We start from the raw sequence: 922,746 nt of genomic DNA, 5'->3' as shown, positions 1-922,746 counted from the left end.
TAAGTACAGCCTGTGTGCCAACAATTTGCGAGGTAGGTGTGACTAACGGAATATTACCTAAGTCTTCACGGACACGAGGGATCTCTTTCAATACATCATCAAACTTATCAGCTGCACCTTGCTCTTTTAATTGATTTTCCATGTTTGTTAGCATGCCACCTGGCACTTGAGCCAGTAAAATACGCGCATCTACACCTTTCAAACTACCCTCAAATTTGGCATATTTTTCACGGACATCTCTAAAATATGCTGCTACTTCAGCAAGCTTCTCTAAATCTAGCCCTGAATCACGTTCAGAACCTTCAACAATAGAGACGATAGTTTCTGTTGGTGAATGGCCATACGTTTGGCTCATCGACGAAATTGATGTATCGATAACATCTATATCTGCATCAATCGCCTTCATGTGTGTGGCAACACTTAAACCAGTAGTCGCGTGACAATGCAATGCAATAGGTAAAGAGACAGTTTCTTTAAGTCGGCTAATTAATTCAGCACCATCATAAGGTTTCAAGAGCCCAGACATATCTTTTATACAAAGTGAATGTGCGCCCATGTCTTCTAATTGCTTAGCCATGGTAAGCCAACCTTCCAAGGTGTGCACAGGGCTCTCTGTATAACTCAACGTGCCTTGCGCATGCGCACCAACTTTAACCGCCGATTTAATTGCTGTTTGCAAATTACGGACATCATTCATTGCGTCAAAAATACGAAATACATCCACACCGTTAACATGCGCACGTTCAACAAATTTTTCTACAACATCATCGGCATAATGTCGGTAGCCTAAAATATTTTGCCCTCTAAACAGCATTTGTTGTTTCGTATTTGGCATTGCTTTTTTCAGCTCTCGAATACGATGCCAAGGATCTTCACCTAAATAACGAATGCAGGAATCAAAGGTTGCCCCCCCCCATGACTCGATAGACCAAAAGCCAATTTCATCAAGTTTAGGTGCAATAGGTAGCATATCTTCTAAACGTAATCGCGTCGCGAGTAATGATTGATGGCCGTCTCTTAAGACAACTTCGGTAATACCTAATGGTGTTGACATGTGTATTGGCTCCTATGCTTTATTGCCGTGTTTTTGCTTATATTGGGTAACCGCCGAGCTTATTGCAGCAACGATTTGCGGTGATGCACCCTTAGTGGCAACATTGATTTTTTTTGCTTTAGGTTTATTCTGAATAATTGGATCAGGGTACTTGTTTGCAAGTTTTACTAACACTTGGTTAATAAAGATCACAAGTAACCCTAAAAATGCAAAAACAAAAACCATACCGGCAAACATCAAAGTGCCTGCTTCTATAAATGTTTGTGCTAAGCTGTCCATTCTTCATCCTAGTCTAAAAAAGATTAGAATTAGAATAATCACTCCAATCGATAAAAAGCAAATATATTTTGGGGCACTCAGAAAAAAAAATTCAAGTCAACCCAAAAAAGCCACTTTTACCAAGGTATATTCAATTATTTTCAATAATTATTCACAATATCGTTATAAGAATTAATATTGTATACAATTAGCATCCTTATTTTTTAAGGGTAACATTCTACTTTTGCTAAATAGTATACAAAATGCAATAACAACAGATTGAATACGAAATGAATAGTAGCAATCGTTTTAAACCGAAAATAAAGGGGTGATTAACACGTTAAAACAGCTAAATAATTTAAGAATAGCCGAGCATTACTTTGTAGCAAATTTTAACTCGTTATTTATCCATCAGTGATATGGTATTTTATCTTTCGTTTAGAATGCATTAAGGATAAAGCCTTTATTTTAGGGTTCTTACCGATAAAACTCGATTATCACCGCTAAAAAAATTACTTATCTAAAATGGCGATTGCAACAGGAGTCAACCTGCGACCGAAAGGGATCGGTGCTTCGTAGCCAACTCTCTCCCTAAGTAACGCTTTCTAGCGATACTACCTGTATTACTCGTAACACAGAAACGAAAAAACCAACCCGAAGGTTGGTTTACCATAAAGTGGCGATTGCAACAGGAGTCAACCTACGACTGAAAGGTATCGGTGCTTCGTAGCCAACTCTCTCCCTAAGTAACGCTATCTAGCGATACTACCTGTATTACTCGTAACACAGAAACGAAAAAACCAACCCGAAGGTTGGTTTATCATAAAGTGGCGGACGCGGCAGGAGTCGAACCTGCGACCGCCTGGTTCGTAGCCAGGTACTCTATCCAGCTGAGCTACGCGTCCGCGGTCAATCTTTATTTTATATCTCGAGGTAGAGATAACGAACCATGTTCGTAGCCATCATAACCTAAGCATACTGCCTATCCAGCTAACAACACGTTCGCGGTCAACCTTTATTTTATATCCCGATACAAGGATAACCTATTATCGCTATAATTCAGCGATAAAAAAACCAGCCTTACGACTGGTCGTATAAAGTGGCGGACGCGGCAGGAGTCGAACCTGCGACCGCCTGGTTCGTAGCCAGGTACTCTATCCAGCTGAGCTACGCGTCCGCGGTCAATCTTTATTTTATATCTCGAGGTAGAGATAACGAACCATGTTCGTAGCCATCATAACCTAAGCATACTGCCTATCCAGCTAACAACACGTTCGTGGACAATCTTTATTTTATATCTCGAGGTAGAGATAACGAATTAACGCAGTATTAATTCACAGCCTTAATACTAGCTGCTCTTTTTTATTTAGCCACTTAAAGAAAAAGTGGCGGACGCGGCAGGAGTCGAACCTGCGACCGCCTGGTTCGTAGCCAGGTACTCTATCCAGCTGAGCTACGCGTCCGCATGGCGGTGAGAGAGGGATTCGAACCCTCGATACAGCTACAAACTGTATACTCCCTTAGCAGGGGAGCGCCTTCAGCCTCTCGGCCATCTCACCAACGGGTGCGAATATTAATGGATATAAAAAATAAGTCAAACGATTTTTTAGCTTTTATAACTGTTTGCCGACAAATCATGCAACAAGAACAAATAACCATCATTTTTTATCTATATTTACTTGTTTTGTGTTGTAAATTACGCGCAATAAAAAAGCCGGCAATGCCGGCTTATGTAGGAAACATTTAAATTAAAAACTATTTCCTGGTGTAGTTTCGCCCTTTTCAGACTGAATTCGCATATAAATCTCTTCACGATGAACAGAAACTTCTTTCGGTGCATTTACACCGATGCGAACTTGGTTTCCTTTAACACCTAAAACTGTGACGGTGACATCATCACCAATCATCAAAGTTTCTCCAACTCTACGGGTTAATATTAACATTCCTAATTCCTTAATATCTAAAACGGGATAAACTAAATTCAGCTAGTTAAAAAAATTTAGTCTTAAACTGCACAACGCATATCACTATATACTTAACATAAAATATATCGCTATATTTTCCCAACACGTTAAGTAGCGTCAATCGTCGTACCAGTTACTTTTATTTTAGCAAGCTTATGACCTTGTGACAGTTAAATTACGATATTTTTTCAACAAATCACTAACTTTTAATACTCTTATCATTTCCCGTTAACGTTGTTTTAACATTTGAAGCAAATCAATTATCTTTAAGAATTAAACATTTCGATGAAGTAAAGTTTACACAACAAAAAAAGGAAGCTCTAAAGCTTCCTTTTTATGCACACTTTAACGATTAAAGCTGGTCAGCTAGCCAAGGCGCTACGCTTGACATCGCTTGAGGCACATTTTCAGGCTCACTGCCGCCTGCTTGTGCCATATCAGGACGACCGCCGCCTTTACCACCAACTTGCTGTGCTACCATGTTAACAATTTCACCAGCTTTAACCTTGCCGGTTAGATCTTTTGTAACACCTACAATCAGACCAACTTTGCCATCATTGATAGTCGAAAGCACAATAATGCCTGAGCCAATTTTAACCTTAAGATCATCTACCATACCACGTAAATCTTTAGAGGCTACACCGTCTAATTCAGCAATTAAGGTATTAACACCATTAATGTCTTTTGCTTGACCGAGTAAATCCGAACCAGCCTGTGCCGCCAATTGTTGTTTCAGCTGCGCTACTTCTTTTTCAAGCTGTTTTGTTTTAGCAAGCGATTGTTCAACCTTCTCAACTGCATTGCTTACGTCAGATTTAACAAGACTTGCGATAGTTGCTAATTGTTCCGATTGCGAATCAACATACTGTAATGCTACCTCACCAGAAACTGCTTCTATTCTTCTAACACCTGCTGCGATACCAGACTCTGATACAATTTTAACTAAGCCAATATCACCTGTACGTTCAACGTGGACGCCACCACACAGTTCAACAGAACAATCTCCTAGGGTCACAACACGTACTTCGTCATCATATTTTTCACCAAACAATGCCATAGCACCTTTTTCTTTGGCTTCATCGATTTGCATTAACGCCGTTTCACGCTGATGATTTTGACGAATTTCTTGGTTAACTAAATGCTCTATTTGTTTTAACTCAGCTGGCGTTACCGCTTCAAAATGAGAAAAATCAAAGCGAAGCTTTTCTGCATCAACTAATGAACCTTTCTGCGTAACATGCTCGCCTAACGTTTTTCTTAAAACAGCATGTAAGATATGTGTAGCAGAGTGATTTTTAACAATCGCTGCGCGACGTTCAGTATCAATTTCTGCTTTAACACGCGCATTTAAGTTGATTGACGTTTTAGCGATACCATGATGTGCGAAAGCATTGCCTACTTTAACTGTATCAACAACCTCAAAAGCGCCCTGCTCCGTTAAAATTAAACCTGTATCGCCAACTTGGCCACCTGACTCAGCATAAAATGGTGTGTTATCGAGAATTACAACCCCTTGTTCACCTTCATTTAAAACAGATGTTGGACCTTCGTTATTAAATAACTCTATCACAGTCGCTGAAAATGCGTCGTTGGTATAGCCTTTAAATGAGGTGTGTTTATCTGATTTTAATTGCTCGTTGTAGTCCGTACCAAACTGACTTGCTTGTTGTGCTCGTTCACGCTGCAGTCCCATAGCAACATCAAATCCGTTTTGATCTATTTTGAGTTGGCGTTCTCGTGCAATGTCAGCCGTTAAGTCTGCTGGGAAACCATATGTATCATACAGTTTGAAAACGTCTTCACCACTAACAGTGTCTCCTGACAGATTACTTAAAATGTCTTCCAGTAATTGCATGCCACGATCAAGCGTACGACCAAACTGTTCTTCTTCGATTCGTAATATTTTTTCAAGTACTGCTTGTTGCTCTACAAGTTCTGGGTAGGCTTCCCCCATTTGCACTATTAAAGACGCGACTAATTTATGGAAAAAATGGCCTTGTGCATTTAGTTTATGTCCATGTCGGATCGCACGCCTAATGATACGGCGTAAAACATATCCTCGTCCTTCATTAGATGGCATTACACCATCAGTAATTAAAAAACTACATGAACGAATATGATCGGCAATTACGCGTAATGATTTGTTTTCTAAATCATTGCAATTTAACAATGCTGCAGTGTCTTTAATTAATCCCTGAAAAATATCGATTTCATAGTTGCTATGAACACCTTGTAAAATCGCAGATATACGTTCAAGGCCCATACCAGTATCAACTGAAGGTTTAGGCAATGGCTCCATCGTACCGTCTTCATGACGATTATACTGCATGAAAACTAAGTTCCAAATCTCAATAAATCGATCGCCGTCTTCCTCTGGAGACCCCGGAGGCCCCCCCCATACCTCTTCACCGTGATCGTAAAAGATTTCACTGCATGGGCCACATGGTCCTGTATCGCCCATCGACCAAAAGTTATCTGATTCGTATTTTTTACCCGCTGTTTTGTCACCAATACGAATAATTTTTTCTTGAGGCACACCAATTTTTTCATGCCAAAAGCTGTATGCTTCATCATCAGTCTCATAAATAGTAACTAATAACTTTTCTGCTGGTAAACCAAGCTCTTCCGTTAGAAATTGCCATGCAAACGTAATGGCTTCTTCTTTAAAGTAGTCACCAAAACTAAAGTTACCTAGCATTTCGAAAAAGGTGTGATGACGAGCAGTGTAACCAACATTTTCCAAATCGTTATGTTTTCCACCCGCGCGAACACATCGTTGCGATGTTGTTGCACGACTATAACTTCTTTTATCCGCGCCTAAAAATACATCTTTAAATTGCACCATTCCGGCGTTTGTGAACAATAAAGTAGCATCATTGCCTGGTACCAATGAACTACTAGAGACAATTTGGTGTTGCTTAGCAGCAAAGAAATCTAAGAATGCCTTTCTTATTCCGGCACTGGTTTTCATCATAGCCATACCTAACATTTTATTTAAATTGGTGAATTAACTTTCATTTATCAGCGAAAATATTTCCTGTGAGGCAAAGCCTCTATACTGCAAGAATCTAATTCTTTTCGCTTTATTTTTATCATCTGTAATTGGCGTTGTGCCAAACTTTTTATCATAAACTCGAGTAGCAACCTCTTGCCAGTCTACTGACATTTCTTCTGCTACATTATTTATCATCGTGCTATCAATGCCTTTTTGCATTAACTCTTGTTCAATATATTTTGCACCGTACCCTTTATTTATCCGATTACGAAAAACAGACTCCGTAAATCGCTGTTCACTTAAGTACTGATTAGCAACCAAAAACTCGATAACATCAGAAAAATCTTCGGACGCGTATCCCCGTTGTAAAAACTTTTGTTTAAGCTCTTTGACTGAATGCTCACGTCGAGAAAGCAAATCAATACCAGTATGTAATATATCTTTATTCACGTTACGTAATGTCGATAAAGTGTCGGCACAGGCAATTTAGTGTAAAACATCTAACTATTCTACCTTTAACTTGATAAAAAATCCTCATTCGCACTTAAATTGTGATAAGTTTTTACAAAGACTAAAGAATCACGCAAAATACTGTTAACAATTGATATGATCAACAAAAAGCTGCCAACCAATATAGGGAACTATATGAAGGATTATTCTACTCACCTAATACGCACCACATTTGCGCTCGCTTTAGCTATTATTGTTCAAGCCTGTGGTGAAAGTTCAAATGCAGACAAATCATCAGTGAACTTTAGTATTTCTGCTGACACTACATCGATAAATTTTGGTCATGAAGTGCTAAAAACTGCAGATGATACAGTGCAAGTTAAGGTCAACTATACTGGTAATGGCTTATTGCTTGGGTATGCACCTGATGCTCAACCAGTAGGATGGCTAAACTTTTCAACAGAAGAAATCACCGAAAATTCAGCAGTAGTCACGGTTAAATTAGTCAATGCTGATAACATCATGCCTGACCTTTACAACACCACATTACGGCTTACTACAGGCGATGTAAATGAAAAAGATCTCGTTCATCATGACATCGATGTTTCTTTATTAATTTGGCACCTTAGCCCAAATAAAAACCAAATTGATTTTCAAGCAACATTGGGCGATGAAGAAATTCCATCTCAATCACTTACCATCACCAGCGAAAGCAATAATACCTGGTCTGTGTCTGCAGAAGCTGATTGGTTATCAGTAGATACAAACACTGGAACGGGTACATCTGAAATTAAGTTGACAGCAGCATTAACTGACTTCAATGAATCGGGTTTATATCAAACAACGTTAACCATCATCGAAACGACGACGGGTGATTCAAAGACAATTCCAGTCTCATTAGGATTAGACAGACATTATTTATATGCAAGCAGACAAGGACTTTCGTTCACTCAGCGTGCGAATGTAGCTACACTGCAACAACAAGTAACTATTGCTACCAATCGTCCTTCTGGTAGCAATTGGCAGGCAACTTCGAGCGCATCTTGGCTGACATTAACGCCAATAGCTGATAATGGCCTTGCCGTTACAATTGACGGTTCAGTGAGCTTAAACGATGGCTTGCATCAAGCAACAATCGTTGTTGATGCCTTAAATGACGCTAATCAAATTGATAATTCTATCACTTCAGAAGTGATTAATGTTTCTTTCTACCTCGATTCAGCTAACAGCGATCCCTTTGTCATTGATGATATCTCGCCCAATAATAACGCCATTGTTGCTTCAACATATTTACCCTATATATACCTCGCTCAAGACAATGAGTTACTTACCTATCATGCTCACACGGGTGACTTAATCGCTACGATGCCTGTTTCACCGGAGAGTTCAATGTTAAGCCAACTTGTAATTTCACCTGATGGCAATACGTTACTTGCAAGCGCAGAAGAAACAATAACAGCGGAAGATGGTACTGAATCAACAACGACACATAGATATAAAATAGATTTATTATCCAATACCATCAAAACGTTAACTGACAGTGATATTGAATTCTCCCCTTTGCAGTTCGTTCACGTTTCAGGTCGCCATTATGTTGTGACACAAGCAATGGAATTTGCGACAACAGACTTAAAAAGAGTATTTTGGGATGCAGAAAATGCGTTTTTCACCAGCCAAGTTCAGCAAGCAAAAAATACACAGTCTTTGTATGCACTTGATATAGTTGACTCAACATTTAAACGTTATATGCTTACGGCAAACGACTTTGCTGAGCAATCAATAACAGCCTCTCTATCACAACAATATCGCCCGTCTTTATTAACAGAAGATCAATCAGTGAGCAGCTTTATTGTTGATGATAATGAACTAGGGATCTATGCGATAAGCCCAACAAGCGAATGGATTAGTTTTGATGGTACAAACTTTACTGACCAGGGGTTATTGCCACAGGCAGAAGACAATACGACGCTTGAGTTAGTTAAATCACAAAGTAACCAGCCTTACTATATTCGCTTTGATCCTAACGAAGGCTTTTTAATTAATGCTTACCAGCAGCAACAAATAAGCAAGACTGTTGTTACTGAAGGAAACCAACCAACCCGTTCTGTACTTTCAGCTGACGATATACGTATGATTATGTATATCGCAAGTGAAAATCAGTTAGAGATTATTAACGCTCATTAAGTTAATGCTCTATTTTAATGAGTTAGCGTGTAGTAAAAAGGGCTATAAATTAGCCCTTTTTAAATGTAATGAATTCGAATAGCTTTTAGTTACTATGTTTGACTAAGCAAATTTGATCACCATAATAGTTGTTTGAATAGTTACAGCTGAATTCTATTGTATCTTTTTTGCTATTATCGAAATTTGCCATAATTTGATTAAGTAATTTTCTCATTGTTATCTCCTCTTCACTTATCTGGCTGTTATTATGGCTAAACCATCATGTTTGGTAAATTTGATTAAATTCACGATAACAATCTAAAAAAATGAACTTAACTATTGGCATTTGGTAAGTAATTGCTCGTGGAATAAAGTTTTTAGCAATATAATCTCATTTGTACGTACATAATTTGGTCTTGTTATCAAAGATATCGTTCGATGTGGCCCTGGCTCATTTAAATGAATCGCACGCAGCTCAGATTCATCATGTATTAATTGATCAAGCGCCATTTGAGGTACCAGAGTCGTACCAAGTTTACCCGCAACCATCTGTACTAACGTATGTAGACTCGCTGAATCAAATTCAGTGTTTTGTTTTTGCTCTCGAAACTTACACGCAGCTAATGCATGATCTTTAAGGCAATGCCCTTCTTTTAAAAGCATCAACTTATCAAGCGCTAATTCTTCACTGGTAATCTCTTGCATTTGACTCGGACATTCATCCTTATGGCTTACCCAATAAAAGTCTTCTTGCCAAAAATCAAACTTCATTAATCCATCAATTGGAAATGGTAGTGCCAAAATAGCGGCGTCTAATTCGCCAGTACGCACTAAATCAACAAGTACGTGCGATTGTTCTTCCATTATTTTGAGCTTAAAATTAGGGTGTTGTCGACGTAATTCAGGCAGCACCTTAGGTAACAAATAAGGACCAATAGTTGGAATCACACCGATCGACATCCCGGTATTAAAAGGCTGTTTGTTGACTTGGGAAACTTGCATCAACTCATCAAGCTCAAGCTTAACCCGTTTCGCTTTATTGAGAATTAGCTGGCCATCATCAGTAATTAATACCTGCTTATTATTTCGCTCAAAAATAACAACACCAAGTTGTTTCTCAAGCTCACTTATTGCGGTACTCAGCGCTGATTGTGACACATTGCATGCTTCTGCCGCTTTCTTAAAATGTAAGGTTTTTTCGACCGCTAACGCATAATACAACTGTTTTATTGAAATCATTTTTATCAATTGATTAAATTGAACATAAACAAAATTATATTCAATAATTCATTAGCTTGTCAGTAAAAACTTATTGAACAAATACTTAACAAACATTTTATCAAGCTTATTCTAAATATAACCTTCTGTTATAAAAGGATAAATACAAGCTTCAATAAAACTGAATATTGTCTTCTAATCAATAAATTATCCAACTTTTACATTGCTAACTACCCTTTAAAGGAAGTTTTCTACAACACAAAAAAACGAGGACAATCGAATGTTCAAGAAAGCATTACCATTAGCTGCAGCAATTTCAGTTGCGCTATCTACCCTAACGCTTTCCCCAACTGCATATGCATCTGGGGAAGCAAAAACAAACCAATTCTGGTGGCCTGATCAACTAAATTTAAGCCCGCTTAGACAACATGGCGCTGAATCAAACCCGTACGGCAGTGATTTCGATTACGCTAAAGCGTTTTCTGCGCTTGACTTGAAAACCCTTAAAAAAGACATCGAATCAACATTAAAAGACTCTAAAGCATGGTGGCCTGCTGATTGGGGTCACTATGGTCCGCTAATGATCCGTATGGCTTGGCACAGCGCGGGGGTTTATCGTGTAAATGATGGTCGCGGTGGTGCAGCGGGCGGCCAACAACGTTTTGATCCATTAAATAGCTGGCCAGATAACGCCAACCTAGACAAAGCTCGTCGTTTACTATGGCCTGTCAAACAAAAATACGGTCGTAGCATTTCTTGGGCTGATTTAATGGTTTTAGCGGGTAATGTTGCTTTAGAATCAATGGGTTTTAAAACCTTTGGTTTTGCTGGCGGTCGTACCGACGATTGGGAACCAGATCTTGTTTACTGGGGACCTGAAACGGCATGGTTAAAAGACGAACGTCGTGATATGAAAGGCAAGCTCAAAGGTCCTTTAGCTGCTGTAGAAATGGGACTTATCTATGTTAACCCTGAAGGCCCTCATGGTAAGCCTGATCCGCTACTAGCTGCGCAAGACATTCGTATGTCATTTGGTCGCATGGCAATGAATGATGAAGAAATTGTTGCGCTAATTGCTGGTGGTCATACGTTTGGTAAGGCTCATGGTGCTCGTAAAGTCGGTGATTGTATTGGTAAAGAGCCAGCTGCGGCTGACATTGAAAAACAAGGTTTTGGTTGGCAAAACAAATGTGGGAAAGGCCATAGCGCTGACACGACAACCAGTGGCTTAGAAGGTGCTTGGACTGCAACCCCCACACAATGGTCAACCAATTACTTAGATAACTTAATGAACTTCAACTGGGTACTTACCAAGAGCCCTTCTGGTGGTAAACAGTGGAAGCCTGACAATGATGATCTAAAGATCTCTCCTGATGCACACATTCCAGGTAAAATGAATTTACCAATGATGTTCACCACTGATATCGCTTTAAAGAAAGATCCCGAGTTTAGAGAAATTGTCGAACGTTTCAGAAAAGATCCTAAAGAATATGAATTAGCATTTGCCAAAGCTTGGTTCAAATTAACTCACCGTGACATGGGGCCTCGTGCTCGTTATTTGGGCGATGAAGTGCCAGAAGAGGTTTTGCTATGGCAAGACCCGTTACCTAAGCACAAAGGAAAAACCATTTCGAGTAAAAGTGTTGATAAGTTAAAAGGTAAGATCTTAGACAATGGTTTATCAACGCAAGAACTTATTAGAACGGCTTGGTCTGCGGCTTCTAGTCACCGTGTTACCGATATGCGTGGTGGCGCAAATGGTGCACGTATCGCCTTAGAACCGCAAATTAACTGGACAGCGAATAATCCAGTTGAGCTTAAAAAAGTAATTACTAAACTTAAAGACGTGCAAGCTGCATTTAACAAGCGTTCAAGCAGAAAGGTTTCTCTAGCAGACATTATTGTACTAGGTGGCGCAGCAGCTATTGAGAAAGCAGCTGCTGATGCAGGCGTTAAAGTCACAGTGCCATTTACTCCAGGTCGTGTTGATGCAACACAAGCACAAACAGATGTTGATTCGTTTAACTACCTAGAACCTGATGCTGACGGCTTCCGTAATTACTATTCAGATAGTGCTTATATGTCGCCTACAGAAATGCTAGTAGATAAAGCGAATTTGCTTGGACTTAACGTTCCTGAAATGACCGTATTAGTTGGTGGTTTACGAGTTCTTGATGCCAACTATCAAGGTACTAAATACGGTGTATTTACTAAAACACCGGGTCAACTAACCAATGACTTTTTCGTTAACTTATTAGACATGTCCTATGAGTGGGAGAAAGCTGACAAACCAGGTATTTACAATGGTATCGAGCGTAAATCTGGCAATGTGGTTTGGCAAGCAACACCTGTTGATTTAATCTTCGGTTCAAGCTCAGAATTACGTGCTGTAGCAGAAGTTTATGCCTCAACAGATGGTAAGAAGAAGTTTGTTAATGACTTCATCAATGCTTGGGTAAAAGTCATGCAACATGACAGGTTTGACCTAAAATAATCGATAACAAATAACGATTAAGCCAGTGCATATGGTAACTCAGCACTGGTTTTTTTATGACTTAAAAATGAGCGCCCTTTTTATTATTCTAAAAAACTAAACATAGTTATAGTTTTAATCAATTATACATAAACGTTAGTTACTTTTATTATAACAACATCAAAAGCAAACATGCTTTTAACGCAAAAATAATTCATTAGTTTCATGACATAACGAGGAAAACAACATGGCTCAAATAGGAAAATCAATCCCAGAATTTACAGCACAAGCATTTCATAATGGAGAATTCGTTGAAGTATCATCTGAAAGCGTAAAGGGAAAATGGTCTATATTTTTATTCTACCCTGCTGACTTTACCTTTGTTTGCCCAACAGAGCTTGAAGATATGGCGAACCAATACGAAGAACTACAAAAGTTAGGTGTAGAAGTATATGCTGTTTCAACAGACACACACTTCTCTCACAAAGCATGGCATGATTCTTCAGACGCGATTGGTAAAATCAAATTTCCAATGATTGGCGACCAAACGGGCAACATTACTCGCGGTTTTGATGTAATGATTGAAGAAGATCACATGGCACACCGTGGTACTTTCTTAGCAGACCCTGACGGTATCATCCAAGTTGCACACATTCACGCTGGTGGTATCGGCCGAAGCGCGAAAGACATGGTGCGTAATGTTAAAGCAGCACAATACGTAAGAGAAAACGACGGTGAAGTATGTCCTGCAGCTTGGGAACAAGGTGAAGCAACATTAACACCTAGCTTAGACTTGGTAGGCAAGATCTAAGAGATAAGTTAACCGGCATAGTTAAAGGAGCTCAATGAGCTCCTTTTTTATTGTTATTTTTCCACCATAAGTGAAAAATAAGTGTCAAAATATTTTACAACACAATCAATAGACAAAATTAAATATATATATAAAACAAGAGACTAAGTTATGGCACGGTTCATGCGTAAGAGGGGGTAATAGTACAATCATACAAAAGGAATGTTTTATGAAACAACTGATTAAAGTATGCTCATTAGCACTATTGGCATTTACGCTCAATGCCAATGCCGGGCATATGAAGGACTGTAGCACTGAAAGTTTTGCGCTCGATAGAATCGAAACATTAGATAGTAACGACAATTTATTAAACGGCTATAACTTTAATGCCTCTGATTGTCGTGGTGTATTTGATACAGTTGATTGGGTAGCAGATGGTTTATTTGACCCTTATACATACAACAATATAGGTGAACTAGGTGATGGTTTATTAAATGGTCAAAATGGCTTTTTCTCCGGAATGGAGTTTATCGAACAAGAAGACCTACAAGACCTAGACAATGATGGTAATGCTACCGATCCAGGTTGGATTCATCTAGGTAAAACCGTCTGGGATACTGACGACAATAATGAAACCTATTATGCTGAAGCAGGTAAACAAGAAGCCATTACATTAGATATCGGTGATCTATTAACCTTAACGTTTAATTATGATTGCGATAATTGGTTTTTACAAACATGTCCTAACAATACAGTAGGTACGTGGGAATTAGCCACTAAGCTCGATGTTATTGACCAAGCACAAAGTTTATTAGGAGAAGCAACGTTTGATCATTTAGCCTTTTCAGTAAATACAGCGTCAAAATTTGCTGTATATGATTTTGACTTTAAAGAAATCTTTGAACTTGTTAATACTGACAAAAATGATCCAAACTATGTTAATTTCAATACTCCTTATGTTCTAGGTGGCACATTTGGTATGGGAGACTTTCCTGTACATTTCTTTGGTGCAGATATTGGTGATAAGGAACCAGTACATATCAACATATGGGCGAGAGATCCTGCGGCAACTGAAGTACCTGAACCAAGCTCAATTTTGCTACTTTCTTTAGCATTAATAGGTTTAACATTTAGATCATTACGTAATAGCTAAACGTGAACTACTAATACCCGAGTGTATATTACCTGCGCTCGGGTATGCTTATTATTAACTCACATAACCTGCACTTGTTATCCACGATTTTAATATGTCATCATTAAACGACTTGGTGTAGTAGACTAAAAACACTCAAAGTGACACGTTCAACTCAATTCAAATTCAAATTGTTGATGTACTTCATCACTTTTCTTAGAATTTAAACCAACGTGAACACCTAGAAGCCTAACCGACTTGCCATGTCCTCGCTGTATTGCCTCTTCAAGTAATAAATTAAAAGCACGTGGCTCTATGCCTTCTAATTGCATTTCTTTTGTCGTTTGCTGAAAATCACTAAATTTAATTTTAACACCGATCTTACTAATACCGCGTTCCTCAATATATCGACTTGAACGCTTAATTAACTTAGGTAACAACTGCGATACCATATACGCTTTAAGCTCCTCGACTTCGGTTATATCTCGCGCAAAGGTATGTTCAACGCCTACACTTTTCCTAACTCGGGTTACTTCGACAGCTCGATTATCAATTCCTTGGCATTTCTGCCAAAGCGACGCTCCCAGTTTACCAAATGTTTTCACTAATGCTGATTGTGAACTTGCCCTAATATCTCTGCCTATGTGCAGACCACATTGTTGTAATTTTTGATAGGTTACCTTGCCAACACCCGGTATTTTATTGAGTGGCATTTGTTCAATGAAGGGAATAACGTTTTCTGGCAATATGACATATTGTCCGTTGGGTTTGTCAAGATCTGACGCAATTTTTGCGAGAAATTTCAAAGGGGCGATACCGGCAGAAGCCGTTAAGTTAAGCTCTTTTTGAATCGCTTTTCTAATATCTCGTGCAATCAATGTTGCAGATCCCGAACAAGCGGTGCAGTTGCTAACATCTAAATAGGCTTCATCTAATGATAACGGTTCTATAATATCGGTATATCGACGAAAAATACCATGTAAGTGTTCACTCACAGACCTATATACGTCCATTCGACTTGGCACGATAAGTAAATTAGGACACTTCCTTAAGGCCATACTAGATGCCATTGCAGAGCGAACACCGAACTCTCGTGCAATGTAATTACACGTAGAAAGTACACCTCTTGAGCTACCAGGACCACCTACGGCAACAGGCTTTCCCGCTAACTCAGGGTTGTCTCGCATTTCAACAGAGACATAAAAGGCATCCATGTCGATATGGATAATCTTACGCATAGCTCAAGTATACTGTGTTTTTTTACAGTATGCATAAATTAGTCCTAATGAGCAAGTGAATTGTTATAGGTTACTCGCAAGTAGATAGGCGTCGTTGTAAGTCGTTTACAACACTATCTTTAAAAGAAGTAGAGTCGCACGTCAGCAAGCCAGCTTTGTAAGCCTTTATATCAACAAGTTCTAAACCGACATCAATTTCTTTAAATAGCTTAGGTAATTTATCGCCTGGAGCTTGTATATGATGTAAACCACCGCTATATACAAATAAAATTTTTCCTGATGATAATCGCTCAAGTATGTCTACAACACCTGGTTTAATTGACATTGGCTCACCATGCTTATCTAAGCCATTACGTCGCTTCATCCTACCTTCAGGCAAAATTGCTACCAGTTTATTTGATGCAACCTGATCAAGAAAAACTTGCCAAGAAGCGTCTTTCTTACGTGTAATAGGGATGCACCCTGGAATAACCGCTTTTAATAACTTTCCCGTAAAGGGGCGAGCTAGAGTGGTATCTGCGGCTGGTATCATTAGTCGAGCTGCAATTTGCTTGAGTAATATATTAGGCGCAACACCCAATAATAGCGGCTCAAATAAACTAGTATGGTTTAAAAATATTATAAGATTTACCTGTCGCCAATCATGAGGCTGAGCATTAACGTTTTGGCGGATATTAAACCGAAACAGAATTTTTGCTAAATACTTAACTTTGAGTAAAAAAAGGTACTGGACAAATCGCTTCATAGAGATAAGTTTATACTCTTTATTCCATTTATATATACTGAAGACAACAAAAAAGAGCCATTTGGCTCTTTTTTATAAGTTCTTAATATCTATTTTCTGCGATTCTTGTAAGGCTTCCTTACGTTCACGCTCTTGACGTTTTTCGCACGGATTATCACAGTTACAGGCCTTATCAATACCTATCGTACTTAACCCGCCGCAGCTTCCTGCGAGTGACTTCTGCTGAAAAATATATCCAACAGCCATTGCGACAACAATCAGCAAGAAAAAGCCAAATGTTACTAAAAATATCGCCATTACTTTAGCCCTTATCGGTCAACTACTATTATTTCAAATACGGCATAAATTCTACCGTAAACTGCTCAATAAAGCCATTTTCAGATTTACTGATCAAGTATGCTGCTATCTTATGTTCTTCAGCAAAAGCATACGCTTTTTCAGGTCCCATCAACATCATTGCTGTAGATAATCCATCGGCAGTCATTGAAGAAGGATGTATAACAGTAACAGAGACTAACTTATGATTAATTGGTTTTCCGGTATCAGGATCAATAATATGTGAATACCGCTGGCCGTTTTCTTCAAAATACTTACGGTAGTCGCCCGATGTTGCAATGGCATTGTCTTTAGGAATAATAATCTGATGTACAGCTCGCTCAGTGGATACCGGCTTTTCAATGGCTACTGACCATAACTCACCGGTGTGTTTAAATCCCTTAGCTCTTAATTCACCACCAATTTCCACCAGATAGTTATGTGCGCTTATAGAATCAAGGTATTCAGCAACAAGATCTACCGCATATCCTTTAGCGATAGTTGACAAATCAACATACAGATTAGGAATACGCTTAGTTAACATATTGCCTTCAAGCATCAAGTTATCAATACCCGTACGGGCTTGAGCTTGCGCGATTTCTTCCTGTGTGGGTGCCTTTTCAGGTCGTGCTTCTGGTCCAAATCCCCACAAGTTAATCAATGGACCAATCGTTACATCGAGTTTTCCTTCACTTAAATGACCAAGTCTGATTGATTCAGCGATGACACGACGCAATCCCTCAGAAATTTTTACTGGCGATAAAGAGTCATGTGAATTGAATTTAGAAAGCTCTGAATCAGGGATCCAATTAGACATGTCTTGATTAAGTTGCTTTAAGATCCTTTCAACATTTTGATGCACCACAACATCACTTGGAATGGGAGTCCCCCCATCTATGGGTTGCTCTATGTACTTAATATTATAGGCAACCGTCCCCATGGTAATACCTGTTAAGTGTACTTGCTTTTTCTCAAGATCATTACTTGGAAAACACCCTGAAAGCATAACCAAAGCAATTATCACAAAGACGTTCATTGATTTATTCATTTACGTAACCTAAATAATTGACTTGTAATCAATCTAAAACAAAAAAGGCAGCATGAGCCACCTTTTTATCAACGTATTGTCAGGTAATCTTACTTTAATACTACAATATGAACTTTGCTCATATGTAGGCAATACCAGAATAAAACAACTGATATTGCACTATTAAAATCGAAGATTAACCACCGAAATCATCTAGCATGATGTTTTCATCTTCTACACCAAGATCTTTCAACATATGAATAACTGCTGCGTTCATCATAGGTGGCCCACACATGTAGTATTCACAATCTTCTGGCGCTTCGTGATCCTTCAAGTATTGTTCATACAATACGTTATGAATGAAACCTGTTAAACCGTCCCAGTCATCTTCTGGTTGAGGATCAGATAGGGCGACATGCCACTCAAAGTTGTCATTTTCAGCAGCAAGCATGTTGTAATCATCTTCGTAGAACATCTCACGAAGTGAACGAGCACCATACCAGAAAGACATTTTACGTTTCGATTTAAGACGTTTAAGCTGATCAAAAATATGAGAACGCATTGGAGCCATACCAGCACCACCACCAATAAAGACCATTTCAGCATCAGTGTCTTTGGCGAAGAACTCACCAAATGGACCCGAAATTGTCACTTTATCGCCAGGCTTCAAATTAAAGATAAATGAAGACATTTTACCCGCTGGCAAATGTAATTTCCCTGGAGGTGGCGTAGCGATACGCACGTTAAGCATGATAATGCCTTCCTCTTCAGGATAGTTAGCCATTGAGTATGCACGTAATGTAGGCTCGTCAACTTTTGATTCAACATCAAAAAACCCAAAGTGCTCCCAATCACCTCGATATTGCTCTTCAATATCGAAGTCTTTATATTTAACATGATGCGCAGGGGCTTCTATTTGAATATAACCACCAGCTCTGAATGGTACAGACTCACCATCAGGGATCTTAAGTTTAAGCTCCTTGATGAAAGTAGCTTTGTTATCATTTGAGATAACTTCACATTCCCACTGCTGAACACCAAAAATTTCGTCTTCTAGCTCTATGTCCATGTCTTGCTTAACAGCAACCTGACACGCTAAACGACAACCTTCTTTAGCTTCACGTTTTGTAATGTGGCCTTGCTCAGTAGGAAGAATATCTCCACCACCAGCATGAACGTCTACACGACACTGACCACAAGTACCACCGCCACCACAGGCAGACGGGATAAATATACCTTGATCGGCTAACACACCTAATAATTTACCGCCGGCTGGAGCCGTAACCGCTTTATCAGGGTCGCCATTTATTGAAATGGTTACATTTCCTGTTGATACTAACTTAGATTTGGCAAATAAAATTACCAAAACAAGTGCAACAACAATTGCTGTAAACATCGATACGCCGAGAATAATTTCCATCGACTTTTCCTTAGCACTTATCTTGAGAAAGCGAGCAAAACTCGCTTTCTACGTTAATCTTATTACAACGAAATACCACCGAAAGAAAGAAAGCCAAATGCCATCAATCCTGCAGTAATAAACGTAATACCCAATCCTTTAAGACCAGCTGGTACATCAGAATACTTCATTTTTTCGCGAAGACCTGCCAGTAGGATAATGGCCAATGCCCAACCTACACCTGAACCAATACCGTAAACAACTGATTCAGTTAATGTGTAGTTACGAGCAACCATAAATGATACCGCACCGAAAATCGCACAGTTTACTGTGATTAACGGTAAGAATATTCCAAGCGCGTTATATAACGGCGGGAAATATTTATCTAATACCATTTCAAGGATCTGTACTAACGCTGCAATCACACCAATAAAGGTAATGAAAGATAGGAAACTCAAGTCAACTGACTTAGCTGGGTCAGTAATACCTAACATACTATCTAACGCACCTGGCGCTAAAATAGCTTGATAGATTACCTGGTTTGCCGGTACAGCAATACCAAGCACCACGATTACCGCAACACCAAGACCTATAGCAGTACTCACTTTTTTAGAAACCGCTAAGAATGTACACATCCCTAAGAAGAACGTTAACGCGATGTTTTCGATAAAAATCGATTTAACAAATAAGCTAATATAATGTTCCATCGTAACTAGTCCTTCTCAACTTGTTCTGGTTTCCATTGGCGAATAGCCCAAATGATTAAACCAATAATAAAGAATGAGCTAAATGGCAATACCAGTAAGCCGTTCGCTTGATACCAACCGTCATTTTGAATCAACGTTAATATTTCAATACCAAATAACGTACCGAAACCTAGTAGCTCTCGGAAGAACGCAACAGCAATAAGAATTGCACCGTAACCTAAACCGTTACCAATACCATCCATAAAGCTCACGCCTGGCTTTTCTTTCATCGCGAAAGCTTCTGCGCGCCCCATTACAATACAGTTAGTAATGATCAAACCAATATAAACCGAAAGCTCTTTCGACAATTGATAAGAAAACGCTTTCAATACTTGGTCAACTACAATTACTAACGACGCTATGATCGCCATTTGCACAATGATACGAACACTAGATGGAATTTGATTACGAATAATCGAAATAAATAAGTTTGAAAAACCTGTCACTAATACAACCGCAATTGTCATTACCAAAGCATTAGTCATTGAACTTGTTACAGCTAACGCCGAACAAATACCTAATACTTGTAATGCAATCGGATTATTATCAACGATTGGTTTTGTTAAAACACTTTTGTTTTCAGCAGACATTATTTAACCTCCTGAGCACGAAGTTTCGCAATGAAAGGCTTGTAACCTTTGTCACCAAACCAAAATTGCAACGTACGAGTAACACCATTACTCGTTAATGTAGCACCAGACAGCGCATCAACACCGTGAACGTTACCTGGTTTTGCACCACCTTTGACAAGTTCAATGTCAACGTTACCTTCGGCATTATAAATTTTCTTACCTGGCCACTTAGCAATCCATTTAGGGTTCATTACTTCAGCACCTAAACCTGGAGTTTCCTTATGATCAGAATAAATAACGTTTTTAACGGTATTTAAGTCTGACTCTAAGCCAACATAACCATACATTAAGTCCCATAAGCCTGAGCCTACGATAGGTAATACAACTGTCTCAACTTCACCTGCACCATTACGTACTAAGTAAACAACGGCAGTGTGAGAACGGCGATTAATACCCGCGATATCATCTTCAAGCTTTTCAGACTTTGATGCATCACGAGCGTTACGACGCTCATCAAATAACTTAGGGTCACCTTCAATAAACTCGCCTGAGTCTAAATCAATCATTTTCGCATCAACAAATTGCTCAAACGTTGATTGAATTGAAGCTTTAGTACCGTCGGTCATTGACAGAATATCTGCAGCTTGCAAAATTTTTGTTTGCTGATCAAATAGCTTATTTTCTACTTGAAGAGGCTTTAATTGAACAGCTGATATAGATACTAATGCTGCACAAACTAAACACACTGCAACAACAAACCCAACTGTTTTACCAAATGTTTCTTTTTTAGCTGACACGAGCAAGCCTCCGTTTCACATTTGATTGAACGACAAAGTAGTCGAACAATGGCGCAAACAAGTTAGCAAATAAAATAGCTAACATCATACCTTCTGGGAATGCAGGGTTAACTACACGAATTAACACCACCATTACACCTACTAGTGCACCAAAAATATATTTACCTTTATTAGTAAATGAAGCTGACACAGGATCTGTCGCCATAAACATCATACCAAAGGCAAAACCACCTATCACTAAATGCCAATACCAAGGCATAGCAAATAGAGCATTAGTTTCACTGCCAATGTTATTAAATAAGAATGACGTTAGCACCATCCCCAAGAACACACCTAATACGATGCGCCAAGAAGCAATACCTTTATAAAGAATGTAAGCACCACCTAACAAGATAGCCGCTGTAGATACTTCACCAACTGAACCAGGAATTAGCCCCCAGAAAGCGTTCCACCACTGCTCATTCATGCTGTAATCAATAGTACCAGGAACAGCCGCAGCACCTGCTGCTAAGTGAGTAGCACCAGAGAAACCGTCAACAGCAACCCAAACTGAGTCACCAGAAATTTCTGATGGGTAAGCAAAGAATAAAAATGCACGGCCCGCTAATGCTGGGTTTAAGAAATTTTTACCTGTACCACCGAAGATTTCTTTCGCAATAACAACACCGAAAGTAATACCGATAGCCACTTGCCATAACGGAATAGATGCTGGCAGAATTAACGCAAACAATATTGAAGTAACGAAAAAACCTTCATTTACTTCATGCTTACGTACTGCAGCAAAAAGAACTTCCCAAAATCCACCAACAATAAACGTCGTTGCATAAATAGGTAGAAAGAAACAGGCACCATAAAGCATCATGGCAAACCAACCAGCATCTGGTGTTAACTCACCACCAAAAAATTGGAATAAACCTACTTGCCAGCTTTCAGGTAATGCATAACCTGCAGCTAAAGCTTCAGTAGCTTGAAAGCCAATGTTATACATACCAAAGAACATCGCTGGAAATACAGCTAACCACACAGTGATCATGATACGCTTCAAGTCGATGCTATCACGTATATGTGTTTTACCTTTAGTCACATAACCTGGTGTAAATAAACCAGTCGCGATAGCTTCGTATAAAGCAAACCATTTCTCATGTTTGCCGCCTTTTTCAAAATGCGGCTCAATATCTTCAATAAACTTTTTCAAGCCCATGACTAACCTTCCTTCTCTATTGTGGTTAGACAGTCACGAAGTAATACGCCGTAGTCTGTTTTGCCTGGGCAAACAAACGTACATAACGCTAAATCTTCTTCGTCTAGCTCTAATGCACCAAGTTGTTGAGCACCGTCTGTATCACCCGCGCATAGATCACGCAATAACATCGTTGGCAAAATATCTAATGGCATAACACGCTCATAGTTACCAATAGGTACCATAGCGCGCGGACTACCATTAGTTGTCGTCGTCATGTTAAAGATTTTGCTTGGGAACAAGTGAGACATATAAGCACGAGTTACAGAGAACTTGTTCGGGCCAGGGTACATATAGCCTATAAACTCTTTTTCTCTACCTTCTTTCAAGATAGCAACTTGCGTGTGATAACGCCCTATATAAGCATGTACACCCGCCGCTTCTGAACCTTGAAGTACTGAACCCGAAATAATTCGCGTTTCTACATTGTTGGCTTCACCAGCAGTAAGTTGCTCAGTATTAGCACCAACCAAGGTTCGTATTAACCTAGGGTTCTTAGCTTCTGGACCGGCTAGAGAAATAACGCGAGTTGCATCAATTTCACCAGTTACAAAAAGCTTACCGAAGGCAATCACATCTTGATAACCTAAGTGCCAAACAGATTTTTCAGCACCGACAGGATTTAAGAAGTGAATGTGCGTACCAACTAAACCTGCAGGATGCTTGCCTGCAAATTCATTTACGTCTTCTTTTCCTGTTGTTGGAATATTTGCACCAGGTGCTTTAGAAACAAATACTTTACCTTCAGTTAAACGACTTAATATCGTTAAACCGTTTTTAAAGGCTTCGCTTTGCTCCATAATAACCACTTCAGGATCAGCAGCTAACGGATTTGTATCCATCGCACTAATAAAGATTGCGCTAGGTGTCGCATCAACAGCTGGAATTTTGCTATATGGACGTGTACGAAGTGCTGTCCATAAACCTGAATTAACCAAGTTATTTACAACGTCTTCTCGACTAATCGTTGCTAAATCAGCTTCTGAATACTTTGCGAATGTTTCTTGTTCATCGCCATCGATTTCGATAACAACAGACTGTAACACGCGCTTTTCACCACGATTGATTTCAGTTACTACACCTGCAGCTTGAGCTGTGAATTTAACGCCAGCATTCTTTTTGTCTTCAAAAAGTGCTTGACCTTTTTTAACACGATCACCCACTTTAACAAACATGGTTGGTCGCATACCCACATACTCTTCACCGAGTGTAGCAACGCTCTTGATGGACGGACCATCATGGATTACTTGCTGGGGAGCACCCTTTACAGGAACATCCAGACCTTTTTTTATTGTAATCATAAACACTTGCACTACTTTGACGGGAGTAAAAATCAGCTGCTTCCTCACCTAAGTACTTTTAAAGAATCTCCCTAAAAGCAATTAAGTGAGAAAACATTTGATTTCAGTGTATTTCAGTAGAAAACCCTCTTATTAACGTTACGCTAACAAAAAGTATCTACCGGCTCTTAAGTTAAAAATATTCTGGCACGAATTTTAGCATAAATTTAGAGAAATGCGCCATTAGACTATGACACTTTTCTGTATTATTTTTACGAGTTTGCTGTTTTTTTAGACTAATCACTCGATTTTGATATTCTTTATAAAATAAAAAAGGCCAATGTTTTAAAAACACTGGCCTTTTTTAAAATTGTCAGTTATTAGCTTATAACTTTTATAACAAGTTATTTATTTTTGTAATTGGGCTGACGTCAGCTTCGTAATCAACATTATCAACATTAAAACCAAATAACTTTAAGAATTCGTTATGATAACCTTCATAATCAGTAAGCTCATCAATGGTATCAGATTCAACACTATCCCAAATATTTTGTACACGCTCTTGTACGCTATCTTCTAACTCTTTGTAGTTTTGACTTAAGCGCCCTGCTTCATCAAGTCGAGGTGTACTACTGTATAAGTTTTCATTAAATAATGATTGAATTTGTTCAATACAACCTTGATACGTGCCATCACTTTTCATCACTTTAAACATCGCAGAGATATAAAGCGGCATAATTGGAATCGCAGAACTTGCCTGTGTAACAACCGCATTCAATGACGTTACATATGCTTGACCAGATAATTCTTCCGTGGTGCTATTAATTGCACTTGCTGCACGATCTAAATCTTCTTTTGCTCGACCAATCGTGGCGTGCCCATAAATTGGCCACGTAAGTTTCTTGCCAATATAAGTATAAGCGGTTGTTTTAAAACCTTTTGCTAATACGCCCGCTTCGTTTAATGCGTTAATCCACAATTCCCAATCTGCTCCGCCCATAACGTCTATGGTGCCTTGAATTTCATCTTCATTGGCAGCCTCAACACTAACAGAGTCTATAATGCGTTTTGAAGTATTTAGGTTTTTAGTGGTAACACTTTGTCCTATAGGCTTTAACGTTGATGAGTATACTTCACCTGTATCCGGATCAGTGCGGCGCGGTGACGCTAAACTATAGATAACAAGATCAATTTGACCTAGCTCTTCCTTGATCACATCTACGGCCTTCGCTTTTAACTCATGTGAAAATGCGTCGCCATTGATATTCTTTGACCAAAGTCCCGCTTCATCTGCAGCCTTTTGAAAAGCTGAAGTATTGTACCACCCCGCTGACGCAGTTTTTTTCTCTGTTGGTTCTTTCTCAAAGAAAACACCAAGCGTTTTTGCACCACAGCCAAAAGCTGCTGTAATACGGGAAGCTAAACCATAACCAGTGGACGCTCCAATAACTAAAACATTTTTGGGCTTTTGTTGTGGTTGAGGTTGGCTTTTTACATATGCTATTTGTTCTTTCACATGTGCTTCACAACCCGCAGGGTGTGCATTTGTACAAATGAAGCCACGGATTTTAGGTTTAATGACCATATAAACGCCTTTCGTATGTTGTTCTTACTAAATTGCCGCATAGTGTACCTATGTTATTTAAACAAGAGGTACGAGCAGTTAAAAAAGCACTTGTTAATCACAAGTGCAATGAGATAAATATTAAACTTACTAGCGCAACTTAACGATTTTCATAGTACGCTTTTAACGTCAAATTATTATATTGACGCGCATTGTTTAAAAACTCGCTATATGAAGCCCAAACCTTCGCAAAGGTTTTGTCTGCTGCTACTTGTTCGTCAATAACGTCTTGTGTATAGCCTTTGAGTGCTTGCATGACTTCAGCAGGAAATTGTTTAACTTGCACATCATGTTTATTGATTAACGTTTGTAACGCATTATTATTTCTAGCGTTGTATTCATCCAGCATATTTTGATTTACCGCGCGCGCAGCGACTTCAACGATTTTCTGAAGATCTGCTGGTAGTGACTTAAGTGCTTTTTCATTAACAAGGAATTCTAAGTTTGTACCGGTTTCGTGCCAAACTGAAGAGTAATAGTAATCAGCCGCTTGATAAAAACCGAAGGCTAAATCATTATATGGTCCAACCCACTCTGACGCGTCAATTGCGCCGCTTTGTAAAGAAGAAAAGATTTCTCCCCCTGTTAAGTTTACCGGAATGGCACCTGCGCGTTTCAACACTTCGCCACCTAATCCAGGTATGCGCATTTTTAAGCCTTTAAGATCTTCAACACTGTTGATTTCTTTCTTAAACCATCCGGCGAACTGTGCACCTGAATTTCCACCTGCCATGGGGATTACACCAAAAGGTTTGTACAAGGCTTGCCACATTTCTAAACCGCCACCAAAGTGCAGCCATGCGTTAAACTCTGTAGCCGTCATGCCAAAAGGTATAGCACTGAATATCGGCGCGGCTGACATTTTTCCTTTCCAATAGTAAGCACCACTGTGCCCCATCTCTGCCGTACCTTGAGAAACTGCATCGAACACTTCAAATCCAGGCACGAGTTCTCCTGCACCGTAAACTTTTACAGTTAAACGTCCATCACTCATTGCGTTAACGTATTCTGCAAAGGTTTCTGGACCTAACCCTAGTCCCGGGAAGTTTTTCGGCCAAGAAGTTACCAGTTTCCATTGATACGTTTTGCTTACTTTCTCGACTGCATCAGTTGTATTTTTATCTTCAGTACCGCAACCTGTTATTACTAATAACACCGCTAAGCATACAACCCAGCTTTTGATCGTTTTTATTACCATTAGTATCCCTTCCCCATTTAGACGTATGATTTTAATAAGCATCAGCATAGTGCAAAAATAAACTAACACTTAAAAAAACAGCTTTTATTTAACCATATATTTTGTCTGGCAACCAAGTCACTAGCTGTGGCCACATTGCCAACACAAACAATAGTAACAACTGAATAACAATAAAGGGAATAACACCTTTATATATAGAAGATGTTTTTACACTATTTATTGCCACACCTCGCAAATAAAATAACGCAAAACCAAAAGGAGGCGTCAGGAAAGACGTCTGTAGATTTATTGCTATCATAATGCCAAGCCATAAAGGATCCACCCCCATCGTCAACAATATTGGCGCAACAATTGGCACGACAACAAAAGTAATTTCAATAAAGTCGAGTATAAAGCCAAGCAAAAAGATAATTGCCATAACAATAATGGTCGCACCGACGACGCCACCTGGCATTTGCTGAAAAAATCCATGTACGAGCTCTTCGCCGCCAAAACCTCGAAAGACCAGTGAAAACATACTTGCACCAATAAAAATTAAAAATACCATCGACGTAATTTTTAATGTTGAATGCATTACTGCTTTAAGGTTTTCTTTAGTAAATTGCTGCTGCCAAAGTGCTAGGAATATCGCCCCCATTGCACCGACCCCAGCTGCTTCAGTGGGTGTTGCAAAACCTAATAATATAGAGCCAAGCACTGCAACTATTAATAACATGGGTGGGATAAGCGCAGACAACATCAACTGAGTAGTAGACTTATTTTGTTTTATCTCTGCAATGTCATCCTGGGTTAAACTGGGCACTTGTTCTGGTTTGAGGATAGAAAAAGCGATGCAATACACTAAATATAAGGCAACAAGCATCAAGCCTGGGATAACGGCTCCTGCGAACAAATCACCGACAGAAACCGTTTCGGGGCTAAATATTCCCATATTTAATTGTGCTTTTTGATAAGCGCTTGATAACACATCACCAAGCAGCACTAATGCAATTGAGGGTGGAATAATCTGTCCAAGCGTACCCGTTGCGCAAATCACCCCTGTTGCAAATTGGGGGTTGTAACCTCGCTTCAACATTGTGGGTAATGATAATAATCCCATCGTTACAACGGTAGCACCAACAATCCCGGTACTAGCGGCAAGTAACATACCAACCAAAGTAACCGATATCCCTAACCCACCTTTAAATTGACCTAATAAAATAGACATTGCATTTAGCAAGTTTTCAGCTATTTTCGCGCGTTCTAGCATAGCCCCCATAAACACAAACAAGGGCACAGCAAGTAACGTTTGGTTATTTATAACACCAAAAATACGGTTGGGTAAGGCATTTAAAAAAGCCAATTCAAACACACCAAACGAAGCGCCTATTCCGGCAAAAATAAGTGATGTACCTGCCAAGGTTAGTGCGACAGGATAACCAAACAATAAAACAACACACACCACCAAGAACATCACTAACGACAAATATTCCATTAATTTTGCTCCTGATCGGCAGTCATTTGTATATAGCTGCGCAATAATTCTGCAAAACCTTGTAATCCTAAGGTAATGGGTAAAAGTATAAGCAGTGATTTAGATACAAATACTAAAGGCAAGCCACCGGCTTCCCCTGATTTTTCCATGATCTGCCATGAAGTTGCGACATATTGCCAACTGATAACAGCAGTCGCAATACAGACTGGAATTAATAACAACAAACTGCCAAAAAAGTTAACCCGAGCTTGATTTCTTTTTGAAAACTTTTGGTAAAAAATATCAACACGTACATGTTTATCATGCTTTAAGGTGTAAGCGGCGCCAAGCATAAAGGCGAAACCATGAAAGTAAAGCACAGACTCCTGCATTGCGATCCAACCTAAACTAAAACCATAACGCAAAAGCACAATAGTAAAGGTAAGCAACACCATGATAACCGTGAACCAAGCGATAAGTTTACCGGTATACTCGGTAAACTTATCAATTCCTTGCACAATTTTGTCGATTCCAATTAGTGGCATATAAACGTTTAATGATATTATTTTTGTGGCGCTAAGCTTAACAAGGTTTTACGTGACTGAAAATAAAAAAGCCACAAGATACATTATCTTATGGCTTATCACGTTGTTTAAAATCGTGTTAGATACGTTGTTCTTTCTTACCACCACCTAAACATTTTGGCGACAGTGGTGTATTATCTGCATAATATTCAAGCCACTCTTTCTCCGTATAGGTATGTAACGCAAGTGCATGAATATGTTCCGATAACTCTTCTGCAAGTGTTGCATTTACCGCTCGGTGGCGTTTAATTAAGCGCTCTCCTTCAAAAGACTTTGACACGATAATCACCTTAAAATGAGACTCACTTCCTGGTGCAACGTTGTGTTGGTGACTTTCGTTAATAACATCTAAATGAACGGGGCAAAATGCCGACAAGAGTTTTTCTTCGATTACTACTTCAATGCTCATAAAATTCCCTTGTTATTTTTCGTTTTACACATCTTTAGTCTAGTTAGCATTGATAATTTAGCCATCAATCTAGACGGCTAAATTATCGCTTAAAACACTAAGCCTTTGCTAGTAAAACTAAAATTTATTTAATTATTTTTCTAAATGTTAAATTCACGCGCATCGGTGACTCAATTCGCGATTTCAATACCGCATGCTGCCAATTTTCTTGTGTTTTCCCTTTCATTATCAACAAACTACCAGAAGGAAGCTTCAATTTATGTGATAACGATTTATACTTGTGTTTTAAGTGAAAATAACGCTCTGCACCCAAAGAAATTGAAGCGATAACAGGCTCATTACCAAGTTCAGGTTCATTGTCACTATGCCAACTAACAGAGTCTCGATGGTTACGATAACAATTAGCTAACACAGAGTTAAAAGCTACTCCCGTTTTCAGATGTAATTGCTGTTTTAGATAATTAAGTTCGTCGGTCCACATTAACGGTTTCATCGTCAACTTTGAATACGTATAATCTGTGCCTTGATCACCATACCATGCTTGCAATCGAGGAATTGTTACTTTTCTACCGTACATAGTTATTTCATCTTGACGCCAATCAAGTTGTTCAAACAATAATAATGCCAATGCCTTACTCTTTGCCAAATCAATGAAGTGGGGGAAAAATGAAATATCAGCGTCTGGTAACGGTACGTTAATAACGATCTCACAATTTTATATAGAGTCACATAGCGAATTTTGGCACAATGCACCCTTCGCTTCCAGCTCATTAGTACCATAAAAAACGCATGCTTAGTCCCTTTATTGTAAACGATAGAAACCTTTATTTAGCTCGATATCCTGAAAATCAGGTAACACGAAGCCTACAGGCTTGGGATTCAGCAGATGAATACTTAATAAATTATGTTAATGATAATGCTTTAGTCACCTCAAAAAGCCGAATTCTTATTGTTAATGATAGCTTTGGCGCACTTACGTTAAGTTTTCCCGAGAACGATGTTTTCAGTGTTTCTGATTCTTTTATTAGCCAATCGGGCATAATAGAGAATGCCGAACATAATGGGGTTTCATTGACAAACATTGAACTGATAAATAGCTTATCGCCACTGCCTGATAATATCGATCTCGTGTTATATAAGCTGCCCAAAAGTAACAACCTTTTAGTAGAACAACTCAGACTAATTAGACGTAACTATAATGAGTCAGTGCACTTTATTGCAGCAGATAAAGTCAAAAATATTCACAGCAGTACATTAAAATATTTTGAGCGTTTTTTAGGTACAACAACGACATCATTGGCTGTTAAAAAGTCTCGCCTTGTGTTTTCAGCATTAAATAGCGAACCTGACGAAAAAACATTACCCTCCGTAAAATACTGGCATACAGACAATACTAACTATGAAATTGCAAATTTTGCCAATGTCTTTGCCAGAGATAAACTCGATATTGGTGCGCGATTCCTGCTTGAACATCTTCCCAGTGTTAATAAAAACGCGCAAGTAATTGATTTAGGCTGCGGTAACGGCGTATTAGGTTTGCACATGTTAGCAAACCAACCTCAAGCAAACATTCATTTTAGTGATGAGTCGTACATGGCTATCGCTTCAGCCAAAGCAACTATCGAACGAAACTTACCAGATTTACTTAAGCAATGTCATTTTACGGTCAACGATTGTTTAACAGATATTGCTACCGAAAGTGCAGATATCATTGTTTGTAACCCACCGTTTCATCAACAAAATGCAACAACAGATCATATCGCTTGGCAAATGTTTAATGATTGCCATCGTGTTCTAAAGCAAAGGGGAAAGTTAACCATTGTCGGTAATCGACAACTTGGCTACCATATTAAGCTCAAACGCATTTTTGGCAACGCCAAATTAATTGCGAGCAATAAAAAATTTGTCATTATTACGGCTGAAAAACAATGAAAAAATCTCCATTTTACCGGCAGTTAAAACCCTTAGGTGTACTGTTTACTTCGATAACACTCTTCGTAGCATGCAATAATGCACCTAGCTCGATGATCATCGCCCCCGAAGTTCGCATTTCGCAACAAAATGGCTATGTTGGCGAACAAGCACTGATTCGCGTGTCAGACATGCGCACCGCTCATCATTTAGTAGAAGTTATTCAGGAAGATAAAGCAGCTCAAATAGTGACATCTGACGTACCTTTACAAAAAGTAACTTATAATGCCTATGTCGATAATCTAAAAAGTAATGGATTGGAAGTTGTGGCCACTTCTACAAACCAACTTTCCCTTGTCATTAACCAAGCTAAAGTAACAGTAAATCAGTCACTAACAAAGTATTCAAGTCAATCGCAAATCACCCTTACCGCTCAACTCAAAGTAGGAGAAAGCACGTTAACTAAAACCTTTAATAGCAAAGCATCTAGCAACGGTTTGCTAAAGGCTGATATAGCTGTCATTGAGCGTGACTTTAACCAACAACTCGGGAATATCATTGCGCAAGTTGTTCAAGATCCAGAGTTACAAGCATTTATTAAAAATTCCCCGGCTAAATAAGGAGAAATGATGAAATATTGGCTAGCCCTTTTATGTTTATTTTGCCCAATCTTATTTGCAAAAAACGTAGCGATTGATCCCTATAATTTATACCCAAAAGTGAAGTTAGAAACGAATAAAGGGGTCATTGTGGTAGAGCTTGATCGAGTAAAAAGTCCTATCACGGTTGATAACTTTCTTACTTACGTTGTTAAGGGAGAGTATAACAACACGATTTTTCACCGTATTGTTGAAGACTTTGTGGTACAAGGTGGCGGCTATGATACGAACTTGAATTTAAAGAAAACCAATGATGATATTGTAAATGAATCGGGTAATGGTTTAAAAAATGAAGAAGGGACGATCGCAATGGCCCGTGAAAATCAACCGCACACCGCAAACCGACAATTTTTCTTTAACGTTGGCGACAATACAAATTTAGATCCTGGCCGAAGCTGGGGTTACGCTGTGTTCGGCATTATCGTCGAGGGTGAAGAAGTTGTAGCTGAGATGGCTAAAGTTAAAACCGATTTTAATGAAGAGCTTGGCTGGGAAAATGTACCTGTTGAGCCTGTTATTTTAAAGAAAGCGACGTTATTACCAAGTAATATGTAATCTTAGTTGAACGTTTATCATGCACGCGAGTAAATACGCTTTACTCGCTTCTCTACTTTTTTGCCATAAAAACACGACAAATTTTGACAGAACTTAGATTATCAACGATAACTAAAGTATTGCGTGTAGCAGCCTCCCAAGAATAATAACAATCTGACTTGCTCACCACTTAAGCGACCTAGTTCTTCGAAACTAAAGCTAACGCATGATATAAAACTGGGGAAAGCCATGATCATTGAGCAGTTCATCAATGAAAAAATATTACAAACCACAGCATATGTAAAAGCTGTAATAGAGAGAACGTTACATTACACTGAGTTAGACCGTTTCGTGAATGATACGATGGAAGAATGGACCCTAATCAAAGTAACCGATGAAACGCCAGGTAGCGCCAAAGAGCGTGTGTTTTGGCATGTGATACACTTGTTTTCATTGCACGGTAGTCAATCACTGATCAATGACTTGTACTTTCAAAGTGAAATAAAAACCTGTATCGACTTTTTCGAAGGTGTAGGCAGTTATCCTATCGACTGTATTGGTTGGCGACCTTTGGCGTAAAATATATTGCCGCAAAGCAATTTTTACTTCTGTCCTATTTTATAACCTGTTACTCTGCCCTTAGCTTTATTTATCTTAATCAATTTATCAGTGCAAAGTATTAAACAAACACTCCTCTATTTTAAAAACAAACGCTTACTTACAGTTTTCTTCTTCGGCATTGCTAGTGGCTTTCCTTGGGTGATGATTGGTTCAGCCATGACTGGATGGCTAAAAGATGAAGGGTTAAGCCGTGGGAGTATAGGCTTATTTGGTCTTATTTTTGCTGCCTATAGTATTAATTTTTTATGGTCTCCATTAGCTGACAGGATTAAATTACCAATACTTACAAGAAAGTTTGGCCAACGACGAAGTTGGATCATTGCAACACAAACAATTATCGTGTTAGCAGCCATACAAATGAGTTTATTTGATGCGCAAAATCAATTGCATTTAATGGCATTATTTGGGCTTTTTATCGCTCTTGCAGGAGCAACACAAGACATAGCTATTGACGCATACCGCATTGATATATTGCAAGAAAAAGACAATAACGTTATGGCTGCTGGTTCAGCAATGGCAACTGCGGGCTGGTGGACTGGATACGCAGGGCTAGGTAGCATCCCATTTATTCTCGCGAGCAAGCCGTCTTGGCAATGGTCCGAAGTATTTTTGGTACTTGCCGCTATTATGTTCATTTTGATGTTCACAGCCTTTGTGGTTAAAGAACCGAATGGACTGAATAGAGAAGCAGTTATGAATAAGATCCAACAAAACTATATTCAGGTACTGCCAAACTATACGCGAGAAGCTTGGCTCATCTTACTCATAATTCCTTTGATATTCGTGGCGATAATATATGCCAACATCGGTTACCCTAGCTGGCCAACACAACTTATTAGTGATAAATATCAGTTTTGGTGTATTACCTTAGCTATCGCCAGCCTTATTGCGCTGTTTGTTAGGCAGCTTTCCCGTCTAAATCAGAGTGTTTCTCTGCACGACAAAACACATATAAATACCAAGCATATTTCGTCGATACATCGGCTTATCGCATGGTTATTAGCAACGTTAGTTGCACCTATTCAAGAATTTTTTAACCGCAATGGTACTAAGCTCGCTTTTTCAATCTTAATGTTTATTTTCTTGTTCAAAATCGGCGAAGCCTATTTAGGACGAATGTCAGTAGTATTCTATCGAGAAGTTGGCTTTTCAAATGAAGATATTGCGTATTACTCAAAGCTCATAAACTGGGGGACAACCATTGTCTTTTCATTATTGGGTAGTGTTTTTACCATTAGATTTGGCATTCTTAAAGGCTTGTTTATCGGCGGTATCGCAATGGCCGCAAGCAATTTATTATTCTCGGTGATGGCGTTTGTTGGTCCAAACAAAGCATTGTTTGCATTTACCGTCTTTGTTGATGGGTTTACATCTGCCTGGGGATCCGTCGCTTTTGTTGCGTTACTTTCTGTATTATGCAATAAAAGTTTTACCGCGAGCCAATATGCTTTAATGGCATCTTTAGGAACCTTTGGTCGTGTTATGGTTGGTTCATTTTCAGGAATTATTGTCGATTGGCTTGATGGTAATTGGGCATTATTCTTCGTGCTAACAGCACTCATGGTAATTCCAAGCCTCATCTTCTTATTCTGCATAAGGCACCCACTTAATGCATTGATTGCTCAACAAAACAGTATTAAAAATCAACAGTAATATATTTTTAAGAATGAGAACAATAGCAACCATCTGCGTCACTTACGATGGTTGCTCCTAAAATCGCTTCATTGTTTCGATTAATAAAGGATTCAATAATCCCATTGCCTGCACTGCAACTATAACCAGCTGCGTAAGGTCCTAAATAAACTAAGTTACCTTCTTTATTGAATAATGCTACAGCTGGTGCAGAAGCTAAACGTAATTTATTGCTTAAGTCAGCGGTTAGCGAAACATAGCGATTTTTATAATGCTGCTTTTGTGCTAACTCTATCACAGAGTCAATATGTTGCTCAGCAACACGATTACAATCACAGTGACTTCGCTTAAAATGTACAATGGTATTATCAGTGTCGCCTATTTCTTGTTGTAACCGTTGAGTAAATACCCGATCGAACGCCGGTGATGAAGCAGCAATAACAAGAGAATTATCAGGATCAAATGGCGATAAATCACGCTTTGCAACATACACTAATATCGCAAGCACAGTAACAAACCATATGATAGTAACTCCTAAAAGCAACAACTGCGGTTTATTCTTCATACAACGAACTTTTCTAATTCTAAGTTTAATTCTTCTACCAAAACCTTTAACTGAGCTAATTGTTGTAAATTCTCAGTAATATCGACTTGCTGTTGCTGAGAAGTATTATGTAACTCTTGTGTTGAGTTCGATATACTGTTTGAAACTATCGATTGCTCTTCAACAGCGGTAGCCACTGAATTTATATTATCTGCAACCGACTGTATTACGTCAGCCACAACATCCATTTCGCCAGACATTTCGCGAGATGAAGATGAAGCATGCTCAACTTTTTCAATACAGTCTGACATTTGTAATACAGAGTCATTAGCATCATTTATTAAAGAATCAACGACCGCTCGTATACTTTCAGTATTGTCACGAGTTTTAATCGCCAAATTCCTAACTTCATCTGCAACAACAGCAAAACCTCGACCATGTTCTCCTGCCCTAGCTGACTCTATTGCCGCATTTAACGCGAGTAAATTAGTTTGTTCAGAAATAGCCGTAATAGCCCCCATGACGTCCGAAATTTGATCGCATTTAGTGGAAAGCTTTTGAATAGTATCAGCCGTATCGTTGATCTTCCCTTTCAATTGCTCGATGTTTTGATGAGAGTCATGATTTACTTGTTTAATGTTTTCTGTACGTTGCTGCGCATCTGCTGCATTAACACTCACATCAATGGCCCGTTTCGCAACATCGTTATTGGTAACTGTCATTTCTTCAATCGCGGTAGCAATTGAATTGACTTGTTGGCCACTTGTTGCGGTAGCGTTAGCGACCCTATCAGAAGCGTTAGCTACAGTAGTAGAAGCATTGTTCGTATCTCTACTTATTCGCTTAGCGTGTTCTATTAACGTTTTAAAGGAAACAATCAGTCTATTATATTGCGTTAATTCAGCGTTTCCTTTTTCAGGTGGTCCTGACAAATTAAACTTGCCATCTTGCGCTAAAATATCATGTACAGATTGCGTGATCTTAAGGCCCGTTAGTGCTTCATCAAAGCTATCATTTGCAATATACATTAACACTGCGCCTTCTATTAAAGCGAACAAAGCGTGAATAATTAAGATATAGAAAAATACATGACCTTGTTCAAAAATATAAAATGGCATACTTTGACTTTGTAATATGAAAAACAAGATATGATGGACAGCAATAACAATTACGCTCGTCAATATTACCTTCCAATCTCGGTAAAATATCAGCATGGCTAACAATGAAAATATTTCGAAATGAATTTCCGTCAAGCCTTGAGCCTGTTGAATATGTACCGCAGTCATCAGTTGTGTCGCAGCAGCAACGACGTGGCGAGTAAGTTTATCAAAAGGTTTTGTTGCGATTAAGAATAAAGGTAGTGCCATGATCACAGCACTTAATCCTAGTCCTAATAGCCATGTATTAGTAAAATAAGCAATTATGCCACCAAAACAAAACTGGCCAATAAGTACATATATAAACATCTTATTAGCTTTAGCAATCCACGGGTAATTCATACAGCGTCCTGTAACTAATACAACAACGAATTAGTAGTTATAGGTAATTAAATAATATTTACTAGTTATACTCTACAATCTGATAAATTGATCACTTTGATCTAATACAATATTCGCAAAATATATAATCTCAATAAATTAAGTTAATTACTTAGCTATCTCGTTTGCAAGTTTACACTTTAAATTGATTTATTATTTCTCGCATATGTCGAGCACGTTCACTTAAGCCATTCACTTCTTCAATCTGACTCATTGCGGCATCTGAAATGTGATTTGCCATCAATGAAATATTTTGCGCAGACTCGCTAACATGTTCTACAACGGTCGATTGCTGTTCTGTCGCTGCAGCCACTTGATGGTTACCATCACTAATACTATCGAAACGCCCTCTAATGGCATCGAGTGAACTCGACGCTTCTTTGGCACTTTCAGCAAGGATTAAGCTACTTTGAGCCCCTTCTTTTATCGATGATAACGACGCTGAGGTTGCACGTTGCAGTTGTTCTATTTGCGCTCGAATTTCATTGGTTGAATCTTGTGTGCGACTTGCTAATGTTCTTACCTCATCGGCAACAACAGCAAAACCTCGCCCTTGCTCCCCGGCTCTTGCTGCTTCGATTGCCGCATTTAATGCTAATAAGTTAGTTTGCTCAGATATGCTGCTGATCACATCGACAACCATAGAAATAGCTTCAGCTTGCGTTGCTAAATCTGAAATTGATGCCTCACTTTGCTTCATCGACTCTGCTAATTCATCCATCGTTTTTGACAAATTTTGCATAACATCGCTAGTTTCATGAGTATCACTTACTGCATTATTAGTATCTTCAGCAGTGGAATGCGCAACTGATGACACTTCGCTAATGGTTTGCCCTAGTTCAGTAATAGCAGATGCAACAACCTCGGTTTGCCTACGTTGTTCATCTGAATGTTTTACAGATTCTTCAGAACTATGCTTTAATTTATCAACACCACGATTTATTGCAGATTCCGCCGCAATAATTTCTTTTACCAGATCAGAAAACTTACTTAAGATAGCGTTAAATCCACCCGCTAAATAGCCAAGTTCAGTATTATATTTATCATTTAAACGGTGGGTTAAATCACCACCTGAAGCAGACATATCCAATAATTTATCGCCGACTTGGCTAATATTTTGACTAACACTGGTGGCAATAAAAACTGATAATAAAATGAACACGATAGCAAGCACCACTGAGGCTGCTATTGAAAACCAAGTAACCGAATTAACTTTTCCACTGATTTCACTTTTCGGTAATACAGTCACTAACTTCCAATCTAATCCATTAAGGCCTATCGTTGCTATATAAACGGGTTCACCGTCTATCTCACCATCACGTAAAACATAAGCTTTACTTGCAGTAGTAATCGAAGAGGCAATCTCGCTATATTGTTGCACACTATTAATAGATTGATTCAATACAGCTTTATCTCTGTGTGCAACAATATTACCCTCGCCATCAACGAGTAGCATATAACCGTATTCACCGACTTTAATCCCTTCAACAAACTTTATAATAGCTGAAACATCGTAACCTAAACCTGCAACACCTAATACTTGACCGCTCGGCGTTTTAGCTAATACGTTAACGTACACAGTTAATATGCCTGTGGTTTCATTTGGATCTAAATTTAATGCTAATGGTTGTCCGCTTTTTAAAAAACTAAAAAACCAACCATCACGAGAGACACTCTCGGAAACTTGTTTAAACAAGCCGTCTTGGGTGTAATAATTTTTACTATCCTTTGATACCCAAAATACAGCTGAAGCACCATAGCCATCTATAAAGCTTGACATATAAGCTAACATATCAGGTAATTGTGCTGGGTTTTCCCCTGCCACAACCCATTGTTGTGCAAAGTAATTTTTCGCGAAGCTTTCTGATAGTGAAATGGGTGTTTTTAGCTCTGACTCTATTTGTGCTTTTGCTCTTTCAACAACATTTGGTAAATGTTCTTTCTCAGTGACAGTATAAAACATCGATGAAAAACCACTTATATTGATATAAGAACTGATCGAGATCGTTAAAAATAGTGCAGCGGTCATAGCACCAGCTAACAACGTTTTTAATTTAAGTTTATTTAGATTTATCATGCTGTAAGATCTGAACGGCTGTTTAATTCTTAGCTTAGTTCAAAAAAGAAAAGACGGTAAATAAATCACAAAAATTATGCTTTGTTTTTGCCATATGGTTTAACATAATTTTCAGCAATAACGTAAATCGATCATTTTATGCCCACCAGGTATTGAAAGGCACTCCTCAGCTTTATTTTTCTGACGACTGACGTTCATACACCAGTATAGTGTCATAACTAAAAGCTACTGCTAAGTACTTCCATAGGTGGAAAATTATCTAAAAAGATTAGCGATGCTATAAACTAACATGCAGACAAATTACATGCCTACCTCTAGAATAAATAGGAAGTAAAAATAACAAAAAATTAGCGTTTTTATAAAGTTACAATGCAAAGCATTCAAAATTATTCTATTATGCAAGTAATTCAGACTAAGTTAGAGCACTTATGATCCGATTATTATTCTTATTGCCCATCATAATGTGTGGTATTTGGTGGTGGTACTTAAATAGTAAAGGCTATAGCATTAAAGATGGAGTCAAAGGGTTTGCCTACATAATCACCTTCAACACAATCATTATTGCTTTTTTTATACTTATGTTATTCGTAACCCATTAACAAAAATGAGGCATAGGTTGAAAAACTACAGCCTCATTCACCGGCAGTGGCCCCATTAAAAAATAGAACGGAATGAAGATCTGCCACCACGACGTGTTGTTCTACGATTGCGCATACGGCTATGAAGTTCTCGACGTTTTGCATCTAACCAATCTTCAGTAGTAATTGGTGTGTCTCCTGCTCTAGCTTGTTCACGATCACGATATGCACAAAATTCTTCAAAGGCTTCAATGTCGTCTTTTAGCTCTTCTGCTACAAGCTCGATCATAATAGCATCGTCTAAAAATCCAAGTGCAGGAATATGATCAGGCACAAGATCTTCTGGGTCGCTAAAATAAGCTAGCGCCGCAAGCACGTCTTTCTTTTCTTCTTCAGGGATCTGCCATTCACTATCTTCAATCATAGCAACAAGTGTTTCTAACTTTTTAATACGTTCACTCACGAAAACAGGAACACCGTCTTTAACATCTTCACTTAGCTTGCGTGCATTATCCAAAATACTTTTTTCTGAAAGTGATGCTGCTCCTTGCTGAGCTTTTTTCATCACGTCACGAAAATGGTCAAGATCTGAATCTGATAATTCAAAGGTCACTTCAAACGCCATTATAATTCTCCTACTGTTGGCTTCTTGTGTGCATAGAACTTTATAGATTAAATTTAACAGAACATCATGCAATCATCACGTAAAAGATAAAATTAAGTTAAAATATCTTTAAAAAATTGCTATTGAAGCTAACAACGAACTGATAATATTAACTTTTAACCTTCAATTATTTATCATGGAAAACGATCAGGACGCGCCAGTAACACAAACCACAGAACAAAAGTCGAAGGAGTGTGAGAACTGTCATGCGCCGGTAAGTGGACCTTTCTGTTCTCAATGCGGTCAAGAGGTTGAATCCACTTTAAAGTATTTTTGGACCGTTATTTTACATATTTTAGACGATATTTTTAGTTTTGATTCTCGCGCTAATAGAACGCTGCTGCCTTTATTGTTTCGTCCTGGCTTTTTAACACACCAGTATTTTACAGGTCACAGGGTACATTATATCCCACCGCTAAGGTTGTACTTATTTATCAGCATTATCTTTTTTATCACCCTAAAATTTTTTGCTGCTACGGATTTAAAATCAGAGCATGCGAAAGACGTTGAAAGTTTAGCCAAGGAAGTGAGTAAAATTGAAGCTATTTACAACGCCCAACAAGCCACAATTGCACGTTCTGAAAAACTCACCTTATTATCCTCTTTGAAAAATAAACTCGCAGAAATTAAAACTAAAGACACAATCAATAATCGTAATGTTTACCTATTAATTCAAAAGCTTGTTGAAGCAGAGAAGAAGCAAACAACAAATGAGATAACCTCTGAGGAGCATGTAAAATATCAATCACTCGTCACTAAATGGCACAATGTGCTCTCTGGAAAAGCCGAGCCAAACAATGCTAACGGTGTAGAGTTTGGCAATAATCCTGATGGTACTTTTACCTTTGATTGGTTAACACCAAGTGCAAATCAAAAACTGGAACAAGCAACAAGCACCATTGAACAAAAAGTACAAAATTCATCTTTTGAACAACTATTTGAACAGGCGATAGATAAACTGCCGCAACTGATGTTTATTTTATTACCTTTATTTGCAGTGCTATTAAAAGGTATGTATTTGTTCTCAAAAAGGCTTTATTTAGAACATCTTACTGTTGCTTTACACAGCCATAGTTTTATTTTTTTAACGGTGCTAATGATTGAGTTACTTTCTCTACTACAAGACATGCTACCGACTTCCAATGGCTTTATCGTTGATTGTTTACAGTTTATTATTACAATTGGCATGGTTTGGATACCGGTATATTTATACCTAATGCAAAAACGCGTATATCAACAAGGGTATTTTATTACACTGTTCAAGTATTGTTTGATTGGCATAATATACATTCTGTTATTAACGACTGCTTTTTTAGCAGCGTTTATTTGGGGAGTTATAGACCTTCCTAGTTAGCGACTTTTGCATGCTTATTGCACAAAAAAGGCAATCAAACGATTGCCTTTTTATATACCTTAATTGTCTGTCTTATTCAGCAATTGGTCGCATATGCGGGAATAAAATAACATCTTTAATCGTTGGTGAATCAGTGAACAACATCACTAAACGATCGATACCAATACCTTCACCTGCAGTTGGCGGCATCCCATGCTCTAAAGCACGAATGTAGTCATCGTCAAAGTGCATTGCTTCGTCGTCGCCAGCGTCTTTTTCTTCTACTTGCTTACGAAAACGTTCCGCCTGATCTTCAGCATCATTTAACTCTGAAAAACCATTTGCTAACTCTCTGCCACCAACAAAGAATTCAAATCGGTCGGTGATAAATGGGTTTTCATCGTTACGGCGAGCTAATGGTGATACTTCCCACGGATACTCAGTAATAAATGTTGGTTGATCCAACATGTGTTCAGCGACTTCTTCGAAGATTTCACAAATATATTTGCCTGGTCCCCAAACTTTAGCAGCATCGCCCTCTTTAACGTGTACTTTTTTCGCTAATGCTTTAATCGCATCAACATTGTTTTCAGGATCACGTAAAGCCGCTTCATCGTCAGCAGTTATAACGCCCGCATCGGCATATTTTAAAATCGCATCAACCATAGATAAGCGCACAAATGGTTTACCAAAGTCATAAAACTTCTCTTCAATAACTTCGCCTTCAGCATTTTTCACTGTATTACGAATAACGGCTGTGCCCATCACTTCTTCAGCGACTGTACGTAACATTTCTTCCGTTAAATCCATCAAGTCATTGTAATCTGCGTACGCCTGATAAAACTCTATCATGGTAAATTCTGGATTATGACGTGTTGATAATCCTTCATTTCTAAAGTTACGATTGATTTCGAAAACTTTTTCAAAACCACCTACCACTAATCGCTTTAAATAAAGCTCAGGCGCTATACGCATAAACATTTCAACATCTAGTGCGTTGTGGTGTGTAACAAATGGTTTAGCCGTTGCACCGCCTGGAATAGTTTGAAGCATCGGCGTTTCAACTTCCATAAAATCACGTTCAGCTAAAAAGCGGCGTATACCATCAACGACTTTTGAACGAACTTTAAACGTATTACGTGTCTCTTCATTAATTATCAAATCAACATAACGTTGACGATATTTAGTTTCTGTATCTTGTAGACCATGAAACTTCTCAGGTAATGGGCGGAGTGATTTTGTTAATAACTCGTACTGTTCCATATTTACGTAAAGATCACCTTTACCAGACTTATGCAATGTACCAGTAACGCCTATGATATCGCCAATATCTAACAAGCCCCAACGCGCTTTAATGTCTTTTTGAACATCTTTACTCGCATAAGCCTGCACACGTCCTGTCATATCTTGTAAAACTAAGAACGGCCCACGTTTAGCCATAACTCGACCAGCAATGCTGTAAACATCTGTTTCAGCTTCAAGCGTTTCTTTATCTTTCTCGCCGTGTGCAGCTTGTAAATCAGCTGCATAGTGTTTTCGATCAAACTTATTTGGATGGCCATTGGCCTTACAGTTTTCACGAATCTGCGCTAATTTGCCGCGACGCTCGGCAATCAATTTATTCTCGTCTTGAATTTGCTCTGTCATTTGAATTCTCAAGTGTTGCTTATGCTTCCCCAATAATCATTGGGCGTTTTCTTTATCTCTACAAGCCTGATTTTAAACTTGCTTCAATAAATTTATCTAAATCGCCGTCAAGAACTGCTTGTGTATTTCGGTTCTCAACGCCAGTCCGTAAGTCTTTTATACGGCTATCATCTAATACATATGATCGTATTTGACTTCCCCAACCAATATCAGACTTACCTTCCTCTAATTCTTGTTTGCTTTCATTTTGCTTTTTAATTTCCATTTCATAAAGCTTTGCTTTTAATAGCTTCATCGCAGTAGCACGGTTTTTGTGCTGTGAACGGTCACTTTGACACGCCACTACAGCACCTGAAGGGATATGAGTAATGCGAATTGCTGAGTCAGTTTTGTTGACATGTTGTCCACCTGCTCCCGAGGCTCTAAACGTATCAACGCGTAAATCTGCTGGATTAATGTCAATTTCAATATTGTCATCTATCTCGGGATAAATAAAAGCCGATGCGAATGAAGTGTGGCGTCTTCCACTGGAGTCAAATGGCGATTTTCTTACCAACCGATGCACACCTGTTTCTGTGCGCAGCCAGCCAAAGGCATAATCGCCTGAATATTTAATTGTACAGCCTTTGATACCAGCAACATCACCGTCCGTGACTTCTATGACTTCTGTTTTAAAGCCATGTGCCTCTCCCCAGCGTAAATACATACGCATGAGCATTTCTGCCCAATCTTGTGCTTCAGTACCACCAGATCCCGATTGAATATCTAAGTAACAATCTGCGCTGTCTTGCTCTCCGGAAAACATGCGTCGAAATTCTAGCTTTTCGAGATTCTCAATTAGGCTCGCTACTTCTTTTTCGGCATCGTCAAATGTTTCTTGGTCTTCTTCTTCAACGGCTAATTCCACTAACCCTTCAATATCTTCACAGCCTGCTGTTAACACTTTGATGGTTTCAACAACAGCCTCTAAACTTGCGCGTTCTTTACCAAGTGCCTGCGCCCTTTCAGGTTCATTCCATACATCAGGAAGCTCTAATTCTCTGACAACCTCAACTAATCTTTCTGATTTTTGATCGTAGTCAAAGGTACCCCCGAAGCATTTCAGTGCGTTCGCGAATTTCTTTAATTTGGTTTAATACTGGGTTAACTTCAAACATAGCCATTTAATAATTTATTTTATTTCACTAGATAACGAAGAAAATAGTCGCGCATTGTAGCGTAAAACATGGGGCAAATAAACGCCTGCGGTGGTTTTATCTGTTTATTTTTTAAGGCGTGATAGTATCAAGTTGCTCGACAAGTAACTGAACATTTCGCTGGCCTCGAAACTCGTTTATATCCAGTTTATAAGCAATTTTTACTTGTTTTGCCATTGCATTAGGCCAACACTTAACGTCAACATTGAAAGCGATTGCATCAAACATGTGTTGTTCTTGAGATAACACTAACTTTAAATGTTTATCGCCTACAATACGTTGTTGTTCAATCTTAAAGATGCCTTCAAAAACAGGCTCAGGAAATGCTTGCCCCCACGGTCCACTTTCACGTAAAAGTTCCGCAAAAGAAAGTGAAATTAACGTAACAGGCAGCTCGCCATCAGTCATTAATAAGCCTTGGAGTTTTTCTGCAGATAACCATTGCTCTGCTGTTAACTGAAATACTGTTTGAAACTTGCTAAAATGCTCTTTTTTGATACTCAACCCGGCAGCCATAGCATGGCCACCAAATTTAAGAATAAGTTCAGGGTGCTGACTATCAATATATTCGAGTAAATCCCTGATATGTAGGCCTGCAATTGAACGCGCTGATCCTTTCAATTCATCACCAACATCATTCATAGCAAACACGATTGTTGGACGGTAATACTTTTCCTTAATACGTCCGGCTACAATCCCTATTACACCTTGGTGCCATTCCGGGTGAAATAACGCAAAAGCATAAGGCACGTTATCTTGAGCAAAATCTAGTTGCTGCAAGATGTGCTCGGCTTCTTGTTGCATGCCTTGTTCAATTTCCCTTCTCGATTTATTTAGCGCATCTAATTCAACCGCCATAGATCGGGCCGATATAATATCCGGTGCTAATAAACAATTAATACCAAATGCCATGTCATCAAGCCTGCCAGCTGCATTTATACGAGGTCCAAGCGCAAAGCCAAAATCACTTGCTACTAATTGGTGTTGATTTTTATTGGCGACCTCAATGAGTGCTTGGATACCTGGTCGGGTATGCCCCGCTCTAATTCTTTTCAACCCTTGCTCAACCAGAATACGATTATTATTATCCAACGAGACAACATCAGCTACCGTACCTAACGCGACTAAATCTAATAATCTTGCAAAATTAGGTTCTGCTAAACCCCGTTCGGCAAACCAATTTAACTCACGTAAATATTTGCGCATAAACAACATAAAATAAAATGCGACACCAACACCTGCTAACGATTTACTCGGAAAACTACAGCCAGGTTGGTTAGGGTTTACTATCGCGTCAGCATCAGGCAGTGAATGGCCTGGCAAATGATGATCAGTAACGATCACCTTCATACCAAGTGCTTTCGCGTGAGCGACACCTTTAATACAACTAATACCACTATCAACCGTAATAAGTAATTTAGCCTGTTGTAGATGTGCAAGATCTACAATTTCAGGTGTTAATCCATAACCATATTCAAAACGATTAGGAACCAAAAAATCATGATGTTGACTACCCAACCATGTAAGAGCTTGCATCATTAATGCGGTACTTGTTGCACCATCAGCATCAAAATCTCCAACAATAATAATGGGCACCTGTTCAACAATCGCTTGATGCAGTACCTCACAAGCTTGCTCTATACCTAACAAACGATTTATATCAATTAACTTGTTAAGGTTAAGGGCAAGTTCTTCCGCATCAGAAATACCTCTACTAGCGTAAATTTGCCGTATAATCGGATGCAGCGAATCAGGCAAAAAGCTGTCATCAACAACAGCTCTTCTCGTAATAGTCATTTGTTGCGGCATAATTTTATTTACTGTTTAACTTTCAGATTTCAAGCTATCTAATACTTTAATTAATGCTTGAGGCTTTTGATAGCCTGGGATCATCATGCCGTTGTCGAAAATAATGGCAGGCGTTGCACTGACCCCCACTTTACGCGCAAATTCAAACTCTTCTGCTATCGGCTTTTCACAAATGCGATGGGCAACATTTGAGCCTGCTTTAGCTTTTGTTAAAGCACTTGCTGGGTCTTCATGACACCATATTGAACGTAAATCTTTAAAGCCTTGAGATAAGTTACCAAATCGATCGGTAATGCCTGCTCTAGGATAGGGTAAATAACGAATGGTTATGCCTAACTTATTATATTCATCCATTTGCTGATGCAGTTGGCGACAATATCCACAAGTAATGTCAGTAAAAATAGTGACGACATGCTTTTCATCTTTTGCTGGATAAATAATCATATCATCCTTAAATCGAGCCAACCCTTCAACACGCACCTTCGATAAGGATTGTTCGGTGTAATTGACGACGTTTTCGCCAAGACCATATAACTTCCCATGAATCAAATATTGTCCATCTGCACTGGCATAAAACAATCCTTGATCTGTTAATACTTCAATTAAATTATCAACAGGTGTTGGTGTAATTGATTGCACCTCTAAACCAATAAGCTTACTTAACTTTTCTGATAAATTATTATTACTATTCGCTTGCTGTTCTTTCGCGCCAACAAAACCAGAAATGGCAACAAGCATACATAAAAAAACCGTCGAAAATACTCGTTTTGAAAACATGTAACTACCTAATTATCTATTCACTTTACACAGTGTACCATTAGCAAATTACCGAAATAAACTAATAATCGCTAATTACCATCACAGCAGATTAGTCTTTGTTGTATTAGCGTTACCACCTAATATACGTTAATCATGATGTCCTTTAAGGACATAGTTCTAAACAATAAAGGGTCACAAAGAAAGAACAACAAACCTTAAGACTCAAAACAATGACTTAAACGCGTTAAGTTTTGCAGAGTATATATATGAGACCTGCTTTTGATTCAGAAACTTTCTTGTCTTGCTAGAAAGTTACCACTTGCATCTGATAAACTTGCGCCGATTCATTGTTTTTACTTAATTACGGCATGCTATATTGTAATGAAAATAGGTCTTTTTTACGGTTCAACCACTTGTTATACCGAGATTGCAGCAGAAAAAATTCAAGCACAATTCCCACAAGGCACCATAACGCTGTTTAACTTGAAAGATGTTTCTTTACAGGAATGTTTAGCATTTGATGTATTAATTTTTGGCATTTCAACTTGGGATTACGGTGAAATTCAAGAAGACTGGGAGAGTCAATGGGACGACATTAGTACGCTCGATTTAGAAGGAAAAATTGTTGCTTTGTATGGCATGGGTGATCAGATTGGTTATACTGACTGGTTTCAAGATGCGCTAGGTTTACTACATGAACAAGTTGTAGCACAAGGTGGGTTTATAATTGGTCAATGGCCAAACGAAGGCTATGAATTTGCCGCCTCTAAAGCCCTTACTAGCGACCAAAAGCACTTTGTTGGCCTAGCGTTAGATGAAGACAATCAATATGACTTATCTGACGATAGAATTACGCAATGGTGCAAGCAATTAAATAATGAAATTAACGACATCCTACAACATTAGCTTCACACGCAAGCAGCTTCATATTATCGCCAAATAGCTTTAGCTAATTTGGCTGAAAAACACTATAATTAGCGCCAGTTTTTAATCATTAATCCAAAGCAGTAAGTATGTTTGAGCAATTTGAACTTGATTCAGCCCTCCTAGCCGGCATAAAAGAGGCTGGTTATAAGAAGCCTACTTCTATTCAATCTCTCGTTATTCCAGAAGCAATGGCAGGTAAAGATGTGTTAGCATCGGCACCTACAGGCACAGGAAAAACCGCCGCGTTTTTATTGCCTGCCGCTCAACACTTACTCGATTACCCCAGAACTAAACCTGGTTTTCCTCGTGTACTTATTTTAACGCCAACACGAGAGCTTGCCTTACAAATTAGTGAACAAAGTGAAAAGTTAACCACGCAAACCAATATAAAAACGGGTGTAATTACTGGTGGCGTTAATTATGGTAGCCATAAAGAAATTTTAACGTCAACAACGGATATGCTCGTTGCAACTCCTGGCAGATTATTAGAGTACATTGAAACAGAACAATTCGACGCACGAGAAATAGAAATTCTAATCCTCGATGAAGCTGATCGTATGTTAGATATGGGGTTTTCAGAAACAATAAACCGTATCGTCGGGGAAGCACGTTGGCGTAAACAAACAATGCTATTTTCCGCTACGCTAGAAGGTTCAGGTGTTGTTAAATTTTCAAAAGATATCCTCAATGAACCAGTGTACCTTGAAGCATCACCGTCACGAAAAGAAAAAGGCAAAATTCATCAATGGATTCACCTTGCAGACGATAAAGACCATAAGTTAGCGTTACTCATTAACACGCTCAAACAAGAGGACGTAACTAGAGCAGTTGTCTTTGCTAACAAAAGAGAAACCGTACAATATTTATCAGGAAAGCTTTACTCCTCTGAAATTCCTTGTGCTTGGCTTGAAGGAAAAATGCCACAAGATAAAAGAAACAGTGCTGTTGAACGCGTTCGTGATGGTAAAGTAAACGTATTAATCGCAACAGATGTAGCAGCACGAGGGCTAGACATTGACGACATATCGCATGTTATTAACTTTGACATGCCACGCAAAGCCGACATTTATTTGCATAGAATAGGAAGAACAGGTCGTGCCGGTAATAAAGGTACGGCTATATCACTTACCGAAGCCCATGATATGGCAAATGTTGCCAAAATAGAGCGTTATATGGGTGAACGATTAGCGAGGCGTATTATTGAGTCGTTAAGACCTAAACACAAAGAGGCGCGTGTTGCCATGAAAAAGCCTAAAGTGAAAAAGTCGGCTGCACAGAAGAAAGCTAAAGCCAAAAAACAAGGTAAACGTGCTAAGAAGTAGCCAAACACATTCATGCAAATTGAACATTTGCTCAATTTTGGTTGCCAAGTAAATAAAATTAGGTGAAAATACCAACATATAAAATTGTATACTATATTTAGTTACATAACGTATGAGTAACCTTATTTAAATGATAAGTAGGTTATTTATAAGCAGACAACGAGCTACTTTAAGGAAGAATCAGCGCGATGCCAACTCATTCAGTACACGATCCTATTCGCTTGCAAGCTAGCGCTTGGATTAGCCGTTTGAATCGAGGCTTAACCGATGAAGAAAAACCTCAGCTCATTGCATGGATTAATCAAGATCCAGCGCACCATAAAGCAATTTATAAGTTTGCTAGCTTTTTCGATAATATCGCTCAACTTGAAGAACTAAATGGTGTTTTTCCGTTAGAAAATAAGCCTACATTGTGGTCATCAACGGTTATTATTCCTGTACTGCTATTATTAACGATTGCTATTTCAGCAGCTTATGCGTCTTATCAATGGATCCAACAACTCAATAGCTCGCCAGCTGTTCACGTTTATACGACGAATGTAGGAGAATCTCGCCAGTTCACCTTACCTGACGGTAGTACAGTATTACTGAACTCTAATAGTAAATTAAACGTTAATTACTCAAACAAAGCGAGAAAAGTAGACCTTGTTTATGGTGAAGGTCAATTCGATGTTGTTAAAAATGCGGACAAGCCATTCACTGTCATTGCAGGTAAAAAAGCATTTACTGCTTTAGGTACTATTTTTAATGTTGAAAAAAGCAATGAAGCCGATATGGAGTTAATTGTTACCGAAGGTTCAGTGTTAATAAGTGACGCATTTATCGCAAATGAGCAACTTAAACAACGCATGTTAAATGAACAACAAAAAATCAACTCCCGAGACATTATTACGGCTTCAGAAAAAGCACACGTTGAAAATGCAGTTAATCAGCGAGTAACCACACTAACGGCTAATGAACTCGCTAAAACATTATCATGGCAACAAGGTATGCTAATTTTTGATGGTGAATCGTTATTTAACGTACTTCAAGAAGTTAGCCGTTATACCGATATTCAATTTGAAATACTTTCAAGCGATATTGCCAACATTGAAATTTCTGGCACCTATAATACGGGTGATATTGACGCATTGTTATCATCACTAGCACATAGCTTCAATGTCAGTTATAAATACAATGCAACCAACTCCGTGCAATTATCACGACACTAATCTAAAAAACTTCGTGATTTTCATTCGCATCAAATCATCGTACTATACCCATCAAATTAACCTTTTATAAACTGGATAACAAAGCGAACCTTTTATGCTGTTTTCTCAAATAACACGTAAAGAGAAAAAAACAGTTCGTTCACAACTGTTAATTAGGCTGCATTCGCTAGTAATATCCGCTTGGTTTATATTTCCGCTTTTATGTAATGCACAATCAGCAGAGCTATATTTATTTAATATTCCAGCGCAAAGTGCTGATCAAGCACTGAGCCAGTTTGGACAACAAACACAACAAACATTACTGTATTCATACGAGCTTACGAAATCTCGCACAACAAATGCTGTACAAGGCTATTACACCCAACAACAAGCGTTAAGGATCATGTTACGAGAGACAGGATTAGGTGCAAAGGTTACAGAAAAAGGAGAAATCAGTGTAATCACACGATTAAACGATGATATTCATCAAGCTAATATAACGAAAAGCAAACGTGTCCAAACAACAGAAGAGCAACAACCTCTGTCCATTGAAAAAATTTCGGTCATTGGCAGCCGCACTTTTTCAAGGACCATCAACGATTTATCGATCCCTGTAGATATCTTAACAAATAGAACACTTATAGAAACTGGGGAAACAGAATTAGGCCGTATGATTCAGAAACTCGCGCCCTCTTTTAATTTCTCTAGTTCTTCAATTAGTGATGGGACAGATGTATTAAAACCTGCGACGTTACGAGGGTTAGGCCCCGATCAAACGCTCATCCTAATTAACGGTAAACGTCGCCATAACGCCAGCCTCATTCATATTAATACCTCAGTTGGTAGAGGCGCTACAGGGGCAGATATCAATGCGATTCCTGTGAATGCAATCGACAGAGTAGAAATTTTGCGAGACGGTGCTGCTGCACAATATGGCTCTGACGCAATTGCAGGTGTAATTAACATTGTTTTAAAATCAGGCAACCAAAAAAATAACATTACAACTTCACTTGGCCAGTATAGTCGCAGTGATGGGGAAACAGCTAAAGCGAGCGTAAATTATCATCACGATATCGGCAACGAAGGGTTTCTCAACACCACCTTAACAACAATGCATCATAACAGCACTGATCGCTCCGGCCTGCATGGTACTTGCCAATATTCTACTTGTAAAATGACTAAAGATGGTCTTTACCAAACCAATGATCCTCGCGAAATAAGCGCAAATAGAAAAACATTTAATATCGGTGACCCTAAATCACAACAGTTTGCTGTTGCATTAAATAGTGCTGTACCGCTTGGTCAAGGTAAACTTTATAGCTTTGCAATATTTTCTAAACGGCATAACAATGCTTCAGCATTTTTTCGACAAGCCAACAACCAACCAGCTAACCCTCTTTTAAGTGACGGTGAGGCAACAATTAAAAACGGTTATCTACCCATCATCCACTCTGACATTACTGATAAATCTTTTACATTAGGCTATAACGGCACCGCTTTTAACAAGCTACTTTATGACATCTCTTATTCCTATGGTAAAAATACCATTGATTACGAAACAAGAAATGCAATTAACGCTTCATTTGTTGCCTCCATAAAAGATTTAAAGCCCGCAAGCGTGATCAGAAGAACAGTGCCACGCAATGCTGATGCTTATGGATTAGCACTAGCACTACAAACCATAAATATCGACCTAACGCGACAATTTGATCATTTTGACTTTGCTGTAGGATTAGAGTTAAGAAAAGACCATTATCAGGTCACTGCGGGAGAAAAATATAGTTATTATGATTATCATAAAAATGATGCTGAATACGTTAGACTCGTTAAAGCGTTACCAGGGATTCAGGGATTTCCAGGAATAGCACCTGAAGATACAGTAAACGAACAACGGGATGTATTATCACTATATGCAGAAGTAGGAACTCAAATCACTCCTTCATTTGATCTTACAGGCGCATTGAGGTTTGATGATTATGATGGCGTTCAAGATACATCAAACATCAAAGTCGCGGCAAAGTGGCAACTTAACCAACTACTTTCTTTTCGAGGTTCAATTAGTACCGGCTTTAGAGCACCTTCAATGCAACAATTGTACTTTAACAACACAAGTACACAATTTGTCGTGGAAAATGAGCAACATCTCGTTGCTGAGCAAATAGGTACCTTTAGAAACGATAGCGTACTTGCAAAATCGATAGGTATTCCGCCATTAATAGAAGAGAAGTCGACAAACCTCTCTTTAGGAGGTGTATTCGACAAGGATAATTTAACTGTTACTATCGATTATTACGCGATAAATATCGACGATAGAATTGTAATTAGTAATCAACTTTCCTCAACTTTTTCACCAACGTTAGCACAAACTCTTGCAAATGCTCACGTGGATAAAGCGCAAGTATTCTTAAATGCGGCTGATACAAAAACTAAAGGCATTGATTTTATTGCTAGTTATAATACGTCGCTTACCGTTGGGGAGTTAGATCTGATCATTGCTGCAAATGTTACTAATACCGAGGTCAGTAAACTTTATTCACCTAAAAATAGTGAATTACACAAGTTATCAGTCAATGAGGTGTTTTCACAACAAGACATATCCATAATTGAAGAATGGCAACCTGAAGATCGTATAAGTGTCATGGCTAACTTTCAAAGAGATAATTTGAAAGTAAACTTAGCAATAAACCGCTATGGCTCTTATACCATTACAGATGGTAGTCGCCAAAAATTTGGTGCTGAGTGGCTGACAGATATCAACATCGAGCGAAAAATAACCCCCGCACTGTCAATCGTGATTGGTGTTAATAACGTGTTTGACGAAATGCCAGACCAAAATACAATTGGAAACTCTCATGCAGGCACCATTGTCGACGAGGAAAATAATGTGATTGTAGAGAGTTCTGGGGTGTTCAAATATTCACGTCGGTCTGCGCCATTTGGCTTCAATGGCAAATATTACTACGCAAAATTACAATATAACTTCTAATACATAACAACGAACAGGAACGCTTCGCTGCTATGCCCTGCTCGCTTACTCATTATCCGTGCTCATCGCGCGTAAACACCCAATCGTTTCCTTTTGATAGCTCCTCATTAAATTGGTAACCGCCCGCATTGAAACCTTTTAATGATTCAATATCATCTATACGGTTTTCTATGATATAACGCGCCATCATGCCACGCGCTTTTTTCGCAAAGAAGCTTATCATTTTATACTGACCATTTTTCCAATCTTTAAAGGCTGGCGTTATCACAGTGCCGTTAAGCTGCTTTTTCTTTACTGATTTAAAGTATTCGTTCGAAGCTAAGTTGATCAGAACGTCATTATTTTGTTGTTCTATAGCTTCATTAAGCTTATCTGTAATAATATTGCCCCAAAAGTGATAGAGATTTTTACCGCGATCATTTTCAAGTTTAATACCCATTTCCAATCTGTACGCCTGCATTAAATCTAACGGTTTTAGAATGCCGTAAAGGCCAGATAAAATGCGCATATGATCTTGAGCAAATTCGAAATCTTTATCGGTGAAACTTGCTGCGTCAAGCCCTGTATACACATCACCGTTGAACGCTAAAACAGCTTGTCTCGCGTTTTTCGGTGTAAATGGTTGGTGCCATTCACCAAAACGCGCTGCATTTAAGCCTGCCAATTTATCACTTATTCCCATCAAGCTTGCAATGTCAGCAGGTGACATTTTCCTACAACGATCAATCAATATTTGACTATCTGCTAACAATTCTGGCTGCGAATAAATTTCTGTCGCTAAAGGCGACTCAAAGTCTAGGTTTTTTGCGGGAGAAACAACGAATAACATATAATACCTAAAAGACAAAAGAAAATTTTTGTTACTATATCATAGCACTGCATAATTAAAATAATTTGCTCTAAGAAGTCACTTGCAATAAGCCGCTTTGTTAGTGCATATTAGAGCTGAAACTCAAATATAATCAGTATTCATTTTCACGTAAGGTTAATCAGCACCATGGTTAACTTATAGTATTTTTAGGAAAACATTAAGGCAACAAGTATGGCGACGCAATTAGAACAATTGAAACAAATGACAACAGTAGTAGCAGATACCGGTGATATTGAAGCTATTGCAAAGTTTCAACCGCAAGACGCAACCACAAACCCATCGCTACTACTTAAAGCTGCTTCACTACCCTCTTATCAACATTTATTAACACAGGCAGTGAGTTGGGCGAAAACACAATCATCAAATAAAGCACAGCAAATTATCGATGCTGGTGATAAACTTTCAGTGCTTATTGGTATGGAAATTTTAAAAATTATCCCTGGTCGTATATCTACAGAGGTCGATGCTCGTCTATCTTTCGATACAGAAGCATCAATTAAAAAAGCGCATAAATTAATAGCAATGTACAACGAAGCTGGCATTAGTAATGACAGAATACTGATTAAGCTTGCATCAACTTGGGAAGGAATTAAAGCAGCAGAGCAACTCGAAAAAGATGGTATAAATTGTAACCTAACATTGTTATTTAGCTTTGCTCAAGCTCAAGCATGTGCTGAAGCTGGTGTTTACCTTATTTCACCTTTTGTTGGTCGCATCTTAGATTGGTATAAAAAAGACACCGGTAAAACTGACTATCCTTCACATGAAGATCCAGGTGTTGTATCTGTCACTAAAATTTATAATTATTACAAAGCGAAAGGCTACAATACGGTTGTTATGGGTGCAAGCTTTAGAAACAGCGGTGAAATTTTAGAACTAGCAGGATGTGACAGACTTACAATAAGCCCTCAGTTGTTAGATGAATTAGCGTCTAATAATACACCTATCGTTCAGAAGTTATCTGATGATCATGCATCACTTGCAGAAGAAGAAGTGTTAACTGAAGCGCAATTTAGATGGGCACTTAATCAAGATGCAATGGCTACAGAGAAACTCGCTGAAGGAATACGTAATTTCGCAGTAGATCAGGTTAAGCTTGAGTCACAGTTAAGTGAATTATTTTAGTATTTTCATTCGTTTAGATAGTTGAAAGCAATCATAAAGTGTTAATAAAAATTTCTACTATTCAATTGCTTATAAAAAGCTAAAGAAAAAGTGTTTCAATTCTGCGGCAGAGTATGTTATTAAAAACATGCTGTTGTAGAAAAAAGGAGCATTCCATGAATAACGTAGAAAAAATATTGGACTCACTAAGTAAACAACCTAAGGCGTCAGCATCTAGCAATAAAAAACGAAAATGGCGTGAAATTGAACAAATAAAAGAAAAATTCCAACTTGAAAAAGAACTCCGAGAGTATGAGGATTCACTCGAGTATATGTTGGACGAATTTTAAAGAAATGCCATCACGCAAAACCCAGTCTTAGACTGGGTTTTTTATTTTAACCTCTAATAAGCACTTAGGAGCTGACCATTTTAGGGCTAGGCAATCATCAAGCAGCAATTAACGTTTATGTAGAAACAGCACCAAATATTCCCAACCTTACAGATCAAGAAAATTGCAGATGGATAAGAAAAAACGAAATACATGCTATAGGACAACAAGCAGGTAATGGCTGGCGTAAAGTCTTTAATGTATATGCTAAAGTCGTCTATGAATTAGCAACCAAAGAAACGTGCCGTTACAGCAGTTGGCAACACTACAGAGATGAACAACTGTTGCAGCAAGGATCTTCATTTTGTTTGTGGCTTGCAGTCAATAGTAACGAGTTTCAAAATAAACTATCCCATCATAGCGGGTTGAATATCGTAATGGGGAAAGGATATGCTACGAGGCTGAATATCGCAAAACAATGCTTTTGGCTCTCAGAAGACTTTGCCATTCATCAGCAAAAACAGTTAATTATTTGCCCGTACTTTGATTATCGCCAACTCACCAATCAAAAAATCACCTATCTCTGTCAGTTAATTACGCAATCGTTCCCTTCATTTATATCGCATTAAACTGATAGAGGTTATCAACCTCTATCCACGGTGGATATATGTGGCTAGGGTTATGCTGAGGCTTTGCAAGGTAATACCCTTGCGCATATCGCATACCAAGCTGTCTTAATAATGCAAATTCTTCAACGTTTTCGATGCCTTCTACAATCACCTTTGCACTGGCAGATCTCGCCAATTCAAAGATAGCCGTTAAGAATTTTCGTTTAAAACTATCTCGATGACAATTCTCAACAAAATAACGATCTACTTTCACGATTTCTGGTCTTAACTGGCTCCACATTTTTAACCCCGAATAACCAGCTCCCAAGTCGTCGATTGCGACATCAAAACCAAATTGACGGTACTTTTCTAACGCTTTTTTCAACATCTCTGCGTTGGGGTAAGGATGTTTTTCACTTAGCTCAATAACCAGCTGATGACAATTTAATCCCGCTTGCTCAACAAACTTAATTGTCTCTCCTTGCGGATGAGCATTATCTAATAACACTAAAGGACTTATATTTAGAAACAGCTTACCTTCTAACCCTAAGTTTACAAATTGTTTAATAGCAGTGTCACGACATAAAATTTCGAGCTCAGACAATAACCCCAAATCAGTCGCACATTGAAATAACTTATCTGGTGCATGTAAAGTACTATTCGTAGGCCCACGTGTTAGTGCTTCATAACCAAGAATGGATTTATTTTGAATATCAAATATGGGTTGAAAAACAGTGGATACCGCTTTTTCACTGATTATTTTTTCAATTTCTCTATACACAGGAATCTCCTTACCCGAGCATAGTAGGCGGAATAAATGACCGTTTTATGACAATGCTAATAAATGTTGTGTCTTTTTAAAGGCTTAAAGCTTAAAGCGAAATAACATGCAGTTAACTTACTTGTTCAAGAATAATATTGGCGGGGGTGTTATACAAAAAGCAGGCTAAAATTGTAGCCTGCTTTGGTAATCACACTAATCGTTATCGGTATTTGACTCATCAACGACGTCAGTTGCTGTGGCAGGTTGATATGATTCAATTTCAACTCGATCTACTCGCTGTAAACCGCGAGGCAACTTGTTACCTCGTCTTCCCCTTTCACCACGATAATGGGCTATGTCTGTCGCTTTAAGGGTTAGCTTTCGTTTGCCTGCATGCAACGTGACAGCATCAGATTCACCAATCACCTCAATAAGTGTGACAAACTCCTCTCTAGCTTTAGCTCTAGCTGAAGATACGTTAATGATCTTATTACCTTTACCTTTGCTTAATACCGGTAAATCTTTCACGGGAAAGACTAACATGCGCCCTTCTGAGGTAATAGATAAAACAAAAGATGAGTCAAGTAAATTTATTGGCTTAGGTTCAAGAACCTTGGCATTTGCAGGTAAACTTAACAATGCTTTACCATTCTTATTTCGACTGACCATATCGGCGAATTTGCCAACAAAACCATAACCCGCATCGCTACTAAGTAAGTAGTTATCTTCGTCATCTGCCATCACTGTTTGCTCAAAGTTTTCCCCTGTTGGCAAATTAAATCGGCCGGTGAGAGGCTCCCCTTGACTACGCGCAGTGGGCAATGAGTGCGCGTCTGTTGTATATGCTCGCCCTGTAGAATCTATAAATACAACAGGTCGATTACTACGACCTCGGGCAGATGATAAATACTTATCACCAGCTTTATAACTCATTGATTCAGGATCAATATCGTGTCCTTTAGCACACCGAGCCCAGCCTTTTTCTGATACCACAACGGTAACAGGCTCACTTGGTACAAGATCTTTTTCAGATAAGGCTTTTGCTTCTGAACGTTCAACAATTTTAGAACGACGATCATCGCCATACTTTTCAGCAGCAGCAAGGATTTCTTTTTTCATTAACGTGTTCATACGTGCTTTAGAGTTTAGTGTTTTTTCTAAATATTCACGTTCTTTGTTGAGCTCTTCTTGCTCAGCTCTAATTTTAACTTCTTCAAGTTTTGCAAGTTGGCGTAATTTGATTTCTAATATTGCTTCAGCTTGTCGCTCAGATAACGCAAAGCGCGATATCAGCTCTGCTTTAGGATCATCAAAATTACGAATAATTTCGATAACTTCATCAATATTTAGGTAAGCAACCAACAAGCCTTCAAGAATATGTAAACGGGCGAGCACTTTATCTAATCTATGCTGTAGGCGCCTAGTCACCGTTTCGCGTCTGAAGACTAACCACTCAGATAAAATATCGCGTAAGTTTTTAACCGCTGGCTTACAATCTAAGCCAATCATATTGAGGTTTACGCGGTAATTTTTTTCAAGATCTGTTGTGGCAAAAAGGTGCTGCATTAGTTGTTCAACATCAACTCGGTTTGAGCGAGGAACAACAACTAAGCGAATAGGATTTTCATGATCTGATTCATCACGTAAATCAACCACCATTGGCAGCTTTTTCGCAGTCATTTGCCCTGCTATTTGCTCTAATACCTTACCGCCAGACGCTTGATGAGGCAGAGCGGTAATCACTATTTCCCCATGTTCTACTTCATAAACAGCGCGCATTTTTATACTACCGCGCCCGGTTTGATAAATTTTTTCAATATCCGCTTTTGGTGTAATAATTTCTGCATCTGTTGGAAAATCAGGCCCTTGAACATGCGTTAGCAACTCATTAAGCTCGGTCTTTGGTGCTTCTAATAATTGAACACACGCATTGGCGATTTCTTTAACATTATGCGGTGGAATATCCGTTGCCATACCTACGGCTATACCGGTTATACCATTGAGCAAGATATGTGGTAGCCTAGCAGGTAAGGTTTTTGGCTCTTTCATTGTGCCATCAAAATTAGGTACCCAATCAACGGTACCCTGACCCAATTCCGAGAGTAATACTTCACTAAAGCGAGACAATCTCGCTTCTGTATACCTCATTGCGGCAAAAGACTTAGGATCGTCTGGAGCCCCCCAGTTACCTTGCCCATCAACTAATGGGTAGCGATACGAAAAAGGTTGAGCCATTAACACCATGGCTTCATAGCAGGCTGAATCTCCATGAGGATGAAACTTACCTAATACATCACCTACTGTACGCGCAGACTTCTTGTACTTAGCAACAGCTGACAAGCCAAGTTCAGACATTGCATAGACAATACGTCGCTGTACTGGCTTCAACCCATCGCCAATATGCGGTAAAGCACGATCCATGATCACATACATGGAGTAGTTTAAATAAGCTTCTTCGGTAAACTGTCTTAACGGACGTTGTTCTATTCCGTCTAAACTAAAATCAAGCGCATCAGACATTCTTTTTCCCACGGTTTGCTAGCTATCATTGCAATAATTAGCAACTATTACTTATGTATCTTGTTATGTTCTAGCATGAAAGTAATTGAATACTTCCACTTTATAGAAATATGACTGTTAGCTTAGCGAATTATTGCATCGGAAAAAACTGTTTGTTGCATATATTTTACATTACGCAATAAAGCCGTCGCTTAGCTGTTGAGATGGAGAACTACATTTAGAGGACAATTAACATCTAAAGACTATATTGTGCTTCAAAAAGCATGTCAGTGACACACTTGATTTCTGCCAAGTGACTTAGCACGATACATGGCTTCATCAGCTAAATGCAGTAGAGCATCAAAATCTGTTGCCTGTTCATTTACAGCTGTTACACCAATGCTAATCGTTGTTTTCACATTTACCGGTGCCGTTGCCTGAACCTCTAGCGAAAACTTTTGTACTTTTTCACGTAATCTTTCCGCAATTGCCTTTGCTTCTTTTAATTCGGTATTTGGCAATACAATGGCAAACTCTTCGCCGCCAATGCGCGCAAAAATATCTTTGGCTCGCAATGTTTCTTTACCAAGCTTGGCAACTTCAACAATTGCTTTATCGCCAATATCATGCCCGTAGGTATCATTAATACTTTTAAAGTGATCAATATCGATCATCATCACACTAAGCGGTGTCTTTTTAGTGAGTGCTTCTTGTAATAAAGCTTCTCCACGTTTAAATAATATTCGTCTATTATAAAGCCCAGTTAAACTATCAGTTTTAGCAAGATGTCGTAATTTGCTTCTAATTTTTAATTGCCTGATCAATAACACTAGAAAGATAAGTGCTGTTACCATTAAAATGGCTAAGTTTCGTTGTTGTGATTCTCGCTGTTTTGCAGCGTCGGCTAACTGCAGGGCTTTCAGCTTTTGCTGACTTGCGAGTACCTCATTTTCCTTAAGCTTAAGATCCGTTTCATACTTTTTATTTAAATTTGCTAGGCGCTCTTCTCGTAAAACAGTTCTGTATTTATTACTTTTATCTAAATAAATTTTCTTCTCATCATAAGCACGTTTAAACTCTTGTTGTGCTTCGTAAAGCTCTGCAAGCAATAAATGAATTTTAGAAAACTCTGGAGTATTAATTTGTGCTTCATTCATCGATTTTTCATAACTAAGCGCTTGCGTTAGCTTTTCAACACCTAACGTATAATCTCCTTTTTGCTTTGCAAGATATGCATCGACTATAAGCATGAGATATTTTTCTGCGAGGTTAAATGTATCACTTTGTTGTTGTAACCTAAGAAAAATTTCTTCGACATCGCGATGCTCATTACGACTCTTTGCTACTAGATCTTTGATACGATCATCAACCGGAAGCTTTTGTTTTTGTTCTAACAATTCAGACGCAGTCGCTTCAGCTTGCTCTGCGAATGACGGCAAAGAAATAAGAAACAGTGGAATAAATATATAAGCAAACTTGAAACGTTTAATCACTGAATACCCTGTCCTTTCCTTGATTCTTTGCTTTATAAAGCAACTCATCAGCTTTTTTCATTAGCGCCATATTATTTACATAATTATCAGATTGATACGTCACTACGCCAATACTTAACGTTACACTGTCAAGATCCTTAATATCCCAGGTAGTTTCAGCTACTTGTTTACGCAAACGCTCTGCAATAACATTGACCTGTTCTTGGGTTACATGCGGTAAAACAGCAATAAACTCTTCTCCGCCAAAACGGCCAAACGTATCAGTTTCTCGCATTAAGTCTTTACCCATTTGCGCAATTTTTTGTAAAACTTTATCACCGCTTTTATGCCCAAGCCTATCATTAATCCGTTTAAAGTCATCAATATCTACCATGAATAAACTCAACGGCATATTATGCTGTTTAGCTAAATTAAAGGCCTTTTCTGCCTCTGCTAAAATGTGTCGACGGTTTGAAACGCCAGTAAGAGAGTCTGTTCTCGTCGCTAGCAGTAACTTGCGTTGCCCCGTAATAATTTTAATTAAAATCCAAGCTAAAATTAAGGCTACAATAGCAAACAGGACAATAAACCACTGCCTATTTTCAACAGTTCTTTGCGTTTCTTTTAACATCAGCTCTTGAACGCTTTTTTTCTGCTCGAGTAACTGTTTATCTAAGTCAGCCTGCTGGCTTTCATAACGCATGCGTAAATCTTCAACTTCATCAACGTTACTATCTTCAATGAGTTGAAAAAGAAAATCTATCAGTGCATTTTGAGCTTCACTTGCCGCTTTAAAGTCTTTCAACTTATAGTGCAACTCACCTTTTAAATATAACAAGTCCAACGTAGCGTTATTCGCCACTACTTTTTGATCACTATCTTTGTATTTTGCTATATAAGTACTTGCTTTGTTTAACGCAGTTAATGCTTCCTGATATCGTTCTAACTCAAAAAACAAGTAAGCTTTATTCAAGGCATGGTTAATAGGGATATCGGCTTGCTCAGCGTGTTCTAAATATTTTGTCGCCATTTGCATATATTGATATGACGCTTCAGGATTTTTATCCTCTTTTTTCGCATAAGCCCAAGCCAGGCCAACATATACTGAAGAGATCAACTCATTATTGCTGAGTTTGTCTATATCTGCCAAAATTTCTTGGTAAGCACTTATCGCTTTCTCATACTGTTCAGTATAAGAGTAATGCATGGCGATGTTTCGAATTGTGTTGTATGTGTACTGCTCTTTGCCTGCTTCGGTATAATGCTGCTTTGCTTTTAGATAAAACGCTAAAGATTTATCTAACTGGTTAAGTAAACTATACAAAACCCCAAGCTCAGTATTGATATAACCAAGCAATTCATTATCTTGTATTTTATTCGCTATAGCTAATGCATCATTAAACATGATTAAGGCTCGATCAAACTTCTCCATTAAATAATCAAGCGCGCCTAAATTGATCAATCCAATCGCGACAATTTTTTGATCTTTAAGTGAGTTAGCGATCTCAAAACCATTTAAGTAGTCTTGGCGCGCATTTTCATAATCACCTAAGCTCTCATAAGCAAAACCACGGGAGTACAATAGTTCGCTAGTCACAATACTTGGATTTTTCAAGTTTCTAGCGAGCTTCAAAGCTTTGTCAGCGGTTTCTTTGCCTTTTATATAACGTGCCTGTTCAACATACAGTTCAGATTGAAGCTTATAAAAAACCAGTTGCTGCTCTATAGATAAATGTTCTATTTGGGAAATTTGTTTCGATAAAGCCTCATAGGCTTTTGCGGGGTTGCTGTCTTTTAATGCTTCAACGTTAGTGACAAATTGGTCAAAACCCGCAGAGGTTAACAACTCCTGAGCAATAACTTTACAATTAATTAACAAGTAAAGGCAGAAAAAGGAAAGTAAGCTAAGAGTTCTGACATTTTTTATTGCATACTTATCAGGCAACTTTATTTCCTTTATACAGAGTATTAACTACAGGTACGTTTAAAGTATAGGTATAAGTACTAACATACTTAAAAACAAATAAAAAAAACAGAATTATTAATTATCAATGTGCCAATAACTTGCTTCTATTTTATTTCCATCAGGGTCAACAACGAAACAACCATAGTAAGGTTCGCCATACTCAATTCGCCCCCCTGGTTTTCCATTACATTTTCCACCCAATGATAGCGCTAACTGATAAAACTTATCCACTTGCTCTGTTGAATTGGCAACAAAACCAAAGTGCACACCATTACCTGATGTTGCCACTTTTTTGTTAAAGGGCAACTGTACCCAAAACTCAGGATAGCCTTTACCAAAAGCTAATGCATGTTGATATTCACTCACTAATTCAATACCTAATACAGCAAGCAATGGCTGATAAAATAGTTTTGCTTTCGCTATGTCGTTAGTACCAATTGATGCATGGCATATACTTCTAAGTAACCTATTTTCAATCATGTTGCACGTCATAAAAGTGAGTTAATCAACACTATATTTGCACGTATGCATATCATTAGTCATGATTAACTATAAACCAAAGAGTTCAAAGATAATGCATAAAAGTTGCGAATTAAAGGCTTTTCTTTGACAAAAAATGACTAATTAACATAAGGGGTTATATATGAGTATTAGGTTTTTATTTGCCTTAATAGTAGCACTACATACATTTAACATCAGTGCAGCCAATACTACTAATCTGCAAGACATAAAAGCGCCCGCACGTTTTGACAACCTTTATGTAAAACCTTTAGGGACGAATGAGCATACGTCTTCCTATGCAATTTTTATAAAAAAAGAAGTAAAGCCTCATTACCATGCTCATCATACCGAGCTAGTTTATATTTTGGCAGGTTCAGCACAATTTACACTTGAACAAGTGACCACAAACGTTAAAGCAGGAGACTTTATTCGTATACTGCCAGGCAAAGTGCATAGTGTTAACGTTACTTCTTTAAAACCATTAAAAGTCTTATCAATTCAAACACCTGAATTCCATGGAAAAGATAGAGTCTTTGTCACGCAAGAGTTCAATTGATTGTATCACTTATAAGTATGGTGCGTTTTGCTTCAACGCTAATACCTTATCTCTATTCACTCGCTGTTTATCTAGTATACCGGAGAAACTATGAAAGCTAATACTCGATGTAGTAGGAGATATTGCCTCATTTAATTGAACGATATTTTGCGGCGTAATACCGCCACCAATAACCACTTCAATACTGTCTTTTGCCGCGCTGATATACCGATTTAAATTATCGATTCCATCCATTGCACTGCCTCTTGAAGACCAAGGTATACCGCAAGTTAACACATGATTAATACTAAACGTTTTTAATTGCGTTAACGTTAATTCGGGTTCAGTAAGTGCATCAAATGCTCGATGAAAAGTTGTTTTCAACGTTAATGATTCGGCTAGCGTACACAACGCGTCACAACTATCAATATCGAGCTTACCTTTTGCATTTATCACGCCAAATACAACGCCATCAGCGCCATATTTACTCGACAAATGTATTTGCTTTTTCATCAGTAACAATTCATCATCACTGTAGTTAAAACCACCAGCCCTTGGCCGTATCATAACCATTAGCTCGCCATGCTGAAAAAAGCGTCTAGCCGTTTTGATTGCCTCACATGTTGGCGTTAAACCATCTTGACTCATGGTTGAACATAATTCGATTCGGTCAACACTCGTTTTGTCACACAAGTATGCGTTATCAGCCAATAGCGTCAAATTATCTGCATCTAGGCAGACTTCAATTTTATTCATCTTGGTAGGCATTTTTTATGGATAGTATTTTATCCAGTTCTTGCTCAAGTAATTCTACTAATTTAGGTTCAAAATGCTTACCACTTTGCTCTTTCATAAAGCGCATTGTATCTTCGATACTCCATGCTTCTTTGTATGGTCTTTTACTCGTTAATGCATCAAAAACATCTGCTAGCGCAACAATTCGTCCTTCAATTGGTATTTTCTCGCCTTTTAGCCCTTTAGGGTATCCAGTACCATCCCACTTTTCATGATGTGTTAGGGCAACGACTTTTGCCAAACTAATCAGTTCAGAGTCATCTTCACCGAGAATCTCAACACCAATTTCAGGATGTGTTTTCATCACTTTAAACTCTTCTTCCGTTAACTTTCCTGGCTTTAACATGATGTGATCCGGTATACCTATTTTACCAACGTCATGCATTGGCGCCGTATGCAGCAACATATCGGCTCTAGCTTTACTAAACCCATAAGCTAATGCGATAATTTTGGCGTAGTGACTCATACGTACAACATGCATCCCCGTTTCATTATCTTTAAACTCTGATGCACGCCCTAACCGTTGAATTATTTGTAATCGAGTAGCTTTCAATTCCTCAGCATCTACCAACGATAAATGCGTGGCGACGCGCGCTCTAACAACTGCCGGCGAAACTGGCTTAGTGATATAATCTACCGCGCCAATTTCAAACCCTTGAGCTTCGTCGGTTTCATGATTCAATGCCGTCACAAAAATAACAGGAATTCTTTTGGCTATTTCTAGTGTTTTTAACTGCTGACAAACTTCAAAACCTGTCATGTCGGGCATCATGATATCAAGTAAAATTAAATTGGGTTGTTTTTCGGTTGCCAAGCGCAGCGCTTCGTCACCATTTTTTGCAAAAACGAGACGATAATCCTGATGTAAAATTTGTTTTATAACCCGCAAATTAGCGGGTTCGTCATCTACGACTAAAATAAGTGCTCTTTCATCGTGCATTTATCGATACCTTAACTTGTTTCAATTTTTGCCAATAATTTATTAACAAAAACGACCGCTTGCTCAAATTCAAAATCATTTATTGCTTGATTAATCGCATCTACATCCAATTGATACCCCTTAAAAGCGCTATCTGATATCAACAGTAGAGCAGACTCATCAATTTCATTTTGTGCAGCTGCATCACGTAAATGCTGCAACGCCTGAACAAATGTTTCTAAATTACCTGTGTCTACATCGACTTTAGATATATTGGGGATATATTTATCTACTTCGCATTGAACTGCTTCAAATAGTTTTTGAATTACATCGACTACGGCTTGGCTTTGTAATGGATGACTTGTAATAACAGCTTCCAGTTTTTCTAAATTACGCATTAAACAAACTAGCGAAAGGTTTCCGCAAACGCCTTTAAGTTTGTGCGCTTGAGCCTTTAATTCTTGCCAGTTTTGTTGTTCACAAAGTGTTGTGAGACCCGAAAAGTCTTGCGAAAATTGTTTGGTAAATTGGCTAAGCTCTTGATAATACGCATCAACACTCCCCCAAAGGGCAGCGCCTTTTTTCTCATCAATTAGCTTACCTAGTGATGTTTCTTGGCTACTTACATTTACATCGGCAATTGTTATGCCTAACACCGTCGCTATTTCATTAAATAAGGCATTTATATCTACGGGCTTATTGGCGAAGCCATCCATACCAGATTTTTTTGCTGCAATACGATCGTCATTAAGCACACTGGCAGTAAAAGCGATAATTGGCAGGTGTGACAATCCTTGCTGTTGTTCGACCTTCCTTCGTTCTTGAGCCGCTGTTAAGCCGTCCATTACCGGCATTTGTACGTCCATTATAACGAGATCAAGATTGTCTTCAGTCGCCATCCTAATCAATGCCTGTTGACCATCTCTTGCTGACACGACTATATGCCCCTCTCGTTCTAACAATACGGAAAGCAATTCGATATTTTGCTGAATATCATCAACGACAAGAATTTTCATTGGTGGCAACTTTATACGCTCTGTCTTGCTTTCTGCAACGGTATTGCTACTCGATATTAGTGGTAAATTAAAACGGAAAGTACTGCCTTTATTTAATGTGCTTTCTGCACTAATTTCACCGCCCATTAGTTCAACAAGTTGCTTACTGATAGTCGTGCCTAGCCCCGTACCACCAAACCGTCTGCTCATTGACGAATCGGCTTGTGTAAAAGGTTCAAATACACTCGCCAATTGAGACGCATCCATGCCAATGCCACTATCAGCTATAATAAATTCGATATTGTCATCTGCAATGGGTTTTACAGAAAGCGTTACAAAACCTTCTTGGGTAAACTTGATCGCATTACTCATTAAATTAGTCAGAACCTGCCTAATACGTTCAGGAGAGCCTTTGTAATTTTTTGCCAGTTTAGGCGAAACATCTACTGTTAGTTTGAGCCCCTTATTTCTAGCCTGTAACCATAAAGTTGAAACAATTTCATCAACCTCTTGAATAAGTGAAAAGTCTCGGAGTTCTAATTCTACTTTACCTTTATCTAATTTAGCACTATCTAAAATATCGTTTAATAAATGTAACAACGATTTGGCAGAATTATTAATCGTACTTAAATGACGTTGCTGCTCTTGCGCTAAATTACTTTCTAGTAAAATATCACTAAAGCCGATAATCGCATTCATTGGCGTTCGGATTTCATGGCTCATATTTGCCATAAAACTTGCTCTGGCTGAGGCTGCCTGCTCTGCACTTTCCTTCGCTTGCACTAGTGCCTGTTCCATTTCCTTACGTTCAGTTATATCCATAATAAAACCGTCAAGCCATGTTTCATCATGGTTTGGCATTTTTACATGTATACCTTGCTCCATAACCCAACGTACTGCGCCATCACGCCTAATAATGCGATACTCGAGATTAAATGGTCCGTCGAAAAAAGCACTTTGTGTAATACGTGTTAAATCATCTGGATGATATAGTTCAGTGAAGCTACGTTTTGGTTCAGGTAACGTAAAATCTGAAGCTGGATAGCCTGTGATACTTTCTACGGCATCACTAATAAAAATCATAGGCCATTCAGGTGTTTCTTTACATCGATAGGCGATACCTGGAATATTGGTTATTAGAGAGCGATATTTTTCTTCGTTGTCTCTTAATGCTTGTTCCATTTTCAATCGAGGACGTATATCGGAAATAAAAGCAACAAAAAAATCATTTGTACTAAGTTTTACGTGTCCAATTGCTAACCTAATTGCCACCTTGCTACCGTCTTTATGACGCGCATCTACCTCACGTCCTTTACCAATAATATTAGCTTCACCCGTTTCAAGATAACGCTGAATATAACCATCATGTCCATCATGGTATGGTGCAGGAACTAATACATTAACATTCTGTCCGATGATTTCTTTTGCAGACCAACCGAGCAAGTTTTCAGTTGCTTGATTGATACTAAGGACTGTCCCTTCGCTGTCAATACTAACAATTCCGTCAACCGCTGTGTCCATCATTGCTCGCATACGACGTTCACTTTCTTCAGCTCTGCGAGAAATATCTTTATATCGATAGACCATGTTCAGTCCTAAAACTAAACAGATGATAACAATAGTCGTAATTGAAATACCTAAGGCTAAATAAATAGAAATTTCCGAACTTTGCTGACTAAGCTCTAGACCAGGAGGTCGAACAAAACGTGCTGCTGCCATACCGGTATAATGCATGCCAGTTATCGCACACCCCATTACGATACTCGCCCATAGTTCTGGATACCACCAATTAAGGCCTTTACTACGTAAAACAACCAAACCAAAGCGAATCCAAAGCGATAACATCGCCAACGTTACCGCAACGACAATAGATAATCCGAAAATCCAAAGCTCATACCTGAGTAGAGGTGCCATATCCATTGCTGCCATGCCGGTATAATGCATGGTACCAATACCAGCACCTACAAGAACGCCGCCAACGAATAACGATAGAAAGTCTTTACGATGACTATTGATGTAACTTAAGGCGACCCACGATGCAAAAATGCCAGGCAACATCGACATAAAAGTAATAAAGCCATCATACTCAACGGTTGTACATAAATCGAAGGCAAGCATGCCAATAAAGTGCATACTCCAAATACCGCCACCAAGAGCAATACTACCTATTCCTAGCATACTATGGCGGCGTAAATTAGATATTTTGTTATTTGCTTGAGAGGCAACTTGTAACCCCATAAAAGAGGCAAATATAGCGATAAAAACAGAGAGAGCAACTAACCAAGGATTATAGCTACCATAAATTAAAATACTATCAGCAGGGATGGTAAATTGCGTAATAATCCAGTCGAACATATATCAAATACTCCACTACTCCCTGTCTATAAAACATCAATAGGTACCATACGATCCTGAATGGTACCTGGGCAAAACTAAATCACCTCGACACGATCACCATGCTCTTGAAGCCATTCTTTACGGTCACCACTACGTTTTTTCGATAGCAACATATCCATAATTTCCATTGTTGCATCAAATTCATCGACAGTTAATTGCACCAATCGACGGGTATTGGGATCCATAGTGGTTTCACGTAACTGTAGCGGGTTCATTTCACCTAGCCCTTTAAAACGCTGTACATTAACTTTACCGCGCTTCTTCTCAGCTTCTATACGATCTAAAATCCCATTTTTCTCATCTTCATCTAAGGCATAAAAGACTTCTTTACCGACATCAACGCGATAAAGAGGCGGCATAGCAACATAAACATGGCCCGCTTGGACAAGTGGTAAAAAATGTTGCATAAATAAAGCACACAATAAAGTCGCAATATGCAAGCCATCTGAATCAGCATCCGCTAGAATACAAATTTTTCCGTAGCGTAAGCCTGTTAAATCGTCACTATCAGGATCAATACCTAAAGCGACAGAAATATCATGTACCTCTTGTGAAGCAAGTATTTGGCCTGAATCAACTTCCCATGTATTTAATATTTTACCTCGCAATGGCATTATTGCTTGATTTTCACGATCACGTGCTTGTTTAGCACTACCGCCTGCTGAATCACCCTCAACTAAAAATAATTCACTTCGAGCAGTGTCTTGGCTTCCACAATCAGTTAACTTACCTGGTAGAGCAGGCCCTTGAGTAACTTTCTTGCGTACAATTTTTTTCGCAGCTTTAAGTCGGCGTTGTGCATTCGAAATACAAAACTCAGCTAAAGCTTCTGCAATCTCGGTGTGTTCATTTAACCATAGGCTAAAAGCGTCTTTTACAACCCCGGTAACAAATGCCGCACATTGTCGCGAAGAAAGCCTTTCTTTTGTTTGTCCAGCAAATTGTGGATCTTCCATTTTAACGGATAGAATATAAGAGCACTTATCCCAAATATCATCAGGGGTTAATTTAACTCCTCGAGGCACTAAGTTACGGAACTCACAAAACTCACGCATCGACTCTAGTAACCCTTGTCTTAAGCCATTTACATGTGTACCACCTTGTACAGTTGGAATTAAGTTAACATAACTTTCACCAATACCATCTCCGCCTTCTGGCAACCAAGTAACAGCCCAATCTGCAGCTTCATTTTGTGAAGAAAACGTCCCAACAAAAGGGTCTTCAGGTAAGCTTTCAAAACCTTTTACTGACTCTTTTAAGTAGTCACAAAGCCCGTCTTCATAACACCACTGATACTTTTGATTTTCATTTTTATCATGGAACTTTATCGTTAACCCAGGACATAAAACAGCTTTAGCTTTTAACAAGTGAACCAAGCGTCGAACCGAAAACTTGGCTGAATCAAAATATTTTGCATCCGGCCAAAACTTGACCCGTGTCCCGGTGTTTCTTCTACCAACAGTGCCTGTTTCACGCAACTCTTCGACTTTTTCACCGTTTTCAAATGCCATTTCAAAGACTTTACCGTCTCGGCGAACAGCAACATCAACGCGCGAAGATAATGCGTTTACAACTGAAATACCAACACCATGCAAGCCCCCTGAAAACTGATAGTTTTTATTGGAAAACTTGCCGCCAGCGTGCAGCTTGCAAAAGATCAATTCAACACCACTGACGCCTTCTTCTGGGTGTATATCTGTTGGCATACCTCGGCCGTCATCTATAACCTCTAATGACTGATCCTTATCAAGGATCACTGAAATATTTTGTGCATGCCCTGCTAACGCCTCATCAACAGAGTTATCTATAACTTCTTGACCTAAATGATTTGGCCTTGAGGTTTCGGTATACATGCCTGGACGATGACGGACAGGGTCCAAGCCGCTAAGTACTTCTATTGATTCCGAATTGTATTGTTCGCTCATAACGGTTTCTAATAATTATTATGACTGTGAATTGATGCTACGACAGCGATAAAAATGCCATCACTTGCGGCAACATTTTATGATAATCAACAAAACTATGATCGCCATTTTCTTGCACGATTAGTTGGTTGCCGTGATATTTTTTTACTGCTTGACGATAATCTAACACTTCATCGCCTGTTTGTACCATCACCATGTAACGATTTTTTGATATTTTTTTACGGTATATACTTTGCAAATCATGCATGTGCTGTGTTGTTACTTGATAAACTTCTCCTGTATAGGGGTTTTGTTGTTCACCAATATAATCACTGAGTAGTTCAAATGGCTTAACAGCGGGGTTAATTAAAACCGCTGGGTATCCATACTTTTCGGCTAAATACGTCGCAAAAAAACCTCCCAGTGACGAGCCCATTAAATGCCACTTTGCCACAGGCTCACTTGCTAGTATCTTTTCAAACTGCACTAATGCTGCTTGAGGTGAGCTTTCTACTTGTGGACAGTGCATGACGACATCAACGTTATTTTGATCAATGTATTGTTGTGTGATCGTAACTTTTTCCGATTTTGGCGATGAATTAAATCCGTGGATATATAAAATTTGATTAGTCATATTATTCCGCTAGAAAGATCGCTTCCGTCATAAACGTTTTATCTGGATTAAGTGTAAATAGTCGATAACCTGGAGGCAGCTTACTGTTTGCGACCGTTGCTACTGTTTTATCGAACTGAATAGAAGTGGCGGGACAAGTATAAAACGGTATATCTCCTAACGTCATTGTCAACGCATTATGCACATGACCACAAGCAACAATACAAATATTTTTATAATTATCAGTAAACTGAACAAAGTCGTGTTGATTCACTACATGGTGCTTATCAATAAAATAACCGACATCTTTGACATGATGATGCATTAACAGGCATTGGGCTTTATCAGAATTGATGACATTAGCAAGTCTGTTTTCTTCTCTTTCATGCCATTTTCCGGCGGGTGTTTCACTTTTTGTATCAATTAGGTGAACCTGCCAAGCGTTCAATTCAATCGTTTTATCTTGATAAATCTGTTCACCTTGAAAATAACGAGTTAATAATAAAGGTTCATCATGATTGCCTGCTATATAATATAAAGGTTTACCCTTAATAATAGCGCTGAATGCCCCAATAAATAATTGGTAAGACTCTTCAGAGTGATCCTGAGTAAGATCGCCAGTAAAAACAATAAAACTTATTTCATCACGTTGATTAATGTCGTGCAATACTCTACACAGGTGTTGATAAACGTTTGCATCATGGTGACATTTACTTGGCTCAGCAAACAAGTGACAATCAGAAATCTGAGCAAAAGTTACAGACAACAGTCACTCCTCATACTAAGACAATGCGACATTCGTTTGCCCTAACTGTAAACTTAATTGTAGCCATTCAGTGAGAAACTGATTTATTTGCTGTTTTTCATCAGGTAAATGCATATTTTTGTTTGGATAATCATAACGTGGTTTTACACGTCTAATATCTTGGTTAGCAACAACCTCTGCCATTCGGGCATCATGATATAAACGTACAACCATTTTAGGCCTAAAAAAGTTAGATAACACATTACCATTTACTACCGCGTCTTGTTTCATGGTAATTAACGATGTATAGCGCGTAACTTCATCAATCGTTATTTGATAAGAAAGAAAATCTGAAATGAAAAATTGACGTGACTCACCCTGCTGTTCATTATCGGCCATCAGCCTAAGCAACAACATATAATTTACCTCACAAACAGTCATAAGATTTGACAGTCTAGGGCGGTATGGTGATTTTATCGTTGTCATACGTTAAATCTTATATTCTATGGTAGTTATCACGTAATAGTTTGGTAATTCATCGCCAACCATTGTAACCCAATAATAGTTGCAGCATTAGTAATTTTTCCATCTGAAAGCATAGATAATGCTTTTTCTCTGGTAATAACATGAACTAAAATATCTTCATCTTCGCTATCAAGGCCATGAATACCACCAATATTTTCACTATTTATACTTGCCGCATATATATGTATTGCTTCACTCATCCCGCCGGGGCTAGAAAGGTAGGTCATTACTTTTTTCATATGCTCAGGTAAAACAGTAAGGTTTGCCTCTTCCTTAGCTTCTCGAATTGCTACATCAATTGGATCTTCATCCTGTTCGAACATACCAGCAATAAACTCTAGCAACCAAGGAGAGTCGCCGCATCGAATAGCACCAACTCTAAATTGCTCGATCAAAACAACAGTATCTGAAACAGGATCATAGGGGATCAACACTACAGCATCTCCACGCTCAAAGACTTCACGTTGAATAATTGCGCTAGAATTACCATCAAACTTTTGATAACTAATTTGGTAGCAATCCATTTTAAAAAAACCTTTATAAAGTGTTTCTTTTGCGTGCACCTTAAAATCCTGCGTTCCAAAGCGAAGTACAGGTGAATTTGTTACTTTATGTTTCATCTTGTAAATAAAACCCCTTAAATGTATACAAATTTGACTTTAGAAATAGCATTAAACATTTTGTTACACTAGAATGCCCTAGTAAACATTTATTCTATTTAGGTTCGCCCTATGTCCATGTAGGATAACGACATAATTAATAATAAGCACTAATAGCATATCTAAGGAATTGCTTCGACATGAAAAAATCAGTTACCTCGATAATTATCGGCATTGTTTGTGCTACAAGTAGTTCGATGATTAATGCACAAGATTTATTATCAACTTACGAACTCGCTAAAGCGAATGATCCTGTTGTTTTAAAAGCACAAGCACAATTTAAAGCATCTCAAGAAGGGATTGTACAGGCCAGATCATTATTACTCCCTCAAATCAAAGCAACGGCAAGCCAAAGTTACGAGGAAAGCGAAATTCGTGGCGGTGCTAAATACGACGACTCCGATTCTACTTCAATTGGCGCGTCTTTAAATATGCAAATTTATCATCACGATACCTGGCTTAAACTCGATAACGCCAAGAAAGTTGCGCATAGAAGTGACATTACATACCAAGCAGCGAAACAAGATTTAATCGTGCGCGTTACACAAGCCTACTTTGACGTATTGAGTGCAAAAGACGATTTAGAGTTTGCAAATGCTGAGAAAAAAGCCATTGAACGCCAGCTAGAACAAACTAAACAACGTCATGCTGTTGGTTTAACGGCTGTTACTGCTGTACATGAAGCACAGGCGCAGTTTGATAATGCGGTCACAGAAGTTATTCGTGCAGAAAATAATGTATTTAATACCGAAGAAGCATTGCGTGTTATTACGAATGTATACCCTCGCGACCTCAATATTTTAAACACTGAACGATTTAGCGCATCTCGTCCGTCACCTGATAGCGCTAACGAATGGCAACAAACAGCAGAAGCTAAAAACCTTGATTTAATTATTCAAAAAGTTTCTGTTGATATTGCGAAAGAAAGTATTAATATCGCACGCTCAGGCCATTACCCTACTTTAGACCTTAACGGATCATTGAATCGCTCTGATAGCGATGACAATTTACTGGATACAACCTCAAAAACTCAACGTCAGTCAATTGGTGTTACCTTGACAGTGCCGATTTACTCAGGTGGTGCAACAACAAGTGGCGTGAGACAAGCACAGGCTAATTATGTAGCAGCAAGCCAAGATCTGCAGCAAACTCATCGTAACATCGTACGAAATGCGAGAAATTCATACAATACAGTGATTGCAAATGTATCAGGCATCAAAGCACTACAGCAATCGGTAATTTCGGCAGAAAGTGCCTTAAAAGCAACGGAAGCAGGCTTTGAAGTGGGTACACGTACCATTGTGGATGTACTAGATAGCACGCGTAATCTGTATAATGCTAAACGTAACCTTTCTTCAACACGTTATAGCTATATACAAGCGATTTTAAACTTAAAACGTGCTGGTGGTACTATCAGTGAAAAAGATATCGCAGCGATTAATCAAGGGTTAAAGCCTGCAAAATAGTAATATTAAGATGTAATAAAAAAAGCCGATAATATTAATTATCGGCTTTTTTATTTAACAGCGTTAAATTGAGTACTTCCAGCGTTTATAGCCTGCTTTACTCTCGAAGTAAGTGTAAGAAGTGCATGTGCTTCTGATATTGATCAAGAATATCGTTAATCACCGCAATCTCAGACCAACCTAGAATATCGTAATCTTGACCGCCTTCAAGTAAATGAACTTCCGCTCGGTAGTACGTGTCGACATCTCGAGACTCTTCATGCGTGAAATCAGGGCTTACACGTTTTCTAGCATGCACACCATAAAGAAAATCTTGCTCACCACCGTGAAGCACTCTTAATAAGATACCAGTGGGTACAATTTCAATATTGGCTTGTAAATGATTTTCCTTAAACTGAGTTTGAACCTTTATAAAGGCCGGTTTAACAGTGGAATCTATAAACTTCGCTGCATTTCCCTTATTTGGCATCGCAATTATATTATCAAGCTTTTCTCGCCATTCATTCGCGCTGTCATAATAATTAATGGGCGTAACATTAATTTGTAAACTCTCTCGCTTCGCCGATTCTATGTGTAATGCTTTCATTAATCCAAAACACGCAAGCAATAAAACGATAGAAAATGGTAAGGCACTCGCAATAGTCATAGTCTGTAAGGCATCTAATCCACCAGCTAAACTTAATACAGCGGCAACAATACCTACACCAAATGCCCAAAATAAACGCTGCCATAAAGGCGTATCGTTGCGACCATTCGAACATAACATATCAATGACCATTGCGCCTGAATCACACGATGTTACGAAAAATATCACGATCATCAGAATCGAAAAGCCGGTAAGTACAGCCGCAAACGGAAAACTCTCTAAGAACACAAATAGCCCAACGGAACTATTTTGACTGATCATTTCGGCAAGTCCAGTAACACCACTATCTACAATTAGCGAAATTGCCGAATTACCAAAAATGGTCATCCATAAAAGAGTAAACGCGGTAGGAACTAACATAACGCCTAAAACAAATTCACGAATTGTTCGGCCTTTGGAAATTCGCGCGATAAATAAACCAACAAAAGGTGCCCACGCTAACCACCATCCCCAATAAAAAATAGTCCAACCGCCTATCCAACTTTTCTTCTCATAGGCAAATAAATTAAAAGTATTCGAAACCAGTTCTGATAAATAAGCTCCGATATTTTGCACATAAGCCTGCAATAAGAACACTGTCGGCCCCAATATAAAAATAAATGACAACAGGGCAACGGCTAACAACATATTCGTTTCTGATAATATTTTAATACCTTTGTCTAAACCCGTTGCAACCGAAACCGATGCAAGCAAGGTAATAACGACCATAATAATCACTTGGTTCACAACCGTAACGTCTAAGCCAAATAGGTACCCTAAACCGGCGTTTACTTGCGTAGCGCCTAAACCTAAGGAAGTAGCAACACCAAAGACGGTACTTACAACCGCAAAAATATCGACAAAATGCCCAGGCCAACCATAAATTCGATCACCAATAATCGGGTGCAACGCTGACCTTAAAGTTAATGGCAACTTATGCCGATAGCAAAAGTATGCCAAAATTAACGCAACAATTGCGTATATAGCCCATGCATGAAGGCCCCAATGAAAAAAGGTAATCTTCATGGCTTCTTTAATTGCTTCAAGTGAACCTTTTTCAGCTGTAGGAGGCGATAAATAGTGCATTACCGGCTCTGCAACACCGAAAAACATTAGTCCTATGCCCATACCCGCAGCAAACAACATCGACAACCACGTCGTCATTTTATATTCAGGTACGGCATGATCGGGGCCCAGTTTAATAGAGCCAAACCTTGATGCGCTCAAATAAATAACAAAACCCAAAATAACTGCAACAGTTAACACATAAAACCAACTACCATTGGTAATGATACTGGCTTGCACTGCAGAAAATATCTCTGTAGCTAAGGTTGGTGCATAAATAGTAAACAACAATAAGCCAATAATGATTATTGATGCCGTTACAAACACAGGAGGATTAATTTTAGAAGCATCCAATCTCATATATTTCGCTCTCTAATAATTCGACTACGAACTTTGTAAAACAGAATGTAGTTGCGTAATAAGCAACATTCACTTTATAAATTACATTGTAACATGAATAAATCGTTTATATTTGTTATAATAAGCAACTGATCTAACCAGTGTATCAGCTAAGCCCCTTTAGTTGAAATAGTTAGAATTGATACGAATATTATCGCATAAGATAAACAAGTCCAATGGGAGAGTTATGTTCCAACGTAAGGCCGTTACATGTGCCGTACTATCTGCATTAGGTCTATCGACACCTATTTTCGCAGAAGAAGATACAAAAAAAGTTGAAGTTATTGAAGTTACCGCCACCAAACGATCGCAAAACATCCAATCTACACCTGTTGCAGTTCAAGCAATGAGTGAAGCCGATCTTAAAAATAATAATATTGGCAACTTTGATGACTTCGTTCGATATATGCCAAACGTAACGGTAGGAAGCAGAGGACCAGGCCAAGCTGATGTATTCATCAGAGGTATGGCCATTCAACCGATTTCAGTTATGTTATCGGGTGCACAAGGCACAAGTCCAAACGTAGCATTATATATAGATGAACAGCCCGTCACAGCACCTGGTCGAAACTTAGATGTATATGCAACGGATTTAGAACGAATAGAAGTACTTCCTGGGCCACAAGGCACGTTGTTTGGCGCAAGTTCGCAAGCGGGTACCGTTCGATACATCACTAAAAAACCAGATACATCAGGCTTTGAAGCGGGGTTTACCGCAGGTTTAGCGACGACAAAGTCAGGCGAACTTAGTAATAATGTCGAAGGTTATATCAACATTCCATTGTCTACAGATCTAGCCTTTAGAGCTGCTATGTATAGTGTCCATAAAGGTGGGTACATCGATAATGTACAAGGCGAATTTGTGCTTGATCCAAGCATTAATCCAAATGTTGCAGACAGCGTAAAAGGCTTACCTAGTGACACCACTTATCAAACGGCGAATAACGTTGATATTGCCGAGAAAGACTTTAATGACAGCTTTTATAAAGGCGCTCGTTTTGGTGTAAAATACGACATCAATGCAAATTGGGAATTATTAGTACAACATACTCAGCAAGAACTCGGTGCCGATGGTGTATTTGATTATGACCCAGAAGTGGGTGACTTAGAAGTACAGCGTTATTTTCCTGATAAATTACGAGATGAATTTGGTCAAACTTCTTGGACAACCAAAGGGCTTATTGACGAATTAGAAATCGTATACACAGGTGCATTTTTAGACCGTGAAGTAGAACAAGCGATTGACTATACAGGCTATAATAACGGTGGTGGCTACATACCTTGGTACACATGCAGTTATACCTCCGCAGAAACAAGTTATCGTGAATGTTTAGATCCGACTAAAGGCTTTAAAGGTAAGCAAGATCATAAACGTTTTACGCACGAATTTCGTATTGCAACGGATGCTAATGAAACACTACGTTTTATTGGTGGTGTATTCTATGATGATTATGAAATTGAAACACAAGATGATTTCTTATATCTAGCAACACCACAGTTAGGGTTTGCACCAAATGCCCCTATTGCTGATGCAAATAACATTAATCCAAATACTAGACCTGCAGGCGTAGCATTTTTCAACGATATTACACGTACTGAAGAGCAATTAGCCGTATTTGGTGAAGTATCGTACGACCTAACTGACCGTTTAACTATCACCGGTGGTTTACGTTGGTATGAGATAGAATCAGATTTTACGGGTTCATCTAACTTCGCTCAAAAAGGTGAGGATGGTGACAGCGGCAGAGACTATGACAAATCAGGCGGTCACTCAGATGAGCCATTAAAAATTGATGACATCATTACCAAAGTAAACCTTAGCTTCCAAGCCACTGATGATGTTATGTACTACGCTACCTACTCTGAAGGTTTTAGACCCGGTGGTTTCAATAGAGGTGGTGGTATTCCTTCATCAAATCCTGCATTTCCAGATGTTGGTGTAACCTATGATACTGATGATGTAACCAACTATGAATTTGGTTGGAAAACAATGATGCTAAATGGGGCACTGAAGTTCAATGGTAACCTCTATTTCATTGAGTGGGATAGTATGCAGGTTTCACGTTTTGACCCTGTCAACGTTTCTATTTTGACCTTTATCGAAAATGCTGCAGACTCAGAAATTATGGGTCTTGAAGGTGATGTTGTTTGGCGCGCAACCGACAACTTAACCTTATACGGTGCATTCTCATATAATGATACAGAACTAACAGCATTGAAAGCTGAAGTTATTGAAATGGCGCCAATAGGCAGTGCATTACCATTAACACCAAAATTCCAAGGTAATGTGCGCGCACGTTATGACTGGGAATTAGGTGAATACTATGCTAACTGGCAAATTGCCGCACAGTATGCTGGTAAGTCATACAGTTCAATTGTTGAAAGTGAACGCGAAGAGCAAGATAGTTATAGTTTACTTAATGCTTCTTTTGGTCTTGAAAAAGACGGTTGGAGCGCTAAGTTATACATTGACAACTTAACTGACGAACGCGCGGAACTGTTTATTAACAATCAAGATGATGTACCACGAGTAACAACAAACCGTCCAAGAACGATCGGTTTATCATTCTCTTACGCCTATTATTAATCATTTATGATAAAGTCCCGCTCAGCGGGACTTTTATTTATCTATGCATCAAAAACAACAAACCTATATTCAGCAACTTATTCAAAGCGGGCAATTTGAGCAAGCTCGTGAACAAGCAACTTCGCTTCTCCAAGAAACACCAAATGATAGTGAGTTACTGTATTTAGCTGCAGTCAGTTGCCGTTATTCTGCGCAATACCAACAAGCAACTACTTACCTTGAAGCATTGCTAACATTATCTCCCTCTTACGGCAGAGCCTATCAAGAGCTAGGGCATAATTTAAAAGTATTAAATCAACCACAAAAAGCGGTTGAACATTATATTAATGCGGTCAAGTTTAACCCTTCATTGCTCGCAAGTTGGCAAGCAATTCATGATCTCAGTAGTAATAAAGAACAACAAATAACGGCACAACATAATATTAATTATCTTAGCCATTTACCAAAGCCTTTACAGAGTGTATTAAGTTTTATCGCTGAAGATAAAATAGAAAAAGCTGAAAAGCTGTGCCGACACTTTTTACTACAACAGCCAAAACACGTAGAAGCAATGCGACTACTTGCCAAAATAGCTGAACAGCATCATGTACTGGACGATGCTGAATTACTATTAGCAACATGTTTGCAACTTGAACCCAATAATTACTGGGCACAGTTTGATCAAATTAATGTATTACATAAGAGACAAAAATTTGAAATCGCCTACGAAAAAGCGGTTGAACTTGCTAAACGTTTACCTGAAGATCCCAGTACGATGTTAACTTTAGCAAACCAAGAGGCAGCGGTTGGCAAATATGACGAGGCAATTAATCATTACCGCACACTGATCGCAAAAAATAGCAATGACCCTCTAATGCATCTACTTTTAGGTCATACATTAAAAACCATAGGCGACCAAGATCAAGCGACTAAAAGCTACCTAAAAGCAATCGACATTAACGATTCTTTTGGCGATGCTTATTGGAGTTTAGCAAACCTAAAAACATTTACTTTCCCACAAACATTAATCAATCAGATGTCTAATGTTTTAAGACAAGCGTCACTAAATGACAACGACAAAGTACAGCTGCATTTTGCATTAGGTAAAGCGCTTGAAATCAACAAGCATTATCAAAAGTCATTTGAGCATTATCAACAAGGTAACCGTATAAAGCGTGCGTCACTGAGTTACGATCATACGACAATGACAAACAATTTCGCACTGCAAAAATCATTCTTTACAAAAGAAAAAATAGCGTCATTAAGCGGCAGTGGTAATGAAGCCAAGGATCCTATCTTTATTCTTGGTTTGCCAAGAACAGGCTCTACATTAGTCGAACAAATTCTCTCGTCTCATTCAGATATTGATGGCACTTTAGAGCTGCCAAATATTCTTGCCTACGTACAAGAACTAAACGGCAGAAAGTACAAACATGTGGAAGCAAAATATCCAAAAGTACTTGCTCATTTAGACAAAAGTGAACTGTATGCTCTCGGCGAAAGATATCTAGAAGAAACAAAAATATACAGAGATATTGCTCCATATTTTATCGATAAAATGCCGAACAACTTTCGTCATATTGGTTTAATCAAGTCAATATTGCCAAATGCTAAAATAATCGATACGAGGCGAGCCCCCTTGTCTTGTTGTTTTAGTGTTTATAAACAGCTATTTGCTGAAGGACAAGAATTTAGTTACGACTTTAAAGATATAGCTGAATACTATAAAGGTTATTGTGATTTAATGACGCATTGGCATGAGGTGTATCCGCAACAAATTTTAACGGTCAATTACGAAGCACTTGTCGCAGAGCCAGAAAAAACCATTAACCAAATGTTTACCTACTTGGGTTTCAAAGCAGAACCTGCTTGTTTTGAATTCTATAAAACAAAAAGAGCCGTTAGAACAGCAAGTTCTGAGCAAGTAAGACAACCGATTAACCAGAAAGGGGTTGAGCAGTGGAAGCATTATCAACCTTACTTGCAAGAACTAGAACAATATTTAATTTAATCGCATCAACATCGTATCAGCCGACGTAAAAACGTCGGCTGATACGCGAGTTAATCTTCTAAACGTATCGTATTAATAATTTCGGTAGTTGAAATGCCTTGCTCAAAGTTTAATACCTTTACCTGGCCTCCAGCAGCAATGACTTCTTTGCCACCAGCAATATCTTCAACTTTATAGTCACCACCTTTTACCAATACATCAGGTAAAATGTTTGCAATTAGCCTTTGAGGGGTATCTTCTGAAAATGGTACAACCCAGTCAACGGCAGCCAACCCAGATAGTACAGCCATTCTGCGGTCAACCGAATTTACCGGTCTTCCCTCGCCTTTCAAACGCTTCACGGAATTATCATCATTTACCGCGACAATTAAACGCTGACCAATCTTTGCAGCATTTGTTAAATAAGAAACGTGCCCCGCATGTAAAATATCGAAGCAGCCATTGGTCATCACTATTTTTTCACCGCGCGCCTTCGCTAATTCAACGGCAATCTTTAATTGATCTTCGGAAACAACACCAAAACCACTTTCTTGCCCTGTTGAAACAGCAGTCATCAATTCTGCTTCGCTCACCGTCGCTGTACCCAGCTTACCGACTACGATGCCTGCGGCAATATTGGCTAACGCACTTGCTTGCGGTAAGTCCGCATGCGCTGCAATAGCAAGCGCTAACGTTGCAATAACCGTATCGCCAGCACCTGTAACGTCATATACTTCTTTTGCTTGAGTTGGCAAATGAAACTCTTCGTGATCTTTACGCAGCAAAGTCATACCTTGCTCACTACGTGTAACCAACATTGCGTCTAAAGCTAACTCTTCAAGTAATGTTTGTCCTTTACTTACAATATCGTTTTCATCTACACAGGCACCGACTATAGCTTCAAATTCAGCCATATTCGGTGTTAGCATCGTTGCACCATGATATTTAGAAAAATCTGTACCTTTAGGGTCTACAACGATTGCAACATTGTGTTTTTTAGCGAGTGCGATTAATGCTTCGACATCTGTTAGCGTACCTTTGTTATAATCAGAAAGTAATAACACATCATGATCTGCAATTAATGTTTCAACTTCCTTGTTTAACGCAGACTTATCAACGCTTGACAAAGACTGCTCAAAATCTAAACGGATTAATTGTTGATTTCGACTCATTACACGTAATTTTGTAATGGTTGGTACATTTGCATCTTTAGCAAAATGACATTGAATGTCCATGGCTGCCAAACGCGTTTGTAATGATTGCGAGGCTTCATCATTACCGGTAACACCAACTAAAGAGACTTTTCCTCCAATTGATGCAATATTTAAAGCAACATTGGCAGCGCCACCTGGACGATCTTCATCTTGATTTATTTTTACTACTGGAACAGGAGCCTCAGGCGAAATACGCTGTGTAGGGCCATACCAGTAACGATCAAGCATTACATCACCAACAACTAAAACTCGTGCTTTACTAAAAGCGGGAATATCTACTTTCATCATCTATTCCATAACAGATATAATAACCTTAGTGTATCATATCAATTTAAATGAGTTGACCTCTCACCGTGAGTAAAAATAAAGTTTTACAACCAAATTTTAAATATTCGTTTTTTCTGCCTAAATACTGGCTAACTTGGATAGGTGTAGTAATTCTATACACAATTTCTTGGTTACCCTATCGATTACAACTAGTGCTCGGTAAAGGCATTGGCAAGCTACTCTTTAAAATTGGCGGCAAGCGACGCATAGTAGCCAAACGAAATATTGAATTATGTTTTCCTGAAATGTCAGAACAAGACGTTAGTACAATGCTACGGAAAAACTTTGAAAATACAGGTATCGCGCTACTTGAAACCGGCATGGGTTGGTGGTGGCCTGACTGGCGAGTTAGACGAAAAGTGCAAGTAAAGGGTTTAGAACACCTCGCCCAAGCACATCAAGAAGGAAAAGGTGTGTTGCTGCTAGCCATGCATTATTTAAGTGCTGAGATTAATTGTCGTGGAATAGGAACAGGGCATCCGATGGTGGTATTTTATCGCCCGCATAACAATCCCTTAATGGAATACTTTCAATATCGAGGTAGGGGCCGTTCAAATAAATACATGTTAGGTAAGCGAGATGTAAAAGGCTTACTTAAGGCATTGAATAACGGTGAAACATGTGTGTATTTACCAGATCAAGATTATGGAAGAAACCGAAGCCTTTTTGTACCATTTTTCGCTGTACCCGATGCTGCAACGACGACAGGAACATTAATTTTTGCACGCAACAAAAATACGCAATCTCATATGCTTATACCAACACGCAACGACGACGGCAGTGGTTATACTATTGAGATCACTCCTAAATTAGAAAACTTTCCTACCGATGACGATACAGCAGATGTCACGCGTATTAACCAAGAGCTTGAAAAAGCGATATTGTACAAGCCAGAACAATACATGTGGTTGCATCGTCGGTTCAAAACGAGGCCCGACGAAAATGCCCCATCATTGTATAAGTAGCAGATTTTTATTATGTTATTATACTAAAGGGATTATCGAATAAAGAAATTAAAGACGCGCTTATGATCTTTTGGTTGAAAAATGTTCTATTTGCTTTGCTACTTATCGCGTTGGCATATTATTTAATTGCCAACGAAGAAGAGCTGTTTTCGCAAAATAATGAACAAGACAGTGCAGCTCAAGGAGAAAGCTCAGCCATTACTAAACCAAAGGTTGATAAAAAAGATACCAACCCAGCTGCGGAGGGCTTATCACGCTTCTATGCAAATTTAAGAGGCACGGAAGATGAAGACGAACCACGCGTTCGTAATAATATTGTTTATCTACCCGCACCAAAAGGCGATCTTGTTGAGATATTAGAAGCGAAAAGATTAGTCACTCGACCTCTACGAAAAAACTGGAAAAGTACTAAGTTAAATAGACCTTTCCGTCCAGAAAGTACTTTGCATCAAAAACTGCGTGAATATGCAAAAGCAGAGGGACTCGATGTCATTTGGTGGCTAGACCGAGATTTCATCATTAAAGATCCCTTCCGTATAGATAAAGATATTATCGATACAGCTTATCAAGTAGGCCTTGCGATAAATGGCCACTTTCAAGATGGGCTCTCTTCTTACTTCTGTTACCAGCAACGAACATTAGTATTAATTGAAGAAAACGAGCCCTATTTAGATGAAGAGTGCCTTAAACTGCCAAGAAAAAGCAGAACGCGCACATATTAGATAGCCCCCGCACAACTAGTTTTTGAAAAACTGCTTGATAATGGCGTCAACAGGTGCAGTTAACTCTGCAAACCTCGTTTTACTCATCTTATTTTCTTGTTGCTGTAAACTAGTTTTGTGACCAAAATCGCGCAAATGACAATAACTGGTCGCCAATACCTCTAATTGTTTTTCTTCTATCACTAAGTGCTTGGCCAGTGCCTCAAAGATTCTTAAATTATCAGAGTAATGACATATTTCAGGAAAGTCTCGACTATAACCCAATACCAAATATTGCGCTAAAAACTCAATATCAACCAAACCACCTTCACCTTGCTTGATGTCAGCGACTTCATCGGTCGATTTGTCTAGGTGCTCACGCATTTTTTCCCGCATTTTAATAACATCTTGTTTTAACTGCGTTAAGTCACGTTTTCTACTCAGCACTTCTCGCCTTATCAATTCAAATTGCTGAGTAATGTTAGTATCGCCAAAAACAACACGTGCCCTTACAAGTGCTTGATGCTCCCATGTCCAGGCCTCTTCTTTTTGGTATTGTGCGAATGTTGGTAAACTTACGACCAGCACGCCCGAGTTACCTGAAGGCCTTAAACGCATGTCTAATTCATATAAAATGCCTGATGCCATGCGCGTATTAAAAATATGCATGATACGTTGCGCCAATTTTGCGTAAAATTGTCCTGCGGCAACTTGTTTACTGCCATTGGTCATATCGTTAATGTCGTGATTATGCACAAAGACTAAATCAAGATCTGAGCTATAACTAAGCTCCAGACCACCTACTTTTCCATAACCAAGAACAGCAAACGCTTTATTATTTTCCGGTAAGTGCTCGGGTACGCCATATTTTTCAGCTATTTGTTGCCAGGCCATATTAATCACCTCTGCAATAATCGCTTCAGCAAGAGCGGTAAGGTGATCGCTGACTTTAGTCACAGGCAAAACATCAACAATATCTGCAGCCGCAATACGCAATTGTTGTGCTTGCTTAAACTGTCTCAGTGCTTCCATTTGCGCTTCAAGATCGTCTTCAGGGATCCGTAACAATTGTTGACGCAACTCCACACCATAGCTATCCAATGTTGGCGGGTTATTTAATAATTTTGGATCTATCAGCTCGTCTAGAATAATAGGGTATTTTGCAATATGCTCAGCAACCCAACGACTTGCATGACAAAGCTTGACCAAATGCTTTAATGCGCCAGTATTTTCATAAAGTAGCTCTAGATATGCTGTACGTGTCACTACTTTTGCCAATATCCACAACACACGTTCTAAGCAAATTTCATTACCATTTAGTTCTGACACAGTCGTTAATATTTGTGGCATTAACTTATCCAACACTTGCCTACCTCGGCTGCCTACTGATCGCTTACCAACATCCTTTCTAAAATCAACCAACAACTGCCATATTTGCTTACCTTGCCAATTAGGCTCATGATCTTCTATCCACCCTTGGCATTCTTCGATCGGCCAATCTCCTTCCCATAAGTCTGCCCAATGGCTATCAATATTTTGTTGATTTGGGCTTTCTTCTCCAATTAATGCCGAAAACTCTTGATGCACTGCAGACATAATTTCATGAATGTGTGTTAGTAACGCTTGCCAGTCGCTAAAGTTTTCTTCGCCAAGTACATGTAATATTCGAAGTCTATCTAGCTCTGCATCTGGCAAAGTTTGCGTTTGTTCATCATGTAAAGCTTGTATGATATTTTCTAAGCGACGTAAAAATCGGTAGGCATTTTCAAGTAACTGTCGGCTACTTTCTGAAATGGCCTCATGCTCAACTAACTGCGGTAAAACCGTCAATAAATTTCGTTGCTGAAGTGCTTTTGTGCGCCCACCACGAATCAATTGAAAAACTTGAACAATAAACTCTATTTCTCGAATACCACCTGCACCTAGTTTAATATTATTGATAAGTTGTCTACGCCTAACCTCTTGTGCGATCATCATTTTCATGCGACGCAAGCTATCTATAACGCTAAAATCAATATATCGTCGATACACAAATGGCCTTAGCATTTCACTTAAAATTCCATGGTACTTTCCTTCACCGATCAATCGAGCTTTTAACATAGCGTAACGTTCCCAGTCTCGTCCTTGTTCTTGGTAGTAATCTTCCATCGCATTGAAACTCAAGACCAGTGGTCCACTTTCACCAAAAGGTCTTAATCGCATATCAACACGATAAACAAATCCGTCTGCTGTTTTCTGATTTAATGCGGTGATAAGTTTCTGCCCGAGACGAGTAAAAAAGTTTTGATTATCAATACTTTTCCTACCACCTTGGGTTTCACCTGATTCTGGATAAACAAAGATCAGATCAATATCAGAAGAAAAGTTTAATTCTTTACCACCAAGTTTCCCCATGCCATAAACGAGTAAAGGTTGTAATTCCCCGTTATTATTCATCGGTCTACCAAGCGTTTGATAACACAACTGTGATAACCATTCTAAAGCACATAATATAAGGCTATCTGCTAACAAAGATAAACGCGCTAAAGACGCGTCAATTGAAAGGTTTAGCACCATATCTGCAAATGCTATCGCAACCATTTCTTGCATACGAAATTGTCTAAGCACTCGATGCAGTGACTCCTCGGAAGTACAATCGGAAAGTTGCGCCTGCAATAGCTGATGGTAATCGGGTAAGTCTTTTCGATAAATCGTCGACGATAAAAATAATGATGTTATCAAGACTGGGGCTTGCATTGCTGAACGATGAATAAAATCACTTAGTGCTATCGACCTTTTGAAGTCTTCAAGCTGTTGCTGAGACGCATTGGCACAAAAGTCAGTCGCAATTTCTGCATACTGCTCACTAAATTGTTGCCAACTCTTGTTTTGTTGCTCCAACAAAACAACATTCATGGGTTTACGAAAATCTTTATTCACCCCTATCACCTACCGTGTAAACTTGTATAATGTTTGTTAACAAAATATCCGTAGACATATTATGTCAACAGTGTTATTAATGAAAGATAACCATAGCATTTTGAGGGAACTATGGCAGAAATGCACCAGTTAACAAAATCGCTAATAATCGCTTTTTTACTGTTTTTAGTGGGGTGTTCAGATCCCTACATCGATAAAATTGCCCAGCAAACGCCGCTAACCGAACAGCGATTAACTCAGCTTGGCGCTGCGTTATCAGCAGGCGAAGTGCGAAATGCAACCCTTATCAAACAGTATGCAGAGCAATTAATCGCGAGTAAACCACAATTACGCCCTGTTGTTGAGGAATTTTTAAAAGATTCAACAACAAAAAGTCCTATGTATAAAGCCTTGCAAGACAGGTTAAATACCGTTAAAAATCAACCTCAAATGTTTGCAAGTAATGAAGCTGTTTTTGAAGAACTCATTAATATATACCAAGCGTCAGATCCTACCCTATACTCTGACGCATTAAGTGATCCACTTAATGTGCTTGCAGATATGTCAGGTGGTGAACTACCAAGAGTAAATGCCCTGAGTAAAGAACAAAGTCTAAAAGCTAATAATGCACAAGATTTTGGTGTTGGTGAGCAGCTTGTTGGTAACCCTAATTATGGACAGTGGCAAACAAATAGTAGCGGCATGTCGTTTTGGGCTTGGTACGGAGTTTACTCGCTAATGGATGACATTTTCGATTATAAACGTAAACGCTATTATCACCAGTGGGGCAGCAATCGTAATTACAGTTATTACCACGATTACGGGCGTACACGCTATAGTTCACCGTCTCAACTTCAAAAACAAACACAATTAGAAACACGTACAAGAAAGTCTTTTAGTAATAAAGGACAGCGCTATCGCAGCCCGTATAGCAAAAATAAATCCGGTGCATCTGCGCTGTCAGGGCAAAGTAGAAGTGCTCAATCAAGTGCTAATAAATTCGCTAAAACGAGTAGAGCTAAAAGTAGTTACGCCAAGAAATCATCTAGCTACAGTAAAAACGCGAGTTTTAGAAATAGCGCTAATACAACATCTCGTAGTTTTCGTCGCGGAAAATAAGAGCAGAATACGCAAGGAAATAATATGAACACATTACTCGAAAATATAGGCTTAAATGTAGATCTTTTGATCTACCTTGCGATCGATATATCCATTGCCATCATATTACTTGGCTTTATGAAATTTATATCTGGTATATCAGCACAAGTTAATGCAACAGACGAATTGTCAAAAGAAGATAATTTTGCTTTTGGCATCAGTGTTGCTGGTAGTGTCGCCGCTCTAGGCATTGTACTAACAGGTGCAATTACAGGCGAAAACGCTGAAAGTTACACCATGGAAGCTATTGGAATGCTTTCTTATGGACTATTAGGTTTAATACTGATTAAAGTCGGACGTATTATTCACGATAGATTAGCACTAAACCAAATTAATAAAACTGAACAAATTAAAGCACGCAATATTACCGTAGGTATCGTGGATGCTGCCGGCGCTATTGCTACCGCCATTATTATTCGTGCGGTACTATTGTGGGTTCATGGCTTAGATATCAGTACTTTTATCGCGATTATTGCGGGCTTTTTTGTCTCTCAAGCCATGCTGGTACTTGTTACTCGTATTAAAGAAAAACAATATGCTAAAAACAATCAAGAAGATAGCATGCAAGAAGCGTTTGCTAATGGTCAAGATGCATTAGCGATCAGATACGCCGGTCAAGTTATCAGTACAGCGTTAGCCGTTACTGCTGCAAGTTACTTTCTTGTTTACAGCCCAGATACCCTACTAGAAAATTTAGTAGGCTGGTTTGTCTTTAGTATCTGTATGACGATTTTAGTTGCCGTACTTACAGCAATTGCTAAACGCATAATACTTTGGGGGATCAACCTTGTTGAGGAAGTTGATCAGCAACATAATATTGGCGTTGCAAGTGTGGAAATGGCGATTAGTATTTCTATTGCACTCATATTAACGGCTTTAATGGCGTAGAATTTTGCCAAAATTCTTGTTTCAAAGACTGTTTTGGTATGATGTTCTTCTGATTTTATCTATGGCGGTACTTGCCGGCTGTGGACTAATCTATGAATATTTACTTTCTCATTATGCTGGGCGTGTGCTCGGTATAATGGAAAGTGCAATATATGCCATGATAGGCCTTATGATTGTAGCAATGGGTCTTGGCGCTTTTGCTGCTCGAAAAATAGCGTGTCCATTTAATGGTATTGTTTGGTTAGAGCTATTAGTCGCAATAATTGGCTCATCTGCAATCTTAATTATTGGTGGCTTGATCGCTGTTACACAAATATTGCCACAAGTAATTAGCGATACCTTTGAAATACCACCGGATGTTCTTATACGCGGTGGCTTTATCAAGCAACTTACTTGGTTAGCGTTAAATAGCCCATACTTTTTTGGATTATTACTGGGTTTCTTTATTGGTATGGAAATACCACTTATTGCGCAAATTAGAGAGAAACTTCATCAAAAACACCTCGCCAATAACCTTGGAACAATTTATGGCGCTGACTATATTGGCGCAGGAATTGGCGCAGCCATTTGGGTGATTTTTTTACTCACCATAGATATTAGTAAAGCAAGCGCCCTTACCGCCGGATTAAATTTGATCGCTGGCTTTATCTTTATTTTCGCGTTTTGGCACCACTTACGCTGGCAGAAGATACTTATCGCATTACATAGCATTATGTTTATTGGGTTGGTATTTATTTATCAGCATGGTAACCAATGGCTCAATAGTATGAGTAACTTGTTGTACTTAGATAAAGTGATTTATACCGAAAAAACACGTTATCAACAACTCACTTTCACTGAACGCCGTTTGGGTAATGAACAACCATCAATATTAAATTTCTATCTTAATGGCCGTTTGCAATTTTCTTCCGCGGATGAACACATTTACCATAGCTACTTAGTAACACCTGCATTAGCGGGCTCTGCGCGACAAGAGCATATCCTTATTATTGGCGGCGGTGATGGCTTAGCACTTCGAGATGTATTAGCTTGGAACCCTACTTCCGTTACATTAATTGATTTAGATGAACAATTAGTTAATACATTTAAATATCCCAACGAAAGCGTAGATCATAATTTATCAAAGCGGTTATTAACGTTAAATAAAGGAAGCTTACAAGATTCTCGTGTACAACTTTTACACCAGGATGCTTATTTAGCGATTGAAACTTTTCTTGCTTCGTCGCGCACGTTTGACTCAATAATCGTGGATTTACCTGATCCTAATCATCCCGATTTAAATAAGCTCTATTCAGTTAGTTTCTATGCCAAGCTAAAACAGCTTTTATCAGGCGATGGGCTTATGTCAGTGCAATCTACCAGCCCTTACCACGCAAAAACAGCCTTTATTGCAATAGGTAAAACCATAGAAGCTGCTGGTTTTAATCATGTTGAACAATACCACGATAATGTACCAAGTTTCGGTGAGTGGGGGTGGACAATCGCTTCCAAAAACGGTGTTAGTCCAAAAACTAGGCTTAGGCAATTGAGCCACCTGCAACAGCCTCAGTCTTGGCTAACATTACCAATGCTATTAGGAGCTTTTGAGTTTTCGGTTGATTTTTACCAAGAAAAAGAAAAAATACCAATAAACTACTTAGGGAGCCACACTATTTATCAACTTCACCAACAAGCTTGGCGTGAACAACAAGGTTTAAATAGTGCCTATAATCAATAGTAAAATTAATAACAACAATGTGCTTGACATATTATGTCACGGTGTTACATTTAACACATCGACATAATATGTCGTAGATAAATTCGATAACATGTTATCGAGCTTAAATAGATGAGGAATCAAATGAATATTCACAATATCGCGAATCACCTGAATGCGTTAGCGGATGACTCTGAAACAGGTATGGTATTTGACTGCCAACCTATTTCTGGTGAAGTAGACGTATTGCAGATCACTGTAATCGGACGTGAAGAGCTACCAATCTTTGTTTCTGTAACAGATGATCAGATTCTATGTATTACTTACCTTTGGGGTGAAGATGAAGTAAAGCAAGACACTAAATCAGACATGCACGAAGCTATGTTAGAGATGAACATACCAATGCCGTTGTCATCATTTTCTAAAGTTGGCGATAAATATGTGATCTTTGGTGCCTTATCAACAAGTTCACCGTTTAGTGATATTGAACACGAACTAGCTGTTTTAAGTAACAATGCCATCGAAGTTATCGATGACATGAGTGATTTTCTATTATAACCACCCTATTACTGGAGTAATATTATGAGCATTTTCAAAAAAATTATGACTGCTATCCGTGGTGGTGCCACAGAAGTTGGCGAAGCTGTGGTAGATGCAAATGCAACTCGAATCTTTGAACAAGAAATACGAGATGCAGAAAACCATTTAACAAAAGCAAAGCGTGACCTAACGGGCGTAATGGCACAACAAATGGCATCTAGCCGTGAAGTTGACCGCATTAAACGAGAAATCACAGAACATGAAGGCTATGCAGTGCAGGCGCTAGAAAAAGGTGATGAAACATTAGCACTTGCTGTAGCAGAAAAAATCTCAGCGTTAGAAAGTGAACTTGCCGCTCAGCAACAGGCACTTGATAGCTTCGAAACTAATGCCAACAGGTTAAAAGAACTAGTCAAGAAAAGTGAACGCCAAGTACAAGAACACAAACGTCAATTATCGATGGTTAAAACAACCGAAAGTGTACAAAAAGCGACATCGGCGATCACTGACAATTTTTCGTCTAGTAATTCAAAACTGTTGAACGCCAAAGATTCTTTAGAGCGCATTAAGGCAAAACAACAAAAGTTTGATGATCAATTAAAAGCAGCTGAAGTATTAGAATCAGAAAACTCTGATAACTCCTTAGAAGCAAAATTAAAAGCTGCGGGCATAGGCGAGCAAGATAAAAGCGCGAATTCAGTGCTAGAACGCCTAAAAGCAAAACAGAAATAGTCAATTTTAAACCCTTTGGCCACTTGTCTCCCAACCAAGTGGCCTTTTTTGGTACTAATGATGAGCTTATTTAAAAATATCTTTAACAAAGACAAAACAACAGCGCGAAAAATATCACAGGTCAACGACCTAAAAACAGGTGATATTATCCAGTTAAATGATAGCTTTGCGTTACCTGAGCTTTTGCGAGGGCAACAATTTGAAGTGTCAGCCATTAATAGCTACGAATATGAGCATCAAACAGAAACAGAATGGGTATTAAAAGGCAATACAGAAAAGCAGTTATTCCTTTCTCTTGATGTTGACGATGTTATTTACTTAAAATTCGCCATGAAAATTCAACATCATGACGTTGAAACGCTTTTCGACTTAGATCAATTCTCTACATTATTTGATGAACCTGGTGAGGCGCAACTTGATCGTGTAAGCGATAACGATAATACTAACCAATGGAGTGATAGTTCTTACTTGCAGCGCATTTTTGCACAAATTGGCTACTTTCACCGAAAAGATAGTAGAACAGAGAAACTATCTCCTTATGAAGGAGAAGGCTCTGGAGAACAATTTGAGCGTTATATGTTGCTAAACCAAGATGAGGATAAAGGTGTAGAAGTTGAAGTATGGTCAGATGGCGATACGGAGGTTTTTTTAACGTTGTACCGCCCTACCACAGATATCGTAGATATGTACCCAGGAAGTTAAATAGTGAGTCGAAAAGTCCCTGATAAATGGCAATCTTCAGTTAAAGCAGCTAAAGCTACGCAAGTGGCATTTGATTTAGATGAAAAATTTCAAATGCATATTCGACGTGAAGCTTTAGAGTCAGGCTTAAGCCCATCAGAAAAAATTAGAGAAATCCTTGGCTTGCCAGTAAATAAGCGCCCTAAACGGCCTAGACTAACTGTTAGCCTTTCGAGTGAAGATTATCAAGCCTTAGCTGAAAAATATGGTCTAGATGCAACACAACAACTAGAAATAAAACGAAAATTAATGGAAGATTTAGTTTACCATGTCGATCAAGGAAACTAATCGTTAATTATTACAATGAACAAAAAATTAAAAGCTTACACTATCGACGAGTTTGGCGTGAAAAATTATAACTCGTTCTATCTATTATTAATAACTATTGCTGTACTGTATGGCATCATCGCAATACTTTCTATTCCCTTGTATCAATTTGAAGCGGCGACGAGCGACGGTAATATTAAAAGTTATAAAGATGCATTCTGGACACTGCAAATGAGCGCTAGTACTATCGGTTTTGGCGATTTTTATCCAACAACATTAGAAGGACGAGTAATTGTCGCAGCTATGTTCTATATAGGCGTTGGTATGGTTGGTTTTGTTGGCGCCCAATTTGTAAATAAGTTTGTTGGCTTTTCAGATACCAATGTGAAAAATAGAGAATTACGTAAACAAAATGCTGAAATTTTAGAAATGAATAAGAAACTAGAGAAAAAAATTGACTTGCTAGTGGATAAAATTGAACCTATGGTTAATAACGCCAACAAAGATTAAGGGACGTAACAATTATGAAAAAATCACTATGTATAAGCATAACAACAATATTGCTTTTTACTGGGTGCTCTAACTCAAATAATCTTGAGCAACAAGTAACAACCTTATCAAATAAAGTTGATAGGCTCACGACTGAAGTCAGTAAACTAAAAGAACAGCAAACTAAAAATACACAAGCGCTAAATGAAATAAGAGCAGAAAATAAAAAAACAAAACAAAAGCTAAACAATATTTCTTCTAGCTTTAAAAAGTAAACGTTAAATTACTTTGTTAAGGGCTTATTTTACATTAAGGTGTAAACAAGCCCTTTTTGTTCAGTGAGTATCTGTTGTATCCGCTCACTATCTGTTGCCTCTCCTAAAAATTTTCTTACCGACTTTGATAGTCCATTGTGCCGTTTATTCGCGTACTCTTTTAACGGTTTATGTACCTCAATCAACTTTTTGCCATTAGGCTGATAGGCCATTTTGATAGGCTGATCAATTATCTTTATTTGCGTGCCTACGGCTACATTATGATATAGCCATTCAATATCAGGCGCGTACATTCGAATACAGCCAGAACTGGCACGTAACCCAATACCCATGCGTTTGTTTGTACCATGAATGAGGTATTCACTTGTGTCAATTCTAAGCGCATATTTACCAAAAGGATTATTAGGGCCTGGCAATATTTCTTTAGCGAGTTCAACACCATGCTCTTCTCTATACCGCTTTCGAAGTGCTTCAGGTGGTCGCCAAATAGGATCTTTACGTTTATCACCAATTACACTTGTTATTTTGGGCGTTGAAAGTCCTTCTCTTCCTATTCCAACAGGAAAAACATAGACAAGTGACTCATTTGGCGGGAAGTAGTACAAACGAAGTTCAGGTAAATTAATGATTATTCCTTTGCGCTCACCAAAAGGTAAAATCATACGTTTTGGAATGACCAATGTATCGCCCACAGTAGGCAAGAATGGATCGACATTAGGGTTAGCTTCGATAAGTGCAAGTAGCCCTACATCATAATATTCCGCAAGTGCTTGAAAATAATCACCAGGCAAAACTTCATGTTTGATATCTTCACCAATAACTCTGCTGTCAGCGTTAGGCAATAGATAAACACTCGTATGAGCGTATAAAGCAAAACCAACGGTAAAAATAAAACTAAGGCAACGCAAAAACATCATTAATTTTGCCAATAGGCAGGAAGCGCTAATGCTGCGTCTTTAGTATGAGATAATGCTACGAGTAAGTTTTCTACTTTTCTTTGTTGCCAAGCAATAACTTTAACCGCTGATGCGTTATCTTCTTTATCTAACTTTTCTAATTGCTGTTTGATAATCCATAAGCTTTGCAATTCAGATAATCCTTGCTGCATATCTAACCAAGGAATACGAAATTGGTGACGATGTTCTTGATCAAATAAATGTCCAAACCAATTACCTGTTAATAAACAGCGCTGCAAAATCTTTCGCTTCGCTAATAATTGTTCCGCGTCGGTAATATCAACTGCGATCATTTCTTGATGAAGCTCTGTTAAACTAGCACTCATACAGTGTCGTGCGAAAGGCAATAACGATTGTTCTTCACTTTGTTCAACAAAAGTAAACGGTTTAATATCTGACAAAATCAACTGAAGTAAACGGAGTTGTAATTGATTGAAGCGCTCACTGTGTAATAATTCACATACCATCGAAAAATCAGGGAAACGCCTTTTTTCTAATTTCAATTGTTCTACAAGCTGTTGACTATATTCGAGTTTCTTACGATAGTTTCCCGTTTTATTCATCACTTCTTTGAGGTGAATCGCACTTTCAACCCAAGCAAATAACTGAATAAAAAAGCTCAACTCTTGTCTTACAGCAATGCACTCTTCTGTTAGTAGTTCGTCATATAACCAAAAGCCATGACGAATCACTGACAACAGTTCCACAACACTTGCGAGCGCGACTAACGATTTTTCAGTTAAGTACTTTTCCACACACATTTGCAATTGCTGAAGATAATGACTGAGTGCCGTTGTAAACCATTGTTGTGAAGTTAAGGTTGAATGGCCGTCACTAAACAATAATTCAGGTTCAAATTCAATGGATGCATTAGCAAAAAGCCGGTATCCACGAGCAGCCTTGCTATGAATGCCAGCACGCAATGACAAGCCTGTAAAGAGTATGCTAGCTATTTCATAAAGTGCACTCATCTCGCCTTCAACTAACTCTAACTCAAGTTCATTTATGACGGTACTACGGCCATCAGATAATATTTCCCCTTGATCTAGCGCAATTTCAACTTTTGAACCACTCATTTCAACTAACCAAGTTTCACGTTCAAAATTAGTAGAAAAAAGCGAGGTTAAGGCTGATTGAATTAGACCAACATTTACCTGATCTGGCCAAATATCTGTAGGAAAGAGAGTAAGTTCTGGGAAGTTTCGAGAATCATTAACGTTATATTCTGGTCTCTGATGCAAACCACCTATCACTTTACCTGCAGTTTTTATCGTATGTTCAAGGTGTGTTTCATACTGACGAATTCTCAGACCAAAATCTAACTGGCGTAATTGCAAATCCGGCGTATCAAAATAACAGTTATGTAACCGACGTACATTATACTCATAGGATATGTGATGATTAGATAATAGCTGCTCGATTTTTGTGGATGCATCCTCACTTAAAATCAAGTATTTAAGTTCGACTTCGGTGATCATTAGGTATATTTTACGAACTCTACGGTAAAGTTGGCTTATTTTGAGTTTACCATACAAAAGCTAACGCCATGGTGCAATATTTTTCGCTTGCTATCGTACGGTCAAACCCCTACTATTTTCATCAACGAACAAAGAATAGAAGTATTTAGGTAACTAAATGAAATTAATAACATGTTTGGTGATTGCAAGCTTGTCGCTAATCGCACCACAAGCTTTATCTGAAGAATCACAACCAGAAGCGAAAGAATCAGCCTATATTATAGATGATTTATTTATTTACATGCATGCTGGTGCAGGTGCGAATTATCGCATTGTAGGCAGTGTTAATGCTGGCGATGAAATCAAATTAACAGGCAATGAGAGCAACGGTTATACCGAAATTATTGACCCTCGCGGCAGAGTTACTTGGGTTGAAAGTAAATACCTTAGCAAAACGCCAGGTATGAGATTCGCTATTGCTGAATTAAATACTAAGCTTGCTAATCAAGAAGAAAGCGTAGAACAATCGGAGTCTAGCTTATCTTTAGCAAACCGCGAAATAAACCAACTAAAAACAAATGAAAAGGCGTTAAACGAGCAAATAACGACATTAACTAAAGAGCTAAATGCAGCAAAATCCAAGGTAGACAATCAAGATTTAGCGTTGAAAAAAGAGTACTTCTTTAATGGTGCTATTGTTTTAGCTATTGGCTTAATACTCGGTCTTGTTCTACCTAGACTAGCAGCGAGAAAGCGTTCAAGTATGGATAACTGGAAATAAATAACTGCAATTAGACGGCAAAGAAATGGTAGTATTAGCTGAATAGTAACAAAGCGCTAATGCTACCAACTAATTTACCATCGACTATGCGAATTATTTTTGACGTATTACATCTATACTACTTACCTCAATACCTTCCTGTATATCAAGAACTTAAAAAAAAATCGGCGGGTAAAGCAACCTTTGTTTTTTATAAAGGTATTCATGATGAGATCATTCAAAAAATCATTGAGCAAGAACAGCTTGAGCATATTTGGGTTAACAACGAGCAACAAGCAACCGAACATTACTTAGCTGTCAAAGCAGACTGGATTTTTTTCGCCAATAGCTTCCCTTTCTTGGACAAAGTTCACCAAGTAAGTAAATCTGTCCAGCTAGGTCATGGTATTGGTCCAAAGGCGAGTTATTATACAAAGTCTGATACTCCAACCACAGTAAGATTTGTTGAAGGACAACATCGTACAGATCGTTTTCGAGAAATGTACCCACAAGATACCTTCATCAATGTAGGTTTTTGTAAGCTTGATCCGATTATTAATCACGAGCCTGTAGGCCTTGATTTAGAAAAGCTTGGCTTAGACTTAGATAAACCAACATTATTGTATGCGCCGACATTTTATCCAAGTAGTATAGAATGCTTCCCAAAAAACTGGCCAGAAACGTTTAATGCCTACAATATACTGATTAAGCCTCATTATTTCTCTTTAAGTAAAGAAAAGTATCACCAACAGCAAGCTTTACTCAAACATTGGCAAACCTATAAAAATGTCTACTTAGCAGAGGTCACTGATTACTCATTAGTACCTTTCATGGCAGTAGCAGATGTACTTATCAGTGACGCCTCTTCTGCATTGTTTGAATTTGCAGCATTAAACAAACCGGTTATATGGTGTGATTTTCTCAAACTTAGGTGGAGCTATCGTGGAATTTTTTCTTATCGATTTAAAAAGCGCATGGACCAAGATTATGGTGCATACGCCGATATTGCTGTTCATGCAAAAAAATATAGTGAACTAAAAATGATAGTTGACCAACAAATGACAAAACCTGAAATGCTCGAATCAGTGCGACTATCAATGGCTGAAAAACTCGCAGGTAAACTTGACGGAAAAGCAAGTGAACGTATTGTACATTATTTACAAAATAACTAGTTAGAATGCTACCTAACTGACAATGCTTTGTGTAGAATTGTCCCGTTTTAATAGATCTGGAATATGTAATGAAAAAAATTGGCTATACCACAGGCGTATTCGACCTATTTCATATTGGCCACTTAAATGTTTTAAAAAGAGCAAAGCTAGAGTGTGATTATTTAATTGTCGGTGTTACTAGTGATGAACTATGTTTGAGTGCTAAAAATAAAAAGCCAATTATTCCATTTCCAGAAAGAATGGAAATTGTCGAAAATATAAAATTTGTTGATGAAGTGGTACCACAAGTTAACTACGACAAAAAAGAGGCTTGGAATAATTTAAAATTTGATCTGATGTTTGTTGGTGATGATTGGAAAGGTACTGAGAAATGGAATCAAATTGAAAAGGAATTTGCAGAATTTGGTGTAGAAATTATTTATTTTCCTTACACGTCACACACGTCAAGCACTAAGTTAAGAGAAGTGCTAGAAAAAATCACCTAACATCTCCCGAGTATTCATGAAATTATTGTTATCCTCTTTTTTGGCCATCGTTTTTTTTACAGCTTCTGTCAAAGCAGATCCATGGGTCGATACTAGTAATAGTTTTTTACGTGCAAACATCCAATGGCTTGCTGATGTAGGCATTTTAAAAACGCCTGTGACTACATTTCCGTTGATGTGGCATGACATAGCGCGCGATTTAGACGCTATTTATATAGGTCAACTCGATCAGAAAACTCGCGAATCCGTACTATACGTAAAACATCAACTTAAACTGGCAAAACGTAATAGCAAAACAATTACTGCAAGTGCAGCAACTGATAATAAACGCTTTACAAGTTTTGGAGAAGATTACCGCAATAAATATCACTTGAATGTTGCGACAAATTGGATCTCTGATCGATTTGCTTTTCGCGTTTCTTCTCATTATCGTCCTCAGGATCCCTTAAGTGATGAAACCAGTTTTGACGGTAGCTATGGCGCACTATTCGTTGGAAATTGGGTTGTTTCTGCTGGCATGCAAGACAGATGGTGGGGGCCTGGTTTAGATACAAGTTTGAGTTTAACCAATAATGCTAAAGCGTTACCAGCACTAGCATTATCAAGAAAGTCAGCTATCCCTGTTTCAATCCCTTGGACAGAACATGAAATCCCATGGACCGTTACAACCTTTATGGGAAAAATGGACGATGAGCGTATTGTTAAAAATACTTTGCTCTGGGGCTTCAGGTTTAACTTCAACCCAATCAAAAACTTAGAAGTAGGTATAACGCGCTTAGCTCAATGGTCAGGTGATGGTCGTCCTGGCGATTTAAGTACTTTTGTAGATGTCCTTAAAGGTTTAGATAATTGCGGCGGTAACGGACCAACCGTTGAAGAATGCGCGGCAGGCAAAGAACCTGGCAATCAGTTAGCTGGTTACGATATTCGCTGGTCAAGTACACTTTTCGCTCATCCATTTGCGCTTTATTTTACGTCATTTGCTGAAGATGGCGATCGAAAAGGCGGGCTAAGCATATTAGGTGAAGAGCGCTATCAATTAGGCGTAGAATCTCAACTGTCCGCATTCAATTATAATTGGAAGGTTTTCATAGAAGGAACCGACACATACGCGCTATGTAGAGACGGTGTCAATGGTGACGGTACAAGTTCAATTGGTGATTGTTACTATGAACACAAAATTTACCAAACAGGGATGCGGTATGAAGGTCGCGTAATGGGCAGTATATATGAGAATGATGCAACAAGTTTGGTTATTGGCGCTAGCACATTATCTTCAAGCAATACACAAATTGAAATTAAGCTAAGATGGTTACAATTGAACAAAGATAATAATGATAAAGCACCAAACAACCCGTTAATCGGTAATACTTTAACGACTAAAGCAGAAGACTTATTACAACTAGCAAGCAAAGTTCAACATAGCTATAAAAACTGGCGCTATACGTTTGGTGTTGAAGTAAACCACTCTAAGTTTACTAACGAAAATAATAATAATGATATAAGTGCATTCGCAAAGATAGAATACAATTTATAGCCTTACAATCAGCAGCTTATTATTTTCCTTTTTCATAACTAAATGATAGGCTTTTTAACGTATTTCCCCTTGCACTGTTTTGCAATTCTGCATATTTCTCTTTATTCATAAATACTTTCAACTTAAAAAATATCTTGAATAAAGTGATCTTTTCCTCAATTTGTGCATATCATATATAGCTGTTTTTCAAAAGTAGCGGAATTATTGTTCCGCTCTTTACAACATATATAAATAAAAGTAGTGCTATAAAATAATAAAAATAAGGTAGTAGTATGCGGGTAATAACTTTTGGCACATTCGATGTATTTCATGTCGGCCATGTAAACATTCTAGAGCGCGCAAAAGACCAAGGTAATCATCTCATCGTTGGGGTGTCTTCTGACCAACTTAGCAAGATTAAAAAGCAACGTTATCCCATTTATTCACAAGAAGATCGCATACATATTATTAGCGCATTAGACTGTGTTGATGAAGTATTTATTGAAGAGTCTCTAGAACTAAAAGCAGAATACATCAAAACTCATAAGGCAGATATATTAGTGATGGGTGATGACTGGCACGGTAAATTTGACCATTTGAGCAACCTTTGTCAAATTATCTATCTACCGAGGACACCATCCATATCGACGACTGAAATTATTGAAATTGTAAAAACAGATCGCACTTAACAATGTCCAAAAGAAGATATTTATTTTATATCTCACAAAATTACTCGTTTGAGATATTACGCCCTTTACAGTCTGAAATTATTCGCCAAGGCTCAGAAGTACACTGGTTTGTTGCTGGTAACAAAATTAACTTCGATTTTTTTAACGACGATGAAAAAATACTGACTAATGTTTCAGCAGTCATAGAATACAACCCTGATGCCTGTTTTGTGCCAGGAAATGTTATCCCGAGTTTTATTCCTGGGATAAAAGTACAAGTTTTTCATGGTTTAGAGTGGAAGAAAAAGGGTCACTTTGTAATTCGAGACTGTTTTGACCTCTACTGCACTCACGGTGAGGTTACAACGTCTAGGTTTAATAAATTAGCGCAGAAACATAAATCTTTCGATGTCGTTGAAACAGGTTGGCCCAAACTAGACACTCTCTTCAATGCATCAGTAATAAAGCATTTTGAAAATAGCAACCCAACCATTTTATATGCGCCAACTTTTTCTCCTTCGTTAACGTCAGCGCCAATTTTGTACGAAAAAATCAAATCACTAAGTGAAAAGAGTCATTACAATTGGTTAATAAAATTTCACCCCAAAATGGCTGATAAATACATTGCTGATTACAGTGGCATCAGCTCAGAAAATTTGAAAATTATTGACACCGATAATATTAATGTACTGCTGCAATCGGCCAACATGCTCATTTCAGATACATCTTCTGTAATAGGCGAATTTTCTTTACTTAGTAAACCGGTTATAACACTTAATAATAGCGCTCCAGGAGAATATTTAATTGATATTCAATCAGCCGATCAATTAGACGACGCTATAAAGCTTGCTTTAAACCCTACCAGTCAACTCAAAAACTCTATTCAAGCCTATGCTGAGGAACTTCACCCTTATACAGATGGGCGTTCTTCTGCACGCATATTGCAGGCAGTTGAATCAATACTCATCAATGGAAAAAAGGCACCTAAAAAGTTACCACTAAATATAATCCGAAACTTTAAACAACGAAAAAAACTGAATTATTGGCGCTTTTGACCGCATTATATAATTAATAACACCTAGCTTATATTTTTTAACTATGAATAAAAATTTGACAATATTTAAATAAATACGTTATTAATAGAGCAAGAGATGTAATTAAGTTACAAAGTTTGCTTTGTATGATGAATGAGAATATTCATCGCGATTAAATAAATACAAAAAATATGAAAATTACAATTAACAACCTTTTAAGCCTCATCCTCCTCGCAGTGAATATGCGCGGATTGCTTGTTGGTAACTGTTAATAACGTAATTAAAACAGTCAAATTCAATAAAACCCGCGCTACTCAACGCGGGTTTTTTTATGCTCGCAAGAATAGGCAACGTAAATTAAGGGATAAAAAATGGACAACCAAGTTATCATATTCGACACCACATTACGTGACGGAGAGCAGGCATTAACCGCAAGTTTATCTGTTCACGAAAAACTACAAATTGCGCAAGCAATTGAGCGCCTTGGTGTTGATATTATAGAAGCGGGTTTTCCGGTTTCATCACCAGGTGACTTTCACTCCGTACAGCAAATCGCTAAGCATGTAAAAAATTCAATCGTCTGCGGTTTGGCACGTGCAGTAGAGGCCGATATTCAAGCTTGTGGTGATGCTTTGGGCGTAGCTGAACAGTTTCGCATTCATACCTTTATTTCAACGTCAGATGTTCACGTGCAGCAGAAGCTTCGTAAAGGCTTTGATGACGTAGAAGCCATGGCAATAAATGCGGTCAAATTTGCGAGAAAATTTACTGATGATGTTGAATTTTCCTGTGAAGACGCCGGCAGAACGCCTATTGATAACCTATGCCGCATGGTTGAAAGTGCCATTAAAGCAGGTGCTACAACCGTAAATATCCCAGATACCGTTGGCTACACGCTACCTAATGAATTTGGCGGAATTATTACCCAATTATTTAATCGCGTGCCTAACATAGACCAAGCCGTTATTTCTGTACACTGCCACAATGATTTAGGATTAGCTGTTGCAAACTCCATTTCGGCTGTACAGGCAGGTGCCAGACAAATAGAAAGTACGATTAATGGCATTGGTGAACGCGCAGGCAACTGTTCATTAGAAGAAGTTGCAATGATAATGAAAACACGACAAGACTTACTTGGCGTAAGAACGAATATTAATCATCAAGAAATCGCACGCACGTCGAAATTAGTGAGTCAATTATGCAATATGCCCGTTCAAGCTAATAAAGCAATAGTTGGAAGTAATGCGTTTAGCCATTCTTCAGGAATACATCAAGATGGTATGCTTAAAGCATCGAATACCTATGAGATCATGACCCCTGAAAGCGTTGGCATCGCAAAAACAAAACTTAATTTAACCTCTCGTAGCGGAAGACACGTAATTAAACACCGTATGGAAAGCTTAGGATATAAAGAGTCCGATTATAATTTAGATGATTTATACAAAGACTTTTTAGCCTTAGCAGACAAAAAAGGTCAAGTGTTTGATGACGATTTAGAAGCCCTTTTATTCAATATTCAACAACAAGATAAGAAAGATTTCTACACATTAGCTTCCATCAACGTGCAGTCTGGCGGTAGAGAATATGCAACCGCAGGCATTAAATTAATTACCGGAGAAAATAGTCAAATAACCTCAGCTACAGGTAATGGCCCTGTCGATGCGTTATATCAAGCAATCAAACAAGCTGTAGATTTAGACTTTGAAGTAACAGATTACAAAATATCAAATAAAGGCTCAGGTGAAGATGGCTTAGGCCAAGCGCATTTAGTTGTTTCGTGGCAAAACAGAAACTTCCATGGTTACGGTTTAGCAACTGACGTAATTGAAGCTTCTGGTCAGGCGTTAATCCATTGCTTAAATAGTATAAACCGAGCAATCACCATTGCGGAAATTAAAGAGCAGAAAAAAATAAACGAATAATAGTGACGCGCTTGATCTCGCCAAGCCGTTTAAAAATAAAACAAAGGGCAAATAAACATGTCAAATATAGCAATACTAGCCGGTGATGGTATCGGCCCTGAGGTAATGAATGAGGCGGTAAAGGTAATGTCTGTTGCCGCAGATAAATTTAATTTTACGCTTTCTTTTAATAAGTTCGATGTAGGTGGTTGTGCGATCGATAATCATGGTACTGCACTACCTAATGCAACTATTGAAGGTTGTGAACAAGCAGAAGCTATTTTGTTCGGTTCTGTAGGAGGGCCAAAATGGGAAAGCCTTCCCCCTACGGAACAACCAGAACGTGCTTCATTGTTAGGGTTACGTGGACATTTTGGGTTATTCTGCAATATGCGCCCAGCACAACTACAACCAGCAATGTCTAATTTGTCGCCATTACGTGCTGATATTTCTTCTGCTGGTTTTGATATTTTAGTGATGCGTGAACTAACCGGCGGTATTTACTTTGGAGAACCTAAAGGGCGCAAAAATGCGGGCACTGAAGACGAAGCCGGCTTTGATACCATGATTTACTCAAAAGCTGAAATTACGCGCATTACTAAATTAGCATTTGAAGCTGCAAAAAAACGAAACAATAAAGTAACATCTATTGATAAAGCCAATGTACTTGCGACTTCACAGTTATGGCGAGAAGTCGTTAATGACGTAGCTAAAAGTTACCCTGAGGTTAGCTTAGAACACATGTATGTTGACAATGCTGCAATGCAATTAGTGAAAAACCCTGCGCAATTTGATGTCATGTTATGTTCAAACCTATTTGGTGACATATTGTCAGATATTTGTGCAATGATAACAGGCTCAATGGGATTGTTACCTTCGGCAAGCTTAAATGAACAAGGTTTTGGTATGTACGAACCTGCAGGCGGCAGTGCCCCTGATATAGCAGGTCAAGGCATTGCTAACCCAATTGCACAAATATTATCGGCAGCACTTTTACTTCGATACAGTCTACATCAAGATGAAGCCGCAACAGCAATTGAGAAGGCAGTAGCTACAGCGTTAGATAATGGCAATTTCACCAGAGACCTATTAACAGCAGAGCAAGCACACCAAGCAAAATCAACAAGTGAAATGGGCGATATTATTTGCCAATTAATTAAGGAGAACTAAAAATGGCAAACACATTATATGATAAATTATGGCAGAACCATCTTGTTGAAGAAAAGCAAGGTGAAACACCTTTACTGTATGTAGACCGTCACTTAATCCATGAAGTTACTTCTCCACAAGCTTTTGCAAATTTACGCTTTCACAACCGAAAATTAAGGTGTCCAGAGCGTACAATCGCAACCATGGATCATAATATTTCTACTCGTTCCATTGAAATATCAGCCGCAGGCGAAGGTGCAGCTAACCAATTGCGTACATTAGAAAAGAACTGTAAAGAATTTGGCATCGAACTTTTCGGTATGGGACATAAAAACCAAGGTATTGTCCATGTTATGGGGCCTGAACTGGGTTTAACTATACCTGGAACCATTATTGTCTGCGGCGACTCTCACACAGCAACACACGGCGCATTTGGCGCATTGGCTTTTGGTATTGGTACCTCAGAAGTAGAGCATGTGTTTGCAACACAAACTTTACGCCAAACAAAAGCTAAAACGATGAAAATAGAAGTAAAAGGCAACGTTGGACCAGGCATCAGTGCAAAAGACATTATTCTGGCTATTATTGGCAAAACAGGTAGCGCTGGTGCAACTGGTTATGTTGTTGAGTACTGTGGTGAAGCAATAGAAGCACTTTCGATGGAAGAGCGCATGACCATATGTAATATGAGCATTGAATTTGGCGCAAAAGCTGGGCTAATAGCACCAGATCAAAAAACGTTTGATTACGTAGAAGGTCGAGAATACGCGCCTAAAGGCGAGTTATGGCAACAGGCATTAGCAGACTGGAAACAACTTAAAAGTGATGATGACGCCATTTTTGATGCGACCTTAACGTTAGAAGGGAAAGACATCAAAGCACAAGTAACGTGGGGAACAACACCTGGACAAGTTATAGAAGTTGATGCCGTGGTACCATCTCCAACAGATTTCTCAGATCCGGTAGAGCGTGACTCTTGTGAAAAAGCGTTACAATATATGGGTTTGAGCGCAGGCACAAAAATCACAGATATTAAAGTCAATAATGTCTTTATCGGCTCTTGTACGAATTCCAGAATAGAAGATTTACGTGCTGCTGCATCAATTGTTGAACGCTATATGGAAAAAGGTATGAAATGTAATGATTCCGTTACTGCTATCGTAGTACCGGGTTCATATCGCGTTAAGGAACAAGCTGAAAACGAAGGACTAGACAAAGTTTTCACTAACGCTGGCTTTGAATGGCGTTTACCTGGATGCTCAATGTGCTTAGGCATGAATGACGACAAACTTAACGCCGGTGATCGTTGCGCTTCTACAAGTAATCGCAACTTTGAAGGTCGTCAAGGTAGAGGCAGCCGTACGCATTTGGTAAGCCCTGAAATGGCAGCAGCAGCTGCGATAGAAGGCCACTTTGTTGATTTAAACGCTTAAGGAGAAATTCATGGAAAAATTTACAACACATACAGGATTAGTCGTTCCTCTAGATGCCGCAAATGTAGATACCGACCAAATAATTCCTAAGCAGTTTTTACAAAAAACAGAACGTATCGGATTCGGGCAACACCTGTTTCATGATTGGCGCTATATTGATGCTGAAGGGAAACAAGACAACCCTGATTTTATCTTGAATGATCCTATTTATAATGATGCGAGCATTTTATTAACTAGAGAAAATTTTGGCTGTGGCTCTAGTAGAGAGCATGCGCCATGGGCGATTCAAGAATATGGTTTTAAAGTTATTATTGCACCGAGCTTTGCCGATATCTTTTATGGCAACTGCATCAACATTGGAGTATTGCCAATTATGTTGCCTGAAGCACAAATAAACGCATTATTTGCCCAAGCAGATAATGCTAATTTAACGTTAGAAGTTGATTTACTTAACAACAAAATATTCGCTCAAGGCACTACATATACATTTTCGTTGGATAAATTCCACCAATATTGTCTGGAAGAAGGCATTGATAGTGTGGGATGGACACTAAACAAACTAGAGAAAATAGAAGCGTTTGAAGCAAATATGCCTGCATGGCAATAAAATAATTCGCTGAAAATGAAATTAGGTGGTAACGTTAAAAGACTCATAGGCTTTTAACGTTACCACCTAATTTATTCAGAAATGAACAAAAAAACAACAACCAATACATTTAACAAAATACCACTAGCGAACCTTAGACTCGGCATGTACGTTGTTTCTGTTACCGACAACAACAACACAGAGTTTAAATCTGAAGGTTACATCTCCACACAAGAAAGCATCTCACAACTCGAAAAAGCCCAAATAACCTATGTTACGGTCGATACCAAGAAAGAAAAAGCAGTAGAGCAAGTTGATCGCGTACTCAGCGAGATAACGGTAACAAAAGCAAAGGCTGAACAACGAAAAAAGCCTGAAATTACGATAGATCAAGAAATGCGCAAAGCAAATAAGCTTTACAATAGTGCGCGAGATTTACAAAAACACATTTTATCCTCAGTTAAGTTAAATAAGTCATTACAAATTGTCGATATTGGCGATACCACCGATTCACTGGTTGACTCCGTTTATCGCAACCAAGATGCCCTAAGCTGCTTAACACGTTTACAATCTAAAGATTCATATTTGTTCGAGCATTCTCTTAATGTTGCAATTTTAATGTCAATTTTCGCTAAGTATTTAGGGCTCGATAAAAGAATTATACAGCAGCTTACCTTAGGTGCATTTCTGCATGATATTGGCAAGGTTTTACTGCCAAATGACATACTACTTAAGCGTTCAACGCTAACAAAGAAAGAAGAAAATATAATGCGTAGTCATGTAGCGTTGGGCCTAAAACTCTTAGAAGATAGTCCTGAAATTTCACATATTGCTATGCAGATGGTGGCTGAACATCATGAACGATTAGATGGTAGCGGCTACCCTAAAGGGTTAAAAGGTAAAGAAATTTCTAAATACGGTAAAATGATAGCAATTGTTGATAGTTATGACGCAATGACATGTGAACGTCCATATAAATCAGCTGTCTCACCTATTTCGGCTTTTAAAACCTTAGTTGCTGAGTCCCCACTAAAATATGACGAAGAATTAGTTGAAAAATTTATCCAATGCTTAGGCGTATATCCGGTAGGCACATTGGTGAAATTAAACAGTGGTAAGCTCGGATTGATCAGTAAACTTAACAAACGTAAGCCATTACACCCTTTCGTAAAGGTTTTCTACAATACAAGATTAAACCAAGCAATTTCTATAGAAGAGTTAGATCTTTCTAACAGTAAATATAAAGATCAAATCGATTGCTGTATTAAGCCAGAAGATTTTAACATAAACCTATTAGGCTTTTTCAAAAACGCCTTTATTGACTAATAATAAATCATAAAAAATTAGTACTACCAACTCGATAATGCTGGCATCGAGAACTGTGATTTACGAAAAGAGAGAATGACTTTTTGTGGTAAAATTGCCTCTAACACAACACCATTAGCAATGGTTTCTCCTTCTTTAAAATCTTGACCGTTAACTCTTACCCAGCCATTACCTTCCGTTTCAAACATGTGTAACTCAAAACTTATAGGTGGAATTGCATCTTGAAAGTCAGCAGGCATTTGATGTAAAGCAGTAACTGAATCAAAGTCAGCAATGTGATTGCCATGTTGACCAACCTCTAGGTCATTACTATCAGCTCTAGTATCCTCTACAGCCTGTTTAAAGAGCTCAAGTACTTCTGCTGACACACCATCGGTAGCCGCGACTTTTATTTCATCATGCTGAGTATTTTGTTGTTGCTGTTTCTTATACGCCTCTGCATTGAAGCCCAACACTATCGGTGCTTGCTCTTTTTCAAGTACCTTTTTCTCCGGCAATGATTGCTTCGCCGGCACATCAGTCGTACTATCAATTGCCTGTGCGATTTCAGTGTGGTTAGCTAATTCTTTATCACTTTTTTGAACATCCTTTGCAGGAACTGGCTTTTTAACAGATGATTCAGCGTTTTCATTGTCTACAAATTTAGCCTGATTTTTATTTACTTCACCCATGTTTATAGTACTAGATGATTGTTCAACTTTAAAAAGATGCCAAGTGTTCTCAGCCCAAATACCTGCGAATAGTGTCACGGTAAGTAATGTAAAAATCAAACCTAGCCTGATTGGACGTGCCTGCCAGATAGTAGGTTCAACCTCTTGCCCCAAAGCGTCGCGGGCAGCCTCAATAACTATTTTTTTGTTAACTACCGTTTGATTTTGGCTGTAGGCTAACACTAATGCGCGATCACACAGTAAGTTCACAACCCGAGGTATACCATTGGATATTTTATGTATTGCACTAATAGCACTTTTATTAAATAAATTGCGAGTACATTGAGCAACCGATAAACGATGTTGAATATAACTGTTCAATTCTTGTTTGGTTAGCGGCATTAAATGATAGCGAGCAGTTATTCGCTGCGCGAGTTGCCGTAGGTCACGACGTTGAAGTAGTTGCTGCAATTCAGGTTGGCCGATCAATATGACTTGCAATAACTTTTGCGTATTCGTTTCTAAGTTTGTCAGTAACCTAAGTTGCTCGAGTACTTCAGGTTGCAAATGTTGAGCTTCATCAATAATAACAAGTGTATTGATACCCTGCTCATGATTAGTTAAAAGTTTATTTTGTATTTTATCCGTTAAATATTTTAATGTGGCGCCTGTTTTTTTATAACGAATTTTTAAATTATCACAAATTGTTGCCAACAACTCTTCACAAGAAAGCGTTGGATTCAAAATAAACGCTAACTGAGTATTTTCTGGTAACTTTTCCATCACGGTACGGCTAATCGTTGTTTTACCAGTACCAACTTCCCCTGTAAGCAGCACAAAGCCACCGTTATCACCTAGGCCATAAGTCAGGTGTGACAATGCTTCTCTATGGCGATCACTTAAAAACAGATAAGCGGGGTCTGGAGCAATAGTAAATGGAGCTTCACTTAAGCCAAAATAAGCCGTGTACATAACATTAATTTATTGATGAAAAAGGCTAGAGCAAATTAACCCGTATCTTTAAGGATGTCAAAGGCGTTGATGTTAGAAAAAACAAACTTATGTTAAGATTATTAAAGTTTATGATTAACTTAGTATTTTTACGCTAAATTTTGTGATGAAAAACGACGCTTATAATCTCCCGATTGAATATTACCTTGTTGGTGGTGCAGTCAGAGATAAATTACTTGAACGAGAAATAGTAGAACGCGACTACGTAGTCGTTGGCACTACCGTTGAGGAAATGCTATCGCTAGGTTTTAAACAAGTAGGCAAAGACTTTCCTGTTTTCCTTCATCCACAAACAAAAGAAGAATTTGCCCTAGCACGCACGGAAAAAAAGCAAGGTTTAGGGTATACAGGGTTTATTTGCAATGCATCACCTAACGTGACCATAGAGCAAGATCTATTACGTAGAGACCTGACTGTTAATGCCATGGCAATGAAAGCGAATGGCGAGATTATTGATCCCTATCAGGGGCAAGTAGATCTCAAAAACCGTGTGCTGCGTCACGTTTCCAATGCATTTATTGAAGATCCACTCAGGGTATTAAGAGTTGCACGGTTTGCAGCTCGATATCACTATTTAGGCTTTACCATTGCGCCAGAAACCCTCGATTTAATGAAGCATATCAGCGATTCTGGAGAGTTAGCTGCGCTTTCCGGAGAAAGAATCTGGCTAGAGTTTGCAAAGGCATTATCAGAAGGAGCACCTGACATATTTTTTGTCGAGCTATGCCGATGTAATGCACTGAAAAGTATCTGGCCAGAAATGGATGATGCTTTACGACGCTCACATCCTATAGCAGCGATAAAACACATAGTAAACGAAAGTGAAAGCTTAGCTGTAAGGTTTGCAGTATTAACATTACAACTTAAACACCAGTCCTCAGAAAAAGCATTAAATAGTTGGGAATTGGATGCTGTTAATAGTGTAAAAAAACTATCAACAACATTAAGAGTGCCGAACGCAATTAAGTGGCTTGCAATAAGCGTTATTCGCCATCATAAAAAAGTAAATAAGAGTTTTTCACTATCAGCGAAAAAAATCTTAGCACTACTTAATGATCTAGATGTATGGCGAAAGCCAGACAGTTTTGCTGAGTTTTTAACGGCTTGCCATGCTACTAATGCTTTGGAAGATAACACTAAGCAAATATCATTTTTACAATCAGCAGTTGCAGAGTGCCGTAAAATAAAGCCGCAAAAATTTATTGAACAAGGCATAACAGGAAGGGATATTCGCATGGCAATTGACAATGAAAAGCTCTCCGTCATTGAAAAACTACAAAGTAAAGCACTTAATAAGCTGTAAATCTTCCAGCATATTTATTGTATTTTTGTTAAAAACCTCCCATAACCCACTCATATAATTACCTTTTACAATTCACAATATTTCTATTGAACATTGCTTTTAAAATTACTGATAAACTTTTTATATTCACACTTCAAGTACTTCAACGTCGCATTAAGAAGTTAAATCACATTCTGCTATTCAGGCAATTGCAGGTATAGCGAATGAAGAGCTTATTTGCCTTTAAATCGATGAAGCAAATGAGCATATAAGGAGACTAACTCAATTCGAATTAGTCAGTTTCAAGGTAAACAAAAAGGAATTAAATTATGCGTGAATTAAGCATGAGTGAATTAACTACAGTTAATGGTGGTGCAGCCCTCATTTTATGGACAATCCTATTGCTTGGGCATGAGGCTTTAAACGAACTTGGCAAAGGTATTGGTGCTGGCGTTTACGACGCAACACATTAAGGAGTCAACAATGAAAATATTAAATATGGATGAATTAAAAGCTGTAAATGGTGGCGGCCTTATGAGAGATATTGGTTATGAAATTGGCAGTGGATTAGCCGGTGAATGGGGCAAAGAGTTAGGTAATTGGCTCTATGAGGTAACACATTAAAGAGTGACCATGAAACCAGCGAATAACCCGCTGGTTTCAAACTCAAGGAAGAAAATATGACAAAGATATTAAAAAAAAGCCCTATTGCGAGAATTATTACACTACTCATTCTTTCGCAGATCATAGCAGGATTGATACTTATTCCTTTTTTTAGTCTAAATATTATTAATTCCGACGAATTTAATATAGAAACTACAGACATTGAGTTAATGTCATTTATTTTGCTACTACAAGCTGCCGCTAATATATTTTTAATTTACCAAATGCAAACAAGCTATGATAAGCAACCTTTTAAACAGCTAGGCTTTGTTGGTGAAGACTTATTTAAAAAGCTGAACCTTGGGTTAGGCTGTGGCATTTTATCAATATTCATTGTTTATCTTGCATTGTTACTTTCAGATCTTATTAAAACATCTACAGCTACTGTTAATTTATACCATTTTACTTTGTACTTTGGGCTTTTCTTAATTGTTGCCATTAATGAAGAAGTTCTCATAAGAGGTTATATTTTAAAGAACTTGTTAAGTTCACTACCTAGATATATATCGATAACAATTTCTGCTTTCATTTTTATGTTGCTTCACTCTGGAAATAGTGACATTTCATTAATCAGTTTTATGAACTTATTACTAGTAGGTATATTTTTAGGATTATATTATGCCTACTTCAAAGATCTATGGTTCCCAATCGGCTTCCATTTCACATGGAACTTTACGCAAGGGGCAATGTTAGGCTTTCCTGTCAGTGGACTTCCTGTTGAAGGATTATTGGTACAAGAACTCACAGGTAGTTCAGTATTAACGGGTGGAAGTTTTGGCTTAGAAGGCTCTTATCTTGTTATGGCGATTTTAGTATTACTATGTGGCATCATTTGGCATATCAATCGCAGTCTTAACGAAAATAACGTTAACAATACACTTGTGTAGTTAGCAGAATAAGAAATCACGATTAATACCGTGATTTCTTATTTAAAGTCATTATTCAGCAGGTAGCACGAGTGCTTCCACAAAACCAAAACCAATTCTCGCTGCGCCAGGCTTTTCACACCAACCTTTCATGATCACGTTATCACCATCTTCAAGAAAAGTACGTTGTTCACCATTAGGCAGTGTAATAGGTTCAGAACCAGCATTTGACAGTTCAAGCATTGAACCAGCTTCTTCAGGGTTTGGTCCTGACTGAGTGCCAGAGCCGAACATATCACCGGCACGCAAATTACAGCCATTGACAGTATGATGCGCAACCATTTGGTTTACAGTCCAATAAGAGTCATTAAAATTAGATTGAGAAAGTTGTGTTGGCGCTTGTTTTTCAGCACGCATTTTTTCTGTTTCTAACAATACTTGCAGCTGAATATCATAGGCACCTGACTCTCTATTATGAGCTGACTCTAAATAATCCATTGGCTGTGGATCATTTTCATCACGCGTCCACGCAGTGCGGTAAGGTGCAAGTGCTTCAGTTGTAACAATCCAAGGAGATATTGTAGATGCAAAACTTTTTGATAAAAATGGCCCTAAAGGTTGATATTCCCAACCTTGAATGTCACGTGCTGACCAATCATTAAACAGGCACAGACCAAATACATGATCTTCCGCGTTATCGATACTAATTGGCTCGCCTAGCACATTACCTTTACCAACAAAAATACCAACTTCAAGTTCATAATCTAGACGTTTACATGGGCCAAAACTTGGCTCAGTTGCCGTTGGTGCCTTAGTTTGGCCTTTAGGTCGTTTAAAGCTGCTTCCTGAAATTTCGATAGAAGATGAACGGCCATGGTAGCCAATAGGTACCCATTTATAGTTTGGCAGTAATGGATTATCTGGACGGAATTTTTTACCAACAGATGTAGCATGGTGAATCGACGTGTAAAAATCTGTGTAATCTCCAATATTACACGGTAACGCATACTCCACATCAGACATAGCAACAAGACAAGCACTCAATGCATTTTGTTGTGCAGAGCCTTCAGATAATGCCTCTGAAAGCGCCTTACGTAGCTCGCTCCAGGCAGTTTTACCCATTGCCATAAATTCATTAAGTTGAGGTTGTGCACATGCTGCAACCGCATCAGAAGCAACACCACTAAAAAGATCGGCTTCTTTAACTGCTGCTAAATCTACTACTTGATCACCAATAGCAACACCGCCACGGAATGACTCGTCACTTCCCTTACGACGAAAGACAGCAAAAGGTAAATTTTGAATAGGGAAATCACATCCCGCTTGGTTCGCAGTACTTACCCAGCTTGAAAGAGAAGGATCATGAGTTGCGTTTAAATTAACTTGAGACGACATTAAAACACTCCATAGGTCAGCGTGTTACCAACAATTAACACACAATAAATTTTTGCGTCATTATAACAGTGCATTATGTAAACGCTACGCACTTGGCAAACGACTATAATCTTACTGGCAACTTTATTTTGCACACATAAGTTTACACTCCCTAAAATATCGTAAATGTACTTTCAAATATTAAATAAATAGTTATTGAAAAAGATTGATAGCCACTTACCTCTTCATTATTAGGCAAAAAAGGCAAGAATGCGCTATACATAAATTAACATCTCGATGATTTTTAATACTATGGCACTTTCTTTTTTATCACATGCAAAGCCCAATGAATTAATGCCTTGGCGCGTGCTAATTGTTGACGATGAAGAAGACATTCATCACGTAACAAAAATGGCATTAAAACGCTTTGAGCTTGATGGGCGTAAGTTGTCATTTTTACATGCCTACTCTGCTGCTGAGGCACAAAAAATATTAGAAAAAGAACAAAATATCGCATTAATATTTCTTGATGTTGTCATGGAAACCGATGATGCAGGTTTAACACTGACGAAATGGATAAGAAAAACACTTAAAAACAAGTTTTCAAGAATCGTTTTGCGAACGGGACAACCAGGACAAGCACCTGAAGAGCAAGTAATTGTTGAGTTTGATATAAACGATTATAAAGAAAAAACCGAACTTGATAGAAAAAAGCTATTTACAACCGTTTTTTCAGCGTTAAGAGCTTACCGCGATATTATCGAAGTTGATAAAGCCCGTATTTATCAGGAACTTTACCGTACAGGCTTAGAGCGCGTAATTGAATCCACAGGAAATGTACTAGAACAGCGTTCATTAACTGAATTTTTCAGCGGTTTACTGCAGCAAATTATGTCGTTACTACAAATAGAACAAGAAAGTATGTTGCTGCAAGTTAAAGGGTTGGGGGCAATTTATAGTGAAAATGACTTTCAAGTGCTTGCCCAAATCTCTGGTAACAATGTAGACAAAGAACTCAAAAAACAGGCATTTAAGTATTTAAACCTAGCCATAGAAGAAAAGTGCAGTATTTTTCAAGACGATGTTTTGGTTGGGTATTTTCCAAGTAATACAGAAAAGGTCAGCCTACTCTATTTAAAGGGAATAAATGCATTAACCGAGATAGATGCCAAATTACTCGAAATATTTTCAGGCAATGTCAGTTTGGCATTTGACAATTTATTACTTAACCGTGAAATCGTAGAAACACAAGAAGAACTGATTTACCGACTCGGTGACGTAGTGGAATCTCGGTCAAATGAGGCAGGTAATCATATCAGGCGTATGGCAGAAGTATCTTTTATGCTAGCCATCAAATTAGGCATGGATGAAGAACAAGCTGAGTTGCTAAAACAAGCCGCACCAATGCATGACATTGGAAAAATATCGACGCCAGATCGTATTTTATTAAAGCCAGGTAAACTGACTGAGTCAGAAATGGAAGAGATGAAACGTCATCCTGTAATTGGTGAAAATATTCTACATGGTTCAACACGCCCTATTCTTCAAGCAGCAGCGATTATTGCAGCACAACATCACGAAAAATATGACGGTACAGGCTACCCAAAAGGCTTAGTAGCGGAAGAAATTCACATCTTTGCACGTATCGTTGCTGTGGCTGATGTATTCGACGCGCTAACACATAAACGGTGTTACAAAGAGGCTTGGCCGATGGATAAAGTACAAACATTTCTTCATGAAGCCGCAGGCACACATTTAGATCCGAAAATCGTTTCAATTATGCTAGACAACATCGCACTAGCAGAAGATATTAATCAACAATATCAAGACATTTAGCTCACTAATGAAATGGGCCTAATATGAACATCAATTAGCTAAAAAATCCTCACGGAATATATCACGTTTTATGTTAATTATTGAGCAAATCCGACGGCCCCATATGTGCCAATTGCAGACGCACAGGCTAACTCATTTTTGCCACGAAACGTGTTTTAGTGACGCTTTGTTGTGCAGATGAGTTAGCCTAAATCAAAATTAATTAGAAAAGTTATTCAACATGTCTTCATGGCGATACTCCAAATACTGCATCACCGGAAACTAATTATATCACCCATTACATTTAATGGTGCTCAAATAATAAACAGCCATTGCTTGACATTTTATACTACAGATGTAATATTTTAAATATTACATCTGTAGTATAACTATTATGAAAAAAGATATTGATATTACTGAGGCTGAGCTCCAAGTCATGCAGGTCCTTTGGAAGAAAAACCCATTGACTGCTAAAGCATTACTTATGTTACTTGAAACCGAATGGCATTTAAAAACCCTGAATACGCTACTTAGCCGCTTGGTAAATAAGGGCATCCTCTCATATTCAAAGTCAGGAAGAGAATATCTCTATACGCCAATGGTTGAGCAAGAAAGTTATGCGCAGCAACAAAGTAAGCGTTTTTTACACAAAGTATTCGATGGGCAGTTTTCTCCATTTGTTGCTCATTTTGCGAAGCATGAATCCCTCAAAGAAGATGACATTCAAGCACTTAAACAGTTGATTGATGACTGGGAGAAGGACAATGATTAGTCAAGTTTTCGATATGCTGGTAGCTCTTTCTATTCTGCTCGCTGTGATACTAGCATTGCGCTCCAAAGTGGTAGAATATTTTAGCTCCCGCCAAGCCTATCAACTGTGGTTGGCTATTCCTGTTTGTTTACTCGGAGCATGGCTTCCTAACAATGCTAAAACCCAGTTACCAGTTAATCAGATGCCGTTTTATACGGTAACGAATAGCGAAGTGATGATTTCCAATCAACAAGTATTGTCAGATTATTTATTTATCGTTTATTTAATCGGACTATCGGCAGGATTACTGGCGTTGTTGTATAGTGGACTAATGCAACGAAACGTTGTTCATCAATCACTTAATCAGGTCAACCACAAACTAATGGATACAGTGGCGTTACCAGTATACGAGAGTGAGAAGGTTTATTCACCCGCACTTTTCGGTCTAATAAAACCAGCTATTCTTATCCCGAAAGCCTTCTTTGAGCAATTTACCCGTAGCCAGCAACAAGCAATTATCCAGCATGAGCTTTATCACCATAGTCGAAAAGACATTTTATGGAATCTGATTGCAGTCAGTATTGTGATAGTTTTTTGGTTTCATCCAATGGTCTGGATTGGATATAGGGCATTCCGTCAAGATCAGGAACTTTCATGCGATGAAGCGGTGCTTGAAGATAAGTCAACAACGTCTAAACAAGATTACGCAAGAGCACTAATACAAATTCACTCTCAATCTACAGCAGTACCTTTACAACTTTACTTTGGACAACAAGGAAATGAGACAATGGTAAAAGAACGACTAATGAACATAAAAAAAACGAGCCGCTACAGTAAACTATTTACGTTTATAGCTGCAATTTTCATCACAGTAATATCCACAACCCAACTAAAGGCTGAAGTTAGTAAGAAAGACAAAATTCTCTCCGGTGAGCCAGCAAAAATGGAACAACCGATAGTTCGCGTAAATCCGACATATCCCGCTGAAGCAGCCGATAATGGAATTGAAGGATGGGTAATTCTCGAATTCGGGGTGACGCCAAATGGAACGGTTGATAATATTCGAGTAATTGAATCACATCCAGACGATGTATTTGATAAGGAAGCAAAAAAAGCGCTAGCGAAGTGGCGATACATGGCAAAAGATAGAAAGCAACAGGTTAATACCGTACAGCTTTCGTTTAAGTTGTAGTCATAAAGTCGAAACTGACAGTTGCCAATTGAAAAACGGGTAACTGTCTGATCAAGTCTGGACCATTACAACTAAAGCTCAATTAGTTTTTTTAATTATCAAATGACTGCTTCATTGGTAACAAGCTCAAAAATATTCTAAATCGCATATGACGAGTATCTAGCTAGAACCAGCTTCAGCTATACGTACTCAACTGACCTAAGCTTCAAGTTAGGATTTGTCTATAAGGGTATTAAAACGAGCGTCCGTTGAACGCTCATAGGTGAAGTGCAGGAGAGTACCCGCTGAAGAATAAGCGCCACCAACAATTTAATAACCTTGCAGGTGGCACATGTAATTACAAGTAACCGATACTACTCTATGTATTAATTGCCTGTAAATTCATCAAACGCCTGAAGCGCATCTGCTGCATACATTAATGATGGACCACCGCCCATGTAAATTGCCATCGCAAGAGTTTCTTCGACTTCTTCTCGTGTCGCACCTAAATCAACAAGCGCTTTAGCATGAAAACCAATGCAACCGTCACAACGGGTTGATACACCTATCGCAAGCGCGATTAACTCTTTGGTTTTCTTATCTAACGTACCTTCAGCCGTTGCCGCTTTAGCCATCGCAGAAAAACCCTTCATTGTTTCTGAAATACTCGGGCGAAGTTGTTTTAAGTTTGATGATAATGCATCAGTAATATCTTTATATGATTTAGTCATTTAAAATTCCTATTTAAGTGAAATTAGATTCGAAAGATCTGTTTTTTAAAATTGTGACTAGCATCTATTTGGTTATTGCTACCGATAAATAGGTTATCCTCTACTTGAAAACATGATTTATTTTCAGCAGGTAAAACTTGTAGCTCAATATGCCCAAGTAGAATAATTTGATGTTCGCTTAACTGTTCAAATTGCCCCACACTATCAGAGGATTGTAGCTCAAGTTTAGAAAGTGCTGCTGCATTGCCCGCAACAACTCCACCACACTTGTTTTGAATAAGTTCTATTACTACTGGATCATCTGGCCGTTCAGTTAAAAGAATCCAATCGAGACGAACATTTAATGATTGCACCTCGTTGATTAATTCATTAGCTTGTATTTCTGTTAAATGATTATTCATAACCAGTGCCGCACACTCACATGCTCGATTGGTAATTAAATAACTGAGAAGATTACTACGTCCGTTAATCGCTTTCATTTCAATCGGGGTTATTTTAATAAAGGACGTCATTAGGCCAGCCCATGTTCAATTATCGACTTATACTCCCATACATTTTTTTCAAGGGAAATAAGGCTGTCTACTTGTAAATCTGATGGAATCACGTGGCTAGCAACAATTAGTTTCTTAGTCTGCTTTAATTTATTGATAATAATCACAATTTCTTTAACGTTAGCCTCATCAAGGGCCTCAAATGGTTCATCGAGTAAGATAAAAGATTGGTGACTTAATAACGCACGGGCTAAACCTAACCGCTTTAATTCACCTCCTGATAAAACTCTGCCGCCAGTCCCTACCCACTCACCTAAATTTGATAAATACCCTAACCCTACACTAGATAAGCACTCGACAAGCAATGCGTCAGAAGCTTTTTCATTAGCGATCAGTAAGTTCTGTCTTAATGTGCCCGATAGACAGTAAGGGTGTTGCTCTATATAAGCAATATCACTAATTATTGAATTACTTGCTATCTCTTCATGGTTAATCCATTTTTTGCCAATGTGAGGTAGCAAACCTGCCATTGCCATCATGAAGCGACTTTTACCACTACCAGATGCCCCCGTTAATAATGTTAAGCTTGGCTCTGTTACTTTAACGTTCACAGTATTTTGTTTTGCCGTTGCAACATTAAAATCAGTTAACTGCAAAGTGGTAATTTTTTCATTGTTGCGGACACTAAGCTCATATTTAAGCGCTGACAAATTAGCTTTGCTGGTTAAATAATCCTGTAATCTATCTTGAGTATAAAATACACGGCCAAACCAATCAGTAGCGGCCAAAAATGCCATAGGTAAAACTAAATACAATGGTGTAATGATATATAAATCAACCAGATTATTGGTTTGACTCAAAAGCAACACCACACACAACAAACTACCGAATAACAGCAAGCTAAATGCCTTTTCAATCTGATGTTTATTGTTGGTATCAATATTATAAAACGATGAACAATCTGGTGACTGAGATGAATACATCATATGCCAGATTTGAGCCGAATCGATGTGATGTTCAATATCTGATTCTAACCTTGCTCTATCAGCTAACTTCAACTTGGCTGTACTTATACCTGAGAACATTAACCAGCTATAAACTCCTAAGCTCCATATTACAAAGCCAAACCAAGTTAAAGAAAAGCTAGGCATAAAGAGCAATACCAAGGCACTAATAAGCAACATTGATAGTATTGCACTAGCATTTTGATGTACCCAGCCAACCCAAACGGATGCTAAGTCTTGGCTTTGATAATGAAGTTTATCGGTTTCTAGTGCACGTAAATTCTCAGGTTGGCCGTCTAAGTTTTTAAATATTGTAAGGCGTAATTTTGCCAGCTTATTTAATAACTGATGATGAGATAACCACATTTCACCGTAACCACTACTAATGCGTAATAAGGCAAAGGCTCGAATAGCGACAGCAGGCAATACATAATTGAAGCTAGGCCCTGCTACTGCACTAGCCGCAATAAACCAAGAAGCAACCAATAAAATAGTTAAGCCTGCTCCCCCATGAATTAATGCCAAAATTAAAGATAAAAAAGGGTTACGCATCAGCAATAACTCCCTGCACCTTTTCTTGGCCTATATGCTTATTGTTAATCACGCCATCAGTTATTTGCCAAATTTGCTCAAACCATTCATTTGGCAACCGTTTATGTGAAGCCCAAATAACAGTTTTTTCTTTTGTTAATTGATAAATTAGCAGCGATAACTTTTGGTGCTGCTCTTCAGGTAAATGTGCAGTAGGCTCATCTAGTAAAATCACCTCCGCTGATTGCAGTAACACGCGAGCTAACATTAGCCTTTGTAGCTCGCCTCCCGAAAGAGGCGGATGTTCACCAAGCTGAGTGTCTATTCCTTGAGGTAAGCTGTGAATCACTCTATCAAGTGAAACTCCTTGTAAAACATGCCAAAGCTTATCATCACTAACAGGATGACCTAACGATAAATTTTCTCGAACCGACGACGGTAAAATAACTGGCGATTGTCCTAATAACACACATTTACTCGTTAGTTGATGGCTAGCATCAGTTAATCCCATTAACGCTTGTAAAAAAACTGACTTACCGGCGCCAGATCGTCCTTGTAAATGTATGTGTTGCTTTGGTTTTATATGAAGCATTGGCGCAGTTAACTTGGGGTTATGAACTTGAAAGTTAAGCCAGTCAATACCAGTAAATTCCTCTGATGAACTGACAGGTTTTGTTTGTAAAGACAAAGAACTAAACATAGGCTCTAGCGTTTCCCACGCAGCTTCAGCCTGTGCTTTTTGGTGATATAAGCGGCCTAAATTCTTTAATTCTGAAAATAATAACGGCGCAAGTAATAAAAGAAATAATCCTTGGCTAAATACTATTTCAGGTCCAAAGCTTAACTCACCGAGTAAACTAAAACCGATATAAACCGCGACTAAAGCCATTGAAATGGTGGCAAAGAAATCCAGAACAGTTGTTGATAAAAATGCAACACTCACTACATTCATGGTTTGTTTATTTACCAAGTTACTTGCCGTATCAAGCAGCTGACTTTGATTATGGTGTTGGTTAAAGGTCGTGATGGTTGTCAGCGCTTTCAACCTATCAATAAAAATCCCTCCTAACCTTTCTAAACTAATGAAGTGCTTTCGGTGGATGTTAGCAGCGCCATGGCCCACTAAGATCATAAATACAGGCACTAAAGGCAAAGTCACTATTAAAATAAGAGCCACAAACCAGTTCACCGCAAAAACCATTACCAACGCAAGTATTGGGACTAGTACGGATAGGTATTTTTGCGTCACATACTGGCTAATGTATGCAGCAACAGCAGGTATATGTTGTAAAAATATTTGCTGCCATTGAAAGCTAGAATGTTGTTGTGCTAACGCATGTTGTTGCTCACTAAGGCTTTTTTGCACTTTTCGTTCTATATTCAATTTTATTTTTCTATCAAGTGAAATCTCCTTGTGTTGAGAGATATGTCGACCAACCAACCAACAAAAAGCACTGACCACAAATAAATTAAACTGTGTCGCTGAATAGCTGGATTGCTCAACAATAAGCATGTGCATCATCTGAGCGAATAACCAGAAGCAAATAATTTGGGCAATAAAATAGCTAGATTTTATCAATACAAGCTTGACTAACTCCTGACGGTATTCTGCCTGATATTGTTTTAGCCCTTTTAATGCTTGTATTTGAGATGCTTCTGGTTGATTCATGGCGCTAATCGCTCTCTCTATCCATGTCTTCTGTCGCTTCAAGCCACATCGCATTAATAATGCCGAACGAACAAGCAAGCAACACACCTAAAATCCAAGTGAAATACCACATTATTATGTTCTCCTTAATAGATAGCGTGAGACTGATTTAAGTCACTTTGTTTAATGCGGCCGCGCATCACCCAAAAACCATAAGCGGTATAACTTAAAACGATAGGAACGAAAATACAGGCGACATAAAACATAATTTCTAATGTTTTATAACTCGATGTTGCATCCCAAACTGTTAAGCTCGCGGCCGGTAGAGAGCTTGACGGCATAAGAAATGGGAACATTGAAAAGCCCGCCGTTAAAATAACCCCTGTCATAGTTAAAGCACTGGCTACAAACGCTAAGCCACCTTTATTGAGTTTGGAGAAAACAGCACAAGCCAATGCCGATACAATACCGACAAAAGGCGCGATCATCATCCATGGATAGCGAACATAGTTTTGTAACCAAGCGCCGGCTTGAACTTCAACTTGCTTCGCCATGGGATTACTTGTTGCGAGCGTATCAATCGTTGAGGTGATCACATAACCCTCAACTCCAATAGCTAGGTAAATACCTGCCAATACAAATAGTGCTGCGGTAGCAATAGAAAGGACAAATGACACCATTCTTGCTCTCGTATGCAATACACCAACGGTTTTCAACTGAAGCCAAGTCGCGCCATGATTAAGGATCATAGCGATAGATACTAACCCTGCTAATATCGCGAACGGATTTAATAGTTCGAAGAAACTACCGGTATAAATCGGTTTTAAGCGGTCATCAAATTCAAATGGCACGCCTAGTAACAAGTTACCAAAAGCAACACCAAAGATAAGCGCAGGAATAATACCGCCTGCGAATAACGCCCAATCCCAGCTCTTTCGCCACGTGGCATTAGGCAATTTACTACGATAATCAAAACCTAATGGACGCATCCAAAGGGCAATCAAAGTTAAAGCTAAGGCAACATAAAATCCTGAAAATGCCGTTGCATAGATAATAGGCCAAGCGGCAAATATTGCACCGCCAGCAGTAATAAACCAGACCTGGTTACCATCCCAGTGCGGTCCAATCGTATTGATCATCACACGACGATCTTGGTCCGTTTTACCGACTAATGTTAATAAGGCACCAACACCTAAATCAAATCCATCAGTAATGGCAAATCCAATCAACAACACACCTATGAGTACCCACCAGACGACCCTTAACACTTCATAATCAATCATGCTTCTACTCCTTTGGCGTTATATGATTCAAGCAGTTCAGCTTCTCGCTGTTCTTGCAGAGCTTGTTCGCGTGCAATTTCAGTTGGTCCTTTACGCGCAAACTTTTGCATTAAATAAAACGCGATAATAAACATAACCGTATAAAAACCGTTGTAACCAATAAGCGTTAACATGATCTCACCCTCTGTCAGATTTGAGACTGCGGTGTGAACAGGTAGTACTTCTGCAATAGACCAAGGCTGACGACCATATTCAGCAACAAACCAACCTGCTTCAGAAGCAATCCAGGGCAACGGTAAGCCCCATAGCGACATTTTAAGCAACCATTTAGGCTTAGTAATTTGATGTTTTGTTGAATAATAAAAGGCAAAAGCAAAAACAAACAACATAACAAAGCCACAAAACACCATAATTCTAAAGCTCCAAAATAGCGGTGCTACAGGCGGAATAGAGTAATCTACCGCCTGTTCAATCGCACTAGCAGATGGCGTGGTTATGTCGTCGGTAAAAGGCTCAAGTAACATGGCGTACCCCATATCACCTTTATGTTGTTCAAATTGCGCTAATTGCTGCTCAGTCGCCGTACCATTTCGTACAGGCTGAAGTACCTTGTAAGCTTCAACGCCAGATAAAATTCGCTCTCTATTTTTTATTTCGTGCTCTTTTAACCCCATAACTTCCTCAGTGGTAGAGCCTGTCGCGATAATCCCCATTAACCAAGGAATTCTCACGGCATAATCCACTTCTCGCGTTTCATCATTTGGCAAACCAAATAAAGTAAACGGTGCTGGCGCAGGATGAGTGTCATATTCCGCTTCAATAGCCGCAAGCTTCACTTTTTGAACATCACCAAGCTCATAGCCACTTTCATCACCTAAAACAATCACTGACAATACAGACGCTAAACCAAAGCTTGCAGCAATCGCAAATGAACGCCTAGCAAAGGCAATCTCTTTATTCTTAAGAAGGTAATAACTTGAAATAGCCAATACAAACATGGCGCCTGTAACATAACCAGCAGAAACCGTATGAACAAACTTAACCTGAGCAACTGGGCTGAATATCACTTCTGCAAAGTTGGTCATTTCCATCCGCATCGATTCAACATTAAATTCGGCTCCTACCGGGTATTGCATCCAGCCATTAGCGACTAATATCCAAAGTGCAGAAAAATTTGAGCCTAACGCTACCAGCCAGGTGGCGCACAAATGCTTAACCCTTGACATTTTGTCCCAGCCAAAGAAGAACAAGCCGACAAACGTAGACTCAAGAAAAAAGGCCATTAATCCTTCAATGGCCAGCGGAGCACCAAAAATATCACCCACATAATGTGAGTAATAAGACCAATTCATACCAAATTGAAACTCCATGGTGAGACCAGTTGCCACTCCAATCGCAAAATTGATACCGAACAACTTGCCCCAGAACTTGGTCATTTGTTTGTAAATTTCTTTGCCTGTCATCACATATACAGATTCCATTATTGCCAGTAAAAAACTGAGCCCTAGCGTTAAAGGAACAAATATAAAGTGAAACATAGCGGTTAATGCGAACTGTAGTCTAGACAGTTCGACCACTGCTTCATTCATGATATATCTCCATATTTTTAGGAATTGTTTTAATAATTAGTTAATTGGTTCTTGAGTTTTCTGATCGTTAAGTGCTTTTTGAATGACAAAAGCGCCTCGAATATCACCGAGAGAAAAGCCTGTCGCCTGATCATGGGGATATAAGCGATTAATGGTTGCTTGTAATGTTGGGTCTATAGACTTGCCATGGCAATTCAAGCAAAGCTTGCCAGTTGGAATGGCTTTTACCATTAGAAATGTATTGTTATCGCGCTCTATAAACGCCAAGTCTGTTACAGGCTTACCCGCAGCTTTTTGCTGTTCAAACTTTTCAAGTACAGATTTTTGCCAAGGCGCAGGCTTATTCTCAAGGTTTCTTGGTTTAAGACTAGTTCTAGATACCTGCCAACCATCTGTTGAAAGGCTCTTAGCTATTTCAGGTGCTTGCTTATGGCATATCTCCACTCCAGCGCCAAGACCTCCTGTTTTAACTGCTGACGTTAAACTGCCTTTTAAGGTTTTGGCAAACACTTGAATTTTTTGCTTAGCTTCTTCTAGTTGCAATTCAGAAGCTGTTGCCGAAAAACCTAGTACCAAAAATAGCGAAATTGACAATATTGATTTGAATGATGGCATAAATATCCATGAAATTTATTGTGTTATTCAAACTAATATCAAGATTTATTTCAAGTTGCAGCAACACTGTAACCAGTTGTAATCGTTAAACTTAAATTAAATAAAAGAAAAGAAACCTATTAACCAGTAAAATTTTGTGCCATATTTGACACAGAGTAACGCCATATTTGTCAAAGAAGCCTTATGCAGCATTCAATTATTCAGTCAACAATCAATGCCATTGAAAAACCTGTGATCTTTTTAGATTTAAATTATCGTATTCGAGCAGTTAACAAAGCGTATGAAGATTTATATACCAAAAAGGTGATTGTCGGGAAAAGTCGCTGTCATGAAATATCTCACAATAGCAAAAACCCTTGTGATCAGCATGGTGAAGATTGCCCTATAAAAACCTGTATGCAATCCCAAAAAGCAACTAGTGTCGTGCATATTCACCAAACAGAACAAGGTAAACAGTTTTGTGATATTTTGATGCGTCCGGTCAAAAATGAACATGGCAAAATCATCGGTTTTTTAGAGATTTTAGAACAAATCAACTTTGCTAGTGCTGAGCTCGCGAAAGATAAAATGATCGGCGAAAGCGAGCCATTCAAACATATGCTAAAACAGATCAACCGCGCTGCTAAATCTGACATAGCAGTATTACTGCAAGGCGAAACAGGCACTGGGAAAGAGCTCGTGGCAAAGGCACTACATGAAGGCAGCCATCGTAATGAAAAACCTTTTGTCATTATCGAATGTACCGGGTTGAATGAAACTTTGTTTGAATCTGAATTATTTGGCCATGAAAAAGGCGCTTTTACAGGTGCGACACACACTAAAAAAGGTCTAATAGAAATCGCTCACGGCGGTACAGTATTTTTTGATGAAATAGGTGATGTACCGCTAAATATGCAGGTAAAACTATTACGCCTTTTAGAAACGCGTAGCTTTCGCTCTGTTGGCGGCTTAAAACAGAAAAAGGCTGACTTTAGGTTTTTGTCAGCTTCGCATAAAAATCTAAAAGAACTGATGGAAAAAGGGTTATTTAGAGAAGACTTATATTACCGAATAGCAGGTTTTCCAATTTACTTACCACCATTAAGAGAACGGAAAGTAGACATTAAATCACTGGTAATTTACTTTTTAAATCATTCTGAATATAAAAATAAAACCTACAGTGACAAAGCACTATTGGCTCTTGAGCAGTATAACTTTCCTGGAAATATTAGAGAATTAAGAAATATTATCGAACAATCGGTTTTATTGTCTGATGAAGATACTGTCTGTGTTGAAGATTTACCTCCATATATACAAGAAACTAGTTTCACTCAATTACCAGATATAGTTGAAGAAAATACAAACTTAATGACCTTAGAGACTGCGGAAAAAAAATACTTAGCAGAAGTAACAAATACTTTTGAAGGTAATATTGAAGACTTAGCTACTCAGCTAAATGTAAGTGTCAGAACACTTTACCGTAAGCTGAATAAGTACCAATTAAAATTATGAGCGGAACACCCAGCAGCTAACTTTAACAAACGTCCGTAGTTCGATCATAACAGTGAGTTAGGTTAAGTCTATACAGCCAAACTCTAAAATTAAATTTAAGCGACTGCACCTAAAGCGACTTGGGTAGGCTAATAAGATATGCGAGCCCCTTACCTAGTTCACTTTTAACTTTGATTTTACCATTGAGCGATTGGACGAGATTATAAATTAAATGTGTTCCAAGACCACTGCCACCTTCTCCACGTTTAGTGGTAAAAAAGGGCTCAAATAAACAATCGACTTGCTCAGATGTTAAGCCTTTTCCATCATCTGCATAATGTAAATTTATTACCTTGGGCTTATCTTGAACGCTGATCTTAATACGACCATGCTCTTTGTCTTCAAATCCATGAATAAGTGAATTTAAAATCAAGTTGCTTAATATTTGCGATAGTGCACCTGCATTGGTAGTAATATTAATATTATCTGGACAATCTATGATAACTTCATGCTTAACACGTTTTAATTTTGGTTTTAAAGACAATAAAATTTCGCCAAGATAATTTTTAATATTGATATCTCTAGATTTATTTGAGGATTGATCAACAGCGACTTGCTTGAAGCTTTTCACCAATAAAGCGCCACGATTAGTATTGGTCTCTAGAATCTTTAAACCTTGCTCCAATTCATCAAAAAATTCCACTAAGTCATCTTCAGACAACGTCTGTTGCTCGTAACTGTGCTTAATATACTTAAATTCTTCCATTAAGTGGCTAACCCCTGTAACGCAAATACCTAATGGTGTATTTATTTCATGTGCAATACCCGCAACTAACCCCCCAAGCGACGCCATCTTCTCTCTTTGCACTAACTCTTGTCGTGTTTTCTTTAAATTATCTATCGTCGAAGTTAACTGTTTATTCTTTTGTTCTAACAGCCTATGTTGCTCAGCTAAACGTTGCTGAGCATGGCGTCTCTGGGTCTCATTAACATTGCTTTCTATCGCACTAGCGATTTGATTTGCGACAAAATCGAGTACTTTTAATTCGTGCTCATTGTAGTGGACAGCAGTTTTATAGGTCTGCGCGACAATCACACCATGAAAAGTATCACCTGTGATCATCGGTGCACCAATCCAACTGGTAAAATCAGTAGAACCTAATACTTCTTTAATTTCACCTTGTTCAATCAATGCTGCGATTCGTTGTTGGTTCAATAACTGTGGCTGTCTAGTTTTTACCACAAAAGATGTCAAACCTTGCCCTAAAGGCAGTATTTCACCGGTTAAGTCTTTGTCACCAGAGTCTTTTTCATCAACAAAATAAACAATTTGAATATGTTGCTCTTCTTCATTTAACAAGGCAATAAAAAAGTTTGTAGCGTCTATTACTTCATTTACAATGCGATGTACCTGTTGATACAAACTATCAAGCTCTAGTTCGCCATGTGAGATTGAGGCAATTTGAAATAATGCATGTTGAAGCTTTTCACTATAGGTAAGATCGACAAGCTCTCGCTCTAGTTCTTCGTAGCTTGGCTTGGCATGTTTTTCTTTCAACCCTAGATCTCTTTATCACAACTATAATCTTTAATAATAGTCGAAAAATAAAAATAGATATTTAGCTAAAGCTCAAAGTCTCCAAAATCAAGATCATCTTTATTCTCTACAATTTTTTTTGAAGGGGGATCAAATAGTGAAGGTTGAGGTATTTCTTGTGGAGTGTCTTTCTCTTTAGCCTTAAGTTGGCCATCTTTACGCTTTTTACGCTGAATACAACGTTTGATAACTTTCTGCTTGTCATCAGAGGTTAAATTTATCCAATGTTGTCTCTCGTCACGAGTACGCATACAGCCCAGGCAATAGCCTTTCTCATCCGACTGACAGATGCCCACACATGGACTTGGCACATCAAAAAATTCTAACTGCATAAATTACGCTAACAAAGAGTCTATAGGCTAACTATAACCTATAGACCTTATAAACTAAACTATCGACTATGCGAGCTTATCACTAGCGATATGATAATCGGGATCTTCAATCACATTGACTTCAACTAAATCACCCGCTTTTTCAAGTAGCTCTAAACACTCATTGCTTAAGTGTCGTAAGTGTATCGTTTTACCTTTAGCGATATAACGCTCAGCTAACGTATCAATAGCTTCAATTGCGGAATGATCTGCAACGCGAGAGTTTTTGAATTCAATCACAACATCATCACTATCATCTTCTATTGAAAACTGCTCTAAAAAGCTAGATACCGAACCAAAAAATAAAGGGCCATTAACTTCATAAACGGTCGAACCTTTATCATCTTTATAACGATTTACAATAACGTGTTTAGCGTGTTCCCAAGCAAACACAAGTGCTGACACAATAACACCAACAACAACCGCTATTGCTAAATCAGTTGCAACCGTAACGCCCGATACAAGCACAATCACGAAGGCGTCAGCTTTAGGCACCTTACGCATGATACGAAAACTAGACCATTCAAACGTACCAATAACCACAATAAACATAACGCCTACTAATGCTGCGAGCGGTATTTGTTCGATCAACCCTGAGGCAAACATGATAAAAAAGAGTAAGCCTAAGGCTGCGGTAATACCAGAAGCCCGACCACGACCACCTGAATTAACATTGATCATAGACTGCCCTATCATTGCACAGCCCCCCATACCACCAAAAAAGCCATTGACAGTATTTGACATACCTTGGGCAACACATTCTTTGTTACCACGTCCACGTGTACCAGTTAATTCATCGATCAAGGTTAATGTTAATAAAGACTCAATTAAACCAATCGCAGCAAGAACTAATGCGAAAGGAAATATAATACGAAGCGTTTCAAAGTTTAACGGCACCTGTGGTACAGAAAATGACGGGAGCCCACCAGCAATTGATGCAGTAGGGTCATTGGTCATATCACGTAAATAATCAACGACCGTACGCGCATCTAAATCTAAACTTTGTGCTAACACAGTTACCACAATAATCGCGACAAGTGACGAAGGAATGGCCTTAGTTAACTTTGGAAGAAAATGAATTATCGCCATAGTAAGTGCGATCAACCCAAGCATTGTTGTTAACTGATTCCCTTGCATCCAAACAAAAATACCTTCCTCATTTGCAACTTTAAATTGACCAAGCTGTGCTAAGAAAATAACAATTGCCAAGCCATTTACAAAACCGAGCATTACGGGATGCGGCACTAACCGTATAAACTTACCTAACCTAAAAATACCAGCCAATATTTGCAATATACCTGTTAATACAACGCAAGCGAATAGGTACTCCACGCCATGCAAGGCAACAAGGCTTACCATGACTACCGCCATCGCACCCGTTGCTCCAGATATCATTCCAGGACGACCACCAAAAATAGAGGTGATAAGGCCAACCATAAAGGCCGCATATAATCCCACTAATGGGTCAACGCCTGCAACAAAGGCAAAGGCAACAGCTTCTGGTACCAATGCCAAAGCAACAGTGAGTCCAGACAATACATCATTCTTTAAATTGCCAACTTTACTGGCTTTTAGTTCAAACATGAGTTTCCCGTATGTGTGTATAAGGCATGCCAGCTATTGGCAAAAATAACAAAAAACGCCGCGTACTCTCTATAAAGCTTAGAAGAAAAAATGGAAATGAGAGGGTTAGCGTTAAAAACGCGCGGGAATACTATAGATTTGTAGGTCGAAAGTCAATAAACGCTGTTTTTTTCATCAAAAATGACAGCGCTTATCTTATTGATATTTATTATAATATTATTGAAGATTTTCTCGTTCTAATAAAAACTCTTTAATCTCATCGCGTGAACCAAGAATATGCTGTTTCATTAAAGCAACCGCTTTTTCAATGTTGCGGGATTTGCAAAGCGCTAATAATTCATTATGCTCAGATTCGGCTTTAGAAATACCACCAGCCCATAACAAATGCATACGAATATAACGATCTGCATTTTTATTTAATGTATTAACAATCTCTTGCGTTTGCGGGCGATTAGCACCTGAATACAAACAGTTATGATAATCAGAGTTTAACTCACTCCAGGTATTCGCAGCATTTTCTTTGCCTAATGCTTTATCCAATTTACTTAATAGTTCTGTTGCCTGTGCTAACGCGTCTTCACTTAAATTTGGAATTGATGCGGCTAATAATTCAGACTCCAACATTGCACGCAATTCAAACAGCTCATCAACTTGGTCAATATTCAACTCAGTTGCGGTTGCTCCTTTATGTGGTTCAAAAGCAACAAGACCTTCAGCCTCCAGCTGCAATAAAGCTTCTCTGATAGGAATTCGGCTTACGTTTAACTCGTCTGCTAACGCTGCTTGGCGTAGCGGTTGACCAGCTTTAATTTCGCCATTTAGAATTTTCTCCCTCAAGGTTTCAACAACCAATTGGGTACGTGTTTTGTAAACTATGCTCATAAAAGTGTTCCTACTTAAGATGCGACCATTATAAGCATTTGTGCGTTAAAAAAAAGGAGCTATTTCAAATAGCTCCTTTACAAAGGGGAACATTTACTCTCTTAAGAGCTCAGGTAATAATGCGTGAGGCATGTTCTGATAACATATTGGACGTTGAAAGCGTTTAATCGCTTCTGACCCTACAGACGTTGTTCGAACGTCTGTTGACGCTGGAAATGGTCCACCATGATTCATCGACGCACATACTTCAACACCGGTTGGCATTTGGTTGTAGATAACACGACCGACTTTATGTACTAAACGTGCAACGATAGACTGACTTAAAGGTAAATCAGCATCATTAGCGTGAACACTCGCAGTTAAGTTACCTTTCATTAACTGAATAAACGCTAGCATTTCATCTAAATTAGCAACACGTACAACTAACGCGGATGCACCAAAAACTTCTTCACTCAACGCAGGTGTCTTTTTGAACGTCTCAAAGTCAGTTGCAAAAACAGCTGCAGAACAAAAATGCGCTTTACTTGGCTGCCCTTGCGCTAATAATGAAACCTTAGGTAAAGACTGCCAATGCTCTATAGTTTCTTTATAATCATGTGCAATAGAAGGCGTTAACATAACCCCAGCCTGCGTGTCACTTATCGCGTTAATAACAGCAGCCTCAAACTCTTCACTTCCTTCACCATCGATATAAACCCAAATACCAGGACTTGTACAAAACTGTCCTTGACCCATCATTAATGATGCAACCAATGCTTGCGCTGTTTCACTTGCTTGATTAGCTAATTTACTAGGTAAAATAAATTGTGGATTTATACTGCCAAGTTCGCCATAAAAAGGGATTGGCTCAGGGCGTTCATTAATCTGCTTTTGCAAAATCATCCCAACGCGTTCAGAACCAGTGAAACCAACAGCTTTGACTAATGGATGTGTCACTACTTGTGTAGCAATGCCATAGTTTTTGCCTTGCAATAGTGAAAAAACACCAGGATGCAATTCACATTTACTGATCGCACGACTGATCGCTTGTGCGACTAATTCGGCAGTGCCAGGATGTGCCGCATGCGCTTTCATCACAACAGGACAACCAGCAGCCAATGCTGATGCGGTATCTCCACCAGCAGTTGAAAACGCTAAAGGAAAATTACTTGCGGCAAAAACACCGACAACGCCTAACGGCAAATACCCTAAACGAGTATCTGGCTTTGGTAATGGTTGACGGTTTGCATCAGCATGGTCAATGACACCTTGATATTCTCCTGACTCAAGTAAATCAGCAAACAATCCAAGTTGGCCTACAGTTCGTCCACGCTCCCCTTCTATTCGCATCACAGGCAACCCTGTCTCAGCAGTTGCCATATCGACAAGTTCATCACCAAGAGCGATGATTTCTTCACCAATAGTTCTTAAAAACTGTGCTCGTTTTTTAGCTGATATTAAATGATAACTGTCAAAAGCTTGATTCGCTTGTAAGATAGCTGTTTCTACTTCTTGCTCCGTCGCATCAGCAAATCTGACACCCATGGGTTTATTTTCTACAGCATTTATTGCAGTAAAACCACCTTCTGTATCACCAGACCATTCACCAGCGATGAGATTTTTTCCTGAAATAGACATTTTTGCCTCACTTTCGTTTTTAAAATAAATTACTTAACCGTAAAACCTAAGGCGTATGGATCATCATCGTCTATAGTAATACAGTTCTTGCCAAATACTTTGGCCCAACCTTGTATGCTTGGTTTAATTGCGGTTATTTTACCTTGCGGGGTATCTAATATAACCGTATCTTCGATATGGCCAATAAACTGGCTCCCTATATAACTTTCGTGTGTATAATCGTCGCCAATAGCCAGTTTTCCTCTAGCAAACAGTTGCGCCATACGAGCACTTGTGCCTGTGCCACAAGGCGAACGATCTATGGCTTTATCACCATAAAATACGGCATTCGCACCATCAGAATTTTCATTTTGTGGCGTACCCGTCCATAACACATGACTAACGCCGTTAACGGTTGGATCTTCTGGATGTTGACAGTTTACCGTTTCACTTGCGATTGCTCTTACAATTGGACTCCAACGCAATATTTCGGCCGCACTCCAAACATCTATACCTGGAAAATGTTGTTGAGGCTCGACAATGACGTAATAGTTTCCACCATAAGAAATATCAACGTTAAGCTCACCTAAACCGGGAATATTTAAGGTAATATTTTGATATGCTAGATAGGCAGCCACATTGTAAACTTTTACAAATGTAACCTTATTATCCTGCATGCCATATTCAACATTTATTTGGCCTGCAGGTACGTCTATGACCAATTTTCCTGGCGTTTTAGGCGATAACAGGCCAGCCTCAATGGCTGCTGTAACAGCACCTATGGTGCCATGGCCACACATGGGTAAACAGCCAGATGTTTCAATAAATAAAATGGATGCATCGGCATTATCACTACATGGGGGATATAAAAATGCCCCAGACATCATGTCATGACCGCGAGGTTCAAACATTAAGCCTTGTCTGATCCAATCATGCTCCGCTAAAAAGCTCTGACGCTTTTCACTCATAGACTCCCCCTTTAAATTAGGGTGTCCACTGGTAACTAAGCGAACAGGATTACCGCACGTGTGTGCGTCAATACAAAAAAAGGTGCCTTTGTTCATTAAAGTCCTAAACTAAAACAAGACTAACAAAGCGAGGCATACCTCGCTTATATCAATCGTTAACTTATTAGATATTATGTCGCGTTAATCTAAATTGAACTTACTTAAATCAATACGTGTTGCCATTGCCTCATTAAATAACCTTTCTACACGCAGGCGCTCTTCCCCCGTTAAAGGCATTCTTGGTGCACGCGTAACTTCACTACCTCTACCTGCTAACTGTTCACAAAATTTAATACATTGGACAAGCGTAGGAATGGTATCCAAGCGCAATAAAGGTAAGAACCAACGCCAAATTTCTAATGCTTCTTGATAACGACCTTGTTCAGCGAGCTTAAAAATAGCAACTGACTCTTGTGGAAATACATTTGTTAGTCCTGAAATCCAACCTGTACAGCCAAGCATTAGGCTTTCTAAGGCAATATCATCAACACCACCAAAAACGATAAAGCGATCGCCAAAGGCCGCGTATAACTCAGAAATACGACGAGTATCTTCGGTAGCCTCTTTAATAGAAACAATATTTGCTTCATTAGCAAGTACCTTCATACCTTCAATTGAAACATCGACGCCATAGGTTACGGGATTATTATAAATCATGATCGGTAACTGGCAGTTACGTGCTATTTGTTGATAGTGATGGATAGCTTCTGCTTCTGTTGAACGGTATACCATACCAGGCAGAACCATAAGCCCATCAATACCGATTTCTTCACACATTTGTGAATATTCAATTGCAAACTGCGTTGTCGTTTCTGCAACACCAGAGATTACAGGTACACGTCCGGCAACAACGTCGATAATCGCCTTTAATACTGCTTGCTTTTCTTCTCTTGTATGAGAACAATTTTCACCTACAGTTCCTAAGGCAATTATACCGTCAACACCTTCTTTTATTAACGAATCAACCATTGCTTGCGTTGCTGCAAAGTTAATTGAAAAGTCATCATTGTATTGCGTTGTAACCGCTGGATATACACCACGCCAATTAATATTCATCATCTATATCTACCACTTTGTTATGAGAAACTAGCTTTCAATATTATTCGCTAGAATTAATATCGCATATTGTATACAATAAATCACATTAGACAAGTATAATGTATAAAAAAGTTATTCAGAGTAAATTATTCAAGATTAAGTTATTTCACATCAATAACTTAAAAAATTTAGTAATGTGACCTACATCGATTAGACGTAGTAGCAACATTTTTTTCTTGAGTAAACGTATCTTTTCTACAAATAACGAAGAGTTTTAACACAATGAATACGAGATTAATTAGGTGAATTGTTTTTTAAAGGTAAAGGTAAAAGTAAAATGACAAATGATAACGCGGTAAGCGTTGCGATTATCGGTGCCGGTATTATTGGTATAAACAGTGCCATTGAGTTACAAGAACGCGGTTATCACGTCACCGTTTTTGATAACCGAGCCATTGGCGAAGGGTGTTCCAAGGCAAACGCTGGACATTTTGCTACCGAACAAGTTTTTCCGTTAGCAGAACTTTCCTTACTTTGGCAACTGCCAAAGATGCTATTAAGTCCATTAGGACCTGTCGCTATATCGCCAAAATACCTACCAAAGGCGCTCCCTTGGTTTATTAAATTTATCTGCAACATGGTAAATAAAAAACGTAAACAGAACACAAGTGCCCTACGTACACTAAATGAAAGAGCAATTGCTAGTTATAAATCACTACTGTCCAAAGCAAACGCGACGGATCTTTTCGTGCAACAAGGTAGTTTACTCGTTTTTGAAAATACCCCAGTTGAAGAGATTAAGCGTTGCCAGCAAACTTATGTAGCAGAAAATATAGCGGTAGACTTACTCGATAAAGCACAAATAAAACAACTTGAACCTGGTTTATCCGACAATATAAATTACGCGTTATATTTCAAAAACGTCGCTCATACATTAAATCCTTTAGCCTTAAGCCAATCACTATTTGCCTATGCACAGTCATTAGGTGTTGTTTTTAAGCAACAAGACATCAAGGCTATCAATCATTTTGAGCAAGGAACTAGCGTCATTACACAATATGAAACGTTATGCTTTGATAAAATAGTAGTCGCCGCGGGGGCATGGTCTAAGAAATTTACTCACGCACTTGGCTATTACCTGCCACTTGAAAGCGAACGTGGTTATAGTCTCGATTTACCCAAAACAACAGCAGCAACATTTAATCGCCCTATTGCCTCTGCAGAGCGAAAATTTATTATCACGCCAATGACACATGGATTAAGGCTTGCGGGCACTGTTGAGTTTGCAGGACTAACCGAGAAAAAAAATAAAAAGCGTATCGATATGCTTTACAACAATGCTACTCACATCATCAATAATATGGTTAAAAAAGAGCAAATAGATGCAGAAGGCTGGCTCGGCTTTAGGCCATCATTACCAGATTCATTGCCTGTAATATGCAAAGCACCTGATCATGATAATATTGTGTTTGCATTTGGACATCAGCATTTAGGCCTAACATTAGGCGCGATTACGGGAAAACTCGTTGGGCAAATATTAGATGGTGAAAAAACAGAGGTTGATCTATCCCCTTTTTGTATCAGCCGATTTAATCATTAATACACAACAAGAACACATTTAAGGCTTTTAGCCTGCTAATGTGTTCTTTTCTGCGATAGGCACTTTTACTTGAAAACTACAGCCTTTCTCAGTGTCTAAGCACTTTATTGTGCCACCCAGCTTTGCCGTAACAAGGTTATAAACAATGTTCATTCCTAACCCAGAGCCCCCTTGACCTCGTTTAGTAGTCACGAAAGGATCAAAAATACGTTTTCTTATATCTGCCGATAACCCTTTACCGTCATCGCTATATAACAAAGTTAAGAAGCCATTTTTTTCTACAAATTCAATGGATATTTCACCCTTGTCTCGATCTTCAAAACCATGCACATGAGAGTTCGTAAGGAAGTTGGTTAAAATCTGGTTCCATGCACTTGGATAAGTCACCAGCTTTAAATGCTCATCAACTGATAAATTAATGGTGTAATGTTTTCTCTTAAAGAGTGTTTTAACCGTATTTACAACATCGTGAACATGCTGTGCTAAGTTTATTTCTAATTCAGGATCTGTGTGCTGTTCAACCGCAACTGACTTAAACCCTCTAATCAATTCAACCGACTTGTTTAGACTACGTTCGATAATCTCTTGATACTCAACAAGTAAAGAAAGCGTATTAGTCAGTTGAGACTTTGTTAAGTTTTCATTCTCAACAGCACTATTTAGCTCTATAACCTTTTCTTTTAACGCGGAAATAGATGTAACACATATACCTAAAGGGGTATTAACTTCGTGTGCAACACCTGCCACTAGCTGTCCTAAAGAGGCCATTTTCTCAGACTGCACAAGCTGATCTTTAGCTAAAGTAAGGTCGTCTAAAGATTGTTGCAGTTGTTGATTACTCGCGGCTAATTTCGACGTACGATCATAGACTTTAATTTCAAGTTCACCATTAAGCTTAATCAATGCATTTTCAGCTTCTTCGAGTTTAACAATGTCATTTTTAAGCGCGATCCGCATTTTATTAATCGCATCGGCAAGATCATCAAGCTCATCAGTATTTTCACTGCGATTTTGCAATGTTAAGGGGGTATCTAATGTTTCAGAGTTGATCTGCTGAGAATAGCTCGTTATCTGATAAATGTGCCTTGTAATTACCCAATGAACAATGAACATAATACAAAACGCAACAATAAATGTTTTTATAGACTCAGAAGTCACGATAAAACCGGCTTGCTCACGAATGTTTTGGTAAATATCTTCATAATCTGACGATATTTTAATGACTCCTAAATCGTTTTCACCGTAGAAAATCGGATACTCCACAACTTTCATCGCTTCGACGTTCTCGTCACCATTTTTATAAATTTTGCCGAAACCAGTCGTTATTTCAACAAACTTCACATTAGGTAAATTTACAATACCTTGGATCTGCTGCTGTACAAGAGGCTCATTAAAGTCCCATAGACTTGTTGATATCGACTGAAGGTAACTTGATTCGATATTGTCCATTTGCTGATTTAAACGGACAATATCCTTTTGATAAGCTGAATAAAGTTGTATTGACGTAGACACTAGCGATAACAATGAGCTACATAACAAAATATAAATTAAGACTCTACGGCTTAACCTATTATTAAAAGAAACTGTTGAACTCATTCAAAACTAGCTTTATCAAGCAAACAATAATCTAATTAAAAGCAGCTATATGCTGAATGTCAACAAATACTCCTTTATATTACAAAATGTTAACATAATATCGTTGTTAAAAAGTCTACGGTTGATTACTTTCTAGTAATATTCCGTTAGGCTGATTTGACATATTCGACTACCACATTGGCTGCCGCAAGGTCTTCAAGGGCATGTCCTACAGACTTAAATATGGTAATTTCTGTTGGCGAGCGTTTAACAAAGTAATCATTCTTACACAGAGCAAATAAATCTGCTTTAATATCCTCGAGTGTGATTACGCCATTTGCCAATGGTATAGCCAAATCACCTGTTTCTCTCACTGCACTTTCAACATTATCTACGTAAATGGATGCTTTCTTTAAGCATTGATCATCCATTTCTCTCATATCCGGACGATATGCGCCAACCATATCTAAGTGCTGCCCTGGCGTTAACCACTCACCTTTTATTAACGCAGTCTGGCTAAGTGTGGCACAAGAAACAATATCAGCATCTGCAATGTTTTCTTCGATTGACTCAACGGCCTGACAGTCAATATTTAAATGTGCAACTGCGTCACATACACGTTGCGCTTTTTCTACATTACGCCCCCATACCTTCACTCGTTTAATTGGCCTAACAGACGTGTGAGCAGTGATCAATTGTGGTGATAAAGTGCCCGTTCCTATCATTAATAATGATTCACTATCTTTACGCGAAAGATAGCTTGATGCCAATGCAGAGGCTGCTGCGGTGCGCTTTGCCGTAAGTGTAGGTGCGTCCATCGTTGCCAATAACATGCCATTATCAACATCAAAAAGTAAATAAGTCCCTTGTATTGAAGGTAAGTTCTTGGTTGCATTTTCAGGTGCCACGGTAACAATTTTCACACCAGCTACTTTACCTGATTGCCAAGCAGGCATAATCAACAATGTAGTTTCTCTACTGGCTTTAGGGTTTTCCATATCAAAATGTAAACGCGGGGGCACGGTAACATTGCCAGCAAAGGCACTTTCCAATGCCTTAACAAGTTTAGGAAATGACAACGCTTTATTAACGATATTTGCATTAATATTTTGCATAAATTTTTCTACTCCAACTAACATACGAAGATTATTGCATACTGTATACAAATAATAAATATTATTATCACTCCCCTTTTTTCATCTGTTTATTTTTGAGACACTAATAACAAATACTGCTAGCGCAAAGACACTGTTATGAACGATTTAAAATCTCCCGCCCTATTAAAAAGCTGTTCATTTATTAATGGTCAATGGCAAGAAGCTTTAGATAAATTTGACGTTTATAATCCTGCAAATAATGAGGTAATAGCGCAAATAAGCGAAGTATCCGCTGAACAAATTGATAACGCCATTGAAGCGGCTAGCGTTGCACAAAAAAAATGGCAGCAAAAAACGTCTTTTCAACGAGCAGAAATTTTACAAAATTGGTCAGCATTAATAGATCAACATCAAGACGATCTTGCGCTGATCATGACGCGCGAGCAGGGGAAAACATTACCTGATGCTAAAGGTGAAATAATTTACGGAAAAGGATTTATTGACTGGTTTGCTGAAGAGGCAAAGCGAATCTATAGCGATACAACCTCAAACCATATTGAACACAAGTCTGTACAAACAATTAAGCAACCAATTGGTGTAGTAGGCGCAATTACTCCTTGGAATTTTCCTAATGCAATGATCACGCGCAAAGCTGCGGCTGCACTAGCGGCTGGCTGCTCATTTGTGGTTAAACCCGCATCAGAAACTCCTTTAAGCGCCTTGGCATTAGCAGAACTCGCAAGACAAGCCGGCATACCTGACGGTGTTTTTAATGTAATAGTGGGTACTAACTCACAAAAGATTGGAGAGCAATTAACAACGCATAAAAAAATCAATAAATTCACTTTTACTGGTTCGACAAAAGTTGGCAAATTACTTAATAAGCAGTGTGCGAATTCAATTAAAAAAGTTTCTTTAGAATTGGGTGGCAATGCACCATTTATTGTTTTTGATGACGCTAATATTGAACATGCAGTTGATGCTTTAGTCGCTGCAAAACTAAGAAATTGTGGGCAAACATGTATTAGTCCAAATAGAGTTTATTTACAGCACAATATTGCCAGTACATTTAAAACAAAATTAGTAGCCGCGTTAAAGCAGATCAAACAAGGAAATGGCGAATGCCAAGACAGTCAAATTGCCTGCTTGATCCATAAAAAAGCGGCAGAGAAAGTGCATCAACTTGCTGAGTCAGCAATCAAAAATGGTGGCAAATTAATTCATGGTGGCTTAACAAAGTCTCCTGATTCTAGTTTTTACCCTATTACGGTAATTGACGAAGTTCCCCATGGGATCGACATTACACAATGTGAAATATTTGGCCCACTTTTTACGTTAATCACATTCAATGAAGAGCGCGAAGTTATTGACCAAGCAAACGATACTGAATTTGGTTTAGCGAGCTATATATTTACTGAGAACGCCAACCGTGTTTATCGCGTTACCACTGCGCTAGAGTATGGCATGATAGGTGTTAATGATAGTGCAATATCCCACCCCATAGCACCATTTGGAGGCATTAAGCATTCAGGCTTTGGCAAAGAAGGTTCAAAATATGGCCTTGATGACTACTTAATTATAAAAGCCGTGACACAAAAGTTTTATCACCAATAGTTAAAAAAACATTGACTTTTTTATGTGCAAAAGCGATTCTAATCTTCTATTCACTACACCTTGGAGAGCAAGACAATGAGCAATGTAACTACTATCGCTTCTGCTGATATTGTAACTTCAGGGATCGTTTTTGGTTGTTTTAACCAGTCTTAATCTTTCGATTTAGATCTTTATTTTTCACAACTCATAGATACAAATCGATCACTTAAGCTTCTCGCCAGGCTTTCGGCTATTCATTTAATGTCTGACGCGCTGATATAGATCCCACTAAATTTTAGTCAATACATTCCATTTATTAAATGGATTAAATATAAACGCTCACTTATGAGCATGGAAAAGGTTTTAAGTTTTGACAACAGAACAAAATAACTTAATAACGCCACCGCCTAGTAATCAAAAACCAGGTATTTTTGCACTCTTTAAACAAGCAATAAAAGGTGGTCACTATGACTTCACATCCGGCTCTATTGGTATAGCAGCTTTTATTTTAGCTGTGCCCATGGTGCTTGAGATGTTAATGGAATCAGTGTTTGCAATCACTGATATTTTCTTTGTTTCAGGCTTAGGTGCTGAAGCTGTTGCCGTTGTAGGTTTAACTGAAGCAGTACTCACCCTGCTATATGCTGTTGCAATTGGACTAAGTATGGCTGTGACCGCCACTATTTCACGCCGTTACGGTGAAAAGAATATCGAAAAAGCAAATATTGTTGCAGGGCAAACACTTTGGATTGGCTTATTTGTCGCTATGTTAGTTGGTTTCATTGGCCTTAACTTTGCGGAAGATATTCTCATAATGATGGGTGGTAGTGACACTATTGTTACTGCCGGTAAAGGCTATACAACCATAATGCTGACGGGCTCTATAACGATATTATATCTATTTTTAATGAATGCTATTTTTCGTGGTGCTGGAGATGCGTCTGTAGCGATGCGCTCTTTGTGGTTAGCTAATGGCATAAACATAGTACTTGATCCATTACTTATATACGGTGTTGGCCCATTCCCTGAAATGGGATTAACGGGCGCGGCCGTTGCAACAACAATAGGACGTGGTATTGGTGTGCTTTATCAACTCAATCATTTGTTTGGTATCGCCGGTCGTATACAAATTGGTGTTAAGCACTTATGGATTAAGTTTTCTGTGATCCGCACACTCCTCTCGTTATCACTGTTTGGTGTAATACAATTTTTAATTGCGACAGCGAGTTGGATTGCGCTAGTGCGCATCGTATCTACATACGGCAGTGAAGCCACCGCTGGTTACACAATTGCCATTCGAATTTTTATGTTTGCAATTTTACCAGCCTGGGGGTTAAGTAATGCGGTTGCAACGTTAGTTGGACAAAACCTTGGTGCCGAAAAACCTGATCGTGCTGAATCTTCAGTAAAGCGTATTGCTAAATACAATGTTTATTACATGGTGGGTGTCGCGGCGATATTGTTATTAATACCAAACCAAATTATAGGGTTGTTCACAAATGATCCTCTTGTAATTAAATACGGTGTTGATTGCTTAAGATTAATCAGCCTAGGTAACGGTTTCTTTGCACTTGGTATGGTGTTAGTTCAAGCATTTAATGGTGCTGGCGATACCAAAACACCAACAAAAGTAAATTTCTTATGTTATTGGTTAATTCAAATTCCGTTAGCTTATAGCTTAGCAAAACTACTTGCTTTTGGACCTAACGGGGTCTTTATTTCCGTAACCTTAGCACAAGCTGTATTTGCTTATGTCGGTTGGCAGTTGTTTAAAAAAGGCCAATGGAAACTAAAAATGGTTTGAAGATAAGCAAAATAAAACTGCCGTTAAGTTAAAAATTAACGGCAGTTGTTTATATAAATCAACCGTATTATCAACGCTACTTTTACTAGGGGAATAACAAATAAAAATAACCGTGTAATACAGAGGTAATCTCAGCCTAAATAAGCCGCAACGATTAGTCAATTTTACAAAGCACCGTTACGTTAATCTTTTAGCAACTTAAAATTAGTTGAATTCAAAACATATTATAGAAATGATAGCCCCCTATATTCTTTAAATATGTTAAGAATCAATAACGATAGTTACTTAGTATTGAGGACTTAAACAAAGCTGAGATGAGCTTATTTTATTTACCTGAAAAATTTGCAAACTCTTCTTTGCTTAATTCTCCATCGTTATTAGTATCTAACTGTGAGAACTGTTTAGCTAATGCCGAATCGCTGCTCGCTTCATCTTTAGAGATTACGCCATTGCCATCAGCATCATATTTGTCAAAATCACCGCCTGCATAGGCGTGAACAGAAACCAACATTACTGCGCCTGAAATTACCATCATTAAATTTTTCATAGTCTATTCCTTAAATTGATTGCTTAAAGCAAGTAAGTAAATTGTCGTTGCACTTTAAATGAAACAGGTAACCTCTTACTTGTCATCATTTACTAGTGCGTTCAACTAGAACTTATCAACTTTGGTGCCATAATTTTAAAGTTCTTTAAAATCAATTAGCTACAATAAAAAGGAGTAAAATAAGAAATAAAAGAGCGGAGAAAACCCGTAAAAAGTGTTGCCTTTAGGTAACACCTATAGAAACAACCCAGTAAAAACTTAATAATTTCAATGCATTAGAATGTTGCTTATTAGAGACAGATAAAAATAGCGTCTGAACTTTATAATGAAATTAACAAATAAATATGAACATGCAGATATATAGAAATGATTATCAAAGCAAGAGCAATAGATTTTAGAAATTCCATTACTCTTGCTTTAAGCATCTATTTAGCGAAACACATAACAACAAATGAGCTACTCTGTCGTTGTTTCACCTATATTGTTTGAAATAAATACCTCTAATGCTTTAAGAATAGTGATCTTACTCTGACTGTTTTTTAAATGATGTCCTTCCATATCGAGTTTAATAAATTCAACTTTTTTATTCGCATCATCCATTGCTTCCATCATAAATTCAGATTGCTCTATAGGAACAACCATATCATCAGTACCATGAATAAGTAGCACAGGCACATTAATATTCTCTGCGTGTTTTGCAGGAGAGATCGCATCAAGGTGCTGCTCTTCAATGTTATTATCAACAATAACTTCTTGCCAGTACGCCAGTATAGAACTATCTCGGCCATGGTCATCTTCTTCTTGTTCTAACATTTCCGCTATATCAGAAACACCATTTATCGATACCGCACATTGAAAGGCTTCAGGAGTGAACGTAGCGGCTGCGAGAGCAGCATATCCGCCATAGCTAATACCTACTATACACACGCGGTCTTTATCTATTTCTCCCATTTTGACTAACGCAGTAATTGAATCAATAAGGTCATTTTGCATTTTTTTGCCCCATTGACCTCTTCCAAGGAGTGTATGCTCAGCGCCAAAGCCTGATGAACCTCTAAATTGAGGCTGGATAACTAAATAACCTCTATTAGCGAAATATTGAGCCAACCAATAAAAGGTTTTTTTATCATAAGACTCTGGACCACCATGGGGGAGAATGATCGCGGGTAATTTGCTTTTATCTCCTTCAGCAATTGTAGGCAAGGTTAATAACGTTGGAATAATGACACCATCTCGAGATTTAAACTTAACCTCAATAACATTGTGAACATCTTCCCAAGTAATGTCTTTCCATAACCTTGCAACATGCGCGAGTTTGTTATTACTATATGATAAAAAATCGCCAGCTAAACCGTCCCACTCTGCAAAAACAACGACTTTTTCTCTGTTTGGCGTCACGCTAGTCAACGTTATGCTGCTGTTTGGTAGTTCGCCTTTTATTTTAGAAAACTGTTGTTCAAGTTTTTCATCAAAAAACGTATAGCTCGGGCTAAAACCGGAATATTCAATTCCGTAGACTTGTCGGTTAATATCAGTTAAAACGCGTTCAACATCTTTATTTTTTTTAATAAAACTCGCAGGTTTAACCGCACCTGTTTCCAAGTTCAGGGTAAAAACATCTTGCTCACTACCTGTTTGATTTAGGGTCATAACGAGATGGTTGTTATCAGGCATAACACCTGAAAAGCCATGCGTAATATATGGCGTTTTATCACTAAAGATTACTCTCCAGTCATCACCGTCTAAAACCTCTACTGTGTGTAGGTTCTTTTCCTGATCAAAGAGCTCTCTTGCAAGTAACTTGTTATCTCGGTCTAAAAAATAATCGATAACATTTGAATCTCCCTCGATATACACTCTTGGTGTTTTATAAGGTTTATCTAAATTAACCTTCATAACACTGTTTTTAGGTACCGCATATTTACTGCGCTGAGCAAACGCTGTCATAAAGGCAAATCTATGATCTTTTGACACCCCAATGATATTTCCTAATTCAGTTTGCCCATCATAAATGCCTTTTCCGGGGTTAAGTAGTTGGCTTACTTCATTTTTATTTATGTCGTATAAATAGGCAGTGCTAATATCATAACGGCCTACAAAACCACGAATTTTAGAGCGCTTTTCCATAATCAGTATCAGTTGATATTCGCTGATAAAATATGCATTTGTAGGATTAATCTCTGAAACATCAAATCCACGAACAACCTTTTTAGATGCTAGGTCGATAACAACAAATATATCTCTACCTTGCTCGGTCAAACGATACGCTAACAACTTACCGTTTGGAGAAATTCTGACGAGTGATTTATTAGGCGACTGACTATAAGTTTCAATGGGAATAAGAGTATCGGAGGAATTAGCATGTACACTGAAAGTAAATATGAAGAATAAAACAAAAAAATTAATAGGCGCACAAAACAACTGCATAGACTGAATTCCTTTTATATATGCATGCTAAAAAACAAAGTTATAAGTTAAATAAACACTAAAAAAGCGATATAAATAAAAGATGTAAACGATCCTTATTTATATCGCATTAAACCCTATCTATTTACACTTAGCAAATATTTGGCCGCTGCTAATCGCGTTTCTTCATCAAGATAATCTTGCGGTGGCATTTCTGGATAGTCGTCACGCTTTTTCGTTGGCTTAGCAATCCAATCAGCTAACCCTTGTGGGTTATCCATATACAAGGCTTGAATAATTTGTACTGGAGGACCAATCATGCGCCCAGTGTAAGTATGACACCCAGCACAAATTCCCATATATACGACTTTACCACGTTCTGAGGGGTCTATTTCACGTGCAGGTACTGGCTCATCAAGAATATAACTATCAACACTTGCGGTGTTGGTGAAACTACATTCCTGCCAGTCCTTAACCCCTACGGTGACATAACGGTGGCGATTGATAATACAACTGTCTCTGCTAGTACCAACACGCACGATATCAGGGTTACCCTGTTTAAATTCCGTTAACATTAACGCTTTAGCTTCATCAATCGTATCGTAACCATTATTAGCCATTAAGTTATCTAATATCATGACTTTATCCGGCGCAGGATCAGACTCAGGATCAATCGTGGTGTTTGGCGCATTTTGATGATCCGTAATTATAATGCCTGCTGTTTTATTTCCGGTTATAATATTCCCTTCAACAATAACCTCATCTGCAGCCATAATCAGAATTCCCGTACCTGCTGGGATCCCTGCTACTGTTGACCCCGGAGCACCAAAGTTTGCGGTGTTATTATTAACAATAAAATTATGGCGGATAATAACATCAAAGGTCGTTTTTATCGGTAGGCCAGGTGTAATGAACGCTAGAATGCCACCAGTATTGTTATGAACATAGTTATTTTCAACAATCGCATGGCGAGAATTTTCTATTTCGATACCGGCAACACTATCAAAAACCTCATTATGTGCCACATGTATGTTATCACTCATACCAACATAAATAGCTGCATCTTCAATACCTGAAATAATATTGTGCTCAACAATACCGTTTTTACCTAGCTGAGGAAAAATCCCGTAAACACCAGTATCTACGATAATATTATTTCTGATCTCAAAATTGTTACCAGCCTGCCCCATAATGGCATTACCTTTGTATTTTGTGATCAGCAAATTTTCAACAACGATATTGTTGCCCGAATATAAAATAGCATCGTTTAACTGCCCTTCACCGTCCAACGTTGCACGTTTACCTTCGTCAATTACACCAATAATGCGAATATCATCTTTGTCGATATACACCGTTTCATGGTATGTGCCCGGCATAATCTGAATGGTATCGCCTGGATTAGCAATTTTCACTGCATCCATGATCAAATCACCGGGCTCAATAACGTGCGTTACCCCTTCTGTAGTGCGCTCCAGGACTGCACTTTTTCCCACACTTTTTACAGATGAATCTGTAGACTTGTCATACCCACCTGAATAGCTTGCGCCGCCTGTACTATTGGTTATTGTTGGTGCAGCTTGTTGGTTACTACCAAAATACATGCCACCTGCAAATGCACCAACCACCAGTATAGCGCCTAATATTTTACCTGAGCTCATATTATTCCCCATTACCTGTTGCTGAACTATTGTTGTTATGTTTTGTAATACTTGATTGATATTCTTGGTCAATTACCGGCAGACCTGAAGGTACAACTAACGGTATTTGTGGTGTTAAACTTTCATCCGTGAGCGTGCCCAAAAACTCAACAATCAATTGAATTTCGTCTTTCGTTAAATCTGGTTCCCATATATGCCAATGCAATTGCAATGACTCGTCTTTAGGTACTGCATGCCCGCGCCCCTTTGTGTAGAACTCAACAGAATCGAACAGATTATCAAACCTACCAGAATGCATATAAGGTGCTGTTTTGGTAATATTTCGTAATGTAGGAACTTTAAAACCACCACGTAATTTTTTGGCGTTAAACGTTTTTTCAGCGCCTACATCAAATGGTAACCCTTCAGGTTCTGGTGTACCGATAACTGCTACTTGGTTGTTAGTAAATAAAGGAGGTTGATGACACTCTGCACAACGGGCAACAAATGATCGAAAAACATTCATACCGGCAATTTCTCGTTCGGTTAACACATTGTGTGCACCATGTGCGTATCTATCATAACGACTGTTCAATGAAATAAGTGAACTTTGAAAGGCTGCCAACGCACGTGTAATGTTTGCTACAGAAATGCTCTCACTGCTAGGAAAAACTTGTTTGAATAACTTTTTGTAAGTGCTGTTACGATTAATATCAGTGAGTAATTTTGTCGGTGTATTACCCATTTCTTTAGGATCGAATAATGGCCCTATCGCCTGCTCTTCTAATGTTTTTGCCCGTGCATCCCAAAAAAACTTATCGAGAAAGGCAACGTTCCATAATGTGGGGGCGGAACGCGCAACCTTCTCGCCAGTCACACCAATGCTTCGGTCGCGTTGGTCACTGAAGCCTTTATCTGGTTGATGACAACTAGCACAAGATAATGAGCCATCTTTAGACAATAATGGATCAAAAAATAAATAACGGCCAAGATCAATTTCAGAGGGTGTAAAACCGTCTCTATGATCAGGTAACGATGTTTGTGTACCTCCTACACCTCGCCCTTGAACCGAACTATAAAACTGATATAAATTTAGTAACTTACACTCACCCTTAGCAGACAATTCAAAACTAGGAGGGCAGTTTTTTGAAAGCGAGATCGTAGATGAGTTCGCATTCACCTGCCCCTGTAGCATGATAACAATAAGAACAATAAGCCTAGTGCTACATTTAAACATCTGCATTATTGCTGACTAATAAAGAATAAAATATCTGCAAGCTCTTTATCACTTACCGTGCGAGCCATCATTGCCATTTGACGACCATACTTGTCATCGGGATGCTTTCCCCTCATTCCTTGTGAAAAGTTTTGCATCTGCCGAGCTAAATAATCAAAATGTTGGCCAGCCAATTTAGGTGCTTTAAATGACGAATTTCCCTGTCCTTGTCCACCATGACACGCACCACATTTTGCATGGTAATAACGATGGCCATTTTTTAAATCTCCGCTAACCTTTTGTTCAATCGTCGGTTTGGGCAAAGTTGCAATATACTTAGCTAATTCGGGAACGTCCTTGTTTAAATCTAACGATTTACTTATTGCAGCCATTTGTTGGCCGTAACTGTCAGCGCTTTCATATCCTCGTTTACCTGAAGCATAATTTTTTAACTGACGACTTAAATATTGCTCAGACAAGCCTGCAATTGCAGGTGAAGATAATGCAGCATTCCCTTCACCATTTTCACCATGGCATGCAATACATTGTGCGTAAGCTTTTGGTGTTTCTTTTGCCAACAGAGGCAAAGACGCGATTAACGCTAATAAGCTCGTGCAATAAAGCGATGAAAGTATAAACCTGTACATAGCAACCCAATCAAGATGAAGTATTGAATTTACTATAGAGGCTAAATATCTATTGGTCTGACGAATTATTGAAAAAAAGCTGACTGATTTTAAAAACAATAAACGAAAGATTAAAATATCAATTTAACTAATTGTAATAAAACAAGTTTATTGCGTGACTAAATTTAAATTATTACGTATTAATCAGGTGCTTTTTACGATATTCCGTTGGTGTTAGACCATGCTTTAATTTAAAAGCTTTATTAAAAGAGCTTAAGCTACGAAAGCCACTCTCTAAAGCCAAGGTTAAAACAGGCGTTGTTTTATACGCTTCTTGTGTCAGTTGTTCGCTCACTTCTGCAATGCGATAAAAATTAAGGAAGTCATTAAAATTACGATAATTCAATTCGCCATTGATCAAGTTACGCAATTTATACTCATGAATAGATAAGTGTTTAGCAAGGCCCGCAATCGTTAAGCCATCTTGACGATAGAGTTTGTCTTCAGCCATTGATTGCAGGATCTTTTGTATCTCTTTTGCCTCTGGCGTCACAGCCTTTTCCGCGGTGTTATTTATATCACGAATATCAAAAAGACTCGCCGGCTTTAATTGAAACAGTACATAGTTTACAGCCGTGGTTAACATCGCGAGTAATAATCCTTTGAAATACACTAAACCTTGCCATTCAACTTGTAATAATTGTTCAAGCACAATCACCATAATAATATACATACCGGCAACCGTTATAACGCCGCCTCGTATATAACGTCGGTCTTGCACTAAATCGTGTCGCCATTGAATTAAAGAGATAAACAATGCATGACTAATAAGAACAAGCTCAAGTAGTAGCGCACCATAAGTAATTAGACCATGAATGCCCACATAGTCGCTGAGCTGAATAGCAAAAAGCATTTCTATAACGCTTGCCAAAAACGGCACAATAAGTGTTAAAGAGGCGACAACATATTGCCATTTTTTGATAACTTTTTGCTCACCAAAAACACTAATACTTACCAACCAAAACACGCCCGGTAATGCATTACCGCCTATATGCCCCAGCCACCATAAAAAGGATCCATTAGCCACTGGTGAGAAAACATGACTGAGTAAATAACAACTGCCACACAACATTAATAAAATAAAGAGTTTAATCGGTGTATTACGCTGACAAGAGGGTGATAATAACAAAGCGCACATTAACATTTGAGTTAACGCGAAATGAAAAAAAAATGCGGTCATGGCTAATTGTCTTATTGTTTTTTTTAACAGTCTAATCAGTAAATAAAAGAATTAAAAGCTTTGTTATTTAAAAGATAAAATGCCGTATAGCGGCGCTATACGGCATTAAATACTGATTCAATTTAATATACCTTAGAAGCTATATTTAAAATCTACACCCGCTTCTAAACCGCGATTAATACGCCCATGAGGTGTGCCTAACACATCAGCGGTTAATCCCCCCATACTCAGCATATAGCGATTATCGAGTAAATTTTTACCCCATAAACCTATTTCATAAGTATCACTTTCATCAGCCCATGAAAGTCTTGCATTTAATAGCTCTTCGTCTTCAAAGTACTCATTAACAGCGAGTTTATAGCTTTCTAGGCCAGGTAAATCACGATTCGTATTTTCTCTAAAAACGTAATCAACATGCAAATTTGTATGGCCTGAACCTAACTCTGGCATCCAATTAAAAGTAAACGTATAGTTTTTAGCTGCTTTTGATGAAGACGTTTTGGCTGCAACTAAGTCGCCTTCACCGTTATAAAAGTCAGGTGAAAAGTTATCCGTTGAGCGTATTTCAGTTACCATACCAAGTGTTAACGCGTTCGATATTTTCCAACGTAAATCCGCTTCAATACCTTTAATTTCTCTGTCTTCATTAATAATGGTTGGTATTGCTTGTGAACTGCCCGGTGCTTTTGAATCAACCGAACGCTGCAAGTTATCAAGCTCTAAATAGTAAGCACTTACATTAGCGATAAAGTTACCACCTAATACGGCCTTATAACCAAACTCTAAGTTGGTTGTGTCTTCCGGCGCGAAAGAGAATTGGCTAGGTGCTAAGGAATCAAACCCCCCAGACTTATATCCTGTTGAATAAGAAGCAAAGAACATTTGATTGTCATCAAGTTGATAGCTTGTCACTAAACGTCCTGTTACTTTGTCCCACTCATCTGATGCTTCTAGATCAACCTGAGGAAAAACTAAATTGCCTACGCCTGGTCGTTGCGCAGTAAAACTATTTTGTGGAATGAACCAGCTAAACTCTTTTTTATCTTTTGAATAACGTAAGCCTGCAATCACATTCCATTTATCATTAATTTGATAATCAACATCGGCAAATATCCCCCAGTTGGTAAAATCCCCAGTGTTATTCACGGTTTCTTCCCAAAACTGCCCACTAAAACTTGGACCAAATATTTCTGGAAAACCAAGCTGCATAGCAACAACATCATAGGTAACATCACCCGTTAACGACACAACATCAGCCGTTAATGGCATGCCTGCCATACCGATAGCAGCCATAATGTCATTGGCAAACCCTAACGCATTTAATGCGCCTGACCACTCATTAGGATCCCAAATATGGGTCATTGGAAAGCCAGACAGTGTATACAAGCTATCAACAGCGCCAGAAAAAGTAACACCTGGTCCAAAAGCGGCAGCAGCATGCGCATCAGTCGTACCACCCAACATTGCTGCTAACTCTTCCGCTACGCCACCTTTAATAAAGTTATTAACTTCACCGGTAACTAATCGAGCAGCGGTATCGGTTGTCATATTTAATTCCGTTGTTTGTTTCACTTTTTCTTTCGAATATGAAAAACCAGCAACGGCATTAATGTTGTCAGAGACATAATTAAGCTGTAATTCGTTATAAAAAATATCAGAGTCTTCATTATTTGAGGTATCGAAATAACGCGTAGGGTCAGCCGTACCGTCTTCATCTTGACGGTTTTCAGTTTCCCAATCTCGGTAAGCAACTACATATTTCATTGACCATTGCTGATTAAACTCATGCGTTAATTTAGCAGTAACACCATACATATCACGTGCTTCAATACCATGGCGAACATCATTTTCAGCTTTCGATGAAAAAGGTGTTTTGCCTTGATTATAAGCATACTCGCTGACACCGACAGCCATTGGTGGTCCTTGCTCTAAGTCATCCCAATCATAAGCAAGTTGAAACTTGGTCGCATCAGAAATATTCCAAAGTAGTGCTATCCTGGCAGCGCTATGATTTTGTTCGCCAAGATCCCATATTTTATGATTCGCATTCCACTCTGGCGCAGCAACATTTTTTACCACACCATCTTGTGAAACATCCAAAATGTTAGCACGTAGATATACGTCATCGGAAAGGCTAATATTGGCCATACCTTCAAGCTTTTGTAAATTATCCGTCCCGAATGTTGTCTTTACGAAACCTTCGTTTTCGTCTCGAGGAGACTTGGGTACCATATTTACAACACCCATTGCGGCATTACGACCAAACAGTGTACCTTGGGGCCCTTTAAGTACTTCGATACGTTCCATGTCTGAAAACAATACGTTTTGCGCCGCTCTAGGCATGTAAACGTCATCATAAAACGTTGCTGTTGATGGGTCACCACCAATACTGATATTCGGGCTAGAAATGCCTCGCATGGTTATACCGGCTTGCGTCATGTTGCTATCGGAAAAGTCGAAGCCTGGAATAAACTTATCCACTTCCGATAATAACACTGAGCCAGATTCTTTAATGAGGCTTTCACTAATCGTTCCAACGGTAACAGGTACTTTAAGGATATTCTGTACGCGTTTTTGTGCATTTACAGTAACAACTTCAATTTCTGTTGTTTCGTCGTTTTGTTCTTGTGTATAACCAGTAGATGAAATGAAAAAACTCGATAATACTGCTGTCGTAATAAGGCTTTTTTTCATGTTAATCTTATTATTATTTTCTTTGGCACGATTAATTTGCCCCATGTCGCTCTCCCCTCTATTACCGTAATAAGGTAAAATCAATAAGCATAAATTGTAGTCATTATTTTTGTTGTCTCTTTGACTATATGGCGGTCAATATTCAAAAGCTTATTGAAAGATAAAAAAGGCTGACGAATAATTAAAAACGCCTGAGTTATTTTTAAAAATAACCGTTTTAAATACACACAGCTGTTTAATTAATCATTTTAAGTTAAGAATCTCGTCAGCTTTTTTTAACATTAATGTCCGATTATCGCGAGTATTCAATTGAATTTAAGATATGCTGTTTTAGCGATTTATAAGAAAGGTTTAGCTTTTGTCTTTAGATATTCATACTTGTGAACAAGCACGCTTAAGCAGGGATGCCAGATTCGATGGTAAATTTTATACCGCCGTGTTAACAACGGGTATTTTTTGTCGTCCCATATGCCCAGCTCGACCACCAAAACCAGAAAATGTAAAATATTATCTAAGTGCTGAACAAGCTCAACAGCAAGGTTTTGTGCCGTGTAAGCGTTGCTTTCCTGAACTTGCACCTGGCAAAACATTACCCACTACGTTAAACAAAATACTAAATGCGTTTGATTATCATGACGATAATCTCACTACTTTAGCCAACAAATTTAGCATTAGTACCCGACAACTGCACCGACTCGTAAAACAACACCTAGGTATTTCGCCAAGTGAATATTTTCAACATCAAAGATTACTATTAGCTAGAAAGCTGATAAGAACTACTGAGCTCCCCTTTAGCGATATTTGCTTTGCTAGTGGCTTTAAAAGCATCAGACGTTTTAACGAAGCTATTAAGCAACAATATAACTGCACACCAAATGCCTTAAGAAAGCAGTCTGATGTGACGCCAAATAAATGCATAGATATACAATTACCCTATAGGCCGCCTTTTGACTGGCCATTAATGTTATCCTTTTTTCAATACCGACAAATACAGGGTATGGAGCATATTACTGACAGTTTTTATATGAGAAATATCACTATAGAAAACTGTACGGGTTGGCTTAAAGTTTCTCATCACACCAGTAGACATGCGTTAATTTTAAAGCTGTCATTGAGTGACTATCGCTATCTTAATCAAATAATTCAGCGCGTGCGCAAAATGTTTGATCTTGATGCTGATATGTCATTAATTCATGATGCGTTAGCAACTACACCGGTATTAGCTAGCGTTATAGCAAGATCGCCAGGCCTAAGACTGCCCGGTTGTTGGGATATATTGGAGTTTTCTATACGTGCAATTTTAGGGCAACAAATTTCTGTTAAAGCGGCAACCACGTTGGCAATGCGCATTGTAAAACAATATGGCGAAAAGAATGCACAACTGCCTGATGAAGTAGGATTTAGTTTTCCAACACTTGATATAATACAACAGGCCGATTTTAATCATATTGGTTTAACTCAATCACGCAAAGATACCCTATACACATGGCTGAATTTTTTTGAACAAAACAAAGATATTTTTGAAACCTACCAATCACTAGAGCAGTTAGAAAAACAACTCTGTGCACTTAAAGGGATAGGCCCGTGGACGGTAAATTACATCGCCATGCGCGGCTTAAGTGACCCTGATGCGTTTCCAAGCGCAGATTTAGGTATAATAAAAGCCTTAACCGATGATCAAAAAAAGCCTACAAATAAAACAATTTTAGCACTGGCAGAGTCATGGCGCCCTTGGCGTGCCTATGCAGCCATTTATCTTTGGCATTCACTCGCCCAAAAGGATTAACCTCTATGTTTTATACAAAAACGCAGTCTCCGTTTGGGGAGATCTTAATAACAGCGTCACAAAAAGGTTTAACGAGTCTATCTTTTCTCGCAGGTAGTGCTGGCGTTACAGATTTAAAAGGTTTTGAAAACAACCCTTTATACTTTAAAGACACGTTAACGCAACTTGCGCAATACTTTGATGGCGAAAGAAAAACATTTAACCTCGCACTTGCGCCGAAAGGAACCCCTTTTCAACAATATGTTTGGCAAACGTTAACAACTATTAACTACGGCGATACAAAGTCTTACCGGTGGTTGGCAGAACAAATCAAAAATCCTAAAGCAGTGCGAGCAGTAGGTGGCGCCAATAGCAAAAACCCAATAGCACTGATTATTCCTTGTCACCGCGTTATTGGTAGTAATGGTAAATTAACAGGTTACGCTGGAGGCTTGACGTTAAAAGAACAGTTATTAACATTTGAAGGTGCTATTTAACTAAAAATGCTATATTTTATCGCTATTAGAAAGTTGTAAATGTAGTACTGATGGAATTTATCTTAATCGCGGCAATCACTTTATTATGCTGGATGGCTTGGCAACTTTGGCGAGCAAAACAGTTTACAAAGTTTAAGCAATATTTGTTCAGTGAAATTAGGCCTCTAGTACTAACCGATCTTGAACAAAGGCTTATTGAACAACGTTGTGCAACATATCCGAATAGTGATTTTCATATTATGGCGGCAAAGGAGTATTGGACAGCATATGCATCACGCATTTTACAATATGCATTAACACGAGAATTAGTATCTGAGGAGAAACTAAAACAACAAGGGAAGTATCGTTTTTGTCAGCACCTTTTTCATATAGAAGCAGATAAAATGCATCAATATTGCGTGCCAAACGATCAGCAACATTAATCTAGTTTTGACCAAATATCACATTTAGGTAAGAAGAAGTCGATAAAAGCCCGCTTAACGGGCTTTAAATCTATTAACGCGTTTTTGAAAATTGTAAATCCCAAACACCATGACCTAAACGATGGCCACGTTGTTCAAACTTTGTTAGCGGTCTATTATCTGGGCGAGGAATATAATCATTGGTTTCTGACAGGTTTTTATAACCAGGAGATGTTAGCATATCTTCGAGCATACATTCTGCGTAGTTTTCCCAGTCTGTTGCCATATGAAAAACTCCACCAATTTTAAGCTTCTGACGAATTGTTTCAACAAACTCAGGAGAGACGATTCTTCTTTTATGATGCTTTTTTTTGTGCCACGGATCTGGAAAAAATAACTGTACCGTCGTTAATGATTCATTTGGAATACAATCTGCGAGAATTTCAATCGCATCATGTTGATACACCCTTAAATTTGTTACACCTTGCTCTTTTGCTAACGCAATACATGCTCCAACACCTGGGCGATGAACCTCAATACCAATAAAGTTTAGTGATGGCGCATTTTTGGCCATTTCAACCAATGAGCTTCCCATACCAAAACCAATTTCAAGTACTACAGGGTTTTCATTGTTAAACACGTTGCTAAAGGTTAACAAACCATCTTCATGGTTTAGTCCCATCTCTTGCCAATGTAAATCTAATGCCGCAGCCTGACCTTTTGTTAATCGCCCCTCACGTTTAACAAAGCTACGTACTTTACGAATGTACTTGCCTTCTTGTTCGGCTTGTTCAACAGTCTTGTGTGTTCTTTCAGTCATGGCTACTTCTTGCTTAAGGCTATTTTTAAGGGCGCATATTATCTACGTTTATTTATTTAAACACAAATAGCTAAGGTACATTTATTAAACATTAATTATGATATTTCAAATTATTCAGCAATACTTATTGTAATAACAATAACTTTGAGAGAAAGCTTAGAATGGAAATAAACAACTGGTTACGAAATGTATCCATTAGAAAATTACTTATTGCCGTTATTACCTTTTCGCTTATCACGTTATCGTTGCTTAGTATCTCACTGAATAATTATATTTTTAGTCAGTTGTTCCAAGATAACATTGAACAAGATTTACTGCCCAACCAACTAGCAAAAGTAAAATTTCGCATTAGAGAACAATTAAGCACGCCATTAGAGCTTTCCAAATCAATTACGCAAAATCAATTTATGCTTGATTGGGCTGCAGCAAATGAACCCGAGGCACAACAACAACAAGTCATAGATTATTTATCTAATATGCAACAAGCTAACGATGCATTAACGGTATTTTGGGTGTCCAACATCAGTCAAAATTATTATACACATCAAGGTATTACCAGACAAATTAATCAAAACAGTGATGCATGGTTTTACCAATTCCTGAATGGCAAAGAGCCATTTGAAATTTCATTTGATGTTGAGAAAGGCACAACAAAACTCACCGCATTTGTAAACTATCGTGTTAATTATCAAGGAAAAGATATCGCAATTGCTGGACTTGGTTACGCCGTTGACCAAATTAGCGCCGATATACTTTCAAACAAAATTGGCGAAAACGGCTATGTTTTCGTTACCGATTATCAAGGTAATGTGATTATTCATCATGAACTTCCTGCTTTAAAGCAACGCCAATTAAAGCAGTTTGACGGTTTTGCATCGAGTTCGAGCAAACTGTTAAGTCAAAATGCAGGTTATGTTTTTGATATTGTAGATCATAAAGGCCAAGAGTTTTATGTTGCTAGTGTCGGTTTACCTGAACTCAATTGGAAAATCATCGCAATGTTGCCACGCGCTGAACCTTTAGCAAAAATACACTCAGCATTAACAAAAACCGCACTGCTAAATTTAGTTATTGTCGCCGTTTTTATTTTCTTAATGGTGTTATTAGCAAATAGAATTACTAAACCTATTATTGAAATTGGTCAACGCTTAATCGCTATGGCTGGTACTGGAGGTGATCTAACACAAAAATTAGATGATGAGCGCGGCGATGAGCTTGGTCAACTTGCTAAAGGGTTTAACGCCATATTAAGCAAAGTGCGAGAGATCATGATAGAAATAAAGCATACAGAAAGCATTATGACCTCTTCATTTAACCAACTCAATGATATGGCAAGTAATGTAAATAAGTTGGTCATTAGCCAACAAGCTGAATCCGATTCCGTGGCAACGGCAACCAACGAAATGAGCCACAGCATTCAAGAGGTTAGTGAACTAGCAACTAATACCGCAACCAAAACAGAAGGCTCTGAACAACAGATCAACGTTTCCAATCAACGTGTAGATGAAACAAGCAATGTTATGTTGCAATTACAGGAAAGCAATAGAATTACCCAAGAGAAGATCACTCAACTTGCCGATCAAACCCAAATGATCAGTTCAGTCGTTGACACCATTAGTAGTATTTCCGAGCAAACTAATTTACTTGCTCTAAATGCAGCAATAGAGGCAGCGCGTGCCGGTGAGCAAGGCAGAGGATTTGCCGTAGTGGCGGATGAAGTGCGCACACTTGCTGGTCGAACACAAAGTTCAACGCAAGAAATCAATGACGTTATTCAACGGTTACAGCAACAAGCCAACGAGACGGTTTCTGCTATGCAAGAAAACACTGAGCTTGCCAGCCAAGGCTTAGAGAAAACGAATGATGCTAAACAAGTGCTTGGGGAAGTCGTTATTGATATTAATGAAATTACCGCAATGAACACGCAAGTTGCAACCGCAACACAAGAACAATCTAGCGTCATTAACGAACTTAATGAAAATGTGACGAAGATAGCAGACATGGCGACAGAAATTTCTAACTTATCCGATACAACAACAAGTATAATTACGGAATTAGACCATCAAAAACACCAATTAGAACAACTTGTTGCTCAATTTAAAACCGAATAGGACGTACACATGAAGACGCTATATTTAACCAAGAAGTATATTTTTGTTACGGGTATACTAGCTACATTATTTGCTCCAATGCAGGCAAACGCAGAAACGTTATGGTCAGATTTTAGCGCTACCCTCTTAAAAGGAGATAACTATAAAGTCGGCGATAGTGATCGCACTGTTTTTACCTTTGAGCATGCAGCTGGCTATAGCTGGGGTGATAGCTTTCTGTTTGTTGATCGCTTACATTCTAGCAATGGTGATCGCGAAACCTATATCGAAATATCTCCGCGATTTCAATTATCTACTTATCAAAATGAATTCATCGAAAATATCTATTTAGCGACTACAGCCGAAGTTGGAGATGGTTTTACTAATTATCTAGTTGGCATTGGCACCAACTTTAAGGTACCTAATTTTTTATTTTTTAAAACTAACATTTACCATAAAAACATTGACTCAAGTGACAACGGGATTCAAACAACTTTGAGCTGGGCCGTACCAATTGGCCCCTTGGTGTACGATGGATTTTTAGATTATGTTACCGCTACCGATGACGCCAATGCTCAAATGAATTTTACCTCACAACTAAAGTATGACTTAGCACCAGCACTAAATATTAAATCTAAACTCTACGTAGGCATTGAATATGTACACTGGGATAATAAGTTTGGCATTAAAGGAGTTGACGAGCGAAATGTTAATTTACTTTTAAAGTATCATTTCTAACATTCACTCATCAATTTGGTGGGTGTTGGTGTACTATTCAGCCCACCAAACATCGTATAACTCACTTACAGAGACGGAAACGGCACCATTATCTTTAAGCCATTTTTCAACGGCTTTTCTATCGGCGTCTGTACAACTACCTAACTTTTCTGTACAAATCAACCCATGCCAGATGGTATCTCCTTCACCACCAAAGCCTAGTTTATTGGGTTGAATAGCTTCAGCAATAAACTTATCAAGAAAGCTATCAACGCCAGCAGAGTCAGTATCATCAGACAACTTCCACGCCACATCAAAGCCAAATTCTTGGAATTCGTCAACGCGTAGTTTTTTTCTTAACCTTCTCGAACGGTTTTTTGCTTGAATTTTCATAATATTCCTTAATGCTTATTTTGCCGCCAAATATAGTGGCTGAGCTATAAAAAGTCCACCGAAGTTGATAAATAACCAATAACAACTTCATGCATAAAATTACTGGTATTCACAGTAAATTTCGCTACACTGACGCCCCTATGACGCAAAGCATTAGTATTTCATCAAATTCAGCAACAGGTTTCAGTGAAGCCGTCGTTAACTGGTATCATAAGCAAGGAAGAAAGCACTTACCTTGGCAACAGAATAAAACACCTTATCGCGTGTGGATTTCAGAGATCATGCTACAACAGACTCAAGTTGCTACTGTTATTCCTTATTATCAGCGATTTATGGAAAGCTTTCCCAACATCACAGCACTCGCAAATGCTGAACAAGACTTAGTGTTACATCATTGGACTGGTTTAGGGTATTACGCACGTGCGCGGAACCTCCATAAAGCGGCTCAAATAATGCGAGATAAATTCCAAGGTGAGTTTCCATTAGCTATAGAGCAGGTCATAGCATTGCCAGGTATTGGTCGCTCAACAGCAGGAGCAATATTAAGCCTAGCGTTAAAGCAACATCACCCAATACTTGATGGAAACGTAAAACGCGTACTATCTCGCCACTATTTAGTGGAAGGCTATAACGGACAAAGCAAATATGAAAAAACACTTTGGCCCATTGCCGAAAAATTAACACCGGCAAAACACGTAGACGCATTTAACCAGGCCATGATGGACATTGGTGCAACACTTTGTACACGTTCAAAGCCAGATTGTTCAAACTGTCCACTTGTAAGTACATGTTTAGCCTATGCTGGTAACGAACAACAACACTTCCCACAAAAGAAACCAAAAAAGAAAATTCCTGAAAAGTCAGCCATCATGTTGATTTTAAAACAAGGTGAGAAAGTACTCTTAATCAAACGTCCACCAAGTGGTATTTGGGGTGGACTGTATGGTTTTCCCGAAATAGATTTACAAAGTAACATAGACAAGAAATTATCTTCGTTTGGGTTAACAGGCACTAAACAGCAAGCACTAACGCCTTTTCGTCATACGTTTAGTCACTTTCATTTGGATATCACACCAATACTTGTAGAGTGTCAGCTTAAAAAAGAAAACACAAACATTGCTGAATATGATCAGCACTTGTGGTATCACATTACTAATCAAGATACTGTCGGCTTAGCCGCATCTAGCTGTAAAATACTTGATGAAGTACGTGAGTTATACCAAGCTTTAGGTTAATCACAAATACACGTTAACCTAAAGGCACATTATGCTAGAGATAGTTGGCATTGACCATATTGTATTACGAACAAATAAACTTGATGCAATGCTACATTTTTATTGCAATGTATTAGGTTGTCATATTGAACGTGAAACAGATAAAGAACAGGGATTAACACAATTACGTGCTGGTAGCGCGCTTATTGATATTGTAAACGTTGACAGTGAGTTAGGTCGTTTGGGAGGAAAAGCACCAACCTCAAATGATAACAACCTTGATCATTTTTGTTTGCAGTTAGCACCAATCAACCAAGCTGCGATTAAACAGCACTTTCAAAACCACCAAATACAAATTGGAGATTTTGAACGTCGTTATGGCGCTGAAGGGTATGGCGATTCTGTATACCTTAACGACCCACAAGGGAATACCATCGAACTACGTTCTAAGCGCTAGCATCTATAATGATAATCGTTTGCTTAGGATATTCATGACTTTCGAGGGAGAACAATCCTAACTGAAAGCCCACCGCCAATCCTATTATGTAATGATATATTGCCATCATGCGCTTCAATAATTTCTCGGCAAAGTGCTAGCCCTAACCCTGTACCCGATTGTTTAGTCGAATAGAACGGGATCAGTGCATTCGTTAGCACTTGTTCTGACATCCCCGTACCACGGTCTTTAACCTCAAAGGTTAATTGTGAACTTGATAATCCAATACATAATGCGACTTCTGATAAAGCTGAGCCAGATTCTTGCGCATTTTTGATCAAATTAATGAGCACTTGTTCCAATTGGCTAGGATCAAACGTCACAACTTCATCAGGAATATTATCTGGTGCTACAAAGGAGAGTTGTGCTTTTAGCTGCGCAATAAAAGCAGATAAATTATTTGCTTCTAACCGTGGTGTCGGTAATTTTGCAAATTTAGCATAACCCGAAATAAAACTATTTAAATGATCGATACGCTCTTTTATCGTGTCAAAAATCAACGGCAACTTCTGGTCTTGATACTTCTTAGCAATTAATTGACCAGAGTGAGTAACTGAAGAAATGGGCGCTAATGAGTTATTTAATTCATGGCTTATTACTCTGATGACTTTTTTCCAAACCGCAACTTCTTGTCTACTCAACTCCCGTGTCATGTGCTTTAACAAAAATAATTGATGCTTTTTATTATTCAGTAAAAAGTCACCACGTGATAAATGCCATGTTTCGCTATTGTCCGGTTCTTCAATAACGAATAAACCGTCTCGGTGCTGCATTATTGCCTGACATAATGCCTCTGGCCAATGCTTCATCAGCGCATCTAGTTTTTCACCTTCCATGCGCTTGCCTTGATTTAAAAAATGACGAGTTTCGCTGTTTGAATAAACAAAGTAACCATCGTCATCAACCAAAAACATCATTATTGGTGAGCTTTCTATCACTTTATCTAATAACAATTCACGTTGATAAATACTTTGTTTTTCAGCACGTAATTTTTCAGCAACCTCATTATATAAGTGACACAACTGGCTCAATTCATCTTTGCCTTTTATGGCTAAACTATTCGAAAATTCATTATCTCTAAAATTTAATAACCCAGACTCCAGTGCCAGCAACTTGTTTTCAATGAAGGCAAAAAAGTAATGTACGATAGCAATAACAAATGCACTACTAAACACTAAAACGAATAACAGTAATTGCCAGTCCGTCGCTGAAAGAAAAAAGAATAAAATACTATTTGAAAGCCAAGTAGCGCCTACTGCAATGATTAATAACCGCCCTTTTAAGGTATTAAACATTACTTGTCGATCCCAAACTTTTCCATACGGCGATACAATGCTTGTCGACTTAAACCTAGCGACTTAGCCGCACGACTTATAACGCCATTATTATTGGCAATCGCCTGTTCTACCATTTGTTGCGTGATCACGTCATCTTGCTGTGCATTCAATTGTGGACTTGAGCTTTCTAAACCGAAATCTTCTGGCTGCCATTCTTGAGATTGAGAAAGTAACATAGCACGTTGACAGGCATTTTCTAGCTCTCTCACATTCCCAGGCCATGAATGCCCTTTTAAAGTCTGCGCTGTTATTTTCGAAAGTGGTTTAGCCCCCCTTGTGAAATGTTCAACGAGTGGAATAACATCATCTGTGCGCTCATTTAATGCAGGTAGCTCTAGGCCAATAACATTCAAACGATAATATAGATCTTCTCGAAAGTTTCCTTGTTCAATATCTAAAGAAAGATTAGCGTTAGTTGCACTAATGACTCGTACATTAACTTTTATTGTTTCATGGCTTCCTAAACGTTCAAATTCGCCAGTTTGTAGTACACGTAATAATTTAATTTGCCCTGATAACGATAAATTGCCTATTTCATCTAAGAATAAAGTACCACCATCAGCAGCTTCAAAACGGCCAATACGTCGTTTATTGGCGCCCGTATAGGCGCCCGCCTCTGCACCAAAAAGCTCTGCTTCCATTAAGTCTATCGGTAAGGCGCCAACATTTACTTTTATAAAAGGATTAGCTGACCTTAATGAGTTTGCATGTACGATATCAGCAATTTTTTCTTTACCTGCACCATTTGGTCCAGTGATCAAAACACTTACGTCTGATTTCGCGACTTGAATACTCATATCAACAAGTCGTTGCATTTTAATACTTTTAAAAATAAGGCCACATAAATTAGCTTCACTTAAATGCGTTTCGCGTTCTCTATTTTGATTGATCAGCGATTGAGACGCCTGTCTCACTTCATATAGCTCAATTAAATTATTAATAGTGATGAGTAACTTTTCATCATCCCACGGTTTGGCTAAATAATCGGCAGCACCATGTTTAACAAGCTCAATTGCTGTTGTTAAGTCTGTCCAAGCTGTAAGTAAAATAATAGGCAAATCAGGCAGCATTTCACGCATTTGATAAAATGCCTGTTTACCTTCCTCGCCACTGGTTGTGTCTTGCGTAAAGTTCATATCAAGAATGACTAATGCAATTCGTTGATAATTTAATATAGGCATGGCCTCGGCAGGACAGCTTGCAGTAACCACCTGATAATCATGCAGCTCTAGCAAAATACTTAATGCATTACAGACCGATGGATTATCATCGACTACTAATATTTTTTCCATAAATCAGTTTGTTACCTTAGCTGAACTGATATCACCACAAAGAGCATCAGCCTATCAAACTCAATGATTGAAATGAATCAATTTGCTGCAATTATTGATGATATCCATGGTTGATAACTTGATACCCTCACTTGATATGACTTATGACCATATAATCCGGCTTGAAAATCACTCAAAGGGCCGTCAACATAATCCCACGAAAACATACCGACTAACCACTCACGACCATCTTTTTTTGATAATTACAGGTCCACCGCTATCTCCAGAACCATCAATTCCCTCTAACGGTAACGCTTTTTCAGGCTGGTCAAATGTTATGGCTAACCAGTAAGGTGTTACTTCCTCAATTTTATTTTCGAGTATACGTAGCACTTTATCACGCTTGGTCTCGAAAACTGCACCGCTAATGCCATCTCCAGTTGCGCCTTTTCCATAACCAATAACGCGCTTACCTAATTCATCTGATTTAGTATATATAGATAACGGACTGACACTATCAACTGATGTTGATAGCTTTACCAAGGCAATATCACGATTAGCAAACTGAAAATCCATTGTCGCTTTCGTACCTTTTTCCAAGGTGGACGGCTCAAGCTTTCGATAATCTTTATGGATGAAAACTGATTCAATTACATACTCTTTGCCCGCAATATCAATCGTTTTACCTTGATAATCATAGAAAATCACATGTGCGACAGTTAAAATCCAATTTGGCGCAATCAAGACTCCTTGTCCTTCATGCGGCATATTAACTAGATACTGCGGTGAATTTTTAACAACATAATCATCTGCACTTTTGTCATGCCTAATAACTACCGCGAAACTTGTAGAACAAAAAACAAGTAAGATAAACAGACACCATATTTTTTTCATTAAACTTTCCTTAGATCAAAAGCATTAGTAATTACGCTAATGCTTTTTTAAATGGCATGACTACACCGAGCGGGTCGCGATTGCCGGTGATATTTTTGAAGCCTTTAAGGCAGGTATAAATACCGCAACTTCAATAACCAAAATAATACCCACTAATGTTGCACCAATATAATTAAAAGACAATGCATCAGAAGAAAAGTAGGTCATCAAGTAGTTATTAAGAACTAACGCCAAAATAATGCCCAATATAATGCCTATTCCAGCAATTAATGCACTTTCAGTCATAAAATACCTTTGAATATCAACACGACTTGCGCCTAATGCTCTGCGAGTGCCAATTTGTTTTTGTCGACGATTAACATTAAAAATTGTCATACCGGCAATACCTAAGGCAGTAATAAAAATAAGTACGGCAATAATAACCATCAACATATTCGTCATCAGTTTATCACGCTGATAACTCGTAGCTTTCATGTCTTCGATGGTGGATATTTCGTTTATCACACGGCGATTTTCCAATTTTAATAAAATGTCTTGAATATCTTTCAAAATATGATCAACTTGCCCAGGCTCAACACGAATAGCAAATCGAATAAACTGATGCACAGACAATACTGGCATTAATACATTGCGATCTACCATAGGAGAATGCACCCAAGGCCCTTGCATCTTATCGATAATACCAATAATTTGAAATGGCATATCAATACTATACATATATTTACCTAACGCATTTTCGTCTGGAAAAATCTCGTCAGCTAACGCTTGAGTAATGATTGCCACTTTGGGCGCTTCAGCCCCAGTTTCTCGGACAATAAAATCATCAGGACGGAAGTCTCTCCCTTTTGTGATTTCATGACCAAAAAGCTTAGTAATGTTGTAATTTCCAGTAAACACACCAGCACCGGCAGATATAGCACCTTCACCTTCCAACTGATTACGAAAGCCCCAAGAATCGCCACTACCAGATAACGGCAGTTGATTTATTCCTGTCGCCTCGACAACACCCGGTATCTCCATAATCTTTTGTTGATCAACTAATAATTGCTTCGCTATATCAACATTATCATCGTAAAAATACATTGCTACGCCAATAATTTCTGATTCAGGTATACCACTATCACGATTCATATCGTCGATGCGTTCTTTGATAATAAATGCGGCATTACTGACAATTGCTAGTGTTAATGCGATTTGCATGATGATCAAAATAACACTACTTTTATTTCGCATCATGGCATTAAAAATGGGAGAAATATGTAACATAATGCAGCTCCTATTGTGTTTTTAAATAAATAGATGGCAACGTTGTACATACGCGCCAAGCGGGGTAAATGCCCGCTACCACCGTTGCCGTTACCGCAATTAACGGTGCTGCGATAAACATGGTTAAATCCATTGATGCAACAAAATCAAAACCATCAAAGTTATTTTTCAATAATGACAATCCAAAATACGCAAAGGCTAATCCAAGTAATCCGCCAAGCAATCCAAGCATGCCGACTTCTACTAAATGTTGAGCAAATACTTGTCCACGACTCGCACCTAGCGCTCTACGCACACCTACATGTGGTGCATTACGTAAAAATTTAGCAAGCAATAAACCGATACTATTAACTAAGCACACCACTAAAAACATAAAACTGACAGCAACGAGCACATAAGAGTCGTCACCGACAACATTGTTATAGTCAAGCCACTCCTGAACATTGCGCAACACACCTCTGGCATCGTCGCGTTCAAAACGAGCTAGTTTCTTTTGTTGCTCAACATACCCTGATAAATACTGTGAAAACGCTTCTTTGTCTTTTGTGTTGGGTAATTCGGCCCAATATTGTGTCCATAAAAGTTCTGAATCGAGCTTTTCTTGATAGTTGTTAACGCGTTCAGCTTTCCAACCATTGTTATTTCCCCAAGAGTGTAATTCGTAAACGCTAGATAAAACAAAGGGAATAAACACCTGTTCAGCGCTTTGAAACGCGCCATTGTTAACATCATAAAACTTTGGCTTCGGCTGCCAAGACGCTGTAATACCAACAATTTGATAAGTAGTAGCGTTTAAGAAAATTTCTTTACCTGTGTTATCACCACCACCAAATAGCCTGTCATTTAATTCTTCACTGATCACCACTTGAAAGGTTGGGTTTTCATCTACCGTTTTACTCCACGGTCCACCATATAGAAATTTAACGTCAAACATTGAAAAGAAATGACGTGTAGTAACACGGCTTGCATGCAATACAGGAGCAAACTCGGGGTCAAGCGTACGTACAGAAAAACCCGTTTTATACATAGGTGTATGTTTTAGATCAGGTAATGCACGCATCAGGTTCGTTGCATCTTGATAAGTCATTTGTTGAGGTACATTATCTGTGGTGTTCCACGTAGAGTCGCTACCGGTTGATTGCAACTGTACAGCAAATAACTGATCTGACTTTTCACTAATCGGATTGTTACCCGTCATATGATTTAACGTTAATGCTGTCATTGAAATTCCGATGCCACAGGCAATCGCCAACACCATCAGCATTGTAGTACCTAGCGTGCTTTTTAAGCTTTTTATCGCAAGTTGAATATAATAACTAAACATGCTTTTTCCTTAGCCTTTTAGGCAATTGCTTCCTGTTCTTTTGCAGTTTTGCCACCTTGGTACATGGTAAAGTCACAAAGTTGCCCATCAACAATTTGAATATTGCGCTCAGCTCTACGGGCAAGTTCAGCATCGTGTGTTACCATAACGATTGTAGTGCCTTGTTTGTTTATTTTTTCTAATAGTTCCATCACTTGTTTTGCCATTAAACTGTCAAGGTTACCGGTTGGCTCATCCGCTAATAAAAATTTAGGTTCACCGGCTAATGCTCTTGCAATAGCAACACGTTGTTGTTGTCCACCCGACAACTGTGAAGGTAAGTGTTTCATTCGCGATGCTAAACCAACAAGCTCTAATGCATGCTCTATTTTTTGTTTGCGCTCTTTAGCGCTAAAGCCGCGGTAACGCAACGGAACATCTACATTTTCAAAAAGATTTAAGTCGGGAATTAAATTGAAGCCTTGAAATATAAAGCCAATTTTCTCATTTCTTAACCGCGATAGATCTTTATCACTTAAGCCAACAATACTTTGTCCATCAAGCTGATAGTCACCTGAAGAAATATTTTCTAACAACCCTGCAATATTTAAAAAAGTCGTTTTCCCCGAACCCGATGGGCCCGTTACTGCGATAAACTCCCCTTCTTTAACCGTTAAATTGAAATCACGTAACGCGTGTGTTTGCACTAATTCCGTTTGGTATACTTTATTAATATCTGACATCACTAACATAATGTTCTCCTTAATTTTTTTAATTTTTCAGTACGATTAATAAAGCAAAACACGCGCTTTATCATCAAATAGTTCTAGGCTAGAAATAACCAGTGTGTCACCTTCTTTAACGCCCTTTACAATTTCGATATGACTCATGCTAGTTGCGCCGCTTTCAATCGAAACACGCTCAGCTGAGTCATCATGCACCACATAAGCTAGCTTACCAGCACCGCTTTGATAGAATTGGCCTCTACGAACCATCAAAACATCTTCTTTTTGCTCTAATATAATGCGACCACTTACGCGTTGGTTTTGGCGTAAACTTGTACCTTGGGTTTCATCCATTCTTACTCTTGCCGTCACTTGACTACCAATAACTTCTGGAGAAATTGACGCCAGTTTTCCATATAAAGTTTTACCAGCCATACTGACTTCCACGGTCATTCCTAACCCAAGTTCATCAGCATAAGCTTCTGGTACTTGTAATTCAGCTTCATAAGCTGACAGGTCAACAACCATCATCAATGAATCGTTATTGTTTACTTTTGCTTTTTGCTCTACTAGCCAGTTACCAACAATGCCACTGACTGGAGATAAAATGTCTAACTCATCAACTTTACGTTGCAATTCAGCTAAACGTTGTTGCTCAGCTTTCAGCTCTAACGCTTTGTTCTCTACTTCAAAGGCTAGAGTGTCAATTGCTAGCGTTGCCTCCTGTTCAGCATGCTGAGTACGTAAACGAGACTTAGCTAATTCGTCTTGTGCTTGCTCAAAGTCAATTTGACTAATAATGTTACGCTCTATCGATTGATTAGCTCGGCGCGCTTCTCTTTCGGCTGCTGCAAGGTCAACCTTTGCTAGTTCTAGTTTTTGTTGATACTCAAGCTGTTTTCTTCGAGAGGCGAGTTTTTCTCGATTTAATGCAGAACTTAATCGTTGTACTAACGTTTTTTGTTGGCCAAGTGTTGCCATTAATTGCGGACTATCTATTTGCGCAACCTTTTGCCCAAGCTCTACCATGTCTCCTGGCTTCACTTTTAATGTGACTAAGCCTTGTTCAGGGCTATAGATAATGGGTGCATTAGCTGCCACTATTTTACCTGAGGCAACTATATCTCTTAATAAATCACCACGCTCAACTGTTGCCATTTTTAGCTGTGCTCTCGCAATGCTTTTTTCAGCGCTAAGCCACGTTGAAATAGCTTGCCAAGTAACAAACAATAAAATACCTGCAAAGGCGACCAACGCCACTTGCTTTACCTTACTGGTTTGTTTAGAGACAACGTGTGTGTCTTGTTGGCTAGTATCCCTAATCATTGAACATCCTCATTTATAACGACTAACCTAATAAAGCACCTAACATGCCAAAACACTATCCTATTGAATAGTATTGATATTTTCCATTTCCAGCCTTATTTACAGTGTCCGCGGACACTTTTCGAGCGGACAGAGCTAGTTTGATACGGACAGGTGGACAGTAAAATAACGACTTTTTTCAAGATGCAGAAATACTATAGAGTGGTTGACCAGAAGTATCGTAAACAGGTACAGTGTGTGAACAATAAAATAACAATAAAGTTGAATATAAACCTCTAGTTACGTGCAACAAAGGTTGAGCACATTCCTTAATAACTGCTCATAGTAACTTAATTGTAAGTACACTAAGACTTATTCAACATATCGAGTAATTGATGACGTTTTTAAGTGCAGGTAAATTCGTAACATCCATTTGGTGTATTTCGATATTTTTCATATCCCATTTAACATTTGCAAAAGAAGTAAATGATTACTTTCTTGATTTTTATACTGAAAATTACCCTCCATCTTCCTATATTCATCAGGATAGACTAACCGGGTTATCTGTAGAAACACTTAAATTAATGTGGCAAGAACTCAAACTGCCAGAAAAAGACATTCATGTCGTTCCTTGGGCACGAGGGTTTCATTACGCTAAAAGCAATCGCCATTCAGTGCTCTTTGCTATGTCTAGAACACCAAGCAGAGAATCGTTGTTTCACTGGGTTGGTCCGATATTTACTGCAACTTATGTTGTCGTAGCCAAAATAACAATTGCTCAAGACAAACTCACTGAAGAACGTTTGTTTAGCAATAGTTTTGCACTGATCAGAGACGATATTACCGAAGAGTTACTGAAAACCAAAGGTGTGAAAAACTTAATCCCAAGCCCAGATATAGAACATGCAGAACGCATGTTAGCAAATGATAGAATTGATATGATGGCTATTTCAAAAAGCGGCCTTCGCAGTATATTGGCACGTTCCCCAGAAAAACGTGACCAATACAAAATAGTGTATACATTAGCTGAAATTGGCGATTACTTTGCTTTTAATAAAGCGGTACCAAAAAGTGTAGTGACACAATATCAGCAGGCTTTTAATAGCGTATCACCGGCGCTTGAACACTTAAGAACTAAATTTAACGTGTATGAGTCTACGTCGTTAGCAAACTAGAAAAAGCCGAGAAAATTTAACGCAATCTCTATATACTATGACGGTATATTTTTTCATTTCTACAGAGAGCAATTATGAGCAGAACGGTTTTTTGTCAAAAATTACAAAAAGAAGCCCCAGGCTTAGCATTTCAATTATATCCAGGTGACGTAGGCAAGCGTATTTTTGATAACATTAGCCAAGAAGCGTGGACCGATTGGCAGAAAAAGCAAACCATGCTTATTAATGAACATAAAATGAATATGATGAATCCAGACGATCGCGCTGTACTAGAAAAAATCATGGTAGATTATTTATTCAACAATATAGAACCTAATATCGAAGGTTATACGCCAGAACAGAAATAAATGCATTTACTATGTAAACATCAAAAGTAAAAATTTTTAGTACCAATTTAGTATCAAACGTTGAAATTCAATCAATATTCGCATTAAATGACAGCAATACGGAGAAAAAAACAACAAACAAACATTTTTTCAAAAAAAAGTGTTGACGGTTGAAACGAAAAACAGTTTAATACGCCCCGTCTTCAAGGCAAAGCCAAAAAGACATGTACTATGATAATTTATTATCTAGTGCCTCGATAGCTCAGTCGGTAGAGCAGGGGATTGAAAATCCCCGTGTCGGTGGTTCGATTCCGCCTCGAGGCACCATTATTTTGAAGTAGTGATTTGTAGAAACAATCATTAGTTCGGTGCCAAGGTAAATTATTCCTTTGAATGTATTTATCGCACACAGTCTTTGTGTGCCGACTTAGCTCAGTTGGTAGAGCAACTGACTTGTAATCAGTAGGTCGCCAGTTCGACTCCGGCAGTCGGCACCATTTATCAGATAAGCCCAGCATTCGCTGGGCTTTTTTGTATCTAATTATCAGAGATAAATATTGAGGCCTTTTTATTTATCAAAGATAAACTGCCCTACGCATCTATTCTGCCTATATACGTTAGTGGAGCGTGTCATACCAAATGATTTTGTGAATATTCGCAACTTAGTCATCTTAAAAAATCACCACTTTACTCAGTTACTTCCTTTGTTTTTCATAACAGGGTAAGCTGCAACTTTATCTTTTTTGGGACTTACTATGGAATTCTTAACAACAGTGGCTTTTTTATTAGCATCCACTTCAGCAATAACACGTCCTGCACCATTAGTATCTATTCCGAGCCATGATGGCTTTTTTGACAATATTGCTGCCCACTGCGGTAAAGCGTATGAAGGCACTGTAACGGTTGACAATGCCAAAGGGCCGAGCTCATTTGCTGATAAAAAGCTCGTTATGCATGTGCGCCGATGTAGCGAACGAGAGCTACAAGTGCCATTTCATGTAGGAAAGGATGCATCTCGTACTTGGATTATTACTAAAACAGGCAGTGGATTAAGTTTAAAGCATGACCATCGTCATAAAGACGGTACTAATGATGTGTCGACTATGTACGGCGGTCATACTATTGATGCGGGTTTTGAAAATGTGCAGTCTTTTCCTGCTGATCAGTATTCAAAAGAACTATTTGTAAGCCAAGGTATCCCTCAGTCAATGGGTAATACATGGCAGATGTATATTTACCCTGAAAAATTTACTTATCGCTTAATCCGCCAAGGTCGAGAGTTTCGTGTTGATTTTGATTTAACCAAGCCAATCACTCCGCCAGCAACTCCTTGGGGATATAAAGACTAAGAAGAAAAACCTAATGATAACCAAGCTAAAGCTTTAGAAAACATATCAGGTTTAATAAAGCTTTTAACAAAGTTAAATTAAAAACGGATTGGTGACACGTGTATATTATTGTATTTCGTTATCGGCCTTTATCCTTATCCGATGCATTGGGCAATGCATGAGCAAATTATTATCAGCCATTGCTCACAATTCCACATAACCTTTTAAAAATGCTTCCATTCAACTTTTAATGCAAGTTGTGACATTTGTCATATCCAATTGATGACATTCGTCTATTACCAAAAAGTTATATCGCCTCGATAATGGCTCTCGAAAGCTCAATACAACTAAGGACCGTTACTATGAAACATTCAATCTTATTCACATTGCTATTTAGTAGCTCAGTTTTAGCCGACCAAGCATCTGTTGATGCCATTGAACAGGCTGCGATGACGATGAATTTATCAACATTAAAACAGTTGGTCACTCAAACAACTGACTATGATAAAGCGCTTGCTTATTATCGTTTGGCGATTATACAAAGTACTAACGCGAAAACGGAAGCCGCAAATACATCGCTCGACAATGCAATTGACCAGCTCGTTACGCTAACAGAGCAAAACCCTGAAGATGCCGAAAGCTGGGCATTGCTAGCACAAGTTTATGGTTACAAAATTAGTTTTTCGCCATTAAAAGCCGCTTATTACGGGCCAAAGTCAGGAGTAGCTTTATCGAATGCCTATGAACTTGCGCCAAATAACCCACGAGTACATTTGATAAAAGCGATTAGTGAATATAATACACCAGCGATGTTTGGAGGCAGTAAAAAAGCAGCAATAAAATCTTTGGATAAAGCCATTGAGTTGTTCCAGTTTGATAATGCGGTAGACACAAAATGGGGTCATGCAGAAGCTTACGTGTGGCGTGGTTTATCGCAGCTTGATATATCCGAAACGGCAAATGCGATAGCCGATTGGCGACAGGCGACTGAGATTTCGCCTAATTACAGCTGGCCGCAATTTTTAATCGAACAAAATCAGTAATGCCTTTTAGCCCACATAGGCTGTGGGCTAAAAACCTAGATATAATTACACTCACTCAAGGGTTTATTACAATGAAAACATTAGAGCAATATCGAGAAGAATTTAAACAAAAGAAGCTGATAACTATGCCGCTTTCAGGTGCGATAGTATGGTTTTTATTAGGGGTGTTAAGTTTCTACTTGCCGTCAGAGCAAATGGTACTGCCTCTTTATATAGGTACAGGATCCATTTTCTATTTGGCGCTGTTTTTGTCAAAATTTACGGGTGAGAAATTATTGGCTAAAAGCACTGATATGAACCCATTTGATAAATTATTCCTTTATACGGTTGCAATGTCTCTTTGTGGCTTTTCAATTGCCATTCCTTTTGGTTTAGAAAATTATTCATCGTTGCCTTTAAGCATCGGGATTATCTCAGGTCTAATGTGGTTACCAATTACTTGGATTATTGGCCATAATGTTGGCGTTCTGCACACTTTACTTCGCACCATCCTCATTGTTATTGCATGGTTTATGTGGCCTGAAATCCGCTTTACAACCATCCCTTTTATCATTGTTTTTGTTTACGGTATCAGTATCACGCAGCTTTACCTTAGGCATAAAAAAGTACACCAATTACTTACGATACAAGTAGCAAAAACATAAAGAAATCGGTACTTTATGGAAAAGGGAGAATATTGTGTCAGATAACTTTAACCAAGCATTGGCGGATAAACGCAACCCATATTGGCTTTGGGGGCCACTCGCCTTTTCCATTTTTTATTTCTTACCCCTTATATTTAATTTGTCTGTTTTCATAGGGCCACGCTTAGTCGGTGTTTTCGGCATTTATTTGGCATTCTTAGCACTCTATAAAAAAGCTATTTTTGCTAAGGGAGAAAAGGTATTACTGCCAACTTTGGGGATTATCTTTTTATGCGTTTTAGGTACTTATATTACACCGGGCACTCAAGCTTTATTTGGTTATGCCGCCTATTTTTGTGGTTTTAATTTTCGTTTCAATAAAGGGATTCAAGGTCTTACCGGAATTTTGCTCGCTATTGTTCTTTCCGCAGAGCTTTTTTCATATCGCGATGCCTTTTTCTTAGCACCAGCACTTATTGTTTCAATTGGCCTATTCTTTTTTGGTCAAGCTGAGCGTAAAGATCGCCTACATAAGCAAAAAGAAAACATTAGCCAGCAAAAAGTAGAGCATTTTGCCGCAATTGCCGAACGTGAACGTATTGCGCGTGATTTACATGATTTAGTGGGACATTCACTTTCATCAATAGCACTTAAAGCCAATTTAGCTGAGAAGTTGATCAGTAAAAACCATCATGAAAAAGCTGCTACTGAAATTCACGAAGTTGCTTCATTGTCCCGTGAAATATTGGCGCAAGTTAGAGAAGCTGTATCAGGCATAAAACAATACAATTTGCCAAAACAGATAGAAAAACTGGTTTCTGAATTGGAAAGTCACAATATCACGGTGAAAAAAAACATTGATTTAACGAGTTTACCACCTCATCTTGAATTGCCGTTGATATTTATTTGTACCGAATTAGTGACCAATATTCTTAAACATAGTTCCGGTGATCAGGTGCTAATTGATATTCAAACTACATGTGTTGATGATCAAGTTTTAGCACTTACTATAAAAGATAATGGACAGGTTTTGGCGCCCAATTGGGGTAATGGTTTAACAGGTATAAAAGAACGGTGCCAACTGATAAATGCTGAGTTTACCATCAACACACAAGACGGTTTTTGTGCACGAATCACTTTAGGAAAAGAATAGATGATCAAGGTATTAATCGCGGAAGATCAAGCGCTAGTGCGAGGCGCAATTTCAGCATTGCTAAGCTTAGAAGATGATATAGAGGTAATTGCAGAAGCCGCAAATGGCCAAGAAGCAATGTCACTTATTGAAACGCATGCTGTTGATATTGTATTGACCGATATCGAAATGCCAATAATGACAGGCATTGAACTGGCTGAAAAGTTAGTCGATGTAAATCCTTCGGTTAAAACAGTTATTATGACCACGTTCTCTCGCTCAGGGTACATAAAGCGTGCGCTAAAATCTGGGGTCATGGGGTTTATTTTAAAAGAAGCAGATTCAGATGAACTGGTTGCGGCAATAAGAAATGTAAGCCAAGGAACGAAAGTATTCAGCGCTGAACTTGCTTTATCTGCGCTTGATGACAACGACCCTTTGTCTGAAAAGGAACGTAAAGCGTTAAAACTTGCCAGTGATGGTCTTAAAACGGCAGAAATAGCGGAGCAACTCTTTTTATCTCAAGGCACTATTCGTAATTACTTATCTGAGGCTATCGCAAAGCTCAATGCCACTAATCGTGTCGATGCCGCACGTATTGCTCGTCAAAAGGGGTGGTTGTGACACCTGCTGATTTCTAGACAATGCCTTGTTAATCGCATCTACTTCTTCTACAACGTAGATTGGTAGATTTGAGTTGTGCTAACTGTATAACGTAAATATTTAATGCTAGATTTTATTTTTCAATTGTGTGCTCATTTAATGAGTTAATATTGTTTGAGACTATTAGCTTTTCCAAATATTGCCACTCCTAGCGTATATCTACAGGCAGTTACATAAGCTAACTAGTCAGCACTGTAACCTTTATTAGGCATATCACGTAGAAACTGCCAATCTCTCATAATAGCAACAACCTTTAAACGCTAAAAGTAACTGTTTACTAAACTCTCTTTAGCACTAATCACCCTTTAAAATACTTTTTTGAAAACAGTAAATTAAAATTTAACCGACAAAAGTAAAGCCGCTTTTATCCCACCTTAAGAAGCATATCTCAAGTTAACCACAAATGTTTATTGTATAAACAGACAAAATTAAACTTGAAAATAAATTGTGATGTTATAACATTGCCAACCTTTATAAATCTTACCTGATTGGTTAACACTGAAATATTTAATAGGCATATTTCACTACCAATACAGAATACAGTAACTTAACTCTTTAAAAAGTAGACAAATAATGACTCGCACCACGCAAATTAAATTATCTGTATTAGCAACTTCCATCGCTTCTGTTTTATCGCTTTCATCATTTACAGCGACAGCTACCGAACAAAATTTAGAGAAAATTGAAGTACAAGGACACTGGCAAGCATATCGCGGTAACGTTCCATTAATCGAAACACCCCAAGCAGTTGATAGAATCGACGCAGATACCATTGAAAACGAAAATATTACTCGATTTATTGATGCACTGGATTTTTCGCCAAGTATAGTAAGGCAAAACAACTCTGGCGGTATGTTTGATAGCTTTGCTATTCGCGGCTTTTCCGGTGATGAAAACAATCCTACAGGTTATTTAGTAAATGGTTTCAACTCACGCGGGTATAACGGTAATAGAAGTACAGCAAATATTGAAACGATTGAAGTGATGAAAGGCCCAGGTTCAGCATTATATGGCCAAGGTGAGCCTGGCGGTACAATCAACATTATTACCAAAAAACCGCAATTTGATGAGCAAGGTTTTATTCAAGGAACACTAGGCAATTACAGTAAGAAACAAGTTGAATTTGACTACACGAATGCACTAAATAATGTTGCCGCTTATCGTTTAAATGGTTCGTATGAAGACTCTGACACTTATCGCGATCATGTTTACCTTGAAAGTTTACATTTAAGTCCTTCTGTACTATGGAACATCTCTAATACCACGAGTCTAAGTTACGAAATGGAAGTGCTTGATCAGAAAAAGCCATTAGATCGTGGCGTTTATGTCTTAAATAATGATTTTAACGCCACCAACCCTGAGGATTTTTATGGTGATATTCGCGATGGCGCTCACGAAGTTGAAGCACTAGGCCATCAATTGTTGTTAAATCACACGATCAACAATGACTGGCATATGCTAGCAGGCCTTGCATATAGAGATTCATCATTTAAAGGTATATCTTCTGACACTGAACTTTCTAGCGGTCGTCAGCTGGTTTATACCGATCCCGACACACTATCAAGACAGCGCAGAGAGCGTGATTATCAAGCAGAAGATTTATCGGCGCGTATTGAATTAAGCGGCGAACTTATATTCGGCGATATTAAACATAATTTGTTAGTCGGCTTAGACTATTTTAACTATGATTTAAATACTGACTACAAGGTTTGGCGCACAGCTTGGGGGACAGACGATACAACATACAGCATCGATCCCAATATGCCTGATTACACGCAAGTTAGACCTATCGCATCACCGAAAACACAAACCGCAGAACAACAAGAAGGTTTGGGGTTGTACGCACAGGACCTGATTGAATTAACCGAAAGTTCAAAATTACTCGTTGGCTTTAGGGTCGATAAATTTAAGCAGGACATTTTAAATAAGCTTAGCAATGATTCACAACACAAAGAGCAAACAGAAGTTACACCGCGTGTAGGCTTGGTTTATGAACTTAATGACACTATAAATTTATATACAAGCTATGCGGAAGGTTTTAGACCAAATCCGGGGCTCGATGCAGACAGAAACGCCTTTGATCCAGAAGAAACCAGTTCCTTTGAAATTGGCGCTAAGTGGCAAAATATTGCAAATAGATTTTCAGGGAGTATTGCAATATACGATGCAGAAAAAACCAATATGTTAACTGCAGAGCCAGATACAGGACTATCTGCCACATTAGGAGAAGTTGAAAGTCAGGGCGTTGATTTTCAATTAACGACACACCTTACTGACAATACCGTGGTTGAGTTAGCCTATGCTTATACTGACGCTAAAACGGCAAATGATGTTATCAATTCAGATTGGGGCGTTCCTATTCCTAAAGGTTCTAGGCTCATTAATATAGCAAAACACAGAGGTCACCTAGCACTCAAACATTTCACCGAAATAATGGGTAAAGACACATACTTGGGGGCTTCTGTAAACTATGTAGGAGATCGTTTGGGTGAAACGACTGACGCAGATTATATCTTACCGTCGTATTCTTTAGTTAACCTTTCTGCCGCTATAGATCTAAGCAAACAAATTAGTGTGAAGTTTGATGTTAATAATTTATTTGATAAACACTATTTTGAAAACTCATACCATAAACTATGGACAATGCCTGGTTCGCCAGTCAACTATAACATGACAGTAAAATACCAATTTTAATCAACTTAAATTACGCTATTGCGTGTAGTTAATTTCATGCAATAGCCAACCAATAATTCAAACTTACGATAATCATATGACATCAAATACTCACATTGATTCACCCTACCAAGAGTCATTAAAATCAACACCTAATGCTATTAAAAAGCGCCTCGTATCGATCGATATTTTGCGAGGGTTAGTCATGTTGCTCATGTTAGTCGATCACGTACGCGAACGATTTTTTTATCATCACAATGTTGCCGATCCAATGATCCTCGATGAAACAGACACAAGTTTGTTTTTTACCCGGATCAGTGCGCATTTTTGTGCCCCCGTATTTGTATTTTTAACGGGATTATCTGCATGGCTTTACGCCCACCCAAGTAATGGCAATCAACGTTCAGCCCAAAGCTTTTTACTTAAACGCGGGTTATTTATAATTTTTGTCGAAATAACCTTAATTAACTTTTCTTGGTTTGGCGACTACAACGCACTTTATTTGCAAGTAATGTGGGCTATTGGCTTAAGTATGGTTGCCCTTGCCATAGTTACTAAGCTACCTCATTGGTTAATTGGTTGCTTGGGCTTTATTATTGTATTTGGGCACAACGCGTTAGCATTTATTCACTTTCAGCCAAACGAACTTGGTTATACACTTTGGACTATTTTGCATGATAGAGGTTTTATCTTTACTGGCGAGTCCTTCAAAGTAAAAGCGTCATACCCCGTATTACCTTGGATTGGCGTAATCTTACTGGGTTACTTTATTGCACCAATATTTTCTTCCCATATTAACGCTCAAAAAAGAACATCTACCTTAATACTTTGCGGAATTAGCTGTATTTTACTGCTACTGGTATTAAGAGGGTTTAATATATATGGAGAAACGCTACCTTGGGTTTCTGGTGTTAATTGGCTTGAATCTTTAAAATCTTTTATTAACTACACTAAGTATCCTCCTTCTCTAGATTTTCTACTGTTTACCTTGGGGATTGCATTATTACTACTTGCCACTTTAGAGCAGGCGAATAACAGCATAACGAACGCTATAGCGTACTTTGGTGGCGCACCAATGTTTTTTTATATCCTCCATTTATATGTGTTATTAGTGTCATATCGAGTATTAGTATCAATGTTTGGCACCAATAAAGGTGAGTACTGGGGAGTAGATTCTATTTGGCAAATTTGGTGCATTGCCGCATTTCTAGCGATACTACTTTATTGGCCAACGAAGAAGTTTGGAGTCTTTAAAAGAAAAAGTAATGCAGCATGGACAAAATACCTTTAATGAATATGCTCCTTTTCAAATGTGTTATTACGTTTTTATCGAGCGTTATAACTTCCTAATTTAAGAGCCATCATTACGAAAAGAAAAGCCACCGATTATCGGTGGCTTTTACATACTGTCAATCTATTTCAAGATGACATAACACTTACAAACGATAAATATTATCCGCACTGTCTCGGTCAATTAATCGAACAAATGGGTCAACGCCAACATACTTAGGTTTTTCATCAACAGTCAATTTAATCACATTCTCACCAGATTTAATTTCATGTTTTTCTAGATATTGCACCAGCTCTTCTGCAGAAAGATCTTCGGGATCTGCGCTAAATAAACCAATATCAATCATGTCTGAGAACTCTTTTTCAGTCTCTATACCTTGACCATCAGCTGTTAGCATTGCTGCATCAACCGTAATAGTTACATCAAACTTTCCATCGTCACGATCAGTAACTTCAACGTTTGTCGTTTTAAGATCATAAAGCGTGATATGTTCGAATAAGCTACTGATAAACTGTTTTTCTTGTTCATCAGCATCTTGTTTAATGTACGCCATTAAATCAAGCGTTGTAGGATATGGTGTGCTCTGATATTTAAATTCAGTTAGAAAATCAGCCAGTGCTTTATTTAATTTTTCTTCACCTAATCTATCTTTCAATGCCATCATCACAACAGATCCTTTGCGATAGTGAATATACTGTTGATTTTCACTACGGAACAACGGCATTTCTTCAATCGCTTCAACGCTTCTGCCACGCAGGTATCGATCTAATTCATACTTTAAGAATTTACGAATCTTCTCTGGGCCATATTTCTTCTCCATCACCATTAATGCAGCGTACTGCGATAATGATTCAGAAATAATAGCACTGCCTTGAACATTAGCGGCGCCTACTTGATGTCCCCACCATTGGTGAGCAACTTCATGAGCAGTAACGTAATACACTGGGTCTATATTTTCAGGATCGCGTAGATCGGTAATAAAACCAATTCGCTCTGAATACGGCACCGTATTCGCAAAGCTTTGCGCAAATGACCGATAACCTGGAAATTCAATTATACGCATTTGCTGGTGCTGATAAGGACCAAACTCTTGCGTGAAGTAATCAATTGAATCTTTTACTGATTCGATCATGCGATCAACATTCATATGATGGTCTTTATGATAGTAAATTTCGATATCAATGCCTTTATACTGCTCTTTTTTAGCTTCAAGTTTGGCAGACATTATCGAGTAAAAGTTCACCATTGGCGCATTCATTTTATAATGATACGTTCGACGGCCATCTTCGACTTTTTCACTTTGCACATATCCCGGCGCGATAGCGAATTGATCTTCACTTGTCGTAATTGTCGCTTCAAAGTCGATAAAGCCAACGCCTTTGCCAAAAAAGCTTTCATTATAGTAACGACTATCTTCTAACTTATTTGCACGTTCAATTGGATCAAGTTCGCGCTTTCTACGTTCATGGCGATCTACTAATTGCCAATCTTGGCGATAACCAAATGCGGGAAATAGCTCGAAATTATTAATAAACGTTCCATTTTCAACAAGCATAAAGTCATTATTACCATCAGAGAAACCTTGATGTGAACGATGCGCAATTAATTGCCCTGTTCTGCTTTCACCTGGCGCTAATGGTTTATCAAATTCAAACCATGCAGTATCAAATTTAGCATCAACATCTTTCAATTTGCCTCCAGCTATTACCACATCCCATTTTTTTGAAAATCGTGGTTTAGACACAAGAAAGCGCTCAATGTTTGTATCTGTGGTGTTTTTAACGGTAATTTCAGCAACGGCTTCAATTCGACGCTTAGCAGGATAAATATCAACTTTTGCATGCGTTTTAGTGATCATTGGTAATTCGTCATCTTTATGAGCAACATACTGTTTTTCATATTCTGCTTGAAGATCATGACGATCTTCTTGGATCACATATTCATTCAAGACACGCGTGTTGTAGTGAATATAAGCACCTGAAGCAACAAATATCGCTAAACCAAGGCCTATTGCTACTTTACCTTTACTACCTAAGTAATAACCCACTTTGCTAAATCGCGTTTTTAGCGGTTGAGCAGGTCCTCTGTGCCATAATGCATACGTTAACGCGGCTAAGATAATTGTTGCACCTAACCAATAAAGCATGTACCAAGAATGGGCTGTTAAAAAATGGCCATAAGTATTTATGTCTGAATAAAAAACTTGCGGTGATCCAGAGAACTGAAACATATTATGACTGAAACCAAAGCTACTTATTACCAACGTAGAAATGATATACAGCACAAACAATAGCATCCCAATATATTTATTCGGGCTAAGTACTTGTAAAAAGAAAGCTAATACCGCAGTCATTATTAACGGCACTAGATTCACATAACCTAGTCGAATGAAATATTGTGAAAATTCAAAATTATCATACCCTCTGATTATTTGGTTGAGCACGGTAACTGAAATACCAAAAACATATAACAACGCTAGCACTAAACTGATGGCAATAATTTTCGATAACCAAAATGTGATGTTATTTACTGGCATTGAATCAACAATATCACCCATGCCTGAATTACGCTCACGCCATACAATTTCAGCACTGTAATATGTTAAGACAATCAGCATTAATAATCCGGTTGATCCCGAAATTAATTGAATCATTGATTGTGTGATTGGCCAGTTTGGTGTGCCAAACATTGCCCGAGGATCAATAAGCGGAGCAACTAAAGCAAATACGGTAAAGGCGCCAAGTACTAAAAATGGTGCACTGAATATCACTTGTTTTATTTCAAATTTAATCCGTAACCATAAATGAGCCCCAGTTGTAATACCTTGGCTTTTATAGTCAACACGATTAGCGAGTGCTGAATCAGAGTTTTCTTCAACTTTTTGCTTCTCTTTCTTATTCGCTTTTGGTTGTGTGAGTGACACTTTACGGGTAAATCCACCAAAAACTGCCATAATTACAACACTTGCAATTAGCCAGATTATGCGGTTTTCAAGCAAAACACCGGTTAACTCAACGGCCGTATTATTTTTGTCGTGCATGGTCCAATAGCGCGTTACTTCGCCAAAGGTATTGACACCAAAAGGGTCTGCCAGTGCAACAATCGTACGATATTCAGGGTCTGAAAATAGTTGTCCTGCAACGGTATAGGCAATAAAGAAGCCTACGGCAATTAAATAGACAGCCATCATACTACGAAAACGAATAGCGACTGCGTAAAACATGCAAGATAAAACCAGTAAGGTTGGCAAGGCTAAATAAAAATACGCGGTAAAATAATAAGTAAGATTAGTGGCGCCTAATCGCTCTGCATCCACCCAGCCTGCTAAACCTCCAATAACCGTTCCTAAAAGTATCCCTAATGGCACAAAAGCAAACACTGTTGCAACCATAGCAAAAGATCCAAAGAAACGACCTAGTTGATAGCTAATTGGATTAATTGGCTTGCTATAAAGGATCTCAGCCATTTTAGTAGTGTCATTTCTGGTTGCAGTACTTGCAACATAATTAACCACCAAAAACATGGCGAATATCCCCATGATAACTAGGGTTTGCGCAATAGAGTATGGCCCATTGTATAGAACGTTACCGCCACCACCAATTTGCACATTATCGCTAACAGTTGCGAAGAATGTCAGTAAGAAAAAGATCGCACTTGTAACAATAAAAGAAGGTTGACGAGTATAGTATCGCCATTCAAATAAAAACATTTTTGCAAACATAACTTACCCCTTAAGCCGCATTACGATGAGCGTGTAATGTCGAGAAGTAGACATCTTCTAAGTTTGCTGGTGCTGCTTCAAAACCTTCTGGTGCTTGTTCAGCCATAACATGAATAATCGTTTTACCCGCAAATAATCGTTTTGAAATAACAGGCATATTTTGTTCTATTTCTTCAGCTTCTTGTTGCGTTACTGTTTTACGCCAAATTTGGCCGCCCAGTTTATCCGTCAGTAATATAGGATTACCTTCAAGTAATATTTGACCAGAAGCTAACACTGCCATATTCGGACAAAGCTCAGAGACATCTTCAACGATGTGCGTAGATAAAATAATGACTTTTTCTTCCCCTAAGCTAACCAGTAGATTGTGAAATCGATTACGTTCTTCTGGATCAAGACCCGCTGTCGGTTCATCAACAACTAATAAATCAGGATCGCCTAATAATGCTTGCGCAATACCAAATCGCTGACGCATACCACCAGAGAAACCACTCACAGCTTTTTTTCGATGTTGAAATAAATTTGTTTGCGCTAGTAAGCCTTCTACCGCTTCTTTACGCTCACCCTTTTGGCTAATACCTTTTAAGATTGCCATGTGATCTAATAAGTCGTAAGCACTGATCCTAGGATATACACCAAAGTCTTGTGGTAAATACCCTAACCGTTGTCGTAATTGTTGAGGATCGGCAAACACGTCAATACCATCAAAGGTGATCGAGCCTTCATCAGCTTCCTGTAACGTTGATATTGTGCGCATCAATGAAGATTTTCCTGCGCCATTTGGCCCAAGTAAACCAAACATTCCTTTTGGAATTGATAGGTTTACATTGTTCAGTGCATGTACACCATTATCATATGTTTTTGACAAACCTTTGATTTCTAGCATATTTTCTCATCCTATGTGATTTATTTTTATTCGCTGTTATGCAGGTACACATGTTTAGTCTAATCATTAACAATTTTATTACAATCAAAGTAACAAAATATAAATTCCTAAATTTATTATTAAGTTAGCAATTCTATAGCACCTCAACGCACTTTAATTCTCGCCTATTTCGTAAAATCACGAAATAACGACTTAAAAGGAGATAATATGTCTGATGCATTTCAAGCGTTATCGAGTCCCGTCAGGCGAAAAATACTCGCACTGCTCAAAGAAAAAAACCTTACTGCAGGTGAAATTTCAAATGAGATAAATGTCGCAAAATCGACACTATCAGGACATTTTAATGTATTGAAAGCTGCAGATTTAGTAACAACCGTGCGGCAAGGGACAACGATTTATTATTCGTTGAATACTAGCGTTGTTGAAGATTTAATGGCCGGATTGCTTTCTCTATTTGGCAAAGACCAACAAGAAAATGATACAGCTAAAGTAAAGGAGAAATAACAATGAACATGTTTAAACTAACAATGGTCATCGCAATAACTATCCTGTTGGCCGCTCTAATCATGATCTCACAAGTACCTGCAGATTTGCAGTTGCCGATTCATTGGAATAGTGCCGGCGTCGTTGACAAATATGCTAATGCGCACACTGCATTGTTATTTCCGCCGGCAGTGACAATCGCGTTAATTGCAGTTATTTTTCTGTTGCGATTTTTTGAACCAAGAAAAGAAAATTTAAGCCAATCAAAAAAAGCTGTTTATTCGATAACCTTCGCCATCTCACTTTTGTTAGGCACATTGGAGTTAGGATATATCGCAATAATTTGTGGTGCAGAAATAAACATGCAATTACTTGTCGTCTTTATGGTTGGCATTAGCTTAATGATAATAGGTAACTTTTTAAGCAAAACGAAAAGTAACTATTTTATTGGTATCCGGACTCCTTGGGCACTGCAAAATGATGAGAATTGGCGTAAAACCCATAGATTATCAGGAAGATTATTTATGATTACAGGTTTTATTGTGGGCACTGCATGCTGGATAATCCGTACTGAACACTTAACGTTTTTAATTGTGGGGTTAGTTTTACCTTCAGCGATTGCTCCTAGCATATACTCTTGGTGGCTATGGAAAAAAAACGAAAGTAACGTAAGTGAAGAGTAAACAAATGAATTTTCTTCATTCATCATGATAATTTATTTCAATTGTCATCAGATATTCATCTCGCTATGCTGCAATTGCTTTTGAAATCTCCCCAGATTTCTTGCATTTGACGCTTTATGTTTAATGTCCTAGCGCTGTTTCTACAGCGCTTTTTTTTTATCTAGTTCGCACCAAAACAGTGCGCCTCATGTTACAACAATAGGCAATATTTTTTAAAACCCAAAAAATGTCTTTAATAAACAAGGCTGTATATGTTGGTTTAACACTTGCTAACACTTCACTTGGATTAATAAGAATAAGGTATTTATGGCAATTCAAACCCCAATTCGCGGTTTAAGATCTTTTTGTATAGCAGCTAAATGTTTGAGCTTTAAACATGCGGCTTCTCAGCTATTTTTGACGCCCTCAGCCGTGAGTCATCAAATTAAACAACTTGAAGAACAGTTAGGTTTTGAGTTGTTTCAACGTCAAACACGCGCAATTGCTTTAACCAGTGCAGGTAAGCAGTTTTACAATGCTGTTCAACCTTTAGTGTCAGAATTAGAGTCAACAATAGCGAACTTTACCCATAACCAACAAAACCAAACTATTACTATTTCAATGCCTGAGTTTTTTGCCAGTGAGCTCTTTGTACCAAAACTCAGTGATTGGACGGAAAAATACCCAAATATCGACTTACAACTAGAAACAGTAAAAGCGAATTCTCCATCAAGTATCAACGCTGATTTATCAATTGTACTCGCTAATGGCATACCCAATGCCAGTATTGTTCATGAACTATTTCCTATTCGATACGCCCCTGCATGTAACAAAAAGTTATATAAACAATGGGTAAATAAAGGACTCGATGCACTCAAACATGTGCCACTAATTTTACACCAGTCTCGCCCTTGGTCTTGGCATCAGTGGGCCGATAAAATGAACATAACTGACTTTGATCCTAAGCAAATTATTCAGTTTGACAGTATGTTTGGTGTTGCTCGGGCGGCTCAACAAGGCATGGGTATCGCATTAGTACCATTGCCTATGAGTAGAACATGGTTTAGTGAAAAGCTGCTGATAAAGCTTTTTGAACAAGAGTTAGTTACAAAAGATAAGTATTACCTAATTCAGCACGAAAATATCGAAAAAGGAAGCGCAATGGATACATTTGCCAAGTGGGTAGAGCGCAACTTTGTTGCCGACGCCTGAGTAAAGATTCGAGCTTAACCGCGTACAAGTGAATTTAATTCAGCTAATGACTGCATTTTTATCGTTTGTCAGTTAAGGAGTGGTCTCTTATTGTTTAATTGTGAACGGCATTCAATTGTCGTTTAACACTAATTATTAAACAACCTAGAGGATTAACCATGAAATCAACGCCACCCAAATTAGTGTCTTTAGTACTGGCAAGCATGTTATCTACGGTAACGCTTGCCGACGAACCTTTAAGCAAGTTCAAAGTTGCGGTAATAAAAAATACCGCAGGTTCAAGTGAACTTGTTAATGGCAACTACACATCAGGGCTTAATAAACTTAAACATGCTCAAAAGTCATCTCATCACTTTGAAATTGATATGGGGTTATGTGCAGCGAATTTAAAACGATATAAGTTCGATCAGGCGGAAGAAGCTTGCTCAAAGGCTATTAATAACATTGATACTCATGCAGCAAGAAGTCGTGAAGGTAAGTTCATCAAAGCATTAGCATTAAGTAACCGCGGTATTGTTCGTTACTTACAAAACAATAACTTTGGCGCATTAGATGACTTTACCAGTGCCTTACTGCTTTCAGACAGCCGAGTAATTAAAGACAACTTAGCCTATTTTAAATCAACCATGCACGCCAGAACATTAGGTAGTGAAACTTTAGAAGTAACAGAATAAGGAGTAAGTAAACATGAAAAATGTAATCTCTGAATATCTATTAAAACACACTTTGCTGTTTCATCAGTTGAAACATTTAAACCTCGCGCAATGGGATATCAACGTATTAAGACAACAAGATATGATTAATCGACGACAGCAACAGTAGTTAAATTATGCCAAAAATGACCTAATTCGGCGAGAATAATGATTAAATTCTCGTCATCTTTTATTTCCTCACTCATCACTGTATATTTATTTACCACCAACATCCTCTACCTACTAGAAAGCATGGGCATAGCTTGCTAGAATCTACGCATTTTATGACTTGATGAGATCGATTAAAGATGGGTAGAGCGTTTCAAAACCGTAAAGAGTCTATGGCGAAAACAGCCGGACAAAAAACCAAAGTTTATTCTAAATATGGTAAAGCAATTTACGCTACTGCAAAAAGCGGTGGAGCTGACCCTGATGGCAATTTAGCACTTCGTAGTCTAATTGAAAAAGCCAAAAAAGACCAAGTTCCTACACATGTTATTGAAAAGGCAATCGATAAAGCTAATGGTGCAGGCGGAGAAGACTACTCTGAAGCACGTTACGAAGGCTTTGGCCCTGGAAATTGCATGGTGATTATCGATTGTCTAACCGACAATGGTAACCGTACAATAAAAGATGTACGCCAATGTTTTACAAAAACAAACGCAAAAATCGGTTCAACGGGTACAGTTTCTCACATGTTTGACCATCAAGCTGTATTTGCTTTCAAGGGCGATGATGATGAAGTTGTATTAGAAAACTTAATGATGGCTGATATTGACGTTACCGATGTTGAGCTAGAAGACGGAGTAATAACTGTTTACGCACCTCATACGGAATTCTATAAAATTAAAACCGCATTTGCAGATTCAATGCCGGAATATAATTTAGAGGTTGAAGAGATTTCTTGGGTTCCACAAACATATGTTGATATAACCGAAGAAGACGACATTGCTAATTTTAAAAAGTTTATGGCAATGTTAGAAGACTGTGACGACGTACAACAAGTATATCACAATGCAGATTTGCCATCGGAAGCATAAGTTCCGACAGGTAAAAAATAAAGCGCTTATACGGCGCTTTATTTTTGTCTGGTTAATCGCTAATCAATGTATTCTTATAGAACATAATAATCTTTTAAACTTTACTAACCTTATGCAAAATCGCCTGACATTGAGCCTCGCTCATCATTTTCGGAACCGGATATTCACAATAGGCCTCTTTTATTGCTCTTGTCGCTATATTAGGAATATCTCGCGGCTGAAGTTGTTCAAAATATTGTGGAATATTTATCTGTTCAAGTAAGGTTTTGACACGCCCCAAGAATGCTTGTGCTTGTACTGGTTGGCTTTCCTCTTTATCAATAAACCCTAATAAAACAGCAAGCTCAGCATATTTATCAATGACCTTGTTTTTAGAGAACTCGAGAATATGTGGCAATAATACAGCATTCGCTCTACCATGCGGAATGTGATAAATCGCGCCAAGTTGATGTGCCATAGCGTGTACATAACCGATTGATGCTCTGGTAAACGCGGCACCCGCATAATAGCTGGCAAGTAACATTTCATTGCGTGCAGCTACATTACTGCCGTCGTCATAAGCACTTGGCAAAGCAGAAAAAATCCTCTGCATTGCATTTAAACCATATTGCCGTGTCAGCGTTGTTGCGTGTTTACTAATATAAGATTCTATCGCATGAGTTAGTGCATCAATGCCTGTTTCTGCCGTTATTTGACGCGGTAATCCAATTGTTAACGCAGGATCAAGTAACGCGACGGCAGGAACTAAACAAGGATCAATAACCGTAAATTTTTGTTGCTGTTGACTATTCGTAACCACTGCGACAAGTGTTGTTTCTGACCCCGTACCTGCCGTTGTTGGAATAGCGATAAAATACGGTAACCTTTTTCGCACACGAAACAGTCCCGCAAGAGAGGCAATTGACTTGTTTTTAGTCACGCTAGCTGCAACCCCTTTGGCACAATCAATAACTGAACCACCACCGAGTGCGACGATGGCATCACATTGGTTTTCAGTAAAGTAACAACGCCCCTGCTCAATAACCTCTATCGTTGGATCGGGTGTAATACCATCAAAGACGTAGAATTTGATCCCTTTCTCTTCAAGTAAATGCAGTAACGGCTTAATCAACCCTAATTGCATTAACCCTTTGTCTGTGGCAATAAAAACGCATGACTTGCCGTGCCTTTGCAATAATTCAGGCACGTCTTCAAGATGATTTGATCCTGTTACTAACGCAGGCAATGGGATATGTATCAGTTTATTAACATATTTTCGTACATAAATGACTAGATGGTGTAACCAAGAAATCATGATTTTTTCGCCAACTTATCGATTAATGCCTTAACCGCATCGATATGTTCTGGATTATTATGGCAAATACCTTGAAAAGTCGCGCAAACATCAAGAAAGTCATTTAATTCTGTTCTCTGTGCCATTTGCATTAATCGTTTACTCATGCGTAACGCATGTGTCGGTTTGGCAGCCATTTCTGTTGCTAGTTTTAATGCCTCACGCTGTAATTCATCATTAGGTACTACAGATAATACAATCCCCAATTCTTTTGCTTTGTAAGCATCAATGACTTCACCAGTAAAAGTTAAGTGTGCGGCTTGCTGATAACCAATTAATCGTTGCATAAACCACGCGCCACCGTCTCCAGGAATAATACCCAAATTAATAAATGTTTCCCCAAACTTTGCTTTATCACTCGCTATACGAATATCACACATATTAGCAATATCAAAACCAGCACCAATTGCAGGTCCATTTACCGCGGCAATAACAGGTACCTCACAACGATAGAGTACTTTAGGAATACGTTGAATACCTTGACGATAACGCTGCTCCAATGTTTCAACATCACCAGCAAAGTCACCATGTTTGTCTAACATATCCTTAATGTTACCACCTGCCGAAAATGCGGACCCCTCTCCTGTGATAATTAATACCGCTACATCAGCGTCTTGATTAACCCACTCGACAACGGCAACAATGTCATCGGCAATTGCCGTACCCGTTAAGGCGTTGCGTACGTCGTGGCGGTCAAACGTTAATATCGCAACGCCACCTTTGCATGTTAATGAACAATCGGTAAGAGTTGGCTTTTGCATGGTCCTTCCTTATTTAATGGTTTTTTCTTGCTTTTTTGCCTGCTGCCAGTAGTGTTCTAGTTCAAGTAAGTCATGTTCAGTAAAAGGTTTATTGGAATGATTAACTTGCTGTTCCACAGATTGAAAACGGCGAGTAAACTTTCGATTTGCCTGTCGTAATAAGTCTTCAGGATCTTGTTTAGCATGGCGACAAAGGTTAACCACAGCAAACATTAAATCACCTAACTCTTCTGCGAGGCCGTCACCAGACCCTTGCAGTTCATCTTTGACTTCTTGAATTTCTTCTTCTACTTTATCCATTACTTGGTTGATATTAGGCCAATCAAACCCCACGTGCGAACAGCGTTTTTGAATTTTTGCCGCTTGTGACAAAGCAGGTAATGCGTTTGGAATATCAGCGAGTATGCTTAAATTGTCTGCATTATTTTTTTCAGCACGTTCTTTAGCTTTCTCTTGTTCCCAGTTCCTTTTAATCTCTTCATCCGTTACCAAGGCCGCATTATCAAACACATGGGGATGCCTGCGGATCAGTTTTTCACATATCGCAGCAAGCACTGTGTCAAAATCAAATCGTCTTTCTTCTTCACCAAGTTGCGCGTAAAAGATAACTTGGAAAAGTAAATCGCCTAGTTCTTTTTCTAGCTCTTGGTAATCCTGCTGAGCAATTGCATCTGCCACTTCATATGCCTCTTCAATGGTATGAGGTACGATTGATGCGTATGTTTGTTTTATATCCCACGGGCAACCCGTTTCAGGGTTTCGTAACTGCGCCATAATCCAACGCAGCTTTTCGATGGAGGGTTTATCATTTATCATGTTATTTTCTCTTTACTTCAATAACGTCATCCAACTGAGAAAACTTACTGATCAATTTTTGCAGCCTCTCTTGATGTGATATTTCTAATTGAATCGTCATTGTCGTTGTATGAGCATTACGATCTGAATTCGATTCAATACCTACAATTAAGATCCTTTCATTCGATATAATGGTAGATACATCTCGAAGCAAACCTTGTCTATCATATGCAGTAACTAGCAAAGATACTTGGTAAGAATTTGAATCTTTTTCTCCCCACTGCACTTCAACTTCTCTTTCTGGTTGCAGTGTTAGCAGATGGTTGAGTTGTTCACAATCATGGCGATGTACCGATATCCCGCGTCCCTGTGTAATAAAACCAGCAATTTCATCACCAGGCACAGGCTGACAACATTTTGCCATATGTGTTAATAAATTTCCGACACCAGAAACAGTAACACCACTACTATCTGACTTTTGTTGATGCTGCGCTGTTCCCTGTTTTACCAACGATTGTGGATCTATCTCAGTTACAGGCTTTGTTTTTTCTTCTTGCGCTAGTAAAAAATTAACAACTTGTTGTAATTTCGCGTTACCCGAGCCAATCGCGGCATAAAGATCATCAGCATTGTTAACATTATATCGCTGACATACAGCAGATAAATCTACTTTTTCAAACGAATATTTAGCCAACTCAGCCTCTAGCTGTTCTTTTCCAAGACTAATATGCTTATCACGATCTTGTAACTTAAAAAAGTGTTGTACCTTGGCGCGTGCCCGTGGTGTATGTATGTAGTTCAATGTTGGGTTTAACCAGTCGCGACTTGGATTAGGCGTTTTACTGGTTAAAATTTCCACTTGGTCACCCGTGTGTAATTGATGAGTAAATGGCACAATACGGCCAAATACTTTTGCACCGATACAACAATGGCCTACATTTGAGTGAATATAATAGGCAAAATCTAATGGCGTCGCACCTGTTGGTAAGTCGATCACATCACCATTAGGCGTAAATACGTAAATTCTATCTTCAAAGACTTGGCTACGCAGCTCATCTATAAGTTCACCACTTTCAGTAACATCTTCTTGCCACTGCAAAATTTTACGTAACCAACTGACCTTTTCGTCAAAACCACTGGCTTTACCTGACGCCGTGCCTTCCTTATAGCGCCAATGCGCAGCAACACCTAATTCAGCATCATCGTGCATTTGCTTAGTTCTGATCTGAATTTCAACAGTTTTCCCTTCAGGACCATAAACAACGGTATGTATAGATTGATAACCGTTAGCTTTCGGGGTTGCAACATAGTCATCGAATTCATTTGGTAAATGCTTCCAACTTGTATGCACAATACCTAATGCACCGTAGCAGTCTTGCAGTTTTTCAACGATAATTCTAACCGCTCTAACATCAAAAAGTTGATCAAAGTCTAACGACTTTTTCTGCATTTTTTTCCAAATGCTATAAATGTGCTTTGGCCTGCCATAAACTTCGCCATTAATACCAGCATTACAAATTTTTGTAGACAATCCATCAACAAAATCAGCCATGTATTGCTCACGATCTAAACGCTTTTCGTCAAGTAACTTTGCTATTTTCATGTAAGTATTTGGGTGTAAATACCTAAACGATATATCCTCTAATTCCCACTTTAATTGCCCGATACCCAGACGGTTTGCCAATGGCGCATAAATATTTTCTGTTTCTTTCGCCGCTAACACTCTCGTTTCTTCATCTGCATTTTTAACAAGTCTTAAAAAAACTAATCGCTCTGCAAGTTTAATCACAACCGCTCGAACATCTTCGACCATCGCTAATAACATACGACGAATATTATCTACTTGATTAACAGATACTTTATTCGATTGAGTTTGCTGTAATGTTTTAATAGCATCCATTTGTGCGACACCTTTACACAACAAATAAATACTTTGACTAAACTTCTCTTGCACATCAGACAAAGGCAACAAGTTATACTCAATTAAAGGAATAATAATCGCTGCACATAATGAATCTTTATCTAAATTGAGGCTGGCAAGGATCTCAACCATTTCTAGTGCTTTAGTTTCACATTCTTGATGATCAGCAAATAATGTCGAAAATTGCTGCCATAATGCGACAAGCTCATCCTTTTTATCTTGACTAAGCTCTAATGTATCTAGCCATTGTGTAAAGCTAGTTTGTGTCATTTGATGTGATTTGCGAACCGAAACCATGTTACTTCCATACTTTTAGGCGTTTAAACTTACAATTTCGCATCAGCGCTGTTTATTTAGCTGATGAAATTGTTTGTTGACTATGCCATGATACAAAAAATTGCACAGAATGTGTGAAAGAATACAGACAAATTATTACCTTACGTAATCGGTTTAACAGTTAATAACTTATGCAAAAATTGAGTCTTAAAGACTGGGTTATCCTACTCACTATCGTACCAACCACCTTAATTGGGTTGTTTATTGCAAGTTATTTTTCCTATTCAAGTTATACAAACTTAAATGATTACCTTGAAAATCGTGCACGTAGCATAATTGAACCAATTGCTATTTCAGCAACCAGAAGCTTACAAGAAAAAGAGCGAGATAGTTTACGAGAGCTTATTAATTTTGCCCATCGTAGCCAATCAGAACTGGTCAAAAGTATCACCATATTTACCAAAGATAACCAAGTTTTTGTAACGAGTGCTTATCATGGAGATACTGAATTAATGCGGATTTCAGCCGGTGAACAAATTCCATTAACTACGCAATTTATTCATCAAAATGATCATTTAATTCTACGCACTCCAGTAATAGACGAGAAAAGTAGTACGCAGATTATTGCTAACAACAACCTTCAGCAAGTAACCGTTGGCTATGTTGCAGTACAGATTGACAAAAACAGTATTCAATTAGCTCAACAAAATCAATTTATCATTGCCTTCTCTATCGCACTTGTTGGCGCATTTATAAGTGGTTTGTTGTCATTAAGGCTAATTAAAAACGTCACTCGACCAATTACATCTATGGTACAAGCTGTTGATCGTATTAGAGAGGGTAAACTTGAAAGTCGTGTTACAGGACAACTTATAGGGGAGTTAAACTTTCTTAAAAATGGTGTCAACGCCATGGCGCAATCATTAGGTGATTATCAAGAAGAAATGCAGCGTAGTATAGATCAAGCAACATTAGATTTACGTGAAAGCCTAGAGCAATTCGAAATTCAAAATGTTGAGTTAGATATAGCCAAACGCAAAGCTCAAGACGCTAATAAAGTAAAATCTGAGTTTTTAGCAAACATGAGTCATGAGCTCAGAACACCATTAAATGGTGTTATTGGTTTTACACGTCAAGTATTGAAAACGCCGTTATCCGACACGCAGCGAGATTATTTACAAACCATAGAACGCTCTGCTGCCAACCTTCTCGCAATTATTAATGACATACTCGACTTTTCTAAGCTTGATGCGGGTAAAATGGTTATCGAAAAAATTCCATTTTCAATGCGCGAAACGGTTGAAGAGACCATCGTTTTATTAGCGCCAAGTGCTCACAGCAAAAACATTGAATTATCTTTACGTGTTGTACCTAACTTACCAGATTCACTGATTGGTGATGCAATGCGTATTAAGCAAATACTGATCAACCTTGCAAATAATGCAATTAAGTTCACAGATAAAGGATCGGTTAATATTGATATTGATTGCGAACATAAAGATGACAGTATTGCGATCTTAAAAATCACCGTTAATGATACTGGTATTGGCATAAACGCAGAGCAACAGGCGTCAATATTTGAAGCATTTGGCCAAGCAGATCAAAGTGTGACTCGCTTATATGGTGGCACGGGGCTTGGTCTCGTCATATCGCAACGCCTAGTCAAAGAGATGAAAGGCGACATAGGCTTTATTAGTAACGAACAAAACGGCTCAACCTTTTGGTTTACCTTTCAATGCGAAATTAATCCAATTCCCGATGATGCATTACTCAACCCTCCCGCATTAAAAAATAAACGTATACTTTACTTAGAGCCTCATACTCATAGCCGAATTGCAAACAGTGAAATCCTTGAAAGCTGGCATATGCATGTGACCCCTGTAGAAAGCTTACAACAAATTACAGCGGCTCTCGCACGTAAAGAAACGTTCGACTTTGCTTTGATTGGTCATGATGTAACGCCTACTGCGATTAATGAATTAAAACAGCTTATTGTTTCCCTTAAAGCACATATTCCTTCGATTCACCTTGCAATCAATAGTAACTCGCCAAATTTACAAGAGGCGTTGATTGTACTTGGCGCAAAAAGTTGTTTGAGTAAGCCATTAACACCTGAAAAGTTATGTAAATCGCTAATACCGCAACACTTTGACTTTGCTAATTCTTTAACAGAGGTACTTGAAAACAAGGTTCCCATAAAGGTACTCGCTGTTGACGATAACGATGCTAATCTTAAATTAATCAATGCACTATTATTAGAGCAGGTCAGTGAAGTGATTACCGCGGTCAACGGGCAAGAAGCTGTAGATATTTGTAAGAATGAAAAATTTGCACTTATTTTTATGGATATACAGATGCCAGTAATGGATGGAATTAGTGCCTTAAAACACATCAAGAGTAATACCTTTAATGATCAAACACCTATCATCGCGGTAACAGCGCATGCATTAAGCGATGAAAAAGATAAGCTACTCAAAGAAGGCTTTAACTCTTATATGACTAAGCCAATTGACGAAACCATGCTACGTCATACTATCTATGAATATTGCGATCTAGATTTATTAGGTGCTCAAGCATCGCGGGTAAAATTATTAAACGCTGAACTACCGCAGGAAAAGTCAGGCGATGTGGCGAACGTTGTTTCATCTTCCCCCTCTAAGGAGTCAGCCGAACCTGAAATTACCACTTCTACCGTTATTAATTGGCCATTGGCATTAAAACGTGCAGGTAGAAAACGTAAACTCGCTAAAGACATGCTCACCGGCTTAGTAGAAAGCTTGCCGGAGGTAAAACTTAATGTCACAGAAGCGATAACGTCACAAGATCTCGAACATTTAAAAATACTGATTCATAAATTGAATGGTGCGTGTTGTTATTCAGGTGTACCAGATCTCGGTAAAATGGTACATCAAATTGAGACTGAGCTAAAAAAAGGTGCTGGTATTGATGAGCTGGAACCTGAGTTTTTTGAGTTTTTTGAACATCTCGATCGTATCTTAAGCTTTGCTGATAAAGCTTTCAATGAAATAGAAATGATGTCAAACACAGAGAAAGATTAAACAACAGGTTTAATCTCGCAATTGAATATCAGGCGATGTATTAATGTCGCCCTCCTCGTTTACGACGGCCAAGCCACCATTACAAGTTAATACCGCTAAGCTATGACCATTTTCGTTTCGAACAAACGCAAGCTCATAACCAAACTTACCTAAGCTACTTGCCGAAAACTTTTGTGCTAGTGAGAGTTTCGTCCACCAGACAGATTGCTCGGGAGGCTCCCGACGCCTGTCGACTATTGGCTGTTTAAGTGACTGCATAACACACCTACTGAACAAATTTTAAACACAATTTATACCAGTATAGACGATAAACAAACTGTTTGACCAGTTTATACGTTAAATAAATTAGGTATTGCGTTTAACAACGCAGGTATTTAACGCGATAATACAACAAAAGCAGTGGCGTATCTGGCTTCGTCGGCAAGTGATATATGCCACGTTTTTGCCCCCAAAGCCTGTGCTTTTAATAAAGCAACATTAGATAGCTCTAATGCAGGTTGGCCTGTTTGGAGCGATACAATATCAAAATGCTGAAAAGAGACACCATCAGCAATACCAGTACCAATGGCTTTAGCAGCAGCCTCTTTCCCAGCCCAACGTTTCGCCAAAAACGGTAATGGAAATTTCAACGAGAGATAATGTTGGTATTCTCTGGGTGTTAACACTCTTAACGCCAGCTTTTCGAGCATGTTGGCTGACATGTTTGTTAACCGATCAACTTCAACAATGTCAGTACCAACCCCAACCACAGACATTATCTAAGCTCTCGCTTCTAACATAAGCCGTTTCATGTCACGTACCGCTTTTTCTAATCCGTCAATCGCTGCTCGCGCAATAATTGCATGACCAATATTTAACTCAATTATTTCAGGGATCGCTGCAATAGGTTTGACATTGAAATAGGTTAACCCATGACCTGCGTTGACCTTTAAGCCCTGTTGATGGGCATATTGAATACCTTCGATTAATCGTGCAAGTTCTTTTTCTTGATCAGCTTCTGAAGTGGCTTCGGCATACTGACCAGTATGGATTTCAATATATGGCGCTTTAGTTGCTACTGCTGCGTCTATCTGTGCTTTATCTGCATCAATAAATAAGCTCGTTTGAGTGCCTTGAGCTGACATTCGTGAAACCGCATTAGTAATACTAGCGATTTGTCCTGCAACATCTAGCCCCCCCTCGGTTGTTAGCTCTTCACGTTTCTCTGGAACTAAACATACGAAGGCTGGTTTTACCTCACAGGCGATAGCAAGCATTTCATCAGTTACCGCCATTTCTAAATTCATACGTGTTTGTAACGTTTGTTTCATTAAATAGACATCACGATCAACAATATGTCGGCGATCTTCACGGAGATGAATGGTAATACCATCAGCTCCAGCATGTTCAGCTACAGCGGCTGCATGAACAGGATCAGGGTAGTTTGTACCACGCGCTTGTCTTAACGTAGCAATATGATCAACATTAACGCCAAGTAATATATCTTTCATTTTTAATCTCTTTTTATAAATAACTTTCTGCTGTTCAATGTTTTGCCATCAAGTAAATGGTGGAACACCTCTCGCATCAACACCTTATAGGTTTGCATAACATCCGCTTCAACCGTTTGATTTTGCGCAATACTAATTAAATGTTCAACATTATATCGCTTTGCATGCCAACCTTGTTGTTCTGCGACAAATCCTTGGTCAGGTAGATAATGACAATAAGGTGTATTGCATTCAAACAATGGTTCAAAGTCAAACCCATAACCAAGTTCATCCAATAAGTGTCGTTCAAATTTACGTAATATTGGTTCAATCGATTGCTGATTCGCTAATTCTTCTATCGCGACACTGTATTGTTTAAAAATAGTGGGTATTGGCAGTAATTCGTCTAGCAATTTACTTTGTAGTTCATTTAAATAAAAACCACTATATAAATAATTTCCCGATAAACGCCAAGACTTTCCAGCAGCCTCCAACAAAGAAATCGCTTTTAAATTTGCTTTACCTTTGAAAGACACTATCAATGGACTAAAAGGCTGTAATAATGCTTTTTTATTTGACTTAGTGGACTGTCCTGAATAAGTGATTGCTGACACTTTTCCTTGTTGTTCAGTAATAAATTCAGCAATAATTTGATGTTCTTTGTAGGGCCTAGCATGCAATAAAAAAGCGCGTTGCTCAATTTCTTGCATATTTCACCACCTTATCAAAACCTAACCTGAATAATCATCACCGTAGCCTAAGCTACGTAATGCTCGCTCATCGTCAGCCCAACCTGATTTCACTTTAACCCAGGTTTCTAAAAACACTTGTCGACCAAACAACGTTTCCATATCTAAGCGTGCTTCCTTACCTATGGTTTTTAAACGCTCACCTTTATTACCAATGACCATTCGTTTTTGACTATTACGTTCAACAAGCACTAAAGCATTTATGTGTAAAATACCTTTATCATCCATTTTAAACTGTTCAATTTCGACGGTAGTAGCGTAAGGTAATTCGTCGCCGGTAAAGCGCATAAGCTTTTCACGAATAATTTCTGACGCCATAAATCGACTAGAACGGTCTGTAATATAATCTTCAGGAAACCAAAACTCACCTTCCGGTAAAGCTGAAAAACAAAATTGTTTAATTTTATCTAAATTATCGCCTTTGGTTGCCGAGATAGGAATAATATCTTGGAAACTATGCTTTTCCCCTAACATTTGTAGGTGCGGTAGGAGATGCTCTTTGTCTTGCACATTATCTACTTTGTTAATAACCAGTATACAAGGAACATTGGCATGCTTAACTTTGTTAAGCACTAATTCGTCATCTGGCGTCCAGTGTGTTCCTTCAACGAGAAATAACACAAGCTCTACTTCAGCAATAGAGCTACTGGCAGCACGGTTCATAAAGCGGTTGATCGCACGTTTTTCTTCTGCATGCAAACCTGGTGTATCGACAAGAATCGCTTGATTATCATCTTCGGTAAGTATACCGAGTATCCTATGCCTTGTTGTTTGTGGTTTACGCGAAGTAATACTGACTTTTTGCCCTAATAACGCGTTTAGTAATGTAGATTTACCAACATTAGGTCTACCAACAATGGCAACCAATCCACAATGTTGTGAACTCATATTATTTCTCCGCCTTCGGTTTGCCGTTATTTGATAAGATTAATGCCAGTACTTTTTCTGCTGCCGCTTGTTCTGCTTTACGTCGACTAGATCCTTTAGTGATCACTGGTTGAGAAATTTCAGCGGTTGTGCAACGAACAGTAAACTCCTGATTATGAGATTGACCCGATGTATTAATCACTTCATAAAGGGGTAAGGCAATTTTTCGCCCTTGTAAATACTCTTGTAAACGTGTTTTCGGATCTTTTTGAGCAAGCCCAGGTTTAATATCATTGAGCCGTTGTTCAAACCAAGACAATACAAGCTGTTTACAGGTATCAATATCAGCATCTAAAAACACCGCGCCAATAATCGCCTCTACCGCATCTTCTAATATTGATTCACGACGATGACCACCACTTTTTAACTCACCTGGCCCTAGAATCAAATGTTGTCCTAACTCGAAGTTTCTACCAATTTCAGCAAGTGTCACTCCTTTTACCAAGCTAGAACGCATGCGTGTTAAATCACCTTCATTTTCCTTGGGGAACTTTTCATATAAGGCTTGAGCAATAGTAAACCCCAAAATAGAGTCACCTAAAAACTCTAAACGCTCATTATGTTGCCCTTTCGCACTGCGATGAGTCAGTGCTCGTAACAGCAATTGAGGTTGCTTGAATTGATAACCTAAGCGTTTTTCAAGTTGAGCAATAGCTTGTGGCGTATTCTTTACCATTAATTAATGCTACCTATACGAGAAAAACGAATACCTGTTGGTATCCAGGTTGGTAAAACATCGTCTGGCGTTCGCTCAAAATCAAAACTCATCCAAATGAAAATAGCTTCACCAACAAGATTTTCTTCTGGCACAAAGCCCCAAAACCTTCCATCTAGACTGTTATCACGATTATCACCCATTACAAAGTAATGGCCTTTCGGCACGACAAATTCGTCGCGCTGGGTACCACTTTGCTTAAAGTAATGTGCCGTTCTAGGCGCAATGACATTATTCACTAAAATATCATGTGATTTATTCGGCATATCAGAGGTATATCGTGTAAGCTCAACATCACCATCATTATAGTCCCCATTGCTGACAAACGTATTAGGTACTTGCTTAAACTCTTTACAATCTTGATTACTATCGGTACATGGCGATTTAATATAAAGCGATTTATTGCGATAAATAATGCGATCACCAGGTAAACCTATAACGCGCTTTATATAGTCAATACGTGTATCAATGGGGTATTTAAACACAACCACGTCACCACGTTCAGGCTCGCCTATTTCTAGAAACTTTTGTCTGAATACCGGATCACGTAAGCCATAATTATGCTTATTAACAAGAATGAAATCACCATCAAGCAACGTTGGCATCATAGACCCTGAAGGGATCTGAAACGGCTCATATAAAAAAGAGCGTAAAATAAGTACAAAGGCAATAACCGGAAAAATTTGTACTGGTGTGTCGATAAAAAATGGCGCTTCTAATATTTTTGCCTCGATATCCGCATCTAATTCGCCGTCGCATTGCTCTTGTGCCGCCGTAAGTTTTAATCGGCGCTGAGGAGCCCAATAAAACTTGTCAGCCACCCAAACAATACCTGTGACCACAGTTAATATGACCAACAATATTGAAAAATAAACCGCCATAATTTTCCTTTAGTTTTCCAGTTTAAGGACTGCTAAAAACGCTTCTTGAGGCACTTCCACGTTACCTACTTGTTTCATGCGTTTTTTACCTTCTTTTTGCTTCTGTAGTAGTTTCTTCTTACGAGAAACATCACCACCATAACACTTCGCCGTTACATTTTTACGCAACTGTTTCACCGTAGTACGGGCGATAATGTTGTTACCAATAGCCGCTTGAATTGCAATATCAAACATTTGTCGATGTATAAGTTCACGTAATTTTTCCACCAACATTCTGCCGCGAGCAACTGAATTAGAGCGATGGGTAATCATCGCCAACGCATCCACTCTATCGCCATTAATCATCACATCTGCTCTCACCATATCTGAGGCTTCAAAACGAATAAAATGATAATCCAATGATGCGTAACCACGACTCGTAGATTTTAATTTATCAAAAAAGTCCATGACGACTTCTGCCATAGGTAATTCATAAGTAACGGCAACTTGTTTACCGTGATATATAATATCTTTTTGAACACCACGTTTTTCGATACACAACGTGATGACATTACCTAAATGCTCTTGAGGAACCAAAATATTAGCTTGTACAATTGGCTCTCTAATTTCCGCTATTTCATTAACTGCTGGTAAATCACTCGGATTATCTATAGAAAGTACTTCTCCTTTCGTCGTTTCTACTTCGTAGTTAACGGTCGGTGCAGTTGTGATCAAATCTAAATCATATTCACGTGCTAGGCGTTCTTGGATAATTTCCATGTGCAACATACCTAAAAAGCCAACACGGAAACCAAAGCCAAGTGCAGAAGAGTTTTCAGGTTCAAAAAACAAAGAGGCATCATTCAAACTTAATTTATTAAGTGCGTCTCGAAAACTTTCATAGTCATCTGAACTAATTGGGAAAATACCCGCATATACCTGAGGTTGTGCTTTCTTAAAACCAGCAAGAGGCTTGGCTGCTTCTTTTTTAGCGATAGTGATTGTATCGCCAACTGGTGCTCCATGAATTTCTTTAATACCCGCAATAATGAAACCAACTTCACCTGTTTTCAACACGCCTGTTTCAGTTTGCTTTGGTGTAAATATACCTACTTTATCGATAATATGTGTCTGTCCTGTCGACATTACCAACATTTTATCGCCTTTACGTACTTCACCGTTCATCACACGGACGAGAGAAACAACCCCTTGATAGTTATCAAACCAAGAATCAATAATTAACGCTTGAAGGTTGGCATCAGGATCACCTTCTGGTGCAGGGATATTTGCAACAATACACTCTAAAACATCTTCAATACCAATGCCGGTTTTAGCCGAGCATGCAACAGCGCCAGTTGCATCAATGCCGATGATATCTTCTATTTCTTCACAAACACGATCAGGATCTGCTTGTGGCAGATCGATTTTATTGAGGATTGGCAGCACCTCTAAATCCATTTCAATTGCTGTGTAACAGTTAGCTACTGTTTGTGCTTCAACTCCTTGTCCAGCATCAACAACTAACAATGCTCCTTCACAAGAAGCTAATGAACGAGAAACTTCATATGAAAAATCAACGTGTCCTGGCGTATCAATAAAGTTAAGTTGGTAGGTTTCACCATCTTTTGCTTTATAGTCTAGGGTTACACTTTGCGCTTTGATCGTAATGCCTCGCTCGCGCTCTAGATCCATTGAATCTAGCACTTGCGCTTCCATTTCACGAGAAGTAAGTCCTCCGCAATGTTGGATTAATCGATCAGATAACGTAGATTTACCATGGTCAATATGAGCAATGATAGAAAAATTTCGGATATGTTTCATAGAAGAAAATTAATAAACAGCTTTCACAATATAATAGTGGCGAGATTTTATCTAATTTAGCGCTCGGGGGCTATCTTTTGTTGGGAATAAGGCTAAAAAATCGTATTTTGATGTCGGTTAGCTCGCTGTCTGATTTAGCAAAACCTTGTTATTCTTGTTTCCAACTCGCAACAACTGTGCACGCCACCTTGCGTCATTGGCAACTTGTTTTTGTTTGTATTGTGCGCATTTATAACCTATGTAGCCACCAACTAAACCAAATAGTAATGAAAACAACTCATGGGTTACATCAAAGGCTGCCAATGTATATTGTCCAAAAACACTCGCAACAAATAGTCCGATCAATGGCCATAAATAGACTTGCCATGCTGCAGAAAGAAGCACGTGTTCAGATAAACCTATAAGTACTTCGTCTCCTACGTTTACGGGCAACGTCGGCAACGCCAACTGATAATTCACATGCTTTTGACCAAACGCTTTAGCGACTTGACCACTGCCACAAGAGTCCAACTGCTCACAACCACTGCACGTAGACTTTACCGTTGTTTGAACAACAATATTGTCATCATTCACGGCAATAACGCGAGCATACTCTTCTATCAAGGTGACACTCCTGACACCACACGCACAGAATCAGCAATGCGCTTAGCGGTTTGCGTTGGTATTTTGCCAACAACGCTTACTTCCAACCCTTTTACAACTTGACTCAAGGCGACTGTTGCACCATCCATAACGTAATCAGTAGGTCGTTGTTGCTCTTTACTCGGTGTTACATAAATAGAAACTTCAGCTAAACCATCGCTGTAGAGCTGAAATTCAACAGGTTCTTTAGTAGATAAAATACGATGCCTATTGGCATTGATTCGTTCAAAACCCTGTGGCAACCAATCTACCTGCCACGAAAGTTTTTGTTGTTGATATCCTTCTGGAATATCAACGACCTCCGGTAAATCTGTGTTTTCTAATTGCAGCAAACTTTCCGATGGGTATTCAGTTATATCTAAATGTGTAAACTGAACCTGTTCAAGCTGCTGCCCTTTGCGTGTAATAACGGCAAGCTTTAATAATAAGCTAGTATGTTGATCCAACCACAACCAATATGCATATTTATTATTATCTTTAGGCACAATACGGATCACTTGTGCACCACGCCCAAGTACCCGGCTTTTGCCCACTGACACAAAATTATAGTGTGCTTGAAGAGCAACAAGGTCTTCACTGAAAACATTAGGAATAGGGCCAGTAATTTGTTCCGTTTTTACTGAATAAGGTGGTAATTCAGGCTCAATATAACTAACAATATTGCCTTTTCGTAGCACATCCCTTCTCGGTCCATTAAGCAGCGATAGAATTTCTAATTCAGTTCCATGCTCTGTAACACCATGAAACCAATGGTATGGTTCTGCATGATTATTTTTTACAACGACAAAGGAAGTACCAAAATTTAATGTTTTTAAAGAATGAGATAATTGTTGAAGCCAAGATTCAGCGGTTGATGGTTCTTGCGTTTCTTGAGCTTTCACTGGCGTTATAATTAACGCCAGTGAAATAATGCAGCTAACTAATTTCATTTAACCGGTTTTTCAGCCTCTTGTTTTGATACGTTATCTTGAGGAGTAACAATAGCGGCACTAAATTTCATTTGTTGTTTATGATCTTGTAATAACGCTTGAAAACGACGTTGTTGTTCAACAATAGCCTGTTGTTTATCAACCCGCGTGTTTTGTTGAAAGTTTAAGCTAACAGGCTCTGCAACACCGCCTACAGCGTAACCTGTTTGAACAACTTGATAAGGTGTAACTGTGTCGTTATCAGCAACATTCGTTTGCACACCTAATACCATTAAGCCCGCTGCTGATGCAGCAATTGCAACTTGACCAAAAGGTTTCAATAATGTGACAACTTTCGCTTTAACAGTACGGGAAAGACTCGATTTGGTAGCAGGAGCTAATACGGTTGGTTCTTCAGCAATTGCGTTAGTTATCGCGTCAGAAAGATCGATATCAATGGATGTTGGTACATCATCACGCAGTACATCGCCGATTAAGTGATATCGCTGCCAAGTATCTGACATATCGTTATCTTTGAGCACATCGTCTAAAACTGCATCTTCATGATGAAAATTATCGACTAGTGAAGATACTGTTTCAAATTTGCTTTCACTCATAAAAAAAACCTTAAACCTTATCGTTATTAGCGTTGAAGTAATGGACGTATTTTTTTATCTACAGCTTCTCGAGCTCTAAATATTCTGGATCGCACTGTGCCAACAGGACATTCCATAATCGTCGCAATTTCTTCGTAACTTAACCCTTCTAATTCGCGCAGATTAATAGCTGTCCGCAAATCATCTGGCAATTGTTCAATGGTGTTAAACACCACCTTCTTAATTTCTTTGGTCAACAGTAGTTTTTCAGGTGACGCATTTTCTCTCAAAGCATCACCTGAATCATATATCTCTGCATCTTCAATTTCAACATCTGTGCCTGGCGGCTTTCGCCCACTTGCAACCATATGGTTTTTGGCACAGTTTACTGCAATTCGATACAACCAAGTATAAAATGCACTTTCACCTCTAAAATTAGGTAGTGCACGGTAAGCTTTAATGAAAGCTTCTTGAACGATATCAGGTACATCACTATGATTTCTTACATAGCGAGAAACCAAATTTGCTACTTTATTCTGATACTTCGTTACTAGCAGGTTATAGGCATTTTTATCGCCGCGTTGCACCCGCTCAACCAATTCTTGGTCGACGTTCAGTTCGCTCATTCGAGCCAATTCTCCTACTAACTAACTTAATTTATTAACATCTGGCTCATAACAAACGCATCAAGTGAGACTAGGGGATTCGTAAAAAGTTCTAATTATTTTTAAATTAATTTAAAAAAAAGCAATTACTCTAGTCAATTTGTTGTTATCAGCATCTATTACAAGATAAAATCACCCCCATTATACAACACCTTAGTTCATCACGTATATGAATCATCAACATAACTGTGACGTTTTAATTGTCGGTAGTGGCGCTGCCGGTCTAACTCTTGCCTTACATTTAGCCCAAAATGCCGATGTTGTCGTGCTCAGTAAAGGGAAAATGAATGAGGGCTCGACTTATTATGCCCAAGGCGGTATCGCCGCAGTATTTGACGAAAACGACAGTATTGAATCCCATGTTGCCGATACGCTTATTGCTGGTGCAGGGCTTTGCGAAGAATCGGCCGTGCAATATACTGCAGAAAATGCAAAGGCGTGTTTAGAGTGGTTAATTGAACAAGGTGTCGCATTCGATCAGGAAGACAGCGAAAACGGCACAAAAAAATATCACCTAACACGAGAAGGTGGTCATAGCCATCGCAGAATCCTCCATGCAGCCGATGCAACAGGACAAGCAATTCAATCCACGTTAATTGAACGTGTAAAACACCATAGTAGAATCAGGGTCTTTGAGCGTTACAACGCCATAGACTTAGTTAGAGATCATCATCAGCAGTCTAAGCCCTGTATCGGTGCCTATGTTTGGAACCGCAATGTTGAAAGTGTTGAACGTATTTTTGCTAAAAAAGTTATACTGGCGACAGGCGGTGCTTCGAAAGTTTATCAATACACGTCTAATCCTGATATTGCTAGCGGCGATGGTATTGCAATGGCATGGCGGGCTGGTTGCAGAGTTGCAAATATGGAATTTAACCAATTCCACCCTACTTGTCTTTTCCATCCTGAAGCTGGAAACTTTCTCATTACTGAAGCATTGCGAGGCGAAGGAGCACTATTGAGGCGCCCTGATGGTAGTCGATTTATGCCAAGCTTTGATGAACGAGCAGAGTTAGCACCGCGTGATATTGTCGCACGAGCAATTGATTTTGAAATGAAACGGCTAGGTGCTGACTGTATGTATTTAGACATAAGTCATAAGCCAGCAGCCTTTATAAAACAACATTTCCCAACGATATACGAGAAAACACTGTCGCTTGGTATTGATATGACCAAGCAACCAATCCCTGTTGTACCTGCCGCACACTATACATGCGGTGGCGTCATGATTAACCAACAGGGACAAACAGATATTGGCAATCTTTATGCAATTGGTGAAGTAGCATACACTGGCTTACATGGTGCCAATAGAATGGCCAGTAATTCACTCTTAGAATGTCTCGTGTTTGCACGCGCAGCGGCCAAAGATATTGAGTTAACATTAGATCACCAACAGCCTTATTTAACTTTACCACTCTGGGACGAAAGCCGTGTGACTGACTCCGACGAAGAAGTTGTGATTCAACACAACTGGCATGAACTTAGATTATTTATGTGGGATTACGTTGGCATCGTGCGAACTACAAAACGCTTGGAGCGTGCATTGCACCGGGTTGAGTTATTGCAAAAAGAAATTGATGAGTACTATCGACACTTCCGTGTTAGTAACAATCTACTCGAACTTCGAAACCTCGTTCAAGTTGCTGAACTTATCATTAAATGTGCGATGAATCGAAAAGAAAGCAGAGGGTTACACTATACGCTTGATTACCCCAACATGCTACCAACGGCAGAAGTCACGACATTGTATCCTGAAAACTGCCCTGTTGTTTAAACCTAAGTATATATCGGCATAGGCGAGTATAGTCTCGCCTACTCATACTATCTTTAAAAATAAAAAAACGTTTCACTTGATTGGACTGGTTATTTAAGGTGTACAAATGAAGCCAGCAACCAAACCAACCAATTCGACTACCCGAAGTCAGCATGTATAAGTGACTAGGTAACAGTTCTACAACGCCTTTCTGCCCCAATGAAAATATCAAAGGCTGACAGCTTAAGCGATATAAAGATAGCGTACCCAAGAAAAGTAAAGCGCTGAGAAAAGCACAATACTGCCACAACGCGGCGCTTGGTTGTTGATACAGGCATACAATGACCAATATCAAGCAAGCAAAGGTAACAAAGCAACTTTGCCTAGCAAGCACCGATGGCTTAATGCAAAACCTATACTTTGACTCGACTAAGTATAAATTGCACCATTTCGTTAAGTTGTGGGTCTTCACATTCCTCGTGCCCCATAAACCACGCAAACAACTCTGGATCTTGGCAGGTAAGTAAGCGTTCAAAAATTCGTTTATTTGGTTCTGAAAGTTCGTCGTATGCTTCGTCAACAAAAGGCATAAACAACACATCTAATTCTAGCATACCACGACGGCATGCCCATTTTAGCCGCGCTTTGTTTACAGGTTCTGACATTTTATCAATCCTAAAAATACACTAAAGCCATTGTAGCAAAATCACCGTATTAACATCTATAGCCGCATTTCTATTTTTAGCCATATCAATTAAATAGCACAACGTTTTTAGCCTTTAATTTTCAAAGCAAATGTAAACGGTCACAAAATCCCCCAATACTCACTTGCTTCTTATACAAATGTCCCCATCTATGTCATCATTAGGGTATTCCATTGTTCAATTACTATCACGGTTATTACAGCGCATATGAAACCAAGTTTAACTGCTTTACCACATACTTTCACAATTCCATTAACGCAAGTACAGGCAATCTCACTATCGGGTGAAGAGCAAGTAAAGTACTTACAAGGGCAAGTAACTTGTGATGTAGAGACGTTACCCAATGCCAAGTTGCTTTACGGTGCTCATTGCACAGCAAAAGGAAAAGTACTTTCATGTTTTCGCTTGTTTGAACATCAACAATCCCTACTGTTATTACAGCCGGCAGAAACATTAGCCAGTTCTCTAAAAGAACTTCAAAAGTTTGGTGTTTTTGCTAAAGTCACAATAGAAAAATCGCCATTAAGCTTTACCGCGGTTTGTGGTCAAAAGGCAACAGACAGCCTAGCTAAGCATTGCACGTCTTTACCTGATGAATCTTGTCCAGTTGTTAGCAATGACCAGCTTTCAATACTTTATATTGCCAGTAAGTCACCTAGGTATATCGTCGCAGGTAAATCTGACGATGTATCTGCGCTTATCTTAGCACTTGATTTGCCGGCAGTATCTTCTGAGGTGTGGAGTTTATTAGAAATTACCAACGGTATTCCTTTGCTTAAAAATACTGAACAAGAGTATGTACCACAAATGTTAAATATGCAGGCAATTAACGGCATTAGCTTTACTAAAGGTTGTTACCTAGGGCAAGAAACTGTTGCCCGTATGCAATATTTAGGCAGAAATAAGAAAGCCATGTTTACATTAAAAGGTGAAGTACATGAGCAACCTGAGCATATTGCAATTGAAAAGCAACTTGGTGAAAACTGGCGAAAAGCTGGTGATGTGATCAGCCATTATACTGCCGATACGGGTGAGCTATACGTTCAAGCTATATTAGCTAGTGATACAGAAGAACAAACAAATCTGCGACTTAAATCCCCTCAAGCATGCGTATTATCTTTAATGGCTCTGCCATATACACTTGAAAACCAATAACCTTCAACTCTAGGAATTATTATGAAAATTGCCCCTAATAAAGTGGTCATTCTGCATTACGCCGTTTCTGACAGCGAAGACACCCTTATCGACAGTTCTTATGATCACCAGCCATTAGCTGTAATTCATGGCACCGGGTATTTAATACCTGGTTTAGAAGAAGCGCTTACAGATCACAAAGCAGGTGATAAATTTGAAGTAGAAGTGGCAGCAGAAAATGCTTATGGTGAACGTCACGATGGTTTTGTTCAAACCGTACCTAAGTCTCTTTTCCAAGGCATTGAAGATTTAGACGTAGGCACACAACTACGCGCTACAACAGACGAAGGCGAACAAACCGTTATTGTTATCGATGTTCAAGATGAAGAAATTACCGTAGATGGTAATCATCCACTCGCTGGTATAGATCTAAAATTTGACGTTGAAATTATCGAAGTACGTGAAGCAACAGCCGAAGAACTTGAACATGGTCATGTTCATAGCGAAGGTGGTTGTGGCCATCAACATTAATGTTTATACATTAATGACTCTCCCTGATATTGTGTTGTCCTAAAATAGGTTAGCACTTATTTACTAAAACGCCTGATCAACTTTATCGGGCGTTTTATATTTTCAAGCCATGGAGAAATCGACATTATATTAAGTAGTTATATAGAACCGTAATCTACAGTATTATTGGCAAGGCTGAACCACCGTGAATAGCACAGTATTTGCTCATCAGCCACGGTACCGTTAAAGGATATCTTCATCGAATCAAAAAGAAAATAAAGAGCCAATTGCTATAAAAGACACGTTTCGACATCGACACAAACGCTCACATTTCATATTAAACTACCCTCTATCAAGCTGAGCTAAGGTGGTCTCGACGTAGTTGATAATTCCAGTAATGACTAAATGCGATAACACATGAGCCAAAGACGGTCAGACACACTTCGGTTAAATCACCAAGAATTTCGTGCCCCAAATAAGCGGCTACCAGCAAGATAAGCAAGCCAATAAACGCGCCAACAAAAACTTGAATTTTTCGATGGTGCTGATAGCCGAAAAAAAGCGCTAATAAGCTAACAGGCACAACTGCACCAACTAGCCAAAGATGAAAGGATTCACTCTTTAGTAATGACAACCCTGCTAACGGCGGTATTAAAATCATAGCGATGGGTAAAACCAAACAGTGAATTACGCATAAAAGGGATACACCTATTGCTGCTTTGTCACTCATATACTGAAGTTTAATCAAAATTTTTCCTCGCTATAGGGTATGCATTGCTTGTTTACAATGGTTGCACAATGTAATGACTTCTAACTGGCTACCTTTGGCTAAAAAATCAGCGGCTTCAATATGTTGATAAAATGACTGAATGATGTTGTTCGGTGCCTCTATCTCTGCCGTTCTCTGGCAGGATTTACAAATTAAGAACAGTGATGATTGATGCTGGCATTTTGCTGACAAACTTTTACAAGCAAGGTACTTATTAGCTGCATTCACTCGATGTGCCAATTTCATCGATTCTAAAAACTCTAACGCTCGATACACAGACATTGCACGTAGTGAGAGTCCAATAGTCTCATGTGTTTTATCTCTAATTTCATATGCGGAAATTGGTTGCTCTTGCATTAACAAAATTTCAAGTACCCTTTGCCGGTTTTTCGTCAACCCTTTATAGGAATGTTTGCAAACATCTCTTGCTGCGTTAATCACAGCATCTACCTTAACTTGATTCATTTCTATTACTCTAAATACAGTTTAATTCCATGTTTACCTGCACCTTAGAAAGTAGAACGCAACCTTATTACATTGATAACGGTGCAATGCGGTACATAGGCTTATCTAATTTAAACAGTAAAAACCTTAGTGAACGCATCACAACAAACGTAAAACGTTTACTGCGATAAAAACTTTCCGATCAGATATTCCTTTTGATTTTGTTATGTTATAACATAACCACACTAAATGTTATAACATAACAATTTAAAAATAAAACAATATAATCTTTATGGAGTTATAAATGCATAATTTATCCAAGGTTGCAGCACTGTTATCAGTACTTCTACCTACCAGCGTATTAGCACAGTCTGTTCAAGGCATTGTGTTAAATAAAGCAGGTAAAGCCGTCGCTGGTGCCACCGTTGAAGTGGAAGGCATAGGTAAACAGCGAACAGACAAATATGGTCGATTCATTTTTCGCGATTTAAATACCGGTGATAATGAATTCCACATTTCTGCGGCAGGTTTTTCACATATCACCAAACATGTCACTGTATCAGACAGTAACCAAAATCAATTAACGATTACCCTCACCCGCTCACCCATTGAAGTTATTGATGTTCAAGCAACGCCCATTCACATGTCAACAATGGAGTCAGCGGCACCCGTCAGTGTATTAGCAGGTGAAACACTGCGTCGCCAACAAGCTGCGACGCTCGGCGATAGCCTTGAAAAAATAGCTGGTGTTCATACAAATTTTCACGCAAACGTTGCAAGTACACCAGTTATCCGAGGGTTAAGCGGCCCACGAGTATTAATTGCACAAAATGGATTAGATGTAAGCGATGTATCAAGAGTTGGTCCTGACCACTCTGTTGCGTCTGAAGCGTCTACGGCACAACAAATTGAAGTTCTGAGAGGACCCGCAACGCTCTTTTATGGAAGTGGTGCAGTTGGTGGTGTTGTTAACGTTGTCGATAACCGCGTACCAAAAGATAGCAGTACGCGTGGCGAATGGTTAATCGAAAAAGATTCGGTAGACGACAGTAAACTCGCCTCTTTCAATGCAACTACAGGTACTGAATCTTTCGCCTTTTATGCCGATGGTTATTGGCGTGAATCTGAAGATTATAAAGTCCCTGTTAAACCCGAACTTGAACACGACGTTCATGAAGATGAAGAAGATCATCACGCACTAGTAGTGAAAAATAGCGCTGAAGAATCCAATGGTTTTACAGTAGGAGCCAGTTATCTATTTGATAACGGTTATTTTGGCTTCGCTGTTGAACAATTTAATCGTGAATATGGCATTCCAGGCCACAGCCATGGTGGTGAAGAGGAAAGTGCTGAAGAAGAGAACGTATACGCAGATCTTGAGCAAACCCGTGTACAACTACTAGGTGAATTTAACATTCAAGATAGCTGGTTAAACAAAATTAATTTACGCGGTGGCTTTACCGATTATCAACACGCTGAAATTGAACATGGCGTAACCGGCACCTTATTTGAAAACAAAAGCCAAGAGTTAAAAGTTGATCTGTTGCACCGCCCTTTTAATGACTGGAACGGTGGCATTAGTTTTCATTACAAAAACAGTGAAGTTACAGCGCAAGGTGATGAAGCATTTACCCCGCCATCTGAAGCAAAAACAGTGGCGCTGGCGCTAATGGAAGAAAAGCACTATGGAAATGTACTATTGCAATTAGGCGCACGAGTTGAGCGAGTCACGTTAACTGCAAATGACGTGTTATTGCCAATGCTTGCAGCACATGAGCACGAGGAAGAAGACGAGCATGATCATGATCACGACCATGATCACAGTGAGGAAAAAACTGAAATTACACGAGTATTCTCAGTTGATCATGAATTTACGCCAGTAAGCTTGTCAGCGGGTTTAGTATGGGATTTTACGCCTGGTTACAATATTGGCCTGTCAGTTTCACGCTCTGAACGTGCACCATCTGCCTCTGAATTATTATCATTTGGACCACATATTGGTACACGCAGTTATGAAGTTGGTGCCCTATTCGCTTTACACCACGACGATAATACAGCACATATAGGTTTAACAGAAAATACTATCGACCTTGAAACTGCCAATAATGTAGATCTGACCTTACGTAAAACACAGGGCGATGCAGGTTTTATATTTAACCTCTTCTATAACAAAGTAGACAATTACTATTATCAAACTGCCACTGGGTTATTTGCTGAAGACGGCCATGATCATGATGATGAAGGTGACCACGCTCACGACGAACACACTGGAGAGCTACCAGTATATATCTTCCAAACTGATGACGTTATTTTACACGGCTTTGAAGCGCAAGTTGCTTGGCAGGTCAGCAACGCGTTTAAAGCGACGCTATTTTCAGACTACGTTCGTGCACGACGACAAAATGGTGGAGACCTACCTCGCACACCGCCACTTAGATTTGGCACACAATTTAGCTACCAAAATGATCGACTAAGCGCTCACTTGGATATTACACGTTATCAAGAACAAGACAAAATTAGTGCATTTGAAACCACCACAGACGGTTACACCCTTTTAGATGCCAGTATCTCTTATGATTTTTCAGTATTAAATCAAGATATTGCCGTGTATTTAAAAGGTTCAAACCTTACCGACACAGAAGCCAGAGTCCACAGTTCATTTTTAAAAGACATAGCACCTCGCCCTGGCCGCAGTATTGCTCTCGGTATTAAAGGCTACTTCTAATTCATTTATACAATAAAAAGCATTTAAGGAAAAAAGAATGACAACAACATTTCAATTCAATTTACTTGCCGTCGCCATTGGCGGAATATTATTAACAGGTTGTGGCGATGCTGAAACGAATATCGTCGAAAAAGACCCTATAGTAGAAGATGTCGATAATCATGATGATCACGACCACGGTGATGATGGCTATACTATCGAATCGATGGGGCGACTAGCCGTATTGTCTGGTGAAAGCGCTGAAGCAGTAGTTTTTGATCTAGATAATGGTGATTTACTAGAGTCTTTTTCATTAACACATGACTCAAACACACTAAAAGCATCGGCTGGCTACCGCTACGCCGTTATCAACAGTCGCGCTCAAGATTATGTTGGCTTCATTGATAGTGGCTTATGGCGCGAAAATCACGGCGATCATTTACATGATTACCAACAAGAGCCTGTCATGAGTAATTATGAGTTAGTCAGCAACAGTCGGCCGACACATATCGTCAACCACGATGGGCAAATGGCGGTATTTTACGATGGTGATGCTACAACAGGCACTGCAGCCGCTGTGCAGGTAATTACTGATAACGATATCAGTACAGAAACCATGGCGCTTCCCGGAATTCAATACACGATGAATATGCATGGTGTTGCCGAACCTAGAGGTGAGCATCTGCTATCAACAATTCGCCGAGATGACAGCGAAAGCACCTCAAATGCAAAAGTACTACCAGATCAGGTGGGTGTTTACCACTTACACGAAGGCGAATATGAGCTAGAACAAACATTAGATATTACTTGCCCAGATTTACACGGTGCGGCACAAAATAGTGAAGTGGTTGTGTTTGGGTGTAGCGACGGTGTGTTAGTCGCTCACCAACATAACGACGAATATGAAGCAGAGAAAGTAGCCAACATTGCTGAATTGGGTAGTTTAAGAATAGGTTCTGTTTATGGTCACGAAGCAAATGAGTCTTTCATTGGTGTCGCTTCAGCACATGGCGGCGGCGAAGCAATTTTAGTGACCATACACCCTGAAGATGGCGAAATGGAACAACTCGACTGGCAACCAATGGAAAATGCATCCCCTATTTCCTATGCATTTTCTTTTAATGGTGAACACTTCCTGATTTTAGATAACCAAGGTTACCTAACAATTCTTACACAGCATGATCATGACGGTCACGCGGAATGGGAAGTTGCCGGACAAATCGATATTTCACAAGAAGACATCACGGCAATGCCTGAAGGCATGTCATTTAGTATGACAGTTGCTCAAAATGATCACTTTGCTTATGTTGCAGATCCTTTTGCACAGCACATCTTACAAATTCATTTAGATGATATGGAAATCGAAGGCGATATTGAACTTGGTTTTTCACCCGCCAAAATTGCTTGGTTAGGGATTGCAGAAGAGTCTGAATCAGATCACGAGCACCATTAGGATATAATTGGAAGTTTAAAACACAAACCACTCGCTTAAAACTTTACGAGATCTATCGCTTCCTAACCAACTGGCGATAGATCTTTTAATATTGATATAAAAGAATTAATTAACGTTTATCAATGGTAATAGTGCTGTTTTATTAACGCTCCTAAAGCGCATCAATTTTTCTTTTTAACTGCTCTTGTGGATCTGTAATTAACTTCTCTAAGGTTTCAATGCGTTGCTTTAATTGTAATATTTCTTGGTTTTTTGCTGTCCTTTCTTGGTCTAAAAATGAAGAATATTTGTTTAGCCCTAGCCATTCACTAGATAATAAATTACGACGTTCAAACAAATACATGCCAATAAAAAACACAACAACAAATACTACTGCAATATCTAGATTTAATATTAATTCCAACATTATTACTCTCCTTATCAGCGAATAATGAGTTAACAGTTAACATAGTCTAAACATCGCTTCACTTATTACAAAAAAAGAGTAGATAATTTTACCAAGAACTTAATCCATTGATTTTAATTACAGTTTAATCAAGCCTTTAGCCGTTTAAACACCGCAATAGCAGCAATATCATTGCCAAATAGTGTTGAATTAGTATCAAGATTGACTAGCTCCCACCCCATTTCGCCATAAGCATTTAATTTTTCATCAAGCAGTGATAAATCTAACCTACCAGAGACAAACTGTTTTTTATCAAACCTTAACGTTTTATATTCCCAAGTTGGTGACATATCTCATTCACCACTTAACATTCAGCAGCTATGACTGACACTTCAACGAGCAAGGCATCACGCGCCATTGGAGCCTGAACACAAGCTCTAGCAGGTGCATGCCCTTCAGGCACCCATGCATCCCAAACTGCGTTCATTTGGGTAAAGTCATCCATTGTTTTTAAGTAAACCGTTGCTGAAAGCATATGTTCTTTTGAACTACCTGCTTGATTCAATAACGCCTCGACTTTCTCGAGCATTGTTTTCGTTTGGCCAGTAATATCTTCGCTCGCATCTTTACAAACCTGACCACATAAATAAATCGTACCATTGTGCTTTACAATGCGGCTCATACGAGAGCCCGTTTCAATTCTTTCTATCATAGTTACAAAGTGTAATTTATCTGAGAAGTGCAAAATATAATAGCCGTTCAGCAATACAATGAACATAACAATACGCTTATTGCTTATTATTTAAAGCACTAAGCAATAGCTATAAAGCAGCATAAATGTTGTAAGTTAATACTGAGGACAACCGGAATGAGTTAATCTTTTGATGGCTTTGAAGGATACTTTTGCTTAGCAATAGTAACAGCACCTAAAACAGCGAACATCAACGCTACGCCATAAAATGACAATTGATCATTTAATAAGCCTGCAATCAAAAACAAAATGCCACTGGCGATGAACAGATAACCACTTTTTAGTGTTTTAGACATTACACTTCCATTTGTTATTCACTTTAGAGAAAACCATAGCACTTTTAATAAGCGAAATGCAATAAGTGTCTATTTCTGATGCATAGTGTTTTGTTGATATTCTGATCTAAGCAATGCCCAAATATCTTCATCATAGAATTGATTATTTTTTTGGGAAACTTGCCTGCGTTTACCTTCAAACTTAAAGCCATTTTTCTCAAGCACTCTACTAGAGGCAATATTTTCCGTTACAACCGATACATGTAACCTGTTGATATCTGTAGTACGAAAAATGTAATCACTAAAGTCTTTAATAGCGATCGTTGCTATACCTAGTCGCCAATATTTCCTAGCGATCCAATACCCAAGTTCAGCACTAGAGAGATATTCAAACGCACCACGCTCTGCTGAAATACAGCCAACAAATCCACCATGGTACTCAATGGCTAGAGTAAGTTGGGAGGATTGCGCATAAGTAACCCATTCGTTTGCATCTTCGGCTTTATATGGTTTTGGAATCGCGTCAGTAATATATTGAGTTACCTGAGGATCATTTAAATATGATACAAGTTCATCAATATCGGATTTTTTAAAAGGTCTTAAAGTGATCATAGAGGCTACAAGCGTTAACTAGCTCGCTGCATGTACGAGTACATAACCTAAAATAAAAGTACTCAATGTATTTTCTCGCAAAATTAACCCCTTTTAACTAAACCTATAGCATAGCTATTTGACTATTCTTAAGGTTATTTAAGTCTCTGCAAGTGCAATAAAGTCATCATCACCTTTTAAGCTTTCAAAATAGATTTCACCCATTAATTCTTCTCGTAAAGGCGCGGAAATATCGATAGCTCTTTTAATATCTTCTATTGCTTCATTCTTCTGATCTAATTTTGCCTTAGCACATGCTCGCTGCCAGTAAGCAAAAGCGTATTCACTATCTATATCTAACGCTTGATTAACCAGTGAAATAGCCCAAGAGTCATCATTCATATCAAGTAATATATCGGCTTTATAGGTTAAGGCTTCAACATCATTGGGACTAAGTTCTAATATTTGATCATAGATATTCAGCTTCTCTTGATCACTTTTTTCTAGACCTGCCCGCATCCAAAGCGAGTGCACTAAATTGCTATCGGATAATTCTTTTTGTGCACTTACAATTTGGTTTGAACGCTCTTTAATTGTATCTTCCAAGGCGTTGAGTCGTTTTTCATATTCTAACGTAAGCTTTTCAATTCTTTTTGTCGTGCTAGATTCCATATGCACTTTAATATCATTAATCGATTTCCACCCCAACAAAACTAAAATTGAAGCAGCAGCAGTAATAATATAAAAAATATTATTCGTTGTATCTGCGGTGTATCGTAAAGCGCGATCAGATGATTCTAATTTCGCATTTGCCACCTTATCAATAAGTTCAGCTTTTAACGCTTGTTGTTCTTGGCGCAACATTTTTAATTCATCAAGCATATACCGTTCAATAAAAGGGTTATACAAAGGTTTGTCTAACTCATTAATTTTTTTATCAATCGACTCCGCCTCTTGAGCAAACACAACACCAGATAATATAAAGCATGATATTAATAGATGAAAAATTATAGGTAATAAGCGCATTGGATTATATTAGCTCCGAACTAGTATGGTGAAAAACATCGTAACTGCTTTCAAAAACGGTCACGATAATGCCTAGCAAACGTATATGGTAACTAAATTTTCCCGATAAAACAGGGCATAAATCACCGTTCAAGAAACGAATTATCAATTTGTCTACATTAATACACTGCTTGGCAATAATTAAACGCGTATGAGCTAATGTATGATAACGAGATATGTAGAGAGATCAAAGGCTTTATCATTTCCCTCAACAATTACAGAGAAAAGCCCGTTAATCAAAGTACCAGCAATACATTAAAACAAAGTAATGTAAAACATATTTACGCATACATAACCGAGATAAACTAAGTTCACCACTACGCTAAACTAACAAAAAATGTATACTGTTTGTTTTAACTACAGCTTTAACAAGTAAATGTAAGAAGCCCTAAAGCGGCCTCTTAAGCAATACTTTAGTTATTCAAGATTACCAAGCCAGTTGTAGAGTCATAATCTACTGTTAACGAGGGCCTTTTCGTATAAGTAAATGTGCAGGCATTACCGCCATTATAAGTCGCTTCAAAATCACTGTTACTATTGCCAGCAACCAGAGCATCTTGAGAATCTAAGACCGCTCGCCAAACATCTAAGCAATCATTTTCACTGTTTAGCGTTAGGCTTACACCTCGAGTATCGGCAGGATATCCTGCACTATTAACGCTTAAGTCTCCACCAGCTATAGGATCTGAAATGGGGATGAAATCTTGCACGGCTTGATTATTACCTCGGATTAGCCAAGCAAGATGAACTTGTTCAACACCGCTTTTAAATGATGCAGCAATACTAGTAAATACCGCCTCGTCTGCATCTTCTGCCAAATCAACAAATTTAGGTGCAGCCGTAACTGCCAAGATACCTAAAATTACGATAACAACTACCAACTCAATAAGAGTAAACCCTTTATTATTATTTTTCACGTTAGATTCACTTCAATTAATTTTAACGCCAATACATTAATTGATAGACAAGCAGTCTGCAATAAAAGATTCTCATTACTTCTTGATTAACAAAGTAATGTTAAGATTTACAGGCAAAGCTCCCACTGCACAATCACCACCTACACAGGAGATGGTTTAGAGTTAACAATAAAAAAACCAGCGATAAATCGCTGGTTTTTGAAACGTATCAATTATCACGAATTAACGTTTAATGCATTTATTCCCACTCAATAGTGGCAGGTGGTTTGCCTGAAATATCATAAACGACACGTGATATCCCATCAATTTCATTGATAATACGGTTAGAAACTAACCCTAAGAAATCATAAGGTAAATGTGCCCAGTGTGCGGTCATAAAGTCAATCGTTTCAACTGCGCGTAAACTAACTACCCAGTCATACTTACGACCATCACCCATTACACCAACTGAACGTACAGGTAAGAACACAGTAAATGCCTGGCTCACTTTATTATACAAATCGTGTTTATGTAATTCTTCAATAAATATCGCATCAGCACGACGTAGTAGATCAGCATATTCTTTCTTTACTTCACCAAGAATGCGTACACCTAAACCTGGACCAGGGAACGGGTGGCGATAAAGCATGTCATACGGTAAACCTAACTCTAAACCAATTTTACGTACTTCATCTTTGAATAGCTCTCGTAATGGCTCGACTAATCCTAATTCCATATCTTCAGGTAAACCACCGACATTATGATGAGACTTAATCACATGCGCTTTACCTGTTTTTGATGCTGCAGATTCAATAACGTCTGGGTAAATGGTGCCTTGCGCTAACCATTTAGCATTGGCCAATTTACTTGCTTCTTCATCAAAAACTTCAACAAAAACGTTTCCAATAATTTTACGTTTAGCTTCTGGATCAGCTTCACCTTTTAATCGATTTAAAAATCGATCTTCAGCATTAATGTGTAAAATATTTAACCCGAAGTGATCGCCAAACATGTCCATCACTTGTTGTCCTTCGTTTAAACGAAGTAAACCATTATCAACAAATACACATGTTAACTTATCGCCAATAGCACGGTGTATTAACATGGCAACAACAGATGAATCAACACCACCAGATAAGCCAAGAACAACTTCATCATCACCTACTTGCTCTTTTATTTTTTCAATCGCATCTTCAATAATTGAGCTTGGTGTCCATAACTTCTCACAACCACAGATATCTAGAATAAAATGTTCTAAAATACGCATACCTTGTTTGGTATGGGTTACTTCTGGGTGGAATTGTACGCCGTAGAATTGCTTTTCTTCATTTGCCATCGCGGCATATTTACAACTCGGTGTTTGCGCAATAGTTTTAAAGCTTGGTGGAATTGCAGATACTTTGTCACCATGACTCATCCAAACATCTAAAAGCGCTTTACCATTGTTACCGATACGATCTTCAATATTTTTAAACAAATTAGATTCAGCAATAACTTCAACAGCGGCGTAACCAAACTCTTTGTGTTCGGAGCCTTGAACACCACCGCCTAATTGTTCTGCCATTGTTTGCATGCCATAGCAAATACCAAAAACGGGTACACCGGCATTAAATACATATTCAGGTGCTCGAGGTGAGTTCAGTTCAGTTACCGACTCTGGACCACCTGCTAAAATAATGCCGCTTGGGTTGAATTCTTTAATTTGCTCTTCAGTAACATCCCAAGCCCATAGCTCACAATAAACACCAATTTCACGAACACGACGAGCGATTAATTGTGTATATTGAGAACCAAAATCTAAAATTAGTACTCGAGAATCATGGATATCTTTGGTCATATCAAAACCTTTTATAAGTTTAAAAATAACAGGCTGATTCGAAAATCAGCCTGTAAAAATCTATTTAAGAATAATCATAGTCTAGAATATTAACGCCTTTAGCAAAGTCGTAACTAAACGTTTATTCAATTAGCCCATTCTATAGTTAGGCGCTTCCTTGGTAATAGCAACATCATGTACATGAGATTCCCCCATGCCCGCAGCCGTTATTTTCATAAATTGTGGTTTAGTGCGCATTTCTTCTATTGTAGCGGAGCCTGTTAAGCCCATTGAAGAACGTAAACCGCCCATTTGTTGATGGATAATTGCCGCCACTGGACCTTTATACGCAACACGACCTTCAATACCTTCTGGTACTAATTTATCAGCTTCACCGTCAGATTTTTGGAAGTAACGATCACTAGAGCCTTCTTTTTGAGACATAGCTCCTAAAGATCCCATTCCACGGTAAGATTTGTAATAACGGCCTTGATATAGCTCTACTTCGCCTGGCGACTCCTCTGTACCCGCGAACATGCTACCAACCATGACACAATGAGCTCCAGCTACTAATGCTTTTGCTATATCACCTGAAAAACGAATACCACCATCAGCAATAACCGGCACTCCTGTCCCTTTAATAGCATCTACGGCATTAGAGATTGCGGTAAGTTGCGGTACACCTACACCCGTTACAATGCGTGTAGTACAAATAGAGCCTGGACCAATGCCCACTTTAACAGCATCAACGCCTGCATCTACTAAAGCTTTAGCACCGTCGCCTGTTGCCACATTACCCGCAACGATTTGTAGATCAGGGTATTTAGCGCGTGTTGCTTTAACACGATCAAGCACTCCTTGCGAGTGGCCATGTGAAGTATCTATCAGTAATACATCCACTCCCGCGGCAACAAGTGCATCAATACGTTCATCTGTACCAGCACCAACACCGACTGCTGCGCCAACACGCAATCGCCCTAATTCATCTTTACAAGCATTCGGTTTGCTCTCTGCTTTTTGATAATCCTTTACCGTGATCAAGCCCGTTAATTTAAAGGCATCGTCTACCATTAATATTTTTTCAATACGATGCTCATGCATTAATCCTAGAATTTCTTCGCGCTTCGCTCCCTCTTTCACGGTGACGAGACGTTCCTTGCCAGTCATCAAAGCTGAAACAGGTTTTGATAAGTCTGTTTCAAATCGTAAATCACGGCCAGTAACGATACCCACAAGATTATTTGTATTATCAACAACAGGAAAGCCAGAAAATCCTAATTCATCAGCTAGCATCATGACAGATTCTATAGATGCTGTTGGGCTTACTGTCACGGGGTCAGTCACAATTCCACTTTCGTATTTTTTCACCATTGAAACATTTTTAGCTTGTTCTGCTATAGTCATGTTTTTATGAACAAAACCTAGCCCCCCTTCTTGAGCAAGCGTGATCGCTAAACGTGCTTCAGTTACCGTATCCATAGATGCCGATACCATAGGTACATTTAATTCAATTTTTCGTGTTAATTTGGTTTTCAATTCGGCCGTATGGGGCAGTACCTTTGAGTGGGCAGGTACAAGTAGAACATCATCAAAAGTTAGTGCTTCTTGAGCAATTCGTAGCATCGCAACATCTCTCTAATAAAAGTGGCTAGGGAGGAAATATTGCGGCAGAATTTTAACCGTTTTCCCCCTTGAGGTAAACTTAATTTTTACTATTTCCAATAAAAATTTATAATGGCAGCTATAAAAAATTCATAACATGATTTTGAGCCTTTATGAGCCAGCAATTTATTCTAAAAGTCAGCGAATTAACAAAGAAAGTAAAATACATACTCGAAAGTGAAATGAATACTGTTTGGCTAACCGGCGAAATATCTAACTTTATCGCTGCTAGTTCTGGTCATTGGTATTTAACGTTAAAAGACAGCAAAGCCCAAGTACGCTGTGCAATGTTTAAAAGCAACAATAGCAAAGTAAAAATTAAACCTGCTAATGGACAACAAGTGCTCGTTCGTGCTCGTGTTTCCTTATATGAACCTCGCGGTGACTTTCAACTTATTATTGATCAAATGGATGATGCAGGTGCGGGACTCTTACAACAGGAATATGACAAACTAAAAGCGAAACTAAGTGCAAAAGGATATTTCTCTCAACAACACAAACAAGCGTTACCTAGCACTATCAATACAATCGGCGTCGTAACATCCCCTACCGGAGCAGCTATCAAAGACATATTGTCAGTGCTACAACGAAGAAGCCCGCAAACAAACATCATTATTTATCCAGCATTAGTCCAAGGGCAGGAAGCGAAATTCGATATTGTTACAGCCATTACTGAAGCAAATAAACGTCAGGAATGTGATGTCCTAATTGTTGGTCGTGGTGGAGGCTCATTAGAAGATTTATGGCCATTTAATGAGGAACTTGTTGTTGATGCCATTTACCAAAGCACGATACCGATCATCAGTGCAGTTGGCCATGAAATTGATACCACTTTAGCGGATTATGTTGCAGATCTTCGCGCTGCGACGCCTTCTGCTGCTGCAGAACTCGCTTCTACAAACATATTGGACATTATCGATAAAACAAAACAATTAGAACTTAGGATGCTAAGACAGTTCACGAATAGCAGTGAAAAACACCACAGTTTATTGTCGAATTTGCAACATAGATTACGCCGCATGCATCCAGAACAATACATAATAACACAGCAACAGCGTGCAGATGATCTCATTGGTCGCCTTACCAATGCACAACAAAACAAGCTCAACATACTCGCAGTACCTCAGCAACTATTAACACAGCGTATACATAAAATACCGCTACATTTTGATTTAGCACATAAACAAGAAGCAACAAAGGCGTTACACCTTCGACTAATGGATGCAATAAAAAAGCAGCATGAAAACAAACAACAAGCATTTGTCAGCACGCTAGAACAGCTTCAGCTTGTTAGTCCGTTAGCAACCATTGCACGAGGTTACAGTGTGACAAGAAATGAATTGAGTATTGTAAAATCGATAACACAGGTCAATGAAAACGACACTATTAACATTCAAGTTGCAGATGGAAATATAAATGCCAAAGTATTAAATACATCAGGCCAATAAAACACTTAAACTTCTAAGGTAATAACGTGGTGTAACAGTTTAATGATATCGTCGCGGGTGTTATCGTCAAAACGCACACCTATAGAAACGCCATTGAGCACTGGCTTGATACTGCACATTTTTCCGGGCAGCTTAATATTACTAAGATCCAAAAAATCCTCAATAATGATCTCGATCGTTTTGTTAGACACCATATTGAGTTTTTCACCGTTCTCTATAAGCAATTGACATCCGGATAAAGACAAATCAGTTATCAACCCCTGCCAATAGTTGCTATCAACAAAAACCTTAGATTCAATTTCGGTGTCAATACGAATAGATCTACGTAAACTTTGCACACTCAAAGAACGGGGAAACTCAAGCACCATTAATTTTGAAGGAATTTGTAGTGTTTGTTTGACAGTACTAATAAATGCCGCAACAGAACCTTCGTGGCCTTCTATCAATCCTCTAACCGTTACCGATACCCCTTGGGTTAAAAATTGACTAAACGAACCGAGTTTACTTTGTTCCGGAAATTGCACAAGAACGTATTTTTTTGGTAGGTAACCAACAAAAATAGTACGAAACTTACCCTTTTGACCCGCAGGTGTGGCTATATCTATCGTTACCGACGACCCTGCCTGTAACAATCCTAAGTTCCGATTTAGACGTTCTACTGTTTCTATCTTCGTTGGCGACGATGGCATTTTAATTACGGTTAAATAAGTACTGTGATTAAAATTAGCTAAAAATACGTTGCAATGCAACGTATTAGCATTAAGAAACAATATTTAACCACATTAGGGTCTGTTGATCTTTTGAAATTAAATTTTGTTCGAACTAAACGCTTTTTGTTCAAGGCGTGAGCAATGTTGCATGGTTATTCCATGTAAATTGCGAACAACGATGAAGAAATAACGTTTAGCTGAACCCAAAGGGCAGCGTTTTTTGTCATTTATACGTCGTTATTACTTTTTCATGTGGAATAACCACATATTAATCGCAATGTCTTGTCTAAATACCAATAAACTGCTGCAAAAATAAACGCGAAAGTTCAACAGACCTTAATCTTCTGAACTTTTGTAACCTTGAGTTTTACGCGCAAGTTTCTTTTGTTCAGTAAATGATAGTTTTTTCTTACCCGCGAATGGGTTTGACGTTTCTCTAAACTCGATTTTTATTGGTGTCCCCATTATCTTTAATGACTTACGATAATAGTTCATTAAATAGCGCTTATAAGATTTAGGCAGATGTTTTGCTTGATTACCATGCACCACAATAATGGGTGGGTTATAACCACCGGCATGCGCATACTTAAGACGAATACGACGACCATTATGCATCGGCGGCTGATGATCAAAAACAGCCATGTCTAATATTTTAGTGACCATAGATGTTGAAACGCGTTTTGTTGCAGAAATAAAAGCTTCTTCAACCGACTCATATAAATGTCCAACACCAGTACCGTGTAACGCAGAAATAAAATGAATACGCGCAAAATCAATAAAGCCTAGTCGACGATCGAGTTCTTTATGAATGCGATCTTTAACGCTTTCGTCCAAGCCATCCCATTTGTTAACCGCAACAACTAAAGAACGCCCTGCTTCAAGTATAAAACCAAGTAAACTAAGGTCTTGGTCAGATATTCCTTCTTGTGCATCAATTATCAACAAACAAACATTCGCATCTTCAATCGCACGAAGTGTTTTAATCACGGAGTACTTTTCAACCACGTCAGTCACATTTTTTCGACGTCGTATTCCCGCAGTATCGATTAACGTGTATTCACGGCCATTGCGCTCCATCGGAATATAAACACTATCACGTGTTGTTCCTGGCATGTCGTAAACTACAACCCGCTCTTCACCTAAAATACGATTTGTCAGCGTAGATTTACCAACATTAGGTTTACCGATGATCGCCAACTTTATTGCGTCAGTTTCTTCAGGGGCTTGGGCTATTAATGCCTCTTCAGATAACGCCTCATCAGTTTCGTCATGGTCGAGGTCACTACCTATTGTTTCTATATGCGGTGCTAAAGCTAAAGTTAATAACTGCGTTACACCACGCCCATGTGCCGCAGCAATTTGATGCACGTCACCTAAGGCTAACTGATAAAATTCAGCGACTGCAGAGTCTGCATCGATACCATCAATCTTATTTGCAACTAAAAAAACTTTTTTATTTTGTTTACGCAGATAATCAGCTAAACCTTGATCAGCAGAAGTTAATCCCGCTCGTGCATCTACCATAAATAGCACCGCATCAGCTTCTTCTACAGCCATCAATGATTGTTCAGCCATTAAGGCATCTATACCCTCTTCATCGCCATGAATACCGCCGGTATCAATAACAATAAACGCATGGTCGTCAACATGTGCCTGACCATATTGCCTGTCACGCGTTAAACCAGGATAGTCTGCAACAAGTGCATCACGACTGCGCGTAAGCCGATTAAACAAGGTTGATTTTCCAACATTTGGACGCCCTACAAGCGCAACAACAGGAAGCATGATTACCTCAAAATTATCTATTTAATAAACAACAGCGGCCCTGCACGTTATGCAGAGCCGCTTTAATATTAGCACTTAATCGCTAAACTAAGGCGTTTTAATCGCCTGCAAATCACCATCTCTAGACTGAACATAAAGCATGTTGCCATCTGTTGTAGGCGTCGCATATATACCACTACCATCAACATGATGACGAGCGACAATATCACCTGTATCTTTATCTAACCAATGTAAGTATCCTTCAAAATCGCCAACAACAATGTATTTGTCGATTTCAGCAGGCCCTGTCACATTACGATTAGTTAACGAAAGCTGACTCCACTTTTCTGTACCATTAATACGGTCAATGGCATATACATGACCTTTAACGTCGGTAAGGTATATTGTGTTACCACTGATAGTAAGTTTACGATATGAAGAGTACTGACGTTTCCATAAAACACGACCGCTTCTCAAATCAACTGCTGCTAAGTTACCACGAGAAGCAATTGTATAAGCCTTGTCACCATAGATGATTGGTGTGGAATCAATATCAACGACACGCTCTAATTCTGTTGAGCCTGTTGCTTCGCCGATTTCTGACGTCCAACCTTGTTGACCATTTTCAATAATATAAACAGTCAAACTTCCATTAGGTGATCCAATAATTGCACCGCCGGCAGCAACAGCTGGAGAACTTGTCCCCCGAAGTGTTAATGGTGGTACATCTTGCTCAATACTCCACATATCTTCGCCAGTAGAAGCATTAAATGCTTTAACAATACCTGCAGCCGTATTAACAACCAATACACCGGCATCAAAGCCTGGGGCAGCTAATACTTCACCTTTTACTTTACTTTGCCAGCTTAGTTCACCCGTTTCCGCATCCAGTGCATAAACATCACCATTCTCGCTACCAATAAACACTTTATTAATAGCTGCCGTTGGACCACCATTTAAATAGGCTGTTGGTTTACTAGAGAAAAAACCGCCATCCCCTTTCTCACGAAGGTCAGTACGCCATAATTCTTTACCGGTTGCAGGATCTAACGCATAAACTTCACCTTCACGGCTCGCATTATATAGCTTCTCATAAGCAATAAAGGGCTTAATGCGTGAAAAGTATTTATCTACACCGCTAATACTGTCTTCCCAAACTACATTAACTTCAAATTTTTCAGTGATTTCTGTTAACTCTACCGGTTCATTCGGATCAATCTCATCTTCGGTAGAAGAACATGCCATAAGACCTGTTAATAAACAGCTAAGTAGCAATGTTTTATGTGGTAATACGTTTGTTATTTTTAGCACCAATGGCTCCGTTTTTATCGCACGTTTCTTGATAGAGGATTATTTTGTAAGAACAATAGGTTCTGCAAGGTTATCATACTTCATTTGTAACACTGGCGTTGTACCCGCAGCACTCGCATCTAACGCCGCTTGATAAGCGGTTCTTGCGTTATCTTTATCGCCATTGAGTAAGTATGCATCACCTTTAATTTCTTCTAATTCAGCAGTAAAAGCCGCCGGAAATTCACCACTCAAGGTATTTAGCGCTAATTCTATTTGCTTAGTCTCAATTTGCACTCGAGCTAAACGTAGTTTTGCTAACGACTTAATTCCTTTATCAGTCGTATTTTCAATCGCTTGATTTAAATACGTTTCAACTTGCGCCCAATCTTTGTGCTCAGCTGAATCTTTAGCTAATGCAAGTGCCGTTAAGCTCGCATAATTGGTACCTGCATTATTTTTGATAAAAGCTTGACCACGTGATTGAAACGCTTCATCACCGTCTTCAACGAGTGCAATGACTTTTTGGAAATTTTCAGAAACTGCAAGTTCTTGATTTAATTTGCTATCTTTGTAATAACCGAAGCCGATAAAACCAGCAAAACCGAGCACTAAACCTGCAATAATAGCATTACCGTATTCATTCCAAATTTTCTTAAGTTGTTCAACTTGTTGTTCTTCTGTTTGATTTATATCCACAACGATTCCTTTAAAATAAGCTTTTTAATAACGCTGGCACTTGTTCAAATGCCATTTGTTGTTGTTCTTGTTGGCCACGCAAATATTTTACGGTGACTTGCTGCTGTGCAAGTTCATCTTCACCCAATATTAGCGCAACTTGCGCGCCAGATTTATCTGCACGCTTTATTTGTTTCTTCATGTTACCACCACCACAATGCGTTTGAATTCGCGTATGTGGAACCGCATCTCGCCACTGTTCAGCAAGACTAGATGCTTTTATGTCGACGCCATCACCTAAACTGATAACATATGCATCGACCTGTGGTCTAACATTGTTCACTTTGTCTAAGCTAGTTAGCATTAACACTAAACGTTCAATACCTAATGCAAAACCAAAGCCTGGTGTAGCTTTTCCGCCTAGTTGTTCAACTAAACCATCATAACGACCACCTGCACAAACGGTACCTTGCGCTCCTAGACTTTCTGTTGTCCATTCAAAAACCGTTCGATTGTAGTAATCTAAACCACGAACTAACTTGTCATTCAGCACATAACTTATACCTGCTGCGTCTAAGCGTTCGCATACACCAGCAAAATGCGCTTTAGATTCCTCACCAAAATAATCTACTAATTTAGGCGCTCCCACTAAGGCTTTTTGTACCTCAGGGTTTTTACTGTCTAGCACACGTAATGGATTCGTATGCATACGACGTTTTGAATCGTCGTCAAGCATATCTTCTTTCTTCGTTAAGAATTCGACCAAAGCATCACGATAAGCGGCACGTTCTTCATTCGAACCTAATGAATTCAACTCTAGTGTGACAAACTCATTGATGCCAAGTTCCTTCCAAAGTCGATAAGTTAGCGAAATAACTTCTGCGTCGATGTCAGGTGTTGCGATACCAAAGGCTTCAAGACCAAATTGATGGAACTGACGATAGCGGCCTTTTTGTGGACGTTCATGACGAAACATTGGGCCCATATACCATAATCTTTGCTCTTGATTATATAAAAGGCCATGTTGGTTTCCTGCTCTTACGCAACAAGCTGTGCCTTCTGGTCGCAGTGTTAGGCTATCACCGTTGCGATCATCAAAGGTGTACATTTCTTTTTCGACGATATCGGTAACTTCACCAATAGAACGTTTAAAAAGCGCGGTTGACTCCACAATAGGCATGCGGATTTCAGCAAAGCCATAATTACTAGCCACACGACGTAATACTGACTCAACCATTTGCCAAATATTGGTTTCTGAAGGAAGGCAGTCGTTCATCCCACGAACAGCCTGAATTGTTTTACTCACCTAGAAGGCTCTCTTTTGCTTATAGAAATGTAAAAATGCAGCGCGCATTATAGGCAGTTTAGCGATAAACGTAAACTGCTGTACCTATTTGTCGATTTCTTTAATGTCAATTTTATTTGCTTGATCCATCAACTTAGCTTTCGCACGAATTCGTTGTTCTAATTGATCAACCAAATTATCATTATCAAAACGCTCTTTTTGGCGTATACCGTCTAAGTAATAGCCACTTTTTTTACTGCTACCTGTTAGGCCTAAATCGGAAACTGTTGCCTCACCTGGTCCATTTACGATACAACCAATAATTGAAACATCCATTGGCGTCATAATATCTTCTACACGCTGTTCGAGTTCATTTACCGTACTAATTACATCAAATTCTTGTCTTGAACAGCTTGGGCAAGCAATAAAGTTAATGCCTCGGCTACGAAGCTTTAACGACTTTAAAATATCAAAACCAACTTTAACCTCTTCAACAGGATCAGCCGCAAGCGAAACACGTAATGTGTCACCAATACCTTCAGACAGCAACAAACCCAAGCCAACAGAAGATTTCACTGCACCAGAACGTAAACCTCCGGCTTCAGTAATACCAAGATGTAAAGGGTTATCAATTTGCTTAGCTAAAAGTCGATAAGAACCAACCGCTAAAAATACATCAGAAGCCTTAACACTTACTTTAAAATCATGAAAGTTTAAGCGATCGAGAATATCAACATGCCGCATTGCCGATTCCAACAATGCTTCTGCGGTAGGCTCTGTATATTTTTCTTGAATGTCTTTTTCCAACGAGCCACCATTGACGCCGATTCGGATTGGGATCCCTTTATCACGCGCAGATTCAACAACCGCACGTACGCGATCTTCACGGCCTATGTTGCCGGGGTTAATACGCAAGCAATCTGCACCATATTCTGCAACTTTTAAAGCGATACGATAATCAAAATGAATATCCGTGACTAATGGCACAGAAACCTGCTTTTTAATTTCTTTGAAAGCTTCAGCAGCATCCATTGTTGGCACACTGACACGAACAATATCTGCCCCAACGGCTTCAAGTGCTTTAATTTGTTTAACCGTAGCTGAAACATCAGTGGTTAATGTGTTGGTCATGGATTGAACAGCGATGGGAGCATTCCCTCCCACAGGGACATTGCCAACCATAATTTGACGTGACTTTCGACGTATAATTGGAGATTCTTTAAACATAATAGATTCGTTTACTCTGCTTGATCTTCTGCATCGAGTGGCAAGGTGAACTTGGCAATATTGCCACGTGAAAATTGCGACATATCAATATTGTCCCCCTGAAAAGAAATAGCTACAAGTTCAGGTTTACCCAGTGTTACTTTAAACGGCGCTTGACCCGAAATATTCATTACATAGCCTGTTTTTTTTATACCCCATGCTACGCGTTCACCTGTTGCGTCATAAATATTAACCCAGCAATCTCCAGAAAAAGTAAACTGAGCAGATGTTAGTACCACATCAACAGTGTCCTCAATTAACGCTTTATCAGGCTCGTTACTTGTTACTACAGATGTTATCGCTTCAGCCTTACCCTCTGTCTGCTCTGATGCATTAGGTGCTACACTTTCTTGGTTGGCATTAACATCTTTGTTATTTACATGCGCCGTCGTCTTTTTGAGCGTCTCTGCTAGTGGTGCAATGTTATCATTGTTTTCTTGATTACCAGTTACACTATCAGAGCTGTTCAAAGGTAACGATTGTTCCGTTACCGGTGTTTTCTCGGTGTTACTATCATTTTTCGAAACGGAAGACTCGTCTAAAACCGTTGTTTTTTGACTCTGCTTCGCATCTTGTACCCACCATACAATACTTGATCCTACTAAGGCGGCTAATATAATGTAGGTTAGCCACATGAGACGACTATTTTCAGCTTGCTTTTCAGTTTCCTTAGAAAAGCTTTGCATTTGCGCACTCTGTTTTACAACCACATTTAAGGCTTCATAACTTGCCAATACATCTGTTACGGAAACATCGACAAGCTTAGCATAGCTTTTTAAGTAGCCTCGGTTAAAAGTAGGTGGTAAAGAGCCGTCATAAATATCCTGTTCAAGATTACTTACCAAGACGGTACGAAAGTTTAATCGTTCCGCAACATCGTGTTGACTCAAACCCATTTTTTCACGGGCTTGTGCAAGCATTTGGCCAGGGCCTATCTTTGAATGTTCTTCAGTGATTTCTTCCACTTTTTCGTGTTGTGTCATGTTCGTCATTGTTAATTGTTACTTCTTAGGAGCGGCGACCATAATTACATCACCTATTTTTATAGGTTGATTTCGAGAAATATTATTCCAACGTTCTATCGCTTTCATATGGACATTGTACAGCATAGAGATGGAAAATAATGTATCGCCTTTTGCTACCGTATGCGTTAAAACTTCACTCGCTTGTTTGGTATTACTGTCTATTTGCTGCGTCACTTTACTTGCTGAGTTTTGCGTTGGAGCATTACCATTCTTTGTATTCTCAGGCGCTGATGTAGCGGTATTCGTATTCAAATTACTTGCAGTATTCAATGTAGTTTTCTTATTGGCTGTTGTCGTTTTAGGCGACAACTTGACGAAACGCTTTTTCTTTTTTGTAACTACCTGAGTTTGCTGAGTCGCTGCATATCTTTTGGCTAAAACATCGGCCTCTATACTGGCTAAATCATTCAAAAGAAATGCTCTTGCTTGAAAAGAATTAGGGAACATTTTTACCAGCATACTTGCGTAATTTTTGGCGACCTTCGTCTTACCTTGCTTACTATATATTTTATAAGCTAATGCTAACGCTTCTGGTAAAAACCTGCGTGTTGCTTTCTCATATCGCTTTAAATACTGCTGCGCTGAAACATAGTTTTTCTTTGCATATTGTAAACGCATCATGTGTAGAATTGCTGTCGCATTACTTGGACTATGTTGAATAGACTTGCTTAAGTAGTGCTCTGCTTTATCAAATGCGTCAGCATCCAATTGACATAATGCTAAGTTTTCATAACTTTGTGCCACTAGCAAATAACTAGGTACCGCAATAGCCTTTAACATCTGCTTCTCGGCAAGCTCGTATTTTTCTTGCTTACAAAGAAAAACACCATAATTATTCAGCGTATCAGGATCATCCCCCTTGATAGATAACGCTTTTTCATAGGCTTGCGTCGCTAATTCTGGTTCACCGACCGTATCATAATAATGAGCAAAGGCAGTATGAACTTGTACTAAATGAGGAGCCGAACGCTTTGCTTTTTCTAGATTTAACTTAGCCTGCGTTGTATTCCCCATTTTCAAATAACCCAAGCCCAACGAAATACGCGTCATGGCGATTTCATTGTTTGAAGATTCGTTTTGCACAACTGGCGTGTGATTATCGTTTTCGTAGGTTTGCGTGACACAGCCCGCCAAACCTAAGCAACACAATAATAGGGTTACCTTATTCAGAAACTTATCCATGGATACCGACACAAGTGTTATTAATTTCAGACTATTTTTACTGAAATTTGTTCAGCTTTCACCTGTTTTTTTTCTTCTGCTTGTTCAGTATTGGTTGCAGTGCGCTTCGTACGGTCTAAAACATCGCCTGCGAGCTGACCACATGCAGCATCAATATCATCACCACGTGTTCGACGGGTAATTACCGTATAGCCATAGGTTTGTAGTACTTTATCGAACCTATCAATACGAGAATTACTTGATCTTTTGTAAGGTGAACCTGGATATGGATTAAATGGGATCAGGTTAATTTTGCTTGGTGTATCTTTTAACGCATGTGCAAGTTCATGTGCATGCTCAGTAGTATCATTCACTTCTTGAATCATAACGTACTCTACTGTAACCGCTTTTTGTGCTTTAGAACCTTCTATATATTGACGAGAAGCAGCAAGAAACTCCTGTAATGGATATTTCTTGTTTATTGGCACAAGTTCATTACGTAAAGCGTCATTTGGCGCGTGTATAGAGATAGCTAAAGCACAATCAATTTTTTCTTTTAACATCGCAAGTGCTGGAACTACACCAGAAGTACTAACGGTGACACGACGCTTTGACAATCCATAAGCAAGATCGTTAAGCATATTGTCTAAAGCAGGTATTAAGTTTTTCATATTTAATAACGGCTCACCCATGCCCATCATTACGATGTTAGTGATTGGTCGCTTACCCGCAATGCGTGTTGCACCAATATCATTTGCTACACGCCACACTTGGCCAATTATTTCAGAGACAGAAAGGTTTCGATTAAATCCTTGTTGAGCTGTAGAACAAAAACTACATTCTAAGGCACAACCTACTTGAGAAGATACACACAAAGTGGCGCGATTATTTTCAGGGATCCAAACGGTTTCAACTTCCTGACCACCTTCAAGTTTTAATGCATACTTTATCGTACCATCATTCGATACTTGCTTTTGTGATATCTCAGGCGCATGTATTTCACAGTTTCTGGCAAGTTTTTCACGTAACTTCTTATTCAAATTGGTCATTTGCTCGAAGTCATCATAACCAAAATGGTACATCCATTTCATTACTTGATCAGCGCGGAATGGCTTTTCACCAATTGAAGCAAAATAGTCACGCAACCCTTGATGGTCAAAGTTTAATAAATTAACTTTCTTCATGTTTGGGCTAACACTGGTTGCGGATTCATTCATGCTGAAAAACTCTCAATACTACAATATTCAAAGGGGCGAAATTGTACACTTTTTCATCAAAAGTAACAATTAAGATAACTAGGGTAAGTTGTTTGTCATCGAAACCAAAATCAACTTATCGTAACCATCTAACAAAACAAAAGGATTTTACCGCTAAACGATAAAACCCTTTATTTGATTAATTCTTTTATTAATCAAAGTCATTAGTACTAATATTTATGAAAAACTCAGCTAATTGACTTAACTGCGTATTATCGACCAAAACAGGAGACCAATAACTTCAACTTACAAAGAATTAACGAGTGCGTGGGCAAATCTCTTCATCAGAGAAGAAGTAAGCAATTTCACGCGCAGCAGATTCAACAGCATCAGAACCGTGTACTGCATTCTCATCAATCGAGTTAGCATAGTCAGCACGTAATGTACCTGCTAAGGCTTCAGCTGGGTTAGTAGCACCCATAATTTCACGGTTTTTAAGTACAGCACCTTCGCCTTCAAGTACTTGAACCATTACAGGACCAGAAGTCATAAATTCAACTAAAGCACCAAAGAAAGGACGTTCGCTATGCTCAGCATAGAAACCTTCAGCTTGTTCTTTAGAAAGGTGAACCATTTTAGATGCGATGATCGTTAAACCAGCAGTTTCAAAGCGATTGTAGATCTGACCAATAACATTTTTTGCTACTGCATCAGGTTTTACGATAGAAAAAGTACGTTCGATAGCCATGATAAGCCCTCAATTTTGTAAGTTTAATAAACTAGATTATAAATTTTGGCGCGATTATAGACGAATTGTTGGCAAATGCCTACCTAGGAATAAAGATTGTTATTCCTGATGTGTAAAATTTTAAACAACCCCTTATCAATAAAGGGGTTGTTTATACAAACATTGTCTAATGTACAAGGTTATTTATATGCTGCAGCGACGGTACTGACGGTATTCAGGGTGCCAAAAGTTACGTTGTATTTTGGCAAGTAATGCTTCATCGTCAATACGAAGTGCAAGGTCTTGGTCAAAGGCGACTTGAGCTACTGCAAAGGCAATTTCTTTACTTAAATTTGCAATTTCAGTCAATGGAGGCAATAACTCTCCTTTACCTTCATTTGCTAATGGTGAAGCTTTTGCCAATGTTTCACTCGCCACCATTAACATTTCATCAGTAATACGATTAATATTCGCGGCGACAACTGCTAAACCTAAACCTGGGAAAATATAACTATTGTTACACTGTGCAATAGGATAAATTTCACCTTTATGTTCGACAGGTTCAAAAGGACTACCTGTCGCTACAATGGCTTTTCCCTCCGTCCAATTAATTACTTGTTCAGGCGTTGCTTCAACTTGTCTCACTGGATTACTTAACGGGAAAATAATAGGTTTGTCATTGTTGCTGGCCATCATCTTAATAACATCTTCAGTGAAGAGCCCGGCTACACCGGAAACACCAATGAGAATGTCAGGTTTTGCTTGTGTTACTGTTTCCAATAATGTCGCATACTCACCTTCAATCTGCCACGCAGCAATTGCTGCCCGTTTTTGACCAAGTTTTTCTTGAAAGTCTCTTAACCCTTCCATACCTTCAGTAACTAAGCCATAACGGTCAATCATAAATACTTGACTGCGCGCTTGCTCCGGATCAAGGCCTTCACTAATCATCTGCGCAATAATTTGTTCAGCAATACCGCAACCAGCAGAGCCAGCACCAACAAAAACAACCTTTTGCTGTGATAACTGCCCGCCCTTAATGCGACATGCTGATAGCAATGTACCGACAGTAACCGATGCAGTTCCTTGAATATCATCATTGAAGCAACAAATTTGATCTTTATATCGATTTAATAATGGCATTGCGTTCGGTTGTGCAAAGTCTTCAAACTGTAGCATCACATGTGGCCACCTGCGCTTAACCGCTTGAACAAACATATCGACAAATTCGTCATAGGCTTCTTGACTAATACGTGGGTGACGTGAGCCCATATACATAGGATCATTTAGTAATTTTTCATTGTTTGTACCAACATCTAACATCACAGGTAAGCAATACGCTGGGCTAATGCCGCCACAAGCGGTATAAAGTGATAGTTTGCCGATAGGGATCCCCATACCACCAATACCTTGGTCGCCTAAGCCAAGAATACGTTCTCCGTCAGTTACCACTATCACTTTTACTTTATTTTTAGTCGCGTTACGCAAAATATCATCGATATCATGACGATCTTCGTAAGAAATAAATAAGCCACGATTACTGCGATAGATATCAGAAAACCTTTCACAAGCGTCGCCCACGGTTGGGGTATAGATAATCGGCATCATTTCTGTCAAATGCGCTTGTACGAGTTTAAAAAATAAGGTTTCATTTTTGTCGTGAATCGCACGTAAATAAATATGCTTGTTTAAATTAGTACGGAAACTACTGTACTGCATGTAACAACGCTCAACTTGCTCATCAATAGTTTCATAGGCAGGAGGTAGTAAGCCCGCTAAATTAAACTGTTTACGTTCTTCGCGTGAAAATGCGGAACCTTTGTTAAGTAAAGGTGTTTCTAATAGATTAGGACCCGAATATGGAATGTATAAAGGACGTTGTTTATTTGTCGTCATAAGTATAATTTTATTTGCGCCAGTTGGTTGAGCTAAACACTTGTGATATCAGCGTTAGTTTATTGGACTAGATTATAGACGAACTCCCCCTGACAACAAAGCGGAACACTTGGTAAATCTATAAAAATAGAGAAAAAAGCGTTTAAAAACCTAATACATTCAATTAATCGATTTCTGCCATCCACGCTAATTGAATTGCTTCTAACACTCTTTCACCGCAATGTTCAGGATCATCATCAAAATTATCAAGTGCCAGTACCCACTTTCGCAATTCAGTAAAGTGCAGTTTATAAGGATCCACATCTGGATGTTCTTCAATAAGATCTAACGCAATTTCAAGTGAGTCAACCCAACGTAGTCCCATATTCACCCCTTTTGACTATATGCCTTAAAAAATTAAATGAAACCAAAATGCATCGGCAAGCAACATAACGACCAACCATATGATGATAAGACGAGCACGCCGACAAAATTGACAATCAGTGTGCCACCATTTAGCCATTTTTTTCGACAAATTCTTTAACATAATTATTACGGTTAATTTGAGTATAGGGTAATATAGAGAAAACGAAATAATCCTGTGTTCTTCTATGGCCAATATTACCTTTTCTCAAGACGTTAAACAGCAAATTATTAATAAATTACAACGATATTTTGAACAGGAGCTTTGTTTTGAGCTTGAACAGTTTGACGCCGATTTCCTGCTTGATTTCATCGGTGATAATTTAGGAAGCTACTTTTATAATCAGGGTATTTACGATGCTCAACAAATCATAACGAACAAAGTAGATCACATCAGTGAAGCCATCTATGAATTAGAAAAGCCAGTAGATACCAAGCGTTAACCTTCATTGTTGATGGATAGTTTAGTTACTGCCAGCAATGCTAAAAAATAGTAGAAAATAACATGATGCAAATTACAGACTTAGCTCAAGAAGAAAAGTTACCGCCGATATTAAGGCTCGGTTTTCGTCCTTTCTTTTTATTAGGGCCTGCATTTGCAATTATCGCTCTCATCATATGGGGACTTTTATTTCATGGCAAAATAAACTGGCAACCTTTCGGCGAAGGATATTGGTGGCATATCCATGAAATGATATTCGGTTTCGCCGCTGCGATAATTGCCGGCTTTTTACTAACAGCAGTTCAAACATGGACAGGCATAAGAAGCGTACATGGTAAAATATTACTGCTGCTCATAATGTTATGGCTTGGTGGTCGCTTTGCACTGTTGCTGCCGACATATATTCCACACGCCGTCATCTCTATCATTGATCTAAGTTTTTTACCCGTAACCGCCTACCTATTAGCAAAGCCCCTTTTAGCAGTAAATCAAAAACGCAATTTGTTTTTTGTGCCTATTTTGCTGCTGTTTACAGGTATCAATGTGCAAATGCACATCGCACTTTATCCTGATAGTAATATTTCCATTCAGCATTCTGGATACGCTGGCATAATGTTGATCACGACATTAATTTCAATTATTGCTGGCCGTGTAACACCTATGTTTACCGCCAATGGGACAAAAACGACAAAAGTACAAAATACTCCTTGGTTAGAACTTATTTCAAACGGCATGTTGTTTTTCATTTTTATATGCTACTTAGTAGATCCGATCATCGCCATTAATTACACTTTATTAGGAGGGTTATTCATCTTTGCTGGTATATTACAAGCAATACGCGTAACCCGTTGGCGCCCATGGATTACCATACACGTTCCTTTACTTTGGTCATTACATCTATCGATTCTATGCATCTGGCTCGCTTTGGTATTGCTAGGCCTTACCTATAGCTTTGCACTTTTTCCAGCAAATCATATTTGGCACCTGTTAACCATTGGAGGAATATGTGGCGTCATTTTAGCCATGATTTCACGTGTATCTCTTGGCCATACAGGTCGGCCTTTGAAAGTAACGCCAATCATTAAAACCAGTTTTATTTTAGTGTTTATTGCAGCAATTTCACGGGTAATAATGCCAATAATAATACCAAGCGCAGTACCCGAACTTTACTGGATAGCAACAGGTACCGTCTGTGCAAGTTTTTTACTTTTTTTATATCAATATATCCCCTACTTAACGAGCGCTCGCGCAGACGGTAGACCTGGATAGTTAACATTTAGTGCCTTTTATGAAATGTGTATTTTTAGACCGAAAAACCTTTGTAGATGAAGTATCAACATCATCAATTAGCCAACAAGTTACCGCATTAACCTCATACGACTATACCAATGAGAGTGATGTTATAGCGCGCTGTAAAGATGCAGATGTTGTGATCACAAACAAAGTAAAGCTCACTCGCGAAATACTTACGTTACTCCCAAAACTCAAACTCATTTGTGTAGCGGCCACTGGCGTTAATAATATAGATGTGACGGCGGCAATTAATCTCGGCATCGCGGTCACGAATGTTAGTGGCTATTCTGCACCATCCGTCAGTCAATATGTGTTTTCTCAACTCCTTAACTACTTTAGTCATCCCGTTTCTCATCAAAAGAATGTTGAACAAGGGCTATGGCAAAAAAGCCAAAGTTTTTGTGTTCATGGATGCGGTAGTAAAGAACTAGCAGGTAAAAAAATAGCGATTATTGGCTTTGGTTGCTTAGGGCAAAAAGTTGCCAATATTGCTCAAGCTTTTGATATGCATGTTATTATCGCTGAACGCCCTAACGCTGAGACAATTAGGCCTAATAGAATGGCATTTGAAACAGCACTTAAACAAGCTGACATTGTCAGTTTACATTGTCCTCTCACAAGTGAAACACAAGACTTGATAAATAAAGATACCTTGGCATTGATGAAACCTAGTGCGTTACTTATAAATACCGCACGCGGCGGTATAATTAATGAAAAAGATCTTTTCACTGCACTCACCCAAGATCAAATTGCCGGCGCAATCTTGGATGTATTGCAAGATGAGCCTCCGAGTATTGATAATACATTGTTAAAAAATCAACCTAACAATCTGAAAATAACGGCACATATTGCGTGGGCTAGCATAGAAGCACAGCAACGCTTACTCAATTTAATCGCTGTCAATATTGCTGACTTTAAACAAGGCAAGGAAACGAATCGAATAACATCCCCCTGATAGCACGCCAGAACATTCTAAAGTGACTAAAGATAAGTACATTTAAAAGTACTTATCTTTAATTTTTCCATACTGAAAATACCCCCATTGGCCAACGCGACGCAATGGTGCAAAGGGAAACGTTGGTAATGGCGACGTGTATAAAGGAATATTAGGTACTTGAGCACCAGCTACTTTATCTGCCAGCCTTTTACCCGCCTGTGCAGAAAAAGAAACACCAGCACCACAATATCCCATGCTATAAAACAAATTCTGTTCAGCATTTTGATATATATGTGGAATATCATCTAATGACATACAAATCCAACCAGACCATGCATAGGCAATATTTAATGATTCAAGCGCTGGAAAACTAGACTTTAATACGGATAACAATCGGTTAGCATAATAAGGATCTTGAGCTGACTTACCTGATATAGCGCCTCGCCCACCAAATAAGATGCGATTATCAGGCAATTTACGGTAGTAATATTTTAACGCTCTTGTATCCATGACCACCTGATTCGTTTTAATACCACTGTCCGAGAGTTGTTGCTCACTCATAGGCTCAGTTACAATAATTTGAGACAATACAGGTAGGTACCTATTATTAACGGCAGGCATAAATCCTTGTGGTGTATAGCCATTGGTAGCAAGTACCACTTTTTTCGCTTTAACCAAAGCTGATGGAGTGATCAATTCAAATCCCGTTGACGATTGCCGACTTTGCAATACCGGTGTACTGCAATAAATATCAGCACCAGCACTCGTTGCAAGGTTTTGGTATCCCCAGGCTAACTTTAAGGGGTTTAATCCAAATCCATCAGTGTAGCGAATAGCACCATGGGCATTTCGATCGTCCATAAACTGTTGTCTAACATCGTCTTTTGACAACACATCTATATCATATCCAAACATATCTTTCTGCAATTGCGCAATAGCTCTTAATTCATTTAATTTGTTCGGTTTATGCGCTACTTTTAGGTAACCTGCAGGCTGCATATCACAATCAATACCGCGAGCAATAAGCCCCTTTACACGTTCAACACCTTCGGCCATTTCTTGATAGGTAGCACGCATTGCCTGCTCCCCCCACTGGTTCGCCATTTGACTGAACGACTTCCTACCTGATGTTTTTAAAATAAAGCCCGCATTTCGGCCACTGCATCCCCAGGCGCTTTGATTTGCTTCGAGCAAAGTCGCTTTAATGCCATGTTCTTCAGCTAAATGCAAAGCGCAAGACATACCTGTATAACCCGCACCGATAATAGCAACATCGACCTCAAGATCAGTTTGTAAAGCACCTAGATTCTTGGGCGATGAGCCAGAAACCTGCGCCCAATAACTGTTTGGATAATCTTGGCCGCAGCCTGGAGATTGGTGATATAACGGATCATACATAATATTAACTATTTTCAAGGTAGGTCATGGTGATATTTCTTTGGTAAACTTACCTTAAGTTCAAGCAATAATGAATCATAAATGCAAAAAAAGACTATTAACTATCGCGAAATGACACCTGACGACTTTTCCCAAGTCATCCGATTAGCCACTCACGTTCATGGTGAAGGTTATATGGATAATGAAAGCGCGTCACGGTGGTTTAAGCAAGGATTAAAAAACAACATAAATAGTAGCTTTGTCGCCTATGATGGCGAAATCTTAGTTGGCTTTCGTATTACATTTTCAGCTCAGCAATGGCAAATTGATCAATGGTGCACCCCCGACAAATGGTCGGTACCAAGCGAATCCGTTTGTTACTTTAAATGTAATACTGTCGACGAGCACTATCGCGGCTATGGGATAGGCAGTAAATTACTTGAGCTTTCCATCGACAACGTTAAACAACAAGGTGCGAAAGCCGGTGTCAGTCATCTATGGATGCAAAGTCCAGGTAATAGCGCGGTTAAATATTTTACTAAATGTGGTGGCAGCTTAGTAAAGCAACACCCAGATAGATGGAATGCGCTAAGCAAACAAGGGTACATGTGCCCTATATGTCACCATGACTGCCACTGTTCGGCAGCCGAAATGATGATTACCTTTAGAGTCTGTTGATCTTTCGCGTTTCTTTTTGCAGCAGTTTATTGGTATTTAGACAAGGCATTGCGATTAATATTTGGTTATTCCACATGAAAAAGCAATAACGACGTATAAATAACAAAAAACACTGCCCTCTGGGTTCAGCTAAACGCTATTTCTTCATCGTTGTTCGCAATTTACATGGAATAACCATGCGACATCGCTCACGCCTTGAACAAAAAGCGTTTAGTTCGAACAAAATTTAATCTCAAAAGATCAACAGCCCCTAATTAAGCGCGTTGAAAAAGCCGTGACAACAATGAGCGCTGCTCAGTTGCTAATGCTTGTTGCGGCAAGGCATTAAAATGCGCTAACGATGGCGTTGAAACTGCTAAATTCTTGTGTTCAAAGTCACCAGACGCTGGATTAAAACGGTAATCGTTACTCCACGTTTGAATGTTTTCACTAACCTGCTTAATTGCGTCAACAACATAGCTAACTTCTTTATCTGTCATCGTAGGATGAAAAGAAGCCCTTATCCAACCAGGCTTTTCAGCATAATCGCCCGAATCAATCTGATCAGTAATCTTGGAAGATGTATCGTGGTCTACATTTAATAAAATGTGACCATAGGTGCCGGCACAAGAACAACCACCGCGTGTTTGTACACCAAACCGATCATTCAACAATCTAACCACTAAATTGTAATGAGCACCTTTAACGTAAAAAGAAACTATCGCCAACCGATCTCTAATAGCAGACTCTAACATTTCTACATTATCTAACTGAGCTAAAGTATCCATGACATAGTTGGTGATCCAGTTTTCACGTGCAGTAATGTTTGCAACACCCATTTCATCTTTCACTTTAATAGCTAACGCAGTCTTAATACATTGTAAAAATCCGGGTGTTCCGCCGTCTTCCCGCATTTCAATATCGTCGAAAAAGCTATGCTCTCCCCAAGGATTTGTCCATGTTACCGTACCACCACCTGGGTGGTCTGGCACTTTATTTTTATACAATGCTTTATTAAACAGTAAAACACCTGAACTGCCAGGACCACCAAGAAACTTGTGAGGTGAGAAATATATCGCATCTAATGCTTGCTTAGGGTTAGCTGGATGCATATCAATATCGACATAAGGTGCCGAACAGGCAAAATCAACGAAACATACACCACCATGATCATGCATTATCTCCGCCATCTGATAGTACGGGGTTTTTATGCCAGTTACGTTCGAGCAAGCAGTAAATGAACCTATCTTATGCTTACGATCGCCATATTGCTTAAGTAGCTGTGTAAGATGCTCCAGAGATGGCAATCCGTTGCTATCAGGTTGAACAATTTCTAACGTAACATCACATTCATACCACGAGGTTTGGTTAGAATGATGTTCCATGTGAGTAATAAAAACTACAGGTTTATCTTGGTCATTAAAATGCACTTGATCTTGCATACGCTCCGGAATGCGCAAATTTAAGATACGTTGAAACTTATTAATAACCCCTGTCATACCAGCTTCTGCTGTTATTAGAACATCATTTTTGCACGCATTAACATGTTTTTTAATCACAAGCTGAGCTTCATGGTAGACATTCGTCATTACTCCACCCGTAAGATTTGTTTCGGTATGAGTATTTGCTACATATGGGCCAAGAGTTTCAGTAATAAACGTTTCAATAGGTTGATAGAGTCGACCACTTGCAGTCCAATCTGCGTAAACGATAGGTAAAGTTTGGCCGTTAATTTCATGTGATAGCTGTTGACCAATAATGTTTTTGCGAAATTGGGAAAAGTACTGTTCTGTAGACATAACATATCGCCGCCGTTTAAGTAATAAATCTAATTCTACAAATAAGACTCATATAGGCAACTAAAAACCAACAAACCGACACAATAGACAAAATAGTTTTAAAAAAATAAAAAATAAAGGATTTATAAACTAAACAAAACCAGCTATATACAATTGATAGAATAACGTTTTGAAATTAGCCGTTTTATGAATTTTTGTTCCAAAAAAAACCAGCACTAGACTGGTTTTTTTCGGCGATATTTCTATTTCTTACCTATTTTGAGAGTAAATAAGCGCGTAATACCGAAAACTCTCGACTTTGTTCGCTCGACAATATCGTTTCTGTTGCGCAATCAGCTAGCTCTTTTGGTAGTCCAATTGGCTGCCCTAGCATGCTTTCAACAACATCTTTAAATTTAGCTGGGTGAGCAGTCCCTAGGAAAACACCAAACTCCCCCTCTTCAGCACTATATTGTAATGCTTTATAAGCAACTGCGGCATGAGGCTCACTAATATACCCAAGTTTAGAAAGTGACAGCATCGTCATTTGTGTTTGCTCTTCGTCAATGGAAATCGAACTAACGCAGTTCTGAGGAACAATGCCCGATTTTAGCATGTGCTCAACACGTGGCCAGTTATTAGGATTACTCACATCCATAGCATTCGACATTGTTGCAACAGTATCGTTTGGAGACCACTCTCCCGTTTTTAAATAACGAGGTACTGTATCATTGGCATTAGTTGCAGCGACAAAACGCTTAATAGGTAGTCCCATCGCCTTTGCAAGCAAGCCTGCAGTCAAGTTACCAAAATTACCGCTTGGTACGGAGAACACCAAGTCTTTTAGTGCAGCTTTGCCTTGTTGGCGATACAATTGTGCTACTGCTTCAAAGTAATAACACACCTGTGCAAGTAAACGGCTAATATTGATAGAGTTTGCAGAATTTAAACCGATGGTTTCTTTAAGTTCTTGATCATCAAAGGATTGTTTAACCAATGCTTGGCAATCGTCAAAGTCACCATCAATGGCAATTGTTTCTATATTTCCGCCAAGTGTGGTGAACATTTTTTCTTGAAGTAAACTAATTTTGCCTTGCGGGTATAAAATTACAACACGAATGTTCTCTATTCCATGAAAAGCGTGTGCAACGGCAGCGCCTGTATCACCAGAAGTCGCTGTTAATATTGTTAGCTTTTTACCCTCGTTAAATGTTTGCAGACAACGTGCCATAAAACGCGCACCAAAATCTTTAAATGCTAATGTTGGACCATGGAATAATTCTAATATTGCACGATCTTCACTGATCGGCTGAATTTGCGCAGGAAAGTTAAACGCATCTGTCACTATTTCTGTCAGTTGAGCTTTTGATAAATCGCCACTTACAAATGGATATAACACTTGCACGCTGCGCTCTATCATTGGCAAGGCGAGTAATTGTTCGATGTTATCCATTGTCGGTATTTTTTCTGGGAAAAATAGCCCTTGATTACGACCTAATCCTTGTTTAACTGCGCCTGCAAAACTTACCTGTTCATCATTTTCTTTAAGGTTATAAAAATTCACAATAATTGTCCTACTAAAACTTTATTTTGATGCCGCTTAAACGTTTATCTGGCAAGCACCTTGATTGTCGACACGGCATACATGCACGAAACCGTCACTCTGCCCTGTACTTAATGTCTGTAAATAGTTGTCATTTAGCCATTTTGCATATGCATTGGCTTTGGAAATGTCATCGGTCACACAAAACAATGTTGGGCCGGAGCCCGATATTCCTACAGCTAAGCAACCTTGTTGATTTAAATAGTCACATGCCTGCTCAAACCCTGGTAATAAGTGTTTTCGAAAAGGTTCGGCAACTACGTCTTTAACAACAGAAAATGCTAATGCCTTATTTCCACGATGACATGCATCTACGAAAGTTGCCAAGTTTTGCCCAAACGTAATCACCTCTTTGCGGGAGTAATGCGCTGGTAACACATCACGAGCTGCCTTTGTAGAGACTTCAATGCCCGGATAAGCCATAACATAATAACAATCGTCAAATTGTGGTAGTGTTTGGCAAATTACACTTTCGTCTGGCACCATAAGTTGCATACCACCGTAATAGCATGGTGCTACGTTATCATAATGAAGACTACCACTAATTTGCGCTTCCATCATTCCCATTAATTTGAGCATATGTTCTTGCTCAAAACATTGATCAAATTGTGCTTTATAAAAACAATTTAACGCCTCGAGAGCGGCAACAACAGAACATGCACTTGATCCAAGCCCACTACCAACGGGCATTTTTTTATCCAGTGTGATATGAACGGGTACAGGTACGATGTCAGCATCTTTTAAATTTTGATTAAAAAGCTGCAAGCAATCCCATACAATATTTTCACGAGGATCTTGCGGCAACTTATTCGCAAAAGCTCCTACAACCGATAAACTATCTGTGCTGCTCGACTCAACTGTTACCACATCACCTAATAAGCTACCATCAACGGGCTTAACAGCGACCCCTAATACATCGAAACCAACACTCATATTACCAATAGAAGCTGGTGCAAAAACAGATACGCTCATTAGTGCTGTTGCTCCCATGCTAAGGTTCTTAATAAATCACCAAAAACACCTGCCGCTGTAACGGCAGCTCCAGCACCATAGCCGCGAAGTACAAAAGGTAATGGTTGATAGTATCGACTGTGAATTGCTAAGGCATTTTCACCCTCTTTAATACTATATAAGGGATGATCCGCACCAACAGCGTCAATAGATACTTGGCACTGTCCATCAATAATGTTACCTATATAACGCAATACCTTTCCTTCTTGTTTCGCTTCATTAACACGCTGCGCCATTACATCATCAAGTTTTGATAAATTATTCATAAACGTAGCAACGTCACCACTCGCATCAAATGACTCACCAAGCACAGAGTCTACCTTTATATCGGAAAGCTCAAGTGGCATACCGGCTTCACGCGCCATAATAAGTAGCTTTCTTGCGACATCCATACCACTTAAATCATCTCGAGGATCTGGCTCTGTAAAACCATTCTCTTTTGCAATAGCTGTCGCTTGTGACAAGGTCATTCCTTCATCTAATTTACCAAAAATATAAGACAAAGACCCTGAGAGAATCCCTTCAAATTGTAACAGTTCATCACCCGCTTTAATGAGACTTTGCAACGTATCAATTACCGGTAAGCCTGCCCCGACTGTTGTTTCATACAAAAAGCGACGATTGGTTTCTTGAGTGGCTTGTCTGATTGCTTGATAGTAATCCCATGAATCAGTATTCGCTTTTTTGTTTGGCGTAACAACATGAAAGCCTTCTTTAATAAAATCGACGTAACTCATCGCTAGCGCCTCATTTGAGGTTGAATCAACTAGTACAGGGTTGATCAAATGGTTATCTCTAACAAAAGCTTTAACATTTTCCACCGTAACAGGTATGGCATCTTTGCCTAAGTATGATTGCCAATTATCTAAATTAATACCTTCTTGATCAAAAATCATTCCTTTACTATTTGCAATTCCGTATACACGTAATGAAATGTTTTGAGTTTTTAGTTTCGGTTGTTGTTTTGCAATTTGCGCAATTAATTCACTACCTACAACGCCACAACCAACTAAAAAGACATCGATTGTCGGTTTATGAGAAAAGAAATTTTGATGGCTCACTTTTAGAGCGTCAGTACATTTACGTTTTTCAATAACAACCGAAATACTGCGCTCTGAAGAGTCTTGTGCAATTGCCACAACATTTACACGAGCTTGCGCAAGTGAAGAGAAAAACTTGGCTGCAACACCTTGCTGATGATGCATACCATCACCAACAAGCGAGACTATTGATAGCTCATGTTGCAAATCAATAGGCTCAAGTAAGCCGTTCAATAACTCTAACTCGAATTCTTGCTTCAAACTTTGCGCTGCTTGTGCGGCATCAGCAGAATAAATACAAAAACTAATACAATATTCACTCGACGACTGACTAATTAATACGATAGAAATATTTTCACGACTCATCGTTGCAAACACACGGCTTGCCATTCCCACCATACCCTTCATACCAGGACCAGAGACGTTAACCATGGTTAAATCATCAAGGTTTGAAATAGCTTTCACTTGTTTTTTCTGATCATTTTCGTTAGCGATTAATGTACCAGCTGCTTCAGGGTTACCAGTATTCTTAATTAAACAAGGTATATGATATTGCGCGATTGGTCCGATTGTTTTTGGGTGTAAAACACTGGCACCAAAATAGGAGAGTTCCATTGCTTCTTGATAAGATAAATAGTCGAGCAATTGCGCGTCTTTAATTAACCTTGGATCAGCGTTGTAGACACCATTAACATCTGTCCAGATTTCACAGCATTCTGCTTGGGCACAAACAGCTAATACCGCAGCCGAGTAATCAGAACCATTACGACCTAGCGTTGTTAATTGCTGCTCGCTATTAACACCAATAAAGCCGGGCATCAACGCTATTTTATTTAACTTGGGATAATGCTGTTGAAACTGCTCTTTACATAGCACGAGATCAGCAAGTGCATTGAGATAAACATCGCTCGTATGTAAAAACTTTTCAGGTTCAATTACCGAAACATCAAAACCGTCGGTAGCAAGTACAGATTCTAATATCGCAACACTCATACGCTCACCAACACTAATAATAATAGCGCGTATATGATCAGGACAATAAGACAGCATAGATGCGCCTTGCAGATAGCGATTTAGCTTATGTTCCCAGTTCGCTAACGCTTGTTCAGCGTGTGTCGCATTGAATTGCGGGATTGTTGCACTTAAGTCTTCAACGATTGTTTCAATGGCAGTTCTAAAATGCGCTAAGTCATTTTGTAATTTACTTTCATCAGTTATATTTTCCGCCATCGCTACTAGGTGATTTGTAACCCCTTGAGGTGCTGATACGACAACAGCTAGCGATGATTCCTTGCTCTTATTATTGATAATACTTGCAACTTGAACAAAACGTTCAGCCGTTGCCAATGATGAGCCACCAAACTTTAACACACGCATGTTTACTTCCCCTAAAAACAAAAAAAGCCCGGAACCTTTGTGGTCGCGGGCTTTGATAAAATACTTTCTTTTACACGTCAGCCGTCGACCACCATCCCTGCCAGGGTGGTAGTGGTAATAATGGTAATAGTGCGTGTAATTGATTTCATGTCAGATAAAATGCCAAAAATGTAATTTTCTGTCAACAACTAATATTGAATAGAACTAGACGATAAATGAATAAACTAAAACTAATAATGTATAATTATTACATTATTAGCTAGTCACGACGTTTTTTTCAGCCTTATGCTGACAATATTGCTGCACTTGATTTCGCCCATTTTCTTTTGCTTTATAAAGCGCTGAGTCTGCACTAGCAATGAGATCTTCATATCGCATGTCTGTAACTTGAATGCTCGAAACACCAACACTGGTTGTTACTGCGTGTGTTTGCCCTTGAAAAGTAAACACATGTTTTTCTAATTCAGCACGAATACGTTCTGCTACATCTAATGCACCGCTTACTTCAGTTTCAGGCAAGATAACGGCAAACTCTTCTCCCCCATACCTGCCAAATAGATCACATAGGCGTAATAACTCTTTCACACACGTTGCCGTTTCTATTAAAACAGCATCGCCACATTGGTGACCAAAATTATCGTTTAATCGTTTAAAATGATCTAAATCGAACATAATCAAGGATAGATCATGATCATATCGACGCGCTCGAGAAAACTCTTTATCGAGACATTCTTCCCAATGTTTTCGATTAAAGACTTGTGTTAAACCATCGATTCTATTCGCCTTTGCAAGTTCTTCCAAAGCATGGTTCAACTTACCTTGATAATGAGCAACATCTGTTGTGTCCTCAATTAAAATACAAACATGAGCCACTTCGCCACTTTCTTCTACAGGGATAAACGTGCAATTCTGAGCCATAAAATGGCTATCGGTTGTAATCGGACGATGATGTGGTAATTCAAATAAGTGATGCCTTTGCTCCCAAGAACAAAAACTAGGCGAGTTTAATGCCGCCACACTAGACAATTTACGCTCAAACCAACGAACAGGTAACTCTGGAAAAACGCTAAATATACTCTTCCCTATTACTTCATCGAGAGATTTATGTGCATGTACTTGCATGAAGCGATTAAACTCAACAATATTACATGACAAGTCAACAACGATTACACCAGTATTAATACGCTCTGCAATAGTTTGACAAAAATGAGGTAAGCGCATTAATACTCTTCCAAGATGCGATCAATCACTTGCGCAATATTGATGATGGCTGATTCTGGGATAAGTAAAATCATGTCACAGTTAAACGAGTAGTCCGTTACTTGATATGAAATTTTAACTTTTAATGCTAAATCCCAATTAAATGATTGCTGTTCAACATGTTCAGAAAAGCCAGATTTACTTGACGGAATAAATCTTGGTGCACTATATGACATTTGATTATTAATTTGACTCGCGAATACATTCAAAAATGTAGTCGTTAATATGGAACTCAAGTCAATAATTTGTTCTTCAACGGTTAATTCATCCGGCTCATAACCGAGCAAGTCAGCCAGACGATCAGAGTCTTTCGGTTGATAGACAAGCAGTGCTTCTCCTCTAATACCTTCATAGCCAAAGAAACCTTGACTGACAACCGCTGCTGCATTGTCTTCAACATTCAACGCATCGGATATCTGTTTGGAACTTACCTGCTCAATACTAGGTACTTTTAAATAAACAAATGTATCAAGGTATCTCGCCAATTGATCGCTTGCTTGACCCATTGCAACATTAATTAATTCTTGCAAGCAGTCTTGTTGATCTTCAGTTAAATCGAAATGCGTCATAGTAAACCATTTTCCTGTAAGTGTTTTGTTAACACTTCTGCTTTAACTGGTTTTCGGATAAATGCTTTAGCACCAAGTTCAAGAACTTTACTTTGCATTTCAGGCTGGATATCTGCCGAGATAACAAAAACACTCGGTGATATCCCCATCTTTTGGATACCTTGTAAAACACCGATACCATCAATTTCTGGCATAGTTAAATCTAAAAATAGAACATCAATGCTATTTGAGCGCAACAATTTTAATGCTTCAACACCATTAGTAGCTGTTTGAGCGTTATTAGCAAGTGCATCAGGTAAACTCCGCAACACTTGCTTTCGCGCTAAATTAGAATCATCGCAGATCAGTACAGACCAGCTCATTAAATTGGTAACCTTATAATTTATTATTTTTGTACCTTTAATTTACCCTAATTTTAACGTGCTGTTAATGAATAAACGGTTAAATTTTAATTTTTTTTTGTACAAATTTAGATAATTTTTGGCAATTAAAACGCAAATAATGCCTAAAATAAGGCAGTTAACTACATTTAATTTAAAAACTTAAAATAGGTCATTCACAAGTTTCATTGCACAATTAACCAGTAATTAACATAATTACAGATATCGATATACTTGCTGATAACAAATAAACAACTACTGTTTTCCACTGCGCGTTAAATGCTTTCATGATAAACCTCCATTAGATTGTCAAAAAACTGTCGTTCAAAATTGTTCATTTTACAAACAGAAAATAAACAATTTTCATGCCAATCAGCTAGTTAACATAGTAAAGGTGTTGAAGATATAGCAAATTACACCTTTGATAGCGCAGTAAACTCTATTAAAAAGCGCCATGAGGTATTTACATTGAAAGCTTAGGTATGAGAAATTTTGGGCCAAACTAAAGAGTGCTGATGGTCACGCAACCATTTTTTTGCAAGCATATAGTCGGGCTGATATTCACCGACTAACTGCCAGAACTCTCTACTATGATTTAAATGTTTGAGATGACAAAGTTCGTGCACAACGACATAATCGATAACCCAATGAGGCAGCATCATGAGTAGGTAGTTAAGCTTTATTTGCCCGGTATTATCACAACTCCCCCATCGCGCTTTATACTGCCTAATAGCGAGACTACTTGGATACATGCTCATTTGTTGACTGTATACCGCTATTTTTTCGCTTAATATCAGTTCTGCCTGCTGCTTAAGCCATTGTTCTATTGCTTTTTTAATACGTGTAAGATTATCAACGGGCGATATATTATTTTTAGGTAAACACAATGTAATCACAAGACGGCGTTGTTCATAGTTAACATTAGCTTTTTCACCAACTTGCACGCTAATCGGTATTAGTTCACCAAACAACCAAAGCTGGCCATTATCATGCAGCTTATTTTGAAGGTGTTGGGCTTGCTGCTGTTCAATAAGTACCTTTTCAATCCAATTACGTTTTTGCCAAACAAGGTTTTCAATATATGCTATTGGCACAGCATAAGGCGCTTTTACGATAACTTGGTTATCTTTTACCTGTAATGCAATACGCTTTCGCTTATTACATCGTAATAACTGAAAGTTACCTTGTTTTTTATTTAAATGGTTTAACACAGCGTTTATGTGCTTAACAGCTGTTAAGCAGCGTTACTTGAATCTTGCACTTGGCTTTCATCTTCTTTAGTTGCCGGCATTTTTTCTTTTTTGGTAACGGGTTTTTTAGCTACTTTCGGTTTCTTGGCTTGCAACGCAATAAGAACCTCTTCTCTATGTTTAGCTAAATAAACACTCAGTTCTTCTTTATCAGCATCACTTAATTCAACAGGTACTTTAGTTAACATTTCGGAAAGGTTGTCCGCCATGTCTAACATTTTGTCGTATTCATCAGCGGCTTTTTTATCCATGAATGTTTCAACCTCCACACCTTGTCTTATAACAACAAATCTACTTTCAACGGCCATTGGCTTCCCTTATCTAACAGGTAACATTAATTGATATACCAATCTTAATTGGCAAATACAGCCAAACTGTATATTTACACAGTAACAATACGTTATTTATCAAAAAATGCAATCATAAAATGTTAAAGCACTGAAATTTTCTCGCTATTCATCGTGCGATAACTAACATTGCATGTAAATTATATTTCTAATAGAAGGCTGAATGTAAAAGTTCATGTGTAATTTGTCATTTTAAAATACTTGAAAAAGTTAAAACTTCTTTTAAAACATGATAGTAAAAACTTTTTACCGCTATACCTTTCTTCATAAGTCGTTACATAGGAGGCGTTTTATAACGATCTTTTTTCGTTATAAGCAGTCATTATTAAGTAACAGTAACCCAGTATTTAGAATCTACGTTAGACCTAATGGAGAAAGTCATGAAATTATTACCAATGATCACCACTATTACTGCAACAACTTTTGTTTTACTTTTAAGTGCGAATGCCAAAGCGACACCACTCGATAAATACGTCGAACAATCTTTAATTGCGGTGTGTAAATCAACAATGAAAGGTAATTTATTTAAATTTCATAAAACACTAAAGTTTTATCGTTTACAACAAAAAACTATCGCAAATGGACTCGTGTGTAATGGTAGCAATGTAACCGAATTTGCGCGTAAACATGGCGCTTATAAAATTGCAAATAGATTAGAAACGCACTTAGACAATAATACTTCGATTGTCGATATCGCGGCTGTCAATAAAATGGGGGTTACTTTTGAAGAATGATCATTAACGACAAAAACGCCCGTCTAATAACGGGCGTTTTTACTTATTTGTCGTATCGTTTACTTAACAATTACTATTAAGCAATATTGGCAAACTGATTCATTGTATTATCTTTACCGCCAGCTTTTAGTGCCGCTTCACCAGCAAAGTATTCTTTATGATCATCGCCCATATCAGAGCCAGCCATGTTTTGATGTTTTACGCACGCAATATCTTGGCGAATTTCTTGACGCTGAACATTTAATACATAACCCAACATACCTTGTTCACCAAAATACTCCTTGGCTAAATTATCTGTTGATAATGCCGCAGTGTGGTAAGTAGGCAATGTAATTAAGTGATGGAATATTCCAGCCTCTCGCGCCGCATCTTGTTGGAATGTTCTAATTTTTTCATCTGCAACAATTGCTAGCTCAGTATTATCATAGTCAACACTCATCAAGCGATCACGATCGTAACCAGAAACATCCTTGCCATCTTCAGACATTGCATCAAAGACTTGTTGACGGAAATTAAGTGTCCAGTTAAACGAAGGTGAGTTGTTATATACAAGTTTAGCGTTAGGTACTACTTTTCTGATCTCGTTTACCATGCCACCTATTTGTCCAATATGTGGTTTTTCGGTTTCTATCCAAATCAAATCTGCACCATTTTGTAGGGATGTAATACAATCTAAAATACAGCGCTCTTCACCTGTGCCCTTTTTAAACTGAAATAGGTTACTTGCAAGACGTTTAGGGCGCATAAGTTTGCCATTTTGCTTAAGTAACACATCGCCATTAGCTAAATCATCTTCAGAAACTTGTTCACAATCTAAAAAGCTATTGTATTGGTCACCTAAATCGCCTGGCTTTTTAGTTACGGCAATTTGCTTAGTTAGACCTGCACCTAATGAATCAGTGCGAGCCACAATAACGCCATCATCAACACCTAGCTCCATAAATGCATATCTAACAGCATTAATTTTCGCTAGGAAGTCTGCATGTGGAACAGTCACTTTACCATCTTGATGCCCACATTGTTTTTCATCTGACACTTGGTTCTCAATCTGAATACAACATGCACCAGCTTCAATCATTTGCTTAGCCAGTAAATACGTTGCCTCTGCATTACCAAAGCCCGCATCAATATCTGCAATAATAGGTACTACATGCGTTTGATGCTGGTCAATTTGTTGCTGAATTTCTGCCGCTTTTACACTATCGCCATTTTCATTAGCACTATCTAATGCTCGGAATAGTCCACCTAATTCTCTTGCGTCGGCTTGACGTAAAAAGGTATACAGCTCTTCAATTAACATTGGCACTGAGGTTTTCTCATGCATTGATTGATCTGGTAATGGGCCAAACTCCGATCTCAATGCCGCAATCATCCAACCAGAAAGATATAAGTAACGACGTTCTGTTGATTGAAAGTGTTTTTTGATTGAAATCATTTTCTGTTGACCAATAAACCCATGCCAACAACCTAGAGACTGTGTATATTTGCTCGGATCTTTATCATACGCATCCATATCTTTACGCATAATTGCTGCAGTATACTTTGCGATATCTAGCCCTGTTTTGAAACGATTCTGCAATCGCATACGTGCAACTGATTCAGCATCTATTGATTGCCAATTACGTTGCTCTTTAATGGTAGAATCAGCGTTTTCAACTTGTTGGCGGTATGTGGTCATTTTTATCTCCTGGCGCATATTGCGGTATTAGTTAGGACAATCACAAAATGTAACTCATGCTGTAACTTGTCACATCGAACAACAAAAAGACTAAACCAATATACAAACATTGATAAAATGCATAATTTTTATCATCACTATTCACAAAGAAAATATTAAAAAAAACAGAAAATAAATACTTTTAAATACAATAATTTAAAAACATGAAAGGCAATATACATACAAAGAAAAATAACAAAACTTAACGACTACGACTAAAATCTAGTTGCGTTAACCCATAACTAATGTCATATAGTTTATTTATCGTAATTATAAAAATTATTAATCTGATGAATATTTCAAAAATTGACCTTAACTTACTCATTTATTTAGATGTACTGCTGCGTGAAAAAAATGTTACTCGGGCCGCAAGCCAATTAAACATTACGCAACCTGCTATGAGTAATGGCCTCAAGAGGTTAAGAACACTCTTTAATGATCCTATTTTAGTAAGAACATCTGACGGAATGGTTCCTACAGAGCGTGCACGTGCCCTATCTCCAATGATTAGAAAAATATTATTAGAGCTAGAAGAAGCACTACAAGGTGAAGAGGAGTTCGATGAAAAAAGTAGTCAACGCGTATTTAGAATTATGGCAAGTGACTACGCAGCATCAACATTATTACCTGTTCTTTTGCGGAAAGTGAACCAAATTGCACCCAACGTAACCATTGATATTATGACGCCAAGTGATGTTAATTTTCACGATGTTGAAGCCGGAAAAATTGATATGGCAATTAACCGTTTTGAAGAGTTGCCTCAGTCGTTCCATCAAAAAACAATTTGGCGTGATGGTTTTTCTTGCCTGTTGAGCGCAGATAATGATGTTGTCACTAAATTTAACCTAAATAGTTACTTAGCCTCAAAGCATGTTTGGGTATCTAAAACTGGTTTTGGTGTGGGGGTCGGCATGGATCCTAAAGATGTACAAAAGCTTGGATGGGTTGATGAAGCTCTAGCTCGTCTGGGGAAGAAGCGTGATATAAAAGTGTTCACACGAAGTTACCATGTTGCGATGCAGCTCGCATACGAAGACGGTTTAGTGGCAACTTTACCTTCAAAAGCAGCAATGTTGCATAAAGATGATGCTAATTACACTATTTTAAAACCTCCTTTTGAGATACCAGACATTGAACTCAAAATGATTTGGAGCCCATTATTGCATCATGATGCTAGCCATGTATGGTTTAGGCAACTCGTGATTGAGGCAGCAAATGAACATACTGATAGTCGGTAATTAACATGCCCCAATCACTTTATGCCGTTGTTGCTATACTTTCATGCCTACTTTTAGGTTATGGTCTTCATACCTTGTTAGGTGGTTTACCGCCTAGTTTGTATGGCATGATCGTCTTCACATTAGCACTCCATTACAATGTAATTGATGATAAACGTTTAGAACAAAGTATCAGCTGGATACTTAAACATATGGGCGTATGTTTTGTTCCTGCGGGTGTAGGCATTATTGAGCACTATGATTTGATAAAATCTTATGGCATCACGATGGTTGCCATTACCTTTTTTACCACTTGGTTATTACTTACCTTTGTTGGATGGTTTGCTCAAAAACAAGAAAATAAAGCTGAGTGTTAATATGTCATTAGTCAATTCACTTTTATTTTGTGCGATCACTATTGTTACCTATCAAGCTTTCGCACAACTGCAGCAACGCTTAAATAAAGTATGGTTAAACCCAATGCTTTTGACTGTATTAATACTCATTGCAACCTTACAATTATTGCAAATCAATTACCCTGATTATCATGACAATACTGAAATTCTTACCTGGCTTCTACAGCCTGCAGTTGTTGCACTAGGGTACCCCTTATATCAGCAACTACACACAATGAAAAAACAATGGAAAAGCATCGCAATTCTATTAACTGTTGGTGCTGCTCTAGTTGTAGCTGTGAGCTTTTTACTCACATTTATTATCACAGAAGAATACAGTATTTCGGTCTCTATTGCCTTAAAGTCCATTACTACTCCCATAGCGCTAGCGACAACAGAGCAATTACAAGGTAATCAAGCAATCACAGCATTCGCCATAATATTGGCAGGGCTATTCGGTGCATTATTTGGCGTTAGTTGGTTAACGTTTATTGGCGTAAATTCACCGAAGGCACAAGGCATAGCGATAGGTGCGGCGAGTCATGTTTTGGGTACTGCCACTATTAGCCAATTATCTTTTGAGCATGCAGCTTACGGTTCATTAGCCTTAATTACCTCAGCTACCATTACGGCCATAATATCGCCAACAATAATTCAGCAACTTAGCCAGCTTCTAGGTTAGCAACGATAATTTAAATAATGCAATTATTCACCATAAATTATATCCAAACAAAACCATATTCACACTATGAATACTAGTTATCACAAAAGATAATGTTCAATACCCTATATAATCACAAAAACATTAAAAACATTAAATATCAACAATTTAAAACCACATTTGTTATCTGTTTTTTAGCCACACAGGCGTCAAACGAACACTCGTAGACTTTAGTGCTATTGAATCGCGTAATCGAACTGACTACATTCATGCTTACTAAAGACTGATAGCAACAATGAAAACTTTCTCCCTTACAACGTTCATTGTTAAATTGAGGAGTCACTATGACTGAGCGCACACATATCGCAGGACTACAAATTGCAACATGCCTTTATGAATTTATTGAGCATGAGGTCTTAGTTGATTTACCCTTAACATCCCATGACTTTTGGCAGCAGTTTTCCTTAATTGTTGAAGATCTTACTCCAATTAATAAGGCGCTATTGCAAACCAGAGATAAATTACAACAATCGATTACCGCATGGCACCAAGTATCAAGTAACGATGCTAATAACCTTGATAAGTACAAAAAGTTCTTAACAGAAATTGGTTACCTAACCCCTAAAATTGATGACTTCACAATAAGTACTGAAAATGTTGATGACGAACTTGCCGTTATGGCAGGGCCTCAGCTTGTAGTTCCAATCACAAATGCACGATTTGCATTAAATGCTGTAAATGCTAGGTGGGGAAGCTTATACGACGCACTATATGGCACAGACGTAATATCAGACGAAGATGGTGCGGAAAAATCAAAAAACTATAACCCAATACGTGGTCAACAAGTTATTCGATATGGAAGACAATTTCTTGATTACGCATTACCACTAACCAATGGTTCACACCAACAAGCAGTCAATTATCAACTGAAAGAAAAGCAATTAGTAGTCACATTAGCTGATCAGCAAACAGTTTTATTAAGTGATCCGGGTCAGTTAAAAGGATTTCAAGGGCAAATATCTAACCCTACATGCTTGTTATTCGCTCATAATGGCTTACGTTTTGAAATAAATTTTGCCGCAAACAGTGACATTGCTGCGCGTGATTTAGCAGGTATTAGCGATATTACATTAGAATCAGCATTAACCACCATTATGGATTGCGAAGACTCTGTAGCGACCGTTGATGCAGAAGATAAGATTGTCGCCTACCGTAATTGGTTAGGGTTAAACCAAGGACGCTTATCAACGAAGGTCGTTAAAAACAATCAACACTTCCTGCGCACTATGGCTGATGATAGAGACTACACAGATATGAATGGACATCCATTAGTGCTAAGTGGTAGAAGTTTAATGTTTGTACGTAATGTCGGTCATTTGATGCAAAACGATGCCGTGTTAACGACTAACGGTGATCCCGTTTATGAAGGCATACTTGATGCGATGATAACGTCAACTATTGCACTCTATGACTTACTAAACAAAAGTGCGTTAACCAACAGTAGGCAGCAATCTATTTATATTGTAAAGCCGAAAATGCATGGCCCTGACGAGGTTTCTTTCGCAAACGAACTATTTGGCCGTGTTGAGCGTGCTTTAAGCCTTCCTAAAAACACCATAAAGATGGGCATAATGGATGAAGAAAGACGGACGAGCGTCAACTTAAAAGCTTGTATATATCAAGCGAAAGAGCGCGTTGTTTTTATCAACACTGGCTTTCTAGACAGAACGGGAGATGAAATACATACCTCAATGTCAGCGGGGCCAATGGAAAGAAAAAATGCGATAAAGCATACTCCTTGGATTTCAGCTTATGAGAATAGTAATGTAGATATCGGGCTAAGTTGTGGCCTTTCAGGCAAAGCTCAAATAGGTAAAGGCATGTGGCCGATACCTGATAATATGGCAGATATGCTTAGCACCAAAATCAATCACGTAGAAGCTGGCGCTAATACAGCATGGGTTCCCTCACCAACTGCTGCGACATTACATGCGTTACATTATCATCAAAAAAATGTGTTCAAAATACAAGAACAGTTACAAACTCGAACACCAGCATCTATTGATGAAATGCTTAGAATACCACTGGCATCTAATACCAACTGGAGTAGAGCAGAAATCTCAGACGAGTTAGATAACAATATTCAAGGGATCCTTGGCTATGTAGTTCGATGGATTGACCAGGGTATTGGTTGCTCTAAAGTACCCGATATTAATAACGTTGGTTTGATGGAAGACAGAGCTACATTGAGAATTTCAAGTCAACATGTCGCCAATTGGTTAAAACATGGTATTTGTCAGCTTAGTGACGTTGAAAAAAGTTTTGCTAAAATGGCAAAAATAGTGGACGAACAAAATAGTCATGATCCGCTTTACCAACCTATGTGCAGTAATCTTGAAGACAACTTAGCGTTTAATGCAGCAAAGGCATTGGTGCTTCAAGGAGAAGTACAACCAAATGGTTATACGGAACCGCTACTGCATCAATACAGAATACGAGCAAAAAAACTTAATAAACAATTAAAACTCGAAGCAGTTACGACGTAACCCTTGTAAATATTGAGGCTAACTACGGTTAGTCTCAATATTCCTACCGCTTATCCCAAAGCATTAGCATTTACGAGTTATTACAATTAAAGTCAAAATGTAACGAATGTTAGATCGCATGTTATTAGGAAGTAAACGTGTGTAATTTTGGCGAGAGGATAAAACAATGGAATCGTTGACAAAGCAATTGCTTATTAAAAGTAGTATAGGTTTACTTTTTTTAATGTCTGGCAGTTCAAATGCAACCCCAGAAAATGCAATTCAAGCCATGGATAATACCCTCACAAAAAACAACTATGCGTTTTTACTACCTAACGTTGCACCTCAAGGTATTCAAAGTTCAACACTCTTTAGCTCATCACAGCATTATTCATCAATATTAGCGAAAAGCAGTAACACGGTGACTAACAGAAGTTGTGGCAAAAAAAGAAACGAACTATATGAGTTATCAACAATACTAAGCGATAAGTTACATGTATTTCTTTCTTATTTCGAAGATAGCCCAGCTTATCAGTTTGCAGACAAGCGTGAAGACAAAGAGTCGTTACCTATCGAAGGCTAACTGGCAGCACAGCTTCGACTTTAACTTAAATAAACAAAACATTCTGAAAATTACTGAAATAGCACTTGATGATTAACGCTTGTGTCATTTGAGTTGCAAAAATAAAAAGATTCACCACTCATGGTAAAGCGGTGAACCTCTGCGGCATGGCTAACTAAAATTCGTAGCTTTTAGACTTGGCGAGTAACTGTTTAGTATTTATATCATCCCCAGCGCAAGCACTGATATCTTTTTTACTAAGGACAATGACGCGATCTTTATATCGATTGGCTTCTCTTGCCCCTCCAGATTGAATAATTAAATTTACATTTTCATTCTTAGGTACAGCTTTTAAACCATTGCCATACAAGCAAAATGTTTCGGCCAAGGAGTGAGACAATGATTGATAGTAAGTAACACGCTCTTTTTCACGTTCTGCTTGTTTAGCTAATTGCGCTTTTCTCACTTCCTTAACTTGCTTTTCTAATACCTTAGCTTGGCCCTTTAACTTTTCTTTTTGTTCCTTTAATGATTTAACTGCAGATTCCAGTTCAGCTTTTGATTCTTTATCGGCTCTTCGTAATTGGTATTCGTGATCTCTTAATTCACGTTCTACTTCACGGAGCGCATAAGATGTATCGCGACGCTCTTCTCTAATATCTCGATATTTCTCTCGATCGTGTTGTAACGCTTCCATTGCTTGCTCATACCCACTGGCGGCCTTTTCCATCGCTTCTGCGACTTTTAATTCTGTTTCAACAGTGATTGCATCGTTAAATTCAATATCAGAAACAGGCGGCAATGGTGCTATTGGAGCTAATGGTGGAAGGGGGGCTCTTTCCGACATTGAAAAGCTAAAATCCCCCCAATGACTTCTATACGAACCTGAGCTAATGGTAAACAATACACCCTGGCCTTTAAGGTAGGTACTCTCAACGCGATTAATTGCGATTGGTTTGCCTTTTTGTTCTTGCGCAGACGCAGACTTAATAATTTTACTCATGATCGCTAATTGCTTATGCATCGACGTAAACTCGTCACTTGGTTGCGCTAATGTCGCGCCCGATATTACACCTGATAGTGCCGTGCATAAGGCCATGGTTGCGAATTTTTTCATGATTTACTCCTCAGTAATCCAGTTAGTCGAACTAACATCATTTTTTACAGGCGAGATACTCGCACTTTGATAAAGTATTGTTTCAGCGAAACGTTTAAATTTTAATTGTTGGTCTAATTGATCATCTTGTCGCTGATCATTGATGTATTTAATGAAGTCGTTCATATCTTCTTTGCGTTCTTGACGCGAAGCGCCCAATATATAACTCGCCAATTGTAAGTTCCCTTCTTGCTGCTTCGCACTAATATCAGCAGCATAATTTGCCAATACAACTTGTTGCTCATTTGCAAAACTTTGCAATTTTTGGTCGAGTAACGTTTCAACATACTGTGACGTTTTTGCCTGGTTATTCCCAGCAAAGCTAATCGTCACTCCTTGCTCTTGAATATTCACTTCAACATTAAAGAGTACTAATGACATGGCAAATAATGAGCAAGCAAAAGACATTGCGGGTAACCCTTGCCATTGCCACCAAGGACGGCTATCACTTTCAAAGCTTGCTCCTCTATCCCATTCAGGTACTTGCTCATCAGCTGTCACTTCAGCGAAATGCTCTACTTGCTCAGCAACTAAGGCTCTTTGATGCCAAACGGGAGACGAGTCGAGCGTTTCTTTATTACGGCTACGTGATTCCTTATTCGTGAGCCATTCGCTAAACGCATGCTCTAGTGCTGAGTCATCACGTTCAATGTCATTTTTTTTAGACATAATCCAACTCCACATATTCTTTCAACTTATCTAAACCACTATAAAGTCTAGATTTAGCGGTATTTATTGAGATACCCAATTGGTAAGCGATTTCATCAAACGTTGCATGTTGAAAAAACTTCAATTCCACGACTATCTTTTGATTTACGGGTAGTTTTTGCAAAGCATGCTGTATATCAAGTTTTATACGTCCGTTTGTCATGTGTTTTTCAGGACAAGTATCCTCATCAATATCTTCTTGTTCTGGCTCATCATCAAGTGATTTTGTTGGTTTTCTTCGACGATAAAACTCGATACATCGATAGTGTGCAATCTTAAACATCCATCCTTTAAAAGGGCTATCACCTCGAAAAGAAGATAAGTTGCGAAAAATGGCCACAAAAACATCTTGCATCAAATCAAGGGCATCTTCTCGATTACTAACCATACGTAGTGCATAGTTATACAAGGCTTTTTCATGTCGCTTTACTAAGGTTATCCAGGCAGATTTTTTACCTGTTAGCGCTTGCTTTACTAGCGTTTCATCGCTTCTTTCGAACACGCATATTCCTATTTTTCTTAATATTATCGCTTCGTTACCTATAAAGACGATAACACGATATAAATAGTTTGAAATTTATTTAATTTTTTTCGTCGTCATATGTTGATGATGTTATTTCAAGCATATGCTTCCCATTATTACTTATAAAAAACAAGTTAGTACATGTGTACAACAAACTGATTTTTATATCGTTATTCAAAAAAATCGGTTTGACTCAAAATGAAAATACGGTAATGTTTCGATAAGCAGCATCAGTTAAAGGAATAAAAATGATCACCGCTACAGCACGCCATATTTTGGTAGATAACGAAGAGCTTTGTAAACAACTTAAGTCGGAAATTGAGTCTGGTACTGATTTTGAAACCGTTGCAAAGCAACATTCAAATTGCCCCTCTAAATTGCAAGGTGGTGCTTTAGGTTCTTTTAGTCGTGGACAAATGGTAAAGGAATTTGATCAAGTCGTTTTTAATGCCGCATTGAATAGTGTTCAAGGGCCAGTAAAAACCCAGTTTGGCTACCATTTAATTGAAGTGACAAAGCGCACAGATAAATAATAGAATACATCGGCTTATTGATTAAATATGAGCTAAAAAAATGCCAGCATTTGCTGGCATTTTTTATATATTAACAGCTTAACTAAGTGAATATGCTTCGCAATGTCCAGAAGATAAGAATAGATAAACCTGCACCTACTGGTAGGGTAATAACCCAAGATACAACAATATTTCTTACAACACTTAAATTAATCGCGGCTATTCCACGTGCCATACCAACACCTAACACCGCCCCAACAAGCGTTTGAGTGGTTGAAATAGGTAAGCCAGCACCAGACGCAATAACAACGGTACATGCTGCTGCTAATTCAGCGGCAAAACCGCGGCTTGGCGTTAAATGTGTAATACCTTTACCTATTGTAGCAATTACCCGATGACCAAAGATAGCCAAACCAGCAACAATACCTAAACCACCTAACGGTAAAATCCACCATACTAACGGTGATTTCTTAACAATTTCACCGCCGTTATCAATAATGCTGACCACTGCCGCAAGAGGACCAATCGCATTTGCAACATCATTTGAACCATGTGCAAACGCCATACAACATGCAGTAACAACCATCAAGGTAGCAAATACTTTCTCTACGTTAGCATAATGCGCTGACTTATCAGCATCTTGTTCAAAACGTAGTCGAGTAATAAAAAACTTACCAATTAGCGCTACAATAACGGCAACAATAACAGCAAGGTAATAACCCCCCGCTCCATCCAATTCGAAACTTACGATACCTAAATCAATGTTGTCTAAACCAATATGTTTAAGACCTTTTTTGATAGTAACTAAAGACAACACGAAGCCAGCTAAAAACATATAAAACGGTACATAACGTTTAGCGTTATCTAACGGTTTTTCTGTATCGAATATTAACTTTTGTGCACTGTTAAAGATGATAAAAGCGATAACCCCAGAAATTAGCGGTGTGATTATCCAACTACCAACAATTCCAAGCACTTTACCCCAAGCCACAGTGTCAGGGCTAACACCAATGGCAGCAAAACCAATGATGGCACCAACAATAGAATGCGTTGTAGATACTGGCCAGCCTAGTATAGATGCAATTAATAACCAAGTTGCTGCTGCTAAAAGGGCAGCAATCATACCAAACACTAACTGTTCTGGAATAGCAGTGAAATAACTTGGGTCAATAATACCTTTACGTATAGTAGAGGTAACCTCTCCTCCGGCTAGATAGGCGCCGGCAAATTCAAAGACCATCGCGATAATAATCGCTTGTTTTATCGTTAAGGCTTTTGAACCTACAGAGGTACCCATTGCATTTGCAACGTCATTGGCTCCTATGCCCCAGGCCATAAAAAAGCCAACAACTGCGGCGATCATCACGAGGATCGAACCATGTGAAGCTAAAATATCCATGATCTATCCTATTTTCTCGCGAGTAAAATTTCTAAACGAGCACCAACTCGTTCTGCCAAGTCAGCTAAGTCACCAACCCATTCAATAATTTGATATAAGAACATTACATCTACCGGTTTTAAGCTGTCTTCTATTGCTAACAAATTTTTACGGATTGAAATTTGCAGCAAATCTGTGTCATCTTCAATTTCATCAAGCTGGTGGATCATTTTTTCAACAATTTCCACTTCTCGGCCTCTAAAGCCGGTTTCTAACAAACTATCTAGTTCATTAATAGCTTCTGCCGCCTTTTCAATTGCATCGATACAACGCACGACATACTCGGTAAATTCTTGTTGTAATTCCGCAGGAATTACCAATTTACGGCCGATAATGCGACCAGCAATATCTTTCGCTTTATTGGCAATTTTATCTTGCTGTGTTAACAACTCTAATAAGTCAGCACGATCCACAGGCATAAATAATCCGCCCGGCAACTCTAAACGCAATTGACGTTTAAGTTCATCACACTCATGCTCTAACTTTGAAATTTTTGTACGGATTTTACCTGCCGTTGACCAATCGTTTTCAACAACAGCAGCAAAAAAGGGTACTAAATGATTTGAACACTTCGAAACTTTTCGAATGTGTTTTTCTAATGGTTTTAGGGGCGATTTTGCAAACACACCTAAGATTGAATTACTGGCCATAATATATTTCCAGGAGCAAATCTGCTCTTTATTATTAGTCGGCGCGGATATTAACGTATTTGACGTTAAATTCAATAGCCTTTAACGTCAAATATTACTCGTAAACCCACATAAATTGTACTGACTATGCATTTATCAGCTAAAGATAGTCGAAAATTCAAACAGTTGCTATCAAAGCACAAAAAAAGACTTGATACCAGAATGTCAAAATTTGTCTGTTGATTATAGCTTTTTCATATCTTCAATTGAGGTATGACGTACTACTTTACCTTTGACAAAATAAATAATGTATTCACAAATATTTTGACAACGATCTCCAATTCTTTCCAACGCTCGTGCTGACCATATAACCGTCATAATTTGTGGTATAGAACGTGGCTCTTCCATCATGTAGGTCATTAACTGACGCATTAACGCTTCATATTCACGGTCAATTTTATCATCGCTGCCATGCGTTTTTATCGCTGTTTCTACATCCATACGGGTAAAGGCATCTAAGGTAGTTTGTAAGACTTCGAGTACTTTTCTACCAAGGTTATCAAGATTCATTAACAATCCTCGGTGTTCACTACTAAGGCTTTGTAACGTTACCTCAGCAATTTTTTCTGCTTCATCACCGATACGCTCAAGATCGGCAATGGTTTTTACAATTGCCATAATCAGGCGTAAATCACCTGCAGCAGGCTGCCTTTTCGCAATAATTCGCGTACATTCGTCATCAATACTCACTTCAAGATTATTAATTTTATAATCACTTTGATGAACGATTTTCGCCAGCTCTTCATCTGATTCATAAACAGATGTTAACGCATCGCTTAATTGTTTCTCAACTAAACCGCCCATTTGCATCACATGATTAATAACACGTTCTAAATCTTCATTAAATTGGCCAGAAATATGACGGCCGATATTTAAATTATCCACAAATTTTCTCCTATCAATCCGTCGAGTTAGCCGTAGCGGCCGGTAATATAATCTTCAGTTTTCTTCTTAACAGGCGTCGTAAAGAGTGTATTGGTATCACTATATTCAATAAGATCACCCATATACATAAACGCAGTTTGATCTGAAACGCGAGCTGCTTGTTGCATATTATGTGTCACAATCACTACGGTAAACTTTTGTTTTAAATCGTTTATAAGCTCTTCAATCGTTAACGTTGAAATAGGATCAAGTGCGGATGTGGGTTCATCTAATAATAGCACTTCAGGTTCAATAGCAATTGCTCTTGCAATAACAAGTCGCTGTTGTTGACCACCCGACAAACCTAATGCACTGTCGTGAAGTCGATCTTTAACTTCATTCCATAATGCCGCAGCGCGTAAAGCATTTTCTACAGCCTCATCAAGTACGCGTCGGTTATTTTCGCCGGTAATACGCAAGCCGTAAACCACATTTTCATAAATACTTTTTGGAAATGGGTTTGGACGTTGAAACACCATACCAACTTTGCGACGCAATGCAGCTACATCGACATGTTTGTCATAAATATTTTGCCCATGAAGGTTTATTTCACCTTCTATACGACAAATATCAACTAAGTCATTCATGCGGTTTATACAGCGCAATAATGTCGATTTACCACAACCACTTGGCCCGATAAACGCCGTTACCTGCCCTTTTGGAATTGCCATTGTGATATTTTGTAGTGCTTGTTTTTCACCATAAAACAGATTTAAGTTTTGAATATCTAGCGCTTTTTGTTCTGGTGACAAATTAGCTAAATCAATTTTATCTCGACTCGTTAAAATGTTCTGAGGACTAACTGTAATCATAATATTCTCTTTAAATTCAATATATTTGCAATGGGAAGTATTACTTCCGAGTTAAAGCACAACGTCGTCTAGTGCTCTAACATGCGATATTTTTCACGTAAACGGTTACGTATCGATACGGCAGTCATGTTCAACGCTACAATAATGGTTACCAATAGCAATGCCGTCGCATAAACCAGCGGCCTTGCTGCTTCAACATTAGGGCTTTGAAAGCCAACATCATAAATATGAAACCCTAAATGCATAAACTTACGATCTAAATGTAAGAATGGGAAATTGCCATCTAATGGTAGATTTGGTGCCATTTTCACAACCCCAACCAACATCAATGGTGCAACTTCTCCGGCAGCGCGCGCAATAGCCAAAATAATACCTGTCATGATAGCGGGACTCGCGATGGGCAAAATAATGCGCCAAAGCGTTTCCGCCTTAGTAGCACCAAGAGCTAAGCTACCATGTCGCATCGCAGAAGGGATTCGAGCTAAACCTTCCTCAGTTGATACAATCACGACCGGCAATGTTAATATTGCAAGTGTTATCGCTGACCAGAGAACGCCGGGTGTACCGAACGTCGGGCTTGGTAATGTTTCAGGGTAGAATATTTGGTCAAGTGAGCCACCAACCATATAAACAAAGAAACCAAGACCAAATACACCGTAAACAATAGAAGGTACACCCGCGAGGTTAATCACAGCAATACGTAACAATTTAGTAAATGCATTTTTACCTGCATATTCATGTAAATAGATTGCGGCAACAACACCTAGCGGCGAAACAATAACCGTCATCAATAAAACCATGAGAACCGTACCAAAAATTGCTGGGAATACCCCACCTTCGGTATTCGCCTCTCGCGGATCATCTACGATGAAACTACCAATTTTGCTAAAAAATGTGCCTAACTTTTCCAAGAAACTAAAACGATTGTTTGCTTCTATTTTTAGGATTTGTTCGAAATTGATCGTAACAACCTGGCCATCCATTGCCCGCACTTTAATATGGTCTCGTGCAACTTTATCGCGTAACGCCATTAAATCTTTTTCTAACGTTTTATAGGCTTCACGCAACTCGGCAACATTTGCTTTGATTTCCTGTTCTTTTGCCGGTGTTAACTTATTTTGCAATCGATATTTACGTTCTTGTAAACGAAGACGTTCAATTTGGTAATTAATAGCACCGATGTCGACTTTTTGTAATTCATCCATTTCTGCTTGGAAGTCAGTCACTCGTGCGAGTAATTCATCCATTTTATCGAGAGAGACTTCTTTTCCATCTAAATATAGGCTCTCAATAAAGCCATAGAAATTACCATTTGTTCTTCGCTCTATAACTACCAAATCTTCAGGTGTCGATATTTTTGTAATTTCCGGTACCAAAATCCAACGAAAATCCAAGCTAACTAATTCTCTGTTTCCTGTCTTCACGAGGTAACGTTCAATATATTCTTGATCACCTAAATCTAACTTTAAGTGGACAAGTTGTTCCGCAGGAATACTTTCACGATCATAAATTTCACCAATAACGGTTTGTTCTTTGCCTTGTTGATCAATCATGTCAAATTGATACAAGGTGGACGGCCAAAAGTATGATAAACCATGCGAAGCAATAAGATACAACAACCCTATCACCGAAATTAAACTAATACTGACACCACCCGCTGAAAGCCAGATCCAAGGTGAGCCTGATTTAAACCAATTATTCATCTTGCTAACCCTACCCTACAACGAACTATATTTTTCACGTAAACGCTGACGAACAAATTCAGCTAACGTATTAAAAACAAATGTAAATATAAACAATACAAATGCGGCTAAGAATAAAATTCGGTAGTGAGAACTTCCCACTTCTGATTCTGGCATTTCAACTGCAATATTGGCTGATAAGGTACGCATACCTTGGAATATACTCCAATCAACAATAGGTGTATTACCTGTTGCCATCAACACAATCATTGTTTCTCCAACTGCGCGACCAAGCCCCATCATTACCGCTGAAAAAATACCTGGGCTAGCAGTAAGCAATACAACCTTAATTAAGGTTTGCCAAGGTGTTGCTCCTAACGCTAAAGAACCACTTGTTAAATGTTTAGGTACACTAAAAATCGCATCTTCAGCCATGGAAAAAATTGTTGGTATAACAGCAAACCCCATTGCGATACCTACAACTAATGCGTTGCGTTGGTCAAATGACACACCAAGCTCATTGGTTATAAATTGACGCACATCGCCACCGAAAAAAGCGTCTTCCATCCAAGGAGATAGTGAAAATGCAAAATATGCAGCGAGACACAGCATTGGAATTAAAATGATTGGTGCAAGCGTATCTGGTACAACACCTTTAATATGACGCGGTAACTTAAACCAACTATAAGCGGTGATAAAAACCGTTATTGGCAGCAAGACAAGCATCAAAGCAATAGCAGGCAAATTATTCTCGACAATAGGCGCAAGCCAAAGACCTGCCAAAAAGCCTAAAATTACCGTGGGCAATGCTTCCATGATTTCAATTGTTGGCTTCACTTTTTTACGCATTTCTGGCGTCATAAAGTAAGCAGTATAGATGGCTGCTGCTAAAGCTACAGGCACAGCAAACAACATCGCGTATAAAGCAGCTTTAATGGTACCAAATGAAATGGGCACTAATGAAAACTTTGCTTCAAAGTCGTCTGAACCCGAAGTAGATTGCCAAATATAATCTGGCTCGGGATAACCCTCATACCATACTTGTTGCCACAACGCATGCCATGTCACTTCTGGATGCTCATTTTCGACCGAGTAAAGTGAAAAGCTGTTACCTGAAAATAGCATCAATCCGTCAGCACGTGGCGATATTACAAACATATCTGGTGCTGTATCTGCCAACTGACCGCGCCATAAATCGTTTTCACTTGTCGTATAAAAAGCGCCAACTTCACCACTTGCGGTAATCGTAAAAAAGCTCTTTCGATATTGCTCAGTAACAATTTTTGCAACCGATTCTTCTTTACTCACTGCAAAAGTACGAATTTGCTTAAACTCTCGCCCTTCTGCTCCGGCAACTTCAAACCATTGACTAACTGTCCCGGCACTATCCCCTAGTAATACTGAACTACCACCTGATAAAAGTGCCATAGATGTTAAATGCAAAGGTTTACTGCGTGATTGTGCGAGTTGTGGGATTATCGTCGCTTTTAAAGGCACCTCGTCATCATAGGTTAGGTCGTAAACCAAGACTTGATCGCCACTGCGGATAAAAGCCATTGCCAAGTCAGGCGTAACAAGTACTTGATCAACACGTCGCGAATCTAACTCGATAGTTTGATACTCAATATCATGTGCAGGGTCGTAATTAAAATCGTCTTCAGCAATTAATGACGTTTTAATCAGGCGATTATCATGCGTATAGCCAACAAAAACCGCACGTTCATCATTCATTGCAAACGACAAATGTGCAAATGTACTCTGCTGTTCATCAACTACAATAAAGTCTTCACCGAGTGGATAGGTTATATTAGGAATAATTTCACGTTTACCCGTATCGAACGTCGACTGAAATTTCGGCGCAACTAATTGCACATTACCTTGTTTATCTAACAACAGCTTTCTTTCGCCATCAACATCAATAATTTGTTGAATTGGGTTTTCAGACAAGCTCAATGAATAAGCAGGTTCACGATATTTTTCCTGCTCGCCTTTTAAGGCAAAGTAGTCAATCTTGCCTTGCTCATCAATAACATAAGCTAGCTCTTGTAATTCATCAATACCAATAGCAAGCGCTTGTTGCGTTTTATCAATGTTAAAAGTTTGTACTTCATTTACTTTGGCAGACTCAAAAACAGGTTTGATCACATAAAGCAAATAGAGAAAAATAAGCACAAGGGTAAATAATACACTGACACCGCCAAGTGTAATTAGCCATCGTGCTAACGAGTTTTTCAGCTGCCTTGGGCCAACTGACTTTAACGCTATTGTCACTAAAGGTACCTTTTGTTCAATAGAAAATTCTAATTGCAGCGATTATAAGACACTTTTGTGACACTTTTGTGACACGCTGTAACAATTGTATATAATTCAACCAAACCAACTTTAAGTATCTAACATTGTTGTGAAAATAGTTATATTTTACTATCGTAGAGATAACGCAAAATGCACACTTAATTAGCAAGGAAGAGCAATGAGTATTTCAAAATTAATGTCGAAAAATATCATTAGCTTAGATATTGATGATGATTTAGGGAAAGCAAAGCTCGCGTTTGATACGCACCCTATTCATCATTTATTAATTCTTAATGGTAAAGAGTTAGCTGGTATTTTTACCGATCGAGATCTATACAAACAATTAAGCCCGCATATAAACACTAAAAATGAAACGCCTCGCGACACATCATTACTGCATAAAAAAGTACATTTATTTATGACCCGAGAGTTGGTCACAGCGACGGTTGAAACTACATTAAACGAAGCTGTGTTACTTTTTTATGACAACAGAATTTCATGTTTACCTATCGTCGATAAGAACTTCCACCCAGTAGGGATTATCTCTTGGCGAGATATCGTAAAAATTATTGCGATACAATATCGCAATAAATTGCACGCGGAATCACCTAATATCGTAACTAAATCAAGCGAATATACTGAATAATCGACAGAAGAGATAAACGTAAGAAAAGCGCAAAACTAAGAACTGCATGACAACATAGAACAACCAGCCTTGTTTCGTGCCCATTCTGGTCGCTTATTCGCTAACTCACTTTCTTGTGGTTGTTCGTCGTAGGGCTTTTGCAAAACACGATATAACTGATGCAGCATCGCATAATCGCCTTTTTCTGCTTGCTCAATCGCCTGCTGAGCGAGATAATTTCTTAATACATATTTCGGGTTTACGCGGTTCATACGCTCGATTTTTTCATCTTTCGACCACTTATTATGCGACAGCCGTGCTACATATATCGAAAGCCACTGATGCCATTGCGCCACTTGTTCATCTGTTAATGGTTGATAAAAACAATCGGCTAAATGCGACATCCATTGATTTTCTGCATAAGGTAAAGTCGCTAATAAGCGGTAAAAAATTGTCATATCCGTATTACTTGCAGACATAATTTTTTCAAGCGCAATAAATAAGGCTGGGTCACTATCGTTGTCTAATTGTTCTAACCCAAGCTTGTCTGCCATCATTTGACGCCATTGTTGCTCATATTTTGTTGCAAAGTTCGATAAGATATCGTTCAGCGGCTGTGCATCTTCTATAAGTGGGTAAATCGCATTTGCTAATTGAAATAGGTTCCATTGCGCGATTTCTGGTTGTGCGCCAAAACAATAACGCTTACCTTGGGCATCGGTTGTATTTGGAGTCCAATTTAAATCAAAATTATCTATCCAACCATATGGGCCGTAATCAATAGTTTCAGACAAGATTGACATGTTATCTGTATTCATTACACCATGTACAAAACCTACTCGCATCCAGTGAACCATCAACGCACAGGTTTCATCTGCAATTTGCTTAAACAACGCTAAATAACTTTCTTTCGAAGGCTGCCCAATATCAGGAAAATAATGTTGTAACGCGTAATCAACGAGTTGCTTCAATAAGCTAATATCGCCACGAGAGGCAGGAAGTTGAAAACTACCAAAACGCAAAAAACTCGCTGAAACGCGGCAAACAATAGCACCTAGTTCTGCTTGCGGATTACCATCATAAAACATATCGCGTACAACGGAATCGCCTGTTAAGCATAAACTTAACGCTCTCGTAGTAGGAACACCAAGGTGAAACATCGCTTCTGAGCAAAGGTACTCTCTTATCGATGAACGCAACACGGCAAGCCCATCAGCACGTCTAGAGTATGGTGTAGCGCCTGCGCCTTTTAACTGTAATGTCTTGGAACCGTCTTTCGGGGTATCGAGTTGCAATAGGTTAATTGCTCTGCCGTCTCCAAGTTGTCCGGCCCAATGACCAAATTGATGACCGCCATAATTCATTGCGTACGGTGTGGTATTTTCAAGAACCATATTTCCCGTCAACAGCTTTGCAAGCGCCTCTTTATCATCAATGTTTAACGTTAACTGCGCTGCCAATGACGTGTTAAGTGCAATTAACGATGGGTTATTGGTTCGTGTAGGTTGCACAGTAGAATATGCTGCATTAGTGACAGTTCTACAAAAATTTGCTGTTTCAGGATCAGCAGGCAACTGTGCTAAAAAATGGTTATTAATATCAGACCTGAAGAATTGCACAATAAGACGCCTATTTAGTCGCTAAAGCTATAGATCTCATAGTGTAATTGATAAGTCGCGCGAGCTAAAGCGCTACTTCTTGAAAGATAACGCGATTACGCCCTTGCTGTTTAGCCATATACATACGTTTATCAGCAATCTTCATCGCTTGATCTAATGCTTGATATTTTAAACATTCTGCCACACCAAAACTGGCGGTTCCGTTAACTTTTTCTCCATCAACATTGACATAACTTTTTTCAATAAGCTCTCGTAACTTCTCTGCTAGTGCAACTCCTTGTTCTTTAGTGGTATTCATAAAGAAAAGTAAAAATTCTTCGCCCCCCGTGCGTACAAGCACATCTTGTCTCCTTATATTGTCAGTACATAAAGCGGCAAATCGTTTTAGAATTTCATCACCAGTTTCATGTCCAAACGTATCATTTATCTCTTTAAAATGATCAATATCAATATTAACTAACGTCAATGGAAAGTACTCATCACTGGCCATTAACCGCTCAATGAGTACTGTAGATAAAAAGCGCCTATTGGGTAATTTAGTTAGACTGTCAGTATAAGCTTGTTTTAACTTTATATGACTGAGTTTGGTTAATCGACGATGACTAACATGACGAAAATAATCAGCAATAAAACTGACAAAACACATCACGGCAAAAGACGTTAAAAAACGGGAAACTTCTGCTGCTGGATAATCTGCAGTTATCGTAATAGTGCCATTTAATAACAAGACAAGTGATATGAAAAACAACACATTTACTACACCACCTACTTTAACGCCGAGTAAAACAAAGTAAATGAGTGGCATTGGGTAAAGCCAATATAAAGCAGTATTTTGATATCCGCCGGTATAAACAACACACAACAACATCACAAAAACAAAGCAAGCCGATAATACATAATGAATTTTGTCCTTTTTGAACAAAATAGCCAATACTGCATTCATCGTAATGAGTACCGCGCCAGCCAACAGAATTAAAGATAAGTTTACATCATACGCCTGATAACTTTTGGCAGAGAAATACAGGATAACGGCGGAACCGCAGAAGCTAACAAAGTAAAAAATTGACTTTTTACGATAGCGATCGATTTCATCGATTGTCGCTTTTTCAGAAAACTTATCCCACCAATCCATACGGTTAGCCATGTGAAACTATTTTTTATTTTATCTTACTTAACAAATAGCATATGTCGAAATCTTTGCGCACTTCAACTTAAAAATCGACCTTTTTTGCTTTTCTATAGACATGATCAGTAGCTCGGTACGCATACCGATTAAACGACTTATGCTTTTTACCAACGTTTATTTTATGGAATATAACCTTAGCTATGTTGAGTGTTATGAAGCTTTACGAGTTAACCAATAATTTTCTACGTTATTTCTGCATTTCAAGCTTTGATTGTCGCCAATATTCACCTAAAATGTCGACATCATTCTGTTTTCAAAACAAAAGGTTTATTAATGGCTCAACCATTACCCGACAAATTTATCATGTCTATGCACCGCGTCAGTAAAGTGGTGCCACCCAAACGCACAATCTTAAAAGACATTTCACTTTCTTTCTTTCCTGGTGCGAAAATCGGTGTACTTGGTCTCAATGGCGCAGGTAAATCAACATTACTCAGAATTATGGCAGGTGTAGATACCGAGTTTGAAGGTGAAGCTAATGCACTGGCAGGTACCAACATCGGTTATTTGCCGCAAGAGCCGGAACTAGATGAATCAAAAACGGTACGTGAGATCGTTGAAGAATCAGTAGCGGAAGTCAAGAATGCAATCGCCCGCCTTGATCAAGTTTACGCTGAATACGCAGAACCAGATGCTGATTTCGATGCACTAGCAAAAGAGCAAGGTGAACTTGAAAACATTATTAATGCGCAAGATGGACATAATATAGATAACGTATTAGAGCGCGCAGCTGATGCGCTTCGCTTACCAGATTGGGAACAGCCAATTTCTGTACTATCTGGTGGTGAACGACGCCGCGTAGCGCTATGCAGATTACTCCTATCTAAACCAGACATGTTACTGCTTGATGAACCGACTAACCACTTAGATGCAGAATCAGTTGCTTGGTTAGAACGTTTCTTACATGACTATTCAGGTACGGTCGTTGCTATTACCCATGACCGTTACTTTTTAGACAATGTAGCGGGCTGGATCTTAGAACTTGACCGTGGTCATGGTATTCCTTGGGAAGGTAACTATTCTTCTTGGTTAGAACAAAAAGATGCGCGCTTAGAACAAGAAAAGCGTAGTGAAAATGCGTTACAAAAAACCATCAAGCACGAACTTGAATGGGTACGTTCAAACCCTAAAGGTCGCCAAGCTAAAAGCAAAGCACGTATGGCACGTTTTGAAGAACTTAATAACCAAGAACATCAAAAGCGTAATGAAACCAATGAACTATATATTCCGCCAGGCCCGCGGTTAGGTGATAAAGTATTAGAGGTTAATCACCTAACAAAATCTTTTGGTGATCGTATTCTAATTGACGATTTAAGCTTTAGCATTCCAAAAGGCGCTATTGTTGGCATAATAGGTGCCAACGGTGCTGGTAAATCTACATTATTTAAAATGTTATCTGGTACTGAACAGCCAGATTCAGGCACTGTAGAGTTAGGTGATACCGTGAAACTCGCCAGTGTCGATCAGTTCAGAGATGATATGAATGATAAGGCAACAGTTTATGAAGAGATCTCTGAAGGTCACGATATTTTAACCATTGGTAATTATGAAACGCCAAGTCGCGCCTACTGTTCGCGCTTTAACTTTAAAGGCAACGATCAACAAAAATTCGTAGGTGATTTATCGGGTGGTGAACGTAATCGTGTGCACCTTGCGAAACTCGTTAAAACAGGCGGTAACTTATTACTGCTTGATGAACCAACCAATGATTTAGACGTTGAAACATTGCGAGCTCTTGAAGAAGCGTTACTTGAATTTCCAGGTTGTGCCATGGTTATATCACATGACCGTTGGTTCCTTGACCGCATAGCTACGCACATCATTGATTATCGTGATGAAGGACAAGTTAACTTCTATGAAGGTAACTACACTGATTACGAAGAGTGGCTGAAAAAGACGCTTGGTAAAGATGCAGCAGAACCTCACCGTATAAAGTACAAACGAATCAGTAAGTAACAATTTGTTGACCATGTTTTTAAAAAGCACCTTAATAAAGAATTAAGGTGCTTTTTTTATAAATAGCGCTATGCTAAAGGTATTGATCCACTTATTTGCAATGCTCAATGGAAAACAGACGTCAATTTACGCGCATTTTGTTCTCGATAGATGCTCAGCTTGAAGTAGAAGATAAAACTTACGCGGTAAACATTCATGATATTTCGTTAAATGGGGCACTGGTTAGTGCACCTGAAACGCAAACAGATATTATCAATAAACTTGCAATATTGAGTTTTAACCTCAATGAAACCCCAGTTTGCATGCATGTTGCAATCGTCCATGTTGAGCCTGATGAAGTTGGCTTGCGATGTAACGCAATTGACATTGACAGTGTGACACACCTAAGAAGGCTCGTTGAATTGAACTTAGGTGATGATAGTCAGCTTAATAAAGAACTTTCTCAATTAACGCGCACTTTTCTCGATTAACTTAGTGTTAAACTACAAGTTATTTGTGGTTAACGTGCCATAAGCAAAATCATTACATTTTTCATCAGAAGGATCCGCTATGAACCAACTTATTCTCTCGTTTGTTAGCCCTGACCGCCCTGGGCTTGTTGATACATTATCTGACATCGTTCATCAACATCATGGTAATTGGCAAACCAGCAGTTTACATCACTTATCTGGATTTTTTGCTGGTGTCGTCGAAATAGCGGTGACTGAAGAGCAAACCCAATCTTTAATAGATAAAATACAAAGTATCCCTAATGTTAAATGTATTATAGAGCAAACAGCACAACACGCAGGAACACGTGCAAGCCTTGTGCTAGAACTAACAGCTAATGATCGTTCAGGTATCGTACGAGATATATCTTCTGTTATCCACCAACAAGGAGGTAACTTATTGAAACTCGTTAGTGCCCATGAAGGTGCAGCACACTCTGGTGTAGAGTTGTTTAAAGCAAAGGCAAGCATCGACGTTGCGGAAAGCAATATTGACGACCTAATTACGGCATTAGAAGCGACCGCTGATGACCTTATGGTCGATATCTCCCGATAATTCAATTTTATGACAGAAATAAGTCTATTTTCGTATTTCTGTCATAATTCCTAGCTATACTCTTAATTATGCTCCCCAAAATATTGCATTAAATGATTGATAAAGAGTTGTTTTTCGATAAAGAGTTAAGTTGGTTATCTTTTAACGAGCGTGTTTTACAAGAAGCTGGTGATGAAAATGTGCCATTAATTGAACGCATTCGCTTTCTTGCAATTTATTCAGCCAACCTTGATGAGTTCTTTCGCGTACGCGTGGCAAAATTAAGACGTAAATTGCTTCTTGAACGAGCAACCAATGAAGGAGATAAAAACTCGCCACAATATTTATATTTGAGTCAATTGTTGAGCGAAATCAATCATTCTGTTAGTCAACTTACAGACACCTTTCGCAGTTATGCTCAGCAAGCCTTTGCTCAATTAAAACAGCATAATATCGAACTGCTTTTCAACGATGAACACTCACATGTTTTTAACCGTGACTTAAGTGCGGAAGAAAAATCTTTTATAACAACCTATTACAATAATCATATTGTTCGCTATATTACCCCTATTTTCATCACTTCTAATACCCAACTTGTTAATTGCTTAGATGACGATGGTATTTATTTTCTCGTTGCGTTAAAACAATCAGATGAAATGCAGTATGCACTAATAGAGATACCACGTTCTGAAGTTGATCGCTTTATTATTCTTCCGAAAGAAAAAAACAAGCAATTACGCAGAATTGTAATGCTAGATGATGTTGTACATTATTTTATTGGTGAAGTATTTGAAGATATTATTGAATACACCGAATTAGAAGCGTATTCATTAAAACTGACGCGTGATGCTGAATATGACTTAAACGATGAACTTGATCAAAGTTTACTCGATAAAATGTCAAAAGGCTTAAAGCAACGTTTAACCGCTGAGCCTGTGCGTTTAGGTTATGACAAAAACATGCCAGATCACATGTTGAAGTTCTTAAGAAAAGCATTAAAAATAAAAGATATCAACGATTTAATTCCTGGTGTAAGGTATCGCCATTATAAAGACTTTATTGGTTTTCCTAACCTTGGTGGGCCAGAGCTTGAAAACCCAGAATTACCGGCACTCGACGCAACTCGTTTAGTACATAAAAGCTTGTCTTTCAAAGCTATCCGCGACCAAGATATTTTAGTGTATTACCCCTACTACAAATTTCGTCACTTCACAGAATTTGTCAGGCAAGCATCGTATGATCCACTAGTAAAAACAATAAAAATTAATATTTACCGTGTAGCTAAAAAATCCGAAATCATTCATTCACTCATGGAAGCCGTAAAAAATGGCAAACACGTTACGGTTGTTGTTGAACTTAGAGCTAGGTTTGATGAGCAAACTAATATAACGTGGGCACATCGAATGAAAGATGCAGGCATTAAGGTCGAATTTGGCATCGATACACTAAAAATTCACTCAAAGTTATGTTTAGTGACTCGACTAGAAAATGACAAACTAGTACGCTACGCGCATATTGGTACCGGTAATTTCCATGAAAAAAATGCTCGTATATATACAGACTTTTCATTATTTACGCATCATCGAGAGATCACACAAGAAGTCGATAATGTTTTTTCGTTTATCGCCCATAGTTACAAACGCTTTCGTTTCAATCATCTCATCGTTTCTCCACTAACATCACGTCGACGTTTATATCAACTAATTGATAATGAAATAGAATTTGCCAACAATAATAAAAAAGCGAGAATTACGCTTAAAGTTAATAACTTAGTTGATACAGGGTTGATCAATAAGCTTTATGCTGCAAGTAATGCTGGGGTAAAAATTGATATTATTGTTCGTGGTATGTGTTCACTAATTCCAGGAAAGAAAGGCATGAGCGAGAATATTCATGCTATTTCTATTGTCGATAGGTTTTTAGAGCACCCTCGCGTGATGATCTTTCATAACAATGGCGCTAAAAGCCTATACATTAGTTCTGCAGATTGGATGGAGCGCAACATTGATCAACGTGTTGAAGTCGCCTGTCCAATTTATGACCCAGTATTAAAAAAACGTATTATCGATATTATTAATATTCAGCTAAAAGATAACCAAAAAGCACGACTCATTAACGAGCATCAAGATAACTGTTACGTAAAACAAGGTAGAAAAAAACCAATAAGGTCACAAATTCTTATCTATCATTATTTGGCTGAACAAGAAAATAATGACAAAATGAAACTGATACAGTCAGAAAATTAACAACACAATGATAACGCCTGAAGATGAAAAAAATGCTGAGTATCTTGCTGCTTTGGATATTGGTTCTAACAGTTTTCATTTTGTCTTAGCACGGCACATTGATCAGAATATTCAAATTTTGCACGCTGAGAAATATCGTGTGCAACTTGCCCAAGGTCTAGATGAACAATTAAACCTGTCCGAAGAAGCAATGGATAGAGGCCTACTTGCACTTGAAAAACTTGCCACGAGTACACGACATATTGAACAGGATAACTTTCGCGCCGTCGCTACATATACACTAAGGCAAGCCAAAAATGCAGATCAGTTTCTTAAGGCTGCATCGAAAGTGTTTCCATTTACCATAGAAATCATTTCTGGTCATGAAGAAGCAAGATTAATATACCAAGGTGTTGCCCATCACAGACAAACAAATGAGCAACAGCTCATTATTGATATTGGTGGTGGCAGTACCGAATGTATTATTGGCCAAGCACACCAAATAAAAAAACTTGATAGTTTAAATTTAGGATGTGTCAGCTACCAACAAGCATTTTTTGCGGATGGAGTCATTACTGAACGCGCATTTAATAACGCGATTCAAAGTGCTAGCCATCAAGTAGACAGTATCGTAAAGCGATTTAAAAAAACCGGCTGGCAGCATGCACTAGGTACTTCAGGTACTATTAAAGCGATCACCAAAATCATTAATGCAGAAAATGAATTCAATCAGCCGATTAGCCTATCTGAGGTTGAGCAGCTACAAAAACGATTACTAACGTTTAAGCACGTTGCTGACATCGATTTACCAACACTCAAAGAAAGTCGTAGAAATGTCATTTGCTCTGGTGTTGCTGTATTGATCGCAATAATGCGTTGTTTGGAGATAAAAGAGCTAGGGTTTTGTCAGTACGCTTTGCGTGAAGGGGTACTGTTCGAGCAACTCGATAACTTGCAACACAACAATGTAAGGCAACGCACGGTAGAAAGCTTTATTACGCGTTTTAATATCGATACCCAACAAGCTGAAAACGTAAGATCACAAGCGTTACACTTATACCAGCATGTTGCTGAACCTTGGCAAGTGAATAAACCCATTTACCACGAACTGCTAAAATTTGCGGCAGTGCTACATGAATTGGGTATAGATATAAACACTTCAGGTTATCATAAGCATGGAAAATACATTATAGAACAAGCTGATATGGCTGGCTTCAATCAAGAACAGCAATTTGCGCTAGCTTGGCTAGTTGGTAATCAGCGTAAAAAGATTACCCCGCTTAACCTTGATGATGGCTATATGTTAGATCATCAAGCATTACATAAACTTTGCGCACTATTACGCTTTAGCGTGTTACTGAATCAACAACGACATTCAGAAGAGGAGCAACAGTTATCAATTACAGCAAAAGACAATGTACTTGAAGCCACAATAGACAAACGCTGGTTAATCGAACGCCCTATTATCAGTACAGAGTTATTTTACGAACAACAAGCTTTATCAGCAGTCAATATTACGCTGATCATTAAGACATCACCTTAATTACAAAAGCACATCATTTTAATGTTCATATTTTTAAGACTGTTTTTTCTCAAAAAAGCCCGCAACCGCGGGCTTTTTTGAGAAAAACTTATCGTTATAATAAACCAAGTTTTTTGTATTCTTTCTCAACTACTGCTGCAGGTAATGGAATATATCCATCTTTTTCAACAATTTTTTGACCTGTTTTTGATAAAATCATTTTCAAAAATTCAGCATCCATAGGCGCTAAAGGTTTGTTTGGGTGTTTATTAACATACACATATAAAAAGCGAGATAATGGGTACTTCTTATTAATCGCATTTTCCATCGTCGCTTCTACAAAGTTATCACCTTTCTTTGCCAGTGGTAATGCGCGTACGCCTGATGTTTTATAACCAATACCAGAATAACCAATACCATTTAATGAAGCAGATACCGACTGAACAACTGATGCAGAACCAGGTTGTTCATTAACACTGTTCTTAAAATCACCCTTACAAAGTGCTTTCTTCTTAAAGTACCCATATGTGCCTGATACTGAATTGCGACCATATAATTGGATATCTTTACCCGTCCAATCACCTGTTAACCCTAGGTCACCCCAACGATCTGCATCAGTTAACGCACCACATTTACGGTTGCTTGAAAAAATCGCATCTACTTGATCAATGCGTAATCCCTTAATAGGGTTATCTTTATGTACAAATACCGCCAACGCATCTATGGCAACACGAACAGCTACAGGCTTATAACTATAACGTTTTTCGAAAGCCTCAATCTCGCGAGACTTCATTTTTCGACTCATTGGGCCTAAATTTGACGTTCCTTCCGTTAAAGCAGGGGGTGCAGTAGAAGAACCAGCAGCTTGAATTTGAACGTTAACGTTTGGGTAAGTACGTTTAAACTCTTCCGCCCAAAATGTCATCATGTTTGCTAGAGTATCTGAACCTACAGAAGACAGATTACCTGAAATACCACTAACCTTATTATATTCCGGTAAGTCTTTATCAATTGCAGCGGCTGAAAAGCTCACTAAACTTGCAAGACTAATAGCGCTTAAAGCACGTTTAAAATTCATATTTTTCTCCAATGAGAGTATTTACGTATCGAATAATTGTGAACACTATATAAAGCTAATATGACAATTATATTTAAGGTATGTGACACTTATATGACAACATTCAAATATTTGTCATAAAAACGACATGATAAAAGTCATACTTATTTCGCATGAAGTTATATCAATAATTTTATTGTTGTAGGTTAACTTGATGAACGTTTCGTTAATTATCTATGAAGCGAATGCATTTGGGTTCAAAGTAGATAATAAACTCGCTACCTTTACCCCACTGACTATTAATGGCTAATTCTGCATGATGATGATTAAGCACATGTTTTACAATCGCTAATCCTAAACCTGACCCACCAGTGTTTCGTGAACGTGATTTATCGACACGAAAAAAACGTTCCGTTATTCGATTTACATGCTCAGGGCGAATACCTGGTCCATCATCTTTTACAGAAAACTTCGCTTTATTGCCTTCTTTACCCCAAGAAACATGGATATTTCCTCCGGCAGGTGTATAGGCTATTGCATTAGAAATTAAATTTGAACAAGCGCTCTTAAGTTCATTGTCTATTCCTTCGATGGCAAGCGCGTTATCTATTTCACTTGTTAGAATGTGCGACTTCTCTTGATTTAACCATTTAGCATCTTCGATTAGCGCACTAATCAATTTTGGCATGTCTACAAGTTGTTTTTCTTCTTCCTCAGTGCTGACTTCAACACGAGATAAGATCAGTAATTGCTCGACGAGTCTATCCATCCTTGACACTTGTGTTTCCATGGTTGAAAACGCCTTCTGCCAATAAGGGTCTAAGCTGCTTTCAGTCATCTGCACCATTTCGACATAACCACGCATTACCGTCAAAGGTGTTTTAAGCTCATGTGACACATTTGCGACAAAGTCTCGACGCATTTCCTCTAAACGATGAATTTTACTAATATCTCGAGCAAGAAATAGCACTTGATCTGCACCATACGCGATTAACCTCAACTCGATCATTAATTCTGTGTTTATAGGCGAAGGTATATGGCAAGGAAGTTCAAAGTTACCCTCTTCAATATATCGAGCAAATTCTGGAAAGCGAATAAGGTTATCAATGCGTTGGCCAACATCGCCGGGCCAGCGAACACCCAAGATGCGTTGCGCTTTTTTATTTCCCCATTGAATAGTTAAATCTGACGATAATACAAGCGCGGCATCAGGTAACGCTTCTGCACCATCCCTAAATTGACGCACTTTATCGTTTAGTCTTTTTTGTTTGAGCCTATGCTTACGTATAATACGATATAAACCATCATAGATCCGCCCCCACAAGCCGTTTGCCGTTGGCGGAGATAAACTTTTACTTACCCAAAGCCACGTCATTAACTTAACTAAATGGTGGTAATGCCAAACTAACAAGGCAATTGCCGTAAAAGCAACAACCATAAATGCCACGCCGAAAAGCAGACCTAGCAAGTAGCTAATAGCTAAAGCAATAAAAAGGCGAGCGAAAATCGCTTTAGCTGATAGACTAGAATACATATATATTAATTAAACACTCAATTTTATTTTACCTGAGAATCGATACCCTGATCCTCGTACTGTCTGAATAAAGTCTTCATGTCCTGCACCTGCAATCGCTTTTCTTAAGCGTCTAATGTGAACATCTACAGTTCTATCTTCAACGTATACGTTAGTACCCCATACGTTATCTAATAGCTGCTCTCGACTATAAACACGTTCTGTGTGTGTCATAAAGAAATGCAATAAGCGAAATTCAGTAGGACCTAAATCTATATTTTTGTCATTAATCGACACGCGATGAGCAACTGGATCAAGTTTCATACCATGAAATTCAATCGCTTCTTCTAGTGCTGTAGGAGCAACACGACGAATAACGGCTTTAATACGTGCAATTAGTTCTTTAGGTGAGAATGGCTTAGTAACATAATCATCAACACCAACATCAAAGCCTTTAACTTTGTCTTCTTCATCCGCGCGAGCGGTTAACATAATAATTGGTATTGTGCGTGTATATTCATTCTGCTTAAGCGTCTTGGCTAATTTAACGCCAGAGCCACCAGGCAGCATCCAATCTAATAATATTAAATCTGGATAAGGCTCAACAATTTTTTCTTTTGCTTGGTCAAAGTCTTCTGCTTCAATGGCATTAAAGCCATTTTGTTCCAACACGAAAGTAATCATTTCCCTGATTGGTGCTTCGTCTTCAACGACCAAAATTTGTCTGTTCATGTATTCAACTTCCCATTAGGCATGTGACAATATCTAATGAACATTGTGATAAGTTTTTATGACAATTATATGACAACTTTAAAATTTTAACTCATCATTGCTTAAGATATTATTGAACACAAGAAAAAAGCGACAATACAGCCGCTTTTTATACCTATATTTAACAACATCAGGTAATTAGAATTTATATTCTAAGCCAAGACCTGCGTAATCTTCGTCAGCGCCACTATCCATATCGAACGAGGTAAAGAAACCAAATACTTTGGTATTCTTCGCTAATTTATAATCGGCGCCTAATGTTATACCTGATTTGTCATCACCACCATCAAATTCAGCGGTTTGAAATTGCGCTTTTAACGCCCAATTATCAATACTGTATTTACCTGACAACATTAAGCCATCCATTTCCTGACCTGAGTTAATGCTTTCTTGTGATTGTGCTATAGCGCCTAAAGTAAAAGCACCCAGTTTAGTCGATACAACAGCACGTGTTACGTCATAACCGGCAACTTCTGAATCAAAAGCAATCGCCGCGTAAACGTTTGATTTTTTAAGGGCTTTATCGCCATACATTAGCGCGATAGAGGTAGCGTCTTCGCCGTCAACACTGTCTTCAACAACATAAGTCAAACCGAGCTGAAAACCACTAAACGATTTCGTTTTATAAGTAATGCTATCGGCCACACGGTTTTCACCTTTCCATAACGATTTAATATCACCGTTTAAATCACTAAATAAATCTACTTTGCCTTGCGATTGCTTTAAAATGGTATCGTTTTTACCAAATAACACTTCACCAAAATTTCCTTTTAGTCCGATATATTGGTTTCTATCAGTAATACTATCCCCTTTTGGACTATCACCATCTAAATCGACTTGAAATTCAGCTTTAAAAACGACACTTAACTCATCAGTTAGTGCTTGCCCACCTTTAAAGCCAATACGTGAAGCGTTACTTTTAATTTCTGTAAATGAACCTTCGCCTTCATCTGAAGATTGCGCAGTAACATTTGCCTTGCCATAAATATCAATATCACCAGCAAAGCTTGGCGCAGATAACATAGCAACAGCAAGAGTAGTATAAGAAAGTTTCATGTGATTACCCTTTCAAAGTAAGTAATAAGTAATTTGCCGCACATTGTGCCCGCCTTAGATGACACTTTTGTGACAATATGTATTTTTTTTTACAATAAAATGAATTTTTCAGGTCATTTTAATGTAAGTTTTATTTCACTTTTTTTACAACAAAGCTCGACTCATTATCAAAAACTATAGCCTATCTCCCCGAAAAATAAGATAAATAACAATTTATTTTTCTTTTTTTATCAGAAAAACCTTTAATCAAACGGCAAAATAGCTACAATCAAATGAAGTATTGATAACGCAGTTGAAATAATGAAAATAACGAGTATTTCTCGCAAATTGCTGACTAGAGTTTTATCTTTCTACTTTGTCTTAACTTTTTTAGTGACTTGCGTGCAAATTGGCGCGGAATACATCAATACCAAAAAACACATCAATGACGAACTACAAACGTTAGAAAAAACGTTTTCAAGCAGCTTAACGCGTGCTGTGTGGGAGCTAAATACACAACAAGCCATTGATATTGCAGAAGGCCTTGTTGCAATTCCCATGATTAAAGGCATTAAAGTAACCGATGAAAATAATAAGGTCATCACGCAATTAGGTGTTAATGCTAAATTGCCAAAAGACCAAGAGCAAAATAAGCGCTACTTTAATATCAACGCATTTTCTGATGGTTTGTTCGGCCATTCATTCCCACTTATCTTTGAATTTTCTGGACGCACAACAAAAGTGGGTTCCGTAACCTTACTATCAAGTAATCAGGTTATCTTCAATCGTATTGAAGTTGGTATTTACTTTCTTATTGGTAACGCTATGGTGAAAACGGCAGCGTTAATGTTCTTGTTTTCTATTGCTTTTTCACAATTGCTAACCAACCCTCTTAATGAGCTTACAGAGCAAATTACTCAGTTCGATATGGATGATCCTGAAGCGTCAAAAATCCATATGGTCAATTACGAACAAAACGAATTAAGTGTCTTACAAAACGCCTACAATAATCTACTCTCAGAATTAGCCAAATACAAAGAAGAACTTGCCCTAGCGCAAAGTGAAATTATTGCCTCTAATCGAAAACTTGATGAACAAAACTTAATGCTAGAACAAGAGGTTGCAAGAAAAACGTCTTCGCTAAGTACAACAATGCTAAAAATGGAGCGTCAACAGCGTGAATTACTTGCACAGCAAGGCCAGTTGCAAGAAGAGAACAAACGAAGAAGTATCACTGAGAAAACCCTTATTGATACAAATAAAGAGTTAAAGAGTTCGATAAACGAATTAAACAAAGCACAAGATCGTTTACTCGATTCAGAGAAAATGGCGGTTCTTGGCGCCTTATCAGCAGAAGTATCACATGAAATTAACACCCCCATTGGTGTAAGTATTACTTCTACTAGCTACCTCGCCGACCTTTTATCTGAATTAAACAACGATATAGAAGAACAAAAGTTAAGTAAACGTAGCCTTGAAGAATTTACAGAAAATGCAGGTCAAAGTGTTGCGTTACTCATTAATAACCTAAATAGAGCTTCTGAATTAATAAACAGCTATAAACAAGTAGCCGTTGACCAAACGAGTGATAAGATTCGTCAGATAACCTTTGCCAAATATCTCGATGAAATCATTCAGTCACTGCACCCAAAATTAAAGAAAACCAACCATAGTATTAATGTAAATTGTCCCGAAGACCTTGAGATTTATTGCCATGCTGGTGCAATATCACAAATTTTTACTAATCTTATCATTAATTCGATTATTCATGGCTTCGACGGTATAAATAGAGGAAAAATCAACATCACCGTGCAAATGAACAATAAAGAAGTTGAAATCGTTTATCAGGACAATGGTGTAGGTTTAGAGCAAGAACAACTACCACTCATATTCGATCCTTTCTTTACCACGAAAGCAGGTAAAGGAGGCACAGGATTAGGCACTCATATCATTCATAACTTGGTTACAGATACCTTAAATGGAACGATCGATGTAGAGTCGGTTAAAAATCACGGGCTTACCTTTATCATCAAATTTACAGATATGCAGTAAGTCAATCATGACGATAAAGCTTTCAGATTAAACAAACTAAAGATTAATTAATCACGTTATTTGGTATAAGATAACGCCCTTTAAAAGAACAAAGGCGAACAGTCGCCCACGAGAGTCATTCCATGTGGTTTAAGAATTTATATTTTTTCGCTTTTACGCGCCCTTTCGAATGGTCAGAACAAGATCTGATCAAACATTTAAACGAACACTTATTTACGCCATGCGGTTCTACTGAAATGTCTCATTTCGGTTGGGTTAATGCATTAGGTAAGCATGGTGATTCAGTGGTTCACTCTGTCAATGGTAATCATTTGCTGTGCGCTCGAAAAGAAGAAAAGATCTTACCGGCTCCTGTTATTAAGGAGATGTTAGAAGAGAAAGTCGCCGTGTTAGAAAATGAGCACGGTCGCAGTGCAACCAAAAAAGAAAAAGAGCAATTCAAAGAAGATATTATTTTTGAATTATTGCCTCGTGCATTTTCTCGCGTTACAGATATGCATGGCTACATTAACGCTGAGCACAATATTATCGTGATCAACACGAGTAGCAGAAGCAAAGCAGAAGACTTCCTTGCACTTCTACGAAAAGTTTTAGGAACTCTTCCTGTAACCAGTGTTTCACCTGAAAAAGCCCCTGATGAACTTATGACAGACTGGTTAACCGAAACCAGCTTAGGTGAATCATTTGAGTTAGGTACCGAAGCAGAACTTCATGGCTTAGGAGATGATGGCGCAATTGTACGCGTTAAAAATCAAGATTTAACAAGTGAAGAAATCAAAAGCCACTTAGATGCTGAAAAGTTTGCAGTCAAGCTCGAACTTGTTTGGGACGATGCTATGTCTTGTATTCTATGTGATGACTTTGCGATTAAACGCCTTAAGTTTTTTGATGTACTACATGAGCAAAACGAAGATATTGATAAAGATGATGTATTAGCACGCTTAGACGCTGATTTTGCCTTAATGGCAGGTGAACTCAATCGCTTTATTGGTGACTTATTGCATGAATTTGACTGTAAAACCTCTGATTATTTAGAAAAGTAACATCAAAAATTAAAAAAGGCGCTTAGCGCCTTTTTTAATTGAACATAGATTTGACATCATGCAACAAATCTTTAAATTCATCCGAATTCATAAAGTCGATATCAGGTAAAACACCTTTATTAACATAGCTTTTTATTAACACTTCTTGCGTTGCTTCATTTTTAAAGATGCCATTATAAATTGCGCCAGCACGAATAAAATCTAAGTAACTAACTTCCGCTGGCAGCACCGTTAAGTCACTCCAATTTTGTACAATTTCAGTAAATTCTTCAGATAAATCCCATGCTCTAGTAACTTCAGCACCAACTTTACTGGAAAGTTTAATTATCGCTTGCTGTAAAAAAGTTGGGTTAGCAAAGACATCTGGATGACATTCCGCTTCTGTTAATATCGGTAACACACCAATACTATGTATCAGGGCTGCTAACGTCAGCGTATCTAATGTCAACGGTGAATGCTTATGTTCTTTTTGATAAAATGTCATCAATGTTATTGCAACAGAGGCAACGTCAATTGTTTTTGCCCACGATTTTTTTAGATAAAGAGAGACAATTTCATTTTCTGAGACAAATACTTGTTCTAACGCCATCGCAGTAGCGATGCTTTTTATTTGTCTTAACCCTATACGTGTAACGGCTTGATTTACCGTTTCAACCTTAACACCTCTACCGAGAATCGCACTATTCGCAACTTTTAACATGCCCATAGATAACGCTGGATCATGAGAAATAATATCACTCATTTGACCTAAGTTAATTTGCGGATCATCTGCTGCTTCTCTCACTTTTAAAGCAACTTCAGGCAAGGTTGGTAATACGAGTGACTTTTGTTTGATTTTTTCTACAAGTATGGTGTACAGCGCATTCTCAGTTCCCATATTCATGCCTCTTAAATAATTGTTTATCGTTATAAAAGTAGCACAGTATTTTAATGCATGTAGGGTTTAATTTTGTTTTTTCTTAATATTCTATAACGCAGCTCAAAGCCTGTGCTAAAAGCAAAAATTATATGTATACACAGATCAATTTAGTTATTTTAAGGTAGTTATAGGCGCTCTAATGCATTAATAAGCTCACACAATTTTATAACCACATTTTTAATAAGGAATTATTGAATATTGATCATCGCACGCCTATAATGCGCTCGTTTTTTACCTAAGAGTCGAATTATGTTTAAGCCAGAATTACTTTCACCTGCCGGTAGCCTTAAAAATATGCGTTATGCGTTTGCCTATGGTGCAGATGCGGTGTACGCAGGACAACCCAGATACTCACTCAGGGTAAGAAATAACGAATTTAACTTACAAACGATTAAGCAAGGCATTGACGAAGCGCACTCTTTAGGTAAAAAGTTTTACCTCGTCAATAACATAGCACCTCATAACAGCAAATTAGCGACATTCTTAAAAGACATAAAACCTATTATAGACATGAACCCAGATGCATTGATCATGTCTGATCCGGGATTAATTATGCTCGTACGTGAACACTTTCCAGACATGGCGATACATTTATCTGTCCAAGCAAATGCTGTGAACTGGGCAACCGTTAAATTTTGGCATCAACAAGGCGTGGAGCGCGTCATACTTTCCCGTGAATTATCGTTAGATGAAATAGAAGAGATTCGCATGCGTTGCCCTGAAATGGAATTAGAAGTATTTGTGCATGGCGCGCTATGTATGGCGTATTCGGGACGTTGTTTACTGTCTGGTTACATTAATAAACGTGATCCAAACCAAGGGACTTGCACCAACGCTTGTCGTTGGAAATATGATGTTCATGAAGCAAAAGAAACAGAAACTGGGGATGTGATCGCGCAACAACCTCAGATCATTGTGCCAGAGACTGAAAAGCCTATTGAAGATGTTGTACTATTGCAAGAGCAAGGTCGCCCCGGAGAGTATATGCCAGCATTTGAAGACGAGCATGGCACATACATTATGAATTCAAAAGATTTACGTGCTGTAGAGCATGTTGACCGACTTGTAAAAATGGGCGTGCATTCTTTAAAAATTGAAGGACGAACAAAATCTTTTTACTACTGTGCGCGTACCGCACAAATTTATCATCAAGCAATCTTGGACGCACTTGAAAACAAACCCTTTGATCAAACATTAAATACTAATTTAGAACATTTGGCGCATCGCGGTTACACAGAAGGTTTTTTACAACGTCACCGCCCTAGTGATACTCAAAATTATGAATATGGTTACTCCAAAAGTGACACTCAACAGTTTGTCGGTGAAGTTATCAGGAAAAATGTCGACAATGGATTACTTGAAATTGACGTAAAAAATAAATTTCTCGTCGGTGATCAATTAGAACTCATGACGCCACAAGGCAACATAAGTTTTACTTTAACGCACATGGAAAATCGCAAAGGCGAAGCTATTATTGACGCAAAGGGCTCGGGTCATAAAGTGTTTATTGCGCTTGATACAAACCTAGATTTGTCTTTTGGCATTATTATGCGTTACCTACAAGATGGTGGTACCACACGCCATCCTTTCGCACAAAACCAAGCAGGCTAAAAGATGGCGTTAATTATAGAAGATTCCTGTATTAACTGTGATATGTGTGATCCAGAATGTCCCAATAAAGCAATTACGCTAGGTGAAGAAGTCTACGAGATCGATCCAGAGAAATGCACGGAATGTGTCGGGCATTACGAAAAACCTACATGCATGTCAGTTTGTCCAATTGACTGTATCAAAAAAGATCCTCAACATATCGAAAGCGAAGCACAATTACTTGCTAAATTTCTGCGTATTCACCCTTAAGATTCGACATCCGTTGTGAATATTTAGCACTCACATGACATCATACTTTTAAAGCATTTTATCAATTAGTAAACAAATCATTTTTGAACATTACATTATCGCTAATATAGCTTAGAAGCATTCAGGGCTTTTAATCATATTTAGCCTAATAGCTAGGTTAAAAAGCTATTTGGATAACTTAAACCACTTTAATAGGTTTACATTCAGCGCATAAAGTATGAGGTAAATACCCACGGCAATTGCTCCAATGTGGCTAAAAGTATAACCTTGCTCCACATTAAAAAAGTTAAGGCCAATGCTCGCTGAGTATATAAAAAAGACACCCAAACAAAAACTTAGAAATCTGAAAAACATGATATTACCCCGTTTTAGCTTTACAGTAGGCATTTGCCCCCATTTGAAACCCCATAGAAAAGAAGCCAATAAAACCATAAAAACAAATGAGTAACATTGCTAACGTATAGAAAAAAGATGGTGCAGAGCCTAAAAATAAGGAGAATAAAGGCTCATTAACCTCACTTCTAATATGTTGTATAAAAAAGGTAATAATTATACAAATAGCGATTAAAACAATGATTATCAATGAGGGGGATTGTGTTATTGTTTTTCATAATAGACTCTAGACTACACTTAACGTAGATTTAAAATATATGTTCCGATTTATTATCCTATACAAACATGCCCCTCATCTACTTGCTTAAGTTCATTTACGTTTAATTCACGCATACTATTTAGGTGAAATAACTCGTTAAGAATACGAAAAGAAGAACAGAAGCATTATTTAGAGCATGTATTATCATAACAACGTAAATTGCTTGTATCGTCGACTTCTCTTGCCAAAATAAATACGCCAACGTCATCATATAAAATAAGAAAAATACACCGATTCCCCATAAAGGAGTCACTAGTGAATGTAAGCACGCCCAAAATATTCCACTGATAAGACCTATATACAGTTTTTTTTTTAAAAATTTTTTGAGCACTTCAATTACAGGAACCATCAGTAATGTTTCAATAAACGGTGCTAAAAATACGGTTTTTAAAGTGCTTGCCAAGGTAAACTCACCAACTAAGTATGCTTCTTGACGAACAAACAAAGACATTATTGAGATTACCCCAATGCCAACAGTAAACACTAAGATAAATATTTTTAGCGCATACAAAAATAATGATCGCTCCGTGTCTTCTAGCAAATTGAAACATTGTACTTTCAAATTGTTACCTTAATTCTAGATGTGAAATTGACTGTAAAATAGCAAGGGGCAATAAACATTGCCCCTGTGATACGTTATGGTGCTATCATCATGTCTTCATATGAGGCTTCGCCCCAATCAGCGTCTAAAGCGGCATCTATCAGCTTTCCTGCTAGATACCAACCCAAACCACTGACAAATCCACCATTTATTTCTTCAAGTTCATTTACGTTTAATTCACGCATGTTATTACACTCCATGTATCCAGCATTTTTAATAAATAACACTGGGTTGATAAATTGCTCAATTTCACGATGACAATGAGCGATTTGTATGGCTGACTTTAATTTCTCACATGAACATTCACTAAAGGCAGCCGTCTCCATTTCCTGAAAAACAGTCAATATCAAGATTGACAGGAAAATCGTTTATGCAACATGTTTACAACGCTATTTTCACACCATCAGAAAATAATAGTTAATCATTGCTTAAACGATAGGTTAAAAAGTAAGAGAGACCGCCACTATTGGCAATTGAAATACATTGTAAAAAGCTTGTATAAAGGTTGGCTAGGCATTTAGCGCAGTAAATGCCTCCGTTATCGCCAATATGGAATGTGCGGTGCAATGAGCTAGAAAATAAGAAAGCTTAATCGCTAAACACTGAAAGGATACGCGATTGCTTCGTGATGTTGGTAACCTTCAACAGTAAAGTCATCGGTAGTCACCCAAGTTTCTATATCTTCTAACGATTTAATATCAGGGTTAATTGTCAACTGTGGCGATGGAAACGGTTCGCGTTTTAATTGCACATCGCGCAGTAATTCAAGCTGATCTTCATAAATATGCGCATTAATAATTTTATGATATGCCTTACCCGGTTTATGGCCGGTAATTTGTGCCATCAATGCTAACAAGGTAAACACTTGCACTTGATTAAAATTTAAGCCTAATGGGACATCACATGAACGCTGATAACTCGTTAAATGCAATGTGTCACCTAATAATGAAAAGGTGTGTGTGTGCATACAAGGACGTAAACAACCCATGTCAAATTCACCTGGATTATAAAACGTGATAATTTCACCACGATCATCAACACCACGAGAGAGATTATCAACAACTTTCTTTAACTGATCTAACGTTGAACCATCTGGTTTTTGCCATGCTCTACCTTGCACGCCATATACACGCCCCATGTCATCCTCACCTTTGCGATGCGGATTACTCAGCCAAGCTTCATTGTCATTTGCGTTAGCATTCCAAGTATTACAGCCTATTTTTCTAAACTGTGCAGCGCTACTATAGCCACGTAAATACCCTAATAACTCTGCAATAGCTGCTTTATAAAAACTTTTTCGGGTGGTAATTAATGGAAATTGATTGCCCGCAACGTCATAAGTCAAGTCAGCATTAATTAACGTCAGACACTTTTTACCTGTACGTTCGTTCGTCACCCATTGGCCGTTATCAATAATGTTTTTACATAACGCTAAATATTGTTTCATTATTATCTTTTCACTTGCAAACACAGTTATTAAAGAAGAAAGCAGATTGTACGCTATTCTTTAGCGAAAAATCATCCTTATCGCAACAAGAATTAAAAAACCAGCAAACATTCGTTGTAAGTATCTTACTGGTAAACGCCCAGCCATTTTAACGCCATATGGCGCAAACAGAGAAGAAGTTAGGACGATACCTAATAATGCCGGTAAATAGATATACCCTAAACTCCATTTAGGCAAACCTGTTTGATCTAACCCGGTGATCACAAAGCCAATTGCCCCGAAAAACGCTACAACAAGCCCGCAAATTGTTGCCGTACCAATAGCATGTCGAATAGACACAGAATAGTAACTTAGTAAGGGTACTAAAATAGCACCGCCAGCTATGCCCATCATGCTAGAAATATAGCCGGTGCCGAAGCCAATTATTCGAACAATATTATTACCAGGCAAAGGCTTACTCTTTTGTATTCTAATAGAAAACAACATATAAGAAGCAAGAATGATTACTGCGGTAGCGAATATGTAAGTAAGAAATTCTGTTGAAAGTGAGTCTGCAACATAGGCGCCAGATATTGCGCCAAACGCTATCATCACCATAAGCTGCTTAGCAAGTGGCCAAGGAATATTACTATTTTTATGGTGAGCAAAGCTTGCAGACGTTGAGGTAAATATAATAGAGGCAAGTGACGTTGCAATCGAAATAGGCATTACCAGTTCAGTATTTACACCTAACAAAGGTAATAAATAGACAAGTGCGGGTACGATGACCAATCCACCACCTATGCCAAGTAATCCAGCAAGAAATCCAGCTAAACAGCCTATGAGCGCACAAGAAATTACTACAGTTATAAACATGCTTGATATCCAATTTCAGGAATTTAAGGCAACAAAAGAGAAAACAAAACGCGATTACATACCGGCGCGAACAAATCCACCTAAATTTAATTGCTCGAGTTGTTCATTAAGATAATCAATAACCTGCTGAGCATCAGAAAACGTTAATACTTTCGATAAAATTGCCTTCGCAGTTTTAAACTCTACATGTCTAATGACCCAAATGATCCGTGCAACATTATGAGAGTTCATACTTATTTTATCATAGCCCATTGCGAGCAATAATAAAGCACCAGCGGGCTCACTTGCTAATTCTCCACATAAACTTAATGGTATCATAAATCGATTAGATTCTTGAGCGATCATACTCAATGCTCTTAGTACCGAAGGATGATAAGAGTTATAGAGTCCAGCAACACGTGCATTATTTCTATCTACCGCTAAAAGATATTGCGTTAAATCATTGCTCCCAACAGAGAAAAAGTCGACTTTTTGCGCTAATTCTCCCAATTGAAAGATAACACTAGGTACTTCGAGCATTATACCAACTTTAGGTTTAGGCAGTACCTTATCATTTGTCATTTCTATTTCAGAAGATAACTCATAATACGCTTGGTTGATTAACCTTATCGCTTCATCAACCTCTGCAATACTCGAAATCATGGGTAACATGATTTCTAAATTACCACAATGAGCATTTGCTCTGATCATTGCTCGTACTTGCAAAAGAAATATTTCCGGATGATCTAAGGTAATCCGAATACCACGCCAACCTAAAAAGGGGTTATCTTCAACAATTGGAAAGTATGGCAGTGCTTTATCACCTCCTACATCCAAAGTTCGCATGGTAACAACTTGATTTGGAAACGCATGTAGTACTTGTTGATAAAGTGTTGTTTGCTCAACTTCAGAGGGAAAGCAATTTTTATTCATAAAGGGAATTTCAGTGCGATACAAGCCGATGCCCGCTACACCAATATTCTTTGAATTTTCAAAGCCTGAAGATAAACCCGCATTTAATAAAATTTCAATGCTTTTACCATCTGGCGTTTCTGCTGGTAATGCTTCTACTTCTTTAACTTTCGCAGTAAGTGCCGTTTCCTCTGCGATCAAATGTTCATATTCATTAATCAACGCGTCATTAGGCGCGACAAAAAGTTCACCGCTATAACCATCGATAATACACATTTCTTGATCAATTTTGCCAAGCGGTATACGGCTTATCCCCATAACAGCTGGCACTGCCAATGACCGTGCCAATATCGCCGCATGTGAATTATTAGAGCCTTGTAATGAAACAATCCCTTTCAAGCCTAAATGTTGATATTCAGCAACAAGTGCAGCAGTAACGTCTTCAGCAACCAAAATAAATGCCTCAGGTACTGCATGCGTTTTGGTATTTGACGCTTTTAAATTATATAAAACTCGATTACCAAGATCTTTTATATCACTAGCTCTTTCTCTTAAATAGTCATCATCTAGGTCCTCAAATTGCACTACATAACCATCGATGATTAATTTCAACGCACTTTCAGCCGTCCAGCCTAATGCTATTTTTTCACTGACTTCTTTACCTAAGTTTGCATTATCTAATAGCTGCTTATACATATCGAAAATATCTAAACTGCTATCTGCGATGGTATTAGCAAGCTTGGTCGTCATTTGTTCAAAATCAGCACGTGTCGCTTTTACGGCGTCAACAAAGCGTTTTTGTTCAAAAACAATATCTTCAGTTCCTTTAAGCGTAACGACACTTAAATCGATATTGGGTTGGATAACAAAAATGGGGGCCATTGCTACGCCAGCAGAGCCGGCAACACCTTTAATAGACGATACCCACTGACTATTGCCTTGTTGTTTGCCTAAAATATCTGTCGCTTCAGCATTCGCCATCGCTGTTGCGATTTGCGCTGCTAAGGTGACTAAAAATGCTTCCTCTGTTTCAGTAAAATAACGGGCTGTTTCTTGCTGAATAGAAATAACACCAAGTACTTTTCTTTGATGGATTATCGGCGTACCAAGGAAGGCATTAAGCTTATCTTCTTTGACTTCGGGTGCGTGAAGAAAGTGTGGGTGTTGACGAGCATTAGCGATATTTAAAGGCTCTTCACGTTGTGCAACTAACCCAACTAACCCTTCGCTAAAACCTAACGTAGTTTGTCCTAATGATTCTTGTGCTAAACCGTCTGTCGCCATTAAAACAAATTGCTGTTTTTGATGATCTGCTAGGTAGATTGAACAACAGTCCGTCCGCATGACCTTTTTGACTTGCGAGACGATTCTATTTAGTGCGCTGTCTAGCTCACTATCTTGGCTAAATTCCAGTACTATTTTTCGTAAACTGGTTAACATTATTTGTTATTATTTCCCTAACATTATCGAGGTAAACTAATCATTCTCAATAGCTTATTCTTTCCTGACTACAATTTCCAAGCAACTTATTTAGTACAGATAAAAAGTAACAAAGCGTAACTTGGAGCAGCGAGTATTTAAACAGCGTACAGAATAAATACTACAGTAAAAAGAAAAATAGCCCACAGGGTTTATCGTGAGCTATTTCAATACAGGTATCAATTACTGCTATCAATTGATACTACATAGTTATAACTAATTTCGACGTTTTCGGCGAGGATTTGAAAACGTTGCATTAGAAAATTCTTTCATCACTTTACGATAAACATCTCTTTTAAATGCAACCACTTGCCTTACCGGGTACCAATAACTTACCCAACGCCAATCGTCAAATTCAGGATGGTTTGAATGCTGTAAATCTACCGCAGACTCTTTCGCAGTTAGCTTAAGTAAAAACCATTTTTGTTTTTGACCAATACACACAGGCTTGCTGTCATGCCGGATCAAGCGCTTGGGTAATTTATAACGCAACCAATGTTTAGTCGTCGCCACCACTTTAACGTGTTCTGGCTTCAAACCTACTTCTTCGTGTAACTCACGATACATTGTTTGTTCTGGCGTTTCACCTTCGTCAACTCCGCCCTGCGGAAATTGCCACGAGTGCTGGCCATAACGTCGCGCCCAAAATACTTGTCCCCTGTCATTAATTATAACTATGCCGACATTGGCTCGATAGCCTTCGGCATCTATCACAGGACTTCCTACTAAATTTCACTATGTTCTGATTCTTCCACAATAAAGTTCGATGAGCAAATAGAAAAGTCGACGAATGTTAAATTTACCGTTAAGTACTTGCAGCTATCTCCCTACTTTCAGATAATGCATGATAAATAAATTATCCTTATGACTATGCACAAGCCCAGTAAACCAACAAGTGAAAAAGAGCTGCTTGCTCGAGCACAAAACCTCGCGGGCCTGACCTTAGGTGAAATAGCAACACAATTTGACATTGCTGTTCCTCGTAATTTAAAAAAAGAAAAAGGTTGGGTTGGTTTACTCTTAGAGCATGCACTTGGCGCCACTGCTGGGTCACGCCCAGAACCAGACTTTGTAGATTTAGGTATCGAATTGAAATCAATCCCTATCAACCACGCGGCAAAACCCTTAGAAACAACCTTTGTTTGCGTTGCTCCTTTAACTGGGCTCGTTGGTACTACATGGAATAATTGTCATTTAAAGCATAAACTTACTAGAGTACTTTGGGTTCCAGTCATTGCTGAACGACACATTCCTGTCGCTGAACGTATTGTCTGCACGCCTTTTTTATGGAGTCCTAATGAATATGAAGAAAGTTTAATGGCTCAAGACTGGCAAGAACTAACAGATATGATAGTGTTAGGAAACGTTGAAAATATAAACGGTAAGCATGGGCAGGTTTTGCAACTAAGACCTAAAGCAGCAAACAGTAGTGCAAAAACAAAAGCGTATAACAGTGAAGGAAAACCCTTTATGACGTTACCACGAGGTTTTTATTTGAAAACCAATTTTACGCAATATTTAATCAACCATCATTTATGTGTTGTATGAGTTAATCACTTAAAATGAATTTTATTAGAAAGTTCGAGCATTATTTATCAGCCTTGTATTTATTTACCATCATAACGCTGCTTATAACCTCTTACTTTACGTTTAAAGAAGTAATTAACAGCTATAACAAAAACCAACACCAATCAATTATCCCGCTTTTTTCGATTGTTAATACTGAAATTATCAGACCTTTAAATACCGCATATTTTATGGCAAATGACCCATTACTTATCGAATTAATTGAGCAAGATAATGTGAGTCAAGAGCGCTTACTTTCCTATCTTAAAGCAATGTCTATTCGCCATAATATTGTGACTTTTTTAGCGATAGAAAAGCACGGCATCAATATTGACTCTACCGGGGAAGTGTTATCGTTAAACAGTGATAAAGTAGAATGGTATTATAGACTTAAAGAACAAAATCATACGCAGTTTGCTGATATAGGTAATGCCGCAGATCCACATTTATTTTTTGATATAAAACTCTTTAATGCTAAAGATGAGTTTTTAGGGTTTGCAGGTGTCGCCATCGATTTAGACCACTTTGCAAAGGCCTTTGCACAATATAGCGAGCGCTTTGGCTTTGAGCTTGTATTTGCCAATGAAAAAAATGAAGTGATGCTATCTTCAAACTACTTAATGAAAACAGATAGTCACCATCGCCGAGATGAAATCGTTAATGTGAATGATCTTGATTGGTATCAGAGCATGTTAGAAAATGCTGATGAAAAGTTACTTAATTCTATTGTTGCATTTACACAGGGAGATCGTGTGGTGTCGCAAATGCCGTTGCAAGCGTTAAATTGGCGGATGTACATTATATCGCCGCCTGCATCAGAGCAACAAGAATACTGGACGCTTTTTCTAACGCGAATAGGCTTATTTTTACTGGTTGTTTTAGTCCTCTATTCCATCTTTATTGGTTTTCTCGACTTTTTTAAACATAAATTGGTCGCCAGTTCAGAAACGGATTACCTTACTCAACTGCCTAACCGCAGCTTTTTAACGTGGAAATTTGAAGAACTTGCTTGCACCTATAATGATATTTGTGTCGTGATAGCCGATATTGATTATTTTAAGCAAATCAACGATCAGTACGGGCATGTTGTAGGTGATGCAGTACTAAAAGAGATTGCGAAACAATTGGAGAATTGTTTACGCAGTGGGGACATTTGTGGTCGTTGGGGCGGTGAAGAATTCGTTATGTTATTACCTGATCTAACCAGTGAACAAGCAGTAGAAATTATTGAACGACTGCGCAAAAGTATCGCCTCCTTTTCATTCTCTCATTCAAGTATTAGCCAGCCTTTTAATATCACAGTAAGCTTTGGTATATGTCAGCAGCAATCGGAAAGTCAATCACTTGATAATTTACTTCAATATGCTGACAAAGCGCTTTATAAAGCGAAGTCGAAAGGCCGAAACCGCACCGAATACTTTAAATAACGTCTACACGCTGGCTTAAAACCTTCACTTTTCCTGTATCGATCGTCTGCCAGCTTGTATTGGCTGCTTCCAGACAGATATATTCATTTTCACCCTGCTCATGAATATCCGCCATAGTGCTAGCAATATCTTTACCTGGATTCCATAACACCCATTGATGGCAATTATTGCTGCTAACCTTGATCGTGCGTTGCCAGCCCTTATCTTCGATAATCTGTTCGCTATTGTTATGGTAGATACGATCTATAGGGCCAGCACAGTTTTTCAGTCTGTCCAATTGTTGTTTTTCACCCGTCACTTTATCGTCAAAAGGTACATCATCTAAGTGAGGGACTCTAACATTTTTGGGATCACTAACAGCAAAATAACTATGCAAAGCTTGTCCAAAAAATATTGCCTCATTTGAATGATTTTCAATACTTAATTTCTGACTTAATGACGTTGAAAAGACTAAAGTTTGTTCAACAACAAAAGCATGTTGCCAAGCACTATGCTTATTTTCGCCATTAAAGAACAGTACGATTGAAACTTCATCCGGCGTAATGTCTATCGCTTTGAGTTGCCACATGTTAGTACGAGCAAACCCATGATTACCGAGGTTATTACCATGCGTATCTAACAACGGGCCAAACCACGGCCAACAGATAGGTATTCCACCGCGAATGGCTTTGCCAGATTTGAACTCTGCCGTTTTACTTAACCACAAAACAGGCTTTTCATTTGTTGGCTGCCATGTCAAAACGTGACCACCATAAAGGCTGACGGAGGCCTTACACAATGGATGTTCGATAGTAAGAAGCTGATAGTCATTATCAACAGTCTGCTGAATAACTTTTGCATAATCTGTCGTTTTTAATATTATGTCGCCCATAGAAAATACCGCATTAAAGAATTATAAATAATAGCAATAGAACCGATTATTTCGTCCATTCAACGCTATATTAGGAAAATTAAAACAATTTACGTCGTGGTCATTAATGTTTAGATGATAAAACCTCTGTACCAAGGATTTAGCGATTCAGAAGAGGTCTAATACCGTAAACCATTGTCTGTACCACTTTACTACCGTAGAATCATAAAAATAATGTCTTCATTTGATCCTGAGTTTACCAAAGCATATTTTGTATGAAAGCATAAAAGTATACAGCACAAACAAAAAAGCCAGACATTAGTCTGGCTTTTATTAACCGTTAGCTTACTTATTTTACATACGCGCGTGGCATATTGGTTTCTGCTGTATATCGTTCACGTAATGCGTCTTGACGACTTTTTGTTGTTTTCTCAACGCCATCAACCCACATTTTTTCGACATGAGTACTCAATTCAAACGGGTCACCACTCCAAAGGACTAAATCGGCCTTTTTACCCACAGCAACGCGACCTGCGTCAATATTAAATGCGTCTGCAATATTTACGGTTACGGCTTTTAGTGCATCTTCTTTCTTGACGCCATTAGCAACCGAAATTCCCGCATCAAAACGCAACATATATAGATTATGCGTATCACCACTGACTGAATAGGCAACATTAACGCCTGCATCAAATAATTTACTTGCACTTGTTAAGCTGCGATGTAAAGCATCAAAGCTAGGTAAATTATTTATGGCTCCCATGATAACGGGTACACCTGCGTCAGCAATTTCATTGGCAACGCTTACTGCATCACCAGCGCCGGCGATAACTAAATCTAACGCAAAATCTTGCTTAATCGCTAATAACGCCAAAATATCGGTAGCGCGATCTACATAGGCAATAAGCGGCTTTTCACCTGCTAATAACGTACGAATAACTTGCTCATCACGTTTTGGTTGTTTTTCGTCTTTGTTACTGTCTTTCGCTGTATCTAACTTCTCTTGCGCGTCTTGTAGCTTATAACGTAATTTTTGAATTTCCATCGCTCGAGAGCCTTTACGCTTAGCACCAAGATCAACAATAACCGCAACGTTTGTTTCTCTAATACTATCAAAGTCACCCGATAAGTCCGCTAAGAATGCTTGGCCTTTAAACATGCCGTCACCACCACGAGGAACCGTGATATTAGCAGTAATACCGCCCTTTCTAGTGTAAGGAATTACCGTAGATTTAGGATTGAAAGCGACACTTGCATCAAACGTTATATCTGCTTTTTTCTCTCCTGAGTCACGCGTACTTGATACTGCAGAGACTTCTACGAGACCTAGTTGGTTCATCGCACCAATAAAACCTGGTGTTAATATTTTGCCTTGCGCATCAATCGAGGTGTCAGCTTCAACAGTATCTGGATTAATAGCACTGATCACTCCGTCATCAAAAACAACAGTTGCATTCTTTAGCACACCTTGTTCAGTCATGGTATGAACCGTTGCATTAGTAATAGCAACGCTATCGGCATAAACTGATGCAGCGCTTGTTAAGGCGACCATCAATAATGAAGATTTAAATAATTTCATGGTGATTCTCCTTATTGTTGGCCAAGTGAAAAGTCGCTTACCGCTTGATAGTTTTCATCAAAACGATCATAAACTTTAGCGCCATCAACAAACACTTGTTCAGCTTGCGCGTATACACTAAATGGGTTGCTGTTCCAAATAACCACATCTGCGTTTTTACCTGACTCAAGCGTTCCCGTTTTATCATCAATACCGAGTGATTTAGCAGCATTAGCTGTAATCCAAGTAATAGCGTCTTTAGGTTTTATATCGAAACCATTTTCATTGGCTCGATACATAACTTTGCCAGCTTCTTGATTCAAACGTTGGATAGTTGTTGCTGAGTCTGAATGTACTATTGCACAAGAGTTTGCCTTACTGCTAACAACTGCAACATTTTCTTGAATCATGTCGTAAGCTTCCATTTTAAAGCCCCACCAATCTGGCCACATCGCAGCACAATTACCATTTTCAGCTAATTTATCCGCAATTTTGTATGCTTCAATTGCATGATGGAACGTTCCTGCGTGATATCCAAACTCTTTGGACAGGTCAATCATCATCGCCATTTCTTCTGCTTTGTAGCAATGGTTATGAATTTTAATTTCACCATCTAGTACACCTTTCAGGGTATCAAGCTCAATATCTCTAGCTGGTGCTTCTGGGTTTTTACCAGCAGCATAATCTGCTTCATATTTATCCCATGCTCGCTTGTACTCTGTCGCCTCAGCCCAAGCCATGCGATATCCAGCCATATTTCCCATACGCGTGGCCGGAGACACTTTCTTAGTTCCATACACACGTTTTGGATTTTCACCACAGGCCATTTTTAAACCATAAGGAGCATCGGGAAACTTCATTCCTTGCATCGTTTGACTTGGCACGTTTCGCAACGTAACACCTCGGCCTCCAAATAAATTAGCTGAACCTGGGAGAATTTGTAATGTAGTAATACCGCCTTCTCGTGCACGATTGAAACCGGGATCTTGTGGCCAAACACTGTGCTCAGCCCACACTTCTGATGTGTTCGGTTGAGTTGCTTCATTACCATCGGAATGTGACTCTGCAGACGGACTTGGGTAAACCCCTAAATGCGAATGAACATCAATAATACCTGGAGTTACCCACTTACCATTTGCGTCGATAACAGCTGCACTCTGTGCAGCAATATTTTTACCCACTTGACTAATTTTCCCATTAATCATCAGTACATCAGCATTATCGATACGCTCGCCAGTGCCAGTTAACACAGTTGCGTTGCGGATAATGGTGGTTTGTTGTGGAAGCACTTGATAGGTACTTGGATACGGGTTTTTATTAATTTCTACCTTTTCATCTTGTTTTTCAGACTTTATACAAGCCGTTAAAGACATTGAAATAGCAGCAACTAATACCGAAGGTATAAATTTTTGCATGTGTGGTTCCCAAAAAAAGTAAGCTTGGAACGGTTATCCCGCCAAGCGAATTATTATCATTATTTTAAGTATCACCCTTTACAGTATTACGAACGAGCTAAATCGACAAGGGGGTAAAGTGAAGTTACATCTTTGCTTGCGATAAAGGGCGTACTTTTAACGATAAGTTACGGTAACTTAACTATGTTAATAGCAAAATTTCACATCGCCACCTATCAATATGCTGACGTTGATATTTTAATATGATTTCATGCTCGCTAAACAACTTCAGCGTTTTAGACTATACATAAGGTATAGTTCATTCAAATTTACAATAAATTATGCGGTATTCCTGTTGGCTGATCTTTATCATTACCCTTTGGTTTAACAATACAGCTTCTGCCGTTAATGAACTATCACTAAATATTGACACAAACAGATTACCAAAAACGATAGCGCTCGCCACAACTGATTGGTGCCCCTATTTATGTCAGCAAAACGATCATAAAACAGGCATTGTTGTCGACTATTTAAACTATCTTTCGACGCAATTAGATATAACGTTTATTTTTCATTTTTATCCCTGGAGTCGTGCTATTCAACTCGTCACTAATAACACCCATCACGGACTCGCAACGGCAATACAATCAGAAGCACCAAATTTGAAGCTGACAACAGTGCCAACCATGACTTATAAAGCCTGTTTTTACGTAAGAAACAACTCAAACTGGCATTATAAAGATATCAATTCAATCACAGATATTAGGCTAGGCTATATCGCAAACTATGGGTATGGAGAACCAGTTGATAGTTATATTAAACACCATAAACATGCTCAACACTTAGTTAAAATTACAGGCGTATCTGCACCACAAAGATTAATAAAAATGCTTAGCAGTAAACGAATCGATGGTTTTATTGCTGATCAACAAGTTACTCGGTGGATGACACGATTGTCCCAATCACAGGGAAATATCAACAATGCAGGATGTTTAACGCCAATGCCATTTTATCTTGCCATCAATCCATCGTTACCATGGGGTAATCAGCTAATACAACGACTCGATAACTTATTAAAAAATGACAAAAATCAACAGTATTTACAACAGATGATCTTGCCTAACTACCAATAAATTTCATTAATTTTTTACGGCGAAAAAATAAAACAGCTAGAACAAGCATTATATAAATAATGGGCTCAGTAGTATCTGACTTTACAGACCAATAAAAATGCCATACGGCCAATATTGCCGCTAAATAAACCCAGTTATGTAGTCTCTGCCACCGTCTCCCCATCCGTTTTTTTAACCTAGACCATGAAGTTACGGCTAATAAACTTATGATAACAAATGCCACCATACCTAATGTGATATATGGGCGCTCAACAACTTCTTCCAAAAATAACGCGAGATCAAATTGAATTTCAAATGCCCAAAAACTAAAGACGTGACAAAACGCATATAAAAAGGCGTACAAACCAACAAGTCGTCTATTTTGCATTAACAAAGGTGTTTTAATGCGCTTTGTAATTGGGGTAATAACTAATCCGAGTATGAGTAAATTTAGCGCACCGATACCAGTAAAGTGCAATACTTGTTCAACAGGATCAGCACCAAGCTGATCAATTATTGCTAAATAATATATATTGATTAACAGCGACAGGCTAATAAAGTGAATACCAACTTTTAATGCAAGTGTATCTTTTCTCATAACGACCTTTAAAAGTGTTTTCGCAAATCCATATTTTTATACATGCCAGCAACATACTCTCCATAACCATTGAAAGGCAGGGTATCAATTCGATTACGTGCGAATAAACCGCCGGAGGTTAAACGCCTCTCGCTCGCCTGACTCCATCGCGGGTGATCAACGCTAGGATTTACATTGGCATAAAAACCATATTCATGGGGGGCTAAAATATTCCATGTTGTAGGCGGCATATGCTCAACTAACTTAATACGTACTATCGATTTAATACTTTTAAACCCATATTTCCATGGCACAACAAGGCGAATAGGTGCACCGTTTTGCGGCGGTAAAGTTTTTCCATAGAGCCCCACAGATAAAAGTGTGAGATCATTAACAGCTTCATCGATTCTCAAGCCTTCTACATACGGATAATCTATGCCACCACCTATACGACGATTCGCTTGACCTGGCATTTGTTCAGGATCATATAGTGTTTGAAAGGCAACATATTTAGCATTAGAGGTCGGTTTAACTTTTTTCAGTAAATCAACCAACGGAAAGCCTATCCAAGGTATGACCATAGACCACGCTTCTACACAACGAAAACGATATATACGTTCTTGCAGTGGAAACATCGACAGCAACTGTTCATAATCTAACGTTAACGGCTGTTCACAAGCACCTTCTATGCGAAGTTGCCAAGGTTTAACGTTTAAATGTTGAGCATTTTCGACGGGATCAGATTTTTTTGTGCCAAATTCATAAAAGTTATTATGAGATGTTACTTTCGCTTCAGGCGTTAGCTTTTCATTAATAGGCATCCCTTTTTGATAAGTTAAGGGAGATGTTTTAAACGTAGTTTTATTTTGCTTACTCGTAAACCAATCAACAGCTGACGCTTGTTGAGATACACCTAACAACCCAGTAGCACCAAAAAATCCAAGCTGTTTCAACACCGTACGACGATTTAAGTATAAGCTTTCGTCGGTAACCGCTTGCTCAGGAAGGTTAACTGATTGACCAATTGCATTTCTCATAACATTGCCTTGCCCAGATTAAAAAATAAAAATACGAGTGAAACAGTTATTTTGTTCACTCGTATTTAATCTAGACCTGACTTACGTAAGATTAATTCTCTACCACATTAAATCATCAGGAATTTGATAGTCCGCATATGGATCTTCTTCATCAATGTCTTGCTCTACTTTGTCGTTTTGTACCAGTAAGACTTCCGGCGCTAAGGCGGCAACTTTTTCAGCCGTTTCAGCGGTCACTAAGTAGGTATTGTCTTCAATACCACACAGCGCTAGTCGCCCATTAACAAGTGCATTATAACTACTGGTATCTAAATGCATTTTTTTAATTGTCTTACCAAAGGTATAGTTATAAACACTGTCACCATCAACCTCTTTTAATTGATGATGTTCCAATATTTGTATAATACGTAACTTATCTTCTTTTGCTTTTAATTCTTGTTGACGTTGCGCGTTCAACTGCGCGTCTTTTTCAAGCTTTTCTTGCTGCTTTTTCGCTAAGTCTTGCTTTACTTTTTCCTGTAAGCTTTCACCAACCTGTTGGCCACTTTTCTGTTGTTTTTTCTTTTTACGTTTTTCAGTATTAGCTTTACGCGCACTTTGCTTAGTGGCAAGGCCCGCTTTTAATAATTGATCTTGTAATGAAGACATGAGGGGTTCTCAAAAATAAAAGGTTTCCGTTATTTTATCAGGCTAGATCAGAATTCATAGTCTGATAATAGTTTAAACATTGCGCCAGTTGTTTTGGGGTATCAAGATCAACAAATGCTTCATCTAATGGTAACGAAATTACACTATGCATATGCTTTTTCAATAATCTCTTGGCGCCAGAAGAAGGTTTTTGCTCTGATAGCGTTCGAAAATATGTATACGGAAAAATAACAGGCGGCCCCTGCACGTTATCTTGTGTTTTAGTTGCACAATGAATTTTTTCCGGCGCCCGTCGCCACGCCTGTACGAACGTATTTAAAAGTTTAGGGGTTAATTGCCATTGATCAACCAGTAGCAACATTACTGCGGTGATGTGGTTAGGCAAAGCTTTGATACCATGAGTAATAGAGCTTCCCATGCCTAGTTGCCAATCTAAATTATTAACAATGTGAACAGGTAAATGCTCAATTGAATGAGCAATAACTTGTGCCTGACAACCAACCACTACATACACATGCGACGTTACTGATAAAGCGAGATGGCATTGTTTTGCAATTAACGTTTCATTTTGCACCTTAACAAGCTGTTTAGCTTGTCCCAAACGAGAAGAACTGCCTCCCGCCAAGATAATAATAGCCAAGGTGCTATTTAGTGCTGAATGCGCCATGATTTTACATTATTTGTTTGATGGCGCATGCTAATGAACTGCTGAATTTCAGCACAAATCGATAATGCAATAGCTTGCGGGCTTCTCCCGCCAATATCTAACCCTATCGGACCAAAAACTTGTCCCTGAACATCTGATGCGGTTAATGATAACGCACTAAGTAGCTTATCACGACGGCCTGCTGGACCTAACAAGCCAATATAATCAACTCCTGCAGCAAGGGCCTGTTGTAATATTTCACCATCATTATTCAAATTATGCGTCATCACCACGACGGCATCAAACCCTTGATACTGCTCAACACTAGCATTTTCTGCACGTAACTTACGTTTTTGAAAACACGATGAAAAATCAGGCTGATCTAAATATGCTTGACGATGATCTTGTAACGTTACTCGCCACCCTAATTGCGTGACCATATTTACTAACGGCACAACATCTGGTCCGGCACCACACACTAACATATTAAAAATGGGGGTTATCGGAACGATTAGCCAATCACCACTTCCAAGCTTAGCTTCAATACTTTTGTCCATTTCATCAAGTAAAGCTTCAATGAAAACTGCTTTTCCTGTACCTTGCGCTTCGATACATTGACAATAAAAGCCTGTTTTTCCCGCCTGGACTGCATCCAGTAATTGCGTAAACGACAGGTGTTGATTTTCAGTAGTAATGGGTTGCAAGAAAATATCAATAGCACCATCACACCCTAAACCTAGGCCCCAAAGTAAATCGGCACCGGCTTTCAAATCATAGGTCAATTCAGCACATTGCCCTGTGTCTAGCACTTCTTGAGCATGTAATGCAATGTCAGCTTCTAAACAGCCTCCACTTAATAAGCCAGTACAAACACCTTCCGAGGAAATAAGCATCATTGTCCCCGTTTTACGATACGTTGAACCGTTAGTCGCCACTATAGTTGCAAGTACATAATTTTTGTTAGGTGAAAAATCACGCACAATTTGTAACCAATTTTCCTGCATCATTAAACCTTAGTGATAAACGCGATACTATTACCGTGTATGACTATTATTGTCTGCTTGTGCTATTACTTGCAACAAGGTATTCCAAGGTAGCAACGCACACTGCTTACGTATTGGAAATTGTTGAACCGTTAACAATGGTGAAAATTGCTCAGCAAGTTCACCAATTAATGCAATATTAGTTACCAGTACGCCGGTGAGTTGTTGAGCAAGTACTTTCGCATCCGCCACAGTCTCTTGAGAGACTTCTTGACACATAATAGATGCCGAAGCACGGCAGATAGCGCAGCTATCACCGTGAAAGGCAATGTCTTTAATAAACAAATTCGTTTCGTGCCGGTCTATCGAAACTTCAACAGTTATTTCATCACCACATGCGGGATTAACGCCACTATGTGACGCGCTTATCGGTATTGTCTTTTCAAAACCTACTGGATTTTTATGATGTGTAAGCAACGCTTCTTGATACAACTGTTGTGTATTCTTTTCATCAGGTTTACGAGGCTGATATTGTTTAACAAAGTTCATAATAGCTACACCACATTCGTTATTACTGATCACAACGCCATCATTTTATGCGCGGTTTTTAAGCCTTCAATTAATCGATCTATATCACTAACGTCATTATACAAGCCTAGCGAGGCTCTAATGCTAGCATTTACACCTAATGTTTGGTGTAAAGGTTGTGCACAGTGATGTCCTGCACGAATTGCAACACCTTCATTATCCAATAAGCTCGCTACGTCATGACAGTGCACTTTTTTTGTTTGAAAGCTTACTAAAGAAGATGACTTATTGACAGTACCCGCATCGTTACGCCGCAGTAATGGTTGATAAAACGGTAAACTTTCTAAGGCAGAGTGCATATAAGCCGCTAAGTTATCAATATATTGGTTGACATCATGCCAAGATATATCTGCCATGTAATCTAGAGCCTCAATTAGGCCAATTATTGCTGCGACATTATGAGAACCAGGCTCAAATTTTAAAGGTCCAGAGACATAACGACTTCGCTCATAAGTGACGGATTCAATAATACCACCGCCTAATTGATAAGGACGCATTTGATCAAACAGTTGTCCTTTAGCATACAGTACACCACATCCAGTTGGACCATATATTTTATGTGCAGAAAACACATAAAAGTCACAATCTATCGCGTTAACATTAATCCCCCCTTTCGCAATAGCTTGCGCACCATCAATAAGAGTTGGTACACCTTTACTGCGAGCAATTCGGCAAATTTGTTCTACGGGGTTTTGTCGCCCTAGGACGTTAGAAGTATGCGTAATGGCCAATATTAGCGTGTTGCTATCAAGTAATTCTGACAACTCGGCGAGGTTTATCACACCTTCGTCGTTTAACGGCGCAACTCTTAATTCTGCGCCGTATTGAAGCGCGAGTCGCTGCCAAGGTAACAAATTAGCATGATGTTCAGCTGCACTTATGACGATGTTGCTGCTATCTCCTGTCGAAGAGGCATTGATGAGCAAAGGCTCAACAAAACTGTAAGCGACAATATTGATGGCATCAGTGGTGCCATGATTAAATGAAATGTTTTGCTCACTACTTGCGCCAATAAAATCAGCCACTTTTGCACGAGCTTGCTCTACACGCTCGGTAACATTGGCACTAAGTTGATAAAGCCCTTTATGACTGTTTGCATGCGCATAACACTGATAGTGAAAAACAGCATCAGCAACATGTTTTGGAGTTAAGCATGTTGCTGCTGAATCCAAATAGCAAAGATTTGGGTGAGCATGAGATAAATACACAGGAAAGTCTTGCTTCCATGGACTAACAATGGACATATTTCAATGATTCTTTAACGAGTGTGGATTAACGTTAACAATCAGATTTAAAGATAGCAATTAACCATTTGTAAGTTTTAATGAAATCAATGTCTAGTATGTAACAATTCTTATAAGTGGCTATACAATGTTAGCTGAACATTACTTAACTAAACGCATTGGCGCTTGTTCTGTTATGTTACCTTCTAATGACTTGCTTTCGGAGGGCTTACTCGCAACCGTTTTCTTTGCTGAAATACGAACTTCTTTATGAATAGATTCACCTTGTTGAAAGCGATGATAACTTACTTCATCTAATCCAATTGATTGTGCAAAGTTATAGAAACTCTTAAAGTCTTGTTTAGAGAACTCATCTTCATCTTTATTAAGCAACCCATCTACATACATTTTATTGCCATTAATATTGCAGTTCGCAATTGCTCTATATGGTTTGCCAAATTCATCTACCTTTAGCGCTCTTACCGCTTTAACTTCAAAAAACCAGTCGCCAACCTGAATATAGCGAGAATGAGTTTGTGTCATTATTAATCTCAACTTAAATACGCCCGCACAAATAACATAAATGTGCTGCACTAAAAAAACAGGCTCACTACTTATTAGATAGACAAAAAATAACAACAAAAATAAGTAGAAAGGTCAGCCTGTGACTTGCGATAATTATTGCATTGTTAGCACTGTTCCGCTAACAATTTTTTAACAAATAGAGTATCGTTTTCACATTACAGAATTTGCTCTACTGACAGTGCAATTTGCTTTTCCATAACACATTGAAAGAAATGGTAAAGGTACATTGTTCCTGTTTCTCATTTCAGGTACTCTAAAATTATAAAAAATTACTCTTAATATGATTATGCATCGCGTCAAAAAAACTATCGTAGCCGTTTTACTATTAATAATGTTAATTGTCGCAATGGCCTTTACATGGCTCTATAGCCAAATCGATGGTGCTCTGCCTCAGTTAGACGGAAAAATTACACTTTTTGGATTAGAAAATGGCGCGTCCATAGAGCGAGATGAAAAAGGTGTTGCAACAATTAAAGCAGAAAACAGACACGACTTAGCCCTCGCCACTGGCTTTGTACATGCACAAGAGCGTTTCTTTCAAATGGATACTTTAAGACGTAATGCTGCGGGCGAGTTATCAAGCTTGTTTGGTGGTGTTGCTCTACCCTACGACAAATCTATTCGATTACATCGTTTTAGACAACGAGCGGAAGCAATCGTTAAACAACTACCTGAAAACGAAAAGAAAATTCTTAATGCATATACTACAGGAGTTAATGAGGGTCTACGAAGTCTAAAAGCACATCCATTTGAGTACTTACTATTACAGCAACAGCCCGTTGAATGGCGCCCAGAAGACAGTATTTTAGCTGTTTATTCAATGTATTTAGACTTACAGTATAAAGATGGTAAAAGAGAGAGAACCCTCGGATTATTGCAGAACTTACTCAGCAATGATGTTTACCAATTTCTAAACCCAAAAGGCAGTAAATGGGATGCCGCTATTGATGGCACAACATACACGCCAGCACCTATACCAGAGACACCGTGGCCAAGCGCAGCATCTGCGGCAAATAATCTCGTATCACCAGTAAACAAGACAAGTTTCACCTTTGATAATAACCTTACAAAGCAAGAAGCATTACCGGGGTCAAACAATTGGGCGGTGTCAGGCACTTTAACGGCTAGTGGTAGTGCCATTGTCGCCAATGATATGCACTTATCGCTGCGCATTCCTAACACATGGTTTAGAGCAAGGTTTATCTATCAAAAGCACGGACAAGAAAAAGACATTACAGGCGTAACACTGCCCGGTACACCACTGATGGTAGCAGGTAGTAACGGTCACATTGCTTGGGGGTTTACTAATAGTTACGGTGACTTCAGTGATGTGATTGTGTTAGAAACTAATGATGCTCAAGATCAATACTTAACACCAGATGGCTTTAGGCCCTTTACCTACAGCACTCAAGTTGTAGCAATAAAAGAAAAGCCCTCAGAAGAAGTAGAAATACAAGAAACAATTTGGGGGCCAGTGATCGGTAAAAACCATCTAGGCCAGCCTTTAGCTTATCGTTGGACAGCACATGATAACCAAGCAGTAAACCTCGCGTCGATCGCGTTAGAAGACAGTAAAACCGTAAAAGACGCTTTTTCAGTCGCTGCCCGTTCAGGTATTCCTGCACAAAATATTGTTATTGGTGATAAAGACGGCAACATCGGTTGGACAATAATGGGCGCAATACCAAAACGCAGTGCAAACTTCGGAGAAACGCCTTCATCATGGTCAAACGGCGACAATACATGGCAAGGTTACCTGACTGAACGTGAATACCCGCGTATTTATAACCCCAAAACAGATCGTATATGGACGGCAAATGCAAGAGTTGTCGGTGGGAAAATGCTTGAAAAACTGGGCAATGGTGGCTATGCCTTAGGTGCGAGAGCAAAGCAGATTGCAGATAATTTACATGCAGAAGAAACATTCGATGAAGAAAAGCTGCTTGCCATTGCTTTAGATGACCAAGCACTCTTTTTAGATCATTGGCATGAGTTTATTATCGAGCAAGTGTTAACCGAAGAAACGCTTGCGCAGCATCCTCATTGGCAAGAAGCAAAAACCTTATTACTTGAAGAAACTGCACTATCTGCTAGCACCGACTCAGTCACATACCGCTTAATCAGAAATTTTCGTATAACATTGCGCGATCATGTCTTTAGTCAACTTGCCAATAATATGTCATCAATTGATGAGCACTTTCAAATAAGTACAATCCGCCATCAACTCGAAATACCACTTTGGCAATTGGTATCACAACAACCTGATAATTTTTTGTGGTTACCCAACGATAGTTGGCAGGCAGCTTTCATATACGCTTTTGACCAGACGTTTCAAGCGCTAACGAAAGACCAAGATTTAACAGAAGCCACATGGGGCCAACAAAATACAGCCGTAATACGACACCCATTAGCCTCCGCTATTCCTATACTGACGAAGTTTTTAAGTATGCCTGCTACGCCCTTGCCTGGTGATAGCTATATGCCTAGAGTACAAGGTACAAACTTTGGTGCTTCTGAACGAATGGTCGTGTCACCCGGTCATGAAGAAAACGGCATCTTTCACATGCCAACTAGCCAATCTGGTCACCCTTGGAGTCCTTATTTTAGTCTTGGGAACCAAGATTGGGTACTCGGAAAACCAAGTAGTTTTCTCCCTGAAAAAACAAAATATACTTTAACATTATTGAGTTATTAGGAGGCAAAATGACAATTCTTATCAGCTGTTTATTCATCTCCCTGTTAATGCCATTTTTAACAAAAATTCCTGTCGCGATAGCGATGCATAAACACAATGGATACAACAATCAAGCACCAAGAAGCCAGCAAGCAGCTTTAAAAGGATTTGGTGCGAGAGCTGTCGCCGGCCATCAAAATGCTTTTGAAGCGGTCATCATATTTGCACCAGCAATATTACTTGCCATAGCGACAGGAAATACAAGTACTCTGATCCAACAACTAGCGATAGCCCACATCGCTGCACGTATTGTTTATCAGTTGTTATATTTGGCGAATTTAAGCACATTAAGAAGTATCGTTTGGGGCATAGGACTCATAACGTCACTGACTATCGTATGGCAATGCCTACCCTAAGGTGTATTCTCTCTTATATAGCAAAGTGCAAGGATGAGGTGTGAAATGAGTATAAATAAGTAGTTGAAAAACACTGCAACGCTCGATAAAGTAAAGCGATGAAAGACATCATATTCACCTTTATTTTTACCTTTTTTATATCCCGTATTTAGGGAGTGTTGATGTCGTTTAAAAGTTAACGATAAACCTCCCAAGCGGAGGTTTTTTTATGTCAGAAAAACTTTTTATTTTTAATTACCTTGGAATTACCACTTATGTCTGTGAGCGAAGAATTAGATCTGAATAAACTGAGAGAGCAAATAACAACACTCGATCAAGAGTTACTCGCACTATTTGCAAAACGACGCTCACTTACACTTAACGTTGCTAAAAGTAAGGCGCATCAAGTAAGACCTGTACGCGATCAACAACGAGAACAAGAGTTATTAGTAAGATTAATAAAGCAAGGCCGTGATTTTGGGCTAGATGCACACTATGTTACAAGTGTATTCCAAACCATCATCGAAGATTCTGTACTTAATCAACAAGCCTATTTACAAACACTGGCAAATCCAAATATAGAAATGCCAGCGGTTAGTGTTGCTTTCTTAGGAGACAAAGGCTCTTACAGTTATTTAGCAAGCCATCGTTATTTTTCAAGGCGCGCAGAGAAGATTATAGAGTATGGATGTCAGAGCTTTAGCGATATTTTACAACAAGTGGAATCTGGTCATGTTGATTACGGCATGCTACCAATAGAAAACACAAGCTCCGGTAGCATTAACGAAGTGTATGATCTATTACAACACACTAACTTATCGATTGTTGGCGAAATTACTCAACCGATTGAACACTGTTTATTAGCAGCGGTAAATACGACGTTAAGTCAAATAACAACAATTTACGCCCATGGACAACCTTTTACGCAATGCAGTAACTTCCTTGATAAACAAGGGAATATGCGCATTGAATACTGTGAAAGTACAGCCGAAGCTATGGCAAAAGCCTGCGAACTTCAGGATCCAACGGTAGCCGTTATAGGTAGTGAAGAAGGCGGTAAGTTATACCAACTCCATGCTTTAGAAAAATCAATAGCTAATCAAACAGAAAATCACAGTCGATTTATTCTTGTTGCAAGAAAACCAATCGAAGTAGCCGAGCAAATTCCAGCCAAAACAACGTTTATTCTTGCTACAGGGCAAAAACCAGGCGCATTGGTAGAGTGTTTGCTGATATTAAAGAATGCAGGCATTAACATGTGCAAGCTAGAATCACGTCCCATACAAGGGCGTCCATGGGAAGAAATGTTTTATATCGATGTTGAAGCAAACTTAAAACAAATAGCATTACAAGAAGCGATAAGAGAACTCACTTCAATTACCAATTTTATTAAGGTGTTAGGCTGTTACCCTATTGAACATATTAATCCAACAAGTGTTCCTAGCAGCGCACTAAAGGCTGATTAACCCTTCTATCAAGAAAAGGTTTATGCACTCGCCATAAACCTTTTCTTGAATGCATTTACGATTTACTTATGTACTAAAGCACATTTTTCTCAATAAATTAGTAGAGAAATACAACATTAAGTAAATTTCCCGATATACTAATAACAAACTAAATCACTAAATTAACAGGATGGAATAAGTGAAAGTAATCTCTTCAATTATCGTGATCATTTTACTATTGTGCGGTGGCGCACTTTGGTTTCTCGCCGGCGGCTCTTTAAATGAATACGTTAAAGCGCAAATCGAATCAGTAGGTCAGCAATTAACAGAACAAAAAGTTTCTGTGAATAAAGTAGATATACAACTGACAAAAGGTGCAGGCAGCATCTTTGGGTTAACCTTACCAAACCCCAATAAATATAATTACCCAAACGCATTTTCGTTAGGTGAAATCACACTTGATATTGATATTGAAAGTCTCACTAGTGACCCCATTGTTTTGGACGCAATCGTCATTCAAAAGCCAGAGGCTTTTGTAGAGTTTACCAAAGCGGGCGGAGCAAACATTAAAGACCTTATTGATACGATTGAAAAGAATTTACCAAAATCAAAGCAAGCCAGTAAGCCAACCTCAGATGGTCAACCCGAGCCTAAACTAACCATTAAAAAAGTTATTTTGGCTGGTACTGCTTTATCTGTAGATTTATCAGCACTTGGCAACAAAGAGCATCAAGCGACGTTGCAAGATATTACCTTGACCAATATCGGTGGCAGTGAAGGTTTACCAGCAAGCCAAATAGGGAGTGTTATCGTTAAAGAAGCCTTATCTGAGATTTGGCGTCATACAAAGCAAGTTCAAAAAGAAAAAATAAAAGCAAAAGCGACAGAAAAACTCAAAGAAAAAGCTAAAGAAAAGTTATCAGAATTATTTAACTAATCAGATAGCTGAGGGAGATACCAATGAAAAACTTAATGCTTAGCGCCTTAACAGTGTTAATTTTCACAATGCCAGTTCAATTAGTTAATGCAACGGAATGGGAATTTAGTGCCCATATCGGTCAAACGTGGGCACCAGACCTTCAAAGCTATAATACTAGCGAAACAATTGCCATTGACGATGGTAATAACTTCGGATTTGGTATTGCTTGGCAAGACTCTCCAAGTGGCATGGGACAAGTGCTATTTAACCAAGTCAGTCATGATTTTGTTAGTGAATTAGATCAAACTAATCAATCACTTGATATTTTATATGGACACTTTAACGGTATCGCTATATTTAAGCAGCAAAACTACGCGACAACTGTTTCCCTTGGTTTAGGTGGCGCTTTATTCGATGCTGATCAAGGTGAACAGCTCTATCCCTCTGCAACTATAGCCCTTGGCACACGCTATGACTTTTCTGACAATTTAACCTTTTTTACTGAATTACGAGGTTATGCTAGTTTAGTTGATGAAGAGGATAACTTATTTTGTCAACAAGATAACTGCCACGCGCAATTTGAAGATAGCTTATGGATGGAAACTAACATCACCATAGGTATCGCATTTAGGTTTTAAAAATAACAATTATTCATTAATCATAAAAAGGAAAATACTAAAATGACGAAGTTTTTTACTGCAATTGTAGTGTCATTATTACTTATCGCATGTGCACCTGAAGTAGGCACAAAAGCTTGGTGTGAAGCATTAAAAGAAAAGCCTAAAGGCGACTGGACTGCAAACGAAGCAGCCGATTATACCAAGCACTGTTTATTTAAGTCAGACGACGAAGAATAATTCACGTCCATTAAAATGAGAAACACAGCACTAGTTACTGTGTTTCTTAATAAAGCCATCAATATCTGCCACTAAAGACACATCAGGTCGCTCAATTATACGTCCTAACTCTTTTCCCGCGTTTTTAACAATTACCGTCGGCGTATAAACAATGTTTGCCGCTTTTGCTCGTCCCTTAGGTTCAGCCTTACGATAATTTAACGCGATTAACCGATAAGACAATGCCTTATTCTCTTGGAGCAATTTAAGTAACTTGGGTACTTCTCGCTCGCTGTCATGACACCAACTACCAAAATAAATATCAAAATGAATACCATTAGGCCACTGCTTAATAAGTGCAAGGTCTTTTTCCGATACCTTATAGCTTTGGTAGTTATTCGAAAACGATTGCTCAGTCGTTAATAAAGTTTGTTTAGTGATATCTCCTTGGCTAACTTCTGGAGGTACAACACTGGAACACGCCGTGATTAGTCCTAACGATAACGTAGCAATTAACTCAATTTTTATCATAAAAATATCATTGTTTTTTTAATTCATTAGCTTTTAATAACATGGCTTTACTTTCATGTAAAAAGGTTTCTGCATAATCGCCAAACCAATCAGAAACTTGATTAAACATGGTAACAAATGCATCTTTGTCTCCCATCTCAACATCTTCTAACAACTCAAGAAAACGGTAAGCAAACCGCTTCATCATGGCAATATTGTCTCGATTAGAAAAAATAATGTCTGTGTATAGTATTGGATCTTGCGCAAATAACCTGCCGACCATAATAAGTTCCAATCGATAAATAGGTGAGCTCATATCTACCAATTGAGAAATTTCAGCACCTTCTGTCATTAAGTGATAACCATAAGCGATTGTTGAAAAGTGCCTCATCACTTGTACCATCGACATTGCTTGGTCATGCTGTTGGGCAGTAACAGGATAGATTTTTGCCCCCCAAACAGCGAACTGATCAAGCAACCATTGATAGTCCTCTGGTTGACGCCCTTCACAGGTGATAATCGTTTGCTTAATAAGGCCGGCAACGTCTGGCCCAAACATCGGATGTAAACCCACAACAGGTCCACTGTGAACTCGCATCATTTCATGTAATGGCGCAGCTTTAATACTTGTTATGTCTGCCAAAACACAATCTTTTGGTAATTGGTGAAGTTGTTGTATGATATTCGCAGTTAGCCTAATAGGTACAGAAACGATCACTAAACTGGCTTCAGCAAGAATGTCATTACTTCTCGCCCAATCATCATGTTCAAGAATTTCTACTCGATAACCTGACCGCGAAAATAAATCTACAAAGACTGCACCGAGTTGTCCTGCACCGCCTATTACGACAACTTTACGACACGAAGGGTTTACGCAACGATAGCCACTAGCATCTTGACTACTATAAGAATCTCGCATTAAGCGTCGCAAAATATCTTCAATGAGTTCAGGGCACAAGCCAGCATCAGCAGCTTGCTGACGCCTTAACGCCAACAACTCACGCTCTCTATCAGGAGCGTAAATTGGCATGCCTACTTCACTTTTTAACGCCCCGACTTTACTAGTAATCGCACGGCGCTTCGCCAGTAATTCAACTAATTGGCTGTCTACGTCATCTATTTGATCACGCAGTAATTTTAGTTGTGCTGTTATATCTGATTTTTCCATAAATAGGTTACAAAATTCTTGCGTTTAACACTGATGACAATTGCTCCACACTTTGCCCTAGTAAAGCTTTTGTAGTTGTAAAGTCAATGCAAGCGTCGGTGACCGAAACACCATACTTAAGTTGATCTTTTGGTAAATCAGCACTTTGATTCCCTTCATTTAAGTGACTCTCAAGCATTATACCAATAATAGATTTGTTACCATTTACAATTTGAGTAACAACATCTTGCGCAACTATTGGTTGTCGACGATAGTCCTTATTCGAATTCCCGTGTGAACAATCAACAACAATACCCGGCTCTAACGCATGCTTTGCAAGTTGTTGTTCACAAAGCGCAATATCATCTGCTTGGTAATTGGGCTTTTTACCCCCTCGTAAAATGACATGACCATCTGGGTTGCCTGAAGTTTTAATTAATGCCACTTGCCCTTCTTGGTTAATTCCCATAAAACGATGCGAAGATGCAGCAGATTGCATCGCATTTATCGCCACATCAAGGCTACCATTCGTGCCATTTTTAAAGCCAATCGGCATTGATAAGCCACTTGCCATTTCACGATGTGTTTGTGATTCAGTTGTTCTAGCACCAATTGCTGACCAACTAAAAAGCTCCGCAAGGTATTGAGGGCTGATCGGATCTAACGCTTCGGTCGCCAAAGGTAAACCCAAATCCGTTAAGTATAACAATAGCTCGCGCGCTTTTCTTAAGCCACTTTCAACGTCGAATGAACCATTCATGTCAGGATCATTAATCAGCCCTTTCCAGCCAACCGTTGTTCTAGGCTTTTCAAAATAAACGCGCATAACAATATAGAGTGTGTCTTTGTATTGATCATGTAGTGCTTTTAATTGTTGAGCGTACGCTTTAGCTGCCTCGACATCATGTATTGAACAAGGGCCACTAATCACTAAAAAACGGTGATCTTTTTTATGGATGATATTAGCTATATCTTGCCTAGCATTGATTATAAATTCACGACCCTGTTTCGAGAGTGGTAATTCATCACGCAATTGTTGCGGGGTAATAAGCACTTCTTCAGCATTGACATGAATATTGTTTAATGATCCTTTCGGGCTTATCGCACTTACATTTGATTCAGACATTTTAACGTTCCAGATATTTTAACAGCGAGTTTTATAAGAATAATACATACGGGCTAAACAGGATGTTTAGCAATAGAAAGACCAGAAATAATAAAAACTAAATTTATTCAAAATCATTATATGTATATGTTGTAAACTTTGGTTTACGTAAATTGTACATATATTCTTACATGATAAAATTTATCTGGCAAATACTTTTTCAATTATTTATTGACTAACCTAGCTCAACAAAACAACCAAATATTAAAAAACGACCAACATTACATTTTAATCATTTAAAATCAATATGTTAACTATAGATAATATTTATTCTGACCATAAAAAAGCACCTATCAAAGGTGCTTTTTACAAACGATATTTAATTAAAGACCGCTCATGTCTTTATTCACTGAAATAATTTCATGCCATGTGTTTTCAAACGCTTTAGAATAACTTTCAGAAAACGATTTATAACTTCCTTTACCGTAAATTTCTTCAAAGTGCTTCTTAAACTCCCAATCGTCATCCATTTCAGCCCACTTATCAAAAGAGGATATAGCCATCAAATGCCGGCCATTCATTTTTCCTTGTATAAATTTGTTGTCCATCATTGCCCAATATTTAACTTTACCAGTTTTCATTAACGTTTCTTTTATTTGCATCAATAAATATTTTGCAACTTCCCAATCCTGATCTTGCCTAACAGTTAAATATCGGCAGGAAAATTTTTCAGGAGAGGGAGCCTTATCATCTAAATTATTGATAACAAGATTTTCCATATGCCGCCAAATTTCACTTTGATTATATGAGTTAATATAAGGGTTAATATTGTCCGCCCAATCATCATCATGACTTTTACTTTCAGGCCTTGCGTCTAATTCAGAAAAACTCACTGGTCCCATAACCCAAATAAGTTCATTGACATTTGGGCCATAGATAATGTTATAGATTCGTGTTTTTAACGGGTCTTTAACATGAAATTTTTTGATATGCGAACGCATGTTTTTGGTGAGCTTTTGAGCGTTTTTATTGTCGATTGTAAATCGAAATGTATCCCATTGCGTATACTCTTTTGCTTCTTCAGCTATTGCCGATAATACAAATAATAAACTAGCCAACATCACAAATATATTTTTCATAATAGTACCTTACTTTAATACTATTACAGCTTTAAACCGGAAGGTTAAAGTAGACTTCAATAATATTTAATTAATGACAGGAGCAGTATAGTAAAGAACTAAATGTTTGCCATTTTCAACGAAAGACAAATACATAATGAAAAAGTAACGAAGAAAGTGTTTGCATAAAAAAAGCGCCCTATTAAGGCGCTTTTATTTTATAAATGCTCAATTAACCATGAACGATTCGATTTTCAATCAAATTATCAACTACCGCTGGATCTGCTAGCGTTGAAGTATCACCTAATGTGTCAATTTCATTCTCGGCAATTTTACGCAAAATACGACGCATAATTTTACCTGAACGCGTTTTTGGTAAGCCCGGCGCCCATTGAATATAATCAGGTTTAGCAAAACGACCTAACTCTTTTGCGACAAACTCAATTAGCTCTTTGTTGAGTTCTGGCGATTCTGTAGCATTTGCCATTAATGTAACATAAGCATATACGCCTTGGCCTTTCACTTCGTGTGGGTAACCAACAACAGCAGCTTCTGCAACTGCAGGATGCAATACTAATGCACTTTCAATTTCCGCAGTACCTAGGCGATGTCCAGATACATTAAGTACGTCATCAACACGCCCTGTGATCCAATAAAAGCCGTCTTCATCACGTTTTGCACCATCACCAGTAAAGTAGTTACCAGGATATTGGCTTAAATAGGTATCAATAAAGCGTTCATGGTTGCCATAAACACTACGGAGTTGACCCGGCCAACTGCCTGTCATCACTAACAAGCCTTGGTTTTCACCCGTTAATGTGTTGCCATCTTTATCGAACAATGCAGGTTTAACACCAAAGAATGGTTTGCCCGCTGCACCAGGTTTCATATCAACGGCTCCAGGTAAAGAAGTAATCAGAATACCGCCTGTTTCCGTCTGCCACCAAGTATCAACGATAGGACAGTTAGATTTACCAACGACTTCATAATACCAATGCCAAGCTTCTGGGTTAATTGGTTCACCAACCGTACCAAGTAAGCGTAAATCTGATAAGTCGTATTTAGTAACGTAATCATCACCAACACTCATTAACGCGCGAATTGCCGTCGGTGCTGTATAAAAGATATTTACTTTATGCTTTTCGCACACTTGCCAAAATCTACCTGCATCTGGATAAGTAGGCACCCCTTCAAAAACCAATGTTGTAGCACCATTAGCAAGTGGCCCGTAAAAAATGTATGAATGGCCCGTTATCCAACCAGCATCAGCTGTACACCAGTAGATTTCACCTTCTTTATAGTCAAATACATATTTGTGTGTCATCGCAGTATAAAGCGAATAACCACCACACGTATGAAGCACACCTTTTGGTGTACCAGTAGAGCCAGAGGTATAAAGGATGAATAATGGATCTTCTGCGTCCATCACTTCTGGTTCACATACAGCAGGTAGGTTTGCAACAGATGCTTGGTACTTAACATCAATAGTATCGTTCCAGGCGACATCTCCACCTGTGCGCTCGACGACAATAACAGAATGTACACTTGGACAATCAGCGATAGCCGCGTCAACGTTAGCTTTTAAAGGAATAACACGACCGCCACGTAAACTTTCATCGGCAGTAATAACCACTTGGCAATCTGCATCATCAATACGTGCCCTAATAGATTCGGTAGAAAAGCCACCAAAGACAACTGAATGAATAGCGCCAATACGGGCACAAGCTAACATTGCATAGCCAACTTCAGGGATCATCGGCATGTAAATACACACACGATCACCCTTCTTTACACCACGTGCTTTTAACAAATTGGCAAAGCGACACACATGGTCATGTAATTCTTGATAGGTAACCTTAAGATCTTCTTCCGGATTATCACCTTCCCAAATGATTGCAACATCATTTGCTTTAGTGGGTAAATGTCTATCAATACAGTTGTAGCTAACGTTTAACTTACCGCCTTCAAACCACTTTATATCACCTGATTTTAAATCAACTTTACTCACCGTATCAAAAGGTTGATACCAGTCTAAAAATTCTTTCGCTTGTTCTGCCCAAAATACGTCTGGTTGTTCAATTGATTGTTGATACATTTTTTCATAAGTATCAGTATCAATATGCGTATGTGCTTCGGCACTCGGTAATACTGGATAACGACTCTTTAGTTCTTGCATGATAAGTCCTTCGTAAAATAACTTGATATCTCAAACCAAGTGAAATAAATAATGCTTACAGCTAAAGTCAATTATTTATGCCACTTAGTATTGCTTTATCTACTAAACGCTTTCGCTGATAGCGACAATTATATTTATTGTAATTGGCAACATCATATAGCATGTAAATCATTTCGCATACTCAACTAAAGTCGAATAAGATGGATTTTAGGATCAAATACTATGAGTCACGCTGCGCTTACATTATCACCGTTAAATCAAGTTGACAACGCTGTCATTCATTGTGTGAATGATAAAATACATGTTTGCAAATAAATACGAGCATTAAAAGGAAGTGGACGATGGTATAAGAAAAGATAATAGCGCTTTAATTTGTCAATCATTAAAGCGCTGTGTAAATAGTTATTGGCAAGCTAAGGGTTGGTCACTCTGTTTAGCAGAGCGGTATTGAATCGAGCTAATTGAAACACTGCTCGACCCCTTGATTGTCATCGCAAATGGCGAAACAACTTCACCAAATTTTACCCCTTGCTGCGTAAAACATGACAATGGAATAACGACATCTTGCCAAGCGTCTGCGGGTAAGCGATTAAGAGCCTGATCAATAGGAACAACACCTGAACAACTGCCCTTTTCATCACCGATACTTTCACAACTTAACGACACACTTGCTTCAGTCACCTCTTCGCTGTTGCGTCGAATAGCAAGTGCTAAATAGTTCCCGGCTTCCTGAGCTGCGGTTAGGTCTTCACGAAAACCATTGGTGGTGGCTAATACAATACCTGCAGATTCCGCATTGTTAGTGACGATTGTAAACGCATCTTCTTGCACATGACGGTCTATCGTACGGTATGACACATGTTTAAGCGCTGCGGTGCTCGAATTAATAATCTTAGCACTATCGCCATCGATTAAGGTTAATTGCCATAGTTTAGCAACCTGTCCATCAAATAAGTTAACTTGGCTTTGATCGACACTTATTTTTGCAGTCTGTTCATTTAAGTTGTCGGCTAGCACGTTTTCATCACCATATTGCAAACCAAATCCATAAGGTAATAACGGTTCATAAACTTTATCACCACGGTTAACGAGTTGATCTGCCGATTTTGGCCAAGAAAAAGACAGCTTACCTTTAAAGTCATGCTGTATATCGCCTTTGGCATCGGTCAATATTACATCAGCGATAGCTTTACCTTCTGAGCCAGGCAACCAAACTGCCACAAAGGCATCACTATTGTTAAGTTCCGCATTAACCCACATAGGGCGTCCGCTAATAAACAACGATACAACAGGGATATTCTGAGCTTTAAGTTTTTTCAACAACGCTAAGTCTTTTTTTACACCACGTTGATAATCTAAGTTTGCACGGTCGCCATGTCCTTCTGCGTAAGGTTCTTCACCAAAAACAACAACGGCAACATCTGGTTTTGTGTTGAACTCACCTTCAGTATTCAGTTCAATAGTGCCACCCGCTTGTTCAACTTGTGCTTTAAAGCCGTCATAAATAGAACTGCCACCAGGAAAGTCTTCGTTAGTGTTGTTTGTTCCTTGCCACGTAATTGTCCAACCACCTGATTGCTTACCTATATTGTCCGCACCATCTCCTGCAACCAATATATGCTGTTTTGGCGACAACGGTAGAATATTAGCTTTGTTCTTAAGTAGTACTAATGACTCTCGTACAGCTTGTTGTGCAACCACACGATGTGACGCCTGGCCAATTAATTCAGTTTTTCCTGAAAATAATCGGTTCTGAGGACTTGGTTTATCAAATAAGCCTGCTCTATATTTAACACGTAAAATTCGGCGTACTGCATCGTCGATTCTTGATTGCGCAATCACACCTTCTTTTACTTGTTTAATGGTATTTTCCATCAATGGCTTCCAAGCGTCTGTTGGTACCATGTAAATATCTAAACCAGCATTAACAGCTTGTGGACAGTTATCATTACTACAGCCGGCTATCTGACCGTGTCCGTTCCAGTCACCAACCACAAAACCATCAAAGCCCATTTGTTCTTTAAGTACATCTGTTAATAGATATTTTTGACCATGCAACTTCTTACCATGCCAACTATTAAAGGATGCCATTACTGATTGAGCACCAGCTGTAAGACCACCAACATACCCTTGACCATGTATATCGAATAGCGCTTGTTCAGTAGCAATATTATCACCTTGATCATCACCACCTACTGTACCACCATCGCCAATAAAATGTTTTACTGTACTGATCACACGATCGTCACCTAAGAAATCTTCGCCGGCGTGTCCTTGAAGACCTTTTACAATCGCGTTTGCATATTGCTTAACAATTTCAGGATCTTCAGAGTATCCCTCATACGTTCTTCCCCATCTATCATCGCGCACAGTTGCAACGGTAGGCGCAAATACCCAATCAATACCTGTCACCATCACTTCCGTTGCGGTTATTTGAGCAACTTTCTCAATTAACGCTGGGTTGTTCGCGGCGCCAAGGCCGATGTTATGTGGAAATAACGTAGCGCCAATCACGTTATTATGCCCATGAACCGCATCAGTCCCCCACATCGTAGGGATTGCACTACCATCTAGGCTATCGTCTATAGATGCTTGATACATTTTTTCAGCAAGTGCAATCCAGTCTTGAGGTGTAGAATGTTTGTCATTATTTGGAAATGAGCCTCCACCATTCAAATACGAGCCAAATCCGTAACGTCGCATATCCTCAACACTAATATCCCTGATTTCTGGCTGAATCATTTGTGCGACTTTCTGTTCAAGTGTCATTGTTGCTAGCATCTTGGCAACTTTTGCTTCAACAGCAGGGTCTCTTTTTACGTCAGAGCTAATTTTAGGCCAAATTTTCGCAGCCTTATTCATTGTCTCTAGTTGCTGCTCTGCAACATTTTCAGACTGTTGACAAGCGCCTAATAAACTCGCGCAAGATAATGCCAAACAAGATTTTAAAAACATGTTCATATTTATTCCTTATCAGCTTCTACGTGGGTTGGCACTGAGCCTTTAACCCCATAAAAAGCAATATAGATATAACAGAGAAGTGGTAAGAAAAATGCAAGTTGAAGACCGACAACATCTGCCAAAACACCTTGCAATAGCGGTACTATCGCACCACCCACAATTGCCAAGCACAACACGCCAGAGCCTCGACTTGCGTGTTGTCCTAAACCACTTATAGCGAGACTAAAAATGGTTGGAAACATAATAGAGTTAAAGAGTCCTATTGCGAGTACAGACCATTTAGCTATTTCACCTTGACTGAAAATTGTTAACATTAACAACACAATCGCAGCAGCAGCATTAAAGGCTAATACTTTGCCCGCACTCACATGTTGCATAACAATGGCACCGACAAAACGACCTAACATAGCGCCGCCCCAGTAATAAGCGATTAAACGAGATGCTTCTGATTCCGTTAAACCAGCAATATTTGGATCGTGTAAATAACTGACCAAGAAACTACCAATTGCAACTTCAGCACCTACATATAAAAAGATGGCGATGGCACCTAGTTTAAGATGCGAAAACTTAATTGCATCGGCATAGGAAGCCGCACTGTGCGTTACGGTTCCTAATTTTGGTAATTTTAATTTTGCAAATACGCCAGCTAACAACAGTAATATTGCTGCCAATAGTAAATAAGGTAGCTGAACCGCGGAAGCGCCCGTTGCATCCGACGTTTCTACCGATGAAAAAATTAAATATGCGCCAAAAAACGGCGCTACTGTCGTACCTAGAGAGTTAAAAGCTTGCGTCATCGTCAGACGCGAAGAAGCAGTTTTAGTTGGCCCTAATATGCTGACAAAAGGGTTTGCAGACACTTGCAGTAACGTTATACCTGCAGCTAATACAAACAAAGCAATTAAAAATAACGCATACACCTCTAGAGCTGCTGCTGGATAAAACAACAAACAACCAATGGCCGCAACAGTTAAGCCAGTAACAATACCTTTTTGATAACCAATTTTTGCCACTAAGTTTCCTGCGGGTATTGAAACAATAAAGTAAGCACTAAAAAAGCAAAACTGAATCAACATTGCCTGTGTATAAGACAGTTCAAATGCGCCTTTAAGATAAGGAATTAAAATGTCGTTTAGACAAGTAATAAATCCCCACATAAAAAATAAGGTGGTAAGCGAACAAAGTGCGAAAGTATATGTATTCGCTCCTTTAGGGGGTAACTGCTCAGTCGCTGGCTTTGCAGACATCGAAAACTCAGCCATAAAGCGCTCCTATAAAGATAATATCGTCGTTAGGACTTAGGTCAAAGTCGAGCGAGAACGCTCGACAATAAAAAATATTCGGCGGCAACATTTACCGCCGAATAACGTTGGTGCTATTGAAAGCTATATCTAAAACCGACAACATAGCGAGGGCCGTACTGGCGAGCAAAAAGAAACTGCTCTTCATAACGGCCATAGCCCTGTTCTGTCTCGTTATTGATATTTATACCTTCAAAAAATACCGTTGTTTGCTCATCAACATCATAATTAACGCTTAAATCCCATTGTCCAAACGCTTTAGCAAACTGAGGTGGGTTATCTGAAGACCCTTCGTTTTGACCTACGCCAATCAAGTATTCATCACGCCAAGCGTAAGTTGCTTTAATTGACAGACCATTTTTTTCGTAAAAGGCTTGGAAGTTTGCCGAATCACTAAGACCCGTTAGTGGTGTTTGTTGTTCTAAGCTATTAACATCGAATTCGACGTCACCTTCAACAATGGTGCCATTAATACCAAGACCAAAACCCGTTTCTCCAAACAAATGTTGAAACGCAATTTCAAAACCATCAACCGTTTTAGTATCAGGCGCGTTAAATGGTCGACGTATATCCCAAGTAATTAATGGGTCTTCCGAAGAAGGCGTTAAATAACCTTGTTCATTTAACGCTGATCCATTTGCCTGTATTTCAGCAAATATTGCATCATTAGTTGCTTGCTCACCTCGTCCTTCAATATTAGCTACCGCTTGGTTCCAGCGAGGGCCAAGATAAATATCGTGAAAGCCATCAATGGTTGTAGAGACGATTTGACTACCAATAAAGTTTTCTACATCTTTTCTAAAGTAACCAACTGATGCATAACTTGCTTCGTCATAGTAATACTCTAAGCTCAGATCAAAATTGGTAGATTCGAATGGTTGTAGGTTGGTATTACCTTCACCACCATTTCGAGAACCAATTTTAGGGCTACCAGACAAACTTCTGCCGCCAGCTAAATCCCCTAATGGTGCACGTGTAATGGTTTTCCCCCAAGAAGCGCGAGCAACAATTTCATCAGTAAGCTCTACTTTTAAATCAATCATAGGAAGGAACACATCGTGTTCACCAGTTTGCTTAAGAAAGTTAGCATCTCCCGGCAAATATTGTGTATGCCACTCACTGCCACCTTTCCACCATACCGTAGTAGGCACTGGCTGAAGCACATTACTGGTCACGTCTGTTTCTTCATAACGCACACCAATGTTTAATTGTACAGGGTAATCAGCAACGTCAAATTCCCATTGCGATTGTACATACACACTTTTTGTTTCTTCTTGTACAGAGCCTTCAGTTAATGTCCCCATATCATGGTAAGCCGTTGTAGCAAAATAATCGTCACCACCTAAAAGCTCATTGGTTAAAAAAGCTTCTGAACGAGCAACCACTTCATCAAAATCAAAGGTGTAGTAATAACTCGGTGTCAAGTTAGCCCCGCCACTACCAAATTCATCCAAGAAGTTGTTAGTGCTGTGTTTAGTGAACATACCGTCTGGAAACATTTCAGGCCATGATGGGTTAAACAAAAAGCCACCAATTAAACCGCTCCATGCGTGAGAACCACCCATACGTTGATCTGTATAGGCACCACCAAACTTCACTTGAACAAGTGGAATGTCGAATGCATCATTTTCCCACGTACCGTGTAACTGTACCTGCTCTATTTCGGACTTTCCTGGAGAATGAATAAACTGACTGAAATGAGAGTCAATTTCTCCTGGTGCTAGTTCCGTTGTGCCATTATTCCAATAGATTTCTGCACGCGGGATATCGCCGTTGCGATAATCATAAGTTTTCGTTCTTAACTGATCAGATCCCAGTACCAAAGAACCAAAACTGCCTAATCCGTCATCACCACCGTTATCAATTTCACTAGAAGAGTCGTGATAATCAAGTACAATATTTAATGTATCTGTTACTTGCCAGTCAAAATTAAGCCCTATTGATTCCTCTTCTACATCTGTTGTTCCTCTTGATGCAGTGTATGAGCCATCATTACCACTTATATCGGCATAAACAACGGTACCATTTTCATCAATTTCATAAGCATTGATATTACCACCGTAGTCGTTCCATAAGCCCCAGCCAATAGAATTTACACCTGTAGTCGCTTCTGTACGAATATAGTCAAGTGAAACGATAAGTGATTCAATTGGCATATACTGAATAGTAACGTGGCCATTGGTTCTATCTCTCTCTAAATTCTCGATACCGTAATTCATATCACGAGGAAAAAAATGATTTCCCACTCGATTACCTTCATCATCTAATGGACGTGGATCAACTACTTTGTCGTCATCTAAATTTGTTGGTAATGCAACGTTTGCTTGCCAACCTTGGATATTAGCCAGTTGTTTTTGAAAGTCACGTTCATGATGTGTAAAAGAAAACGCTACACCTAAGGTATCGTCTAAAAAGGTATTTGAATAAAGTGCAGAGAACTCAGGTGTAACATCACTGTTTTCTTCATTTGAAGTATCGTGAATTGCTTTACCAGATAAACTGTAACGCTCTCCAGGACTTGCCAGCGGTTTACGAGTAACAATATTAACAGTTGCCCCTAAACCACCACTTGGATTTTCTGCACGTGCAGTCTTATACACCTCAAGTGCAGAAACACCGTCTGATGCAAGATTTTCTAAACTGTATGAACGTGTATTACCTGTGCCAGGCATTTGACGTCCATTGAGTGTAATTAAGTTGAAATCAGGACCAAAACCACGCACCGTGATCTGGCTCCCCTCACCGTTACTTCGGCTTACAGAAACCCCGGTAATGCGCTGTAATGATTCGGCAAGGTTAGTATCAGGAAACTTACCCATTTCTTCTGCTGAAATAGCGTCCACAACCCCTGACATGTCCCTTTTTACGTTCATTGCACGGACTAAACTGCCTTTAATACCTTTTACTTCAATAATTTCAACGTTGTCTGTTTTAGCGTCTGACGTTTGCTCTGCAAGTGCTACTTGACTTACTGACGCGGTAAGCACAGCTGACAAAGCGAGTGCTATTGGTGATTTTGTAAATGTTGTAATATTCATCTTTACCCTACTTATTCAAAATTATTATTGAATTGATGACTTCGTTGTCATCAAGTCGTTAAATTCCAAGTGTTACGATGTAGCTACTGCAGTGCGCATGATCTCATTCATACTGTGTTGCTCTTTCTCTATTTCTAAAGGCAGTATGGTCTGACTATCAGCTTGCGCAGCAGAGCTAGCGTTAACAATGTCAACTAACGAAAAGGTAAATGGTTGCAATAAATCGAGATCACTTACTGCAATATGAGTAAAAGCATTAAAACTTGGTAATGAAGTTTTCATGGCCGCTTTAAAGGCCAGTTTTTGTGATTGAGGTACGGTATTTGGGTCATAGATCATCACATTATCTAAACGATAAACTGCACCTTCACCACTGCCCCATGCAGGAAATACCATCACTACATCTATTTGACTAATATCTAAACCAGCGTCAAATAAGTCTTGTAAAGAATAGGTATAAGTTTGCCATTCACCCACAACCGGAACAACGCCTTCCATGCTATCACTGAGATTAAGCTCAACAGCGGTAGTGGCATCACCAGCTTCTATTTTAAACAACCATGCGGCACTGCTATCATTCGGTGCTGATTCTATTTTCATTTCAAATTGTACAACACCATTAAGTAATAAACTTGAAGCATCTAAATACACATCATCGTCAGCGAGCAACCCCATAACGGTTGGTGTTGAACCAATGACAAATTCAGCCGTTAAACCATGCTCTGTATCATCATTTTCAATCGTTGGTGTAGAACCGCCGCAACAATCCCAAATACTCCATTGTTCTAATGCTTGTTCTGCAAATAACACGTGCCCGTTAAAGCCTGTCGAAGCGTTAGGGTCGTAGATTTTTACATTATCAACACGGTATATTGCGCCATCACCACTGCCCCAAGCCGGAAAAATCATTAATACATCAATCGCACTTACATCTAACCCAGCATTGGCTAAATCTGCCAAGTTAAAGGTATATGTTTGCCATTGACCGGTTGTTGGTGATACACCTTCAACACTTGCAGACAAATCAAGCTCAACCGCCGATGCGGCATTATCGCTTTCAACTTTAAATAACCAAGCAGCATCAGCTATATTAGGAGCTGACGTTATTTTCATATCAAATTGAATTACACCATTCGACAATATAGCACTTGCATCAAACGGTTCAGGTTCTACATCTGGAGCCGAAATAAACTCAGCACGGGAAGCAAAGCCCATAACTGTTGGTGTTGCGCCTATAGCAAATTCAGCAACCGCACCATGAGCCTCATCCTCATCAATAACAACCATTGGCGTGCTGCCACCACAACAATCCCATAAAGGCCAGCTCGCTTTCTCTTCATCAGTAAACACAGTAAGCGACGGCGCAGCGAAATCTGCTCCAATTGTTAAATCGGCAACTCGATAAACAGCGCCTTCGCCACTTCCCCAAGCAGGAAAAATCATAACAACATCAATTGCACTAACATCTAAGCCTGCATCAGCAAGTGTTTTTAACGAAAAAGTGTATGTTTGCCACTGTCCAGCTACAGGTGCTACGCCTTCTTCACTTTCTGAAAGAGAAATTTCAGCAGCAGTGCTAGCGCCTTGGCTTTCAACTTTTAACAACCATGGTGCATCCGCGACATTTGGCAACGACTCAACTTTCATCATAAAGCTAAGTGTTCCCGTATCAACAATAGGACTTGCATCAAAGGGTGATGGTTTACCAGTAGGATCGGTAATAAATTCTTCACGTGAAGTAAAACCATTTACTGTAGGTGTTGCCCCTACCATAAACTCCATTACATCACCTTGTTCAGCATCTTCAACAATCATAGGTGTTGAACCACCACAGCAATCCCATGCTGGCCAATTTACATTCGCAGTGCCATCAAAAATAGTTAGGTTTTGCGGTACTCCTGTAGAAGGCGGTGACGGAATTGGCGCATCACCTTCTTCAAGTGCATCATCTAAGCTGTCGTAGCCTCCGCGAACGGTTTCACAGCCTTTACCCGTGTCAGGGTTCTGCTGACATTGATAAACACGAACATAATCAATCTCGTAATGTTGACCTTCTGTAAATGCTGAGGCATCAATACCTAAATTATTGACATTCTCAGGCCAGTCACCACCTACCGCTAAGTTCAGTAATAAATGGAACTCTTGATCGAACGGCGCATTATCCCAATGTGTTGTTAATTCACCGCTACCTTGATCAAAATATTCAGTAAACCAACCACGATGAGATAAACCAACTGGTTCATCTTTACTGTTAAACCTTACCGTTGAACGTCGTTGCGTTTGATATAAGTAATCATCCACATACCAACGAATTTCACCTTCTTGCCATTCAATCGCATAGGTATGAAAGTCATCAGCTGGGTTTACACCCGCCGGTAATTGATATGCTCTACCACTCGAACTATTGTCTGGCCAATCTTTACCATAATGCAATGTTCCATGAATGTTATTCTCTACTTCACCATCAGCATTAGCCACTTTCAAATTCACAGCTTCAACGATGTCGATTTCGCCAGATTTTGGCCAACCGCCATAAAATTCATCCGTTGGCAGCATCCAAAATGCGGGCCAACTACCTTGACCACTTGGTAATTTAGCCCGCATTTCAAATCGACCGTACTTAAAGTCGCCTTTATATTTACTGCTCAGACGTGCCGAGGTGTAAGGAAGCTCTGCACCTTCTTCTGCAGGTAAAGCGACAATATGTAAGATACCGTCATTTATGTAAGAGTTTTCAGCACTATCGGTGTAACATTGCTTTTCATTGTTACCACCACCCATACAGTTGACTTCGTGCGTCCACTTTTGGCTGTCGATAACATTTGTGTCGAATTCATCATTCCAGATCATTTGCCAATCTGAAACCGGTTGCGTTGGCTCAACGCTTGTTGAAGATGTGCTTGTTTCTGCACCGCCACCACAACCAATTAAGGCAGCAGCCGAACTTGCAAGCAACAATTTTAATATTTTGTTTGTTGTATTCATATTGTTATTTCCACTTTAGACAAAGCAGGCTTTTCATCCGTGTTTCTATGTAGCATAGTAAACCGAACGTCTCCCCCACCAATTTTGTGACTTTGTTTTTATTTATCTTGCAGTCACATGACTTTGCTAATTTAGGCTTTTGATTAGGGCCTGTTGAACTTTCGAGATTAAATTTTGTTCGAACTAAACGCGAAAGTTCAATAACCACTAATCAAAGCTAATAGTGGAATAGGCAAGAAATAGCCACAATATAAATGCGCTATCACGGGATTAATTTGCGAGTTTTAGCAAACATTGCGATAAAAAGAGATATTTTTACGATGACATGTAGAGGTGCTATAACATTTATCGACCACATTCGACGTTTACGAAAAAATGAAAAGCTTGTTTAAAATTTTTCTAGGTCTATACTAGGATGTCGATTTTGAGGTAGAAATGTCTAAAAAATTTAGAATCAACATCATCAAGAGTAACGCTCTCACCTTCCCAATTTAAGCCGAACGTACCCCTTACGTTCGGCTAGCACTTTATTTTCTTAATTTTATTTACAGTCATAAGAGCGTAACGCTTTCATGTGTATTACCGCAATATAGCGAGCAAATTATTCATCAATCGTTGAGTATCGCTAATGCAACACGCTCTAGTTCGGTTGGAGATATTACCGTGCTCAAATACGTTAGCGGCCTTTTTAGGCTAGTTGATTGCAGAACAGAACCATCTTTTAAAGATATAAGTTTTAAAATTTTAATGAATCCAACAAAGTTAAATGCTTTTCTTTCTCGTTTAGCAATAAGTCAATCAAAAGCATCTCGATTTAATAGCTTAATTACCATAGGCAGTCGAGTGGTGTTGAAGAATTTAGCAATCCAAGAAACATTCACCTTAAAAATTGTCAGCACTGAAAAAGCGCGACCTCAGATGGGAGAAATATCTTGTTTATCAATCATCGGGACAGAATTATTAGGGCAGCAACAAGGCGCCATATTTACGATAGACACACCTAATGGCCAAGAATTGTGGCAAGTATTAAAAGTAGGAGATTAATATCAACAAAAAAATAATCAATTACCCTTAAACGTTTACATTAACAGGCATTAACCAAAGAGTTTTATTATGGAAAATAAACCAGAAATTACCATATCTCGATCTGACGTTGCTGAAATTGAATATCAAATTACGCAACAAGGTTTACCAGAAGAACTGACTTCGGCATTAGAAGATGAAATTAGTAGAGCGACCTTAGTTGCTAATAACGCATTACCTAAAGATGTTGTAGCTATAGGTTCTCAAGTAACATTTAAAGTGCTTGAGACAAATAATATTTTTACAAAAACGTTATGTTTGCCCAGCGATATTAATAAGTATGAAGATACAATCTCAATTTTTGCTCCTATCGGCTCTGCAATTATTGGTTTACGTGTTGGCCAACGGATTAACTGGCAAGTTCAACGCGCAAATCAAACCGTTGAGATAATCAGTGTTGCTCAATAACTTAATTACCTGAGCTTAAGTTTAACAGGTTAACAACATTTTTTATTGATTACACATTGAAATAACAAAGGAAACATAAATGAATTACACTCATGAGACAATATCACATCTAAAGAGAAGTAGCCCTGCACAAGCAGAGTTTTATCAAGCTGTTGAAGAGGTATTAACGTCCTTAGCACCTATATTAGAAAGCAATAGTAAATACAGAGAAGAAGCGATAATTCAGCGAATTGTAGAGCCTGAGCGACAAATTATGTTTCGCGTGCCATGGGTTGATGATCAAGGTAACATTCAAGTCAATAAAGGTTATAGAGTAGAATTTAACTCAGCTTTAGGCCCTTATAAAGGCGGCTTACGATTTCACCCTTCCGTTAATGCAAGCATTATCAAATTTCTAGGATTTGAACAAATATTTAAGAATGCATTAACTGGGCTACCCATTGGTGGAGGAAAAGGTGGAGCTAATTTTATCCCAAACGGAAAGTCTAATGGTGAAATTATGAGATTTTGCCAATCATTTATGAGCGAACTTTATCGTCATATTGGCCCTCATGTTGACGTTCCCGCTGGAGATATAGGCGTTGGAGCTCGTGAAATCGGGTATATGTTTGGACAATATAAAAGGCTAACAGGCCGTTACGAAGGTGCATTGACTGGTAAAAGTTTACTTTGGGGGGGCTCATTAATGAGAAAGGAAGCGACTGGTTATGGGACTGTATATTTCGCTAATTATATGCTCAATGATAAGGGAGACAGCTTACACGGTAAGAAGTGTTTAGTTTCTGGGGCTGGTAACGTAGCAATCTATGCCATAGAAAAGTTATATCAATTAGGAGCGACTCCGTTAAGTTGTAGCGATTCACGAGGCACTATATACCATGATGAAGGTATCGACGTTAAGTTATTAAAAAGGCTAAAAGAAGTTAAACGTGACAGCTTAATTCATTATTTAGACGCCTACCCTAGTGCGAAATATACACCGGTATCTGATTACCCAACAGATGGCCATGCGGTATGGCGCTACAAGGCAGATGCAGCCTTTCCATGTGCAACTCAAAATGAATTAACTGAACAAGACGTGGTTGCATTAATTAATAATGGTTGTACTTTAGTCAGCGAAGGTGCAAACATGCCAACAACACGCGAAGCTATAAACGTTCTCCTTGAAGCAAACATTACTTATGGACCTGGGAAAGCTGCTAATGCAGGCGGCGTTGCAACAAGTCAATTAGAAATGGCACAAAATGCCAGTATGCAAAGGTGGACTTTCAATACCGTTGATGAACAATTACAACGCATTATGAAAAATATTTTTACCAACGCAAATGAAGTCAGTAAAGAATTCGGCCAACCTGGTAATTTAATACTTGGAGCTAATATCGCTGGTTTCCGCCGCGTTGCTGATGCCATGATTGAACAAGGAGTGGTGTAAAACACAAAAGTCATAGCATTAACAATGATTCATAAGCTTAAACAGAGTTATTTCAATATGTTGAGATTAATACCTTTAAATTTCAATATGTTGAATTAACCAATGTTAAAGGTATTTCAATAGAGATGCTGACTAAAAAGGTTAAAATAAACGCGATATACCCTCCGGAAACCTAGAATAAAAAAGGGGTTAGTGACTTTAATAAAGTCACTAACCCCTTTCTACATTTCTATATTTTTATATTTTTATATTTTTATATTTTTATATTTTTATATTTTTATATTTTTATATTTTTATATTTTTACGCTTCACTTTACCTTTGATTTCTTTTTCGAAATTTTTCAGGACAAAGGGGATAATAATTAGCATACTCAGCGATAAACTGTGCTGTGGTAACATTGGTTTGCTTAATAACATTGGTAGAGGCAACAACATTAAACGGTCTACCGAAACAATAACTTTTGCTTGACACTTTCAACCCAGAATCAATTTCTTTATATGCTAGCTTCGATGAACTGTCTTGTGTTTTTAGCACTTCTATGTGCGCTTGATCGATATCTGCACCATAAGCCGCTTTTAGTTGTGCAGGTTGCTTTTGCCACTCATCAAGACTAACCACATCGAAGATACGATCTTCAAACGATAAATGATAAATCGTATCGCCAACAGCTTTAACGACAAACTTCTGTGATTGCATAAGGTTAGATGGGTTTTGATAACGACATGTTCTCTCCCAAAGAGCGTATCTGATAGAGTGTGGCCTTGTCTGTTTTGGTATATCCAATCGCTTACATTGCCAATTTTTGCCTTTAGTGGCGATCATGTTATCAATGTCGCTTTTTGTGCTCATCATCGACACGCCCAAAATGTTAGAAAGTTTTGCTAAATCGGGCTGTGAAAGAACGTTGCCATTTTCATCGATAAGTTCGCTTAACGCAGAGAAAGGCAGTGACGTTGCTAGAATGAACAAAATGGTGTTTATTTTCATGATTATCCCTCATCAATAGTCGTTTATTGTCTAAAATAACGTCTCAAAAATTAACATAAGCTGAATACTGGTTAGCTGCTTCAATAGCTTAGTACATGTTTCAACGTTACTAAGGCATGTTTAGCTTGCAAGGTTTGTCAGCCGTTACGCAAGGTAAAGCCTTTGCCTAGTGTGTTGTCACAAACAAAGGCAATCATCAGTAAAAAACAAAGCAACACTGATTATGTTGTATTCCTGTGACAACATAATGACTATTTTAGAAATTTAATACTAAACGGGTAAACCCACAATTGACCGTTATTTGCTTTCAGTGCCGCAATAATCGCAAAAACAAAATTAAGAATCGCCAATAAAATAAAGCCAGCGATCCCAATAACAATAAACACTAAAATGCCACAAACAATCGAGTAAATAAACAAGCTAATCAACCAATTAACCGTTACTTTACCATGTTCATCAATCGCGCTATTTTTATCTTTATTCGTTGCCCACATCACAATAGGTAGTATAAATCCTAACCCTGGAATAATGATACTGGTTAACTGACTTAAATGAATGAGCATGCAATATGTATTTAGAGGCATGCCCCAATATTCTTCTCTATTATGTTCCATTTATATTCTCCTTGTTATGCTAACGAATAATTCTTTTAGGAAATGTTTTCTCGACAAACGATTTGGTAAAGGATTAGGTAATTAACACTTACACTAATCATTTACAGTCTCTTTCAACGATTAGCTTGTACGCTAAACACCATTGACATTGTCGTTGATAAATTCTACGCGATATAGTCTATATCAAGGATAAGTTTAACAACAAGCCTTTGATTTTAATAATACGTCTTTAGAAACCATGCATATTAAAACGATAATCATTAGCGTAGACGAATATTATGTAAAACAACTACCACGCGAAATACAGTATATTTTTATACATTAGCCACTAAGTTATTAACATTGTTTAATTTGCTCGTGAATTAATAATATTACCAACTGCTTCGTTAAAGTTGCGGCTTACCTTTAACTTAACATCATCCCCCATGTCTAATAGGCTTTCATTATTTTTCAGCGTTTGAATACTTTTTACACAGTTGATATTGATCAACGTTGATTTATGAATACGTTGAAACATATTGCTATCTAATTCACTTTCAAGTTTTTTCATGGTGATACGTACAATAAAATTTTCTTCCGTGGTGTGAATACACATATAATCGCCAGCAGCGTCTATCCAGCGAATATTCTTAACAGGTACAAACACTTTTTCATTTTTATCATTTTTAATCACTAATTCCTGACGATATTGAGAGGGCAACCTAGCACTACTACTTTCTAACCATTCTTCGAGTTCAGAGATTTCAAGCCCCGACGTTTCACCTAATGCCTTTAACAACCTAAATTTCTCTAAATCACGTTGTTGAGGTGTCAAACGTTCACGAATACGATCAACCGTTTTTTGCAACCGCCCGATATTGGCAGGCTTTAGAATATAATCGATTGCATTAAGCTCAAATGCTTCTAATGCATACTCACTGTAAGCACTTACAAACACAACAAGTGGCATAATATCAGCTTGTATAAGTTGAACGACTTCTAACCCACTAATGCCAGGCAGTCTTAAATCAATAAACAAAACGTCTGGTTGGCAACGTTGGCAGAGCTTAATCGCTTCATCTCCGTCGGTCGCTTCGCCAATTACGGTAACATCTTCAATCGCATCTAAACGTAATTTTAACCCCTCTATGGCTAAGGGTTCGTCATCGACAACAACAGCGGTAATTTTATTATTGGTCATGAGTCGTTACTTTTTGTAGAGGCATCACTATTTTCACACTGGTACCAGACGAACTTTGTTTAATTGAAATATGACTTTCTTCATTAAACATTGTCGCTAACCGTTCTTTGGTATTGGGTAAACCGATACCAAATCCAGGCGTTGATTCACGCGTATCTCCATTGCCTTGATCTTCAACACAGACATTAAGTTTATTATCTACTATTTTTGCAGAAATACTGACGACACCGTGTTCTTTTTGGCTTTCAATGCCATACTTGATTGCGTTTTCGACAATAGGCTGAAGAAATAAAGCAGGCACTCTTGCATTGTTAGCCGCGTCATCTACATCAAAAACCACACTTAATCGATCACCAAAGCGTACTTTCTCAATTGATAGGTACAGTGCTAATAACTCTATTTCTTTTGATAATGTACTTTCAACTTGTGCTTTTTGATCCAAAGAATACCGAAAAAAGGTACACAGTTTATCTAACATTTCTCCGGCTGTTGCATTGTCCTTTTTATAAATCAATGTTGAAATCGCATTCATCGTATTAAACATAAAATGCGGGCTTAATTGATACCGTAACATCTGCAACTGTGATTCTTTTGCAGACGTTTGTGCGCGTAGCAGCATTTCATGCTCTTTTTGCAGTTTATTGTTATAAAGCATAATGAAAAATATTGCCGTCCAGATAAACATGGTAGACAGTGAAAATAAAAACCAACCACCAAATTCCAGCATATTCCATTTTTCATACCAAACTTGATGGTAAACCACGGTTTTATACGACGCGAGCTTAATAACGTTGTAAATAATGCCAAGTAATGCAGCCGTGCCAAAACTTATAGTGAGGGTTTTCTTTAAAGGGAGATGTACCGTTTTTTGAATGACTAACCAAGAAACATAGCTCAAGACGAAACCACTCAGGATCTCTATCCCCAAATTGAGCACTTGCCCTGATAAGTTAAAGTTAGGATCATCAAACTGTGGCCGAATAATCGCAATGAACACCACTATTGCATAACCAATCCAACCACTTAATTGCAGCATCCAAAATTGCTGACTTTGCTTTGAAAAACCTTGAGGCTCTATTTGTAAGGTTGCATCTTGCATTACTGTTTGCATAAGGTACCTAACGCAATTTTTTTCTTAGTGTGTATTTAAACCTTGTAAACAATCAAGCATTTCGTTCACTTATTTTGTGTAAAAACATCATTAACTTTTGTTTACCTTTAATACATTCATACATAATTTTTAACATTTTCACACATGAAGCTTTTGCAACAGATCACAATTTTAGCGACACTATCAACAGCATTGTTAACTAAATAATAACAACATTGTCAAACACAATACCTATTCATCAAGGATAACAACATGAATAAAACCCTGATCGCCCTTATTGCAGGTAGTGCTATGCTCTCTTTAGCATCACAAGCGCTCGCAGACGAAGGTTATCAAAATCCGTCTCCAGCTATTGCTTCACTTGTCGATGCTAAACTCTCACCAACCACGCGTTTATCGCCAAATAAACAATGGATGGCATTTTTTGAGCGCCAGCGAATTGCATCACTCGACGAGTTAGCTAAACCAGAATTGAAATTAGCAGGTATCAAGCTAAACCCTGATAACTTTTCGCGTGCTCGACCTAGATCAAAATACCTATCTATCGCCTTCAAAAACTTAGCGTCTAACAAGGAAATTTCGTTAACAAATTTACCTAAAGGCAGAATTTTATCACCTTCTTGGTCACCCAATAGTGAACATCTTGCGTTTTTCATTGAACAAAGTAAACAAGCAAACTTGTTCATTTATTCAATTAAAACAGACACGTTACGAAAAGTTGATAACTTAGCATTAAATTCTGTTATTACATCAAGACCATACCGTTGGTTACCGGATAGTACAGCCATTATCGCTAACAAAGCCGTTAATATTACTGTTGAAGCGCCTGACGATAATGTCTCTAGTGCAGTCCCCATTGTGTCGCAAACAACAGGGGAAAAAGCGCCTGCACGTACTTATCAAAATTTACTTGCTACGCCACACGACAAAGCATTGTTTAAGTATTATGGTTTAGGTCAATTAGTAAAAGTATCGTTGCAAGGTAAGGTAACTAATATTGGCCAACCTGCACTCATTCGAGGGTTTAGAGTCTCTCCTGATGCTAAGAATATTCTTGTTGGGCACATTGAACAGCCATTTTCGTATTTAGTGCCTTATTCACGTTTTGCCACTACATGGCGAGTTGTTGATACGAGTGGCAAGCTGATAAAAGAAATCGTCCGCCAACCGCTTGCAGAAAACATTCCACAAGGGTTTGATAGTGTGCGAACAGGTAAACGTTCACTCTCTTGGCGCAACGATAAAGCCGCGACATTAGTATGGGCAGAGGCTCAAGATAACGGGTCAATGAAAGCTAAGGTTAAATACCATGATTTCATCTATACGCAAGCATCGCCTTTTACAGAAGCGCCTAAACTTTTTGCAAAACTAGATCGTCGTTATAACACCATTACATGGGGCAATGATCAAGTGGCTATGTTATCTGATTGGCGATTTAGTGATAGAAAAATACGTAGCTTTATCGTTAATCCTAATAACGCTGATGAAGGCCGCATAATCTTTGAAGATCGCTCCTATAACGATGCTTATAATGATCCTGGACGTGTGGTAAGAGAACAAAACGCCTTTGGACGATATACGCTTGCTATTCAAGACAATCGATATTTATTACTCACCGGTACTGGAGCATCTGATCAAGGCAATATTCCTTTTTTAGACAAGTACGATATTACCACACAGAAAAAAGAACGTTTATGGCACAGTGAAGCACCTTATTATGAGCGTGTTCGCGATGTTTTAGATACTGCTGGTACTAAGCTAATAACCGTCAGAGAATCTAAAACTGAGCAGCCAAACTTTTTTATTAGAGATTTAACGAAGAAATCTATTACTCAGTTTTCTGACTTCCCACATCCATACCCTTCCTTTACCAATGTTAAAAAGGAATTGGTAAAATATACCCGTGATGATGGCGTTGAACTTAGCGGTACGCTTTACCTTCCACCAGGTTATAAAACGTCTGACGGAACCTTACCTGTATTGATGTGGGCATACCCACTAGAGTACAAAGATAAAAGTGTCGCCTCACAAGTGCGAGAATCTCCCTATGAATTTACCTACATTGGTTATTGGGGCCCAATGCCTTATTTAGCAAAAGGCATAGCTATATTTGACGATCCAAAAATGCCTATTGTTGGTATAGAGGGTAAAGAGCCAAACGATACGTTCCGTAAACAATTGGTGTCTAGTGCACAGGCTGCAGTTGATGTATTAGTTGAAAAAGGCATTGCTGATAAAAACAATATTGCCATTGCCGGCCATTCATATGGTGCCTTTATGGTTGCAAATTTGTTAGCACATAGTGACTTATTTAAAACAGGTATTGCACGCAGCGGCGCCTATAACCGTTCACTGACACCGTTTGGCTTTCAAGGCGAAGAACGTAATTTCTGGGAAGGACAAGAGGTTTATGCCACGATGTCGCCGTTTTTTCATGCTGAGAAAATTAACGAGCCTATGCTTATGATCCACGGAAAAGAAGATCCAAATTCAGGTACGTTTCCGATGCAATCTGAACGCATGTACAATGCGTTAAAAGGTTTAGGTAAAGATGCTAGATTAGTGATGTTGCCGTATGAAGGACACGGCTACAGAGCAAGAGAAAGTATTTTACATGTACTTTGGGAGCAAGAGCGTTGGTTAGAAAACTATCTGATCGCTAAGTAATACTTCGTTATGACTAGACCTACGGTGAAGAAAGTCAACGTAGGTTTATATGAGTAAAGCGCTTCCTTGAAGGTACTAAACACAAAAAACCCGCTTGGTAATACCAAGCGGGTTTTCTTTATTTCAGTCAATCTAAGTAAATTAACGCTAAAGCGATAATTACTTCTTAGCCAACTTCTCTTTGATACGCGCAGAACGACCTGAACGCTCACGTAAGTAGTAGATTTTAGATTGACGAACATCACCGCGACGTTTAACTTCGATAGAATCGATTAACGGGCTATGTGTCTGGAATACACGCTCAACACCAACACCGCTTGAAATTTTACGTACGGTGAAAGCAGAATGTAAGCCACGGTTTTTAACAGCGATAACAACACCTTCAAACGCTTGAAGACGTTCTTTATCACCTTCTTTAACTTTTACTTGTACAACAACAGTATCGCCTGATGCGAATGCTGGTACATCTTTCTTCATTTGCTCTTCTTCAAGAGCCTTAATAATGTTACTCATAATAATACCTTCTCCTAGGATTCACGGTCTGTATCAGGTGACTGCTTAATTGTATTAAGCGCTTTTTCCTGTTCAGCCGTCAGAGCTAGGCCAGTTAAAAGTTCTGGTCTTCTAAGCCAAGTTCTTTCTAAAGATTTAAACTCTCGCCACTGTTTAATATGTTCGTGATTACCACTTAACAACACTTTAGGTACCGACTTACCGTCTAATACCTCTGGCCTTGTATAATGTGGACAATCAAGCAAGCCATCTGAAAACGAATCTTGTTCTGCAGATAACTCATGTCCCAATACACCAGGTACAAAGCGGGCAATTGCATCAATCATATTCATCGCGGGTAATTCACCACCACTTAAAACATAATCGCCAACCGACCATTCTTCATCAACATGTGATTCGATAAGTCGCTCGTCAATGCCTTCATAACGTCCTGCTATAAATATCAGTCGGTCATGATGTGCTAATTCACTTACACCAGTTTGGTCAAGCCTACGTCCTTGCGGCGACAAATAAATGACCTTTGCGCGCTCACCGCCACGTAGCGAAACATCTTTATCTGCTTCAGCTTTTGCGGCATTTATCGCATCTCGTAATGGTTGCACCATCATTAACATACCTGGACCACCGCCATAAGGACGATCATCAACAGTACGATGTTTATCGTGTGTAAAGTCTCTTGGGTTCCACTTGTGAAACTCAATCAACCCATTACGTATCGCTCGGCCTGTCACCCCATACTCGGTTATTGCATCAAACATTTCTGGAAAAAGGCTAATCACCCCAATCCATAATTTGCTGTTACTCACGAGTTAAAAACCTGGATCCCAGTCAACACAAATTTGTTTATCTTCTAAGCTCACCGTCTTAACAACTTGATCTTCAAGATAAGGAATTAACCTTTCCTTTTTACCAAAGCCATCATTTCGGTTTGCTTTTACAACCAGTACGTCGTTTGAGCCTGTTTCCAATAAATCAGAAACTTGCCCTAAGTCATAACCTTTGTCAGTAACAACGGTCATGCCGATTAGGTCTCGCCAGTAAAACTCGCCATCAGGGAGCTCAGGTAAAGTTGCTTTATCAACATAAATTTCAGCGCTCACCAACGTTTGTGCAACGTCCCGATCGTCAATATTGTCAATCTTAACCACTAAACCTTTATTATGCTTTCGCCAATCAGTTACTTCGACTGTTTGTACTTTATTTCCTAATTTTAAAGACCAAGGAAAATAGTCAAGAATAGCTTCTTGATCTTGAGTAAAAGAATGAACTTTTAACCACCCCTTAACACCATAGACTGCGCCTATTTTGCCAACAATGATTTGTTCATTACTTATTACTTCAGTCATTACTATTCACTTATCTTATGCTGCAGCTTGAGCATCTTTTACAAGCTTTGCCACACGATCAGATAAACCAGCGCCTTGTGCAACCCAATGGTTTACACGATCAAGGTCTAAACGCAATTTTTCTGCTTGACCTTGTGCTGAAGGGTTGAAGAAACCAATCTTCTCGATGAAACGACCATCGCGAGAGTTACGGCTATCTGCAACAACTACCTGATAGAATGGACGCTTTTTTGCGCCGCCACGGGCTAAACGAATGGTAACCATATCGTCCTCTATATATTAATGTTAAAACGAATTTCCAGACACTTCCTGACACATAAGGTGACAGAAAAGCTCGCGTATTCTACGCTTTTTCAGCCAGAAAGCAAGTAATAGTCATCCAATTGCCATTATCTTTAGAGAAAGGAACTAGGGGGGGTTAAGCCATATTTACGATATATGGGCTGCAACACATTGGCATCTAGCGCTCGTTGTAAAAGTTGATTAAGTTCATTAACGCTAATAGAGGCCGAGTTAGGTACAATAAAGTGGCGTGTATATTGGGTATCTATACGATTTGACACTAATATCAGCTGTTTAACTGTTGGGTACTGTTTAAAAAACCAATTGAGTGCAGTTTCGCTAACAATCGCAATATCAACCCGATTTGCCGCAGTCATTCTTATACTCGCTTCTTCTGTTCTTACCATTGTTGCATCATAATGCTCAGTAAGTGTGGATATCTCAATATCAAACTCGGTTAGTTTGTAATGATAACCAATGACTAACGCTAACGATTTATTCTTTAATGTCTCAAAATACTGCTGAGATTTAGTTTTATTTGCATAAGTAATATAGACGTCTTTAGAGCTCACAATGGGAGCAGTACTTTGAACAGGCTTTTCGCGCCACCCCCAATTGAGGTTATCCCACATCATAATATCAATTAAGCCATCATTTAATGCTTTTTGCTTGCGTTTAGAGGGTATTTCAACGGCGACAAAATGAAACGTTTGTTGAAATTTATTCAATGCCGCCAAGATTTCAGGCCCTGCACCAAAGAATTGTTGATGATTTCCAATAAGAAATGGCGGTCGAATGCTTAACCCTACATTTATTTTGATGGTTGTTGCTACTGGTGTTTCACTATTTAAAGGATCGCTAAAAACGTTACAAGAAGTAAAAATTAACGCGAAACACAACGTTATGTGGCGAATTTGCTTGTCTATCATCGACATTCCTTGTATTGGCATTCTATCTTTCAGCCGTAAAAAAGGCAGCCAATGCTGCCTTTTTTAGTGTAGACGTTATCGGCCGAAACCTCCAAAACCACCAGGTCCTCCCGGAGGCATCATACCTTTCATGGAACGCATCATCTTTTGCATCCCACCTTTACCAGACATTTTCTTCATCATTTTTTGCATTTGGGTAAACTGCTTTAGCAATTTATTAACGTCTTGAATTTGTGTGCCTGAGCCCGCCGCTATACGACGCTTTCTAGAACCTTTGATGATCTCTGGACGTTCACGTTCTTTCGGTGTCATTGAATTAATAATCGCTTCCATTCGGATAGTAACTTTATCATCCATTTGGCCCTTTATTTGCTCTGACATATTACCCATCCCCGGTAACTTATCTACAAGGCCCATCATACCACCCATGTTTTTCATTTGTACGAGCTGATCGCGAAAGTCCTCTAGCGAAAACCCCTTTCCTGACTTAACTTTCTTGGCAAGTTTTTCTGCTTGTTTACGATCAACTTTTTGTTCAACTTCTTCAATAAGTGACAGTACATCACCCATGCCAAGAATACGTGATGCAATTCGATCAGGATGGAATGGTTCAAGCGCTTCAATTTTTTCACCAACACCCATAAATTTAATCGGCTTTCCTGTGATATGCCTGATCGAAAGCGCTGCACCACCACGAGCATCACCATCAGTTTTGGTTAGGATAACCCCCGTTAATGGTAACGCATCGTTAAAAGCTTTTGCGGTATTTGCGGCATCTTGGCCAGTCATGGCATCAACAGTAAACAAGGTTTCGATTGGTTCAATTGCCGCATGTAACGCTTTAATTTCATCCATCATGTCGCCATCAATATGTAATCGACCAGCGGTATCAACAATTAACACATCAAAATAGTGGTTTCTGGCGTGCGCTATCGCGGCATTAGCAATGTCGATGGGATTTTGTTTAATATCACTGGGGAAAAAATCAACCCCAACATCAGACGCAAGTGTCTCTAACTGCTTAATTGCGGCCGGGCGATATACGTCAGCACTGACCACCAATACTTTTTTCTTTTCTCTTTCTTTTAAATACTTAGAGAGTTTGGCTACAGAAGTGGTTTTACCCGCACCTTGCAAACCTGCCATTAATACAACCGCTGGTGGCGTCGCTTTTAGGTTTAATGATTCATTAATCTCACCCATGGCAATTTCGAGTTCTTTTTGAACAATTTTAACGAATACTTGCCCTGGCGTTAGGCTTTTTGAAACATCTTGTCCTACCGCACTTTCTTTTACTTTTGCAATAAATTCACGGACAACAGGCAAGGCTACGTCAGCTTCTAAAAGTGCCATTCGCACTTCACGTAACGTATCTTTAATGTTGTCTTCAGTAAGTCTACCTCGACCACTGATATTTTTAAGGGTCTTCGTTAAGCGATCTGATAAATTCTCGAACATGTATCACTCTGGCCAATTGCGGTTTGGAGAAAATTTACCTCATATTATACGCGTGAGGTAAATAAGCGAAAGTATAAAATGGCATCATAATTTAAAATTTCAATCTTATTGCCAACATAATTTATGGGAGATAAACCTGACTTCACTAAATCAAACTGACCTCTTAACATCTTAATACAATAGTATGTATCGTATTATTACAATAACGTTAAGCATAACGTATTCATTCTGAACAGATAAACGTAGCAAGCATTGGCTATTTTTATTATGATGAGTCAGTAAATATGTTCTTATTTCAATTGTGATGTTTATTGATAAACATTTACAGTGTTTTTACGCATTCAAAAATAAAGGAATACTTGTTTGGATTTTTCGTCAATTTGCAGTTTAGTTGCTTTCATTTGCTACGTCACTGCAACAGTAGCCGTTGTTTTCCGCTTGTTTCACCCAAAGGGGCCTAATATTGTTAAGGTCTTACTTATTGGCTCTCTTGCAATTGTTGGCCATACCTTAGCAACCACTCACTTCTTATTTGCGGAACAAAATCTTAATTTTGCATTACCAAATGTGATCTCTTTAGTCAGTCTCGTTATTAGCTTAACGGTTACTGCTATGGCGTTAAAATATAAAGTTAATTTATTATTGCCGGTCGCATATAGTTTCGCAGGTCTGTGGCAACTCACTTCAATTTTTATTCCTCATAGTAGTAATATTTTGCTGCCTACCGCTAATTTCGCGATTGCTAGCCATATTATTTTAGCATTGGTCGCCTACTGTATTCTTATTATTGCCATGCTGTACGCTTTCCAAGTTGCCTACATAAATATGAAACTCAAAGATAAAAACTTAATTGCAGTGAGTCACCTACCTCCATTAATGCAAGTTGAAGGACAATTATTTACTATACTTGCCATTGGCACCTTAGGTTTATTATTAAGCCAACTTGTTGGTTTTGTTTTTCTAAATGACTTTTTAGCTAACAATGCACACAAAACCGTATTATCATTGGCAGCATTAGCACTATATAGTGTTACTTTATGGGGTCATTTTAAATTAGGTTGGCGTGGTCATCGCGTGTTAGTCTTGATCATATCTGCCTCAACATTACTTACACTTGCCTATTTTGGCAGTCGCTTTGTGAAAGAGTTTTTATTATCTTAAAATTTAAGTTATAACTAACCCTTAATATAAAGCGCATTTGTTTGGCAACATAGGACCCCATATTTGGATACCATCTCAACGAGTATGCTATTTCTTATTCTCAGCATACTAATTCTAATCTCAGCGTACTTTTCTGGTTCAGAAACAGGCATGATGTCGTTAAATCGATACAAGCTACGCCATTTAGAAAAGCAAAAGCATAAAGGCGCAAAACGAGTCGGCAAACTATTAAGTCGCCCTGACCAACTTATCGGCTTAATTTTGATTGGAAATAACTTGGTTAATGTATTTGCCTCGCTCATAGCTGGTATTATTGCAGAGCGCTTAATAGGTGATGCAGGTATTTTCTATGCCGGTCTAATATTAACATTAGTGATTTTAATTTTTGCAGAAGTAACACCTAAAACTTTGGCAGCACTAAATCCTGAGAAAGTGGCATTTCCGAGTTCAATACTATTAACACTGCTATTAAAACTGTTTTACCCGCTAGTTGTCGCAGTAAACTGGATAACCAATGGCATACTCGCCTTATTAGGAGTTAGTCGTGAAGAACGAGAATTACACAGCCTAAGTTCTGAGGAATTACGCACAGTAGTAAATGAATCAGGTGCTTTATTAGCGGAACGCGATCAAAGCATGTTGGTAAGCATCTTAGACTTAGAAAAAGTAACTGTAGAAGACATTATGATCCCACGAAGTGAGTTAGTGGGGATAGATATCAACGAAGATTGGAAAAAAATCCAAAAGCAATTAACACAAGCCACACACACACGTGTACTTTTATACCGCGATACCATTGATGACGTAGTCGGTTATGTTCACATGCGTGATGCTTTAAAGCTATTGTCTAAAAACCAGTTTACCAAAGCAACATTACTAAGAGCGGTTCGAGAACTATATTTTATTCCCGAAGGTACAACGTTAAATGTACAAATATTAAAGTTTCAGCACGCTAAAGAGCGCCTCGGATTGGTTGTAGATGAGTATGGGGATATTCAGGGGTTAGTGACGCTAGAAGATATACTCGAAGAAATCGTCGGTGACTTTACCACAACAAAAGAACCAGCCCCATCTGAAGAAGTGCATATTCAACCCGATGGTAGTTATTTGGTTGATGGTAGTGCAACCGTTAGAGACATTAATAAAGAAATGGACTGGCATTTCCCTACAGACGGTCCTAAAACACTTAATGGTCTTGTTCTAGAATACTTAGAAGATATACCTGAAGCTAAACTCAGTGTGCGTATTGCTGGTTATCCTCTCGAAATTGTAGATGTAACAGATAATATGATTAAAACTGTACGTATAATCCCAGCGTATTACCTTAAAGAAGCCAACCCAAAAGATTAGGGTCTGTTGAACTTTCGCGTTTATTTTTGCAGCAGTTTATTGGTATTTAGACAAGGCATTGCGATTAATATGTGGTTATTCCACATGAAAAAGCAATAACGACGTATAAATGACAAAAAACGCTGCCCTCTGGGTTCAGCTAAACGCTATTTCTTCATCGTTGTTCGCAATTTACATGGAATAACCATGCGACATTGCTCACGCCTTGAACAAAAAGCGTTTAGTTCGAACAAAATTTAATCTCAAAAGTTCAACAGACCCTAATGAAGTAGCGGTTTTTCAAAACGGCTACTTCTGTCGAATGAGCATATACATCTCGCCTAATATTTTTTCATCAATATGACTAGCCCAAAAAAATAACCACAAAGTTATCCACAGACAATAGCAACAATTAACATTTCCACAATTTCTGTGGATAACAAATGCAAAGCCATAAAACATCAGGGCTCAGTATTTGCAATATTTTTTTAGAAAAAAAATGAAGTTTTTTTAACATTTTTTTTAAATCCATACCTCACGTGAGCTGGCAGCAAATTTCAATAAAAATAACGGCTTTGGCAAGAAAAATGCTTTGATAGCTGGTAATGAAAGCGCATAACAGGATTGTTAAATTTTTGCACTTTTCTACGAAAAACTAGGTATATAAAAAAGTTGTTTTTTACGATTATTACACTAAATTGAGATTATTAAACAAAGCACTAATCGCTTTGTTTATCGACAATACTCACTAAATTTGCCGATAAAAATAGCACTTTGCATAAAAGTTATCCAAAGGCCGGTGAAACAGTGGGTTTCACCTATCTTTAGCCAAACAACCAGCGCCATAAACTGCTTTCATTCAATTCAGCTTCACACGACTTCAGTTGGCTACTATAGCGTCTTGAACGATTATCTACGATTCGAGCAACTTTAACTAACCAGCGCTTCTTTTTATAAGATTTTCGCTTAAAGCCACCCCAACCTTCATGATAATTTAAATATTGGTTATATGCGTCCCACTTTGAAACACGATTAATTTTGTTTGTTTTGAAAATAAACCAGGCCATAAAATCAATCGCATCGTCAAAATCATCTCGATCTGCCCCAGAATTGCCCGTTTCACGAATATAGTCTTGCCAAGTCATGGTCTTTGCTTGCGAATAGCCGTAAGCAGTACTTACACGCCCCCAAGGAATAAAACCAAGTAAATAGTCACGAGGCGGTAATGCATCATCTTTAAATGAACTCTCTTGATACATCATGCTCATTGGTACATGAATTGGAGTTCCCCATCGTTCACGTGCATCTTTAGCGGCGAAATACCAATCTCTATGTTCTCTAAAAATTTCACATAAATTCTCAGGATTTTTTGGCGGCGGTGTAGCACAGCTACTTAGAAATAACGTTGAAATTAATACAATAAAAGAAACAACTATTTTATTCATAAAGCCCAAGACTACAGATTTTTAACGATTTTTATAATGCCAGAAAACTGGCATTTTACCAAAATGAAAAAAAATTATTTTTTCTTTGAACTTTTTTAAAATACACCACTCTTACCTTACAAGACTTTCATATTGTGTTTCCCTTGAACATCTTAATAGCGCATTTTTTAATGCGCTTTTTTTTATCTAATTTTTGAACTTATTGAGATTAAGCGACTCTCACTTTATGAGAAGTTAATTCCCTTAGTGTTTCATGTTTAGTTATGCGCATTTTAAAGATGCGCTTTTTTTTGTTTATTTTTTGAACTTTAACTCACTCATAAGCTCTAATGTATTGAAGGTGTTATTCTCTTATGTTTCATGAACGATTCGCGCGTTAATTTTTATTAACGCGTTTTTTTATGTTTTTTAATCACTTAATTCATAATACAGGCTTATTGTGCGTTTTTATTTAAATAATTTGCATAAAAATTGAACTTTCATTTAAACACCCTGTCTTACTACTTGAGAGCAAAACACCTCCCTGGACTGCTTTCTTTTATTTGAGGCGCGTTACCCTAACGCGCTTTTTTTTGCCCAAAAAAAAGGAGCTTAAAGCTCCTTTTTAATATTGGTGGCATTTACTGCGCGAAGTATTCCGTTAGAAAATCATCAAAAGGTAAAGTGTCACTTTGTTCAATGTCTTTTTGTTGATCTATAGACTTTTTAGCTTGCTCATTAAAATAAGCTTCACTATAAAAGCGATAATCACTGTTCAATGCCTCGTCTCTGTATGTAACTGCTTGCTGTAACGTAAAATCGGTTAAGCTTTGTTTGTTATCATTAACAACGCGCAGTAATTTTGCCGATGGCGTTTTATCTGGATCATTAATTTTTTCGAATTCAAAAGCTAACGCTTTTTGATATTTATCTGAACCATTTGCGTTATCTAGCAACATAGCTACCGATTTCATTTCTTCAAATATTGCCGTACCCCATTCTTTAACAGATACTTTGTCACCGTTATGATCCAACAAAAGCTTTGGATCTCTACCTCGTACAACAACGTCATCCATATTTTTTTCACATACACTTTGTACTTCACAAAGTGATTCAGGACTTTCTTTAAGTGCGCAATAGGTCAAAAACACATCCAGAAAGTAGATTTGCTGTTCACTTATGCCAGTATCCACAAAAGGATTAACATCTAGCGCTCTAACTTCAACGTATTGAACACCTCTACGACTTAACGCTTGTGAGGGCTTTTCGCCTGAATTAGCCACTTGTTTAGGTCTTACGGGGGCGTACAATTCATTTTCTATCTGAAGTACATTAGCATTTAACTGCTGGTAAGTATCACCAACTTTTACACCAATTTCAGCGAACTTATCGGAGCTCAAACTAATGGCTTCTTGCACACCTGAAATGTATTCATCAATGTTGTTATAACAAATTCTAAGCGCTGACTGTTCACTATTGGTATAACCAAGGTCACTCATACGTAAACTTGTAGCATGTTCCAGGTAAATATAACCACTCTCAGACTTTTTAAAAGGTAAGTTGGTCTCTTTACCTTGTAAAAAAGAAGGACAGATTGCAGGAGAGCTGCCATATAAATAAGGGATTAGCCAACAGTAACGCTTATAATTTCGCAATAAGGCAAAATAGCCCGCTGAAATGTAGTCTTGCTCGCTTAAAGAAGAATCTTCGGTTGATTTTAACGTTTGCCAAAATGACTTGGGAAATGAAAAATTAAAGTGAATGCCTGCAATAACTTGCATCATACTTCCGTATCTATTTTTAAGCCCTTGTCGATAGATAGATTTCATTTTACCAATATTTGATGTGCCGTAATACGCTAAGGCAATATTATCTTCATCATCAACAAAGCATGGCATACTGGTAGGCCAAATAAGTTCGCCATCAATATTCGAAAGTGTAAACTTTTGGATGTCTTTTAATTGCGAGATAGTTTGCTCGACAGAGTAGCTTACCGGCGTAATAAACTCTAACAAGCCTTCGGCATAATCGGTCGTGATATGAGGATGTGTCAGGGCAGAACCTAAAGCCTGATAATGGCCATGTTCTGATAACTTCCCTTCGGCCAATACTCTTAATCCTTCGCGTTCGATGCCACGTCCAATCTCAGTTAACGCTGCTTTATTACGTTCCTCGCCAAGAACGCTAATTTTCTGTTGAAAAGATAATGTCAAAATGGGTCCTATTGCATCGAGCGATTTCTGCCTAAAGATGTATGGCTAAAAGATTGCTTTTCAATGCTTAGTTATCAATTGTTATTAAAAACATTACTACCAGTCAATGTTTACGGGGGTTGTACTTAATTAAATATTCGCTACGATAATATTTTGCACGTAATTAATGACCGACGATTTAAAAATTAACTTACAGACAAATGTAATCTTTATGCAAATATTAGTTCCACTGTTTCTAATAATAGCAACTTAAGGTAAAGTTGGGCGCAAAACAATCATCATCGTAATTTCATGCAAGACAGTCCATTAAGTCTACTTCCTCCAATCATTGCCATTGCCATCGCTATTTGGCGAAAAAACGCTTTACTGGCGCTATTTTTCGGCATTGTGTTGTGCTTTATAATGATTGAAAACTGGCAGCCTGTCGACGGTTTGATAAGTAGTGCAAATGGTTTAATTGGTGTTTTTGATTCATTAGGCAACATTTATATCGTTAGCTTCAGTTTACTCATTGGTGCTTTAGTTACACTCATGAACCAATCAGGCGCGGTAGAAGGTTTTATCAACTCATTAGCACGTTTAAATGTAGTTAAAAATTCAAAGCAAGCTGCTCTTTTACCTACGTTTGTGGGCACTACTATCTTTACTGATACCAACCTAAGTATCTTTACTGCAGGTATGGCAAGTCAGTCTTTGTTTGATAAATACAAGTTAAGCCGGGCAAGACTTGCTTATTTAATTGATTCAACATGTGCCCCCATAAGCATATTATTCTTAATAAATGGTTGGGGAGCGTATGTACTTGGCTTACTAGATGGTCACCAGCTCTCAGATCCTGTTGGTATACTGATTGGTACGATTGCTTATAACTTTTATGCCATCATTGCTGTCATTTTTGCCTATTATACCGCTGCAAGTGGCAAAGCTTTTGGTCCATTGAAACACGCCAAGTCACTCATTGTGAGCCAAGAAAGCCAAGTTACAAAAAATGAAGCGCCTGCCATTATAATGTGGTTACCTCTATTATCATTGCTTACTATTACCCTTGCGCTGCTATGGATTACGGGCGATGGTGATTTGAGACAAGGTTCAGGATCTTTTTCGGTATTCTGGGCAATTGTAAGCGCAGTTTTCATCTTGATTTTCATGATTAAAGGCTTTGGCGCAATGTCATGGAAAAACATTATTAAATACACGTTATTAGGTATAAAACATATGGCGCCAGCTGTCGCGATATTGGTCCTATCATTTGCTTTTGGCGATGCAATAAAGTCGTTGGGGACAGGGTTGTACGTCAGTCAATTATTAAACCTTGAAGTACCTTTGTTTTTCATTGCCCCTATTTTATTTTTGGCTGCAGGCTTCATGGCTTTTGCAACGGGTACTTCTTGGGGCACATTCGCTATTTTAGTGCCAATTGCCGTACCTCTTGCCCAACAAACAGGATTGCCTATCGAGTTTTTGGTTGCTGCAGTATTAGGTGGTGGCATCTTTGGTGACCATGCTTCACCTATTTCTGACACCACTGTGGTTGCCTCTATTGCCAGTGGCTGTGATCATTATGAGCATGTAAAAACCCAATTACCCTATGCGTTAACTGCCGGTGGTATTACGTTAATTATGTACACCATAATAGGATTTAATCTCTAACTATGTTGCTACCAATTGTTGATAATCAACAGCATTTCATTGTTATTGATAAACCTGCTGGCATCGGTTTTCACGATGAAGGAGACGTTTTAGGTGTTCACAGCCTACTTAAAAAACAATTGCTATTAGCTGAGCTATACCCTTTACATCGCCTTGATAAAATGACCTCTGGGCTATTAATTTTTGCGAAAAATAAACTTACGGCACAGGCATTCCAACGACTGTTCGAACAACGAGAAATCGAAAAGTATTATCTCGCGGTCTCTGATAAAAAGCCCAAAAAGAAGCAAGGTTTAATTATTGGAGACATGCAAAAAAGTAGGCGTGGAATGTGGAAATTACTACGTTCAAAAGATAACCCTGCAGTTACACAGTTTTTTAGCTATTCCTTACCCGAAGCCGTGCGTTTGTTTATTATAAAACCACACTCAGGAAAAACGCACCAAATACGTGTCGCATTAGCCAGTATTGGTAGCCCGATATTAGGTGATCACTATTATGCAAAATCCCAAGCAGATAGAGGCTACTTACATGCTTTTGCGTTGTCATTTAGCTATAGTGGAAAACAATATCGCTACCGGTTGCTGCCAACTAATGGGCTTTATTTTCTCACCAGTGAATGCTTGACTAAAATTAACGAAATAACGCCGCCATGGAAGCTAGCTTGGCCAACTTATAAAACATAGCACTTAACAAATAAAATTGACACCATACAGGTGAATAAGCGCTACAAACAGAAATCTCGAAAATATTGTTGCGAGATTCTATATTCGCGCATGAGTTGCCATTTCTTATAGATATTCTTAGCTTTTTCGCTTCGAATAAAGCGACAAAAAGTCTTATCCCAATGCGCCTTTAGTTTCGAACCTCTTTCTGACATAGAAAAAGCGGCGTGAATTTGTAGATAACCTACGGGTTTATTAGTTAAATTTCCCCCTTGAGAAACAGTGTTTCGCTGATAAGAGGTAAAAAAAGAACCTTCTGAGTCAACAATATAATCAGTACGCCCATGAAGAAGTTTATTTACTGCTTGTTTTCTGGTGTCAACTTCTGACATTGAGAAATCCATCGCAGGCAAATAACGTTTAAAAGGTTTAGAAAGCCCTGCAATAAACGTAATATGCTTGTTTTGTAGACTCGACACATTCTGCCACTTACTTATATTAGCTTTAGAAAAAATAGCCAACAAAACGTCAACATCGTGAGGTAATTCAGAGTACTGGAGGTCATATTGTTCATCTTTCAACATACCTACCATCATATCTGCCTTACCACTTTCCACCAAAGCTACAGCTCTTTTGTATGGATAGGTACTAATATCAAGGTTCGCCCCCATTGACGTTAAAATGGCATGAACAACATCAAACTGTTGGCCAGTGCCATCAGACAATGTATAAGGAGGTAAAGTTTCACCAACCACTCGAATCGATGCGAATTCATCATTATTTTTACTGTTCACAGCTGTGGTAAACATCAAGCAAAGTAGAGTAAATATTTTTATCAATAATCCCACTAACATATCCTTTGTTTTCTGCAAAATTTACAGGTTTTACGATCGAGATCCTCTCTGAATTACTTACTGATTATAACACGCTCATACTGAGATAGTTATCATGTTAAACAGCCAATATTACTCTGGAAAAAATCTAAAAAGACCCGAGTTTTCATAGGTATATTTCTACTGTGATATAGAACAGATAATTGCTGTGCTACTAACGGTTGCGATACCTTCGCCACTTTAATCGTTGAACTACGCGTGCCTATATAATCAGGCAGTTTAACAGCGCCTATGTCTTGTTCGCATGCCTTAACGCGCATTTCTGGACTTGCTAATATCATTGTTGCAGTTGGCTGACGTTCTATTATTCTGCCATTATCACGAAAGTACCATTTCTCATTTTTATCTGCGAGAATAGCCTTAAAGTCGCTTAGCTCATTCATTTGTTTATTATTGGCTTTGTCAGCGATGTAAATTGACTGTGGAAAACTCAACAAAACTTTACTGACCCACTGAGAATCAGGCAAAGCATGTTCGTGTAGCACAAAAACTAAGTCATACTTATGGTCAAATTGAGGCGTAATCCCAGTATAATGCTGACACTGTATTTGTAATTCGGGATATTGCAATGCAAACGTTGTTATTAATTCTCCAATTACTTGATTAAAAAACTCAAGCGGCAATAACAACGTTAATACACCTTTGACATGAAACTGACTATCATAGATAAACTGATCAACCTCCTCCAATGCTGCAATATGAGGCTGACATTGCTTATATAATAGCTGACCTGCATCAGTAAGTTGCAATTTTCGCGTGGTTCTAATCAGTAACTGACTACCCAATTGCTGCTCTAGTAGAAGCAATCTTCGACTAATTCTTGATTTGGGCACCGCTAATTTTTGTGCAGCCTTAGTAAAAGACCCTGACTCAACGATAGCAACAAAAATGCGATAATTATCCAATTGTTCCGTATTTACTAAACTAGCCACACTTTATTCCAAAAATAGAACAGTGTTTTTCATTTAACCCCACTAATAATACAAAAACAAGTCAAATATAATGGCGCCAAGTTAACAATTGAAGGATAAGAGATGAATCAAGTTATTGATGTGACACAAGATGATTTTCAACAGTATGTAAATCAACATGACGGTAAACTACTGGTAGATTTTTACGCACCTTGGTGTGGGCCATGTAAGATGATCGCCCCAGTAATTGACCAAATCGCACAAGAAAATGAAGCTTTAAAAGTCATTAAAGTAAACGCAGACGAAGCGCCAGAGTTAATGGCTCAATACGGCATTCGTGGCATCCCAACGTTACTATTAATAAATAATGGCGAGTTAGTTGACCGTAAAGTGGGTGCAGTATCAGTTACGCAGTTAAATGAATTTATTGGTAAATGATGTTTTCATTAATGTTTACATAGACCTTGATATACAAAGCCCGTTTAACACGGGCTTTTTGATGTTATAAACCAATAAAACTATTCATAAAACCACTGTCAATGATCATCCCTGAATCATCTTTAATGGGCTTAAACAACTCCTCATTGCTGTTAAGCATATTTCTGGCTGCAACATCAATCGCTAAATCTTCTTTTTTAATGTCACTAAGCACGGCTATTTTCTCAGCAAAGTAAAACTGTCGAGCCAACTAAATTAATGAATGAATAAATACAATAGCTATTGCTGTAGGACAAATAAACTTCGTGTACCAAGGCCATATTTTCCAAAACAATGAATGCTCTACATTATCATTGCCAGATTGGATTTCTTTTAAAATTTCGCTTCGCTGCCAGATCCAGCCAACAAATACACAACAAAGCATGGCAATAATTGGTTGTCCATATTCAGTCGCTAATGTTGCGACGAAATCTAGCATAACGCCAAGGTGACTAATAATGCCAACACTCATAAGAAAGATGAAAATCCCTATAAATGTCGTTGCTGCTTTACGCTCAATACCATGACGTTCAACGACATAGGATACCGGTCCCTCTAACATGGAAATGCTCGACGTTAATGCTGCAACAGACATCAAGACGAAGAATGCAAAACCAACAATAAAACCAATATCACCCATCGTATCAAAGAGTGCAGGTAATACCGCGAACACCAGCCCAGAGCCAGAAATTAAACTGCCATCTTCAGCAAAAATCGCAACACCTTGAGCTTGTGCAACATACATTGCAGGAATAATGAGTAAACCAGCTAAAAAGGCAATTGAAACATCAATTAACGTTACTTGAGCCCCTAAAGAAACGAGGTTTTCTTTTTTAGAAATATATGAACCATAAATAACCATTACACTCGTACCAAGTGACAATGAGAAAAACGCCTGTCCCATTGCGCTAATAAGCAAGCCCGGATCTAATACACGACTGATATCAGGGTTTAGATAAGCATTCAGGCCTTCGCTAGCGCCATCTAGCGTAAATACGTAACCTATTAACATCAATAACAAGGCAATGAGCAGTGGCATTAAGCGTTTTGACCACTTTTCAATACCATCTTCAACACCGCGTCGAATGACGAAAACCGTTAAAAACATAAAGCATGCCGTAAAAAGGATATTTCTTGGCAGTGATTGTGCTACAACCCATTCTGCACTTTGCTCTGAACCGATAAAATGTGCAACAGGCTCAATAGCATAAGATATCATCCAACCTGCGATTATACCGTAGAAGCTCAAAATAAGTGCCGCACAAACTACGCCGCCAAAGCCAACTATAAAAGCAAAACGCTTGTGACTTTGTGTACGCGACATACTTTGTAAAGAGGTAACAGCATTGGCTTGGCCATAACGACCAATCAATAATTCAGCCATAAAAGCGGGATACGCTAAGCAAAACGCCAACACTAAATACACTAAAACGAAAGCAGCACCACCGTTGCTTGCTGTTTGTGTAGGAAATCCCCAAATATTTCCCAACCCAACAGCTGAGCCAGCAGCTGCCATTATAAAACCAATGCGAGAACTAAACTCGCCTCGAGAAGTAGCCATGAAAACCTTTCTTTATTGTTATTTATCAATGTTCATTATTAAGGTCTATGTTTACTACCTATGTACTTTCTAACGACCAGCATGTGTGTCTACACAAACTAGCTTTTTAAAAAGTAAATGGTTATTGCTGTTACAAAAGAACACGCTTTAAATACGTGTACACAGCATGCATAAATGCGCACAAAACCTAGACTTCGGCTTAATTTACTTAATCTCGATCAATAAAAACAGCTTTTTGCGTACAAATTCGGCGAATATTTTTATTAAAGATAGATTAGCTGTAAAGGAGACGATACCAATTTGCTCACTTTTCAAACAAATAAAGACACAACGGCTTATGCACATATGCATGTAAGCCGTGATAATGTCATATGAAGAGCTTAATCGCGAAAATTAGTAAATTGAAATGATTGCCCAAGTTCTTGTTCTCTGACCAACTTCATAACCATTTGAAGGTCATCACGCTTTTTGCCGGTAACACGCACTTGTTCACCTTGAATAGCCGCTTGAACTTTAAGTTTGCTATCTTTAATTACTTTAACTATTTTTTTTGCCGTTGGCTGATCAATACCTTCTTTAAAACTGCACGTTGCTGAACACTTTTTACCTGAAAATTCAGGGTCTCCAACAGACATAGACTGCGGATCCACTTTCCGTTTTGTTAATTGATTACGAAGCATATCGACTAATTGCTTGATTTGAAAATCACCTTCAGCAGTCACAACAACATTGGGACTTTTCCAATCAAAACTAGCCTCAACGCCTCTAAAGTCAAAACGTGTACTTAATTCTCGCGCAGCATTTTCGGAAGCATTGCGTACTTCCTCAATATTGATTTCAGACACAATATCCATTGACGGCATAATATTCTCACTCAGTAAAATTTTCATGCATCATAGCAAAAACTAAAATGACTAAAAACACATAATCCATGCATTTTTTTATTGTAAACACATGATATGATAATAGCTTAGCTTTTACATTACTTAGACGCGAAATGAAGAGCCAACAACATCTGCTTTTTTTGCTCATTTTCTTACTCATTATTATTAGCGCAAGCTTCTTTACGGCGGAATTAGACGCAATAATTGTAAGGGGTACAAAAATTGACTCTATTGGCCACATTATTGGCTTTTTTATTTTAACGTGGATACTTAATGGCGTTTTTCGCCTTCCTTTAACCCGCTTAGTTGCGGCGCTTTTTTGTTACGCAGCTCTGACAGAGTTAGGACAATGGTACTTACAATTTAGAAATGCCGAATTTAGTGACTTTTTCGCTGATATTGTCGGTATAACAGCCTATGTTGCATTAAAGTGGATAAAAGTAATGTACTTTCAAAAGAGTTACGTATGAAATTTGTCGTTGTTGGTCAAGGCGCTATCGGTCTGCTCTGGTATTCTCACTTTGTTAAAGCAAACCTTTGGCCTGCATTACTTTGTTCGCCTCGTGCCGACGAGACAATAAAACATATGACCTTAATTGACGATGAAGATCAACAGCACATCTTTTCGTTAAACACAATTAAGCCAGAGAATATGTTCGATGCCGATGTGATCATCTTTTGTTTGAAAGCTTATGACATTTTGCCAGCGTTAAAAGATTACCGGGAAGAGATAAATAGAAATGCTCAAATCATATTATGCCATAATGGTATAATCTCAACACAACCCATTGAAGAGCTCTTTCCTCATCAAACTATATATACGCTGTTAACCACTCATGGCAGTAAAAAACTTGATCGCTTCACGATAAAACATACCGGTAAAGGCCAAAGTCAACTTGGTGAACTGCAACACACCTCGCATAATAGCCGCCAACAGTTAACGGCTATATTAAATAAAGCTTGCCCACAAGTTACGTGGCATGACGACATAAAACATCTACAATGGTTAAAGCTAGCTGTAAACTGTGTGATTAACCCGTTAACAGCGATTTACAATATTAACAATGGCAGCCTATTACAGACGCAGTACCAGTCATTGATTAAAAAGCTTTGTGAAGAACTCGTTATTATTGCAGCAAAGGAAAATGTGGATCTTAATAGCGATCAGCTGATTGAAAATGTTCGGCATGTAGCGAAAGTAACCGAAGAAAACTGCTCATCTATGTTAGCTGATGTCCGCAACGGAACCACAACTGAAATAGAGCACATCAACGGCTATATTGTACATTTAGCAAACAAACATAAACAAACCGTTCCGGCTAACTTATCACTTTATCAACAAGTTAACCGATTAACGACAGTAAAGAACGCTAAATAACGTAATATTAGGGACGATAAACCTTGACGTTTTTAAAGCCATTATCAATTAAATATAATGCTTGTAGCTTACTCATTACACCTTGATCACAATATAAGTAATATTGTTTTGATTGGTCTAAGTCGCCAAACTGCGTGGCGAGTTTAAAAAATGGTAAGTGTTGTACAGCAACATGATCGATGTCTAACGGGTTTTCATCTTCTTCTTCAGGACTACGAATGTCTAGTACTATCGCCGCCTCATCAAGTTCAGAAACTTCCTCAACCGCATGTATTTCTTGCTCGGTTTGCTCACCAATATCTTTAATATCAAAAATACGCGCTTGTTCAACAACTTGATCTAAAATCGAAAAATCGAACTTTTCTTCTTCAGCTTCAATTTTTGCAAGCACAGCTTTTACCGTCGGTTTTTTAGAAATCACACCACAATATTCTGGAATTGTTTTAGCGAAATCTTCCGTACCAATAGCGCGAGCAATATCAATAATATCCTGCTTATCATATGCGGCTAATGGTCGTAAAATTAACGTTTCTGTTACCCGATCAATAACGTTTAAGTTGGTTAAGGTTTGGCTTGAAACCTGCCCCAATGCCTCACCAGTAACCAATGCCTGAATGCCACGTTTCTCTGCAATTTTAGCCGCTGCGCGCATCATCATTCGTTTTAAAATCACGCCCATTTGGCCGTTTTCAATTTTTTCGAGGATTTCAGCAACAACAGGTTCAAAGTCAACAGCAAAGAACTTCACGCGATGAGATGCGCCAAACTTGTTCCAAAGGTAATAGCTCACTTCTTTTACGCCAACTTCATGGGCAGAGCCGCCAAGATTAAAAAAGCAATAATGTGTTCTCGCGCCTTTTTTGATCATTTGGTAACTTGAAACACCGGAATCAAAACCTCCCGACATTAAAGACAAAACATCTTCTTGTGTCGCAATGGGAAAGCCACCTAAACCAACATGGCGTTCTGTTACGATAAATAAGTCTTTTTGTTTTATTTCTAAATGTACAGTTACATCAGGTTTCTTAAGTTTTACTTTTGCTGACTCAACGGCCTGATTCAGTCCGCCACCAACATACTGCTCCACTTGGAGTGAGGAAAAGTCGTGATCACCTGTACGTTTAACTCGCACACAAAACGTTTTATTTTCTAGGTGCTTAGCGTGAACAGCTAATGTTTTTTCGTAAATGTCATGTAAATCAGTAAACGCTCGTTGTTGCACTTCAATTATCATGGCAACACCAGGGATACACTTCAACGTATCAATTAACTGTTGACGATTTTCTTCTGTGTTATTTTTAGTATTAACTTCAATGCTATCCCAATTAACTTTTGAGGTAACTTGCTCATCGACACGACGTAGTACATTTTTAATATTCGATTCAAGAATCTTGGTAAAACGCTTACGTACCGGTCGACTTTTAATGGCGATTTCAGCCTGAAGTTTAATAATAAATCTCATAACAACATACCCAGAATTTTTGTGGCGCGGATTATACAACATGCAAATTAAATGTGCGAAAAAAAAGGATCGCATTGCGATCCTTTCTATTAACGCTTATTTGTTGTTACCTGACATTATGAGTCATTTGATATAATTGACACAGGCTCTGTTTCTTTTGCTTTACCTTGATTGATTGAAATTTCAACACGTCGATTACGACGTCTATTAAGCGCATTATTATTTGGTACCAATGGTTTTGAATCTGCATGACCTGCAACTATCATCCGCGAAGGATCAAAGCCTTCAACCTTGACCAGTTCATGTGCTATAGCAACAGCACGTTTACTTGATAAGTCCCAATTAGAGGTAAACAGCTCTGAGCTAATACCGCGATTATCAGTATGCCCCGAAACCATTATTTCACCGGGCACTGTATTTAATAATTCACCAACCTCTTGAATAATAGGTCGAAATTTAGGTTGCAAAAACGCAGAACCTGATGGAAATGAACCATTTTCCCGTATACGAATAATAATCTGCTGTCCTAGCTGTTCCAGCTCAATCGCACCATCTTGAATTTGCTGTTCAAGCTGCTCAGCTATTTTTTTCACAAGTTCATTCACTTGCTCTTGAGAAGCTTGCTCTAGCTCATCACTTGCTTTTTGTCTGGCCTGAGCAGACATTTCATCAGCCGTACTTTGTGATTGACCTCCACGCTCAGTGCCTCGTTGTTCTTGACGACCACCAGCAGATGTTTCATCACCCGCTTGAAACTCTAGCATTTGTTGTGTCATTTCAACGGTCTGTTGTTGAATCACCTCAATTGGCGTTGGTTCTGGTTTACCTGGTCTAAATTCTTGGGCGATTATGCTCGTGCCCTTAGGAATATCTTTAACTTCAATTTTGTTCTGCACTCCAAAAGCGAATTTCATAGAACCTGCAATTTGCTTAAATTTCAAAACATCCATTTCTGAAAAAGACAACAGTAAAACAAAAAAACACATTAATAACGACATTAAATCAGCAAACGTGCCCATCCATGGAGGAAGACCAGGAGGTGGACATTTACACTCAGGAGGATTCGCCATCTGCTGACTCCCTACTCTTCCGTTGTATCAATAGTTCGTTTACTTTCTGCAAGATAATTTTTCAACAGCCCTTCAATTACGCGTGGGTTTTGACCGTCTTGTATACCTAACACCGCATCAAGAATAAGTTCTTGATTTAACTTTTCTTCAGCCATACGCAGCTTTAACTTATTAGCGATTGGAATTGCAATAACATTTGCTAAGAAAGCACCATATAAAGTAGTAAGCAAGGCTACCGCCATTGCAGGACCAATGGCTTTAGGATCATCCATATTCGATAACATGGCAACTAGACCGATTAACGTACCAATCATCCCCATTGCGGGTGCAATTTCAGCCAAAGATGACAGCATGCCAATACCAGTTTCATGGCGTTCAGTGGTTAAATTAATATCTTTTTGCAGAGTGCCTCTTACAACATCAGCATCATGGCCATCAACAAGCATATCTACGCCTTTTTGCATAAAGGCATTGGATATTTCTGCTTCTTCTAATGCAAGAAAACCACCTTTACGAGCGGCATCAGCCATTTCAACAGATTTTTCAATTAACTCTTCTGGCTTTTCAATTTTAAACATGAAGGCCTTGCCCATGATCTTGCCAATGCCAAAGAATTGACCAAGATTATAGTTAGCAAGAACAACAAACGTAGAGCCACAAAATACGATAAGAATAGATTGGGTATCTATAAACATATTAATATCGCCACCCAATACCATTGCCATGACAACAAACCCAATGGCACCTAAAATTCCTAGTAGTGTAGCTAAATCCACACAAGCCTCCGAAAAAATATTGCTTATTTGCTAGCTTAATAACGATAATAACCTAAGGCGTGTCAATTCGCGAACGCATTATTATCTATCACGAGAATACTTATATTATCGCCCATATTGTCAATAACTTAACAAATATTTTCACTTTATTTTATTGAAAGTAATTTACAAGCTCAGTTGAACAAAGTTTACAGCTAAGGTATCTTGCGCCTTACTTATTAAAACGCGCGGTTTAAGCAAGGTCATGGCACGTAAAAAAATTGAAAATCTAAATTTTGAGGACGCTTTAAAAGAGCTCGAAATTATCGTTGAACAACTTGAAAAGGGTGAATTGAATTTAGAAGACTCAATGACGTTATTTGAACGTGGGTTATCGTTAAGCCAGGTGAGTCAAAAAAAACTAAAAGATGCTGAACAAAAAGTGCAAATTTTAATGCAAAGACAAGAAAAGTCTTCATTAGAAAATTTCGAATCAAAAGAGTAACACGCGCGTGAAAGACCTTTCAGGATTACCTCAATATCAAGAACGCGTTGATCAATACCTGACTAATGCACTAGATGCCATCATTGTAAATGATCAAAAATTGCATGATGCAATGCGCTATGGCTTGCTTATTGGAGGCAAGCGAATGAGACCTTACTTAGCTTATATTGCCGGCGAAGCGCTTGGTGCCTCAACTGAGGATATCGATGGCGTAGCGGCAGCTATTGAATGTATTCATGCATATTCATTATTACATGATGATTTACCCGCGATGGATGATGATGACTTGCGCCGTGGTCGACCAACTTGTCATAAAGCCTTTGATGAAGCAACGGCAATATTAGCGGGTGATAGTCTGCAAACGTTAGCGTTTGATATTCTTGCCAATCATGCTTTTTCGGCATTTGCAAAAACAAAACAGCTTACGTTAATAAAATTGCTTATTAATGCAGCAGGTTATCAAGGCATGTGCGGAGGGCAAGCACTCGATCTTTCTGCAACCAATAAAAATGTAGCCATCGATGCGTTAGAAAATCTGCATCACTTAAAAACCGGTGCATTATTACAAGCTTCGGTGTTAATGGCGGCCGAATGTGCACCAAATGTAAAACCAGAAGATAAACTGGCATTGAAAGAATACGCACAACACGTAGGTTTAGCGTATCAAGTTCGAGACGATATTATTGATATCACATCAAGTGATGAAGAGCTTGGTAAACCAGCAGGTTCAGACCTTGCAGCTAATAAAAGTACCTATCCTTCCTTGCTTGGTTTACAAGGCGCGCAACAAAAAGCTGATGACTTGTTTCAACAATCACTTCAAGCTTTGGCCAGATTACCTTACAATACGCAAAATCTGTCCGATTTCGCGACATTTATTATCCAACGAACTAGCTAGGTTGTATTAAAACGAACAACTATGACGACGAACCTAAACGATTATCCGTTATTATCAAAAATTGACACGCCTGATGACTTACGTCAGTTATCACAAGATCAACTGCCTAAGGCCAGCGAAGAATTGCGTCGTTATTTGCTGAATTCTGTCAGTAAAAGTAGCGGTCATTTTGCTTCAGGACTTGGCACAATAGAATTAACAGTTGCGCTGCATTATGTTTACAATACTCCTTTTGATCACCTTATTTGGGATGTTGGTCACCAAGCCTATCCTCATAAAATATTAACAGGCAGACGCGATCAACTTCATACCATCCGTCAAAAAGACGGTCTACACCCTTTTCCTTGGCGTGAAGAAAGTGAGTATGACGTGTTAAGTGTAGGCCATTCCAGTACATCTATTTCTGCTGCATTAGGCCTTGCTGCCGCGGCAGAAAAAGAAGGTAAAAATCGTAAAGTCGTTGCAGTAATAGGTGATGGTGCCATGACAGCGGGTATGGCATTTGAAGCCTTAAACCATGCTGGCGACATTCACAAAGACATGTTGGTCATTTTAAATGACAACGAAATGTCAATTTCAGAAAATGTTGGTGCGTTAAACAACCATTTAGCCAAAATGTTATCGGGAAGCTTTTATACTGGATTTAGAGAAGGTAGTAAGCGTTTACTTAACAACATTCCTCCTATCAAAGAGCTAGCGAGTCGCGCTGAAGAACACCTCAAAGGCATGGTCGTACCCAGTACCTTTTTTGAAGAGTTAGGGTTTAATTATATTGGTCCAATAGATGGCCACGATGTAACGGGTTTAGTCGATACGATAAATAATATGCGCGGTTTAAAAGGCCCGCAAATTCTGCATATTGCCACAAAAAAAGGTAAAGGATTTCAAGCAGCAGAAAAAGACCCAATTAAGTACCATGCGGTTCCAAAGTTTAACCCGTCTGAAACAGGTCTACCAAAGAGTGCCCCAAGTCTTCCAACCTATTCACAAATATTTGGTGATTGGCTGTGCAAAATGGCAGCAACGGATGACAAACTAGCCGCAATAACACCCGCCATGCGAGAAGGCTCTGGTATGGTTGAGTTTAGCCAACGTTTTCCCGACAAATATTATGATGTTGCTATTGCAGAGCAACATGCTGTCACATTTGCCGCAGGCTTAGCTATTGGTGGTAACAATGCCATCGTTGCAATTTATTCCAGTTTTTTACAACGTGGCTACGATCAGCTTATCCACGATATTGCTATTCAAAATTTACCTGTGCTCTTTGCCATTGATAGAGCTGGCATTGTTGGCGCAGATGGGCCAACACACCAAGGTGCGTTTGATCTTAGCTTTATGCGCTGTATTCCAAATTTAGTTATCATGGCACCATCGGACGAACGAGAATGTCAATTGATGCTTACAACCGGCTATAAAGCACAACAACCTACTGCAGTTAGATATCCAAGAGGGAATGCTATCGGTGTTGAACTACCAGATTTAACAGAAACTATTGAGATAGGTAAAGCAAAGCTCATTAAGCAAGGCGAAAAAATAGCGATAGTTAATTTTGGCACTATGTTGGTAGAATCAGAAAAAGCAGCTACACATTTTAACGCCACACTTGTCGATATGCGTTTTGTAAAGCCCCTTGATAATAAAATGTTAGATGATATGGCGCAACAACACGACATTATCGTGACGGTTGAAGATAACGCTATTTCAGGAGGGGCTGGCTCAGGCATTAATGAATATTTGCTCAGTAAACGAGCAAACGTTAGTATTTTAAATATTGGTTTACCTGATCAATTTATTAAACACGGTACGCAAGCGGAAATTCATCAAGAACTCGGATTAGATGCAGCAGGTATTATTGAAAAAATAACAACGTTTAATAAATAACTGCTAATCATTACATAATAATGGCTGTGCATCGCTGTTCAGCCATTAGTTTTTAGCCCCAAATTCGCTACTTATCACTATTACCACATACTTAATATTAAGGCGCAGTACGATTAATAATCGTTATTGAGCTTGATATTCATTTGCCTCTTAATATTTAAACGCTATTTCTAACAACAGTGCATGAAATGTGTCTTCTCATTGCCACATTTACAGAGTTTTTTGTATTAACTGAGTAAATAACTAGACAATACGCTAATACACACGTTATAAAAAACAAAAACAATAGAGAAAAATAATGCGTATATTCATATTTATCGTCTTTTTTACCTGTCATTTATTGCTCGCAGTACAGGCAAAAGAAGTGCAACCTGTTCAATCAAAAATCGAGACTATTCATCAGAAATTTGAGCAAGGTTCATTATCAAGTGAGCAGTTGGTCAAAAATTACCTTGAACGAATTAAACACTTCGATCAGCAAGGGGTAAATTTAAACTCAGTTTCGCAAATTAATTCACACGCAATAGAACGTGCTAAAGCATTAGATAAAGCTTACGAAAAACAGGGCTTAACAGGACCGCTACATGGAATTCCTATCTTATTAAAAGACAATATTGATACAACAGATAACATGTCAAATAGCGCGGGTTCTCTTGCCCTTGCCAATAATTTTCCTAAAAACAATGCGCATCTAGTCGATCAGTTAATAAAGGCAGGTGCCATTATTCTCGGTAAAACGAATTTGAGTGAATGGGCAAACTTTCGATCTACGTCTTCATCTAGTGGTTGGAGTAGCCTGTATGGTCAAACAAAAAATGCACATGACGTAACAGCAAGTCCATGCGGTTCGAGCTCAGGCTCAGGCGTTGCAATTGCCGCTGACTTTGCTGTTTTAGCCGTAGGCACTGAAACAGACGGCTCAGTTACCTGCCCTTCTGCAATCAATGGTATTGTTGGTATAAAACCTACATTAGGTACGATCAGCCGTAGCGGCATCATTCCTATTGCTCACAGCCAAGATACTGCAGGCCCTATGGCACAAACGGTAACAGATGCCGTTATTATGCTTAGTGTTATGGTTGACGTTGATAATCAAGATCCTAAACCAGTTGCGTCTAAAATAGACTATGTTAAACACCTTAAAAAAGATGGGCTTGCAGGAAAGCGTATCGGTGTAGTTAGAAACCTAATGGGCTACCATAAGCAGCTAGACGAAACCTTTGAACAAGCGCTAAAGGATTTAGCAGCACAGGGAGCTACCATCGTTGATGATCTCACATTTGACAACAAGAGTGACTGGGGTGGCAATGAGTTTGAGATTTTACTTTATGAGTTTAAAGCGGATTTAAATAAGTATTTAACTAACACTACCAATGACATACCTAAATCACTGAAAGCAATTATTGAATTTAATCAAAAACACGCGGATAAAGTCATGCCTCACTTTGCGCAGGAAATTATGCAGATGGCCGAAGCAAAAGGTAATTTATCTGAAAATGCCTATTTAACAGCGCTGTCAGCAGCAAAAAAAGCGACACAAGAAAACGGCATTGACAAATTACTCACACAGCATAAAGTTGACTTACTTATTGCCCCCACAACAGGCCCTGCATGGAAAATAGACCATGTAAATGGTGATCATTACCTTGGCGCAGCATCAAGTGCTCCGGCAATAGCTGGATACCCTCATATTACTGTTCCTATGGGGTTTGTTAAGCATTTACCTGTTGGTATCTCTTTTATTGGTGGATTTCTTCAAGAAGGTAAACTCATCGAAGCCGCCTATAGCTATGAGCAAGCAACCCAACATAGACGCTCGCCTAAATTAGGTAAGTAAAATACATTTAAAACAATTGATTGTACATAACCATAAGCTTTGATAGCTTATGGTTATCTTCCCTAACGAAATTGTTATGATTAGAGCACATTGAATTTAATAGTAAAAAGTTGGATTTTAGGGATAATACTATTCATCACAAGTGCCAACTCAGAGGCAAAGGAAACCATTATTTGGCGAGTGTTAGACTGGCCACCATTTTATATATTGCATGGTCCAGATAAAGGACAAGGGATTTATGACGTAATCCTTAACAATATCACCGCGAAAATGCCACACTACCATCATAAAAAAGTGGTGATGAATACCCAACGGTTATTGGCGGAATTTGCAAAAAAAACCAAGGTTTGTTCAGCGTCTGCACTCGCTAATACCCCAGCAATATTATCGAAAGTAAATAGCTTTTTATTACCGCACCAACTTATTTATCATAAAGACGACTTTCCTAGTTTTTCTCTGCAAGCGTCAATTTCACTGACTAGGCTACTTAAAAATGAGAAAATAAAACTCGGTATTGCAACGCAACGGTATCCACAGATAATCAATGATATTATTCAAAAAAATCAAACGAATACAAATATATTGCGACAAAACAATTACAATAGTTTAGTCCGCATGTTTTTTCGTCGTCGTTTTGATGCGTTAATCGAATATCCACCTGTGATCAATTATTCAAAACATCAACTAGGTTTGTCACTTAATAGCCAAAGCATCGCGATAAAAGAAATATCATCGCTTAAGTATTTATCGGTTCATTTTGCATGTTCAGACAGTCCATGGGGGAAAGACGTTATCAATGCCATTGATCGGTTATTAGTACAAGAAGCAACTTCTGAAAACTATTTGCCGTCACGATTGCGTTGGTATGAACGGAATGATAAAGACGCATTGAAAACCTATTATTTAGACCATTATCTTAACGATAAAAAAACGCCTTCACTCGTCACTAAAACAACTGAAGGCGAATTCGATAAATAACGTGTTAGGTTGCGTTACTCATTAATATATTCAACAACCTCTAAGCCAAAACCCGACAATGAGTGATACTTAACTTGCGAGCTCAATAAGCGCATTTTACCCACGCCCAAATTAGCTAAAATTTGTGAACCTACACCAACATTTCTCGAACCGATATGACGCTGAACTTCTTTTACCTCTTCTCCTGCATCAAGTTTGGCATACTTTTGTACTTGGGCAATAAGTTCATCCGGCGATTCATGCTTACCGAGCAACACTAAAACACCACCTTCACTGCCAATACGTTTAAGGGCATCGCCAATTGGCCATTTTGCAACACTTTCTCGTTGACTAAACAACAAATCTCTAAAGGTATTTTCCAAATGAACTCGCACTAACGTTGGTTTATCATGCTCTATTTCTCCCTTTGTTAAAGCGAAATGAGCTTGTCCATCTATCGTGTCTTTAAACACTGTCAAATCAAATTCACCGAACGCTGTTGGTAACTTGCACTGGGAAACACGCTCGATTGTTGTTTCGTTAGCATTGCGATATTCAATAAGATCTGCAATTGTGCCCATTTTAATACCATGACGTTCAGCAATAATTTCTAAATCTGGACGGCGCGCCATGGTGCCGTCTTCATTTAATATCTCAACAATCACAGATGCGGGCTCTAATCCAGCCAACCGAGCAAGGTCTACGCCAGCTTCGGTATGGCCGGCTCTATTAAGCACACCACCATCTTTTGCCATTAATGGAAAGATATGACCTGGTTGAACAATTGAATGTTGATTAGCATCCTTGGAAACTGCGGCTAAAACTGTTTTTGCACGATCTGCAGCTGAGATACCGGTCGTAACACCTTCGGCCGCTTCAATTGAAACAGTAAAATTGGTTGAGAATTGTGCGTCATTTTTACTAACCATTAATGGCAGGTTTAATTTTTTACAACGTTCAATTGTCATCGGCATGCAAATTAATCCACGGCCATGTGTTGCCATAAAATTAATCGCTTCAGGTGTGACAAGCTCCGCTGCCATGATGAAATCGCCTTCATTCTCGCGATCTTCATCATCCATAAGGATAACCATTTTACCCTGTTTAATATCGTCAATTAGCTCCTGAGGAGTATTTAAGTTCATGACAGCCTCTTAATTTTTAATAAAACCACTTTGACGCAATAGAGATTCAGTCACGCCAGATGCATTTGTTTGATTGCTGTTTTGTTTTAACAACAAGCGTTCGATATAACGTGCCATTACATCAACTTCAACATTGACATAACTTCCCTGGCGGTAGTTTGGCATAATAGTTTGCTCCGCTGTATGAGGAACAATTGTTAACCTAAATTTGTTCGCTTCAAGCGCGTTTACGGTTAAACTTACACCATCAATCGTAATAGACCCTTTTTCAGCAATATAGGGGGCAATTTCTTCCGACATTTCTAGCCAATAATCTGTGCTATTACCAGTGTCATTGATACTTTCAATCTTTGCTACGGCATCAACATGTCCAGAAACAATGTGTCCACCAAACCGTGTCGTTGGTAACATCGCTTTTTCTAAATTAACACGTTGATTAACTTGATAGTGTGCAAACCCAGTTCGTGATAATGTTTCAGTCGATACGTCAGCGCTAAAGCTTTTCGCGTCAAAAGCAATTACTGTTAAGCAAATGCCGTTGGTGGCAATAGAATCTCCGAGCTTTACATCAGCCATGTCTAATGCACCAGTATCTATTACAATACGAGCGCCTTGTGCACTCACCTGTAATTGCTTAATCGTGCCTATCGCTTCAATAATTCCAGTAAACATTTTATTTCTCTAATTCTAGGTTTCACGGTTAAAATTCGCCACGATTTTAATATCGTGCCCCACCATGGCAACGTCTTTAATAACTAACGATTTTGCTTGTTTTAACGTGTCGACATGAGGAAAATTAACGAGTCCTTTACCTGCATGACCAAGCAACTTAGGTGCTTGATATAGTACCAGTTCATCAACAAGACCTTGCTCAATAAACGCCCCAGCGAGTTGCATACCTGATTCAACGAGTATGTCATTCAGCCCTTTTTCAGCAAGGGCTTTTAATGCTGCATCAAGATCAACATATTGACCACATTGTGATTTCGGCAAGATAATATGTTCAACAAAATGAGGCCATTGGTGGCTGTTTTCAAGTTGAGTCGTTAAAATGACAATTGGTGCTTCGATACTAAAAATTGCCAACGCTGGCGATAAACGGTTTTTTGAGTCAATGATCACGCGTACCGGTTGTCGCACATCTTTCTCTTGGTATTGATGTTTCAAACTGCCTAATTCTGCCCATCTTACCGTCATACGAGCATTATCATGTAAAATAGAGTCAGCACCACTGACAACAGCACAACTTTGAGCTCTAAGTCTCTGAACATCGCTACGCGCAGCTTGTGAGGTTATCCATTGACTCTCACCTGAAGCCATAGCGGTTTTTCCATCAAGACTTGCTGCTAACTTACAACGCACATAGGGTCGCCCTTTTGTCATTAAAGAAATAAAACCTACGTTGAGTGCCTTGGCATCAGTCTCCAGTAAACCTTGTAAGGTTTCTATCCCCGCTTGCGCCAGCATAGCAAGGCCATTACCTGACACTTGCGGGTTTGGATCGACCATCGCTGCAATCACTTTCGTCACACCTGCCTTAATTAAACCTTGCGCGCAAGGTGGTGTTCTGCCGAAATGAGAACACGGCTCTAGTGTTACATACGCGGTAGCGCCTTTTGCCATTTCTCCTGCTTGTGCCAACGCATTTACCTCAGCATGCGCATGGCCTGCTTGTTGATGCCAACCTTCACCAACAACTTCATCATCCTTAACGATTACACAACCAACACGGGGATTAGGTGACGTTGTGTATACCCCCTTTTTAGCGAGCACGATTGCTCTCGTCATATAGCGATAGTCTGCTTGCGAAAAGGTCTTAGTCATATTAATTGTCATCACCTAGTCGAGCGATTTCTTCGCCAAACTCCCGAATGTCTTCAAAAGAACGATATACCGAGGCAAAGCGTACATAAGCAACTTTATCGAGTTTTTTAAGTTGTTCCATAATTAAATTACCTAACATTTCACTCGATACTTCTCGTTCGCCTGTTGCACGTAATTTGGATTTTAATCGATTAATGGCTTTTTCTGTTTGCTCTACGCTTACCGGGCGCTTTTCCAAAGCGCGCATTAAACCAGAACGAAGCTTTTCTTCATGATAAGGCTCTCTCGAACCGTCACGTTTAATAATACGCGGCATAACAAGCTCTGCCATTTCAAAAGTAGTAAAGCGCTCTAAACACGCAATACATTCACGGCGACGCCTAATTTGATGTCCGTCAGCGACAAGGCGTGAATCGATCACCTTTGTTTCAGTCGCCGTGCAAAATGGACAATACATGGTTGTTCCCAATGAGAGTTTAATAGTAGGTTATTTTAAAGGAATTTAAGAATGAAGTAACTGACAAATAATAAAAAAGCCCAAAGTTTCCTTTGGGCTTTTGTAAACAATAACATTCAGAAAGATAGTGGTTAACTTCATTTAACTACCGAAGCGAAAACCACTATAAATGTCACCTGCTAACAAGTTATGCGTAAACCGGTAACCGAGCACAAACTTCTTTTACTTTTTCCTGAACGGCAGCAATGGTTGCTTCATTGTTGATATCGTCAAGGATATCACATATCCAACCAGTTAATGCTTTCGTTTCTTCGATACCGAATCCACGACGCGTTATCGCAGGTGTACCTAAACGCAATCCTGATGTAACAAAAGGTGAACGTGGATCGTTAGGTACAGAGTTTTTATTGACTGTAATATGTGCACGACCAAGCGCAGCGTCAGCATCTTTACCCGTGATATCTTTGTCGATCAAATCAAGTAATAACAAATGGTTTTCTGTGCCATTTGATACAACTTTATAACCGCGTTCTTGTAATACCTCAACCATTGCTTTTGCATTATCAAGCACTTGTTGCTGATATACTTTAAACTCTGGCTGTAATGCTTCTTTAAATGCAACCGCTTTTGCAGCGATAACATGCATCAATGGACCACCTTGACCACCAGGAAAAACAGCAGAGTTTAACTTTTTATAAACGTCTTCATCGCCACAACCAGAAACAATAAGGCCGCCACGAGGACCAGCTAATGTTTTATGCGTTGTTGTTGTCACTACATGTGCATGGGGTACTGGGTTAGGGTATAGCCCTGCCGCAATTAAACCAGCGACGTGCGCCATATCAACCATAAAATAAGCGCCAACGCTATCGGCAATTTTACGCATACGCGCCCAATCAACAACGCCAGAGAATGCAGAAAAACCACCAATGATCATTTCTGGCTTATGCTCTTGTGCTAAACGTTCCATTTCTACGTAATCAATATCACCGGTTTCAGGATCTAAACCATATTGAAATGCTTCGTACGATTTACCAGAGAAGTTTACATGCGAACCATGAGTTAAGTGACCACCATGAGCAAGGCTCATACCTAATACTTTTCCGCCTGGTGAAACTAACGCTTGAAAAACTGCCGCATTAGCTTGTGAGCCTGCATGTGGTTGCACGTTTGCATAGTCAGCACCAAATAATTCTTTGGCTCTTTCAATAGCTAACGCTTCGGCTTTATCAACAAATTCACAACCACCGTAGTAACGCTTACCGGGATAACCTTCAGCATATTTGTTTGTCAACTGCGAACCTTGGGCTTCTAGCACACGAGGACTACAGTAGTTTTCAGAAGCAATGAGTTCGATGTGCTCTTCTTGACGAATGGTTTCGTCAGTCATTGACTGCCATAATTCAGCGTCAAAATCGGCAATATTCATATCACGAGTAAGCATGTTTATACCTCAAGTTCTCAGCTTTATTGCCCTGTACAATACGAGACATTAGCTGGACGGTTTGTCTAAGTTTAATTGCCGCATATTTTGCCTGAATCATGCGCTAATGTATACGCAAAAACCTCATGCAGTTATTTCATTTTTTAATGAAATATATCGATTGCCCAAAGTGCAATATGCGGTAAAAGTTTTCGGATGCGAGATCAAACCCGCTTTCGAGGTAATATATCGAATAAAAAAACAAAGAACAACACATTAAATTCAGAAATTTAAGTGACAATCCGAATTTAATATGAATTTATAGCGTAATAATAGTTATTAATTTTGATTTCTTGCAAGTAGTGTTTTTAATTCTTTTTTACGTTTTACACCAAACCAATGAGTGATCCCCCACATTATAAATATAAAAACGTTGATTAACATTAAACCTGTTAGTGGCGATTTTTCAGCATTTATCGCAGATTCATACACAAAGAAGTTCGCTAATATACCAAAAGGTAAACACGACCACTTAGTTAACCGAATATAGCTAAGTGATGACTGATGCCCCTTAATGGCATTTTGAATCGCCTGTTCAGGGCTATCATTAATTTGCTTCCATGTTGTTAATCGAATTTTCAATTCGTAATAACAAAAAATAATCGATAGTACTGCACTTCCCCATAAATAACCCAGTAAAGGTCTTTCCCAAGAATCTTCAACAAATGTGCCGTATAGTGCACTTATTATGAGTCCTACCGTTGCAACAACATTCGCTACAAATATATATTTGGCTTCTCTCGTTCTACGTTTAGTTTTTTTTAATAGCTTTTGAATATCCGTTTTTACTGTGGGCTGCTGTTGCCAATCTTGAGTTAACGCTTGCCATTGTTCATCAATTAGCGATGTATCAAGACTCGTATCTTTATTCATGTCTTTATCTTTATGAGGTTCTGAATTATTTGCAGTCATTATTTTTCTGCCCCTAGCAACTCACTAAGTGCTGCTTTCGCGCGTTGCAACCGTACACCTACTAAATTTGTGGTAATAGACAGTACATCGGCAACTTCTTGATAACTCATACCTTCCAATGCCAACGTTATCACTTGCTGTTGTTCTAATTTTAACTGACGAATAGCCTGCGCTAGTTTGCGTTGTCGTTGCTGTTGATCCAGAGATTGGTATGGTGTTGGTTGTTGATGATCTTGTTCAACATCTTGTGGCATGTCACTAAGATCGTGATCTGCTTTCACAGTACGCACAGCTTTGGCGACATGTGTTGCCAAAACATTATGTGCGATACGCGCAACAAATGTTTTCACGGCTGAATCATGGCGAAATTTAGGTAATGCTCGCCAAATATTCAGAGCAATCTCTTGAAAAAGCTCATCTTGTAAAGCAGGTTTTGCTTCAAAACCGGTAATAATATGACGAAGCAGCTTTTCGTGCTCCGTCATCCATTCAGTGAATATTTTTTGAAGATCCAAATCGTTAGTTTTCCCAGTCGTCACCGTTATACGGTGATCTCGTTGTAATGACGGTAATTCTAACGATTTATTCACAAATCACCAACCTTCAATTAACTTAAAGACATAATAACTTTCTCTGACTTCAAGCGCTTTGACATGCCAACAACAAGTGCAGCAGTTAACGCTACTGTAGCAGCCGTACTTACAATCAACGCACTCCAATCAACAGGTAATCCTTTAAACAAATCTTCCATTAAAATTGATTGTGCTGATATGGGTGTCCATTCAACCCAAGCTGGTTTGCTATCCATCATCATCATGGCTAGTGGTACCATCGCTGGCACCATGATTAGCATTGCTACTGTAGATTGTGCCTCTTTAAAAGATTTAGCTTGAAAGGCAAAAAATAGTTGTAATGATGATGCTAAAAAGCAAAGTGGTATCAATAACATCAATAATGCGATAAAGGTCGTAAAGTCTAAACTAAAGGTCGCTCCGATTTTCGTTAAATCAACAAAACTCACCGATACGGTTGTTAAACTCAACATAAGCGTTACTGAAATTGTTGCAATTAAACTAGAACAAATTAACTTAGCTAATACAATTTTATAGGTTTCAACAGGTTGACAAAGCAACAACTCTAATACATTTCGTTCGCGCTCACCGGCGCTAGAGTCGACAGATATTGATTGACCTGAAACGAAAGCCCCCATCATCAAATATAAACCAAGCATTAACGTAATAATAACAGCATTACTTGTTGGCGCTGACGTATCTTGCTCCTGTAAATTAATTGGACGTAATAGTTTTACATCGATACCTCGTACTAATAATCGCTTATAACCAATATTAAGCGAGTGTGCGCGTACTTCATCTTTAATCCGACGGATAGGCGCATTCAATGACTTTTCACTATAGTCAGCACGTAGTGTCAAATCGATAGGGTTTCCTTCAAGAAGATCTTCAGCAAAGCTCGCAGGAATGATCAACTCAACATTATATTCGTCCCATTGACGTTTCTTATCTTCTGGGACTTCGCTGAAAGGCAGAATATTGCTATCGCGTAAAGACTTCATTAACTTGGGTGCATGTTCAGCCCCAGTAACTTTTACGTAAATTGGTGGGTTATCTACCGCTTCATTAATTGCGAACTTTGAAAAGACCATAATAAAAACAGGCATTAATAAACCCATGCTGAGTGCAACCATAAGGGCACGTTTATCACGAAACGCTTCTTTTAGCTCTTTAATAAGTAATGCTTTAAACTGGATCATGCCGCTACTCCTTCGTCTGAACCAATAAGTTTCACAAAAGCTTCTTCTAATTGAGTTTCACCGGCTAAATCACACAATTCTTGTGGTGTACCCTGTGCAGCTAATTTACCATTCGCCACGATAACTACACGGTCACAAAGTGCCGCAACTTCTTGCATCACATGTGAAGAAAACAAAATACAATGGCCCTTTTCCTTAAATTTGTTTAAGTAAGTTCTTAACACGCGGGTACTCATGACATCTAAACCTCGTGTTGGCTCATCCAATACAAAGTTTTGCGGTTGATGTACTAACGCTTGAGCTAATGTGACCTTCATTCTTTGCCCTTGCGAAAAACCCGCTGATTTACGATGCGCTAGATCTTGCATATCTAAGTCTGTCAGTATGGTCTCAATTGCTTGTTTTTTCTTATCTCCATGTAGACCATGTAAGCTAGCGAAATAGTCAATTTGTTCATACGCAGTTAACCGTTCATATAAACCGAATTTATCTGGAAATATCCCTAAATTTGCGCGGGCAGCCAGAGGGTTTTCAGTTACGGCTATACCATCTATTTTTGCATATCCTTGATCAGCAGCAAGTAACCCATAGAGTGTTCGTAAGCACGTTGTTTTTCCTGCACCATTTGGACCTAAAATCCCAGTGATTTCACCATCTTTTGCTTGAAAAGATAGCCCATCTAAAGCAGTAACAACCTGCTTTTTCGTTTTAAAAGCTTTATGTAAATCATGTACTTCAATCATAATATATCCTTATACTCCGCCATTTAAACTAGTCATAAACGACTCTGGTGGAATATCTGCAATGCAGGCGTCATCAAGTTCGTTTGGATTTTGTGTCTTTAAAAACTCATTTATCATTTCCATCGCACAAGGCTGAACACCTGGGGTGTGCGAACTATGTGGCATAACAATGTGTTTACTGTTTGGTAGCGTACTATCTGAATATTCAGCATTACTTGGTGGTGTTACAGGATCAAGATCGCCAGAAATAATCAACGTAGGAATGTCTTCGGTTACTGGTTGATAAAACTCACTATCAACGTTGTATTTAGGCCAAAGTGGGCAAGCTAACTTCAACCCATATTGGCCGATGCTACCATTAAATGTATTTTTAGCATCATCTTCCCAGTTTGACTCACTTATTCTCGGTACATCCTCATTACACAAAATGTTAAACGTTAATCCCATGTACATCCCCTCACCAATATCGCCAGCAGCCGTTGAGCCTGCCAGTGGAGCAAAATTACCTGTTGAGGCTTGGTGAATAATAAGGGGGACAAGTGAACGCATTTCAACAGAATAAAGCTGAGAAAATATTGTAGAAACAAATTTCTGCTCATCAACTTTCATCGCTATCGGCGTACCTAATCGTGGATGCGGTATTGATACCGTAACTGGCTCTTCCGCCAATGCTTTTTTCACTTGTTCAAACTCTGTTGCTAAGTTTGGATATGCTTGTTGGCAACTGTCTTCAGTTTGGCAATTTTCGAGCAACATATTAAATGAGCGCTCAGCACTTTTCCCAAACAGACCAATCGGTACCTCTATTGGACCAACGCTATCTAATATCACAGATGTTAGCGATTCTGGAAACATCCTCATATACACTAAGCCTGCTCGTGTGCCATATGAGCCACCGTAAATCGCAATTTTTTCATGACCAAGTGCCTCTCGAACAGCGTCAAAATCTCTTATGGCATTTTCAGAAGTATATTGTGACAAGTCGCCATCAAGTTGCGATAAGCACGTTTTAATTTCCTCCACCGAAAAATCAGAAGGCAAATTGGTATAAGGATCAAGCTCTTCAGCATTTTTACACTGCAAGGGATTAGACTCACCAGTGCCGCGCTGATCAACTAAAATCAAATCTCGCGTTTTTCTTACTTCATTAAAAGCTTTATATATTCCTCCCGCTAGACTGACTGCTGCTTGACCAGGACCGCCAGCTAAAAACATTAACGGTTCATTATTTTGGCTATTATCAATTGCAGGCAGTACAGCAAAATTGATCGATATTTTTTTACCCTTTTGTTGTTTATAGTTTTCAGGTACTTCAAGTTTGCCACATTGCACTTGTTGCTTAATACCCTCCAGATGGCAATCATTCAATGTTAGTTGATGATCACTTGCCTTAGATAAGCTAGATATACCTACTAAACTTATCGCTGCAATACATTTCCAAGGTGCTGTCATTTTATCCTTCCTTCTAAAATCTTAAATGGTTAGTCTCACACTTAAGTGATTTATTACAAAAAATGTAAAAAAATTAACAATGTGAATAAAAATGGGTTTATAGACGAACTTTTTGTAGCAAGGCTAGCTAAAATTTAATGACAGTGAACGATTCAAAAGTATTGTACTGAACATTGAAGCACAACAACGTGTTATAACGCGACGTTGTACTGTATTTTCGAAACTTCAACTAACCAGCACTAACGTTTAGCGTAATGGTCAGTTTACCTAATCATAATTAAGGCTAATTTGATGGAAGAAAAGCCGCAGGGAGATTGCGGCTTTTCAAATATGAGAGTAAACAAACAATAGGGGAGCTCGTTTAGCTCTCAAAACCTTTTGTTAGTTAAAAAGATTGTGTGTAACTTAACGTAAACACTCGACCTCGAATATCGTACAAAGACTTATAAGGCTCTCTAGGACGTAGGCTACGACGAGGTGTATCTTCTTCTGTTAGATTCAAAACACCTAATGCTAGTTTTCCATGCCAAGGCGTAAAATAGGTATAGGTTAAGTTATGCCCTGTAAAAGACGCTAACGCATCAAACACTTCAGTCTCGCCTTCATCGTTTGTAAATGTGTCTTTTTGAGAGGCAATATAATAAGAATACAGATTGAGTGAATGATCGTTATATGTCCATGTTAAAGACATATTGACTCGATCCTGCGGGCGACCAACATCACCAAGCTCATCATCACCTAAAGCGACAGTACCTTCTTCGCTAATGAAGCTAGTTCTATACTTGCGCATGTGTGACCAATTTAGGTCTATATCGAATGCTCCAACTTGCGTTTCAACACGGCCATTTAACGCAGCGTCTATACCTGAAATTTCACGTAAACCAGCATTAGTATTTGGTGTGAATATTTCAAGAATATCACTGTTGCCTCGCAATAAAATGTCTACGCCTGGTAATTTAGACGAAATAGGTACACTGCCTCCTTCAGCCATCCATGTCTGAATTTGCATTAACTGTATAACGCTGGGTGAAATAGTCGTTACACGATTTTCCGTATCTAACGTCCACATATCGGCTTTTACTTGCCAATGCTCGGCAAACTGCCACACTACACCAATATTGGTGTTTTCACTTTCTTCAGCTTTAAGATTTTTATTACCACCCTGTGTCGCCCAATATTCATCAACTAGATTACAATCTTCCAATGAAATACCTTGGTTATAACAGCCAATAAAATTGACTTCATTGTCGCGGTAGCCTCGAATATTATCCGAGTATAAATCTGTTAATAATGGTGCTTGGAACCCTGTACCTGCTGAACCTCTAATCAATAAGTTTTCTGTAGGGCGATAACTAATAGACACTTGTGGATTAGTTGTAGTACCAAAATCACTATAATCATCGTGACGGGCAGCTATATTTACCTCAAGGTTTTTAAAGATAGGAAAAACAGACTCAACAAACACAGCGGAAGCCGTTCTTGAGCCAATACCGCCACTACCACCATTTCCGCCGGCAACATTACCTGCTTCAGCTTGGCCATCGATTTTAGAATAATAGGTTTCTCTCAAATGAGATGCTCCAACGTAAGCAGACCATGTACCACCAGGCAAATCCATTACGTCAAATTGTACACCACCACGCAAACTATTTTGCGTTGAAACTCGACGTTTATCGAAGTTAGCTCTTACCGAAGCTGGCGGTAAAGAATCGGGGTCTCGCGGATCCCACCCGCTCCAATTTCCATCAGCATCCATATATCCGACCGAATCAGTAAGCTGCGCAGTACTGGCGTAGTTGCTGCCCCAAGTAAACGCATCATATCTCGCATAATTTGCACTTAAGTCCCAAGTAATTTCACCTAATTCACCTTCCAGTCCCACGACTAAATCAAGCGTCGTATCATTATGTTCAGCTTCGCGATCACCTAGAGTATTCATACGATAGCCAAACCAGCCACCTTCTTCTACCGGCGATAAATCAAGTGTTTCACCTGTGCTAGTGGTAATTGTTCTACCAGGTAATGCAATATCAACAGGAAACCATGCAGGTACTCCAGCAGAGACATCTTTAGTCTGTTGGTTCATCCACATACCACGAGCAACAAGACGAATATCGTCAGTAAGTTCGTACGTCATATTTGTCATCATTGCATCACGACGAGTAGATGGTAGTTCTTGCGCTGCAGTTGTGTAGTCATAAGCACAAACAGAGTCATCAGCATCACTTAACTTAGATAATTGACCAATGAACTGACCAGAACCTTTACCGTTATAGACATCACAATTACCCTGTAAGTTTAAAGGTTCGTCATTCCAACCATTACTCCACTGCTGTATTGTTCGCCCAGTACTGCTTAACCCCCACCAATTATCCAAGTACTGCGGATCTGCTCCTTCTTCAACTAATTGTGCGGTGGCGTAATCAAGGTCAGACATTAATAGCTCATCTTCTTCATAGTGTTCCCATGAAAATACCATTGAGCCTCTTTCACCACTCAACCCACCCGTTAGGGTAAATTTCTCAGAGTCTTGACCCGTTACACTATCAGGAAATTCATATTTAGCAGACATTTCTAAGCCACTAAATTCTTTTTTCAAAACAATATTAATCACACCAGCAACGGCGTCAGAACCATAGACCGCAGAAGCACCATCAGTAAGAATATCTATCCTTTCAATAGCGGCTGTTGGAATCATATTTAAGTTGGCGCTGCCGCCAGTGATTGGCGATTTAGTTAATCTGACACCATCAATTAATACAAGTGATTGACGAGCGTCTGTTCCTTTTAGAGAAATCTCAGCTTGTGAGCTCCAACCGTTATTTGAATCACCACCAAATGAACCAAAGCTATTTAAAGACGAATTTCTTAATACATCACTAACGGTTGAAAATCCGGATGCCTCCATATCTGCTGCAGTAATTGTAATGACAGGACTCGCTGCTTCAAATGCAATACGTTTGATACGCGACCCTGTAACTTCAATACGTTCAACTTTTTCATCCGTTGAAGCCTCTTCAGCCATTGCTGAGTATGATCCCGTACAAAGCGGAATAATTGCTGCCGCAACTAAAGAAATTTTTTGAACCTTCGTTATTTTTTTGTTGTTAAGTCGAATTTGTCGACTTTTTATGTTGTTAATCCCAAACATGTTATGACCTTAATTTTTATTATTTTACTCGGATGAATTACACCAAATCAATATATTGTATACAATATATTGGATCCTAGGTTAGGCTAAATCTATTTACTGATCAAGCGCTTTGTATACAATTTTATTATCTCGATGATTTATAAGTGGATTTCATTAAAATTTTTGAAAACTCTTTGCGATGAAACATGTTAAAAACTAAACCTTTTTTTACATGTTTTTTAATTTTCCCTGTATATAAAATCTGCACTACACATCAGGTGAGCTGTAAAGTGTGCAATATTCAAACAGTAGTGTTCTGAACAAGAAAAAAATAAAAAATAAACATTCACATCACTTTGATTTAAAGATAAAGTTTAAATAGATGTAATCTAGTTTGAGGACAACTGATGGATTTAAATCAGTGGGTAGATGAATTATTTGAAGTCTTTGATGAAGACAAAGACGGTGTTATTAGTAGAAGTGAATTTGTTGAGTTAATCGACGTTCTATTACAAGATAAAGGTATTAGAATGTGTGAAAGCATTTTTAAACGATTTGATAAAAATCACGACAATTCAATATCGAAAGAAGAGTTAAAGGAAATGGTTATAGAATTAGCGTTGTAACGCAATTCTTTCTACAGATTAACGCCCATTTACGTAATTATTTAACCGATACCATGCAGTATTTGTGAGGTTTCTTGTCTTAAGAGATTGTATATGGTCGTTTTTTTGTGCATCTACGTTTAATCTTTTAATGCTATTTTCTGTGGTAATTTCCTCCCTTTAAGTTATCAATAATATCTCAAAACAAATTAACATGCGTGTTTATACAAATAAGCAACCGCCACGTTATGTTAAGCTTCAAAAGCATCTTGTTTTAACGACGTTATAAACGGGCGCAATAACTTTATCGGCATTAATGCAACTAGCCTGGTATGCCAAGGTTAATCATTTAAATAGCGATAGAGCAATACATATTCTTTTCTAGCTAATACTACTGTCTTTAACACAGTTTTTACCCGCTAATTTGGCAGCGTAAAGTGCTTTATCAGCTTTTGCATACAATGCACTCGCTTTAGTTTTTGGTTCTGTAGTAGTACAAACACCAAAGCTAGCTGTTACTGAAATTCTTCGTTGACTATCATCTCTAAAAGCAGACATTTCAAAGCTTTGACGAATTCTTTGTGCTACTTTCATACCTTGCTCATTATCTGTCCGTGGTAACACACACATAAATTCTTCACCACCTATTCTGCCGACAATATCACCTGGTCGACAGCTATCTTCTGCAATCTTAGCTATTTCAACCAACACCTTATCGCCGATAGGATGACCATGTAAATCATTAATAGCCTTAAAGTCATCAACATCAAATAAAATAACAGTCAATGCACCTTTGTCTATTATTGTCTTCTCTAATAGCGCGTCGAGTTTTTCAAAACAATAACGTCGGTTGTATAGTCCGGTTAACGGATCTACTCTTGTCAAAGCTGTTATTTGGATATTATGTTTATATTGAAAGGTAACTACGATTATCACTACTACCAATAAAGTAATTAAAAATACAATAATGTAGCTTTGTTGTTTGGCTTTTTGTTCTCTATTTTCGGTCGCTAAATCGGTAGCTTTTTGTCTTTGCTTTGACAATGCCCGCTCTACTTCTTGCCTTTCTAACTCTAATGAGGCCCTGATATTATTGACGCGACTCGTTGAGTTATCGATCAACGCTTGACTGTATGCCTCATAGTATTGTTCTAATGTCTGATAAGCGAGTTTAAAGTTACCTTTCGCAAACGCTAAGTGGCCGCGTATTTTTTGATTCTCTAATTCCCATGCCGTGCCAAGTAATTCTGGCATTGTGTCAAAAATCGCTTCTGAAGCTTTTATCGCTAATTCTGCTTTATTTAGCTCACCTAACGTAATATGGCAGCTGGCTTTTCGTTTATAAAGTTCGGCATCATAATCGTCTAATCCCTTGAGAGCAAAAGCCTGATCAATATATGTTAGCGCATTAACACAATCGCCCTTTTCAGCATAAGTCATACCTAATCCATAGGCAGAAAAGTAAGAAATATTAGTATTAGGGGTATAATTTACTGCCTCTTGATAGCGCTTAAAATAAACAATAGCTTGATCATACTTTTTCCAATAGCGATAAGTAGACGCCAAGCCATATATTGCCTCTGCAATATGCGCTTTGTAGTTTAAACGTTCGTAGGTATCAAGCGCTTTTTGATAATACTCGAGCGATCTTTTATAACGATTCATATAGCCATAAATTGCGCCGTAAGTTTCATTAATGGTGGCTATTAAATATTGATCTTCTATCGCAAACGCTTCAACAAACGCTTCTTGTAAGTCTTTAAGGGAAGTATCGTAGAGATCTGCAAGGCTATAAGTATACGCTAACTCTTGTTTTGCACGTATATAAACTCGGTTATTGCCAACTTTTTCTGCCGCTGACATAGACTGTTCAAACAGCCCTCTCGCTTGTTTATAGTTTCCTTGACGTTGAACAGATAAACCTTGATAAAAGTAATAGCGCGCTTGAATTTCATTGTCCACCTGATTAGACAATAACGGTTTAATCAAGGCTAATGTTTGATCGAATTTCAAATAAAAATACAGTAAATTTTCAGCTTGTGCTTTTCTAACTAACCACCAAAGATAGTTGTTAGTATTACTATTGTTATGTTGAACCTCTTGCGTTAAAAGCGCTTCATAAGCAAGCCAAGGGTCGCGAAATATCATTTCCTCTGAAGATTCAGATGACAATTTATCAGTCGTATTGTTAGTGAGTGGTTTAGCAGCAAGAACGTTACTTTGTACAAACATTATTGGTATAAAACACAATAATGTTAGTCGAAAAATACTAATGCCAACTTTATTTTTCAATCAGAAAACCCTCTAATACATTTTTATTATTGTTCTCGTTGATATTGTTCAGTCTACATGTTTTACGTATAAAGTTTCATCATACTTTAGTGGAAATAATTATTACTGATACAAATAAGTTACATGAAAATACGTTAATATAGCTGTTTAATTACGCAATTTATGAGTAAACTTACCACAAGTGCTAAGGATTTTAAACGCGATATATCATGAAGGAATGTCTGAAACTACCAATAAGTTAAATTATGCAAACTGAAAAATTCGACAATTTAGTAATACTTCTATTGATCAGTTTTACCTTTATTATCATTGGTGCGCATCATTTCGCATTAAACAAAACAATCACATTTGATAGCCAGTCAAATATCAGAGCCTATGCTGTTACGGATACGGCAAATGGCGGTTCTTCTAAAGCCAAATTACATACAAAAGGTGACAGCTATTTATTAGATTGTCATATTGTGAAATCAGATTACCCTTGGCCATTTTGTGAAGTAACGTTTGCTGTCGGCGTAAATGAAAAAAATGAACTCGACACCCCCTTAGACTTATCACCATATACCAGCGCGCACATATTCGCTAAATATATTAGTGATAATAAGGCCAGTTTTCGTTTTCAATTACGTACATATAACGAACGTTATTCATCACCTACAGATGACTCAACGTGGAAATACAATGGCATCGAATATTGGCCAGAGAAAAACACTTATCCCGTTGAAATTCCGTTAGATGCGATGCAAGTAGCAACCTGGTGGTTATTGGAACAAGAAATCCCTATTGCATACGCAAGTCCTGAATTTGATCAGGTACTTATACTCGAACTTGCCACAGGAAACCACATGAAACCTGGGCATTACCAAATTGAAATTGAGCGTATTGAGTTTTCAGGTAAGGTCTTTACTAACAAGCAAGTGTTCACCTTTATCATTGCTATGTGGGTTTTTGCCGCAATTATTGGCTTGGTCATGAACTTGTATCGCTCCAAAGAAAAATTAATATTGCTTGAAAAACGAGCGCATGAATTAAAGCAATTAAATAGATTATTAAATGTTAAGTCTCAAGAATTGAAAGATCAGGTAGAGCGCGATCCATTAACGGGCGCACTCAACCGAAAAGGTATTGAGCACGTTTTTACAAATGAAATTAAAACACTGTCATTGATGTTTATCGATATCGATCACTTTAAACCACTAAATGATCGATACGGACATAATATTGGCGACATTATTCTTAAAGATTTTGTAAAGCTGATTAGCGAAAACTGCCGCTCTACAGACTTTCTCGCACGCTGGGGTGGAGAGGAGTTTCTTTTAATTTGTCCCAATACAAAATTATTAGAAGCAAATGAACTAGCGGAAGATTTAAGACAACTCATTGCGCAACATCATTTTGTTCAAGACATTAAAATTACCGCAAGTTTTGGGCTTGCTCAAAAAGAAAACGAATCGGTTTCTGCCCTCATTGAAAGAGCAGACGTTGCATTGTACGCAGCAAAAGCACAAGGTAGAAATAAGGTTGTCATCTCTAACAACGTGGATCTATTCTAAGCGACAATCACGGATAGTGAACTTGAAACGCTATGATTGTAGATTTGAAAACAAGCTTAAAATTTCACCACCTAGCTTTTTCATACATTTGAATGTTACCGATGACTCTGAGCAATAAGTACAAGTCATATTTTATGTGACTGACTTTGTTCACTATACCAACTGTTATCAGTGCCAACTCTCAATTTTTATAAGTAAATGTACAGTACGAGAATAAGATAATGAAAAAGCCGGCATATCGCCGGCTTTTTTTATGAACAGAATAGTTTAGCTTTGCACGGTATCAGTACTAAGCTCCCCATCTATAGCGCCTGTATGTTGTACTTTTTTACGACGAAATACTCCCTTTAAGTCTTCGAATATTACATACAACGTAGGTATTAATATTAATGTTACAACAGTCGCGAATAAAACACCGAATGATAATGACACCGCCATTGGTATTACAATTTTTGCTTGCATACTCGTTTCGAAGAACACAATAGGCACCAAACCAATAAAGGTTGTAATCGACGTTAACATAATCGCTCTAAAACGTTTAGTACCGGCAAATACAACCGCTTGTTTTAATGGAATTCCTTGTTTACGTGAATTATTGACATAATCAACCATTACCAAGGAGTCATTCACTACTACACCGGCAGCTGCAATAATTCCGAACAATGAGAGCGCATTAAGATCCATTCCCAACATCAAGTGGCCAAACGTAGCTCCAATGACACCAAATGGTATGACAATCATAATCATTAACGGTTGTGAATATGACTTCAATGGAATTGCTAGCAATGAATAAACCACTAATAATGAAATAACAAACCCTTTAAGCTGCTCAAAGAAACTGTCCATTTCTTCTTGAATTCTCCCCGATAGTTCAGAATTCAACTGTGGATATTTGCGTTTTAACTGTGGTATGAAATTTTCACGAATATCATTAGCCACTTTAAATGGCTCAACCTGCTCAGCATCAACACTTGCCCAAACATTAATTGTGCGATTGCCATTTTCGCGTCTGATGCTGGTGACACCTTGTTTTACTGAAATGTCAGCAACTTCTGATAAAGGTAACTCAGCTCCATTGGGCGCTTGTATCATGACATTATCAACTTGACCAACTGAATTTCGCTCTTCAAGTGGATATCGCACCATCACTTTAATTTCTTCGGTGTCTCGTAAGATTCGTTGTGCTTCTAAACCATAAAAGCTATAACTCACTTGCGAAGCAATATCTTGTAAACTAAGCCCCATACTGTGAGCAAGTGGCTTCAATGTAAATTGAACCTCTTTTGCACTAGTTTGGCGGCTATCATTAACATCACCAACACCCTTAAGTGAATTTAGTTTTGCTTTTAACTCTTCAGCAGCTGCAAGTAATTGTTCATCGCTATGGCTTTCCAAACGGAAACTAATATCACCGTCTTCTCGACCACTACCAAAGAGATTATCGTCTATTGAAAAAGACTTAACACCAGGCATTGTAGGTATAGCTGCCCGCCATTTTTCTGCCAATTCAAACGTATCCATGGCTCTTAGTTCAGGCTCTACGAGCTTCACCGTAATTTCACCACGTGTTCGACCATTTAGCCTTACGTTCATATCCGCAATCATACCATTACCATGATTTGATATGATTTGTTGATCAACACTCGTTAATATATCTTCAATACGTAATAGCGTGTTTAATGTTGCCTTTTCTGAAGAATCAACATTCATCTCGACGGTAACGCGTGGGAAATCGTGAGGTATTTTAGGCTGTCCAATAAAACGAACAAAACCACCTGAAAATAACCCTGCACTAAGTAGAATAATAGCAATAAAAACGGTAAGTACGGCATATCTGTAACTTAGAAACTTTTCTAATGCTGGGCGGTAAACATTTTCTACAAACGCAGATAGCTTAGAGTCAATCCAACGACGTGCTCTATCAATTGGGTTTTTCGGGTTAAACTTCTTCACCTTCATATTAGCTAAGTGAGCCGGCAAAATTAACTTCGATTCAATGAGTGAAAATATCAAACAAAAGATAACAACAAAACCGATAGACTTATTAAAGGCTGACGACGGACCATCACCTAAGACAAAAGGCACAAATACAGCAATTGTTGTTAAAACACCAAAGGTTGCTGGCATTGCTACACGTTTAACACCACGAATTACATTTTCAGTGGTATGCCCTTTTTCTTCCATTTCAGTATGGGCGCTTTCCCCCATAACAATGGCGTCATCCACCACTATCCCTAAAACGAGTATAAACGCAAATAAACTGGTAATATTAATCGTAACATTCACAAATTCCATCGGCATTACAAGAATCGTACCTAGGAAGCAAACAGGTAAGCCCATCATGACCCAAAAAGCTAGACGCATTCTTAAAAATAAAGCCAACATAAGAAAAACAAGGATCGCACCACTAAACATGTTCTCTAACATCATGTCTAAGCGGCCCTGCAAATAATACGTTAAATCAACCCAAGGTTGCAGTTTTACGCCTTCAGGCAATTGAGCTTGCTTTTGTTCTACATAACGATGAATCACTTTGGCAACGTTGGTAATACTTTGATTATCAGCAGCACCAATAAAGAATGTCGCGGAATTCATCCCATTAAACTTAGAGTATTGAATACCTTCTTGAAAGCCATCATTAATGGTCGCGATATCACCTAGCAACACCTTAGTACCATCAGACAGAGTTAATACCGGGATACGTTCGAACTCATGACCTCTATATGCTTGGTTTTCAACGCGCAAATTAATGTAACCATTTTCAGCACGAATTTGCCCAGCAGACATATTACGCGATTGACCGCGAACAGCACGAGCAACATCAGTAAAACTTAAGCCATACTCTCGCAACTTATCCTTACTGACCTCTATTGAGATTTCATACCCTAAGCCACCATAAAATTCTGAAATATTAATATTAGGAAGTTGTTGTATTTCATCGTGAATTTTGCGTCCAAGCTCTTTCAATTCGGCATTTGATAAATCGCCATAAAGCGCCATATATAAAACTTCTTGTCGAAATTTAATACGCTCAACCGTAGGGCGTTCCATACCATCAGGAAAACTTGGAATAGAGTCGATTGCAGACTTTACTTCTTCGAGTACTACTTGAGGATCGTAGCTTTCATCAATACGAAAATAGCCGCGTGAAAAGTTACGATTAGAGTATGTAATAACACGCTCTAACCCTTGAACAGTCTCTAGTGCTTCCTCAATTTTTATCGTTATGCCTTCTTCCACTTCTTGAGGTGCGGCGCCTGGATAAGGTGCACTAAACTCAATCCAGTTAATTTTAACTTGTGGAAACATTTGTTTGTTAATGGTTAACGCGGTCATCAAACCACCAATAATGATAAACACCATTAACAAGTTGGCAGCTACGCTATTACGTGTAAACCACGCAATTATACCTTTATTTGTATCATCCATAGTCTAATCCTTTACGCTAGCAATTTGCGTATCTGTATTAGTTTCGGTATCAGGTGTTACAGCGTCATCACTTGTAGGTAGCGCTAATTGCATACCATCTACTGGATAATCTAGGGCAGATACGATGACACGGTCCCCTGTTTTTAACCCGTTGGAAATAATAACATTCGCGCCATCTTCACTGACAATTTCTACGTTAACAAATTGCAATTTCGACTCTTCATCTAAAATAGCAATACGATCTTTGTTAATTAAATGACGAGGTACTGACGCAGCTAAAGCTAATTCTTTACCTAACACTGTTGCGTTTACATAAGATCCAAATCGTAATGGTGTATTTTCTGTTTCAGCATGTAGGCCATAAGGATCAGATACTTCGGCCACTAAATAACTCATGCGACTTTTATCATCGACAACACCTTCACTACGTGCAATATTCGCTTGCCATACATGATTCTGCCCAGCAAAGTCGCCTGATAGGTTCACCTGAGCAGCATGCCCTTGCTTTACTAGAAACTGTAATTGGTTATCTGCAACAGGTAAGCGTATTTGCGCTGTTTCAGTCCCTAACATTTTACCAATTTTACTGCCCGTAGAGACAAAAGTACCCAAGCCAATATGGCGAGATTCAATCATGGCATCAAAAGGTGCTCTTAAATAAGTACGTTCTAGATTACGCTCAGCGCGCAATACACTCGCCTGAGCTGCTTTTACTCGAGCTTGTTCCTGCTTTAATTGAGGTTTACGAAGGCTAAGTTCTGTCGGCGAAGCATTTGTAATTCGCTTCCACTCTTCCTTGGCAACTTTACCGCGAGCAAGTTCTTCTTCAAGGGATGCAGTTGCAGATGCAAGGCTGGCCTGTGCATCAATCAAAGCCGCTTTATAATCACTTGGATCAATACGCGCTAGCACTTGTCCTTTCTTAACAAAACTACCACGTAAAAACGTATCTGATAACTCAACTATTTGGCCACTGACTTGTGCAACAAGCTCTATTTCATACTTAGGAGTAACAACGCCATAAGAGTCTACAGTCAATGTAAGTGGTGCTACGGTAATTTCTTCAACCGCAACAATTGGAGTATTATCAACTTTAGGCTTTTCTTCTGGCGGCTTTTTCATGCTAGATAAAGCTATAAAGATAACAGCCCCTATGACCAAGATGACAATCGGTAGGATTATTTGTTTTTTTCGAGTCACCGCGATTTCCTCATAAAATTATGTTCAGGTGTAACTTTTTATGTCATTGCGCCTATGATAGCGAAATACAAAAAAGAACGACTACAAAAGTTGTAAATGCTTGTTACAAGGATCACGCCGTTTTTTTAAATTTTTGTACTTAAGCGACAAAAAATATTTTTTATCAATAAAAACAAAAAGATATAAAATTTATGTTGTGTTAAATATCAGCAATAAAAAAGAGCCCTTAAAGGGCTCTTTTACTAAAGTGGTTAAATTAACCAATAATTAAACTTTTATAAATATTTTTCGACAATATAACCAATAAAGTACAAGCCATTGAAGTAGTAACATACCTCCAAAAAGGATCACATCTTGCCAACCTGCTGGGGCCACTTGTATTAAACCACCAAATAGACTGGTACTCGTATACTTCCAACTAATTAAGCTTGAGCCTAAATAAACAATGATAGAGTTAGTACCAATAACAGCAAAAAACTTCGCCCAGCCTGTTAATCCAATGACATCGATTAATAAATAAAACAGCGTTAATAATAATACGCTGTACCCAGCAGTAACGAGTACAAATGAACTTGTCCATAAGGTTTTATTAATTGGAAAAACCATGCCCCATAAATAACCTGCGGCTAACAAAGATACCCCAACAATCAGTAGCGTAACTATTAGTTTCTTGGGCGACTGCATTTCCTTAACCATGAAGCGACCGACGAAAACACCAATAAGCGCGTTGGCGATAGAGGTAACATTTGACAATAGCCCTTCAGGATCTAAAGGTAAATTTCGATAGGTAGTGCCAGGAAGTAAATGTTGATCAAACCATACGTTAATAGCGCCCTCAGCGGTAAAGTTACCACCACCAAAGCCACCTAAGGTTACAAATTGTAACAATAACCAATAGCCAATAAGTATGCCAATAGCGGCTATCCATTGTGTTCGTTCGCTGACATACCAAACTAACAATGCAGCCACAAACCAAGAAATACCAATGCGCCCTAACACACTTGCAAAGCGAATATCGTCAATAGTAGCAGGGATACCTCGTCCCCAAGCATGATTATATATAACACCAAATAACACCAACAGCGCCAGCCTCTTAATACCATGACGTAAGATAGCTTTTGCTTTCTCAGGCGGATAACTCGCTAATGGTTTTGCTCCAATGCCTAAGCTTACACCGGACAAGAATATAAATAATGGGAAAATTAGATCGTATGCAGTAAATCCATGCCAAACCGAATGCTCCATTTGCTCTGCCCAAAAATGAAAAAATGACCATCCAGTAATAATAAAAAAGGCAGCAAAAAGCTTTTCACCGCCTAAAATCCAAAACATATCGAAGCCACGTAAAGCGTCTATCGACAATAACCGTTTTTTCTTAGGTGCTAATTCACCTGCTATTTGCTGACTCATAAAAGCCCCATATCAATATAAAACATCAGAAAAAGACAACGCTGTCATTTGTTAAGTAGGCATTGTAGAACAGCTACTTAAAAGTTAAAACCACTATTCAGGCCATTTATTTAATATTTAACAGTATTTGCCTTAAGGAGTTCTCGCATGCAATAACAATATTACGTCAATCAATATGAAACTAACCCTTGTTATCCAGTAAAAATCTCTTACCATGTAATAATCTACTTTATAAGGTTTATACATGATTGATAAAATTAGCGCGTTTTTAACATCACTCAAACAGGGCAGCGAGGAATCTATAGAAGAGTCCATCACAATAGAACTTGCTTGCACGGTATTACTCTGTGAAGTTATGAGAGCTGATGGCTTGATCAATAATCAAGAAAGACAACACTTATCACAACTGGTGTCCCAGAAATTTTTATGTAACAGCAATACTGCTGATGCATTGATTGAAGAAGCCATTGAATTATGTGAACAGGCAAACGATTTTCACCGCTTTACGTCTATCGTTAATCGTCACTACCAACCAGAAGAAAAAATAAAAATTATTGCGTTGTTATGGCAACTTGCGTTGGCTGACGATCATTTAGCAGCTATTGAGGAACACACCATAAGACGTATTGCCGACTTACTTCATTTACGTCACAGTGAATATATTACTGCGAAATCTTCAGTTATCGCCAAACCATAAATTGAGGAATAGCTACATGCAACATTTATATGAGTAATCCTCATATGCTGAGTACTTAATTAACTCTGCCTCTATATTCAACAAAACCTAAAAAACGCTAGAGTTGCATAGCGATCACGTTTTAATCACCAGCTTGTATGATTACTTGCACCAGAAATTTCAGGCAATTGGTCTTCAAGACAAATATTTCAACAAAAATACACATCAAAGATCAACACACCTTCGTGAGTCAGGTATAATAACAATGTTTTATCATTCGCTTAATGCAGGTATTTATGGCTTCACTTGGTCAGTTTAATCAATTAACAATTATAGAAAGAACAGATAAAGGCTTATTATTAGATGGGCAAGCGTTTGGAGAAATATTTTTACCAAACAAACAGATTCCCACACTAACAGCATCACAAAAAGCTATTAGCGTCTTTTTATATCGTGACATAAATGACCATGTTTCAGCGACCACCAAGAAACCATTCGCTAAGGCCGGTGAGTTTGCCTATCTACGGGTTAAAGAAACCAATAAACTGGGAGCCTTTTTAGACTGGGGATTACCAAAAGACCTACTCGTTCCTTTTAATTTGCAATACCGAAAAATGGAACAAGGAAAGTCTTATCTTGTTTATGTATTTATCGATGAACATTCAGGTAGGTTAGTTGCTTCGAGTAAGCTCGATAAATTTTTAGATATTTGGCCCGCAGACTACGCACAGTGGCAACAAGTCGACATTGTAATAGGTGGCAAAACAGATTTAGGTTTTAAAGCAATTATCAACCATAAACACTGGGGATTGCTTTATCAAAATGAAATATTTCAACCCTTGCGTGTCGGTCAAAAACTCAGTGCTTACATTAAAAATATTCGTGAAGATGGCCGCTTAGATTTAAGTCTATCTCGAGCAGGAAAAGGTAAAGTGGCAGATTTTAATTCAACTCTACTTACCTACTTAAATGAGCATAATGGCTTTTGTCCGTTGCACGATAAAAGTGCGCCCGCAGACATTTCTAAAACGTTTGGCGTCAGCAAAAAGACCTATAAAGCTGCTGTTGGAAACCTTCTTAAACAAGGTAAAATTTCACTCTCTGAACGCGGTATACAGTTAGTTTAAAACAGTAAGCCTCTACACGAGGCTTACTTAACAAAGTTAATTAAAAACTTCCTCTTATACCTAACTCAACGCCACGACCAGGCAAAGGTGCAACATTTTTCAAGAACGATGTGTGTACCCGTGCTTCTTCATCCGTAAGGTTATTTCCTTTCAAGAAGACAACAAGATCATTGCCAACACCTTCCAAGTAATAATTAACATGCGCATCAATCAAAGTGTAACCATCAGTTTTTTCTTCATATTGAGAAACATCATCTTGATCAAAATAATGATTAACTGATAACTGCGCACTGTAATCTTGTGCGACATAATCAAATGTTGCACCGACTCGCATTGGCGGAATACGCGGTAAGTTACCGCCATTTTTTAATTTAGCACGTGTGTAGTCCGCATACATATTTGAGCGCAGGTTCGACGTCCATTGGTAAATAAGTTCAGCTTCAACACCATACATGTCGACATCACGTTGCTGATAAACATAAACAGGTAATCCTTCTTCAGAGAACTCGTCATGATGATCTTCTTCACCTTCATGATCTTCCTCTTCACCATGTTCATGATGCGTTTCAACAAATAGCCCTGTATTCGTTTGATAAAAATAGTCATCAATTTGATTGTAAAATGCACCAAGCACAAAACCAAAGTCACCTTCAAATTTTCGCCATGTTAAATCGATGTTCGTCGCTGTTTCTAACTCGATATTGTCTTGTTCAATATGGAAATGGTCATCATGCAGTAAATAAACGGCACCTTTTTCAAAGGTATTTGTTCCAATATGTGGACCATTTGAAAACAGTTCGGCAGCTGAAGGCGCTCGTTGTGAATAGGCTAAAGACAACCCTAAGTTATATCCAGGTTGATAGTCCCATACGAACCCTGCTGATAAACTAACTGGCGTGAATTCTTGCGCTTTTAATTCATCTTCATCATGATAGTGCTCGTCGTCGTGTTCATCATGTTCGTCATCATGTGTTTCAGCATTATTTGCGGTAACTTCTACACGCTCAACTCGAGCACCTAATTGTACAAGTATATCGTCAAAATGACGTTCCTCTAACCAAGCAAGTGCAACAGACGTTGTTTCAGATGGCGGCGTAAAGGCTTCTTCACCAATCGCTTCAAAATCATTTGTTTTGTAATGAATCGTCCAAGCACCTTTCCAGCCGAGTGTTTCATTATGAAAAATATCGAAGCGAGCTTCTAACATTTCATTGTTAAACACTGTACCGACTTGATCACCTTCAATTTCTTTATGCTGATAATCGGTGTAAGACAGTTTGCTGGCAACCTTATTGATAAATCCTTGCTCAAAATTCAATTCACTTAAAAACTGTAAACGTTCTTGTGTTAAATCGCCCCAAACATCTTCTTCATGTTCTTCATGTTCGTCATGTTCGTCATGTTCGTCATGTTCGTCATGTTCGTCATGTTCGTCACCATGATTATGACCTGGAATGCCATATTCTCTGTTACTTTTACCGTAAGAGAAGCCGATAAAACCTTGATCTAAAATAAAACTGGTTCCGACAGTAAATCCAGACGATTTAGAAGCACTATTAGCGAGTTCACCTTTTTCGCCTGTATGTTCCTCGTGCTCTTCGTCATGTTCTTCATGTTCATGATCATCGTGCTGTACTTCCGCATATCCAGGTATCTTATAATTATCGCCGTCACGCCAAAAGCCATCAAAATGAAAAGCCATATTGCCTGCAGATGTATTGCCCATAAGACTTACTTCGTCTTCTGATGCAACCGTATTATGTTTTGCTAAATAATTAAATTCGTTATCTAGTGTTTTCGGTACTCTATTATCAACAACATTAACAACACCACCAATAGCACCACTACCGTAAAATAACGTCGCAGGACCTCTTAACACTTCAATTTGTTGGGCTGTTGCAGATTCAGTCGATACAACGTGATCTGGCCCTATACGTGATGCATCTCCTACATCTAATCCATTTTGAGTAATTAATACCCTTGGTCCATCTAAGCCACGAATAATAGGGCTGCTAGAAACAGGACCAAAATATGTAGAATGCACACCCACTTCATTCTTTAACGTTTCACCAAGTGTTGATGCCTGCTTTGTTCTGAGTTCATCACTAGCAATTACATTAACGGGAAGCGCTGATTCAATGGTCGATGAATGCAATGGCGTCGCATGCACATCAACGACCTCCATAACGCTTGGCATAAGTACAAAATTAACCGAGGTACGATTATCACTGGTAATCACTAGTTTTCGGTTTTGATGTGCAAAGTTTTTAGCACTTACATGTAATTCGATTTTCGAAGCATCAACACCAGTAAATGTAAATCGGCCATATTCATCAGTAAGCAATACTTTTTTACTGTTTACGATTGCCACCTTGGCATAAGGAATTGGCTCTCCTTTGGTATTTTCTACAACACCTGATATCTGTTGGGCAGCGAAAACAATTGTTGACGCAGACGACATTGTTAGTAGCGTCAAAACGGGTAAATATTTCATAGTATTCCTGTACAAATTTATCAATAAAATTAAATCGTCAGCAAACAAAAGACGGCATCAAAAAATAGGATGCAAGTTTGCTTAAGATCAATTAAAACGAACTAAAAAGGTAATGTTTATAGTGTAAGAGAATGCTTAAATTACAGGAGGTGCACGTTGGGATGGTTGTTGATAATTATCTCTAACAACGGAGACAACACGGGCATTAATTTTGTGTGCTGTAAATTGACCAATATTGGTTTTAACAAGTGTAACAGGGCGATAAACAGGATCAGCCTTTTGCTGACATAACTTACAATCAAGTTGTTCATACACTTGAATATCGGCTGAACCCTCGTGACTATGCGCAGCAAAAGACAGCAGCATGACTAACGCCATAACAGCGCTAATTGCTACTTGCTTAGTACGATTATTAAAACACGAGTTTAAATTCATGGAAGTGATAATATAACATTACACAGTAGGCAGCAATCATTAGGTACAAAAAAAGCGCCTATTTCGGCGCTTTTTAATAAAATCCTAATTGTTACTGCGTACCGCCGATAGTCATGTTGTCTACTTTTAACGTCGGCTGACCAACGCCAACAGGTACGCTTTGTCCATCTTTACCACAGACACCAATACCCGGATCTAACGCTAGATCATTACCAACCATACTGACTTTTTTCATCGCTTCAGGACCACTACCGATTAAGGTAGCTCCTTTAATCGGCGATGTAATTTTACCATCTTCTATTAAATATGCCTCTGAACTGGTAAATACAAACTTTCCTGATGTTATATCCACTTGACCGCCAGCAAAATGTGGCGCATATATGCCCTTTTTGACCGACTTGATGATATCTTCAGGTGAATGCTCACCAGCAAGCATGTAAGTATTTGTCATTCGAGGCATCGGCAAATGCGCGTATGACTCTCTTCGGCCATTACCAGTTGCCTTAACTCCCATCAATGACGCGTTATGCTTGTCTTGCATATAACCTTTTAATACACCTTTCTCAATCAATACGTTGTATTGACCTGGCACACCTTCATCATCAATCGTTAACGAGCCGCGACGGTTTGCTAACGTACCATCATCAACGATCGTACAATGCTCAGAAGTTACTTGCTGACCTACTTTGCCTGAAAAAGCTGAAGAACCCTTACGGTTGAAATCACCTTCTAAACCATGTCCAACAGCCTCATGAAGTAACACACCAGGCCAACCAGAACCGAGCACTACAGGTAGCGAGCCTGCCGGTGATTCAATCGCCACTAAATTAACTAGCGCCTGTCTAACCGCTTCTTCTGCGTAGTGAAGATACCTTGCTTTGTTATCTTCAACCTCAAAGAAATAGCTATAATCGGTACGACCACCGCCACCTGCACTGCCGCGTTCACGTTTACCGTCGCCTTCTACAAGTACTGAGCAATTTAGCCTGACTAACGGTCTAATATCAGTAGCGTAGGTACCATCATTAGCCGCGACTAATACTTTTTCATAAACGCCAGTTAAACTAACAATAACCTGCTTTACACGTTCATCTTGTTGTCTTGCATGCGCTTCAACTTCATGAAGTAATATGATTTTTTTCTCTTGAGATAAACTACTTAATGGATCTACTTGAGTATAAATTTGCTGTACAGCATGTTGGGTAAAGACTTTAACTTTACCTGAGTGTCCTGCACTTGCGATACCTTTGGCGGCTGTTGCGGCTTTTTCTAATGATTGTGCAGAAATATCATCAGAATAAGAGAAACCGGTTTTTTCACCCGATATCGCTCTAACCCCTACACCACGTTCGATATTATAGGAGCCTTCTTTAACGACACCATCTTCTAATAACCAAGATTCGTGAGCACTAGATTGAAAGTACAGATCAGCAAGATCAACATTGTGTTGGCTAATCCCAGATAATATATCGGTTAAAAAACCTTGATCTAACTGACCTTTACCAAGTAGATCTTTTTCGACTTCATTCATTGTTGATTAACTTCGTTGTAAATTTATTATGTGTTGCCACAGGTATTGCCGTTCTAACCTGAGTAACTCTTGATGGTTCAAATTGTGCTGAAACATAACCTAGCCCATCAGGAAGTTGTGTAACTACCTCTCCCCAAGGGTCGACAATCAAACTATGCCCATATGTTTCCCTACCATTACTATGTGTACCTACCTGTCCTGCTGCAACAATGTAAACTTGATTTTCTATTGCGCGAGCTTTTAGCAAGGCTAGCCAATGGGCTTTTCCTGTAACACGGGTAAAGGCACTTGGTAACGTAATCACTTGGGCACCTTGTTTACACAGTTCCCTAAACAATTCAGGGAAACGGAGATCATAACAGATCGCAAGTCCAACCGTAACATCTGCCAATGAAACTGTTACAACCTTATTGCCAGGTTGCGTATATCTTGATTCAAGGTATTGTTTTTCATTATCTTCAACCTCAACATCAAATAAATGTAATTTATCGTACTCAGCAACTTTTAAGCCTGTTTTATCGAAAACACAGCAGGTATTAGTAAACTTATCCGTTTGCTGACGATAAATCGGAATACTACCTGCAACGAGTGATACAGCATAGTTTTTAGCTAAACGTGACAACGCCTTACTTAATCTATCACTTTGACATGTTTCTTTTGCCAACGCTAATTGTTCAGCGTCTTTGCCACCGAAAAATAAACAGCACTCTGGCAAAACAATAATGTGCTCGCAAGATTCATTTATTGCAGTGATCTCTTTGAGTTGCTGTTCTATGACTGCTAAATTTTCATCAACATTTGGCGTTGATGTTAATTGAATTGCAGAGAGTTTAACCATTAGGCCTTTCCATTTGATCTTTCTTTAAGGGCTCTATCAATCCTGTCTCCGGGTTTAACACCCCTTGTATCTCTTGTTCCGATTTTTGCTCTGGTAAATGTTCCACTATTTGCGGTGGCGTATCTTGGCCAACACTTATATGTTTAGTTTTCTTATCTATTTGTTGAAAGTTAGGTGCTGAAATATCTCCCGTCAATGCAAACTGATATTCAACGGGCACTTGTGATGTAATCACACCATCAATTGCAACGCCCGCCAAGAACGTCACGGGGTTCAACGTGGCAATCCAAGCTATCGCAGGGAGACTTGACGTCACATTGGGTTGATAAGACATACGATAGTCGAGAGTTTGTTGCTGTAAATCTGTATTACCTTTAACGCTTAAATCACCTGCAGCACCTTTCATAAAGGTATTTTTCGTATAAACAATGCCATCTTTAATGTGATAATCACCTTTGATTTCACTATAAAACATACCATCAGCAAAAATATCACGAAAATCAAAGCGTAACTTACGCACCAACGACTGCAAACTTAAGATGGAGAACGCTCTTGCTTGATCCGGCACTTCCTTTAACACTCCTTCATCGAGCTTAGCCTTAACATCACCATTTAAGTTTGCGAGGGTAAAGTCGTGCGGCCCACCAAACCAATTAAGTGAAAATGTCGTACTTAACCCACTGTCTGCCACAGTAGAGGAAAGACCAAGCCGTTCAAACTCTCGTTCAATATCTTTTGTCTTATAACTGCCTGAAATATTGGTTGTCGACTGTTCATCGTCAATTTGCCAAATAGCATCTAAAGTCAGTTGGTTGCTTTGTCGTTTAGCGACAAAATTCTTAAGCGCTAGACTATGTTCATCAATGCGGTTGAGTAAAAAATCTACGCTACCAAAAGATAAATTCGCATACTGGCAGTCACCACAGGAAAAGCGAATCGGTGGCATAGACGAAAACAACTGTTGATTGAATTCACTATCTATTTGCTTGATCGTTTGTTCATTATTAGTGGCCTTTTGTTGCTCATCAGCATTAGAGTCAATTAAGGTTTTATTAGCGGCGATTCTCAAATAATCTGCATTCACCTCAATCCCTTGCGTTAACCAATCAGGAAAGAATTTTACTTCGCCCCTAGCTTCTTTACTCGTTAACGACAGCAACCACCAACTGGTTTGATCGGCTAAATCAAATGATACCCCTGAAAGTGTTTCACCATATAAATCAATGTGGCTAATGTCACCTCGAATAATATCTGGCGAAGGTAAAAGGCTTGGCGATGTGTTTGCAGTTAGCTCGTCATTCGGCGGAAGACTTGCAAGTAAATCACTTATAAATGGCTGCCATTGCGCAAAATTTGCCGTTTCTAAGGCAGAAGTAACGTGAAAACCCTTTTTAGGTAAAGACATTGGCGCTGAGCCAAGAATCAAATGCGACTGCAAAAAGCTTGTGCTTTCATGATCTAATCGGCCATAAAAGGCGAGCTGCTCGCCAATTACAACATCAACAGTTGAATGCGTCAGGTCGCCATTAGCGAGCACTTTACTCATCACTACATCGCTTGCCTGTTTACGATAAGGTTCAGGTAAAGAAAGTGCTGTTTTTTCCAATGTAGAATCAATGTTTAAATGATAATTAAATGCGCCATCATCAAAATTATTTAAAACGAGGTGCCCTTGCCAGCCCAATTCACCGTTTGCATAATGTTTCAACGGTTCAGGTATTTGTGCGATCCAAGTTTCATGCGGCCATAACGCTTTAATTTGAATATTAGTTTCATAATGTAATGGGTTTTGCTTACCGCTAACATTTAAGGTTAATGGCATACCACGCCAACTGAGTGACAAATTACTCGCTTCAATTACTTCATTTTCAAACGTCAATTGTCCATTGAGCTTACTTAGTAGCATTTCTGGAGCTTTAAGTGAAACATCATTGTTGTTAAAAGTAATTTTACCGTTGGCAACCGCAGCATCAACGTTATTAAGTGGTAATGATAACGCAAACGCCGCCCCCACATTTTGCTTCACATTTAATTGTTCAAGTACCGCACCAACACTCTGATCAAGTGGACTAGTGAGCATCAAATTTGTGACCAAGGCAGGATCTGCACTTGCTAGTTTTGCCTCTATGTTAAGTACTTGTTCATGCGTAAGGTCAGCGAACTCTGCCGTTACGCCTGCTACAGACAAACCATTTAATGTGCCGGATCTACCTGTTATTAACATTTCATTATTAGTAAAATTCAAATTGGCGGAAAAGTGTTGAATAGCAGGCCAATTTTCATTGAAGATAAAACTGGCATCTTCTAGTTCTGCATTAACATTAAATACGCCTTCATTGTGTTCAAAAGGAAACTTCGATAATGGCCCGTTAAATAGAATGCTCGCCTGTGAAACCTTGCCTTTTTTTAACGCTTTATTTAAATAATTAACCAAGTCCTCACCCATTAATTGGTGAGGGTACAAAGCAGGTGCATCAACTACGTTTAACTCTCTAGCATATGCATAAAGTGCCATTTCCGTTGCTTGTTCAGGTGAATATGTTAAACCAAGTTCAGCATTCAACTTTATTTTATCTGATGTAAAAACAATATCGGGTGACGTTATTTGCCAACTATCCTGTACTTGCCTTACTACCACATTCGCAGCTAACTTCTCAAAAGAAATTGGCGTATTAAAATGTTGTGCAAAATCAAGCCGACCGGCCTTTCCAATGATCCTTAACTTGGCTAGATCATTATGCAAGACAAGCTCTCCTGCAAGGTTAGAAATAGCTGGGATTCCGTCACTATAATCTGATTCAAACTCCGAGAAGTTCGCTGTGGCTTTGATATTATTATCTTCGTTTTCAAACTTAATTTGTGAAAATTGACCACGTGGGTTAACACTATCTAATAAACTTTTAAAAGATTCATGTTCAATGAAAAGTGGCAATAAATCACTGATTCCAGCAATATCAACCTGAGAAATAAAACCTGAGGTAAGAATATCATCATGACTGATATCTAAATAAAACGGCTGCCACTGCTGTTCATCAGTGCGAACGCTGATCTCACTTGAGTAAATATGCACTGGCATTGATTGCCCAATGTTATCAACAACAATTTGTCCTTGGTCAACATTAAGCGTTTTAATGTTATTTTCATGCTGCCACGCAATTTGATTTTCACCCAGTACGACTTGAAGTTGTTTAGCTTGCCCTTTGGTAATTGTTAACCATGCATCAAAGTTTATTGACGAATGGGTATTTTCATCTTCAACCGCAAAAACTCTGTCTAACCAAGGGGTGATATTGAGCTGATTCGCATTCAGGTATAACTTACCTTCCATATCGTCAAGCTGATCGCCATGAATCGCCATGTTAAATTGCAAGGTGTTTGACGTTAAACCGTCTAGCACCACGTTACCTTTCGCTTTATGGTTTTTACCTCGGTTTTCCCAATAAAGTTCATTCACAAGAAAGGTCTTTTCACCCTTTTGATCACGGTAAATTATCTGACTATCTTTAATCGAAAATCGATTAATTTGTTTAAGAAAAAGTTCTGATACATTTTGTACCATGGCGTCGTTATTAGCAGCGTTGTTTGCAAACGCCTGCTGATCAAACAGCACTTTTACACCTTGTAAAGACAAGTCTTTAGTGACAATATTGCGCTGTTGAATACTGCGCCAGAAGTCGAGATTAACATCAAACGCTTCAATGAAAATAACAGCGCCATCTGTTTTCAGTACACTGACATTTTCCGCCACTAAACTAGGGCCAGAACTTAGCCACCCCATGTTTAGATTACCAATAACAATATCACTACCATAAGCGCTGTTGATATAATCTTGGAAGTGCTGGCTATAGTTATGAGCATAAGGTAGGAACAAACGCAACGCGCTAATTAGCACAGCAAATACCACTAATAAAATAGCGAGTATTTTATATGCTCGGTTTAACCAGCGATTGGAAACCTTTGACACTGTCATAACTAAATTAGCTCTTCACCTGACTATTTAATACCTGTTCCCTACCAATCCTTACAGCATCTCCTTGCTGCTATAACTTTACCTTAGCTTATCATAACGCCAATATGTCACATCATGACAACATCGAATTGCTCCTGGTTATATAATGATTCTGTTTGTATTTTAATTTGTTTGCCAATAAACACTTCTAGTTCAGCGAGGTTATGAAACTCATCATTAACTAATGACTCACTCACGGCGGTTGATGCATAAACGATAAACTTATCGGCATCATAGGCGCGATTAACTCTGACAATTTCTCGTAATATCTCAAAACAGACCGTTTCAACCGTCTTTAAATTACCTCGACCTTCGCAAACAGGGCATTCACCACATAAAATATGCTCTAAACTCTCACGCGTTCTCTTGCGAGTCATCTCAACTAATCCTAACGCGGAAAAGCCAGAAAGACTGTATTTCACTTTGTCTTTAGCCATTGCCATATCTAAACTATGCAACACGCGGCGTTGATGGTCATCACTGTGCATATCAATAAAATCGACAATGATAATACCGCCAAGGTTACGTAACCGTAACTGTCGAGCAATGGCTTGCGTCGCTTCTATATTTGTATTAAAGATTGTTTCTTCCAGGTTACGGTGTCCAACAAAGGCCCCTGTATTAATATCTATTGTGGTCATTGCTTCTGTTTGATCAATAATCAAATAACCACCAGATTTTAGTTCGATTTTTCGATGTAACGCCCGTTGTATCTCGCTTTCAACATCAAACAAGTCAAAAATGGGTCTTTCACCTGGGTAATATTCCATAACAGGTGTCAATTCAGGCACAAACTCTTGTGTAAACTCTCCAAGCTGATCAAAGGTTAGCTTGGAATCAACACGAATACGCTCTAAAGACGTGCCAACAAAATCTCGAATAACACGGAAAGCCAATGACAAGTCTTGGTAAATCGCTGTTTTTGTTTGTTTACGTTTTTTACGTTCTGTGACTTTTGCCCAAACACGGCACAGAAACTCAGCATCATGCTGCAATTCTTTAACACCAGCACCTTCAGCGGCTGTTCGCACAATAAAACCATGATCATCTTCACAGTAAGGCTGTACAATTTCTCGCAAGCGTTTTCGCTCTGCGACATCTTCTATTCGTTGTGAAATACCTGCATGGCTTGCATTAGGCATTAACACTAAATATCGCGCAGCAACTGTAATATCTGTGGTTAATCGCGCGCCTTTGGTTCCTAGTGGATCTTTCACCACTTGAACCACGATATATTGCCCTTCATGCACTAAGCTACGAATGTCAGGTACTTGTTCACCATTACTTTCATCATTGGTAATTAATTTAGAGTTAATATCAGATGCATGCAAAAACGCAGCTTTATCAAGGTTAATATCAACAAAGGCAGCTTGCATACCAGGTAAAACACGAATGACTTTGCCGAGATAAATATTACCAACTAGCCCACGTTTTGCTTCACGTTCAACATGGACCTCTTGTAATACACCATTCTCAATTAACGCTACACGCGTTTCACTAGGTGTTACATTTATCAGTAATTCACCGGTCATTTAATTTCCTTTATCTGATTTTGGCGTTTTGCAGTGATGTATACATATTAAAATGGGCTAATAAAGCTTTCGTTTCACAAAGTGGTAACCCTACCACGGCTGAGTAACTGCCACGAATGGCTTTAACAAACTGTCCACCAATACCTTGGATACCATAGGCACCTGCCTTATCTTTAGGCTCACCGCTATGCCAATAGGCATCCATTTCATGCTCAGAAATCTCATCAAACTCTACATGTGTACAGACTACACACGTATCGCTTAACGAACCCTGAACAACTGCAACACCGGTATATACTTGATGTGTATTACCTGAAAGCAATGACAAATACTCGCGGCATTGCTCAATAGTTTCAGGTTTTCCAAGAATACGTTGTTGGTAAACAACACAGGTGTCCGATCCAACAACGACGCTTTGCTTTGGAGCTTTGTCGGCGATGCAATTTGCCTTTTCTAAAGATAAGCGTAGTACATAATCTGAAGGCCCCTCTGATGGCCGTAACGTTTCATCTATATCTGGGCTTTGACAGGTAAACGTGTATCCAAGTTCCGACAAAAAGGCTTTTCTTCTCGGTGATTGCGACGCTAATATCAATGAAGGTGTCATGACAAGGATTACCTATTATTTAATGCCGAAGTGTCGACGAATTTTGCGTAATAATAAAAAAGCCCAAGGCCATAAAATAATCGTGGTAAGTACAGGGTATAAGTAGCTTGGTAAGAAAATAATATCGGTTAAAAAGCGTTGAAACCAAAAAACAAGTAAGTGATATAATGCAGATAGCACACCTACAATAAGTGCTTGTTGCCAAACAGAAAAATTTCGTATTTTCTGAAAGTTGCCTGCAATTATATAAACACATAATGCCATTGCGGCTGCATGTACGCCTAATACTGACCCTAAAAGTACATCTAATAAAAAGCCCATGATCCAAGCAGTAATGACATTGACTCTACTCGGTAGTGCAAGTGTCCAATATAATAAGACCACTAACACCCAATCAGGTCGAAAGGCATCGACGCTTAAGGGCAAAGGCATAATAGAGCCAACAATCGCGACCAACAACGTTAATAATATGATGATGCCATTATGAGCCAACATTATTGTTCTCCATCACAGCAGACAGCTCGTCTTTACTCGAAAATATAGGGGTTGGTTTCTCTGGCCATAACAATAATACATATCGTAAACGATTTATCTGAGCTACGGGCTCACTTTGCACTTGGGCAAAGGCTCGAGATTCATCAGTTCTCACCGCAACTACACGAGCAACAGGATAACCTTCTGGATATTTGCCGCCTAACCCTGACGTTACAAGTAAGTCTCCTACTTTTACATCCGTACTGTGGGGAACAAAATTATGAATCAAACGATCAATAGTGCCCGTGCCGTTTGCTATCATACGAATGCCATTACGCGTAATTCTCACGGGAACTGCATGAGTCACATCTGTGATAAGCAATATGCGACTCGTAATGGTGCCAACATGCAAGACCTGGCCAACAATGCCTTTGTCATCAATGATCGCTTGTCCTTCAAAAACACCATCATTTGCGCCACGGTTAATAACCACCTGATGAGAATATGGATCACTATCAACCGATAAAATTTCTGCGACCATTTTTTTAGCGTCTTTACGAACAGGAGATGAAAGCAACAAACGTAATCGATCATTTTCTTGTTTAAGAATATTTAATTGCATTGCTTGTTCTTTATAGCGCAATTCATTTGATTTAAGCGTTTGGTTTTCCTCGATTAGATGCTTTCGGGTTTTAATGTTCTCAACAGCCCAATCTATCGCTTGTTTAGGTGTAGTTGCCAAATACTGAAGTGGGCTTACCACTGATTGTAAATAACCTCGGACAAACTCAAAGCTATTCATTTTGTGATCGAAAAAGATCAAAAGGGCAGAACAAAACAGCACCAGAACGAGTCGGTGCTGTGGAGAGGGTCCATGTTTAAATATAGGATTCATCGAGAATATATTTTCTCTATTTTATTGAACATCAATAAGCAGGCCTTTGCTAATCATTTATTTAATGCAGTGACGCTACACTGCATTAAAATTTTACTCGTAAGTGAACAAGTCACCGCCGTGCATATCTATCATTTCTAATGCTTTACCACCACCTCGAGCGACACATGTTAATGGGTCATCAGCAACAACAACAGGGATACCGGTTTCTTCCATCAATAAACGATCTAAATCTTTTAATAATGCACCACCGCCAGTTAGTACCATACCGCGTTCAGAAATATCAGACGCTAATTCTGGTGGCGATTGTTCTAAAGCGACCATAATGGCACTAACAATACCTGTTAAAGGTTCCTGCAAGGCTTCTAATATTTCATTACTGTTTAACGTAAAGCTACGCGGAACACCTTCGGCTAAGTTACGTCCTCGTACTTCAATTTCAACAAGTTCTTCACCTGGGTATGCCGAGCCAATTTCATGTTTAATGCGCTCTGCCGTTGCTTCACCGATTAAGCTACCAAAATTACGACGAACATAGTTAATAATCGCGTCATCAAATTTATCACCGCCAATACGAACAGATGATGAATACACCACACCATTAAGTGAAATAATACCAACTTCTGTCGTACCACCACCGATATCAACAACCATAGAACCTGTTGCTTCAGACACTGGCATGCCCGCCCCAATTGCGGCTGCCATTGGCTCATCAATAAGGTACACTTCACGAGCACCCGCCCCTAGCGCAGACTCACGAATAGCACGTCGTTCAACTTGTGTTGACCCACATGGCACACACACTAGAACACGTGGACTAGGGCGTAAAAAATTATTGCTGTGTACTTGCTTAATAAAATACTGCAGCATTTTTTCTGTCACGAAAAAGTTTGCAATAACACCGTCTTTCATCGGTCTTATCGCTTCAATGTTTCCTGGTGTACGACCTAACATTTGTTTTGCAGCTGTACCTACTGCGGCAACACTTTTTGAGCCGCCGGCCCTGTCTTGACGAATAGCAACTACTGATGGCTCGTCTAACACGATACCTTGTTCTTTTACATAAATAAGTGTGTTTGCCGTTCCTAAGTCGATTGATAAATCGTTAGAAAACATGCCTCGTAATTTTTTAAACATACGGTCTAAATGTCCTTGCTATCTGACTACAACATGGCTGCCATAGCGTACTTCGATTATTTTTCTAATTGTCGGTAATCATAACGTAGTATTGACAAGATGTGATGCCCGAATGACGAAAAAATCATGTTTTTTTGCAACTTTTTTCATGAAACTGTCAAAAAAGCGCTAATTTTGTATTTCTCGCCAAGAAATAATGCGGTCATTACCACGAAAAAGACCGAAATTTAGTAAGCCAACGGGGTTATCATCATAAAGATTATTATCCTGCCAATCATACTTTAACCATGCTGGTACTTCATATTCAAACTGTAAACCCCCTTGTTTGCCATTACCTGGTGCGCTAAAGGTAAATCTATTTGGCAGTTCAATAAAATGCCCGGAAATAAATGTACCATCTGTATCAGCTTCAACATCATCTACCTCTAAATTGTCTGAGGTGTCTTTATCAATTAAGCGATACTGGCCACTATTTAATCCACCGCTCCATATAGCGCCTGAAGTAATTCTTGCATCATTAAGAACAGGTTCTAAGTTTGGCGTTGTACAGCTATCACCGTCATTAACAACAAAACCACTAAAACCACTGCCATCGAAATACTCTAGACGCATTACAACGGGTAATACTTCGGTTTCAGGACCATAAGCGTTTTCAATAACCCAACGGCCAAAACGAATTTTACTGTCAAAGCCTGCTAAAGAGCGTGCCGTGTTTTGCAACATATCCAGCCCTTCAAGTTCACTCCCTTCAACATCGGTCAGTTTGACACCAAAACGCACCTGCTCAAATGGGCCATCCGGCGAGCTTTCTCTAACAAACTGTCCTTTATCAAACTCCAAACCTCCACTTCCACCATCATCTTCATTTTTATAAACGCCGTCATACCAATCTACGCCGGAAAAATCCCGCAAGCGATGAGTAACATCATCAACAGCAGCATTTTCAGCTACTACATCAATAGTTGCTTTCGCCAGGGTAGCAAAATAATTTTTGGTGGTGTCGCCAGCTTGATTTTGTGCGGTAATTTCATAAACCAGTTTGATTTCAGGTTGTGACATATAGCTCATGGGTTCACCAGCCACAGTACAAAAGTTAGTGACACTTGACTGGGTTAATACAAACTTAGCCGGAATAAAACGACCAATAGTGGCTAGTCCACTGGCGTGATTATTACTATTACTTACCGTTTGCTGTTCACGCACGTAAAGTTTAACACTTCCTACTTCGTTATAAACCGCGCCGGTAGCTGTTTTCAGACTTTGATATTGGCCCGAATTGAAGGAAAAAGCAGAGGTTGCATATGTTAAATTATCGCCAGGTAACGTCGTGGTTAAGTTTAAGTTATCCCCGGTTAATGTACCTGTAACACCGTCGGATGTGGGTAAAATGCGTTGTAAAGCTAGCTCTACTTGTTGTGTAAAATTAGGCGTAATATCACCATCTTTATTAACTGCCAGAATATTTAAATTAAATTCAGCCCCCGCCTGCTCGGTAATAGTTGCATTGATATCAGCGCTCATTAAGGGCGATGTACCGTCATTATTGCTGTCGGTATTAGCACTCACAATGAATTCATACGGCCTGACATAAAAGATTTCACTATTACCAAATAGTGTAACCGCAGGGTTGTCAGGTGTTGCCGCAATATCATGTTTCGCATATAAAAGTACCTCACCAGCATCATGATAAGTATTGATCGGCAATTGTGCTGTAGAGTCATTATCGAACGCTAAATCTATAGCACTATAACTCGAGGGAGCACCTAAATATTTAGGTACAGTATTGTTTGCAATTTTATAATCTAACCCACTCGTCAAAGCAGGATTAGCTGCTTTCAGTGCAAAATCAATACGGCGCGTACCTGCGCTATCAAAATATCCTTGGCAAACACCGTCATCATCTTTCACTGCTTGAATAAAGATCCGTGAATTACCGCCGCTCTGCATTGGCTCACCCGCCACTTCGATATCATTAAAACCGGTAATTTTAAAGCCCGCATTACTAAACGTGATATCACAGTCATTTGGGTTATTGCTATTACACACATAGCCATTACTTGCCGCAACACTGGCGTTATCAATAGACAATGTAGCAGTTTCTGCAACTCGGTATGACAAATCAAAGGTGGTATTTCCAGTAAAATTAATCGCCTTGATTACCGAATGACTATTACCTTGTGCAATAACATCTAAGGAGACGTTTTCCGTTGTTTCAATACATGTACCATCAAAGCTATTAGTGCAGGCCTTTACGGTAACACTTTCAGCTTCACAAGTAAGACCATTCGCACTATGAAGGATCTGATAATGATTAATAGAAGCGGCTGAACCTTCACAAAAACCATGGCCATCAAGTTTGTCAGCATCGCCTGAAGAATAAAAAAACGCACCTTGTTGGTCTACTTGCATAGCACCGTTAGCAGAAATTGAGCCGGTAATATAAGCATTACGGTTGACCGAAATACTGCCTCCTGCATAAATATGGGCATTAATTTCAGCAAATCTATTAATGGTTAACGAGCCGGCGACAATGAGTAAAACATTGGCAGGACTACCACCAGCATTAATCCGTGTATTTTGTTGTATGGTCGCACTACCATTGATAAAAATAACCGCAGTACCAGTGCCACTAAAGGTTATTGTTGCTCCTTGAGAATGCCCCCAGTACAAATGCTGATAGACTCCATCCGTTATATTGGTCGCATTAAAAAAGCCACTGGCAGAATAAAAAGGGATTGTAGGAGTCGGAAAACTATTAACTGGCGAACAAGTACCGCCATCGCAAGTACTTGAATTATTGATTGATATTCCACCATTGACGGCAAATGTCGTTGGCCCTGGAAAGATGGCACTACAGTCAGTCGCATAGCTAGGCGAAATAGCAAATATGAACAATAAAAGTGCAAGGCATAATTGTCGGAGCATCACTAAACAACTTCAGCAATAAACTTATCTTACTTAACGTTACTCCTAACTGCTCAAGAGTACAAGTAACAGCTTGTATTTGTTCGCTAAAGCGCGCTTAAATGCAAAAAGAAAAAACCCCACTAACGTGGGGAAAATTTTCATGAAACGAAAAAGGGGCTCTATATGCGTTCAACCAATAACCAGTAAAACGCCGCATACATAGTTTAATACTAAATATTAAGAGAATATTTTAACTTACGTCCAGCGACAAGCAGCACACCTAATGCTAGTAATAACACAGTTGTCGGCTCTGGAACTTGATTAGGCTCAGGTGCAAGTGAAGACTCACGTACATAAAAAGTATCGGCAAAATCTAAATAAAAAGGTAGTAAACCCACACCATTTGGGTCACTGGCAATGATGCCAGTTTCAAAATCTGTTGTGGTGACTGTATCTTGTGAAAGTATGTTTTGGCTTAACCCCGTAAATACAGAATTAAAATACTCCACAGCATGAATGTAACCTGTTATCGTGCCTTGATCATCCTTTAAGGTGAATGCATCAAGCGTTAACACTTCAAAAATATACACCAGTTGCTCTAATGTCGCATAATGCCAATTTTCTTGCACTAACGGTGCATGTAAGGTGTTTGTACCCCATGATTCAGCATTTACAGGTGATGCCCACGCATAATCCCAGCCATTAGATGAGACATAATGTACACCTGCTAAATCAGTTGTTAACTGATCTTCGGCGTTAACATAGTTCTTGTTCTCAAGATCAAATTGCGACAAATTAGTGATCAACGTTGCGTTGGACACAAATGTAATACAAAAAGAAAGTAATATTAGGCTAATAAATTTGTTCATTAAAACGACCTCTACTTAATGAAGCGGATACAATCAAAACGACGTCAGTTTGTTTATACAAAATTCATGCCTAATTTAAAAAATAATTACTTATTAATAACTTAAATTTTATCCTTTACGCTAAGTGTTAATAGGTGTAAAGAAAACCAACATTTATATGTAAACACATTGTTATAAACTTCGCGCTTGTACTTCAACTGTTCTTGAGGTTGTAACATCATCAATTGTGCAACTACCTGTACTTGTAAGCGTATAATACTGTGCTCCTGCGATGACATCGGGGTTAAGTGTGCATTGGGTTTTAAAACCACAATTTTTTAAGCCATCAATATGAGCAATGCTTGGCTCAAGATTCCCCCCAGGGCAACTTTGTGCAGGATTATCGAGCGGGAAAATCTGCTGTAATTGCCATTGCATGCCTGTTTGTGCTGCTTGAAATGCTCTCGTGCCTAATACTTCATAGACAACAGTGTTACTGCTAGTACGCAACATCTTGACGAGGGCAACACCTAGCAAACTCATCACAACAATAACGAAAATTGCAATAACTAAAGCGCTACCTGTTTGACTTTTGGCACTGTGTGTTGGTAAAAAATTGACATTATGGAACATTTGGCACCTGAATTTGGTTACGAAGTAATGCTTGCTCACCATTTTGCTCAAATTGCAATGCAATCGTAACAACGCTATTACGTTGTAACGTTGCTTCCTTTACCTCTATATTGGAAGATAATTGATTTATACCTGTTGCTAATGGCACACCATCTCGTGTCAGTATGCCATTAGCGGTAATACAAAACGCTGTTTCTCCTGCGATAAAATACGCGCGTTTGGTTGGCGAATCGGTTTTAAAATGTATTGCCGATGAAAAATTAACGTTCCAGGTTGCTGAAGATGACGGCTTGGTAATACTTGCAAAATTATGCACTTTCCCAGAAGTACTTATTACATCATCAACGTTTGTAGGATACACAATAATCTTGTTCGCATTGGCAACAGCGTCATCTTCAAAAGGAACAACGTCTATAACAGACGCAGCACTTTCAGGTAACACGGGAATATCTAGATAAATACTCGTGGCTAACACTGGTGTAAAATGTAAACAATCGGCGCCAGCGGAGTTCGTTTTATACAATGAATTAGGTAATGCGGTACGAATTTCTCTATTTAAACGTTCAACAGCAAAGCGAGCACCACTGATCAACTTATCTCTCGCGGTAGATTCAGCATAAATATTACTACCAAACTTCAAGAAGTTACTAACGCCAACCGCCAAAACCCCCAAGATTACAATAACCGTAATTAACTCGATTAACGTAAAGCCACGCATCTGATGTTTAGTTAAGTGATGTTTCATCAGTAATTAGTCCGATAAGTGGCAAAAGTTTGCACATAGCCTGTTGGCGTTGTTACAGTCACGGTGATCAGCTTTGCCGTATACTGATTATCATCTGTATCGCCATTTTCTCTAGTAATGCCATTAAAATCACTATCATTACCAACCGATACCGTTAACGTAAAGCCTAAATAATTTGCAATATCACCATTGTTATAAACTAAGCCATTATAGTCATCGACATCATCAAACAGTTCACGGACATCAGATTCCTCATTAGCCATATTTAGGCTACAAGGGTCAGCATCAGCTTCACCGCAACGTAACCGTCCCCCCGCTTTATCACTGTTTTCGTCGAACGCTTTTTGTTGAATTTCATTGAGCATTGATTGTGCTAATTCAGCGCCTCGTATTTGATGCAATACACTAGCACTTTGTTCAGTTGCAGGATAAAGCAATGTCGTTAATACGGCGAACGAGATTGATAACACGACAATGCCAACAATCGTTTCTATCAATGTAAAACCACTTTGGTTAGCCTTCATAAATAAAGCCTTCTGCATTAACAAATACATTTAATGTTTGTTCTTCACCTGTGATAGTGATTTTACATGGGGCAGTACAACCTTCTGGTCGCCCCATTTTACTAAAGGCAATGTCATCTCCACTAAACGTAACCAAGTGATTACCGTCTATTTGCACACTTGTCGGTCCGTCTTCGTTATTTAAATTATAACGCACGCTATCTTGCCATTGGTTAAGATGACAACTATCTGCTGATGTCATATCGGTTTTCAACAGGCCAATCATTTGAGTTGTTACTTTTACTTTATGGCAGGCATTACTTTGTTGCATCGCACGTATTTGCACCGCACGCAATGTGGTGACAATTTCATCTTGATAGGTTCTTTCTTCATAACCGCTACCACTAAACCATTTGGGTACAACAGTTACCGCTACAATGGCTAAAATAATAATGGTTACCACCATTTCAATCGTAGTAAATGCGCGGATAGGTTTGACGACATTTTGGCTCATTAGCAAGGGTTCATCCCTACCGTGGCTTTAGTAGTCGATGTTGCCGCTCGGTAATAAACAATACAAGCTTCGCTGGTATTTACAGGAGTAGCCTGATCGCTTGGATAAACAATTAATCGGCTATTATCTGTCGTAGCCGTGACCTCAAAAGCATTTTGGTCAAAGTCTATTATTTTTGACCATTCACTCTCTGAGGCTAACGGATAACCGTATTTTACATAAACAGGCTGACCATCTAGCTGAATAGTTGGAAAAGCTAACGCCGTATTTGCATTAGGCGCAAAAGGTAAATTTTGGTTACCCTTGATTACAGCCTTACCATAAACACGTGCCATACCGCCCTCAAAAGACGCCTTTATTGCTTCTAGGGTTGTGGTTTTTGCATCTCGACTAAAATCAATATATTTAGGCACTGCGATAGTCGCTAATATACCAACGATAATGATCACAACAAGTAACTCGATAAGCGTAAAGCCATTCTTAAGCATCTGTTAAAGACTCCATGCTAAGTAACACGATAGATTTTATAGGCGATAAATCCATCATAATGAAAAACCGTCAATAAATAAATCTATCGCATCAAATTCGTTAAAAAGTTGAAATAAAGTGACTTTCTACTTAATCTGCGTCTATCTCAATCTAACAATGCAGCTCATGTCTCGTTATAGCAAAACCGCCCTTCTATTGCTTTTTAGTTATTTTGCTTTAGGCATGACGCTGATCATGGAAACGTCTGGCGGGGTTGGATTAGCGTACTCTTTTAATGTGTTAGCATGGCTATGTATGTGCCTTATTGTGGCACTCGCTTTGTACAAAATTGCCTGTGATAAACACATAGTGCTATCTCCCTTTGAATATTGTTTGCTTGCGGCGTTGATTTGCTTACTCATTCCCTTTTTTTATGGCGCAGAATTTAGCGAACACGCTATTCCACGTTATCTAGGTGCTTGTATTGCCGTTGCATTTATCATTGCTCTGCAGCAACTCGATTTCTTAGAAAAGAAACCAGGGTTATTATTAGGCCTTGCTTTATTTGCCATTTGTATTCAAGTCGCTGTAGGTTTGTTTCAATTATCATTAACAGAGTACTTCGCACCGTTAGATTTTGATCCATCACGCCATCGCGTGTTTGGGTTGTTTTATCAACCGAACGTGATGGCAAGCTTTATCGCCACTGGGTTAGCTATTTGTTGTTATCTCTTAGCGATAAAGCAACAATTAGCAAAGAAATGGCTATTATCATTATTGCTCCTTATCGCTGCCTTTACGATTTTATTAACCGATTTATTATCACTAACGGGCAAGTACGGGGCTGTTGCCGCGCTTATTTTTATTACGCCTTTATTCGTAAAGAGTTCTATTAAGCGTAGCTTGATTTGTTATCTTGTTATCATTATTTCTGTGTTTACCACACTTTATGTAAACAAATTAAATGAAGAACCAAGCTATATCAAAGATGAACAACGTAGTGTTAATGTCAGAAAAACAATTTACAGTGTAAGTACAAAACTATGGCTTTCAGCACCATTAACAGGCGTTGGTTATGGTAGTTTTGAGCGCCGTTATCTTGATTTTCATAACCAATTAAAAAGGCAACAACCTGACTTAGCTGATCCGTTAATAAATCTCAATCATCCTCACAATGAAACACTGTTGTGGACGATAGAAGGTGGAGTGATTCCGTTCCTCGGGTTTTTGATATTGATAGCAGGATTTATATTTTGTTTTATCCGCAGTAAAGATAAATACCATGCGCTAGCGTGTTTTGGCTTACTCGCTCCGATCGCACTGCATACACAGACAGAAATGCCTTTTTATAGTTCTGTGCCGCATTTGTTGATTTTTGCACTGTTGCTATCTTATTTTTCAAGAACAATAAGCAATGCCAATAAATATGTTATTCACAACATTAGGTGGTTTAATTCGGCTAAATTAATGGCGATACTTGTGGCTTGCATTAGCACACCTTTTTTGTTGACCACCTTACACACCAACTACATTGTCACTCAGTATGAAAAATCAGATGAGCAAACACTTGATAAACTAACAACAATTATCAACCCGCTACCTTGGCGAAGTAAGATTGAAGCACATGTGTTTCATAACGTGCTGTTTTCGGGGATGAAAAATAAAAATACTGAAAAAGTAAAAGCCTTTGCGCAATGGGCAGAGCAACGAATAAAACATGCGCCGCGAAAAACGATTTATCGGCATTTGCTACTTTGTTATCAAGTTTTAGGTGATAACACTAATTATCAACGTATATTGCAGCAAGCCAAATTGACGTATCCGTTAGTGTCACAATGGACCATTACAGGCAAGGAAAAAGCTGCAATCAGTGAACAATAAAACTATCTGCAATAAAAAAACCGAGCCACATGGCTCGGTTTATTTATTTCTATTACGTTTAAGTTAACACTTATCTAGATCAACTGCGGTAATCTCAGGACGTGAAGTAGCATCACCAGGCTGTGTATAAGTAACACGACAATTGGCTTGGTCATTTGAATCTAAATGAAAAAATGCTCCGCCGCTAAAACTAACAGCATCATCGACATCTACTAGCTTAATGATTTCAGCTGTCTCCGGCCAACCGAATTCTAGGTCTACGGTTGAGCCCGCTACAGTAATTGAATCACCTTTAGAGATGGCTCCTTCAACTAATGCCTTAGCGTGAACCAAATCAGCGGCTGAATTAACTGAGCCTTGCACACCTTGCATCACTGACGCTTTTGCATCGCCCGTTAAATCAATAAACTTAGGCGCAGCTGTCGCCGCTAAAATACCTAAAATAACAATTACCACCACTAATTCAATTAAAGTGAAACCTTTAGCACTTGATAGCTTTTTCATAGTAAATCCCCGAACGATTATTAATTATTTATTGTTATTGCAACCGCACTGTTTGCAGGTTGATACGTAAAGTAGTTCGCAACTGTATTGACATTAGTTACATCGTAATCACCATTACTGTCTTTCGCAATGGTTTCTTTCAAATAATAAAAACAAGTACTTGCAGCACCAGTGCCTGTTTCAGCAACATAATATTGCATACTACTATCGTTAGATAATACTGTTGCGTCGTCTGTTACTTTTGGTGGCTGCTGTAAAATACTGTTCCAAACGTCTACACAGTTTGCGGCATCAAAGCCACCGCCTAAGGTAGCACCATCGTTTTCAACTGCTGTTGAAGCAACCACGTAACCAGGGCGAATACCAGCAGCTTCTGTGGTAAGTAGCACTTCTGTACCATCATAACTAACCACGTTTCGACCCCCTGTATCTTTCTCGCGACCTTCAGCTTCCCATTGAGCACGTGCAAGTGAAATACCCGTAGCAAAGCCACCTGCCATACCTTCTATATTAGCTTCCTTTGCTCTATCAGTAAGATCTAAGAACTTAGGAATTGCCGTGACAGCCAAAAAGCCCAAAATAACAACAACAATAACAAGTTCAATCAACGTGAAACCTGACTGCTTTTTCATGATAAAACAACCTCAATTAAGATCTAATAGTTTAATTCTAACCACTTTTTTGCAAATTAGTCACTCTTTTGATTCATACACATGCGTATTTCGAACCAATAGTGCTATTTTGCAATGCTAATGTTACTTACCATACCTGTTTGCAAAGCATAATCAAAGTATTCACCACTTGCTAACTGGAATCTACATCTCCGTTGTGACGTGGGTGACGTTTGCATTAACTCCAATACCGCAACAGGATTATTCATAAACGTTAGCTCAGTTTTCATTACCGCTCGCCATACTTTAATGCAGTTGCCTTGCGCCCCTTGAAAGTCTACCCAACCTTTATCGTTAACGGCTATTTTCAAACCTTCCTTTTTAACGTTTACTATCTGCGGCTGGTTTTCCATAAACCACTGCGCTCTAATAGCGGTAACTCGCGAAGCAAATGTTGACGCAGCGGCGGTAAAATTCGCTTTGGTAAAATTATCTTCCTGCTTAAAAAAATAGTAGATAAACACCGACATTAAACAAGCGACAAGCGTGATAATAACGATATTTTCACTAAGCGACTTTTCGCGACTATTTACTTGCTCTTGCCGTGTCATATTTATCCTTTAAATGCAGACATCATATCCCACATTGGCGTAAATATACCGAGTGCTAAAATCAACACCATCGCCGCCACAATGGCAATAAGGATCGGCTCAATCTTCGCGGTAAGTGTACTTAGCTCATAATCTACTTCACGCTCATAATAATCTGCAACTTCTTGCAATAACTCATCAACGCGTCCTGTTTCTTCACCAACGGCAACCATTTGCAACACTAATGGGGTAAATAAATCACTGGCAATTGCTGAGCGTAAAAGACTTTCACCGCTTTCAATGGCTGTGCGCATAGACACAATTTTTTTGGCCATATAATTATTATCGACCGCTTCGGATACTAAGGTTAACCCCGTGGTCATGGGTACACCAGCTTTAAGTACAATCGCGAAACTATGTGAAAACCTCGCTAATATCGACCGTTCTATAATTGAACCTACAATAGGCAGCCGCGTTTTAATTCTATCCCAACGATATTTGCCCGCTGGCGTGTTGAGGTACCCTCGAATGCCGAAAAATGCAACGATACTACTAACCAACATATGCGGCCAATACGTTAAGAAAAACTCAGAACTGCTGATCAACGCCCGTGTCGCCCAAGGCAACTCAGCACCTAGCTTTGAAAACATATCAGCAAAGGTTGGTATAACAAATATATTTAATACAACCACGGCAATCACAATCGCGATAATAACGAAAGACGGGTAACGTAACGCCGTTTTAATACGCTTGCGTGTTTCTTGTTCACGTTCAAAATAGCTGGCAAGTTTTGCAAATGCTTGCTCAAGTTGACCGGTATTTTCGCCAACATGCACAAGTGAGACAAATAACGGTGTAAATATTTTAGGATGATGGTTTAAGGCCGAAGATAAGGTATAACCACCTTCTAATTGACTCGCTATTTCGCTTAATGCAGCTTTCAGTTTTACATTATTCGTTGAGTCAGACATACCATTAATAGCGCGTAATATTGGCACGCCTGATCTAACCAATGCATACATTTGTCGACAGAAAACGATAAGATCATCTAACGAAACTAATGACCCACCAAATAGCGCTGATAAGTCTATTTGCCCACTAGTATTGCCATCAGATTTCTTTTTACTTGGTTCAATGGCAATAGGAATAATTTGCTGACGATTAAGTTGCTCGGCAACTGCGGCAGCATTCGACGCTTCGATTGAGCCTTTTACCTGCCCACCTTGACTATTTCTGCCAGTATAATCAAACGTTGCCATATGCTATTACTCGCTCACGTCAATCATTTCAACAAGGCGTAACACTTCTTCTATCGACGTTATACCTTGTGCCGCATAGTTAAATGCCGCCATAGCTAATGGTGTAAAGTGCGGATGTGCTTTTGCTTGTTCGGTAAATGATTCTGCATCATCTCGTTTTAACGCCGCCATCATTGGCTCGTTCATTTCTAATAACTCAAAGACACCAATTCGACCTTTATAACCAGTATATTGACAGGTTTGACAGCCTTTACCATGTCTAAACGCAGCGTTTAATGCTTTATCACCGGCTAAATGCGACAGCCACATTTTTTCTTGGCTAGTTGGCTCGTAAGTACTTGCACAGCTATCACAAACTCTTCGAACTAAGCGCTGGGCAATAATCGCGCGAAGTGAACTACCAACTAAAAAGCCCGCTGCCCCCATGTCAATCAAACGTAGTGCACTGGTGATTGCGTCATTTGTATGTAATGTTGATAACACTAAGTGACCCGTTAATGCGCCTCTTAAGCCAATTTCTACTGTTTCATGATCACGCATCTCACCGACCATAATAATGTCTGGATCTTGTCGCAAAGCCGTACGTAAGACACTGGAAAAACTCAAATCTATTTTACTATTGACTTGTACCTGATTAATACGTGGTAAGCGGTATTCTACGGGGTCTTCAACGGTTATGATTTTTTTAGTCGACTGATTGAGTTCGCTGAGTGCACCATACAGTGTTGTTGTTTTACCACTACCTGTAGGTCCTGTTACTAATACCATCCCGTGGGGCCGTGTAATTTGATGGCGAACACGTGCAACCAGCTCAGGAGGCATCCCAGTTTCATCGAGCGATAATAAACCAGCTGACTGATCAAGCAAACGCATTACCACTGACTCACCATGTTGCACTGGCATGGTCGACATACGTACATCAATATTATGGCCTTTAATTTTAAGGTTAAAGCGACCATCTTGTGGTAATCGCTTCTCAGAAATGTCGAGACCAGCCATGAGCTTTAACCGCAGTACCATCGCTGAGGCAATTTTGTTTTCTTTTAAAACATTTTCTTGTAGCACGCCATCTATACGTTGACGTATGCGCAATAACTTTTCATCCGGCTCAATATGAATATCAGATGCGCGCATTTGTACTGCGTCTTCAAAAACTGACTGTAACAACTTGCCAACAGTAGCATCACCACCTTCATCAATGAAAGACGTGGTTAAATCAAACTCTGATGATTGCTCATATTCTTCTTCTAACTGACTTGCAAAAGACTCAATATCAGCTGTGCGTCGATAAAGGCCATCGAATGCTTCATAAAGTTGAGATTCCATGACAACGGCAAGTTTAACTTTTCTAGGCGAAAGCATATCTTCGAGTTGATCTAAGCCACTAAGGTCGGCGGGATCACTCATACCAATTAACACAGCATCGCCCTGGTCTTCTATAATCAACGCGCGTAATCGTCTGGCGTGTACTTCAGGTAACAATTTGGCAACGTCGGTTGGAATACGACGTTGACTAATATCTAAAAATGGCACATCAAGTTGTTGTGCAAGGAACTCTAATAGCTGTCGCTCACCTAAATAGCCAAGTTCGATTAAAGTATCCCCTAGTTTTCGACCTGTTGATTTTTGACTATTTAGCGCCTGCATCAATTGCTCATTAGTGATGATATGTTCATGCACTAACAAATCGCCAAGGCGCATTTTTAGTTTTGGTGCCGCCATTCTATTATTCTCCTAATTCAGACAGTCGTTGGCGAATAAATTGCCGTGTACTTTCTGAAATATCATCTGTTGCACTTGCTTTAAGGTATGCTTGCTTTGCATGTGAAAACTCGCCATCACGATCTAATGCAACGGCATAGCCAAGCCACCATTTCCCCTGCGTTGGTTGTAACTGAGTTAAACGTTCATATGCCGTTGACGCTTGTTTATTTTCTCCAGCTTGTTGTGCAATAGTCGCGAGAAAAGATTGAAATGCAACATCATCTGTATGCGCCACAGGCATTAAGCTAGCCAACGCTTTTTTATGCAAGCCTTCTTTTAAGTATATACGCGCCTGCATCATGCGAAACTCAAGATAATTTGGGGCTAATGCGATACCTTGTGATAATAGATTTAATGCCGCTCGCATGTCTTGTCGACCAAACCATAACGCAGCAAGTTGCTTTCTGCTGGAATGATGTTCTGGTTGAATCAGCAAAATTTCTTCCAGTAAGCTTTCTGCCCGTTTCATATTATTAAGCTCTATAGCTTGCTGCGCAGCTTTAGATTTTTGTCGCACTAACGCTTCTGCCGTCAATTGTTTTCTCGCGATTGTTAAGACGGGCTTTTTCTCAGTTGAAGCCTTATTAACCTGACTTGCTTCAGTTTTGCTTTCTAACGGTGGTTCATTATCATTTACCACATTTTTCGCATTGCGTGCTTCGCTGTTTGATTGATTATTCTGAACAATATCAACCGTGAATGTGTCGTTAACATCTGCCGTTATTGTTGATGTATTTTTTGCCGCTACAGGGGCATTCGCATTTTGATTTACCTGCGCTACTTGAGTATCGGCTTCAACAGCATTTTCTTGGTTTGAACTCACCTTATGCGCGATTTTTGGCTCATCGCCACTTTCGCTTACAGGCATTACATTATCAGCTGAAACTTTTTGATGAACAAACGATTGCTCTTTTAGTAGTTGATTTTCTTGATATAGCCACCAAATAAGACCACCGGCTATGTTAACCAGCAGCAAAATACCTAGAATAAGTAACCAAGGTTTGGTTGATGTACTTTGAATTACAACTGGTTGATGCGTATTAGTATTAGCTTGTTCATCCTGATTTCGTTGTTCAAGGTCTTTTAACATTTGGTTTATAACGCTCATCGTGTTCCTCCAAGGAAATACAAGCTGAGCAACACCAAACTCAACAAGGCGCCTGCCGTTATCCACTTTCGGCGATTATCAAGCATTTCACCCGTTGATTCTGTGTCTTGTACCGCGAGGGTTAAATGCTTTTTGGTTAAGCGGTAACTCCCTTGCCCATAACTTAGCATGAGCATTTTATGACATAAAATATTCACTAGCCGAGGAATACCATGCGATACCCTGGCGATACGTGCGCAGAGTTTTTCATCAAACAATTGCGCACCTTTATATCCTGCAACCTGTAAACGGTGTTCAATGTACTTTGCAACTTCTTGTTCTGTCATGGCACGCAAATGATACGAAAACGTTATTCGTTGCTTTAATTGTCTAAAGGTATCTTCATTTAAGCGTTGATCTAATTCTGGTTGGGCGAATAACACCACTTGTAATAATTTACGTGTCTCAGTTTCCAAGTTAGTAAACAACCTTAATGCTTCTAAACTTTCAGCAGGTAAGGCTTGCGCTTCATCCAATATCAATACAACAGAGTGTCCTTGACTATGCAAGGTCAGTAAACGCTCTTGAATACGTTGCGTTAATAGTTGTACAGACATGCGCTGTGCTTGTTTAACACCTAACTCAACCGCGACCGCGCGCCTTAATTCATCTGGTTGTAGGTATGGATTTGGGATATAGGCTGTTATGAAATGCTCTGGAATTTCATTTAGTAACTTCCGACATAGCAAGGTTTTACCTGTGCCAACTTCACCAATAACCTTAATAAAGCCTTCACCCGTTTTTAACGCCGTTAGCAATACTTCAAACGCTTCAAAGTGTGGCGCCATTCCCAAATAAAAATTTGTATTCGGGGTCAACGTAAAGGGTAATTCACGCAACCCGAAATGATAAAGATACATAATAGTGCCTTAGGCGCTTATTGTTCATCTTCTTCTGGAAACCATTGCTTTAACAGCTGACGCGCATCTTCCAATTGGCTTTTCCATGTATCACGCCCTGTTACAATGGGCTTAAGCATCAATACTAATTCTTTTTTCTGTGTGCTCTGGCTTTTACTTTTAAACAGTTCACCCATCAATGGAATATCACCTAATAATGGCGTTTTTGACTCCATATCTACTTTGGTCGTTTCGATAAGACCACCAATGACCACTATTTCACCTGACTTAGCGCGTACAACAGTGTCTGATTCTCTGACACTACTTTGCGCCAAAGGTAAGACATAATCTTGACCATCTAAGCGTATGGTTTTTGTTTTTTCTTGTACTGTCGTTACTGACGGGTGTACGTGCAATATGACTTCACCGTTGGCGTCAATTTGTGGGGTAACATCTAACGCAATACCTGAGAAAAAGGGCGTAAGCTCAATTTCAGGTGTTGTTGTTGTCGCTGTACCTGTTGTGGTGGTTGAAGAAACTTCGGTGACAAAAAATTCATCTTCTCCAACTTTTATCACCGCCTTTTGGTTATTTGTCGCAGTAATACGAGGACTGGAAAGCACCTGCACATTGCCTTGGGTTGACAATAATTGTAACACTCCTGAAAAGTCAGTATTCTTAACGAAACTCAGGCCGGTTGCGCCACCTATGGTATTGGAAATTACATTACCTTCAATCGTGCCATTAGTGGCAAAATTAAACTCTGTACTCCCAATACTCCCTAATAGCTCTCCCCATCTAACGCCCTGCTGATAATCATCATTTAACGTGACTTCAAGAATTTTCGCTTCGATAATCACTTGTCGACGCAAAAGTTCCTGAGATCCAGTCAGGAAGTTTTTAATCGCTTTAATATCTTTTGGAAATGCGCGCACAGTCACTAGGCCAGACTGCGGTGATACAACAACAGAACGATCTGCACTTTCACTCGCACCAATGAGATCTTCTAAATTTTCTTCAAGTTCTTTCCAAAAATCGGATCTATTTTCAGTATAAACATTGGTACCATTAATGTTCATTTGTGAAGATTGATTATTCTGACCATTATTACCATTTTGGCTATTTTGGTTATTGTTATACGAATTCCGATTATTATTGTTACCGCTATTCTGCCCGCCATTATTACCGTCTGCATTGCCAACACCACCTGAATTAACACTCATTGTTGAATAACCACCGCGAGTGATAAACAAATAATCTAATGGGATGGTTTCTGTGCGGATACCAGCAGGATAAACTTGAATAACTTGCCCTGATTGACTAATTTCATAACCATAAAGCTGTTCTACGACGTCAAGCGCTTCGGTTAAGGTTACGTCTTTCAGGTTTAAGGTAATATTACCGGAAACCTCTGGGTGTACTGCAACGCTATAATTTGAGTCTTCAACTAATGCAGCAAAAAAAGCTTTTGCGTCTACATCACTCGCGCCGATATCTAATCGTTTTTCAGACAGCAAGCCTTGCCTTGCGTGTTCCATATTTTTTTGCATTAAATCTTGCTGCACAGCAGAAGGGAGTTTAGCAAGTGGTTTTGGTGCCGTACTTTGCTCTGATGAAGCGATAGCCTTGTCTAATTCATCAGTAATATGTTTAGGCTTTGAAGGCACAGATTGACAACTAGCTAACACAATAGCCATTGTAACTATTAACATATTTTTTCTAGGCTGAGTCATATCTACTTATCTTTTTTCTTTGAATTATCGACAACAGACGAGAATAATGACAACTTAATTTTCTTCTCATCAGACGAGAGTATCACATACTGTGACGTCACCTTTTGCAAATGATATTGGTTAAATGTATCACCTTGTTTTAACAACTTACCATTGATCACAACATTTAATTGTTCTCCAGAATGAACAATGCTTTGTAATACAGGAAAAACGTTAACACCTGTTTGTAGACCGCTCGCTTGCTTCAACAGCGGTTTTGTTGGGTCAGTTGTTTGTGCTACTGAAATAAATGACACTAACAACAAGCTTAATAATGTTTTATACACCTAAAAACTCCTTATTAGTGCTCAAGCTATACATGGTAATCGTTAATTCACCTGTCGGATAGGCCATTAACTGATAATCAAACGATTGCCAAAAGAACTTCCACTTCATTTTTTCTAACGCTTCTAAATAATCTTTCAACGCGAAAAAGTTACCTGTTAATGTCAATTTAACGCCATGTTTAAACAAGGATATTGATTGTGTTGTTTGTTTTTTTTCTGTTGAATTCTCACCTGGTTCAGGCAATTTCATTTCTTGTGCACCCAATATCTCAAATGATGCTAATGAGACATTTTTTTGTGATGACAACAGTGAAATTAACGCATGACGCATCTGAATAGGATTAATTAAATCAGATGCTAGTAAACTCAACTTTTCATCGACTTCATTCATTTGCTGTTGATACTGCTCAAGTTGCAGCTGCACAGCTTTATTTGGATTTTTCGCTAACGCATCTGTCAAAATATTAACCGTAGTCTGTGTTGACGCAATGTTACCGACATTTTCTCGTTGCTGTTTTTCCAACTTGTCAATGTGAACAAGACTGTCATCAATAAACAAACTGAAAATTACAAAGGTAATTGCAACCAACCCAGTAAGGATGATCAAGTATTGCTCTCGTGGTGTTATATACAGAAACTTTTCAGCATAAGTTTGCCAACGTGCCATCATCTTATCGCTCCCTGCTATCATCTTTATATGAGCTGACAGCAAATTCTGTTAGTTTATTTGCATTCTCTTTAAGCTCAAAATGACTAAAAGTAAGCCCAGATAAGAACGTTGACTGCTCAAAAGCCGTCAACCAAGAAGGTACACTTTCTGGTGTATTAGCTACACCATCGAATCGCACGTAATCGCCACTAATAACGATACGATTTAAGCTAATGTCACGATGATGATATTGCGAAAGTTCGTGCATTGCAGCTGAAAATCCAGCGGCGTAGGTGGTGGTTTTATCGGTTAACTGCTGATGTAACAACCGCTTATTTTCTAAAAGATATTTTATTGTTTCCAATTGCTCAACAAGACGCTTATCAGGTTTATTATCTGCTACGCGCTTTTCTAAACGAGCTTGCTCATTCTGCAAAGTGTTTTTTGTTAGGTTTGACTGAGCAACATCGGCTTTTAATACTGAAAGTTGATAGTCTGTCCAAAATAACCAGGCTAACATTGCAACTAAGGTTATCGCCCATAATGATACAACTTTCCCTAGAGTCCACGTTGGTTGCTCTGGTATCAATTCAGGTTGTAATAGGTTTATTGTATGTTTAGCCATGCACGACCTCATTTTCATTAAGGCTGTGTATTGCACCTAAACTCGCCGCAAACGTTCTATATTCTTCAAAGGGTTCGGGCATGGAAAATAAGTTTACCGCTACATTAGCATTCTCAGCTAAGCATCTCGCCAAATAAGCTTCATTGGCAATAGGAACGAGTACCTCAATACTCTTAATAGGTGCTTGCTTCATTTGGCGTTCAAAGTAATCCATCGAGCGTTGAATTTCCAAACTTAATGAATCAATAGTACCAAAGTTTAATTCTTGCTCTGACTTGTCACCGATATTTGCCATACCACGCAAGCGACGTTGAAAATATAACTTACCTTGTTTCACAATAAGCAACAACATGTCTTCATTAGGCTGTTGACAGAGTAAAATTTTTGCATCGTCAATATTGGGCATCAGTGCTGCAAAAGCAAATTCTTCAATGGTAATCGACGTGGGCTCAAGTTGTTGTTCGCGCAAGACTTCAAGCCATGTACTCAACGAATCTTTAGCAGCACATACCACGTGAATTTTTTCTACGCCGCTGGCCAACGTTGGTGCGTCGAAATAATCAAGTACCATATTTTCTGGCGCAATAGTAACAAGGTCTTTTATCTGCCATTTTAAGGCGCTATGAATTTCTTCGTCGGGCAATGATGGCTTATCAACTTGCACTATTTGATTATGCTTAGATGATAAAACTAAATGACATTGTCCACTATAGTCAGATTGTTGCTGAATGGCTTTAAATGCAGTCGAAAAGTCGCCACCGGCACTATTGAAAAGCTTACAACTTACTTGCCGTCCTTCACCAATAGTACTGAGGTGAAAAGACTCTTGTTGTAAACTAAGCCCAATAAGATTCGATGCTTTTCGAGGCTTAAACGCTTGTTGGATCCGTGACGCTAATGACATTTATCTGATATTATTATGCTTTATATGAATCGTCATAATTTTATTATCACTTATTCAACTCTAACCGCAAGCTTTTTAGGTAAAAACCCGTTATTAATCGTAAGGTTTCAAGATTTTTAATAGAAATAAAGACACTATAGCATTGAAATACAGGAATCGCTCTCTCATATGCTCGACATCACGCCAATACATTCACCGGTACAAAGACTCAAGCATCCTCTGTTTGCCCAATATAACCTCCATGTAAGCGTTAAGCGCGATGATCTGATCCATCCAATCATTTCAGGTAACAAATGGCGAAAACTAAAATACAACTTACAGTTTGCAAAAACAGCTGGTTACAAAGGCGTGATTAGTTTTGGCGGCGCTTACTCAAACCATATTCATGCGCTTGCCTATGCCTGCTTTCAACAACAACTACCATCCATAGCTTTCATTCGAGGAGAGTCACACTACGCTGCGAATGCGACCTTAAAACAAGCAATTAGTTGGGGAATGAAATGTAAGTTTCTCGATAGAGAGAGCTATAAAAAAAGATCCGACAATACTTTTATTGACCATATTCAGCAACAGTACCCAGAGTATTTTATTATTCCTGAAGGGGGAACTAATTTCCACGCGTTAAAAGGTGTTCAAGAACTTTGTCATGAACTAAATAGTCAAGTTGAATTTGATACAATAATTACCCCTGTTGGCAGTGCTGGTACCATTTCAGGCCTCATTACTGGAGATATGCAACAACATCAAATACTGGGTATTGCGGTATTAAAACAAGCGGGTTATTTACGAGATGATATAAAGTCATTACTGTTAGAGCATAATTGTAACGCAAAAAATTGGCAGCTCCTGACAGCATATCATGGAGGTGGTTACGCCAAATTTGATAACGACTTACTTGCTCAAATGCGTGATTTTAGCCAAGTGACTCAACTACCAATCGAGCCAATTTATTCGGGAAAAATGATCGTCGCCTTACTGGCGCTCATCAAACAAGGTTTTTTTCCTGTAGGGCATAGAATAGTGGTCTTACATACCGGTGGGTTGCAAGGCCTATACGGTTTAATAGAACGTAAAAAAATTAAGGCTGATGAATGGCTTTTGCCACTTCAGTCATAGGCTCGGTGAAATAATGTCCTTGCCCTCCATTAACACCAAGCTTTTTCAACGTTCGCCACTCTTCTGAACTTTCAACACCAAACGCATATATTTCTACATGTTGATATTTACAAACATTGATTAAACTTTTTACAAATATTTGATTTTCAGAGCGTTGATGAATATGCATAACAACGCTGGAATGTAATTTGATCGCACTAATAGAACATTGCTTTAAATACTCTGTACTTTCTACATATTGACCAACTTTATCAATAATGATTCGCACGCCTATTTGTTGTAAACGCTTAAACACCAGTTTTAAGGCTGACAAGTGATTTACTAGCTGATATTCAGATAACTCGACAATAAGCTGTGAAACGATGTTTGGATAACTCATGAGCACAGCACTAAATCGTGTAAAAAAGTCTTTCGACAACAGACTTTCTAAGGATATATTCAAACTACAACTTTCTTTCAAGTAACTATCATAACTAAGGATTCTGCACACTTGTGCCAACACGAGGAAATCAATTTCTTTAATCACACCACTTTTAACGGCCATGGGGAGAAAAACACGCGCGTTAATCAATTGCCCATCATTATCACGTACCTTTGTGAGCACTTCGTGATGCAAAGACTGATCAGTCTTTGCCGACAGAACTGGTTGAAAAAAAAGTACGAATGCATTGCGGGCAATGGCTCTTTCTAAAAATGTTCGCCATTGTAAAGAGCCTTTCGCACTGACATGCTCTACTTCACCTGGTTCAAACATAAACCATTGTGTTGGTCCTTGTAATTGTGCTGAACGTAATGCCATGTCAGCTTCAGACTTAATTTGATAACTATTTTCTGCCTGAGAGAAATAACTCACACCAATATGTACAAACGCGTCTTTGTCTACACCGACAGGTAATATGGTATTAGACAACGTTTTAATAAGCCGACTTGCCAATTTTTCTGCTTCAGTAATATAAACACCTGGCACTATTAACGCCAATTCATAAGTGTCTCTTCGTGCTAAGTAACATCCAGGGAGCTTCGTCAATAATGCGTTAATGCTGGCAATAACTTGATTAAAAATCTGTTGAACAGCCGTTCTTCCATATAGTGTATAAATTATGTCCCCGTCATTAAAATGAATAAAATACACGGCACCTTGAATATCTTCTTCTTTCAAAAGTGCATCAAGACGGTGATCGAAAAACTCTCTATTACCAAGCCCTGTCTCTTCGTCCAACAGAACTTTAGTGCGTATTCCTTGATCAACAATTATATCGATATTGTCTACATCTCGCCCTTTTTCAATGAGTTGATTGACCATTTTTGCAATAATATCTTGCCCTTCTAGCATTTGATATTCATGGCATATATTTGCCAAATGAGCCCAGTTTTCAATCGCCAGTAGTCTGTTATTTTTTGTTTGAATAAAACAATAAAAACGCCAAGCAATGGCAAAAAGTACAATAGCTGCACCTGCACACATTATCGCAAAAATAAATTGATGATTTAAGGCTAGTACGAATGACACGCCCAGAGTCACACTGGCACTAATTAGCAATGTGCATAACAGTTTAAAAAGTGTTGATAATGAAAGCTTAACCATTTGCTTTGAACTATATTTAGAGCGATAAAACAAAGTGTAGCTAACTTTCAGCATTCATCACTTTTTGGCGAATAATAAGCATAAAAAAACGCTGAAACTTGCGTTACAGCGTTTTCATTCTAAAGCTTAGTTAATTATTACGCTTCAGCGATAACAACTACTTTAATGCTTGAGTCAACATCAGTGTGCAAGTGAATTGCGATATCAAATTCACCTGTTTCACGGATTGAACCGTGTGGTAAACGTACTTCAGCTTTTACAATTTCAACACCCGCTTCAGTGATCGCTTCAGCGATATCACGAGTACCAATTGAACCGAATAATTTACCTTCATCACCCGCTTTAGAAGCGATTGTTACTTCAGCAAGTTCTACTAATTTAGCAGCACGTGCTTCAGCAGCAGCTAAGTCATCCGCTAATTTCTTTTCTAAATCAGCACGACGAGCTTCAAAGTGCTCAACGTTTGCTTTAGATGCAAAAACAGCTTTACCTTGAGGTAATAAGAAGTTACGTGCATAACCAGACTTAACAGTTACCTTGTCACCAAGGCCGCCTAATTTGGCGATTTTATCAAGAAGAATTACTTCCATTTTCAAAACCCCTTATTAGGTTACTTGTGTAAATCAGTATACGGTAATAATGCTAAGTAACGAGCACGCTTGATCGCACGACCAAGTTGACGTTGATATTTAGCACTTGTACCAGTAATACGGCTAGGAACGATTTTACCACTTTCAGTGATATAGTTTTTTAACGTAGCGGTATCTTTATAATCGATTTCGCTAGCGCCTTCCGCTGAAAAGCGGCAGAACTTACGACGTCTAAAAAAACGAGACATGGATTTCTCCTAATTTATCATTTCTAATTGCAAGGCGTGGAGCACAAGAAGAGGGTTACCGTTTCTTGATTCATGACGGTTTAAAAAACCAGTCACTTTTACCACACTACCCGCAACAAATTCACGCGTTAATTGAGTCAGCTCACCTGTTACCACAACCTGTATTCGAACAAACGCTTGGCGATTTAAGCCCGCTTCCTGTTGAATTGATCGATGATCAATTGAAAACTGACAATGTTCTATACCCGCTGGGCTAGTTGAGTAGTTGGGTTTTTTTACCAACTCACCCACCATTACAAGGTGATTCTCAATCACAGATTACTTATTCTTCGCTTGCAGCTTCTTCAGTTTTTTCTTCAACTTTAGCAGCTGGCGCTTCTGTAACCTCTTTCTTCACTTCGCGACGGTCATCTTTAGCAACAGCCATTGGTGATGCTTCAGTTACCGCGCCTTTAGTGCGCATGATCATGTTACGAATAACAACGTCGTTATAACGGAAAGAAGTTTCTAGTTCGTCAATAACTGCTTGAGGCGCTTCTAAGTTAATTAAAACATAGTGTGCTTTATGCAATTTATTGATTGGGTATGCTAACTGACGACGACCCCAGTCTTCAAGACGGGTAATCTTACCTTCAGCGGCGTTGATCATGTCAGTGTAACGCTGGATCATACCAGGTACTTGTTCACTCTGATCAGGGTGAACCATAAATACGATTTCGTAATGACGCATTACGAGCTCCTTACGGTTGTAGCCTCTTAGCTGGCTCAGCCAAAGCACCAGTATTGAGGCAAGGAACAAAAATGTTCAGGCTGATTTAAGGTCGCGTATTGTAGGTAAAATAAACACTGAAGGCAAGTTTAAATACGTTTGTAACTGTATTTAATTAACTTGATGGTTTATTTGGATAGAAATTTAAGTAGATATTATCCAATCCCTGATGTTTTTTATCTGAAAAGGCAATATCCAGCCCCCATTTAGAGATTGAAAACTTTTGAATTTTTTCTATAAAGCAGCGGGGAGTCATTGCTTGTAAACATTGTTTAGCCACCTGTGTGAACAAAAACGCATTTAAATACCCTTCTAACTGGATCCGGTCAACATCGGTAATACCTAGCGCTCGCATGTCTTGCCTAAACTCACGACAATATTGCGCTTGGCATATTATCGGATCTGGCATCACTTCAGTAACAAGTACATTACTTGGGTAGGCTAGTAATGAAAATAAATCACTGCTTGAGATAAATGAAACCGTTGTAAAAAAAGGCGTAAAGTTTTGCTCAAATGCTTTATTTATCACATCTGCCATCGGTCGATATGTTCCGACAAAAGCAACCGCATCTACATTATGTTGTTTAAGTAGCATTAACGCGGTATCAATATCTTCTGTATTGCGCCGATATCTTGCTGTCACAGTAGGTGCCATTTTATATTCAGACAAAATATTCAAGTAACCTTTTTCAACCGCGTAACCAAAGTTGTCGGCTTGTATCAATAACCCTATTTTCTTTAGTCCTCGCTCTTTCACTAGGTAATCAATCTGTTGTTTAACCTCTTGATAATAACTTGCACGTAGATTAAAAATGTTCGAGGTTACGGGCTTTCGCAAAAAATTGGCCCCCGTAAAAGGTGTTAAGAACGGCAAACCACTTTGTTTAACTGTCTCTAACGCCGCGTATGATGTTGGCGTTCCAACATAATTAAAAAAAGCGAATACGTCGTTTTCAGCTAAAAACGCCTTAGTATTGCTAAGTGTTTTAAAGGGTTCATAGCTATCATCTTTTTTAATGACTTTTATACGAAATTCCGCTAACTCAGCGGTTTTCTTGACGCGACTAAAGTAGGCTTCAGCCCCTTGATTCAAACGCAAGCCCAATTGCGCCGCAGGCCCTTTAGTAGCATTTGAAACGGCAAGGGTAATGTCATGACTTTCATACGCTGTGGCGCAAGTTATGACACTAAAAATCAGTGAAATGATGTACAAGGTTACTTTAAAAATCGTTAATACACCTATAGTCAGTTTACTCTTTGTTGCGAAAAGTAAGTCTACCTCAATTCATTTATGTTTAACAATTGCACAAGTTATACCTATAAAAACAATATCAAGGCTACTATGTGCTGATGCGTTGACGTACGATCTCAAATAGGCAAATGCCCGTTGCGACCGACACGTTTAAACTTGACACATCACCCGCCATAGGTAATTTCACAAGTTGATCACAGTTTTCTTTAGTTAAACGTCTCATGCCTTTTCCTTCAGCGCCCATTACCAGTGCCATCGGGCCTTGCAAACTCACGTCATATAAACTGGTGTCTGTTTCTCCTGCAGTGCCAATGATCCAAATACCTTGTTCCTGTAGTTGTTTCATTGTACGTGCTAAGTTAGTGACTTGGATCAATGGCACCGTTTCAGCAGCGCCTACGGCCACTTTTCGCACAGTAGCACTTAGTCTCGCGGCATTGTCTTTAGGCACGATAATCGCTTGTACACCTGCTGCATCAGCATTTCGCAAACATGCACCAAGGTTATGCGGATCAGTTACACCATCTAATATTAATAAAAACGGAGGAGTATTTTGCTGTGATGCACGTAATAAAATATCGTCTAAATCATGTTCAGTAAGCAGCTTTTCAGGGGTAATTCTCGCTAACACTCCCTGGTGTTGCTCTCCTTTAGACTTATCATCTAATACCTTTCTTTGTACTACTTGGGTTGGAATTGCGTATTTTCTCGCTAAATTTACAATTGGCGCAAGGCGCTCATCTTCTCGCCCTTTTAATAAAAAAAGCTCTTTAAAACGCTCTGGTTGACGCTCAATCAATGCGCTTACAGCATGGATTCCAAATGCTATTTCTTCGTGTTTAGCCATGTTTACCCTTTAACCTTCCTTCTCGCATTCTTACCTGGACGAGACTTCTTATTTTTATGTGCTTTAGTTTTTTTGACATTGCCTTTTGGTTTTCGCTTACCACCACGCTCGCTTTTTTCTGCATTTTTCTGTAACTTCCGCTTCGGGCTACCTTTACCTGTCTTTTTATTTACTGGCTTTCTAGGCGTTTGGTGTAGCGTGTCTACTAGCACTAAATCAATTTTCTTTTCATCTAAATTAACCGCAGCGACCTGCACTTCTAGTTCGTCGCCAACATGAAAATTATTACCTGTTTTCTCTCCCGTTAAGCACATTCTGGCATCATCAAAATGGTAAAAATCATGTCCTAGGGAGGTAATATGCACTAGCCCCTCAATATGAAGTTTATGCAATCGAACAAATAAGCCAAAATTTGTCACGGTAGAAATCACCCCAGTAAAAGTATCTCCTACGTGATCTTGCATGAACTCACATTTCAACCAGTCAGCGACATCTCGCGTTGCATCATCGGCTCTACGCTCTGTCATAGAACAATGTTCACCTAATTCAGTTATCTGAGCTTCGGTATAAAGGTGGTGACCATCATTCGCATCCGAAGACGCTTGTTCTTGCAGAATTCCTTTAATAACGCGATGAATAATCAAATCAGGATAACGACGAATTGGCGAAGTAAAATGACTATAGGCTTCTAATGCTAAACCGAAATGACCGATATTATCATGCTGATAAACAGCTTGCCTCATTGAGCGCAAAAGCATGGTTTGAATAAGCTCTTGCTCTGGCCGTCCCTCGATTGATGCTAAAATAGCGCTATAATCAGAAGGTTCAGGCCCTTCTTCCATCGCGCCTTTTAATGACATGTTTATGCCGAGTTCGGCAAGATAGTTTACGAAGTGGACAAATTTTTCATCGTTAGGCTTATCATGGACACGATAAAGCCCATGTTTTTGATGTGATAGTACAAACGTTGCAGTAGCGACGTTCGCTAAAATCATACATTCTTCGATAATTTTATGTGCATCGTTTCTAACTAACGCTTCTATTGATTCAATTTTACGGCTTTCGTTAAACACAAAACGTGTTTCTTGTGTTTCAAATGCAATCGCACCTCGATTTTCACGAGCAATTTTTAGGGCTAAGTATAGTTGATTCAATGTTTCAAGTTCAGATACGCGATTTGCATATTCTGCTCGAAGTGTTGCATCTCCCTCTAAAATTGCCGCTACTTTCGTATAGGTAAAACGAGCATGAGACTTTATAACCGCAGGATAAAAATCACTCTCTAGCAATTGGCCTTGTTTATCTATGGTCATTTCACAAACCATCGCTAATCGATCAACATCTGGGTTTAATGAACATAAGCCATTGGAAAGTTTTTCGGGTAACATTGGGATAACTTGGCTAGGAAAGTAAACTGAATTTCCTCGCGAAATTGCTTCGTCGTCTAGTGGCGTACCTGGCCGCACATAATAACTTACATCAGCAATTGCCACCCATAATCGCCAACCACCTGACGGCTCTTGTTGGCAATATACCGCATCATCAAAATCACGCGCATCTTCACCATCAATGGTAACAAGAGGTAGATGTCGCAGATCTTTTCTAGACGCTTTAGCAGGCTCGTCAACTTCATCATTAATTTGACTAACTTGCTCTATAACACTTGCTGGCCATTCATAAGGTAGATCGTGTTCACGAAGCGCGATATCAATTTCCATACCCGGCGCCATATAATCGCCAAGCACCTCTATTATACGACCAACTGCATTATTACGCTTACTTGGACGCTGAATAAGCTCGACAACGACCATTTGACCATGTCTTGCACCGGCTCTTTCGTTAGGATCTATCAATATATCTTGTTTTATTTTCGAATCTTCTGGTACAACAAACAATATATTATGTTCAACAAAAAAGCGTCCAACAATGGCGTGTTTTCTTGGTTCAATGACATCAATAATTTTAACTTCTTGCCGACCTTTACGGTCGGTTCTATCAACGATAATCGCTTCAACAATATCGCCATGAATAACCCTTTGCATTTCGTGTGATGAAATAAACAAATCTTTTGAAGGTTTTTCTCCTGCCGGCACATCAGGCGTAAAAAAGCCATACCCATCTCTATGGCCGCAAACTTTTCCAGTAAGCAAGCTACTTTTGGGCGGAATCGCGTATTGCTTAAACTTGTTAAAGATAAGCTGTCCTTCTTTTTCCATCGCCCTTAAGCGACGTTTTAAACCCAGTAAATGCTCATCACGTTGATAATTCAACTTTTTACAAAGGGCTTTGAATGTTGGTGGGATATTGGCTTTTTCAATGACAGATAACAACTCTTCACGGCTTGCTACCGGAAAATCATAATGTTGTTGCTCTTTTTTGTGCGGTGAATCTTTAATAATACTTATTCTTCATTAGTGAACTGACACTTTTATTATATCTTATTTATCCAATAAGACGTCAATTTTTGTCCACTTTTTTCTTTACAACGGAGCCTTTGTTTACGCCACGTCATTCTATGCTACATCATTATTGATAACCTAATAACTTGGCGCTTAACGTAGACTAGTACTTACCTTGCTTTGCTCTGTCAACAATGCGTTCTGGCATTTTAGTGGCTAATTTGCTCAGTAAATTGGTGATCTTTTTATGAGTTTTTTTATCATCCGTTACGGAATGATGTAACTGCGCATACAACTCTGGAAAATCTAAAGGGCTACCTTGACCATTATTATATATTTCTGCAAGTCGAATTTGTGCTTTAAGGTTATGTAAACTTGCCGCTTCTTTGAGGTAAATAATTGCCTCTCTAATATCTGGCTGCATAAATTTTCCAATATGATAATAGCGACCTAATTGTTCAAGTGCTTCTGGCAAGCCTTGATCAGCTGCCTCTCTCATGTAGTGTAATCCCAAAGGAATATCCTTTTTCACACAAACACCATAAGCTAGCATATCCCCCCACAGAAATTGAAATGACGGTTTTGCTGCAATTGTGGCGCGTGCTTCTATATCTTGCACTAGTTGACATTCATCGAGCACCACTTGACTTAAATGCTTGTTTTCTTTAATTAAATCTAAAAGAATATCATCGGTATATACTTGAACTGCTTTTATCGTCGCAGCCTGAGAAGGCATCATTACCATGTAAAAAAATAAAATACTGAAAAATAAACGCAACATAATAACCCTACTATTTTCGGCCTTTACTCGCCATAACTCTATTATCGACCAAACGGCGAAAAGATGAAGTATTTCGCGCTAAAAACCCAATACTCCTAAGCATTCTCACACGATAGGTAATAAACTTTACAAAATAATTAGCAAGTTTAATACCAGTTATGAGAAATTATTTTGACGACAAATATGACATTTATTTGCACTTCAATATGGCTAAGGTGTCAAAATTTATGACAAATGCTATGCTTAATTTTCATGCTTCTCTATTAAAGTTTGGTTAACGTATCATGTAAATACATCGTTTTTTAACACGTTGATGAGCGTATTTAAAATACCTTTTAATTGTCGCTAAGGTTTTATTACTTATCTATAAAAATCAGTTAACTAGGAAAACATTAATGCTAAAAGAGTTAAACGTATCTGAGTTGAAAATTGGTGATTACGTTGTCGAAATAACAAAACAATCTGCAAAGTACACCTTAACAAATGCAGGTAATATAAAAAATGATCGTGTAATAAATAACCTTATTGCTAAAGGCGTACAACGTGTCGTAATTGATACTGACAAAACCCTGACACAACCACTATCAAGCAAAGAAGATAAATCATTATCTGATCAAATACGTGATGCAAAAGATATCTTTGCAGTGGCTAAAGAGATACAAAAGAAAGTGTTTAAAGACGCTACTCAGGGTAGACCTTTAGATTTAAGCCCTATTACAGAGATCACGGATAGAGCAATTGATGAAATTTTTAAAAATTCAAATGCACTTGCCAATGTAATCAATATTAGGAATAAAGATGAATACTTACTTGAGCATTCAATTTCAGTTTCTATACTGATTACCATTTTTGCCAAGTATCTCAATTTGGAAAAGACGATTATACAACAACTTGCTATTGGGGCGTTTTTGCATGATGTAGGCAAAATACTGGTACCTGAAGAAGTACTTAATAAACCAGGAAAGTTGACGGAAGATGAGTTCATCATTATGAAGTCACACGTAAACCACTCGATCGATATCATTCAAAACACGCCGGGCATATCCGCGCTTAGCCTAGAGGTTGCAGCCCTGCATCATGAAAAGCTAAATGGCCAAGGTTACCCTTATAATATTCCTGGCGATCATATTTCACTGCATGGTCGCATGATTGCTATCTGCGATATTTTTGATGCGTTAACCGCCTCACGCTGTTACAAGCAAGGCTATACGCATAATAAAGCATTTTCTATTTTAAAAAATCTCGCTGAACAAGAACATTTAGATAGCAAACTGGTTGCACAGTTTATTCAATGCATGGGAGTTTACCCGGTTGGCTCTTTAGTTGAGTTAAATTCAGGTAAAATAGCGATAGTGGAAGAAATTCAACCTGAAGATTTAATAAGTCCTAAAGTCAAAGCATTTTATAGTGCAAAGCACCACCATTTTATAGAAACCAAATATATTGATCTCGCAAAATCAGAAGACTTTATCGTCAAAGGCGTTAGACCCGATGATCTTAATTTAGACATGAATAAGATCATCGAGGAATTGTTAATTGAAGGCTAATGCCTAAAATTAACCGTACTATTAGCGGCAAAATAGCTAAATAATGTATAAACTGCAGTTGCTTGTTTCATCACTAATGGGTCAACTTTATCGAGCGTATCATTTTCCGTATGATGATAATCAAAATACGTTGAACCATCCGGTGCAAAATTCATACTTGACATACCAGCCTCACTCAATAAGCTCATATCAGATTGCGCTTTAGCATTGTTTTCTAATGACAACTCTACACCTAGTGGCGTTAAATAGTGGGCAAACTCTTTAACAGCAGGCATCGATTTTTCACCGACGCCAGAGGTTACTTTATAAATATTACCAGTACCGAAATCCCACTCTGCCCCCAAGACATGTTTGTCCATTTCATCTTTATGATCAACCAAGTATTGACGAGCCCCAAGTAAACCAACTTCTTCAGCAGCAAATAAAATAACCCGAATAGTACGGTTTGGCTTGTTCGGTAATTGATTAATATGATGAGCCGCTGCCATCACAATGCCAACGCCCATACCATCATCAACAGCACCTGTACCGACATCCCAACTATCTAAATGCGCGCCTATCGCTACAATTTCATCAGGAAACTTACTACCTGTAATTTCACCAATCACATTAGCAGACTTAGCTACAATTTTATCATCAGTAGACGACGTTAACGTCAGAGTCATGGTCACCGCTTTTTTACGCTTTAACTGATTGATTAACATGTCAGCATCAGGATTAGAAATTGCCGCTGCAGGTATTTTTTTTACATCATCTTGATAACGCATAATACCAGTGTGAGCGATACGATTGCTGTCTGTGCCTACGGAGCGCATAATAAGCGCTGACGCGCCTTTTTTAGCCGCAATATTTGCCCCCCCAACACGCGTACCCACGGCTTCACCATATCCATGGCCATCAAGGTGACGCTCCATACGGTAAGACACAAATGCAATTTTTCCCGCTAAACTGTTGTCTGGCGCTGCTTTTAATTCAGCTAACGACTCAAAATGAGCAACTTCAGCTTGAATACCTTGTTCTCCAGTACCTATCGAACCACCCAAGGCAATCGCTACTAACGGTTGCGGGTATGGAGTTAAAATAGCAGCAGATGCCTTTCCCCTGCGCCAAAAAGTACCAGTAACTTCTTCAGTCCAAACCTTATCAAACCCGAGAGATTGCATTTTATCTACCGCCCATTTAATCGATTTTTTATCGCCTTCTGAGCCCATCAATCGGTGACCTACTTCTGTCGTCAATGATTCGACAATCTGATAAGAAAGAGCAGAGTCTTTTGCTGTATCGCGCAACGCTGCCATATTTTCTTGTTGTACTTTTGTCAGGGTGTTTGAATATGCTAGTGAAGTAGAAAGTAAACCACTGCACAACAGCAACACTTTAACAACACTATGCTTTTTTAGTCGTATCATTTTAAATCCCATTATTATTGCTATTTTATCTGCACATTACACTAGCACACTTTACTTGTTTACAACCACGCAAAGATTCGAGCGCCTAAACGTTTGTTACTCGCTCCTGAGACATACAATATTAAACACGTTTACACGTACCTTTTTAAAGCAATGACTGACTTAACCGAATTGATGTTACATCAGTAAGGGGGAAAACTGGGAGATATTAATCGCGCAAGGAGTAAATGATATACCTTGCGCATAATTGACGAAAACTGAGGAGATTACTTACTACATAGAAAACGACGAACCACAACCACAAGTTGTTGTCGCATTTGGGTTGTTGACAAGAAAACGACTGCCTTCTAGGCCTTCAGTATAATCTACTTCACCATCAACTAAATACTGCAAACTCATCGGATCAACAACCATAGTGACACCTTGTTTTACTATCGTCATATCACCTTCGTTGACCTTTTCATCAAAAGTAAAACCATATTGAAAACCTGAACAACCTCCGCCTGTAACATATACACGTAACTTCAGGTTTGGGTTTTCCTCTTCAGTGATCAAAGCCAACACTTTACTCGCAGCGGCATCAGTAAATTTAATCGGTACTTCTGGGTTTGACATAAACTTCAACTCTCACTCTAATATGCTGGAATTATCGTAAACTTGACTAATTTAGTCAAGTATTAGCGACGTAGTTTGTTTGGGGGTTTGAACAACATCTGCCCAAGAATAGCTTTGATCGATTCGTTGGTAGGCTTGCCATTTACTTTTTGGCATAACTGCCGACAACTCAATTTGATCAGGTGAAAAGTGCTCAGGCAAAGTAAGCTCTCCCTCAATAATCTGGAAGTACTGAAAACTAAAACCTAACTGTTTTTTTGTTATTTCAGAAATCTTGCTCAATTCTAACTTTACAGGCTTATCTTTTAAACTGCCGTGCAATACTAATTTTATATGCCCTTTAGCAAAGCGTTTTCTCACTTTCTGTTGAACTAAAACGACCTGAAAGCGATAGTGTCTTGGACTCGCCGTGCTTGAGAGCGTCAATTTATCAATAACAAGTCCATCTGCTTGTTTTTCTGGCGCCATTACTTTTTCATAAAAAGCTAACTCAGTTTTAACCTTGAAGTGTTGCTGTTCTATTTCAGTTAACAGGTTTTGTGACTTTTGATTGGCAAGACGTTCAACTTCTAACTCAACTTCCAGTGTATTTATGCGGCGAATATGCTCTTCTTGCTGTTGATACAAATGATCTAAGCGTTGTTGCATTTGATGAAGCGTGGTTTGTTGAAAGCCATGGAAAAAGTTACCAATTCGGTACCCACAAAAAAAGCATGTCACGATTAAGGCAATCAATAACAGCGACGAGCGGAAAGTCCCCAAGCGCTCGACAATACTATTTAAATTTAATTTTGCTAACCAACTCATATGAAAAGTATTATGATACCAATGAAATACAACAATAATAACCGACGACAAGCTTCATAATATGATGAATAACTTAGCGCTAAAAAAACATCTTGCTCAACCCAAGACGTCTTGGCAGCTTTGTTTACTTGCCGCGATTGGCGGTATCGCTGCAGCAGCGATAGTGATACTTTTTACTTTTAGTATCAAAGAATTACAAAGCTTATACCAACTCCTGGTCGACAATTATATCAAGTCTGACGTCGTAAGTCGTATGCTATTACCAATTATTGGTGCATTAGTTATATTAATAATCGCTACTATTACCGGCTATCAGTATTTACGGACAGGCATTCCTTTTGTTTTACATCGATTGAAAGTCGCTTATGGTGTTATGCCACTGCGCAATACGTTAAATCAATTTTTTGGTAGTACTTTAGCAATCGCGAGCGGTTTTTCAGTCGGTAGAGAAGGGCCCGCTGTTCATTTGGGAGCAGCTTGTAGTAGCTATATCGGCAATAAGCTAGGTTTACCTTTTAATACGGTAAGAACCTTGTGTGCGTGCGGAATCGCTGCTGGGATTTCTGCCAGTTTTAACACCCCCGTTGCAGCCGTTATTTTTGTAATGGAAGTGATATTGCGAGAGTATAAGGTCTATATCTTTATTCCTATTATGATCGCGGCTCTTGTTGGTTCTATGATCACTCACGGTGTCTATGGCCCCGCCCATCAATATGAGTTTTTTGACAAAATTGAATTAACCGCCATTCATTATCCAATACTTGTAGTATTTGGCATTACATTGGGCATACTCGCTTTTATCTTTAATAAAAATTTAACAACGCTCATACAATTCGCCAATAAATACTCCCTTAAAAAACGATTACTCGTTGCTGCACTCATCACCGCATTTTTTAGTGCTTTAATCCCAGCCGCAATAAGCACTGAAATTCAATTTAGCCAATTTAGCACTGAGTTTTCTCAACCCATGACATTCGTGCTATTACTACTATTCGCCAAACTCGTAATGACGATAACGGCACTTGGTTTAGGCATTCCAGGGGGGGTCGTTGGACCAATATTAGTTATTGGCGCAATTTCGGGCGTAGTTGCAGCTGAAACTATTGTGACCTTTATTCCCGGCGATAATTTACCAACAGATTATGCCTTAATGGGCATGGCCGGCTTTATGGCCGCAACGCTCAATGCACCGTTAGCCGCACTATTAGCGGTAGTTGAACTTTCAGGGCAACTTGAGGTTATTGTGCCAGCGATGCTAGTTATCTCAACTGCTTGTGTCTCCTCCGGACAGTTTTTCAAGAACCGCAGTGTTTTTGTTATGCAGTTAGAAGTCCAAAACCTACTATATCGACAGCCGCCTATCGAAAAATCGTTACAACGAATTGGCGTACTCGCGGCAATGAATTCGCAATTTGAACTAGTAGAAAGCGATAATGTGAAACTGCTGACCGAACGATATTTATTAAGTGAGGGTAATACATTACTGATCTCTCAATCGGTAGATGATCCAGCATCCTTTATATGGCATCAAGCACGGGTGTCTGAAGATAACGATGTTCAATCATTTGATAATCACACGTTAGTTGCGATTGAAAGCCGAGCAACACTCGCCGAAGCATATGCCGCGTTGAGCGATGCACGTAGAGGTGCGGTTTATATTTATCAACAGGATAAAAGTAAAGTGTTGGGTATTTTATCTTTTGCTCAAATAAGACGCTTTTTATTAGAAGGAAATACACGATTATGACAATACTTTGGCTAAAAGCACTTCATGTCAGTTTTATGGTTGCGTGGTTTGCAGGAATTTTTTATTTACCAAGACTTTTTGTAAACCATGCTGAAGCCACCGATAGCAATGTTATTGAACAATTAAAAGGTATGGAAAAACGGTTACTATACTTTATTACCCCATTTGCGCTATTAACCGTTACCTTTGGCTTATTGCTCATATATTCCTATGGCATAGCATGGTTTAACACCGCTATTTGGCTGCATATTAAGGTGACTTTAGTGCTAGTACTGCTTGCCTATCACGGTTACTGTTTTCGTCTTTTATATTTATTTAAACATGATAAAAATACTAGAAGCGGTCGCTTTTATCGTATATTTAATGAAATACCAGTTCTCATTTTATTTGCGGTAGTCATACTCGCATATGTAAAGCCAAGTGTTGGCTAATATTGTGTAAATTTCGCATAACAATTTGTTGAATATGCGTTCTCAATAACGGCGGAATATGGTATATTTCGCCCGATTTTTTCAGCGTGTTTAAGACATTATTCAATAGCATGAATTAAGCACCCTTTCATTATTTAGGAAAGACTATGATGACCTTTGAAGGCAGCCATATCCTTTCAGTTTCACAATTTGATCGTGAGGCTATCTCGAGAATTTTGTCTGTTTCAGCACAAATGGCGCCATATGCAATGCGTCAAAAAAGATGTTGTGTTTTGGACGGTGCAATTCTCAACAATTTATTTTTTGAGCCAAGCACTAGAACCCGTGTGAGTTTTGGTACTGCGTTCAACTTACTTGGTGGCTTTGTTAGAGAAACGGTTGGGCAAGAAAACTCGTCTCTCAGTAAAGGAGAATCATTATTTGATACTGCCCGTGTTATTAGTGGCTATTCAGATGTTATCGCGATGCGGCACCCTAAAATGCACTCTGTGAGCGAGTTTGCGACCGGTAGTAGTGTACCTGTTATTAATGGTGGTGACGGTGCCAATGAACATCCTACACAAGCATTGTTAGATTTATTTACCATTGAATCTGAAATGAAACCGCATGGCAGAACACTAGATGGTTTACATATTGCCTTAATGGGTGATTTAAAGCATGGTCGTACCGTGCATTCTTTATCTAAGCTTCTCAGCTTGTACAACAATATTACCGTAACAATGATCGCTCCAGATGCTTTACAAATGCCCGATAACGTTATCGCTACACTGGAAAATGCTGGTCATAAAGTGATCCTTACCGATAAAGTAGAGGGTAACTTGGCCTGTGATGTGATATACCAGACGCGTATTCAGCAAGAACGCTTTGCAAGTCAAGGTGAAGCTGACTTATATCGCGGGCATTTCAGCCTTAATAGAGATGTTTATCAACAATATTGTCAGGCTCACACCGTAATCATGCATCCTTTACCTAGAGATTCTAGACCTGAAGCAAATGAATTAGATACAGATCTTAATGATCTCGATAACCTAGCTATTTTCAGACAAGCACAAAATGGCGTACTGGTACGTATGGCGCTTTTTGCATTAACCCTAGGCGTTGAAAACTCACTAACCAAATACGAAAAACCAATAACATGGTTTACCAATAAAACCGGTTAAGGACTTTAAATGAATAAATCAGAACAATTATTCGAACAAGCAAAACAAATCATTCCTGGTGGCGTTAATTCTCCAGTACGAGCTTTTAATGGCGTAGGTGGAACACCTTGTTTTATTGAACATGCAAACGGCGCATATATGTATGACGCCAATGACAAAGAATATATTGATTATGTTGGTTCTTGGGGGCCAATGATCCTTGGCCATAATCATCCTGCAATAAAAAAAGCAGTCATTGAAGCAGCAGAAAATGGATTAAGCTTTGGCGCGCCAACTGAAATTGAAATTATCATGGCGCAAAAAGTAAAAGCCGTGGTTCCTTCGATGGAAATGCTGCGCATGGTAAGCTCCGGTACGGAAGCAACCATGAGTGCAATTCGTTTAGCAAGAGGCTATACCGGCAGAGATAAAATTCTAAAATTTGAAGGTTGCTACCACGGTCATGCCGACTCATTGTTAGTTAAAGCTGGTTCTGGCGCTTTGACCATGGGTGTACCTAATTCACCTGGCATACCAGAAGACTTTGCTAAGCATACAATTACCGTTAATTTTAATGATATTGAGCAAGTAAAGCAGGTGTTCAACGATATTGGCGATCAAATCGCTTGTATCATTGTAGAACCTGTTGCTGGCAACATGAATTGCATACCACCAATACCTGGATTTTTAGAAGGATTACGCGAGGTTTGTGATCAATACAAATCGGTGCTTATTTTTGATGAGGTTATGACCGGATTTCGCGTTGCATTAGGTGGTGCACAGGCCTACTATAATGTTACACCAGATTTAACCACCTTAGGTAAGGTCATTGGCGGTGGCATGCCCGTTGGCGCTTTCGGTGGTAAAAAAGAAATCATGAACTTTATTGCGCCGGTTGGCCCGGTATATCAAGCAGGTACATTATCAGGAAATCCACTAGCCATGGCTGCAGGTTTAGCATCTCTAAATGAATTATGTGATGGTGATAAGCACGCTGTACTTAGTATAAAAACAGAAACACTTGCTAAAGGTTTTAAAGCAGCGGCTGACAAGCATGGTATTTCGTTGTCTATTAACTATGTTGGTGCAATGTTTGGATTCTTTTTTACCGAAGAAACACAAGTCACAAGTTATGCGCAAGCAACGGCATGCGACGGTGAATTATTTAAACGTTTTTATCATTTAATGCTCGATGAAGGTGTTTACCTTGCCCCTTCTGCTTTTGAAGCGAGCTTTTTATCTACGGCACATTCAGATGAAGATATTGCGAAAACACTTATTGCTGCCGATAAATGTTTCGCTGCCTTGAAAAACGCATAATTTCGCTTCTTGTTAGCTTATTGATTAATGAGCACTAATGAAAAAGCGGCCATCAGGCCGCTTTTTCATTTAACGCTTTATTCTACTTTTGCTTTCGTAGTTTGTAGTTCATGTTGCAACCAATCATAGGCTTGCTGCCAACCTAACTCCAATCCAGAAAAAGCACGACAATTCCATTTATCCATAGCTCGTACTGCTTGTAAATTATTAGAAATTTCTTGACCTTCAGGTGAATAATAAACAAAAGCTATCGCTTTTAAATGCTCATAAGAGGCAACACTAAGTTTTGCTTCAAAGCTATATGAATAGTGATTAACCTTGTTTACCAACATCGCAAATTCATCAGTAAACCTACTAAGAATAAAGTTATGGCATTCTTCAACCATATCTAAATCCATCACTATGCCTTCATCGACTACGACCTCAACTACATTATTAGAAAGTAAATTAAATTGCCCGAAACTTAAGCGATGCTTCATCTTAGGCCCCCAAAAAGTACTTCATTTAATTTGTAGTTTTTATCTCTGTGCAACAGCACCCTAATAACATAGTTGTAATAAAGCAATAATTCAATTAATAATCATTATTATTTAATGCTTTTGTTCTTCTATTCTGAAAGCACCGCGTAACTCGGATCCAACCAATTATTTCAACAGTTTGTATACCTTAGAAAATTTAGAACGATAAAAGTTTTTATCAACAATAAGGGGTAATAAAATTCATTGATAACGATTATGCAATTACTAAACATCAGGCATAAAAAAACCGGCATAAGCCGGTTTTTTGCGTAACGTATAAAATTAACGTTTTGAAAATTGTGGACGTTTACGTGCTTTATGTAAACCAACTTTCTTACGTTCAACTTTACGTGCATCACGTGTAACGAAACCAGCTTTACGAAGTTCGCTTCGTAATGTTTCGTCATATTGTAATAACGCACGAGTAATACCGTGACGAATTGCACCTGCTTGACCTGTGCTACCACCACCTGCAACAGTGATGTTGAAGTCAAACTTCTCAGTTACTTCTGCTAATTCGATTGGTTGACGAACAACCATACGCGCAGTTTCACGTGCAAAGTATTCTGTAATGTCACGCTTGTTAATTGTAATTGCACCACTACCAGCTTTCATGAACACACGAGCAGTAGAGCTCTTACGACGACCAGTACCGTAATATTGATTATCAGCCATTGCTTACAGCTCCAAAGGTTGTGGTTGTTGTGCAGCATGCTTGTGCTCTGGGCCAGCATACACTTTTAACTTGCGGTACATTTCACGACCTAAAGGTCCTTTAGGAAGCATACCTTTTACAGCGAATTCAATCGCACGCTCTGGCGCTTTTTCAATTAGCTTTTCAAAGCTAATTTGCTTTAAACCACCAGGGAATTCTGTGTGCGAGTAGTAAATTTTACCCTTCGCTTTATTACCAGTTACTTTTACTTTCTCTGCGTTTACAACAACAATATAGTCGCCTGTATCACAATGAGGTGTGTATTCTGGCTTATGCTTACCGCGCAAACGGCTAGCAATTTCAGTAGCGATACGACCAAGAGTTTTATTCTCAGCGTCCACTAAAAACCATTCGCGTTGTACGCTTTCTGGCTTAGCTACAAAAGTTTTCATTTGAAAAACCCAATATTAAAAATGTTACTTAAAAAACAGCTAAATGCTGCAGTTCAATGAGGCTACGCTTTTACCCCTTCGAGTATCGAGCCCTTTGTTTATGGTTTGGGAAAAACCTAATAAACAAAATTGTAACGTTAGGGAGCGCAGGATTATACAGAATCTATTTGATAAAATCACGTACAAATTTTAATCTTTTTTATATTTTTTCAATAAAATAGCTATAGATACGATTAATGTATTTATCTACCATGTTGAAAAAGGGGCAACATCACCTATACAACAAGGTACAAACCCAGTAGGTGTTTATTGAAAATAAAGCGCCATCAAACATATGGCGCTTGATACGAAACAATATTACTTGCTAGAACAACTTTAGAAATGAACAGTTACGCCGGCAAAAACACCTTTAAACTCTAGATTAGAATAAAGGTTATTTAGGTCTTCTAATTCTAGTTTAACCGCGCGATATCCTAATGAAAAACTGACGTCGACCGCTAGATTATCAATAGCTTCATAACTGACTCCTGCTTGATAATCATACAATGTGTGATCATCGAGAGATAAAAAGTTTCCTTGCGCGAACAAATCTACACCAGTAAATGGTAAGCCAACAATCGTTGACGCATAAAGCATAGGCACCATTTCATCTGTTGCAATTTTACCTGTTACTTCTATCGTTGATGTACTTCCGTCGTTACTGACTTCAGCAAGCCCTGAGAGTGAGACATCGCCGTCAAAATCTCGCCCCGTTATCCCTAAATCAAATGAAAATAACCCATTATCAAAAAACTCATAATACAAAGTGTAATCAGTGTAACTGACATCAAAGTTTGCGTTGACGTCGCGACCTGATGCAAAAGTATAACCATCAAATTGAATGTCCGAATCCAGTTGTGTCATGCCCTTTGTCTCTAAACTGGTATGAGAAATTCTCGCATTAGGGATGAAAGGAATGGGGTGTTCTATCGCAATGAATGAACTTCCTTGCTGTTCATCGGCAAGTTGAAAGTTAGTTTGTCCGCCGCTTTCACCAAAAATACCGCTAGCTTTATTATCCCAAACTTGTCCACCAAGGTATACGCCAATGGCATCTGCTTGTACAGTTGACGTGAATAAAATAGCTGATAAAGCCGTTACTAAAACTTTGTTCATGTAGTTATCCCTGACTAAGTAAATCATTTAAATCAATAAGTGCTGCGTTAGCACGTGAAATATAATTCGCCATCACTAAGGAGTGATTTGCTAAAACGCCAAATCCATCGCCATTAAGTATCATAGGGCTCCAAATTGCTTCTTGGCTCGCTTCTAACTCTCTTATAATTTGTTGAAGGCTTACTTTGGCATTTTTCTTTGCTAATACATCACTAAAGTCTATTTCAATTGCCTTAAGAAAATGAAGAAGCACCCACGTTGCACCACGCGCTTCATAAAACTCATTGTCGATCTGCCACCAACTCGTTTTTAATTGAACGTGATTGGCCGCAAAAGTTGACTGCGTTGCAGCATCGTCTCCTGCTAGATCAACATTTAACTGGTCACGGCCAACACTGGCACTTAATCGTTGAGAATAACTACCCATCCGTTTTGTCACCTCTTGCAACCAATCACGTAAATTATCAGCACGTGCATAAAATTGTGCCTGTTGAGAGTTAACATCTGAAAGTTGCTTACGATAAAGATAAAGTGCATCAATCGCTTTTTGGTATTCATTCTCAGCACTAGGCATCGCCCAGCTTTTGTGGTCAATATTTAATTGAGGTTGTGCAATTTGAAGCTGCTTGTTTTCTAATGATTGTGATTGCGAGCGGCTAAACTCTTGTCTCATAATTAGCGCCATATCACGAATCATTTCTAATGCACCAAACTCCCAGGCAGGAATATTATCGAGAAACACTGACGGTGGAAGCGCATCATTTGCTAAATAACCACCTGGTTTTTCTAAGATGGTTTCAGTTACTCTGATTAATGCCGTTGTTGTTGTATAGCCAACAACCGGTGAAACATTTTCGGTTTTCGCGGCATCGATCACTTCTTGCTTAAGATCTAGTCTGTCTGGCTCAAAACTCCAGTAAACTCCTAAAAAGTAAAGACTAAAGAAGACAACGGCAAAGGCTGAAGCAACTGTTTTTACTGAAAAGTTAACGTTCATATGTCACTCCTAATGATGATTATGTGCATGCTTAGCTTTCTTTTTACGTTTAATACTTTCAACTGGAAGGGAAATTGGCAGTTGTTCACCATCTTTAAATTGCAACGTTAGTTCAACATTGTCGCCTACTTTTAATGGTTTATTGAGTTCAAAGATCATTAAATGTAAACCCGATGGCTGCAAAGTTACAGCGTCATGCATATTTATAACAATAGATTCTCGTTGACGCATTTTCATCATACCTTCAGACATTTGATGTTCATGTATTTCAATACGAGGACTAATATTACTTGTAGCGCCAATAAGTTCTTTCACGTTCATACTATGATTAGTAATCACCATATAAGCTGACGATATATTAGTACCCGGTATTGTTGCTCTAATATATCCATTTTCAACCTTAACATGATTATCAGCATGAACAGCCAGAGAAAAAAGAGAAATTACAGCGGCAACTAATGCCGCGCTAATACGTGTTTGATGAGCTTTTGCAAATATTCTAACATTCATAACTTGCTATGTTTCCTTCATTACTCATATTATGGTTATACTGCCATTGTAACTAAGCTAACTTCAAATGGATAACTTAATTCTTTCAAATTTACAAAATAATGTACTTAGCGTAACACTTAACCGTTTTGATAAAAAAAACGCATTAAATTCAGAGATGTACCTAACATTATGTAAAATATTGTCAGCTGCATCAGATAACCCTAATGTACACAGTGTACTCATCCAAGGTAACGACGCCTGTTTTTGTGCAGGCAACGATTTAGCTGACTTTATCAAACATGCTAACGACGAAGAGCTTGCCGCTTTCCAATTTGTTAAAGCACTCGCACATTTTGACAAGCCTTTGATTGCAGCGGTTGCTGGGCCTGCTGTCGGTATTGGCACAACAATGTTACTTCATTGTGATTACATCGTAGCAACTACAGATGCAAAACTTAAATTGCCGTTCAGTCAGCTTGGACTATGCCCAGAAGCCGCTTCAAGTGTTTTACTACCCTTACGTGTTGGACATAACAAGGCCTTTGAATTGCTTGTACTTGGCGAAACCTTCAATGGTCAACAAGCACACGAACTCGGGTTAATCAATAAGGTCGTAGATACAAACCTACTATTACCAACAGCCTTAACGGTTGCTGAAACCATAGCTAAACTGCCTGCCGACGCGACTCAAACAAGTCGTCGATTGATTAAGCAAGCGACACAAGCCCAGGTTTTACAAGCTATTGAGCAAGAAGCCGTTGAATTTTCTCGCTTAGTAAAAACACCAGATTGCCAACACATTCTAAAATCGTTCTTTAATTAGCCATTAACGCTAAAAACTAATGAGTTATTCATTATTAACTCATTAGTTTTTTTAACCGTTTACGAAGCTGCTTTACTTTTTTTTCTAGTTTTTCATTATCTTTCAAAATGATGGAGTTAAGAATTTGTTCAGCAGCAGTAAAGTCTTTTTTATGCACAAGCAGTTGCGCGAGTCGATAATGACTCCAATTTTTGTATCGCGTACTTTCTAAATGCTGTGCTTGCTTTAACGCATTAATACCAAGCTCAATATTATTCCCAGTTTCAGCTGCCAACTTCCCTTGTTGATACAAAGCTTGTGCTTTGTCTTCATTGTTTTGTGCAAATTTTACCGCGAGCTTGAGATCTTCATTTGCACGTTCCCAAGCTTCTGATTCAATATTAGCCATCGCACGTGTAAGATATAATGCACCGCTTTCAGGGTATTCTGCCAATCCTTCAGCTAAAGTACTGTACGCTTTTTCTGACTGTTCATTGTTACGGTAAATGGTTGCGAGCTGTCGATAGCCTTTAACCGGTGATAGTTGAATAAGCTTTTTAGCATAAGTAGTCGCTTTATCTACGTCACCACCAGCAATAGTTGGTGCATGCAAATAGAACCCTATTGCAGTATCTAAAGCATCTATATAATGCGGGTTCAGCGTTAACGTTTTCTCGATAGCCTCAACAAAATCTTCCGCGTAGCCTAGCTTAGAAAAGATACTTGCTTGTTGTGCCATTACAACTGCACTCACGGCAAAATAATAATTAACTTTGTCGTTCTCTGGCGCTTTTTCTCTTAATGTTTCAAAGTAGTCGTATGCCTCTTCACCTTGCTGTTCAGCTAGCAAAAATCGACCTTGGATGAGCTTTCCGTTTATCGACTGTTTGATCTCCTTAGAAAGTGTTGCATACGAAGCCTTCGCATCTAATATATTCCCTTTTGCTAATGCTTCTTCGACTTTTTGAGTTGAGGAAGCAGTGGCATTAAAACTAATAACTAGCGAGGCGATGATTACTAAACTTTTCATTATTATCCTTATAAATTTTTATCGTAAACGCTTGTTAGTTACAGTGTGCTTTCTGTGTATTGCGAGAGCAAAGCCAAATAATACCGATAACGAGCAACAAGGGCCAAAATGCTCCTATCAATGCCATTGCAATCGCACCAAAAACTAACATAGTAATAAAGATTACAGTACCAAAAACACTAACCACGATAGCTATTCCAGCAATAACTAACAAAACAACAACTAAAGCTGAGATACTTATGGCTTTCAAAGGTTCAATTAACTCTTCCCCCATATAGACATCAATATCGAGCAACTCAATGACACTCGCTCCGAGCATATAAGTCAGCACCAAGGTTGCAATAATGGCAAGTATCAATGATTTAAAAAGTGACATACTTTACTCCTCATGAAACCGTCTATACGTCGGTAAACATTATTAACGATTTGGTAATAATACTGCTGCTGTTATGTACGCAACGGCGGTAACTACAGGAAAGGTAAATAACGAGACAATCGCTGCAATTCTTACTCCCCAACTTGGTAATTCATAATGGTTAGCGATACCGGCGCATACGCCCGAAATTTTTCTATTTAAACAATCTTTAGATAATTGTGGACGACGATTACAGTGGCGTTGATATTTCATCTTTAATTCCTCACATTTAGGTATGGCATTTAAGAGCGCAATGACACCTTAAATATTTATGTGCCATTGCTACACTAACAACTAAGCATTCACAGCCTGTTTTTTCATGCTTTCAAGCTCTTTGTCGATACGCTCGTCTGTTTCAAGTGCTGAAATTTGACTAGCAAGATCTTGGTTTGATGTCATATCAAAGGCTTCAACTTGTGCTTCTACTTCATCAATCTTTTGTTGGTAGCGTTCAAACTTTGTAATCGCTTCATCAATGTTGTAAATGTGTGCTTTTTCTCGCACTTTTAAACGTACCGTAGCTGATTCTTGCCTTAACACGAACGCTTCTTGCTTTCTTTTTGCTTCCGATAGTTTCTCTTGTAACCGTTGACCATCTTCTTGAACAGCGGCTAGAAAATCTTCTAGTTGTGCCAATTCTTCAGATAATGCATCTCGTTCATCTTGGGATTTATGCTTTTCTACTAAGGCCGCTTTTGCAAGGTCATCGCGGTCTTTTTCAATGGCCACTTCAGCCTTTTCTTGCCAACTAGCAACTGATTTTTCAAGTTGACGAATTTGACGCAATAATGTTTTCTTCTCAGCAATATGTTTTGCTGCAGTAGACCTCACCTCAACTAACGTTTCTTCCATTTCCTGAATGATCAATTTGATCATTTTTTCAGGATCTTCTGCTTTATCCAACATGCTATTGATATTGGCGTTTACGATATCTGCAAATCTAGAAAACATTCCCATGGTTTTTCTCCTACTCTTCGACGACTGATTTTTTTGTTAACGGGGTAAATTTAGCAACAAGTTGATCTTCATTTTCCAAGGGTTTTTCAACGCTTAAGATTGTTGCTTTTAGTTGTTCATTTATGCTGTTATTTAGTTCTTGCGATAAATATTGAGAAACTTGTTTAGTTTGTTCAACAATCGCTTTGTTCACTGTATCTTCAATACTGCTTTGATTTGCCGATGCATTAGCAACTGTTCCCAATCCAAGAACAAGTGACGCTATAAATAATGAAGTACGTTGACGGTTCATTTTGCTCTCTCCTTAAAAAGGCATCGTTTAATATCAAATAGGCGTTTCGCCCGATTAATATCTACATTACAAACCTTATGCCAACTGGAAATATTTTTTTATCTCTATGTTTTATTTAGATTTTTTTGAAATTCATAAAAAGAAGAGAAACCATGACATAATATGTCACACGAAAATATAGTGAATAAAACCACTCCATTGGTCTAATTCACCACTTATGACATTTAAACACGATTGTATGACTAATTAACGGCAGGCAACGCTGCGTTGGCGCCCCACTCAGCCCAAGAACCATCGTAAATTGAAAGATTTTTATAACCGACTAATGATGCTGCAAATGCCAAAACACATGCGGTTACGCCAGAGCCGCAAGTAAACACTATTTTTTGATGTTTTTGCGCGTAGTGACTAAAAAGCATATTTAGCTCGTCTAAAGGACGCATTTTTCCTTCGGATAATAACGTAGTAAAAGGCATATTTTTAGCGTGTGGCATATGCCCACTGCGCAAACCTTCTCTTGGTTCAGGCACTTGACCATAAAAGCGTTCAGCAGATCTCGCGTCAATTACAATAGCATTTTGGCTTTCAATCATACTTTGCAGGTCTTGAGTTGAACAAAAGGCATCGCCGAGCGGCTGTGCAATAAAGTCACCACGCTTAACATTGTTATTAGACGCCGCATTAACGGGTAAATGATGATCAACCCAATTTGGTAATCCACCATCTAATATCGCCACTTGTGCTAAACCTGAAGACTTTAACATCCACCAGGCCCGAGCAGACGAATATATACCCATATTATCATAGACAACCACTTTAGAATGTTGACAGATCCCCATAGCTTGTACTCTTTTTGTAAACACCTCTGTGCTTAACATTGTGTGTGGATATGGAGAAGACTGATCTGAAAACTCATTATCGATATCAAAGCGTTTTGCGTGTGCAATCGCTACGGTAGGCCACTGTTTATCAGGTATGACCATATTACCAATCGGCGCTATGCTTGCATCCAGTATAACAAGGTTAGGGTCGTTAATAATTGAAAATAATTGTTGCGGAGATATCAGTGTATTGAAAGAAGCCATATATTGCTCATTCGCTTGTTTAGCGTAAGCAAAAAGTAGCTAAGATTTATCTAAAAGTACAGTAGGTTGTATTAACCATAAACATTAAAGTTGGCACGTTATATATCACACACTGACACTCGCTTATTCGACGTTTTGCTTTTTTCAAAAAAACGAATAACAACCGAACTTGCAAGTACTGCCGCAGATGGGATCATCATTAATATTGATATTGTAAATAAACTTAACATCTTGTCGACCTTCCTTTGAATGATAACTAGTAAGATGCAAATTACTAAACAAAGGTTGTGCCATTGATCTAAAAAAAACTTAAACCCCTGATTATTAAAAGTATTTATTTTTTACAAAAAGTATGCTTTTGAAACAAATTACCTGTTTCGAGCTATTCATAGTGAAAATTACTAATTATTGGTCAACTTCAACAAGCCATCCATAGCTACTTCTCCCGAATGCGGGAATGTATTTCCCGATTTCGGGAAATGTCACGAAGCAAGCGCAGAGACTTTAGCGAAAGCTTCAAGCAAAACACTGCTATTGGCCCCCTCTCTACCCGCATTTTCACTCAAGTATCGACGATATTGCTTAGCGCCAGGTAAACCATTACATAACCCTAGCATATGCCTAACAACATGCCATACTCTACCGCCATTACTCACGTATTCATCTATATACTCCGCCATGCTTTCAATGACTTGTGTACGCGACAATATGGGTTCATTTTGTTGCCATAGCCTATTGTCAGCCTCAGCAAGAAAATAAGGATTTTGATAAATCTCACGACCAATCATTACACCATCAATATGTGCCAAATGGTTTTCTACTTCTAGATAGGTCTTTATGCCACCATTAATTGAAATGTCGAGATGTGGGAAGTCTTTTTTGATTTGATAAACGCGTTCATAGTTTAACGGTGGAACTTCACGATTTTGTTTTGGACTCAAGCCGCTTAGCCACGCTTTTCGAGCATGTACAATAAAGTGCTGACACCCCGCTTGTGAAACTTGTTTTACAAATTGATGCAAGAATTCGTAACTATCATAATCGTCAATGCCTATTCTTGATTTTACGGTTATTGGAACATTAACGGCAGATTGCATTTTAGTAACGCACTGTGCAACTAGTGCCGGTTCAGCCATCAAGCACGCACCAAATCGACCATTCTGTACCCTGTCTGACGGACAGCCAACATTGATATTAATTTCATCATAGCCCTTTTGTTCTGCAATTTGAGCACATTCTGTCATTGCTATAGGATCACTGCCACCTAGTTGCAAAACGATCGGGTGTTCTTGTTCATGAAATCCTAAATAGTCGCCCTTACCAAAGAGAATTGCCCCTGTAGTGACCATTTCAGTATATAAAACAACATTTTTAGACATAGTACGGTAAAAATATCGACAATGACGGTCAGTCCAATCGAGCATGGGTGCAACGGATAATTTATGTGAAATCATATAACAACAGCAAACAAATAAAGAGAATGAAATGACCGGCATATACAACCGTCAGCTAAGTGATGGATTATAAGTGAAGTTAGCAATACACTCAAAAATTCACGATATTTAATGTAAATCACCTAATGAACGCAAAAGAAGCGGTGTACACCAAATTTCTCTATGTTAGACTCAGGTTTACGTGACGCATACATTAAAAATATATGAACATTGATACTTTGCTAGAGCAAGCTAAAAAATTTTGTTTAAAAAGGGAAGTAAGATTTACGCCTACACGCGAACAAGTGTTTAAATTATTAGCGAATAAACAAAAAGCTATTGGCGCATATGACCTATTAGACGAGTTAAAGCTAACAGATCCAGCCGCAAAACCTGCGACAATCTACCGCGCACTAGACTTTTTAAGCCAACAAGGTTTTGTTCATAAAATAGAATCTATTAATGCGTTTGTTATGTGTCATCACTTTGGTGACTGCAACCATCCTGTGCAACTATTAATATGCGATAACTGTGGGCTTGTAGAAGAAATACAATCAAATGATTTTGATGCCGCATTGAAAGATATGGCAAGTAATAAAGGATTTACTGTGCACCACCAAATTGTCGAAGCACATGGGGCTTGTACCGATTGCCAATAGTAAGATCTATCTTTTTCGATATTTTTTCGTAGGATTATTGGTAAAATAGGCAATACTCACCGATACTTACATGCAACAGATTAAATGTTTTGAGTTTTCAAGAATCTGAAATAAAAGTTAACATAATTTTTACCTATTAGATTAAAGTTGCTAGTATCTTAGAATAACAATTGGTATTCTCGATTTACAATTGCTAAATATATATGCAAAATCAGAATACTAGAACTGATTAAGGCTTTGAGTACCTTCATGAATGTAGAGTTTATTAACCCATTTTTATCGTCAATGCTAAACGTAATGTCCACTATGGCTCAGATGGAATTATCTCCTGAAAAGCCAAAGCTTAAAAAGAATGAAGTGGCAATGGGCGATGTATCAGGTCTTATTGGTATGGTCAGTGAGCAAACGAAAGGCTCACTATCTATAACATTTGATGCGCCTTTGGCATTAGCCACCATGAAAAACATGGTTGGTGAAGCACCTGATGAAGTCAATGAAGAAATAACAGACCTCGTTGGTGAAATTACCAATATGGTTACTGGTGGTGCAAAACGCATGTTGAGTGAAAAAGGTTTTGAATTTGATATGGCAACACCTATGGTTGTGTCAGGTAATAACCATACCATTAATCATAAAGCAGACGGGCCTATCGTTATTATTCCGCTTAATTCACCCCACGGTAAAGCGTATATAGAATTTAGCTTTGACAAATAAAAAAGCCTCCTTTGAGGCTTTTTTATTAGCGATACATTACATTTTATTGCTAGCACGTCACTCTTAATTGCTTAGCTGCTTCAACCATATTTTTAAGTGCTAATTTAGTTTCATGCCACTGCCGTGTTTTTAAACCGCAATCAGGGTTTATCCAGAGGTTTTCTTTTTCTATATAGCCTTCCGCCTTTTCAATCAATGACTTAATCCATTGGATAGAAGGTACATTAGGTGAGTGAATATCGTAAACACCAGGCCCAATATCGTTAGGATAGTGTTGTTTCTCGAAAGCATCTAACAAAGCCATATTCGAACGTGATGTTTCAATGGTAATAACGTCAGCATCTAAGCACGTAATCGCAGGCATTATTTCATTAAATTCAGAGTAACACATATGTGTATGGATCTGTGTACTGTCTTTTGCTTTTGCAACAGTCAAACGAAAACACCTTGTTGCCCAATCAAAGTAATCCTGCCATTGGCTATGTTTTAATGGCATAGCTTCTCTAATTGCTGGTTCATCAATTTGAATAATGTTTAACCCTGCCCTTTCTAAATCTGCTACTTCATCAGCTATCGCTAACGCGATTTGAGTAGCAACCAACGATCGCGCTTTATCTTCACGCACAAATGACCAAGATAAAATAGTAATAGGACCCGTAAGCATCGCTTTTACAGGCTTATCCGTTAATGACTGGGCATAACTAAGCCATTGTATTGTCATGGGCTTTTTGCGAGCTACGTCACCATAAATAATTGGTGGCTTAACACACCGAGAACCATAACTTTGTACCCAACCAAAGCGCGTAAAAGTTACACCTTCAAGTTGTTCACCAAAGTACTCAACCATATCATTACGTTCAGCTTCACCATGCACTAAAACATCTAGACCAATTTCTTCTTGTACATGAATCGCTTGCTTTATTTCACTATAAATACTGAATTGATAATGCTTATCATCAACTTTACCTTGTCGCCAGTCAGAACGTAATTTACGTAAATGCTTGGTTTGTGGAAAAGAGCCTATCGTCGTTGTAGGGTAAGCAGGTAAACCAAGCTTTTCCTGTTGTAAGCGTTTACGGTTGTTAAATGTTGTAGAACGATAATAATCCTGATCAGGTAAATCTGATACACGCTTTTCTACCCAGGCATTTTTAGACAGGTTAGACGCAAATCTCTCAATAACAGGCTTAGAGTATCGCACAAGTTCCGAAATATTTTGACTAACCAGTGCGGTCTTTAATAACGCAAGCTCTTCGCATTTTTGTTTTGCAAACGCTAGCCATTGTCGTATCTGAAAGTTTAATTCTTGTTCTGCACTCAAATCTACGGGGCTATGTAATAAAGAACAGCTTGGTGCTAACCATAGCCTCTCTTTATAATCTTGATAAAACGGATTCAACCACTGATAAAGGCTAGCAAGATTGCTTTTCCAAACATTGCGACCATCGATGATACCAAGTGAAATTACCCATTCATTAGGCAGTAAATTTAATACATTGCTTACATCAATTGATTCAACTACGGTATCAATATGAATACCGTCAATAGGTAAGGTTCTTATCAAATCTAGGTGATGTTCAACACTACCAAAATAAGAGGCTAGCATCAGCTTGATACGACCTGGCTTGATTGCGTTGTATGCCGCTATCAACGCCTGTTGCCAATTTTCTTCAAGCTCTAACGCAAGTATCGGCTCATCTATTTGCAACCAATCCACACCTGTAGCTGCAATTTGGTTAATTATATTGTTGTAGGCGACCATTAACGCTGGCAGGTGAGGCAAGTTTTTTTCATTGTTTTTTGAAAGATATAGGTACGTTACAGGCCCAAGCAAAATAGGTTTAACCTCATGACCGCCTTTTTGTGCCTGTGCAATTTGTGCAAGCAAATGCGATGCATCGACGTTAAAGCATTGATCTTCCGATAGTTCTGGTACTAAATAATGGTAATTGGTATCAAACCACTTAGTCATATCACTTGCAGCACAGCCACAACTACTCGTACTTTTGCCTCGTGCTATTTGAAACTCAAGATCTAAAGACGAAAGTGATTGAGAAAAACGATTAGGCACTACACCTAACATCAAGCTAGTCGTTAAAACATGATCATAATGGGAAAAGTCACCAACCGGCAATAAGTCTATGCCAGCTAGAGCTTGAATTTGCCAGTTATCCTCTCTAATAGCTGCACATGACGCTAGAAATGATTCTTGTGTTGATTCTCCATGCCAATAACGTTCAAGTGCAATTTTTAGTTCTCTTTTTCCACCAATTCGTGGGAATCCTAAATTATGAATACGCATATTTTTCTCCTTAATTATATAGACGTCTAGACGTTTAAATGTATATAATCAGAAAAATGCTCATGATCGCTAACGCTATTTTTTCACACGTATAGGAAAAATTTTCATATGTTGGAATTAAAACACTTAAGAACGCTATATATGCTGTCAATTCATGGCAGTGTTCGACGAGCAGCAAGTCAGCTTTTTATGAGTCAATCAGCGCTTTCACATCAAATTAAAGACTTAGAGCACCGCATAGGTTCAAGTTTATTTAATAGAAACACTCACCCTATTGAATTTAGTCCGCAAGGAAAAACAATTTTAGCGCTCGCATTAAAAGTGTTGCCAGATATCGATGAAACAATATCTTCGTTAAAAGGTGCTCAAAGAAACCAACAAACGATATCACTGGCCATTGATTGTCATGCCTGTTTTCAATGGCTAAGCCCCGTCATAAAAAAAATTGAACAAGACTATAATATTTCTTTAGAGATTATTGATAACTATTTTGGTGAAGATGAACATAAAGCAGATTTACGTTTTTCTGACAAAACATCATTTGCAAATACGCACCAAGTTCAAAAAATAGGAGAGTTTGAATTACTTGTTGTTATGCCTACAACACACAAACTTGCTAACCAAAGTGAGATAGACGTAGCGTCATTTAGCAACGAAGTACTGCTAACATACCCAGTACCTACAGTGGAACTCGATATTTTTAACCAAGTTTTACTGCCCAGAAAAATTACGCCAAAACAGATCAAGCAGGTACAACATAGCCATACAATGGCACAAATGGTATCTGCTGGCCTGGGTATTGCCGTTTTGCCTGACTGGTTAATTTATAGTTTTTCATGGCATGAACAACTCGCGGTAAGACGAATTGCTCAACATCCAATGAAAAAAACATTATCATTGGTATATCAACATAAGCAAGATTTATCGGCATTAGTAGAAAGCGTATTACCGCTAATTCGCCAGTCTTTCAAACAACTAACCTAAACAATATTATGTGGCATCAGAGAGAAATTCACCTGAAAGCAAAGTCTAGAGGCTTTCATTTAATTACGACAGAACTCGATAAAGCATTACCTATGCTCGCGAATATAGACTGCGGCTTGGTCAATTTTTTTATCAAACACACATCAGCCTCATTAACAATTAATGAAAATGCTGACCCAACCGTAAGGTTAGATATGGAGTCACATTTTAATAAATTTGTACCAGAGAATGCTCCATACTACCAACACACTTATGAAGGCGCCGATGATATGCCAGCACATATTAAAGCAAGTTTATTGGGCAGCAGTGTTACCGTTCCAATATCAAAAGGAAAAATGAACATGGGTATTTGGCAAGGAATTTACCTTGGAGAACATCGAGATCATGGTGGTAGTAGAACGATCATAGCGACTATTCAAGGTCAATAAAATGTTTTATGGTGTACTTCATTAACGTAAATATAGTTAACTAGAAAAATAAAACACATTAATAAGGAACATTTTATGGGATTCTTATCAGGCTTAATGGGTAACGCATCGCAAGTAGATGTTAATGAATTAACAGATGAGCTTGCACCAATTTTAGCAAACAATGAGACGGTAGAACTGGGGTTTAAACTCATTCGCGATAAATTTATTTTCACCAGTCATCGCTTAATACTTATTGATAAACAAGGACTCACAGGTAGTAAAGTTGAATATCACTCGGTGCCATATAAAGCGATCACACATTTTAAAATTGAAAGTGCGGGGCATTTTGACCTCGACTCCGATTTAAAAATTTACATTTCTGGCCAAGACACGCCAATTAGCAGAGAACTTAGAAAAGGTGATGACATCGTTGCCATTCAAAAAACCTTGGCCAATTGCTTGTTTGCATAAACTGCTATTATTTCGTTCTTGAAGTAACGCGCTTGCTAATATTACACAACAATTCGTAAGGGATTGTTGTCGCATATTGTGCCACTTCTGCGACACTGAGTGATTGTCCCCAAAGTGTCGCTATATCACCAACCTTGTCTTGCGAATGTTGACCAAGATCCACAGTTATCATATCCATAGATACCCGACCGACTAAAGGTACACGGCGACCGTTTAGTAACACAGGAGTGCCATTAGGAGCATGTCTTGGGTAACCATCTCCATAGCCGATGGCTATCACGCCAATCGTGGTATCTATTTCACTTTTCCACGCTGAACCATAGCCTACGGTTTCACCGGCTTTAATCGCTCTAATTGCAATAACACCGGCTTGTAATGTCATCACTGGCATAATGTTATGTGTGCTATTGCTAACATCATTAATCATGGGCGATACACCATAAAGCATTAGACCTGGACGTACCCAATCATAATGACACGCCGGCCACGCCCAAATCCCTGCCGAATTTGATAAACTTCTTTCTATATCTAAAGGTGCCGTCAATTGCGTAAACGTATTAAGTTGTTGCAACGTTGCAGGATCAGCACAATCATCTGCACAACCTAAATGACTCATAATAATAATATCATCTTGTACATTTTTACTGGCTAATAACTGTTGATAGAAACTTTCAAACTGATGTGGATTGATACCTAAACGATGCATGCCGGTATCAACTTTTAACCATACTTTAAGAGGTTCATCTAGGCGAGCATTAACAATGGCAGCTAATTGCTGCTCATTATGTACAATTGTTTGTAAATTATTAACAGCCAAAATAGGTAAATCTTGAGCCGTAAAAAACCCTTCTAGCAATACAATAGGTTTAACAATACCATCAGCTCTTAGCGCCAGCGCTTCCTCGATACGCGCCACACCAAAAGCATCTGCTTGTGGCAATGCTTTGGCAATTCTTTCTAATCCGTGACCGTATGCGTTAGCCTTTAAAACAGCTAATATTTTACTGTTCGGTGCTTGTTTTTTTATCGCAGAGTAATTTTGCTGTAACGCGGCAAGATCTATCGTCGCAGTCGCGCTTCGGATCGTCATTACGTATTAATCTTCTTCTAATATATGTGGGCCAGCATAGTTATCGAAACGAGAAAACTGACCTTGGAACGTAAGTGCTACACGGCCTATTGGGCCATTACGCTGTTTACCTATTATAATCTCAGCCATACCTTTAAATTCGGAATCGTCGTGATAAACCTCATCACGGTAGATAAACATGATCAAATCCGCATCTTGCTCAATTGACCCTGATTCACGTAAATCTGAGTTTACCGGTCGCTTGTCTGAACGTTGCTCCAAGCTTCGGTTTAACTGAGATAACGCAACCACTGGAATCTCTAATTCTTTTGCCAGTGCTTTTAATGAACGTGATATTTCCGCAATTTCTAACGTTCTATTATCCGAAAACTGCGGCGCACGCATTAATTGCAAGTAATCAACCATAATCATACTTAAACCGCCGTTATCTCGGGCTACGCGTCGAGCTCTTGAACGCACTTCAGTAGGGGTTAAGCCCGCTGAATCATCGATAAACATCTTACCCTTTTCAAGTAACAAGCCCATAGTCGATGACAAACGTGCCCAATCTTCATCGTTCAATTGACCTGTTCTAATTTTTGTTTGGTCGATACGACCGAGTGATGCAAGCATTCTCATCATGATTTGTTCAGACGGCATCTCAAGTGAAAAAATCAAACAAGGTTTGTCTGACGTCATTGCTGCACTTTCACACAAGTTCATTGCGAATGTCGTTTTACCCATCGAAGGTCGTGCTGCAACAATAATAAGATCAGAAGGTTGCATGCCTGCAGTCATCTTATCCAAATCAGAAAAACCTGTCGTTACCCCCGTAACACCATCATGAGGCTGCTGGTATAATTTCTCAATTCTATCTACGGTTTTTTCTAATACATCGTTGATGTTTTCAGGGCCTTCTGATTTATTTGCTCGCTTTTCAGCAATTTGAAACACTCGTGTTTCTGCTAAATCGAGTAACTCAGCACTGCTTCTTCCTTGAGAATCAAACCCCGCTTCGGCAATTTCATTCGCGACTGAAATCATTTCACGCGTTACAGCACGTTCTCGAACGATTTCAGCATATGCGGTGATGTTGGCAGCACTTGGCGTGTTTTTCATCATTTCAGCGAGATAAACAAATCCACCGGCATCATCTAGCTTTTGATCATTTTCCAAGGCTTCTGAAAGCGTGATCAAATCAACGGGATCACCTAATTCTATTAAGCCCCCAATGGTTTCAAACGCAATTCGATGAGAACGACTATAAAAGTCTTCGGCAACTACGCGCTCTGAAACACGGTCCCATGCTTCGTTGTCTAACAGTAGCCCCCCTAACACAGACTGTTCAGCCTCAAGCGAATGTGGTGGTACTTTCAACTCATCCACGAGTTGATCGTGCTTTTTACTATTTCTGGAAAAGTTTGCTGGCTTGCGATCTGCCATTCATAACACCTGTGTTGATTTATCGAATTCAGCGTTTTTATTGCTAAATAGCAAGCTGATGAGTAAGGCGAGTATTATGACTTAGAAAAACGTTTTAAGTAAAGAATAAGCGAGTAAGATTGTGAGTGACTTTTGATAAGCCACTCATGAACATGTTATTTTGTTAATCTTATTGTGCCACTAACTGTTGTGCCTTTAACGGAAGCGCTACCGTTTCCTGTGTCAAAGTATAACTTAGCGCGAGGTGAGTATTTACTCTCTTGAGCTCTGTCATCAGTTATTTTGTTGATCAAGTCGCCACCAGCATGAGTTTTCAAACGAAACGTGGCGTTTACGTCTTCGTTAAACTTCAGCCCGATATCACCACTTACTGACGACATTTTTACACGAGCGCTATCTGCCAACGTTAATTCTCCCGCTATTTCACCGCTTACGGCAGACAACTCTAAATCATCAATGCTACCTAGCATAAACTCAATTTCACCAGAAACGACACTTAAGTCAACTTCACGCGCTTTTGATAGCGTTTTAACATTACCACTTACCGCGCGAATTTTTAATCGCCCTTTCGACTCAGTATCTTCAATATCACCACTGACGGTATTCAGTAATATCTTACCGCTAAGTTGACGACTGACAATATCACCACTCACTGTTGCTATTTCCGTCTGACCACCAATGTTACTGACGTGTAGATCGCCACTAACAGTTTTACCTTCAACACCTTTTTCAATACGCTTTAATGTAAAATCTGAAGAAACCCCAGCAAAATCAACTCTCACATCACGAGGCACCATCACGACAAGATCAGAACCGTCACTATTATCTCCTCCTCGATAACTATTCTTGACCTTAACTTTGATTTTAACCGCATTGCCATTTCGCTCAAAAATAAAGCGCTGTGTTTGTTCATCAAGTTCACCCTTGACCGACACTTCAGTTTTATCCCAGCCTTCAATCAAAACCTTACCACGTAAGTTGTCGATGGAAATTTTACCAACCCCTTCGGCTTGAACAGTTTCATCAACACGTTCATTAGCTAGCACAGACCACGAGCTTAGCGCAGTTAAGGCGCCTGCAATTAATAGTAACTTCTTCATACACCTTTCCTCTAAATCGTTTGCCATTGCGGGCTATATAACTTTTTCAATAAATCCAATTCTTGCTTTTGCGTCCAACGCAATAAGTTGAGCAGGTCACCGTTACTTTCATCTTTCGCTAATGCCTTTTGAATAGCGTCTCTGGCTTCTTGCAATTCGGTCAATTGTGTCTGCATTTTGGGCGATAAGTTTGTTAAATCAGGTTGACCTAAACTGGTAAGCATTAACTGCTTTTGCTGCTCAAAGTCATGCTGCATCACTTGCGCAAAACTTTGTTGTGGCGCCTTTACATCTGATTGAGGCGACAAGTTAAACCACGAAAGTGTAATAACAAAAACAATACTTGCTGCCCAAGCAACTGGATAATATACACGTTTTAATGGCTTACCTTGAGCAGGCTGTTGTGAAATTGCTAATTCAATACCCTGCCATAAATCTCGCTCTGGTGATATTTCTTTAGGTAATTGCTTCACCTGCTCTTGTAGTAAGTTGTCAGTAATTTCTGTCTTCATGCTACTACTCACTTAATGCTTCTTTTAACAATGTTTTAGCCCGATGGTATTGCGCCTTACTCGACCCAACAGCCATGCCCATCATATTTGCAATCTCTTCATGCCGATATCCTTCTACGGCGAAGAGCACAAAAACAATACGTGCACGTTCTGGTAATTGCTGTATCTTCTGATCAAGCAAGCTTACTTCTGCTTGATCAGACATCGTGGCAGATTGTTCCTCAACATATTTTTCTTCTATACTAAAAACACGTTGTATCCACGTTTTTTGCTTACGAATATGCCCTAATACAACATTTGTCGCGACACTGTGTAGCCACGTTGAAAACTTACTATCACCACGGAAATTTTTAATTTTCTGCCATAGCTGTACAAAAACTTCTTGGCAGGCATCTTCGGCGCTATCTTTATCTGCTAGCATACGCCAACAAAGTGCGTAAACACGTTTATAATGCCGTTGATACAATTGTAAAAAAGCGTGCTGCTCACCACGCTGCGCTTGTGCGACCAACTCTCCATCCTGATCAGGGAGAAAACGTTGCTGAGCATCAATAACTTGCGAATTACTCAAAAACTTATTCCGAAATAGCTGTTTAATTAATTAGATGCAGTATGTTCATAAAGGGTTTAAAAATAAAATTTATTTTTAGATATAAAAAAAGCGCCACTAAGGCGCTTTTTTCAAACATATGGGTTATCAAGCTTATTTCTTGCTTAATGCACCAAAACGTTTGTTGAATTTATCAACACGGCCACCAGTTTCAGCAGCTTTTTGCTTACCAGTGTAGAATGGATGACATTCTGAACATACATCAAGATGAAGATCTTTTGCAACTGTTGAACGAGTGTTAATTACGTTACCACAAGAACAATTAGCCTTGATCTCTACGTAGTTAGGGTGAATACCGTCTTTCATGGACAACCTCTAAATATAGGCCGTATCGCCACTTAGTCGAACCTACTTCGCTAAGCACCATACGCGTTAAAAATAATGGGGGCGAATAATAAGGGATTAACTATCGCTATTCAAGTTAAATTACGACAAATTAGCGAAAAAATAACCAAATAATTTATCACTTGGCATCACGGATAATAATGCGCAAAATATAAGTTCTATTTATTGATATAGTTTTTTCCCTTGTCTGATTGTTTTCTTGTTCAAGTTGCTATACCGGTACCGCTGCGGCAGCACTTTACTTATATAGTCCCATTGCCTTTGCTCACAACCGATATTACGATCGGAGAACAAGTGCTTGTGCCATTTGGCCATCGACAAGTAATTGGTGTTGTTACGAGCATTCAAACAGAATGTCCAATGAATATCGAACAGCAAAAACTTAAGTCAATTATATCTCGTGTAAACCCAGAAAATGCCATTCCAGCAGAACTTATTAAACTATTAACGTTAACTGCTAACTATTATCAACATCCTATCGGCGAGGTCTTTCAACATGCATTGCCGGTATTGTTACGTCAAATATCCCCCGTTAAAATTGAAAAAACACTCGCTTGGCAAACCTCGCAAGATATAACACTTGCTTTGGAAAAACTAACAAAGAAAAGAGCCATAAAACAAGCAGCCTTGCTATCACTGATCGACAAACATAAAAACATTACTTGGCCTGAACTAAGAACGCTTGGTTATAGTAAACAGCAACTCACGGCACTAGAAAACAAACAACTCATTAATGCCACTGAAGTAATCCCCAAAACCTTTACTTGGAAAGAAGCTGATTTAAATTCCGCAGATAGATTAACACTATCAACGGAACAAGCATTAGCGGTTGCAGCAATATCTCAAGGAAAAACGACCTTTCAAAGTCATTTATTACATGGCATTACTGGCAGTGGAAAAACTGAGGTTTACCTTCAAGCAATGGAACCCGTACTTGCGCAAAACCAGCAAATATTGGTACTAGTGCCTGAAATAGGACTAACACCTCAAATGCTTGCGCGCTTTGAGCAAAGATTCAACGTACCTGTTTTCCTTCATCATTCAGGGCTAAACGACAAAGAGAGGTTTGCCACATGGCTACAAGCAAAGCAAGGAAACGCTGCAATTATAATAGGTACTCGTTCAGCTGTTTTTACGCCTTGTCGTCATTTAGGGATGATTATTGTCGATGAAGAGCATGATCCATCTTTTAAACAACAAGACAGTTTTCGTTATCACGGAAGAGATATCGCGATTTTAAGAGCAAGGCAGCAAAACATACCGATTGTGCTAGGTAGTGCTACACCAAGTTTTGAATCTTTAGCCAATGCAAACACGGGTAAATACCATTATCATCAACTAACTGAACGGCCGGGCAATAGTGTGCCTGCATCGCTAAAACTTATTGATGTTAATAGCCAACCACTATCTTCAGGATTAACCCCTGCAACCATTAGCGCAATAAAACACACACTAGCCAAAGACGAACAAGTACTGGTGTTTATCAATCGAAGAGGCTTTTCACCGGCAATAAACTGTAAAGAGTGCCACTGGGTGGCTGATTGCCAACGATGCAATCGTCCTTATACGTTACACAAGGCACAAGGGTTGTTGATCTGTCATCATTGTAATAGTCAAAAACGCATTCCAAAACAATGCCCTGATTGTGGCAGTGTTCGCATTAACCCGGTCGGCCAAGGTACTGAACAAGTAGAGCAATGGCTTAGTGAACAGTTTACCGACCACAGCGTCGTTAGAATTGATCGAGATAGCACGCGGCGAAAAGGTGAATTAAGTAAACGTTTAGAACAAGTCGCCGAAAAGCAACATCACATCCTTATTGGCACGCAAATGTTAGCAAAAGGCCATCATTTCCCTGATGTCACTCTTGTCGTTATGTTAGATATTGACGGTGCTTTGTTTAGTGTTGATTATCGAGCAGCAGAGCATATGGCACAATTACTAGAACAAGTTGCAGGCCGTGCTGGACGTGCAAGTAAACCTGGAACAGTATTAATTCAAACTCAATATCCTCAACACCCGTTACTGCACCAGTTGGTAAATCAAGGATATACTGAATTTGCAAAAACAGGTTTACAAGAACGGCAATGGGCAAAATTACCGCCTTATAGCTTTCAAGCACTAATACGTGCAGAAGCAAATACACCCTATCTACCAGAACAATTTTTACGGTCTATTAGTCAGCTTTCTCTTCCGTGTAACCTCGCAGGACCTATGCCCGCAGCAATGGAAAAAAAAGCAGGTAAATTTCGTTTTCACTTGTTGGTGCAAGCAGATTCTCGTAAAGTACTTCATCAAGGCATATTGACCATACTTTCAGCCGTTGAAGAAAATGATTTGAATACTAAAGTACGGTGGTCTATCGATGTTGATCCGATAGATTTGAGTTGGTAACACGGATGCTAGTCGTTGGCCACTGTTTTTAAGTGATCTTTATCAGACATTGCTTAAAAGCAAAAAATAAGGCTTATTATTCTTCAATAGTGCTTTGAATTTTTACTTGCTCAGTTACAATGAGTTATTGAGAGTTTTTAGTTCCAGTTATTACGCAGTAAACAAATGACGCATCAAGATTACGTATCTCGTACAAAAAACAAAAAGAACCCATATAAGAAAAAGCAAGCGCCAGAGTCTAACCCTGCTCCTGCGAAATTAAAGTTTATAGGCGTTGGTGCGCTTATCGCTTGTCTCTGTTTTGGATACTTTTTATGGTCAATAAAAGATATTGAACCCGCAGAGGAAGTAAAACCAACGACATCTACGCAAGCCACTAAAAAAGCAACAGAGCTCCCTAAACCACCTAAAGAAAAATGGGCTTATCCGCAGCAACTGCAAGAAAAAGAAGTCGACGCAGGTGAATATACAGTTGAAGATAGAGGGCCATGGAAAATGCAATGCGGTTCATTTAGAACGCAACAACAAGCAGAAAAAATGAAAGCAACTATCGCTTTTGCTGGTTTATCTTCGACTATTAGCGCTTCAACAGGCAGCAATGGAACCTGGCATAAAGTTTCATTAGGCCCTTATGATAAAAAGCGTGATGCTGAGCGCGATAAACATAAATTACGCGGAAATGGCATTACCACGTGTCAAGTTTGGTTATGGCGTTAACTTCGATTAAAAAGCATTGTTAATGTTTTTCGCTTTTTAATGAACAGCCAATAAGCGTTAATGTGCTAACTTTATTAAGCCAAATAAATAAACTTATTTGGCTTAATTACATCATCATCTTGAAAAATCCCCATGCGTACCCATTTTAACTACAATGTAATTAACTCGCTAAAGCTAATCGCGTGATATGCATATTATTAACGTACTTTAGCTACACCCGTTTTAGAGGTTTAACGTGACTACAATAGTATCAGTGAGAAGAAACGGTAAAGTTGCCATTGGTGGAGACGGACAAGTTTCTTTAGGCAACACCGTTATGAAAGGAAATGCCAAAAAAGTTCGTCGTTTATACAACAACAAAGTACTAGCAGGGTTTGCTGGTGGTACCGCCGACGCCTTTACCTTATTTGAACGCTTTGAAAGCAAACTCGAAATGCATCAAGGCCACTTGACTAAGGCAGCCGTGGAATTAGCAAAAGACTGGAGAAGTGATCGCGCTTTACGAAAATTAGAAGCACTGCTTGCCGTAGCTGATGAGACAGCATCATTAATTATTACCGGTAACGGCGACGTTGTTCAGCCTGAAAACGACTTAATCGCCATCGGTAGTGGCGGAAACTTTGCTCAAGCAGCTGCCACAGCATTATTAGAAAATACCGAATTAACCGCTACAGAAATTGTTGAAAAATCATTAAAAATCGCTGGTGATATCTGTGTATTCACAAACCATAGTTACACCTTAGATGAACTATAACCAGCGTAAAGGAATCTTTTATGTCTAATATGACCCCTCGCGAAATCGTACATGAACTAGATAGCCATATCATTGGTCAATCAGATGCTAAACGCGCTGTTGCAATTGCACTGAGAAATCGATGGCGACGCATGCAATTAAACGATGAGCTACGTCAAGAAGTAACACCTAAAAACATTCTTATGATTGGCCCAACAGGTGTGGGCAAAACAGAAATTGCCCGCCGATTAGCTAAATTAGCGAATGCACCTTTTATTAAAGTTGAAGCAACGAAATTTACTGAAGTAGGTTATGTTGGTAAAGAAGTAGAAACCATTATTCGCGACCTCGCTGATATGGCATTTAAAATGACCAAAGAGCAAGAAATGGCTCGCGTTAAACATCTTGCTGAAGAACGTGCAGAAGAGCGCATTCTAGATGTACTGCTTCCGCCAGCACGTGATACTTTTGGTAACGAAGAAAATTCAGAAAACACTTCAACAAGACAAATATTTCGTAAAAAACTACGTGAAGGCAAACTTGACGATAAAGAAATTGAATTAGATCTTGCCGCACCGCAAGTTGGCGTAGAAATAATGGCTCCGCCGGGCATGGAAGACATGACCTCGCAGTTGCAAAATATGTTTCAGAACCTATCGCCGGAAAAAACCAAAAAGCGAAAGTTGAAAATTAAAGATGCATTTAAGTCATTACAAGAAGAAGAAGCCGCGAAAATTGTAGATCAAGAAGATATAAAAGTTAAAGCATTAGAAGCTGTAGAACAAAACGGAATTGTTTTTGTTGATGAAATTGACAAAATCTGTAAGCGTGGAGACTCATCTGGCCCAGATGTATCTCGTGAAGGTGTTCAACGTGATCTATTGCCTCTTGTAGAAGGCTCTACCGTATCAACGAAGCATGGTATGGTGAAAACCGATCATATCTTATTTATTGCTTCCGGTGCTTTTCAAATGGCAAAACCATCAGACCTAATCCCTGAATTACAAGGACGACTGCCTATTCGTGTTGAGTTACAAGCATTAACAACCAATGACTTTGTTCGTATTTTAACAGAACCAAATGCTTCTTTAACTGAACAATACATTGCTCTACTGGCAACGGAAGGCGTTGACTTATCATTTAGCGAAGACGGCATTCAAGCAATTGCTAAAGCAGCTTGGCAAGTTAATGAATCTACAGAGAATATTGGTGCTCGTAGATTACATACTATGATGGAACGCTTGACTGAAGAGTTGTCATACTCTGCCAACGATAGACACGGTGAAACAGTGGTTATTGATGAAGCATATGTCACTAAAACACTTAATGACGTTGTGCAAGATGAAGACCTTAGCCGCTTTATTTTATAAAACATCCTGTTATTTCTATGATAAAAAAAACCTAAGCATTAGCTTAGGTTTTTTTATAAACATGTAAAATCATTATTAAACGCTAAACTGATTAACCTCTTTATCAAGTACATTAGCTTGCTGGGATACTTCTTCGCTCATTTGTGCATTTTGTGTCGCGGCATTACCTGCTTCTTCAGCAACATCGCGGATCATCACCACATGTTGATTGACTTCTTGAGCTACGGCACTTTGCTGCTGTATCGCGCTTGCAATCGCGGTATTCATGTCCATAATCGTGGAAACATCAAGCGTAATCTCTTCAAGCATTTGACCAGCAGACGCTGCTTGATCGGCACTTTCTTGTCCTTGTGTTCTACAAGCAGCCATATGCGAAACAATATCTTTAGTTCGCGCCTGCAACGAAGTAATAATCCCTTCAATTTCTTGTGTAGAATCTTGCGTTCGACTCGCTAACGTTCTGACCTCATCAGCAACTACCGCAAAGCCACGCCCTTGTTCACCAGCGCGAGCAGCTTCTATCGCCGCGTTTAAAGCCAGTAAATTAGTTTGCTCGGCAATGCCACGAATAACATCTAATACTGAACCTATCGTGTCACTATCTTTCGCGAGTTCTTGCACCACATTTTCTGATTCCAGTAAGGTTGCAGACAGATGATCAATTTGCCCAATAGTCGACTCCACTCCCGCCTTACCTTTTTGCGCATTTTCATGAGTAGTTTCGGCTTTACCTGCTGCATCATGGGTATTTTTAGCAATTTCTTCAACGGTCGCTACCATTTCAGTCACCGCGGTAGCAACAAGATCTGTCTGCTGTACTTGCGTATCTACGCCTTCATTCGCCTTATGGATATTCTCCGATAAATTTCGCGTCGCGGTATTTACCGTATCTACCGAATGATTAACCTCAATAATGAGATTTCTAAAGCTGCCAATCATAGTATTAAACACTCTAGCAACCTCTGCCAACTCATCATTTTCTGTTGTTTCCACTTTAATAGAGAGGTTTTTCGTTTCAGCAACACGGTTCATGGTATTTTTAAGATTATTAACACCATCTAAAATCGATTTACTCATGAAATAGGTAAACCCTATACCAAAAACAAGTACCGTCGCAAATACGCCTACTGACACCTTGCCGACAAAATCAGTATGACTGTCAACCAACTTTTTACTTGTATCAACTAAGGAGAGTAAATTTTTATCGACTTGATGTACCGCTGCGCGCATCTTGCCCATCAAACCTAAATCAGCCTTAAAACCTAATTCACGCTGTGCATCTGTTAAGGCTTTAAATGATGCCTGATAAGTGCTAATACTATCGACGATTTGCGTCTTAGTATTAGCCGCTAAATCGCTATTATTGACGTAATTTACAAAGTCCTGCGCATTATCATTCCAACGGTTTATATATTTATCATCTATACGAAGCATGAAGTCCTTTTCATTGCGGCGTAACTGCAACATCATGCTTAACATTTGGTGGTCTTTATCACCAATCAGTTCCTCAACATTATGTACCGAGGCTCGCAATTTACCGTATAATCCATCTGTTGGGCTGAGCCCTATACGCTGTTGTGCTGCGATCATGTTTTTAAAGTGCTTCTCATAATCAATAATTACACTGCGCATTCTGTCAACTTCTGGCGGACTATCTTCACTTAAAAGCTGTGCTAGCTGATTAATATCAGCCATTAATTTTTGATAGGTTTTATCGAACTTATCATTGTACTTGATATCCTTACGGGCGAGAAAATCCTTTTCATGACGACGCAATTGTAAAACTGACACTTCAATGCTACCTATCGTTCTGGCAACTTCAATGTCCCCTTCCAATGACGATTCGGTATAAGATATGAGTAGCAGCATAAATAACATTGCTAAGCCAAGTATTGAGGTATTGGCAATTAGCTTGTGTTTAATCAGCATAGATACAACCCTTTGATGGTATTAAGAAAAGAGACTTCTAAAAAGTAAGTATAGACATTATCGGCAAAAGTTAAAAAAATCAGAGTGTTTTTTTAACTTTTTTACATATTAGCTACGGCGAGAGAATTGTTTAATGAGCGCGTCTTCAGTTAACGGTCGATTAATATAAAAACCTTGCACAGCATCACAGCCTAGCTTTCTCAACAATTCTAATTGCTCTTGGCTTTCTACACCTTCGGCAAGTACCCTTTTACCTAAACCGTGTGATAGTTTAATCATCGACTTAACAATAGTCAGATCTGAGTCATTACGCGCAAAGTCGGTAATAAAACTGCGATCGATTTTTATTTTATCAATAGGAAGTTCACGTAAATAAGATAACGACGAGTACCCTGTACCAAAATCATCAATCGACACCTTAATGCCCATATTTTGTAAGGTTACAATCGTATCCATGGCTGATTCAATATCGGTAATAACAACATTTTCAGTTATCTCTAATTCAAGATATTTAGAAGGAATATCGTACTTTAACAATAGCCCTTGAATTTTTGATACTAAGGTTGGGTCTTGGAATTCAGCAGCACTGACATTTACGGCAATCGTAATACGTCGTTTATAATTCAGATACCAGTGAGCGAGCTTTTGACAAGCAAGCTCTAAAACATAACCGTCAAGCTCACTATTTAATGCTAGTGCTTCAAAATCAGGTAAAAACTGGTCTGGTTGCAACAATCCACGTTCTGGATGTTGCCAACGCACCAACGCTTCAACGCCTTCAATACGATTACTAACAAGGTTTAATTGCGGTTGAAAATACAACAAAAACTCATTGTTTTGAATACCCAATCGAATTGCTTTTTCAGCAGCAGGTAAATGGCTCCCATCTGCTTGCATGCCCGTTGAATAACGCATACTTGGAATATTACGATTTTCAGCGCGAAATAGTGCTAAATTAGCCTTGTGCAATAAATTTTCCGCATCGTCTCCATCTTGAGGCGATAAACAATAACCAACACTTGCCTGTAAATGTATTTCTTGATTATTAACTCGATAAGCGCGTGAGATAACGTCATGTATATGTTGAGCAGCTTTTTCTAATTGGCCCTCGTCACCTATTTCAATAGCAAAGACAAATGAGTCACCACTTATACGTCCCACAACTTGTGGTAGTAATATACTTTGTTTCAACCGCTTAGCGACTTTCCCTAACACCAAATCACCTATTTTCAAACCGTAGGTGTCATTTATAAACTTAAACCTTTTTAGATCAATAAGGTATATGGCCAGTTTAAGTCTTTTATTTACAGCCGCTTCAATGGCTGAAGGGATGTTTTCAATAACTTGTTCACGATTTAGTGCGCCAGTTAGCATATCGTGTTTTCCCATATACGTTGCACGATTAATTGCCTGTTCTGCCGCATTCCTTTCTGCTCCCTGCATCCATAGGAGCAAACTTACACCAAGCATGGCGTAACAGGCAAAATCAAAATAGCGAAAGATAAGTTCTATTTGCGTAAACTGCGTTTCGCGCAACATCACAACGGACAGAAACGAAAAAATGACAAAACGTACACTCAAAATAAGACAAATGGTGATGAGCATTTTAGCCGCGAAAAAGCGTTTTTGACTATTCATGAGTAATACAGAAACACCAAAAAACACACCCGACAAAATAAAATCTAGTAAACTTACTCGAATATAAAAGCGATTAAATGCACCATATATATCTTGAGAAAATACCAAAGTAACGGTAGTCGCAAAAATAACAGCCGCACTTACTAGCCAAATTCGATACTTTAAAAGCGTTGAAAATTTATTTAATGATTCTAAAAAGCCAAAAACGAAAAACAGTGCAAAGCTATAAGCACCTATCTGACCACCTATAGCAATAAATATTTTTAACCAATCAGTATCCGGTATTGCTGGTGTAAAATTTTGAAGCGCCATTGACAAGAACTTTACCGCTAAACAAATAAAGCCCAGCGCCCAATACTTAACGAAGCCATGACCTACATCTTTAAAATATTGATATAATAAAAATGCCAACGCTCCTGACATACACAATTGAAATATGTAAAAAAAACCTAATGCATATGTGCTGTCTTGCATCAAAACACAATTACCTAAATGAGAAGTTACTGTTAACTAGACGCATTAAATAGCCTTTTACTAATGATTACAAGTTCATTTTCTTTTGTTGACTTGTTAAGTGATATAAGCCCTGTATACTAGACGCTAATGCAATACTATCAACCCCAAGAAGGATTCTACTGTGGAATACAATACGTCTGAATTGTGTAACTTGTATGCCGATTTAATTGATGTTGTCGAACCTATTTTTTGCAACTACGGTGGTAGAAGTTCGTTTGGGGGCCAAGTCGTGACCGTTAAATGCTTTGAAACAAACGGCTTGATTTCTCAAATTGTTGAAACAGATGGTACAGGTAAAGTACTTGTCATTGATGGTGGTGGTTCAACACGAAGAGCACTTATTGACAATTACATCGCTGAAGCCGCTGCAAAAAATAATTGGGAAGGCATTGTTTGCTTTGGTAGTGTACGTGATGTCGACATGCTAGAAGACATTGATATGGGCATCCAAGGTTTAGTTTCTATCCCTGTTGGCGCGACTGATGAAGCACATGGTGAAACTGATTTACCCATAAATTTTGGTGGCGTTACGTTTTTGCCTGATGATCATATTTATGCCGATAACACCGGGATTATACTTTCACCAGATGCTCTAGATATCGAATAATTAACTGACTTTGCTTGCTTGGCTTTGGCGGCTTATACACCAATCTAAAACTTGTTCTTTTTTTAAGCCTCTATGAACAAGTTTTCCTTGAGCAACATCTCCGCCAATTGCCTCATAGTTTTCTTTGATCGACAGCCTATCCATGCCTGTACCCACAACCATAATATCCATCTTTCTAATTAAATTAATTAACGCATTAACAATGGTTTTGTCTACACGATAACCAGCCGTGTCATCAATATGGCTACAATCGATTTTAACCTGATGCACCGCAGCACGACGCAAGTACTTTAACGCTTCATAGCTGCCTGAAAATTCATCAACAGCAATTTTAATACCTAATGCTTTTAACTGGTCTATCATCATTCTTGCTCTAAAGGCACTCGACAACAATACCTTTTCATTGAGCTCGATAATAAGTTGATTTATTGCAACGCCATGCTGTTCTGCTTGCGTTTCGATGTAATCGGCTAGTTCAGCTTCCAATAAAACACTGCTATTTAGATTTACTGAAACAGTCGCAGAAAGTTTCTGGCTATTCGCAATTTTTAAAACCGAAAATGCGTCTTTAATTAACATTTTTGTTAGTGGGTAAATAACATTGCTGAACGCCGCCATTTCTTCAAACTCTTCTTTTGACATAGCATTGCCGAAATATGTTTGCCAATCGAGTGCCATCTCAAAACCGACAACGGTATCTTTACTACAAGAAACTTGTGGTAAAACAAGCGATTCAAGCTTACCTGTTTGTTGATAATTTCGAAGCTTCTCCATATGCGCTAATCGCATTTCGCCGTGCAATACATGGCGCTGTTCATAATAACACTTGGTTTGCCCTAAACGCTCAGCTTGAATTAATGCATCGCAAGCTTCAGTAATCAGCTGATTAGCATGGTGTTGAGCGCTGCCTGTACTAACACCAAGTACCAAATCAAAATTTAAAGAACAATTTTTAACGCTTATCGCTTGCGGTACTGTTTTTATTAATGTTTGACATAAATCGTCAATAATAAAATTTTCAGGGTGCTCAAAAACACTTTTATCCACAAAAACAGCAAAATCTAAACCTTGTAACCGACAAAGCTTGATCGGCTTACTTGCTGTTCCTAAGTTTAATAGTAACTTATTATCACTCAGCCCAAGCTGCATCTTATAAGCGAACTGTAATAATAATAAGTCGGCATTTTTATGTCCTAAGACATTATTCATTTGTTCAAAATTAACTGGTTTAAAGGCAATAACGGCAACATTATCCGCACCTTTTGCTTTTATAAAGGCTGACAACGCTGCAACGCCACGTTGCATAAGAGGCAAGTTAGTAACTAAGTCTCGAGAAACTTCTTCTTCACTCGTTGTTTCATCATCTAATGAATCTGTTTTTTTCTGGGTTTGAAATCGTATTAATTTAATCAAAAATGTGGCACACATACCGATAAAAAACGCAACTAAGATATCTGAAAATTTAAACGTTAAATTAAACAAACTTTGCGCTGCATAAGTTGGAGACGAAATTAATAGCGCCAGTATGAGTGCGCAAATACGCAAAGTTAAATGATTACAGTTGTTCACGATAACGCACCTTTCAACAGCAAACCGGAGCGGGATACTTTAAGATTAACCAATCGAACACTTTTTGTACAGCTAGATTAGTGGGAAATAACAATACTTCCCTCTTTGACCAACATTGTCAATGGATTCACACCATACTGATAACATAACTCCGCAGGTTGGCATATATCCCACATCGCGATGTCAGCATCATAACCAACAGCCAATTGACCTTTACTCTTTGCAAGTCCTAATGCTTTAGCGCCATTACACGTAACGCCTGCGAGTGCTTCAGTAGGCGTTAATCGAAATAGCGTACAAGCCATATTTAACATTAACTGTAATGAATGTACCGGCGAAGAGCCGGGGTTTGCATCTGTCGCTATAGCCATGGGTACACCATACTCACGTAGCAAAGCAATTGGCGGAAGCTGTGTTTCACGCAAAAAATAGAAAGCACCTGGTAATAATACCGCCGTCATATTGCTATCTTTCATGGCTTTAATACCAGCTTCATCTAAATATTCAACGTGATCTGAAGATAACGCATTAAACTGCGCTGCTAATTCAGTACCTCCAATATTTGACAACTGTTCCGCATGGACTTTGACTGGCAAGTTTGCTTTAGATGCCGCTTTAAATACTTGTTCAGTCTGTGCTCGTGTAAAACCAATATTTTCACAAAACACATCGACAGCATCAGCGAGGTTTTGATCAATAACAGCCGGCAACATTTCATTGCAAACAAGGTCAACATAAACATTGGGGTTATCTTTATATTCAACAGGTAACGCATGAGCCCCAAGAAAGGTACGTTTAACGGTCACAGGAATATGCTTTGAAAGTTCTGTTGCTACCTTGAGCATTTTAACTTCATTTTCCGTATCTAAGCCATATCCCGATTTTATTTCAATGGTGGTAACACCTTGACGATGCAGAGCTTTTAATCGAGGCAGTGCTTGATTAAAAAGCATTTCTTCTGATGCTGCTCTAGTAGCAGAAACCGTTGATACTATCCCTCCACCAGCATTGGCAATATCTTCGTAGCTAGCGCCTTGTAAACGCATTTCAAACTCATTTGCGCGATTACCACCGTAAACAATATGTGTATGGCAATCGATAAGGCCAGGCGTTAACCATTTTCCTTTACCATCAACCACATTAACTTCATCGACATTATATGCCGGTAAGGTTGACATCTCACCAATCCAAACTATTTTTCCATGAGAAACAGCGAGAGCAGCTTGGTGCAATTCACCGTAACTGGTCGAATCGTCAGACATTGTAGCTAAGTTAACGTTTATAAATAATGTGTGCCAAGAAGAGACGTTAGGTGTCATGGTGTGCTCGATAACCGATAATAATGCTGCAACTTTAGCGAATTAATTAGCTTATTGCAAACTTGTATATACAACCATTGACCAAACACAAGAAACATGACATTGTATATACAAGTTAACGTGTAATAGATAGACACAGTTTATAGGTAGAGTATATATGACTCAGGCAAAGGCAGCGAAGTTTACCGTCATTAAAGAACACATTTGTCAAAATATTGAATCTGGCAATTGGCTACAACATAGCAAAGTCCCCTCTGAAAATGAACTTGCAGAGCAATTTTCAGTGAGTCGTATGACGGCAAGACGCGCACTTCAAGAACTTACAGAACAAGGTTTGTTAGTGCGTACTCAAGGTGCAGGTACTTTTGTTGCTACATTTAAATCGCAGTCTTCAGTATTAGAAATTCGTAATATTGCTGACGAAATAAATGACCGAGGCCATGAACATCAAGCACTACAACTTGCCTTAACAGCTGTAGAGGTTACCGAAGAATTGGCAATATTATTAGGTATGAAACAAAAAGATCGTGTCTATTACTCTGAAGTTTTACATTTAGAAAATAAACAGCCTATCCAACTTGAACAACGGTTTGTTAATCCTCGCCTAGTACCTGATTATTTGCTGCAAAATTTTACCAATATTACGCCGCACGAATATTTATCTAATGAAGCACCATTAACAGAAGCAACACACGAAATTGAGGCAGTCCTTGCTGCACCTGAAATTTGTAAATTACTTGAAATATCAGCTACAACACCATGTTTACAAGTCAAACGTCGAACTTGGTCAAGCCATGGTGTCGTTAGCTTAGCAACATTGACTGCACCAGGTGATAAATATCGCTTAGGCAGCCATTTAACTTTTTAAACATACCTTCGTTAGGAATAGCACATGACTATCGACAAAAGATTAGACACCACTCGTAAGATCCGCGCTGCGCGTGGCAGTGAAATAACAGCTAAAAGCTGGTTAACAGAAGCAGCAAAACGCATGCTAATGAATAATTTAGATGATGAAGTTGCAGAACATCCGCAATCACTTGTTGTCTATGGTGGCATTGGCCGTGCCGCGCGGGATTGGCAATGTTATGACAAGATTGTTGAAACATTAGATCGCTTAGAAAACGACGAAACCTTACTTGTTCAGTCTGGTAAACCTGTCGGTGTTTTCCGCACACACGCCGATGCCCCTAGAGTATTAATTGCCAATTCAAACCTGGTACCGAATTGGGGGAACTGGGAACATTTTAACGAGTTAGATAAGCAAGGCTTAATGATGTACGGCCAAATGACCGCAGGTTCATGGATTTATATTGGCTCTCAAGGCATTGTACAAGGTACCTATGAGACGTTTGTCGCCATGGCAAAGCAGCACTTCAACGGTAATGCTAAAGGTAAGTGGGTACTTACTGGTGGTTTAGGTGGTATGGGCGGTGCTCAACCTCTAGCTGCAACCATGGCAGGATTTTCTGCGTTAGTCGTTGAGTGTGATGAATCACGTATCGATTTTAGAATAAACACACGTTATGTTGACGTCAAAGCAACAAATCTTGATGAAGCGCTAGCGATCATTAACGATGCATGTGCTAAGGGCGAAGCAATTTCCGTTGGTTTACTTGGCAACGCCGCTGATGTGTTTCCAGAATTAGTAAAACGTGGAATTACACCAGACGTAGTTACTGACCAAACTTCAGCTCATGATCCATTAAATGGTTATTTACCAAAAGGTTGGAGTATGGAATATGCCGCAGAAATGCGTCAAAAGGATGAAGCAGCTGTTGTGAAAGCTGCGAAGCAGTCTATGGCTATACAAGTTCAAGCGATGCTAGACTTACAAACGGCAGGTGCTGCAACAACAGATTACGGTAACAACATCCGTCAAATGGCGTTAGAAGAAGGCGTAACGAATGCATTTGATTTCCCTGGTTTTGTTCCCGCTTATATTCGCCCATTATTTTGTGAGGGTGTAGGCCCTTTCCGCTGGGTAGCACTCTCTGGTGATCCAGAAGATATTTATAAAACCGATCAAAAAGTGAAGGAACTTATTCCTAATGATCCGCATTTACATAATTGGCTAGATATGGCTAAAGAGCGTATTGCGTTTCAAGGGCTACCAGCTCGTATTTGCTGGGTTGGCTTGAAAGATAGAGCTCGACTTGCACTGGCTTTTAACGAAATGGTTAAGAATGGCGAACTAAAAGCCCCTGTAGTCATTGGTCGTGATCACTTAGATTCAGGTTCAGTAGCGTCACCAAATCGTGAAACAGAAAGTATGAAAGACGGCTCAGATGCCGTATCAGATTGGCCGCTACTTAATGCATTATTATCAACTTCTGGCGGTGCAACATGGGTGAGCTTACATCATGGTGGTGGTGTAGGTATGGGCTTTAGCCAACACGCAGGCGTCGTTATTGTCGCAGATGGTACAGATGCAGCAAAGCAACGCATAGCAAGAGTGTTATGGAATGACCCTGGCACAGGTGTAATGCGTCATGCAGATGCAGGCTACGACATTGCAATTAAATGTGCGCAAGAACAAGGTCTAGATCTGCCAATGATCGACGGCGCAAACGGTAAGAAAGGAGCTGACAAATGATAAATGAATTAACAATTATCCCTGGCAAACTCACCTTAGCAGAACTTCGCGCAGTAAGCCGTTATGACGGTATCAAGTATTCACTAGATGAAAGTGCGTTCGAAAACATCAACAACAGCGCCGCTGCCGTACAAGAAGTGATTGAAAAAGATCAAATTGTGTACGGTATTAATACGGGCTTTGGTTTACTTGCTAATACACGCATTAAAAAAGACGAACTCGAACTGCTACAACGCTCTATTGTACTTTCACATTCCGCAGGTTTTGGCGAGTATATGGAAGATGCTACCGTGCGCTTAATGATGGTACTAAAAATTAACTCGTTAGCACGCGGATTTTCTGGTATTCGTCTTGAGGTTATTCAAGCCTTAATTACATTATTAAATGCTGAAGTGTATCCATGTGTACCTAAGAAAGGTTCTGTTGGGGCTTCAGGAGATCTCGCGCCATTATCGCATATGGTATTACCACTGCTCGGTGAGGGAGAAATGTCTTACCAAGATCAAGTCATCCCTGCTGCAGAAGGTCTTGAAATTGCAGGCTTGCAACCAATCACATTAGCAGCTAAAGAAGGTTTAGCGTTACTTAATGGCACACAAGCTTCAACAACGTTTGCATTAGAAGGGTTATTTTTAGCGGAAGATTTATTTGCTGCTGGTGTTACTATCGGTTCAATGACCGTTGAGGCTGCTTTAGGCTCTCGAGCTCCTTTTGATGATAGAGTACATCAAGTGCGAGGACAACAAGGTCAAATTGATGCTGCTTCAGCCTATCGTCATGTTTTAGCAAGTGATTCCGAGATTGGTCAGTCACATTTAGCCTGTGAAAAAGTACAAGATCCATACTCTTTACGTTGTCAGCCACAAGTCATGGGTGCCTGCTTGACACAAATTCGTCAGGCTGCACAAGTTTTAATTGTTGAAGCAAATGGCGTAACTGATAACCCTTTAGTGTTTGCCAATGAAGGTGACTTTATTTCAGCGGGTAACTTCCACGCAGAGCCTGTTGCCATGGCTGCCGATAACCTAGCCTTAGCAATAGCTGAAATTGGCTCATTATCTGAGCGAAGAATGGCGTTATTGATAGATGCAAACTTAAGCAAATTACCGCCGTTCTTAGTTGAAAATGGTGGTGTTAATTCAGGCTTTATGATCGCACAAGTGACATCGGCAGCGCTTGCTTCTGAAAACAAATCACTCGCACACCCTGCGTCTGTTGATAGTTTACCGACTTCGGCAAACCAAGAAGATCACGTGTCAATGGCAGCGTTCGCTGGTCGTCGATTAGTTGATATGGCAGAGAATACCAATGGTGTGTTGGCCGTTGAGTATTTAGCAGCGGCTCAAGGATTAGATTTTAGAGCACCATTAAAAAGCTCAGTAATCATAGAACAAGCCAAAGCAATATTACGTGAATATGTTGCATACTATGATAAGGATCGATATTTTGCACCTGATATTGCAGAAGCTTCCGGCATAATTGCTGAAGCAGATCTAAACTCATTAATTCCAGCTGGCATACTACCAAGCTTTTAGTGCTATTCAGCAGCATACTGTCCTATCTTAAAATGTTTTTACATTTTTAGGTTAGGACATACTTTGAAATAAAGGCTGGCGATTCGCCAGTCTTTTTTATACTCGCTTTTCGTTATCAATAACAAGTCTTTTCAGCCAATCATTAAAAATACATACCAACCATCAAGAGCATACTCGCTTTCTAAGTTCCTGATTAAAGACGACTTCGACATTTAACAAATAAATTGATAACGTTTAAATTACAGTAGTGAAACAATTTATTTACGTTATACTATAATGAATAGATAGCGTGATTGTGAACATATAATACGGTTATCGTACACGTTGAATACAAGGAGCGATCGGTGGAATATATTTTGTATTTTGAAACATGGATAGTATTGGCTATTCTATTTTCTTGCCTCGAAATTTTTATTCCTGGTGGCATTTTGCTCAACTTAGGGATCGCCTCTTTGTTAGTCGCAATCGGTGTTCAACAACATATCCTTGATACTTGGGCATTAACACTAACAGCCTGGTTTATCTGTGCATCGCTTCTACTATTTGTACTTTACTTTTTCACCGAAAGATTTTTTAAAGGTGATCAAACCATAGGTAATGTTTACGAAGAACTTGATATTTATGGTAAAAAAGTCGTTGTAACTGAAGATATTGGCCCTGGTACCCATGCAGGTAGAGTTTCTTTTCAAGGAACTTCATGGGCCGCGCTAGGTGATGGTTCTCAAATACCTGCTGGTTGTGAAGCCATAATTATTTGTAAAGATAATATCTCATTAGTTGTCGAACCGGTTAAATAACCACACATTAGCACTCCCTTATAACAATAAAACTTAGGAAGGTTTTCTATGTTAGCTACAATTACGTTTGGATTACTGGCATTACTGTTTATTATCGTAAAGCTAGTCTTAATTGTAAAAATGAAAGAAGTTTGCGTCATCGAACGTCTAGGTAAATTTCGAGCAGTTATGCAGCCTGGCATTCATTTTCTTATTCCTTTTATTGATCGCGTAGCCTATCGACATGAAACACGTGAACAGGTACTTGATATTCCTGCACAAAGCTGTATTTCAAGAGATAACATTCAAATTAACGTCGATGGTTTAGTCTATATACAAGTAATGGATGGTGCTAAAGCAAGTTATGGTATTGAAGATTACAAGCGTGCAAGCATTAACTTAGCGCAAACGACAATGCGGAGTGAAATAGGTAAACTGAATCTAAGCCAAACATTTTCAGAACGAGATACGCTCAATGAGATTATCGTTAGAGAAATAGATAAAGCATCTGATCCTTGGGGAATAAAGGTGCTACGCTATGAGGTAAGAAATATTACACCATCAGCAAATGTTGTTCACACGTTAGAAAAACAAATGGAAGCAGAACGACAAAAACGCGCTGAAATCACGCTAGCACAAGCTGAAAAAGAGTCGACCATAAACCTATCTGAAGGGCAAAGACAAGAAGCAATAAACTTATCAGAAGGCGACAAACAACGCCAAATCAATGAGGCACATGGACGAGCAGCAGAAATTGACATTCTAACGCAAGCAACCGCTGAAGGTATTGCATTAATTGCACGTGCAGCTTCTCTGCCAAGTGGCGATAAAGCAATAAGAATGCGATTGTTAGAACAGTTTATTCAACAAACGGGGGATATTTTGAAAACAGCTGATGTCTCGGTACTCCCAACAGAGCTTGCAAAGCTAGAAGGCTTTTTCGAAGGAATGGACAAAGTGACACAAACCGCACAAGGAGCAAAAGGATGATCCCTAACAATGTATCTCAACTTGATTTAGTTATTTTAGGAATCTGGGCGGCAATTTTCTTGTATCTCGCTTTTAAATTTATCCAAGCAATTTGTTTAGTACCGACAAAATCAGCTTATGTTGTCGAACGACTGGGAAAATACCGCTGTACATTAGAAGCGGGTTTTCACATGTTATTACCCTTTATAGATAGAGTCGCATTTATTCAGGATCTGAAAGAGGAAACCATTGATGTACCTCCACAAGAGTGCTTTTCTAAAGATGAGGTTAATGTCGAAGTAGATGGCGTAATATACATACAAATCATCGACCCGCTAAAAGCCAGCTATGGCATTACTGATTATCGATTTGCCGCCATGCAATTAGCTCAAACAACCACACGCTCTGTCATAGGCACGTTAGATTTAGATCGTACGTTTGAAGAACGCGATATTATTAGTGCAAAAGTAGTTGAAGTGCTTGATAAAGCAGGTGCAACATGGGGTATTCGTGTACATCGCTATGAAATAAAGAACATTACACCACCCTTAACGGTAAAAAATGCCATGGAGCTACAGGTTAATGCTGAACGAGAAAAACGTGCCATTTTAGCTAAAAGTTTAGGTGAAAAAGCAAGTAAAATTAATCACTCTGAAGGTGAAATGACAGAAATGATTAATATCTCCGAAGGTGAGAAACAACGGAGAATTAACGCCGCAGAAGGTAAAGCAGCAGAAATATTAGCGATTGCCACAGCAACAGGTAATGCAATTGAAAAAGTTGCCCAAGCCATTGAATTACCTGGTGGAGATCAAGCTATTCAAATGCAGCTGAACGAGCAATACTTAAGCAAGTTATCTGGTTTAAGTGATAAAAGCAGAAAAGTTATTTTACCTGCCAATTTATTAGACTTTGAACAGTGGCTAAAAACCTTGGGTAGCAAGCCGGTTTAATAAACAAGGATAAATCTAGTGTTATCAAGCCGTTGTTCAACGTTTAATACGTATGCAACGGGCACTAGAAGGTTAATAATAACGTTAAAATAACCAGTACCATCAAGGATAGAAAAAACCACTTATTATCTTCTACAGTGCCTGTTCTTTGCTTATAGAGCTTTGCAATATAGGCACTTATTACATATACCACCGCACCAAGTATAGCCGTTACCACATAAACAGATAATGCTTTAAATGTAAGGTTTTCATACCAATAAAATTGTGGTCCAGTGCTACTTACAGTGACTAAATTAAAAAGAAAAACATGTATCAACAGGCAAATACCCAGTACACATGCTTGTTTTGCGACTGACATTTAAGGTTTCCTGTAAAGTCCTATTTTTTTGATGCCCAGCACACTAAGTCATCATGAGTAAACGTAATCCCGGTTTCTTGCCGGATTTTATTAGCAATGACCTGTTTACCTAAATCCACATCAGATAACGGATCAAATACTGGGTTTTTCTTGCCTAATGCTTTAGCTGCGACTTCATAAAAATGCTGTTTTGTCACTTGCATGTCACTAACACAATTATAAATCCCCCCCATTAGATGTTGAGTAATAAATGCCATTAACTGATTTACAACATCTGTTTGGTGAACAAGGTTTACGTAGGAATTTGGCCCCTTTACCATACGCCCAGGTGAGAAAAACTGCCCAGGATGTCTATGTGGTCCTACTAACCCACCACAACGAAAAACAGCACTGTCTTCTGAAAACTTTAAGGCGTGTTGTTCTGCATTCGCTAAAATAGCGACTTTCTCAATATCAAGTTTCAAGGGTGTTGTTTCATCCACCTGCCCCGTATAACCTTGGTAAACAGCAGTTGTACTAATGAGCAAAACTTTTTTCACACCGCCTGTTTTAGCGTGCGCCATTATATTCTTTATATTATCAGCATAGTCTTTTTTACCTCGACGAAGTCCAGGCGGGATACAAATGACTAGTACTTGTTGATCAAATACTGGGTACGTTACATCCGAGCCACCGGAGGTAGGAAAACTTAAGCAATGGCCTTTTATACCTAACTGACAAGCGTTAGCAAGGCTCTCTTCGCGTTGCGTAGTTACCACAACGTTGATCGACTTTTCAATACAGGTTTTAGCTAATGCTAAGCCGAGCCAGCCGCAGCCTACAATACCTACTGATAAGTTTTTACCTTTCATTATGCAATTTTCCTAACCACAGTGTGGTTTATCTACTTCTTTTCAGCGTTATGGCCAATAATAGACACAACACGTTTTGATACACCATTAGGAATAGGTATCGTTAAATTATATTGTAATATCTTCCATTGCCCTGCTCGCTTAATAAGTACACCAGAACCTCGACATAAACCATAAGAAGCATTTGTTAGCAGTTCATCAAAAAAAGCTATTTTACCAGTTTCAATTATGCTTACATTTCTCTCAGTAGGCGTATAAAGCCAACCTTTATTGGCGTCAAAGTACGGTTTAACAAACGCTTTAAACGCCGTTTTATTCCAACGCTCTGTTGCATCTGTCCCCAAGAAAACGCTCTCTTTAGCTAATAATGAGAAGTAACGTTCAAAGTTTGCTTCGCCAGCTGCCTGATGAAATGAATCCAGTACATCTTCCACATCTTGTTGAGCATAGCTAATGCTTGAAATAACACACAAGAGTAATACAAATTTTTTCATTTTTTCACCTTAACAACATATTTGCCACTAAATTTGGCTGCGACTTTATCTCCCGAGAGTACCTCAACATCAATATGAAAGCTTGCTTTACCATCACGAGAAAAAGACATTAAGTCGCCATGTGTATTTTTCCGCTGTACAATTGCATTTGCACTCTGAGCTATTGGCCTCAGATATTCAATTTTCCCTTCAGCTAGAACAATATCTCCCTTGATAGTTTCACTGAGTAACGTTAAATAAACCCAGCCCCAACCTGACAATGTAGCTAGCGTGTAGATGCTACCCGCAAACATCGTATCATGTAAGTTCTTATTCATTGCAAAATCACAATGAGTAATAAACTGATCACCATCATAGAAATCAGTTTGCATTCCCATTGCTTTACTAAGCGGGATCGTACGATGCCAAATATCCTGCAAAGATGAGATTTCTTCATTATGATTATTGACTATATCCGGAAGCGTTTTCACCATCGCATAATGTTGAATTTCATCGTAAAGTCTGTGTGCGATGCCAGTTTTTCGATAATTCAAATGTTGATAAAACGACAAGGCATTTTCTCGCGCATTTAAACGAATAGTTAAAACCCCCCTAGACTTCGCCAGTACTTCTAATTCATGCATTATCCGCTGACCATACCCTTTACCCTGCATTGCTGGTGCTGTAGCGATATAACGAATATGACCAACCCACTCGCTATCAATGTGTAAACGCCCTATCGCTAAGATGTTCCCTGTGTCATCAATTAGCATACGATGAACTGCACAATTTTCTAATTCGTCTTTTTCACTGCCAAAGGGTTGATACCACGGAGCTCTCAGTACTTGCCAACGTAATTGGTAATATTGTGTAAATTGTTCTGGTGTTTGAGGTGCGATACAAGAAATCATTGGCTATGCTAATAAAACTAAAGTCATGTGATGGGTATTAAATGAAATTAATAACGCATTTACAACAAGGATCAATACGTTATTTCTTTAATAATAACCTCTCCTTCACAGTATTAGAAAACCCTCACTATCGATGGTTAAATTTTGGTCATGTCACACAAAGTATTATGCTAAAACGAAAGCCATATCTCTTAACACTACCCCACCAATATTTCATTGTAATCCCTTTACTTTTTATCTCACCTAATCGAGTTATTGAGTTTGGGTTAGGTGGAGGCAATTTACTGCGTTTTTTAGCGCATTACTTTCCGCAAATTACATACAAATGTATTGAACAAAGTAGCGATGTAATCACCTGCTTTCATCGATTCTTTAATCCACAACATTGCCAATATCGTTTACATAATCAAAGCTGTAAACAATGGTTACATACCAATACATTAAAAGAAGTAGATTGGATCATTTATGATATCTATTCATCCGAAAACAACGACGTTGATCTTAATGTGATAAGAAAAATGCTCAGTGAACTTAACACTAATAGCTGGTTAACCATTAATATTCCAAGTGATAAGAGCCGCAACATAAACCACACCTTACAAAAACTTAACGTCCTAAAACAGCAACGTTCATTGGTGTACTTTCAAGTTCCGCACTATAAAAACACGATTATTCATCTGCACCCAAAAAGTATTAGCACTCTAACGCAAAAATACATACCAAGCTATTATACCAAAAGAGCGATAAATCTTTGGCAATATCGCTGTCTAGATCGTTAGTTGAAACGTCACCGGCCCATCATTAAGTAAACGTACCTTCATATCTGCACCAAAAACGCCCGTTGGTACTGCAAAGCCTTTTTCACGTAATTGTAGGCAAAAATACTGATAGAGGTCATCACTAAAACTTGGTGCAGCCGCCCCCGTAAAACTTGGACGCATACCTTTAGAAGTATCCGCCGCTAAGGTAAACTGAGAAACAACCAAAATATCACCACCAATTTGAGATACATTAAGGTTCATCTTGCCCTTTTCATCTTCGAAAATACGGTAACCAGCGACCCGCTCAGCCAGACGAGCGGCTTTTTGTTTATTATCTTGAGGCTCTACCGCAAGTAGTACAAGCAAGCCTTTTTGAATTTCACCAACCAATTTTTCATCAACTTCCACACTTGCGTGTGTAACACGTTGTATCAATGCAATCATATATTTAACTATCTCTTAAGAAGTCAGCCATAACATCTGCAGCTTTACACATTGCGTCTATTGTTTGTGTTTCAAATCCACTATGACCCGCTTGAGGTAAAATTTGTAAGCTGGCATTTTTCCAATTTTCAACTAACTCAAATGCACACTGAACTTGGCAGACCATATCATAACGACCATGGATTACTATGGCTGGGATATTAGTGATTTTATTTATATTTTCAAGTATATAGTTATCGGTAATAAAGCTTTTATGATTAAAGAAATGGTGCGATATTTTTGCCATACAACAGGCTTGATGAAAGTCTTCCACTTGCGATAAACCAACGTGTGAATGCTCAATACTCGATAGTCTAAGTTCCCACAAATACCACGCTTTACACGCAGCACTAATTGCAAGCTCGTTACCGCTATTAAAAATCTTACCATAGCCTTTAATCGGATCGGTTCTGTCTTTATTATCGAGAGGCTCAAGAAATTCTTGATAATAATCAGGAAAAAAAGCTTGCGCACCTTGTGGTCTATATAACCAATCATACTCTTTAGAAGTAGCAAGAAAAACGCCTCGTAAAATGAACGCTAGTACACATTGTGGGTAACGAATACCATATAATAATGCTAGTGTTGTTCCCCATGAACCACCAACCATAAGCCATTGTGAAATATTCAAATGGTTCCGGATTCGTTCTATATCATCAACGAGATTATCAGTATTATTACCTGTTAACGCTGAGGTAGGAATCGATCGCCCACACCCTCGCTGATCAAAGCTAATATAATGATATTTTTCTGGATCAAAATATCGTCTATGATTTTCGCTACTTCCTCCCCCAGGTCCTCCATGTAAATAGATGACGGGGATCCCCTTTTCATTGCCCGCTTGCTCAATATATAGCTTGTGACCATCACCAACATCAAGAAATTCGGTCTTAAAAGGAGCTATTTTTGCATGTAGTATTCGTGACATAGTCAGTTAATCCTCTTGCCCCAGCGTAGTCTTGAAATCTTGCAAACAAACCGTAAACAACGCACCTATCAGCACAATGAGCCAAGAGAGATAAACCCATAAAAATAGAATAGGAATAGTTGCTAATGCACCATAAATTGCCTGATAAGAAGGCAATTGTGTTACGTAAAATGCAAACCCTTTTTTGGCAACTTCAAATAATATCGCTGCTAATGTAGCCCCAGCAAATGCGTGGGGAAATGGTACATTTCTATTTGGAACGACTAAATAAATAATAAGAAAAGCGGCTAATGCCGTTAGCAATGGCACCAAACGCATAATAATATTTGCTAATCCCAAGAGATCGTAATCACCCAAAGACACAAGTGAAGCAATATAAGAAGTCGCAACAATACTACTTCCAACGAGAACAGGCCCTAATGTTAGTACCATCCAGTACATAGAAAACGCAGTGATCATGCGACGCTTTTTAGTGACTCGCCAAAGTTTATTCAAAGTTTTGTCTATCGCTGAAATCAAAAGTAATGCAAATAAAAATAAAAATGTAATTGCAATGGCTGACATTTTTGAGGCATTAGCGACAAACCCAGTAATGTGCTCCTGAACCACGTTCCCTGCTGCAGGTAAAAAGTGTTGGTAGACAAAATTTTCTACTAACACTTTAATATCAGCAAAAATAGGGAATGCAGTCATAACCGAGACCATAACAACGACCATAGGCACCAGTGACATTAAGGTAACGTAAGCTAAATAACCTGCGTTCACGTGTACTTGTTCAATAAATAGCCGCCTAGTAAAAAACAACACAAATTGACTTATCGCTAGCCATTGTTTCGATTTTAAGATTTTATTTACAAAACTCATATTGCATAATTAGTTACATCGGTTAATGATAAAGTATAAGATGAATTAGTGGTGAAAACCTATCTTAGCTTTATAATTACTTAAAAAATATTTAAAAGGAGATATTATGTCTGGACAAGGCTCTGGTGGTAATGTGTTAGCAGCCGTATGCAGTTTCTTTATTGCAGGTTTAGGTCAGTTGGTACAAGGGCGAATATTAGCAGCGATTATATTTTTCTTGTTAACATGGGTTAACTATACACTTGCTGCAACAGGAATTTTATTTTTCATGGCGTTACCAGGATTTATCTTTCACGTTTGGGCAATCATCGACGCTGCTAAATTTAGAGGGGCAAGCTAACATGCTAAGCCGATTAAAAACTAAACTAGTAGTTACCTTTACTGTTCTCGTGCTAGTCGGTTGCCAATCGGCTTATTACTCTGCAATGGAGAAAGTTGGTACTCACAAACGTGATATATTAATTGACCGTGTAGAGAAAGCGACAGAATCACAAGAAGAAGCCAAAGAAGAGTTTCAAGATGCACTTACTCAATTCTCTTCCTTAGTTAATTTTGACGGTGGTGAACTACAATCACACTATGAGCGGAGTAAAGATCATTACGAAGCGAGTAAAGCGGCAGCTGAAGATGTAGCTGAACGGATTTCGTTAATCGAAGATGTGGCGCAAGCGCTATTTGATGAATGGCAAGAAGAGATAGCGCAATTCTCGAATGCCAATTACAAGCGACAAAGTCAACAACAACTACGTGAAACTGAACGACGCTATAAAAGTGTAGTGCGTGCAATGCATCGAGCCAAAGACAAAATGCAGCCTGTACTGTATGCGTTGAAGGATAATATGCTTTATTTGAAGCATAACCTCAATGCTAAAGCAATTGGTTCCTTAAAAGCAGAGTATGCGAATATAAAACAAGATGTGACGTTATTAATTGAACAAATGAATCGTTCTATAGATGACTCTCAAGCCTTCATAGCAAGCTTAAAGACGGAGTAACTTACCTTACGCCGTCATCTATTCCTGGTATTACTTCTTCAACTTGTTCTTTTATTGGGTCTACTTGATAATTGATTGAGGCTAAGAGTTCGGATAGCTGTTTGATTTGTTCAGTACCTGCTTGCCCTTCTTTAAAGAGTTTACTCAGTGAATTTAATTGCTTTAATTGCTCAGGAGACATCTATAAGCCCTTTTCTCATTATTATTTTTATTTATTTTAACCAACACTCGCTTTATTAAAGCACCTAGAAATCGACAATGGCTTAATTTTGTCGCGACCATCATCAATAAACTCGCGATAAAGACGGCTAAGCTCATGCTGTTCAACAAGGTTTGCTTCATCAGAGACGACTTTTTCAAAAAGAATATTCAACCTGTTTAGTTTATATTGTTCCATAGTTCCACCTTATGCCAACCACTCCATAGTTGTTAAACTAGGTTAACGATACTAAAACAGTTTAGCACTGAATTGCGTTTCAGCCAGTTGACGAGTTGACATTTGCAATTAACAAGCAATTAACAAAAACAAGAATCAATAACATAAAGCATTGTTTATTAATTGCTTTTTTAAAAGGGACTAAATAGAACTCATGTATTTCGGTCACAATGCTGACATGACATTGAGATATATCTTACATTCAGTAGGCGATAATCTGCCAACATTGAAACTGAAAGAGGCATGTTATTAAATTGCGATTAGGTAAATTAAACACAAAAAAATACCGCGTGATACGCGGTATTTTTCCAAAACAGAAAAAGACTTAATTAGCTCTTTTTAGCAGTTCTACTTTCACGTTTACGATCTGACTCTTTTAACCACTTTTTACGAATACGTATATTCTCAGGCGTTACTTCAACAAGTTCATCATCATCGATAAACTCCAACGCTTGCTCTAACGTCATTAATACTGGTGGTGTTAACACTTGCGCTTCATCAGTACCAGAAGCACGTACGTTTGTTAACTGCTTACCTTTCAGCGCATTAACTGTTAAATCATTATCACGGCTGTGAATTCCGATAACCATACCTTCGTATACTTCAACACCGTGACCTATCATTAATCGTCCACGTTCTTGTAAGTTAAACAATGCATTCGTTAACGCTTTACCTGTTGCATTGGCGATCATTACACCATTTAGACGTTGTCCTATCTCACCGCCTTTATGAGGGCCGTATTCAAAAAAGGTATGATAAATCAAACCTGAACCCGACGTTAACGTCATAAACTCAGTTTGAAAACCTATTAAACCTCGGCTTGGCATGATGAAGTCCATACGAATACGACCTTTACCATCAGGCGCCATGTCGGTAAGTTCGGCTTTACGTAAACCCATTTTCTCCATAATAGAACCTTGATGCTCTTCTTCAACATCAATGGTTACCGTTTCATATGGTTCTTCTATTTGACCATCAACTTCACGCATGATTACTTCAGGACGAGAAACCGCAAGCTCGTAGCCCTCTCGACGCATATTTTCAATCAAAATACCTAAATGCAGTTCACCGCGACCAGATACTTTAAATTTATCAGGATCGTCTAATTGCTCGACACGTAAAGCAACATTATGTACGAGTTCTTTATCCAATCTATCTTTGATATTACGTGAAGTAACATACTTACCTTCTTTGCCTGAAAAAGGAGAAGTATTTACTTGGAATGTCATCGTTACCGTAGGCTCATCTACTGATAAAGGTGGTAATGGTGCAACTTCATTTGGACAACAAATAGTGTCGGAAATTTTTAACTCACCTAAACCAGTAATAGCGATAATATCACCTGCTTCAGCAATTTCTGTTTCATGGCGTTCTAGCCCTAAGTAACCAAACACTTTACCAACTTTACCGTTGTGTATTTTACCGCTTGCACTTTGCACAGTAACTTGTTGATTCGGTTTAACAGAGCCACGAGTCACACGACCAACACCGATAACACCTAAATATGAACTGTAATCTAGTTGTGATATCTGCATTTGAAATGCACCGCTAGGATCAGCATCTGGCGCAGGCACTTGATCTACAATTGTTTGGAAAAGCGGCGTCATGTCTTTGCCTTCTTCGCCTTCTTCAAGCGATGCCCAACCGTTGATAGCAGAAGCATAAACCACCTGAAAATCTAATTGTTCATCTGAAGCACCTAGGTTATCGAATAAGTCAAAAACTTGATCCATCACCCACTCAGGGCGTGCACCTGGCTTATCAATTTTGTTGATAACGACAATTGGTTTTAAGCCTTGAGCAAATGCCTTTTGCGTTACAAATCGCGTTTGTGGCATTGGGCCTTCTTGTGCATCAACAATTAAAAGCACAGAATCTACCATAGACATTACGCGTTCTACTTCACCGCCAAAGTCAGCATGACCTGGAGTATCAACAATATTTACACGGTAATCTTGCCAATTAATGGCAGTATTTTTGGCCAAAATGGTGATACCGCGTTCTTTTTCAATATCATTTGAATCCATTACACGTTCTTCAAGGTCAGTTCTTGAATCTAACGTACCAGATTGATCTAATAGTTTATCAACCAGGGTTGTTTTACCGTGGTCAACGTGGGCGATAATCGCAATATTACGTAATTTATCTAACACAGGAGTTTGCTCAAAGGGCTATAATTGGGCGCGTATTGTACAGTAGTCTAGACCACAATGAAAAGATAATCGTTTATTAATTTAAATTGCTAGAAAAGATAGCATTTGTCTTCTACACTGGCATTGCACCAGTTAGATGCAAAGCAAGGATCATTATGGTGCAAACCTCTATCAGTGTTTTATTTAATACACTGATTTAAAAGGCTTTATTGCTTGGCACGATTTTGGCTTACACCGTAGCAAAGCAAAAATGCGTAATTGCATTTACATTAATTTTGTTAACTTCACTGGAGACACTCAATGTCACAAGCAGTATTAGACTTAATCAAAGAAAACGATGTTAAGTTTGTTGACTTACGTTTTACTGATTCAAAAGGTAAAGAGCAGCACGTTTCGTTACCACATCATCAAATTGATGAAGACTTCTTCGAAGAAGGAAAAATGTTCGATGGTTCTTCTATCGCTGGTTGGAAAGGTATCAACGAATCAGACATGGTATTAATGCCTGACGCTTCAACAGCTGTTTTAGACCCTTTTACAGAAGAAGTTACGTTAAATCTACGTTGTGACATCGTTGAACCAGCGACTATGCAAGGTTACAGTCGTGACCCACGTTCAGTAGCACATCGTGCAGAAGAGTATATGCGTTCAACAGGTATTGCAGATACAGTGTTAATTGGCCCTGAACCAGAGTTCTTCGTATTTGACGATGTGAAATTCCACGCAGATATGTCTGGCGCTAGCTACTCAATCGATGATAAAGAAGCATGTTGGAACTCTAAAACTTCATATGAAGATGGTAACACAGGTCATCGTCCAGGCGTTAAAGGTGGTTACTTCCCTGTTGCACCAGTAGATTCTTCACAAGATTTACGTTCAGCAATGTGTTTAGTTATGGAAGAAATGGGCTTAGTTGTTGAAGCACATCACCATGAAGTTGCTACGGCAGGTCAAAACGAAATCGCTTGTCGATTTAACACAATGGTTAAAAAAGCGGATGAAGTGCAAATCTATAAGTATGTTGTTCACAATGTTGCACATGCTTACGGCAAAACAGCAACTTTCATGCCTAAGCCTTTAGTTGGCGACAACGGTACAGGTATGCACGTTCACCAATCATTAGCAAAAGACGGTGTTAACCTTTTTGCTGGTGACAAATATGGCGGATTATCTGAAACTGCTCTTTACTACATTGGCGGTATCATCAAGCATGCTAAAGCATTGAATGCATTTACAAATGCTTCTACTAACTCATACAAGCGTCTTGTACCTGGTTTTGAAGCACCTGTTATGCTTGCTTACTCTGCACGTAACCGTTCAGCTTCAATACGTATCCCAGTTGTACCTTCACCAAAAGCACGCCGAATCGAAGTTCGCTTCCCTGATCCTACAGCTAACCCATACTTAGCATTTACGGCAATGTTAATGGCTGGTCTTGACGGTATCAAAAACAAGATCCACCCTGGTGATGCAATGGATAAAGATTTATACGACTTACCGGCAGAAGAAGCAGCAGCTATCCCTCAAGTAGCATCTTCTTTAGAAGAAGCGCTTGACGCGTTAGAAGCTGACAAAGAATTCTTAACAGCTGGTGGCGTGATGGATGACGACATGATTGATGCCTACATAGGTCTCAAACGTGAAGAAGTTGAAACACTTAACATGACAACTCACCCTGTTGAATTCCAAATGTACTATAGTGTTTAATCAATAACACACTGATTGTCATTAAAAAGCTCACTTCGGTGAGCTTTTTTGTAGCTAAAATGCTTTTTTTTAGATAGATTAAAAGATAAGCGTTTAATCTATAAGGAGTGCACATTGAAAAATATACCTTTAATCTGCACCCTCTTTGTTATCTTATGCTTTCTAAACACCGCTCATGCAGCATCAACCAAAGTATATGTTTGGGTTGATGAAAATGGCAGAGTAGTCTATTCAGACACACCTAGACCAGGTGCAGAAGAAGTTGAAGTGCAAGAAAAAAACATTGTTTCATCCAATGTCGATACCTCTGTACTCGATATCACACCCAAAATCATTGAAGATAAGTTTAATGTAGAAATTACACAACCAACCAATAAGCAAACAATTAGAGACAATACAGGCTCTCTTTTGGTGCAAGGTCGCATTAAACCATTATTTAAGCAAGGACATCGTATACGCTTGCTATTAGATGGCAGCCCATATCAATCTCCGCAAAACTATGCTTTGTTTAGACTTTCTAATATAGACAGAGGTGAGCACCTACTAAAATTAGAGCTTTTAAACGATAAAGGCAAGATAATTGCATCGTCTAAGCAAATAACCTTTTATATGCACCGTGCTTCTAAAATCAAAGCAAAATAACAAGTAAAATAGTGCAATAAACAGGTTTTAACTTTACACTAAAAATATTACGCACCATTTTAGTGCATAGAGGTTTTATGCCTAGTATAGAAAAGTTAGACGTGCCCGAAAAACTGTATTATCAGCAAAACTTACCAAATCATATGGTAACTGCTGTTATTGTCTTAAATAAACAACTCACTATTCAATATGCTAACCCAGCAGCGGAAGCCTTGTTAGTAAAGAGTTTAAACAAATTAAAAAATCACAGTCTACAAAGTGTGTTTTTTAATAGCCCTATTAGTAGTATACGGTTAAAGCAATTACTGACTTCTGGCCAGGAATTCAGTGATAGTGATGTAGTACTCGAGTTTTTTGATAAACGCATCATTACTGTGGAACTCACTGCCTCGTCTTTTTCCTTAGACAATTCTCCGCATATTTTATTAGAAATAAAGCAAATTGATCAGCAAAAGCAAATTAGTGAAGAAGCTTTCCAACATCAGCAATGGGAGTCTGCTCGTGATCTTATTCGCGGATTAGCTCATGAAATAAAGAATCCGCTTGGCGGTCTTAGAGGTGCAGCTCAACTTTTAAATAAAGAAATCACGGTAGAACAGCAAGAATATACGGCAATGATAATCGAACAAGCAGATAGATTAACAAACCTCGTTGATCGCTTACTTGGCCCGAATCAACTGCCGAACTTTAACAATCAGAATATTCACCTAGTTTTAGAAAAAGTATCTAAGCTCATAAGCTTTAATAACCCAGACGATATAAAGATAGTGAAAGACTATGATCCATCGTTACCAGATATTCTATTTGACGCAGATAAAATACAACAAGCCGTATTAAATATTGTCAGTAATGCTGTCCAAGTGATCGGAAAAAACGGTGTTATTCGAATAAAAACACGGGCAGCGAGTAATAAGACGATCAATGGACGTCGTGTAAAATTAGCCGCACAGATCAGCATCATAGATAATGGTCCTGGCATACCGAGTAAAATTCAAGATACATTGTTCTACCCTATGGTCTCTGGACGTTCAAATGGCACAGGCTTAGGACTTGCCATTTCACAAACGTTAATCAACCAACATAAAGGAAAAATTTCCTGTATTAGTCGCCCGGGTCATACCGAGTTTATTATTTTATTACCAATTTCAGAAGATACAACGATATGATGACAGAGCAAATATGGGTCGTAGATGACGATAGTTCTATACGCTGGGTACTTGAGAAAGCATTTGCTAACGCAAATATTAGTTCGGCATCTTTTGATAGTGCTGAAAATTTACTTACAGCATTAGATCACGGCCAACCTGAAGTAATTATTTCTGATATTCGAATGCCCAATATTGATGGTATGGAATTACTTAATGACATTAATATGCGTTTTCCAGATATTCCTGTGATCATTATGACCGCTCACTCAGACCTCGATAGTGCTGTAAACGCATATCAAGGCGGTGCTTTTGAATATCTCCCAAAGCCTTTCGACATTGATGAAGCACTTGCATTAAGTAAACGCGCTCTAATGCACGCACAAGAAACAAAAGCAAAAACTCGACAGGATGCCCCAAGCTCAATGCCAGTTGGTATTATTGGCGAAGCTCCCGCGATGCAAGAGGTTTTTAGAGCAATCGGCCGCTTATCTCGCTCAAGCATTAGTGTATTAATCAATGGTGAATCAGGTACAGGTAAAGAGCTTGTTGCACATGCTTTACATATGCATAGTCCAAGAGCTAAAGCTCCCTTCATTCCATTGAATATGGCAGCGATTCCTAAAGATTTAATAGAGTCAGAATTATTCGGTCATGAAAAAGGTGCCTTTACTGGTGCAAACTCAGTAAGACAAGGTAGATTTGAGCAAGCACATAACGGCACCTTGTTTCTCGATGAAATAGGCGATATGCCACTCGATATACAAACGCGATTATTACGAGTATTGGCAGACGGTCAATTTTATCGTGTAGGTGGACACTCTCCCATTCAAGTAGATGTTAGGATTCTTGCTGCAACTCACCAAAACCTTGAAGATAAAGTGCGTACTGGTGATTTTCGAGAAGATTTATTTCACCGTTTAAATGTAATTCGCATTCACATACCTAGCTTACGAGAGCGCAGAGAAGATATTCCTCAATTGTGCGAACACTTTCTTAAACATGCTGCGACTGAACTTAGTGTAGAACCAAAATCCTTGGATAAGGCCACTGTCGACTATTTAAAACAATTCGATTGGCCTGGTAATGTGAGACAACTTGAAAATATATGCCGTTTTTTAACCGTTATGGCAAGTAGCAAAGAAATTCACTTGGAAGATTTACCGAGTGAATTAACGCACGATACGCCAACATATGATCCTAACGGTAGTAGTTGGCAAGTAACATTACGACAATGGGCATTAGATAAATTTAATGCTGGTGAAGAAGCGCTTTTAGAGCAAGCACTTCCAGAGTTTGAAAAGATCATGATTGAGTCGGCATTAAAAGTGACAAATGGTCACAAGCAAGAAGCGGCTAAAAAGTTAGGATGGGGAAGAAATACATTAACGAGAAAATTAAAAGACTTAGCAATTTAATTAACAAAAGCGTTTAGCTAGAACAAGTATGATCCGCGCAACGTTTACAGCTATTGCATAATTTCAAATTAATGACGTGTGCAGCGACTATTAACGTTGCACCAATAATAATAAAAAAGGGTTCCGCTTGTTCGGAAAAATCATGCTTCATCCAATACACGACTAGCCCAACAATGAGCAGGTAAAAAGGATACAGCTTTTTATGATATCTTTTAAAGCCTGAAAACATGGCTATAGAACCTAACACACCAGTAATAATAAGAAAAACATGTTCCCATGTATGATCAGCTAAAAAGCTTAGCCCAAGTAAAGGTAATGCTGGGAGAATAACAGGCAGCAAAATACAGTGCAAAGCACACAACGATGTAGCTGTTATACCAATTCTATCTAGCACGATTTTTACCTTCAGTTATACGTAGGGTGAGATAATATCACAATTGATATAGTATCACAATAAATATTCACTATGCTCTGTCGACCGTAAAGCACATGGATTGATCTATAGAATGTAGCTCCAATGCCAGCATAATTAAACGATCGATACCTAACGCTACGCCAGAACAAGGCGGTAAACCATGCGCCAACGCTGAAATAAATCGCTCATCAATCGGTTTCTTGGTTTTACCCATTTGCAAACGATATTCGTTGTCTTGTTCAAATCTCCTGCGTTGTTCTTTTGCATTAGTTAGCTCATGAAAACCATTCGCTAGTTCGATACCTTTAAAATACACTTCAAACCGTTCGGCAACTAATGAATTATCAGCGCTAACTTTTGCTAATGATGCTTGAGATGAAGGGAAGTGGTAAACAGTACAAGGCCTTATTTGTCCTATTTTTTCTTCTAAACACTCCGAAAAAAGAACCTGCAACAAAATATCTCTATCTGTTTCATTCGCAATCCAATCACCTAAGATACCATTATCAGATAAAGCGAGTTTTAATTCACAAACATCTGCTGTTAAAGGATCCAAGTCCAATTCATTAATAAACAGTTGTTGATAAGAGATGGTATCTGCGGGTTCACAATTTAAGGTGAGCGTTAATAACTGACTCACTTCATCCATAAGTGAAAAATGGTCAAAGCCCAATCTATACCATTCAAGCATCGTAAATTCAGGATTGTGATATCGTCCCTGTTCTTCATCTCTAAAAGCTTTACCCAATTGATAGATATCTTGGTAACCGCTAGCAAGTAACCTTTTCAATGCAAACTCAGGTGAAGTCTGCAGATAATAGACTTGATTTGAACTATTTGCGCGTGACTGAGTTTCGAATGCTTCTAAATATTTATCTGTAACTGTTCCCTGAGAAAGCATAGGCGTATCTACTTCTACTACACCTTTTTGATAAAAGAAGTTTCTTATCTCGTGCAATATCTCTGCACGTTTTTTAGCGTCTCGCCAAGAAAGTCCGGGTTGAAACATATAGATCAATTTTTAAATAAAAGGTACTGTAAACGAAAAAAGCCCTTGTCGCTAGACAAGGGCTTATAATGAGAACCTGGTAATGTCCTACTCTCACATGGGAACTCCCACACTACCATCGGCGCTATTGCATTTCACTTCTGAGTTCGGCATGGGATCAGGTGGTTCTACAATGCTATGGTTACCAGGTAAAAACTGTTAATGACTACGAATCATAACGATAATTTTTAGTCATTAAGAGCTTAAAAAACCCGCAGCTTTCGCTACGGGTTTCTTTTAATAGAAGCTTGATAATGTCCTACTCTCACATGGGAACTCCCACACTACCATCGGCGCTATTGCATTTCACTACTGAGTTCGGCATGGGATCAGGTGGTTCTACAATGCTATTGTCATCAAGCATAAACTTTTATCGTCTACTTTCGTAAACACAATCTCGGAAATCTAATATCTATATTTTCTAATTCAATGCACAGTACGTGAATATACTTGTCAAACATCATACAACAAAACCACTTGGGTGTTGTATGGTTAAGCCTCACGGGCAATTAGTATCAGTTAGCTCAATGCCTCGCAGCACTTACACACCTGACCTATCAACGTTGTAGTCTCCAACGACCCTTTAGGGAGATTAAATCTCCAGTGAGAACTCATCTTAAAGCCTGTTTCCCGCTTAGATGCTTTCAGCGGTTATCAGTTCCGAACGTAGCTACCGGGCAATGCTATTGGCATAACAACCCGAACACCAGCGGTTCGTCCACTCCGGTCCTCTCGTACTAGGAGCAGCCCTCTTCAATTCTCAAACGCCCACGGCAGATAGGGACCGAACTGTCTCACGACGTTCTAAACCCAGCTCGCGTACCACTTTAAATGGCGAACAGCCATACCCTTGGGACCGACTTCAGCCCCAGGATGTGATGAGCCGACATCGAGGTGCCAAACACCGCCGTCGATATGAACTCTTGGGCGGTATCAGCCTGTTATCCCCGGAGTACCTTTTATCCGTTGAGCGATGGCCCTTCCATACAGAACCACCGGATCACTATGACCTGCTTTCGCACCTGCTCGACGTGTCTGTCTCGCAGTTAAGCTGGCTTATGCCATTGCACTAACCGTACGATGTCCGACCGTACTTAGCCAACCTTCGTGCTCCTCCGTTACTCTTTGGGAGGAGACCGCCCCAGTCAAACTACCCACCAGACAGTGTCCCCAAGCCCGATAAGGGCCCTAGGTTAGAACATCACGCATACAAGGGTGGTATTTCAAGGTTGGCTCCACACACACTGGCGTGCATGCTTCAAAGCCTCCCACCTATCCTACACATGTAGGAGCAATGTTCACTGTCAAGCTATAGTAAAGGTTCACGGGGTCTTTCCGTCTAGCCGCGGGTATACGGCATCTTAACCGCAATTTCAATTTCACTGAGTCTCGGGTGGAGACAGTGTGGCCATGATTACGCCATTCGTGCAGGTCGGAACTTACCCGACAAGGAATTTCGCTACCTTAGGACCGTTATAGTTACGGCCGCCGTTTACCGGGGCTTCGATCATGAGCTTCGCAGAGCTAACCCAATCAATTAACCTTCCGGCACCGGGCAGGCGTCACACCGTATACGTCATCTTTCGATTTTGCACAGTGCTGTGTTTTTAATAAACAGTTCCAGCCACCTGGTTACTTCGACTGACCTCAGCTTAGGGAGCAAGTCCCATCACCAAAGCCAGCGTACCTTCTCCCGAAGTTACGGTACTATTTTGCCTAGTTCCTTCACCCGAGTTCTCTCAAGCGCCTTAGTATTCTCTACCTAACCACCTGTGTCGGTTTGGGGTACGGTTCCTATATATCTGATGCTTAGAAGCTTTTCCTGGAAGCAGGGCATCAACAGCTTCTACTCCGTAGAGTATCGTCTCGACTCTCAGCCTAGTGGTGACCCGGATTTGCCTAAGTCTCCAGCCTACAATCTTTCACATGGACTACCAACGCCATGCCTGTTTAGCCTTCTCCGTCCCTCCTTCGCAATATATAGAAGTACAGAAATATTAATCTGTTTCCCATCGACTACGCTTTTCAGCCTCGCCTTAGGGGCCGACTTACCCTGCCCTGATTAACATGGGACAGGAAACCTTGGTCTTTCGGCGTGGGGGTTTTTCACCCCCATTATCGTTACTCATGTCAGCATTCGCACTTCTGATACCTCCAGCATGCCTTACAACACACCTTCAACGGCTTACAGAACGCTCCCCTACCACTCAAAATAAATTTTGAATCCGCAGCTTCGGTGCATAGTTTAGCCCCGTTACATCTTCCGCGCAGACCGACTCGACTAGTGAGCTATTACGCTTTCTTTAAAGGATGGCTGCTTCTAAGCCAACCTCCTAGCTGTCTATGCCTTTCCACATCGTTTCCCACTTAACTATGACTTTGGGACCTTAGCTGGCGGTCTGGGTTGTTTCCCTCTTCACTACGGACGTTAGCACCCATAGTGTGTCTCCCGGATAGTACTCATTGGTATTCGGAGTTTGCAAAGGGTTGGTAAGTCGGGATGACCCCCTAGCCTTAACAGTGCTCTACCCCCAATGGTATTCGTCCGAGGCTCTACCTAAATAGATTTCGGGGAGAACCAGCTATCTCCCGGCTTGATTAGCCTTTCACTCCGACCCACAGGTCATCACCGCATTTTTCAACATACGTGTGTTCGGTCCTCCAGTTGATGTTACTCAACCTTCAACCTGCCCATGGGTAGATCGCCGGGTTTCGGGTCTATACCTAGCAACTAAACGCGCAGTTAACACTCGCTTTCGCTACGGCTCCCCTAATCGGTTAACCTTGCTACTAAATATAAGTCGCTGACCCATTATACAAAAGGTACGCAGTCACCCGAAGGCTTCCACTGCTTGTACGTATACGGTTTCAGGTTCTATTTCACTCCCCTCACAGGGGTTCTTTTCGCCTTTCCCTCACGGTACTGGTTCACTATCGGTCAGTTAGGAGTATTTAGCCTTGGAGGATGGTCCCCCCATATTCAGTCAACATTTCACGTGTGCCGACCTACTCGATTTCACAAACATTTTGTCTTCATGTACGGGACTATCACCCTGTATCGTGTACCTTTCCAGATACTTCCATTGACGCCATGCCGCTTAAGGGCTAATTCGCGTTCGCTCGCCGCTACTAACGAAATCTCGGTTGATTTCTTTTCCTCGGGGTACTTAGATGTTTCAGTTCTCCCGGTTCGCCTCTTTATGCTATGTATTCACATAAAGATACTTGCTTATGCAAGTGGGTTTCCCCATTCGGAAATCTGTGTCTATAACGTCTTTTATCGACTTAACACAGCTTATCGCAGATTAACACGTCCTTCATCGCCTCTAACTGCCAAGGCATCCACCATATACGCTTAGTCACTTAACCATACAACCCTAAGTAGTCTTAAGTGTTTGAGTGACAAAACCCAAACTAAATGTATGTCTGACATTTTCACGTACTATAAATAGCACTTGAATTAGAATTCACTTAACAACGCGCGACACGTTATTAAGGGTTTTAAACATAAAACTTTATGTTTAAGGGATATAAATATCAGCTTTCCAGATTGTTAAAGAAGTAGTAATCAACACGCATTCGGTTAAAAACTTGGTTAAAAAAACCAAATTGAAAATCACTAAAAAGTAACCTTTAATTTGGTCTTTCGTTCTTTATGAAGAAGTATTGGTGGAGCTAAGCAGGATCGAACTGCTGACCTCCTGCGTGCAAGGCAGGCGCTCTCCCAGCTGAGCTATAGCCCCTTTTTAGACTTAGTCAGGGTGACTTCTTCTATATTCGTTATCTATGCAATTTGTGTGAACACTCAACAATAATCTGTCTTACTTCAAGATAAGGAGGTGATCCAACCCCAGGTTCCCCTAGGGTTACCTTGTTACGACTTCACCCCAGTCATGAATCACAAAGTGGTGACCGTCCCCCCGAGGGTTAAACTAGCCACTTCTTTTGCAACCCACTCCCATGGTGTGACGGGCGGTGTGTACAAGGCCCGGGAACGTATTCACCGTAGCATTCTGATCTACGATTACTAGCGATTCCGACTTCACGGAGTCGAGTTGCAGACTCCGATCCGGACTACGATACACTTTATGGGATTCGCTCCACCTCGCGGTCTTGCTGCCCTCTGTATGTACCATTGTAGCACGTGTGTAGCCCATCCCGTAAGGGCCATGATGACTTGACGTCGTCCCCACCTTCCTCCGGTTTATCACCGGCAGTCTCCTTAGAGTTCCCGACACTACTCGCTGGCAAATAAGGATAGGGGTTGCGCTCGTTGCGGGACTTAACCCAACATTTCACAACACGAGCTGACGACAGCCATGCAGCACCTGTCTCAGAGTTCCCGAAGGCACAATTCTATCTCTAGAAAATTCTCTGGATGTCAAGGGATGGTAAGGTTCTTCGCGTTGCATCGAATTAAACCACATGCTCCACCGCTTGTGCGGGCCCCCGTCAATTCATTTGAGTTTTAACCTTGCGGCCGTACTCCCCAGGCGGTCAACTTAGCGCGTTAGCTACGCTACTCACGTTTCAAGAACACAAACAGCTAGTTGACATCGTTTACGGCGTGGACTACCAGGGTATCTAATCCTGTTCGCTCCCCACGCTTTCGTGCCTCAGCGTCAGTATTTGTCCAGGTGGCCGCCTTCGCCACTGATGTTCCTTCCAATCTCTACGCATTTCACCGCTACACTGGAAATTCCACCACCCTCTACAATACTCTAGTTAGCCAGTTTCAAATGCAGTTCCGGAGTTGAGCTCCGGGATTTCACATCTGACTTAACTAACCGCCTACGCACGCTTTACGCCCAGTAATTCCGATTAACGCTCGCACCCTCCGTATTACCGCGGCTGCTGGCACGGAGTTAGCCGGTGCTTCTTCTGTCGCTAACGTCACAGATGCAAGGTATTAACTTACACCCTTTCCTCACGACTGAAAGTGCTTTACAACCCGAAGGCCTTCTTCACACACGCGGCATGGCTGCATCAGGGTTTCCCCCATTGTGCAATATTCCCCACTGCTGCCTCCCGTAGGAGTCTGGGCCGTGTCTCAGTCCCAGTGTGGCTGATCATCCTCTCAAACCAGCTAGAGATCGTCGCCTAGGTAAGCCATTACCTTACCTACTAGCTAATCTCACTTGGGCTAATCTAAAGGCGAAAGGTCCGAAGAGCCCCCCCTTTGGTCCGTAGACATTATGCGGTATTAGCAGTCGTTTCCAACTGTTGTCCCCCACCTCTAGGCATATTCCCAAGCATTACTCACCCGTCCGCCGCTCGACGCCAGAGTAGCAAGCTACTCTTCGTTTCCGCTCGACTTGCATGTGTTAAGCCTGCCGCCAGCGTTCAATCTGAGCCATGATCAAACTCTTCAATTAAAAAATCGTTTGTGCATCCGAAGATGCTGCTCAATGAATTCTGTACATCTTTTTGACTTACTTTAAAAAGTTAGACAAAAAGTAAAAACTTAAATAAGTTTTTGTATGAACATTCACTAAGACATTTTTGTAACCTAAGTTACTGGTAAAACATCATCACTGTGAGTGCCCACACAAATTGCATGATAACTAATTGTTAAAGAACTTAAATCTTTCGATTTCACTAGGCATCTCATTCGTGCTTAGTGTCTGCTCTACCGTTGAGAGCGGATGCGCATTTTACGCATCTCAGTTTCGTTGTCAACACTTTTTATTTAACTTTTTAAATAATTTTTTGTGTTACTGTTTTTTACTTCAATGAAATAAAAAACATCTTCAAAACCGCTTCTTGGCTTGTCCCCGAGAAGTGGAGCGCATTGTAGAGATCTTCTAAAATGGATCAAGTACTTTTTTCATTATTTTGTTTGTTTGCCGTTTTAATACACAATATGTCGTTTTATTCGCTATTTATTGCACATTATTCGAATATTAACTGCATTTCTAATGTTATATACATTTTCGTTTTATTTAATCAACGCTTTAATTACGCTAACTTGTTGCACAATAGGAAAAGCGCGGTAACATGTATTTGCAATTAAATTTTGTATTTTAAAAATAATAATTAGGTAATCTTTAATATGACTTCTCCGAAAACTACACAAATACTAGTAGCCATAGTATGCGCTATTGTTGCTTATTTTATTTCTATCTATATAGAAGCAAGTGCAATAGTTGTTGCAATATTGGTATTTGTGAGCGCAATAATAACATCGTTATTTACAAGCAATGCTTCAGAAAGTGCTACAACTGATGTTAAAACACTTTATGTAGGTAATTTACCTTACCGAGCAAATGAAGGAGCTGTACGAGCTCTTTTTTCTGATTACGGTAAAGTGCATTCCGTTAGATTAATGAAAGACAAACATACAGGTAAAAGAAGAGGCTTCGGGTTTGTAGAAATGGCTGCTGATGATGTTGATGGTGCAATTAAGAAACTAAATGATTCAGAATTTCAACAAAGAACCCTTAAAGTTAGAGAAGCAAAAGAACGACCCGAAAAACAATTTGATAATGAATAACATACTTATATTAATAAAAAACCGCTTTAGATAGGCGGTTTTTTTACCTTAAGCATTAATATAATTCAAATATTGAAAATACTTTGCTTTGCAAACCAATACATGTCTGAGATATAAAATCTTACTTCAAGATAAATACTTCAGGTGCTCTATCTTACTAGCTTGAATAACAACATATCAAAACATCATACGATGATGTTATCACTTTATATACGTCGATATATAAGCAGCATTTTGACATTAACAGAATTTAATTATCTTCCTGTTGTTAACCGCACACAACTGACTCACTAATATAAAATATCCGCTTTGAGGTTTATCTATGTTTAAGCCCTAACTTGATTAATCGATGAAAAGTAGCAAACATTCACGTCCTCATTTGTCCCTATTGAATAAACAGGCTATAGATAAAAATAATACTAAAAACTAGACAAAGAGAAACTGGGCGCTAAAATCTGCGCACTCACAGTTCGACCAACTAAAGGCACCTTATGTTTAGTCATATCGACCCAGCACTGTATGAATCTCAGCTAACAGAAAAACAGCATAAAATGACGGAGTTATTTAGTTCTTTGACTACCACATCATTTGAAGTCTTTAGTTCTCAACCGTTAAATTATAGGCAGCGAGCTGAATTTCGCGTCTGGCATGAAGGCGAAGATCTGTTTTATATAATGTTTAATCAAGAGACTAAACAGAAATATCGTGTAGATACGTTTCCTGTCGCAAGTACATTAATAAATATCTTAATGACTGCTTTACTTGAAAATATTAGAAATAACGAATTATTGCGTCGCAAGTTATTTCAAGTAGACTTTCTAACGACACTGAGCGGTGAAGCTGTAATTAGTCTGCTATATCATAAGCAACTCGATGATCAATGGTTGAGTCAGTGTCGCCAACTTAAAGAAAAGTTATCCAAAATTTGCCCGATTGATTTCATAGGTCGTGCACGCAAGCAAAAACTTATCGTCGATAAAGATTATGTAAGCGAAACTCTAACGGTTAATCAAAAACAATATGTCTATCAACAAATAGAGAATGGCTTTACTCAACCAAATGCTGGCGTAAACGAAAAAATGCTTACTTGGGCACAAAATGCAACCCAGAATAAAGGCGGCGATCTTGTCGAGTTATATTGTGGCAACGGAAACTTCAGTATCGCATTAGCAGAAAACTTTGATCGAGTACTTGGTACTGAAATTTCAAAAACATCAGTAAAATCTGCCCAAAAAAATATTGCTGATAACCAATTATCTAACGTCGAAATAATCCGAATGTCTAGTGAAGAATTTAGCCAAGCAATGAATGGCGAAAAAAGCTTTCGCCGCTTAGCTGATTTAGATTTAACAACATACAGTTATGAAACAGTGTTAGTAGACCCTCCACGTGCGGGGTTAGATCCTGACAGTGTTGAACTTGTCAGTCGTTTCAATACTATCATTTATATATCGTGTAACCCTGAAACCCTAGTTGATAATTTACAGCAACTTACGAAAACACATAATATAGAAAAGATGGCGTTATTTGATCAGTTTCCTTACACCCATCATATCGAAACAGGCGTTATTTTAACCCGTAAATAACATTAAAGCGGTACGGGTTTGTTACTCTCTATACGGTTTGCTAGCTCCATCGCTCCTCGAGCGATGAAGCGCAATTGTTGAATCGTTCGCTCAGATAGCAATTCACGCTCTTTTCTATCAGCATCAAGTGCGTCCGACCCTGCACTAAACACAATCGTCACTGCCGCATTTGCTTGCAAGTAGGCAACTTCCGCATCAAGTCTATTCGCCTGTTGCAAATAGTCACACAACTCTAGCGTAAAGTAGCTAATTTCTCGATTTACCGCGGCTCTAAATGCAGGTGATGTACCAGAGCGTTCACGCAATAATAAGCGGAAAATATTACCATTGTTTTCAATAAACTCCATAAAGGTAAGTACTGAGATTTTGATCACAGAACCACCTTTTTCTATGCGTTGTCTTGCTTGGCGCATTAATTGACGGAGTGTTAAACCCGCTTCGTCAACCAACGTTAACCCTAGCTCATCCATATCAGAGAAGTGGCGATAAAAAGATGTTGGTGCTAGCCCTGCCTCTTTTGCAACTTCTCTTAAGCTTAAATTAGAAAAGCTTCGCTCAGCGCTCAATTGATTTAATGCTGCGTTAATAATTTGCCTACGGGTTTTTTCTTTTTGTTGGGCGCGAATACCGCTCATAGTGCTCTAATTAAACAAAGGTAATAAGTTTATATGATACTCAAATAACACGCTAAGGGGAAATATCCAATACACAATTACATACAGTTGTACTCTTAACATTGTATCAACTTTCTTCAAATCTTAATAAAACAATACTTGACTATGGATGAGGTGAATTTAAAATAGCTTACACTTGTACACTGAAAATAAATTAATCGAGTGATTAATGAAAAAACCTAAGATTATTTGGCTAAACGTTTCCGTCTTTGCCATCACCTTTTTAATTGCAGCCATTGCTGTTCCATACCGCGCATTGACACATGGCTTTGATGGCGCCGAAATATTAATGGCAATTGCTTGTTTCTGTTATTGTGGTATGTCTATCACTGCTGGCTATCATCGTTTGTGGTCACATAAAACTTACCAAGCTCATTGGTCTCTCAGGTTTATCTATGCCATTGGTGGCGCATTTGCGCTGCAAAATAGTGCTTTACACTGGTCTTCAGACCATCGTATTCATCACAAGCATGTTGATAAAAATGATGTTGACCCATACTCAGCAAAGCGCGGATTTTGGTTTTCTCATATTGGTTGGATGTTACGAGAATATCAATCTCACCGATATAACGATTATGACAATGTAAGAGATTTGCAAAAAGATCCCATTGTCATGTGGCAGCACAAACATTATTTAACGCTGGTACTACTTACCAATATAGGTATTCCACTACTCTTTGGTGTAATACACGGTGATGTCATTAGTGCACTGCTATTAATTGGCTTTTTTAGGCTCGTACTTAGTCATCATACAACGTTTTTTATTAACTCATTAGCACATATTTGGGGTAAGCAAACTTATAGCGAAAAGAACACTGCTCGAGATAATGGCATACTTGCGTTATTTACTTTTGGCGAAGGCTACCACAACTTCCATCATAACTTCGAAAATGACTACCGTAATGGCATTCGTTGGTGGCAATTTGACCCAACAAAATGGCTGATCAAAAGCTGTGAATTTTTGAAACTAACACATAAATTACGCGTCAGCCCTGAAGATAAAATTATAAAGGCGCGCGTATCAATGGAACTTAAAAGGAAGCAACTCAAACTTGCTACACACCCCAACGCTGATCAACTGCTAGAGCGACTTCAACAAGAATATGACAATTTAATGCTGAAATTGAATGACTTTTATGAAGTTAAAAAACAGCTTTTACTCAGCAAACGTGAACAGTTAATTGCAGATGTAGAAAAATCAGATTTACTGTTACGTTACAAGGAAATCAAATTCAATTTGCAGCAACAACAGCGCAGTTGGCAATTTTTTCTTGAAAAAGTCGCATAAAAAACAATTTATTAGTGCTGGCCTAGCACATCTATAAATTTACCTAGATACTAATTCCTGCTAAAATTTTTTAATTATCGGCAGGAATTAAGGTTTCCATCTTGGCTAAAAATACTTCTTCTAAAAACAATAAAATAACTTTTGATTTCGACGCTATCATTATTGGTACAGGCCCAGGGGGTGAAGGCACCTCAATGGAGCTTGCGAAGAAGAATAAACGTGTTGCAATCGTCGAACGTTATAAAGATGTTGGTGGTGGCTGCACGCATTGGGGCACTATTCCCTCTAAAGCATTAAGACAAAGTGTTTCCCGACTTATTGAGTACAATTCAAATCCACTTTTTAGGCAGCACGAAAAAGCAAAACATCTAACGTTTTCGGATATTTTAAGCCATGCCTCAGCGGTAATTCGTAAACAAGTTCAATTACGTAGTGGGTTTTATGACAGAAACCGCGTAGAACATATTGTTGGTGAAGCTTCTTTTGAAGATAAAAACACACTTAAAATTGTCAAACCAGACGGTTCAATAGAGACAGTTACCGCAGAGCAAATAGTCATTGCTACAGGGTCGCATCCATATCGCCCTGATGATATTGATTTTAATCATCCAAGAGTATACGACTCAGATACCATACTATCCTTAAAACATGACCCACGTTCTGTGATCATATACGGTGCAGGTGTTATTGGTAGTGAATACGCCTCAATTTTTCGGGGGCTGAGTGTTAAGGTTGATTTAGTCAATACGCGTGACCGATTATTGTCCTTTCTTGATGACGAAATGTCTGATGCCTTAAGCTACCACTTCTGGAATAATGGTGTTGTTATACGCCATGGGGAGCAAATAAAACGTGTGGATGCTAATGATGAACACGTTGTTGTTCATTTAGAGTCTGGCAAAAAAATGAAAGCTGATTGCTTGTTATGGGCAAATGGACGAACAGGTAATACAGCAGCGCTAAAACTCGAAAATGCAGGTTTAAAAGCCGATGGCCGAGGACAGCTTAAAGTCAATGATCTTTATCAAACGGAAGTCGACAACATATACGCAGTGGGAGATGTTATTGGCTATCCAAGTTTAGCAAGTGCTGCTTATGATCAAGGTCGTCTCGCAGCATCAGCGATGATGGATAATAAAAGTACTGCCAAACTGATTGCCGATATCCCAACAGGCATATATACCATTCCAGAAATAAGCTCAGTAGGTAAGACAGAGCAAGAACTTACCGAAGCGAAAATACCTTACGAAGTAGGTCGTTCACAGTTTAAGCATCTAGCGCGAGCACAAATTGCTAATAGCTTGGTAGGCACACTGAAAATACTCTTTCACCGAGAAACAAAAGAAATTCTTGGCATTCACTGCTTCGGCGAAAACGCGGCAGAAATTATTCACATCGGACAAGCCATTATGCAACAAAAAGGCGAAGGTAATACCATTGAATATTTTGTAAATACCACGTTCAATTATCCTACAATGGCTGAAGCATTTCGTGTCGCGGCATTAAATGGTCTTAATCGACTGTTCTAAAACCACGTTATTCAATAGATAAAAAAAGGGGTCAGGTACAATTTATGCCTAAATTGTACCTAACCCCTTTTTTATATTCGTTTACAAATGAAACGGTTTACTTAAGCGATGCACTGCATCAATAAAGTAACCCGCATGATCTGGATTAACATCTGGATGAATACCATGTCCTAAATTGAATACATGCCCTGTTTTTTCAGTACCAAAGCCTTTTAGAATTGTCGCAACTTCTTCTTCAATACGTTCTTTAGGTGCGTATAACATTGATGGGTCCATATTGCCTTGCAGTGCAACTTTATCTCCAACACGCGCTTTGGCATCTTCAATGTTAATTGTCCAGTCTAAGCCAACGGCATCACAACCCGTTGCTGCAATGGATTCAAGCCACATGCCACCATTTTTAGTAAATAAGGTTACTGGCACTCGTCTTCCATCATTTTGACGCGTTAAACCATCAACAATTTTCTCCATATATTGTAAAGAAAAATCTTTATAATCCCGTGGCGATAACACCCCGCCCCAAGTATCAAAAACCATCACCGATTGAGCACCAGCAGCGATTTGTGCGTTTAAGTAACTAATAACTGAATCGGCTAATTTATCAAGTAATAAGTGCAGTGTTTGTGGTTCTGCATACATCATCTTTTTGATCTTAGTAAAAGCTTTAGAACTGCCGCCTTCAATCATATAAGTAGCCAATGTCCAAGGGCTACCAGAAAAACCAATAAGTGGCACAGAACCATCTAAGGCTTTACGAATAGAACGCACCGCATTCATCACGTACTGCAATTCAACTTCTGGATCAGGCAGACCAATTTTATCAACATCTGCTTTACAGGTAATTGGACGCTCAAACTTTGGTCCTTCGCCAGTTTCGAAATATAGACCTAACCCCATCGCGTCAGGGATCGTTAAAATGTCACTAAATAAAATAGCGGCGTCTAACGGGAAACGTCTTAATGGCTGAAGTGTCACCTCGGTAGCAAGCTCAGTGTTACGGCATAATGCCATAAAATCACCTGCATCTTTTCGTGTTTCCTTGTATTCAGGAAGGTAACGTCCTGCCTGACGCATCATCCAAACAGGCGTGTAGTCTACAGGTTGGCGAAGCAAAGCACGTAAATAAGTGTCGTTTTTCAATTCAGTCATTAAAAATGCATCCGATAAAAATAATGCGCGCATTCTATCACCGCGCTATATATTGATCTATGTTCTACATCAAATTCTTGATACAGATTTCAACAAATCTTTGTGGCACTTTCGCCAGTCAATTCTTTGTAAAATGAAAAATACAAAATTAATTTAAATTTTATTTATTGATTTGTTAACAACTCCAAATCAGTACTGTTCAAAATAACAACACATCGATACAGCTAGAAAAACCAATGAATTCATAGCCTTTAAGCAAGGTAAAGTTACCATCACTTTTTAAATGCCTATTAACATTACGCTAACAAGGGTTATTACGAAAAAACTCGTGGTATAAATGCTCTAATAAAGTTGTTGCATGGCGAAATTCCCTTTGCTATAAATTGTCCCGCGCTAACAGAAAACAATAATAATAAAAAAGCAGAATTAATAAGAAGCTAGTAAAACTAGACCATACAGCGAGCATTTCAGGCCTTACTTCGGTAAGGCTTTTTTATTGCCGATTTTTGAGAGTTCTTAATAAACGCCTAACAGAATAAACACATTTAAGGACGTGACAAACGCCATAAAAAAGCCGACTTATTAAGCCGGCTTTCACTGTCAAATAAACATATCTTTATTCGAAATAAAGCTTATCTCTTGTCACTTTATTGTTACCAATTTCATTCATGGTTTCCGCATTATATAAACGCCCATTTATCATGGTATAACTGATTTGATCCGATAAACGAATGTCTTGTGTGATATCACCATCAATGACAATCAAGTCAGCAAGTTTACCTTGTGTTAATGAACCTAGGTCTTTGTCTAATCCTAGAGACTTAGCCGGTGCTATTGTCGCGGTGCTTAATGCTTCAATAGGTGACATACCGCCTTGCGCCATCATCCAAATTTCCCAATGCATTGCCAAGCCCTCACGTTGACCATGACCGCCGGCATTTACCAATACGCCAAGATCTTGTACTTCTTTTGCAACTTTCGCGACATTAAAATGGTTATAATGATGCAACGGTGCTTTAGTACGACGCATCGAACGAGGATCAAGTACTTCACTTGGTACATACTTGCTCAAGCGGTGATGTTTCCACACGTCGGTTGTATCATACCAGTAATGTTCACCAGAAATTCCACCATAAGAAACACCCATTGTAGGTGTATAAGCCATTGAAGAATATGACCAAAGCTGTTTAATATCATCGTAAATAGCAGCAGTAGGAATTGAATGTTCTAACGTTGTATGACCATCAACAAGCATTGTAAGGTTATGCTGTAATAATGAGCCCCCCTCAGGAACCACCATTACACTCATTTCTCGACCCGCTTGAATAAACTGTTGGCGCTGATCACGACGTGGCTGATTATAGCTTTTAACCGAAAATGCGCCGGCCTTTTTTAAACGTTCTATATGAAATTTAGCATCATCCAAGCTATCTACATGCGCAGTAGCACCAGCAGATGCAGCACCATATAAAATACGCCCTGTTGAAAACAATCGAGGGGCTACAATCTTACCTGCTTTTTGCATTTCACTCGCCGCAAAAAAGCTTGATGTATCATTTGATGGGTCATGAATAGTTGTAACTCCCAATGACAGACCCGCTAAATTCTTCCAATTTTGTTCGGGAATAATTTGATAGCTAGCCTGTGGTCCATGCGCATGGGCATCGATAAGTCCAGGTACAATCGACTTTCCAGTAACATCAATTACCTGTGCTCCTTTTGGAATGGATACATCTCCTTTACTACCTACAGCGATAATTTTATTAGCTTTTACTAAAACAACACCGTCATCAATAACGCCTTGCTTATCCATGGTAACAACTTTACCACCCACAAAAGCCGTCATACCCTCTGGTTTATCTATTTTGTGTTTAAAACTTAATGAGGTAACCAAAGGCTCTATTTTTTCGGTTTTTTCGTCGTCGGCTGAGAAATCAAAAAGCTTATCAACGGATGCTTGATACAGGTCTGCACCTAAATTCCAATACAAGCTTTTAGCATCACCATGCCAACTGATACCTTCACCTGCTCTAGTAGAAAGCTGCTTAACAGGAAAGTTTTTAGCACTTGGCCCGGTATCTATAACACTGCCACGTTCAACAAATGGCGTAACAAATACTTTAAACCGTTCTGCAAACGCAACATGTTTTCCGTCCGGTGATACGCGATATTCAGTGGCAAACTTTCCTTGATAGAGCGCCTGCTTATGTTGACCATCTAAATCAATTTTAAATAACTGTGTTTTCTTGCCGCCTTGCGTTAGATAAATACGATCATTACGCGCGCCAAAATGAGGTGCATAGCCTGACTCTGTAATTAACGTTGCCTCACCACCTTTAGCCGGTACTTGATACACACCGGCATTTAACCCCCACTTAGGGTTCAGAATTGCACCAGCTTGCACTTTTCGATAAACAACGGTTTTACCATCAGGAGAAAATGTAGGTTCGATATACTTGCCCGGCTCAGTTGAAATCGTTTTACCTTTGCCACCACGAGATGAAACTATCTTTACGCTGCCGAATTTGTTGTCGTCCCATGTGGTATACACGATTTTTTTACCATCACGAGAAAAGCTTGGGTTTAGTTCTCTGTGGTTATTTTGCCTCGTTAAACGCTTGGCGGGTCCTTTCGTTTTACCTTTTGACAATGCCTGCACATAAATATGCCCCATTGATTCAAATACAACCTTTTCGCCATTTGGCGATATTTCAATATCACGCAGCATTTTTACATCAAATTCATTTTGATCTAAGTCTTGCTCAAAGCGCAATGCTGCTTGTATTTTCTTTTGCGTTTGCACATGGAACGGTATGACTGTCGCGTTCCCAGATTTAGTATCTAAACGATTAATTTGACCACCCGCCCAAAAGACAAGCGTTCTGTTATCGGGTAACCATGCCATATCAGGGTAAACACCATGTATCGCCCAGGTTTCTTGCATATCACGATCAAGGTTTTCATACACTAACGTTTCTTCACCTGTTTTTAAGTCATAAAGATACAAGTTTGACTGAAAATCATCGCGACTTATAAAAGCAAGTTTTTTACCATCTGGCGAAGGTACAGGCCTAATTGCTCCACCCTTACCTGAAATAATCGTTTTAATCTTACCCGTTTCTAATTCGAAACGTTTTATATGATAAATACCAGACTCTGAATCTTTACTGTATTCAAAATACTTACCTGGTGTTGCATCTTGTGAAAAATACACATAACGGCCGTCTGGAGAAAAAGCAGGTTCACCCAAGTCTTTTTGCTCATTAGGGCGCTTAGTTAACATAACACCGCTACCACCTGACTTATGGTACAGCCATACTTCGCCTGCGCCTAGAGAACGTCTACCGGTATAATGTTTACGACCTACTAGATATTCACCATCAGGTGACCATGCAGGACTATTTAGTAAACGAAATGTTTCTTTGGTAACAGGTTTTGCGGCAGAGCCATCGACATTCATCACCCATAAATTATCACCACCACCTTGATCCGATGTAAAGGCAATATGTTTTCCATCAGGGCTAAACGTTGGTTGCATTTGCCATGCTATATCAGTCATTAATGCCGTTGCTTTTCCACCTGTAATTGGCATGGTATATATGTCACCGAGGAGATCGAATACGATGGTTTTTCCATCGGGACTGACATCGACATTCATCCATGTCCCCTGAGTAACATCAATATTAGCGGTGACAAATTGCCCTTGAGGCGCATTTACCGACCATTTTTCATCATTACTTTCTTTTGATTTGTCTTCAGCAGCACTGTGTCCACTTGTCATTGACAATACAAGAGCCAGTGTAACAGTAGACAATACCTGAAGTGACTTTTGAGGCATTTGTATATCCTATTTGTTTATCGTTATCATTTTATTACTAGACATCCTTGTAACTTCAAGTAACAGCATGCCTTAGTAATCTGCCATTTATGCAGATACTAAAGCATAATTGTATACAAAGGTTCAATCTTGATGAGATAAACGAGAATATATTTACGGTAAACGCCGAGCTTAAGAGATTATTTTTGATAACCCCAGCGCGGCATAATATCTTGTGGAATGCTTAAATGGTCAAGTAACCTACCGACCATAAAATCTACCAAATCATTTATTGATTCAGGATTATGGTAAAAGCCAGGGGCTGCAGGCATGATAGTTACCCCCATTTGAGAAAGCGTTAGCATATTTTGTAGGTGTATCGTAGAAAAAGGTGTTTCTCTAGGTACCATAATTAACTGGCCACGTTCCTTAATAACAACATCTGCTGCACGTTCAATCAAATTGTCGCTCATACCTTGACTGATCGCAGCCAACGTACCTGTAGAGCACGGACAAACTACCATTGTTTTAGGTGCAGCAGAGCCCGACGCTACCGGAGAGAACCATTGTTCTTTACCAAATACGACAATTTGCTCTGGTTTCGCTTGAAAGTGTTCAGTAAAAAATTTACTTGAAGCTTCAGGAGAAGCAGGAATTTTAATATTAGCTTCAGTATCCAAAACAACGCGTGCAGCACTGGATATAAGTAGGTAAATTTGATAGTTGGCTGCCACTAAACATTCCATCAGCCTTAACGCATACGGTGAACCTGATGCGCCGGTGATCGCTAATGTTATCTTTCCGTTAAAGTCGCTCATTATTATCTCATTATATTTCCGCTAAACCTGTTAGTAATCTATCGTGAATATCAGCAAAACCGCCATTACTCATTACCACAATTGTATCACCAGGTTGCACTTTATTAAGTATGGTCTCAGTAAAGCGTTGTATATCATTATCTACAACACACGGCTGTTGGCAGTCCTGTATTAGCTTGTCTACTGACCATGTCACTTTATCATCATGATAAACAAACGATAAATCGGCATTAGCAAGCGAACTTGCCAATGTATCTTTATGAACACCTGATTTCATTGTATTTGATCTTGGCTCTAATACCGCTAGTATTCGCCCTTGCCCAACGCTTGCACGTATTGCACTAAGTGTTTTTTTTATCGCTGTTGGATGGTGCGCAAAGTCATCAAAAACGCGAACTTTTTGTACTTCTCCACGTAACTCTAATCGTCTTTTCGTATTCACAAATTCGGATAAGGCTTCAATAGCAACTTTACTTGGTACCCCTGCATGCCGAGCGCTTGCTATCGCCATTAAGCCATTTTCGATATTAAAATCCCCTATTAGTGACCAATTAACCGTCCCTTGCACTTGCCCTTTAAAGCTAACGACAAACTCACTACCTTCATCATTAAGCTTCTCAGCGTGCCAACCATCTTGTTTATTTGCATCATCAACCGTTACTTCCGTTGGTGTCCAGCACCCCATGGCTAATGTTTCACTAATCGCATGATCTTTTGCAGGCGCAAGCACTAGACCATTACTTGGTACCATACGAATTAAATGATGAAACTGCTTTTGAATATCACCGAGGTCATTGAAAATATCGGCATGATCAAATTCCATATTGTTCATCACTAACGTTCTGGGTCTATAGTGGACAAACTTAGAACGCTTATCAAAAAATGCGGTGTCATACTCATCGGCTTCAATAACAAAAAAAGGAGAGTTTCCTAATCGTGCCGAGCAGTCAAAATTTTGCGGTACACCACCAATTAAAAAACCGGGTGTGAGTTTGGCATATTCCAAAATCCACGCCAACATAGAGCTAGTTGTTGTTTTTCCATGCGTGCCTGCTACGGCTAGTACCCATCGATCTTTTAACACATGTTCAAGAAGCCACTGCGGACCAGATGTATATGGAATATTACGATCAAGGACATATTCGACCATTTCGTTGCCACGTGTCATAGCATTGCCAACAATAACTAAATCAGGTTCATCCGCTAAATGCTCAATGAGATACCCTTGCTTCAGTTCAATACCTAACTCGGAAAGTTGTGTGCTCATTGGCGGATAAACATTAGCATCGCACCCTGTAACACGATGGCCTAATTGTTTAGCAATGGCGGCGATACCACCCATAAAGGTGCCACAAATACCGAGAATATGAAGATGCATACTTTTCCTATCAATCAAAGTGAAAGTCACTAAATTGTCAGCAATATACCTGAAATTGTACTTTAACTCACCTCAAATTCTCGCCGTTTTAAGCAATTAGAGCGGGTAAGGTAAAATATCCTAAAAATGCAATTGCACTTAGATCTAGGGTTTGCCAGAATTAGGTTAAATCACTTTAGAGGGAAGCATAGTGTCTATCCTAGAAGTTCAATCACTACACATTTATCCAATTAAATCTGCCGCGGGAATCGATTTATCACATGCTTGGGCAGATGAATATGGTTTAAGTTTTGATCGACGTTTTGTTGTGACTGAGCTCAATGGTCAATTTATCACCGCGCGAACCCAACCAAAACTTTGCTTGATTACGGTAAATATTACACCAGAGGGCCTTGTACTCACTGCTCCTGATATGCCGGTTCTTGAAATAAAAAGCCGCCAGTTTAGCGAACAATACCATGATATAACTGTGTGGAATGATAATATAGAAGCACTGTATTGCCATCAGCACTACGATAAGTGGTTTAGTGAATACTTAGGCATACCTTGCCAGTTACACTTTTTTGCTGAACGGTCTACGCGCTATGTTAAAAATCGCAATAACCAAGTCGCTTTTGCTGACGGTTATCCATTACTCATTACAACACAAGCAACTTTAGATGATCTTAATAAGCGGTTAAAAAACCATCAAGTCAGCATGAAACAGTTTCGCCCTAATATTGTTGTGGCTAACAGTGAAGCTTTTGCAGAAGACACTTGGCAACATATTCGTATCGGTGAAGTCGAATTTGAAATCACAAAACCCTGTAGTCGTTGTATCTTTACAACGGTAGATCCTGTTACAGGTGAAAAGCACGCGAAACAGGAGCCTCTAGCGACTCTAAAACAATACAGACAACTTGCAAATGGTGACGTTATTTTTGGTCAAAATATGGTGGCATTGAACAAAGGTACAATACGCCAAGGTGACCAAGTAACGATATTAGCGCAACAAGCAGCGCCGCTTTATAGCAAGCCATCTAAAGTGAGCAAAGAGCCATCTAAAGAAACAATACAACCAAAGAAAGTGCCCAAAAATGTTAATTTAGTATTCGATTCTTGGGGAACTTCCCATAAAGGTAATACACAAGAGCCAATATTAGATCAAGGTGAAGAAGCCGGACTAATTTTACCTTATTCTTGTCGAGGTGGTATGTGTGGTCGCTGTAAAATAAAATTAGCAAGTGGGGACGTGAAACAACTTGCAGATGATGGATTAACCGATGAGGAAAAACAGCAAGGATATATACTTGCTTGCAGCTCAATTCCACAATCAGATTTACTACTAACATCAGGGTAAAAATGCCAATACTACTCAATTGTGATCTTGGCGAAAAAGTGCATGACAACGATGCCTTACTTATGCCGTTTATTGATCAGGCCAATATTGCTTGTGGCTTGCATGCATCAGACCCTCAAACGATAAGCCACACAATACAACTCGCTATCAAACATAATGTCGCTATCGGCGCTCACCCTAGCTATCCTGACAAAGCTAATTTTGGTCGCGTGACGATGCCACTTTCACAACCGGCACTTGAATCTGTTTTACATTATCAATTGGCGGCATTTTCTCAATTATGTGAGTTAAATGGTACTCAACTGCGTTATGTAAAGCCACATGGCGCTTTATATAACGATATGATGAAAGATCACGACATTTTTACCACGCTTTGTCACGTTATCGCACAAATGTTTACTGATGTTTCACTGATGATACAAGCTTTACCTAATATGGCTCCTTTTATCCACATTGCCAAGCACTACAATATTTCAATCATTTCCGAAGCCTTTGCCGATAGGAACTACCAAGATAACGGTCTATTGGTGCCACGTTCTCATTCATATGCTATGGTAAACGATAGTACACAAGTTAAACAGAACATCGCGAATCTTCTCAACACAGGTCACATGACATCAACGTCGGGAAAAACTCTGCCACTTAGTGTGAAAAGTTTATGTGTTCATGGTGACAACGAGCATGCGCTTGCGATAGTCAAACAAATTAGGCAGCAAATTGATGAATACGACCGAACAAGTTGAAATTTCTGCTATTAGCGAAGATGCTGTGCTCATCGAGTGGCAAGAAGTGATCTCGCCAACGATTCAACAAACGATCAACCAATTAAAAACACAGTTAACCTCAACGTTAAAGCACAAAGTCATTGAACTTGTATCCAGTTACAACAGCCTGATAGTTTATTATCGATTTGACTTGATCACCTATCAACAGTTACTTGCCGTTATAATTGAACACACAGCAACCCCTACTGATTTACAACATAATTTAGACAAAGTACCTGAACTAGTGATCCCTGTTTATTACCAAGGTTTTGACCTGAAAAACGTTGCGCATCAATTGTCATTATCAACAACAGACGTGATTGCGAATCATAGCGAAAATAAATACATTGCCTATGCACATGGCTTCTCGCCAGGATTTTGTTACCTCGCTTCTCTTGACAAAACGTTGCACCTCCCGCGAAAAGCTAGTCCTCGCGTCAAAGTACCGCGCGGCGCAGTCGCTATTGCCGGTCAACAAACGGCCGTTTATCCAAATATTAGCCCTGGTGGTTGGCATATTATTGGCTTCACACCGATGCCAATGTATAGCACACAAAATGAGACATTTTCGCCAACGATTACACTTGGGCAAGTTGTTAGTTTTACGCCAATTTCTAAAGAGAATTTTATCAGTATGGGCGGAAATATCGACGAGATTATAACGCCATGATCACTGTCGCTAAATGTAATAATAATATTTCCGTTCAAGATCTAGGTCGTGCAGCAGCACAACACTGTGGCTTTAGTGCCTCAGGTGCCGCCGATGAGTATAGCTTTTTACTCGCCAATCAATTACTCGGTAACGCAGCAAATACACCCGCTTTCGAAGTATTTATGGGCAACGTAACACTCAACGTTAGCCAACCCTGTGATATAGCTATAACAGGCGCACCTTGTGAAATACTGATAAATCACCAATTAGCTCCCTCTCGTCAACGCTTTTCGCTTAATGCTGGCGACACCCTTCAGTTAAAAACACCGAAAAACATGCTATATAGTTATATCAGCATCAAAGGGGGGATTAACTGTAAAAAATGGCTTGAAAGTGCCAGCTTTACCTCACATGAAAGTCATATTGATGGACATATCCAACCGATAGTTGCTGGCGATCGTTTTGCTTTCTCTGAATCATCTACAATCAAAAATACTAAAGGTAAGCCGCTAAACAAGGAGCGCTCGTTATTTTTTCATCAACCTGGCGAACAGACATTAACCTTAAGGTTTATACCCAGTAACTTCTTTAATGCATGGACACCTCATCACCAATCAACGTTTTTAGATCAGCGTTATTGCATTGCCACGAACAGTAATAAAATGGGTTATCGCCTGACAGGCAAAGCTATTACAGTAGAAACTGATGAGCAACGTCTCTCAAAACCGGTTAGCTTAGGCACGATTCAATTACCACCAGATGGTCAGCCAATTGTACTCATGAAAGCAAGACAAACCATTGGCGGTTACCCGGTACTTGGTACTGTAATTCAAACAGATGTCTATCGGTTGAGTCAAAAACGACCTAGCGAGCACGTTTGCTTTAAAACAACATCACTTGCGCAAGCGCAAGCCCAATTATTGGCTTATAAGCATCGAATGGGCTTATCTTCACCTTAACAAATAACATTATTATCAATAATTAATGAGTGACAGAAAAAAGTTCCTATCGTTGCATCCAAATTACGTTTATGCGCATCTTATCCAATAAGACCCAAAAATTTTAGGAAACGTTATGTTTAATGTAGAAGTATTCATACCTGTGGTTTTATTTATTTGTATCGCCGTTATTTTATGGCGTATCGTTAATTACTATACGGAAATTAAGAATGCTCAACAGGTCACTGTACAAAAGCTGATAGACAGTGGGCAGGAATTATCTGCTGAGCTCATTGCCAGTATTTCAAAACCAAACTCAAATGACAAAAATAGAGATTTATCACGCGGAATTATTGCTATCAGTATTGCAATAGCCATCTTCTTTTACGGTAAATTTGCTGTACAAAGCGTCGAGTTTTCTTGGTTATCAATTTTCCCCCTCATGCTTGGTATCGCTTGTATCATCATCCATAAAGTACAACCGAAAACTGAATAAGGCATATAAAATGCCATTACAGGATGAAAGTTCACTCATTGCCCAGGTTATTATTCACGGTGATAACCTGGCATTTGGTAAGCTCGTCGCTTTCTATCAACAACCTTTGCGCCAATATTGCCGCAGATTAACAGCACCCGATCATGCATTGGCCGATGACATCGCTCAAGAGTGTTTTGTTCAAGCTTTTCGAAACATCGCTCAGTTTAGCGGTAAGGGGAAGTTTCAATCATGGTTATTTCGTATTGCCTATTATAGTTTTCTTCAGCATTTACGACGTAAGCAAGTAACCGAAGAATATATTGAACAGGTTGATGAAAGCGCAGATACTGCAAACCAAACAATTCAGTGGGATTTAGAACGAGCAATGGCAGCACTTTCTACCGAAGAACGTACGTGTTTAACCTTAGTATTTTCTTTCGGTTATACACAACAAGAATGTGCTGAAATTCTAGAGAAACCTCTGGGGACTATAAAGTCACACTGTAAGCGTGGTAAAGAAAAGCTCACTCAGCTAATGACCAATGATGGTAACATTAACAACCAACCTGAGGTGGCATAAGGAGATAACATGGATAATATAGAACAGCTTCTTAAACAACCGTTGCCGTCTGTTAACGATGATCATTTTACTGAACAAGTAATGGACGATATTTATCGCTATCAAAAATGGCGAAGCATTTTTCTTGTCGTAAGCGTGATTATTTCAATGATAGGGTCTTCGATAGTACTCTTTCTATTTGTAGAGAATACTGCGTTGTTGCAAACACTTAACGATACATTTATTTTAAGTTCGCAAGCTAATGTAAACGCTGCTTTATCGATGATAAACATACCAAGCAATACGATTCAATCACTGGCATTATGTTTGTTAGTAACCTTATTTAGTGTCGTCGCTATGCAAAAGGGCAGTCAGTTTATGAAATAACGTGATAACACGTTCATTACACATTAGCACGATCAAAAATAGTTGATGAATTGTCGAGGCTATCACTTTAGAATAGCCCTCGCATACCATAACGCTAGTAACGACAGGGCCTATTTTCGTGTTATTAATGATCGACAATTACGATTCTTTTACTTTCAATCTTGTTCATTATTTTCAGTCACTTGGACAAGAAGTTATTGCCTTTCGCAACGACGAAATTACGCTTAAGGAAATCGAAAAGTTAGCACCCAAGTATATTGTAATTTCACCTGGCCCCTGCGATCCAGATAAAGCAGGCATATCCTTAAAAGTTGTTGAACACTTCGCTGGAAAAGTGCCTATTTTAGGTGTTTGTTTAGGCCATCAATGCATTGCTCAAGTTTTTGGTGCAAATGTCATCAAGGCAACGCAAGTCATGCATGGTAAAACAAGCCAAGTTCACCACCAACAAAAATCAGTCTTTTTCAATTTAAATCAACCGTTAACCGTAACTAGGTACCATTCATTGATTGTTGATATTGCCACCTTACCGTCTATGCTGGAGATAACAGCTTGGACAGAAAATAGTCAAGGTGAAGTTAAAGAAATAATGGGGCTCGCACATCGGGACTTCCCCATTGTAAGCGTACAGTTTCACCCAGAATCAGTAATGACTGAACAAGGACATCAGTTATTAAATAATTTTATTTCTCAATACTCTCACTATAATTGTATTTAAATAGATAAAATTAAACGTTACCCTAACAATGCACATCGAAAACCATCAGTCATATTTAACGCTAGATATCTAATGAAATTATTTGAAAATAACGACAACATTGCCCCGATTTACCAAAAAGCTATTGCGCTAACAATTGGCAAAGAATACGTAGATAGCGATCATACGATCACGTCAGTTATTTCCAAACAAAACAGCGAACAAGAAAACCGACGTCGAGAGTTACTGGCTGTAGAAGAGAAAGCCAAGCAAGAACGTCTTATCGAAGAACATGGTAAAAATCACTTTAAGCACCAAATGATGAGTAAGTTTTTTACCACAGTAAACACGCATGTTAACAATGCCTTTGATCAAAAGGAAAGTTTATATACTGATGTGCTGCAAATTGAAGATGCTGCGCCCGACATTATGGAAATACTCGCAGTAAAAGCGGCTTCGGTTAAGCGTATTGCACCACTGGTAAATTCACTGCCTTGGTTAGCGGATGAACTCGTTAACCTGGTGAACAAACCACAATATAGAAAGCGGGCAGATGTACAAGTTACCGAACCAAATTTAGCATTAACTTATGTTGGGTTAGAAAACCTTAAATTGGTAATGCCAACTTTCATGTTAAAACACTGGCTTCCTACCAGTACTTCACCATTTGGTTTAATGAAAAGGAAACTGTGGAATGATGCGGTTACTATAGCGTTAGCGTCTCAAGCACTAGCAAAGTTTCATCACCAAGATACATTTACCGCATTTTCAGCTGGTATGTTTAGCAACATAGGCCTAATGGCGGTTACCCGTTGCTTCATACAAATATACAATGATTTACATAAAGAGGCATTAAAAGACGCCTTTGACAACAAAGATAAGCGATTACATGACGTCCTGGTTGAGTTTGACCTGTCACCCGAGTTATTACACCAGCAACTTATTAGCAGAAGCGCAACAGTAAGTGCGGATCTTGTAGAACTGATGCGTTTTGATAGATTAATGATTACTGAGCCAGTCTTTGATCTTGCCTATACTGACGATTTTAGCGCTATGACCGATATAGCAAAATTAGTCGCAAAAGCTAAAGCTTATGTTATGTATCGCAACTTAGCAGCAGACGAAATGATATCGTCATCCGAAGCAAAATCTTTGCTAAGTAGCGTAAAGCTCACTAAAGCAGAAATAGCTCATTTGAAAAAAACAGACATAGATCACATTAAACTCACCTTTAATCACTAAACACAGTCCAAGCCTATGAGTGAATTTGTGGCTAAATGCCGGAAAAATAGCTTTAGTTGGTAGCAAAAATGGCAGCATCTCAAAATTTTTTTTTGAGTAAATATGAAAGCATTGTAAAAATTTAATGCTCTAAAAACATGCAAATACACCTAAGCCTCATTAATTTTAAGCAAATTTTTAATACATTATAGTTATGCAATATAACTGAATAAAAACTACAAACCCCTTGTTTTACAAGGCTTTCGAGCACTTACAAGCGAGACAACAATTGTTTTATCTGTCATAATGCCTCGTATGTGTTTATCTTTGGTGTATATTTTTACTACACTTTTTTGCCTCGTAATTTGTAATTAATTTCTCGCAAAACTTTTATACCACAAAGGTAAATACACTTTATTTATTGAACAACTCGCATAGCAGTAAAAGTGAGCTATTATTGAGCATCACTGCTGCTAAGCACTTAGTTAAACAAAACAAAATAGCTTCCCGAACTTAAGGAGTACAAAATGAGTAATCACCAACCGGTCAGCCGTGAATTATTTGATGAAGTAATGGTACCTAATTATGCACCATCTGCAGTAATTCCAGTAAGAGGCGAAGGTTCTCGCGTTTGGGATCAGCAAGGTAAAGAGTTTATCGATTTTGCTGGTGGTATCGCAGTAAACTGCTTAGGCCATTGTCACCCAGCACTCGTTGGCGCGCTAAAAGAGCAAGGTGAAAAAATTTGGCACCTTTCGAATGTAATGACCAATGAACCAGCATTGCGTTTAGCTAAAAAACTTGTAGATAATACCTTTGCAGAAAAAGTCTATTTTGCCAATTCAGGGGCAGAATCTAATGAGGCAGCATTAAAGCTTGCACGTCGCTGGGCATTAGATGTTCACGGTGAGCACAAAACACAAATTATTGCCTTTAAACAAGGTTTTCATGGTAGAACGTTTTTCACCGTAACCGTTGGCGGTCAAGCAGCCTATTCAGATGGCTTCGGTCCAAAACCTGGCGATGTCGTTCATGCCGAATATAACGACTTAGAAAGTGTAAAAGCATTAATTTCAGAAAAAACATGTGCCGTAGTTATGGAACCCTTACAAGGTGAAGGTGGCATTATTTCTCCAACCGCAGAATTTGTTAAAGGTGTGCGTGAATTATGTAATGAAAACAATGCGCTACTAGTTTTTGATGAAGTTCAAACTGGTGTTGGCAGAACAGGTGATTTATATGCCTACATGGGCTTAGATGTTACACCTGATATTTTAACAACAGCTAAAGCACTTGGCGGTGGTTTCCCAATTGGTGCGATGTTAACAACAACTGAAATTGCTAAACATCTTAAAATAGGTACTCATGGCAGCACTTATGGTGGCAACCCATTAGCGTGTGCGGTAGCGGAAGCTGCATTTGATACTGTAAATGATCCAAAAGTATTAAACGGCGTAAAAGAAAAAGCAGCACTATATGTTGAAGGCTTAAATGCCATTAATGAAAAATATCATGTCTTTAAAGAAATCCGTGGTAAAGGTTTATTGATTGGTGGTGTACTTGCAGATGATTATCAAGGCAAAGCAAAAGAATTTCTTGTTGCTGCGATGGAAGAAGGTGTAATGACACTCGTTGCTGGCGCAAGTGTTGTTCGTTTTGCACCTTCATTAGTTATTCCTAATGATGATATTTTAGAAGGTTTAGCTCGATTTGAGCGTGCCGTTGCAAAAGTAGCTAACGCTTAACTTTTGAAGGGTTTCTCAGCGATGAGAGACCCATCCACGTTGAGAAGTAATTATGATCATTATTCGCCCTATTCGACATAACGATTACGATGCGTTACACAAAATTGCCGTAGAGTCTGGCCATGGATTTACCTCTTTACCAGTAAATGAAGAGCTACTTTCACAACGAATTGCACACTCAGAAGCATCTTTTCATCGCGACGTAATCACCCCTGGCAATGAAGGCTATCTTTTTGTCATGGAAGATAGCGAAACAGGAGAAGTAGTCGGAACTAGTGGTATTGAAGCTGCCGTAGGTCTTGAAGACGCTTTTTACCATTACCACGTAGGTAAAGTTGTACATAGCTCTCGAGAGCTCAATGTCTACAATACTGTAGAAACACTTTCACTATGCAATGACTACACTGGCGCAACAGAAATTTGCACCTTGTTTTTATCGGAAAGCCATCGTAAAAACAATAATGGACGCTTTCTATCTCGCATGCGCTTTCTTTTTATTGCCGAACATTTAGAACGTTTTTCAGATACCGTAATCGCGGAAATGCGTGGCGTATCTGATGATGAAGGCCGTTCTCCCTTTTGGAACTGGCTTGAAGAGCATTTCTTTTCGATGGACTTTCCAACCGCTGACTATCTCACCGGTATTGGTAAAAAAGAGTTTATCGCAGAGCTAATGCCCAAATACCCTATCTATGTCAGCTTACTCAGTAAAGATGCACAACAAGTAATTGATAAAGTACATGACAAAACCGTTCCTGCACTAAGACTATTAGAGGCAGAAGGTTTTAGTCGTCGTGGATATGTAGATATTTTTGATGCAGGTCCTACTGTTGAAGCAAAAATACGTGATATTCGTTCAATTCAAGAAAGCTCGCGATGCCAAGTGATTATTGGCGATGTAGATAACAGCAACAATTACATTTTGTGCAACAGTAAAATTGCTGACTTTAGAGCAGTACAAGCGCCAATTTTATTACGTGAAACCGCAAAGCAAGCAGTTATATCACCACAGGTTGCAGAAAGCTTACATGTCACAGATGGTGACTGGATTAGAATAGTTAAAAATTAAATTCACCCTCGCTAAATTAAGCAATATAAAAGCGAAAGTAGTGATGAGGAAAAAATAATGACGCACCCAATACAATTTATCGATGGTCAATGGCTTGAAGGTCATGGTACAGAATTCACGTCCGTTAACCCGGCAAAAAATACTGTTATATGGCAAGGAAATGCAGCAAGTGAACAACAAGTAGATCAAGCTATTAATGCGGCACGCAATGCCTTTAGTGCTTGGTCAACAACACCACTTGAAGCACGTATTGCGTTAACCGAACGCTTTGCTGAAATACTAGCAGACAATAAAGAAGCGCTTGCAACAACAATTGCACAAGAAACAGGTAAACCTCTTTGGGAAACAAGAACCGAAGTTGGCGCGATGATCGGAAAAATTGCTATTTCTATAAAAGCATACAATGAGCGAACAAGTACAGTTGAAAACCCAATGCCTGGTGCAAAAGCATTTATACGTCATAAGCCACATGGTGTAGTAGCTGTTTTTGGCCCTTATAACTTCCCAGGACACCTGCCTAACGGTCATATTGTACCAGCACTAATCGCAGGCAATACCATTGTTTTTAAACCAAGTGAACTGACACCATTGACGGCTCAACTTACCATGAAATTATGGCAAGAAGCTGGCCTACCTGCCGGTGTTATTAATATGGTGCAAGGTGAAGTTGCTACAGGCAAAGCATTGGCTAACCATCAACAAATTGACGGTTTATTTTTTACTGGTAGTTCAACTACGGGTAAATTATTGCATGAGCAATTTGGTGGTCTACCAGGTAAAATATTAGCATTGGAAATGGGTGGCAATAACCCACTCATAGTTAAAGACGTAGAAGATATTGACGCCGCTGTGCATGACATACTGCAATCTGCATTTATAAGTGCAGGTCAACGTTGTACCTGTGCACGTCGCTTATTCATTCAAAACAATGAGCAAGGTGATGCAATTCTTGCCAAACTTATTGAGTCGACTAAAGCCATCAAAATAGGCTACTTCGATGATGAAGAACAACCATTCATTGGTTCAATGATCTCGGAAAAAGCCGCACTTGGTTTAGTCAGTGCACAAGAAGCACTGATCAAGTTAGGTGCAAAACCACTTGTTAAATTAAGTCATAAAGAATCAGGTACTGGTTTTGTAACACCTGGTATCGTCGACGTTACTGGCGTAGATATTCCTGACGAAGAGCACTTTGGTCCATTATTAAAAGTGTATCGATACGATGATTTTGACGCTGCAATTGATGAAGGCAACAACACTTCATTTGGATTGTCAGCAGGTCTACTCGCAGATAGCGAAGCCGATTACCAACATTTCTTTTCACGCATAAGAGCTGGTATTGTCAATTGGAATAAACCAATAACGGGTGCAAGCAGCGCAGCACCATTTGGTGGTATAGGTGATAGTGGCAACCACAGAGCAAGTGCATATTACGCCGCAGACTATTGCGCTTACCCAGTAGCTTCAGTTGAAGCTCAAAGTGTGTCTTTACCTGAAAACCTTTCTCCTGGGTTAACAATTAAATAAGAAACATTGTCAGCAGTTGCACAATAATTGCGCTTCTGCTGACTTAAAAAGACAAGCTAATTAACAATATTTTATTTTCAGCATCTAACACAAAGTAGTGAGAAATATCATGAGCGTTGAAGTTAAACAATTATTCAATAATATTTGGCAAAATTATTTACAAGTAACTCCGTCAGCTGAAAAGATCCACCAGTTATTAGGGTCTGGCAATGATGTGATAAATGATCATGTTGCTTATCGCACATTTAATCATGAAAAAGTAAACATTGATAAGTTGGCACAACACTTATTAGCGCTGGGTTACAAAGAGTGTGGCGAATATCACTTTGAAGCCAAAAAGCTTTATGCAAAACACTTTGAACACCAAGATGACACCTTGCCTAAAGTGTTTATTAGTGAATTACTTGTGGAAGAGTTTTCACCGAAAGTTCAAACCATTATTAACAAAGTTATTGATAATATTGACCCATCTATTGTTGCAACGCCCGAATTACTTTATTCAGGAAAGCACTGGCCGTTAAGCTACGATGATTATCAAACATTGCTTGCAGAAAGTGAGTATGCTGCATGGTTATCCGCGTGGGGCTATCGAGCAAACCATTTTACGGTAAGTATTAACTACCTAGAAAATTTTGATAACATCGAAGACGTTAATCAGGCGTTGAAAGATGCAGGATTCGCATTAAACGCATCAGGTGGTGAAATCAAAGGTGATGCTGAAGTCAAACTTGAACAGTCTTCGACAATGGCTGACAAAGCGAAAGTCGAATTTACCGATAAAACCGTCGAAATTCCTTCTTGTTTTTATGAATTCGCTAAACGCTATCCATTAGATAATGGTGAACTTTATACAGGATTTGTTGCTGCATCTGCAGACAAAATTTTTGAAAGCACCAACACAACTAGCTAACACAATAGCAATACGTTGAACAGCTCAAAATACTCTTACGTTGAGCTGTTCAACCCATTATTGCAGCATTTACCTGTAGTTGAAACCTCACCGGCTATTTCTCAAGTGAGTTCTTTGCTATATCTGTAATTGACACATCACGCTCACCACGATCAATCATGTTGATCATGATGTCAGATCTTTTACCGTGTTTTTCAACAAATGCTAAAATATTTTCTCCATTACACTCAACATTTTTAGCAACGAATTGTTTTGAATAGCCTGAAGCCTTTATTTGGTTATGCATAACGGCCCTATTGCCATTAACAGCTGCCATACATAAACTCGTTTCAATTGTGCCATCAGATGCTGTTAGCTTTTCAGCTTGGGCTGTTGCAACAACCCCAGAAACCATAACCGACGCTAATAGTACTTTTTTGATAAACATAAATACACTCCACTCTTTTAAATAAGCAACACCGCACGTGCTGTACATATATAGTGGCAACAAATGATCAAAAAGTTGTTTATATTAAATCATCGAATGTAAATGTTCGTTTCAATATTGTATCTAACAAGCCGCATATTTCCAAAGCATACTCCACGCAACTCTTTGTTTTACAAAAGATAAGAATGCTTGGCTATACCAATTTATTAAAAACACAATTGATTACATTCATTATTCGAAAATGTTAGGCTACAAGTAAACCTGAACATTTAATGCAAAAAGCGCTTAATTAAAATAGAGCTAAAACAAACTATTTGCGTGAATTTTTACTATAGTTGAATATTAAATAATCGAACCATAGAGTGACTATGCTTAAATTATTTAGCTTGTTCTCAATACGCTAATGAAGCTCTAAGTTGGTCAAATATTTAATCGAATTGGTATAAATCGTTCTTTTATATTGAGGGCAATAAACAAGACACTATCTCGTATTAAACTCAGGTAGACTGTTAGGATGACGATATGGATATACAGCTTTTTGAAAACAGTGCGCGACGCAAAGATACTATGTTACGTATCGCTGTTGATCGCATCCATAATAAATTACAACACTTACAGTCAGAAAAGCAGCTGATACAACTCGTCACTGAACTGCTATGTGAGCTTTCTGCTTCTGAATTCACAGTCGCCTTTCAATTAACTTTTGACGAAAATCGCACCCCCTATTTTGAGAAAATTTCAGCCGTTACAAATACGCACAAAGGTATTAACCAGTTACCACGATCTCATAACCTATCAATAACGGCTAAGTCAAAGTCGGTATATAAAGCCTATGTTGCCAATTCACCCACTGTTATCCATGATAAGTCGTTATTAGAAGAACTAAGCCCGAATGACAAACATCATCATCAGGCGATAATGATGCCAGTACACGATATAGACAAGCCAATTGCCATGTTTGTTTTATTTGATGCTGAGGCGCCATATCATGTTAATCAAGTGAGTCGATATATACCGCTGTTTAATGCGCTAAATCATGTTCGGCGCATGCTGAAAATTAAACCGGTAGCAATAAAGCAACTTTCATCACAAGAACAGAGCTATAAACATAATTATTCAATATTAGAAACACTTTCACCAAATCCTGTGTTAGTACTCAAGAAAGATCTTAATATTGCACGTATCAACCCAGCCCTTGAATCGTTGTTAAATTACGAAAATTCACAATTAATTAATAAAAATATCAGCAAAATCATTACTGACCATGACAAGCATAAACACAAGTTAAAAATGGCTTTAGGGTATCAGCATATCGGGCAAGCAAATAAACAGTACTTAACATTTAGAACACAAGAAAATGTCGAGTTAGAACTCGCTTGTAGTATTGTGAAAATTGTCGAAGAAGGAGAGGTTCGCATTCTCGTATTGATGCACGATATACGTGATGAACAAGCAGTACAGAATCAATATGAATTAGAACTTGCACGTTTTAAAGCGCTTTCAGAGTTAGTACCGATCGGCATTTTACAAACAGACGAAAATTGGCACACCCGTTACGTTAATAATAAATGGTTAGAAACATTAGGCGTAGAGCGCAAGGATGTCGAAAGATTAAATTGGACTCAACTCTTTAGTAACGACCAAGCAGAGTCAATTTTATCAGGCCTTTACGAATCACTAAATTGTCACCAAACATTTGAATTTGAAGGTAGTATTTTTACCAATTATGAGCAAGAGCTATGGATACATTTCGAAGCTCGCCCTTTATTTGACATGCAAGGAAACCTTTCTGGTTTTATCGCTTCAATAGTTGACAATACTTTTCATCATAATACTGAAGAGCGGTTGCGCGACATTGCTGAAACAGATCACCTCACCAAGCTTCCCAATAGATTGGCATTAACAAATAGACTTGCTAACTCACTAGAACGCGTTGAACGTAGGGGTGCAATGGCAATGCTCAGTATGGATTTAGATGGTTTTAAAAACGTTAATGATACCATGGGCCACGATGCTGGAGATAAGCTTTTAGTACTGGTTTCAACAAGAATTCTAAAAGTTTTGCGCAAAGAAGACTTTCTAGCCAGGTTAGGGGGGGATGAATTTATTGTTGTATTAGAGCAGCTACAAGATTCAGAAGTTGCTTCAGCAGTTGCTAATAAAATACTTAACGCCCTTAACAAGCCTTTCATTATCGAATCAGAAGAAGTATTTATTTCAGCAAGTATCGGTATATGCTTTGCAGTGGCGGGACAAAAAACAACCAGCACACAACTAATGAAACAAGCTGACATTGCTATGTATCATGCCAAGGATATGGGCAGGAACACGGTACAATATTATTCCTCGAACCTTGATAAAACCTCACGAGACCGACTTGAGATGGGCAATAACTTGCACCGTGCAGTTAGTCAAAATGAGTTTGAATTGTTTTATCAATTGCAAATTGATAACAATTCTCAAAAAATCGTTGGCTTAGAAGCGTTACTCCGATGGCGAAAACACGACAATACGATCATACCGCCAGATCAATTTATCCCAATGTTAGAAGAAATCGGCCTAATTGTACCAACGGGTCGGCGAGTAATTAAACAAGCCTTAACGCAATTAGCACGTTGGATTAAGGCTGGCAAACTGTCAAACGATGTTGCAATGGCGGTTAATTTAAGTCCGAAGCAATTTACAGACCCTGATTTAATCAAATTCATTTTAAAATGTATTGATGACAATCACTTACGCGGGCATAATCTTGTACTCGAAATCACCGAAACCACCTTGTTGCAAGACAACAAAGAAGTAAACTTTATTTTAAAAGAACTCGCCAATTGTCACATAAAAATTGCCCTTGATGATTTTGGCACTGGCTATTCATCATTAAGTCACTTAAAAAATTACCCTATTGGCGAAATTAAAATAGATCGAAGCTTTATTAATGACATTCTTAATGATGATAACGATCGAGAAATTACCAAAGCAGTTATCGCCATGGCTAAGGCACTAAATATTGATATTGTTGCCGAAGGCATCGAAAGCCAAGCAATACTTGATGAACTGATTTTAATGAAATGCGCTATTGGCCAAGGCTATTTTTATAATAAGCCTATGCCTGCCAAGGAAGTAGAAGCCCTCTTTAACCAATACACCGGTTAAGAACATGATAGGAATGATTAATGGACGTAACGAACACAAATAACATAACGCAACCCAACTACTATATTGGTATAGGCGCTTCTGCAGGTGGGCTTGAAGCACTGCGTTCATTTGTGCATAACATTGAACCTGATACCGGTCATGTCTTTATAATTATTCAACACTTATCGCCTGACTTTAAAAGTATGATGCCAGAATTACTCGCGCGATATACAGAGATCCCCATCTCTAAATTGGAAGATGGAACACGCGTTCAAGCGAATCATATTTATTTAGCACCGCCGCGAAAAAACGTATTACTTGCCGAAGGAAGCGTGTTGCTAGTAGAACAAATGGAAAATCCTGGTGGTAATTTCCCCATAGATGCATTCTTCCGCTCGCTCGCAGAAGATCAACAGAATCACGCTATTGCTGTCATTCTATCGGGTACCGGTAGTGATGGCTCCAGAGGCATTCAAGCCATTAAAGACGTCGGCGGCTTAGTGGTCGTTCAAGAACCATCTGATGCAGCCTTTGATGGTATGCCTTTTAACGCAGTTAAAACGGGTTTTTCAGACATTGTCGAATCAGCTGACCAGATGATGACAAAGATCATCAATTACACCAGTAACATCATAGTCTCCGGCGAAGAAATAGCTGTCGATCCCGATAAAAGTATAGAACATGCGTTATCAGATATTTATAACCTTTTAAAAGCTAAAAGTGATATAGATTTTAGCCATTATAAAGGAAAAACCATCGTTCGCCGTATAGAAAGGCGTATGGGTATTAATACTGTTGAAAGTATCACCGAATATTACAACTATTTATTAAAAAACCCTAAAGAATTACAAACACTAGCAAAAGATATGCTGATTGGCGTTACGCGCTTTTTTAGAGATGATGATGCTTTTATACAGCTAACTGAAAAAGTCATCCCAAATGTTATTGAAAATTCACAACCTGATGAAATTATTCGTATTTGGAGTGCTTGTTGCTCTACTGGCGAAGAAGCTTATAGCTTAGCAATTTTAATAGACGAGTACCTATGTCAGCATAATTTAGATCGCACGGTACGTATTTTTGCAACCGATGTTGACGCAGATGCAATTACAGAAGCAGGCCTCGGACGTTTTTCACAAAACATAGAAAGCGACGTATCACCAGAACGATTAAAACGATATTTCGATTTACAAGATGACTATTACGTTATCAACTCAAACATCCGTAAAATGGTTATTTTTGCAACACATAATATTTTAACCGATCCACCGTTTTCTAATTGCCAGTTAGCCGTTTGTCGCAATGCATTGATTTATTTTCAGCCAAAAGCACAAAAGCGAATTATTACCTTACTGCATTTTTCACTAAATAAAGATGGTTACTTATTTCTAGGGTCATCTGAGTCTTTAGGTGATATGAAGCAACACTTCGCGGTAGAAAATGAACGCCATCGTATTTATCGTAAAATAGACAACACTAAGATGCTAATTGACGCGAGTCCACAAATGGGTCAGCAAGAGCAAAAAAACAATAAGAGCCCTTCAATTAGTCAGCTATTATCTAGCTTTCAGCAGTCTTCGAAAAAACCTAATTATTCGCCAGTCTTAGAACGTATCATCGAAGAATATGCGCCACCTGCAATTATTCTTTCTGAAGAGCAAAATGTGGTACATGTTTTTGGTGATGTTAGCGCATACACGCGTAAGATAGGTTCTGGTCAGTTTAGCTCTTTGCTCTCTGATTATATTATCGAAGGGCTGAGTGTTGCTGTTTCTACCGCTTTATATCGGGCACAATCATTACACTCAAGTGTTCACTATGAACGAATCAGCTTTAATGACGAAAATGAACAACAATGCTGGGTAAACCTTCGTGTTTTATACCTAGATACTCCAAGATTAACGAGTAACTATTTTGTCGTATTGTTTGAACAAGAAGAGGTTATTCAAGCTCCACAAGAAAAAATCGTTCATGAAGCGCCTGTTAATGATCACAATAAGCAGCTAATTTCAGATTTAGAAGATGCACTCAGAACGAAACAAGAACATCTACAAGTAACTGTTGAAGAGCTACAAACGACTAATGAAGAGTTACAAAGCTCAAATGAAGAGCTTATGGCGGCTAACGAGGAGCTACAAAGTACTAACGAAGAACTTCAGTCTGTAAACGAAGAGCTTTATACCGTTAATAGCGAGTATCAAGAAAAAATGGAAATCACCTTACAAAGTAAACTCGATACCGATAATGTGATCAGGTCAGCCGATATAGGCTTTATTTTTCTCGACGAAGCCTTGTTAATTCGTAAGTTCTCCCCCTCAATTGTTAATGATGTAAACCTATTAGATAGTGATGTAGGTAGACCTTTTCACCATATTTCTCACGCATTAGATTACGATGACCTTTTGCATGATATTACCGAAGTTGTGCGTACTAATATTGAAATAAAAGTGCATGTAAATCGCCTAGACGATAGCGGTCAACGCCTGGTAAAAATATCACCGTATCGTGATCAATATGGTGTTGCGCTTGGTTGTGTCATTAACATTACTGACATCACAGAAACAGTCACATTAAAAAATCAATTGCATGACTCTTGGGAAATGTTAAAGCATGCGCAAAGTGCTTCATTATTTCTGGAAAACAAAGATGTTATAAAATTATTACTCGTCGACGATGACGAAGTAGATTTGCACGCATTGCGAAGAAATATTGATATTGAACGCGAAGACAACTATTTGTTTAATATAACTACTGCTAGTAGTGTAAATGCTGCGCTAGAAAAAATTGAACAAGAAGACTTTGACGTTTATATCGTTGATTATATTTTAGCCGCTGATGACGGATTAGCACTGATTGAACAAGTACAGCAAATAAAACCAAACAGCGCCTTTATTTTACTCTCTGGTATGTTGACCAAAGAATTGCGAGAAAAAGCGCTAAATCTAGGCGTATATGACGTATTAGCAAAAGACGAAGTAACGCCAGCTCTTATTCAACGAAGTATTAACTACACCTTAATTCATAAGAAAACTAATCTATTTTTACAATCATGCACGTAATACGCTTTATCAAAGCGTTTATTGCCAATATACGCAAGGAGGGTAGATGAATACTATACGCACAGTCTCTATCAGTCGTTATTTAGCAGTATCAGTGTCGTTAATTGCATTAACGGTGATTGCCGGATGGTATGCAAATTTACCGAAGGTTGTTCAAATACACCCAACCTTTGTTGCCATGCAATTTAATACCGCTTTGTGTTTTTTATTGGTAAGTTTAAGTGTTATTTGCCGTAGCTATGAAAAAATAAGCAGTTCAACTTTATTGGCCGCCATTGCTTTTTTGGTCGGGTTAGGTACCTTTATTGAGTATATTGGTCATGTTGATTTATACATTGATCAGTTATTTATGGAACATTATGTAACGACAAATACTACACACCCGGGTCGCATGGCAATAAGTACTGCGCTGTGCTTCTTAATGGCGGGATTCGCTTTAATCGTCCACAACAATATTCCGTCACTACAACTGAATAAACTCATTGGCCCTGCCGTCAGTGGTATGGGGTTTGTCGCATTTGTCGGTTATCTTTTCAACATTGAGACCGCCTACGGGTTAGGTAACTTGTCTGCAATGGCTTTACATACGTCGATCAATTTTATCCTGATCGGCGTAGCAATTACCTTGGTATCTACGCTAGATAAACCTGAATCAAAGTTGTTTGGGTATTATTGGAAAGAAAGTAGCTTATCGGTTGCGTTAATCGTATTCACTTTTGCGCTCTCACAAGCAGTAGAAAATTGGCAAAAACAGCAAGTACAAAATAAGCTTAATACGCAAACGCAATATACGGCTAAAACGCTAAAAGTCATTGTAGAAAACCGTATAAAAGCACTAAATCGCATGGCAACACGTTGGCAATATAGCGACAATTTAACCCAAGAAAAATGGCAAATTGATAGTTTACAATACGTAGCCGATTTTCCAGAAATCACAGCTATAGAGTGGGTTGATAATAATCTAATGGTTCGCTGGATAGTACCTTTAGAGGGTAACGAAATGGCAGTAAACTATAATTTATCAACAGAGAAAAAACGTTACAATACCTTAAGATTGGCACGTACAACAAATAATATAGCGCTATCGCCAACGGTTGATTTAATACAAGGAGAACGTGGATTTTTAATTGTATTACCCTTAACAAAACATCAACAACCTGATGGCTATTTACTCGGCGTAATCGCATACGAAAATTTACTCCAAGCGCTTAAAGAGCACGTAAATTTAAGTAACATCAACCTATCACTCACAGAAAATGCACAGTTACTCGCTCAGTTAAAAAATGAAAGCAAAAATGACACTAACTACGTCGTTGAGCAAGCTGTTAATTTAAAGGAAGGATCTTGGGAGTTGACTGCGAGTTATACACAAGCTTATACAACTTCGATACGCTCACGTTTACCTGAAATAGTATTAATCTCAGGTTTCGGTGCCATTTTTCTAACACTCATGTTTCTCAAACTTTGGCGAGATACAAAAAAGAACGCGCAGCAACTTATCAGTGAAATTAAACAACATAAAAAAACAAAAGCCCTGCTATCTTATGAAGAAAACCGATTAAGAACAACATTGGAAACCATGGTCGATGGCGTAGTACTCGCTGACCAATCTGGAAAAATACTCAATATAAATCAAGCTGCATCAACACTTTTTGGCTATCAAGATAAAGAAATTATAGGACAAAACGTTAGAGTTTTAATGCCAGATCCTGACCGCAGTCAACATGATAGTTACTTAAACCATTATTTGCGAGGCGGTACACCCCAAATTATAGGTATAGGCCGCGAAGTTACTGCTATCCGAAAAAACGGTAAAACTTTTCCTATTCATCTTTCTATCGCCCACATGAAAATAGAAGACAAAGACTTTTTTTCAGCAATAATCCGCGATATTAGTTTACAAAAAGAAACACAACTGGCACTTGCTAAATACATGCGAGAACTTGAGCGAAGCAATGAAGAGTTATCTGAATTTGCTTACATCGCTTCACATGATCTCAAAGCACCGCTTAGAGGCATTATGCAGCTATCTAATTGGATAGATGAAGAATTACAAGATAATAAATCGCCTGAGGTTGCTGAATACATTAAATTAATGCAAAGTAGAACGTCGCGTTTAGAAGGCCTATTAAATGACTTACTTTCATATGCAACACTCACTGAGAGAGTTGGTGAGTTAGCTGCCGTCGACATTGAAACCTTGATAGATGATATTTTCCAACTATTAAATCCTCCTCCTGAATTTAAACTAAATATCCAAGGCGATGTTAAATCATTACAAACCATGACAACGCCATTAGAACAAATTTTTAGAAACTTGATAAACAATGCCATAAAGCATCATGATAAAGAAAGTGGCACCATAACAGTGACAAGTAAAAAAATGAAAAACGGTTATCAATTTTCTGTCTGTGATGATGGCCCAGGGATTGAACCTCAATTCCATAAACAAATTTTCGGTATATTTAAAACACTAAAACCCAGAGATGAACTCGAAGGTAGTGGCATGGGTTTGGCTATTGTAAAAAAATTACTTGATAGTTATGACTGTTCAATTAGCATAGAATCAAACGGTGCAACAGGTACATGCTTTATATTTACGTGGCCAGAAAACGCAAAGTTCAAGGAGGTATTCAATGGGACATCATGAGCAACATGCTACCGCAGTTTTAATTGTAGAAGATGATGATATTGATGCCATTAGCGTACAACGTGCCTTAGGAAAATTAGACACTAGTAATCCCATTTATCGCGCTAAAGATGGGCTACAAGGTCTAGAATTAATGCGAAGTAAATTACGTAACCGACCTTATATTATTTTACTTGATCTCAATATGCCCAAAATGAACGGGTTGGCAATGCTCAAAGAACTACGTAACGATCCAATGTTATCTAACAACATTGTTTATGTGTTAACAACGTCAAATCGAGATCAAGATAAAGCAAGTGCATACGAACATCATATCGCCGGATACTTCTTAAAGTCTACTTTGAACCACGATTACTCAGAACTTGGTGCAATGCTCAATCAATATCTACAAATAAACGAACTCCCTCAGCTTAAAAGTATCTAATATTGCATTGATAATAGCGAAATTTCGCTTAATTCCGCCTTATTTTACTTATTTAGTTCTGTAGTAAACGGTTGAATAAAGACACTTTGCTAGCGGTAGGCTTAACAATAAATCATCATTGTTGTTTGCCCCCTTAGCTAAGCTCATCGTCATGAGAAGACCTTCACCATGCTTATGCAAATAAGCAATTTTGTCTGCTGTTGTTATAAGTACAGCATGAGCACCATTGTATGAAAATAACTGTCGCTGCTTTGTTGAAATATTTGCAAAATTATTAATGTATTGCCCAAGTTCATAGGTTAAGACAAGTTGCTCTCCTTGCAGAACACCCGCAACGCTGTCAATCATAACCGAGTGTTGAGGCGTTAACCACTTGGGATGAGAGAAACAAAATTTCGAGGTAGGACACAAGCGTTGCCAAGTGTCTATTTTAAATTGATCACATAAATTATTAGCCAACGCTTGGCCTAAACATACCATAGAGAATAACGATGTCACTAAAAGCAACTTTACTTTACGTAACGTTGATAAATTATCACCACGACCATTAAAAACCATACAACCTTTAATTCAGTACTAACTTACTGCGACGATGACCACTCACCACGGCAATAACCATAATAAAAAATAACAGCCATGTTTTCGGTTCAGTAACGTTAACCAATTCCTTTACAATAAGCACTGGCTTGATGTTTATCCAATAAAGGCCATCAAACGACTGCACTAATGGGCTTTGTCGAATACGAGCCACTTCGGCTTCCGTGATAGTGGTATTATTATTCAAACTTGGGTTCATTAAATATTGACCAAATATGTGTGGCAGCCCCAAATTATGGCCTAGCTCATGTGCTAACAATTCACTGCCGTAAAAACTGTCAGCAAAATTAGACTCGACTACGAAGTCATTACCAAAGTACTCACCACAACCAACAATACTAGTACTGACGGTACTACCACAAATACTAATGGTATCAATATAATAAAAGTTAACGGTTAACAAGCTGCCTGTATGCATACCAAATAATTGGCTCACTTGATCTCTTGTGGTAATGTCTAGCAGGTCGGGGGCGACAATTTCATGCGCTTCTTCAATACGAATATCAATGGGCATATCGCCAAATGATGGTTGTGAATATATGTCGTCTAATGCCGCTTCATCAAGCGTAATGTAGGAAGCATAGCTCGAAACAGCTACACCAAAGAGCGTAAAAAACACAATTGCTTTTTCTAGGGTCATATCCTTTCACCTACGTTATTAGTCAGGGAAAACCACTAGTAAAGCTCAAGGTTATTATTATTGTCATGAGCAACTCATCACTAATGTACGTTAGCGAGCCATAAATGTTTATATTAAATAGCATCACTGATAGTTAACTGTAGATCTGATGTAGAAATTTGCCAGTTTTCGCTATCACATACTCACGTCAATTCATTTACACTATCGTTTAATAACCTCCCCACGCATAGGCGCTAATTTCGCTAATATACGATTTTGCACGGGGTAAGTAACATCAGCTTTCTCCATCGCGACAATTAATAATTCGACGACGCGATTAAAATGCGCTTCTGTTATATTCATTCCTGTATGTATATCTACCATGGAGTCACCGTTATATCGGCAAGGACCACCCGTAATCGTGCACATATGCTCAATAAAACCAGCTCTGAAATGACTAACACTCGATTTAGCAAAGTACGGAAAAATTTGCTTATCTTTAACGATTTCAGCGATAAAGTTATCAACAATTTTATCAATACCAGTCTGTCCACCTATCGAAGCATATAAGGTATTTTGGTCGTTATTGGATGTAGACGAACAAGCAAACAAAGAAAAACTAAAAAATAAAATGAGTAATTTACGTGGATTTAAAAACATTAGAACTGCCCCGAAATGGATACATACCAACCATGTTGACCTTCAATATTAGCAATGGTGCCTAAATCTAAATAGGCAACGGTCATATTAAAATGCTTATTGGGAAACCACGCCAAAAACACGTCATGCCAATTACTTTCTTTAACCGCTAAATTTTCTGATTTAACACGGTACTCTGTACCAAGCGCCAAATGTTTATTGAGTAAAATTGCGGCTGACAACTCGGGATGTATAGCACCGTTCCCTTCCAAGCCGCCGTAGCCTAATAGTCCCATTTCATTCGCTTCAGAGTACCTTAACGTGGCATTCCATAGCAGGTTGTAACCCGCAAAGGCCCCTAAATGTAATTTACTCATGGCAACGTACACATCAGTACCTTTGTCTTCTTTGGCACCTAATGCAAAAGCGATATCAGGTGTGTCTAACATTTTATGTTGAACACCCACTGAAATTTGCGGCCAATCGCTATAAACCAAGTCACCATACAAACGCACTTTCATGCCAATGACTTCTTGTTTCAACGTCAATGAAAGCGGCTCAACATCAAAGTCTTGCTTGGCATAAGATAGCTCAATACGATCATATAAGTTTAACTGAGCGCCGCACACATTGAGTTGAAAATCTTGCACGTTTGCTTGTGAACAAAAAGCAGATGCCGCAATTTCATCTTCTGTTGCATACCCAGCTAGTTGCGCCCACGGCACTATGCCTCCACCACCTGCACCTTCTACCTGTGAAACACCAGGTGTCGCTAAAATTTTACCATTAGCAAAACACATAAACGGTAAACAAAATATCATTGCACTAAGGAGTTGTTTCATAACATTCATACCATTCTATAAATTTCTCAGCCGTTAACGGACGCGATAGATAATAGCCTTGCGCATAATCACATTGATACTGTGTCAGTAATGCTAAGCTTTCTTTTGTTTCCACACCTTCAGCGACAACCTGCAACCCTAATCGATGACCTAATAGTACGGTAGAAGCAACAATATCTTGATCTTGTTTATTTTGATCTAAGTTTAAAATAAAGCATTTATCAATTTTCAGTTCATCAACAGGTAAATGCTTGAGCTTTGCTAGCGAGGACTGACCAATACCATAATCATCGACCGAAATTTGGAAACCAATAGACTTAAGGTAACTCAGGCGCGAAGCAACAAGGTTTTCATTTTCCGCTAAATCTCGCTCGGTAAGCTCTAAGGTAATTTGATAGGGCTCTACTTGTTTAGTCGCGATAGTATCTAACAAATATTCTACAAACGTATCATGTTGAATATCTTGTGCTGATAAGTTAATAGAAACTTTAAATTGATAGCCTTGAATATTCCAACGCTCTACTTGATCTAACACTTGTAAAATAACCCAACGTGTTAACGTTACAATAAGGCCAGCTTTCTCAGCGAGCCCAACAAATAGCTCAGGATTAACAAACTCACCTTTATTGTTTATCCAACGAATTAACGCTTCTAATTTATCTACCTGCCCTGATTTAATGTTAAGTTTTGGCTGATAATTAAGAAATAACGGGCTGTCTTCCGCCTCTAATGCAGTCTTTAATTCATCAATTAACGAAAGCTTATACATATAGGCTTCATCTTCACCTTGCTGGTAATAACGAACGATAACTTGCTCATTGCTGGCAGCAGCAACCGCCATAGCAGCTCTACGCATCAAGTGTTCGGCATCAGTGTCATGGTCTTCATCAAGCTGCGCTATACCAAAATAAAGCGCGACATTAAGTTTGATGTCATCGACCCAATAAGGACGGTCCAATTCAGATTGTAGGTGTTCCATTAAGCGTGTGATGTGCGCGGTCTGTTGATTACCCACACCGATTAGAAACTCATCAGCATTAATGCGAGAAACACCAATCACCTTGATATCATTAGTATTTAAAGGACCTAAAAAGTTAAAAACACGATGTGCTAGCTCTTTTAAAATTTTATCGCCATTAGTGATGCCAATAGTATCGTTAAGCGCTTTAAACCCCTTAATATTAAAGGCAATTAACGTTAATTGTTTATGCTCTGCTAAAGAAGCTTCTAACACTTCTAGCATTTTTTGACGGTTATAGAGCCCCGTTAATAAATCTCGCTCTGCTTGATATTTTATTGCTTTCTCACGATTTTCAATCGCAGCTCCCATTACCGAAAAACTCTGATACAACTCGGTAAACTCTCTGGGCAAATCTCCTGAAAGCTTTGGAATAACGAGATCGCCCCTACCGACACGTTGCGTTAAGTTCATTAAAATATTTAAAGGTTTAGATAACCCTTGTGATAGCAAACGCGAAAAGGCAATAGCAATAACAATAACCAACACGGCAATTAATAAAATTGAAGAAATTAACTGGTTAAAATCATGATGAATCTTTTTTAACGAAGCTGACAATACCACTGATATATCTTGAGAATTTCCTAAAGGCCTTAATTGATGAAAATAATCATCGCTAGAAAGTAAGATATTAGAAGGTGGCGCTATCGCTTCTTGCATTATTCTTTGACTCGAGTATTCACTGTCCATGGTAGTTGCAAGAACTTGATCATGTTGAGCAATCGAAACATCTAGAGAGATCAATTCCTTTAATTCAGACAATGAATCCTGACCAAACTCAAAACCAATTACAGTATATGCAATAACTCTTGGCGCCTTAACAGGTAACACGATGACTTGGAACACTACATCACCAATACTTAGAAACTGAGCGTGAACATTACGAAAAGGCAAAGATTTCACCCCTGCCGTTACGGCGTCTGGTAGTAATGCTTTAGAAGAACTTGTGGTTATTAAGTTGCCGTTTAAGTCAAGCAACAACATTAAGTCAGCATTAATTCGCTCTCCATGATTTAACAGGACACTTTCAATCGTTTTTTTATCTTGAGTAGCAATCGCTTGTTTAAAGCCAAAATCAGCAGCCAAAACGCTCGCGGCAGTAATCAACATTTTTTCTTGTGAAACTAAATTCTGATTCAAGACATTTTTCGCTGAAGATAGCTGCTGTTTAATTTGCTGTTCCGCGTAATCAGCAATACGCAACCAGTAACTCGCGGTTAACGCCACTACTGTTAATAAGATGAGTCCTGTCGATAACCAGGTTATTTGCGTTTTAAAACGGTATTTAGTGAGCATGGCTAAAAACGTCTTCGAAACTATCACTTTTTACCGGTGGTAATGTTTCAAATTCTAATAAAATATTATTGTTCTGTTGGTTAAAAGACGTAAAGGATTGACGATAATTAGTACCTTTTGCGGCATTAGCATGCCATACCTTTATTTCTTTAATTTGCTGTGCACTTAAATCTATGTTGGTTTTACCCTGTTCATTAGTAAGATATGTATGCGAGTTGTCAGTAACATAAATATAACCCACCATAGCGTCATGAATATTACATCCTAAGACCACAATTCCACTTTGCTCAAACGTAATTGGTGCTTTAGGTTTGCCCGCATATAATTTTAACTCAAAGGTTTTTGCTGTTGAAAAAGAATACACATGATGACGAATATCATCACTATTAGGAAAACTCACCAGGCTTTTTTCTGGCACAATAAGTACTTCTGGTACAAAGCTTTTGTCTATTTGATCCATAATATAAGGGGTCGAGCTTACTTGCCAAGTATCTGGGTTAGCATCAGTAATAATTTCAATTACCGCATGCTTTAATGCCTCACCTTGTTGATTTTTGACCTGAATAACGGTCTTTGCATGTGTGGGTATCACAAGCAAAGCACTCATTAACATTAACCACCTTAAAAATCGTAACGTACTCATAAAAAAGCCAATTTAGTAACAACGTTCAATAGAGCATAACCTTGCTATACCTCTGTGTCTAATTTTGACATCAATTAATGCAGTACAAATAGCGTCAAATCAACGCACTAGAGGTTATCAGCTGATGTACATCTATATTGCCTATATATTGTACTTATCATTATATTTCTATATAGTTTGATACGTTTATAAATCATAAGCTTATAGATAGAAATTACTCAAATAAGTTTTCATGACGTCTAATTGGAGTATTCGTTCAAAATGAAAAAATATAACATCGCCATTGTGCTATCTTTGGTAATTGCAATACTACCCACCTTTGTAGATGCATCCACAAGAACTAACAATCATGATGTGTTAAATCAAACCGACGAAGCCGGCAAAATAGCCATAACAGGTATAAGATGTAAAAGCCATTCTTCATCTTGTAATGGCGTAACGGTTAAAAACCTTGAAACAGGCGATGTTATTTTCAAAGAAAATAAGGTGTCTTATAAACTTGATTATAATCAAAATCCTTATAGTCCTATAGGGGGTAGATATTATAATTTTACCATGGCACCTAATGGTAAACGCTTCGGTTTTTGGTTTGAAAATTGGAACAGCGATGACGACTATTACTACATTTATCAAACCAACCCGATAAAACTCATTCAAAAAATTAAAGGCGGCAGTTGGGATGATAGGGCAGAGTTTTCTGCCTCAGGTAAACGATTAGTCCTCGAAAACCACAATCACTTAGCCGTATTTGACGTTGAATCTGGCACACGTTTGCCGTTAGAAAAGGCTAAATTCGGCAAAAAACGGGAAGTGCGATCAATCGGAATTACTCCGGATGACACTAAGTTAATTGCGATTGTTGAATACGGTATTGTCGCTTGGGATTTAGCGACAGGTAAGCAGCTTTATAACCACAATACTCGTATGCGTACTGGCTTCGTGGTTTCCGGCACTAATTATGGTGGCGGGCAATTACGCTTTTCGAAAGATAACAAAACTGCATTATCAGTAGGTTTTGGTAAAATTACCTTACTTGATATTAATACAGGTCATTTAATTAAACAGTTTAAAACATCCAAACTATCAACAAATGATTCATATTACGCAAAAGTAGACTTTATTGAACAAGGGAATTTACCCTTAGTTACCGTATTAGCTCCACTAGAATTTCGAAAACGTGATAAGTACGAAATATTTATTGCCGATTGGCAACAAGAAAAACGATTAATGAAAATAGGGGGAACTGGCGATAATTATCATCAATTACGTAAACATGCCCTCAAGATTACCTCTAGCAAATACACAGAGAAACTGCTTGAAGAAACTGAAAAAGCAAAGCAATTATCAGGGGTAGCGCAACTCACTAAACTAGCCGCGTTATATCAGCAAAATGATGTACCACTTAGCCACTATTTTCCTGAGAGAAAGCAATGGATTGAGCAATTAAAAACAGACTGGTACACACGCGCCAAACAGCAAATAAACCAAGCGAATAACAATAACGATGTTCAACAATTACAAACACTTGTTAGCAGTGATTTGCTTGGTAACAAAGAAAATCGCGTACTCGCCTATCAATCGTTGCATAGCGTGTTAAAAAATAACAATGATTATCAAGGCTTAATTGCGCTTGCCGAGTCTGATTATATTCCTGCTCAAATAAAAAGAGACAGTCTACTTGATGCCATAGCACGTTACCCAGACTCAACAAAGTTAGCGGACTATTTAGCCTTAGCTGATAAATTCAATGACGATGCAAGGGTAACAAACGCTATATTTAACAAAATTTATCAACGCGTGAAAGAAGCTGATAACATTGCTTCATATCAATGGTACATAAAGCATGTTCCGCAAAGTGAACACACACAAGAGGCGCTACTTACCTTATATAAACGTGCATTTGAGCTCGCAGACGACAGAGGCACTATTGCAAGTTATAACGACTTTATCATCGCTTACCCATTTGCCCCGCAAGTACATCAAGCAACAGAGTATGCCAGGTCGTTAGAAGAGGATGAATACTCAAGTTTTTTTAGTAGCGACGAGGAACTTTCACGCCGTTTGTTAGTGCGTTCAAAACAAATATCGCGGGTTGCAAACCAATACCGTTACGACAATACCGGCTATTTACTCGTCATTGATCGAATGAACACTTTGTTGCAAGACATGTATCCTGGCCAAGACGCAACATTACGTCATTTAGAGTCAGAAGAGTTTAAAGACTTTCATCGAGATTTTAGTCGAGCAATGCGCTCATTATCGTCTAAATTAGATAGCATAAATGATAACGTTAAAGACTTAAAACGACATGTCGCTAAGCAATCAGACATGATTGAACAGCACTTCGAAAAAGCTGCACAAGACCGAGAAACAGCAAGCGAACTAACACGACAACATCGTATGTGGGAGCGTTATTTACAAGGTAAAAGTTAACTAGAGCTTGCCTTCACCCCACAACAGAGGAAACACGACTAGCAAGAAGAAGCGTGCCATTCGTGTTACCTCTGCTTATTCACTACCTGCTTTTACTTAATGAGAAAATCACGCTCTGAAAGTAATAACTTACCTTTAAGCATGTTAATACTTGTCAAATACGTTTAGCCATTTGACGTTATGCCTGTAATTTACTTTGCCAGTTCAGCACGACCATGAGCAGTTTGATAATTAATATCAGGTCCTACTGGCACAATTTGCGTCGGATTTATCATTTTATGACTGAAATAATAATGGCGCTTAATATGTTCAAAATTAACCGTTTCAGCAATTTTAGGTACTTGAAATAATTCACGAATATAATTCGCAAGATTTGGATATTGCTCAATCATGCGTTTGTTACATTTAAAATGACCAAAATAAACCGCATCAAAACGAATTAACGTAGTGAATAATCGCCAGTCTGCTTCAGTAATTTGATCACCGACAAGGTAGCGTTCCGTGGCCAATATTTGCTCTATGTCATCTAAGGCGCTAAACAAGTTATTATAAGCTTCTTCATACGCAGACTGCGTGGTAGCAAAGCCCGTTTTATACACACCATTATTAATATTGTGGTAAACAAAATCGTTTATTTTATCAATTTCGCCACGTAAGGTTTGCGGATAATAATCTTGTTCGTTTCCTGTTATATGATCAAATGCTGTATTAAGCATGCGAATAATTTCAGCAGATTCATTACTGACGATACGTTGTTGCTTCTTGTCCCAGAGTACGGGTACTGTAACGCGACCGGTGTATTTAGCATCATTGCGCACATATATCTCTGACATTAATTCTGAACCATATAAGTCATCGCCAGTTCCACCCTGTGCTCGATCAAAGCTCCAGCCTTTGTCGAGCATATCTGGGCTTACAATTGAGACACTAATGTGTGACTCTAGCTCTTTTAGTGCTCGAAAAATTAACGCTCTATGTGCCCAAGGGCATGCCAAAGAAACATATAAATGATAACGACCAGATTCCGCCTTAAAGCCTGAATCTCCAGTTGGCCCCGCGCGCCCATCTCGCGTTACCCAATGACGAAGTTGCGATTGTTCACGCTTAAATTTGCCGTTATTTTCTTCAGTATCATACCAAGTATCGTGCCATGTACCTTCTACTAATAGCCCCATATTAATCCTCCTACCATTATCATCATATAACACATTTCACAGACTAGAGCGTATAGAACTTTACTGTTTGAATTTGGTTCAAAGTAAACATGAAAGGTCTACACGCTTAATGTTTTACGGTAATTCAAAAACTAACGCTGTTAGTGATTCTTGACCAGCATTAACAAAAGTAAGTGCTGCTTCATGAGTAACCTTTGCTCCATCGCCAGATGATAACTGCGTACCATTAACGGTGAGCTCACCTGAAACTAAGTGCACATAAACCTTCTTTCCAGCATTTGGCGCAAAAACCGCTTCAGTATTGGCCGCTAATATAAGCTGAAGCAATTGTGCTTCTTGTTTAATTTTTAGCGTACCTCCCTCACCTGTTGGGGTGACGATAGGCGTTAGTCCCTGCGATTGGCCAAAAGCTTTTTGCTGATAGCTAGGCTTTTCGCCGAAGACATTAGGTTCAATCCAAATCTGTAAAAAATGTGACGATTGTGTGTTACTCGCATTATATTCACTATGATAAATTCCTTTGCCAGCTGACATTAGCTGGAATTCACCAACGGGTAACTTTTTTACATTACCAGTACTGTCTTTGTGCTCTAGCACGCCATCAATCACATAACTAATGATTTCCATATCACGATGACCATGTGTGTCAAAGCCTGTACCGGCTTTGACTATATCATCGTTAATCACTCTTAGAGCGGAAAATCCCATGTGTTGAGGGTCGTAGTATTGACCAAATGAAAAAGTATGCTTGCTGTTTAACCAACCTATATTGGCTTTACCGCGTTGCTCTGATTTTCGTAGTTCAATCATAATACTTGCTCCTAAAAACGAACAGTTAAGCCAATTTTCTACTTAATAGGTTATCGACAGATAATTTACCTGCACCCGAAACAGCCAACGACACACTTGCTGCTAGCAACGCTAAACCAAACTCATAACCATTGTTAGACATAAATAATCCGTTAGTAAAATGCACAGAGAAGATCGCAACAACCATGGTTATTGATAAAACAACGGCCGCAGGGCGAGTTAACAAGCCTAATAATATAAATAAACCACCAAAAAACTCTCCACTGCCAGCTAATAACGCCATTAAATAGCCAGGCGTTAAACCGATAGATTCCATCCAGCCGCCGGTACCTTCTAATCCATAACCGCCAAACCAGCCAAACAATTTTTGTGCACCATGCGCGATAAAAATGATGCCGATAGGAATACGCAACGCCAAGGTTGAATAACCAGCTTTACTTTCAATAATTTTATTCATTAGTGCTTTCATTTAATTTTCCTCAATAAATTTTAACAATAGCTTTAGGGTCTGTTGTTCTTTTGAGATTAAACTTTGTTCGAACTAAACGCGAAAGAACAACGGCTCCTAACATTAAAACTTCAATTTAACTGTTGAACTAAAGTATAAAATTGATAATCTCTATATAAAATCGGAACATTTTGACAAGTTACTTCAAAATATTTGAACAAAAGACTATGCACCCAGCAATTACATTAGATGCGCTCAGAGCAATTGACGCGATAAACAAAACTGGCAGCTTTGCCGCGGCCGCTCAATCTCTCTATAAAGTGCCATCGGCATTGACTTACACCATAAAAAAACTAGAAGAAGACATTGGTGCCACATTATTTGATCGCTCTAAACAACGTGCTGTCCTGACACCAGCAGGAAAGCTCGTACTGGAACATGGCAGAGAAATCCTCCATGCTACATCGAAAATGGTTGATGCCGTTTCACAATTGGAATCTGGTTGGGAAAAACACATCAGAATTGCGCGAGATACTATTATTCCTAGCACCGTGCTATTTGATGTACTCGCAGAGTTTACACAACTAAAACAACAGGTAGATGTAACTGTAAGTGTCGAAGCATTAGGAGGAGGATGGGATGCTTTGCATAGTCAAAGAGCAGATATTGTTATAGGGGCATCAGGTGAACTCCCAAAAGGCATGTTTCATACCTATAAAATTGCACAATTAACGTTTATTTTTGCCGTGCCTCCTGAACATGCATTAGCAAGGGTAGATGGACCCATTGAAGCTGAGCATTTACATGATTTCCCCTCAATAGTCGTCGCCGATAGTTCACAATATTTACCGGTAAGAAACAGTGGTTTATTCAATAGTAAACAGGTTATTACCGTTAACAATATGGATGCGAAAGTTGAAGCACAACGACGAGGAATTGGCGTTGGCTTTTTGCCATTACATTTTGCACAACCCTTGATTGATTCAGGAGCACTTATTCAAAAAGCTTGTGCAATCCCGAGACCCAATCAAGATTTATATATCGCCTGGAACAAAAGGCAAGAAGGCAAAGCGTTTGACTGGTTCATCGACAAATTATGTCAAGCAAATTGGCAAATCTAAAATGCTCAAGAAACACTGTTTGAACACTCCTTGCCTCAACACCACTCAATTAAATATTTGTTTCAATGGCTTTCACATAGACATCTGACAAATAAGGATTACACTTTTTATTATTAATTTTTTTATTTAATGAAAATATGTATATAGCCTTGCGATATCGTGCTCAATATTATTTTGTCATTGTGTTTCAACTTTTATTCTTCAACATTGGTACAGCTAAAGAACTTAATGTTGCTGTGAGTCAAACACTTCCCCCCTACGTATTACCAGAAAGTAATAGTGGCATTGAAATTGACTTATTTCGCGAAGCTATGGCTTTAAAAGGCTATGAAATTAGACCATTTTACGTACCTTTTGCCCGATTAAGTACGTCACTGAAACACGAGAAAACAGATGTAGCACTGACACTACAAATCGATCCAAATTTAACAGGGGTTCATTATTCTCAACCATATATATTTTATAGAAATGTTGTTGTTTCACTTAAAAAACGGCAGTTACAAATCGACAAAATTGAAGACCTAAAACAATACTCAATATTAGCGTTTCAAAATGCCGCTATTTTTCTTGGTGAGCAATTTCACAATATAACTAAAACGAATAGAAAATATGTTGAAATTGCTAACCAACAAAATCAAGTCCACATGCTTTATTTAGAAAGAGTTGATGCCATTATTATGGATGAAAAAATATTCCACTACTTTCGACAACAAGAGCCGGAGCAATATAGAAAAGAAGCAATTAACATACATCCACTATTTGTTCCGATCTTTTATCATGTGGGTTTTAAAGATGAAAAATTAAGAGATGCTTATGACAACGCCCTGAACACATTAAAAGGCAATGGGCGTTATCAAGAAATTATCAATAGCTATTAGATAATAAACTTTGAGGCAAAGGCCAACTCGTCAACAATATTTCGCCCTGCCAAGTTTGAATAGTCAACCAAACTCTATGATTTGATGTAAGTTCTTTAGGTGCAAGGCCATGCACTTCTTGTCCATGTTCACTACCATGTAAAATACCATGATCTTCAGCGGCTAATGTTTCGAGTGGTAACGCTTTTTCACCAATGGTTAAATAGGCTTGCTTTATCGAATTTACATCGCCTTCATTAAACATTAAGAAGAAGTCTTTTGTATAAACACCATCATGGAAATAAGGCGCATCCAAGTTATAAGGCATAGGTGTTACTTCAAACTGCCCCACTTTCTTTGCTGCCCAAGTATCAGGAAATTGCGGAAACAATGTGGTATATAAAAAATAGCCTGCCAATAAAATCACTACCCCATTGATTTTATATTTATAACGATTCCATAAATTATTTTTTGCACGTGCCATAATGTTACCTATACCGATACCGATGACTTAGTGTTATTTGATACACTAACTGATTCTGTCTCAGTTAAATGTTGTTGTCTTTTCGCAGCTTTAAACGTTCTTTCACCCCACATTAAAAACCCGGTTATTGACATTCCAGTTAAGAAAACGCCAAAAATAAACCAAATAATTTTTGTCCAAATACCGCCAATTGTTCCGTAATGCAGAGGGTTCGCTATATGAGAAAGTGTTTGCACAACATTCATTTCATCGGGAGAACGGGTACTCATGATCTCGCCATTCCAAGGGTTCACTGTTACGCCATAAGAATACTGGTCATAAAAGATAAAATCGCCTTCACCATAAAATTTATAGGTATCGCGATAATGCTCTGGCGGCATTACATAACGGCTTTTAAAGTCAGGAAACTTTTGCTGCGTGATCGTTAACGCATCTTGCAAACTATAGGCTCTTTGCGGTATCTGACTACCAGAGGGTAAATCGTTAACAGCGACAATTGGAGGATGCGGATCAATTTCTATATCGTTTTGCCACATTATTGCCTGCACTAAATACCAAAGCCCAGTTAAGCTCATAAGTAATAAGAACCAGACCGACCAAACACCTGCTAGACGATGTAAATCGGCTAAAAATGTCTTTTTCCCCTGGTTTACACGTAATTTAGGTTGAGTAAAGGCACGCCAAAAGTTTTTATAAACAAGCAAGCCAGTAATTAACGCACCAAGCATTACGATGGCCATTGCACATACAAGGTAATAGCCAACACTATAACTATTTTGCCAAGGGAAATATAACCAGCCATGTAATGCTCGCATAAAGTTGATAAAGGTAAATCCCTGATTAACTTCTTGTATCTCGCCAGTATATTGATTGACATACGCAATTGCATAAGGCTTATCACTATCGGTAAAGATAACAGCATTTACTAAATAAGGTTCAAAGCTAAGTGCGGTTGTTATTTTTGCCGTTGGGTACGCACTTTCAACGGTATCGATAAGTTCGGTAACCTTTTTTTCTGGCAAATTATCAGGGTTTAATGCCCGTGCATTCGTATTAGTAAGCCAGGTTATTTCGTGACTTATCACCGCAATAGTGCCTGTCAAACAGACAAAACAGAACACGATCCATACAGGTAACGAAAACCAACCATGGAGCTGAAATAAAAAACGATTGCTTAGCTTTGCCATATAAATATTAGTGCAGTAATAAAAAGTTTAAGTTCAGGCATATTAAGGTGCTTTGTCGCTAAATTCAAGGTAAACACTATTGAAAATCATTCTTATTTGTTTAACTTATTACTAATGATAATAATTATCATTAGTAATAAGTGTTTTATCTATGTATACTCTTCGGCCATAAAAATGAACAATACAAACTGGGAGAACACATGAAACTTACAAAAACATTTACTTTTTCTGCCTTAATACTAGCAATGGGATTCCCGACTATTGCTCAAGAAACAAGCGCAGAAAGACAAAACACTAGCCTAGACAAAGATATAGAACAGATCCTTATTGTGGGCGTTCGCTCTTCACGTATCAGCAAAGGTGCCACTGGACTTACCATGAAAATTGACGAAACACCCCAGTCAATTAGTATGGTTTCAGCAGAGCAAATAAAGAATTACGCCACAACAAACTTAAACGATGCACTAAAACTCGCAACAGGTATTAATGTTGAAGAATGGGAAACCAATCGTACTAACTATACGTCACGCGGGTTTGAAATCAAAAATACTCAAATTGACGGAATAGGAATGCCCAATGACTGGGGTATTGTTACGGGCGCTATGGAAGCGTACGGGTACGATAAAATTGAAGTTATTCGCGGAGCAAACGGATTATTAACGGGTGTTGGTAGCTCTGCAGGAACAATTAACTATGTAAGAAAACGTCCAACAAATGAAAACCAAGGAGAAGTAAACCTTTCTGTCGGTTCTTATGATTTAACACGCATTGAAGCAGACTACTCTCTTTTGCTGACTGAGGATGGCCGATGGGCTGCTCGTGCCGTTGTTGCCGCTGAAGATAAAGGTTCATACCTTAAAGGTTTAGAGAATGATCGTACTTTCTTTTATGGCACGATAGACGGGCAATTAACCAACAACTCGACACTTGCTTTTGGTTACTCTTATCAAGATGCAAATACTGACGGCAACATGTGGGGAGCACTTGTTTTTAATTACACAGATGGCACACAAGCTGAGTGGAAAACTAGCGCAACAACCACGCAAGATTGGACCATGTGGGACACTATCAACACCACCGCATTCATTGAATATGTATACATGTTTGAAAATGATTGGGAATTGAAAGCGACCTATAATCAACGTACTTCCGAAGAAGATGACAAGTTATTTTATGCCTACGGCTCTATAGATAAAGATACTGGGTTAGGCTTGGTAGGTTGGCCTGGGCGCTTTGGTGGAGAGTTTGACGCAGATTTATTTGATCTCACCATCAATGGTGACTTTTCATTGTTTGGTCAAAACCATGAGCTAGTTTTTGGTGCAAGTCATTCAAAAAGTAAGCAACACCTAAACCAATATAGTTTTGATTTTTCATCAACACCTGCTTATGGCCCCACGCCAGCATTCCCATATGCGTTAGACGCAATTCCAGAACCTGTGTGGCAAGATAATAATGTTTACTCAAAAATTGACGTCACGCTTAAACGTTATTTTGGCTCAACAAAACTCAATGTTACAGAAGACTTTTTTGTTATTGCTGGTTTCAATGCTATCGATTATAGCCGCCATGGCGTTAATAACGCCGTAGATATTGATAACGAAGAAAGCGAATTTAGCCCTTATGTTGGTGCCACGTATTCAGTTACTGAAGATATCAACTTATATGCAAGTTATTCCGATATCTACCAACCACAGGAGCAATATGATATTGACGGCTATTTTTTAGCACCAACTAAAGGTGTTAATTTTGAAACTGGTATAAAAACAACTTGGTTTGACAACAATTTACTCGCAACATTTGCCTATTTCACCGCTGAACAAGAAGGCATTGCCAACTATGCGGGTATCAATCCAGCCACAGGCCAATATTTTTATAACGGTATTGATGTAGAGTCAAAAGGTTATGAGTTAGAAGTTGTTGGTCGCATCAATGAAAATTTAACAACATCGCTTGCTTATACCAACTTAGACATGGACAACAGTGCCGGAGGTGAAGCACATGAATGGGCACCAAGAAACGTCATTAACTTCTTAGTTGACTATAAACTATCTGCCATGCCTAGCCTGACTGTTGGTTTGGGTGGTAAATGGCAATCTAAAACAAAAAATGTTGAATATAATGTAAAACAAGACGCTTATTTACTCGTTAATGCCTTTGCTCGTTGGGACATTAACGACAGATTATCTGTACAAGCAAACATCAATAATATTACCGATGAAAAGTACATCACCAGTTTGCACACCGTTGGTTATTATGCGGCACCTACTAATGGTAGTGTGCGCTTGTCGTACCAATTTTAACCACACTCGCCAGTGTGTTTAGTGCTTAAGCGCGCTGGCTTCTTTTTTAATAAATTTAGTACAACAAACGTAAAGCGCTTGTGCATCAATGGGTTTACCAATATGGTGCACAAATCCACAATCTAAATATCTTTTTACGTCTTCTTCCATCACGTTTGCCGTTAACGCAACAATAGGAATATTAGGATATAATTCGCGAATAATCTGCCCCGCCTGCATACCATCCATCACTGGCATTTGTATATCCATAAACACTAAATCGACATTGTGCTGTCCAACTAAATCAACAGCTTCTTGACCGTTATTAGCAATCACAATTTCACAGTTGGTTGCTTTCATCATAGAGGTAAAAATCGTCTGATTAATTCGATTATCTTCCGCCAGCAATATTTTTATACCGGCTAGGCTTGGCACCTCTACTTTTACGGCTTTTTGGGCTGAGGCTAATACCTCAGTTTTCTCTAGTGGCAATGTCACTTCAAACGTTGTTCCGACACCAAGCTTACTGCTCACTTGAATGCTGCCTTTCATCATATCGATTAATGATTTACAAATTGCCATACCAAGACCAGTTCCGCCAAATTTTCGCGTTGTACTGTTATCAGCTTGTTCAAATCGATTGTAAAGGTTTTCGATTACCTCTTGCTCCATGCCGATACCGGTATCCTCTACTTTCATAAAAAGCTTACCATTGATATCAGTATCAAGAAAAATGGTTACAGAGCCCTTTTGCGTGAACTTTACCGCATTTGCGCTCAGATTTAATAATATCTGTTTAGTGCGAACACTATCGCCTAACCAACCATGATTATAATTAGTGCCTTTTATTATCTGCAACGTAATTCCTTTCTCTTCCGTAACAGGCTTTAGCGATAACACTAAAGAATCTAACAAGTTGTTAAGGTTAAATGGCTTCGACTCTAAAGACAGTTTTTGCGCATCGATTTTAGAAAAATCCAAAATATCATTTATAATCGTTAACAACATTTCTGAAGAGTACGTCGCCTTAATTAAGAGGTCATGTGCTTCTTCTGTCAATGGCATGTCTTTTAATAACTGTAAAGTGCCTAAGACACCATTCATTGGCGTACGAATTTCATGGCTCATGTTTGCTAAAAACAACGATTTTGCATTATTCGCTTCTTCAGCGATTCTTCTCGCCTCATCTATGTGCTTTTTTTGTTCCGATAACAGGGTAACATTTTCTTTTAATTGATGATTACTTTGCTCAAGCTCTTTTGTTTGTTCGTGAACGATGGTCTTTAACCGTTGATTAAAGCGCATTTGAAAAAACAAATACCCCAAGAATGCCACGGCAACGGCAAGTACAAAATACAACAGCCGTGAATTAATCTGAAACGGCTTGGCAAAATAATCAGTTAATAATATACCATCTAGCTGAGCGTCTTCTGGTGCCATCTTTAAATTTTTATAAATTTGCGCAATTCTAATGAAACGCTCAGGGTAAACGCTGCCTATTGGCACTAAAGTTGGTTTAATGAGTGATGCTGTCATTTTTGCTTCAAGCAGTATGTTTTCCAACGTATTATCCGATTGATATTTTTCATGAATTAACGTTGCTATTTCTTTCTGATTATCTAAAGCATACAACCACCCTTTTCGCGTAGCCTCAACAAAACGCTGTACACTTGCTATATCATTGTTGATCTTTTCTTCCGTGGTAAAAAGCAAGTCGCCATAAAAATCAATGCCATAACTGGCAGGATCAATTAAATTATATTCAATACCTTTGGCCGAATATTTGAAGGGTTGGTTAGAACGATAAGCAGACATGACATCGGCAGTATTATCAAGTAGTGCCCAATCGTTAAAACTGTGCGGAATAAATTGATAACCATGTTCATCAATGCCAAACATTTCTAGCAATGCGGTCAACGGGGCGCCATCTAGGCCGCGTTGAAACATGATTTTCTTACCTTTTAAATCATAAGGACTCGTAATACCTGACGATTTTAACGTCAGAAAAACTAAAGGACTTGATTGAAAAATCGTACTGGCAATAACGAGTGGCTTACCTTTCAATCGTGCGGCTACGATCGAGGCATCACCAATACCATAATCTGCGCTTCCTGTTAGCACATCATCGATGACACGGCTATTAACGTTTCGTTCTTTGATTTCTACATCAAAGCCAGCATCTTGATAAAAGCCTTTTTCTTTTGCTGCGTAATAACCAGCAAATTGAAACTGATGAAACCACTTAAGCTGCAACACAACCTTTTCTTGCGCCCCAACGACAGGCGTTAATAACAGCAGTAATGCGACATACTTCTTCATTTCTAGATCTATAGTTAGGCGTTGCTTTAACTATAGTACAAAGCATGTGGAGTTTACATCATGAATGTACCTAGCTTACCTGCCCATCTTAAACCGCTTGTCATCACCTTTCTCGTTAAAAACGACAAAACGCGCGTTGTTGGCATATTAATTGATTATAAAATGCTTTAGCGTCAACGTTATGAGGTACAGGATGATCAATAACATTAATAATTACAGTAACTTGTTTAATAGCAATACCACGAACTCTTCTAGCACAACGGAAGTAGACGATATTATTGCGAATAAAAAACAACAAATTGACGCTAACATCGCACCTTCATTAAGCTATAACAACAGTCTCTTTTTAAGCAGCAAAGCGCAAAAAATTAGTGCGATAAACAACGAGTTTTTTAGCGGCGGTAGTTTAAATTTTGATGATCTAGATTCACTAAAATCACGTGTCTATCAGCTAGGCTTGATCACTAAAGAGGAATTTGGAAAATTAACAAACACAGAGTATTCTGAACAAGAATTAGCCGCCGCAGATGACATTTCAACTCAAGGAATAGCTAATTACATCAATAACTTTTTAAAACGTTTAGATGAAAGTGATGCGGGTAAAAACGAAACTAATGACACAGTAGATAAACAAACGTCTGATGTGGAAGAAAGCGAATCACTCATTGCACTAAAAGCTGCACTGAATAATGCAAAAAATATTATCACTGATGTTGAAAACGCTAAATCAAAAGAAGACTTTAAAGCGACATTAATCAAATCAATGTCAATATTAAACGAGAGCATTACTGCTCAAGCATTTGAGAAAATGCCAATTGATGACAAAGTAGGCCTTACAAAAGTGTATCAGACTCTAGAAATCGTCGACAAAATATCGCCACAACGTCTCACAAATCAAAAGCTCAATCATTATATGTCGATATCACTTGTTTAACAAAACATAGTTCATGATGCGGTAATGATAATGTGATGCCAATAAAAACACATTACTAAGCAGAAAGTTATACAAAATTTTCATTAAAACGATTAAAATTCAGTGCGATTAAAAGCATGTATTTAATGTCAGCAAATATACAAGTAAAATAGCTGTATTTATTCGCATGTACTTTAGATGTGCTTATAATTTAAGGTAAGAAAGGTCGAGCATTAACGTTGTTTCTTAACATTCGCTAACTAAATATAGGCGAGTTAATGTGATGCCTGCGTAATATTTTCACTAATGCCACAGTTTTACACGCATATTAAATTTAATGCAGTGATACGTTTCTAAACAACGTTAAGGTTTAAAGTTTTGTTTGATAGTCGATTTAAATCAATTAATGTGAAAGGTGATTTATTTGGTGGTGTAACAACTGCTATTATTTCCTTACCATTAGCGCTTGCCTTTGGTGTCGCTTCTGGCGCCGGTGCCGAAGCTGGTCTTTGGGGCGCCATTATGGTGGGCTTTTTCGCCGCTTTATTCGGCGGTTCCTCAACGTTAATTTCTGAGCCTACAGGTCCTATGACGGTCATCATGACCGCGGTTTTAACCAGTATGATGGCAAAGTACCCAGAGACAGGGCTTGCGATGTCATTTACCGTTGTCATGATGGCAGGTGCCTTTCAGGTACTCCTTGGTACGTTAAAACTCGGCAAATATGTCACCTTAATGCCTTATAGCGTGATATCAGGCTTTATGTCTGGTATTGGTGTCATTCTTATTATACTTCAATTATCACCCTTGCTAGGAAGCCCTGCCCCTGCAGGGGGAGTATTAGGTACTTTGTCTGCATTACCAGACACCATTCTCAACGTGAGTTTTAGCGAGTTATTATTAGGGCTAATGACCTTAGGCGTGTTGTTTTACTTTCCAAAACAGTACCAAAAATATGTGCCAGCACAACTGGTTGCGTTGTTTTTCGTTACTTTAGTTTCTATCATTTTATTTGATTTTGAAGACATCAGACGCATCGGTGAGATTCCTGCTGGATTACCATCATTAGTGATCCCACACTTTAATGCAGAAATGTTTACCACCATGGTTATTGATGCATTAGTACTGGGTACATTAGGGTGTATTGATACATTACTTACCGCTGTTATTGGTGATTCATTGACACGTAAAGAACATGACTCCGATAAAGAATTGCGAGGGCAAGGTATTGCCAATATGCTTTCTGGATTATTTGGTGCTTTACCTGGCGCCGGTGCAACGATGGGCACGGTAACCAATATACAAGTTGGTGCTCGCTCACCATTATCAGGCATTATTCGCGCTGGTATACTTGCCTTTGTTGTGCTTGTGGCGGGTGGTTTAACCGAACCGATACCTATGGCTGTACTTGCAGGTATCGCTGTGTTTGTTGGTATAAATATTTTGGATTGGAGCTTTATTCAACGTGCGCATAAGGTCAACATTCAAGGCACTGTGATCATGTATGGCGTCATGTTTTTAACTGTTTTTGTTGATCTCATTGTCGCTGTTGGCTTAGGGGTATTTATTTCTAATATTATTATTATTGAACAACTAAGCCGCACACAAGCAAAGCAAGTAAAAGCGATCAGCGATGCTGACAGTGACGTACCACTGACCGAAACAGAACGCTCGCTATTAGAAGAAGCGAAAGGCAAAGTGTTGTTAGTATATTTATCTGGACCAATGATCTTTAGTGTTTCCAAGGCGATATCTCGCCAACATTCCAGTATTACTGACTATCAAGTAATGATACTAGATTTGACTGATGTTCCTATGATTGACGTAACAGTTGGCCTTGCCTTAGAAAATGCCATCAAAGATGCCATAGATTCGCAATGTAAAGTGTTGTTGCTCTGCCCCAATAAACAAACGTTTAAACAACTTGAGAAATTCCATATTTTAGACAATGTATCGGGCATCGACAGTTATAACAACAGAGTTGAAGCAATTGAATTTGCTCTTAGTCATATTAATCATCAGCCGGAAATTCAACAGACGCACACGTAACCTAACACGTACGGCTTATTGATGACGCTTTGACGGCATTGATAAGCCAATACTTTTTTAAGATTACAGTTTACTTATTCATGTTTCAACGAACCTTACATTAACATGCGTTCATAACGCAAAATCCCTGGCAATTCCGCCAGGGACTTCTATTAAATAGGTTAGTCTTTAAACTGCTTGCGTTAAAATTTCACGACTTTTCGCTATCGTAATATCTCCATGCTCACCTAGTGCGGTCATGCCATGTTGCTCTAATCGATTAATGACTATATCAATATCACTCATGCCAAGATCTACATCAGATAAGCGTGTTGGTACTTGCATGCTTTTGAAAAATGTTTCGGTCAAGTGAATAGCTTGGTCGATGCGTTCGTTTTCACTCCCTTCATTTAACTGCCAAACGCGAGCAGCATATTGTAATAATTTATCTCGCTTGCTCTCTCGACAAACTTTCATAACCGCGGGCAATACAATTGACAACGTTCGTGCGTGGTCAATACCAAAAGCACCGGTGAGTTCATGACCTATCATATGTGTTGACCAATCCTGTGGCACACCAGCACCAATCAAGCCATTTAAGGCCATAGTTGCCGACCACATAATATTGGCTCGAATTTCTACATCTTCTTTCGTAGCTGGTGATAACGCTTTAGGGCCTTCCTCAATCAAGGTTTGTAATAGCCCTTCACTAAAACGGTCTTGTACCTTACCATTCACGTTGTAGGTTAAGTATTGCTCGATAGTATGCACAAACGCATCAACTACACCATTACTGATCTGACGATCAGAGAGTGATAGGGTTACTTTAGGATCTAATACCGCAAAAAGAGGGCAAACTAAAGGACTAGAAAATGCAAGCTTATCGCCATCTCTAGTTACCACAGAGTTACCATTACTTTCAGAGCCTGTTGCAGGCAGTGTTAAAACCGCCCCTATGGGCAACGCTTCTGTAATGGCTTGTTGTTTAGCGAGAATATCCCAAGGATCATTCCCCTTATATAATGTCGCAGCAGCAATAAATTTAGCACCATCTACAACAGAGCCACCACCTACAGCCAGTAAATAATCTATTCGCTCTGCTTTAATTATCTGTTGGGCCTTCATCAACGTATCGTAACTCGGATTTGGTTCAATACCTGAGAATTCAAACCAAGTGTGTTCACTAAGTGCGGCTACAACTTGCTCATATACGCCATTATTTTTTATCGAACCACCGCCATAAACCAATAAAACCCTTGCATTTAAAGGAATTTCTTTTGAAATGGCGGCAATTTTTCCTTCGCCAAAGTGAATACTGGTTGGGTTTTTAAAACTGAAATTTAACATTTTTTATCCTAAAATTTTTCAACAACATATTGATAACATGTCTGTTTACGACGCAAGTTGCTTAAGTAGTTTTTCAGCCGTTAACGCTGAACTTGCTGGATTTTGACCTGTAATAATTAAACCATCTTGTACTACAAAAGCATGCCAGTCTTTTGCTTTTTGATAGTCACCACCACGCTTGATGAGTTCATCTTCAAGTAAAAATGGTACTACATTTGTTAATTGTACGGCTTCTTCTTCACTGTTAGAGAAGCCTGTGATCGCTTTATTGTTAATAGCAAATTCGCCAGACGCTTGTTTTACATTTAATAACGCTGCGCTGGCATGACACACTGTCGCTACACCCTTACCTGCTTTTAGAAAGTTTTCAATCAAGGTAATCGAATCAATACTATCGGTAAGATCCCAAAGTGGACCGTGACCACCAGGATAGAAAACACCATCAAAATCTCTCTCATTAAGTGAAGATAATTTTTCCGTCGCAGCAATTTTAGCCTGAGCGACTTCATCAGCGTCGTAGCGATCTGTAGCAGCAGTTTGGAAATCTGGCATTTTGCTTGTTGGATCAATTGGCGCTTGACCACCTAAGGGAGTGGCGATGGTTACTTCAGCACCAGCATCAGTAAAGGTGTAATAAGGTGCTGCAAACTCTTCAGCCCAGAATCCCGTTTTTTGTCCCGTGTTACCCAGTTTATCATGTGAAGTCAGAACCATTAGTATTTTTTTAGTCATTGTGATTTGTCCATTAAATAAGCGCGTTGTTTATTACTATACGAGCAGTATAAGCACACATTCATACCTGAACAATGCAGATAAAACTGACAACTTTGTATTAAAAATTGATACAATCATCATTAAGCGTATTTTTATTATTAGGCGAATGTATGAATGTATCATTCGAACAACTTAAGAGCATGGTGGTATTCGCCCAAGTAATTGAGCAAGGCAGCTTAAGTGCAGCAGCAAAACATTTAGGGGTATCTCGTGCCGTTGTGAGTTATCACTTAAAAAAACTTGAAGCACAGTTTGAAGTAAAACTACTTAATCGCTCCACACGTTCAATTAATCTCACGGAAGCAGGCCAAGCTTTTTATGAGCGATGTCATGCTATTGCGGAGCAAGCTAGTGCAGCTAATCAACAAATTGAAAATTTCAAAAATGAACCTATCGGGTTACTTAAATTAACTTGCCCAGTCAATGTGGGCCTACAAACAATTGTACCTGCACTTAACGAGTTTAAGAGAATTTATCCTAAAATTGAGCTTGATGTTATGCTCACAGATGAAGTCGTTAATATCATGAAAGAAGGTATCGATTTAGCCATTCGTGGGGCACCTCTCCCAGATTCTGGTTTACAAGCGAGTAAGTTGGCGACATTAAAAACCTGCCTATGTGGTTCACCGGAATATTTTCTTCAATATGGGCGACCCAAAAGCCCTGCCGACTTAGCGGCTCATCAATGGGTAATCTATAAATTAACCTCTGGCGTATTAAACATAAAGAAAGGCAATCGTTCATTCAGTATTAACACCCAAGGAAGTATTAGTACAAATAATGCTGCTGCACGTACCGCATTTGTCGAGGCTGGCTATGGATTAGCACGCATTCCTATTTATGATGCTTGGCCAAAAATACAAGCTGGCACCTTGCAACGAGTTTTAGATGACTATGAGTTTAACGACATAAATGTTTATGGTGTATTCCCTCCAGGTACTGCCAATTCAAAGAAACTGCGATTATTGCTTAATTTTATGAAAGCATACTTTACTAATCAAATTAGCTTAAGGTCGGATTAAAAGTGAGTAGCACGCACTAACACAGAAACACTGTTGACGAATGTTTAACAACATTCGTCAACTTTACTACGCTGCACCATATTCATTAGGCGTATTAGCTATTTACTGATGACTTTAATTACCTAAATAAATAGCACGCTGAAGCGACTGCAAAGAACCAATAGTAGGCAACGATAACGTTTGCATATTGTCGATAGACAATGCGGCATGTAACGGTAATGTGGCGGCACCTTTTAAAGGCACTTCTTCTACATGCGGGGTTTTAATTAACCTAACGACATCTAAATCACCGTATTGAGCAATAGATGGTATGTATGGTCGAAGCTGAGTAATAAATTTGTCTAAAAACCATGAACTCACATCACCACCAATAATAATCGTTTGGCAATTGAGTAAGGTTTCAAGTGAATGAATTGCAATGCGCATTGGCTCTGCGGCCTGTTCGAGCCACATAAAAAACGCTTTTTGATTTTCTTGACAATGTTGAGCAAGTTCTTCGTGACTTACCGCATCAAAATTTAAAAACTGTTTTAGCGAGGTAAGCGAGGCAAAGTCATTTAGTCGGCCTAATTCTAACGTTTTTTCGTCTGTTTCAGGTGTCACAAACAACTCTCCAATGGCACCCGTTAAACCGTTTTTACCTAAGAGTATTTTTCGATCGTAAACAACTGCCGCTTCAACGACGTCTGAAAGGTGGACACAAATGAAACTATGTAATTGTTTGGCTTCGCCATAAAGCATTTGATAAGCGGCACATGCTGAAGCTGTTGTTTCAGTCGCAACGGGTAATGATAAAGTATCTGCAAGTTGTTGTTTAAACTCAAGACCTTGTTGGTAGCTAGACAAAGTGTGATGTGTTTCATTAACAAAAATAGCGCCTACACCCAATATTTGAGCACTAGTAAGTGAGTTTTCCGCCAGTAGGGTATTAAAGAGTTGCGCTATTTCAGAAAAAATATCCGCTTTATCGTAGTCTATATTTTTTCGTGCAACTTCGTTGCCTTTTAAAGAAAATATGCCTGCTTGAATTTTGGTTGGGAAAATTCTTAATGCAAAACTATAGACGCTCTCATCTTTTAAATTTAGCATTTTAGACGGCTTGCCAACCGCCCCTTCTTTTTTAATACCAATTTCTTCAATTAGGCCGATTTCAAGTAACTCTTCAACCATATTGGTAATTGTTTGCTTTGTCAGGTGGGTACGCCTAGATATTTCAACGCGAGAAATTGGTCCTTGCGTGACAATTTCTGATAATGCTAAGCGTAAGTTTAAAGCTTTATTTTGCTTTGAGTTTGAACCTTTCAAATGAACAATCACCCCAAATGAATAATTAATTATCGTTATTATACTGATATTTTACGGAAAAGTAGTACCAATAGTAAAACTAATTGTGGTGAACATTTAAACAAAAACCATTAAGTCAAAATGATTGACAAATAAAATAATGGCACTAAGATAGCCTTAATGGAGAACATTATTAGGATAAATTCATGGCTAGTTATCGCCAAAAATTACTAAAACCAACGCGAAAATTATTATTAATTTCCACTTTAATTTCAACGATGTTTAGTGTCTTTTCCTACGCAGTTGATGTTGATAGCATTAAAAATGCAGCCAAATCAGATGACGTTAATTTGTCAAAACAAGACATCAGTACGATAAAAGCGAAAAAGTTAACTGCTGCCCTTGTATGGCATGGTTCAAGTGCTTGGGTAAGTGCTGTTACTAAAGGTGCAACCAAAACATTTGAAGACTTGGGCGTAAAGGTTGTCGCTGTAACAGACGCACAATTTGATCCGGCAAAGCAAGTGGCAGACCTTGAAAACATCAGTGCCTTGTCTCCCGATATCATTTTATCTTTATCTGTTGATAGTATCAGTACCAGTAGTAGCTATCGAGCAGCGATTAACAGTGGCGCTAAATTGGTCTTATTGAGTAACCCTATTGATGGCTTTGTTCACGGCAGAGACTACGTCGGTATTGTCACTGATGACATGTTTGGCATGGGTGAAGCGGCAGCAGAGCTAGTTGCTGAATCTCTAGACAATAAAGGTAATTTAGGCATTCTTTATCATGACGCCAAATATTTTATTACCAACAATCGCGATCAAGCCTTTGAAGATGCACTCTCGAACTACCCTGACATCAATGTTGTTACCAAACGTGGTTTTATTAAAGAACATGAAACCAGCAACATCACAGCTGCAATGGTACTGCAAAACCCTGAGTTGCAAGCTATTTATGTTTCATGGGATACCGCTGCCGAAGGCGTAATCGAATCACTTCGGTCTTTAGACAGACGAGACATTAAAGTTGTCACGCATGATTTAGGTATTAATAATCTATTAGACATGGCCATTGATGGCAATTTATATGGCACAGTATCAGATCGCCCATTTGATATTGGCGCGACCATGGCAAAACTTGGTGCTGCGTCCTTTATAGGTCAGTCTGCAGCACCTGTTACTATTGTGCCATTTGACAAAGTCACCAAAAAAGAAATTTCGTCAATTTGGCACCAAGCCTATAAAACACCATTGCCTTCGTTATTAAATAAAGCGTTGCAACAGACCAACGAGGATTCAGAATGACCACCCAGAGTTTATCTATCAGTCAATTTAAGCAGGTCGTATTAAGGCGCGATGCATACATATATTACATCTTCTTATTTGTCATGTTGTTCTTTGCCGTTATTCTGCACGATACAGCTTTTCTAACGGTTGCCAACTTCATGAATATTGTAAAGCAAACTGCGCCACTCACCATTATGGCTGTAGGACTAACGTTTGCGCTTGCCGTGGGACATATTGATTTGTCGATCGGCTCCACCGTTGCTTTAAGTGCGTTAGTCGGCGCGCTGCTTTTGCAGTACACCGGTATTCATTTTGCCGTATTAGGTGCGTTAACTGTTGGTGTTGCTATTGGCTTGGTCAATGGCTTTTTAATTGAACGCCTGCAGGTATCTTCGCTGCTCATTACCTTAGGTACAATGGGAATTGTTACTGGTATCGCAAGACAAATCACTAACTTAGAGTCTGTACCAATTATTAATCAGGATTTTAACTTTATATTTGGTGCGGGTAATGTCTTTGGTGTTCCAGTATTACTTATCTGGACCATAGGCATTGGCGCAATTGCCTACATCATACTCAATAAACTTGCTGCTGGACGACACGTACTTGCTGTAGGTGGTAATCCGACTGCATCTCTGGCAATGGGGCTTAAAGTCACTCGCATTAGAATCTATGCCTTGGTAGCCTCTTCGGCAGCGGCAGCTTTAGCGGGCCTACTTTATGCCGGCAGACTTCACGGCGCACGCTACACCTTAGGTGAAGCTGACTTGCTAACCGTTATAGCAGCCGTTGCTATTGGTGGTACCAGTTTATTCGGTGGCCGAGCCTGTATTATAGGTGCCATTTTAGGCTCATGGATCATGGGAATGATTAACAATGGTCTTATATTGTCAGGATTTTCTACCAACGAACAAATGATTGCTCGTGGTGTAATTTTGATCATTGCCGTGGCAATTGGCGTTAAGGAGATTAGAAATGGTTAGAACAGCATTAGATCAATCAGCATTGGAATTAACGTCAATCAAAAAGAGTTTTGGTGGTGTTCATGCCCTCAAAGATGTCAGTTTTAAAATAAATAAAGGTGAAGTTGTTGGTTTACTCGGTGACAACGGTGCGGGTAAATCGACTTTAGTCAAGTGCATTTCCGGCATACACCAACCTGATGCTGGTCAAGTTATCGTAAACGGTCACGAGGTCAATATTCAATCTCCTCAAGAAGCGCGTGATGTTGGCATAGAAACCGTATTTCAAGATCTTGCCATGATCCCGGAATTTAACATTGTGCAAAATTTATTTCTAAATCGTGAAATAAAACACAAAAACCCTATTCTCCGTTGGCTAGGTTGGTTGGACAATAAAGTAATGCTGAAGCAGGCCAAAAAATCGTTAAATCGATTAAACACGCGCATTCCTTCCTACAAAGAGCAAATTCACAATTTATCGGGTGGTCAACGACAAGCAATTGCCATTGCACGAGCAGTAAATTGGGGAGCTGATATCGTCATTATGGATGAGCCAACAGCAGCGCTCGGCGTTGAGCAAAGTGCTCAAGTCAACGACTTGATAAAAGTGATTAGCTCTCAAGGTGTCGCTGTTTTACTGATCAGCCACAACATGCAACACGTAAAAGAAACGTGTGACCGCGCTGTTGTCCTTTATCAAGGGCATTCCGTTGCTGATGTTGCTGTTGCAGACGTTAGCAAAGAAGACTTAGTCGCCCTGATAACTGGCGCAAAAGCCGCCGCAGCCTAAACCAATTAGATGAGTACTAAATGGCTATTGAGTACTCATCTAATTTACTGGATAAGCAAACCTCTGCCATAGATTTATATGGGAGATAGGACGCTTACGCCTTAAGGAAATGAGATGAATAATGCAAAAAAAGTAGAACAACTCATTAGCACGTTGACTATTGAAGAAAAGGTCGGTCAATTATTTGTGTTGGCTTTTGCAGGACATGACACTGACTATGCCTTAGATTTGATCAAGAATTATCATGTAGGAGGCTTCTACATAACTGATGACAATGCCGCTTCATTAACAGATGCCAAAATACTGTCAAAAACATTGCAAGCGCAAGCATCACTTCGCCCTTGTGATGCTCCCTTGTTACTTGCGGTTGATCAAGAAGGTGCTTGGGGCATATTAACCAAAGAAACCGATATCGGTCCAGGTAATCTGGCATTGGGTAAAGCTAACGATCTTGAACTTACCGAAAGCATGTACCAAGTATTTGCTCAACAGATGCAGGCAATAGGCTATAACACTTTATTGTCTCCTTGTGTTGATGTTAACGCTAATCCAAATAACCCTATCATCGGCCAACGGTCATTTGGCGAAGCGCCAGCGCTGGTAGCAAAGCATTCAATCGCTGCAATCAAGGGCGTAACAAAAACAGGTAACCTAGCCTGTGCCAAACATTTTCCGGGTCATGGTGACACCGCCATTGATAGCCACCGTAGCCTAGCGCAAGTCGATAAACCGCTTGAACAACTATTACAAGAAGACTTAGTACCGTTTCAACAATCGATTGATTCTGGCGTGTCTTTAATTATGACAGCTCATATTAACTACCCTCAGATTGATAGCGAATTTCCTGCCACGCTTTCAAAAACCATTCTCACTGACCTCTTAAAAGGCCAGATGAAGTTTAACGGCTTAATCATAACCGACAGCATGAATATGTGGGCGATGCGGAAAAATTTCCACCCTGTTCAAGCAGCGATCATGGCAATTAAGGCGGGTGCTCATTTGATTATGTTAAGTGAAGAACACTATGAAAATGAAGCAACCCCATACAAACAGATTCAACAAGACACCATTAACGGTGTTATTTTAGCTGTAAAATCAGGCGAATTATCAGAAGAATGTCTCAATGAAACGCTAAAACATGTGCTGTGTTTTAAATATCGAGATTTAGAAACCCAGTGGTTAACTGAACAACTTGATAAAGCAACATGTGCTAAGATTGCTGAACATGCCGCTGAAAAAGCAATTAAGGTACTGAGAAATTCAAACAACCTATTTCCACTTGAGCAGCGTCCATTTTATTTAACCTTTGCTGCCAACCCTACACTTTATGACAGCTTGGTCAATAGCCGAGGCATAGGCCCAAATGACCCACATCCTGCGAGTGAAGTTTTTACCCAGTCGCTGAGATCACAGAACGCTAATTTTACCGCGATCTCTTACCATGAATTTTCGGATATTCTCAACGCCAAAAAACAATTAGATAAAGACATTCCTGTTGTGCTGATCACTGAAGATTACCCATTACCTGGTGAAGACTTTTATAGCGAAGAACAATTAAATCGAGTCAAAGCAGCCCACAACTTATTTGACGACAAGCTTGTTGTTTTAGCATTAAGATCAGATTATGAATTAGCGCATTTTCCAGATCTTAATACCTATATCTGTACTTATTCAAGTCGTGCGGCTAGCGCAAAAGCTTTAGCAAAATCATTAATTTACCCACCAAACTAATAAGATAAAAAAATAAATAAAAAAATTGATTGACATTTAGTCAAAATGATTGATTATTAATTAGTAAAAGCAATTGACATAATAATTAGAACGATATTTAACTGAGGGAAAATAACAACATGTCTGTAAAACAATTTAAAAAATCAAAAATGCATTCAGCAATATTATGCTGCTTGTCTTTTGGTTCAGTTGCTATGATTTCAAGTCAAGCAATTGCCAATGAGCAAGAAGCAAAAAAAGCCGTTGAAGTTATTGAAGTAAAAGGTATTCGCGGAAGCTTAAGCAAGGCACTTAACGCGAAGCGATTTAGTGACTCTGTCTTAGACTCTATATCCGCAGAGGATATTGGTAAGTTTCCTGACAAAAACATTGGTGATGCGATGCAACGCATCCCTGGCGTTACCGTCGTTAGAACCTATGGCGAAGTAAATGGTGTCACCGTTCGAGGTACAGCGCCAGAGCATAGTATGGTGCTGCTTAATGGCCAAAATGTTGCCAGTGTTGGTTGGTTTGACTTAGGTGGTATTAACCGTAGCTTTAACTTTGAAATGTTAGCCGCTGAACAAATTTCAGGCATGGATTTATACAAATCAGCCGAAGCGAATGTCAACGAAGGAGCTATCGGTGGTACTGTTAACTTAAAAACGCGTAAACCACTAGACTTAGAAGCAGGTACTTTCTTTGCTTCAGCTGAAGGTGCTTATCATGATAGCGCAGAAGAATGGGATCCTGCCTATTCAGCACTAGGTAGCTGGAAAACTGAAGATGAAACATTTGGTGTATTAGTTGCCTACTCGAATGAAGAATCAAAGGTTTACCGAGAAACTTTGTCAAATTTTGGTACGCCAGGTGCAGGCAATCTAGCTGATGACCAAGGAAACACACATGCGACATATACCGCTATGTCATCTATTTTATTTGATGAAGACAGAGAGCGTTCAAGTACACAAGTTACTTTGCAGTATACGCCGAATGATAATCTTGAGCTCAGCTTAAACTACAACCTGTTTGAACTGAACAATGACCACAACAACTCTGCACTATTCGGTATTGTTGGGTTTGGAACAATTGACAGCAATTCGATTACCAAAAACAGCTCAAATGTAATTACCCGCGCAACAACAAATGGTGCCGGTGGCCCAGGTTTAGCACCTCTATTTAACAATACGGTATTGCGTACACCTGAAATGCAAACTGACGCGCTTAATTTGTCAGTAGATTATAACGCCGACGATTGGACAGTGAGTTTTGTCGCTGGTAGTTCAACGGCTGAAGGTAGAACAAAACAAAGCAGTACCTGGTGGGGTGATACCGAAAACACCGCCAATGCAGGTTATACCTACGACGTCAGTGGTGCACTTGAAATTATTCCGACTAATCCAAACTATATGAGTAGTCATGATAATTTTAAGATTTTCCAAGAATTTACTTACATTAACTATGTTCGTGATAATGATATCGACTATCTTCAATCAGATTTTAGCTACCAGCTAAATAGCGGTATTTTTACCACGATTGATGCGGGTATAAAATTCCAAGAGCAAACATTCGAATCACGCGGAGATTATCGTGATGTCGACGTAAACACTGCAATAGCAGATGGCTTAACGTTAGCAGATTTCAATGGTGGCTTTGTTAACGGTTTACATAGTAAAGAAGGACGTGCCGGCAGCTTATCAGCATTTCCTATCGCAAACCGCGGCTTATGGGACTACGCTGAACAAAACCAAGCTTCAACCACAACAACCTTAAGTAAATTCTCTATCGAAGAAGATATTACCGCTGCTTACATAAAAGCGAACTTTGAAGGCGAAGGTTTCCGAGGCAATATCGGCCTGCGTTATGTAGATACTGACGTTTTGTCTAAGGGAAGCATTGATGGCGTACCTTCACAAGGTAAGAAAAACTACACGAACTTTTTACCGAGTGTCAATATTGCCGCAGATATTTCTGAAGATCTTATCTTCCGTTTTGCAGCTGGTTCAACGGTAGCTCGTCCTGATTATGATGATATGCAAATGGCTGAAACCATTTCCGTGAGCTTTGGCACGGCAACTGTCGGTAGCCCAGACTTAGATCCTTACAAAGCCGACCAATATGATATTGGTTTAGAATGGTATTTTGATGAAGCTTCAGTTGTCGCGGCAACCATGTTCATTAAAAACATCAGTGACTATATTGAAACAACAGCCGCGACTGAACCTTATGCTGGTTGTTCTGACACTTGTTTAGTAACCCGTTCACGTAACGTAGGTACCGCTGATGTAACAGGTATCGAATTACAAGTGCAGCATGATTTTGACAATGGATTCGGTGTTCAAGGTAACTATACCTATACCGACAGTGAAGTCACTAATTCAGCGGGTAAAACAGTGCCGTTAAATGAAGTGTCTGAAAATTCATTTAATCTGTCTGCTTACTATGAAGACGATAACTTTAGTGCTCGAATTGCCTATAACTATCGCGATGATTGGATGCGCCAGTACAACGGAAGCGGCAGTGGCAGTGTTAACGACTCATATAGTCAAGTTGATGCTTCGATTGTTTGGCATGTGTTGGAAAATGTCGATATCTCGCTAGAAGCGGTTAACCTAACCAATGAAGCCTTAATATTGCGTCACCCAGATTATAACAACATCATCCACAGTGTTGATGAATTTGGTTCTCGCTATTATTTAGGCGCAAGTGTTAAGTTCTAATTAAACACTCCCTCTTTTCATATAGTAGGTTTCTACACGCGTTCCTACTATATGATGAGTAATCGTTTACTTTGTTGGTAAACAGTGAAACTAAACGATTAAAATGCGGTAATTTATTACCACTTTAATTTTAGCCAGAGTCATTAAGATCTGGCTTTTTTCCTTTATACGTTTCATGATTACCTTCTCTGTATTTTCCCCTTTTCAGCAATAAAAAAATGCTAAGTCGCTTTACACTCATACATTTCTTGAGATGCACATATATTTATAAGACTTTGTGAAGATATAATATCCTTTTAGAAGCATTGATAACATCTAATCACCCGCTTTGGGATGGTTTATCAAACAATTGGCTGATAGGTAATTACCTACTTTTATCTCACCCCTTACCCATTAGATAATGTAATGATCGATTACCTAAAGGTAGCCGCAATGAAAAAGTATCAAAATCGACGCCTTAAATATCATATAGTCTTTGAAATATGCTGTAACTCAGTCGTTCACGTCATTATCAAGTAATGCATTACAGCTATTAATTATTCAACGTAAAATAAAAAGAATGATTCAAAATCTATAAATAATGTAAGGCGGGTAAGTTGGATAATATTAAATGACTGATGACCTGACGCCGCGACATTAAAACGCAAGGTTATTTGAATAAGAGACACTAGAGCGTGTTGAACTTTCGAGGTTGTTTTTACGGCAATTTATGATGTTTTTAGACAAGGCAAATAATCAAGATTAATTATTAAACATTATATAAACTTTACTTTAAATCAGGCTAAAGAATATGTTTAACGCCCCTTTAAATATAGCTCTAATAAAAAAGCGGCTAAATTAGCCGCTGATTTTAGTTTTTATACAAGTATATTTAGTTACATGAAACTTCGGTCCAGAACCAAGTAGAAGTAGATGTTGGCTCTTCCCAAACGCCTGGGTTATTTTGCGCTTGAAAACATGAACCGTTATGAGATACAACATCGCCATTGTTGACTGCTGTTTGACCTGCAACCCAAGGTGTAATCGTGGTGCCAGTGTCATTAGTAATGGTCACTGTTGTCGACGCTGAATCACTCAGCTCTCCATCGCTTACTGTTAACGTGATCGTGGCCACAGTATCCGATGAAACATTCGCTGCCGTGAAGGTTGGGTTAGCGGCAGTTGCCGAACTGAAACTACCAGCACTAGAAGGTGAAACACTCCACTGGTAACTCAACGTAGTATTTGCATCAGGATCTGTTGAATTAGAACCCGTTAAGCTAACACTGTTACCCTCTAAAACACTAGAAGCTGAAGATGAAACGTCCGCTGTCGGCGCATTATTTGTAGCTGATGAATCGGTAATAGTTAATGAAACAGAATCGGTATCGCTCAACTCTCCATCACTTACCGTCAAACTGATAGTAGCCGTTGTATTCGCTGTCACATCGGCTGCGGTAAATGTTGGAGTTGCCGCAGTATTAGAGCTAAAGTTACCAGCACTTGCAGGTGACACACTCCACTGATAAGTCAAGGTTGTATTTGCGTCTGGATCTGTAGAATCTGAGCCCGTTAACGTAACAACATTACCCTCTTGCACACTAGCCGCTGAAGAGGAAGCTACAGCCGTTGGTGCGCTGTTACCGCCTGAGTTACATGAAACTTCACTCCAGAACCAAGTCGATGCTGGTGTTGGTGCTTCCCACACGCCTGGATTATTTTGAGCCATGAAACATAAACCGTTGTAAGAAACAATGTCACCATTTTCAACAACGGTCTGGCCTGCAACCCAAGGTGTAATTGTGGTACCAGTATCATTAGCCACGGTCACAGATGTTGATGCTGAATCACTAAGCTCACCATCACTAACTGTTAACGTTATCGTTGCAACAATATCCGAAGAAACATTCGATGCTATGAACATTGGATTTGCAGCGGTAGCCGAGCTAAAGGTACCAACACTAGCTGGTGAAACACTCCATTGATAAGTTAATGTTGTATTTGCATCGGGATCTGTAGAATTAGAACCCGTTAGGCTAACACTATTACCTTCAACAACACTAGATGAAGAAGCGGAAACAACTGCAGTTGGGGCGTTGTTCGATTGACTCATAGTAACATTAACTGTCACAGTAGCTGTGTTAGTCAGTTCCCCATCATTAACCGTCAAACTGATATTTGCCACTGTATCTGTCGAGACTTCCGAAGCAGTAAATATAGGATCTGCCGCAGTCGCCGAACTAAAGCTACCAGCACCAGCAGGTGAAACACTCCACTGATAAGTCAAGGTGGTATTTGCGTCTGGATCAGTTGAGTTTGAACCTGTTAAGTTTACAGAGCCACCTTCAACTACCGAAGAAGCCGAGGCTGATACAATAGCACTAGGCGCACTATTTGATGTTGAGTCGGTAACCGTTACCCAAGCCGATGTACTATCACTTAATTCACCGTCACTTACCGTTAAAGCAATATTTACATCGGTATCGGCGTCAACAGCAGCGGCTGTAAACGTTGGACTAACCGCAGTGGTCGAACTAAAGCTACCCGCACTGGAAGGCGTCGCGATCCACTGATACGTTAATGTTGTATTGGCATCAGGATCTGTAGAATTGGCAGCAGTTAAACCAATGCTTGTCCCTTCAACCACACTGCTTGCTGATGTAGAAAGAACCGCTGTAGGCGCGTTATTGCCTGTGCTGCCGTCGCTGCTCACCAATACCGCATGGGTTGCCGCATTGCTTGCTAAACCATTTACACCTTTAAGTTGGAAATAAAATTCCGTGGTCTTGCTAACGTTTGGCAAAGTAATAGCCGTAGTCAGCGAACTAGGGGAAGCAATCGTCGCTTGTGGAGAAAGTGGTTCAACTTGCGTCCATTGATAATCATTCGAGCCAGAAACTGTGCCCGTTACGTTTATCGTAGCACCACTAGTTGCATTACTTGCTCCATTTGCAGTTATGACAGGTCGCGCAGGAATAGTAATACCGCCTAACTGCGAGATATCACCAGACATTTCAGAAAACATTTCTGCCGTAAGATCTGTTAATTTAAGACCAACAAACTCAATTCTTGCCCAAGAATCAAACCCTATCTCAAGATGACCATCGGCATTTTCCCATGCAGACAAGTTAGATACAGCAACATGTCGGTCTGGAACTATCTTATCAATCATAGGACGGAAGCCAGTAACTGTATCTCTTGGGCTCCAGTCCATAACAACGGTTTGTGTATGGACAATATACTCATCCATATCTGTTGGTAAACTACTACTAGGAACCCCTTGTAGCAAAATACTTTGATTTCCTGGAAGTGTTAGAATAGTACCTGTTTGGTCACTCGTGCTAGCAATGGTCATTTGATCCAATGGCGCACCTGTCCACTCAACGCCTAAAGAAATGCGATCTTTGCCAAGGGTAAAATCATTGATAACCGTTTGATTGTTACCAGCAGCATGCTTTTGAATAACAATTTGGTCAATGCCGCCGCCAGTTGTAACCGTATCATTTCCCCAACCGGCAAAAAGTGTTTCAGTATGTTCGGTACCTGAAATTTGGTCATTGCTCGGAGTATCAAATACAGTATCATGACCTTGGAACATGTCCATATAAAAGCCAGCGGTTGTGCCAGTTTCATCGCCAGAATCAGTACCTTCAAAAATCGCTAAAATCACACCCAATGCTCCACGCAAATGAGTTGCAGCAATAATACCTGACATAGTAATTGTGGTAGTTTTAATAACTTGTTGACCGTTTTCTATGTGTTTGTAGTCGTAACTTGTTCCTAAAATATCAGACCAATCTTTGCCTCTTTCTTGCATCAAGTTGCGAAATTTTATGTAGTTTGAACGCATTAAGGCACGAATAATTTGCTCTTGTTTAGCGGGAATGCGCATATCATCAAAATGATAAATGTCGTCTTTACCACTAAAAGTTCCAAGCCATTCATTAACCTGCGGTGTAATTAGTTGAACCGTACCTCCTGGCCACATGAACGTAATGGTTTCTTTAACGCCAGTACATGTGTCTTCACTTTGACGACCAGTACCTGTTGCAGCCCATTCACTAGCTGGACGTGCAGAATAGTATTTACTCAGGCCATTTTCCGTTATAGGAATATAATAACCAGAGTCGATTAGTGTCGCTTCACCATTTTGATAACCAACAAAACCCCATGCATTAAGTGAACTATACTGCATTTTTCGGATCATGCGTTTACGCTCTTCTAAAGAAGCATTGTTGTCGTAGAAACGATCAACGTCTAACTTTTGAAAATATCTTTTTACTGAATGGGTTTCGCCAACAACACTACCGTCACATGCTAAGTCGATTCGACCAGGAATGTCATTACCAAAACTGTCCTTTTTTAAGTAGCTATAAGTACGAGCACTATCATTGTTGTAGTCAGCTTGATAGGCATTTACGATGGCATCGGTTGCATCTGGTAAACCAGACTCAAATCCACGTAGTGCATCTAAAAAGTTGGTCATATCGCCCGCATTTGCTAGTTGGGCTTGTCCACCCATAGTTAAGCAAATACAAGTGGCTATATATTTAATCTTGTTGTTCATAATTTGTAGTTTCCGTTTTGTGTAGTTCCGTCATGGTTAATCACACTTCAACAGCTTTTTGAGGTGTTTTTTTGAGCATTTTTTGTCAGCTACGGTAACCGTAAAACAAACTTGCAGTGAGAATAAAATGCACTGTAAACACATTAAGTAGTCAAAAATAATAAGTCAAGTGTTTTTACTAATTATCAAGAAAAACAAACAAATAATGGTATATTTTCTTATATTACAAAGAGTTAACTATTTACACCAAATAACACTACGGTGGTTATAATGATTTCTACGATAACTAATGGCTGGAATTTAACTAAATTCAAGCCAGTTTGAAGCATAAGTATTGTTCTTTTTAAATTTGATAAAAGTACCAAATGAATTAGTTAGAATCACAGATGAAAAGTGATTAAAAAATAAGGGGGTGTGTTAGCGAGTTTAAAGAGGTTGAAAAGTAAAACAGCGGCGAAACTTTACCTTTAAAAGTTTGAAATATAAGAAAATTTATGATTCTGCTTGATTAACATATAGAAAAAACAATTACTAAAATTTTGAGTTAGCCGATAAGTCGCTTTCGCTGAGGTATAAGCGTCGTAGACAATTGATTGTCTAAAAAGAAAAACCCTGATGTTACCATCAGGGTTTAAGAAAAAGTGAGTTAACACATAAGCCGGGTTCTGTCGTGGACAATCATTCGTCTAGGCTATGGATCGCTCCATAGCTCAAGCAACCTACCCGGTTTCAACGCGAGCCACGCCGTATGAAACCCTATTTGGTCTTGCTCCGGGTGGAGTTTACCCTGCTGCAAACTATTGCTAGTCGCCCGGTGCGCTCTTACCGCACCCTTTCACCCTTACCTGTGCTACTCTCTACCTAAATAGAAAGTAGCCATCGGCGGTCTTCTCTCTGCTGCACTTGTCGTCGGCTTGCGCCGCCCAGACGTTATCTGGCACCCTGCTCTTTGGAGCCCGGACTTTCCTCCCCTTGTCCTGTCTATTTATTATCGAAACAATAAATACAACGAACAAGCAGCGATTGTCTGGCTAACTCGGGGCGCATTCTACCCCAATATCTAAACAACAACAAAACATACTTGTACTTGCTACTTATTATTTTTAATGTAAAGCGAAATTGTCGATTAACTAAGCCTGTGACATATTGTCGCACTTTAGGGTTTTCTTGTTGTTTTTCAGTAAGCTTTGAAGAAATATAGCCTGCATAAATTAACCATCTTTTTGAAGTACTCTGCCCAAGATGAAAACCTTAAATCAACTGACTAAATCGCTTGTAATGGCTTTCCCACTGGTTCTATTAACCCCATACAATGCAACTGCTGATGACATAGAACAGATAGTTGTTCTTGGTGAAAGAACAACTGAACGTATCGCTGTTGTGGAAACAGAAGTGCAACATGCCGACATTTCCGACAATTTACGCTTAATTGCAGGTGCTAATGTTAATAAAAATGGCAGCTTAACGGGTATTGTTCAATATCGTGGACTGTACGGTGATCGCGTTGCCACGCAAGTCGGTGGGCAACATATTATCGGAGCGGGACCAAATGCAATGGACACACCGCTGAGCTATAGTCCAGCGATTATCACTGATAGCATTACCATGCAACGTGGTATTGCTTCGGTCACTTCGGGTATCGAATCACTTGGTGGATCAATCAATACCACGCTTAAACAGGCACATTTTTCAGAAACAACGCATGCATTACTTTCTGGAGATGTGCGTATTGGCTATCAAGAAAATGGCGAATCAAAAAATACCGCAGGTTTGATAAACCTAAGCACAAACAAAGCTGCATTAATGGCTTATATAGATACGAGAATGGCAGAACACCTAACTGCCGCAGATGGCAGGGTCATTACACCAACAGGCTATACCAAAACACAATCAGGGTTTTCAGGCGCAGTACGCTTTAACGATGCCACCTTAGGTGTTAATTATCACTATAACGACACCCATGAGGCAGGTACACCTTCACTGCCCATGGATATTGATTTTATCTACACACATCGTACACAACTATATGGCAAGCACGCTCTCGCAAAGGGTGAGTTAAGTTGGCAGCTTGGCTTTATTGATGCTGATCATAAAATGGACAACTTTCAACAGCGCATGAATATGATGCCAACAATGCATCGCAGCAATCACGCACAATCTGAAACGACTTCGTTTACCATTGATTGGAAAAATAACGCATGGACGTTAGGGTTTGATGGATACCAATCAACACACGATGCGACCATTACCAACCCAAATAATATGATGTTTAATATTGCAAACTTTAACAATATTAAAGATAAAAAAATTAGTTTGTTCGGGGAGTATCAACAACACTATTTGGCACATACAGTAACACTTGGTGCGAGAGTTAAACGTATCTCCGCCAAAGCGGACAACGTCAGCCATCATATGGCGATGATGAACCCCACCATAAAAGAGCTAGTCACCTCTTTTAATCAAGGTGATCGCCACCAGAATGACACAAATACAGACTTAACCTTAGATTGGTTACTCCCCAAAATACATAATACGCAATTACTCATTTCCATTGCCCAAAAGCAACGAGCACCAAGTTATCAAGAACGATACTTGTGGTTACCAATGGAAGCAACTGCCGGACTTGCAGATGGAAATACTTACCTTGGAAACGTTAACTTAGAGAGTGAAACCGCTAATCAAATAAATATAGGCACAACATATCAAACGGATAATTTTATGTTTGTCGGTGATATTTTTTATACCCGTATTAATGACTATATACAGGGAATGCCAAATATGAATATGCCGGTCAATATGTTGGCAAAAATGATGATGAACAGTGACACGGTATTGCAATTTTCTAACGTGGATGCACAGTTATCAGGCTTTGATGGACAATTAGTTTACCAACTTGGAGAGTACTGGCAACTTTCAACGACTGTGAGCTATGTTAGAGGAAAACGTAAGGATATTGATGATAACCTCTATCGTGTTGCTCCACTTAATGGTCATCTCGCTTTGAGTTACCAAGGGGATGGGTGGCAAGTTACAACTCGCTTACATGCCTTTGCTTCACAAGATAATGTCGCCACCTTAAACCATGAAAAATCCACTGCAGGCTATGGTTATATCGATATCGTTGGTGATTACCAACTCGCCAATCAACTCAGCCTTAATTTTGGCGTTAAAAATTTAACAAATCGCGAATATCAAGATCACTTGTCTGCATACAACCGCGTTAATGGCAGTGATATATCGCCAATGTCTCGCATACCAAGCACAGAAAGAAGCGTTTGGTTAACGGCCACACTATCATTCTAAGTTCCGCATATAGACATCTGTCTATACCCTTACGCCCTAGTTTTTACTAATAAAGCTAGGGCGTTTTTTTAACTTTCGTTGTAACGTTCTTCTGTGCATTGAAAGATGACGTGCAGCCGCGGAAATATTGCCATCATTGGCTCGCAATACTTGCTGAATATGTTCCCATTCTGCTTGCTCTGCACTTAAGTGTTTAGGCACGTGAGTAAATTCAGTCGCGATATTTTGATCACTTACGTCGAGTGTTTTTAACAATGTATCAGTATCTATAGGTTTCGCTAAGTAATCATCAGCCCCTAATTTAATTGCCTTTACCGCCGTAGCAATGCTGGCATACCCGGTTAACAGAATAATGCGGCAAAAAGGTAATACATGCTTTATAGGTGAAATAAGTGTTAAGCCACTCTCTCCCGCTAAATGCATATCTAACAGGATCGCATCTGGCTTAAAAGACCTCACTTTCAATAAAGCATCACTGTTATTTTCACTATGTTCAACAGTAAGTTTGTACTTACTCAAACGTCGTGACAGTACAGAAGCATACGCTTGATCATCTTCTATAAGCAGTACTTTCATGGCGGCAATGTCTCTTTTAATGGCATAGAAATCACAACAACCGCACCACCTGATTGATGATTATCTAACCACAGTTTACCTGATAATCGTTCAAGGCTCGCGTTACTCAACATAATCGCAACACCTAAGCCATGCTCACTTATTTGAGGGAAGTCCCCCAGTTCTTTTAATTGTTCAACGATAAACCCAGTGCCATAATCTCGAATTGATAAACACCACTCGTGCTGCTTTATGCTTGATTCAATTTCAATAACATTATGTTCACTTTCTTGGCTAGCATGCACGGCATTATCAATCACGTTAACAACTGCAGGAATAAACGAACCATCTATAGCAATATTGGCTGTTTCAGCATTGTTAATAAATTGAAAACTCACATTTGGGTAAGTTAATTGACAGTGACTTTTTATTTGCTTTAGCAACAACGTACAAGCAATTGTATGTTTTTCATTTGTTTTAATCTGCTCAGATGTTGCTCTAAAAGCACGTAAGCTTTGTGAACAACGTGCCACCTGTTGGGTAATGTCTGCCACTAAAGCAGGATCAACATGTGCCTCTTCTTTAAGCTCTTCTGTCAATAATTGCAATGTAGCTAAGGGCGTTGCTAAATTATGTGTAACCTGCGCAGAAGCAACCCCTAGCGCAATAATTCGCTCCTTTTTTAATTGTTGCTCACGATATTGTGCAATCGTTTTTTCACGACCAGCAATGGTACGAGCTAAATAGCCTACAACGAGCGAAAGCACGAGCGCAGAAAAAAGGAAATTTAACCACATGCCAATGAAATGACCTTCCATATTTCCATGCATAACATGCATTGGCATGGTCCACAATAATATAGAGTAAATAACAATGGCACAGGACGATATGGCAAGACACCCCAAAAATGGCAATGTAATCGCCGCAATTGCAATGGGCACAAGAAATAACGAAATGAAGGCGTTTGTTGCCCCTCCACTAAAATATAATAAGCAACCTAAGAACATAACGTCAGCTAAAAGCTGCACCAATACAAGGTGCTTACTTGAATGACTTGTAGTTCTGGTTTGTACAAAGCTCGCTATATTGAAGGCTAACTCTACTCCAATAACGATGAACATGGGTAACCAAGGCAATTGGTAATTTAATGCCAAATTTACAAATAACAGTAGAAAAACTTGAAGTATAATCGACATACCTCGTAGTGCCATAATAAGCTCTACGGTCGACATGCGAGAAAAAAAACTGAGTAATTTAATCATTTATTTACTCTTCTAACTGGGTTTTAAGCCAAGCTATAGCGCTGTTATCATCGGCGAAAAACTCAATATTTTGCTTTTTCAGTGCAGGTGTTCGAGCTAATATAATATGCTTCAAAGCGAGTGACTCTAGCACAAAGGCTTTGGCAATAACTGGCTGAGAGTTCAACCAATTATTGTAATCATTCAGTACTTGATAAGCTTCTGGCGTGCCACCATCAACTTCCGTATCATTAATTAGCATCGCAAAGCCTTTTCCATGTATAGCTGCAATGTGTTTTTTCACTGCATCTACGTAAGCGTGAACGCCAGTTTCATTGAAACTCCCAATGAGTTTTACCAACAATATATTGTCTTGCCGCACAATTTGATGGGTTCCGTGTGACGCCACGCTATTACTCCTATTAAAATCTACTCATCTGCATATTACCGCTATTTATAGCTTAAACTTAACTCATACAATGCCTTTTTATTTACACTGTATAAATCTGCGATAACCGCACAGGCTTTCTTCGGCGGTAATTCTTTTAACACTCTTTTTAATGCACGCTCAACGTCAGCTGTAATTTCTGAGGCTGACGCTGTCATTCCTTCAATAATCAAAACCATCTCACCTTTTAATTGATTAGGATCGTTTGATAACCAAGCATGCATTTCACCTGCTTTCGCTGAGTGTATAGTTTCAAAGGTTTTGGTTAATTCTCGCGCGATTACGATATAACGTTCCTCGCCTAAAACGGTAACAATATCAGCGACTGTATCTATTGCTCTTCGAGGTGCATCATAGAAAACCATTGTTCTTGTTTCATTGGCTACATTTTGCAATGTTGCCTGTCTTGCACCAGATTTTGATGGTAGAAAACCTTCAAACGCAAACCTGTCCGTCGGTAATCCTGCAACAGATAAAGCTGCTATAGCAGCACAAGCGCCTGGAACTGGCGAAACGTTGAGACCTAGCTGTCGACAATAACGCACTAGGTGAAATCCAGGATCACTAATAAGTGGCGTTCCCGCATCTGACACTAACGCGACATTATTACCTGCGGTTAGCTGCTCACCAATATACTCTTGCTTTTGACGTTCATTGTGATCGTGCAGAGACATCGTTTTTCCATTAATAGAAAAAGCGGACAAAAGCTTTTTGGTATGTCGAGTGTCTTCACATGCGATAATATCCACATCACGTAAAGTATCTATAGCTCGTTGGCTAATATCACCAAGATTGCCTATTGGGGTTGCAACAATAAACAATGTTCCGGCGTTCTCTTCTGGTAAAGTCATTTAAATAGTTCTGTTGAGCCAAAAGTGTTTGGCGTTTATTATAAAGCAATATCAATCAAAAAGATCCATCAATTGTAAGGCTTGTTAGTGACATATCATTACTTTACCGTAAAAAGTTTGCTCAGTGTTGTATTCGTCGCCATATTATTATTACTAGCAAGTTGCGCGACAAAACCCGTAAAAAAGGCAAAGCAAACACAAACGCAGCAACAAATTATCGCCAGTGAAGCCCTAACAGAATCTTCACAAGATTACTTAGCGCAGGCTGAGAAAACAAAGGGAGAACAAGCGACAGCTTTATTGGTAAAGGCAGCACGCCAATTGATCAATGAAAATGAAAACAAAAAAGCGTTATGGCTCGCGAAACAAATTCAACCACTAACAGACCGATTCGCAGTTAAATACCAACTTACGTTAATTAGCGCCCAAAGCTTGTTAAATTTAGGTGAGCTTGAAAAAGCATATCTACACCTTTTAGAAGCAGAAAAATGGCTTGATGGCTCCTCTCAACCTGAAGAATATTATTATCTTTTATCAGCGATACAACAGCAAAGGGCTCTACCTTTAGCATCATTAGACGCTAAATTACGCGGTTTAGCATTAGCAAATAAAGAAGTGTATCAGCAGCAAGCACAACAAGTTTGGCTCGATTTAAACAAGTTATCGCAGTGGGAAGTTGAGCTTTTAACACAGTTAAATCCTCCTTATTTTACCGGTTGGAAGCAATTACTTAATTTTGCACATCGCTTTGGCTATCAACCCGCGACTTTTAATCGTTATTTAACACAATGGCAACGCGATTACCGCGATCACCCTGCTAATACCGTTATCGCTAGTTTATCAAGCGAGACAGTACAAGATGAAGATGACGAACACAACATAGCCGTTCTATTACCCTTAACAGGAAAACAAAAGGCAGCAGGTGAAACTGCACAACAAGGTATATTAGCGGCATATAACAATAATCGAGAAACCGCATTACATTTCATAGATACTTCAACGGTTGATTTTCAGTTGCTTGCGGAGCAACTTGCTGAGCTCAATATAGATCATGTGATTGGTCCATTGTTAAAGCAGAATGTCGATACCTATTTATCACAATCTTCATTAACCTTGCCGACATTATTATTAAACCTACCACAAAATCAGGCATTAAAAGATAACCATATGGTATTGTCAATGAACCCTGAAGATGAAGCAATTCAAGCAGCAACTACGTTAAGTAGACGTAACTTTACCTCACCCATTGTATTTGCTCAACAAGACAGCATTAGTGAACGCATAGCTAAAACATTTAGTGCCCAGTGGCAACGAATTAACGGTAAGTCGCCGGAGGTAATCGTCTTTGAAGATGCGAGTAAAGTGCAGGAAAAATTAGAGAGTACACTCGAGCTAGATAAGAGTAAAAAGCGCATCAGAGATATTGACAGACGCATACGTCAACAACTTAAAACACAAGAGCGAAATCGTCTTGATATTGACATGATCTATATCGTTGCTTCACCCAATGAAACGCGGTTACTAAAGCCTTACATTGATGTTAATATTTCACCTTTTGCCCGTGCAATTCCTGTATTTGCAAGCTCCAGAAGCCATAGTGACAATAGCGATAAAAGTGACAGTCGCGACCTTTCAGGCTTATCGTTTACCGAAATGCCTTGGCAATTACGTAGTAAGCAACAAAATCAATCACTCAAACAACTCAGCTCTCAAGTTTGGCCTGATAGAAGTGACAGTTTAGAACGTATATTTGCGATGGGGTATGATAGCTATGCTCTGATTAAAAAGTTTACTGTTTTTAAACAACAACCTTATATACGCCATTATGGACAAACAGGCGTATTAAAATTAAACCAACAAGGCGTATTAACTCGCAGTCTGCTGTGGGGGACCTACCAAAAGGATCGGGTAGAAGAAATTGATATCGAATAAACATGATAAAGCATTAGCACAAAGTACAATGCCAAGCCAAGGTGATTATTGGGAGGCACAAGCACTTAAATACTTGAAGCAACAACAACTCACCTTTATTCAAGCAAATTTTCATGGCAGATTGGGTGAAATAGACTTGATCATGAAAGAGGGCAACACCATAGTATTTGTAGAAGTAAAATATCGAAAAAACAAACGCTTTGGTGGTGCAATTTCAGCAATAGGTATAGCAAAACAAGAAAAAATTCGCAAAACAGCAGCATTTTTTCTGCAACAACAAGGTCTAAACGCTTATAATACTGCCTGTCGATTTGATATCGTCGCTATCGAAGGCGGTAATATTCCCGAAATAATTTGGCTGAAAAACGCCTTTTGACTCGATTTTTAGGAGCCAATTTAACAATGTTAGAGCGCATCAAAAGTAACTTTACTGAAAGTATTCAAACAAAAATCGCCGCGAGTGAAGCGCTTGCAGGCCCTATAGAACAAGCTTCTTTAATAATGGTTCAATCTTTATTAGGAGGTCACAAGATATTGTCATGTGGTAACGGAGGTTCAGCTGGCGATGCACAACATTTCTCTGCAGAGCTTCTTAACCGTTATGAAACTGAACGACCAAGTCTACCTGCCATTGCATTAACTACAGATAGCTCTACAATCACATCAATAGCAAATGACTATCATTATGATGAAGTCTTTTCCAAGCAAGTTCGAGCATTAGGTAATGCTGGTGATGTTTTACTTGCCATCTCAACAAGTGGTAATTCTCGCAATGTTATTAAAGCGATAGAAGCGGCAGTGGCTCGCGATATGCCAATTATTGCCCTAACAGGCAAAGATGGTGGCGATATCGCTGGTTTGCTTGGTGAGAATGACGTAGAAATTCGCGTACCGTCTTCACGTACTGCACGTATTCAAGAAGTTCATCTAGTTGTTATACATTGTTTATGCGATATTATTGATTCAACCTTATTTCCGCAAGACGAAGAATAAATAACCTATGAAAGCAACGAATGGATTATTGCTACTCGCTACCGTTTCTATGTTACAAGGTTGTGTTGCAGCAGCCGTTGTAGGGGTTGTGGGTGGCGCGAGTGTCGTTACAGACAATCGCTCAATTGGCAATCAAATTGATGATCAGAAAATTGAAATAGCAGCTCATGCTAAACTCGCCAATGTCGCAGGTATATCAGATAACACGCACCTTCAAGTCGTCAGTGTTAATGGTAAAGTACTTGTTGTAGGGCAAGCGCCTAATACCTACTTAAAAGATCTCGCGATAAAAACCATCAACCAAGTCAATGGTGTTGACTATATTCATGATCAAATACGCATAAGTAACGTGACGTCACTGGCAACACGCAGTAATGATGTATGGTTAACATCAAAGGTTAAAACAGCATTATTTAAAAAAGACGATTTTGACGCGAATAACGTTAAAGTTGTAACTGAAAATGGTGAAGTATTTTTAATGGGGTTAGTCAGTAATAAACTCGCTAGTAGCGCCGTTGAAATTGCACGCCATGTTGGTGGTGTAAATCGTGTTTTTAAAATGTTTGAAATCGTCGAAGGTTAGCGTATTGTTAGCATCGAATCTTTGAAGTCATAAAAAAACACTCCTATGAGTGTTTTTTTTATTTGACCACTTTTAAGCTAGCTCGACCTCGAGGTTTTGTCGGAGGTGTGGGCTCAGGATCATCGTCGTCATTGTCAACAGCACTTACAGGTGTAAGACAAATATCTTCTTCTGTAGGTGGATGTTCAATTGCCAATGAAGTACCAGCACCATTTTCTTTTGCATAGATAGCGGCTATAGCACCGAAAGGCACGGTTAAATGTTCTAACTTTCCGCCGAATCTTGCTGTAAACTCAATTTTATCACCTTCAAGTGAAATAGAGCCAACAGCAGATGGCGCGATATTAAGAATGATTTGATCATCCGATACAAATGCCATTGGTACCAACACACCGTATACATTTACATCAACGGCAATATAAGGTGTTAAGCTGTTATCACAAATCCAATCATAAAAAGCCCTAACAATGTAGGGCTTTGATGAAGTCATTTCAACAGACATTATACCGCGGCACCATAGCGAAGCTCACGCTCAGCTTCAGTTAACGACGCTTGGAATGAATCACGTTCAAATACACGTAACATGTAAGTTTTAAGCTCTTTAGAACCAGCACCTTCTAACTCAATACCAAAAACAGGTAAACGCCATAATAGCGGCGCTAGATAACAATCAACTAAGCTAAACTCTTCACTCATAAAGTATGGTGCTTCATTTAAAATAGGAGCAATGCTTAATAAACTTTCAGCAAGTTCTTTACGTGCTTTTGTTGCTTCATCAGCAGTACCGTTCATGATTAAGCGTGCAAGGCTATACCAGTCTTGTTCAATCCTATGCATCATTAAACGACTACGACCACGAGACACTGGGTAAACAGGCATCAATGGTGGATGAGGAAATCGCTCATCTAAGTACTCAATAATGATAGACGCTTCATAAAGTGCTAATTCGCGATCGATTAATGTTGGCACGGTTCCGTACGGATTTAAGTCTAATAAATCCTCAGGCAAATTCGCCATATCAACTAAGTGGATATCTACACCAACGCCTTTTTCTGCCAACACAATGCGTGTTTGATGACTATACATATCATCTGCATGTGAATATAAGTTCATGACAGAGCGTTTATTTGCAGCAACGGCCATTTCGCCTCCAAAAAATATTCAATTATAACTAACAATGGGGGCAGAGCCCCCAAATAACATTACGCCTTGTTGATGCGCAAATTAATGCACATCTCTCCAATATTCTTTCTTAAGTAGATAAGAGAATATTAGAAGAATAAATAAAAATCCGATAACGTAATAACCAAGTTGTTCACGTTCCAGCTTGTTTGGCTCTGCAACATACTCCAAGAAGTTCGTTAAATCGCGCACAAACTCATCGTATTCTTCTGGTGACATTGTACCACCAACAGCAGGTGTCAAATGACCATTTTCATCTAAGGTTTGTATACCCTGTAAACCCTGTAAAACATGTGGCATCGCTACATCTTTAAAGATTTTATTATTAACGCCAAACGGACGATTCTCATCTACATAGAATGAACGTAAATACGTATAAATATAATCAGGACTTCTAAAACGTGCTTCTAACGTTAAGTCTGGTGGTGTAGAACCAAACCAAGCTGCAGCATCTTTCGCAGGCATAGTATTAGTAATATGGTCACCAGGTTTTTCACCTGTTGGCATATACTTTTCTTTACCTTCTGCTTCGCTAATACCTAAATCACGAAAAGTGCGGTTATAACGTTGATATTGCAGTTGGTGGCAACCTAAACAATACTTTAAGTACGATTCAAAACCACGCTTTAATGATGCCTTATCTGATAAATCATTATTCGCTTTATCTAGTGGCAATGAGCCCCCAGCAGCAATTGCTAAGAAAGGGGCACACGCTAATAGTGTTACAATTAACTTTCTCATTATCCTGTCACCCTCTCTGGTACTGGTTTGGTTTTTTCATTTTTACTGTAGAACCACAGTAAGATAAAGAAGCCAAAGTAGCCTAAACTCGCAATTCGACCAATTAAGTTCGCCAAATCAGTTGCCGGCATAGTACCTAGCACACCCAAGACAATGAAACTAATCGCAAACTGCGTTAAGTTAAGTAGATGCGCTTTACTACGATAACGGATTGACTTAACCGTACCGCGGTCAAACCAAGGTAACGCGAATAGCATACCGATTGCAGCAAACATGGTTATCATACCGAATAGCTTGTCTGGTACTACCCTCAAAATAGTGAAGAAAGGACCAAAATACCATACAGGTACAATATGCTCTGGCGTTTTCAAGCCGTTAGCAGGTTCAAAGTTTGGTGCTTCAATGAAGTACCCGCCACCTTCTGGCGCAAAAAACATAACCCATGAAAAACCAATCAAGAAAATAATTACAGCAACCAAGTCTTTAACGGTGTAATAAGGGTGGAAAGGTACCGCATCAACAATGTCATACTTTTTAGTATATTGTTTATGGAACGTAAATTTACTTTGTTCTTCTTCAGGCACACTACCCTTTGGTTTTTTAATATCAGTACCGTCAGGGTTGTTAGAACCAACTTCATGCAACGCAATAATATGTAAAAATACCAAGACACAAAGCACTAATGGTAGAGCAATAACATGTAAAGCAAAGAAACGATTCAACGTTGCACCAGAGATAACATAGTCACCCTTGATCCAAATAGTCAATTCCTCACCCACTAAAGGTATCGCGCCGAATAGCGATATAATTACCTGCGCTCCCCAATACGACATATTACCCCATGGTAACAAGTAACCCATAAAGGCTTCAGCCATAAGTACAAGGAAAATAAACATACCAAAAATCCACAGCAATTCACGTGGTTTTTGGTAAGAACCATACATCAGGCCACGGAACATATGCAGATATACAACAATGAAGAATGCCGATGCACCTGTTGAATGCATATAACGTAGCAACCAGCCGTAATCAACATCACGCATGATATATTCGATTGAAGCAAAAGCGCCTGCACCTGATGGTTCATAATTCATAGTTAACCAGATACCCGTTAGGATTTGGTTAACTAATACTACTGTCGCCAAAATTCCGAAAACATACCAAAAGTTAAAGTTTTTCGGTGCCGGATATTGGATAGCATGCTTGTTCATGGCATCCATAAATGGCAAACGTTTTTCAATCCAAGCCATAAAGTTTTCCATTATGCGTCTCCTTGGCTAACACCAATTAACAAGGTGTCTTCAGTAGGGAATGAATGCTCAGGAACTACAAGGTTTAGTGGTGCTGGAACGCCAGAGAAAACACGACCTGCCATATCAAATTTAGAACCGTGACAAGGACAGTAGAATCCATTTTTAACGCCTTCTACTACTTCTTCAAAATCACCTTTACGATAAGTTGGAGCACAACCTAAGTGAGTACAAACACCTAATGCCACCATTATTTCAGGTTTAATTGAGCGGTACTCATTAGCCGCATATTCAGGCTGTTGAGGTTCGGCAGACTTAGGATCACGAAGTTGATCTTCATGATTCGCTAAAGTATTAATTGTTTCATCAGTACGACGTACGACATAAACTGGCTTACCGCGCCATTCAGCACGGATTAATTGACCGGGTTCAACCTTACCTACATTGACTTCAACTGGTGCCCCTGCGGCTTTCGCACGCTCACTTGGGTTCCAGGAGCCAATGAAAGGCACAGCCACACCGACAGCGCCAACACCACCAACTACCGAAGTAGCAGCAGTTAAAAAGCGTCGACGGCTGTTATTCACAGGCGCATTGCTCATCCAACATCTCCAAAATTTGTATTATTTATTTAAAGTTAGAATTCTTGTTGCTCTCTAAGCATAGCCAAAGCGTTGATTCTTTTTCAAACAAATAAACTTAGCGATAAAAAAATTTTTCCGATCATAAAGAAAAGCCCTGATTTTTACAAGGAAATAAAGCGGTTTATAGGGGGGATTAGCAAAAAAAACTGATAATAATTACTTAACCACATAATCATGGTTGAATCTCGCCAAACAACTTAAAATGGATGTCATTAAAAAGCTATTCACCGAACAAGCGTTCAAGCCAAGATTTCTTTTTCTTTTCAGGCTGTGGCTCCAAGCACGAGTACTGCTTAGTTAAGCCTCTTGCGATAGCTGGCATGTGTACATTTTTCTGGCATTCTACTGCCATTGCGAGCCCTGTTTTTGAATCAAAAGGTAATACTTCTATATCATTAGGCATAGTGCTGTCTTTACTTTGAGCACCGTAGCTATTTAAAAAATCTGCAAACAAAACTAAAGCACCTGAACTGCCGGTCAGGTTAGTTTGTTTGTTATCATCTCGACCAATCCAAGTGGTGATTAAATGCCTTTTGTCATAACCAACAAACCAACTATCACGCTGATCATTAGTCGTACCAGTTTTTCCCGCAAGTACTTTGTCTTTTAGACGCCAACTAAGCGACTTAGCCGTCCCTTCAGTAGCCACTTTCGTTAATGCATAATCAACAAGATAAGTCGCTTGCTCTGAAAAATAGGGTACTGGTTCAGCAAAAAATTCATACAATGTTTCACCTTGCGCAGACATTATTTTCTCAACAGCGTGACTTTGCACCGCATAACCTTGGTTAACGATCGGCAAATAAAATTGACTCACTTGGTAGGGAGACATATTTATTGAACCCAGCAGCATTGAAGGTCTGAGCGTAATATCACTATCATACCCCAACAAATGCACCACTTCGGCAACGCTTTCTAAACCAAGTGCCATGCCTAAGTTAACCGTCGGTATATTGAGCGACTTGACGAGGCTATCAAGTAAGGAAACCTGACCACGAAATTTGCCATCATAATTTTTAGGCTGCCAAACATCACCGTTATCAGCTTCAAAACTAATTTTTTTGTCATCAAGTATCGTTGCCAATTGATAATCTTGATAACGTTCAAGTGCTGCTAAATATATTGCGGGTTTGATCAACGAACCAATCGGTCGCTTAGCGTGTAACGCACGGTTAAAGCCGGCATAACCACTCTCTTTACCACCTACAACGCCTTTCACTGCACCTGTTTTTCGCGCCGTCACTATCATTGCTGTTTCTAGCTCATGCGCTTTATCGCCCGCTAAACTTTCAAGTTGTTGGTTAACCTTTTTTTCCATTAAGGTCTGTGTATGCAAAGAAAAAGACGTAAAAACACGTATGCCTGACGCTTGCAACTCTGGTGGTAACAAAGTGCCAAGTTCTTTTTTTACTAACTGTAAATAAGCTGGGAATTTTTGTTTATTTTTAATTAATCGACGAGATTTACGGACCGATAAGTCACTTTCTATCGCGGCTAAATATTCAGCCTTAGTCAAATAATCTTGTTTAAACATGAGTTTTAATACGAGATCTCGGCGTTTTTTTACACGCGAAGCATAACGCCAAGGATCATAATAACTAGGCCCTTTAATTACGCCAACTAATGTTGCCATTTGTTCATCTGATAACTGGGCAACGCTTTTGCCAAAATAAAACTCTGCTGCTAAACCAAAACCATATATACCATTAGCAAAATGTTGACCTAAATAAACCTCATTAATATAAGCTTCTAGTAACTGATCTTTGCTATAGCGGTACTCAAGTAATAGCGCCATAATTGCTTCATTAGCTTTGCGCCAAATCGTTTTCTCACGAGATAAGTACATGTTTTTAACCAGTTGTTGCGTTAAGGTACTACCGCCTTGCACGGTTCTACCTGCCTGAATATTACTGTATAACGCTCGTAAAATTCCAAGTGGTGAAATACCCGCGTGATGGTAAAAATCGCGATCCTCTACGAGCAATAAAGTATCCAGTAATCTTTCTGGCACAGACTGCAACGGCACGAGTACACGATCTTCTTTATTTTCTGGAATGATACGATCGATTAAATAGGGTTCCAAAACAATTGAAGAGGACGGTTGTTCATCGATATAGAGGTTTTCAACCCTTTGTTCATCACCAATGTTATTTATATCGATCATAATTTTTTGCGGATATTCGATACCAGCGCCGAAATCAAATGCGCGCCGATAAACAATAATACGTTTTTTTGATAACGCAAATTGACCAGGTTTAGATACTTTTGTTACCCGCTGATACCCCATCAACGATAACTCTGCTTTTAAATGCTTAAAATCAATGACGCTACCAAGCTGGTACTCTTGTACCTTGCCATAAACTTGAACAGGAATTTGCCAACGTTGTCCTTCGAATTTTTCAACAACCCGCGCATCTAAATATAGCGTGTAAAACGCTAATACTACGGTAAATAAAAGCGTAACCTTGAGCATAAAAAAGCTAAAACGAGCGAGTTTAGAACGTTTTTTTATACTTGATGCAGCTGTATTTTCTTTGCTTTTAACCACGCAGAAACTTACCTACTCATCGTCTTCGTTTTCAGAAATTTTACTATTGCTAGATTTCAAACGTTGGCGAAACTTTGCTTTAGCCAACATTTGCATATCTTCCACTTGGTCGCTTTCGTCAATGATTTCACGCCCCAAAAATGTCTCTATCGCATCTTCAAGGGTTACAACGCCTGCCGTTTGCCCAAAATGATCTTCAACTAAAAAAATATGTTCATGACGTTTAATAAAAATATCAAGCAACGGTAACACCGGCAAACTTTCAGAAATACGATGAAGCGCCTGTTTAATATCAATAAGTTGAGTTTCACCTCGCCCCTGACGCTCTAGCTCGTAGAGCGTTCCTTTGATAATAACGCCGGTAATATTATCGACAGAACCGGTATATACTGGAATACGCGTAAAACTCGCCGTTTGTTCAGCGGCAAGTGCTTCAGAGATTGTTAATGTTTCATCAAGCGCATGTACAACACTTCGAGGCGTCAAAATATCTTCTGCTTTAACATCCCTTAACGTTAATATATTTTCAACGAGTTGGTTTTCCTGATAAAAAAGCGATCCATCTTTATGACCAAGCGCAGCAAACGCTCTTATTTCATCACGAGAAACAACATCCGTTTTATTTTTATCAAATAGGCGTGTTAACAGCGATGAAAACCACACTAACGGATATACAACTTTGACTAGAAAGTTGATGACATAAGCTGATGGAATAGCTAAGTTACGCCAGAACTTAGCGCCAATCGTTTTAGGAATAATTTCTGAGAAATAAAGGATAGCTAACGTTAACAAAAATGCAATTAAGGTTTCTTTTTCTTCACCAAACACTCTAATAGCTTGAGCACCTACACCAGCAGCCCCCATAGTATGGGCAAAAGTATTAAGGATCAAAATACTTGAAATTGATTTGTCGATGTTATCTTTTACTTGATTTAACACCTTACCACCGAGTGGTTTTTCTTTTTGAATATTTTCGACAAAGCTTGGTGTTACAGACAGTAATACTGCCTCAAGAATTGAACATAAAAACGACACACCTATTGCAATAGCCAAGTATGTGAGAAGTAAAGTCATAAAATCTGCAAGTTAAAACATTTAAAATAAACGATTATTGTAAACTAGCTAACTATGCTTTCATATGCTTAAGTGGTAATTATTCAAGCAAACGAGCTAATTTCATCGCTTATTACTATGCAACATTAAAAGAAATGTATAAGCTACCACAACGTTAAATAATCGAAGTTTTTGCTATGGAAAAATACGAAGAACTACTCGTTGCGATCAGAAGAGTAATAAGAGCGATTGATTTGCATTCAAAGCAATTAAACAAATCTGCTGGCCTAACGGGTCCCCAACTTTTAATTATGCAAGAAATTGCACGCATTAAAGGTGTGACAGCAAGTCAGATAGCTAAGTCGATTAATTTAAGTGCGGCTACGGTAACAAATATACTTGATAGGTTAGAAAGTAGAGGCTTTATCGAGCGCATCCGAAGTACGGAAGACAAGCGAAGAGTCACATTATTTTTATCTGACAGTGGTAGGAATAGTCTGATTAACGCCCCACAACCTTTGCAACAACATTTCATTCAAAAATTTTGTCATTTAGAACAATGGGAACAGTCGTTACTGCTTTCCTCTATGCAGCGTATCGCAACAATGATGGACGCCAATGAAATAGACGCTTCACCGATGCTAGAATTGGACTTAATGCAAGCCAGCGCTGAGGTTAATAAACACTCTTAATCACTCGGGCGTTAATTACTAGGTTTATAACACGCACCAGCAAGCCTTTTAAATCCAGATAATCGCGCGAAATAAGATCAAGTAAAAACGTTACTTGATCTTACAACGATATTTTATCTTCTATCAGTTTTACAATTTCTTCCTTGGTATGATTCAATAGCGGTTGGTCATCACTGTTAGAGATCAAGAAAACATTATCATTGCATTCACCCAATTGACTAATTTTCGCAGAATGTATCGTAAAGCCATGCTCATTAAATACTTGGCATATTTGCTCTATATAGCCAGGATCATCCAAGGCATTAATTTTAATTAACGACTTGTCTTTATCGGGATAAGACAATACTTCGATAATGGGCTCTTGCTCAAATGTCTCCACATACATTGGTGCTTTAATCGCTTTACCCGTATCCCCTGTATCGAGTATTTCACTTACACGGTCAACAACGGTATTGAGTCGATATTCATCATCAACCACGTCATCACTTTCACTTAAGAGCTGGAAGACCTCAATCACATAATCGTCTTCAGTCGTAAGCATATTCGCTTCTTTTACCCGAAGTTTTGCTTTTGATAACACTTTAAAAATATCAGAGAAAAGTTGATCTCTATCTGGCGTGTAAACAACTAAGGTAGTAAAGCCAAGATCATTTGACTGACATAAAAAAACATGATGTTGTTCATGCCAGTTATTAATTATTTTTTCTGTAATTTCAACGATATGCTCAACACAATTAGCGGTGAAAAACTCACTCGGTAGTTTCTTCCACCACTTTTCTACATTGGTAATATCAATATCACGGTGTAACTGACTTTTAGCTATTGCTTTTTTATCACTGATTAAAGTTCTCGCCTCAAAAACATTACCTGTTCCTTTAGCAATCACTTTCTTCAAGCCTTTGTACAATAAAGAAAGTTGATATTCGATCCAAGGATTCCACGCACTTTCATTAGTTGCCATTAAATCCGCCACGGTAAAACAAAGTAACGCATCAAGCTTTTCCTGTGATGAGATAGACTTTACGACTTTCTGAAAGATAGCCGGATCATTTAGATCGCTTTGTTTACACACATCAAGCATCAAAGTTTGATTTTTAACTAACCAAAAAACTAATTGAATGGAACGTTCATCCAACTGATGAAAAGTCGCAAACTCCTTTGCTTGCATTGCACTTAATTCATGATCTTCATCGGTTTGTCTACCAGACAAGTGATGACACAAGGTCGCTAGTCGCAGGGGCAATTTGTCAGGTAACCTTTGATAGGCTTTAACAGGTAAGCTGTCATGTTCATGATATTTTTCAAAGGCTCCTAAATAAGCCAATGCCTTAAAGGCGTGTTCATCAACTGTGTAGGCGTTATGCATATCAAACTGCATTTGCCCTTCAATTAACTGCCAGTGTGAAAAATAGACCGACAAAATACCATAGCGGTGCATCAGCCCCAATGCTTGCTCAAAGCCATCAGTTTTAGACAACAATTCGATAAACTCGTCTCTACAACCTTGATAATCTTGTAGTTCACCAAGTAATGAGCGCCTAACATTTCTTAACGCTCGTAATGTCTTTGGTGTAATACCGGTCACTGCATCAATGTCAGAAATTAATCTAAACATGCGAATAACTTGTTTCTTTTCTATGAAAAGATTTCTATCTTCTACATCAATTAAACAGCCTACACGTCTAAAACCACTATCAAGCTGCTTCACTTTATCGCCAAGGCTCTTAGGCGTATGTTCTATAATGAGCGTATCAAGAATTAATTGGTTTAATTCGCGGATCCTAGTCATTGCTCTAAACAATTGCCGCATCATACGCTCTATCGCTTGTTGGCTGTTCTCTCCATCACCAAAACCAAGCATCTTGGCAACATCCGCCTGGTATTCGAATAACAACTGTTCAACAGAGGATTCAGCCATGGTATGCAATGCCCAACGGACGCGACAGACGAAGTCAAACGCTTCTTTTAGCTCAATTTTTTCATCAGTAAGTAACAGTTTGGTGCCGTTAAACACTTCGGCATAACCTAAGCCATAAAATTTTTGCGCAACCCACAAGATACTTTGTACATCACGCATTCCTCCAGGATTGTTCTTTAAGTTCGGTTCTAAAAACAACGCGGTGTTTTTTGCCTTAACGTGTCTTGCTTTTTGTTCAGCCAGCTTTTCTTCAAAGAAACGTTGATGAGACCAAATAGACTCACTATGCATGAAATCGTGAATTGTCGTTGCATGATGTGTTGGACCTGCCAGATTTCTTATGTCCAATAAATTCGTTGCTATCGTTACATCATGTTTTGCCTGCTTTTTTGCCTCGTCTAAGGTTCTAACAGAATGACCAATATCAGCACCTAGATCCCACAATTTTGTGAGAAATTCAGATAATGCTTCTTGCTGTTGTTTATTAATCTTTTTGTCTATGATAATCGCTAAATCAATATCAGAGCCAGGATGCAAAGAGGCTCTGCCATAACCACCAACTGCATTTAAAGAAATTGTTGTATCTGACAACCCATAAAAGCGCCATAGTTCTGTCAATAGTTGATCAAAAAAGGCAGCTCGTTCGGTTAATAGCTCTTGAATTGCATCAGTCATAAAACGACGGTTTAACCCCTCGTCTTTTTCTTTAATCACTGACTTTAGTGTTAAAGCATCCGGTAATGTGTTGAAATTCATTGAATTCTCTATAATCGTTTAAACCACGTATTCAGGCTGTCGAGTTCACCATCTACCAGCGATTCATTTTTTAAACGCCCACCAAACTCAAACCCTTGTTCAACACATATAGCATTTATTGCTAGGCTACTGGCAGGCACAATGGTAAACGCAGTGGTGCAATCTCGTTCTTTAAAATAGCTTTCCATCTCTGCCAATAAGTTTTTAAGTAACTGCCAGACGTCAAACTCAGCACTAACAATGAAATCTGAAAATTCAACAACTTGCTGTGATTCATCATAAATTGCGGTTGCTGTTGCCACAATTTTGTCGTTTGATTGCGCAAAAAATTTGTGGTGACTATCATGCTCTGTTGTGCCGTGTTCTCTGCCAGTAAAAATCAACTTATCTTTACTTTCCACGTTACTACGAACAGTGTTAGTCCCAACAGTTACCCGGTCAAAATTAAAATCAGTTAATTTATTTTTTCGGCTTATGTAGGCTTTTTCAAGGACTTTATCATGAATGCTGGAGAGATGATTTTTGTGGTGTTTATCGTCAAGGTAATAAACAACATAAAAAGCATCTTGTAAGCCATAGTAAGCCATGATTGACGCTTCAACTTTAAAGCCATGTTGAAAAAAATAAATTGCTTGTGATTCCTTAACTTTGATACTGATTTTTGCCGCATTTTTTTGATAACAGTAGCGCATGACCATTTCTACAAATACTGATAAATCAATAGTACCTAAATCATCAACGAGTAAAGTGTTTGCTTCTGTATCATAAACAAAGTCTATATTTTCTTCCTTGGCTAACTCTTCAAAACTCAACGGTTTTATACTCATAATATTAAGCTAAATCGCTCCTAAGTGCATATTTAATAGAAAAAACAATTAGAACTCTTACTATTCAAATAGTAACAAATGGTCAAAAAATAGCAAACTACCCTTAAAGAAAGCACAATAATAGCGACACATAGAAGAAAGAATGTATAAATTTTCACTAAGCACTAATTTTATTTCTACTCTAATGATTAGGGCCTATTGTTCTTTTTAGATTAAATTTTGTTCGAACTAAACGCTCTTTGTCATTTATACGTCGTTATTGCTTTTCATGTAGAGTAACCACATATTAATCGCAATGCCTTGTCTAAATACCAATAAACTGCTGCAAAAATAAACACGAAAGATCAACAGCCCCTCGTTGTCTTTTTGGCTTTTACCGAACGACCCGGTGTTTCATCAAGTGGTTTTTCAGGCCATCGATGTTTGGGGTATTTACCACGCATATCTTTAACTACGTCAAAATAAGACGTTTGCCAAAAATGAGCCAAATCACTGGTGGTTTGAATAGGCCTACGAGCGGGTGATAATAGTTCAAAGCGCAAAGGAACCGTGTGACCCGCGAGCATAGGCGTTTCAAGCTGACCAAACATTTCTTGTAAGACAACCGCAACGGTAGGGCCTTGTGCTGCATCATAACGAATAGCAATAGTTTTATTACTGGGAGTCAGATAGTTTATTGGAGCTTGTTCATTAAGTATTTGTTGTTGCTGCCAATCTAAATTGGCCACTAATAAATCATAAATATCAAGCTGTTTTAAAGCTTTAAGTGATGGTACATGACTAATATAAGGTATTAGCCACTGCCCGATATTCTCAAGTAACTGTTGCTCTGATAATGTTGGAAATTCCTTGTTATGAGCACTGAGCCACTCGGCCCGTGCCAACCAAGCCTCACAGCGTTCGGTCCACTTCAAAAATCGAAGCCCTTCTTGCTTTAAAATATCACCAATGCTTTGCGTTAACTGTTTTTGCTCAACAACACCAACATTTTCCTCGTGAAGAACAAGCGCATAGTAATACGCGATTTTTCGGCTTAAAATATTTTCTTTCTTGTTATCTAAGCAATACTTGGTTTCAACCTTTACTTTATCTTCAGTGATCGATGTCATTACTGTCTTTGAAATTGGTAATGCCATAAAAATTAATCCATTTTTGTTTTTACCGTCACAATCACAAACAATTAGCCAACCAGATGCTCTGAGTGTGTCATCTTCACGCACACAGACACCTCGCCCATTGGCTAACAGAAAACGTTCTCCATCACTTTTTCTTGCCTTCGCTAAACGATCAGGAAACGCATTAAAAAGTAACTTTGGAGCACATTGTTCAAACACTGAGATATCTATTTTCTCAGCGTTAAGGCTAATAGATAGCTTATTGGCAAAACTATGCGCAAGTTTCTTCACTTGCTCAAGCGCACCTTTATTTATATTAGTAACAGAGCGAATGCCGCTTAGGTGATCACTTAAAAGCTGAAACCTTAAAGTAATATCTGCGCTATACGACGACGTTAGAATATCTCTTTCAGACAACAACGCCGCCAGTAAGCAAGCAACCGCTTTCTCTGTATTATTTTGGCAATGCAGTAACATACTACTTAACCTTGGTTCTACACCGAAGTTTAGCGCTCGTTTGCCCAGTGTTGTGACGCGATTATTTTCGTCAAAGAAACCCAAAGCTCGATTTAGTTGGCACGCAACATCAAAATGATGCTTTGGCGGACGAGACAACCAGTTCGCTTCTTCATACTTTGTTATTCCCCAAGCAGACAACTCCAATGTTAACCCCGTTAACTCTGCGGTCGCTATATCTGGCAGCTGGAAATCTTGCAGCATGGCATGTTCAGTATTAGACCACAATCGGATGCACTGTCCTGCTTGTACACGCCCAGCTCTTCCTGCACGTTGATCAGCGGACGCCTTCGAAATATTTACTGTGCTCAGACGAGATAAACCACTTTTTACATCAAATGTAAGTACTTTTTCTAACCCGGTATCAATAACAGTTGTAACACCTTCAATTGTTAAGCTAGTTTCTGCAATATTGGTTGAAAAAATAATGCGCGTGGCAGAACCTTTATACAAATTCAATACTTTTTCTTGCGCAGCTAAAGGCAAGCTACCATATAAGGGTAACAATAAAACTGCTTGATTTATCGATGCTTCTGCAAGCTCAATACAACGTTTAATATCGCCCTGTCCAGGCAAAAAAACAAGAATATCGCCTGTCACATCGTTTGCTAAAAGTTGCTGTAATTGTTGTATTACCCGCTCGGAAATATAGTGAGAGCGTTGCCCTGCATAGTAAATATCTACAGGAAAAGTTCTACCTGGGCATTTAATAACTGGCGCTTGTGCTAAATAATCAGCGATATATGCAGTATCAATGGTCGCTGACATCACTAATAGCTTTAATGATTCGTTGTAAGCTTCTTGAACCTCTATGGCGAGCATTAAAGCTAAATCAGCATGTAACGAGCGTTCATGAAACTCATCAAAGATAATTAATCCGATATCAGAGATCTCTGGATCTTGTTGAATTCGTCGTGTGAGCACACCTTCAGTGACAATTTCTAAACGTGTCGCATTGGAAACTCTACGCTCATTTCGAACCTGATAACCAACGGTTTGTCCTACGCCTTCATTTAATAATCCAGATAAATAATGCGCAATAGATTTCGCCGCAACGCGTCGAGGCTCTAGCATGATTATTTTTTTATTACCGACAATAGCCGCTTTTAACAATGCCAAAGGCACTGCCGTTGATTTTCCTGCACCAGGCTCTGCTTGCAACACTAATCGCTGGTGATTACTAAGTGTTGTTTTTATTTTGGAAATAAAGGCTTCTATTGGTAACAAAACTATTTAGTACTTCTTCAACATAACTAGCGCGATTATAACAGAGGATAAAACAAAAAAATGGTGTTCTGTCACGTTGTTATTAGTGTCAGTGCATATCAATAGTGTCATTTTACCTTCATGAATATGCAAAAAATTTGTCATGTGTTTTCACTAAAGTATTGGGATCGTTACATTAAAAGAGATAACAATGAAAATGTTAAAACAACTTTCCATCGCGACAATATTACTGTCCATGCTAATGGCATGTAACGGCGATGACGGACAAGATGGTAAAAATGGCTCTACAGGGCCAACCGGTGCGCAAGGGCCAAAAGGGACTGATGGCGAAGACGGTAAAGATGGCAATAGTGCGACTGTTAACTTAACACCAAAACTAGTTGCGCGCGCAGTACTTAACGCAGAGTCTCCTGAAGGCGCAGCTGAAATTGTTCAATATCATAATAAATCTGGCTTAATCTATGCGATTAATAGTTCTAGCAATCAAGCAACGGTTGATGTTCTATCACTTTTAGACGCAGATCCTAATATATTAACTAAAGATGCAGAAGGCGTTGTGACGAACACAAACATGACAATTCAATCGCAAATAGACTTGTCGCTCAATACTACTGGCGATGCTAATAGCATTAGTATTTCCAACAAATATGATTTACTTGCTGTTGCCATTGCTGCACCTACAACCGGTGAAAAAGGTCATATAGCTATTTATGATATTAGCGGTGCTGTTCCTGTATTTTTAAAAAATATTGAGGCAGGCTTTTTACCAGACATGGTTACTTTCACACCTGATAGCAGCAAAATAGTCGTCGCCAACGAAGGTGAACCTAGTGGTGATTATACCGTTGATCCACAAGGAAGTATTTCAATCATTGCGGTAAACAACGGTGTGGTTGCAGATACAGCAATTGATTTAGGGTTTGAAAGCTATAACACTAAAAAAGTTGAATTGATGTCACAAGGTATGATGTTCCCAAATCCTTCAGGTCGTGTAATCAAAGGGCAAACGATAACAACGACCGTGGCGATGGATATAGAGCCTGAATATGTTGCAGTATCAAATGATAGTAAGTTTGCTTATGTTAGCCTGCAGGAAAACAACGGTATCGCTATCGTCGACTTATCAACAGATAAAATAACGACAGTAAAAGGCTTAGGTTTTAAAGATTGGTCAAATTATCTCATTGATGCCTCCGATAAAGACAATGGTATTAATTTGCGCCAATATCAAAACCTCTATGGCATGTATCAACCTGACAGTGTCAGCTCTTACACTTGGCAAGGTGCTCACTTTATCGTAACCGCCAATGAAGGTGATGGTAGAGAATATTTCTTTGATGCAACAGATGAGACATCTTGTTTAGCCAATGGTGGCATCGAATATGATGAAGATGATGGCTGTTTAGCCTACCTTGATGAGTCTCGCGTTGAAGATCTGACATTAGATCCAATTGCATTTGATGGAATTAATAATGATGATGACGATCTTGGCCGATTAAAAGTATCAGTGGTTAAAGGAGATATTGATAATGATGGCGATTATGATGCGTTATACACTTATGGTGCTCGTTCATTTTCAATTTGGGATCAAAATGGCAACCTTGTGTTTGATTCTGGTGATGACGTCGTTCGCATTACTTCTGCAATCCATGGTCAAGCATTTAACAATGACGAAGATGCCAACGAAGGAGATACACGTTCTGATGCAAAAGGCGCCGAGCCTGAAGCATTAACCATTGGCGTTGTGGCAGGTAAAACCCTCGCATTTATTGGCTTAGAGCGTATGGCAGGTATCATGGTTTATGACATCTCCAATCCTTTTAACGTAAAGTTCGTTGATTATTTTATTAACAGAGGTGTTACGGAAGACGCTGAAATCACGGGCGATTTAGCGCCAGAAGGGATGAAATTTATTCCAGCAACTACGACACAAGATGCAATGCTAATTGTTGGTAATGAAATTTCAGGTTCAGTCAGTGTGTGGCAGCTGTCGGTGAACTGATACTTTAAACTATCGTAGATTACAACGAGGGTATGTTAAATATTGCCTAAATATACCCTCTTTATTATGCTGTAATGATAACTTCCTAGATTTGGTTATATCCATGAAGCGAATGTTTTTCGCCTTAGATATTAGCAACTCAGATAAACAATATCTCGCAAAGTGGCGACAACAAATATTGTTGAATGCCAAGCCCGTTTCACAAGAAAACTTTCATATTACACTGTCATTTCTCGGTATGCTGAGCGACCTTCAAATTGAACAATTAATTACGTTTGTCGACGCTCAAAACCTGTTGAGCAAACAAGCACCTTTTGAAATTTGTGCAACACAACTTGGTCTTTTCAAAAAACCCCAGGTATTGTACCTAGCATTTCAAAACTTCCCTAAACCGTTATCACGTTTAGCGTATAATTTGAGCCATCAAGCAAGCATCATGGGAATTACGCAACATCATCCGTCCTTTTTACCTCATATAACCCTGTTTCGAAAGGCAAAAGAAATACCACAACAACAAACTAAAAGTGAGGGGGTTTCTATTATGCTTACGATCAGCCAATTCAGCCTATATCACTCTTACAGTACCAATGAAGGTGTACGCTATAAACCAATAAGAACCTGGTCATTCACTACCAATAAGTCATTGAAATAACCATAATTAAAAAGTTGCAACTTTCGTAAAATCTGCTTACTTGGCAACGTCAATAATTCCTGCTATTGATATCTGCTCTATTTCAAACCAAGGAGGAGCATATGAATTTAGCTGCACATGGTGACTATCATATTGAAAAAGAGGGCAATATTCTTGTTGTAGATGCGCACGGCCCATTCAATGAAATCACCGCGCACGCCTATGTTGAAGATATGCAAAAAGCTTGCGAACAATACCAAGGAAAACCTTGGGGGTTACTTGTCACCTTCTATGGTAATAGTATCTTTACACCAGAGGCAGAAAAAGCATTAGTCGATGTAACACGTTATCGGATGCAACGTGGCATGATTGCCAACGCAAGTGTCATTGTGGAAAGTAATTCCGCAGACATTCAGCAAATGCAGTTAAGAAGAGTTTACCAAGCATGTAATCTTAAATTTCATGTTTTTGCTGATATTGTCTCGGCGAAAAACTGGTTAGTTGAGTTTGTAGAAGAGCAATCACATGCTATGTAACGGCTCTTCTACATATATATTACTTAAGTAATAAACGAGAAATAGTGGCAATTGACATACCCGTTGCTCCAGCACCCCACATAGCATTCGCGCTACCATTATAAGCAGCCGCTAAATCGAAGTGTAACCAACCAGCACCTTCATTCGGCACAAAACGAGAAAGGAAACCTGCAGCGTTACTCGCGCCTCCCATACCTCCACCTTTCTGAGTTCTGCTATTTGCAGTATCAGCAAATGCGGAGGGACACTTCTCTTGATGCCATGTTTCCAATGGTAAGCGCCAAAGCGGTTCTTGCTCCGTATCAGCAGCCTCTAAAGCATATTGTGCTGACTGATCATCTAAAGACATTAATGCAGTATAATCGCCTCCAGTAGCAAGCATGGCCGCTCCCGTAAGCGTCGCAGCATCGATAATCATATCTGGATCCGATTCACTCGCCAACAATAGCCCATCAGCTAATACTAAACGTCCTTCAGCATCAGTATTGGCTACTTCGCACGTCACACCATTTTTATAAGTTAATATATCACTAACCTTATAAGCACTGCCGCTGATCATGTTTTCAGCGCAACACAAAATCAGCTTTACGCGTTTATCTAACCCTTGTTGAATCGCATAAGCCAGCGATGCGGCGACAACAGCAACCCCACCCATATCACACTTCATGTTAAACATGCCTTCATTAGGCTTAAGGCTATAACCACCGGTATCAAAAGTAATACCTTTACCAACCAAACAAACACTAACAGCAGCGTCATTATTACCCGTAGGGTTAAAATCAATCTCAGCTAAACAAGGCGCATGTTGACTCGCCTTACCAACGTTATAAACACCAACCCACCCGTTATGTTTTAACGCTTCGCCTTTCACAACATTCATGTGAATATGCTCTGGCGCTAACGATTTTAAGTAATCATAAACACTTGTCGTTAACACTTCTGGCGACTGCTCAGCTGCCGTTTGGTTTGTCAATGTTTTCGCCCATGCGTATGTCGCTAGTTTATCTGCGAGTTTGTCAGCCTCTTGACCCGTAAAAGTAACACTGTTTAATTTTTCAATACAACTAAAGCCTTGTGCAAAAGCCCATTGAAAATGCTCTTGCCATAAATCCCCAACTAGCGTTATCTGTTCTATTCCCATCCCTTCAAGCTTACGGGCAGCCTTTTGAATATCTCGACTAATTGCTTTATTTAACGTTGGAAAATATAAATATACGTTACCATCAATACACTGGATAGTTTTCTCTTGTTGCCAATCTTTAGCTTTATTTTTAGTTGTTAGATGCACTAAAACACGTTGCTTCACACGGTCACCTTTTTGGTTGTATTTTTATAGTGTTAGTTTACACCATTCTTACTATTCACTCACTCCAAGATCTGTAATTAGTTATGATATAGTGCGTTTTTTATCATCCAAACACATACAAATGAAACTAGAACTTGGCCATGCAACGCTGGAGAAGCGTTATAAACGTTTTTTGGCAGATGTAATATTACCGAATGGCGAGAAAACAACCATTCACTGCGCTAACACCGGTGCAATGACAGGCTGTGCAGATGCTGGTAGCATTGTACGGTACAGTATTTCTGACAATGTAAAAAGAAAGTATCCGTTTAGTTGGGAGCTCAGCATTACTCATGAACAACATATGATTTGTGTTAATACTATACGAGCGAATCAACTGGTAGAAGAAGCACTCGTTAACAGGCGTATTACCCAACTAACGCAATTTACCTCTTTAAAGAGAGAAGTTAGGTATGGTGAAGAAAACAGCAAGGTAGATTTTTTTATTAAAGATTCACAAGGTAAAGACACCTACATAGAAGTTAAAAGTGTCACTTTACTTGACGCGAAACAAGGTTACTTTCCAGACGCAAAAACAGTACGGGGGCAAAAGCACCTAAGAGAACTCATGGACGTTGTAGCCAGCGGAAAACGAGCAGTACTATTATTTGCTGTACTTCATTCTGGTATCGAGAGTGTTGCCGCTGCACGTCATATTGATGAAAAATACGCACAGTTACTTTTAGAGGCATATCAACAAGGCGTCGAAATTATTGCCTATAAAGCAGATTTCAATCTTACGTCAACGATTGCTGAACTCACGCTGACGCATCAAGTCCCTGTTATAATTGACTAAACATCAACTTAACCTCATGACTTTTCACAAGAAGAAACCGTTTATCTGTTAAAAAAGACACACTGCTTAACAAACATTTATCAACAAAAGATTGACGAGAGCTGTAGAATCTTGCTAAAAAAGTGGGCTTGCGAGAAAAGCAGGATTCATAAGATATATGTTACTTCTGTAACGTTTTGATATTTAGTTAAAAAATATATTTTTAACATTTGTTCTTGAATTTTGTCTAACGTAACACAATATAGTTCTGATATTTCAGGTCTATTTAAAAATTGGCACATGCAATCAAATACGCATTCTTTAATTGTTATTTGATCGAGTTAGCTTTAGGAGAATTAGCATGCCAAACAGTAAAGCTTTAGGTATTTTAGCATTAGCCGGTGTTGAGCCGTATGTAGAAAAACCTAATGAAGAATACATGAACGCTGAGCAATTGGAACACTTTAAAAAGATCCTAGAAGCTTGGCGTACGCAACTTCGTGAAGAAGTCGATCGCACCGTAACTCATATGAAAGATGAAGCGGCGAATTTTCCTGACCCTGTTGACCGTGCAGCTCAAGAAGAAGAATTTAGCTTAGAGTTACGCACCAGAGATCGTGAACGTAAATTAATTAAAAAGATTGAAAAAACTTTGCAATTAATTGAAGAAGATGATTTTGGTTTCTGTAAGTCTTGTGGCATTGAAATTGGCATTCGCCGATTAGAAGCTCGTCCTACAGCCGATCTATGTATAGAGTGTAAAACATTAGCGGAAATTAAAGAGCGTCAGCTTGCAGGCTAATCATCTATATAGATGAGTAAACCAATCATGTCAGAGCGATCTTCATATTATCGAGGTCGCTTTGCGCCATCTCCTTCTGGATTTCTTCATTACGGCTCCCTTATTACCGCATTAGCGAGTTTTCTTGATGCTAAATACCATCAAGGAGAGTGGTTGGTGCGAATTGAAGATATTGATCCGCCGCGAGAGCAACAAGGCGCTAGCGAAAGTATTCTCGAAACACTACTTGCATATGGTCTTCAATGGGACCAAGAAGTGATGTTTCAAAGCTGTCAATCAAAACGATATGAACAAATAATTGAAAACTTAACGCTGAACCGTCTAGCATATAATTGTCAGTGTACACGTGCACAAATAAAAGCAATGGGCGGGGTCTATAATGGCCACTGTCGGACGCTCAACCTCTCGAGAGAAAACTGTGCTATTCGGGTAATTAATCAAGAAAAAACGTCTCATTATACTGATATATTTCAAGGACACGTGTCTTGTGATAGCACGTTGGCCGCTGAGGATTTCATTATTAAAAGGCGTGACCGCCTATATGCATATCAGCTAGCTGTTGTTGCCGATGATATTGAGCAAGAGATCACTCACGTAATACGAGGGTGTGATTTGTTAACGCCTACGGCGAGACAAATAAGTTTTTTTAAGTTATTAGGAAAAACCGTACCTTGTTATGGTCATATTCCACTTGCTGTGACTCATGAAGGGTACAAGTTAAGCAAGCAAAACAAGGCGCCAGCCATAGACATTAAAAAGCCACAGCCTAGTCTAGTTAATGCACTAAGGTTTTTAGGTCAAAACCCTCCTTCTTCGTTACAAACTGCTGATGTCGATACCATCATCAACTGGGCGATAAGTCATTGGCAACGTGCATTAGTACCTAAACAACGGCAAATCTCTATTTAAAGGGTTTTGCTACCACACGAATTCAGAGTCATTCAAAAAAATACCGCGCTTTTAATACGAATACTGTATTTTTTTCATTCTCTTTTTTGCCTCACTGTTATATGATCTCGACGCAGTTTTTAGTTTTGAGGTTGTTAAGTATCAAACGTGTTATCAATTTGTGTAAGAAGGTATTCGGCCAGTCTATGCATGAACAAAAATCAGCAAGTTCAGTCCCTGCAAAACGCAGCGATGGCCCACAAATTTTATCTCGAGACAAACACCCCGTTTCTCGCCAACACATTAGCTCAAATGCACTAAAAGTACTCTATCGTTTAAATAAAGGCGGTTTTGACGCCTATTTAGTTGGTGGTGGTGTACGAGACATTATGCTTGGCTTAGCACCAAAAGATTTTGATATCGCAACTAACGCAACGCCTGAACAAATTAAGGCCTTATTTAGAAACTGTCGCCTCATTGGTAGACGCTTTCGTTTGGCTCATATTGTTTTTGGTCGCGATATTATAGAAGTAGCGACTTTTCGTGGGCATCACGATGGCAATTCACCACAAGCATCCTGTGCTAAAACGTCAAAGCAAAGTGAACACGGCATGCTACTTAGAGACAATATTTATGGCTCAATTGAAGAGGATGCTGAACGCAGAGATTTTACAATAAACGCCCTTTATTATTCTGTTGCTAACTTCAATGTTTATGATTTTGCTAATGGTGTTGAAGACATTAAACAACGCAAAATTCGGTTAATTGGGGATCCTGAAACACGTTATCGTGAAGACCCCGTTCGCATGCTTCGCGCGATAAGATTCGCAACTAAGCTTGATATGACCATCAGTAAAGAAACTGCAGCACCGATTATTGCACTTGCTCCATTATTAGACAATATTCCGCCTGCGCGCTTATTTGAAGAATTTTTAAAGTTATTTCTATCAGGTAAAGCTTTAGAAAACTTCCATATGTTGCGCCAATATGAACTGTTTCGCTATTTTTTTCCTGTTGTTGATGAAGCACTAGAACAACAGTCTTTACTTTATTTACCAGCCTTTTTAGAGCAAGCCTTTAACAATACGGATGAGAGAATCAATAACGATAAACGTGTTACGCCAGCATTTTTATTTGCTGCACTGTTATGGTATCCCATTCAGCAGCAAATAAAGGTATTAAAACAAACATCGTCGTTAACACCGCAAGATGCTTTTTTTACCGCCTACGGCGAGGTAATGGCTCGACAACAACAAAGCATTGCTATTCCAAAACGCTTCCAAACTGTGATCAAAGACATTTTGATATTGCAAGAAAGATTAACTCGTCGCGATGGTAAACGCGCATATAGAGCGTTCGAACATCCTAAATTTAGAGCGGGTTATGACTTCTTACTTTTGCGTCACCAAGTCGAATCTGCACAAGGAAATAACGATTTAGCAGAACTCACTGATTGGTGGACTGAATTTCAGCAAAGAAATTATGAAACGCAGCAACAAATGATAAAGTCATTGGCGCGAAGTAAACCAAGCACGAGACGCACACCTAGAAAGCGTCGCCGTTCACCACGTAACAATAAGCCCCAACATTAATTATGGCGCTCTGTTATATCGGTATCGGCAGCAATTTATCTAACCCTGCTAAACAAATTCAACGGGCGATAGATCAATTGAAACAGCATGACATGTTTACTGTTAACGCTGTTTCATCACTGTACTGCAGCCAGCCTATGGGGCCGCAAGATCAGCCAGATTACATGAATGCAGTAGCCTGTATCGATACGTCGCTTTCACCAGTAGCATTACTTGACGCATTACAAATGATAGAAAAGAATGCCGGTAGAGTAAGAAAAGGCGATCGCTGGGGAGCGCGAATACTTGACTTAGATATTCTACTTTATGATTTAGATGTGATTAATACAGAGCGCCTCGTCGTACCGCATTATGGTATGAAAGATCGTGAATTCGTTTTAATTCCGTTGGCTGAGATTGCACCAACGTTAATTCTCCCCTGCCAATCCAGCGTTGCTAGTTTAGCCAAAAGCATCGATAAAAACGCACTAACAATTCACAGCCAACTCAGTTAAAATCGCTACAAGTAAATAAAATTAAAGCATGATAAATATGCTTTTGGATCTTTAAATGACAAAGATAACAACTTCTGTGTTGCAAAAAATGAAGCAACAAGGCGAAAAAATTGCCACCATTACAGCTTATGATGCCAGCTTTGCTAAACTGTTTGATCAGGCAGGTATTCACGCTATTTTAATTGGAGATTCACTCGGTATGGTATTGCAAGGGCAAGATGATACCTTACCCGTTGACGTAGACCATATGGCTTACCATACGCAATGTGTAAAACGTGGCGTTGAAAACACGCTTATAATCAGTGATCTGCCTTTCATGAGCTACGCAACAAAAGAACAAGCTTTTATCAATGCTGCCAAATTAATGCAAGCAGGGGCCAGCATGGTTAAAATTGAAGGTGGACTTTGGTTAGCCGAAACAATTTCTGGCCTCGTTGAACGTGGTATTCCTGTGTGTGCACATCTCGGACTAACGCCACAATCAGTCAATGTTTTTGGTGGCTTTAAAGTACAGGGACGTGACAACGATAAAGCGCTAGAAATGATCGAGCATGCCAAGGCTTTAGAAGCGGCGGGTGCGCAATTATTGGTCTTAGAATGTATACCAGCTTCGCTAGGTAAAGCGATTTCTGAAGCATTAACTATACCTACAATTGGTATAGGTGCAGGCAAAGATACTGATGGCCAGATATTAGTGATGCATGATGCACTGGGCATTTCTTGTAGTTATATGCCTAAATTTTCCAGAAACTTTCTCATCGACACTGGTGATATTAAAAAAGCCATAGAATTATATATCAGTGAAGTTTCACAAGGAAACTTCCCTGGTGATGAACATATATTTAAGTAGATTAAAATGATCGTCGTAAATGATATTGCAACCTTACGTAAAGAAGTTAACCAATGGCGACTACAAGGGTTAAAAGTCGCTTTTGTTCCTACCATGGGAAACCTGCATGCAGGCCATATTTCTTTAATCACAGAAGCGCACAAACATGCTGATAAAGTGGTGGCCAGTATTTTTGTTAATCCGATGCAATTTGGTCAAAATGAAGACATAGAGAATTACCCAAGAACATTAGCAGCAGATCAGAAAAAGCTCGCTGACGCGGATACTGACTTACTTTTTACCCCCACACCTGCAGTTATTTATCCAAAAGGTCTGGATAAGCAGTCATTTGTTGAGGTCCCTCAGGTATCAGAAGGTTACTGTGGTGAAAGCCGACCTGGCCATTTTCGTGGTGTCGCTACTGTTGTTTGTAAACTCTTCAATATTGTGCAGCCTGATGTCGCATGTTTTGGCTTAAAAGATTTTCAACAGGTGCAAGTTATTCAAACTATGGTTGATGACTTATCGATGCCTATCGATATCATACCAGTACCTACCGTTAGAGAACCGAGTGGGCTCGCATTAAGCTCTAGGAATAACTATTTGACGGAAGAAGAGCTAAAAATAGCGCCTGCATTGAGTCAAAATATTCAATGGCTGGCCGAACAGATAAAACAAGATAATGACTTTATTGGCCTTGCAAAACAAGCTGCTAATTTCATTAATAATGCGGGTTTAAAAACAGATTATATACATATTTGTCATGCTAAAACGCTACAACCTGCCAGTGAGGATGATAAAGAGCTTGTTATACTAGCAGCTGCGCACTGCGGAAAAGCTCGCCTTATTGATAATTTGCAAGTCAATCTGTAATAAATCATCAGGGCAATCAAAATAAAAAGGCCAGCAGTATCATGGAAACTGCTGGCCTTTTTACGTGTGTAATTATTTTTATTCGTATGAGCGTTCAAGCCACATTAACTGGCTTTTCAGATCTTCAATTTCTTTTTTAGCATCAATAAGTTGCTGCTCTACAGATTGATTTTCAACGCTACGCTCATCAATTACTTCCGGCATTTTACTGTCCTCTTTATACATCATACAGCCCTCAACAATGTAACCTCACCTGTAATATTACACATAAGGTTTCATTTTGTAAAACAAACGAAAGAAGTTTATTTCGTTTAGAAAGTTAATAAGTGTAAAATCTAGACAACAAGATTTGAATTTTTGTTAATAAATCAAAGAGTAGTAATTAATAACGTAACTGAGTTGAATGTTATAAATTTTGAGACAATGCGATCAATTTAGGTAAAAAATGACTACTTTCTTTCGCCAATTCTTCTTGCTCAACAAGTACATCCTTTAATATCTCTTTAGATGTTAAAGGATTGGCAAGTACCACACGAAAAACTAACGTTTTTCTACCATTGTATTTTTGCACTTCAATACGCGTACGCGATACAAATGATTTGCCATTTTCTCGTTGTCTCTTTTGGATAAACTTCGTCAACTTATCCAATAAATTGTTAACATTATTAAGCGTATTTTCGTCCGCTTTTGTAAGTAAGGTTTGAATTGATGCAGGATTATAGCGATAGGTCAACAAGCATAACTCAGGCGCAGTAACCAGTTCGAAATCTGGGTGTTGATCAATAAGGTCAGCAAAATATTTCGCTTTTTCTATTCCTTGGTTGATTAACATCTCGTAACCTGGACGACTAATAATATGCAAACTTGCATAAACAAGCATCGCCATACCAGGTCTTGAACCTTCCAGTGTATGAGAGCCTAAATCTTTCGAGCCTTTACGTAAAATATATTCAGCATGATGTTCAATAGAAGCAACTGATGCAGGGTTACGAAAAACCACGAGACCAGCCCCCATAGGCACATACATTTGTTTGTGTGCGTCAATAGTAACCGAGTCTGCATGCTCAATGCCACTTAACAGGCTGCGATGTTTATTTGATAATAATGTTGCGCCACCCCACGCTGCGTCAACATGAAAATGACATTGAAATTCAGCAGCCACTTTTGCCATTTCGTGCAACGGGTCTATATTGCCTGTTTCTGTTGTTCCAGCGACACCGACAATACTTAATATACGAATATTTTTTGCTTCAAGTTCTCGGCACTTTTCTTTTAACTTAACGCAATCCATTTTGTTATGTCCGTCGGTCGGGATTGCTATAACACTATCTTGGCCTATTCCAAGTACATCAGCCGACTTCTTTAGTGAGTAATGGCCTCTTCTGGACACTAAGATAGCAAGACCATCGTATTGGTAGTGCTTTAAGGCGGCAAACAATCCTTCGCGCGCAACGCCTTTAAATGCGCCTTCAGGTCGCAATAAGTTATTTCTTGCTACCCAAAGTGCGGTGATATTCGCAACTGTGCCACCTGAGCAAAAAGCACCAAGGGAATGGTTCGCACTATGCATCCACTGTTGATAGAAGTTTTCTTCAAATTGATATACCAACCGGTGCATCATACCCAGTACTTGACGTTCTAGCGGTGTAAATGCCTTTGATGTTTCTATTTTGACTAAGTTCTGATTAAGCCCGACCATTAGTTTGGATAACGGTAATATAAAATAAGGTAAGGCTGACGTCATATGACCAATAAAACTTGGGCTAGAAGTATGTACAGATTGCGCTACAACTTTTTCGAGAAGATGGTGCATATGATCAGAAACAAATGAAGGTTGCTCAGGAATTTGAGAGCAGGCAAAATCTTTTTCTATTTCAGATAACGCTGTTTCTTTAGCGGCAATATGATCACCAAGAAAGCCCGCTAGGTTTTGCGAGATCTCTTGTTCTATTCGTCCCAACGTAGAGTCAGGAGCCTCTGGAATGGTAAAAATACGATGTAGCGACTCTTCTGTCGCATTTGCCGCACGTTTGTTCATCGTCATAAATTGCACTAACTTTTTGTAGTCACCAACCCGATATTGGAGACATGTCGTAAGTGCGGCACTTTAATAAACTTTGCAACAAAAGTCTTGTATTTTTCGTTTTTTAAACGATTTTACTTATAAACAATTGACCAATTAACCAATTAATGTTGCTAAATATACAAACCCTAGCTCGACAATTGCCAAACTGCTTAACGCCATCATTAAAACGTTCTTTTTAATATTGTGAGTCATATCCATGTCCTATCTTCAAAGTGACTGATATGTCCTTACTAACAATTATTAGACCAACTTTTTAAAGTGTTGTTTTTTTTGGTTTTTTATTATTTAGCGGCTATATATAGCTTATTTAGAGTTTGTATCATTGGCAAAAAAGTGGTGATTTTCACTAAGCAATTTAGCCTAATCAACTAAAGAACGTAATAGCACAACACAGTGAACAGCTAAGTAATGGTTAATTGCCAACATACCTGCCCGCTTGCCTTATACTTTGCTTCAAATGGCGTTAAAGCGATATCAGCTTTTACTTCTTCAATGCTGCCACGGCGATTAGCAATGTTTGCGGCCATTAAGAACTCTTCTAAATATAATCGCCAATTACTACGCAAGATAATCTTTTGCCCAATTGAAATTATCTCAGGAAACACTGCGCTTCCGTGCCATCGACGTTGCACATGCTTACTCTTTGGCCATGGATTTGGGTACAGAATATAATGCTGATCAACACACCATTTCTCCCGCACGATCAGTCGATAGAAGTCATTTAGATCAGCACGTAATAGTAAGAAATTGTCTATATCGTGTGTCGACGTGCGAGCAACGAGTTCTTGATCATTACGCTCGATGCGATGCGCAGATTTATCAATACCGATAACCAACGCCTCTGGGTTATTCTTTGCCAGTAAACGCGTACTTTGACCAACCCCACAGCAGGAGTCTAATATTAGCTTTCCTTTGTGAGCACTTACTCGTTCATTCGCTAAAGCAAAAGCATCTAACGTGTGCTGTTGAAAAGGCTTTTGAGAACGATGGGCTAAATGCTTTTCAACAATATCAACAAGCTTTTCATGAACGCCTAACTGATTTGTAACTATCGCTTTTGAATCACCGGTATTACTGTCTTGCATTAGCTTCTCAAACCAATTCCCTTAGAAATTAAGTACATTGCTATACCATAAAGGCTAACAATAAATACCCCTAAAACACTAAATGCCACCGTTAAACTGACATCTGAAATACCCAAGAAACCATAACGGAATGCATTTACCATATACACGATAGGGTTAATTTGCGACACACCTTGCCAGAAATCTGGCAACAATGAGATAGAATAAAATACACCGCCTAAGTATGTTAACGGCGTTAAAACAAAAGTAGGAATAATGGATATATCATCAAAACTACCCGCAAAAACAGCATTAATTAAACCACCTAACGCAAATGTTGCTGACGTTAAAGCGACCGTTACAATAATAACCCAAATATTATGAATTTGAATGTCAGTAAAAAACATTGCAACAATAGTAACAATAAGTCCGACTAGAATTCCCCGCGCCATGCCGCCGCCAACATAGCCTGCGACAATCACCCAGTTTGGTACTGGTGCTACAAGCATTTCTTCTACATTTCGTTGCCATTTTGCACTAAAAAATGATGATGCTACATTAGAATACGAATTAGTGATCACACTCATCATAATCAAACCTGGGACAATAAATGCCATATAATCAAAGCCCCCCATTTGACCAATTCTCGAGCCTATTAAAGAGCCAAAAATAACAAAATATAAGCTAATCGTTATCGCAGGTGGTACGAGCGTTTGCACCCAAATGCGCATAAATCTGTGAGTCTCTTTATGCAAAATACTTTTTAATGCAACCATATTTCTAGCTGACGACATCGCTATGCTTCCTCCAACTTTTCACCTGAACCAACGAGACTTACAAACAGTTCTTCTAAACGATTACTTTTATTTCGCATACTAATTACATCAATGTCCTGTTGACTAAGCTGTGCAAAGACATCATTAATCTTTTGAGATTTTCTCACATCAACTTCTACCGTATGATCATCGATAACGCGGTAACAAAACCCTTCAAGCTCAGGTGTATTACTATTAGGCTTGAGGTCTAATACGAATGTTTCCAAATCAAGCTTAGCCAGTAGTGATTTCATGTCGGTATTTTCTACGATGATGCCCGAGTCAATAATCGCGATATTACGGCACAACATTTCTGCTTCTTCCAAATAGTGTGTCGTTAAAATAATGGTAATACCTTGCTTGTTTAATTCGCGTAAAAAATCCCACATAGAACGTCTTAACTCAATATCAACACCAGCCGTTGGTTCATCTAAAATGAGTATTTGTGGTTCATGCATTAACGCGCGAGCTATCATCAAGCGGCGTTTCATTCCACCTGACAGCATTCTTGCCGCATTGTCTTTTTTATCCCATAGATCGAGTTGCTTTAGGTACTTTTCGGCGCGTTGATGTGCTGTTGCGCGATCAACACCATAGTACCCTGCCTGATTTACCAATATTTTCGTTAAGCTTTCAAACTGATTAAAGTTAAACTCTTGTGGTACTAAACCTATATGACTTTTTGCGGTTTCAAGGGCCTGATCAATATCGTAACCAAAAACCTTTACTTGTCCTTCAGATTTATTAACCAACGAAGTAATGACACCAATTGTCGTAGACTTCCCCGCTCCATTTGGTCCTAGTAAAGCAAAAAAGTCACCTTTATCAACTGAGAGTTCTATTCCTTTCAAGGCTTGAAAACCACCTTTATAAGTTTTCTTTAAACCAGATATTTCGAGCGCTTTAGTCATATTGATTTCAAATTAAAACAAATAATTTTATTAAATGAGGCAATAAAGCACGAAATTCAAGCGTATAAGTAAAATAAAATTCACAACATTACCGCGAATAATCTCGAGCAACCATTGCCTTTAAATTGTATACAATTTAAAGTAGCTGCGTTATTGACGAGGAAAAGTACATGCAATTTATCACAATAAAAAAATTGCTTGTTGGAACCGCGCTGACTACAGCGCTTGTTGCTTGCCAAGCAACAGATGGTAATACAACACAACAAGCAGAAAGTAACTTAGCAAATACTAAAAATGCGCTAACACTTGACAGAATTTATACCGATTATGAATTTAGATCAGATTATATCGGTCAAATTCGCTGGCTAGAGGATGGTACCGGTTACACATCAGTAGAAAAGTCGAAAACAACAAAAGCCGATGATAAAGGTAAACAAGTGCCAATTGGGCGCGATATTGTTTTATATAACCCGGAGACACTGCAAGGTGAAGTACTCGTTTCAGCAGAGCAGTTAACGCCAAGAAATACAGAAAAGCCTCTCGCTATTCATGACTATATTTGGTCTGGTGATCGCAAACAGTTGCTCATTTATACCAATAGTAAAAAGGTATGGCGTTCAAACAGTCGTGGTGATTATTGGGTACTAAATCTATCTACAAATGCATTAGTCAAATTAGGTGGTGATGCAGCCAAGCCTAGTAGCCTCATGTTTGCGAAGTTTTCACCTGATGGAACACGCGTTGCCTATGTACGCGATGATAACATTTATGTTGAGAATCTTAATGATAACAGCATTTCCCAATTAACTCACGACGCGGGTAATGGCATTATTAATGGTTTGTTCGATTGGGTATACGAAGAAGAATTTTCAATTCGAGATGGTTTTCGCTGGAGCCCCGATGGTAAAAAAATTGCTTTTTGGCAACTAGATACCTCTGGTAGCAAAGACTTTATCATGATCAACAATACCGACGCTCTATACCCAACAATTACCAAATTTCCATACCCTAAAGTAGGTGAAACTAATTCTCTCGCTAATATTGGCATTGTTGACCTAGCCTCGAAAAAGGTCACGATGACTAAGCTGCCAAATAATTCACGAGAAATGTATATTCCACGTATGAACTGGGCAGGCACTGGCGAAGCTATACTTATTCAGCATGTTAATCGTAAGCAAGATACCAATATACTTTATCTAGTGAACAGTCAAAATGCCGCGATTAGTAAGATCATGGTTGAACAAGAAGAAACTTATTTAGATTTCTATGATGATGCCCACTGGATTAACGACGGCAAGTATTTTGTTTGGACGAGTGAACGCAGTGGTTGGCGAGATCTTTACCGCATATCACGTGATGGTAAAGAAGTTATCAATTTAACGCCAGGTAATTTTGATGTCACTGTTTTTGGCTCTATTCAAGCAATTGATGAAAAAGGTGGTTGGCTATATTTTACAGCGTCCAAAGGTAATACATCAGAGCGTTATCTATACCGCAGCAAGTTAGATGGTAGCGTGGTAAATCAGCGACTCACTCCAAAAGCGTTTGCGGGTGTAAACTACTATCAAATGTCACCTAATGGTCAATGGGCCGTTCATAGCCATTCAGCCTTTGACCAACCGACACAAAAACGTTTAGTCATGGTAGCGAATCATCAAGAAAAACACATGATGATGGACAACCAAAAGCTGATTGATAAATTGGCAACAATTAACAAACCTTCACATGAGTTTTTCCAAGTAAAAGCGCGTGATGGTGTTGTATTAGATGGTTATATCATGCGCCCTGCTGACTTTGACCCAAATAAAAAATACCCAATTATTTTTTATGTATACAGTGAACCGGCTGGGCAAACGGTACAAAATAGATGGCGTGGAAACTCTTATGTTTGGGATGCTTATATGACCGAACAAGGTTACATTATCGCGTCAATTGATAGCCGAGGTGCAGCGTCGCCAAAAGGGCGTGAGTGGCGTAAGTCCATTTATGGTGCAGTAGGCATTTTATCATCTCGTGACCAAGCCGATGCTTTAGATGCAATGAGTAAACGCTGGGATTATATCGATACGGATCGCGTTGGCATATGGGGACACTCTGGTGGTGGCTCTATGACATTGAATATGTTATTTCGTTACCCTGAGCAATACCACGTAGGTATATCATTGGCGCCAGTACCAGACCAAAAGCTATACGATACCATTTATCAAGAACGTTACTCAGGCTTATTACCCGATTATGAAGAAGGTTATAAGCAAGGTTCACCAATAACCCACGCCAAGAACTTACAAGGTAACTTATTATTGGTACATGGTACCGGCGATGACAACGTACATTATCAAGGTGCTGAACGATTAATCAATGAATTGGTAAAACATAATAAACAGTTTGAATTTATGTCTTACCCTAATCGCAGCCATAGTTTGCGCGAAGGTAAAGGTACAACGTTACATTTACAAACGATGAAAACACAATACTTTAATCGTTATTTAAAAAATAAACAGTAACACTGCGTTTACTAAAAAGTATAAAAAACCTGCCAATTAGCAGGTTTTTTATGTATTTTTTCACCACTTATAACTCGTTAAAACAACCTAAGAGTGGTTAATTACACCAAGTAAGTGTTTTCATATAAAACTATCTCTTTGTTATTAAAAGCTTTTAAATGTTGGCTACCATTTTGCTTTATATTTGATATCCAATGACTAACGCATCAATAATCGCGTTAGTGTTAAATCTTCACTAAGGCTACGTTGTAGAGGGTGTTATGAAAGATATTCATTCAGTAGAGAAAAAAAACTGGTTAAGCGCAGGCACATGGTTACGTGGCCTATTTATGTTGTTATTCGGTTTTATTGCAGGCTTTGTACGTTTTATTATTACCATGATTGCGATATTCCAGTTCTTGTTCTTACTCGTAACCGGTAGAGCAAATAATCATTTAAAAAGTCTTGGTCAAAGTTTAAACAACTATATTTATCAAATTAATCAATTTTTAACGTTAAATACCGATAAATACCCTTTTCCATTAAGTGACTGGCCAGAAGATAAACCACATTACCGCTATACCCATAGAAGTTAAGTGACAGTTCACGTGGGGTTACAATCAAAGCCCTGCGTGAATAATAAATCGACCTATCACCTGCATCCAAATATTGAATTGCCGCATCTTTATAGTCAATACAATCAATATAATGAGAAAATATGCACTATTATTTATTACCACTAACCTACTTCTTAATACTTACACTTAGCATCTCAATATCAGTAAATGCAACCAATATAACGGATAAAATAGATAACCAGATAAGTAAAATTAGGACACAATTAAACATCAATAGTGCGATTGCTATCGCCGTGATTGATAATGAAAAAATCATATACCAACGCACTACAGGGTACGCTGACATCGAGCATAATATACTAGCAAACGACGAAACTCTTTTTTATATCGCTTCGATTACCAAACCGCTTTTTGCTCAATTCATTTTACAAATATTGGAAAAATCTCAATATTCACTAGATACGACGCTCGCTCAGATGTTCCCCGAGATAAAATTTCATTCAGAAATTAAAGCGAATAAAGTGACCATTAAACATTTACTCTCACATACATCAGGTCTTCAAGATAACTTCTTAACAAACGCTTTGTCGATCACTGGTATTCATAATAAGCAACTCACAAAGAGTATGCTAAGCAAACTTTATTCGAATACGGAAAAACCATTAGGCCAATTTCAGTATACAAATTTAGGCTACAACATTGTGAGTTTATGGTATGAAAATACGTTTAATATCCCATGGCAAACGGCAATAAAACATCATTTATTAACACCCTTGAAGATGACACACACAACCGCTTTACGCAGTGAAGCCAAGCAACAAAAATTACAGATTGCTAAACCATATTCTTACTTTTCACTAGAGCCAACCAAGGCTTTATACTTAGAAAAGCAAGATAATACTCTACATGCGGCAGGTGGCTTGTTGTCTTCTATTGAAGATATGGCGCGCTTTGTTAATCAACAATTAACGCCATCAGCAATACCTAACCTAAAGAACAACACTAAACTTTCCCATAAATCTCTAGCAAACGTTAACAGTAAACGCGGCGATTTTGAACGTACTACCTATGGACTAGGTTGGTATAAAGGGCAATACAAAAAACAGGTAACCATGCATCATTTTGGTTCTTTTGATGGCTTTCGCCCACACCTATCTTTTATGCCAAATAAAGGCATTGGTATTGTAATATTGAATAATGAAGGCATGTTCAACGATAAGGTTACGGATGTTATTGCTGACTATATCTATGGCATATTGTTAGAAGAAGATGATATTGAACAAACATCTCTTCAACGAATTGCTGCGTTATCAACAATGGCGAAGTCGTACCGTGAAAAATTTATCACTAAAGAGCAAAGTTACCACAATCGTCCTTTAGATCTAACAAAGCCAATTAATCAATATACCGGAACATATCATCACGCGATGGCGGGCAATGTCATTATTAACTATCAGCAAGAGCATTTCACTGTTACATGGGGAAACCTTCACGCAACGGCAACGGCTTATAAAGAAACTGATGTGCTTAGAATTAAGTTGAGACCTAGCCATGGCCAGTTGATACGTTTTATTGAATATAACTCAGGTATTTCAGCACTTACGCTAGATGGCATTACATTTAAAAAGCGCTAAAACAGACAATAAAAAACCCCGTATTAGCGAGGTTTTTTAAATAATGTATTACAGGTTATTTTCCGGCACGTGATACATATTCACCAGTGCGTGTATCCACTTTCACTACTTCACCGATTTGAACAAATAAAGGTACACGTACTACGGCACCTGTAGTTAATGTTGCAGGTTTACCACCAGTACCTGCCGTATCACCTTTTAAGCCAGGATCAGTTTCTGTTATTTCTAACTCAACAAAGTTAGGAGGCGACACAGAAATTGGGTTACCATCCCAAAAAGTAATCGTACATAAATCACCTTCTGACAGCCATTTTACATTATCGCCAACCGCTTTTTCGTCAGCTGCAACTTGCTCAAAGGTGTCATTATTCATAAAATGCCAGAATTCGCCATCGGCATATAAATAACCAAGCTCTGAATCCATTACATCAGCGCCTTCTACAGATTCACCTGATTTAAAGGTTTTTTCTAGCACTTTGCCAGAGATTAACTTACGGATTTTTACACGGTTAAATGCTTGGCCTTTACCCGGCTTAACGATTTCATTTTCTAAAATGTTACAAGGTTCGCCGTCGATCATTAATTTAAGACCGGCTTTAAATTGGTTAGTACTGAATGAAGCCATAAATACTCGCTTTACTTTCGAGAGATTGAAATTATAAATGCCGCAAATAATACCCTATATTCACGATAATTTGCACACTTCTTGGCAAAAAGAGTTAGCCGACGTTGTGACAGACCCGAGTGTACTGTTAAAAATGCTTGATATTGACCCTAGCATTTATCAAGCACACTTTTCTGCCCGTAAGCTTTTTCCAGTGCGAGTGCCAAAGCCTTTTATTACAAGAATGGTGAAAGGTGACATTGATGATCCCCTACTAAAACAAGTCATGCCAATATCAGCGGAGTTTATTGACACTCATGGATTTAGCACCGACCCGTTGGCAGAACATGATACAGTTGCCGAGGGTTTATTGCATAAATATACTCACCGCGTACTGATGATCGTAAAAGCGGGTTGTGCGATTAATTGTCGATACTGTTTCCGTCGTCATTTTCCTTATGCTGATAACAGCCCAAATAAACAACGTTGGCAGCAAGCACTCGATTACATTACAGCACATCAAGAAGTTAACGAAGTGATTTTTAGCGGTGGTGATCCGCTCATGGCTAATGATCAACACTTACATTGGTTAATAGCGCAAATCGAGCGTATTCCTCACGTAAAACGGCTACGTATTCACAGTCGATTACCTGTCGTTATCCCGCAACGTATAACACCTGAGCTAGTAGATATGTTGGCAAACTCTCGACTTAAAAGCACCTTTGTCTTTCATATCAATCACCCAAATGAAATTGATGAATCATTTGCAAACGCCATTGAGCCCCTACGGCAAGCTAGGATACCGCTATTCAATCAAAGTGTGTTATTAAAAGGCGTGAACGACGAAGTAAACACTTTATGTCAATTAAGTGAGCAGCTTTTTGATTGCGGTATTCAGCCATACTATTTGCACTTATTTGATAAAGTACAAGGGGTTGCTCATTTTAATATTAGCGATCAACAAGCACAATCATTAGTAAAAAACATGATGGCAACCTTACCTGGCTTTTTAATGCCTAAAGTTGTGCGGGAAATTGCTGGTGAAGCTAACAAAACCCCCATAAAACTGGCATAATACTGCGCTATTTTCATTAGCACCGATTAAAATACTATGAGTGAAGCAGTCAATAAACAACTGATCGACAATATTTCAATTATTCTTAAAAAGTCACTTGCTGCAGACGCGACTCTGTCTGACCTACGTGAAAAGAAAATGGCAAACTTTGAAAACATCTTTAAACAGGATGCGGGTTTTAATGCAAATGCCAATACCTTTCAACCCTATGTTGAAGAGGTTGCTGACGACTTACTGAAATGGCAACAAAACCAAGATCAGCAATTACTTATAGCACTGGTAAAGAAAATAGAGCAGCTTTTTGCCGTGCTAGGTACCTTTGAGAAAACATACACCGCAGATTAATAACTAATTGACTTAAAGATGCTTATCAATATTGTAGATAAGCATCAAAATTAGCGTTACTTTTGCGCAAGTGTATTATCAAACCATTGGTCTAACATCACTTTTTCATAATGAAGAAAAGTGTTGTTATAACGTAAACTACTTCGCATCATAAAGCTCATATCTTTCAAGTTTTCTAAGCCTTCTTGAAGGATGTGATCAGAAGCATCCACTAGCTGATATGAAAACTTCATACGTGGTATATGAATATCTTTGATCACACGTATACGATCCATGGTTTCATGCACATCACCTGCTAAATCAACATCAGTTACAGTAATCTTTAAAGTCTGTTCTTTGGGAAGTTGCTCTGCCAGTTTAGCGAAATGTTGTTCAAACTCTTTAAACACGCGCTTTTTAAATTTAGCTCTATGCTCTTGCCCAGCATAAACATCTCTGTATTTATCTGGGTTCTGCCATGTTACTTCACTTGTGCCGGCCAACGCATTTGGTGCAACAAGCAAAAACGAAACAATTGTAGACATTATCACGTTTACTTTAATCATAGTCCTGCCCTCTACTTTACTTGGTATATCCATTAGACCGGATATTAACCAAAAAATGTGTATTAAATTGTAATCTAAAAACAAGCGCCTGTATGTACATTCACAAAACGGCTTTATTCTTTGTCTTCAAATAAAGCCGTTTTAGCTAGTAAATACGATATACCGCACTCACTTTAAAAAAGTGAAAATAATGTTTGCATTTTGACCAAATGAGAACTATTATCACTCGCATAATCATTAAGGGTTCGCTATGTTTGTTTGCATTTGTAATGGCATCACAGATAAAAATATACAAGAAGTCGTGCGTAACAAAGGCGCAGGTACTATGCGTGAATTAAAAAAACACCTTAATATTGGTAAAGACTGTGGTTCTTGCGTGAAAGCAGCGCAACAAGTTATCGATAATACCATTATCGATGAATCACTTTTTCAAGACGTCGGCTAGCACTTCCCTCAATAATTGTTCTTTATCATTCACTTAACAACGATAAAAAATTACTAACAGTAATAAAAACAAGAATAGTTTTCATTGGTAAATCATTGTTTTTACTTATTTTTTTGACTTAAGCAATTAAACTCTTATAATTGTTCCACCACTTGCTAATGGAACGTTATCTATGCAAAGTCAAAGTAATATAATCACAACGCTAAACGCAGTGCTTACCACCGAACTTACCTCAATTAACCAATTTTTCTTACATGCAAGAATGTATAAGAACTGGGGCTTTTCAAAACTAAATGAGCATTGCTATAAAAAGTCTATTAAAGACATGAAGCAAGCAGATGCACTGATTGAGCGGATTCTTTTCCTAGAAGGCTTACCAAACTTACAAAAACTTGGTGCACTTTCTATCGGTGAAAAAACCGAAGAAATGTTGCAATGCGATAGCAAATTTCAATTAACGCAAATTGAACAAATGAAGCAAGCGATTGCTTTATGTGAGCAAGAAAAAGATTTCGTCACCCGTGAACTATTGGTTGAGATCCTTGACTATGAAGAAGAACATTTAGATTGGTTAGAGACGCAAGCGTATCAAATTCAACATATGGGTTTGGAAAAATATTTACAAGCACAGTTATAAAGGAGTGAGTCATGAAAGGTAATACAGAGATTATTAACGCCCTTAACGGCCTGTTAGCTTATGAGCTTGCCGCAATGGATCAATACTTCATTCATTCACGTATGTATCACGACTGGGGCTTCACAAAATTATTTGAACGCATCGACCATGAATTTGACGACGAAAAAGGACACGCGTCTTTACTCATTGAGCGTATTCTCTTTTTAGAAGGCACGCCAGATATGGTTACCAGAAGTGGTCTTGATATCGGCAAAGATGTCCCGCAAATGTTAAGCAATGATTTAGACGTAGAACTTGCCGTTGATAAGGCGTTAAAAGACGCAATGGCGCTCTGTGAGGAGAAAAAAGATTTTGTCACCCGTAATATGTTGCAAACACTTATTGATGATACCGAAAGCGATCATGCGTTCTGGTTAGAACAACAATTACGACTCATAAAGACTCTTGGTTTAGAGAACTACTTACAGTCTCAACTGTAAACTTATAGCAAATAATTTCCTACGTTTCTTTTAGAGAATAAAAAAACCGCCTCGGCGGTTTTTTTATTTAGTCTATTTTAAGCAGTATATTCTGCATAGGGTAAATTGATAATGACAAGAGACGTTGAGCAACGCATAGCTCGTACTATGCGAGTCGAAAAGACAACAACGTCAAGATCAATTTAATTAAGCATGAATTACATCATACCTGGCATACCGCCACCCATACCACCCATGCCGCCCATATCAGGCATTGCAGGTGCAGAATCTTTAACTGGTGCGTCAGTAATCATCGCTTCAGTTGTTAACATTAAGCCAGCAACAGATGCCGCAAACTGAATTGCAGAACGTGTTACTTTCGCTGGATCTAGAATCCCCATGTCTAACATATCGCCATAAGTACCGTTACCCGCATTATAACCATAGTTACCTTCACCATTACGTACTTCATTAAGTACTACAGAAGCTTCATCACCGCAGTTAGTCACGATTTGACGTAATGGCGACTCCATTGCGCGTAATGCTACATTGATACCGTGATTTTGGTCTTCGTTATCACCTTCAAGTGCTTTAATTTTCTCAGCAACACGAACCAAGGCAACACCACCACCAGCTACAACACCTTCTTCAACCGCTGCGCGCGTTGCGTGTAATGCATCTTCAACGCGTGCTTTTTTCTCTTTCATTTCAACTTCAGTAGCCGCGCCCACTTTAATGACCGCAACACCACCAGCAAGTTTTGCTAAGCGCTCTTGAAGTTTTTCTTTATCATAATCTGAAGATGTTTCTTCAATTTGGCCACGAATTTGAGCAACACGTGCTTGAATGTCAGCTTCTTCGCCAATGCCATCGATAATGGTTGTATTGTCTTTAGATATCACGACACGCTTAGCTTGACCTAAATCTTCTAAAGTCGCTTTTTCAAGCTCCATACCGATTTCTTCGGAAATTACTGTACCTGCTGTTAACGTAGCGATGTCTTGAAGCATTGCTTTGCGGCGATCACCAAAACCTGGCGCCTTAACGGCAGCAACTTTAACAATACCACGCATGTTGTTTACAACTAATGTCGCTAATGCTTCACCTTCAACATCTTCAGCAATAATTAATAAAGGCTTACCTGCTTTAGCAACTGCTTCTAATGTTTGAAGCAATTCGCGTATATTTGATACTTTTTTATCCACTAAAAGAATGAATGGGTTTTCTAATTCAACCGTGCCATTTTCTTGGTTGTTAATGAAGTAAGGTGATAAGTATCCACGATCAAACTGCATACCTTCAACAACGTCTAACTCATCAGTCAACGCTTGACCTTCTTCAACAGTAATAACGCCTTCTGCACCAACACGCTCCATTGCTGTAGCAATGATTTCACCAACTGTCTTGTCTGAGTTTGCTGAAATAGTACCAACTTGCTCAATCGCTTTATTGTCAGTACAAGGTGTAGAAAGTGATTTAAGCTCTTCAACCGCAGCAATAACAGCTTTGTCTATACCGCGCTTAAGATCCATTGGATTCATACCCGCTGCGATTGACTTTAAACCTTCATTTACAATAGCTTGTGCTAATACGGTTGCAGTTGTTGTACCGTCGCCCGCTTCATCGTTTGCCTTAGACGCAACTTCTTTCACCATTTGTGCGCCCATATTTTCGAACTTATCTTCAAGTTCAATTTCTTTGGCAACTGAAACACCATCTTTAGTGATTGTTGGGCCACCAAATGATTTATCTAAAACTACATTACGACCTTTAGGTCCTAAAGTAACCTTAACTGCATCAGCTAAAATATTTACACCGCTAAGCATTTTAGCGCGTGCGTCATTACCGAATAATACGTCTTTTGCCGCCATTTTAATCTTTCCTATTTTGCTCTATTGAGAAGCCTAACCAATCATTTTCAACGATGCTTAAATCTGTTCACCGTATTAAATTTTCTGATAAATGCGTTTACACTTCTCTAATTGAATTAAATGATAATTTACTAATTAATTATTCTACGATAGCTAAGATGTCTGTTTCGCTTAAGATAAGCACGTCTTCACCATCAATTTTTTCAGTTTTAACACCATAACCTTCATTAAAGATCACTTGGTCACCTACTTTTACATCTAATGCGCGCACTTCACCGTTTTCTAGGATGCGGCCATTGCCTACAGCAATAACTTCACCACGGGTTGATTTCTCAGCAGCGCTACCCGTTAAAACGATACCGCCAGCAGATTTAGACTCTACTTCTTTACGCTTGATAATTACGCGATCGTGTAATGGACGAATACTCATTGATTTCTCTCCTGAGAATGTTGTTTACAAATTAATTGAGTTGAAAGATAAATAGGGCCGTATTTCACCAATACAACCCTTTTAGTGAAAATTTTTTAATCTTTGCGTTCGAATTCGCCTTCAAGTGTTTTACCACCACTTTGTGGCGTTTCTTTTTCAACTTTTTGGTCAAATGAATGTTGTTGATGATGATGAAATGTAAATTGCTGCGTTTGTACAACCGAATGTTGGGTAAGTCGACTCTGAACTGCATTTATAAGGCCTCTTCTAACTTGAGGTATAAGTAAAGACAATCCAAAGAAGTCAGTAACAAAACCAGGCGTCACTAATAACACGCCAGCAACCAATAACAATAAACCTGCAACAATTTCATCCGAAGGTGCTTCACCTTGGGCCATTTTATCTTGTACAGATTGCAACGTAGCGATACCTTGTTGCTTCACATTTTTTGCACCTAACCACGCTGTAATGACAACAATTGCGATCGTTGGCCAAGCACCTAGCCACGCACCAACTTGCATCAATACCGCGATTTCAATAATGGGAATAATAACGAACAAAAAAAACAGAATGCGAAACATGTAATAAATTCTCCTAGTGCAGTGAAACAAATATGAGGGTGATCAGGTCTTTTTCAACCAGTGACGTTTTACAGACTCTGAATATTGCTTTAGATTATGGCCAGACCCCATAAGTTGTGACAAAATTATGTATCAAATCGTGTTATGTACATGCCCTTCAAACGAAGTTGGGCATCAAATAGCGGAAACGCTCGTAAAACAAAAGGTTGCCGCTTGTGTTAACATTGTTTCAAACGTGACGTCCGTGTACCAATGGCAAGGGACAATTGAAAAGGATACTGAAGTACAGCTTATAATTAAAACAAAAGCCACTTTTTTTAAACAGCTATCGGAAATCATTACACAGCTTCACCCTTATGACGTACCTGAAATTATCGCGCTAGCTATTAGCAATGGTAATCAGGATTACTTAACTTGGTTAAATGACTCAATAAACCCTCATGCTTAAACATTACACTTCATTATTTTTATTTATTTGCCTAACGCTGTTTGGTCAGGTCAATGCAAGCGCACAGGACTCAATTTTTGACAGCAGTGCAAGCTCATTGTTCAGTAACGAACAGGAGTTCTTAACGCCAGATCTCGCCTTTAATTTCAATTTTGAACAAAGCCAAAATACCGTACAAATAAGCTTTGATATTGTTGAAGGCTACTACTTATATAAAAAACAATTTTCTTTCGAAGGAAAGAACGTCTCTATTAATAGCGTAAACTTGCCTTCGGGGATCGAACACGAGGATGAGTTTTTCGGCGTACAAGAGATTTTTGAAAAACCGCTCTCGTTCCAAATTAAACTAAGCGACATTGGTAATAATGCACAATTGATGGTTCGCTTTCAGGGTTGTGCGAAAAAAGGTCTATGCTACCCACCTGAAATAAAGGTCATTGATATAGTCAGCTCAAAAGCCAGTTCAGCTGATATTTTTGCAGCGATGTCACAAACTTCAAATAATAGCAATGGACAGCTTATAGATAAAAAAATGCCTGTGACTGAAAGTAGTGAACAACATCAATTAGTTGATTTACTTAAAAGTGATAACTTATGGTGGACGCTGTTTGCCTTTTTTATTGGTGGATTATTATTGTCATTTACCCCTTGTGTATTCCCAATGTACCCTATTTTAACAGGCATTATTGTTGGCCAAAAACAAGGTTTATCAACAAATAGGGCGTTTGCTTTATCCTTTACTTATGTGCAAGGAATGGCCGTCACTTACACGATTTTAGGTATCATCGTTGCTTTAGCTGGAGCGCAATTTCAAGCAATGTTTCAGCACCCGATAGTATTGCTCACACTGAGTGCTTTATTCATCTTTCTCGCGCTATCAATGTTCGGCATTTTTAATCTAAGCTTACCCGCTAGTTGGCAGAATAAGCTCAATAATCTGAGCAATAATCAAAAATCTGGGTCATATGGTGGTGTTTTTAGCATGGGAGCAATTTCCGGTCTTGTCGCTTCTCCTTGTACGACAGCCCCATTAACAGGCGCGTTGATTTATATTTCTCAATCAGGAGATGTTACGTTAGGCGCAGCTGCCTTATATGCATTAAGTTTGGGAATGGGGTTACCACTACTTATTTTAGGTAGCACTGGTGGTAAATTGTTACCCAAGGCCGGGGCTTGGATGGAAATGATAAAAGTAGTTTTCGGCTTTTTACTCTTAACAGTACCAGTCTTCTTGTTAGAGCGAATCTTACCAAACACCATAACTTTTGCGATCGCGCTTATTATTCTACTCTCGGCATGCGTTTATTTTGTTAAATCAGCATTAAAAAATAAAAGTCGTTTGAAGGGTTCTTTTGCCAGTGCGTTAGTACTTGCAATAACCTGTTTCAGTGGATATCAGCTAACGCAGTATTATCAAGTGTTACCAGAGCAACAACGTGATACTAAAGCGTTTACTTATGTTAAAAATTTAACCGAGCTAAAAGCCCTCGTTGCCACTGCTAATGCAAACGGTGAAACCGTTATGGTCGATTTATATGCCGATTGGTGTGTCGCATGTAAAGAGTTTGAACATAAAACCTTCCCTGTTGCTGTCGTTCAAGAAGCGTTAGTAAATACACGATTAGTACAAATAGATCTAACCGATACAGGTGCCCCAGATAGCGTCGAGTTAATGAAGCATTATCAAGTCTTTGGCTTACCTTCAATTTTATTTTTTAACTTAGAAGGGGAAGAACTTAGTCAACGTAGAGTGACAGGTTTTATGGCAGCTGAGGAATTTGCTCAGCATATAGAAGACACTTTCTAGTGTCTTCATAATTGCCAATTAATGGTTTTTTTTCCTTGCTGATGAAGTAATGCATTAGTTTTAGAAAAGTGTTGGCAACCAAAAAAACCACGATGTGCAGATAAAGGTGAAGGGTGCGGCGCTTTTAAAACAAAATGTTTGTCGGTATCGATACTTTGTCCTTTTTTTTGTGCATGCGCTCCCCAAAGTAAAAAGATAACACCTTCACCATAATCATTGAGTAATGCGATAACTCGGTCAGTAAATTGTTCCCAGCCAAGTTTTTTATGAGAATGCGCCTGCCCTTCTTCAACAGTAAGAACGGTATTAAGTAACATCACGCCTTGTTCTGCCCAGCTTCGCAAATCTCCATGTTCAGGCATTTGAAACCCTTCAATATCAGAAAGTAGCTCTTTATACATGTTAACAAGAGAAGGAGGAGGTTTTATGCCAGGTTTAACAGAAAAACAAAAACCATGAGCTTGCCCTTCACCGTGATATGGATCCTGTCCTAGAATTACAACGTTAATGTTCTTAAAGTCTGGTGTAGTAAAAGCATTAAAAACATCATCTACGGGTGGATAAACATTAATGCCTTGTTCGCGTCGCTTTGCGACATAATCTAAGGTGTCTTGAAAGTAACGTTTTTGTTTTTCTTCAGCAAGTAATGCTGTCCATGTTAGTATCGTCATTTATTTTTCAATCAAGTTCAAACTTATACTTAGCGATTTAAAATAGTTACTCACCATATTGATAAACCGTTTAGGGGTAACATATTGCCGGTTGCGTTTTCCAATAACCATTAATAAGGTATGAATTTACAAAGCCAAATAAATCCGCTTCCGGGATGGGCTTTGAAAAATAGTAACCTTGAATGATGTCACATTCACTCTCCGCCAAGCTTCTCAATTGTGCACTACTTTCAACGCCTTCGGCAATGACCGTAAGGCCTAAGTTCTTGACCATAGCAATCGTCGACATAATAATTTGATAATCAGCGTGATTTTCCAACATACCAAAGACAAAACTTTTATCTATTTTAATTACATCGATTGGCATTTTTTTAATATAAGCTAACGAAGAGTAACCCGTACCAAAATCATCAATCGCAAAACTAAAGCCCGATTCTTTCAATAAATTCATGGTATTGATGGCGCGATCAATATCTTTAACTAACGTTTGTTCCGTCAATTCAAGTTCGAACCTTCTAGCATTAAAATTAAATTCATCAAGTAAACCACTTAAATATTGCGGTAATTGTGGATCAATAAATTGTCCTGCTGAAAGGTTTATCGCCATGCGCACATCTGTTAAACCGATTGCATCAAGTTCTTTTAATATTTCAAAACACCTGCGAATTACCCAGTAGCCGAGCTCAATCATGTGCTCAGAATTTTCTAAAATGGGTATAAAGTCATCGGGGGAAATCATGCCTTTTTCAGGATGCTTCCAACGCAACAATGCCTCAAATCCGTAAAGCTTTTTCGTCTTCGTTTCCAACTGCGGTTGCAAACTCAAACTAAATTGACCTTTAGCCAAGGCTTGCCGCACTTCTGTTTCCATCATGACTCGATGAGCAACACGTTGATACATATCTGCATGGTAGACATGAAATTGTGCTCCACCATTATCTTTCGCCTCGTACATTGCGATGTCTGCTTGGCTAACGAGTAACTCAGGTTTCGCAATTTCATCTTCGCAATAAGCAATACCAATACTGGTAGAAACGTAGAAAATGCTAGAACCAATACGGATAGGCTCCTTAAATCGCTCTAATATTTTTTCTGCAATAGGAACAGCATCTTCAGAGCTATTGAGGTGCCCTAAAACAATGACAAATTCATCACCACCAAAACGGCAGGCTAAATCAACATGGCGTACACTCACTCTCAAACGGTTAGCAGCCTCAATTAATAATTTATCGCCATCACCATGACCATTACTATCATTAACTTTTTTGAAGTCGTCTAAATCTAAAAACAAAACCGCAATACCCTTACCTGTTCTGCCAATATTCGCAACGGCTTTGCGCAACTGGTAATTGAGCATGTTCCGATTAGGCAACCCGGTTAACAGGTCATACATTGCAATGTTTTCGAGTTCTTTGGTTTTTTGTTCTACTTCAATATTTAATTGCTCAAGTTCATAGCTCAACTCAGTAGCAGAGTCGGCTACTATATCCAATTCGTCTGCCAACATGCGTTTACGCTTTAAGCGAATTTGCCTAAATTGCTCAAATTCTTTACGTGCTAATAAAGGTAAAGCACTCGAAAGCGTTAAAATGCGATTGGTAAAAGGGCTAGCGACAAAGTAGACGAATACGGCAAGAATGATAAAAATCAATAACGAAGAAAGTAAAAATTGCATTACTTGCTGTCTGTACTCCTCTTTTATTGAGCTAACATCATCAACTAATGCAATATAAAATTGCTTATCTTCACTTGTTGCTAATTGCATTAAATTAACTAAATAGCTTTGTTGCTCTAATACCACTTCCAAACCAGATTCTCGTATTTCTTTTGCCGAAATATCACTGTCTAACTTGGCAAACAAATCGTGCATTAACTTTGCATTTGAGGTTGATAGAAAACGAAATTGATTCTGAAAAGATTGTTCGCTACCATCAAAACTCACGATGGCAATTTCACTTTGCAATACACGATTTATTGAGTAAATCACATCGATTAATGACATCGACATCGCAACAACATGAAAGTGTCCATCTGCTCCTAGTAAAGGTACAACAATTAGTTGTTCACAAGCATTACCGCAGAATAATTGGTAATTGGGTTCTTTACTGTTAAATGCCTCTTCAACCGCAACTAAAACATTATCATGGATATCTGTCGTGCTATACGTTAAGGATTTATCTTCATCAAATAACCAAATATTTTCAACATTTTGGTTCATTTGCAACGCATCATATTGACGCTCAAAAGCGGCAGGAAGAGAGTATTGATCTTTTGATGTAAGCTGAATAACGTCCGAAAATGACTCAATCCATAAACCAAGACGTTCACGATCGGTACTAGTTTGCATGGCTAATTGGCTTTGTCCTTGCGCAATTTTTTCAATTTGAAAATCTTTAAACTCTTGCTTTAAACGTGATAAAGACATCATAGATATACCAATGCTCATAAGAAGTAAGGCACTTATAATGAGCAAGAGTAATTTTGTTGGTACGCTTATAAAGATTTTATTCATTACTTAAAACCAATATACAACTTGTAAAGCTGAGATTTGCCAATATTCATGGCTATTCACCGTTGGATTTGGCAATACTACCGGCGTTAACCTTGCGGTTCCTTTAACCCAGTGGTGCTCTAGCTGAATTTGAACATTATTAGCAACATCAAAAGTTGCACCTACTACTGCTTCATGTTGATAACCAAAGTGTTTTGGTACGCCACCTAGCGTAGAAGCTTCTAACTTAGTACCTGTTTTATCATTTTTATCAGCATAAAAATGTTCTAATCTACCTAATAACTTGATTTCTGAATCATAAATATACTCCAGCTGTGCGAAACCACCTTGACCCGTTTTCTGCTGAACGAAGGCGTCATGTAAAAAGCCTTCAAGTTTCATTTTTTCTTGTAGCAACTCAAAACTAAATGTCCAATTTTGTCCTTGATACTCACCATTAAAATAATTTCTTGTTAGCGCTAAATCACCGCTAGTAAAATAACTTTGGCGTTTTTTCTGATACTCAAAATTTGCATCTGTTATCGCTAATCCAAATCGCCAGTTAGATAACGTTGGCGCCCAATAAATACTGGCTTGAAGATCTGTTTCATGGGTTAAATCACCATCAGAAAATGGCCCCAATATGATGCGTGCTTGTTCATCAGAAATACTCGAAAAACTTGAACTGACACGAAAATCAAAGTCACCAAATTCATCACTAAAATATTTAGCGGTAATAGCACCACCGTCACCACCTACGGACATATTACGTGTTGCATCAAAATATACTGACTGTGGCAATATGATACTTGGTCGCGTCATAGGCACGTCACGCGTACTTGAATACAACCAATGATAGTTTTTAATTCGACCTAAATATAAATTTACTTGCCATTTATCGTTGGTAAACGCAGACCAGTCCATCAATAAATAATCAATGTGAAGTCCATCCGCATAACGGTTGCCACCATTTAAATAAACGGCTTGCCCTGAAAACCTTAGACGGTCTGAAAACTGATATGAGGCGTTAATGCCCAGTTCGGTTAACTCCGTTGAAATTTTTTCATCGTCATTGACATAATTACTGCCATCAACATCAATTAAACCTTGCGCGATAAAGCCATGTAGTTGTACACCATTATCTTCTGCGTTAACCACAGTAGTCATGCATATGCTTAACATCGCGATCGGCGTTAAACTAATTATTCGCTTCATTAGCGAGCGAAAGTGGTTATTGCGAAATCTGAATAACATTGACTATGTTTTCCTTTGTTATATTTTCTACGTACCCTAATGCTCCTGGGGTCGTACTGACGGCTTTTAATAACATTTCTGGCGATGCCACTATTGTTGGCGCTACGCCTAAACCTGAAAAGGTAAGTTTGTTCCAAATACGATCTAATTTATAAGGCAAAATATTTAATGTGTTCTGAGCAAACTTTTTATGTAAAGGGTGGTGACTAGGGAGTACAAATACTTTAATCGGAGTATTGTCTGACCAACGAACTTGACGCATAGCATAAATGCGCCGCAATTGGGCAACGGTGATAGATTGCTGTGTTACTGCCTTATGTGTAATTACTTCAATCCCAAAGCTGGGTGAACTAATACAAGTCAGGATACAGAAAAAGCAAAAATAAATATAACGGCTGATAACAATATCCTTATTAGGGAATCCAATTGTATACAAATTGAAATAACATCTTATTTTTGGCAGGCTATTGTGACAATTACCTCCCTACATTTCAACGAGTTAAATACTTAACTGCCCATTTAATTCTAGTCGAGTTCAAACAAATAACCAGAAAAAAACTCATTAAAAACACCTTAACAAAGAGATTAGACCAGTATTTTGCTGCGAATGTCGTCGAAAACACTATAATAATCGGTAAATAAAGTAATAACATTAGTTTTTTAGTGCTTACCGTTTCATAATCACTAATTTTATGTAAACATAGTACAAAGACTACAATTAGTGACACTTTCAATGCAGATGGCACCAAAATTTAAAATTTTACTGTTAAATGGTCCTAACCTAAACATGTTAGGAAAACGAGAACCCAATATTTATGGTTCACAATCATTAGTACAAATTGTAGACGAACTTACTCATTCTGCTGAAAAGGTCGATGTTGAACTCACGCATGTGCAATCAAATGCTGAACATGAATTGATCAATGCAATACACGATGCCTATAACAACATTAACTTTATTATTATCAACCCAGCAGCTTTTACACATACAAGCATCGCTTTACGTGATGCGTTAGCGGCGGTGAATATTCCTTTTATAGAAGTGCACTTATCAAACGTGCATGCGCGAGAACCTTTTCGTCATCATTCTTATTTAAGTGATAAAGCCGTTGGCGTAATTTGTGGACTAGGTGCGCAAGGTTACCAATTTGCACTATCGGCAGCTTGCCGGTACTTACAAGACAACACGAGCAGTAAATAATTACTGACCAAATTAAAACACATTAAGTAAGGTATTTTCATGGACATTCGTAAAATTAAGAAGCTTATAGAACTTGTAGAAGAGTCTGGCATTAACGAAATTGAAATTTCAGAAGGTGAAGAATCAATTCGTATCAATAAAGGTAATACAATTGTTCAATCTGCACCCATGATGCAAGCGGCACCAGCGCCTGCAGCACCTGCTGCTCCGGCATCAGCACCTGCGACTACCGATGCAGCACCTGCCGCGCCAGCCGCACCTACAGGTCATGTTGTTCGCTCACCGATGGTGGGAACATTTTATTCTGCAGCATCTCCTGATGCGCCAGCTTTTGTAGAAGTTGGTCAACACGTTAATGCGGGCGATACATTATGTATCGTTGAAGCAATGAAAATGATGAACCAAATCGAAGCAGATAAGTCAGGTGTAATCAAAGAGATTTTAGCGCAAAACGAAGATGCTATTGAATTCGATCAACCGCTATTCATCATTGAATAAGCCCAACCTCAGAAGGGTAATTCCATGTTAGAGAAAGTTGTTATCGCCAATAGAGGCGAAATAGCGCTAAGAATATTACGCGCATGTAAAGAGCTAGGTATAAAAACCGTCGCTGTGCATTCAACTGCAGATAGAAACCTAAAACATGTTTTATTAGCAGATGAAACGATATGTATTGGCAAACCACCAGCAAATGAGAGTTACTTGGATATTCCAAGTATTATAACGGCTGCAGAAGTTACCAATGCGGTTGCGATTCACCCTGGTTATGGTTTTTTAGCGGAAAATGCTGACTTTGCTGAGCAAGTAGAAAACTCAGGTTTTACTTTTATCGGACCAAAGGCAGAAAGTATCCGGTTGATGGGTGACAAAGTATCAGCAATCAAAGCCATGAAAGCTGCAGGTGTGCCATGTGTACCTGGTTCTGATGGTCCACTTACCGACGATAGTGCAGCGAATTTAGCCCACGGTAAGCGCATTGGTTATCCAGTAATTATTAAAGCGTCTGGTGGCGGCGGTGGTCGCGGCATGCGTATTGTACGCGAAGAAGCCGAACTACTTGAAGCTATTCAGTTAACCAAGACTGAAGCCCGCGCCGCATTTAACAATGATATGGTTTACATGGAAAAATTCCTTGAAAACCCACGTCATGTTGAAGTGCAAGTAATTGCAGATGGCCAAGGTGGTGCAATTCACTTAGGTGAACGTGACTGCTCAATGCAACGCCGCCACCAAAAAGTGGTTGAAGAAGCGCCGGCACCAGGCATAACACCACAGATGCGCGCTAAAATAGGCGAGCGTTGCTGTAATGCTTGTATTGAAATTAACTATCGTGGTGCAGGTACGTTTGAATTCTTGTATGAAAACGGGGAATTTTATTTTATTGAAATGAATACCCGTATTCAGGTTGAGCATCCGGTCACTGAAATGGTTACTGGCGTTGACTTAATCAAAGAGCAGTTACGTGTAGCGGCTGGACAACCTTTATCTTATACCCAAGACGATATTAAGATATCAGGTCATGCGATTGAATGTCGTATCAACGCTGAAGATCCACGTACTTTTATTCCATCTCCAGGTAAAATTACACGATTCCACCCACCAGGTGGCATGGGTGTACGCTGGGATTCTCATATTTACGCAGATTATTCAGTACCTCCTCATTACGATTCAATGGTTGGAAAATTAATTACGTACGGAGATAATCGTGATGTAGCAATTGCTCGTATGAGAAACGCACTCAGCGAGTTAGTCGTTGATGGTATTAAAACGAATATTGCCTTACACCAAGATATTTTAAGTGATCAAGGGTTTGTTAATGGTGGTGCCAATATCCATTACTTAGAAAAGAAACTCGCTGAAAGCGAATAAAGATATACATAACAAAAAGCCCCATTAATAACATGGGGCTTTTTTATGGCTGCTCTTCGAGGATACCTGCTTTTGTTGTATAATCACTTGCAATGTAAATAGACGATATAAACGACAATGACTGAACCAACACTACTTGAAAAACCTACACCGCCTGCAGACAGTGAATGCTGTGATAGCGCCTGTAACCCCTGTGTTTGGGATCACTACTATGCGGCATTAAAAGCTTGGCGAATACAGCAAGCAGAGTTAAAAGAGAAACAAGAGCTTACTTCAAAGTAAACGCTAACTTACCCAATGCCGAGCCATGATCAATTTCGGTAGCACAAGGCACAACTCGATCATGCGCTACTTGTTTTTCTTCGACCAGATAATCAACAAACGTCGCTAACCTTTGCTGTCCCAACACTGAAGCTTGATTTGCTTGTTGGTTCGTAAGCGCTTTTTTACGGCTTCCTGCAGGAAAATCGGCAACACCTACAATTGGACATACTGTTATCTGTAACTCTTTTTTATCGGTTAAGATGTTTGCAATTTGATCCGCGAACGCCGTTTGCTTATTCTTCATATCAATCTGTTTTGCTGAGTAGTTTAAATCATCAACATTAATAGCAAATAAGGTATCACCTGCCATCATTGCCACCGTAACAATATTAGAATACGGCACAAATGTTTGCATTAAGTAACTTTTCGCGCCTTCTTTTAATGCTTTTGTCGTGATCAATGAAATAAAACCTGACAAGCCAAAATCTGGATCGTCAAAACGTCCGGTAAGTGGAATATCTATCGTTAAATTACCTTTTTTGTCCGTAAGCTGGCTTATAGCAACATTCAATGGTACTAAATGATTACTCGTCACTTTTTGTTTTTTGCCTATATGAGGCGACAATGCAATTGCTTTAATATCAGTTGTTACTTTGCCAGAAATAGCATTACTGTTGACTGAAAACTCAATATTGGCATTTAACTGACCTTGTTTAATTTTATGGCCAATAGCATCAACAATATAAGGTGAAAACTGCGTGAGATTAACGGTCTTCAACTCCCCTTTGGCTTTCAGTATTTTTCCCGGCTCGAAAGGTGTAATCTCTCCTTTAACAGCTACAGTAGAGCGTTTTCCTAAATGACCAAGCAGTTCAAATTGAGCAGGCTTAGCATCAACATGTGAAGAAATATTATCAATGTTTAGCGTTTCTATCATTATGTCCTGAATAACAGGTTCTGAAGCGGTAAAATCATGTAACACTAAATGAGGATTACCTGAGATCTGCACTCTATTTATTACCACACCAATTGCTTGCTCCACTGGCTTATCGGCATTACTTTGTTCAACTTTTGGTACTTCATTAGCAACAGTATTTTGTTGAGTTTCACTCGCGGCATTAGTTTCTTCTTTAGCTTTAACTAACACCAAGTTCTCTAAAGGATTATCTTTTGATTTGTAAATTGAGAGTTTATCGAGCTTTCCTACAAAACTACCAACAGTTAAAAGTTTCTGATCAAAACTGATATCACTCACTTCTATCTGCTGAAAAGTTAACAGTGGTTTTAGTTCTACAATGTTACTGGACAGCGTTTGAGGTATTGTCGATTTTTGAGATACCTTGCCACCGGCAAGCAATAAATTAGCAATCGTTACCTCAATATTGTCATTAAACTTTGTTCGACCATTTTTTAGGTTAAATGTATCAAGAGATAATATGACATCATTGTTTTCTATCTGTTGCCACAGCACCGACTCCATAGCGAAGTTATTCATCAATAAACCTTCAAGCTTTTCAGCATCAGCGTTCCATACAATTGATGAACCATCTGCACTCAACTGCATGTCTGCAACTTTTGCCAGTGTTAATTGTTCATTTATCAGCAAAGGAAGGCTTAATTCTTTAACTTTCGTTAATGATTTTTCTAAATCGATGTACCATTTGTTATCTTTTAACTCAATGTCGCCGGCTAATTCAGTAGTAACTGAACCTTCAGTAGATTTGAATTCATTTGGTAACCACTCTTGGAGCGTATTAATGTCTGCGCCTGCTATGAAGTCACTAATCGACAAAGAAAGAGTTTGGTCGGTCTTCTTAAACGACGATGCTAGCCTAAGCTCTTTGTCGTTAAGCATACTTTGTAAAGCAACTTCACCAATCATCCCTTTAGCATTAAGTAAAGTATTCGAAAGCGACAATTCAGCAAGTTTTAACTGATGCACCGTTTTTGCGGTCAAGTCGACATTAAATTTTGTTAATACAAGTTTATTGAGTAATACGCTCGACTCAGAAGGTTCGCTATTATCACTAGGCGTAGCTGTTTGAGTTGTAGGTTGCCAACCAGCAAAGGAGAGCCCATTATCTGACCATTCAGCACTTAAGGAACCACCATTAATTTCACCGTATTCTAAGGTAAGGTTTCCTTGCAATAAATGCCACCAGTGCAAATCAACCGAAATCTCATTAAGTTGTAAAAACTTCTTTTCTTGGTGTGCCAGTGTTAGTCCTTTAACATTAACGGATAAGGTAAATGGGTTTAAGCGCACACTTTCAATATTTGCTGACAACGCAGTGCTGGGTAAATTTTTATTAATAAAATAAGAAACTAGGCCACTTGTCCCTAAGGTTATATAAGCGAAAAATACTGCAACTGCAGTCGCACTAAGAAAAACAATTTTGTATTTTTTGAACATGAAAATCAGTTATCACAGCGTAAGAAAAATTAACTAATGTAATGCTACTTGGCTTAACGGCTAATGGCAATGTGATTCACCATTAAAACAAAAGCCCACATAACGTGAGCTTTAATTAGTGCACAACAGTAACGAGAGTTAACGTTATTGTCGAATTAGATAGTCAAATGCTGACAGCGCCGCTTTTGCCCCCTCTCCCATTGCGATGACAATTTGTTTATAAGGCACGGTTGTAACGTCACCACAAGCAAAGATACCAGGCTCAGACGTATAACCTCTTTCATCTATCACCACTTCGCCATAAGGCGTTAACTCTACAACACCTTTTAAAAATTCACTATTAGGTAGTAAACCAATTTGAACAAAAACACCTGCAAGATGCTTTCTATGTACTTGTTCAGTTTCTCTGTCAACATAATCTATGGCAACAACCTTTCCGTTATCAGCAATGATTTCTTTTGTGGCGGCATTGCTAATTAACGTGATTTTTTCATGCTCGCGCGCTTTATCAACTAGTAATTTATCCGCTTTGAAATCAGATAAAAATTCAAACACGGTGACATGGTTTACCATACCTGCTAGGTCTAGTGCCGCTTCAATACCGGAGTTACCGCCGCCCACTACAGCTACATCTTTGCCTTTAAAGAAAGGGCCGTCACAATGAGGGCAGTAAGCAACACCATTACCAACATTTTCTTTCTCACCAGGAACACCTAACTCTCTCCATTTTGCGCCAGTAGCAATAATGAGTGTTTTTGTGTCGATGACTTCGCCAGAAGATAAAGTAATAGCTTTAATATCGCCTTTAACAATATCATCCACCCTTACATGCTCTTTAATAGTAACGTCGTACTCTGTTAAATGCGTATATAGGTTCTTGGTTAATTCTGTACCCGTTGTTTTGGAAACTGATATTAAATTTTCAATACCGACAGTATCTTTTACCTGACCACCAATACGGTCTGCAATCATAGTTACTTTTAGCCCTTTACGCGCAGCGTATATAGCAGAAGCGACGCCAGCAGGACCACCTCCAATGACGGTTACATCTTGTAGTGGTAGTTTTTCACTGTCTTTAACTTTTGAAATATAAGGAAATTTTGTTTGTAACTTATCTAATAACTGAGCAATATCAACTTTGCCGTTAGCGAATGGCTCACCATTAAGATAAACACTCGGCACACCTTGAATGCCACGTTCCTCAATCATTGCTTGATACAATCCGCCGTCAATCATTTCACTGCTAATATTGTCGTTTAACAGTGCAAATTGGTTTAATGCCTGTACGACTTCAGGGCAATTATGGCAACTCAAACTGACAAACACTTCAAAATGTAAGGGTTGATCAATGTTCTTAATGATTGACTGTACTTGTTTATCTAGCTTAATGTCTGTGCCCGCTGACTGTAGCACCGCTAAAACAAGAGAATTAAACTCATGCCCTGACGGTATGCCTGAAAATTCAATACCGTTAAATTTTCCATCAACTTCAATCGCAAACGTAATGGGACTACGAAGGTTAGTATCACGTTCCACTAATTGTAACTTATCGGAAACCGATACTAATTGCGTTAGAAAATCTTTCAGTTCATCACGCTTTTCGTGCTCACCCATCTGTAAAACTAGTGTCACGTCGTTGGTCATTGTTGCGGTATATGTTTTTAATGCATTTAAAATATCTTTAGTTAACATTGTTTTACCTTAATAAAGTTTACTGGGTGAAAAAGGTGAACGTAAATGCCCACCAGTACATTGGACAATTAAATTTGGACAATTAAATTTTGCCAACTAAATCTAAGCTTGGCGTTAGTGTCGCTTCACCTTGTTCCCAAGCTGCTGGACATACTTCACCGTCGTTATCACGAACATATTGTGCAGCTTTTACTTTGCGAACCATGTCTTTAGCAGATCTTCCAATACCACCTGCGTGTATTTCGGCAACTTGAATGACGCCATCTGGATCGGCTAAAAATGTGCCACGATGCGCCATATGATCTTCTTCAATCATGACATCAAAGCCACGTGTTATATGACCTGTTTGATCACCAATCATTGGAAATTGAATTTTGCTAATCGCCTCACTTGAGTCGTGCCATGCTTTATGAGAAAAATGGGTATCCGTTGATACTGCGTAGACTTCTACACCTAATTGCTTTAACTGTGCGTATTGGTTTGCCATGTCCTCTAATTCAGTTGGACATACAAAGGTAAAATCTGCAGGATAAAATAAAAATATTGACCACTTCCCTTTAACTAATTCGCTATTTACTTCTGTAAATTCACCGTTATGGAACGCTGTTGCTGTAAAATCTGGAATTGTTTGACCAATCTTCGCCATGAGTATTTCCTCTTAATAATGGTGTTAAAGCAAAATTGCTTCGATGAGGAAATATTAAAGAAATGCTTTCGATAAGAAAATTTGAATAAATAGATTTCTACATTCTATTTATTAGAATCAGGTTGCAATAAAAATTAATCTCGAAAGACCAACAGACCCTAACCTATTGAAGAAAATAAAAGGTATTGGCTTAGTAGGCATAACAACTCATAGTAATGTACTAATAAAATAGCTAACCGACTTGCCGAATAAAAACAATAATTAATATTCGATTACATGGCACAAAGGGAGTATATATACTCCCTTCTTAGCGCTTTAATGCCAATCTTCAAAATCAGTACGGCTTTGTCTACGTACGTCTTTAGCTTGTCGAAGCTTCTTATTATCGCGGGTACGTGTGTCGCGATAGGTTTTCATCGGTGAGGCTTTTCTCGTTGAGTACGCAATTTGATAACCAATAATGCCACCAAGTTCATCAATCGTTTCAGTGGTCGTGCTTTCATCTATATTTTGGTGCAATGTCATTGTATTTTCCAAGTTGACCCATTACATCGCAAATATGGTGTAAATTGACCGAAAATTAAAACAAAACTTTTCTGTTGATAAGATAAATTAAATTTTAATTAAATGGACAATAAAAAAAGCGCTCAGCCATTAACGCTTATATAAGAAAACGTTAACAACGGAGCGCCTTTAAAAGCCTGTTACCAGTAATACTACGGTTTTAACAGGGGCTTTATAAGTTTATCCAAAGCCTCTGATCTTAACGCTTGATAACCGTTAGATTCCAATTCATCATTAATACAAATCGCTAAATAGTTCGCTAGTTCATCAAACTCTACTTCATCTTCAGCGGCATCAGCTTTACACACCAAAGCAAACTCCTTTAATGTTTTTTCACTTGCTTGCTGCAAATCTACATCTTCGATAGCAATAACCGTTAGCGGCATCATGAGTGTAAACAATGCACACAGTATTATTTTATTCAATGTCGTCATTTTGAATTTCTCTTTTTGTTTTGTAAATACTTCATCGTAGGCACTAGCCTGCCAATTCCATATCCAAATCATCATTAATCGAATCTTCTTCAAGGCTTATCGCTTGAAAACGACTGCTCGGCGAAAAACCATGGAACGTTCTACTTTTCTGCACAGCATGAAGGTATTTTTTCCATAACTTCACTGGATATAAAGTGCTTTCCACGGTGTCATTAAGCTCTATTAAGAACAAAAACTCTTCTTCATTAATTGGCGATAATATACCGTGTTGAAGCTCAGCAAACGTATTACCATACTCAATTAACTCTTGAGATTCTCTTTTATTAAAGTAACCACTTCTCGACAATCCACAGGGAAATACTTCTGCCCCAAAAAAAGGCTTTGAACCAACACGAATTGACGTTTCCATTACGCGTTCTCCTCAACTATATGGCATGCACTCATGCGCAAAAGATAACCAAACTCTACGCAGGAATGTATGCCTAAGGAGGTTAAAAGAGAAGCAAATAATAATTGTCGTACCGACAACTATTTTCTGATCTATTGACGTTACTTCTTGCGGCTAATTTCTATGGCGCCATCTAGATGAATATCGCGCTGAGGAAACGCAACAACAATGCCGTGTTCGCTAAATTTTCGGTTTAAAGCAAAACGAATTTCGCTTGCAACCTGTCTTAAACCCCCTTCTACCTGAGAGTTAATCCAAAAATAGATTTCAAAAACTAAGGCATTATCACCAAACTCTTGGAAAAAAACTTGTGCTTTTGGCGAACCAAGTACTTCCTGTTCACTATTCGCTACTGCTAGCATGATTTCTGCAACCTGATCGCAGTTACTACCATATTGCACGCCAACCGATACTGTACCTCGTATTAGCTTGTCGCGCAGTGTCCAGTTCGTCACGGTATTTTCAAGCAACTTACTATTTGGTATCAACATGTGCACACCATCAACACGTCGCACACGAGTTGAACGTGTATTGATTTCTTCAACCACGCCTTTAACACCTTCAACTTCTAAAAAATCGCCTATACGTATTGGCTTTTCTCCAATCAATATCCAGCCACTAATGAAATTGTTAATGATATTCTGAGCGCCAAAACCAAATCCAATGGCGATAGCACCTGATAAAAAAGCAAAAGCTGTTATTGGCACATTCAACATCGATAAGGTGACGAAAAATACAGCAACAAGAACGATAACATAGAGAATGCGCTCAATGAGTAGGACGATGTTAGGATCTTTATTTCTTGCTTTAAGCATGTTAGCGATCTTCTTAATCACAAGTTTAGCGATCAACAAGCTCACGACTATCCACAGAGGCACGGCTAATACCTCAATGACCGTTATCGTTTGTTCATTAAAGGTAAACAATGGGTAGTCAAGCCATTGTTTTACATCACTCAGCATTAATTATTCTCCTCAAAATCTGATGCGATAAAAACACCAGCAGGATCGACATAAAAATTCGATCCTAACGCTTCGCGTCCTAATAACATCAAATACGTCATATCGGATCTATCCGTTAGTGTAATCTCAATATTCCATGCAAAATTTCCTAACTTCGCGCCTGTTTTTATTACGTAGCGCTGCTCACTTACACCATTAGATGATTTTATTTTGCGAATATCATGTAATAATGCTTTGCATCGCACGACCTTTTCAACATTGTGAATTTCTGGGTGAATATCAAATGCTAAACCTGGCTTCTTTCCAATCTTTATTTGTTGAATATTATCAACGTGTAAGGAAGAAGTTTGTGCTCCAGTATCAACGCGCACCGCTAGTTGACTAATCTCTAACTCGGGTAAATCAATATTTTCTAAATTACCGATAATGATTCTATCTTTCATAGTAATGCTTCACTGTTATCAATATTTCCAATAAGTTCTTCTTCAATGGTATCAATGTGGTTTACCACATGTTGATCATCTTCCGAAAAAAAGGCAATGTGATACATTGCTTCGCCTTCCTGAACTAACGGTATATTTTGTTTACCAATTATAACGCCATCTTTATGGGCTAATACCTGACCTAAAATTTTACCAAAAGGCGAACCTATATCAGCTAGCACATCGCCTTTTTTAACTTGATCACCAAGTGAATAGTGATGCGTAACAATGCCACTAGCATTTCCACGCACCCAACCACTATTATTAGCAATAAAATGATTAAGTTGGCGTTTTCCTGCTCTTCGCCTTGGCATCATTTTTAAATGACGCAACACGTTAATAATCCCTTTTATACCTGCACGAATCGAAAACTCGTCAAAGCGAAGTGCTTCGCCTGCTTCATACAAGAGCACCTTAGTGTCATTTTTTACTGCAGCTTCCCTCAGTGATCCATCAATAATGTTAGAATGTAAAATAACAGGTACACCAAACATTTTTGCTAATTCAAGCGTTTCATCGTCTGTTAAATCAGCTCTAATTTGTGGCAAATTTGAACGATGGATTGCCCCAGTATGTAAATCAATACCGTAATCACAATGACTCACTATTTCGTTAAGAAATATATTCGCCACTCGTCCTGCCAGTGAACCTTTTGCAGACCCAGGGAAACAACGATTTAGATCACGTCTATCTGGCATATAACGACTTTGATTAACCATGCCATAAACATTGACCATTGGCACAGCAATAAAGGTACCTGAATTAATTTTAAAACCCTTTAAATTGATTAACCTTCGAATGATTTCAACACCATTGAGTTCATCTCCGTGCACCGCAGCACTCACAAATATAGTAGGTCCTGGCTTTTTTCCCCTAACAATATATACAGGAAGGTGCACATCCATATCCGTATAAAGTTTCGCTACCGGTAACGCTATATTTTTTGTTTCACCGGGTAAGATTACGTGTTCACCAATTTTTAATTCGTTCAAAGCCGTCTCCTAACAAAGAGCAATATGAAACTTTATCTTAACCTTTACCACGTGTTCTATTGGTGGTGGTTTTTGCACTTTTCTCAATAAACTCAATCACCTTATTTGCTACATCAAGACCAGTAGCAGTTTCAATGCCTTCTAAACCAGGTGAAGAATTTACTTCCATTACCATAGGACCATTATGCGAGCGAAGCAGATCTACACCACAGAAATTTAATCCCATTACTTTGGCAGCATTTAGTGCTGTTTGTCGCTCTTCTTTCGTTAATTTAATCACTTCTGCAGTACCACCACGATGTAAATTAGATCGAAACTCTCCCTCTAACCCTTGGCGTTTCATTGCCGCAACCACACGCCCGCCAACAACTAAACAACGTATATCAGCACCACCAGCTTCTTTAATGAACTCTTGTACTAAAATGTTCGCCTTAAGGCCCATAAAAGCTTCAATAATACTTTCCGCTGCTTTAGCGGTATCAGCCAATACAACACCAATACCTTGCGTACCTTCAAGTAATTTAATAACCAAAGGCGCGCCACCAACATTTTTTATCAAATCTTTAATATTATCTGCTTTGCTAGCAAACCCCGTTCTAGGCAGGCCAACGCCTTTTCTTGATAATAACTGCAATGAGCGTAATTTGTCTCGCGAGCGACTAATCGCTACCGACTCGTTGATATTAAAAGTACCCATCATTTCAAATTGCCTCGCAACAGCCGTTCCGTAGAATGTTACAGAGGCTCCTATGCGAGGAATAATCGCATCATATTTTGGCAACTCTTCACCATGATAACGCACCGTCGGGCGGCTACTGGTAATATCCATATAACAGTGTAACGTATCAACTACGTCAACCTCATGTCCCCTTGCGATACATGCTTCTTTCAAGCGGCGGGTTGAATATAAATTTTCATTTCTAGATAAGATAGCAATTTTCATTTTTTACTCTCAGTTAAATTTTGTGTGCAAAGTAGCCGAAAAAACATGAATGTTAAAACGGAATAAAATAAACTGTTTAATAAATAGTTTTTATTAAACATTAGTATGAAAATTGAACTTTTGAGTACTTTTTTAGAAGTAAGTCAAACATTGCACTTCCGTGTTGCCGCAGAAAACCTGTTCATCACCCAAGCGGCGGTGAGTAGTCGTATTAAATTACTCGAACAAGAATTAGGCGTACTCTTATTTGATCGTACCCACAAACGCCTATCTTTAACGGCAGAAGGTCATCGTCTGGTAAAACACGCTAACGAGATGATGATTATGTGGCATAAACTAAAACAAGACGTTGGTGTATCACAAGCCAACTCATCACAGTTGTTTGTCGGCTCTATGATGTCTATTTGGGATATCGTATTACAAGATTGGCTACAAAAAATTCATCGTAACTTAGATGATGTGCATTTGATCACCCATACATACTCTCCAATGGAGTTACGAAAACAAGTGGTAAGCCGGTTAATCGATATCGCATTTCTATTTGAGCCGCCATACATTGAAGATATTGTTACTGAAAAAGTCAGTAGCGTACCATTGCAACTTGTAACAACTGATCAGGCCGTGACACTAGAAACGTTAGATAATATGGTCATGGTAGATTACGGAGAGTCTGTAAACAGTCAGTTATTAAGAGAATTGCATGAAGTGTCCGTGATTAGGCACAACATGAGTCAACCCAGAATTGCCTTAAACTTTATACTAGAAGCAGGTGGCTGCGCGTATCTGCCAAAACAAATGTGCTTTGAACATTTAAGAAAAAATAGGCTTTATCTCGTGCCTGATGCCCCCACTTATCGTCGTGATATATATGCGATTTACTTAGCTAAAAGTAATAAAGAATTGCTGATTAAAGATGCATTACAGCTTTTTCCTTACATGCGCACTTAGTACTTTCACGATAACAATTGATAGTTACTTTTTATCAGTTTAATAAATTTTATTTATCAAAGTAACATTCTGATCATTTTTTAACGTCAAATTTTTCGCTTTACCGTGTAAACGTTAGGTAAAAACTATATTCATAGAAAATTTTAAGAAGACTTTTCATCACGTTTAGCGATATACATTTTCGAATCAGCTTTATCAAATAACGTTTTTTTATCCTCTCCATCTATCCCCATTACCGCACCACCAAAACTCATGCTTACTTTTAGCTCTAGCAAGGTACCTTTCGCAGATTCTAAAGCATAAACGCCACACAATTTTTGCTTTTTGGCATTAATAAATAATGTCAGATCATCATGGTTATCAATATTAGGTGCTAAAATGACAAATTCATCTCCTCCAATTCGAGCAATTGTATCCGTTACTCGGTTAAACATTCTTAAACGCGCAGCGACTAACTGCAGTATGCGATCACCAACTGTGTGACCATACTCATCATTTATTGGCTTAAAATTATCAAGATCAATAAATATGAGCGCAAACTTTTGTTGATAACGCACATAATTTTCATATTTATTTGCAAACTGTTCATCAAATGCTTCACGATTGTATAACTGAGTTAATTTATCGCGGATAGCCTGCTCTTCTAGCGCGGCTTGCAGTAAATGACGTTCTCGTGAAAATAAAAGAGTTCGTGTAATAAGCTCAGTAGAAAGCTCATCTTTTCGTAAATAATCTTGTGCGCCAAGTTGAATTACTTTTATCGCTATATCTTCATCACTGCCCGTTAAGACGACTATGGGTATATTTTTGGCAATACCTTTAATTTTTATTAATGTGTCTAGTCCTTGACTATCAGGTAGGTTTAAATCTGCAACCAATACATCAGGTTCAAGTAAATTAATTGAATTGGCTAATGAAGCTATCGTAGTAAAACATTGAACACGAAAAAGATGTTTCTGAGAGTTACTAAGTTTACTCTTTAACAAATATTGATCTTCGAGACAATCTTCAAGTAAACATACGACAAACCTATTCATCAACTGACCTCTTCTGGGCAGTTATTCAACTCAAACCAATATTGTGTAACTTGCTTAATCAAATGCTGAATATCTGAAACAGAATTAGGTTTAAGTAAATACGACTTAGCGCCGAGTTCATACGCTTTATTTATATCACGATCACTTGATGATGTGGTGTATGTAATGATTAACATTTGTTTAAATTTTTCATGCTCATTAATACTTTCAAGCGCTTCAAATCCGCTTAATTTAGGCATATTTAGATCGAGCAGGAACAAGGTATTATGAACGGGGTGATGTTTTACATATTCCACGAACTCAACGCCGTCACGTAACACAATAAGTTCGAGCGGTTGCGAGGCATTTTGGCAGGCAGATTTAAAAAAGTAGATATCGTCGTCGTCATCTTCAACTAATACCAACTTAGACATATTTAGCTCCTTGCTTAGGCAGAGATAAGGTAAACGTAGTGCCTTGTTCTTGGTCACTGTCGCAACTGATGTGCCCTTCATGGACTTTCAATATTTGCTGACAAATTGCTAATCCAATGCCACTGCCCTCGTATTCACTGATAGAATGTAACTTTCTAAAAGGCTCAAATATTTGTGTAAAATATTGCTCTTTAATGCCAATACCGTTATCAGCCACTGTGATTACTGTACTTTCGCTGATTTCTTTTAAACTAATATTAATGATAGGTTGTTGACCAATTTTCGCAAACTTAATCGCATTAGCAATCAAGTTTTGAAAGACTTGTGTCAACAGAGCAGGGTCCGCATATAAATCAACAGGTTCAGTTGTGACGTTAATAACCACATCTTTTTGTTCAATAAGAAATGACAGCCTATCTTTAGCATCGTTAATGATGGATGTTAAATCGCATTTAATAATATTAATCGCGGTAGTATTGATACGCGATAGCTTCAATATGTCTTTTATCATGGTTTGCATACGTTCAGCGGCATTCACAAGGCGTGTTAGCTCATAATTAGCCTCTTCATCTTTTTCAAATACCGCCGACAAGCGCTCTTGTAATAAGCGCGAAAAGGCGATTATTTTTCTAAGTGGCTCTTGTAAATCATGAGAAGCAACAAAGGCAAAACGCTCTAAATACGCATTTGATTCTTTAAGCTTTTGTAGCAATGACGTTTGTTCGGTAATATCAACAAAGGTACCCAACATAATTTGTGGTGCGCCTGTTTCATCACGCTTTACAATACAATCGACGGAATAGCACCAAACCCAATGACCATCTTTATGCTTGAAGCGATATGTTATGGGTATCAGGTTATTATTTTGTTCATTAATAACACTACTGATGTGTCCCTGTACTTGTTCAAGATCCTCAGGGTGAAAGAGTTTCAAAAAGTCTTTTTCTGCGTTTATGTCATGGATAGTGTAACCAAGTAAATCGGTATATCTTTGATTAACAGTTATATTGGTGTTTTTGGTAACATCAAACAAATAGAGTCCACAAACAGTTGAGTTTATTATTGTTTGCAAGAAGCTTTGATTCTCTTCCAGTGCTTTTTCGCTACGCTTCTGTTGCGTAACATCTATTGCTGTTGCCACAATAGTTGCCACTTGGTTATTAGCATCAAGTATTGGATAGAGTGTAGTGCTATACCACAAAGGCTCATTATCAAACTCGTAACTCTCTACAAAATCGACCGGCGATTTAGTGTCTACACATTTTTCGTAATTAAACCTCACTTTCTTGGCAACTGATTCAGGAAATATATCACCTGTAAGCGCTGTTAAACTTTTTCCAATTACGTGCTCTTGTGTTGTATTTGTCCAAGCACAGGCGGTGTCATTAAATTGTTCGTATCTGAAGTCGCCATCCTTCATCACAGTTAACACCCAAATTGCATGTCTAGAACCATAATAAATCGTATTTAAAAAATCCGTTTGTTCTTGATTAAGCCGCTCTAACTTTTTAAGTGCATCTATATTACGTAAAGAGCCAGACATGATGAGCGGCTTTCCTTCGGCGTCAAACGTACTATTTCCAACACTGACGAACCAACTATATTTCTGATTTTTTCCCACGCCTAAATATTCAACAGCATATTGTTTTTTATCAATAAAGTGTTGTTCAATCGCTTGTTGAACCGCACTTTGATGATCAGGATGAATGTGTGAAAACCAATCTTGAAAACAGGGAGTTTTAATCTCTTCTTTGTCAATCAACTCCATAAGCTTTGGTGAATATTCCACCCGATCATTGACGACATCCCACTCCCAGATACCATCTTCTGTCGCAGAAATTGCCCGCTCTAAACGATTGTGAGATTCAACAAGCTCTTGTTTGATCTCGGTAAATGCAGTTAAATTCTTAATGGCGATGAGTGTAACAAACTCCCCTTCAAACTCAGCTTTATCCAATGACAATTCAATAGGTACAACTTCACCGTTTTCTTGAGGAATAGTGCCATTTACGACTAGCTTTTCATTATTCGTATATTTATGGCTCGCTAAAAATGTCTCGACGTCACAATGAATATCATGCTCAAGCGATACAAAGTCAAAAAGGGATAAGCCCAACGCTTCACAATGAATGTAATCATTGTATTCTTCGGTAAAGGTTTGATTATAAAAAACAATACGATGCCTGTTATTTAACATTAATGTGCTGACAGGAATACTATTTAAAATAAATTGCACTAATTTCTGGTTTACCAACTGAGATTCAAGTTCATCAACGGTAGCTTTATTTGCAGTTAGTTGTTCTTTTACGTCTTCAAATTGAGCAATCGTGGGTAATGTTATTGCTGTCGGCATTAGCTTATATACATATACAGCCGTAATCACGGAGACTAATGCTGTAATGGCCTTACTGACGCCATGTATGCCGTATATACCATGCCATATTGTCAAAATACCAAATACGTGAGTGATACCACAAAACAATATAAACAAGCTAAACAAGACAAATACGCCACGAAATCCAATGTCTTGTCTTTTTGCTGAAAATAGCATAATTGCAACAGGCAACGAAAAGTAAGCCACAGCAATTAAAAAATCTGAGATGACATTAGTCCAAAGAATATGTGGTTGCCATAAATAACAATGGCCGTGTGGCATATAATCGCCACGAAAGAAAGACGATAAGGTATTGGTTTCCATGCGCGACATCCTAGCCTACAAGAAGTATGCTCAGTTAAGCTCTGAGCCTTTATGATTAGGTTAGCACATATAAAAAAAAGCGAGGCCACGCCCATTTGGAAATGAAAACGTGGCCAATAAACTAACACAGTTATCGAATCGACAATATGCTACTTATTTCGCTGCCTTGGCAGGTAAACTCATGACAAAAAAATCTCTAGTGAGCTGCTGCTCTATCTTAATTGCTTCGTGTGTTGGGCAGAATAATGTAAACGATATTTTTACTTTACCAATATCTGTTGTCGACATTTTAACGCTAGGCGCTGGGCCTGGAATTTTAATTTCTAATCGGTTCTCAATCAAAGCGTTATACCTTTCTGCTACGTCATTAAAACCAGAACAGTATTGAATAGCATTATTGAGTAGTTGCGCTTGAATATCCTCTGGTAAATGCGCTGCATCATCACAAACCACGGAAAATGAATGATTTACGTAACGCTTCATATAATTTAGGTTTTTAATCGGTTGTAACATTAATTGCGTATTGGGTAAAAATACACTTCGACCAGTATAAGAATAGTTAGCTAAATTAACTTCAAGTAAGGTTACTTTTGCCCAATCTGTTTCAGTAACTTCGCCAGTAAAATCATCTATTTGAATCCAATCACCAATTCTAAAAGGCGTGCTACTTGAGAGGTAGATAAAACCAATAATACATTGGATAATTTCTTTTGTTGCGATAACGATGGCAACAACAAATGCTGCAATAGATAACGCAAAATGCTGTAATTCATCACCCCATAAGATCATTAATGTTATAAATACTAATAAGTTAAGAAGGTTCTTAATATTATTTACAACATAACGCTTATCTAGACCTTTACGCTTATATCGACGACGAATAAGACGACTTATTGCTATTTTTATAGGAATAACAAAAATCACTAATGCTGCTGACACGAGTAACTTGTTATCAAAAATAAATTCCATTTAGGTACCTTATATTAGAGAGTTTCATCAAGTACTTGGTTTATCACCGAGAAAAGTTCAATAAATAACACCAACTTTGTGTTATTTATTGTTGCACACGTTCGCTGTTGGTTGCGGTATAGGCACACACTAATTCACCCAGTTTCTCTATAGCCTTATCAATATCGTCGCTCCATTTAACGCCAAAGCTAATACGCATATAATGTTGGTATTTGCCTGATGGAGAAAATATTTGTCCAGGAGCAAAACTAATGCCATGGGAAATAGCCTGCCTAAATATATAGCTCGTATCAACAACTGAACGACACCTCACCCACAATACACTGCCACCTTGAGGCATCGAGATACAGGTTTCTGGAGGAAAATGTTTAGCAATTAAATCAATCATACGTTCGCGATTGTAGCGGAGTATTTTCCTCAACACATGTAAATGTCGATCATAATCACCACTTAATAAATAATCCGTTAACGTCCACTGTTGAAGCATTGATGTTGAACACGACTGCGCTCGCTTAATACGCTTAGCAGTTTCTTCGAACTTCCCTGGGATCAGCCAGCCGACACGATAACCTGGCGCCGCTGTTTTCGAAAATGAAGAGCACGTCATTACCAACCCTTTTTCAGAGTAATATTGTGCCGGTACAGGTCTGTTTTCAGTTAAATATAAGTCACTATATACATCATCTTCTATCAATGGGATATCTCGAGACTCTAACAGCTTTACTAACCTTTGACGTCCAGACTCTGGCATAAATGATCCAAGTGGATTATTTATTGCCGTCGCGAATAAGCACGCTTTTACTGGGTGATTATTTAAAACTTTTTCTAATTCATCAATACAGACCCCATCTTCGGTACAAGTATAGACTTCCAGAGCTTTCATTTCTAAGCTTTCAATCAGCTCAATTAAACCAAAATAACATGGGGATTCTACCGCAATAATATCCCCTTTATTCGCCACACATTGTAAGGCGATTGATAGCGCTTCTTGCGCACCATTCGTGATCACCATGTCATGATGATTAACATCTACGCCTAATTCTTGATACCTCAGGGCAAGTGTTAACCTAAGCTTTGGATCACCGTTAACAGGTCCGTAACTCACGGCCTTTTCAGCTGTCCTCGTCAGTACGGTTCTCATCAACCTTGCTAACGTTTTGTCTGGTGGATGTGCATTCACAGGGTTTGAGATACCAAGCGCAGTAGTACCAGGTACATGCACAGCATCATATACCTGTTCAATTAGACTGCGACATGAAACTTCAACGGGTTGGCACTGTGCCCATTTAGCGCGCATTGGTTGTAAAGTACGCGCATGTTTCGCGTTCAAATAATACCCCGACTGTGGGCGAGCAGATATAGTCCCTTGACGTTCAAGTTCCACATAAGCTTGTTTAACCGTCGGTACGCTAATGCCAAATTGTTGCCCTAGTTTACGCAAGCTTGGCAATTTATCCCCTGGGCGAAGCGCACCATTTTTGGCTTGTTTTTCAACAAAGTCGATGACTTGTTGATACAAGAATTCAGGTGCAGAACGATTCACGAGCCTCAAACTGTATAGGTTCCATTTTCTCTTTTTTGTATATGGTATTAAAACAAAGAGTCGATAAACTGTCTAGCATATTTCGCCTAACGACAACATAAAATGAACAACTATATTTTGTACGCAATTACAGTATTAATATGGGGATCCACTTGGTATGCCATCAGCCTACAATTGGGAAACGTAACCCCAGAGGCGTCTGTTGTTTATCGTTATGCGATTGCTTCGTTAATGATCTTTATATATTGCGCGTTTAAAAAGCAAAATCTACGATTCACGGTGCGTCAGCACGTACAACTCGCGTTGTTTGGTATCTGCTTATTTAGTGTCAATTATTACTTCCTATACAATGCACAAACCATGATTAATTCAGCATTAAGCTGTATTGCATTTTCAACACTGATGATAATGAACATCGGTAATGCTAGGCTATTTTTTGGTACGCGCGTAGATACATCGGTTTATCTCGGTGGATTTCTTGGATTACTCGGCATTGTTATTTTATTCTGGCCTCAAGCGAGTGAGCTATCACTAACAAATAAAACCATTGTCGGCTTCTTACTTTGCCTTGTCGGTACTTTATCTGCTTCTTTCGGCAATATGCTTTCCATTAAAAACCAACAAGACGGTCTTGCAATCATGCCAGCAAATGCTTGGGCAATGGGATATGGCGCTCTCTTTATGTCCATTGTTTTGTTACTTCAAGGGAAGTCATTTACCTGTGATTGGTCAGTAACATACGTTAGTTCATTACTCTATCTATCATTGTTTGGGTCAGTGATCGCTTTTGGCTGTTACCTAACATTATTAACAAGAATAGGAGCCCACAAAGCCTCATATGCCAACATTTTATTCCCGGCAGTTGCTGTATGTATCGCGACGTTATTTGAAGGTTTCGTTTGGGATATTTACACCATTGCGGGTTTTACAGCCATTATGGCAGGCAACATCGTACTGATTATAAAACCAAAGCTAATTACCCGAAAAGCGCCCGCGGTCGCTTAACCATAGTTACCAAGGTGTAAGCCAATTAGAAAATAAAACTTCTTTGTGCACGCGCACAGCGACTTAAGTAAATTCCTTCCGCTTAAGTCGCCTTTTATTTCTATATACCGACATCAATTATTGGCCAATGGGAGAACCTGGCGGTAACTTAGCTACCGTATTTTCTGGCACGTTTAGTTTATGTGCAAGGTATTGAGGAATTTGCGACGACATTAAAAAATATTGCCCAGATAATGCACTGCTATCAGTTTTACGCGCATCTAACCATTGAGACAGTTCATTTAACACCACAAAGACTTCAGACTTTACTTCTGTTGCAATCTGCTTTTGTTGCCATAATTGAGCTAACTTATTTACCACAAGTCTATTAACACGTTGCTGCACTAATAAATCGAGACCTGATTGAGCTGGTTGTTTTATTGTCGCTTCAATGAGTTGTTTTAGCAGCATCGCTGGTGAAGGTATTGCGCTATCTATTGCCGATTGCTGCGCTAACCTTGCCAAACGAGATTTATTTAATAGTAAATCAATCGTATGTTTTGCACTTGCTTCTGCGGCAGTAACAGGATCAAACGCCAAGCCGGTTTGGCTAGAAAAGCTCTCTCTATCACGGTAATAGCTATAAGCTTTCGGCGGAATAATATCAACGATATGTTTCGGCAATGTAAGTACAGCAGGTGATAATGTTAGGAGCAGTTGTTCTATAGCATGTTGTTGCTTGCGGCCTTCTACAACCTTTAACGTATTATTGAAGTTGAGCGTTCTAACTTGGTATGAATAGTTAATGCCTGCAACCACCTTTGCTGCCGCTTCAACTTGATAGCGATGAAAGTTATAAATAGGTACTAATACTTGTTCTATCTCAGCTAAAGGTGTGCCAAAAGGTATACTATGAATACCAAAAGTAGACAGTGCCTTTTTACGAATAGCTAATACTCTGATTAACTCATCAACAGGATCATTACCGTTATCCCATAAATGCGCGTAAAGGTGCCCGCCTGATTTAGGTCTACCATCTGCGTCAGACATATACCTTAGTGACTTTTGTTGTGCGTCTGCGATAACCTTAGCTAAATATTGTTGTTCATTTGTGGCGCCAGTATCTTGATATCCATAAGCAATAACATGTTTATCCCATGAGCCAATGTTAACGTCATAAGCCTGCGACAAATCTATTTCTCCGCTTTTCAATTGAATATACGGATGAGGGTAATCCATGACCGAAGCGCGATCGTTTGTACTTGCCGCAAAATTATGTGCTATGCCCAATGTATGCCCCACCTCATGAGCCGATAGTTGACGAATTCTCGCTAGTGCCATTTCTTTCATCGGCGTTGTATCGACACTTTTACTACTAAATGGTGATGTAAGTCCTAACGCAATTAAGTAATCTTGACGCACTCTTAACGAACCAAGTGTTACATGCCCTTTAATGATCTCGCCTGTGCGTGGGTCTATAACTGATGAACCATACGACCAGCCACGTGTTGCTCTATGGACCCATTGAATTACATTAAAGCGAACATCCATTGGATCTGCATCTGCAGGCAGCATTTTCACTTGAAAAGCATTGCGGTAGCCTATTGCTTCAAACGCTTGATTCCACCACATAGCCCCTTCAATTAATGCACTCTTAATAGGCTCAGGTACACCGGGATCAAGATAATAGATAATTGGCTCTTTAGCTTCACTAATGCTTGCAAGTGGTTGCTTTTTTTCAAGTCGATGTCGATTAATTACACGCTTGACTAACGGCTCTTCAATAGCTGATGCATAATCAGCATATTTATGTGCCCAAAAGCCACTGTAAGGATGAAATTCGCGAGTCTTGTATTGTTCATCTGGCAACGCAATTAGTGAATGATGAAAATTTACCGTAACCACATTGTCATCAGGCGTTACTGATTTTAAATGACGACCAGCACCAGTGCCTTTAAATGTAACGGTAGCTTCCAACTCAGTATTTTTATCAAAGGCTTTGCTTCTAGGTGCATAAAAAGCACTTCTACTACGATCAATAGAAAAACTACCTTGTTTACGTGCTTTCAATTTGGCGCCGAGCTTATGGATGTCGGACAATAAGAAAGGCGTATAATCAATCAAGTAACGATTATTATCTTCAGCAACCACTTTAAAGCCCCAAATCACAGCACTTGCAAACGCTTCCTCGACCGCTTTTTGCTCTAACTTATTATTACTATTAGCGCGATAGTAGGTATTTTTTTGTCTTAACAAAACTTTTTCACCTACGCGTTCAAAAGCAACTAACCTCGTTTGACCTAACTGCCCTCTATCCAAGCCAATATCATTAGAGCCCACGCCATGAGGCATAGCACTTTGAAATAGAAACTCTTGCTGTTGCTCAATTTCTACATAGACTTTTCCAGATTCTTTGTCATAGTAAAAGGTAAAAAAGCCTTGGTGTTGCTGCTTCCCCTTTACAAACGCTTCGATGGAGTCGGTAGCACATACTGAAAAAATACTACAAATTAGTAGTAAACAAACAAATTTAAGTGTTTTCATTTCTTTCTCTTTTAATAGAAGCAAAGCCTTATTTTTGCAGATAAAATAACTGTAAAGCTTTACGAAATTTTTGTTATAATCGCGCCGTAACAAAGCATGAAAACTTTCAATAAAACTCAACCAAGTAGTGTTAATTGAACATGATAAAGCGACTACAGGATGATGAAGCATTCATGCCTATTGTAAAAAGTACATTTTATACAATTTAACCACTCATACTGTAAAAAATTAGGTAAGACAATGCAACGACTCGCACCCGCATTACGTGAAGATAATGTACCATTAGATCTCATTTCCCTAATAAAAACCATATTAGCTGCTTCAAAGGAAATTTCATTCCGCGTAAGCCAAGCACATCTAGGTGGACTACTTGGCTCGACATTAGACGAAAATATTCAAGGTGAAGTACAGAAGAAACTCGATGTCGTCGCAAACGAATTGATCAAAGATATATTACTTGAGTCTGGCTTTGTAAGAGCTATTTCTTCTGAAGAAGAAGAAAACTCAGTCGTTGGTGACAAAGAAGGTAAGTTTATCGTTTCTTTTGATCCTTTAGATGGCAGCTCTAATATTGATATTAACTCGCTCATCGGCACCATATTTTCAATTCATGAAGCCAGAAATGATATAGAAGCGGGCGATCCAGCTCAATTCCAACAAGCGGGTCATAAACAAGTATGTGCGGGTTATGTACTTTATGGTCCATCAACCATGTTAGTGATGACAACTGGTAAAGGTACGCATTTTTATGTATTAGATCGCACTCACGGGGGCTTTTTATTAGTAGAACGCAATGTTCAGGTGCCAACGGAAACACAAGAGTTCGCAATTAATATGTCAAATCAACGTTTCTGGCACCCGCCAATGCAGCAATATATTAATGATCTTATTGCGGGCAAAACGGGGCCAAGAGGTAAAAATTTCAACATGCGCTGGATAGCTGCAATGGTCGGTGATATTCATCGTGTGTTAACACGAGGTGGTATTTTTACTTACCCTGCCGATACTAAAAACCCAGAAAAACCGTTCAAGCTGCGCTTAATGTATGAAGCAAATCCAATGAGTTTTCTTATTGAGCAAGCAGGAGGCTTAGCAATGACATCACAGGGGCGTATTATGGAGATTGAGCCTGAAGATATACATCAACGCGTTGAAGTTATTATGGGCTCTAAAGAAGAAGTTAATACCTGTTTAAAATACTACGATTAACATTGTTCTAAACGCATTGTTTTCTTAGCTTTTAAAATGAAGCATACGGTTCAAAACCGTATGCTTGTCCTGCAACTTCATGTCATTACTAAAGAATTTCAGTTTCTCCGACCATTAAAGTTACGTTAATTATTTGTTTATTTTATGTGTCAGATAATTTTACATTCTCACCATTGTACATTAGTGCAAACACTCTAAACACATATTAATAAAGACTTTTTTCCTTATGGCAAGTTAATTGCTTTGCGGGCGCATGTACTTTTAATTAACAAGGAAAATAAGGACATGTTTAAAAAGTTATTAACATCTGTAGTATTTGCTGCAACAGCAATGAGTTCTCAAGCGAATATGATTGTTGACCTTGAGTTACAGCTGCTAGCAGATGTTTCTGGTAGTGTAGATTCAAGCGAATACGTACTGCAATTACAAGGTTATGAGCAAGCATTTCGTTCTACAAGTGTTCATAACGCTATTGAAGCCGGCAACGAAGGAAAAATTGCCGTGCAATACGTAGAGTGGTCTGGCGATTCACAACAAGCTATTCAAATTGATTGGACATTAATTGATAGCGCAGCTGATGCTATCGCTTTCGCAGATACATTAGCTGGCTTAACTCGCGCATTTAGTGGCAGTACAGCTATTGGCTCAGCCATTAACTATGGTGTATCTCTATTCAATTCAAATACATACGATGCTGCACGTCAAGTAATTGATGTATCTGGAGACGGTACCAATAATGATGGTGCTAGTGTAACAGCTGCAAGAGACAATGCACTTGCTTCTGGTATCGATACCATCAACGGCATTACAATTGAAAGCACAAGTGTAGGTACTTATTACCAAAATAACGTCATTGGTGGCCAAAATGCTTTCCATTTACATGCTGATTCATTTGCTGATTTCCAAGCAGGCATCGAGCGCAAACTGGTCAGAGAAATTTCAGCAACCGTTCCAGAACCGGGCACATTAGCATTATTCGGTTTAGCATTAGTTGGTTTAGCGCGCATTCGCCAAAGCTAAAAACATCAACAACTAGTCGATATAACGAGAATAAAGTCGCTTATAGCTTAAGCGGCTTTTTTTTGTCCTTGTATTTTTGCTAAAATAACGCCAGTTCTAATTAATCGGCTCATAAGAGAAATATTTATGCCTAATTATGTTGTGGGTCACAAGATCCCAGACTCAGATTCAATCTGTTCCGCTATCGCTTTATCTTATCTTAAAACAGCGCTAGGGGAAGAAACCGTTCCAGCTCGTTTAGGTGAATTATCACCTGAAACACTCTTTATCTTGGATAAATTTGGCTTTGAGCAACCAGAGCTTAAATTAAGTTACGCAGGCGAAAGCCTTTATATCGTTGATCATTCAGAGCGAACACAAGGGCCTGATGACATCGATGATGCGACTATTTTAGGGATTATTGATCATCATAAATTAGGCGATATTACTACGTCTACGCCACTTGAATGTTGGATCCGTCCAGTAGGCTGTACTAATACAATTATTAAGATGATGTACGACTTTCATGATGTCGAAATCCCTAAAAATATTGCGGGTGCAATGATGTGTGCGATTCTATCAGACACTGTCATTTTTAAATCGCCAACCTGCACCACTGCAGATATTAAGTGTGTTGAAGCATTGGCTGAAATAGCAGGCATTAAAGATCCTCAAGCACTTGGTATGGAAATGTTCAAAGTAAAATCTGCGGTTGAAGGCACACCGATCCGTGATTTAGTTTTACGCGACTTTAAAGATTTTGATATGAATGGACATCTTGTCGGTATCGGACAGTTAGAAGTCATCGACTTAGCGATTTTTGATGAGATAAAATCAGATCTCGAAGCTGACATTGCCGCCCTAAAAGCTGAAGGCAACCGTCATAGCGTACTTTTATTGTTAACAGACATTATGAAAGAAGGCTCTGAAGTACTCGTAGTAAGTGATAACGAAGACTTAACAGCAAAAGCTTTTGATAAAGCATCTACAGACGGACGCGTATGGCTTGATGGAGTACTGTCTCGTAAAAAACAAGTCGTGCCACCACTACAAACGTCTTTTAGTTAAAGCAAGAGCGTAGTATAGGCAAGAAAGCTCAGTATTCGCTGAGCTTTTCTTTTTTAAAAGGGCTGACATGGATATTAAACATAGCAAACGGTTATCTTTTCGATTAATGGATGAAAACGACAGTGAGCTTTTATGGCTGCTTGATCAAGATCCTCAAGTAATGAGATACATTACAGGAGGTAAAATATCAACATTAGCGAAGATTAAACACACATTCATTCCCCGCATGAATGCCTATCGTAATGCAGAAAAAGGTTTCGGACTTTGGCAAGTTAATAATATAGATAACGATGAATACCTTGGATGGATACTCATTAGACCTATGCATTTTTTTTCAGCTGCGCCAGAATTCGACAATTTGGAAATTGGGTGGAGATTCTTTAGAAATATATGGGGAAAAGGCTATGCAACTGAAGCTGCCCAACATGTTATGCAGTCCTTACATTTACAACTAGGGTACAATACGTTTAGTGCTATCGCCGATGAGAACAATCTTGCATCAATTAATGTTATGAAAAAACTAGGTATGCACTACATAAAAACATACCACCACAAAGATCAGTTAATTAATTGCCAAGTTGCCTATTATCAAGTTAATAAAAAACGTTAATTTTTTGTAATAAAAATACATACATAACGACTAAGCAACGATATAACTATAGACAAGGATATTTATGCAGTTGCTCGTTAATCAAGTATTAAAGCAGTACGCTACTGTAAAAGCGGTAAATCACTTAAGTTTTAACGTTAATCGCGGAGAAATTTTTGCGTTATTAGGCCCTAATGGCGCAGGTAAGTCTTCTTTAGTAAAAATGCTCACTGGCTTCACAACACCAGATGCCGGCGAGATTCGTGTAACAATAAACGAAAAAGAATATAACGCCATTCCAAATTGGGCATTAGGTTATTTACCAGAAGACCGAGGCTTATATCCGGAAAAATCAGTCATCGATAACATTTGTTACTTCGCCCAATTAAATGGCATGACTAAAGGTAATGCCAAAGAACAGGCTGCCTTTTGGTTAGAAAAATTTGATTTAAGCGAACGCAAAAGCGATCAACTTAAGTCATTATCAAAAGGTAACCAACAAAAAGTACAGTTAATCACTGCCGTTATACATCAACCTCAATGGATAATACTTGATGAGCCCTTTTCAGGTTTAGATCCTGTCAATCAAGAAAAGGTTGTTACCTTTTTACATGAGTTGAAAAAGTTGGGAATGACAGTGCTACTTAGTGCACACCAAATGGCTATGGTTGAAAAAATTGCTGACCGTATATTATTGATGAATAAGGGAGAAGCCGTTTTCTATGGCACATTAGGTGAAATTACACAGCAATTAGGCAGTAACAATCAAGTTGTAGCAAGTTATATACATGCGATCGACCAAGAAAAAATTTCACAATTTTTTACTACAGACGAAGTCGTGAAAATAAATAGTACAAAATTGCAAGTTGCCTGTGCCGACACTGAACAATTAAATCAAGTAACAGAAAAACTTACGAAATTGGGCACTCTCTCTTCCATTCAATGTCAACAAAGAGATCTGCACCAAATTTATATCGACGCTATTGAGCAACATGGAGAGACTGCACATGAAGCCTAACAAATCAAAACAAGTATGGCTCGTTACCTGCTGGGAGTTCATGCACTTTTTCAAATGGAAACAGGAGCTTATTTCTAAACTGATCATGATTGCGATTGCTGTAGTTGTGTATTTTTGGCAAGTAGTCAAAAATGATGACGTTACGATTTACCAAATAGCATTGGCAAGCCCGAATATAACATTACAAAGTGCCGGACAATTTAATTTTGAATACGTCGAAAATAACTCACTTTCAGCCTACGAATTGTTACGGCAAGAAGAGAGTAAATATGACGCTGTCATTGCAATAAACACAGATAACTCAGATGAGCAACAGCAACTCATACTAACCGTAAACGATAAGCAAAGTTGGCATAACAACTTAAATACGGAAATATTAAATCAATATCGCCAAACAGTTGCTCAGCAATTAAACTTACAGCCTAGCCAGTTATTATTACTACAAACACCTGTTTCCATAACGCAGCAATATGCTGATCAAGCAATTAAATCTGAAGACGAAGTTAGCGATACCATTGCAATAGTCATGATAGTACTCATGGCTGTCGGTATTTTTACCTCCTTTGGACAGCTATTCGCAAGCATAACCGGTGAAAAACAACAACGGGTTACAGAGCAACTCTACTCTTGTATTAGCGCACAAAGTTGGATCGACGGGAAGATTTTAGGTCAGCTACTTCATGCAATTAAAGCGATGGTCACCGCAGGCTTTACAGGTTTGATTGGTTATGCTTTTATGGCTGTAGTGATTAACGATCAAAGTATCGACCTTGCAATGATTGATTGGTCGTTTATTCCGTGGCTGTTTATCTTCTCTCTGTTGGGTATTTACATCAGTACTGCATTTATCGCCGCTGTTGCGGCTGCGATTGATGATCCTAATCATAGTGCTAAAACTAGTATGATGTTATTACCATTATTACCTGTTGCATTAGTCTTTATGACAATGGATGACGCGTCTGGTTGGGCAATGAGCTTATTAAGTTTTCTACCATTAACCTCATTTGTTGCTATGCCAGTAAAAATGTCGCTAATCGATGTACCGTTATGGCATACCCTGTTATCGTTGGCATTAGGTATTGCGCTTGCGGCATGGCTGAGATCTGGTGCAGCGAGAATGTTTAAAATGGGTATGACTATGTATGGCAAAGAGCCAAGCGTAGGTATGATGTTTAAGTGGATGATAAAAGAGCCTAAATAACCCTTCAATATGAGCCTACCTCATTACGGGTAGGCTCTAGCACTTCTAGGTTCTCACTATTTCGTCAACTTTTTACGCGTTGTAAACCCTAGCAACGCTAAACTTAATAATGCTATCGTACCTGGCTCTGGTACTGTTATTGGTGACGTCTCATGACCAATACCCTTAACATTTGTTAAATTTTCACCTGAAATATCAAAAGCATAATAAGATGTTCTCAAGAAGCCGTCTGCATCTTCAAAGTTTGTTGTACGTGACTCTGTCCAGAGTCCCGTTACGATATCACCAGAAAGAAAGTCACTATCATACTGTGTTAAAACTGCAAAATAAGAGCCTGCATCTAACGTTATTGATATGAAAGCGTCCCAGCTATTATTACTTGATGCAGATACGATAGCAGAACTATCATCATCAGCTGCAAGTTGATTACCTAAACTGTTAAAAACAAACAACTGACTGTCAAAACCGCCATCAGCAATCGTAGTTCCTTCTGCATTTACACCGCCAGCATAACCCAAACTGGTTAGCTCAATAAGTGAATTGTCCGTAGTAACATCAAAACTAATATAAAAACGACTTTCGTCATTATCAAAGTTACCGGTAAACGATTCAGTAATAAGCGTTGCATTAGCCGTTAAGCTCATCAATAGCGCCGCCGCAGTGGAAATAAATTTTTTCATTCTATGAAGTTCCTTTCTTAAATTAATTACAACGTCGCTCCTTTAGCAATAAATAAACCAAATAAAAATAACGATTATATTTCAATAAGTTAGGGCAATATCAATAAGAAGGAAAAAATCATTGTTACAAAAGTGTAAACAAATCTGACACTATTGCTTACTTGTCAATAGCTTAAAAGAAAAAGGCCAGCGAAATCGCTGGCCTAAACATTACAATAACTACATCAGTATTGCTTTAAAACTAAACGCGTTCAAACACTGTAGCAATACCCTGACCTAAGCCAATACACATGGTTGCAAGACCAATATTTACGTCTTTACCTTCCATTAAATTGATAAGCGTTGTTGAAATACGTGAACCTGAACAACCTAGCGGGTGACCTAGAGCAATAGCACCACCATTTAAATTGATCATATCATCCATTTTATCTTCAATACCCAACGCTCTCACACAAGATAATGCTTGTGCAGCAAATGCTTCATTGAACTCTGCTAACTGAATATCTTCAATGGAAAGACCTGCACGTTTTAATGCTTTCTTCGTTGCTGGCACTGGTCCATAACCCATCGTTGACGGATCACAACCTGCAACGCCCATACCGCGAATTTTAACGCGTGGCGTTAACCCCATCGCAGCCGCTTTTTCTGCTGACATGACTAACATTGCTGATGCGCCATCAGAAAGCGCGGAGGAAGTACCTGCGGTAACGGTGCCATTAGCAGGGTCAAACACTGGGCGTAATCCTGCTAACGTTTCAACGGTTGTTTCTGGACGAATCACCTCGTCATAATCGATCATGGTAAGTGCGCCAGTGACTGAATCATGCCCTTGCGTAGCAACGATTTCATTTGCCCAACGCCCTTCAATGGTCGCCTCATGTGCTTTTTGGTGTGAACGCGCACCAAAGGCATCTTGTTGTTCACGTGTTACACCATGTTGACGACCAAGCAATTCTGCAGTTAATCCCATATTACCCGCTGCGCGAGAAATATATTTGCTTAGTGCCGGGTCAAAATCTACATCGTACATCATAGGTACATGACCCATATGTTCAACACCACCAATTATAAATACATCACCTTGATCTGACATAATACTCGTTGCAGCATCATGTAAAGCTTGCATGGACGAACCACATAAACGGTTAACAGTAACTGCACCAACATGTTTTGGAATGTCAGTAAGTAATTGTGCATTACGTGCAATATTAAAGCCTTGCTCTTTGGTCTGTTTAACATTACCCCAAATGATGTCTTCTATCTCATTTGGATCTAAGTTTGGATTTCTAACCAATAGTTGTTGCATCAAGTGAGCAGATAATGTTTCTGCACGCGTATTGCGAAAAACACCAGCCTTTGAGCGTCCCATTGGGGTGCGAATACAATCGACGATTACGACTTCTTTCATGATCTTCTCCTAGGCAGTTTTAACGTCAGTGAAAAAATATGATTTACCTTCAGCTGCCATACTACGCAGCCCGTCTGTAACTTGGTAAATCTCACCTAAATGGGCATATTTATCTGCCATAGCGATAAAGTTATCTAAGCCTAAGGTTTCTAAATAACGAATTGGTCCCCCTCTAAACGGTGGGAACCCTAAACCATATATTAATCCCATATCAGCTTCGGCGGCAGAACCTACCACTCCTTCCTCTAAACAACGCACAACTTCATTAACCATTGGCACCATCAAGCGCGCAATAATTTCTTCACTAGTGAAGTCTTTCTTTTCAACAGCGAATAGCTGATAGGCATTTTGTGAGGCAACTTTTGTCGGTTTGCCACGTTTATCTTTACCGTAGTCATAGAAGCCATGACCATTTTTTTGCCCGAAACAGTTTGCTTGGTATAGTTTACTTACCGGATCATTATCAATTTTTGCCATCCTTGTTGGGAAACCTTCAGACATTACACCAGTACAATGATCTGCCGTATCAATTCCTACAACATCTAATAAGTAAGCAGGGCCCATAGGCCAACCAAATTGTTTTTCCATTACTTTATCAACAGCAGTGAAATCAGCCCCTTCAAGCACTAATTGGCTAAAGCCTGCAAAATAAGGGAAAAGTACACGGTTAATATAAAAGCCCGGGCAATCATTTACCACGATAGGCGATTTTCCCACTTTAGCGGCATAAGCAACAACCGCTGCAACCGTTTCATCGGAGGTATCTTTACCACGAATAACTTCAACAAGCGGCATTTTATGCACAGGATTAAAGAAGTGCATACCACAAAATTTATCTTTGCGTTTAAGGCTTTGCGCAAGTAAATCAATCGAAATTGTTGATGTGTTTGATGTAACAATCGTCTCCTCTGAAACAGCATCTTCTACTTCAGCAAGGACAATACCTTTAACTTTAGGATTTTCTACTACCGCTTCAACAACGATATCTGCATCTTTTACACCCTCATAACTTAATGTTGGCGTAATATTATTCAGTACACTAGCAAGCTTTTTCGCGTTGATGCGACCACGGTCAGCCAATTTTGTTAAAATACCCGCCGCGGTCGTTAAACCTAAGTCTAACGCATCATGATTAATGTCTTTCATTACAATAGGCGTGCCTTTATACGCCGATTGATAAGCAATACCGCCGCCCATGATTCCTGCTCCAAGTACTGCAGCACGGTCAACTTTTTTAGTTGCCATTTTACCGGCTTTTTTCGCTTTGCCTTTAACGACTTGATCGGCTAGGAATAGTCCAATTTGCGCTGTAGCAGCATCTGTTTTAGCAAGCTTTGCAAAGCCTTCATTCTCTAATGCCATTGCACCAGTACGATCAAGATCGGCTGCGGCTTCAATAACATTAATCGTTGCCATAGGTGCTGGGTAATGTTTACCAGCTTTAGCAGCAACCATACCTTTACAGGTATTGAAGGTCATCACCTTTTCTGTTGGGGAAAGGGTAAGTGGAGACAGTTTAGGTTGACGCTTTGCTCGCCAATCTAACTTACCAGCGATAGCATCATGTAAAGTGCTTAATGCAGCTACACGCAATTGCTCTGGTGCGACAACAGCATCTAAAACACCAACTGCTAATGCTTGTTCTGGCTTAAATGCTTTACCTGTAGACATCCACTCAATTGCATTATCAGCACCAATGACACGTGGTAAACGCACTGTGCCACCAAATCCAGGCATTAAACCGAGTTTAACTTCCGGTAAGCCTATCGATACTGTTGTATCTGCTATACGGTAATCACATGCCAACGACATTTCACAACCACCACCTAATGCAAATCCATTTAGTGCCACAACCGTTGGCATAGCTAAATCTTCAAAGGCATCAAAAACGTCTGATCCATTTTTAATCCAAGGAATAAGTTCATCTTCAGGTTTTTTGAAAGTCTCTAGAAATTCAGTGATATCAGCACCAACAATAAAGTTAGATTTACCTGATGTGACTAATACCCCTTTGGCGTCGTTACATTGTTTTATCGCATCGATAACCGCGATAAATTCTTTAAAGGTTTCCTGATCAAACTTATTTACTGAACCTTCGGCGTCGAACTTAAACTCTACAACACCAGCATCCAGTAGTTCGGCAGAAAGGCTTTTGCCTTGAAATAACATGCCTAGTCTCCTCACAACAATGAAATAAAAATAGCTACGCTATACGTATGTTTAATAATAATAGTCGAATGAGTGTGCCTTGAAAGAAAATGAAAAGCAAATTTTTTAAACAAGCGTTTTAATTACGTGTTTAGTTGTCGGTTTTTTCTCTAGATTTGACCATACCAACGAGAATACAAAATTGCGCAATATAGTAAGTTGCCATCACCCATAAGTCATAAGCTGGCAAAGTTATACTAAATAACCCAATAGCAAGAATAGAGTCAGAGGCTATAAAAACAATTGCACCAACTTTGACCAACCAATGTAATGATGACAATATCGCGCTTACTCCCATCAACATAATGATCACCAAATAAACGATCACAGGTATCATGAGTTCGCCTGTTTTAGGCACAATAAAACCAGCCATCGCACATGCGTAGATAACAAGCGTGATGCTAATTAAAGACGAACTTTGTTTATTGTTATGCCATGCAAATTGTTTAAAAAATAAGTAACAATAAATGAGCTGAGCTAACAGAAACGCCGCTAAGCCAATTGTAAAGTGGTAAAAATGACTGGGGGCGAGAAAAGTATCACCGATGCCTGAAAAAAATAAAGCAGCCGACATCAAATGCTTTGTGTTTCCATCTAGCGTGCGTCTTGCAATAATTACTAGCACAATAATAGGTAACACTTTAACTGAAAATTGCAGCGAATAAGGTGCGGCAAATAACGACACTAAATACAAAGCAGCTAACGCACTGTACAAGAATACTGCGGCTTTAAAGTGAAGCTTATGTACTAATAAGTATGAGGCTTTAGTCACTTTGTAGCGCGTCAATTGGATCAAGTTGAGAGGCTTTAATCGCGGGATAAACACCAAATGTCAAACCGACCAAAGCACAAATTGAAAATGACAGCATAATAGCAGTGATTGACCAAGATACCGCCCAGTCGGAATATAATGCAATTGCTTCTGACAACAAAATGCCAAAAACCACGCCTATGAGTCCTCCTAAAATAGAGATAGTAAAACTCTCCGCCATAAACTGCATTTGAATATCTTTTTGTGTTGCACCAACGGCGCGCAACAAACCAATTTCTTTCGTACGTTCTAATACCGTTGCAAGCATGATATTCATAATACCTATTCCACCGACAAGCAAAGAAATACCGGCAACACATGACATCACAATATTAAAGATTTGCTGCGTTTGTTTTTGCTGCGCTAGCAACTGTGCCGGTACCGTCATTTCAAAGTCATTTACCTCATTATGGCGTCTTGTTAACAAGTGCTCTATGGATTGAGCGGCAAGGGTTGGCTCAACGTCTTCTATCAGCTGAAACTTCAAACTTGATAATTCACTTGATAGCTTTTTGCGCTTAAACTTATAAATAGCTGTGTTTAACGGTATAAAAAGTTGATCTTGTTCATTGCCCAACTTAACACCTTGAAATTCCGATTTTTTTAGCATCGGATTAAAAATAACGCCGACCACTTTAAACCACAGGTGATTAATTTTAACATTTTGACCTACTGCATCACCTTCGGGGAACAACTGCTTCGCTGCATTACTCCCTAGCACCGCCACTTGTTTGTATTGAATGTGATCTTGGTTAGTCAATAAGCGACCATTGGCAACGGTCAAGCTAGAAAGTTCAAAATAGCTCGGGCTTACACCTACTGCCTCAGATTTTGATTGTCCTTGAGCGCTAAAAATTGTGTAGGTCTCAATCACTTTTTGTGCACTAAAGGCTTCAATAAACGGTAGCGAAGCTAGCGCAATTTCACCATCACGAATTGTCAAACCTGCTGAATGCTTACGTTGCTCTTTTAGCTCTTGTTCTTCAAACGTTTTACTGTCGACAATTAAGTTTCTCAACCCCATTGTCTCAATCATTTTCATGGCTTCACGTTCAGCACCTTCACCAATATTAAGCATGGCGATCACGGCTCCAACGCCAAATACCATACCTAACAAGGTTAATAACGTGCGTAACTTGTGTTGGGCAAGTTCGGCTAACGTGTCATAAAACATTGCGACATATTTCATTAGCTTGCGCCTCGCTCAATCAAAGAGATTTCTTGTCCAGCTTGTAAGCCTTGCTCTATAACAGCATGGCTTAAGCTAGTTTTGCCTAGCTGCACTGGTGCTTTTTTAAATTCGCCATTGGTGTACAACCAAACATATTGTTCATTATCTTGCGAAAAAACTGCCTGCAATGGCACGATAAGTTTTTCTTTTGGAGGCTCGATCATTATTGTTGCTGTAACTTTTCTCCCCGGTACAAAGATCGATGGCTGTTGATTTGTAAGTTTCACAATAACTTCAAAGAACTTTTGTGGATCTCCACGAGTAATTGAACTTGGATAAGCAGAAATACTCTCTACTTTACCAGCAAAACGTTTATCAACTTCAGCGTTCAGTAGGAAGGAAACATCTGCATTCTCAGTCAAGTCTATTGCTTCTTTTTCCGCAACAAACAGCTTTACTTTCATTTTTTGAATATCAGGTAATTCGGCAATTTTCTGACCAGGCCAGTACAGTTGCCCAGGTCGAGATTTTTCACCTCGCCAGTTACTTTTATAAACAATCATACCGTCATGCGGTGCTTTAATTTCGAGTTTTGAAAGACTGTCTTTCAACATATTCAAATTAGTTTGATGTTGAGTTTTTTTCATTTCTAGCAAACTCATTTCACCTGATGAACTTTCGCTAAAATTACCTTCTTTCCATTCAAGGTAATTTTGTTTAGTCCCCAGGTATTGGCTGTCTTGCATAGACTCAAGTATTTCAAGCTTTGATAAAATACGTTCATCATCAATTGCGAACTTATCGGCAAAGGTCTTTTCTTCACCAACCAACGCGATATCTTTGTTGATACTGGTTAACTCCTTATTAAGTTGCCCAGATTTATCCTGTATATCTTGTAATGTCATATTAAGTTCATTTAATTTCGCCTCTTTACTTTTTGTCATCACTTCACCATCAAATTTAGCGATGATTTCTCCTTGTTTTACAAAAGTATATTCAGGCGCTAACCAAGCGAGTACTTGTGAGCCACTGCGTGATATCGGCGCATTAATCACCGTCGCTTTTGCGGCAAAAAGCTCCCCTTTTGCCGGTACTTGAATAGAAAATTGGTCATGTTTAACGGTGTATAACAAAGGCTTATGTGCTTGCTCACTGCAGCCAATAAGAGCAGTTAACGCTGCTATGAAGAATATGTTCTTAATCATCATTAACTCCCTGTCATAGTACCGGTATGGGTTCTTGGTAGAATCTCAATTCGAGCGCTCATGCCTGGACGCATTACCTTTAAATTTAGGTCATTTAAAGAAATAACTGCGTCTATCACGCGCGTTTTATCCTGATGAGATTTATCGCGAAATACGCGCCCCATTTCTGCTATTGTTCCTTCATATGTCACTTCATTTGCACTATCTAAATATATTTTTACCGCTTGCCCTTCGCTCACCTTGCCGCTGTCAGGTTCAGTAATTTGGGCTAACAACTGCATTTCTTCTAGTACAGCAAGCTCAATAATCGGTTGACCAAATTGAATATTTTCGCCCACAGCTGGCTTTTCACCCTGCCAATTAGCGCGATAAATAACCATACCGTCAATAGGCGCTTTTACTTTTAACTTCTCTTTATCAGCAACGAGTGCATTAACCTTTGAAGTAATGCGATCAACCTTACCCGTCAAACGTTTTAGGTTCATTACTGAGTTTTTTTGATGAAAAGCCAAGCGCTTTTTTGCCATTAATAGGTCACTTTCTGCGATGGTATAGTCTATTTGCGCTTTACGTCGGTCATTATCCGACTGACTATTATCTACAATAGTGATACGTCGTTGAGATTTATCAAATTCCATCTGCATTTCAGCTAACGCCAAAATTAACTCTTGTTCCTTCTCTTCCTCTCGGTTCTGCTTATTTTCCAGTTCTTTTTTCGCTTGCTGAAGCTTCGCTTTTTCATCTCGCAAACGATCAGAGACTTTCTTATCGTCAAAAGCTACCAGTAATTGACCAGCAGTAACCTTAGTATTATCGGGAATAAGTGTTTTTATTTGATATTGCCACATACGGGCAACAGACGGTGGTGCGATTAACGCAGATGTTTTAGATTCAAGTTCGCCACTTGCGGTGATCGGTGTGGTTTTATCTATTTGAATAGCTGTTAATGTCTGGTTTTCAGTGCAGGCCCCCAAAAACACTAGGCATATTATTATGTACAAACACTTCACGAGTTTTCCCCTTCTATTTCAATTTGTACACTCATGCCCGGTAATACAGAAAAGTCGGGTTTCTCGCTCAGCGCAAATTCAAGACGATAATATACATCTTCGCCCCATTCTTTTCGTATTTCGGGTTGCGTAGAAATATTTACGAGCGCTGCCGAAAACTGATATTGAGGATAAGCATCGAAAACTAGACTTCCCGTGACTCCCTTCGATACTTTTTTATAATCCACTTCGTGCAACCATGCTTCTATAAACATGCCTTTTGAAGAAGGGATTTCTGCAATTTTCCAAGAAGGTTGTGCAGTCATACCAACAAAGACCTTTTCCCCATTCCAAGGGTGAGAACCATAAATTACCGGGCCTTCTCGTTCTGCATTTAAGCTCATTTGCTTAAGCTTGTATTTATTATACGTTAGCGTACGTTGATGCTTTTCAATGGTTAACTTTTTCTTGGTGATATTCACATCATTGGTGATCTTAACCTGCACTAAATTGTCTTTTGCTTTTGCATGAGCAATCAATGCTTTTTCATAATTAAGCTGATTTTTCTCATAATCAAACTGACTGATAAATTGTTCACCAATACCTGCATCAATTTTAGCTTTTTCAAGTAATAAAGCATTGCGCTTAACTTGGTGCTGCGCTTCTAATAAGTTTTGACTAGCCTCTGAAGTAACGCGATGCAATTCATCCTCAGCGACAATCAAGCTTGTTTCTGCTTGTTCGATATTAGTGAGAATTGAGCCGCTATCAAAAACAACCACTACATCGCCTTCCTTTGCAACTTCACCTTCTGGCAGCATCCATTGTACTTGGCTTCGCCAAGTATCTGTTTTAGGTGAATAAAAAACTTGGCTCTCACTTGCCTTTATTTGCCCAGATATCAACATATTATCTTGAGCGACTACGGTTGATGTAATGCAAAGTACTGCTAAAGCGATGATTAAGCGACGCATTTTTTATCCTCTATAATCTTACCGTCACGCATTCTGATCACACGTTGTGCATAAGCTGCAATATCTTCTTCATGCGTTACTAACACTATCGTTTGACCAAGTTGATGTAGAGAAACCAATAATTCCATAATTTCATATGACGTTTTACTATCAAGGTTTCCAGTAGGTTCATCTGCAAAAATAACTTTCGGCTCATTCACCAATGCTCGCGCTATAGCAACACGTTGGCGCTGCCCACCGGACATTTCAAATGGTTTATGATCAGCACGAGCAGTCAATCCAACTTTCTCAAGCATTGCCTTGCCTTTTTCAAGCGCCTGCTCCTCGGTGTAATGCGAATACCGCAAAGGTACAATGACATTTTCCAACGCGGTTAAACGAGGTAATAGGTGAAAGGTCTGAAAAATAAAGCCTATTTTTTGATTGCGAATACTAGACAGTGATTCGTCATCCATTTGCTGTATACATTGACCAGAGAGTAAGTATTCACCAGAAGTCGGTGTATCGAGTGCACCAAGAATATTCATTAAACTCGACTTGCCTGAGCCTGACTGCCCCATAACAGCTACAAACTCATTATTATCAATTTGCAATGAAACATTATCGAGGGCAACAACCTCAGAAGCATCTTTTCCGTAAACGCGAGTGACGTTGTTTAACGCAATCATAGAACTATATCCCATTGTATATATTAACTTTTTAATATACATCGTCTAAAATATAATAACCCCTACTGATTGTAAACGTTTGTTACAAAATGTAAAATTGCAAAAGATTTCATCGTTTTTTTACCTACCGTCGGTAAAATATTACTTTTGAGCAGGCATCTGCTTTCTTAGCTTGGAACCCACATGCAATTATCAAGTAAGTTTAATCGTCCAGAATATTTACTCTTAGCAATGGCTTTTATCATGCCGCTAGTTTTTTCAGTATGGATGGCACTGCTCAATAATTTTGTCGTTGAAAAAGCAGCTTTTACGGGTAAAGAAATAGGCATTTTACAAAGCTTACGAGAAATACCAGGCTTTCTTGCCTTTACAGCAATTTACGTATTGATATTTTTGAAAGAGCAGACGTTTGCCATACTCGCGTTAGGGCTAACAGCCTTTGGGGTTGCCATTACGGGTTACTTTCCAACGGCAATGGGCTTGTATATCACCACAATAGTGATGTCAGTTGGCTTTCATTACTTCGAAACCATCAATCAGTCACTAACTTTGCAATGGATAAAGAAAGAGAATACACCACATTTTATGGGTAAACTCTTGTCTGCTAAATCAGCGGCTTCGTTACTTGCCTTCAGTAGTATTTGGCTGTTGATGGAATATTTTTCATGGAGCTACCAAGCTACCTATACACTATTTGGTGGCTTAGCATTGGTGTTAACCTGTTATTTAGCAATTGCTTTTAAACAGTTTCCTTTGCACGCAGAACAACATAAACGACTTATTTTAAGAAAACGTTATTGGTTATTTTATGCGTTAACCTTTTTCAGTGGCGCACGCCGGCAAATTTTCGTTGTTTTCGCAGGCTTTTTAATGGTAGAAAAGTTCGGCTATAGTGTTGCAGATATCAGCGCGTTATTTTTGATCAACTATATTTTTAATTGGTTGTTTGCCGCCAAAATAGGAAAACTCATCGGTATAATTGGTGAAAGGCGCGTTTTAAAGTTTGAATATTGCGGATTGGTTACACTCTTCATTGCTTACGGCTTAGCAGAAAATGCCACCTTTGCTGCCGCATTATATGTTATTGATCACCTATTTTTCGCACTCGCAATTGCAATAAAAACTTATTTCCAAAAGATAGCCGCACCTGAAGATATAGCGGCCACTGCTGGTGTAAGTTTCTCTATAAATCACATTGCAGCTGTAGTAATACCTGCCTTATTAGGTTTGGTTTGGATAACGAATTCATCGTGGGTATTTTACATTGGTGCAGGCTTTGCTTTCTGTTCTTTAGTGCTCTCGCATTTTATTCCAAATCAGCCACAACAAGGCACAGAGTTAAAATGGCAAGAAGCGAACTAATAAAACTTCGATGACACAATACTAAGGGCTAGCTATATGCTTTTCAGCCCTTATTTATTGTCTTTTAAGAATTGTAGAAACTCTACTGACGGCATTGGTTTAGCATAATAAAAGCCTTGTACTTCATCACAATGTTGCGCTTTAAGATGCGCTTCTTGATCTTGGTCTTCTATGCCTTCAGCGATCACTTTTAGGTTCATTTGTTTACCAAGGTTAATAATCGTATCAGCGATTATTGACTCGCCTGGCGTCGTAATATCATTAACAAATGAACGGTCCACTTTTAAGCGATCGAGTGGTAATTGCTTTAAGTAACTTAAAGACGAATAGCCAGTACCAAAGTCGTCTAACGCGATACTAATACCTTCTGCTTTAAGCTTTTTCAGCGCATCAACAACAACTTGAGGTTCGTCCATCAGAATATTTTCAGTTATTTCTAACTCAAGTTTATGCGGACGAACTTGATGTTTTTTAATCGAGCCAATAATTTGATCGACAAAGTTAACCCGTTTAAATTGTGGAATGGATACATTGACCGAAATGCTTACTTGTTCAAAAGATTCATGCTCTAAGGCTTTTATTTGCTGGCAAGCTTGATTAATAACCCAATCGCCTATTTCAATAATTAACCCTGAATATTCTGCAAGCGGTATAAACTCGGCAGGAGAAATAAAGTTACCATCTGCTGTACGCCACCTCAGTAAAGCTTCAGCTCCTGTAACCTTTCCGGTTGATAAACTTAATTGTGGTTGATACCAAAGCTCTAGTCTGTTATCAGCAAAATCAGTTCTCAACTGACGTATCATTCCCAAGCGCCATAGCGTTTTCTCTTCCATTTCTTGCTTGTAATACGCAAAGTGCTGCTGATTGTTTTTCTTAGCAAGATTCAGCGCAATATTTATTTGGTTCAGTACTTTAACCCCACGAGGGCCTGCGTCTTTTTTCTCACAAAAGCCAAATGTTGCACTGATGGGTAAATGCTGTTCACCTGCAGAAAAGGGTTGATTGAACAACTCACTAAGAGTGTCTGGATTAACAGTACTTTTCGGTCCAATAATGCCAAAAACGTCTGCGCCAATACGTGCAAATTGGCAGGCATTGGCAATTGTTTTCATTCTAGTCGTTACCGACATTAACAATTGATTGCCGAGATCTTGTCCTAAACCATCGTTAATATCACTAAAATGGTTAATATCGATTAAACCTGCAACGAGATCGGCGTCTTTATTTTGCGCAAAATCATCAAGCAAGTTAACAAACTCTAAACGATTAGGTAATTCTGTTAACCAGTCTTTGTATGCGGCATTTCGCAATTTTTGAAATAAATGTACGTTTTCATAACCGACAGAAATATTCGTGAGGTAAACTTCTACCAATTGTTTATCTATATCTGATAACTCGTGCTCGGGTTCAAGAAAAACAACGGCACGATAACCGCCACTGGCTAGGTACAAACACGTATATTCTTCATTAAACTGGTGTTGTTTTTGTTGGAAACAGCTCTTAATTTGCTGTTGAATAACGCTATCTGACAGCACATCAATTTTCTGATTTTTGAAGTCACTAGACATGCCAAACTGACCCAATACATACAAGCTTAGATCATCAGCACCTTCAACAATACCTTGTCCTCTAGCGCAAAAGAGACTTGATTTACATGCAATAAGTGGTTGAAGCTCTGTTAGCACGCCTTCTGCGTATTCATGTACAGAGTGCAGTTCTAATAATTCCGCAGAGGCTTCGACGATTTTTTCTAAGCCTTCTCGGTTTTGTGTCACTGTATCTATTTGTTGATATGAACGAATGGCAGCATATACAGTGGTAACAAGTTTACGACGAGTGAGTTCTGTTTTGGTTTTATAATCATTAATGTCATAGTCTTTAATGACACTTTCTTCTGGCGCGTAACCAGGTTGCCCTGTTCGAAGAACAATACGTAAGTCTTGACGTGCTAATGTTTCACGAATGTGCTTAACAACCGTTAAACCCGCATCATCGGTTTCCATGACAACATCAAGCAACACTAACACAATATCATCATGTTGTTCGATAAGTTGACACGCATCCCTACCAGAGTAGGCATGTATATAGTCCAAACGTTTACCGAGTACGATCAAATCAGACAATGCAAGCTGTGTGACTGAGTGAATCTCTGGGTCATCATCAACAATTAAGACTTTCCAAGTATCTTTACCGGCGTCTTCTACAATCTCGTCTTCATCACTATCATCGATAAACAAAAAATCGTCGTTAGTATCTTCGGAAGCCTGCATATTTTCCTCAAACCAGCAGCATAAAACCACTGTTAATCTAGCGATAGTTCACTAGTAAATTATTGTAAATTTTATTCACTATCACTTACATAATAAAAGTGAGTGACAGATTATTCAACAAAACAATTAGATAATTATCAATATTTTCCAACATGTTAATGTACTGTTAAACAAGCGCAAATTGTATACGTTAAATTAGCCGTAGACATTTTTGTTTGTGCCAGTGATACTAACTATAGTTTTTCCTCACGTATTTTTAGAGAAATTATTTCTCGTGCATACTATTAACGATAGTTTTATTGCTTTTGTCAATCGCTCTTTACTATTAATGAGGCACATTTAATGAAAGATACCACTACTTCTTCATCACAGCCCGTTGTTTTAGATGTTGATAAAACCTCTGAGATTGTCAGTGCACCGGAACAATCATCTCAACAGTCAAAACATAAGAATCAACTTTCCTCGCAAATGCAATTGCTTGGCTTAGCCAAGCAATTCGTCATTGACGGCTCTTTACTCCCCATAGAAAAACAAATGCCGTTAGAAGACAGAAGTAAAAAGCGAGAGCGCACCGCTGAATTGCGGAAGCAACAAAATATGGAAAGTATTATTCAACGGGCTATTCATTATTGTGCAGATGACAAAGTCACTGATCGTGTTGATCAAGACTGGTTTGCAAGCTTTATTGAGTTAGCTGAACATATTAGTAATAAAACCATGCAAGATTTATGGGCAAAAATACTGGCAGGAGAAATAGCGGCACCAGGTAGTTTTTCTTTGAAATCATTACAAGCGTTTCGTACGATGAGTATTCATGAAGCAAAGCTATTTGCTAAAGCATGTAGCTTAGCTGTTAGCGATAATCATCGAAAAAGTATGCGTTTAATTTCTGGCGCCTCACAACTACCGGGGATTATTAATTTTTTTACCGGTAACCGACAGCATCCAATCAACCTGTCTGCTTTTGGTTTATCATATGCTGAATTATTAACCCTAGCAGATAACCATTTAATTTTTATTCAAGAAACGGAAACCCCCCCTATTAAAAAAGGTGAAACACTTACTTTTGATTACAATGGCGAGCCCTTTTCTTTAGTATCAACAAAACAGAATGTGTTGTTATCGTTTTATAAGTTCACACCTATTGGTAACGAACTTGCGCAATTAATTGCCAACAAGCCTGATGCTAAATATCGCGGTTATGTTAAGCAGGAGTTTACTGGACTTTTTTCAGTACAGTAACCTTATTAAAAATAGATCTTCTTACCCATAAAAAAAGCCCGATATACAACGGGCTTTTTTTTATGGGTTAAGCAGTGGCTGTTAAATGCCATCACCATCAGTATGCAAACCGCACTCGCGTTGCATACCTGAAAATCTTACTTCGCTTTCATCCATGCCTAATGTTAATGGCCTCGTAGAATGTGTATCACCTACACTGACATAACCTTTATCCCATAATGGATGGTAAGGTAATCCATGCTTGGTTAGGTACTGATGTACATCCTTATTATGCCAATCAATAATCGGGTGCACTTTAAATCGACCTCGAAGGATACTAACAACGGAAAGCCCTTCACGATGATTTGATTGTTGTCTACGTATGCCAGAAAACCAAGTACCTGCTTGTAATTCGGTCAATCCGCGCTCTAGTGGCTCAACCTTATTACGTCGATTATATGCTTTTAATGAGGCCTCATTTTTGTCCCATTCTTCGCCGTACTTTGCTAACTGCCAAGCAGCACTCTCTTTAGCGCTATAGACATGAAGATTTAATTTCAACTTATCTGTGAGTTGATCGATAAACTGATACGTTTCAGGGAACAAATGTCCTGTATCAGTGAGAATAACCGGAATATTCGCATCGACTTGCGTCATCATATGTAACATTACGGCTGATTGAATGCCAAAGCTCGACGATAAAACGAACTTACTCGGTAAGTTCTCTAACGCCCATTCAACTCGTCCTGTAGCACTTTGCTTTTCCAATAATTCATTCCACTGATTTAACCATGGTTCAGGTAAAGAAGCAGGAAATTTATTATTAATCGCCGATGACGTCACAGGTTGCGTGTTATTAGTCATGAAAGTCTCGCTTACTGACTTTAACTTCTTGGATAATGCCCGCACGGATCACGAAATCACCAAATGCTTCATGTTGCTCACGTTCATTTACCCAACGTGCAACTAAGCCGTCTATTTCAGTCAGAATATTTTGTTCATCTAAGTTTTCTTTATACATTTTAGGTACACGTGTACCGGCAATATTACCACCTAGATGCATATTGTATTTGCCCGGCCCTTTGCCCACTAAACCAAGCTCAGCAAGCATTGCGCGCCCACAACCATTAGGACATCCCGTTACACGCAATATAATATGCTCATCAGCAACGCCGTGCTTTGCCAGAATGGCATCAACATCGTCAATTAATCCTGGTAGATAACGTTCAGCTTCGGCCATAGCAAGCGGACATGTTGGAAACGCCACACATGCCATCGAATTTTTACGTTGATTTGACACCTTCTCGTCTAATAATCCGTGTTCACGAGCAATATTTTCAATCAACGCTTTGTCTTCTTCAGCCACGCCTGCAACGATCAAATTCTGGTTAGCTGTCATGCGAAAATCACCTTTGTGAACTTTTGCAATTTCAGCAACACCTGTTTTCAGTGGTTTACCAGGATAGTCTAACAACCGACCATTTTCGATAAAGAGCGCTAAATGGTGCTTGCCATCAATACCAGCAACCCAACCTAAACGATCGCCACGCTCTGTAAATTCATACGGTCGACTTTGCTCGAATATAATTCCCGCTCTACGTTCAACTTCCGCTTTAAATGTGTCGATTCCCACACGATCAAGTGTATACTTCGTTTTTGCATTCTTACGATTTACACGATTTCCCCAATCACGTTGCACTGTTACAACAGCAGCAGCAACATCAAGTGTGTTTGCTAAAGGTACAAAGCCAAAGTCGTCCGCTTTTCGTGGGTATGTAGATTTGTCACCATGAGTCATCGCCAAACCACCACCCACAAGTACGTTGAAGCCAATTAACTTACCTTGCTCTGCAATTGCAACAAAATTAAGATCATTCGCGTGAACGTCAACATCATTTTGTGGTGGAATAACAACCGTTGTTTTGAATTTACGCGGTAAATAATTACTGCCTAAAATCGGCTCTTCAGTATTTTCTCCTTGCTCGCCCTCTAGTTTTTCACCATCTAACCAGATTTCAGCGTATGCGCGAGTTTTAGGGAGTAAGTGTTCACTTATCTTTTTTGCCCATTCATAGGCTTCTTGATGTAGCTCAGACTCTACAGGATTTGTCGTACATAAAACGTTTCGGTTTACATCGCCAGCAGTGGCGATAGAGTCAATGCCAATACTGTTTAATGTTTGATGCATCACTTTAATATTCGGTTTTAATACACCATGAAACTGAAAAGTTTGACGCGTCGTTAAGCGTATAGAACCATACATGGTTTTTTCTTCGGCAAATTTATCAATTGCTAACCATTGTGTAGGTGTAATAATACCGCCAGGCATGCGAGCACGAAGCATCACATTATGAAGTGGTTCAAGCTTTTGCTTAGTACGCTCAGCACGAATATCTCGGTCATCTTGCTGATACATCCCATGAAAACGAATAAGCTGAAAGTTATCACCAATAAAGCCACCAGTGATTGGATCTTTTAGATCTTGTTCAATGGTACCGCGTAAAAAGTTACTGCCAGCTTTTAAACGCTCGTTATCTGCTAACTTACCTTCAACGATTAGAGGGCCATTTGCTTGAGTAGTATCAGTCATTAATATACGTCCTTCTGATAACGCTTAGCGTTGCGTAAATCTTTTAAATATTGCTCAGCTTGTTCAGCTGTTTTATTACCCTGTTCAGCTACAATGTCTAGTAATGCTGATTCAACATCTTTCGCCATACGGCTCATATCACCACAAATATAAAGGTGAGCACCGCGTTCTAACCAAGCGAACACATCAGCTGCTTGCTGACGCAATCGATCTTGTACATATATTTTTTCAGCTTGATCACGAGAAAAGGCTAGATCAAGACGAGTTAATAAACCTGATTTCAAGTAGCCTTGCCATTCCAACTGATATAGAAAGTCTTGTGTAAATGTTTGATCACCAAAGAATAACCAGTTATCACCCTCTGCTTCTGCTGCATCACGTTCTTGCATAAACGCTCTAAATGGTGCAATACCAGTACCTGGACCAATCATAATAACTGGCGTATTACCGTCTGGTGGTAAACGGAAATTGTCATTGTGTTCAATAAACACCTTAACTTCTCCGCCTTCTGCTAGACGCTTACCTAAAAAGCTCGATGCACCGCCTGCACGAGCTTGACCATTGGCTTCGTATTCTACTAAGCCGACGGTCAAATGTACCTCTTCGTCAACTTCAGATTGACTTGATGCAATAGAATACAAACGTGGCGTTATTTTACGCAATGCATCAACAAAGACCTGTGCTTCTACCTTTGCCGGTGCCGATTTCACAATATCAACAATCTGATGATTAGCTGCATATTCACGTGCAATATTTTTGTCGCTTGCTAACTTTATTAACGCTTCATCGTTTGAGATATTCGCCCAAAACTCTATAAACGCTGGCGCAGTTTGAGTAATTTCTAGCTTTGTAAGTAAGGCATCTTGCAAACGATAAGCTTCACCTGCGACTGTGATTGTTTCATCAGCAGACAATGACAATGCTGCAATTAATTCATCAACTAACAAAATGTCATTTTCAAACCACACACCTAAAGCATCGCCAGCTTGATAGGTAATACCTGACTCGCCTAAATCAATTTCAATATGACGTACATCTTTATTTGAATCTCGTCCGGTAATTTTTTGACTAACGCTTAATTCAGCAACATAAGGATTCTGTTTAGTGTATTGACTGGTCGCACCGGCTGTTGGCATAGCAACAACATTCGTCTGAGAAGTGCTAGCACCAAGTAGCTCTTTAGATTTTGATAAAATATCTTCCGACCACGCTTTTGCATCATCATCATAATCAACGTCACAATCTAAACGCGGTGCAATTTGTTTTGCCCCTAATTTGGCAAGATACTCGTCAAAGTCTTTACCCGTTTGACAAAAGAATTCGTAGCTTGAGTCACCTAATGCCAATACACTGTAATGCAAGTGTTCTAATTTAGGCGCTTTTTTAGACGATAAAAATTCATGAAAACCAATCGCGTCATCAGGTGGCTCACCCTCACCATTTGTGCTGGCAACAATGAGTAAATGGGTAACATTTTTAATACTTTTCGGTTTAAACTCGCCCATGCTTTTGCATTCAACAGTAAGCCCCTGCGCTTGCGCTTGTTCAGCAAGACTTGTAGCAACACCTTTCGCATTGCCTGTTTGTGAACCATATAAAATAGTTAAGGTTGCAGAAGCTTGCGGAACAATCGCCGTCGGTAAAACCGCTACAGAGGAACCTTCACTTTTCGCCGCTAAATACCCACTAGCCCACGCCAATTGCAACGGAGAATAGCCACCAATGGTTTCTTTCAGCGTGCTCAATTGTTCTTGGCTTAGCATGGTTTGATTTAAGTTTTGCTCAGACATCTATCGTCAACTCGCCCATTTCTAATATAGGACAAGAATAGATCGAGATATTCAAAATTAAAAAGAATAGAAAAGGCTTTTTTATTCCAAAAGTGAATAACTAGCTTTTTTTCAGTACTATCAAGTACTACTAGAGAATCTATTTAAACCGTTACATTGCTCTTGTACCGGATACCCAGTCAAACAGATTTAGCGTTTGAAAATTTTGACGTTTAAATGGAAATATTAATAAGAAGAGCGCTAAGCAAAAGCTACCAAACAATACGTCCATAGAAAACTTCAGTTGTACGTTCAAACATACAAGCAGATAAAGTACATTGGTGGTGATAAATGAACGAATGAATAACGATACAGCAACACTTGAAGGTTGTTTTCCCGTAAGCGAATTGTACTGTAGACGAAAAATAACATCACCGAACGTTTGCTTTTTCGTTATCGCAATGGTTATTGAATTGAGTAAGATATGGCCTGCCCAAATGATAGCGACTATAACAAGCGTATTTTCAATTGGAGTGAGTTCTAAAATAACAAAATGTAAGAACAGATAACTAATATAGAAAGTGGCCAGAAGCGACAGTGTTTGTTTTAAAAGCAATTGCCATCGACTTTCATTACCCAAGTGTTTGCTCATCAATATTCCTTCGCTAAATAGTAACTTACACCGTTTTTAAAATTAACACCTCCGCATTAACCGCGTCAAACTTAACTAGCACAAACAATACATTGGCTTTAAGTTTGTTTTGTTGGTTTACGCTAACAATATGGAAACATAAATTTTGTTGTACGTTGTTTTTCAACAATATGTTCTTAGATGCGATGGCTAAAATTAGCTTCCTTTAGACGTTGGCCTAGTTTTCATGGCTACTATTGCTGTTATAAATTTTACCTGGCAAGCTCACTTTAAAGACATCAGCTACCAAATCAACAATAACTATAGTGTATTAGATTTTCTAGGTGGTTCATTTTGGATCTTCCGTGCCGTACTTTTTGAAGAGTTACTCTTTAGAGGCGTGCTGCTATACCTGTTAATTAAACATGTCGGAATGATTAAAGCCTGTATTTTCAGCTCAATAGTCTTTGGTATTTATCATTGGTTCAGTTATGAGGTATTCGGATCCAGACTTGTTTTAATGATTTATGTATTCTTAATCACTGGCGCTGGCGGTTGGATGTTTGCCTACGCATTTGCAAAAACGAAATCTTTATATGCCCCCATTGGCTTGCATCTTGGATGGAACCTTGTTTCTGCAATCGTGTTTTCTGCAGGCCCCATTGGAAATCAATGGTTGATTCAACAAGGAGACGCTATTCAAACAAATGGTTGGGTAACATTGTTGTTTTTTTCATTGCAAACGATCATTGCTCCTGGTCTTGTAACTTGGTACTTGCATAGTTGTTATACATCAGCCAATTCACATTTTCACAAAAACGCAACGTAAACAATCACTGCGTTTTCTCTATTCCTCCCTTGTTCGTTAACTGAGCAAGCTTACATATGATGCGGGCTCATTCTAGATTGAATTTCCACCAGTTAGCGGACAATCCAAAAATGTCTTAAACATTTGATTGGCTAGGCTCGCACAATCAATTAGTATTACGACAATTTTGATAATAAACGAGTTTATCATGTCCATAACATTAAATTGGGACAAAGCAGGTGTAGAGTATTTTTGTTCAGATACCGTCACTTTCGACGACGTTAAGCGTGCCGATGAAACCGTTTTTAACGATGAAAGGTTTGACGCCATTGATTATGTCTTTATAAATGCGTTAAACATAAATACGGTCACACTCAGTAAACTGGATATTCAAATTGACGTCGCTAACGATTTTTCTCACTCATTCAAGAACGAAAACCTTAAAATGGCTTTTATTGCCAACAAACCTCATATTCGTAAAGTTGCCGAGTACTATGTAACTTTGTTTCGTCAACGTCATATTGATTGGCAGGTTGCAGTATTTGTATCACTAGAAGAAGCACGTCATTGGGTTAGTTAATATCCGCGGTTAACTAAGACAGATAGGGTATTTGTTATATGTGGCAGGTAATTAATGATAAACGGTAAACAAGGAAGCATTATTGGTCGCTATAATGTATAAACAATTACGTTAACTTATTAGATATTGCGATAAATTTATCCATGCCATTATCAACGCTACTAAATAAACTTCCCCCGAGAAATATTTGCTTAGCAAATGCGTTATTTTGGTTAGTCTTAAATACAATTGCCGCTTACTATAATTACCGTATGCAGCTGCATTATGAGCGGCCAGCAATTTACACAGATATTTGGCTCGAGTACTTGCCTTGGTGGGGAAATTGGGCCTTTGTTGCGCCACTTGTTTTTGCTTCTACACAGTTAATTCCATTTAAAAAAACACAACTAGCGCGTTTTATTATATTAAATATTATCGCTTCAATAGTGCTATTTTTTCTTTATTGGTTTTTAACCGTAATACAAGTTGCACTTATTCAACATGGCAGGGTAACGTTTAAAATAATACAAGACGCCTTTGATCGGCTTTTATTAAGCCCGTTGCATATTGATTTCCTCATTTATCTTGCCGTATTTTGTGCAGGCTATGCCCTTACGTATTACACACGTGCAAAACAACACGCAGTTAAAAATCAACAACTGGCTAAACAACTTGTAGAAGTAGAGTTACAGTCATTACGCTCACAACTCAACCCACATTTCCTTTTCAATACCTTGAATACGGTGGCAAGCCTTATTCGCTTAGATGAGAAGAACAAAGCGGTGAAGGCCCTAAGTGAACTGAGTCTGATGCTACGAAAAGTACTCGAAAATCAAAATAATCAACTGATCCCATTGCCACAAGAAATTGAATTTATAGATAGCTACTTAACCATTCAAAAAATGCGCTTCGAAGATAAACTTAAAACAGAAGTTCAACTTGAGGGAAACTTACATGCTTGTCAGATCCCATTTATGTTGCTACAACCCTTGGTCGAAAACGCAGTGCAACATGGCAGTCAATTAGAAAGTAATCAAAATAAATTAACCCTTCGGGTTGCATGTGACGATGAGCAGTTATCAATAACGTTAGTAAACAAAATAGCGCATACGGATGATCATCAAGGATTTGGTATTGGTATAACTAACTGTCGTCAACGGTTAGATAAAATATACAAAAATCGTTATACATTTAGCCTTAAAGAAATAGAAAATGATTATTTTGAAACACGTTTAACTTTACCCATTGGGGTGCACTATGATTAACGTATTAATTGCTGATGATGAAAGATTAGCAAGACAGACCATCGAATACCTACTGAAAGATCAACAAGATATTGGTGATATTTTCTTTGCTGAAAATGGTAACCAAGTGGTTGAAATGGCAAAAACTCACCACCCAGATATCATTTTTCTAGACATTCAAATGCCTGGTAAAAATGGTTTAGAAGCGGCAGAGTTATTATCAATTGACGCGGTTATTGTTTTTGCCACCGCCTTTGATCAATATGCTATCAGTGCTTTTGAGTTAAATGCGATTGACTACCTATTAAAACCATATGACGATGAAAGATTTTATCAAGCATTAGATAAAGCAAAGCTGCAAGTTGCCAATAACCAAGTAAGTAACCTTGCAAATATTAATGAACTTATTGTTCACCTTAAGCAACAAGCTGACTCGCCCTTTAAAACGCAGTTGGTGGTAAAAGATCCAGGTCGAATTCGCATTGTTGATGTCAACGATATTGAATATATCCAGGGCGCAGGGAACTACGCAGATATCCACTTAAAAAATGGTGACCACTTACTGCATCGCGCAACCTTAACCATGCTTGAAACACAGTTGAACCCACAAGAATTTATACGAATTCATCGTTCTTCTATCGTAAGTCGTCATTGTGTAAAAGCACTAACAGCTACTGATACCGGTGACTACCTCGTACATCTAAAAAGTAAATCACAACTCACTCTTAGCAGACGAAATAAAAATAAACTCGATACTTTACTGAATGAGCGATAACCGACTTTTTGTGCAATAACCATAAAAAAAAGGGGCAACATATGTTGCCCCAAAAAATGCGCTTATTGAATTAATTATGTCTCAACAAGCTACCTCACAAAATCAAGAATTCAGTTGTCCAAAGAGAATCAATTAACTGTTCTTGACACTAAAATAGGACTACTTGCACCCATTTAAAAACGGCTACAACTCTATTAAGCACAACCATAGTGACAAAATATGCGTATTTTACGAATAATTATTAATCATAATTTATAACTTATTGCATATAAACGTTTTTTTATAATGCTTATGCAACATATTTTGTAAAATATGAGCATACCTTAGTCTGATAAAATTAATCACTCTCACTATAAAAGTAAGCTTTTATTTATGCTCATTAAATTATTAAGTAATTTTATGTAAGAAAATACCCACTAACGACGTCATACTAATGAGAAGCGAAAAAGGAGAGTGTCGTTGAACAACAAAAACCATCAAGCCGCCATCGCCAAATTGGCACAACAACATGGACGCATGGTGTTTCATACAACTTATCGCTTACTGGGCAACAGCCACTCAGCTGAAGATGTTACTCAGGAAGTGTTTATTAAGTTGTTTAAGAAATCAACCAATGCATTCAACAGCATAAAAAACTGGCCGGCCTACCTAAAAACGATGGCCTCATCAGCCGCGATAGATCAGCTGAGACGCCAACAAAGGCAGGCTGAAGAGTCTATGGAAGATTCCTTAAACGAAGACATTCAGTCTGTTGAGAAAGCTCAACGTAATACAGATCCCTATCGCGAAATTGCTTTATCTAGAGATATTGAAAACTTTAGAAGTGCTTTAGCTGAATTGGCCACACAAGATGCTCATGTGTTTTGTCTAAGACACTTAGAAGAGTTTTCCTATCAAGAAATTGCCAAACAATTAGGAATTTCAACCAGCCTAGTTGGCGTCACTTTGCATCGCGCTCAACAAAAAATCTCACAACTCGTGGGAGAGTCACAATTTTTAGGAGCAGGCTATGAAATCACAGGATAAATTAACCCCAGAATTAGAACATTACATTGCTTCAATCAAAGCAAGTTCACCTTCTTCATCTGAAGATGAAAGTATGCAGGTAAACTTAGAAGCTGCCATAGAAAAAAAGGGTAAGATCATGGCGAGTGATAAAGCAAAGCCAATGATAAAAAGTAATGTATTAACCAAGCTTAAACAAAAGTTATCACAAATATCGCTTATTCCACTCAGTGGTGCTGTCGCTACAGTAACATTAACAATTTTCGCGCTAATGCTATTAAGCGGGCCACCAAGTGTAGCATTTGCCTCAGTTGTTCAACAATTAGAGAAAATTACCAGTATGCGCTTTGTTTCCGAAATGAAATCATTTGATACCGTATTCTCTCGACTTAAAGTTTACTATCGTGAGCCCGGTTTAGTGCGTATTGAAAACGTTCCGCTCGTTGAAGGTGGTGAGAATGCTAGTTCCATTAATGTTATCAATGCTAACGAAGGTAAGGGCGTTATCTTTTTCCCTGGACCGAAATTTGCCACGCCATTTAATTTTGCTCCTGAACAAACCGAAGGCTCTCCTAAAGAAGATCCTCTGTACTGGTTTACTGCGATAAAACAATACAAAGGTGATGTCATGGAACTCGGTGAACAACTAATAAATAACAAAACAGCCACTGGCTTAAGGTTCACTCAATCAGGCACGCAAGTTACGTTATGGATTGATCCAAATACCCAGTTACCGATAAAAATTATTGTTAATACCGCGATGGAAAATAATTCAGCGGCTTTTCAAATGGAAGCAGATGTAGAGTTTAATATTGCACTCGATGATGATTTATTTTCATTGGAGATTGATGAAAACTACATGCAAATGCAACGCGAAGATAAGTAGCAGTTCACATTGCACTCTGTAAACAAGTCAATAATGTTTACAGAGTGCTTTTACCACATTATAAATAGCAAAACCAAAAGATCGCCGCCTACAAAAAAATACGTGATGTTATAAACATTTTCATATTCTTGATAAAACATATTTAGCTAACGCTAAGCTAGAAGTTAGCCCTGGAGAGTCAATTCCAAATAAGTTTATTAAACCTGAATAACCATGCTCTGTTTCTGATTGTACAAGAAAATCTTTAAAGCCCTCTTGCTCTGATTGTAGCTTTGGCCGAATACCGGCATAAGACGGTTGTAACTTATGTTTGATTACAGCAGGAAAGTATCCCTTGATCGCCTGATAAAACTTGTCCTGTAACGTCAGTGAAATGTCATAACTTAATGTTGTTATATATTCAGTATCAGGGCCAAACTTCAATTGCCCCGCCGTATCTAATGATGCGTGAATACCTAAACCATGCTGTTGTGGCACGGGATAAATTAATCGTGAAAAAGGGCTTTACCACTGTAGCTAAAGTAGTGACCTCGACACCAATGTATTTTTGGAATGTTATTTACTGGAAATTGATCAATTTTTTTAGCGACATCACACGCCTGTAATCCAGCACTATTAATTAAAATATTTGATTGAATAGTCATGCGTTCACCGACACTATTCAGGGTAATTTGATAGGCTTTATGTACCATATTTACCGCTAATAATGTTGTTTGTGCAACGTAAATACCGCCTCTTTTTTCAAAATCAAATAGTAAACTTGCCATCAATTGATGTGAATCTACAATGCCTGTTGAAGGCGAAATTAAGGCACTACTAGCTGATACTTGCGGCTCCAATTGTTGAGCCTGCCGCTTAGATAACCAGGTCAAATCTTTAACGTAATTCTTTTCCGCTTGTTGCGCCAATAACTCAAGCGCGTCTTCTTCCTGATTACCATTGGCGACTATCAATTTACCTATGCGCCGCACTGGCACACAAGACTCTCGGCAATATTGGTAAAGCAAATGCTTCCCTTCCACACATAACTTTGCCTTCAAACTATCTTCGGGATAATAAATACCAGCATGTATTACTTCACTATTTCTACTGCTTGTCTCTTCACCAAACGTACTATTCTTCTCAATAAGTAATACATGTGAAAACTGCTCACTTAGTTCCCGAGCAATCGCTAAACCGACAACGCCAGCACCTATAACAACCGCATCAAATTTTTCCATTGACCCTTCTAACGCTAAATCGCTTCATTACTTTATCTTAGGTTATGATAAGATCTTGAGCTAATTAAATGAATAATTTCTACCGATGTAGTTAATATGCTACATCTAATATTATATTGAAATTTAACGGAAAATATTATGTATAAGTTACTATTACTGCTTGTATTAGTTTTGTTTAGTCATTCAAGCTTTGCGTTAGGGAAGCTAGGCCACAAAGTCGTTTGCCAACTAGCATTTGATCAACTTTCTTTAAAAAAGCAACAAACGGTTACTGATTTATTAGCACTTATCCCTGAAAATGATCGCCACGCAATTAATCAATATTTGCGTGCTAAAGTGTCTACGCCTATTACCTTTGCCAAAGCGTGCACTTGGGCAGATGCGATTAAAAGAGAGCCAGAATATAAGCAATTTAAAACATGGCACTATATTAATGTAGCGAGAAACACAACCCAGCTCACTGACACTAGCTGCAAGAAAAACTGTATTACACAAGCCATAGCATTTCATCGTGATCAATTAGAAAAAGCAGCAAACGATAACGAAAAAGCAAAAGCTCTAATGTTTTTAGGTCATTGGGTTGGCGACATACACCAACCTTTTCATGTGAGTTTTGCGAGTGATCTTGGCGGCAACCGTATAAACGTTACCCCCTTTAAAGGCAGGTGTAGCAATATACACTGGTATTGGGACGAATGTCTTCTGTATCCAGAACCGCGTGTAAAAGAAAACTTAACACAATACTGGTATAGCAGACTTAGCGGCATGTTAACGAAAGCCAATCGTAACCTTTGGTTGACCTCGGATACCATCGACTGGGCGAATGAATCACTCGCTATAGTAACCGATAAAGAAACTGGCTATTGCCAATACAGTAATTCAGTATGTGAAAAAGGTAATATCACTCCTTATGTGATTGATAAAACCTATCATCAAAACCAACAACAGCTTTTAGCTACTCGCATGGCACAAGCTTCTATCCGTTTAGCGAAGATTATAGAGCAAAGCTTATAAGGTAAAAAGTAGTTGATTTTTTAATCACTTTAAACATACTAGATCGACTAATTTTTAAACAATATGTCATAGGGACGTTGCCATGTTAACAAAACTAGAGCAAAGCAAATCGCGGTGGGGAGGCCAAAACCAAGTAGTGGATGATTGGTTACAAGAACGACAAGCCGTACTTGTTGCTTACTGTGATTTGATCGGGTTATATCCGATAGAGAGCAGCGACAAATCACTTCCAAACGCTCGCCATATTCAACGCTTTTGTCAACGATTAATGGACTATATTTCAGCAAGTCATTTTGAAATATTTCATGATGTTATAGAGCAGTGTCAAGAGAAAGGTCCAGAAGATAAGCGTAATGCCGAAAAGATTTTTCCCTTATTAAATCACTCTACAGATCTTGCTTTAACGTTTAACGATAAATTTGCCGAAGTTAATACAACTGATTTACCTGAAAACTTTGATATACAACTTGCGTCATTAGGCAGAGCATTAGAAGAACGGTTTAATCACGAAGACCAATTACTCGCTATGCTATACAGGTACTAACTTTTATTTGTACTTTACAAATAAAAAAAGCTTGAGCATTAAGCTCAAGCTTTTCCATGATTATTCATTCGTTTAAGTACTTAATTAATGCGCGTGTCCGTCTTCGCTTTCCGCCTTAGTCGCTTTTTCTGCAGCTGCTTCTTCAGCTGTTTTAAAGTCAATTAACTCTACAACGAAGTTTAAGACTGCATTAGCTGGAATTTGCGGTGGTCGACCTGAAGGGCCATATGCCAAATCACTTGGAATAGTAAAGTTATACTTAGCGCCTTTTGACATTAATTGAACACCTTCTGTCCAACCTGGAATAACGCCATTTAATGGAAACTCAATTGGCTCATTACGCTTGTATGAACTATCAAACTCTGTACCGTCCATTAATGTACCTTGGTAATGTACTTTTACGATATCAGTCGCTGTTGGCTTTTCACCTTCACCCGCTTCAACAACTTGATATTGCAAGCCAGACTCAGTAACGACAACACCGTCTTTCTTGGCATTTTCAGCTAAATATGCCTGTCCCTTTTCTAATGCTTCGCTTGCTTCTTTTGCCGCCACTGCTTGTTGTTTTTCACGCATTGATTTTTCTAAGTTCATCATCAGTGCTTGAACTTCTTCTTTTTCAATCACTGCTTTACCTTCAAGGCTATCTTTAATACCACGTAAAATAAGTGCTTGGTCTAATGATAAACCCAACGTCTCTTGTTGTTCTAAATTGCGTTGTGTGAACATACCAATTGACGCACCTAGCGCATAAGCTTGCTTTTGCACTTCTGTATCCAGTACAGGCGCTTCTTCTTTTTTAGTTTCTTGTTGACACCCTACCACTGAAATTAACGCCAGTGCTACGACTGTAGGTTTAAATAGTTTCATTAAATTCTCCGTTGATGCGGTCAAAACTTAAAATGAACCGCCATTATCGCTGTGAAATACACATGCGTTAAAAAAGAACATATACTAACGATAAATGCAGGTAGAAAAAAGACCTTAATGAATAAAGCCAATTTAACAATGCTGTACATGCTGATTTTCGTACTTTGCTTAGTAGGATGCCAACCTGTCAGCAATAAACCAATACAACGGTGGCAACACGCAGCAAATGGCGCCTATGCTGCCAATATCTCTGACGATGCAACCTTAAGTGTTGTAAGCTCAGTACATCATGGCATTAGTTTATGGGATCTAAAAGAAAACGCATTAATCTTTCATTGGTCACAGCAACAAGATTCAGCCGACAACCTTGTGTTAGCGGCAGATATAGCACATGACAATAGCCATGTATTGACGGCAAGTAGACAAAACTTTTCTTTATGGGATGTTAAATCTGGTGAATCAAAAGGCTATTGGCAAATAGATGGTTCAACGATTCGAGATGTGGCGTTATCAAATAATGGTAAATATATATTGATCGGAAAAAGTGACGGAAAGGTTGTTCACTTTACACCTGACAATGGTCGCCGCATTGAATTTCTTGGCCACCAAGAAAAAATAAATACGGTTGATATGCTTCCTAACGGTAGAATTGCATTATCCGGCTCAAACGACTTTGTCGCTTACGTCTGGGACACCCAAACAGGCCAAGTTATTTATCGATTCAATCACCCGAGCCGAGTCACCATGGTCGCACTGGATCCTTATGGGCGTTATGCTTTTACCGCAGATAGTAAAAAGTCAGCAAACATCTGGGATTTAAAAACGGGAAAACGCATTAGTCAGCTGCAATATGCTAATCGACAAGAAGTTTTTAGCTCCGTGCAATTCTCAAAAAATGGTGAGCTACTTGCTACTGGTGCCCCCTCAAGAAAAGTCAGTGTCTGGCAAATAAGTAATGGTAAACGTATTGATAGTTGGCGCGTAACACCAAAAGAAGGTATTCACCCTGCGAGTGCTGTCGTGTATAGTGTTGCTTTTAGCGATAATAACCACATTATTACCGAATCATCTTCAGGATATGCAGAATTATGGCAAGCCCAGTAGCAGAAGATACAATCCAGCAACTTGAACAAAGTATAGAATCACTTGAAACGCGAAATGCCTTCCAAGACGATGTTATTGAACAACTAAGTCATGAACTCACTGTACATCAGGAAGAAATTGCTGCATTGAAAGAACAAATGAGATTGTTAGTACAACGTATCAAAAACCAACAAGCTCCCAACTTAATGCAACAGGAAGACGAGCCACCACCGCCACATTACTAAGGCTTAAATACGCCGATCACTTGTTCATTACTTCTAACATCTTTTTCAACGTGATCTTCAGGTTGACTCATTTGGTAGCCACATTTGACGCAAGACACTTTTTCTACGTCATGTTCTTTAAACAAAGCCATAGTGTCGATTGCTTGGCACTTAGGGCATGTTGCCCCAGCAATAAATCGTTTTTTACTCATTTGACTTTTCTATTCGCTTTTACGGTAAATTAGTCATATTTTACCTTGAATTGCACATCAAGGAAAAGCGACAATACGTTCGATATTTTTTTATTAGGTTTTATCATGATCACAGCTGTAGATTTAAGCTTACACCGCGGTGTTAAAAGTTTAATTGAATCATCAAGTTTTACTATTCACCCTAATCATAAAGTAGGTTTGGTTGGCGCAAACGGCTGTGGAAAATCTTCATTGTTTTCTGCTTTTCTTGGTCAGCTTTCTCCCGATGGTGGAGATTTATCTGTGCCAAAACAATGGAAAATAGCAACCGTTAAACAGGAAACTCCTGCCTTAGATTGCTCAGCATTAGAGTATGTTATTGACGGTGATACTGAATTTAGAGCATTGGAAGCCGAACTTAGCACCGCAAGAGCGCAAAACGATGGTAATAAAGAAGCGACTGTTATTAATCACATTGATAGTATTGGTGGCTATAGTTTACCAGCACGAGCAGGTGAATTACTTCATGGTTTAGGCTTTTTACCGCAACAACTTTCACTACCGGTCAAGGAATTTTCAGGTGGTTGGAGAATGCGCTTGAACCTAGCGCAAGCACTTATAAGTCGTTGTGATCTTTTGTTACTCGATGAACCAACCAACCATTTAGATTTAGATGCTGTTATTTGGCTTCAAAACTGGCTCAAACGTTTTGACGGTACATTGATTCTCATTTCGCATGACCGAGATTTTTTAGATGACGTTATTGGGCAAATTCTTCACATTGATCGCCAAAAAGCCAAGTTATATTCTGGCAATTACAGTGCCTTTGAACGTCAACGTGCGGAACAGCTTGCCCAACAAGACGCGCAATTCCAAAAACAACAAAAAGAAGTGCAACACTTAACCGCTTTTGTTGACCGATTCCGTGCGAAAGCAAGTAAAGCTAAACAAGCACAAAGTCGCTTAAAACGACTACAAAAGTTACCTGATCTTGCACCTGCGCATGTTGACACCCCCTTTAGCTTTTCCTTTGAAAAACCTGACTATATGCCCTATCCATTGTTATCGATTGAAAAGGCAGCTTGTGGCTACGACCAAGATACCATTATTTTAAACAACACGAATATATCGTTAGTTCCTGGCAGTAGAATTGGATTATTAGGGAGAAACGGGGCAGGTAAATCGACATTAATAAAGTCTCTAGCGGGCGATATTTCATTAATTAGTGGCGAGCGTTACCGTGCACAAGAATTACGTATTGGCTATTTCTCTCAGCATCAGCTTGAGCAGTTACATATGGCGTCTACAGCAATCGAGCATATTCTTCGCGCTAAACCCGAAATGACAGATCTAGAAGCACGTAATTATTTAGGACGTTTTGGCTTTAGTGGTGATCAAGCATTAGCAGTGATAAATACAATGTCTGGTGGTGAGAAAGCAAGGCTAGTACTTGCGCTTATTGTTCTGGAAAAGCCACAACTCCTTTTACTTGATGAACCCACAAACCATTTAGACTTAGAAATGCGCCAAGCCCTTGTATTGGCTTTACAAGATTTTAATGGCGCTATCATATTAATTGCCCATGACCGGTATCTGTTAGAGTCATGCGTAGATGAGTTTTATTTGGTTGCTGACGGCAGTGTTACTGAGTTTTCGGGTGATATTGACGACTATCAACAATGGCTGAATAACGACAAAAAAGAAAGTACTAAAACAACAAAAAATGACGTTACAATAGATAAAAAGCAACAAAGACAGCAACAAGCTGAGTTGAGAAAACAAGCCGCACCGCTAAAAAAGCAGGCACAGAAACTTGAAAAAACCCTCAATCAAACACAAGAAAAACTCGACAACGTTGAAAAAATTCTTGGTGACAACGACATTTACCAACCTGAAAATAAACAAAAACTCACTGAGCTGTTGAAAGAACAAAGCCAATTAAAGGCAGAAATCGAGTCATTTGAATCAGAATGGTTAATGTTAGAAGAAGAAATTGAAAAAATTATGACTGAGCAGTAAGTCAACTTCATAATACATTGCTACAATAAAAGGAGATGACGACTAATGAAAGGGTGTTCTATGAAAAAAATTATGTCATTAACTGCGTTTATTGCACTTACTTGTGCAACGAACTTCAATGCCGTATCCGCTGATTTAGATCTTGGAATTTACGAACTAAATCGTGGTGAATTTAAACGCGCAATTGAAGAGTTTGAACCACTTGTTACTGAAGGCTATGCGCCTGCACAATATCAAATGGCATTGATATATCAAAATGGCTGGGGAGCACCAAAAAGCAAAACTAAAGCATTTGAATTAATGACAATGGCAGCTGAACAAAACTTTTCGGATGCACTTTTTTCATTGTCTGTTATGTACAGCGAAGGTGAAGTAGTAGAAAAAGATTTGAAAAAGGCATTCCAACTCATGGAAAAAGCCGCTAAAAAAGGGATGGCAAGTGCACAATTTAATGTTGGTGTAATGTATGCTAATGGCGAAGGTACGCACAGAGATTACTATAAAGCAGCCCGTTGGTATGAAAAATCAGCAAGACAAAATTATGCACTAGCACAATTTAATTTGGCCGGTTTATATTTTGAAGGCAATGGCGTAGAAAAAAGCCTAGAACAATCGTATCTATGGAATTACATCGCCTCTAAAAGCGGTTATGTTCCTGCTCAGAAAAGCCGTGATATGGATGAACATAAACTCAGCGTAAAACAAATTCAAGATACCAGAGAGCAAGCTGAAGCGTTATATACTAACCTTTTAGAACAACAAGAGTTGAAAGTAAAAACAAGAGCAGCAAGCGAAAACCTTTTTAAATAAGCGTGATTATATGCTTTATTTAAAAGCATTAATTTAACACATTACACGACTTATCAATAATCATGTTATTGATAAGTCGTGCTCACCATAATATTGATCTACATCATAACTTGAAAAGCTAACCCAATTTACAATGTCTTCATCGTAACAATTTACAATGAGCTAAAGGGGTAAGTTATGGACCTATTAAACATGTTACTAAACGATCCTGTGGTATATATTTCAATCATTGGCTTGAGTGTTGTCTTAGGTATTTGTGGTTACTACGTTTACTTTTTTATCAAGAACATTGAAGAAAACAACTAAAGCGCGATAACTTGACCGTTAATTAAGGGAATTTATAGGTAAATTCATCCTACATTTTTCCTTCAGTTACAGACAGTTTTTTGTTCATAAAACAAGCAAAATCACGGCATCTTTGCTATACTCAGTCGATATAATTGTGGTGAGTAAAGCTTAGTCTAAAAGGTGATTGTGATGGAACTATCAATTAACAGTACCTCGTCGTCATTGAGTGTTATTGATCGTAAACAGAAAGAACGCGAAGAAAAAGACGAACAGCTAGCCTCAGGAAAGCGTATTAATAGCGCTGCTGATGATGCCGCAGGGTTACAAATTAGCAGCCGTTTAACGTCTCAAGTAAATGATGCACAACAGCGCAGCATCAATACGCAAGATCAAGCCAATATCAATAATGTTCAAGCGGGCCAACTTTCGTCTATTTCTGAAAGTTTACAACGGGCGAATGTATTATCGATTCAATCAAGTAATCCGTTAGCAGACAGTAATGCTATTCAAAGTGAACTAGACCAACTTACAGAGCAAATTAATACCATTGCCACTGAAGCACTTGGTAACAGTAGTTTTGTGTCAGGATTAAACGCCAGCGACCCACAAACGACACAGCAAGCAATAGAAACAGCGTTAACAACCGTTACTGAAAATACAGCATCACTCGGTGCAGAAAACAATGCGTTATCAAATCAAGCCGCTACCTACGAGACAACACGTGTCAACGTCAGTGCTGCAAGGTCACGTATAGAAGATACTGATTACGGGCAAACAACGAGTGAACAACAGCAAGCCAATACACTATTGCAAGCAGCTGTAATTAATAAAAAAGATGAAGACGCACAGAAAGGCTTATTAATAAATCAATTGGTGTAATAGCGCGAAGCAAGATAAACTCTTATCATTTTTAATGATTCAATAACTTTATGATTATACCGCTAGACGCCGTCGATACTGAAACCCTTCATAACATTATAGAAGCATTCATACTACGTGAAGGAACAGACTATGGTGAGCAGGAAGCAACAATGTTAGAAAAAATAGCCATGGTAAAATTGCAGCTACAGCAAGGCAAAGCCGTTTTGGTGTACTCTGAGCTACACCAAAACGTTAACATATTACCCGCAAAGCAGTTTAATCAAGCTGCAGCAACCCCAGAAGACTACTGAGTAAAACTCAAGGTAAACGTAACAGGTACCGTATGACTAATACTGGGTAACCCAGCCAATTTTTGTAACTGATTAATACCCTTCACTAAATCAAAGTCTTTTGCTTTAACAAGTAGTGGCGCAGCACTTGTTACCAAAATTTTATCTTTCGATAAGCGACTTACATTTACCGACAATTCTACAGATTGCGTATTACCATGTAATGCTATTTCTCCTTTTAATAGCTGAGTCTTAATTTCGCCTTGCTTAAGATTGTTGAGTATTTTTGGTGAGATACTCGCGGCAAATGTCGCGTTTGGAAAAAGCGTAGTCGCAAATAAATGCTCTTGCATGCGCTGATCTCGAATAGCAATATTGGTATTAACACTTGCTAAATCAATTGAGAGCATTACTTTGCCATCATCAGCAATGGTTGCATTGAACGATTCAAAGGTGTGGTTTTCTGCAACATGCTCCTTTTTAAACGTTGTAAAGTTTAACGATGAATCTTCAGAAACTAATTGCCAATCAGCCAAGGCAGGTAATGTCATTAAACCAAGAAGTGCTGCGATTGTTTTTTTCATGTTTGAATTCCTTTATTAATAATTTAGCGACGTGCTTGATGTGGAATAATCACCTCTTTCCATGGAATATCTTGCACACCGAGTGAAATAAAATCAGGATTTAATAAACTTTCACGCATATTATATGACAACGCGCCAAATTCACTATTAAGAATAATGCCTCCTGCTTGCTCTAAAATACATTGGCTTGCACCTGTATCCCACTCTCCTGTTGGACCAACACGCAAGTAACAGTCAGCTCCCCCTTCAGCAATTAAACAATTTTTCAAAGAACAACTGCCCAAAGCAATATGTTCATATTGAAAATCACTATTAAGGTATTGCCCCATCAAACCTAACTCTTGTCGGCGACTAATAGCAACTTTGATTTTTCGTTGCCCATCATAAGCGGCAACCCTTATTCTATCTGTGCCTCGTATGTGCTCTTTAAAAGCTCCTGCTCCTTTTTGAGCAAAATAGGTAATACGATGTTCAGGCGCATGAATGACGCCGATAACTGGCCAACCATTCTCAACTAGTGCAATATTTACTGCAAAATCACCGCTACCAATAATAAACTCCCCTGTGCCGTCAATGGGATCTAATAACCAATAGCGAGACCAAGTTTTACGCTGCGCTAAAGGCACCGCACCTACTTCTTCTGAAATAATAGGGATATTTGGCGTCAATCGAGAAAGCTCAGCCATCAAAATATCATTCGCAGCAATATCAGCGCTAGTAACAGGACTGTTGTCATCTTTAATCTCAGCCGTATAATCGCCTCTATTATAATATTTCAGTACTTCTTGCCCTGCTTTTTTACTGCTTTCTATCGCAATAGTTAACAGCGATGCTAAATTCATTTACGAGTCCTTAGTTGATCAACAACCAACATTAATGCGGCAATACTTCGAGCTTCATTGAAATCACTTCGTGAAAGTAATTGTGCATAATTTTGGATAGGCCAATACACTAATTCCATAGGCTCTGGCTCATCGCCTGGCAACTTCTCGGGATATAGATCTCTTGCAGTAAAAATTTCCATGTCTCCTGCAAAGAAAGCAGGTGCCATTGCCACCTTGTGTAAAGCGTTAAGTTCATTAGCACCAAAGCCAACTTCTTCTTTCAATTCTCGATTTGCGGCTTCAATTGCCTTTTCACCTGGATCAATAAGTCCCTTAGGAAACCCTAATTCGTAGCTATGTGTGCCAGCACAATACTCTTTTACTAATATCAATTGGTCATCTGTTGTCATGGGCACAATCATAACTGCACCACGACCTGAGCCTTCCATTCGTTCATACACCCGTTCAGCACCGTTACTGAAAGTAAGTGCTAACTGTTCAATTGAAAAAAGCATGCTTTTCGCAATTGACGTACGCTTATTAATTTTAGGCAGCTGCTTATTATTTGACATTATCACCACGTGTTGCCGTATTAATTTGGCAATGACCATGTAAGATTCGATATACTCCCTATGATAAAGTTTTAACAGGAAAAATCTATGCTAGATTGGTCAAAAATATCAACCGTATTATTAGATATGGATGGAACGATATTAGATCTGCACTATGATAATCATTTTTGGTTAACACATTTGCCAAAACGCATAAGTGAAGAGAAAAACATCAGCTTAGCGCAAGCAAAAAAAACAATGTTAGATCACTATGAAAAAGTCGCTGGAACTATTTCATGGTATTGTTTGGATTACTGGGCAGAACAGACAAAAATGCCCATCACAGCTTTGAAACGTGAAGTACAACACTTAATTAGCTTGCGTAACGATGCGCATGATTTTTTAGTTGCCTTAAGAGAAACAGGCAGACGAGTCATTTTAGTAACTAATGCGCACCCTGAAAGTTTGTCTTTAAAAATTGAACTGACACAACTTGATAAATATTTCGACGTTTTATATTCCACACATGAATTTGGTGTAACAAAAGAGTCACAGTCACTTTGGAAAAAATTGCAAAAAAAGCAAGGGTTTAATGTAAAGGAAACACTATTTATTGACGACAGTTTACCCATACTAGCATCCGCTAAAACCTTTGGTATTGAACATTTACTTGCCGTCGCAAACCCCGACAGTAAACAACCTACACGTGATATCAACGAATACCCTGCGGTTGTCGATTATCGGGATTTACTGCATGATATATATGCAAATAAGCTCAATTAGCCTGGTCAAAAACGTAATGGATAACGACCTTGTGCATCTTTTTTCGTAACCATTGGTAATACTTGCATGATTGCTTGAGGTGTTTTGCTCGTTGGCAAGATATACCCCTGCCCATATGCATAGCCATTGGCCCCAACATTAACGGTAAAAGTTAATCCTATATCGTTATTACTGTCTATGCTTAGTACAGCTTCTCCAGCCTGACAGCTTAATTGTCCACTCAAATCACCAAGTGGTATTTTTTGATCCATAACGGTAACACCAGCATTTTTCCAGAAAGCCTTACCTGCCAATTGCTGACAAATTGGTGTACCTACTTGAAATGATGATAAGGATATCGAGATATAGCGATGTGCTGTGATTGCCACTGGTGTACTAATTTGCTTAGCAATTAACGCTGCAGGTAAATTAATAACTGTCTCTGATAATACAGGCGCAGACAACAAATTATTGACAGTGACCCTGCCATCAATAGGCGTCAATGCAGGATCTCCAAACCTTGCCGTTATTTTAGGGTTCAAACTTAATAGTGAAAAAATACTGACTTCAGCATGTACCTTTTCAATATGTTGCCCATTAACAACCACACGCTCTATTGTTGGACGCCATAAAGAGCCACCTATACCAACTGCAGATATATTTTTAGGTAGACTAACCCAACTCGCCACATAGGCAGCAGGTAAATTTACCAGTAAAAACCCTAAATACACACTGATAAAACAAGCGGCAAATACAAACCATTTTTTCACTACTATCTTCCTAACTGTAATCGTTTTATTTCAACACTACCTGAAACACTGTCTTGATTAATGTCTATATTTATCACTTTAATACCATGCTGTTCTGATAAATTAGCAAGCCAAGTAAGTAGTGTATTAAAGTTAATATTATCTACCCAAACTAACACACTGTTGGTTTGCGGTTGTAAACGTGCAATGACTATATTTTTCTGCCTTGCTGTACGATTGACTATGCTTGATATACTTGCCGTAGTATTGTTACTAGCATTACTTACCGGCTGCTGTGCTATACGAGCTGTTTCAATAGTAACCCACTCCAATAACGCTTGTTGACGTGCAAGTTTTGCTTGTGCTTTTGTAACCCCTTCAGTTAACGGCTGCCAAATCAGTTGAAAGCATAAAAATACCAAGAGTACGGAACCCAGTGCCGCAACTAAACGCTGCTCTCTTGATTGTAAATTCATCCACCACTCTTTCATGAATTTCCTCCATCTCTCACTTTAATACTGATAGAGCCCGTTACACTCGTCCCTTGATTATTAAGCGCACCTTGAGACACGTTAAATGCATTTTTTAATGCAGCGTTAAATCGTTCAAAATCTTGATAGCCTGCACCGGTTGCTTGCATACGCAATTCACCACGCTTGCCATCGTACCTTATGTTTTCAGGCTTCAATGTAGGCACTTGTTTAAACGCTGGTTGTAATTGCGTAAGTAAAGCAAGAAAATCACCACTGCTGTCTGAACCAGACTGTAGTGAAAGTTGTCTTTTAAGCTGGGACTTTACCGTCGCAACCCTTACCCGCTGTGTCTTAGGAAATGCTTGTTTGTAGCGGTCAATAACTTGCGCTTCAACAACGTCAATTTCAGCGTTTGTTTGCATTAACGTAATGCCCTTACCGACAACATTAAGCAACAGGGCAAGTAAGGCAATACCAGCAACCCATCCCCAAGTTTTTAAAATCGGTGAACGTTCTTTTTTAATTGAAAATTGGCCTTGAAGCATATTAAAGCGGCGTGTGTCGAGATGCTGCGCCATTAATGCTAACGGTAGTTCTTCGGGTAAATAATTTATATCTACATGCTCATCATGCTGTGGTAGTGATGAATAGGCGTCAACAACAACCGAATCGCCTGACTTTGACCATACTTTAGTAAAATGAGGCCATAGGTTTACATCTATTGTTGCCCCTTGCCATTGTCCTTGTCGAACAATAACCTGATCGTCTAATGTTATCGCCTGCCACCTGTCTTCTGCCAAAGGCATAGCCAACACTTCAGGCATGACTATATCGGCTTCAATTGATGCTTTTGACAGTTGTAAGAGCCATGAGGACATACGTTCTTTTTCAACAAACGCTATTGGGCAGTTTCCAGCAGGCGAGACAAAGTTGCCATAGGCAAAAAACAATGCATCAACGTCTTGAGCAACGTCATCTTCTATGACATATGGCGCTGCTAACTGGATCGCTTTTTTTGACTTCGCAGGGACATTCAGTAACTTTAAAGAAACGTCATTGCTAGGCAAGAGAATGATTACTTCCCGTTGTTGAGATTTCGCCGAAAGCTGCGATAGCTCTTCATCTGTCGCGAGTTCACCACTGGCAATAATATGTTGTTCACTTTTCGACCAAACGAGCCAATGTATTTTTCCGGCGTCTTGACTTGCAAGCCTAATTATTAATTGTTCTGCCATTAATCACGTCCTATCGTGCGGCTAATCACTTTAATTTGGTTATCGTCATTCATTTGCATCATAGAATTCAGATAAAAGTAACTATTATTAAATGTTGCGACAGTGCTTAGTTTAAAGTATTGACTGTCAACTACAAACTGTTGTTTCTGTTCATCAGTAATCTTAAGCTTATTCACTTCAGGCATGTTAAAAAAAGCGTCAACGTTGTCAAAACCTTCAACGTCTCTTATCGATAACGCTAATTCAGCTTCGCTTCTTGATATCGCTAACAATGCCTGTAAAAGCTCTGGTTTATCTGACGGTATCGTATTAATGTTAACTTGATGTAAGTTTGTATTAGGTAACACACAAACAAAAGGCTTCAATGCCTGAATAACTTCTTTTGTAAAATGCTCGATTACTCGCAACTCATTAACACTCGCAAGGTAATAATTGGCTGCTAAGTATGGGTGTTCTTTGGCGGAATAGTCACTGTCTTCTGCTCCGCCTGCACTCACAATACTGGTGTCGCTATCTAACCAATCAGACAAGGCGTCTGTCATATATTCGGCGGTAAAGGCATCAACCCCCTCAATATTTAACGCAATGATTAACTCTTGAAAAGCGGTGTGTGCAGGTGTTTTGTCTTTCGTTGCTTTACTTGCATTATTGCGCAACGCATTCAAATTAAAACAGGCTTGTAAATCAGTAATTTTGCCGGTGATTTCGCCATATGGTACCGGATAAGTAGTTTCATCTTGTGCCCAAAATTGCTCAAGCGTAGTTTTAGCAGGCTCATCTTCAAAGCTCGTTTTTAACACCCTTTTCGCAAAGGCTTCCGCGCCCATTGCATACCAATATGCCTGTTGATTAAATCGAATATTGGCCGATTTCTTCACTTCCAACTGCACTCTCGCCAGCATATGCGTTGCAATAGTTGCAGCCAAAGCAACAACAAGCATCACCGTAATCAACGCTATACCTTTAAATTTGTTCATTGTCTTGGCCTTTGTGGGCCATCTATTAGCCCCGGAGCACTACTGTTTTCATTTTCTTTATCGCTATTGTTCTGATCAACATCAGGTCGGTCTATTAATAAGAACTTTCGCGTTAGCACGCCCAAATCTTGCGTGGTAATGGTAAATGAAATCGCTTCAGGCCACATATTTTCACCTAGCGCTTCATGCCACTTATTATCAGCAAAGTATTCGATTTCAAGATTTGTTACTTGTTCTATCAACGTTCTAATAATTGGCTCTTCACCAATAACTGGATCTACAAAGTTAAAGTGCATACGTTCTAAACGTTTATCTTGAATACGATACGCGATGGGCTGCATATCTGAACGAGGTAAGATGAGATTTGGATTGCTCCATCCACTGCGCACAAAAGCAATTGCTTGTTCACTTAACGCTAAATCACCTTTATCTGCATAGAAAAATGTCGTTTGTGGTGCTTCACCTTCTATACGTACTGATCGTCTAGCAATTTGTAATAAATCACGCTCAATAATAATCCAAGCACGTTGGATCTCATTTAGGCGCTGCTGTTTATATTCAGCACCGTCTTTTGTTCTTATAACACCATCTAAAATACTAAAACTGGCAAGACTTATCACGGCAAAAATTGCTGTTGCAAGCAACACTTCAATCAGGGTAAAACCTTTAACAATGGCCGTTTTCATCAACGGCTTTCCTTTGCAACATAAGTCGTTAAACTCGCCAATGGAGATGCTGCTTTCTTTTGCGCTCTCACTTCAATGGTGATCGCTCGCATATCTTTATCAGTTGTAGCAACGACTTTCTGTTGCCAATGCCATTCTCTACCTGCCTGCTCAACGCTCCCTTGTTTATTTTTTGGTGGCCATTGACGATCTAAAGACGCATCAACCAATTGGTTAGAAGCGACCCACTGTGCCACCATATTATCTTCTATGTAATTTAGACTAGAAAAGTGTGTTTCAGAGGTACTCAACAATGCTACGCCAGCAAGAGCAAACACAGACAACGCAAGTAATACTTCAACCAAAGTAAAACCTATTGCTTTGCTTATGTTATGTACACCATGCATATTGCTCACGGGTTTTCTCGTTCAGTATTTGAAACTTGTATTGAAATGGGAGCGCTATATTGGCCAACCACATCAATGCTGTATGGCTCCTGCGTATTATCAACGCTAGAAAATGTAGCGATAAAGGGGGTAATTTCACCGCCAGTTAATAGGTAAACTTGAGGAATGATCAGTTTATCTCCTTCCTCCAACGCTTCTTCCATTGCGTCGAGTGTCTCATCATCTACGGTGAATAACTCTCTATCAATCAACGTACTATTTTGTTCAGGAGCGAGGCCATCAAACGATAACGTTATAGATACACCTTCAGGAAGTTTATATTGTTCAAGCTCCTGAACATTAGGTAGCGTAACCCAACGTGTACCATCATACCCAAGGAATTGATACGAATTTTCAGTTACATGCAACCCCAATTCAATGTTATTCAATAACCCATGATCGGCCGCTAAATTAAAGACACCGGTAAACCTTTCCGCTTCTTGATTCACACGTTGTTCGTACTTATTCGAGATAAAACTAATTTGAACTGCAGCGACCATAAAACCGATCACCACAATTACCATCAGAATTTCAATAAGCGTAAAGCCTTTAACTGTTGAATAGCGCGAAGGTCTGAACATCATACTAAAGGCTGTGACGACTATTGAAAGTCGCCAAGATTCCAATTACCAATATCATCATCGGTACCCGCTTCACCATCAGGTCCCATTGAAAAAACATCCATTTTACCGTGCTCGCCAGGGTTCAATAGCTGATAATCATTGCCCCATGGGTCTAATGGTAAACGTTTAATATATCCGCCTTCTTGAAAGCGACGAGGCACAGGCTCAATATTCGTTTGTTCAACTAAAGCTTCTAAGCCTTGTTCTGTTGTGGGGTAGTCGTAATTTTGTGAACGATATAACGTCAACGCAGATTCCAAAGTACCAATATCAATCACGGCTTTTTGCTTTTGAGCTGTGTCTTGACTTCCCATAAGGTTTGGCACAACCATACTTGCAATAATACCGATAATAACTAATACAATCATTACTTCCAGTAATGTAAAACCTGAGACTTTTTTCATGAGATTACCTTTTTCGCTCAACTAAATTCCAATTAATGTGTTCATTTTTAAGATTGGCTGCAATATAGCCATCACAATAAACAATACAATACCTGCCATTGTCACCATAATGGCAGGCTCAAACGCTTTCAATGAAATATTTACCAAGGCTTCAAACTCGCGATCTTGGTTATCTGCGGCTCGACCAAGCATATGTTCAAGCTGACCACTTTTTTCTCCACTCGCAATCATGTGTAACATCATCGGAGGAAATAACTGTGTTTGTTCTAGTGACAGTCGCAAACTACTACCTTCGCGCACTTTGATAGCTGCTTGTTTAACTTTGTCTTTAATATAGAGATTGCCTAACACTTCGCCGGCAATGCTCATACTCTCTAATAGTGGTACTGCACTGGCAGTAAGAATACTTAAGGTACGTGCAAAACGGGCAGTATTAACACCTCGCGCCACCTTTCCTATTCCCGGTAATGTTAAAAGTTTTTCATGAACTGAGTATTTAATATGTGCTTTTTTCATCATCTGAAACCCAATAAATAACAACACAATAAAAATGATCAGAAGATAAAAACCATAATTTTGTAAAAATTCACTTGTTGCAATCAAAATTTTTGTCGACTGCGGCAAATTTGCGCCTACATCATCAAACTGACTCACGATTTTCGGCACAACAGAGGTTAATAACACAACGATAACCCCTATTGCTACTACCGTCATTATGGCTGGATACACCAAGGCTTGAATCATTTGTGAGCGCAACCGCTGACGTTGCTCTGTATAGTCTGCAAGTCTATTTAGTACTTTATCTAAATGACCAGATTTTTCACCGGCAGCAACCATGGCTCTGAAAAGATAATTAAACACTTGGGGGTATTCAGCCATACTTTCAGCCAGACTATAACCTTCTGTCACTTTTGTGCGTACAGTCATCAGTAAACTTTTAGTGACATCTTTCTCAGATTGTTCAGCAACCGCCAATAACGCTTCTTCTAGCGGTAAACCTGACTCTACAAGCGTTGCAAGTTGGCGCGTTAAAATGGCAAGTTCACTTGCAGAAACTTTTTTACTCCGTGAAAAAGAGGTGGTTTTTTGCTGCTGTTTATTTTTCTTTATGCTTGCTGTAACTTCTGTAGGCATCAACCCTTGATCGCGCAATAGCGAGCGGACATGACGCGCAGTGTCCCCTTCAATGATACCTTTTTTAAGTTTACCATTGCGATCAACCGCTTGATATTCAAATGCAGCCATAACTTAGTTAATCTTCCCTAGTAACACGTAGCACTTCTTCTAACGTCGTTATACCTGCAACGACTTTATCAAATCCATCTCGACGAATACTAGGAGTATGTTGGCGTACATAGCGCTCAATTTCTTGTTCACCTTTACCGTTATGAATAAACTCACGTACTTTTTCGTCTACAAGTAATAACTCATGAATACCGGTTCTACCTTTATATCCCTTAAAATTGCACTCACTACATCCTTTCGCTCTGTAAATAGTGCATTGTTCTGTCTGTGGTAGACCTAATAATTTTAGTTCTTCATCATCGGCTAAATGTGCTTCTTTACAATGAGGGCAAAGAGTACGCACTAGTCGTTGCGCTAACACACCTAACAAACTGGAAGAAAGTAAAAATGATTCAACACCCATATCTTCCATACGCGTTAAAGCGCCCGCCGCAGTATTTGTGTGTAATGTTGATAACACGAGGTGTCCAGTAAGACTGGCTTGAACACCGATTTGTGCTGTTTCTAAATCGCGAATTTCACCAACCATGACAACATCAGGATCTTGTCTCAAAATAGCTCTTAGCCCACGCGCAAACGTCATATCAACTTTCGTGTTAACTTGAGTTTGCCCAATGCCTTCAATGGCATATTCAATGGGATCTTCAACGGTAAGAACATTTCGTTCTCTACTATCAATTTGACTGAGTCCGGCATACAAGGTTGTTGATTTACCTGACCCCGTAGGTCCTGTTACTAAAATAATGCCGTGAGGCTTATCGATTAACTGCGAAAATTTAAGACGATTATCGTTTGTCATCCCTAAGTCTTGTAAGTCTAATCTCGCCGCATTTTTATCTAATAAACGCAAGACAACACGTTCACCGTGCCCTGTTGGCATTGTAGACACACGAACATCTACTGCTCTACCTGCTATACGTAACGAAATTCGTCCATCTTGTGGAATACGCTTTTCAGCAATATCTAGTTTAGCCATAACCTTAATACGGGAGACTAACAACGAAGCTAACTTACGGTTAGGTTTCAAAACTTCACGTAATACGCCATCGATTCTAAAGCGAATTTGTAAAGATTGTTCAAAAGTTTCAATATGAATATCTGATGCACTTTCTTTGATTGCTTCACTCAGCATCGCATTAATCATCTTGATAATGGGTGCATCATCTTCATTTTCTAACAAGTCTTCGGTTTCAATTAACTCATCAGTAATGGAGTACAAGTCAACTTCATTACCGATATCTTCCATCATTTGCTTTGCTTCAGATGAATCACGCTGATACGCATTGGTTAAACGCATCTCAAATTGCTCTGGCGATAAAAAAACCAGTTCAAAGCGTTGCTGTATCACCCTTCTTACTTCGAGTAATACATGCTCGCTAACGCTTTCAACACAATACAAGGTAACATCATCCCCATCTTTACTAACTAACACGCTATGGCGCTTAGCAAAGCCAAATGGTAATTGCGCAAACGTTAACGTTTCATTAGCTACAACGTTTGTTTCTGCTGAAGCACTATCGCTTATTGAATCAAGAGAAGAATCACTCATAATGTTTATTGCACTTTTTTCTTGGCACTGTTTTGCTTCGCGTCTTTCTGATTCATGTACTCGTCAAACGTAGGCGGTAACGATAACTCATCATTCCATTTAGGTAATAGAGGAAGCTTTTCATCTTTCATTAACGATAAACCTTCTTCTTGCTTACGTAATTCATCAGCACGAATATAGTTATATTTGTCCTTACTGATATCGTTCATTAGCTTACCATCTCGGATCACCGTTGGGCGCAAGAACACCATCAAGTTTCTTTTACGTTTGGAGTTATTGGTAGATTTAAAAAGATGACCAATAATTGGAATATCACCTAGCAGTGGCACCTTCTGTACGCTTTCTTGTACGTCTTCATCGATAAGACCGCCTAAAATAACAGTTGCACCATTATCCGCTAAAACAGTGGTTTTAATTTCACGTTTATTGATTGAAATATCAACGCCCGTTGAACCACTTACTGACGAAACTTCTTGTTCAATGGTTAATTGCACACCGGAGCCTTCATTAACTTGAGGTGTTACTTTTAACTTAATACCGACTTCTTGACGATCAACGGTTTGGAAAGGATTACTATTGTTATTACCGGTTGTTGAACCAGTGATAATTGGAACTTCTTGCCCAACTAAGAAGTGCGCTTCTTCGTTATCAAGCGTAGTGATACTTGGTGTTGCCAATATATTAGAATTTGTGTCAGCACTTACTGCTTGTACAATTGCCCCCCAGTCATCTTTAACCAAGCCAAACATCATACCGTTTACAGTACCTAAAAGTTTGGCGATCAAGCTGTAATCGCCGTCAGTATCAGGGTTGGTGGTAGTTACTGGGTTACCATTACCATCGATGGTAGTCACTGTAGTGCCTGGTTCACCTCTCGCCGCTTCTGCTGCTGCACCAACAGCCGTTATTGGCACCGTACCATTGGTAAATTGCGTTGCTCCACCATTTTCATGATACCACTGAACACCCAAGTTAACGCCATCACTTTCAAACACTTCCACGATAATCGCTTCAACTAATACTTGTGCACGCCTTACGTCTAACTGGCGTATTACCGCTTCCAAAGATCTTAACATATCTGGTTGAGCGGTAATCACCAAGGTATTAGTATCAGCGTGCGCCTCAATACTAATGTTACGTTTTTTCTGATTACGACTATTCGTTTTAGGCCCATTTTCTTCTGCTTCTATAGACTCACTAACGCCTGTTAGTACATCAACTAAATCTTCAGCTTTTGAATACTTAAGATAATAGACACGTGTATTACCGTTCGTTTCTAATTCGCTATCTAAACGCGATACAAGTTTAGCTACCCGGTCACGAGCTTGTTTTTCACCGCTGACAATAACACTGTTGGTTCGCTCGTCGGCAACAATTTTAGGGATCAAGAAACTCGGTGTACCCGCTTTACCTGAGCTTGATTTATTTAATGCTTCTACAATCCGCACCATTTCGCCAGCAGAAGCATGCTCTAAGCGAATAATTTGTTCATATTGATCGCCTGCACGATCTACACGTCTAATAATGTTCGCTAATCGATTAACCACCGCTGCCGTACCCGTCATAATGAAGACATTGGCGGGATCATAATTTACAACGGTACCACCGCCAGCCTGATCAGACATTTGACGTAGTAATGGCGATAGCTCACGAACTGTAACATTTTTCACTTCAACAACGCGCGTGACCATTTCATCGCCAACACCTGGATTTTCGTCATCAACTAACGGCGTTGCTTCAGATCTTGCTTTCTTATTTTTAATAATTTTTACTATGTTATTGTCCATTTCAATAGCCGCAAAGCCATATACTTCCAATACATTTAGAAAAAATTGGTAATATTGATCTTCATTCAATAAATCATAACTACGGACATTAACTTTACCACGAACATTTGGGTCAACGATCATGGTTTTCTTCAAGTTTTTACCAACAATATTGATAAATTCCGTTAAATCTGTTCCTTTGAAATTCGGCGAATACTGTGCGGCTGACGCGGATTGGGCGCTAAAAAGTAATCCGTTAAAAAGACAAATAGTTGCGAATACCATCAACCATTTTTTTCCCCACGTCATTGCATGCGAATTGCGCATGGATAATTCCTTATTTTTCATTATTGAATACTAAATAAAATTTCTGTTAGTGAACCGTTACGGTCTATAAGTAACGACACTTCTGTTTCTTCTTTCAAAGCCTGAACTGCTTGCGCAGCTTCATTAGGAAGCGATAAATCAAATCCATTCATTTGTACTGCTATATCACCCGCTTTGAGCCCTGATGCTTTAAAAAAAGTTCCATCATTGCCTGGGGTTAATTGATAACCAACGATTTCCCCATTCACTCGTTTGGGGCTAACTGTTAAGTAATCAAATATCTTACCAGGATCACTGTTTATATCTTGTTGAAGCTGCATTGCTGTTTCAGACAAATCTTCGTTATCTCGTTGATCAACGGTCACAATTGACACTGGCCCTTGAACAGTTTTTTCAGATGCATTAAAGCGACTTTCACCCACTTTGCTATATTTAAATCCGTCTAACATCAACGTTTCTAAACGACCAGATTGTTTAATAATAACGCGATCACTTGCAACTGACTCTAGCGTAGCACGAGTACCTGTGATTTTATCTCCAATCCCATAAGTTTCTTGTTTGCCATTATGCTCAATAATTGCTGCGGCAGTGCTTTTCTCTGTACTAGCGACGGTACCGGATAAGGTTAATCGTAACTTGGTTTCAGGAGCATCTTGTACTTGCACAGGCACAGGCTTTACCGTCACATCTTTTTCACCAAACAAATTAAGTTGTTTCAATTCGTTCAGATCAATTTGCTTACTACTGTTTATTGGAGCACTTACATAATTGATATTATGCGCATTAATATCATTTGTGGTAGGTAAAAGTTGCCAAGTAAAATGTGCTAAAATATAAGCGATGTAACACAGCAATATACCGCCGGTTAAAGTTGCGACTTTCTTCTGAGGCACACGGCTAACAAAATGTTGAAACGACGATAAATCTGTCGGTATAAGCATAGTAGAGGTTACAATTTATATAATTTTTCTTAGTTGATGATACTTGAGCAAATCAGCTAGAACAAGAAAACAGCTTTATTTTTAATTAATATTTACAAATATTCACGAGTGATAGCACTGACTTACTAGCTATGCTAAGTTGCGCGTCATTCTCATAGGTAAATGTGACAATAGCATGAAACAAAGTAAAAATACTTCTGAGTCTGAAAACATTCGGTTAGATAAGTGGCTCTGGGCGGCGCGATTTTATAAAACACGTGCGATTGCAAAACAGATGATCGACGGGGGCAAAGTATTTTATAATGGCCAACGTTCAAAGTCGGGGAAGTTTGTCTCCATAGGCGATACCGTTAGAGTACGTCAAGGCTATGATGATAAAGAGGTCACAATTGTGGCACTTGCCGATAAACGCAGAGACGCAACATTTGCGCAAACCTTGTATGAAGAAACAACCGACAGTGTTGAATCCAGAGAAAAAACCGCATTAGCGCGCAAACAAGGGCTGCTATTTAATCCAGGTACAGATACTAAACCCGACAAAAAACAGCGTAGACAAATTAGACAATTGAAAGAAAGGATATAACAGTGACCATTCCCACTGATGAATTAAATAGATACTTATTCGATGATTTACACGTTCGTGGTGAACTTGTACAGATAAGTACTACTTACCAAAATATTATAAAAGGTCATAACTATCCTGATGGTGTTAAAAAACTTTTAGGTGAGTTAATTGCAGTAACAAGTCTATTAACGGCCACACTTAAAATTGAAGGTGAAATTGCTGTACAGCTTCAAGGTGACGGACCCGCTGATTATTTTGCGGTCAATGCAAATCATAATCAGGAAATAAGAGCTATTGCGAAAGTCAGTGAGACTGCGTCAGGCTCAGGGCTAAGAGATCTTGTTGGCAAAGGGAATATGATTATCACCATAAGGCCAGAAGTAGGTGAAGCCTATCAAGGTGTCGTTGCATTGGAACATGATAACCTTGCCGATTGTATTGCACATTATTTTGAAGTTTCAGAACAAATACCTACAAAAATTTGGTTATTTTATAACAAAGATTCTGAACAAATCGCTGGTTCACTAATACAACTATTGCCTGACAGTGGAGATAAAGAACAACAAATGAATGATTTTGACCATTTGTGTCAAATTACAGCGACCATCAAAGACGATGAGATATTTTCTTTAGATGCTCAAACCCTTCTATACCGCTTGTATCATCAGGAGAAGGTAAGGTTATTTGAACCTCAGCCAGTAACCAATACCTGTGGTTGTTCAGAGGAAAAGTGTTTAAACGCCATTTCACAATTAGGGCAACAAGAAATAGAAAGTATTCTTGCTGAGCAAGGCAAAGTTAGTATGACTTGTGATTACTGCCTAACGACCTATGCTTTTGATCATTCACACTTTGCTGAGTTATTTAATCTAACAAAACATTAATAATTATAAGAGAGAAAGATTTGAACCACCAAGAAATAGCTAACCAAGTGTTAGCTGATATAAAAAACCAAAATAAGGTATCCGCCCTAGCCCATTTATCAACCTTAATTGATGAAAATGCAGAGTTAGGAAAACTATGGGGAAGTCTAGCACGCCTTGCTCTTTCAATTGGTGAAATAGAAATCGCATTAACCTGTGCTGATAACTATTTAGCCGACGACAAAAACGATTTATCGAAATGTATCCAAGTTGCTAGTGTTTACGCCGAAACCGGTCGTTTTGAAAAAGCATTGGCCTTATTGTCCCCTTTCACAAAGAAAGTCGATAATATCTCTTTACATCATATTTTAAGCACCATTTATAGCCAAATAGGTGATAAAGATAATGCTCTATATCATAGCCGTAAAGCCCTAATGAAAAATCCTTTACTAGGAATTACTTGGTTAAATCTTGCGGCATTAAAGCGATTTACTCCAAATGATAAAGAACTAGAAACTTTACGCGCCATGGAAGAAAGGATTACGGGCAAAGATGTACAAAACGATATTCCTTATTGGTACGCTTTTGGTAAGGCACTTCTAGATATAGGAGAAAGTGAAGCAGCTTTTGAAAAATTTGCCAAAGGCGCTAGTCTTATGCAAAGTCAAACAAACTTTAATATAGCTAGCCACAAGCAAATGATAGACAATATCATCAACGTGCAAACTACAGATGCTTTTAGTGCTTTACCTGACGTGTTACCTACGCAAGGTAAAGGATTAATTTTTATTGTCGGTCTGCCAAGAAGTGGCACTACGCTTTTACAGCAACTGTTAACATGCCACCCTGAAATCGATGCGGGTGGGGAAAGTAACAACCTAGCTATTGCAGTTGCTCCAGTGAACCGTCAATTAGTCAATGATCTGTCAACAATTTCTGATAAAACTTGGCAGGAAATCGCCAAAGAATACCAACAGTTAATGAGACAACGATTTCCTTCTAACAACCACATTATCGATAAATCCTTTAACATTAACCAACACTTAGGGTTACTCAGCTATTTATACCCTGCAGCAACCTTTATTCATATCAATCGCAAAAAAGCAGAAAACGCGTGGTCTTGTTTTAGAACTTATTTTAGCCAAGGCATCACATGGAGTAATTCGATTGCTGAAATAAAAGAATACTTTGAATGCGATCAAAAACTATTAACCCATTGGAAATCGTTTTTATCGAAGAGGATAAACGAAATAAATTATGAGGATCTGATTACGGATCCAAAAGCGACATTGACAAAAGTTTGTAATGCCATTGGGATAGAATATGATGAAGCGTTTACCAACTTTCATATGAATCCACACCCAGTTCAAACCGCTAGTGTGGGTCAAGTAAGAGGGCCGCTTACCCGAGCGTCAATTACTATGCCGGAAGAATTATTAAAGCATTTTAACGACTTTGAATAACATTATTAATGCCAGCAGTCTTATCTATCACTGCTGGCATACGCTTTTACTTTTCAATAATAGGCTTAAAGGTATTTTCAAACCAGTCTGTGATTAATTCAAAGTCGTGATAGTAAGGCTTATTAAATTTTAAAGATCTAGTGAATTTAAAGTTTGGTGTGTATAGGCTTACCCCCCGTGATGCTAACAACTTGTTATCAACATCAATCAACTGAAAACTAAACTCAATTCTAGGCGGCATTTCCTCTTTTACGACCCTTATTCTATGACTATTTACATAAGTAACGGCACCAGCGAGATCTAAGTCTTTTACGCTTACATATAATGTTTTATCATCTGGTAGCTTTTTAGCAAGCTTAATAAAATGCTGTTCGAATGCTGCGAAAACTTCTTCTTGATAGGTATGTTTGTTTTCTGTACCTGCAATAATATCTGTATAGTTTTCCGGATTTTCCCAAAAAACTTGCACATTACCCGCAAAGGCACTGTAACTTAATAAAGTAGTGCATAACAAAATTAGCTTTCTATACATTGTAAATCCCTTAACTTTCAAAATAGCTTCTAGTTAAAATTAACATCTAAGTATTTTTTATAACAAATTACGAACCAATACCGTCGCAACTTATTTTATTTTTTACATAAAAAAAACCCTAACGGTAAAGTTAGGGTTTTAATATAGTTAACTGTTATTCCTTAATAGTACTAAGTACTACTATTAGAATTCAGCTGAAACACTGAAACGGAAGTAACGTGGTGTTTGGAACGCTGTAGGTAAACCGTAGGTTGGGTTTGGTTCACCGAAATCAATATAACCATTGTTAGCATCAGAACCAGCATAACGTTCGTTAACTTCATTTAACTGTGTTGCTTTATCGTTATTTGTTACGTTGAAGACATCAGCACGGAATGTAATTTTGCGTTCATCCCAGTAGTAGTCATAAGATGCAGATAGATCTAATTGCCATGTATTTGGTGTACGTCCTTCTGAACCACGTGTTACTAACTGACCATCTTTAACGAATGACTCTGCTCCATACCATGATGCGAAGATATCAGTAGGATGGAAACCAAATGAGTTAAGTGGACGACCTTGTGTCCAATTAAAGTTTGCACCCACAGTAAAGTTTTCCATTACTTGATACGCACCATTCATTTTAACTGAATGACGACGATCATTTGGTAAGTTACCGCTTGCGCCATCAACTAGGCCCGGTTGGTCATAGTTAGTTGTCAAACCAGAATCAGTTTGGTCATTATCAGAACGCACGAAACCTTCATTATTACCCCAAGAATGAGCCCATGTATACGTAAAGCTAAATAGCCAATCATCTTCCCATGCGCGATCTAATGTAACATCGACTGAAGCATACTGACGTTCAGCTTTAGGGTAACCTAAAATTGATGCTGGAACTGTGAAAGTTTCCTCACCGTAATAGTCACCCGAACCGTCAGGGTCAGTAGTAAATGTTACATCATTTCCTGGGTTTGTTAGTACGTAATAATGGAAACCAGAACAAATTACACAACCTGGACTATTCGGATCTTCTTGTTTTAAGAAGTCATCGAAACCTTTATCAATTGCGATATCTTCTAAAGAAGAGCCTAGATCACGATAAGTTGCTTTAATGCCCCAACTCCAGTTGTCTTGAAGTACCTGCTGGAATCCAACAATAAATTCATCTTGGTACATAGGGTCAAGATCAGCATTAACTGTTTCAGCTGTATTCTTAAGGGTACCATCACCATATGTTGTAACTGCACCACCACTTCCTGGCACTTTGTTTGGAGTGAAGTCAGCATTAATACTTTCGACATCAAAATATTGTCGAGTATATAACTCATCACCAGCTAAGCGAATGTTAGTATTTGTTGCTACTGGCAAGAAATATCGACCATAGTTAGCAAATACTTTACTTTCACCATCACCATTAATGTCCCAAGAAATACCTACACGTGGTGCCCATTGATCAGATACGTCAACAAACTTAATACCTGCTTTGTTGAAGTTTTCAAAGGTTTCATTACGTAAGCCAATACGCGCGACAATGTTATCAGTAACTTGCCAAGTATCTTCAATGTAGAATGCAGATGATTTTGTCTCGAAGTCACCTACGTTTATATAAAACTCTTCACGTACTCTTGTACAATCAAGAATATCTTGAGCTAATAATTCTGTATCACAACCTTGATAACGGTAAGCTACACCACCTGCGCGTTGTGTATTTTCAGTTGCTTCCATTTTTTCATAATCGATACCGAAACGAAGAGTATGGTCATCATGAACATACCAATCTACATCAAAACGGTAAGATGTACGTTTGTCGTCTTGAACTGAAGGATAACGTAAGCCGAATGCACCAAACTCTTTATCAGTAAAGCGTTCATATACCATAGGCTTATCACCAAGTGGGTTACTACCTTGGTTTAAGTTTGAGTAGCTAGCTTCATTGATTGAGTATTGAGCACTAATTGTTAAGTCATCAGTTAAAATACCTGTATACTTAAGGCCCCAAGTTTTACCACCACGTTCTAAAATATAGTCACCGTAAGTACGGCCTACTTCATCAGCATCTGGGTTATAAAGGTTTTTCGTAGTTTCGAGATCGGAAGAGTTATCCCAACCAGTAAACTCTAAAATATGATCATCTGTGATATACCAATCAAGCTTTAATGCATAAAAAGTATCATCCGCTTCACGATCATAAATCGCTGAACTAGTAGCATAATCACTATCACGACTTTCTTGGTTAACTAAAGCAAAAAAGAATAGTTTATCTTTAACTAATGCACCACTTGCCCATAAGTTATAGTTCGTGCTACCAACTTTATCTTGATTATTAACGATATAATACTCAGAACCAGCTTCTTCGATATTCGCTTGGCTTGTACGCTTAACGTCAGGTTGATCTTCGCGTAAAGAAGATGGCTCCCAGTAAGCACTTGCACCGAACTTGAATTCATTTGAGCCTGATTTAGTTACCGCATTAACAACACCACCGGTTGAACGACCAAATTCTGCTGAATAACCACCTGTTTTAACTTCAAATGACTTATACATCTCAAAAGGTAACTCTGAGCCACCTAAGCCGTTACGGAAATTAGTTGTATTAATACCGTTAATATAATAGGTGTTTTCACCAACTGATGAACCACCGAACGAAGCGAAGTTACCGAAGTCATCATCACCTTTGATTGTACCTGGTGCTAACATCGCGACAGAAGTTACATCACGTGATACAGGAACTTTATTTAAATATTCTACATCAACAACGAGTTGAGATTCACTTGATGATACGTCAATTGAAGAAACAACAGCACCTGTTACACTGATGCGTTCAATGTCACCAGATTCTAACGTTAATGAAACCGTTGTAGCGCCAGCAGGGCCTACTCTTAAACTATCTTGTTGTAAAACTAGAAAGCCATCTTTTTTAGCTTCTAAAGAGTAATTACCAACGGGTAACAATGGAAAACGGAAGTTACCTTGAGCGTCAGATTGTACAGTACGAGTTAAGCCAGTCGTTTTGTTAGTAATTTTGACGGCAACGCCAGAAATAACTTCGCCTTGGGTACTAACTGATTTACCAGTAATAGCACCATCATTTGCAAGTGCTGGCATTGCAGCACCTAAAGTCATTGCAACAGCCGCAGCAGTTACAGACCGTTTGAAAGTCTTATTAAATTCTCTTTTCATGTGTGATTCTCTCTGGACTATAATTTAATAGTTATTTTTTTTAAATTTATTTCTATATGTTACAAACCGTAACATGCCTTAACAATTTTGCATGAATATGAATAATTTTCAAGCCATATTTAGTGATGAATAGAGATTAGCTTTCACTTGAAACAATCAAGAATAATCTCTATTATAACAACATCTTAAGATAACAAATAAGCAATCCGTACTAATAACTGTACATTTTTAGAGCAAATTCACACACAATTTAATGTTTCAGTTGTTTCATTTATATTTCTATTTGTAACATATATGTTAATTTTATTTACATTCATGACACATTCTTCATATTTACTGTCAACAATAATGTTATTCTGTTTTTAAACTTGATTAGTTTTGGTTATGCAGAGTAAGATAAATTTCAAATTGAATGTTATTGAAATACAATGGTTACTGACACAGACGGTTACGTTCACATTATTGAGTACTTAACAGAACATTTGTCCTTGTTTGAAAAATCAAGCAAGGTCAATACAAGTGCCTTAACGGTAATGGAAGTAATCGAACAAGAATTAACAGAACAAATTATTATCGTTTGCAGCCAAAACGAACAATTAAGTTTTAATCAGCGAAATACAATTATTCGCGAAGTTGACGCTATTGTGTATGACCTTCAAGAAATCCTTTCCGGTGTTATCAACAACCCAGTATCAAGTGAGCAAAAAGAATTTTTAAAAGAATTTGCTCAACTCATTAAAAATCTATTCGATACAGAAATACATTCAGGTGTGCTTAGTTAAGCAACCTTTTACACATTTTATTTGGAGACATTATGCAAGCTGAAGTCAAATGGGTCGGCGAAGAAACTTTTATGGGCATTTCAGAAAGCGGACATACAGTTGTATTGGATGCTAATGGTGGAAATATAGCGCCTAGCCCTCTAGAAAACGTATTACTTTCACTAGGTGGTTGTTCGTCTGTTGATGTTGTGAGTATTTTAAAAAAAGCACGCCAAGGTATCGTTGGCTGTACAGTTAAAATTTCTGCAACTCGTGTAGATACGACACCACGCTTATTTTCAGACATTCATTTGCACTTTGAAATTACCGGCACTAATATTCAAGAAAAGCACGTAGAAAGAGCGGTAAGCCTATCCGCTGATAAATATTGTTCTGTAGCCCTGATGCTAAACAAAACAGTCAATATTACCCACGACTATTCAATAACAGAAAGTTAATTTTTATTATGAGCCTGATATATTGTTAGGCTCATAAATCGCTCATCCAGTCTAATTGTTTATTAGCTTCCTGTTTTTTTAACATTAAATCTTTTATTAAAGGCGTCAATATAAGCTCCATCGCTAAGCCCATTTTGCCACCTGGCACAACAAGAGTATTAACACGAGACATAAAAGCTCCTTCTATCATGGATAGATAATAGGGAAAGTTTACATTGCTTGCCTCTCTAAAGCGTATAACAACGAAACTCTCATCTAATGAAGGGATTGCTTTAGCGCTAAACGGATTTGATGTGTCAACGGTAGGAACGCGCTGGAAATTGATATGCGTTTTAGAAAATTGTGGTGTGATAAAAGAAATATAATCTTCCATGCTTCGAACAATACTTGCAGTAACTGCTTCTCTGCTGTGTCCACGTTGGTTAGTATCACGTATTATCTTCTGGATCCATTCTAAATTGACGATGGGAACCATGCCAATCAACAGGTCTACATATTGGGCAACATCATTTTTTTCAGTTACAACGCCACCATGTAAGCCTTCATAGAATAACAAATCTGTTCCTTCACCGAGATCTTCCCATGGCGTAAACGTACCGGGCATTTGATTATAAGGCACAGCTTCATCAAACGTATGTAGATAACGTCTCATTTTACCCTTACCGGTTTCAGAGTAGTCCTTAAATAATTTTTCTAAGGCATCGAAATCGTTCGCTTCGTCTCCAAAATAGCTAATTCTACGGCCTATTTCTTTTGCTTTACGCTTCTCTAAATCCATTTCTTGACGAGAGTAACGATGAAAACTATCACCTTCTACTTTTGCAGATATAATATCTAGCGTTCGAAAAATATGTTCAAAAGATTCAGAGGTCGTCGATGTGCCAGCCCCAGAAGAGCCAGTTACCGCAATAATCGGGTTTCTTGATGACATAAATTAAACCGAAAAATGAATGAGCTAAAAGTTATACGGATAATTTAAGATAAGATCAACTGTTAGGGAGATAGAAAACAAAAAAGCGAGGCATAGCCTCGCTTTTTTCTCTAAAGCTTAATTAATTAAGCTTCTGCACTTGTTTCTTCAATCTCTTCAGCAACTTCTTCAACTGCTGGACGATCAACAAGCTCAACATAAGCCATAGGCGCTTTATCACCAGTACGGTAACCGCATTTTAAAATACGAGTATAACCACCTGGACGTTCTTGATAACGAGGACCAAGTTCGCTGAATAATAAACCTACTACTTCTTGATTACGTGTACGAGCAAACGCTAAACGACGATTTGCTACACTGTCGGTTTTGGCCAAAGTAATTAATGGCTCAACAACGCGACGTAATTCTTTAGCTTTAGCAACTGTCGTTTTAATAACACCGTGTTTAACTAAAGAACTTGCCATATTGCGGAACATCGCCTGGCGATGACTGCTATTACGGTTTAACTGGCGACCGCTTTTACGATGACGCATAAGTTAATCCTTATCTCAACTAATAAAAATGATGACCGACTTAGTCGTTATCAGCAATGCTTTCAGGTGGCCAGTTTTCTAGGCGCATACCTAGAGATAAGCCACGAGACGCTAACACGTCTTTGATTTCAGTCAGAGACTTCTTACCTAAATTAGGAGTTTTAAGAAGTTCGACTTCTGCACGCTGCACTAAATCACCAATATATTGAATCGCTTCTGCTTTTAAGCAGTTCGCAGAACGAACAGTAAGCTCGAGGTCATCAACTGGACGAAGTAAAATTGGATCGAAAAGAGGTTTCTCTTCTTTCGGTTCAACTTCTGTTACATCACGTAATTCAACAAAAGCATCAAGCTGTTCAGCAAGAATTGTTGAAGCACGACGAATTGCTTCTTCTGGATCTAACGTTCCGTTAGTTTCCATGTCTATGATTAATTTATCTAAATCTGTGCGTTGTTCAACACGCGCAGAATCAACATCATAAGCAATACGAACAACAGGGCTGAAAGAAGCATCAACCAACAAACGACCAATTGCACGATCTTCATCTTCGGCTTCGCGACGAGTAGAAGCGGGAACGTAACCACGACCCATCTCTACTTTGATGCGCATACTGATAGAACCATCACCTGTAAGGTGACAAATAACATGTTCAGGATTTGAAATTGTTACATCACCGTCATGTTGTATATCAGCTGCCGTAACAGGGCCTTCACCTGACTTAGTTAAGGTAAGAACTGCTTCAGTTTTGCCTTCTAAACCTATCGCTAGTCCTTTAAGGTTTAACAGTATTTCAATGATGTCCTCTTGAACACCTTCTTTACTACTGTACTCATGTAATACGCCATCAATTTCTACTTCAGTTACGGCACAACCCGGCATTGAAGATAATAAAATGCGACGTAAGGCATTACCTAAAGTGTGACCAAAACCACGTTCAAGTGGTTCTAAAGTAACTTTAGAACGGGTAGCACTAACTGTTTCAATGTCTACCATTCGTGGTCTTAGAAATTCGGTTACAGAACCCTGCATTATGTCCTCTCTTAAAGTTCAGCTTTACTTAGAGTAAAGTTCTACTATCAACTGTTCATTAATTTCAGCAGATAAATCTGAACGATCAGGAACACGTTTAAATACGCCTTCCATTTTCTTATTATCTACTTCAACCCAGACTGGCTTTTCACGTTGCTCAGCTAATTCTAAAGCAGCGATAATACGCGCTTGAGTTTTAGATTTTTCACGAACAGAAACCACGTCTTCAGCTTTAACAGTGAAAGATGGAATATTTACAACTTTACCGTTTACTACGATCGATTTATGACTTACTAATTGACGCGCTTCTGCACGAGTACTAGCAAAGCCCATACGATACACAACGTTGTCTAAACGTTTTTCTAAAAGTTGCAACAAGTTTTCACCTGTATTACCTTTCAAACGCGCAGCTTCTTTGTAGTAGTTACGGAATTGTTTTTCTAATACGCCGTAAATACGACGTACTTTTTGTTTCTCACGAAGCTGAACACCATAGTCAGATAAACGACCGCGACGTGCGCCGTGCTGACCTGGGATCATTTCGAATTTACATTTAGTGTCAATTGCTCTAACACCGCTTTTAAGGAACAAGTCAGTTCCTTCACGGCGACTAAGCTTTAACTTAGGACCTAAATATCTTGCCATTTTCTTTCTCCAACTATCCTATTAAACGCGACGTTTCTTAGGAGGACGACAACCATTATGAGGAATAGGTGTTACGTCAGTAATGTTGGTGATTTTAAAACCAGCAGCATTTAAGGCACGGATTGCAGATTCACGACCTGGACCTGGACCTTTAACGAACACTTCAATATTCTTCAACCCAAACTCTTGTGCAGCTTTACCCGCACGGTCAGCAGCTACTTGTGCAGCAAAAGGTGTAGATTTACGTGAACCACGGAAACCTGAACCACCTGCAGTTGCCCAAGATAATGCATTACCTTGACGGTCTGTCAGAGTTACGATTGTGTTGTTGAAAGATGCATGGATGTGAGCCATGCCATCAGCAACTTGTTTTTTCACGCGTTTGCGTGAACGAACTGGAGTTTTAGCCATTTTCTATCCCCTCGCTACTTCTTAATAGGTTTACGAGGACCTTTACGGGTACGCGCATTTGTTTTAGTGCGCTGACCACGTAGAGGAAGGCTACGACGGTGGCGAATGCCACGGAAACAGCCTAGGTCCATCAAACGTTTGATGTTCATTGAAACTTCACGGCGTAAGTCACCTTCAACGGTAAACTTATCCACTTCTGCACGAAGCAAATCGATTTGTGCTTCGTCTAATTCACTGATCTTTGTAGATTCTGCGATACCAGTTGCCGCACAAATAGCTTTTGCACGAGTTGAACCGATACCGTAAATCGCAGTAAGGGCAATTACTGCATGTTTACGATCAGGGATGTTAATGCCAGCGATACGGGCCACTAACACATCTCCTATATTTAAAATTAATAACCACAGGTTGAAAAGCCCGTTAGGATACTCAACCCGCCCATCTTTTGCAAATTAAAGTGTCATTAAATCGTAAATTCAATGACACTTCAAAAAGATTAACCTTGGCGTTGTTTATGCTTAGGGTCGGTCTTGCAAATTACTCGAACAACACCAGCACGTTTAACAACTTTGCAGTTACGGCAAATCTTTTTTACGGATGCACGAACTTTCATTTTCTACTCCGTTAATTAACGTCAGCAAACTTATCGGCCGTAGCCTTTAAGATTCGCCTTCTTAAGTACATTGTCATATTGATGAGACATCAAATGCGTTTGTACTTGAGCCATAAAGTCCATGATAACAACAACAATGATCAGTAACGATGTTCCACCGAAGTAAAACTGTACATCCCATGCGATCATCATAAACTCAGGAACCAAACAGATAAACGTAATGTATAGCGCACCCGTTAAGGTTAAGCGTGTCATTACTTTATCAATATATTTTGACGTTTGCTCACCAGGACGAATCCCAGGAATAAACGCACCAGATTTTTTCAGGTTATCTGCGGTTTCACGCGGATTAAATACCAATGCCGTGTAAAAGAAACAGAAAAATATTATAGCAGTAGCTAGTAACATTACATATAGCGGTTGACCTGGAGAAATCGCAATTGATAACTCCTGCAATACGTCCGCTATCATACCTTCACCTTGTCCAAACCAGCTCGCAATGGAGCCAGGGAAAAGCAAAATACTAGAAGCAAAGATTGGTGGTATTACACCAGCCATATTCACTTTTAGTGGTAAATGTGTACTTTGTGCAGCAAACACTTTTCTACCTTGTTGGCGTTTTGCGTAGTTAACAACGATACGACGTTGACCACGTTCAACAAAAACAACGAAAAATGTAACCGCAAAAACAATTACTGCAATTAGTAATAATACTAAAATGTTAATTTCACCTTGACGCGCCATTTCAGCAGTTTGACCTACAGCCGATGGCATACCAGCAACAATACCAGCAAAAATCAAAATAGAGATACCGTTTCCGATTCCTCGCTCAGTGATTTGTTCACCTAACCACATTAAAAACATGGTACCAGTGACTAACGATACAACAGCGGTAAAGTAAAAACCAAACCCTGCATCCATAACTAAACCAGGCATCATTCCCGGTAAGCTTTTTGCTATCGCTATTGATTGTACTGTTGCAAGTACTAAAGTACCGTAGCGCGTGTATTGGCTAATTTTTCTACGCCCTGCTTCACCTTCTTTCTTAAGTTCAGCCATTGTCGGGTGAATCACCGTTAACAACTGCATAATAATCGAAGCAGAAATATAAGGCATAATTCCTAGAGCCAATACAGAGGCACGCTCAAGTGCACCACCAGAGAACATGTTAAACATCTCTACGATGGTGCCCTTTTGTTGTTCAAACAACTGAGCTAATACAGCGGCGTCAATACCAGGGATTGGCACAAATGATCCTAGTCTAAACACAATAAGTGCTAATAATACGAACCATAATCTTTGTTTCAGTTCAGACAAACCGCCTGAGCCTTTGTTATCCATTCCTGGTGTAGCCATAACCTGTATTATTCCTCGATCTTGCCACCAGCAGCTTCAATAGCTGCACGAGCACCTTTAGTAACACCTAAACCACGAATTGTTACAGGTTTTGTGATTTCACCCGAAAGCATAATCTTAACTGTTTCAATATTACGTGTGATTAAGTTTGCATTTTTAAGCGCATAAATATCTACAACTTCAGCATCAACGTTGTTCAATTCGTGTAAACGAACTTCTGCATGTACTAATGCTTTGCGAGATGTAAAACCAAACTTTGGTAAACGTTGTTTCAAAGGCATTTGACCACCTTCAAAACCTGGACGTACACCACCGCCAGAACGTGACTTCTGACCTTTGTGACCGCGACCAGCTGTTTTACCTAAGCCTGAACCAATACCACGACCAACGCGTTTCTTGGCTGACTTAGCGCCTGGTGCAGGAGATAAAGTATTTAAATGCATTATTAATCCTCCACCTTAATCATATAATGTACTTGATTGATCATACCACGTACAGAAGGAGTATCTTCTAACTCAACTGTATGATTGATACGACGTAAACCAAGACCTTTTAATGTAGCTCTATGCTTCGGTAAACGACCGATAGAACTTTTTACTTGAGTTACTTTAACTGTTTTAGCCATGGTAATTACCCCAAGATCTCTTCAACGCTCTTACCACGCTTAGCTGCAACAGATGCTGGCGATTTCATATTCGCTAGCGCTGAAACAGTAGCACGTACTACGTTGATTGGGTTAGTAGAACCGTATGCTTTAGACAATACGTTCTGTACGCCTGCAACTTCTAGTACTGCACGCATCGCGCCACCGGCGATGATACCTGTACCTTCAGACGCAGGTTGCATGTAAACCTTAGAACCTGAATGACGACCCTTGATAGGGTGTTGAAGAGTAGTACCCTTCAAGTCAATCGTTACTAAGTTACGACGAGCCTTTTCCATTGCTTTTTGGATTGCAGCAGGCACTTCACGTGCTTTACCGTAACCAAAACCAACGCGGCCATTACCATCACCAACTACTGTTAGTGCTGTGAAACTGAATATACGACCACCTTTAACCACTTTTGAAACGCGGTTAACAGCAATCAATTTTTCAGCTAAATCACTTTGTTGTGTGTTTTCTACATTAGCCATCATCAACTCCTAGAACTGAAGGCCAGCTTCACGAGCTGCTTCAGCTAACGCTTTCACGCGACCGTGGTAACGGAAACCTGAACGATCAAATGCTACTGACTCTACGCCTTTAGCTTTTGCACGTTCTGCGATTGCTTTGCCAACAGCTTCTGCTGCAGCAATGTTACCTGTTTTTTCAACTTGTGCTTTCACTTCTTTATCTAAAGTTGAAGCTGATGCTAAAACTTCAGAACCAGTTGGAGCGATAAGTTGCGCGTAAATATGGCGAGGAGTACGGTGAACGACTAAACGATTCGCACCCAACTCGCTGATTTTTGCACGTGCACGTTTTGCACGGCGTAAACGAGATGTTTTCTTATCCATCGTATTACCCTACTTCTTCTTAGCTTCTTTACGGCGTACATATTCGTCGCTATAACGAATACCTTTACCTTTATAAGGCTCAGGCTTACGGTATGCACGAATGTTCGCAGCAACTTGACCAACCAACTGTTTGTTAGCACTTTTAAGTACAACTTCAGTCTGGCTAGGAGTTTCACATGTAACCCCTTCAGGGATTGCATGATCTACTGGGTGAGAAAAACCTAAAGAAAGGTTTAACACTTTACCAGCAGCTTTTGCACGGTAACCAACACCGTTAAGAATTAATTTCTTCTCAAAACCTTTGCTAGCGCCAACAACCATGTTGTTGATGTTTGCACGAGCAGTACCGGCTTGCATCCAAGCAGCTTTGCTATCTTCTGTTACTTCAGTGTTGATAGAGTTTTCTTCTTGAGAAACTTTAACAAGACTGTGAACAGTAGCAGTTAGTTCGCCAACTGGACCTTTAACTGTGATGTCTTGGCCTGATAACGTTACGGTAACGCCAGCAGGAACTTCGACAGGTGCTTTTGCAACACGAGACATTTTTTTGCTCCTTACGCTACGATACCGATGATTTCACCGCCTAGACCCGCTTTGCGAGCGTCGCGATCAGCCATCAAACCTTTAGAAGTAGAAACGATTGCGATACCCATACCTGCAAGTACTTTAGGAAGCTCTTGAGCACCCTTATATACACGTAAACCAGGACGAGAAACACGTTTAATTGTTTCGATTACTTCTTTACCTTCAAAATATTTCAACTCAACAGTTAAATCTGGCTTTACATCACCTGATACTGAGAAATCTGAAATAAAACCTTCTTCTTTAAGCAAGTTAGCAATAGCAACTTTTAGCTTAGAAGATGGCATTACTACTGCAGTCTTTTCTGCAGATTGACCGTTGCGGATGCGTGTAAACATGTCCGCGATAGGATCAGTCATCATAACCATTTACTCCCGTGAATTACCAACTAGCTTTCTTAAGACCAGGAACTTCACCGCGCATCATGTGCTCACGTAATTGAATACGGCTAAGGCCGAACTTACGTAAGTAACCATGTGGGCGACCCGTTACGTTACAACGATTACGTTGACGTGCAGAACTTGAGTCACGTGGTAAAGTTTGAAGTTTTAAAACGGCATCCCAGCGCTCTTCTTCAGAAGAATTAACACTTGAGATGATTTCTTTTAAAGCACGACGCTTTTCAGCGTACTTTGCAACTAGTTTAGTGCGTTTTGCTTCACGAGCTTTCATTGACGATTTAGCCATAACTCTACACCTTATTTCTTGAACGGAAAGTTAAAGGCAGTCAGCAAAGCATGACCTTCTTCGTTAGATTGCGCAGTAGTAGTGATAGTAATATCCATACCACGAATCTTATCGATTTTATCATAATCGATTTCTGGGAAGATGATTTGCTCTTTCACGCCCATGCTATAATTACCACGACCATCGAACGATTTAGGGTTCAAGCCACGGAAATCACGGATACGAGGAACTGAGATAGAGATTAAGCGCTCTAAAAATTCCCACATTCTTTCGCCGCGTAAAGTTACTTTTGCGCCAATAGGATAGCCTTCACGGATCTTAAAGCCAGCAACTGATTTGCGTGCTTTAGTGATCAGAGGCTTTTGACCTGAGATTGCAGTAAGATCATTTGTGGCAGCTTCTAAAACCTTTTTATCGGCAATTGCTTCACCAACACCCATGTTTAGGGTGATCTTTTCAATCCGAGGGACTTGCATGACACTTTTGTAATCAAACTTCTTTTGAAGTTCAGCTACAACTGTATCTTTGTAAAAATCATGCAGTTTCGCCATCGTTTACTCCAATTAAAATTAAACTAATTCGTTATTAGATTTGAAGAAACGAACTTTTTTGCCGTCTTCAATTCTAAAACCAACACGATCTGCCTTGCCTGTAGCAGGGTTTACGATCGCAACATTAGATACGTGAATAGGTGCTTCTTTTTCTACGATGCCACCAGCTTGCTGTAACTGAGGTACAGGCTTCTGATGCTTCTTAACTAAGTTAACACCTTCTACAAATACTTTGCTGTCTTCAACAAGAACTTTAGTAACTTTACCAGTTTTGCCCTTGTCTTTACCTGCAAGTACGATTACTTCATCATCACGACGAATCTTATTTGCCATTATCGTGACTCCTTATAGTACTTCTGGTGCAAGTGACACGATTTTCATGAACTTTTCAGTTCTTAATTCACGTGTTACCGGCCCGAAAATACGAGTACCAATTGGCTGTAAGTTTGCATTAAGCATTACAGCCGCGTTGCCGTCAAAGCGAATGGCTGAGCCATCCTGGCGACGAACGCCCTTTTTAGTGCGCACCACTACCGCATTCAGTACATCACCTTTTTTCACTTTACCGCGAGGAATTGCTTCCTTCACTGCTACTTTGATGACGTCACCTATGCGTGCATAGCGACGGTGCGAGCCACCAAGGACCTTAATACATTGCACGCGTCGAGCGCCACTGTTATCAGCAACGTCTAGCTGTGTTTGCATTTGGATCATTTTATGTGCTCCGCTGTTATTAAATTCAAGGCCAGAAATTTGACCCGTCACTGCCTTTAAAACCCATCCGTTATTCGGAGGGCGCGAGATTATAACACCACTTTTTTAAAATTGGTACTTTAAATGAACAATATTTAAAGTGTTGAATATATTTGTTCAGATTTATGTACAGAATTCAGCAAGACCACAAATTATAAAAGAAACACTGAAAACGAATAACTCCATACTGTATTGGGTTGAAATAAAAATTATACAAGGGGTTGGCGTACTTATTGAGTTAATAGTTTTATTTCATCTAGCAAGTAATAAATTTTGTCATCTACTATCATGCGCAATTCACGACTAGTATGCGCCCTACTCTGGTGACTCATAAGCACCTTGATAACAGAAATATCGATATCGTAAGTCCATTTGGTGATTAAATACACTTGCTATATATTCCATAACAACTTTAGCGTTTTAAATAGAGAATAGTTATCTTCGCCAAAAGATATAATAATGTTGGGCTTCATCGTATTATTTCGGTAGTCAGGATACACGCGTTATATTGCAAACTGATTAAATCGCCTTTGTAAGTTACTGTGATAGTAAAACGAACTTGGTTTAAAACAGCGACACAAACTTTTAAAGAAAGGTTCATATAGTTGTTATCTAATCTTCTGAAAATAGCTTACTACGCAAATTCAGAGATAAATACTATGTATACAGGCCTCATAAGTGTCATTTTTACCACATATAACTCTGTTAAATGGTTAAATAAAGTATTAACAGGATTTCACTGTCAAACCGATAGAAACTTTGAAGTAATAGTCGCAGATGATGGTTCTACCATTGATACGAGAAACGCCATTAATTGTTTTAGTGAAAAAACCCAGCTCCCTATTTCACATGTTTGGCAAAAGGATAACGGATTTCAAAAATGTAAAATAATGAACAAAGCCTTAAAAGTAGCTAAAGGTGATTATGTTATTTTTACTGATGGTGATTGTATTCCAAGAAATGATTTCGTTTCGGTTCATCGTAAATATGCAGAGCCGGGTTATTTTCTTTCGGGCGGCTATTTTAAATTGCCGCTAAAAACGAGTAACACCATTTGTGTGCAAGATATCATTTCAGGTAAAGCGTTTTCTCCAGAGTGGCTTTTAAACAATGGTTTAAAGAAAACGCACAAACTGGCTAAATTGAAAGCAACAAAAGCTACTGCAAAGATTTTGAATGCAATAACGCCTACGCGACGAACTTGGAACGGGCATAACGCTTCAGGTTGGAAGTCAGATATTGAGAGCGTAAATGGCTTCGACGAAAGAATGCAATATGGTGGTCAAGACTGTGAGCTCGGTTATCGATTGAAACACAAAGGTATCAAAGCAAAACAAATTAGGTATAGTGCAATTTGCGTTCACTTAGATCATCCACGCGGATATGTTACCAAAGAAATGTTAGCAAATAGCCGCTTGATCAAAGACACCACGCTGAGTCAAAAATTAACCTTTACCGAGTTTGGTTTAGAAAAAGAATATCAGTAGGTTCAAAAATCAAAAAGCCCCGCATAAGCGGGGCTTTTACTTTATCTACTAATTTAGTGATTAGTTAAATCAGCAATTACGCTTTTTCAACTACGTCTACTAAAGTCCAAGACTTAGTCTTAGAAATAGGAGCACATTCACGAATAGTAACTAAATCACCTGTATTACATACGTTAGCTTCATCGTGCGCTTTCAACTTAGTTGAACGCGAAATGAACTTACCGTAGATAGGGTGCTTAACACGACGCTCGATCAGGACAGTGATAGACTTATCCATTTTGTCACTGATTACGCGACCTTGTAGTGTACGAATTTTATCGCTCATTACTTACCAGCCTTCTCAGTTATGATAGTCTTAACACGTGCAATATTGCGACGTACCGTTTTTAGCAAGTGAGTTTGCGCTAACTGACCTGTGCTTGCTTGCATGCGATAGTTAAACTGTTCGCGCATAAGCTCAAGTAATTCAGCATTTAACTCTTCAATGCTTTTGTCTTTTAATTCGCTAGCTTTCATTACATCACCGTTCTAGTTACGAAGGTTGTTTTGAACGGAAGTTTAGCTGCTGCTAAAGCAAATGCTTCACGCGCTAACTCTTCTGATACACCTTCCATTTCATAAAGAACACGACCTGGTAGAATTTGACATACCCAATATTCCACAGAACCTTTACCTTTACCCATACGAACCTCAAGAGGTTTCTTAGTAATTGGTTTGTCCGGGAAAACACGGATCCAAATTTTACCTTGACGCTTAACGTGACGTGTCATTGCACGACGAGCCGCTTCAATCTGACGAGCAGTCATACGACCACGCTCAACAGATTTAAGACCGTAAGTACCGAAGCTTACAGTGCTACCAGTGTTTGCAAGGCCACGGTTACGCAATTTAAATTGCTTACGGAATTTAGTACGTTTTGGTTGTAACATTACTTATCCCCTACTTGCTCTTGCGGTTGTTTCTTTTCTTAGGTTTAGCTGGTGCTTCTACCTGTGCAGGCATGCCACCAATTACTTCACCTTTAAAGATCCAAACTTTAATACCGATTACACCATAAGTAGTGTCAGCACGTGCAATTGAATAATCAATATCTGCACGTAAAGTGTGAAGAGGTACACGACCTTCACGATACCACTCAGAACGAGCAATATCTGCGCCGCCTAAACGACCGCTAACTTCTACTTTGATACCCTTAGCACCTAAACGCATAGCGTTTTGAACAGCACGCTTCATCGCACGACGGAACATAACACGACGCTCTAATTGGCTCGCGATGCTGTCAGCAACTAATTGTGAATCCATTTCTGGCTTACGTACTTCCGCAATGTTAATTTGCGCAGGCACACCAGCGATTTTAGATACTTTTACACGTAATTTTTCTACGTCTTCGCCTTTCTTACCGATAACAACACCAGGACGAGCCGTGTGAATTGTTACGCGGATTGATTTAGCAGGACGCTCAATTACGATTTTTGATAATGATGCACGCTTAAGCTTTTCAGATAAATATGCACGAACTAAATGATCGCCGTGTAAGTTATCTGCAAACTCTTTGCTACTTGCAAACCAAGTAGACGCGAAAGGTTTAGTGATACCTAAGCGAATACCATTTGGATGGACTTTTTGACCCATTCTAATATCTCCTAGCTATCAGCAACAATCACAGTAATGTGACTTGTACGCTTAAGGATACGATCCGCGCGACCTTTCGCACGAGGCTTAATACGCTTCATTGTAGGACCATCGTCAACCATAATGGTTTTAACGAATAAATCATCAATGTCTGCACCTTCGTTATGCTCTGCGTTAGCAATCGCTGAGTTAAGTACTTTCTTCACTAATACAGCAGCGCCTTTGTTGCTGTATTCTAAGATTTCCAAAGCTTTCTCAACGTGTAAGCCGCGGATTTGATCCACAACTAAACGTGCTTTTTGAGCAGAACCACGGGCAAATTTATGTTTAGCAATAGCTTCCATTTAACTTCCCCTTACTTCTTCTTCGCTTTCTTATCAGCAGCATGGCCGCGATAAGTACGTGTTGGTGCAAATTCACCTAATTTGTGACCGATCATTTCTTCGGTTACAAATACAGGAACGTGTTGACGACCATTATGGACAGCGATAGTCAATCCGATCATATTAGGTATGATCATTGAGCGACGGGACCAAGTTTTAATTGGCTTTTTATTCCCGCTTTCCACCGCTTTCTCTACCTTCGTCAACAAGTGTAGGTCAATAAAAGGACCTTTCTTGAGAGAACGTGGCATGGTGATTCCTCTTTAATTAATTAAGCACTAATTACTTAGTACGACGACGTACGATAAATTTATCTGTACGCTTGTTCTTACGAGTCTTATAACCCTTAGTTGGTACACCCCAAGGAGATACCGGATGACGACCGCCTGAAGTTTTACCTTCACCACCACCGTGTGGGTGATCAACTGGGTTCATGGCTACACCACGAACTGTTGGGCGAACACCACGCCAACGTTGAGCACCAGCTTTACCTAAAGAGCGAAGCATGTGTTCAGCATTGCCGATTTCACCTAGTGTTGCACGACAATCTGCTTCTACTTTGCGCATTTCGCCTGAGCGAAGACGTAAAGTTACATAAGCACCGTCTTTTGCAACTAACTGAGCGTAAGTACCCGCCGCACGAGCGATTTGAGCACCTTTGCCAGGTTTAAGTTCAATTGCGTGTACAACACTACCTAATGGTGTGTTGCGCAATGGTAATGTATTACCTGCTTTAATTGGTGCATCTGCACCAGACTGAATTGCATCACCAGCTTTTAGGCCTTTTGGCGCTAAAATGTAACGACGCTCACCGTCTGCATATAATACTAATGCGATATTAGCTGAACGATTTGGATCATATTCCAAACGCTCTACCTTCGCAGGGATACCATCTTTAGTACGTTTAAAGTCGATTACGCGATAATGATGCTTATGACCACCACCAACGTGACGAACAGTAATACGGCCCGTGTTGTTACGACCACCTGATTTAGAGTTTTTCTCTAAAAGTGGAGCGTAAGGCTTACCTTTATATAGGTCCGGGTTTGTCACTTTAACTACATGGCGACGACCCGGAGAAGTTGGTTTACATTTAACAACTGCCATTTTGCTTCTCCTATGCTTCTGCGCCAACGAAGTCGATGTCGCTACCTTCTGCAAGAGTTACATAAGCTTTTTTCCAATCGCTACGTTGGCCCATACGAGCACCCGTGCGCTTAGCTTTACCCTTAACATTTAAAGTACGAACACCGTCAACTTTTACGTCGAAAAGTTTCTCTACTGCCGCTTTGATTTCAGCTTTTTTAGCATCAGTTGCTACTTTGAAAACAATTGTATTGTTCGCTTCAGCAGTCAATGTTGCTTTTTCAGAAATGTTTGGTGCCAAAAGCACTTTTAACAAACGTTCTTCGCTTATCATGCTAACATCTCCTCGATTTGCTTAACCGCACCAGCAGTCATTAATACTTTCTCGAAACCAACTAAAGAAACAGGGTCAATCGCTTGAACGTCAACAACGTCAACTTTGTATAAGTTACGAGCAGAAAGGAATAAATTCTCATCTACTTCTGGTGTAACAATTAATACATCTTTAAGCTCTAAACCTTTTAACTTAGCAACTAAGTCTTTAGTTTTCGGTGTATCTACTGAGAAGTCATTTACAATCACTAAACGTTCTTGACGAACTAACTCAGAAAGGATGCTTTTGATCGCACCACGATACATTTTACGGTTTACTTTTTGGCTGTGATCTTGAGGACGTGCAGCGAATGTAACGCCACCTGTTCTCCAAATTGGACCACGAGTTGTACCAGCACGTGCGCGGCCAGTACCTTTTTGACGCCATGGCTTTTTGCCGCCGCCGCTAACTTCAGAACGGTTCTTTTGCTTAACAGTACCTTGACGAGCACCTGCTGCATACGCAACAACTACTTGGTGTACTAAAGCTTCGTTGAACTCACGTCCGAAAGTTGCTTCAGAAACTTCTAAAGCGCCTGACGCGTCTTTTAATGCTAATTCCATCAAAATTCTCCTCAGACGTTAGGCTTTAACAGCTGGCTTGATGATTACGTCAGCGTTTACATGACCCGGAACTGCACCTTTAATAAGAAGCAAGTTACGTTCAGCGTCTACGCGAACTAATTCAAGGTTTTGAGTTGTAACTTTCTCAGCACCCATGTGACCAGACATTTTTTTGCCTTTAAATACACGACCTGGTGTTTGACACTGGCCGATAGAACCGTTTGAACGGTGAGAGATAGAGTTACCGTGAGTAGCATCTTGCATACGGAAGTTCCAACGCTTAATACCACCTTGGAAACCTTTACCTTTCGATGTACCGGTTACGTCTACTAAATTTGTTTCGTTGAATAGTTCAACAGTGATTTCGCTACCAGCTGCTAAATCAGCACCTTCGCCTTCCGTTAAACGGAATTCCCATAAACCACGACCAGCTTCGATACCTGCTTTCGCAAAGTGACCAGCAGTTGGCTTGTTTACACGGTTAGCTTTCTTAGTACCAGTAGTAACTTGAATCGCTGAGTAACCATCGTTGTCTACAGTTTTTACCTGAGCAACACGGTTAGCTTCAACTTCTAGGACTGTAACTGGAGTAGATACGCCATCTTCAGTGAAGATACGTGTCATACCAACTTTGCGTCCAACTAGACCTATAGTCATGTTAAAACCCCCTATTAACCCAAGCTAATTTGAACGTCGACACCAGCTGCTAAGTCTAAACGCATTAATGCATCAACAGTCTTATCAGTAGGTTCTACGATATCAATTAAACGCTTGTGAGTACGAATTTCGTACTGGTCACGCGCATCTTTGTTAACGTGTGGAGAAATCAAAATAGTGAAACGCTCTTTGCGCGTAGGTAATGGAATTGGACCACGAACCTGAGCACCAGTACGTTTAGCAGTATCAACGATTTCTGCTGTAGATTGATCAATCAAACGATGATCAAACGCTTTCAAACGAATGCGAATTCTTTGATTTGACATTTATCAAATCCCCTAATAAAAGAACGAACAAAGTACAGCCCATCTCCTTTCTTATTGAGAAAGGGGGGAGTACCGATTAAATCATTCAACTCCAAATCGGAGTTGCTGTAGAGTTTGAAAACCCTAAGGTTTCAAACTAAACCCTGTAGGCAAAGCCAAAACAGGAGGGCGTATTATACATAAGGATAAAAAAAGAGCAACCGTTAATTTATGTTGCTCTCTTATGCTTATTAACTGCCTTCCATTAACCAAAAAGGAAATATCAAAAGCTAAGGTGTCTTTAACATTATTTTTTTCTATTTCTATTTAGTTCACCTGGTGTCATTGGTGGTGTTGCATTGGGCTTAAACGAGTTCCACCGGTCCGACCTAATAAATATACCACGAGAAACGTTTCTTTTATTTTCTGTCATCATTGCAAGCGCCCTTTCTTTCGAGCGCAAATTGAGTAATAAGTTAAACTGAGGTAAAACAGGTTTTTTATACGTACCGTTCAATTCATATTGCTGACTGTTACGAATTAATTGAATCTTAAGCTGATCATCATTATTCAACGCGGTAACTTCTTCAATTAACGGTGTTAAAGATTTAGTTATATTACGTCCATTAATTTTCGTTAATATATCCCCTTCCATTACGCCTATAGACTTAAGTGGACTGTCTTCGATAAGTAATTCAACCTGCACTCCTGTACCTAAATCCAAAACCCCTTCCAACCCTAAAGATTCAATTTTCTCTTCGGGCCTGAATAACTGTATATACTCAGTTGATATATCACGTTGACTATAAAATTTTACTAATGACATTGTTAGTTGTTCATAATCAAATTGAAGTGCATTAGATAACTGATTTATACGGTTAAACGAAATATTATTAAGCAACTCACTGCTACCGAAGCTAAATATACTGCTAGGAACAAAGACGAGTTCGTCTTCTCCCTCAATCATAAATTTTCGGTTTTGACGCTGTACCATCATTTTTATTTGATAATTATTATTTCTTATAATCTTTAAATATAAATTCAACGCATCGATAGGCTTTTTATTATCAAATGAAATACTTATACCCGTATTATCAAAACTGATGATTTCATCACCAGTTCTTAATCCTAAATTGAATGCTGGTGAACTCGGTAGCACTGATAACAGTTTAATATGACCATCAGTCGTATAAGAATTTTCAGTTACGGTACCAAAATATCTATTGACCTTTAGCGGGTCGATATTGCCAATTGGTAAAGATTTCCCCGCTATTTGGTAGTGCCTAAATGATTTTTGACGAAATGCTTGAAGCTTTTTCTCTAAGTTTTCAGGAAGACGCGACATAGTTAATGTAGTACTTGACGACGCACCTTCAAGTACCGTGCCTTCAGGCATTTTGCATTCACGAGGTGTTTTTTTTAATAAACTTATTGTTTGAGGTTGATCATCATAAATAAATGTATAGGAATAGCCTGCTTCAAAATAATATTGTTGTGCCAAATACACGATATCATCGTCTGTCATTATGTCTAATGTTGTTGAAGGGTCTAAGCGCATAATTCTTTTTTGCTTTTTTACAGCAAACAGTGATAGTAATTGAGGGCCTTCAGCAAGGTAATAGATGCCCTTCCCATTCAAAAGATCTTTATAACTATATTTTTCCTCTACCTGTTTATAATTAACTGAATCTAAGACAACAAGTCTATCATTGTGTTTAAATTGCAATGATGCGCACTGACTTGCAAATAATGTATTTGTATAAAGCACGGAAATAAAAATACATATTTTAAATACTAATTTCATTACCTTCTTCCTTATTACCACTCACAATATGCTGTTGGATAACCTGTTTACGCTCCGTTAAAATTTTCAATTTATCTTCTGTGTTTTCAGCATTCATTAACTTAATATCTAATGCTTGTAACGTTCCAATTAATGACGCTCTTCTATAAGTTACTTGTTGTTGCAGCTGAATTTTTTCTTCGAGTAACATGTTCGAGATCAAAACATGCTCAAGTTGTTGCTTCAAAGTAAACTGACTCCACATCATCCACCCAATCGAAGCAAATAGTATGGTTGCAGCCGCACTAAACATGAGTTTTTTCCATGGCCCAACATTTCTTTCTTCTTTCTCAAGCTTAGGTTGAATTGTTTGCCACAAATCATTGGGAGGGAGGATTAATTCAACATATTGAGCACTTTCACAAAGTAAAAGAATTTTTTGATGCTCATCACGGCAAGATTCACACGTTGCCAAGTGAGACTTTTCCATTTTGGTTAATTGTTGAAGAAACCGATCATTCGCAATATGCATGATTTCTAACCTCTGGCATGGTTCTTAGCTTTTTCAAAGCTCTTGATACGATTGATTTAGAATAACTAGGCGTTTTATCGACTAAAACAGCGATTTCATCATGGCTATATTGTTCAACAATAAACAACCATAAAACTAAACGTTCAGCCTCATTAATTTTCACAAGTAGAGCGTCTAATAATGCACTATCTTGAATCATCTTATGGGGTTCAAAATCAATCAAGCCTCCCTCATCAGACGAATGTCCCATCAAAACTATGCGTTTGTTTCGCTTTATAAAATTCAAAGTATTGTTAAACGCTATTCGCTTTGACCAAGCAATAAAAGAATGCTGTTTTCTATATAAATGCACTTTTTCAAAAATATCTAGGAATGTATCCTGCAATAAATCTTGAGCAGTAGCATGATTTAAGCAAATTTTATAAATGACAGTATATATTTGTGGAGATAGCAAACGATAACAACGCTCAAAGGCGCAATGCTTTCCTTGCTTCATTTCTCCAATAAGACTCTCTTCCCAAATATCCAAAAACAATGTCCTTTTTAATAATTGTTCTTTTCCAAATATTTCACTTTACACAGCATAAAACACTTTACCTTTAAAAAACGTCGCAATTAAAATCAATTATATACACTTGAACAACTTACCAGATACTTCAATCTGTTCATACACGAAGAAGCCCTAGATTTATCTACTGACAAACCATAGAAATTACAATTTTCTACAGGAAGTTATTTTTGTTTAACGTAACTTCTGGTATACTCGCGCGGTTTTTATTCACTAACCCTTTAGAGCAAAGCAATGTCAGATTTAAGCAAATACAGAAATATTGGTATTTTCGCTCACGTTGATGCTGGTAAAACCACAACAACTGAACGAATTTTGAAACTTACAGGTAAAATACATAAGTTAGGTGAAGTTCACGATGGTGAATCTACTACTGACTTCATGGAACAAGAAGCAGAGCGTGGTATTACTATCCAGTCAGCTGCTGTAACATGTGAGTGGAAAAAGCACCGTTTTAACGTAATTGACACTCCTGGTCACGTTGACTTCACAGTTGAAGTATACCGTTCATTAAAAGTTCTTGATGGTGGTATTGGTGTATTCTGTGGTTCTGGTGGTGTTGAGCCACAATCAGAAACTAACTGGCGCTACGCTAACGAATCAAAAGTAGCTCGTTTAATATTCGTAAACAAGCTTGACCGTTTAGGCGCAAACTTCTACCGCGTTAAAGATCAAGTTAAAAATGTACTTGGCGCAAACCCACTTGTAATGACTTTACCAATCGGTGAAGAAGACGAGTTCGTTGGTGTTGTAGACGTTTTATCTCAAAAAGCATACATTTGGGATGACTCAGGTCAACCAGAAAACTACGAAATTACAGATATTCCAGCAGACATGGTAGACGACGCAGCAGCATACCGTGAAGAATTAATCGAAACTGCTTTAGAAGCAGATGAAGATTTATTAATGGAATACCTAGAAGGTGAAGTTAACCCTACTGAAGAACAAATCAAAGCGTGTATCCGTAAAGGTACTAACGAATTATTATTCTTCCCAACATACTGTGGTTCTGCATTTAAGAACAAAGGTATGCAACTTCTTCTTGACGCTGTTGTTGATTACTTACCATCACCAACTGAAGTTCCACCTCAACCATTAACAGATGAAGAAGGTGAACCTACTGGCGAATTCGCAATTGTTGATCCAGATAACGAACCATTCCGTGCATTAGCATTTAAAATTATGGATGACCGTTTCGGTGCACTTACTTTCATACGTATCTACTCTGGCCGTGTTAAGAAAGGTGACACAGTACTTAACTCGTTTACAGGTAAAACTGAGCGTATTGGCCGTATGGTTGAGATGCAAGCAGATGACCGTACTGAGTTAACTGAAGCACAAGCCGGTGACATTTTAGCTATCGTTGGTATGAAGAACGTTCAAACAGGTCACACATTATGTGACGTTAAGAGCCCTTGTACACTTGAAGCAATGGTATTCCCAGAACCAGTAATCTCAATTGCTGTTGCACCAAAAGATAAAGGTTCAACTGAAAAAATGGGTATTGCTATTGGTAAAATGGTTGCAGAAGATCCGTCTTTCCAAGTTGAAACAGACGAAGATTCAGGTGAAACTATCCTTAAAGGTATGGGTGAGCTTCACTTAGATATCAAAGTAGATATCTTAAAGCGTACTTACGGCGTTGAACTTGAAGTTGGTAAGCCACAAGTAGCATACCGCGAAACTATCACACAAGAGATTGAAGATTCTTACACGCATAAGAAACAATCTGGTGGTTCTGGTCAATTCGGTAAGATTGATTACCGCATCAAGCCAGGCGAGCAAAACTCAGGTTTTGTTTTCAAATCAACCGTTGTTGGTGGTAACGTTCCTAAAGAATTCTTCCCTGCTATTGAAAAAGGCTTCAAGGGCATGATGGACGAAGGTGTTCTTGCTGGTTTCCCTGTATTAGACGTTGAAGTTGAGTTATTCGACGGTGGTTACCATGCGGTGGATTCATCAGCTGTTGCATTCGAAATCGCTGCTAAAGGCGCTTTCCGTCAATCAATTCCTAAAGCAGGTGCACAACTTCTTGAACCAATCATGAAAGTTGACGTATACACGCCAGAAGACAACGTAGGTGACGTAATTGGTGACCTTAACCGTCGTCGTGGCATGATCAAAGACCAAGAAGCTGGCACAACAGGTGTTCGCATCAAAGGTGACGTACCTCTTTCTGAGATGTTTGGTTACATTGGACACTTACGTACAATCACTTCAGGTCGTGGTCAATTCTCTATGGAATTCAGCCACTACTCAGCTTGTCCAAGCAACGTAGCTGACGAAGTAATTGCAGAAGCAAAAGCACGTAAAGAAGCTAAGTAATTTAGCCCTTTAACACTTTTTGAAAAGCCTCGCTTATGCGGGGCTTTTTTGTGCCTGTAATTAACGCTAGATGTACTGCAACAATGGGTAGTTAATTACATCACACACATACTCAATACCTAAGTACAATAAAGGTAAAATCAGCAATTTTGAAGTGAACTAACTTTCTGGTAAGAGAATTTAAACACGAAACGTGCACCATTAATTTGTTTTAGTAACTTCGATAAAGTACTCCAAAAATAGTTATATTTTGATTATTTAGTTAAACAATAAATTTACAACAATAATACAACAACCAACTATAGTTATATATATCAAATAGATACCGACAAACCAATAAAGTTCGTAAGTTGCATGACTTGCTCAAATAGAAATCTCTCCCTAAGTTCATTTCATCTTGGCTGTTAACAATTCAGCTGTAAAATTTATAGGGTAACTAGGTGTCACAATTATTTAGAAAACAAGCCGTCGATGCGCAAGGACAAAAGCTCAAAGGTACGATTTCTTTAGCACAACCCCTCTCGCTAAAAATAACCGTAATCACAATAACGATTATTACTTTATCAACATTGCTGTTTTTGTTTAATGCACATTATACAAGAAAGGAAACCATAATAGGCTTTTTAAGGCCCGATAAAGGAATTATCAAAAGCTATTCAAAAAGTTTGGGTACAGTAAAAGAAGTATTTGTATCAGCGGGTCAACGAGTTAAAGCGGGAACACCTTTGGTTTCTGTAATTAGTAATCGAGCGCTGGAAAATGGGGTAGATGTTAATCAAAAAATGATCTCTGAATTGAGTCAACAAATTCATTTATTAAAGCTAGAACTTAAAGATTTACCCATACTTGAACAAAATAACCGAGATAAGCTAACAAAACAATTAATCTTAACTCAAGGTTCAATTGCGGGAACTAACATACAGAAAGAACTCGTTAATAAGAAAGTTACGCTATTAGATCAGCAAGCCAAACAATTAAACAACCTATACAACAAAGGGTTTATTTCACAACTAGACATACAGAACCACCAAGAAAAACAACTTATGTCTCTTCAAGAAATAGAACAACTTAATAGCTCAACAATTAACTTGAAATTCAAAAGTGCACAACTGCAAAACCAAATTGTATTACTTTCAAAGGAATACCAGTCAAAACAACGTGCTATAAAGCAAAAGCTATCAACATTAAACAATCAACTATTGGAAATGAAAAGTAACTTTAGCTACGTAGTAACCGCTGCACAAAACGGTACGGTTACAGATATTCATGTATTACCAGGAGAAACGCTAAGTAAAATAAGACCATTGCTAACAATCCTACCACAGCAATCCTCTCTAATAGCTGAATTAATGTTACCAACTAGATCTGCGGGGTTTATAGCTCAGGGCGATACTGCATTCTTGAGATTTGATGCATTTCCTCATCAAAAATTTGGCTATATAAAAGGGGAAGTTACACGAATCGACAATGTTCTTATCACTCAACAAGATGTCAATTTTCCCATTAGCATTAACGAACCTGTTTATAGGCTGCAAGCTAAATTAAATACGCAATTTATCGAAGCTTATGAAAAAAAGCTACCGCTCAAAAGTGGCATGAAGTTTAAGGCAGACATCGTGCTAGAAAACCGCACACTATTTGAATGGCTTATTGATCCAATCCTAAGTGTTAAAAATAAGTTGAGATAAGACCATGTTAATAAAAAATATCAGTAACCTGCCAATATTATTAAAACTTAAACAACAACTATTGGCCTACCCATTAAAAACAACACTAGCATTAATTCAAGGGATTACAGGCTTATCAATTGTTCTGAATACTGAAGCAGTATTATTATTTTTCAGCGCGATTTTAATTATGCTTAGTAGTGTGTTTATTATCTATTCAACCATAAGAAACTCAGCTTATTTGTTCACGTTAAGTGTAACACTCACTTATTGTTATTTTGTTCTTTTTTTCACGTCGCTATCTGACTTTATGACCCAAGGATACTGGCTTTTCTATAGCGTTATATTGGTACTTTACATGTATTTTGTTCAATTAATTAGAGCAATAGAAGAGGATTGTTACACATGATGAATTTTAGTGTTCACTACCGAGTAAATCATATATTAAATAGTTTATTTATATTGACAGTAGTCTGTGTACTTCATCCTTCCAGCACTTATTTTGTCTGTATAGGAATTTGGCTCACAATTGGCTTCCTGGATTTTTTACTTGTTTATAACAAAGTGCAAAAACTGCTCTTTTCTAGAGTGAGCTTTGATGAATTTATTGTACATACCAGAACAGGAAAAATGATTCATATGTCTAATGCACAATTATCTATAGATCAACTATTGTGTATTTATCGTGTGCGCATAACTAATTACAAGTTATCTAAAAGCTTTTATTTCTTTTCCACTCCAACCTTTAAAATTGATTTTTCACCGATTAACTACGATGGCATTAAGTCACTTTTAACGACTCGGATTTAATTTAAAAGCCATCAGCAATAACATCAAATGATTAGGAATTAAGTAAATGGAAATTACAGCAAACTCACCTGCACTTCTTGAATTCTCTTCGAAGAAACGAGTACCGCTAATATTGCAAGCAGAAGTTGCGGAATGTGGACTTGCTTCGATGGCAATGATCGCATCCTATTATGGTCATCAATTAGATATGCCAGCGATGCGTAACAGGTTTTCCGCAACGCTAAAAGGAATGAATTTACAACACCTTATCGAGTTAGGTGATAGTTTAGGTTTAGCGAGCCGACCGTTACAGTGCCCTTTAGAAAGCGTAGTTAAGCTTGCCCTACCTTGTATTTTACATTGGGATATGAATCACTTTGTTGTGCTTACTAAAGTGGCTGGTCATAAATATTATATAAACGATCCCGCTAGCGGAAAACAAGTATACACGTTAGATGAATTTAGTCAGCATTATACCGGAATAGCGCTAGAACTTTCTCCGACATCTAAATTTGAAGTACGAAAAGAACAACAAAAAATGCGCATTTCACAGCTATGGAGCAACATTACTGGCTTAAAAACCGCTTTAGTAAAATTGCTTATATTGTCCTTTTTTCTGCAGTTATTCAGTTTAGCCACTCCATATTACATGCAATGGGTTGTCGACGAAGTGCTAGTTAGTTATGACGAAGCCTTACTCGTCGTTCTTGCATTGGGTTTTTCTATACTAGTAATGGTATCGGTAATTACCAACTCTGTTAGAAGTTGGCTCATATTACGTTTATCAAGCTTGTTAAATATACAAATGGGCGTAAATGTGCTTCGCCACCTGTTAAGATTACCGATGACTTATTTTGAAACTCGTCATGTAGGTGACATTGTTTCGAGGTTCTCTTCTTTAAATCATATTAGAGAACGGATGACTACAGGATTAGTAGAAACTACGGTGGACGGTGTCATGTCAGTCGTTGTTTTGCTCATGATGTTCTTATATTCAATTCATTTAACGCTCATTGTAATTGGTACTATTGCGCTATATGCATGCCTTCGAATTGGCATGTATCAACCGCTACATCGGGCAACAGAAGATTCAATTCAAAACTCGGCAAAAGAGCAAAGTAACTTTCTAGAAAATATAAGGGGGATACAAACCATAAAGCTTTTTGGCAATGAAGCCCAACGTCAGGGGATATGGCAGAATAGATATGCTGAGGTTATCAATGCCGATATTCACTTAGGTAAACTAAAAATTGGCTTTGATAGCATCAATAAGGCGTTATTTGGGCTAGAGAATGTATTAGTTATCTTTTTTGCAGCAACCGCGGTTATGGGAAATGAAATATCTATTGGCATGGTACTAGCGTTCATTGCCTATAAAAATCAATTAACGCAAAGCGTTACAAACCTTATTGAACAGTTAATTCAGTTTAAAATGATGCGCTTGCATCTTGATCGTCTTGCAGATATTGCTCTAACTAAAGTAGAACAGAATCGAGACACATTAAATGCTAATTTTAAGCTACTAAACGAAGGTTCAGGTCAGCTAACATTGGAAAACATCAGTTTCAGTTTTTCCGAAGATGAAAAGCCAATATTGGATAACATCTCATTTAACGTCGAAGCAGGTGATTGTATCGCTATTACAGGCCCTTCAGGTTCTGGTAAATCAACTCTCGTAAAAATAATGCTGGGGTTATTACAACCAACCACAGGGCGCGTTTTGTTTAATGGAAAAGACATCAAACAGATAGGGCTTAAGCAGTATCGAAAGCTTGTATCTGCAGTAATGCAGGACGATACTTTATTGGCAGGTTCCATCGCCGATAACATTTCATTTTTTGATCCAGAACCTAACTTTCTAAAAATTCAACAATGTACAAAAACTGCCGCTATACATAAGGACATTACCGAAATGACAATGGGATACAATACGCTGGTAGGCGATATGGGTTCCAGCCTGTCAGGTGGACAACAACAAAGAGTTTTACTTGCTAGAGCGCTTTACAAAACACCACGAATTTTATTTTTAGATGAAGCAACAAGTCATCTAGATACTCAAAATGAATTCAAAATCTGTGAAAAAATTGACGAACTATCGATGACACGAATAATCATTGCACATAGACCAGAAACAATTAGGCATTCAAATAAAGTGCTATTACTAAATAAAGGGAAATTGGCAGATATCTCCGAGAAGCAACTACACAGTTGTTAATTGTTTAATTTTAACTCACTAAAGATATAAGCCCATATAATTATGTTCAATAGGACCATGGAGGTATCAATATTCTAACGACTAGACAACATCGATTTGTCCAAAATAAATCGAATAAACTAATTTTTCTAATGCCAGTAGCACTTGGTGTCTTTATACAAACGAGTATATAAAGTCACTATAAATGTTGTTGGATGTGAAAAGTAAACACAATTTTAAACTGTTAAATTTATAAGGATATAAAAATGAAAGATATAAAAGAACACAAAGCGTTAATTTCTATTCAAGGTGGAAATGCTGATACCGTAAATAATTCGCATAAAGCCGACGAAAAGCAACAACTCAACTATTACGATACGCCAGAGTATTATAACCCTCTGACACCTATTAATGGACTAACACTTGAAAGGATTAATCTGTAAATAGCCATGTTAAATCGCTTTAATTAAATATCTATGATTAAGGCGATTTAGGCTAGAGTGTTCAATCATGAGTTCAAAAAATAAAAGTGACATTTATCAATTTGTAACTAAAAGCATGGGGATCTCACTTTTTGCTTTTAGTATTTTTATACAGTTTCGTTATAACTTAATGTTAGTGGCTATAAATTGTACATTTTTAGGTTGTTATCTATTCTTCACAGATAAAGTCTCAACTAAAATTTATCATGCCTTACTGATAAGTTTTGGACTCTTACTAATCATTACCTCTCGCCTTTCTTGGTTCATTGTTTTATGTGCTTTATTGATTGTTTTTACATTAAGTTTATTTCATTATAAATGCATTAAGCCTTATTTATAGCCTTCTTTTCTCACTCACATCAATTGTGCACAACTTGCATTATGAAGTCTGAAATGTTTTGATACAAATTAGCAAGATAATAATTAATTTATAAAAATCAACAAGATTGAACATTTGTATAATTTTTATAGTTCGATGGGCATCAAGGGAAGAGAGTGCTGAGCTGTGGAAAATTTTCATTTAATAAAAATAAAAAACTGGGTCTTTGATCCTACTAAAAAAACGCTAACTTTCGAGCCGGCAAACAACGCCGAAAACAAAGAAAGTAAAGTTGAGTCATTGGAATCAAAACACGCGGCACTACTTAGTTGCTTAATTGAACATCAAGGCACTGTTGTTTCTCGTGAAAAGTTGGTAAAACTTGTTTGGAAAGATAGATTTGTAGACGACCGAACAATAAATGCAACAATTTCCCGTTTACGCAAAATTTTGAGTAGCGATAAACAAGCTTATATTAAGACTCACCCAAAGCTTGGTTATAGCTTAAACTGTCAAGCTGTTTATGTCCCTATCACACTTCCAGAGAAAATCACCTTAGAACAACAAAAACCAATAGCTACAAGAGTAAAATTGGTCTTTATTTGTTTGATAGTGCTATCTTTAGCCCTTGTTTGGTTTGCCATTGACCAATCCCAAAAGTCACTACAGAATCTTGAAAATAGCCATATTGAAATCGAACCTTTAACATATGAAGAAGGATGGGAGTTTGAGCCCTCATTGTCTAAAGATGGGAAACTATTAGCATACGTAAGCCTGCAAGATTGGCAAAGTAATTCACAGGTACACGTCCAAAATAACGCATCCAAAAATACTAAGCCAATTAACTCTTCAGTAAACACTCGAACACCAGTATGGAACAAAGACTCTTATGAGTTATATTACGCCGCTGAAATAAACAATCAATGTATTATAAAAAAAATCAATGTATCAACTAACCTTGAATTTTCACCACCTAAAACCGTAATTAGTTGCGGGAATATATTTGACGTCCCTCATATCGCAATTTCCAATGATGGGTATTGGTTATATTATCTCGACCAAAACAAAAACGAGCCATCTAAAATAAAAAGATACAACCTACAAACTCAAGCAATAGAGGTATTAACTAATCCACCTTCAAGTCTTCATGGAGACTATGATATTGCATTAAATAGTAACGATTCAAAATTAGTTTTTATAAGACATTATGACGATATGTCACATTCAGCATTAACTTTAAATCTTGAGAGCGGAGAGCAGTTAGATTATACGAAAAGAAAATTTGAGGTTGACTCAGTAGGCTGGAGTGACTTTGAAGATAGCTTTGTGTTCACAGATGACGCGTTTAATACCTTATATACTGTAAATACCAACACTTTAAACTTTACAAAAGTTTTTCAAAATGATGAAAGACTATCTGATCCAATATATACGGTTCAAAATGAGGTTCTTATCTCTATAGGTGATCCTTATAAATCAAATGTTGGCTCAATAAAAATTATCAATAATGAGTTTACGCCTATAAACAACATAATCAATTCATCATTTAAAGATCATAGTCCAGTTTCAGTGCAAGGTTCGATTAATGAACTCTATTTTGTGTCAAATAGATCTGGAAGCTACGAATTATGGAAGCAATCAGCCAATTCTCTGAAGCAAGTCACGTATTTTAATAGCCCTGAAAACTACATTTCGGAACTACTAATTACCAACAATAACTCTACAATTGTTTTTAAACTAAATAATAGCTACAAAGCTTTAGATCTTTATACTGGTAATATAAAAAACTTAAAGTTTAATCAAGGCGAAATAAGGAGCATAACTAAAAACTGTGATTCTGAAAACGCTATCTTAATGACAGTAAAGCAAAGTGGACAATGGAATCTTATAAACCTTGCAATTGATACTTTTAAAATAACGTCAATACAAAAAAATATTACTTCTGTAAAAGCAAATTGTAGTAAAAATCACTATCTAGTAACCAAACAGGGTAAAAATGGTTTGTATAAACTAATTGGAAATGGCATTACTTCTAAGAAACCTTTACTTCCAACGTTTAACTTTTCCGACTCGGGCGCTTGGTCAGTTGATGGGAATTTTTTATTTTTTTGGGATAACAGTTCAAAACAGCTAGTCTCCTATAACTTTGAAACAAATAACAAAACTATGATAGATTTACCTGACAAATACCTTACGCTATTATCTTCAAACAATAATACGCTGTATTTTAGTGAACTAAGCGTGCAAAACACCTATATTGGGAAATTTACAATACCAAATTCAGAATAAACAATGTTTTTCCAATAAATTAATATGAACTTTATCTACTTTAGAAAGTGAACTATTTCACTATTTTGGAGAAGAACATGGAACGTTTTTATACTAGTTTGGTTTGCACGAGTATTATTTATATTATTGGTTTCCACTTACATATAGCCTCCCCTCTAAATGATGTTGCGCTTAAACACAATCACCTAGTACAGAAAATATTTAGCCCTACATCCGCTTTTGAAAAAAAGAAAAAGAAGACCAGAATATAAATGTTAGAAATCGGCGCATTAAAGCGCCGAGTTAATCAGCCAACTCTTAAGTGCAATCTACCCCAACATGCGGTAGTCTCTCTGCACAACAAAAATAAACGTTTTTTATTACATGGCTGTATCTTCAAAACTTCATAACCCGTTAGTGTACGCACTCGCATTTTCTTCTGGTTTCTCCATTATGGGCATCGAACTATTAGGCGGCAGAATACTTGCGCCCTTTTTCGGCAGCAGTGTGCATATTTGGGGCAGTATTATTACCGTTTTTATGTTGAGTTTAAGCCTTGGCTATTTACTTGGCGGCAAGTTGTCAACACGTCATGCATCATTAAAGCGCTATGGCACAATTTTTTTTATCGCAGGAATTACGGTTCTGCCAATTGCCTTATGGGCACCAAATATAATGGAAAGCATTTTTCTTAACGTAGAAGATACACGCTATGGTTCTTTGCTTGCGTCAATGGCATTGTTTTTTATACCAACCGTTATACTCGGTATGATATCGCCCTATTCTGTTCGTTTATTAGTTATTGATAAAGAGCGCAGTGGTCAAGTTGCAGGGGTGTTGTATTTTGTGTCAACGCTCGGTAGTGCTTTAGGCACCATAATGACGTCGTTTTACTTTGTGCTTTGGTTTGAAGTAAACAATATTATATTTGCCTATAGTTTTTTACTGGTATTACTCGGTATTATTGCCATTGTTTTTTATTTTCAGGAAGATTCTCAACATGCGTAGTTTGGCTAGTGTAGTTCTTTGTTTGATTTTGGCGTTTCAAACGCACGCTAAAGTTGTTCATCAAGAGCGTTCTTTATATCGCGATATTTTAGTTGAAGATAACTACGACCTACGTTGTTTAAAATTTAATGTAAAAACGAGTAAAACAAACCAAAGCTGCATCTTTAAGAATGATCCACAAAAGCTAGTTTTTAACTATACAAAGTTGCTATTTTCTAGTTTATTGTTGCTCGAGAAGGCACCTGAAAGCGTGTTAATTATTGGTTTGGGTGGCGGCACAATGTCTAACACGCTACATCAATTATACCCTGATGCGCGTATAGAGAATGTTGAAATTGACCCTGCGGTGATAAAGGTTGCACGCCATTATTTTGGTTTTTTTGAAAATGAGCATGTAACGTCAAAAGTTGCAGATGGCCGTATTTTTATAAAGCGCGCAGGTCTAAAGAAGCAACAATATGATTGGATTATTTTAGATGCCTTTAATGGTGATTACATCCCTGAACATTTATTGACGAAAGAGTTTTTAGAGGAGACCAAAAAATTATTAACACCTAAAGGGGTGTTATCTGCAAATACTTTTTCAATTAGTAAATTGTATGAACATGAATCTGCTACTTACCACGCAGTTTTTGGTGATTTTTTTAACGTTAGTAACCGCAACAATAGTAATCGAATTATCTTAACCACTAAAAACGGTTTACCTAACGAAGCCTTTATCTCAAGTCGCGCCAAAGCAATCCATAGCAAGTTATTACCTTATGATGTAAATATCATTGATATTGCTACTTACATCACTTCAACGCGTGATGGCAAAGATTGGTCAAGTGATACTAAAGTGCTTACAGATCAGTTTTCTCCAGCGAACTTACTTAACTATTAAGCACAGCTATTACCTAAGCCAATTTGCCACTGCTGCATTAATGCATAAAGCGCTTGGCTCTCAATTGATTTTGATGATGCTAGTGCATGTGCCACACCTTGTTGATCTTCAGTACTTCGGTGCTGACCAAGTTTGGCTTTCGCGTCAATATCTTTAATAGAAATACTAAAGCCAACAATACCTTTTGCTAGTTTTTGCTGATACTCAGGCGTGACTATATCTCTGTTATCGAGTAATGAAGGTTCGTACTTTTCCATCAGCTTATTTAGCGCATTAGCGGTTTCTTGCGCGTTAAGTAGCGTCGCTTTCCCCTGTACATGAACACTCGCGTAATTCCACGTTGGCACATTTGGACTACCTTCGTACCACGTTGGCGAAATGTAATCATGCGGCCCATCAAAAATAGCGAGGCAATTACCATCAGTAAGCGTTTTCCAATGAGCATTTGCGCGAGCAAAATGCCCAAACAAACAATGTGTCGCTTTTTCATAGAACAACGGTAACCTCGTTGCTTGCAGGTTTGGCGACACTAATGTTGCAAAACTATATTGCTCAATAAACGCTATGACGGAACTTTCAGAAGGAAATTCCATGTTTTTAGGTACGTACACTAATTCAATACTCCATGACTGTTTAATACGAGTGTATGCTGAACACTCAGCTGGCACTATTAACGCGAATATTGGTCTTTGTAACGTATAATTAGTACAAAAAGCTATAGATTTTGTTGCTTGATATAAGCTACAAATATAGAAGTCGCTTGTCTGCTGTACTTCAAACCGACAAATCCGATGTTTAACTTATTATCACTTGCGCTTTGAGTTCTTAACAAATATGATTGATGCTATTAGAATTATATCAATGATTAAATTGAAGTAATTCCGTAAGTTAAAAATGTTTTAATAGCAGGTTTAATTTGTGGCTTAACATTCGAAATCGTTCAGGAAAAATAAACATGCGCTTGGCTTTACTCGCACTAACGGTTGGCTGTATTTCAGTTGGCTCTCAGACATTCGCTTTTGAATCAGTGTCTTCGGGCTACAACTCGGTAGAAAGTTTAGAACTTCAACTGAGTGACAAAGAGGCTGAATATTCTGCTTTTATCAACACGTTAAACTCGTTAAATGAACAATTTAATGCCGAAACAGAAAAATTAGCACTACTTCGTGGCAGAGGTGACGAGTTAAAGAAAGCACGAGCTTTAGCTTTACTTAACATGAATGAGCAATATGAGGCTCTGATTGACAATCCCGAACAAGATATTGCGCAAGCACAAAATGCCTATCGACAAGCTATTCAAAATCAAAAACAAAATAAAGAAGATATAAAAAGCACAGTCACGTTAATTGCTAGTTTAAAAAAGCAGTTAGCTGAAGCGAATCTTCAGCGATTTACTCTAGCAAATGCACGCGAAGCCCTTGTAGAAGAAATTAGAATTGCACGTGTTAAACGACTACAAAAAGAATTCGAAAAACAAGACCAAATTCAAGCATCACAATCAGTAGCCTGTGATGCACAAGAAACACTAAAACAATGTATTACCCGAAGCAACCAACTAGCTAAACAAAAAGCGTCAAAAGAGTTTGTTGATGGTTTGTTTGCAGGTGCTACAGAGTCTACTACGATTAGCCAAAATAAAGATGATTCAGCTGCACAGGTGCGCTTGCTGAGCCATAAAGTTGAATCTGGTGAATTTAGTGGTCAAGGTAATTATTCAACAACGGTGACGGTGGAGCTGCAAGGTTCACTTCCAAATGCCGAAGCATGTAAATTACTTGAGTTATCTACCCGTTATTGTACTTACGACAAGGAACATGCTCAAACAGCCCCTGTGAATGAACAGGCGGGCAATGAGCTTTCGTTAAATGATGAAGGTGTCATGTATGAACTTACTGTACGTTCAGATCAATATGACGATGAAGTGTTCATTGATGGCGTAAGCTATGGCTCAACAAAGTTATCAGTCATGCTTTCTTCTGGTTTACATGACATTGTGATCACAAAACCAGGGTATATGGATTACCAAGAACAAGTTCGTTTAAACAAGAACAAAACAGTTAAAGCTGAGCTAGTAAAATCTGCCATTAATTTTGCCAACGGCGAACCTGTACAAGACATTTTACCTGGTGATGAGTTAGGCCCAGAGCTTATTGGTGTTCCAGCTGGTCGTTTTCAAATGGGTGATTTAAAAGGTGCTGGCCTTAGCAATGAAAAGCCTGCCAGAGGCGAAGAAATACTTAAGTCGTTCGCTATTGCTCAACATCAAATTACGGTTGGCGACTTTAAACGCTTTGTAAAAGCAACAAATTACGTTACTGAAGCAGAGAGTGAAAACGGCTGCGCTGCATTTATCGATGGTAAACCTGCATATAATAGTGTGTTGAACTGGCGTAACCCTGGTTTTAAACAAAACGACGAACATCCTGTAGTTTGTGTTAGCGATAAAGATGCTAAAGCCTATTTAGCATGGCTAACTAAACAAACCGAACGTAAATATCGTTTACCAACTGAAAAAGAATGGGAATACGTAGCACGCGCAGGTAGTGTTGATAACTACTGGTGGGGTAACGACATTGGCAATGGTCGTGCAAATTGCGCCTATTGCGGAAGCAAATGGTCAAATGTAAGTACATCTCCTATTAAGTCTTTTAGACCAAATAGACTGGGTCTTTACGATACCGTAGGGAACGTTTGGGAGCTTACAAATGGTGATAAAGTTGTTGCCAGAGGCGGTGCCTGGAACTTTGCACCTAAGCTTGCAAGAACATCTGTAAGGCTAGAGTTAGCCCCAGGCTTTCGTTCTAACTACGTTGGTTTTAGAGTACTTCGAGAAAATTAATAAGGTTAGCTTTGCTGATTTAGATAAAGGAGCGATTAACGCTCCTTTTTTGTTTTTAATGATAAAGTACTTTTCTTTGCTTGTTTAGGTTTAGCATTAACAGTAATTTTTTGTTTATGCGTAATCACATCTGATTCCGTCTTACCTGCAGTTTTTGTAGATCCTTTTAACGCATTATTGATCGTTGCCATTTCTTCTTTAGTAAGATCTCGCCACTGTCCTGGTTTCAAATTACCAAGTTTGACGCTCATAATACGATTTCGTCTTAATTTCGTAACCTCGTACCCTAGATACTCACACATGCGACGAATTTGCCTGTTTAGTCCTTGTGTTAATATTATCTTGAACACAAATTTACTTTGAGGCGTGACTTTACAAGGGTTTGTGATCGTACCGAGAATAGGCACACCTCGTGACATTCTTTCAATAAAGCGTTCGCTGATAGGTTTATCTACAGTAACTACATATTCTTTATCATGAGCATTTTCAGCACGTAAAATCTTATTAACTATATCACCATCACTTGTCAGAAAAATAAGCCCCTCAGAAGGCTTATCTAAGCGTCCTATTGGGAATATACGCTCTTTATGTCCGATGGCATCTATTATATTGCCTTTTACATTACGTTCTGTTGTACAAGTTATGCCTATAGGTTTGTTGTAAGCGATATAAATACGATCAGACTTATTTGATGGCATTGCACCTACAAGTTTATTGTCGACCTTAACCATGTCACCAGGTAATACTTTCGTGCCTAATTCCGGTACCTTACCATTAATGGTAACTCGATTGGCCTCGATCAATTTATCAGCCTCTCTACGTGAACAATAGCCTGATTCACTGATGTATTTATTGAGTCTTTTACCTGTGACTGTCACTATTTTTCCATGCAATGTATTTCATTAATATTGTATCGCAGAATATAAAAAATAACATTCGACTTACATAAAACATTCGTACAGATTGTTAGTTGTTGTAGTATTTGTATAGCATCTACTGCTAATATCTTTTAGCGTCATTTCAAATAATAGGAATCTAAAACATGGCACATGGAATGTGGAATGGTAATACCAAGCGTTTCTTTTGTAGTACCAGCTTTTTACTAACTTCATTTTTAACACATGCTGATAATTGGAAAGCGTATGTTGATAAAAATATTAACGTAGATAGTGCCTATGCTGTTGTCAATCAATATGAGCCTATGGTGCAGTGTAATGATACCTCAACGCCTGGCGCACAGTCATGTTATTCAACCCCAACCAAAGTTCTTGTTGTTGATGCCAATAGTAGTCTGTTAGCGGGTTATGAAATAGGCCATACCAATCAAAATAGCCCAAGATACATGTTACAAAAATATGTGACATCCATTGAAGTGTCTGCAAACGTTGCTAACTTAATGACAAACACACTCGATGCTTATGAGATATTAAATGATACGGCAGAAGCAACTAATTCTGACAATCGAGTTGCTGCAAGTTCCTCAAGCGGCGATTGCAATAGCAATAGCCCAACAGCAAAAACAGTACAAGCAATTACTGATGGGGCAATATTAGATCAAGTGCACAACCAAGCCGCACAGGAATTTGATCAACGTTTTTCTAATTTATCGGCTGGGCTCTCTGCACTAACATTAAAAAATCTTAATTTTAATGTTAGTAGTAATGGCGTTTCAATAGGCGGCACCTTTCAATTTGATGCGATAACTAAAACCGTTATTACTCGGTTTGCTCCAACTAAAGGTGACTTTTATACCAACAATGATGTAGCTGCTTATAATTTAACCTTAAAAAATGGTTCAATTCACTTAACGGTCAATGAAGAGCAAACAAAGCTTGATGGCGTACCATTAAACAGGCTCAAAGCTACCGGTCTTACATCCGTTAATGATTGCCTTATCAAAGAGCTCAATAAATACATCGCGGCTTCTGTTGCTTCGTATTATACCGATAGCGTAGGGTCTGGCTCTTTACCTATTGGATGGAATCGAATACCAGTTAACACAGGTGGTTTTCACATTAATAGCAAAGAATGTGTATGGACATTCCACTTGAAGGATAGACACTTTATTCAAGTTTTAGGCTCTTGCCCATAAAACGTTTAAGACAGAGTTTACTACCAAAAATAAAAACCGTAGAACTTGCTGCGGTTTTTAATAGCTGCTTGACTCAGTTCCCCAAATTAACAACGCTAATCTATTACTCTGCTAAGCCTATGTGACAGATATTTTCGCATGGAATCACAATGCGCTAACGTTACTCTGAGTTTAAAGTTTTTAACACCTAGAACGCAAAAAACCCGCAGCTTTCGCTACGGGTTTCTTTTATTAGAAGCTTGATTCAGACCCGCGAACTCGCAGAGCTCATTCGGTAAAAAGCGGCCAACATGAAGCTGTTCATGTTGTCAGTCAACCCTTTTTACCCTACTCCTGTGAGAGTACTCCTGAATTTTTGACATAAAAAAGGCCGCCTAAACAGGCGGCCTTTCTTTGGAATAGAAGCTTGATGATGTCCTACTCTCACATGGGAACTCCCACACTACCATCGGCGCTATTGCATTTCACTACTGAGTTCGGCATGGGATCAGGTGGTTCTACAATGCTATTGTCATCAAGCATAAACTTTTATCGTCTACTTTCGTAAACACAATCTCGGAAATCTAATATCTATATTTTCTAATTCAATGCACAGTACGTGAATATACTTGTCAAACATCATACAACAAAACCACTTGGGTGTTGTATGGTTAAGCCTCACGGGCAATTAGTATCAGTTAGCTCAATGCCTCGCAGCACTTACACACCTGACCTATCAACGTTGTAGTCTCCAACGACCCTTTAGGGAGATTAAATCTCCAGTGAGAACTCATCTTAAAGCCTGTTTCCCGCTTAGATGCTTTCAGCGGTTATCAGTTCCGAACGTAGCTACCGGGCAATGCTATTGGCATAACAACCCGAACACCAGCGGTTCGTCCACTCCGGTCCTCTCGTACTAGGAGCAGCCCTCTTCAATTCTCAAACGCCCACGGCAGATAGGGACCGAACTGTCTCACGACGTTCTAAACCCAGCTCGCGTACCACTTTAAATGGCGAACAGCCATACCCTTGGGACCGACTTCAGCCCCAGGATGTGATGAGCCGACATCGAGGTGCCAAACACCGCCGTCGATATGAACTCTTGGGCGGTATCAGCCTGTTATCCCCGGAGTACCTTTTATCCGTTGAGCGATGGCCCTTCCATACAGAACCACCGGATCACTATGACCTGCTTTCGCACCTGCTCGACGTGTCTGTCTCGCAGTTAAGCTGGCTTATGCCATTGCACTAACCGTACGATGTCCGACCGTACTTAGCCAACCTTCGTGCTCCTCCGTTACTCTTTGGGAGGAGACCGCCCCAGTCAAACTACCCACCAGACAGTGTCCCCAAGCCCGATAAGGGCCCTAGGTTAGAACATCACGCATACAAGGGTGGTATTTCAAGGTTGGCTCCACACACACTGGCGTGCATGCTTCAAAGCCTCCCACCTATCCTACACATGTAGGAGCAATGTTCACTGTCAAGCTATAGTAAAGGTTCACGGGGTCTTTCCGTCTAGCCGCGGGTATACGGCATCTTAACCGCAATTTCAATTTCACTGAGTCTCGGGTGGAGACAGTGTGGCCATGATTACGCCATTCGTGCAGGTCGGAACTTACCCGACAAGGAATTTCGCTACCTTAGGACCGTTATAGTTACGGCCGCCGTTTACCGGGGCTTCGATCATGAGCTTCGCAGAGCTAACCCAATCAATTAACCTTCCGGCACCGGGCAGGCGTCACACCGTATACGTCATCTTTCGATTTTGCACAGTGCTGTGTTTTTAATAAACAGTTCCAGCCACCTGGTTACTTCGACTGACCTCAGCTTAGGGAGCAAGTCCCATCACCAAAGCCAGCGTACCTTCTCCCGAAGTTACGGTACTATTTTGCCTAGTTCCTTCACCCGAGTTCTCTCAAGCGCCTTAGTATTCTCTACCTAACCACCTGTGTCGGTTTGGGGTACGGTTCCTATATATCTGATGCTTAGAAGCTTTTCCTGGAAGCAGGGCATCAACAGCTTCTACTCCGTAGAGTATCGTCTCGACTCTCAGCCTAGTGGTGACCCGGATTTGCCTAAGTCTCCAGCCTACAATCTTTCACATGGACTACCAACGCCATGCCTGTTTAGCCTTCTCCGTCCCTCCTTCGCAATATATAGAAGTACAGAAATATTAATCTGTTTCCCATCGACTACGCTTTTCAGCCTCGCCTTAGGGGCCGACTTACCCTGCCCTGATTAACATGGGACAGGAAACCTTGGTCTTTCGGCGTGGGGGTTTTTCACCCCCATTATCGTTACTCATGTCAGCATTCGCACTTCTGATACCTCCAGCATGCCTTACAACACACCTTCAACGGCTTACAGAACGCTCCCCTACCACTCAAAATAAATTTTGAATCCGCAGCTTCGGTGCATAGTTTAGCCCCGTTACATCTTCCGCGCAGACCGACTCGACTAGTGAGCTATTACGCTTTCTTTAAAGGATGGCTGCTTCTAAGCCAACCTCCTAGCTGTCTATGCCTTTCCACATCGTTTCCCACTTAACTATGACTTTGGGACCTTAGCTGGCGGTCTGGGTTGTTTCCCTCTTCACTACGGACGTTAGCACCCATAGTGTGTCTCCCGGATAGTACTCATTGGTATTCGGAGTTTGCAAAGGGTTGGTAAGTCGGGATGACCCCCTAGCCTTAACAGTGCTCTACCCCCAATGGTATTCGTCCGAGGCTCTACCTAAATAGATTTCGGGGAGAACCAGCTATCTCCCGGCTTGATTAGCCTTTCACTCCGACCCACAGGTCATCACCGCATTTTTCAACATACGTGTGTTCGGTCCTCCAGTTGATGTTACTCAACCTTCAACCTGCCCATGGGTAGATCGCCGGGTTTCGGGTCTATACCTAGCAACTAAACGCGCAGTTAACACTCGCTTTCGCTACGGCTCCCCTAATCGGTTAACCTTGCTACTAAATATAAGTCGCTGACCCATTATACAAAAGGTACGCAGTCACCCGAAGGCTTCCACTGCTTGTACGTATACGGTTTCAGGTTCTATTTCACTCCCCTCACAGGGGTTCTTTTCGCCTTTCCCTCACGGTACTGGTTCACTATCGGTCAGTTAGGAGTATTTAGCCTTGGAGGATGGTCCCCCCATATTCAGTCAACATTTCACGTGTGCCGACCTACTCGATTTCACAAACATTTTGTCTTCATGTACGGGACTATCACCCTGTATCGTGTACCTTTCCAGATACTTCCATTGACGCCATGCCGCTTAAGGGCTAATTCGCGTTCGCTCGCCGCTACTAACGAAATCTCGGTTGATTTCTTTTCCTCGGGGTACTTAGATGTTTCAGTTCTCCCGGTTCGCCTCTTTATGCTATGTATTCACATAAAGATACTTGCTTATGCAAGTGGGTTTCCCCATTCGGAAATCTGTGTCTATAACGTCTTTTATCGACTTAACACAGCTTATCGCAGATTAACACGTCCTTCATCGCCTCTAACTGCCAAGGCATCCACCATATACGCTTAGTCACTTAACCATACAACCCTAAGTAGTCTTAAGTGTTTGAGTGACAAAACCCAAACTAAATGTATGTCTGACATTTTCACGTACTATAAATAGCACTTGAATTAGAATTCACTTAACAACGCGCGACACGTTATTAAGGGTTTTAAACATAAAACTTTATGTTTAAGGGATATAAATATCAGCTTTCCAGATTGTTAAAGAAGTAGTCATTAACACACATTCGGTTAAAAACTTGGTTAAAAAAACCAAATTGAAAATCACTAAAAAGTAACCTTTAATTTGGTCTTTCGTTCTTTATGAAGAAGTAAAATCAATTTCAGTTAAGCAAGGCACTTTAAAGCGATGTTTGCATCTGCAAATGAGCTTTGAAGTAACGAAGCATAACGCAAAATTTGGTAGGTCTGGGCAGACTTGAACTGCCGACCTCACCCTTATCAGGGGTGCGCTCTAACCAGCTGAGCTACAGACCTATTTCACGTCCCTTCACTAGGTAAAAAGTGGTGGAGCTAAGCAGGATCGAACTGCTGACCTCCTGCGTGCAAGGCAGGCGCTCTCCCAGCTGAGCTATAGCCCCTTTTAGACTTAGTCAGGGTGACTTCTTCTATATTCGTTATCTATGCAATTTGTGTGAACACTCAACAATAATCTGTCTTACTTCAAGATAAGGAGGTGATCCAACCCCAGGTTCCCCTAGGGTTACCTTGTTACGACTTCACCCCAGTCATGAATCACAAAGTGGTGACCGTCCCCCCGAGGGTTAAACTAGCCACTTCTTTTGCAACCCACTCCCATGGTGTGACGGGCGGTGTGTACAAGGCCCGGGAACGTATTCACCGTAGCATTCTGATCTACGATTACTAGCGATTCCGACTTCACGGAGTCGAGTTGCAGACTCCGATCCGGACTACGATACACTTTATGGGATTCGCTCCACCTCGCGGTCTTGCTGCCCTCTGTATGTACCATTGTAGCACGTGTGTAGCCCATCCCGTAAGGGCCATGATGACTTGACGTCGTCCCCACCTTCCTCCGGTTTATCACCGGCAGTCTCCTTAGAGTTCCCGACACTACTCGCTGGCAAATAAGGATAGGGGTTGCGCTCGTTGCGGGACTTAACCCAACATTTCACAACACGAGCTGACGACAGCCATGCAGCACCTGTCTCAGAGTTCCCGAAGGCACAATTCTATCTCTAGAAAATTCTCTGGATGTCAAGGGATGGTAAGGTTCTTCGCGTTGCATCGAATTAAACCACATGCTCCACCGCTTGTGCGGGCCCCCGTCAATTCATTTGAGTTTTAACCTTGCGGCCGTACTCCCCAGGCGGTCAACTTAGCGCGTTAGCTACGCTACTCACGTTTCAAGAACACAAACAGCTAGTTGACATCGTTTACGGCGTGGACTACCAGGGTATCTAATCCTGTTCGCTCCCCACGCTTTCGTGCCTCAGCGTCAGTATTTGTCCAGGTGGCCGCCTTCGCCACTGATGTTCCTTCCAATCTCTACGCATTTCACCGCTACACTGGAAATTCCACCACCCTCTACAATACTCTAGTTAGCCAGTTTCAAATGCAGTTCCGGAGTTGAGCTCCGGGATTTCACATCTGACTTAACTAACCGCCTACGCACGCTTTACGCCCAGTAATTCCGATTAACGCTCGCACCCTCCGTATTACCGCGGCTGCTGGCACGGAGTTAGCCGGTGCTTCTTCTGTCGCTAACGTCACAGATGCAAGGTATTAACTTACACCCTTTCCTCACGACTGAAAGTGCTTTACAACCCGAAGGCCTTCTTCACACACGCGGCATGGCTGCATCAGGGTTTCCCCCATTGTGCAATATTCCCCACTGCTGCCTCCCGTAGGAGTCTGGGCCGTGTCTCAGTCCCAGTGTGGCTGATCATCCTCTCAAACCAGCTAGAGATCGTCGCCTAGGTAAGCCATTACCTTACCTACTAGCTAATCTCACTTGGGCTAATCTAAAGGCGAAAGGTCCGAAGAGCCCCCCCTTTGGTCCGTAGACATTATGCGGTATTAGCAGTCGTTTCCAACTGTTGTCCCCCACCTCTAGGCATATTCCCAAGCATTACTCACCCGTCCGCCGCTCGACGCCAGAGTAGCAAGCTACTCTTCGTTTCCGCTCGACTTGCATGTGTTAAGCCTGCCGCCAGCGTTCAATCTGAGCCATGATCAAACTCTTCAATTAAAAAATCGTTTGTGCATCCGAAGATGCTGCTCAATGAATTCTGTACATCTTTTTGACTTACTTTAAAAAGTTAGACAAAAAGTAAAAACTTAAATAAGTTTTTGTATGAACATTCACTAAGACATCTTTTGTAACCTAAGTTACTGGTAAAACATCATCACTGTGAGTGCCCACACAAATTGCATGATAACTAATTGTTAAAGAACTTAAATCTTTCGATTTCACTAGGCATCTCATTCGTGCTTAGTGTCTGCTCTACCGTTGAGAGCGGATGCGCATTTTACGCATCTCAGTTTCGTTGTCAACACTTTTTATTTAACTTTTTAAATAATTTTTTGTGTTGCTGTTTTTTACTTCAATGAAATAAAAAACATCTTCAAAACCGCTTCTTGGCTTGTCCCCGAGAAGTGGAGCGCATTGTAGAGATCTTCTAAAATGGATCAAGTACTTTTTTCATTATTTTGTTTGTTTGAACAAATATTGAACTTAATGACGCATATGTGAACTAAACTAATGCACAAGTATTAAAATTCGCGGTATTACGTCGAAGATAAATACTAAAATACACGTTCGAAACGTTAGAATAATAAAAAGAAATGTTATGTTTCTAGAGAGTACAGTCGATGAATAAAGTAATTACAGTATTACTTTGTTGTTTATGTACAACCGTTAGTGCAAAGGATTTTGCAAAAGAAAAACAGGAACGTTTAGTTAGCAGTTTAATTAAACAACAAGTTAATCAACAAGTATCAATTGAAAACAGTGTCAAATCACTGTTAATTCGATACCCAGAGAAAGTGGATTTAATTGTACCTGCCGCAGTAAAGCTATACCCGGCTGATTACATCAGTATTATGAACGGCGCAATGAAAGCCGAACCAGTATTAGCATGTAGTGTATTAGAAGCAATGCTGACATCTAACGTTGCTCCCGCAGCTTCACTCCTAGAACACGCCATTTCACTAGAGCCCGCTTATAGTAGTGAATTAATTAATGTTGTTATCAATGCGAGACCCGACGACTTAGAAAACTTATTAAGAGTGGCTATAACAAATGAACCGCTTTTTTCTAATGCTGTAGTCGATAAAACCATGAATTCTTTTCCTGATAGGCTCGTTAGTATCCTTGTTAGTGCAATAAATATCATGCCTGATAATGTAGCTAATTTTATAAAAAGTGCTTTGGCACTCAAACCTGAGAACAATCAACAGGTATTAACGAAGACATTTAGTGGCTTAAATGATCGCTATACTCAAGAGATAGTTGACAGCGCTTTAGCAGCTGGTATGAGTGAGCAAGCCATAGTTGATGCCATTCAAAAAAGTGATATGGATAAGAACATCAGAGATAACTTAAAAATTGCTAAAAATGAGCAATAAAAAAGGAGCTAATCGCTCCTTTTTTAAAACTTTAGACTTCTCTGGCAATAGCGCGGTAGGCAATATCGGTTCTAAACTCTACCCCCTGCCACGTAATTTGATGTAACAGTTCATACGCAGCTTTTTGTGCTGTCGTTACATTTTCTCCAAGTGCAGTTGCACATAATACACGCCCGCCTGCTGTCACGACTTGACCATCTTTCAGAGCTGTACCCGCATGGAATGTTTTACGATCTTCAGCAGTATTGGTATCTAAACCTGAAATGATGTCACCTTTGGGGTAACTGCTAGGATATCCTGCTGCAGCGAGTACAACGCCAACAGCGGCACGTGAATCAAAACTAATGTCTTGCTGATCTAGTTTTCCATCACAAGCCGCTAAACATAATTCGACAAGATCTGATTGTAAACGCATCATAATTGGCTGCGTTTCTGGATCACCAAAACGGCAGTTATATTCAATAACCTTAGGCGTACCATCTTCAGCAATCATTAGACCTGCATATAAAAAACCAGTGTAAGGTGCATCTTCTTTCGCCATACCTTCTACAGTAGGAACGATAACTTCCTTCATTATGCGATCATGAATTTCAGGTGTTACAACCGGTGCTGGAGAATAAGCCCCCATACCGCCTGTATTTGGACCCTTATCACCATCGTAAGCACGTTTATGATCTTGGCTTGTCGCAAACGGCAGAATATTTTTACCGTCAACCATAACAATAAAGCTGGCTTCTTCACCTTCTAAAAATTCTTCAATAACTACTCGATGTCCGGCATCACCAAACGCGTTACCCGCGAGCATATCTTTAATCGCTGCTTCAGCCTCATCAAGTGTCATGGCAACAATAACCCCTTTGCCAGCCGCCAGACCATCAGCTTTAACAACAATTGGTGCGCCTTGCTCACGTACATAAGCTAAAGCAGGCTCAATATCAGTAAAGTTTGCGTAACTTGCCGTTGGAATTTGGTGACGCGCTAAAAAGTCTTTAGTGAATGCTTTTGAACCTTCAAGTTGTGCAGCTTTCGCGCTAGGACCAAAAATTGCGAGTCCATGTTGTTGAAATGCATCGACAACACCGTCAACAAGCGGTTGTTCTGGGCCGACAATAGTTAAACTAACGTTATTGGACTTAGCAAAATTAACTAATGCATCTATATCTGCTACCGAAATATCGACATTTTCTAACTTTGGTTCAATTGCAGTGCCCGCATTCCCCGGTGCAACAAATACTTTTTCTATACGATTTGCTTGTGCCGCTTTCCATGCTAACGCATGCTCACGACCACCACTGCCAATAACTAATACATTCATTGATAAAATTCCTAATATTGTTAAAAAGAAAGAGCGACAAGTCACTCTTTCTGATTGCTAAAAGCTCGCAATTATGGCTTTACAAATTTAAGTGTCATTCGATCACTTTCACCAATTGCTAAATATTTTTCTTTGTCTTTTTCTTTTAATTGTAACGACGGAGGGAGTGTCCAAACACCTTTAGGATGATCTGCAGTATCTTTCGGGTTTGCATTTATTTCACTTTTGGCAGCAAGTGTAAAACCAGCTGCTGTGGCTAAGTCTACTGCTAATTCTTCTGGAAAATAACCATTGCGTTTGTCGTCAGGCCACGTTTGAGTTTCTGGCATTCTATGCTCAACCACACCTAACACTCCTCCAGGCTTAAGCGCTTTGTAGGCATCTTTAAAGACCTGTGCAACGCCTTCTTCTCCCCAGTTATGTAAGTTTCGAAATGTTAAAACGAGATCAGCACTTCCCTCGGGCGCAAGTTCACTTGGTTTCTTAGGCGTAAAATTGGTTAATTTAACCTTGCTATAGACATCGTTTCCAGCAAGCTTTTTTTCAAGTTTTTGGCGAGATTTACTGTAATAATCATCACCACCCGTATCAGGGTAATGTGCGCCGTAAAGCATCCCTTTGTCTTTTAATGCAGGGGCTAAAATTTCAGTATACCAACCACCTCCGGGTGCAATCTCTACAACTGTCATATCCGGCTTGAAGCCAAAAAATGCTAACGTTTCCATTGGATTTCGATATTGATCTCGCATTTTATTTGATTCACTGCGATGCTTAGCCTCAATTGCTTTAGCAAGTGCAGACTCTTCTTTTGCTTGCATTAACATTATTTCAGCTGACGTATCTTCAGCAAATGCTGTATTACCGCCCAGTAATGTGGCAGAACCAATAACGGCGCTAATTAACTTGTTTCTTATTCTTTTCATTTTCTTCTTCCTCTGAATGACCTAATGGTGTTTATATCAAAATATAAGAACGAAATATGCGAAAACAATATTCAAACCTGATAAAAAAACTTAAAAAAAACGCCAAAACAAATTTTTAGCGTCTCAAAACGGATAATTTGAGTAACGATAGCTGATGCAATTACAATAGACCCTAATACCTTCATAAAGTGGTATTACGGTATTGAATTACATCAACTAAAGTAAGTACTCATTAATGACGGAAGTGACGCATACCAGTAAATACCATCGCTATTCCGTGTTCATCTGCTGCTGCTATAACCTCATCGTCACGCATTGAACCACCTGGCTGAATTACCGCAGTAATGCCCGCCTCAGCAGCTGCATCTAAACCATCACGAAATGGAAAGAATGCATCAGATGCCATTACAGAGCCTTTAACTTCTAAGTTTTCATCAGCGGCTTTAATTCCCGCGACTTTAGCAGAGTATACGCGACTCATTTGGCCAGCACCAACACCAATTGTCATACTATTTTTAACGTATACAATCGCATTTGATTTAACAAATTTAGCCACTTTCCAGCAGAATTTTAGATCACGCATTTCATCTTCTGTTGGTTGACGTTTAGTCACAACTCTTAAATCATTATCATTAACACGGCCTTGATCTCGATCTTGTAACAACAAACCGCCGTTAACACGTTTGTAATCTAAACCTGTGGTTTGAGTGCTCCATTGACCACATTCGAGTAAACGTACATTAGGCTTAGCAGCAACAATTTGCGCAGCTGCTTCAGACACAGCTGGTGCAATTATAACTTCAACAAACTGACGAGATACGATCGCTTCAGCTGTATCTGCGTCTAATTCGCGGTTAAAAGCAATAATGCCGCCAAATGCAGAAGTAGGATCGGTCTTAAATGCCATATCGTAGGCAGTTAAAATGTTATCACCTATTGCAACGCCACATGGGTTAGCATGTTTGACAATAACACACGCTGGCTCTTCAAATTCTTTTACGCACTCCAATGCAGCGTCTGTATCTGCGATATTGTTGTACGATAATGCCTTACCTTGTAACTGTGTTGCAGTTGAGACTGATGCTTCTTCTGGATTTGCTTCAACGTAGAAAGCAGCGTCTTGATGAGAGTTCTCACCATAACGTAAATCTTGCTTTTTGATAAATTGGCTATTAAAAGTACGCGGAAACTTGTTCTTTTCATCAAAGTTAACAGCTTTGTTTTCTTCGCCATGTGCTGACAACATTTGACCAAAATAGTTAGCTATCATGCCATCGTAACTCGCTGTGTGCTCGTAGGCAGCAATTGCTAAATCAAAACGTGTTTTATAGGTTAAAGAATCGTCATTAGCATCCATTTCTGCTAAAACGCGATCATAATCACCCGCATTTACAATGATAGTCACGTCTTTATGGTTTTTAGCCGCTGCACGCACCATAGTTGGTCCGCCAATATCAATGTTTTCAATTGCGTCTTCTAATGAACAACCTTCTTTAGCAACAGTGTTTGCAAATGGATATAAGTTTACAACGACCATGTCTATTGCTGCGATATTGTTATCTGCCATCACTGTTTCATCAGTACCGCGACGGGCTAAAATGCCACCGTGAATTTTTGGGTGAAGTGTTTTTACACGACCATCCATAATTTCCGGGTGGCCAGTGTGATCTGAAACTTCGGTCACTTTAATGCCATTGTCGGCTAACAATTTTGCAGTACCGCCGGTTGAAAGAATATCAACACCTTTTTGCGCTAAGCTTCGAGCAAAATCTACAATACCTGTTTTATCAGACACACTTAACAGTGCACGTTTAATTGGGCGTGGGGTATCCATTGTTGTTTCTGTTACCTTAAATTAAATATTGTTTTGTCTGGCCTTTGACACATGTCCTTGGCGATACATCCATCTTGATTTAACCAGTGAAAGCTTTCGTTACCGTAAACATTCTTCATTGGCTATAAGTAAAAAAGCACCCTAGGGTGCTTTTTTAGTGCAGGCTAACCTGCGTGTTCTTAGTTCATACCGTATTTTTTTAACTTTTTACGTAAAGTTCCACGGTTAATGCCAAGTAAGTTGGCGGCACGTGTTTGGTTACCGCGAGTATACTTCATCACCTCCTCCAACATTGGAGCTTCAATTTCTGACAATACTAATTCGTACATATCATCAACATCATTGCCATTTAATTGAGACAGATAGTTGCTGATAGCAATTTTGGCTTGTGTACGTAATGGAGAAGCTTCAGCTTGAGTTTGTACGTTACCCGTTACAAACGGAGATGAAATATTTTGTTCAAACATATAGTTCAGACTCTTAAGTTAATTTAAATGATCAAAATACTTATTCAACGCATCGAGTTGGTCTTCACCACTTTCTAATGCGTTAAATATAGAACGAAACTGTTTTCCTTGGTCTAGCGTTTGCGTATACCAAGAGGTGTGTTTACGCGCAAATCTTACGCCCATAAACTCACCGTAAAACGTATGTAATTCCTTTACATGCTCAATCACAATTGAGCGAATTTCTGCTATCGACGGTGACGCCATGTGTTGACCAGTTTCAAGAAAATGATTAATTTCTCGAAAAATCCAAGGTCGACCTTGCGCTCCTCTACCAATCATTATGGCGTCGGCACCTGTATAAGTAAGTACACGCGCTGCTTTTTCTGCATCGGTAATGTCTCCATTAGCGACTACAGGAATACTTACAGATTCTTTAACAGATTTAATGGTGTCGTATTCGGCATCCCCTTTATAGAAGTCATTGCGTGTACGGCCATGAACCACTAAAGATTGAATCCCGTTATGCTCTGCGATTTGAGCAATTTCGACAGCATTTTTACTATTTTCACACCATCCAGTGCGAATTTTTAACGTAACCGGCACCGTAACCGCATCAACAACAGATTTTACAATTTGTTCGACTAATGCAGGTTCTTTCAGCAATGCTGAACCAGCCAATTTTTTATTCACCTTCTTTGCTGGACAGCCCATGTTGATATCAATGATTTGTGCACCATTATCAACATTAACTTTCGCAGCAAAAGCTAGCTCTTCAGGTTCAGAACCTGCAATTTGAACGGAGCGAATACCTGATTCAGCAGAATGAATCAGACGTCGTTTAGACTTCTCGGTATTCCAAACTTTAGGATTAGCTGAAACCATTTCTGATACTGCTAACCCAGCCCCCATTCGACAACATAACTGACGCATTGGTTGATCAGTAATACCAGCCATAGGCGCAAGCATTGTTTGACTATTTAATCGATAAGAACCAATATTCACGTTGTTGTTTTTTTGAGCTACCTTTCAAAAGGGCGCTAAGTTTACGCGTTTTTATTGAGATTGAAAAGCATATAAATTGAACAAATGTTAGTTTTTTTCAACATTTTCATATTGACTTTTGACAAAATATTGAAGTGCGCAGATTTTAATCAAAAGCATGATAAAAGCTGCGCATATTTTTAACGCATGAATAACAGAATGTTAGCGTCTAATACCTGAAAGCCTTACCCACTCATCTTGAATAGCAATTGGCTCCATGTGACACCATTGTCCATAAATTTCTTGTAGTGTTTCGGCTTGCGCTTCTAAAACACCAGACAATGCCAGTTTTGCTTCTTTCGCCAAAAATTCGGTAATAACAGGGGCAAGTTCACGCAAAGGGCCTGCTAATATATTTGCAACAACAACATCCGCTTTTAAGCTCGGTTGGTCACTAGGCAGATATAACGAAAGGCGGTCTTCTACGCCATTACGTGTCGCATTTTCTTTACTTGCTTGCAATGCTTGTGGATCAATATCAATACCAATTACTTCTTTAGCACCTAGTTTTAATGCGGCTAAAGACAATATTCCGGAACCACAGCCAAAATCGACAACCGTTTTACCTTTAAGGTCAAGGCTATCTAACCATGTTAAACACAACGCCGTTGTTGGGTGAGTACCTGTACCAAAAGCTAAACCTGGATCTAACATAACATTAACCGCTTCTGGATCTGGAACTTCTCGCCAGCTTGGACAGATCCATAACCTTTCTCCAAACTTCATCGGATGAAAGTTATCCATCCATTCACGCTCCCAATCTTTGTCTTCAAGTTGCTCTAACTTAAATTTCATTTTCTCGCCGTCTGGATGAATACCTTTTATATAGTTAATTGCAGCGTCCATATCGTGGGAAGCATCATATAAGCCCATAACGACAGTATTCGCCCAATAAGTAACTTCATCGCCCGGCAGAGGTTCATAAATCGGTGTATCTTTGGCATCAATGAACGTAACTGCCTGAGCACCACATGCCATTAACCAGTCACTGTATTTTTCTGCTGTTTCTTCATTGGCACTTAATCTAAGTTGTATCCAAGGCATTTTTGTTCTCTTTACGCTAATTTATTGGTATTTTAGCATTAAAGTTCAGAAAAACTGATTGCTATTTAAGCAATTGGGTGGCAATAATATCGATACGGTAATATTTCGGGTGAGGAAGATGTTTCGCAGAGTAATTTTCAATTGCTTACTCGTCGTCTTATCTCATATAAGCGTATCTACTGGCGCGAACGAAATAACTTTTGTTACCGAAGATTTACCCCCGCTACAAATAAATAATCATAATGCTACCCATTCAGGCGCGATGGTTGAATTAATAAACGAGTTAATAAAAGAGCTCAACATTAAAGCCAACATCGTGTTTATGCCATGGGCTCGTGCGTTTAATATCGCACAAAATACTGAAAATGTGTTCGTATTTTCAATGTTGCGTAGTGCCGATAGAGAATCGCTTTTTCAATGGGTTGGAAAAATATATACCATTCGTGCCCATCTTGCTTCCTTAGCCAATAAACATATAACGTTAAATTCTATTGAAGACGCTAAAGCATATAAAATAGGCGTAACTCGCAACGCGCTTGCAGAAAGTTATTTGAAGAAGCGTGGCTTTATCGAAAACAAAAATGTTTATGCTAGCCCAACTTATAACGCCTTGTGGAGCAACTTATTAAACGGCAATACAGATATGACCTTCACTAATAACATTATTTGGGCACCTCAAGTTACCAAAGCCGGTGTAGACCCCAAAAGTATATCGCTCATTTATGAGATCACTGATTTTGCTTCTGAAATGTATTTAGCAGCGAGTAAGACAACAGATACTGCATTAGTAAAAAAGGCTGCTATAGCTTTAGAAAAAATTAAAGCTGACGGCCGTTATGATAAGATCCTAAAAAAATGGCAATTATGATAACTTGAATCGATGAAGTATTTTCCTATATTCCTAACTGCTAAACACCTAAACGCATTGGTTATTGGTGGAGGTGACGTTGCAGCTCGAAAAATCGAACTATTACGTAAAGCAAATTGTAACATTACCGTTATGTCAGAGCATTGCAATGAGAGTGTAACTCGACTAATTCGCACTGAAGGTCTGAGCCATATCCAACACAACTATCAACAAGGCTTGATTGAACAATATAACCTAGTGATCGCTGCAACGGATTGTGAAGAGGTTAATCAGCAAGTAGCGCTAGATGCAAAACAGCAAAACATACTTGTTAATGTCGTAGATCAGCCAGAACTTTGTACGTGGATCACGCCAAGTATCATTGATAGAGACCCTATGATAATTGCCCTTTCTAGTTCCGGTTCCGCTCCCATATTGTTGCGTATGTTACGCGAACAAATTGAAAAGTCGTTGCCTGATGGCTACGGAAAACTCGCTAAGTTTAGTTTGAAATTTCGTGACCATGTAAAAGCTCGTATTAAAGGCATACGTAATCGCAGAGCATTTTGGGAAGTAATTTTACGAGGTCCAATTGGACAAGCTGTATTAGATAATAATACCGAGCACGCTGAAACGCAGCTTATACAGCAGCTAAAAACAGAAGTATTACCACCTAAGGGTGAAATCGTATTTATTCATACACTTGTTGGTAATCCAGATACATTGACCTTAGCAGCGCATCGAGAAATGCAATTCGCCGACGCATTGTTTTATGATAAGCAGGTGAATCCGGCCTTTATCGAATATGTAAGACGCGATGCTGATAAATATCCTCAAGAAATCAATGCTGATATTTTAATTAACGCACAACATGCCTTAGATCTAGCAGAAAAAGGACAAAAGGTTATTTATTTACTCGCTGGACATCAAGCCATACCACACAATTCAGCACTCACGTTGAGCCAAATAAAGGTTAAAGAATTGGTTTGTGGTATATAACAGTTAAAAAAAGCCCCGCTTTAATTAAGCAGGGCTAAAATACGTTTACGCAGGAAGAGCAATACTACGCACGTACTCCCGGAAAGAAGTACCCATGTAGGTACATCAAACCATTAAAGACTCAAAACGCATACAGTAAGGGCAAATAGTCGTTTTGACTTTAATGTAAACACTTGCTGTTAATATTTTTACTCTGGCTATGCGAGCAAAAACATTTAAGGGTTAACACCAAGTGATTTGTATATTAGCAATGAACCTTCTTTTTGTCAATACAAATGAGAACTATTTTTATTTACATTTTTTATGTTTAATTAGGCACAAAAAAACCTGGTAAACAAAACCAGGTTTTTCAACATTTACATTAACCCTTTTAAAGGTATATCAATACTTAAAAGCTATATTGATAACTTACGGCTAACGTTCGCGGTTTCCCCACCATTATTGAGCCATGAGTACGTGAGGCCATATATTCTTCATCTAATAAGTTATCAACGCTCAATTTGATCGTTTGACGTTGATCAAGGTTATAACTTGCAGACACATCAACAATAGTACGGCTCGCTATTTTTTCATCGGTAATAATTGTGCCCTGACCCGGATTCGTTCGCATTTCAGCAAGGTAACGAACAAGTAAGTCAGTGCGCCAGTTATCACCAACAACACCAGCCGTTAGTTGCAGTTGCTGTTCGGGTACATAAGGTAACTCGTCACCACTTACAACACCGCCCCAGAAATCAGAATCAAAACTCGTATTAAACTCGGTATCTGTTAATGTGTAAGTAATATCAACAGGCAGTGTCAAAGTAGACGTCGATAATTCATAGCCTGCTTTAACTTCAATACCAGAAACTGATACTTCGCCAGCATTGTATTGATTTCCGATATTTTCATCATCACAGTTTTGACTCGCGGTACAATTACCATGCATATTGTCATAATCTGAAATAAACGCGATAGCTTCACCATTAAATGCACTATCGCGATAACGAATACCGAACTCATAGTTTATACTTTCTTCATTTTCGCTATCAGCGTTACCTGGTGCTGGCGGCGCAAAACCTTTTTGTACGCCACCTAATACGATTAACTCGTCATTAATACGATACGTTAGCGCTAAAGAAGGTAACAACACATCAACGTCATTTTTCTTGTGTGTCGGTGCTGCTGTGCGCGCTACGTCAGATTTTCCCCAATCATGACGTTCGATTGTCATGTCTTCATAACGCAAACCGGCATTGATAATAAAGTCACCAAGGGTATATTCATCATGCACATATATAGCTAACGCTTTAGCACTATCAATGCGGTTTGAATCCGTACCCGGAATACCCGCATTTGTTAATCTCATATCATAGGCACTATTTAAGGTATATTTATCTACCCATTGGAATCGATCCATTTCATCTTCATGATAGCGCAAACCAAACTTGACCTGATGGGCATCAAAATCTGCATCAAGCACTGTTTGGATCCCTTGTGACAAATAATCTCGGTTATTTGCTTTTACATCAACGGCAATTTCATTATTTGTAACGGCGTTTTGATCGAACTGAGCTGCAATCTCAACGCCCCCACTACCTAGGCTTTTTCCGTCAATTTTGCTCGTTTTATACCAGTTACGGCTAAAATCATTATGATAGGCAGAGGTCCCTAAAACAAAACGTGGTGAAAGCTGAATTAAGTGATTTACCTGCAGTTGCTTATGTTCAGTCGCCATATTATCTAGCTGAGAAGCAGAGTAACGTTGATAAGGATTAGCATTGAAGTCTGCCGACGTTAAACCGATATAAGTTTCATCTGAGTCTTCATCCGCATACTTTAATTTTACTTCTAACTCTTGATAAAATTCCGCAGTAACATCTGAGCGAAGTAATACCTTCGTCATAACATCATTCTTTACAAACCCTGTACCTTTGTTTGTATGATTGATGTCTTTAAAACCGTCCGCTTGATATCGATATACTTCGAATACAGACGCAATATTTTTACCTGTTCCACCAACAAAACCATGTACTTTGCTATAACCGTCTTGACCAGCACTTAGCGCAATTTTACCGGCAAAATCTTCCTGGGGGATCTGACGAGATAAAAAGTTAATAACACCACCTGTAGTACGTGGGCCATACATTGCGCTTGAGGTACCTTTTAGTACTTCAATGGATTGCATTCTACCTGCCGTAGGGAAGTAATATGCCGCCGGAGAAGCATAGGGGGCTGGCGCCGCTAATACGCCATCTTCCATAACGGTAACTTTTTCACTTCTGTTTTGCCCTGTCCCGCGCATACCAATGTTTGGACGAAGACCGTAACCATCTTCTTCTAATACATAAACACCTGGTACTGATGTCAGCGTGCGCATAATATCGCTGTAATCGAACTTCTCTAACTCTTTTTCTGATAATACATGTGCACTACCTGGCGTATCATTAATTCGATGTTCACTACCGAAGATAGTTAAATGCTCCATATCGTTATTGTCATTTGCTTGAGCATTTATTGAAACTGCAGCAGAAATTGCTAACGCAATGTGTGCCGGTTTTAAAGTTTGAAGATTCACGCGATGAAACCCTTATCAAGTCACAAATAATAATTTGGCGCAATTAAAACACTCAACAGAATAAGAATCAATATCATTTACATTTATTTTTATAAAGGAAAACGCTTACATTTAAAAATTGGATATATCGGCGTGAAATTCAGCACTAAAATGAGCTGTTATTGCAGCAGTACCTTAATGGATATGCTCAGTCGACGTTGTCGCTTTAAACCCTTGATGGATCATTTTTGCTAGAAATGGATCAGCTTCATTATCGCCAATATCGGCATAATCAATTGTTTGGTATGTTGATAGATTCTTAACGTATTGTTGCACGTCAGCAGGTTGATCATTCAGTGCTATCAACTGCCAGCTCTTGAGTACTTGCCCTTTTGACACGACTTCTAACTGTTCAACTAAACGTAACATAGGCAACCAATGCAAGATATATTCAACGTCATGCTCTTTCAGCGTCAGCATTTCAACTCGTAAACATCCTTTACTTTCAATATGCTGTGGCGTCATTTTGGCAATAAATTGGTCAGATATCATCTGCCATTGTTTTTGCCATGTGTTCTCTGAAGCTTCTAACTTTATTTCACTCGGTTGGTATTCAATTGCTTTTTTAAAGGCAGGAAAATATCGCGTTAGCATTAAGTGCGAATTTGATGACTTACTCCACCAATCACCATAGTTTTTATCATGATAAAATTGACCAGCTTGATTGTTAAACCGCGCCAAGGTCAACTTTTGATGTTGTGAATCACCTTCCGTGACACGATAATGTGCAATTAATTGCGAAGGGTTTTGTTTACAGGCAGCAGCTAATACTGCATTTACGTTAAAGAATAAAACGAATATGAGAAGCGTCGATTTCATTGTGTTACTCATAGAAAAAGTTGGTAAAAGGATGTTATTACCCCTTATACCAACTTTTTATGACAACTTTATTTAATACGTTAGTTTAACGCAGCCTCGGCTTTATTAACCAAATCTGAGGCATGATTAATAACATGATAAATAAGGCTTTGTTCATTAGTCCCTGTAATTAAATGTGCGCCAGGTCCTGTCGCATAAACACCAACATCCTCACCTGCATGTGTTTCTGAGCCCATAGGTATTAACGCTTCTTGATGAAAGCCAGGTGTCGTTGTATCAACAGTCGTTAAATCTTGACGCGTGTTTACGTAAGGGTGCGCATAACCAGCATCAGCGTCTGTTTCCATACCTAGATTTTTAAAACCAAGGCCATTTGTATAACCTAAGGTAGTGTATGGCATACCATCTGCGGCAAGTGTAGGCTCTTCACTGCCTACGCCAACCACTTTACCTAAGATAGGATTACCACGCTTTGGATATCCAGCCATAGTGAATACATGGCTATGATCAGCGGTAACAATGATTAACGTTTCCTCTGGATCAGTGGCATCAACCGCCGATTGCACAGCTTTGGCAAATTCAATGGTATCTTCTAAAGCATTGTAAGCATTACCTGCATGATGGCCATGATCAATACGCCCTGATTCAACCATTAAGAAGTAACCGTCTTGATTATTATCTAATATATCAATCGCCTTATCTGTCATTTCACTAAGACTTGGCTCACCGGCAATGTCATTTTCTCTGTCTGCTTCGTAGTGCATGTGTGACTCGTTAAACAGACCAAAAACTTTTTCTGTTGTCTCGGCATTTAATGCATTAAAACCATTACGGTCAATAACATAATTTCCCGTTGGGTAACTTGCTTGCCATTCTGCCGTCAGATCTCTGCTGTCTGTACGATCACCTTCAACGGCGCTCGTTGCATCTGCGCTATTAAAAGCAGCGTCTTTAGGTAAGAAATGACGGCGTCCACCACCTAAAACAACCTCAATACCATCAACATCTAAACCTGAAAATCTTGCTTCTAGGTTAGCTTCAAAATTAACAAGTTGCGAAGCAATATCTTCACAGCCTTTTGCCGCTTCATCTGCTGGCATATCGGAATTATCTTCCCAGTTACGATCAGCTGATTTTGCATATGTAGCAGCAGGTGTAGCATGTGTTATTCGAGCAGTAGAAATAACACCGGTAGACTTCCCTGCAATCTCTGCCAGTTCAAGCGCGGTAACAAGTTCATTACCCGATACTGAGTCGCAATTACCTCGACTAATACCTTCCCCTACACCAATTACACCGACATCTGTTTTAATACCAGACATCATTGCCGTCATTGTACCTGCAGAATCTGGCGTTTGAGCATCAACATTGTATGTTTTTGCGAAACCTGAATACGGAAACTTATCAAAACTTAATTGATGCTCTTCTCCCATTTTACCCATTTTTTGACCCGCTAAAATACGCGCCGCTGTAACTGTGGATATTCCCATGCCATCGCCGACAAATAGAATGACATTTTTTGCCTTACCCGCGGCATTGGTCAAAGATGCCCTATCACTTCGGACTTGAGCAATATGTTGCTCACCAGCACTAAACCACGGATTATTCATGGTAGTATCTGCGCTACCGCCAGCTACGTCTGTATTCGCAGGCGCACAAACAAATTCACTCGCGTCAATTTCAGCATCATCAAGTGTGCCGTTGCCATTTTCATCAATACCAGAGTCAATTCTGACGCCTGAATTTCTACATGTTTCATGACCAACCGGCACAAACGTTTGGCTTACAAGACTATTTAATCCATTTACACCCGATACACCATTAGTACCGTCTTTGCCATCGTCACCATCACAACCAACGAGTGCTACAGCAATAGATAGAGATATATATGTTAACCTTTTCATTGTCAGTTCCCCTAGTTGCCAATTAAGCCAAGTGATTTATTAATGATGTGAAAAACGATGCTTTGCTCCACAACTCCTTGAGCAAAATGTGCTCCAGGCCCGTGAGCATGAAGTGAAATGTCTTCACCGGCATGTGTTTCGGATCCCATTGGAACAGTCGTTTCTTGATGAAAGCCTGACGTAGTCGTATCAACAGTCGTTAAATCTTGACGCCCAGCAATGGCCGAGTCGTTGTAACTTTGATCAGCATCGGTTTCCGTTTGTAAATTACGAAAACCTAATCCATTGGTATAACCAAGTGTTGTATATGGCATGCCATCTGCTGCTAGGGCTGGCTCTGTAGCACCAACATTAACCACTTTTCCAAGAATAGGATTACCACGTTTTGGATACCCAGCAATGGTAAAAACGTGACTATGATCTGCAGTAACAAGAATCAAGGTTTCTTCAGGGTTGGTTGAGTCAATTGCCTTTTGAACAGCATTAGCAAATTCAAGAGTGTCGGTTAACGCATTGTATGCACTACCTGCATGATGACCATGATCTATTCGACCCGATTCAACAACAAGTAAATAACCTTTATCGTTATTACTTAGCACGTCAATCGCTTTTTCAGTCATTTGACTCAGACTAGGCTCGCCAGATATATCATTTTCTCTATCGGCTTCATAATTCATATGAGACTCATTAAATAAACCAAAGACACGCTCAGTAGTTTCTGTATCAATCGCGTCAAAACCTGCTTTGTCCATAACGTAAGTACCATTAGGGTACATGGTTTGCCATTCAGCAGTTAAATCTCGATTATCGGTGCGATCACCTTCTACTGCACTTCTAGCGTCTGCACTATTATATGCTTCATCTTTTGGCAGAAAATGACGGCGACCACCACCCATCGCAAAGTCAATGCCATCAACATCTATACCTGGAAATCTCTGCTCAAGATTTTTCTCAAAATTCACCAGTTGTGAGGCTATGTCTTCACAGCCCAAGTCAACAGCAGTGTTAGGCATATCCGAGATATCTTCCCAATTACGATCGGCAGACTTTGCATAAGCAGCCGCTGGCGTTGCATGTGTAATACGAGCCGTAGAAAGAATACCCGTGGACATGCCTTTAATTTCAGCAAGTTCGACCGCTGTTATCAATTCATTACCCTTTACACTCGCACAATCACCACGTTCAATATTTTCATTTACGCCGAGAACACCCGCATCCGTTTTGACGCCTGACATCATTGCTGTCATGGTTCCAGCAGAATCAGGGGTTTGTGCATCTGTGTTATACGTTTTTACTTGTGCAGAATAAGGAAAAGTTTCAAAGCTTAAATAACCTTCTTCACCTGACTTACCAGCCATCTGCCCTTGCAATATACGTGCAGCTGTAAGCGTAGAAATACCCATACCATCACCAACAAACAAAATCACATTTTTAGCATTTGTACTTGTTGTTAACTTAGTTTTATCTAGCACCTTGGCTTGTGCTTGTGTATACCAGTTACTCTGTTTTTGAATGCTTGGAATAACATCTGAATATGCTATTGAGCTAAACAAAAAAGATGGAATAACTGAAAGTGAAACCCATTTAGAGCTCATAATTCCTTCCTTAAATAATTATTATTAGGGTCTGTTGAACTTTTGTGTTTATTTTTGCAGTAGTTTATTGGTACTTAGACAAGGCATTGCGATTAATGTGTGGTTGTTCCACATGAAAAAGCAATAACGATGTAAAAATGACAAAAACGCTGCCCTTTGGGTTCAGCTAAACAAATTAATGTGCGCTGACATCAAAGCGCAGATATTAAAAGAGGAAAATGACATTGCGATGGAACAAATATGACTCGCTTGTTAACTTTAGATAACAGCAGCGTGACAGAATTAAGACAGCCGTCACAAAAAGGTCACGTATAAGCAAATTCTCTGCAAATTTACCAAGCCTGTTTGCCTAATTGGGGAGTTTAAATCGATAACAAGCAGCTAAATAAGTTAAAAGCAATAGAATTTATAAGGTTGATTATAAAGAGATAAATCAGTTCAACGTTACCCCGCTAATTGATGCAATTTCGAGGGCAAAAATAAACAAATACATTTAAAAATAAGGGGTGAGAAAAATGGGTATAGCTATCTATCAATAACAGACCCTAAGAGTGCTCATACAACTGATTTTGATATTGGAACAAGTACGGAACAACGTAGGTTATTCGCTAATTGTGACAAAAAACTTGATTACGTCCATTATTTTTCGCCATATATAATGCTTTGTCTGCACGAGAAAATAACACATCAAAGTTACTATCATCGTCTAGTTTAATGGCTACACCAACACTCACTTGTACATTTAATTCACCTTGCCAATTGCCTTTAATACGAATGCAATCTTGTTGGTGGCGAATTCTTTCAGCAATGTGACTGGCTTGTTGCAAGTCGGTATCTGGCAGCACAATAGCAAACTCTTCGCCACCAATTCGCGCAAGCACATCTTCACTGCGCAAATTAGGGAGTAACTGCTTACTTACCTCAACCAGCACTTCATCGCCAACTGGATGACCATACTTATCATTAATATCTTTAAAGTGATCAATATCAATTGAAATAACGGTTAATGGTTTTCCATTTCGTTGTGCCCTTTTGAATTCACGTTCAGCATGTTCAACAAAATATCGACGATTAAACAAGCCAGTAAGAGAATCAGTGTTTGCCTGTTTTCTAAATTGCTCTTTCAACTTATATAGCTCAGTCACTTCCGTTGAAAAACCTATTAACACTGGGTCTTCATTTTCAGGGTAGAACGGAATTTTAACACTCAGGTAATGATGTTCATTACCTTCGTCATCAATCACTGTTTCATCAATCGTTTGTCGCTCACCTGTTTCAAAGAGTTTTTTATCCGACTGGTAAAAATGCTCTGCAACGTCTTCTGGCAATATGTCAGTCTCTTTCTTACCAACAACTTGCTCTACTGGTAAGCCGAATAGTGCCGCAACTCGACTATTCACATACTTAAAGGTACGTTGATTGTCTTTCATATAGATATGTGCATCAACGTTATCGAGTACAATATTCAGTAAATCTTTTTGCTTTTTAACTAGGTTTTCTAATCTTTTTTGTTCAGTAATATCTGTTGAAATACCGCATAATCCTATAATGCGTTTTTCTTCATCAAACAGTGGTTTTTTTACCGAATGATAAATGCGAACTTCACCCGTTGCTTTAATATAATTCGTTTCTTCTTGTTCAACGATGACGCCTTCCGTAAGTACTTTTTTATCGTTGTTCCTTAACTGATCAGAAATACTTAAGTCGAAAAAGTGGCTGTCATCTTTACCAATCACATTTTCTAAAGGCATGCCAAATACCTCTAGTACCATATCGTTGGCGTAAAGGTATTTGCCGTTAAGATCCTTGGCAAAAATACAGGCTCCAACGTTATTCAATACTTCTGATAATAACGCGACTTGTTGAGTAATAGATGACAATGGTTTGTTATTTTTTATCACTGAGTACTACCTAAAACAATATCATTGCTAGATACAATGATATTGTTTTATTATAGCTAATATTACCAGTTAGGTAAGCAAACAATTAGTCAATTAAAGCTAATATCCACAAACAACACTAATGCCATCAAGGTTAGAATGAATAACGCACAATTTTATCCCTATCCTAACGTCTCAGCTTTTGATTTCGCTTAACTTAAGCGCTATAAGACTGTAATAAATATGATGAAAAGCGCCTACTACATAAATGACATGCATATTGATATCATAGCGTTAAACCTACTTTTTACGTAAAATTCTTTTTCGTTAACATTCACCTAACCAATAGCAGTTGCAAAGTTATGATCTCAATGAACACACCAAATTTAGTGATCCCCTTTGCTGATCTGCCAGACTTAGCTGCATTACCCTCTAAGTTTACTTACCCTTTTTGCTATCAGCCTGACCCTTGGGCAAAAAAAGCTGCAACTGAATTACAGCAATGGCTAAGCATACATGCTGCCCCTCCTGAGCAAACAGAAGGAAAAATGTATGGTGTATTAGTGGTTAAGAACCAGCATGGTGAATTGGGTTATTTATGTGCATATTCTGGTGCCACAATATCCTCACCAAAGATAAAAGAAACATTTAACCAACACTTTGTTCCGAATATATTTGAAGGGTTTGCTGATAATAGTGACTTCACTATACATCAAACCATTATCAATGAACTTAACCACGAAATTGAAATGTTAACAACTTGCGCAACCTTAGCGACATTAACGCAACAATTAGCCGCAATTAAACAACAAGCTGAAAGCGCCATCAGCGCTCAACAGCAAAAAATGGTTGAAGCAAAGAAACAGCGAAAAGTAACACGAACGCACATTGCCGAGAAACTGTCGCCTTGGTCAGAACAGCACACTCCTGAAGCTTTTACACAAGCGAAGCACGTAAGTATTGCGCTTTCACGAGAAAGCGTTGAACACAAAAAAGAGTTAAAGGCGTTAAAAGCACAGTGGCAACACCGCATTACCGAAGTAAATGACACACTTAATGAAAAATTATTGATCATTGAGCAATTGAAAAAACGTCGAAAAAAGCTTTCAAATAAACTGCAAAAACAATTATTTCAACAATATCAATTACACAATATTAACGGAGAAAAAAAAGGCGTGCTTGAGCTGTTTGCTGCACAAAATCAAGGGAAACCGCCCGCAGGAACGGGAGATTGCGCCGCACCTAAACTATTGCAATATGCATTTAAACAGCAATTAGTGCCCGTATGTTTTACCGAATTTTGGTGGGGAAAATCTCACCCTGCAGAGATTCGCAAACATGGTCATTTTTATCCCGCTTGCCAAGGAAAATGTGGACCAATATTGCCTCACATGCTGCAAGGCATGGAGGTAGATATTAATCCATTATTGTCTAACCCTGCGGAAAAATTACCATTGGAGATTGTTTATCACGACCAACATATTGTGGTCGTAAACAAACCAGCCGGATTACTCTCGGTACCCGGTAAAAATATTCAAGATTCCGTTGAAACGAGAATAAAAGCAAAATTTCCCTACGCCCAAGGAAAATTAATTGTTCACCGCTTAGATATGGCTACGTCAGGCTTACTAGTACTTGCTTTGAATGAGCGCGCGCATAAATCAATACAACAGCAATTTATAGAAAAAACCGTTAAAAAGCGCTATATCGCTTTAGTTGATGGTGTTATTGCACAGGAGTCGGGCAATATAGATTTGCCATTAATTCTTGATATTAATGACCGTCCCCGTCAAAAAGTATGTTGGCAATATGGAAAAGTGGCTAAAACTAAATGGCATGTTTTAGAACGCTTAAATAATAAAACACTGATTCAATTATACCCTATCACCGGCCGTACACATCAACTACGTGTACATTGTGCCCACCCCGATGGACTAAATACGCCGATTACTGGCGATGGTCTTTATGGCACACTCGCAAACCGGCTTCATTTGCATGCAGAAACGCTTAGTTTTAACCACCCTATCACTAAAGAGCCATTGTCATTTCAAAGACGCGTAAATTTTTGATTTTCTCCTAAGTCACTTAAACTTACGTTAATAGCTTCAATTAAAAACCACCATTAAGTTAACCTAGTGTATTTGCTGACTTCGAGCGCCTGAAATCCAGGTGAATGGTTATTTTTTCAAAAAAGTTTATGTGGGGTGTAATAAACCTCAAGGTAAAGCCACTAACAAGGCAAAGCGTGTATAGGAACTTATTTTTCAATGGGCAGTGATTTTTATCAATTATCGATACTTCCTTATTCAGGGATCATAATCAAAATTTGTCGGGCATATACCAACAGCCAAGAAGACTTTGAAGATTATTATCAAGAAGTTTGCCTGCAGATTTGGCGCAGTAAAGATAATTTTAATCAACAATCAAAATGGTCAACATGGATATACCGCATTTCATTAAATGTATGTCTAACGCATTTGAAAAAGAGTAAGTCAGGCATAACGGATATATCGTCAGATGCATTACCCGAGGAAGTTATTGACGATAGCAAAGCCTTTATCAATGACGATATAAACCAATTATATAATGCGATAAAGCACTTGTCAGAAATAGATCGAGCGTTGATTTTGCTTTATTTGGAAGAAAAAACCTATGCGGAGATTGCCGAAATTACCGGTACAAATACGAATAATATTGGTGTCAGAGTAAAGCGAATAAAAGAAAGATTACTCAGACATTTAAAACAACAAGGAGTAGCAGATGAATAAGTCAATTGAATCAATGTGGAAAGAAGGCTTTATTAATGAACCTAACCTTTCTGCACCTAAAATTAACGCTCTATATAACCGAAAATCACAAAATATAGTGGATAAATTGCAGAGTATGTTCGCACTCAATATTAAAGCACTAATTATAGGCAGTATCATCATGATGATAATGATGTCACTTATTGGCGCACCTTTTTTAGGTTTATATATTTGTTGTTTACTTATCCCGCTAGTGATTATCGCGAAAAAAGAATTGACCAAAAGCACAAGGTTATCAAAAGGACAGTCAAGTTATGATTATTTAGTTAACTTTGATCACTGGCTAAAAAGCTCAATTAGCACTTATGCGATATATTATCGTTTCTTTTACCCTTTATTATTTATTGGCATGGTTACTCAAGCGCTCGTTAGTCAGGCGGGTGGAGAAATTTTAGCGCTTATCCTGAAGTTATTTCCAACAGAGATAGTGCTACTAGGCGTTCCTTATTATTTAATCGTCATCTTAACATTGCTATTACTACTCATCATTAAGTACTCTGATGCGTTTTATCGTTTCGATCTTAATATCGTTTACGGTAATCAGTTCAAGAAATTAGATGAACTTTTGGCGGATATGAAAACCTTAAAAAACTAACGTTTGCAGCTAAATACCCTGTTTTATAAATGAACTAAGATTGATTTTTGATCTTTCTTAGTCATTTTACTTACCACCAAATTAAATGAATTATCGATCATGCGTTCAATTTCGCTTTCAGGAATTGAGCCATCTAATATAACAGTGTTCCATTGCGCTTTATTCATATGATAACCTGGTATCACACTGGGAAAGATATCGCGTAACATCACCGCTTCATCAGGATCACATTTTAAGTTTATGCAGTAATACCCCGCCATTTTCCCATCGGTACCTTTCTCGTTTCCATTTCCAAAAGAGAGCAAAGCAAACATTTTACTTTTAACCTTAAACACTTTAACGTCGGGGCCAAAAGGAAAATCAAAGCTTGAATAAGGCTTACTCAATAAATATTGCTCAAACTTAGTGTGACTTTGTTTTTCAATGTCCATATTCGTTCACTTTTGCTGTTTCTTCGTTCAGAATTACCTATATTACGGCCAATGCGCTATTGATACTAGATCAACTCGTGTAGCAATCACATAACTTTTCTTTTTTATCATTCATCACATTAATGCAACATAAATGATGAAAAGAGTTACCTTTAAGCCATTTCATTTACATAGTTTAGACAGGCAATAATCGAACAGTTCTTTACACTTGTTCAAAAACACTAACAAAATATCGCGGGATAATTGATGACAAATGAATTCACAGTGGCACAATACAGAAACTGATTTTTTTGAGCTCTCACCATAGGACATTGAATGAAAGCTTTGTTAAGCATACTACTTTTTGGCATTAGTAGTTTCGTATGCGCCACTGAGCAAGCAGAAGCAATCTTTAAACAACTTGCACCATCCTTATACCAAATCAGGATTATCGATAAAGCGAGCGGAGAAAAGTCATCGATAGGCTCCGGGTTTCAAATTAGTGCCGATGGCCTTATTGCAACCAATTACCATGTAATTTCAAGCTATGCACGTCATCCAGAAAAATACCGTATTGAATTTCTAGATAATGAAGGCAACAAAGATGAGTTGATGTTAAAAAATGTTGATGTGGTTAACGATCTTGCCATCGTTAAACGTTCTGTTAGTCAACCTATGCCTTTTTTTGAAATTTCTGACCAAGCTCCGGCAAAAGGAGAAGAAATATTCTCGTTAGGAAACCCGCATGATCTCGGGATGATTGTTGTTCCTGGTACTTATAATGGTCTTAAAAAAGAGTCTTTTAGTGATCGTATCCACTTTACCGGGTCAGTTAATTCAGGTATGAGTGGTGGTCCTGTGGTAAATAAAGCCACAAAAGTAGTCGGCATTAACGTAGCGACTTCTGGCAACCAAATTGGCTTTCTAGTGCCCCATGATAAACTTTTAGCCTTACTTAAGACTCATAAACAAGAAGTCGCTCAAGCAATAGCCCCTCAAATGCAACAACAACTCGATGGCTATCAAGATAAGCTAATTACCACGTTGTTGAACAGTGAGTGGCAACTCAAAAGTCTTGGTGAGGGGTTAGTTCCAACCATTGATGTGCCCTTTATTCGTTGTTGGGGGGAATCTAACGCTGATAAAAAAGATGCATTAATGCTAATGGCTGTCGCTAATTGTTCGTTAGAAGAAAATGTTTTTATCGCTAATAACTTCTACACTGGGTCAGTTGAAATGGAGTTTCGCTATCTAAACGCGAAAAAGCTCAGTGATATAAAGTTCTACCAGCTATTTCAACGTCAGATCGCACGTGTTATGCCAGGCAATAAAGCGGGTAAAGATGACATTACCGAATTTGAGTGCCAACACGATATTGTTATGCCGACAAATCAACAAATCAATAATAAAGCCATATTTTGTACACGAGCTTATAAAAAATTTACTAATTTATACGACGTTTTATACCTCGCAATCTCGGTTGACCATCATCAACAAGCACTTATCAGTCACTTTACTTTAGCAGGCGTTTCTCAATCAAGTGCCCAAGCCTTTACTAAACAATTCATGGAGTCGGTAACATGGAAATAATTGTTGAAGAAATTAGCCGTGGGCAAAAAGTATTGAGTCGACATAAACTCAGCAAAGATAAAGTTACCATTGGTCGTGGATATCATAACGATATTATCTTGTCTGACCCACACGTATGTGCTGAGCACCTTGTAGTATCCTTTGACGGAGAACAGTGGCGTATTCAAGATTTAGACAGTGCTAATGGCAGCTTTCTTGGTGAAGGTAAAAAGTCAGCCGATGGACATGTCATTCACTCAGGCGATATTATCCGAATTGGCAAAAGCCAAGTTCGCATATTGTTCCCATTCCACCCTGTTGAAGCAAGCATTACACTCAGCCCCTTTGAAAATCTAATAAATTTAACTAAGCACCCTGCTATTTTAATCAGCAACATTGTTGTTTTTGCGTTAATAACCGGTTGGTTGTTTTTCCTTAATAACCCAACTGAAGTCAAATTTACGCAACTACTTGTATCTGCAGCGGGTATGACATTAGTCTTTTCTGTATGGCCTATTGGCGTGGCGCTTGTTTCGCTGCTAACCAAACATGACGCCAGGATATGGACGCAACTCGGTATTTGTTTCATCTTTTACAATATTTCCTGGATTTCAGACTTTATTGAAACGGTTGTAACCTTCAACACCGCAAGTGGCTCAATTCTCGTGTTTATGACCGGACTAACGCCGATTGTTATAGCTTTTTGTTTATTTTGGTTAAACATTTATATCGGCTTTCATGTTAGCAACAAGCGCCGCATGATCGTCGCATCTGGACTCACGATTCTTTTAGTCGGTGGTAGTTTTTTAGTGCAAGTCAGTAAAAAGCCAGATTTCAGTATTAAACCTAACTTCAACACTACATTATTAACACCAACGTTTCTCTTTGCTGGTAGTAGTAGCGTTGATGAATTTATCGAAGATACCGATGAGCTTTTTCAAAAAGTAAAAGAAGAAAAGCATAAGAAAGATTAACACCATTACACATAATGGATTAATTGGCTGAAATTATGACATAGTAAATTGATCGTATTAAAGGCATAAAAAGCATTAGGTCTGCATTCGCAACCTAATGCTTTTTTAATATCAACGGTTAAAGCTTATAAAGTTGATCTAATAACTTTTTAATCCGCTCTCTTTGCTCGTCTGAGGTGACTTCTTGATTCTGTAAGATCTCTTTCGCTAAAGCTTTTTCTTTGCCGGCGATCAATATTTCAGCATAATTTAACGAAATATCTACGTCTTTACCGTTAGTTAAGTCATATGCTTCTTTTGACTTATCTAACGCGCCACGCTTATCACCTTGAGCAAACAACGTTTTGGCGTAGGTATCAGCGATATTAGGCACTTTAGGTGCAAGATCATACGCTTTTTTTGCATAGCTAGCGGCTTTTTCAATGTCATTATTTTCTAGCGACAACCATGCTAAATTATTTAACGCAACAACATTGAGTGGCTGAGATTTAACTAATGATTCATATTGTTTCAGTGCCTTCGACTTATCTTGCTGAACATAGTAATTAGCCAACAAATTACGAGCAGCGTAGTCGTTTTCATTCTTTTCAAGGTGTTTTTCTAATCCAGCAATGGCACTGGCACTATCGTTAGAACGACTGTGCGCCAACGCCAGTAAGACTGCATTTTGGCTTGTCGGGTACGCATTATAATACTGCTCTAAACCATCAATCGCCTCTTCAAACTTACCTTCCAATAGCAAAATTCGCCCATTTATGCCTGCTGCGAGGTTTTCATCGATAGAAGCTGATTCAAGTTCTTTAAACAAACGCTTTGCTTCACTAGTGTTACGGTTATCAAGTAACAGCTGCATCTTTACTAATTTAAGATTAGTGTTATTCGCGTGAATGCCATTTAAAGCATCATTGATCGTATCAAGCGCAAGTGCTGGTTTTTTTGATTTAACATAATAATCAGCAAGCAAAAAGATAGGTTCAACGTGATAAGGGTTTGCTTTAGTCCACTTATCTAAAGTTTCTTTAATACGCGCGCCTTTTTGCAGCTTATGATAAGCAAACACTTGTAATTGCCAGACTCTCTTAGGCGTTTTAAAATCAAGTGTTAGCTCATCAACAACATTGAGCATTGCTTGAACGTTGTCTCCATCTAACAACGCTTGCATATAAAGTGGTGCAATATTATTTTTATATTCAACCGTATCAAATGACTTTTTAATCGCTGCTAACGCCGCTTCATTGCGAAACAGTGCATAGTTATTATGCAACGCTTTAAGATTATTAGGGTGCTGAGTAACGGCTTTTTGTGCAGTTTCTTTTGCGTCTTTCTTATTACCCTGTTTAACGTAAACAGACGTAAGTTCAGTTAGCGCAAAAGCATTGTTGGGTGCATTTTCAAGGCTTTGCATCAAAACACTTTTTGCTTTTTCCAAATCCCCTTGTCTTACATAGACAGCCGCCAACATATTGTATCCGTCAGCTTTATCTGGATATTTAGCTTGCCAGTTTTGCGCTATTTCTATCGCTTTATCATATTCCTTTTGCTCTAAGGCTACATAGGCAAGAGCTAATTCAGCGCCAACTAAATCTGGATTTTTCTCAAGTGCAGCTTCTAGGTCGTCTACGCCAGAAATATCATCCATCATAAGTTTTAAAATACCCTTACGACCTGATGACTTTGCTGAATCTAAAGAAGACTGTGAAACCCTATCAGCAACCATTTTAGCTTGTTCTGTCGCTCCCATGCTATATAGGCTAAAACTTAGCGAAGACATAAACTCCTGATCTTCTTCAGAGACCGGTACGTAACTTTGTAACGAGTCAGTGATATTTTCAATTTTTCCGACATGGAATTGACTGACCGCATACATTTTTCGTGCTGAATGTTCGGGTGTTAACTGATCAACAATAGTACCGAGGTGAAAATTAGCTTGTTCATATTTGGCTAAATAAAAGGCACTAGCACCGGCAACCAAGCGTAAATGAGGCTTCATATATTGCGTTGTTAATCCTACTTCTGCATACTTTAACGCCTGTTCGTAATCTTTCTCAGCGAACCTAACCACGGCTTTAACATAATTCGCCACTGGTTGCTCCGACATTGCCGCTAAGATAGTGTCAGCATATTTTTCAGCTTCAAGGTAACGATCTGTTTTAACCAACGTATCTGCTAGCAGCAGTAGCGTCAAATTTGATTCGGGCTGAAGTGCCAAGTACTTTTCAAAGCTTTTTGCCGCATCATCAAAGTTACCTTGGGCAATAAAAATTTGCCCTTGAAACATATGCCCTTCTGGATTTTCAGGATCCAATTGTAAGCTTTTATCAACCAACGCACTGGCACGTTCTGACTCATCATCGACCATGGCTATATACGCATTTGCGAGTACTGCATGAGGATTGGCAGGCAACAACTTACTTGCCGCTTTAGCCGTTATTCTTGCTTCTTTTGTTTCACCTGTTTCTATAAGCGCTAACGTTTTATAAGACAAGTAAATAACACGTTGATCTTCTGGCAGTTTATCTGCAGCCTCAGATAAGCCAATAACACCGGCATTATCATCTGCTATAAGGTAAGCGCGTGCTAATAGTGGTACAAGATCACGACCTTTATATTTTAGCGACTGACCGCGTTCTAGTTCTTTAATAGCGCTCGCGCTATTACCAAGTGATAAGTAAAGCTTACCTAAACTAACACGTGCTTCAGCATTTTTAGGTGCTAATTGAATGGCATTTTTTAACGCGATTTCAGATTCTTTAAGCTTATTTTCTGTTTGATGTTGTTTGGCTTGTGCAAGGTAATCTTCAACAGTAAGCTTGTCGCCACAGGCTGTTAAAGCTAACATGACCGCCAATGACAATGCGGTTTTTTTACTTATCATGTGAATATCCTATTTCTTTATAGTTATGTACTGCATTCTAAACTAGTCGTGAAAGTCACGTTTAATGCTCACATACTGAACTTTGCGAAACCCGACTAGCATTTTCTAGTATTCATGACTGCACTTAATAAAAATAGCGTTTTATTTGATCTTCACCAAATAGCATCACAATGGGTTTTCGCCATCCTTTATTTACTTGACCTGACTGGCACACTATTCGTTGTAAAAAACAACAACAAGCGAAAACTTGGCATTGCTCTTATTCACTGCTATGCGTTATGTCTCATCAAGAATCGGTATTTTGCTCTGCATATTGACGACTTTTCTGCTTTAACAATTTGTCGACATAACGAGCCATTTTTATTTTTTGCTTGATCGATGACTCTAAAATTTCTTCAACGTCTCTGAGCACTTCTTTAATATGTTCAACATTATCTGTTGAGTTAACAACCACTTGCTGTGCTGCTTTCGGGTTTTGTAGCTCCGAATTGTTTAATGAACCTGTCAGTTCAACTTCCATTTCTTCTGCAACAGTTACAATGGATTCGGCACTAAACACCTCAAGCTCTTCTAAAAAGCCAAATAACAACAATCTGTCTACAAAAATATTAATTTTTCTCGGTACGCCGAGTGTTTTTTCATGAATAAGCTCAAAGGCACTTTCTGAAAATAAATTGTCTCGATTACAGCCCGCTTGTTGTAACCGATAGTTGATATACTCTTTCACTTCTTCAACAGATAAGGGCTTGAGATGAGCAGACGCTATAATACGCTGTCTAAATTGCTCCATATTTGGCGCTTGGATAATAGGCTTAAGCTCTTCTTGACCTAATAAGAAGCTCTGGATTAGTGGCTTATTATCAAGTTGAAAATTTGACAACATGCGCAACTCTTCAACGGTTTCAGAGGGTAAATTTTGCGCTTCATCCACGATCAATAACGCACGCTTGCCTTGCTTATTCAATGAGATTAAAAATTGTTCAATCGCTTGAATTAAGTCAGCTTTACTGTCACTTTTACACTCAATGTGAAATTCTGACACGACTAGCGCTAGTAGTTCCTGCGGATCTAATTTAGTTGTTACAAGTTGAGCTGCAACAATACTTTCATCACCAATTTGACTAAGTAAATTTCTGGCAATCGTCGTTTTTCCAGTGCCTATAGGCCCTGTAATAACAATAAAGCCTTCACCTTGATCTAAGCCATACTGTAAATATGATAATGCTCGCTGATGATGACTCGATGCAAAGAAAAACCGCGGATCAGGACTTAACTGGAATGGCTTTTCTTTAAAGCCATAATAATGCTCATACATATTAGAAATCTTTTGTGATTTTGAAAGTCACGCGACCTTCATCGTAGTTATACTGCTCATTAGACGAACTTCGATTAACACTCGCCAAATCAATATTAAAACTAACCGTTGGGTTAAGTGACTTTTTATAGCCAATAGAGAATTGTCGATATCTATCTCGACGCGTATTTGATGTATCTTTTAGAAAATGATTATCAGTATAAGATGCTTTAAAATTAATATCTGAACGGCCGCTTACGTCCCGTGACACAGAAAAACTTATCGCTTTACGCTCATCTTCGATGCGTGTTTCTAAGTTTTCACGATTATTATAATTTGCGCCTAACTTCAACGTAGTACGTGATAGCGATAACGTAGAAGACCACGACAATGTTTTGTTAAGCGATAAAACATCATCTTCAACGAGTTCTAAATCAGTCAGTCTAATCAGGGTATAATTGTCAAAATCTACATTGCTATCATTTTCGACAAAACAATCATTAAAGTCAGTACCACCTGAGGTTGGACACCAATAACTACCATAGTCTACCGCTACAAAACTATCGCGCGTAAAGCTTTGTACTTCTTCGTTATAACTAATTGTATTGGTAAGTCTTTTATTTTTATGTGAAAAGTTAAAACCATAACTATCACCGAAGAAACGTTGAGAATAGTTGGCGCTAAGCGTCGTACGAATCGACGGCTGCCACTCTACTTTAGCATCAATGTAATCGTCTTGTTCTTTACCATCAATATCAACAGATTCACCAATTGGTGTATTATATGAAAGATCTAATTGCAGCCTCGGTGTCACTAACCATCTAACACCTAAACCATATGCATTTGATTCAATCGAACGATTGGAACCGATGCTTCCTTTATTATCTTCGTCGTAATAACGAATAAACGGGTTTATTTTCCAGTCTGAAATTAAGCCTAGTTTTAACTCGCCTTGATATAATCGACTTGACCGGCCATTGCGCTTTCTTTCGCGATAACTACCTTGGGTATCCCAAAACAATAATCGCGCTGCATGGCCATTTTTAGACGAAAGATTAACAGAGTAGCCTTCTTGGTCGCCGATATTATCCTCAGACTCGACCAAGTTATATGCCAACGATGACGCTATGTTGAAATCACTATTGTTAACATTATAAGCCAACCCGCCACTGTAAGACTTTATTTGAGCTAAATCAGCCGAAACAATATTTGCTAACGCATTTCGCGCATTATTTCGAGCGCGATAATCAATATTAGCACTGCCAAATAACGATAAACCATAATCGCCAAGTTTCACATTGATATCACTATTTAGCTTATGATAATCGTCATCTAGTTCATGATCATGGCTATAAAAAGCATTTAAACTACTAGAATATAAGTTAAATTGTACAAGTTGCGAATGATAAGAAGTATCAATGTCGATACCAGCTTGCGTTACCAAGCTAGACGTTTCATTACCGCTTATCAACTCAACGTTGTCGGTATATGTTTCATCGAGCGTTAACGTCGGTGTAAATAACCATTCACCAGCAACAGCTGCATGAGAGATCAGTGATGTATAAAGAATTATGGTGATTTTATTCGCTTTCGCCATATCCATAACCATAGTAGCCATACAAATCCTTATGAGATCTAATTGCTTTATTCATGACAATACCAAGCGCCAAATCTTCATTGAGTGATTCGGTAGCCGCTTTGATACTGGCGATGGTTGTTTTTGATTCTTCTACCACAACAAGTGCTTGACCAACTAAGTTTGCTAACACTAACGTTTCTGTAACCCCTATCAATGGGGGACAGTCAAATATCACGACGCGATCAGGGTAACGTGTAGCAAGTTCACTAGCTAAAGCAGCCATTCTTTCACTTGCTAATAGTTCGTTAGACAAGTGATGAGGTTGTCCAGCAGGAATAACGCGTAAGTTATTGATACTTGTCTGAAACAATATATCACTGACATTTTTTTCTGGTTTTAAAAGGTAATCAATCAATCCTTCTGATTGTTCCAAACCAAGCTCTCTGTTAATACTCGGCCTCAACACATCGGCATCCACTAACAGTACTTTTTTATCTTGTTCCAGTGCGATGCTTAATGCCAAATTAATCGCTACGAAAGTTTTACCTTCATTTGGCTTAGCACTGCTGACCATAATTAAATTAGGATGATGTAATAATTTGGCTGCATTGCCAAAAGCATTTTCCAGAAGTTTGCGTTTTATCTGTCTAAACTCGTCTTTAATACTCTTTCGCTCACCAGTATCAATTAAATATCCTCTGTCCTTAAGATTCTCAGTATCAATATTCAGTACTTTTGCCACGCGGTCATCAGTCTTAGGCGCTGCACTTTCTGGAGAGTCACTCGGCGTTACTTCTTCTTTTTCTACCTTTCGCTCAGAAACAGAAGTTGATGTTTCATTGGTATCTTTTGCCGCTTTACGCGCTAACGCTTTTTCAATAGTACTCATAGTTAAAGCACTCCTTTAATGGGAGCTAATACTTGTTCCGGGAAAATAGAATAAACAATAAAGCATGCTAATAACATTAATAGCAATACGTTAGAGATTATAAAGACAATGGTCTTTTTCTTATGCCATCGCTGAAGGCCAAGATTTTCTGCCGCTGACACAACACCAAAAACAGGTATACCTGTTTCTTTGGCCACTTGATTTCTCGATGTAACCACAGGGTTAATTTGACTAAATAAGAATGATAAGCCTACGCCTACACCTAGACCGAAAATGGTACTTGCCAATAAAAATAAAATACGTTTAGGCCCTGTTGGTTCGGCAGGAGCTCGGGGTGGATCTATAATTTTGAAATTAATATTGTTCGTTGTTTCGTCAGCTTGTCTCGCTAACTGCGCGGTTTCTTTTCGGCTCAATAGTTCTTCATATTTTGATTTTGTAATTTCATAACCGCGGTTCAAACCTTTAAGTTCCGCTTCAATTTCAGGCAGAATATGAATCTTGTTCTCAAGATCCTCGACTTCTTTAGCGTAGTTATCACGACGCACCTTTATTGAAGCAACTTGGTTCTCAAGATGATTCACTTGAATCTGTAAATCTTGAATAACTGGGTTTTGCGATACATTTTCAGACGGGTTACTCTCTGAAAGGCTTGAAAGGTACTCTTCAATTTCTTTCTCTTTCTGAGCCATCAAGTGATTCAAACGATTTCTAGACTCTTTAACGTCAGGGTGCTGTTCCGTATACTTTAATAATAAGGAATCCAACATAGATTCCAATTCAGTGATCCTGTCGTCGTAACTTGTGACAATAGTATTTGAATCTTTGATATTAGATTGTGCTTTCTCAACAGGAGCATTGGACGATGCTAGCTTCTCCCTTGAGTTTTTCAATTGAGATTGCGCCTCAGATAAACTTAACTCGATTGCTTTAAGTTGGTCTTTCGCGTTACTTAATTTGTTGTAATAGCCGCCATATTGATTCGGCAGAACGTTACTATATTTTTGTTTAAAATCGGTCAATTTTGCTTCGTCGGCAAGCAGTCGATTCTCATATTCTTTAATTTGAGCATTCAAAAATTTACCGGCAGTGTCAGTGTCAGAGCGGTTTTCACCTAAGGTGTTTTCAATAAAAACAGTTAATGCTGACTGTACAACATCTTTCGCCATCTCAGGGTTTTTGTGCCGATAAGAAATTGTAAAAATATTTTCTCGTCGGCCACCTGTTTTTCTGATGATGATGTCATTTTTTAAATCATCAACAAGTTCTTCGTATTCTCTCGGCGTTGTTACTTGAACATCAAGGTCAGTCATACGCGTTATACGTTCAATATTAGGTCTGCTCAACAGCGTTTTAACCATTAATTGAATTTGCGCATCCGTATTAGTTTCGACGGTTAGCCCTTTCAACAATGGGCCTAATATAGATTGGGTGTCAGCAAAAACTCTCGCCTCTGACTCATAAACGTCATCCAAGTTAACAATTACTAGCCACAATACTGGGCAAATAATCCACGTAGATACCATAATATATCTACGCTTAAGCCAAATTCCTTTTAAATAAGTTAAGGCTTGTTCGAATAAATCTTGCATTCCTGACCTCTAAACAACAGGGTTATTATAGTAAAGTGCGATTAAAACCATGTTTCTGGAATGACAATTATATCGCCAGGTAACACATCAACATTCGCTGATATTTTTCCATTTTTTATCAGGTCTTCAATTAAAATTGTATACTGCTTTTGTTTGCCATTCTCAGTTCTCACTAAAACAGCGTCATTACCATCAGCAAACTCGGTAAGGCCGCCTACTTGAATCATGACATCAAGTAATGTCATGTGCTGTACATAACTTACAGCCTGTGGCTCAGCAGCTTCACCAATAACTCTAATCTGCTCGCCAAATGGGCCAACAAAATCATTTACAGTTACTGTCACTACGGGATCACGCAAATATTTAGACAAAATTTCTTCTATGGTTCTGGCAAGTTCTGTAGGCGTTTTCCCTGAAACAGGAATGTCTTCCACTAATGAAGTAGTAATCATACCATCAGGTCTCACTTTGAACGTGCCTGATACCTCAGGGTTACGCCAAACAAAAATGTTAACTGTGTCGCCCGCACCAATAAGGTACTTATAAGAATTTACATCTACCGTTTTAGACTGGTGTACAGTGGCAGGAGGGAGAGAAGGCGAACTACAGCCTGAGATAACATAGATAATACAAGTAACTAGTACATATTTCATATTCTTGAACAATCGGTTTTCCATGGTCTCAACCTTTTAAAGTTATCGCAAAACAATAATAAACTATCAGATTCTATTTTATTTTTATAGCAGTTGCACTTATTAAATTACTGTAAAAAAAAAGTAAATGTTGATAGTATGCGTCACGTGGTATGTTTATACATCCTAATACTGATTCTTATAACTGCCAAATTAACTAAAAAACGGTTGGCTATTGTAATTTTATAAGGAAATGCTCGTTAATTATGTCTAGTACCAAGTTCCGCGATTTGTCATCTGGTAGCAAATCGCTCGTTATTATTGAATCCTTATTATTTGCTAGTGCGTTTCTCATCGCTTTTTACGGCAATAGCCTATTAAACCTTGTAGAACATATCGCAATTCCACAAAATTTTATTGTTATTTATGCGTTTGTATTTGCTTTGGTTGTGCAGTTATCTTCGTTAGCACTAGGGCTATATAATACTAAACTTAGAGAAAGCTTTAGAGGATTAGTACGCCGTATTTTAATGTCGGTTGCAATTGGCTTTTTCATTATTGTCTTAACCAACCCTTTGTATGCAAAGAATGCCCTACCAATAGAATTATTGGCGATTGCTTCTATCATCAGTTTTTTCGCAATTTGCACTTTTAGATATATCACTATACGTGTTGATTTTTTTGGTTTAAATAAAAGAAAAGTGCTCGTGTTAGGGGCAGGAGAAAGAGCATCTATCATTGAGAAACGTATGCGACGAGGTGTAGATCGCCAGGGCTTCTTTATGCATGGATTTATAAAGATGGATGGAGACTCAGACACCGGTATCGTTAATGAAAACAAAATTGAGCTCGATGGTTCTCTCGTGAGCTACGCCATTGATCATGATATTGATGAAATCGTCGTCGCAAGTGATGAACGTAGAAATAATCTTCCTGTAGATGAATTATTTGCCTGTAAAATTCGTGGTGTTGAAGTTACTGAGATACTCGACTTTATCGAACGTGAAACAGGCCAAATAGCGGTCAATTTAATTTACCCAAGCTGGGTTATCTACTCTAATGGTTTTGCCTCCGCTAACCATTTGCGTAATACCTTAGATTGGATTTTCAATGCCAGCATTGCTTTCTGCTTATTTTTAGTTACTTGGCCAGTCATGTTGATCACAGCGTTACTCATAAAGCTCGACGAAGGCTTTAAAGCGCCTATATTTTACTTACAAGAACGCGTAGGACTTGATGGCGAAGCGTTTAATATTTATAAATTTCGCAGCATGCGCATTGACGCTGAAAAAAATGGCGCCCAAATGGCGACCAAAGATGATGATAGAACAACAAAAATAGGCAAGTTTATTCGAAAATATCGCATTGATGAATTACCTCAAATTTACAATGTAATGCGTGGAGATATGGGCTTTGTTGGTCCAAGACCAGAACGCCCAGAATTCGTTCAAAAACTAATAAAAACAATACCTTATTATAATGAGCGTCATAACGTAAAGCCTGGCCTAACCGGTTGGGCACAGTTAAAATACCCTTATGGTTCTACCGAAGAAGATTCATTGGAAAAGTTAAAGTATGACCTTTACTACATTAAGCACCGAAGCTTTATGTTAGATATGTTAATTTTGATTAGGACTGTAGAAATAGTCTTGTTTGGTAAAGGTCGATAATAGGGAGATTACGTTGAAAGTATTACATGTATTAGAATATTCACGTCCAAATATTAGTGGTTATTCTTTAAGGTCTGATGCAATCATCCGCCACCAACGACAGATCGGTATTGAGACACAACAACTAACAAGTCAACGATACCAAGATTTCAAGAATCTAGAAGAAGATGTTGATGGTGTTCTATATCAACGTACACCAAAGTCTACGTCATTGCTCACTAAAATTCCTTTCGTTAATTATCTTCACCATATTAACTTTCTCGCTAAACGAATAGAAAAAGCAGTGTTAAATGATAAACCTGATGTTATACAAACACATTCGCCAATGTTTAACGCATTAGCGGCCATAAAAGTTGGCAAAAAATATAACATCCCGGTGACTTATGAAGTTCGCGCATTATGGGAAGATGCAGCCGTTGATACAGGGAAGACCAAAGAAGGCAGTATAAAATACAAACTCATCAAAGGCATTGAGCAACGAGCATTTGAGCAAGCAGATGCCGTAAGTTGTATTTGCCAAGGATTAAAACAAGATCTAATAAAGCGAGGCATTCCTGAGAGTAAATTATATGTTACTCCAAACGCAGTTGATATTAGTAATTTTCAACCATTACACGAACGCGATAATGAATTAGAGCAATCTCTAAACTTGGCCAATAAAAAAGTCATTGCCTTTATAGGCACCTTCTTTAAGTACGAAGGATTGCACTATGCTATTGACGCCATGAAAGTAATTTGTGAACAGCGCCAAGACGTACATTTGTTGCTAGTAGGTGCAGGTAACGAACTAAATAATCTAAAGCAGCAAGTGGCAACTTTAGGTTTAGAAAATAATGTCACATTTGTCGGGCGTGTGCCGTTTGAACAGGTAAGTCGTTATTATAGTCTTGCCAATCTAATGGTATTCCCGAGAGAAAGCATCCGTTTAACCGAATTGGTCACCCCATTAAAACCACTCGAGTCAATGGCGCAATACAAACCTGTAATTGCATCTGACATCGGTGGCCATAATGAGTTAATTGAAGACAGTAAAACTGGCTTTTTATTTAAAGCTGATGATGCCACTGCGCTTGCAGAAAAAGTACTAGCGACTATCGACGATGAAGAGTTACTCACACAAGTTGCTGATCAAGGTCTTAAATTTGTGCGTGAACAACGAAATTGGTTGAATACTGCGAAACAGTATTTACCTGTATATGAGCGGTTAACTCAGTAATGAAAACCAAGTTAAGTTCACTCTTAATCATTACCAATTTATACCCGGTACCCTGGGCGCCTAATCGCGCTAGCTTTAATAAACAACAGTTTGATTTATTAGCAAATAAAATGCAGGTTCAACTTGTTATATTGATGCCTTGGACGGAGTGGCTTTCACAGCGTTCGCAGTGGAAAGAACAACCACATATTAAAGCCTGTCCCTATTTTTACACACCGAAAATTGGCCGAAGGTTTGTGCCATTTTTTCAGTATATTTCGTTATTGTTTATGTTGCCGTGGATTAAAAAATCTAACCCCGACGCATTACTTGCTTCTTGGTGTTTTCCTGACGCTGTTGCCGCTGCAAGGCTAAACAAGCACCTATCACTGCCATTCTATGTAAAAGTTCACGGTACTGACGTAAACGAAAATAGCCAGTTTTCATCTAGAAAAAAACTCATTAAAACCTGGTTAAACTCTGCAAAAGCAATATTTTGTGCGAGCAAAGCGTTAGGCGAAAAGTTGGTTGAGACGGGTATATCACCAGAGAGAATTTGTGTTAATTATAATGGCGTTAATCCAAAAATATTTTTTCCCGCCGCCAAAAAAACAACGGAAAAAAAGTTAGTTTTTGTAGGTAGTTTAATCCCTACTAAAGGTGTTAATGAACTCGTCACTGCATTTGTTAATCTCAGTAAACGTGATAAAGAAGTAACGTTGGATATCATAGGCGGCGGACCAATGATCGAATCACTCAAACAACTAGCAAACGACCATGGGTTAACTGATCGCATGAAGATTCATGGTTCAATCCCACTAAACGATGTTGCAGGTTTTATTCGTAACGCAAACTTTTTAGTACTGCCAAGTTATAGAGAAGGTGTACCTAACGTATTACTTGAATCTTTTGCCAGCGCAACACCTGTTATTGCAACCAATGTTGGTGGCATCCCAGAGGTTGTAACTGACGATACTGGCATTGTGATTAATGCCCAAGATAGTGCAGCGCTAGAAGAGGCAATCGAAGACGCATTTGAACGTACTTGGCAAGCAGAGAAAATTCTACAACACGCAGCAACATTTGATTGGCAACAAAACATAAATACTGTTTTGAAGCGAATGGGTTAATTATGAAAAATTTTATAAAAGACCTAAAACAGAAACAACAAATTATGATTGATGAAGGCTATCAAGTCTCATTTTTACGTATTATTTTTAGCGATGGCACTTCAGCAAACGCACTTTATCGAATGACAGCGTGGTTAATGCGTTATCGGTTATCACCTTTAGCTATTATCACCCTTTGGTTAAATCGTGTTATTAATGGCTGTGTCATTGGTGCTGGTGCTAAATTTATGCCTGGTTTTGTGATTATGCACCCTGTCGGTGTAGTTATAAATTCAAAGGTGACAGGCGGAAAGGGTATCATCGTCGAAAGTGGTGTCGTGATTGGCGACGAGAAAGGACAAGCTCCTGTACTAGGAGAAAATATTTTTATTGGAGCAGGCGCTAAGATAATTGGCGGCGTTACAATAGGCAATAATGTAAAAATTGGCGCAAATGCTGTTGTTGTAAAAGATGTTCCAGATAATGTTACTGTGGTTGGCATTCCCGCGAAAGTGGTAAGTAAAGGATAAAGAATGGTTACTGTTTTTTGGATTTCCGTCTTTTTATTAGTGTATTCATATTTTATATACCCACTGATATTAAAGATATTTGTTAAACCTGAAGAAATTGAATTACGTGAGCCAGAATGTTTGCCTAGCGTAGATATTATTATTGCAGCATATAATGAAGAATCATGTATTAAAGAGCGCATTGAAAATGCACTTGCGCAAGATTATAAAGGAGCACTGCAAATATTAGTCGCTTCTGATGGTTCTCAAGACAGCACGGGCGACATTATTGAATCTTTTTCAGAAGATAATGTGAAGGCATTTAACTTCTCCAAAAATCGCGGAAAAATATCGGTATTAAATGATTTAGTTGAAAAGTCTGAAGCAGATTTATTGGTGTTTACTGATGCAAACACCGACTTTAACACTGATGCCGTTACTACTTTAGTTAATAGCTTTTCCGACAATGTCGGTGCCGTATCTGGAGAGTTAATTTTAGAAACAGAAGACGGCAATCAAAACCTTGATGGGCTATATTGGCGCTATGAACAATTTTTAAAAAAATGTGAGTCTAAATTAGGTAGTTTACTTGGCGCTAACGGTGCGATCTACGCGCTTAGAAGAGAGTTATACCAAACACTACCAACCGATACAATCGTTGATGACTTTTGTATTGTGATGAACGTTAAAAAACAAGGTTACGACGTTTTATATAATGACAACGCCATAGCAAAAGAAGAAGTGGCACCTTCATTAGATGATGAATATGGGCGTCGTGTACGTATTGGTATAGGCAATTATAAAGCACTGATTGCCAACTTATGGGCCTTGTCTCCTACACAAGGGGTGATGAGTTGGTGCTACTGGTCACACAAAGTTATTCGTTGGTTCGCCCCGCACTTCATGTTGTTGGCTTTTATCAGTAACTTAATGTTGATAGCACAGCCCTTTTATGGCGTTATATTTGCTATACAGGTCATTTTTTACCTCATTGCGTGGCAAGGTCAAAAGCAAATTAATGCCGGTATTCAGGTCACAGGCATTGTGGCAATTATCAGTTTTTTTGTTTCCATGAATGTCGCGTTAGGACAAGGGTTTATACGTTTTTGTAAGGGACACAAAAATGGCGGATGGAAACGTACGCCTCGTGGTGGAGAATTAAAGTAATGTTAATATTTTTAGTTGTAATTACCGTACTTAGTGTTCTCGCTTTTTGGCAAGTCCTAAAAATGAAGAATATGGATATTTGGTTTGTACCGTATTTAAAACACATTATGTCGAAACCAAAAGTTGATGACACAAAACATGTTCTGTTCTGTTTTGTTGACCATTATGAACCACAATGGCGAAATGATGACATTGAGGTTGAGCGGGCTCGCGTTGATCGTTGGTGTAAAGACTATCGATTAATGGCAAGTCAGCACAAAGATGCTGACGGTCACATGCCTAAACACTGTTTCTTTTATCCTGAAGAAGAATATCGATACGAACATTTAGCTAAGTTATCTGATCTTTGCTATGAAGGTTTTGGTGAAATAGAAATACATTTGCATCATGACAATGATACGGCTGAAAATTTTTCTACCGTTATGGCTGACTTTGCCAAAACGCTTCACTACGACCATGGTGCCCTGCCTGTGCATCCGGAAACAGGCCAAATAATGTATGCCTTCATTCATGGTAATTGGGCTTTAGATAATTCGTTACCTGGCGGCCATCATTGCGGTATAGATAATGAACTTAAGTATCTAAAAGAGACTGGGTGTTATGTTGATATGACCCTACCATCGGCACCAAGCCCAGCGCAAACTTCAAAAGTAAATTCGATTTATTATGCAACGGGTGCAGAAGGAAAGTGTAAAAACCACGATACTGGCGTAGATGTTGAAGTTGGAAAGCCCGCCTCTGGTGATTTAATGCTGATTCAAGGCCCTCTCGGTGTAGCACTAAAATGGCGAACCCCTAAAGGATTACCTAGAATTGAAAATTCCGATGTAAGAAAAACCATGCCGCCATTAAAATCACGTGTGGACCAATGGGTAGATTCTCATATTCACGTTAAAGGCCGCCCCGAATGGATTTTTATTAAAGTACATACCCATGGCACACAAGAAGCAGACATGGATACGTTATTAGGGCAGCCAAGACACGATATGCACCATTATTTAGAGTCTAAGTATAATGATGGTGAAAACTATGTACTACATTATGTATCCGCCCGAGAAATGTATAATATAGCCAAGGCAGCGGAAAAAGGTGAGCAAGGCAACCCCAATAATTTTCGGGATTACATTTTACCTAAACCCGAGTTTAAGCCACTTTCATAGGAGATTAATCTATGCGGTTTCGCGTCAAGGAAACGTTAACCAAGCTGTTGTCAGTAACACGCAGCATTGACTTTTTTTGGCGACGTTTACCAAATGGTGTCTATGTATTTAACTATCACCGCATTGGTAGAGCCGAAGATTGTTACTTTGATCATGCGATTTTTTCATGCTCAACAGAAGCTTTTGAGCAACATATTGAAATACTTAAAGAAAACTTTGAAATTATTAATACCCGACAATTAGCGAAATTAGTAGAACAAAAACAATTAACTAATAATCGTTATGCACTCATTACCTTTGATGATGGTTATAAAGACAATTATACCAATGCTTTTCCCGTACTTAAAAAACATCATGTACCCGCTATTTTTTATGTCGCTACCGATTTTGTCGACTCTAATCATATTCCCTGGTGGGATGAGATTGCCTTCTTATTAAGACAATCTGTTGGTCAAGATTACCAGTTGATCGGCACTAACAAAGTTTATCACTTAGCACCTGAAAATATAAATCAAACAATACAGCGTATCATGTCATCAGCAAAACAATTAACGACACATACCATTGATGATGTATTACAAGATGTGCGTACGCAATGCTTTAAAGCACATGAATCATTAGATAACAAGCAAACAAAGCTGTTTATGACCTGGAAACAAGTTAAACAATTAGCAGAACAAGGCATGGAAATAGGGTCTCATACCATTAGCCATCGAATTTTATCGCAACTCGATAAGCAAGAGCAAAGCAAAGAAATTATTGAATCTAAATTAATTATTGAGCAAAAAATCGAGAAAAGTGTCAACTCAATCGCTTACCCTGTTGGTCGCTATTTTTGTTATAATCAAGCCTCTTTTGAACTATCGATTCAGGCTGGCTATCAAATTGCATTCAACAATGAGCCAGGTCGCCACTTAGAAATTAGCAATCCTTTCGACATAAATCGTTTTTGTGTTGCTCATGATAACTTTAACCGTGTTAAGTTTGAGTGTTGTTTTACCTCATGAAATCAAGCCAAGCGATTATTTTATCAGCCGGTCCTAATGGATTAGGTGCGTTAAGAGGCTTATCAAAGCAGCACATAATTACAGATGTAATAACAACCGGTAGTAATGAACCTGTGTTATTTTCTCGTTTACTAAACCGTGCTGAAACAACAACGCGTGAACGCCTTTTAGAAACACTATTAACCTGGCCTGGCAGTGGGCAAGTATTAATTCCTACTTCAGATTGGTATGTCGACTTTTTAACAAACCATGAAACTATACTACAAGAAAAATTTAATTTTGTTTTACCGTCAGATAAGTTATCAGAAAAATTTATTGATAAAAAACAAGAAGTAGAGCTCGTAGCTACATTTACCAATGTGCCCCAATCACTTGTTAATTTACCTATATCGGCGCAAGAATTTACTAAAGTGTTACCGCTTCCGGCAATTATTAAGCCCAGATCCAATGAATTAAATAAGCTAGGCCAAAAAAATATCGTAATTAACGATCAAACACAACTTGAAGAATTTTACAGTCAGTACTCCGAGGCGTTGGAGTACTGTATTGCTCAAGAATTAATAGTAGGAAGTGACGAAAACTTATGGGTATGTAATTGTGTTTTTAATGAAAACAGCGATTTGATTGCAGCATTTACCTTCCAACGTTTACAGTTAACACCACCACACTATGGCGTGACCTGTTATGCGAAGAGCTACGAGAATCAAGAAGTTATTGAGCAAGTCGCAAAAATAGGTAAAGGCTTAAGTTATGTAGGCCCTGCAATGGTTGAGTTTAAATATGATAGTGAAAGTCAGGAATATAAATACATTGAAATCAACCCTCGACTAGGCCTTTGCAATTACTTCGATACAAGTTGTGGCGTAAATAACGTATATGCGACGTATTGTGTCGCACTTGGTTTGCCTGCTGATAAACTACCCAAACAAACACATCGTGTTTTCATCAGTGTTTATGAAGACTTATATTCTCGATACAGGGATAACCAGTCTTTATTTACCATTGTAAAAACATATCTACGTGATTTACTTAGACCCCATACCTTTATATATTTTGCTTGGCGAGATCCTTGGCCAGCTATTGCCGTAGGGTTCAATCAATTAAGGAATTTACTCAAAACGTCTATTGCAAAATTACGACGTAAAAAAAGGAAGAGTTAGTTGCCATGTCTGGTTTTTGTATTAAACGCCACCCTAAAGTAATCGATAATAACGACAATCATCTATCGATTGGTGCATATACTTATGAAATTAATGCGCAAGATTGTATAAAAATACCGTTACCACAAGGTGGTTTGATTCTCTTAGATGGCTATTTTTGGCCGCAAGATACAAATAAATTCAAAGAAATCATCCTTACTAAGCAATTTGATCAGCTTTCTCAGTTTGAAGGACATTACTCAGGTATTTGTATTACTGAAGAAGAATGTCTCATTTTTAATGATAGATTTGGTGGCAAAACCATTTTTTATCAGCAAAATGAAAACTTGGTAACTATTGCATCTCGTATTTGCTTATTACCTGTTGAAAATAAAGCTTTAGCGCTAGATGCTGTTCATGAATGTTTTATTTTTCGCTGGACAAGTGCTGATAAAACTCTACTTAGTGATACGTGTAAATTGCGCGCTCGATCCTATGGAACTGTGAGTCATAAAGGCACCGTAAAACAACAATGTTATTGGCAGTTACCACCAGCAAATTACACTAATGCCCCATTTAAAGACAAGCAAACTAGCGTTAAGCACGCATTACAAACGCACTTAAGGCAAGCTAGTCAACGCTATAAGAAAGTTGCAATTTTTCTAAGTGGGGGCGTAGACTCTTCATTATTGGCTGGTCTTAGTAAAGATATATTCGATCAGTGTTATCTCGTTACCCCTGTTTTTAAAGGCCAAAAAAACCCAGAATTAGCAACAGCCAAAGCTTTTGCCAAGCAACTAGACATGCCACACCATCTCGTTGAAGTTAATCCAGAGACACTTGAGCAAGATCTGCAATACTTAATTCGCCTAAAACGTGAACCTTTACGTCACTACAGTTCGCTTGCCATGCTAGCAATGATGAAAGCCATTCCTGATGAGTATGACGCCGTTATATATGGTGAAGCTGCAGATACACTGTTTGGTTCAAATGGTATTAATCGAATTAATACGCAGTACAACTGGAAGCAGTCTACAAAACACATACCATTATGGCTACTGAGATTAATGCAAAAAATCGTACCTGGTCGAGGAAGAGTACTCGTTGAGCTTAAATCAACATCATTAACTGATCTGGTATATTCACTAACCGCAATTCAATATAGCGAAAAGAGTCATAACATAATCAAGCAAATTGACCTTGGGCGAAATACAGCACTAGAAACAAAGCCTTGGCAGCAGGATATAAGTGCTAAAATGCGTGAGAATGTACGGCATGTTGCGCAACAATACGTTATTTCTAGTGATGTCGAAAAGCACTTTGAAGAGGCAGAACTAATCGCTGAGCAGTTCAATAAACATATTATATCCCCCTTCTTTGCGCCAGACGTAATAGATTTGGCTAATACATTAAATGATAGTGATTACTATGGCACTGAATTTGTTAAGCCCATACTACGAGAAATTGCGTGTGAATATTTTGACCGCGAATTAATTTATCAACGAAAATATGGGTTCCCTGTCCCTTTTGTAGACTGGTTAAATAGCTCGCTATCTTCATTGGTTGAAGAAGTAAGAAATGAGAAAACCTTATTTGATGGTAGGCTACTAAACGATTTATCAGTAGATACTGATTATGAAATTTTTTGGTTACTCATCAACTGGAAAATCCTACATCAGCAACTCGGGGCACAATAACGAGACATTTATGATTATTTTTTTTGGTAAACACGAAATTATAAATCAATGGCGTGAAGTGATCGGTGATGATACAAGGTTCGCTTTTTGTGAATCATATCAGCAGTTAAGTCACTTTAAGCCGAAGTCTAGTGTCGTTGTGTATGTTCGAATCCCGAATAAAGCCTCATTACGAATTGCTTTAAAGCTAAAATTAAAGGGATATAAAGTTGCGAAGTTTTGGGCAGGTACTGATTCTCGTTACTTCAATGATGCTCGCGGCATTGAAAAGTTCTATTCTAAAATTATTTATAAACTATGTATCAACAAAAACTTATCACCCGCGCCATGGTTATCGCAAGTATTAGAAAACAACGGTCTAAAAACGCAGTATTGGCAAAGCTGTAGCCCAATATTTTTGCTTGAAGAGCAGTTATCAAGCAATAATATTCCTACATCTGAAAGCAAACCAATTCAGAAAGTATTAGTGTATAGCAATCCTGATCGACATTGGATATACAATACCGACCGAATGTTAGCGTTAAGTAAGAAGCTTCCTCACATTAACTTTATATTTGTTGGCGATAATACAATAAAGACAGATAGCTACCCTAACGTAACATCATTAGGACGAATCGATCAGAACAGGTTATTTTCCCTTTTCAAAGAGTGCGACGTTTTATTAAGAATAACGTCACATGATGGTTTTTCGCGTATGGCAATAGAAGCAATGTATTTTGGTATGCAAGTAATTACCAACTGGCCTGTGCCTTATACCATTGAGTGTCATACAGATATCGCTATTGAGGAAGCATTACAACAACCCGTTACTTTCAATTTAGAAGGCTACAATTACATTCGTCGTGAATTTAATGTAAAAAACTGGAAAGAAACACTATTATCTGTGTTCGAACAGAAAAAATGAACAACATTCATTGCTCAATTATTGATAATCTAACAGATCTTGAAACGTTAAAGACTAGTTGGGAAAATTTGCGTAGAGAATCTAAACAATCTTCTATATGTTTAAGTGTAGATTGGATGATTGTATGGTGTCTTCATTACTTAACACCCAAAGATAAAATTCACATATTACTATTTAGGCACAACCAAAAGTTAATTGCGATTTGTCCTTTTTATATAAAAAAAGGGGTTCTAACTCGTGAACTTAGATTTATCGGCACTGGTGAACCAGAAGAGGCAGAAGTGGCAAGTGAGTTTCAAGATATCATCGTCTTGCCTAGCTTTGAAGAAGCCATTTTAAAAAAACTAACAGTCTTTATGAAAGAGAGTAAGCTTTTTTCAAAAGTATGTTTTGATGTCGTGTTGAAAAAAAGCTACATATTTAATTGGTTAGAAAATTATCAACCTAATAATTGGTATTTAAGCAAAATAAATGTTGGCAGAAGGTTTATCTTACCAATCGAGGAAAATGATACATTACAAATTCAAAACTTTCGAAGTAAAACGACACGTAGACATGCCAGAAAAGCACTCCATCATGAGTTATTACAATATCAGCTAGTACAAAATAATCATGAATTACAATTAGCTTTTCAAAAGTTAATGCAATTACATAATAAAGCATGGAAAAAAAAGGGAAAAAAGGGTGCATTTGAATCGCAAAAATTTACAAATTTTCATAAAGACTATTGTCAAACAATACTGAATGAAAACAGATTACTCATTTTTACTGTAAATTTGAAACAAGAAGTTTTAGCTGTTTTTTACGGTATAATTGATCATGACACGTTGTTTTACTATCAAAGTGGCATACAATACAACAAAAATGTAGCGTCAGTAGGCACAGCAATGCATCTGTTCGCTACACAAATAGCAAGAAAAGAGCAACTTAGTCACTATGATTTAATGAAAGGGGACACAAATAGTTATAAGAACAATTATCAGGCAAGTGAGGTTGCCTGTTATACCTTTAGTGCTCATACGTATCCTGTTTTAAATTGGCTATATAAACTACACAAAGTATTAAGAAGCGGTCTACTCCTATTCAAATAAATTAGATTACATACGTTTATTCATTAGGTAAAATGCTCGGATTAAGGATGAAAATAATACGCATATGAAAGAAAAAATACATCGTATCAAAGAAACTTGGCGACTTATTCAATCAATGCCACATATAGATATAAATCTTATGTTAGATGAATGCCAAGAGAATGACAGCTTCTTTAGTCAAATAACTGAAGAGTGCTTTAATGAAGCGACCTCTCGCCACCCAAAACTTCCACTAATTAAGAAGAGACAATTTGGTATGGCATTATTTGAGCTAAATGACCAACCAGACTCATACATGAAAGCTGTTGAAAGTTCAGCAAGAAGAAACTATAAAAAAGCAGTTAGGAATGGGTTTACTTTCAAACGAATAAATTTCAACGAATATATTGACGATATTTGGGATATAAGGCGTTCGGCCAAAGTAAGGCAAGGAGCAATGCCTGAGTCATTTATTACAAATAGGCCCGCGGAAGTTTGTATCCCTAAAAGCAGCACAAGCACCCACGATTATCCACACTTTGGCATTTTCAATAACGCAGGAAAGTTAGTGGCCTATGCTGCATGTATAGTCGCTGGGGAATTAATTGAAGTTGAACATGTTTATGGCCATAGTGACTTTCAAAATTATGGTATCGTACCAATGCTCTATATCTCCATCGCTGAATATGCAGTAAACCACTTTACAAAGGCCAAATACTACGCTTACGGTACTTTTCTTGGTGCAAGTGATACAATGAAAAGATTTAAGAAAAAGTTTAAGTTTTTACCTCATAAAGTTTCTTGGCATCTTTCGACAAAGAAATAGGATAAATTTTGCAAATATTGCATGTTATTAGTAGCTTAAATGTAGGTGGAGCTGAACGTTTCGTAATAGATTTAGCGACAGCTCAAAGACAAAAAGCTTACATTGAAATACTATCCATGGGTGACAAAGGAGAACCCTTGGAAGCTGAATTAGATAATTTAAAGATGCCTCTTCATCTATCGATAAGCTTGAAAGGCATAAGAAAAATAATTAGAAAATTTGACGTTGTACACGTACATAGCAGCCATTGCTTACTTCGTGTGTTACTCGCTTCATTAGGGTTACGCATTAAAGTTGTTTACACTCGACATAATGAGTTCGTACATAATGGACTTAAATGGCGATTTATCTATAAATTGGCAAATTTTAAATTACATAAAATGCTTTTCGTGGCCGATAAAGCAAGAGTAAAGTTTTTAGCACATTACCCTCAGTACTCAAAGAAAGCCCAAACTATTTTAAATGGCGTTAAGCCAATTAAAAAGCTTAACACAAACAATAGTAAGTTTAAACTTGGCCATGTTGGGCGATTTGTTCCATTAAAATCTCAACACATTTTAATAGAAGCAGTTTCAAAATTACCAGAAGAAATTCAAAACAAAATAAGTTTGAGTTTGTATGGAACAGGTGAACTTTTAAAATATAATCAAGAGCTTGCTAAAAAATTAATCCCTCATGTTGAAGTCTATTTTTTTGGTTTTGAATCAGATAGGAATAGAATTTATACAGAAATAGATTTATTAGTAGTCACATCAGAAACTGAAGGGTTATCTTTAGCTATACTAGAATCATTTGCCGCAAAAACACCTGTTATTGCCTCTGATGTCGGCGGAAACCCTGAACTAATAAAAAATAACTATAATGGTTTTTTATATCCTTATGCCAACAGCAATAAATTGGCTAAGCGTATCGCGACTGTTTTTAGAGAGCCAAGCATGTATCAAGCATTTGCGCAAAATTGTTTAAATGAATATCACCAAAAATATTCTTTAGAAATTTGTACTCGAACCCACTTTGATTGTTATCAATAAACCATGAGAACAATTATACAAACTAGCTTTGCTGCCGTAAATTTATATAGCGAGTACTTTTTGGGCTTACTTGTGTCGATAATAATAGCTAGAAATTTAACGACAGAAGAGTACGGAGCCTACTCTAGTGCTATTTGGATAGCAGGATTAATTACTATTGCAATCAATTCGGGGTTATCAATTACAGTTACAAAATTTGTTTCTGAATTTAAATCAAAATCTGAAGAGCAATTAAAGGAATTGCTTGGTTATACAGGTAGGTTATTACTAAGTCGAATATTAATTGTCATGATTATTTTCATCGGGTTAATTTTTCTCGGCGCAATTTTATCAAAGTTTCCAATGTGGTTATCCTTACTGCTAGTTACAAGTGCGATGTTCAAAGCATACTACATCTATCAAACATCGATTTTCAAAGGTTTACAACGATTTGAAGTACTAGCAAAAACAAGCTTAATAGCAAACCCAATCAACCTTACTGCAGTCATAATTTGCTCCATGTGGTTTTCAACTATTGAATCGTTTTTAATGGCATATTGTATCGCATGCATTGCTTTTGCTTTTAGTATTTTACGATTCAATAAGCTAATTCCTGCTTTTAGCATTTCAAAAAACACAGTTTTTGAACACAAGAAACGCGTGCTAACACAGGTATTGTCTGCTACAGCTATTGTATTTTTTGGTGCAATAACCTTCCGGCAAAGCCAAAGTATAGTACTTGAGCAAAGCGGTTTTTTGTCCGCTGCTGGCTACTTTAATTTAGCGTTTATTCTAGCTACAGCTGCAATTACATTAATACCTGGCATATACCAAGAAATATTACTCCCCAAGTTAACTCGAGCGATAGCCGAAGATAATGTTGAAAGGAACATTTTGCAGGCTCAACGATATCTACTCATTTTGAGTTCATTCGTTTTGTTTCCTGTTCTTATTTATGCCGAAAATATCATTGATTTTTTATATGGTGAAAAATACCTAGAAGCGGCTTTTGCTCTTCGAGTTATTATTATTTTTCGCGTACTAGTTGTAATAAATAATGGCGCAAACCTTACTTTAATAAGCCAAGACAAACAATTGAGCATGGCAAAAGTACACACTTTACTTGTGATCATTACTTTAATATTGAGCTTCTTCCTCACACCTAAGTATGGAATAAATGGAGCTTTAGTTGTTTATGGTTCTTTATCTTTAATTTTAATTTTTTGTTTCTATGGTTTAGCTGCAAAAATCGGCTATCACTTTTTACCAATACTCAATGTATTGAAAATATTAATTTCTGCACTATTAGCTTCCACTCCTGCCATATTTATTAATTTGCACCTTACTGGCCTAGCTGCCCTTTTCTTGGGAAGCGTTGTTTTTGCGATTATATTTTTACATTTATTATTGCTAACACGGGGGTATGATGATTCAGTTGTATTTTTATTTAAACAACTTCGGAGCAAAGCACCTAAATATTTAAAACCTTATTTTAACTGGTGTGTAAAAATGACTTCATAATCTTATGATTAATAAACTAATTTAGAGGATCAATATTGAAACAGTTTATTTATAAAAAGCAATGCATTAAAAACAACACCACAATCGAACAACTTCAAATTAGAAATGATGGAGCTAAGTTTTTAATTGTTGACTCACTAATAGCTGTAGTGAAAAGTTTTAAACCTTTAGTCGCTAGATATGGACTATCTAGTGAATTATTAAAACTGACAATAAAAATTATGATGAAAAGGAATTTGTTATATATTGTAATATATGACAATGTCGTCGTTTCAGATGGCCTAGTCTCGTTCGGGCAGTGCAATCATTACAAAATAGATGCTAATGATTGTGTAATAGGACCTGTTAACACGAACCCTAGTTACCAAAAAAAGGGGTTTGCGACGTTTGGACTATCATCATCAATTAACTACTTATCAATACAAGGTAATTTAGAACACATTTTCATTGATACGAGAGAAGACAATTTTGCGATGCAAAAGGTAATTGAAAGATGCGGATTTGGAAAGGTCATTGATACATATAATCGCAATTAACGTTATAGATAGCATTAATTTAACAAGCTATTAAATTAATATAGCCGTCGCCAATCGATTAAATATATATAACCCAATGATAAAAAAACCGCTTAAGACAACAAGTTTAAACAGCTTAAGTTTTGAGATATATTCATTAAAAAGTTCCGGCGTGTGTACCCTTAAATAAGTCATCACTATTGCGACGTATAAAAAAGGTAGTAATGCATAGGTTCTTGAGATAAAAAATATGGAAATTAGAATACCAACCATACCACTTACCAACGCGATTATTTCAATACTGCGCCTTTTATCTTCAACGGTATAAGCAACTTTTACCGTTGTAAATACTGTGATTGCGAATATACTGAAGTAACCTATAAATCCTATTATGCCATTCTCAACCATAGCAAGAACATAACTGTTATGTGTAGTTAAAGCATGATAATCAAGAAAGTGTTTAGCACCAATACCAAAAATTGGGTTCATTGCTAATAACTCTAATGCTAAAATCCACGCATAAACCCGCCCCATTGCACTGTAGTCACCCGAACCAAGCTCTGCCATACGAGATGGTGCAATTGCAAGTAATGCCAACCCTGCGATAGAAGCAAGGACATAGCCCGTCATTGAACGTTTTTTAATTATATAAAAGAAAGCTAGACCGCCTATTAATGACAACATTGAGCCACGAGAGTTAGTAAGAATAACTGTATAACCGATAATTAACATTGCTATAATCCAAAAGCATTTTTTAATAAAATCAATCTTTTGGTAGAAAACACGACTAAATATATACGGCATAAATGCTATAAGTAACATCCCTAAATCATTTGGATCTTGGAGCACACCGTACCAAACGACTTGTATTTCTCTTGCAGCCTCTTCGACCCCCGACTGAGAAACTAACCCTCTAGTAAAAGGCTCTAACCCCCCCCAGTTATATCCAACAGTTGCCTGCAAGTAACACTGAAAGCAAATAAACAACACAACAAGGATAATCACTAAAATAAAATTATCTATTTGCTTTGGCCTAGTAATCGCTGTTTGTGTAAGTACAAAAATTATAAGTGTCGATAAAATTTGTGATATATAGCCACTAATAGTATTAAATTGACCATTAAAAAGGTTAGATAATATCATTGCGAATATAAACCATAATAAAAAGAGTGTAGTTCGGTCATAAGTAAACTTTCTATTTTGGTTTAAAGCCACACCTAGCATTACTAAGATGCCTAGAATATTAAGAAGCATATTCCAGTTAAAATAAAGAGCGGGTATCCATTCAGCAGGTCGAATTAAATACACAACAATTGTGAGCAATAAAACAAAATAACCCATACTTTATGAACGCCTATTGTAAATTAAAGAAGTAACGGTTCGAGGAAATAAAAATCGATTTAGCATGGGTAGTTTTTCTAGGATGACTGCTATTATAACGCAAACAAAAACAGTAAATACCAGTGACAATAGCCCATGTTCAATAATGGGAAAAAATTGCGTAAATGCTATGAATACTAAAGGATGAAATAAATATACTATCAAGCTTCTTTTGCCTATATAAGCAAAAATTTGACGAATAAATGGCGGCGTAATAGCCAAAAGGTGATAAATGCCAGGAATTGCCACAATCATGAATATACTATAAAACAAAAGTAAGCTGGGTTCTTGCCACGACGGGATAATGCCGCCAGCCAAAAAGAGTTGCCAACCTATAAAGTAGCTGGCCACTGAACAAGCTAGAAAAGCAATTATAGATAGCATCCTAATTTTTACATCACCATTGATTAACGGCTTGTGACAATAACTATAAAAAAAACCTAAAATATAAATAAAAGCAATAACATGTAATGAAAAAAATGTTTGAGTGAGTCGTTCATCCTCAAAAACACCAATAAAAAGCCACGCCAACGAAGCAATAAATAGTGATACCAGCTTCGCTTTTTCACTGAGCCATCTGATAATATAGAGTACACTTAGACACGGTAAAAACCAAAAGTACATAAAGCCCGACGCAGCTTTAATATCTGTTGGTGACGCAAAAAGAGTTGCTTTAAAATAATTAAATATAACTGACAAAAAACTATCAGTGGGAAATAGCAAAAAATTTAATAATGCAGTACCAGTTATAAACAGAATAAATGTCCACCAATATGCCATGTATTTGTTCGACATGTCATAAATTGACTGTTTTTTTATTGGCCATACGAAAGTCAAAATTAAAAAGCAGCCAGCTGCAAAGGCATCACAAAAAGATCTAATCCAGTCATATTGAGCTGTTAGAATACTGTTATGTTCGAGAACAATACACAATATTAAAAAGCCTTTTACGGCATCAAGTAGAACATCTCTTGAGCAAGTTTTCGTCATATAATTAGCGTAAACATCCTGTAATTATGTTAATAATACTGCACTAGTGATTATAAAACCACTTTAGATGTCTCGCATTTTTTGATTGTTATAATATCGCTCAAAAAACTCAGCTACATATGATTTGAGGATCATTCAGGAGTAAAACCAACTCTAGTTACCCATGCATCATCGAAACCATCTGGCGCATTAAATTTTACGGGAAAAGATGAATACTCTGGGCGTTTATTAAATAAAATGATGTGAGGTTTACTTCTTACATAAAATGCAACACCTATAACCTCCCCTTCAATAATTAGCCCATTTTCCTGAGTTAATATAGTAGCATCTAATGCGTAATTATCAGTATCATTGTTAAGGCCAAAATTGAGAGAAGTAACAAATTCATTATTTTCTTTAGGCACGTTATTCTTTACCTCAAAATGCCACTTGCGTTGATTTTCAGGCATTTCATATTCAACAGCATCCTTCCATAGCTCAGCTTCATTTATCACCGAAACATTAGCATCATGAGGCCATAATACTTGATATGTTAATTTATTTCCCTCATTAACTACATTATAACTATTTGACCTATTGGTAATTTTTACTGGTTCATTTTGCACATGCTGTATAACCTTCACCCATCTTAAATACGTATCTGCCACTGGTTCTAATTCTTTATAAGCGATAAGATCTTTAAAAGCAGTCTTATCTGTTAAGACTTGGTCATAAACGATTACGGTACTTGGCTTAATAAAAGCAACTTGTCTATGGACGCTTTTGGCGTAATTTGTTGCATAATATCCGCTCATGTTATACACATCTGTTGCAGAAGCTGAAATCGACGTTACATATTCATTATCATAGACGTTATAAGTGACTGGTTCCCCTGCTGCTCTCCTTGTAGGATTACTTGAGCCATCTGGACTTGCGTTCTCAATTAAAATCGTATTATGTGCACTACTCGTTTCAGATATACCAGCATAACCTGTTCGTTCTTTCGTAATCCAACGACCTTTATAAGCAATATCAAAACTAAGCGCATCTTTATGTTCATGGTCTACACGAATACTACGATTAATAAAGTATAGGTTTGTTGCGTCCTCACTCCAATTATTTCGCGTAGAAATTAAGCCAATACCTTCAGCTATATGTAAAGTAGCTAAATAGTCATTTGGATTTAGTGAACGAATAGTTGGATCATGATACAGTAGTCGATCAAAATGTGTAACCATAGATCCCTTAGCGAATCCCTTCTTACTTAAAATTTTATTAAACCAGTTTTGTATTAATTCTTTCTCTTCAGGTGCCTCTAATATTTCCATTAAAATTAAAGCAAAAGCGTACCTATAATCATCACCCAATTCATCGTAATCTATTGCACGTTCTTCAGAACCATATTTGTAAACCCCACTCCCTCCTGCTAATGTTTGATGAAGCAATGACTTCATCGCTTCGCTAGCATAGTTATTAGGAAATGGGATACCTCGCTGGTCTTTATTAATAAGAAACGTTTCCATCCAATGTATTTGTGTTGCTGGGCTATAATCACTTCCTTCGGCCCAAGCGCCGCCCGCCATGATATCACTCATGTAGTAACCAACTACGTATGTATTTAGTAAGTAGTCTCCAACGACTAAAAGCTCCTGTCCAAATTCTTTATACTTAGTTGAATTAGAAAGAGCGTAACCAAGCAATGTAATGTTTTTAGTTATTGAGGTGACATCATCTGTATCAGCGAGCCTTAAACCAGCATAACCATTTTGATAATCAACATGGGTAAGCCAATAATCACTCCAGAGCTTTAGGATATCCTCGATCCTTTCTCGTTCTTGCAATGAAATATGGTGTTTAATCCAACTATACCCCATTACTGCCCAACGCGCATGGCTTCGAAATAAATTTCTACTTTTATAGTATTTCCAACCTATTACAGGTTCCGAAAAGTAAGCGTGAATAAGAAGTTCAATTGCCCGATTTATATATTTTTCTTCACCACTAATATAATAAGCGGCAGAAAACGCACCGGCATACTCTCCAGCATTGTATGGAATCCGATCAAAGTAATGGGAAATTTTACTTTTCATAGCGTCCCATGCAGTACTATCTTGAGAAATTTTAGTCTTGATTCGCTGAATTCGATCCGCTGTTAACAGTAAGACACTATTAGGAATTTCAACTTTATTTGACTGCTCGCTATACACGCCTTTTTGGTATGGATATATTACAGTACTTGGTTCCATTCCAAGTGATTTTTGAGCTTTATCATATGTAGACTCTGTTTTACTGTTGGACTTACTTAAAGCCACAGCACTTAGCTCAAATAAGTTCGGCTTATCGGGAGTTAGAGCATTAAAAGAATGTGCATTCAGTACAATTGTTAAGCTTAATAAAAGTAGAATAAACTTGTAAAAATAGGAAAACATTTAAAACCTTCCTTAGTCAACCGTCATAGAGAAAATTATAGCTAATACCATATTAAAAGCCATCATGATTTATGTCATACGCCCCTATAGAATGTGGAGACGTCCTCTTCCGAAAAATAATATCTTTATTCGGGATTAATGGAAAAGTATATTTTGTGTGAATAATTTTTTTGTTAAGGGGAATACCATAAAACATAACCAAACGTAAAAATGCATTGCGAATCGTAAAAGAACCATCAGCAAACTGTTTATTTGATGGGTTCCAAGTAGGAGTAATAACATTTTCGATGTTGGGTAATTTAGGGTTTCCCTCTATTAACTGCTCGTCATCTGAAGGTGAAACTTTATCAAATATAGAGCTTGGCAGCTCATATCCTCCATTGTAAATTAAGTTATTAATCATGCTAAATGAATCTAACTGATTAATGAGTACGTCAGCAAAATCATTAGACTCTTGTTGTGAACCTTGCCCCATCGTGCCTGATCTATCACTCCAGATATTGTTGGCCAATACAAGGTTGTCGTTTATGGGGTTATCGCCTTCTTTGTTGACTCTCAAAGCATAAGCATTACTTGGCAAATTGCCTGTAACGGTGTTGTGATAGAAATAAATATCTCTAGCACCTTTGAGCCCTAAAGGTGAGCGCATGGAAGTAGCACTGTTACCTATAAGCAAGTTATTATATATTTTAACGTCTCTTGCTTCATGGTAAGGCTTACCGTCTTCGCCAATTAAAATAAAACCGTGACCATAAGAGCCTTGCCAATTCAAAAAAATATTACGATGAATGCTAATATTCTTAGCCCCTAAAAATGGGTCTTCATTACCATTACTATCTTTTACAACAATATAACTCGAAGACTTATTAGTTATCGCTCTATTGCTCGCAACAAAATCATTAAAAAAAATATTATCCGCTATATCTATATTTTGAACACTATTTACATCGATATGTTCATCTGAGTTACCTTGATTATAAAAGACATTACAATGAATATTGATGTCAGATGCGCCGTTGTTTATCTTCAATAAATCATTGTTATAGCTATCATGAAAAATATTATTTTTTAGCGTAATATTTTTTAGCGCATTTTTTCCATAACCATCGATATGAACCACAAGTGGCTTTGCAGAACTGTTTTTATGAGTGAATTCAAACCCCTCAATAGTAATATTTTTAGCCTTATTAACTATCGCGAGTACGCGAGCATTGTTAGTTAGGGTAGTCATATAAGGGATTTCAGCTTTAATTAACAACCCTTTCTTAAATGGTTTTTTTAACCTTATTTCACCTTCGTACCTGCCAGGTGCAACGATAATAGTACTCGCATCTTCTGCTTTGAATGTTGCAAACGCTATCGTTCGCCAAGGTTTAACGCGGCTGCCATCCCCTTTATAATCATGTCCCTTCAAGGAAACATAATATGTTTTACCTGGAAGTTGCTTAGGTTCACATGTACCTTGTGTAAAGGATGATGCATTGCTCAACGAACAAGTTAGAAGAAAGCTAAAACACAATACTCGTCGCATCAGATTAAACGCCATTTACAAATAAAAACTTATTATACGTTTTTTAAAGCAAAAAAAATCCGGATTAAATCCGGATTTTTTATAATTCGCGTAGATTAAACGTTACGTCTTCTTCTACCTACTAGACCTGTTGCTACCAAGCCTAAACCGAAGATTGCAATAGTTGCTGGCTCAGGAACAGTTCTTACTTTTAATTGCGCTAGTAAGTTATTTTGCTGCTCTTCTACAGTAACGAAACCGAAACAAGCAGGTTGGTTATTAGAACACTCATAATCATCGCTTAATGTTGTTAAACCAGAAAGACGAGTTGTTAAATAATAAGTTGTATCACCCCAACCTTCTAATGGTACTCCGTTAGCCATTAATACAAATGGTACAGTAAACTCGATAAAATCAGCACCAACAATCGGTTGAATTGGTAAGTTTTCTAAACCTGTTATTTCAAAGATATCACCACAACCATTGATGTTGTCACCTTGATCTCTTAGTTCACCATTTGGACAATCAAAGCCACTGCCATTATAAGTACCACCGTTTGGCGTTTCAAAAAAGTTAATACCAAATTGTAATTGTGGTGCAAAGTAAGGTGCGTTATCAGTTAATAATGCGTCAGCTGCTGCATCGTTACCTTTACCTTCCCAATCTGTTGGTGTTAACGTTAAGCCATCTAATACAAATGCATCAGTAAGTGCATCACCAACAATTACCCAGTTTTCGTGAGTAATGCTAGTACCGTCTGCCCAGTTCCAATCATTTGTAGAAACTGTATCGTTAATTGGGCTATCAATATCTAAACTACTTTGAGGGTTACCCGCGCCATTAGCTGGTGTACCCCAAGCTAAGTTTGTAGGTAAAGATGAATCATCACCGTCTACGTCGTTATCTAAATCAGTATCTAAAATATTATCGTAGATACCCGCTGAGTCGCCTGATGCAGTAACATCATCGCTAGCCCAACCGTTATTATTTGTACCATTCCAGCTTTTGAAACCTGCTTGGTTGTCATATGTCCATTGTGTAACAATGCCTGCAGTTGCTGAAGCCGATAATGTTGCTGCTAATATAGTAGCGCAGACTTTTAATTTAGTTTTCATGCTTTTTCCTTAGCTCAATCAGTTCAATATAGTTAAAAGAGTTCGTTTACCAAACAAAGCATACAGCGTGCCAATAATTAAAAACCCTTATAATACAACAGGTTAATTTTTCAATACATCCGATAGCCACAGTAACTGTAAAAGAATCTGACAGTTAAAAGTAGGCTAATTATTAAGCGATTCCATTTGAATTTTCCAAAGCAAAGTACTATCACCCTCGCCCTTGAATGCATTACGCAATTTCTTCACTTTAAACTCGGAAAGATCTTTAACTTGATGCTCACCTGCCTTAAATGCGTACCTAATAATAAACGTTTGTTCGCCTTTGGAAACACGCAATACATTCCAGTTTTTATTTTCAAGCCTTTGCTCAATTCGCCAACCTTTGGGTTCATACACATTTAAAAAGTAACCGGCAGAACTTTGTAATGACGCACCATGAAAATGGTATTCTAAAACATAATCATTACCTTGTACCGTTACACACTGTTGATTGCTATTCTCAATGACCGGTAACGGCAGGTCAGGCAACTGCTCTAATGAAATGTTGCAATTTGCAGTATTCATTGATGGCGATTTTTGGAGCACAGTTCTCACCATATCAGAGGTTAGCAATATACAAACTAATGCTATAGACACAGATGGCCAGTGTATCTTAGCTGTATTCTCTACCGCAGTTTGTTTGGGTTTTGACGGTTTATGCGCAAAACGATGACCAACTTTAAACAGTACAAACATAAAAGGAATATATAAATACCAACCGAAAGCATTATGGTCATGCATCAATGAGCTTTCCATATCTGTAATATGCCCAATAACTATCAATAAAGTGATACGTAACCAGTTAGTTAGCAATGCGCCTAAAATAGCTAGGCTAAGAAAAATTAAACTATGTCTTAAATTATCTAGATATAAAAATACATAAAGACTAGAAATGGCAAGGGATACAATTAAATAACGCAATCCACTACAACCACCCGCTATTTCAAAAACACCAGCAGGTATCGTAATAAAATTCCCTTCTACATAGATAGGGATGTGACTTAATCCCATAATAAACGTAACTGCATCTGTAGATAAATTTTGCAGGAATACGGTTAGCGCTCCCCAAACCGGAATTAAAAAGATCAAAAACAACGAGGGAAAAATGATCTTTAATGTTGGTTTAAAAATAAGTGTTAGAATTGCGGTGATAAACAAGACAAAAGTGACACGAAACCCTGTAGTAAAGTGACCTAGTGTAAAAACAGCCATCAAGTAAGAAAGAGCAATAACTACTAAAACTATGTATGGGTTTATTCGCGTGTTAAATCGCAGTTCTTTTTCCGTAAACAAAACCCAATACAAGTAACCTACAATGACGGGAATTAAATAAGCATGAGAATAAGTACCATCATCAAAGCTGTACTGCCATATATTTGCGAGTATTGCTTGCTGGGAAAGTGCGATTAACACATATACTACTGCTATGACGATAAGAGGGCCGTACCGCATTTTTATTCCTTTTTTAAGACACAAGACAATCAAAGAACTCGTTGCAAGTTCTTTGAATGCAATTAACATTTAGGGGTTAACTTATAGGTTTTTTGTCAACTCTAACGCAAGATCCTTTTGGCCATTTTTACTGTATGCTTCAGCTAAATGCTGTTGGATATCTGCATTGTTTGGTAATATTTTATTCGCTTTTTCTAAACTCTCAATCGCTTGAACAAGTTTATTTTGTTTAGTTAACACCACACCATATGTATCTAGAATATGAGGGTGGTTAGGTGCATATTGCGTTGCCTTAGCGATGTACTGATGTGCTAGATCAACTTGATTGCTGTCGAGATAAACCCAAGCTAGGTTATTCATCGAAATCACGTCATCAGGATTTTTCTCAATCAACATAACATAATGCTTAATCGCTAATTCTGGATCGCTTTTAATATAAAGCCCAGCTAATAAACGCCTATATACATCACGCATTGGATTTTTAGTCAGTTCATTTTCTAAAAATGCAATGGCTTTGTTCGTTTTATTACCTTCTTGATATGCTGTAACGAGCATCAAAGCTGTTGATACTTTTTGATTGCCAGCATAAGACTGAGCAAAATAGGTGGCGGCATCATCAAATTTATCTAACGCTAATGCTAGTTGCCCCTGCACACGAAGTAAGTAAGGATGATTTGGTTTTATTGCTTTCAAGCGGTTAACTTTTTGTGTCGCCATTTCTAGTTGATTTGTCATGACGAGGTAATACGCTTCATACGCCTGTAGCTGGAAGTTTGTTTTCAATGCATCTTTTGATAACGCTGTTGTTACAACATTTAAGGCTTGATCATATGCTTTTTCACTTTCCAAAATAGAAACGTATGTAAGATATGCTCTTGGACTGTCAGGTTGAGCTAATTGCCATTTTTTATAAAGCGCCTTTATCTCACTATCTCTGCCATTACGCTTTAATACGTTAACATACGTTAAGAAGTATTCATGAGGAGCACTAGCAAGATTGCTGGCTCCATCTAATGTCTTCAGTGCCGCTTCTACATTTTTATGAACATTGTAACGACGAGCAATAATAATTCTTGGCCAAAACGCATCAGGACTATTCTGAACAAACCTTTCTAGTTTAGCCTCAAGCGATTTAGAGTCATTCAGCTTCATTGCGTTGCTAATTGCTAGTCGATAAGCTAATGGGTATTCAAGATTAATCGCAAATAATTTATCTAGATATTGATTCGATTGCTTATAATCACCCTCTTCCGTTGAAACTACCGCTAAATTAAACAATGATGTGACATTATCAGGTTCTAACTGGTTAACTTTAATAAAATACTCTTTTGCTTTATTAGGCTCGTTCGCCTTCATGGCAATATGACCACGAAGTAACATCGCTGTAATATCAGCAGGACTTTTTGCTAACCATTCCTCAGCAACCGCTACCGCTTTTTCAATGTCGTTATTTTTCAGGTGTAATTTCGCCAATGCAATATTTGCAGCTTCAAAATCTGGCACCAAATCAATTGCTTTAGCGAGTTCTTCTTGACCGCCAGCCACATCTTTATTGAACAACTTAATTGCTCCGAGCTGCGTTAGAATAGCTGGATCAGTTGGAGCTAAATTATTCGCTTTATTAAACATAGCAATAGCCGACTCTTTATCGCCTTTATTTGCATATTCAATACCTACACTCGCAAAAAATGATGCATCATCCGGAGACACATTTTGTATTCCCCCCATAGTGCCGGCAACTTCGTCCAAATAGCCAAGTTTCACCTGTAAAACGGCCAATACTTTATGGACGTCATGATTATCAGGTAAATTGTCTGCAATCGCATTTAACTGATAGTACGCTTGCTCATAATTTTTCAATTGAAAACTACTTAAACCATAAATCATCTGCGCCAAACCATTTTCAGTAACATTGAGCGCTTTTTCTGCAAGTTCTTTCGCACCTGCATAATCCCCTTCAACATACTTAACTTGTGAATACAAAATGTTAACTGTTGGGTGATTGTCATTAATACTAACAAGTGCCTGTAAATGCGGTTTAGCAAGCTCAAAGGCATTAGCTTTTATATAGTTGTCTGCAACAAGCGTTCTTATTGCAAAATTATTCGGATTTAATTCATGATATTTTTCAAACGCTTCAGCCGCCTGTTTAAAACGTTTTTGTTTTGAAAGTACTGTTCCCTTTAATAACCAAGCCTCACCAAATTCAGAATTAACACTTAACAATTCTTCTATTGTCTCTAGTGCTTGTGATTCTTTTCCTTCATTAGCATGTAAAAGTGCAATCCCCAGCACGCTGACAGGATGATTTTCCGCTATATCTATCGACTGTTCGAATATACTTCTGGCTTGCCCAGTTTCACCTAAATTTAACAGGGCTTTACCTAAAAGAAAGTTAGCCTTAATGCTATTTTCATTATCATCAAATGATTTATCTGCAAGGTAATCAACAACTCCTTGACTATTGCCTCTTTCAAGTAATATTTTAGCCTTTAACAACGCGAGTTCTGGTTGACTGAAACCCAGAGATGTTGCGCGTTCAAATTCCTTTTCTGCATTTAAATAGTCATGATTATCTAAGTATATCTTTCCTAATAAAAATCGAGCTTCTGCATTTTTAGGATCTAATTGAATGGCGTTTTTCAATGAAATAATCGCGGTATTCGTATTGCCAGCATGCAATTGCGATTTGGCAGTATTTAATAGTTCGGCAGGATCTTTTTCACTAGAGCAGGCATACAAAGTAGACGCCAGCATCACACCTAATGCAGCAAGTTTTTTCATAGGAAGTCCATTTTTCATTATTAGCAATATTTCGGTTAAATTTAGTATACGTGTCTAGACATTTAGGTCAATGATTACTCGGTTCACGTTATTGATAGACGACTCTTTTAGCTATCTTAAACATAATTCGAGGAACAATGCCGGCATTACCAAATGGTCGCCACGTTTTTTTAAATTTGTTTCGATAGGCATCAAAGTGCAACCCGTAAGGGGCACAAAGAATTTCACCCCTGTTAAGTAAAATTTTTAAGGCGTATGTTTCAGCAATACCTGCACAAAGGCTTACCGCCATTGGCGTTGACGGCCCTTTTCTTTCTTTAAAACTAACGGCTGTTTCATCGACCATATATGTTCTTTGAAGCATTGCGGGTGACAACCCGATGAGAAATTGAATGAGCTGATCTTCTTCCGTGTCTTTATCTTCAAACCTGAAATATTCTTCGAATGTCATTTTACCGGGCATAAAGCATAAAAATGCACATCCCATGCCTAAAGGCGCAGCAGTGATGACAGGAATATTCTTTTCATAACATTTTTTGAAAACGGTTTTTCGTGCTTGTAATGCGAAAAAATCTAAAGAATCAACATATAAGTCAACATCTTGTAAAAATTCATCAACATTATGCTCAAAGATTCCTTCTGGAAAAGAGACTATTTCTGCTTCTGGGTTGATGTCCTTGGCCATTTTTTCCATAACATCCACTTTTTGCTCACCTAAGGTAGACATAAAAGCCCCAGATTGGCGATTAAAGTTGTGCACTTCAAAATCATCAAAGTCAGAAATATGGAACTTGGCTACCCCTAATCTAGCAAGAGTAAGTAAGTGAATACCGCCAACGCCACCAGCACCTGCAATAGCAACGCGTTTATTTCTTAACACTTGTTGCTCTTGCTGTGTAACCCACCCTATATTTCGGGAAAACGCTTTATCGTAATCGAACATGTATATATCCCTTAAGTAACCATGAAGATCAGAAGAGTCTGTTAGCAGTAATGATAGTATAGGACGTATTTATTGGTTCGAGTAATTGGAAAAATAAACCATACCAATACGTTGTATAAACTATCGACGGATTATTCACCGCCGATAGTCATCGCACTTTAACCTTTCAATAAACCGCACGCATCAAACAAATTGTTAGCTTGACTAAGCGCTTTATACTCATCATGAGCCGTAACAATTACTTGCACCTCAGCGTGTGCTGCAACCTCTTCAAGTGAGTTTAAGCGACTACAATGCCAGTTAGCGACATGAGGATCGTGATAACTCACTTCGTAGCCCATTTCAATAAGGGCATGATAAATAGGTTCAGCTGGCGTTTCTCGACAATCGTCGACATTTGGTTTATATGCTACCCCTAGCAAGGTAATTTTTTTCGCATTTAAAGACTTCGCAAGCTTACTGACTTTATTTGCAACAATTAGCGGTCGCTGATCATTAATTTTTCGCGATAATCGAACAAGTTCACCGTTGGTTGTATTCTCAACTAAAAACCAAGGGTCGATTGGAATACAGTGACCACCAACCCCAGGTCCAGGTGTTAATACGTTAACGCGTGGATGACGATTAGCAAGCTTAATTACTTCATACACATCAACATCGAGCTCTTGGCAAACCTCTGCAAGCTCGTTTGCAAAAGCAATGCCTACGTCTCTCGATGTATTTTCAACTAATTTAACACACTCAGCCGTTGTTAAGTCCGTTAAAAATACCTCACCATTAACAAAGCTTTGATATATCGTCTTAACTTTTTGCTGCGCTGTTTCGCTGCTTGCACCAATAATTCTATCGTTGTTTACAAGCTCATGTAATGTTTGTCCAGGAATAGCTCTTTCTGGGCAGTGAACTACATCAATGTTGACACCTCGTTGTGCAAGCCTTTCTTCTACCGCTAGGCTTGTTTGTGGAGAAATGGTCGACTCAAGAATAACGGTTTGTCCATCTTTAGCGACTTCAGCAATTGCGTCTACTGCTGCAAATACATAACTACGATCACACTTACTACCTTTATGAGGTGTAGGTACAGCAACTAAGTATGTATCACTTGACGGTATTTCCACAGAGGCTCGCAAAAAGCCTTGCGAAACAACTTGATTGATAAGTTCTGGTAGACCTACTTCGTCAAATGGGCATTCAGCTCTATTGATAGCATCGACTTTATCCTTATTTAAGTCGACTCCCACTACATGGTAGCCAGCTTGTGCCAATAAACTAGCAATTGGTAGCCCCATGTAGCCCATACCTACAACAGCAATTGATTCATTCTTCGCAATAATATCTTGATCAACAATACTTTCGTCAACGCCTTGTAAAATATCAATGATTTTTTCAGCAACATGACCATCACCAAATGGGTTTTCCCAAGAAGGATCATCGCTATTTAACCATTGAGCTGCTGCATTTACCGCTTTGGTAGCATCACGCCCGACAAGTTCACTTGCCCCTACTTCAACGGCTTCAGGCCTTTCTGTATTTTCTCTTAACGTCAAAGATGGCACATTTAACAAACATGCTTCTTCTTGAATACCGCCTGAATCTGTTAGTATAAGTCGCGCATTTTTTTGCAATTGAATAAAGTCTAAATAGCCAATAGGCGGTATTAATTGTAAGTAGCTTGGCACTTCAATATTGTATTCATTAAGCTTCTTTTGCGTTCGTGGGTGAATTGGCCATACGATTTTCTGAGAATATTTCGCGTGAACCGCATCAAATAACGCAATTAATTCTTGTAAATGAGATGGAATATCTACATTAGACGCTCGATGGGCAGTTACTAAAAAGTATTCTTTTGCTTTAAGGTCAAGCGTCTGTAAAATTTTGCTGGTTTTCTTTGAAATTTCCAAGTGCTGGAATAATGAATCCGAAACAGTATTACCTACTGTATGTATTTTATCTGTTGCTATACCTTCTGCTTTTAGTATCGCTTCTTGGTTTGGGCCAACTGCAAACAAGTATTCACTAATGTGGTCAGTAAGAATACGGTTTGTTTCTTCTGGCATTGTGCGATCATAGCTTCTCAATCCAGCTTCAATATGACCAACTTTAATGTTCAACTTAGACGCCGCTAATGCACCTGCTAATACAGTGTTTGTGTCACCTTGAACTAAAACAACATCAGGTTGTTCTTCGACTAAAATCGGTTCCATTTTAATAAGAATATTACCGGTTTGATTACTATGTAATCCAGACCCTACACCTAAATTATAATGTGGCGCTGGTAAATTTAATTCTTCAAAGAAAATACTATCCATTTCTTTGGAGTAATGTTGATTAGAATGAATGATAAAATACGGTATATTGCGTTTTTCACATTCTCTTATTACTGGCGCCATTTTTATTATTTCAGGGCGTGTTCCCACAATTATCCCAATCTTCATTCATTATCCTTTGTTTAGTAATTAGCAATATAGGTTTGACATACTGGTGGTATTATAAACGGTTATTTTATTAGGAAACAATTTCTACCAATTGATTTAACTCACCTTTGGTAGTTGTTTGCAGATATCTTCTCGAATCGATAAGTACAGTGCTGAAAATCCAGGTGTTAGATTCTCCAAGAAGATATTTGGGTTGATATAATATGGCGCTCTTAGACCATGATAGTCTATCGCCTCACCAAGTTGTATAAATTTAATGCCGACAAATTTCATACTGCGTGCCAGCCGAGGCTCCATCATCACGTAAACATGATTCATGCCGGTATTAATTGCCATGGTCGCGGCAGCCATATACAGGCCAATAGCAATAAAAGGAAAGCAACGTAACTCTGTTTCCGAGTAGGTCGATTCACTAATGGCACCCGTTGCAGAGCCCTTAAATTGATCACTAGCACGACGGCGAAAATCGGCTTTTACGGCTAACCGAGAAATTTCACATATTTCATCGCGAGCAAAATTACTCGGGTGTAATTCTTTATTTTGAATAGAATCCAAGCAGTATTTTTCAATCGGTAATAATTCGTCTTCACTACGAGATTGCACCACTCGCACACAGCTAGTGTATATATTGGAAGGCTTATGTTTGATCATACTGAATATGGATTGATCATCAAACTCGTCTCTTTCTTTGCCTTCTTCTTTAATACGTTCGAAAGCAAGCTCTTCACAATAGACATTATGACGAATTCTAAAGACTTCATCCCGCAGTTCAGGCGTTACCGCAACTTCTGGAGCGAGAAATTTGGTAAAATGCTCAGCAATGTTTTTAGCATCATGACTGGCTTTCATAGAAACCAATCTTTTAGTTACATCCCCAACAACTGGGGTATTTAACAGTTTTTTGCTCCAGCTCATTATGCTATTTGCTCCAATAAAACATTGCTATTCCTTTCCAGGCCAATAATTTTGTTATTATTTTAGAGGGATTTTGAGCCATCATTGCCTACAGTATAGATGAGTATTTTCGTAAATCATAAAAATATGAGAACTCGCTCAACATTCAAATTAACAACGCTATTTAACGTTCTCCAAGTACCACGGCATCGCTTCTAATATACCGGCCTGAACTCGATAGCTTGGTGCATACCCTAGCTTATCCTTCGCTTTATCAACATTCGCTTGAGAATGACGTACGTCACCTTGTCTAAACTCTCTGTATTCAGGCGCTTTTTTAATATCAATGTTATTATTAATAAGCGCTGTTTTTATTGCGTCAAATAAGTCATTCAATGTTGTTCTATCACCTACAGCTACATTATACACTTCGGCTTTTGCATCTTCTGGCGCAGTTGCCGCTAAGATATTCATTTGAACTGTATTCTCAATATAACAAAAATCTCTACTTGTTAAGCCATCGCCATTGATAAAGACTTGTTCATCTTTAATCATCGCTGCAGTCCATTTAGGAATGACGGCAGCGTATGCGCCATCAGGATCTTGTCGACGACCAAAAACATTAAAATAACGTAAGCCAATACACTTAAAGTCATATGTTCTCGCGTACACATCAGCATATAGCTCGTTAACATACTTAGTGACTGCATAAGGAGATAGTGGGTTACCAATATTCTCTTCAACCTTAGGTAATGCTGGGTGATCCCCATAAGTTGAACTACTCGCCGCATAAACAAAACTTGCAACTTTACTTTGTTTGCTAGCTTCTAACATGTTTAAAAAGCCAGTAATATTTGCAGCATTAGTAGTAATAGGGTCTGCAATCGATCTTGGCACTGACCCTAGTGCAGCTTGATGCAAGACGTAATCGACCCCAGTAGTTGCTTTTAAACAGGTATCAAAATCACGAATATCGCCTTCAATAAAGGTAAAACCTTGCCATTGTTCATCATCAACTAACCCTTTAACTTCATCAAGGTTGCGTTGATAACCCGTAGCAAAATTGTCCAAACCAATGACTTTTTGATTAAGCTTTAGTAACGCTTCAAGTAAGTTCGAGCCAATAAAACCAGCAACGCCAGTGATAAGCCACGTTTTAGGTGAGTTTGAAATGTCTTGCTTTATTTTCTCGTACATTTGCTTAAATATTCCATATTTGATTCAAATTTTATGATTAAAGACGCATGTCTACCGATGCTTTATCTACCATGCATTTTAAATCATATAATACATGCACATCCTTTCCGTACCCTTTGATACTGTCAATACCTTGTGCCTTAAACTGGTCATGTGCTACTGCCAGTATAATCGCATCATAATGATTTTTTTGCGGCGTTTCTGTTAACGAAACATTATATTCATGCATAGCATCATCATTGGTACATAATGGATCAACGATATCAACATTGATATTGTACTCTTTAAGTTCATGAATAATGTCTATCACTTTAGTATTACGTAAATCAGGACAGTTTTCCTTAAACGTTAAGCCCATAACAAGCACATTAGCTTGTTCAACCTGGATGCGCTTTTTAAGCATACCTTTTACGAGTTGTGAAACAACATACTCACCCATACCATCATTTAATCTTCGACCGGCTAAAATCATTTCTGGATGATAACCAACCGCTTGGGCTTTATGTGTTAAATAGTACGGATCTACACCAATACAATGCCCACCCACTAAACCTGGTCTAAATGGTAGAAAGTTCCATTTTGTGCCTGCGGCTTCTAATACTTCTAAGGTATCAATTTCTAAGCGATTAAAGATAATCGATAACTCATTGATCAGCGCGATATTAACATCGCGCTGTGTGTTTTCTATCACTTTAGCAGCTTCCGCCACTTTAATTGATGACGCTTTATATGTACCAGCGGTAATAATTGTTTGATAGAGTGCATCGACTTTTTCAGCCACCACAGGTGTAGATCCAGAGGTTACTTTTAATATCGAAGGTAGACGATGGGTTTTATCACCTGGGTTGATCCTTTCTGGTGAATAACCAACGAAGAAATCTTCATTGTAGGTTAACCCGGATACTTGCTCTAAAATGGGCACGCAAACTTCTTCTGTTGCGCCAGGATAAACCGTTGACTCATAAATGACTGTTGCATTTTTTTTAATCACTTTACCTAACATTTCAGATGCTTTTTGCAAAGGCGTAAGGTCAGGTTGTTTATGATCATCAATAGGTGTAGGAACAGTGACAATATAAAAATCACAACCTAGAATATCTTCAGGGTTGCTTGAGCAATTTAATTGTTTGGCTGAACGGAGCTCATCACTTTCAACTTCAAGTGTTCGGTCATAACCTTGATTCAATTCATCTACACGTCCTTGATTAATATCAAAGCCTACCGTATCTAGTTTCTTACCAAACTCTACGGCTAAAGGTAGCCCTACATATCCAAGGCCAATAACTGCAACTTTTGCATTTATTGTTTGTTCCATCATAACTCCATCTACCTGTTTAATCAGTAATGATACAAAAATTTAACAATGCTAGCATTGTAACGATAATATTTATATTTAACTAGATATAACTGATTGGTAGGTTAAATATAAGTAGCGTGTTTGTTTTACTTGAAATTAATTGTGTATTAAAGCGAGAGACATGCGATTAACTAACATCACAATAACTCAAGTAAGAGCACGTTTTCTGTGCTATTTACAAATACAAACATTGATAGCAGCGTGATTAATGAATAAGACGGGGTTTTAAGTGATGGCCCACCCGACAGGAGTCGAACCTGTGGCCTTACGCTCCGGAGGCGTACGCTCTATCCAGCTGAGCTACGGGTGGTTATTCGCAATTAATCTATAGATTTTTATTATCTTTCTGATGATAGTCTTAAGGAAAAGACACATCAAAAATAGCGCGGCAATACTAATATCATTAATTCATATTGTCTACCGTAAATCCAAAAGATTAATTGGTCTAGTGACTGACCTTTCATTTTTTTGAATAATCGTCAGCGTGAATCGAATTATATAGTGCAGTAACCCTTCAGGAACAACAGATAAGTTTAATGACTTAGCTTGAATAAGTAAAAGTTGTCACTCACTATCACTTTACATTATGGATACATTCTATATTGTGGTATGTTAAATACCTTGAATATCCTATAAATGTTAGTTCCGCTAACTTTTTTAGTGTAAGTCAATGAGATGAGTCTCTCGTTTGGTTTAAAGGTGTAAATTAAATAAACATGGAATTTATTGGTTTTGTTGGCTTCACGTTAAGCTTTATCGCCTACGTTATTTTCACTTTTTTATTGGTTGCCGCCAGAAATAGTCAATTATTAGCGCGCTGGACAATAGTCTCAGTACTCATCACCACTATCGCATCGGCATTGGCTGCTGCTCAAATTAAATTAGGCTTTGGCTTGCAATGGGTATTAGTAGCAGACGGCTTTAAAGTGGCGTCTTGGGCAATACTTGTCTTAATTTGCAATACCGAACTTACTTCTATTCGGCAATTACTCTCAAATTTTCATATTCGCCAGTACGTGAGTATATGGGGAATTTTGATGACCGTCTGTTGGTTAGCAACATTTCTACTTGATTACTCTTATGAATATATTTATCTGCTCTTTATCGTATTAAACTTATGGAGCCTAGTGCTCATGGAGCAACTGTACCGTAGTGCAGATGATCAAATTAGGTGGGCAATTTGGCCGTTAATCATTGCTCTGGCTAGCACCTCAATATTTGACTTTGTTATGTATGCTCAAGCAACGATGGTTGGCGCTATCGACTTTGATTTTTGGTTTAGTCGCGGTTATATAGCGGTTGCGGTACTTCCTTTATTGCTTGTTAGTACACGCAGAATAAAAAATGGCTCCGTACGTATTTTCGTTTCTCGTCAGGTCGTCTTTTATAGTTCGATATTAATGATGGCTGGCGTTTATCTCTTAATTATGGCACTTGCTGGTTATGTCATTAACTACATCGGTGGTGAGTGGGGTAGTGTCGTTAGTATTGGCTTCCTTATATTAAGTGGGGTAGTTTTAGTCGCGTTACTGATTACAGAATCACTTAGACGAAAGTTAAAAGTATTTATAGCAAAAAACTTCTTCGCCAACCGCTATGAGTACCGCGAAGAATGGTTAAACCTTATAGAAAAAATTGAAACCACAAGCGCTGAAAGTTACTACCAAATGGCAACATCAATCATGATGTCTAAACTTAATGCTCACACTGGTGCACTGGTTAAACGTAATAATGATCTACATTTTGATATTAAGTACAGTCGAGGTTTAAAACTTACCGAAAGCTTTGATTTACAGCTCACTTTTATTAGCCAATATTGCCAACAGAAAGGTTGGATCATCGATGTTGAAGAATTTGATGTTAACCCTTCCATGTACCAGGAGCTCAACCTCGACCTCGATTTATGCCAAAGCTTTGGTGTACGCATTATCGTGCCCATTTTTATTGGTAAAGCGTTTTATGGCCTCTTTCTTATTGGTAATGTGCACGATTTAAAAAAATTAAATTGGGAAGACCGCGATTTATTGTTTGCTGTGTCTAAACAACTAGGAAACTTTATTTCACTAAATGAGGCTAATGATGAGCTAGCAGAATCCAAACAATTTGACGCGTTTAATCGCATGTCCGCATTTCTAGTTCACGATTTAAAAAACATCCAAGCACAACTTGCACTCATCAATACAAATGCGGAAAAACACCGCGATAACCCAGCATTTGTTGATGATGTTTTTGAAACAGTCGAATCAGCTACAGAAAGGTTAGCTAAAGTGTTAACTCAATTACGTAATAAGCGTGTTGAAAAATCTAAAAATAGTGAAATTGATTTACCTCAATTGCTTGAAAAAGTAGTACAACAACGTAATGTAGAAAAACCAGCGGTGATTATTAAAGAAATGGCGCCTGCAAAATTGGCCACTAATGAAGAAAAGCTGCACTCAGTACTTAATCATTTGATTCAAAATGCACAAGAAGCAAGCCCTGATGACTCAAAGGTAGAAATATCACTCAAAAACAACAAAAACCACATTAAGATTTTAATCGCTGATCATGGCTGTGGTATGAGTGAAGATTTTATTAAACATCGATTGTTTAAGCCCTTTGATACCACAAAAGGTAATGCAGGTATGGGTATTGGTGTTTATGAAGCAAAACAGTTTATTGAAAGCATAGCGGGTAAAATAGAGGTCACAAGTGTTGAAAACTCTGGCACTACATTTTGCGTAACTTTACCCACGCGTTCCTCATTTAATGAATAGACATGATGACTAAGGATTAATTTCATGGAAAAACTACTAATCGTCGATGATGATAAAGGTATTCAAAAACAACTGAAATGGAGTTTATCTGACTACGAGGCGATCTTAGCGGCTGACCGAGAAAGTGCAATTGCAGCCATTCGCCGCTATGAACCTAAAGTGGTCACCTTAGATTTGGGTTTACCGCCAGATGCGGCAAATGCAACTGAAGGATTAGCCGCACTAGAGGAAATATTACGTATCGCACCACATACCAAAGTTATTGTGATAACAGGTAACGATGACAGAGAAAATGCCTTAAAAGCTATTTCACTCGGTGCTTACGATTTTTACCAAAAACCAATTGAACCAGATGTGATCAATGTGATTGTTGCGCGCGCATTTAGTGTCGCATCTATTGAGGAAGAAAATAGGTTAATGCGTGCTGTAGGCGGCAATGACATTGGTATTGTTGGTAGCAGCAGTAGCATTGATAGATTGCGCACAATGGTAAAGCGTATCGCACCCACGCAAATAACCGCCTTACTACTCGGTGAAAGTGGTACAGGTAAAGAAGTAACCGCTAATGCAATACATCTAGCGAGTGAACGTAGCAAAAAGCCATTTATTGCTATCAATTGTGCATCCATTCCTGAAACCTTGTTGGAAAGTGAACTATTTGGCTTTGAAAAAGGCGCTTTCACCGGGGCAGTACGCACCACAAAAGGCAAAATTGAATGCGCAGAAGGTGGAACTTTATTTCTCGACGAAATCGGCGATATGCCTTTTAATCTGCAAGCCAAGTTACTGCGCTTTTTACAAGAGAAGAAAATTGAACGTTTAGGTGGACGCCAAGAAATTGATGTTGATGTACGTGTTGTTTGTGCAACCAATCAAAACTTAGAAGAGATGGTTGCTGAAAAGCAATTTCGCGAAGATCTATTTTACCGTGTCAGTGAAATTACTCTCAATATTCCTCCGCTACGAGATCGCGAAGAAGATACGCTAATTTTGGCGCAATTCTTCTTACAACGTTATGCGAAAGAGTATAAATCAAATGTTAAAAGCTTCGCTGAAGACGCTTTAGATGCAATCAAACACCATAGGTGGCCAGGCAACATTCGTGAATTACAAAATAAAGTTAAGAGCTCTGTCATTATGGCAACAGGTTCACAAGTAACGGCGATGGACCTTGGCTTTTTTGACCATGACGGTCAATCACTGCAGTTAGATCTTAATTTACGTAAAGTACGCGAGCAAGCTGAGTCAGTCGCCATTCAAAAAGCTTATGCATTAACCGATGGCAATATGTCTAAGTGCGCAGAACTGCTCGGTGTAACACGACCAACCTTATATTCACTCATTGAAAAATATGCATTGAATATCTCAGCAGAATAGTCCTATTAAAAAAGGCGTTGAACACTCGAGTTCCAACGCCTTTTTTATGTCTATTTAAAATGACACCTTAAGTTAACGCACCGTATTGCGAGAAAATAGCTGTGTTAACACGGGTACAAGAATAAAACTAGCAATAGCAGAAACACATAAGCCAGAAATAATAACGACCCCTAAAGGTTGCCATAAACTACCGCCAAACAACGTTAGCGGTAATAAGCCACCAATCGTCGTTAATGTCGTTAACAATATCGGTGTAAAACGTGTCGCACTGGCGTCGACAATCGCTTGTTTCATATCATTGCACTGGCGGAAATTATGATTCGCCGTATCAATTAAAATAATCGCGTTATTGACTACAATGCCAAACAAACTAATCAGGCCAATAAACGCCATCATCGAAAATGACAAACCAAAAATATACAAGCCGATCACAGAGCCGGCAATTGCAAACGGTATAGACGTAAAAATGATCAACGGCTGTAAAAACGATTTAAATTGTAAAACCAACACCGAAAATATTCCAACGGCGGTAATAATCATGATCTGTGTCAGGCCAGCAAACGATTCTTGACGCGATTCTTCTTCACCGCCTAGCGTATAATACATTCCATCAGGTAATTGATAGTTATCTAAATAACTAACAACCTGTTGTGTTAACGCCGTAACTGAATACCCTTGATCCGCGTCTGCAGATACTTTGGCCATACGTTGTTTTTGATAATGAAAAAATTCAGAGTGGCCTTTTAATAATTTCGCGGTCACTACATGCGATAAGGGAACCAATTCACCATTTCTATTAGCAATATACGTGTTCTCTAACACTGATACGTCAGCATGTTGTCGATTGACTAAGATAGGGTAGCTTTCTCCTCTGCTATCGCTCAGTCGCCCTACTACGTTGCCACTAACAACTGTTTTCAATGTCTGCTCAAGATCGGTAATATCAACACCAACCAAACCGGCTTTTTCATAATCGATATCCATCACAAGCTCAGTATTAGCTAATCCAATAGGATTTTCGATATTAATAATCCCTTCTGACTCGCCCATAAAGGCGGCAAGGTCTTCAGCCACTTGCTCTAATTCTGTCAGCGATTCACTCATTAAGCGTATGGTAATCGGTTGATCGGTAACTGGCCCTTGCGTAAATTCCTTCACGGTAATTTTCGCTTGATGCCAATTATCAAATTTGGCTCGTAGCTGTGCAACAAACGTTGTAATAGCTTGATCATCATACTCAGCCATAACAACAAGGATCTGTCCGTAATTAGCGACCCCACGTTTTGGCACTTCATTGTAATATATTCGTGGATTCGAATTACCGACATTAAGAGCTAATTCGTCGACAATTTCATATTGGTTAAGTTCATTTGCAACTTGGTGCACCACTTCGTCGGTGTATGACAAAGAAGAGTTTCTTGGTGCTTCTACTTCAATAAGCATCATCGGCTTTTCAGCTTTAGGAAATAAGCTTAAGCCCACTTCTGCAAACAAAGATAACATCGCGAACAAGGATAAAATGAAAATACCGACAACAACAACGCGCAACCTCATTAAGCGACCGAGTAGATTTTTATAATGTTTGGAGGCAAATGCATTGACATAATGTTGCAGCATTTTAAAACGACTTGGTTTGGCATTAAAAAGCTTACTTGAAAGCAAAGGTGTGAAGGTCAAAGCGAGTATTAATGACGCGAACAGCACAAATACAACCGTTACCGGCATAGACCGCACGAAATCTCCTGTATCGCTTGCAAGCATTAACATAGGTAAAAACGCAAACATCGTGGTAATAGTACCACTTGTAATCGCCCAACCTACTTTACTCGTCCCAAAAGCAGCTGCTTCTTTTAAACTACCTTGTTGCTTCTTCTCTCGATGGATGCTTTCAGTGACAACAATGGCATTATCCACTAATAAACCTAAGGCAATAATTAAACCAACGATAGACATTTGTTGTAAACCATAACCCGCAAAATCTAACCAACCAATGGCAATAAGAAAGGATAATGGGATCACCATAATAACAACCAATGCTTCTCTTAATCCTAAGAATAAAAGAGACATAACCCCAACCAAGACTAAACCTTGCCACAGGTTATCAAAGAAACCATTGACGCGTGTTTCAACACTGTCTGCTTGTTGAAATAACGTTGTCAGCTGAAAACCCGCCGGTAATTGCTGTTTAAACTGCGCGACTTCGTTAGCGAGTTGTTCGGTCAATTCAAATATATTGGTATTTTTTCTTTGTTCTAACGTGATAAAAATTACTGGTTTATCATTAACGTAGGCTAAATAAGTTGGCTTCACATTACCAAAATCGACGGTGGCAATATCTCGTAGCTTGACGACAAAGTCTGTCGTCGAATAAATCACCGTTTCGGCTAGTTGTTCGATATTTTGATAGCTACCGCTTGCTTTAACATTGAATCTTCGCTCGCTAGCATCTAAAAAACCCGGTGTAATATTCAATGCTCTACGTGCTAAAACCTGGTTCACTTGAGTTACAGATAAGCCATAGTGTTGTAATAAGTCTAAATTTAAATCAATAGAAACAACTTGTTGTGGATAGCCCCAGATATCAGCTTTTTTAACACTGGCGATGGTTTCCAATCGTTTCTCTAACTTTTTTGCATAGAACTCCATTTCTTTATAATCAAGCGGGTCACTCCACAACGCTAACTGAGCAACAGCTACACTTGTTGGCGTTGCTTTTAAGACAAGAATGTCTTGTACATCGTCAGGTAGCGTAGGTTCAACAGTAGCTACTGCTTGTTTTACCTCATTAAAAGAAATTCGCGGTTCGCTACCATAAACAAACTTTATTTCAATACGAGCACCATCATTCTTTATCTGAGTTTCAATCTGTTTTATCCCTTCGATATCAGCAAACTCTTGCTCTAAAGGATTTATCACAAGGCTTTCAATATCTTGAGGTGCTACGCCAGGATATATAACTTCAACTAATGTGATTGGAATATCAAACTGCGGATCCTCAGAGCGAGGCATTGAAAAATAGGACACAATTCCTACTAAGACTAACAAAATAACAATTGTAAGTGTAAATTCCTCATTTTTAATTGCTATGCGAGGTAATCTCATTGTTATTTCTCGCCTACTTTTAATTGTTGCCAACCTTGAGTAACAATATCGAGTTTATCGTGCTCAGTTTCTGCATTTAAATACAGGTATTGACTGTCAATATTTAAGACAGTAAAGCGCTGAAAGCTATAATCACCGCTTGGTGACTTTGTCATTAGAACAGCCTGACCGGCTTCATCCATTTCTATTAAGGCACGTAACGGCACTTTATAGACTAATTTGTCAGAATTTACGTGTATCTCAACTTGTGCTAATTGACCAGCTACAACCTCATTACCAGCAATAATATCGGTTAATAATACTTCTATTAAATACAGCTGACCTGCTGTATTACTAAGCACAGGAACTTTCGATATCACGCCATTAACACGGCCAACATTTGCTAAGGTAATTTGTACTTTTTGACCATATTTAACAAAGCCAATTTCAGATCCCGTTAAACTCACTTTAACAACTAAGTTATTCTCAGTTGCCGCTACAGAAAGTACTTGTTGTCCTGGCGCATGAAATTCACCTAATTCACTATGCCTTGCTAAAACCACGCCATCAAATTGCGCATGAATTTCTGCTTTTTCTAAGTTGTAGTACGCCAGTTGGTATGCTTCTCTGGTGGTATCTACCTTTGTTTGTGCTGCATCAAGATCTTGCTGGGAGCTCAACTGTTCAGCGATCAATTTTTTAACACGATTAACTTCTCGTTTAGCCTGTAAAAGTTGGCTATATTTTGCATTTTTATCTGCTTTTAGCTCTTCAGTATTAAGAGAAGCAAGTAATTGATCTTTCTTGAAGAACTGGCCTTCATCGACAGCAAGCTTTTTAAGGTAACCACTACTTTTAAAAGACAAATTAAGCTTACGTTTGAACGCAACCTTGCCCGCCCGTGTAATAGTACGATCGTAAGGAGTAACGGAAATCTGTTCAATCTCAGCATTTTGAGCCATTACAGGCTGAGAACAGAGTAAAAATAAGGTGGCCAAATAGATGAAAGCATTTTTCATAACGTTAACGATAACAACCATGTTGATGTAACTAGCATTAATTATAGAGCCACTTTAAGCTGCTAGTCACTGAAAGTACAATATTTTTATAAACTGACTTCGTCACATTATGTTTAAGTAATAGCGAGCACTTCTTTACTCATACTGCTGCCACCATGCTCGTTATTTGCATATTTAAAGGGATGTAACATATTTAATTGAGTCCTTGGCGCTAATGTCGGCTTTTACCGTTAACATTCAAACAAAGACGTTAAGCGATTGACTCCGTTAGTATCTATTGGATGTTACCCAAGCAGATATCGCTAAACACAATACCTTTAACAATAGAGCATTAATCGCTAATTTTCCAAAAGAACGGTAGCCCATATCTGAGATTGGGCCACCGAAGATTTACGTTATTCGCGCGTAGTTTTAGAAATAATCCATGCCCTTAGCAAAGCACCATCAACATATTTAAAGTTTTGTGGTTTACTGGGCATGACATTGTGACCATCTTGCACTACGAGAAGCCCATGTGGGAGCTGTGAACCAAGTGAAGTGCTATTAACAGCTAACCCATCCGTTTCAGAAGCACCATCAATACCGGCTGTCCAGTTTGTAGTAAGGCTAAAAGTACCGAGGTAATCAAATTGCTTATCAACAGTATACACAGCATAGCGATTGTTACCTTGGCTAGAAACAACGAGGTAGTTTTTTTCATTGACGGTGTACAGTCCCATTCCCTCGATATCAGCTTTCACACCTTCGTCAAGACCAATAATTAGTTTATTTTCTCGGTGCTTATTAATATGCTTTAGCCAAACCCCTTTAGCTTCTTCACCATAAAAAAGTCGGCTTGTTTTATCATCAACTACACAGCCTTCAGGTTGCGAAGGTACACGCCACTCATCAACCTTTTTACCTTTTATTGACGCTGACTCAAAACTTAGTTGATATTGTTGGAAGCGCCCGTCGGTATCATTAATCCATGCTGAGACTACACCATCGATTTTACTCAAACATAATCCATAAGGATCTGATAAGTCAGTTTTGATGTCATTCAGCAAGCTTGCCCTACCGCTTAGTTTATCAATTGCAAACAGTGTAATACTGTTTGTCGTCCGATTACTTGCTGCCGCTATATCTACCATCTCTTTACCTAGCTGAACATCATACCGAATATCAATATTATTTATCCGTCCAACAGGCATGCTTTGTATGAGTTTTCCTTGCAAGTCATAGGTGTTTAATCCGAACTTTTTATCTGTTGTAAATACAATACTTTTTGCTGGATTTTCTTTATTCACCCAAATTGCAGGGTCATCAGCAGCATCGCCAAAAGCGTTAACGGGTTCAGTTTGCGCAAAAGGTTTTAATGTTTTTTCAACTGTCGTTTGTTGAGGAACAGGAGGTATAGTTGTTGTGAAACGCCTATCAACAAGCTGACTCTGATTATCATCATAAATAAATGCTTGAAGATCATTTCCTTGACGATAAAGCTGCACTGTTTTTGGTGATATATCATCAGATAAAGACATTGCTGTGAACTTTTTAGCATGATGTTGATAATACCAAAGTGTATTTGAATCAGGCGAAACTACCGCGATATCTCCTGTAGGTGTTGTATCGATATATTCAATTTCCAGACCTTGTGGTAGCGTGATAAGTTCACGTATTACTTCATGTTCTGGATTGGTTGAATAGCGCCAAACGCCTATATTTTCTTCCGTTAATAGTAATGCTTTTTGCTGATCGACAACCGCACATGCTTTGATGTTAGGGCCAACTGGAAAGTGGTTTATTTCTATTGGCTGCCATTGATTATCTTGATTTATTACATTGAAATGCCGCGCTATTCCTTGCGCATCAACTAAGAATAAATCGATGCTAGCATTCTTACGTTGTAAACAAAGCGCATCAAATGCCATCATGTCAGGTTTAAATTGACGTTGAATCGTTAATGAAGGGGTATTAACATTTACGTCTATCAACAATAATTCACCACTATCAACGTCTAACGTTGCCATTACGCCTTTACTTTTTTCACCCGGTAACCAACGAAAATCTAGATGTTCTGCCTTTCGTGCTATAACAGCAAGTGGTTTAAGTTCACGATTAAGTAAGGCAATACCCACTGACTCATTAACAGCAATATAGTAAAACTCGCTACCTTTTTTTGCTGAAATTTTTGATAAAAATTGTGACGTGTTAGCCCAATTAATATGTTCGGTATTCGCATAACAGCTGATGCTATTGATCAAGGCAAAACAAGTGAATGATAGATATGCAATCGTTTTTAACATGTCTCTCATGTTTACTGTTCCTTGTTGCGTTGATAGCTATAAATGATATTGCCTTGATGATCTATAAACTGCACCAAGAGTGTTTTCTCATTAACTACAACGGCAGCGAAACCGCCAGTTGCTTTTGCGAACTTAGTAAATGAGCGTTGTTTTACGGGTCTTATTTCTGAACCACCGCCAGAAACAAAGTGATCAACCGTTGATTGCTTAGGTTTGTTGTGTTGCATATCGTGTTCATGGCCTGCGAAATAAGCGTCAACTTGATACTTTTCCAAAATAGGCTCCAATACGCGTTGAATTTCGCCCGTTTTACCAAAGCGCTTTCCGCTAGAATACAAAGGGTGATGACCAATCACGATTTTCCAATCGGCAGTTGTTGTAGCTAACTGTTTTTTTATCCAATCAAGCTGTTTCTTTGCATCCTGTTGTTGCGTCTCTGCATATTTAGCTTCACTTTTATAAGCAGGATTTAAAGGACTGGTATCAATAAATAAGTAGAGTATTTCTGTACCATCTTCAAGCGTGCTGTTCTTAGCATAATATTGCGATGGCATTTGCCAACGTCGACTAACCTGAGAATACGCTATTTGTGCTTGCCAATTACCACGATAATCATGGTTTCCTAATGTTGGATACCAATCAACAAACAAATGAGGGCCTTGATATATATTTTCAAATGAACTTTGCCAGTAAGGATCCTGTATTGACGCAACCCCATTGTCATAGAAATTATCACCGGTAGTGGCAATAAAATCTGGATCAAGTTGGTATGCTGCTATATCCATCCACTTTGCTACATCTCGCTGATAAAAGTGTCCATTTCGTCCCCAGTCTCCCAAGACAAAAAAATGTTGGCCACTTTCAAACGTAGTTAATTGCTGAATATAGTTTTGCTGATAATGCTCAGCACCATATACATCCGCATATGAATTTATTGCAACTAACAATAAACAACTAAAAATAAAATTTTTCATTACTTCACTCTATTTTTTAAGGGGGCGTGCCCCCTGTATTTAATCTATTTGTTCTGATAAACCACTACATTTGCCAGCGAAAACCAAGTTCAAACGTGCGACCGTACTCTTCATATTGTGCGTTTTTATTGCGCTTATCAAAGTAGTTATAGAAAGGTTCATCCGTAAGGTTAACCACATTAAAATAAAGTGTTATTTGCTCGTTGACGTAGTATTTTGATGTGAAATCAATTTGTTGATGATCGTCTTCCATTCGCAACATATCACCATCAATTTCTTCAAAATTCTCACTTTTGTGAGACATGGTTAAACGTAGATTTAATAAGTCTGTTTCATAACCCAAGGTGAAATTAAATATGTTATCAGATTGGTTAGGCAAACTTGTTTCAAAACGCTCGCCCTCTAAAAAAGTCGTAGCCTCAGAGTCTGAAAAGGTACCATTTGCTGCTATTAACAAACCATTATCGAAAGCTTTTACCCATGATAATTCCATACCTTTTAATGTCGCACTTTCACCATTTATAGGTTGAACAACTTCATCAAACCCTTGCCATGTTGGTGTGTCAGCAACATCTGCAAAAACAACGAAATTATCAATCTCTTTATAGAAGAAACCGGCAGACATAATACCGATGTGGCCCGGATAATATTCGAGTGTAAAGTCGACATTAGTCGATTCATAAGGTGCTAAATTCGGATTACCTACTTCGGCTTCACGCTCCGTAACAATCTCGCCGTCGTCTTCTTCAGTTTTACTTTCTATAACTTGAAATGCCGCTGCATCCTCAAATTTTGGACGTGAAATTGTTTCACTATATGCCGCTCTAGCGATTAACTTATCTGAAAATTCGTATCGTAAGTTAATGCTGGGTAATACATGTGAGTAATCTTTTTCAACTTGCCAATCCGTGTTTACTACTTTTTCAATATCTGAAACGTCATCTTCGATTAATTCTACCCGCATACCTTGCGTTTCAAAGTCAGTACTTTCATATCGTAAACCGGCGACAATACGTAACTTATCTATATTTATCCGAGTCATGATATAAGCGGCAAAAATATCTTCATGTGACGTATAAGAAGCTCCGTTCGATTCAAGTTCCGAATCTAACCCAGCGAGCGTTAAGGCTGAACGATTATTATCAAAGTACTCACGCAAGGTTTTGCGATTAAAGGCAGGACCGAATTGACCCAACCCCCAATCAGGAGTTTGGCCTTGAAAATTACTGCCCGTTAAATTGTCAAAATCGCCATCAAAAATGGCAATATTGGCATCAACAGATTTTTCACGCTGACGATATTTTACGCCTGTTTTGATCTCGCCAATGTATTGACCAAATGATATCTGACGACTGAGGTCAAACTTAACACTAACCTCAGTATCTTCAGCATAATTGTCTTCATAGGCAATTTCATCTAATTCATAACGAGACAAATCTGTAACAGCTTCGTCTTGATGGATCACAGGGATTTTAGTATTTAAGTCAGCTGAAATACTGCTATTTTCAGTAATAAAATCATAAAAAAGTGCGCTCGGCTCATCTTCATCTGATTGTGCATAGCCTAATTGGTAATCAATACTCCATAAATCAATAATATGTTCACCACCGGCCGCTACGCTAAAAATTGTTTGGGTTTCTTTTCTATCTTTTGAACCGGCTTCTACTTCTGAATCTTCACCATCGAATACAAACGTATTCGCTAAGCGAAATTCATCATCTGAAAACTTACTGTACATCGTGCGCAGAAAGTACGTATTATTAAAGTCTGGTCGATAGTCTATATTAACCGCACTGCCTAAACGTTCGCGCGCAATATCATAAAAACGTTGTTCGACTTCATCCTCACCATTAGACTCTATATTATCAGAGCCAAATTCACGGTTTTGCCAAGATACCGCTGCAGCTATACCGAGTGTATCGTTAAAGAGGTGCGTCAAACTCCCTGATACTTTTGGACTATTCTCATCTCTTAAACTATTTTGACTTAGCTGGGCACTAACGGTCGCAGTGTCACCATTACGATCAAACGCGCTGACACTTTTAACCTCTACCGTGCCACCAATAGCATCTCCATCCATATCTGCTGACACTGACTTTGAAACCGCCAACGTTTGAATTAATTCAGATGGAATAACGTCAAGCGCAACCGAACGAACGCCACCTTCAGGCGAAGGAACATTTAAGCCATTTATCGTCACATTGTTTAGGTTAGGATCGATACCTCGAATGCCTACAAAGCGTCCTTCACCTTGATCTCTTTCAATCGACAAACCAGGTAAGCGCTGTAAAGACTCAGCCGCATTTTGGTCGGGAAACTGCCCAATAGCATCCGCTGAGACAATTGAGCGTATACTATCTGCTACACGCTTTTGATTAATAGCACTTGCCTGGCCCGAACGTTGAGCACGCACATAGATTTCTTCCATACTGTTATCAGAAAGTACCAATGAGAGAGGTGTGTTATCACCCGCTTGCACATTAATTGTTTTTACAAGTGGCTCAGCACCTACATAAGATACTTTTAACGTATATTGACCTACCGGTAATTGCTTAAAGTTAAAGCTACCGCTTAAGTTTGTTTGCGTTTTTAATTTAAGCTCTACAATTTCGATACTCGCGCCAGCAAATACGCGATTTTTCGCTGAATCTGTAACCTTACCAACAATTGTTGATGATACTTGTTCAGCAAAAGCATTCGTTGATAACGCCGCTGCACACGCTAGCGCTAAAATAGAAAGTTTTGCTTTCATGTTATGTTCCCATTGATTGTAGTGTTATTAAGTTGCCGGACAATATAGGAAGAGAATATGACAGCTACGTGACGACATTTTTTAACTCGCCGATAAACAGAGGAAACGCCCCCTTTTGCAGCGGACAAAATAACGTAATGGAGCTAAGTTCACCCTTATTATAACTAGCTGAACTTAAAGGATTTTTATTTTTGTTTCATTGTAATGTCATCAAACTTTAATCATTGAAAGCAAATAACTGAGCTAAACTGACCTCCCAAACCTGAGTAGTTCATGTTAGTAGCGTATACACTCGCACATATATTTGACGATGAATAAAGTGAATTGAATGAATTTTACACTGATTTTCCGACATCGAGGGTTATTAGCATATTGTTTGATATGTTTAACTATTCCACTATGTTTAAGCCTATATTTCGGAGACGCTAAACAACAGTCCGACTATAAATGGACTGACATCATTGGTGAAGGTAGTGTTGCATTACTCACCATTTTTTGGCTGTTCACAGCACTTGCAAGTAGACCTCCAGGTAAAGTAACACGATTGCTTGTGCTCGGGCTTGCATGCTTTATGTTTTCAAGTTTATTAGATCTTCTTGATGAATTTTTTCGTTACCAAACCAGTGTAAATTGGCTTTCCGTTGTAGAGTCATTTCCTGCTGCCGTTGGCATGATTATCATGACAGCAGCCTTATATCACTGGCATTTAGAACAAATGGCACTAAACAAGCAGCTTCAACGACGAGAGCTAGCGTACCGCGCTGTTGATAAAATAGATATGATTACGCAGCTATATCGTGCCGATTACTGGCGTGAGCGAGTCAAAGAGCACCAAAGAAAACAACAAACCTCAGCCATAATTGCGCTTGATATTAACAATTTTACCCACCTAAACGCCAAATTTGGTAATCGTGAAGGTGACCGCTTATTACATGAAATTGCGCATTTAATTCTTATGAATTTACGTCCGATTGATTTAGCTTGTCGCTATGCGGGTGATCGATTCATTGTGTTACTACCTAATGCCGATCAAACCTTCGCACAAGAAATGGCCAGTCAAATTGAACACAGTATTAAACACGTTGCTTTTCGTTCGAACGAGCAAACAACAGCGTTTTTTCAAAGCGTTAGAACCGCCTTTACAATTTTAACACCGAGTGACGACCTAAAAGCTGAGCTCACAAAGATTAATATTCAACTCGATAACGAAAGCTCGTCATTATCACAGGCGTTTGATGCTGCATGAAAAGAACAACGTACTTAAGCTATCAAGACAAATGTTTTCCGTTACAGCATTTTGCTACGCCTATTATTGACGTGTGCTCTGCACGTTACGTAGATCAACAAAAGTTGCTGAGAGGCACTGGTATTTTTAAGTCAGATATAGTTGAAGGCCGCAATGCAAGCGCAAAGCAACTACTTCAACTGTTACAACAAGCAAAAGACTTAACACCCGGTTATGATTGTGCGTTTCAAATTGGTCACCAGCTCGCCACTAACCAGCAAAATAGCGTTATGCAAGCCATTCAATATAGCCGTAATATCGAAGAATTTTTCCGCCTAATTTTAGTTTTCAAACATATCTTTTCACCCTTTATCGGTGCGACATTTATTAAAGAAGAAAACTGGGGATACTTTTTACTTGAACAAAAATTTGGCAAAACCAAGCTTACTCCTTTTATTACTGAGATTTTTTCAACTGCGCTCGTTAGCTTATGTCATCAGCTCCTTGGGCGAAAAATATGCTTTCATTTTGGATTTGATTGGCAGCAACCTCGGTATATACAAGAATATGAAGAAAATCTTGGATTCCAAATCAAATTTTCGCAGCCATGCGCTTTCTTTGCTCTCGAACTGGCAAATCTAGGCTATCAAAACCAGCATCGTAATGATCTAAGAAAGTGGCATGCTATTCATAAAGCAAAAAAGGAATACTCGTCGACGCCTACCTTACTGGAGTTGATCCGTCAGCAGCTTAAAATGTCGCCAGAGATGACCATGGCTGATTTAGCGCAACAATTAGCGACAAGTCCAGCAACGATAAAACGCAAACTCAGAGAGCACGGCGTTAGTTATACTCAATTACATCAAGAAGTACGCAAACACTTAGCAATTGAATGCTTATTAGTGCGAGGTTTAAACAGTGAACAAAGTGCCTCAATATTGGCCATTTCTGATCCAACAAACTTTCGACGGGCAATAAAAAAATGGACCGGTTATACCCCCTCAAAACTCAAACAAGCATATTCCATTACACCAACAGGTGAAGCACCGCTCACCTAGGTAAAACATGATACTTAACCCATTATAAACGACACTTAGCTTCCTTCATTAATCGCGTATAAGCCAGAATAAACTTGTTATAATACAAGGCTTCTTATAAATTAATCTGAGTAAATGCAATTACTATGGATATTAATGAAACACGCACACCCGCATAATCACCTATGCTCTCTTACCCTTTTAGGTAATTTAGTGGCTAAACCTGACATTCGCTACTTGGCTAACCCTGTTGTTGCCGTTGCTGAATTTACTGTCGCTACTCATCATAAATGGTTTGATAAAAACACAAACGCTAAAAAAGAATGGACGCACTTTCACACCGTTAAAATGATTGGTGATGTGGTAGAAAAAACATTGAATTTTGCCGATAAAGGAGATGTTGTCCTAATTCAAGGCCATCTCGTTGACAGTATAAAAACCCGCCAACAAATCATTCATGCCACTTACGCTCATACTTACGCAAAAGGTTTTGTACCGTCGATAAATCAAATCAAGCTTTCAGGTGTAATCTGCAGTGCAATCAAACTGGTTGAAACCGCGAATCATAAAAAATTAGCTGAATGCACTATTCGTAGCCACTTAAGTGCATTTTCTCCTAATCATCAAACGGTCAGACATTTAACAATAGAACGTACCATTCATGTTTGGGGAAAACAGGCTGAATATTTGGTAGAAAGTGCAACTGTTGACGATGAAATAATTATTGACGGTAATTTAAGCTATATCAATAATAAAGATAAAACACAGTTAATAGACGTTCAACAACTCGTGTTACCAAAAACGTAAATAATAAGCGGACAATTGCCTAGCATGAAAGAACTTTTAAAAATATCAAAACACTTGTTTCTCTGCATTGGTTTATTATGTCCATCATTTACAAACGCAAATTCACTGGAATTTACTAGTCAATCACTGCCTCTTGATCCAACATTAGATAATTTGTCGAGAGTATTATTCATACCACAGCACCCAGAATACTTATTAGCATACAATGATAACGGTAATATCAGCCTAATAAATAGCGCTTTACAAACAAGCTCCCTGCTGATTTCAACTGACGATATTTCCAACCGTTTAATACGCTTTACTGCGCTCACCCTGCATCCGAATTTTGCGGCTATAAAAAAGCATGGCAGCCTTATCTTTTACAGCGCTCATCTAGAATCAAGCGCTTCAGACGTTAAAAAAGTTAAGTTTCAACTAGATAAAAATAAAACACATCCCTTTGAAGCCGTCATTTATGAATGGCAGCTGGCAATGGAAGAAGACAAGCTAACGCTAGTAAAAGAAAAAAAACGCGAAGTACTTCGTATACCAGTACCTGATAGTGATACCTATATTAAATCACTCAGTTTTAATCCATATATTAAGTCTTGGCAAAAAGGGTTTGGCCACTTATTCATTATTACCGCCTCTAATAAGCATCATGCAAATCACGCCATATTCTCCGGTTCGCTGTTACGTATTAACCCACAGCAATTTGGCTTAAGACAATACACAGTACCTCATGACAACGTTCTTTTTAATCAAACAAACTTACCACATGAACTTGTAGCAACAGGATTAGGTAATATTGAACATTTTGCTTGGGTTAAAAACAATGAAAATCAGTATGTTTATGGTGAATATTTGAATACCAACATACAGATAAGAAAAGCGTCATTAGGCGACAACTTCATTGCCAAACAGCCTGAACCAGAAAATTTACTTAGCCTAGAGAAAATTGATAGTAATTTTATTTATGCTAGAAAATCAACATTAAATAATGACAATTACCCACTCGTTTTTTTACAAAAATCTGACCAGCACTGGTTGATTAAGGCCTCACCGTTATCTGCTAATGTTGGTAGCACCACACTTGCTTCAATTAGCTTTGAGCAACTAAGCATTGATGCGAAGCCTCAATTGCTGCTAAACAATGCCCAAAACTTAACAATCGTCGATTTAACGTCAAAAATAATATTGAAGGCGAATAACAGCACATTAACAACACCGACTACTTTTGTACCTGTGCAGAACTCAAATGGCGTCAATCTGTATTTACTTGTACTCGTTATTATTATTGGAGTGCTCGTGTTGGCTGTATTGTTTAGACAAGACGAAAAATACAAAGATGCTAAAAAGTTACTCCGCAGTCATTACGCTTCATTTAGTATTGATAAAAAACGCGCGTCGTTATTATTATTTAAACGCCATGAAAAAACAGCAAGTGACGTTGTTTCGATTGCCAAAATCGTCAAAAGCGACATTTTTCTTAATGATACACTCCTTAATACTGTCGACCCCACATCGGCTTTTTCTAACCAGCAAGAAGCGGCTCTAAACCAAGCATTTCAACAAGAAAAACGACATAAAATGATCGATAATAAAGTCAGGAAAATAACGCTGACGTTACATTTATCAGATAAATCAACTAAACAACTTTGTTTATATTTAAGGGAAGGCAATCAGCGTTTGACAAAAGCACGCTTTGAGCAGGTACAAGAACAACTTATAGATTGGTGTTGGCTGATCTCTCGTCAACTTTGTTCAACGACAGAAAAACGTATTATTAAGCCTAAAGTGCAGCCAGTGGTCACAAAAAGTACAAAAGTAACCACGAAAGTGACACCCTCAGCAGCAGAACAACAACTTCAATCGCCAACAGCAACGATTAAAAAGAAGCAAGAAAGCCAAGACAATACACTTAATAATAAAAGTGATGAAGAGTTGATCAGCTCACTTAATAAGTTAATGGAACTAAAGTCTCAGGGTATTTTAAGTGAAGAGGAGTTTACTAGTAGTAAATCTCGGATTATTGAACAGTTATATCAAAAATAGCTCCTCCGACAAGAATATTTGCCGGAGGAATCAACGAACCATTAGTCTAAAGCTAATAGATACTTGACCAAATTATTATATTCTTCTTCGAAGTTCTTTGGATCTAAATCATGTGCGTCAATGAGATATTTGCCATTAACTACCACACTTGGCACTTTATTCAATTCATTTTTTGATGCTAATAAGTCTTGATAAGATTTCATTTTCGCCGCTAAAGTCGCCACTTCATCACTGGCCATTAAACGATCGAACTCTTTTCCATCCGCACCATTTAATACAAAGACATTACGCATGTCTCGTGCCGACGTAGGCACCGCTTTATGCACATGAATGTAATTAAAAATAGAAGCGACTTGTTGGTCTTCCATGCCAAGTTTTTGCGCAGTAATTAATGCACGGGTCAACATTTGCTGCATTTTTTTCGAGGCTCCAGGTAAAAAATCAACATGATTTTTAACGAATGGAACACCTTCTGGTAAATGTTCTTTTATCGACTTCACCATAATTTCAAACTGATAACAGTGACCACAATAGAATGAAAAGAACTCTCTTACCTCTGGAGTCTCAACCTGCAATGGTGTTATTTTTTTATAGTGCTCACCTTCTTTAAACTCTGTCGCCTGTGCACTAAACATGGTAACTATCAGTACTAAAATGGCCGTTAATCTTTGCATTCTTTACTCCTTTATTATGGTAGCAATGAGATTGGCGCTTGCTGAAGCGCTGAATATTGCTCTTTTAACATCAAAATTTGTTCTTCCCAATATTTCTCGGTATTAAACCATGGAAAATTCATTGGAAATGCAGGATCTTGCCAACGTCGGCACAACCATGCAATATAATTTATCACCCGCATAGTACGCAAAGATTCGATAAGCGCAAGTTCTTTGCTATCAAATTCACAGAACTCTTCATAACCTGACAATAATGTATCAAGTTGCAAAACTTGTTGCTGACGGTCGCCCGAAAGCATCATCCAAAGATCTTGAATCGCTGGTCCCATGCGACAATCATCTAAATCGACAAAATGAGGCCCTTCGTCTCGCCAAAGAATATTACCTGCATGACAATCGCCATGTAAACGAATAAGATTTGTCGCTTGATATTGCTCAATACACAATGCCGCCACTTGCTCTAAAATAGTGAAAAATGGCGAATGTAGTGAGTCAGGAACATAACCGGAAGTTTTTATTGTTTCTATTGCTTCGATGACAAATTCATCAGTAGAAATTGTCGGTCGAGAGGTAAAGCAATGCTTTGCCGACACCGCATGAATTCGTCCGACAAATCGTCCCATCCATTCGAGTTGTTCTAAGTTATCAACTTCGAATATTCGTCCACCACGACAAGGGTATAAGGCGAAATGAAAACCTTGATGTTCAAATAATGATTTACCCCTTACTTTCAACGGTGCAACAATAGGCAACTCGTGCGCTTGCAACTCAAAGGCAAAGTCATGTTCTTCTTGAATTTGCTCAGGCCGCCAGCGTTGTGGACGATAAAATTTAGTGACAAATTTTACTTTTTCTTCATCCTGAAACTGATAAACCCTGTTTTCATAACTGTTTAACGGTAGGAGTCCACTGTCTACAATCAATCCTGTTGACTCGATACCATCGAGAATGAGATCCGGAGACAGCGAACTAAAATTAAATACTGACATTAGCGCTTATTGAAAAATCGAGATTCGTGCTCTAATGATACCTCATCTTCATCTGAAACTAACTCAATAACGAAAGTAATATCTGTCATATAGCCATCAATGTCATATGGGTCAGCTGAAATACTCATTGGCAGTGTATAAACACTTGCGGCTTTAACATCTACTTCTTGCGGCCCATGCCATTGAATATTGTCTATTCCTTTCACAGATAAACGATAGGTATTATCCGTTTGTGATTTATTTAAAATCTTCAACGTATAGACATTTTCAATCTCACCATTGAAGTTTTCTTTTGCTAACTCTGTTCTATCACGAATGATATCTAATGATACAGGCAAACGATGGGTGATCTCCCAAGCCAACAAACTTGTCATCACGAAAAGTACAATCGCATAGCCAATTAATTTAGAACGAATTAAGTGAACTTTCTTGCCTTCTAATTCATGTTCAGTCGTATAGCGAATAAGACCTTTATCGTACTTCATGCGCTCCATCACACCATCACAAGCGTCAACACAGGCACCACAGTTTATACATTCATATTGTAACCCGTTACGAATGTCTATGCCTGTAGGGCACACTTGCACACATAAATTACAATCAATACAATCACCAAGTCCAAGTTCCTTTGGATCTTGTTTTCGTGATCGAGGTCCTCTGCTTTCACCACGATTATAATCATATGAAACCGTTAACGTATCTTTATCAAACATCGCTGATTGGAAGCGAGCATAAGGACACATGTGTAAACACATAATTTCTCGCATCCAGCCTGCATTTCCGTAAGTACAAAAAGCAAAAAATAGAACAATAGCCACTGTCACCAACGAGCTATTGAAGGTAAAAAAATCTAAAAACACTTGCTCTACAGGAGCGAAATAACCAACGAACGTGAGCGATGTAAGTAATGAAAAAAACAACCAACAACTGTGTTTTAATGCTTTGCGCCAAAATTTATTAAAATTCAGTTTTTGGCTATCAAGTTTTTTTCGTTGATTGGCACTGCCTTCAATTTTTTCTTCAAACCATATAAATATAAATGTCCAAACAGTCTGTGGACATAGGTAGCCACACCAAACTCGCCCTAAAAAGGTGGTAACAAAAAAGAGTAGAAATGCGCTGACGATAAATAGCCATGCAAGCAAGGTTAAATCTTGGGGCCACAATGTCAGCCCCCATAATGTAAACCTTTGATTAGCAATATCTAATAGAATTGCTTGATGGCCATTATATGTTAGCCATGGTAATAGTGCGAACAGCCCTAAAAAGAAAAAGTTCATTTTCTGTCTTAACTGCTGAAAAAAGCCCTGTACTTTGCGCACATAAATTTGATCACGAGGCTTATACTCTTGAACAGGACTGGGGCGTTCAACCTTTATATTTTTTACTGGAATGTCTAATCGCTTTTTAGCGTTATCTTGCTCTTTTTTCACAATAAGTCCTAATCTAAACGTCGAAAAGGGACAATATCGCGCTTTTTAATACTATCGATATAGTAAAAAGACGTATATTGTTGAGGATTAATTTATTATTCTATCAATAGGTTTCCATTATACGACATGCTATGAAGAATTTATTGATCTTAATCGTGGCAATTGCATTATTTTTGCATTTTTACCCACAACCAGAGCTTGAAGAATGGTATTTAGAACAAAAAGACTATTTGTTATCTACCTTTAATGATGCGACTGATACTAAAGTACGTTTAAACCCAAATAAAGTGTACCGTGATTTAGAAAGCAAATTGGAACGTTTTAACGAAAGTGAACACGAATACGTTAAGCAAATCACGAGTTCACGTAATTCGGTAAAAACGTTTTTTGCGGAGTATTGCACAGAAAAAAAACGTTCACCGAAATTACATCAAGAAAATCAAAAGGTAGTCTGTAACACGATTGCTAAATATCAGTCATTGTTTTAGGCAGTAACGGTATCAAGAAGCTGAGCAAATTGCTGCTCGGCTTGTGCTTGCTTGGGATGTTGTCCGTCACGAATAACCCAAGTACCGTTAACCATAACGTGCTCAATGCTTGGCTTTTGGCTTGCGAAAACTAAACTGTCCAAGAGGTGCATCCTACTTTTAGCAAATAAACGCATTTGCGAATCATCTAGTACTAATAAATCAGCTTGTTTGCCAATAGCCAACTCACCGGTATTACTGCTTGTACTTATCGCACCACCTTGTGCCGCTTTTTGCCATAAGTATTGGCCCACAGAGGGTACATCAGTTGATGCTAATAAAGCACGTTGCTGACGAATAAGTCGTTGCGCATACTCTAGCCAACGTAGCTCCTCAACAGGGTTCACCGAAATATGGCTATCTGAACCTATTGCGAATATTCCACCTTCGTTGACATATTCAGCCGTTGGAAAAATGCCATCACCAAGATTTGCTTCTGTAGTTGGGCAAATACCAGCGATTACGCCCTTTTCAACCATCAGTTTTCTTTCTTGCTCATCTATATGCGTGGCATGTATTAAGCACCAATGTTGATCCACATCGATATTATCAAACAACCATTGCACGGGCCTTTTGTTGTAATGAGCAATACAATCAGCTACTTCTTTCTGCTGTTCAGCAATATGAATATGGATCGGTGCGTCAGAAGCTAAACTTCTGACATGTTTAACTGCATAGTGCAATGACGCTTTGTCTACCGCTCTTAAAGAATGTGGAGCAATACCAACATTAGTATTTTCAATACCTTTACTTATATCAAAGCATTCCGATACCAATGCGTTAAATTGACTAACGTCATTTATAAAACGCTTTTGACCGTCGTTAGGCTGTTGTTGACTAAAACCACTATATTGATAAAGCACCGGTAACATCGTTAAGCCGATGCCGGTATTTTTAGCCGCACAAAAAATGGACCTAGCCATCGTCGCTAATGATTGGTATTTGTTACCCTGTTGGTTATGATGCAAATAATGAAATTCTGCTACTCGCGTATAACCCATTTTTAGCATTTCTATGTACAGCTGTGTGGCAATGATTTCTGCATCTTTATCAGTTAGTTTAGCAAGAAACTGATACATAACTTTACGCCAAGTCCAAAAGCTATCTTGACCCTCACTTCCCTGCTCACTAAATCCCGCAAAAGCTCTTTGAAAGGCATGAGAATGGCAATTAATCATACCTGGTATGATAATATTTAATGCTTCGGCATTGGGTAATTTACCATCGACAATGTCAACAATAGTGCCGTCATCAATCACTAATGTTTTATCCTCAACCCAGCCTGTATTAAGTAAGATGTTTTTACCATAAATATTCATTTTATTTCCCTCTACTTCGGGCAAACTCAATCAAGCAACAGACGAGTTGATTCAATTTAGGAATGACCTGCTGAGCTTTATTGTGGCAATATTCTAAGCTTTCTTCTTCCATATATGTGCGCTGTGACAGCTCAAGCTGTACAGCATGAATGTTATCTGAAGGACTACCGTAATGACGGGTAATATAGCCACCTTTAAAACGACCATTAGAAATGCTGCTATAGGGGGCAAAATTAAGTTTTTCAATCATAGCTAACAGCGCGGGATCACAACTTCTTCCTTCAGAAGTACCAAAATTAAAATCAGGTAGTTGTCCGTCAAAAAATCTCGGTACAACTGATTTAATGGAATGCGCTTCAAGAAGCACCGCACACCCGAATTTTGCTTTTATATCATTAAGTGTGGTCTCTAGTGCTTGATGATAAGGTAACCAATACTGCGTAATTCTGCGTGCAACCTCATTATGATCAGGCGCTTTGCCTTCAAGGTAAAGTGGTGTCATATCAAAGGCTGTTGTTGGGCAAAGCTCTGTTGAATTTGCACCAGGGTAAAGATCTACACCGTTAGGATCACGATTAAGGTCAATCACATAACGGCTATATTTCGGCATAATAATATATGCACCTAATGCTTTAGCAAAATGGTAAAGCCTATCCTTATACCAATCAGTATCTTGTGAAGATAAGCCTTTGTCTGTCATGTTTAAAGCGATTTCTTCAGCCACCTCACTACCGTTATGAGGCATACTAATTAGAAGAGGTACAGTACCTTGGTGCAATTGGTATGTCATTGACTTAATTATCCCGTTCAAATTGTATATACAACTTGATTTATATTACACGAGCGAAAGTCTATTCGCAATGTCATTGCTCATGTCTTCGCGTGCATGTGTGCAAGCCATAATTGATAAAAACAGTTTAAAGTAAATAGAATGCTAAGCAGTTAGTTCAAATTGAGAACGAGAGGGTTTTTCATATGCTTGATGTACATTACTGTACAAGCTTTCAATCACAACAGCAGCTTTTTCAATTTTCGCCGTGCGATTAGGTGCAATTTGTTCTTGTGCATCAAGTGTTTGTTGTATTTGCTGGTCGAAGTCATTTTCTGTCTGTTCACCGTCTTCATTATATGCAAATCGATCACTGGTATCGATTACAACGCGTGCATTCTCTCGCTTAGTTTGCTCTAAGGCTTCTTGCGAGTTTGCATACAATTCTGACTGCGCTTGCACAATTAACTGAGCAGCCTTATTTGCTACTCGACTATCTTGTACAGAAGGGTTAGCAGGTGCTAAAGCAGCGTTATATACTTTCTGCAATTTCGCTATCGTTGCTCTTGGATCACCTTTTATCGGTGACAAATCAACCGACACTTCACCTTCTACTGCATATTTTTTACCATCAGGGCCCACTTCAAAGCTATAGCTTGGTGCACCCGTATACGCGCCACCTGCAGTCGCATGAGCTTGTTCGTGCGAACGCACTTCTCTATCACGGTTTTGAAGTTTACGTATCTGTTGTTGGTCAACAAAATCTGGCTCAGTTATATCGCCGTTATCGCCATTGCGTGATTGGTTTTCATCTTCATTGGTATTTGAGGCCTGGCGTGAATCGTCGGCATTTTCTTGGTTTTCTGAACCTTCGCCGCTATTATCTTCTGTGATGGTAGCGTTTGCGATTTCGGCTCTTTTACGTAGCTGCTCAAAATCAATTTGTTCATTATTTTGGGCTGGTGTTCGAGCGCGTTCTCTTTCTGACGGCGCTCCTTTTTCTTTTGCTGACTGCTGCGCCGCAGCGGGTTGAGTTATAACCTCTCTTTGCACGTTTTCACGACGCAGAGCTTCCGTAGACGGATTGGTAACCGTCGGTACAGGAATAACTGTCGCTTGCGTCGTTATATTCATCAACTACACACTTACATCTAATAAAGTGCCAAGGTTTTCATCTGCTGTTTTAATCACATTGGCCGACGCTTTCGCTTGGTATTCTGCAACGCGTGTTTCAACAATAGATTTATTTAAGTCTGCAAGATCACCAGAGGCATTATTTTGCTCGCCTATGTTATCATTTTCTTGTTGACCTATTGTTGGTTCTTCGGGGTTATATCCGACTGAGCGCGCAATATCTGCCGCGGCTTGGTTAGCCGTTTCAGTTGCTTTTTGAAACCCTTCTACACCAGAGTTAAACGCTGAATTAATGTTCATTCACTTCTCCTCAATATCACAACAACCAGATAAGCCGGTTATAGACAGCTGATATCAATCAAAACACAATCTGTTTAATTATTAATCAAAACGGGCTAAATGTAAAGTTTTACCTAGTTTTGACGCAAGGTTTGACTAAGCCATGAATAAAGACTTTCGGTGAAAGTTTCAGGCTCACTTATAAAGGGGGCATGTGAAGACTTTTCAAAGATTACATGGTCACTATTTGGCGACAATTGATCGATTTTATTTATCACCGTTTTGGGTACTAACCCATCTAATTTTCCATACATACGAAGGTATGGCGCTTTAATATCACCAAGCCTGCTGCGTTGATCAGTGCTTTCAAGTAAATTCAACGATTGATCTAAAGTCGTTTTATCAGCCATCGGTAATGCCATAACAAGCTCACGAATTTTTTTCACATCTTGGCGAAGGTGCGGACTACCCATTGCCTGAATTTTTAGAAAACTCTCGATGGTTTTTTTAGTATCTAGCGATAATTGATTATGAAAATTTGTTAATACCGTTCTATCAATACCAGGCCATTGATTTTGCTGTACAAAGAATGGCGTACTCGCAATATTAACCAGTGCTTTAGTTTTTTCGGGAAAATCTAACGCAATTTGATTTGCCACTAACCCTCCAAGTGACCAACCAATATAAACTGCGGGTTCAGTAACTACAGTACATATTTGCTGTGCGACATTAGCGAGAGAATATGGATGACATGATACCGTATGATTTTTACCATACCCTGGCATATCAATTGTAATGACACGAAAATCGCTAGCAAGTCTTTCAGCGAGTGGCTGCCAAATACCGCCATTCAATCCCCAACCATGAATAAAAACGATAGGAAATCCACTTCCTTCACTCGCATATTTCAAAACATTTGCCATGCTAATACCATTACTTTACTAAAGTACAAAATCTGGCGTAGTTTAATCAAAGAAGGCATTAAATGGAATTAATACCCTTGAACCAACCTATTATAAAACACATAGTTAAGCATTATCATAAGTTACTGATCAAACTTAGTTGTTGTGACTTATGTCACCAACAAGCCAATGCGTTGCCTTTGCTGTGCAGGTATTGCTTACACGACCTACCACTATTTCACTATCAAAAAATACATAATGACTTACTGCAATGGCCAGCGGTTGCACGATTGATACCGAAACGCTCTTTTGATCACTTAGTATGCGTTGCTCCATATCAATTTCCCTTTGACAACTGGCTATTACAATTAAAGTTCAACCATCGCTTCGAGCTTAGTAAATTACTTGCAAATTTGCTGGTCATGATGAATAAAAGAACACATACGGTCATACAAGATACAACACTATTGGTTGTGCCTAGTCACATTAGTACATGGCGAAAAAGGGGTTATAATCAAAGCCATCTGATTGCAAGATACTTTGCAAAAATAGTGAAGTGTCAATACTTACCGCATGCCATATCAAGAGTTCGCCAACACGCTAGTCAGGTTGGCTATTCTGGTTCGCAAAGAAGACGATTAATGGCAAAAGATTTCACTATAAATCAAGAAGTAACCTTTCCGAAACATGTGATTTTATTCGATGATGTTGTCACAACAGGCACTACAGTTAATATAATTAGTCAGTTATTAAAACAACATGGTGTAGAGGCAATTACCGTAATGGCAATTGCCCTGTCATTACCAAATGCTTAGTTAGCTGAGGCGCTAAACGCTTTAGCAAAGAACAAACTATTAGACAATAGTCTAGCGCTTCCTAACCAATATCCTCTAAAAGCAAAAACATTAGGCGTTGCAATTACGCGTCCTCTGCCAACATTGTGCGCCACAAGTGCAGGGCTGCGTGCTATTTTGTTAACGAGGTTTTTGTCTGTATAGCCACTTAATAAAGGCGTTGGTGTATGCTTCGCTACAATGTTAAAGGCAGTATCAACTGTGTCCATTATCAGCGTACTATTTTTAAACATTGGTAGCGTATCGTTACTAAATCCGTATGTTAACGGGTGACTCAAATCTAACTCAGACTGAAATATTGCGCCGGCAATTCGTTTGCGCGCAGATAAGCGTTCTTTATCTTGATAGCGTAGCCCATCTATTGAAAATAATGCATTGATTTCTTCTTTATCAACTAATTTAACTTGCAAAATTTCCTTGTCTGCAAGCCACTTAGCAGCGCGTTTTTGCGCAAAAATAGTGCCGCCGTTCGAGAGCCATCGTTTTAAACGTTCCACCGTTTTCTTACTTAATGCATTATAATTGCCATCGACAAGAAAAATATGACTATATGATGCGAAATTTAACCGTGGCAAACGCGCTTGCTCTACAACTGTTAATGGTATATTTAGCATGTCATCAAGGTAATAACGTAGTTCAGCTGCTTCATATTGTGAACTTCCTTTGCCGCCTACTAACAGCGGTTTAACAGGTGTCAATGCGTGCATTGAACGAGAACCTAAATCAATACCTTCAATGGTTAAACCAGTCGCAATATTAAATATTTCGATACCTGTTGATTGGCTATACTTTGCAACCTGATCTCGCCATTGCGTACCCGTTTGTATACCCGCTGGTATTACAATAGTACCCGCTTTAAAGTTATGCGTTTGCCCATTAATGATTGACGAAAACTTCTTGGTAGCCACTCTTGCTTTAACACCTAATGTTAAAAGCTTATTTAACAGTTTTGCTGAATACATGTGGTGCCATTCGAACGCATACGCATATGCACTTTTATCAGGCATTTCAACTTCAACATTTTGCGGTTGCCATGTTGTTTTCGCAACATCTAATCCACGAGTACGAGCAAGTGGAATAAAATCGATATCCATTGCAAGTGGCATCGTCCAACCGGACACATCATAGAATGTATTATCCTGAAAATTAGTGCCCTGACTAAACAACGCTTGTATTACGCGGTATTGTTTCTGCGCAAGTGGTACATAGAAGCTCGATGCTTTCTTGTATGTTTTCTTACCAGCACGAAAATCTTCAGTTAATGGATAAATATCAATTTGATGTAACGCTAGCTTCTCTAAAAAGTGCGTTAAACGTTGGCTATCATTGGCTTCTGAGATTAAATAACCATTAATTTTTTCGTTTTCAGCCGCTTTCATTGCGTCATTATAAAACTTGGCACGGTATTTTCTGAAAGTCTCTTTATTTTTCCATGCACCATTAATGGTTGATAATGATGTTAATACTTGGTTCTTTACGCCATATTCAAACGTCAGTAAACCATTAATGCTTTGTTGTTGGTAACCTCGACTGCTAGCTTGTTCAAATAGAATACCAATGCCGCCGTTGATATCAGGATATGTTGAACCTTTACCATAGTAAAAATCGTCAAAGCTTTCTTGACTGTAATAAAGTCGATTCTCTGCATCTAAAGCAGCACTATGAAAAGTTGCCAATAATTGCGTTAATTCAGTATTACGCTTTGGCGTTAAAGGGTGTGTTCTGGTAGGAATACCTGGTTGAAAGAAAAAAGTGCTATTCGCGCCCATCTCATGAAAATCCCCAAGTACATGTGGTTGATACTGATGGAAATATGAGATGCGATTACGACTCTCTTTTTGTGATAGTAATAGCCAGTCTCGGTTAAGATCAAAGCCAAAATGATTCGTTCTGCCTGTGCGCCAATCTTGATGATGTTCGATATGATTTGGGTCTGCATTAGGCGCTGTTCCACGATGTGTGTTTACCCACGTTGTAAAACGATCCATACCGTCAGGGTTTAAACTTGGTTCGAGTACAATAATTGTATCAGCTAACATTTCATCGATAGATTTATCTTGGCTTGCTGCTAAATGGTAAGCAACAGCCAAAGACGCATTAGCACCGCTAATTTCATCACCATGAACAGAATATCCTAGCCAAACAACTATAGGATCACCTGACGTATCGCCCTTATTTTTTTGCGCCAATAACGTTGGTAACTTTTTTAAGTTCTCTGGTGATGAGATTGTTACCAAGATCTGCCGACGCATTTCTTGTGTGAAACCAATATCAGTTAATTGTACTCGCTCAGACTGCGACGCAACCTTCTCCATATAACGAACAAGCTGATCATGACGAATATGCCGTTCACCGAGTTCAAAACCTAAATGAGTCTCAGGTGTTACAATATGATCAGAAAAGCTGTGATTTGGTAAATAACCAGTAACCTTCTTAGCATTGACAGTAAAACTCAATAAGCTTGTGAGTATCACCAAAAAAATTAATTGCTTGTGCATAGATATAATCCCATAACGTTGACGCCGACAACATAACAAACTCTCAATAGCCCATCCAGCATTTACCTTTAAAAAGCCTTGATTGTTATCTCTTTTTTATCTCTATTTATCATTTATCAACCTGAAATAATGTGCTTCAGCAAATCATCACTGGAAGATCATTGCTATCAAGAGTAAAATAACTACATACTTGACTATTTCACTCAAGTATATGTATTTTTTCTAATCAGTAAGAGTGTACAAAGATTATGATCACCATTTCAGAAAATGCTCAAGCACATTTCGTTAAGTTGCTAGAACAACAAGCTGAAGGTACGAGCATTCGTGTTTTTGTTGTTAATCCGGGTACCGCGAGTGCAGAATGTGGTGTCTCATATTGTCCGGCAGATGCCGTAGAACCAGAAGACATTAAATTATCTTTTGAAGGCTTTTCAGCTTATATCGATGCTGATAGCAAACCCTTTCTTGAAGAAGCGGAAATTGATTTTGTTACCGACCAAATGGGCTCACAGCTAACCCTTAAAGCACCTAACGCTAAATTGCGTAAAGTCGCTGATGATGCGCCATTATTTGATCGTATTGATTATTTTATTAAGGCTGAAGTAAATCCACAGTTGGCTGGACATGGTGGAGAATGCACGTTGATGGAAATCACCGAAGATGGCTATGCTGTTCTTCAGTTTGGTGGTGGCTGTAATGGATGCAGCCAAATCGACGTAACCGTAAAAGATGGTATCGAGAAGCAACTTATCGACCTGATGGGCGATGAGATAAAAGGCGTAAAAGATATGACTGAACACCAAAGGGGTGAGCACTCATATTACTAAGCCCTTTAGAATAAGAGCGACAAGCCGGATCAGTTGATTCGGCTTTTTTATGCCTGAATAAATCGGTGGCCATAACGTCGATAATTTAACCATAATGTCAAACCTCTTGACGCCATAAACAAAGTAAACGCTAGCCATAACCCATGATTACCTAACGATTGGCCTAAATACCAACTTGGAAAGAACACAGCAAAGGTAGAAATCAACATACTATTTCGCATAGTTTTAGCTTGTGTCAGCCCAATATATATCCCATCATACAAATAACTCCAACAAGCGACTAGCGGCAGAACAGTAATCCAAGGCAAAAATTGATCGGCAAAAGTCACAACAGGTTCGATGTCTGAAATGATACGAATCATCCAGTGGCCACCTACATAAAAAAATAAACTATAAACCGCAGCAAAGATTAAAGTCCAAAATAGACATAACGATAATACACGATTAAGCATTTCTGGCTTTTTAGCACCCTTTGCTTTACCAGCAAGTACTTCAGCAGCATTTGCAATACCATCTAAACCAAAGGAAATAAACAGTAAAAAATTCATCAAAATGGCATTCGCTGCAACCACATTATCCCCTAAGCGAGCACCTTGAAAGGTTATAAAAACGAAACAGGTTTGCAAAGAAAGTGTTCGAATTAATATGTCTCTATTTAAAGCAAAATATTGCTTCAGTGAAGCGTGAGTCAATAAGCCAGTAACCCTTTGCCAAGTGAGTTTTCGCCAATAGCTTTGCTGACTATAAAATACAATCATACTTGCAATTAAGAGCGAAGAGTATTCGGCAATCAAGGTTGCTAGCGCTAACCCTTTTACTTGCCATTCAAAAACCACCACAAAAAGTAAATCGAGCACTAAGTTGATAACGTTAGTCGCAATAAGTAACCACATTACGGCCTTAGCTTTATGGTTGCCTAATAGCCAACCAATGAGTACTAGGTTAATAAGTGCCGCTGGAAGTCCCCAAATACGAACCTGCGCATATTCGGCGGCATAAAACGCCACTTGCTCACTGGCGCCTGATAGTTCAATTGCCATAGCTAAATAAGGCTTTTGGAACATCAGCACCACAAGCGCAATAATGAACGCAAGCACTACTCCTTTCATTAATACCTTACAACTTTGTGTATTGTCTTGCTGACCAAATGCTTGCGCTGCTAATCCTGTTGTAGACATGCGCAAGAAACCACATAACCAAGTAATTACTGTTACGATCATTGCACCAACAGAGCTACCTCCAAGGTAGTAAGCATGTGACAAATGCCCGATAACAGCTGTATCAACTAAACCTAAAAGCGGCACCGTTACGTTTGACAGTATCATGGGGATTGCTAAAGCAAAGAGTTGACGATGAGTAATGTAGGACATAATTATACGGCTATTAATACCTAAAATGAGATAAGGTGCGCAATCATGCGAAAAAGAAGCAGCGTTTTTCAACAAACGCCTACTTATCTGATCGAGTCACGTCTTAGATAGTGCTAAACTATAACAGTAATTCATTCTAAGGAAAGCTCGTTCCATGAAATCATTAAAAGCAATTTTAGTTCATTTCCTATTGACGTTATTTGTTATCGCCGTCCCTGCACAAGCTAGTGTTATTTTACAGTATCACCACGTTAGTGAAGACACACCTGCAAGCACTAGTATTACACCGCAACAATTTGCTAAGCATATGCAATACTTAGCAGATAATGATTTTAAAGTGCTTGCACTGAATAACGTAATAGACGCGATAAAACAACAAAAACCTCTTCCAGATAAAAGTGTCGTTATTACCTTCGATGACGCATATTTAGATATCTTAGAAAACGCAAAGCCAATACTCGATAAACATCAATTTCCTTTTACTATCTTTATCAACCCCGGCATTGTTGATAAAGGCTCTGATCACTACTTAACTTGGCCACAGTTAAAAGCCATGGCGGATGACGGCGTGATTATCGCGAATCATGGCTTTGAACATGAATCTTGGGCTCGTGTTCCTAACGATATGAATATTAATACTTGGCTAGCACAAAAAATCGCTTTACTTAAAAAAGCAGAGAAAAAAATTAAGGCAGAAACAGGACAGTCTTGGCAATACTTTGCCTATCCTTACGGAGAGTTTTCTCCTCGTATTCAGCAGTTATTAGAACAACAGCAATTCATCGCATTCTCACAACAAAGTGGTGCTGTAGGCCTACATACAGATCTAACGAGTGTTCCTCGTTTTCCGGCGTCACAGCCATATGACAAATTGTCGAGTTTAAAAGATAAAATCAATGCGTTACCAATATCCATGTCAATATCCGACAAAGATGCGCAAACCATTTATACGCAGGGTTCATTAACGCATCTAACCATGACGGTTAACAGCAAAGATTTTCGCCAACACCAGCTTAATTGTTACGTAACAACGCTAGGCAAACAACCAATAGAATGGCTCGATGACAAAAGCTTCACAGTTACTTTCACTAAGCCACTTCCTACGGGTAGAGTGCGTAGTAATTGCACAGCCCCAAGTATAGAGAAACCTGGGCGTTATTATTGGTACTCTAAACCTTGGTTTATATTAAATAAAGATGGCAGTTGGTACCCGCATTAATCGTTTACTTGAAAACACGAAAAGCTAACGTTCAAGTGCTACAATTCGGGTAAAGTCACTTACTAGCTGCTCGCCGGATATAGTAGGCACTTGTCCAACTTCATGGTTGGGTTTAAAAATCGCCGCAATTTTTCCCTGTGGGTTAATCAAGACAATAGAAGCGCTATGGTCAACAAGGTAGCTTGAACCTTGCGCTTCATCAGTAATAGCGTACATTAGACCTAGATTTCTGGCAAAAGGAAAAAGCACTGAATGGTCGGCACTCAAGGCGATAAATTCCTTATTGAAATAAGCAATATACTCTGCCAATCGTGCCACGCTATCACGCTGTGGATCAACAGAGACAAGCAGTACTTGTGTGTTATCGGCAACCTTTTTTAGCTCATCATAACTAAAATTCAATTCTTGTAAGGTCGTAGGACACACGTCAGGACAAGACGTATAACCAAAGAAAACCCACGACCACTTCCCTGCAAGCTGTGCTTTACCAAAGCTATCACCCGTATGTGCCGTCATGCTAAATGGTTCTATATTGCGAGGTGTTTGGTAATACAAAGAGTGTTCTGGTAAAGGCTTATCAAACGCACTTTTGTATAAAAAAGTACCACAGGCAAGTGCAACACATGCAACAATAATAATGAGAAACTTATTCACAAAAAATCCTTTATTTAAACGGGTAATAGATAATGATCTACAAGTAGAATGATAAATAATAACATTAAGTGAATAATTGAAAACTTAAAGGTATCCATTGCGGTATTCTCATCGGCATTAAACTTTAATTTCCACGCATAAACAAAGAAAATAAGGTTAAGCGTAATAGCGCCAGCCAAATATAACCAATTGCTCATACCGACCAAGTAGGGCAACAAACCAACAACAAACAATAAAATGGTATATAGCAAAATCTGAGTTTTAGTAAAGTTAACACCATGAGTTACCGGTAACATCGGGATATTTACTTTGGCATAGTCATCTTTTCGATGAATTGCTAATGCCCAGAAGTGAGGTGGCGTCCAAGTAAAGATAAGAAGTACCAATAATAAAGCGTTTGGGTGAATTTCATTGGTAACGGCTGTCCAACCAAGTAAAGGTGGAATGGCACCAGCTAGCCCGCCAATGGTTATATTTTGTGGTGTCGCTCTTTTTAAATACATAGTGTAAACAAAGCTGTAACCTACAAGACCCGCGAGCGTTAACCAAGCAGTTAATGGGTTGACGAAGCCAAATAAAGTAATAAAGCCAACAATTGCTAATGCTGCCGCAAAAACTGTAGCTTGGGTCGTTGTTAACCGCCCTGTAGCAACAGGTCGATTATGGGTTCTTGCCATAACACTATCAATACGTTCATCTACGATATGATTTATTGCCGCGGCAGCAGAAGACAAAAAACCAATACCAATAATTGCTGGAACAAGTATTTGCCAAGGAATTGCTCCGGGTACTGAGAGACACATACCGACTAACGCAGTCAGCACTAATAGTGCAACAACACGAGGTTTCGTTATTTCATAATAATCCCGCCAAGAATTTGCTGATGCTCTTTCAATGATATTTTGTGCAGATGCCATAACTATTCCCTTTATGCCTTTCTTTTTAAACTGTAGGTAAGAAAAATCAGCATGAGTAACAAACATGCAGCGACAACATTGTGGCTTACCGCAACGAACAGCGGTAAAGAAAACACAATATTACTGACCCCCAAACCTATTTGGGCAAGTAAAATAGCGAACAAACCCACGACACAGGTTTTAAAGAACTGACTATGTGCCTTTCTAAATACCGCAACGATCAACCACAGTAAATAAAGACTAACGATGATAGCGCCAAACCTATGCATTACATGAATAGTCACGCGCTCATCATGTTGTAGATGGCCAAATTCATAAGAATCTTTTTCAGGTGGGATCAAATCAAATGAATTTTCAAAAGTTAATTCTTGCGTCCAATTCCCTTGGCAAATTGGCAGTTCTGTACAAACCAATGCCGCATAGTTAGATGATGTCCAGCCGCCAAGGCCAATTTGGGCAACAAGTAAAACAATGCCAATAATACCAAAACGCGCATATCGCCTAACGGCAACATCCCCTCCTGGTACTCTGTAAGGGTTTAGCCGTAGGTATAATAAAAAGAGTAAACATAGTGTCGTGAAGCCACCGAGTAAATGTCCCATAACAACGATAGGCATCAGTTTCATGGTTACGGTCCACATTCCTAACGCTGCTTGAAATACAACCACCAGCAAGATAAGCAAAGGCAAAAAGACAGGAGATCCTACATGTCGAGCACGAAAGCTCATAATGGCGATAAACAAAATAAATAAGCCCAAAGTGCCTGCAAAATAGCGATGAATCATCTCATTCCATGCTTTATGCGCTTCTACAGGGCGTTCAGGAAAGGCAAGTTCTGCTTTCGCGATCTGCTCCTCTGTATTTGGAACGTCTAAATGGCCGTAACAGCCAGGCCAGTCTGGACAACCTAACCCTGCATGTGTCAGCCGAGTATATGCGCCCAAAGTAACGACTAAAATCGCTAACAGTATACTGATGAATACAAGTTTTCTTATCGTTATTATTTTTCTATCTTGCATACGATTAACCAACCCTAGAATATTTTAATAATTTTTTCATATCAGCAAGTACTTCTTTACCGAAAGTAACTAAAGATGTGTCCGAAACTGGTGTTTGATGCTTCAAAACCAAGTTACCTAAAGGGTCAACAATAATAACTTCACCTTCTTTTAACCTTGATGTTGCTTTACGCGTTAACGACCATTGCTGCCATTTTCGATGCGTTAATTGTTCACGATGCGTTGAAAACAGCTCTTCTTCAGACAGAATAACGGGTGTTACGCGTGGTATTTCTTTACCCAAGAGAACAAACGTACTGTTTAGGGTAGTAAGTGCTTGTTGGCAAACATGACGGCAATCTTTATTTGGAACGTAAAGTAATAACCACTGCTCATTTATGTCGTGTTCGTTCAGTGACAAATCAGCAAGAGATATTGGTGTGGAATATAGCTGTCCATAATTAGTCACACCGTAATCAAACCATTGATAGTTTAATGCCAGTTTCGCTAATATCACTGGCAAAGCAAATACGATAATGACAGTGATAAAGGCTTTACGCGCAAGGTTACTCTTTACTGCTGACATTGGGATCCTTAATTATTATTATTTTGGTTTTTATAAAAAAATAAACTGGCAGATACCATCAACAACATCCATGCCGTAGCCAATGAAAACCATTGAAAGGCGTAGCCTCGATGTTTTTCAGGTGGCATCACAATAGCCTGCCAATTTTTCTTAAACCCTATGTCCTCTTTTTTATCTAAGTACAAGACAAAGGGCAACAATTTTTGACCAATAATGTGAGAAAATTTATCCAATTCGATTTGTTGAATACGCAATGGCCAAGTGACATTAGTGTAATTTTGTTCAGCTAAAGTAATACCAGACTCAACAAGCCTGACATGTCCTTTAACAATATGCTGTCCAGTTTCTGCTTTAAAGTTAGGCAATATATACCGACTCTTATTCCCCTTAATCCACCCCATATTTACGAGTACTGCCCCCATATTGGTCGATACAACCTGTAGTACTCGATATCCTACTTGTCCGTTAAAGGTTTGGTTATCCAATAAAAACGTGAATTTTTCATCAAAAGTACCAGAAATTTTTAGTGGTAAATCATTAATGTTTTCTTGAACATTCAATGATAATACGTCTGTCAGTGAGTAATAGGCAGCATCTTGGACGGCTTCGATACGTGCAATGCGCTGTTCTTTTTCAACAGCCCGAGATAGTTGCCAAAAACCAAGCTTGATTAATCCGATAAAGACGAGCAAAGTAAAGGCAACAAGTAGCCAATTTAGTTGAGATAGATAATCTATTACTTTTGCTACCTTCATACAACACCGATAGAGAGTTAACAAGGAGGAACAATGATTATTAAAATAATCATCATTGGGTTACTTATTTTTATGATTTACAACTTGTTTCAAGCCCTGCGTTTAATGAACAAAAACGATCCAAACAAGCCAAGTATGTCAAAGTTTATTGGCCGTCGTGTTATGACATCAGTGTTAATCGTCTTGTTGTTATTAATAGGTATTTTAACCGGCGTAATAACACCAAACCCTCGCCCCTATTAACACAGGTACGCTAACGCGTACCTGTTCACTCACGTTAAAGAATATAAACAAATACAAACAACAGCACCCAAACTACATCAACAAAGTGCCAATACCAACTCGTCGCTTGAAAGGCAAAGTGATTTTGAGGAGTGAAGTGCCCCTTAAATACGCGGATAAACATGACAATTAACATCACTGTACCTAAGGTAACATGCATACCATGAAAGCCTGTAAGCATATAAAACGTATTACCATAAATACCACTGGTCAGGAAAAGTCTCATTTCTTCAGCATAACCATGGGCATATTCTAATCCTTGGCAAAACAGAAAAACCAAGCCTAATAATATTGTAAGCCCTAACCACAGCTTTAATTGCGTTCTGTTGTCTTTTTCTAACGCAATGTGAGCGAAATGAGCGGTTACTGAAGAGGTTAATAACAAGATAGTGTTGATGAGCGGAAGCCCATACCACCCCATACCTGTTGTGGTTGTGCCATCGGGTGTTTTGATTAATGGCCATTGAGCGGTAAATTCAGGCCAGAGTACTTCAAAGGTCATGGCGTTGTTTCCAGCACCACCTAACCATGGCACTGAATACATTCGAGCATAAAATAATGCACCAAAGAAAGCGGCGAAAAACATCACTTCCGAAAAAATAAACCAACTCATCCCTTGTCGGAAAGAGTTGTCCATTTGATGGCTGTATTTTCCAGCCATTGATTCATTGATAACGTTACTGAACCAACCGTAAACCATGTAAATAACCAGTGCGATACCGGCCAACAGTATGTAACCTCCAAAACCAGCTTCTTCATTCTTTAACTCAGTAACATAATTAGCTGCACCAATAGCAATTAAAAATAAAGCGACTGCCCCTACAATAGGCCAGTGACTTTGTGCTGGTACATAATACGACTCATATTCTTTTGTTGTCATGTTCTTTCCCCTACGTTTTCGCCGTAATCATCAAGACTCTACTCGCCCTGTTATATCGAACAAAGTATAAGATAACGTAATGGTACTAACCTCTTCAGGAAGCTCAGTATCCACGTAAAATTGCAAAGCCATCTCAACATCTTCTTGTGCTTTCAATGGTTGCTGATTAAAACAAAAACATTCTATTTTTTGAAAATAATTAGCCGCTCTTCCTGGTGAAACAGATGGTACTGCTTGACCAATAATGTCGCGAGCGGCTTCATTTTTCGCGTAAAATTTGACGAGTTTCATTTCTCCTGGGTGCACTTTGATTTCTTTAACCATAGGTGCAAATTGCCAAGGGATCCCCTTAGATAAATGGCTGATAAACTGAACCGTAATTACCCTACTTTTATCAATGCCAGCTTGATTTTCCTGTGCTGCAACATTCGATGTTTTGCCATTCAGGCCAGTAATATCACAGAAAACATCATATAAAGGCACCAAAGCAAAGCCAAAACCAAACATTGCAAAGACTATCAAAACCAATTTCTTTACTGTTTTTTGATTATTTTGCTCGGTACCTTTAGACATATTTTCTCCTAACCTATCTAAGCGTAAACGCGTCATTATTATCGTTAGTCAATTTTGGGTGGTGTTTCAAACGTGTGATATGGCGCTGGACTTGGTACGGTCCACTCTAACCCTTCACTCGCCTGCCAAGGGTTTGCTTCTGCTTTTTTACCACCTCTAATACACTTAATAACAACGACTAAGAAAATTAGTTGCGACAAGCCAAATGCAAAACCGCCAATACTTACCCACTTATTAAAGTCAGCAAACTGCAATGCATAATCAGGGATACGGCGAGGCATACCCGCTAACCCTAAGAAGTGCATTGGGAAGAATAGAATATTGACCGAAATTAATGAGCACCAAAAATGCGCTTTACTTAATTTGTCGCTGTACATATGTCCTGTCCATTTAGGTAACCAATAATAGGCTCCGGCATAGATAGAAAATAACGATCCAGTCACCAATACATAATGGAAGTGAGCAACAACAAAGTAGGTATCGTGATATTGAAAATCTACAGGGGTAAGCGCCAACATCAAACCGGAAAACCCGCCAATCGTAAACAAAATTACAAAGGCGATAGAAAACATCATCGGTATTTCGAAGGTCATAGCACCACGCCACATGGTCGCAACCCAGTTAAACACTTTTACACCTGTGGGAACGGCTATTAACATCGTACAGTACATGAAGAACAACTCACCAAATAGCGGCATACCAGTAGTAAACATGTGATGCGCCCAAACAATAAACGATAGAAATGCAATTGAGGCAGTTGCATACACCATTGAGCTGTAACCAAATAACTTTTTGCGCGCAAACGTTGGAATAATCGTCGACACGATACCAAAGGCTGGCAATATCATGATGTACACTTCAGGATGACCAAAGAACCAGAAAATATGTTGAAACATAACAGGATCTCCACCACCTGCGGCGTCAAAAAAGCTTGTTCCAAAATAAGTATCGGTTAATACCATAGTAACTACGCCTGCCAGAACAGGCATTACCGCAATCAATAAATAGGCGGTAATAAAAAACGTCCACACGAATAATGGCATTTTCATATACGTCATGCCTGGTGCTCTCATGTTCATGATGGTGACTATTACGTTAATCGCCCCCATGATTGATGAGACCCCCATGATATGCACGGCAAAAACAAAAAATGCTGTACTACCATTTGAGTAGGTACTTGAGAGTGGAGCATAAAATGTCCAACCGAAGTTAGGCGCCCCAGACTCCATAAAGAACGAAGATAATAAGATGGCAAATGCAAATGGCAGTATCCAAAAACTCCAATTATTCATTCTTGGTAGTGCCATGTCTGGCGCGCCTACCATCATTGGTATCATCCAGTTTGCAAACCCGGTAAAGGCTGGCATTATGGCACCAAATACCATAATTAAACCATGCACTGTCGTTAACTGATTAAAGAAATCAGGTTCAACAAATTGCAGCCCTGGTTGAAAGAGCTCTAAACGAATTAACATCGCAAGCGCACCGCCAACGAGCAGCATAATAAAAGCAAACCATAAATATAAGGTACCAATATCTTTATGATTTGTAGTGTATAACCAACGTTTTATACCCGTCATTTTGTGATCATGATGATCGTGCTCATGCGAGTCGTGAATAGTATCAGTAGTCATTATTCTTCCTCCCTACTTAGCACTTGCCGATTCAACATCAGCGGGTTGAACAAGATCACCAGAATCATTACCCCAAGCATTTCGCTCATAAGTAACAACAGCAGCAATTTCTGTTTTGGTTAATTGGCTACCAAAGGCAACCATCGACGGATTTTTCTTACTGCCATTAAAAACCATATCAATGTGGGCAGTAACATCTCCTTTAATCAGTGGGCTACCCACTAACGATGGAAATGACGGTGGTACACCTGCACCATTTTCTTGATGACAAGCAGCACACCTTGTCATATAGACTTGTTGTCCTTTCTCCATCATTTCATCAAGGGTATAAGTTTTTGTTAAATCTTCTTCGGGCGTAGCTATTTCCTCTACGGTTTCGACCATCTCAGTTGCTGTCTCTTTCATCTTATCAACAACATCATCATTTGAAGACGAACCACTCGCTACGGCTTGAACGTCTGACGCTTGAACAGTATCGCCGGTATTATTTTCCCAAGCATTTCGTTCATACGTAACTACAGCGGCAATTTCTTTTAAACTTAGTTGTTTGCCATAGCCTTGCATACCTGTACCAGCCTTACCGTTATATACAATATCGATGTGGGCGCTTACATCACCCAAAGCGATTGGGCTACCTTTTAGCGCAGGAAATGCAGGTGGTAAACCTAGACCTGTTGGTTGGTGACAAGCAGCACAATAAGCCATGTATGTCGATTCACCTAACTCCATGAGTTCGTCCATTGATAAAGATGCATTTAATGACGCTGCTTCAGCTGCTTTTGCTTCTTCTTTTAAACGATTTTGCTCTTCAACCCATGCTAAATAGTCTTGTTCTGACTTCACTTCAACCACAACAGGCATAAAACCATGGTCTTTACCACATAACTCAGCACATTGACCTCTGTAAATACCAGGCTCAGGTACATTCGTCCATGCTTCATTGATAAAACCGGGGTTTGCATCTTGCTTCACTGCAAATGCCGGTACCCACCAAGAATGAATAACATCATCAGATGTTATCAAGAAACGAACTTTCTTATTCGCAGGAATAACAAGATGTTTGTCAACCTCTAAGAGGTAATTTTCACTTTTAGCTTCACCTAGTTCAGTTCTGTTATCGTATTGTTCACGAGGCGTTGATAAGACGGAGTAGAATTCAATGTCTTGGTCGAAGTACTTGTAATGCCACTTCCATTGTGAACCTGTAACTTGAATGGTGAGATCAGAATCATCGTTATTTTCCATGGCTATCAGCGTATTCGTTGCCGGCCAGGCCATAGCAATCAAAATAATAATAGGTATAACTGTCCACAGTATTTCAACTTTTGTGCTTTCATGAAAGGTTGCAGGTTTTACTCCTCTTGATTTACGATGAAAAATCATTGACCAGATCATCGCACCAAAAACCACAATACCTATTGCAGTACAAATGTATAAAGCAAACATATGTAGTCCATAGACTTCGTTGCTTATCTCGGTGACCCCTCGGGTCATATTTAACTTTGAATCAGCCCAAGCCATACCGGGAAATAGCACCCCAGACAACAGCCAACCTAGGTTACGTCTTTTCACTCGACATCTCCTTATACCCTTTCTAAGTCAAAAACATCGCATTTAAATATTACTTGATCCCAATGCGCGTGTTTTTGATGTGATTTTATTGTTATTTTACTGGCGATTTTTTAAACAGGTGAAAGCTCGCCTTATTATTAGAGTTGTTCACTTTCTGTTCTAGAATTACTTAATATTTGATCTGGGTCAATTTTTAATTTGAAAAAGGAATGGGTAAAAATACCAATAAATACAATCGAGTATAAACTCTAATGTACTGAAAGTCGCACCATGAAAGGCTTAGATGCACAGTATAAATTTTAAGCATTTACTCTAAAAAAGTTTGAAATGCATCGTTAACAGGGTGTTTGTTTTTTAAACAAAAATTTTTCTTTCTATTAGCTTTTAACAAGAGTTAGGGAAAGTAAAGATAGGGATATGGCGTTCAAAGGTGTTTTTTTAATCAAATAAAAGAAAAGCAGGTATTATTTCATTTTAAGCGTTAACGATACCTGCTCAATATTGCTGAAATAATTACATCCAATCAGCTGCTCTAATTACCCCTACAGCCAACCCTTCAATATTAAAATGTTGGTTAGCTAAATCAACTTTTATGGGTGAAAAATCTACGTTCTCAGCGTGCAAGTAAACAATATTGCCCTCACGTTTTAAGCGTTTTACGGTAACATCATCTTCTACGCGTGCGACAACAACTTGGCCATTTTGCACGTCCGTCGTTTGATGAACCGCAAGTAAATCACCATCATAAATACCGATATCTTTCATACTTTCACCATTTACGCGTAACAGGTAATCTGCAGCTGGGTGAAATAAATTTCCATCAATTTGATATCTTTCTTCCACATGCTCTTGCGCTAAAATAGGTTCACCGGCAGCAACTCTACCTATCAAGGGTAAGCCTTCTTCCACAATAAAGTTACTAGCTAATCGAATACCACGCGAAGTGCCCGGCAGCATTTCAATATAACCTTTCTTAGCAAGCGCTTTTAAATGCTCTTCTGCTGCATTGGCTGATTTAAAACCAAAAAACTCTGCAATTTCTGCTCTTGTTGGCGGCATCCCTGTTTCAGATATTTTTTCTTTGATCAGATCAAAGATCTGTTCTTGTCTAGTTGTTAATGGTTTAAACTCACTCACAATTTTTCCCTGTATATATGGACAGCTTCACTGTTAGTATATACAGCCTGTAAATAAACGCAACTACATCACTGCTACTTTCTTAGCATGTATTACAAATGAACTCTTCTCAATGTTCTATTCAACTTTATCAGGCAGAGGATTAAAGATTTGCGAAGGTGATAAGCAAGGTGTATTCGTATGCCTATTCAAATACCATTAAGATGATAAACGTTGCGGTTTATTTTGTATAATAAGCTAACAAATATGAAATATTCATTGGTAAGTTAAGTGTACATTCCTTTCATTACCACTATAGTTGAAAGTAAAGAACTGTTTAAGATTCCCTATGAAGTATTTAGCTATCACATTGCTGTTATGTTTCGCCTCTTCTGCCTATTGCACTGAAAAGCAGCTTATTTCAGCATTTACCTATCATAAGAAACCGCCGCTCATTATTAGTCAGGAGAAAGAGAGTGGCCTTTATTACGACTTTATTCGATACTTAAATAAACACAGTAAACACTATGTTTTCGAACTGATCTATGTGCCTAGAAAACGCATTGAGAGAATGCTTAATAGTAATAACTTTAACGGCATAATTATTGGTGTAAGCCCAATATGGTTTAATGACCAAAATGAACAGAAATACTTATGGACCTCTCGTATATTTACAGATAGAGATGAAGTTGTTTCTCTGAAAACAACAGCAATTGAATACACTAGTGCGTCTTCTTTAACCGGCTTAACATTTGGTGGTGTACGCGGCTTTTATTATCAAGGAATAAACCAAGCTGTCGAGTCAGGAACAATAAAACGTGTTGATACCACCATGGAAATAACACTTTTCGATATGCTATTAAACAGGCGCATTGACGTCGCAATAATTAGCAGAACCACCTTTGACTACATGGTTAAAATTCATCATTGGCAATCCACGTTCAACTTATCTAAACAACCACATGAAATCTATGATAGGCGAGTCCTATTTCCCCACACTTTACCCATCGCGTACCAACATGTATCAGAGATCGTTGAAAGTATGCAAAATGACGAGCACTGGCAAGTAACAAGCATGCAATATCGTTAACGGTACACCACCAAAGCACTTTTTTGATTACTGTCGTTTAATAAGACAATTTACATCAACAATGTTACAATTCTTATTCACATAATAGCGAGTAAAACAAGATGTTAGCGTTGAGAAGTTTTTTTTATCTTCTATTAAAATTTCCAATATCTCTTTGGGTAAAATGCCGTATCGTTTCAGATGATTTAACAAAACCTGTTGAAGATAGCGACAAGAATCCGGTTTTCTACATTGTCAGATATCGTTCAGCGAGCGATCTTCTGGCGCTTCAAAAAGCATGCAAAAAGTTAAATTTTCCTGATCCATTATCTAATGTAACCATTAATGGCCAGACACACGCACGTACTATTTGCATTGACACACCTAGCTCCTTATTACTGAGCAAAAAAAGCTCTAGTGCAATGGCACAAAGTTTAGCGATTTTAGACGCTCACGAACAAGATAATAAACTTTCAGCGCAGCTTATACCTGCAAGCTTGGTTTGGGGTCGTAAACCCAAAGTAGAGAAACGAAATATTGGTGTCAGAGAAGTATTAGCGGAGCAAGAGTCGCCAAACTGGCTTAAAAAACTGTTTATCGTATTGTTCTTAGGGCGCAATACTTTAATCAGGTTTAGTGAGCCATTGTCAATAAGGTATATGACCGACAAGTTTGGTACAGACCAAGAAAATGCACATAAGTTACTTAGGGTTGCACGTTTTCATTTTCATCGCCAAAAAATAGCCGCTACTGGACCACGCTTAATGCACCGCCAGCAAATGTTCAAAACCTTGCTCAAGAATCCATCTATTGTACGTTTAATGGAAGATGAGGCTGTCACTAAAGGCTTATCGAAAGAAGCCGTTGAAAAACAAGCCTTAGTAATAATGGATGAAATTGCCGGCGATTATCGAGAAGGAATGATTAGAATCGGTGAGCGGATCTTACATTGGCTTTGGAATAGACTGTACAGCGGTATTAACGTTAATAATGCAAATACATTGCGTGAACTGGCAGACGATGGCCATGAAATAATCTATGTTCCTTGTCACCGCAGCCATATGGACTACTTGTTACTCACTTATATTATTTACCAACAAGGGTTAGTGACACCGCGAATTGCTGCAGGTATTAACCTTAATTTTTGGCCTGCAGGTCCAATTTTTAGAAAAGCAGGTGCGTTCTTTATTCGTCGAAGCTTCAAAGGAAATCGCATGTATTCAGCGATATTTCGTGAATATTTAGGTTTGCTCTTCGAGCGAGGTTATTCTGTAAAATACTACTCTGAAGGTGGGCGTAGTCGAACAGGTAAATTACTGGCACCTAAAACAGGTATGCTCGCCATGACAATACAAAGTTTGTTACGCGGTATAAATCGACCATTAACCCTAGTACCCGTTTATTTAGGGTATGAACACGTAATGGAAGTGGGTACTTACTATAAAGAATTAAGTGGTAGCAAAAAACAAAACGAATCTATTTTTGGCGTATTGAAAGCCATTAAAAACCTACGGAATTATGGTAAAGGTTTCGTCAACTTCGGTACTCCTATCAATATTAATTCGTTTTTAAACCAGCATGTAGAAAACTGGAAAGATGACATCGACCCTATTGACCCACAAAAACCGAGTTGGTTAACCCCAAGTGTCAATGAACTTGCTAACCAAGTGATGACCGCCATCAATAAATGTGCAGCGTTAAATGGTGTCTCACTGATAGCGATGATTCTACACGCAACAGAGAATAAAGCATTACCGCGCAGTGAGCTCGAGTACTTATTGGATTTCTTCATTTCTTTACAAAAAGCGGCACCATACAGTGATGAACTTACCATTCCATCAATATCGGGTAGAGAATTACTTGAGGATGTTATTTCACTTAAAAAAGTGATTGTTGATAAAGATAGTTGTGGTGATATCATTTCATTAGGTGAATCGGCCGCTTTAGAAATGCGGTATTATCGTAATAATGTCTTGCACGCTTATATTCTACCCGCGCTCGTCTGTCGCATACTCGACAGAACATCAAAAATAAATATTGAATCACTAAGCAACCAGATACAGCAATTTATTTTACTATTAAAGCATGATCTATTCTTATGGCAGGACAGCAATGAAGTTGATGTGCAGATAGCACAAGTGTTGCAATTTTTGTGTCAGGAAAATATTGCCAAGCAAACTAAAGCAGGTTTTTGGAGCTTAGTTGAAAACACTGAGACACAAAACTATGTGCAAGTACTTGGTGAGGTAGCGGATGAAACCTTGCAACGCTTTGCCATTATTACCTCATTGGCTACTCGCTTAACTCCTATCGGTAAAAATGAATTAAGTGAAAAGGCAGTGTCCATCGCAAAACGTTTATCTGTCGTCAACAACATAAATGCACCAGAATTTATTGATAAGAAAGCACAATTAGCCTTAGTAAATAGTATGCGTGAGCAACAAATCTTTTCAGTTGATAATGATGGTAAGTTAGTACCCAATAGTACGTTAGAAACTCTCAAGGAAAACGTTAATAACCTAGTCGATATATCAGTATTACAAAGTATTGCACGATAGGATCTACACGCTCATATATCACCCTAAATAGCTTAAAGCAGCATTTAGGGTGATTGACTTATAAATGTTCTATCATAATACCAATAAAAACAAATAAACCGACCCAATGATTATTTAAAAACGCTTTAAAACAGGCTTCTCTTTGTCGATTAACAATAAGCATTTGTTGATAACAAAAAAAGCCAGCTGCAATCACTAAAGATAAGTAATAAGGCCACCCAAACGCGAGCAATTCGCCAACAACAATTAGCAATAACAAGGTTGCTATTTGCAGCATACCAATAATTTTTTTATCGAGTTGACCAAATAATACTGCGGTAGATTTAATACCAACTTTGAGGTCGTCGTCGCGATCTACCATGGCGTAAATCGTATCATACGCTACTGTCCACAACAGATTGGCGACAAACAGTAACCATGCAACCATTGGCACTTTGCCCGTGGCTTCAGAAAATGCCATGATCATGCCCCAGCTGAACGCTGCCCCTAAGACGACTTGTGGAAAATGTGTATATCGCTTCATAAACGGGTAACTAAACGCTAATAATAAAGCAACAAAAGACAATGAAATTGTATACCAAGATAAGGTTAATACTAACGCAAATGCCGAACCTATCAAAAAACCAAAAAGACTTATCGCTTCTTGTTCAGATATAGCACCAGAAACAAGCGGACGCTGTGCCGTACGTTTAACATGCCCATCAACCTTTCTGTCGGCAAAATCGTTAATGACACATCCTGCACAGCGCATGATATAAACACCAAGTGTAAATACAACAAGCATATGTAGTGTAGGCCAACCATCAGATGCAATCCAAACTGCCCACATCGTCGGCCACAATAGCAAATAGGTACCAATGGGCTTATCAATACGCGTTAACTGCTTAACGGCTTGCCACTTTTGTTGAATTACGGAGGTATTAGTCATGATGTACTGTCACGTGCTGGTAAGCAAAGGCCTGAGGTAAAAATACTTCTGCAACCATTAGTGGTTTATCTTCAATAAGAAATACAGAACGTCTGCCCCATAATTGCTCTTTGCTTTGTAATCGATAATGTTTAGCAAGTTGCGCGACACTCGACTCGCGACTAAAACTCGCAACTTCAATTTGTTTTCGACGCAGATTAGGATGGTTGAACAAAACATGCCCCAATGAATCTGTCCCTAAACTTGCAAGCTTTCGCTCTTCTCCCGTTAAAGAACGTAATGGCAATAAGCTACGAGCAAAAACTTGAGGGAGATTATCACAAAACAATAACACTTCACGCACTAACACATCTTCGCCAGCAACAATATCGTTATTTGCTTCTAAAGGTGAACATGGTTCTACTTTTTGACCAATAACATACACACTAAATTCTGTGCAATGCATTTTAAGGCGCTGTGTCAGTGAACCAGGGTCAAGCAACCAATCACGCAAGTGCACATCTATCTCAACCGACGATGCTAGACACCAGTTTGCCTGTAATGTGACAGGAAATGTTATCAATTCTTGCTGATGTTCGATCATTACCTCAAATAAACTCTCAACGATACCGCAGTATATATGATATCAGGATTAATCTGCCAAGATCGATAATTAATGGTGAAAAACTCACATAACATAGCTACAATAATGAACAGTTATACCTGAATGATTAATGATTTAGACAAAAAGTCGTGACCGATAATCAATAGATAAGCAAAGTCTTTTCGTTGCTGATTAAGCGTCATTATCAACCAAATGGGTATTAAGTATGGACTGTTGCAGATTACAGGTTATTTTTATATGAAAAGTTTGGCTTTCGCCCTGTTACTATTAATCCCTTTTGTACATAAAGCAAAATCGGCAGATTATGCCTATTACGGCTTTGAGCCACAAATTGTAACTAACTATGTAGCCGTTAAAAAGAAGATGGGTTATGTACGCCTTTCTGTTGAACTGATGATAGAAGATTCTGCAAATTATGAGGCTGTTGAGCATCATTCGCCGCTTTTACGTGACGCAATAATAGGTATTATTGGTCAACAACCCGAATCAAAAATAAAATCAATTAATGGTCGCCACGAAATACAAAAATTGTGCGAAGAAAAAGTAAAAAGCCTCTTAAAACAAGAAACTGGCCAACCCCTAATTAAAAAGCTACTGTTTACTCAGTGGTTAGATAACTAAAAGTAATGTGGTTGATGGTAAATTAGTGTTTAGTAAATTTGCCAAACCGCATCCAAGCAAGTAAACACCCAGAGAGTAGGCCCACAGTGTGTGCCGTATTTGCCACGTTAATCGGTAATAAATCAACAAAGCCTAACAATAAAAAGAACAGCATAAAACCAATAATAGGTTTCGCTAATTGCAACCCTTTTTCTGGCGCTAACCACCCGGCAAACCACACATAGCCAAAGACACCATAAACAACGCCCGACAAACCGCCAAAGTTAGGCCCTGATACTAAGTATTGTCCAAAGCAAGACAATAATGCCGAGACAAAAAATACATGCAATAACTCGAGTTTACCCATCACCTTTTCTATGGCACCACCTAATTGCCACCACCACATAGTATTAAAAACGATATGTAGTAAAGAAAAATGAAAGAAAACAGAGCCTATCAACCGCCAAGGTTCACTAATTAAGTGAGCAAGTGATAAATGAGGGAAAAACCTAAGTTCAAAAAATAGCGTTTGTTTCCAACCAAGTGCAGCGGCAACAAAAACGATCCAACAAAGTGCAAATATCGACAACGTTACAATACCTGCATGAGAGAGAAACTGCTGTTTGAAGCTTTCACTCATCCTTGATTGAGTGACCTTAACCGCTTCTCCGGATTGCCAAGCTGCCTGCTGATATTTTTCTGCATATGGGTTATTAACGAACGTCTGAAAAAGACGCTTCGCTTGTTCCACATGCCGCTCATCACACAAGACAATAAACTCACCTTCATGGGGTCTAACGTCGCTGGCAATATGCTGGCTACGTAAATAGTTTGCAAATAATAACGCAATGCTGTGATCTTTAACGGCGGCTAAAGGAGAAAGTTGACTATCAGACATAACGCTACCTTGAGAAATTTAACGAAGAAAGTACATGTACCCTATTCGTCTTGTCGTAATATTGCATACTGTGGACAGTGCTTATTATAACAATATTGATAGGATAAACACACGAATAGGTATGACTAAGTTTCACATTAGACGACATTATGGAACACATTATCTATTATGTCGTCCTAAGCCTTTATAATGTTTCTACAGAATCTGGATAAGACTGTTGCCAAGCAACAAAGCCGCCATCTAATGAATAAACATCGGTAAAATCTTGACTTGATAAAAATTGCGCAGCCTGCTGGCTTGAATTTCCATGGTAACAACATACAACTAAAGGTGCATCAAGGTCAGCTTCTCGAACAAAATCGCTGATATTATCGTTAGTAAGGTGCACAGACCCTGGAATACGACCTGCCTGAAATGAAGCGGGATCTCTAATATCAACGACGACATGCGTTTTGTCCGTTATTACCTGATGTAGTTCGCTAATATGCATATGCTTAAAACCCACTTCACTCACTTTATTACTCCCAATTTAAGATAACTTTGCCTGACTGCCCTGAACGCATAATATCAAACCCTTGCTGAAAATCGTCAATATCAAATTGATGCGTAATAATCGGCGACAAGTCTAATCCTGACTGAATCAGGCTCGCCATTTTATACCAAGTCTCAAACATTTCGCGACCATAAATGCCTTTTATTGTTAAACCTTTAAATATTACCTTAGACCAATCAATTGCCATATCACTACCTGGTATACCTAGCATGGCTATCTTACCACCGTTATTCATGTTCTCTAACATATCAGTGAAAGCCATTGGCACGCCTGACATCTCCAAACCAACATCAAAGCCTTCTGACATACCCAGTTCAGCCATAACGTCAGAGAGTTTTTCATTAGCAACGTTAACAGCTCTGGTTGCTCCCATCTTTTTAGCCAAGTCAAGACGATAATCATTTACGTCAGTTATCACTACATGTCTAGCACCCACATGTTTAGCTACTGCAGCAGCCATAATGCCAATTGGCCCAGCGCCAGTGATCAGTACATCTTCGCCGACAAGATCGAAAGATAAAGCGGTATGAACTGCATTTCCAAAAGGGTCGAAAACTGCCGCGAGTTCATCAGAAATTTCGTCAGGTAGTTTAAACGCGTTAAATGCAGGGATAACTAAATATTCAGCAAAACAACCTTCACGGTCAACACCTACACCTATGGTATTACGACATAAGTGTGTTCGGCCACCGCGACAATTACGACAATGACCACAGGTAATATGTCCTTCACCTGAGACTCTGTCACCAATAGCGAACCCTTTCACTTCCTGACCAATAGCAACGACTTCACCAGCATATTCATGCCCGACAACCATAGGAACAGGAATCGTTTTTTGCGACCATTCATCCCAATTATAAATATGGATATCAGTGCCGCAAATCGCAGTTTTTTTAATTTTGATTAATAGATCATTATGCCCAAGCGTTGGTTCAGGCGAATCAGTCATCCAAATGCCTTCTTTGGCATGCAGTTTAGCTAAAGATTTCATCGTTAAATGACTCCCATTTCTTTGCCAATTCGCACAAAAGCTTCAATTGCTTTGTCTAACTGGGCTTGTGTATGCGCAGCTGAAATTTGCGTACGAATTCTGGCTTGCCCCTTAGGTACCACGGGAAAAGAAAAGCCAATAACATAAATACCTTCCGCTAAAAGTCTATCTGCCATTTCACTTGCTACTTTTGCATCACCCAACATAACAGGAACAATGGCATGATCTGCACCTGCACACGTAAATCCTGCGGCTTCCATACTATTTCTAAAGTAGCTTGCGTTTTCTCTTAATTTTGTACGTAAATCATCACCATTTGCCAAAAGTTCAATTACTTTAATTGAAGCATTAACAATTGCTGGCGCAAGTGAATTCGAGAACAAATAAGGACGAGAACGCTGGCGTAACCATTCAATTACTTCTTTTTTACCCGAGGTATATCCACCAGATGCGCCACCCATTGCTTTGCCAAGTGTACCGGTAATAATGTCAACGCGACCGATAACATCACAGTACTCATGACTACCACGGCCTTGCTCACCTACAAAACCAACAGCATGTGAATCATCAACCATCACGAGCGCACCATATTTGTCAGCGAGATCACAAACGGCTTTTAAGTTCGCGATAACACCATCCATTGAGAATACGCCATCAGTAGCAATCAGTTTAAACCTTGCGCCAGCAGCATCAGCTTCTTGCAAACGGTTTTCTAACTCGTTCATATCATTATTGGCATAACGAAATCGCTTCGCTTTACAAAGCCTTACACCATCAATAATTGAAGCATGATTAAGTGCATCTGAAATTATTGCATCTTCTGGACCTAACAATGTTTCAAATAGACCAGCATTAGCATCAAAACATGATGAATATAAGATGGTATCTTCCATGCCAAGAAACGACGATAACTTCTGTTCCAATGTTTTATGAATATCCTGTGTACCACAAATAAAACGTACCGAAGCCATACCAAAGCCGTGTTCAGATAAGCCATCTTTAGCCGCTTGAATTAATGTTGGGTGATTGGCTAACCCTAAATAGTTATTAGCGCAAAAATTAATAACTTCTTCACCTGTATTTACTGCTATCTGCGCTTGTTGTGCAGTGGTAATTACACGTTCATTTTTATATAAACCGTCTTGCTTAACTTGTTCAATTTGTTCGTTTAAATGTTGGTAAAAACTAGTGATTGATGGCGAATTTGTCACAATAATTCCTTGGTTATTAACTAATCTTTTATGTGCGTATTATCAGCCTAGACGAATTTCTAAAGAAAGTGACATAAATTATCAAAATGCATTTATTTTTAGTTATTATGACATGTAGAATAGTCATATTGACACATTATTAGCAGTAGTAAGTAAAATTGCAGGACTCAAATGAAACTTTCAGAGAAAGACGAAGAACTATTATCAATATTACGCTGTAATGCTCGAGCGAGTGTATCCGATATTGCTAGAGCAACTGGCGTATCACGTACAGCGGTTCAAAATCGTTTAACAAGGTTAGAGAACAACGATGTTATAAAGGCATATAGCATTGTACTCGGTAGTGAATACAGCAATAAAATGATTTCAACCAATGTCTCGTTGAAAGTACATCCAAACTTACGAAAGAATATCAGTATTGCGTTACGTAAAATCCATCAGATTAGTCATATTTACTCTATTAGCGGCGAGTTTGATTTACTGGTGACTATTCAGGCAGCTACATTAGAAAAACTGAGTGATACGTTAAATATCGTTTGTGCATTAGACGGTGTAGAAAGAACCAATTCGTCAATCATTTTAGATACAATCTTCGAGCGTTAAAAAGTATCCATTAAGATGGTTGTTATTTGGCTAGCGTATCCTCTAACCACATAGCGACATGCTTTACAGTAAAGCCTCTTGATTTTAAAAGTGAGTCACCATGCTTTATACCTTTAAACACTTTAAAAATTGACCGAGAATCACCATTCCAGTCAAATAACTCTTTGGATGTAGTATAGGTATTGGCATGATAGACTGACGCCATAAAATATATCGGCATATCAATAAGGTTTTTGAAGCTTTCCTTTTGCATGTAAGACAGTTCGGGCGTAACCATAACAAACGCACTAATACGCATATTTTCAGCAAGTTCAATTGCCTGCAATGCTGAACACCCAGACGATACAACCGCAACTTTTGCAGTATCTTCTATTCTGCTACGTAAAAACTGATGTGCTGATAATACATCGCTTGGCCAGAATGCCGTCAAACGAGCAACTTCTAGCTGGTATGTGGCAAAATCTTTTGTGCCTCTTTTAATCTCAGTATGCGAAAACTCTTCTGTGATACTTTGGCCATAACCACGAAAATCAATAGCAAGCGCATTTAAACCAAGCGATGACAATTCGACTAATAAGGAATCATAGCTATCGCTATCATGATGGCAGTCATGCAACAACAAAACACCGCCTGCATCTGATTTACCTGGGTAAAATTGGCCATTTAGATTAAATCCATCTTTAGCTGGAATACTCACCTGATGCATAGGTATATCAGTCTCATTAGTGCCATCAGCTACAATTACCTGCTCAGCACTTTGCGCAGTAAGGGAGGGAGAAAAAATAATAGAAAGAAAAAATGCAAGGCTATATTTACCGAGATTGCCAAAATAATGTCTAAACACCTGCGTTACAGCCACTCATTTCCCCTTTTTATTCAGCGTGGTTTAAAAGACTATCTTATTTTTTACCATGAAACTACAAAAGACAGATTATTTAACGGCAACATTTCCAGTATACTTTAGTTATTCTTAATAAATATGAATAAATTGTGCGCACTTTAATTAGCCTCTTACTCTACCGCATTGTTTTAATTGTTCTGACGCCAGTTCTCTTACTGGTATTAATAATTCGTTCGCGAACAAATAAAGCATACCGACAAAGACTAAAAGAACGCATTGGTTGGATCCCACATACGTGTAAACCAAATAGTCTTGTTATTCATGCTGCAAGCGTTGGGGAAGTTATTGCGCTAAAGCCATTAATACAAAAACTCTTAGCTCGAAATGACTGTTCATGTATCACATTAACAACCTTTACGCCGACCGGCTCTGAGCAAGTAAAAAAGTTATTCGGCAACGACGTTCAACATTGTTATTTTCCTCTCGATGTTTGGCCCTGTACATGGTTATTTCTTCACCGGTTAAAGCCTAGCGCATTGGTATTAATGGAAACAGAATTGTGGCCAAATATTATTGCTCAGTGCACAAGTAAAGGCATTCCGCTGCAGTTAATTAATGGTCGGCTATCTGACAACTCAATGAAAAGTTATAAAAAGATCGCCTGGCTGGTTTCCCCTTGTCTTAAAGCCTTTTCCTGTATTCTTACCCAAAGTGAAGAACACAAAAAAAACTTTATAAAGCTTGGTAGTTTACCTGAAAAAACGACAGTTTCAGGCAACTTAAAATATGATATCAGTATTACTGAAGAAACTGCGGTTAAGTCAGCTTCATTAGCAAATTATATCGAAGGAGATCGCAAGATTTGGCTAGTAGCAAGTACACACCCAGGTGATGAAGCATTAGCGCTTGCAAGCTTTTCAAGGTTAAAACAACAACATCCTTCCTTGCTGTTAATATTAGTACCACGTCATCCAGAAAGGTTTACTTCCGTTAAGCACCTTTGCGAAGATCAACAATGGCATGTTGTAAACCGCAGTGCTCAAAAATCTGTTGAGCACACACATGATATTTGGCTCATAGATACTCTAGGTGAGCTTTTAGCATGCTGCGCATTAGCAGATATTGTCACCATGGGCGGAAGTTTTAGTACGATTGGTGGGCACAACCCTCTAGAGCCAGCTTTATTTGAAAAACCCATCATTGTTGGTCACGACATGTCAAACTTTAGAGAAGTAACCGCCCAATTACTTAGCGCTGGAGGATTGGCACAACTTCATTACCCGTCAAATTGTTCTCAACAAATACTGCACGAACATTTAACTAAACAAGTTAATCAACTACTTAATGATGAACGCGCTAGGGCGCTGATGGGACAAGCAGCCCTCAAGGTTGTAAAACAAAATCAAGGAGCAAGTGCATTAACCTGTGAAACAATAGCAAGATTGGTCAATCACAATTAGTCCTAGTTGGTTTCGTCAATTGTCGTTAGCCGCTATGTCTTTTCTAAACTTATAGCCTAGTTGATAAAAGACTAGAGCGTGTTGAACTTTGCTGTTTGAATTTTGTTCAAATTAAACGCCTTATTATCGCGGCACTTGGATTATTGCATAGTCATTCTATGGTTAGTTCAAGTAACAAAGAGCAGGAGGCGTTTAGGTGAACCCTTCGGGCTGCATCTGTTTGGCATTTCTACTGTGTTAACGCTTTACTTGAGTAGAATAACTACACGGCGTAAGCGCTGCCTTGTATAAATACCAAACAAATTACGGCAAAAGTAAACATGAAAGATCAACACGCTCTAATCGATTGGTGTTATTTCCGGGTAATGATCGGCGATCAGTTGCCTTATTTTGTCTTTAACTTGAGAGACAGCGATGCCATTCATCAATTGATTGCCTTTAGCGCGAATACCCCAAGGTAATTTTGATAATGATTTACCATACTGATTTTGCACCGCTTGTTGATAACAACTCACTACATAATGTTGATAATTATAAGGACCTGTGCGATGAGGGTTGGAATGTGCATACAAACCTATAACAGGTGTCCCTACAGTAACAGCCATGTGTGCAGGGCCTGTATCAGGAGCAATGACAAGATGCGCAAGTTTTAGCACAGATAATAATTGTTTTAACGATGTCTGTCCTACCAAGTTAATAAGCGAACATTCACTTCGACTAATAATATCCTCAGCTAATAACTTCTCAAGCGTTGTTGGACCGCCGCATAATACCACTTGAAAACCAAGTTCAGAAAGATGTTCTGCAATTTTACTATACCCTTCTACATGCCAATTTCTTTCCGCTTTACTGGCTGCCGGAGATATAACGGCAAGCGGTTGACTCGTCGTTAATTTTTCACTCGCCCATAGCTGATCTTGATCAGTAATTGGCATCTCCCAATGTGGTCTTGTTATCTCTACGCCAATAGCTTTGGCAAACCCTAAGAATCCATCTAATACATGAGGGTGTTTTATCGGCTCTACACGTTCGTTAGTAAACAACCATTGCCCTTCTTTTGCTCGCTGACGATCAAAGCCTATTTTTACCTTTGCAGGAATACATAGGCTAGCAATACTTGCACGTAATGCTACTTGCATATGTAGTAAAATATCAAAATGCCTCCCCTTAAACGCCTGACGAAGATCGCGGTAACCACGAATACCTGCCGATTTATCAAACACGACAAATTCTACACCTGGCAAACCTTCTAATAGCATGGCTTCTACTTTACCGATAACCCATGTAATGCTAACACCGGGGTACTGACGTTGAATCTGTTGAACCATTGCAACCGCATGGCAAACATCACCAATAGCGGAAAGTCGTAAAATACATAAAGTTTTTGGTGCTGCTAATTGACCCGGCATAAAGGAATCACCACAATAGTAAGAAGAAGTTTTGTATCTATTAGGCGCTATTATCTTGAACCCTTCGACAATTGTAAAACCCTGTGAAGAAAAACATTTTCAAAAAGAAGGTATTTATTGCCTTTACGACAGCAGTATCGTCGATACATTTACGCCAGAAATATTTACTGCTCACTATTGGCAACATAAAAAGGCCATATCAGGTACAGCACAAGGACGCGGCACAACGTACTTTATTGCAGACGATCAAAAGCATTGGGTATTGAAGCACTACTTTCGTGGTGGGCTTATTGGTAAAATAATTAATGATAGTTATTTATTTACAGGTCTACAGCACACAAGATCCGTTAGTGAATTTACCCTATTAAAGCAACTGAATGCTTTATCATTACCTGCGCCTCGACCTGTTGCGGTGCAAGTAGTTAAGCATGGTATTTTTTATCGTGCTGATATCATTACTGAACGTATTACAAACGCTCAAGATTTAGTTGCCATTTTACTAAAAGAAAAAATTAAAACTGCTTTATGGAGAAACATTGGTCAATGCATTCGACGATTTCATAACCATGGTATTTACCATCATGATCTAAATGCACACAATATTCTTATTGATGACAAAAATAAGATTTGGCTTATCGACTTTGATCGTGGGGAACAAAGAAGTCCCGCAAAAACTTGGCAACAAGCAAATATGGAAAGGTTATTACGTTCTTTTGAAAAAGAACATCAACAAAATGCCAACTTCCATTGGCATTCAAAAAATTGGCAATTGTTAATGGAAGGCTATTTAGCTGAAGCGAATTAACATTATGCGACAGCTAAAGCGTCTTTATGACGTTTTTGATACATCGCTTTGGCGGTCAAAAAGTCGTTCATTGCAGATTCAGTGATATACGGTCTAATCATCACGAGAATTTTTAGTACGCCATCTAGAAAAACTGAGTCATTAATTTCAGTATTTTCATTTTGTGTTTGATAGAAACTTAGCCAAAAAGTATTAATCAGACGTAAAATACTGACAATATCTGCTAATTCATCATCGGCAAATTTCATCATATTTGCATCACGTAACGCAATTAACATTTCACTCAAACGTTTTGAAATGGTGTGTTGCACTTCCACATATTTTTCATGTAATTGTGGACTTTTTGCCAATAACACTGGCAGGTTCGAATAGAAAAAACGGAACTTCATTAACGCTTGAAATACAGCATCCATGTAGAGAATAATGGTATCAAGCGGCTTAGTTTCAGGGTTTACTTGGGGAAAGGTTTCGAGCAGTAAGTTGCGGGCATATTCTTCGTAAATAGATAAAATAATGTCTTCTTTATTTCGAAAATGATAATAAAGATTACCAGGACTGATGCCTAAATGAGCTGCAATGTGATTGGTTGTTACGTTTCGCTCTCCTTGCTCATTAAATAACTCGATACTGGCTTGAATTATTTTATCACGGGTTTTCATGCTCATTAGATTGCTTTGTTAATTGCTCAAGTTTGTTATCATACTATCAAAATTTACTTGAGGTAAAGATATTCGAGTAAATACTTTAAGTTATACTAGAGCGTGTTGATCTTTGCTGTTTGAGTTTTGTTCAAATTAAACGCCTTATGATCACGGCACTTGGATTATTGCATAGTCATTCTATGGTTAGTTCAAGTAACAAAGAGCAGGAGGCGTTTAGTTGAACCCTTCGGGCTGCATCTGTTTGGCATTTTTACTGTGTTAACGCTTTACTGGAGTAGAATAACTACACGGCGTAAGCGCTGCATTGTATAAATACCAAACACATTGCGGCAAAAGTAAACATGAAAGATCAACACGCTCTAATACTAGCTCAGACAGATTAAGCATAAGCAAGATTGTCATCTGTATAGATGCTGACTAAAATGAACTAATTCTTTAAAAGATCAAACTTTATATGAATGTAAAAGCAATTTATCCTGGCACTTTTGACCCTGTAACCAATGGTCATCTCGATTTAATTGAACGCGCAAGTAAACTGTTTTCAACGGTCGTTGTTGGCGTTGCCGCGAGTCCTAGCAAACAACCAATGTTTAATTTGGATCAACGTGTAGCGCTGATCCAACAGGTAACAAGTAAACTTGACAACGTTACTGTAGTTGGCTTTACTGGTCTTTTAGTAAACTTCGCTAAAGAACACCAAGCAAACGTACTTATTCGCGGTTTACGGGCTGTATCTGATTTTGAATATGAATTTCAACTAGCCAACATGAATAGACGTCTTTCACCTGAACTTGAAAGTATTTTTCTAACACCTGCCGAAGAAAATTCATTTATTTCTTCTTCGCTTGTTAAAGAAGTCGCTATTCATCAAGGGGATGTGAGCGATTTTGTTCATCCAGCCGTAAAGGAAGCATTAGAAGCAAAACTAAATAAGTAGGTTAAGGTTGTTGAGCAGATACAATGCTCAACAATGAGGAAAACCAATAAAACTTAAAAAGGGATAATTTATATGTTGAAGCAAATTGTTATTATTTTACTGTTAGTGCTATTAACTGCATGTGCTAATCGTCAGGATGGTTTAGCACTCATGAATAAAGATCTTCGCCAATATATTACCACCAATGAAATTACCGATGTTAAACGCGTTACATCCTTTCGTTTTCATGGGTGGAATAGTATTTCTGATGAGTTCTTATTGTTATCCTCAACACCTAAACGTAAATATTTAATAGAAATGTCAGGCTATTGCTCAGATATTCGTTGGGCGCACACTATATCACTACAACGCTCAATGGATACCGTATTAAGTGCAAAATTTGATACGATTGGTATTCCCAATAAGCCCGCATTAAATTGTCGTATTGAAAAAATTTACCCAATAACAAGCGAGCAAGAAGACGCCTTAATCGCGATAAAAAACGCGCCAGAAGAATAAGTAATAGAGCTATAAATTAATTATTTTATTCAGACTGGCATTGAGGACAAAACACAGAGCTGCGATTAGATTGCCTGACTTCTTCTAAAGTAGTTTGGCAATTAACGCAGGGTTTCCCACTTCTGCCATATACCAATAGTTTTTGAGCAAAATATCCAGGGCGTCCATCTGCTTGCGTAAAATCTTTTAATGTCGTGCCGCCCTGAGCAATAGCGGCAGCCAACACTTCTTTGATAATGGCGGTTAAACGGTTATAGCGCTGTTCACTTATCTCACCGGCAATAGCCGTCGGCATAATCCCCGCAATAAAAAGTGCTTCATTTGCGTAAATATTGCCAACACCCACAACAACTTTGTTGTTCATTAAAAACGACTTAATTGGCACACGTTTTTTTTGTGCTTTTTGAAATAAATAGCCTTCGCCAAACTCATCATCGAGTGGTTCTGGCCCTAACTTGGAAAATAGTCCCTGTTCATCTTGATGATCTGCTAGCCATAAAACAGCACCAAAACGCCTAGGGTCATTTAATCGCAAAACCTTTTGCTCGGCAAAAACCAAATCAAAATGATCATGCTTAGCGAGTGGTGTATCAACAGATATAACACGAATGGTACCTGACATTCCTAAATGAATGACCAGCGTACCTGTGGCAAATTCTAATAATAAATATTTAGAACGTCGAGATACCGACAAAACGTTTTGGCCGACTATTGAATGCACTTCTTGTGGAATCGGCCACCTTAGCTGTCTGTGACGAACAACAACATCGGTAACTTTTTGATGTTTTATATGCGGACTTATGCCTAAACGGCACACTTCTACTTCAGGTAACTCTGGCATATTCGTACTTAAATTGTTAACTGGTGCATACGTTCAACGAATGCCTCGGCAAAGCGTTCAGCAGAGCCTGCATCCATATTAAAATACAGTGATGGTTCAATAAGCTCTGCTTCCATTAAAGCAAAACCATTTTCATGGCGAACAAAATCGACACGGGCATATAAAGGTGTTGTATGTATGCTATTAATCGCACCAATACATTTATCTGCAGCATGTTTCAAAACGACTTCTGGTTCAACGGCAGTAAGCAGACTACCAAATTCTTCTTGTACTCTAAAATCGTTTTTCTTTGGCGTTTTCAAAATTGCATGACTGTAATGTCCATTGAAATAGAACAGTGAAAACTCTCCCTCCGATAGAATATTCGAAATAAAAGGTTGCACCATAAAATCTCGTTGCGCAAACACATGATTAAGTTGTTCAACGTGTTGTTCAGCCGTCGATTGCTTAAGCCAAAAAGTGTTATCTGCATTGGCACTTACTCTTGGCTTAATAATGATTTGTTCGGTATCAAATGCCTTGAAGTAAATGTCTAGAGTATCAACTGTTAACGGTTGCTGCTCTAATTTAGGGTGCCAGTCTGTGGGCACTATATCGACGCCATGTAATGCCAATTCTTGCATGTATATTTTATCAATATTCCAACGAACGATTTCTATCGGGTTTTCTAAATGAGCACTTGATTGTTCGATATCTGTTAACACCGCTAAGAATTGTTGTTCATCTGATTGATAATCCCACGGCGTTCTAATAATCACGGCTTCATAATTTGACCATACAACGTCAGGCTGTCGCCAAGAAATTGTATCTACTTGCCAACCAAATTTGTTTAAATAAGGGATGACCAGATGATCATAGGATTCAAAGTTGGCCAATGAGTCCATAGAAAGTATTGCACATTTACGCATTTTCATTTGTTACTACTTAACCAAAAATGGCAGTTGGAATAAGTTGATCATACATCTGCATGGGGACGATGTACCAACGTTTTCTTTGTAGATGATAAATTAATAACTGATCCGTTTGTACATTCAAATGTAACTTGACTGTTTCTTCCTGCCCTGCAAACGCTATAGAAACGGGTAAAGCTAATTGCGGATCAATATTCTTAGCAGGGGTATAAGGTAATGCTGTTAATTGTTGCCACGACAACATCATTTGTTCTAACGCTTGTCCGCTAATGACCGCAGGGGTTGCCCGCCACGTTTTACCAATGCGCTCGATAACCACTTGCTGATTCAGCTCAAGCGTTAAAATTACTGCTTGCGAGCCAAAAAGACTGTCATCGCTTGCATCTTTACTCTTGTCGGTGAATACATTGTCATGTGTCGCGTTAATTAATAAAATAAACCCCATCACGCCGAAAATGATAACGTTATTCCAACCTGCGCGTGAGAGTTTGATCATTGTATTTCCTTAATTAGCACGGTGACACTTAAAGTATATCGTCACCCATTAGCGCAGATGACAATATGCTTTATAATAGTGCCTGATAAAGACTCGGATCAACCAGGATAACAAGATGAATAATAAAAATATGCTTGTATTGGTCACAATACTGACACTCTGCTCAGGTTTTACCGTACACGCCACACAATTATCTGCTACGCAGACCTTCAAAGCACTACTTACTGAACATTGGCAAAACGCTAATAAAGAACAAATCTTTTTTCGTAAAGATCCCGATGCATTTCGTATGAACGGTAAATTACCGGAAATGTCAAAAGAAGGTCGAGCTCGCCGTGCCCATTATAATGCTACTTTGCTACAACGTTTAGACAGTATTGATGTGGCGCAACTATCAGCGGAAGATCAAGTAACATACCGTCTATTTCGTTATGAGCGACAAACAGAAGCAAATAGCTATCAACAATTAGATCACTTTTATCCTTTAAATTATTATGCCGGTTTTCACAGTTATTTTGCTGGTGCTCCTGCCAACATGTCATTTCTTACTAAAAAGGATTATCAAAACTACTTGATAAGTCTTGAAGATTTTCCAAGGTATAACCAAGAGCACATAGATATACTTACTGAAGCCATTAAACAAGGACACGTTCACTATTGTGAAACGTTTAAAGGTTACGAAAAATCGATTAGTAAGCACATCGTAAGCAATGTAAAAGACAGCGTTTTTTATGGTCCTATCGCCAACATACCTGCAAACTTTTCGACGCAAGATAAAACATTCTTTGCACAACAAACCACAAAGCTAATCCAAGAAAAAGTTATTCCAGAGTATAAAAAGTTTTATCAGTTTTTTGTTAACGATTATATGGCCAATTGTCGCACTAAGGTTGGTATTAGTGAATTACCAGGCGGAAAAGCATATTATCAATACCTAATAGAATTCTATACAACAACTAACATGAGCGCGGATGAAATCCATCAATTGGGCTTAGATGAGGTTAAGCGTATTCGCGCTGAAATGGAGAAAATTATCGCGCACGTTGGCTTTAACGGTAGCTTTAAAGACTTTATCGCTTACTTACGTACGGACGATAAATTTTATACCACAACTGAACGCGATTTATTGGAGAAAGCTAGCTATATTACCCGTAAAATGGCCGCGCAATTACCTAAATGGTTTTCAGTATTACCTCGTCAAACATTCGATATTAAACCAGCCCCTAACGGTGGAGCCTACTATGTCGCATCAGATGGAAGTGGCACAACATCTGGCACCTACTTTCTAGATACTCAGGATTTAAAAAGTCAGCCATTATATACGTTAGAGGCATTAACATTTCATGAAGCCGAGCCAGGACATCATTTTCAAAGCGCAATCGCTCAAGAAGTAGACATGCCTGAGTTCAGAAAAACCTTATATCATGCAGCATATGGTGAAGGCTGGGGCTTATATTCAGAAAGATTAGGCAAAGAGATGGGCTTTTATCAAGATCCATACAGTGACTTTGGGCGATTAACTTATGAAGCGTGGCGAGCGTGTCGACTCGTTGTAGATACCGGCATGCATGCAAAAGGCTGGACGAGACAACAAGCAATCGATTATTTAGCAGAAAATACTGCGCTAAGCATGGCTGATGTTATCGCACAAATCGATCGTTATATCAGTTGGCCTGGCCAAGCATTAGCGTACAAGATCGGTGAAATTAAAATACGAGAATTGCGAGCTTTAGCAGAAAAATCACTCGGCGATAAGTTTGATATTCGCAGTTTCCATGATCAAATGCTAAAAAATGGTAGTTTACCCATGGCCTTGTTAGAAGAGCTAACAAAAGATTGGATCACACAACAACAAGCACTTTAACCCAATGTAGAGCAGTTCAATACAAATTTGGGCTGCTCTCAATCTTTATCCACAACGAAGTGAACTTCTTTACCATCAGCCGTTAATAAATTTGCTTGTACAATATACTCGTCATGCGTAAAGCGCAGCTCGCCAATGCCACATTCATTTACTAATGTTAATCCTGGCTCACGATCACTTGGTTTACGCACAGTCACTTTCATATTGCGCCTTTTAGTAAACCAATTCAGTGGTGAATATGGGCCATAAAGCACTCGATTAAGCCGATCTAATATGTTCAATAACTTAGTTGGAAATTGGTTTTTAATGCCGCTACTGGTAATTTGCACAATCTTTGATTGACTGCGTTGAAAACGATGGCTCACATCGTAAACGAATGAATAATGTACATCTCCAGAAAGAATGATAAATTCTGGGGGCGTTTTTACATGTCTAAAAATATTTAGCATGACATTCGCCGTACCTTTGTGCGCCATCCAGTTTTCTGCATCGACCATCAGTGGTTGACCAAAAAAGGTAAAAATTCGTTGTATCGTTTCGATCATTTTTACCCCATAAATTGGCGCAGCAGACACTAAAATGACTTGTGGTTCATTAATAAGCTCTTGCTGCATTTCAGACAATGCTTCCCAATCCATTAAACCAGAAGGTTTAGAAGAGCGGCTTTCCGAACGCCAACGTTGCGTGCGTGTATCTAATACCACTATTTTTGGCGTTGTTTGTAACGTATAGTGCCAGTCATGCCATTCTAGTACTTTTTCAATCAACGCATCATGCTGCAAATAACCGCGTTCGAAGTGTTTTTTAACATCGACATTAAGCTCAGTAAACTTTTCTGGTGCGTTACCCCATCCTTGACATAACCAATAAGCAACCAAAGTATTACCAATAATACGTCTAGAAAATGGGTGGCTGTAAGCGGCTTCTTCCCAACCTCGCGTTAAGTTCCAATCATCAGTAATATCATGGTCATCAAATATCATGTATGTAGGAATATGTGCAAGTGCACGACTTACTTGTGGCAACGTTTGCTGAAATTGCTGCAGTATTTGCTGTTCTTCGGTAAATTTCTGTGTATCTTCTAACGACAAGTTAGGGGTTTCTAGTCTTATATGTCGCCACATAATGGGTGACCATACCAGTATGTACATGGCAAAACACTCTGCCAATGTAACTAAATGGTTTTTAGCATTTACCGAGGTAAAAATAGGCTTTTTACTGGCGGCGAAAAATTTATCATAAACAGCTTCGTTAGCTTTAGTATGTGGTAACAAACGTTCGCGGTGGTAATAACAATATTCACTGCCATAGAGCGCTTGGCTATCATTTATTACCGCACCTTGCCAAGATTCTCCATACAAACCAAGTAAGTCGATAACCTGATGAATAGCAAGTAACATTGGACCAGCAACATCATCGGCATAAACTTGATCACCGGACATCATTAATAATGAAGGCCGCTCTGTGGGTACATCCAATGTTTGTTCAATAACTGTGTCTACTTGCGTTAGACCATCACCACCATCAAAGTGTGGTTTTCGACAAGAGCCATGCAGTAATCGTTCTATTTTATCTGGCACCGTAAAACTGCAGTATTGCTGAGCATCATATAAAAGCATCGGCGCAATCTCACTTAGCTTTTCCGACCGTCCTTGATGACTGAATGTAAACTCATATTGATAAACTTGCTCGGTAGCAAATGTTACCTCACTGTCGATATTAACGAGATGGATATAAGCATGTTCACCAATTTCAACAATTTGATGCTGTTCGCTTTTTAACGTTTGCGAGAAAATAACATCTTGATGTTGAAAAACAGATAAAGATAATTCACATTCTGTTGAGGTAACCAACCAGAAAGTTAATTGTGTCGAAGACACATGTCTCAATATAGGTCCAGCAACTAGCGTAGGTAACTGTTTTATTGTTGTTTTTGGCATCCAATTATCACTTAGTACATAAACACATACGCCATGTACATTTTTGCAAGTTTACGTTAGACATTTTTAGGCAAATAACACAGCGCTACTAATAATAAGGCTACTGACCAATACTGCATACACAAGTCTTTGATTTGCTTTTCTTTGCTGTGCCTTAATTTGTGTTAATAGGGCAACCTGCTGTTGCTGTGCTTGCTTACCATCTTTTAAGTACTGATATACTAAATCGGGAATTTCGGGTAACTTTTCGTTCCAAAAAGGTAGATTCTCTTTTACTTTTGAAAATACCGCTTTAACGCCCATTTGCTCTTTAACCCAATTTTCTAAAAAGGGTTTCGCCGTTTGCCACAGATCTAATTGAGGATAAAGTTGACGACCTAGACCTTCAACGTATAACAGCGTTTTCTGCAATAAAACAAGTTGCGGTTGCACTTCCATATTGAATCGACGCGCCGTATTGAAAAGGTTTACTAACACTTGGCCAAACGAAATTTCGGCCAATGGTTTATTGAAAATGGGCTCACAAACAGTACGTATTGCAAATTCGAATTCGTCAACGCTTGTTTGCGGCGGTACCCAACCTGAATCAACATGCAATTGTGCCACCTTGCGGTAATCACGATTAAAAAAGGCGACAAAGTTTTCGGCTAAATAGCGTTTATCTTCACGGTTAAGCGTACCAACAATACCACAATCTATTGCTATCCAAGTTGGATCAGCAGGATTAGTTATATCAACAAAAACATTGCCTGGGTGCATATCCGCATGAAAAAAACTGTCACGATACACTTGTGTAAAAAATACATCTAACCCGCGCTCAGCAAGCAATTTCATATCTACGCCTAACTCATGAAGTTTTTCAACTTCGCCAACACTTACGCCGTAAATTCGCTCCATAACAAGCACATTTTTATGGCAATATTGGCTATAAACTTCGGGTACATAAAGAATGTGGTCGTTATCTCGGCCTAAGCTAAAGTTTCGTTTTAATTGAATTGCGTTTGCAGCTTCACGTTGTAAATCAAGTTCATCTAAAATCGTTTTTTTATATTCAGCAACCACTTCTGATGGTCTTAAACGCTTCCCATCGGGTAACCAACGCGAAACCACATTGGCAATTTTCGCCATTACGGCAACATCCGCCTTGATCACTTTATCGATTCCAGGGCGCAACACTTTCAAAACCACTTTTTGAGGTTGCTCATCTAACATGAGTGTTGCGGTATGTACTTGTGCTATAGAAGCAGAGGCTAACGGTTTTTCATCGAAGTCACTAAAAATTTGCTCAAAAAGTTGCCCGCCAATTGCATCAACAATAACGTTTTTTGCAATTTTTCCGTCAAATGCTGGTACTTGATCTTGCAACAATGCTAGTTCAGTAGCATAGTCATCAGGCAAAAGATCACGGCGTGTCGACAGCATTTGTCCAAACTTAATAAAAACAGGGCCTAATGACTCAATGGCTAAGCGGAACCTTACTGCTCGTGGTTTATCTTTGTGTTTATTTCTTAACCAAAAAAAACACCAACGAAATATCTTGATATACCAAGGAACAAGTCTGGGGGGAATAAGTTCGTCTAAACCATAATGGCAAAACGTTGCAACAATTCGATATAAGCGGCTACTACTAATCAAGACTTTGCTCCTGCTCATGTTTCTTCAACGCATTTTCAAGTTGTATAATACGTCGCTCTAAGTGTTGAAAATTACGTTCAGTCGCCTGTATATCTGAATATAACTGTTGAAGCTCATCATTTGCCACTAACAACCGTTTCTCATGTAACAACCATTCTGTCGCGTCAGCTGTTATCTGCTGCTTTGCAAAAGCAAACTTACTTAACAGCCATTGATTAAACTTAACGACCTTATACGTTGGCACATCACCAATAAACGTTGCGAGCTCAGATTGCCAATCAATATCCAATTGTTGAAAAATACTCGAAAATTGTTGAGCTATTTTTATATCACCGCTTATATTAAGTTTATCTTGTTTAATTAAATCAGTTAGTTGCTGATCTGTTTGCAGCTTTTTTAACGTTGCTAAGCTTGTTTCAATATGACAATCACTTCGTTCAGTGATACATGTTACCAATAATTGCTGTTCATTAAAGGTAAACGACATCGGAAAATCTAACTCGGCCAAAGAAATAACAATAGTTTTTTGCTCTAACGCCACCAAAGGTGCATTATCTGCTTGATTAATCGTTAAAAGCGCATTAACAACTCTTTCAACAAAGCTACACAGTATTTGATGATGCATGATGTTAGACATACGACTTAAAACTTAAATCCTTTATGTAATGCGACGATACCATCAGTTAAGTTTTTATAACTCGTTTGTTCAAACCCTGCTTCTTCCATCATGCTTTTCAGCGTTTCTTGATCAGGATGCATACGAATTGATTCTGCTAAGTATTGATAGCTGTCGCCGTCTTTGGCAACAAGCTCTCCCATTTTAGGCAGTATGCTAAATGAATAAAAATCATACGCTTTATTAATGATTTCGTGTTCGGGCTTAGAAAACTCTAAAACAAGTAAACGGCCACCAGGCTTTAATACTCGGTACATTGAACGCAGAGCACGTGCTTTATTGGTAACGTTTCTTAAGCCAAAAGCAATGGTAATAATATCAAAAGTATTATCCTCAAATGGCAAATACTCGGCATTCGCTTGTACATATTCGATATTCTGCACTAGACCGCGATCACGGAGTTTATCACGACCTACATTTAACATTGAACTATTAATATCGGCTAATACCACCCTTCCTTCACGACCAACAAGCTTTGAAAACTTTGCAGTTAGGTCTCCGGTGCCACCCGCTAAATCTAAAACCTTATTCCCTGGTCTAACACCACTGGCATCTATGGTAAATCGTTTCCACAAACGATGAATACCAAATGACATTAAATCATTCATAATATCGTATTGCTGAGCAACAGAATGAAAAACGCCGGCTACCTTGGACTCTTTCTCTGTTGTATCTACGGTTTTATAACCGAAATGTGTAGTCGATGCGTTGTTGTCATCCACCTGTTCTTTATGATCACTCATGAAATCGTTCAATTGTTGCAAGCTAATAGTGGCTCTAGTTTAGCGCAGTTTGCACGAATAATTAACTAGCTAAATCAATTAAGGTCTGAATAAATCGACCAGTTGCTAACCTGCTTGATAATCAGCAGTTTTACGCGTATTCGTTAACCATCTACGTTTTAAAAAAGAAGATAAGCGTTTGCCCAGTTTTACTTCTATTAATTGATGCACTATCCACGCAACTATAGCCATTACAATAATCGTTACTGCCACCAAGCTAGCAATATTACGTTCAGTGCCAAAATAGTTGAACGTCATGTAACCTAAATGTTGGTGCACTAAATATATTGGGTAAGTCAAAATGCCTAAGTAGTAACACCACGCTTTACGCAGCGGGTTCTCTTTAAATAAGGATGTCACCATAAACAAGGCAAAAAAAGCACTATTTATCAATGCAATTATAGTGGAATCAAATGTAATCCCGAACCACTGGCTCATAAGGTCACCAAATAACGTTGATTGCTTAATAATATAAAAATAGGCAAGTGCCATGAGCAAAGCACGGTATAGATTCACCCCATCTCTGCGCACCAAGTAAAAGATACAACCTGCGGCAAAATAACCACTCCAATGAGGAAACATGGCGGTAAACATATTAATATTGGCAGCCCAAGGAAAATATAGCGCGCCAGTTGATGCAACGAGTACAAGTGCCATTAAATGCTGAAAGTGCTTCATTGCACCAACAGCTAAAATAATGAGCATGAATAGATAAAACTTTAATTCAATATACAATGTCCAATACGCACCGTCGATTGGTTTATAGTTCATCGCTTCATTCACCATGGTTGCATTGGCCCAGAACTGGGGCCAGGTAACAGAAAACACTGCTCCACCAAAATAAACAGTCACAATACTGGTGAGTATTAATGCCGCCCAATAGGCAGGATATAATCGTACAAAGCGAGAAATTAGAAATTTTTTCACGCTACCATCAGCAACACTCATAAAAATAACAAAGCCAGAAATCACGAAAAAGAAGTTAATCCCCATATAAAAATAACGGGTGATTTCTCGTATTTCAGGAAAATTTGCAATAGGTGCGTAGCCTTCCATAAATGCGGTGTAGGTATAGTGAAAGATAACCACACCAATGGCCGCTAAAAAACGATACAAATCAATTTCATAAAAGCGGGGGGTATTATCATGTTGTTTATTACGCATATGGCGGGCTCTACAACTTCTCACGTATGTTAACTATTATTAAATATAATCAATAGCATACCGTAAATAGCATTAATTTAGTTAACTAAAATGTAACCGATAGTAATCACGCGTTAGAGTAGTGTTCTCTGCTTCCTAGCCAGCGTTCAATTAATGCCAATGCTTTATCGGGTGAATGTTGCCATAGTTGATATGCATGCTGTTGTACTTGCGGAATCAGCTCTGCATCCCTGACGAGATCCGCTATTTTTAGGTCTGCTAGGCCCGTTTGCTTAGTGCCTAGTAGCTCACCAGGCCCCCTTATTTCTAAATCTTTTTGCGCTATAACGAATCCATCATTACTCTCTCGAAGCACAGCTAGTCGTTTAGTGGCTGTTTTTGATAACGGACTCTTATACATCAATACACAATGAGAAGCGATAGAGCCACGACCTACTCGGCCTCGCAATTGGTGTAATTGAGCTAATCCTAAACGTTCTGGGTTTTCAATGACCATCAAGCTGGCATTGGGTACATCTACACCTACTTCAATCACTGTTGTTGCAACGAGCAAATTTAACTCACCGGCTTTGAACGCTTCCATTACATCCTGTTTCTCTTGCGCTTTCATGCGCCCATGCACTAGCCCAACGCTAAGCTCAGGTAAGTGCTGTTGAATATAAAGTGCCGTATCTTCAGCCGCTTGACATTGTAATACCTCAGACTCTTCAATCAGAGTACATACCCAGTATGCTTGCCGATTCTCATTGATACATGCTTGATGTATACGGGTGATTACGTCATCTCGTCTACTGTCTGGTAACGCAACCGTCGTAATCGGGGTTCTTCCCGGTGGTAATTCATCTATTATCGACGTATCTAAGTCAGCATAAGCAGTCATTGCCAACGTTCTTGGAATTGGTGTCGCCGTCATAATTAATTGATGTGGATAATTACCGTCAAATGCTCCTTTTTCACGAAGTGATAAACGTTGATGAACACCAAAGCGATGCTGTTCATCAATAATGATCAACGCGAGTTTATGAAATATAACGTCATCTTGAAAAAGGGCATGGGTGCCTACAATCATTTGCGCATTACCCGATGCGATATGTGCTAATGCTTCGCGACGCGCTTTAGCCTTTGTTTTACCTGCAAGCCAACTCACGGTAATATCGAGCGGATGAAACCACTTCTGAAAATTAATCGCATGTTGCTCTGCCAGTATCTCTGTAGGTGCCATTAGCGCAACTTGAAAACCTTGACCAATTGCAGTTAAAGCAGCTAAAGCGGCAACTAACGTTTTACCAGAACCGACATCACCTTGAACAAGCCTCATCATTGGATGTGCTTTAAATAAGTCCTCACGGGTTTCTGAAACCACGCGCGCCTGCGCATTGGTCGGTTTAAACGGCAATGTTGATAAAAACTTGTCCTCTAAAGCGCGATCAACCGTTAAAGACACCGCCTGATGCTTATCAACTGACTGTCTAAGTTTAAGCATACTTAAGTTGTGCGCTAATAACTCTTCTTTAATCAAACGCAGCTGTGCTGGATGTTTGCCTTCCTCCAATTGTACAACAGAGGTATCAGGTGTCGGACGATGAATAAAGCTAATCGCTTCTTTAAGGGAGTATGGTTCATGAATAAAGTCATCAGGAATAATCTCTTCAATCACGCCTCGTTGCAAACGAATTAATGCCTGTTCACTCAAATTACGCAGGGTAATTTGTCTTAAACCATCTGTAGTCGGGTAAACAGGTGTTAACGTCTCCTCAACCGCCGTAGGGAGGGTATCTTGTTCAAGAAATTTATACTCCGGATGGATAATTTCTAACCCTCGCCCGCCACGAGTCATTTCACCGTAGCAACGAATTTCCTTTCCCACCACCAAATTATGCTTTTGTGCTGCGGTAAAGTGAAAAAAACGTAAGTTAATGCCACCCGTGCCATCATTAACCGACACAACTAGCATTCGACGTTTACCTTGTACGATCTGACTATTGGTTATTTCACCAATTACATTAGTGAAAATACCGGGCAAACAATCACGAATCGCGGTAATACGAGTTCTATCTTCATAGCGGTTAGGTAAGTGAAAAAGTAAATCTTGAATAGAGTGAATACCAATTTTGGCGAGTTTTTCCGCCATACTTGGGCCAACCCCTTTTAACGACGACACCGCAACACGAGCGAGGTTACCTAGTCCCATTGCGGATGTTGTCATTAAATATCCTTTTTATGTTTAATTATCGAGTTCTTGCCATGCTTCTTGCGTCATTTGCATTTGTTGCCACCATGCGTCTGACGCTACAATTTGCCCCTCATCATCAATTTGAGGATAAGGTAAGCCTTTGCGTTGGCACGCTTGCGCAAAAATAGGATGACCGCCTTCAAATAAAAAGCGCTGACGACGTTCATAGGAAATACGTGCAACGTCATACATACCAGCAGCCTTACGCTGCCGTTGTGCTTCATATAGTACAACAGCATTAGCTACAGAAACATTCAATGATTGCACCATACCGACCATTGGAATGACAATATCCTGATCTGCCATTGCTAACGCCTGCTCAGACGCTCCAAACTTCTCTTGACCAAGAATTATGGCTGTTGGCTGGGTATAATCTATCTCTCGAAAGTCAATCGATGTATCAGATAAGTTTGTCACAAGCACTTGCATATTTTGTGCTTTTAAAGCGTTAATTGCGTCTTTCGTGTCCGTATAATTATGAACATCAACCCAATTTTGACTGCCTGCTGCACTGCCGCCTGAAACCCGCATGCGTTCATTTTTCCACACCGCATGTACATCGCTAATACCTATAGCGTCAGCGGTTCTTACTACCGCAGCAAGATTGTGCGTTTTATGCACACCTTCCATGCAAACCGTAAGGTCTGGTTGGCGCATATCTAACATTGCGTTAATTCTTTGTAACCGTTCCGGCGTCATTTTCTTTTACACGTCTCATTAAAAAATAAAAATTAATCAACATTTGGCAATTCGAGAATACCATCAATTTCAATTGCCACATCTTTAGGTAAACGCGCAACTTGCACTGCGGCTCTGGCAGGATAAGGTTGTGAAAAATACTCAGCCATAATTTCATTTACAGTTGAAAATTGTGATAAATCCATTAAAAAAATATTCACTTTTACCATATCATTTAACGTACCACCGGCGGCTTCACAAACTGCTGCCAAATTCTTAAATACTTGGTGTGCTTGTTGAGAAAAGTCGTCAGATATGACTTCCATAGACTCTGGTACTAGTGGAATTTGCCCAGATAAATACACAGTGTTTTTAATTTTAACCGCTTGACTATATGTACCAATTGCACTTGGTGCATTTTCAGTCCTAATAATTGATTTCATAATTTTCCTTCACGTGGTTATTTGTTACGTACAACTTTTTGTACATCAACCATTACTTTAATTTTTCTAAGAATATCGGCTAAGTGAATACGATCTCGACACGTCAACTCCAAATCAATAACATAAAGGCCCGTATCTTTTTCACCAGAATTCATGGTATGTACATTCGAATCACACTTAGCAACAACATTGGTTAATTTTGCTAAAGCACCTTGGTGATTAATAATTTCAATACGTAATTTAGCAATAAAATCACGATCAATTTCCGAATCCCATTTTACCGGAAATAAATGTTGCTCCTGCGTACCTTTGATATTTCTACAGCCAGCTTGATGTACCATTAAACCCTTTCCTGGACTTAAGTACGCCATAATATTATCACCAGGAATAGGTCGACAACATTTTCCGTAGTTAACCAACATCCCTTCGGTGCCCTTAATAGGCATTTTTGTTTTGCTTGTTGGTGTGTTTAAGTCGCTATCTTCAGTAAATTCATCAGTTAGTCTACGTGCGATACCGATACTTAGCGCATTACCTAAACCAATATTTATCAATAAATCATCAAAACTTTCATTACTTGTTTCTTGCAATACTTGCTGAATTTTTTCTTGCGGTATGTCTTCGAGTTTAACTTTACCTAACGCATGACTTAATAAACGTTTGCCAAGCGTGTGCGAATGATTTTTCTCTTGTGAACGCAAGTAAGTTCGAATTTGTAACCGCGCTTTTGCCGTGACAACAAAGTTAAGCCACGTGGCATTTGGATGAGCCGCAGGAGAAGTAACAATTTCAATCGTCTGGCCTGAATCAATTGGTTGACTCAAAGGGTAAGGCTTACGATCTACCTTGGCTCCTACGCACGAATTGCCAACATCAGTATGCACGGCATAGGCGAAATCAACAGGCGTAGCGCCCATGGGTAGCTCGATAATGCGCCCATCTGGAGTAAACACGTAAATTTCTTCGGGGAACAAGTCTGTTTTTACATTTTCGATAAACTCAAATGAGCTTCCTGCACTTTGTTGTAATTCTAACAAGCTTTGCATCCAACGGCGGGCCTTCATTTGCGCCGTAGTACCACCGTCGTCTCCGTCCTGCTTATATAACCAATGCGCGGCTACACCTTTGTCGGCCATTTGATCCATGTCTTTGGTTCTAATTTGTATTTCAACAGGAATACCATGAGGCCCTACGAGTGAGGTATGTAGTGATTGATAACCATTGGTTTTGGGTATTGCGATGTAGTCTTTAAAACGACTTTCAATAGGCTTAAAGAGGTTATGCACTGCACCTAAAGCGCGATAACACTCATCAAGTTTATTATCAACAATGACTCGGAATGCATAGATATCCATGACTTCATTAAACATTAACTCTTTGTTTTTCATTTTTCGATAAATAGAAAACAAGTGTTTTTCACGGCCTATCACTTCAGCACTAATACCATGTTCAGCTAGACGTTGTGCAACTTCTTCGCGAATATTATTAATTATTTCTTTACGATTACCACGCGCCTTTTTTACTTCCGATTTTAAAGCACGAGAACGCATAGGATATAGCGCTTCAAATCCAAGTACTTCAAGTTCATTTTTAATATCATGGATACCAAGACGATTTGCGATTGGTGCGTAAATATCAAGTGTTTCTCTGGCAATGCGACGACGTTTATCAGGCCGTAAGGCATCTAAAGTCCGCATATTGTGGGTGCGATCTGCAAGCTTTATTAAAATAACACGAATATCTTGCGTCATGGCAAGCACCATTTTACGGAAGTTTTCCGCCTGCATTTCTTCCTTATTATCAAATTTAAGCTTGTCTAGCTTACTCACACCCTCGACAAGTTCCGCAACAGTGTGGCCAAATAGTTCAGCGAGCTCATCTTTCGTTACAGGTGTATCTTCGATCACATCATGCAGCAATGCAGCCATTAGCGTTTCGTGATCTAAATGCATTTTTGCAAGGTTATGTGCTACTGCAACCGGATGTGTTATATACGGTTCACCGCTTGATCGCATCTGTCCTTCATGTGCATCACGCGCCACAATGTATGCTTGTTTTAACAAATCAATTTGTACTTTCGACAAGTAACTCGATACATACTCTTTTAGCGGTTCAAAAAGGTACACTCAATACTTCCTTCATGCAGTTAAAAAGATAAATAAAATTTGGCGGTTAATCTTAAACATTAGAATACGTTGATTTTAGTCGATTGCCAATCAATTACCCCAGTTCAGAAACGAAAAACGCGCAATCATGGTAAGCACAATTGCGCGTTGCTAACAGTCTTTTGTTCTGACAGGTTATTGTTGGTTTTGACCACCAACAATTGCTGCTACAGCCGCTAATTCAGCAGATTCTTGTTGCACAGCTTCATGACGTTCATTTTCATCCATCACGTCTGTTGTGATCAAGCCTTCCTCAATTTCGCGAAGTGCTAATACTGTAGGCTTGTCATTTTCTAACTCAACCAAAGGTTCTTTACCCCCAGTAGCGATTTGACGAGCACGACGAGTCGCAATAAGTACTAAGTCAAAACGGTTACCGACTTGTTCTACGGCATCTTCAACGGTTACGCGAGCCATTTGGTCACTCCAGAATTTAATAAATTTACAAAATAGCGGGACATTTTACTAAATGCTTAATCGTTAGCCAATAGCTGTTCGAATAAAAGTTTATAATTTTCGACTTGTTGGCTACGTTTTAACCGCTGATTATTAACAATTGTTGTTAAATCTTGCAACGCTTGGTCAAAGTCGTCATTAATAATAATGTAGTCAAACTCTTGATAATGCGAACATTCTGACTGAGCTTGTGCCATACGTTCAGTAATAACTTCATCACTATCTTGTCCTCGACCACGTAATCTTTTTTCCAGTTCTTTTTTTGATGGAGGACCAATAAAAATAGTTGTCACATCTGGTTTTTTCATGCGAACTTGCTGTGCGCCTTGCCAATCAATGTCTAGAAACACATCTATGCCTTTGTCTAATTGCGCATCTATAGCGACAGCAGAGGTGCCATAGTAATTACCGAAAACTTCTGCCCATTCGTAAAAATGTTTATTTTCGATCTGTTGCTTAAATGCATCGACAGAAACAAAATGATAATGCTGACCATCTACTTCACCTGGTCGAGGTGAACGCGTTGTATGTGATACTGACACCTGCATTGGTCGAACACTTTCTTGTTTTAATAAAGCTGAAATCAAACTTGATTTTCCAGCCCCGCTTGGCGCAGACAGGATGAATAAATTGCCTTTGGCAGCCATGAATATCTCTCTTCTATTACTCTTAAGGCGAACTATACCGCAAAGCGTAGATTCTGGGAATTATTATGCCGGTATTCGTATATAGTGCACAGCATTTCGGGTGGTGTTTTTCACCTGATACAATTGTTCATCGGCAATTGATAGCAACTGCTCGACAGAATAATCTTCATTCGCCAGTATTTCTACTGCACCAATACTGGCAGTCAAAATTGATGATGTAATAGAAGCTTGATGTTGTATTTCGAGCGCAGATACCGACTCCAAGCATTGTGCTAAAATCGTTTCTGCGTCCATATTTTTTTCAATAGGAATATAAAAGTAGAACTCTTCTCCACCACATCGGTAAATTGCACCACCATGATCAAACAAGACTCGACGGATCGCATTAGCCACCTTACGCAACACAATATCGCCTTGTTGATGACCATAAGCATCATTGTATTTTTTAAAAAAATCGATATCGACAATACCTAATACCATTTTTTTACAGTTCGCTTTAGCAAAGTTCCACTGATTAGCGCTATCTTCCTGCCACTTTCGTCGATTGGGAAGCTCGGTCAAGCTATCAATATTTGCTAGCGATTCTAGTAACTTGCGCTGGCGTATAATTTCCATATGCGTATTAACACGAACACGAACTATGCCATAATTGAACGGCTTTTGAATGTAATCACACGCCCCTAAGACGAGACCTTTTTCTTCATCGGCAGCACTTTGCAACCCCGTTATAAAGATAACCGGAATATTATTCAGTATAGGTTGTTGTTTTAATTGTTCATATAATTCAAAACCATTAAGCTCAGGCATAACCACATCAAGCAATATCAAGTCAGGCATGATGTCTTCGATCATACTCATTGCTTTCTTTGGTTGTTTGCAGACCACCACTTTATAGGTATCTTTAAAAATCGAGGCGAGTATTTTTAAGTTTGCACTTTCATCATCAATACATAGTAGCGTAAATTGTTTATCCGATGCTCGCCTATTTGTATAGGAATCCTGCTCCCCCATAAGGCATTATCCCTCATTTTGACTTAACGAAAACTCAAACGCTTCAATAAGAGGCAGTGCTTGTTGGAATTCAAAATCAGCGATTAAGTGATGAAATGTTTTTACCTCTTGATAAACAGTAGTATTGTTTGCCAAAGTTAGCAATTGTTGAGAAGTATCTTCAGCCATAATATCCGCAGCACTTACCAAAGGTATAAGTTTTGACGTCAGTGCCATCGCTTCTTTTTTATCAATGATTTCATCGCCAAGCGTCTCTTCTTTATAGTGATAAATTCGGTTAAGTTGGGCGATCAAAAAATCAAGCTGCGTCGTTACTTCATTAAGCTTCAAATCAACATGTGAACCTTGCTCTTTCACTTCAGCCTCAAGTGACAAAGCAGAATTAGACAATTCAAACGCGCCAATATACTGTGCAGTTGATTTAAGAGAGTGCGCAGCACGATAAAGCTCTTCTTTTGCATCTTCGCGATAGAGTGCATAAAGAACATCAGACAACGATTGATATTTATGCCAAAAATCATGAACGAGTTGTAAGTATAACGTTTGCTTTCCTTGCACTTTGTCTAAAGCGGAATCGACATTGAGCGAGGTGTGGTCTCTCAACGTTTGTAATTGAACAAGCTCCTGTGTGATTTTTTTAGCGTCAGGATCACTATTAATATCAATTGGTTCTGTAATCAAGCGATTAGTAAGCAAGTACTTACATAGCGCCTCATATAGTATTTCAGGTTCAATTGGTTTAGTTAAATGATGATTCATACCGGCGATAACACTTTTCTCTACATCTCCTTCCATCGCGTGTGCCGTCATCGCAATAATCGGAAGGTCATGTATTTTTAGGGTATTTCTTATTTCCATTGTTGCCGTTAAACCATCCATTTCAGGCATTTGAATATCCATTAATACAATATCGAAGGATTGTTTTGCGAGTATTTCTAACGCGATAACGCCGTTTTCTGCACAGGTGATCTTTATCCCTGTATCTGACAAAAACTCAATAGCAACTTGTTGATTTATCATATTATCTTCTACAAGTAGCACGTGAAAACGACTTAAATCTGGAATAATAATATTGTGTTCTTCCTCTACAGTAACCATTCGCTCATTATCTTGGTTTAATGTTTCTACAAGCGTATCGATAAGCAACGACTGATTTACTGGTTTTTCTAAAAACTTTTCAATAATATGGTGATCAGCTAATTGCTTGGCTTCATCTTTGTCATAAGCAGACACCATCAATATGTGTGGTAATTTACCGGTAATTTGCTGATGAATTTGACTAGCTGCTTCAATACCGTCCATTACCGGCATTTTCCAGTCCATAAACACTAAATCATAAGGTTCGTCATTCTTATCTGCCGCTAATACTGCAGTCAATGCTTCCTTACCATTCGTAACACCATCCGCATGAATACCAGCGTGCGCCAAAGCGCTAAGAATCACATTTCTTGCGATCTGAATATCATCAGCAACTAATACTTTCAACGCAGAAAAATTTTGTAGTTCAATGTGACATCGCTCAATACTCTCATTCGAATCTGCCGCAAATTTCGCCGTAAAATAAAAAGTAGACCCCTCATTTAATTTACTTTCTAACCAAATTTCGCCTTCCATTAGCTCTGTTAGTTGTTTACTAATTGCTAATCCTAGGCCTGTCCCTCCATATTTCCGTGTTACTGAGCTATCCGCCTGAGAAAAAGACTGAAAGAGATTGTTTTGGTGCTCTTCTGACATACCAATACCAGTGTCATGTACAGCAAAAGCGAGCTGACAGTGTTCATCATCACGGTGTAGCAGCTTAACGTTGATATGAATTGTGCCTTTATTGGTGAATTTAACCGCATTATTTGCCAAATTAACAATGACTTGTTGTAGCCTTAATGGGTCCCCAATCAAGGTATTAGGAATATCTCTCGCCGTATCAACAACTAGTTCCAAACCTTTTTCATGCACTTTATAGGTACAAACATTGATAACTCGTTGTAAGATTTCATGCAGCGAAAAAGGCACTTTTTCTAAGGTTAGTTTTTGGGCCTCAATTTTAGAAAAATCAAGAATATCATTGATTAACCCTAACAAAGATCGGGATGAGTCTTGTATTTTAGTTAGATAATCATGCTGCACTGGCGTTAAGTCTGTACGCAGTGCAAGCTGACTTAGACCGATTACAGCATTCATAGGAGTACGGATTTCATGGCTCATGTTTGCTAAAAAATCTGATTTAGCTTGATTAGCGTGCTCCGCTTTAACCTTTTCCGCAGCCAGTTCTTTCGTTCGCTCTTGGATCTCTTGCTCAAGGTTTTTATTGTATGAGACGACTTGTTGGTAGAGCTTAGCGTTATCAAATGAAATGGCCGTTTGATTGGCCAATAGTTGTAAAACATTTACTCTCTCTGCGCTAAAAACATTATCAACATCCAAATGTTCTAAATAAACAACACCTCTAAGATCGCCTTTAACAATACTGGGTAAACACAAAATAGACTTGGCTTGATGGTGTTGAAAGTAATTATCATGCGAAAACTGCTGATGATCAGAGGAAACAATCTGTGGTTTTAACGTTCGAGAAACATAATTAATTAAACTCAATGGTAATTGCACATTTTCGCGCATCGTACCATCAATCGAAACTGAAATTTCTGTGTTTAGCACCCCATCAGAGACTAACAATAAACTGCCTCGCTGAGCACCGGCATTTTCCATAATGATAACCATCATTCGATGTAAAAAAGCACGTAAGTCAATTTCACCACTCAATGTTTCTGAAGCCTTCAATACCGATGCAAAATCTAGCTCGTAATTAGTCGTTGCAACAGAAGGCTTAATAGCGATTATTTCATCATTTTTATCTTGAATATCACCCACTAAGTACGTTGTTGAGAGTTTTTTAGCTTTATTGTTGGCTCCCCAATCTAAATAACTCTGATAAGCCTGATGGTAATAATCTTTTGCCATTGAAGCTTTTTGCTGGCGTTGCCAATAATGACCAGCTAGCTCTTGTGCTAATGCTTGGTGCTCTATAAAGCCAT

The 922,746-nt window shown here is 38.7% G+C and carries 820 protein-coding genes, 10 tRNA genes, 7 rRNA genes and 1 other RNA gene (2 of these 838 running past the window's edge); 313 read left to right on the top strand and 525 right to left on the bottom strand.

What is annotated here, in order from left to right; all coding sequences use genetic code 11:
- From oadA to QUE09_RS04640, 9 genes are all read right to left on the bottom strand, one after another.
- A protein-coding gene (gene oadA, locus QUE09_RS04680) for a sodium-extruding oxaloacetate decarboxylase subunit alpha (RefSeq protein WP_286235045.1) crosses the window boundary here: on the bottom strand, nt 1-1,054 show its 5' portion. Its footprint begins 710 nt before the window's first position; only the first 1,054 of its 1,764 coding nucleotides appear in the window; its start codon is at nt 1,052-1,054; its stop codon lies beyond the left edge, outside the window.
- 12 nt (nt 1,055-1,066) lie between these two features.
- Entirely contained in the window at nt 1,067-1,333 is a 267-nt protein-coding gene (locus QUE09_RS04675) for an OadG family protein (RefSeq protein ID WP_286235044.1), read from the bottom strand.
- 807 nt (nt 1,334-2,140) lie between these two features.
- Nucleotides 2,141-2,217 (bottom strand) — tRNA-Arg (locus QUE09_RS04670).
- 195 nt (nt 2,218-2,412) lie between these two features.
- Nucleotides 2,413-2,489: transfer RNA gene (locus QUE09_RS04665), tRNA-Arg, on the bottom strand.
- Between the two features lie 209 nt (nt 2,490-2,698).
- Nucleotides 2,699-2,775, bottom strand: a tRNA-Arg gene (locus QUE09_RS04660).
- Nucleotides 2,776-2,778: 3 nt separating this feature from the next.
- Nucleotides 2,779-2,871: transfer RNA gene (locus QUE09_RS04655), tRNA-Ser, on the bottom strand.
- A 189-nt stretch (nt 2,872-3,060) separates the two neighbouring features.
- On the bottom strand, nt 3,061-3,255 hold the full coding sequence (gene csrA, locus QUE09_RS04650) for a carbon storage regulator CsrA (RefSeq protein WP_074497221.1): 195 nt from the start codon (nt 3,253-3,255) through the stop codon (nt 3,061-3,063).
- Nucleotides 3,256-3,628: 373 nt separating this feature from the next.
- Entirely contained in the window at nt 3,629-6,250 is a 2,622-nt protein-coding gene (alaS, locus tag QUE09_RS04645) for an alanine--tRNA ligase (RefSeq protein ID WP_286235043.1), read from the bottom strand.
- 33 nt (nt 6,251-6,283) lie between these two features.
- Nucleotides 6,284-6,721 (bottom strand): regulatory protein RecX, encoded by a 438-nt coding sequence (locus QUE09_RS04640; RefSeq protein WP_286235042.1) that lies wholly within the window; start codon nt 6,719-6,721, stop codon nt 6,284-6,286.
- Between the two features lie 195 nt (nt 6,722-6,916).
- Between QUE09_RS04640 and QUE09_RS04635 the strand changes: the two genes are divergently transcribed.
- On the top strand, nt 6,917-8,905 hold the full coding sequence (locus QUE09_RS04635; RefSeq protein ID WP_286235041.1) for a BACON domain-containing protein: 1,989 nt from the start codon (nt 6,917-6,919) through the stop codon (nt 8,903-8,905).
- Nucleotides 8,906-9,220: 315 nt separating this feature from the next.
- On the opposite strand, the gene QUE09_RS04630 is transcribed toward QUE09_RS04635, so the two are convergent.
- The gene (locus tag QUE09_RS04630) at nt 9,221-10,123 is read right to left on the bottom strand and encodes a hydrogen peroxide-inducible genes activator (RefSeq protein WP_286235040.1); all 903 of its coding nucleotides are present in this window, start codon (nt 10,121-10,123) and stop codon (nt 9,221-9,223) included.
- A 259-nt stretch (nt 10,124-10,382) separates the two neighbouring features.
- On the opposite strand from QUE09_RS04630, the gene katG reads away from it, so the two are divergent.
- The 3 genes from katG (at nt 10,383) to QUE09_RS04615 (ending at nt 14,518) form a co-directional block, all read left to right on the top strand.
- Nucleotides 10,383-12,596, top strand: a complete 2,214-nt coding sequence (katG, locus tag QUE09_RS04625; RefSeq protein WP_286235039.1) for a catalase/peroxidase HPI — start codon at nt 10,383-10,385, stop codon at nt 12,594-12,596.
- 226 nt (nt 12,597-12,822) lie between these two features.
- Nucleotides 12,823-13,386, top strand: a complete 564-nt coding sequence (gene ahpC, locus QUE09_RS04620) for an alkyl hydroperoxide reductase subunit C (protein ID WP_286235038.1) — start codon at nt 12,823-12,825, stop codon at nt 13,384-13,386.
- Between the two features lie 208 nt (nt 13,387-13,594).
- Entirely contained in the window at nt 13,595-14,518 is a 924-nt protein-coding gene (locus QUE09_RS04615) for a PEP-CTERM sorting domain-containing protein (protein ID WP_286235037.1), read from the top strand.
- A 149-nt stretch (nt 14,519-14,667) separates the two neighbouring features.
- On the opposite strand, the gene dinB is transcribed toward QUE09_RS04615, so the two are convergent.
- From dinB to QUE09_RS04535, 16 genes are all read right to left on the bottom strand, one after another.
- Entirely contained in the window at nt 14,668-15,735 is a 1,068-nt protein-coding gene (gene dinB, locus QUE09_RS04610; RefSeq protein ID WP_286235036.1) for a DNA polymerase IV, read from the bottom strand.
- 70 nt (nt 15,736-15,805) lie between these two features.
- Nucleotides 15,806-16,480: a 1-acyl-sn-glycerol-3-phosphate acyltransferase gene (locus QUE09_RS04605; protein ID WP_286235035.1), complete on the bottom strand. Its 675-nt coding sequence runs from the start codon at nt 16,478-16,480 to the stop codon at nt 15,806-15,808.
- A 72-nt stretch (nt 16,481-16,552) separates the two neighbouring features.
- Nucleotides 16,553-16,777 (bottom strand): (Na+)-NQR maturation NqrM, encoded by a 225-nt coding sequence (gene nqrM / locus QUE09_RS04600; RefSeq protein WP_286235034.1) that lies wholly within the window; start codon nt 16,775-16,777, stop codon nt 16,553-16,555.
- 28 nt (nt 16,778-16,805) lie between these two features.
- Nucleotides 16,806-17,843: an FAD:protein FMN transferase gene (locus tag QUE09_RS04595; RefSeq protein ID WP_286235033.1), complete on the bottom strand. Its 1,038-nt coding sequence runs from the start codon at nt 17,841-17,843 to the stop codon at nt 16,806-16,808.
- Between the two features lie 175 nt (nt 17,844-18,018).
- Nucleotides 18,019-19,242: an NADH:ubiquinone reductase (Na(+)-transporting) subunit F gene (nqrF, locus tag QUE09_RS04590; protein ID WP_286235032.1), complete on the bottom strand. Its 1,224-nt coding sequence runs from the start codon at nt 19,240-19,242 to the stop codon at nt 18,019-18,021.
- 62 nt (nt 19,243-19,304) lie between these two features.
- Entirely contained in the window at nt 19,305-19,928 is a 624-nt protein-coding gene (nqrE, locus tag QUE09_RS04585) for an NADH:ubiquinone reductase (Na(+)-transporting) subunit E (protein WP_286235031.1), read from the bottom strand.
- Nucleotides 19,929-19,933: 5 nt separating this feature from the next.
- Nucleotides 19,934-20,557 (bottom strand): NADH:ubiquinone reductase (Na(+)-transporting) subunit D, encoded by a 624-nt coding sequence (locus tag QUE09_RS04580; RefSeq protein WP_286235030.1) that lies wholly within the window; start codon nt 20,555-20,557, stop codon nt 19,934-19,936.
- Nucleotides 20,557-21,336: a Na(+)-translocating NADH-quinone reductase subunit C gene (locus tag QUE09_RS04575; RefSeq protein ID WP_286235029.1), complete on the bottom strand. Its 780-nt coding sequence runs from the start codon at nt 21,334-21,336 to the stop codon at nt 20,557-20,559. The genes QUE09_RS04580 and QUE09_RS04575 overlap by 1 nt, the downstream gene beginning before the upstream one ends.
- Nucleotides 21,326-22,537, bottom strand: a complete 1,212-nt coding sequence (locus QUE09_RS04570) for an NADH:ubiquinone reductase (Na(+)-transporting) subunit B (RefSeq protein WP_286235028.1) — start codon at nt 22,535-22,537, stop codon at nt 21,326-21,328. The genes QUE09_RS04575 and QUE09_RS04570 overlap by 11 nt, the downstream gene beginning before the upstream one ends.
- Before the next feature lie 2 nt (nt 22,538-22,539).
- Complete coding sequence (locus QUE09_RS04565) at nt 22,540-23,877, bottom strand: Na(+)-translocating NADH-quinone reductase subunit A (protein ID WP_286235027.1); 1,338 nt, start codon at nt 23,875-23,877, stop codon at nt 22,540-22,542.
- 373 nt (nt 23,878-24,250) lie between these two features.
- Entirely contained in the window at nt 24,251-25,441 is a 1,191-nt protein-coding gene (gene fabV / locus QUE09_RS04560; protein WP_286235026.1) for an enoyl-ACP reductase FabV, read from the bottom strand.
- A 139-nt stretch (nt 25,442-25,580) separates the two neighbouring features.
- On the bottom strand, nt 25,581-26,678 hold the full coding sequence (locus tag QUE09_RS04555; RefSeq protein WP_286235025.1) for a TRAP transporter substrate-binding protein: 1,098 nt from the start codon (nt 26,676-26,678) through the stop codon (nt 25,581-25,583).
- A gap of 88 nt (nt 26,679-26,766) precedes the next feature.
- Complete coding sequence (locus QUE09_RS04550) at nt 26,767-28,152, bottom strand: TRAP transporter large permease (RefSeq protein WP_286235024.1); 1,386 nt, start codon at nt 28,150-28,152, stop codon at nt 26,767-26,769.
- Nucleotides 28,152-28,676: a TRAP transporter small permease subunit gene (locus QUE09_RS04545; protein ID WP_286235023.1), complete on the bottom strand. Its 525-nt coding sequence runs from the start codon at nt 28,674-28,676 to the stop codon at nt 28,152-28,154. Before QUE09_RS04545 ends, QUE09_RS04550 begins: the two co-directional genes overlap by 1 nt.
- A gap of 118 nt (nt 28,677-28,794) precedes the next feature.
- On the bottom strand, nt 28,795-29,124 hold the full coding sequence (locus QUE09_RS04540; RefSeq protein ID WP_286235022.1) for a BolA/IbaG family iron-sulfur metabolism protein: 330 nt from the start codon (nt 29,122-29,124) through the stop codon (nt 28,795-28,797).
- A gap of 124 nt (nt 29,125-29,248) precedes the next feature.
- A complete protein-coding gene (locus QUE09_RS04535) occupies nt 29,249-29,824 on the bottom strand; it encodes an alpha-ketoglutarate-dependent dioxygenase AlkB family protein (protein WP_286235886.1) in 576 nt (191 codons plus the stop codon).
- Between the two features lie 89 nt (nt 29,825-29,913).
- Here QUE09_RS04535 and QUE09_RS04530 point away from each other — a divergent pair, with 89 nt between their 5' ends.
- The 5 genes from QUE09_RS04530 (at nt 29,914) to QUE09_RS04510 (ending at nt 34,502) form a co-directional block, all read left to right on the top strand.
- Nucleotides 29,914-31,056, top strand: a complete 1,143-nt coding sequence (locus QUE09_RS04530; protein ID WP_286235021.1) for a methyltransferase — start codon at nt 29,914-29,916, stop codon at nt 31,054-31,056.
- Nucleotides 31,053-31,655, top strand: coding sequence for a YajG family lipoprotein (locus QUE09_RS04525; protein WP_286235020.1), 603 nt, complete (start codon nt 31,053-31,055; stop codon nt 31,653-31,655). The genes QUE09_RS04530 and QUE09_RS04525 overlap by 4 nt, the downstream gene beginning before the upstream one ends.
- A 9-nt stretch (nt 31,656-31,664) precedes the next feature.
- Nucleotides 31,665-32,249 (top strand): peptidylprolyl isomerase, encoded by a 585-nt coding sequence (locus QUE09_RS04520; RefSeq protein WP_286235885.1) that lies wholly within the window; start codon nt 31,665-31,667, stop codon nt 32,247-32,249.
- Between the two features lie 228 nt (nt 32,250-32,477).
- Nucleotides 32,478-32,807: a hypothetical protein gene (locus QUE09_RS04515; RefSeq protein WP_286235019.1), complete on the top strand. Its 330-nt coding sequence runs from the start codon at nt 32,478-32,480 to the stop codon at nt 32,805-32,807.
- 90 nt (nt 32,808-32,897) lie between these two features.
- A complete protein-coding gene (locus QUE09_RS04510) occupies nt 32,898-34,502 on the top strand; it encodes an AmpG family muropeptide MFS transporter (RefSeq protein ID WP_286235018.1) in 1,605 nt (534 codons plus the stop codon).
- Nucleotides 34,503-34,509: 7 nt separating this feature from the next.
- Here the strand turns inward: QUE09_RS04510 and QUE09_RS04505 are convergent, their stop codons facing one another.
- The 4 genes from QUE09_RS04505 to QUE09_RS04490 form a co-directional block, all read right to left on the bottom strand.
- Nucleotides 34,510-35,046, bottom strand: coding sequence for a DUF6436 domain-containing protein (locus QUE09_RS04505; RefSeq protein WP_286235017.1), 537 nt, complete (start codon nt 35,044-35,046; stop codon nt 34,510-34,512).
- A complete protein-coding gene (locus tag QUE09_RS04500) occupies nt 35,043-36,524 on the bottom strand; it encodes a methyl-accepting chemotaxis protein (RefSeq protein WP_286235016.1) in 1,482 nt (493 codons plus the stop codon). Before QUE09_RS04500 ends, QUE09_RS04505 begins: the two co-directional genes overlap by 4 nt.
- A 172-nt stretch (nt 36,525-36,696) precedes the next feature.
- A complete protein-coding gene (locus QUE09_RS04495) occupies nt 36,697-38,640 on the bottom strand; it encodes a methyl-accepting chemotaxis protein (RefSeq protein ID WP_286235015.1) in 1,944 nt (647 codons plus the stop codon).
- Between the two features lie 654 nt (nt 38,641-39,294).
- Nucleotides 39,295-39,843, bottom strand: coding sequence for a YkvA family protein (locus QUE09_RS04490; protein WP_286235013.1), 549 nt, complete (start codon nt 39,841-39,843; stop codon nt 39,295-39,297).
- Between the two features lie 175 nt (nt 39,844-40,018).
- On the opposite strand from QUE09_RS04490, the gene QUE09_RS04485 reads away from it, so the two are divergent.
- Entirely contained in the window at nt 40,019-41,236 is a 1,218-nt protein-coding gene (locus tag QUE09_RS04485; RefSeq protein WP_286235012.1) for a DUF3667 domain-containing protein, read from the top strand.
- Nucleotides 41,237-41,308: 72 nt separating this feature from the next.
- Here the strand turns inward: QUE09_RS04485 and lysS are convergent, their stop codons facing one another.
- The 4 genes from lysS to dsbC form a co-directional block, all read right to left on the bottom strand.
- Nucleotides 41,309-42,862, bottom strand: a complete 1,554-nt coding sequence (gene lysS, locus QUE09_RS04480; protein WP_286235011.1) for a lysine--tRNA ligase — start codon at nt 42,860-42,862, stop codon at nt 41,309-41,311.
- A gap of 58 nt (nt 42,863-42,920) precedes the next feature.
- Nucleotides 42,921-44,019, bottom strand: a protein-coding gene (prfB, locus tag QUE09_RS04475) for a peptide chain release factor 2 (RefSeq protein WP_286235884.1) whose coding sequence is annotated in 2 segments (ribosomal slippage) — nt 42,921-43,943 and nt 43,945-44,019 — 1,098 coding nt in all. Because the reading frame shifts where the segments join, the coding sequence is not laid out codon by codon here.
- A 111-nt stretch (nt 44,020-44,130) separates the two neighbouring features.
- Nucleotides 44,131-45,855, bottom strand: a complete 1,725-nt coding sequence (gene recJ / locus QUE09_RS04470) for a single-stranded-DNA-specific exonuclease RecJ (RefSeq protein WP_286235010.1) — start codon at nt 45,853-45,855, stop codon at nt 44,131-44,133.
- A 27-nt stretch (nt 45,856-45,882) separates the two neighbouring features.
- Entirely contained in the window at nt 45,883-46,644 is a 762-nt protein-coding gene (gene dsbC / locus QUE09_RS04465; RefSeq protein ID WP_286235009.1) for a bifunctional protein-disulfide isomerase/oxidoreductase DsbC, read from the bottom strand.
- Nucleotides 46,645-47,007: 363 nt separating this feature from the next.
- On the opposite strand from dsbC, the gene fldB reads away from it, so the two are divergent.
- The 4 genes from fldB (at nt 47,008) to QUE09_RS04445 (ending at nt 53,051) form a co-directional block, all read left to right on the top strand.
- Nucleotides 47,008-47,532, top strand: a complete 525-nt coding sequence (gene fldB / locus QUE09_RS04460; RefSeq protein ID WP_286235883.1) for a flavodoxin FldB — start codon at nt 47,008-47,010, stop codon at nt 47,530-47,532.
- Nucleotides 47,533-47,639: 107 nt separating this feature from the next.
- Complete coding sequence (srmB, locus tag QUE09_RS04455) at nt 47,640-48,875, top strand: ATP-dependent RNA helicase SrmB (protein ID WP_286235008.1); 1,236 nt, start codon at nt 47,640-47,642, stop codon at nt 48,873-48,875.
- A gap of 188 nt (nt 48,876-49,063) precedes the next feature.
- Nucleotides 49,064-50,086, top strand: a complete 1,023-nt coding sequence (locus QUE09_RS04450; protein WP_286235007.1) for a FecR family protein — start codon at nt 49,064-49,066, stop codon at nt 50,084-50,086.
- 94 nt (nt 50,087-50,180) lie between these two features.
- Complete coding sequence (locus tag QUE09_RS04445) at nt 50,181-53,051, top strand: TonB-dependent receptor (protein ID WP_286235006.1); 2,871 nt, start codon at nt 50,181-50,183, stop codon at nt 53,049-53,051.
- Between the two features lie 52 nt (nt 53,052-53,103).
- Here QUE09_RS04445 and yaaA read toward each other — a convergent pair whose 3' ends face one another.
- Complete coding sequence (gene yaaA, locus QUE09_RS04440) at nt 53,104-53,880, bottom strand: peroxide stress protein YaaA (RefSeq protein ID WP_286235005.1); 777 nt, start codon at nt 53,878-53,880, stop codon at nt 53,104-53,106.
- A gap of 213 nt (nt 53,881-54,093) precedes the next feature.
- Here yaaA and tal point away from each other — a divergent pair, with 213 nt between their 5' ends.
- From tal to QUE09_RS17605, 3 genes are all read left to right on the top strand, one after another.
- The gene (gene tal / locus QUE09_RS04435) at nt 54,094-55,047 is read left to right on the top strand and encodes a transaldolase (RefSeq protein WP_286235004.1); all 954 of its coding nucleotides are present in this window, start codon (nt 54,094-54,096) and stop codon (nt 55,045-55,047) included.
- Between the two features lie 155 nt (nt 55,048-55,202).
- The gene (locus QUE09_RS04430; protein ID WP_286235003.1) at nt 55,203-55,376 is read left to right on the top strand and encodes a DUF3545 family protein; all 174 of its coding nucleotides are present in this window, start codon (nt 55,203-55,205) and stop codon (nt 55,374-55,376) included.
- A 71-nt stretch (nt 55,377-55,447) separates the two neighbouring features.
- On the top strand, nt 55,448-55,984 hold the full coding sequence (locus QUE09_RS17605) for a DUF6942 family protein (protein WP_434017515.1): 537 nt from the start codon (nt 55,448-55,450) through the stop codon (nt 55,982-55,984).
- Here QUE09_RS17605 and QUE09_RS04425 read toward each other — a convergent pair.
- From QUE09_RS04425 to QUE09_RS04405, 5 genes are all read right to left on the bottom strand, one after another.
- Nucleotides 55,971-56,744 carry an EAL domain-containing protein gene (locus tag QUE09_RS04425; RefSeq protein WP_286235002.1) on the bottom strand — a complete coding sequence of 258 codons (774 nt, stop codon included), beginning with the start codon at nt 56,742-56,744 and terminating at the stop codon, nt 55,971-55,973. The genes QUE09_RS17605 and QUE09_RS04425 overlap by 14 nt on opposite strands.
- Before the next feature lie 195 nt (nt 56,745-56,939).
- Nucleotides 56,940-59,246 (bottom strand): DNA topoisomerase IV subunit A, encoded by a 2,307-nt coding sequence (gene parC, locus QUE09_RS04420; protein ID WP_286235001.1) that lies wholly within the window; start codon nt 59,244-59,246, stop codon nt 56,940-56,942.
- Between the two features lie 266 nt (nt 59,247-59,512).
- A complete protein-coding gene (locus QUE09_RS04415) occupies nt 59,513-60,718 on the bottom strand; it encodes a GGDEF domain-containing protein (RefSeq protein ID WP_286235000.1) in 1,206 nt (401 codons plus the stop codon).
- On the bottom strand, nt 60,711-62,642 hold the full coding sequence (locus QUE09_RS04410; protein ID WP_286234999.1) for a GGDEF domain-containing protein: 1,932 nt from the start codon (nt 62,640-62,642) through the stop codon (nt 60,711-60,713). The genes QUE09_RS04415 and QUE09_RS04410 overlap by 8 nt, the downstream gene beginning before the upstream one ends.
- A 96-nt stretch (nt 62,643-62,738) precedes the next feature.
- Nucleotides 62,739-63,143 (bottom strand): VOC family protein, encoded by a 405-nt coding sequence (locus QUE09_RS04405; RefSeq protein WP_286234998.1) that lies wholly within the window; start codon nt 63,141-63,143, stop codon nt 62,739-62,741.
- A 163-nt stretch (nt 63,144-63,306) separates the two neighbouring features.
- Between QUE09_RS04405 and QUE09_RS04400 the strand changes: the two genes are divergently transcribed.
- Nucleotides 63,307-63,720 carry a cupin domain-containing protein gene (locus tag QUE09_RS04400; protein ID WP_286234997.1) on the top strand — a complete coding sequence of 138 codons (414 nt, stop codon included), beginning with the start codon at nt 63,307-63,309 and terminating at the stop codon, nt 63,718-63,720.
- 9 nt (nt 63,721-63,729) lie between these two features.
- Here QUE09_RS04400 and QUE09_RS04395 read toward each other — a convergent pair whose 3' ends face one another.
- The 8 genes from QUE09_RS04395 to QUE09_RS04360 form a co-directional block, all read right to left on the bottom strand.
- Nucleotides 63,730-64,455: a copper homeostasis protein CutC gene (locus QUE09_RS04395; protein WP_286234996.1), complete on the bottom strand. Its 726-nt coding sequence runs from the start codon at nt 64,453-64,455 to the stop codon at nt 63,730-63,732.
- Nucleotides 64,448-65,434 carry a response regulator gene (locus QUE09_RS04390; protein WP_286234995.1) on the bottom strand — a complete coding sequence of 329 codons (987 nt, stop codon included), beginning with the start codon at nt 65,432-65,434 and terminating at the stop codon, nt 64,448-64,450. The genes QUE09_RS04395 and QUE09_RS04390 overlap by 8 nt, the downstream gene beginning before the upstream one ends.
- Before the next feature lie 11 nt (nt 65,435-65,445).
- A complete protein-coding gene (locus QUE09_RS04385; RefSeq protein ID WP_286234994.1) occupies nt 65,446-68,763 on the bottom strand; it encodes an MHYT domain-containing protein in 3,318 nt (1,105 codons plus the stop codon).
- 77 nt (nt 68,764-68,840) lie between these two features.
- Nucleotides 68,841-70,730, bottom strand: a complete 1,890-nt coding sequence (gene parE, locus QUE09_RS04380) for a DNA topoisomerase IV subunit B (RefSeq protein ID WP_286234993.1) — start codon at nt 70,728-70,730, stop codon at nt 68,841-68,843.
- Nucleotides 70,731-70,767: 37 nt separating this feature from the next.
- The gene (locus QUE09_RS04375; RefSeq protein ID WP_286234992.1) at nt 70,768-71,343 is read right to left on the bottom strand and encodes a YqiA/YcfP family alpha/beta fold hydrolase; all 576 of its coding nucleotides are present in this window, start codon (nt 71,341-71,343) and stop codon (nt 70,768-70,770) included.
- A 1-nt stretch (nt 71,344) separates the two neighbouring features.
- On the bottom strand, nt 71,345-72,088 hold the full coding sequence (locus tag QUE09_RS04370) for a metallophosphoesterase family protein (RefSeq protein ID WP_286234991.1): 744 nt from the start codon (nt 72,086-72,088) through the stop codon (nt 71,345-71,347).
- A 15-nt stretch (nt 72,089-72,103) separates the two neighbouring features.
- On the bottom strand, nt 72,104-72,553 hold the full coding sequence (locus QUE09_RS04365) for a DUF1249 domain-containing protein (RefSeq protein ID WP_286234990.1): 450 nt from the start codon (nt 72,551-72,553) through the stop codon (nt 72,104-72,106).
- Between the two features lie 29 nt (nt 72,554-72,582).
- Complete coding sequence (locus QUE09_RS04360) at nt 72,583-73,212, bottom strand: NUDIX domain-containing protein (RefSeq protein WP_286234989.1); 630 nt, start codon at nt 73,210-73,212, stop codon at nt 72,583-72,585.
- Between the two features lie 179 nt (nt 73,213-73,391).
- Between QUE09_RS04360 and tolC the strand changes: the two genes are divergently transcribed.
- Complete coding sequence (tolC, locus tag QUE09_RS04355; RefSeq protein ID WP_286234988.1) at nt 73,392-74,717, top strand: outer membrane channel protein TolC; 1,326 nt, start codon at nt 73,392-73,394, stop codon at nt 74,715-74,717.
- A 97-nt stretch (nt 74,718-74,814) separates the two neighbouring features.
- Here tolC and QUE09_RS04350 read toward each other — a convergent pair whose 3' ends face one another.
- Nucleotides 74,815-76,767: a BCCT family transporter gene (locus QUE09_RS04350; RefSeq protein WP_286234987.1), complete on the bottom strand. Its 1,953-nt coding sequence runs from the start codon at nt 76,765-76,767 to the stop codon at nt 74,815-74,817.
- A gap of 226 nt (nt 76,768-76,993) precedes the next feature.
- On the opposite strand from QUE09_RS04350, the gene QUE09_RS04345 reads away from it, so the two are divergent.
- Complete coding sequence (locus tag QUE09_RS04345) at nt 76,994-79,393, top strand: TonB-dependent receptor (protein ID WP_286234986.1); 2,400 nt, start codon at nt 76,994-76,996, stop codon at nt 79,391-79,393.
- A 43-nt stretch (nt 79,394-79,436) separates the two neighbouring features.
- Entirely contained in the window at nt 79,437-81,383 is a 1,947-nt protein-coding gene (locus QUE09_RS04340) for a tetratricopeptide repeat-containing sulfotransferase family protein (protein WP_286234985.1), read from the top strand.
- A 50-nt stretch (nt 81,384-81,433) separates the two neighbouring features.
- Here the strand turns inward: QUE09_RS04340 and hldE are convergent, their stop codons facing one another.
- On the bottom strand, nt 81,434-82,861 hold the full coding sequence (gene hldE, locus QUE09_RS04335) for a bifunctional D-glycero-beta-D-manno-heptose-7-phosphate kinase/D-glycero-beta-D-manno-heptose 1-phosphate adenylyltransferase HldE (RefSeq protein WP_286235882.1): 1,428 nt from the start codon (nt 82,859-82,861) through the stop codon (nt 81,434-81,436).
- A 68-nt stretch (nt 82,862-82,929) separates the two neighbouring features.
- Between hldE and lpxL the strand changes: the two genes are divergently transcribed.
- Both lpxL and QUE09_RS04325 read left to right on the top strand, forming a co-directional pair.
- Nucleotides 82,930-83,868 (top strand): LpxL/LpxP family Kdo(2)-lipid IV(A) lauroyl/palmitoleoyl acyltransferase, encoded by a 939-nt coding sequence (gene lpxL / locus QUE09_RS04330; RefSeq protein ID WP_286234984.1) that lies wholly within the window; start codon nt 82,930-82,932, stop codon nt 83,866-83,868.
- A 62-nt stretch (nt 83,869-83,930) separates the two neighbouring features.
- Nucleotides 83,931-84,590 (top strand): TcpQ domain-containing protein, encoded by a 660-nt coding sequence (locus tag QUE09_RS04325; protein WP_286234983.1) that lies wholly within the window; start codon nt 83,931-83,933, stop codon nt 84,588-84,590.
- A 15-nt stretch (nt 84,591-84,605) separates the two neighbouring features.
- On the opposite strand, the gene glnE is transcribed toward QUE09_RS04325, so the two are convergent.
- Complete coding sequence (glnE, locus tag QUE09_RS04320; protein ID WP_286234982.1) at nt 84,606-87,488, bottom strand: bifunctional [glutamate--ammonia ligase]-adenylyl-L-tyrosine phosphorylase/[glutamate--ammonia-ligase] adenylyltransferase; 2,883 nt, start codon at nt 87,486-87,488, stop codon at nt 84,606-84,608.
- 111 nt (nt 87,489-87,599) lie between these two features.
- On the opposite strand from glnE, the gene QUE09_RS04315 reads away from it, so the two are divergent.
- The 9 genes from QUE09_RS04315 (at nt 87,600) to QUE09_RS04275 (ending at nt 94,253) form a co-directional block, all read left to right on the top strand.
- Nucleotides 87,600-88,586 carry a hypothetical protein gene (locus tag QUE09_RS04315; protein WP_286234981.1) on the top strand — a complete coding sequence of 329 codons (987 nt, stop codon included), beginning with the start codon at nt 87,600-87,602 and terminating at the stop codon, nt 88,584-88,586.
- A 24-nt stretch (nt 88,587-88,610) separates the two neighbouring features.
- Nucleotides 88,611-89,513 carry a DUF350 domain-containing protein gene (locus QUE09_RS04310; protein ID WP_286234980.1) on the top strand — a complete coding sequence of 301 codons (903 nt, stop codon included), beginning with the start codon at nt 88,611-88,613 and terminating at the stop codon, nt 89,511-89,513.
- Nucleotides 89,514-89,517: 4 nt separating this feature from the next.
- Entirely contained in the window at nt 89,518-91,230 is a 1,713-nt protein-coding gene (locus tag QUE09_RS04305) for a polyamine aminopropyltransferase (RefSeq protein WP_286234979.1), read from the top strand.
- A gap of 123 nt (nt 91,231-91,353) precedes the next feature.
- Entirely contained in the window at nt 91,354-91,767 is a 414-nt protein-coding gene (locus tag QUE09_RS04300) for a YjfI family protein (protein WP_286234978.1), read from the top strand.
- Between the two features lie 24 nt (nt 91,768-91,791).
- Nucleotides 91,792-92,481 carry a PspA/IM30 family protein gene (locus QUE09_RS04295; RefSeq protein WP_286234977.1) on the top strand — a complete coding sequence of 230 codons (690 nt, stop codon included), beginning with the start codon at nt 91,792-91,794 and terminating at the stop codon, nt 92,479-92,481.
- Nucleotides 92,482-92,541: 60 nt separating this feature from the next.
- Complete coding sequence (locus QUE09_RS04290; protein ID WP_286234976.1) at nt 92,542-93,183, top strand: hypothetical protein; 642 nt, start codon at nt 92,542-92,544, stop codon at nt 93,181-93,183.
- Nucleotides 93,184-93,186: 3 nt separating this feature from the next.
- A complete protein-coding gene (locus QUE09_RS04285; RefSeq protein WP_434017279.1) occupies nt 93,187-93,510 on the top strand; it encodes a hypothetical protein in 324 nt (107 codons plus the stop codon).
- Between the two features lie 57 nt (nt 93,511-93,567).
- Nucleotides 93,568-93,999, top strand: a complete 432-nt coding sequence (locus tag QUE09_RS04280; protein WP_286234975.1) for a potassium channel family protein — start codon at nt 93,568-93,570, stop codon at nt 93,997-93,999.
- A gap of 14 nt (nt 94,000-94,013) precedes the next feature.
- Nucleotides 94,014-94,253, top strand: a complete 240-nt coding sequence (locus QUE09_RS04275; RefSeq protein WP_286234974.1) for a hypothetical protein — start codon at nt 94,014-94,016, stop codon at nt 94,251-94,253.
- Between the two features lie 29 nt (nt 94,254-94,282).
- Here QUE09_RS04275 and QUE09_RS04270 read toward each other — a convergent pair whose 3' ends face one another.
- Both QUE09_RS04270 and QUE09_RS04265 read right to left on the bottom strand, forming a co-directional pair.
- Nucleotides 94,283-95,170 carry a L,D-transpeptidase family protein gene (locus tag QUE09_RS04270; RefSeq protein WP_286234973.1) on the bottom strand — a complete coding sequence of 296 codons (888 nt, stop codon included), beginning with the start codon at nt 95,168-95,170 and terminating at the stop codon, nt 94,283-94,285.
- Nucleotides 95,170-96,687: a CYTH domain-containing protein gene (locus QUE09_RS04265; RefSeq protein WP_286234972.1), complete on the bottom strand. Its 1,518-nt coding sequence runs from the start codon at nt 96,685-96,687 to the stop codon at nt 95,170-95,172. The genes QUE09_RS04270 and QUE09_RS04265 overlap by 1 nt, the downstream gene beginning before the upstream one ends.
- 157 nt (nt 96,688-96,844) lie before the next feature.
- On the opposite strand from QUE09_RS04265, the gene QUE09_RS04260 reads away from it, so the two are divergent.
- The 11 genes from QUE09_RS04260 to QUE09_RS04210 all read left to right on the top strand — a co-directional run bounded on the left by QUE09_RS04260 (nt 96,845) and on the right by QUE09_RS04210 (nt 108,696).
- Nucleotides 96,845-97,447, top strand: coding sequence for a TIGR04211 family SH3 domain-containing protein (locus QUE09_RS04260; RefSeq protein WP_286234971.1), 603 nt, complete (start codon nt 96,845-96,847; stop codon nt 97,445-97,447).
- A gap of 86 nt (nt 97,448-97,533) precedes the next feature.
- A complete protein-coding gene (locus QUE09_RS04255) occupies nt 97,534-98,598 on the top strand; it encodes a CDP-glycerol glycerophosphotransferase family protein (protein ID WP_286234970.1) in 1,065 nt (354 codons plus the stop codon).
- 68 nt (nt 98,599-98,666) lie between these two features.
- The gene (locus tag QUE09_RS04250) at nt 98,667-99,083 is read left to right on the top strand and encodes an FAD synthase family protein (RefSeq protein WP_286234969.1); all 417 of its coding nucleotides are present in this window, start codon (nt 98,667-98,669) and stop codon (nt 99,081-99,083) included.
- Between the two features lie 16 nt (nt 99,084-99,099).
- Nucleotides 99,100-100,620 (top strand): capsule assembly Wzi family protein, encoded by a 1,521-nt coding sequence (locus tag QUE09_RS04245; RefSeq protein WP_286234968.1) that lies wholly within the window; start codon nt 99,100-99,102, stop codon nt 100,618-100,620.
- 272 nt (nt 100,621-100,892) lie between these two features.
- On the top strand, nt 100,893-101,288 hold the full coding sequence (locus QUE09_RS04240; RefSeq protein ID WP_286234967.1) for an FAD synthase family protein: 396 nt from the start codon (nt 100,893-100,895) through the stop codon (nt 101,286-101,288).
- A 2-nt stretch (nt 101,289-101,290) separates the two neighbouring features.
- Nucleotides 101,291-102,322 (top strand): CDP-glycerol glycerophosphotransferase family protein, encoded by a 1,032-nt coding sequence (locus tag QUE09_RS04235; protein WP_286234966.1) that lies wholly within the window; start codon nt 101,291-101,293, stop codon nt 102,320-102,322.
- 350 nt (nt 102,323-102,672) lie between these two features.
- The gene (gene leuA / locus QUE09_RS04230; protein ID WP_286234965.1) at nt 102,673-104,223 is read left to right on the top strand and encodes a 2-isopropylmalate synthase; all 1,551 of its coding nucleotides are present in this window, start codon (nt 102,673-102,675) and stop codon (nt 104,221-104,223) included.
- A gap of 57 nt (nt 104,224-104,280) precedes the next feature.
- A complete protein-coding gene (gene leuB / locus QUE09_RS04225) occupies nt 104,281-105,372 on the top strand; it encodes a 3-isopropylmalate dehydrogenase (protein WP_286234964.1) in 1,092 nt (363 codons plus the stop codon).
- Between the two features lie 2 nt (nt 105,373-105,374).
- Entirely contained in the window at nt 105,375-106,784 is a 1,410-nt protein-coding gene (gene leuC / locus QUE09_RS04220; RefSeq protein WP_286234963.1) for a 3-isopropylmalate dehydratase large subunit, read from the top strand.
- Between the two features lie 10 nt (nt 106,785-106,794).
- Entirely contained in the window at nt 106,795-107,391 is a 597-nt protein-coding gene (gene leuD / locus QUE09_RS04215; RefSeq protein ID WP_286234962.1) for a 3-isopropylmalate dehydratase small subunit, read from the top strand.
- 81 nt (nt 107,392-107,472) lie between these two features.
- Nucleotides 107,473-108,696, top strand: coding sequence for a cyclic di-GMP phosphodiesterase (locus QUE09_RS04210; protein WP_286234961.1), 1,224 nt, complete (start codon nt 107,473-107,475; stop codon nt 108,694-108,696).
- A 23-nt stretch (nt 108,697-108,719) separates the two neighbouring features.
- Here the strand turns inward: QUE09_RS04210 and QUE09_RS04205 are convergent, their stop codons facing one another.
- Nucleotides 108,720-110,318 carry an AAA family ATPase gene (locus tag QUE09_RS04205; protein WP_286234960.1) on the bottom strand — a complete coding sequence of 533 codons (1,599 nt, stop codon included), beginning with the start codon at nt 110,316-110,318 and terminating at the stop codon, nt 108,720-108,722.
- A gap of 172 nt (nt 110,319-110,490) precedes the next feature.
- Here QUE09_RS04205 and QUE09_RS04200 point away from each other — a divergent pair, with 172 nt between their 5' ends.
- The 4 genes from QUE09_RS04200 to QUE09_RS04185 all read left to right on the top strand — a co-directional run bounded on the left by QUE09_RS04200 (nt 110,491) and on the right by QUE09_RS04185 (nt 113,189).
- The gene (locus tag QUE09_RS04200) at nt 110,491-111,660 is read left to right on the top strand and encodes a tRNA nucleotidyltransferase/poly(A) polymerase-related protein (RefSeq protein ID WP_434017511.1); all 1,170 of its coding nucleotides are present in this window, start codon (nt 110,491-110,493) and stop codon (nt 111,658-111,660) included.
- 308 nt (nt 111,661-111,968) lie between these two features.
- Nucleotides 111,969-112,112, top strand: coding sequence for a hypothetical protein (locus QUE09_RS04195; RefSeq protein ID WP_286234959.1), 144 nt, complete (start codon nt 111,969-111,971; stop codon nt 112,110-112,112).
- A gap of 10 nt (nt 112,113-112,122) precedes the next feature.
- The gene (locus QUE09_RS04190) at nt 112,123-112,263 is read left to right on the top strand and encodes a bacteriocin (protein ID WP_286234958.1); all 141 of its coding nucleotides are present in this window, start codon (nt 112,123-112,125) and stop codon (nt 112,261-112,263) included.
- Between the two features lie 56 nt (nt 112,264-112,319).
- Nucleotides 112,320-113,189 carry a CPBP family intramembrane glutamic endopeptidase gene (locus QUE09_RS04185; RefSeq protein WP_286234957.1) on the top strand — a complete coding sequence of 290 codons (870 nt, stop codon included), beginning with the start codon at nt 112,320-112,322 and terminating at the stop codon, nt 113,187-113,189.
- Nucleotides 113,190-113,240: 51 nt separating this feature from the next.
- On the opposite strand, the gene fahA is transcribed toward QUE09_RS04185, so the two are convergent.
- Complete coding sequence (fahA, locus tag QUE09_RS04180; protein ID WP_286234956.1) at nt 113,241-114,563, bottom strand: fumarylacetoacetase; 1,323 nt, start codon at nt 114,561-114,563, stop codon at nt 113,241-113,243.
- 291 nt (nt 114,564-114,854) lie between these two features.
- Here fahA and QUE09_RS04175 point away from each other — a divergent pair, with 291 nt between their 5' ends.
- The 3 genes from QUE09_RS04175 to QUE09_RS04165 all read left to right on the top strand — a co-directional run bounded on the left by QUE09_RS04175 (nt 114,855) and on the right by QUE09_RS04165 (nt 118,300).
- Nucleotides 114,855-116,378: an HD domain-containing phosphohydrolase gene (locus QUE09_RS04175; RefSeq protein ID WP_286234955.1), complete on the top strand. Its 1,524-nt coding sequence runs from the start codon at nt 114,855-114,857 to the stop codon at nt 116,376-116,378.
- Between the two features lie 373 nt (nt 116,379-116,751).
- Entirely contained in the window at nt 116,752-117,129 is a 378-nt protein-coding gene (locus QUE09_RS04170; RefSeq protein WP_286234954.1) for a BlaI/MecI/CopY family transcriptional regulator, read from the top strand.
- A gap of 13 nt (nt 117,130-117,142) precedes the next feature.
- Nucleotides 117,143-118,300 carry a M56 family metallopeptidase gene (locus tag QUE09_RS04165; RefSeq protein WP_286234953.1) on the top strand — a complete coding sequence of 386 codons (1,158 nt, stop codon included), beginning with the start codon at nt 117,143-117,145 and terminating at the stop codon, nt 118,298-118,300.
- Between the two features lie 365 nt (nt 118,301-118,665).
- Here the strand turns inward: QUE09_RS04165 and QUE09_RS04160 are convergent, their stop codons facing one another.
- From QUE09_RS04160 to QUE09_RS04125, 8 genes are read right to left on the bottom strand one after another with little or no spacing between them, the layout of a single operon-like run.
- On the bottom strand, nt 118,666-119,010 hold the full coding sequence (locus QUE09_RS04160) for a carboxymuconolactone decarboxylase family protein (protein WP_286234952.1): 345 nt from the start codon (nt 119,008-119,010) through the stop codon (nt 118,666-118,668).
- Between the two features lie 23 nt (nt 119,011-119,033).
- Complete coding sequence (locus tag QUE09_RS04155; protein ID WP_286234951.1) at nt 119,034-119,522, bottom strand: hypothetical protein; 489 nt, start codon at nt 119,520-119,522, stop codon at nt 119,034-119,036.
- A complete protein-coding gene (locus QUE09_RS04150; protein ID WP_286234950.1) occupies nt 119,522-121,057 on the bottom strand; it encodes an ATP-binding cassette domain-containing protein in 1,536 nt (511 codons plus the stop codon). The genes QUE09_RS04155 and QUE09_RS04150 overlap by 1 nt, the downstream gene beginning before the upstream one ends.
- Complete coding sequence (locus QUE09_RS04145) at nt 121,050-122,705, bottom strand: ABC transporter ATP-binding protein/permease (protein WP_286234949.1); 1,656 nt, start codon at nt 122,703-122,705, stop codon at nt 121,050-121,052. Before QUE09_RS04145 ends, QUE09_RS04150 begins: the two co-directional genes overlap by 8 nt.
- Nucleotides 122,706-122,709: 4 nt before the next feature.
- Entirely contained in the window at nt 122,710-122,817 is a 108-nt protein-coding gene (gene cydX / locus QUE09_RS04140) for a cytochrome bd-I oxidase subunit CydX (protein WP_286234948.1), read from the bottom strand.
- Nucleotides 122,818-122,830: 13 nt separating this feature from the next.
- Nucleotides 122,831-123,967 (bottom strand): cytochrome d ubiquinol oxidase subunit II, encoded by a 1,137-nt coding sequence (cydB, locus tag QUE09_RS04135; RefSeq protein WP_286234947.1) that lies wholly within the window; start codon nt 123,965-123,967, stop codon nt 122,831-122,833.
- Nucleotides 123,964-125,556 (bottom strand): cytochrome ubiquinol oxidase subunit I, encoded by a 1,593-nt coding sequence (locus tag QUE09_RS04130; RefSeq protein ID WP_286234946.1) that lies wholly within the window; start codon nt 125,554-125,556, stop codon nt 123,964-123,966. Before QUE09_RS04130 ends, cydB begins: the two co-directional genes overlap by 4 nt.
- A 36-nt stretch (nt 125,557-125,592) precedes the next feature.
- Nucleotides 125,593-126,171: a Tll0287-like domain-containing protein gene (locus tag QUE09_RS04125; protein WP_286234945.1), complete on the bottom strand. Its 579-nt coding sequence runs from the start codon at nt 126,169-126,171 to the stop codon at nt 125,593-125,595.
- Nucleotides 126,172-126,354: 183 nt separating this feature from the next.
- Here QUE09_RS04125 and QUE09_RS04120 point away from each other — a divergent pair, with 183 nt between their 5' ends.
- Entirely contained in the window at nt 126,355-127,662 is a 1,308-nt protein-coding gene (locus tag QUE09_RS04120) for a sigma-54 interaction domain-containing protein (RefSeq protein WP_286234944.1), read from the top strand.
- 109 nt (nt 127,663-127,771) lie between these two features.
- Here QUE09_RS04120 and QUE09_RS04115 read toward each other — a convergent pair whose 3' ends face one another.
- The 7 genes from QUE09_RS04115 to QUE09_RS04085 all read right to left on the bottom strand — a co-directional run bounded on the left by QUE09_RS04115 (nt 127,772) and on the right by QUE09_RS04085 (nt 135,734).
- Entirely contained in the window at nt 127,772-129,199 is a 1,428-nt protein-coding gene (locus QUE09_RS04115; RefSeq protein ID WP_286234943.1) for a GAF domain-containing sensor histidine kinase, read from the bottom strand.
- A 65-nt stretch (nt 129,200-129,264) separates the two neighbouring features.
- Nucleotides 129,265-129,570 carry a DUF1289 domain-containing protein gene (locus QUE09_RS04110; protein WP_286234942.1) on the bottom strand — a complete coding sequence of 102 codons (306 nt, stop codon included), beginning with the start codon at nt 129,568-129,570 and terminating at the stop codon, nt 129,265-129,267.
- A 66-nt stretch (nt 129,571-129,636) separates the two neighbouring features.
- Entirely contained in the window at nt 129,637-131,193 is a 1,557-nt protein-coding gene (locus QUE09_RS04105) for a SulP family inorganic anion transporter (protein ID WP_286234941.1), read from the bottom strand.
- Nucleotides 131,194-131,409: 216 nt separating this feature from the next.
- Nucleotides 131,410-132,075: a GntR family transcriptional regulator gene (locus QUE09_RS04100; protein WP_286234940.1), complete on the bottom strand. Its 666-nt coding sequence runs from the start codon at nt 132,073-132,075 to the stop codon at nt 131,410-131,412.
- A gap of 93 nt (nt 132,076-132,168) precedes the next feature.
- Entirely contained in the window at nt 132,169-133,692 is a 1,524-nt protein-coding gene (locus QUE09_RS04095; RefSeq protein ID WP_286234939.1) for an aldehyde dehydrogenase (NADP(+)), read from the bottom strand.
- Nucleotides 133,693-133,721: 29 nt separating this feature from the next.
- The gene (locus QUE09_RS04090) at nt 133,722-134,735 is read right to left on the bottom strand and encodes a 4-hydroxyproline epimerase (protein ID WP_286234938.1); all 1,014 of its coding nucleotides are present in this window, start codon (nt 134,733-134,735) and stop codon (nt 133,722-133,724) included.
- Nucleotides 134,736-134,819: 84 nt separating this feature from the next.
- The gene (locus QUE09_RS04085) at nt 134,820-135,734 is read right to left on the bottom strand and encodes a dihydrodipicolinate synthase family protein (protein ID WP_286235879.1); all 915 of its coding nucleotides are present in this window, start codon (nt 135,732-135,734) and stop codon (nt 134,820-134,822) included.
- Between the two features lie 319 nt (nt 135,735-136,053).
- On the opposite strand from QUE09_RS04085, the gene QUE09_RS04080 reads away from it, so the two are divergent.
- Nucleotides 136,054-137,316, top strand: coding sequence for an NAD(P)/FAD-dependent oxidoreductase (locus QUE09_RS04080; protein WP_286234937.1), 1,263 nt, complete (start codon nt 136,054-136,056; stop codon nt 137,314-137,316).
- Between the two features lie 27 nt (nt 137,317-137,343).
- Here QUE09_RS04080 and QUE09_RS04075 read toward each other — a convergent pair whose 3' ends face one another.
- Together QUE09_RS04075 and lhpI are read right to left on the bottom strand one after the other, a co-directional pair.
- On the bottom strand, nt 137,344-138,828 hold the full coding sequence (locus QUE09_RS04075) for an ATP-binding protein (RefSeq protein WP_286234936.1): 1,485 nt from the start codon (nt 138,826-138,828) through the stop codon (nt 137,344-137,346).
- A 230-nt stretch (nt 138,829-139,058) separates the two neighbouring features.
- Complete coding sequence (gene lhpI, locus QUE09_RS04070; RefSeq protein WP_286234935.1) at nt 139,059-140,006, bottom strand: bifunctional Delta(1)-pyrroline-2-carboxylate/Delta(1)-piperideine-2-carboxylate reductase; 948 nt, start codon at nt 140,004-140,006, stop codon at nt 139,059-139,061.
- Between the two features lie 138 nt (nt 140,007-140,144).
- Between lhpI and QUE09_RS04065 the strand changes: the two genes are divergently transcribed.
- Nucleotides 140,145-141,602: an NAD-dependent succinate-semialdehyde dehydrogenase gene (locus QUE09_RS04065; protein WP_286234934.1), complete on the top strand. Its 1,458-nt coding sequence runs from the start codon at nt 140,145-140,147 to the stop codon at nt 141,600-141,602.
- Between the two features lie 349 nt (nt 141,603-141,951).
- The gene (locus tag QUE09_RS04060; protein WP_286234933.1) at nt 141,952-143,385 is read left to right on the top strand and encodes an MATE family efflux transporter; all 1,434 of its coding nucleotides are present in this window, start codon (nt 141,952-141,954) and stop codon (nt 143,383-143,385) included.
- Between the two features lie 325 nt (nt 143,386-143,710).
- On the opposite strand, the gene QUE09_RS04055 is transcribed toward QUE09_RS04060, so the two are convergent.
- From QUE09_RS04055 to QUE09_RS04025, 7 genes are all read right to left on the bottom strand, one after another.
- Nucleotides 143,711-143,932: an EF-hand domain-containing protein gene (locus QUE09_RS04055; RefSeq protein WP_286234932.1), complete on the bottom strand. Its 222-nt coding sequence runs from the start codon at nt 143,930-143,932 to the stop codon at nt 143,711-143,713.
- A gap of 456 nt (nt 143,933-144,388) precedes the next feature.
- Nucleotides 144,389-146,359, bottom strand: a complete 1,971-nt coding sequence (locus QUE09_RS04050) for an alpha/beta hydrolase family protein (RefSeq protein ID WP_286234931.1) — start codon at nt 146,357-146,359, stop codon at nt 144,389-144,391.
- A gap of 116 nt (nt 146,360-146,475) precedes the next feature.
- Nucleotides 146,476-147,996: a parallel beta-helix domain-containing protein gene (locus QUE09_RS04045; protein ID WP_286234930.1), complete on the bottom strand. Its 1,521-nt coding sequence runs from the start codon at nt 147,994-147,996 to the stop codon at nt 146,476-146,478.
- Between the two features lies 1 nt (nt 147,997).
- Nucleotides 147,998-149,218 carry a cytochrome-c peroxidase gene (locus QUE09_RS04040; protein ID WP_286234929.1) on the bottom strand — a complete coding sequence of 407 codons (1,221 nt, stop codon included), beginning with the start codon at nt 149,216-149,218 and terminating at the stop codon, nt 147,998-148,000.
- On the bottom strand, nt 149,218-149,838 hold the full coding sequence (locus QUE09_RS04035; protein WP_286234928.1) for a c-type cytochrome: 621 nt from the start codon (nt 149,836-149,838) through the stop codon (nt 149,218-149,220). The genes QUE09_RS04040 and QUE09_RS04035 overlap by 1 nt, the downstream gene beginning before the upstream one ends.
- A 172-nt stretch (nt 149,839-150,010) precedes the next feature.
- The gene (locus QUE09_RS04030) at nt 150,011-151,057 is read right to left on the bottom strand and encodes a helix-turn-helix domain-containing protein (RefSeq protein WP_286234927.1); all 1,047 of its coding nucleotides are present in this window, start codon (nt 151,055-151,057) and stop codon (nt 150,011-150,013) included.
- Between the two features lie 132 nt (nt 151,058-151,189).
- Nucleotides 151,190-153,796 carry a TonB-dependent receptor gene (locus QUE09_RS04025; protein WP_286234926.1) on the bottom strand — a complete coding sequence of 869 codons (2,607 nt, stop codon included), beginning with the start codon at nt 153,794-153,796 and terminating at the stop codon, nt 151,190-151,192.
- A gap of 313 nt (nt 153,797-154,109) precedes the next feature.
- On the opposite strand from QUE09_RS04025, the gene QUE09_RS04020 reads away from it, so the two are divergent.
- The 3 genes from QUE09_RS04020 to QUE09_RS04010 are packed head-to-tail and all read left to right on the top strand — an operon-like array spanning nt 154,110 to nt 156,435.
- On the top strand, nt 154,110-155,537 hold the full coding sequence (locus tag QUE09_RS04020) for a DNA-3-methyladenine glycosylase 2 family protein (protein ID WP_286234925.1): 1,428 nt from the start codon (nt 154,110-154,112) through the stop codon (nt 155,535-155,537).
- Between the two features lie 5 nt (nt 155,538-155,542).
- The gene (locus QUE09_RS04015) at nt 155,543-156,013 is read left to right on the top strand and encodes a methylated-DNA--[protein]-cysteine S-methyltransferase (protein WP_286234924.1); all 471 of its coding nucleotides are present in this window, start codon (nt 155,543-155,545) and stop codon (nt 156,011-156,013) included.
- 50 nt (nt 156,014-156,063) lie between these two features.
- Entirely contained in the window at nt 156,064-156,435 is a 372-nt protein-coding gene (locus tag QUE09_RS04010; protein WP_286234923.1) for a hypothetical protein, read from the top strand.
- A 73-nt stretch (nt 156,436-156,508) separates the two neighbouring features.
- Here the strand turns inward: QUE09_RS04010 and trmB (QUE09_RS04005) are convergent, their stop codons facing one another.
- Entirely contained in the window at nt 156,509-157,234 is a 726-nt protein-coding gene (gene trmB / locus QUE09_RS04005; protein WP_286234922.1) for a tRNA (guanosine(46)-N7)-methyltransferase TrmB, read from the bottom strand.
- Nucleotides 157,235-157,395: 161 nt separating this feature from the next.
- Here trmB (QUE09_RS04005) and QUE09_RS04000 point away from each other — a divergent pair, with 161 nt between their 5' ends.
- Both QUE09_RS04000 and QUE09_RS03995 read left to right on the top strand, forming a co-directional pair.
- Nucleotides 157,396-159,345 (top strand): methyl-accepting chemotaxis protein, encoded by a 1,950-nt coding sequence (locus QUE09_RS04000; RefSeq protein ID WP_286234921.1) that lies wholly within the window; start codon nt 157,396-157,398, stop codon nt 159,343-159,345.
- A gap of 9 nt (nt 159,346-159,354) precedes the next feature.
- Nucleotides 159,355-160,062, top strand: a complete 708-nt coding sequence (locus QUE09_RS03995; RefSeq protein ID WP_286234920.1) for an outer membrane protein OmpK — start codon at nt 159,355-159,357, stop codon at nt 160,060-160,062.
- A gap of 33 nt (nt 160,063-160,095) precedes the next feature.
- On the opposite strand, the gene QUE09_RS03990 is transcribed toward QUE09_RS03995, so the two are convergent.
- Complete coding sequence (locus tag QUE09_RS03990) at nt 160,096-160,434, bottom strand: 50S ribosome-binding protein YggL (protein ID WP_286234919.1); 339 nt, start codon at nt 160,432-160,434, stop codon at nt 160,096-160,098.
- Between the two features lie 140 nt (nt 160,435-160,574).
- On the opposite strand from QUE09_RS03990, the gene mutY reads away from it, so the two are divergent.
- Both mutY and QUE09_RS03980 read left to right on the top strand, forming a co-directional pair.
- Complete coding sequence (mutY, locus tag QUE09_RS03985) at nt 160,575-161,669, top strand: A/G-specific adenine glycosylase (RefSeq protein WP_286235878.1); 1,095 nt, start codon at nt 160,575-160,577, stop codon at nt 161,667-161,669.
- Between the two features lie 31 nt (nt 161,670-161,700).
- Nucleotides 161,701-162,105, top strand: coding sequence for a VOC family protein (locus QUE09_RS03980; RefSeq protein ID WP_286234918.1), 405 nt, complete (start codon nt 161,701-161,703; stop codon nt 162,103-162,105).
- Nucleotides 162,106-162,137: 32 nt separating this feature from the next.
- On the opposite strand, the gene QUE09_RS03975 is transcribed toward QUE09_RS03980, so the two are convergent.
- The 7 genes from QUE09_RS03975 to QUE09_RS03945 form a co-directional block, all read right to left on the bottom strand.
- On the bottom strand, nt 162,138-163,439 hold the full coding sequence (locus QUE09_RS03975; RefSeq protein ID WP_286234917.1) for a sensor histidine kinase: 1,302 nt from the start codon (nt 163,437-163,439) through the stop codon (nt 162,138-162,140).
- On the bottom strand, nt 163,439-164,773 hold the full coding sequence (locus QUE09_RS03970; protein ID WP_286234916.1) for a sigma-54-dependent transcriptional regulator: 1,335 nt from the start codon (nt 164,771-164,773) through the stop codon (nt 163,439-163,441). Before QUE09_RS03970 ends, QUE09_RS03975 begins: the two co-directional genes overlap by 1 nt.
- Before the next feature lie 219 nt (nt 164,774-164,992).
- On the bottom strand, nt 164,993-165,646 hold the full coding sequence (locus QUE09_RS03965; RefSeq protein WP_286234915.1) for a trypsin-like serine protease: 654 nt from the start codon (nt 165,644-165,646) through the stop codon (nt 164,993-164,995).
- 60 nt (nt 165,647-165,706) lie between these two features.
- Complete coding sequence (locus QUE09_RS03960) at nt 165,707-166,912, bottom strand: ABC transporter permease (protein ID WP_286234912.1); 1,206 nt, start codon at nt 166,910-166,912, stop codon at nt 165,707-165,709.
- 10 nt (nt 166,913-166,922) lie between these two features.
- Entirely contained in the window at nt 166,923-168,236 is a 1,314-nt protein-coding gene (locus QUE09_RS03955) for an ABC transporter permease (protein ID WP_286234911.1), read from the bottom strand.
- A gap of 17 nt (nt 168,237-168,253) precedes the next feature.
- Complete coding sequence (locus tag QUE09_RS03950; protein ID WP_286234910.1) at nt 168,254-168,967, bottom strand: ABC transporter ATP-binding protein; 714 nt, start codon at nt 168,965-168,967, stop codon at nt 168,254-168,256.
- A gap of 36 nt (nt 168,968-169,003) precedes the next feature.
- Nucleotides 169,004-170,266, bottom strand: a complete 1,263-nt coding sequence (locus QUE09_RS03945; RefSeq protein WP_286234909.1) for an efflux RND transporter periplasmic adaptor subunit — start codon at nt 170,264-170,266, stop codon at nt 169,004-169,006.
- A 374-nt stretch (nt 170,267-170,640) separates the two neighbouring features.
- Between QUE09_RS03945 and QUE09_RS03940 the strand changes: the two genes are divergently transcribed.
- The 11 genes from QUE09_RS03940 to QUE09_RS03890 all read left to right on the top strand — a co-directional run bounded on the left by QUE09_RS03940 (nt 170,641) and on the right by QUE09_RS03890 (nt 180,499).
- A complete protein-coding gene (locus QUE09_RS03940) occupies nt 170,641-171,420 on the top strand; it encodes a substrate-binding periplasmic protein (RefSeq protein WP_286234908.1) in 780 nt (259 codons plus the stop codon).
- A 74-nt stretch (nt 171,421-171,494) separates the two neighbouring features.
- Entirely contained in the window at nt 171,495-171,767 is a 273-nt protein-coding gene (locus QUE09_RS03935; protein ID WP_286234907.1) for an oxidative damage protection protein, read from the top strand.
- Between the two features lie 230 nt (nt 171,768-171,997).
- Nucleotides 171,998-172,073: transfer RNA gene (locus QUE09_RS03930), tRNA-Phe, on the top strand.
- Between the two features lie 94 nt (nt 172,074-172,167).
- Nucleotides 172,168-172,243 (top strand) — tRNA-Thr (locus QUE09_RS03925).
- Nucleotides 172,244-172,501: 258 nt separating this feature from the next.
- A complete protein-coding gene (locus tag QUE09_RS03920; RefSeq protein WP_286234906.1) occupies nt 172,502-173,095 on the top strand; it encodes a hypothetical protein in 594 nt (197 codons plus the stop codon).
- Between the two features lie 341 nt (nt 173,096-173,436).
- Complete coding sequence (locus QUE09_RS03915; RefSeq protein ID WP_286234905.1) at nt 173,437-174,117, top strand: tetratricopeptide repeat protein; 681 nt, start codon at nt 173,437-173,439, stop codon at nt 174,115-174,117.
- Between the two features lie 71 nt (nt 174,118-174,188).
- Entirely contained in the window at nt 174,189-174,761 is a 573-nt protein-coding gene (locus QUE09_RS03910; protein WP_286234903.1) for a DUF7010 family protein, read from the top strand.
- A 34-nt stretch (nt 174,762-174,795) separates the two neighbouring features.
- Nucleotides 174,796-175,893: a sensor histidine kinase gene (locus QUE09_RS03905; RefSeq protein ID WP_286234902.1), complete on the top strand. Its 1,098-nt coding sequence runs from the start codon at nt 174,796-174,798 to the stop codon at nt 175,891-175,893.
- Nucleotides 175,894-176,496 (top strand): response regulator transcription factor, encoded by a 603-nt coding sequence (locus QUE09_RS03900; RefSeq protein ID WP_286234901.1) that lies wholly within the window; start codon nt 175,894-175,896, stop codon nt 176,494-176,496.
- 612 nt (nt 176,497-177,108) lie between these two features.
- Nucleotides 177,109-179,229, top strand: coding sequence for a TonB-dependent siderophore receptor (locus QUE09_RS03895; RefSeq protein ID WP_286234900.1), 2,121 nt, complete (start codon nt 177,109-177,111; stop codon nt 179,227-179,229).
- 76 nt (nt 179,230-179,305) lie between these two features.
- Nucleotides 179,306-180,499 carry an acetyltransferase domain-containing protein gene (locus tag QUE09_RS03890; protein WP_286234899.1) on the top strand — a complete coding sequence of 398 codons (1,194 nt, stop codon included), beginning with the start codon at nt 179,306-179,308 and terminating at the stop codon, nt 180,497-180,499.
- A 145-nt stretch (nt 180,500-180,644) separates the two neighbouring features.
- Here the strand turns inward: QUE09_RS03890 and QUE09_RS03885 are convergent, their stop codons facing one another.
- Entirely contained in the window at nt 180,645-184,220 is a 3,576-nt protein-coding gene (locus QUE09_RS03885) for a M1 family aminopeptidase (RefSeq protein WP_286234898.1), read from the bottom strand.
- 10 nt (nt 184,221-184,230) lie between these two features.
- Nucleotides 184,231-185,106 carry an ABC transporter ATP-binding protein gene (locus tag QUE09_RS03880; RefSeq protein ID WP_286234897.1) on the bottom strand — a complete coding sequence of 292 codons (876 nt, stop codon included), beginning with the start codon at nt 185,104-185,106 and terminating at the stop codon, nt 184,231-184,233.
- A 207-nt stretch (nt 185,107-185,313) separates the two neighbouring features.
- Here QUE09_RS03880 and QUE09_RS03875 point away from each other — a divergent pair, with 207 nt between their 5' ends.
- The 6 genes from QUE09_RS03875 (at nt 185,314) to QUE09_RS03850 (ending at nt 189,195) form a co-directional block, all read left to right on the top strand.
- Complete coding sequence (locus QUE09_RS03875) at nt 185,314-185,610, top strand: autorepressor SdpR family transcription factor (RefSeq protein WP_286234896.1); 297 nt, start codon at nt 185,314-185,316, stop codon at nt 185,608-185,610.
- Nucleotides 185,611-185,612: 2 nt separating this feature from the next.
- Nucleotides 185,613-186,272, top strand: a complete 660-nt coding sequence (locus QUE09_RS03870) for an SdpI family protein (RefSeq protein ID WP_286234895.1) — start codon at nt 185,613-185,615, stop codon at nt 186,270-186,272.
- Between the two features lie 312 nt (nt 186,273-186,584).
- Nucleotides 186,585-187,463 carry a LysR family transcriptional regulator gene (locus QUE09_RS03865; protein WP_286235877.1) on the top strand — a complete coding sequence of 293 codons (879 nt, stop codon included), beginning with the start codon at nt 186,585-186,587 and terminating at the stop codon, nt 187,461-187,463.
- A 158-nt stretch (nt 187,464-187,621) separates the two neighbouring features.
- Nucleotides 187,622-188,137 (top strand): hypothetical protein, encoded by a 516-nt coding sequence (locus QUE09_RS03860; RefSeq protein WP_286234894.1) that lies wholly within the window; start codon nt 187,622-187,624, stop codon nt 188,135-188,137.
- Nucleotides 188,138-188,150: 13 nt separating this feature from the next.
- Nucleotides 188,151-188,285, top strand: coding sequence for a hypothetical protein (locus tag QUE09_RS03855; RefSeq protein ID WP_286234893.1), 135 nt, complete (start codon nt 188,151-188,153; stop codon nt 188,283-188,285).
- A gap of 178 nt (nt 188,286-188,463) precedes the next feature.
- Nucleotides 188,464-189,195: a YebC/PmpR family DNA-binding transcriptional regulator gene (locus QUE09_RS03850; RefSeq protein WP_286234892.1), complete on the top strand. Its 732-nt coding sequence runs from the start codon at nt 188,464-188,466 to the stop codon at nt 189,193-189,195.
- Nucleotides 189,196-189,289: 94 nt separating this feature from the next.
- Here the strand turns inward: QUE09_RS03850 and QUE09_RS03845 are convergent, their stop codons facing one another.
- The 4 genes from QUE09_RS03845 to relA are packed head-to-tail and all read right to left on the bottom strand — an operon-like array spanning nt 189,290 to nt 194,302.
- On the bottom strand, nt 189,290-190,489 hold the full coding sequence (locus QUE09_RS03845) for an iron-containing alcohol dehydrogenase (RefSeq protein WP_286234891.1): 1,200 nt from the start codon (nt 190,487-190,489) through the stop codon (nt 189,290-189,292).
- Nucleotides 190,486-191,289 (bottom strand): enoyl-CoA hydratase-related protein, encoded by an 804-nt coding sequence (locus tag QUE09_RS03840; RefSeq protein WP_286234890.1) that lies wholly within the window; start codon nt 191,287-191,289, stop codon nt 190,486-190,488. Before QUE09_RS03840 ends, QUE09_RS03845 begins: the two co-directional genes overlap by 4 nt.
- Before the next feature lie 9 nt (nt 191,290-191,298).
- Nucleotides 191,299-192,105 carry a nucleoside triphosphate pyrophosphohydrolase gene (mazG, locus tag QUE09_RS03835; protein ID WP_286234889.1) on the bottom strand — a complete coding sequence of 269 codons (807 nt, stop codon included), beginning with the start codon at nt 192,103-192,105 and terminating at the stop codon, nt 191,299-191,301.
- Between the two features lies 1 nt (nt 192,106).
- On the bottom strand, nt 192,107-194,302 hold the full coding sequence (gene relA, locus QUE09_RS03830; RefSeq protein ID WP_286234888.1) for a GTP diphosphokinase: 2,196 nt from the start codon (nt 194,300-194,302) through the stop codon (nt 192,107-192,109).
- 170 nt (nt 194,303-194,472) lie between these two features.
- On the opposite strand from relA, the gene barA reads away from it, so the two are divergent.
- On the top strand, nt 194,473-197,340 hold the full coding sequence (barA, locus tag QUE09_RS03825) for a two-component sensor histidine kinase BarA (RefSeq protein WP_286234887.1): 2,868 nt from the start codon (nt 194,473-194,475) through the stop codon (nt 197,338-197,340).
- A 9-nt stretch (nt 197,341-197,349) separates the two neighbouring features.
- Here barA and QUE09_RS03820 read toward each other — a convergent pair whose 3' ends face one another.
- From QUE09_RS03820 to rpoE, 12 genes are all read right to left on the bottom strand, one after another.
- The gene (locus QUE09_RS03820; protein ID WP_286234886.1) at nt 197,350-197,598 is read right to left on the bottom strand and encodes a hypothetical protein; all 249 of its coding nucleotides are present in this window, start codon (nt 197,596-197,598) and stop codon (nt 197,350-197,352) included.
- 116 nt (nt 197,599-197,714) lie between these two features.
- Nucleotides 197,715-198,095, bottom strand: a complete 381-nt coding sequence (acpS, locus tag QUE09_RS03815) for a holo-ACP synthase (protein ID WP_286234885.1) — start codon at nt 198,093-198,095, stop codon at nt 197,715-197,717.
- A 3-nt stretch (nt 198,096-198,098) separates the two neighbouring features.
- Nucleotides 198,099-198,830 (bottom strand): pyridoxine 5'-phosphate synthase, encoded by a 732-nt coding sequence (gene pdxJ / locus QUE09_RS03810; protein WP_286234884.1) that lies wholly within the window; start codon nt 198,828-198,830, stop codon nt 198,099-198,101.
- Between the two features lie 2 nt (nt 198,831-198,832).
- Nucleotides 198,833-199,519 carry a DNA repair protein RecO gene (gene recO / locus QUE09_RS03805; protein ID WP_286234883.1) on the bottom strand — a complete coding sequence of 229 codons (687 nt, stop codon included), beginning with the start codon at nt 199,517-199,519 and terminating at the stop codon, nt 198,833-198,835.
- Nucleotides 199,520-199,540: 21 nt separating this feature from the next.
- Nucleotides 199,541-200,446, bottom strand: coding sequence for a GTPase Era (gene era, locus QUE09_RS03800; protein WP_286234882.1), 906 nt, complete (start codon nt 200,444-200,446; stop codon nt 199,541-199,543).
- A gap of 1 nt (nt 200,447) precedes the next feature.
- Complete coding sequence (gene rnc / locus QUE09_RS03795; protein ID WP_286234881.1) at nt 200,448-201,161, bottom strand: ribonuclease III; 714 nt, start codon at nt 201,159-201,161, stop codon at nt 200,448-200,450.
- Complete coding sequence (lepB, locus tag QUE09_RS03790) at nt 201,161-202,081, bottom strand: signal peptidase I (protein ID WP_286234880.1); 921 nt, start codon at nt 202,079-202,081, stop codon at nt 201,161-201,163. The genes rnc and lepB overlap by 1 nt, the downstream gene beginning before the upstream one ends.
- Before the next feature lie 9 nt (nt 202,082-202,090).
- Nucleotides 202,091-203,881, bottom strand: coding sequence for a translation elongation factor 4 (gene lepA / locus QUE09_RS03785; protein WP_286234879.1), 1,791 nt, complete (start codon nt 203,879-203,881; stop codon nt 202,091-202,093).
- 117 nt (nt 203,882-203,998) lie between these two features.
- A complete protein-coding gene (locus QUE09_RS03780) occupies nt 203,999-204,484 on the bottom strand; it encodes a SoxR reducing system RseC family protein (protein ID WP_286234878.1) in 486 nt (161 codons plus the stop codon).
- Nucleotides 204,481-205,452: a MucB/RseB C-terminal domain-containing protein gene (locus tag QUE09_RS03775; protein ID WP_286234877.1), complete on the bottom strand. Its 972-nt coding sequence runs from the start codon at nt 205,450-205,452 to the stop codon at nt 204,481-204,483. The genes QUE09_RS03780 and QUE09_RS03775 overlap by 4 nt, the downstream gene beginning before the upstream one ends.
- Entirely contained in the window at nt 205,449-206,048 is a 600-nt protein-coding gene (locus QUE09_RS03770; protein WP_286234876.1) for a sigma-E factor negative regulatory protein, read from the bottom strand. The genes QUE09_RS03775 and QUE09_RS03770 overlap by 4 nt, the downstream gene beginning before the upstream one ends.
- 26 nt (nt 206,049-206,074) lie before the next feature.
- The gene (gene rpoE / locus QUE09_RS03765) at nt 206,075-206,653 is read right to left on the bottom strand and encodes an RNA polymerase sigma factor RpoE (protein WP_286234875.1); all 579 of its coding nucleotides are present in this window, start codon (nt 206,651-206,653) and stop codon (nt 206,075-206,077) included.
- Nucleotides 206,654-206,861: 208 nt separating this feature from the next.
- Here rpoE and nadB point away from each other — a divergent pair, with 208 nt between their 5' ends.
- A complete protein-coding gene (gene nadB / locus QUE09_RS03760; protein ID WP_286234874.1) occupies nt 206,862-208,466 on the top strand; it encodes an L-aspartate oxidase in 1,605 nt (534 codons plus the stop codon).
- Here nadB and QUE09_RS17585 read toward each other — a convergent pair.
- Both QUE09_RS17585 and QUE09_RS03755 read right to left on the bottom strand, forming a co-directional pair.
- Nucleotides 208,429-208,839 carry a protein YgfX gene (locus QUE09_RS17585; protein ID WP_350226388.1) on the bottom strand — a complete coding sequence of 137 codons (411 nt, stop codon included), beginning with the start codon at nt 208,837-208,839 and terminating at the stop codon, nt 208,429-208,431. The two genes, nadB and QUE09_RS17585, sit on opposite strands and share 38 nt — an antisense overlap.
- A 19-nt stretch (nt 208,840-208,858) precedes the next feature.
- On the bottom strand, nt 208,859-209,110 hold the full coding sequence (locus QUE09_RS03755; RefSeq protein WP_286234873.1) for an FAD assembly factor SdhE: 252 nt from the start codon (nt 209,108-209,110) through the stop codon (nt 208,859-208,861).
- 246 nt (nt 209,111-209,356) lie between these two features.
- Here QUE09_RS03755 and ygfZ point away from each other — a divergent pair, with 246 nt between their 5' ends.
- Nucleotides 209,357-210,304: a tRNA-modifying protein YgfZ gene (gene ygfZ, locus QUE09_RS03750; RefSeq protein WP_286234872.1), complete on the top strand. Its 948-nt coding sequence runs from the start codon at nt 209,357-209,359 to the stop codon at nt 210,302-210,304.
- Between the two features lie 21 nt (nt 210,305-210,325).
- Nucleotides 210,326-210,814, top strand: coding sequence for an FKBP-type peptidyl-prolyl cis-trans isomerase (locus QUE09_RS03745; protein ID WP_286234871.1), 489 nt, complete (start codon nt 210,326-210,328; stop codon nt 210,812-210,814).
- A 331-nt stretch (nt 210,815-211,145) separates the two neighbouring features.
- Here the strand turns inward: QUE09_RS03745 and QUE09_RS03740 are convergent, their stop codons facing one another.
- Both QUE09_RS03740 and QUE09_RS03735 read right to left on the bottom strand, forming a co-directional pair.
- Nucleotides 211,146-211,541: a MerC domain-containing protein gene (locus tag QUE09_RS03740; protein WP_286234870.1), complete on the bottom strand. Its 396-nt coding sequence runs from the start codon at nt 211,539-211,541 to the stop codon at nt 211,146-211,148.
- Between the two features lie 12 nt (nt 211,542-211,553).
- Nucleotides 211,554-212,027, bottom strand: coding sequence for a Fur family transcriptional regulator (locus QUE09_RS03735; protein ID WP_286234869.1), 474 nt, complete (start codon nt 212,025-212,027; stop codon nt 211,554-211,556).
- 283 nt (nt 212,028-212,310) lie between these two features.
- On the opposite strand from QUE09_RS03735, the gene QUE09_RS03730 reads away from it, so the two are divergent.
- Both QUE09_RS03730 and QUE09_RS03725 read left to right on the top strand, forming a co-directional pair.
- Nucleotides 212,311-214,731 carry a TonB-dependent receptor gene (locus tag QUE09_RS03730; RefSeq protein ID WP_286234868.1) on the top strand — a complete coding sequence of 807 codons (2,421 nt, stop codon included), beginning with the start codon at nt 212,311-212,313 and terminating at the stop codon, nt 214,729-214,731.
- Between the two features lie 37 nt (nt 214,732-214,768).
- A complete protein-coding gene (locus tag QUE09_RS03725) occupies nt 214,769-216,163 on the top strand; it encodes a 5-methyltetrahydrofolate--homocysteine methyltransferase (protein ID WP_286234867.1) in 1,395 nt (464 codons plus the stop codon).
- A gap of 151 nt (nt 216,164-216,314) precedes the next feature.
- On the opposite strand, the gene QUE09_RS03720 is transcribed toward QUE09_RS03725, so the two are convergent.
- The 9 genes from QUE09_RS03720 to guaB all read right to left on the bottom strand — a co-directional run bounded on the left by QUE09_RS03720 (nt 216,315) and on the right by guaB (nt 223,565).
- Nucleotides 216,315-216,569, bottom strand: coding sequence for a hypothetical protein (locus tag QUE09_RS03720; protein ID WP_286234866.1), 255 nt, complete (start codon nt 216,567-216,569; stop codon nt 216,315-216,317).
- 128 nt (nt 216,570-216,697) lie between these two features.
- Nucleotides 216,698-216,898 (bottom strand): DUF4177 domain-containing protein, encoded by a 201-nt coding sequence (locus tag QUE09_RS03715; RefSeq protein ID WP_286234865.1) that lies wholly within the window; start codon nt 216,896-216,898, stop codon nt 216,698-216,700.
- A gap of 14 nt (nt 216,899-216,912) precedes the next feature.
- Nucleotides 216,913-217,260 (bottom strand): RidA family protein, encoded by a 348-nt coding sequence (locus QUE09_RS03710; RefSeq protein ID WP_286235876.1) that lies wholly within the window; start codon nt 217,258-217,260, stop codon nt 216,913-216,915.
- Nucleotides 217,261-217,421: 161 nt separating this feature from the next.
- Complete coding sequence (locus QUE09_RS03705) at nt 217,422-217,595, bottom strand: hypothetical protein (RefSeq protein ID WP_286234864.1); 174 nt, start codon at nt 217,593-217,595, stop codon at nt 217,422-217,424.
- A gap of 69 nt (nt 217,596-217,664) precedes the next feature.
- Nucleotides 217,665-218,186: a GNAT family N-acetyltransferase gene (locus tag QUE09_RS03700; protein ID WP_286234863.1), complete on the bottom strand. Its 522-nt coding sequence runs from the start codon at nt 218,184-218,186 to the stop codon at nt 217,665-217,667.
- 138 nt (nt 218,187-218,324) lie between these two features.
- Nucleotides 218,325-219,191, bottom strand: coding sequence for a tetratricopeptide repeat protein (locus QUE09_RS03695; protein WP_286234862.1), 867 nt, complete (start codon nt 219,189-219,191; stop codon nt 218,325-218,327).
- 452 nt (nt 219,192-219,643) lie between these two features.
- Complete coding sequence (locus tag QUE09_RS03690; protein WP_286234861.1) at nt 219,644-220,147, bottom strand: type II secretion system protein; 504 nt, start codon at nt 220,145-220,147, stop codon at nt 219,644-219,646.
- A 238-nt stretch (nt 220,148-220,385) separates the two neighbouring features.
- Complete coding sequence (guaA, locus tag QUE09_RS03685; RefSeq protein ID WP_286234860.1) at nt 220,386-221,963, bottom strand: glutamine-hydrolyzing GMP synthase; 1,578 nt, start codon at nt 221,961-221,963, stop codon at nt 220,386-220,388.
- Between the two features lie 129 nt (nt 221,964-222,092).
- The gene (gene guaB, locus QUE09_RS03680) at nt 222,093-223,565 is read right to left on the bottom strand and encodes an IMP dehydrogenase (protein WP_286234859.1); all 1,473 of its coding nucleotides are present in this window, start codon (nt 223,563-223,565) and stop codon (nt 222,093-222,095) included.
- A 152-nt stretch (nt 223,566-223,717) separates the two neighbouring features.
- On the opposite strand from guaB, the gene xseA reads away from it, so the two are divergent.
- Nucleotides 223,718-225,052 carry an exodeoxyribonuclease VII large subunit gene (gene xseA, locus QUE09_RS03675; protein WP_286234858.1) on the top strand — a complete coding sequence of 445 codons (1,335 nt, stop codon included), beginning with the start codon at nt 223,718-223,720 and terminating at the stop codon, nt 225,050-225,052.
- Nucleotides 225,053-225,057: 5 nt separating this feature from the next.
- Here xseA and QUE09_RS03670 read toward each other — a convergent pair whose 3' ends face one another.
- The 12 genes from QUE09_RS03670 to iscX all read right to left on the bottom strand — a co-directional run bounded on the left by QUE09_RS03670 (nt 225,058) and on the right by iscX (nt 238,414).
- On the bottom strand, nt 225,058-225,741 hold the full coding sequence (locus tag QUE09_RS03670; RefSeq protein ID WP_286234857.1) for a PilZ domain-containing protein: 684 nt from the start codon (nt 225,739-225,741) through the stop codon (nt 225,058-225,060).
- A 357-nt stretch (nt 225,742-226,098) separates the two neighbouring features.
- Nucleotides 226,099-227,547 (bottom strand): ribosome biogenesis GTPase Der, encoded by a 1,449-nt coding sequence (gene der, locus QUE09_RS03665; protein ID WP_286234856.1) that lies wholly within the window; start codon nt 227,545-227,547, stop codon nt 226,099-226,101.
- A gap of 87 nt (nt 227,548-227,634) precedes the next feature.
- Nucleotides 227,635-228,837 (bottom strand): outer membrane protein assembly factor BamB, encoded by a 1,203-nt coding sequence (gene bamB, locus QUE09_RS03660; RefSeq protein ID WP_286234854.1) that lies wholly within the window; start codon nt 228,835-228,837, stop codon nt 227,635-227,637.
- A gap of 39 nt (nt 228,838-228,876) precedes the next feature.
- The gene (locus tag QUE09_RS03655; protein ID WP_286234853.1) at nt 228,877-229,515 is read right to left on the bottom strand and encodes a YfgM family protein; all 639 of its coding nucleotides are present in this window, start codon (nt 229,513-229,515) and stop codon (nt 228,877-228,879) included.
- Between the two features lie 10 nt (nt 229,516-229,525).
- Nucleotides 229,526-230,800, bottom strand: a complete 1,275-nt coding sequence (gene hisS, locus QUE09_RS03650) for a histidine--tRNA ligase (RefSeq protein WP_286234852.1) — start codon at nt 230,798-230,800, stop codon at nt 229,526-229,528.
- 84 nt (nt 230,801-230,884) lie between these two features.
- Nucleotides 230,885-232,006, bottom strand: a complete 1,122-nt coding sequence (ispG, locus tag QUE09_RS03645; RefSeq protein ID WP_286234851.1) for a flavodoxin-dependent (E)-4-hydroxy-3-methylbut-2-enyl-diphosphate synthase — start codon at nt 232,004-232,006, stop codon at nt 230,885-230,887.
- Between the two features lie 11 nt (nt 232,007-232,017).
- The gene (locus QUE09_RS03640) at nt 232,018-233,037 is read right to left on the bottom strand and encodes a RodZ domain-containing protein (RefSeq protein ID WP_286234850.1); all 1,020 of its coding nucleotides are present in this window, start codon (nt 233,035-233,037) and stop codon (nt 232,018-232,020) included.
- Nucleotides 233,038-233,046: 9 nt separating this feature from the next.
- Complete coding sequence (pilW, locus tag QUE09_RS03635) at nt 233,047-234,252, bottom strand: type IV pilus biogenesis/stability protein PilW (RefSeq protein WP_286234849.1); 1,206 nt, start codon at nt 234,250-234,252, stop codon at nt 233,047-233,049.
- A 26-nt stretch (nt 234,253-234,278) separates the two neighbouring features.
- The gene (gene rlmN, locus QUE09_RS03630) at nt 234,279-235,448 is read right to left on the bottom strand and encodes a dual-specificity RNA methyltransferase RlmN (protein WP_286234848.1); all 1,170 of its coding nucleotides are present in this window, start codon (nt 235,446-235,448) and stop codon (nt 234,279-234,281) included.
- Nucleotides 235,449-235,743: 295 nt separating this feature from the next.
- Nucleotides 235,744-236,175 carry a nucleoside-diphosphate kinase gene (ndk, locus tag QUE09_RS03625; protein ID WP_286234847.1) on the bottom strand — a complete coding sequence of 144 codons (432 nt, stop codon included), beginning with the start codon at nt 236,173-236,175 and terminating at the stop codon, nt 235,744-235,746.
- 183 nt (nt 236,176-236,358) lie between these two features.
- Nucleotides 236,359-238,050, bottom strand: coding sequence for an NAD-dependent malic enzyme (locus QUE09_RS03620; protein ID WP_286234846.1), 1,692 nt, complete (start codon nt 238,048-238,050; stop codon nt 236,359-236,361).
- Between the two features lie 163 nt (nt 238,051-238,213).
- The gene (gene iscX, locus QUE09_RS03615) at nt 238,214-238,414 is read right to left on the bottom strand and encodes a Fe-S cluster assembly protein IscX (RefSeq protein ID WP_286234845.1); all 201 of its coding nucleotides are present in this window, start codon (nt 238,412-238,414) and stop codon (nt 238,214-238,216) included.
- Nucleotides 238,415-238,640: 226 nt separating this feature from the next.
- Here iscX and QUE09_RS03610 point away from each other — a divergent pair, with 226 nt between their 5' ends.
- From QUE09_RS03610 to QUE09_RS03600, 3 genes are all read left to right on the top strand, one after another.
- Nucleotides 238,641-238,895 (top strand): DUF2164 domain-containing protein, encoded by a 255-nt coding sequence (locus QUE09_RS03610; RefSeq protein WP_286234843.1) that lies wholly within the window; start codon nt 238,641-238,643, stop codon nt 238,893-238,895.
- 62 nt (nt 238,896-238,957) lie between these two features.
- Complete coding sequence (locus QUE09_RS03605) at nt 238,958-240,163, top strand: NnrS family protein (RefSeq protein WP_286234842.1); 1,206 nt, start codon at nt 238,958-238,960, stop codon at nt 240,161-240,163.
- A gap of 19 nt (nt 240,164-240,182) precedes the next feature.
- Nucleotides 240,183-241,142 carry a D-2-hydroxyacid dehydrogenase gene (locus QUE09_RS03600; RefSeq protein WP_286234841.1) on the top strand — a complete coding sequence of 320 codons (960 nt, stop codon included), beginning with the start codon at nt 240,183-240,185 and terminating at the stop codon, nt 241,140-241,142.
- 42 nt (nt 241,143-241,184) lie between these two features.
- On the opposite strand, the gene QUE09_RS03595 is transcribed toward QUE09_RS03600, so the two are convergent.
- The gene (locus QUE09_RS03595; protein WP_286234840.1) at nt 241,185-242,522 is read right to left on the bottom strand and encodes an NAD(P)/FAD-dependent oxidoreductase; all 1,338 of its coding nucleotides are present in this window, start codon (nt 242,520-242,522) and stop codon (nt 241,185-241,187) included.
- Between the two features lie 81 nt (nt 242,523-242,603).
- On the opposite strand from QUE09_RS03595, the gene QUE09_RS03590 reads away from it, so the two are divergent.
- Nucleotides 242,604-243,179, top strand: a complete 576-nt coding sequence (locus tag QUE09_RS03590) for a GNAT family N-acetyltransferase (RefSeq protein ID WP_286234839.1) — start codon at nt 242,604-242,606, stop codon at nt 243,177-243,179.
- 254 nt (nt 243,180-243,433) lie between these two features.
- On the opposite strand, the gene QUE09_RS03585 is transcribed toward QUE09_RS03590, so the two are convergent.
- From QUE09_RS03585 to QUE09_RS03545, 9 genes are all read right to left on the bottom strand, one after another.
- Nucleotides 243,434-244,957, bottom strand: a complete 1,524-nt coding sequence (locus QUE09_RS03585; protein ID WP_286234838.1) for an aminotransferase class V-fold PLP-dependent enzyme — start codon at nt 244,955-244,957, stop codon at nt 243,434-243,436.
- A gap of 253 nt (nt 244,958-245,210) precedes the next feature.
- A complete protein-coding gene (thrC, locus tag QUE09_RS03580; protein ID WP_286234837.1) occupies nt 245,211-246,500 on the bottom strand; it encodes a threonine synthase in 1,290 nt (429 codons plus the stop codon).
- 36 nt (nt 246,501-246,536) lie between these two features.
- Nucleotides 246,537-247,511, bottom strand: coding sequence for a homoserine kinase (gene thrB, locus QUE09_RS03575; protein ID WP_286234836.1), 975 nt, complete (start codon nt 247,509-247,511; stop codon nt 246,537-246,539).
- A complete protein-coding gene (gene thrA, locus QUE09_RS03570) occupies nt 247,511-249,967 on the bottom strand; it encodes a bifunctional aspartate kinase/homoserine dehydrogenase I (protein WP_286234835.1) in 2,457 nt (818 codons plus the stop codon). Before thrA ends, thrB begins: the two co-directional genes overlap by 1 nt.
- Nucleotides 249,968-250,222: 255 nt before the next feature.
- Nucleotides 250,223-251,188 (bottom strand): sensor domain-containing diguanylate cyclase, encoded by a 966-nt coding sequence (locus QUE09_RS03565; protein ID WP_286234834.1) that lies wholly within the window; start codon nt 251,186-251,188, stop codon nt 250,223-250,225.
- Complete coding sequence (locus QUE09_RS03560; RefSeq protein WP_286234833.1) at nt 251,188-251,796, bottom strand: chemotaxis protein; 609 nt, start codon at nt 251,794-251,796, stop codon at nt 251,188-251,190. The genes QUE09_RS03565 and QUE09_RS03560 overlap by 1 nt, the downstream gene beginning before the upstream one ends.
- Entirely contained in the window at nt 251,793-252,158 is a 366-nt protein-coding gene (locus QUE09_RS03555; RefSeq protein ID WP_286234832.1) for a response regulator, read from the bottom strand. Before QUE09_RS03555 ends, QUE09_RS03560 begins: the two co-directional genes overlap by 4 nt.
- 494 nt (nt 252,159-252,652) lie before the next feature.
- On the bottom strand, nt 252,653-253,387 hold the full coding sequence (locus tag QUE09_RS03550; protein ID WP_286234831.1) for a M48 family metallopeptidase: 735 nt from the start codon (nt 253,385-253,387) through the stop codon (nt 252,653-252,655).
- A gap of 23 nt (nt 253,388-253,410) precedes the next feature.
- Nucleotides 253,411-253,734, bottom strand: a complete 324-nt coding sequence (locus QUE09_RS03545; RefSeq protein ID WP_286234830.1) for a YebG family protein — start codon at nt 253,732-253,734, stop codon at nt 253,411-253,413.
- 419 nt (nt 253,735-254,153) lie between these two features.
- Between QUE09_RS03545 and QUE09_RS03540 the strand changes: the two genes are divergently transcribed.
- On the top strand, nt 254,154-254,507 hold the full coding sequence (locus QUE09_RS03540; RefSeq protein WP_286234829.1) for a DUF3718 domain-containing protein: 354 nt from the start codon (nt 254,154-254,156) through the stop codon (nt 254,505-254,507).
- A 76-nt stretch (nt 254,508-254,583) separates the two neighbouring features.
- Here the strand turns inward: QUE09_RS03540 and QUE09_RS03535 are convergent, their stop codons facing one another.
- Nucleotides 254,584-256,185, bottom strand: a complete 1,602-nt coding sequence (locus QUE09_RS03535; protein WP_286234828.1) for an isocitrate lyase — start codon at nt 256,183-256,185, stop codon at nt 254,584-254,586.
- A gap of 329 nt (nt 256,186-256,514) precedes the next feature.
- Between QUE09_RS03535 and QUE09_RS03530 the strand changes: the two genes are divergently transcribed.
- The 5 genes from QUE09_RS03530 (at nt 256,515) to QUE09_RS03510 (ending at nt 261,605) form a co-directional block, all read left to right on the top strand.
- Nucleotides 256,515-257,462: a LysR family transcriptional regulator gene (locus QUE09_RS03530; RefSeq protein ID WP_286234827.1), complete on the top strand. Its 948-nt coding sequence runs from the start codon at nt 256,515-256,517 to the stop codon at nt 257,460-257,462.
- A gap of 5 nt (nt 257,463-257,467) precedes the next feature.
- Nucleotides 257,468-257,818: a CidA/LrgA family protein gene (locus QUE09_RS03525; RefSeq protein WP_286234826.1), complete on the top strand. Its 351-nt coding sequence runs from the start codon at nt 257,468-257,470 to the stop codon at nt 257,816-257,818.
- A gap of 1 nt (nt 257,819) precedes the next feature.
- Nucleotides 257,820-258,518, top strand: coding sequence for an LrgB family protein (locus tag QUE09_RS03520; RefSeq protein ID WP_286234825.1), 699 nt, complete (start codon nt 257,820-257,822; stop codon nt 258,516-258,518).
- A gap of 323 nt (nt 258,519-258,841) precedes the next feature.
- Nucleotides 258,842-261,043 carry a malate synthase G gene (locus QUE09_RS03515; protein ID WP_286234824.1) on the top strand — a complete coding sequence of 734 codons (2,202 nt, stop codon included), beginning with the start codon at nt 258,842-258,844 and terminating at the stop codon, nt 261,041-261,043.
- Between the two features lie 166 nt (nt 261,044-261,209).
- A complete protein-coding gene (locus QUE09_RS03510; protein ID WP_286234823.1) occupies nt 261,210-261,605 on the top strand; it encodes a hypothetical protein in 396 nt (131 codons plus the stop codon).
- Between the two features lie 154 nt (nt 261,606-261,759).
- Here the strand turns inward: QUE09_RS03510 and QUE09_RS03505 are convergent, their stop codons facing one another.
- Genes QUE09_RS03505 through QUE09_RS03495 form a run of 3 tightly spaced genes read right to left on the bottom strand, consistent with a single transcriptional unit; the run spans nt 261,760 to nt 263,950 of the window.
- Nucleotides 261,760-262,701, bottom strand: coding sequence for a hypothetical protein (locus QUE09_RS03505; RefSeq protein WP_286234822.1), 942 nt, complete (start codon nt 262,699-262,701; stop codon nt 261,760-261,762).
- 3 nt (nt 262,702-262,704) lie between these two features.
- A complete protein-coding gene (locus QUE09_RS03500; protein ID WP_286234821.1) occupies nt 262,705-263,409 on the bottom strand; it encodes a hypothetical protein in 705 nt (234 codons plus the stop codon).
- The gene (locus QUE09_RS03495) at nt 263,402-263,950 is read right to left on the bottom strand and encodes an RNA polymerase sigma factor (RefSeq protein ID WP_286234820.1); all 549 of its coding nucleotides are present in this window, start codon (nt 263,948-263,950) and stop codon (nt 263,402-263,404) included. The genes QUE09_RS03500 and QUE09_RS03495 overlap by 8 nt, the downstream gene beginning before the upstream one ends.
- A 269-nt stretch (nt 263,951-264,219) precedes the next feature.
- Between QUE09_RS03495 and QUE09_RS03490 the strand changes: the two genes are divergently transcribed.
- Nucleotides 264,220-264,504, top strand: a complete 285-nt coding sequence (locus QUE09_RS03490) for a peptidylprolyl isomerase (RefSeq protein ID WP_286234819.1) — start codon at nt 264,220-264,222, stop codon at nt 264,502-264,504.
- An 82-nt stretch (nt 264,505-264,586) separates the two neighbouring features.
- Here QUE09_RS03490 and QUE09_RS03485 read toward each other — a convergent pair whose 3' ends face one another.
- The 6 genes from QUE09_RS03485 to QUE09_RS03460 form a co-directional block, all read right to left on the bottom strand.
- The gene (locus tag QUE09_RS03485) at nt 264,587-265,882 is read right to left on the bottom strand and encodes an inorganic phosphate transporter (RefSeq protein WP_286234818.1); all 1,296 of its coding nucleotides are present in this window, start codon (nt 265,880-265,882) and stop codon (nt 264,587-264,589) included.
- An 8-nt stretch (nt 265,883-265,890) separates the two neighbouring features.
- Nucleotides 265,891-266,571: a TIGR00153 family protein gene (locus QUE09_RS03480; RefSeq protein WP_286234817.1), complete on the bottom strand. Its 681-nt coding sequence runs from the start codon at nt 266,569-266,571 to the stop codon at nt 265,891-265,893.
- A gap of 222 nt (nt 266,572-266,793) precedes the next feature.
- Nucleotides 266,794-267,495 carry a phosphate signaling complex protein PhoU gene (gene phoU / locus QUE09_RS03475; protein WP_286234816.1) on the bottom strand — a complete coding sequence of 234 codons (702 nt, stop codon included), beginning with the start codon at nt 267,493-267,495 and terminating at the stop codon, nt 266,794-266,796.
- Nucleotides 267,496-267,521: 26 nt separating this feature from the next.
- Nucleotides 267,522-268,346: a phosphate ABC transporter ATP-binding protein PstB gene (gene pstB, locus QUE09_RS03470; RefSeq protein ID WP_286234815.1), complete on the bottom strand. Its 825-nt coding sequence runs from the start codon at nt 268,344-268,346 to the stop codon at nt 267,522-267,524.
- Between the two features lie 68 nt (nt 268,347-268,414).
- Nucleotides 268,415-270,049: a phosphate ABC transporter permease PstA gene (pstA, locus tag QUE09_RS03465; protein WP_286234814.1), complete on the bottom strand. Its 1,635-nt coding sequence runs from the start codon at nt 270,047-270,049 to the stop codon at nt 268,415-268,417.
- Between the two features lie 15 nt (nt 270,050-270,064).
- Nucleotides 270,065-272,299, bottom strand: coding sequence for an ABC transporter permease subunit (locus QUE09_RS03460; protein WP_286234813.1), 2,235 nt, complete (start codon nt 272,297-272,299; stop codon nt 270,065-270,067).
- 199 nt (nt 272,300-272,498) lie between these two features.
- On the opposite strand from QUE09_RS03460, the gene QUE09_RS03455 reads away from it, so the two are divergent.
- The gene (locus tag QUE09_RS03455; protein WP_286234812.1) at nt 272,499-272,966 is read left to right on the top strand and encodes a CBS domain-containing protein; all 468 of its coding nucleotides are present in this window, start codon (nt 272,499-272,501) and stop codon (nt 272,964-272,966) included.
- A 35-nt stretch (nt 272,967-273,001) separates the two neighbouring features.
- Here QUE09_RS03455 and QUE09_RS03450 read toward each other — a convergent pair whose 3' ends face one another.
- Together QUE09_RS03450 and QUE09_RS03445 are read right to left on the bottom strand one after the other, a co-directional pair.
- Entirely contained in the window at nt 273,002-274,564 is a 1,563-nt protein-coding gene (locus QUE09_RS03450) for a protein adenylyltransferase SelO (protein WP_286234811.1), read from the bottom strand.
- A 64-nt stretch (nt 274,565-274,628) separates the two neighbouring features.
- Nucleotides 274,629-275,708 (bottom strand): GGDEF domain-containing protein, encoded by a 1,080-nt coding sequence (locus QUE09_RS03445; protein ID WP_286234810.1) that lies wholly within the window; start codon nt 275,706-275,708, stop codon nt 274,629-274,631.
- Nucleotides 275,709-276,023: 315 nt separating this feature from the next.
- Between QUE09_RS03445 and ettA the strand changes: the two genes are divergently transcribed.
- The 5 genes from ettA to QUE09_RS03420 all read left to right on the top strand — a co-directional run bounded on the left by ettA (nt 276,024) and on the right by QUE09_RS03420 (nt 282,497).
- A complete protein-coding gene (gene ettA, locus QUE09_RS03440) occupies nt 276,024-277,706 on the top strand; it encodes an energy-dependent translational throttle protein EttA (protein ID WP_286234809.1) in 1,683 nt (560 codons plus the stop codon).
- Between the two features lie 107 nt (nt 277,707-277,813).
- Nucleotides 277,814-278,176 (top strand): PilZ domain-containing protein, encoded by a 363-nt coding sequence (locus tag QUE09_RS03435; RefSeq protein ID WP_286234808.1) that lies wholly within the window; start codon nt 277,814-277,816, stop codon nt 278,174-278,176.
- Nucleotides 278,177-278,255: 79 nt separating this feature from the next.
- Entirely contained in the window at nt 278,256-278,750 is a 495-nt protein-coding gene (locus QUE09_RS03430) for a glycine cleavage system transcriptional repressor (protein WP_286234807.1), read from the top strand.
- A 92-nt stretch (nt 278,751-278,842) separates the two neighbouring features.
- Nucleotides 278,843-280,975 carry a polyphosphate kinase 1 gene (gene ppk1, locus QUE09_RS03425; RefSeq protein WP_286234806.1) on the top strand — a complete coding sequence of 711 codons (2,133 nt, stop codon included), beginning with the start codon at nt 278,843-278,845 and terminating at the stop codon, nt 280,973-280,975.
- Nucleotides 280,976-280,982: 7 nt separating this feature from the next.
- The gene (locus QUE09_RS03420; RefSeq protein WP_286234805.1) at nt 280,983-282,497 is read left to right on the top strand and encodes a Ppx/GppA phosphatase family protein; all 1,515 of its coding nucleotides are present in this window, start codon (nt 280,983-280,985) and stop codon (nt 282,495-282,497) included.
- Nucleotides 282,498-282,591: 94 nt separating this feature from the next.
- Here the strand turns inward: QUE09_RS03420 and QUE09_RS03415 are convergent, their stop codons facing one another.
- The 4 genes from QUE09_RS03415 to QUE09_RS03400 form a co-directional block, all read right to left on the bottom strand.
- On the bottom strand, nt 282,592-283,554 hold the full coding sequence (locus QUE09_RS03415) for a PstS family phosphate ABC transporter substrate-binding protein (RefSeq protein ID WP_286234804.1): 963 nt from the start codon (nt 283,552-283,554) through the stop codon (nt 282,592-282,594).
- A gap of 205 nt (nt 283,555-283,759) precedes the next feature.
- A complete protein-coding gene (gene phoR / locus QUE09_RS03410) occupies nt 283,760-285,067 on the bottom strand; it encodes a phosphate regulon sensor histidine kinase PhoR (RefSeq protein WP_286234803.1) in 1,308 nt (435 codons plus the stop codon).
- Between the two features lie 9 nt (nt 285,068-285,076).
- Complete coding sequence (gene phoB, locus QUE09_RS03405; RefSeq protein ID WP_286234802.1) at nt 285,077-285,778, bottom strand: phosphate regulon transcriptional regulator PhoB; 702 nt, start codon at nt 285,776-285,778, stop codon at nt 285,077-285,079.
- Between the two features lie 177 nt (nt 285,779-285,955).
- Nucleotides 285,956-286,873 carry a porin gene (locus tag QUE09_RS03400; protein WP_286234801.1) on the bottom strand — a complete coding sequence of 306 codons (918 nt, stop codon included), beginning with the start codon at nt 286,871-286,873 and terminating at the stop codon, nt 285,956-285,958.
- 300 nt (nt 286,874-287,173) lie between these two features.
- Between QUE09_RS03400 and QUE09_RS03395 the strand changes: the two genes are divergently transcribed.
- Together QUE09_RS03395 and rdgC are read left to right on the top strand one after the other, a co-directional pair.
- The gene (locus QUE09_RS03395) at nt 287,174-288,904 is read left to right on the top strand and encodes a sensor histidine kinase (protein ID WP_286234800.1); all 1,731 of its coding nucleotides are present in this window, start codon (nt 287,174-287,176) and stop codon (nt 288,902-288,904) included.
- A gap of 122 nt (nt 288,905-289,026) precedes the next feature.
- The gene (rdgC, locus tag QUE09_RS03390; protein ID WP_286234799.1) at nt 289,027-289,947 is read left to right on the top strand and encodes a recombination-associated protein RdgC; all 921 of its coding nucleotides are present in this window, start codon (nt 289,027-289,029) and stop codon (nt 289,945-289,947) included.
- Nucleotides 289,948-289,981: 34 nt separating this feature from the next.
- Here the strand turns inward: rdgC and QUE09_RS03385 are convergent, their stop codons facing one another.
- Nucleotides 289,982-290,824 carry an HDOD domain-containing protein gene (locus QUE09_RS03385; protein WP_286234798.1) on the bottom strand — a complete coding sequence of 281 codons (843 nt, stop codon included), beginning with the start codon at nt 290,822-290,824 and terminating at the stop codon, nt 289,982-289,984.
- Nucleotides 290,825-291,115: 291 nt separating this feature from the next.
- Between QUE09_RS03385 and trhP the strand changes: the two genes are divergently transcribed.
- Together trhP and QUE09_RS03375 are read left to right on the top strand one after the other, a co-directional pair.
- The gene (gene trhP / locus QUE09_RS03380) at nt 291,116-292,477 is read left to right on the top strand and encodes a prephenate-dependent tRNA uridine(34) hydroxylase TrhP (protein ID WP_286234797.1); all 1,362 of its coding nucleotides are present in this window, start codon (nt 291,116-291,118) and stop codon (nt 292,475-292,477) included.
- A 3-nt stretch (nt 292,478-292,480) separates the two neighbouring features.
- Nucleotides 292,481-292,726 (top strand): YfhL family 4Fe-4S dicluster ferredoxin, encoded by a 246-nt coding sequence (locus tag QUE09_RS03375; RefSeq protein WP_286234796.1) that lies wholly within the window; start codon nt 292,481-292,483, stop codon nt 292,724-292,726.
- A 731-nt stretch (nt 292,727-293,457) separates the two neighbouring features.
- Here QUE09_RS03375 and QUE09_RS03370 read toward each other — a convergent pair.
- From QUE09_RS03370 to rppH, 6 genes are all read right to left on the bottom strand, one after another.
- The gene (locus QUE09_RS03370; protein WP_286234795.1) at nt 293,458-293,940 is read right to left on the bottom strand and encodes a CPBP family glutamic-type intramembrane protease; all 483 of its coding nucleotides are present in this window, start codon (nt 293,938-293,940) and stop codon (nt 293,458-293,460) included.
- Nucleotides 293,941-294,014: 74 nt separating this feature from the next.
- On the bottom strand, nt 294,015-294,164 hold the full coding sequence (locus tag QUE09_RS03365; RefSeq protein ID WP_286234794.1) for a hypothetical protein: 150 nt from the start codon (nt 294,162-294,164) through the stop codon (nt 294,015-294,017).
- A 410-nt stretch (nt 294,165-294,574) separates the two neighbouring features.
- Entirely contained in the window at nt 294,575-295,426 is an 852-nt protein-coding gene (locus QUE09_RS03360) for a thymidylate synthase (protein WP_286234792.1), read from the bottom strand.
- Between the two features lie 60 nt (nt 295,427-295,486).
- Nucleotides 295,487-296,281, bottom strand: coding sequence for a sulfite exporter TauE/SafE family protein (locus tag QUE09_RS03355; RefSeq protein ID WP_286234791.1), 795 nt, complete (start codon nt 296,279-296,281; stop codon nt 295,487-295,489).
- Nucleotides 296,282-296,335: 54 nt separating this feature from the next.
- Complete coding sequence (ptsP, locus tag QUE09_RS03350) at nt 296,336-298,612, bottom strand: phosphoenolpyruvate--protein phosphotransferase (RefSeq protein ID WP_286234790.1); 2,277 nt, start codon at nt 298,610-298,612, stop codon at nt 296,336-296,338.
- A gap of 255 nt (nt 298,613-298,867) precedes the next feature.
- Entirely contained in the window at nt 298,868-299,365 is a 498-nt protein-coding gene (rppH, locus tag QUE09_RS03345; RefSeq protein ID WP_286234789.1) for an RNA pyrophosphohydrolase, read from the bottom strand.
- Nucleotides 299,366-299,521: 156 nt separating this feature from the next.
- On the opposite strand from rppH, the gene mutH reads away from it, so the two are divergent.
- Both mutH and QUE09_RS03335 read left to right on the top strand, forming a co-directional pair.
- Nucleotides 299,522-300,199 (top strand): DNA mismatch repair endonuclease MutH, encoded by a 678-nt coding sequence (gene mutH / locus QUE09_RS03340; RefSeq protein ID WP_286235875.1) that lies wholly within the window; start codon nt 299,522-299,524, stop codon nt 300,197-300,199.
- A gap of 14 nt (nt 300,200-300,213) precedes the next feature.
- Nucleotides 300,214-301,644, top strand: a complete 1,431-nt coding sequence (locus QUE09_RS03335) for a GGDEF domain-containing protein (protein ID WP_286234788.1) — start codon at nt 300,214-300,216, stop codon at nt 301,642-301,644.
- Here QUE09_RS03335 and QUE09_RS03330 read toward each other — a convergent pair.
- The 3 genes from QUE09_RS03330 to QUE09_RS03320 all read right to left on the bottom strand — a co-directional run bounded on the left by QUE09_RS03330 (nt 301,637) and on the right by QUE09_RS03320 (nt 305,467).
- Entirely contained in the window at nt 301,637-302,515 is an 879-nt protein-coding gene (locus tag QUE09_RS03330; RefSeq protein ID WP_286234787.1) for a D-hexose-6-phosphate mutarotase, read from the bottom strand. The two genes, QUE09_RS03335 and QUE09_RS03330, sit on opposite strands and share 8 nt — an antisense overlap.
- Before the next feature lie 328 nt (nt 302,516-302,843).
- Nucleotides 302,844-304,073 (bottom strand): amidohydrolase family protein, encoded by a 1,230-nt coding sequence (locus QUE09_RS03325; protein ID WP_286234786.1) that lies wholly within the window; start codon nt 304,071-304,073, stop codon nt 302,844-302,846.
- Nucleotides 304,074-304,084: 11 nt separating this feature from the next.
- Complete coding sequence (locus QUE09_RS03320) at nt 304,085-305,467, bottom strand: amidohydrolase (RefSeq protein ID WP_286234785.1); 1,383 nt, start codon at nt 305,465-305,467, stop codon at nt 304,085-304,087.
- A 320-nt stretch (nt 305,468-305,787) separates the two neighbouring features.
- On the opposite strand from QUE09_RS03320, the gene QUE09_RS03315 reads away from it, so the two are divergent.
- Nucleotides 305,788-306,579, top strand: a complete 792-nt coding sequence (locus tag QUE09_RS03315; protein ID WP_286234784.1) for a substrate-binding periplasmic protein — start codon at nt 305,788-305,790, stop codon at nt 306,577-306,579.
- Here the strand turns inward: QUE09_RS03315 and msrQ are convergent.
- The 8 genes from msrQ to QUE09_RS03275 form a co-directional block, all read right to left on the bottom strand.
- The gene (msrQ, locus tag QUE09_RS03310; protein WP_286234783.1) at nt 306,566-307,156 is read right to left on the bottom strand and encodes a protein-methionine-sulfoxide reductase heme-binding subunit MsrQ; all 591 of its coding nucleotides are present in this window, start codon (nt 307,154-307,156) and stop codon (nt 306,566-306,568) included. The two genes, QUE09_RS03315 and msrQ, sit on opposite strands and share 14 nt — an antisense overlap.
- A gap of 8 nt (nt 307,157-307,164) precedes the next feature.
- A complete protein-coding gene (gene msrP / locus QUE09_RS03305) occupies nt 307,165-308,172 on the bottom strand; it encodes a protein-methionine-sulfoxide reductase catalytic subunit MsrP (RefSeq protein WP_286234782.1) in 1,008 nt (335 codons plus the stop codon).
- A gap of 99 nt (nt 308,173-308,271) precedes the next feature.
- Nucleotides 308,272-308,820 carry a DUF2058 domain-containing protein gene (locus tag QUE09_RS03300; RefSeq protein ID WP_286234781.1) on the bottom strand — a complete coding sequence of 183 codons (549 nt, stop codon included), beginning with the start codon at nt 308,818-308,820 and terminating at the stop codon, nt 308,272-308,274.
- 37 nt (nt 308,821-308,857) lie between these two features.
- Entirely contained in the window at nt 308,858-309,487 is a 630-nt protein-coding gene (locus QUE09_RS03295) for a nucleotidyltransferase family protein (protein ID WP_286234780.1), read from the bottom strand.
- On the bottom strand, nt 309,469-310,473 hold the full coding sequence (locus tag QUE09_RS03290) for an XdhC family protein (protein WP_286234779.1): 1,005 nt from the start codon (nt 310,471-310,473) through the stop codon (nt 309,469-309,471). Before QUE09_RS03290 ends, QUE09_RS03295 begins: the two co-directional genes overlap by 19 nt.
- Before the next feature lie 27 nt (nt 310,474-310,500).
- On the bottom strand, nt 310,501-310,998 hold the full coding sequence (sufU, locus tag QUE09_RS03285) for a Fe-S cluster assembly sulfur transfer protein SufU (RefSeq protein WP_286234778.1): 498 nt from the start codon (nt 310,996-310,998) through the stop codon (nt 310,501-310,503).
- 29 nt (nt 310,999-311,027) lie between these two features.
- Nucleotides 311,028-312,281 carry an aminotransferase class V-fold PLP-dependent enzyme gene (locus QUE09_RS03280; protein ID WP_286234777.1) on the bottom strand — a complete coding sequence of 418 codons (1,254 nt, stop codon included), beginning with the start codon at nt 312,279-312,281 and terminating at the stop codon, nt 311,028-311,030.
- A gap of 141 nt (nt 312,282-312,422) precedes the next feature.
- Nucleotides 312,423-312,803 (bottom strand): hypothetical protein, encoded by a 381-nt coding sequence (locus QUE09_RS03275; RefSeq protein WP_286234776.1) that lies wholly within the window; start codon nt 312,801-312,803, stop codon nt 312,423-312,425.
- A gap of 373 nt (nt 312,804-313,176) precedes the next feature.
- Here QUE09_RS03275 and QUE09_RS03270 point away from each other — a divergent pair, with 373 nt between their 5' ends.
- The 6 genes from QUE09_RS03270 to QUE09_RS03245 all read left to right on the top strand — a co-directional run bounded on the left by QUE09_RS03270 (nt 313,177) and on the right by QUE09_RS03245 (nt 319,135).
- Nucleotides 313,177-315,540 carry a penicillin acylase family protein gene (locus QUE09_RS03270; RefSeq protein WP_286234775.1) on the top strand — a complete coding sequence of 788 codons (2,364 nt, stop codon included), beginning with the start codon at nt 313,177-313,179 and terminating at the stop codon, nt 315,538-315,540.
- 8 nt (nt 315,541-315,548) lie between these two features.
- On the top strand, nt 315,549-315,935 hold the full coding sequence (locus QUE09_RS03265) for an MAPEG family protein (protein WP_286234774.1): 387 nt from the start codon (nt 315,549-315,551) through the stop codon (nt 315,933-315,935).
- Nucleotides 315,936-316,189: 254 nt separating this feature from the next.
- Nucleotides 316,190-317,380, top strand: coding sequence for a chorismate mutase (locus QUE09_RS03260; protein ID WP_286234773.1), 1,191 nt, complete (start codon nt 316,190-316,192; stop codon nt 317,378-317,380).
- A gap of 178 nt (nt 317,381-317,558) precedes the next feature.
- Nucleotides 317,559-318,296, top strand: a complete 738-nt coding sequence (locus QUE09_RS03255) for an AsmA family protein (protein ID WP_286234772.1) — start codon at nt 317,559-317,561, stop codon at nt 318,294-318,296.
- A 23-nt stretch (nt 318,297-318,319) separates the two neighbouring features.
- Nucleotides 318,320-318,916 carry a hypothetical protein gene (locus QUE09_RS03250; RefSeq protein WP_286234771.1) on the top strand — a complete coding sequence of 199 codons (597 nt, stop codon included), beginning with the start codon at nt 318,320-318,322 and terminating at the stop codon, nt 318,914-318,916.
- A 42-nt stretch (nt 318,917-318,958) separates the two neighbouring features.
- Nucleotides 318,959-319,135 (top strand): DUF3012 domain-containing protein, encoded by a 177-nt coding sequence (locus tag QUE09_RS03245; RefSeq protein WP_286234770.1) that lies wholly within the window; start codon nt 318,959-318,961, stop codon nt 319,133-319,135.
- Between the two features lie 30 nt (nt 319,136-319,165).
- Here the strand turns inward: QUE09_RS03245 and QUE09_RS03240 are convergent, their stop codons facing one another.
- From QUE09_RS03240 to QUE09_RS03200, 9 genes are all read right to left on the bottom strand, one after another.
- Complete coding sequence (locus tag QUE09_RS03240; protein WP_286234769.1) at nt 319,166-319,645, bottom strand: thioredoxin family protein; 480 nt, start codon at nt 319,643-319,645, stop codon at nt 319,166-319,168.
- Between the two features lie 7 nt (nt 319,646-319,652).
- Complete coding sequence (gene tyrA / locus QUE09_RS03235) at nt 319,653-320,792, bottom strand: bifunctional chorismate mutase/prephenate dehydrogenase (RefSeq protein WP_286234768.1); 1,140 nt, start codon at nt 320,790-320,792, stop codon at nt 319,653-319,655.
- Nucleotides 320,793-320,799: 7 nt separating this feature from the next.
- Nucleotides 320,800-321,897, bottom strand: a complete 1,098-nt coding sequence (locus QUE09_RS03230; RefSeq protein WP_286234767.1) for a 3-deoxy-7-phosphoheptulonate synthase — start codon at nt 321,895-321,897, stop codon at nt 320,800-320,802.
- A gap of 362 nt (nt 321,898-322,259) precedes the next feature.
- Entirely contained in the window at nt 322,260-323,015 is a 756-nt protein-coding gene (locus QUE09_RS03225) for a hypothetical protein (protein WP_286234766.1), read from the bottom strand.
- A 211-nt stretch (nt 323,016-323,226) separates the two neighbouring features.
- Nucleotides 323,227-325,170 (bottom strand): acetate--CoA ligase, encoded by a 1,944-nt coding sequence (acs, locus tag QUE09_RS03220; RefSeq protein ID WP_286234765.1) that lies wholly within the window; start codon nt 325,168-325,170, stop codon nt 323,227-323,229.
- 402 nt (nt 325,171-325,572) lie between these two features.
- Entirely contained in the window at nt 325,573-328,131 is a 2,559-nt protein-coding gene (locus QUE09_RS03215) for a glycoside hydrolase family 3 protein (protein ID WP_286234764.1), read from the bottom strand.
- Between the two features lie 2 nt (nt 328,132-328,133).
- The gene (locus QUE09_RS03210) at nt 328,134-329,378 is read right to left on the bottom strand and encodes a sugar MFS transporter (protein ID WP_286235874.1); all 1,245 of its coding nucleotides are present in this window, start codon (nt 329,376-329,378) and stop codon (nt 328,134-328,136) included.
- Nucleotides 329,379-329,506: 128 nt separating this feature from the next.
- On the bottom strand, nt 329,507-332,470 hold the full coding sequence (locus tag QUE09_RS03205) for a TonB-dependent receptor (protein ID WP_286234763.1): 2,964 nt from the start codon (nt 332,468-332,470) through the stop codon (nt 329,507-329,509).
- 72 nt (nt 332,471-332,542) lie between these two features.
- A complete protein-coding gene (locus QUE09_RS03200) occupies nt 332,543-335,455 on the bottom strand; it encodes a glycoside hydrolase family 16 protein (protein ID WP_286234762.1) in 2,913 nt (970 codons plus the stop codon).
- 747 nt (nt 335,456-336,202) lie between these two features.
- On the opposite strand from QUE09_RS03200, the gene QUE09_RS03195 reads away from it, so the two are divergent.
- The 3 genes from QUE09_RS03195 (at nt 336,203) to gdhA (ending at nt 338,378) form a co-directional block, all read left to right on the top strand.
- The gene (locus QUE09_RS03195; protein WP_286234761.1) at nt 336,203-336,499 is read left to right on the top strand and encodes a GreA/GreB family elongation factor; all 297 of its coding nucleotides are present in this window, start codon (nt 336,203-336,205) and stop codon (nt 336,497-336,499) included.
- Nucleotides 336,500-336,568: 69 nt separating this feature from the next.
- Entirely contained in the window at nt 336,569-336,946 is a 378-nt protein-coding gene (locus QUE09_RS03190) for a GreA/GreB family elongation factor (protein WP_286234760.1), read from the top strand.
- A gap of 79 nt (nt 336,947-337,025) precedes the next feature.
- The gene (gene gdhA / locus QUE09_RS03185) at nt 337,026-338,378 is read left to right on the top strand and encodes an NADP-specific glutamate dehydrogenase (protein WP_286234759.1); all 1,353 of its coding nucleotides are present in this window, start codon (nt 337,026-337,028) and stop codon (nt 338,376-338,378) included.
- Nucleotides 338,379-338,691: 313 nt separating this feature from the next.
- On the opposite strand, the gene QUE09_RS03180 is transcribed toward gdhA, so the two are convergent.
- From QUE09_RS03180 to QUE09_RS03165, 4 genes are all read right to left on the bottom strand, one after another.
- Nucleotides 338,692-339,366 carry a hypothetical protein gene (locus QUE09_RS03180; RefSeq protein WP_286234758.1) on the bottom strand — a complete coding sequence of 225 codons (675 nt, stop codon included), beginning with the start codon at nt 339,364-339,366 and terminating at the stop codon, nt 338,692-338,694.
- Nucleotides 339,367-339,617: 251 nt separating this feature from the next.
- Nucleotides 339,618-339,980: a DUF4870 domain-containing protein gene (locus QUE09_RS03175; RefSeq protein ID WP_286234757.1), complete on the bottom strand. Its 363-nt coding sequence runs from the start codon at nt 339,978-339,980 to the stop codon at nt 339,618-339,620.
- 346 nt (nt 339,981-340,326) lie between these two features.
- Nucleotides 340,327-341,160 (bottom strand): LytR/AlgR family response regulator transcription factor, encoded by an 834-nt coding sequence (locus tag QUE09_RS03170; protein ID WP_286234756.1) that lies wholly within the window; start codon nt 341,158-341,160, stop codon nt 340,327-340,329.
- Entirely contained in the window at nt 341,150-342,271 is a 1,122-nt protein-coding gene (locus QUE09_RS03165; RefSeq protein WP_286234755.1) for a sensor histidine kinase, read from the bottom strand. Before QUE09_RS03165 ends, QUE09_RS03170 begins: the two co-directional genes overlap by 11 nt.
- 252 nt (nt 342,272-342,523) lie before the next feature.
- Between QUE09_RS03165 and QUE09_RS03160 the strand changes: the two genes are divergently transcribed.
- A complete protein-coding gene (locus QUE09_RS03160) occupies nt 342,524-344,938 on the top strand; it encodes an alpha/beta hydrolase family protein (protein ID WP_434017269.1) in 2,415 nt (804 codons plus the stop codon).
- 159 nt (nt 344,939-345,097) lie between these two features.
- Here the strand turns inward: QUE09_RS03160 and rplS are convergent, their stop codons facing one another.
- The 6 genes from rplS to ffh form a co-directional block, all read right to left on the bottom strand.
- Nucleotides 345,098-345,451 carry a 50S ribosomal protein L19 gene (gene rplS / locus QUE09_RS03155; RefSeq protein ID WP_286234754.1) on the bottom strand — a complete coding sequence of 118 codons (354 nt, stop codon included), beginning with the start codon at nt 345,449-345,451 and terminating at the stop codon, nt 345,098-345,100.
- Nucleotides 345,452-345,465: 14 nt separating this feature from the next.
- Complete coding sequence (trmD, locus tag QUE09_RS03150; protein ID WP_286234753.1) at nt 345,466-346,257, bottom strand: tRNA (guanosine(37)-N1)-methyltransferase TrmD; 792 nt, start codon at nt 346,255-346,257, stop codon at nt 345,466-345,468.
- A 3-nt stretch (nt 346,258-346,260) separates the two neighbouring features.
- Nucleotides 346,261-346,797, bottom strand: a complete 537-nt coding sequence (rimM, locus tag QUE09_RS03145; RefSeq protein ID WP_286234752.1) for a ribosome maturation factor RimM — start codon at nt 346,795-346,797, stop codon at nt 346,261-346,263.
- A 15-nt stretch (nt 346,798-346,812) separates the two neighbouring features.
- Nucleotides 346,813-347,061 carry a 30S ribosomal protein S16 gene (gene rpsP, locus QUE09_RS03140; protein WP_286234751.1) on the bottom strand — a complete coding sequence of 83 codons (249 nt, stop codon included), beginning with the start codon at nt 347,059-347,061 and terminating at the stop codon, nt 346,813-346,815.
- 131 nt (nt 347,062-347,192) lie between these two features.
- Entirely contained in the window at nt 347,193-348,008 is an 816-nt protein-coding gene (locus tag QUE09_RS03135) for a substrate-binding periplasmic protein (protein WP_286234750.1), read from the bottom strand.
- 75 nt (nt 348,009-348,083) lie between these two features.
- Nucleotides 348,084-349,466, bottom strand: a complete 1,383-nt coding sequence (gene ffh, locus QUE09_RS03130; protein ID WP_286234749.1) for a signal recognition particle protein — start codon at nt 349,464-349,466, stop codon at nt 348,084-348,086.
- 363 nt (nt 349,467-349,829) lie between these two features.
- Here ffh and QUE09_RS03125 point away from each other — a divergent pair, with 363 nt between their 5' ends.
- Complete coding sequence (locus tag QUE09_RS03125; RefSeq protein WP_286234748.1) at nt 349,830-350,627, top strand: cytochrome C assembly family protein; 798 nt, start codon at nt 349,830-349,832, stop codon at nt 350,625-350,627.
- A gap of 63 nt (nt 350,628-350,690) precedes the next feature.
- Nucleotides 350,691-351,977: an HlyC/CorC family transporter gene (locus tag QUE09_RS03120; RefSeq protein ID WP_286234747.1), complete on the top strand. Its 1,287-nt coding sequence runs from the start codon at nt 350,691-350,693 to the stop codon at nt 351,975-351,977.
- 803 nt (nt 351,978-352,780) lie between these two features.
- Here QUE09_RS03120 and QUE09_RS03115 read toward each other — a convergent pair.
- Together QUE09_RS03115 and gshA are read right to left on the bottom strand one after the other, a co-directional pair.
- Nucleotides 352,781-353,401, bottom strand: a complete 621-nt coding sequence (locus QUE09_RS03115) for a transglycosylase SLT domain-containing protein (RefSeq protein ID WP_286234746.1) — start codon at nt 353,399-353,401, stop codon at nt 352,781-352,783.
- Nucleotides 353,402-354,021: 620 nt separating this feature from the next.
- Nucleotides 354,022-355,593, bottom strand: a complete 1,572-nt coding sequence (gene gshA / locus QUE09_RS03110) for a glutamate--cysteine ligase (protein ID WP_286234745.1) — start codon at nt 355,591-355,593, stop codon at nt 354,022-354,024.
- Nucleotides 355,594-355,884: 291 nt separating this feature from the next.
- Between gshA and QUE09_RS03105 the strand changes: the two genes are divergently transcribed.
- Nucleotides 355,885-357,243 carry a Na+/H+ antiporter NhaC family protein gene (locus QUE09_RS03105; RefSeq protein ID WP_286234744.1) on the top strand — a complete coding sequence of 453 codons (1,359 nt, stop codon included), beginning with the start codon at nt 355,885-355,887 and terminating at the stop codon, nt 357,241-357,243.
- A 2-nt stretch (nt 357,244-357,245) separates the two neighbouring features.
- Nucleotides 357,246-357,929 carry a TIGR01621 family pseudouridine synthase gene (locus QUE09_RS03100; protein WP_286234743.1) on the top strand — a complete coding sequence of 228 codons (684 nt, stop codon included), beginning with the start codon at nt 357,246-357,248 and terminating at the stop codon, nt 357,927-357,929.
- 41 nt (nt 357,930-357,970) lie between these two features.
- On the opposite strand, the gene QUE09_RS03095 is transcribed toward QUE09_RS03100, so the two are convergent.
- Nucleotides 357,971-358,756, bottom strand: a complete 786-nt coding sequence (locus tag QUE09_RS03095; protein WP_286234742.1) for a substrate-binding periplasmic protein — start codon at nt 358,754-358,756, stop codon at nt 357,971-357,973.
- Between the two features lie 98 nt (nt 358,757-358,854).
- Nucleotides 358,855-359,733, bottom strand: a complete 879-nt coding sequence (locus QUE09_RS03090) for a LysR family transcriptional regulator (RefSeq protein WP_286234741.1) — start codon at nt 359,731-359,733, stop codon at nt 358,855-358,857.
- 102 nt (nt 359,734-359,835) lie between these two features.
- Between QUE09_RS03090 and trxA the strand changes: the two genes are divergently transcribed.
- Nucleotides 359,836-360,150 carry a thioredoxin gene (gene trxA, locus QUE09_RS03085; protein ID WP_286234740.1) on the top strand — a complete coding sequence of 105 codons (315 nt, stop codon included), beginning with the start codon at nt 359,836-359,838 and terminating at the stop codon, nt 360,148-360,150.
- Nucleotides 360,151-360,214: 64 nt separating this feature from the next.
- On the opposite strand, the gene QUE09_RS03080 is transcribed toward trxA, so the two are convergent.
- The 3 genes from QUE09_RS03080 to QUE09_RS03070 all read right to left on the bottom strand — a co-directional run bounded on the left by QUE09_RS03080 (nt 360,215) and on the right by QUE09_RS03070 (nt 362,613).
- Nucleotides 360,215-360,364 (bottom strand): hypothetical protein, encoded by a 150-nt coding sequence (locus QUE09_RS03080; RefSeq protein WP_286234739.1) that lies wholly within the window; start codon nt 360,362-360,364, stop codon nt 360,215-360,217.
- A 36-nt stretch (nt 360,365-360,400) separates the two neighbouring features.
- Nucleotides 360,401-361,750 (bottom strand): sodium-dependent transporter, encoded by a 1,350-nt coding sequence (locus QUE09_RS03075; protein ID WP_286234738.1) that lies wholly within the window; start codon nt 361,748-361,750, stop codon nt 360,401-360,403.
- A gap of 380 nt (nt 361,751-362,130) precedes the next feature.
- Complete coding sequence (locus QUE09_RS03070; RefSeq protein ID WP_286235872.1) at nt 362,131-362,613, bottom strand: YajQ family cyclic di-GMP-binding protein; 483 nt, start codon at nt 362,611-362,613, stop codon at nt 362,131-362,133.
- 134 nt (nt 362,614-362,747) lie between these two features.
- Between QUE09_RS03070 and QUE09_RS03065 the strand changes: the two genes are divergently transcribed.
- Both QUE09_RS03065 and QUE09_RS03060 read left to right on the top strand, forming a co-directional pair.
- On the top strand, nt 362,748-363,104 hold the full coding sequence (locus QUE09_RS03065; RefSeq protein WP_286234737.1) for a VanZ family protein: 357 nt from the start codon (nt 362,748-362,750) through the stop codon (nt 363,102-363,104).
- The gene (locus QUE09_RS03060) at nt 363,101-364,012 is read left to right on the top strand and encodes a ketopantoate reductase family protein (RefSeq protein WP_286234736.1); all 912 of its coding nucleotides are present in this window, start codon (nt 363,101-363,103) and stop codon (nt 364,010-364,012) included. Before QUE09_RS03065 ends, QUE09_RS03060 begins: the two co-directional genes overlap by 4 nt.
- 7 nt (nt 364,013-364,019) lie before the next feature.
- Here QUE09_RS03060 and thiI read toward each other — a convergent pair whose 3' ends face one another.
- The 3 genes from thiI to pomA form a co-directional block, all read right to left on the bottom strand.
- Nucleotides 364,020-365,474, bottom strand: a complete 1,455-nt coding sequence (thiI, locus tag QUE09_RS03055; RefSeq protein WP_286234735.1) for a tRNA uracil 4-sulfurtransferase ThiI — start codon at nt 365,472-365,474, stop codon at nt 364,020-364,022.
- A gap of 116 nt (nt 365,475-365,590) precedes the next feature.
- The gene (locus QUE09_RS03050; protein ID WP_286234734.1) at nt 365,591-366,544 is read right to left on the bottom strand and encodes a flagellar motor protein MotB; all 954 of its coding nucleotides are present in this window, start codon (nt 366,542-366,544) and stop codon (nt 365,591-365,593) included.
- Between the two features lie 11 nt (nt 366,545-366,555).
- Nucleotides 366,556-367,320 carry a flagellar motor protein PomA gene (pomA, locus tag QUE09_RS03045; RefSeq protein WP_286234733.1) on the bottom strand — a complete coding sequence of 255 codons (765 nt, stop codon included), beginning with the start codon at nt 367,318-367,320 and terminating at the stop codon, nt 366,556-366,558.
- A gap of 244 nt (nt 367,321-367,564) precedes the next feature.
- Between pomA and QUE09_RS03040 the strand changes: the two genes are divergently transcribed.
- The 5 genes from QUE09_RS03040 to QUE09_RS03020 all read left to right on the top strand — a co-directional run bounded on the left by QUE09_RS03040 (nt 367,565) and on the right by QUE09_RS03020 (nt 373,401).
- Nucleotides 367,565-367,804: an exodeoxyribonuclease VII small subunit gene (locus tag QUE09_RS03040; RefSeq protein WP_286234732.1), complete on the top strand. Its 240-nt coding sequence runs from the start codon at nt 367,565-367,567 to the stop codon at nt 367,802-367,804.
- Between the two features lie 7 nt (nt 367,805-367,811).
- On the top strand, nt 367,812-368,702 hold the full coding sequence (gene ispA, locus QUE09_RS03035; protein ID WP_286234731.1) for a (2E,6E)-farnesyl diphosphate synthase: 891 nt from the start codon (nt 367,812-367,814) through the stop codon (nt 368,700-368,702).
- Nucleotides 368,703-368,723: 21 nt separating this feature from the next.
- Nucleotides 368,724-370,586 (top strand): 1-deoxy-D-xylulose-5-phosphate synthase, encoded by a 1,863-nt coding sequence (dxs, locus tag QUE09_RS03030; RefSeq protein ID WP_286234730.1) that lies wholly within the window; start codon nt 368,724-368,726, stop codon nt 370,584-370,586.
- A 298-nt stretch (nt 370,587-370,884) separates the two neighbouring features.
- Nucleotides 370,885-372,423: an amidase gene (locus tag QUE09_RS03025; RefSeq protein WP_286234729.1), complete on the top strand. Its 1,539-nt coding sequence runs from the start codon at nt 370,885-370,887 to the stop codon at nt 372,421-372,423.
- 90 nt (nt 372,424-372,513) lie between these two features.
- Nucleotides 372,514-373,401, top strand: a complete 888-nt coding sequence (locus QUE09_RS03020; RefSeq protein WP_286234728.1) for a TIGR02285 family protein — start codon at nt 372,514-372,516, stop codon at nt 373,399-373,401.
- 14 nt (nt 373,402-373,415) lie between these two features.
- Here the strand turns inward: QUE09_RS03020 and ribBA are convergent, their stop codons facing one another.
- From ribBA to QUE09_RS02965, 11 genes are all read right to left on the bottom strand, one after another.
- Nucleotides 373,416-374,525, bottom strand: a complete 1,110-nt coding sequence (gene ribBA, locus QUE09_RS03015; RefSeq protein ID WP_286234727.1) for a bifunctional 3,4-dihydroxy-2-butanone-4-phosphate synthase/GTP cyclohydrolase II — start codon at nt 374,523-374,525, stop codon at nt 373,416-373,418.
- A gap of 9 nt (nt 374,526-374,534) precedes the next feature.
- Nucleotides 374,535-375,197 (bottom strand): riboflavin synthase, encoded by a 663-nt coding sequence (locus QUE09_RS03010; protein ID WP_286234726.1) that lies wholly within the window; start codon nt 375,195-375,197, stop codon nt 374,535-374,537.
- A 15-nt stretch (nt 375,198-375,212) separates the two neighbouring features.
- Complete coding sequence (gene ribD, locus QUE09_RS03005) at nt 375,213-376,349, bottom strand: bifunctional diaminohydroxyphosphoribosylaminopyrimidine deaminase/5-amino-6-(5-phosphoribosylamino)uracil reductase RibD (protein WP_286234725.1); 1,137 nt, start codon at nt 376,347-376,349, stop codon at nt 375,213-375,215.
- Nucleotide 376,350: 1 nt separating this feature from the next.
- Entirely contained in the window at nt 376,351-376,806 is a 456-nt protein-coding gene (gene nrdR, locus QUE09_RS03000) for a transcriptional regulator NrdR (RefSeq protein ID WP_074500347.1), read from the bottom strand.
- Between the two features lie 187 nt (nt 376,807-376,993).
- Nucleotides 376,994-378,250 carry a serine hydroxymethyltransferase gene (gene glyA, locus QUE09_RS02995; RefSeq protein ID WP_286234724.1) on the bottom strand — a complete coding sequence of 419 codons (1,257 nt, stop codon included), beginning with the start codon at nt 378,248-378,250 and terminating at the stop codon, nt 376,994-376,996.
- A gap of 318 nt (nt 378,251-378,568) precedes the next feature.
- On the bottom strand, nt 378,569-379,201 hold the full coding sequence (locus QUE09_RS02990) for a hypothetical protein (protein ID WP_286234723.1): 633 nt from the start codon (nt 379,199-379,201) through the stop codon (nt 378,569-378,571).
- Nucleotides 379,201-379,791 carry an RNA polymerase sigma factor gene (locus QUE09_RS02985; RefSeq protein ID WP_286234722.1) on the bottom strand — a complete coding sequence of 197 codons (591 nt, stop codon included), beginning with the start codon at nt 379,789-379,791 and terminating at the stop codon, nt 379,201-379,203. The genes QUE09_RS02990 and QUE09_RS02985 overlap by 1 nt, the downstream gene beginning before the upstream one ends.
- 17 nt (nt 379,792-379,808) lie before the next feature.
- Nucleotides 379,809-380,972 (bottom strand): ABC transporter permease, encoded by a 1,164-nt coding sequence (locus QUE09_RS02980; protein ID WP_286234721.1) that lies wholly within the window; start codon nt 380,970-380,972, stop codon nt 379,809-379,811.
- A complete protein-coding gene (locus tag QUE09_RS02975; RefSeq protein ID WP_286234720.1) occupies nt 380,969-381,715 on the bottom strand; it encodes an ABC transporter ATP-binding protein in 747 nt (248 codons plus the stop codon). The genes QUE09_RS02980 and QUE09_RS02975 overlap by 4 nt, the downstream gene beginning before the upstream one ends.
- A gap of 9 nt (nt 381,716-381,724) precedes the next feature.
- A complete protein-coding gene (locus QUE09_RS02970) occupies nt 381,725-383,167 on the bottom strand; it encodes an alpha/beta fold hydrolase (protein ID WP_286234719.1) in 1,443 nt (480 codons plus the stop codon).
- 385 nt (nt 383,168-383,552) lie between these two features.
- A complete protein-coding gene (locus QUE09_RS02965; RefSeq protein WP_286234718.1) occupies nt 383,553-386,318 on the bottom strand; it encodes a TonB-dependent receptor plug domain-containing protein in 2,766 nt (921 codons plus the stop codon).
- 389 nt (nt 386,319-386,707) lie between these two features.
- Between QUE09_RS02965 and QUE09_RS02960 the strand changes: the two genes are divergently transcribed.
- Nucleotides 386,708-386,926, top strand: a complete 219-nt coding sequence (locus QUE09_RS02960) for an EF-hand domain-containing protein (RefSeq protein WP_286234717.1) — start codon at nt 386,708-386,710, stop codon at nt 386,924-386,926.
- 360 nt (nt 386,927-387,286) lie between these two features.
- Here QUE09_RS02960 and QUE09_RS02955 read toward each other — a convergent pair whose 3' ends face one another.
- On the bottom strand, nt 387,287-389,197 hold the full coding sequence (locus QUE09_RS02955) for a tetratricopeptide repeat-containing diguanylate cyclase (RefSeq protein WP_286234716.1): 1,911 nt from the start codon (nt 389,195-389,197) through the stop codon (nt 387,287-387,289).
- 245 nt (nt 389,198-389,442) lie between these two features.
- Between QUE09_RS02955 and QUE09_RS02950 the strand changes: the two genes are divergently transcribed.
- The gene (locus QUE09_RS02950; protein ID WP_286234715.1) at nt 389,443-390,747 is read left to right on the top strand and encodes a GGDEF domain-containing protein; all 1,305 of its coding nucleotides are present in this window, start codon (nt 389,443-389,445) and stop codon (nt 390,745-390,747) included.
- A gap of 267 nt (nt 390,748-391,014) precedes the next feature.
- Here the strand turns inward: QUE09_RS02950 and QUE09_RS02945 are convergent, their stop codons facing one another.
- The 3 genes from QUE09_RS02945 to nagX form a co-directional block, all read right to left on the bottom strand.
- Nucleotides 391,015-394,176 carry an efflux RND transporter permease subunit gene (locus QUE09_RS02945; protein WP_286234714.1) on the bottom strand — a complete coding sequence of 1,054 codons (3,162 nt, stop codon included), beginning with the start codon at nt 394,174-394,176 and terminating at the stop codon, nt 391,015-391,017.
- A gap of 3 nt (nt 394,177-394,179) precedes the next feature.
- On the bottom strand, nt 394,180-395,376 hold the full coding sequence (locus tag QUE09_RS02940; RefSeq protein ID WP_286234713.1) for an efflux RND transporter periplasmic adaptor subunit: 1,197 nt from the start codon (nt 395,374-395,376) through the stop codon (nt 394,180-394,182).
- A gap of 267 nt (nt 395,377-395,643) precedes the next feature.
- Nucleotides 395,644-396,786, bottom strand: a complete 1,143-nt coding sequence (gene nagX / locus QUE09_RS02935) for a transmembrane glucosamine N-acetyltransferase NagX (RefSeq protein ID WP_286234712.1) — start codon at nt 396,784-396,786, stop codon at nt 395,644-395,646.
- Between the two features lie 244 nt (nt 396,787-397,030).
- On the opposite strand from nagX, the gene QUE09_RS02930 reads away from it, so the two are divergent.
- Together QUE09_RS02930 and QUE09_RS02925 are read left to right on the top strand one after the other, a co-directional pair.
- Nucleotides 397,031-397,483, top strand: a complete 453-nt coding sequence (locus QUE09_RS02930; RefSeq protein ID WP_286234711.1) for a tellurite resistance TerB family protein — start codon at nt 397,031-397,033, stop codon at nt 397,481-397,483.
- Between the two features lie 275 nt (nt 397,484-397,758).
- Nucleotides 397,759-398,589 (top strand): CvfB family protein, encoded by an 831-nt coding sequence (locus QUE09_RS02925; protein WP_286234710.1) that lies wholly within the window; start codon nt 397,759-397,761, stop codon nt 398,587-398,589.
- A gap of 40 nt (nt 398,590-398,629) precedes the next feature.
- Here the strand turns inward: QUE09_RS02925 and QUE09_RS02920 are convergent, their stop codons facing one another.
- The 17 genes from QUE09_RS02920 to QUE09_RS02840 all read right to left on the bottom strand — a co-directional run bounded on the left by QUE09_RS02920 (nt 398,630) and on the right by QUE09_RS02840 (nt 419,179).
- Entirely contained in the window at nt 398,630-401,083 is a 2,454-nt protein-coding gene (locus QUE09_RS02920) for a TonB-dependent receptor (RefSeq protein WP_286234708.1), read from the bottom strand.
- 135 nt (nt 401,084-401,218) lie between these two features.
- Nucleotides 401,219-401,518 carry a hypothetical protein gene (locus QUE09_RS02915; protein WP_286234707.1) on the bottom strand — a complete coding sequence of 100 codons (300 nt, stop codon included), beginning with the start codon at nt 401,516-401,518 and terminating at the stop codon, nt 401,219-401,221.
- 91 nt (nt 401,519-401,609) lie between these two features.
- Entirely contained in the window at nt 401,610-403,049 is a 1,440-nt protein-coding gene (gene tldD / locus QUE09_RS02910) for a metalloprotease TldD (RefSeq protein WP_286234706.1), read from the bottom strand.
- On the bottom strand, nt 403,042-403,887 hold the full coding sequence (locus QUE09_RS02905; RefSeq protein ID WP_286234705.1) for a carbon-nitrogen hydrolase family protein: 846 nt from the start codon (nt 403,885-403,887) through the stop codon (nt 403,042-403,044). The genes tldD and QUE09_RS02905 overlap by 8 nt, the downstream gene beginning before the upstream one ends.
- Nucleotides 403,880-407,857 (bottom strand): YhdP family protein, encoded by a 3,978-nt coding sequence (locus tag QUE09_RS02900; protein WP_286234704.1) that lies wholly within the window; start codon nt 407,855-407,857, stop codon nt 403,880-403,882. The genes QUE09_RS02905 and QUE09_RS02900 overlap by 8 nt, the downstream gene beginning before the upstream one ends.
- Nucleotides 407,858-407,964: 107 nt before the next feature.
- On the bottom strand, nt 407,965-409,428 hold the full coding sequence (rng, locus tag QUE09_RS02895; RefSeq protein WP_286234703.1) for a ribonuclease G: 1,464 nt from the start codon (nt 409,426-409,428) through the stop codon (nt 407,965-407,967).
- 10 nt (nt 409,429-409,438) lie between these two features.
- Nucleotides 409,439-410,035, bottom strand: coding sequence for a Maf family protein (locus QUE09_RS02890; protein ID WP_286234702.1), 597 nt, complete (start codon nt 410,033-410,035; stop codon nt 409,439-409,441).
- Nucleotides 410,036-410,050: 15 nt separating this feature from the next.
- Nucleotides 410,051-410,530: a rod shape-determining protein MreD gene (gene mreD / locus QUE09_RS02885; protein WP_286234701.1), complete on the bottom strand. Its 480-nt coding sequence runs from the start codon at nt 410,528-410,530 to the stop codon at nt 410,051-410,053.
- Nucleotides 410,517-411,404 carry a rod shape-determining protein MreC gene (gene mreC / locus QUE09_RS02880; RefSeq protein WP_286234700.1) on the bottom strand — a complete coding sequence of 296 codons (888 nt, stop codon included), beginning with the start codon at nt 411,402-411,404 and terminating at the stop codon, nt 410,517-410,519. The genes mreD and mreC overlap by 14 nt, the downstream gene beginning before the upstream one ends.
- Before the next feature lie 93 nt (nt 411,405-411,497).
- Complete coding sequence (locus QUE09_RS02875; protein ID WP_286234699.1) at nt 411,498-412,541, bottom strand: rod shape-determining protein; 1,044 nt, start codon at nt 412,539-412,541, stop codon at nt 411,498-411,500.
- Between the two features lie 168 nt (nt 412,542-412,709).
- Nucleotides 412,710-415,466: a DUF6701 domain-containing protein gene (locus QUE09_RS02870; protein WP_286234698.1), complete on the bottom strand. Its 2,757-nt coding sequence runs from the start codon at nt 415,464-415,466 to the stop codon at nt 412,710-412,712.
- A 212-nt stretch (nt 415,467-415,678) separates the two neighbouring features.
- Nucleotides 415,679-416,317: a PEP-CTERM sorting domain-containing protein gene (locus QUE09_RS02865; protein WP_286234697.1), complete on the bottom strand. Its 639-nt coding sequence runs from the start codon at nt 416,315-416,317 to the stop codon at nt 415,679-415,681.
- Nucleotides 416,318-416,488: 171 nt separating this feature from the next.
- Nucleotides 416,489-416,929: a pilus assembly PilX family protein gene (locus QUE09_RS02860; protein ID WP_286234696.1), complete on the bottom strand. Its 441-nt coding sequence runs from the start codon at nt 416,927-416,929 to the stop codon at nt 416,489-416,491.
- The gene (locus QUE09_RS02855; RefSeq protein WP_286234695.1) at nt 416,919-417,674 is read right to left on the bottom strand and encodes a PilW family protein; all 756 of its coding nucleotides are present in this window, start codon (nt 417,672-417,674) and stop codon (nt 416,919-416,921) included. The genes QUE09_RS02860 and QUE09_RS02855 overlap by 11 nt, the downstream gene beginning before the upstream one ends.
- Nucleotides 417,674-418,198, bottom strand: coding sequence for a type II secretion system protein (locus tag QUE09_RS02850; RefSeq protein ID WP_286234693.1), 525 nt, complete (start codon nt 418,196-418,198; stop codon nt 417,674-417,676). Before QUE09_RS02850 ends, QUE09_RS02855 begins: the two co-directional genes overlap by 1 nt.
- The gene (locus tag QUE09_RS02845; RefSeq protein ID WP_286234692.1) at nt 418,188-418,691 is read right to left on the bottom strand and encodes a pilus assembly FimT family protein; all 504 of its coding nucleotides are present in this window, start codon (nt 418,689-418,691) and stop codon (nt 418,188-418,190) included. Before QUE09_RS02845 ends, QUE09_RS02850 begins: the two co-directional genes overlap by 11 nt.
- Nucleotides 418,691-419,179, bottom strand: coding sequence for a type II secretion system protein (locus QUE09_RS02840; RefSeq protein WP_286234691.1), 489 nt, complete (start codon nt 419,177-419,179; stop codon nt 418,691-418,693). The genes QUE09_RS02845 and QUE09_RS02840 overlap by 1 nt, the downstream gene beginning before the upstream one ends.
- A 235-nt stretch (nt 419,180-419,414) precedes the next feature.
- On the opposite strand from QUE09_RS02840, the gene QUE09_RS02835 reads away from it, so the two are divergent.
- Entirely contained in the window at nt 419,415-421,040 is a 1,626-nt protein-coding gene (locus QUE09_RS02835) for a PglL family O-oligosaccharyltransferase (protein ID WP_286234690.1), read from the top strand.
- 63 nt (nt 421,041-421,103) lie between these two features.
- Here the strand turns inward: QUE09_RS02835 and QUE09_RS02830 are convergent, their stop codons facing one another.
- From QUE09_RS02830 to QUE09_RS02775, 12 genes are all read right to left on the bottom strand, one after another.
- Nucleotides 421,104-421,544, bottom strand: a complete 441-nt coding sequence (locus tag QUE09_RS02830; protein ID WP_286234689.1) for a type II secretion system protein — start codon at nt 421,542-421,544, stop codon at nt 421,104-421,106.
- Between the two features lie 20 nt (nt 421,545-421,564).
- Entirely contained in the window at nt 421,565-422,176 is a 612-nt protein-coding gene (locus tag QUE09_RS02825) for a type II secretion system protein (RefSeq protein ID WP_286234688.1), read from the bottom strand.
- Nucleotides 422,177-422,280: 104 nt separating this feature from the next.
- The gene (locus QUE09_RS02820; RefSeq protein WP_286234687.1) at nt 422,281-422,766 is read right to left on the bottom strand and encodes a hypothetical protein; all 486 of its coding nucleotides are present in this window, start codon (nt 422,764-422,766) and stop codon (nt 422,281-422,283) included.
- A 2-nt stretch (nt 422,767-422,768) separates the two neighbouring features.
- The gene (locus QUE09_RS02815) at nt 422,769-424,004 is read right to left on the bottom strand and encodes a type II secretion system F family protein (protein ID WP_286234686.1); all 1,236 of its coding nucleotides are present in this window, start codon (nt 424,002-424,004) and stop codon (nt 422,769-422,771) included.
- Between the two features lie 6 nt (nt 424,005-424,010).
- Nucleotides 424,011-425,726, bottom strand: a complete 1,716-nt coding sequence (locus QUE09_RS02810) for a GspE/PulE family protein (RefSeq protein WP_286234685.1) — start codon at nt 425,724-425,726, stop codon at nt 424,011-424,013.
- 4 nt (nt 425,727-425,730) lie between these two features.
- A complete protein-coding gene (locus tag QUE09_RS02805) occupies nt 425,731-426,876 on the bottom strand; it encodes a tetratricopeptide repeat protein (protein ID WP_286234684.1) in 1,146 nt (381 codons plus the stop codon).
- Nucleotides 426,873-427,775: an ExeA family protein gene (locus QUE09_RS02800; protein ID WP_286234683.1), complete on the bottom strand. Its 903-nt coding sequence runs from the start codon at nt 427,773-427,775 to the stop codon at nt 426,873-426,875. The genes QUE09_RS02805 and QUE09_RS02800 overlap by 4 nt, the downstream gene beginning before the upstream one ends.
- A 17-nt stretch (nt 427,776-427,792) precedes the next feature.
- The gene (gene mshL, locus QUE09_RS02795) at nt 427,793-429,466 is read right to left on the bottom strand and encodes a pilus (MSHA type) biogenesis protein MshL (protein WP_286234682.1); all 1,674 of its coding nucleotides are present in this window, start codon (nt 429,464-429,466) and stop codon (nt 427,793-427,795) included.
- Nucleotides 429,467-429,489: 23 nt separating this feature from the next.
- Nucleotides 429,490-429,813 carry a hypothetical protein gene (locus tag QUE09_RS02790; RefSeq protein ID WP_286234681.1) on the bottom strand — a complete coding sequence of 108 codons (324 nt, stop codon included), beginning with the start codon at nt 429,811-429,813 and terminating at the stop codon, nt 429,490-429,492.
- On the bottom strand, nt 429,806-430,483 hold the full coding sequence (locus QUE09_RS02785; RefSeq protein ID WP_286234680.1) for a hypothetical protein: 678 nt from the start codon (nt 430,481-430,483) through the stop codon (nt 429,806-429,808). The genes QUE09_RS02790 and QUE09_RS02785 overlap by 8 nt, the downstream gene beginning before the upstream one ends.
- 1 nt (nt 430,484) lies before the next feature.
- Entirely contained in the window at nt 430,485-431,087 is a 603-nt protein-coding gene (locus tag QUE09_RS02780; RefSeq protein WP_286234679.1) for a PilN domain-containing protein, read from the bottom strand.
- The gene (locus tag QUE09_RS02775) at nt 431,080-431,991 is read right to left on the bottom strand and encodes an MSHA biogenesis protein MshI (protein ID WP_286234678.1); all 912 of its coding nucleotides are present in this window, start codon (nt 431,989-431,991) and stop codon (nt 431,080-431,082) included. The genes QUE09_RS02780 and QUE09_RS02775 overlap by 8 nt, the downstream gene beginning before the upstream one ends.
- A gap of 168 nt (nt 431,992-432,159) precedes the next feature.
- On the opposite strand from QUE09_RS02775, the gene QUE09_RS02770 reads away from it, so the two are divergent.
- Nucleotides 432,160-433,107, top strand: a complete 948-nt coding sequence (locus tag QUE09_RS02770; protein WP_286234677.1) for a 1-aminocyclopropane-1-carboxylate deaminase/D-cysteine desulfhydrase — start codon at nt 432,160-432,162, stop codon at nt 433,105-433,107.
- Here the strand turns inward: QUE09_RS02770 and QUE09_RS02765 are convergent.
- The 9 genes from QUE09_RS02765 to QUE09_RS02725 form a co-directional block, all read right to left on the bottom strand.
- Nucleotides 433,070-434,746 (bottom strand): EAL domain-containing protein, encoded by a 1,677-nt coding sequence (locus QUE09_RS02765; protein WP_286234676.1) that lies wholly within the window; start codon nt 434,744-434,746, stop codon nt 433,070-433,072. The two genes, QUE09_RS02770 and QUE09_RS02765, sit on opposite strands and share 38 nt — an antisense overlap.
- An 83-nt stretch (nt 434,747-434,829) precedes the next feature.
- Nucleotides 434,830-435,282, bottom strand: coding sequence for a 50S ribosomal protein L9 (gene rplI, locus QUE09_RS02760; RefSeq protein WP_286234675.1), 453 nt, complete (start codon nt 435,280-435,282; stop codon nt 434,830-434,832).
- Nucleotides 435,283-435,302: 20 nt separating this feature from the next.
- Nucleotides 435,303-435,530, bottom strand: coding sequence for a 30S ribosomal protein S18 (gene rpsR / locus QUE09_RS02755; RefSeq protein WP_286234674.1), 228 nt, complete (start codon nt 435,528-435,530; stop codon nt 435,303-435,305).
- 9 nt (nt 435,531-435,539) lie between these two features.
- Nucleotides 435,540-435,824 carry a primosomal replication protein N gene (priB, locus tag QUE09_RS02750; protein WP_286235871.1) on the bottom strand — a complete coding sequence of 95 codons (285 nt, stop codon included), beginning with the start codon at nt 435,822-435,824 and terminating at the stop codon, nt 435,540-435,542.
- A 28-nt stretch (nt 435,825-435,852) separates the two neighbouring features.
- Nucleotides 435,853-436,260 (bottom strand): 30S ribosomal protein S6, encoded by a 408-nt coding sequence (gene rpsF / locus QUE09_RS02745; protein WP_286234673.1) that lies wholly within the window; start codon nt 436,258-436,260, stop codon nt 435,853-435,855.
- 154 nt (nt 436,261-436,414) lie between these two features.
- Nucleotides 436,415-437,512 carry an ABC transporter substrate-binding protein gene (locus QUE09_RS02740; protein WP_286234672.1) on the bottom strand — a complete coding sequence of 366 codons (1,098 nt, stop codon included), beginning with the start codon at nt 437,510-437,512 and terminating at the stop codon, nt 436,415-436,417.
- A 127-nt stretch (nt 437,513-437,639) separates the two neighbouring features.
- On the bottom strand, nt 437,640-438,398 hold the full coding sequence (gene rlmB / locus QUE09_RS02735; protein WP_286234670.1) for a 23S rRNA (guanosine(2251)-2'-O)-methyltransferase RlmB: 759 nt from the start codon (nt 438,396-438,398) through the stop codon (nt 437,640-437,642).
- Nucleotides 438,399-438,400: 2 nt separating this feature from the next.
- Nucleotides 438,401-440,794, bottom strand: a complete 2,394-nt coding sequence (gene rnr / locus QUE09_RS02730; protein ID WP_286235870.1) for a ribonuclease R — start codon at nt 440,792-440,794, stop codon at nt 438,401-438,403.
- Between the two features lie 166 nt (nt 440,795-440,960).
- Nucleotides 440,961-441,578, bottom strand: coding sequence for a tetratricopeptide repeat protein (locus QUE09_RS02725; RefSeq protein WP_286234669.1), 618 nt, complete (start codon nt 441,576-441,578; stop codon nt 440,961-440,963).
- 395 nt (nt 441,579-441,973) lie between these two features.
- On the opposite strand from QUE09_RS02725, the gene QUE09_RS02720 reads away from it, so the two are divergent.
- Nucleotides 441,974-443,125, top strand: coding sequence for a cyclic di-GMP phosphodiesterase (locus QUE09_RS02720; protein WP_286234668.1), 1,152 nt, complete (start codon nt 441,974-441,976; stop codon nt 443,123-443,125).
- On the opposite strand, the gene QUE09_RS02715 is transcribed toward QUE09_RS02720, so the two are convergent.
- From QUE09_RS02715 to QUE09_RS02705, 3 genes are all read right to left on the bottom strand, one after another.
- Nucleotides 443,122-444,534 carry a M20/M25/M40 family metallo-hydrolase gene (locus tag QUE09_RS02715; RefSeq protein ID WP_286234667.1) on the bottom strand — a complete coding sequence of 471 codons (1,413 nt, stop codon included), beginning with the start codon at nt 444,532-444,534 and terminating at the stop codon, nt 443,122-443,124. The two genes, QUE09_RS02720 and QUE09_RS02715, sit on opposite strands and share 4 nt — an antisense overlap.
- Nucleotides 444,535-444,807: 273 nt before the next feature.
- On the bottom strand, nt 444,808-445,149 hold the full coding sequence (erpA, locus tag QUE09_RS02710) for an iron-sulfur cluster insertion protein ErpA (RefSeq protein WP_286234666.1): 342 nt from the start codon (nt 445,147-445,149) through the stop codon (nt 444,808-444,810).
- Nucleotides 445,150-445,200: 51 nt separating this feature from the next.
- Entirely contained in the window at nt 445,201-445,956 is a 756-nt protein-coding gene (locus tag QUE09_RS02705; protein WP_286234665.1) for a DUF6776 family protein, read from the bottom strand.
- A 61-nt stretch (nt 445,957-446,017) separates the two neighbouring features.
- On the opposite strand from QUE09_RS02705, the gene QUE09_RS02700 reads away from it, so the two are divergent.
- From QUE09_RS02700 to hemL, 4 genes are all read left to right on the top strand, one after another.
- Complete coding sequence (locus QUE09_RS02700; protein ID WP_286234664.1) at nt 446,018-447,703, top strand: chloride channel protein; 1,686 nt, start codon at nt 446,018-446,020, stop codon at nt 447,701-447,703.
- Nucleotides 447,697-448,134 carry a CopD family protein gene (locus QUE09_RS02695; RefSeq protein ID WP_434017506.1) on the top strand — a complete coding sequence of 146 codons (438 nt, stop codon included), beginning with the start codon at nt 447,697-447,699 and terminating at the stop codon, nt 448,132-448,134. Before QUE09_RS02700 ends, QUE09_RS02695 begins: the two co-directional genes overlap by 7 nt.
- A 146-nt stretch (nt 448,135-448,280) precedes the next feature.
- The gene (locus QUE09_RS02690; protein WP_286234662.1) at nt 448,281-449,294 is read left to right on the top strand and encodes an aspartate carbamoyltransferase; all 1,014 of its coding nucleotides are present in this window, start codon (nt 448,281-448,283) and stop codon (nt 449,292-449,294) included.
- A 9-nt stretch (nt 449,295-449,303) separates the two neighbouring features.
- The gene (gene hemL, locus QUE09_RS02685) at nt 449,304-450,593 is read left to right on the top strand and encodes a glutamate-1-semialdehyde 2,1-aminomutase (protein ID WP_286234661.1); all 1,290 of its coding nucleotides are present in this window, start codon (nt 449,304-449,306) and stop codon (nt 450,591-450,593) included.
- A 77-nt stretch (nt 450,594-450,670) separates the two neighbouring features.
- On the opposite strand, the gene QUE09_RS02680 is transcribed toward hemL, so the two are convergent.
- From QUE09_RS02680 to QUE09_RS02655, 6 genes are all read right to left on the bottom strand, one after another.
- Complete coding sequence (locus QUE09_RS02680; protein WP_286234660.1) at nt 450,671-451,072, bottom strand: hypothetical protein; 402 nt, start codon at nt 451,070-451,072, stop codon at nt 450,671-450,673.
- Between the two features lie 321 nt (nt 451,073-451,393).
- A complete protein-coding gene (rpsI, locus tag QUE09_RS02675; RefSeq protein ID WP_286234659.1) occupies nt 451,394-451,786 on the bottom strand; it encodes a 30S ribosomal protein S9 in 393 nt (130 codons plus the stop codon).
- A 3-nt stretch (nt 451,787-451,789) separates the two neighbouring features.
- Nucleotides 451,790-452,218, bottom strand: a complete 429-nt coding sequence (gene rplM, locus QUE09_RS02670; RefSeq protein ID WP_286234658.1) for a 50S ribosomal protein L13 — start codon at nt 452,216-452,218, stop codon at nt 451,790-451,792.
- A gap of 375 nt (nt 452,219-452,593) precedes the next feature.
- Nucleotides 452,594-453,373: a TIGR04219 family outer membrane beta-barrel protein gene (locus QUE09_RS02665; RefSeq protein WP_286234657.1), complete on the bottom strand. Its 780-nt coding sequence runs from the start codon at nt 453,371-453,373 to the stop codon at nt 452,594-452,596.
- 4 nt (nt 453,374-453,377) lie between these two features.
- On the bottom strand, nt 453,378-454,370 hold the full coding sequence (locus QUE09_RS02660; protein ID WP_286234656.1) for a DUF2333 family protein: 993 nt from the start codon (nt 454,368-454,370) through the stop codon (nt 453,378-453,380).
- 9 nt (nt 454,371-454,379) lie between these two features.
- Nucleotides 454,380-454,880 carry a copper chaperone PCu(A)C gene (locus tag QUE09_RS02655; RefSeq protein ID WP_286234655.1) on the bottom strand — a complete coding sequence of 167 codons (501 nt, stop codon included), beginning with the start codon at nt 454,878-454,880 and terminating at the stop codon, nt 454,380-454,382.
- Between the two features lie 67 nt (nt 454,881-454,947).
- Between QUE09_RS02655 and QUE09_RS02650 the strand changes: the two genes are divergently transcribed.
- A complete protein-coding gene (locus QUE09_RS02650) occupies nt 454,948-455,685 on the top strand; it encodes an enoyl-CoA hydratase-related protein (RefSeq protein WP_286234654.1) in 738 nt (245 codons plus the stop codon).
- Nucleotides 455,686-455,719: 34 nt separating this feature from the next.
- Here QUE09_RS02650 and QUE09_RS02645 read toward each other — a convergent pair whose 3' ends face one another.
- The 8 genes from QUE09_RS02645 to dusA form a co-directional block, all read right to left on the bottom strand.
- Nucleotides 455,720-456,694 (bottom strand): tetratricopeptide repeat protein, encoded by a 975-nt coding sequence (locus QUE09_RS02645; protein WP_286234653.1) that lies wholly within the window; start codon nt 456,692-456,694, stop codon nt 455,720-455,722.
- A gap of 34 nt (nt 456,695-456,728) precedes the next feature.
- On the bottom strand, nt 456,729-457,070 hold the full coding sequence (locus QUE09_RS02640; RefSeq protein ID WP_286234652.1) for a hypothetical protein: 342 nt from the start codon (nt 457,068-457,070) through the stop codon (nt 456,729-456,731).
- A 42-nt stretch (nt 457,071-457,112) separates the two neighbouring features.
- Complete coding sequence (locus QUE09_RS02635; protein WP_286234651.1) at nt 457,113-457,322, bottom strand: PspC domain-containing protein; 210 nt, start codon at nt 457,320-457,322, stop codon at nt 457,113-457,115.
- Between the two features lie 81 nt (nt 457,323-457,403).
- Nucleotides 457,404-458,066, bottom strand: coding sequence for a phage shock protein PspA (gene pspA / locus QUE09_RS02630; RefSeq protein ID WP_286234650.1), 663 nt, complete (start codon nt 458,064-458,066; stop codon nt 457,404-457,406).
- Nucleotides 458,067-458,076: 10 nt separating this feature from the next.
- Nucleotides 458,077-458,358, bottom strand: a complete 282-nt coding sequence (locus QUE09_RS02625; RefSeq protein ID WP_286234649.1) for a hypothetical protein — start codon at nt 458,356-458,358, stop codon at nt 458,077-458,079.
- Nucleotides 458,359-458,600: 242 nt separating this feature from the next.
- Nucleotides 458,601-459,443 carry a sulfurtransferase gene (locus tag QUE09_RS02620; protein WP_286234648.1) on the bottom strand — a complete coding sequence of 281 codons (843 nt, stop codon included), beginning with the start codon at nt 459,441-459,443 and terminating at the stop codon, nt 458,601-458,603.
- Between the two features lie 98 nt (nt 459,444-459,541).
- Nucleotides 459,542-459,673, bottom strand: coding sequence for a hypothetical protein (locus QUE09_RS02615; RefSeq protein WP_286234647.1), 132 nt, complete (start codon nt 459,671-459,673; stop codon nt 459,542-459,544).
- Nucleotides 459,674-459,925: 252 nt separating this feature from the next.
- Nucleotides 459,926-460,897: a tRNA dihydrouridine(20/20a) synthase DusA gene (gene dusA, locus QUE09_RS02610; protein WP_286234646.1), complete on the bottom strand. Its 972-nt coding sequence runs from the start codon at nt 460,895-460,897 to the stop codon at nt 459,926-459,928.
- Nucleotides 460,898-461,100: 203 nt separating this feature from the next.
- Between dusA and zur the strand changes: the two genes are divergently transcribed.
- Both zur and QUE09_RS02600 read left to right on the top strand, forming a co-directional pair.
- On the top strand, nt 461,101-461,535 hold the full coding sequence (zur, locus tag QUE09_RS02605) for a zinc uptake transcriptional repressor Zur (RefSeq protein WP_286234645.1): 435 nt from the start codon (nt 461,101-461,103) through the stop codon (nt 461,533-461,535).
- Between the two features lie 249 nt (nt 461,536-461,784).
- Entirely contained in the window at nt 461,785-462,249 is a 465-nt protein-coding gene (locus tag QUE09_RS02600; RefSeq protein WP_286234644.1) for a chemotaxis protein CheX, read from the top strand.
- 49 nt (nt 462,250-462,298) lie between these two features.
- Here the strand turns inward: QUE09_RS02600 and metE are convergent, their stop codons facing one another.
- Nucleotides 462,299-464,551 (bottom strand): 5-methyltetrahydropteroyltriglutamate--homocysteine S-methyltransferase, encoded by a 2,253-nt coding sequence (metE, locus tag QUE09_RS02595; RefSeq protein WP_286234643.1) that lies wholly within the window; start codon nt 464,549-464,551, stop codon nt 462,299-462,301.
- Between the two features lie 108 nt (nt 464,552-464,659).
- Between metE and QUE09_RS02590 the strand changes: the two genes are divergently transcribed.
- The 3 genes from QUE09_RS02590 to QUE09_RS02580 all read left to right on the top strand — a co-directional run bounded on the left by QUE09_RS02590 (nt 464,660) and on the right by QUE09_RS02580 (nt 466,416).
- Nucleotides 464,660-465,535 carry a LysR substrate-binding domain-containing protein gene (locus QUE09_RS02590; protein ID WP_286234642.1) on the top strand — a complete coding sequence of 292 codons (876 nt, stop codon included), beginning with the start codon at nt 464,660-464,662 and terminating at the stop codon, nt 465,533-465,535.
- A 5-nt stretch (nt 465,536-465,540) separates the two neighbouring features.
- Entirely contained in the window at nt 465,541-465,963 is a 423-nt protein-coding gene (locus tag QUE09_RS02585; protein WP_434017504.1) for a secondary thiamine-phosphate synthase enzyme YjbQ, read from the top strand.
- Between the two features lie 75 nt (nt 465,964-466,038).
- Complete coding sequence (locus QUE09_RS02580) at nt 466,039-466,416, top strand: PH domain-containing protein (RefSeq protein ID WP_286234640.1); 378 nt, start codon at nt 466,039-466,041, stop codon at nt 466,414-466,416.
- 7 nt (nt 466,417-466,423) lie between these two features.
- Here QUE09_RS02580 and alr read toward each other — a convergent pair whose 3' ends face one another.
- The 6 genes from alr to rpmE all read right to left on the bottom strand — a co-directional run bounded on the left by alr (nt 466,424) and on the right by rpmE (nt 471,456).
- The gene (alr, locus tag QUE09_RS02575; RefSeq protein WP_286235869.1) at nt 466,424-467,500 is read right to left on the bottom strand and encodes an alanine racemase; all 1,077 of its coding nucleotides are present in this window, start codon (nt 467,498-467,500) and stop codon (nt 466,424-466,426) included.
- A 12-nt stretch (nt 467,501-467,512) separates the two neighbouring features.
- Complete coding sequence (gene dnaB, locus QUE09_RS02570) at nt 467,513-468,928, bottom strand: replicative DNA helicase (RefSeq protein WP_286234639.1); 1,416 nt, start codon at nt 468,926-468,928, stop codon at nt 467,513-467,515.
- Between the two features lie 155 nt (nt 468,929-469,083).
- A complete protein-coding gene (locus tag QUE09_RS02565; protein ID WP_286234638.1) occupies nt 469,084-470,028 on the bottom strand; it encodes a DUF4097 family beta strand repeat-containing protein in 945 nt (314 codons plus the stop codon).
- Between the two features lie 11 nt (nt 470,029-470,039).
- The gene (locus QUE09_RS02560) at nt 470,040-470,540 is read right to left on the bottom strand and encodes a hypothetical protein (RefSeq protein ID WP_286234637.1); all 501 of its coding nucleotides are present in this window, start codon (nt 470,538-470,540) and stop codon (nt 470,040-470,042) included.
- Between the two features lie 4 nt (nt 470,541-470,544).
- Entirely contained in the window at nt 470,545-471,111 is a 567-nt protein-coding gene (locus QUE09_RS02555) for an RNA polymerase sigma factor (protein ID WP_286234636.1), read from the bottom strand.
- A gap of 132 nt (nt 471,112-471,243) precedes the next feature.
- Nucleotides 471,244-471,456 carry a 50S ribosomal protein L31 gene (gene rpmE / locus QUE09_RS02550; RefSeq protein WP_286234635.1) on the bottom strand — a complete coding sequence of 71 codons (213 nt, stop codon included), beginning with the start codon at nt 471,454-471,456 and terminating at the stop codon, nt 471,244-471,246.
- Nucleotides 471,457-471,678: 222 nt separating this feature from the next.
- Here rpmE and priA point away from each other — a divergent pair, with 222 nt between their 5' ends.
- From priA to hslU, 4 genes are all read left to right on the top strand, one after another.
- A complete protein-coding gene (gene priA, locus QUE09_RS02545) occupies nt 471,679-473,889 on the top strand; it encodes a primosomal protein N' (RefSeq protein WP_286234634.1) in 2,211 nt (736 codons plus the stop codon).
- Nucleotides 473,890-474,054: 165 nt separating this feature from the next.
- Nucleotides 474,055-474,606 (top strand): SPOR domain-containing protein, encoded by a 552-nt coding sequence (locus QUE09_RS02540; protein ID WP_286234633.1) that lies wholly within the window; start codon nt 474,055-474,057, stop codon nt 474,604-474,606.
- Nucleotides 474,607-474,841: 235 nt separating this feature from the next.
- Nucleotides 474,842-475,360 carry an ATP-dependent protease subunit HslV gene (hslV, locus tag QUE09_RS02535; protein WP_286234632.1) on the top strand — a complete coding sequence of 173 codons (519 nt, stop codon included), beginning with the start codon at nt 474,842-474,844 and terminating at the stop codon, nt 475,358-475,360.
- Nucleotides 475,361-475,380: 20 nt separating this feature from the next.
- Entirely contained in the window at nt 475,381-476,709 is a 1,329-nt protein-coding gene (gene hslU / locus QUE09_RS02530) for an ATP-dependent protease ATPase subunit HslU (protein WP_286234631.1), read from the top strand.
- Between the two features lie 75 nt (nt 476,710-476,784).
- Here the strand turns inward: hslU and QUE09_RS02525 are convergent, their stop codons facing one another.
- Both QUE09_RS02525 and QUE09_RS02520 read right to left on the bottom strand, forming a co-directional pair.
- The gene (locus tag QUE09_RS02525; RefSeq protein ID WP_286234630.1) at nt 476,785-478,638 is read right to left on the bottom strand and encodes a methyl-accepting chemotaxis protein; all 1,854 of its coding nucleotides are present in this window, start codon (nt 478,636-478,638) and stop codon (nt 476,785-476,787) included.
- A 108-nt stretch (nt 478,639-478,746) separates the two neighbouring features.
- A complete protein-coding gene (locus QUE09_RS02520) occupies nt 478,747-480,750 on the bottom strand; it encodes an EAL domain-containing protein (RefSeq protein WP_286234628.1) in 2,004 nt (667 codons plus the stop codon).
- Between the two features lie 163 nt (nt 480,751-480,913).
- On the opposite strand from QUE09_RS02520, the gene rraA reads away from it, so the two are divergent.
- Nucleotides 480,914-481,399: a ribonuclease E activity regulator RraA gene (gene rraA / locus QUE09_RS02515; protein ID WP_286234627.1), complete on the top strand. Its 486-nt coding sequence runs from the start codon at nt 480,914-480,916 to the stop codon at nt 481,397-481,399.
- Here rraA and QUE09_RS02510 read toward each other — a convergent pair whose 3' ends face one another.
- Nucleotides 481,400-482,968, bottom strand: a complete 1,569-nt coding sequence (locus QUE09_RS02510; RefSeq protein ID WP_286234626.1) for an EAL domain-containing protein — start codon at nt 482,966-482,968, stop codon at nt 481,400-481,402.
- 77 nt (nt 482,969-483,045) lie between these two features.
- On the bottom strand, nt 483,046-484,287 hold the full coding sequence (gene hutI, locus QUE09_RS02505) for an imidazolonepropionase (RefSeq protein ID WP_286234625.1): 1,242 nt from the start codon (nt 484,285-484,287) through the stop codon (nt 483,046-483,048).
- Nucleotides 484,288-484,444: 157 nt separating this feature from the next.
- On the opposite strand from hutI, the gene hutC reads away from it, so the two are divergent.
- From hutC to QUE09_RS02475, 6 genes are all read left to right on the top strand, one after another.
- Nucleotides 484,445-485,155: a histidine utilization transcriptional repressor HutC gene (gene hutC / locus QUE09_RS02500; RefSeq protein ID WP_286234624.1), complete on the top strand. Its 711-nt coding sequence runs from the start codon at nt 484,445-484,447 to the stop codon at nt 485,153-485,155.
- A gap of 30 nt (nt 485,156-485,185) precedes the next feature.
- Complete coding sequence (gene hutU / locus QUE09_RS02495; protein WP_286235868.1) at nt 485,186-486,883, top strand: urocanate hydratase; 1,698 nt, start codon at nt 485,186-485,188, stop codon at nt 486,881-486,883.
- Nucleotides 486,880-488,418 (top strand): histidine ammonia-lyase, encoded by a 1,539-nt coding sequence (hutH, locus tag QUE09_RS02490; RefSeq protein WP_286234623.1) that lies wholly within the window; start codon nt 486,880-486,882, stop codon nt 488,416-488,418. Before hutU ends, hutH begins: the two co-directional genes overlap by 4 nt.
- A 344-nt stretch (nt 488,419-488,762) precedes the next feature.
- Entirely contained in the window at nt 488,763-489,215 is a 453-nt protein-coding gene (locus QUE09_RS02485) for an NfeD family protein (RefSeq protein ID WP_286234622.1), read from the top strand.
- Nucleotides 489,216-489,263: 48 nt separating this feature from the next.
- Nucleotides 489,264-490,184, top strand: coding sequence for an SPFH domain-containing protein (locus tag QUE09_RS02480; RefSeq protein WP_286234621.1), 921 nt, complete (start codon nt 489,264-489,266; stop codon nt 490,182-490,184).
- Nucleotides 490,181-491,116 (top strand): SPFH domain-containing protein, encoded by a 936-nt coding sequence (locus QUE09_RS02475; RefSeq protein WP_286234620.1) that lies wholly within the window; start codon nt 490,181-490,183, stop codon nt 491,114-491,116. Before QUE09_RS02480 ends, QUE09_RS02475 begins: the two co-directional genes overlap by 4 nt.
- A 64-nt stretch (nt 491,117-491,180) precedes the next feature.
- On the opposite strand, the gene QUE09_RS02470 is transcribed toward QUE09_RS02475, so the two are convergent.
- The 4 genes from QUE09_RS02470 to QUE09_RS02455 are packed head-to-tail and all read right to left on the bottom strand — an operon-like array spanning nt 491,181 to nt 493,709.
- On the bottom strand, nt 491,181-491,474 hold the full coding sequence (locus tag QUE09_RS02470; protein ID WP_286234619.1) for a hypothetical protein: 294 nt from the start codon (nt 491,472-491,474) through the stop codon (nt 491,181-491,183).
- Nucleotides 491,475-491,494: 20 nt separating this feature from the next.
- Entirely contained in the window at nt 491,495-492,325 is an 831-nt protein-coding gene (locus tag QUE09_RS02465) for a Rossmann-fold NAD(P)-binding domain-containing protein (RefSeq protein WP_286234618.1), read from the bottom strand.
- A 32-nt stretch (nt 492,326-492,357) separates the two neighbouring features.
- Entirely contained in the window at nt 492,358-492,819 is a 462-nt protein-coding gene (locus QUE09_RS02460; RefSeq protein ID WP_286234617.1) for a nuclear transport factor 2 family protein, read from the bottom strand.
- Nucleotides 492,816-493,709, bottom strand: coding sequence for a bifunctional GNAT family N-acetyltransferase/hotdog fold thioesterase (locus QUE09_RS02455; RefSeq protein ID WP_286234616.1), 894 nt, complete (start codon nt 493,707-493,709; stop codon nt 492,816-492,818). The genes QUE09_RS02460 and QUE09_RS02455 overlap by 4 nt, the downstream gene beginning before the upstream one ends.
- 41 nt (nt 493,710-493,750) lie before the next feature.
- Here QUE09_RS02455 and QUE09_RS02450 point away from each other — a divergent pair, with 41 nt between their 5' ends.
- The gene (locus QUE09_RS02450) at nt 493,751-494,488 is read left to right on the top strand and encodes a polyamine aminopropyltransferase (RefSeq protein WP_286234615.1); all 738 of its coding nucleotides are present in this window, start codon (nt 493,751-493,753) and stop codon (nt 494,486-494,488) included.
- Here the strand turns inward: QUE09_RS02450 and dtd are convergent.
- The 3 genes from dtd to QUE09_RS02435 are packed head-to-tail and all read right to left on the bottom strand — an operon-like array spanning nt 494,477 to nt 496,745.
- Nucleotides 494,477-494,914: a D-aminoacyl-tRNA deacylase gene (dtd, locus tag QUE09_RS02445; RefSeq protein WP_286234614.1), complete on the bottom strand. Its 438-nt coding sequence runs from the start codon at nt 494,912-494,914 to the stop codon at nt 494,477-494,479. The genes QUE09_RS02450 and dtd overlap by 12 nt on opposite strands.
- Nucleotides 494,915-494,918: 4 nt before the next feature.
- Complete coding sequence (gene pip / locus QUE09_RS02440) at nt 494,919-495,881, bottom strand: prolyl aminopeptidase (protein ID WP_286234613.1); 963 nt, start codon at nt 495,879-495,881, stop codon at nt 494,919-494,921.
- 6 nt (nt 495,882-495,887) lie between these two features.
- Nucleotides 495,888-496,745, bottom strand: a complete 858-nt coding sequence (locus tag QUE09_RS02435) for a virulence factor BrkB family protein (RefSeq protein ID WP_286234612.1) — start codon at nt 496,743-496,745, stop codon at nt 495,888-495,890.
- 106 nt (nt 496,746-496,851) lie between these two features.
- On the opposite strand from QUE09_RS02435, the gene QUE09_RS02430 reads away from it, so the two are divergent.
- On the top strand, nt 496,852-497,085 hold the full coding sequence (locus QUE09_RS02430) for a hypothetical protein (protein ID WP_286234611.1): 234 nt from the start codon (nt 496,852-496,854) through the stop codon (nt 497,083-497,085).
- Nucleotide 497,086: 1 nt separating this feature from the next.
- Nucleotides 497,087-497,740, top strand: coding sequence for a DUF2959 domain-containing protein (locus tag QUE09_RS02425; RefSeq protein WP_286234610.1), 654 nt, complete (start codon nt 497,087-497,089; stop codon nt 497,738-497,740).
- 1 nt (nt 497,741) lies between these two features.
- Here the strand turns inward: QUE09_RS02425 and QUE09_RS02420 are convergent, their stop codons facing one another.
- The 3 genes from QUE09_RS02420 to typA all read right to left on the bottom strand — a co-directional run bounded on the left by QUE09_RS02420 (nt 497,742) and on the right by typA (nt 500,329).
- Nucleotides 497,742-497,921, bottom strand: a complete 180-nt coding sequence (locus QUE09_RS02420) for a hypothetical protein (RefSeq protein ID WP_286234609.1) — start codon at nt 497,919-497,921, stop codon at nt 497,742-497,744.
- Between the two features lie 36 nt (nt 497,922-497,957).
- A complete protein-coding gene (locus tag QUE09_RS02415; protein WP_286234608.1) occupies nt 497,958-498,137 on the bottom strand; it encodes a hypothetical protein in 180 nt (59 codons plus the stop codon).
- A 368-nt stretch (nt 498,138-498,505) separates the two neighbouring features.
- On the bottom strand, nt 498,506-500,329 hold the full coding sequence (gene typA, locus QUE09_RS02410; RefSeq protein ID WP_286234607.1) for a translational GTPase TypA: 1,824 nt from the start codon (nt 500,327-500,329) through the stop codon (nt 498,506-498,508).
- Nucleotides 500,330-500,629: 300 nt separating this feature from the next.
- Between typA and glnA the strand changes: the two genes are divergently transcribed.
- The 4 genes from glnA (at nt 500,630) to glnG (ending at nt 505,241) form a co-directional block, all read left to right on the top strand.
- Entirely contained in the window at nt 500,630-502,036 is a 1,407-nt protein-coding gene (gene glnA, locus QUE09_RS02405) for a glutamate--ammonia ligase (RefSeq protein WP_286234606.1), read from the top strand.
- Between the two features lie 114 nt (nt 502,037-502,150).
- Nucleotides 502,151-502,678 (top strand): DUF4124 domain-containing protein, encoded by a 528-nt coding sequence (locus QUE09_RS02400; protein WP_286234605.1) that lies wholly within the window; start codon nt 502,151-502,153, stop codon nt 502,676-502,678.
- A gap of 77 nt (nt 502,679-502,755) precedes the next feature.
- Complete coding sequence (gene glnL, locus QUE09_RS02395; RefSeq protein WP_286234604.1) at nt 502,756-503,844, top strand: nitrogen regulation protein NR(II); 1,089 nt, start codon at nt 502,756-502,758, stop codon at nt 503,842-503,844.
- Complete coding sequence (glnG, locus tag QUE09_RS02390; RefSeq protein ID WP_286235866.1) at nt 503,844-505,241, top strand: nitrogen regulation protein NR(I); 1,398 nt, start codon at nt 503,844-503,846, stop codon at nt 505,239-505,241. Before glnL ends, glnG begins: the two co-directional genes overlap by 1 nt.
- Before the next feature lie 13 nt (nt 505,242-505,254).
- Here glnG and QUE09_RS02385 read toward each other — a convergent pair whose 3' ends face one another.
- The 7 genes from QUE09_RS02385 to QUE09_RS02355 all read right to left on the bottom strand — a co-directional run bounded on the left by QUE09_RS02385 (nt 505,255) and on the right by QUE09_RS02355 (nt 512,079).
- The gene (locus tag QUE09_RS02385; RefSeq protein ID WP_286234603.1) at nt 505,255-505,635 is read right to left on the bottom strand and encodes a MerC domain-containing protein; all 381 of its coding nucleotides are present in this window, start codon (nt 505,633-505,635) and stop codon (nt 505,255-505,257) included.
- A gap of 70 nt (nt 505,636-505,705) precedes the next feature.
- Entirely contained in the window at nt 505,706-506,665 is a 960-nt protein-coding gene (gene epmA, locus QUE09_RS02380) for an elongation factor P--(R)-beta-lysine ligase (RefSeq protein WP_286234602.1), read from the bottom strand.
- A 74-nt stretch (nt 506,666-506,739) separates the two neighbouring features.
- Nucleotides 506,740-506,854: ribosomal RNA gene (gene rrf / locus QUE09_RS02375) — 5S ribosomal RNA — on the bottom strand.
- 96 nt (nt 506,855-506,950) lie between these two features.
- Nucleotides 506,951-507,065, bottom strand: a 5S ribosomal RNA gene (rrf, locus tag QUE09_RS02370).
- Between the two features lie 127 nt (nt 507,066-507,192).
- Nucleotides 507,193-510,073: ribosomal RNA gene (locus QUE09_RS02365) — 23S ribosomal RNA — on the bottom strand.
- A 298-nt stretch (nt 510,074-510,371) separates the two neighbouring features.
- Nucleotides 510,372-510,447, bottom strand: a tRNA-Ala gene (locus QUE09_RS02360).
- 89 nt (nt 510,448-510,536) lie between these two features.
- A 16S ribosomal RNA gene (locus tag QUE09_RS02355) occupies nt 510,537-512,079 on the bottom strand.
- The 16S, 23S and 5S rRNA genes sit together here with 1 tRNA gene alongside, the layout of an rRNA operon.
- Nucleotides 512,080-512,756: 677 nt before the next feature.
- Between QUE09_RS02355 and QUE09_RS02350 the strand changes: the two genes are divergently transcribed.
- Nucleotides 512,757-513,197, top strand: a complete 441-nt coding sequence (locus tag QUE09_RS02350) for an RNA recognition motif domain-containing protein (protein WP_286234601.1) — start codon at nt 512,757-512,759, stop codon at nt 513,195-513,197.
- A gap of 491 nt (nt 513,198-513,688) precedes the next feature.
- Entirely contained in the window at nt 513,689-514,783 is a 1,095-nt protein-coding gene (trmA, locus tag QUE09_RS02345; RefSeq protein WP_286234600.1) for a tRNA (uridine(54)-C5)-methyltransferase TrmA, read from the top strand.
- A 2-nt stretch (nt 514,784-514,785) separates the two neighbouring features.
- Here trmA and fabR read toward each other — a convergent pair whose 3' ends face one another.
- Nucleotides 514,786-515,418, bottom strand: a complete 633-nt coding sequence (gene fabR, locus QUE09_RS02340; RefSeq protein ID WP_286234599.1) for an HTH-type transcriptional repressor FabR — start codon at nt 515,416-515,418, stop codon at nt 514,786-514,788.
- A 208-nt stretch (nt 515,419-515,626) separates the two neighbouring features.
- Here fabR and QUE09_RS02335 point away from each other — a divergent pair, with 208 nt between their 5' ends.
- Nucleotides 515,627-516,745, top strand: a complete 1,119-nt coding sequence (locus tag QUE09_RS02335) for an acyl-CoA desaturase (protein ID WP_286234598.1) — start codon at nt 515,627-515,629, stop codon at nt 516,743-516,745.
- Nucleotides 516,746-516,846: 101 nt separating this feature from the next.
- Nucleotides 516,847-518,274 (top strand): Si-specific NAD(P)(+) transhydrogenase, encoded by a 1,428-nt coding sequence (gene sthA, locus QUE09_RS02330; protein WP_286234597.1) that lies wholly within the window; start codon nt 516,847-516,849, stop codon nt 518,272-518,274.
- A gap of 81 nt (nt 518,275-518,355) precedes the next feature.
- Here the strand turns inward: sthA and hemE are convergent, their stop codons facing one another.
- From hemE to mpl, 4 genes are all read right to left on the bottom strand, one after another.
- A complete protein-coding gene (gene hemE / locus QUE09_RS02325; protein ID WP_286235865.1) occupies nt 518,356-519,423 on the bottom strand; it encodes a uroporphyrinogen decarboxylase in 1,068 nt (355 codons plus the stop codon).
- Nucleotides 519,424-520,039: 616 nt separating this feature from the next.
- On the bottom strand, nt 520,040-523,261 hold the full coding sequence (locus tag QUE09_RS02320) for an amidohydrolase family protein (protein WP_286234596.1): 3,222 nt from the start codon (nt 523,259-523,261) through the stop codon (nt 520,040-520,042).
- A gap of 179 nt (nt 523,262-523,440) precedes the next feature.
- Nucleotides 523,441-524,058, bottom strand: coding sequence for a flavin prenyltransferase UbiX (locus QUE09_RS02315; protein ID WP_286234595.1), 618 nt, complete (start codon nt 524,056-524,058; stop codon nt 523,441-523,443).
- Nucleotides 524,059-524,068: 10 nt separating this feature from the next.
- Entirely contained in the window at nt 524,069-525,436 is a 1,368-nt protein-coding gene (gene mpl / locus QUE09_RS02310) for a UDP-N-acetylmuramate:L-alanyl-gamma-D-glutamyl-meso-diaminopimelate ligase (RefSeq protein WP_286234594.1), read from the bottom strand.
- Nucleotides 525,437-525,626: 190 nt separating this feature from the next.
- On the opposite strand from mpl, the gene QUE09_RS02305 reads away from it, so the two are divergent.
- From QUE09_RS02305 to QUE09_RS02245, 13 genes are all read left to right on the top strand, one after another.
- Entirely contained in the window at nt 525,627-526,775 is a 1,149-nt protein-coding gene (locus QUE09_RS02305) for a YcbX family protein (RefSeq protein WP_286234593.1), read from the top strand.
- A gap of 2 nt (nt 526,776-526,777) precedes the next feature.
- Nucleotides 526,778-527,518 (top strand): 5-oxoprolinase subunit PxpA, encoded by a 741-nt coding sequence (locus QUE09_RS02300; protein WP_286234592.1) that lies wholly within the window; start codon nt 526,778-526,780, stop codon nt 527,516-527,518.
- Nucleotides 527,496-528,209 carry a 5-oxoprolinase subunit B family protein gene (locus QUE09_RS02295; RefSeq protein WP_286234591.1) on the top strand — a complete coding sequence of 238 codons (714 nt, stop codon included), beginning with the start codon at nt 527,496-527,498 and terminating at the stop codon, nt 528,207-528,209. The genes QUE09_RS02300 and QUE09_RS02295 overlap by 23 nt, the downstream gene beginning before the upstream one ends.
- On the top strand, nt 528,206-529,150 hold the full coding sequence (locus tag QUE09_RS02290) for a 5-oxoprolinase subunit C family protein (protein WP_286234590.1): 945 nt from the start codon (nt 528,206-528,208) through the stop codon (nt 529,148-529,150). Before QUE09_RS02295 ends, QUE09_RS02290 begins: the two co-directional genes overlap by 4 nt.
- A 115-nt stretch (nt 529,151-529,265) precedes the next feature.
- Nucleotides 529,266-529,625: a DUF6249 domain-containing protein gene (locus QUE09_RS02285; protein ID WP_286234589.1), complete on the top strand. Its 360-nt coding sequence runs from the start codon at nt 529,266-529,268 to the stop codon at nt 529,623-529,625.
- Nucleotides 529,626-529,635: 10 nt separating this feature from the next.
- Nucleotides 529,636-530,187: an RNA polymerase sigma factor gene (locus tag QUE09_RS02280; protein ID WP_286234588.1), complete on the top strand. Its 552-nt coding sequence runs from the start codon at nt 529,636-529,638 to the stop codon at nt 530,185-530,187.
- A 9-nt stretch (nt 530,188-530,196) separates the two neighbouring features.
- Nucleotides 530,197-530,553: a hypothetical protein gene (locus QUE09_RS02275; RefSeq protein WP_286234587.1), complete on the top strand. Its 357-nt coding sequence runs from the start codon at nt 530,197-530,199 to the stop codon at nt 530,551-530,553.
- A 118-nt stretch (nt 530,554-530,671) separates the two neighbouring features.
- Nucleotides 530,672-531,271 (top strand): anthranilate synthase component II, encoded by a 600-nt coding sequence (locus tag QUE09_RS02270; protein ID WP_286234586.1) that lies wholly within the window; start codon nt 530,672-530,674, stop codon nt 531,269-531,271.
- Nucleotides 531,272-531,343: 72 nt separating this feature from the next.
- Nucleotides 531,344-532,492, top strand: a complete 1,149-nt coding sequence (locus tag QUE09_RS02265; protein WP_286234585.1) for an HDOD domain-containing protein — start codon at nt 531,344-531,346, stop codon at nt 532,490-532,492.
- Between the two features lie 506 nt (nt 532,493-532,998).
- Nucleotides 532,999-534,216, top strand: a complete 1,218-nt coding sequence (locus QUE09_RS02260; RefSeq protein WP_286234584.1) for an aspartate aminotransferase family protein — start codon at nt 532,999-533,001, stop codon at nt 534,214-534,216.
- Between the two features lie 52 nt (nt 534,217-534,268).
- Nucleotides 534,269-535,285, top strand: a complete 1,017-nt coding sequence (gene astA, locus QUE09_RS02255) for an arginine N-succinyltransferase (protein ID WP_286234583.1) — start codon at nt 534,269-534,271, stop codon at nt 535,283-535,285.
- 57 nt (nt 535,286-535,342) lie between these two features.
- The gene (gene astD / locus QUE09_RS02250) at nt 535,343-536,812 is read left to right on the top strand and encodes a succinylglutamate-semialdehyde dehydrogenase (protein ID WP_286234582.1); all 1,470 of its coding nucleotides are present in this window, start codon (nt 535,343-535,345) and stop codon (nt 536,810-536,812) included.
- 109 nt (nt 536,813-536,921) lie between these two features.
- Nucleotides 536,922-537,722 carry a DUF1338 domain-containing protein gene (locus QUE09_RS02245; RefSeq protein WP_286234581.1) on the top strand — a complete coding sequence of 267 codons (801 nt, stop codon included), beginning with the start codon at nt 536,922-536,924 and terminating at the stop codon, nt 537,720-537,722.
- A gap of 94 nt (nt 537,723-537,816) precedes the next feature.
- Here the strand turns inward: QUE09_RS02245 and QUE09_RS02240 are convergent, their stop codons facing one another.
- Nucleotides 537,817-538,149, bottom strand: a complete 333-nt coding sequence (locus tag QUE09_RS02240; protein WP_286234580.1) for a DUF3718 domain-containing protein — start codon at nt 538,147-538,149, stop codon at nt 537,817-537,819.
- 522 nt (nt 538,150-538,671) lie between these two features.
- On the opposite strand from QUE09_RS02240, the gene QUE09_RS02235 reads away from it, so the two are divergent.
- The 4 genes from QUE09_RS02235 to QUE09_RS02220 are packed head-to-tail and all read left to right on the top strand — an operon-like array spanning nt 538,672 to nt 547,414.
- On the top strand, nt 538,672-541,299 hold the full coding sequence (locus QUE09_RS02235) for a sensor domain-containing protein (RefSeq protein WP_286234579.1): 2,628 nt from the start codon (nt 538,672-538,674) through the stop codon (nt 541,297-541,299).
- Nucleotides 541,300-541,319: 20 nt separating this feature from the next.
- Nucleotides 541,320-544,340, top strand: a complete 3,021-nt coding sequence (locus tag QUE09_RS02230) for a chemotaxis protein CheB (protein WP_286234578.1) — start codon at nt 541,320-541,322, stop codon at nt 544,338-544,340.
- A gap of 46 nt (nt 544,341-544,386) precedes the next feature.
- A complete protein-coding gene (locus QUE09_RS02225) occupies nt 544,387-546,990 on the top strand; it encodes a PAS domain S-box protein (protein WP_286234577.1) in 2,604 nt (867 codons plus the stop codon).
- The gene (locus QUE09_RS02220) at nt 546,977-547,414 is read left to right on the top strand and encodes a response regulator (RefSeq protein ID WP_286234576.1); all 438 of its coding nucleotides are present in this window, start codon (nt 546,977-546,979) and stop codon (nt 547,412-547,414) included. The genes QUE09_RS02225 and QUE09_RS02220 overlap by 14 nt, the downstream gene beginning before the upstream one ends.
- A gap of 48 nt (nt 547,415-547,462) precedes the next feature.
- Here the strand turns inward: QUE09_RS02220 and QUE09_RS02215 are convergent, their stop codons facing one another.
- From QUE09_RS02215 to QUE09_RS02190, 6 genes are all read right to left on the bottom strand, one after another.
- Nucleotides 547,463-547,972, bottom strand: a complete 510-nt coding sequence (locus tag QUE09_RS02215) for a hypothetical protein (protein WP_286234575.1) — start codon at nt 547,970-547,972, stop codon at nt 547,463-547,465.
- Nucleotides 547,973-547,979: 7 nt separating this feature from the next.
- Nucleotides 547,980-548,651, bottom strand: coding sequence for a zinc metalloprotease (locus tag QUE09_RS02210; RefSeq protein WP_286234574.1), 672 nt, complete (start codon nt 548,649-548,651; stop codon nt 547,980-547,982).
- A gap of 201 nt (nt 548,652-548,852) precedes the next feature.
- Nucleotides 548,853-549,290 (bottom strand): group I truncated hemoglobin, encoded by a 438-nt coding sequence (locus tag QUE09_RS02205; protein ID WP_286234573.1) that lies wholly within the window; start codon nt 549,288-549,290, stop codon nt 548,853-548,855.
- Nucleotides 549,290-550,120 (bottom strand): DUF3034 family protein, encoded by an 831-nt coding sequence (locus QUE09_RS02200; protein ID WP_286234572.1) that lies wholly within the window; start codon nt 550,118-550,120, stop codon nt 549,290-549,292. Before QUE09_RS02200 ends, QUE09_RS02205 begins: the two co-directional genes overlap by 1 nt.
- Nucleotides 550,095-552,425 carry a putative bifunctional diguanylate cyclase/phosphodiesterase gene (locus QUE09_RS02195; RefSeq protein WP_286234571.1) on the bottom strand — a complete coding sequence of 777 codons (2,331 nt, stop codon included), beginning with the start codon at nt 552,423-552,425 and terminating at the stop codon, nt 550,095-550,097. Before QUE09_RS02195 ends, QUE09_RS02200 begins: the two co-directional genes overlap by 26 nt.
- Nucleotides 552,415-553,068, bottom strand: a complete 654-nt coding sequence (locus QUE09_RS02190) for a methylamine utilization protein (RefSeq protein WP_286234570.1) — start codon at nt 553,066-553,068, stop codon at nt 552,415-552,417. The genes QUE09_RS02195 and QUE09_RS02190 overlap by 11 nt, the downstream gene beginning before the upstream one ends.
- A 261-nt stretch (nt 553,069-553,329) precedes the next feature.
- Here QUE09_RS02190 and QUE09_RS02185 point away from each other — a divergent pair, with 261 nt between their 5' ends.
- The gene (locus QUE09_RS02185) at nt 553,330-555,501 is read left to right on the top strand and encodes a hypothetical protein (RefSeq protein ID WP_286234569.1); all 2,172 of its coding nucleotides are present in this window, start codon (nt 553,330-553,332) and stop codon (nt 555,499-555,501) included.
- A gap of 191 nt (nt 555,502-555,692) precedes the next feature.
- Here QUE09_RS02185 and QUE09_RS02180 read toward each other — a convergent pair whose 3' ends face one another.
- From QUE09_RS02180 to QUE09_RS02170, 3 genes are all read right to left on the bottom strand, one after another.
- On the bottom strand, nt 555,693-556,676 hold the full coding sequence (locus QUE09_RS02180; RefSeq protein ID WP_286234568.1) for a glutathione S-transferase family protein: 984 nt from the start codon (nt 556,674-556,676) through the stop codon (nt 555,693-555,695).
- A gap of 114 nt (nt 556,677-556,790) precedes the next feature.
- Nucleotides 556,791-557,486, bottom strand: a complete 696-nt coding sequence (locus QUE09_RS02175; protein WP_286234567.1) for a pirin family protein — start codon at nt 557,484-557,486, stop codon at nt 556,791-556,793.
- Nucleotides 557,487-557,511: 25 nt separating this feature from the next.
- A complete protein-coding gene (locus QUE09_RS02170; protein ID WP_286234566.1) occupies nt 557,512-557,955 on the bottom strand; it encodes a DoxX family protein in 444 nt (147 codons plus the stop codon).
- Between the two features lie 206 nt (nt 557,956-558,161).
- Here QUE09_RS02170 and QUE09_RS02165 point away from each other — a divergent pair, with 206 nt between their 5' ends.
- Both QUE09_RS02165 and QUE09_RS02160 read left to right on the top strand, forming a co-directional pair.
- Nucleotides 558,162-559,055 carry a LysR family transcriptional regulator gene (locus tag QUE09_RS02165; protein ID WP_286234565.1) on the top strand — a complete coding sequence of 298 codons (894 nt, stop codon included), beginning with the start codon at nt 558,162-558,164 and terminating at the stop codon, nt 559,053-559,055.
- Between the two features lie 137 nt (nt 559,056-559,192).
- Nucleotides 559,193-559,933, top strand: a complete 741-nt coding sequence (locus QUE09_RS02160; RefSeq protein WP_286234564.1) for a substrate-binding periplasmic protein — start codon at nt 559,193-559,195, stop codon at nt 559,931-559,933.
- Here QUE09_RS02160 and QUE09_RS02155 read toward each other — a convergent pair.
- Complete coding sequence (locus tag QUE09_RS02155; protein ID WP_286234563.1) at nt 559,920-560,396, bottom strand: PA2404 family protein; 477 nt, start codon at nt 560,394-560,396, stop codon at nt 559,920-559,922. The genes QUE09_RS02160 and QUE09_RS02155 overlap by 14 nt on opposite strands.
- Nucleotides 560,397-560,404: 8 nt before the next feature.
- The gene (locus tag QUE09_RS02150) at nt 560,405-561,583 is read right to left on the bottom strand and encodes a PepSY-associated TM helix domain-containing protein (protein ID WP_286234562.1); all 1,179 of its coding nucleotides are present in this window, start codon (nt 561,581-561,583) and stop codon (nt 560,405-560,407) included.
- Between the two features lie 200 nt (nt 561,584-561,783).
- Here QUE09_RS02150 and QUE09_RS02145 point away from each other — a divergent pair, with 200 nt between their 5' ends.
- Complete coding sequence (locus QUE09_RS02145; RefSeq protein ID WP_286234561.1) at nt 561,784-563,886, top strand: TonB-dependent siderophore receptor; 2,103 nt, start codon at nt 561,784-561,786, stop codon at nt 563,884-563,886.
- Between the two features lie 18 nt (nt 563,887-563,904).
- On the opposite strand, the gene QUE09_RS02140 is transcribed toward QUE09_RS02145, so the two are convergent.
- Nucleotides 563,905-566,184: an ABC transporter substrate-binding protein gene (locus tag QUE09_RS02140; protein ID WP_286234560.1), complete on the bottom strand. Its 2,280-nt coding sequence runs from the start codon at nt 566,182-566,184 to the stop codon at nt 563,905-563,907.
- Nucleotides 566,185-566,377: 193 nt separating this feature from the next.
- Between QUE09_RS02140 and QUE09_RS02135 the strand changes: the two genes are divergently transcribed.
- Together QUE09_RS02135 and QUE09_RS02130 are read left to right on the top strand one after the other, a co-directional pair.
- Nucleotides 566,378-567,118 carry a hypothetical protein gene (locus QUE09_RS02135; protein ID WP_286234559.1) on the top strand — a complete coding sequence of 247 codons (741 nt, stop codon included), beginning with the start codon at nt 566,378-566,380 and terminating at the stop codon, nt 567,116-567,118.
- A 357-nt stretch (nt 567,119-567,475) separates the two neighbouring features.
- Nucleotides 567,476-569,146, top strand: a complete 1,671-nt coding sequence (locus QUE09_RS02130; RefSeq protein ID WP_286234558.1) for a SulP family inorganic anion transporter — start codon at nt 567,476-567,478, stop codon at nt 569,144-569,146.
- A 168-nt stretch (nt 569,147-569,314) separates the two neighbouring features.
- On the opposite strand, the gene QUE09_RS02125 is transcribed toward QUE09_RS02130, so the two are convergent.
- Nucleotides 569,315-570,472 (bottom strand): iron-containing alcohol dehydrogenase, encoded by a 1,158-nt coding sequence (locus tag QUE09_RS02125; RefSeq protein WP_286234557.1) that lies wholly within the window; start codon nt 570,470-570,472, stop codon nt 569,315-569,317.
- A gap of 45 nt (nt 570,473-570,517) precedes the next feature.
- Complete coding sequence (locus QUE09_RS02120; protein ID WP_286234556.1) at nt 570,518-571,204, bottom strand: type 1 glutamine amidotransferase domain-containing protein; 687 nt, start codon at nt 571,202-571,204, stop codon at nt 570,518-570,520.
- A gap of 152 nt (nt 571,205-571,356) precedes the next feature.
- On the opposite strand from QUE09_RS02120, the gene QUE09_RS02115 reads away from it, so the two are divergent.
- Nucleotides 571,357-572,268: a LysR family transcriptional regulator gene (locus QUE09_RS02115; protein ID WP_286234555.1), complete on the top strand. Its 912-nt coding sequence runs from the start codon at nt 571,357-571,359 to the stop codon at nt 572,266-572,268.
- A 114-nt stretch (nt 572,269-572,382) separates the two neighbouring features.
- Here the strand turns inward: QUE09_RS02115 and QUE09_RS02110 are convergent, their stop codons facing one another.
- A complete protein-coding gene (locus tag QUE09_RS02110) occupies nt 572,383-573,573 on the bottom strand; it encodes an ROK family transcriptional regulator (protein WP_286234554.1) in 1,191 nt (396 codons plus the stop codon).
- A gap of 185 nt (nt 573,574-573,758) precedes the next feature.
- On the opposite strand from QUE09_RS02110, the gene QUE09_RS02105 reads away from it, so the two are divergent.
- The 5 genes from QUE09_RS02105 (at nt 573,759) to QUE09_RS02085 (ending at nt 581,023) form a co-directional block, all read left to right on the top strand.
- The gene (locus QUE09_RS02105; protein ID WP_286234553.1) at nt 573,759-574,859 is read left to right on the top strand and encodes a substrate-binding domain-containing protein; all 1,101 of its coding nucleotides are present in this window, start codon (nt 573,759-573,761) and stop codon (nt 574,857-574,859) included.
- Nucleotides 574,856-575,824, top strand: coding sequence for an ABC transporter permease (locus QUE09_RS02100; protein WP_286234552.1), 969 nt, complete (start codon nt 574,856-574,858; stop codon nt 575,822-575,824). Before QUE09_RS02105 ends, QUE09_RS02100 begins: the two co-directional genes overlap by 4 nt.
- Nucleotides 575,817-576,593: an ATP-binding cassette domain-containing protein gene (locus QUE09_RS02095; RefSeq protein ID WP_286234551.1), complete on the top strand. Its 777-nt coding sequence runs from the start codon at nt 575,817-575,819 to the stop codon at nt 576,591-576,593. The genes QUE09_RS02100 and QUE09_RS02095 overlap by 8 nt, the downstream gene beginning before the upstream one ends.
- 114 nt (nt 576,594-576,707) lie before the next feature.
- Complete coding sequence (locus QUE09_RS02090) at nt 576,708-578,324, top strand: glycoside hydrolase family 3 protein (RefSeq protein WP_286234550.1); 1,617 nt, start codon at nt 576,708-576,710, stop codon at nt 578,322-578,324.
- Nucleotides 578,325-578,443: 119 nt separating this feature from the next.
- Complete coding sequence (locus tag QUE09_RS02085) at nt 578,444-581,023, top strand: TonB-dependent receptor (RefSeq protein ID WP_286234549.1); 2,580 nt, start codon at nt 578,444-578,446, stop codon at nt 581,021-581,023.
- Between the two features lie 871 nt (nt 581,024-581,894).
- Here the strand turns inward: QUE09_RS02085 and QUE09_RS02080 are convergent.
- A complete protein-coding gene (locus QUE09_RS02080; protein ID WP_286234548.1) occupies nt 581,895-585,569 on the bottom strand; it encodes a hypothetical protein in 3,675 nt (1,224 codons plus the stop codon).
- Between the two features lie 638 nt (nt 585,570-586,207).
- Nucleotides 586,208-586,608, bottom strand: an RNA gene (gene rnpB / locus QUE09_RS02075) — RNase P RNA component class A.
- 203 nt (nt 586,609-586,811) lie between these two features.
- Here rnpB and QUE09_RS02070 point away from each other — a divergent pair.
- Nucleotides 586,812-588,872, top strand: coding sequence for a TonB-dependent receptor (locus tag QUE09_RS02070; RefSeq protein WP_286234547.1), 2,061 nt, complete (start codon nt 586,812-586,814; stop codon nt 588,870-588,872).
- Nucleotides 588,873-588,908: 36 nt separating this feature from the next.
- On the opposite strand, the gene QUE09_RS02065 is transcribed toward QUE09_RS02070, so the two are convergent.
- The 4 genes from QUE09_RS02065 to rsmI are packed head-to-tail and all read right to left on the bottom strand — an operon-like array spanning nt 588,909 to nt 591,967.
- The gene (locus tag QUE09_RS02065; RefSeq protein WP_286234546.1) at nt 588,909-589,448 is read right to left on the bottom strand and encodes a response regulator transcription factor; all 540 of its coding nucleotides are present in this window, start codon (nt 589,446-589,448) and stop codon (nt 588,909-588,911) included.
- A complete protein-coding gene (locus QUE09_RS02060) occupies nt 589,445-590,689 on the bottom strand; it encodes an ATP-binding protein (RefSeq protein WP_286234545.1) in 1,245 nt (414 codons plus the stop codon). The genes QUE09_RS02065 and QUE09_RS02060 overlap by 4 nt, the downstream gene beginning before the upstream one ends.
- A gap of 4 nt (nt 590,690-590,693) precedes the next feature.
- A complete protein-coding gene (locus tag QUE09_RS02055) occupies nt 590,694-591,077 on the bottom strand; it encodes a hypothetical protein (protein WP_286234544.1) in 384 nt (127 codons plus the stop codon).
- A gap of 41 nt (nt 591,078-591,118) precedes the next feature.
- On the bottom strand, nt 591,119-591,967 hold the full coding sequence (rsmI, locus tag QUE09_RS02050) for a 16S rRNA (cytidine(1402)-2'-O)-methyltransferase (RefSeq protein WP_286234543.1): 849 nt from the start codon (nt 591,965-591,967) through the stop codon (nt 591,119-591,121).
- An 87-nt stretch (nt 591,968-592,054) separates the two neighbouring features.
- Here rsmI and QUE09_RS02045 point away from each other — a divergent pair, with 87 nt between their 5' ends.
- From QUE09_RS02045 to QUE09_RS02030, 4 genes are read left to right on the top strand one after another with little or no spacing between them, the layout of a single operon-like run.
- The gene (locus tag QUE09_RS02045) at nt 592,055-593,899 is read left to right on the top strand and encodes a penicillin-binding protein activator (RefSeq protein WP_286234542.1); all 1,845 of its coding nucleotides are present in this window, start codon (nt 592,055-592,057) and stop codon (nt 593,897-593,899) included.
- Nucleotides 593,886-594,275, top strand: a complete 390-nt coding sequence (locus QUE09_RS02040; protein ID WP_286234541.1) for a YraN family protein — start codon at nt 593,886-593,888, stop codon at nt 594,273-594,275. Before QUE09_RS02045 ends, QUE09_RS02040 begins: the two co-directional genes overlap by 14 nt.
- 26 nt (nt 594,276-594,301) lie before the next feature.
- Nucleotides 594,302-594,892, top strand: a complete 591-nt coding sequence (locus QUE09_RS02035; RefSeq protein ID WP_286234540.1) for a phosphoheptose isomerase — start codon at nt 594,302-594,304, stop codon at nt 594,890-594,892.
- Nucleotides 594,893-594,899: 7 nt separating this feature from the next.
- Complete coding sequence (locus QUE09_RS02030; protein ID WP_286234539.1) at nt 594,900-595,475, top strand: BON domain-containing protein; 576 nt, start codon at nt 594,900-594,902, stop codon at nt 595,473-595,475.
- Between the two features lie 58 nt (nt 595,476-595,533).
- Here QUE09_RS02030 and QUE09_RS02025 read toward each other — a convergent pair whose 3' ends face one another.
- From QUE09_RS02025 to QUE09_RS01995, 7 genes are all read right to left on the bottom strand, one after another.
- Nucleotides 595,534-595,977 (bottom strand): ClpXP protease specificity-enhancing factor, encoded by a 444-nt coding sequence (locus tag QUE09_RS02025; protein WP_286234538.1) that lies wholly within the window; start codon nt 595,975-595,977, stop codon nt 595,534-595,536.
- Entirely contained in the window at nt 595,977-596,618 is a 642-nt protein-coding gene (gene sspA, locus QUE09_RS02020; RefSeq protein WP_286234537.1) for a stringent starvation protein SspA, read from the bottom strand. The genes QUE09_RS02025 and sspA overlap by 1 nt, the downstream gene beginning before the upstream one ends.
- An 81-nt stretch (nt 596,619-596,699) precedes the next feature.
- Nucleotides 596,700-597,401: a cytochrome c1 gene (locus tag QUE09_RS02015; RefSeq protein WP_286235864.1), complete on the bottom strand. Its 702-nt coding sequence runs from the start codon at nt 597,399-597,401 to the stop codon at nt 596,700-596,702.
- Complete coding sequence (locus QUE09_RS02010; protein ID WP_286234536.1) at nt 597,398-598,660, bottom strand: cytochrome b; 1,263 nt, start codon at nt 598,658-598,660, stop codon at nt 597,398-597,400. Before QUE09_RS02010 ends, QUE09_RS02015 begins: the two co-directional genes overlap by 4 nt.
- Nucleotides 598,660-599,250 carry a ubiquinol-cytochrome c reductase iron-sulfur subunit gene (petA, locus tag QUE09_RS02005; RefSeq protein WP_286234535.1) on the bottom strand — a complete coding sequence of 197 codons (591 nt, stop codon included), beginning with the start codon at nt 599,248-599,250 and terminating at the stop codon, nt 598,660-598,662. The genes QUE09_RS02010 and petA overlap by 1 nt, the downstream gene beginning before the upstream one ends.
- 262 nt (nt 599,251-599,512) lie before the next feature.
- The gene (gene mrcB / locus QUE09_RS02000; protein ID WP_286234534.1) at nt 599,513-601,840 is read right to left on the bottom strand and encodes a penicillin-binding protein 1B; all 2,328 of its coding nucleotides are present in this window, start codon (nt 601,838-601,840) and stop codon (nt 599,513-599,515) included.
- A gap of 12 nt (nt 601,841-601,852) precedes the next feature.
- The gene (locus QUE09_RS01995) at nt 601,853-602,914 is read right to left on the bottom strand and encodes a CNNM domain-containing protein (RefSeq protein WP_286234533.1); all 1,062 of its coding nucleotides are present in this window, start codon (nt 602,912-602,914) and stop codon (nt 601,853-601,855) included.
- Nucleotides 602,915-603,090: 176 nt separating this feature from the next.
- Here QUE09_RS01995 and QUE09_RS01990 point away from each other — a divergent pair, with 176 nt between their 5' ends.
- Nucleotides 603,091-603,585 carry a MarR family winged helix-turn-helix transcriptional regulator gene (locus QUE09_RS01990; protein WP_286234532.1) on the top strand — a complete coding sequence of 165 codons (495 nt, stop codon included), beginning with the start codon at nt 603,091-603,093 and terminating at the stop codon, nt 603,583-603,585.
- 100 nt (nt 603,586-603,685) lie between these two features.
- On the opposite strand, the gene glnD is transcribed toward QUE09_RS01990, so the two are convergent.
- From glnD to hrpB, 3 genes are all read right to left on the bottom strand, one after another.
- Nucleotides 603,686-606,259 carry a [protein-PII] uridylyltransferase gene (gene glnD, locus QUE09_RS01985; protein ID WP_286234531.1) on the bottom strand — a complete coding sequence of 858 codons (2,574 nt, stop codon included), beginning with the start codon at nt 606,257-606,259 and terminating at the stop codon, nt 603,686-603,688.
- Between the two features lie 8 nt (nt 606,260-606,267).
- A complete protein-coding gene (locus QUE09_RS01980; RefSeq protein WP_286234530.1) occupies nt 606,268-607,086 on the bottom strand; it encodes a hypothetical protein in 819 nt (272 codons plus the stop codon).
- Nucleotides 607,087-607,430: 344 nt separating this feature from the next.
- Entirely contained in the window at nt 607,431-609,944 is a 2,514-nt protein-coding gene (gene hrpB / locus QUE09_RS01975; RefSeq protein WP_286234529.1) for an ATP-dependent helicase HrpB, read from the bottom strand.
- Nucleotides 609,945-610,140: 196 nt separating this feature from the next.
- On the opposite strand from hrpB, the gene QUE09_RS01970 reads away from it, so the two are divergent.
- The 3 genes from QUE09_RS01970 to QUE09_RS01960 all read left to right on the top strand — a co-directional run bounded on the left by QUE09_RS01970 (nt 610,141) and on the right by QUE09_RS01960 (nt 613,113).
- Nucleotides 610,141-611,946, top strand: a complete 1,806-nt coding sequence (locus QUE09_RS01970; RefSeq protein WP_286235863.1) for a choice-of-anchor I family protein — start codon at nt 610,141-610,143, stop codon at nt 611,944-611,946.
- Between the two features lie 103 nt (nt 611,947-612,049).
- On the top strand, nt 612,050-612,598 hold the full coding sequence (gene thpR / locus QUE09_RS01965; protein ID WP_286234528.1) for an RNA 2',3'-cyclic phosphodiesterase: 549 nt from the start codon (nt 612,050-612,052) through the stop codon (nt 612,596-612,598).
- Between the two features lie 101 nt (nt 612,599-612,699).
- A complete protein-coding gene (locus QUE09_RS01960; protein ID WP_286234527.1) occupies nt 612,700-613,113 on the top strand; it encodes a hypothetical protein in 414 nt (137 codons plus the stop codon).
- Between the two features lie 19 nt (nt 613,114-613,132).
- On the opposite strand, the gene pepB is transcribed toward QUE09_RS01960, so the two are convergent.
- Nucleotides 613,133-614,419 carry an aminopeptidase PepB gene (gene pepB, locus QUE09_RS01955; RefSeq protein ID WP_286234526.1) on the bottom strand — a complete coding sequence of 429 codons (1,287 nt, stop codon included), beginning with the start codon at nt 614,417-614,419 and terminating at the stop codon, nt 613,133-613,135.
- A 121-nt stretch (nt 614,420-614,540) separates the two neighbouring features.
- On the opposite strand from pepB, the gene sfsA reads away from it, so the two are divergent.
- The 7 genes from sfsA to panC all read left to right on the top strand — a co-directional run bounded on the left by sfsA (nt 614,541) and on the right by panC (nt 620,711).
- Nucleotides 614,541-615,254 (top strand): DNA/RNA nuclease SfsA, encoded by a 714-nt coding sequence (gene sfsA / locus QUE09_RS01950; RefSeq protein ID WP_286234525.1) that lies wholly within the window; start codon nt 614,541-614,543, stop codon nt 615,252-615,254.
- 340 nt (nt 615,255-615,594) lie between these two features.
- On the top strand, nt 615,595-616,035 hold the full coding sequence (gene dksA / locus QUE09_RS01945) for an RNA polymerase-binding protein DksA (RefSeq protein WP_286234524.1): 441 nt from the start codon (nt 615,595-615,597) through the stop codon (nt 616,033-616,035).
- A gap of 12 nt (nt 616,036-616,047) precedes the next feature.
- Nucleotides 616,048-616,944, top strand: a complete 897-nt coding sequence (gluQRS, locus tag QUE09_RS01940) for a tRNA glutamyl-Q(34) synthetase GluQRS (RefSeq protein ID WP_286234523.1) — start codon at nt 616,048-616,050, stop codon at nt 616,942-616,944.
- Between the two features lie 185 nt (nt 616,945-617,129).
- Nucleotides 617,130-618,515: a polynucleotide adenylyltransferase PcnB gene (gene pcnB / locus QUE09_RS01935; RefSeq protein WP_286234522.1), complete on the top strand. Its 1,386-nt coding sequence runs from the start codon at nt 617,130-617,132 to the stop codon at nt 618,513-618,515.
- A gap of 2 nt (nt 618,516-618,517) precedes the next feature.
- A complete protein-coding gene (gene folK / locus QUE09_RS01930; RefSeq protein WP_286234521.1) occupies nt 618,518-619,009 on the top strand; it encodes a 2-amino-4-hydroxy-6-hydroxymethyldihydropteridine diphosphokinase in 492 nt (163 codons plus the stop codon).
- A 55-nt stretch (nt 619,010-619,064) separates the two neighbouring features.
- Nucleotides 619,065-619,859, top strand: a complete 795-nt coding sequence (gene panB, locus QUE09_RS01925; protein ID WP_286234520.1) for a 3-methyl-2-oxobutanoate hydroxymethyltransferase — start codon at nt 619,065-619,067, stop codon at nt 619,857-619,859.
- A 6-nt stretch (nt 619,860-619,865) separates the two neighbouring features.
- Nucleotides 619,866-620,711 (top strand): pantoate--beta-alanine ligase, encoded by an 846-nt coding sequence (gene panC, locus QUE09_RS01920; RefSeq protein WP_286234519.1) that lies wholly within the window; start codon nt 619,866-619,868, stop codon nt 620,709-620,711.
- Between the two features lie 78 nt (nt 620,712-620,789).
- Here panC and QUE09_RS01915 read toward each other — a convergent pair whose 3' ends face one another.
- From QUE09_RS01915 to QUE09_RS01895, 5 genes are all read right to left on the bottom strand, one after another.
- Complete coding sequence (locus QUE09_RS01915) at nt 620,790-620,939, bottom strand: hypothetical protein (RefSeq protein ID WP_286234518.1); 150 nt, start codon at nt 620,937-620,939, stop codon at nt 620,790-620,792.
- A 178-nt stretch (nt 620,940-621,117) separates the two neighbouring features.
- The gene (gene panP, locus QUE09_RS01910; protein ID WP_286234517.1) at nt 621,118-622,755 is read right to left on the bottom strand and encodes a pyridoxal-dependent aspartate 1-decarboxylase PanP; all 1,638 of its coding nucleotides are present in this window, start codon (nt 622,753-622,755) and stop codon (nt 621,118-621,120) included.
- 443 nt (nt 622,756-623,198) lie between these two features.
- Complete coding sequence (gene trmB / locus QUE09_RS01905) at nt 623,199-623,882, bottom strand: tRNA (guanine(46)-N(7))-methyltransferase TrmB (protein ID WP_286234516.1); 684 nt, start codon at nt 623,880-623,882, stop codon at nt 623,199-623,201.
- A complete protein-coding gene (locus QUE09_RS01900; protein WP_286234515.1) occupies nt 623,882-624,655 on the bottom strand; it encodes an ABC transporter permease in 774 nt (257 codons plus the stop codon). Before QUE09_RS01900 ends, trmB (QUE09_RS01905) begins: the two co-directional genes overlap by 1 nt.
- Nucleotides 624,656-624,657: 2 nt before the next feature.
- Entirely contained in the window at nt 624,658-625,587 is a 930-nt protein-coding gene (locus QUE09_RS01895) for an ABC transporter ATP-binding protein (RefSeq protein ID WP_286234514.1), read from the bottom strand.
- A 170-nt stretch (nt 625,588-625,757) separates the two neighbouring features.
- On the opposite strand from QUE09_RS01895, the gene QUE09_RS01890 reads away from it, so the two are divergent.
- The 3 genes from QUE09_RS01890 to QUE09_RS01880 all read left to right on the top strand — a co-directional run bounded on the left by QUE09_RS01890 (nt 625,758) and on the right by QUE09_RS01880 (nt 630,282).
- Nucleotides 625,758-628,091 (top strand): S9 family peptidase, encoded by a 2,334-nt coding sequence (locus tag QUE09_RS01890; protein ID WP_286234513.1) that lies wholly within the window; start codon nt 625,758-625,760, stop codon nt 628,089-628,091.
- A gap of 260 nt (nt 628,092-628,351) precedes the next feature.
- On the top strand, nt 628,352-628,666 hold the full coding sequence (locus QUE09_RS01885; protein ID WP_286234512.1) for a DUF4389 domain-containing protein: 315 nt from the start codon (nt 628,352-628,354) through the stop codon (nt 628,664-628,666).
- Nucleotides 628,667-628,788: 122 nt separating this feature from the next.
- A complete protein-coding gene (locus tag QUE09_RS01880; protein ID WP_286234511.1) occupies nt 628,789-630,282 on the top strand; it encodes a serine hydrolase domain-containing protein in 1,494 nt (497 codons plus the stop codon).
- 55 nt (nt 630,283-630,337) lie between these two features.
- On the opposite strand, the gene efp is transcribed toward QUE09_RS01880, so the two are convergent.
- The gene (gene efp, locus QUE09_RS01875) at nt 630,338-630,907 is read right to left on the bottom strand and encodes an elongation factor P (RefSeq protein ID WP_286234510.1); all 570 of its coding nucleotides are present in this window, start codon (nt 630,905-630,907) and stop codon (nt 630,338-630,340) included.
- A gap of 37 nt (nt 630,908-630,944) precedes the next feature.
- Here efp and epmB point away from each other — a divergent pair, with 37 nt between their 5' ends.
- Complete coding sequence (gene epmB / locus QUE09_RS01870) at nt 630,945-631,961, top strand: EF-P beta-lysylation protein EpmB (RefSeq protein ID WP_286234509.1); 1,017 nt, start codon at nt 630,945-630,947, stop codon at nt 631,959-631,961.
- Nucleotides 631,962-631,997: 36 nt separating this feature from the next.
- Nucleotides 631,998-632,306, top strand: coding sequence for a hypothetical protein (locus QUE09_RS01865; protein WP_286234508.1), 309 nt, complete (start codon nt 631,998-632,000; stop codon nt 632,304-632,306).
- A gap of 56 nt (nt 632,307-632,362) precedes the next feature.
- Here QUE09_RS01865 and QUE09_RS01860 read toward each other — a convergent pair whose 3' ends face one another.
- On the bottom strand, nt 632,363-632,851 hold the full coding sequence (locus QUE09_RS01860; RefSeq protein WP_286234507.1) for a DUF3016 domain-containing protein: 489 nt from the start codon (nt 632,849-632,851) through the stop codon (nt 632,363-632,365).
- Nucleotides 632,852-633,101: 250 nt separating this feature from the next.
- Here QUE09_RS01860 and QUE09_RS01855 point away from each other — a divergent pair, with 250 nt between their 5' ends.
- The 3 genes from QUE09_RS01855 to bfr (QUE09_RS01845) all read left to right on the top strand — a co-directional run bounded on the left by QUE09_RS01855 (nt 633,102) and on the right by bfr (QUE09_RS01845) (nt 634,412).
- Entirely contained in the window at nt 633,102-633,296 is a 195-nt protein-coding gene (locus QUE09_RS01855; RefSeq protein WP_286234506.1) for a (2Fe-2S)-binding protein, read from the top strand.
- Between the two features lie 172 nt (nt 633,297-633,468).
- Nucleotides 633,469-633,933 (top strand): bacterioferritin, encoded by a 465-nt coding sequence (gene bfr, locus QUE09_RS01850; RefSeq protein ID WP_286234505.1) that lies wholly within the window; start codon nt 633,469-633,471, stop codon nt 633,931-633,933.
- A gap of 11 nt (nt 633,934-633,944) precedes the next feature.
- Nucleotides 633,945-634,412: a bacterioferritin gene (gene bfr, locus QUE09_RS01845; RefSeq protein WP_286234504.1), complete on the top strand. Its 468-nt coding sequence runs from the start codon at nt 633,945-633,947 to the stop codon at nt 634,410-634,412.
- A 197-nt stretch (nt 634,413-634,609) separates the two neighbouring features.
- Here the strand turns inward: bfr (QUE09_RS01845) and groL are convergent, their stop codons facing one another.
- The 3 genes from groL to QUE09_RS01830 form a co-directional block, all read right to left on the bottom strand.
- Entirely contained in the window at nt 634,610-636,262 is a 1,653-nt protein-coding gene (gene groL / locus QUE09_RS01840; protein WP_286234503.1) for a chaperonin GroEL, read from the bottom strand.
- A 139-nt stretch (nt 636,263-636,401) separates the two neighbouring features.
- On the bottom strand, nt 636,402-636,692 hold the full coding sequence (locus tag QUE09_RS01835) for a co-chaperone GroES (protein ID WP_286234502.1): 291 nt from the start codon (nt 636,690-636,692) through the stop codon (nt 636,402-636,404).
- A 95-nt stretch (nt 636,693-636,787) separates the two neighbouring features.
- On the bottom strand, nt 636,788-637,273 hold the full coding sequence (locus QUE09_RS01830; RefSeq protein WP_286234501.1) for an FxsA family protein: 486 nt from the start codon (nt 637,271-637,273) through the stop codon (nt 636,788-636,790).
- Nucleotides 637,274-637,400: 127 nt separating this feature from the next.
- Between QUE09_RS01830 and cutA the strand changes: the two genes are divergently transcribed.
- Nucleotides 637,401-637,721, top strand: a complete 321-nt coding sequence (gene cutA / locus QUE09_RS01825) for a divalent-cation tolerance protein CutA (RefSeq protein WP_286234500.1) — start codon at nt 637,401-637,403, stop codon at nt 637,719-637,721.
- Entirely contained in the window at nt 637,714-639,528 is a 1,815-nt protein-coding gene (locus QUE09_RS01820; protein ID WP_286234499.1) for a protein-disulfide reductase DsbD, read from the top strand. The genes cutA and QUE09_RS01820 overlap by 8 nt, the downstream gene beginning before the upstream one ends.
- A gap of 5 nt (nt 639,529-639,533) precedes the next feature.
- On the opposite strand, the gene ung is transcribed toward QUE09_RS01820, so the two are convergent.
- The 4 genes from ung to QUE09_RS01800 form a co-directional block, all read right to left on the bottom strand.
- Nucleotides 639,534-640,193 carry a uracil-DNA glycosylase gene (gene ung, locus QUE09_RS01815; protein WP_434017496.1) on the bottom strand — a complete coding sequence of 220 codons (660 nt, stop codon included), beginning with the start codon at nt 640,191-640,193 and terminating at the stop codon, nt 639,534-639,536.
- Nucleotides 640,194-640,269: 76 nt separating this feature from the next.
- On the bottom strand, nt 640,270-642,711 hold the full coding sequence (locus tag QUE09_RS01810; RefSeq protein ID WP_286234497.1) for a putative bifunctional diguanylate cyclase/phosphodiesterase: 2,442 nt from the start codon (nt 642,709-642,711) through the stop codon (nt 640,270-640,272).
- 3 nt (nt 642,712-642,714) lie between these two features.
- Nucleotides 642,715-643,857 carry a hypothetical protein gene (locus QUE09_RS01805; RefSeq protein ID WP_286234496.1) on the bottom strand — a complete coding sequence of 381 codons (1,143 nt, stop codon included), beginning with the start codon at nt 643,855-643,857 and terminating at the stop codon, nt 642,715-642,717.
- A gap of 64 nt (nt 643,858-643,921) precedes the next feature.
- The gene (locus QUE09_RS01800) at nt 643,922-644,206 is read right to left on the bottom strand and encodes a hypothetical protein (RefSeq protein WP_286234495.1); all 285 of its coding nucleotides are present in this window, start codon (nt 644,204-644,206) and stop codon (nt 643,922-643,924) included.
- A gap of 477 nt (nt 644,207-644,683) precedes the next feature.
- On the opposite strand from QUE09_RS01800, the gene aroQ reads away from it, so the two are divergent.
- The 4 genes from aroQ to QUE09_RS01780 all read left to right on the top strand — a co-directional run bounded on the left by aroQ (nt 644,684) and on the right by QUE09_RS01780 (nt 647,296).
- On the top strand, nt 644,684-645,145 hold the full coding sequence (aroQ, locus tag QUE09_RS01795) for a type II 3-dehydroquinate dehydratase (protein WP_286235862.1): 462 nt from the start codon (nt 644,684-644,686) through the stop codon (nt 645,143-645,145).
- Between the two features lie 39 nt (nt 645,146-645,184).
- A complete protein-coding gene (accB, locus tag QUE09_RS01790; RefSeq protein ID WP_286234494.1) occupies nt 645,185-645,643 on the top strand; it encodes an acetyl-CoA carboxylase biotin carboxyl carrier protein in 459 nt (152 codons plus the stop codon).
- A gap of 24 nt (nt 645,644-645,667) precedes the next feature.
- On the top strand, nt 645,668-647,014 hold the full coding sequence (gene accC / locus QUE09_RS01785) for an acetyl-CoA carboxylase biotin carboxylase subunit (protein WP_286234493.1): 1,347 nt from the start codon (nt 645,668-645,670) through the stop codon (nt 647,012-647,014).
- A gap of 117 nt (nt 647,015-647,131) precedes the next feature.
- Nucleotides 647,132-647,296: an oxidoreductase-like domain-containing protein gene (locus QUE09_RS01780; RefSeq protein WP_286234492.1), complete on the top strand. Its 165-nt coding sequence runs from the start codon at nt 647,132-647,134 to the stop codon at nt 647,294-647,296.
- Here QUE09_RS01780 and QUE09_RS01775 read toward each other — a convergent pair.
- The 10 genes from QUE09_RS01775 to rimK all read right to left on the bottom strand — a co-directional run bounded on the left by QUE09_RS01775 (nt 647,283) and on the right by rimK (nt 656,854).
- Nucleotides 647,283-649,691 (bottom strand): DUF748 domain-containing protein, encoded by a 2,409-nt coding sequence (locus QUE09_RS01775; RefSeq protein WP_286234491.1) that lies wholly within the window; start codon nt 649,689-649,691, stop codon nt 647,283-647,285. The genes QUE09_RS01780 and QUE09_RS01775 overlap by 14 nt on opposite strands.
- Before the next feature lie 144 nt (nt 649,692-649,835).
- Nucleotides 649,836-651,383 carry an alkyl hydroperoxide reductase subunit F gene (gene ahpF / locus QUE09_RS01770; protein WP_286234490.1) on the bottom strand — a complete coding sequence of 516 codons (1,548 nt, stop codon included), beginning with the start codon at nt 651,381-651,383 and terminating at the stop codon, nt 649,836-649,838.
- Between the two features lie 82 nt (nt 651,384-651,465).
- The gene (gene ahpC, locus QUE09_RS01765; RefSeq protein WP_286234489.1) at nt 651,466-652,029 is read right to left on the bottom strand and encodes an alkyl hydroperoxide reductase subunit C; all 564 of its coding nucleotides are present in this window, start codon (nt 652,027-652,029) and stop codon (nt 651,466-651,468) included.
- A 315-nt stretch (nt 652,030-652,344) separates the two neighbouring features.
- Entirely contained in the window at nt 652,345-652,554 is a 210-nt protein-coding gene (locus QUE09_RS01760) for a hypothetical protein (RefSeq protein ID WP_286234488.1), read from the bottom strand.
- Between the two features lie 191 nt (nt 652,555-652,745).
- The gene (locus QUE09_RS01755; RefSeq protein ID WP_286234487.1) at nt 652,746-653,102 is read right to left on the bottom strand and encodes a hypothetical protein; all 357 of its coding nucleotides are present in this window, start codon (nt 653,100-653,102) and stop codon (nt 652,746-652,748) included.
- The gene (maoP, locus tag QUE09_RS01750) at nt 653,071-653,436 is read right to left on the bottom strand and encodes a DUF413 domain-containing protein (protein WP_286234486.1); all 366 of its coding nucleotides are present in this window, start codon (nt 653,434-653,436) and stop codon (nt 653,071-653,073) included. The genes QUE09_RS01755 and maoP overlap by 32 nt, the downstream gene beginning before the upstream one ends.
- Before the next feature lie 140 nt (nt 653,437-653,576).
- Nucleotides 653,577-654,437, bottom strand: coding sequence for a mechanosensitive ion channel family protein (locus tag QUE09_RS01745; protein ID WP_286234485.1), 861 nt, complete (start codon nt 654,435-654,437; stop codon nt 653,577-653,579).
- Nucleotides 654,437-654,880, bottom strand: a complete 444-nt coding sequence (locus QUE09_RS01740) for an ATP-dependent zinc protease family protein (RefSeq protein ID WP_286234484.1) — start codon at nt 654,878-654,880, stop codon at nt 654,437-654,439. The genes QUE09_RS01745 and QUE09_RS01740 overlap by 1 nt, the downstream gene beginning before the upstream one ends.
- Nucleotides 654,877-655,911: a succinylglutamate desuccinylase/aspartoacylase family protein gene (locus QUE09_RS01735; protein ID WP_286234483.1), complete on the bottom strand. Its 1,035-nt coding sequence runs from the start codon at nt 655,909-655,911 to the stop codon at nt 654,877-654,879. Before QUE09_RS01735 ends, QUE09_RS01740 begins: the two co-directional genes overlap by 4 nt.
- A gap of 37 nt (nt 655,912-655,948) precedes the next feature.
- Entirely contained in the window at nt 655,949-656,854 is a 906-nt protein-coding gene (rimK, locus tag QUE09_RS01730; protein WP_286234482.1) for a 30S ribosomal protein S6--L-glutamate ligase, read from the bottom strand.
- Nucleotides 656,855-656,959: 105 nt separating this feature from the next.
- On the opposite strand from rimK, the gene QUE09_RS01725 reads away from it, so the two are divergent.
- A complete protein-coding gene (locus tag QUE09_RS01725; RefSeq protein ID WP_286234481.1) occupies nt 656,960-657,802 on the top strand; it encodes a LysR family transcriptional regulator in 843 nt (280 codons plus the stop codon).
- Between the two features lie 143 nt (nt 657,803-657,945).
- Here the strand turns inward: QUE09_RS01725 and QUE09_RS01720 are convergent, their stop codons facing one another.
- From QUE09_RS01720 to QUE09_RS01700, 5 genes are all read right to left on the bottom strand, one after another.
- On the bottom strand, nt 657,946-658,839 hold the full coding sequence (locus QUE09_RS01720; protein ID WP_286234480.1) for a GGDEF domain-containing protein: 894 nt from the start codon (nt 658,837-658,839) through the stop codon (nt 657,946-657,948).
- A complete protein-coding gene (locus QUE09_RS01715; RefSeq protein ID WP_286234479.1) occupies nt 658,839-659,252 on the bottom strand; it encodes a response regulator in 414 nt (137 codons plus the stop codon). The genes QUE09_RS01720 and QUE09_RS01715 overlap by 1 nt, the downstream gene beginning before the upstream one ends.
- Nucleotides 659,245-661,950, bottom strand: coding sequence for a PAS domain-containing protein (locus QUE09_RS01710; protein WP_286234478.1), 2,706 nt, complete (start codon nt 661,948-661,950; stop codon nt 659,245-659,247). Before QUE09_RS01710 ends, QUE09_RS01715 begins: the two co-directional genes overlap by 8 nt.
- A gap of 153 nt (nt 661,951-662,103) precedes the next feature.
- Entirely contained in the window at nt 662,104-662,919 is an 816-nt protein-coding gene (locus QUE09_RS01705; RefSeq protein ID WP_286234477.1) for a mechanosensitive ion channel family protein, read from the bottom strand.
- An 85-nt stretch (nt 662,920-663,004) separates the two neighbouring features.
- On the bottom strand, nt 663,005-664,462 hold the full coding sequence (locus QUE09_RS01700) for an aminotransferase-like domain-containing protein (RefSeq protein ID WP_434017249.1): 1,458 nt from the start codon (nt 664,460-664,462) through the stop codon (nt 663,005-663,007).
- A 102-nt stretch (nt 664,463-664,564) separates the two neighbouring features.
- On the opposite strand from QUE09_RS01700, the gene QUE09_RS01695 reads away from it, so the two are divergent.
- A complete protein-coding gene (locus QUE09_RS01695; RefSeq protein WP_286234475.1) occupies nt 664,565-665,467 on the top strand; it encodes a DMT family transporter in 903 nt (300 codons plus the stop codon).
- A gap of 117 nt (nt 665,468-665,584) precedes the next feature.
- On the opposite strand, the gene QUE09_RS01690 is transcribed toward QUE09_RS01695, so the two are convergent.
- Complete coding sequence (locus QUE09_RS01690; protein WP_286234474.1) at nt 665,585-667,990, bottom strand: zinc-dependent metalloprotease; 2,406 nt, start codon at nt 667,988-667,990, stop codon at nt 665,585-665,587.
- Nucleotides 667,991-668,230: 240 nt separating this feature from the next.
- On the opposite strand from QUE09_RS01690, the gene QUE09_RS01685 reads away from it, so the two are divergent.
- The 6 genes from QUE09_RS01685 (at nt 668,231) to QUE09_RS01660 (ending at nt 674,074) form a co-directional block, all read left to right on the top strand.
- Nucleotides 668,231-669,199 (top strand): class 1 fructose-bisphosphatase, encoded by a 969-nt coding sequence (locus QUE09_RS01685; protein ID WP_286234473.1) that lies wholly within the window; start codon nt 668,231-668,233, stop codon nt 669,197-669,199.
- A gap of 285 nt (nt 669,200-669,484) precedes the next feature.
- Nucleotides 669,485-670,219, top strand: coding sequence for a DUF1194 domain-containing protein (locus QUE09_RS01680; protein ID WP_286234472.1), 735 nt, complete (start codon nt 669,485-669,487; stop codon nt 670,217-670,219).
- 126 nt (nt 670,220-670,345) lie between these two features.
- On the top strand, nt 670,346-671,266 hold the full coding sequence (locus QUE09_RS01675; RefSeq protein WP_286234471.1) for a manganese-dependent inorganic pyrophosphatase: 921 nt from the start codon (nt 670,346-670,348) through the stop codon (nt 671,264-671,266).
- A gap of 67 nt (nt 671,267-671,333) precedes the next feature.
- A complete protein-coding gene (locus QUE09_RS01670; protein WP_286234470.1) occupies nt 671,334-671,876 on the top strand; it encodes a GNAT family N-acetyltransferase in 543 nt (180 codons plus the stop codon).
- Nucleotides 671,877-671,940: 64 nt separating this feature from the next.
- Nucleotides 671,941-672,873, top strand: coding sequence for an ABC transporter ATP-binding protein (locus QUE09_RS01665; protein WP_286234469.1), 933 nt, complete (start codon nt 671,941-671,943; stop codon nt 672,871-672,873).
- Complete coding sequence (locus QUE09_RS01660; protein WP_286234468.1) at nt 672,863-674,074, top strand: ABC transporter permease; 1,212 nt, start codon at nt 672,863-672,865, stop codon at nt 674,072-674,074. The genes QUE09_RS01665 and QUE09_RS01660 overlap by 11 nt, the downstream gene beginning before the upstream one ends.
- A gap of 56 nt (nt 674,075-674,130) precedes the next feature.
- Here the strand turns inward: QUE09_RS01660 and QUE09_RS01655 are convergent, their stop codons facing one another.
- The 9 genes from QUE09_RS01655 to QUE09_RS01615 form a co-directional block, all read right to left on the bottom strand.
- Nucleotides 674,131-674,754, bottom strand: coding sequence for a DVUA0089 family protein (locus QUE09_RS01655; RefSeq protein WP_286234467.1), 624 nt, complete (start codon nt 674,752-674,754; stop codon nt 674,131-674,133).
- Nucleotides 674,755-674,995: 241 nt separating this feature from the next.
- On the bottom strand, nt 674,996-676,162 hold the full coding sequence (gene fadA, locus QUE09_RS01650) for an acetyl-CoA C-acyltransferase FadA (protein ID WP_286234466.1): 1,167 nt from the start codon (nt 676,160-676,162) through the stop codon (nt 674,996-674,998).
- Between the two features lie 9 nt (nt 676,163-676,171).
- On the bottom strand, nt 676,172-678,331 hold the full coding sequence (gene fadB / locus QUE09_RS01645; RefSeq protein WP_286234465.1) for a fatty acid oxidation complex subunit alpha FadB: 2,160 nt from the start codon (nt 678,329-678,331) through the stop codon (nt 676,172-676,174).
- A 130-nt stretch (nt 678,332-678,461) separates the two neighbouring features.
- Nucleotides 678,462-679,142: a lysoplasmalogenase gene (locus tag QUE09_RS01640; RefSeq protein WP_286234464.1), complete on the bottom strand. Its 681-nt coding sequence runs from the start codon at nt 679,140-679,142 to the stop codon at nt 678,462-678,464.
- Nucleotides 679,135-680,370, bottom strand: coding sequence for an ABC transporter permease (locus QUE09_RS01635; RefSeq protein ID WP_286234463.1), 1,236 nt, complete (start codon nt 680,368-680,370; stop codon nt 679,135-679,137). The genes QUE09_RS01640 and QUE09_RS01635 overlap by 8 nt, the downstream gene beginning before the upstream one ends.
- Nucleotides 680,370-681,557, bottom strand: coding sequence for an efflux RND transporter periplasmic adaptor subunit (locus QUE09_RS01630; protein ID WP_286234462.1), 1,188 nt, complete (start codon nt 681,555-681,557; stop codon nt 680,370-680,372). Before QUE09_RS01630 ends, QUE09_RS01635 begins: the two co-directional genes overlap by 1 nt.
- 2 nt (nt 681,558-681,559) lie before the next feature.
- Nucleotides 681,560-682,567, bottom strand: a complete 1,008-nt coding sequence (locus QUE09_RS01625) for an HlyD family secretion protein (protein ID WP_286234461.1) — start codon at nt 682,565-682,567, stop codon at nt 681,560-681,562.
- Complete coding sequence (locus tag QUE09_RS01620; RefSeq protein ID WP_286234460.1) at nt 682,564-683,520, bottom strand: HlyD family secretion protein; 957 nt, start codon at nt 683,518-683,520, stop codon at nt 682,564-682,566. The genes QUE09_RS01625 and QUE09_RS01620 overlap by 4 nt, the downstream gene beginning before the upstream one ends.
- Nucleotides 683,508-684,188, bottom strand: a complete 681-nt coding sequence (locus QUE09_RS01615) for an ABC transporter ATP-binding protein (protein WP_286234459.1) — start codon at nt 684,186-684,188, stop codon at nt 683,508-683,510. Before QUE09_RS01615 ends, QUE09_RS01620 begins: the two co-directional genes overlap by 13 nt.
- Nucleotides 684,189-684,371: 183 nt before the next feature.
- Between QUE09_RS01615 and QUE09_RS01610 the strand changes: the two genes are divergently transcribed.
- Complete coding sequence (locus tag QUE09_RS01610; protein WP_286234458.1) at nt 684,372-685,550, top strand: MFS transporter; 1,179 nt, start codon at nt 684,372-684,374, stop codon at nt 685,548-685,550.
- A gap of 50 nt (nt 685,551-685,600) precedes the next feature.
- Here QUE09_RS01610 and QUE09_RS01605 read toward each other — a convergent pair whose 3' ends face one another.
- Nucleotides 685,601-687,823 carry a bifunctional diguanylate cyclase/phosphodiesterase gene (locus QUE09_RS01605; RefSeq protein WP_286234457.1) on the bottom strand — a complete coding sequence of 741 codons (2,223 nt, stop codon included), beginning with the start codon at nt 687,821-687,823 and terminating at the stop codon, nt 685,601-685,603.
- 342 nt (nt 687,824-688,165) lie between these two features.
- Between QUE09_RS01605 and QUE09_RS01600 the strand changes: the two genes are divergently transcribed.
- The gene (locus QUE09_RS01600; protein ID WP_286234456.1) at nt 688,166-689,065 is read left to right on the top strand and encodes a TIGR03899 family protein; all 900 of its coding nucleotides are present in this window, start codon (nt 688,166-688,168) and stop codon (nt 689,063-689,065) included.
- Between the two features lie 81 nt (nt 689,066-689,146).
- Here QUE09_RS01600 and QUE09_RS01595 read toward each other — a convergent pair whose 3' ends face one another.
- The 4 genes from QUE09_RS01595 to QUE09_RS01580 all read right to left on the bottom strand — a co-directional run bounded on the left by QUE09_RS01595 (nt 689,147) and on the right by QUE09_RS01580 (nt 694,055).
- Nucleotides 689,147-689,908: a phosphoadenylyl-sulfate reductase gene (locus QUE09_RS01595; protein ID WP_286234455.1), complete on the bottom strand. Its 762-nt coding sequence runs from the start codon at nt 689,906-689,908 to the stop codon at nt 689,147-689,149.
- Nucleotides 689,901-691,634 (bottom strand): assimilatory sulfite reductase (NADPH) hemoprotein subunit, encoded by a 1,734-nt coding sequence (gene cysI, locus QUE09_RS01590; RefSeq protein WP_286234454.1) that lies wholly within the window; start codon nt 691,632-691,634, stop codon nt 689,901-689,903. The genes QUE09_RS01595 and cysI overlap by 8 nt, the downstream gene beginning before the upstream one ends.
- The gene (locus QUE09_RS01585) at nt 691,634-693,424 is read right to left on the bottom strand and encodes an assimilatory sulfite reductase (NADPH) flavoprotein subunit (RefSeq protein ID WP_286234453.1); all 1,791 of its coding nucleotides are present in this window, start codon (nt 693,422-693,424) and stop codon (nt 691,634-691,636) included. The genes cysI and QUE09_RS01585 overlap by 1 nt, the downstream gene beginning before the upstream one ends.
- A gap of 151 nt (nt 693,425-693,575) precedes the next feature.
- Complete coding sequence (locus tag QUE09_RS01580; RefSeq protein WP_286234452.1) at nt 693,576-694,055, bottom strand: hypothetical protein; 480 nt, start codon at nt 694,053-694,055, stop codon at nt 693,576-693,578.
- Between the two features lie 226 nt (nt 694,056-694,281).
- On the opposite strand from QUE09_RS01580, the gene QUE09_RS01575 reads away from it, so the two are divergent.
- From QUE09_RS01575 to QUE09_RS01550, 6 genes are all read left to right on the top strand, one after another.
- The gene (locus QUE09_RS01575; RefSeq protein WP_286234451.1) at nt 694,282-694,863 is read left to right on the top strand and encodes a CPBP family intramembrane glutamic endopeptidase; all 582 of its coding nucleotides are present in this window, start codon (nt 694,282-694,284) and stop codon (nt 694,861-694,863) included.
- Between the two features lie 187 nt (nt 694,864-695,050).
- Complete coding sequence (locus QUE09_RS01570) at nt 695,051-695,422, top strand: hypothetical protein (RefSeq protein ID WP_286234450.1); 372 nt, start codon at nt 695,051-695,053, stop codon at nt 695,420-695,422.
- A 143-nt stretch (nt 695,423-695,565) separates the two neighbouring features.
- Complete coding sequence (locus tag QUE09_RS01565) at nt 695,566-696,666, top strand: sensor histidine kinase (RefSeq protein WP_286234449.1); 1,101 nt, start codon at nt 695,566-695,568, stop codon at nt 696,664-696,666.
- Entirely contained in the window at nt 696,659-697,420 is a 762-nt protein-coding gene (locus tag QUE09_RS01560; RefSeq protein ID WP_286234448.1) for a LytR/AlgR family response regulator transcription factor, read from the top strand. Before QUE09_RS01565 ends, QUE09_RS01560 begins: the two co-directional genes overlap by 8 nt.
- Before the next feature lie 459 nt (nt 697,421-697,879).
- Nucleotides 697,880-698,446: an RNA polymerase sigma factor gene (locus QUE09_RS01555; protein ID WP_286234447.1), complete on the top strand. Its 567-nt coding sequence runs from the start codon at nt 697,880-697,882 to the stop codon at nt 698,444-698,446.
- Entirely contained in the window at nt 698,430-699,311 is an 882-nt protein-coding gene (locus tag QUE09_RS01550) for a DUF2092 domain-containing protein (RefSeq protein WP_286234446.1), read from the top strand. The genes QUE09_RS01555 and QUE09_RS01550 overlap by 17 nt, the downstream gene beginning before the upstream one ends.
- Before the next feature lie 120 nt (nt 699,312-699,431).
- Here the strand turns inward: QUE09_RS01550 and QUE09_RS17580 are convergent, their stop codons facing one another.
- On the bottom strand, nt 699,432-699,788 hold the full coding sequence (locus QUE09_RS17580; protein ID WP_350226387.1) for an FAD-dependent oxidoreductase: 357 nt from the start codon (nt 699,786-699,788) through the stop codon (nt 699,432-699,434).
- Between the two features lie 8 nt (nt 699,789-699,796).
- Entirely contained in the window at nt 699,797-700,531 is a 735-nt protein-coding gene (locus QUE09_RS01545) for an NAD(P)/FAD-dependent oxidoreductase (RefSeq protein WP_350226386.1), read from the bottom strand.
- Nucleotides 700,532-700,669: 138 nt separating this feature from the next.
- Between QUE09_RS01545 and QUE09_RS01540 the strand changes: the two genes are divergently transcribed.
- Together QUE09_RS01540 and rsd are read left to right on the top strand one after the other, a co-directional pair.
- Nucleotides 700,670-701,545: a S1/P1 nuclease gene (locus tag QUE09_RS01540; protein ID WP_286234445.1), complete on the top strand. Its 876-nt coding sequence runs from the start codon at nt 700,670-700,672 to the stop codon at nt 701,543-701,545.
- Nucleotides 701,546-701,627: 82 nt separating this feature from the next.
- Nucleotides 701,628-702,089, top strand: a complete 462-nt coding sequence (gene rsd / locus QUE09_RS01535; protein WP_286234444.1) for a sigma D regulator — start codon at nt 701,628-701,630, stop codon at nt 702,087-702,089.
- An 84-nt stretch (nt 702,090-702,173) separates the two neighbouring features.
- On the opposite strand, the gene fkpA is transcribed toward rsd, so the two are convergent.
- Entirely contained in the window at nt 702,174-702,959 is a 786-nt protein-coding gene (fkpA, locus tag QUE09_RS01530) for an FKBP-type peptidyl-prolyl cis-trans isomerase (protein WP_286234443.1), read from the bottom strand.
- A 117-nt stretch (nt 702,960-703,076) separates the two neighbouring features.
- Between fkpA and QUE09_RS01525 the strand changes: the two genes are divergently transcribed.
- On the top strand, nt 703,077-704,063 hold the full coding sequence (locus QUE09_RS01525; RefSeq protein WP_286234442.1) for a WD40 repeat domain-containing protein: 987 nt from the start codon (nt 703,077-703,079) through the stop codon (nt 704,061-704,063).
- Complete coding sequence (locus tag QUE09_RS01520) at nt 704,048-704,287, top strand: SlyX family protein (RefSeq protein ID WP_286234441.1); 240 nt, start codon at nt 704,048-704,050, stop codon at nt 704,285-704,287. The genes QUE09_RS01525 and QUE09_RS01520 overlap by 16 nt, the downstream gene beginning before the upstream one ends.
- Here QUE09_RS01520 and QUE09_RS01515 read toward each other — a convergent pair.
- Nucleotides 704,284-704,478, bottom strand: a complete 195-nt coding sequence (locus QUE09_RS01515) for a YheV family putative zinc ribbon protein (protein WP_286234440.1) — start codon at nt 704,476-704,478, stop codon at nt 704,284-704,286. The two genes, QUE09_RS01520 and QUE09_RS01515, sit on opposite strands and share 4 nt — an antisense overlap.
- A gap of 105 nt (nt 704,479-704,583) precedes the next feature.
- On the opposite strand from QUE09_RS01515, the gene QUE09_RS01510 reads away from it, so the two are divergent.
- The 5 genes from QUE09_RS01510 to QUE09_RS01490 all read left to right on the top strand — a co-directional run bounded on the left by QUE09_RS01510 (nt 704,584) and on the right by QUE09_RS01490 (nt 708,746).
- On the top strand, nt 704,584-706,476 hold the full coding sequence (locus QUE09_RS01510) for an ATP-binding cassette domain-containing protein (protein ID WP_286234439.1): 1,893 nt from the start codon (nt 704,584-704,586) through the stop codon (nt 706,474-706,476).
- 60 nt (nt 706,477-706,536) lie between these two features.
- The gene (locus QUE09_RS01505; RefSeq protein WP_286234438.1) at nt 706,537-707,286 is read left to right on the top strand and encodes a tetratricopeptide repeat protein; all 750 of its coding nucleotides are present in this window, start codon (nt 706,537-706,539) and stop codon (nt 707,284-707,286) included.
- Between the two features lie 177 nt (nt 707,287-707,463).
- Entirely contained in the window at nt 707,464-707,592 is a 129-nt protein-coding gene (locus QUE09_RS01500) for a hypothetical protein (RefSeq protein ID WP_286234437.1), read from the top strand.
- 171 nt (nt 707,593-707,763) lie between these two features.
- Nucleotides 707,764-708,453: a flagellin gene (locus QUE09_RS01495; RefSeq protein ID WP_286234436.1), complete on the top strand. Its 690-nt coding sequence runs from the start codon at nt 707,764-707,766 to the stop codon at nt 708,451-708,453.
- Between the two features lie 50 nt (nt 708,454-708,503).
- On the top strand, nt 708,504-708,746 hold the full coding sequence (locus tag QUE09_RS01490; RefSeq protein WP_286234435.1) for a YheU family protein: 243 nt from the start codon (nt 708,504-708,506) through the stop codon (nt 708,744-708,746).
- On the opposite strand, the gene QUE09_RS01485 is transcribed toward QUE09_RS01490, so the two are convergent.
- The 3 genes from QUE09_RS01485 to nudE are packed head-to-tail and all read right to left on the bottom strand — an operon-like array spanning nt 708,740 to nt 710,705.
- Nucleotides 708,740-709,309, bottom strand: a complete 570-nt coding sequence (locus QUE09_RS01485) for a YceI family protein (protein ID WP_286234434.1) — start codon at nt 709,307-709,309, stop codon at nt 708,740-708,742. The two genes, QUE09_RS01490 and QUE09_RS01485, sit on opposite strands and share 7 nt — an antisense overlap.
- 23 nt (nt 709,310-709,332) lie before the next feature.
- Complete coding sequence (cysQ, locus tag QUE09_RS01480; protein WP_286234433.1) at nt 709,333-710,151, bottom strand: 3'(2'),5'-bisphosphate nucleotidase CysQ; 819 nt, start codon at nt 710,149-710,151, stop codon at nt 709,333-709,335.
- Nucleotides 710,148-710,705 carry an ADP compounds hydrolase NudE gene (gene nudE, locus QUE09_RS01475; protein WP_286234432.1) on the bottom strand — a complete coding sequence of 186 codons (558 nt, stop codon included), beginning with the start codon at nt 710,703-710,705 and terminating at the stop codon, nt 710,148-710,150. Before nudE ends, cysQ begins: the two co-directional genes overlap by 4 nt.
- Before the next feature lie 87 nt (nt 710,706-710,792).
- Between nudE and yrfG the strand changes: the two genes are divergently transcribed.
- Complete coding sequence (gene yrfG, locus QUE09_RS01470) at nt 710,793-711,467, top strand: GMP/IMP nucleotidase (RefSeq protein WP_286234431.1); 675 nt, start codon at nt 710,793-710,795, stop codon at nt 711,465-711,467.
- Nucleotides 711,468-711,472: 5 nt separating this feature from the next.
- Here yrfG and QUE09_RS01465 read toward each other — a convergent pair whose 3' ends face one another.
- The 12 genes from QUE09_RS01465 to gspC all read right to left on the bottom strand — a co-directional run bounded on the left by QUE09_RS01465 (nt 711,473) and on the right by gspC (nt 722,846).
- Nucleotides 711,473-712,216 (bottom strand): type II secretion system protein N, encoded by a 744-nt coding sequence (locus tag QUE09_RS01465; protein WP_286234430.1) that lies wholly within the window; start codon nt 712,214-712,216, stop codon nt 711,473-711,475.
- A gap of 2 nt (nt 712,217-712,218) precedes the next feature.
- Nucleotides 712,219-712,686, bottom strand: coding sequence for a type II secretion system protein M (locus QUE09_RS01460; protein ID WP_286234429.1), 468 nt, complete (start codon nt 712,684-712,686; stop codon nt 712,219-712,221).
- On the bottom strand, nt 712,683-713,903 hold the full coding sequence (gene gspL / locus QUE09_RS01455; RefSeq protein ID WP_286234428.1) for a type II secretion system protein GspL: 1,221 nt from the start codon (nt 713,901-713,903) through the stop codon (nt 712,683-712,685). Before gspL ends, QUE09_RS01460 begins: the two co-directional genes overlap by 4 nt.
- Entirely contained in the window at nt 713,903-714,880 is a 978-nt protein-coding gene (gene gspK, locus QUE09_RS01450) for a type II secretion system minor pseudopilin GspK (protein ID WP_286234427.1), read from the bottom strand. The genes gspL and gspK overlap by 1 nt, the downstream gene beginning before the upstream one ends.
- Nucleotides 714,877-715,566 carry a type II secretion system minor pseudopilin GspJ gene (gene gspJ, locus QUE09_RS01445; protein WP_286234426.1) on the bottom strand — a complete coding sequence of 230 codons (690 nt, stop codon included), beginning with the start codon at nt 715,564-715,566 and terminating at the stop codon, nt 714,877-714,879. The genes gspK and gspJ overlap by 4 nt, the downstream gene beginning before the upstream one ends.
- Nucleotides 715,566-715,952: a type II secretion system minor pseudopilin GspI gene (gspI, locus tag QUE09_RS01440; RefSeq protein WP_286235861.1), complete on the bottom strand. Its 387-nt coding sequence runs from the start codon at nt 715,950-715,952 to the stop codon at nt 715,566-715,568. The genes gspJ and gspI overlap by 1 nt, the downstream gene beginning before the upstream one ends.
- A 5-nt stretch (nt 715,953-715,957) precedes the next feature.
- Complete coding sequence (gspH, locus tag QUE09_RS01435) at nt 715,958-716,575, bottom strand: type II secretion system minor pseudopilin GspH (protein ID WP_286234425.1); 618 nt, start codon at nt 716,573-716,575, stop codon at nt 715,958-715,960.
- A 17-nt stretch (nt 716,576-716,592) separates the two neighbouring features.
- Nucleotides 716,593-717,018 (bottom strand): type II secretion system major pseudopilin GspG, encoded by a 426-nt coding sequence (gspG, locus tag QUE09_RS01430; RefSeq protein ID WP_286234424.1) that lies wholly within the window; start codon nt 717,016-717,018, stop codon nt 716,593-716,595.
- Between the two features lie 21 nt (nt 717,019-717,039).
- Entirely contained in the window at nt 717,040-718,263 is a 1,224-nt protein-coding gene (gspF, locus tag QUE09_RS01425) for a type II secretion system inner membrane protein GspF (protein ID WP_286234423.1), read from the bottom strand.
- A gap of 7 nt (nt 718,264-718,270) precedes the next feature.
- Nucleotides 718,271-719,812, bottom strand: coding sequence for a type II secretion system ATPase GspE (gspE, locus tag QUE09_RS01420; RefSeq protein ID WP_286234422.1), 1,542 nt, complete (start codon nt 719,810-719,812; stop codon nt 718,271-718,273).
- Nucleotides 719,813-719,817: 5 nt separating this feature from the next.
- Nucleotides 719,818-721,863, bottom strand: a complete 2,046-nt coding sequence (gene gspD, locus QUE09_RS01415) for a type II secretion system secretin GspD (protein WP_286235860.1) — start codon at nt 721,861-721,863, stop codon at nt 719,818-719,820.
- A 62-nt stretch (nt 721,864-721,925) separates the two neighbouring features.
- On the bottom strand, nt 721,926-722,846 hold the full coding sequence (gene gspC, locus QUE09_RS01410; protein ID WP_286234421.1) for a type II secretion system protein GspC: 921 nt from the start codon (nt 722,844-722,846) through the stop codon (nt 721,926-721,928).
- Nucleotides 722,847-723,021: 175 nt separating this feature from the next.
- Between gspC and hslR the strand changes: the two genes are divergently transcribed.
- The 3 genes from hslR to QUE09_RS01395 are packed head-to-tail and all read left to right on the top strand — an operon-like array spanning nt 723,022 to nt 725,737.
- Nucleotides 723,022-723,429, top strand: coding sequence for a ribosome-associated heat shock protein Hsp15 (gene hslR / locus QUE09_RS01405; protein WP_286234420.1), 408 nt, complete (start codon nt 723,022-723,024; stop codon nt 723,427-723,429).
- An 8-nt stretch (nt 723,430-723,437) separates the two neighbouring features.
- Nucleotides 723,438-724,295 (top strand): Hsp33 family molecular chaperone HslO, encoded by an 858-nt coding sequence (hslO, locus tag QUE09_RS01400; RefSeq protein WP_286235859.1) that lies wholly within the window; start codon nt 723,438-723,440, stop codon nt 724,293-724,295.
- 20 nt (nt 724,296-724,315) lie between these two features.
- A complete protein-coding gene (locus QUE09_RS01395; RefSeq protein ID WP_286234419.1) occupies nt 724,316-725,737 on the top strand; it encodes a tetratricopeptide repeat-containing sulfotransferase family protein in 1,422 nt (473 codons plus the stop codon).
- Nucleotides 725,738-725,783: 46 nt separating this feature from the next.
- Here QUE09_RS01395 and QUE09_RS01390 read toward each other — a convergent pair whose 3' ends face one another.
- The gene (locus QUE09_RS01390; RefSeq protein WP_286234418.1) at nt 725,784-726,269 is read right to left on the bottom strand and encodes a DUF3016 domain-containing protein; all 486 of its coding nucleotides are present in this window, start codon (nt 726,267-726,269) and stop codon (nt 725,784-725,786) included.
- 183 nt (nt 726,270-726,452) lie between these two features.
- Entirely contained in the window at nt 726,453-729,431 is a 2,979-nt protein-coding gene (locus tag QUE09_RS01385; RefSeq protein ID WP_286234417.1) for a TonB-dependent receptor, read from the bottom strand.
- Between the two features lie 428 nt (nt 729,432-729,859).
- Between QUE09_RS01385 and QUE09_RS01380 the strand changes: the two genes are divergently transcribed.
- Together QUE09_RS01380 and QUE09_RS01375 are read left to right on the top strand one after the other, a co-directional pair.
- Nucleotides 729,860-730,213 carry a DUF3802 family protein gene (locus tag QUE09_RS01380; RefSeq protein ID WP_286234416.1) on the top strand — a complete coding sequence of 118 codons (354 nt, stop codon included), beginning with the start codon at nt 729,860-729,862 and terminating at the stop codon, nt 730,211-730,213.
- Nucleotides 730,214-730,245: 32 nt separating this feature from the next.
- Complete coding sequence (locus tag QUE09_RS01375) at nt 730,246-730,650, top strand: OsmC family protein (RefSeq protein ID WP_286234415.1); 405 nt, start codon at nt 730,246-730,248, stop codon at nt 730,648-730,650.
- Nucleotides 730,651-730,681: 31 nt separating this feature from the next.
- On the opposite strand, the gene QUE09_RS01370 is transcribed toward QUE09_RS01375, so the two are convergent.
- The 18 genes from QUE09_RS01370 to rplN all read right to left on the bottom strand — a co-directional run bounded on the left by QUE09_RS01370 (nt 730,682) and on the right by rplN (nt 740,200).
- Nucleotides 730,682-731,581: a phosphoribulokinase gene (locus QUE09_RS01370; protein WP_286234414.1), complete on the bottom strand. Its 900-nt coding sequence runs from the start codon at nt 731,579-731,581 to the stop codon at nt 730,682-730,684.
- 125 nt (nt 731,582-731,706) lie between these two features.
- The gene (gene rplQ / locus QUE09_RS01365) at nt 731,707-732,114 is read right to left on the bottom strand and encodes a 50S ribosomal protein L17 (RefSeq protein ID WP_286234413.1); all 408 of its coding nucleotides are present in this window, start codon (nt 732,112-732,114) and stop codon (nt 731,707-731,709) included.
- 40 nt (nt 732,115-732,154) lie between these two features.
- A complete protein-coding gene (locus tag QUE09_RS01360) occupies nt 732,155-733,144 on the bottom strand; it encodes a DNA-directed RNA polymerase subunit alpha (RefSeq protein WP_286234412.1) in 990 nt (329 codons plus the stop codon).
- 24 nt (nt 733,145-733,168) lie between these two features.
- On the bottom strand, nt 733,169-733,789 hold the full coding sequence (gene rpsD / locus QUE09_RS01355) for a 30S ribosomal protein S4 (RefSeq protein ID WP_074496177.1): 621 nt from the start codon (nt 733,787-733,789) through the stop codon (nt 733,169-733,171).
- Nucleotides 733,790-733,810: 21 nt separating this feature from the next.
- Nucleotides 733,811-734,200 (bottom strand): 30S ribosomal protein S11, encoded by a 390-nt coding sequence (gene rpsK / locus QUE09_RS01350; RefSeq protein ID WP_074496178.1) that lies wholly within the window; start codon nt 734,198-734,200, stop codon nt 733,811-733,813.
- A 14-nt stretch (nt 734,201-734,214) separates the two neighbouring features.
- On the bottom strand, nt 734,215-734,571 hold the full coding sequence (rpsM, locus tag QUE09_RS01345; RefSeq protein ID WP_286234411.1) for a 30S ribosomal protein S13: 357 nt from the start codon (nt 734,569-734,571) through the stop codon (nt 734,215-734,217).
- A 125-nt stretch (nt 734,572-734,696) separates the two neighbouring features.
- Complete coding sequence (rpmJ, locus tag QUE09_RS01340) at nt 734,697-734,813, bottom strand: 50S ribosomal protein L36 (RefSeq protein WP_074496180.1); 117 nt, start codon at nt 734,811-734,813, stop codon at nt 734,697-734,699.
- Nucleotides 734,814-734,843: 30 nt separating this feature from the next.
- Nucleotides 734,844-736,169: a preprotein translocase subunit SecY gene (gene secY, locus QUE09_RS01335; protein ID WP_286234410.1), complete on the bottom strand. Its 1,326-nt coding sequence runs from the start codon at nt 736,167-736,169 to the stop codon at nt 734,844-734,846.
- 8 nt (nt 736,170-736,177) lie between these two features.
- Nucleotides 736,178-736,612 carry a 50S ribosomal protein L15 gene (gene rplO, locus QUE09_RS01330; protein WP_286234409.1) on the bottom strand — a complete coding sequence of 145 codons (435 nt, stop codon included), beginning with the start codon at nt 736,610-736,612 and terminating at the stop codon, nt 736,178-736,180.
- Between the two features lie 2 nt (nt 736,613-736,614).
- Nucleotides 736,615-736,794, bottom strand: coding sequence for a 50S ribosomal protein L30 (gene rpmD / locus QUE09_RS01325; RefSeq protein WP_074496183.1), 180 nt, complete (start codon nt 736,792-736,794; stop codon nt 736,615-736,617).
- A 5-nt stretch (nt 736,795-736,799) separates the two neighbouring features.
- The gene (rpsE, locus tag QUE09_RS01320; RefSeq protein WP_286234408.1) at nt 736,800-737,303 is read right to left on the bottom strand and encodes a 30S ribosomal protein S5; all 504 of its coding nucleotides are present in this window, start codon (nt 737,301-737,303) and stop codon (nt 736,800-736,802) included.
- A 9-nt stretch (nt 737,304-737,312) separates the two neighbouring features.
- Nucleotides 737,313-737,666, bottom strand: a complete 354-nt coding sequence (gene rplR, locus QUE09_RS01315) for a 50S ribosomal protein L18 (RefSeq protein ID WP_074496185.1) — start codon at nt 737,664-737,666, stop codon at nt 737,313-737,315.
- A 9-nt stretch (nt 737,667-737,675) separates the two neighbouring features.
- Nucleotides 737,676-738,209, bottom strand: a complete 534-nt coding sequence (rplF, locus tag QUE09_RS01310; protein ID WP_286234407.1) for a 50S ribosomal protein L6 — start codon at nt 738,207-738,209, stop codon at nt 737,676-737,678.
- 11 nt (nt 738,210-738,220) lie between these two features.
- Entirely contained in the window at nt 738,221-738,610 is a 390-nt protein-coding gene (gene rpsH / locus QUE09_RS01305) for a 30S ribosomal protein S8 (RefSeq protein ID WP_434017247.1), read from the bottom strand.
- A 19-nt stretch (nt 738,611-738,629) separates the two neighbouring features.
- The gene (gene rpsN / locus QUE09_RS01300) at nt 738,630-738,935 is read right to left on the bottom strand and encodes a 30S ribosomal protein S14 (protein ID WP_286234405.1); all 306 of its coding nucleotides are present in this window, start codon (nt 738,933-738,935) and stop codon (nt 738,630-738,632) included.
- A gap of 11 nt (nt 738,936-738,946) precedes the next feature.
- A complete protein-coding gene (rplE, locus tag QUE09_RS01295; RefSeq protein ID WP_074496188.1) occupies nt 738,947-739,486 on the bottom strand; it encodes a 50S ribosomal protein L5 in 540 nt (179 codons plus the stop codon).
- 18 nt (nt 739,487-739,504) lie between these two features.
- Nucleotides 739,505-739,819, bottom strand: a complete 315-nt coding sequence (gene rplX / locus QUE09_RS01290) for a 50S ribosomal protein L24 (RefSeq protein ID WP_286234404.1) — start codon at nt 739,817-739,819, stop codon at nt 739,505-739,507.
- Between the two features lie 12 nt (nt 739,820-739,831).
- Nucleotides 739,832-740,200: a 50S ribosomal protein L14 gene (gene rplN, locus QUE09_RS01285; RefSeq protein WP_074496222.1), complete on the bottom strand. Its 369-nt coding sequence runs from the start codon at nt 740,198-740,200 to the stop codon at nt 739,832-739,834.
- Between the two features lie 698 nt (nt 740,201-740,898).
- Here rplN and QUE09_RS01280 point away from each other — a divergent pair.
- Complete coding sequence (locus tag QUE09_RS01280; protein WP_286234403.1) at nt 740,899-741,726, top strand: glycosyltransferase family 2 protein; 828 nt, start codon at nt 740,899-740,901, stop codon at nt 741,724-741,726.
- A 76-nt stretch (nt 741,727-741,802) separates the two neighbouring features.
- On the opposite strand, the gene rpsQ is transcribed toward QUE09_RS01280, so the two are convergent.
- The 14 genes from rpsQ to QUE09_RS01210 form a co-directional block, all read right to left on the bottom strand.
- Nucleotides 741,803-742,051 (bottom strand): 30S ribosomal protein S17, encoded by a 249-nt coding sequence (gene rpsQ / locus QUE09_RS01275; RefSeq protein WP_286234402.1) that lies wholly within the window; start codon nt 742,049-742,051, stop codon nt 741,803-741,805.
- Nucleotides 742,051-742,242 (bottom strand): 50S ribosomal protein L29, encoded by a 192-nt coding sequence (gene rpmC, locus QUE09_RS01270; RefSeq protein WP_074496191.1) that lies wholly within the window; start codon nt 742,240-742,242, stop codon nt 742,051-742,053. The genes rpsQ and rpmC overlap by 1 nt, the downstream gene beginning before the upstream one ends.
- A complete protein-coding gene (gene rplP / locus QUE09_RS01265; RefSeq protein WP_074496192.1) occupies nt 742,242-742,655 on the bottom strand; it encodes a 50S ribosomal protein L16 in 414 nt (137 codons plus the stop codon). Before rplP ends, rpmC begins: the two co-directional genes overlap by 1 nt.
- A 10-nt stretch (nt 742,656-742,665) precedes the next feature.
- The gene (rpsC, locus tag QUE09_RS01260) at nt 742,666-743,358 is read right to left on the bottom strand and encodes a 30S ribosomal protein S3 (protein WP_074496193.1); all 693 of its coding nucleotides are present in this window, start codon (nt 743,356-743,358) and stop codon (nt 742,666-742,668) included.
- Nucleotides 743,359-743,369: 11 nt separating this feature from the next.
- Nucleotides 743,370-743,702: a 50S ribosomal protein L22 gene (gene rplV / locus QUE09_RS01255; RefSeq protein ID WP_074496194.1), complete on the bottom strand. Its 333-nt coding sequence runs from the start codon at nt 743,700-743,702 to the stop codon at nt 743,370-743,372.
- 11 nt (nt 743,703-743,713) lie between these two features.
- A complete protein-coding gene (gene rpsS, locus QUE09_RS01250; RefSeq protein ID WP_074496195.1) occupies nt 743,714-743,992 on the bottom strand; it encodes a 30S ribosomal protein S19 in 279 nt (92 codons plus the stop codon).
- Between the two features lie 31 nt (nt 743,993-744,023).
- Entirely contained in the window at nt 744,024-744,848 is an 825-nt protein-coding gene (gene rplB, locus QUE09_RS01245; protein ID WP_286234401.1) for a 50S ribosomal protein L2, read from the bottom strand.
- Between the two features lie 10 nt (nt 744,849-744,858).
- A complete protein-coding gene (rplW, locus tag QUE09_RS01240; protein WP_286234400.1) occupies nt 744,859-745,161 on the bottom strand; it encodes a 50S ribosomal protein L23 in 303 nt (100 codons plus the stop codon).
- Nucleotides 745,158-745,763 carry a 50S ribosomal protein L4 gene (gene rplD, locus QUE09_RS01235; protein ID WP_286234399.1) on the bottom strand — a complete coding sequence of 202 codons (606 nt, stop codon included), beginning with the start codon at nt 745,761-745,763 and terminating at the stop codon, nt 745,158-745,160. Before rplD ends, rplW begins: the two co-directional genes overlap by 4 nt.
- Nucleotides 745,764-745,781: 18 nt before the next feature.
- The gene (gene rplC, locus QUE09_RS01230; protein WP_286234398.1) at nt 745,782-746,420 is read right to left on the bottom strand and encodes a 50S ribosomal protein L3; all 639 of its coding nucleotides are present in this window, start codon (nt 746,418-746,420) and stop codon (nt 745,782-745,784) included.
- A gap of 14 nt (nt 746,421-746,434) precedes the next feature.
- Complete coding sequence (rpsJ, locus tag QUE09_RS01225; RefSeq protein WP_074496200.1) at nt 746,435-746,746, bottom strand: 30S ribosomal protein S10; 312 nt, start codon at nt 746,744-746,746, stop codon at nt 746,435-746,437.
- Between the two features lie 286 nt (nt 746,747-747,032).
- Nucleotides 747,033-748,529, bottom strand: coding sequence for a PDZ domain-containing protein (locus tag QUE09_RS01220; RefSeq protein WP_286234397.1), 1,497 nt, complete (start codon nt 748,527-748,529; stop codon nt 747,033-747,035).
- Nucleotides 748,513-749,040 carry a hypothetical protein gene (locus tag QUE09_RS01215; RefSeq protein ID WP_286234396.1) on the bottom strand — a complete coding sequence of 176 codons (528 nt, stop codon included), beginning with the start codon at nt 749,038-749,040 and terminating at the stop codon, nt 748,513-748,515. Before QUE09_RS01215 ends, QUE09_RS01220 begins: the two co-directional genes overlap by 17 nt.
- Entirely contained in the window at nt 749,024-749,569 is a 546-nt protein-coding gene (locus QUE09_RS01210) for an RNA polymerase sigma factor (protein ID WP_286234395.1), read from the bottom strand. Before QUE09_RS01210 ends, QUE09_RS01215 begins: the two co-directional genes overlap by 17 nt.
- Before the next feature lie 273 nt (nt 749,570-749,842).
- Between QUE09_RS01210 and fusA the strand changes: the two genes are divergently transcribed.
- The 7 genes from fusA to QUE09_RS01175 all read left to right on the top strand — a co-directional run bounded on the left by fusA (nt 749,843) and on the right by QUE09_RS01175 (nt 761,543).
- Entirely contained in the window at nt 749,843-751,933 is a 2,091-nt protein-coding gene (fusA, locus tag QUE09_RS01205) for an elongation factor G (protein WP_286234394.1), read from the top strand.
- A gap of 440 nt (nt 751,934-752,373) precedes the next feature.
- Nucleotides 752,374-753,621, top strand: coding sequence for an HlyD family secretion protein (locus QUE09_RS01200; protein WP_286234393.1), 1,248 nt, complete (start codon nt 752,374-752,376; stop codon nt 753,619-753,621).
- A gap of 835 nt (nt 753,622-754,456) precedes the next feature.
- On the top strand, nt 754,457-756,604 hold the full coding sequence (locus tag QUE09_RS01195) for a peptidase domain-containing ABC transporter (protein ID WP_286234392.1): 2,148 nt from the start codon (nt 754,457-754,459) through the stop codon (nt 756,602-756,604).
- Nucleotides 756,605-756,849: 245 nt separating this feature from the next.
- Nucleotides 756,850-757,026, top strand: coding sequence for a hypothetical protein (locus tag QUE09_RS01190; RefSeq protein WP_286234391.1), 177 nt, complete (start codon nt 756,850-756,852; stop codon nt 757,024-757,026).
- Nucleotides 757,027-757,570: 544 nt separating this feature from the next.
- Nucleotides 757,571-759,673 carry a winged helix-turn-helix domain-containing protein gene (locus tag QUE09_RS01185; protein ID WP_286234390.1) on the top strand — a complete coding sequence of 701 codons (2,103 nt, stop codon included), beginning with the start codon at nt 757,571-757,573 and terminating at the stop codon, nt 759,671-759,673.
- Between the two features lie 363 nt (nt 759,674-760,036).
- A complete protein-coding gene (locus QUE09_RS01180) occupies nt 760,037-760,660 on the top strand; it encodes a fused MFS/spermidine synthase (protein WP_286234389.1) in 624 nt (207 codons plus the stop codon).
- On the top strand, nt 760,653-761,543 hold the full coding sequence (locus tag QUE09_RS01175) for a spermidine synthase (RefSeq protein WP_286234388.1): 891 nt from the start codon (nt 760,653-760,655) through the stop codon (nt 761,541-761,543). The genes QUE09_RS01180 and QUE09_RS01175 overlap by 8 nt, the downstream gene beginning before the upstream one ends.
- Here QUE09_RS01175 and QUE09_RS01170 read toward each other — a convergent pair.
- The gene (locus QUE09_RS01170; protein WP_286234387.1) at nt 761,540-762,154 is read right to left on the bottom strand and encodes an FMN-binding negative transcriptional regulator; all 615 of its coding nucleotides are present in this window, start codon (nt 762,152-762,154) and stop codon (nt 761,540-761,542) included. The genes QUE09_RS01175 and QUE09_RS01170 overlap by 4 nt on opposite strands.
- Nucleotides 762,155-762,498: 344 nt before the next feature.
- Between QUE09_RS01170 and QUE09_RS01165 the strand changes: the two genes are divergently transcribed.
- Nucleotides 762,499-764,382 (top strand): SUMF1/EgtB/PvdO family nonheme iron enzyme, encoded by a 1,884-nt coding sequence (locus QUE09_RS01165; RefSeq protein WP_286234386.1) that lies wholly within the window; start codon nt 762,499-762,501, stop codon nt 764,380-764,382.
- Between the two features lie 35 nt (nt 764,383-764,417).
- On the opposite strand, the gene rluF is transcribed toward QUE09_RS01165, so the two are convergent.
- Entirely contained in the window at nt 764,418-765,260 is an 843-nt protein-coding gene (gene rluF, locus QUE09_RS01160) for a 23S rRNA pseudouridine(2604) synthase RluF (RefSeq protein WP_434017246.1), read from the bottom strand.
- 164 nt (nt 765,261-765,424) lie between these two features.
- Here rluF and QUE09_RS01155 point away from each other — a divergent pair, with 164 nt between their 5' ends.
- Nucleotides 765,425-766,474 carry a hypothetical protein gene (locus QUE09_RS01155; RefSeq protein WP_286234385.1) on the top strand — a complete coding sequence of 350 codons (1,050 nt, stop codon included), beginning with the start codon at nt 765,425-765,427 and terminating at the stop codon, nt 766,472-766,474.
- Between the two features lie 404 nt (nt 766,475-766,878).
- On the opposite strand, the gene rrf (QUE09_RS01150) is transcribed toward QUE09_RS01155, so the two are convergent.
- From rrf (QUE09_RS01150) to QUE09_RS01130, 5 genes are all read right to left on the bottom strand, one after another.
- Nucleotides 766,879-766,993: ribosomal RNA gene (rrf, locus tag QUE09_RS01150) — 5S ribosomal RNA — on the bottom strand.
- Between the two features lie 127 nt (nt 766,994-767,120).
- Nucleotides 767,121-770,001, bottom strand: a 23S ribosomal RNA gene (locus tag QUE09_RS01145).
- A 383-nt stretch (nt 770,002-770,384) separates the two neighbouring features.
- Nucleotides 770,385-770,461 (bottom strand) — tRNA-Ile (locus QUE09_RS01140).
- Nucleotides 770,462-770,489: 28 nt separating this feature from the next.
- Nucleotides 770,490-770,565 (bottom strand) — tRNA-Ala (locus QUE09_RS01135).
- Between the two features lie 88 nt (nt 770,566-770,653).
- Nucleotides 770,654-772,196, bottom strand: a 16S ribosomal RNA gene (locus QUE09_RS01130).
- Between the two features lie 623 nt (nt 772,197-772,819).
- Here QUE09_RS01130 and QUE09_RS01125 point away from each other — a divergent pair.
- Nucleotides 772,820-773,575: a hypothetical protein gene (locus QUE09_RS01125; RefSeq protein WP_286234384.1), complete on the top strand. Its 756-nt coding sequence runs from the start codon at nt 772,820-772,822 to the stop codon at nt 773,573-773,575.
- A gap of 31 nt (nt 773,576-773,606) precedes the next feature.
- On the opposite strand, the gene purD is transcribed toward QUE09_RS01125, so the two are convergent.
- The 6 genes from purD to prmA form a co-directional block, all read right to left on the bottom strand.
- Nucleotides 773,607-774,890 carry a phosphoribosylamine--glycine ligase gene (purD, locus tag QUE09_RS01120; protein WP_286234383.1) on the bottom strand — a complete coding sequence of 428 codons (1,284 nt, stop codon included), beginning with the start codon at nt 774,888-774,890 and terminating at the stop codon, nt 773,607-773,609.
- A 71-nt stretch (nt 774,891-774,961) separates the two neighbouring features.
- On the bottom strand, nt 774,962-775,714 hold the full coding sequence (locus tag QUE09_RS01115) for a class I SAM-dependent methyltransferase (RefSeq protein WP_286235857.1): 753 nt from the start codon (nt 775,712-775,714) through the stop codon (nt 774,962-774,964).
- Between the two features lie 331 nt (nt 775,715-776,045).
- Nucleotides 776,046-777,647: a bifunctional phosphoribosylaminoimidazolecarboxamide formyltransferase/IMP cyclohydrolase gene (gene purH, locus QUE09_RS01110; protein WP_286234382.1), complete on the bottom strand. Its 1,602-nt coding sequence runs from the start codon at nt 777,645-777,647 to the stop codon at nt 776,046-776,048.
- 179 nt (nt 777,648-777,826) lie between these two features.
- Nucleotides 777,827-778,114, bottom strand: coding sequence for a DNA-binding transcriptional regulator Fis (gene fis, locus QUE09_RS01105; RefSeq protein ID WP_074497022.1), 288 nt, complete (start codon nt 778,112-778,114; stop codon nt 777,827-777,829).
- 18 nt (nt 778,115-778,132) lie between these two features.
- Nucleotides 778,133-779,098, bottom strand: coding sequence for a tRNA dihydrouridine synthase DusB (dusB, locus tag QUE09_RS01100; protein WP_286234381.1), 966 nt, complete (start codon nt 779,096-779,098; stop codon nt 778,133-778,135).
- Nucleotides 779,099-779,299: 201 nt separating this feature from the next.
- Nucleotides 779,300-780,181 (bottom strand): 50S ribosomal protein L11 methyltransferase, encoded by an 882-nt coding sequence (gene prmA / locus QUE09_RS01095; RefSeq protein WP_286234380.1) that lies wholly within the window; start codon nt 780,179-780,181, stop codon nt 779,300-779,302.
- A gap of 118 nt (nt 780,182-780,299) precedes the next feature.
- Here prmA and QUE09_RS01090 point away from each other — a divergent pair, with 118 nt between their 5' ends.
- Both QUE09_RS01090 and QUE09_RS01085 read left to right on the top strand, forming a co-directional pair.
- Nucleotides 780,300-781,049: a substrate-binding periplasmic protein gene (locus tag QUE09_RS01090; RefSeq protein ID WP_286234379.1), complete on the top strand. Its 750-nt coding sequence runs from the start codon at nt 780,300-780,302 to the stop codon at nt 781,047-781,049.
- A gap of 12 nt (nt 781,050-781,061) precedes the next feature.
- Nucleotides 781,062-782,027 carry a siroheme synthase gene (locus QUE09_RS01085; protein ID WP_286234378.1) on the top strand — a complete coding sequence of 322 codons (966 nt, stop codon included), beginning with the start codon at nt 781,062-781,064 and terminating at the stop codon, nt 782,025-782,027.
- A gap of 388 nt (nt 782,028-782,415) precedes the next feature.
- Here QUE09_RS01085 and QUE09_RS01080 read toward each other — a convergent pair whose 3' ends face one another.
- From QUE09_RS01080 to QUE09_RS01060, 5 genes are all read right to left on the bottom strand, one after another.
- Nucleotides 782,416-784,584 (bottom strand): TonB-dependent receptor family protein, encoded by a 2,169-nt coding sequence (locus QUE09_RS01080; RefSeq protein ID WP_286234377.1) that lies wholly within the window; start codon nt 784,582-784,584, stop codon nt 782,416-782,418.
- 174 nt (nt 784,585-784,758) lie between these two features.
- The gene (locus tag QUE09_RS01075; protein WP_286234376.1) at nt 784,759-785,442 is read right to left on the bottom strand and encodes a hypothetical protein; all 684 of its coding nucleotides are present in this window, start codon (nt 785,440-785,442) and stop codon (nt 784,759-784,761) included.
- Nucleotides 785,443-785,522: 80 nt separating this feature from the next.
- Nucleotides 785,523-787,346 carry an alkaline phosphatase gene (locus QUE09_RS01070; RefSeq protein WP_286234375.1) on the bottom strand — a complete coding sequence of 608 codons (1,824 nt, stop codon included), beginning with the start codon at nt 787,344-787,346 and terminating at the stop codon, nt 785,523-785,525.
- Nucleotides 787,347-787,357: 11 nt separating this feature from the next.
- Complete coding sequence (locus QUE09_RS01065; protein ID WP_286234374.1) at nt 787,358-788,941, bottom strand: alkaline phosphatase; 1,584 nt, start codon at nt 788,939-788,941, stop codon at nt 787,358-787,360.
- Between the two features lie 608 nt (nt 788,942-789,549).
- The gene (locus tag QUE09_RS01060; RefSeq protein WP_286234373.1) at nt 789,550-790,842 is read right to left on the bottom strand and encodes a sensor domain-containing diguanylate cyclase; all 1,293 of its coding nucleotides are present in this window, start codon (nt 790,840-790,842) and stop codon (nt 789,550-789,552) included.
- A 350-nt stretch (nt 790,843-791,192) separates the two neighbouring features.
- On the opposite strand from QUE09_RS01060, the gene QUE09_RS01055 reads away from it, so the two are divergent.
- From QUE09_RS01055 to QUE09_RS01045, 3 genes are all read left to right on the top strand, one after another.
- Nucleotides 791,193-792,890, top strand: coding sequence for an RluA family pseudouridine synthase (locus QUE09_RS01055; RefSeq protein ID WP_286234372.1), 1,698 nt, complete (start codon nt 791,193-791,195; stop codon nt 792,888-792,890).
- Between the two features lie 198 nt (nt 792,891-793,088).
- A complete protein-coding gene (locus tag QUE09_RS01050; RefSeq protein WP_286234371.1) occupies nt 793,089-793,589 on the top strand; it encodes an RNA polymerase sigma factor in 501 nt (166 codons plus the stop codon).
- Entirely contained in the window at nt 793,582-794,223 is a 642-nt protein-coding gene (locus QUE09_RS01045) for a hypothetical protein (RefSeq protein ID WP_286234370.1), read from the top strand. Before QUE09_RS01050 ends, QUE09_RS01045 begins: the two co-directional genes overlap by 8 nt.
- A gap of 23 nt (nt 794,224-794,246) precedes the next feature.
- On the opposite strand, the gene QUE09_RS01040 is transcribed toward QUE09_RS01045, so the two are convergent.
- Nucleotides 794,247-794,654 (bottom strand): MmcQ/YjbR family DNA-binding protein, encoded by a 408-nt coding sequence (locus QUE09_RS01040; protein ID WP_286234369.1) that lies wholly within the window; start codon nt 794,652-794,654, stop codon nt 794,247-794,249.
- Nucleotides 794,655-794,969: 315 nt separating this feature from the next.
- Between QUE09_RS01040 and QUE09_RS01035 the strand changes: the two genes are divergently transcribed.
- Complete coding sequence (locus QUE09_RS01035; RefSeq protein ID WP_286234368.1) at nt 794,970-796,223, top strand: S1 family peptidase; 1,254 nt, start codon at nt 794,970-794,972, stop codon at nt 796,221-796,223.
- Complete coding sequence (locus tag QUE09_RS01030; RefSeq protein WP_286234367.1) at nt 796,214-797,176, top strand: FHA domain-containing protein; 963 nt, start codon at nt 796,214-796,216, stop codon at nt 797,174-797,176. Before QUE09_RS01035 ends, QUE09_RS01030 begins: the two co-directional genes overlap by 10 nt.
- A 118-nt stretch (nt 797,177-797,294) precedes the next feature.
- Here the strand turns inward: QUE09_RS01030 and prsT (QUE09_RS01025) are convergent, their stop codons facing one another.
- The 6 genes from prsT (QUE09_RS01025) to QUE09_RS01000 all read right to left on the bottom strand — a co-directional run bounded on the left by prsT (QUE09_RS01025) (nt 797,295) and on the right by QUE09_RS01000 (nt 806,058).
- Nucleotides 797,295-800,051 (bottom strand): XrtA/PEP-CTERM system TPR-repeat protein PrsT, encoded by a 2,757-nt coding sequence (gene prsT, locus QUE09_RS01025; RefSeq protein WP_286234366.1) that lies wholly within the window; start codon nt 800,049-800,051, stop codon nt 797,295-797,297.
- 286 nt (nt 800,052-800,337) lie between these two features.
- Nucleotides 800,338-801,366, bottom strand: coding sequence for an XrtA/PEP-CTERM system-associated ATPase (locus QUE09_RS01020; RefSeq protein ID WP_286234365.1), 1,029 nt, complete (start codon nt 801,364-801,366; stop codon nt 800,338-800,340).
- Between the two features lies 1 nt (nt 801,367).
- Nucleotides 801,368-802,963 (bottom strand): TIGR03016 family PEP-CTERM system-associated outer membrane protein, encoded by a 1,596-nt coding sequence (locus tag QUE09_RS01015; RefSeq protein WP_286234364.1) that lies wholly within the window; start codon nt 802,961-802,963, stop codon nt 801,368-801,370.
- Nucleotides 802,926-803,813 (bottom strand): XrtA-associated tyrosine autokinase, encoded by an 888-nt coding sequence (locus tag QUE09_RS01010; protein ID WP_286234363.1) that lies wholly within the window; start codon nt 803,811-803,813, stop codon nt 802,926-802,928. Before QUE09_RS01010 ends, QUE09_RS01015 begins: the two co-directional genes overlap by 38 nt.
- Before the next feature lie 2 nt (nt 803,814-803,815).
- Nucleotides 803,816-805,405, bottom strand: coding sequence for an XrtA system polysaccharide chain length determinant (locus QUE09_RS01005; protein WP_286234362.1), 1,590 nt, complete (start codon nt 805,403-805,405; stop codon nt 803,816-803,818).
- 41 nt (nt 805,406-805,446) lie between these two features.
- Nucleotides 805,447-806,058 (bottom strand): XrtA/PEP-CTERM system exopolysaccharide export protein, encoded by a 612-nt coding sequence (locus tag QUE09_RS01000; protein ID WP_434017492.1) that lies wholly within the window; start codon nt 806,056-806,058, stop codon nt 805,447-805,449.
- Nucleotides 806,059-806,303: 245 nt separating this feature from the next.
- Here QUE09_RS01000 and QUE09_RS00995 point away from each other — a divergent pair, with 245 nt between their 5' ends.
- The 15 genes from QUE09_RS00995 to QUE09_RS00925 all read left to right on the top strand — a co-directional run bounded on the left by QUE09_RS00995 (nt 806,304) and on the right by QUE09_RS00925 (nt 822,557).
- Entirely contained in the window at nt 806,304-807,707 is a 1,404-nt protein-coding gene (locus QUE09_RS00995; protein ID WP_286234360.1) for a TIGR03013 family XrtA/PEP-CTERM system glycosyltransferase, read from the top strand.
- Nucleotides 807,708-807,720: 13 nt separating this feature from the next.
- A complete protein-coding gene (locus QUE09_RS00990; protein ID WP_286234359.1) occupies nt 807,721-808,923 on the top strand; it encodes a TIGR04063 family PEP-CTERM/XrtA system glycosyltransferase in 1,203 nt (400 codons plus the stop codon).
- On the top strand, nt 808,923-810,032 hold the full coding sequence (locus QUE09_RS00985) for a glycosyltransferase (RefSeq protein ID WP_286234358.1): 1,110 nt from the start codon (nt 808,923-808,925) through the stop codon (nt 810,030-810,032). Before QUE09_RS00990 ends, QUE09_RS00985 begins: the two co-directional genes overlap by 1 nt.
- Before the next feature lie 2 nt (nt 810,033-810,034).
- The gene (locus QUE09_RS00980) at nt 810,035-810,541 is read left to right on the top strand and encodes a serine O-acetyltransferase (protein ID WP_286234357.1); all 507 of its coding nucleotides are present in this window, start codon (nt 810,035-810,037) and stop codon (nt 810,539-810,541) included.
- 3 nt (nt 810,542-810,544) lie between these two features.
- The gene (locus tag QUE09_RS00975) at nt 810,545-811,687 is read left to right on the top strand and encodes a glycosyltransferase family 2 protein (RefSeq protein WP_286234356.1); all 1,143 of its coding nucleotides are present in this window, start codon (nt 810,545-810,547) and stop codon (nt 811,685-811,687) included.
- The gene (locus QUE09_RS00970) at nt 811,687-812,847 is read left to right on the top strand and encodes a hypothetical protein (protein WP_286234355.1); all 1,161 of its coding nucleotides are present in this window, start codon (nt 811,687-811,689) and stop codon (nt 812,845-812,847) included. Before QUE09_RS00975 ends, QUE09_RS00970 begins: the two co-directional genes overlap by 1 nt.
- Before the next feature lie 11 nt (nt 812,848-812,858).
- Nucleotides 812,859-813,854: a polysaccharide deacetylase family protein gene (locus tag QUE09_RS00965; RefSeq protein ID WP_286234354.1), complete on the top strand. Its 996-nt coding sequence runs from the start codon at nt 812,859-812,861 to the stop codon at nt 813,852-813,854.
- Nucleotides 813,851-815,014, top strand: coding sequence for a carboxylate--amine ligase (locus QUE09_RS00960; protein WP_286234353.1), 1,164 nt, complete (start codon nt 813,851-813,853; stop codon nt 815,012-815,014). Before QUE09_RS00965 ends, QUE09_RS00960 begins: the two co-directional genes overlap by 4 nt.
- 5 nt (nt 815,015-815,019) lie before the next feature.
- Nucleotides 815,020-816,690 carry an asparagine synthase-related protein gene (locus tag QUE09_RS00955; RefSeq protein WP_286234352.1) on the top strand — a complete coding sequence of 557 codons (1,671 nt, stop codon included), beginning with the start codon at nt 815,020-815,022 and terminating at the stop codon, nt 816,688-816,690.
- 10 nt (nt 816,691-816,700) lie between these two features.
- A complete protein-coding gene (locus QUE09_RS00950) occupies nt 816,701-817,594 on the top strand; it encodes a glycosyltransferase family protein (RefSeq protein ID WP_286234351.1) in 894 nt (297 codons plus the stop codon).
- Nucleotides 817,591-818,685, top strand: coding sequence for a GNAT family N-acetyltransferase (locus tag QUE09_RS00945; RefSeq protein WP_286234350.1), 1,095 nt, complete (start codon nt 817,591-817,593; stop codon nt 818,683-818,685). The genes QUE09_RS00950 and QUE09_RS00945 overlap by 4 nt, the downstream gene beginning before the upstream one ends.
- A gap of 64 nt (nt 818,686-818,749) precedes the next feature.
- Entirely contained in the window at nt 818,750-819,490 is a 741-nt protein-coding gene (locus QUE09_RS00940) for a hypothetical protein (protein ID WP_286234349.1), read from the top strand.
- Between the two features lie 8 nt (nt 819,491-819,498).
- Nucleotides 819,499-820,521 (top strand): glycosyltransferase family 4 protein, encoded by a 1,023-nt coding sequence (locus QUE09_RS00935; RefSeq protein WP_286234348.1) that lies wholly within the window; start codon nt 819,499-819,501, stop codon nt 820,519-820,521.
- Nucleotides 820,522-820,524: 3 nt separating this feature from the next.
- On the top strand, nt 820,525-822,021 hold the full coding sequence (locus QUE09_RS00930) for an oligosaccharide flippase family protein (RefSeq protein WP_286234347.1): 1,497 nt from the start codon (nt 820,525-820,527) through the stop codon (nt 822,019-822,021).
- A gap of 35 nt (nt 822,022-822,056) precedes the next feature.
- Nucleotides 822,057-822,557, top strand: a complete 501-nt coding sequence (locus QUE09_RS00925; RefSeq protein WP_286234346.1) for a GNAT family N-acetyltransferase — start codon at nt 822,057-822,059, stop codon at nt 822,555-822,557.
- Nucleotides 822,558-822,587: 30 nt separating this feature from the next.
- On the opposite strand, the gene QUE09_RS00920 is transcribed toward QUE09_RS00925, so the two are convergent.
- From QUE09_RS00920 to QUE09_RS00860, 13 genes are all read right to left on the bottom strand, one after another.
- A complete protein-coding gene (locus tag QUE09_RS00920) occupies nt 822,588-823,877 on the bottom strand; it encodes an O-antigen ligase family protein (protein WP_286234345.1) in 1,290 nt (429 codons plus the stop codon).
- 3 nt (nt 823,878-823,880) lie between these two features.
- Nucleotides 823,881-824,906: an acyltransferase family protein gene (locus QUE09_RS00915; protein WP_286234344.1), complete on the bottom strand. Its 1,026-nt coding sequence runs from the start codon at nt 824,904-824,906 to the stop codon at nt 823,881-823,883.
- A 131-nt stretch (nt 824,907-825,037) separates the two neighbouring features.
- Nucleotides 825,038-827,314 (bottom strand): hypothetical protein, encoded by a 2,277-nt coding sequence (locus tag QUE09_RS00910; RefSeq protein ID WP_286234343.1) that lies wholly within the window; start codon nt 827,312-827,314, stop codon nt 825,038-825,040.
- Between the two features lie 52 nt (nt 827,315-827,366).
- Nucleotides 827,367-828,845 (bottom strand): right-handed parallel beta-helix repeat-containing protein, encoded by a 1,479-nt coding sequence (locus tag QUE09_RS00905; RefSeq protein WP_286234342.1) that lies wholly within the window; start codon nt 828,843-828,845, stop codon nt 827,367-827,369.
- Between the two features lie 95 nt (nt 828,846-828,940).
- On the bottom strand, nt 828,941-829,939 hold the full coding sequence (locus tag QUE09_RS00900) for a THxN family PEP-CTERM protein (RefSeq protein ID WP_286234341.1): 999 nt from the start codon (nt 829,937-829,939) through the stop codon (nt 828,941-828,943).
- Nucleotides 829,940-830,104: 165 nt separating this feature from the next.
- On the bottom strand, nt 830,105-831,433 hold the full coding sequence (xrt, locus tag QUE09_RS00895) for an exosortase (protein WP_286234340.1): 1,329 nt from the start codon (nt 831,431-831,433) through the stop codon (nt 830,105-830,107).
- 81 nt (nt 831,434-831,514) lie between these two features.
- Nucleotides 831,515-834,217 (bottom strand): XrtA/PEP-CTERM system TPR-repeat protein PrsT, encoded by a 2,703-nt coding sequence (gene prsT, locus QUE09_RS00890; protein ID WP_286234339.1) that lies wholly within the window; start codon nt 834,215-834,217, stop codon nt 831,515-831,517.
- 88 nt (nt 834,218-834,305) lie between these two features.
- On the bottom strand, nt 834,306-835,160 hold the full coding sequence (locus tag QUE09_RS00885; RefSeq protein ID WP_286234338.1) for a ThiF family adenylyltransferase: 855 nt from the start codon (nt 835,158-835,160) through the stop codon (nt 834,306-834,308).
- A gap of 158 nt (nt 835,161-835,318) precedes the next feature.
- Nucleotides 835,319-837,595: a non-hydrolyzing UDP-N-acetylglucosamine 2-epimerase gene (wecB, locus tag QUE09_RS00880; protein WP_286234337.1), complete on the bottom strand. Its 2,277-nt coding sequence runs from the start codon at nt 837,593-837,595 to the stop codon at nt 835,319-835,321.
- Nucleotides 837,596-837,691: 96 nt separating this feature from the next.
- Nucleotides 837,692-838,510: a PEP-CTERM/exosortase system-associated acyltransferase gene (locus tag QUE09_RS00875; RefSeq protein WP_286234336.1), complete on the bottom strand. Its 819-nt coding sequence runs from the start codon at nt 838,508-838,510 to the stop codon at nt 837,692-837,694.
- Nucleotides 838,511-838,669: 159 nt separating this feature from the next.
- Nucleotides 838,670-839,686 (bottom strand): NAD-dependent epimerase/dehydratase family protein, encoded by a 1,017-nt coding sequence (locus tag QUE09_RS00870; RefSeq protein ID WP_286234335.1) that lies wholly within the window; start codon nt 839,684-839,686, stop codon nt 838,670-838,672.
- A 37-nt stretch (nt 839,687-839,723) separates the two neighbouring features.
- Nucleotides 839,724-841,004: a Vi polysaccharide biosynthesis UDP-N-acetylglucosamine C-6 dehydrogenase TviB gene (tviB, locus tag QUE09_RS00865; protein WP_286234334.1), complete on the bottom strand. Its 1,281-nt coding sequence runs from the start codon at nt 841,002-841,004 to the stop codon at nt 839,724-839,726.
- A 272-nt stretch (nt 841,005-841,276) separates the two neighbouring features.
- Nucleotides 841,277-841,353: transfer RNA gene (locus tag QUE09_RS00860), tRNA-Arg, on the bottom strand.
- 406 nt (nt 841,354-841,759) lie between these two features.
- Between QUE09_RS00860 and prsK the strand changes: the two genes are divergently transcribed.
- A complete protein-coding gene (gene prsK, locus QUE09_RS00855) occupies nt 841,760-843,799 on the top strand; it encodes an XrtA/PEP-CTERM system histidine kinase PrsK (RefSeq protein WP_286234333.1) in 2,040 nt (679 codons plus the stop codon).
- 24 nt (nt 843,800-843,823) lie between these two features.
- Complete coding sequence (gene prsR, locus QUE09_RS00850) at nt 843,824-845,176, top strand: PEP-CTERM-box response regulator transcription factor (protein ID WP_286234332.1); 1,353 nt, start codon at nt 843,824-843,826, stop codon at nt 845,174-845,176.
- Between the two features lie 72 nt (nt 845,177-845,248).
- Here prsR and QUE09_RS00845 read toward each other — a convergent pair whose 3' ends face one another.
- The 5 genes from QUE09_RS00845 to QUE09_RS00825 all read right to left on the bottom strand — a co-directional run bounded on the left by QUE09_RS00845 (nt 845,249) and on the right by QUE09_RS00825 (nt 855,284).
- Nucleotides 845,249-848,278, bottom strand: coding sequence for an efflux RND transporter permease subunit (locus QUE09_RS00845; protein WP_286234331.1), 3,030 nt, complete (start codon nt 848,276-848,278; stop codon nt 845,249-845,251).
- Between the two features lie 2 nt (nt 848,279-848,280).
- Nucleotides 848,281-849,276 carry an efflux RND transporter periplasmic adaptor subunit gene (locus tag QUE09_RS00840; RefSeq protein WP_286234330.1) on the bottom strand — a complete coding sequence of 332 codons (996 nt, stop codon included), beginning with the start codon at nt 849,274-849,276 and terminating at the stop codon, nt 848,281-848,283.
- A 395-nt stretch (nt 849,277-849,671) separates the two neighbouring features.
- Nucleotides 849,672-851,567 carry a phytase gene (locus tag QUE09_RS00835; protein ID WP_286234329.1) on the bottom strand — a complete coding sequence of 632 codons (1,896 nt, stop codon included), beginning with the start codon at nt 851,565-851,567 and terminating at the stop codon, nt 849,672-849,674.
- Between the two features lie 2 nt (nt 851,568-851,569).
- A complete protein-coding gene (locus QUE09_RS00830) occupies nt 851,570-852,532 on the bottom strand; it encodes a purple acid phosphatase family protein (RefSeq protein ID WP_286234328.1) in 963 nt (320 codons plus the stop codon).
- 64 nt (nt 852,533-852,596) lie between these two features.
- On the bottom strand, nt 852,597-855,284 hold the full coding sequence (locus QUE09_RS00825; RefSeq protein ID WP_286234327.1) for a TonB-dependent receptor: 2,688 nt from the start codon (nt 855,282-855,284) through the stop codon (nt 852,597-852,599).
- A 328-nt stretch (nt 855,285-855,612) separates the two neighbouring features.
- Between QUE09_RS00825 and QUE09_RS00820 the strand changes: the two genes are divergently transcribed.
- The 4 genes from QUE09_RS00820 to QUE09_RS00805 all read left to right on the top strand — a co-directional run bounded on the left by QUE09_RS00820 (nt 855,613) and on the right by QUE09_RS00805 (nt 860,387).
- The gene (locus QUE09_RS00820; protein ID WP_286234326.1) at nt 855,613-856,530 is read left to right on the top strand and encodes a diguanylate cyclase domain-containing protein; all 918 of its coding nucleotides are present in this window, start codon (nt 855,613-855,615) and stop codon (nt 856,528-856,530) included.
- The gene (locus QUE09_RS00815; RefSeq protein ID WP_286234325.1) at nt 856,527-857,567 is read left to right on the top strand and encodes a helix-turn-helix domain-containing protein; all 1,041 of its coding nucleotides are present in this window, start codon (nt 856,527-856,529) and stop codon (nt 857,565-857,567) included. Before QUE09_RS00820 ends, QUE09_RS00815 begins: the two co-directional genes overlap by 4 nt.
- Nucleotides 857,568-857,681: 114 nt before the next feature.
- The gene (locus tag QUE09_RS00810; protein WP_350226385.1) at nt 857,682-858,353 is read left to right on the top strand and encodes a single-stranded DNA-binding protein; all 672 of its coding nucleotides are present in this window, start codon (nt 857,682-857,684) and stop codon (nt 858,351-858,353) included.
- Nucleotides 858,354-858,377: 24 nt separating this feature from the next.
- Nucleotides 858,378-860,387, top strand: coding sequence for a PQQ-dependent sugar dehydrogenase family protein (locus QUE09_RS00805; RefSeq protein WP_286234323.1), 2,010 nt, complete (start codon nt 858,378-858,380; stop codon nt 860,385-860,387).
- Between the two features lie 41 nt (nt 860,388-860,428).
- On the opposite strand, the gene QUE09_RS00800 is transcribed toward QUE09_RS00805, so the two are convergent.
- Genes QUE09_RS00800 through ccoG form a run of 3 tightly spaced genes read right to left on the bottom strand, consistent with a single transcriptional unit; the run spans nt 860,429 to nt 863,483 of the window.
- Entirely contained in the window at nt 860,429-861,061 is a 633-nt protein-coding gene (locus tag QUE09_RS00800; protein WP_286234322.1) for a thiol:disulfide interchange protein DsbA/DsbL, read from the bottom strand.
- 14 nt (nt 861,062-861,075) lie between these two features.
- On the bottom strand, nt 861,076-862,050 hold the full coding sequence (locus QUE09_RS00795; RefSeq protein WP_286234321.1) for a serine/threonine protein kinase: 975 nt from the start codon (nt 862,048-862,050) through the stop codon (nt 861,076-861,078).
- Nucleotides 862,050-863,483, bottom strand: a complete 1,434-nt coding sequence (ccoG, locus tag QUE09_RS00790; protein WP_286234320.1) for a cytochrome c oxidase accessory protein CcoG — start codon at nt 863,481-863,483, stop codon at nt 862,050-862,052. Before ccoG ends, QUE09_RS00795 begins: the two co-directional genes overlap by 1 nt.
- Before the next feature lie 131 nt (nt 863,484-863,614).
- Between ccoG and QUE09_RS00785 the strand changes: the two genes are divergently transcribed.
- A complete protein-coding gene (locus QUE09_RS00785; protein WP_286234319.1) occupies nt 863,615-863,971 on the top strand; it encodes a hypothetical protein in 357 nt (118 codons plus the stop codon).
- Here QUE09_RS00785 and QUE09_RS00780 read toward each other — a convergent pair.
- The 5 genes from QUE09_RS00780 to bioH all read right to left on the bottom strand — a co-directional run bounded on the left by QUE09_RS00780 (nt 863,968) and on the right by bioH (nt 868,434).
- Nucleotides 863,968-865,329, bottom strand: a complete 1,362-nt coding sequence (locus QUE09_RS00780) for a formimidoylglutamate deiminase (protein ID WP_286234318.1) — start codon at nt 865,327-865,329, stop codon at nt 863,968-863,970. The two genes, QUE09_RS00785 and QUE09_RS00780, sit on opposite strands and share 4 nt — an antisense overlap.
- A 1-nt stretch (nt 865,330) precedes the next feature.
- Entirely contained in the window at nt 865,331-866,119 is a 789-nt protein-coding gene (gene hutG / locus QUE09_RS00775; protein ID WP_286234317.1) for an N-formylglutamate deformylase, read from the bottom strand.
- A gap of 144 nt (nt 866,120-866,263) precedes the next feature.
- Entirely contained in the window at nt 866,264-867,232 is a 969-nt protein-coding gene (locus tag QUE09_RS00770; protein WP_286234316.1) for a putative metalloprotease CJM1_0395 family protein, read from the bottom strand.
- A 3-nt stretch (nt 867,233-867,235) separates the two neighbouring features.
- A complete protein-coding gene (locus QUE09_RS00765; protein WP_286234315.1) occupies nt 867,236-867,532 on the bottom strand; it encodes a hypothetical protein in 297 nt (98 codons plus the stop codon).
- A 113-nt stretch (nt 867,533-867,645) separates the two neighbouring features.
- Nucleotides 867,646-868,434, bottom strand: coding sequence for a pimeloyl-ACP methyl ester esterase BioH (bioH, locus tag QUE09_RS00760; protein WP_286234314.1), 789 nt, complete (start codon nt 868,432-868,434; stop codon nt 867,646-867,648).
- Nucleotides 868,435-868,496: 62 nt separating this feature from the next.
- Here bioH and QUE09_RS00755 point away from each other — a divergent pair, with 62 nt between their 5' ends.
- Nucleotides 868,497-869,228, top strand: a complete 732-nt coding sequence (locus QUE09_RS00755) for a ComF family protein (protein ID WP_286234313.1) — start codon at nt 868,497-868,499, stop codon at nt 869,226-869,228.
- Here QUE09_RS00755 and QUE09_RS00750 read toward each other — a convergent pair.
- Nucleotides 869,225-871,765, bottom strand: a complete 2,541-nt coding sequence (locus QUE09_RS00750) for a M14 family zinc carboxypeptidase (RefSeq protein ID WP_286234312.1) — start codon at nt 871,763-871,765, stop codon at nt 869,225-869,227. The genes QUE09_RS00755 and QUE09_RS00750 overlap by 4 nt on opposite strands.
- A gap of 248 nt (nt 871,766-872,013) precedes the next feature.
- Between QUE09_RS00750 and nfuA the strand changes: the two genes are divergently transcribed.
- The gene (nfuA, locus tag QUE09_RS00745) at nt 872,014-872,592 is read left to right on the top strand and encodes a Fe-S biogenesis protein NfuA (RefSeq protein WP_286234311.1); all 579 of its coding nucleotides are present in this window, start codon (nt 872,014-872,016) and stop codon (nt 872,590-872,592) included.
- Nucleotides 872,593-872,639: 47 nt separating this feature from the next.
- On the opposite strand, the gene QUE09_RS00740 is transcribed toward nfuA, so the two are convergent.
- Nucleotides 872,640-873,962 (bottom strand): MATE family efflux transporter, encoded by a 1,323-nt coding sequence (locus tag QUE09_RS00740; protein ID WP_286234310.1) that lies wholly within the window; start codon nt 873,960-873,962, stop codon nt 872,640-872,642.
- Between the two features lie 154 nt (nt 873,963-874,116).
- Here QUE09_RS00740 and QUE09_RS00735 point away from each other — a divergent pair, with 154 nt between their 5' ends.
- Nucleotides 874,117-875,181, top strand: coding sequence for a polysaccharide deacetylase family protein (locus QUE09_RS00735; RefSeq protein ID WP_286234309.1), 1,065 nt, complete (start codon nt 874,117-874,119; stop codon nt 875,179-875,181).
- A gap of 24 nt (nt 875,182-875,205) precedes the next feature.
- Here the strand turns inward: QUE09_RS00735 and QUE09_RS00730 are convergent, their stop codons facing one another.
- From QUE09_RS00730 to QUE09_RS00710, 5 genes are read right to left on the bottom strand one after another with little or no spacing between them, the layout of a single operon-like run.
- Nucleotides 875,206-875,835, bottom strand: a complete 630-nt coding sequence (locus tag QUE09_RS00730; RefSeq protein WP_286234308.1) for an SCO family protein — start codon at nt 875,833-875,835, stop codon at nt 875,206-875,208.
- Nucleotides 875,836-875,849: 14 nt separating this feature from the next.
- The gene (cyoE, locus tag QUE09_RS00725; RefSeq protein ID WP_434017490.1) at nt 875,850-876,767 is read right to left on the bottom strand and encodes a heme o synthase; all 918 of its coding nucleotides are present in this window, start codon (nt 876,765-876,767) and stop codon (nt 875,850-875,852) included.
- Nucleotides 876,764-877,747 carry a COX15/CtaA family protein gene (locus QUE09_RS00720; protein ID WP_434017488.1) on the bottom strand — a complete coding sequence of 328 codons (984 nt, stop codon included), beginning with the start codon at nt 877,745-877,747 and terminating at the stop codon, nt 876,764-876,766. Before QUE09_RS00720 ends, cyoE begins: the two co-directional genes overlap by 4 nt.
- A 28-nt stretch (nt 877,748-877,775) precedes the next feature.
- A complete protein-coding gene (locus tag QUE09_RS00715; protein ID WP_286234305.1) occupies nt 877,776-878,336 on the bottom strand; it encodes a redox-active disulfide-containing membrane protein in 561 nt (186 codons plus the stop codon).
- An 8-nt stretch (nt 878,337-878,344) separates the two neighbouring features.
- The gene (locus QUE09_RS00710) at nt 878,345-879,091 is read right to left on the bottom strand and encodes an SURF1 family protein (RefSeq protein ID WP_286234304.1); all 747 of its coding nucleotides are present in this window, start codon (nt 879,089-879,091) and stop codon (nt 878,345-878,347) included.
- A gap of 33 nt (nt 879,092-879,124) precedes the next feature.
- Here QUE09_RS00710 and QUE09_RS00705 point away from each other — a divergent pair, with 33 nt between their 5' ends.
- Nucleotides 879,125-879,334: a DUF2909 family protein gene (locus tag QUE09_RS00705; protein ID WP_286234303.1), complete on the top strand. Its 210-nt coding sequence runs from the start codon at nt 879,125-879,127 to the stop codon at nt 879,332-879,334.
- 34 nt (nt 879,335-879,368) lie between these two features.
- Here the strand turns inward: QUE09_RS00705 and QUE09_RS00700 are convergent, their stop codons facing one another.
- From QUE09_RS00700 to lexA, 5 genes are all read right to left on the bottom strand, one after another.
- Nucleotides 879,369-880,253, bottom strand: coding sequence for a cytochrome c oxidase subunit 3 (locus QUE09_RS00700; RefSeq protein WP_286234302.1), 885 nt, complete (start codon nt 880,251-880,253; stop codon nt 879,369-879,371).
- Nucleotides 880,254-880,283: 30 nt separating this feature from the next.
- Nucleotides 880,284-880,826: a cytochrome c oxidase assembly protein gene (locus QUE09_RS00695; RefSeq protein WP_286234301.1), complete on the bottom strand. Its 543-nt coding sequence runs from the start codon at nt 880,824-880,826 to the stop codon at nt 880,284-880,286.
- A gap of 44 nt (nt 880,827-880,870) precedes the next feature.
- On the bottom strand, nt 880,871-882,460 hold the full coding sequence (gene ctaD / locus QUE09_RS00690; protein WP_286234300.1) for a cytochrome c oxidase subunit I: 1,590 nt from the start codon (nt 882,458-882,460) through the stop codon (nt 880,871-880,873).
- Between the two features lie 12 nt (nt 882,461-882,472).
- Entirely contained in the window at nt 882,473-883,981 is a 1,509-nt protein-coding gene (gene coxB, locus QUE09_RS00685; RefSeq protein WP_286235856.1) for a cytochrome c oxidase subunit II, read from the bottom strand.
- Between the two features lie 564 nt (nt 883,982-884,545).
- Nucleotides 884,546-885,169 (bottom strand): transcriptional repressor LexA, encoded by a 624-nt coding sequence (gene lexA / locus QUE09_RS00680; protein WP_286234299.1) that lies wholly within the window; start codon nt 885,167-885,169, stop codon nt 884,546-884,548.
- A 328-nt stretch (nt 885,170-885,497) separates the two neighbouring features.
- On the opposite strand from lexA, the gene QUE09_RS00675 reads away from it, so the two are divergent.
- Together QUE09_RS00675 and plsB are read left to right on the top strand one after the other, a co-directional pair.
- Nucleotides 885,498-886,238, top strand: a complete 741-nt coding sequence (locus QUE09_RS00675) for a substrate-binding periplasmic protein (protein ID WP_286234298.1) — start codon at nt 885,498-885,500, stop codon at nt 886,236-886,238.
- A 101-nt stretch (nt 886,239-886,339) separates the two neighbouring features.
- Entirely contained in the window at nt 886,340-888,775 is a 2,436-nt protein-coding gene (gene plsB / locus QUE09_RS00670) for a glycerol-3-phosphate 1-O-acyltransferase PlsB (protein ID WP_286234297.1), read from the top strand.
- Between the two features lie 58 nt (nt 888,776-888,833).
- Here plsB and ubiA read toward each other — a convergent pair whose 3' ends face one another.
- Both ubiA and QUE09_RS00660 read right to left on the bottom strand, forming a co-directional pair.
- Complete coding sequence (gene ubiA, locus QUE09_RS00665; RefSeq protein ID WP_286234296.1) at nt 888,834-889,703, bottom strand: 4-hydroxybenzoate octaprenyltransferase; 870 nt, start codon at nt 889,701-889,703, stop codon at nt 888,834-888,836.
- Complete coding sequence (locus QUE09_RS00660; protein ID WP_286234295.1) at nt 889,696-890,286, bottom strand: chorismate--pyruvate lyase family protein; 591 nt, start codon at nt 890,284-890,286, stop codon at nt 889,696-889,698. Before QUE09_RS00660 ends, ubiA begins: the two co-directional genes overlap by 8 nt.
- A gap of 258 nt (nt 890,287-890,544) precedes the next feature.
- Between QUE09_RS00660 and QUE09_RS00655 the strand changes: the two genes are divergently transcribed.
- On the top strand, nt 890,545-890,928 hold the full coding sequence (locus tag QUE09_RS00655; RefSeq protein ID WP_286235855.1) for a flagellar basal body-associated protein FliL: 384 nt from the start codon (nt 890,545-890,547) through the stop codon (nt 890,926-890,928).
- A 22-nt stretch (nt 890,929-890,950) separates the two neighbouring features.
- Here QUE09_RS00655 and glpG read toward each other — a convergent pair whose 3' ends face one another.
- The 4 genes from glpG to QUE09_RS00635 all read right to left on the bottom strand — a co-directional run bounded on the left by glpG (nt 890,951) and on the right by QUE09_RS00635 (nt 894,560).
- Entirely contained in the window at nt 890,951-891,805 is an 855-nt protein-coding gene (gene glpG / locus QUE09_RS00650; RefSeq protein WP_286234294.1) for a rhomboid family intramembrane serine protease GlpG, read from the bottom strand.
- A gap of 184 nt (nt 891,806-891,989) precedes the next feature.
- Nucleotides 891,990-892,310 carry a thiosulfate sulfurtransferase GlpE gene (gene glpE / locus QUE09_RS00645; RefSeq protein ID WP_286235854.1) on the bottom strand — a complete coding sequence of 107 codons (321 nt, stop codon included), beginning with the start codon at nt 892,308-892,310 and terminating at the stop codon, nt 891,990-891,992.
- Between the two features lie 13 nt (nt 892,311-892,323).
- On the bottom strand, nt 892,324-893,349 hold the full coding sequence (gene tdh, locus QUE09_RS00640; RefSeq protein ID WP_286234293.1) for an L-threonine 3-dehydrogenase: 1,026 nt from the start codon (nt 893,347-893,349) through the stop codon (nt 892,324-892,326).
- A 2-nt stretch (nt 893,350-893,351) separates the two neighbouring features.
- On the bottom strand, nt 893,352-894,560 hold the full coding sequence (locus QUE09_RS00635) for a glycine C-acetyltransferase (RefSeq protein ID WP_286234292.1): 1,209 nt from the start codon (nt 894,558-894,560) through the stop codon (nt 893,352-893,354).
- Nucleotides 894,561-894,731: 171 nt separating this feature from the next.
- On the opposite strand from QUE09_RS00635, the gene QUE09_RS00630 reads away from it, so the two are divergent.
- On the top strand, nt 894,732-895,163 hold the full coding sequence (locus QUE09_RS00630) for an Lrp/AsnC family transcriptional regulator (protein WP_286234291.1): 432 nt from the start codon (nt 894,732-894,734) through the stop codon (nt 895,161-895,163).
- 22 nt (nt 895,164-895,185) lie between these two features.
- Here QUE09_RS00630 and QUE09_RS00625 read toward each other — a convergent pair whose 3' ends face one another.
- Nucleotides 895,186-896,022 (bottom strand): dienelactone hydrolase family protein, encoded by an 837-nt coding sequence (locus QUE09_RS00625; RefSeq protein ID WP_286234290.1) that lies wholly within the window; start codon nt 896,020-896,022, stop codon nt 895,186-895,188.
- A 131-nt stretch (nt 896,023-896,153) separates the two neighbouring features.
- Between QUE09_RS00625 and waaA the strand changes: the two genes are divergently transcribed.
- Nucleotides 896,154-897,464: a lipid IV(A) 3-deoxy-D-manno-octulosonic acid transferase gene (gene waaA / locus QUE09_RS00620; protein WP_286234289.1), complete on the top strand. Its 1,311-nt coding sequence runs from the start codon at nt 896,154-896,156 to the stop codon at nt 897,462-897,464.
- Nucleotides 897,465-897,802: 338 nt separating this feature from the next.
- Here waaA and QUE09_RS00615 read toward each other — a convergent pair whose 3' ends face one another.
- A complete protein-coding gene (locus QUE09_RS00615; protein ID WP_286234288.1) occupies nt 897,803-898,873 on the bottom strand; it encodes a glycosyltransferase family 9 protein in 1,071 nt (356 codons plus the stop codon).
- Between the two features lie 55 nt (nt 898,874-898,928).
- Here QUE09_RS00615 and QUE09_RS00610 point away from each other — a divergent pair, with 55 nt between their 5' ends.
- Nucleotides 898,929-899,678 carry a 3-deoxy-D-manno-octulosonic acid kinase gene (locus QUE09_RS00610; protein WP_286234287.1) on the top strand — a complete coding sequence of 250 codons (750 nt, stop codon included), beginning with the start codon at nt 898,929-898,931 and terminating at the stop codon, nt 899,676-899,678.
- A 2-nt stretch (nt 899,679-899,680) separates the two neighbouring features.
- Here the strand turns inward: QUE09_RS00610 and QUE09_RS00605 are convergent, their stop codons facing one another.
- Nucleotides 899,681-900,343, bottom strand: coding sequence for a TetR/AcrR family transcriptional regulator (locus QUE09_RS00605; RefSeq protein ID WP_286234286.1), 663 nt, complete (start codon nt 900,341-900,343; stop codon nt 899,681-899,683).
- Nucleotides 900,344-900,794: 451 nt separating this feature from the next.
- Here QUE09_RS00605 and coaD point away from each other — a divergent pair, with 451 nt between their 5' ends.
- Both coaD and QUE09_RS00595 read left to right on the top strand, forming a co-directional pair.
- Nucleotides 900,795-901,277 carry a pantetheine-phosphate adenylyltransferase gene (gene coaD / locus QUE09_RS00600; protein WP_286234285.1) on the top strand — a complete coding sequence of 161 codons (483 nt, stop codon included), beginning with the start codon at nt 900,795-900,797 and terminating at the stop codon, nt 901,275-901,277.
- Nucleotides 901,278-901,349: 72 nt separating this feature from the next.
- Nucleotides 901,350-901,775 (top strand): DUF6491 family protein, encoded by a 426-nt coding sequence (locus tag QUE09_RS00595; RefSeq protein WP_286234284.1) that lies wholly within the window; start codon nt 901,350-901,352, stop codon nt 901,773-901,775.
- Between the two features lie 25 nt (nt 901,776-901,800).
- Here the strand turns inward: QUE09_RS00595 and mutM are convergent, their stop codons facing one another.
- Genes mutM through QUE09_RS00580 form a run of 3 tightly spaced genes read right to left on the bottom strand, consistent with a single transcriptional unit; the run spans nt 901,801 to nt 904,023 of the window.
- Nucleotides 901,801-902,616, bottom strand: coding sequence for a bifunctional DNA-formamidopyrimidine glycosylase/DNA-(apurinic or apyrimidinic site) lyase (gene mutM, locus QUE09_RS00590; RefSeq protein ID WP_286234283.1), 816 nt, complete (start codon nt 902,614-902,616; stop codon nt 901,801-901,803).
- A gap of 8 nt (nt 902,617-902,624) precedes the next feature.
- Nucleotides 902,625-903,530, bottom strand: a complete 906-nt coding sequence (locus QUE09_RS00585) for an ATP-grasp domain-containing protein (protein WP_286234282.1) — start codon at nt 903,528-903,530, stop codon at nt 902,625-902,627.
- 10 nt (nt 903,531-903,540) lie between these two features.
- On the bottom strand, nt 903,541-904,023 hold the full coding sequence (locus QUE09_RS00580; RefSeq protein WP_286234281.1) for a hypothetical protein: 483 nt from the start codon (nt 904,021-904,023) through the stop codon (nt 903,541-903,543).
- 115 nt (nt 904,024-904,138) lie between these two features.
- Here QUE09_RS00580 and QUE09_RS00575 point away from each other — a divergent pair, with 115 nt between their 5' ends.
- The gene (locus QUE09_RS00575) at nt 904,139-905,887 is read left to right on the top strand and encodes a DUF885 domain-containing protein (RefSeq protein ID WP_286234280.1); all 1,749 of its coding nucleotides are present in this window, start codon (nt 904,139-904,141) and stop codon (nt 905,885-905,887) included.
- A 38-nt stretch (nt 905,888-905,925) separates the two neighbouring features.
- On the opposite strand, the gene QUE09_RS00570 is transcribed toward QUE09_RS00575, so the two are convergent.
- The 13 genes from QUE09_RS00570 to QUE09_RS00510 form a co-directional block, all read right to left on the bottom strand.
- Nucleotides 905,926-907,827, bottom strand: a complete 1,902-nt coding sequence (locus QUE09_RS00570; RefSeq protein WP_286234279.1) for a metallophosphoesterase family protein — start codon at nt 907,825-907,827, stop codon at nt 905,926-905,928.
- Between the two features lie 66 nt (nt 907,828-907,893).
- Nucleotides 907,894-909,459 (bottom strand): ubiquinone biosynthesis regulatory protein kinase UbiB, encoded by a 1,566-nt coding sequence (gene ubiB / locus QUE09_RS00565; RefSeq protein WP_286235853.1) that lies wholly within the window; start codon nt 909,457-909,459, stop codon nt 907,894-907,896.
- Nucleotides 909,455-910,099: a ubiquinone biosynthesis accessory factor UbiJ gene (locus QUE09_RS00560; RefSeq protein ID WP_286234278.1), complete on the bottom strand. Its 645-nt coding sequence runs from the start codon at nt 910,097-910,099 to the stop codon at nt 909,455-909,457. Before QUE09_RS00560 ends, ubiB begins: the two co-directional genes overlap by 5 nt.
- A gap of 5 nt (nt 910,100-910,104) precedes the next feature.
- Nucleotides 910,105-910,881, bottom strand: a complete 777-nt coding sequence (gene ubiE / locus QUE09_RS00555) for a bifunctional demethylmenaquinone methyltransferase/2-methoxy-6-polyprenyl-1,4-benzoquinol methylase UbiE (RefSeq protein ID WP_434017241.1) — start codon at nt 910,879-910,881, stop codon at nt 910,105-910,107.
- A gap of 105 nt (nt 910,882-910,986) precedes the next feature.
- The gene (locus tag QUE09_RS00550) at nt 910,987-912,084 is read right to left on the bottom strand and encodes an acyltransferase family protein (RefSeq protein ID WP_286234277.1); all 1,098 of its coding nucleotides are present in this window, start codon (nt 912,082-912,084) and stop codon (nt 910,987-910,989) included.
- Between the two features lie 106 nt (nt 912,085-912,190).
- Nucleotides 912,191-914,275: an ATP-dependent DNA helicase RecG gene (recG, locus tag QUE09_RS00545; protein WP_434017481.1), complete on the bottom strand. Its 2,085-nt coding sequence runs from the start codon at nt 914,273-914,275 to the stop codon at nt 912,191-912,193.
- A gap of 33 nt (nt 914,276-914,308) precedes the next feature.
- On the bottom strand, nt 914,309-915,016 hold the full coding sequence (trmH, locus tag QUE09_RS00540; protein WP_286234275.1) for a tRNA (guanosine(18)-2'-O)-methyltransferase TrmH: 708 nt from the start codon (nt 915,014-915,016) through the stop codon (nt 914,309-914,311).
- A gap of 32 nt (nt 915,017-915,048) precedes the next feature.
- Nucleotides 915,049-915,441 (bottom strand): RidA family protein, encoded by a 393-nt coding sequence (locus tag QUE09_RS00535; RefSeq protein ID WP_286235851.1) that lies wholly within the window; start codon nt 915,439-915,441, stop codon nt 915,049-915,051.
- A 14-nt stretch (nt 915,442-915,455) separates the two neighbouring features.
- Complete coding sequence (spoT, locus tag QUE09_RS00530; RefSeq protein ID WP_286234274.1) at nt 915,456-917,564, bottom strand: bifunctional GTP diphosphokinase/guanosine-3',5'-bis pyrophosphate 3'-pyrophosphohydrolase; 2,109 nt, start codon at nt 917,562-917,564, stop codon at nt 915,456-915,458.
- Nucleotides 917,565-917,738: 174 nt separating this feature from the next.
- A complete protein-coding gene (gene rpoZ, locus QUE09_RS00525) occupies nt 917,739-918,020 on the bottom strand; it encodes a DNA-directed RNA polymerase subunit omega (RefSeq protein WP_286234273.1) in 282 nt (93 codons plus the stop codon).
- A gap of 56 nt (nt 918,021-918,076) precedes the next feature.
- Nucleotides 918,077-918,706 (bottom strand): guanylate kinase, encoded by a 630-nt coding sequence (gene gmk, locus QUE09_RS00520; protein ID WP_286234272.1) that lies wholly within the window; start codon nt 918,704-918,706, stop codon nt 918,077-918,079.
- A gap of 63 nt (nt 918,707-918,769) precedes the next feature.
- Nucleotides 918,770-919,717, bottom strand: a complete 948-nt coding sequence (locus QUE09_RS00515) for a GGDEF domain-containing response regulator (RefSeq protein ID WP_286234271.1) — start codon at nt 919,715-919,717, stop codon at nt 918,770-918,772.
- 6 nt (nt 919,718-919,723) lie between these two features.
- On the bottom strand, nt 919,724-922,746 hold the end of the coding sequence (locus tag QUE09_RS00510; RefSeq protein ID WP_286234270.1) for an ATP-binding hybrid sensor histidine kinase/response regulator. The gene runs 3,646 nt beyond the window's last position; the window shows 3,023 of its 6,669 coding nt (coding positions 3,647-6,669); the start codon falls outside the window, past its right edge — the gene reads right to left on this strand; the stop codon is at nt 919,724-919,726.

It is taken from the genome of Thalassotalea sediminis, assembly GCF_030295915.1.
GTDB lineage: Bacteria > Pseudomonadota > Gammaproteobacteria > Enterobacterales > Alteromonadaceae > Thalassotalea_C > Thalassotalea_C sediminis.
This window is presented reverse-complemented; position numbering and strand designations above follow the sequence as displayed.

What these genes read in the sequence shown, in the direction of transcription:
- QUE09_RS04675 (WP_286235044.1), bottom strand. Translation starts at nt 1,333, where the DNA reads ATGGACAGCTTAGCACAAACATTTATAGAAGCAGGCACTTTGATGTTT.
- csrA (WP_074497221.1), bottom strand. Translation starts at nt 3,255, where the DNA reads ATGTTAATATTAACCCGTAGAGTTGGAGAAACTTTGATGATTGGTGAT.
- alaS (WP_286235043.1), bottom strand. Translation starts at nt 6,250, where the DNA reads ATGATGAAAACCAGTGCCGGAATAAGAAAGGCATTCTTAGATTTCTTT.
- QUE09_RS04635 (WP_286235041.1), top strand. Translation starts at nt 6,917, where the DNA reads ATGAAGGATTATTCTACTCACCTAATACGCACCACATTTGCGCTCGCT.
- QUE09_RS04630 (WP_286235040.1), bottom strand. Translation starts at nt 10,123, where the DNA reads ATGATTTCAATAAAACAGTTGTATTATGCGTTAGCGGTCGAAAAAACC.
- katG (WP_286235039.1), top strand. Translation starts at nt 10,383, where the DNA reads ATGTTCAAGAAAGCATTACCATTAGCTGCAGCAATTTCAGTTGCGCTA.
- ahpC (WP_286235038.1), top strand. Translation starts at nt 12,823, where the DNA reads ATGGCTCAAATAGGAAAATCAATCCCAGAATTTACAGCACAAGCATTT.
- QUE09_RS04615 (WP_286235037.1), top strand. Translation starts at nt 13,595, where the DNA reads ATGAAACAACTGATTAAAGTATGCTCATTAGCACTATTGGCATTTACG.
- dinB (WP_286235036.1), bottom strand. Translation starts at nt 15,735, where the DNA reads ATGCGTAAGATTATCCATATCGACATGGATGCCTTTTATGTCTCTGTT.
- QUE09_RS04605 (WP_286235035.1), bottom strand. Translation starts at nt 16,480, where the DNA reads ATGAAGCGATTTGTCCAGTACCTTTTTTTACTCAAAGTTAAGTATTTA.
- nqrM (WP_286235034.1), bottom strand. Translation starts at nt 16,777, where the DNA reads ATGGCGATATTTTTAGTAACATTTGGCTTTTTCTTGCTGATTGTTGTC.
- QUE09_RS04595 (WP_286235033.1), bottom strand. Translation starts at nt 17,843, where the DNA reads ATGAATAAATCAATGAACGTCTTTGTGATAATTGCTTTGGTTATGCTT.
- nqrF (WP_286235032.1), bottom strand. Translation starts at nt 19,242, where the DNA reads ATGGAAATTATTCTCGGCGTATCGATGTTTACAGCAATTGTTGTTGCA.
- nqrE (WP_286235031.1), bottom strand. Translation starts at nt 19,928, where the DNA reads ATGGAACATTATATTAGCTTATTTGTTAAATCGATTTTTATCGAAAAC.
- QUE09_RS04580 (WP_286235030.1), bottom strand. Translation starts at nt 20,557, where the DNA reads ATGTCTGCTGAAAACAAAAGTGTTTTAACAAAACCAATCGTTGATAAT.
- QUE09_RS04570 (WP_286235028.1), bottom strand. Translation starts at nt 22,537, where the DNA reads ATGGGCTTGAAAAAGTTTATTGAAGATATTGAGCCGCATTTTGAAAAA.
- QUE09_RS04565 (WP_286235027.1), bottom strand. Translation starts at nt 23,877, where the DNA reads ATGATTACAATAAAAAAAGGTCTGGATGTTCCTGTAAAGGGTGCTCCC.
- fabV (WP_286235026.1), bottom strand. Translation starts at nt 25,441, where the DNA reads ATGGTCATTAAACCTAAAATCCGTGGCTTCATTTGTACAAATGCACAC.
- QUE09_RS04555 (WP_286235025.1), bottom strand. Translation starts at nt 26,678, where the DNA reads ATGGTAATAAAAACGATCAAAAGCTGGGTTGTATGCTTAGCGGTGTTA.
- QUE09_RS04550 (WP_286235024.1), bottom strand. Translation starts at nt 28,152, where the DNA reads ATGGAATATTTGTCGTTAGTGATGTTCTTGGTGGTGTGTGTTGTTTTA.
- QUE09_RS04545 (WP_286235023.1), bottom strand. Translation starts at nt 28,676, where the DNA reads ATGCCACTAATTGGAATCGACAAAATTGTGCAAGGAATTGATAAGTTT.
- QUE09_RS04540 (WP_286235022.1), bottom strand. Translation starts at nt 29,124, where the DNA reads ATGAGCATTGAAGTAGTAATCGAAGAAAAACTCTTGTCGGCATTTTGC.
- QUE09_RS04530 (WP_286235021.1), top strand. Translation starts at nt 29,914, where the DNA reads ATGCTTAGTCCCTTTATTGTAAACGATAGAAACCTTTATTTAGCTCGA.
- QUE09_RS04525 (WP_286235020.1), top strand. Translation starts at nt 31,053, where the DNA reads ATGAAAAAATCTCCATTTTACCGGCAGTTAAAACCCTTAGGTGTACTG.
- QUE09_RS04520 (WP_286235885.1), top strand. Translation starts at nt 31,665, where the DNA reads ATGAAATATTGGCTAGCCCTTTTATGTTTATTTTGCCCAATCTTATTT.
- QUE09_RS04515 (WP_286235019.1), top strand. Translation starts at nt 32,478, where the DNA reads ATGATCATTGAGCAGTTCATCAATGAAAAAATATTACAAACCACAGCA.
- QUE09_RS04505 (WP_286235017.1), bottom strand. Translation starts at nt 35,046, where the DNA reads ATGAAGAATAAACCGCAGTTGTTGCTTTTAGGAGTTACTATCATATGG.
- QUE09_RS04500 (WP_286235016.1), bottom strand. Translation starts at nt 36,524, where the DNA reads ATGAATTACCCGTGGATTGCTAAAGCTAATAAGATGTTTATATATGTA.
- QUE09_RS04495 (WP_286235015.1), bottom strand. Translation starts at nt 38,640, where the DNA reads ATGATAAATCTAAATAAACTTAAATTAAAAACGTTGTTAGCTGGTGCT.
- QUE09_RS04490 (WP_286235013.1), bottom strand. Translation starts at nt 39,843, where the DNA reads ATGGCGTTTGAAGTGACCTTTGAATTATCAGATTCAGATCTTGACCAT.
- QUE09_RS04485 (WP_286235012.1), top strand. Translation starts at nt 40,019, where the DNA reads ATGGAAAACGATCAGGACGCGCCAGTAACACAAACCACAGAACAAAAG.
- lysS (WP_286235011.1), bottom strand. Translation starts at nt 42,862, where the DNA reads ATGACAGAGCAAATTCAAGACGAGAATAAATTGATTGCCGAGCGTCGC.
- recJ (WP_286235010.1), bottom strand. Translation starts at nt 45,855, where the DNA reads ATGACTATTACGAGAAGAGCTGTTGTTGATGACAGCTTTTTGCCTGAT.
- dsbC (WP_286235009.1), bottom strand. Translation starts at nt 46,644, where the DNA reads ATGTTTTCAAAACGAGTATTTTCGACGGTTTTTTTATGTATGCTTGTT.
- fldB (WP_286235883.1), top strand. Translation starts at nt 47,008, where the DNA reads ATGAAAATAGGTCTTTTTTACGGTTCAACCACTTGTTATACCGAGATT.
- srmB (WP_286235008.1), top strand. Translation starts at nt 47,640, where the DNA reads ATGTTTGAGCAATTTGAACTTGATTCAGCCCTCCTAGCCGGCATAAAA.
- QUE09_RS04450 (WP_286235007.1), top strand. Translation starts at nt 49,064, where the DNA reads ATGCCAACTCATTCAGTACACGATCCTATTCGCTTGCAAGCTAGCGCT.
- QUE09_RS04445 (WP_286235006.1), top strand. Translation starts at nt 50,181, where the DNA reads ATGCTGTTTTCTCAAATAACACGTAAAGAGAAAAAAACAGTTCGTTCA.
- yaaA (WP_286235005.1), bottom strand. Translation starts at nt 53,880, where the DNA reads ATGTTATTCGTTGTTTCTCCCGCAAAAAACCTAGACTTTGAGTCGCCT.
- tal (WP_286235004.1), top strand. Translation starts at nt 54,094, where the DNA reads ATGGCGACGCAATTAGAACAATTGAAACAAATGACAACAGTAGTAGCA.
- QUE09_RS04430 (WP_286235003.1), top strand. Translation starts at nt 55,203, where the DNA reads ATGAATAACGTAGAAAAAATATTGGACTCACTAAGTAAACAACCTAAG.
- parC (WP_286235001.1), bottom strand. Translation starts at nt 59,246, where the DNA reads ATGTCTGATGCGCTTGATTTTAGTTTAGACGGAATAGAACAACGTCCG.
- QUE09_RS04405 (WP_286234998.1), bottom strand. Translation starts at nt 63,143, where the DNA reads ATGATTGAAAATAGGTTACTTAGAAGTATATGCCATGCATCAATTGGT.
- QUE09_RS04400 (WP_286234997.1), top strand. Translation starts at nt 63,307, where the DNA reads ATGAGTATTAGGTTTTTATTTGCCTTAATAGTAGCACTACATACATTT.
- QUE09_RS04395 (WP_286234996.1), bottom strand. Translation starts at nt 64,455, where the DNA reads ATGAATAAAATTGAAGTCTGCCTAGATGCAGATAATTTGACGCTATTG.
- QUE09_RS04390 (WP_286234995.1), bottom strand. Translation starts at nt 65,434, where the DNA reads ATGCACGATGAAAGAGCACTTATTTTAGTCGTAGATGACGAACCCGCT.
- QUE09_RS04385 (WP_286234994.1), bottom strand. Translation starts at nt 68,763, where the DNA reads ATGTTCGACTGGATTATTACGCAATTTACCATCCCTGCTGATAGTATT.
- parE (WP_286234993.1), bottom strand. Translation starts at nt 70,730, where the DNA reads ATGAGCGAACAATACAATTCGGAATCAATAGAAGTACTTAGCGGCTTG.
- QUE09_RS04375 (WP_286234992.1), bottom strand. Translation starts at nt 71,343, where the DNA reads ATGACTAATCAAATTTTATATATCCACGGATTTAATTCATCGCCAAAA.
- QUE09_RS04365 (WP_286234990.1), bottom strand. Translation starts at nt 72,553, where the DNA reads ATGACAACGATAAAATCACCATACCGCCCTAGACTGTCAAATCTTATG.
- QUE09_RS04360 (WP_286234989.1), bottom strand. Translation starts at nt 73,212, where the DNA reads ATGAAACATAAAGTAACAAATTCACCTGTACTTCGCTTTGGAACGCAG.
- tolC (WP_286234988.1), top strand. Translation starts at nt 73,392, where the DNA reads ATGAAAAAATCAGTTACCTCGATAATTATCGGCATTGTTTGTGCTACA.
- QUE09_RS04350 (WP_286234987.1), bottom strand. Translation starts at nt 76,767, where the DNA reads ATGAGATTGGATGCTTCTAAAATTAATCCTCCTGTGTTTGTAACGGCA.
- QUE09_RS04345 (WP_286234986.1), top strand. Translation starts at nt 76,994, where the DNA reads ATGTTCCAACGTAAGGCCGTTACATGTGCCGTACTATCTGCATTAGGT.
- QUE09_RS04340 (WP_286234985.1), top strand. Translation starts at nt 79,437, where the DNA reads ATGCATCAAAAACAACAAACCTATATTCAGCAACTTATTCAAAGCGGG.
- hldE (WP_286235882.1), bottom strand. Translation starts at nt 82,861, where the DNA reads ATGAAAGTAGATATTCCCGCTTTTAGTAAAGCACGAGTTTTAGTTGTT.
- QUE09_RS04325 (WP_286234983.1), top strand. Translation starts at nt 83,931, where the DNA reads ATGATCTTTTGGTTGAAAAATGTTCTATTTGCTTTGCTACTTATCGCG.
- QUE09_RS04315 (WP_286234981.1), top strand. Translation starts at nt 87,600, where the DNA reads ATGGCAGAAATGCACCAGTTAACAAAATCGCTAATAATCGCTTTTTTA.
- QUE09_RS04310 (WP_286234980.1), top strand. Translation starts at nt 88,611, where the DNA reads ATGAACACATTACTCGAAAATATAGGCTTAAATGTAGATCTTTTGATC.
- QUE09_RS04300 (WP_286234978.1), top strand. Translation starts at nt 91,354, where the DNA reads ATGAATATTCACAATATCGCGAATCACCTGAATGCGTTAGCGGATGAC.
- QUE09_RS04295 (WP_286234977.1), top strand. Translation starts at nt 91,792, where the DNA reads ATGAGCATTTTCAAAAAAATTATGACTGCTATCCGTGGTGGTGCCACA.
- QUE09_RS04290 (WP_286234976.1), top strand. Translation starts at nt 92,542, where the DNA reads ATGAGCTTATTTAAAAATATCTTTAACAAAGACAAAACAACAGCGCGA.
- QUE09_RS04275 (WP_286234974.1), top strand. Translation starts at nt 94,014, where the DNA reads ATGAAAAAATCACTATGTATAAGCATAACAACAATATTGCTTTTTACT.
- QUE09_RS04270 (WP_286234973.1), bottom strand. Translation starts at nt 95,170, where the DNA reads ATGATGTTTTTGCGTTGCCTTAGTTTTATTTTTACCGTTGGTTTTGCT.
- QUE09_RS04265 (WP_286234972.1), bottom strand. Translation starts at nt 96,687, where the DNA reads ATGATCACCGAAGTCGAACTTAAATACTTGATTTTAAGTGAGGATGCA.
- QUE09_RS04260 (WP_286234971.1), top strand. Translation starts at nt 96,845, where the DNA reads ATGAAATTAATAACATGTTTGGTGATTGCAAGCTTGTCGCTAATCGCA.
- QUE09_RS04255 (WP_286234970.1), top strand. Translation starts at nt 97,534, where the DNA reads ATGCGAATTATTTTTGACGTATTACATCTATACTACTTACCTCAATAC.
- QUE09_RS04250 (WP_286234969.1), top strand. Translation starts at nt 98,667, where the DNA reads ATGAAAAAAATTGGCTATACCACAGGCGTATTCGACCTATTTCATATT.
- QUE09_RS04245 (WP_286234968.1), top strand. Translation starts at nt 99,100, where the DNA reads ATGAAATTATTGTTATCCTCTTTTTTGGCCATCGTTTTTTTTACAGCT.
- QUE09_RS04240 (WP_286234967.1), top strand. Translation starts at nt 100,893, where the DNA reads ATGCGGGTAATAACTTTTGGCACATTCGATGTATTTCATGTCGGCCAT.
- QUE09_RS04235 (WP_286234966.1), top strand. Translation starts at nt 101,291, where the DNA reads ATGTCCAAAAGAAGATATTTATTTTATATCTCACAAAATTACTCGTTT.
- leuA (WP_286234965.1), top strand. Translation starts at nt 102,673, where the DNA reads ATGGACAACCAAGTTATCATATTCGACACCACATTACGTGACGGAGAG.
- leuB (WP_286234964.1), top strand. Translation starts at nt 104,281, where the DNA reads ATGTCAAATATAGCAATACTAGCCGGTGATGGTATCGGCCCTGAGGTA.
- leuC (WP_286234963.1), top strand. Translation starts at nt 105,375, where the DNA reads ATGGCAAACACATTATATGATAAATTATGGCAGAACCATCTTGTTGAA.
- leuD (WP_286234962.1), top strand. Translation starts at nt 106,795, where the DNA reads ATGGAAAAATTTACAACACATACAGGATTAGTCGTTCCTCTAGATGCC.
- QUE09_RS04210 (WP_286234961.1), top strand. Translation starts at nt 107,473, where the DNA reads ATGAACAAAAAAACAACAACCAATACATTTAACAAAATACCACTAGCG.
- QUE09_RS04205 (WP_286234960.1), bottom strand. Translation starts at nt 110,318, where the DNA reads ATGTACACGGCTTATTTTGGCTTAAGTGAAGCTCCATTTACTATTGCT.
- QUE09_RS04195 (WP_286234959.1), top strand. Translation starts at nt 111,969, where the DNA reads ATGCGTGAATTAAGCATGAGTGAATTAACTACAGTTAATGGTGGTGCA.
- QUE09_RS04190 (WP_286234958.1), top strand. Translation starts at nt 112,123, where the DNA reads ATGAAAATATTAAATATGGATGAATTAAAAGCTGTAAATGGTGGCGGC.
- QUE09_RS04185 (WP_286234957.1), top strand. Translation starts at nt 112,320, where the DNA reads ATGACAAAGATATTAAAAAAAAGCCCTATTGCGAGAATTATTACACTA.
- fahA (WP_286234956.1), bottom strand. Translation starts at nt 114,563, where the DNA reads ATGTCGTCTCAAGTTAATTTAAACGCAACTCATGATCCTTCTCTTTCA.
- QUE09_RS04175 (WP_286234955.1), top strand. Translation starts at nt 114,855, where the DNA reads ATGGCACTTTCTTTTTTATCACATGCAAAGCCCAATGAATTAATGCCT.
- QUE09_RS04170 (WP_286234954.1), top strand. Translation starts at nt 116,752, where the DNA reads ATGAAAAAAGATATTGATATTACTGAGGCTGAGCTCCAAGTCATGCAG.
- QUE09_RS04165 (WP_286234953.1), top strand. Translation starts at nt 117,143, where the DNA reads ATGCTGGTAGCTCTTTCTATTCTGCTCGCTGTGATACTAGCATTGCGC.
- QUE09_RS04160 (WP_286234952.1), bottom strand. Translation starts at nt 119,010, where the DNA reads ATGACTAAATCATATAAAGATATTACTGATGCATTATCATCAAACTTA.
- QUE09_RS04155 (WP_286234951.1), bottom strand. Translation starts at nt 119,522, where the DNA reads ATGACGTCCTTTATTAAAATAACCCCGATTGAAATGAAAGCGATTAAC.
- QUE09_RS04150 (WP_286234950.1), bottom strand. Translation starts at nt 121,057, where the DNA reads ATGCGTAACCCTTTTTTATCTTTAATTTTGGCATTAATTCATGGGGGA.
- QUE09_RS04145 (WP_286234949.1), bottom strand. Translation starts at nt 122,705, where the DNA reads ATGAATCAACCAGAAGCATCTCAAATACAAGCATTAAAAGGGCTAAAA.
- cydX (WP_286234948.1), bottom strand. Translation starts at nt 122,817, where the DNA reads ATGTGGTATTTCACTTGGATTTTAGGTGTGTTGCTTGCTTGTTCGTTC.
- cydB (WP_286234947.1), bottom strand. Translation starts at nt 123,967, where the DNA reads ATGATTGATTATGAAGTGTTAAGGGTCGTCTGGTGGGTACTCATAGGT.
- QUE09_RS04130 (WP_286234946.1), bottom strand. Translation starts at nt 125,556, where the DNA reads ATGAATGAAGCAGTGGTCGAACTGTCTAGACTACAGTTCGCATTAACC.
- QUE09_RS04125 (WP_286234945.1), bottom strand. Translation starts at nt 126,171, where the DNA reads ATGCCATCATTCAAATCAATATTGTCAATTTCGCTATTTTTGGTACTA.
- QUE09_RS04120 (WP_286234944.1), top strand. Translation starts at nt 126,355, where the DNA reads ATGCAGCATTCAATTATTCAGTCAACAATCAATGCCATTGAAAAACCT.
- QUE09_RS04110 (WP_286234942.1), bottom strand. Translation starts at nt 129,570, where the DNA reads ATGCAGTTAGAATTTTTTGATGTGCCAAGTCCATGTGTGGGCATCTGT.
- QUE09_RS04105 (WP_286234941.1), bottom strand. Translation starts at nt 131,193, where the DNA reads ATGTTTGAACTAAAAGCCAGTAAAGTTGGCAATTTAAAGAATGATGTA.
- QUE09_RS04100 (WP_286234940.1), bottom strand. Translation starts at nt 132,075, where the DNA reads ATGAGCATAGTTTACAAAACACGTACCCAATTGGTTGTTGAAACCTTG.
- QUE09_RS04095 (WP_286234939.1), bottom strand. Translation starts at nt 133,692, where the DNA reads ATGTCTATTTCAGGAAAAAATCTCATCGCTGGTGAATGGTCTGGTGAT.
- QUE09_RS04090 (WP_286234938.1), bottom strand. Translation starts at nt 134,735, where the DNA reads ATGAACAAAGGCACCTTTTTTTGTATTGACGCACACACGTGCGGTAAT.
- QUE09_RS04085 (WP_286235879.1), bottom strand. Translation starts at nt 135,734, where the DNA reads ATGAATATTAATTGGCGTGGTGTATATCCAGCGGTTACAACGCAATAC.
- QUE09_RS04080 (WP_286234937.1), top strand. Translation starts at nt 136,054, where the DNA reads ATGACAAATGATAACGCGGTAAGCGTTGCGATTATCGGTGCCGGTATT.
- lhpI (WP_286234935.1), bottom strand. Translation starts at nt 140,006, where the DNA reads ATGCAAAATATTAATGCAAATATCGTTAATAAAGCGTTGTCATTTCCT.
- QUE09_RS04065 (WP_286234934.1), top strand. Translation starts at nt 140,145, where the DNA reads ATGAACGATTTAAAATCTCCCGCCCTATTAAAAAGCTGTTCATTTATT.
- QUE09_RS04055 (WP_286234932.1), bottom strand. Translation starts at nt 143,932, where the DNA reads ATGAAAAATTTAATGATGGTAATTTCAGGCGCAGTAATGTTGGTTTCT.
- QUE09_RS04050 (WP_286234931.1), bottom strand. Translation starts at nt 146,359, where the DNA reads ATGCAGTTGTTTTGTGCGCCTATTAATTTTTTTGTTTTATTCTTCATA.
- QUE09_RS04045 (WP_286234930.1), bottom strand. Translation starts at nt 147,996, where the DNA reads ATGAGCTCAGGTAAAATATTAGGCGCTATACTGGTGGTTGGTGCATTT.
- QUE09_RS04040 (WP_286234929.1), bottom strand. Translation starts at nt 149,218, where the DNA reads ATGCAGATGTTTAAATGTAGCACTAGGCTTATTGTTCTTATTGTTATC.
- QUE09_RS04035 (WP_286234928.1), bottom strand. Translation starts at nt 149,838, where the DNA reads ATGTACAGGTTTATACTTTCATCGCTTTATTGCACGAGCTTATTAGCG.
- QUE09_RS04030 (WP_286234927.1), bottom strand. Translation starts at nt 151,057, where the DNA reads ATGACCGCATTTTTTTTTCATTTCGCGTTAACTCAAATGTTAATGTGC.
- QUE09_RS04025 (WP_286234926.1), bottom strand. Translation starts at nt 153,796, where the DNA reads ATGGGGCAAATTAATCGTGCCAAAGAAAATAATAATAAGATTAACATG.
- QUE09_RS04015 (WP_286234924.1), top strand. Translation starts at nt 155,543, where the DNA reads ATGTTTTATACAAAAACGCAGTCTCCGTTTGGGGAGATCTTAATAACA.
- QUE09_RS04010 (WP_286234923.1), top strand. Translation starts at nt 156,064, where the DNA reads ATGGAATTTATCTTAATCGCGGCAATCACTTTATTATGCTGGATGGCT.
- trmB (WP_286234922.1), bottom strand. Translation starts at nt 157,234, where the DNA reads ATGACTGAAAGAACACACAAGACTGTTGAACAAGCCGAACAAGAAGGC.
- QUE09_RS04000 (WP_286234921.1), top strand. Translation starts at nt 157,396, where the DNA reads ATGGAAATAAACAACTGGTTACGAAATGTATCCATTAGAAAATTACTT.
- QUE09_RS03995 (WP_286234920.1), top strand. Translation starts at nt 159,355, where the DNA reads ATGAAGACGCTATATTTAACCAAGAAGTATATTTTTGTTACGGGTATA.
- QUE09_RS03990 (WP_286234919.1), bottom strand. Translation starts at nt 160,434, where the DNA reads ATGAAAATTCAAGCAAAAAACCGTTCGAGAAGGTTAAGAAAAAAACTA.
- mutY (WP_286235878.1), top strand. Translation starts at nt 160,575, where the DNA reads ATGACGCAAAGCATTAGTATTTCATCAAATTCAGCAACAGGTTTCAGT.
- QUE09_RS03980 (WP_286234918.1), top strand. Translation starts at nt 161,701, where the DNA reads ATGCTAGAGATAGTTGGCATTGACCATATTGTATTACGAACAAATAAA.
- QUE09_RS03975 (WP_286234917.1), bottom strand. Translation starts at nt 163,439, where the DNA reads ATGTTTAATACCTTAAAAGGGCGGTTATTAATCATTGCAGTAGGCGCT.
- QUE09_RS03970 (WP_286234916.1), bottom strand. Translation starts at nt 164,773, where the DNA reads ATGGAAAAAATATTAGTAGTCGATGATAATCCATCGGTCTGTAATGCA.
- QUE09_RS03965 (WP_286234915.1), bottom strand. Translation starts at nt 165,646, where the DNA reads ATGAAAAAAATATGGTGTCTGTTTATCTTACTTGTTTTTTGTTCTACA.
- QUE09_RS03960 (WP_286234912.1), bottom strand. Translation starts at nt 166,912, where the DNA reads ATGTTACATATTTCTCCCATTTTTAATGCCATGATGCGAAATAAAAGT.
- QUE09_RS03955 (WP_286234911.1), bottom strand. Translation starts at nt 168,236, where the DNA reads ATGTTTAGTTATTATATTCAACTTGCGATAAAAAGCTTAAAAAGCACG.
- QUE09_RS03950 (WP_286234910.1), bottom strand. Translation starts at nt 168,967, where the DNA reads ATGTTAGTGATGTCAGATATTAATAAAGTATACCAAACGGAATTAGTG.
- QUE09_RS03945 (WP_286234909.1), bottom strand. Translation starts at nt 170,266, where the DNA reads ATGATTAGGGATACTAGCCAACAAGACACACACGTTGTCTCTAAACAA.
- QUE09_RS03940 (WP_286234908.1), top strand. Translation starts at nt 170,641, where the DNA reads ATGACGTTTTTAAGTGCAGGTAAATTCGTAACATCCATTTGGTGTATT.
- QUE09_RS03935 (WP_286234907.1), top strand. Translation starts at nt 171,495, where the DNA reads ATGAGCAGAACGGTTTTTTGTCAAAAATTACAAAAAGAAGCCCCAGGC.
- QUE09_RS03920 (WP_286234906.1), top strand. Translation starts at nt 172,502, where the DNA reads ATGGAATTCTTAACAACAGTGGCTTTTTTATTAGCATCCACTTCAGCA.
- QUE09_RS03915 (WP_286234905.1), top strand. Translation starts at nt 173,437, where the DNA reads ATGAAACATTCAATCTTATTCACATTGCTATTTAGTAGCTCAGTTTTA.
- QUE09_RS03910 (WP_286234903.1), top strand. Translation starts at nt 174,189, where the DNA reads ATGAAAACATTAGAGCAATATCGAGAAGAATTTAAACAAAAGAAGCTG.
- QUE09_RS03900 (WP_286234901.1), top strand. Translation starts at nt 175,894, where the DNA reads ATGATCAAGGTATTAATCGCGGAAGATCAAGCGCTAGTGCGAGGCGCA.
- QUE09_RS03895 (WP_286234900.1), top strand. Translation starts at nt 177,109, where the DNA reads ATGACTCGCACCACGCAAATTAAATTATCTGTATTAGCAACTTCCATC.
- QUE09_RS03890 (WP_286234899.1), top strand. Translation starts at nt 179,306, where the DNA reads ATGACATCAAATACTCACATTGATTCACCCTACCAAGAGTCATTAAAA.
- QUE09_RS03885 (WP_286234898.1), bottom strand. Translation starts at nt 184,220, where the DNA reads ATGTTTGCAAAAATGTTTTTATTTGAATGGCGATACTATACTCGTCAA.
- QUE09_RS03880 (WP_286234897.1), bottom strand. Translation starts at nt 185,106, where the DNA reads ATGCTAGAAATCAAAGGTTTGTCAAAAACATATGATAATGGTGTACAT.
- QUE09_RS03875 (WP_286234896.1), top strand. Translation starts at nt 185,314, where the DNA reads ATGTCTGATGCATTTCAAGCGTTATCGAGTCCCGTCAGGCGAAAAATA.
- QUE09_RS03870 (WP_286234895.1), top strand. Translation starts at nt 185,613, where the DNA reads ATGAACATGTTTAAACTAACAATGGTCATCGCAATAACTATCCTGTTG.
- QUE09_RS03860 (WP_286234894.1), top strand. Translation starts at nt 187,622, where the DNA reads ATGAAATCAACGCCACCCAAATTAGTGTCTTTAGTACTGGCAAGCATG.
- QUE09_RS03855 (WP_286234893.1), top strand. Translation starts at nt 188,151, where the DNA reads ATGAAAAATGTAATCTCTGAATATCTATTAAAACACACTTTGCTGTTT.
- QUE09_RS03850 (WP_286234892.1), top strand. Translation starts at nt 188,464, where the DNA reads ATGGGTAGAGCGTTTCAAAACCGTAAAGAGTCTATGGCGAAAACAGCC.
- QUE09_RS03845 (WP_286234891.1), bottom strand. Translation starts at nt 190,489, where the DNA reads ATGATTTCTTGGTTACACCATCTAGTCATTTATGTACGAAAATATGTT.
- QUE09_RS03840 (WP_286234890.1), bottom strand. Translation starts at nt 191,289, where the DNA reads ATGCAAAAGCCAACTCTTACCGATTGTTCATTAACATGCAAAGGTGGC.
- mazG (WP_286234889.1), bottom strand. Translation starts at nt 192,105, where the DNA reads ATGATAAATGATAAACCCTCCATCGAAAAGCTGCGTTGGATTATGGCG.
- relA (WP_286234888.1), bottom strand. Translation starts at nt 194,302, where the DNA reads ATGGTTTCGGTTCGCAAATCACATCAAATGACACAAACTAGCTTTACA.
- barA (WP_286234887.1), top strand. Translation starts at nt 194,473, where the DNA reads ATGCAAAAATTGAGTCTTAAAGACTGGGTTATCCTACTCACTATCGTA.
- QUE09_RS03820 (WP_286234886.1), bottom strand. Translation starts at nt 197,598, where the DNA reads ATGCAGTCACTTAAACAGCCAATAGTCGACAGGCGTCGGGAGCCTCCC.
- acpS (WP_286234885.1), bottom strand. Translation starts at nt 198,095, where the DNA reads ATGTCTGTGGTTGGGGTTGGTACTGACATTGTTGAAGTTGATCGGTTA.
- pdxJ (WP_286234884.1), bottom strand. Translation starts at nt 198,830, where the DNA reads ATGAAAGATATATTACTTGGCGTTAATGTTGATCATATTGCTACGTTA.
- recO (WP_286234883.1), bottom strand. Translation starts at nt 199,519, where the DNA reads ATGCAAGAAATTGAGCAACGCGCTTTTTTATTGCATGCTAGGCCCTAC.
- era (WP_286234882.1), bottom strand. Translation starts at nt 200,446, where the DNA reads ATGAGTTCACAACATTGTGGATTGGTTGCCATTGTTGGTAGACCTAAT.
- rnc (WP_286234881.1), bottom strand. Translation starts at nt 201,161, where the DNA reads ATGGTAAAGAATACGCCACAAGCTATTGCTCAACTTGAAAAACGCTTA.
- lepB (WP_286234880.1), bottom strand. Translation starts at nt 202,081, where the DNA reads ATGGCGGTTTATTTTTCAATATTGTTGGTCATATTAACTGTGGTCACA.
- lepA (WP_286234879.1), bottom strand. Translation starts at nt 203,881, where the DNA reads ATGAAACATATCCGAAATTTTTCTATCATTGCTCATATTGACCATGGT.
- QUE09_RS03775 (WP_286234877.1), bottom strand. Translation starts at nt 205,452, where the DNA reads ATGAAATTAGTTAGCTGCATTATTTCACTGGCGTTAATTATAACGCCA.
- QUE09_RS03770 (WP_286234876.1), bottom strand. Translation starts at nt 206,048, where the DNA reads ATGAGTGAAAGCAAATTTGAAACAGTATCTTCACTAGTCGATAATTTT.
- rpoE (WP_286234875.1), bottom strand. Translation starts at nt 206,653, where the DNA reads ATGAGCGAACTGAACGTCGACCAAGAATTGGTTGAGCGGGTGCAACGC.
- nadB (WP_286234874.1), top strand. Translation starts at nt 206,862, where the DNA reads ATGAATCATCAACATAACTGTGACGTTTTAATTGTCGGTAGTGGCGCT.
- QUE09_RS03755 (WP_286234873.1), bottom strand. Translation starts at nt 209,110, where the DNA reads ATGTCAGAACCTGTAAACAAAGCGCGGCTAAAATGGGCATGCCGTCGT.
- ygfZ (WP_286234872.1), top strand. Translation starts at nt 209,357, where the DNA reads ATGAAACCAAGTTTAACTGCTTTACCACATACTTTCACAATTCCATTA.
- QUE09_RS03745 (WP_286234871.1), top strand. Translation starts at nt 210,326, where the DNA reads ATGAAAATTGCCCCTAATAAAGTGGTCATTCTGCATTACGCCGTTTCT.
- QUE09_RS03735 (WP_286234869.1), bottom strand. Translation starts at nt 212,027, where the DNA reads ATGAATCAAGTTAAGGTAGATGCTGTGATTAACGCAGCAAGAGATGTT.
- QUE09_RS03730 (WP_286234868.1), top strand. Translation starts at nt 212,311, where the DNA reads ATGCATAATTTATCCAAGGTTGCAGCACTGTTATCAGTACTTCTACCT.
- QUE09_RS03725 (WP_286234867.1), top strand. Translation starts at nt 214,769, where the DNA reads ATGACAACAACATTTCAATTCAATTTACTTGCCGTCGCCATTGGCGGA.
- QUE09_RS03720 (WP_286234866.1), bottom strand. Translation starts at nt 216,569, where the DNA reads ATGTTGGAATTAATATTAAATCTAGATATTGCAGTAGTATTTGTTGTT.
- QUE09_RS03715 (WP_286234865.1), bottom strand. Translation starts at nt 216,898, where the DNA reads ATGTCACCAACTTGGGAATATAAAACGTTAAGGTTTGATAAAAAACAG.
- QUE09_RS03710 (WP_286235876.1), bottom strand. Translation starts at nt 217,260, where the DNA reads ATGATAGAAAGAATTGAAACGGGCTCTCGTATGAGCCGCATTGTAAAG.
- QUE09_RS03705 (WP_286234864.1), bottom strand. Translation starts at nt 217,595, where the DNA reads ATGTCTAAAACACTAAAAAGTGGTTATCTGTTCATCGCCAGTGGCATT.
- QUE09_RS03700 (WP_286234863.1), bottom strand. Translation starts at nt 218,186, where the DNA reads ATGATCACTTTAAGACCTTTTAAAAAATCCGATATTGATGAACTTGTA.
- QUE09_RS03695 (WP_286234862.1), bottom strand. Translation starts at nt 219,191, where the DNA reads ATGCGCTTATTACCTATAATTTTTCATCTATTAATATCATGCTTTATA.
- guaA (WP_286234860.1), bottom strand. Translation starts at nt 221,963, where the DNA reads ATGACCAAAGATATCCATGATTCTCGAGTACTAATTTTAGATTTTGGT.
- guaB (WP_286234859.1), bottom strand. Translation starts at nt 223,565, where the DNA reads ATGCTACGAATTGCTCAAGAAGCACTAACTTTTGATGATGTTCTACTT.
- xseA (WP_286234858.1), top strand. Translation starts at nt 223,718, where the DNA reads ATGAGCCAGCAATTTATTCTAAAAGTCAGCGAATTAACAAAGAAAGTA.
- QUE09_RS03670 (WP_286234857.1), bottom strand. Translation starts at nt 225,741, where the DNA reads ATGCCATCGTCGCCAACGAAGATAGAAACAGTAGAACGTCTAAATCGG.
- der (WP_286234856.1), bottom strand. Translation starts at nt 227,547, where the DNA reads ATGCTTCCTGTTGTTGCGCTTGTAGGGCGTCCAAATGTTGGAAAATCA.
- ispG (WP_286234851.1), bottom strand. Translation starts at nt 232,006, where the DNA reads ATGTTTAAAGAATCTCCAATTATACGTCGAAAGTCACGTCAAATTATG.
- QUE09_RS03640 (WP_286234850.1), bottom strand. Translation starts at nt 233,037, where the DNA reads ATGACGAACATGACACAACACGAAAAAGTGGAAGAAATCACTGAAGAA.
- pilW (WP_286234849.1), bottom strand. Translation starts at nt 234,252, where the DNA reads ATGGATAAGTTTCTGAATAAGGTAACCCTATTATTGTGTTGCTTAGGT.
- rlmN (WP_286234848.1), bottom strand. Translation starts at nt 235,448, where the DNA reads ATGAATGAATCCGCAACCAGTGTTAGCCCAAACATGAAGAAAGTTAAT.
- ndk (WP_286234847.1), bottom strand. Translation starts at nt 236,175, where the DNA reads ATGGCTATCGAACGTACTTTTTCTATCGTAAAACCTGATGCAGTAGCA.
- QUE09_RS03620 (WP_286234846.1), bottom strand. Translation starts at nt 238,050, where the DNA reads ATGACGACAAATAAACAACGTCCTTTATACATTCCATATTCGGGTCCT.
- iscX (WP_286234845.1), bottom strand. Translation starts at nt 238,414, where the DNA reads ATGGGACTACGTTGGGTTGACTCACTTGAAATTGCGTTAGATCTTATT.
- QUE09_RS03610 (WP_286234843.1), top strand. Translation starts at nt 238,641, where the DNA reads ATGGCCAATATTACCTTTTCTCAAGACGTTAAACAGCAAATTATTAAT.
- QUE09_RS03605 (WP_286234842.1), top strand. Translation starts at nt 238,958, where the DNA reads ATGATGCAAATTACAGACTTAGCTCAAGAAGAAAAGTTACCGCCGATA.
- QUE09_RS03600 (WP_286234841.1), top strand. Translation starts at nt 240,183, where the DNA reads ATGAAATGTGTATTTTTAGACCGAAAAACCTTTGTAGATGAAGTATCA.
- QUE09_RS03595 (WP_286234840.1), bottom strand. Translation starts at nt 242,522, where the DNA reads ATGTATGATCCGTTATATCACCAATCTCCAGGCTGCGGCCAAGATTAT.
- QUE09_RS03590 (WP_286234839.1), top strand. Translation starts at nt 242,604, where the DNA reads ATGCAAAAAAAGACTATTAACTATCGCGAAATGACACCTGACGACTTT.
- QUE09_RS03585 (WP_286234838.1), bottom strand. Translation starts at nt 244,957, where the DNA reads ATGTCTACAGAACAGTACTTTTCCCAATTTCGCAAAAACATTATTGGT.
- thrB (WP_286234836.1), bottom strand. Translation starts at nt 247,511, where the DNA reads ATGAGCGTATCTGTTTTTGCACCAGCTTCTATTGGTAATATGAGTGTT.
- thrA (WP_286234835.1), bottom strand. Translation starts at nt 249,967, where the DNA reads ATGCGTGTGTTAAAGTTTGGTGGCTCATCATTGGCAACGGCTGAACGT.
- QUE09_RS03565 (WP_286234834.1), bottom strand. Translation starts at nt 251,188, where the DNA reads ATGCGCTTACCTCATTTTTGTCAAACTATTGCAGAGCGTATTAATACT.
- QUE09_RS03560 (WP_286234833.1), bottom strand. Translation starts at nt 251,796, where the DNA reads ATGACGCATTTCGATTTAACTGAAGATCAACAAGACTGCTTGCAAGAA.
- QUE09_RS03555 (WP_286234832.1), bottom strand. Translation starts at nt 252,158, where the DNA reads ATGAGCTGGTCTGTACTGATCTGCGATGATTCTAATTTAGCGCGAAAG.
- QUE09_RS03545 (WP_286234830.1), bottom strand. Translation starts at nt 253,734, where the DNA reads ATGGCCGTTGAAAGTAGATTTGTTGTTATAAGACAAGGTGTGGAGGTT.
- QUE09_RS03540 (WP_286234829.1), top strand. Translation starts at nt 254,154, where the DNA reads ATGAAATTATTACCAATGATCACCACTATTACTGCAACAACTTTTGTT.
- QUE09_RS03535 (WP_286234828.1), bottom strand. Translation starts at nt 256,185, where the DNA reads ATGACCACATACCGCCAACAAGTTGAAAACGCTGATTCTACCATTAAA.
- QUE09_RS03530 (WP_286234827.1), top strand. Translation starts at nt 256,515, where the DNA reads ATGAATATTTCAAAAATTGACCTTAACTTACTCATTTATTTAGATGTA.
- QUE09_RS03525 (WP_286234826.1), top strand. Translation starts at nt 257,468, where the DNA reads ATGCCCCAATCACTTTATGCCGTTGTTGCTATACTTTCATGCCTACTT.
- QUE09_RS03520 (WP_286234825.1), top strand. Translation starts at nt 257,820, where the DNA reads ATGTCATTAGTCAATTCACTTTTATTTTGTGCGATCACTATTGTTACC.
- QUE09_RS03515 (WP_286234824.1), top strand. Translation starts at nt 258,842, where the DNA reads ATGACTGAGCGCACACATATCGCAGGACTACAAATTGCAACATGCCTT.
- QUE09_RS03510 (WP_286234823.1), top strand. Translation starts at nt 261,210, where the DNA reads ATGGAATCGTTGACAAAGCAATTGCTTATTAAAAGTAGTATAGGTTTA.
- QUE09_RS03505 (WP_286234822.1), bottom strand. Translation starts at nt 262,701, where the DNA reads ATGAAAAAATTCGCAACCATGGCCTTATGCACGGCACTATCAGGTGTA.
- QUE09_RS03500 (WP_286234821.1), bottom strand. Translation starts at nt 263,409, where the DNA reads ATGTCTAAAAAAAATGACATTGAACGTGATGACTCAGCACTAGAGCAT.
- QUE09_RS03490 (WP_286234819.1), top strand. Translation starts at nt 264,220, where the DNA reads ATGATCACCGCTACAGCACGCCATATTTTGGTAGATAACGAAGAGCTT.
- QUE09_RS03485 (WP_286234818.1), bottom strand. Translation starts at nt 265,882, where the DNA reads ATGGATATTTTAGCTTCACATGGTTCGATCCTCGTGATGATCGCCGCA.
- QUE09_RS03480 (WP_286234817.1), bottom strand. Translation starts at nt 266,571, where the DNA reads ATGGCCAGTAATTCAATCTTAGGTGTGTTTGCAAAATCGCCCCTAAAA.
- pstB (WP_286234815.1), bottom strand. Translation starts at nt 268,346, where the DNA reads ATGATTACAGTTAGTCCTCAGAACATTTTAACGAGTCGAGATAAAATT.
- pstA (WP_286234814.1), bottom strand. Translation starts at nt 270,049, where the DNA reads ATGAATAATTGGTTTAAATCAGGCTCACCTTGGATCTGGCTTTCAGCG.
- QUE09_RS03455 (WP_286234812.1), top strand. Translation starts at nt 272,499, where the DNA reads ATGAGTATTTCAAAATTAATGTCGAAAAATATCATTAGCTTAGATATT.
- QUE09_RS03445 (WP_286234810.1), bottom strand. Translation starts at nt 275,708, where the DNA reads ATGGCTAACCGTATGGATTGGTGGGATAAGTTTTCTGAAAAAGCGACA.
- ettA (WP_286234809.1), top strand. Translation starts at nt 276,024, where the DNA reads ATGGCTCAACCATTACCCGACAAATTTATCATGTCTATGCACCGCGTC.
- QUE09_RS03435 (WP_286234808.1), top strand. Translation starts at nt 277,814, where the DNA reads ATGGAAAACAGACGTCAATTTACGCGCATTTTGTTCTCGATAGATGCT.
- QUE09_RS03430 (WP_286234807.1), top strand. Translation starts at nt 278,256, where the DNA reads ATGAACCAACTTATTCTCTCGTTTGTTAGCCCTGACCGCCCTGGGCTT.
- ppk1 (WP_286234806.1), top strand. Translation starts at nt 278,843, where the DNA reads ATGATTGATAAAGAGTTGTTTTTCGATAAAGAGTTAAGTTGGTTATCT.
- QUE09_RS03420 (WP_286234805.1), top strand. Translation starts at nt 280,983, where the DNA reads ATGATAACGCCTGAAGATGAAAAAAATGCTGAGTATCTTGCTGCTTTG.
- QUE09_RS03415 (WP_286234804.1), bottom strand. Translation starts at nt 283,554, where the DNA reads ATGAATTTTAAACGTGCTTTAAGCGCTATTAGTCTTGCAAGTTTAGTG.
- phoR (WP_286234803.1), bottom strand. Translation starts at nt 285,067, where the DNA reads ATGTATTCTAGTCTATCAGCTAAAGCGATTTTCGCTCGCCTTTTTATT.
- phoB (WP_286234802.1), bottom strand. Translation starts at nt 285,778, where the DNA reads ATGAACAGACAAATTTTGGTCGTTGAAGACGAAGCACCAATCAGGGAA.
- QUE09_RS03400 (WP_286234801.1), bottom strand. Translation starts at nt 286,873, where the DNA reads ATGAAACTTTCTTATACTACTCTTGCTGTTGCTATGTTATCTGCGCCA.
- QUE09_RS03395 (WP_286234800.1), top strand. Translation starts at nt 287,174, where the DNA reads ATGAAAATAACGAGTATTTCTCGCAAATTGCTGACTAGAGTTTTATCT.
- rdgC (WP_286234799.1), top strand. Translation starts at nt 289,027, where the DNA reads ATGTGGTTTAAGAATTTATATTTTTTCGCTTTTACGCGCCCTTTCGAA.
- QUE09_RS03385 (WP_286234798.1), bottom strand. Translation starts at nt 290,824, where the DNA reads ATGGGAACTGAGAATGCGCTGTACACCATACTTGTAGAAAAAATCAAA.
- trhP (WP_286234797.1), top strand. Translation starts at nt 291,116, where the DNA reads ATGTTTAAGCCAGAATTACTTTCACCTGCCGGTAGCCTTAAAAATATG.
- QUE09_RS03375 (WP_286234796.1), top strand. Translation starts at nt 292,481, where the DNA reads ATGGCGTTAATTATAGAAGATTCCTGTATTAACTGTGATATGTGTGAT.
- QUE09_RS03365 (WP_286234794.1), bottom strand. Translation starts at nt 294,164, where the DNA reads ATGCGTGAATTAAACGTAAATGAACTTGAAGAAATAAATGGTGGATTT.
- QUE09_RS03360 (WP_286234792.1), bottom strand. Translation starts at nt 295,426, where the DNA reads ATGAAACAATATTTAGCGTTATGTAAAAACATTATTGATAACGGCCAA.
- QUE09_RS03355 (WP_286234791.1), bottom strand. Translation starts at nt 296,281, where the DNA reads ATGTTTATAACTGTAGTAATTTCTTGTGCGCTCATAGGCTGTTTAGCT.
- ptsP (WP_286234790.1), bottom strand. Translation starts at nt 298,612, where the DNA reads ATGTTAACCAGTTTACGAAAAATAGTACTGGAATTTAGCCAAGATAGT.
- mutH (WP_286235875.1), top strand. Translation starts at nt 299,522, where the DNA reads ATGCACAAGCCCAGTAAACCAACAAGTGAAAAAGAGCTGCTTGCTCGA.
- QUE09_RS03335 (WP_286234788.1), top strand. Translation starts at nt 300,214, where the DNA reads ATGAATTTTATTAGAAAGTTCGAGCATTATTTATCAGCCTTGTATTTA.
- QUE09_RS03330 (WP_286234787.1), bottom strand. Translation starts at nt 302,515, where the DNA reads ATGGGCGACATAATATTAAAAACGACAGATTATGCAAAAGTTATTCAG.
- QUE09_RS03325 (WP_286234786.1), bottom strand. Translation starts at nt 304,073, where the DNA reads ATGAAATTATTTAAATCTTCATTATTGATGGTCGCCTTAACAAGCGCT.
- QUE09_RS03320 (WP_286234785.1), bottom strand. Translation starts at nt 305,467, where the DNA reads ATGCAAAAATTTATACCTTCGGTATTAGTTGCTGCTATTTCAATGTCT.
- QUE09_RS03315 (WP_286234784.1), top strand. Translation starts at nt 305,788, where the DNA reads ATGCGGTATTCCTGTTGGCTGATCTTTATCATTACCCTTTGGTTTAAC.
- msrQ (WP_286234783.1), bottom strand. Translation starts at nt 307,156, where the DNA reads ATGAGAAAAGATACACTTGCATTAAAAGTTGGTATTCACTTTATTAGC.
- msrP (WP_286234782.1), bottom strand. Translation starts at nt 308,172, where the DNA reads ATGAGAAATGCAATTGGTCAATCAGTTAACCTTCCTGAGCAAGCGGTT.
- QUE09_RS03300 (WP_286234781.1), bottom strand. Translation starts at nt 308,820, where the DNA reads ATGTCTTCATTACAAGATCAATTATTAAAAGCGGGCCTTGCCACTAAG.
- QUE09_RS03295 (WP_286234780.1), bottom strand. Translation starts at nt 309,487, where the DNA reads ATGGCGCATTCAGCACTAAATAGCACCTTGGCTATTATTATCTTGGCG.
- QUE09_RS03290 (WP_286234779.1), bottom strand. Translation starts at nt 310,473, where the DNA reads ATGATGCAGGAAAATTGGTTACAAATTGTGCGTGATTTTTCACCTAAC.
- sufU (WP_286234778.1), bottom strand. Translation starts at nt 310,998, where the DNA reads ATGAACTTTGTTAAACAATATCAGCCTCGTAAACCTGATGAAAAGAAT.
- QUE09_RS03280 (WP_286234777.1), bottom strand. Translation starts at nt 312,281, where the DNA reads ATGTCCATTGTTAGTCCATGGAAGCAAGACTTTCCTGTGTATTTATCT.
- QUE09_RS03275 (WP_286234776.1), bottom strand. Translation starts at nt 312,803, where the DNA reads ATGACACAAACTCATTCTCGCTATATTCAGGTTGGCGACTGGTTTTTT.
- QUE09_RS03270 (WP_286234775.1), top strand. Translation starts at nt 313,177, where the DNA reads ATGTTAATTGTCGCAATGGCCTTTACATGGCTCTATAGCCAAATCGAT.
- QUE09_RS03265 (WP_286234774.1), top strand. Translation starts at nt 315,549, where the DNA reads ATGACAATTCTTATCAGCTGTTTATTCATCTCCCTGTTAATGCCATTT.
- QUE09_RS03260 (WP_286234773.1), top strand. Translation starts at nt 316,190, where the DNA reads ATGTCTGTGAGCGAAGAATTAGATCTGAATAAACTGAGAGAGCAAATA.
- QUE09_RS03250 (WP_286234771.1), top strand. Translation starts at nt 318,320, where the DNA reads ATGAAAAACTTAATGCTTAGCGCCTTAACAGTGTTAATTTTCACAATG.
- QUE09_RS03245 (WP_286234770.1), top strand. Translation starts at nt 318,959, where the DNA reads ATGACGAAGTTTTTTACTGCAATTGTAGTGTCATTATTACTTATCGCA.
- QUE09_RS03240 (WP_286234769.1), bottom strand. Translation starts at nt 319,645, where the DNA reads ATGATAAAAATTGAGTTAATTGCTACGTTATCGTTAGGACTAATCACG.
- tyrA (WP_286234768.1), bottom strand. Translation starts at nt 320,792, where the DNA reads ATGGAAAAATCAGATATAACAGCACAACTAAAATTACTGCGTGATCAA.
- QUE09_RS03230 (WP_286234767.1), bottom strand. Translation starts at nt 321,897, where the DNA reads ATGTCTGAATCAAATGTAAGTGCGATAAGCCCGAAAGGATCATTAAAC.
- QUE09_RS03225 (WP_286234766.1), bottom strand. Translation starts at nt 323,015, where the DNA reads ATGAAAAATATATTTGTGATGTTGGCTAGTTTATTATTTGTATTATCG.
- acs (WP_286234765.1), bottom strand. Translation starts at nt 325,170, where the DNA reads ATGCAAGAACTAAAGAGTCGTTATCCAGTATTACCGAGTGCCGAAGCA.
- QUE09_RS03215 (WP_286234764.1), bottom strand. Translation starts at nt 328,131, where the DNA reads ATGAACATGTTTTTAAAATCTTGTTTGGCATTATCTTGCGCGAGTTTA.
- QUE09_RS03210 (WP_286235874.1), bottom strand. Translation starts at nt 329,378, where the DNA reads ATGTCTGCAAAGCCAGCGACTGAGCAGTTACCCCCTAAAGGAGCGAAT.
- QUE09_RS03205 (WP_286234763.1), bottom strand. Translation starts at nt 332,470, where the DNA reads ATGAATATTACAACATTTACAAAATCACCAATAGCACTCGCTTTGTCA.
- QUE09_RS03200 (WP_286234762.1), bottom strand. Translation starts at nt 335,455, where the DNA reads ATGAATACAACAAACAAAATATTAAAATTGTTGCTTGCAAGTTCGGCT.
- QUE09_RS03195 (WP_286234761.1), top strand. Translation starts at nt 336,203, where the DNA reads ATGAATCCAACAAAGTTAAATGCTTTTCTTTCTCGTTTAGCAATAAGT.
- QUE09_RS03190 (WP_286234760.1), top strand. Translation starts at nt 336,569, where the DNA reads ATGGAAAATAAACCAGAAATTACCATATCTCGATCTGACGTTGCTGAA.
- gdhA (WP_286234759.1), top strand. Translation starts at nt 337,026, where the DNA reads ATGAATTACACTCATGAGACAATATCACATCTAAAGAGAAGTAGCCCT.
- QUE09_RS03180 (WP_286234758.1), bottom strand. Translation starts at nt 339,366, where the DNA reads ATGAAAATAAACACCATTTTGTTCATTCTAGCAACGTCACTGCCTTTC.
- QUE09_RS03175 (WP_286234757.1), bottom strand. Translation starts at nt 339,980, where the DNA reads ATGGAACATAATAGAGAAGAATATTGGGGCATGCCTCTAAATACATAT.
- QUE09_RS03170 (WP_286234756.1), bottom strand. Translation starts at nt 341,160, where the DNA reads ATGACCAATAATAAAATTACCGCTGTTGTTGTCGATGACGAACCCTTA.
- QUE09_RS03165 (WP_286234755.1), bottom strand. Translation starts at nt 342,271, where the DNA reads ATGCAAACAGTAATGCAAGATGCAACCTTACAAATAGAGCCTCAAGGT.
- QUE09_RS03160 (WP_434017269.1), top strand. Translation starts at nt 342,524, where the DNA reads ATGAATAAAACCCTGATCGCCCTTATTGCAGGTAGTGCTATGCTCTCT.
- rplS (WP_286234754.1), bottom strand. Translation starts at nt 345,451, where the DNA reads ATGAGTAACATTATTAAGGCTCTTGAAGAAGAGCAAATGAAGAAAGAT.
- rimM (WP_286234752.1), bottom strand. Translation starts at nt 346,797, where the DNA reads ATGACTGAAGTAATAAGTAATGAACAAATCATTGTTGGCAAAATAGGC.
- rpsP (WP_286234751.1), bottom strand. Translation starts at nt 347,061, where the DNA reads ATGGTTACCATTCGTTTAGCCCGTGGCGGCGCAAAAAAGCGTCCATTC.
- QUE09_RS03135 (WP_286234750.1), bottom strand. Translation starts at nt 348,008, where the DNA reads ATGATAGACAAGCAAATTCGCCACATAACGTTGTGTTTCGCGTTAATT.
- ffh (WP_286234749.1), bottom strand. Translation starts at nt 349,466, where the DNA reads ATGTTCGAGAATTTATCAGATCGCTTAACGAAGACCCTTAAAAATATC.
- QUE09_RS03115 (WP_286234746.1), bottom strand. Translation starts at nt 353,401, where the DNA reads ATGAATAAAATAGTTGTTTCTTTTATTGTATTAATTTCAACGTTATTT.
- QUE09_RS03105 (WP_286234744.1), top strand. Translation starts at nt 355,885, where the DNA reads ATGCAAGACAGTCCATTAAGTCTACTTCCTCCAATCATTGCCATTGCC.
- QUE09_RS03100 (WP_286234743.1), top strand. Translation starts at nt 357,246, where the DNA reads ATGTTGCTACCAATTGTTGATAATCAACAGCATTTCATTGTTATTGAT.
- trxA (WP_286234740.1), top strand. Translation starts at nt 359,836, where the DNA reads ATGAATCAAGTTATTGATGTGACACAAGATGATTTTCAACAGTATGTA.
- QUE09_RS03075 (WP_286234738.1), bottom strand. Translation starts at nt 361,750, where the DNA reads ATGGCTACTTCTCGAGGCGAGTTTAGTTCTCGCATTGGTTTTATAATG.
- QUE09_RS03070 (WP_286235872.1), bottom strand. Translation starts at nt 362,613, where the DNA reads ATGCCGTCAATGGATATTGTGTCTGAAATCAATATTGAGGAAGTACGC.
- QUE09_RS03065 (WP_286234737.1), top strand. Translation starts at nt 362,748, where the DNA reads ATGAAGAGCCAACAACATCTGCTTTTTTTGCTCATTTTCTTACTCATT.
- QUE09_RS03060 (WP_286234736.1), top strand. Translation starts at nt 363,101, where the DNA reads ATGAAATTTGTCGTTGTTGGTCAAGGCGCTATCGGTCTGCTCTGGTAT.
- thiI (WP_286234735.1), bottom strand. Translation starts at nt 365,474, where the DNA reads ATGAGATTTATTATTAAACTTCAGGCTGAAATCGCCATTAAAAGTCGA.
- QUE09_RS03050 (WP_286234734.1), bottom strand. Translation starts at nt 366,544, where the DNA reads ATGGCGAATCCTCCTGAGTGTAAATGTCCACCTCCTGGTCTTCCTCCA.
- QUE09_RS03040 (WP_286234732.1), top strand. Translation starts at nt 367,565, where the DNA reads ATGGCACGTAAAAAAATTGAAAATCTAAATTTTGAGGACGCTTTAAAA.
- dxs (WP_286234730.1), top strand. Translation starts at nt 368,724, where the DNA reads ATGACGACGAACCTAAACGATTATCCGTTATTATCAAAAATTGACACG.
- QUE09_RS03025 (WP_286234729.1), top strand. Translation starts at nt 370,885, where the DNA reads ATGCGTATATTCATATTTATCGTCTTTTTTACCTGTCATTTATTGCTC.
- ribBA (WP_286234727.1), bottom strand. Translation starts at nt 374,525, where the DNA reads ATGAACTTAAATACTCCTCAGGAGCTAATTGACGATATTAAACAGGGT.
- QUE09_RS03010 (WP_286234726.1), bottom strand. Translation starts at nt 375,197, where the DNA reads ATGTTTACTGGAATTATTGAAGCGATAGGCACGATTAAGCAATTACAG.
- ribD (WP_286234725.1), bottom strand. Translation starts at nt 376,349, where the DNA reads ATGACTAAGACCTTTTCGCAAGCAGACTATCGCTATATGACGAGAGCA.
- nrdR (WP_074500347.1), bottom strand. Translation starts at nt 376,806, where the DNA reads ATGTATTGTCCATTTTGCACGGCGACTGAAACAAAGGTGATCGATTCA.
- glyA (WP_286234724.1), bottom strand. Translation starts at nt 378,250, where the DNA reads ATGCTTACTCGTGATATGAATATTGCCGATTTTGACGCTGAATTATGG.
- QUE09_RS02990 (WP_286234723.1), bottom strand. Translation starts at nt 379,201, where the DNA reads ATGACTGCAAATAATTCAGAACCTCATAAAGATAAAGACATGAATAAA.
- QUE09_RS02980 (WP_286234721.1), bottom strand. Translation starts at nt 380,972, where the DNA reads ATGATCCAGTTTAAAGCATTACTTATTAAAGAGCTAAAAGAAGCGTTT.
- QUE09_RS02975 (WP_286234720.1), bottom strand. Translation starts at nt 381,715, where the DNA reads ATGATTGAAGTACATGATTTACATAAAGCTTTTAAAACGAAAAAGCAG.
- QUE09_RS02970 (WP_286234719.1), bottom strand. Translation starts at nt 383,167, where the DNA reads ATGACAGCACCTTGGAAATGTATTGCAGCGATAAGTTTAGTAGGTATA.
- QUE09_RS02965 (WP_286234718.1), bottom strand. Translation starts at nt 386,318, where the DNA reads ATGTTTGGGATTAACAACATAAAAAGTCGACAAATTCGACTTAACAAC.
- QUE09_RS02960 (WP_286234717.1), top strand. Translation starts at nt 386,708, where the DNA reads ATGGATTTAAATCAGTGGGTAGATGAATTATTTGAAGTCTTTGATGAA.
- QUE09_RS02950 (WP_286234715.1), top strand. Translation starts at nt 389,443, where the DNA reads ATGCAAACTGAAAAATTCGACAATTTAGTAATACTTCTATTGATCAGT.
- QUE09_RS02945 (WP_286234714.1), bottom strand. Translation starts at nt 394,176, where the DNA reads ATGGATGATACAAATAAAGGTATAATTGCGTGGTTTACACGTAATAGC.
- nagX (WP_286234712.1), bottom strand. Translation starts at nt 396,786, where the DNA reads ATGAGTCAGCAAATAGCAGGTGAATTAGCACCTAAGAAAAAACGGTTA.
- QUE09_RS02930 (WP_286234711.1), top strand. Translation starts at nt 397,031, where the DNA reads ATGATTGATAAAATTAGCGCGTTTTTAACATCACTCAAACAGGGCAGC.
- QUE09_RS02925 (WP_286234710.1), top strand. Translation starts at nt 397,759, where the DNA reads ATGGCTTCACTTGGTCAGTTTAATCAATTAACAATTATAGAAAGAACA.
- QUE09_RS02920 (WP_286234708.1), bottom strand. Translation starts at nt 401,083, where the DNA reads ATGAAATATTTACCCGTTTTGACGCTACTAACAATGTCGTCTGCGTCA.
- QUE09_RS02915 (WP_286234707.1), bottom strand. Translation starts at nt 401,518, where the DNA reads ATGAATTTAAACTCGTGTTTTAATAATCGTACTAAGCAAGTAGCAATT.
- tldD (WP_286234706.1), bottom strand. Translation starts at nt 403,049, where the DNA reads ATGAATGAAGTCGAAAAAGATCTACTTGGTAAAGGTCAGTTAGATCAA.
- QUE09_RS02905 (WP_286234705.1), bottom strand. Translation starts at nt 403,887, where the DNA reads ATGGTTAAACTCTCTGCAATTCAATTAACATCAACGCCAAATGTTGAT.
- QUE09_RS02900 (WP_286234704.1), bottom strand. Translation starts at nt 407,857, where the DNA reads ATGACAGTGTCAAAGGTTTCCAATCGCTGGTTAAACCGAGCATATAAA.
- rng (WP_286234703.1), bottom strand. Translation starts at nt 409,428, where the DNA reads ATGACCGGTGAATTACTGATAAATGTAACACCTAGTGAAACGCGTGTA.
- QUE09_RS02890 (WP_286234702.1), bottom strand. Translation starts at nt 410,035, where the DNA reads ATGACACCTTCATTGATATTAGCGTCGCAATCACCGAGAAGAAAAGCC.
- mreD (WP_286234701.1), bottom strand. Translation starts at nt 410,530, where the DNA reads ATGTTGGCTCATAATGGCATCATCATATTATTAACGTTGTTGGTCGCG.
- mreC (WP_286234700.1), bottom strand. Translation starts at nt 411,404, where the DNA reads ATGAATCCTATATTTAAACATGGACCCTCTCCACAGCACCGACTCGTT.
- QUE09_RS02875 (WP_286234699.1), bottom strand. Translation starts at nt 412,541, where the DNA reads ATGTTTAAAAAATTACGAGGCATGTTTTCTAACGATTTATCAATCGAC.
- QUE09_RS02870 (WP_286234698.1), bottom strand. Translation starts at nt 415,466, where the DNA reads ATGCTCCGACAATTATGCCTTGCACTTTTATTGTTCATATTTGCTATT.
- QUE09_RS02865 (WP_286234697.1), bottom strand. Translation starts at nt 416,317, where the DNA reads ATGAACAAATTTATTAGCCTAATATTACTTTCTTTTTGTATTACATTT.
- QUE09_RS02860 (WP_286234696.1), bottom strand. Translation starts at nt 416,929, where the DNA reads ATGTTCCATAATGTCAATTTTTTACCAACACACAGTGCCAAAAGTCAA.
- QUE09_RS02855 (WP_286234695.1), bottom strand. Translation starts at nt 417,674, where the DNA reads ATGAAACATCACTTAACTAAACATCAGATGCGTGGCTTTACGTTAATC.
- QUE09_RS02850 (WP_286234693.1), bottom strand. Translation starts at nt 418,198, where the DNA reads ATGAAGGCTAACCAAAGTGGTTTTACATTGATAGAAACGATTGTTGGC.
- QUE09_RS02845 (WP_286234692.1), bottom strand. Translation starts at nt 418,691, where the DNA reads ATGAGCCAAAATGTCGTCAAACCTATCCGCGCATTTACTACGATTGAA.
- QUE09_RS02840 (WP_286234691.1), bottom strand. Translation starts at nt 419,179, where the DNA reads ATGCTTAAGAATGGCTTTACGCTTATCGAGTTACTTGTTGTGATCATT.
- QUE09_RS02835 (WP_286234690.1), top strand. Translation starts at nt 419,415, where the DNA reads ATGGAAACGTCTGGCGGGGTTGGATTAGCGTACTCTTTTAATGTGTTA.
- QUE09_RS02830 (WP_286234689.1), bottom strand. Translation starts at nt 421,544, where the DNA reads ATGAAAAAGCTATCAAGTGCTAAAGGTTTCACTTTAATTGAATTAGTG.
- QUE09_RS02825 (WP_286234688.1), bottom strand. Translation starts at nt 422,176, where the DNA reads ATGAAAAAGCAGTCAGGTTTCACGTTGATTGAACTTGTTATTGTTGTT.
- QUE09_RS02820 (WP_286234687.1), bottom strand. Translation starts at nt 422,766, where the DNA reads ATGACACGGCAAGAGCAAGTAAATAGTCGCGAAAAGTCGCTTAGTGAA.
- QUE09_RS02815 (WP_286234686.1), bottom strand. Translation starts at nt 424,004, where the DNA reads ATGGCAACGTTTGATTATACTGGCAGAAATAGTCAAGGTGGGCAGGTA.
- QUE09_RS02810 (WP_286234685.1), bottom strand. Translation starts at nt 425,726, where the DNA reads ATGGCGGCACCAAAACTAAAAATGCGCCTTGGCGATTTGTTAGTGCAT.
- QUE09_RS02805 (WP_286234684.1), bottom strand. Translation starts at nt 426,876, where the DNA reads ATGAGCGTTATAAACCAAATGTTAAAAGACCTTGAACAACGAAATCAG.
- QUE09_RS02800 (WP_286234683.1), bottom strand. Translation starts at nt 427,775, where the DNA reads ATGTATCTTTATCATTTCGGGTTGCGTGAATTACCCTTTACGTTGACC.
- mshL (WP_286234682.1), bottom strand. Translation starts at nt 429,466, where the DNA reads ATGTTAATAGTTACAATGGCTATTGTGTTAGCTAGTTGTCAATCTGTG.
- QUE09_RS02785 (WP_286234680.1), bottom strand. Translation starts at nt 430,483, where the DNA reads ATGATGGCACGTTGGCAAACTTATGCTGAAAAGTTTCTGTATATAACA.
- QUE09_RS02780 (WP_286234679.1), bottom strand. Translation starts at nt 431,087, where the DNA reads ATGGCTAAACATACAATAAACCTATTACAACCTGAATTGATACCAGAG.
- QUE09_RS02775 (WP_286234678.1), bottom strand. Translation starts at nt 431,991, where the DNA reads ATGTCATTAGCGTCACGGATCCAACAAGCGTTTAAGCCTCGAAAAGCA.
- QUE09_RS02770 (WP_286234677.1), top strand. Translation starts at nt 432,160, where the DNA reads ATGCTCGACATCACGCCAATACATTCACCGGTACAAAGACTCAAGCAT.
- QUE09_RS02765 (WP_286234676.1), bottom strand. Translation starts at nt 434,746, where the DNA reads ATGCTGAAAGTTAGCTACACTTTGTTTTATCGCTCTAAATATAGTTCA.
- rplI (WP_286234675.1), bottom strand. Translation starts at nt 435,282, where the DNA reads ATGGAAGTAATTCTTCTTGATAAAATCGCCAAATTAGGCGGCCTTGGT.
- rpsR (WP_286234674.1), bottom strand. Translation starts at nt 435,530, where the DNA reads ATGTCTCGTTTTTTTAGACGTCGTAAGTTCTGCCGCTTTTCAGCGGAA.
- priB (WP_286235871.1), bottom strand. Translation starts at nt 435,824, where the DNA reads ATGGTGGGTGAGTTGGTAAAAAAACCCAACTACTCAACTAGCCCAGCG.
- rpsF (WP_286234673.1), bottom strand. Translation starts at nt 436,260, where the DNA reads ATGCGTCATTACGAAATCGTATTTATGGTTCACCCTGATCAGAGTGAA.
- rlmB (WP_286234670.1), bottom strand. Translation starts at nt 438,398, where the DNA reads ATGGCTAAACACGAAGAAATAGCATTTGGAATCCATGCTGTAAGCGCA.
- QUE09_RS02725 (WP_286234669.1), bottom strand. Translation starts at nt 441,578, where the DNA reads ATGTTGCGTTTATTTTTCAGTATTTTATTTTTTTACATGGTAATGATG.
- QUE09_RS02720 (WP_286234668.1), top strand. Translation starts at nt 441,974, where the DNA reads ATGCTAAAAGAGTTAAACGTATCTGAGTTGAAAATTGGTGATTACGTT.
- QUE09_RS02715 (WP_286234667.1), bottom strand. Translation starts at nt 444,534, where the DNA reads ATGATACGACTAAAAAAGCATAGTGTTGTTAAAGTGTTGCTGTTGTGC.
- erpA (WP_286234666.1), bottom strand. Translation starts at nt 445,149, where the DNA reads ATGTCAAACCCAGAAGTACCGATTAAATTTACTGATGCCGCTGCGAGT.
- QUE09_RS02705 (WP_286234665.1), bottom strand. Translation starts at nt 445,956, where the DNA reads ATGAGTTGGTTAGCAAAATTAAATTTAAATAGTATTGTCGAGCGCTTG.
- QUE09_RS02700 (WP_286234664.1), top strand. Translation starts at nt 446,018, where the DNA reads ATGATGAATAACTTAGCGCTAAAAAAACATCTTGCTCAACCCAAGACG.
- QUE09_RS02690 (WP_286234662.1), top strand. Translation starts at nt 448,281, where the DNA reads ATGATGACCTTTGAAGGCAGCCATATCCTTTCAGTTTCACAATTTGAT.
- hemL (WP_286234661.1), top strand. Translation starts at nt 449,304, where the DNA reads ATGAATAAATCAGAACAATTATTCGAACAAGCAAAACAAATCATTCCT.
- QUE09_RS02680 (WP_286234660.1), bottom strand. Translation starts at nt 451,072, where the DNA reads ATGAAGCATCGCTTAAGTTTCGGGCAATTTAATTTACTTTCTAATAAT.
- rpsI (WP_286234659.1), bottom strand. Translation starts at nt 451,786, where the DNA reads ATGGCTGATAATCAATATTACGGTACTGGTCGTCGTAAGAGCTCTACT.
- rplM (WP_286234658.1), bottom strand. Translation starts at nt 452,218, where the DNA reads ATGAAAACTTTTGTAGCTAAGCCAGAAAGCGTACAACGCGAATGGTTT.
- QUE09_RS02665 (WP_286234657.1), bottom strand. Translation starts at nt 453,373, where the DNA reads ATGAACAAAGTTTTAGTAACGGCTTTATCAGCTATTTTATTCACGTCA.
- QUE09_RS02660 (WP_286234656.1), bottom strand. Translation starts at nt 454,370, where the DNA reads ATGAACGTTAACTTTTCAGTAAAAACAGTTGCTTCAGCCTTTGCCGTT.
- QUE09_RS02655 (WP_286234655.1), bottom strand. Translation starts at nt 454,880, where the DNA reads ATGAATGTTAGAATATTTGCAAAAGCTCATCAAACACGTATTAGCGCG.
- QUE09_RS02650 (WP_286234654.1), top strand. Translation starts at nt 454,948, where the DNA reads ATGGATAACTTAATTCTTTCAAATTTACAAAATAATGTACTTAGCGTA.
- QUE09_RS02645 (WP_286234653.1), bottom strand. Translation starts at nt 456,694, where the DNA reads ATGAAAAGTTTAGTAATCATCGCCTCGCTAGTTATTAGTTTTAATGCC.
- QUE09_RS02640 (WP_286234652.1), bottom strand. Translation starts at nt 457,070, where the DNA reads ATGTCACTTTTTAAATCATTGATACTTGCCATTATTGCAACCTTGGTG.
- QUE09_RS02635 (WP_286234651.1), bottom strand. Translation starts at nt 457,322, where the DNA reads ATGAAATATCAACGCCACTGTAATCGTCGTCCACAATTATCTAAAGAT.
- pspA (WP_286234650.1), bottom strand. Translation starts at nt 458,066, where the DNA reads ATGGGAATGTTTTCTAGATTTGCAGATATCGTAAACGCCAATATCAAT.
- QUE09_RS02625 (WP_286234649.1), bottom strand. Translation starts at nt 458,358, where the DNA reads ATGAACCGTCAACGTACTTCATTATTTATAGCGTCACTTGTTCTTGGA.
- QUE09_RS02620 (WP_286234648.1), bottom strand. Translation starts at nt 459,443, where the DNA reads ATGGCTTCTTTCAATACACTGATATCTCCGCAACAATTATTTTCAATT.
- QUE09_RS02615 (WP_286234647.1), bottom strand. Translation starts at nt 459,673, where the DNA reads ATGTTAAGTTTATTTACAATATCAATATTAATGATGATCCCATCTGCG.
- dusA (WP_286234646.1), bottom strand. Translation starts at nt 460,897, where the DNA reads ATGATTTCACATAAATTATCCGTTGCACCCATGCTCGATTGGACTGAC.
- zur (WP_286234645.1), top strand. Translation starts at nt 461,101, where the DNA reads ATGAACATTGATACTTTGCTAGAGCAAGCTAAAAAATTTTGTTTAAAA.
- QUE09_RS02600 (WP_286234644.1), top strand. Translation starts at nt 461,785, where the DNA reads ATGAATGTAGAGTTTATTAACCCATTTTTATCGTCAATGCTAAACGTA.
- metE (WP_286234643.1), bottom strand. Translation starts at nt 464,551, where the DNA reads ATGCGTATTCATAATTTAGGATTCCCACGAATTGGTGGAAAAAGAGAA.
- QUE09_RS02590 (WP_286234642.1), top strand. Translation starts at nt 464,660, where the DNA reads ATGTTGGAATTAAAACACTTAAGAACGCTATATATGCTGTCAATTCAT.
- QUE09_RS02580 (WP_286234640.1), top strand. Translation starts at nt 466,039, where the DNA reads ATGGGATTCTTATCAGGCTTAATGGGTAACGCATCGCAAGTAGATGTT.
- dnaB (WP_286234639.1), bottom strand. Translation starts at nt 468,928, where the DNA reads ATGGCAGATCGCAAGCCAGCAAACTTTTCCAGAAATAGTAAAAAGCAC.
- QUE09_RS02565 (WP_286234638.1), bottom strand. Translation starts at nt 470,028, where the DNA reads ATGAAGAAGTTACTATTAATTGCAGGCGCCTTAACTGCGCTAAGCTCG.
- QUE09_RS02560 (WP_286234637.1), bottom strand. Translation starts at nt 470,540, where the DNA reads ATGAAGACAGAAATTACTGACAACTTACTACAAGAGCAGGTGAAGCAA.
- rpmE (WP_286234635.1), bottom strand. Translation starts at nt 471,456, where the DNA reads ATGAAAGACGGTATTCACCCTAACTACGTAGAGATCAAGGCTAATTGT.
- QUE09_RS02540 (WP_286234633.1), top strand. Translation starts at nt 474,055, where the DNA reads ATGACGCATCAAGATTACGTATCTCGTACAAAAAACAAAAAGAACCCA.
- hslU (WP_286234631.1), top strand. Translation starts at nt 475,381, where the DNA reads ATGTCTAATATGACCCCTCGCGAAATCGTACATGAACTAGATAGCCAT.
- QUE09_RS02525 (WP_286234630.1), bottom strand. Translation starts at nt 478,638, where the DNA reads ATGCTGATTAAACACAAGCTAATTGCCAATACCTCAATACTTGGCTTA.
- QUE09_RS02520 (WP_286234628.1), bottom strand. Translation starts at nt 480,750, where the DNA reads ATGCAAGACAGCACATATGCATTAGGTTTTTTTTACATATTTCAATTG.
- hutI (WP_286234625.1), bottom strand. Translation starts at nt 484,287, where the DNA reads ATGACACCTAACGTCTCTTCTTGGCACACATTATTTATAAACGTTAAC.
- hutC (WP_286234624.1), top strand. Translation starts at nt 484,445, where the DNA reads ATGACTCAGGCAAAGGCAGCGAAGTTTACCGTCATTAAAGAACACATT.
- hutH (WP_286234623.1), top strand. Translation starts at nt 486,880, where the DNA reads ATGATAAATGAATTAACAATTATCCCTGGCAAACTCACCTTAGCAGAA.
- QUE09_RS02480 (WP_286234621.1), top strand. Translation starts at nt 489,264, where the DNA reads ATGTTAGCTACAATTACGTTTGGATTACTGGCATTACTGTTTATTATC.
- QUE09_RS02475 (WP_286234620.1), top strand. Translation starts at nt 490,181, where the DNA reads ATGATCCCTAACAATGTATCTCAACTTGATTTAGTTATTTTAGGAATC.
- QUE09_RS02470 (WP_286234619.1), bottom strand. Translation starts at nt 491,474, where the DNA reads ATGTCAGTCGCAAAACAAGCATGTGTACTGGGTATTTGCCTGTTGATA.
- QUE09_RS02465 (WP_286234618.1), bottom strand. Translation starts at nt 492,325, where the DNA reads ATGAAAGGTAAAAACTTATCAGTAGGTATTGTAGGCTGCGGCTGGCTC.
- QUE09_RS02460 (WP_286234617.1), bottom strand. Translation starts at nt 492,819, where the DNA reads ATGAAAAAATTTGTATTACTCTTGTGTGTTATTTCAAGCATTAGCTAT.
- QUE09_RS02455 (WP_286234616.1), bottom strand. Translation starts at nt 493,709, where the DNA reads ATGATTTCTTGTATCGCACCTCAAACACCAGAACAATTTACACAATAT.
- QUE09_RS02450 (WP_286234615.1), top strand. Translation starts at nt 493,751, where the DNA reads ATGAAATTAATAACGCATTTACAACAAGGATCAATACGTTATTTCTTT.
- dtd (WP_286234614.1), bottom strand. Translation starts at nt 494,914, where the DNA reads ATGATTGCATTGATACAACGTGTTACACACGCAAGTGTGGAAGTTGAT.
- pip (WP_286234613.1), bottom strand. Translation starts at nt 495,881, where the DNA reads ATGTCACGAATACTACATGCAAAAATAGCTCCTTTTAAGACCGAATTT.
- QUE09_RS02435 (WP_286234612.1), bottom strand. Translation starts at nt 496,745, where the DNA reads ATGAGTTTTGTAAATAAAATCTTAAAATCGAAACAATGGCTAGCGATA.
- QUE09_RS02430 (WP_286234611.1), top strand. Translation starts at nt 496,852, where the DNA reads ATGTCTGGACAAGGCTCTGGTGGTAATGTGTTAGCAGCCGTATGCAGT.
- QUE09_RS02425 (WP_286234610.1), top strand. Translation starts at nt 497,087, where the DNA reads ATGCTAAGCCGATTAAAAACTAAACTAGTAGTTACCTTTACTGTTCTC.
- QUE09_RS02420 (WP_286234609.1), bottom strand. Translation starts at nt 497,921, where the DNA reads ATGTCTCCTGAGCAATTAAAGCAATTAAATTCACTGAGTAAACTCTTT.
- QUE09_RS02415 (WP_286234608.1), bottom strand. Translation starts at nt 498,137, where the DNA reads ATGGAACAATATAAACTAAACAGGTTGAATATTCTTTTTGAAAAAGTC.
- glnA (WP_286234606.1), top strand. Translation starts at nt 500,630, where the DNA reads ATGTCACAAGCAGTATTAGACTTAATCAAAGAAAACGATGTTAAGTTT.
- glnL (WP_286234604.1), top strand. Translation starts at nt 502,756, where the DNA reads ATGCCTAGTATAGAAAAGTTAGACGTGCCCGAAAAACTGTATTATCAG.
- glnG (WP_286235866.1), top strand. Translation starts at nt 503,844, where the DNA reads ATGACAGAGCAAATATGGGTCGTAGATGACGATAGTTCTATACGCTGG.
- epmA (WP_286234602.1), bottom strand. Translation starts at nt 506,665, where the DNA reads ATGTTTCAACCCGGACTTTCTTGGCGAGACGCTAAAAAACGTGCAGAG.
- QUE09_RS02350 (WP_286234601.1), top strand. Translation starts at nt 512,757, where the DNA reads ATGACTTCTCCGAAAACTACACAAATACTAGTAGCCATAGTATGCGCT.
- trmA (WP_286234600.1), top strand. Translation starts at nt 513,689, where the DNA reads ATGTTTAGTCATATCGACCCAGCACTGTATGAATCTCAGCTAACAGAA.
- fabR (WP_286234599.1), bottom strand. Translation starts at nt 515,418, where the DNA reads ATGAGCGGTATTCGCGCCCAACAAAAAGAAAAAACCCGTAGGCAAATT.
- QUE09_RS02335 (WP_286234598.1), top strand. Translation starts at nt 515,627, where the DNA reads ATGAAAAAACCTAAGATTATTTGGCTAAACGTTTCCGTCTTTGCCATC.
- hemE (WP_286235865.1), bottom strand. Translation starts at nt 519,423, where the DNA reads ATGACTGAATTGAAAAACGACACTTATTTACGTGCTTTGCTTCGCCAA.
- QUE09_RS02320 (WP_286234596.1), bottom strand. Translation starts at nt 523,261, where the DNA reads ATGCCTCAAAAGTCACTTCAGGTATTGTCTACTGTTACACTGGCTCTT.
- QUE09_RS02315 (WP_286234595.1), bottom strand. Translation starts at nt 524,058, where the DNA reads ATGAGCGACTTTAACGGAAAGATAACATTAGCGATCACCGGCGCATCA.
- mpl (WP_286234594.1), bottom strand. Translation starts at nt 525,436, where the DNA reads ATGCATCTTCATATTCTCGGTATTTGTGGCACCTTTATGGGTGGTATC.
- QUE09_RS02300 (WP_286234592.1), top strand. Translation starts at nt 526,778, where the DNA reads ATGCCAATACTACTCAATTGTGATCTTGGCGAAAAAGTGCATGACAAC.
- QUE09_RS02295 (WP_286234591.1), top strand. Translation starts at nt 527,496, where the DNA reads ATGAATACGACCGAACAAGTTGAAATTTCTGCTATTAGCGAAGATGCT.
- QUE09_RS02290 (WP_286234590.1), top strand. Translation starts at nt 528,206, where the DNA reads ATGATCACTGTCGCTAAATGTAATAATAATATTTCCGTTCAAGATCTA.
- QUE09_RS02285 (WP_286234589.1), top strand. Translation starts at nt 529,266, where the DNA reads ATGTTTAATGTAGAAGTATTCATACCTGTGGTTTTATTTATTTGTATC.
- QUE09_RS02280 (WP_286234588.1), top strand. Translation starts at nt 529,636, where the DNA reads ATGCCATTACAGGATGAAAGTTCACTCATTGCCCAGGTTATTATTCAC.
- QUE09_RS02275 (WP_286234587.1), top strand. Translation starts at nt 530,197, where the DNA reads ATGGATAATATAGAACAGCTTCTTAAACAACCGTTGCCGTCTGTTAAC.
- QUE09_RS02265 (WP_286234585.1), top strand. Translation starts at nt 531,344, where the DNA reads ATGAAATTATTTGAAAATAACGACAACATTGCCCCGATTTACCAAAAA.
- QUE09_RS02260 (WP_286234584.1), top strand. Translation starts at nt 532,999, where the DNA reads ATGAGTAATCACCAACCGGTCAGCCGTGAATTATTTGATGAAGTAATG.
- astA (WP_286234583.1), top strand. Translation starts at nt 534,269, where the DNA reads ATGATCATTATTCGCCCTATTCGACATAACGATTACGATGCGTTACAC.
- astD (WP_286234582.1), top strand. Translation starts at nt 535,343, where the DNA reads ATGACGCACCCAATACAATTTATCGATGGTCAATGGCTTGAAGGTCAT.
- QUE09_RS02245 (WP_286234581.1), top strand. Translation starts at nt 536,922, where the DNA reads ATGAGCGTTGAAGTTAAACAATTATTCAATAATATTTGGCAAAATTAT.
- QUE09_RS02240 (WP_286234580.1), bottom strand. Translation starts at nt 538,149, where the DNA reads ATGTTTATCAAAAAAGTACTATTAGCGTCGGTTATGGTTTCTGGGGTT.
- QUE09_RS02235 (WP_286234579.1), top strand. Translation starts at nt 538,672, where the DNA reads ATGGATATACAGCTTTTTGAAAACAGTGCGCGACGCAAAGATACTATG.
- QUE09_RS02230 (WP_286234578.1), top strand. Translation starts at nt 541,320, where the DNA reads ATGGACGTAACGAACACAAATAACATAACGCAACCCAACTACTATATT.
- QUE09_RS02225 (WP_286234577.1), top strand. Translation starts at nt 544,387, where the DNA reads ATGAATACTATACGCACAGTCTCTATCAGTCGTTATTTAGCAGTATCA.
- QUE09_RS02220 (WP_286234576.1), top strand. Translation starts at nt 546,977, where the DNA reads ATGGGACATCATGAGCAACATGCTACCGCAGTTTTAATTGTAGAAGAT.
- QUE09_RS02215 (WP_286234575.1), bottom strand. Translation starts at nt 547,972, where the DNA reads ATGGTTTTTAATGGTCGTGGTGATAATTTATCAACGTTACGTAAAGTA.
- QUE09_RS02210 (WP_286234574.1), bottom strand. Translation starts at nt 548,651, where the DNA reads ATGACCCTAGAAAAAGCAATTGTGTTTTTTACGCTCTTTGGTGTAGCT.
- QUE09_RS02205 (WP_286234573.1), bottom strand. Translation starts at nt 549,290, where the DNA reads ATGTTTTTAAATCCACGTAAATTACTCATTTTATTTTTTAGTTTTTCT.
- QUE09_RS02200 (WP_286234572.1), bottom strand. Translation starts at nt 550,120, where the DNA reads ATGAATGTTATGAAACAACTCCTTAGTGCAATGATATTTTGTTTACCG.
- QUE09_RS02195 (WP_286234571.1), bottom strand. Translation starts at nt 552,425, where the DNA reads ATGCTCACTAAATACCGTTTTAAAACGCAAATAACCTGGTTATCGACA.
- QUE09_RS02190 (WP_286234570.1), bottom strand. Translation starts at nt 553,068, where the DNA reads ATGAGTACGTTACGATTTTTAAGGTGGTTAATGTTAATGAGTGCTTTG.
- QUE09_RS02185 (WP_286234569.1), top strand. Translation starts at nt 553,330, where the DNA reads ATGAAAAAATATAACATCGCCATTGTGCTATCTTTGGTAATTGCAATA.
- QUE09_RS02180 (WP_286234568.1), bottom strand. Translation starts at nt 556,676, where the DNA reads ATGGGGCTATTAGTAGAAGGTACATGGCACGATACTTGGTATGATACT.
- QUE09_RS02175 (WP_286234567.1), bottom strand. Translation starts at nt 557,486, where the DNA reads ATGATTGAACTACGAAAATCAGAGCAACGCGGTAAAGCCAATATAGGT.
- QUE09_RS02170 (WP_286234566.1), bottom strand. Translation starts at nt 557,955, where the DNA reads ATGAAAGCACTAATGAATAAAATTATTGAAAGTAAAGCTGGTTATTCA.
- QUE09_RS02165 (WP_286234565.1), top strand. Translation starts at nt 558,162, where the DNA reads ATGCACCCAGCAATTACATTAGATGCGCTCAGAGCAATTGACGCGATA.
- QUE09_RS02160 (WP_286234564.1), top strand. Translation starts at nt 559,193, where the DNA reads ATGTATATAGCCTTGCGATATCGTGCTCAATATTATTTTGTCATTGTG.
- QUE09_RS02155 (WP_286234563.1), bottom strand. Translation starts at nt 560,396, where the DNA reads ATGGCACGTGCAAAAAATAATTTATGGAATCGTTATAAATATAAAATC.
- QUE09_RS02150 (WP_286234562.1), bottom strand. Translation starts at nt 561,583, where the DNA reads ATGGCAAAGCTAAGCAATCGTTTTTTATTTCAGCTCCATGGTTGGTTT.
- QUE09_RS02145 (WP_286234561.1), top strand. Translation starts at nt 561,784, where the DNA reads ATGAAACTTACAAAAACATTTACTTTTTCTGCCTTAATACTAGCAATG.
- QUE09_RS02140 (WP_286234560.1), bottom strand. Translation starts at nt 566,184, where the DNA reads ATGAAGAAGTATGTCGCATTACTGCTGTTATTAACGCCTGTCGTTGGG.
- QUE09_RS02135 (WP_286234559.1), top strand. Translation starts at nt 566,378, where the DNA reads ATGATCAATAACATTAATAATTACAGTAACTTGTTTAATAGCAATACC.
- QUE09_RS02125 (WP_286234557.1), bottom strand. Translation starts at nt 570,472, where the DNA reads ATGTTAAATTTCAGTTTTAAAAACCCAACCAGTATTCACTTTGGCGAA.
- QUE09_RS02120 (WP_286234556.1), bottom strand. Translation starts at nt 571,204, where the DNA reads ATGACTAAAAAAATACTAATGGTTCTGACTTCACATGATAAACTGGGT.
- QUE09_RS02115 (WP_286234555.1), top strand. Translation starts at nt 571,357, where the DNA reads ATGAATGTATCATTCGAACAACTTAAGAGCATGGTGGTATTCGCCCAA.
- QUE09_RS02105 (WP_286234553.1), top strand. Translation starts at nt 573,759, where the DNA reads ATGGCTAGTTATCGCCAAAAATTACTAAAACCAACGCGAAAATTATTA.
- QUE09_RS02100 (WP_286234552.1), top strand. Translation starts at nt 574,856, where the DNA reads ATGACCACCCAGAGTTTATCTATCAGTCAATTTAAGCAGGTCGTATTA.
- QUE09_RS02095 (WP_286234551.1), top strand. Translation starts at nt 575,817, where the DNA reads ATGGTTAGAACAGCATTAGATCAATCAGCATTGGAATTAACGTCAATC.
- QUE09_RS02090 (WP_286234550.1), top strand. Translation starts at nt 576,708, where the DNA reads ATGAATAATGCAAAAAAAGTAGAACAACTCATTAGCACGTTGACTATT.
- QUE09_RS02085 (WP_286234549.1), top strand. Translation starts at nt 578,444, where the DNA reads ATGTCTGTAAAACAATTTAAAAAATCAAAAATGCATTCAGCAATATTA.
- QUE09_RS02080 (WP_286234548.1), bottom strand. Translation starts at nt 585,569, where the DNA reads ATGAACAACAAGATTAAATATATAGCCACTTGTATTTGCTTAACTATG.
- QUE09_RS02070 (WP_286234547.1), top strand. Translation starts at nt 586,812, where the DNA reads ATGAAAACCTTAAATCAACTGACTAAATCGCTTGTAATGGCTTTCCCA.
- QUE09_RS02065 (WP_286234546.1), bottom strand. Translation starts at nt 589,448, where the DNA reads ATGAAAGTACTGCTTATAGAAGATGATCAAGCGTATGCTTCTGTACTG.
- QUE09_RS02060 (WP_286234545.1), bottom strand. Translation starts at nt 590,689, where the DNA reads ATGATTAAATTACTCAGTTTTTTTTCTCGCATGTCGACCGTAGAGCTT.
- rsmI (WP_286234543.1), bottom strand. Translation starts at nt 591,967, where the DNA reads ATGACTTTACCAGAAGAGAACGCCGGAACATTGTTTATTGTTGCAACC.
- QUE09_RS02035 (WP_286234540.1), top strand. Translation starts at nt 594,302, where the DNA reads ATGTTAGAGCGCATCAAAAGTAACTTTACTGAAAGTATTCAAACAAAA.
- QUE09_RS02030 (WP_286234539.1), top strand. Translation starts at nt 594,900, where the DNA reads ATGAAAGCAACGAATGGATTATTGCTACTCGCTACCGTTTCTATGTTA.
- QUE09_RS02025 (WP_286234538.1), bottom strand. Translation starts at nt 595,977, where the DNA reads ATGTCTGTTGAAATGACTTCATCAAAGCCCTACATTGTTAGGGCTTTT.
- sspA (WP_286234537.1), bottom strand. Translation starts at nt 596,618, where the DNA reads ATGGCCGTTGCTGCAAATAAACGCTCTGTCATGAACTTATATTCACAT.
- QUE09_RS02010 (WP_286234536.1), bottom strand. Translation starts at nt 598,660, where the DNA reads ATGGAAAACTTTATGGCTTGGATTGAAAAACGTTTGCCATTTATGGAT.
- petA (WP_286234535.1), bottom strand. Translation starts at nt 599,250, where the DNA reads ATGAGCAATGCGCCTGTGAATAACAGCCGTCGACGCTTTTTAACTGCT.
- QUE09_RS01995 (WP_286234533.1), bottom strand. Translation starts at nt 602,914, where the DNA reads ATGACTTTACTTCTCACATACTTGGCTATTGCAATAGGTGTGTCGTTT.
- QUE09_RS01990 (WP_286234532.1), top strand. Translation starts at nt 603,091, where the DNA reads ATGGAAAAATACGAAGAACTACTCGTTGCGATCAGAAGAGTAATAAGA.
- glnD (WP_286234531.1), bottom strand. Translation starts at nt 606,259, where the DNA reads ATGAATTTCAACACATTACCGGATGCTTTAACACTAAAGTCAGTGATT.
- QUE09_RS01980 (WP_286234530.1), bottom strand. Translation starts at nt 607,086, where the DNA reads ATGAGTATAAAACCGTTGAGTTTTGAAGAGTTAGCCAAGGAAGAAAAT.
- QUE09_RS01970 (WP_286235863.1), top strand. Translation starts at nt 610,141, where the DNA reads ATGTTAAAACAACTTTCCATCGCGACAATATTACTGTCCATGCTAATG.
- thpR (WP_286234528.1), top strand. Translation starts at nt 612,050, where the DNA reads ATGAAGCGAATGTTTTTCGCCTTAGATATTAGCAACTCAGATAAACAA.
- QUE09_RS01960 (WP_286234527.1), top strand. Translation starts at nt 612,700, where the DNA reads ATGAATTTAGCTGCACATGGTGACTATCATATTGAAAAAGAGGGCAAT.
- sfsA (WP_286234525.1), top strand. Translation starts at nt 614,541, where the DNA reads ATGAAACTAGAACTTGGCCATGCAACGCTGGAGAAGCGTTATAAACGT.
- dksA (WP_286234524.1), top strand. Translation starts at nt 615,595, where the DNA reads ATGCCAAACAGTAAAGCTTTAGGTATTTTAGCATTAGCCGGTGTTGAG.
- gluQRS (WP_286234523.1), top strand. Translation starts at nt 616,048, where the DNA reads ATGAGTAAACCAATCATGTCAGAGCGATCTTCATATTATCGAGGTCGC.
- pcnB (WP_286234522.1), top strand. Translation starts at nt 617,130, where the DNA reads ATGCATGAACAAAAATCAGCAAGTTCAGTCCCTGCAAAACGCAGCGAT.
- folK (WP_286234521.1), top strand. Translation starts at nt 618,518, where the DNA reads ATGGCGCTCTGTTATATCGGTATCGGCAGCAATTTATCTAACCCTGCT.
- panB (WP_286234520.1), top strand. Translation starts at nt 619,065, where the DNA reads ATGACAAAGATAACAACTTCTGTGTTGCAAAAAATGAAGCAACAAGGC.
- panC (WP_286234519.1), top strand. Translation starts at nt 619,866, where the DNA reads ATGATCGTCGTAAATGATATTGCAACCTTACGTAAAGAAGTTAACCAA.
- QUE09_RS01915 (WP_286234518.1), bottom strand. Translation starts at nt 620,939, where the DNA reads ATGATGTATAAAGAGGACAGTAAAATGCCGGAAGTAATTGATGAGCGT.
- panP (WP_286234517.1), bottom strand. Translation starts at nt 622,755, where the DNA reads ATGACGATGAACAAACGTGCGGCAAATGCGACAGAAGAGTCGCTACAT.
- trmB (WP_286234516.1), bottom strand. Translation starts at nt 623,882, where the DNA reads ATGCAAGACAGTAATACCGGTGATTCAAAAGCGATAGTTACAAATCAG.
- QUE09_RS01900 (WP_286234515.1), bottom strand. Translation starts at nt 624,655, where the DNA reads ATGTCGTCAGCTAGAAATATGGTTGCATTAAAAAGTATTTTGCATAAA.
- QUE09_RS01895 (WP_286234514.1), bottom strand. Translation starts at nt 625,587, where the DNA reads ATGACTAAAGCGCTCGAAATATCTGGTTTAAAGAAAACTTATAAAGGT.
- QUE09_RS01890 (WP_286234513.1), top strand. Translation starts at nt 625,758, where the DNA reads ATGCAATTTATCACAATAAAAAAATTGCTTGTTGGAACCGCGCTGACT.
- QUE09_RS01885 (WP_286234512.1), top strand. Translation starts at nt 628,352, where the DNA reads ATGAAAGATATTCATTCAGTAGAGAAAAAAAACTGGTTAAGCGCAGGC.
- QUE09_RS01880 (WP_286234511.1), top strand. Translation starts at nt 628,789, where the DNA reads ATGCACTATTATTTATTACCACTAACCTACTTCTTAATACTTACACTT.
- efp (WP_286234510.1), bottom strand. Translation starts at nt 630,907, where the DNA reads ATGGCTTCATTCAGTACTAACCAATTTAAAGCCGGTCTTAAATTAATG.
- epmB (WP_286234509.1), top strand. Translation starts at nt 630,945, where the DNA reads ATGCCGCAAATAATACCCTATATTCACGATAATTTGCACACTTCTTGG.
- QUE09_RS01865 (WP_286234508.1), top strand. Translation starts at nt 631,998, where the DNA reads ATGAGTGAAGCAGTCAATAAACAACTGATCGACAATATTTCAATTATT.
- QUE09_RS01860 (WP_286234507.1), bottom strand. Translation starts at nt 632,851, where the DNA reads ATGATTAAAGTAAACGTGATAATGTCTACAATTGTTTCGTTTTTGCTT.
- QUE09_RS01855 (WP_286234506.1), top strand. Translation starts at nt 633,102, where the DNA reads ATGTTTGTTTGCATTTGTAATGGCATCACAGATAAAAATATACAAGAA.
- bfr (WP_286234505.1), top strand. Translation starts at nt 633,469, where the DNA reads ATGCAAAGTCAAAGTAATATAATCACAACGCTAAACGCAGTGCTTACC.
- bfr (WP_286234504.1), top strand. Translation starts at nt 633,945, where the DNA reads ATGAAAGGTAATACAGAGATTATTAACGCCCTTAACGGCCTGTTAGCT.
- groL (WP_286234503.1), bottom strand. Translation starts at nt 636,262, where the DNA reads ATGGCGGCAAAAGACGTATTATTCGGTAATGACGCACGCGCTAAAATG.
- QUE09_RS01835 (WP_286234502.1), bottom strand. Translation starts at nt 636,692, where the DNA reads ATGAGTATTCGTCCATTACACGATCGCGTAATTATCAAGCGTAAAGAA.
- QUE09_RS01830 (WP_286234501.1), bottom strand. Translation starts at nt 637,273, where the DNA reads ATGTTTCGCATTCTGTTTTTTTTGTTCGTTATTATTCCCATTATTGAA.
- cutA (WP_286234500.1), top strand. Translation starts at nt 637,401, where the DNA reads ATGTATCAAATCGTGTTATGTACATGCCCTTCAAACGAAGTTGGGCAT.
- QUE09_RS01820 (WP_286234499.1), top strand. Translation starts at nt 637,714, where the DNA reads ATGCTTAAACATTACACTTCATTATTTTTATTTATTTGCCTAACGCTG.
- QUE09_RS01810 (WP_286234497.1), bottom strand. Translation starts at nt 642,711, where the DNA reads ATGAATAAAATCTTTATAAGCGTACCAACAAAATTACTCTTGCTCATT.
- QUE09_RS01805 (WP_286234496.1), bottom strand. Translation starts at nt 643,857, where the DNA reads ATGACTACTGTGGTTAACGCAGAAGATAATGGTGTACAACTACATGGC.
- QUE09_RS01800 (WP_286234495.1), bottom strand. Translation starts at nt 644,206, where the DNA reads ATGCGTCAAGTTCGTTGGTCAGACAATACTCCGATTAAAGTATTTGTA.
- aroQ (WP_286235862.1), top strand. Translation starts at nt 644,684, where the DNA reads ATGGCACCAAAATTTAAAATTTTACTGTTAAATGGTCCTAACCTAAAC.
- accB (WP_286234494.1), top strand. Translation starts at nt 645,185, where the DNA reads ATGGACATTCGTAAAATTAAGAAGCTTATAGAACTTGTAGAAGAGTCT.
- accC (WP_286234493.1), top strand. Translation starts at nt 645,668, where the DNA reads ATGTTAGAGAAAGTTGTTATCGCCAATAGAGGCGAAATAGCGCTAAGA.
- QUE09_RS01780 (WP_286234492.1), top strand. Translation starts at nt 647,132, where the DNA reads ATGACTGAACCAACACTACTTGAAAAACCTACACCGCCTGCAGACAGT.
- QUE09_RS01775 (WP_286234491.1), bottom strand. Translation starts at nt 649,691, where the DNA reads ATGTTCAAAAAATACAAAATTGTTTTTCTTAGTGCGACTGCAGTTGCA.
- ahpF (WP_286234490.1), bottom strand. Translation starts at nt 651,383, where the DNA reads ATGTTAACTAAAGATATTTTAAATGCATTAAAAACATATACCGCAACA.
- ahpC (WP_286234489.1), bottom strand. Translation starts at nt 652,029, where the DNA reads ATGGCGAAGATTGGTCAAACAATTCCAGATTTTACAGCAACAGCGTTC.
- QUE09_RS01760 (WP_286234488.1), bottom strand. Translation starts at nt 652,554, where the DNA reads ATGACATTGCACCAAAATATAGATGAAAGCACGACCACTGAAACGATT.
- QUE09_RS01755 (WP_286234487.1), bottom strand. Translation starts at nt 653,102, where the DNA reads ATGATGATTTGGATATGGAATTGGCAGGCTAGTGCCTACGATGAAGTA.
- maoP (WP_286234486.1), bottom strand. Translation starts at nt 653,436, where the DNA reads ATGGAAACGTCAATTCGTGTTGGTTCAAAGCCTTTTTTTGGGGCAGAA.
- QUE09_RS01745 (WP_286234485.1), bottom strand. Translation starts at nt 654,437, where the DNA reads ATGCTGAGTGATGTAAAACAATGGCTTGACTACCCATTGTTTACCTTT.
- QUE09_RS01740 (WP_286234484.1), bottom strand. Translation starts at nt 654,880, where the DNA reads ATGAAAGATAGAATCATTATCGGTAATTTAGAAAATATTGATTTACCC.
- rimK (WP_286234482.1), bottom strand. Translation starts at nt 656,854, where the DNA reads ATGAAAATTGCTATCTTATCTAGAAATGAAAATTTATATTCAACCCGC.
- QUE09_RS01725 (WP_286234481.1), top strand. Translation starts at nt 656,960, where the DNA reads ATGAAAATTGAACTTTTGAGTACTTTTTTAGAAGTAAGTCAAACATTG.
- QUE09_RS01720 (WP_286234480.1), bottom strand. Translation starts at nt 658,839, where the DNA reads ATGAATAGGTTTGTCGTATGTTTACTTGAAGATTGTCTCGAAGATCAA.
- QUE09_RS01715 (WP_286234479.1), bottom strand. Translation starts at nt 659,252, where the DNA reads ATGTCTAAGTTGGTATTAGTTGAAGATGACGACGACGATATCTACTTT.
- QUE09_RS01710 (WP_286234478.1), bottom strand. Translation starts at nt 661,950, where the DNA reads ATGGAAACCAATACCTTATCGTCTTTCTTTCGTGGCGATTATATGCCA.
- QUE09_RS01705 (WP_286234477.1), bottom strand. Translation starts at nt 662,919, where the DNA reads ATGGAATTTATTTTTGATAACAAGTTACTCGTGTCAGCAGCATTAGTG.
- QUE09_RS01695 (WP_286234475.1), top strand. Translation starts at nt 664,565, where the DNA reads ATGAACAACTATATTTTGTACGCAATTACAGTATTAATATGGGGATCC.
- QUE09_RS01690 (WP_286234474.1), bottom strand. Translation starts at nt 667,990, where the DNA reads ATGAAAACACTTAAATTTGTTTGTTTACTACTAATTTGTAGTATTTTT.
- QUE09_RS01685 (WP_286234473.1), top strand. Translation starts at nt 668,231, where the DNA reads ATGCAACGACTCGCACCCGCATTACGTGAAGATAATGTACCATTAGAT.
- QUE09_RS01680 (WP_286234472.1), top strand. Translation starts at nt 669,485, where the DNA reads ATGTTTAAAAAGTTATTAACATCTGTAGTATTTGCTGCAACAGCAATG.
- QUE09_RS01675 (WP_286234471.1), top strand. Translation starts at nt 670,346, where the DNA reads ATGCCTAATTATGTTGTGGGTCACAAGATCCCAGACTCAGATTCAATC.
- QUE09_RS01670 (WP_286234470.1), top strand. Translation starts at nt 671,334, where the DNA reads ATGGATATTAAACATAGCAAACGGTTATCTTTTCGATTAATGGATGAA.
- QUE09_RS01665 (WP_286234469.1), top strand. Translation starts at nt 671,941, where the DNA reads ATGCAGTTGCTCGTTAATCAAGTATTAAAGCAGTACGCTACTGTAAAA.
- QUE09_RS01660 (WP_286234468.1), top strand. Translation starts at nt 672,863, where the DNA reads ATGAAGCCTAACAAATCAAAACAAGTATGGCTCGTTACCTGCTGGGAG.
- QUE09_RS01655 (WP_286234467.1), bottom strand. Translation starts at nt 674,754, where the DNA reads ATGAAAAAATTTATTTCCACTGCGGCGGCGCTATTGATGAGCTTAACG.
- fadA (WP_286234466.1), bottom strand. Translation starts at nt 676,162, where the DNA reads ATGAAAGAAGTCGTAATCGTCGATTGTATTCGCACCCCAATGGGACGC.
- fadB (WP_286234465.1), bottom strand. Translation starts at nt 678,331, where the DNA reads ATGTTATTTCAAGGCAAAAGCCTTTCTGCCGAACTACTGGATGCTGGT.
- QUE09_RS01635 (WP_286234463.1), bottom strand. Translation starts at nt 680,370, where the DNA reads ATGAAATATGTCGCAATGTTTTATGACACGTTAGCCGAACTTGCCCAA.
- QUE09_RS01630 (WP_286234462.1), bottom strand. Translation starts at nt 681,557, where the DNA reads ATGATTAAGAACATATTCTTCATAGCAGCGTTAACTGCTCTTATTGGC.
- QUE09_RS01620 (WP_286234460.1), bottom strand. Translation starts at nt 683,520, where the DNA reads ATGCGTCGCTTAATCATCGCTTTAGCAGTACTTTGCATTACATCAACC.
- QUE09_RS01615 (WP_286234459.1), bottom strand. Translation starts at nt 684,188, where the DNA reads ATGATTGCGTTAAACAACGTCACTCGCGTTTACGGAAAAGATGCTTCT.
- QUE09_RS01610 (WP_286234458.1), top strand. Translation starts at nt 684,372, where the DNA reads ATGCAATTATCAAGTAAGTTTAATCGTCCAGAATATTTACTCTTAGCA.
- QUE09_RS01605 (WP_286234457.1), bottom strand. Translation starts at nt 687,823, where the DNA reads ATGCAGGCTTCCGAAGATACTAACGACGATTTTTTGTTTATCGATGAT.
- QUE09_RS01600 (WP_286234456.1), top strand. Translation starts at nt 688,166, where the DNA reads ATGAAAGATACCACTACTTCTTCATCACAGCCCGTTGTTTTAGATGTT.
- QUE09_RS01595 (WP_286234455.1), bottom strand. Translation starts at nt 689,908, where the DNA reads ATGACTAATAACACGCAACCTGTGACGTCATCGGCGATTAATAATAAA.
- cysI (WP_286234454.1), bottom strand. Translation starts at nt 691,634, where the DNA reads ATGACTGATACTACTCAAGCAAATGGCCCTCTAATCGTTGAAGGTAAG.
- QUE09_RS01585 (WP_286234453.1), bottom strand. Translation starts at nt 693,424, where the DNA reads ATGTCTGAGCAAAACTTAAATCAAACCATGCTAAGCCAAGAACAATTG.
- QUE09_RS01580 (WP_286234452.1), bottom strand. Translation starts at nt 694,055, where the DNA reads ATGAGCAAACACTTGGGTAATGAAAGTCGATGGCAATTGCTTTTAAAA.
- QUE09_RS01575 (WP_286234451.1), top strand. Translation starts at nt 694,282, where the DNA reads ATGGCTACTATTGCTGTTATAAATTTTACCTGGCAAGCTCACTTTAAA.
- QUE09_RS01570 (WP_286234450.1), top strand. Translation starts at nt 695,051, where the DNA reads ATGTCCATAACATTAAATTGGGACAAAGCAGGTGTAGAGTATTTTTGT.
- QUE09_RS01565 (WP_286234449.1), top strand. Translation starts at nt 695,566, where the DNA reads ATGCCATTATCAACGCTACTAAATAAACTTCCCCCGAGAAATATTTGC.
- QUE09_RS01560 (WP_286234448.1), top strand. Translation starts at nt 696,659, where the DNA reads ATGATTAACGTATTAATTGCTGATGATGAAAGATTAGCAAGACAGACC.
- QUE09_RS01550 (WP_286234446.1), top strand. Translation starts at nt 698,430, where the DNA reads ATGAAATCACAGGATAAATTAACCCCAGAATTAGAACATTACATTGCT.
- QUE09_RS01545 (WP_350226386.1), bottom strand. Translation starts at nt 700,531, where the DNA reads ATGGAAAAATTTGATGCGGTTGTTATAGGTGCTGGCGTTGTCGGTTTA.
- QUE09_RS01540 (WP_286234445.1), top strand. Translation starts at nt 700,670, where the DNA reads ATGTATAAGTTACTATTACTGCTTGTATTAGTTTTGTTTAGTCATTCA.
- rsd (WP_286234444.1), top strand. Translation starts at nt 701,628, where the DNA reads ATGTTAACAAAACTAGAGCAAAGCAAATCGCGGTGGGGAGGCCAAAAC.
- fkpA (WP_286234443.1), bottom strand. Translation starts at nt 702,959, where the DNA reads ATGAAACTATTTAAACCTACAGTCGTAGCACTGGCGTTAATTTCAGTG.
- QUE09_RS01525 (WP_286234442.1), top strand. Translation starts at nt 703,077, where the DNA reads ATGAATAAAGCCAATTTAACAATGCTGTACATGCTGATTTTCGTACTT.
- QUE09_RS01520 (WP_286234441.1), top strand. Translation starts at nt 704,048, where the DNA reads ATGGCAAGCCCAGTAGCAGAAGATACAATCCAGCAACTTGAACAAAGT.
- QUE09_RS01515 (WP_286234440.1), bottom strand. Translation starts at nt 704,478, where the DNA reads ATGAGTAAAAAACGATTTATTGCTGGGGCAACATGCCCTAAGTGCCAA.
- QUE09_RS01510 (WP_286234439.1), top strand. Translation starts at nt 704,584, where the DNA reads ATGATCACAGCTGTAGATTTAAGCTTACACCGCGGTGTTAAAAGTTTA.
- QUE09_RS01505 (WP_286234438.1), top strand. Translation starts at nt 706,537, where the DNA reads ATGAAAAAAATTATGTCATTAACTGCGTTTATTGCACTTACTTGTGCA.
- QUE09_RS01500 (WP_286234437.1), top strand. Translation starts at nt 707,464, where the DNA reads ATGGACCTATTAAACATGTTACTAAACGATCCTGTGGTATATATTTCA.
- QUE09_RS01495 (WP_286234436.1), top strand. Translation starts at nt 707,764, where the DNA reads ATGGAACTATCAATTAACAGTACCTCGTCGTCATTGAGTGTTATTGAT.
- QUE09_RS01490 (WP_286234435.1), top strand. Translation starts at nt 708,504, where the DNA reads ATGATTATACCGCTAGACGCCGTCGATACTGAAACCCTTCATAACATT.
- QUE09_RS01485 (WP_286234434.1), bottom strand. Translation starts at nt 709,309, where the DNA reads ATGAAAAAAACAATCGCAGCACTTCTTGGTTTAATGACATTACCTGCC.
- cysQ (WP_286234433.1), bottom strand. Translation starts at nt 710,151, where the DNA reads ATGAATTTAGCATCGCTGTTAACTATTGCGATAGAAAGCAGTAAAAAA.
- nudE (WP_286234432.1), bottom strand. Translation starts at nt 710,705, where the DNA reads ATGTCAAATAATAAGCAGCTGCCTAAAATTAATAAGCGTACGTCAATT.
- yrfG (WP_286234431.1), top strand. Translation starts at nt 710,793, where the DNA reads ATGCTAGATTGGTCAAAAATATCAACCGTATTATTAGATATGGATGGA.
- QUE09_RS01460 (WP_286234429.1), bottom strand. Translation starts at nt 712,686, where the DNA reads ATGAAAGAGTGGTGGATGAATTTACAATCAAGAGAGCAGCGTTTAGTT.
- gspL (WP_286234428.1), bottom strand. Translation starts at nt 713,903, where the DNA reads ATGGCAGAACAATTAATAATTAGGCTTGCAAGTCAAGACGCCGGAAAA.
- gspK (WP_286234427.1), bottom strand. Translation starts at nt 714,880, where the DNA reads ATGAACAAATTTAAAGGTATAGCGTTGATTACGGTGATGCTTGTTGTT.
- gspJ (WP_286234426.1), bottom strand. Translation starts at nt 715,566, where the DNA reads ATGAAAACGGCCATTGTTAAAGGTTTTACCCTGATTGAAGTGTTGCTT.
- gspI (WP_286235861.1), bottom strand. Translation starts at nt 715,952, where the DNA reads ATGCATGGTGTACATAACATAAGCAAAGCAATAGGTTTTACTTTGGTT.
- gspH (WP_286234425.1), bottom strand. Translation starts at nt 716,575, where the DNA reads ATGATGTTCAGACCTTCGCGCTATTCAACAGTTAAAGGCTTTACGCTT.
- gspG (WP_286234424.1), bottom strand. Translation starts at nt 717,018, where the DNA reads ATGAAAAAAGTCTCAGGTTTTACATTACTGGAAGTAATGATTGTATTA.
- gspF (WP_286234423.1), bottom strand. Translation starts at nt 718,263, where the DNA reads ATGGCTGCATTTGAATATCAAGCGGTTGATCGCAATGGTAAACTTAAA.
- gspE (WP_286234422.1), bottom strand. Translation starts at nt 719,812, where the DNA reads ATGAGTGATTCTTCTCTTGATTCAATAAGCGATAGTGCTTCAGCAGAA.
- gspD (WP_286235860.1), bottom strand. Translation starts at nt 721,863, where the DNA reads ATGGTATTCGCAACTATTTGTCTTTTTAACGGATTACTTTTTAGCGCC.
- gspC (WP_286234421.1), bottom strand. Translation starts at nt 722,846, where the DNA reads ATGCTTATACCGACAGATTTATCGTCGTTTCAACATTTTGTTAGCCGT.
- hslR (WP_286234420.1), top strand. Translation starts at nt 723,022, where the DNA reads ATGAAACAAAGTAAAAATACTTCTGAGTCTGAAAACATTCGGTTAGAT.
- QUE09_RS01390 (WP_286234418.1), bottom strand. Translation starts at nt 726,269, where the DNA reads ATGTATAGAAAGCTAATTTTGTTATGCACTACTTTATTAAGTTACAGT.
- QUE09_RS01385 (WP_286234417.1), bottom strand. Translation starts at nt 729,431, where the DNA reads ATGAAAAGAGAATTTAATAAGACTTTCAAACGGTCTGTAACTGCTGCG.
- QUE09_RS01380 (WP_286234416.1), top strand. Translation starts at nt 729,860, where the DNA reads ATGGTTACTGACACAGACGGTTACGTTCACATTATTGAGTACTTAACA.
- QUE09_RS01375 (WP_286234415.1), top strand. Translation starts at nt 730,246, where the DNA reads ATGCAAGCTGAAGTCAAATGGGTCGGCGAAGAAACTTTTATGGGCATT.
- QUE09_RS01370 (WP_286234414.1), bottom strand. Translation starts at nt 731,581, where the DNA reads ATGTCATCAAGAAACCCGATTATTGCGGTAACTGGCTCTTCTGGGGCT.
- rplQ (WP_286234413.1), bottom strand. Translation starts at nt 732,114, where the DNA reads ATGCGTCATCGTAAAAGCGGTCGCCAGTTAAACCGTAATAGCAGTCAT.
- QUE09_RS01360 (WP_286234412.1), bottom strand. Translation starts at nt 733,144, where the DNA reads ATGCAGGGTTCTGTAACCGAATTTCTAAGACCACGAATGGTAGACATT.
- rpsD (WP_074496177.1), bottom strand. Translation starts at nt 733,789, where the DNA reads ATGGCAAGATATTTAGGTCCTAAGTTAAAGCTTAGTCGCCGTGAAGGA.
- rpsK (WP_074496178.1), bottom strand. Translation starts at nt 734,200, where the DNA reads ATGGCTAAAACTCCAGTTCGTTCACGCAAACGCGTGAAAAAACAAGTT.
- rpmJ (WP_074496180.1), bottom strand. Translation starts at nt 734,813, where the DNA reads ATGAAAGTTCGTGCATCCGTAAAAAAGATTTGCCGTAACTGCAAAGTT.
- secY (WP_286234410.1), bottom strand. Translation starts at nt 736,169, where the DNA reads ATGGCTACACCAGGAATGGATAACAAAGGCTCAGGCGGTTTGTCTGAA.
- rplO (WP_286234409.1), bottom strand. Translation starts at nt 736,612, where the DNA reads ATGCATTTAAATACTTTATCTCCTGCACCAGGCGCTAAGTCAGCCAAG.
- rpmD (WP_074496183.1), bottom strand. Translation starts at nt 736,794, where the DNA reads ATGGCTAAAACAGTTAAAGTAACTCAAGTAAAAAGTTCTATCGGTCGT.
- rpsE (WP_286234408.1), bottom strand. Translation starts at nt 737,303, where the DNA reads ATGGCTAATGTAGAAAACACACAACAAAGTGATTTAGCTGAAAAATTG.
- rplR (WP_074496185.1), bottom strand. Translation starts at nt 737,666, where the DNA reads ATGGATAAGAAAACATCTCGTTTACGCCGTGCAAAACGTGCACGTGCA.
- rplF (WP_286234407.1), bottom strand. Translation starts at nt 738,209, where the DNA reads ATGTCTCGTGTTGCAAAAGCACCTGTCGAAGTTCCTGCTGGCGTTACC.
- rpsH (WP_434017247.1), bottom strand. Translation starts at nt 738,610, where the DNA reads ATGATGACTGATCCTATCGCGGACATGTTTACACGCATCCGCAACGGT.
- rpsN (WP_286234405.1), bottom strand. Translation starts at nt 738,935, where the DNA reads ATGGCTAAATCGTCAATGAAAGCTCGTGAAGCAAAACGCACTAAACTA.
- rplE (WP_074496188.1), bottom strand. Translation starts at nt 739,486, where the DNA reads ATGGCGAAACTGCATGATTTTTACAAAGATACAGTTGTAGCTGAACTT.
- rplX (WP_286234404.1), bottom strand. Translation starts at nt 739,819, where the DNA reads ATGGCAAATAAGATTCGTCGTGATGATGAAGTAATCGTACTTGCAGGT.
- rplN (WP_074496222.1), bottom strand. Translation starts at nt 740,200, where the DNA reads ATGATCCAAATGCAAACACAGCTAGACGTTGCTGATAACAGTGGCGCT.
- QUE09_RS01280 (WP_286234403.1), top strand. Translation starts at nt 740,899, where the DNA reads ATGTATACAGGCCTCATAAGTGTCATTTTTACCACATATAACTCTGTT.
- rpsQ (WP_286234402.1), bottom strand. Translation starts at nt 742,051, where the DNA reads ATGAGCGATAAAATTCGTACACTACAAGGTCGCGTAATCAGTGACAAA.
- rpmC (WP_074496191.1), bottom strand. Translation starts at nt 742,242, where the DNA reads ATGAAAGCTAGCGAATTAAAAGACAAAAGCATTGAAGAGTTAAATGCT.
- rplP (WP_074496192.1), bottom strand. Translation starts at nt 742,655, where the DNA reads ATGTTACAACCAAAACGTACTAAATTCCGTAAGCAATTTAAATTGCGT.
- rpsC (WP_074496193.1), bottom strand. Translation starts at nt 743,358, where the DNA reads ATGGGTCAAAAAGTCCATCCAAATGGTATTCGCTTAGGTATCACTAAA.
- rplV (WP_074496194.1), bottom strand. Translation starts at nt 743,702, where the DNA reads ATGGAAGCTATTGCTAAACATAAATTTGCCCGTGGTTCTGCTCAAAAA.
- rpsS (WP_074496195.1), bottom strand. Translation starts at nt 743,992, where the DNA reads ATGCCACGTTCTCTCAAGAAAGGTCCTTTTATTGACCTACACTTGTTG.
- rplB (WP_286234401.1), bottom strand. Translation starts at nt 744,848, where the DNA reads ATGGCAGTTGTTAAATGTAAACCAACTTCTCCGGGTCGTCGCCATGTA.
- rplW (WP_286234400.1), bottom strand. Translation starts at nt 745,161, where the DNA reads ATGATAAGCGAAGAACGTTTGTTAAAAGTGCTTTTGGCACCAAACATT.
- rplD (WP_286234399.1), bottom strand. Translation starts at nt 745,763, where the DNA reads ATGGAATTAGCATTAAAAGACGCGTCAGGCGCTTTAGAAGTTTCTGAA.
- rplC (WP_286234398.1), bottom strand. Translation starts at nt 746,420, where the DNA reads ATGACTATAGGTCTAGTTGGACGCAAAGTTGGTATGACACGTATCTTC.
- rpsJ (WP_074496200.1), bottom strand. Translation starts at nt 746,746, where the DNA reads ATGTCAAATCAAAGAATTCGCATTCGTTTGAAAGCGTTTGATCATCGT.
- QUE09_RS01220 (WP_286234397.1), bottom strand. Translation starts at nt 748,529, where the DNA reads ATGAAATTAGTATTTAAAATATGTATTTTTATTTCCGTGCTTTATACA.
- QUE09_RS01215 (WP_286234396.1), bottom strand. Translation starts at nt 749,040, where the DNA reads ATGCATATTGCGAATGATCGGTTTCTTCAACAATTAACCAAAATGGAA.
- fusA (WP_286234394.1), top strand. Translation starts at nt 749,843, where the DNA reads ATGTCAGATTTAAGCAAATACAGAAATATTGGTATTTTCGCTCACGTT.
- QUE09_RS01195 (WP_286234392.1), top strand. Translation starts at nt 754,457, where the DNA reads ATGGAAATTACAGCAAACTCACCTGCACTTCTTGAATTCTCTTCGAAG.
- QUE09_RS01190 (WP_286234391.1), top strand. Translation starts at nt 756,850, where the DNA reads ATGAAAGATATAAAAGAACACAAAGCGTTAATTTCTATTCAAGGTGGA.
- QUE09_RS01180 (WP_286234389.1), top strand. Translation starts at nt 760,037, where the DNA reads ATGGCTGTATCTTCAAAACTTCATAACCCGTTAGTGTACGCACTCGCA.
- QUE09_RS01175 (WP_286234388.1), top strand. Translation starts at nt 760,653, where the DNA reads ATGCGTAGTTTGGCTAGTGTAGTTCTTTGTTTGATTTTGGCGTTTCAA.
- QUE09_RS01165 (WP_286234386.1), top strand. Translation starts at nt 762,499, where the DNA reads ATGCGCTTGGCTTTACTCGCACTAACGGTTGGCTGTATTTCAGTTGGC.
- QUE09_RS01155 (WP_286234385.1), top strand. Translation starts at nt 765,425, where the DNA reads ATGGCACATGGAATGTGGAATGGTAATACCAAGCGTTTCTTTTGTAGT.
- QUE09_RS01125 (WP_286234384.1), top strand. Translation starts at nt 772,820, where the DNA reads ATGAATAAAGTAATTACAGTATTACTTTGTTGTTTATGTACAACCGTT.
- purD (WP_286234383.1), bottom strand. Translation starts at nt 774,890, where the DNA reads ATGAATGTATTAGTTATTGGCAGTGGTGGTCGTGAGCATGCGTTAGCA.
- QUE09_RS01115 (WP_286235857.1), bottom strand. Translation starts at nt 775,714, where the DNA reads ATGTTAATGCAAGCAAAAGAAGAGTCTGCACTTGCTAAAGCAATTGAG.
- purH (WP_286234382.1), bottom strand. Translation starts at nt 777,647, where the DNA reads ATGGATACCCCACGCCCAATTAAACGTGCACTGTTAAGTGTGTCTGAT.
- fis (WP_074497022.1), bottom strand. Translation starts at nt 778,114, where the DNA reads ATGTTTGAACAAAATATTTCATCTCCGTTTGTAACGGGTAACGTACAA.
- prmA (WP_286234380.1), bottom strand. Translation starts at nt 780,181, where the DNA reads ATGCCTTGGATACAACTTAGATTAAGTGCCAATGAAGAAACAGCAGAA.
- QUE09_RS01090 (WP_286234379.1), top strand. Translation starts at nt 780,300, where the DNA reads ATGTTTCGCAGAGTAATTTTCAATTGCTTACTCGTCGTCTTATCTCAT.
- QUE09_RS01085 (WP_286234378.1), top strand. Translation starts at nt 781,062, where the DNA reads ATGAAGTATTTTCCTATATTCCTAACTGCTAAACACCTAAACGCATTG.
- QUE09_RS01075 (WP_286234376.1), bottom strand. Translation starts at nt 785,442, where the DNA reads ATGAAATCGACGCTTCTCATATTCGTTTTATTCTTTAACGTAAATGCA.
- QUE09_RS01070 (WP_286234375.1), bottom strand. Translation starts at nt 787,346, where the DNA reads ATGAAAAGGTTAACATATATATCTCTATCTATTGCTGTAGCACTCGTT.
- QUE09_RS01065 (WP_286234374.1), bottom strand. Translation starts at nt 788,941, where the DNA reads ATGAGCTCTAAATGGGTTTCACTTTCAGTTATTCCATCTTTTTTGTTT.
- QUE09_RS01055 (WP_286234372.1), top strand. Translation starts at nt 791,193, where the DNA reads ATGAACACACCAAATTTAGTGATCCCCTTTGCTGATCTGCCAGACTTA.
- QUE09_RS01050 (WP_286234371.1), top strand. Translation starts at nt 793,089, where the DNA reads ATGGGCAGTGATTTTTATCAATTATCGATACTTCCTTATTCAGGGATC.
- QUE09_RS01045 (WP_286234370.1), top strand. Translation starts at nt 793,582, where the DNA reads ATGAATAAGTCAATTGAATCAATGTGGAAAGAAGGCTTTATTAATGAA.
- QUE09_RS01040 (WP_286234369.1), bottom strand. Translation starts at nt 794,654, where the DNA reads ATGGACATTGAAAAACAAAGTCACACTAAGTTTGAGCAATATTTATTG.
- QUE09_RS01035 (WP_286234368.1), top strand. Translation starts at nt 794,970, where the DNA reads ATGAAAGCTTTGTTAAGCATACTACTTTTTGGCATTAGTAGTTTCGTA.
- QUE09_RS01030 (WP_286234367.1), top strand. Translation starts at nt 796,214, where the DNA reads ATGGAAATAATTGTTGAAGAAATTAGCCGTGGGCAAAAAGTATTGAGT.
- prsT (WP_286234366.1), bottom strand. Translation starts at nt 800,051, where the DNA reads ATGATAAGTAAAAAAACCGCATTGTCATTGGCGGTCATGTTAGCTTTA.
- QUE09_RS01020 (WP_286234365.1), bottom strand. Translation starts at nt 801,366, where the DNA reads ATGTATGAGCATTATTATGGCTTTAAAGAAAAGCCATTCCAGTTAAGT.
- QUE09_RS01015 (WP_286234364.1), bottom strand. Translation starts at nt 802,963, where the DNA reads ATGGCTACTATGGTTATGGATATGGCGAAAGCGAATAAAATCACCATA.
- QUE09_RS01010 (WP_286234363.1), bottom strand. Translation starts at nt 803,813, where the DNA reads ATGAGTACTATTGAAAAAGCGTTAGCGCGTAAAGCGGCAAAAGATACC.
- QUE09_RS01005 (WP_286234362.1), bottom strand. Translation starts at nt 805,405, where the DNA reads ATGCAAGATTTATTCGAACAAGCCTTAACTTATTTAAAAGGAATTTGG.
- QUE09_RS01000 (WP_434017492.1), bottom strand. Translation starts at nt 806,058, where the DNA reads ATGAAATATGTACTAGTTACTTGTATTATCTATGTTATCTCAGGCTGT.
- QUE09_RS00995 (WP_286234360.1), top strand. Translation starts at nt 806,304, where the DNA reads ATGTCTAGTACCAAGTTCCGCGATTTGTCATCTGGTAGCAAATCGCTC.
- QUE09_RS00985 (WP_286234358.1), top strand. Translation starts at nt 808,923, where the DNA reads ATGAAAACCAAGTTAAGTTCACTCTTAATCATTACCAATTTATACCCG.
- QUE09_RS00980 (WP_286234357.1), top strand. Translation starts at nt 810,035, where the DNA reads ATGAAAAATTTTATAAAAGACCTAAAACAGAAACAACAAATTATGATT.
- QUE09_RS00975 (WP_286234356.1), top strand. Translation starts at nt 810,545, where the DNA reads ATGGTTACTGTTTTTTGGATTTCCGTCTTTTTATTAGTGTATTCATAT.
- QUE09_RS00970 (WP_286234355.1), top strand. Translation starts at nt 811,687, where the DNA reads ATGTTAATATTTTTAGTTGTAATTACCGTACTTAGTGTTCTCGCTTTT.
- QUE09_RS00965 (WP_286234354.1), top strand. Translation starts at nt 812,859, where the DNA reads ATGCGGTTTCGCGTCAAGGAAACGTTAACCAAGCTGTTGTCAGTAACA.
- QUE09_RS00960 (WP_286234353.1), top strand. Translation starts at nt 813,851, where the DNA reads ATGAAATCAAGCCAAGCGATTATTTTATCAGCCGGTCCTAATGGATTA.
- QUE09_RS00955 (WP_286234352.1), top strand. Translation starts at nt 815,020, where the DNA reads ATGTCTGGTTTTTGTATTAAACGCCACCCTAAAGTAATCGATAATAAC.
- QUE09_RS00950 (WP_286234351.1), top strand. Translation starts at nt 816,701, where the DNA reads ATGATTATTTTTTTTGGTAAACACGAAATTATAAATCAATGGCGTGAA.
- QUE09_RS00945 (WP_286234350.1), top strand. Translation starts at nt 817,591, where the DNA reads ATGAACAACATTCATTGCTCAATTATTGATAATCTAACAGATCTTGAA.
- QUE09_RS00940 (WP_286234349.1), top strand. Translation starts at nt 818,750, where the DNA reads ATGAAAGAAAAAATACATCGTATCAAAGAAACTTGGCGACTTATTCAA.
- QUE09_RS00930 (WP_286234347.1), top strand. Translation starts at nt 820,525, where the DNA reads ATGAGAACAATTATACAAACTAGCTTTGCTGCCGTAAATTTATATAGC.
- QUE09_RS00920 (WP_286234345.1), bottom strand. Translation starts at nt 823,877, where the DNA reads ATGGGTTATTTTGTTTTATTGCTCACAATTGTTGTGTATTTAATTCGA.
- QUE09_RS00915 (WP_286234344.1), bottom strand. Translation starts at nt 824,906, where the DNA reads ATGACGAAAACTTGCTCAAGAGATGTTCTACTTGATGCCGTAAAAGGC.
- QUE09_RS00910 (WP_286234343.1), bottom strand. Translation starts at nt 827,314, where the DNA reads ATGTTTTCCTATTTTTACAAGTTTATTCTACTTTTATTAAGCTTAACA.
- QUE09_RS00905 (WP_286234342.1), bottom strand. Translation starts at nt 828,845, where the DNA reads ATGCGACGAGTATTGTGTTTTAGCTTTCTTCTAACTTGTTCGTTGAGC.
- QUE09_RS00900 (WP_286234341.1), bottom strand. Translation starts at nt 829,939, where the DNA reads ATGAAAACTAAATTAAAAGTCTGCGCTACTATATTAGCAGCAACATTA.
- xrt (WP_286234340.1), bottom strand. Translation starts at nt 831,433, where the DNA reads ATGCGGTACGGCCCTCTTATCGTCATAGCAGTAGTATATGTGTTAATC.
- prsT (WP_286234339.1), bottom strand. Translation starts at nt 834,217, where the DNA reads ATGAAAAAACTTGCTGCATTAGGTGTGATGCTGGCGTCTACTTTGTAT.
- QUE09_RS00885 (WP_286234338.1), bottom strand. Translation starts at nt 835,160, where the DNA reads ATGTTCGATTACGATAAAGCGTTTTCCCGAAATATAGGGTGGGTTACA.
- wecB (WP_286234337.1), bottom strand. Translation starts at nt 837,595, where the DNA reads ATGAAGATTGGGATAATTGTGGGAACACGCCCTGAAATAATAAAAATG.
- QUE09_RS00875 (WP_286234336.1), bottom strand. Translation starts at nt 838,510, where the DNA reads ATGAGCTGGAGCAAAAAACTGTTAAATACCCCAGTTGTTGGGGATGTA.
- QUE09_RS00870 (WP_286234335.1), bottom strand. Translation starts at nt 839,686, where the DNA reads ATGTACGAGAAAATAAAGCAAGACATTTCAAACTCACCTAAAACGTGG.
- tviB (WP_286234334.1), bottom strand. Translation starts at nt 841,004, where the DNA reads ATGATGGAACAAACAATAAATGCAAAAGTTGCAGTTATTGGCCTTGGA.
- prsK (WP_286234333.1), top strand. Translation starts at nt 841,760, where the DNA reads ATGGAATTTATTGGTTTTGTTGGCTTCACGTTAAGCTTTATCGCCTAC.
- prsR (WP_286234332.1), top strand. Translation starts at nt 843,824, where the DNA reads ATGGAAAAACTACTAATCGTCGATGATGATAAAGGTATTCAAAAACAA.
- QUE09_RS00845 (WP_286234331.1), bottom strand. Translation starts at nt 848,278, where the DNA reads ATGAGATTACCTCGCATAGCAATTAAAAATGAGGAATTTACACTTACA.
- QUE09_RS00840 (WP_286234330.1), bottom strand. Translation starts at nt 849,276, where the DNA reads ATGAAAAATGCTTTCATCTATTTGGCCACCTTATTTTTACTCTGTTCT.
- QUE09_RS00835 (WP_286234329.1), bottom strand. Translation starts at nt 851,567, where the DNA reads ATGAGAGACATGTTAAAAACGATTGCATATCTATCATTCACTTGTTTT.
- QUE09_RS00830 (WP_286234328.1), bottom strand. Translation starts at nt 852,532, where the DNA reads ATGAAAAATTTTATTTTTAGTTGTTTATTGTTAGTTGCAATAAATTCA.
- QUE09_RS00825 (WP_286234327.1), bottom strand. Translation starts at nt 855,284, where the DNA reads ATGAAAGCAAAACTTTCTATTTTAGCGCTAGCGTGTGCAGCGGCGTTA.
- QUE09_RS00820 (WP_286234326.1), top strand. Translation starts at nt 855,613, where the DNA reads ATGAATTTTACACTGATTTTCCGACATCGAGGGTTATTAGCATATTGT.
- QUE09_RS00815 (WP_286234325.1), top strand. Translation starts at nt 856,527, where the DNA reads ATGAAAAGAACAACGTACTTAAGCTATCAAGACAAATGTTTTCCGTTA.
- QUE09_RS00810 (WP_350226385.1), top strand. Translation starts at nt 857,682, where the DNA reads ATGCAATTACTATGGATATTAATGAAACACGCACACCCGCATAATCAC.
- QUE09_RS00805 (WP_286234323.1), top strand. Translation starts at nt 858,378, where the DNA reads ATGAAAGAACTTTTAAAAATATCAAAACACTTGTTTCTCTGCATTGGT.
- QUE09_RS00800 (WP_286234322.1), bottom strand. Translation starts at nt 861,061, where the DNA reads ATGCAAAGATTAACGGCCATTTTAGTACTGATAGTTACCATGTTTAGT.
- QUE09_RS00795 (WP_286234321.1), bottom strand. Translation starts at nt 862,050, where the DNA reads ATGTCAGTATTTAATTTTAGTTCGCTGTCTCCGGATCTCATTCTCGAT.
- QUE09_RS00785 (WP_286234319.1), top strand. Translation starts at nt 863,615, where the DNA reads ATGAAGAATTTATTGATCTTAATCGTGGCAATTGCATTATTTTTGCAT.
- QUE09_RS00780 (WP_286234318.1), bottom strand. Translation starts at nt 865,329, where the DNA reads ATGAATATTTATGGTAAAAACATCTTACTTAATACAGGCTGGGTTGAG.
- hutG (WP_286234317.1), bottom strand. Translation starts at nt 866,119, where the DNA reads ATGACATACCAATTGCACCAAGGTACTGTACCTCTTCTAATTAGTATG.
- QUE09_RS00770 (WP_286234316.1), bottom strand. Translation starts at nt 867,232, where the DNA reads ATGAATATAACGACGCAAGCGACAGTTATTCCTGTACCGACGGTTACC.
- QUE09_RS00765 (WP_286234315.1), bottom strand. Translation starts at nt 867,532, where the DNA reads ATGAACATTAATTCAGCGTTTAACTCTGGTGTAGAAGGGTTTCAAAAA.
- bioH (WP_286234314.1), bottom strand. Translation starts at nt 868,434, where the DNA reads ATGGCAAATGTTTTGAAATATGCGAGTGAAGGAAGTGGATTTCCTATC.
- QUE09_RS00755 (WP_286234313.1), top strand. Translation starts at nt 868,497, where the DNA reads ATGGAATTAATACCCTTGAACCAACCTATTATAAAACACATAGTTAAG.
- QUE09_RS00750 (WP_286234312.1), bottom strand. Translation starts at nt 871,765, where the DNA reads ATGCACAAGCAATTAATTTTTTTGGTGATACTCACAAGCTTATTGAGT.
- nfuA (WP_286234311.1), top strand. Translation starts at nt 872,014, where the DNA reads ATGATCACCATTTCAGAAAATGCTCAAGCACATTTCGTTAAGTTGCTA.
- QUE09_RS00740 (WP_286234310.1), bottom strand. Translation starts at nt 873,962, where the DNA reads ATGTCCTACATTACTCATCGTCAACTCTTTGCTTTAGCAATCCCCATG.
- QUE09_RS00735 (WP_286234309.1), top strand. Translation starts at nt 874,117, where the DNA reads ATGAAATCATTAAAAGCAATTTTAGTTCATTTCCTATTGACGTTATTT.
- QUE09_RS00715 (WP_286234305.1), bottom strand. Translation starts at nt 878,336, where the DNA reads ATGTCAGCAGTAAAGAGTAACCTTGCGCGTAAAGCCTTTATCACTGTC.
- QUE09_RS00710 (WP_286234304.1), bottom strand. Translation starts at nt 879,091, where the DNA reads ATGAAGGTAGCAAAAGTAATAGATTATCTATCTCAACTAAATTGGCTA.
- QUE09_RS00705 (WP_286234303.1), top strand. Translation starts at nt 879,125, where the DNA reads ATGATTATTAAAATAATCATCATTGGGTTACTTATTTTTATGATTTAC.
- QUE09_RS00700 (WP_286234302.1), bottom strand. Translation starts at nt 880,253, where the DNA reads ATGACAACAAAAGAATATGAGTCGTATTATGTACCAGCACAAAGTCAC.
- QUE09_RS00695 (WP_286234301.1), bottom strand. Translation starts at nt 880,826, where the DNA reads ATGTCTAAAGGTACCGAGCAAAATAATCAAAAAACAGTAAAGAAATTG.
- ctaD (WP_286234300.1), bottom strand. Translation starts at nt 882,460, where the DNA reads ATGACTACTGATACTATTCACGACTCGCATGAGCACGATCATCATGAT.
- coxB (WP_286235856.1), bottom strand. Translation starts at nt 883,981, where the DNA reads ATGGCTTGGGCTGATTCAAAGTTAAATATGACCCGAGGGGTCACCGAG.
- QUE09_RS00675 (WP_286234298.1), top strand. Translation starts at nt 885,498, where the DNA reads ATGAAGTATTTAGCTATCACATTGCTGTTATGTTTCGCCTCTTCTGCC.
- plsB (WP_286234297.1), top strand. Translation starts at nt 886,340, where the DNA reads ATGTTAGCGTTGAGAAGTTTTTTTTATCTTCTATTAAAATTTCCAATA.
- ubiA (WP_286234296.1), bottom strand. Translation starts at nt 889,703, where the DNA reads ATGACTAATACCTCCGTAATTCAACAAAAGTGGCAAGCCGTTAAGCAG.
- QUE09_RS00660 (WP_286234295.1), bottom strand. Translation starts at nt 890,286, where the DNA reads ATGATCGAACATCAGCAAGAATTGATAACATTTCCTGTCACATTACAG.
- QUE09_RS00655 (WP_286235855.1), top strand. Translation starts at nt 890,545, where the DNA reads ATGAAAAGTTTGGCTTTCGCCCTGTTACTATTAATCCCTTTTGTACAT.
- glpG (WP_286234294.1), bottom strand. Translation starts at nt 891,805, where the DNA reads ATGTCTGATAGTCAACTTTCTCCTTTAGCCGCCGTTAAAGATCACAGC.
- tdh (WP_286234293.1), bottom strand. Translation starts at nt 893,349, where the DNA reads ATGAAATCTTTAGCTAAACTGCATGCCAAAGAAGGCATTTGGATGACT.
- QUE09_RS00630 (WP_286234291.1), top strand. Translation starts at nt 894,732, where the DNA reads ATGAAACTTTCAGAGAAAGACGAAGAACTATTATCAATATTACGCTGT.
- QUE09_RS00615 (WP_286234288.1), bottom strand. Translation starts at nt 898,873, where the DNA reads ATGCCGGGTCAATTAGCAGCACCAAAAACTTTATGTATTTTACGACTT.
- QUE09_RS00605 (WP_286234286.1), bottom strand. Translation starts at nt 900,343, where the DNA reads ATGAGCATGAAAACCCGTGATAAAATAATTCAAGCCAGTATCGAGTTA.
- coaD (WP_286234285.1), top strand. Translation starts at nt 900,795, where the DNA reads ATGAATGTAAAAGCAATTTATCCTGGCACTTTTGACCCTGTAACCAAT.
- QUE09_RS00595 (WP_286234284.1), top strand. Translation starts at nt 901,350, where the DNA reads ATGTTGAAGCAAATTGTTATTATTTTACTGTTAGTGCTATTAACTGCA.
- mutM (WP_286234283.1), bottom strand. Translation starts at nt 902,616, where the DNA reads ATGCCAGAGTTACCTGAAGTAGAAGTGTGCCGTTTAGGCATAAGTCCG.
- QUE09_RS00585 (WP_286234282.1), bottom strand. Translation starts at nt 903,530, where the DNA reads ATGAAAATGCGTAAATGTGCAATACTTTCTATGGACTCATTGGCCAAC.
- QUE09_RS00580 (WP_286234281.1), bottom strand. Translation starts at nt 904,023, where the DNA reads ATGATCAAACTCTCACGCGCAGGTTGGAATAACGTTATCATTTTCGGC.
- QUE09_RS00575 (WP_286234280.1), top strand. Translation starts at nt 904,139, where the DNA reads ATGAATAATAAAAATATGCTTGTATTGGTCACAATACTGACACTCTGC.
- QUE09_RS00570 (WP_286234279.1), bottom strand. Translation starts at nt 907,827, where the DNA reads ATGCCAAAAACAACAATAAAACAGTTACCTACGCTAGTTGCTGGACCT.
- QUE09_RS00560 (WP_286234278.1), bottom strand. Translation starts at nt 910,099, where the DNA reads ATGTCTAACATCATGCATCATCAAATACTGTGTAGCTTTGTTGAAAGA.
- ubiE (WP_434017241.1), bottom strand. Translation starts at nt 910,881, where the DNA reads ATGAGTGATCATAAAGAACAGGTGGATGACAACAACGCATCGACTACA.
- QUE09_RS00550 (WP_286234277.1), bottom strand. Translation starts at nt 912,084, where the DNA reads ATGCGTAATAAACAACATGATAATACCCCCCGCTTTTATGAAATTGAT.
- recG (WP_434017481.1), bottom strand. Translation starts at nt 914,275, where the DNA reads ATGGGACTAGGTAACCTCGCTCGTGTTGCGGTGTCGTCGTTAAAAGGG.
- trmH (WP_286234275.1), bottom strand. Translation starts at nt 915,016, where the DNA reads ATGACGCCGGAACGGTTACAAAGAATTAACGCAATGTTAGATATGCGC.
- rpoZ (WP_286234273.1), bottom strand. Translation starts at nt 918,020, where the DNA reads ATGGCTCGCGTAACCGTTGAAGATGCCGTAGAACAAGTCGGTAACCGT.
- gmk (WP_286234272.1), bottom strand. Translation starts at nt 918,706, where the DNA reads ATGGCTGCCAAAGGCAATTTATTCATCCTGTCTGCGCCAAGCGGGGCT.
- QUE09_RS00515 (WP_286234271.1), bottom strand. Translation starts at nt 919,717, where the DNA reads ATGGGGGAGCAGGATTCCTATACAAATAGGCGAGCATCGGATAAACAA.